Genomic DNA, 922746 nt, shown 5'->3' with positions numbered 1-922746 from the left:
TCCGGAAATATTGCCCCAACGTCTAGAGCTATTGCCTTCATAGGATATTTCGTCAATGACGATCGGTTTCGGAGTCGCCTCCCGCCAGCTTGTCGTAAGCTCAGCATCCCAATGTTGTATGCTTTGATGAGTAATCCAAGGCTTGGAATAATCGTACAGCCAAGAGGATTTATACATCTTTGTGCCGTTATGGATCGAACGAAGATGTTGATATGGGTCGCGATGCTGCACGAATTGGATAAGTCGATCCCAGTCGTCCACTGTTTTAAATTTATTAAAGTCGTATTCATTGCATAGAGACCACCAGACGTTGCGGTAAGCGGATAAGCGCGCGATCACGTAACGCAAGTAAAAAAGATCAGCTTCCGCATCCATGTTGTCGACACCCCAATACCCCTTATCGTACGGGTGGAATAAGACGAGATCGGCTTCTATGCCAAGCTGTATCAAATCGTCGATCCTCTTTTCCAAATGGGCAAAAAAATCGGTATTGAATCGCGTTTTGTCAATATCTTCCGGATTTGTTCCTACGAAAGCCAACCGCAAAGGGGGACGCATATCCTGCGTAGGCAAAAGACACATCCTTACTTTATTGAAAGGAGACCCTTTCAACGTTTGTAAAGTAAGCTCCTCCAGCTGTTCATTGTAGTGAGTCCAGTGATAGCACGTAGTGCCGAACGGCATATAAGGCGTACCATCCTCATAAGCGAACAAATACTGATCCTTTACCCTCACGGGACCGTGGTTCCCTGAAGATGGCTCCACACATACGAACTCGCCGGAGTGACCATCAAGATCACTGTGATTGCTGCGGGTAACATAGCGCCAAACGCCAGTTCGATCAGGCATGAAGCGGATCCGGTACGTTCCGTCTCCGTCGTAAAAGCCTTCTGGCTCAACAATGAGGTTCTTGTATTGAAATCGGGCGGATAGCTGAACTTCTTGAAACGGATTTCCTCCAGAAGGTCCCTTTAACATAAGCTCGAACCGTTCCCATTTATCCACTTCTCGCCCATTCTGTTGAATGCCCATCGGTTCGTTATCCCCCTCAATCCTTCATTATTATTACTTGATACCAGAATGTGCCATTGTAGCGATGACCTTACTTTGGAACGCCAAAAACATGATAAAATTCGGTAAAAACAGGAGCATCGCAGCCGCAGCCGCAGCGCCTTGCCTTGCCACACTGTTCGCCAAACCGCTGGTCAACGTCTCCATGTAGAACGGGAATGTTCTCATTTCTTCATCCTGCATGAACATCGCTGATGTTTCCGTATTCCCCCATGCGGAATTGAATGCTATGATCCCGATGGTCGCAATAGCGGGCATAACAACCGGTATGACAATTTTTATAAAAAGCGTAAACTCTTTAGCTCCATCAATTCTAGCGGAATCGAGCAATTCATCCGGTAGCTGATCGATGAACTGTTTCATGAGAAACACGCCGGTCGGTACGGCTACGAGCGGCAGGACGTGCCCCCAATACGTATTAAAAATGCCCAAATTGCTGACGATCAAGTACCGGGGAATTGCAACGACCTCAGGCACGAACAGAAGCGTCAAAAGGATCGTCGCGAACATAATTTTGTGCCCAGGAAATTTGTGTTTAGAAATCGGATAAGCACACATGGCGCTTACGATGGTGATTGCAACGACAGCTAGTCCGGTTACGACAAAGCTGTTAAAAAGATAACGGGTTATCGGAACTGCCGTGCTCTTCGTGATTGAAACCAATTCCAAAAAATTTTGAAAAGAGGGCTCCCTTACGAATATGTTCGGCGGATAAATAAACAGCTCATGATACGGTTTGAACGCATGATTAAAAATATAGATCAATGGCAGCAGCAAGAAGATACTCATCAAAACGAGTATAACCATCGAAACTTTTTCTGTAGGGCTGAACTTGCGCAGTCGTTTGCGTTTTCGCCACGAATTGAATTTTCGGAGAGCTACCACGTTATTCATTTTATTCGTCCTCCTTTGTGCCGAATAACTTATTACATAGCTTATTGGCGAAATAAATAAATATAAGTAGGAGAACGGATAACGCAGTCGAATAGCCGAGCTCAAAACGTGTGAAGCCGTAGTCGTCAATATGGGTAACGATCACATGACCGGAATACTGAGGTGTCGGATTCATTCCTGAAAGCGCAGTTCCTATTCCTCCGGATTGAATCGCCCCGACGACGGCCATGACTGCGCCGAAAAGCATTTGCGGCTTTGTCGCAGGAATTGTAATGTACCAAATTTCTTCCAATCTGCTTCGAATACCGTCAAGCCTTCCAGCCTCGTACAGTTCCGAATTCACATTCAAAATACCGGCCAGCATGGCTAGAAAACCAATCCCCATGCTTTTCCAAAGCGTGACGAAAATCATGGAGCCCATCAAATATTCTTTGCTGTTAACCCATAATATCGGTTCGCTAATGAAGCCAAAATTAAGAAGAACACTATTCAAATAACCGATCCGATCACTGGACAACATCGGAGTCCAAATAATGCTCATGGCAACCATGCCCGCCAAGGATGGTGTATACATGGCGAGCGTAAACCATTTACGGTAAACACCAGGCAAGATCGAAATTAACCACGCCAACATAAAAGCGGCGATATATCCACCCGGTCCGACAATTAATGCAAACGTGATGGTGTTCGGCAAAGCGTGTTTGATCAATATTAGATCCTGGGAAAGCATGCGCCGGAAATTGTCCCAACCGGCGAATTCGGGAGGTTCAATTGAATTATAATGCGTAAAGCTAAGTAAAATAGCGGAAATAACCGGAAGAAAAATAAAGAGAGTGAAACAGATCATAAAAGGTGTTACGAATAAATATGACGTCCGGTATGACCAAATCGTTTGCAAAAAAGAAGGATTCTTTTTCTTCACCCTGTTTGTGGAAGTATGCAGACCAGGAAGCACTTGCGAATCACTTTTCAACATACTTATCCACCCCTTCCCAAGGCTTCGTAATAACTGGCAGTTTCAACGACCGTATTACTTTACCGTTTGTATCGATAAATTTGAACTCTTGCAGTTTTCTTTGGATTTCTTGGTCCACTTCTTTCATTCCGATTTCCAGTGAAGTTCGATAGTTCATCCCGTCGACCACGGTCCGGTTCCACGCATTTAGCAGCTCACGTTCCATGAAGTAGCTGCCGGGTACGTTAGGAATTTCCCTAAACCATTTCCATTGCTCCAATATGGCTTTGAGATCATCTTCTTTCCACGGAAGCTGCACGAACGCATCAATATTGGATGTGTTCCAGCGGAACGTAACACCATTGAGCGTTTCCAAATCTGTTCCAAACCTCTCCTGCACTTCTGCAGACGTCCACCATTTCAAAAATTCCCAGCTTTCCTGCGGATTCTTCCCGTTTTTCATAATGGTCGAAGCCTGCATGTTTCCGCCCGACCATCGAACTACCGTCCCGTCATCCTGCCGAACTCCGGGAATCGGAGCGACCCCCCACAAACCATTAAGTTCGGGTGCTGCCACGGTCAATTGAAGGTACGTATTCAAATCGGCAACGCCGATCGGATACGTTCCACTCCGGAAGTGCTGGTAGAAACTATCCATCCTTTGATCAATCGCAAATTTGTTTTGCAATTCGCTCCATTTCTTGAACGCTTCGAATCCTTTTTCCGAGCTCAAACCCGATTTCGTACCGTCTTGCTGATAGTATTCCGCTCCATGCATCTGCATGAAAACACTATGTTCGACTGGTGTGAAGTTCATACCGTTCTGTTGAAGCACAGGCAGCATCTTGTAAAGTTCATCCCACGTGTCGGGAACTTGCAAGCCCAAACCTTGCAAAATATCTTTCCGGTAGTACATCACTTGGAACGTTTGCGTTTCAGGTACACCGTAGAAGCCTCCGTTATATTGGAATGGCGTCCACGAACCCGGGGCAAAACGCTGATAGAACGTTTCGAAGTCCGGAAATTGCTTCAGATCATATATACCATTACGAATGGCATAATCGAACGGAATATCTTGCTGCAAGCCTAACGCGACGTCAGGCGCAATTCCTGCTGCGTTCATCAACACGAGCAGCTTCTCATCTTTAAGCAGGTTCACCCTGACCTTGATTCCTGTTTGCGTTGTAAACATTTCATCCGCCAAACTTTGCAGCATATTGACGTAATCCCGTCCGCGCAACATCCAAACATCGAGCACTTTATCATCCGTTTTCTTACTTCCCTTTGCTTTAAAAGAATTGAAAAAATTCACGACCGCACCTTCCATTTTTTCGTAAAAAGACGCTACCATGGTTGGAAACGGTTTCTCAACCGGAACGACATAAAGGCGATCCAACTGGAGTGGTTGAAAGCTGAGCTGCTTGATCTGGTCAGCCAACTTGCCTTGCAGCGTAATCATTTTGCCTGTATTATATGGAATTTCATCTGGATCTTTCAGCAACGATTCGATATCTTTCCTGACAGTTAACAAGGCTTGTGAAACGGCATCCGAACGATCGTTTATCGTTTCCAGGCGTGTTTGAATTCCGTTCAAATTTTTGTTTAAATCGTTAAACTGCTCAATAAATCCCGGAAGATCTTTATTAATATCCCATGTCCGATATTTATCGTCCACCCCGCCTGTCAGCGTTAATAAATCGCGGGATAGCTTTCTCAGATCGGAAATTACATTTTCAAGATCGTAAGCAATCGGTTTCAAGGGAGCATGTGTGACGCGCATCGAGATTTCATTGGTACCTTTTTGCAAATAAAACTCATAGGGCTTGCCCTGATCGTCGGCAAGCGCAATTTCTTTCCATCCTGACGCATATAAAAACCGGTACGCTTTCAGTTCAGAAAACGGCACTTTACCGTTAATCATGATCTGTCGGAACGATGATCGGTTGGACACGAACGATTGATCCGCGCGCATGGCAATTTTGTAGTAACCGGTCTCCGGTACGTCAAAGTTCCAACTGATCTCTTGATTATTCGATGCCCACCGTTGTCCATCAATCACATTGTAAGTAATGTGACCCCGCACATAGGGCATAGAGGCAATATCGTTATCGTAAGCGAGCGGTATGGATGAATCGTTTTTCCATTGTACCTGTTCCGCTTCAACAACGATCGGATCCGCCTGCACAGGAGTGGTTCCCGATGGCAGTCCGCTTTTTACCGTTTTATAATCCGCCGTTTTGCCCGCTGCTTTGAACGTAATCGATTCAAGCGCCATTGGGTCACTGCCCGCCAAACGGATTCTGTGCTTCCCAGGCTTTAAGTACCACTGCAGCGGATCTTCGTATGCCCCGGCTAAGTCGCGCAATTCCCACGTTAACCATCCGGACACGTCCTCGGCTGTCGGACGAATTTCATCGCCTCTTTCATCTTTACGAATCGGAAGCTTATCCTTCCAATGTCTGTATAATTGCACGGATTTAGATTCCAGAAAATGATTGGAGCCGTCCAAAGTCAAGTTCAACGCAAGCGGCTTACGGTATTTCGTACCGATGAAAGGATTGTACGATATTTCAATCGTATACAATCCGCCTTGCGCCACATCCACTTCATATTCGATCCATTCATCCCTTAGGGCACTCCAGATCAAAACGCCATTTTTTTCATTATAAGGCCCTATAGAAACATTGGCGTCGGCTGACTGACCGGCGAGCTTCGATCCGAGTATTGTAATCTTCCCATTATGATCGGTCGAAGCGCCTTCCTTTTTCCATTGATCAAGCTTTTCAAAATAATAAGGATCCAGTTGCTTGGATGAATTCGCCTGGTTTTCTATGCTCGTTGTCTTCGAATCATCTGTCCCCGATGAAAGGCTTGTATCCGCTAAACCGGGAAGCGTTTGACTGAACATACATACGAGTGCCAGCATCATTGAAATCCATACCCGGGTTCGAAAAAACACCTTCAACTCCATCCCTCCGCTGTATATTTAGTACAATAGATTGTCCTTTGACTCCTTATCGAAAAATAGCGCTTTCTGCATATCGAGAGAAAGAACAAGCTTCTCATTTTCCTCAAAGTTATGATCAGCACGTGTTCGAACAATCAGCAGATTGGGCATGCCGATATCCATGTACAAATACATGTCCGCCCCCATCAATTCGTTGATCTTTTGAACCCCGCTAATTCGAGAATGGGAATGAGTGTTAGCATCATTCACTTCCAGGTTTACATGGATATTCTCACAGCGGATTCCTAAAACAACCGTTCTGTTCACTTTATTTTTTTGCTTTAAAATGTTCGATTGATTTAAGGGGATTTCCAAATAATACCGGTTGGTATGGAACTCCAGCTTGCCGTCTGAGCTTTCCGTAATTTTCCCCTCGATTAAATTGATAGGCGGCGTTCCGATAAATCCGGCAACAAACATATTTCTCGGATTATTGTAAATCTTCTGAGGCGTATCTACCTGCTGGATAATGCCGTCCTTCATGACGACGATGCGATGTCCCATTGTCATCGCTTCCACCTGATCATGCGTCACGTATACCATCGTCACGCCAAGCTGCTTATGTAACTTAATGATCTCCGTTCTCATTTGGACTCTCAGTTTAGCATCCAAATTGGATAGAGGCTCATCCATTAAGAACACTTGGGGATCACGGACAATGGCCCGGCCGAGGGCTACACGTTGGCGCTGACCGCCGGAGAGTTGCCTTGGCTTCCTATCCAGAAAAGGTTCGATTTCCAGTATTCTCGACGATTTCTTAACTGCTAGATCGATCTCGTGTTTGGGCATTTTACGCAGGCGTAAACCGAACGCGATATTTTCGTACACACTCATGTTCGGGTATAAGGCGTAATTTTGAAATACCATCGCAATATCCCTGTCCTTCGGCGGCAAATCGTTGACCAATTGATCTCCGATATAAAGTTCCCCTGATGTTATATCCTCCAAGCCGGCGATCATCCTGAGTGTCGTTGATTTCCCGCAGCCGGACGGACCTACCATGACAAGAAATTCTCCGTCGTGTATTTCCAAATGGAAATCTTTGACGGCATATCCGCCATCTTTGCCATAACGTTTTTCCACGTGATTCAAAAGAATGCGCCCCATAGCGGCACCTCCTATAGTCTGTTTCAATCTTCCCTAATGATAACGGTTTCAGTTCATTATACATCCATCGACTTTTTAACTTATAGGTGATGATGGCTTACTCTATAGGTGAATCATGCTTTCAACTGCCCAGCTAACCAATCGTATGATTTTCTCCCGGATACTTCATGCTTCCCTGGAAAAAGATCAACTTCAAACTTTCCTTCTGTTCCCTCGGCATGATAAATCTCTTTGAGTTTGACAATAGCGTCCTTTACGGAAGCAATCGGAAATAGCGGGTCTTCGATTCCCGATTCGACAAACAGAGCCCTCGGTGCGATCAGTCCAATCAATTCAGGAAGATCCGCGTAAGGAAGAATCGAAGGCATATAATTGTCAATGCAATGATTCATTGCTAATAAACTTCCTCTAAACGTGCTTGTAAACGCACAAATAACGGTAGCCTTAATGCGTTCGTCCAAAGCAGAAGCGAGTGAAGCAATCAAACCGCCTCCGGAAAAACCCATGCATCCGATCCGTTCCGGATCGACATCCTCCCGTGTTAACAAATAATCAAGCGATCTGATTGCTTCATAAATCCGCAGGCCTGCTAACGTTTTTCCATAAAGCAGCAAGCGGGAGGCTAGCGAAAAGCAGGAACTGTTTTTCTTTGGATCCTTCTCTTTGTCCACCGACAGCCTACGATCACCGAACCCGATGATTTCGGGCGCTACGACGATCATACCTCTTTGTACAAGTTTCAAAGCAAAATGCTGATGGATGCCAGGAGCCGCATCATCCGTGTTTCCGTCTGGCTGCAATCCCACGATCTCCCTGCTCCCGTATCCGTGTCCGTGCCAGGCAAGCACGGTTGGCGCCCTACCCATGAGCCGTTTCGGAATCAGTACAAATGCAGCAACCTGAAGGTTTATTTCTGTTTGATAAATGACACGCTCTAGATAATGATCTCCTTTATCTACCCTCTCACATACAATCGGGTTCAATTCACAGGACCTTTTGGGGAAATCCCCCAAACATTCAAGCAATTTTGACCGCACATCGACTTTTCTATCATTCCATGGTTTTTTGAGCGCTTGGATGGTCTCTTCGTTCAGGTTATTGTATAAATGCTCCAAATAATCATCCGGATTCAACATTAGTTATTCCTCCACTTCTAAAAGTAAAAAAAAAAGCTGTTCCATTGCTATGGTCAGCCCCATTCATATTAATACGTTATAGCTTTATCTTCGAACTCTTGGAAGTTTTGTCGATATTGTCGAGGCGTAACGCCCGTTTTTTTACGGAATAGGGCATGGAAAAACTTCATGTCCTGATAACCGACTTGATTGGCAATTTGGTAAATCGGGATATCGGAAGATTTCAGCAGCTCGCAGCATTTTTGAATGCGTACGTTTTGTAAGTATTGCGTGAACGACAAGCCCGTTGATTTTTTAAACAAACGTTGAAAATGGCTGGCACTTAAAAAAAAGTTATCCGCCACATGCTGAACGGTAAGGTTTTGCGTGTAATGGGATTTGATGAAATGTACGACTTCCTCCAACATTCGAAAAGGAACAGCTTCTGTTTCATTTTTCAATTCAAAACGCTGCAGCATCACCAGCATTTGGATCAGCAAAGCGGTCAGAATGGTCTCAAAGCCGGTGCTTCGCTTCAAATATTCCCGATACATATTGTCAACGATCGTTGAAAACGTATCATGCTTATCTTGAAAATGCAGCCACCGCTCGGGACACTTGCAAGGAAACGTGATGGAATTGTAGGTGTGGGATTCTTCCTGAAGTAGATGCATCCAGTTCTCTAATAGCCCCACTCGAAAAATGCAGTTATAAATGACGAGCATTTTATCCTGCGTCGGAGAGGACGGCCGAAACACATGTGATGTTCCGATTGGAATCACAAACAGATCTCCCTGTTTAATGGGAATCACTTGATCTTCAATGTAGTGATAACCGCTTCCTTCCCCCACATAACTGATTTCAACGAAATCATGGGTATGCTGGGAAGTTGTAAACGATTCCAATTCACGATTTATGAAAATATCCATCTTTTCGTCGAAAAACAATTCTCCACTTAAATGACCGATTCTACCATTCATGACCATCACCTCCGGCACATGATTTCAACCCTCTTTTACCCATTCTTCCGCTAGACAAACATGTTTGATTCCTTTACGTAAGTATGAAAAAGCAATATGAATCTTTCCATCACGCGTGGAGATAATCGAAGGGTAGGAATACCCGATTTCGGTTTCTTTGTACTCCAAATCCGCCATCTGTACGTTTCTGAAAAAAGGCCATGTTTTTCCATCATCTTCCGAAATAGCTAACGTAAGTGGTGTGCGCAGCGGTTTTTTCCGGAATTCACCTTTCCTTTGGACCCACCGGAATTGGTCCCGCTCCATCGTTGAGTTGTTGTAGATCAAGGCCAAATGGCCGTTCTGCAGCTTGACGAACTGCATCGAGGAATTGTTGTTCGGCAGTTCGCTCTTGACGGGAACCGTCCAGCTTTTCCCGTTGTCACGAGAAACACTTGTATAGATACGGTCCGCCTGACGGCTTCGGAACATCGCATAGAGCGTACCATCGTTTAATTCAACAACATTCATTTGAACCCGATGAGTGCTTCCCTGCACTTCGAATTCCTTCCATGTTTTCCCTTGATCCGAGCTAATTTGCACAACACTGTAGTGCCCGTCAAGTTTACAGTAATACGTCGGGAGAAGCCAATCGCCATTTTTGAGCACGAGCAGAGGATGCCTCAGAAATATGCCCAGGCCGTCAAACAAAACCTCGGTAGGGCTCCAAGTAAAACCCTGGTCTTCCGATATGCGGTAAGCAATCCTCGATGTTTTTTGATTATGGGGCTCGTTGGACGTATGGAAAAGCCATAGTTTGCCATCCGGTGCTTGATGAAGGATCGGATTTTGCTCGGATCGTTCAGGATCACCCGAAAGCTGCACAGGAGAAGTCCACTGATTGGATCCAGAAGGAAGTCTCGCCATCCATACATTTGTATCGGGATTGCCTTCTCCACTTCCCGAAAACCAGACGCAGAGCAGGTCGCCGTTGCCTAGTTCCAGTAAATTAGCGGCATGGTTGTCATTCGGATATGGAATAGGAAGGTAAGCTTCACGCAGATGCGGATCCGTCTCCGACTGTACGACAACTCCATTGAAACGTTTCATTAAAACACACTCCTTGTCCGCATGGTAAACCATTTCACTATAAGTTCATTTCCTTCCAAGATAGCTCTGTTCGACAAAGCGTTTGATTTGAGAAAACAAGTTTATCTTTTACATACAAACAATAGCCTTCCTCGATATTCGGAATATCTGATGACACATTCGGTTTCCGGTAAGTGATCCGTATTTCCGTGCCAGCTACCTTCACGCGGTCCAAACAAAAATAATCCAATCCCGTACTTAGAGGATCTAGGACAATTCCCTCTTTTTCAATAGTCAATCCCGCCACATGTGAAATTATCAGATCGATATAATACGAGTGATTGTATTCCTGTTCGTCACTTAACGGTTCACCCGTTGCACTATTGTAATGCTCAACAAGACCAGGCTGGTTTAAATCTCTTTGCATAAAATGGAGAAACGAATATTCGCGTAGATAATAGGCAAACTGACGATCGAATTGATGATTTCTCCGCTTACTTTCCTTTGCGAGCGCGTCGAGCGCGATCGAATTGGTGTAAGGCCAGGTCGGACCGTCCCAGACGCAGCCGTTCCTTCCTTTGACGAAATGGCCCATCCAGCCTCCTTCTTGCGAATAGGCAGGACAATCGGCGGAAACAGACGGGAATGGACACTTCGTATGAAATTCCTGCTCATTGAACAGATGCTCGATCATCCCATTGAAACGATCGTCAAGGATCTCCGCCCAACCAGGATAAAACCCGACAATATTTTTGACAAACGCTTTCTCGTCTGTTTGATAATGAAGATCGTAGAAGAACTTTGTATCTTCATTCCACATTTTGTCAAGAATGTCCTGCTTGATATTGTATGCTTGTCGATAAAATTCTTCCGCTTCTGGATCGCCAGTAACCTCGCATAATTTAGCAACGCCGAGCGTGTTCAAGTAGTGATAGACGGTGCGATCAACCCTCTTGAGATGAGTGTAGGTTTCCTTGTCCTTCGGATTCTTCGGAAATTGGTGGAAATACCAATAACTTGGCTGATATTCTTTTCCCGTCCGTGTATGTTTGTATTCGATCATTAAATGATCCTGATCGTTGCCGTTTACACGGTTCCATGCCGAAACATTCAATTTCATGGCTGGCAGTATGTCGTTTATCATTTCGGTGTTTCGATGCACGAGATACAGCTGGTAAGCGGCCCAGCAAGAGAAGTTAGCAAACGAATGCATGATGGTATCTACCGTCAAGCAGCTGAACATGCCGTCTTCACCTGGAGCATTCTTCATGTTTCGGAACGGACCTTCGCCATATACCGGATCGTGATACCATCTGGCGTCCATAATATGCAGAGGAACGGACAGATTGATCAGCTTGCTGAACTCCCACCCCCCTTTGCTGAAAGGCTTTTTACTTTTTTTATGAGATCTTCCCTCGTAAAACAATGGATAGGACAGGTGACCGTACTGTGGATCGGCCAAATTGTGCCGAAGCAGAAACCAACGATAGGTCCAAGTCTTGTTTAACACAGGGTCGCTGCTGGTAAATGTCGGTGTTTTTTCAAACCATTCTTGATACTCGTTACTCTGATTTTCTATAACCTGATCGATTGTGGAGACGCTTTCCGCATACGCCGAAGCCCGTTCCTTTAGCAAGCCATTGTCATCCTGTCCGGAAATTCCGAACGCTGCCGAGACGATAATCACTTTGGATTCTCCTGGTTTCAAACGCACTTCTTCGAGCAATGCGGGATCGCTGACGGCAATCACACCTGCGACGTCAAAGCTATAATGCTCAATGTTAAACAATCCATATAGATAATTCCCTTTGCGTTCCAAGAACGCATCACCATACGTCTCTAATCGTAGTACGAGTTCCTCGCTGCTTCGATTCGTCCAAGTTTGACAGGAAACTGCACAGTCATTCCAGGAGATGAACTTGCGTTCAACCATTGAAAGACGGTTACCTGTATATGCCATGTGCAAGTGACTCGGAAACCATTCGGTCTGGCATGGCTCAAAGCTTTCTTCCAAATTGTTCGTTATCTTAAACAACAAAGGAATATTGACTTTGTGAATAAAATCGAACCTTCCGGAAAAACCAGGCACGGGATCCAAATAATCGGCCCACAACCGCGCCCCGGTCGAACCGAGCAAGAGTGCACCGGGAAGCGTACGAAGCGCTTTTTTTCCCGCACGCAATTTTTCGTCCAATCGGCTGCCAGCTGGCATGGATGACCTCCCATCCCATAACGACTTATGGGTGTATTATACTACCATGTCTATTATATCGAATACATCTGAGAGATTGATGGTGGTTATCTGCTCAAACTATAGGTCAATCATGCCAAATCTGCAAGTGTGATTTTCCAGAAGGCAATGCGTTCACGCTTCCAAGTATAGGTCACATATAGGTCAAAGCCGCTTGCAACTATAGCCGGATAGGAATACTGTTTCTCTCCTTCGTCCAGCACAATTTCATTTTCCCAGGTAAGGCCGTTGTCCTCAGAAAGCCGAATGACGAGCGGCGTTCTCGGTCCCTTATTCTTCCCGTTTTCCGGTCGAGTAGGATTGTAGACCAGTGCAATTGTGCCGTTATTAAGCTGAACTAGATCAATTCCGCTGTTATTGTTGGGTAATTCGGTGGGATACGCATGACACCACGTTCTTCCCCCGTCTGTTGAATCGCTGCGATATATAGTTCCTTCGGTGCTACGGGTGAGCATATGTACAATTCCAGGGGCAGATTCCCATAAAGACGGCTGAATAATGCCTTTTCCTTTCATACGGCTGTGTTCCAAAGGGACGATTTCACTGCGAGTCCAGGTTTCGCCTCCGTCGAACGAGAGGTCGACAAATGCATCCCAGGCAGGTTCCAGTGAAGCTGGGGCTGCAATCGTTCCGTCTTGCAGTACAATCGGCTTATTTTTGACAGGTCCCCTTCCTCCCTTATCCCCCTCAACCAAGGGAACCGGAGGCGTCCATGTGTATCCGTTATCCGTAGAGCGAATAACCATTGTTTCCCATTCAGCAATACTGGTTCCAACTTTATAATATAGAAAAAGGACGCCGTCATTCGATCGAAAAAGGACGGGATTCCAATGAGGAATATCCTCCTGATCCGCCACTTTCACGGGTGGTGTCCATCCCTCGTCTCCCCTGCGTGATATCCAAATTGCAACATCCCCGGCTTTCTCTCGTGTTCCGCCAAACCATGCGGCAATCACATCACCCCCGGGCAGCAGTTCCAAAGTGGATGCGTGACAGCTGAGGAAGGGTCTGTCCTCCTCAAAAATGAATTCCTTAACGGTATTGACATATCTCATCTTGTAACCTCCGATACAGGAACGATTTCGTAACAGAATCCCTTGCCCGTTTCAAACACCGACTTGTCATTAGACGAACGGTAGATTTGCCCATTCAGAAGGATTTGAACTGGCTGAGCGATCCATAGCCGGCACTTCTTGCCGGCAATCGACTTGATGAAGGCGCGTGATAATTTTCCATCTTCCCAGTCCATATCGATTTCAAATCCACCGCGGGCCCTCAATCCCTTCACGCTACCGCGCCTCCACTGGGCCGGTAATGCCGGCAGGAGCTGAATCATTCCACCGTGGCTTTGCAGCAGCATTTCCGCAATGCCTGACATACCGGCAAAATTACCGTCAATTTGGAAAATATTCATCTTCACCTTCGGATGCCGATGAGCATTCATCATATTCGGGTGTAAACCAGCCAGCAAGTCGTTTAAGAATCGGCAGGCCTCTGTCGGTTCACCCAACCGCGCCCAAAAGTTAATCGTCCAAGCGCAGCTCCAGCCCGTGTGCGCTCCGCCATGCGCAAGACGGCGTTCGAGTGTTTTCTTGCAGGCTTCGAACAGTTCGGGTTGTCCATGACGTGTTACTTGATCTAGTGGATGAAGAGCGACCAAATGTCCAATGTGTCGGTGTCCCGGTTCCAACTCCTCGAAGTCTTCGTCCCATTCCTGCAGCTGGCCGTATTTCCCGATTCGGAACGGGGGCATTCGGCTCAATGTCTTTTCCAGTTCTCCCCTATACGTGAAGTCTAGGTTTAGAATGCGGCTGGCCTCCATGCAGTGGGCAAACAAGCCCTTGATTAGCGCCAAATCCATCGTCGTTCCTTTTGTTACGCTGCTTCGCTGACCGTCTGTGGAAATGAAGAAATTTTCAGGGGAAGTGGACGGGCAGGTGACCAAATAACCATTCGGATCCTCGATAAGCCAATCCAGACAAAACAGCGCGGCTTCTTTCATTACCGGATACGCTTGTTTGAGAAATTGTTCATCCTGGCTGAAAGCATAATGCTCCCACATGTGTTGGCATAACCAAGCGCCGGCCATCGGCCAAAATGCCCAACTGGGCGATCCGCCCACCGGCGTCGCGGTACGCCACAAATCAATGTTGTGGTGAGCGGTCCATCCCCTACTGCGGTAATGGATACTGGCCACTTTCCGGCCTGTGATCCGTAAGTCTTCGATCAGATCAAACAGCGGTCGGTGGCATTCCGCAAGATTGCCCACTTCCACCGGCCAATAGTTCATTTCAGTATTAATGTTTGTTGTCCAGCTGCTGCACCACGGTGGTTGGGTCTTATCGTTCCAAATACCTTGCAGATTCGCTGGCTGCGTACCGGGACGGGAGCAGGATATTAGCAAATATCTCCCAAACTGAAAGAATAGTGCAGCAAGACCAGGGTCATCATTCCCATTTTTAACCGCTTGGATGCGGACATCCGTAGGTAAACTGCTTTTGTCATCCTCGCTGTCGCCAATCTCGATAGAAACCCTGTCGAATAGTGATGCGTATTCGCTCTTATGCTGCTCTTTCAACCGGTCGTACCCCAGCCGTACAGCATTCGTAAGCCATGCAACACACAAGTTCGCTGGATTTTTGCCCATTACGAAAGGATCTTTATCGAAGCCGTTATAGCTGGTAGCAGCGGCAAGCAGCAAAGTAACGGTTCCTTTCCCGCTGACGCGAATCCGTCCGCCGCTGACTTCCACCTTGCCGTCCTCCGAAATCGCCTGAAGGTGGATTTCGAAGCTCATTCCTTTGCCTTCGGCATAGTGAACGGGGTCGGATGACTTGATCGTGTTGGGCAAAACATGATAAGGACTGCTGCCGGAGAGTGTGATCCGATCCGCTGCAGTTTTACGCACAGAAAACTGCAGCGGGCTGTGAAGCACGGCGGTAAAACTAGTTTTTTTCTCGCTATGCAAACGTATCGCCATCACTTGATCAACGGCAGATACGAACACTTCACGGGTGAACATAGCGCCATTTTGACAGTAACGCACCCGTACAACCCCATCATCCAAATCTAATTCCCTGTGATAATCCGATATTTCACCATCTTCGTCGTAGATAAGTTCCAAATCCCCGAGCGGCATGTAGGACTCAATATCCGGCCCTTCCATGTATTGTTCGATCATCTGCTCCGCTTCTTCGTACTTCTTCGAAAATATCAATTCACGCACAGGGTCCAAATACCGCTCCGCATCATAGCGGACCGTCTCCCGGGGTTCCCCCGACCAAAGGGTGTCCTCGTTCAACTGAATGTGTTCCCGGTTCGTGCTGCCATACACCATCCCGCCAAATCGGCCGTTGCCGATAGGTAGCGCTTCGAACCAATCCTTAGCAGGCTGGCCATACCAGAGTGTGGATCTCTTATCTGACATAGACTCTCTCCCAATCTGTCGATTACTTACTCGTACAGCCAATCCAATGTGTTAATGCCATCGTTTTTGTGCTCGACATTCCTTGGTCGAATGTCTAGATCAGCAGATACGACGCCTAGAATCAAGTAAGCTCCCTTGCCGAAATCTAGCGAATGCCTTCCTGCTTCGTAACGAAACGTATGGACATTGACAGAAGGATACGCGTACAAACGCAATCCTTTTTGCAATACCGGAGCATACCCGCCCAAGTCGTCCGCGTGTGTGTTTTCCTCCAAGCTTGGGACTTGAAGCCACTGCTCATCCTTCGAATTGAAATATCCGATCAACACCTTTGATGGTTGCTGCAATTCGATATCGATCGTCACTCCGTTCAAACCCGATTCCATTTGACTGAATCGGATTCCCGTCAAACCATCCAGTTCTTCCGCACAACCGACAATGTGAATATCCCCATCCACAAACACTTGTGCTTCCTTCTCAATCTGGTAGGTTTCCGCGTTGCCGGAAATCAAAGTGAATGGTACCTCCCTGTATGGAACAATCGGTTCTTTCATGTTCTTCAGTGCCTCAGGCATAGTGCCTGACTTTAATTCATTCAAATGGAATTGGAAGCGTTCCAGCTCTAACTCATAGACGGGCAAACACTCCGTCCAATGCTTAAATTCGAGACCATTACGAATCGGTACTTTCCGCTGCGGTGTCTGCATACTGTTGGCGAATAAATAAGTCTTTTCCGTCAAAGCCGTCAGCTCCCGGTAACTATTCAGGCCTCTCCCAAGGTGCTCAGCAGCTTCTTCCAACCATTCCAACTGCGTGAAATACTCCCCTTGAACCCTAAACTTGTAGGTCAAAATTAGTAATGCTGCCCGAACTTTATACGCATAAACCTGCACCATATGGTGAATTGCATGCATATCACCGAACAAGCGATCGAATTCTTCCCGGTTCCGTGTTACTAAACTACACGCCCGTTCGATTGCTTGCACCGCATCTTCCGCATGCCGACTGGCATCAGCGATAATTTCCGGCGGCGTCTCTCCGACATGCGGTTCGCCTTTCAACTCCCGGATCACATATTCCTCCAGCCGTTCACCCTGAGGCGACTGGGATTCCCATAAATCTGGCCACGGCATGTGCCGTTCCGGATTCGTCAATTGGCTCATGGTCATTCCCAAGCTCATCGTTTGGCGGTTGCCTTCGGTGATCCCGAATCGCCGCAGCAATTTGGGCGCACATTCTCCGGACGCTTCATATGCGTCTAGTATCGCTTCGCCTGCTTCCGGGCTGCCGTATCTGTGGCCGAGCAATTCGATCCAGTAATGCCGTTCAGCTGCTGGATCGCGATCCGGGTTCCAAGCGTAACGGAACCAAGCTGCGAACCAAATCCAATCGCGGTCCAATTGTTTCAGCCTAGGCTGTGCCAAATCAGGCGAAAACGGCCAATCCCAGAAAAACAACGGATACAGATGAAGCCCGTTCGCTTTCAGCCGATATTTGGCCGCCTGCATACATTTTTGGATAAACGAAGGCGCCCCGTAACGGAAAGGCTCCAGGTTAGCAAGTATATGTACATTGACGATATGAATCGTCTTCAGTGAGCCGAGACGGTTGTGAATGTCCTGCCATTTACCCCGTGGTGTATAAGTGGTTAACGACTCGCCGTTATATTTGGCCTCCGTATACAGATTCGGATACAGAGGCAGCGCCGCCTCAATGACTTTTTGCGGCTCGATCGCGTGTGAACGCAGAATGATCGGCGGCTTTTCCTTCACATTTGAATCCTTAAGTCCTTCCAACAAACCTGCAAGAATCGTTTCGTTAAACCATTCCACTCCGTATATTTGTCCTTGCAGCGCTTCCCCGAGGCAGACCATCATTCCTACGTTAGGGAATGATCGGACAAAAGAGGCGATCGATTTCTTATAGTAATCGCTTGTTATAGGCAGCGGCTTCGGCTGATGCAGCTTCAACCCGTGCTTCTCCGCGAATGGTAGCGGAATATGTATGTTATAGAACTTCAATACGAGCCATATGCCTCGCCGGTCTGCTTCTTGCGCCACCCAACGGAATGTTTCAACGTTCAGCGCAAACTCTTCTTCTGTAACTTCAAGCGCCTCCGGGTAATCCTCCAATCTCACTAACGAGGAGAAGGGATGGCCAGCCCACAAATAGACGATGTTGCACCGCTGTTCCAGCAGCATGTCGAGAAATTCCTGCCACAATGCCCGGTCGTAAAACCAGGGAAAGCGTGTGGGGGTAATCGGATATTCATATGTCTGGCGTGGCGGTTCGACGGTTGTTTTCTGCAGTCCGATCGCCGGCCCCCTCAGCGCAAAGCGCGGAGCATCCCCATAGGCCATATCTTCGGGCAGATGCCCTGCAGCACGGACACGCTGCGCAAGCTCCATGCAGCCGTACAGTATTCCGGAATCGCTGCCCCCAGAAACTGTCATCAGATTCCCCGGGCAAGTGGCGATATAAAACCCTTCTCCCTCTGGAGCTTCTGTGTGATACAGGAGTACGTCACGTTCTTCCAACTGCCGCAGCAATTCAGATTCATTGCGGTTTCCCACAAAGATTTTTCTTCCCGTTTCTGACCGATAACAGTCCCACGTCCAGGACACTTCTTCAACTTTCACATCATATCCGCAGTTCTGCAGCGCTAGTTTCAGCAGCCGGATGCCATTTTCCACCCGCGGGGCTGGATTGGGTGCGTATCCAAGAGTGACGGCTTTCATCGTTTTTACCCAACCTCCATTCTTTATTGGTTTATTTTAAAAATAGTTCGATGACCGGTACCGTAACATTCGGTTTCTTGACAGGAAGCGATAAGGTCACTGTATGCTCATCTCGCCCTTCCTTGAAAGCTCCGTTATCAATACCGCTTGGCACAAAACCTTCCTTAAATCTGATTTCCGATGCGTCGTTTAGAAATTGAGCATATTCCACTTTACCTGCGAATCCGTGAAGATGGATATTTTTAAACGGCCAACTGTATACATGCAAATACATGCGATTCATCTGCGGATTGTAGGTTAATCGACAATCCTCGGGGCACTCGAACGTTTCCGGAGCCTGTGTGCATCCATAGATGGAGCGGTTGTGCCGCTTCATCCAATCCCCCATTCCCTTCAATCGGTCTACTGCACGCTCGTCGAATTCACCTCGTCCGGTGGGACCGACATTCAGCAGAAGATTGCCTCCCTTGCTGACAGTATCAATCATCATCTTGATAAGCACTTCGACGCTTTTCCATGACTCTTCTTCACGGTGATAGCCCCACGAACCGCTGAAGGTATGGCATGTTTCCCATACGACGCGCTTACCGTTTACCTGGACCCATTTTGTCGGCATATACTGTTCAGGAGTTGTAATATCGCCTCCAACCTGTAAGCGATCGTTCAATAAAATATTTGGCTGTAAGGTCCGGATCATTTGAACCAGTTCTTCACTGCCCCAATCTTCCTTGCCTTTCCCCGCCAACCCGTTTTCTTCAGGGAATGAAAAATCATAGAACATCAGATCCACCTGACCGAAATCCGTTAGCAATTCCTTCGTTTGTCCGGACAAATAGTTCCGGTAATTGGCGAAGTCCAGCGTGGTGTTCCCAGCGATATGATCGGGATCGAAGCGAAGCGGATGCTTCGGATCAACTGTATAATGGGGGTGATGCCAGTCGAGCAGCGAATAATAAAACCCGACTTTCATGTCGCGTTTGCGAAACGCGTCTACCATCGGCCTTAACACATCGCGCCCTGCCGGCGAATTCGGCGCTTTGTAATCGGTGAGCTTGCTGTCCCATAAGCAAAAGCCCTCATGGTGCTTCGTCGTCACCACGAAGTACTTCATGCCCGCGTCGGAAGCAAGCTGTGCCCAAAGATCGGGATCGTACAAATCAGGATCAAATCGTTTAAAGTATTTATTGCTATACTTTTCCCCACTCAATTTTTCCCGGGACTGCAGCCATTCATGCCTAGCTGCAAGAGAATATAGTCCCCAATGGATAAACATTCCGAATCGGTCATGTGTAAACCATTCACTATCTCCTGCGGTTTTCTCAACTTCGAATGTCATAGTCTCTCTCCCTTGTTATGATTAACCGTTCGATCTTTAATCGAAAACCTGCAGAACGGACCTGCCTCCGTCCACAACGAGATTCGCTCCCGCAATGAACCCAGCTTCATCAGAAGCAAGAAAAACGGCCGCATTCGCCACGTCTTCCGGTTTACCGAATCGACCGACAGGGTGTGTTGCCAGCATGGCATTGCGCTTCTGTTCTCTGTTCGAAAAGGACTGCATGTAGGTCTCGGCAAGCGGTGTTTCAATATATCCCGGGATGATGGTATTCGCACGGATTCCCTGACCACCGAAATCAACACAAATCCCTTGGGCCATCGCAAGCATGCCTGCTTTGGAAGAGTGATAAGGGAAATGGTTTCGCTGCGTACGGATAACATGCGTCGAGCCGATGTTGACTATGCTGCCTCCACCCTGTTCCATCATGAACGGAATGGCGTGCTTGCAGCAGTACCACGCGCTTTTCAAATTCAAATTCATCACGTGATCCCAAGCTGCTTCGTCAGCCGTCACGACGTTCGTACTGCATGTAACGCCTGCGTTGTTAATGAGAATATGCAGGGCGCCGAAATGTATTTTGGCGGCTTCCATCAATGCAATCACGCTGTTTTCGGCGCGAATGTCAGCTCGGACAAACAAGGCGTTCCCACCTGCCTCTACGATCTCTTCGACGACCCGCACTCCCTCTTCGGAAATGTCATTGACGATCACGCAGGCTCCCTCTTCGGCAAATCGCCGTGCGACAGCTTCTCCGATACCTGATGCCGCTCCGGTAACAACAGCTACTTTACGCTCCAATCTCATGTGTGACACTTGTCTCCGCTCCCAGACTCAATCCGACATCTGTCCACCGCGAAATGAATGTGTAACTTCCTGAACCGGCGCTGTAAACGGACTTGTTGTTTTCTGTCCCTACATAATGCACTCCCTCGGTTACGTGCCCATCCTCATTCATGACGGCACCCGGCACATAAATCGTGGCAGTTGTGTTCACAGGAATTTGGACTTTCAAAACAAACAAAGACCGTTCTAGTTTCCACTCTACTCGGATCCTGCCATATACGGAATGAAATTCACCCTTGGCGAAATCGAGCCCGCCTCCCGGACGGGGATGGATCACGATATGCTTGTAACCCGGACTGTCTTCGTCTGTGTTGATCCCCATGATATTTTGATACATCCACTCGCCGACTGAACCCAATGAGTAATGATTAAACGAATTCATACCCGGATTTTGGAATCCGTTTGTTTCTGTCCAGGCGTCCCATCGCTCCCAAATGGTCGTAGCTCCATGCTTGATGGAATAAAGCCAGGAAGGGAAAGTACCTTGATTAAGCAAGGTGTAAGCAAGATCTTCTCTCCCTCCTTCGGTTAAAGCGGGAAGCAGATACCCGACGCCCAGAAAACCTGTCGTCAAATGATTGCCGTGGAGCTGAATATTTCCCGCCAAATATCGAACCGCATGGTTGCGCTGCTCTTCTGTCAGCAGGTTCATCTTCAGTGCGAGTACGTATACGGTCTGCGTATCTCCTTTGATTCGTCCGGCCTCATCCACAAACGCTTCTGAAAAAGCTTGTTTGATCCTTTCAAACAAATCCGCGTATTTGCGCGTATCTTCTTCCTTGCCTAGCGCTTTCGCAGATTTGGACAACAGTAAGGTGCTGTATGCGAAATAAGCGGTATCGAGCACGTCTTTTGGTGTGTCCGCGTGGATGGAGAGCCAATCACCATAATTCGAGTAACCCGGTCGGATCAAGTTCACCGTGTTCGCTTCTAAATACTCCACCCATCTGACCATCGCCGGATAGCATTCTTCCAAATTTCTATGATCGCCATACACCTGGTAAACGGTCCAAGGAATAACAACCCCCGCATCACCCCATCCACCATTGTCAGGAGCATGCCAGTTCAATTCCGTATGATTATGCTTAAACTCTTCCCAGCCGGAATCCGGCGCCACATCGGGAAAAGCTCCGGAGGGACGCTGGGCATCGATCACATCGATCATATACTTATTGAAAAAGCGTCCGACATCCATATTAAAACTGGCCGTACGAGCAAAAATTTGCGCATCTCCCGTCCAACCTAGCCGTTCATCACGCTGCGGACAATCCGTCGGAACGCTGAGAAAATTGCCGCGTTGTCCCCACTCGATATTGCTTAGAAGCTTATTCAGCATGACGTCGGATGTTTCTAACCAACCCGTTTGCGGCGTTGCCGAATGAACAACTCTACCAATGACCGTTTGCAGTGTGGGGGAATTCGTCAATCCCATTACTTCTACATACCGGAATCCGTGAAAAGTAAAGTGAGGTTCCAGACATTCCTCCCTTTCACCTCTTAAGATGTATATCTCCTGCTGAACAGCTTCACGAAGATTTATGGTGTATAACGTATTGTCGTCATTCAACATTTCCGCACAGCTGACGGTAACTTCTTGACCTTCTTGCCCGTCTTCAATTTGAAGACGAACCCAGCCAACCATATTTTGTCCCATGTCAAATAAGTAAGAGCCACGAGGTGTTTTTTTCATGCTGATCGGCAGCAGTTCCTTCATGACTTGAACAGGAGGATCTACTTGTGCGGTCAAGACCCCAACGTAGCGTTCCAAAACAACAGGCGTCTCCCAAGTGTCATCGTCAAAGCCCGGCAAGCTCCATCCTTTCGGTTCCAGACGGGCATCAAAACTTTCGCCTTTTAGTAAATCCGAGTACAGGATTGGTCCCGCAAACGCTTTCCATGATTCGTCGGTCACTACAATTTGATTGGAACCGTCCTCATATTCGATATGCAGCTCAAGGAGCAAATAAGGATTGTCTCCGTATCTGTTCGGACCGAACATACCCACGTGACCAGCATACCATCCTGTGCCTATGATCGCTCCTAAAGCCATACTTCCGGTACTCAGATACGACGTTACATCATAGGTCTGAACCTGTACCCTGATGTTGTAATCTGTCCATCCAGGGGCAAAATAATCTCTGCCTACCCTTTCACCGTTGATGTGCAGTTCGTACAACCCTAATGCACTAGCATAAATGAAAGCCTGGCGGACCGGCTTTTCGATTCGAAATGTTTTCCTCATATAGGGAGATGGCAAAAGCTCCGTGTTCTGAGGTTTTGTTCTGCCAATCCAGCGTGCTTGCCATTCGTCTTGGTTTAGAATGCCCATCGACCAATGAGCTGACCTGCTCCACTCAGACACTATATCTCGTTTATCCCAAACCCTGACCTGCCAATAATAAACCCGTTTTGATTCTAGAGGTGTTCCCTCATAAGAGACATGGATTGATTGGTCGGACTGAACCTTTCCGCTGTCCCATAGATCGCCCTTATTCTCATTCAACAGTTCAGGACGAGATGCTACCAATACGTGATAGGCCGACTGGACCTGACCGTTTTCTTCCGATTCCATAATCCAGCTTAAGCGGGGAACGGTCGTAACAATGCCTAACGGATTCTCGATGTATTCCGTTTTTAGCTCAGAAACTTTCATAGTCCTCTCCTCCTATGGACAGACTCCCTTTACCGGGATACTTGAGTCAAGTGTATCTAAAATTCATCTTTCGTTTATAGGGCAAATTCACCTATTTTATAGGCGACGCCTTCCACCTCTCCCTGAATCTCTTGAAAAAAGTCATGAAAAAGACTGCATCCATGGTGAATGGCATGCAGTCTCAATACTAGCTAGAACTAATCTTTGTTGGGGGTACCTGTAACCGCCTTCAGCCAAGTTGTGGCCATCAGCATATCTCCAAGCGTATTCATGTGTACGCCGTCGGTTGTTAAATCCTGACCTGTTTCACACTGTAAGAAATCGATGAATGCTTCATGCGTCGGCACAAGGATGCCACTATATTCTTCCGTCAGACGGTTAACAATGTCCACGTAAGGCTTCAGTAACTGGGTCCCTGTTGAATCAGGATACTCCTTGATCACCGTAGGCTGCATGAGAATCGCACGACAATTGGGTAATTGTTTCGTTTGATCCAGCAAGCTGCGATACACCGCTTCGAACTTGTCGGGATACACTTGTTCCGCATCCGGCGAATCCAATTGCCGCCATACGTCATTGATGCCGATAGAAATCGAAATCCACTGCGGTTGGTGATCCAGTACGTCGATTCTCCATCTTCTCTCCAAATCAATAACGCGGTTTCCGGATACACCTTCGTTGATTATTTTCAAAGACAGCTCCGGGTATACCGCAGTGAGATAATCATGCAGCAGCCGTACATATCCCGAGCCCAGCTTCAAGGGGTCCTTTTTTCTTCCTTTGTCTGTTATACTGTCACCAATAAATACGATTTTGTCCTTAGCTTTAAACGGCACTATTACGCCTCCTCGTATTTTCACTCCCTAATGGACGGCCTTGAAGCAAACATGCAGCAGCATCGATTTCCCTAGAGGGTCAGCTTTCTGCTCAAACGTTTACATTTTGTTTTGTCATAAACTGCTTCTTGAATAGATAATACAGTGTATCGAGCTGCTCCACTTCAAACCTTTGATTTTCTCTGAAAGCACTAGATTCTCTGGTACGGCAGTGCATCGCTAGGGGTAGACCTATTTTTTGCAAATGATATTTTGCATTGACGGGATACATCTGCAGTTCGATTAAGGACGCAGGTCCGACAAACGATTGAATCATTTCTGCTGTATATGTCTCTAAATCCCAGCACTCCGTAAGACGCACATACAGATCGGGGTGAAAATTGGCCATCACGCCGCTGAAGCCGGCCGCGCCCAAACGTAACGATTCGAGCAATGTTGCGGAATTCGCATTGAATATTTTCAATGGACTCCCTTTCACCGCATCGATCTTCTCGGCAATATGCGTAAGATCGCAGCTCGTGTCCTTAAGAAACCCAAACCTGCCCGTATCCGCGCACCATTTGAGCAGTTTTGGGGTCATCAGCCTTTTGTAAGGATATGGGCATTCGTAAATACCAAAAAGTACATTCGGCACTCGATCCAGCAGCTGCATGGCACGGTTCAACCACACCTCGTCCGACTCTTCCGGTCCGGCAAACCGGTTGCTGACCAACACGACCGCATCAACTCCCGTATCAGCCATGCACTGAAGCTCTTCCACCTGTTCATCGAATCCGTCTGATATATGACCAGAAGCAATCACAGGCACACGGCCAGCAGCCTTTTCCTTAACGAACCGCGCGATCCCTACCCTCTCCTCCAAAGACAAGTAAAACATTTCACTCGATTGGCAGACTGCGAAAAGCCCGTGAACGCCTTGGGCAATATACCATTCCACTAGCTGCCCTAATGCGCCATAGTCCACTTCGTTGGAATTCGTGAACGGGGTCAGCATCGTTGGCCAAACCCCATTCGGAATGTTTACATCCTTCATCTTCAACACCTCATCCTGATCATTTTATGACACCTTCACCCATATATCGATCCATCATTATTCTCAGTTCCCCTTTGGCAGACGAAGTGAGAGATTGAACCGGCAGTCGCGGTTCTCCCGCAGGCAAACCGATCATGTTCATCACTTCCTTCAGAACGGACGGCAAGGTACCCAGTGAGAACGCACTGCGAAGAGCGCGCAGCTTTCGCTGCGACAATTCAGCTTCTTCCGGTTTACCCTGCATCCATAAATCGTAAATGGAGCTGACGACCTCCGGGAATACATTGGCTGTTGCTGCGATGGCTCCGTGTCCGCCAGCCATTAGTGTCGGCAATATGAGCGAGTCTGTCCCTGCCAATACGGCAAAATCCGGCTCGCACAGCTCTAGAACTTGCAAAATGTTATCGAAGTTTCCGCTGCTGTCTTTAATTCCAACAATGTTAGGCACTTTACTTAACTCCATGACCGTACGAGGTAAAAGAGAGTTGCCGGTACGCGCAGGAATGTTATACAAAATAATAGGCAGCGCTGTCGCTTCTGCAACCGAACGGAAATGCCCTATCAGCTCCTGCTGTGTAAACGTCAAAAAATAAGGAGTGATTATCGATAACGCATCGGCTCCCATTTGTTCTAGGCGTACGGCCAATTGAACCGTTTCCTTTGTTCCGACGCACCCAGAGCCCACATAAATCGGAAGCCGTCCTTGCGCTTCCTCTATGACGATCTCGGCAACTCGCAGCTTTTCCTCCATAGTCAAAGTAAAGAACTCCCCATTGGTACCTAGGCAAAACAGACCGTGAACGTTTGCGTCGATGAACCTGCGGACTAATTGTCGCAATGCGGACTCGTTGAGATTTTGAGATTCGTCAAAAGGGGTAATCATAGCGGGAATGATGCCGGCGGGCTTTAACATCGTATCTCTCCTTGTATGGATCGGATGGTAGAATGAATCGGTTATATATTTTGCGAAAGGTTGTCAATCCGTTTGGACGCAGGCTCAACAGCAGAGCGGATCGCTCCCAACATACTTCTTTCATCCGCTTTACCTATACCGGCAAAGTCAGGCGCTCCGAAAGCTTGAGCGCACCTCGATGCCTCAGCAGCTCTCTGGTATGCCAATTCGGCATCAAGGGAACGGCAGTCGGTATTCAGTACGAGCGCTAATCAGATTTTATTTAGTGAGGGGCATTCTTTAAATAAGAGTCTTTAGAGGCTGTTAATTTGCCATTTTTATCGCTTTTAATGGAAATAGGAGTCCCTAGAAGCTGTTATTTTTCAGGTTTCTCCTTATTTCGGTGAAAATCAAACAGATAAAAGCCTTTGGAGACTGCTATTTTAAGAATTCGATCTAATACCGAAGAAATAGAAGTCTCTGGAAGCTCTTATTTACAGAACGATGGCTCATCCGCTTATCTACTTATCTCATGCGGCAGTTAATGTATACAGTTCTTATCCTGACCAACGCAGTTCACCACATTATTGTGAGTGTCCAGCTAAATGGTTTTCCATGGGAATGGTTGACACAATTTAACTGGAAAATCTGCTTCTAATCATGCTCTCACCATTTAAAAACGCATTTCAGATGGAAAACCTACCGCAAAAATAACCTTTTTTGGTGAGTTCTAAGAAAATGACCGAAATTAACGGGAGAAATTCCATTTGATTTGATCGATGTAGCAGCTGCACTTCACGACCCTCGCCATTTCGCTTATTTTCTCGACTTTTGAGTTGAGAAGATCCGTCTTCGTCTAAGAAAACACCATCAAGCAGTATCACTCCCTACCCATAGGTCAAGGAAACAGTTTCCGGTAAACAGACTTGATCGATTCCATATCCATCGGCTTCGGATTATTATTTAAAAGCCTGGTGACCTTTGATGCGGCGACTGCCAGATCATCGACATCCCTTTCCGTAATGCCGAATTCACGCAAATTTTGCGGGATATGCATGTCTGAAGTCCACTCGAAAATTTGCTCGATCACTAGATCGGAGGAGTCCTTTCCTCCCCTTTTTTCCATCTGCAGCCCCATGGCTTGGGCAACGTTGTCCAGCCGCCCTGATATGGCATCCATATTATAGGCCATGACATGCGGAAGCAGCATCGAATTGGCGACTCCGTGCGAAATGTTGAACTTGCCTCCGAGCGGATAAGCGAGCGCATGCACAGCCGCTGTTCCAGCCGCACTTAACGCCATACCGCCGTACATCGACCCGAGCAGCATCTTCTCCCTCGCTTCGAGATCCGAGCCGGTATGATAAGCATGAACCAGACTTTCTGCAATCAATCGTATTGATTCCAAAGCAAACATGTCGCTTATCGGGTTGGCCTTATTGGATATATATGATTCTAAGGCATGCGTAAAAGCGTCCATTCCCGTTGCAGCCGTAATCGGTTGCGGCAGGCTTACCGTTAATACAGGATCGATAATGACCAGCTTGGGCAGCAAGTGCCTGCTGATTACACCAACCTTCAACTCTTCTTCGGGAACGGTTACAATCGCATTTGGCGTCACTTCGGAACCGGTGCCTGAAGTCGTCGGCACAAGAACTGTCGGGATGCCCGGTTGAGAAACGAGATCGGTACCGATTATGCTCTGTAAATCAACCGGATTCGTCAGCAAAACGGAAAACAATTTCGTAGCGTCAAGAACACTTCCTCCACCAATACCTATCAGCAAATCAACAGGTTCTGCGGAGATATTAGCAAATACTGCGCGTATATTATCAACCGTCGGTTCCGGTTTCACTTCCGTTATACAACGGCTGGATATACCGGCTTGCTTTAGCTCGACGACGATTTGCTCGATAACCCCCAGCGCTACTATAGAAGGCTGTGTAATGATCACTACATGCCGAAACTCACCAAGCAAATGGACTCGCGGAACCAGATGGGCGATGGTGTTTCGGCCGGCGATAATACTGCCAGCAGTCTGAAACATGTACGGATTGGATGAATTATTGGCTTTCACTGTGCTCCCCCTTCCGAACAAAACTTCCACAATTTCCCCTCATCCTACGCCCGCTTACGGGCGAAGTCAATGCAGCCGTAATCTTAAGATGCAATCGACCTATATATCGGATTCAATCCCCCCCATAGTAGGAAGAGGTATGATTGTAATCTTAAAATAGGTTACATCTATCGCATGTTCTAACTACAGTTGAGGAGTGTGAAAACGATGAATATTGAGCCGTATGCAACACCTTATAAATTAGGTAGACCGGTGCTAGTTGGATCCGGAATTACAGGTCGTTTTGATGAACGTGCTGTTGATTGCCCCTTTGTCTTTCAACATAACGATACATTTTACATGATGTATGTAGGGTTTGACGGTACGGGTTATCAAACAGCCCTAGCCACAAGCAAAGACCTATTAGACTGGGATCACCTAAGTGTTATTTTAAGACGAGATGAAGGTTCAGGCTGGGATTCGAAAAATATAGCAGGCACATGGATCTTGAAGGAAAATCGGATCGATGCTCCTCCCGTGCTTAAGAAATGGAACAACAAATACTGGCTGCTCTATCACGCCTATCCTGAGTTCGGGTACGAAGAAGGTTCGGCAAAAATCGGAATCGCATGGACGGAAGATGAACAGCTGCTGGAGTGGCACAGATGTCCTGATCCGATTCTAACCCCTGAGTCAGGTGCGGAATGGGAAAAAGGCGGTTTATACAAGGAATGCCTGGTTGAACATGAAGGCACTTTCTATTTGTTTTATAATGCCAAAAACACGAATAAGGGGAAGTGGATTGAACAAACGGGTGTTGCTCGCTCTACTGATCTCGTCCAATGGCAGAGATACGAGCAAAACCCCATACTTCGTGTCTCTCCGGAAAGATGGGATTCCGGTTTTGTCAGCGACCCTTGTGTATTACAGGATAAAGACCAATGGGTCATGTATTTCTTTGGCTATAATTACAAGCAAGCACAAGAAGGAATTGCACTTTCGAAGGATCTTTTACATTGGGATAAATATCCCGATCCGATCATTGGTGTTGGAGAAGAGGGAACCATCGACTCTATCTTTGCCCATAAGCCTTCCGTCATTACGTATAATGATGTGTTATATCACTTCTATTGCTCCTGCAGACCCTATAAGGAAGGCGATCCAACAAAAAATTATGGTAAAGAGTTCCGAACAATAAGTGTGGCTGCCTCACAAGATATCTTTGGACAGTAACTATCTATCAGAGGATGTTTAAAAGGAGACTCAAACCGATGCAACTGGATGAAATGTTTGTTGAAAGCAAAATTTGCCCTATTGGAGTCGATGTCACACACCCCTCTTTCGGCTGGAGCTACAAATCCAGTTTCAATCGTGCGCAAATACAAACAGCCTACCGGATCATGGTGTCGACCGATGAGGAATGTAAGAAACGTTTAATATGGGATAGCGGGAAAATGCTTAGCAGGAAAAACGTGCATGTTTTATTTGAAGGCCCTCCGCTTCAGTCCCGCTTACGCTATTATTGGAAGCTTCAGATTTGGGATCAAAACGATCAGATGACAGAAAGTCCGGTATCGTGGTGGGAAATGGGACTTTTAAACGAGAACGATTGGGCAGCCCGCTGGATTGGAGAAGCTGACGGAGAGCCGCAGGAACGTACTTCGCTTCCTTTGTTCCGATATGAATTCAACCTAGATAAATCTGTGGAAAGAGCAAGAGCTTACATATGCGGATTGGGTCAATACGAGCTTCGGTTAAACGGAAACAAGGTCGGCGATGATGTGCTTTCACCCGGGTGGACAAACTATGACAAAACTTGTCTCTACTGTGTTTACGATGTGACCGACGAAATGAACGAAGGTGCCAACGCGGTTGGCGTTATGCTCGGGAACGGATTTTTCAACGTAACGGGTGGCCGTTACAGCAAATTCAAACGTTCCTTCGGTACCCCGAGATGTTTGGTCCAGCTTGAAATTACGTATACCGACGGTACGACGGTCACGATTGCCAGTAAACAAGACTGGCAGACCTCTGCCAGCCCCATCACCTTTTCATGCATATATGGGGGCGAAGATTTTGACGCACGCCTTATTCATGCTGGTTGGGATCAGCCAGGTTTCATGGGAAGCGTAGACTGGGGATACGCAGCCGAGGTTGCCTCACCTGTTGGAAAGCTGAAATCGCAAGCGCTTTCTCCTTTGAAAGTGATGAAGACATTCAAACCTTTGAGCATTTTGCAGCCGAAACCTGGTGTGTATGTCGCTGATTTTGGGCAAAACTTCTCGGGATGGGTTGAAATATCCGTCATTGGCCACGAAGGTTCAAAGGTCACTCTATCCCCTGCGGAATTGTTGAAGGATGACGGTACGGCCAATCAAAAATGGACCGGTTCCCCCTACAGGTTTTCTTACATCCTAAAAGGAGACGGAGAGGAAATCTGGTCGCCTCGATTCAGCTACTACGGTTTTCGTTATGTACAAATCGAAGGCGCGATTCCCGCCGATTCGACCGATTCGATTAGGTCCCCTATGGATTTTCCCGTTCTTGTCCACATGGAAGGACAAATGATCTATCCAAATACGAGAGTTTCAGGAAGGTTCGAAAGCTCAGATGTTATGCTGAACCGGACGCACGAGATTATTAATCAAGCGATTCTTAGCAACATGAAAAGCCTGTTTACGGATTGTCCGCATCGAGAAAAGCTCGGATGGTTGGAACAAATCCATCTGATGGGCCCATCCGTTGCATTCAATTATCAGATTGAACCCTTGTTAACGAAAACGATGGAAGACATCAGAGATGCCCAACTGCCCAGCGGGATGGTGCCCACGACGGCACCCGAATATGTTGTGTTCTCCGATAAATGGCGCTGCTTCCGCGATTCTGTATCGTGGGGCGGTGCGTATGTGTTAACAGGCTGGAACCTATTTCGTATGTACGGCAATACTCGGATTTTGGCCGAGCATTACGAGGGGATGAAAGCGTACGTCGATTATGTGACCGAAGGCACCGATCATTTTATCGTCAATCAAGGGCTTGGAGATTGGTATGATGTGGGGGAATATGGACCCGGGTTCGCACAAAAAACACCTGTTCCTCACACGGAAACTGCGATGTACTACCATATCGTCGATGTGTTTGCACAAATCGCAAGCCTGTTAAACAACAGCCAGGACGCCTTCAACTATGCAAACTTGCGGGAGAAGATTAAATCGGCGTTTAACGGCACATTTTTCAACCGGGAAACGGCCAGTTATGCCACAGGCAGTCAAACCTCGAACGCTATGCCGCTTGTATTGGGAATAGTCGATGATTCGTACAGAGAATCAGTACTTGCCCATTTAATAGAAGACATTAGAATGCATGGTTATCATACGACTGCAGGTGATGTCGGTCATCGTTATGTACTGCTTGCACTCGCGCTGAATGGACGTTCGGACATTATTTACACAATGACTCAAAAAACCGATCATCCTAGCTACGGCTATCAAATCGTTCACGGTGCAACGACGTTGACGGAAGCCTGGGACGGTCCGACCGTGGGCAAATCACAAAACCATTTTATGCTCGGACATTTGGAGGAATGGTTATACTCAGGTTTGGCTGGAATCGATTATCGATATGACCCAGACTTTGAAAGTTATAAGGTGACGATTAAACCGGCTTTGCCTGAAGGTTTGGATGAAATCAAGGTTGAACACCAGTTACCAGTCGGATGTATGCGCGTCGAATGGAAACGCAGCAATCAAACGCAGTTGACGTTAAACGTGATTATTCCTACAAACTGTATGGGAGATGTATACGTCCCAGCATTATCTATGGATGTGATTACAGAAAACGGATCTATGATTGAGGAAGCTCCGTGCATCGAAATCATCGGCTATGAAGCCGGGTATGCCGTTCTTCGCGTTTCTTCGGGACAATACTATTTTGTCAGCGAAATATAAAACCTTATTTCCGACTTTGATAGTTTTCTTTGCAGACAGTTGATAACAATATTTATGGTTTTACCATCGACGCAACCGGAATACAAACGTTTCCTGAGCTCTATTCGGACGGAGGGGTGCCGCTCGGACACTTATCTAACTGTACGTGGCACACCGCTCCAAATCCCGAAGGCTACCGTGTGGAAAAATTTCCGCTTACCAACTCCTGCACGCTCGGCGGGAGACCGGTTATCCCGGATTGATTCGTATTGTTCCTTCCAAACGTCAACCATGCTGTTAAGCACGTTTTATACCCTTTTGAGCCTCACTCAACGCACAAATCCGCACTCTTCCCGTCTGTAAGATTGAAAAACTTCATTATAGACGCGCTTCCGCTTTCCCTAGCCTCTGGAACGATGAAATACAACCTTACAGCCTCGCTCAACGCACAAATCCGCCCTTTTATCGTCTGTAAGATTGAAAAACATCGTTATAGACGCACTTCCGCTTTCCCTAGCCTCTGGAACGATGAAATACAACCTTACAGCCTCGCTCATTTCACAAATCTGCCCTCATCATGCATTAAGTCTCGAATGTACAATGGTGCGGTCGATTTCGCTTCAAATTGGGCAGTTTCAACCGTTGTTTTGCTTTGGGAAACTTCAAAAAACAAAAAAAGAGCTTTCGACCATTGTATGGACTACAAGGTGGACAGCTCTTTTTCTACTTTCATAGGGTTACGATTTAGACCGACTCGATCTTATACACTATACCCGGGGTTGTGTTAAACTCCAACACTTGATCCGATATTGAATAATCTTTCAATGTGTCAGCTCTAAGTATCCGAACTTCGACACTCGTTCGAAGACGGCAAATACCTCCGAGCTGCGATCGTACCTCAGCCTTTTCGAGTTTTCCGCTCCTCCATTTGATATCTACGTCAAAACCCCCTCGTGCCCTCAGTCCCTTCACTTCTCCGTCCGACCATGCCATTGGCAGCGCTGGCAGCAAGTGAAGTTCTCCGGTATGGCTTTGCAGCAGCATTTCGGCAATACCCGCAGTCCCCCCGAAGTTACCATCAATTTGAAACGGAGGGTGGTTATCAAGCAGGTTCGGCAGCGTCGACTTGCTTAGCAGAGCCATGACGTTCTCATAAGCGGCCTCTCCGTCTTCCAGACGAGCCCAGAAATTGATGATCCACGCTCGGCTCCAACCCGTATGCCCGCCTCCGTTTGCTAGTCTGCGTTCAAGCGTTTTGCGCGCTGCTTCGGCTAATAGCGGTGTTTCCCGAACGGTAATTTGGTTACCGGGATGAAGCCCGAACAGATGGGAAATATGCCGGTGTCCGGCCTTCTTCTCTTCGTAATCCTCAAGCCATTCCTGCAGTTGGCCGTAACGGCCGATCTGCGGCTCTGGAAGTCTGCTGCGGACAAGAATCCACTCTTCTCGCAGCGTTTCGTCCGCTTCCAACAATTCGCTCGCCCGAATACACCCTGTGAACAAAGCGTGCAGGATTTGATTATCCATCGCTGGTCCCATTGTAAGGCAGCCTCTTTCCCCATTTGGCAGTACAAAGGTATTTTCCGGCGATACGGACGGGCAGGTCACCAGCTTGCCGTCCGGTGTTTCTATTAAATAGTCAAGAAAGAACAATGCCGATTCTTTCATCGTTTCATAAGCGCGCAGTAAAAATTCGTGATCGCCGCCAAATTCGAAATGCTCCCACAGGTGCAAACAAAGCCATGCAGCGCCCATCGGCCAGTACGTTGCCGGAATGTAGATGTCTTGTGGAGAAGTATCGCCCCAAATATCCGTATTGTGATGCGCAACAAATCCTCGGCAGCCGTACATGATTTGTGCGGTCTTCCGTCCGCGCTCGCGCATCCGCTCGATCAGGTCGAACAGCGGCTCGTGGCACTCCGACAAATTACATGTTTCTGCAGGCCAATAATTCATCTGAGCATTAATATTGATCGTATATTTGCTGTCCCACGGCGGCTCAATTTTATCGTTCCAAATACCCTGCAAGTTGGCAGGCAAGGAGCCTGGACGACTGCTGGATATGAGCAAATACCGGCCATATTGAAAATAAAGCGGGATAATCCCGGCATCTTCCCCACCCTCGCGAATCCGCTCAAGCCGCTTGTCTGTCGGTAACTCTGCGATATCATCTGAAGGGGAATTCAGCTTAAAGGAAACTCGGTTATACAGTCCTCCGAAGTCTTCCCGATGGTCGTCCTTCAACCGAGAGTACGTTTTCGCTGCCGCTACCTCCACTCGTCTGAGGCATTCAGCCTCCGGTTCGTCGTAGCGGAATGTAGTGGCTGCCGCTAAGTAAAGTGTCAAGCTGTCGACTCGATCCACAATCAAATGCTCACCGATAACGCTGACGGCGCCTCCGTGAGCCTCCGCATGCAGCACGGCACAGAATTCGGAACCACCGCCGCCGCAATTGCCGCGAATCGCAATACTGCGATCGGACAGCTTGCCTATTTGTTCCGCATACTTGTTTTTCTCGCCCCGCATAAGACGCGTGGTCAACGATAAGGCGCCAGGCATATCTGCCTCCAGCCTAACCGTTAATACCTGATCGACGTGGCTGGACAGTATCTCGCGTATATAACGAACGCCGCCCGTCCGGTACGTTACGGATGCGATTCCGGTACTTAAGTCAAGCTCCCTCCGGTAATCTTCGATCTCACCTTCGTGATCTGCAAACGCCAACGTCATATCGGCGAGCGGCATATAATGGCGCTGTCCCTCCGGCACGCCGGATAATGCCATCACTGCAAGCTTCTCCGCATCGCGGATTCGCCCTTCCGCTATCCACTGGCGGATTTGCGGAAGATGCTGAAGGGCATCCGGATTGTTGCGTTCCTTCGGTCCCCCGTACCAGACCGAATCCTCGTTGAGCTGGATCTTTTCCTTGGCAGCCTTGCCAAAAATCATGCCACCCAGCCTGCCGTTCCCAATTGGCAGTGCTTCGTTCCATTCGGCAGCCGGCTGTCGATACCAAATCTTATCCATGAATACCTCCTAAGCATTTATGCAATACCCACGACCTTCGCCACCCGAACGTCATACCGCATAGCCATGTACTATTTTACAATGTCGTGCCAACTCTTACCTTATCAAAAAAATTCTCACCGCCGACTTGTCCGCCTTTCAGTACAAGCTCCAGACCGTCAAACTGCGGCTCTGTTGAATATGCACGGCATAAAGGTCCACCAGGCTCCAGCGCAGCCTTACAGGCTAGTGCATAGATACCCAACTCACGTGTTATATAACCAGATGTATCCCCGCCAGCGATAAGAATGCGTGACAGACCCGTCTCTGCCACTAATTCTCGGGTCAGCCTACCAAGGGCCTGACCAAACAAACGCCCGCTGTCTTCTGCCTTAAGCCCTCGTGCAGCAAGCGTTTCACGAATGAGAGCAATCGTTTGGTCCTGTGGTCCAGAGGCCGTATACAGCACCACACTTTGACCGTTCTCCAGCGCCGATCGCACCTCTTGCTGCAAACGTAACTGCGCTTCCTGTGCCAGCTCCGGTTGGATCAATTCATTCATTGGAACCCGAATTCCGATGAATCCTGCCTCCAAAGCACGCTGAATTTGTTTCTCAGTTACCGGTGAGCAGCTCCCAGACACCACTAATAGGCGATCGACAGATTCAACCGCAACTACTTTCCGCTCTGCGGGTGGTAAGATACCATCTGCTTTCCAGCAAGCATTGAGCGCATATTCAACACCAGATGAGCCGACTACAAACAGTCCCTCGCCATCATTCGCTTCCTGCCAGATCAAACGCCCTGCTTTTTCAAGTCGAGACTCATCCAGAACATCGAATAAGATGACTTCAGGCTGTTCGGTTTCAATTAATTGCTCTAATTTCCCGTGCACCTCTTTATCGGATCCTTCAAGCGCTATAATATCAAACAATGAAGTTTGCATTTTCGTCTGCTTTTGCAAATGCTTCCGTAAATCCGCCTCCACCATCGGCGTCACGGGATGCTGCGACATCGTGGGATGTCGGTCGAGCCTGTGAATGCGTTCTCCCGCTGCCGCAAAATGATTGCCAAAGAGTGTATACCTTCGTAAATAGGGCACGCCAACTAATAAAGGTACATAACGTCCACCGAACAAATCCCGACCTATCTCCATCGCTTTTCCGATGCTGCCTATCTCAGGTGAAGAATCAAACGTGGAGCAAATCTTATAGTGCACCACAGCCGCTCCGGCTTTCTTCATTGTCGTAAGCAGCGGGCGCAGTTCTCTCTCCATATCCTCGGGTGACAAGGACCGACCCACACCCGCCACCCCATAACAATCCAAGTTTCGAAACTGCTCCCGCAGCATCTCTAGTGTGGGTGGCTCCAGAAACAAGATCGTTTTCAGCCCTGCCTGAAACAAAGCTTCGAGTACATCGGTTGACCCGGTAAAATCATCTCCGTAAAAACATAACAATCGCTTGACCTGATCATGATCGTTGGATAGCTTCATCGCGTTCATAGGCGCTTCAACCTCTCCCGTATTTCTCTATTGCACGTTGAAGCGGTGGATGCAGCTTAGCGTAACTGTCAAGAGAAATCCCTTGTACAGCGGCCTCCCAGCCGAGCTTCATGCTTTCAAATCCTGCTGCTGGACCGTCTGGATGCGCCAACATGCCGCCACCAGCCAAGTGCATCACATCAACGGAACGTGTAGCTTCATAGGTGACAGGAGCTGTCCCCGCCCACTGCATGGACGAAATGACAGGCATCGAATGATACCCGCCTAGTAACGGCGATGTGCATGCTTGAATGGAACGAAGGACAGATTCGTTACTTTCATAGAACTTGCTGTTAAAGCCATTGACATGAAGATGATCGGCACCTGCCAAACGGCATAACTTCTGATATGCGGTAAATTCAATGCCGAGCAGGGGACTTCTTGTCAGCATCCCCCACTGATTGCGATGACCATGAATCGGCACTTCACTATACTGGTTCAAGTAAGCCAGGCCGCTCAATCCTACACTCAATACGCTGACCATAACGCATGTACCACCTGATTTCACGACGAGATCATGATTCCGGCGAAGCTCGTCAATATCGCCTGTAATATTAAAAGCATACATCAGCTTCTTACCGGTTGCATCCGCAGCTCGTTCGACCGCTTCCATAACTGCCTTTACTTTGTGCTCCAAGGGAGCACACGGCGGATTCGCATTCAACTCGTCATCTTTAATAAAATCCATCCCAGCTAGAGCAAGCTTTTTCACTAGCTCTGACAATTGTTCCGTAGATAACCCAATACTGGGCTTAATAATGGTGCCTAGTATGGGTCGATCATACACCCCAGTCAGCTTTCTTGTGCCTGAAATGCCAAACTTTGGTCCGGGATAACGGGTCGCAAAAGATTCCGGCAGATCCAGATCCAAAAGACGCAGTCCCGAGAGTTCCTGGAGTTCGTACAGATTTCCAGCTACCGCAGAAAGCAAGTTAGGAATCGAAGGGCCAAAATTATGCAGCGGAAATGAGACCGTTACGCGCCCTTGACGGTACTTGCCGTCATGCCCAGCAGGCGGCTTCGCTCCCGGTAAGGAAGGTGTATCTACTTCTGCAAGCAGTTCAATATGTTCGACGGTTGCACCGAACTTCTCTTTTAATTCATCCGTTTCCCCTGGGACAGATATAAAGGTACCTGTTGATTGCTCCCCAGCAATTGTTGCCGCTGCGCGCTCTAAAGAATATGGCGTTTCTACCAGATAGATAGCTCTAACACGTTCTTGATTCATCCTGCCTCTCCCTTCTGCTATGCTTGTTTCTGTTCCGCATTTTCCAACAAAGCTTTGACCGCTTCAACGCCCATTCGCGGAGAAGAAAGCACCGGCTTGCCGGTTGTTTCTTTGAGTTTCGGTTCCATGCGTGCCATCGAACCCTGTGCGAGTACAAGAACGTCAGCCTTATCTGCAATCCGCTTTGCCGTCTCCAACAAAATGCGGTCGTGTTCCTCCGGTTTACCACAAACAAGCGCATCGAATGCGCCTTCAGCAAGTCCGTTAACTAGCGTCACCTGTCGGCCAGCTGCCTCTGCTTGCTTTTGTATAAGTCGCATCGTAGGCGCAAGTGTCGATGGAAGCGTCGCCAGCACCGCGATGCGATCATAGCTAACAGCAGCTGCTGCCATGGATTCATCAATTTTCACAATGGGCACACCGATGAGTCGGCGCGCATCATCAACCACCTCGCCTACGGAGGAACATGTATTCAAGATCACATCGGCACCTATCTCTTCCCCATGATGAAAATACTGGATTAACCTTCGTGCCACTCCCGGCGGAACTTGCCCAGCTTGCACCACATCGCCAATCAGGCTATCATCGATAATATTCACAAGCCTGCAATCCGGGAGCAGTTCCTTAAACACCGCTTTGAGCGGATCGGCTAAACCTTGACCGGTATAGACAGCAACAACAGTCTTCATCATTCATCCTCCTCATCATATAAAACCTCTACCACACAAATTCTTTATCCAGCCTGCGGTAATCACCTTCACGCATCGGCGCCTCATTGTATACTTTACGCCCGCTGTAAAGTGGCTTCTTATCGCCTTTTGGCGTAATATTCACGACATCATCACCCCGCCATTCCGCTTCGAACGTCTGGCCTACGGCGTTTTCCAATGTTTTGCGGAAGCTGAGCGGGAAAGTTACGGCAATTTTTTCCCCGGCGGTTGCTGGACCAAGCAGTAGGAAATGCTTATTGACCCATCTGCTCTCCTCGCTGCCTCTTCCTTCCGTAACTTGACCATGAAGCTCGCGTGTAAAGCGGATTTTCGTAAAACCAGCCCATTCCGGAATCCGAATCTGAAGTCGTGGCACATCCACATGAACATCAATAACAACTTTGCCCTCATGTGGCAAATAACTGCTGACATCAAGCCATTTGGAGCCTCGGTTCAGTAGGAAGTTGATGCTGATTGCCCCATTTTTCTCGGTGATGCTGTTGCTCCAGCCCATGAACAGTCCGCGCGTGCCTGAACCGAGACAACATAATTGCAAATCGCTCGTATGTCCCCGGCCTTCATTCACATCGCTTATGAAATCGTTAGGAGCTGAATAGCCGGCAAAAGATCCCCGTGTGCGCTCAGCCACTTTGTAAAATGATTTGTTAGCAGGGATGTCATTCGATTTATCATCTGTCTGTTCAACCCAATCCAGATCCAGAAGCTGTGATTCCGTCAAATGGTTCCGCAGGAAACGCTCTACCGTTCCCCAGTACTCCACGTAACCGCTCTTAGCCAGGGTTATTCCTGTTGCAATTAGATCCACAAGGGAACAAGTTTCATGTTCATAAGCTTGTTCATGCAAATCCCCTGGCGTCCAACCAAATGACGTACACTTAGTTAGCGCCCAATCGTAGCACTTCTTCACCCAGCTGATCATTGCCGCATCGCCTGTGAAGGCGCCGAATCGGGCAATTGCATCGAGTGTACCTAGACGCGTATGGAAATGTCCGCTGCGATAGGCTAACGAATCGTTAAAGCTGCCATCTGGATGAAAAACGCCGCTGCGCTCTATGATCAGAGCCGTGAAAAACTGACACAAATCATAAGCATCCTGATTTCCAGTCAGTTCGTGATATTTCAAGAGTGGCATGACTAATCGGCCGCAGAACGCAGCCGGATCTGGGGCGAGCCGCAGCTGTACACCATTAGCGGAAGGCCAACCCGTTTCTTTGTATTCGGATGCCGGATAGTACCACACATCGCGCTCTTTGATAGCAATTCTTTTTAGCGCTGCCACATGACGGTCAGCTGCTTCCTTTACTTTTGGATCGCCTGTTTCCATAAACCATGTTGTCAAAGATAATATAACGGCCCGTTGATCGATCAGGTTAGCGTTTGGCTCCCAATTACGGGTGGGATTGATTTGACGGTAGCTCATCCCATCCTCTTTAAAGAAGGAGAGTAGGTTAGCACGGTAATGCTCCTCTACATCCTTACCGAATGTTTCCCCTGACATATGCCTTGCAAGAATTAAGCCATCGATCATTCTGCCATGCGAAGAGCCGTAATCCCAATCACCATGTGTCATAAAGGCCGGCTTGTGCAACAGATCCGCATTAAAAAACGGAATATAATTGTGATCCTTGTCCGCCATCCCCACCATAGCATTAATAGCATGACCTGCTCGTTCTTCTAGCATCAGTGTATCGGGAATAAGTCGTCTTTCCATTTCACATTCACTCCTTAGTCTTCAATGATTGACAGTTTCGGCGGCAACCCGGTATTCACCAATGGTCATGCCTGTTTTTTTCTTAAAGATTTGACTAAAATATCGATAGTCCTCGTAGCCAACCATTTGCGCAATCTCGTAATTTTTATAAGCGGACAATTTCATTAGTTCTTTCGATTTATTAATTCGGAAATTAGTCATATAATCTACAAAATTGTGACCTGTCGACTTTTTAAATAAACGGCTTACATAATCCGTGTTCATGTAATGACTTTCAGCAATCTGTTGAAGGGAAAGCGGCTGATCATAGTTATTTTCTATCATATTCTGAATGAGACGGACAATCTTTTTGCCTTGCTTTTCACGCGAACGTTTGTAGTACGCAAGCACAGATGGAATAATCTCCTCGTCGAAAATCCGTTTTACGGCTGCCGCATCGTTCCGATGCTGGATCATCTCTGTATACATTTGTGGATTTTTACCGCATACTTCCTCTAGCCGACTTTCTGTTCCTCGAAGCTGTTTTTCAATAGAGTGGACAAGTAAAAAGGCGCTCCTCTGCAAATGATCTACAGTCATTGAGTCCTCACTAATTGCAGCAAACAGCATGTCTGATTCGTGCTGAGCCCCTTCCTTGTTGCCCATTTGAAGGGAACGGAGAAAAAGCATTTTCCTTCTCCTGAGGATAATTTACCCGTTGCTTACTCATGTCATTATCAGCCCAAAGGACGGTACCTAACACACCTAGTCTTTTCTTTTTCAGTGCTTGCCCCCCCTCCAGATAAGCACGCCGTAAATATTGGGCATCCTCCCTCTTTATGCCAATGCCTAAGCTGTAGCTGCCTATTTCCTCTTGTTTGAGCGTCCTTTGGACGATTTGGCTAAGTTTATTTATTTCTTCCTGTTGCAGCCGCTCACCGACGATAACGATAACGAATTCCCGATTTGCATCTGGCGCAGTCGTTACGACGAAGTTCCATTCTCCCCCGAACAAGAAAGGTTGGTTACGGGTTAACAGTTCCCGCAGTTGCCCAACAAGATTGCTTGACTCGCATCCATCTCGAAATGTATCGCGCTGCCCGACCATCACGTAGGTTTCGCCGCAAGACCAACCTTCAGGAAGAGGAATTTCCCCCTCCTTCTCACGAGCTTCTACATCTGTTACTGCATGGTACAAAATTCGTTGAAGCCAGTCTTCCTTACTGTCAAACTGCCCTATACTCTTCTTTGTTTCCTGCTGTTTCATCTTTTCTACTGCTCTCTCCAGCACAGAAACTAGCTCATCTTTTTTAACTGGTTTCAATAAATAATCAAATGCTTTCTGTCGGATCGCTTCTTTCATATATTCATAGTCGGAATACCCACTTACGACGATCGTCAATAAATCCGGTAAATCACGACGCAGCATTCCGAGCAGTTGTTTGCCATCCAGCCCAGGCATCCGCATATCCAGAAAAAGAAGATCCGGTTTCTCGGCAAGCGCGATCCTATGTGCCTCTTCCCCGTCTCCTGCCTCTCCAACAAGCCTGAAACCGAAACGATCCCAAGGTATAGATTGAATAAGCCCCCTTCGGATCCATATTTCATCGTCGACAATGACTACTTTTCGCATGGACCAAACCCTCCCGATGCTTGATTGCACCAATGGTTATCCCTTCAGTGAACCAGCAGTTAATCCATCAATAATATACCTTTGAAGGAACAAATAAATAAGTAATATCGGAGCAACGACGACCACCATAAAAGCGAACACAACGCCCCAATTCGTACTGTACATCGTGACAAAATTAAAAATTTGGAGCACAATCGTCCACTTCGTGCTATCTGTCATCAAATAGAAAGGCCCGAAAAAATCGTTCCAAACTGATACCATGACAACGATTGCGACCGTTACAAGCACAGTTATAATAAGCGGAAGAATGATTTGAACATACAATCGGAAATAACCGCAGCCTTCCAGAAGCGCCGCTTCATCCAATTCTCTTGGAATGGATTTCATGAATCCCACCAGCAGGAATACGGCAAAAGGGAGCAATACGGCCGTATAGTACATGATAAGGCTGAAGTACGTTCCTCGAATGTGTAAATCACCCATTAGCTTGATGGTGGGTACGATGGAAACAGGCACGATTAGGCCCATAATGAATAAATAGTACGCCGTACGCAAAAAGCGGTCGTCTCTTCGTTGAATAATGAAAGCAGCCATAGATGCAAACACATTGACGCTAAGCACCACGCAGCCCGAAATCAGGAAGCTGTTCATGAACCCGCGCACAATATGTGCCTGGGCAAAGATATCCTTATAATTGCTGAACTGCCACTCTGTGGGGAGGGACAAGCCGAACAGCGCAGATTCGCGGATATCTTTGAACGAGTTGACGAGAATCATCAGAAAGGGGATGAGGATCATCAGTGCCAAACAAATAGCCACCAATTCGAGCACAATAAGCATGTTCCGCCGTTGTGTCACATCTCCACCTCCCGTTTCTTCATCTTCATCAACACTGGCACACCGATGCAAGTAACTAAGATGAACAACACGACGTTAACCGTTGTCGCATAACCGAACTCTCCTGAACTGAACATACTGCGAATATAGGTGTAAAACACTTCTGTCGTATATCCCGGTCCACCTTCAGTTAGTACCATAACCATTTCAAACACTTTCATAGAACCAATCATGGAAAGTAATACATTTACGGTAAAAGCCGGTGCCAGCAGCGGGAAAACAATATGTCGGAACCGGCTCCAGTATTGCGCACCATCCATTGAAGCGCTTTCCGTCAAATCTTTCGGAATGAACTGAAGTCCCGCTAAATAAACGACCATTGAAAATCCAGCTACGCGCCATATGTCCGTCACAATAATGGAAAACAGCGCATACTTCGGATCGTTCAGCCAGTCATGCGCAAGTGCGGCAAGCCCCACTTGCTCCAGAATCTGATTCACAATCCCATGCTCAGGATGATAAATAGCACGGAAAATATAGCCAATGACGATCGGAGCGATCACATAAGGAAGGAAAAATATCATCCGGAGCACATTGCGCAGCACAAGAGCTTCATTGAGAATGAGCGCCAAGCCAAGACCGCATACGTTTTGCAGCACCGTTACAGCAGCCGCAAAGATTAACGTATTGAACAAGGCAGTTAGTAGTCTCGGCTCTTGAAAGATCGCCGCATAGTTTTGGAAGCCTATGAACCGAATATCTTTGGCATTGATATTCCAATCGGTGAAGCTGTAATAAAACCCGATGAGGGTTGGAGTTATAAAAAACACCAGAAAAACAGCCAGCGCTGGAAATGAAAAATAGAGTGGATACTTGCTTTTCCCCAATGCCTCCCCCTCCTTCAAGTTGGCGTTATTCGAATCCTGCTAAACGTTTGGACTTACCATCTTTTTTATAGTTGGCATCGAATTCCTTCACTGCCGCATCTACATTGCCATTGATGAAGAAGTTTTGCAGCGTTTTTTGGAAATCAGCAAATGTTGGCGTTAGTCGGTTTTGGACGTTGATTTTTGCTTTGCCCGTATCGATCAAGCCTTTTACCGTTTGTTGTACTGGATACAATTCACTTTTAGCATCTTTAAAGATCGGAATGCCAGGTGCTGTTTGATAGTATAGATTGACCATATCCGGAGTAACCATGAACTTGATCAAATCGATAGCTTCTTTCGAATGTTTCGCTTTTTCAGGCACCATTAATTGGTTCGGAGGCGTAATCAACGCTGTACCCGCATCATTCGCCGCAGGGAATGGGAAGAAACCAATGTGATCTTTCACAAAATCTTTGCTGAATTTTTTCTCCAGTTGTGGAATAATGCCATCGAGCATAAACACCATGGCTACTTTACCATCACCCATCTTGCTTTGCATTTCGTCATACGTTCCCGCCATTAAATTATCTTGATATAAGCCGAGATCTTTCAGTTCTTTCTGCTTCGCAAATAAATCTTTCACTTGTGGAATATCCGCAAGACCGAGTTGATTTTTCTCCAATTTCTGAACGCCTTCATCGCCAATTGCCGGATCTACGCCCGATACCCAACCTGTCAAATAAAAGATTTGCGCCGGCCACCCATCCTTCACTCCTTCATAGAATGGTGTCACGCCTGAAGCTTTTATCTTCTTGGCTGTCTCAATTAAATCTGCGTAGTTTTTAGGCGGCTGAACGCCAACCTTACCAAAAACATCTTTGTTATAATAAACACCCATCATCCCTGTAGCTCCGAATGGAACCCCATATATCTTTTTGTCCGGCGTTGTTTGGAATTCTTTCATCGATGGTATGATACGATCCCATACAGCCGTATCAGCGCTCCATTCATGGAGAGTTTCCTCGGCTCTTAATTTGACGTTTTGCTTCGTACCTGGCTGCATCAAAAATAAATCAGGGAAATCGCCTGTTGAAAACCGGGTTTTCATCATATTATCAAAGTCACCGCCGGGTAACGCTTGCAATTCGACCTTATTGCCGGTTTGCTTTTGATAAGCTTCGAATATTTTGTTAAATGGAACAGCGTCCACTGTATTGGGAATTACAAATGTAACGGTAACAGGATCTTTCGTCGGAGCTGCTGATCTGGTTGGCGGGTTCGTCGCTACCGCCGATTTGCCTGCGTCTGGCGTTCCTATAGTGCCACTGTTACTACTGCATCCCGTAAATGAACTAGCTGCCAGACAAACCGTTAACATGGACAAAACTGTTTTCATTTTTCTCATTTTGTAGTACCCCCCTTTAGGAATCGCTTACAAGTTAATTATATGAAAACGTTTTCCATGACTCTATCCACAATTTCGACTAATAATGTTTAATTTTCTTACCATTTTCTTCCCCAGAGATAGGCGATTAAACGGCCTTTACATATTCCATGACGAAATCATGAGGGTTACACGGGTCCCTTTTCCCGCTTCACTCTCTATTTCACATTCGAATTGCTCGCCCAAACGGATTGCATACCTGGCGTACACATTGCGAATGCCAATGCCCCCGCCCGCAGCAGAAACAGGGATATCTTCTGACAAACGCTGCTTTCTCAGCTCGTTTCTCAACGCCTTCAGTCTCTCTGCCGAAATGCCGACCCCATCATCACTTACTGTAATGAGCAAAGATTCACCTTCTTTGTGTGCCATCAATCGGATCGTGCTTTTCCCCATCTTCGGTTCCACCCCATGGAACACGGCATTCTCCACAATGGGCTGAAGTGTCATTTTCAACAGCGGATAATCGAGCAAATCGTCCTCAATTTCCTGAATATACGTAATTTTATCTTCGAAACGGATTCCCTGAATGTTCATATAAGAATCAATTTGTTCCAACTCTTCACGAAGGGTAACCATTTCATCCTTATTTTTGATATTGTACCGGAACATATCCGCTAGCGACTGAGCCATATCTCCGATTTTATCAACATCGTAATAATCCGCCATCGCCTTAATGCTATCTAGCGTATTGTATAGAAAATGCGGATTAATTTGTGAATAGAGCATAGCAAGCTCGACTTGCTGAAGCTTAATTTGGTATATATATTTGGATTCGATCAAGTTTTGAAGTTCAACCTGCATCTCATTAAAGTTCATCGCGATTCTTCCGATTTCATCGCTTCTCGCAACTTGGACTCGAACCGAGAAGTCGCCTCTTTTCACTCGATTGATCGTTTTATATAAGTCCAGAATCGGATTGGTAATTCTTTGCCCGAACAAAAAGGAAATAAAAATTGTAACTAAAAAGGCTATCAGTGCTGTAAGTAGTGTTGCCGTTTTGATTCGATCCAGAGAGCCAAATATTTCATTTTTAGGCATAGCAAGAACGACTTTCCAATTGGAATAATCCGACTGTGTATATGTAACAAGCAGGTTGTCCTGCTCACCGCCATACCAGAACTTTCCGCTGCCGTTTGAGATACGTGATAGCATTTCTTTACGGAAAACAGGCTCAGACTGCTCAAAGGAGGCGTATACTTGTTGATTATTTTGATCTAAAATGATCAATTTGCTGTTCGTGGAAAGATTATCGTTCTGACCAATAAGGTGAAACAATTCAGCATTGTATTCCGCGCGTACAACAATAAAATAGTCGGGATTAGCAAAATCTCGAATTAATATGGACGATGAATAAGCGGTCTCCTCGCTTCCAGAAATCATTTCCTTCGTCGGACCGGTAAAATGCACACGACCATCATTGACTACCGTCTGGCGGAACCAATCGGATTGCTGCACATCATCGGCTGTCCAAGACTTCTGATTATCCGATGCATTCAGCATTTCTCCGTTACTGTAATAAATTTGAAACCGGATAAAATCCCTGATTGGTGTAATGTTGAAGATTTTCAGAAATAAGTTTTCAAGCTTTTGCCTGAATAGGAATTGAGCCTGCTCATCCATCGTCGCATACACATTAATCCCATCTATATATTCCTGACTGTAATAAGGGGCCAGGAGTAGATTTCGCTTGTTTTGAAAATCATTATCCATATTTTTTTCAATTTGCCGGACAATTTGTAAACTTGACGACTCTACCCGCTCCGATACTGAGCGATAAGAAATATAGAAGGAAATAGCCCCTACCGATACAATGCAAATAAGAATAATGACGAAATAACTGAAGAGAAGCATGATACGGATTCCGGTAAAAAAGGATCGGATTTTCCCGAAAATCCCCCAAAGTATACTTCCACGCATGATACCGAACCCCCTCCTTAAAACATATCAACCAGACACAGATTAACCCGATCAAGTTAGTTGGATTGGGATTATTTTACCATACACCGATTCAATTGGAGTAGGTTTATTTCAGTGCACACGCGACCGCTTTTTTCCAACCCGCACAAATTCAAAAAAAAGACGTGGTAATCCCTCGACTCCACGTCCTTATTAATATTTTCCTCATCATTTCCCCCCGTTAAAATACAGCTACTGATTCGTTTCCTCGACAGCCTCCATCCAATTATTTTGATGCTTGTTTTTGCAGTCGAAGATCATTCATTTGATCTCCGAAATTCATACAATTTTTGTATTTGTTCATCCGCAGGTATATTGGTTTTAGAACAGTTAAATGATACAATATGGAAATGATAGACAATTAAAATTAAGGAGTGAAATTAATGGCTATTGATGTATATCTTAATTTTAACGGAAACACTCGTGAAGTCATTGAGTATTACGCAGAAGTTTTTGGACTAGACAAGCCACAAATCATGACCTTTGGAGATACACCACCAGACCCATCCTTTCCTCTTCCCGAGGAAGCCAAAAATTTAGTTATGCATGCACGCCTTAGCATTTCTGGAAGTACAGTTATGTTCTCCGATGTTTTCCCAGGAATGCCTTTCGTTGCTGGAAACAACATTAGCCTTTCCTTAGTTAGCAAGGATATTGATGAAGTGAAGTCAGCCTTTCATAAGTTGAAAGAAGGCGGCAAAGTGGGTATGGAGCTGCAAGAAACTTTCTGGAGCAAATAAATTTATGTAAGCTTTTATAAAGCAAAGAAAAAACCTTACCCAGTAGGGGCAAGGCTATTTTGTATTTCATAAATTTTGATCAATATCTGTTTGGTTTCCTTCCCATGTCCATAGGCTTTCACGGCTTGGCGATAGTCGCTCCACAGTCCTGCAATAATTGGATTCATTTTGACTTACCTCCCAATGTTTTGCACTTACCGCAATAGCATTGAAAGAGAACAGCGGTGACTAGCTTATAAGGACTTAGCCAATGATCTTTACCATACGGGCAAGTGAAGAGATACTTCTCTTTCAATCCCTGCAACACGCCTTTTCTAAAGTTGAACGGCTCTTGTTGAGTCAGTTTATGACGCTTGACGATTGATTCAAATTCTCTGACCAGATTGGCATGACGGTTCAAGTAGAAACAATGCTTGCATTTTGTTTCCTTGTTTACAAAGTTGTTTGGAGTAATCATGATTTCATGTCCATTGTTGCACTTTCCTTTGATCTTTTTGGAACTGGAATGGTATGCACCGATCAATACATATCCCGTCTTTTCCAAGCGATCACATAACTTGTCAACCGCTTGGGAATGCTTGAGACTAGACATGTCAACTGAATTCAAAAGTTTGATTCCTCTATAATGCTGCATCTATTTTTTACCCCCGTATTTTGGTTTTGTGTTTTCGTCAAGTTCTTCCAATACCACCCAATCCTCTGGTTTGTATTCGATTAACCCGCGTAGTAATTTATCTTTAAAATATGAGTCCGTGATGTGGTCAAAAGCTGTCATTGTTGTGCACCTCCTGCTGTGGTACTGGCAAGTGCTTCTCTGGTGGGTGCAGTCCAAGAATGGGGTCACCGATCGGCTTTGACTGGAAATTAATGTACTTTGATTTGTCACCTTCGTATTCCCGTTCTTTAAACTTGATTGGTGTATGTGGCAAGCCCGCTTCAAGGGACTTTTTCATTAGCTTATAATCGGCAATGCGTCTTTTCATTTCGTCAGGTACAGGGGCAGTTACTTGGATTGGCTCCCTGTCACCGATATACCAACGAATGGAATCGTATTCAGCTTCTGACAAATACTTTTGCATACGTTGCTTTGCTCTGGAAATTGAGCGTGAAATGTGACCTTTGGTTGTCTTTTCATCGACCGCGATTTCTTCCACAGTGAACCCGCCAGAATAATGAAGCCCAAGAACCTTGTATTGATGTTGATACTTGGTAAACATTTTATCGATCTTGGCGAGTAGTACAGGATCGATCAGTTGCGTTCCTTCCTGTTGATTGCTTCGTTTGTATGTCATGAAATCTGTCAGCGGGTTCGTGGGGTATCCCTTCTCATCAAATACGGTGACGTTTGACACTTCATTGATGCGTGGGTCTCTCAGGGCTTCCGCTCGTGCATTTTCGATTTCGCGGTGAATTTGGTTTAGTGATTTCTGGTAACTCTTCAACGCCTTACCTTCCCCGATTTTCGTGCATGTCTTTGTCATTGTCATTGTCCTGTTCTCCTCTTTGTCTGTGTGTTTTGTCCCGTTATTCACCAAAGGAATTTGCCGCAAGATTTTCACAGTCAACTCGATATGAATTTTTAAAACTGGGCTACACAGGTATAAGGATCAAAAAGAGAGCAAACTCCCAAATGAACAAATAGGTAATAATTGACAACGAAAAAGCCCTCTCCGCAATGGGAAAGGGCTGTATATTTATGCATTTGAATGTATATGACCAGAATTTCACGATACTGAACAAAGACTTTTCCCCGCGTTACAAAAATGTGCAGGGCTGTATCCCGCTCTGGGCAAAGGATTGGGGCAATGGTTTACAGAAAGCACACAAAGTAAGAACTATTCTTGCCAAAGCTCTATATAGGGCTGTCTGTCCCTCTGTATAGTCTCTCTATATATTCTAATATTCTTTAAAAGTATATTTACTTTATGTAAATCCCTATATAAAAGGGTCTCAATCCTTTGCCCAGAGCGGGACGCAGCGATTACATTTTGGATCACAAAACAGGAAACTCCAAGAGAGAGAATGTAACAGAATCTTTTTTCAGCTTTTTGCCCCAATCCTGCCCAAACTGGGTAACCTTCTGGTTAATAGCACAAGGATGAACTTGTCATTCCCCTTGTCTCCAATCTTTGTGTTATGTCTTACGCTCGGGGTGTACAGATTCGCTGTCCCCCATCCTTTTTTAAACAATGATTCAACCAATAAAACAAAACGAGAGAAGGTCAAAATTATGTACAGAACTAGTGCAGTATGCAAAATCAATAATTACAGTGTCAGCATTTTGAATAAAGCAGATCGCGAGTACGTTGGACAATTCTTTGCAGATCATCCCAACATTGATACAAAAGATTTCCTAAGACGGGCAATCTCATTGCCATTCGAGAACAGCGGGAACAGGAATTTCAGGTACTCGTTAACAAGCTAAACACCCACCAACGTATGTATGGCGGGCAAGAGGTTTAGAATTGCTCTCAGCTAACAGGACATCACTTCTGGGTGTCTTGTAGGGTGTGGAGTAATTCCCACCAAATCCAATCATAGAAAGGGGAGAAAAATCACCTCCTTATAGCAGGTTGGTTGTTTTCCTCGTGACTATCGGTTGTCGTCCTCGTTGGGACAGAATGAACGCAATGGTTGTCTTCGTCTTAGTTGGTCGACTGACTTGCCTGAGTAGCAAGCCGATGAACTGCCAAGCCCCCCATGAGGATGGTATTTCTTTTCAGTCGGTACGATTGATCTTGAGATGTGGAGTCAGCAGGATATGCAGGTTTTAAGTGGATGCATTGATGTTGGTTTCTGATACAGGTCTCTGTTTCGAATTTCTTTACACGCCAGTTCTTCTGGCACTAGACCTTCCTCGCCCCTCAGTCGGTGAAGTTCGTTCGCTTTTCGATTACGTGGCTAGTACGATAACTAGACATGGTTAAACGGGTTCCCATGTTTCAGCAAAACTCGTTGATGGTTTAGCATCGTTCCCATCCCTTTGACAAAACGGTGTAGGCGGTTTCTGGTTCAGTTCCCGCAAGAATGAAATAACTGAGCAAAAAGTGTTTAGCCCTTGCCATCGGGTGGTAAGGGTTATTTCACATTTTACCCCATGCATTGAACGTCCCTTGAAGAGGTTTCCCGCATCGAAGCCACCCCAATCGGACAAGGGACGTTCACTGGATCGGGTAAAGTTGCCTACCTTCGCGGGTGGGCTTTTTGCCGTTCCATCTGGTTCTTGGCGTTCAACTGGGCGGTTGACGTTCCAAGGGCTATTTAACAGCGAACACATACAGGGTGAGAGTCCTGAACAATAATCCCAATTTCTGGAGGTAAGCACATTGAACGAAAAAGCACTTGTTGAAAAACGCAATGATCTGATCGATCAGATGGAACGAATTGTAAACACGGCTAAGTACGAGAAACGCAATATGTCCGCTATCGATCAAAAACGCATTGAAGATAACCGCAAGGAAATCGCATCCATTGACGAACAACTAGACGCAGAAAAACGATACCGCGAAGGAGATATGACAAAAATGATTCCATTGAATGAGAAGCAAGAACTAGAGCAACGCAAACTGGATGAAACGGCATTTCTTGAACTAGTCAAGAAAAACAAAGCAGACGCGGTTGAGGGTCGTGCCTTGACAGCGGGTAGTAATGGCGTGGTAATCCCCTTGTCCATCGCTCAACGTGTTGTTGAAGTGGCAAAACAAGTATCTCCAATTGTGGCAAAAGCTACGATCTGGAATGTATCTGGTGATCTGCAACTTCCTGCTTACGATTACACTGCACACGTATTTGAGTACGTGACAGAAGGTACGCCAGTAGCTGACACGGGCGGTCAATTCACTGGGCCGAAATTGCAAAACTTCATTATCGGTTCTTTGACAAAGGTGTCCAACTCCTTGATCAATCGTGCTGACATTGACGTTGTGTCCGTGATCATTCGTCAAATCGGTCTATCCCTTGCATTGTTCCTAGAGAAGGAATTGATTCAAGAGGTTGGCACGAAGCTGAAAGGCTTGAAGAGTGGCGTTACTGTATCGGCAACTTCCACAAACGGCACAACGGCTGTGATCGATGCCAAGAACGTGACTGACTTGATTGGTCTTCAAATGAAAGTTCCACAAGTTCACCAAGCTAAATGTGAATGGTTAATGTCCCCACAAGTATGGACTGCGATCCGTTCATTGACTGGTGCATCTGGTCAGCTTCTGATCAATGGTGACGATAGCGGTATTGCTGAGGATGGCGGTCTTCGCTTGTTCGGTAAGCCTGTTATGTTGTCCGAGCAAATGCCTGCAACATTGGCTGTCGGTGCCCGTGGCGTGTACTACGGTGACTTCTCTGGTCTTGACGTTAAATTGACAACTGGTGTACAGGTTCAAGTTATGAAAGAAGCTTATGCGGCTTCCTACCAAACTGGTATCGTGACTTTCCAAGAACTTGACAGCGTTGTTGGTGATCCGTCCAAGTTTGCTGTGCTTGTTGGTAAGTAATCAACACAGGGTCACTCTTCTGGGGTGGCTCTTTATTTTCTAAAAGGAGTAGACACATGCAAGTAAAATTTCTACGAACTATTATTACAAACTTCGGCAAATTCGATGCAAAATCTGTCCATGATCTGACAGACAAACAGGTCAATGATCTTGTACGACTCAATCCCAATGATATTGAGTTAAGAGCAAAAGCAAGTCGGTGACTCCTGATGTTAATTAGTCAAGTCACTGTCAACGATCTGAAAACATATGCGAACGTCTACCACAACATTGATAATTCCCTGTTCCAAGCTATTTTGATGGGTGTAAAGTCATTCCTCTCTAGCTACACGGGCAAGAAAATCGATGAACTAGACGCGTTCGAAGACTTGACCATTGCATTATTTATTCTCTCCAATGAGATGTATGATAATCGTATGGTACAAGTTGAACATGACAAGGTTGGTTTCGTGATCAAGAATTTACTTGATTCACATTCGATCAACTTGCTATAAATAGGGGTCATCCTTCGGGGTGGTCCTTTTATTTTTACCAAAACAATTTTAGTCATGCAGAAGGAGCAATTAAAAATGATAGCAAAATTAGAAGGGTATCACGGAAACGCAAGACTAACAGACGAACAAGTCAGAGAAATTTATATACGCACTCATAGGGGTGAAATGAATACCAAGCTTGCATATGAGTTCGGGATCACTCAGGGACACGTTAGTAATATTGCAAGACGCAAGACACGCAAGAATGCAATGGCTTGGGATTGGAATGGTGCGGGGCAATGATTAACTATTACGATATACATGATCGGGATCAAGAAGACGAACATGAGCATGAGCATGAACAGTACGATGATGCAGAAGGAATAAATACAGGATGGTAGGGGCGTGTGTGGTCATTGCTTGGCTTATAACGATGGTGTCCCTGCTGACATGTATCGCTATGGACTGGGACGATAGGTTGCATAGACAGGCTATATGTAAGGCAGTAGATAAGGTACTACGTGATAGGTCGTAGGTCATAGGTGGCATAAGTGGTATGTTGATTGTGTATGATAGATGTTGTATCAATCATTGAGCATCACATTGAACATGTGTGGTACAGGGTGGGCATGGTATTGTTCATCATCTTTCAAGGACACGAGACAGTATATGTAAGGTGTTGGTGACAATCGTTTCATTCATCGTGCAAAGGGCTTGGCAATAGTTGTTCAGTGATGTCAAATCATTGGTCATATTTGCCAAGCCCTTTTTGTATACCCCCCGCGGGTCTGGATCGAAAAAAGTCGTTTTTCCCCGCTACCGCACATTCTACTAAGCTCTGAATAAACTCCCTAAATTCACTCTTACACTTCACCGCAATAAAGGATATGGGCAAAAAAAACCGCCCTTTGGGTGGAGCGGTTGTTGAACTATCGTTCACCGTTAGCGTAATGAACTATCGAATGCCTGATGCGTGAATATAGTGTTAGAAGATGCGTGCCGCTTATTCAAAAGGAATACATTAGATTTCTATCTTTAATTATAGTGCAGATTGCCTTTTCATTTTTTTACACAGTCTGGCTTAATTAATTCATGCCTATGAATGGACAAATAAAATAGCAAAGTTTTTACCTTTATACTCTTTAAAAAAGCTATCTATATATTCTATCCACTTTTTTCTGGGCTCAATGTTGTCTGGATGTTGCTTAAAACCGTTATTAAAATCTAAAATTGGTTTGTATCCATAGTCCCTCTCAGAATGCCAAATACCATCTGGAGTAACTACAGAATATGGTAATACTTCATTTATTAAATCATATCCTTTTTTAACGCCATCAATCCGAAAGCCGTCCCAACGCCGTTGTTCATTAAACGTGGTAATCCAGTAGTATAATCCATTCTCTATTCCATCATCATTTTTATGATTTTTTAGGTGTTCTTCAAAATCAAATAAATTACTAAATCCTTTTCGTTTTGCAATTTCTAAAGTTTCTTTTTCAGAAAAGAACTTTTTGTACGGCTCAACTTCTAACTCGGAATAGTAATTAATAATATGATTTTTTACAAATGTATAAACCGAATTATCATCTAAGAACAAATTATCAGGCAAAACAACATAGCATATGCTTTTCACACCTATCACCACCACCAATGAGTCCACTTATAAGAGATAGTTTAGCTAATTTCAAGTTTAAACGCCTCCCCTAAGCTTTATCCATATGTTACCACATATTGTAACTAAACTGCCCGTTAGTTCAACGCCAACCCTGTGATCTAAAACTTTATTTTCATTGAACAGAGGTTACTGTATTTTTCGAGTAACTGAAAATCACTGGTAACGGCTGTAACCCGCACTGGACAAGGGATTGACTACTCTGACCCAAGTTACTCCATTTTGCCCAATTATATGATATGATTCCGCGGAACGCTTGCTGTATAAGGCTTCACACTACCGTGATATTGTTTCATTACATGATCAATTGTGTAACATTGTCATGGTGTCATTTTTATAGGTGATAACAAAAAAAACCGCATTATAGAACCGCGGTTTCTTAATAATGTAAATTTGCCGAATAGCCACTCGTAGCATGATTAACACTTACTTTACTATTAGCCACACTGTTATTGCAATTGTTAATACAGTTATTAACACACCAAAAAAAAGCGGAACATTTTTTTCTGTGGAAGTAAATGACTTATATTTTTCGCTTCTCATACCTTTTCCGAGAGCAATCCATTCTGCTGAGTAAATTTGGGAACTTAAATTCTTTTCTAAACGCAAGATAACGTCAAATTTAGCTTTGTTAAGCTTCCCATAATTATCAATTAAATTTCTCCATGAATTACAAAGAAGTAATCCAATTACGGAAAATCCATATAATAAGCCTAATGAATTACCATTTAATGCACCTGTAGTGACCAATAGAGAAGCAATGGCGAGTAAACTACCTATTACTGTAATAAAGAAGGCATTTGTAGTTTGTCTTCGTAGTATTAACTGCTCTGATGATTGGATCATTATTTTATACAGATCCATAACATCATTAGAATCAGATGAAAAACAAGTTTCAAATTCTTCTTTCATATTATAAATTAATATTAATTTTGAGATTGAATCTGAGTTGTCAGTATTATTAAGTTCAATGATTTCTTTTCTGGCTTCATGTGCCTTTTCAATTTCCCATTGAACATTTTCGGATTCCCTACTATATAATGGATTGAAAATAATAACAGCTTCTGATTGATATATTGCTTTTTCAGCTTTTTCTTTCCATTGCTCCATACGATAACTATATAAAAAAATCGGTTCTATTTGCAAATGAAATTCCTTTGAGATTTGTTTTATTATTTTCTTCGCTTTTTGGTTGTCTTGGAATCTATGAATAACAAATAGTTTCATCACTTTATGTTCTCCTTAACGGCCCCCAGCTATCAATTTTTTGAGGTTATCCCATGTCCATTTATAGACCTTATCGGATGCTGACGCAGATAAAGGTTTAGTACATTGCTTATCCGAATAAGCTGCCAAAAGAAAATACGGCTTTCCTTTTTCTTTAGCAATCGTTAATTCAGCAGATACCCCCTCTGCCGTATGTGTTTTCGTACCACATAAAACAACAACTAAATCAACATTATCCATACGACGACGAACTTTATCTTTCCAATCACCAGTCAAATGTGCCTTTACAGAGTTATCTTTGAATTCAAAAGGGCTGTCTAGATGGTCAGATTGTCCTGCTAGCATATGCTTAGTACCACCATCATTATCAATATCGAAACTTATAAAGATCCTTTTCTTTATCACCAGAATACTTCCCCCTTCAGTTACGATCTTCGTAAAATTCCATTCTTAAACTATTCGCCAAATGAGTGAACAATCCTGCCCTTTTCGTAATATGAAAAAGACACAAGGATTTTACGCCTGTGTCAGTTCATCAACCACGCTCAACTCATGCGGGATTATGGGCTTAACCTTCGATGATTCGCGATTGTCCCATCTGGTGACCTGTTTGATAATGGACGGGAATCTTACATGGAAATGGGAACAAAAAAAAGAACCTTTGTCAACTTTCAACAAAGGCTCTGTTCTTATTTGGGGGCAATCATTAACTCAACTACTTCTCCGTTAATTCTTTGATAATGAACCCGTTCGATAATAAGTTTCAGCAGACGGTTGACCTCTTTGGTATCCGTGGACTTGCGTACCTTGTCCAATATTGTGAACCTGTCTTTCATCTGGGTACTTATAGAATCGACATTCATTTGACTCATCTGTTCTTTAACTTCTGCGATAGAGATATCAAGAACGGCAATCTTACCGTCAAAGTCGGCTTTGTCTGCAAGATACTCTTCCCGCGTTATGTCACCGTCTAGGAAGGCTACTCTGGCATTCTTCGAGCGGTTGGTGTACTTTGCCTTGTTCGTTTCCAAGTCGGCTAATTTGCTGTCCAGATCGTCTGTATTGGTGTTCAGTGTACCGTTCAGAACCATGTCCCATTGTTCCTGCCAGTACTGTTCAACCTTCTTCAATTCGTTGTAAAACTTTTCTGCTAGTGTGGGTTCAACGATCCCCTTGTTTCCACATTCGCACCGTTTGACAACCAGAACATTGGGACGCTTGGCACTCGATGTATAGCCTGTCTTTCTATCGCACACATTACAGAATACAAGGTCTTTCAGTATCGTTCTGACTTGTCCTCTTGAGCGTGTTCTGGTCTCCATATCACCGCTTAAACGAGATTTAACTGCAAGCTGTACTCTATTCCACTGTTCAATCGTTACAAGGGCAGGAAACGCGTCTGGTACTTCGATCAATTCGGACGGTTGCTTGGTGTACTTGTCTTTAAGCTGTAACATCAATGCTCCCGTGTATGACTTGTTGTTGAGAATATGCTGAATTGTTCTAATATACCATTCCTTGCCGTTGATCGTTGATACGCCACGTTGGTTCAATTCGATTGTAATATCTCGGAGTGAATGACCTTTGTCGGCAAGATCAAAGATAAGCTTGGCATGATCCGCGTCCCCGTTCGGTACAAGGGTTCTGGTCTTCCTCTTGATAGGATCGTCCCAGACCGCGTCATATCCGTACGGTGCTTGTGCAGAGACATATTGACCTGACTTAGCTTTAGTGATTAGACCGTTTCTCATACGGTTGTCAGTTGTCTTCAATTCGTTGACACCCATTGCTGACATCATATCAAACATTAGTCTATGGGTACTGTCCCTGAGATTGTAAATCATCGTAGGGGTTATGATCTTCACGTCATGTTGTTCAAGGGTGTCCGCGATCATTTGAGAATACTGTCCCGATCTTGCAAGTCTTTGCAATTCAACGACCACGACCCCAAAGTATAAACCTTGTTTAACGTCGGCAAGCATTCTTAGTAATTCCGTGCGATCCTCAAACTTGGTTGCCCCTGACAGGATTTCTTCATACTCGGTGTAGTGGTAGTCATTACGTTCACATAACTGTCTGGTCTGTGTTCTATGGTTGGCTAGTGTTGTATCATTATCCCCATCGGTACGGGACTTTCTATTGAAGATTGCAACGGCTTGTTTCAATGTGTTACCTCCTATGAAAACTCTGTAAAGCTAGTATATCATAGGAGCTTACATAAGTGAACATGGTGGAGCAAATGCTACGGCAGCCTAGAAGACAAATTCGGAATTCAATGGCAGTTTAACTATGACAATGGTGAATCGGTTTATTAATTAATCATTTCACAATACAAAAAGGATATTCAATCTTTCTTTCTCAAGAAAGGATTGGATAGCCTTTTTTTTACTTAGACTACACCTTCGTTTACAATATGGGAGAAACCAATTTCGAGATGGACTCCAGAAAGCGAATCCGTAAGGAACGCTTATCATATTCCTCCAACGTCAACTCCATACAGCCCTCCATATCCTTCCAGAACGTGTTTTCCAACTTCTTCGCCGTCTCTGCATGATACATCAAGGCGTTCGTCTCGAAATTAAGCCGAAGGCTGCGAATATCGAAGTTGGCCGTCCCAACTGAGGCAACCTGCCCATCGACGACGATCGTTTTCGCATGAAGAAAGCCTTGATCATATAAGTAGCACTTCACGCCTGCTCGCAGCAATTCTCCTACATAATACAAGGAAGCCCAATGAACAAACAAATGATCTGCTTTCTCAGGGATCATGATTCTAACGTCAATGCCCGATAGAGCAGCAATACGCAGCGCATTCAACATGCTTTCTTCAGGGATAAAATATGGAGTCTGTAGGAGGATTCTACTCTTCGCCATATGAATCATTTTTAGGAATGTATACACGAAATGCGGCCAGGCTTCATTGGGTCCACTTGCCACAATTTGCATGGGTACGTTTTCCAGGCTATTGGCTTCCATATTTTCAGGAAAATACTCCGCCTCAACTTCCATCTGCTGCACAGATGCTAAGTTCCAGTCCAGAATAAATCTCGACTGCAAAGCACGAACAACGCTTCCGGTCAAACGAAGGTGCGTATCTCGCCAGTAACCAAATCGCGGATCTAAACCCAGATATTCATTACCGACATTGAATCCACCCATGTACCCAATCAGGCCATCAATAATAACTAGTTTACGATGATTGCGATAATTTACCCGATAGTTCAGAAACGGAATGCGCGATGGGAAAAATGCGGCTTTTTGTCCGCCTGCCTTTAGGAAATCTCGAAAAAAGGACTCTTTCAGTGACCTTGAGCCAATATCGTCATATAAGAATTTCACTTGGACACCCTGCTCCGCTTTCCTCGTCAGAGCTTCCATGACCTTGTGACCCAACGAATCATTCTTAACGATATAATACTGCATATGTATATGGGACTCAGCGGCTTCAATTTTCTTCAGTAAATCACTAAATTTAGCCACACCGTCTGTGAAAATATGTACACCATTATCTTGCGTGAGGAACGCATCATTCGTTGCGACATTCAGATAAATCAAATCTCGATATTGACTTACCATCGGATCAATATAAGGCAGCGTCCCGTCAATTAGCTGTTCCCGCTGCTCTGAAATGACGGTTTGCACTCTTTCCAGCATACGGCGGTTCCATTTATACAGCTTTCTGCGGCTCAAATTTTGTCCAAGCATCACATAGAGCAGGAAACCGAGAATCGGAATGAATAAAAGCACCATGAGCCATGACCATGTTGCCGCCACGTTTCGACGTTCTAAGAACACAACCGTTATGGCTAGTAAAATATTAATCACAAAGACGACAGTTAGTACATGCGATATCCAATCCATAACACCACTCCAAACCATTTATATCAACTCATCGCTATTATACCTGAATTTCGACAAATTAGGAAAAGACCCCCTATTCACAAGGTGAATAAGAGGTCATTAACAAGCTACCCTTTATGCTATTTTCTTAATTAGGCACAGTTTTCTCAAATAATAAACGCCGCCTACTTTAATGACATCATCCGAATAAGCTTCAATCAATGAACCTGCGTCTTCCAATTCGCCATCAAACCACACCTCTACAGGTGTTTGAAATAACATGCAGTGGTACATATCTGCATCAGTTAAACATACCTCAGTCCGGCTCATTCTGAACAACTGCCTCTCCTAAAAAAATTTCACCCGGTAATGTCTTTATCGACATTATCAAGGATAAAATGAAGAGGAACTAGACAGAAGAGACTGGAGGCAAAGTGCCTCCAGTCTCCTTTTAAGCGTTGTTAATAACCATTTCTTTATAAAGTGCGATATACTGCTGGGCTGACTTTTTCCAGCTGAAATCGCCTCTTTTCATATTTTGCTGAATTTTCAGCCATGCCTCTCTATCATTCTTGTAGAAAAACACAGCACGGCGAATGATATGCAGCATGTCATGCGCATTATAGTTGCTAAATGTGAATCCGGTACCCTCACCCGTGAACTCATTATAAGGCTGCACGGTATCTTTCAGTCCGCCAGTTTCTCTAACAATGGGTACAGATCGATAACGTAGTGCTATCAACTGCCCAATCCCACAAGGCTCGAACTGTGACGGCATCAAGAATAAGTCAGATGCGGCATAGATTTGATGTGCAAGAGATTCATCGAAGTAGATTTGAGCAGATACCTTATGTGGATGCGTTTGAGCCGCATATCGGAACATTTGCTCATACCCATAGTCGCCAGTACCGAGAACAACAAGTTGAATGTCCAAAGCGAGAATCTCTGAAATGACATGCTGGATAAGATCAAGCCCTTTTTGCTGTACCAGGCGAGTGACCCAACGCAATCATCGGTACATCACCATTCACAGGCAGACCCAAGCGCTCCTGCAGAGCTAGCTTATTTTGCTGCTTCTTCTGTAAAGAATCTCGATAATTCACAACCAAATGCGAATCGGTCATTGGATCGAACACGTCATAATCGATGCCATTCACGATGCCCGTTAACTGATCTTTGCGATGACGCAGCAGGCTGTCCAAAAATTCACCATAAAAGGGAGTTTGAATTTCCTCCGCATAGGTTTGACTTACCGTTGTTATCCGATCCGAATAGAGGAGTCCGCCTTTGAGGAAGCTTGCGCCACCATGCAATTCAAGCGAAGTTCCTGTGAAATGATCATCTGATAAACCGAACAAATCTTTTAACAGGGATTGATCAAACACACCTTGGTATTTCAAGTTATGAACGGTAGACATCGTCTTCATCTCGCTATAGAAAGGGAGGTGTTGATAATGCGCCTTCAGCAGCACAGGAATCATACCCGTTTGCCAATCATGGCAATGAATCACATCCGGCTGGAAATCAAGTAACGGGAGCGCCTCAATAACCCCTCTGCAGAAGAACCCAAAACGCTCCGCCTCGTCACCATAACCATAAATGCCTGGACGCTTGAAATAATACTCATTATCCACGAAGTAAAAGGTAACTCCCTCATGCTGAAGCATCTCTATCCCGATGTATTGCTTCCTCCAGCCGATGTACACATCAGATGTGATTACCTTCGTCATTGCTTCCCGATAAACTGCAGGGATATCGCCGTACTTAGGTAAAATAACGCGTACATCCAGTCCTTGACGAGTAAGCTCCTTAGGTAACGAGCCAATTACGTCAGCTAGACCGCCTGTTTTAATAAAAGGTACAGCCTCAGATGCTGCAAATAATACTTTCATCTTCCTACTCCTCCAATGGATGTTTGAAAAGCCACCTTTTGCAAAACGAAGCTTATTCAGAATGATTGGTCGGTGTCGAAGCTCGAACAAATGCCAGGAACTTAGGTAATCGTTCAAGCTTCTAGGCTTCTGAAAGCTGACTTTTCAAATTTATTTGATCTAGATCACTTTCGTTTTCGCAGCAATGAATGGCGCTTTGTTATCCCCCGTTAAGACACGTCCACGACTAATGAAGACATCCTTATCCAGAATTGCGTTCTCAATGATAACATTCTCCTCAATCTCACAGTTTTGGAGAATGATGCTGTTCTTCACGTACGCGCCTTTCCGGATCTTCACACCACGGAACAGGATACTGTTTTCCACTTTACCTTCGATGATGCAGCCGTTTGCGATGAGCGCATTTTTAGCAGCTGCGGTATCCAAGTACTTCGCAGGCGGTTCATCTTTAACCTTCGTGTAAATCAGGTTTTTCTGGAAGAAAAGTTCTCTCCAGATGGATGGATTAAGCAGCTGCATACTGTGCTTGTAGTAACCTTGAATTGAATTCACAATCCCTACATGGCCTTCAAATTTGTAGCCATACACACTAAGCTTATCAATGTTTTTCATAATGCCATCACGAACCAAATGATCGTAACCTTGCGCTAAGCAAGATTCAACCATATCCAGCAGCAGCGCTTTGCTCATGATGTACATTTCCATTGAGATGTTGTTTGTACGCAATCTTCCTGTGTGATCCTCCATGAGAGTCACTTGCCCGCTATCCTTGACCGCTAACCGACGGAATTTCCCTTGAATATCCTCATCTGTTTGCTTATAGATAACCGTAATGTCTGCTTGTGTATCCTCATGATAACGCACAGCGTCACGCAGATCGAGGTTGCATACCATGTGGCTTCGTGAAATAATGACAAGCTCTTCTTTACCACGATAGAAATAATCTCTATGGCTATAGAACTGGTATAAATCACCACGTGAAATGCCTGTTGGTTCATTGAGCACAGATGGGAGCACGAACAAGCCGCCCCGCTTTCGGTCCAAATCCCATTCTTTCCCAGAACCCAGATGATCCATGAGCGAACGATATTTGTGTTGAGTGAATACAGCAACATTATCAATGTCGGAATTCACCATATTTGACAATGTAAAATCAATTAATCGATAACGACCGCCGAACGGCACAGATGCAGGGCAACGAAAGTAGGTCAGTTCCTCCAAATCATCCGGTTCATTCACTAAATTAATGACACCCATCACATGTTTCACTCGACATCATCCCTTCTGATTGGCACTCCCTGATATCCGTTCATTGCCACCAATAAGTACAATTTCCCCTTTGCCATCTACCACAGCACCGTCTTCAACAACCGTGTTTTCGCCGATAATCGCTTTGTTGATCGTTACGTTATTCCCAATTTTGGCATTAGGCATAATGACGGAGTCGCGAATCTGGCTTCCTTCGCCAACCTGTACACCGAAGAACAATACCGAATGATCGACATCTCCGAATATCGCGCAGCCTTCATTCACGAGTGAACGCTTAATATTCGCAGTTGGCGCCACATACTGAGCCGGCTGGTATGGATTTTGGGAGTATACCCGCCAGTCCTTATCATTTAAATTAAGCTCATTATTATCGTCCAACAGGTCCATGTTTGCTTCCCACAGACTATCGATCGTACCTACATCTTTCCAGTAGCCTTCAAAAGGATAAGCGAACATTCTCGCCTCATCTTTCAGCATCATTGGAATAATATCCTTACCAAAATCTTTGCTGGAGTTAGGATTTTCTTCATCCTCGAGCAAATAAGATTTCAATACGCTCCAATTAAAAATATAAATACCCATCGAAGCCAAGTTACTGTTCGCTTCTTTCGGTTTTTCTGCAAATTCAGTTATTTCTTGTTTGTCATTGACGCTCATGATACCGAATCGGTTCGTTTCCTCCCATTTAACTTCAATGACAGCAATCGATGCGTCGGCCTTCTTTTCTTTGTGGTAAGACAGCATTAGATCATAGTCCATTTTGTAGATGTGATCACCCGAGATGACCAAAACATATTCGGGATCATATTGCTCAATAAAGCCGATATTGCGATAAATGGCATTCGCTGTTCCTTTATACCAATCCCCGCCTTTTTGTTCCATGAACGGCGGCAAAACCGTCACACCGCCATATTTGCGGTCAAGGTCCCACGAACTTCCAATCCCAATGTAAGTATTGAGTACGAGAGGTTGATACTGGGTTAGGACACCAACAGTGTCAATCCCTGAATTCGTACAATTGCTGAGGGTAAAATCAATGATACGATACTTCCCGCCAAAATGAACGGCTGGCTTGGCTAAATTGTTCGTCAGAACGCCTAATCTTCGTCCTTCTCCTCCAGCGAGGAGCATGGCAACACATTCTTTACTGCGCATATCTGATTTCCCCCTTCAACTTCGTCAATCACAGTTTGGAATTCACTCACACATTTTATATAAACAGCCGCAAGCGGCGGAATACACAACGCTAAACTATTAGGTTGCCCATGCAGTGATCGCTTTTCACTGGATATAGGCTCGGAGTTACCTTGACCAGAACCGCCAAACTCGGGTGCATCGCTGTTAAATACGACTTCGTACACGCCATGCCTCGGAACGCCAATTCGATAATCCGGGTGCACCACAGGGGTGAAATTACAAACGAGAATCAAGTCATCCTCAGGCAATTTCCCTTTGCGCATAAAGGTCACAACGCTTTGGCTCTCGTCATGAGGGTTGATCCACTCAAACCCCTCCTGATGATGATCCAACTGCCACAACGCCGGTTGGTCCAAATAAAATTGATTAAGTGCCTTGACATAATGATGCATTTGACTATGTTTTTCGTATCCTTCAAGCAAAAACCAATCGAGTTCTTCAAGATCTTTCCATTCGTCGAATTGCCCGAATTCACTGCCCATAAACAGCAGCTTTTTACCAGGGTGACCCGTCATATACCCATATAGAACTCGCAGATTAGCAAATTTCTGCCAATAATCGCCTGGCATCTTATGAAGGAGTGAGCGTTTGCCATGCACCACTTCGTCGTGGGAAAGCGGGAGTACATAATTTTCACTAAAGGCATACATGAATGAGAACGTGATCAGCTTGTGATGATACTTGCGGTTAATAGGATCTAATTTCATATACCGCAGCATATCGTTCATCCAACCCATGTTCCACTTATAATTAAATCCGAGTCCTCCATCATGGACAGGCGCAGTAACGAGCGGCCAATCAGTAGAATCCTCAGCCATCATCAGCGCATCAGGGTAGAAGGAGAAGATGGCCTGATTCAGCTTGCGCAGGAATGCGATCGCTTCGGGATTGTCATCCCCACCCCATTGATTCTTGATTGGTTCCTCGCTCCATCTGCCAAAATTCAAATGCAGCATGGAAGCCACAGCATCCACTCGAATACCATCAATATGATACATGTCCATCCAAAATACAGCATTTGAGATTAAGAAGCTTTGAACCTCCGGTCGGCCAAAATCGAAAGTAAGAGTACCCCACTCCTGTTTCTCGGCTTTGCGAGGGTCCTGGTATTCATACAGCGGCTTCCCATCAAACTGCCTGAGTCCATGACTGTCCTTAACGAAATGACCAGGAACCCAGTCCATAATGACCCCAATACCCTTCTGATGGCATCGGTCAACGAAATGCATGAATTCCTTAGGAGAACCATGACGGCTAGTTACGGAGAAGTAGCCTGTTGCTTGATAACCCCAAGAACGGTCAAACGGATGCTCAGCCAGCGGCATTAATTCAATGTGTGTATACCCCATTTCAACTGCGTAATCGACTAGCTCTTCAGCAAGCTGATCATAGGTATACAAGTCTTCACTATGTCGGTCCTTTTTACGCCACGTACCCAGATGAACCTCATAAATAGATAGTGGCTTATTGTAGGCGGGGCTTTCCTTTTTCTGCTGCTGCCATGCCTGATCCTTCCATTCATAACCTTCTAGGTCAACAACACGCGATGCTGTACCCGGACGTAATTCCGAATAAAAGGCATACGGGTCTGCTTTCAACAAAATCTGGCCCGTCTCGCTATGAATTTCAAATTTGTAATAATCGCCTTCACTTGCTTCTGGCACGAACAATATCCATAAGCCAAGTGTACTGAACTTCTCTAAACGATGTGTCCCAGATTGCCAACTGTTGAAATCACCAAGCAAGTAAACCTGTTTGGCATGAGGTGCCCATACGGCAAAACGAACCCCCTCTTGCCCTTTTGTTTTGCTTACATGCGCCCCTAAGATGCGATAACTGTGGTAAAGGGATCCTTCATGAAGCAGAAACAAATCTTCTGAGCTAGGTATACCAACATTTGCCCCCACGTTATCCCTCCTTATATCAACCTGATTTCGTCAAAACTGGATTTTACTTATAATCGCCTTACGTTACAAATACAACAAACAGCCAAAGAATCCTTCATTTTTACCTTAAAAAAAAAAGGAAATTACTCAACCCTTGGTGAATTAATTGAGGGACATTATATCGAGAGGTGGAACACAAATAATGAAAGATAAAGTAAAGGGACTTATCGTTGGTCTAACGATCGGTTCCGTATTAAGCGGGACAGTAGCATTTGCAGCAAACAGTCAAATTGAAGTAGCATTCCGAAGTCTTAAGTATATGTTTGACGGTGTTGAGAAAACACCTGCCGAAGCTAAAGGATTTATTTATGAAGGCTCTACCTATGTACCCCTTAGATTTGTAAGTGAAGCACTAGGGAAAAAGGTCGAGTGGGACGAAGAAAATGAAACCATTTGGATCGGCAACAATCCTAAGCAAGTGGTTGCAACTTACAAAGGTGGAACTGTGACCAAGGGTGAATTTGATACCTTCTTTGCTTTGCAAGCGCTCTTCAATGGAGGCCATACTGAGTCTAAAGATGAGCCAGATTATCAAGAAAAGGTGATCAAACAGCTAATTCAAAACCGAATTCTTTTCGGTAGAGCATCTGAGGCTGACCAGAACGCTGCCAAAGATGATGCTGTTAAACAAATCGCTGCTTGGAAAAGCCAATTTGGCGAAGTGAAGTTCCTTGACGATTTGAAAAAGGCGAACACGACAGTAACGGATCTTCAGTACTTTCTGGTAGGCAGCATCGGTGCACAAAATTACATCAAGTCCAGTATTTCCGATGCCCAGTTAAAAGCCAAATATGATGAAACACTCAAAGTAGATAAAGATGCTTATACCATTGCCTCCGTGCGTCACATTTTGATTGGATTGAATGACCCATCAAGCTCGGAGGACAAAGCTCTTCGTACGAAAGAGGAAGCACTCCAGCGAGCAAAAGAAGTTCAGCAGAAGCTTAAGAACGGTGAAGATTTCGCCAAACTAGCCAAAGAATTCTCAGATGACCCAGGCTCCAAAGATGCAGGCGGTCTTTATGCGGATGCCGATGTAAGTTTATGGGTGCCTGAGTTTAAGAAAGCAGCTATCGAGCAGACGATCGGAACGATCGGTGATCCCATCGCGACCGATTTCGGTTATCACGTTATTAAAGTAGAAGCCAGATCCGTTAAATCCTTTGATTCTGTGAAAGAACAGCTGAAAGCTTCGCTTGAACAACAGCAATTTCAACAATTTGCAGAAAAAGAACTGGATGGTTTGATTGAAAAGATCGATTTAGGTAAATAAATGGTGTACAATGGATGTTTGTTAAAGTATACAAGTTGAAGGATGGATTGCAGCATGTTTTATGCAAAAGATTGGGTTGATTATGAGCTCCTCGATACAGGCGGCGGCGAAAAGCTCGAGCGTTGGGGTACGATCGTCCTGAGAAGACCAGACCCACAAATCATTTGGCCGTTACAAAAAGAAACGCCGTCATGGCGTCAAGCTGATGCTCACTATCACCGCAGCTCCAGTGGCGGCGGACAATGGGAGCAGCACGCTGAGCTTCCTGAGAGATGGACGATTAACTATGACCAGAAATTGTCCTTCTATATCAAGCCGACCAGCTTCAAGCATACGGGCTTATTCCCTGAGCAAGCAATCAACTGGAAATGGATGATGGACAAAATCCAAGGAGCTGGACGTCCAATCAAAGTATTGAACCTGTTTGCTTATACTGGTGGAGCTTCACTGGCTTGCGCTTACGCAGGTGCCGAAGTTTGCCATGTGGATGCCTCCAAAGGTGTCGTTCAATGGGCTAAGGAAAATCTGCATCTGAGCGGCCTGGGCAGCCGTCCTGTTCGATTTATCACGGATGACGTATTCAAATTCGTACAAAGAGAACAGCGCCGCGGAAGCAAATACGATGCGATTATCATGGATCCTCCTTCCTACGGACGCGGACCCAACGGTGAGACTTGGAAATTAGAAGATGACCTCTTCCCTTTCATTGAAACCTGCCAATCGATTCTGACGGACAATCCGTTGTTCCTGTTGATCAACTCTTATACAACGGGTATCTCGGCCACTGTGCTCCAGAACATCTTAAGCATGGCGATGAAAGCCAAGCATGGCGGCACGATCTCCAGTGGCGAAATCGGCCTGCCGATCACCCACTCCGGCTTGATGCTCCCTTGCGGCATTCTGGGACGCTGGGAGGCGTAACGGTGGCAGCATCTAGAGATGGCTCGGGAGCATCACAAATTCCGATACTGTTCGAAGACAACCACATTCTTGTGGTTGAGAAGCCCGTCAATATGCCTACGCAGGAAGACGATTCACGCGATCCTGATCTGCTTAATGTGCTGAAGGCAGATCTGAAGCACCGCCATAACAAGCCCGGCAATGTGTACCTCGGGCTTGTACACCGGCTTGATCGTCCCGTTGGCGGCGTGATGGTATTCGCCAAAACGTCAAAAGCCGCGTCCCGACTATCTGACGCGGTAAGAACGAGGCAGCTCGACAAGACGTACGTCGCTGTCGTGCATGGCAAGCCGCCACAGCCGTCCGCTACGCTGCGCCACTTTCTTTGGAAGGACACGCTGACGAATACCGTCAGCGTGGTCAGAGAAGGCCAGCAGGACGCCAAGGAGGCTGTGCTGGACTATAAGCTGCTCGGCAGCCAAGACGGGCTCAGCTTGATCCAGATCAAGCTGCATACCGGGCGGCCGCATCAAATCCGCGTGCAGCTAGCAGCCATCGGCTGCATGCTCTACGGCGACCAGCGCTACGGCAGCGCGGTCAACAAACCCGGCCAGCAGCTTGCGCTGTGGGCCACGGCTCTTGCCTTTGAGCATCCAACGCTCAAAGAGACGCTGCGCTTTCGGTCGCTGCCGCCAATGCAGCGGCCCTGGAGCGAATTTACACTCCCTGAGTTGTAAATTCGCCTCAACCCTTTGGGTCGCTATTAATTGGCGACCTTCCCAAGCAAATAAATAAGCAATTTCTGATTATGGGCGGAAACGCGGCTCAGGTACGAATCCAAAAGTTGTTCCCGGATTCTCATACCTCTTTCGCATTCCGCCTTTCCTTTTTCCGTGACGTTGACCCAAACGATACGGCGGTCCTTCTCATCCCGCTCCCTTGCGATCAATTCACTTTTCTCCATCCGATCTAACAGTGTTGTCACAGCTGCAGGCGTTGTGGATAAATATTCGATTAAATCAGAAGGCTTCATCCGTTCATTCGTCATAAGCAGCTCTAACACATTAAGCTGTCCTTCGGTAATGGTAGGTGCTAATCCTACCTCCATCTGGTTTTTCAATTCCTTAGACAATTTCAACCATAGCTTCCCAAATTCATCGGAATACATCCTCATCAACTCGCTTCCAACATCTCCTAAGGCAAGTATAGCATGCCTTTTCTTCGGTTTAAAGGTTAATGCCATTAATATTTTCAGACAAAAGCTGCACCGTTTGAGACATGCTGTGGCTTGCTGTCGATCCCTCAATTACTTTGTCCGATTAACAAGAAATTGCCCAAGCTTCTCGACTTCTTTTAACACCTCGCCAACTTCTTACATATACTGTGATGCAGGTATGCACTGTTTTTACTAACGAAAACAATTACTATGGCTTCGTAAGTCTCACAATAAGTCTATCTTACGATGCTAGTTTTCTTAAGAAAACTCAAAGGAGTGGTTTAAGGTGGAAGCTTGGAAAATAGAGCTTGGTAAGAAGGCACTGGAAGCTGGCATAATGAAAGACCCACAGTGGCTGGATCGATTAGACGAACCGATGCCCCTGTGGGTCCTATTAGAGTTAGCTTTTATGCTCATTGAGAAGCTGGATCCACCTACAATCAGCTATGATTGAGGGAATCTCAAAATCTCTACGATCGCATCTGTTTTGGAAACAGGTATAAGTTGTTTACCTTGTGCTTTACGATCCTCCAGAGGTGCTGTCTCTGTTGAGAAACGCAGCTTCTCCCCATTACTCATGACAGCCGTAATGAGATAATCCATTTTCACAATAAATGTGCGTATTAAGGCTGAGCCATTAGGTCTCACACGCTTGCCTTCTTTAAATTCGAAGGTAAGTATGCCCTTTCCGCCGCGTCCTTGGATGGGATAGTCCACAACTAGGGAACGCTTCGCATACCCGAGGTCTGAGATGACCAACACTTCTCCCTCATCCCCATAAATCCACTCGGCCGAGACGACTTCATCGTCTTCCTTGAGCTGGATGCCGCGCACACCCGCGGCCCCACGGCCCATCGGGTTCACTTCCTCCTCACGGAAACGGATACTCATGCCCTGCTTCGTAACAAGCAATATTTCTTTCGTATTGTCACTTAGGTGTACATGAAGGACTTCGTCATTCTCGCCGAGCTTACAAGCAACGATTCCGTTTGAGCGGTTCGTCATATATTCTTTCAGCTCTGTTCGCTTCACTTGTCCTTTGCGTGTGACAAACACAAGCGACTTAGTTGGATCCTCAAAGCCCTTCACCGGAATAACGTTTACAATGCGATCTTCTTTGGCAATAGGAATGACATTCACAATCGCGGTGCCATTCTCTTTCCACTTATACTCCGGCACTTGATGGACAGGCAGTAAGTAATATTGCCCCTTCTTCGTGAAGATCAACAAGCTTTCGATCGTATTCACGTCGAGCAGGAAGCGCAAGTAATCGCCATCCTTCAGTCCTGTATTCTCGAGTTCTCCGCCTGATCGTGTGAACGAAAGCTTGCTCGTCCGTTTCAAGTAACCTTCATTGGACAACGTAACAAAGACGTCTTCCGCGTTCACCAGCACCTCAAGATTAACCTTTAGTTCCTCTACTTCACCTTGGATATCCGAACGGCGGTCGATACCATACTTCTTACGGATTTCGCCCATTTCATCTTTAATTACACCTAACAGCTTCTTCAAGCTGCCAAGAATTCCACGTAAATAAGCAATCGTTTTCTCTACATCTTTCAACTCTTTATCAAGCGTTGTGATTTCCAAATTCGTTAATCGGTATAATTGCAAAACAAGAATAGCATCTGCTTGACGCTCTGAGAATCCAAACTTCTCAACAAGGTTGTTTTGCGCATCTTGCCGATTCTTAGAAGCTTTAATCGTTGCGATAACTTCGTCCAGTATGTTAAGGGCTTTGACAAGTCCCTCTAATACATGTGCACGGTCTTCGGCTTTCTCAAGCTCATATTGGGAACGGAACGTAACAACTTCCTTCTGATGCCCAATGTAAGCTTCAAGAATTTCACGAATACCCAATTGACGAGGCGCTTTATTCACAATCGCAACCATATTGAAATTGTAGGTTACTTGCAAGTCCGTCTTCTTCAGTAAGTAAGCCAAAATACCCTTGGCATCGGCTTCTTTCTTAAGCTCCACGACAATTCGCAACCCATTACGACCGCTTTCATCGCGCACTTCGGCAATTCCTTCGATTTTCTTCTCAAGCCGAATGTTCTCCATGGCTGTAACCAGACGAGATTTGACAACTTGATAAGGGATCTCCGTGATTACAATTTGTTGTCTGCCGCCGCGCATATCTTCTATCGCTGTTTTGGAACGTATGTAAATACGGCCTTTCCCTGTGCGATAAGCTTCGCGAATACCTTCTTCACCCATAATAATGCCGGAAGTCGGAAAATCCGGCCCTTTGACGATCGTCATCAATTCTTCAACTGTGATATCAGGCTTGTCAATCATGGCTGTGCAGGCATCAATGATTTCACGTAAATTATGCGGTGGAATTTCTGTTGCGAACCCAGCCGAAATCCCGCTGACACCATTCACGAGTAAGTTCGGATACCGCGCAGGGAGCACAACGGGTTCCTTCGTGGAATTATCAAAATTATCCTTGAACATGACTGTACGTTTCTCAATATCACGTAGAAGTTCCATCGCGATCTCAGAAAGTCTAGCCTCTGTGTAACGCATTGCTGCCGGCGGATCATCATCCAGTGATCCCCAGTTACCATGGCCATCCACGAGTGTGTGGCCCATCTTCCACGGCTGCGCCATACGAACCATACCATCATAAATGGAGGCATCTCCGTGCGGATGATAATTCCCCATGACATCACCGACGGTTTTGGCCGATTTGCGATAAGGCTTATCAGGAGTATTGCCCGAGTCGTACATTGCATACAAGACACGTCGTTGTACTGGCTTCAAACCATCTCTTACATCTGGAATCGCGCGATCCTGAATAATATATTTAGAATAACGCCCGAAACGATCGCCAACGATCTCCTCCAGAAAGGCAGGTAAAAACTCTTCTAATATGTTCAACGTTCATTCACCACTCTTTTTGGTCTACTCTACATATTCAGTAAAATCGACGTTCTCGATAATCCACCGCTTGCGTGGATCTACCTTATCGCCCATTAATGTTGTTACTCGCCGTTCCGCTTTAGCAGGATCTTCAATCTGTACCTGCAGCAAAGTACGGCTTTCTGGATTCATCGTCGTTTCCCATAACTGCTCAGGATTCATCTCACCAAGACCTTTATAACGCTGAAGCTCGGTATTCTTACCAAGTTCTTTGACAACTACCTGCAGCTGATCGTCTGTCCAGGCGTACTTGTATCCACCATTCTTACCTTTTCTTGTCACTTTATAAAGCGGTGGTTGTGCGATGAACACTTTACCCTGATCGATCAATGGCTTCATATAGCGATAAAAGAAGGTCAAAAGCAGGACCTGAATGTGTGCACCATCCGTGTCTGCATCTGTCATAATAATAATTTTACCGTAATTCATCTCTTCGGATTCGAATTCAGAGCCCACGCCAGCCCCAATGGCTGCGATGATCGCTTTGTATTCATCATTTTTCATAATATCGAGAAGCTTGGATTTCTCGGGATTCATTGGTTTTCCTTTGAGCGGTAAAATCGCCTGATGCTTGGAATCACGTCCTTGCTTCGCTGAACCGCCGGCGGAATCTCCTTCGACAATGAACAACTCATTGCGCTGCAAATCCTTCGATTGAGCAGGGGTTAGCTTACCATTTAGGTTTGAGCTCTCACTCTTTCCTTTTTTACCGCTGCGAATTTCTTCCCGCGCTTTACGAGCAGCTTCCCGTGCTTTGGAAGCTTGTACAGCCTTCTTCAGCATCATTTGCGCGATTTGCGGATTTTCCTCCAAGAAAACAGTCATTTTATCAGAAACAACCGCATCCACTGCGCTTCTTGCATTAGCGCTTCCAAGCTGATCTTTCGTTTGACCAACGAATTCAACATCGCCCATCTTGATATTGATAACAACCATCATACCTTCCCGAAGGTCGGTACCATCAAGATTTTTTTCTTTTTCTTTGATAATGCCCCCTTTACGGGCATATTCATTCATGACGCGTGTATAAGCCGTCTTAAAGCCAGTCTCATGCGTACCGCCGCCGCGAGTAGGGATTGAGTTTACGAAGGAAGCGATCGTTTCCGTGTAGCCATCATTATATTGCAGGGCCACTTCCACTTCGATTTCATCCTTTTCTGAAGCAAAGTGAATCACAGGATGAAGAACTGTTTTCTCCTCATTCAGGAATTCAACAAATTGACTTGCGCCACCCTCATATTGAAAAGTATCTAACTTATCCGAACGTTCGTCTTTCAAGTTTACGAGAAGTCCTGAATTGAGGAAAGCAATTTCTTGCAGACGTTCAGCTAAAGTATCGTAGTTTATGGTCGTTCCGCCTTGAAATACGCGTTTGTCAGGCTTGAAAGTGACTTTCGTTCCTGTTCGATTGGTATTTCCTACGACTTCAAGCCCGGTAACGGGTTCACCAACATGCTCGATTCCTGCATCGTCAACCCAATATTCAAAGCGCATTTTATGCACCTTGCTATCTCGGTAAATTTCTACTTCCAGCCATTCGGATAGGGCATTTGTTACCGATGCGCCAACACCATGAAGTCCGCCAGACTTCTTATAGCCTGTTCCACCAAATTTGCCGCCGGCATGTAGGATAGTAAATACAACTTGTGGAGTTGGTACGCCGGTCTTATGCATACCGGTTGGAATCCCCCTCCCATTATCCTGAACCGTAATCGACTGATCCTTATGTATCGTCACATTAATCTTGGAACAATGTTTGGCAAGATGCTCGTCAACCGCATTGTCCACGATCTCCCAGATCAGATGATGTAGACCCGATGCACTTGTACTACCAATATACATCCCTGGTCTTTTACGAACTGCTACAAGACCTTCCAGGACTTGTATATCATCAGCCTCATAATTCGATGTTGGGGCTATTCCTTTCGCCAATTCTAGCTGCTCGGACATTGAAGCCCTCCTTTATCTAAGTTAACCGTTAATTCAAAACATCTTTTCGTGAAAATACCGTAAATGAAACAATGAGCGAAGCGATCGCCCACACACTTAAAACGCTAAGTGAGAAGGTCAAGTCCATCCCTTTTATTGGTGGAAGGCCTCCCGTTAAATACTTGGTTAGGTCCAAATTGACCATAAACAAATATTTCGCAGTTTCCCAAGACGACACCATGTTCGAAAGTATGGTTCCTGATATTAATACGGCAAGCATGACCCCCATACCTGCAGCTGTGGAACGAATGAGAACGGATAGCATTAGTGACATAAGTGCTACGACTAATGCTGAGAACCAAACCAATCCAAACTCCATGATAAGAAAGAACCATTGATCAACTGCACGTACAAGACTGAAATCCACTTCCGTGCCTGTTAGCTGGATACCTGTAAAAACAGGCATCGTCCATCCGTTATACCCGAAAACAACACCTGAAATCAAATAACTTAAGACACCAGTGGACAATACGGTGAGCGAAGTAAAGAAGACAACCGTAATTAATTTACTCAATAGGATTTTCCATCGCCGGACCGGTCTTGTCAACAATAATTTAATAGTCCCCGTAGAATGCTCAGATGATACGATGTCAGCGGAAATGACCATAATAATGAGCGGAATGAATAAACCTACAGCATTTTTCACAAACTCACGTGTAAAAGTCACCGCATTCGGTGTACTCGGATCTACATCCTTTTCAAGATAATAGTTAGCAATTTGAATTTGTACTCTAAGCTGTTGTTTCCACTCATCCGGTGTTCGAGCTGATCCTAAACGCTTTTCCCAGTCGGCAATTTTCTGCCGTTGGTCCGCCTTCCAGTCCGTCGTACCAAACTGCTTTTGTGCATTTTGGGCAACTCGCATTTGAGCATAAGTGAACATAGGGATTAATGCAAGAAGTATAAGTAGGATAACATAAAAGCGTTTTTTCTTAATCATTTTAATACATTCATTCTTAACAAGGGCATATAAAATAAGCAATTCTTTCACCTTCTCCTATTCAATTCTTTCACCTTCGGTTAGGCTCAAGAACAAATCTTCCAGTGTTGGATTTTTGATTTCTACAGCAAAGAGGCTTATTCCTGCTTCCATCAAATGCTGACTTACCTGCGGGACGTTTTCCTTATCCATAAGTGTAACGATTTGTTTCACCGTCAATGGTAAGCCTATTGGACTTTCTTGAGAAATTTCCTCAATAGCCAGCACAAGTGGCGACGCCTCTAAAAGCCCCTCGGCCTTGTAGGCCGGAGACACGGACCACACGACTTTGCCTCCTTGAGCGACCAAATCATCAACGGCTCCCACTTGTATGACTTCACCATGACTAATGATGGCTACACGATGGCACATTTGTTGAATCTCGCTAAGCAAGTGACTGGATACGAACAAACTAAGTCCACCCGCGGCCAAACGCTGAATGAACTCCCTCATTTCCTTAATCCCTTGTGGATCAAGTCCATTCGTTGGCTCGTCCAATATCAATAAACTAGGCCGTCCAAGCAGTGCTTGTGCAATACCGAGTCGTTGACGCATACCAAGGGAGTAAGTCCGTACCTTATCATGAATACGTTGATCCATGGAGACGATCTCAACGACCTCTTGGATCCGTTTCTCATCGACATTCGGCAGCATTCTTGCAAAATGCTCAAGATTTTCCCAACCTGTCAAGTAGGAATATAGCTCGGGATTCTCGACGATACAACCGACATGCCGCATCGCTTGATTATGTTCCTTGTGAACATCGTGGCCACAAATCTGAATAGACCCTTCAGTCGGGCGTATTAAATCAACGAGCATGCGAATCGTCGTTGTTTTGCCCGATCCATTGGGTCCTAAGAAACCAAAGATCTCACCCGCGTATACATCAAATGAAATCCCTTTAATAATCTCTTTATTTTTAATTCGTTTTTTTAAGTTTTTCACAGATAAAACCGTTGTTGGAACTGCTGCTACAGCCATCAGCTTGGCCTCCCCTACTTCAGAATTTGTACAATCCGATCGGCAATACGCTCATAGCCGTCCCCGTTAGGATGAAAATGATCGGCTGAAGACAAATATTTGATCAAATTTTGTTCAAACAAATCATAGGTTGGGACAATGACCATTCGAGGATAACGATTCATCATTTCAAAGACACTGTTATTCCATCGCTGTACAATAAGCGAACCTTCTTTTTTGGGGTCTAAATCAAGAAAAGGATGATATAAGCCAACATATAACACAGTTGCATTCGGGTTGGCCAAATTAATCGCTTGAATTACCTTCTCCATTTTGGCCAGAGCAGGCTCTACACGTTTAAGCGCACCCTCCGGGTTAAACTCCGTCTGATTTTCTCCTTTAAAAAGCCCATCCCCACCAGCAAAAATATCATTGCCACCAATTGTGAGTAAAATGATATCCGCCTGAGCGAGTGCGTCTTGTGTCTTTTTCAGCGCTAAATCAGCGAGAAGTTGGTCACTCTTATAGCCTGGAATTGCGAGATTATTGAGCACGAATACCGGCTTACCGCTTTCCTTCTCCAGCTTTTCGCGGACACGTCCAACGTATCCTTTGCCGGTGTTATCACCAGTTCCTGCCGTTAATGAATCACCAAGCGCAACAATCTGCAGCTTACTTTTACTCTCAATCATTGTTTCTTTCTTAGGCGCAGTCGTTACAAGATTGAGGTCTCCGGATGCTTTGGGAAACCATATTTGATTCGCCGCGTAAGCAAAGCCTACTGCGAAAACAATCGTAGATATCGAAGCTGTAAGGCCAATTGCACCCCACATAAAACGAGATGATCTCAAGGAATTCCCCTCCTGCGAATAAATGGCATAATTCACTCTAAGAGTATAGCTTCTTGAATAATTTTGCAAACATTACAATACGGAACGGGCCCACATGAGATCGTGAGTTACCTGTTTCATTTATTTTGAAAATGAATGCCGCTTTCAAAAAAGCTGGCTGTATTATAACAAATTACGGCTTTGGGAGGCCCGCAGCAGTCTGAGTCGATTATTTCGGATGTCTCTTGACAGTTCAACAGCGTATAGGCTGCTGGGACGGCCTAAAATATGCCAGAACCTTGTCTAGGCTGGCATCGGTAGGCTGAGAAGTCGTTTTTCGAGCTTTCGCTTGGTGATGATATTAAGAAAACCCTGCCATTAGCCAGGTCCTTCTATTAACAGCCTCCCAGCTACTTGGACATCTGTAACGATGTAAAACATCGTTACAAGCCACACGCAGAGCGGATGTCAGCGCTTTTTTATCTGCAATGATGAGAATCATCGTTACAGCACGACCACGGCTGAGACATCTGTAACGATGTAAAAAATCGTTACAAGCCACACACAGCACGGATATCAGGCCTATCTCACCTGTATTAAAGGGTTGCCTCTCTGTCACCCAAAACATATAAATTCTTATCTTATGAAATAAGCTCGTAAACCGAGCTCTCACTTGTCGATGCTTACAATAGGCTCGGTTTCAGAGCCTATTGTAAGCGAAAATCGTTGCGAAAAATGTAGGATGAGAAGCCGTTTTCCATGCATTCGGCGGAATCAGAAATGAAGCATAAGCGGATATGCTCGAAATCTGAGCTTTCACCAGCCATTTCCCATCAACGCCAGCAACAGCCTTCCGTGCTAAGCTTGCTGTATTCACCGAAAAAAGCCGTTTAACCGCCACAGCAGTTAAAACAGCTTTTTCTCAAACTCTAAACCGCATCCTGTAAAAATTTGTATTGGGCTTGAATAAGTCCAAAGTAAATCTTTTGTTCTTTCATGAGTTCCTCATGATTACCGATCTCCATCATACGCCCATGATCGAGCACTACGATTTTATCAGCATTCCGAATCGTAGAAAGTCTGTGCGCGACGATGAAGGAGGTTCGACCAGCAAGCAGCGTTTTGAGAGCTTCCTGAATTTTGAGCTCTGTATCCGTATCAATACTAGCCGTTGCTTCATCCAAGATAAGAACACGCGGGTTCGCAAGTAGTGCTCTTGCAAAGGAAATCAACTGACGCTGACCCATCGAGAGTACGTTACCGCGCTCTTGAACCTCTGTATCATAGCCTGCTGGCAAACTCATGATAAAATCGTGTGCATGAACAGCCTTGGCTACAAGCTCAATCTCTTCATTCGTAGCATCTAGACGACCGAAGCGGATATTTTCCCGAATCGTGCCAGAGAAAATAAACGTATCTTGAAGCACGACTCCGATCTGAGAACGCAAGCTTTGGATGGTTACATGACGAATATCCTGGCCATCGATAAGTATTTTGCCTTCATTTGGGTCATAGAAACGGCATAATAAATTCATAATCGTACTTTTACCCGATCCTGTATGACCAACCAGCGCGATGGATTGACCAGCCTGTACATCCAGATTAATGCCGTTGAGTGCTGGTCTACCAGGCTCATATTCAAATACAAGATTCTCAAACTTCACATTCCCTTGGATACTTGATAGAGCTTTAGCACCCTCGATCTCAGCTACAGTTGGTTCCTCATCAATAAACTCGAAGATCCGCTCCGCTGAAGCCATTGCAATGAGCAGTTGGGAATACATTTGTCCTAACCGCGTAATTGGTTCCCAGAAATAGCCTATGTAAGTAGCGAATGCAACTAACAAACCGACCGATATTTCTTCCGTTTGAATTAAATGAGCACCTAGCCAAAACAGAATACAATAGCCAACAGCTCCCGTAATTTCAATGAGAGGACCAAACGATTGATTGAGCATCGAAGCTCGGTTCCAAGACAAACGATTGACCATATTCATTTTCGTAAAAAATTGAATATTTTCTTTTTCTTGTGTATAGGCTTGTGTAACTTTGATGCCTTGTATACATTCATTTAAATGCGCATTCAGACGGGATTGCTTCATCGTCACATCCTGCCAGGCACGACGAATCTTTTTCCGAAGCTGAGTCGATATGAGGAACATAATCGGAACCGTCACGATTATCGCTGCACCTAGTTTGAAATTAAACGTCAATAAAATAATAATAATGCCACAAAGCTGTACAACATCAATTAATAAGTTAACTACACCATTCGTGAACAAATCTTGCAACGAATTCACATAGTTCGTTACTCGAACGAGCACCGAGCCTGCCGGACGTGTATCGAAAAACCGAAACGACAGCTTTTGAATATGACTGAATAAATCATGGCGTAGATCGTAGATGACGCGCTGACCAATCATATTCGTATATTTAATGCGGAATGTATTGGCTAGCCATTGAATGACATATACGGCAAGCATGATCCCAACGATTAGAAAAAGTAGATTCTTATCCTTCGGAATGATGGAATTATCAATGGCTTCACGAATGAGCAGTGGTATGGTCAGCTTCGTAATTGCTCCTACCAACATCATAATAATGATAATAGGCAGCATTTGTTTTTTATAAGGCTTCATATAACTAAATAAACGTTTTAACTGACCCCAATCAAAAGGCTTTTCAATCAGTTCATCATCTTGATATACGAATCGTTGCCCCGCTTGGGAATCTTCTCTTTTGGCAGATGCCTCGGTTTGCGCCGAATTAGTACTCAATGTGCTAACCTTCTTTCTTGCGATGGAGAATGGTTTAACGTATCCAAATCCGTATCCTTTGTTGCCGCAGCTTGGCTGCTTGCAGCCGATTTCTGAGGTCCATCCGCATACTGAATATGATAGGTTTGACGGTAAAGACCTTCCTGCTGCAGCAGGTCCTGATGTGTGCCTCTTTGCACAATCCGACCTTTATCCAGAACAATAATTTCATCCGCATGCTTCAAGGAAGAAATCCGATGAGCAATGATAAATGTTGTACGTCCTTTCATAACCTCGCCGAAGCCTGCTTGAATCTCATGTTCCGTTTCCATATCAACCGCGCTTGTCGCGTCGTCCAGAACGAGAATTTTAGGATCCTTGATAAGCGCCCGAGCAATGGCAATCCGCTGCTTTTGACCGCCAGACAAGCCTAGTCCGCGCTCGCCAACAACCGTGTCATACCCTTCCGGAAGCTCCATAATGAAATCATGCGCTTTGGACAGCTTAGCTGCCCGAATGATGTCATCCATCGTCACATCTTTACGACCATAAGAGATATTGTTGCGGATTGAAGAGGAAAACAAGAATGTTTCTTGGAAAACTGTAGCGATTTGATTGCGATAGCTTTCTACTTGTAAAGATCGAATATCTTGACCATCTAACATAACCTTGCCTTCTTTAACGTTATAAGCCCTCATTAGCAAGGAAATTACTGTTGTTTTACCCGAGCCTGTGCTGCCTAGGAGTCCTATAACAGAGCCAGGAGGAGCATCAACTGAGAAATCATAAAGGGCAGGCTGTTTTTCCGGATATGAAAATGTGACATGATCAAAACGTACATGACCTTTTACATGTTCACTCTTCAAAACAATCGCATCTTGTTGATCTTTCACATGCATGTAATGATTCAACACTTCCAAAATTTTCTCGCCAGAAGCTTTGGTTTGTGTAAAGTTATTGATATGGAAGCCCAGACCCCACATTGGTCCAATGATGTACCAGATGAGACTGAAGCAAGCAACGAGTTCACCCAGTGTAATGGTATTCTCAATCACCATGTATCCGCCAACTCCGAGCAAAGTGACGACACTTAAATTCGCCAGAATCTCCATGATTGGAAAATACTTCGCCCAAATCCCTGAGGTTTCGATATTCATGGCCTTATAATCCTCATTGCGTGCTGAAAACTTCGTTACTTCATGAGGTTCACGAGCAAACGATTTCACCGTTCGAACCCCTGTAATGTTTTCTTGTACAGCTGTGGTCATCGTGCTGAGGGATTGACGCACCATCCGGAAGGCTGGATGAATTTTGCCTTCAAAACGAATTGCGGTAAATGCCAGAAAAGGCATCGTAATCATCGTAAGTAAAGCCAGCTTCCAGTTAATCGAGAACATCATCCCCATGCCAAAAACCAACATCAGCATCACGTTTAAGAGCTGAGCAAATCCGAAGCCGATAAACTGTCGAATGGCTTCCAAATCAGCAGTCAATCTAGACATTAAGTCCCCAGTTCTCGCTTGATCATAATATTGAAAGGATAAGTACTGAAGCTTGTTGTACAGCGCATTTCGCAAATGATACGCGACGCGGTTACCCAGACGACCTCCGGATAAGCCATGAAGAAATTGAAACATCCCCTTCATTGAAACGACCACTACGACTACAAGTGCTAATCTGGGGACAAGCTCAAATTGTTTCTGCGTGATCACGTCGTCGATTAAATACCGTAGTAAATTCGGATAAACGAGACCGAGCGCGGTTGCCACCGCTAAACATAAAATTGCTCCAAAAAATAATTTTTTCTCTGGCCAAAAATACGGCTTCAGTTGCCTGAACACTTCCACTTTGGGGCCCCCTCCTCAAGAAGGATAAATTGGAAAAGCTTAGAAAGCGTTTTATTACCTAATGAATCTTAACACCATCCCTATTAGCGAGCAATCAGAGGATACGAGGATTTAAACGCTTAAATGCCCATAACTTCACAAAAACTTGCAGGAATCCCCCCTATTCTTTAAAATCATCCCGATAACCATCGATGTAAGCCCTTACATGGCAATAAGCAAAAAAGGGTTGGCCAAGTTCTATGGAACCCGACCAACCCTTTCGTTTAATCATTAAACAAAAGCCTTTAATTGATGCTGTTTGGATATAAGTTCGTTCAAATCAATCTTCATTTCAAGAGCATCGCGAAGCCCTTCTGCATGTTCATTCAGCTGTTGCAGCATCAGATTTTTCTGTGTTGCAAGCCAATTTTCCAACTGATTCGCATAAGCTTGTTCAAGCTCCATTGTTTGCTGCTCGATAAATTCTGCAACCGGCGTATTCATCCGATTTTCTAAATCTGCTCTGAGCTTGCTTTTGCCATCGCCTTCGAAAAATTGCTTCGTATTTTTGAAATGACTATGGAGCAGCTTCAAGCTTACATCAGGAACTTCTAGTTTAGACGTAATTTCAGGTGTTACGAACTTACTTGATTCATACGTTCCACTTTCGAATCCTTCCATCAACTCACCAAGCTGCACTTCCCACCGTTTTACACGGCTGCTGCTAATCAGATTCATGCGATTTTCAACCCGGAGCGTTGTAGCCAACACCTCTTGGGATAAATCGTAGCCAATCATTCGCAGCAGCTCACCCCATGCAGATTGCAGAGCTTGCTTCGGATCTCTAGTATCATCCCGGAAGGTCGAAGGGTTAAACGCGTAATTGTATAATTCACCGAAGCGGTACATCGTGCGCTGCTTGACGTAGTACAAAAGCTCCTGAATTTCTTTCTTTAATTCTTTGAGCTCCGCGTCATACAGGGTATTTGCCAGAAGCTCTGTTCCGGCATTCTCCGCTTGACCGAGCTTGGTTAACTGAAGCTTCCGTTCTTCCTCCCCCGAATGCGCACGCTCCAGCCATTGCTGCATGGTCGCAATCGCGCGATTCAGCTCCAAATTAGCAGCATGAATAGCAACATCGCTAAGCTCATTGAACGTAAACTTCACGAATTCTTGCTCAAATGGCTGAATGCCAGATTGGGTAACCAGCGCTTCGTTCCCTGTTATTTTGCCCTCTGCAGCCAAATAACTGGATATTGGATAAATACGCGGATTTCGGATGCCGTGCTGCAGTAAATTCGTTTCCACATGTTTTATTACGCCATTTAATTCTTCCGAGCTAGCGGCAAGATCAGCCGCATTGACGATGAAAAACATTTTATCCATCTCAAAGCTATCCTTCACACGACCTAGCTGCAAAAGAAATTCACGGTCGGCCTGCGAGAAAGCATGATTGTAATAAGTAACGAAAAGAATAGCATCCGCATTTTTAATATAGTTAAAAGCTACGCCAGTATGGCGGGCATTAATGGAATCGGCTCCTGGCGTATCAACGAATATAATGCCTTGTTCCGTCAAAGGATTGGAATAATATAATTCGATAAATTCAACAAAACAGGACTTGGATTCGTCTGCAACATAGCTTGGGAACTCGTCTTTGGTGATTTTGAGTTCGGTGCCTAAATGATCTTGGGCTAGTGCCCAACCTTTCTCCACTGCCTTCAGGAAGGAATAATGCGGCTTCCCTTTGGCCGTAACGTCCGCAGGAGAAAGTGCGCTTATGCGTTTTAGGGCAGATAGCATGTCAATCGCCTGCACGCCCAGTATGTCCAATGAATAGAGAACGTCCTGCAGAATCGCGTCCTTCTTCTTCATCTTGACCTTGGCTGTGCCATGCGGCCAACCTTCCTGCGGCGGCATGATCTTGTTGATAGCCGCCGTCGTTGGGTTCGGCGAGACCGGCAGCACTCTTTCCCCAATCAACGCATTGGCGAAAGAGGATTTGCCGGCGCTGAAAGCGCCGAACAGGGCGATCGTGAACGTCCGCTGCCGCAGACGTTCCGATTTCTCGCGCATGGAGCGCGCGATCGACCTCATCGACGGCAGGCCCTCGATGAGGCTTGAGGCCGCCTGCAAATCGGCGGCCTTGCGCTCCATGCGCTTACCGTGTTCACCCGAGGTGAACACGGTAGGCACTGCAGCTGCCTCCACTGATGACGCAGCTGTAATGCCTGCGGCCGCGTCATCAGTCGTGGCAGCGGCCTGTAGGATCGTGCCCATGGAGGTCACGTGCAGTCCCCCGCTCAGCGGGGCTGCTGCCGTCTCCTCCATGCCCGTGTACTGCTGCGCAGCCGGCAGCGCCGGCGCAGGTGGTCTAGGCCAGCTGACCATGCGCAGCAGCTGGGCCTCTGCCTCCGCCTCGGCTTCCTCGAGGCGCTGCAGTTCCCTGCAAGCGCTGAGGCGTACGCCCAGCGCTTCCAGCTCTACCGCAAGCGTATCAACCAATTGCGCGCCCCCTTCGCGGACTGCAGCCGCGAGCAGATCAATCACCGCAAACGCCTGTTTGCGGTACTGCTGTTTAATATCAGAGGATACCTGCTTCATGTAGTTGAGTGTATATTCGCCGCCAAAGGTTGCGCCAGCATTCACTTGTGCTGCAAGCCAATGTATCGTCACGTCAACCTTCAGCGCTTCGATTTGCGCTGTAAGGACAGGATCATGCTGCCCTTGCTCCTGCGCAGCCCTCTTCAAAGCATCCCTCAGATGCCAATCCAGCTGCGCTTCTACCTGCTCAGCCAAATCCGCCTGAAACGTCCCAAGACGTTTCTCCGTTTCCAGAGCTGTTTGCGCAGCTCTGGAGAAAAAGCCTACCTTGAACCCAGGCTTACGGCTCTCCAAATATGCATGAGCCTGATCCCTGGTCAAGGCTGGTGTTATATTGGCATTCTCGATGATCATGCCAACTTCCTTACGGAGGGCCGCCGTTAACGCTTCCGGCCGTCCCTTCACTGCCGCAAGCTCTTCCTGCTTCGCAGCAGCTTGCGCCTGAACCTCCTGCACGTCACCGTCCTGGCTGATTTGCTCCATAAGCTCCGCTTTCTGCGGCTCATGCTGATCAGCCAACCACTTGCCGTGCTCTGCTGCAAGATAACGCGCGGATGCGTCGATGCTGAAGCTTCGCAGATCATCACCGCGCTCAACCAAACGACTTAGGAGCCATTGCAGCTTCGCATACTCATTATGCGGATGGTTCGGCTCCTTCATGGTCACGAACAGCAAATCATCCGGCTCGATGCCCCAGCTTAGAAAAGCTTGCTTCGTCCCCTCCTGATACTGTGCAAAAGGAAGCTCCCACTCTTTGTGCTTATCAATCATATTTACAACCAAGTAGAGCGGCTTTCCCCACTCCTTCATCTTCTTCGTGAACGCGAGATTGACTTCGGATTGAACATGGTTGTAATCCATGACATAGAAAACTACATCGGCTAGATGTAAAGCCGACTCCGTAGATTGATGATGAGCATCATCTGTAGAATCAATACCAGGCGTATCAAGCAGTCCCGTTTGACTACCCAGAAACGGAATCGGATACGTAATCTCTACCGTTTCAATATCGGTACCATTGACGCAATACGCTTCTAATTCTTCAAGCGCAATTGTTTTCGGTTTGCCCGGATTGTTTGATGTACCATCCTTCAAGCGATGCGTAACATGAGCACCCGGTGATCCATTACGAATACTCACGATGTTTGCACTTGTTGGAATCGGGCTGGACGGCAGCAAGGCGTGCCCACAAAGCTGATTAATTAGGGTCGATTTTCCCGCTGAGAAATGACCGCAGAACGCTATATTCATCCGTCCAGCGTCTATTTTATCAAGCAGCTGACCTAGCTTACTTGCGTTGTCGTAATCCCCTTTTGTTTGCAGTTTAACCTGCATGTTCTTAATCGCATCCGGCATAACCGAGATGCTTATATCCACCATTTGCGTCATTCGTCCATTCCGCTCCTTATGATCCGTTCTTCTCTCCAAACATAACAGAAAAAAATCTCCCAAAGGGAGATTTAGGTTTTAGGACATTACGGCTTTTTCTTTTTCCGGCAAGAAAATCTCAAAGACATCGCGATGCTGCAAAATCGTAATGTCGGAGTCTTTTACTTTCATAACCACGACCTCAGATTTCGTTTTCATCTTGTCTATGTAATTCTGAGGAACTTCACCGGATTCACTGACTGTTACACCTTCAATGACTTTTTCCTCATTATCGGCTAGGGGTGTATTAATCACTTGCTCATAAATATCGGAGAACAGTTCAAAGCTATTCGTGTATACGGCGATGCATTTCATTTCAAATCCCATCCTTTGTCTGCATATCATTTGTTTGTAATAGTTTTCCTAGTTGCACTTGGTTTCATACGTTTCTTACCCTCACGACAATTGTCCAGCAATGGACATATCGTACATTGCGGGTTCTGAGCTTTGCAGTGATACCGACCGAAGAATATAAGTCGATGATGCGTTTGTGTCCACTCTTCGCGCGGAACCTTCTTCATCAGCTTCCTTTCAACTTCAAGTACCGAATCGTCCCAGCCAACTAATCCTAGTCTTTTGGAGACTCGCTCAACATGGGTGTCTACCGCAATAGCAGGTACCCCGAAAGCGTTCGATACGACGACATTTGCTGTTTTACGGCCTACGCCGGGCAGTTCGATCAAGTGTTCGTACTTCTCTGGAATTTCGCCTTCAAACTTGTCCAGCAGCAATTGACACAACTTTTGAATATTGCTTGCTTTATTTCGAAATAATCCAATCCGTCGAATGTCTTGCTCCAGTTCTGTAAGTGGAACGGCCAAGTAATCTTCAGGACGCTTATATTTCTGAAATAAATCCAATGTCACCTTATTCACGGTTTCATCGGTGCATTGAGCCGATAATAATACAGCAATCGTTAATTCAAACGGATTACTGTGGCGCAGCTCGCAATGTGCATCCGGAAAGAGCTCACCGATTGTATCCAAAATATGCCTTACTAACTTCTGTGTCATGTCTTTACTTCCTTAGGGTCGTAATAATCTCCAGTGTAGCGAATTGTGGCGTTAGAATCAATCCTTGAAAGCGTCAAAATGCGAACATTTTCTAAATAATCGCCATATTTATTTTATAAATTAGAAAAAAAACCGCCTGCCTTAGAAGTCAAGCTCCTAATATACAGACGGATGAACTTAATTTTCGTTCAAATTTATTTCTCAATCTCAACAATTTTATCGTCTAACACATAAAGAGTTACTTGATCTCCAGCTGCAAAGGATGATGCCGACACGACATCTGTTCCTTTATGGAAATAGGCTCTTGGGAAAATACTATAAGCCGTTTTTTCTCCGGAGCTTGTCGCTTTGAAGTAAAATTGGTTCACGACGTTATTGTAGTTATCCACTTCCCGTTTAGATCCTACAGCAACTTGTATCATAATTTTATCATTAGCGTCTTTCATCACTTGAACACGATCGCCCACTTTGATGGAAGTGAAACTCCATGCTACGCCGCCATTAAGTTTAACGCCAAAATTGCTGCCTGCGTTAATCACTTGACTTTTACCTGAAAAATCTTGAACGGTTAAGCTTGTGCTTGCCGCATCCACAGCTGTAACTTTGCCGCGTACAGGACTGATCAGCTCTGCTTTTACAACAGCTAGACCTTTGAACGTCAGCTTCACATAATCATCAATAGCAAAGTCTGCAATAGAACCTACACTTTGATCCGCTTTGACGATTGGAACACCGTCTAGGGAAATGACATACGAAGTGTTCGCCTCATCCGTCACAGTAATTTGCTTGCTGTTCACATTAGATAAAATTGTTTTATAAAGTGCCGTTTTACTCGTTACAATTTTCGTGACAATATTCTGATCAAAGCTTAATAATAAACTCACATTATCACCAACTTTTAAGTCAGAAAGTGCGCTGTTCGGTTTATTTGCAAGCTCAACCTGCGGTGCATAGGTAAGTTTGAACGTCAAGTTTTGACCACTGTCTGTTTTCAGTGTAATATCATTCGTTTGTAAATTTAATTGTGTTAATGCCCCATCAAGTTGGGAGGACATTTTAATTTGCGTTACAGCATTTTTCGAAACTAATAAATCAACATATTTACCTGCTGTGAAAGTACTGTTGAAACTCGAAAAGGGAAGTGTTGTTCCAGCATAGGAAATAGAAACAGTATCAGTCATTTTATAAACATGCGGATTACCTGTATTATCGGTCACGGTTAAGTATTTCGATGTTGGATTGTAGCTATCAATTTTTGCAAAATATAAATTATCAATGGAACGATTCGTTACCGTAATCAAAGTAACCTTGTTATTCAGTACATCCAGCTTAAGTTGATCTCCAGGTGCAAGATCGTAAATGCTCGCTGTTGTTAAACCATTGATACGTACCTGAACATTGTCAGCTAATAAATAGGCTGCTAATGACGCACCTGCCGACTTCGTGATAGTTAAATATGTTTTGTCATCACTCAAATCTTTGAGTGTCCCCTCAACACTTACACCAACATCCGCTTGCTTTTTAATTACAATCTTCACAACTTCACTATTTTTAACCGTATACTCAACCGAATCTCCAACGTGAAGTGAATTGATATCTACGAGGCTGTTATCTGGTAAAGTCGCAATCAAACTGCTAGAGAAACCATACGTTTCAGGCTGGCCTGATACGGTGTCAAGAAGCGTAATTTGCATCGCATCTTTATTTAACGTTTGAATCGCGCCTTCTGCTGTTTTATTAACTGGTACCTGCTTAACAATGATGGACGTATATTTATCGGTTTTAACGATCTTGCTTTTACGCAACTGAATCGTACTGCCATTGACGATAGAAGCTAGGCTCAAGCCACGTCCTTCCGCATCAGTTACAGCGACATCCGGCGCTAAATCATAGCTCTCAAAGTCATCCAAAGTTGCCTTAAGGCTAGTCATATTCAATTTCAACAGTTTACCCTCATGAATATCCAGTTGAAGCTCATCGCTAATAATTTCAACATAGTAGGCTGTTCCATTTACTTGAACGAGCGAAACTTCAAACGTTTCTTGCAGCGTTTTTGCAGCTATCGCCGTATCATTTTTATTACCATAGAACACCGTGCTCGGTGAAAGTTTATATGTACTCGTATTCCCGTCTTTATCCATAAGGCCAATTGTGCCACTTGTTAAGCTTGTCATGTAGCCTTTCACTGCACGTGAAGGCAATGTAGCTAGCTCCTTTTGCGAACGACTTAAAAAAGCCGCCATTTGCGCACGCGTGACTGCCCCTTTAGGTTGAAACGTGCCATCTTCAAAGCCATCAACTACCTTCAAAGCTACAGCTGCATTAACAAAACCCAATGTTGAGCTGCTAATGTCATTATTATCTTTGAAAGCCGTTGGTGTTGTCGATAAGCTTTGTGCGGTGGTTGCCTTCCCGATAGCGCGAATTACTACTTCAGCTACCCATTCCCTTGTTGCCTTTCGCTGGCCCCATTTATCTTTGGACTTATCGCTTTGGCTTCTAACTTTCTCTTCCTCGTTGGAGATTAAGCCTTTCTGGAGAGCAATAGCTACATAATTACGCGCATAGTTATCAACCAGCATGAAATCTGGAAACACCGTTGCTGTTGTCATTGCATCTACTTCGCCTTGCAAGCCCATCATACGAGTAGCCATAATTAGGACATCCTGCTGTGAAACTGAGTTCTCTGCCCGGTAAGCACCATCCTCGTAGCCTTCAATAATGCCTTCCAAAGCAAGTTTGGATATATGTCGAATGCCCCAATAGTCCGATTTTACGTCAGGGAAAGAAAGCTTTACATTACTTGTTGATGTCGTATTTACTGACTCTGCTGCCAAAACTGGCGTCCCTGCCAGGCTAGTTATAATTAAAGAGCTAACAATTGCACTTGCTAATTTCTTGTTTTTCATCGTTGATTAAGACTCCTCTGCTACTACATTTAATTAGGTCGTTTAATTGGATACGGAAGCTCTAGATGCCCCATTAAGCTATCCACTTGTTTGCCGTTTTTCAGTACATATAAAGACTTCACTTCTGGAAATTGAAACACGGTTTTCTTCAAAGCTTGTAGAAACAACTCCTCACCCGGAGCGCCTAATTGCGTTTTGGGACCAAATTTGAGATCAATCTTCAATTCACCCTTAACTTTATCAAATGAAGTGCTTGTGAATGTAAGATCATCAAATAAAGGAATCGCTTTAGGATCATCACTCTTTTTGAGTGCGTTTAGTACAGCTTCATACACGTCAGCGTCCTGTTTGTAGCTGATTGTGACTTCTTTTTCTATAAGTTTCATTTCGTCCTGATCACTGTAAAAAACTTTAACCTTTTTTTGCTTTAAAGGTTCTGGTGTTGGGGTTGGTGCAGGACTTTGTACCACAGTTGTAGGCGTCGGCACCTCGGTTGTAGCTTGATATGTTGCTCCACCGACGAGTTGACCTTTCTGACCGCAGGCGGTTACAGACAACGTGATGGCACTTACAAGAAGCACCCCATGAAATAGGCGACTTGTTTTGGTCATCTCACTCACTCCTTAGCGTTTTGCCTAGCAAAACGAACTTCGAAAGCATACACTTAAAGGCTTTCGTCACTTATTTGAGGTTCAAGTATTCTTTGATGGCAGCAACGATAGAAGCCGCTATTTTGTCTTGAAAAGCTTCCTTGTACATGGCAGATTCATCGTTCTTATTGGATAAATACCCCACTTCGAGAAGAACAGCCGGCATATTCGTTTTGGTGATGACCCTGAAATCAGCTTGGCGTACCTTGCGATCAGGAAATCCAGCAGCGGCAACCACATTTTTATGAATAACATTCGCAAAAGCTAAGCTTTCCGGTCTGTTATAATACGTTTCCGTTCCCGAAACCGTAGCTTTGGCGCTATTTCCGTGAATCGATAGGTAAAGATCTGTTTGATTGTCGTTCCCAAAAGAAACCCGGTCATCCAGTGGAATGAACGTATCATCAGAGCGAGTCATAAGGACGTTAACACGTTTGTCCTGAACAAGAAGCTTCTCTACCTTCTTCGCTGTAGCGAGTGTAAAATCCTTCTCATGCTTGCCAGTTATGGATAACGCACCAGGATCATTATCCCCGTGCCCTGCATCGATCACCACGGTTAACTGATGCTCTACTATCGCGGCGGTCCATTGATTCGTAAGCTTAGAAGGCTGAACGCGATAGTCTGCTAATCCTTTCAAATCCAAAATAATTCTCACCGTAGCAGGGTTATCAGCAAAGTTAGAAAAGCGCACTTTCGCAACAAGAGGATGCTTAGATGGCAGCTCCCCCGCATTATTTACAAGCAATTTCTGGAGAGAAGGATCTAAAGTTGTGTTAGGGAAGTCAAACACGATGCGATTCGGGTTTGATAATTTCATCATAGTCGGTACTAAAGAGCCGTCTTTCGCGAACACAGCTAACTCCTTCTCAGATAGCACAATCGAAGTCAACAAATGGGCATTAGGATCGGGTGTAATCGTTCCTGGATTTGTGCCTGTACCCGGTACCGGCGGTTTTGGAGGCGTTACTTGATTGTGGTCATCTACAACATCGATGGGTCCTGTAACTGGTTTGGAATCGGAATCATCTTTTTTGAACATATGAACAGAAGAGGTTAAAGAGTCCCATTTAAATTCAATACCCATAAGTTGACCAATGAAACGAAGTGGGAGCATCGTGTTGCCTTTTTCGATGATTGGCGCTACTTCCAAACTTTCCTTCTTACCTTTAATCAGGGCCGTTTTACTGTCGATAACCAATTGAATGTTCATATCGCCTTTGACGATGGTTACCTTGCGTGTGGGTTCATCCCAACTCACCTTGGCACCAATTTCTTCAACGATAATCCTTACAGGTACAATCGTATTGCCACTTACTATACGGGGCTGGACTTCGTTGGACACCAACTTTTTCTCATTCATATAAAGCTTAATTCCACTGGGGGATTCGGCTCCCATCGCATAAGTTGGGAGAAGCAGCATGCAAACTAGCAGCATTAAACAAAATGCAGGAAATTTCATCATTCACCTCTATGTAATGTCGGAATTGGGGTTGTAAACTCATACTCTTAATATCTATCTTTTAAAAACTAGCAGCAACGTGTCCGTTGTATCAAAATAATCATATGCCCGACAGCAAAACCTCCGTCCAATCGACAATCTAGTAATCTATTAGACGCAGAAAACTGCCAAAAGTTGCAAAAAAAGAAGAAGAAAAAAACCTAGCCAACGGCTAGGTCTGAGTTCATGCAGCAAGAACAAAAAAAGACGCAACCAATGCAAGAGCTCATTGGATTGCGTCTTCTATGATCACATTTTATTTATAAGCCAAACGTTTTTGGTGAGCTTGCTCATAGGCTGTGATTTTCTCTTCATGTTGAAGTGTTAGGCCGATGTCATCCAAACCTTGCAGCAGGAACTGACGACGGTGCTCATCCAAATCAAACTGAATTTTCAAGCCGTATTCATCAGTGAGTGTCTTGTTTTCAAGATCGACATTCAGCTTGTAGCCTTCATGCTTCGCTGTACGAGCGAACAATTCATCAACTTGCTCTTCCGATAGCTTGATTGGCAGAATGCTGTTTTTGAAGCAGTTGTTGTAGAAAATGTCAGCATAAGACGGCGCGATAATAACGCGGAAGCCGAAATCTTGAATCGCCCAAGGTGCATGCTCACGGGAAGATCCGCAGCCGAAGTTTGCTCGGGAGAGCAGAACGGAAGCTCCTTGATAACGTTCTTGGTTTAATGGGAAGTTCTCGATAACGTTGCCCGCTTCATCCCATCTCCATTCGAAGAAGAGGAATTGACCGAAACCGGAACGCTCAATTCTTTTTAGAAATTGCTTAGGAATAATGGCATCTGTATCTACATTCACGCGATCTACAGGACCGACTAGGCCTGTATGTTGATTAAAAGCTTCCATGTTTTCATTCTCCTTAAAGTTTTGCTTTAGCAAAACTAGCATCGTAGCCTTAATAAGCCCAAATTAAGCTTGTTGGTATTCTTTGATTTCCCAATCACGAACGTCGTAGAAATGACCTTTGATAGCTGCAGCAACAGCCATTGCTGGAGACACGAGATGCGTACGTCCACCGCGGCCTTGACGACCTTCGAAGTTACGGTTGGATGTCGATGCACAGCGTTGACCTGGTTGCAGAACGTCTGGGTTCATGGCCAAACACATACTGCAGCCCGCATCACGCCATTCGAAGCCAGCGTCAGAGAAAATTTTATCCAAGCCTTCTTTTTCAGCTTGAATTTTAACGCGTCCGGAGCCTGGTACAACGATTGCTGTAACGCTAGGATCTACGGTGTAACCTTGTGCAATTTTCGCTGCAGCACGAAGATCTTCGATACGACCATTTGTACAAGAACCGATGAAAACATAATCAACTTTCAGTTCTGTCATTGGTGTTCCTGGTGTTAAATCCATATATTCAAGTGCTTTTTCAGCAGCTTTACGTTCATTTTCTGTTTCAAAGCTTTGCGGATCCGGAACAAGTGATGTAATGCTCGTCCCCATTCCCGGGCTAGTTCCCCAGGTCACTTGCGGAATCAAGGTATCAGCGTCAAACTCCAGCACCCAGTCATACTCAGCGCCTTCGTCTGTAACAAGGTTTGACCATTCTGCGACAGCAGCGTCAAAGTCAGTACCTTGTGGAACGTATTCACGACCACGCAAATAGTTAAATGTTGTTTCGTCAGGTGCAATAAGACCTGCTCTAGCGCCACCTTCAATGGACATGTTACAAACCGTCATACGCTCTTCCATGGAAAGACCACGAATCGCTTCGCCGGTATATTCAATAACATAACCCGTTGCAAAATCTGTACCGTATTTCGCAATAACGCCAAGAATCAAATCTTTCGCAGTTACGCCTGGTTTCAGATTGCCTGTAATGCGTACTTCCAATGATTTTGCTCTGGATTGTTGCAGCGTTTGTGTAGCAAGAACGTGCTCCACTTCACTTGTTCCAATACCGAAAGCAAGTGCGCCGAATGCGCCGTGTGTCGATGTATGGCTATCGCCGCAAACGATTGTTTTACCTGGATGTGTAAGTCCTAGCTCAGGTCCCATAACGTGTACAACACCTTGATCAAGGCTGTCTAAGTCGAACAACGTAACGCCGAAGTCACGGCAGTTTTGCGAAAGTGTATCAATTTGTTGTTTGGAAATAGGATCAGTGATGTTGAAACGATCCTTAGTAGGCACGTTATGATCCATCGTTGCAAACGTAAGATCCGGTCTACGAACTTTGCGACCCGATAAACGAAGGCCTTCAAAAGCTTGCGGTGAAGTAACTTCATGTACAAGCTGCAAATCAATATAGATTACGCTGGGCTTGCCTTCTTCCTGGTTAATAACGTGATTATCCCAAATCTTCTGAAACATTGTCTTTTTACTCATATCCAGTCACCTCTTGTCATTATCCGCTCTAATTGTTAATGTCTTACCCTCATAACGTAGTTTAGCACGGAAAACGTCATAGCTCCAAGATATAATAACTATAAGCTTCATAGATTATTCCTATAGGATGATTCGAATATGAAAAAGGTGGTTAGTATCTTGCATAAGCAATTATGACATTTTGAAAAGGATGTGTTACTATGCTTTGGACAATTTTTATAGTGATTCTTGTCTTGTGGGCTTTAGGAATCGGGTTTGATATCGGAGGGAATTTAATCCATCTTCTGCTCGTTTTGGCCGTCATATCTTTGGTATTCAATTTGGTAACAGGTAGAAGAGGCAGTTAACATCACTTAATAGATGATCCTATATGTTAGTTCATACAGCAGTCTGTGGATTTTGTCCGCAGACTGCTTTTGCTTGTACCTCTAATCACGGATGCTCAACTATTGAAAGTCCTCAATCAAGGTTTTTCTCATATCAAAGCTTAAAATCTGGTATATTATCTTTATGCTTTATAGGCTGCATCAATAAACCAAGCTAAGATTATTACATATCAGGAGATGAACCCTACGATGGAATTACGTCAACTTCAATATGCGATTCAAATCGCGATCGAACGCAATTTCTCGCGCGCCGCGGAGAAACTTCATATTGCACAGCCTTCCCTAAGCCAACAGCTATCCAAGCTAGAGAAAGAAATCGGCGTCCTTCTTTTTCAGCGCAGCACCAATTCCGTTGAGCTTACTCACGCTGGTTCTCTTTTTGTTGAAAAATCACAAAAAATCCTCGACATGGTCGAGCAGCTGAAGAAGGAAATGGAAGATATTTCACAAATGAAAAAGGGTCGCCTAGTTGTAGGCAGTATGCCAATAACGGGTTCAACGATCTTGCCCTTTGTTGTTCCTGTGTTCCAAGCGGCTTATCCGGATATTGAAATTACACTCGTTGAAGAGACCTCAGCTAACTTAGAAACACTTACGATGAATGGACAAACGGATATCTCATTACTGTCCTTGCCTTTGCGAGAGGATTCTCTCGTTTATGAGACTTTGCTGGAGGAAGAAATCGTCCTCGCGGTACCTCCACTGCACCGATTAGCAGCAAGTAAAGAACCTATTAGGATCGAACAATTAGAGAAAGAAGCTTTCATTGCTTTGAAAAAAGGGCAAGGATTTCGCAAGCTAACACTTGAACTATGCCAAAAAGCAGGCATTACTCCCAATATTGTTTTCGAGTCCAGTAATATGGAAACGGTTCAGTCTCTCGTCGCTGCAGGCATGGGAATCGGTTTCGTCCCTTATTTAATTTCAAAAAGAAGCTTCAGCGAATTATCACCCATTCACCTCACCCTTGAAGGCAGACCTACTCGCACACTCGTTATCGCCTATCGTAAAGGCAGATACATCTCTAAAGCGGCCGAGGCTTTCGTTTCCACAATGAAAGAGGTTATGCGAACAATCGGTTAGCACAAGGAGGTATAACCAACAATGAACAAAACGCAACGGTTAATTCAGTTGATGATGGCGGTAAACGAACGAATGCAGTTCACGACAAAAGAGATGGCCGATGAATTCGGCGTCTCGGAACGCACGATGCACCGCGATTTACAGGAACTAAGCGAGCTAGGGATGCCGCTTTATACCGAATTCGGCCCGCATGGGGGATACCGCCTATTGAAGAAGCGGATGCTCCCTCCGATTCTGTTCTCCGAACAAGAGGCTGTTGCGATGTTCTTCGCCTTTCAGTCGCTCCAATATTATGGAGCGCTCCCTTTTGCTGCGGAATCGACTTCAGCGCTGAATAAGTTCTACCACTATCTCCCTACAGATACCAAAGTAAGAATCGATGCACTTAAAGATCGAGTATCCTTCTGGACGCCTACGCGAACGCAAGGTTCCCCCTACTTGCAACAGCTTTTGGAAGCTTCTATTGATGAAAGGCCTTTACGTCTAACCTACGCGTCCAAAGATGGGACCACAGAGAGAGTCGTGCAGCCAATCGGTATTTACGCGTCCAATGGCTTCTGGTATTTCCCCTCCTACTGCTTTCAAAAAGATGGATTTCTCTTATTTCGCGCAGATCGTATACGTAGCTTGGAACTAGCCAGAATCGAACATCCGAGCAAAAGTTTCAAACACTACACGATTGGTGACTGGCTATTAGCAGGCCAAGAGCGTGAGGCAGGCCCTATGACCATGAAGCTCCGGGTGAAGCTGACTCCAGCTGGTGTTAAAACCTATGAGCGTAGCAATGGACTGGACGTTAACATTGAACATTATGATGATGGCAGTGGACTATTAGTGACAGACATGCATCGAAGCAATTTATCATACTTTTCGAAGTATTTTCTCAGCTTGGGTGCGGACGCCTTAGTCGAAGAGCCCTTGGAAATGGTGAATTGGATTCGTGAGCAAATTCGTGCTATGCAGCATGCATACGGCAATGAGTTGAATTGAAAGTTGGATTCAATGTAACCGCTGCAATGGTTGCACCTTACATTTTGATGCAAAAGTACATCATAATAAACGAATAAATTGAAATTCCCTCGAAAACGAAAAAATTAGATGAACAAAATACATCAGTTCTGCATCCTCTCCTTGAGTCGAGCGATACATCTCTCCAGCACTGTAAATACTATGACAAGATTTGTCATGGATTCGATGTAACATTAAAACTGAGCACACGAAGCGAATGATGCCGCCTGTTTTTCTGGCGAAAATGCTATGTTCATGCTTACGATGCCAATTTTTCTGGCGAAAAACTTTAAGGAGGCGCAACAATGCTAACAAAAAACTTGCAAGGACGGGTTGCCTTGGTTACCGGTTCCAGTCGAGGCGGCGGCCGCGGCATTGCCTTAGCACTTGGAGAGGCTGGGGCCACTGTCTATGTGACAGGACGCAGTACGAGAGCGAAGTCCACGAGAATAGATCTCACGGGTACGATTGAAGATACCGCTGAAGCCGTTACGCAGCGCGGTGGATTAGGAATCGCCGTTCGTTGTGACCATACTATTGACGAAGATGTCAAAGCTTTGTACGAACGTATTAAACAAGAACAAGGGACGCTCGATATTGTGGTCAATAATGCTTGGGGCGGATACGAGGATTATGATGATGTCGATTTCTCCGTTCCCTTTTGGGAGCAGCCGATGTCGCGTTGGGACAAAATGTTCGAGGCAGGACTGAAGGCTCAGATGGTTTCAAGCCGATATGCGATGTCTACCTTTTTCCTCGAACAAAAGCGCGGTCTTCTGATTAACACAGGCGTCTACTCCGACATTGGCGGCGACTACCCTATCAATGTTTTTTATGACACGGTGAAACGAGCCGTTGCGAATATGACGCGCGCTATGTCTCAAAATCTGAAAGCAAACCATATTGATGTTACCGCGCTTACTTTAGCACCTGGCTGGATGCGTACGGAAGCCGTTTATAAGCATTATGGCTTACAAGCAGGTGATCCTGATTTCATGAAAGTTGAAGCACTTCATCCGACGGAATCTGTGGAATATATCGGTCGCGCAGTCGTCGCTTTGGCATCCGATCCTCATGTAAGTCAAAAGGCAGGTCAGCTTCTCGAGGTAGGTGCCCTAGCGGAACAGTATGGCTTCACGGATATCGATGGCAGACGGTTGCCTCCGTTCCGGGTTTAAGCCGTTCGAATGTAATTACTTCATAAACCATTTCTGAATAAAATTCGGCGGTTGGATGCGGCAGTTGTGAAAAGCTGCAATTTTCCAATCGCCTTTTTCTTTGACAATCACATTTGTATTGATCCACCAACATTAACCTCATCCTCACTTTAAAACACGATTCCACCTTTTAATTTTGACATAACAACCTCTTAAAGAAATCGCACTAGAGTAGGCAATAATCCCAGTCCACTGACCGATTACATACCAAATTGATTAAAATTCCACAGATTCCTCTAACCCTTTGACCTCCGAAAGCATATGATATATAAATAAAACTTATCCATTCCCCAATAAAAAATGATAAAAAGATAGCATTAGCCCGGGAGGCGGAAACCATGACATTATTAAGAGCAATTGAGCAGACATTCTGTAAATTGCAAGAACCTTCATTAGAACAGCTTAAAGCAGCTCTACAATCCTTAGACAACTTACTTCATGAGGTGCCTGTTCATAAAACAGAGCCCAAACATCTACCCTATGGTCGGAATGTCGTCTTTAGCACGAAAGAGCTCGAAGTTATTGTGATTCACATACCTGCTTCAGAGGCAACGGCGATTCATAACCATGGCTCGTCCATCGGCTCCGCTTGTTTAGTTGAGGGAACGTTAGTCAATACCAAATACCGCTTAGACTCCGAGGGTTATCCCGTTGCCCAAACAGATGACTATATTGGACCAGGTGAATATTTTGAAGCTCCTAGCGAGCAAATTCATCAGTTAAGCAACCCTTTCCACGAGCCTGCTGTTTCCATTCATGTATATAGCCCGCCTCTCCAGGGAGTAACACGCTACCTACCATACAGCGAAATCTTGGATTATGTCATCTAAAAAAAGCCCCCTGTCATTACGTCAATTGACGTTCTCACAGGGGGCTGAGTATTAAAATTGAAGTGAATTCTCAATGAATGCTTTCAATTCGGAAATTGGCATCCGTTTTTGTTCCATTGTATCACGGTCACGAACCGTTACTTGACCATCTGTTTCGGACTCAAAGTCATATGTGATACAGAATGGTGTACCGATTTCGTCGTGGCGACGATATCTTTTACCAATAGAACCTGTATCATCATAATCCACCATGAAATGCTTCGCTAGATCGGCAAATACAGCCTGCGCGCCTTCATTCAACTTTTTGGAAAGTGGGAATATGGCGGCTTTAATCGGCGCCAGCGCGGGATGGAAGTGCAGAACCGTACGGCTGTCGTCACCTTCCAGCTTTTGCTCTTCGAAAGCATCGATTAGAAGCGCTAACGTAACGCGATCCGCGCCCAGTGAAGGCTCGATGCAGTAAGGAATGTAACGCTCGTTTGTTTCTGGATCAATATAATTGAAGTCCGAACCAGAGTGCTCCATGTGCTGTTTTAAGTCAAAATCTGTACGATCCGCGATACCCCAGAGCTCGCCCCAGCCGAACGGGAATTTGTACTCGATATCCGTCGTCGCATTGCTGTAATGGGACAACTCATCCTCGTTGTGATCGCGAAGTCTAAGGTTATCCGCTTTGGCGCCTAGGGACAACAGCCAATTATGGCAGAAGCTTCTCCAGTACTCGAACCATTTCATGTCCTCGCCAGGCTTACAGAAAAACTCAAGCTCCATTTGTTCGAATTCACGTGTACGGAACGTAAAGTTACCTGGTGTGATTTCGTTACGGAAGCTTTTGCCGATTTGGCCGATACCAAATGGCAGCTTTTTGCGCATCGTGCGTTGAACGTTTTTGAAGTTAACGAAAATCCCTTGTGCTGTTTCCGGACGTAAGTAAACCACGTTGGTGCTAGCTTCCGTTACACCTTGAAATGTTTTGAACATCAGGTTGAACTGACGAATATCCGTGAAATCCTTGCTGCCGCAATCTGGACACACGATGTTGTTCTCTACGATTAGCTTCATCATATCGTCAAACGTCATGCCATCAACGATGATTTCGATATCTTTCTCAGCCAATTTATTTTCAATTAGTTTGTCTGCACGGTGACGAGCTTTACAGCTTTTGCAATCGATCATCGGATCGTTGAAATTTCCAACGTGACCGGATGCTACCCATGCTTGCGGGTTCATCAAAATCGCTGCGTCAAGACCCACGTTATACGGGGATTCTTGAATAAATTTTTTCCACCAAGCACGCTTGATGTTGTTTTTAAGCTCGACACCAAGAGGACCGTAATCCCATGTGTTAGCTAAACCGCCATACACTTCTGAACCTGGGAATACAAAACCTCTGTGCTTCGCTAATGCTACAACTTGATCCATAGTAACGCTCATTGTTCATTCGCTCCTTCAGCTTCTCGTGTGTAGGTCAATGACCTTTGACGACCCTTTGGATATGAGCAGACGCAAAAAAAGCTCAACATCCAAAGGCATCAAATAATGCCTAGGGACGAGAGCCTTATGCACCCGCGGTTCCACCCTAGTTGATACACCCATAAAGCAGTGTATCCCCTTTATCGTATTGGCTCCGGATAGCCTTTTCCTTGAGCTTCAATCTGGGCTTTCACCGTCCCCAGCTCGCTGAACTTGAAGTTGTTCAAGTACTATTCATCCTTCACAGCCACAATTGATCATTCAATTGGCTTTAGTTTACAGAAAAACCGACAAAAAATCAAATAGGTGCAGGTACATTTTTATTTAGACTAATACAAATGTGGACGGCGGTCTTCAAAGACCGGAATTTTAGCGCGAACACGCACAACTTCCGTCAAGTCGATGGTTGCATGTAAAATCGCTTCGCTCTCATCGCCTTCCACCAGCACTTCGCCCCAAGGATCAATCACCATCGAGTGACCAAAGAAATTCGTTGTACCACTAGTCCCAACACGATTACAGGAAACGACATACATCTGATTCTCAATGGCTCTGGCCATGAGCAGCGTACGCCAGTGATGCAAACGTGGGTGCGGCCATTCCGCAGGAACGAATAAAATTTGTGCCCCATCCAGCGCTAATTTGCGCGCAAGCTCAGGGAAACGAATGTCATAGCAGATCATCGCGCCAGCCGGAACGCCTTCAAGCTCAAATCGGCCAAGCTGATCGCCGCTATGTAGAAACTTTTCCTCGTCCATGAGACGGAACAAGTGGATTTTGGAGTACTCGGCTGTTTCCGCGCCTTCGCGATCAAAGGCATAAATCGTGTTCAGAACACGATCGTCTCTTTTATCAGCAATGGATCCGCCGATGATGTTGACACGATGGGTCCGGGCAAAATCACTCAAAAGAGCTTTCGTCCTAACACCGTTAGGATCAGCCAACTGCTGAATCTCGGTTAAAGCGTATCCTGTATTCCACATCTCGGGAAATACGATCACATCAGGCTTTTGATCTCCATTAACCGCTTGATGCAGAAGCTTCTCCAACTGAGCAAAGTTCGTATCGGGTTCACCGATTTGAATATCCATTTGAATAAGTGCAATGTGTAGTAATTGTGATTCGGACATACTAGGATAACTCCTTCCAGGCGGCAGATTACCAATATCTCTCTATAGTAGTCTAATTTAAGTTTGAACTCAATGGAACTCATGAAGGTTTGAACGCTTTGGACTGTCCTCTTGCTATACTTAAAGTCTCCCAATTTTGATTGGCCCAATGTTTGCTGAGCAGAACGATTTGCCCCACATGGTAACCATAATGAGACACTTGGCGCTGAATGGCTTGCAGTACAGAATGCCCTTCGCCTCGAATTTGAACGGTCCTAAGAACATCATCCGGAGTGAGTGCGTGCAGAGTATCAAACAGAACCTTCCAGCCTTCCTCCCAAAAGGAAATAAGCTCTTCCCGCGTGTAATGGCTGCTTTCAAATTCACCATCACGCTGCCGAGTTTCCTTTTCGCCATCCGTTGTTAAGAAATCTGTCCATCGTGACAACATGTTCCCGTGCATGTGCTTAATCAACAATTCTAACGAATTCGACTCCTCATCTAACGTTAAATAAAAATGAGCATCTTCCGTTTGCATGAAAGCTTTATCCGCCAGCTTCTTCATATTTACAAATGCACGTATGGATTCCTGCAAAAAAACTTGCGCCACTTTTGTGTTGTCCGACATGGTCTTCAGCACCTTTCCGTAACTATTGAACTAACTTTATGATATTGACCGCTCGATGTAAAATCGATTATTTTCATCACTATGAAAAAAAGATTAATCATGTTACATTAAGGTTATTAATTAAAATCCCGACCTCCGGAGTGTGAATTAAAACATGACTAGAATATCCCCAACAACAAGCCCATTTACGATACAGCCTGCTGAACGTATGAACGGACTTCCAACGCAATTTTTTGCTTCACTAGTACGCAAAGCCAATGAGCAAATTGCTGCGGGTCATGACGTCATTAATCTTGGCCAAGGGAATCCAGACCGCCCTACGCCTACGCATATCGTGTCATCTATACAAGAAGCGGCTGCTAACCCGTTGTATCATAAATATCCGCCCTTCAGCGGATTTCCATTTCTGAAACAAGCCATTGCTCAAAGGTATAAGGAGGATCACAACGTAGATCTTGATCCTGAAACGGAAGTAGCGATTCTTTTTGGCGGTAAAACAGGACTGATCGAGATCGCACAATGTTTGCTCAATCCTGGAGATGTATGTCTGGTTCCTGATCCTGGTTACCCGGATTATTGGTCAGGAGTTGCACTTGCTGGCGCCGAAATGGCTTTCATGCCCTTGCGAGAAGAAAACAACTTTCTGCCTGACTACTCACAGCTCAAAGAATCCGATTTGAACCGCGCGAAGCTGATGTTCATTAATTATCCGAACAACCCAACAGGCGCTACGGCTCCCGCTTCCTTTTATGAAGAAACGGTCGAATTCGCACACAAGCATGGTGTTGTCGTCGCAAGTGATTTCGCCTATGGTGCGATCGGCTTCGACGGCAAGAAGCCGATCAGCTTCCTGCAGACACCAGGTGCCAAAGAAGTGGGTATCGAGTTCTATACCCTCTCCAAAACGTACAACATGGCTGGCTGGCGTGTAGGCTTTGCCCTAGGGAACCGAGAAGTAATCCGTCTTATTAACTTGATGCAGGATCATTACTACTGCTCGCTGTTCGGCGGTATCCAAGTGGCAGCCGCAACTGCTCTCACAGCCTCGCAGGATTGTGTTACTGAGCTGCGTGATGTTTACGAGAGCCGACGCAATGCCCTTTATACAGCTCTTTCCAATATCGGCTGGCATGCACGCCCTTCAAAGGGGTCTTTCTTCTCTTGGCTTCCTGTTCCAAAAGGGCACACCTCACAAAGTCTCGCCGATTTGCTTCTACAAGAAGCGAAGGTTGTCGTCGCACCAGGCGTTGGCTTCGGAACGCACGGAGAAGGCTATGTAAGGCTTGGACTCTTATCCACCGAGGAAAGATTAGAAGAGGCTGTACAACGTATCGGCAAACTAAATCTATTTGGTTAAACCGATAATTAAGAGGCTCGTCATTGGCTCCATCACTTGCTCGCCTATGCAGCCTAGGCTTCTGCTTCTTTACAAACACTTGTACAGCGTGCTATTCTAGATAGAATAAAAAAGGAAGTCATCAAAAACTTCTATATCGCAACGTTATGATGGGAATAGTAGGAACCGTTAAGCACGAAAACAGAGAGTAAGCTCCATAGACTGAGAGAGCTTGCCGTGAACCGATTCCGAACCCGCCCCTGAACAGTCAACGATGAGTTGAACAGTGCCCTGCTGTTATTTAGGGAATCTAGAGTTGGGTGCAGCCGCCATCGGTGTGCGCCAATCTAAGGTGGTACCGCGGAAGCTACAGACTTTCGTCCTTATGTGTTGAGGACGGGAGTCTTTTTTGTATCTACATACATGTAAATCAAAGGATGGGATCGATATGACTCAGCGAATCGTCGTCAAAATCGGCAGCAGCTCTTTAACTTCAGATACCGGGGGCCTCAATCCGGATAAAATACGTTTTTTCGCGTCGGAGCTGGCGCAATTGAAGCAGGACGGCCATCAAGTCCTGCTGGTTACCTCAGGCGCAGTTGCCGCAGGCTTCACCTCCCTTGGCTACCGCACGCGGCCCAAGGTATTGCACGAGAAGCAGGCCGCAGCCGCTGTCGGTCAAGCGCTTCTCATGCAGGCGTACCACGAAGCATTTGCGTCCCACGGCATCAGCGTGGCGCAAATTTTGCTCACAAGGTACGACTTCTCTAACCGCAAGCGCGTGCAGAACGCGCTGATGACGGTCGACGAGCTGCTGCAGCGCGGCGTCGTACCGATCATTAACGAGAACGACACCGTCGCGGTGGATGAACTGAAATTCGGCGACAATGACACGTTGTCTGCCTTAGTAGGCAATTTGGTCAAAGCGAACAAATTGATCATCATTACAGATATGGACGGCCTGTACACGGACGATCCCCGCAAAAACGCAAACGCGCAGCGTATCGATCGCGTGGACGCCATCAGCGATGAGCTGTTCAGCTTCGCTGGAGGCGCTGGGAGCGCGGTCGGCACCGGCGGCATGCGCTCGAAGGTTGAGGCCGCCCGCATCGCGATGCGCGGGGGCGTGCCGGTGTTCATCGGGCGCGTACTCGAGCCCGGTGATTTGCCGCATGCCGTGGATGGCAGCGGCAAGGGCACGTACTTCGACACGGCTCTGAACAACCTGCCGGTGAAGAAACAATGGGTCGGCTTCCACTCGCTGCCGCAAGGGCAAATCATCGTTGACCAAGGCGCCAAAGCGGCCCTGCTCAGCGGGGGCAAGAGCTTGCTTCCTGCCGGCATCACAGGCGCTGCAGGGGATTTCCACCCCGGCGACGTCGTCGAGGTGATCAGCATCGAAGGCGCGCTGCTAGGACGCGGCGTCGTCAATTACGCGGCTTGGCAGGTGCAAGCCGCCGCTGGACTATCGACCGATGAGGTCCAGAAACGTGTGGAAGTTGCCCGAATCGAAGTCATTCACCGAGATGAATGGGTTCCTTTAACCTAATGAAGAAAGAGAGGCTCTCTGGGCCATGAGACAACAACGATTGCTTAACCCTACCTTACGTGACGTTCCGGGAGAGGCAGAAGCCGCCAGCCATCGACTGATGCTGCGTGCGGGATTAATTCGACAGCTCTCCAGCGGAATCTACTCCTATTTACCCTTAGGTCTTAAAGCCTTACAAAACATACAACAAATTGTCCGAGAGGAAATGGATGCAGCCGGTGCACAGGAAATGCTAATGCCAGCTCTCCACCCTTCTGAACTGTGGAAGGCCTCAGGCAGATGGGCTGGAAGATCGGAACGGTCGAGAGTTTGCACTAGGAGCTACCCATGAGGAAGTCATCACGACGATCGTGAAGGACGAGATTCATTCCTACAAGAAGCTGCCTGTCACGCTATATCAGATTCAAACGAAGTATCGCGATGAGCGTAGACCCCGATTCGGTCTGCTCCGCGGACGAGAGTTCCTTATGAAGGATGCCTATTCCTTCGACCGTACGGAAAGCGGGCTAGATGCCAGCTATCAAAGTATGTTTAACGCTTATGTTAACATTTTCACACGATGCGGATTACTGTTCCGAGCGGTTGAAGCTGATTCCGGCGCTATCGGCGGTACGGATACCCATGAATTCATGGCCCTTGCTGATGTTGGTGAGGATACAATCGTCCACTGCACCTCCTGCCAGTATGCAGCGAATATTGAAAAAGCAATCGGAACGGTACCAGAACAACAGAAATCCGAGCGGTTGGATAACATTTTACCCACTTCGCAACCAGTGAAAATTCACACGCCGCAAGTGACAAGCATCAAACAGCTTAGTCAATTTCTACAAATAGATGCCAATCAGATCATTAAATCTGTTGCTTTACAAGCAGATGGAGCTCCCCTTATTGTCCTCCTGCGAGGCGATTATGAATTAAATGAGATCAAGCTGAAACAAGCTATTGGGGCTGTTGAAATCTCCATGCTTTCCGAAGTAGACATAGAGAAACTAGGATCCATTGCCGGTTTTATCGGTCCAATTGGACTCCAGAATGTGAGAATCATCGCTGATTCCTCTATCAGGGACTTGAAGGACGCTGTCGTAGGAGCCAATGAATCCGATTATCATTTGGTTTATGTGGAAGTCGAACGCGATTTAGGAACGATATCTTATCATGACGTACGCAATGTCGCCCAAGGTGAGTTATGTTCCCATTGTGGGCATGAGCTCTCTTTTGCGAAAGGGATAGAACTTGGACACGTATTTAAGCTCGGCACCAAATACAGCAGTTCCCTTGGTGCAACGTTTAGCGACGAGAATGGAATTTCCGAGCCCATCATTATGGGCTGCTATGGCATTGGTGTCTCACGTGTGCTAGCTGCCATTATCGAGCAAAACTATGATGAACGAGGCATTATATGGCCTGAATCCATTACGCCATTTTCCATTCATCTTCTGACCGTTCATGTTCAGGATGAAGCTCAAATGAAATTATCCGAAGAGATTTATACAACGTTAGTTAGGGCAGGCTACTCCGTCCTATGGGATGATCGGGATGAACGTCCTGGCGTTAAGTTCAATGATTCGGATCTACTCGGCTTCCCTCTGCGAATAACAGTCGGCAAGAAAGCAAGTGAGCGAGTTGTAGAATGTAAGGAGCGCAGAACCGGCAGTCAATATGAACGATCTGTAGAGCATATACTTACGCATTGCCATTCTTTATTCCAAGCAGGAGGTCGATCTTCCCATGAGTGAAGTCGTTCAAAAATCTAAATTAGCCAAACAAGCTGCCCAGACCATGGGTAATCTCACAACTGAACAAAAGAATGCGGCACTACTCCTTATGGCAGATAGCCTTGTAACGGAGCAGCAAGCAATTATCGAAGCGAACGCCAAAGATTTGCAGCGTGGCAAAGAATTAGGCACAAGCGCTTCCCTACTCGACCGTTTAGCTCTAAATGAATCCCGCATCGCAGCGATCGCTGAAGGTCTGCGTCAAATAGCCGAGCTCCCAGATCCTGTTGGGGATACATTGGAAGCATTTGAACGTCCAAACGGTCTGCGCATTCGCAAAATCCGTGTGCCGCTTGGTGTGGTCGGCATTATTTATGAAGCAAGACCTAACGTGACCGTTGATGCAGCAGGTTTATGTCTCAAGACAGGCAACGCAGTCGTTCTGCGTGGCGGTTCTTCCGCTTTATTTTCCAATGAGAAAATCGTTGAAGTTTTGCACGGAGCATTAAGCCGTTCTGCCATTCCCGCTGATGCACTTCAACTGATTCTAAGCGCAGACCGCAGTTCTGTGGATGAAATGCTGAAATTGAATGGACTCATCGACGTGCTTATTCCAAGGGGCGGGCATTCTCTTATTCAAAATGTTGTCAATAACGCCTCTGTTCCTGTCATTGAAACAGGTGCGGGTGTATGTCATACTTTTATAGATGAAAGTGCAAAGCTCGATATGGCCGTTCGCATCGGGATCAACGCCAAAGCTCAGCGTCCTTCTGTTTGCAATAGCATGGAAACATTACTTGTGCATGAGTCTATTGCAGATAAGCATTTAGGTGCCATAGCAGAGGCTTTCAAAGGTGCTCATGTTGCGCTCAAAGGTAACGAACGAGCTCGTGAGTTAGTACCTAGTATGCAAGTTGCCGAAATCGAAGATTGGAAAACCGAATATGGGGACTACATACTTAACATCAAAGTTGTGAAGGATCTCGATGAAGCTCTTGCTCACATTCGTGAATACGGCACCATGCACTCTGAATGTATCGTGACGGAAGATGCGGCCAATGCCGAAAGATTCTTACAGGAAGTAGATGCGGCGGCTGTTTATCACAATGCTTCGACTCGCTTCACCGATGGTTTTGAATTCGGCTTCGGAGCGGAAATCGGCATCTCCACCCAAAAGCTTCACGCTCGCGGACCCATGGGTCTGCCATCGCTTACTTCAACCAAATACCGCGTTTATGGAAGCGGACAAATACGCGAATAACGATTCAAAATTCAAGGAGGAATATACGATGTCCACTACTTTATCCCAAACCAAAATTGCCTTTGTCGGCGCTGGTTCGATGGCGGAAGCGATCATTCGCGGACTCATTGAAACCAAAGTCGCTGATCCTCAAAATATATATGTGATGAATCGTTCGGATCAAGACAGGTTGGCTTTCCTACGTTCGGAATACGGTCTACAGGCAACGTCAGACCCGTTAACGAAGGAAACCTTTCTTCGTGTTGCCGATGTCGTCGTTCTCTGCATGAAGCCTAAGGATGTGGAGAATGCCTTCGCTGAGCTGCAGCCGCTTTTGAACGAACAGCAGCTTCTTGTTTCGGTCATTGCTGGGCTCTCTATCGCGAAAACAGAAGCTCTACTGCAAACCAATATGCCGATTGTTCGCACGATGCCGAACACGTCCAGCACAATTGGTCTAGGCGCTACAGGGATGAGCTTCTCCTCCAAGGTCAATGCTACATTCAAACAAGTGGCTACTCAAATGTTTGAGGCCGTTGGTATTGTAACGATCGTGGAGGAAGAGAAACTAGAAATTCTGACAGGCGTATCCGGCAGCGGTCCTGCCTATGTCTACTATTTCATGGAAGCCATGATCAAAGCTGGCATTGATGGTGGCCTTTCCGCAGAAGATGCACACCAATTAACACTTCAAACAGTGCTCGGAGCCGCGCATATGGTTCAGCTTACGCAAGAAAATCCTGCTGAGCTTCGTCGCAAGGTCACATCGCCAAATGGGGCAACGCAAGCTTCTATTGAAGCATTGGATCGCTTTCAGTTTAGCGAAGCTATCTCACAAGCGGTATTTCGTTCTGCAGAGCGAGCCAAAGAAATGGGCGAACAAATTGCTGCGCCAAGCCCCGTATCGAAATCCTCCTAATTTCATGAGATCTAATTCTATCTAAAGCAGGTGAATGTTTACGATGAACGCATATTGTCTAGCCACCTATCGGAGTTTCGATGAGAAAGCCGATTTTCATAAAAAAGCAACAAGCATCGCTGTCGGCCTTACGGTTGGCAGCTGGACCGAACTGCCCGAAGCGCAAAAAGCGCAAATGGAGAAGCATTTAGGGAAAGTCATTTCGGTTGAAGTGCATGAGCCCGCTCATGGAGAACCTATTTCAAACCGCTATGCCGATATCACAATTGCATATCCAGATATTAACTTCAGCAGGGACATCCCTGCCTTGTTGGTCACCGTATTCGGAAAGCTGTCGATGGACGGCAAAATAAAGCTAATTGACTTATCCTTCTCATCTGATTTCTTATCTGGCTTTTCCGGTCCCAAATTCGGTATGCAAGGTATCCGAGAGCTCCTTGGTGTGCATGATCGCCCCTTATTAATGAGTATCTTTAAATCGGTTGTCGGGTATGAGCTTCCAGCTCTGCGTGAACAATTTTATTTGCAAGCAGCCGGCGGTGTGGATCTCATTAAAGACGATGAGATTCTGTTTGAAAATCTATTAACACCATTGGAGAAACGGATCGAGACTTGCCTGAAAGCAGCAGCACAAGCCACTAAGGAAACAGGACAAAAGCTGCTCTATGCTGTCAATTTAACCGGACCCACATCCAAGCTTGCAGCTCAAGCCAAGAAAGCAATCGGTGCCGGAGCTAATGCTTTACTATTTAATGTATTAGCGTACGGTTTCGATACACTGCATGAATTAAGCTCGGACCCGGAAATAACGATCCCCATCATGGCTCATCCTGCCATGGCAGGTGCGACTTATCCATCACCGCACTATGGGATATCCGCTTCTGTGCTGCTTGGTAAGCTCATGCGTTTGGCCGGAGCAGATTTAGTGCTGTTCCCATCTCCTTATGGCTCTGTCGTTATGCCTAGAGAAGAGAACATGGCAATTAAGCATGCGCTTCTAACGGATGATTTACGAAAAGATTACACCTATAATGCTCCTGCCGATGTACAACTGAAACTAGCTTCAAGCTTTCCGGTCCCTTCCGCAGGCATTCACCCTGGACTTGTCCCGCTTATTCTGCGTGATTTCGGCAACGATGTCATCGTCAATGCAGGTGGAGGCATCCATGGACATCCACTAGGTACGATTGCTGGCGGGCAAGCCTTCCGTCAGGCGATTGACGCAACTATGCAAGGAATTACACTTCAAGACTACGCCCAAACACATCCAGAGTTACAATCAGCTATCGATACTTGGGGGACTCCCGAATGAGTAAGGAACGCATTATTTTTTGTGACTTTGACGGTACCATTACTGTGAACGATAACATCGTTGCCATCATGAAGCATTTCAACCCAGCTGGTTGGGAAGCCATCGTGGAACAAATTTTGGACAAAAGTATATCCATACGCCAAGGTGTTGGTGAAATGTTCGCCCTCCTCCCTACTTCCCGTAAGGATGAGATTGTCGAATATGCGATCAGTAACGCAGTCATTCGTGATGGATTCAAAGAATTCGTTGATTATTGCAAAGAACACAATATTAAGCTTTTGATTACGAGCGGCGGCATTGATTTCTTTATCTATCCGCTGTTGAAGCCATTTGCAATCCCAAGTGAGCATATCTACTGTAATGCCAGCACATTTGAAGGAAACACCATTGAGATTTTGTGGCCAAACCGTTGTGACGAGCATTGTACAACAGACTGTGGAATGTGCAAAACAAGCATTATTCGCTCTTATGACGCTAATCGATATGAGCGAATTATCATCGGAGATAGTATAACGGATTTCGAGGGTGCTAAACTGGTCGATACGATCTTTGCTCGCTCTCATCTCATCGATATGTGTAAGCAGCTAGACTATCCGTATCACCCATTCGAAACTTTCTTTGATATTATGAAGCAACTGGAGGCTGAACCTGTAGTATGAGTATTTTACTGGAAGAAAAGCAGCGTGCATTCGCTGATTTGCGTGATATTAAAGCTAATTTAGCGGCCAGAGGATGGTTTCCTGCAACGAGCGGTAATCTGTCTGTTCGTGTAGGAGGCTTCGAGCCTGACGCATTCACATTCGCAATTACATCAAGCGGCAGAGATAAATCCGTGCAAACACCTGAGGATTTTCTACTCGTGAATGAGAAAGGTCAACCGACAGAAGCTACAAGCCTGAAGCCATCGGCAGAAACCTTGATTCATAGTGAAATCTATCGTTTAACAGGTGCAGGCGCCATTTTCCATGTACATACGATATTCAATAATTTGATCTCTGAATTGTATTGGGAACGTAAAAGCATACCTGTAGATGGTGTTGAGCTTATTAAAGCTTTCAATATTTGGGATGAAGAAGCTCAGATCGAGATTCCTATTTTACCCAATTATGCTGAAATCCCTCGCATCGCCGAGTTGGTGGAAGGTGCGATTATTCCGCGAATCCCTGGAATCGTACTGCGCAAACATGGTATTTATGCCTGGGGAGCGAATGCTTTTGAAGCTAAGCGCCATCTGGAAGCGTTCGAGTTCCTTTTCGAATACATATACCGCTCGCACTTGCTTCATAAAGGCAATTAATAGCTACATGATTAAAAGTCAGGTCCTCTTCCAACTTAGGAGAGGTTCTGGCTTTTTTTGTCTCATAGAATCGCTCAGGATGGGTCACACTACTTCTAGCTGTCAAATCAGTTAGCAAAGGAATACAAATACGCCTATGTTCTCAGTCATTAATACAAGTTTATTTCTATTTCTTTTCATCTCTTATGTATATGTTAAAAAAAACATGAATCTCTTTGAGGTCTTAGTCTATTGGTTCTGGGTTTCACTGTTCGGGGAAGATTTTTCTGAAATTGTAGTAACGAATTTAAAGCTGATTGTGCCTTATCGCACTTACCAAATATTTTGGGATACCATGTTCTATTATATATTATTATTCCCTATGTCCATGATTTGGTTTCTGCATTTTTATTTAAAAATCAAACATAAGGGGCTACGCATAATTCTCATTAGTTTTTATACCCTTATATTAGCAAGTATGCATATTATTATGGAGCTTGCCGGTTATGTATATATCGTGCACTGGAAATTTTGGTGGTCTTTTGTAGTTTGGCTAACTTTTATCGTTTCTACTGTAGGACTAATGTACGTAATTCGATGGTTGAAAGGTAGGGACAAACAACCTGTATGATCCTAATTCCACCGATTTATTTTGATGCGAACGAAGGCTTTGCTACGATCACTATGATGGCATTGATCCTGCTATATTGCATGCTCCCTAAGCGAATTCCACTTCCTATCGCGCTGCTCATGATGATTTTCAACTCCTATTTGGGACGAGCCGTCGATAATATCTTGTCTACCGATTACCCTTATAATGTGTATGAGATTATGGATACGCCCCACTATGATTTGTTTGATTTTCTACTTTACTCGATTCCTTTTCCTCTAGTTGGCTATTTCTATGTATATTTTTATGACAAGTATCCACTTCGTGCTCCTAATCAGTTTATACATATACTGGTTTGGGCAATTGCCTCTGTTGGCTTTGAAGCTCTTGCTGTCACCTTTTCTATCTTTCAATATAATGGTTGGGAACTTAGTTACTCTTTTCCTGTCTATCTCTTAACCTTTGCTCTGAACACGATCTTATATAGTCTGGCTAAAAAGCATTACAAAAACTGGCAGCCCCAATGAAAAAACGTCCCATCTTCTCCAGTTGAGAACTGTGAGAAATTAGGACGTTTTTCTATTTATCTAGATTGTCGAAATCGCTGCGAATATTCCTTGGCTTGGTCCACAGTCGCCACTCGATTGCGGCTCCATTCCAGTAATATTCTGTCAATGTAACGGAAGTGTACTTTACCTGCAAATACAGCTTCTTTCAGAGCCGTCATAATGAGCTCTTCTTTGTACATATCCTTATCCAACCAACCGCTGATTGTTTCCAGCTCCATAGGAGTTAACGGACGTGCAAATTCTTTTTCGAATGTTGTATAAATATTTTTGGCATTCTCATCAGACGGAATAGATGCGCGGATCGCAGTTAGCTCTGCCATCTGCTGCTCGGCTACCCGTTTGGCTAATTTCTGGTATAACGGCGTAAGATTGTATCGCTCACTACGTATCCCCGTTATTTCTGCTGTATCCTCATCGATCGCGATGAACTGCTCATGAATCAATTTCTGCAAGCTCGCAATGACCAGATCTGGTGAAGCTGACATGCGGAATTGAATCTCATCCGTGGTTGGAAAGTCGTTCTTTTCCTTTTCCAGAAATGATATCAAATGAATCAGTGTCATGACTTCAATTTCGCTCAACTGAAGGGCGCGGTAATTTTTGAGAAGAAGGCTTGGGACTCCAACATTTCCTTCCAGAAAGCCGGCCACAAGGACAGCTTCTATCTGCTGCTGTGTACTAGATTGTATACTCATCCGATCCCCTTTCTACCCATGGTCGATAAACCCGTTTACGGGTACAGACGGTATAAGAGACGAGGAAATGGAATCGTTTCGCGCACGTGATCCAAACCACAAATCCAAGCAACCGTACGTTCCAGTCCAAGTCCGAAACCGGAATGCGGCACGGTGCCATATTTCCGAAGATCAAGGTACCATTGATAGGCTTCTTTCGACAGTTCATGCTCCTGGAAGCGCTGCTCCATTAGCTCAGGATCATCAATCCTTTGGCTGCCTCCAATGATTTCTCCATACCCCTCAGGCGCAATCATATCGGCACAAAGCACGACTTCCGGACGGCTAGGATCAGGCTTCATATAGAACGCTTTAATTTCTGTCGGCCAATGCGTAATGAAAACCGGTGTTTCATATTGAGCAGCAATCGCAGTTTCATGCGGAGCACCGAAATCCTCGCCCCATTCGAATTCATGACCGTTCTTTTGTAGGAAGTCTACGGCCTCATCATACGTAATTCGTGGGAAGCTGCCTTGAATTTTCTCCAACTTCGTTGTGTCTCTCTCTAATGTTTCCAGCTCTGCTCCACAATTTTTGAGCACGGTTTGAACGATATAAGAAACGAATTGCTCCTGTACTTCCAGGTTCTCGACATGATCGACAAAAGCCATTTCCGGTTCAATCATCCAGAACTCGATAAGGTGTCTGCGTGTCTTGGACTTCTCTGCACGAAATGTTGGACCGAAAGAGTACACACGGCCAAGTGCCATCGCGGCTGCCTCCATATAGAGCTGTCCGCTTTGTGTAAGGAAGGCATCCTCATCAAAGTATTTGGTGTGAAATAAATTCGTTGTTCCTTCACATGAGGAAGGGGTTAAAATCGGTGGATCGACCAAATGGAAGCCACGCTCATTGAAAAATTGCTGAACGGCCTGAATAATTTGAGCCCGAATCACGAGCACTGCACGCTGACGTGGACTTCGAATCCACAAGTGGCGGTTATCCATCAAGAAATCAACGCCATGCTCTTTCGGTGTTATCGGATATTCTTCCGTCACTTGGATAATTTCTATGCCCAGGACATCTAGCTCAAAGCCGCCTTTACTCCTCGTATCCTCTTTCACTTTTCCAGTTATGTAAAGTGAGCTTTCCTGTGTTAGCTTAGAAGCGGCTTCCCAGACGTCTTCTCCTACATCACTTTTGACTACGACACCTTGTATATATCCGGAACCGTCTCTTAGTTGTAAAAACTGAATTTTACCACTTGAACGTTTCTTGTTTAGCCAACAGCCAATGGTAACCGACTCGCCGACATGATGTTTAACTTCGCTTATCGTACATTTCATTCTGCTTTTGAACCTCCTTAAAGTTTTCATTAACATCTTACTTCGTCATCATATTCAATAAAAATCCGAAGCCTCGGCCTACTGAACACTTCTTTATTGTACACTATTTCTATTTCTATGAGAAAAATCTATCTAGGCATTCCAAATCAGACCGTTTGTGACTGAATGAGGCCAAATGTATCTCGAGCGATTACCCACTCCTCATTCGTTGGGATCACAAGCACTTCCACTTTCGAGCCTTGCTTCGAAATCCGTCGCTCCAGACCTCTCCCCTTGCGGTTCGCTTCTTCATCGAATTCCACACCGAGGAATGTCAGGCGTTCGCAGACCTTTTTACGCAGCAGCTCGGAATTTTCTCCGACGCCAGCTGTAAAAACAATCGCATCGATGCCATTCATCGCCGCGGCGTAAGCGCCTATGTATTTGCGCAGCCGATACTCATACATCTCAAAAGCCAGCGCGGCGTTCTTATCGCCCGCCTCCAGTGCTTCCACGATCTCCCGCATATCGCTGGAGATCCCCGAGATCGCCTGCAGCCCGCTGTGCTTATTCAGCATGGAGCTGATCTCGCCCAGCGTCAAATCCTCCTTGCCCATCGCATAGGGCACGATGGCCGGATCCAGATCGCCGCTGCGCGTGCCCATCATCAGCCCTTCGAGCGGGGTCATCCCCATGCTCGTATCCACGGACTTGCCGCCCATCACGGCGGCGCAGGAAGCTCCGTTACCGATGTGACAGGTAACGAGCTTCAGCTGCTCCAGCGGGCGGCCTAAGAAGGCTGCGGCACGCTCGCTCACGTAGTTGTGCGAGGTGCCGTGGAAGCCATAGCGGCGCACCTTGTGCTTCCGGTACAGGGCCATCGGTACCGGGTATAGGTAGGCGTGCGCCGGCATCGACTGATGGAAGGCGGTGTCGAAGACGACGGCCTGCGGCACGCCGGGCATGTTCGCCTCCACCGCTGAGATGCCGAGCATATGCGCCGGATTGTGGAGCGGCGCCAAATCGAAGAGCCGCTTAATCTCCTTCTTCACCTCGTCATTAACGAGGACGGAGGTCTTGAAAGATTCACCGCCGTGAACGACTCGATGGCCGACGGCGTCTATTTCTGAGGTGGACGACAGTACGCCGTGTTCAGGGTGCACCAGCAACTCAAGCACCTTGCGAATGGCTGTCGTATGTTCGAGAATCTCCCTAACCTCATGAACTTCGGCTTTTCCCGTCGGTTCATGCGTCAATATAGCTGTTTCCATCCCGATTCGCTCTACCTTACCTTTGGCAAGTACAGCCTCATCTTCCATTTGGTATAGTTGGTACTTAAGCGAAGAACTCCCTGCATTTATAACGAGAATATTCACAAACGGTCACCATCCTTGTCATAACGGAAAAAGCCTTCTCCTGTTTTGACTCCCAGATGCCCCGCTCGCACCATTTGTTTCAAAAGGAAGGACGGACGGTACTTCATGTCCCCATAATCACGAAACATGCCTTCAAGTGCTGCATGTACGGAATCTAACCCGAATCGGTCACACATTTCCAGAGGACCATATTTGAAATCATAGCCGATCCGCATGGCGTTATCGATATCCTCAGCGGAAGCAACTCCTTCGGACAGCGTGTGCAGCGCCTCATTAATCAATGTGCAAATTAGCCTCGTTGTAATGAATCCAGGCGACTCCGTGACCTTAATACTTTTCTTTAAAATGAGCTCGTCCACGAAGCGGCGTGTTTGATTGAAGGTTTCGTCCGACGTTTTCATCGCTCGAATAATTTCGACGAGATCAATTTTCGCAACGGGATGCAAAAAATGAAGCCCAATCACACGTTCGGGATTCGTGGTGACCGCCGCAATCTCCGTCACGCTAAGGGTGGATGTATTCGTTGCTAAAATAATAGTTGGCGAACAAATTTGATTCAATTGAAAAAATACATGCTTTTTTGCATTCAAATCTTCCGAAATCGTCTCAATAACCATATCGCAAGCGGCCATGTCTTGCAGCGAATCGGCTTTTCTGATTTTGGCTAGAATCAGCTTTTTCTCCGCTTCTGTCAATGACCACCGTTCTAATTGCTTATCTAAGCTGACCGTAATCTGTTCAATTGCGCGTTCCAGCTTATCGGTTGTTTTTTCAGCGAGTAATACGTCCAAGCCACGGGCAGCGAGCATTTCAGCAATCCCCTGTCCCATCGTTCCTCCACCGATTACACCAATTGTTTTGAATACCATGCTATGTTTCTCCTTCTCCCACGCTGCGTTCTTGCCAACTTCTTATTAACATCCTCAATGAATTCTCAATCCAACCTCAACTCGAAAACCCAATCATATCATACAATTTTTGTTCCTTAATTTCATTAGTATACACAAAACATTCGCTAGATTATCTCAGCTTTGACACAATTCCAAATCCTACATACGAAAAAACCGCTGGCCACAGGCCAACGGTCAACTTATGCACTCTTCGAAACAGAAGCATCAAACAATTTGCGGAATGTATCGCCAGAAAGAACTTCTTCCTTCATCAGAATCGCAAAGGAATGTTCGAATACATTTCGCTGCTGCTCTAACAACTCTTTGGTACGAACCATGAGCGCATCAAGAATGATCGTGTTCTCTTTCATGAGCTGATCCTTCGTCACCATATCACGGTCAATGATACCAAGAGACGTAAGTCCGGAATCCATCATATTACGAACCATGGAAAGTGACTGTTCGAAATCGTTACGCGAACCTGTACTACGTCCACCATAGAAGATTTCTTCAGCCGCGGCGCCGCCGAGAGCAATCATAATTTGTTGTTCAATATAATCCTTGGTGTACAAATAATGATCTTTAGGCGGATTATGACGCACATATCCCAGCGCTTTCCCCCGCGGACTAACGGTAACCTGAGAAACTGAGCCAGGGCGAACAATTTCAGCAACAATCGCATGTCCTAATTCGTGATAAGCAACGCGCTCTTTTTCCTCTTGCGCTGTTTCTTTATCCGTTCTTTCTCCCATCATCACTTTATCAATCGCAGAAGCTAGATGGTGCTGTTCAATAGCCAGTTTATCTTCTCGCATGGCATAAATGGCGGCCTCATTCAGAACGCCCTCTAGCTGCGCGCCAGAGAAACCAAAGGTTTGATCAGCAATCATATCCAAAGAAACGCCTTCAGCTAACGGTTTATTTTTTACATGAATATCGAGAATGGATAAACGCCCTTTCTTATCGGGTAAATCCACTTCAATATGACGGTCGAAACGTCCAGGACGCAATAAAGCACTGTCGAGAATTTCTTTGCGGTTTGTTGCTGCAATGATCAAAATACGGGGAGCATCATTCGTATGAATACCATCCATTTCAGTTAATAGCTGGTTCAGCGTCTGATCGTACTCACGATGTTGACCGCCATCACGTTTACCGCCGATAACATCAATCTCATCAATAAAAATAATCGCATTGTCTTTGCCTTCTTTAACAGCGCGTGTCCGAGCTTCTTTAAAAAGGTCACGTACACGACTTGCACCAACACCGACGTACATTTCAACAAATTCACTACCTGAAGCAGCCATATAAACTGAATTCGTATAATGCGCAGCCGCTTTGGCCATTAACGTTTTCCCTGTTCCAGGAGGGCCAGTAAGCAAGATCCCTTTGAGTGGACGAATACCTAATTTCTTAATTTCTTCATGCTTGATCAGAAAATCAAGAGCTTCCATCAATTCTTTCTTAGCGCGATCTTGTCCGCCGATCTCGTCAAACGTCAAATACGAAGGCGTACGATTTTTGCTTTTACGATCTCCACCAGCAGATATACCAGCACCTCCGCGGCCTTTAATCATGTAAAACAAGGAAACACCCAATACACTTACAAACAAGATAGGTATCACATTCACACCTAGAAATGCTAAAAAGATCAAGAGAACCGGTATAAATCCAATCCCAATTTCTTTATATATTTTACTCATTCGGCCACACTCCTATCTGGGAAGTTCTAGGTAGCATGATGAATTTGGTAGCATCACCATCTGTCAAACGAATATATACATAGGTTTGATCCATTTCGCTATTTACTTTCATAGTTGGAACACCCTCAGCATATTTCTGCAGCGTAGTTGGAATGTCTGCATAATGCTTTGTCTCCATTGCTTGTGCAACCTCGAATAAGGCTTTGGACCACCACTGATCCAGTTTCTCGGACGGGTTGCTCTTCACATCTATATTCAAAGAACGCTTTCCGATAATGGATGCACCTTCTTTATGAATCGTTTCGACAACATTTCTTAAATTGGCATCTGGGTTTAGACTAACTTCTATGTCAACTTGGTTATTGTCCAGTTTCATCGTTGAGCTCGTTACACCGGGAACCTTGCTAATGATATCAGATAAGGGATTCTCCATAGCTAAGCTTGTATAAGCGAACCAACCACCGAATAAAACTCCAGCAGAGATAATAACACTCATGACGACAGGTAAGAGACGCAGCTTCATCAGTCAACGTCCCCCTTTCTATACGTATTTTATTGCTTCGATTTGCTATACAATGAGTATATCACGCGATGCATACATTAGCTTTATGAAATGAGTGGAAACAACAAAACTCAGCCTAATGCAGGCTGAGTCGGTACGTATCCATATAGAGTCCATCCTTGAATTTGTAATAATCATAGAAATAGCGGGTACCGCTGTTTTCTTTCTTTTTATAGAAGACTTCCCAGACATAATCATTGCCAAGCTTACCTGGTAGCACACGTTCTATTTCAATCTCTGGAGCTTTTTTAAGCACGGTTTCTCGTACTTGTGTTTCGGGGAACGATTCAGCAGTCATCTCGGTGTGTATCCCTTTGTCAGAAACCCAAACAATAACGCCTTGACCCAGCTTGTCTTCACCATAAACGATTTGAAGTGGTTCATCTCCATAGAAGAAATCCACCTTGGTTGCTTTTGTCATAATACTTTTCTCATACGCTGTTTCTACCGCTTTGCGCTTATCGTCCCAGTGCTCATTCTGAACATTTAAATAAAAGCGGCTAAGCACTACACCAAGTGTCAAAATGATAAATACACCGAATGTTATGATCCTTGTTCGCTTCGCATTCATGAATGTCGCTCACCTCCCCAGACGAACTTACAAGGATTCACTTAGCCAATGAGCTTATCGAAGCATTGTTCAAACTCACGTTTAATTTTTTCTTCATCCAATGTTAAACATTCACCTTTGCGGACAATCCAATTTCCGTCAACACACACATCAACTACATCTTTTGCACATGCAGAGTAAACAATATGAGACACGAAGTCCGTCTTTGGAAGGAAATGAGGTTGGTCGATATCCAGTGCGATGAAGTCTGCCTTCATGCCAGCCTGCAGTAGGCCTACATTGTCTAACCATACGGATTCTGCACCCATTTTTGTTCCCATGCGAAGTGCTTCTGCCGCAGGCACAGCTAGAGGATCACCAGAAACACCTTTGTGGATCAGCGCGGCGAGTCTCATTTCTTCGAACATATCCAAGTTATTATTAGAAGCCGCTCCATCCGTTCCAAGCGAAACCTTAACGCCAGCACGTAAAAGTTCAGGAACTCGGGCAACACCGCTTGCAAGCTTCAGATTGCTTCCAGGGTTGTGGGAAATACGAACATCATATTGCTTAAGGATACTGATTTCTTCATCTGTGAGATGAACACCATGCGCGATGAGCGTCGGTCTGCTGAACACGCCATGCTTTTCTAAATGTGCAACGGGTCTCAAACCGTATTGCTCAACATTTCCTTGAACTTCACGACTTGTCTCCGACATGTGGGTATGGATGGGCAGGTTTAGATCATGGGCCACTTGAACAATTCGTTCTATATAGTCTGGTGGACATGTATAGGGTGCATGTGGGGACATCATTGTTGTGATTCTTCCATTCGCACCGCCATGCCAGTTTTTTGCGAACTCGGTGGCTTCTTTCAATTTAGCATCTTGTACTTCCGGCGGACAAAGACCTATAATACCTCGGGTCAGAACACCGCGCATACCCGATTCTTCAACGGCCTTAGCAACTTCGTTCATATGGTCATACATATCTACAAAAGTTGTCGTACCACCTTTAACCATCTCTAGAATCGTTAATTGCGTCCCCCATTTCACATCTTGGGCGTTGAATTTGGCTTCCATCGGCCACATTTTCTCTTCTAACCAAATTTGGAGAGCAAGATCGTCACCGTATCCGCGTAAAAGCGACATCGCTGCGTGACCATGCGTATTCACAAGACCAGGCATATAAAGCTTGTTCGTGCCGTCAATGATTTCGTCATAATTTTCTCGAGGTTCAGGTATTTCCTCACCGATGTATGTAATCTGGCTGCCCTCTATAACCATACAGCCTTTTATAGACGATTTCGCTTCATGATTTGAGATAAAAAAACCGTTCATAATTAATGTTTTTTTCATACTAAAAATCCCTCTCTATGCTCATTCTATTAAAGATATTGCTTTTTAAACTTTACATCTTCGGGCTTGTAAAATCAAGGAAGCCAAGTGATGTTAAGAAATTGTAAATTGTCACGGAATTTTCGTTGCTTTAGATGCAATTGTTATGATACTTTTAACTTTGTGAGTTTTTTCTACCATTTGGTCTGTTTATCTTACATATTCGATCAAAACTTAGTACATATAGTAAAATATAGGAGGATTATATGACAACGTTATTCACGAAAAAGAACGAAGTCGATTTCTTGCAACTTCTCATCCGTGCTGCAGAAAACGCATTGCAAACTGCTCAACTATTTCGCACAGCTATGATGGGCGATAAACCGCCTATTGAATATGTAAAAGCGATTAACGATTTAGAGCATGCAGGTGATTCCATTACTCACGAAATTTTTAAAGGTTTAAACAAAGTATTTATTACACCGATTGATCGTGAAGACATTATGGTTCTAGCCTCCAAAGTGGATGATGTAACAGACGGTATTGAAGCTACAATTGCTCGTTTCGACTATCTTGCTGTATCCCATACAGATTCTTATATGAAAGAGTTTTCGGCTGTCATTGTAGACTCTTGCCAACATATGCTGGATGCATTCAAGCTTCTGGCGAAGAAAAAATACATGCAAATCCCCGAGCATACGGTTGCTATTAATTCCCTTGAGAATGACGGAGACCGTTTGATGCGCGAAGGGATTCGCCAAATTTTCATTACACGTAAAGACGTGTACGAAGATTTTAAACTAAAAGAAATTTATGAGCGTTTGGAAGAAACAACGGATGCTTGTGAAGATGTAGCCAATATCCTTGATAGCGTTGTACTTCGCTATTCATAAGGCACATTCGTGTCCTATGTTTACGAAGAAAGTTTTCCAAATGGAAAACTCTTAGGAGGAAATCATGTTAACTTATTTAATCGTTATCGTTGTGCTTGCTTTACTTTTTGATTTCATCAATGGATTTCACGATACGGCTAATGCGATTGCAACTTCCATTTCCACACGTGCGCTAAGTCCACGTGTAGCCATCGCCATGGCCGCTATTCTTAATTTCGTTGGTGCCATGGTTTCCTCAGAAGTCGCCAAAACCGTTGGTGGAAGCATTGCCAACCCGGCTAAAATTGAAAATGGCGTTGAAGTCGTTATCGCTGCTTTACTTGCTGCTATCATATGGAACTTGTTGACTTGGTATCTTGCGATTCCATCTTCATCTTCTCATACCTTGCTAGGATCTCTAGCTGGTGCAGTTATCGCAGGAGCCGGCATCAACTCGGTGAACTGGAGTGGTTTTACCCAAATTATGATCATTTTGGTTTTATCGCCGATTATTGCTTTCGCGCTTGGTTACTTGATTATGATTTTGATCAAATACATCATTATATGGTCCGGAAACAGATCAAGGTCGAAGCTTAATCGCATTTTCCGTACCCTGCAAATTCTATCAGCTGGATTACTATCCTATTCCCACGGTGGAAACGATGCACAAAAAGCCATGGGTATTATCGTTTTCGGTCTCGTAGCTGCTGGTGTTCAAACCGATCTGAATGTGCCGCTTTGGGTGAAAATTTCTGCCGCTCTTGCCATGGGGCTTGGAACATCCATCGGTGGATGGCGAATTATTAAAACAGTATCCGGGAAGATTGTTAAAATCGAGCCCATCAATGGCTTTGCCTCGGACTTAACGTCATCACTCGTTATTCAGTTCTCTACCCATTGGGGTAAACCATTGTCTACGACGCATGTTATTTCCTCCGCGATTATCGGGACAGGCAGTGTCATGCGCTTCCATGAGGTTCAATGGGGCACCGTTGGCCGTATGCTGATCACTTGGCTTATTACGATTCCAATCAGCATCGTGCTCGCATTTTCGATCTACTTCGTACTATTCAGATTTATTTTCTAAAAAATAAAGGCACGACCCAAGGGAATTGGGTCGTGCCTTTTTCTAATCCAAATAATACGCTAAACTTTGCAATTCGGTTGTAAAATCCGCATGATGCACACGCACTTCCGGAGGAACCTTAATAATAACGGGAGCAAAATTCAATATGGCTTCGATCCCGCAGTCTACGAATTGATTGGCTACATTTTGAGCTTCATTCGCAGGAACCGTAATGATGCCGATGCGAACGCCTAATTCAGATAAAACCTGCTTCATCTCATGCATCGGCTGAACGATTAGATTGTTAATCGATTCCCCTACTTTGCTTGGCATAGCATCAAAAACTGCGACAATTTTCATATCATTCCGCAAGTAAGTATTATAATTGCATAAAGCTCGGCCTAGGTTACCCGCCCCAACAAGAGCTACTTGAATATGGCGATCCAACTTTAGGATCTGTCTAATCTTCTCAATTAAGTAAGCAATGTCATAGCCGATTCCCTTTTTACCGAATTCCCCAAAATAAGCCAAATCCTTGCGAATCTGTGCTGGATTCAGATCAAGCTTTTGACCCAAATCCTGCGAAGATACCGTCGATACATTTTTCATCGCAAGTTCATTCAGAAAGCGTAAATAAATGGGCAGCCTCCGAACGACGGCTTCCGATATTTTTTGTGTTTTCAACTCTACGCCTCCCCCATCCACTCTTCAATCCTAGGTAACATTTGCTCAGTCGTCATATGCTCTATCTTCGGACCAGGCAATGAATAAAGGAAGTGCTTGCCATAATACGTATCAATGACACGAGTATCATAGATGATAACGATACCTTTATCGGATGCTCGTCTAACAAGTCGGCCAAAGCCCTGTTTAAATCGAATGACAGCCTGTGGCACAGAAAATTTCATAAATGGATTCTCATTGCGTTTTTTAATATTTTCACATTTCGCCTCAACAAGAGGATGATTAGGCGGTTGAAACGGCAAACGTATAATAGCAAGACAGCTTAACGCATCTCCTGGAATATCGACACCCTCCCAGAACGAGCTGGTGCCTAGTAGGACGCACATTTTGTTATCTTGGAACATCCGGGTCAGTTTGCTCCGATTACCGCTGTCAACCCCCTGCCCGAGCACGGTAATCCCATGCGGCTTTAAGAGATCCTTCATGCCGGCATAAATTTGCTTAAGCATACGATTCGAAGTGCACAAAATCAACATACGCCCTTTGGTAATTCGCGCAACATCACTAAGCGACTCTATAAGTGCGTTGATAAAAACAGGATCACCAGCACCTTTGATCGTCGGAAAATCCCGAGGAATCACGACAAGAGCTTGCTCTCTGTAATTAAACGGAGATGGCAATTGAATGGTTTTCAGCTTGCCCGATTGTTCATCCTCAGGGATAACTAACCCTAATTGATCCGCTGAATATTGAAAAGATTTATTAACAGACAAAGTCGCGGAGGTCAGAATAATACTGTCCTTAGTCTCAAAGAAATGCTGCTGAAGCAGCCCACTTACATCGGTAGGCACGGATACAAGCTGCAGTGACTTCGATTTGGCATAGGTGCCGGCTTCCATCCAGTAGACATAACCCTCATCGGCCATTTTCATAAAAAAGTGCAGGGCATCTCGATGGTTGTACAGTTCCTTTACCGTACCATTCAAATCGGTGACTAAACCTTGAACACCGAAAACCTCCTGCATATCCTTCACTTCATTTAACAATTTATCAAGCGTGCGGAGTAAATCATTCGCATTCAAATAAATATTGTCTTCCATGATCAGAAGCTCTCGCCATTCGGTCGGAAGCGTTTCGGGCTTCATCCGAAGTACGTACTGTGAGTTCTCTGATTGCGAAGGATCACTCCTAGATGATAGCAGCTCATAGAGCGCTTCGCTGAGTCGATCCCAATCCTCTTTGATTTTCACAATTTTGGGGAAGAGCCCGTCAATGGTTTGACTCCAAGTGGCCGCGCGTTCCTGCTGCTCATCCGATTTCTGTAATCGAAACCGCAGCATCGGTAATTGGCCGCTGCGATTATCTTTATACAGCCATAGCAACGAATGATAAAATGCGGAAGAATGCAGCTCAATGCCAAGATGCTTACTGGCCACTTCTTCAAAGTGATGAGCCTCATCAATGACAAGGTGCTTGTAAGACGGTAAAAGGCGGTTCTCAGCCTTCATATCCGTAAAGAGGAGGGAATGGTTCGTGATGATCACATCGGCCGTATTGGCATCATTCCGAGCGCGATGATAGAAGCATTTTTTGTACCAAGGGCACATGCGGTTCAAACAAGAATCTGTGTCACTTGCAACCGAATACCAGAACTGGGCACCTTTATTTCCAAAATGCAGCTCCTCTTCATCTCCATGCTCCGTCTCACTTAGCCATACAACCATTTGTGCTGCCGTTATCGGATCTTCCTTGCCATTCTCGTAATCACGAGTTGTTAGCTTTGTTTCGAATTTACGCAGACATAAGTAATGACTTCTCCCTTTGAGCACAGCAGCTTTGAAAGGGATAGGGAAAATCTCCTTCAAGAGAGGAATGTCCCGCTCACGAAGCTGTTCTTGTAAGTTAATCGTGTGCGTAGAGATGATCACTTTCTTCTCATACTTGATGCCATAATAAATGGATGGTATTAAATACCCTAGGGACTTCCCTGTTCCTGTTCCCGCTTCAATCATCAAATGCTGATCATGCTCGAGTGACTTTTCAACTTCTCGGATCATCTGCTCTTGGGATTCACGATCTTCAAAGATCTCGAATTTTTCACGCAAAGCTGTTTTCAATCCTTGATGGAAATCCGTAAAAGATGAACCTAAACCGTCCGCATCGGAGTCACTGCGCGTATCCTCCTCATCGCCCCAATCTGTGACATTAAGCGTAAATTGCCGGAAATATCGATTCGTATCCATATCCACGCTGGTGATAGATTCTTTGTATGCGCATATTTCATCGAGGAACCATCCTAAATCGCTATTGCCGTTTTCGAAAAGATGTTGTAAGCGTTGAACCGTAAGAAGCGGCAGACCCAGCAACCGTTCCATACAATTAATCCATATGGCCGCTGTTACTTCCGCATCACTATCCGCTTGGTGTGGCCTTTCATGATCAATGCCGAATAAGCCGGCCACCATGCTGAGTTGAAGACTTGAAATAGATGGAAATAAGATGCGTAGCAAATCCATCGTATCCAGCACACGTCCTGTGAAAGGCGGGTATCCCGTTTTCGTTAGTCCTTTTTGCAAAAAGGATAAATCAAAAGCCGCATGGTGCGCCACAAGGACACAATCAAACAACAGCGGAAACATATCCGCCATGACTTGGTCAATCGAGGGAGCATCCGCAACCATGTCTTCCGTTATCCCTGTAAGTGTTGTAATCGAAGAAGGTATACTTATCCCTGGTTTGACCAGAGAAGTATACCTGTGAGTAATTTGAAATTGATCTATAATGACGAGTCCAACCTGAATAATTTCATCCGCAGGCTGACTTCCTGTCGTTTCAAAATCCAAAACTGCAAATTTCATGACGTGTATCTTCAATCCTTTCGTCCTGCACTTCTCCTAGCATACCAAATCTTATTAGGAAAAGGGAATACCCAGTTAGCCGCTTCCGAATTAGGATTCGTCCAAATTGATCAGCGGCTCCATGCAAGAAGGATCGGTGTGATAAGCTTTTTGAAAATATTCAAAGGCTTTTTCCATATTCTGATTTTGTACTTGTATGCAGCCCATTGCGTTATACGAAATGGCCTTCATCTTGGTATTGTCGGTCAAGGGCAGCAGGAACTTGAAGTGTTGATACGCTTCTCCAAACTCCCCTTTGCGCAAATGACCCATTGCTAAATATACCCTAGCAAGCAAAAAGTCCGGTTGTCTTTGAATCAACACTTCGAATTCTTTGATTGCTTGATCGTACATATAAAGCTTGTAATATCCCTGGCCCCGCATGAATTCATCCGTTTGCTTCCCGGACACATCTAGATCCATCAGCTCATCATGAAGGGTTTGGGTACTCATCGGTACGGCCCCATAAAACTTTCCCAACTTCTCCTCAAAAAGCAGCCACGCTTCGATGAACTCATCGCTCATCGTTTTCAACACCTGCAATTGTTCGTCGAGCTCCGCCTTTTTTTCCACGTCACTATTCGGATATTCTTTTTGGATTTCTTCCAAAACCTCGTTCATTGTGGAAAATAAATGCTTAAACATTTGGCATCCCACCTTTGCTTCGAAAGCTTACCCTCATTCTTTGTAAACAGAGCCGATTTCATGCATGGAAGTGATCCCTCTTAAAGGATGGTGGAATGCTCTTCTTCTTTGAGAAGCTGCGCAACTTTATTGTTTTCGCCCATAATGGCAATCGTTGGTTGATGCTTCCTAGCTTCTTCATCGGTCATCATTGCATAAGAAATAATAATAACCGTATCACCGGTCTGAACCAACCTAGCTGCAGCCCCATTTAAACAAATCACACCTGTGCCGCGAGGTCCCGGAATTATATACGTTTCCAGACGTGCACCATTGTTGTTGTTCACAATTTGCACTTTCTCATTCGGTAACATACCAACCAAATCGATCAAATCTTCATCAATCGTAATGCTTCCGATATAATTCAAATTCGCTTCCGTAACGGTTGCCCGGTGTATTTTAGCTTTCATCATTGTTCGAAACATGGAAGTCACTTCCCTACTTGTAAAATTAAATTATCGATCAAACGCGTTTTGCCGAATTTGACAGCCAAAGCAATGATAATAGATTGGGTATGATGGCTATTTTCAAAAGGTTCTAATGTCGGATAAGCTAGTACCTCTACATAGTCAATCAGAGCTAAAGGTGTAGTCGCAATATGTTGGCTGACCAAGCTTTCGAGCTCCTGTGGTGTGAAAGTTGTATGTGATTCTACAAATGCCTTTGCTTTTTGTAAGGATTGAGACAAAACTAAAGCATGCTTACGCTCTTCCTCAGAAAGATACACATTGCGCGAGCTCATGGCCAGCCCATCTGCTTCACGCAAAATAGGACATGGAACAATCTCGATGCCGAGATTGAGATCTTGCACCATTTGCTCAATGACAGCAACCTGTTGGGCATCCTTCAGACCAAAAAACGCTTGATCAGGCTGTACAATATGAAACAACTTGCTAACGACAGTTGCGACCCCATCAAAATGCCCAGGGCGCGATGCTCCGCAAAGTCTGGAGGTAAGACCTGTCACACTGACCGTAGTGCGCGTCGGTGTCGGATACATTTCGCTCACAGATGGCATAAACACTAGGTCAACGCCCGCGGCTTCCGCTAATTGCAAATCCCGTTCCGTATTTCGCGGATACCGCTCGAAATCCTCACCTGGACCGAACTGGAGCGGATTAACAAATATACTTAGCACGACAAGTCCACTTTGAGTACGTGCTTTGCGCAGCAAACTTGCATGGCCATCGTGTAAATAACCCATTGTCGGCACAAACCCAACAGATTGGTCGTTCTTGCGTCGGTAGTCCCTTATACGAGAACGCAAATCAGCAATTGAATGAATAACTTCCATGGTCTGGATCGCTTCCATGCTTCTCACTTCTCCTTATCGCCATATAAGTATTCAACAACATCGTTGTCCATATGAAACGTATGCTCTGGCGCAGGGAATGCCCGTGCTTTCACTTCTTTCACATATTCCCCAATACCTGCACGAATAGTTTCCCCTATATTCGCGTATGCTTTTACGAACTTTCTGGCAGCACTGTCAGAACCATACTGGAGAAGATCATGATATACAAGCACCTGGCCATCGCAATGAATCCCAGAACCAATTCCAATCGTAGGAATCGATAGCTGCTTCGTTACCCATTCAGCCAGTTCATCCGTCACCAGCTCTAAGACCACCGCGAAAGCTCCCGCTTTCTCAAGAGCTTTAGCATCACTGAGCAGTTTCTCCGCTTGTTCGGAGCTGCGTCCTTGTACGCGGAATCCACCAAGTTGATGTACGGATTGCGGAGTTAAACCCAAATGTCCGACGACCGGTACACCGGCTTCCGTAATCGCTTTGACAGTAGCTGCAATCTCAGCTCCGCCTTCCAGCTTAACCGCTTTTGCTCCGCCCTCTTGCATTAATCGGGCTACTCCCCGAAATGTCGTGTCCAAGCTGCCATGGTAAGTCAAGAAAGGCATATCCGCTACAATGAACGTATTTGAAGCTCCACGCACCGCGGCTCGCGTCTGGTAAACCATATCATCCATAGTGACAGGCAAGGTTGAATCGTAGCCTAGTACTACATTCCCCAGAGAATCACCTACTAGGATGACATCAATGCCAGCCTCTTCCGCTAAGCGGGCTGATGGATAATCATAAGCAGTTACCATTGTAATGGGAACGCCATCTTGCTTCATTTTTCTCATCTTAGCTGTCGTAAGCGCCTTACGTTGTTCCATTGTTATCCCAGCTTCCTCATATAAAATAAAAAAACCTTTTAGCTAAGAGCTAAAAGGATCGCATGCAGAAAGAATCCAATGATCCCTCTGTCTCGGTCCCATAAGGCTCAGAGCAGAATCCAACATCTTGTTTCAAGTCCTATTCCTTTGTAAACAAACTACAATCGTCAAGCTGCAAGTGCAGTTCCTTTAAGGATACCGCCTTGTCTTGCTATTATACCAAATGTTGCTTCCATTTGATACCTTTACTTCAGTTCAATATCTCCGGAATAGATCTTTATTTTCTCTCCAGCTTGTGTGATTACCGTTAATGCCCCGGAATCATCCAACGAATCAGCAATACCTTCAATGACACCTGCAGGGGTATGCGTGCGGATTGGACGCTTCAAAGTTACACTGAGAGCCTCCCACAGCAAACGGATTGGGGCGAAGCCCTTCTCCATATAAAGCGCATAGAGATCTTCAAATTCTAAAAGAAAAGCTTGTACCAAACTTTCTCTTGGGATGTCAGTCCCCGACTCAATCGCAAGTGAAGTCGCGATATTCCGAAGTTCCTCGGGGTAATCCTCCTGCTTCAAATTTACACTGATGCCAATTCCTGCAACTACATACTTGAGCCGTTCATCTTCCCCACTGCTTTCAAGTAAGATACCGCTTACCTTCTTGCCTTTAATTAGAAGATCATTAGGCCACTTGATGCCGATGTCTACCTGGCAAACCTTCTGGATGGATCGACATAGCGCTACCGCACTAAGCAGCGTTAATTGAGGCATGAAATAGACCGGAATGCGCGGTTTTAACACCAGACTCATCCAGATCCCTTTGCCGGCCGGAGAATGCCACGTTCGCCCCATTCGGCCTCTTCCTGCTGTCTGTGCCTCTGCCAGCACAATCGTGCCTTCAGGAGCACCTGATGCAATGAGAGCATGTGCTATCGTCTGTGTAGATTCGACTTCCCCGTAAACATGGATTTTCTGACCGAGAACCTTGGTTTTCAATCCACTCAATAATTCGTTCACTTGCCATGAATTAGGCTTACTCCGCAATCGGTACCCTTTACGCGGCGCAGCTTCAAATTCATAGCCTGCCGATCGAAGCTCTTCAATATGCTTCCAGATTGCAGTGCGGCTAACGTTAAGTCGGCGGCTGATTTCCTCACCGGAAACATAAGCTTCCGGGAACTCTTGGAACAGCTCTAATATACGTTCGTTCATACGATTTCACTCACGATCTATCGGGATTTATTTTGAGACCGATTCATCCGGTCATTTTGCAATTGTTGTTGTTCGTGTAACAATTTGGGGATAAATCGGTACTAATTCTTTCGAGACTATGGACCTGGTAGCTTGTCTGATTCCGATTTAAGGCACCTCAAATGTGAACAAAGCTGTAAGTAGGAGTAAAGTAGCTCCTTCAAATAATAAAAAAACCGCGCTGCGCTGCTACTTCGCAGCACGCGCGGCAAGTAAAAGTGATTCTCGCTCGTTCGGGAGTTCTCCGAGCGCGGTTCGTTCGAGCAGCTGCTGCAGCAGTATGCCCATCCATGGACCCGGCTGCCGGCCAAGCTCCTCCGCCAAATCCGTGCCGGATATGGCGAGTTCCTTCAGGCTGAAGCAGGGAACCTCCTTCAGCCAATCCTCCCCGCGGCGCAGTAGCTCCGGCGCGGCGGTTTGCAAGAAGCGCGCGAGCTCGCCGCGCTGCTCAGGGCATTGCGGCAGCACGCGCAGCAGCCGCAGCAGAGCGCGGGCTGCTGCTTCGCCGCGGCGCACCGCGCCAAGCTTCCAGACCCGCTCCAGCGGAGCCGGGTCCGGCACTAACGCGGCTTCCTGCGCGGCGCCGCCAGTAAGCTGCGCGGCCACAGCCTCGCGCAGGGCCAGCACCGCCACGACCGCTTCGCAATCGGCGCGGGAGAAGGTCAGCTCCTGGAGCGCCGTGCGGACCGTGTCCGCCGGCATCTCCAAGAGCATCAGCAGCATCACCCAGCGGTCATGCTGCCCTTCCAGCGCGCTGACAGCGTCCAGCGCGTCATCCCACGCGAGCCAGCGCTCAAAAGGCAGCGGCAGCTGCTTTTTGAGGTAAGCCGTGAGGCGGCTCGCCAACAGTAACCGCACAGCCCGCGCCGGGGCTGGCCCTTCGACCATGCGCTGCAGCTCGCTGCGCACGCGCTCCATTGCAATGTGGCGCAGCAGCGGAGCTTGCGCAAGCAGCGCTTGCCACGTACTCGACTCGACCTCCAGTCCATAGGTCGAGGCAAAACGAACACAGCGAAGCATGCGCAGCGCATCTTCTCCAAAACGCTCCTCAGCAGCCCCAACGCAGCGGAGCATCCCGTCCACAAGATCCTTTTGCCCTGCAAAAGGATCCAACACAACGCCCGCCGCGTCCATCGCCATAGCGTTCATCGTAAAATCGCGCCGCTTCAAATCCTCCGTCAAATCCGAAATGTATTCGACGGAAGCCGGACGGCGAAAGCCCTCGTATTCCGTTTCTTTGCGGAACGTCGTCACCTCATAGGTTCCCTGTGCCAGGATGACGGTTACGGTGCCGTGCTGCAGCCCTGTCGGCGCCGTCCGCGGGAAGCAGGACATCACCTGCTCCGGCAATGCAGACGTCGCAATGTCGATATCCTTGATCGGTCGGCCTAGCACAGCATCACGAACACAACCACCTACAAGATAAGCCTCATACCCAGCTTCTGTAAGCTTAGAGAGAACTAAGGAAGCTCCACGATCTATTACTTTTATTTTAACAACATCCGACATGGTACTCCTAACCTGCTAACATCCTCTTATTGACAGGACGAAGCTGTAATGCGATGAGATTCTGGAAGCTCTCTTCCCAGCACGCGATAATAAATTTCCTCATATTGAACCGTAGTTATATCATTACAAAATGTATGCCGAGCACGCGTCAAACAATTCTGTGCCACTTGTTCGTACAATACTTGATTACTAAGCAAGTTTACGACATGTTCGGCCATTTTATCAGTATCCCCAACATCTGCTAAATAGCCCGTTTCACCGTGCGTAATGAGCTCGGGAATCCCGCCGGCATTGGAGCCGATCGTCGGCACCCCGCATGCCATCGCTTCTAAGGCCACCAGACCGAAGCTCTCTTTTTCCGAAGGAAGCAGCATCACGTCAGCAAGGGAAATCACCTGTGCTACATCATCCTGTTTACCACAGAACGTTACCTTATCTGTGAGGCCAAGTTCCTTTACCTTAGAAATCATTTTGGATAAATCAGGACCTTCTCCCACGAACAAAAGACGTGACGGAATCTGCTTGCTAACTTTTGCAAAAATATCAATAACATCCTGCACACGTTTGACAGGTCTGAAATTAGAAATATGAATAAGAATCTTCTCTTCCGGCCGAGCAAACTCGCCTCTAAGCTTCGTAATATCACGAGGATAATACACCCGTTTATCGACGAAATTGTAAGTTAGATCGATGTCACGGTCGATGTCCAATAATTCTCTTGTTTCTTTAATTAAATCTTTCGAAACCGCTGTTACCGCATCGCTTTCATTAATAGCATAGCGAATTAAGTCAGATATCGATTGATCCTGTCCCAGAACAGTTATATCCGTTCCATGAAGTGTCGTAACAACCTTCAGCTTACTGCCAACCATCTGTTTCGCCAGAAGTGCACAGACGGCATGAGGAATGGCATAATGAACATGTAGTAAATCTAACTCTTCCATCTTGGCGACTTGCGCTAATTTACTGGCAAGAGAAAGGTCATAAGGCGGATAACGAAAGACATAATATTGACTGACTTCCACTTCATGATAAAAAATATTTTTATGAAATTTACCCAAACGAAAAGGCATACTGTGTGTAATAAAATGAACCTCGTGTCCTTTTTCGGCAAGCAGCTTGCCAAGTTCAGTAGCAACAACACCTGAACCACCTAAAGTCGGGTAGCAGGTAATTCCAATCTTAAGTTTATCTTTCATCATGCACCTCTTTTCCGATCAAACGAATTGATCTACCACCAAGGGCAGCTTAGATACGAAACCTTCTGCATAACTTAACATGCGCTTTTGACCTAATATGCGATCTCTAGCTTCAACTCGTTCGATATAGCCTTGATTTAAAGGCGTGGCTACCGTACCTTGACCCGTTATAAATTGTGAGCGATAAGCGCTCAGTGCTGCAATTTTTTCATCATAACAATCGGTTACATCCACCATGAGATCAGCTTCGTAAACGTCATTTATAAAATAAAAGTACATCTGTTCCACGTTCACGGGCTCAGAATCAAGCAGATACTTGCGAAGCTTAGCGTTAAAAACAGCTTCCTGAACCAAGCCCGAACAGGCTACATGGTCTGGATGCCGATCCTGCCAGTAGGGTGCAAATACGATTCTCGGCTTAAATTTACGGATTTCTTGCGTAATACGCTCAATATTTGCCTGTGTAGCAAATAACCCTCGATCCGGTAGTCCCAGATTCGTACGAACTTTCACGCCAAGAATACTCGCAGCTTGTTCAGCCTCCTCGATCCTTGTTTCCACTGTGCCATTAGAGGACATTTCGGCATAGGTTAAATCACAAAGTCCAACCTTAAGCCCACGCTTGGTATGTTTGGCAATCGTGGCCCCCATGCCAATCTCAGCATCATCTGCATGCGCGCCAAATATAAGAATATCAAGAGATTCGCTCATCTTATTCAATACCTGGCTTATATTTATGTACTAACTCTCTCCAACCGAAATCACCGCGATCAAGCGCTCTGACGAGTAGTTCGGCTGTTGCTACATTCGTAGCGCAAGGAATCCCCTGAACGTCACATAGACGCAGCAGAGCAATAATGTCGGGTTCATGTGGTTGAGCCATTAATGGATCTCGAAGGAAAATAATAAAATCCATCTCATTTTGTGCTACCAATGCGCCAATTTGCTGGTCTCCCCCAAGTGGACCTGACATAAATCGATGTACGTCTAATTTGGTGCCATCCATAATCCGCTGTGCTGTCGTCCCTGTTCCATATAACTTATGACCCTCGAATACATGTTCATACGCTATAACGAAGTTCACCATTTCATCTTTCTTACGATCATGGGCAATTAACGCTATCTTTAACATCTTGTCTTCCACTCCCCTAGGGCTCTTTAATCTATAAAATGCTCGAATCCATAAATCATTCCGCTATATGTCATCACTTTACGTACTGCAATGGCAACGCCCGGCATATAGGCTGCACGATCATAGGAATCATGTCTAATTTTGAGCGCTTGGCCTTGCTCCGCCATAACAACTTCCTGCTGAGCAAAGATTCCAGGCAGTCGAACACTATGTATTCTAAATCCATTGTAATACCCACCGCGCGAACCTTCAATTGTTTCTTCTTCATTCGGATTCCCTTGACGCAGCTCTCCTCTAACTTCGGAGATAAGTTCCGCGGTTTTCACTGCCGTTCCAGAAGGAGCGTCCAGCTTTTGATCCCCGTGATACTCAATGATTTCTAGATTAGGGAAGTATTTAGACGCTTGAGCAGCAAATTTCATCATAAGTATAGCCCCTATTGAGAAATTCGGAGCTATGATTCCGCCAATTCCACTTTCTTGGCACTGCTTGTCCAATTCAGCAATAGCTTGCGGCGTAAATCCCGTTGTTCCCATTACTGGGCGAATTCCTAGGCGTATAGCCAGGTTTGTATGTGAAACCGCTGTTTGCGGACCTGTAAAATCTACTAAAACGTCTGGCCTGGATTCTGTGAGAGCCTGCTCCAAATCATTGCTCATTGTAACCCCACATTCTTCAAATCCAACCATTCTTCCTAAATCAATTGGGCCAGAGGAGCGGTTAACCCCCGCCACCAATTCCATATCGGACTCTGTGAGTACGGTCTTCACGACCTCTCGCCCCATTCTTCCACTTGCACCAATAACGGCTACTCGAATTTTACGATCCATGTTTGAGACTATCTCCTTTTTGTATGTTTCAAGCCTATAATTTCATCTTTTGTTGGTAGAGCGCCGCATGCTGTTTCGCAATTTCATGGTGAGGCTCCAAACGAACCGCTTCCATAACGGTTTGATAGGCTCTCCCATAATCCTTTCGAAAAGCAAATGCTTCTCCTAGAATAAGATACGCTTCAATAGCCAGAGGATCAAGAGTAATCGCTTCTTTCAGTAAGAAAATCGCGCGTTCCGCATGCTCTGACTGGGCACTTAGCTGTTTTTGTGCTTTTTCAACTAATTCTCTTGCATGCAGCACTTGCAGATGATAACGATAAACTTCATTATCTTTAACCAACTCTAATGCCCTAGAAGCATGCTCAATGGCTTTATGCAATTTGTTACTTCTTGCGAAAGTAATCGATAGCTTGTAGTGATAGGCAGCATTGTTTGGTTCTTCAGCTATCGCTTTTTCAAACCATTCAATGGCTTTTTCAAAATCATGACCAAGTATGGATTCGTACGCTTTCTGTATTTGAATTTCTCCATTCATCTGCCCATCCTCCTCCACTCGAAATCGAGTCTCCCGTTATTGGGGATGGTATAGTTTATGAAGCTTATGTAGTTTCGGTGTTAATTTTGGTCCATCGCCCCGCATCCCGCGTGTTGAATTTGTGCATGATTTTATCGTGAGCTTCCGTCAAATCAATGCCCAAAGAGTTCGCGAAACAAATGGTTATGAAAAGAATATCACCGAGTTCAAGCTCAATTGAATTGTCTTCTTCCGTGCTTTTTTTGGGCTTTTCACCGTATGTATGATTCACCTCTCGGGCTAATTCACCAACTTCCTCTGACATTCTTGCCAGCATTGATAAAGGACTGAAATATCCTTCCTTAAACTGGGAAATATAAGTGTCAACCTCTTGTTGTATATCTTTAAGTGTACGTTCGGACATGTTCACCCTTCTTTCCATCATCTTCACCGAGTTATCATTACTATGTTAAACTATAGAAGAAAAGTTGACAAATTTTTTTGGCGATAACATCAAGTATTTGGAGGAACAGGAATGAGATTTAAGGAACGATTTGCTGATCGATTTACGAATGTTGTTGCAATTATGATCGGTACGGCTATTTATGCGTTTGGTTTGCACTATTTTGTTATTTCCAATGAGTTAATGGAGGGCGGGGTTACAGGTGTTTCATTGCTGCTTAAATACGTACTAAACGTGCCACCGTCCATATCTACCCTTGTAATTAATATCCCATTGTTTTATATCGGTTGGAAAAATTTCGGCAGAGGACAGATGCTATACACCATCTTCGGCGTCGTCTCGCTGTCTTTCTTTCTATGGATCATGGAGCTGCTCATCCGAATAGAATGGCTGGTCCCATTTCACACCACGCAGGATTACTTTCTAGCAACTCTATATGCAGGTATTACACTCGGGATTGGACTCGGACTTGTCTTCCGTTTCGGAGGCACTACGGGTGGCTCTGACATTTTGGCTCATATCGGCAATAAGAAGAGAGGTTGGAGTGTTGGACAAATCATCCTCATTATTGACGTCATCGTCATTGGCTCTTCGTTCATCTATTTACCAAAAGAAAAGGTCTTATATTCACTTGTTGCCGTCTTCGTAAGCTCTCGGCTCATCGATTATATTTCCGAGGGCGCTTACGCGGCCAAAGCATTTACCATTATTAGCGATCAAGCAAGTCAATTAGCACAAGCCATTACGACGGAACTAGACAGGGGAGTGACTTTATTCCCAGCTAGAGGCGCCTACTCCGGCAATAATAAAGAAGTTGTTTATTGCGTCGTCTATCGTCATGAAACCAGAAGGCTTCGTGAACTCATTCATTCAATGGATCCTAGGGCATTCATCATTATTGGTGATGTGCATGATGTTATTGGTGAAGGATTCAAACAAAAGTAACGCAAAAAAGTGGGTCCAGCAGCTGTAGAAGCTTGCTTGACCCACTTTTATGTTTCACCTATTTTCGCTTTCTCTTGATTGCTTAACCGGCACGATATGTCGTCCTGATTGGTACATTCTCCATCCAACGAAAGATAGTACACTGACAATAATGAGACCAATACCTAACGACCAGATGATTGGCTGTCTAGGGTCTGTAATTGGCACGAAAGCGATCGCATCCTTGTTCTTCAGAAACAAATCATCCAGAACGTGATTTAGATGGTCAAGCCCTGATTCCAATTGTCGAGTAGACATAGGCTGACTATTCAAATTCGTACGGATAAAAGCAAGCAGCGAATCAAGCTTTTCGACGGAAGCGGCATCTCGGCTAATCAGCAAAGATGGATGAATAATGGCAATATGCTGCGAGAGCTTACCAAAATTCGCCAACGCCTCCTTCTGTTTATTCGCTTTAACATCCTCATTCAGGCTATTTGTATCATTTTGCAGCACTTTATAGTATTGCAGCCACATGGGCTGGTTCTTATGTGTTAGCGCATCCGTGGCTAAACGAATTTTGGCGACGGCGATCTGCCCTTCTTCTGGTGAATAGGCTGCGGCATTATAGACCCTTTTTGCTTGCGTAATCGTCTCCGTTAAAGCATTTAACCCCTCAACAGATGTAATCCCCTCGAAATGAATCTTAGGAATCTGATCAGACATTTGCATCAGTTTATTTCTTGCTTCTGTTACTTGACCATCCATGGTTTGTTTATACATATCATCGGCAATTTGGTTCAAAAAGGCTATCCGCTCTACTTGTTCAGGATCTATTGGCTTAGCGGCTTGTCCGTTTGTACTCGTGCTAACTCCACAAGCTGAGCTTATACTTATAACGGCTGCCAGCAGAAGTGTGGTCGTTAACCATTTCATACCGGAATAATTAAACATGGGACATCCCCTCCTTCACCATCATCATATGGAGGTTTGTCCCAATTTAGACCAGCTGCTATGCGGTTATGTACTTCTTTTCTTACGGATAAGCAGGCATATGACCGCAATCAATATACCAGTCATACTTAACCCTACTGTGAACCATTCTATCGTAAGTAGATTGTTATGAAGTTCTCGAGGTAAACGTGGAAAAATCCCTCTTTCATAATCCATGAAATCGTTCCAAAATGTCCAGATGGCGACAATGATAATAGCCGTTAGCCTGTACCTATACCATCGAACAAATAGCAGTGCTTCCACAGCCATTGCCAGATGGGAGCCTGTCAGCATCCAACCATCCCAGCCGACTGGAACACCCTGCCACGCACCTGTCCATATCATGGCAACCGCCCAGATTCCATATTTAAATGAGGTAATCAATGCGAATGCTTCAACAAATCCGCGAATAGCACGATAAAGCTTATTCGGTTGCCGATCCAAAGAACGGTCCATAAGCAGGAATCCGATTGATAGAGTGAAGAACAAGCTGGCTGTTGGGCTGTCCGGAACAAAATATACGTACCAAACCGGATAGTTAGCAATCGTATCGACCATTTGTGCCCAGTACCACTCATAGCCATAAACGGTTCCTAAAAGGTTTGAAATGAAAAACGCCCACAACATCTTTTTGCTGAGCAGAAAATCCTTGCTCCAAAAATAGGAAACGGACAAACCTTGCTGCAAGTAAGCTCCTCCTCTTGTGCGAACTTATCTAAAAAAACCTGACCGCTCTCGCGATCAGGTTTCCTTGTTTATTGAGCTTTTTGTTTGGATAACCATTCAGCAAGTTTATTAATATCAGCATCGCTTAAGCCTTTATCAATGTTACCTTGATATTGTTTACCCATGTTGCCTTTACCATTTTTGATAACGCCAAGAATCTCATCTTGGGACATCTTATCACCAATACCTAGCAAGGCTGGTACGCCAGAAGCCGGCATCCCTTTAAGTCCAGCACCGTGGCAAGATAAGCATGTTGCTTTCTTGTACAGTTCTGCACCAGGATCATCTGCTGCAACGATTGCTGCAGATTTCTTCGTTTCCTTCGCACCACCGCCACCAGCAGCAGCACCTTTGTTCGCGTGCATTTCTTCCTCACGCTTAATGTGCTCAGGAATGATGTTTTTCTCTTTCAATTCTACTTGGTAATGAGACCAAGAAGTATACGTCAAATACGTACAAGCGATTAGAGACAAAATCATCAAGCTTGAAGCGATTGGTCTTCTGTAGAAGCGACGCTCTTTACCTGTGTCCAAGAACGGAGCAAGAAGCAGGCCCCCGAACAGTAAACCAGGTACAACAACGGCTCCCAGAACAACATAATCACCAGATGTATATGGATATTTTAATAATTGATACATGAATAAGAAGTACCAATCCGGCATCGGAATGAAAGCAGTGTTCTTAGGATCCGCAGGATAACCTAACGGAGCTGGTTCGGTCATGACCAGTACTAGCATACCGACCAATACGACAACACCAACCATCCATTCTTTCAACAAGAAGTTAGGTACGAATGCTTCCGATTTTCCCGGATAAGCAGAATAATCTTTAGGAATCAGTCGTTGCTCTTGTGTTTTCTTAACTACGCGGGAATCCCCTACGTAAACGATTTTTTCGTCAGACTTATGACCATGCGCCACGCTATTCGCCCCTCCCTAATTTATAGCGGTCCGGAAATACCTTGTTTGCGAATCATGAAGAAGTGTCCGGCAAGCAAAGCGAGCAGAACGCCAGGCAGGAAGAACACATGAATAGCAAAGAAACGAGTTAACGTTTGTGCGCCAACAATTTCTCCACCTTGTAGTAATGTTTCGATGTAAGGTCCTGCGAAAGGTACTTCCGCTGCAATCTTCATACCTACTTGCGTAGCAAAGTACGCTTTGTTATCCCATGGAAGCAGGTATCCTGTAAAACCAAGACCTAACATAACGAAGAAAATGAGCATGCCTACCACCCAGTTCATTTCACGTGGTGCTTTATAAGAACCTGTGAAGAACACGCGCAGGGTATGTAAGAACATCATTACGATAACTAAACTAGCTCCCCAGTGGTGCATACCTCTAACGATAACACCGAAAGCTACTTTATGTTGTAAGTAATCAACGCTGGCATACGCGTTTATGATATCAGGAGTGTAGTACATGGTTAAAAACATTCCTGACAAAATTTGGATAACTGTGATGAAAAACGTCAATCCGCCGAAGCAATAAACGAAAGCGGAAAAATGATGAGCAGGGTTAACGTGTTCTGGAACCTCGTGATCTGCTACATCCCTCCACATAGGCGTAATATCAAGACGTTCGTCAATCCAGTTGTATACGTTTTTAAACATCTGATCGTGACGCCTCCTTATACTCTTGTGTTAGCATGCAGTTGTCCCACGTAAACGAAACCATTCTCTACTTTGGTTGTGTACTCATCCAAAGGCTTAGGTGCTACGGCAAGATTCTTACCTTCAGGCGTATAGTGCGCACCATGACAAGGACAATAGTACTGATCTTTGTAAGCAGGGTTATCGTTCCAGTTCACCGTACAGCCAAGATGTTTACAAGTTGGATTCAGCGCCAGAATATTACCTTTGCTGTCTTTGGAAATCCAAGCAAGCAGTTCAACATCACTTTCATACCAGCCATCTACCTGATGAACTTGAAACGTAAACGATTGTGGAACATTTGAAATTTTACTTTCCTCGACAACTTTTACCCAATCTGATGCTTTCTTCTTTTGAAGGACAGGATCTACAGCAAACCGTATCATCGGTATCATCATACCGGCTGCCATGAATCCTCCAGCGCCACCAAGGGTATAAGAAAGAAATTGTCGACGAGACATTTCGCGTTTGGTCCCGGGCTTCTTCCCATGCTGCTCTTCTTTGTGATTGTTATGATCACTCATTCTCAGGTCTACCCTCCTACATTGGCCGATGTCCGAACCCTCTCGGACGTCAGTTACCTCTATCACGTGTCGTTCGACATTACACTACATAACTAGGACATTACTAATAATAGCCTACGTCTACTAGGTCGTCAAGAATCCATAACTCCTTTTGGTCACTTGAAATCTGGGCCATTAGATAAATTTTAACGAAATTGTCACAACTTTTTGGAAGCTATAGAAATTAATTTCTCCCCTTATCCTGCACAACTTTTTTTCCATTAATACGCTTATCCGTTTAAAGTTAATCGTTCTGCTGCCATAGTTCTTGTACTTGTTTGGAAATACTTGATTTAATTAGTTCCGATTGACTTGTCCACTGCTTCATATCGACAATAATCAGCAAATCTGTTTGCTCTGCTTTCCAAAGAGCTGCTTCTGTATGTATGGTAAGACCGATTACATAGCGGAACCCCATTCTTTTTAAATGAAGTGAGATGGCATTCAACTGTTCTTTCATATCCGTACCCGTTATGTAGTGAAGCGCTGGATAGGTTACTACTCTGCCCTTATAAGGAATTTCAATCGTTTCCAGTGCATCTCGAAGCTGTTCTAACGCGATTGTCACTTGTGCCGGATCTTCAAACCCAGTCAACCCCGTCAATGGAAGTAAACAGGTGTCCAAATAAGGTTTCAATTCTGGCCAATCCTGTGCTGATATATCATTAAACTTCAACGACTCGTCCTCCCCTATTGTTTGCCAAATGTAGGCTAGCTATGTAATGTCATGAATCTCATCTTGTACTTTAATCCGTCCTTATCTGACTGTCAATCTGCTCACCCGATTGTTGACCACGCAGCGCTCCAAGCGCTTCCTCCAGATCTTGCTGCTTCACAACCAGATAAGGGCTCTCCCATTCGCCTTTTAATTGGATGTAGCGAACGGTTGCAGGTTTCAAGTCACGGTAGGATTTCGTCAATGTACGAAGCTGATCGGCTGGAATATCCGTTTTAATGGATCCTCCAATGATATCAAGCACACCTCCCCAAGCGGTCAAACCATTCAATGTAGTTAATTGATCGAGTAACTGATTAAGCACTAGCTGTTCTCTTTGATTCCGCTCCATATCAGAGGATTCTGCAGTGCCTAAATTGGATTTACGGTAACGGATAAAATCTAACACTTGTTTGCCATTTAACTGCTGTTTTCCTTTATTCAGATGAATATCCGTGCCGTCACTTTCATCCTGATAGCGCATATCCATATCAACTTCGACGGTCATTCCCCCTAATTGATCGATGAGCTTCCGAAAGCCTTCAAAATTAATAACGGCCATATAATCAATTGGGACTTGATAAACATCACTGAACAGTCTTTTGGTTTCATGAAGGGCCGTGTCTTTATTTTTATTGTAATAATAAGCATAGAAATAATTTGCTTTATGAGATCCGTTTAATCCTGACTTATCTGCTTCAATCTCCAGATCCCTTGGAATGGATACCACCGTACCTTGATGCGTTTTCGGATCAATTCGGAACAGCATCATGACATCCGTATTCAGCGATCCCTCATTACCTTCTCGTTCATCTATTGCCGTTAGAAGGAATGTTAGCGGCTTTTCTATGGGATTAGTTGCTTGCGTAACAGGTACAACGCTTTCTTCATTTAAATTTGATACTGTAGTGACTTCAGGCGCAGCAATATGATCCAGCGTCTGATTCAACTTGTTATATAGAAAAGATGCATACACTGACGCAGCTCCTACAATTAGACCTGTGATTAAAAGAACGGATGTCATTACTTTTCGAAAACGGGAGTTTTTTATCATTTTTTTCATTCGTTGTCTCCTTATGTTTGGATATAATGCTCTTTAAATGGACGCGTGGATCGCCGAATTAGTTCTTTTTTCACCCGAATTCAGCAAAAAAAGACACGTGAATAAGATTCACATGCCCTTCTGTTACGTGTTTATGGCCGCCACCAAATAAGGAATTAACCCAAAGATTGTAAGGTTTTAAGCTCAGATGTTAGAGCTAGGAACGTAGTTTGATCTCCTTTGGCTAAAGCGCGGTCAATCTCTTTATAGAGATTTTCTTCTTTATATTTGCGTATGGCATTATCCCAAACCATTTCCGCGAAAAGTGCCAGCAGCGCATCGTTAGATACATTCATTTTTCCCATGAGACCTACCTCCAAATGTTGTCCGCGGTTTGTCAGGAGCTTCTTTTTCGCAAAAACATGTAAGTCTGTTTCTTGGTGTATGCCAACCCCTTGTGTATGCCCCTACTCCATCATATTCACTCGGTACATTAGCGCTTCCTTCAATCGCCCGATTCAATAGGAATGTGTCTTTACCTATCTACTTGACGTCTTCTTTGAACCGTTTGCTTTCTTTATCCAGAAAGAGGACGACTTTATCTTCTTCAGCTACAAATGTTCCTTGAATCACTTTCGTTCCGAGCTTGGTGACTTGAATTACAGTTCCATTCTCCTGATCTTCCCCGATCCGAATTAGGCCCAAATGCATCATCATTTGTAGAATACGTTGTTCCACGATCGATTCAGAACTATCATAATAGAAAGGTTTAACAAGTTTACAAAGCACTTCTCCTAGTGATGCCATGGTCACCCATTGCCCACCTAAACGATCAATCCATGCCACTATGCTTTGGACATTCGGAATCGGATTTTTATAAAGCCGCAGCCAGAACTTATACACTTCTGCTATATTTTCTTTCTTGCCTTCTACCAACCGCGCTTTTCCCTCTTCTGTTAATCGAAGTGTTTGTGAATGCTCACTAATGAGTTGCCTGTAATAGCAATAATCATAGATGAAAGAAAACCGGTTCGGGTACTCCTTAAACATACGGCCATAACCGAATCGCCATGTCCCTTTGGGTACCATCTCTTCTTGAACTGATAATCGATTGAGAATTTGTTGAAGCTGTCTTTTGTACATAGAACCTTCCACTGTGAGTGGTATTTCCTGCTCTTGAGAGATGAACGTCAAGAAATGGTAGATGTCATCGACGATAAGTAATTGCTCATCACGATATACATGGGGTTCATCTGTTGTTTTCAGGTTTTGTTTGAACTGACCGGTTAGAACATCACTAAATCTACGCTTCAGATCTTGCGGGACATGAAATAAAAACTTCGTTTGCTGGGAATAGCCGTTAAACAACCATCCAAGTTTCTTGAATTTAATGATCATATCCCGGGGATTCCATTCCTCTGAATCCTCCTTCTGAAATCGTGATTGTTGAACTCTAGCGACAAGTTCTTCAATACTGAAAGCATTGCGAGGATCGAAAAGCAGCGAATTCAAAAAACGAATATCCTCCAAGGTTAAGCCTTGTATATGCTTCTCGAAAATCTCTCTGCGCAGCGCCGTGCTCAAAATCGATTGAATCAATTCATTCTTCGAATGACCATTGCACTCACACTCGTAGGTATGAGCAATTCGGCCTAATTCATGGATATCGGCATAACTGAGCATATCCGCTAGGTTCATTTCCATCCTACATCCCCCATTTAGCGAAGCTTTCAGCTCCGAGGTTTCTAGTAACCATTATGGGATTTTTCACCGAAAATATTCCAATCGAAATAAAAAAACATGACTCTTTCAAAAAAGTCATGTTTTACTTTATAGTCATTATTCAGTTATAGATTGTAAGTGAGTTAAACAGTTATATAATTGAAGCTCCCAGCCTTCTTCTTGGCGAAGTAGAATGGTCAGAGATGTATTCTGTAGAAAATCTTCACTATCCATGCGAAGAACCCTAAGAATCTGCACGATAAAACCACCATGAGAAATTAATAATATTTTCCCATTCGGATATGCCTGAATCAAATCTTCTTCTAGCTCTGTCCATCGTTTCCATAGATCATCATCCGACTCTTGACCTAGTTCCTGAAGCTTCCAATCGGGCCCCCAGCGCTCTTCTCTTTCCGCAACGGTAGTTCCTTCTACCTGTCCATATTTACGCTCTCTTAGCCTCTTGTCCGTGCGTATAATGGGTATCCCAGATAGGTCCGAAACAATTTGTGCAGTTTCTCTTGCTCTCATCAGGTCACTGCTTATAATGCCATCCCAGGTTTCTTGTGCTAATCTTAGTCCAAGTAACCGTGCTTGCTCTCTGCCTTCCCCGGTTAATTCCGTATCCAGCTGCCCCTGCAGCTTTCCAAGACGATTCCACTCTGTACTCCCATGTCGTATGAATCCGATTGTTGTCATTTGCTTGCCCCTCCACCATCTCTATAAAATAAAAAATGCTCCTACAGGAGCATTATGCTTTTGTTCGTGATAACCAATTCATAATAATGATTGTAGCAATTAGACCTAGTATCGAAACGACCAGTAAGTAATGCGGATAAGAGTGAATAGGTCCAACGTGGAAGCGTAAAGGTTCCATGAAACTAGGATTCAGGCTCGCTACCGCGTCTCCCATCTTATGGCCATTCATCGATTCAGCTCCTGTGGTCTTCAAGGCTTGAGGCGCTTGGAGATCAAACAAGGAATTATCCGCAGTTGCTATTGAGGATTGCGGCGTACCATCGTACACAATTGCAAATAAGAAGCTGAATACGAATAAGGCTAAACAAAAAGCAATAACAGCAGTAAGATTCCGTCTAAGCGTGTAAGAGATTGCATACATACGTTCAGAAACTGGAATTCGCCATGACTCATCTTCATAAATTCGATTCATAACCTTGCCGGAAACCATTGGCTCGTAATCAGGCAGCTCACTCTCGATCGCCGCAGTACGAATGAGGACCGTACTTTCTTCCCATATTTGAAATTCTTCTGCACATTCGGCACAAGTCGTTATATGCTCATCCACCGCGGCACGACGCAGGTCATCATTCGGCAAATCCCAATATACTCCAAATAATTCCTGGATCTCACTACACTTCATGCTCTTTCATCCCTTCGATTCTTCGAATATCGGTTCAACGAAATAAGGATCCAGTTGTAATTTAACGGATGCCCTTGCTCTAAACAAGAGTGACTTTACCGAGCTTACCGTTTGGCCTAAGATGTTCGCGATTTCCTGATAATCCATCTGATCGTACTCTCTAAGTATCAAAGCCGACCGTTGTTTCTCTGGTAAACTATTAATAGCTTCGCGAACCATAGTCACTTTCTCATTACGCAGCATAGCTTGCTCTGGCATGGCATCAAAGGATGCATGTGGCGTCAGTCCACTTTGTTCCAGCGAGACTTGAACACTTTTATTTTTGCGCAGCTCACTCAGAACCGTATTACGGGCAATAGTGTACAACCAAGTTGAAAAGGATGCCTCGATTTCACGGAAAGAATGCAAACTGCGATACGCTTTGTAAAAAGTCTCGTTACACAGATCTTCAGCAATGGCTTCCATCTGCGTATTCTTTAACATATGAAATATAAATGCAAGGATTTTACGCTCGTAACGACGCATAAGTTCATTATAAAGTTGAACATTTCCATCCTTGATTTCTCTGATCAATTGGGAATCGGTCATTACGTGGCGGCCCTCCTAGCGATCCGGGGTACCACTCCAACTGCTCATACATGTTGTACTGCGGCAGGAGTGAAAAGTTGCGGTTATTTGTAAAAGAATTATGAATTTACGTTTAAATAAAATACGAGCCTATAAAACCTTCTTGATTCATCGCGAAATTCCTGCTAGATTCGACAAATTGTTGGATAAAGTTCAATTTGCTGCGTGTCTGATGCAAACAACAGACTGTCCTTCCCATTATATAATAAAATCAGAAAAATATGGTACATAAGCACAAAAAAAAACCGCCGAATCGGCGGTTGCACTTATGGTGCGATTATCGGATAGGAGTGGAGAGAAACCATACTGTACTTTTATTATATGTATACGGTTTCATTCTGTCAATACATATTTTGAAAACGTTTACTAACTGATTATTTTAAGATTGAATAGGATGTATTTGATGCCTTTTTGCTTGTTTAATCAAATTATTGATGGAATGTGCTCGAATGAATGGACTGCCTGCATTGATCCGTGGGATTTGCATAGGATCCGTTTCCTTCGTAGTTATACCTGATTTAGTCGTAAAGGCAAACTTAACGCCGACTTCCTGCAGATACGTAATCGTTTGATCATCATAGCTTCCGAAAGGGTATGCATAGGAATCGACGGTCTTTGAGCCATTCAATTCAATCAGCTTAGAAAGACCCGTACGGCTATCGTTCAGAACTCTTACTTTGAATTCATCGTCTGTTTCCGTTACACCGTTTTGTGTTATTTTGTTGGTCAACAACGGCTTCCCATTGCTCATCGCATGCAGCCCATCTGAATGACATTGAAAATCGATACCAGCGTACTCTTTTCTCATTTTCCTAATCTCTTCTCTAGACAAGGAAGGTAAAAGTGTTCCTGCCGGGTTGTCCAGATCTTTGGTAATAACGAAGTTCACAGCTGGTATTCGCATTTTTTTGAGTATCGGAAAAGCATTGGTATAGAAGCTTTTGTAACCATCATCAAACGTTACAAGTATCGCATTTTCATGTATTGCCGTTCCCTCTGACTTGAAGCTTTTAAACTCATCCATGCTAATGAAATGATAGCCTTTCCGCTGCATAGCTTCCAACTGCTTTTCGAAAAGCTTTGTCGAAATCGTCACAGAGCCCTGTACTTGATCATCGATATGGTGATATACCAGTACGACAACTTCGTTTGAATAAATGACATCATTGGCACGCACAAGGGAAGGTAAAAAATTCATGAAAGCGATTAACAAAATAAGCATACTTATCCCTACCGATTGGATCTTCATCACGTTCGCCCCACAATATAATATGTAATATATATATGAACAGATGTCATTATATCACGAAGCTTTTTCCTTGAGAATCTATTAACAAAAATAAAATAAGCTGATCCCTTCCCTCTTTTCGAATTGTCCAAAAAAGGAAAGAAAACAGCTTATTTATCATGCGACGATGAGCGTTATACATGCACTGTGTATGGCCCACTGAGCAGCTCAGATGCCCGGTCGGCGTCTTCCTGATTTCGAAAAGAAAGACGCAGTATACCTGGAACATCTTCACGGCTTTCAATAATTTGAATGTTGCTTAAATTTATTCTAGCATTGCCGAGTAAGGTTGTAATTTGACCAATGATACCAGGATGATCGGGAATGTCAACATAAATATCGAATAAGGACGTAATCATCCCTTTTCTGCGTTCAGGCAATTGACTGCGGAACTCGCCAGCAATACGGAATTGTTCCGCAATCCCTTCGCCGTCACTTTGCTCCAGCAACTTAATAAAGCGCGACATTTCTAGATTCCAATCCTTGAGCAGTTTAAGCAGCACGTCTTTGTTGTTAACAAGAATATCGCGCCAAATCATCGGTTCACTGGATGCGATACGTGTGATATCCCTGAAGCCGCCAGCGGCCAGATTTTGATACAACGGATTCGTTTCGTTATAACCTCTTACTTGGTTAACCAATGCAACCGCGATAATATGCGGTAAATGGCTGATCGCTCCTACGATGTCATCATGTTCACGGGCGCCTACTTGAACAATTTGAGCCTTCGTTTTCTTGAGCAGCTCCGTTAGACGATCAACCTCAGATTGTGGTGTACCCTCTGCAGGTGTCAGAACATAGAACGCATTTTCAAAAAGATGCGAGGAAGCTGCCTCCACCCCATGCCGTTCGGAGCCTGCCATTGGATGACCGCCGATAAAGTAGACGTTTTCCTTGACAAAGGATGCTGCACTCTCGGTGATTGAAGCTTTGGTACTGCCGACATCTGTGATAATACAACCGTCTTTGAGAGGGAGCTGTACTAGCTGCTGGACATATTCCTCTAACATACCAACTGGCACGCATAGAAAAATGTAGTCCGCTCCTTCAACAGCTTCAGCCATATTAGTTGTTGCCGTATCGACAACATTCCGTTTTAGCAGCTTTTCAACTGACTTCGGATTCGGTGAGTGACCAACGACTGTAAATCCAGGTTTTCCTTTATAGCATAAGGCGAGTGATCCACCGATCAGCCCTACACCGAATATCGCAATTTTCGTCATGAAATCAACCTTTATGATTTAAATTAGGCCTGAACAGCAACCTCAGCAAGCACTTGTGTTAGAGCGGTAATGAATTTCTCATTCTGTTCGCGTGAGCCAATTGTAACCCGAAGTGACGTTGGGAAGCCCAACATATGACCTCCACGAATAATAATTCCTTGGCGCAGCAAACCATTAAATACATCTGCTGCAGGTCGACCAACATTGACCATGATGAAGTTACCATGTGCCGGAAATGCCTGTAGACCCAGCTTGCCAAATTCTTCTGTTAAGTATTGTAAGCCAGCCGTGTTCGCTTCTCGGCAGCTTTGGATAAAATCTTGATCTTTAATTGCGGCAAGCGCAGCAGCTTGCGCAAATCTAGTTGTGTTAAAAGGTTCTCGCACTTGATTAATTGACCGAATAACATCGGGATGCCCGATCCCATAACCAATTCGAAGAGATGCCAACCCATAAATTTTTGAAAAAGTACGCAATGCTATGACATTGCGGTATTGACCAATTAGTTCTATACTATCCGGGAATTCCCCCGTCGTGTTGTATTCGCAGTAAGCTTCATCAAGAACAATTAAAACATGATCTGGAACTTTGGACAAAAACGCCTTAATCTCCGCATCGGTATTCATCGTTCCTGTCGGATTGTTCGGATTACAAATCCAAACGATTTTCGTACGTTCCGTAATCGCAGCAAGCATGCCATCCAAATCATGTGTTCCTTCTTTCAAAGGTACCTCAATGGACACAGCCCCTTCGATTTCACAGTTATGCTTGTACTGGGGGAACGTATGTGTAGCCATAACGGATTCGTCACCTGGAACAAGGAAAGCCCGCGCCAGCATCAGAATGACTTCATCGGATCCTGCGCCAAAAATAAGCTGATTCGTTGCAACACCAAGGGATTCAGCTACAGCTTCTGTCAATTGCACAGCGCCCCCATCAGGATACAAACTGATGTTGGATAATTCCGCTTCTATCGCAGCTTTTACTTTAGGGGAGGAGCCGAAAGGGTTCTCGTTAGATGCCAGCTTAATCACTTCTGTCAAACCTAGCTCACGTTTCACTTCTTCAATAGGTTTTCCTGGTTGATAGACAGGTAAATGTACAATCGTTTGTTTCGGTTTCATGATAGTCACCTCGTCAATTAGTTATCCGAACGTTTTAATTGTCCCACAAAGTTACGAATTTGCAAGAGTCCTTCCGGGTGAGCAGCATCGTTCTCTAGATGAGGCAGTACGTTCTCAATTGTTCGTACGATGGCACTTCCTACAACAACTCCATCACAAAGCTTTTCAAAGCGCTTAACCTGTTCGCGATTCGAAATACCGAAGCCGACGACAATCGGAACATTAGCAGCTTCCCGTACCGTTGCAAGGAAATCCTCAATGCCACCAAAGAATTCGGCACGCTCTCCTGTTACACCTAGTGATGATACACAGTAGACGAATCCACGAGCTCCTGCTGCAATTCGTTTAACGCGCTCATTGGATGTTGGCGCAACCAACGGAATAAGATGAATCCCATTAGCTTCAGCAATCGCTCTTGTCTCACTGTCTTCTTCCAACGGAAGATCGGGAATGATAATGCCGCTGATTTCATTCTCCTGCATCGCTTTGAAAATGCGATCCAGTCCAATTTGTAAAACTGGATTATAGTAAGTAAAAAGAATGAAAGGCAGCTTAGAACCTCTGCTTCTAGCCTGACGAGCGACATCCATCACATCAAAGATTGAAATTTTGCGCTGTAAAGCACGTTCAGAGGAACGTTGAATCACAGGACCGTCGGCTAAAGGGTCGGAATAGGGAACACCTAGCTCGATCAAGTCGGCACCTGCGCGTTCCATTTCCAGAATAAGCTCAAGGGATGCTTCAAGGGAAGGATCTCCGATGGTCAAGAAAGGAATCATCGCTGTTTCCCCGCGCTCTTTGAGCTCGGCAAATCGACTATCAATACGGTTCATCGTTTATTCCCTCCCCATGCCGAGATAGCTCATAATGGATTCAACATCTTTATCGCCACGTCCAGAAAGATTTACGATAATAATTTCATCCTTGGACATGGTAGGAGCTATTTTAACCGTTTGAGCAATGGCATGTGCACTCTCTAAGGCTGGAATTATTCCTTCTGTGCGGCTAAGCAGCTGAAGTGCATCTAGTGCTTCCTGATCCGTGATCGGATAATACGTTGCTCGTTCAATATCTTTGAGGTAGGAATGCTCCGGTCCAATACCGGGGTAATCCAAACCAGCTGAAATGGAATGAGCCGGCAGTACTTGCCCATACTCATCCTGCAGCAAATAGCTAAGCGAGCCTTGGAAAACACCGGGAGTTCCCTTGGTCATTGTAGCTGCATGTTCTTCCGTATGAATACCGCGGCCAGCCGCTTCTACGCCAATAAGTTTCACTGATTCATCTTGGACGAACGGATAGAAAATACCCATGGCGTTACTGCCTCCGCCTACACAAGCAATTACAGCATCAGGCAATCTGCCTTCGGTTTCAAGGATTTGCTCACGTGACTCATCGCCAATGACACGTTGGAAATCACGCACCATCATGGGGTAAGGATGCGGTCCAGTAACGGACCCTAGGATATAATAAGTATCCTGAACATTGCTAACCCAGTAACGAAGCGTTTCATTACAAGCATCTTTCAACGTACGAGTACCAGACGTAACGGGAATGACATCAGATCCAAGCAATTTCATACGGAAAACATTTAACTGCTGACGCTTCGTGTCTTCCTCACCCATGAATACTTTACACTCAAATCCCATTAAAGCAGCTACCGTTGCTGATGCAACACCATGCTGACCAGCTCCAGTTTCCGCAATAATCTTCTTCTTCCCCATTCGTTTAGCGAGAACCGCTTGTCCAATGGTGTTATTAATTTTGTGAGCACCCGTATGGTTCAAATCCTCACGCTTCAAATAAATTTTGGCTCCGCCTAAAAGCTCCGTAAGCCGCTCCGCGTAATAAAGCGGTGTTGGCCGGCCCGAATATTGCTTTTGTAAGTAGCGCACCTCGGCAATAAATTCAGGATCATCTTTATATTGTTCATAAGCTTCTTCAAGCTCAATTAAAGCATTCATCAACGTCTCAGGAACATAACGGCCGCCGAACTTGCCGAATCTGCCATGCTGGTCAGGTACTTGCGTCACTTTCGAGTCACCCTTTCCACAAATGCTGTAATTTTGGCTATATCTTTTACGCCATCGGTCTCGACGCCGCTGGAAACATCTACGCCATCGGGGTAATAGGCTGTTACTAATTGATCAACATTATCAGGTTGAAGACCACCTGCTACTAGCAGCGGCACTCCTGCAGAACGCGCCCACTCCTGATAAACAGGAATGCAATCCCAAGCAAAGGTTTTACCTGATCCTCCACCATACACAGGGTCAAAGGTATCCAGTAAAACAGCATCGACAGTCCCTTTATAAGGGTCAAGCTGCGCGGCTACATCCTCCAAGCCCAGGATTTTGTTTTCTGTCTTGGAAATTGAAACGGATTTGAACACTTTCACCTGAAAATGTTCACGAACCCATCGGCAAAAATCAGGGGATTCCTGACTATGTAACTGTACGACATCAAGTGGAGCCACCGTTAGAATCTCGGTTAACTGCTCCTTGCTCGGATTAACGAATACCCCTACAGTTAATGGGATAGATACCCCTTTTGTCTCTTCTGACTTTAAAAAGGAAATCAGTTCTCCAGCCTTCTCTGCCGTAACTTGCCGCTTGCTCGGTGCAAAAACAAAACCGATATGTGCTATCGGCAAATGCACGATTGATTTTAACACTTCAACGCTTTGAAGTCCACAAATTTTTACCGTTGGAACCGTCCCCACAGCCATCAAATTCGCCTCTTTCTCCTTCAACTACTTCGCCCTTTGAACTTTCGTACCCATCAGATCATGAACGGCTTGCTCAACAATAGGTTGTCGCATGAAATGCTCGCCGATTAAAACAGCTTGAGCACCAACTTGCTGTAAATAAGCCATATCTTTGACAGTAGAAATGCCACTTTCACTGACGACAGTTTTCCCTGCTGGAATGAATTGAATCAGTTCCTCTGTTGTACCTAAGTCGGTAACAAATGTTTTCAAATTCCGATTGTTGATGCCAATCAATTGAGTATCCAATTCCAGCGCACGTTCCAGCTCCTCACGATCATGAACCTCAACAAGCGCATCTAGACCAAGATCACCAGCCAACTTCAAATACTGCTTCATTTGATCTGTCGTTAAAATGGCAGCAATCAGCAAAATAGCATCGGCGCCAATCAAGCGCGCTTCATAAATTTGCTTCGGATCAATGGTGAAATCCTTACGAAGCAACGGCACATTCACTGCATTACGAACGGCTTTCAAGTACTCGTTACTGCCTTGGAAGTAGTCCACATCCGTCAGAACGGAGATACAATCTGCGCCCGCCCTTTCATAGGCTTCCGCTAAACGAACTGGATCAAAATCTTCACGAATCAATCCTTTAGATGGGGAGGCTTTCTTTACTTCTGCAATAAGACCCATCACACGGTTTTTCCGTGTAGTTAACGCTTGTTCAAAGCCTAAACAAGGAGGCAGGTCCGAGATTAACTTCTCAGCATCCTTGATCGAAAAGCTGCTCATCGCTTCAACCTCTGCCCGCTTGGTGGCAACAATTTTATCAAGAAACATGGCATAGTTCTCCTGTATATTGGATTAAATCGTTCAATTTTTGTTCCGCACGACCTGAATCAATGACATCAGCCGCTAATTTCACACCCTGTTGAAGGGTTCCGACTTGCCCCGTCACATAGAAGCAGGCCGCTGTGTTTGCTAGTACGATATCGCGATAAGGGCCCTTCTCACCAGCAAAAATATGACGAATGATTTCAGCGTTTAGTATCGCATCTCCACCCGCTACATCTTTGATGCTATGTGCGCGTAAACCAAGATCATCCGGAGTAATGATATAAGTACTAATGGTGTCAGCTTTCAGTTCCGTTACTTTCGTAGGTGCCGAAATGCTGAATTCATCCAATCCATCCTCGCTTGCGACGACCAACGCTCGTTTCAGTCCAAGAGCTTGCAGCGCTTGTGCAATCAGCTCGGTTTTCGTACTGTCGAATACACCAAGCACTTGACGGTCAGCGCCCGCAGGATTAGTCAACGGCCCAAGCAGGTTGAATACCGTTCTAAAGCCTAACTCGCGCCGAGGTGCCGCCACATGCTTCATGGATTGATGGTACGCTTGGGCAAACATGAAGCAGATTCCTGTTTTGTCTAGGCATTTAGCCGCTTGTTCACCGCTTAACGTAATCTTCACGCCAAGAGCTTCAAGGACATCTGCGCTTCCGCTTTTGCTCGACATCGCCCGATTGCCATGTTTCGCTACGCGGATTCCGCCAGCAGATGCGACAATCGCAGCCGTTGTGGAGATATTGAACGTCTCTGCGCCATCTCCGCCAGTTCCGCATGTATCCAGTAGATCATTCTGGCGTACGTTGACCTGAACAGCTTTGCTCCGCATCGCTTCTGCGAATCCCGTAATCTCCTCCAGCGTCTCTCCTTTGATCCGAAGTGCTGTAAGCAGGCTGCCGATTTGAGCCGGAGTCGCCGCACCGTCCATGATTTCAGACATGACGCCGCGCGCTTCCTCACGCGACAAATGATTACCGCTAATGACTTTCCCGAGCGCTTGCTGTATATGAATAAGTCCACTCATGACTTGAGTCTCCTCTCCTTCTCTCCCTTAAGAGTTAACAAAATAATCTTTGTTAATATCACTAACTGGTCTAGGCTCAGGGCTGAACATGGCCTCTGCCATCCGAATTGATTTAAGCAAAGCTGTCGCTTTATTAACCGTTTCTTGGTATTCACTTTCAGGAATTGAATCCCATACAATACCGGCTCCGGCTTGCACATAGGCTTTGCCATTTTTGAAGATAATCGTACGGATTGTAATACAAGTGTCCAAATTCCCCGAAAATCCTAGGTAACCAATTGCTCCGGCATAAGCACCGCGGGATTCTGGCTCCAGCTCAGCAATAATCTCCATAGCTCTCAGCTTCGGCGCTCCAGACACCGTCCCTGCAGGCATACAGGAAAGAAAAGCATCGAAGAAATCTTTGTCTTTTGCAATTTTACCAGAAACGTTAGAAACGATATGCATGACGTGTGAATACCGTTCAATGTCCATGAATGTATCGCACTTCACCGTTCCGAATTCCGATACACGCCCGATGTCGTTGCGACCTAAGTCAACCAACATCAAATGTTCAGCGCGTTCTTTCTCATCTGCGAGCAATTCTTTTTCCAGTGCAAGATCTTCCTCTGGCGTCTTCCCTCTAGGTCTTGTACCAGCAATTGGTCGTGTCTCTACCTTCTCTTCTTCAACGCGAACCAACAGCTCCGGCGAGGTGCCAACGACGACTTCATCATCCATTTTGAGCACGTACATATAAGGAGAAGGATTCATCGTACGCAGTACTCGATACACTTGCAAAGGCGAGACGGTCGTTTCCATTTCAAAACGCTGTGACAACACAACTTGGAAAATATCACCAGCTCGAATGTATTCCTTCGCTTTATTCACGTTGGCAATATACTTTTCTTTCGTGATGTTGGATCGAATATCGCCGAGATCCGGTTCCGATACAATCGGATTGTGAGTCATCGTCTCGGAGCCAAGCGGGCGCTTGATCTTCTCGATTGTGGCATCGATTTTCTCACAAGTCGCATGATACGCTTTTACAATGTCAGCATCCGTTGCAAAAGGTTGTACGTGCACATTGGCAATCACTTTGATCTGCTGTTTGAAATGATCGAAAACAATGACTTGATCACAGAACATGAATTGAATGTCATTCATTTGTAAATCATCAATTTGATGAGCTGGGAGATTCTCATAGTACTGAAGCAGATCGTATCCGAAGAATCCGACGGCACCGCCTGTAAAACGCGGCAAGTCCGCAAGCTGAGGACTGGAGTAGGATCTCAGATAGGCTTTCAACACATCGATTGGCTTCTCGTCCAAAACCTTATTCTCGGATTGTGTTTCAACCATGGTTTTCCCATGCTTCGCTTTAATCATCAAGAAGGGATCGCTGCCGATAAAGGAATATCGGGCCCATTTCACGCCGCCCTCAACACTTTCTAGGAGGAACGCACGCGGTTCTTGGTAAAGATGTTGAAATACACGTATCGGGGTTTCAGTATCTGCTAATAAATGACGCACAACAGGAATGAGATTGTAATCTTTAGCCAAACGAATAACTTCTTGAATTTCAGGTGTATACATGGAAACATCCCCTCTCAGCTTGTGAGCGACTCGTCGATCTCAGTGGTGCTCAAAACTCTATTCGAATAACAAAAAAACCTCTACCGGAGTAGAGGTTGACTTTAGTTAAAGTAGAAGATCAAGAAGAATATGAAAAAAGAAGCCATGGCTATGTATGAACAAACAGACGCCCTCGAATAGAGTCGCACTTATCTGCATACAAACCTATGTTACCTTTTCTCAACTCAACTCAACTGGACTAAGCTCTACTCGACTAAATGCTTCTCTACTTACCTAAACTCATCTAATCACACTATACTACCGTGTTGCTTCATTTGTCAATTTAACAATATCAGGCCGCAGTGCCTTAGCTTCCTTCAAGTAAATATGATTGATCTCTGCTTGGCTTTTGGTTGTGTTCACCTGCACCATTAATCGGATACACTTAGGCAATGAGTTCTCGACCGGAACTTCCAGTGAACACATTAGCGGGACTAGTTCCCAACCGATCATCGTGCGGATCGCCCGAGCTGGGAATGTAGCCGTAATATCCTCTGTTACAGTAATGAAAACGGAACAAATATCTTCAGGACGAAAATCATTCGCCTCTACAATTGCAGCGAGCAATTCACCCGTAGCGGTTAAAATCTCCTGAGCCTCATTGTGTTCAACCGTCGTCGCTCCACGAATTCCCCTTAAGAACATCGGCTAACTCTCCCCTTTTAAAAGCTCAACAATTTGTCTGACTTGTTCTACCGTAACATCCTTACGGATTTCTACTTTGCCGATTTCCGTCGGGATGATGTAGACCATTGTGCCTTCTTTGAATTTCTTATCGTGCATCATCGCGCTCATGATGCTATCCGTATCCAAATGTGACGGAATGCTGACAGGCAATCCGTATTTCACGAATAACCCCTTCGTCACCGTATGGATGTCCTTGGCATAACCGAACTGCTGGGCTAACTTAGCAGCCCCTACCATGCCGATTGCAATCGCTTCACCATGCAGCAGTTCACCATAACCGGCGACTGCTTCCAAGGCATGACCAATCGTATGGCCAAGATTCAAGATGGCACGTAAATCATTCTCGCGCTCATCTTGGGATACAACGATGGACTTGACTTTACAGCCTATGTAAAGCGCATAACTGAGCGCTTCTGGATCTAAGGCCAGCAGCTTCTCCGCATTGTCGTCGCACCACTGCGTGAATGCAGCGTCCCAGATCAAGCCGTGCTTGATCACTTCCGAGAGGCCCGCCTTCACTTGGCGGGGCGGCAATGTTAGAAGCAAATCGATGTCAAAGAGAACGAGCTCGGGCTGGTGGAACGCCCCGATGATGTTCTTCGCCATCGGATGGTTGACCGCGACCTTGCCGCCGACGGAACTGTCATGGGCAAGGATCGTAGTCGGGATCTGCGCGAAGCGGATCCCGCGCATGAAGCTCGCCGCAGCGAAGCCGGCGAGATCACCGACCACGCCTCCTCCAAGGGCTACGATCGCGGAACTGCGATCGAGGCCCGCCTGGAGGGCGGCGGTGACAATTCCCTCGAGCTGCGCGAGGGATTTGGAGGTTTCGCCTGCGGGCACGACGCAGGCCGTGGCGGCGAAGCCGCCCTCACGGAGCAGCGTCATGACGCGCTCCAGGTGCAGCGAAGCCACCGCGTCATCGGTGACTACGAGTAAAGGCGACTTGCGGCTAAGCTTCGCGCGGTCAAGCAGCTCTGATATATCATTAAGAATGCCTTGGCCGATATAAATAGGATAAGACCGTTCTCCAAGCTCTACTGTGAGCTCTCTCATATTAGTAACTCTCCACTTGGGCTAAGAAGTTGTTTAAGTTCGCACGAATCTCCTCGATGGAGTCGCCGCCGAATTTATCCAAGAAAGCATTCGCTACTTCCCAAGCAATCACGTTCTCCATAATCACGCCTGCAGCCGGAACTGCACAAGTGTCCGAACGCTCAACTTGAGCCGTGAATACTTCCTTCGTATCAATATCAACGCTTTGCAGCGGTTTGTATAGTGTCGAAATTGGTTTCATTACACCACGCACGATGATTTGCTCGCCCGTTGTCATACCGCCTTCGAATCCCCCAGCGCGATTCGTTCTGCGACTAAAGCCATCTTCTTTTGTGTATAAAATTTCATCATGAACATTAGAGCCTCTGCGCTCAGCAGCTTCGAAGCCAATTCCGAATTCAACACCTTTGAAGGCTTGAATGGAGAGAACCGCTTGTGCAATTTTACCATCCAGCTTACGATCCCATTGCACATGGCTTCCAAGACCTACAGGCACGCCTTCAATAATAACTTCAACGATTCCACCAAGTGTATCCCCGTCTTCTTTGGCTGCATCAATCGCGGCGATCATTTGAGCTTCAGCCTCTTTATCAACCACACGTACCGGTGATTCTTCTGTGATTCGAATTAGCTCATCCAGTGGAAGCTCTTGACGCTTTGCTTCAACCTCACCGATACGGATGACTTGTCCTGCTACTTTAATGCCGAATTCAGCCAACAATTGGCGTGCTACAGCGCCTGTAGCTACACGCATCGTTGTTTCACGCGCACTTGAACGCTCTAGAATGTTGCGTAAATCTTTTTGATTATATTTGAGTCCGCCGTTTAAATCCGCATGTCCCGGACGAGGGCGGTTAACACGACGCTTGCCTTCATTATCCTCTTCAACCGGCTCAATCCCCATGACCGTTGTCCAATGCTTCCAGTCGTTATTAACAACAACAAGCGCGATTGGAGCTCCTGTTGTCTTGCCGTGGCGCACACCGCCTGCAATGGTCGCTGTATCTTTCTCAATCTGCATCCGACGACCGCGGCCATAGCCTTTTTGACGTCTATGTAATTGGAAGTTCAAATCTTCAAAGTTTAGAGTTACATTACTTGGAAACCCTTCAATTATCGCAGTGAGTTGTGGGCCGTGCGTTTCACCTGCTGTTAAATATCTCACAATCTGTTACCCCCTATGAGTTTTGCGAAGCATCACTAGCTTCGTAAGCATACACTTTTGAGTATTACGAAATCATACTAACTTCGTAAGTATTAACTATAAAGCATTGCTTAGCAATACTAACTTCATAAGCATCCGCTTTTGAAGGGTTGCTTTTATTAAAACACTTTAGCGCTTTGACGCGCGATTATCTTTTGTCATTATAGTATAGGTACTCGGGTTTGGCAACAGCACAAACGCAAAAACACGCTTCGCACGTAAGGGAGAATCCCCTTAGCGAGAGCGTGTCTACATCTAGTCATGAGCAAAGATTACCCGTGCATAGGCTGCTTTTGGACGACTCTTGGGAGTTCGGAGAGCTGTGGGTCATTCATGAGACCCACGATTTGTGACGAATCGACTCCCAAAATCTGCGCACATTCCTGAATGGAGATCATTCCCCTACGATAAGCGGTAATCACTTTGCGTTTGTCCATAATTGCCTCCTAAGAGTTATTGCCTTAGCAATAACTTGCATCGTAAGCGTTCCGTAGCGTGAAAACTTGCCTCATAAGCATAAGTTTCTGCTACATCTTAGTATTGGAATTTATGGAAGATCTTATACACCCTTTTTGCGATAAAAGAAAGTATCTGCTGGTTCCAGATCATATTGTCCTGGGGAGAAAATTTGCTCTGTAGAACCAACGAATAACAATCCACCTGGTTTCAACGCTTTAGAAAATTTCTGGTACAAGACATGTTTTGCTTCTTCCGTAAAATAAATGATCACATTGCGGCAAACGATGAGATCATATCCCGTATCAAATGTATCGACAAGCAGGTTTTGCTTTTGAAATTTAATGGATTTTTTCAGATCGTCCGTAATATGATACATCATTTGTTCTTGTCGGAAATATTTCTTCGCATACTTTTCGGGCACATCTCGCAAAGATCGATCGAGGTAGATCGCTTTACGTGCTTTTTCCAAGGCGCCATCATCAATATCCGTCGCATGTAAATGAGCTTCATTAAGCGCTCCCTGTTCTGCCAAAATCATCGCTAGCGTATAAGGCTCTTCTCCCGTTGAACAAGCTGCACTCCATACTTTTAAGCGTCTATTTTTCTTCAACATCTCGGGTACAAATTTCTGCTCAACGAGCTCCCAACGATTTGGATTCCTCCAAAACTCAGAGACATTAATCGTCATACGATCCAAAAATTCATAGAATAATTCTTTATCCTTCATCATCGCATCAAAAAAAGCGACGAACGTATTATAACCACGCTTCATCCGTAGAGTTGTTAAACGTCTTTTCATTTGCGCTTCTTTATAAAGAGCAAGATCAATGGACGTGTGTTCTTTTACTTTTTTAATAAATAACAAAAAATCTTGATCTTCCATGCTGTCCACCCACCTTGGTCAATTTCTAGTAACATACATTCTGTAAGCAAATACCAAAATCCTTTATAATACGACAAAAAAAGAACCCGCATCCGTTAAGATGTCAGGTTCTTTGATTTTTGTGAACTAGATCCATTGTTGAATGACTTTATTGTATTCAAAAAGCTCGTCCGAATTAAAGAAATTGCTAATTTCACGCTCAGCGCTTTCAGGTGAATCCGAACCATGAATGAGATTTAAATGCGTATGTACGGCAAAGTCACCACGTATTGTTCCCGGTGACGCTTCAAGAGTATTCGTTTTCCCAATCATCGTGCGGGATAATGGAATGACTTGATCTCCTTGCCATACCATCGCAAATACAGGCCCGGACGTAATAAACGTCACAAGTCTTTCGAAAAAATCTTTACCTTTATGCTCTGCATAGTGAAGTTCGGCTTGCTCCCTCGAAATAACAGTTAGCTTGCTGCCGATTAATTGAAAGCCCTTCTGTTCAAAGCGTTTTACAATCTCGCCTACAAGGCCGCGTTGTACGCCATCCGGTTTAACCATCAAGAATGTTTTTTCCATGTAAGGACTTCCTCCTTATAGTAAGACTTTTGCATAAACTTACTCAGGTACAATCTATGTATTCTCCACTAGTTTACACTTTTTGGCAGCTTTTCTCAAATCGAAGTACAATACATTAATAAGAACGATTTCCGATAAAATGGGCAATTTCAATGAGATCTTTCTTGGCTTGCACATTTGGCAGTTTATCCAGAGAAGCTATAGCCTTATCAATATACTTCTGAGAAAGTAAATCTGCTTTATCTATGCCTTCACTATTACGGATTATATCCAAGAATCGACTGACATCGGTTTGTCCATCCAGCTTATGTATACGGTCTAGTTCCGATAAGATGAGCGGCTTCAAGGATGGATCTTGCATAGTGAGCAGAACAGGTAACGTTATGTTTCCTTGTTTGACATCACTGCCCGGCGGTTTACCGATTTGCTTTTCCGTACCAATTAAATCAAGAATATCATCCCGTATTTGAAACGCCATACCTACGTTATAGCCAAAAGCATACAACTTATTGCTTATCCAGTCAGGTGCTTCTGCCGCCATCGCCCCCAGTTGGCATGAAATGGCAATTAGCAGTGCTGTTTTACGTCTAATTCTTAATAAGTAATCTCGAGTTGTTTGCTCTGAGTGGAAAAAGAAACGAATTTGTTCCATTTCCCCAATCGACATCTCCACGATAGCTTTAGACATAATTTGATGGACTGCAGGCTTATGAATTTGAGTTATGACTCCTAATGCTTTGGCAAAAATATAATCCCCCGTGAACATAGCAATCCGATTATCCCATTTGGATCGGACCGTCAATTGTCCGCGTCTTGTGTTTGCATCGTCAATCACATCATCATGAACAAGCGATGCCATATGAATGAGCTCGAGCGGTACTGCGACATGCTTTATTGTTTGGAGCTGATAGCTCCCAAACTCGCCTGAAAGCAGAACAAAGACGGGGCGGATCCGCTTCCCACCCGCTTTCAGTAAGTGCATAGACGTTTCTCGAAGCATCGCATGATCTGTGTACACGCTTTCCTCAAGTTCTTTTTCAATTGCAGCTATATCTTTTTTCTTTCTTGTATAGATTTCCATTAAATTTTTCATTCCGTCACCCGTGCGTTCTTTTTCTCTGACCATAACCCAATGCTTACCGGCTTCGGCAGGAAACCAAGCTCATAACAGTACTTGTAATACGTAGCAAGACCTTCCCATTGTTCCGATGCAAAATCATAACATAGCGTATGAAAGTAATGTTGCCAATATAGAGATGTCCCACCAACCGTACTTTGTGCTTCTTTTATCATCTCTTCCGGATTTTGGTGGGCCTTGGCTTTACTAGCCATGAAGGCTTCAAAAGCAGTGGCAACTAATTCCGGATACTTCTGGGTTGTCTCTTTACGAATCGCCCATACGGCAAATGACATCCACTGTCCTGTCCATTTGGCCCATTCTTGCCCAAGATCCGTAATCATATACGCTTTATTGCGCCAACTCTCTTTAATTGCATCGTCTCCGATCAATAAAGCCCCGTCTGCTTTTTCCATCATCTTTTCTAAATTGGGTTTCGCATATTCATAAGTTGGATTCCCATTATAGAATTTTTGGAGAATGATTTTGAGTAAATTCACCGACGTAGCCGAGGTAGTGGGCAACACAATATGACCATTCGCAATTTCGCGTAACGGCTTTTCATGGAACAACAGAATGGAATTCACTTCTCCATAGGCGCTAACTGAAAGATCCGGGTAGAGCACGTAATTTTCAAAGGATTCTCCGTAAGCAAAGGAAGAAATAGGCCCCATATCGATGTTCCCAGCAGCCATTTCTTGATTAAGTGAGGTTGGGACTTGTTCAATAATGTCAACCTCTGAGCTATTCATAAGTTCGGGAAAGTAATAGTAGATCGGCCAAACGTTTGTATAATTAATCCGGCCAATTCGTATTTTAGGGTCTAGGTTGCTCATTGTTATCTCCCCATCTTCGGTACAAGGAATGTTCAATGTCCATGCTATCCAGCACTTTCCCCACCAAAAAATCGACCATCTCATCGATTGAGCGCGGACGATTATAAAAGGCCGGCATCGCAGGAAGCATGCGTACGCCCATTCTCGACAAGGTTAACATATTCTCTAAATGTATGGCGTGTAATGGCGTTTCCCTTGGAACTAGGATTAATTTTCTTCCTTCTTTGAGCATCACATCCGCTGTTCGCTCCATTAAATTATCTGATGAACCATGAGCAATCCCTGATAAAGTTCCCATTGAGCAAGGAATAACAACCATCCCCTTGGTCCGAAAAGATCCACTGGCAACGGTTGCCCCAATATCAGCAATTGGATGATAGTTGAAGGAACCTGCACGTCCGCCAAAATGTTCCTGCAGCATTTCTTGGCGTTTGCTTACGTTCCAATCTAATTCATCATGAAGCACTCTCCAGCCAGCATCCGTAACGATTAGGTGTACACTTAAACCTTGATCCAGCATGACTTGGCAGAGCCGTACGCCATAGATAGCACCACTTGCTCCGGTGATTCCTACTACCCAGTTACCGCTCATGAATGCTGACTCACTAGTACATCAAGTAACGTGAAGACGAACATCACTAAGCTCAATACACCGTTCATTGTGAAAAACGCTGTATTTAATTTGGACAAGTCTTGCGGTGAAACAAGTCGATGTTCTTTATACAAAATAATATAAGCGATAACGAGGCCAATTAAATAGAACCAACTCAAATGTGTCATGAAAAACAAAGTGACTAAACCAACGGCTGTGAGAATATGCAGGACACGAGCCGTATTCAAGGCAGTTTTGATCCCGAATCGACTTGGTAAGGAATGCAGACCTTCATTCCGATCAAACTCGGCATCTTGACAGGCATAAATCAGATCGAAACCTGCGCTCCAACATACTACCGTCAAATAAAAAATAATAGAAGACCATGTAAATTGACCGGTTACAGCAACCCAGCCCCCAAGAGGAGCTAATCCTAATGTCAAACCTAAGACAAAGTGGCAAGTCCATGTAAATCTTTTAGTGTAAGAGTAAAAGACAAGAAAAAACACTGCAATAGGCAGCAGTTTCATGGATAAAGAGCTTAAATTAGAGGTTGCCCAGAAAAGCATTGCAAACGAAACTAGAATATAAATAATGACCTGCTGAATGGAGATAAGCCCCGCGGGTATGGCTCGATTCTCCGTCCTTGGATTTCTTTTATCAATGGCTTTATCAATAACACGATTCAAAGCCATCGCTGCTGTTCTCGCTCCAACCATAGCTAGTGTTATCCAACCGATCTGGGCCCAGCTAGGCAAATGTCCATTTAATACGACTGAGCCTAGAATTGCTCCCATGAAAGCAAATGGCAATGCAAACACACTGTGCTCAAATTTAATCATTTCCAAAAATATTTTCAATTTAGTAAACATATGCTGACTACACTCCTGATTTCGTTTTCCCCTTGGTACCCATATGCAAAGCTGCAACCCCACCTGTTAATGGGTGCGCCTGTACATGTTCCAATCCTTGGTTCGTAAAAATAGCAGCCAACTGTTTATGATCCGGAAAATGGATTAAAGATTCCGGCAGCCACTTGTACTGCTCGTACTTCTTTACAATTAGCTTGCCCAAAAAAGGCAGTACGCGTTGAAAATAAAAATAATAAATGGACTTGAATGGCTGCCAAGTTGGCTTAGAGAGCTCTAAAGACACAACTAGCCCTCCTGGCTTAACGACACGCTGCATTTCACGGATGACCTGCTCCAAATCGGGAACATTACGAAGAGCAAATCCGATTGTTGCGTAATCAAACGTATTGTCGTCAAACGGAAGACTCATCGCATTACCTTGAATTAGCTCAATCTGCTGATCCAAGTGAAGCTGCTTGATTTTCTCTGCACCATAATCCAGCATGTTTTGGCTAAAATCCAGCCCAACCATCTTACCGGTTCCACTCGCCTGAGCAAGACTGATCGTCCAGTCGCATGTACCACAGCACAGGTCAATCGCTGTCTCCCCAGGCTTCACGTTCATCTTCTTCATAGTGAATTTGCGCCATGCTTTATGCCTACGGAAGCTTAGGATACTGTTCATAAGATCATACTTGGGTGCAATACTTTCAAAAACAGAGTGAACGAACTCTTCTTTGGCTTTAGTTGTTTTCGTGTTGCTATTTGTTTTTGTCGAATTCATCTTTGATGTCACCTCAAATTTCTTCTAGCACTTTGGGCTGCTTTGCTGAGAATCGAAGAAACGGCTCCCCAATGTGAAACAGTTCACTTATTAGTTTATCCGATTCGAGCTGCTTCACTTTGGACTGTAGTTGCTTGGTGTGGGAGTCCAGCATCTGATAAAGCTGCGAAGTAATATTATATTTATGAATGAGTGTACGAAGTCTGGCTTGATCGGACTCTTCCGCATGCAGCTGCTTCCGTTCTTCTTTCGTACCATGCTGCAGAATGTGCCAGAATCCCCAGCTGTCTCTGAAATTCGCCGCAGATTCGACGCGAAAAATTTCTTCAAATATAACCTCACACTTGGCATAGCTTCTCAGAATATCAGGCCATGCTTGATCATAGACCTCAGACATAAATTCAGAGAAAGACAAAAACAGCTGAGATTTAATTTCCACGGTTAGGTGGATGTAATCTTCTGCCGTCAATTTCAATTGCTTCATTTTCATGTAAATGTTCATCTTGAGCCGGTTGACTTCACAGATTGCATTAGACAACTGTTTAATCATCTCGATCTGGCCAGCCTGAGCAAGGAGATTATAAAAGCGGGAACTGAAATAATCCCCTGCAAGAACTTTAAGCTGCCTTGATCTTGCCGCTTTTTTCTCTTTGACATCATTGGATGCTGTAACCAAATCATGGGTATCGAGCGCTAGTTGAACAAGCGACGTAGCTAGCGTATACAACTCGCTTGAAGAACTAAACTTACTGTTTCCGTTCAAGAATGCAAACAACAGACGTGTGCGAAGCTCCGGAAAATCGGGCAAGTCTGTGTGAATTTGAATCATATCATACTCTGTGTATTGCTTAGCGATCTCTGGGATCCGATAAGAATTCATGCAAAAGCCTCCGTAACCGTGTGCCAAATCATTTATGTTCAAAACATGCTCAATTCAAGTCATTATATCATAACACGTACATAGAAGCACATTTAATTATAAGGGATATCTCTGCTGCCATTTCGAGGTGTATGTGATACGAAAACGGTTTTGTAATTGCTGCTCTAGTTGAATAAGGCTGAGCTCATTCGCGTTCTTCTCCATATCCTTCCCATATTCACGCTCTGCAACCATCGCCAGCACAAGCTGTGTAGATGTTGAATCTGTAACACCCGAATAATCAATGACACGAACCCATATTTGATTTACATTTTTCGTTTTCGTGATCATCGTTTGTGCAATTGTGTACAAATCTCGATAGACGGCTGCTGAATCCGCGTTTTTCGGTAAGCTCAAATCAAGGGACATGCGGGAGTTGCTCAGCTCGACCTTACGAATCCGCAGCTGAAGTGGGACTTGCACCAATAAATCTACCATATTATTATCTGTTAGCTCCCCTGCACGATTGCTTGACCAATTATAAGGCGAGCCTAACCCCGTGGATCGATCCATCTTTGGAAGTAAAGATAAACAAACAACCATAATAATAGATAGACCTAATGTCATCACAATACGCATCGACCACTTCATTGAACAAGCACCTCCCACACTTTGCAAGCACAAAACGAATTGAGTCAGCTTACGATAGTTCCAAGCCCTATACACCATTCTACAAAGAAAAAAAGCAGGCTATGCCTGCTTTAACAATTATTAATTATTCTTCAGTGTCAATCGTACCGTACTTGGTCATAATAAGCGCCTTGCCTCTAACCTTTACTGCCGATGTATGCTCTGTGAACTGAGCAATCATAACTTCGCCCTTGTCCAGCTTTTCTGTATGATGAAAGCGAGTATCTTGACCGCGAGTTAGACCGATGACATGTACACCATTATCCTTCGCTTTAACAACGAAATATTCATTGCCGTTCGTATTCGGATTATTCGATTTATTCGATTGTTCCATTTCCATCCTCCGTTCTTGCCCTAAACTACAATCCTATATTTCATCATGCCAAAAAAAGCATCGGAAAGTCAACCAGCCTTAAACAGTTAGTTCATTGGATGTTTCGTTCGTTCCTTTTTGGTAAAACTTCTTAAATGTGGTTGGCAGCATGTTTTTGGATCCTAAACGAATGAGAAAATCAGCTAGCTTGACTGTGCCGTAAGCAAATAGCATTCCAGCGAATACATCAATCAGCCAATGAATTTGTAAGTAAAGGGTTGAGAAAATAATTGCCGCGCAGTATGTGACCATCATCGTTTTGAATATACGGTCCTTTTCTCGTAGGGCGAGAAGAAGCATAGCAAAAGAGATAGATGTATGCATACTAGGAAAACAGTTCATTGTAGCCACCAGTAAAGAGTTTTCATCTGCAAAAACTCGGTGTAATAAATCAGGCTGCTTATTAACATACCAGACTTCGCGTAACAAAATTAAATTGTAAAAGGGCAAAATAAGTGGGAATTGCAGCATGTGACCCGATAATGCATAAGAGAGCATCTTTTTGATACTACGTGTCCAGAAGCTCCGCACAATGCAGATCCACAAAGATAAAACAAAGCCGTAATTATAAATCCATACCATCGCTCTATCTAGAAAAGGAGAGGCAACCCATCTCGCCCATCCGCCCGTATTCAACGGGATTGCGTTCATATAATCATCCCAATGCCACGGATGGCGGTTATTCTCAAACATCCAATTGGCGACTTTCCACCAGAAGCCATTTCCCGTCCCGTAGAAGTAATAAAATACGCCAAGTAATGGAATACCAAATAGGAAGAATCGTTTCCAATCCACATCAACCTGGTCTTTGCGGACACCTAGCAAACAAATTAACAGCAGGATCCAACATTCCTTGCTCCAGTTCCCGACCGTACCGATGCGCCAAACCAAGTAAATAGAAGCGATAATGCCAAACATCGTCCAATCTTGCGATTTCACGAGCGCGTTCAGTTTCAACTTATTCAAGCCGTTCCCCCTAAATCTTCTAAGAAGTTCTATCTGTCATGGAACAAGCCTCTTCATGAGAAAAAGACATCGGACCTTCGATGTCTTTTTCATAATCGGAGTAACACGATTCGAACGTGCGACCTCACCCACCCCAAGGGTGCGCGCTACCAGGCTGCGCCATACCCCGTTTGTAGCTTAGTTTTACTTATTCACTTTTGTAATTATAGTAGGAGATTTTGGAATTGTAAAGGCATTTTCTAGTAACAATAAAGAAAGCCGCGACAGCTTTTAGCGGTCACGGCTTTGTTGTTATATAACGTTCAATAGTATGTAAAACGCGATTATTGAATGCCATCTTTAAGTGCTTTACCAGGTTTGAAAGCTGGAATTTTGCTTGCTGGAATTTCGATCTCATCACCAGTCTGTGGATTACGTCCTTTACGAGCAGAACGTTCACGAACTTCAAAGTTACCGAATCCAACTAGTTGTACTTTATCTCCGCCTTGCAGCGCTTCGGAAATTGCATCAAAAACAGCATCAACTGCTTTAGTTGCATCTTTCTTGGAAAGCTCAGAGGTTTCAGCAACCTTGTTAATCAATTCAGATTTATTCATGCCATTCACCTCCCCCCAAGATTTCTCACTTCCGTTACTTCCTGTTTTCACCGTTTCTTCAGAAAATATACATTATCCAATAAAAAATCGTTGATTTTCTTAGTAAAAATGAACTTCGAAAGCAGACGAATAAATTTATAGTAATACACTCCGACAGCAATTTCAAGTATCGCTTTCCAATTTATGTGGGTATTTTGGCTATTAAACGACAAAAAACACTCTTTTGAGTGTTTTTTGTCTACATATTTACAAAATTATTGCAATTAAACCGCCAGATCCTTCGTTAATAATTCGGCCAAGTGTCTCTTGCAGTTTATAACGGGCATTGTCCGGCATTTGGGCAAGTTTCCCTTGAATCCCCTCACGAACGATCGAATGAAGCGATCTTCCGAATATATCGGACTCCCAAATTTTAAGCGGATTATCTTCAAAATCCTGCATGAGATAGCGGACAAGTTCTTCACTTTGCTTCTCCGTACCGATAATCGGTGAGAACTCCGACTCTACATCCACACGAATCATATGAATAGACGGCGCTGTAGCCCGTAAACGGACACCGAACCTAGATCCTTGACGGATTAACTCCGGCTCATCCAAAGCCATCTCAGCGAGCGTCGGAGGCGCTATGCCGTAGCCTGTCGTTTTCACCATTTCAAGTGCTTCGGCGAATTGATCATATTCTCGTTTTGCATGCGTGAAATCCTGCATTAACTGAAGCAGATGATCTTTGCCGCGAATTTCTACCCCGACAACTTCGACCAGAATGCGGTCATATAATTCATCAGGCGCAAACAGGTCGATCTCCGCTACACCTTGCCCCATATTAAGTCCAGCCAAAGCGGCTTTATCAATAAACTCATATTCGGCGAATTGACTGACGACACGATCAACGTCGCGCAAACGTCTAATATCTTGAACCGTATCACGTACGGAAGCTTCGAATTGAGTCCGCAGCCAATGATTCTCGTCCAGAACCATCACCCAGCTTGGCAAGTTCACGTTCACTTCATGAACAGGGAACTCGTAGAGCACTTCACGCAGCACAGAGACCATTTCTTCTTCTCCTGCACTCGCTACACTCATCGTCACAACAGGGACGTCGTAGCGGCTTTGCAGCTCGCTTCGCAGCTCAAGCGCAGGTTCACTGTTCGGTTTCTGCGAATTAATGATGACAATGAAAGGTTTGCCTACTTCCTTCAGCTCATTAATGACTCTTTCCTCTGCCAACACGTACGAAGACCTCGGAATATCAGAAATCGTACCATCGGTAGTTACAACAACACCGAGTGTCGAATGTTCCTGAATGACCTTACGTGTTCCAATTTCAGCTGCTTCCTGGAATGGAATCGGTTCATCGAACCAAGGTGTATTGATCATCCGCGGTCCGTTCTCGTCTTCATAGCCTTTGGCGCCATCGACTGCGTAACCTACACAATCAACCAGGCGAACATTCACATTCAGCCCTTCGGCCACCGAAATTTGGACCGCCGTATTCGGTACGAATTTTGGCTCCGTTGTCATAATCGTGCGGCCAGCAGCGCTCTGCGGGAGTTCATCGGTAGCCCGGATCCTATCCGCTTCACTTTGAATGTTAGGAAGCACTACAGATTCCACAAAACGCTTAATAAAGGTTGATTTTCCTGTCCGGACCGCTCCGACAACCCCCAGGTAAATGTCCCCTCCCGTTCGTTCTGCAATGTCCTTAAAGATATCCACTTTCTCCAAGAGAATCCCTCCTACAGTTTGGTCGTCAACTGACTCTTGTGACGGTAACAATTGACTACTCGTACATTCATTTGGACTAGTAAGAAATATATGTACTTTCGATAGAAATATGATAGATGCGTATAATCTTTTTTTTGCCGCTCATATTTTATGAAGCACATACGGCTTTCCTTATAGAACCATATTTAGTGGACCTTTGACGCTAGATCAAAGTCTCACCACATTGAAAAAATATATGATTGACTTGTATGGGTTATTCTGAAAATCTAAAAAAACCTCTTACAGATTTCTGTAAGAGGTTGCGTCTATTGTTTATTCTGAGGCATAGGCTGATTGTTTTGCCATACATACGGGTAGCTGCGTATAGGTACGAAATAAGATTTATTCACGAGAATCTCTCGCAAATCCTGATCCGACTTCAAAGAGCTACCTAACGAATTGCTTTGGATTAGCAGCATAATGTCCATCGCATAATCAATCGCTACATCACCCGTTTGCTTGTTCACCAAATAGGTTATGAAATTTTTGCGATTGTAAACGGACTTGATCTCGGGAGATTTCATGCCAAGCTTATCAAAATCAATATAATCAAAAGCTTCATTAATAGCAATGCCCGGAGGCAGGTTACCATCATGCTTCACCTTATAATCATTGATCTTCTTCTGGACATCCTCCACACTTTGATAAGCAGATAAATCCATCAACTTAACCAATGGCTTTGTTTCCACATCGACCAGCACGTAGATAAAAATGCCGCCGCTTTCGAACGCGTTTGCCGGAACGGTGCTCAACAGATTGTTTTTTTTCAATTTGCCAAAATCGATCACATATTTCTCATAGAGAGGCGTTGTCATATCACTATTCTTGATCGGAAGAACGCCGTTCTTTTCGTGGTAGAGATCAACGGCCTGCTGAACTACGGTAATGAACTCAGCCGGGTTAATTTGATTCTCTTTACGCATTTCCTTAGGATAAGCACAGCCACTGAGCAGCAGGACTATACAAAGAGTGATCCCTATCCATCTACCCTGTAAAAGGTTTCGAGCTATTTTCACGACACAATCATCCTATCTTTTTTTCTAAAATAAATCGTCTTCCTCGGCCTGCCTCGCAAGTTGGGCACGTATGGCGGCCTTAAGAGGATCTTCTGGCACCGTTACCTGTACAGAGCCAATTACACGGGCCTGACAAGCAAGTCGAAAGCCCTCGTCAGCCTGGGTCCCAAGCTTTAACCGTTCATTCACATTCATAGGTGCAAGACCACTAGGATCACTAACCTTTACCTTACACATAAGGCAAGCCGCCTTGGCTCCGCAACGGGTACGGATGTGAACCTTAGCTTTACGCCCTGCATCGAGCAAGGTCGTTCCAGTTCGAACACTTATTTTTTTGTCATCGGGCCAAAAATGTACTTCTGATCCATTCATCGCGTCCACCTTCTGATAGGCTATCTCCCTGCTATTTGCTTGAATCTATCAACCGTTCCAGCTTCCGCTCAAACTCGCTTCCCCATCGGTTTCTTTGCATTAAATCGCTTAGCGCCTGCATATGCAGTTCTGGAAAAGCTTTCATGGTTTTCGCAATAGCCTCAAAGCGATCAGGACGATTACGAAGTAAATTAAAGAGGAGTTCATGGGCTAACGGCATCATTCTAACTTCATGCTCGTCGATCGTGACCGAATGGCTATGATTTTCCCAAAGATACGAAGCTTCCACCTGGTAAGAAGAATGCAGGGCATTAACCCTGAAATCACCTACGACTTCCACAGCATTTCCATTGATCAAATAATGACTAAGGATTGAAGCATAAATCGGGGTTTTACTATGAATCGGCACATCCACCGAATAATCTAATAAAGAAGCATGTACAGCAGTTACATCGTTATCATCTACATAGATATCCAGATCTCTTGGACTTCTTCCAATATCTACGTTTTGTAAAAGCAGTCCGCAGCTTCCACCGATGAGCCATCGTACGTCTGGAACTTGCAATAAATGTGTATGGATGGTTATAATCGTTGGTAGTAACGGCTCCAGCAGGACCAAGATGCCCACACCTTTCAGGCAAAAATTTTAGAAATAAGGTTTATGCGTAACGGAAATATGGCCGGATTGCTTCACTACACACTGGCATGCTAATCGATAGCCCTGCTCGATCTCCTCAGGCTCCAAACGACTCTCTTCTTCATCCGAAGGCAATGACAACAGTTCTCGGCCTGAAGCTACATAACAACGGCATCTAGCGCAAGTGCCCCGTGTACATGAAAATCCCCAATCCAAATCTTCTTTGAGCGCGTGGTCCAGAATCGTTAATCCGGTAACCGACTCTATCGTTTTCTGCGTTTTGCGTGTTTTCAATTCTAACATCGATATCTCGCCTCCAGGTTGCTAAAACAAAGATAGCAGCATGTAAAGTAAAATCGGGATAAATAGGAAAAAAGCAATCACAGATAACACAACACGAAGAACTCCTTTGGTTCGAGTTCTTGCGTAAGAAATTAATAATGACGCGACTACCATGAGTCCGATCGCCACGAATGATGCCCACATTTTGTCTAAACTTGACATAATCTTAACTCCTTATGTATGAAACATTCAACTTGATCACCAGTAAGTATAGCATAGGATGAGAAAAAAAGCATAAAGGGGAACGATCTCCCCTTCATGCTTTTTATTTCTTGCCCATCATCATGTTCATTAATTGCTGCATATTGTTGGAATCCAGTTTACTGCTTTTAACTGCCTGAATGATATCATTGATGGTTTCTTCTGATACCTTCACGTTCACTAAACCAGAAACTTGTTTGATGAGTTGGCGAAGTTGAGCTTCACTTTGCAGGGTAGAAGGTTTCACACCACTGGCTAGCTTCTCAATATCTTTAGATGTAACGGATTTACCCGTTTTCTTTTTCACCACATTTAATACGTCTTTCGAGATATCCTTATTCGACAAATGTGCCGCCTCCCTATACCTTGGATGACTGGGTCTTCTAAGGTATAGTATGAATGCGGATAGGATGTGGTGTAGGCTACTTCAATACATTTGTTGCTGAGCCGCCAGCTACCTCTTCAATCTCATGGGTTCTGACGCGCCCCATCAAATCTTGTGCAGCTAGCTGAGGCGACTTCCCCTCGAAGAGAACGTTATGTAACTCATCTGTAATCGGCATGGTTACGTCAAATCTCCGGGACAACTCATAGGCAGCTTTCGTTGTCTTCACGCCTTCTACGACCATCCCCATCTCTTCAAGAACCTCGTTCAGGGGGATACCATTGGCTAATTTATTGCCGGCACGCCAATTCCTGCTATGCTGACTCGTACAAGTCACGATCAGATCGCCTATCCCTGCTAAGCCGGAAAATGTAAGCGGGTTGGCTCCCATTGCCGTGCCTAGTCGAGCAATCTCGGCTAAACCTCTCGTCATTAGAGCAGCCTTTGCATTATCACCAAAGCCTAAGCCATCGGTCAGACCTGCGCCTAGCGCAATAATATTCTTAAGTGCCCCTCCAACCTCAACACCGGCAACATCCGGATTCGTATAGACACGGAAGTAGGAATTAATCAGCAAATCCTGCGCGGCTTCAGCCGCTTCCAAGTCTTGGGCGGCGACTACGACAGTCGTCGGACACTTGCGAATAACTTCCTCGGCATGACTTGGACCAGAAAGGACGACGAGCCGCTTCGCGTCCATTTCTGGAAGCTCATCGGCAAGAACCTCGGTCATACGCTTTAGCGTGCCCGTTTCAAAGCCTTTGGTCGCATGAACCACTACAGTATCCTTCTTCAAGAAAGGACGCATCCGTGACGCTACTTCGCGCATGCCAGATGAAGGTACGACCATAATAATCGCATCTGCATCCTCTACCGCTTCCTGCAGCGAGTTTGTCGCTACGATTAGCGGCGATAGCTCTACATCTGGAAGAAAGCGGCTGTTACGATGCTTCTCATTTATTTCTATAACCTGATCCTCATTACGAGACCATAAAAGCACTTGCTTCCCATTATCCGCCAGTACCGAGGCAAGTGCCGTCCCCCAACTTCCAGCTACTAGGACCGATACTTTGTTTGACAAGGTTACCCCTCCTAAAAGATTTCGAAGAAAACTTACTTCGTAAGCATTGCTGAGTTTTGCTTTAGCAAAACTGGCATCGTAAGCATTACAGAGTTTTCTTAGAAAACTTGCATCGTGAGATTAGCTAAGCCCTTTTCTGACCCAACTTATTTTCTTTACCCTGAATGAGCTTCACAATATTCGTACGATGACGCATAAAGGCAAACGCACACAACAAAATGCTAATCCACAGAATTGGCAACGGTCGGTCCATCCCCCAAATAAGAAAAGGTAAAAGTGCAGTTAGAATAAGGGAGCCGAGCGATACGAATCTGGTGACCGCAATGATGACGATAGCTGTTAAACCAGCAATTAACGTTGGAATGAAGCAAAGCGTGGCCATAACGCCGATGGTGGTTGCGATACCTTTACCACCTCGGAAGCCGAAGTAAACGGGCCAATTATGTCCGACGATGGCTGCTAATCCACTTAATACACGAATCCAGATGTCATCGGGTCCGGGAGCTGCCCATGTTCCAATCCACACGGCAGCAACTCCCTTCAAGGCATCAAGCATGAGAACTAAGATGGCAGGTCCCTTACCCAGAACACGGAGTGTATTTGTCGCCCCCGCATTGCCACTCCCGTGTTTGCGTATATCAATACCTTTGAACCATTTTCCGAATAAATAACTAAAGCTTATGGAGCCTAATAAATAACCCGCTACAATTGTTATTATCGAAAGCAATGCACAACATCTCCTATTCTTTGTCCGATGATTTCCTGCGGCTTAAGATACGAATCGGGGTTCCTTCAAATCCGAAGGCAGCACGAATCTTGTTATCCAAGTACCGCTCATATGAAAAGTGCATGAGCTCAGGCTCATTCACGAAGAGCACAAAGACAGGAGGCTTAACCGCAACTTGTGTCACATAGTTAATACGCAGGCGTTTACCTTTATCCGTTGGAGGCGGGTTGTAGGCTACTGCATCCGAAACAACGTCATTAAGAAGATGTGTCTGTACCCGTAAGGCATGATTCTCAGCAACTTGAACAATAACAGGCAACAGCTTGTGCAAGCGCTGTGTCGTTTTGGCTGAAACAAACGCAATTGGAGCATAGCTTAAAAACAAGAAGTGATCACGAATAGTTTGTGTAAAATGCTGCATCGTCTTATCGTCTTTATCCACGATATCCCATTTATTTACGACAATGACAATCGCTTTTCCTGCTTCATGCGCATAACCGGCAATATGCTTGTCCTGTTCGATAATGCCATCTTGTCCGTCGATGACGACGAGTACAACATCCGCACGTTCGATTGCCTTCATGGCCCGCATGACACTATATTTCTCTGTATTTTCGTATACTTTGCCTCTTTTACGCATACCAGCTGTATCAATTATGACAAATTTCTGTCCATCCCTTTCAAATGGCGTATCGATCGCATCGCGCGTCGTACCAGCTACTTCACTAACGATGACCCGCTCTTCTCCCAGAATGGCATTTGTCATCGAAGATTTACCGACATTCGGGCGACCGATCAAGGCAAATTTCACGACTTCCTCGCCGTATTCATCCTCTTTTTTGTCAGGGAAAAGTGCACACACGGCCTCAAGCAAATCCCCGATTCCGATACCGTGAGAGCCCGAGATTCCGATTGGATCACCAAACCCCAGAGAGTAAAATTCATAAATATCATCTTGTCGCGCGAGGTTATCTACTTTATTAACAGCAAGTACGATTGGCTTTTTGGAGCGGAATAGCAATTGAGCAACTTCTTCATCCGAAGGTGTTACACCGGCTTTGGCATCCACCATGAAAATAATGACATCTGCTTCTTCAATGGCAAGCTCCGCTTGAATACGAACAGATTTGAGGATTGCATCCTCCCCTTCAATTTCAATACCGCCTGTATCAATGACACTGAATGCGGTATTGAGCCATTCTCCTACGCCATATAATCGATCACGTGTAACACCTGGTTTATCTTCCACAATCGCAAGACGATCGCCTACGATCCGATTGAAAATGGTGGACTTGCCGACATTTGGTCGGCCAACAATTGCAAGTACAGGTCTAGCCACTACTCATTCACTCCTTCGAATTCCATGATCAGCCATGGAAAAATACGCAACTTACATCATAACAAAAAAGACACAACTTGGCTAATCTCATTTGAGACTCCATAAGAAAACATGCGGGCACACCAGCTATTTCAGGTATGCTTGACCAAAATCATCGTGCCATTTTTCAAATCGTGAGCATTAGCATCCAATATCTTTTCTAGAGAGAAAGAAACCTTTTGAAGCTCATCTTCCTTATCCACAACGAAGATTGGAGCCCCTCCACCTATTCGTTCCTTCGTCAAGGTTACAATCGCAAGGATTTTCGACATCCTGATTTAGGCCTCCTTCTTTTTGTTTACACCCGCTTCAGACGGCATACGAACAGCACTTTCCAACACGGGCACCCGATGAAGAGCAATATACGTTTTCTCTACATCTTTCTCCTGCAGGAGGAGCAGTATGGCTAATGTGCCTGAATTCATATCCAGCTTAGCCATCGGACGCAATGAAGGCTCTCCTTCATCTCGGTAAGCACCAAACAAGGTTGAAATATCATGAAGAATAGCTTGTCTTTGGCCTAAATGAGCTAACGTTACGCGGGCATTGCGATTTTTGGGTTTAATTAAGAATCCTAGCCCGTGTTCAAGTATTTTGTCACGGCTGTCTGCGAGTCCAACGTTCATCATATAAACTGAGCCGACGAACAGATCCGGTCCATCCATACGAATATCGACAGGTTCGATGTCTGCAATTTTCGCAAGTTTGTTACCTGATTTAAAAAAGTTAGCAATCCAGATGGACAAAATCCCTGCAAGGATCCCCCAATACCATGCAAACAAGATACTGAAAAAAGAAGCAAGAAATGCAGAGAAAATAACAAGATAATTTCTTCCCTCGAACACCATCGCTATCCCTTCAATATATGCCGCTCCTCTTGGAACTAACTCTAATTCATCAACCTTGGATAGACTTTGTCTTTCCATATTGCGCACATCGCGAAACTGTTGAGCGGCTAGCGATAAGAAGGTGACGGCCGTATAATTTTTGTCCAGTAAAGCAGGGACAGCCACGGCACCTAGTCCTGCTGCGATAACACCAAGGGAAATATGAATAATCTTACCATGAGGATAAGTCGGATATTGCCTGTAGTCCGTTCTTAGCATATTCAGACGTGCCAGAATGCCAAAAATAACCCCCACGATGATACCTATCGTATAACGGTGCGAATAGAACCAATCCATTACTTCTTCCAGCCTCCTCTTCGGTCCATCCAGCTGCGAATGAGACTTCGGCAGCCGTTATAAGCGGATTGAAGGATGATGGTCATCGTCCTTGCCGCAAAAACAGATAGCCACCATTGGTCTTGAAAAGTCGCCTTACCGACATGATGGTAGCCATCTACTGGATGAATTCCCGCTTGATACATATCTCCTAGTAAGTAGCCAATCGATAGTGCTGCGATCTGCTCCCATGCACTGCGCTGTAAAACGAGAGCTACAACGGCAAGTAATAAAGCCGTATCCCATTCCGAGTTACGAATGATAAGTATGGGGTCCATCTCAAGCAGCTGCTGCAACAAGAAATGAAGGGAACCTAATAAGAGGCCGATGGAAAGTAAATGAAGCTTATGTATGAATCCTTTTGTCTTATAGAGAATACCCAGAACGATGAGCAGAACCCAGACATAAACGAGCCCCACTTGAACATGCTGGATTGTTACGGTTATCCTGGAAAAGACAATCCACGAGACAAAAAAAAGAAGCATGCCCTTGTGCGATATACTTCTGATGTACAGTTCTTTCCATCCGCTAGCGAATAAGATCAACGTGATACAAAGGAGAATTAAAGACAAATAACCGGAGTTCATAATCGGACCACCCTACCATGCAAGACGATCAAGTGACAAAATGCCACCAACCTGCCTGCGGATCTTCAGGGCTTCCACTCCAACTTGACGAGGGAAGCACTGCCTGATCTTTAGTATGGCAATATTTCAATTATTTACTCCGACTGGCTCTTTCTGCATATGAAGTTAAGTGAATACCTCTAGCCCGGCACCATTCTGCCGTTTCGCCCATAATAACAACTGGACAATTTCCCAATGCCTGAATCGTATTAGCGCCTAGCGCTGTCATAATAAGAATAAGACCTTGATGAAGCTCATCAGCAAAATGATGCAGCGCATCGACTCCCTCGCTGCGCAAAACCCTCAAGAATGCGCCAGCCATGCCTACCGCTGAAGCACCAAGGGTTAACGCTTTGGCAGCTTCCAAAGCGTTCGTAATACCGCCAGAGGCAATAACCCCGCCTCGCGGATAAACCGAGAGTGCCTCTAACAAAGCGATGCTGGTTGGAGTACCCCAATCGTTCAACCACTCCAAAGCCGCTGAACGTCTGGCATTCTCAATGGCAGCAAAATTCGTGCCGCCAGAGCCGCCGACATCCAAAAAGCGGACGCCGATGTCCTTCAGCTGCTTGGCGTTATCCTTCAGGATTCCAAAGCCAACTTCCTTCACAATGACGGGTACCTGTACTTGCCGAACAATAGCCTCAATGCGGCCCAACATGCCCACAAAGCTGCGATCTCCTTCCGGCATAATGAGCTCTTGCATAACATTCAAATGAATTTGAAGCGCATTCGCTTCAATCATATCGATGGCGCGGATCGCTTGTTCGGTGGTTGCCTCGCTGCCCAAATTCGCGAACACGATCCCTTTGGGATTTTCGCGGCGAACGACTTGATAGCTCGAGGCAACTTCACTGTTTTTAATTGCTGACATCTGGGAACCAACGGCCATTGCCATGCCCTTTTCCCTTGCCAATATGGCCAATTCGCGATTAATGCTTTCCGTCTCCTGAGCGCCGCCCGTCATGGCATTAATTAAAATCGGCGAACTCATAATGAGATCGCCGATTTCCGTAGTTAATGCTATTTGATCCGTCGAAGTCTCAGGTAGACAGTTATGCACAAGCTTGATATCCGACAGCCCTTGCTGCCGAGATTGGCCAAGCTCCAGCGCGTAATGGACATGCTCCATTTTGCGTGAGATGCGCATTCTTATGGTCCCCCTAAACGTCGTATCATTTACTTTTTGAATTTGGAAAGTTTATCGCCAAAACGCTCGCCAAGTGTCATGGACAGACCTTGATTGCTCAAGGACACGTTCTCATTACCAGCAATCTCTTTTTGGTGACTTGCGCTGTTTCCGCGGTCACGATCGCCTCTTGGTTGTCTTTCTCTGTCTGGTTTAGAAGCAGATGGAGCCGCTGCACCAGCCGGAGCTTCTGGAGCTTCCTCTGTATCTTTAATGCTTAAGCTAACGCGTTTCTCAGCCGTATTGATTTCTAAGATTTTCACTTGAACTTCTTGGCCTTCTTTCAATACTTCATGCGGAGTACCGATGTGACGGTGAGCAATTTGGGAAATATGCACAAGTCCTTCAACACCAGGAGCCACTTCAACGAATGCGCCGAAAGCTGCAAGACGTTTTACTGTACCTGTTACGATATCGCCAGCTTTGAACTCACGTTCAACATTGGACCAAGGGCCTTCTTGAGTTGCTTTGATGCTCAAGCTGATTTTATCGTTGGAAGGATCAAGCTTAAGGATTTGCACCTTCACTTTGTCGCCTTCTTTGACTACATCGGAAGCTTGTTCTACATGGTGCCAAGCTAGCTCAGAGATATGCACAAGACCGTCGATGCCACCGATATCAATAAACGCACCGAATTGAGTCAAGCGTTGAACAGTACCCTCTAGTACTTGACCCACTTGAAGGCCTTCGATGATTTTCTTTTTGTTAGCTTCGAATTCTTCATCTAGAACATCTTTTTGAGACAGGATCACTTTGTTTTTCTCGCGGTCGATTTCTTTTACACGAAGACGCAATGTGCGGCCTTTGTAAGAAGAGAAATCTTCAACGAATTGACGCTCAACCATGGAAGCCGGTACGAATCCACGTACGCCGATATCCACAACTAGTCCGCCTTTTACAACTTCAGATACAGTAGCTTCAATGATTTCTTTGCTATCCAACTGACCTTGCAGTGACTCCCATACTTTGCTGTTGTCAACAACACGTTTGGAAAGAACCAATGTTTCTTTCGCATCATTGATTGAAACAACTTTCAATTCAACTTCTTGTCCAAGCAGTGTTGCTTCTGCATCGGTAGAAAGTTCACGAACTGGGATAACACCATCGTATTTGTAACCGATATCCACGAAGGCTTGATCTGCGTCTACCTTAACGATTTTGCCTTTAACGGTAGCGCCTTTCTTCAGCACAGCAACGTTGTTAAGCGCGTGCTCAGCTTCTGCTTGCGATACGGCTGTTTCTTGTGTTTCTTGTACTTCTTGCGTTTGATCTTCAACTTTTACTTCATCTGACATGGGATTACCCTCCTCTAATTACAACCAACAAAAAATAATTTATAAGTCACAAAGCAGTATTGTAAGCTTCTACTCTGTTTCAAACAAAACAATAACTACCATTCGCTTTAAAGATAGTATAATTCCAAGCTTTCGATTCCATACATTCTTGTTAAGCTTTGCTATTAGCAGTATGTAATCGGCGAATTTCTTGCATAATAGCTTCCGTTGCCTGCTCCAAATCCTCGGAGCTTGCACCTGCATATGCACTTAGGTCAATCGGTTTTCCATACACAATCGTCATGCGGCGGAATAAGGAATAATTGCCTATAATAGCCACAGGAACGACGGCAGCTCCAGATTTCAGTGCAAGACTGGCTGCGCCCTTCTTGCCCATCCCCCCGGCGTTGTTCCGCGATCCTTCTGGGAAAACACCCAACATGTTACCATCGCGAAGCAATTGTACCGCAAGTCTGATCGATTCTCTGCTCACGCCACCGCGTTTGACAGGGAAAGCACCGACTTTAGAAATGATGGAACCCAACACAGGGATATCAAACAGCTCGGCCTTCGCCATGAAATGAACCATACGTTTAAGCGGAGTTCCTAACAATGGCGGATCCAACAGACTGGTATGATTACCACAAAGCACAACCGCTCCATGTGTAGGGACATTCTCCATACCTAAGGCCCGCAGGCGGAAAAACAAAGTAAACATAAAACGAAATAAGGCCCTGCCGATGCGATAAAGCATCTTATTTGCCACCTCCGACTTTGTCTTTGCAAAGCCCAAGGATTTCGTCCACAACTTCCTCGATGGTCATTGAAGTACTGTCCATTAAAACAGCATCATGAGCTCGTCTAAGCGGTGAAATCTCTCTATCCTGATCCAGTTGATCGCGACGAGCGATGTCCTGCTCCAGTTCGGAGAGTGTTAGGGTGCAAGTCCCGCTGTTTTGCATCTCTTTGAATCGACGCTCTGCTCTTTCCTTTACGCTAGCTGTCAGAAAAACTTTGATTTCAGCGTCTGGCATAACATGAGTACCGATGTCGCGGCCATCCATGACTACGCCTTTGGATATAGCCATTTGCTTCTGAAGTGTGACCAGGAGCTGGCGTATAGCTCCATAGCTAGCGATTTGGGAGACATGATCCGTTATGGCTGTCGTACGGATTTCTTTGGTCACATCGACGCCATCTACGATAACCTGTTGTCCTTCTTCGCGAGGAATGAGCTCAATCTGCATGCGATTCGCCAAGGCAGCCACTTCTTGTTCTTGATCAGGTAGCAGCCCCTCTTGCTGTACTTTCCACGTTACTGCCCGATACATGGCTCCTGTGTCCACATAAACGAAACCAAGTGCCCCAGCAACTAGCCGCGCAATGGTACTTTTACCGGCTCCAGCAGGACCATCTATGGCAATATTGAACTTTTCCAAGCTGCTGTTCCTCCTAACAATACCTCACAGTACCTTACGAACAAAAAAGCAGGCACTGCCTGCTAATTAATTGAAATTATAGCACATTAAAAAGGCATATGCAAAACTTAGACGCATATTGGATTACGTTTAGATATGCCTAAGAGCGCTCTCCCTTCCCATTTTGCGGCCATACATAGGGCTTTCCCTCTAGTGGTTCAACACGGGTAAAATGCTTACGTATGTAGGGAATTTGAAGCATCGCTTGAACACATATAAGTAAAACGAAAAATACGAGCGTTGTCCGAATGATCACCTTTTCTACCTTCGCAGAAAAGAGGACAAACAGCTGCTCGTATGACTTTTGCTCCTGATCCCTTGACATGAGATGCCCCACCTGCTCACATTGACATATTGCTTGGTAGTATGCCCATGCAGGTGAAATCTCATGCTTACTTGCAGAGAGACTTTTGACTATGTCAAAAGATCCCTATATTATCTTTTACGGAAATCCATTTGTCGCTCAAAGCAAAAGCGAATTAATTTCTGACGTTCACGATCGGATATATCAATAAATCTAATCATTGCCAATTGTTTGCCAGTCTCGAGCTGTTTAACGCGAACAACCTCGCCAGTAAAAGGAATATGTTCAATATTTCCATTCTTGTAGGGCGCAAGTACCCAACATGAAATATTGGCATTCATTCCGATTGGGATATGTCCGTCACAGATAAATGAAATCCCACCACCGCCGACATCTTCTGTCACGCCAATGAATTGAATTTGATCTGACAATTTAACGGCAATTTCAAGTTCAGCCAAAACCCTTAGAAAACTTCTGCGTTGAACTTGCGTAATGGCTTCGGTCTCTGGTTTACGCAGTTCCACTAAGCGAATCACATCTTCTCTGAAACCTGTAACCGAAGTTGTGAAATAGTGCTTTACGCCACCTTGACCTAAATAGAATGTGCTTAATTCATCACCTTGATAAAGCTTCTTGAGTCGGCCTGTTTTCTCATTCAGCGGGATCTCCACGGCAATCACGCTATCCGTTACGTCAGCTATTCTCGATTTGTACTCAATTTTGGACTCTTCATCGTCGATGCTATTCACTTGCATATGTAATATCTGGTTGACTTTAGGAAGCAATTTCTGCACCTCCGAGACGTAATATGTCTTAATTATACCAATGACCTATTAATTATGATAGCAAAAAAAAGAAGCTAGGATTGAACCCGCTTCTTCTCTATGATTATTTCTTTGCTTCAGCTGCTGCTTCTGCCTGTTCAGGGCGAATGGTCTCTATTTTCTCTTCCATCCCATTTTCACTATTCATATAAATACGATAAATATTATTGTTCATCTTCCCGATAAATTCATGGCAAAGCACTTCTTCGTCTAATTCATTTTTGATAATCGCCAAAGACTCGCCAGTCAATTCCATTTTCGGGCTAAGCTGCTTACGTGCTTCGGCTGCCGTCATTTTGGGCTGACCAACCGTCCGCTGTTTCTGACCAAATATATAGTCTGTTGCCTGTACGCCAATGACTTCAAGAGTGTCTAAAGCTACTTTAACACTCACTTGCTGAGGATAAATCGTAACATCCTTTTCTCGCTTAGCGAAAATAATGTTAGCGATATTTTGATATTGATCATAGCTAACTGCGCTCATATCTTTATATTCATGTTGATCTAAAAACTCATTAGCAATATCTCGCGCGTGTCTAAGATCAAACTTAGATTCCTTTACGGTTCGTGGCTTCATAAAATAAATGAGCTGACCGCCTTTTTTTGTGAAATCCATCTGAATATCATTTTCACTGTCTTTTCCGCCTGGAACCACAACGCTAAAGCTTTGATATTCTGTCGCACTGCTACCATTCTCAACTACTTTCATAGTGGTTGTATCACTCTGTCCCAGAAATTGCGCAGCTTTTTGCTTAATTTGATCAGCCGTCATGTCATTCCCGGACAAAACGCTAACATCATTTTTAGAAAAAATGCTTAAATTTCCAGGTCCCCAGTTTAGCTCCTCATAGGCTCCAACTTTTTTGTCAACGGTAGAAAAGCCATCAATGATCGCATTATCATGTGTTTCCTTTTCAGAAGCTAGGGCGACCTCGACGTCCATCCATCGCAAGTTTTTGGACAAAACCTTCTCCTGAACACTGCGTATTTCCTTCGTTATCTCGGAGGAATGATCGTAAAGAGCGTTCAACGTTTTTATTTCTTGCTCATTTAGAGGCTGCTTCGTCATGTCACGTACGGACATTCGGTATGAGAAATTAGCCATATTAGCTAAGAAATCTTCCGTTTTGTTGAATGGCAGCAGTGTTAGCGGGAGCTGCGTAATATCGCTTTGCGCTTGGCTCGTTAGCCGCCATACATTCACCAGACCTTTTCGGTAAGATGGCTCTGAAGTTGCGTTAACAGCCAACGTATTCCCTAGCTCTGTATGAAGCTTATCCACATGGAAAGAAAGATCATGGAACGCACGTTGATATTGATTCTCTGCTTTGATCAAAATCGTATTCTTCTCCTGGTGTTCCAAGTATCCCCACACTGAAGCACCAATCAAGGCAATCAAGAGGAATGGAAACATGACTATACTTAGTCTTTTATACACGCGACTGCTCCTTTCGTACCCAAACTTGCGCTTAGTTTTTACGTGGGGAGACAGGTTTATACAAGATTGACAACAAAAAGAGGCCAATTCTTAAAAGAATGGCCTCACGCTAATCTTCGGTCTCTACTTCAAAGTCTTGCTCATTGCTGCAAATGCACTGACGGAATCCCGTTTCAATTTTCCCTTTTTCTTTCTTGCCTTTCAGCACAAACTTTTCACCGCATAACCGGCAGCGGATCTTTACTTTGACTCTTGTCGTGGACATGTACACCCTCCCGGTAGTTCCGGGCTTACAGCCAGGAATCGCCATCTATACAGTCCATTATGACCTATTTTAACTCATTTTAATCTTCTCATCTGCTGTCGCGATGCGTAGTGGGGAATGAGCATTGGCATGATCAACCCGCCAAATCGTGCGAATCCAGAGAAAAGTCATGACTGGAATCATGATCCAAACCCAGTTCGTTTTGAACAAAAGCAAAATATAATCAAACAATCCATGCCACAAAATAGGCAGCAGCAAAGATATCCATAGATACCTCTGCGCTTTGTGTGGAATGAATTTCGCTTTTCCCAAATAGTAACCCATCATGACACCAAACAAAGCATGCGCTGAAACAGGCAGCAGAGCGCGCATCATCAGCGCAGAGAAAGACGACGCATTAAGGAAAGCATAGATAATATTTTCCAATGTCGCATAACCTAAGCTTACGGCCACTGCATACACAATTCCGTCATACGGTTCATCAAAGGCTTCATGCCTAAAGATCAAATGATAAAGGATGAACCATTTCAGAAACTCTTCAATGCCACCAGATAGGAAAAAGGCCGAGATAAACGTTCCCTTTCCAAACTCTTCAATCAACGCATTCTGCAGTACCATCGTAGGGTATACAAGCAGAACACCGAACAAGAACATTCGAATAACTAAATGAATCGGTTCCGTTTCGTATCGGTCCTTCAAATAAAAGTACGTTAGCAATGAGAGACCTGGTGCTATGGCTGCCATAATAATCGGCAGAATTTGCAAATGCAGCTCCCCCTTTTCGTTCAATACCATGTAGAACCCCGAAGCAATTCCATGCGTAATATGAACATTATAGCATTTTCAAATGACTTTTCTATGTCTTATTCGGTGAACAACGCACGATCATTATGGAAAATGAGTGGGATATTCCCTGTTGTACCATTTCGATTCTTCTTCAAAACAAGCGATATAGACTGCTGTTGATCCTCTTCTGTTTCATTAGGCTGCATAATCATAACCACATCCGCTGAAGCTTGCACATTATCAGGCACGTTATCCTGGCCAAGCTCTAAAGCAGTAGCAGCGATAATAGGGCAATTCCATTCTCTAGACCATTGTTTAAGAGTATAAGCGATAGCAGCCTGCTGTTGCTCCCAAGTTAGCGGTGTTACTCCTTTAGCAGCAGGAATTCGCTGCAAATGATCAATGAAAATCACGGGCTCTTTTCCAACAACAACCGCAATCCGTTCAATGGAAGCGGCTACTTGATCGAGCGTTGTATCCATCGTACACTCAAGCATCCAAAGCATTTTACTTATTTTTACGTACTGCTTGTTAGCTTCAGCTACCTGTTCAGGCTCAACTTTACCCCCGAGTACTTTCTGTGGAGCTATTCCAATAATCCTTGCAATGCTGCGTGCCCATAGTTCGAAATTCGTCATATCCCATGACACAAAAATGACCGGATTCTGCTGAAAAGCAAGTTCATCAGCTATTTGTTTAAGCAGCATGCTCTTGCCAATGGAGCCTGAACCTGCAAGTAAATACAAGCCATTTCCAAACCCGCCGAAAAGTAAATGATCCAGCTTAGCAAAGCCAGTGCGGATACTAGCGACTTGACCGCGGAACCGTTTCATATATTCTTCTAAATAAACGGTGCTATTTTTGACATCTGGAGCTACAGGAGCTATTCTTGTTTCCTCTACGGTTTGATTCACAAGTGCAAGAAAAGTCTCAACCGGATTCTGAGCTCTAATGAACAAATCGTTAATATCCCGAATGGTTTCGGGCAAATTAATGATAAATGTCTCATTACCCTGTTCCCTTAATAAGGCTTCTATACGTGTAGAATCCCTTCTTCCGGCCTCATCATTCCCCATGCAAATATAAACCCTTTTACCAGCAAATAATGACATATGTTGTTCTTTAAACATACCGTTATCAGGTACACAAACAGCTGGCATCTTGGCCTGAGTTAACGTTAGGACATCGAAAATTCCATTGCAAAGAACAACTTCATCTGAATCTACAAGTGCTGAATAATTAAATAGATACTGATCTAAACCATACAAGGGTTTATATTTCGGTTCTCTATTGTCTATCGAACGTCCGATTAAGTCAACAATTTCGCCGTCGTAGTTCCGAATAGGAACAATAACTCTATGCTCGAAGTAATCACCTAGCTGATTCTGATTAACATAGAATCCTATCTTGCCAATTTCAAAGCCGATACAATACTGTATAACCGTTTCTTCCGTTATCCCTCTTTTTTGCAAATAAAAATAAGCCTCCTCGCGGAGCTGTTTTTGGTAATAGGCCAATAACCCGTCCAAATCAACAGCAGCCAGAGTAGGCGCCAGTCGTTTGCGATCTATGCTAGTCATCTAGGTTTCCCCCATTATCTCTTCGCTACGTTAATAAATGATCACGATTAACTAACAAAACAAGCATCCACAAAAACAAACGTTTTTGAAAATGCTTGTTTCATTCTACATCAAAAAGTAAGGAAGATGACCTTATTTGAAATGACGGCAGAGTACCTTAACTGCATCATCTGCAATGATTGTCTTCCCATACTCTTCAAGCACAGCTTGTGTAACGGAAGCGGCTTCGCCGAATTCAGATAAGACAGCAATTAACGCCTGGTATTTCGTTTCTTCGAGGTCAACAGGCTCGAGTTGTAAAATATATTTCCCTTTGTATGAATAAAGGGTACCGCCTTCCATGAGAAGGGGATTAATTACTTTGGATACACGCACCAGGTCTTCAAAATCACGGAAAGCATAGGAGACTAAATCGCTTTGTTCAAGCGTGACTTCCATTTCATACACTTCTTCAGCTTCGTGATCGTCATATGCATCTGAGTTTGCATACAAATCAAGCTTGCCTCTGGTTACAATAACAACCATTCCTTGTGCCGGAAGTGCAAACACCTCAACAGCAAGCGGGCCGGACGGGTCAAATCCGAGCTCCGAATAGGCTTGATCCATCATTTCACTAAATAATTCGTGTACTTTGGGGATTTCTCTCCACATGTCGTCCTTTTGAATACCGCGTTCAGTTAAGTCATCGAATGTTAGGAAAATCCGTATCTTATCCTGACTTAAGCGTTCTATTTTCATGATAGGATCCTCCTTTGAGCCTTCCGACTGGAAAGCTTGCATCGAAAGCATGGTCATCTTATTAAAACAGAATATGATAAAAAAAGAAAAAGGTGAACCTTGAGAACGAAAATGGACATGCATCTTGCTTTCGTTTTCACCTATCATGTTAACATTAATTGCGTGCAATTGCACGCGCAAGTTATGTATAAAAAGAAAAGCACAGCCGGCACCTTGGGTAGGCCAGACTGTGCTTAATACTTATGTTCATTGGATAGTCGATGTACTTTCTTTATTTTCACGCATGATTTCATTGACAGTTGCTTTCAAATGAGGATCTTCTTTCACAATTTTCTCAACTTGATTCAGGCTATTCGAGTTCGAAGTCGAGAAACTTTTGGCTGTTGAATCTTGAAATGATTTGTTCACAAACGAGTCCTTTGCTTTATCAACCACTTTACCCATCGATTCACTGGACGAGCTGAATGCTGAGAACAACATTGATTTACTTTTACGATTAAGATATATAACCGCCGCCGCACCGGCAATACCGCCGAGCATAAATGTACCTATCTTCATTGGGTCTCCCTCCATGTAAAGTAGTATGAATCCTTCATAGGTTGTGCGAGTTTCTAAGAGGACATACGTTAAGACAAGAGGAAAACAAAGGAGATATGTTATTTGAGAATTGTGGTACTATAGGAAATGACCTAAAGTATAAAGACCTGAGGAGAACGAAGGATAATGAACAAAAAAGCCAGTGTACTAATGATGAGTGTCATGATCTTATTAGCTGCCTGCAGTGCGAACCAAACCAAAGTAAGTCCAATCGCAACAACGAGCTCTACACCGGTAACTGTCGCTTCAATTACACCGAGTCCTGCACCTTCAGCAACACCCGTTCCGACTTCCGTACCAACAGCGTCAACACCAGCTCCAGAAGTCGTCAAAAAAGAATATCATATGAACAAAAACTATGATATTGTACCAAACGATCCAAATGGAAATAAAAAAATCGTTCTTTTAACCTTTGATGACGGTCCTAAGGAACAAGCCATGAATCAGGCATTAATCGACATTCTAAAAAAACATAATGCCAAGGCAATCTTCTTCTTGAATGGATATCGAATCAAACAAAAGCCCGAACTTGTCAAACTCATTCATAACAGCGGTAATCCCATTGGTAACCATGCCTGGGATCACGAAAACTTGAAAAGCATGACGAATGAAAAGATAGACCAACAAGTTGATGATGTCCAAAAAATTGTAAAAGAACTAACAGGACAATCGCCTCAATTTTTCCGACCTCCTTTTGGTTCGGGCAATGATTATTTGAAAGCTAAAGTGAAAGACAATAAAATGCTTTATATGACATGGTCCAACGGTTCGTTAGATTGGGATATGACCAATAAAAATAACGATTCTGGTAAAGTGATCGAAAATGTGATGAAGCAATTGCATAGCGGTAGTAATATTTTGATGCACGAGTTGCCTTGGACAGTGAAAGCCTTAGACACACTGCTTACCCAACTTGAGGAACAAGGATATTCTTTCGTAGATCCGAATGCCATTGAACTTGAAATGAAATGATAAAAGAGCCTTGCATTACCACACTTCAGGTGTCGGTGCTGCAGGGCTCTAGTTTTTTAATAACTAATATTCACTGTTCTTGTACTTTCCTCATAGGTCACTTTCGCTCCAAGAGTCTCAGAAAGCAGCCGCACCGGAATCATCGTTGTTTCATGAATGAGTTTAGCAGCGGATTCTGTCGTATGCTCTACACCATTCAAACTATACGCATTTCGGCTCGTATAAAAGATAATCGTTTTGTCTTTCTTTTTGTAAATAGCAGCTTTCTGGTTATCGTCCCATTCAACTGCTGCACCTAGTGCCGCGGCCAGGTCTCTAATGTAAAGATACGAAGTCCCCTCTTGAATGTATGGCTTTTGCTTCATTGGATACGGGATTGAATCAAGTAGATACTTGTCCTCACTTAATCCAAATGAAACCAAGTGATTGCGGTTTAGTCCGAAATTAGCCATTTGCAGCGTGTAAGCAACAGCATCCTTATGAAGTTTAAGGACACCAACACCAACCCGAGGTTCCGTGCGGAATGTCCATTCTTTCGAATAAGGTCTTGTACTTCCATCTTCCATGATTGCTGTCAATTTGATTTTGGCTTTATAGGTTGTGTCTAATTCCAGTGGTTTAGAAGGCATCACGATGACTTCAGTTTCCAAATGATCATCATTTCCCGGCTCGTTCTTCAGTAGTGGTACGGAGTTACCTTTCTCGTCTTTTAGCTCCGTCTCATCCAAGCTCACCTTCTTGACTCCAGGCCCGTTTAAGGAAGCCATGATCGGATAACCAACCGGATATACGGTCCCTGCATGTAAGCGGACAGGATCCGGGGTCTCATGACCATCAAAAAGAGTTGGAACATACACATCATTACTTCCAGGAGAAACGACTAGTTCTGGTGCAATTCCGTCCGAAAAACCAAATTCGATCACATGATAATCGCCATCTCTAAATACACCGATTTCAACGAGTCCTGGCACCATGAATGGTGAACGATGATAGGGAGCATCAAACAGACTATCAATAGCTTCAACTAAGGTAACCCGATTATAAGCTACATCCTCACTGCTTGAACGCGAGTAGCCGATAAATTGTACCCGCTCTCTTAATGACTTGCCGATATAACCAGGCAGATCTGGGTCCTCATCATGCAAAGAAACAGACGTCCGAATAGGGTCGATTTTATTTCGGGATAAATACTCCGCATGCTTCTGGGCCGCTGTATTCAAAGCATCATTGAATTTGACTTTCGACAGCCCCAATTTAGCCCGATAATCATTGATCGCCTGAAGTCCATCCTCTTGCTCTTTGCTCGTTTCAGACGTTAACGAAACCGCACCTTTAATAACAGTAAATTTCCAACTAATTGTAATAGGTTGATAGCCACTGAAAGACAGTACTAAACGAGCATTATAGTTCCCAGGCAGTAAATCAGCCGTAGGACGATATACAAATTTAACGGAAACAGGATCGTAGCTAACATTTAATTCGCTATCGTTTAAATAAAAATGATAGCTCTCTGGCGTTATTCCTTCACTAAGCTCAAGCGTTACTCCAATGTCTGGTCGCAAGAGTCCAACATCGCCTTGCGGATAAGATAAAGTTCCATAAGACAGAGCATATGACGGTTTCGCTGACCAAAAGATACTTGAAAATAATACAACTATAATAGCAATTAATTTTACATTAAAAATCCAACTTGATGTGTGGTTCGCCAACATAATCGCTGCACCCTCCTGATAAAAAGAAACTGTGATGAGAAAACCTCTATCGAGGCCATTCAAAGATGAACGACCCGTTTAGATGTAGGTTTTATCGCCAATAAGAAAGCAGTTTTCGGGAACCGAAAACCTATACTTTCTTATGTGGTAAAAAATGAAAGAAACTATGAATCTATCATAGCTTCTCCACTTCTTTTACACAACTTAGGTTGATTGGTATATTTATTCGTCTACGAGTAGTATTTAATGCCCCAAACCGTTAAACTAACCACAAGAATAATGAATAACCACAGTAAAGTTAGATAGAATATACGCGTCCACTTTCCTCGTTCAGAGGGATGCACTGCATTACGCGGCGGTAAATACGTATCGTCTTCCTGTACCTCTATTGGCCTCCGATCAGACCGTAAAGGTGATCTTTCCCCAACACTCATGTGCCCTGTTCTTCCTCCTTGCTATATCGAAGTATGCAGCCCATTACAAAATCAATGATAAAATGAGCGATTATCGGAGTCCATAAACTCCCGGTTTGAATGTAAATCCATCCCAGACCATAGCTAATGCTGAAAACCATACCTGTCATTAACCAATGCTGCAAATACCGAATATGGATCGCTGCGAATAAGATACTAGTCCAATAAGGACCCCATGCATGCTGAATCGCACCTCGAAACAGGACTTCTTCACAAATCGCAACGATGAGAGAAATTAAAGCGATATGCCATACTGGTCGATTACCGAATAACATTTGATTAATTCCACCGTCGTCTGACACTTCCTTGGGCACCCATCTAGAAATCAAAACATCGATCCCGAGGACAAGTAGAGCAAACAAACTTCCCCATATGATTATCTTCCAGCCCCCATGAATGGTGAACATGGAAAGAATCTTATGATTGCTCTGAAAAAATAAGATGATAATACCGATAATAAGCGTAAGCAGTTGGGTTATGTAAAGATTAAGCAATAATGTCCAGTCATTCAATTCATTCACATCAACTTTTCCGAAGCGAATGTTCTTAAAATCGAATTTTTTCAAGGAAGCAGCCTCATTTCCTCACATATTCCCTTTTATAGCTATTTCCCCTATACTAAGTTAAAAGAAAAAGAGAGAATAAGGAGCTTTAATTATGGATAAACGTCTAACCCGCACTGATTATTTATTCGCCCTCATGTTTATCTTTATGCTTGTTTGTATACTTGGCGCCTTTTTCTACGGATTAAGAGTCGGCCAGGAGAAATCAGATCAAAAATACGATAAAATCTTACACGCCGACAAGGCTGTCGTTCAGGAAATTGGAGCCTACGACCAACAAGTACTCGTATCTTATTACCATACCATCTTTTTACCCTTTAGGGAATTTCAGAATAAATGGTTTGAGTTGATGAGTCAAATCGAACTAGGCAATTCTACAGTCGATGCCTCTGCCGTTCTTAAAGAGTTGTACAAGCTCGCTGATGAGAAGTACAATGAGCTGCAACAGAAGAGCATGCCGGCTTCATCGCCGCTGCTTGTGCAGTCTCACCAAGGTTATCTCAAAAGCCTGAAGCTTTTTGCCGACACGTTAAAAAGTTATCAGAACAAGGCCAACGGACTTACTAGCCCACAACTGCTCGATGGCATTCAGAAGGATGCCTACTTCCTGGAAGCGAAAACACAAGCGTTGACGGCTCAGAAAAATTATTTCGATTCCATCGTTGCTTGGAACGGAACGATCGATAACGATATTGAAAATTTCGACCCAAACAATAATGCCAATTTGGATCAATGGCGTGCGATGAACATTAACGTCAAAAATCATTACATAACAGCAAAATTACTTAAAAATAAAGCATTTGCTCCTTTTTACCCACAGGATTTGACGATACGTATTGATGAATTCATTGCCTCAGGTCAAGCTAAGAAAATGAACGTGAATGATGTCAATCAAACGATGGATCTGCTGCTAAGTACAAATGCTGTTCGTCCAGGAGACTTTGTCAAAGGGAAATCAAAGTGGTATGCCAACGAGCTGCTTCCACAGCTTCCATTTTTCTCAGATGTGAATTAAATGAAAAGCCGGGCGCAGATGCGCTCGGCTTTTCATTTAGTCATATTGGAAACCGCGAAGCATGGCGACCGCTGCCATCCCTCCATCTACATTAATGACCCGGTCAAATCCGTTATCAATCAAATACTCAGCAACGCGATAGCTGCGCACACCATGTGCACATACGAGATAAATATCCCGATCCTCTGGCAGTTCACCTAACCGATGAGGGATTTGCTGCATCGGTATAAGCTGTGCTTCTTCCAGATGATAATACTCCCACTCATGAAGTTCCCTTACGTCGATGATGATGCTATCTTTCAGTTCCTGTTGATTCAATGCTTCTAGGAATTTATTGGGATGAATACTCGTTATGTCGATGTCGGCACTTCCTTCCTTACTTGCTGCAAGAGCAATATCTATTTACGAGTACAATAGCGAAAATCAGGCTAAAATACAAGTAAAATAGCATTGCTTTCTAAGCGTCCTTGCTATAAAATAAACGAAAAGCTTTGGAAAATCAGTCGTTCAACTATCATTTATGACTTTCATGTGAAATTGATTCGACATGTATTGACACGATTTCAAACGCATGTTAATCTAATGAAAATTCTATATCACAGTACAGCGTTGACGGAGCCAAGCAAGTAAAGTAGCTTTCAGAGAACCGATGGTAGGTGCGAATCGGTAGCGAACATTTTGCGGAGCACTCCAGAGTTATTGCATTGAATGAAGTAGATGCAATCGGGATAGGAACACGTTACAGTTCCAGGTCGCAAGACCAATTGAGGCTTCCCGTGCGAATGGGCAGCGAACTAGGGTGGTACCACGAAAGCAATCTCTCGTCCCTTTGGCTACAGACATACGTGTCTGTACCTGAGGGTTGGGAGTTTTTTTTATGTTCATATTCTAAGGAGGGTTCGAATGATGTACAAAGTTCTAGTATCCGATCCAATTAGTGACATGGGAATTCAAATGCTTTACGATGCAGCCGATGTTGAAGTGGTTAAGCAATCTGGTTTATCCGAGGATGAGCTCATTTCCATCATTGGCGATTATGACGCGCTTCTAGTTCGCAGCCAAACCAAAGTTACAGAGAAAATCATGAATGCCGCAACGAAGCTTAAGGTTATTGGCCGCGCTGGTGTTGGTGTAGATAATATTGATTTGGAAGCAGCAACTAAACGCGGTATTATCGTCATCAACGCACCGGACGGAAATACAATTGCAACTTGTGAGCTTACATTTGCCATGATGATGTCAACAGCACGTATGATCCCGCAAGCATACAAGAAAACAGTTGGCGGTGAATGGGATCGGAAATTTATCGGTGTTGAGCTTCGTAACAAAACGCTCGGTATTCTCGGGATGGGTCGTATCGGAAGCGAAGTAGCCAAACGGGCTAAGGTGTTCGGCATGGAAGTTATCGGGTATGACCCTTTCTTGACGGAAGAACGCGCTGAGAAAATTGGCGTTAAGCTTGGTACTGTCAATGAAATTGTTGCAAAAGCAGATTTTATCACGGTTCATACACCACTTACGCCAGAAACGCGCCACCTGATCTCCAAACCGCAATTCGAAATTATGAAAAAAGGTATGCGCCTTATCAACTGCGCACGCGGCGGTATTATTGATGAAATGGCAATGGTTGAAGCAATTGATCAAGGAATTGTAGCCGGAGCGGCTTTCGACGTATTCGAAGTAGAGCCACCTCAAAAGGATCACCCTTTCTTGAACAACCCTAAAGTCATTGTAACCCCTCATCTTGGCGCATCTACTATTGAAGCTCAAGAAAACGTAGCGATTGACGTTTCTGAAGAAGTTCTTCATATCCTGCGTAATGAACCGTTCAAAAATGCCGTTAATTTACCGCCTGTACCAGCCAATGTATTGAACAAACTTCAACCATACTTTGGACTCGGTGAAAAAATCGGCTCCATTCTTGGTCAAATCGCACAAGGCGCTGTTTATGAAATCGTCGTAAACTATGCGGGGGATTTGATTGATGTAGATACAAGTCCATTAACACGTTACATCGTAAAAGGTGTGTTTGAGAACCAACTAGAATCCATTAATATTGTGAATGCCATGCACTTGGCTAAATCACGTGATGTGAATATCGTTGTTCAAACGTCAAACACATCCAGCAGCTTTACAAATCTAGTTACTGTTACTGTAAAAACGAAGCAAGAAGAGAAAACACTTGCTGGTACTTTACTGGCTGGCTACGGAGAACGTATCGTTCGTATCGATCAATATCCAGTTGATTTCGCTGCTGAAGGTAACCTGTTGTTGATTTCTCATAACGACAAACCAGGTATTATCGGACGTGTTGGTACGCTTCTAGGAAGCAATAATGTGAACATTGCAACGATGCAAGTAGGCCGTAAAGTCATTGGCGGCTCAGCGATCATGGTCCTAACCATTGATAAATCCGCTCCTGCTGAAGTACTGGCTGACCTTACAACACAAGCCGAAATCGTGAATGTTCGTGCCCTTACGGTATAACTTTTAGCGATTAGGTAACAAAGTGTTTCACGAACAACAAGATTTTGTCTGAATATTCTACAAAATTAAAGGCGTTTGCTGTGAGTTTTCTCAGCAAACGCCTCTTCTTATGTCGAATTTCGTTATTTTACACTTATTTAAGCTCACAAGGCAAAAGTAAAGTAAAGGTTGTTCCCTGTCCCAAAGCACTTTGTACAGTCACACTGCCGTGATGTGCGTCTACGATATTTTTCACGATGGCAAGTCCAAGCCCTGTCCCCCCCGAAGAACCGCGTGTTCGGGCTTTATCGGCCTTGTAGAAGCGTTCAAATATGAACGGCAGGTCGTCGGATGGAATCCCCTGCCCCTCGTCGGAGACCTCAATGCGGATCGCCGGCCGATCCTTGTAGACGGCGGTCTCTGCCTTAATGGCAATACATGCCCCAGAGGCCGTATGCCGAAAAGCATTGTCAAGCAGGTTCGTTAACACCTGCTCAAGCCGGTCCTCATCCCCCCGTCCAAGGATGAGGGACTCCTCAGGCAGCGTAGCGCTCAGCGTGATGCCGCGCTCTTTTGCCATCACCGCGAATTTGCGGTGCATGCGTCTGACCAGGGAGTCGAATTCGACCTCCCTGAAGACCAGTTCGAGATGGCCGGCTTCCATCCGCGCCAGATCGAGCAGGTCACGGACGAGGCGCCCCATACGGAGCGACTCGTCGTGGATGACCTGAACCAGCTCCACGCGCTCTTCCGGCGTGGAGGGGATATCATCCAGCAGGGCTTCGCTGTAGCCCTGCAGCATCGAGATCGGCGTGCGCAGCTCGTGCGACACGTTCGCCACAAAATCCTTGCGCAGCTTATCGAGGCGCTCCTCCTCCGTGACATCACGGAGTACGGCTACGGCGCCGCGTACTTGATCGCTCGTGTATAACGGTGTCATTGCGACGGACCACACGCCATTTTGCACGTGAAGCTTCGTAGCTGCTTCCGACGATTCGTCCACGACCGCTTCAAATAGCGGAATCAGCGGCACAGGGATCGGACTCGAGTAGGGATTGCTATAGCTCATTAATCCCCAATCTCCGAGCGCCGTATCCGGTTTGCGGAAACGTCTCGTCTCCTCATCATCCTCTGACCACTCAATTTTGCTCCACTCTTGCACAATCTTCTCACCTTGCGGATTGGTCAGCATGACAGATCCATTTGCATCGAGCGTGATGACCGCATCAGTCATACTTCGTAAAATACTGGATAAATGCTCTTTTTCCTGACTGAGGGCTCGGATGCTTTCCTGCATCTTCTCCCCCATGTGATTAAACGTTTTGGCCAGCTCGCCAATTTCATCCTTGGATTGAATAGGAACACGGGTACCATATTCCCCCATGGTGATGAAATCAGCTGCTTTCTTCAATTGCTGAAGCGGTCTAGTAATTCGAGAGAACAAGAAAAATGCGAAGAAAGTAGTCATAAGAAAGCCAACTATGGACACATAGATAAACAATCTCAACATGTAGGCCTGAGTTGCTTCTAACGACTGCAGAGATTGATACAGCAGCGTTGCTCCAACGATGGTGCCTTGAAGATTTCTTAACGGTACGGCAACAACGAGGTACTCAGTCCCTGTTTTAATCCGCCCTGTACCGGACTTATTGACATGTTTGTCTTTTGTCTGACCTACGAATACTTGTCGGAGCTCCGCTTCCGTGAAAAAATCGGTTACATGGAAACTGGCTAATTCACTCCCCTGTGTCGAAGGAATAACCATTTCCTTCATATCGGTGGAGATCACCAGCATTTTAGCATCTTGGAAGCTTAGCAGTTCATTGCTCAATTGATAAAACTGCTCATCATACATGTGATGCGAAGCTTCTGCCGAGAATTTGACGGCCATATTCTTCATATTTTTCGTCTGATCATTCGCTTGAGCGAAATAATTTTCCATGTAATTGACAAGAAAAAGACCTAGTATGAGCAGTACAACCCCAACTAGGCCAATAATTGTTAACCAGAGCTTACCTACGACACTTCTGAAAATAAACACGTTATTTGGGCACCTCTAGCTTATAGCCTACTCCCCATACGGTCGTGATCATTGCCGCCGCATCCGGGGATACTTTGTTTAATTTTTCACGAAGTCTTTTTACATGGGTATCTACGGTACGTAGATCTCCAAAAAATTCATAATTCCAAACATCCTTAAGCAGTTCCTCACGAGAGAACACTTTATCCGGAGATACGGCCAAATAGTGCAGCAGCTCATACTCTTTCGGAGTCAAAGCTACTTCCTGTCCTCCAGCAGTTACCCGATGCGCATCATGTTCGATGATTAGGTTAGGAAAGACAATATTGTTGCTCGAACTCGCATCCTTGGACAAGTAGGCTGTTGCAGAGGAACGACGTAGAATCGCTTTAACCCGGTAGATGACTTCGCGCGGTGAAAAAGGTTTGACGACATAGTCATCTGCACCAACTTCAAAGCCGCTAACTCGGTTCGTCTCTTCGCCTTTGGCTGTCAGCATAATAACAGGCGTGGACTTCACTTGACGAAGCCGTGCGCAAACTTCAATCCCATCAATTCCTGGCAGCATCACATCGAGCAGCACTAAATCATAGTCCATTTCTGTTGCCATCCGCAGCGCTGTCTCACCGTCTTCTGCTTCTTCAATGATATAGCCCTCTTTTTCCAAATACATTCTAAGTAGTCGACGAATACGTTCCTCATCATCAACAACGAGTATGCTAGCTTTCATTTCCATGGAGCTTCACATCCTTATCTAATAATGTTCGAATGATTTATACACCTGCATAGGAGTGAAGACCTGCAATGACAAGGTTCACACCAACTAACGTAAACATAACAACAATAAATCCAATAACAGTCAACCAAGCTGATTTCTTACCTTGCCAGCCCTTGGAGAGACGAAGATGTAAAAACACCGCATAAAATAACCAAGTAATTAAAGCCCAAACTTCTTTGGGATCCCAACCCCAGAAACGACCCCATGCTTCTTGAGCCCATATCATCGCAAAAATCAATGCGCCTAAGGTGAAAATCGGATAGCCGATCGCAATGGCACGATAGCTGATTTCATCCAGATCTTCTGGGTCCATTCCTTTGACGATGGGTCCAATCGCTGCTCCTAATGGCTTACGCGCAACTACACGTGCGAGTCCATAGAGCAGAAGACCTCCAAGTATCGACCAAATGACCGTATTCAACTTACGACCTGCGCTTGCACCTTCCATCCAGGAGGGAGCTGTGAATAAAGGCTCTGACATACCCAAGAATGGCTTCATCTCCACAACCTGTGTATCATATGGCTTAACAATTGGAGGTAATACATAAGTTTCGTTATGAATGCTCGTTTCTTGTTGACCTTGTGTATTGGTCACGATGACTTCTTTGGAGAAAACGGCTTTATAGCCAGAACCATTAAATGTAAAGATCGAAGCAATGAAGGCGATTAACATCAGGATGAAAAAAAGTGTAAGCTCCACGCCTCTTTGTTCACGCTTATCCACTTTGGATGTTCCTTTGTAATCGACAGCACGCAGCAGATACATCAGTCCGCCGGCAAAGCCGACTCCGAAGAAAGCTTCTCCTGCAGCTGCGGTTGTTACATGAATCTTGAGCCAGTAACTTTGCAACGCAGGAATTAAGGGTTGTATTTCACTAGGGAAAACAGAAGCATACGCAATGATGATAAAGCCAATGGGCAATGCGAATACACCAAGGACAGGTGTGCGATAAATGAGATACACAATCAAGAAGGCAAACATGATCATCATACCTAGAAAGGTCATGAATTCGTACATATTCGATGTTGGGATATGATTACCTTCCGCCCATCTGGTAAAAAAGAAAGTCACGTGACACGCAAATCCAACTAGTGAAGCAAGGAAAGCAACAAAGCCCCATCGCTTCGTATGTTGTTCAGGGTCCCTATTGCTCCATTTCCTTCCGGTTATCGAGAGGACAAACAATAAAAATGCAGCAAGGTAAACGAAAAAAGCTATAAGTAAAAAGGTGCTGCTCAGTGAGTTAACATTCACCCCTGGTCCCCTCCAATATCTAATGATTTCGCTGAAACTTCCATATTGTTCTTCTTGAGTGCTGCTGCCACTTCATTACGGAGTCCAAACCAGTTCTTATTCGTATGACCGCCTAAAGTTAGCTTCCCGCTATCAATTCGAATCCAGATGCGGCGATGCTGCCAATAGAAGCCCATAATCACACCAATCATGAATATCGCAGATCCTACCCAGATATACGGCATAGCCTTGTCTACGCGAATGTTCAGATAGGTTGTATAATTGGCAAATTGAACACCTTCCATGGACCCGACAGCAAGCTTCAGCTTTTGGCTTATTGGGCCGTTAATTGTATCTTGCGAGAAGGTTTCTTTATCAATTTGTCTTGGGAAGTACAGGTAAGGTACACCGTTAGCGGCTAGATCGGGACCTGTGATGCTAAATATAAATGCAGGTGCCTTGGGCTCATTCGACTTGCTGATGGGCTGTCCCTTTTCAAGACCAAACTCAGGGAAATACCCTTTCAGCGTCAGCTTGTAAGGACCTACTTGATATTCATCCTTAGGATTATTCATCGGCAAATCAAAGCTTCCATAAGACTCACCTGTTGTAGGATTGCTAAGTGTAGGCTTTACGGAGATGAGCATTGGTGTAGATTTATAATCGAATTGATAAGCTTGAAGGCCTTTGTAATCAAGTGGATGATTCACGATGATGTTATCTTTATGAACTTCTGTAAGTACAGGTTCTTTGGATGAATCATCACAATTCGCAGAACAATGATACAAAACTGCCTGAGTTTCATAGGTTTTCGGGACAATTTGTCCCTTAGCCTTAATACTTTCTGGCACATCTTTCTCGTCATACAGCTCCAAGGTGAACTTTTCATTTTTGATGAAATAGGAAGTATGAGGAATTGCCTTGGTTTCCCCTTCCAGAATACCCATGTACTCATCCATATGCCAGCCTGGTATGCTTCTCATTAACACACCGATCAGAAAAATAATGAGACCAATATGATTGATATAGGGACCCCAGCGGCTAAAACGGTATTTCTCAGCTAGAAGCGCTGTTCCATCTGTATGTACACGGTAATTTTTTTTACGCAAAAGATCGCCAAGCTTATTTGTCCATGCTTCCTCATCAGTTCCCGGAGGCAATTCAGCGACAAGCGTCACTTTCTGTCTCGTGAGAAAATTCAAGTGCTTTCGTATTTGCTGCTTAGATAGTGCGCGATATAATGGCAGCACCCGATCCAAACTGCAAATGACTAGAGATGTTCCTATCATGAATAGCAGCGTGATGAACCACCATGAACTAAACGTGTGTGAGAAGCCCAGAAAGTGATAAATGGTTCCCAGTGTACCATAGTTTTGAGAATAATACTGGGCAGGATCCATATCTAAGAACGTATTCTCTTGTGGAAAAATAGTGCCTACAGCAGATGCGACGACCGTCCAAATAATGATCCATACCGCTATTTTAACCGAGGAAAAGAAATTCCAGACTTTATCCAGCAAAGAAGGGTCCGATTTCTGAGATCGACGGGCCATACCATCGTATCGCATTTCCAGTATATCTCTGCCCTCCGTGTCAATCAGCGGATTACCACAAGATTCACAAAGCGTTGTACCTGTGGGATTCTGGTGCCCGCAATCGCATTTGGTGTTGTAGAACATGATGACCTCCTGAAAACTTTAAGCATTCGTTCATTTTAAGATTTGTCAACCAACTTAGCGATCGATTCATCGATAAAAGACTCTGTCATCTGACCGATTTTTTTGACACTCACTTTGCCGTCTGCTCCAATAAAGTAGGTTGTCGGATAATCCATGACGCCATACTGCTTACGTACGACTTCTTTGGCATCCAGTAGCACAGGCATATTCAGCTTATACTGATCCATGAAGCTTTGAACCGTTACTTTATTCTTATCAACGTTAACCTCTAAGAAAACCACGCCTTCTTTGCTCCATTTATCATATTGCCTTTGGAGAGCAGGCATTTCTTCTTTGCACGGCGGACAAAAGGTTCCCCAAAAATTAATCAAAACCGGTTTTCCTTTATAATCCGATAATTCATGCGTTTTACCATCTAATCCGACTAAGGAGAAATTCGTCGCCTTATCTCCTTGCTGGGGGTACTTCTTGTTGTCAGAAGCTGACAAATTCGTAATAATGGTAAACACGCCAATAATAAGCACGACCGCAAAAATCCCAATCTGTACCCATTTCTTATTTGGACCCACGTATAATCACCTTCGCTTTTTGACAATGTTAGTTTTTTCACATAGGTTTATACCTTATATTATAACGAAAAGAAGGCCAATTCTTATTGGCCTTTTTGAACGTTATGTGTCTTGAGAGCCTCGTTCCTAAGCTCCTCAACCTCTTTTGGCGTCAAGTGACGATACTTGGCTCTTGGCAGGCCAGTTAAAAAGATTGGACCGAATTTAATTCGTTTTAATTTGATCACTGGAAAGGAGATTGCCTCAAACATACGTCTAACTTGTCGATTCCTGCCCTCATAGATCGTAATTTGAATGATGGACTCATTCTTATCCATATTCACATCCGCATATTCAACTTCGGCCGGGGCCGTCATGCCATCCTCTAACTGTATGCCCGTTTTTAGCTTGTCTAATAACGTTCCGTGCGGTACCCCTTTGACAGTGGCTTGATAGGTTTTGGGCACGTGATGTTTGGGATGCGTGAGTAAATGTGCAAATTCACCGTCGTTCGTCAGAAGGAGCAACCCTTCCGTATCATAATCCAATCGTCCGACCGGATAAACGCGTTCTCTAATCCCAGGTAAGAAGTCCGTTACTACTTTACGTCCCTCTGGGTCCGTAGCACTTGTAATAACACCCTTGGGCTTATTCAAAATCACATAGATCTTCTTTTGTTGACCAATCGCACGTCCATCAACTCTAATTTCATCTTCTTCCGTGTTTACTTTCACGCCAAGCGTGGTGACGACTTCACCGTTCACTTGAACACGTCCCGCTGTGATAATTTCTTCACATTTCCGACGGGATGCGATCCCCGCTTCGGCTAATACTTTTTGCAGTCTTTCCATGATCCGCTTTCACCTCAAGCTAATGATAACGGAGTTCCATGTAAATCTCAAGAGCGAAGGCATTTTGATAACGTCTAAGACATGTAGGCACGATAGAATAGACATTCTATGCAAATACCAAAAAGCAGATAATGATGGATGCAACAAAGCCGACTAAGTCAGAGATAAGCCCAACTTTTAACGCATAACCAGCCTTCCGTATGCCGATAGCACCGAAATAAACCGTAATCACATATAAAGTCGTATCCGTACTCCCTTGAACCGTCGAAGCAATGCGGCCAATCATAGAATCTGGGCCAAACTGCTCGATAAGATCCGTGGTAAAAGCAAGCGAACCCGCTCCAGTAATCGGACGTAAAATGGCCAATGGCAGTACTTCGGTTGGAACCCCTATACTTTCAAAGAATGGTCGCATCCAGCCGATTACTAAATCCATCGCACCGGAGGCACGGAAGACAGATATGGCTACCATCATACCTACGAGATGGGGGATGATTTTGATAGCTGTATCAAAGCCTTCTTTAGCTCCGTCAACAAACGATTCGTAAACGGGCACCTTTCGATACGCCGCGAATAAAGGAATGAAGACGATCATGATTGGGATAGCCCATGCAGAAATCAGCGAAACGAAGGCATACATTCGTAATCATCCTTTCAAAGGAGGGATGGGTGAGCGCGACCTTCGATACCATCGATCCACAAAAATAGCCGCGGCCGTCGAAATGACAGTGGCAATTAGCGTTGTGCCAACGATTTCCGCAGGATTTAAAGAATTGTAATTCATACGAATGGCAATTAACGTCGTCGGAATAAGTGTAATGCTTGATGTGTTAAGGGCTAAAAGGGTACACATAGCGGTGCTAGCAGTGTCTTTATCGGGATTCAACTTCTGCAGCTCTTGCATCGCCTTAATTCCCATTGGTGTAGCCGCGTTCCCAAGACCAAGGATATTGGCACTCATGTTGGACATGATGTAGCCGATGGCTGGATGATTCTTAGGAACACTAGGGAATAAGAAACGAACTGCCGGCTGCAATAATCTCGCAAGTTTGCTAAGAATACCAGCGTCTTCAGCTATCCGCATCATTCCCATCCAAAAGACCAGCACACTAATTAATCCAAAGCAGACTGTTACTCCGCTCTTAGCACCGTCGAAAGCTGCTTGTGTGACAGTTTCCACATTCCCATTAAATGCCGCCACGCCGAACCCAGCGACAATAAAAAACAGCCAAATCCAATTCACCATATCGAATGGCCTCCTAAGAGTTTTGCTTTAGCAAAACTGGCATCGTAAGCATAAGTTTATTTTAATCCGCCCATTGTGATTCCGAGACTGTAAACAAGCTCTGTACTAGCAATCTGCAGATGTATCCGTAGTGTGAAAGCCATGTTTCCTGATACGCATTACCTTCTTTAAAGGAGAATGTGGATTGACTGGTGGTTTGCAGTAACGGACTTGTTGAATCATAGATAGGTACTGTTTGAATTGACTTCTGGTTGAGTGAAAACTGCAGCGTCCCTCGTTCTGCTAACCGGTATTCCATAGATGCAGGATCGACTAGTGTTACTTTCCGAGTCAGTTGCGCAGCTTCACCTTCAGCTAATGGATAGGAGAACGTCCTCCCCACGACCCAAGGAGTGCCCTCCACGGCATCCCCCTTCTTGACAATTGTTTGTAACGGATAATATTTAAAACCATATTGAAGCAACCGAGCATGATCCCCCCAATCATCCGGATCATTGAGCGTAACAACCGCGAGATGCTGGCCGTCTCTGGTGGCTGATGAGACCAAACAGCGCTTGGCAAGCTTCGTATACCCCGTTTTCACACCGTCAGCACCTTCAAAGAGAGACAGCATCTTATTCTTGTTAAGCCATGAATAATCCCAAGCTTCATTCGGGTTCGGCACTTTCTTGATTTTCGTGGAAACAATGTCTTGAAATACGGAATTTTTGAGCGCATAAGCCGTCAGCTTAGCCATATCGTTCGGACTGGAGCGATGACCTTCTCCCTCATCGAGGCCCGAGGGATTCGTGAAATGCGAATGCTCCATACCGAGCATCTTCGCCTTCTCATTCATCAAATAGACGAAGCCTTCTACACTTCCTCCTATATGCTCGGCGATCGCGGTTGCTGCATCATTTCCGGAGCGCATCATCAGACCATACAGCATGTCGTGTAGACGCATTTCTTCGCCAAGCTTCAGATAAATGGAAGAACCTTCTTTGCCAAACGCATTTTTACTAACCTTGACTTTATCCGTCAATTTACCTTCTTCAATCGCAATAATAGCGGTCATAATTTTGGTCAAGCTGGCTATTCGCATAGGCGTGTCCCCTTTTTCACTATAAAGGATACGGCCTGACTCCACATCAATAAGGGAAGCACCCACAGCATTCGTATGGATGCCAGGCGGTGCTGCCTCCACTTGTCCAAATGGTGCCCACAGTAAACTAATGATTGCACTCCATACTAGGATCAACCTGACTCTTATCTTCATCGTTTTCCCCCTAAACAAAAGAACTTGTACCTTTTTGACTAGACAAAACTTTGTACAAGTATATGCTTATGGAATGGGGATATGTCCAAGTCTTCTTATTTACAAAACAGAAATCAGTCCATATAATGAGAAATACTTTCATATGGAGATCACCGGAGGAGCCTGCCACTGCAGGCTTCTTTTTGCGTTTTTTTGGTTCTTCTGGTAAATGAACTATTTTTCACCAAAAATGTCGGTCAAGCTAAAGCTTACTGCGAGGAGGAAACATGCTAACTTGGGTTGCCTTACTTTTTTTATAGTAATTTTATACGCTCATTATAACTTTGCTCATGCTTTTCGGTCTCAAGGAACACGATATCGAAAAGGTAGGATTGATTAGAGCTCTAGCCATGAAAGCTCTGGATGTGACGGAAAGAGACATGACCATCGCTTCATTGTTGATTCTCTGGGGTTCTGGTCTTGCATCAGCAACCATTCGTTGCTACAATGATCCCCTTAATTAAAGACATGGCTGAGGGGGGCCTGGACTTGCCGTTGATTCGGAGCTTAGCAATATCATATGGTGGTCGCTTGCTTTAGGGGCTTGTTTAGGAGGAAATGGTACAATTATTGGCGCTTCGCCTAATGTTATCGTTGCCGGACTCGACGCCAAAGAAGGTAAAGGCTAGTTATTTGGAATTTATGAAGGTGGATGCACCTATAACCCTTGTGTCTCTGGCATTAGCCCATGTTTATATCTACATCCGTTATCTGTTATAAGGGGTTACGACATGAAAAAAGCTGCCCACAAAGGACAGCTCAGACGAAGGCCAATCTACTACACAATGAAATTTTGATTCTCGATATTGGTTACATTTGTTCCGTTCGCGCCGACAGTACTGGCAGGTGTCTTAGCTCCTAAGCCTTTGATCATGCTTTGGATTTTGTCCACCACTTGCGGAGCGGAGTCAATGAGACGTTCTAGAATATGTGTTTGGTTGTCCAGTGGAACAACCTTCACGCCATTCTTGCCTACGACGAGGAAAGCAATAGGTGTAATGGATACCCCGCCGCCGCTACCACCACCGAAAGGAAGAGCAACCTTTGCATTCAGCGCATCGCTTTTACCTGCAGAGCCGCCTTCAATTTCAATTTCGGAATCTGTCACGAATTCGCTGCCGCCTGCGGCAAAACCAAAACCTACTTTGGATATCGGCATAATGACACTACCATCCGGTGTTTCAACAGGATCACCAACAATCGTGTTAACGTCGACCATTTCTTTAATATTTTCCATGGCGACTTTCATGAGGCCTTGAATCGGGTGTTCGGACATGATCGTAATCCTCCTTAGAGTTTTTAGCCAGATAAACTGGCATCGGAAGCACAAACGTCAAAAAGCAAAAATGGTTCATTTGTAGAGTGCCCTGAGTGGAATATCGTTATGTACACTTCAAGAAGCCGTTTTAACTCTTGCCCTTGTCTTCAGAGCTATTTGAATCCATGTACGAATACCACCCTTTACTTTAGCCGCTCTACTAATCAAACGTACTCCTGCAACTACTACAAACCATACGCGGATCCGTCCTGCAAAACGAAAATCGGTAGAAAATTGCTTCTCATTATATTGCGGAATAACATCGATGTGCGGTTTCGCCGTTAAGTTCACATAGCGAATGGAAAAGCCAAGCAGTGAGGACTTGATTCCCCAAATAGCCCCTGTTGTTATCGCTGTTTCAGGTGCATCACCTACGCCTATGCGAGTTATCCATTTCAAATCGGTACACTCGACTTTCGCTAATGTTTGCTTCATCCAATCATAAAGATTTAATGTATATACAATTGCTTCCTTTGCTTGATTGTAAGCGTAGAGTATTTTTTCTTTCGTGATTTGACCCTTGCTTTCATCTTTAAGTTTGGAACTGGATTTGGTTATGATTTCCGATTTAATCAAAATCCCCTTGGTAAGGCCTTTGAATTGTATGATTGGAATGACATAACGATATCGTATAAGCCCGAATAACGCTCGCATTTCCACTGATAACGTATCGTTGTCTTTCACTCTGGAGAAGTTGAATTCGCCATGAATGAAACTGAATAATAAAACGATGATCACAAAAATGATAAAAAGAATAACAATCCCCAGCCACAACAACTTAGAATCCCTCCTAATATAGGGATCTTTGAGCATAGCTCAAAGTCTCTCCGCATTGGGATCTTTGAGCATAGCTCAAAGTCTCTCCGCATTGGGATCTTTGAGCATAGCTCAAAGTCTCTCCGCATTGGGATCTTTGAGCGTAGCTCAAAGTCTCTCCGTTTAGCAAAAAACTCCACCTGCAAGAAAAAGTCTTCTCGTAGGTGGAGTTAGTATGACCCTAAAAAGGAAATGAAATGCATGTGGGCGGGTACTCATTCAGTTTCATCACTTACATCTTCAAGAGTAATCTGCTTCTGATCTCCGCCTAATCGGTCAAATAATAGACGCGTCTCTTCTTCCAGATCAAAATTCCCTTGGAAGCTTGCCGAATCCGGGAGCTCCGTAATCGAACTAAGCCCGAAATATTCTAGAAATTGCTTGGAGGTTCCGTACAATATCGGTCTACCAACCGCGTCGGCGCGTCCGACTTCCGTTATCAAGTCTTTGCCGGTTAAGGTTGCTAAGGCCCGATCACATTTCACGCCGCGGATCTCCTCAATTTCGACTCTTGTAATTGGTTGTTTATAAGCAACGATGGATAAAGTCTCTAACGCGGCTTGTGATAGGGATGATCGTGAAGGTGAATAAGCTAGTCGTTCAAAATAGGGCGCATGCTCAGCTAAGGTTGTTAACTGATAGGCCCCAGCTACTTCCACAATCTGAACGCCACGCCCCTTTCGTTTGAACTCCGTTCTCATATCTTTGAGCAGATCACGAATCAAATAAAGATCAAGCTCCATGACTTCAGCTAATTGCTTGGCATCCAAGCCTTCGTCGCCAGAGGCAAAGAGCAGTCCTTCAATAATTGATTTCATCTGTGGAAAATTGAGTGTCAATGTCAGAAACCTCCTCTTTCGCTTGGATGACGATGTCTTCAAATAGCTTGTACTGATAACAAATAACTTTTTTCATTTTCATTAATTCGAGTATCGCTAAGAAAGTCACAACGATTTCTTCACGTGTCATTTCGTAATCGAATAGCTTCGAGAAAAGCAGCTTGCCACCTTTAACTTTTAGTAAGTCGACAACCTCTCTAATGCGGTCTTTGACGGATATTTCATCTCTTCGAATTCTTGTAACGACATTGCGGTTAGCCAGCTTCCGTAAAGTCCGTTGAAAGGCAAATAAGAGGTCAGCGACATCAAGCCCCTCAACAGGATTCTCCTGGATATCAGGCAGGTATGGCGTTAAATCCTCAGGTTCACGTGTATACACCAGACTGCGTTCTACTTCTTTATCCCTAAGCATATCGGCAATCGATTTATACTTCCGGTATTCAATCAGCTTCGCAACAAGCTCTGCGCGAGGATCTAGAGAGTCGTCCATATCATCAAAATATTCATCAAATTCAATAACAGGCGGCTTAGGTAATAGCATTTTGCTCTTGATAGAGAGAAGTGTTGCTGCCATCACAAGAAATTCACTCGTAATATCCAGCTCCAATTCATGCATTGCTTGAACATAACCCAAGTACTGGTCTGTAATTTCTTTGATCGGAATATTATAAATGTCAAGTTCATTTTTATCGATAAGATGAAGCAATAGATCAAGGGGGCCTTCAAATGCTTCTAACTTATAGGTTACTTTCATTTTGTTCTCCCCCTTGTCATATTGAAAATAGATTCATAACAAACTGCGCGGCAAACGGATAAATATGTCCGAGCGCCCATTGTCCAACCGGTGTAATCAGTAAAACAATAACTAGAATAAGTGCATAGCGTTGATTACGTGTAAACCATCCTTGCTTCTGGGAAGGAACAAGTCCTTTCAAAACATACCATCCGTCGAGCGGATAAAGAGGCAGCATATGTATAAGACAAATCATTAAATTGACGATGACGCAGTACTGCAAATAGACTCGCCACTGTTCAACGGTTATGGACTCAGTCCCTCCTCCTACCATAGCCGGAAGAAAGAAATAGAGCCACCAGAAGAACAAAACGAGCAGCAAATTCGTAAAAGGACCCGCTAAATAAACAAGTGTGTGGGATAGCCTGGGTCTTTTCTTAAAACGTGATTCATCTACTGGTAATTTCTTCGACCAGCCATAGGGGCCGAAGATGATCATAGCTAGCCCCAAGGCATCTAAATGTGCCAAGGGGTTTAGCGATAACCGTTTGCTTTCTCGGGCTGTACGATCTCCGAGCAGCCAAGCCGCCCCCGCATGAGCTGCGTCGTGCAGCGTCATTGCGATCAGAAAAGCGAGCAACCTAGGCAGCAGTGTTTCCAGATGATAATAAGAAAGCATTACGAAGTGAATTGCTTCGTCAAATTCGCCATTTCAATCGCTGTTACAGCAGCTTCCCAACCTTTATTTCCAGCTTTGGTACCCGCACGTTCTACCGCTTGCTCAATGGAATCTGTTGTTAAAACACCGAAAATTGTAGGAACGCCTGTTTTCAGATTAATAGCAGCTACACCCTTCGCTACTTCGCTGCACACATAATCAAAATGCGGAGTTGATCCTCGAATTACCGCACCTAGTGTAATAACAGCATCGTACTTTCCGCTTTCAGCCATTTTTTGAGCAATTAGCGGAAGTTCAAATGCGCCTGGTACCCAAGCGATATCTACTTCATCTTCATTTACGCCATGACGTTTCAGAGCGTCCTGTGCGCCACCCAACAATTTGGATGTAATAAATTCATTAAAACGACCTACAACGATACCATATTTCAAGTTTTGCGAAATTAAATGCCCTTCAAAAATGTTAGCCATAGTGAGATTCTCCCTTTCTTATTTGAACAAGTTATTTGGATTAGATTAGTTTATATGCCGCTGCCAGAGTCATGGAAACTCAGCATATGGCCTAGCTTGTTTTTCTTCGTTTGTAAATAATTGAGATTATCAGCCTTACTATCCATTTGAATCGGAACCCGCTCAACCACTTCTAGGCCGTAACCTTCCAAACCTTTAATTTTGCGTGGATTATTCGTTAATAGTCGAAGCTGCGTGATGCCAAGATCTTTCAAAATTTGCGCCCCAATCCCATAATCCCGAAGATCTGGAGCAAAGCCTAGCTTAATATTCGCTTCTACGGTGTCTAATCCCTGCTCTTGCAAGGCATAAGCCTTCAATTTGTTGATTAAACCGATTCCCCGACCTTCCTGTCGCATATATAATAATACACCATTGCCCTCTTCATCAATCTGTTTTAATGCAGCATCCAATTGTGGACCGCAGTCGCAGCGATGAGAATGGAAGACATCCCCAGTCAAGCACTCGGAATGCACGCGTACCAACGTTGGTTTCGAAGAGTCAATTGTCCCTTTGACAAGGGCCACGTGCTCTTTGTTATCAAGCAGGTTCGTATAAGCAATAGCCTTGAATATACCGAAATCGGTTGGAAGCTTAATTTCAACCTCACGTTGAACCAATTTCTCCTGCTGATTTCGATATTGGATTAAGTCCTGTATCGTGATAATACACAGATCATGTTTCGCTGCAATTTCCATTAGATCCGGTACACGCGCCATCGTCCCGTCTTCCTTGATGACTTCACAAATGACCGCTGCTGGATAAGATTCACACATGATAGCCAAATCAACTGCCGCTTCTGTATGCCCAGTTCTGCGGAGCACGCCGCCCTTTTTGGCAATTAAAGGGAAAATGTGACCTGGTCTTCGGAAATCCTGAGGTTTTGCTGTCGGATCAATCAAGCCCATAATCGTTCTAGATCGCTCATGCGCAGATATCCCTGTACTAGTATCCATATGATCAACAGAAACAGTAAACGCTGTTCCGTGATAATCCGTATTCCGTGCGACCATGGGAGGCAGTTCAAGTTCTTGTGCACGTTCTTCCGTTATTGGTGCACAAACAAGTCCACGTCCTTCTTTGATCATGAAATTAATGACCTCTGGCGTTGTTTTATCGGCAAGTGCGATAAAATCGCCCTCATTCTCACGATCTTCATCGTCCACAGCAATAATGACTTTACCGAGTTTGAGATCGTTTAGCGCTTCTTCTATGGTGTTGAAGATTATTTTTGTCATATTCACCTCTCCTAAGAGTTTTGCTTTAGCAAAACTATCTTCGTAAGCATAAGCCTGAGTTTTGCTTTAGCAAAGCTGACTTCGTTGTTTCTACATAAAGCCGTTATCGGCAAGAAAGCTCGCAGTAAGCGTACTTTGTTTTTTCCCGCTTCCATCCGAAGTTTCAGATGGACCGAACTTTAGTAGACGCTCCATATATTTGCCTAGCACGTCACATTCTATGTTGACCGTATCCCCAGCCTTTTTATCATGTAGGACCGTTTGAGCAAGGGTATGCGGGATGATGGAAACCGCCACTTCACGATCATTAACATCAACAACGGTAAGGCTTATGCCGTCAATTGTGATGGAACCCCCAGTAATGATATATCGGAAAATGTGTTTATTCTCCGGTTCGAACCGGTAAACGACCGCATTTTCCTCGGGTATTCGTGAAAGGATCGTTGCGGTTGCATCCACATGCCCTTGAACAATGTGCCCCCCGAACCGGCCATTCGCTGCCATCGCTCGCTCCAAATTCACGCGGGTGCCAGTTTGTAGTTTGCGAAGATTCGTCTTACGGTATGTTTCTGGCATAACATCCACTGAAAATGAGTCGTTATCAAAGGAAATGACTGTCAAACAGACGCCATTTACAGATATACTGTCACCCAGGTGGACATCTTCAAGCACTTTCTTGGCAGCAATGGTCAACACCATGGCTTGCCCTTGACTATGAATGCGGCGCATGTGGCCGATTTCTTCAATAATTCCGGTAAACATGCAAGTCCTCCATTCGTTAGCTCTTATAATTCGGATAGCCAGTTATGCAAATATCCGGTCCAAACTGCTCGACCTTGAGTCGGTCGAGCGTAATCGCATCATCCATCTTCGCGATTCCATCGAAGTTGATGTTTACAGGTGCTGCAGAGCCTCCGCCGATGATTTTCGGCGCAAACATCAGCACCAGCTTGTCGATCAGGCGCTGCTCCAGCATAGCGCCGTTGAGCTTCCCTCCACCCTCTAGAAGGATGGAGCCGATCTCGCGCTCGCCGAGCTTCCGCATGGCGAGCGTCAGGTCCACCTGCGGGCCGTCCCCGCAGGTGAGGACCGTGATGCCGCGCGCTTCCAGCGCGGCACGACGCTCTGCGGGCGCCTGCGAGCTCGCGAGCAGGATCGTCGGCTGACGATCCTGCTCCGTGAGCACCCGGGCGCCCAGCGGGACTCGCAAGAGCGAGTCCGCGACGATCCGTACCGGCTGCACAGCCGGTACGTCGCCGCGCGCGCTCAGCAGCGGGTCGTCGGCGATGATGGTGCTGGCGCCGACCATGATACCCTGATGCCGATGGCGCAGGGTATGAACGAAGGCACGAGACGCTGGCGACGTGATCCATTTGCTGTCGCCGGTCTTCGAGGCAATGCGGCCGTCGAGCGTGCTCGCAGTCTTCATCGTCACATAAGGCTTACGGGTGACGATGTATTTGTTGAAGGCCTCGTTCATTGCCGCGGCCTCCTCTGCAAGCAGCCCAACGGTTACGTCGAGACCATGCTCACGCAGTTTAGCGATGCCTGTCCCACCAACCTGCGGGTTCGGATCAGTTCCAGCGACGACAACCCGTAACACGCCGGCCTCAATGAGTCGGTCGCTGCAGGGCGGCGTTTTGCCAAAGTGACTGCATGGCTCTAATGTCACATAAGCCGTGCTTCCCTTTGCTTCCTCGCCTGCCATTTGCAAGGCGAGAACCTCGGCATGGCCATGTCCGCGCTTTAAGTGCGCTCCCATACCAACGATGCGCCCATTTTTAACAAGAACACACCCTACCACAGGATTAATTCCCGTCTGACCAAGAGCACTTTCAGCCATTTGCAAAGCTAGTCTCATGTAAGCTTCGTCATTCAGTACATGCACAAAGTTCACCGCCTTTCAGGTCCATCCAAATTTTGAATGCAAAAAGGCCCCTCCGTGTATCGGATAGGGGCCAGAGATTTTCTAGATAACACGAAGAAGCTTCATCCATCCATACTTGCTGCATTTTTGATCAAATCAAACAACAACGACGTATCTGCTTCAAAAGACAGACCTGCCGAATTTTTGTTTACGTGAAAAAATGTACAAGTATGCATAGCGAATCAAATGTTCGCGTTTTCCTTCTCCCATCCAGACTATACTGTCGGTTCCGGAATTGCACCGGATCAGCCGTAGCGAAGCTATGTTTTAGGTACCGCTAGCTTCAAAACGGGTCACGGACTTATCGAAATCATGTAACGGGTACATGTTATCGAATCACCGCCGGTGTGGAATTTCACCACGCCCCGAAGGTTTGCATACATATAAAAGTAACTTACAACTAAGAACTAGCTAAAAATTACTTTGGTAATGAAAAATTTATCACTCACACTTACAAAAAGCAAGTGCTTTTTTCCTTTTCACATTAATTTCTTACTTTTTCTATGAATTCACTCGGAATTAAATTAAAAAAGAACCCATTGAAATTAATCAACGGGCGTCTTTTCGATTATGACAAATTATACTTCTACAACTTCAACTTTCTCCATCAAATCTTTGCCTTTGAAAGCATCGACTAATTCCATGCCTTTGGATACTTTACCAAATACGGTATGCTGTCCATCCAAATGCGGTTGCGGTTGGTAAGCAATATAGAACTGGCTTCCACCTGTATTTCTGCCTGCATGAGCCATAGCCAAGGAGCCGCGCTCATGTTTGTTCGGGTTGATTTCACAGTTGATTTGGTAACCAGGGCCACCAGTTCCTGTTCCTGTAGGACAACCACCTTGTGCTACGAATCCTGGAATAACACGATGAAAAACAAGTCCGTTGTAGAAACCGGAGTTTGCTAATTTTTCAAAGTTAGCAACGGTATTCGGTGCATCGTTTTCGAAAAGATCGATGACAACTTCGCCGCCACCTGCTAGTTTAATTTTTGCTTGTTTGGCCATTTGTGGTCCACTCCTTTAGGAAATAATATCTTATTCTACTATGAAAACTTCCATTTCACAAACTGCGCTATATTTCTAACATCATTCTACCCCGACCATGTCCTGTTTGACTGCGAAAATGTGCTTCCTGCGCTGCTTAAAGTGGACGAGCAGTCCATCTCGAGATGGAGAAAACACAAAGAAGGAAACCCCGTATAAGCTTGAGGTTTCCTTCTTTTTATATAAAACAACCTAAACGGTCTCGCTCATTTGTTTCATTCTTGCAGGAATGAGGTCATTACCAACGATGTTATCGAACGTTTCGCGTTTTACGACGAGATCACTTTGACCATCTTTCACGAAGACAACACCAGGACGGCGGATACGGTTATAATTGCTTGCCATTGCATAATTGTATGCACCTGTGCAAGATACTGCTAGAACGTCTCCTGAACTAACTTTTGGCAGGTTCAGATCCCAGATCAGCATATCGCCGCTCTCACAGCATTTCCCTGCAATAGATACAACCTCTGTCGGTTGCTCTGTAGCACGGTTAGCCAACATCGCCTCATACACAGCCTCATACAAAGCAGGACGCGGGTTATCCGTCATGCCGCCATCTACAGCTACATATTTACGCACCCCTGGAATATCCTTTGTTGTACCAACAGTGTACAGTGTTGTTCCCGCGTCACCAACGATGCTGCGGCCTGGTTCAACCCAAATTTCAGGCATTGGAAAATCATTGCTGCCGAAATTCTCTTTAATCGCGTCTGTTATAGCTTTAACATAAACAGCAACCGGAAGCGGGCTATCTTCGCTCACATAACGAATTCCGAAACCGCCGCCAAGGTTAATGACCTTGAACGTCACACCGATTTCTTTACGAACTTGAACCGCAAAGCCAGCCACTTTCTCAGCTGCCATGCGGAAGCCCTCTACTTCAAAAATTTGGGAGCCAATATGGGAATGAACGCCCAATAACTCCACGTTGCTTAATTGCGAAGCTTCTTGAACCGCCAGGAATGCCGAGCCATTGCCCATGTCGAAACCGAATTTGGAATCCGTCTGGCCTGTAGAAATATATTCATGCGTATGTGCCTCAACGCCCGGCGTAATACGCAGTAAGATCTTCACCTCTTGGCGTTTCTCTTCGGCAATCGCATTCAACATTTGAAGTTCGATAAAGTTATCTACGACGAAACAGCCGATTTCGGCATCAATTGCCATTTCCAATTCAGCGATTGTTTTGTTATTGCCATGGAAATGAATTCGATCCGCTGGGAAACCTGCTTGCAGCGCTGTATAAAGCTCACCATCGGAAACAACGTCAAGTGACATTCCCTCTTCATCTACAATTCGGCACATCGCCATTACGCAGAATGCTTTGCTGGCATAAGCCACTTGGAATTTCAGACCCGACGCTTTGAAAGCTTCTACGAATTCACGGCAGCGTCCACGTACTAGCGCTTCGTCAAATACATATAAAGGAGTGCCGTATTCTGCAACCAATTTCGTTGCATCGACACCGCCGATTTCGAGGTGGCCTTGGTCGTTTATTTTACTAGTACCATGTAAATACATAGCTTTATTTTCCCCTCTCCCTGAACCATCTTCTTGCTATATGCCGCCAAAGAGGTTAATGTACATTACTATTAAAAGTACCATATGGCATGCGCTTTTGACAATACACGCTAGGACATAAAATCAAAAAGGACAGGAGAATTCCCTGCCCTTTTTTCTGTTATTCGGATTTTGGTTGACGCGTGCCGTCGATCGGCTTTGTAATACTTAGCCGCGTTTTGCCAGCTAATACCGGACGACGAACCAGGATGGCAAAGAAGCCTTTGGCGTTAAATGGAATAAAGGGCCACATATAGGGAGCATTAAAGGATTTCCTTGTGGCTAACAGAATTAACCATAACGTTGAACCAACGACAAAACCGGGTACCTGGAAGATCGCCACGATGATTAAGAGAGCAAGCCTTACAATACGATTAGCTAGACCCAACTCATAGCTTGGTGTCGCGAACATCCCAATAGAGGCGAGCGCCAAATACAGGATAACCTCATTGATAAAGAGCCCTGTCTTTACCGCGATATCTCCAACCAGAATGGCTGCCACCAAACCCATTGCGGTTGCAAGCGGTGTAGGTGTATGCACAGCAGCCATTCGCATGAGATCAATCCCTATATCCGCTAGTAAGAACTGAACTAATAGTGGCAGAGTTCCTTCCTTCTGCGGACCGAGGAATTCTAGTCCCGCCGGCTTTAAGGAAGGATCCATAACCATCATAAACCAAAGTGGGAGCAAGAAAATCGAAGCCATAATGCCAACAAAGCGCACCCACCTTAAGTAAGTGCCGATAAATGGCGTTTGCCGATATTCCTCAGCATGCTGCACATGATGGAAAAACGTTGTCGGCAGGATCATGACGCTCGGTGATGTGTCCACAAAAACACATACATGACCTTCAAGTAAATGAGCGGAGACAACATCCGGCCGTTCCGAATACCGAACCATCGGATATGGGTTCCAACCCTTATTAACAATCGCTTCTTCCAGCTGTTTTTCAGCAAGAGGAAGGCCGTCGATTTCAACATTATTTATTTTATCTTTCACGGCTTGGACTAAGTCCGCGTCAGCAATATCATTGATATAGCCTATACAGACATCCGTCTTGGTTCGCTTGCCGATTTGCATAATTTCCAGCTTAAATCTCTCATCACGAATTCTTCGTCTGACCAATGTTACATTCAATAAAAGGGTTTCAACGAAGCCGTCTCGTGAACCTCGGACAACCCGCTCCAAGTCAGGTTCAGCGATCGATCGAACGGGATAGCTTTTGACATCGATCGCAATCGCTGCTGTCTCTCCTTCAATGAAAAATGCCGTCCCGCCCATCAACACTTGTCCTACGATTTCAGACATTTTCTTGTAGGACTTCACTTGGATGTGCGGAATTAGTTTCTCAATGAAAGCTTCCAGTGTATGATGTGAGACTGTTTCTTCGTCCGCATAAGTTAGACGTGTAATGATATCGGTTAACACCGTATCTTTGGCAAATCCATTGCAATAGAAGATGCCTACACGCTTGGCTCCAAACACCATTTCTCTGAGTACGAGATCGAAGCTTCGATTGAGTCCTACGCGTTCCTCCAGCACTCTTTGAACTTCTCGAATGCTTCGGGGGATATCTTCCTGAATTTTGAGTGCCTTCTCCTCAGATGTCATGTCGGTTATTGGATTGTAAGCTGATAAATTCCCTTCCTCATCTATCGCCAGTTTCTCCGACTGTTCCTGTGATTCCTTCGATTCGTTAGAGTCATTCTTATCGCTCTCATTTCCCTGTTTCACAATAAACTTCACTTGCGCGCCTCCTTCAACACACGTTAATAAAACAACCATTCAAACAAGGATCCAAATACTTTACCGAATATCATCGCCATTAGAAGCAAAATCATATAGGATCCCATGCCAACACGCTTGGCGAGGATGGGCAGCACGTTGATGATTTCCGTTAGCGCAGCTGCTAGCATGCCAACAAAACAACCGGCAAATATACCTACCACTGCTGTTCCCATCGGAAAGAGATGCATTTTAACATCGCTGAAATCAACCCATGTAAATAAGAGTGAACCCATCACAACAGCCGCTTCATAAGCATGTATTTTTGAGAACGAACGTGTGATCTGGGCAAGTCTTGGAATAATATCCAACACCACGAGAAAAGCGACCATGCCGCTGCCAACAGCGATTCCACCAGCTAACCCGATAAAAGCCGCCAAGAGGGCTTCCCCAAATTGGGTAATCACGCACGGTCTCCTTCCTCATGAATTTTGATATATTCTTCTGTTATCACATAATGGTTTATGTTTTCCTGGTACATGAACATTTCCACTTCCAGCGGGCTTGGTTCTTCATTGAATTTCTTCTTGAACAGATGGTTGAAAAAAATGACCATTCCAACACCAATCCCTAGTGAATAAGGGATTTGTAAAATGAGTGGATGATCCACCTTTTTCCCTGTCATTAATTCATAAATGCGTTGGTGAACTTCCAACATGGAAACATCCGCATGAAAATTCATGATGGCCAGTCCTGAACCGATGAACAAAAGCAACCAAACCAAACCGATAAGTATGGGACTAGGCTTTCTAGGATCGGAAATAATCTCGAGAAGCACATGTGGTTCTCCGAAATGCTCAATTTGCAGCTGTGGATAAAGATCTTTCACTTTACGAACGATCAGCATCATGTCAATGAGAACGCGATTGCCATCCTCTTGTTGCGGTTGATGAATGATCAATTCGTTCAGAGCTTGCTCATATTCAGGCTCCACGAAAATCTGAGCGATATGACGTAAACACACAACATTCCCTTTGCGAACACTAGCTTTTCGACGAAGGCGGATGTATAGATATGGTTTTCCTTCCTGGACCATGGTCTCACTCCCCTCAAAGCTTTACGGTGAATCATCCATGTATAGGAGTAGTATGCAAAATCTTTCCTTCCCATAAACACCTGATAAGATGGTAAATTCTCCAGGAATAAAGTGATCTCCGATATGGCATAGTAAGATTGAATAACGATAACTTATTCCATATAAAGAAGGTGATAACATGGCAAAATTCGCGTTAACACTAGTCATTATTGGTGCGCTGAATTGGCTCTTGGTTGGGCTTTTCGAGTGGGATTTAGTTTCTGCTTTATTGGGAGGAGATTCTCATCGTGAATCTTCCGGTCTTAGCCGCATCGTTTATACGATTGTGGGCTTATGCGGAATTTACTGCGTGAGATTTTATTCAGACGACAGGCACTCTGCCCGATAAACATGTTCGTGAACGAAAAAGCCGCAAACTACCCCGTGTAGAATTAGGGTAACCAGCGGCTCTTTTTGATGCGGTGCGGACTTATCTGACTTGTTCAACCATTAATTTACTTTCCTCGTTTAAACCTATACAGATGACTTTTTTACCCAATTGCTCATATCTCGAAATGGTTTTGGTAATAGCCGTCACAGCGGAATGATCCCAAACATGTGACGAGCTAAAATCAATCGTAATCGTATCTGGGTCGTTTCTATAATCAAATAAATCAATAAAATGTGCCATTGTTCCAAAAAACAGCTGGCCGGAAATGCGATATATGATTGAGCCATTCTTGTCATTGGAAATATGCGCCTTAATTTTGGCCGATCTCCAGCCAAATATCACCGCACTTAATGTAACGCCTGATAAAACGCCAATCGCTAAATTGGAAGTTGCTACAACGATGGCTACTGTAATGATCATGACTAGCGCGTCACTCCGCGGAATTTTAACTAAGGTTTTAAGCGACTGCCAATCGAATGTCCCTACAGATACCATGAACATTACACCAACTAGCGCAGCCATCGGAATTTGCTTGACTACATTGCCTAATACCATGATTAAGAACAGCAGGAAAACCCCCGAAACAAAGGTAGATAGTCGGGATCGACCACCCGATTTCACGTTTATGACGGTTTGACCAATCATGGCACACCCTGCCATCCCACCGAAAAAGCCAGACACCATATTGGCTATGCCCTGCCCTCTCACCTCTTTATTTTTATCACTTTTCGTTTCGGTCATCTCATCTACAATCGTAGCTGTCATCAAGGATTCGGTCATACCTACAACAGCTAATGCCAAGGAAATAGGAAATATATATCCAATTGCTTGAAGAGATAGCGTTAAGTCAGGAATATGGAAGAACGGCAAGGTTTGTGTAATTTCACCCATATCACCAACTGTTCGCAAATCTAGGTGGAAGTTCATAGATAGAATCGTCATCACGATAATGGCAACCAACGCAGAAGGTATGGCTTTCGTAATCAAAGGAAGCAAATAAATAATAGCCAAAGTACCTACAACCATGGCATACATCTGCCAGCTTGCCCCGTTGAAATTAGTAAGTTGAGCCATGAAAATAATAATGGCGAGTGCATTAACAAACCCAACAATGACAGAGTTCGGAATAAACGTAATAAATTTGCCAAATTTCAAAACACCCATCACATATTGAATAACACCTGTCAAAATGCTGGCCGCAAACAAATATTCAATCCCATATTTTGCAACTAAAGGTCCCATTAGAGAGGCCATCGCACCTGTAGCCGCTGAAATCATTCCCATCCGACCACCTGTGAATGATATCACTATGGCAATAATGAAAGAAGCATACAAGCCAACCATAGGGTCTACACCTGCTAGAATGGAGAACGCGATAGCTTCGGGAATTAAAGCTAAGGCCACCGTTATACCGGACAAAACATCCTTACGAATATTAAAAAACCATGAATCCTTCCATTTACTATAAATCAAAAAGTACACACTCCTAAGTTAATTTTTTTGACTTTTCACTCTCAGAAAAGTCGGGGCCGTTATTTGCAGTTTTTATTATACACAAATCGAGCCTAAGTCTCTACATAGATAAATAACCGTTCCTCCTAGGAGGAACGGTTATTTATCTCAAATAATTGTTATTGAGCAATCTGATCTTTAATCGATTGCAAAATTTTCTTTTCCAATCGTGACACCTGCACTTGGGAAATTCCTAACCTACTTGCGACCTCGGATTGCGTTTGATCCCGAAAATAGCGGAGATAAACAATGAGTCTTTCTCGCTCCGAAAGCGTTCCAATGGCTTCATTAAGAGCAAGCTTCTCGAACCACTTCTCGCCGGACTCATCCGAGATTTGATCCATTAGCGTAATGGGGTCACCGTCGTTCTCAAAGACGGTCTCATGGATGGAAGAGAGAGGTTTATTCGCCTCTTGCGCGAAAACAACTTCCTCTGCCGTTATCATAAGCTCCTCTGCGACCTCTTTGATCGTAGGCAATCTGCCAAGCCGCTTCGAAAGTTCGTCCTTCGTCTTGCGAATCTTATTCGCCAACTCTTTGAGGGAACGGCTTACTTTGAGTGTTCCGTCATCGCGAAGGAAACGTTGAATTTCACCGATAATCATCGGTACTGCATAGGTTGAAAACTTAACATCATAAGATAGATCGAATTTGTCTACGGACTTCAGCAGTCCGATACAACCGATCTGGAACAAGTCTTCGGCTTCGTATCCTCGGTTCAAAAAACGTTGAACCACAGACCAAACCAAGCGGATATTGCAGCTGACAAGTGTTTCTCTGGCGAGTCCATCTCCGGATTGGCTGAGGGCGATTAACCGTTTGACTTCCGAATCGTCTAAATAACTATGAGAAGCATGTTTCAGATCGACATCCATAGATCAAACCCCTAATTGTATAAAGCTTTTTTAGATTCAATTCGCTTCAACATGTTTATTTTGGTTCCGATTCCGACGGCCGTCACAACTTCTACTTCGTCCATGAAATTTTCCATAATCGTGAAACCCATGCCAGAGCGTTCCAACTCTGGTTTGGATGTATATAGCGGCTGTTTCGCCTGTTCTAAATCCGCAATACCTGAACCCTTGTCTTCGATCGTAATCCGAACCACGTCGTCGTCAATTTGCGTCGAAATGATGATAACGCCATCCGTTCTATTGTTATAGCCATGAATAATCGAATTCGTTACTGCTTCAGAAACAACCGTCTTAATATCAGTCAATTCATTCAGCGTAGGATCCAATTGAGAGACGAAAGCAGCAACGGCTACACGAGCAAAAGCTTCATTCTCCGAGCGACTGGCAAACTCAAGTGTCATAAAGTTATGTTCACTCATAATGCAACCTCCAAACTGGACATTGCATTGCGTTCGTTGTCCTGTATAGATACAATCTTGAACATTCCAGAAAGCTCGAACAAGCGATAGACTGCAGGAGCAACGTCACAAACGACCATTTTGCCGCCTTTACTCGTAATCTGCTTATAGCGGCCAAGAATGACGCCAAGACCCGAGCTGTCCATGAAGGAAAGATCCTTCAGGCTAAGGATTAGATGGCGCGTATGCTCTTTGGCAATCGCTTCCTCCATCCTCGCCTTCACTACATCGGCTGTGTGATGATCCAACTCGCCTTTCAATCTAACAATCAGCGCTCTTCGGCCTTGCTCGAATTCAATTTGCAGGCTCAACATGTTCACTCCTCTCAGCTGAGAGACTTTGAGCTTACTTAGGTCCCTACCGTGGATCTTGAGCAAAGCTCAATGATCCCTTTAGCGAACTATGAGTTACACTCAAAGTTCCCTAAAGCGGAGAGACTTTGAGTTACACTCAAAGGTCCCTATATTAAGTCATGAAACTTAAGTTTCTACAGCTGAGATGGAATCTCCTGCACCCCGACAAAACTAGAAGAAAACTGCTAAAACTAGAAGAAAACTGCGCTTATTCGCGAATTCTCACCATTAATCCGTATGGAACAAATGCGATGTGGTTCGCTTTAATAGCTTCCACCAGGACGCTTTATCTACGGCAATAGGAGACTCGAGTGGGTATTCAGCAAGCAAACTATCGCCATTGTAAACAACAATTCTTCCGATAGGTTGCCCCATTGAAATCGGTGCTTTTATGTTTGGATCGAGTTTCAGTTCATGTCGAATCTCCCCAGTCACGGTGCCCTTTTTCATTAAAATACTATAATTTTGCTTCGCGACTAACGGCACTGTCGAAACCTGGCCTTTATTAATCGTAAAATTTCCAAGACTGTCGCCTGACTTAAACAAAGGATAGTTCGTATATTGCGCAAAAGCGTAATCAAACAGCTTCGTTACTTCAGCATTTCGAGTTTTTGTATTCGGTTCACCAAGTACCACAGCAACAACGCGTAAATTTTCACGTTTTGCCGTTGCAGATAAGCAAAATTTCGCTTCACTTGTGTATCCTGTTTTTAGACCATCCGCACCGCTGTAGAAGCGCACTAACTTGTTCGTATTCACGAGCCAGAACGGAGATGCCGTTTCTTTTCGTAGATAGTCTTGATAGGCTCCTGTAAATTTAGTTATCCCCTCATGCTTGAGCAATTCTCTCGACATGACGGCAATATCATTCGCTGTTGTATAATGATTGGCTACAGGCAGTCCGTTGCAGTTAGAGAAATGGGTGTTATTCATACCTAACTGCTGTGCACGTTCATTCATCATTTGTACAAAATTCTCTTCCGAGCCAGCGATTTTCTCGGCCATTGCTACAGATGCATCGTTACCGGAAGCCATGGCAATCCCCTTCAGCATTTCCTCAACTGTCATCTCTTCGCCAGGCTCAAGAAAAATTTGCGATCCACCCATGGAAGCCGCATACTCACTGACCTTGACCTTCTCATCCATTTTAATGTTGCCTTTGTCGATAGCTTCCATAATGAGCAGCATCGTCATGATTTTCGTAATGCTGGCTGGAGGCAGCTTTGCATCCTTATTCTTTTCGGCAATGACCGTGCCCGTGTCTGCATCCATTAACACTGCGGACTGTGCATTCGGTGTCAAATCAACCGAAGGTGCTTTCTTCTCTTCCGCAAACGCGGCCGGTATGAGCAGCATCAAACATAGCTGTAAACAGATAAAACTTATTAGCCCTTTTTTTCGCATAGCAATTGTACCCCTCCTGTGATGTATGAAGTGAAAGTCTGACACTTGCAGCTTGAATGACTGCTAATCAGTCTTGACGATTTCCGCACAAAATATTCCAACAGGAAGAAAATAAAAAAGGCACTTTCCATGTGGAAAGTGCTTGAGCAAACATTTGCTATTAAACAATGACATCATAAATTAATTGAACGGGAGCAGGCTTGCTGTTCTCGATGCGATAGGCTCCTTGAATCATGGTCTCGACTGCCTTCACATCCTGTTGATTCGCATGAATGGTACAAATGGATTCGCCAACCTGTACCTCGTCACCGATTTTCTTATTCAAAGTAAGACCTACTGCATAATCAATCTGATCTTCCTTCTTGGCACGACCAGCACCAAGCAGCATCGCAGCAATACCAATTTGTTCCGCATTGATCTGATTGATAAAGCCATCTTTCTCAGCTAGCACTTCGAAATGATAAGCGGCCGTCGGAAGGAGCTCTGGTTGGTCTACCACATTCGGATCGCCGCCCTGGCTGGCTATGAAGCGTTTGAATGTCTCTAACGCCCTTCCATTCATGACAATATCGCGGACAGCCACCTGAGCCTCCTCGAAGCTCTCAAACACTTTCCCCAGCAGCGACATGTAGGCAGCAACGGAGATCGCTACCTTAGTTAACTCCTTATCGCCGGTTCCGCGGAGCACTTCAATGGATTCACGAATCTCATTTGCGTTTCCGATTTCACGTCCGAGCGGCTGCTCCATGTCCGTAATCATGGCAATGGTATTTCGCTTCAATTGCGTTCCGATATCGACCATCGTACGAGCAAGGGCTCTTGCATCGTCCACTGTTTTCATGAAAGCGCCTGAACCGATTTTCACGTCCAGCACAATGGCATCTGCTCCGGAAGCAATCTTCTTGCTCATAATTGAACTCGCGATTAAGGGAATCGAATCTACCGTTGCTGTTACGTCGCGAAGTGCATACATCTTTTTGTCAGCAGGAGCTAGGTTACCACTCTGACCAACGATGGCAATTTTATTCGTATTCACCGCATGAATAAAATCTTCTTTCGTCAATTCAATCTGAAAGCCTGGAATCGACTCCAGCTTATCTACCGTACCCCCCGTATGTCCTAATCCTCTGCCAGACATTTTGGCAACAGGGATTCCAAGGGAAGCTACAATAGGTCCAACGATTAGGCTTATTTTGTCCCCAACCCCGCCTGTTGAGTGTTTATCCACTTTAATCCCAGCAATCTCCGATAAATCGATCATTTCTCCTGATCCTGCCATGGCTAACGTCAGTGCAGAGATCTCTTCACTTATCATCCCATTGAAGAAAATAGCCATCAGTAAAGCTGACATTTGATAATCCGGAATATCACCGCGTGTATATCCGCTAACAATATACGTAATTTCTTGCTCACTAAGCACTTCACCAGAACGTTTCTTATGGATTAAATCAACCATTCTCATGTGCATTCCTCCTTAAGATTACCTAAGAGTTTCCGTTAGAAAACTTGTATCGTAAGCATAACTTCAAAATCGAAAAAAGGGAGCTGCTAGAGCCCCCTCTGATACTACCATTATTGGTTAAGAAACAACTAATTTGGATTTCATTGTTGCATGGCCTTCACCACAAGGAAGCGTACAAATAATTTCATATGTACCTGGTTTGTCAAAAGTTACTTGTTTCGACGGGTTTTCTTTATCAAGCTTGATATCCAACCCTTGAATTTCAATCGAATGAACGCCTTCTTTTAATGACAAGGAAACTTTCGTAGGCTCTCCACTTTTAATCGTATAATCTGCTGCATCGAACTGCCAGTTAGAAGCTACAATTTTAAGCTGTTGACTTTTGCCAGCGGCAGCCTCAGCTTCCTTAGCCACTTGGCGGTCAGAAATATCTTGAAAGAGGACTCCCAGCCCCAATGCGCCCGCAAGTATAAATAACACAAAGAAAATCCACTTTTGCATGCATATCCCCCTCATAATGTGTTCACTTCATCTATTCTACCTAACATTTTCAGACAATCCCATACATGGTCAGTGGCAAATCCTTGAATATTTTGTGACAAAATTGTGAATGTGACTTTCGAAAAAACATCCCCCTTAGCGGGGGATATCATCTTTACTATTGCCCATTTTGTGATAAATTACACACCACTAAGTCTTCCACGTATTTGGAATCCGCCAGCTGATACGGTTTGTTTTTCTCTAAGAAGCGGTTGAAAAGATCGGTCTTTCTCTTTCAGTTCTCTAATATCCCGATTAATTCGGTACGCGCAATCCGGGCATAGCTTTTTGCCCACGAATCGGTTTCGAGCATGAAGCGCAGGGATAGTTCAAATTCGGATAATCCGAAAGCAGCAGCTTTCCCTCTTTGATCCAAGTATGCACCTGCTCTTGTGAAACACCTGTAGCTTCGCTGAATTGTATATTCGTTGAGCGATGATTTTTACGTAGAAATTCAAGACTGCTCGTGAGCATGGAATCCATGCTGCTACTGCAATCTGTACATTGATTTCGCAAATTCTTCTGGAACACTTTCCCGCATCTAGGACAGTTAGCGACCATTAATTGTTGGACTGGCATACTCCATCACATCCTTGTTCTGGAATGGGTATTCGTATCTACGGGACCCAGTAATATAGTTCTAATTAACTATATATTAGCATGACTTTATCCGAATTCATAGGTCCCCAGAAGCTTATTTTCATTAAAAGTTTATAAAAAATATAGCCAAATTATCCCAGGCAGACCTCACGAACAAAGGCCTTAACAAGTGCAATGAACTTCGGTTTCGTCCTATTGGCTACAGCCACAACCTGCTCATGCGTCAATGGTTCCAGTTCTTCACCTATCGCCATATCAGTAATACAAGAAATCCCTAAAACCTTAAGACCTGCATGACGTGCTGCAATAACTTCTCCCACCGTGGACATGCCAATCGCGTCGCCACCGATACGAGCTAACATCGTAAGTTCAGCTGGAGTACAGTAGGTTGGTCCTGTAATCCCCGCATAGACCCCTTCCTGCAGCTTCAGCGGCACGCCATCTTCTCCAACGACTGTTTGTGCCAATTCATGAGCCAGCTTACGGTATTCGCGGTTGTAAGCTTCCGACATGTCTGGGAAACGAACACCGAGATCAGAATGGTTAGGTCCGATAAGCGGGTTATCTCCTGTCATATTCAAATGGTCGCTAATGACCATAAGATCTCCGGCTTTGAAATCTCGATTCATGCCGCCTGCCGCGTTCGTCATTACAACCGTCTGAACGCCAATCGCTTTCATGACATAAACAGGAAATACAACCTTTTTCATATCGTAGCCTTCGTAATAATGAAAACGTCCCTGCATAACGATGACTTGCTTACCTTCTAGTGTACCTACAACAAAGCGACCTTCATGACCTTCAACGGTTGAAACGGGAAAGTGAGGAACCTCGCTGTAATCGATGGCTATGGGCTGCTCAACCTGATTTGCCATATCTCCTAAGCCTGATCCCAAAACTAATCCGATAACAGGCTTAACACTGCCTAAACGCTGCTCAATAAAACTTGCTGCTTCTTTGATTTTCTCTATGTAAGTCAGTTCCATTTTGTTCTCCTCTTCTAGTTAAAGTGCTTCAATAATGCCTAGGACTAATTTCAAAAACTTAGGCTTTACTTTCTCCGTCGTTTCCATGACTTCTGCATGGGAGAGTGGCTGGTCCAATATACCTGATGCCATATTCGAAATACAGGAGAAACCAAGCACTTCGATTCCTGCATGACGTGCTACAATCACTTCAGGTACCGTCGACATACCAACGGAATCGCCACCCAGTGTGCGGAGCATGCGAATCTCTGCAGGCGTTTCATAGTTAGGACCAAGGAGTCCCACATAGACGCCTTCTTGTAAGTGGAAGTTCTGTGAAGCCGCCACTTCGTGCGCTAATTTACGTAGACGTTTGCTGTAAGCTTCCGACATATCCGGAAAGCGAACACCTAAAGCAGAATCATTCGGACCGATAAGCGGATTGCGGTATGTCAAATTCAGATGATCACTTATGACCATAAGATCGCCAACTTGATAGGATTCATTAATTCCACCAGCTGCATTCGTCACTATCAACGTATCTACACCTAGTTCTTTCATGACTCTTACTGGAAAAGAAACCGTCTCCGCGCCATAGCCTTCGTAAGCATGAAAGCGGCCTTTCATTACCAGTACTTGCTTGCCTTGGATAGTACCAACGACTAGTTCTCCGGCATGCCCTTCCACGGTAGATACAGGGAAATGTGGGATTCTCGAGTAGTCTACAACGATAGGTTGCTCAATAAGATCAGCAAGAACGCCTAGACCTGAACCTAGAATCAGTCCAATTTTGGGTTTAATATTCGTTTCCTTGCTAATAAATGCTGCTGCTTCTTGAATCTTTTGAATCATGGACGTATCGGACATGGATTGATTCCTCCTAAGCGATTTCAGTTCACATAAAGTGAATATTTCATAAATTATTTTAAAAGATGTAAAAAGCTCTCGCCTTGATCGGTTGCACTTACGCCAAAATTATCTGCGATGGTTGCTCCCAGATCAGCGAAGGTTCCACGGATACCAAGCGAAGCAGGTGACTGAAAGCTTGGGCTGTATAGCAAAATAGGCACGTATTCGCGCGTATGGTCAGTTCCCGGATGCACGGGATCGTTGCCATGGTCCGCTGTAAGGATTAATAGGTCCTTCGGTCCTAGACCGGCTTTGAGCTGAGGCACATAAGCATCAAATTCTTCCAGTGATCTTCCATAGCCCTCAGGATCACGACGGTGCCCAAACAGCGAGTCAAAATCAACAAGGTTCGTAAAAGCCAGTCCTTTGAACGAAGAGCCTAGTACCTCTATTGTCTTCTGAATGCCATCTAAATTGCTTTTTGTTGATGTGGCTTTTGTAACGCCTTCACCATCAAAAATATCATTGATTTTCCCAATCGCAATCACATCTAATCCAGCATCCTTCAAATGATTCATCACCGTAGGCGCTGGCGGCTTCACAGCATAATCATGGCGATTCGGAGTACGTTTGAACGCACCCGGCTCCCCGAGGTACGGTCTTGCAATTACTCTGCCCACCGCAAACTCATCCTGCATGGTTAACCTTCTGGCAATCTTACATGCCCGATACAGCTCTTCTAGCGGAATGATGTCTTCATGCGCAGCTAATTGAAATACACTATCGGCAGATGTATAAACGATCCAAGCCCCTGTTTTCATCTGCTCTTCTCCGAGCTCATCTAAAATTTCAGTGCCTGAGGCCGGCTTATTTCCAATGACCTTACGACCTGTCTCCTGCTCAAATTGAGAAATCAATTTTTCAGGAAATCCATCAGGGAATACATTGAATGGTGTATTGATTCGAAGCCCCATCAATTCCCAGTGACCAGTCATCGTGTCTTTTCCAACAGACACCTCAGCCATTTTTCCATAATATCCTTCTGGTGAATCTGTCGCAGGAATCCCTTTAATATCAGCTATACTCCCTAGTCCCATTCGTTGTAAATTAGGCAGTGCAAATCCGCTTACTTTCTCTGCAATATGTCCTAGTGTGTGAGCGCCACTGTCGCCAAACTGCTTGGCATCCGGTAATTCGCCGATGCCTACGCTATCCAATACAATTAAACATATACGTTCAAAGCGCACTCTTGTCCCTCCAAATCAATTCCTAATGTCATCCACCCTCGATTATCTCACTTCCACTCTAAGAATGCAAAACAGCAGCCTCCCCCTAGGGGAAATGCCGCTGTGAGGTTATAATTTCGCTCTTGGGTGTGCAAGGTTGTATACATCTTTCATTTTGAGCTTGGTGACTTGAACATACATTTGTGTCGAGGAAATATCGGAATGCCCCAGCATTTCTTGAACCGATCTCAGATCTGCCCCATTTTCAATTAAATGGGCAGCGAAGGAATGCCTCAAGGCATGAGGGGTTATCTCATTCGCGATATTCATCTCGTTTGCATATTTTTTCAAAATCTTCCAAAACCCTTGCCTTGTCATCCTGGTTCCCAAATGGCCGATAAATAAGGCTTCTTCATCCATCGTTTTTTTTAACAACTTCATCCGATAATTATGTATATAGGTCGTTAAACACCGAATGGCGATTGAGCTTATAGGAATATTACGTTCTTTATCCGCTTTCCCCATACAACGGATGAAGCCCATCTGCAAATTGATATCCGTTACATTCAGAGAAATGAGCTCTGATACTCGAATCCCTGTCGCATAGAGCAATTCCAGCATAGCCTTATCACGTGCGCCGCTTACAAGCTCGGGTTGTGGTGCTTCGAGGAGCTTCTCTACCTCACTTATCGACAGCACTTTTGGAAGCTTTTTTTCCAGCTTGGGGGCATCTACATAAATACTTGGATCTGAATCCATTACCCGTTCTTTCACTAAATATTGATAAAGTGCTCGAATGGAAACCATATTGCGAGACAAGGTTGCTGATGCTCGTCCGAGCATTTTCAACTGCGATAAGTATCCTGTAATGTGAGTTTTGCCTGAATCTCTCCAAGCTGTGATACCTTGCTGTTGTAGATAATCAACAAATTGTTGTAGGTCTCTTTCATAGGATTCCAGTGTATTCCGTGATAGTCCCCGTTCAACTGTCAAAAATCGGATGAAGGATTGCAGGTCATTCGTCATCATGCCGATATACTCCTTCGTTATCATGCCATATCTTTATACCGAATAGCATTCAACGATTCCAGTGAGAACTCCTCTATTTTACGCTTTCTTTATTCCCCATACCAATAAAATAAACGTAAACGGTCACTCATTTTACCTGTATCCGAAACCGAAGCATGCTCATGTTGGCCAAACACCTTAACAGACTTTCCCGTTGGTGCTCTGTACTTGTTCACAGGTTGAATCCAACCGGTTAGTACAAGCATAACTTGATATAGAATCACAGTCAAAGTCATAAAAAGTAAAATAAAGCGTAAGCGAACAACGAGTTTTCGATATGAAAATATCATAGCCAGCCCTCATTTCTATCCCCTTTTTATGATCAAGATATGAGGCTTGGGCACTGATTATGACAGATCGGACAACTTCACATACGGCACTCCTAAAGCTTCAGCCACTGCTGGATGCGTTACGCTCCCTTTGTACGTATTCACGCCTAATTGTAGAGCGTAATTAGAGGCTACGGCCTCTGTAAAACCTTTATTGGCTAGCTCCATTGCATAAGGTATCGTTACATTGGTTAACCCAAGTGTTGAAGTTCTCGGAACAGCACCAGGCATATTGGCAACAGCATAATGAACAACACCATGTTTCTCGTAGGTGGGATTGCTATGTGTTGTCACACGGTCAATCGTTTCAATCGATCCGCCTTGGTCCACGGCAACATCCACAATTACAGCGCCTGGCTTCATGCTTTGAACCATAGCTTCTGTTACTAATCTTGGAGCTCTGGCTCCCGGAATAAGAACAGCGCCAATTAATAAATCCGACTTCTGTACAGCACTCGCAATATTATGAGGATTAGACATCAATGTTCGCAGTCTTCCCCCGAATATATCGTCCAGAGCTCTCATCCGATCGGCACTCCGTTCAATAATGACAACATTAGCTCCAAGACCTAGCGCCATTTTGGCCGCATTCGTTCCAACAATTCCTCCGCCTAAAATAATAACATCAGCTGGCGGCACACCAGGTACACCACCCAATAAAATTCCGCGTCCCCCATAGAACTTTTCCAGAAAGTGGGCGCCGATTTGCACCGACATCCGGCCCGCGACTTCACTCATCGGTGTCAAAAGCGGCAGTGAGCCATTCGGAAGTTGAATCGTTTCGTAGGCAATCCCCGTCACTTTCTTGCTAAGCAAATGTTCAGCCAAATCTCCTGCTGCAGCCAAATGCAAATAAGTGAACAGCATCTGCCCTTCCCGGAAATAACCATACTCTGCTGGTAATGGTTCCTTAACTTTCATAATCATATCGCTGAGAGACCATACCTCTGCAGCTTCCGCGACAATAACGGCGCCCTCACGAACATAGTCCTCATCCCCGAAGCCGCTGCCAACACCAGCTCCAGATTCAACAAGCACTTGATGTCCTGACGTCAAGAGCATACCCGCTCCTCCAGGGGTTAAAGCTACTCTGTTTTCATTGTTTTTGATTTCTTTAGGAACTCCGACTACAATCGTTTGCTGAGCCATAGTTGCTACCTTCTTCCTTATTATCCTAAACATAATGTGCCATGCTTCAATGCTAATTATGTGAGTAAATATCCGACTTTCTTATTACCTAGTATATGAAAAGAACACAAAAATGCCTGTATGCACAAGGTGTGCTTACAGGCATTTTCATTGTATAAACAGCTTCTATTCAGAAACTGTTATTTTAGATTTGTCCAATGAGTCCGGTTTTCCTCGATCGTTACAGCGATAGCATATACCTTGAAAATCAAGTCGATGATCTAGCACTTGAAAATGAAAATCTTGCTCTAACCGTTCTTCTAATGGTCCGAGCCAATCTTCCATAATTTCATCCACGGCTCCGCATTGCACGCAGATTAAGTGATGGTGATGATGACGTGTACTGTCGTCACGTAAATCGTAACGAGCGACACCGTCGCCAAAATTCATTTTTTCCAAGACATGCAGCTCACTCAGGAGCTCTAAAGTTCGGTAAACTGTTGCCAGTCCGATCTCTGGGGCCTTGTCCTTCACAAGCATAAACACATCTTCAGCACTTAAATGATCTTGTTCATTCTCTAAAAGTACGCGTACTGTCGCTTCCCGTTGAGGGGTTAGTTTGTACCCTTGGGATTGCAATTGCTGCTTAATCTTCTCGATCCTTGCTTCCATATGCCTCCCCCTCAGAAAGGTGGGCATCCAAGCCCAGTTTTAGCCACTCTTTTTATTATAGGGGGAGCTGACTGACAAAGTCAAACAGAAACATAAGTGGATCTGTTATCCATATAGACCAACAAGCATAGGCGTTACCCATCTCATCATCAATTGCGACATATATCCTTCCCAAAGCGCTGCTCCAAGAAGGAATACCCCCATCAGAAGGGTAAGCGTAGTATAACGCATAAAGGGCTGGTATATGTTTCCATTACGGCTCATAAAGCGATTTTTGATCATATAGATCGAGAATGCCATAGCTGCTACACTGCAGAATAGGATAGCCGGAATAACAATCAGATTCTGCGGCGCAACGGAAACAAGTGCAAATAACATGCCCTTCCATGACATTTGTCCGACAAGATATCCAACCGTAAACCCAATTAGCACACCTTTGAGAAAGTCCAGAACGAGAATCAATGGCAGCCCGACAATAGACAATCCAAAGAGCCATATCAATAAAATCCACTTCATATGCATGCCGAAAGCTTGAACGAACGATTGCCTGCTGTCAAACTCAGCGCCTTCATTAATTTCATGAAAGAAACTACCCAAATGACGAGTCATTTCTTGCTTTTGTTCCAAAGAAAGTGCATTCACCATCACGGCGCCGAACACGACCCCTATGATGAAAAGTACGGAGACGAATATAAATAGCGGTAAATTATCCTTCATATATTGTTTCATCGTTAGGTTCCTATTCATCTCGCAGCTCCTTCCTTGTGTCAACCTCTACAAAGACAAGCTTATGAGTGAGTGCTGGAAACTATGAACGATTTTTAACTTTGCCGTACCTACCCCCGCCACCAACTTCAAGCTGTAAGGTGCCTTCTCGCGCTTTTACAATATAAGCAGCAATTTCTTCACCAATTTCACTTGCAAGCTCATCTGGTGTCGAGCGATGCAGTACATTCATTTCCGTTCCGAAGCGGCGAAGAAGTTGATCAAGCTTTTTAGGCCCTAAACCTGGGATAAATTCTAGTGGAACTTGAAAATGATACGGAGGTCGATAAGGCGGGAGGTAAGCCATTTCACGGTCCGCTAAGTTCAGAATCCGATCCATGACTCCTCTGATGATTTTATTGCTGCCACAGTCGGCACAGCGCCCGGCGGACGTTTCACTTTCATTCAGAACGGATTCGCATAAGCTGCAGTAGGTTCGGTGGTATTTACCTAGACGAGGGTTAAGGCCGTAGTTGGCTATTATACCGCGTTCCTCTTGACGGTGCAGCGCTTTAACGAGCTCCTCATACGTAGGGGCAGCCAGCTTCATCTCGTTGTACTCACGTCCGATTTTACCAAGGGAATGCGCATCTGAGTTGGTAACGAATGTGAACGGATCAAGCTCCGAAATTAAACCGGCCATATCGGAATCAGCACTTAGACCAAGCTCAACCGCAGAGATGCCCTTAAGATCAAGAAGGTACTCCATTTTAGAAGACGCACTTCCGTATACACTTTTGTGCGGAGTGAAAATATGCGCGGGTATAAGGATGCCCCCCCTGCCAAGTACCTCATCTTGAAGTACGCGAGCAGGTACATAGATGCGCTGAGAGCTTAGCTCCACATTTTTCATGTGACCCTTCATCCATTGAGTGAACCCCTGCATCGCCGTAAGATTAGGCATATAGGCAAGCAAATGGGCCGGGCCCATGCCTGGATCGCGCACCTCTATTTCACTGCCCAGCATAATCGTCGTGTCCTGATACCGGATACCGCCGCCTTCCAGCTCCAGCATCTCTCCCCGATCCAAGTACGTCATGATGTCATCCTGGACGGAAGGCGAGTGACAATCGATAATACCGATGATCTCCATTCCTTTTCTGACGGCAGCTTCCTGTGCAATATTGAAGAAAGTCAGGTCATTCGCTGCGCTGATCTTCACCGCTTGTCCCTTCTCTGTTCGACCTATATGAATGTGGAGATCAACATAATAAGCATTCATTTAGATTTGACCCGTCAAAAGGTACAACTGCCAGGCGTAAACAGCCATAATCGTCTTAGCATCGCTAATTCGCCCTTCACGTATGTACTGCTGAGCTTGTTCCAAAGTAATCGCTTCACATTCCAGGAATTCATCCTCATCCGGATTCGCAGCGCCCTTCACCAAATCTTCTGCGAGATAAAGATGAATGATTTCATCCGCGAAACCTGGCGAGGTATAGAAGGAACTGATCAGCTTGATATTTTCTGTCCGAAAGCCTGTTTCTTCCTCTAATTCGCGTAAAGCTGCCTTAAGCGGCTCTTCACCTGCATCCAGCTTACCAGCCGGGATCTCGACCTGACTTTTCTCGAGCGGTTTCCGATACTGTTCCACAACAATCATTTTATCTCCAAGCAGCGGAATCACTGCTACAGCTCCAGGGTGTTTTACGATTTCTCGTGTTGCGGATTCCCCATTAGGGAGTAGGACATGATCCACCTGAAGTGAAATGATTTTACCTTTGAAAATAGGTTCGGTCTTGATGGTTATTTCTTCGAATTTTTTATGTAATGTCATACAAACACCTCACCCTTGTTAAAGTTGGTCTAACTTGTCCCATTCACGCATATCGTTCATTATATCAAAATTTTACCTGAAAAGAGGAAAATGGATATGAAGAGCTATGTAACCGACCGTCAAATTCGACTTGTAGGGAAGGCCTGGGAAATCAAACGACAATTACAGCTCATGCTGCAGCAAGGTGGTAATACCATTACGCTATTGGATTATGTAACTGGCTTGCACAATCCGCAGCCGCACAAATCGCTTGGAAATAAGCGGGGTCCTGCGATAATCCCCTTCCCATCGAGGTAATGGGCTGTGGATACATAGAAAAAGCTTCTGCGATTTCCGCAATCGATGGGCTCGGCATGCCTACAATTCGGTGCACCTGCAGATTCTGCGCTTGTTTCTGTACAATAGCCCTTTCTTTTGCCTCCAAAAGTGGTAGAGGCACTACAGCCGGACATCTCGCTGCCAGCTGCAGCGCAGTAAGTGTATGATGACTAATTCCCTGATGGCGAGTCCTCGGATCAGCAAAAGAAATTCTCGGAATGACCACTGGAATCCCACCAAGGGCATATACGGCATTTACGAGTTCACCAACCTCAAGACCTGAAAAACCGTATCGGGTATTCGTTCCCACGATGCCTGGCCCCATGGTTACAAGGCAGATATCTGCTTTGACTACATGCTTCGCTGCAACTAATGCGCTAAATTTGTTAACCGCCTCCACCTTACCTCCGTAAGCTTGACCATAAGTAATGGTTGTTTTAAGCCATTCCATCTCCTCGAGCATGGCCACATGTTCACTCCATGCAAGTGGAAGAGCCCCCCCATCTGTCATGATATAGGCCACCTCCAAGGCACGATCAGATGATTTTCTTTGTAGATGCCGATATCTGAGCCAGCATATTACGACAGGCAGCATACTGTGCAATTCTCCTAGCAAGACGGGCATCCCCTCTATATTCATGTCACCTTGAAACGAAGAATGAAACGAGCTGGCAGGCTCTTCAATAGCCAGCACCCTTCGCTGTACCGGGGTATATTTGAGCTTCATGATATGTCCACTTGATGATGTAGATGCTGAATGATGATCCAAACCTCGGTCACGAATGGATATTACAATATGAAATCCCCCTGAACCTAACCTCAGCTTCATGGCTGTTACATTTAAATCAACCACGTCCCCTGGACTTAACAAAGGCAAAGTATCGGTATAGTGCACAGCGCGCTCAAGCTCACCGCTCCGCATCCATATCGTAACAATCTGAAGTCCCTCTCTGACCGAAATAATATCCGCAACTATACCCTCATCCCGTATCATCAAGCCAGTTTCCCCTTTCTGGACGTGTCTTACTCGAAGCATATGTGGATTGATTTAGTTCTACCCCATTTTATCGGTGATTAAATGAAAAAGAACCGACCAGCTATGCCAGGACATTGGCAGACTAATCGGTTCTCTAGAAAAGAGGTGAATTAAACTCTCGCAGCTTCCTTCACAAGAGCAACGAGTAATTCAGCTGTTTTGACTAAATCACTGATGGCAATATGTTCTTTTGTTGTATGAATTTCATGATAACCAATAGCGAGATTAACCGTCGGTATGCCCATTCCGTTAAAGATATTCGCATCACTGCCGCCACCGGAGTGGAAGGTTCGAGCCGTCAATCCCAGTGTTGAGAGTGCTCTAGAGGTCAATTGTACAATCGGAGCAGAGTCATCATGCATATAGGAAGCATACACAATATCTGCATTAAACTCACAAGAGGTGCCAGCATCAGCTGCTGCTGATTCGCATGCTTCTTTCATCGCGGCGATTTGCGATTCCAGCTTATGCTGAACGATACTGCGTGCTTCCGCTTCCATCTTCACTTTATCGCATACCACGTTCAAAGGACCTACACCTGAGAAACTGCCAATATTCGCAGTAGTTTCGCTGTCAATTCGACCGAGCGACATACGCGAAACCGCTTTACTCGCTACTTGGATGGCACTGATACCATCTTCAGGATTAACCCCGGCATGAGCTGACTTTCCGTGGAAAATAATTTCTATTTCTGCACGTCCAGGTGCTGCTGTTGCGATATCGCCAATGCTTCCGTTCGAATCAAGTGCGAAGCCGAACTCAGCTTCCATAACGCTGCGGTCCATGGCGCGTGCGCCTTTCAGACCACTCTCTTCCCCTGCCGTAATAACGAATTGAATGCGACCATGTGGGATATTTTGCTCTTTTAACACTTGTATGCCTTCGATCATCGCCGCGATACCGGCTTTGTCGTCGCTGCCAAGGATCGTCGTTCCGTCGCTGCGGATATAGCCATCATCACCAATTTGCGGCTTGATACCTTTCCCAGGAGCTACCGTATCCATATGAGAAGTGAAGAAAATGGTCGGAATAGCTGCATTGCTGTCTGTTGCTTCAAGTGTACAGATCAAATTCCCTGATCCGTGGCCGCTTTTCGCCATCGAATTATCTTCCAAGACATGCAACCCTAAACGACTGAACTTTTCTTTAAGAACGACACAAATCTCTTGCTCAAATCGCGTCTCGCTGTCTACTTGCACAAGGGAGATGAACTCTTCCACCAAACGATTTTGCTGAATCATGCACTTTCCTCCGATACACACTATGAGTTACAATAAAACCGAACAAGCTTTTTGACGAAAAGGAGTGAATCTTCATTGTTACAGAATAAGCGTTGGTTTAAACTCGTGATTTACCTAATGCTAATCACGATGCTGCTCTCAAGCATATTGTTTACTGCGGGATTATTTTTTGATTCATAGTCTAATAAATCTTTGTATCCGCGTTATAACTTTCTAAATTTTCTTTCACACGCTGTAGGAACCTGCCACAGATGACACCATCAAGAATACGGTGATCTAGGGACAAACAAAGGTTAACCATTGAACGAACCGCAATCATATCTTGAATAACAACAGGCTTCTTCACAATCGATTCGAAGGTCACAATGGCTGCTTGCGGGTAATTGATGATCGGATATGACAGAATCGAACCGAAGGAGCCTGTATTATTTACAGTAAATGTCCCGCCAACCATATCATTCAGCGATAATTTCCCCGCACGTGTTTTCTTCGTCAATTCATCAATTTCTCTGGCTAGTCCTGCGATATTTTTTTGATCCGCTTTTTTGATAACCGGCGTCATAACCGAATCTTCGGTACCAACCGACAATGAGATATTAATATCGCGTTTCACGATAATTTTATCTACAGCCCAAACCGAATTAATGATCGGGTAATCTTTAATCGCATTAACAACAGCCTTCAACATGAAGGCTAAATACGTCAAGTTAATCCCTTCGCTGCGCATAAATTCATCCTTCACTTTATTCCGCAGCACAACGAGATTGGTAACATCCACCTCTATCATTGTCCACGCATGTGGAATTTCAGTGACACTTTGTTTCATACGAGAAGCAATGGCATTACGAATTGGCGTAACGTCAATGAAATGCTCATTTCCAGCGTCTAATGAATGTCCTTCCGCTTCAATCAACGGCGTTTGCGGATTGGCGGATAAATGGATGCCGGAGCTGCGAACAGGCTGGTGGTCTTGCTGCGAATCCACTTGTGCTGCGGTTTGAGGAGCAAAAGCAGCTGCCGGTTGAATCGTTTGCACGGCGGCAGGAGCTGCTTTTGCTCCACCGGAAGCGATGAATTGCTCAACGTCCTTACGCGTAATCCTTCCGCCAAGTCCCGTCCCTGCAACACGAGACAAATCTACACGATTGTCTTGCGCAAGCCTGTGCACAGCTGGTGAATAACGACCCCGCATGCTTTGGTCTGAGTCTTCCGCTAGCGCGGCTCCAGCATGACTAGCAACTGCAGTTCCTGCGGTTGGTCCGTTAGCTAACACTGTACCCGGTTCTTCAATCAAACAAATGGCTTCGCCAACAGCAGCTGTTTCGCCATCGCCGACAATAATTTTTACCAGTGTACCTTCAATTGGTGAAGGCATTTCCGTATTCACTTTCTCTGTGAAAAGCTCACAAAGCACATCGTATTGTTCGATATAATCGCCAGGCTTCTTGAGCCATTTGCCTATTGTAGCCGAAACGAGGCTCTCCGCTAGATGCGGTACCGTAACCTCGGTTAGTCGGCTGTTCGTTTGGTTCATGGGTGTACCTCCTAAGTTCAGGAACTGATCAATTAAAGGAAATGAGATGTAAATTAGAACATAGCAAGCTTGTGCATGGCATCCTTCAGCTTATCTGGATTGAGCAGGAAAAATTTCTCCATGGGTGGATTGCTGCCCACAGCCGGAACATCCGGTCCGCAAAGTCTTGCGATAGGCGCATCAAGCTCGAACAGCATTTCTTCGGCGATAATCGCCGACACTTCTGCGCCAACGCCACCTGTTTTGTTGTCTTCATGTGCGATTAGCACTTTGCCCGTTTTCCTAGCAGCTTCCAAAATAGCCTCTTTGTCTAGTGGTTGTAGGGAGCGCAGGTCGAGTACATGTGCGGAAATGCCTTCCTTCGCAAGCTCTTCAGCTGCTTGTAATGCATAATTTACAACCATGCCGTAGGCGATGACCGTAATGTCCGTACCCTGACGCTTGATGTCAGCCTTGCCGATTGGCACGATATAATCGTCATCTGGCACGTCCGCAGATAACGCCAGATAGCACTTCTTGTGCTCGAAGAATAACACAGGATCTGCATCTCGGATTGCTGCCTTCAGCAGCCCCTTAGCGTCATATGGATTCGAAGGCGCTACGATCTTAACACCCGGCGTGCCGAAGAAAACAGATTCCGGACATTGGGAATGGTATAAGGCACCTGCTCCGGTCGCACCATAGGGAGCACGAATGACGATCGGGCATGTCCAGTCATTATTAGAACGATAGCGAATCTTAGCCGCTTCACTAAGAATTTGATTCGTTGCTGGGAAGATGAAATCAGCGAACTGAATTTCGGCGATCGGTTTCATCCCATACATCGCCGCACCAATAGCCACACCTACGATAGCAGACTCCGCTAGAGGCGTGTCCAGAACACGCTCTTCACCAAACAAATCACGCAGCCCTTTGGTCGTGTTCAAGACACCACCTTTACCAACATCTTCACCGAGTACGAAGACGTTATCATCCTGCTGCATTTCCTCTTGCATGGCAGATCGGATTGCTTCCAAATATGTAATTACAGCCATAATTTAGTTGTCATCTCCTTCCGCGTAAACATGAAGGAGAGTATCTTCCGGTTTCGGATAAGGCGCGAGATCCGCATACTTTGTAGCTTCATTAATCTCTTGCTTTTGCCGTTCCTGAAGGTCACGATCCTGATCTTCACTCCATAGTCCGCATTCCATTAAATATTCTTTGAATTTAAGGATGCCGTCTTTTTGACGGTTCTGTTCTACTTCTTCTTTTGTCCGGTACAGCATGTCATCATCCGACGTTGAATGAGGCATGAGTCGATAGGAAATCATTTCGATGAGCGTTGGACCTTCACCACGAGCTGCTCTTTCTCTTGCTTCCTTCGTAACCCGATACATTTCTAATACATCGCTGCCGTCTACTTGAATACCTGGGAACCCATACCCCAGCGCACGATCCGCGATTTTTCCAGCCACTTGTTTATGAAGAGGAACGGAAATCGCGTATTGATTATTTTCACAAACGAAAATAACAGGAAGCTTATGTACACCCGCGAAATTACAGCCTTCGTGGAAATCCCCTTGATTGCTTGAGCCTTCACCGAAGGAAACAAATGTGACGAAGTCTTGCTTTTTCATTTTGGCTGCAAGCGCGATACCAGCTGCATGCGGCACTTGGGTCGTAACAGGGGACGACCCCGTGACTATATGATTTTTCTTATCGCCAAAGTGACCAGCCATTTGTCTGCCGCCGCTGTTGACGTCTTCTGCTTTGCAAAAAACCGCAAGCATTAAATCCCTCACAGTCATGCCTACAGATAGTACAAACGCATAGTCACGATAATAGGGCAAGAAATAATCTTTTTGCGCTTTCATCGCAAAAGCCATCCCTACCTGACCGGCATATTGTCCCATTCCAGATACGTGAAAAGGTATTTTACCTGCGCGTTGAAGCATGAAAGCTCGCTCATCATATTTAGCAGCAAGACTCATAACTGTATACATACGAACGGCTTCGTCGTCAGACAAACCTAAACTTCTATGTTTATATAGTTGACCAATAGACATGGAGGTTGCCTCCTTTAGAAATTTTAGTACCACATAAATTTATTACCTGGTCCTAGTACTTGACTCTATATGCTTATTATAAACGCAAATGTTTATGATTACAATTTTTATCCGCTGATTGCAATCCCATCGACAGCCAGCATCGCTTCTCCTAATGCTTCCGACAAAGTTGGATGTGGATGAATGGTTTGGCCCACTTCCCAAGGCGTCGCATTCAGTACCTGGGCAAGCGCTGCTTCGGATATGCTGTTAGTCACATGCGGTCCAATCATGTGTACACCCAGAATGTCATTCGTTTCGCTATCTGCTATAACCTTTACAAAGCCATCTGTATCTCCATATACAAGTGCTTTTCCAATCCCTTTGAAGCTAAATTTGCCAATTTTCACTTTGTGTCCTTGGTCGACTGCCTGTTGTTCGGTCCAACCAACACTAGCTATCTCAGGTCTTGTATACGTACATTTTGAAACGAGATGCGCTTGCAGCTCATGCGGAGTTTGACCAGCTAGGTGTTCAGCTGCCAAAATCCCTTCATGACCAGCCATATGCGCCAGCATAAGTCCTCCAATAACGTCGCCAACCGCATAGATATGTGATTCTGTCGTTTGCATGAACCGATTCACACGAATGATACCTTTATCTATTTTAATATCGGTATTTTCAAGCCCAATTCCCTCAATATTGGCCACTCGGCCAACAGAAACAAGCACCTTATCTGCTGTTAATTCAACGATCTCCCCTTGCTTGTCCGCTTGTAAAGTAACACTGCCTTCCGACACCTTCACGGAATCAGGAAGCACTTTTGCTCCAGTAACGAGGTTAATGCCGCGTTTCTTAAACAAGCGCTCCAGTTCTTTGGAAATATCCGCATCTTCTAAGCTCACTAATCGTTTATCCAGCTCAACTATGGTAACTGCTACGCCGAAATCGCTCAGCATCGAAGCCCATTCTACACCGATCACACCGCCACCGACAATAATGATTGACTTCGGAAGATTCTCCATACGCAAAGCGTCTTCACTCGTTAAAATATGTGTACCATCGATCTCTAAACCTGGCAAACTACGCGGTCTGGAACCTGTAGCAATGATCAAATTACTCGATAGAAGCGTTTCGATATCCCCGTCTTCCTTCTCTACAGAAACGGCACCGCTGCGTGGTGAAAAGATAGAAGGTCCAATAATACGGCCATTGCCGTAATGGACGGTGATTTTATTTTTCTTCATCAGGAATTGCAGTCCTTGATGCAGTTGATCAACAATACGTTGCTTACGATTAAGCACACTGTCAAACTTCAGTTCAATAGACTCCGCAGTAATGCCATAATCCTCACTTTTCTTCATTGTTGCGTATACTTCAGCACTCCGAAGGAGAGATTTACTTGGGATACAGCCTTGGTGTAAACAAGTACCCCCAAGCTTGTCCCTTTCCACGACAGCCACCGTTTTCCCTAATTGTGCAGCCCGTATAGCCGCGGTGTAACCTCCAATACCACCACCTAGAACTACGACATCATATCTATGTTCACTCATTATGTATTTCCTCCCTATTAAACGATTACTACCTCATATGTATACACTTCTCTCTATTATATTACCCTTTTTTGGTCACCAAATCATAGTCTTATTTGTGAATTAGACACACTAACAGATTCAGAGTATGATGATAGAAAAACATGTATCATGCAAAGTAAGGAGCAGCTATGAGAGCACCATTTTATCGATTTATTGCTATTCTTCTTCTCGTTATTCCCGGTTTGACAGCCACCTATGGATTCCTTGCCATGAAGGACGCCTTTTTCGCTCAATTCGATACAGACGGTCATATCCTGTGGGGAAAGTTCATCCTAGGGTTAATTTTGTTTCTTCTAGGTGTTGCTTTTATTGGGGGATGGACGTTTTTCCGTGATCGTAAACGAAATTATGTGGCACCAAGATTTAAAGCTAACCGCCGCAAATAGACCGAACTTCAAGTCCGGCCTAAACGATCTAACCAATGAAGGAATCGGTTCTGTTCAATCATTTGCGTTATGGAACTCACCTCCGCTTTTTTGTGTAGGAAGCCGATTATTGAAACAATCACACATTGTGCCTCCCAAGGTAAGATCATGATGATTCCATAACCTAATGTAAAACCAAGTAGATTTGATCCGGCATCTCCAAGCATCCCGAAGCCACGAATATCAAGGCTATATAGGATCAATCCACCCATGCATACCGGGATCATTGGAAAAAACACACTCGTTTCCAAGCCCAAAACATACAGTCCCACAAGCAAAACCGCACAAGAACTACCCAAAAATGCTTTTAATGAACGACCTGGACGAACGTCAAGCAAATTCAAGGTATTCGTCATGAGTATTATCAGTATCAGCTCAACCCCCATCTGCCAGATGGGGGTTTGATCGTTTCCGACCGTTAAAACAAGCCATACGGCAATCGTTAATGTGCCTAACGCCTTAACGGCTCCCATCGACAAAGTCTTTGACTCCATCCAATACCGGAAGTGTCCCTTTAAACCTTTTACGGCTTTGCTGCCTATTAAATCATCTGTCCAACCTAATAAGAAAATGAATGTTGCGGCAAAGGTGAATACCCGATTATTCTCTTCAAGCAAACTCAGTTCTTTCAGCAATGTAGTTTCGCCCATCAAGCCGGAAGATTCTAAACTTACGGCACCTTGAAGAATCAGCTCCTGAAGCCATAAGAGCAGCCAAAGAACGACCCCCATCCCGCGAGGGATGGTATGGCCAAGATAGTTCGGCCCCACCTGCCCATGGGCCTCCAGAAAGCGCCTTACGTGCGGCAGCATCCACCACCCTGCCGCTCCAAGCACAATCAGATCGAGGATCGATCCGATGAGAACCATACCCGCTTCCTCTCCTTCCAGCGAGTCAGCAGCGTCAAACCAACCGCGACGAATTGCTTGCCGCGGTGCACACATCCGTGCCAATCCCGTCCCGTCTCACGGTGCGTAATCGGCACGTCCAGCTCCACGATGCGCAGGCCATGCCGCACCGCATCGATTGTTAGCGCGACTTCCACGCCGAAGCCGCGCGCGAATCCTCCAAGCTCCCGCAGCCGATCAGCACGCACCGCGCGCTGTCCCGACAAGGGAGCTTCGGTCTTATAGCCGCTGAGCCGGTGAATACCGCGGCGGGCCAAGCCCTTGACCAAGCCGAAGCCTGCTTTGGCGCTGGACGGCGGCAGCTTCGCTATCGCCATATCCGCTTCGCACCGCAGCAGCGGTTCGATGAGGACGAGCGCCTCCCCGGCAGTATCCTGAAGGTCGGCGTCAAGGAAGAGCAGCAGATCTCCGCTCGCCTTGGCGACACCAGATTGCATGGCCGCTCCTTTGCCGCGGCGGCGATCATGCTTGACCAGCTTGTCCACCCAAGGCCAAGCAGCCTCATAGGTATTATCGACGCTGCCATCGTCGACCACAATAATTTCGAATCTCATCCCCGCTCCCCTAATAAAGTCGGCCTGATTCAACAGATGTTGAAGTGTACTGGGAATCCTGCTTGCTTCATTCCAAGCTGGAATAATGATGGATAGATATGGCTTCATCCTTCACCTCCAAGCTTCCAAACAACATGAGAAACTCGTTTCAAAATCCAGTGAAGCTGAAAAAGCCCTAAAGCAATAAAGAAAAGGGAAAGAAGAACAGTGGTGCCTACCTCTTTCGTCCATAGAAATGGCTGCTTATACAGAGCGCCTATACTTTTGATATCGACCAAACGCGCCCCTACCTTCATCCGAACAAGAAGCGTGCTTCCCATGCCTTCCCTCCCTTTTTCCAGAAAATCAATCATATGGGTATGCGCGCCAACCGTAACTAGCCACTCCCCCCGCTGCTCAAAGGCAAGTAAAAGCGCAACATCTTCACTGGTTCCGAAGCAAGGCAGTACATGCGCGAATAACCCTAATGCAGTTATTCGAGCCATTCCCGGTGCCGTTCCATTCGGGTAAGCATGGACAATGATCTCCGCGCCGCACGAAAGTGCTCGATCCGTCACACTGTCCATATCGCCTACAATAAGATGCGGTTGATAACCGCACTCGAGCAGTGCATCGGCTCCCCCGTCTACCCCAATCAGAATCGGCTTGACCTTTGAGATAAATGCTTTTGCGGCAAGTAAATCTTTCTTATACCCATTCCTTCTGGAAACAACCAACACATGCCTACCCTCGCAATTTACCCTTAGGGGGAGTGAGGGCAGTGGCTCCATAACAGCTTGCTTCTCCCGAATAGCATAGGTTAACGTATTTTCAATAAATTGCTCTAATAGCCTTGAGGATTGATCATTCGCAAGCTGCTGTAAGCTTATCCAATTCTCACGTGTAAATGCGGTACAGGAGATATGCTGATCTTCGACGATGATCCTATCCTCATAAATCGCAATATCCTTATTTGATTCAAAGGCTTCGAACGCCGACGACTCTACTTCCCAAATCGGTATATGCTGCTGCAGCAGCAGCAGAGGGCCTTGGGTCGGATAGGTACCACTCATCGTTTGATGGCAATTAATGATCGCTTTGACTTTACGATCGATGAGTTCCTGTGCAATGACTTCATCCAGGTCACGGTGCTTAAGAACAACGATTCGGCCTGGAGGCAAATCACGCAGCAATACTTTCGTAATCACTCCTACGCTAATCTTCCCTTTGCAGAGCGGCAGCGGCTTCGAAGAAAACAATGACAACGAGGGCCAATTCATGATAGACACCGACTTTCCTTTCGTCTCTTGGCCTGCTTATTTTGCCCTTTGCCACTATATTCTATGTATATTTTACCCATCCAATGGCAAGTATTGGGTTATATTCTTATTGAAAGGAGATGAACCATCCATGGAGCTAAACATGAGCGCAGACGAAGTGTTAGGCCACATTGTACAGCTTCACAACACCGGAGAGTCGCTAGCCAAAAAAAATGTGAAGAAGCTGCATCCTGATCTTATGAAAAACGCCCTGTATTACTACCCTAGCTGGGAGCACGCCTTACAAAAGACAGGAGTGGGCAACATCATTCACTAAACATACATAGGATTGCACACAAAGAGCTCCGAAGGGGATTCATCCTCTTCGGAGCTCTAATTGATCAACGTTCCTTGCTTCGTTATTCAATAACTTCCCATTCAACTTGCACCATGCGATCTACCCATGTACGGATTTTTATTTCAATCGCACTTTCAATTTCTTCATCCGTCATTTCACCAAGTTTATATTCCGCTATTTCAAGTACATCCTGCTTAACCATTTCGCCCGACACAGCTAGTTGAATTTGAATACGCAAGCCCTCACCCTTTTCTAAATGAAGTGAATAAATAATATATAATTGAAAAGAAAACTTTCCATTGCAGCTAGGCAACTGATTACTTACAATTAACAAGAGCAACAATCAAATTTGTAAGAGGAAAAGAGGAATCCCAATGTCCCGAACCCAAGCACAAAAAAATCGACAACGAAGTTTACGTGAAGGCAAGCTCGATCCTGCTATCAATCGACTGCACTGGCATGGAGTCAACCCCGTATCCAGAACGACGCCTACACTGAAACAATTGCTAACTAAACAAAATCATAAACACAAAACAAGGAATTTGAACCATTCGCATGGGGACGATTCCTTTTTTCATGCTTCATTTATCTCTTTGATTGTGATTCCTTGTTCGGCTGCATAACGGACTAACGCTTCTCTTTCCGCACGACGAAACGTATAGTTACAGTCAAACCCGTTAAAGAACAGCTTCCACTCCTTCACAACGCCGTTATCTCCCAGCTCTAACTCCGCTACATATAAGGAATCAGGTTCATCTTCAAACTGAAGGCCGATGTGGAGCTGTACCTTCCCTTCAGTCATTTCCTGCTCACAATAGTCCATAATCACGCGTGTAGGTCCTCCTATTGAATTAAATCTTTTTTATTTATATAATATACTAATGCGCACAAGCTAAACAACGAGGTGAGACTTTGATCTCCGATCAATGATCCCTAACGACAATGCTAGTTTATGCTTTAAGCTTACGTAGAAAGTTTTGCTAAAGCAAAACTCTTAGGAGGAATTACAATGGCATACGATCCGCAAGTAGTAGATGCAACAATAGTTAGTGATAATAAAAAAAATGGTCTATTCGAAGTCGTTGTCTCACTGAAAGACCGCAACAAATGCCGTCTTTTCTTCGAAAGAGATTCCGAAACCGGTATCGGCAAAGTGACTGATTTGAATAGATTGATGAAAGAACCTTGCCCGATTTGCCGCAAAGATTACCTTTGCAACTGTCTTGACCGCTATAAATATTCCATTGCGGATCAAGCTCTAACCTTCATAAAATAACGGCATGACGAAACCCCCTAGCTAACTCGGCTAAGGGGTTTCATTGTTAGTTACGACTTTGTTGATACTGCTTACACGCATGAATCCATTCCTTCACCATGCTCGGATTTGATGCGAAATGCAAATGTGTATAACCGGCAACAAGATTCCCGGTGAGATACCCATCTGCTTTGGTTCCAAGCCGGCCCTTCGATAGAAAGGCAGCTTTCACATCCGCACCCTCATTCACTTGAAAAGTTGAATAATGAAATTCATGGCCGCGAGCCTCTTCACCTGCAGGTAGCAAGAAGTTCTCTTCTACACCTGTAGCCTCGCGGTAACCTAAAGCTGCTAACTTTGTCTGCATCGTGACTTTTCCGGGGATCAAGCCAACCATTGGAAATTCAATTCCTGTCGTATCTACAATTTGTTCCGTGAGGAACATAAATCCACCGCATTCAGCGAGTGTCGGAATACCTTCCTCAATTCGGCAGCGGACAGAGGCCTTAACCCCTTCTTCGGCAGCTAATCGCTCGGCGAATTCCTCGGGAAACCCTCCACCAATATAAAGTCCATCTGCATCAACAGGAACCTCTTCACCTGCAAGCGGCGAAAAGAATACACATTCCGCACCTCCTGCCTCTAACAGTTCCAGATTTTCCGGATAATAAAAGTGAAATGCGGCATCTTTCGCAATCGCGATTTTAACTCGTTTAGGTGCCTCAAATTGATCATTGCTAGTAAATAAAACGGGCTTGCACTCTATTGGCTCAGCTTTGGCTAAATCCAATAAAAGGTCCAAATCTATATGTGACGTCATTTTTTCAGCCAAAAGCTCAAAAAAAGGTCGGAGCTCGCCTCGCTCAATCGATGGAACCAGACCTAAGTGCCTTTCAGGAAGTTCAATGTTCGTGTCACGAGGCAAATAACCAAGGACAGGAACACCGCATTCCTGCTCGATAGCTTGCTTAACCATCTTATAATGCCCTTCGCTGCCTGCTCGATTGGCAATGACACCTACAATGTTATCGCCTTGACCAAACTGCTGATAGCCTTTCACGATCGCAGCGGCACTTCTTGCCATACTCGCAATGTTGACAATTAACACGATCGGAGCACCTAGTATGCGTCCTATATCCGCTGTACTGCCTTCATCAGTGAGTGGGTTTTTGCCATCGAACATCCCCATAACACCTTCGATAATCGATATATCTGAAGCTTGACTTCCGCGGTCAAATATTTCCTTCACCGCTTCACGCCCAGTCATCCATGAATCCAAGTTGCGTGAAGGCCTTCCCGTCACAGCCGAATGATAGGTTGGATCGATATAATCGGGACCACACTTAAATCCCTGAACCGTAATTCCTCGTTTCTGTAACGCAGCCATAATACCGATGGTCAAAGTGGTCTTCCCTACACCACTTCCTGTGCCTGCAATCACAATCCGCCGATCCATCACAAGCCACCTCGTTCGAATGAAGCAGAATCAGTAAAGTCGAGTAATCCCACAGAAATTGTGACATTTCCTGATTTTTTCTTAATTAAAGTTAGTTTGTCTTGGCCCGTGTAAAGCTTAACAGCCGGCTCACTTACTGCATACGCTCCTGTAAACTGATACACAGTCTCAGAAGGTTCCTCGATGGTCACTGTATTCAACTCTTCAGGTGTATAGGTGATGAACTCCCAGCCGTGATTACGCGTAACCTCAAGCAAGCCTACTTCGTCCTTCTTCAAATCGATCGTGCAAACGGCTTTCACGCTTCGTATGGAAAATGAAAGCTCTTCAAGTGCTACTTGTATGACTTGTTCAATTTCATCAGCTGGAGTTCCGCGGTTACAGCCTATTCCGAGAATGATAACTTTCGGCCTGTACAGTACACCATTAGTTAGAATGCTTTCCTCCTCTGGCCCCAGAAGTCGATGCGTGATGAGCAGGACGGCATTCGGCTCGCTTGCTCGACCATCCGAAATCGATGTGAATCGCCTAATATTAGCGGGTATAGGTCGCTCATGCGTCCACCAATTCGGTTCACCCGATTCCTGAATAACAGCAATTCGCTCTTCATTAACGACAGCAGCGCTGACCGGGGTCAGTTTATCTGCCGAGTCCCAAACCCAGCCGAAACGACGGCCGAAGAGATCGACAGGAATCGTTTTCTGAACATCCGATGCCGTCGTAATCACAGCCCTTGCATCAATAGCAGCTGCAACCTCATGAGTTAGCTCATTCGCACCACCCAAATGCCCAGAAAGCATGCTGATGACATGCTCCCCATTATCATCAATAACAACAACACCAGGATCTTTCTTCTTATCTTTCAATAATGGAGCAATCATACGAACAACGGCACCTAGGGAAATTATGATTATAAGTCCTTGGTAGGCGGGAAAAAGCGCAGGAAATAATAAACGAACACTACCCTCGAACATTTGTATCGAGCGCTGCTCTTCATCACCTTTGACGAACTTGCTCATGTAATAGACATCCGTGCCGCTCATTTGCTCATTCAGCTTACGTGCAATCTCGACACCATGCTTCGTAATAGCTACGATTGCATAGTCATTTTGCTGTCGTATAACAGGAATGACTCCCTCTTGAAGACTAATCGTCATGGCTTAATACCTCTGCGGAAGCGGTGTGTAAATGATTTATCGTATAACTTGGAGCGATACTCCTCTTTGCCATGAATTTCCGGATCCAGCGCCCAGCCTGCCAGAATCATCGCATGCGAACGGATACCAAGGCTCCGCATATCCTCTTCAAGCTTTCCTACTGTTGTACGAACTATTAACTGATCTGGCCAAGTAGCACGCTGAACGACCGCAACAGGTGTCTCCTCGCTCCACCCCGCCTCTATAAACTCGCTAACAACTTTCTTGATTAAAGTTGCACTCAGGAACAAAGCGATTGTACAATGATGTGCGGCAAGATCGCGCAATTTCTCAAGCTCCGGCACTGGCGTTCTACCTTCTGCTCGAGTTAGAATAACCGTTTGGGTAAGATCTGGAATCGTGAGCTCTGCGCCAACAGCCGCGGCTGAAGCAAAAACAGAGCTTACGCCTGGAACAATTTCATAGCCAATGTTTTCTTTACGCAGCAAAGCGATTTGTTCCATCGTTGCACCGAACATAGCCGGATCTCCGGTATGCACGCGCACGACCATCTTCCCCTGTTTAAGGCGGTCGACTATGATGCCAACCATTTCCACCAATTCCATGCCGGAGCTTTTCAGCACTTCTGCTTCAGGCTTCGCCTTAGCGATCAACTCTTCATTCACAAGAGAGTCTGTATACATCACAACATCTGCTTGTTGAAGAAGTTTTAGGCCTTTCACAGTGATCAAATCCGGATCTCCCGGTCCCGCACCAATAATATAGAGTTTCATCTATTTTCTCACCACCATCAAGGTTAAATATTCTAATTCTCGTCCTTGCAGCTCTTCCACATTACGCCAAATTTCTTCCTCTGAGGAAGTGACTTTGGTTAAAACGGATGCTTTATTCACGAGTCCGAGATCGTGAAGTACAGATAACATCAAATCTATCACTTTAGCAACCTTGATGAACACGACACAATCATGTTCTTCGATGGCTTTGCGCATCTTGTCGTAGTCGTCCATAGCCGGGACGATGGCAATTTGCTCATCACCATCCGCTAAGGGGATGCCCAAACGGGAAGCAGACGCGTTAATGGAAGAAATCCCTGGAATGGAGACAGCCTTTACTTCAGGATGCCGTTCGTTCATAAGCCGCATCAAGTGAATATAGGTGCTGTAAATCATCGGGTCGCCCTCCGTCACGAAGGCAACATCTTTCCCTTGCACCAAATGTGCCCAAACACTTTCAACAGTCTTCGTCCACTGCATTTCAAGCGCTTCTTTATCCCTTGTCATGGGAAAAGTGAGCCCCATCATTTCTTTTTGCTCCGTATTCACATACAGCTCCGTAATCGCTAGCGCATAGCTCTTCGCTCCACGCTTCTTTCTTGGGTAAGCAATGACCGGACATTCTTTTAACAATCGAAAAGCCTTGACCGTAATTAATTCCGGATCGCCTGGGCCAACACCCAAACCATACAGCGTGCCGAGTTTACTCATCGCCTGTTCCTCCCTCAATATCTGTCTGCTTGCGCTGCGCTGTGATGATGTAGATCGGATTCAGTGCGTCGAATCGTTTCATATGAAGGATAGGCTTGCTGCGCGATACTTGTACAAGCGATATCTGCGTTGTGAAACCGACCTTCGCAAACGTCTTATCGGCCTCGTATAGCGTCTCTATCGTCGCTGCATTCAACACAATCCTGCCATTCGGTTTCAGTCTAGCAGCACAAATTTCTAGCAGCTCTTGCATCTCTCCACCGCTTCCGCCAATAAAGATGGCATCCGGATCTGCAAAAGTATCGAGACCCTTTGGTGCTCTGCCATGGACAGCCGTAAGATCAACACGAAACTTGGCGCTGTTTTCCAGGCAATTTTGGAGATCGTCTTCGTTTTTCTCAATGGCAAATACGGCACCCTCACGAGCTATGCGTGCCGCCTCAATGGCTATTGATCCTGTACAAGTTCCAATATCCCATACGACACTATCCACTTGTAGAGCTAATTGACTGATACTTAATACGCGAATTTCTTTTTTGGTTATTAGTCCTTTATCCGGTTTGCGTTGGGCGAACTGATCATCTTCAATGCCAAGCGGCCAAACAGGACCTGGGCCTTGTTTTTTCAAAATAACCACATTGAGCGGTGCAAATGTTTCCGTGGCAAGCTGGTCCAAATCGTACCAACCATAGCGTTCTTCGGCTCCGTCCAAATTCTCTGCCACAAAGGCACGATACTCGGTCATGCCAAAAGAAAGCAAATAAGCCGCAATCGCACTCGGTGAATTCGATTCATCCGTGAGCAGGGCCACTTTTTCCTTCCCGTCTATTCGCTGCGCCAAGCCCTTGATACTCCGTCCATGAACGCTTGTGATATAAGCATCGTGCCAGCTTTCCCCCATCCGGGCAAAAGCCAGTTGAATCGAGCTAACAGCCGGATAAATGTGCACACCTTCCAGCTTCTTCTCTATATAACCGCCAATCCCATAAAAAAGCGGGTCGCCCGAAGCCAAGATGACAACGGAACGTTCTTCTTTCTGAAGTTTTCTCATGAGCTCTGGCAAGCTGCCTTTTATGACGATCTTCTCGCCTTTATATTCAGGAAAAAAGGCAAGATTCCGCTCTCCGCCAACAAGCAATTCACTTTCATTAATCCAGTTGATATATAAAGGGAGCAGGCTCCCTTGTCCGTTATCGCCGATACCTATCACTTTCACGCTTCTACTCATTCGTATGTCAACTCTCCATTCTCGCTTCGCTTCACCATCGCCGATTTCCCTAAGAGTTCGGCTTTCATCGAAATGATCACTGTTTCTATGAAATCAAACCCGTCTCTCGCAACCTCTTCTAGTCCAGCTAAGTTGCAGCGCTCACATAGCCGCTCAAAATATCGCAAATTCCCCGTAGAAGCCATTAAATCTCCAACCTGTGAAGCTGTGTTGGCACCTCTGATTTCTTCAACAAGCGCATCGGACGCTTCCGATTCGATCGCGACCTGCGCAAGAAACCCAAAATCAACCGGAGCGCTCTTCGAATGCACCATCATCACACCTTGTGCCACCTTAGAGAACTTGCCCATCATGCCCACCAACGTCACCTTACGAATGCCTTGTCTTTGGGCTTGGATCAGAGCAAACCCCACGAAATCGCCCATCTCGATAAATGCCTCCTCCGGAAGCTCGGGATACATGCTAATCCCGAATACTTCCGTCCGGCCGCCGGTCGAGAGCACGAGATGCTTGCAGCCGCATTTCACGGCTACGCGAATCGCCTGTGCAACACTGGCCTTGTAGGCCGCACTCGAGAATGGCACCACCGTGCCACGGGTACCGAGAATCGAGATGCCGCCGAGGATGCCAAGACGCCCGTTCAGCGTCTTCTTGGCGATTTCTTCGCCGGCGGGCACAGATACGAGCACGTCTACACCGTGCGCGATCTCGTAATGGTCAAGCACTTCCTGCACGGTTTCGCGGATCATTTTCCGCGGGACCGGGTTGATCGCCGCTTGACCGATCTCGACCGGCAGGCCGGGCTTCGTCACGCGCCCGACGCCAATGCCGCCATCGATGCCGACGCCAGGCTCGGCACGGAAGCTTACGCGCACGATGATCTCCGCACCGTGCGTCGCATCGGGATCATCGCCGCCGTCCTTAATGACGGCGGCTTCGCCCCACAGCTGTGTGAACGTGCAGCTGTGCAGGGCAAATTCAACCGTCTCCCCGATCGGGATACGGATATGCACGTGCGTTTGTGGCGCTTGCTCGATGAGCGCCACTAGTGCTGCTTTGGCTCCTGCGGTTGCGCAGGAGCCGGTGGTGTAGCCGTGGCGCAGGGGCTTGCCCGGTTCTTCCACCATCGGCGCTACTCCTTACGCGTCGCCATAATCGACAGCGCGTTGACTGCTGCAACGGCAACGGGACTGCCGCCTTTACGGCCAACGTTCGTGATGAACGGAATGTCCAGCTTGGCTAGTTCATCCTTCGATTCCGCTGCGGAAACGAATCCAACAGGCACACCGACGATGAGCCCCGGCTTCGCAATTCCTTCTTTGACGAGTCGAATCAGCTCCAGCAGGGCTGTCGGTGCGTTCCCGATGGCATAAATAGCTCCATCTGCTTCCTTAATCGCTTTGCGAATTGAAATAATCGCCCGTGTCGTGTTCAGACGCTTGGCTTCCTCCATGACATCCTTATCCGAGATATACACTCTGACATCGCCGCCGAATTGCTCAATACGCGGCTTACTAATGCCGACTTGTACCATCTGAACGTCAGCCACAACGATTTTACCAGCCCGAATGGCTGCAATACCTGCTTCGATTGCTCTCGGGTGAAAAACAAGACTGCGTCCTAATTCAAAATCCGCTGAAGCATGAATCACACGCTGTACAACTGGATATTGCTCCGGAGTAAACGTATGCTCGCCTAATTCTTCTGTAATCATCTCAAAGCTTTTCTCTTCAATTTCTTGTGGTTGTACCGTTAATGGTTTAAAATCCGTATGAAAATCCATCCTATTTAGCCCTCCTTATGAATGCTATCGTTTATAAATTGTATAACGCCTTGAAAGTCAGAATAGAGCGTCCCATATTCAAGTTCAGGTCTGCCTATCACAATACTCGGAATACCCATTTCCAGCGCTGCTTCAAGCTTCTCATCCACGGCTCCGACTTTCCCGCTTTCTTTCGTTATCATCAAGGTAACTTTGTAATGGTCATAAAGAGCTTTATTTAACTCTTTGGAAAAAGGGCCTTGCATAGCCACAATATTTTTCTGCTCAATACCCAGTTCTTCACATTTCTCCATATTATCTTGGCGAGGAAGCATCCGCGCAATGAGCCTCGTATCGGGAAGCCCAATCAGACGATCAGCAAAAATCTTCAACGTTTTGCTGCCGGTAGTCAGCATAATGCTGCCGCGCTTTTCAGCCGCTAACTCTGCAGCCTGTTTATAATCATCAACCGTCGTGATGAGCGTTCCCTGCTCGATGGACAAGCTTTGACGTTCGAAACGCACATAAGGTACAGCAGCCAGTTTAGCAGCCGCCATCGCATTCTTCGACGCTTCCTCAGCAAACGGATGGGTCGCATCAACAACCACGCGTAAGCCTTTATCTTGAATTAGCTGGTTCATATCTTCCGCGGTCAGGCGACCTGTGAGTACTGGAAGCCCTTCCGCCTCCATGCTCTTCGCTGCGCTTTCGGTCACAACTGTTGTGAGAACAGCATATCCTTCTGCGCGAATTCCTAACGCCAGCTCCCTAGCGTCACTCGTACCTGCAAGAACGAGAATCATCGTCTGTCACCTCTTGAATGAGCATGAACATGGTCATGATGATCGTGATCGTGGTCATGCTCGTGTTTGTGATCATGGTCGTGATGGTCGTGATGGTGATGATCGTCATGATCATGATGGTGATGATGATCGATATGCTTCATCGCCTCTAGACGATATTGGCACATGTCGCAGTTCATCTTCACTTCATCCTGAAGCGCTTCCTGCGCTCGTCCAATCAGAATCTCTTGCAGCAGTGGATGGAAGCCAAAATAAGGAGCCATCTGGAATTGTTTATCTGGATATGTCTCCCGATATCCTTGAACCATTTGATCCATACGTTGAATCAAAACGCCTGTGAACAGGAAATAAGGCAAAATGATTACCTTCTTCGCACCGAGCAGCAAACAGCGCTCAACCCCATCATCCATCAGAGGTGCTGTAACTCCAATAAAGGCTGTTTCCACCCATTTTACCTGAAGCTTCTCCCAGAATAAGCGAGAGATTTTAAACAGATCGCTATTCGCGTCTGCATCACTGCTTCCACGCCCAACAATAAGTAAAGCTATTTCACCTAAGTCCTCTTTCACTTGAACTCCGAGATCTTCTACCCTGGAGGATAAAATATCGAGAATTTGTTCGTGTACCCCAATAGGTCTGCCGTATGTAAATTTCACAAAAGGATATTTTAATTTCGCATCATCAATAGAAGATGGGATATGAATTTTCGCATGCCCGGCCGCAAATAAGATAATCGGAATGACCACGATATGAGTAGCCCCTATTTCTACACAGCGATCAATTCCTTGCATGATCGTTGGTTGAACAAATTCTAGGAAACAGGTCTCTACAATTTGCTCTTTCATCTTACTCGCTATTTCCGAAACAAAGAGGCGAACTTCCTCATTCCCGCCTTCTTCCCGACTCCCATGACCCACAAATAAAACAGCATTCATCCTTTATTTCCCCCTAATTCTAATCGCCGCAAATGGCATTTTCGATAACGAAACCTACCATTTCTTGATGGCGGTAGCCTTCAATTTCTTTAACACGCTTGAAAAATTTATGAAACCGTTCATTCGGATGTCCTTCTTTTTGGTAACGTTCTACAATCCTGCCAACTAATTCGACAAGCTCCCCAGGGTCAATTCCTTCTGCAACGGGCTGAGCCGCATGCGCATTTCGACCTACCGTTTTTCCGCCAAGAAACAGATCAAATTTCTCTTTACGGTAGACGATGCCGATATCTTGCTGAACAGCCCCATAACAAGCCATTCCACACCCATTGAACCCAATTTTCAACTCTTTAGGTACTTCTAGATGGCCAATTCGGTGATGGATGGCTTCCGCATAAGGAATAGATTCACCTTTTTCCAAATTACAAAAGTCGCATGCTTTGATTTGCGCAACATCGCCAATCGGAGACAACAATAAACCAAGTGCACTTAGCTCGGATGTAATCTGCTTAGGGTTATCGGTTTGCACACGAACAATCAGTTGATGATGCGGTGAGTATTCAATATCTCCACGATCCCCAACAATCTCGCCTAACGCACACAGTTGGGCTGCTGTTAACTTTTTATTCGCGATTCCGGGGCTTACTGCAAACTCAAAGATAGATTGGGTCGCAGTCAGCTTATTGTCAAATTCAAAAGGCAACTCTTCATTCCCTTTGGATACTAGCTGCAAGGCTTCTATTGCAAGCTGTAAGGAATTACTAGGTGACAAAATCGGTGATGACTTCAGCTGTGAAAGATCTCTATTTTCAGTAATCTTATCATCCAAGAGTTCATCTTCATCGTCGAACTCCCCCATGGATTCATCCCAATCCTGCTCATCCAATTGTTCCAAAGCCCAAGGCTCAGCCTCGGATTTCAACCTTTGATGTGGTTTAAGCGGCTGTGTTTCGGCCCCTAATGTGTATTTCCGCTGATAACCGCGCGGTGTAATCATGAGACCGTCATACAGCTTGGTTGCGGAATTACCAATAATAATGGTCGTTAACATGCCAATATCATGATTCAGCATATCAGCCAATGTCGTCACAACAACATGCTCGCGATCTCGATACGCGCTTTTGACAATCCCAACAGGTGTTAAAGGAGAACGATACTTAAGGAGAATGCGCTGAGTCTCAACGATTTGTCTGGTCCGTCTACCGCTTCGCGGGTTATAGAGGGCAATAACGAAATCAGCCATCCCTGCTGCATCAACCCGCTTCGCTATCAGCTCCCATGGTGTAAGATGATCACTTAAGCTAATCGTGCAAGAATCATGCATAATTGGAGCGCCTAGCAGAGATCCAGCCGAATGAACAGCTGAAATGCCAGGAATCACTTCTACTTGAACGCCATCCTCACGGGTCCAGCCTTGTTCCATCAATACCTCATAGACAAGACCGGCCATCCCATATACCCCGGCATCTCCACTGGAAATAACGGCAACCTTCTTCCCCTGCTTGGCTTGCCGCACAGCCTCTTGCGCACGACTCACTTCTTCCGTCATGCCTGTTCGAACTACTTGCTGTTCGGTTAACAGACCTGAGATAAGATCCACATAGGTGTTATATCCGATGATAACTTCACTTTCCTGAATCGCTTCCCTTGCACGCTTCGTAATATGTTCAAAACTCCCCGGCCCAAAGCCAATAATGAGCAGTTTTCCTGACAATTTGCATCACCCTTCCCCGTAATTACACAAACAAAAAAAGCATCCCTAACATAAGTCATGTTAGAAACGCTTGGTAAATTACTACAGTTAATAAAACCAGAAGTAACCGCTCTCTAACACTCCCTAATTCCACGTAGGGTAATTGTGTTGTTGAATTAGGCAGGTCTCCTGACTTAATCATCCCCTTGCACCTTCCCAGGTTGTTACCCAGTGGCATGTTGCAAGCAGTTTCCGTAATAAACGGCGATTTTTACAGTGGCGGGTCCGTGCCGGTATTTCACCGGTCTTCCCTTTTAACCATACACCCGAATGGATCTATGGCACCTAATTCCTTTGATATGCAATTACGATCATCCTACCATCTATCGATTGGGTTGTCACGTATTTATTCATAGATGGCCTGGTAGAGTCCTTCCATCAAACTCTGGTAACTGCTTGGTTCAAAGGTCATCTCGGCAAAAGAAACATGAATGACCTTGTTGATCGTTTTAACAATAAAAAAACTATCCTCCCCACGCTCCGGGTCAATATAGGTATAGCACTCTAAGTGATTGGTTCCGGTTTTTTGACGTAAAAATTCCGTTGCTTCCGCACTCAAACTCGCATATTTAGGCATAGTTAGATCCCTTTCCATTTAAACGATGTGATGCTATCTATTATAGCGTATTTTAACCCTTTGATTCCTATCAAAACGAGAAAGTATTTCTTTAATTTTCAGAATTTTCGTACTATAATGAATCTATCAAGATATCGCTTTCATTCTATGAAGGAGGAATTGATATGAGCAGTCATGAAACGAATGGATTGGTGTTTGTCTTTACTGGCACTAGCGGTTCTGGTCGTAAAACAATTGCCCATCACATTGCCAAAGAGCTTGGTTTCTCATCTGTCGTCTCCTACACAACTCGAATACCTAGACCCAAAGAAATCAACGGGAAGGATTATAATTTCATCTCACGCAAAGTGTTCATCGATAGTGACATTGCAGGTGAATTTTTTCAAACTGTTGAAATTGACGGGAATTTCTATGGGATCAAGAAAGCGGACATCGATGAAGCGCTTCGCAAAGACGGACTTATCTATGTCATTGTGAATCGTTATGCAGCTAATCGTTTCAAGTATACATTTGGAGATAGAGCTATCCGCTTGTTCATCTATGTCAACAAACAAACGATCATGGAACGCATGCTTGCTCGAAATACGCCTACTGACGTCATTGACCACTACATGAACCACTACATAGAGGAAGTCTCCTACCGCAAGGATTGTGAGTATGTTTTTGAGAATATGAATTTACAAGAATCGATCGACAAGGTGAAGGCAACCATGCTCGCTCACATGCAAACTACAACAAGTTAAGTGTGCTTATAACGCCAAGAGACCCGGTGATCAACATCACCGAGTCTCTTTTTTTACGATCCAACATTCATTTTAATGGGGCTTTTTTCCTCTTCAAGGCCACGAAACCGCCGAATAGTGAAACCGGTACGATGACGACAAAACCAATCAATTCGTACCATAACGGAATGCTATCATTGGTTAACATGGAATCAAATCCGATTGCAGCGCCGATGACACCAATAATGGCTGCATTGAAATATTCGGCGCGCTTCGCAACCTTTGCGGCGATGTATCCGCCAAGAAACGACCAGAACAAACCAACTACCAAAAGCAAAAGTAATAGGCCTACATTCGAATATATAACACTTACATTCTGCTCATCCACCGGGCGATTAGCAAAATATATACCGCCAATTAACGCAGTCGATATTAAAGTCCCCAAGTTATCAACCGCTACACCAAGCAGTACACCCAGAAAATGAAATTTCCGTTCACTTTTTTGTTCAACCATAGATTCTTCTTCTCTCCTGATCACTTCGATCTACCAGCCTTATCCATAATACCATGTGGCCGCTTTAGTATCCAGTTCTTACCTTGCAGAGCTTGCAGAGTTCGCAGTCTCTTCGGCAATCTTCTTCACGTAGTTATTACGCTTTTCAAGAAATCGAGTCATATACTTTGCTAAAAACAAGTGATCGGCAAGCCTCCCCAATCCTCCAAAAGGTGAAGTGTAATCAAACGTATCCACCATCAAAGTGCCTTGCTCTACAGTTACAAATTCATGTGTATGACGAAATCGCTTGAACGCCCCTCTAACCATTTCATCTACAAAGTAATACGGCTTCACCATCTCTGTAATCTGGGCAGTCAATTGCTGCTTAATACCTAAATGATAAGCTTCCCAAGTCACTGTTTCTCCATGCTCAATCAACCCCTGTATCCTGCCTGCTATCGCTCGTTCCTTCGTATGAGAGGTTGATTCTGCATGGATATCTATACTCCTTGCCAAATCAAAACACACTTCAATAGGTGCATGAATAAGTAACTCCTGTCGTATTGTTGGCATTGAATCCTCTACTTCCACCAAGTTTCTATCGGATAATCCGCGGCATTCACAATAACAGTTTGACCTATTTTCGGTGTGACAATTGATACTTTACTAGCATGCGCTGCCCTTGTAGCACGCTCTACCGGATCTGTCCAGTCATGTAAGGCCAGCGTGAATGCTCCCCAATGTATCGGTATCATCAGCTCCCCTTTCACATCCATATGGGCTTGAACCGTTTCTTCCGGCATCATATGAATATCAGACCAGCGATCATCGTATTGACCGCACTCCATCAGAGTAAGATCGAACGGACCATACTTAAGCCCAATTTCTTTGAAATGAGGGGAATACCCACTATCGCCACTGAAGAAGATGCCCGCCTGCTTTCCTTTGATCACCCACGAGCACCATAAGGTAGCACCGCGATCCGTCATACTTCTCCCCGAAAAGTGTATAGCTGGCGTACAGGCCAACGTTAGACCTTCAAACGTAAACTCTTCCCACCAATCATACTCTTCGATCTTCTCAGGCAGCACCCCCCATCTGATCAGATGATCGGCAACCCCAAGCGGGACAAAAAACTTGTTCACTTTATGCTTTATTTTCATTATCGTTCCATAATCCAAATGATCATAATGGTCGTGTGACAAAATAACAGCATCAATCACGGGCAGCTGCGCTATTTCAAAAGGCAATCCACCGCTATATCTTCCCTTCCCAAACCATGGAAACGGCGAAGGAGCTTTCCCGAACATGGGATCTAATAATAGGGCTTTGCCATCAATCGTTAACAAGGAAGCCGAATGACCAAACCAAGTCACTTTTGTTTCCAGATCCTTGGTCAAATTAGGGTTTTCCATCGCAAATTGCGTCTTTGGACGTCGATTAGGACTGCTTTTCGCAAAATCAAGCAAGATCCCGACCGTATTCCTGAAGCCCATATTCATCATGGTAGGAACAGGGTTTTCGAATTTCCCATTCAAATACTGAGAGGATCGAGAGAATACGCGAGCCTTCTCCTTCGATGGTTTCCGACCAAAAACAGGATAAACATTCATAAAAAGTACAATAACGCACATAATTCCCACTACGATACTCGTCAATATAAGTAACAACTTCTCTGCCTCCATGCTTAAACGTATTGGAATAGTCTTTTATGACTAGATGTATTAACGTAAATCCACATCGTATGGTTCCAAGATTTGATTAACAACCCTAATTCCAAGCATGGGCAATGCTCCTTAATCGGCTAGAAAGTCACATTTTTTTTCAAGATTAGGGACAATAGCACAATCAGTCGATTCGCCCAAACATTCCTCAAAAATAGTCATAAGCTATCTTGAAACACAAACCACTTTCAGTTGGAGGTTGATTCGGATGAGTTGTGGAACTGGCGTAGGTTATACTTCTTCAGCAGCAATCTTGGTACTATTCATTTTACTGGTTATCATCACTAGCGCTTTTGTTTGGTAATTTAGAAAGCAAATACAGAAGGACTACCAATCATCATAGGTAGTCCTTCTGACATTCCCCTCTTCCGTCAATGTCAATGATATCAAAGAATTGTTCATTGTAAGTTTTTAATAAACTAAAAAGAACGCTCTGGAAGAGCGCCCCTTTTTGATATATAGTAGTACGGTCATCCATTCAAAACGTTAGACTCAATCGTGACCAATTCATACAAATCATTCACGTCACACCCCAAGGTGTCAGCGATAGATATAGCAGACTTAAGCGGCATGATTCTTTTGTTTTCAACAAAGTCGGTAATCCGCTCTGGCTTGTATAGCAAAGTTCGAGCGAGTTCAAAGGCAGTCATGTTGGATTCAATTAATCGCTCACTAAGCAGGCAACGACCGAGCTCATATTTCATTCTGATGACCTCCAAGACACTACAAAGATTCTAACCCTCTCAAGAAACCTTATGCTCGATGCGAAGCTTATCTGCCACCATCGCGATGAACTCCGAATTTGTCGGTTTGGACTTCGAGATGTTAATCGTATATCCGAAAATAAACGAGATGGAATCGATGTTGCCGCGCGTCCAAGCAACTTCAATCGCATGACGGATGGCGCGCTCAACGCGGCTTGGTGTAGTCTTGTACTTCTCAGCTATAGCTGGGTACAAAGTTTTGGTGATCGCACCAAGGATTTCGATATTGTTGTATACCATCGTGATCGCTTCGCGAAGATATTGATATCCTTTAATATGCGCAGGAACGCCAATTTCATGTATGATGCTGGTGATATTAGCATCTAAGTTTTTACCTTTAGGCATATGTACAATATTTGCTCGTGTTGTTGAAGTCGTTGCGGAAGCTTGATTGTTACCAACAAGCTGGCGAATTCGGTTCGTTAGCGTATCCATATCAAAAGGCTTGAGAATGTAGTAAGAGGCTCCAAGTTGCACAGCTTTTTGAGTGATATTTTCTTGTCCAAAAGCGGTTAGCATGATGATTTTCGGTTGTGTGGGAAGATTCATCTCACGCATTTTCTCAAGTACACCCAGACCATCCAAGTGAGGCATAATAATATCTAAAATGAGTACATCCGGCAAATCACGTTGTTGTTCAAGAAAACGAAGAACCTCGTTACCGTTGTACGCCACTCCTACAATTTCCATATCCTCTTGCTCACCAATGAACTCTGATAATAAATGGGTAAACTCACGATTGTCATCTGCTAGTAACACTTGAATTTTTTGCAACTTAAAATCCTCCTTTAGCTACTCATACAAGTTGGTATTTCTCTCTTAAGTAAAGGTATTCGACACCCCAACTTAAATTCCTTCTGTCGAATATTATTTTTCTTTTCTTTTAATTCACTTTCTTATATAATAATATATTTATCTTCTGTTTCCAACATTTTTCGACATATTCACATAAAGTCGTGTTTTTCCTTGTAGAATGAGGTTAAAATTAAATAAAGAATCAAAGGCTTCTAGCTCGCCTTTGATTCTTTGTGAGAGGCTCCTGAAGAAGGTCTAAGGATAATACCTGAGTCCTGAAGCATCCATTCTATGAAACAACCGTAACCACTTGTAGGATCATTTACAAATACATGTGTAACGGCTCCGATTAACTTGCCATTCTGGATAATAGGGCTGCCACTCATCCCTTGAACAATACCGCCTGTTTTATCTAATAATCGCGGATCCGTGATTTTAATCACCATACCTTTTGTTCCTGGTATGTCTTGTTTGGATACATGGACAACTTGAATGTCAAATTTCTCGACCTTCTGCCCTTCCACAACCGTATAAATTTGAGCAGGGCCTTCTTTCACTTCTTCAGCGAAAGCAACAGGTATGGCTTCTTTATCCAAGCTATGGTCAGGAGCAGCATACATTTTTCCAAAAATACCAAATGCCGTGTTTCTTTCGATATTACCAATCACTTTACTATCTTTGTACAAGGTAGCATGTTTCTCACCTGGATCTCCGTTATGACTCTTAGAAATAGAGGTGACATTAGAATACACAATATCGCCGTCACCAACGATGATTGGCGTTTGGGTATCCATATCCGTGATAACATGTCCCAATGCCCCGTATACGCCTTGATCTGGTGCGTAGAAGGTTAGAGTACCAACACCCGCAGCTGAATCCCGAATGTACAGACCTAAGCGATAGGACTTATCTACGACGTCATAGACGGGCTGCAGCTTCACAATAATTTCTTCATTGTTACGAAGGATTTTTAGCTCCAGCGGTGTTTTGTTTTCTCCGGATTTGGCTACAAGATCAGCAACTTTACTAACATCCTTAGAATCTTTGCCATTGATCTTAGTAATTAAATCACCTACTTGAATTTTCGCTTCTTCACCAGGTGAAACTTTTTGGTCTTGGGCAACAGTTACTAAATGATGACCTACGACCAAAATACCGGCAGACTTAATTTTCACACCGATCGTTTGACCACCTGGGATGACTTTCAAATCCGGCACTACATTGACCTTAACTGTCTTGATGGGGATTGCACCGAATAGCTTGAGCTTCATTTCTGTTTGCCCAGAGTGATCGGATTGCAACGAGATGGGTTCTTTCAAATTAACTTGAAATGAGTGCTTGGCATTGCCGTTTACCTTTACAATATCCGTATCTTTTACCGTGACTTGGGCGTTGACCGGCATTGTTAATTGGAGCTGCTTCCCCTGACCGCTGAATAAGCGAAGTTCCTGAGGGAAGGAGGCAAAGCTTTGAAAAGGCGGAGACAAACTTACCATACAAACGAAGAAGACGAGCAGGAGTCCGAACAATCTTTTTCTTTTGCTGGATTGCAATATCTTCACGCTCCTTCACACTTCCTTGAGCCCTGACGATTGTCGTCGTCAAATGCGTACCTTTAAGTTAACCCCACTCTCCCCGTTTTATAACTGAAAATGCTGACTATCTATACTTTCATGCCCTTGCTTTCTTATTTCTTGCCATGGCAAGCATTTCCCCTGCATGATGCAGTGTGGTTTCCGTCACTTCGACACCGCCAAGCATTCTCGCTAATTCCTCAATTCGTCCAGAATCAGGCATATCTTGAACACGTGTAAACGTTCGTTCTTGATCCACTTCTTTCCGAATATAGAAATGAACATCAGCGAAACTAGCCACTTGTGGTAAATGTGTAATCGAGAAAACTTGGCAATTTGTCGACAAAGTAGATATTTTTTCTGCAATAGCTTGCGCCGCGCGGCCACTTACACCTGTATCCACTTCGTCGAAAACAAGTACAGGAATTTGATCAATACGTGCAAATATTGTTTTCATCGCGAGCATAATACGAGAGAGCTCCCCGCCAGAAGCAATTTTACTAAGACCGCGTAAAGGCTCTCCAGGATTGGGTGCCATGAGAAATTCAATTTGATCGATTCCTTGCCGTGAGTACCGTACTTTGTTACCTTCAACAAGAATGCCTCGTTCGTCAAGTGTTTGTTCCACTTGTACACGGAACTGCGTGCGTTCCATCTGTAGATCACGAAGTTCATGCTCAATTTGACCTGCAAGCTGTTCAGCAATTCCTTTGCGCAAATTGGAAAGATCCAAAGCCGCCACGCCCAACTGCTTTTCTTCGGCCGCAAGCTTGTCCTCTAATTTGCGAATATGCTCATCTTTATTTTCAATGGTATCGACTTCGCTTTTTATTTTATCCAAATAAACGAGTATTTCTTTAATATTCTCTCCATATTTTCGCCTAAGAGACGTGATCATATCTAATCTTTGTTCAATAAAATCCAAACGTGAAGGGTTAAACTCGATGCCATCTCGATAGTCGCGCAGTTGATAAGCTGCGTCTTCCATCTGATAATAAGCGGATTGCGCCTGCTCAAGAAGAGGACTTAGCTTCGTTGGATCGAGTTGAACGATATCCTGAAGTCTGGAAACTGCCTTTCCGGCCGCATCTAAGCCACGGTTCGTGGCATAGAGGAAATCATAAGCCTCGGAAGAGCTTTGAAATAATTTTTCCGCGTTAGCCAATTTTCTCTTCTCTTCGATTAAGGTCTCATCTTCCCCCATTTTGAGCTTTGCAGCCGAAATTTCATCGATTTGAAAACGATATAAATCTAGCATTTGAAGCGCCTGTTTGCTTGTTTCTTGAAGCTCTCGCAGCTCTTTTTGCAGCTTTATATATTGATCATAGCTAGCTTGATAGTTTTTTTTCGCAGCCTCAACTTCAGAATCACCGAATAAATCAAGAGAATGAATATGTTCATCTACATTCAGCAGGGATTGATGCTCATGCTGACCATGAATATTAACCAGCCACTCTCCCGTTTTACGAAGCATTGTCAAGTTGACAAGCTGACCATTAATTCGGCTGGAGCTTTTACCCGTTGCGGTGATTTCTCTACGAATGAGCAAATGCTCACTGGCATCTGCACTTATACCGAGTTCTGTAAGCGTATGCCAAACCGGATGCGAGGATGGTAATTCAAACATTGCTTCTATCTCTGCTTTGTCTGCACCGTAACGTACCAACTCCGAAGATCCTCTGCCGCCAACAATGAGAGTTAAAGCATCGATGATGATCGATTTACCTGCACCTGTTTCGCCTGTTAGGACATGAAAACCAGCTTTGAAACGAATATGTACATGTTCAATAACAGCCAAATTACGAATCGAAAGTTCTGTAAGCATGTGCTCCTCCTGAAATTAAGATAGTAATGACATGACTTCATTTACAAAAGTAAGGCTGTTCTCTTTGCCGCGGCAAATCACAAGAATGGTATCATCTCCGCAAATCGTCCCCATGACACCGCTCCATTCTAGATTATCAATAAGTGCGCAAATCGTGTTTGCCGTACCTGGCAAACATTTCATCACGACAAGATTGTCGGTATGGTCAATGCTAACAAAATGGTCACTCAATGCTCTACGCAGTCTTTGCATCGGATTAAATCGCTGATCGGCCGGCATGGAGTACTTATATCGGCCATCATCCAAGGGAACCTTAATCAGATGAAGCTCTTTGATATCGCGTGAGACTGTAGCCTGTGTGACATGAAAGCCAGCAGCCCGAAGAGTCTCCACCAATTCATCCTGTGTCTCAATCTCGTGGTTCGTGATAATCTCTCTGATTTTTACATGCCTTTGACCTTTCATCCTTACACCTCTATATGAAATGTGATTTTTTTAATTTTGTTTAGAGCCATATCCACATATAGCACGCCGTCAGCTTCTGGATATATCAGACTATAGGCTAGCAGCATATCGCGAACAGCGCTTCCTGTCATTTCTAGCGGTTTACGTTCCTTCGCTACTTTCACGAGGTAAATTTGTTCATCTTTCTGGGCAAAATAGTCGATGAATAATCGGCTTTCCAGCTGTTCTCTTTCATTAATCATCATGCTGATGGGAATTCTGGTTTTACTAGCAAGCACATCGAAGCCAGCTCCTTCAAGCAGCTCCACGACTTCATCCTGTGGTATTTCGGAGTGTCTGGGAATCCTTCTTCGCTTCTTATTCGGTCCGTCTAGCCACCTTTTGAATCGCCAAAAGATAATGCCTACAACTATGATCAGGATTAACAAAATGACTTTAACATCGCCTTGTTCCATGTCCTTCACCTCGCCATAGTATTCGCGGATTTACCTGGAAAATCCTTTTTTATGAAGTAAGGATAAACGATTCCATCGTCCCTTAGGGACGAGTGCGTTTGTCAAGGTAGATGCAAAGCAAAAGTATGAAACTGATACTTTCCTATCTACTGAAAAAACCCATCTCTGGGCCGCAAAAAGGCGTTCTCAAAGATGAGTTTATTTGCCATGCAATTTTTGTGCTTCTTTGACTGTCACTGCAATCAAATCTTTCAGAGAAGAAGCTTCAGCAAGAGAGGTATCCTCAGCCGCATCACTAGACCAATAGGCAAGGAATTCAATATTCCCTTCCCCTCCTGTGATTGGTGAGTAGGTCAGCCCTTTCAAGCGAAACCCTAACTCTTCTGCAAAAGTTAACACAATGGTCAACACATCCACATGCACATCAGGGTCGCGAACAACACCGGATTTGCCAACTTTCTCTCTACCCGCCTCGAACTGAGGTTTAATGAGGGCAACCACTCGTCCCTGATCTAACAAGATCTCTTTCAGTGGCGGTAAAATAATACGCAGCGAAATGAAAGAAACATCAATGCTTGCAAATGTAGGACGTGGACCGTTCAAATCCTCCATTTTTGTATAGCGAAAATTCGTTCTCTCCATAACATGAACACGTTCGTCATTACGAAGCGACCAGTCCAATTGATTATAGCCAACATCGACAGCGTACACAGAAGAGGCGCCATTTTGCAGAGCACAGTCTGTAAATCCGCCTGTCGAGGCTCCAATATCAAGCATAACTGCTCCATTTAAATCGATATCAAATTGCTTCAATGCCTTCTCTAGCTTAAGACCGCCTCTACTCACATAAGGATGAAGCGCACCTTTCACTTTCAAAACAGCCTTCCTGCTGATCTTCATACCCGCTTTATCTACAGGTTCTTCATCAGCAAAAACAAGGCCTGCCATAATGGCGGCCTTTGCCTTTTCTCTGCTTTCAAAATAGCCTTGTTCAAGAAGCAATAGATCCAATCGTTCTTTATCTGATGACATTGTGTTTATGTTACTCCTATTCTTATCATCCATAGCCTAAGCTCGTTGTCGTTTACGTGGCACTAGCTTCTTCACTTCAGTGATTAAGTTTTGTGTGGTAAGTCCAACTTCTTCTCGCTGTTCCTTCACGCTTCCATGCTCAACGAAGTAATCCGGGATACCCATTATTTGCACGTGTAATCCTACGACACCTTTGGCTGCGTAGAATTCTACTACACTGCTGCCAAGTCCGCCTTGGATAGAACCCTCTTCCATCGTAATGATTGGAATGGACTCACTTGCTAGCTGGAGTAAGTAAGCTTCATCAAGCGGTTTAATGAAACGTGCATTGACAACGCGAAGGTTGAAGCCTTCTTTAGCTAATTGTTCGGCTGCCTCTTCGGCAATCTGCACCATTGGTCCGACTGCAAGTACAGCAGCATAATCTCCGTCACGCAATGTCTCCCATGTACCGATTGGAATCGCTTTTGGCGCTTCAACGATACTGGATCCCGTTCCGCTGTTTCTTGGATAGCGGTATGCGATAGGTCCATCATTGTACTCAAGAGCAGTCTGCATCATATCTCTTAATTCACGTTCGTCCTTAGGCATCATAAGCACCATGTTCGGCAGCGAACGTAGAAACGAAATATCGTAAGCACCATGATGGGTCTCGCCATCTGGACCCACAAACCCTGCACGATCAATAGCAAACGTAACATTCAGCTTGGGACGGCAAATATCATGAACGACTTGATCGTAAGCTCGCTGTAGAAAAGTGGAATATACCGCAAATACGGGTTTCAAGCCTTCACTTGCAAGACCTGCACATAGTGTTGCCGCATGCTGCTCCGCAATCCCAACGTCAATCATCCGATTGGGGAACTGCTTCGCGAACTTCAGTAACCCAGAGCCTCCAGGCATAGCTGGAGTAACAGCAACAATTCTGGAATCCTTCTCAGCGAGCTCGATTAACGTATTTCCAAAAATTTCTGTATACATGGGAGGCCCTACGGATTTAAGCACCTGTCCTGATTCGATCTTGTAAGGTCCTGGACCATGCCAACTGTGCGAATCCTGCTCAGCTGGTGTATACCCTTTACCTTTGGTCGTTACGACATGAACAAGCACAGGACCATTGATCTTCTCTGCCTGTTTAAGCGTATCGAGTAATACCGGTAAATTATGTCCGTCTACAGGCCCAATATAAGTGAACCCTAATTCCTCAAACCAAACACCGTTTAACACAAAATATTTGAGACTGTCCTTCAGCTTTTCCGCGGTTTTGGCCAAGGTGCCGCCGATGGCAGGAATTTTCTTAAGTAAATGTTCAACTTCTTCTTTGGCCTTCAAATAATGACGATCCGAACGAATTTTGCTCAAATAATTATGAATAGCCCCGACATTGGGCGCAATCGACATTTCATTGTCATTCAGAATGACCATAATATTTTTCTTCTCATGACCAATGTGGTTCATTGCTTCTAACGCCATACCACCGGTAATCGCCCCATCACCAATAACGGCAACAACTTTATTATGTTCACCTTTTAGATCACGGGCCATCGCCATTCCCATTGCGGCTGACAGCGAAGTACTGCTATGCCCGGCTTCCCAGACGTCATGTTCACTTTCAGAACGTTTCACGAATCCACAAAGTCCCTTGTACTTGCGCAGGGTATCGAATTTATCTTTGCGACCGGTTAAAATTTTGTGTACGTAAGCTTGATGACCCACATCAAAAATAAATTTATCATACGGGCTGTGGAACAAGGTATGTAAAGCAATGGTGAGCTCAACCACACCTAAATTGGAGGACAAGTGTCCACCTGTAACAGACAGCTTCTCAATCAGAAATTGACGGATTTCACCAGCCAATGTCTCAAGCTCCGTCAAGGATAAACGCTTTAAGTCCTCAGGCCGATTGATTTGTTCGAGCAGCACGCTTGTTTCCTCACTTTCAATGTGAAAATACTGAGATCGATTTCATCATTATATCATAAATTGGGTATTTCGTGTAAAACCACATAAAAGCAGGGGGAATCATACACGCAATAAAGGATTAATGATCCCTCTTCATTAAGTAATCCGCCAGTTGGAGAAGCCTCTCAGGGTGCGCAATCTGTGCACGAAGCAGTGCTTCTTTGGCTTGACTCGTTAAATCCTTGACCTTCTGCTCCGAAGCTTCGATCCCGATAAAAAAGGGATACGTTACCTTCTGCTGCTTCTCATCGCTCTTCACAGGCTTACCTAACTTCTTCTCATCACCGATGATATCCAAAATATCATCCTGAATTTGAAAAGCAAGACCAATGGCATTGCCGAATTCACTAAGGGCACGAAGTTGCGCTTCCGTTGCGCCGGCAATATGACCGCCTGCACGTAAGGAGAAAACAATGAGATCACTCGTCTTATGGGTATGAATGAAAGCTAATTCTTCAAGCTTTGTAATGCCTTGCTCTCCGAGCATATCAGCGGCTTGACCGCCAACCATTCCTCTCGCTCCTGCATAAATGGCAAGTTCTTCTGTGATGGAAAGCACACGTTCTGCTGGAATGCCATGTCCTTTATGTGCCTGCGTAATGCTGAAGAATGCTTGCGTCAGCAATGCATCGCCAGCTAGAATGGCCATGGCCTCACCGTATACCTTATGATTCGTCAGCTTGCCTCGGCGATAATCATCATTATCCATTGCTGGCAAATCGTCATGAACCAGGGAGTAAGTATGAACCATCTCAATGGCTAAAGCTACAGGCATTGCTGCCTCTAGGGAACCCCCTAGTACTTCAGCTGCTGCTAGCACCAGAATGGGGCGCAAGCGCTTGCCACCAGCCATTAAGGAGTAGTTCATGGACTCACGTAGAGAACCAGGAACGTCCCATGCTGCAGGCAGCGCTTGGATTAAAGCCGCTTCGACCATGTCTGCATGGGAAGCTATATATTCATGAATGGTAGACGTCTTATTCAACCTAATTCCCCTTATCTTCCAAGACAGGTTGGAAAGGCTTCCTGCTCACAGTGCCCGATTCACCTTCAACCAACATCTCAATTTTCTTCTCCACTTGTTCAAGCTTCACACCGCACAGATGGGAGAGCCGAACGCCTTCCTGATATAGCTCAATCGCTTTCTCCAAAGGAACATCGCCGCTTTCCAATTGGGCAACTATGCGCTCCAACTGTTCAATGGCCAGTTCAAAGCTAACTTCCGTTTCACTCGTAGACATCTTTGTTCTCCTCCATCCCCGATACCTGACAATTCAACCTTCCGTCCTTGAGACGAATCTTAACGAAATCTCCAACCTTCACTTGGGAGACTGAACGAATGAGCTCATGCTCTTGTTCGTCGTACGCCAAGCTGTAGCCCCGCTGCATGACCTTCAGCGGGCTGAGGGCGTCCAAATGACGGACGCCAGACTGCCACTCCTGCTTCTTCGTACGCAGGAGGGTCTGCATGGCCGTGAGCATCTGCCGCTTGGAAGTATCCAAGCGCCGCCTTGCGGACACGGCCTGCTCTTTGGGATTGAAGCTGGATAAGCGGCGCTCCAGCTTCAATCGCCGTTCCGCCAACAGCGTTAGGCGCTGGCGCATGCGGTAACCGAGCTGCTCCGCCAGCCGGTCGAGTCGTTCCGCAGGCTGCATCAGCAGCTGCCTGCGGGGGTTCGTTAGGAACGGAGAGCGCTTCGCGCGCTCCAGCCGTTCCTGCTTACGGCGCAGCTGCTGGAGCAGCCCGTAGTGCAGCCGCTGCGCTTGCTGCGACAGCTGCTGCTTCAGCTCGAGGTGATTCGGCACCGCGAGCTCGGCCGCCGCCGTAGGCGTCGGCGCTCTTAGATCGGCGACGAAGTCCGCGATCGTGAAGTCCGTCTCGTGGCCGACGGCCGAGATGACGGGAATCGCGGAAGCTGCAATGCTCCGCGCAACGGCTTCCTCGTTGAATGCCCAGAGCTCTTCGAGCGAGCCGCCGCCGCGGCCCACGATGAGCACGTCGGCTTCACCGAGCCGGTTCATCGCTTCGATCGCCTTGACGATCGAAGGGCCTGCTTGCGCTCCCTGTACCAGTACCGGGTACAGAAGAATCTGGACCGACGGATAGCGGCGCTGCAGTGTGATGATGACATCACGCACAGCGGCTCCTGTCGGAGACGTGATCACGCCGATTGCGCGCGGAAACCGAGGAATCGGTTTCTTGCGCTCCGCCGCGAACAGTCCTTCCCCTTCTAGCTTCTTCTTAAGCTGCTCGAAGGCCATATACAAACTGCCGATGCCATCCGGCTGCATCGCCGTGACATAGAACTGATACGCTCCGTCTCTTTCATATACGGAAATATTACCGCGAGCGATCACTTTCGTTCCTTCTTTCGGAATAAAACCGAGCTTCTGGTTATGCGAAGCAAACATGATGCTTTTTAACCTGCCATCCGCATCTTTAATCGTAAAATACATATGGCCGCTGGAATGGTGAGTGAAATTAGAGATTTCCCCACGAACCCAAACATCCTGCAGACGGGAATCGCCCTCTAGCATGAGTTTAATATAACGGTTCAAATCCTTGACAGATAAGATCTTCGTCTCGTTTCTCGCCATACTGCTTATTAAACGCTCACATTCGCTTTAGCTGCGCGACTTGCTGCATCAACGGTGTTGCGAAGCAGCATGGTAATCGTCATTGGACCTACGCAACCGGGTACGGGTGTGATTGCACTTGCAACCTCTTTAACCGCTTCGAAATCAACATCCCCTGTCAGTTTACCGTCTGCAGGACGATTCATCCCCACATCGATAACGACAGCACCAGGCTTCACGTGATGTGCTTTAATCAAATTTGCTTTACCAACAGCAACAACAAGAATATCCGCTTGTTTTGTAATTTCCTCCATATTCGGAGTACGAGAGTGAACGACGGATACCGTGGCGTGCTCGCGCAGAAGCAGCATAGCCATTGGTTTGCCTACGATGTTGCTTCTTCCTACAACAACAGCGTGCTTACCAGCTATATCGACTCCTGTGCGTTTTAGAATTTCGATAACACCATGCGGTGTACATGGCTTCATACCATCTTTGCCAATCATCAAGTTACCGACATTCATGGGGTGGAAGCAATCCACGTCCTTAAGCGGATCAATTTCATCAACAACTGCTTCTTCATTTATATGCTTAGGCAGCGGTGATTGAACAAGAATACCGTTAATTCGGCTATCGCTATTAAATTTATGAATAAGTGCAATTAACTCTTGTTGCGTTGTATTTTCCGGTAAACGATGTACTTCGGAATAAATCCCTACATCATCACAGGCTTTCGCTTTGTTTCTTACATAAACCTGTGAAGCCGCATCTTCTCCCACAATAACAACGACAAGACCAGGCTGGTTGCCTTGCGCAGTAAGCGCGGCAGCATCCGACCTGATCTCCTCACGGATGGAACTCACGAGTTCTTTCCCATTAATAACTTGTGCAGACATGTTATTTCCCCCTAAGAGTTTTGTGAAAAACGTTCTTCGTAAGCAGCAGCTTAGAGTTTTCTTAGAAAACTTGCTTCGTAAGCATTAGCTTCGTGTTTGCAATGGCTATATATAAATGGTTGAATAATCATTGTTAATTAGGACGGAGTTACTTTGCCCTTTAAATCTTCAACTTCTTTAATCATTTTACCAAGTACACCGTTAACGAACTTACCTGACTCCTCCGTGCCATAATGCTTGGCCAAATCAATCGCCTCATTGACGACAACTTTAGGTGGAACATCATCTCTGTACAGCATTTCATATACAGCCAAACGCAACACTTCACGATCAATCCGTGAGAGCCTGTCCATCGCCCAACCTTTTAAATACTCTTCAAGCAGTTCATCAATTCTAACTTTGTTACTGTATGTACCCTCAACAAGTTCAATAATGTATAGAGGGTCAATTTTATCTCCAGAAAAATTCAACTCTGTTTCATTGTCATGCTCTGCTTCATGAATCGCAATTTGGACAGCTTCCTGAGGTGTAGCCTCATTCATCTGGATTTGGTAAAGGCTTTGTACGGCAATTTCTCGTGCAACTCTGCGTTTCATTATGGTCCTCCTAAAAGTTTTCGCCAGAAAACTGACTTCTTAAGCAATCATGGATGTAACTCGTCCTAAAAAACTCTTTTTACTAGTATACGTCATATTGGAATGAATCCAAACAAAAAAATCCATGGTAGAACCAGGGATTTTAGCGAAACATTCTCCATTTTTGCGTGAGATAGCGCCAAATGTCTTCAAGAATGACGAAACTTTCTTTCCGATCCAGTTTGTTCCCGACATATAAACCGAGCAGAACAATGAATCCAAAGATCAACATATCCCAAAAACCAAAAAACAAATAAATGAAGCCGAAGAAAATGCCTGCTGCCACTCCGATTACTTTGCCCCTATGGGACTCCCACAGTTCATTCCACATGAGTGGGTTCACCTCTATTCGACTCGGCTTTTAAAAGTTGGGGCTGATTGCACGATGTTCGCTACGAATACGGTTACGGAAGCTACAGGAATGCCAGTAATATCCTCGATGTAACTTTTCACAGTACTTTGCATCTCTTCTGTAAGTTCAGGAATCGAACTTTCCCCATCCACAATGGTTCTGATCGTAATTTCTAGACCTGATTGATTCACCCTTACACGGGCACGTAAATCTTTGGCACCTTTGGTACGACCAGCGGCTTTCAAAGATAAATTCTCAACCGTTTCTATCGAGATGCGAATATCTCCGAAATCCGTTCGTTGGTCGATGGATGGCGCTTGAGAACGACCGCGGCGCAGCGTTAAAATGAGGAAACGAACAGAGATCAACAGCATGACCAAGCTGATGATAATCGCTGGGTATGCAAAGCTTTTTTCGAAATAAAAATTACTTAACATTTGACCTGCTTGTTCTAACGGGATCCAACTCGAAGCTGTGAACAAAACAACGATAGAAGCAATTAGAATAATTAGGCTATAGAGAAGTAGCAAGAGCCTGTCCACAATTTTAGCCACGTAAGCTTGTCCCCTTCCTATAGTTAGAGGAAACCCCCTGCAACCTGTAGGGGGTTTCAATTGATCCATATGGATGCAGCAATTCCGCCTATTTCACACGATGGGCAGCTGCTGTTTCTTCTTCAACCGGTTTATCTGCCAATTTAAAATGAACATCATGAATATGCACGTTGACTTCAACAACATTTAAGCCTGTCATCGATTCAATTGCCTGCTTCACATTTTGTTGAATGTCGCTTGCAACTTCAGGAATTCGATTGCCATATTCAATAATGATGGAGACGTCAATGGCTGCTTCACGTTGTCCGACTTCTACCTTTACGCCTTTGGACAAATTCTTACGTCCAAGCAATTCAGCAATGCCGCCAGCTAATCCGCCACTCATCCCCGCTACTCCTTGCACTTCCACCGTTGCCAAACCGGCAATGATTTCGATAACCTCGGGGGCAATTTGGATGCTGCCCATGTCTGTTTTGACGTAATCCGGAGCGATTGTGCTCATTGTGGCACCTCCTTAGAGTTTTGCGCCAGCAAAACTGGCGTCGTAAGCATAACTGTATTTGTGAAACAAACGTGTTTCATGTGAATTTCTTTGCTTGATCCATTGTTTGGATAAGCCATCTTAATTTATTAGTATACCATTTCGTCAAAAATATGACAAATGTTTGTCTACGATTCTGGATCATTGACATCATGCTCTTCCAAGAACTTAATATCATGGTCACCCTTGATAAATTTCTTGTGCTCAAGCAGCTTCAAATGGAAGGGAATCGTTGTGTTCACACCTTCCACCGCAAACTCAGTGAGTGCTCTTTTCATGCGGGCAATCGCTTCTTCTCGCGTATTTCCCCAAACAATAAGCTTAGCGATCATAGAATCATAGTGTGGCGGGATTGTGTAGCCCGGATATACCGCACTGTCAACACGAACACCAAAACCACCTGGCGGCAAGTAAAACTTCACTTGGCCCGGTGAAGGCATGAAGTTCCGATTCGGATCCTCCGCATTCACACGACACTCGATAGCCCATCCATTGATGCGGACATCTTCTTGTGCAAAAGATAATGGATTGCCTTCTGCTACATGAATCATCTCTTGGATGATATCGATTCCTGTAATCATTTCGGTTACGGGATGCTCAACCTGGATTCTCGTGTTCATTTCCATGAAGTAGAAATTACCATCGGGACCGAGTAGGAACTCAAGGGTTCCTGCACCGGAATAATTAACGGCTTTCGCTGCACGAACGGCCGCTTGCCCCATCGCTGTGCGTGTTTCAGCTGTCAGAATCGGGCAAGGAGCTTCCTCAACAAGCTTCTGTCTACGGCGCTGTACGGAACAGTCACGCTCACCTAAGTGAACAACATTACCGTGTTTATCAGCTAAAATTTGAATCTCAACATGCTTCATGCCTGTCAAGTATTTCTCCAAATATATACCTGCGTTGCCAAAAGCATTTTGTGCTTCTTGCTGCGCTGCCGTAATCTGCTGTACGAGTGTTTCCTCGTTCTCGGCAATACGTATACCTTTACCGCCGCCGCCTGCTGTCGCTTTAATGATGATCGGGTAACCGATATCTCGAGCAATGACGATCGCGTCGTCAATGTTCTCAACCAAACCGTCTGAACCTGGAATGATCGGTACTCTCGCTTCTTTCATCGTTTGCTTGGCAACCGCTTTATCACCCATTCGGCTTATCGCATCTGGGGAAGGACCGATAAATGTAATATTGCAGCTCTCGCAAATTTCTGCGAAGTCCGCATTTTCTGCTAAGAAGCCATATCCTGGATGGATCGCATCACATTCTGTTAGCGTAGCAACACTCATCAAGTTGGTGAAGTTCAAATAGCTGTCCTTGGAGGCAGTCGGCCCAATACAATAGGCTTCGTCGGCTAGACGCACATGAAGCGCATCACGATCAGCTTCCGAATAAACAGCCACTGTATAAATGCCAAGCTCACGACAAGCTCGGATAATACGAACAGCAATTTCTCCGCGGTTCGCTATTAGGATTTTATGAAATTTCATTATTTTTCCTCCTAAGAGTTTTCCGTTAGGAAAACTTGCATCATAAGCGTGTACTGCGTTTTGCTCAAGCAAAACTGCGCCATAAGCCTAAGCTTACTAATCGCTTACTCTGGTCTAACTAAAAATAAAGGTTGTCCGTACTCTACAAGCTGACCGTTATCTACGAGCACTTCAACGATTTCACCTTTAATTTCAGCTTCGATTTCATTCATCAATTTCATAGCTTCCACAATACAGACAACGTTTTTGTCACCTACTTTGGAGCCAACACTTACGAAAGGAGCAGAGCCAGGAGAAGCAGATTGATAGAAGGTTCCTACCATCGGTGAAACTATCTTATGTAAAGATGAGTCCTCTTGCTTAGCATGTCCAGTAGTCGCAGGGATAGAAGCTTCGAGAGCGGCAGCAGGTGCTGTGTTACCCATGTTTGCTTGACCGATCGGAGCATACGTGTGTTGAACGGGGGCCGTTACATAGACAGACTCCGTTTTATTCGGCTTGCGAATAGAAAGGCGTGCACCTTCATTTTCGATTTCAAGCTCTTGTAAAGAGGATTGATCGACGAGTTTGATCAACTCTTTGATTTCACTCAATTTGAACATTCATGTCACTCCTTCAAGGTTGGTGAACCAGTAAAAAATGCGGTTTCATAGCCGCAACGTATGTATTATACCCATAAACGCAAGAAATGGAAAGAGTCCAGTTTGTCCGGACCCTTTCCATTGCCATCCCTAATAGGCTAATCTCATCTCTTTTTACTAAGGACGAACATATTGAATCTTAATATTTTCCGGACCTGTACCAAGCTCTTTCATCACCATATCAACGATTGTTACACCTTGGCTTTTCTCCAATTTATCGCTTTGAACTGTCACTTTCCACTTGTTTCCATCTTGATTAATGATGGCTTGCGGGAAGTCTTTCATAAGCACATCTTGTAAATTTTCTACTTTTTCTTGAATATCTGTCAGTTTCGCTAAGTCATTTGTCGCTTTGGCTACAGCTTCAGGTGTCTTTTTCGAATCGATAATGATTTCCATTAAATCAGAGGATGTTTTGCTGAAATAATCTCTTTGTTTCATTTGCTCATTCGTGAAATAATCGCTAGCTGATGTCGTTCTCGCTTGCTCTTCAACAATCTTCAGAACTTGATCATCCGTTTTGGCCGTATCTGGTTTCGCATTGGAAGCATCTTGTGTCGTCGTTGTTTTAGCATCGGTTTTAACATCTGTTTTCGCGTCTGTTTTTGTTGAATTTTGCGGTGTTACAGCTTTCGTGTCGACTTTCGCATCTCCACCAGTTGTCGCTTTCACATCAGTTTTCGCAGCATTCGCAGGGTCAACCTGACTCATATCAATCTTCACTTCTTGTGTTTTATTGATCGTTTCCGTTGTGGCTAAATCAAGCTTATTGACATCCTCTGTGAACAGATAATAGGCGGAAAGCACCACCATTAAACTAAGCATAGAAACGAGCCAAATTGTTTGTCTTTTCGCATTCATTGAAATTCCTCCTCAATTTTGATTTGCTACCTACATTCATCCCCCTGTTTTGCGGGGTAAAATAGAGATCCTACTCGCTTGCACATCAAGTCCTCGCTCTACAGCTTCAGTAATCATTTTTTTCACTGTGAGATTCTCAGCGCCTTTGGCGACAACGATGACGCCTCTGATTTTCGGTTTAATGTATTTGAGCACAAGCGGTTTCTGGTCACCGGAAACTTGATAGACAACCACTTCACCACTCCGCGTTACCTGGGATATATTCCGTGTCGCTCCACCATTGTCGCGTTCTGTCGTCATTTGCTGATTGTCATTGTAATTTTTGTCGACCGTCATTTCTTCGGTCGACTCAATTGTAACGAGCACTTCAACATCGCCAACACCAACAATTTTTTGCAGAATCTCCTTTAACTGTGTTTGATAGGCCGCTTCATAATCATGAAAGGCAGAATTTTCTTTGGATGTACTGTTGAGAAATGTTTCTTTGCTGGGTTGCGGAGAGGCCCTGCCCGTATTGATGGGATCAACATCTTTTACAGTCATAAATGCATTCATAATCATCAGCGCAGCTCCCAAGAGTCCAATCATAACGACCCACAAGAGCGTGTTCTTGCGTTTGGGTCCTCCCGGACCTCCGCCGAATTTGTGCTCCATCCATTGCAGCAATGTTCCCATCCATTCACCTCGCAATCCTTTCATTCCGTTGTTTCAATTGGATATCAATCTGTGCAGGCTCCACGATCCAATCACGCACGATTTTTTGCTTGAGATGGTCAACCTCTTGCTCCATTCGTGACGATAACTTAGGCAGAGCAGCTGCTTCTTTGTCACTTAGGTTACTTCCCTGCAGCTTCGTTGTTGGTTCGATCCGTATCGGATCAATTGGCTTGAGTGGCTCCATGACAGCTATGCTTCTGGAGGCTGATGTTGATTTAACCTGTTTCGTCGTTTCTATATCATCAAGGGTTACCCTGACTTTCGTTATAGCAGGTTTCCCGTTATTGTCGATTTGCGCCAGCACCTGAACGTCTTGGATGATCAGCTCTGTTTGCTTCTGTAAATCCTCTTTCATCAGCTCAGCCAGTTGATGTTGAATCATTTGCTGTGATTGTTTTTGTCCTGCTTCTTGAAGCTTTTGGGCATCCTTCGTAATCACATCGAGCGATTTCATATATGGATTTCCGCCGCCGCTGCTCGCAAGCATTGTTTTCTCGTTTTGCCGCTGTTCCGCTTGACCGATCAATTGATCGATATCCCAATCCTTTTGAAACAATTGAAGTACTGGAGATAACAGCGTGAGCAAGATGAACAAACTCATAACCGTTTTGACATATCGCTGCATCGTATTGCTGGGAAGTAATAGATCAACAAATGTAGCCAACATAATGACCATAATGACGCTTTTTAGCCATCCCGCTAACCAATCCATAGCTGCCTCCTTTCACCGCATCATCACGGAGACATTACTGATTGTAATCATGATCGTTAGTGCCAGAAAGAACATTAAGCTGACTGCTGCCAGTGCCGCAAACACATAAATCAAGCTCTTACCTATCGTTTGTAAGCAAGCTATAATCGGACTATCTCCCAAGGGCTGCATGATCGCTGCGGATAAGTTATAGATGAAAGCTAGCGTTAAAATTTTGATTGCCGGAAACGCACACAACAAGATTAGAATGACAACCCCAACGAGTCCGATTGCATTTTTTACAAGCAGCGATGCTCCAATCACTGTCTCAGTTGCATCCGAGAATAACCGTCCTACAACGGGGACAAAGTTTCCGGTAATGTATTTTACCGTTCGAATCCCAACGCCATCTCTAACCGCTCCCGCAGTCCCTTGAATCGATATAACACCAAGGAAAACAGTGACGAATACCCCGAGCATACCTAAACTTATTGTGCGCAGCAGGTTCGCTAGCTGGGTGACTTTGTATTTCTCGCTAAGGGAGCTTACGATGTGCAGAACAGCCGAAAAGAACAACAACGGGAATACAAACACATATATCGCTGTGCCAACTGAATGGATCATGAACACAATCAGAGGGTGTAATATCGCCACAGATGTGACATTGCCCATGGAAGCTAGAAGCGTTAACATCAAAGGAACAATGGCAATCATGAATTGCATCATGGAAGAGATGGCTGTTTTGGCATAACCGATTGCTATGCTGAAGCTGTTGATAGCTATAATAATCAGAACCATATAGGTAATTGAATAACCTAGCTTGCTGACCGTGTTTCTTTCAAAGGAGCTTTGCAGCGTTTCGAGAATCATACTGAAAATCGTCAGTATAACGATCGAAGCAAGCAGCTTTCCATTAATGATGATTTCGTGGAACACATAGCTTAGCAGCCCTTTGAAAATGCTCTTCATGCTAATGCCTTTGGTCCCAAGCAGCAATTCCATGAAGGTTGGTGTCTTACTTTCGGGGAAGTAACCGCCGTAATCCTTCATGAGCTTATCCCAATATTGCTCAACAGGTTCCGTATTCAGATGGTTGGCCTGCTCCTTGATAATGACATCCGTAGGCGATTCAGCGGCCATAGTGCCCGTCAATCCAAGCCATAAGCCCATTGTCATTATGAACAAAATGATCCAGCGGTTGTTCAGCTTCTGGTGCGAATAAAGTAGATTCATATAGGTCACTCCTCATGGATCATCTAAGCAGGGAGCAGTTTAACGACGGTCTCTATGATGACGCTAATAATTGGAATAGCCATCACCATAATGAGCACTTTCCCAGAAAGCTCGATCTTGGAGGCAATGGATTCTTGACCGGCATCTCGCACGATTTGAGCACCGAATTCAGCGATGTAAGCAACACCAATGATTTTCAGAATCGTTTTGAGAAAAACCATATTGATACTTGATTTTTGAGCTAAGTCCTCGAGCACCTGGATAACAGAAGAAATTTTACCGATCAGGAACAAGAAAATCATGATGCCTGTAAATGCTGCCAACAAGAAAGCGAACATTGGCTTCTGCTCTTTGATGATGAGTGTTAATATCGTAACGATGAGTCCTAAACCTACGATCTGGATGATTTCCATCAGGCCCACCTCATTGGAATAGGAAGATCGTTTTGATTTCTTTAAATAAATGATCGAGCATACTGACGACCATAAAGAGCACGACCACGAAGCCAATGACCGTGACCCAGTGTGCCATATCCTCTTTGCCCATCTGTTTGAGCACCGAATGGATCATCGCGATGATGATGCCGATGCCGGCGATCTGGAAAATGGCATTCACATCTACGTTCATTCCAGGCACCTCACTCTGTTGACAAGGAACTCACTTGTACGGCCAAGTATCCCTTGCTTCCATTAATACATCAATATCACGATCAATGCTCCGATTAAGACACCGAGGCTTTTCCACATTTTCTCGTAGCGCCTCTGCTCTTCCCTAGAATCGGTTTCTTCCGTTTGAAGTTGGCTAATAGCGAGCCGTAAATGTTTGATTTGATCACTTCGATCTGTGAGTCCAAGAACGGTTCCCAGCTGCAGCACCACTTCTTGTTCCGCTTGCTTCATCGAAGTTCTTGTCCATACATCATTGACACTCCATTGCCAAATCTCGCGGGTGGATTTACCGTCACTTTTCAATAAACGCTCTGAAGTTATTCGAAATAAGGAAGAAAGCGGTTCTGCGACCTGCTTGCTCAGTGAGGCGAAGGCTTCAGGCAGCGGTGTGAGTGCGTACATGATTTCCGTCTCCATTCTCCCTAATGCACTGATAAGGACACGGATTTGTTTGGGACGCCTTACATAGTGCGCAGCCTTTAGGAAACCAAACAATGTAGCAGCACCGATAATAAGAACCCCACCGACAAATTTCAGCATCTAACATCATCCTTTACGCACAGGGTAGAGTTCCAAGGGCTTGCCCTGACAATCCAAGATGCGGTAAGAAGCCGATGCTCCTTTTCTTCTATGCAGGATGACATACCTCGTGAATACCCCCTCGTCCAACAGCTGCTTCAGAACCGGCCTCCTGCGTACATCCTCATAATCAGCACCATGCGCAGTGGCTACGACGCGAATCCCGGTGTGAACAGCCTCATGGATGGCGTTCGCATCTTCTGGACGCCCAATCTCATCCACAATCAGAACATCTGGTGATAACGAGCGAATCATCATCATCATGCCTTCCGCCTTCGGACAACCATCCATAACGTCTGTTCGTGGCCCCAGATCGAATCTAGGCACCCCTTTGACACAAGCAGCCAATTCTGATCGTTCATCCACGACTCCCACTTTCTTACCAGCCGTCGATACGTTATTCGCCCCCCACTCTCCCCGGCTAATCAATCTTGCCAGATCACGGATCAGTGTTGTTTTTCCGTGCTGTGGAGGTGAAATAATGAGCGTATGATGGATGCTTCTTAGTAAAGGATCGAATAGCTGTGGTAAAATCTCTTGGCCGACACCCTTGATCTCTCGGGCAATCCTTATGTTGAATGAACTCACATCACGTATTTGCTTGACATGTCCCTGGTCCAAAACAGTTCGCCCTGCTAGTCCTACTCGATGACCACCAGCAATCGTGATATAGCCTCTACGCAGTTCTTCCTCGAAGGTATACAAGGAATGATTCGTGAGCATCTCTAGCAACGTAAGACAGTCCTGCTGTGTTGGCTTGTATGCCTTCGTTTCCTGAGTCACCATTTCCCCCCGTTCGCCCACAAAGGTATAACGATCACCCCAGCTAATCTCAAGAGGCCGTGACTCTCTCACCCTTATTTCTTCAACACTAGCTTGTACGTCCGGCGGCAGTCCTGCTAAGAGAAATCGGAAAGTTTGAGGCAGTAAGTACGCAATCGAATCGAGCATAGGGAGACATCCCTCCAAGTTGTCCAGTCTTCTATACTCATTTCTATGCTTAATAGAAAGAAATATGACCGATTACTTTTTTAAAATACCAATAAAGAGACAACTTACTCCCGCAATCACCCAGAGCATTTTGCCATATGATAGTTTCTCTGCTATACCTACTAATCCAATCGTCGTTGTTGCTAGAAGTACTAGAGGACCTACTAGAGCCAGTCCTGAGTTCACCAGCAGCGCTTTCTCCACCGTCGCCAACCTCAGCATCACGATGGCTGCAATAATCTCAATACTCCCTGACATCATCCTCAGCGAAGCCATCGTTAGGACAATTTTGTTCATTTCTTTCTACTCCTCCTCGTAAAAATGTTTGAGTTTTATGTGTCGTCGAATATTTAGCGGAGCGGATTTATAAAAGGCCGGAAGAGCGACTTTTGTAAAGCTGTTCCTACCAACTCCATCCATTTAAAGGAACAGCTTTACAATGGAGTCCTGGAGGTTTTTATAAATTCGCGGAGCGACCGTTATTCGACAGAACGCATAAGGTAGGGTCAAAGCTTTTTACCCTACCTTATGCAAGCTCGTCTGATTTTAGGCATGCTGGGCACCACCATTTGTGAAGATGCATATGCTGAACACAGAATTGAACCTTCAAAGGACAGTGAGGAGAATTACAGATGGAAGTGACCTCTCATTTGAAATGGAACCCCGTTCTAGCCGACCCCACAGGACAAAGGCAGGCTAAACCAAGGACGCTGGGTAAAACGATGGTGATGGATAAAGGATTAGGCTTGAACGCCTTCCAAGATTTACTCAGTACGTCAAGCAGCCATCTGGATATGATCAAAATTGGCTTCGGTACCTCGCCGCTTTATCCTCAGCACGTGCTTAAAAGTAAGATAAACTCAGCAAAAGAAAGCGGTATATGTATTTACCCGGGTGGTACCTTTCTGGAGGTTGCCATCAGACAGAATGCAGTAAGCTCTTTTTTTGACATGCTCATCGCACTTGGTTTTAATGGTGTTGAAATTTCCGACGGGACGATTGAGATGGAGCGCAAACTTCGAAATGAGCTTATTGCCAGAGGATTGGAAGAAGGTTTCGAGGTCATTACCGAATATGGTAAGAAAGGCTGGGGATCCTCCATTGAGTTGGAGGAATTAATTGAAACGGTTTTAATCGACACGGAACTCGGGGCTAAATTGGTAACCATAGAAGCTCGAGAATCGGGCATGGGCGTTGGGATTTTTGATAAAAACGGAAAATGTAAGGACGACGAACTGCAACGAGTACTTTCTGCAATTCCTGGGCAGCAGCTCTTATGGGAAGCACCGCTCAAAAGTCAGCAGGTGCATTTAATTAGCATGCTAGGCCCAGACATCCACTTGGGTAATATTTCACCGGATGAGTTGATGGCGTTAGAAGCGTTACGGAGAGGACTCCGTTCTGATACGTTGTCTTTAGGTACCAGAAAGGATTAAAAGATGCATATCGAGGTTGTCGCCAACATTGGCGAAGCTAGAAGTGACGAATTTCTTCATAAAACCGTCATTGTCGTTGATGTTTTACGTGCAACTAGCACGATCATCACCGCACTGATTAACGGTTGCAAAGCCATTGTTCCTGTGGAAACAGTTCTGAAAGCCAAAGAGTTATTTCGTGAGGGTGACTTGCTTGGAGGTGAGCGTTTTTGCAAAAAGATTCCTGGTTTCGATTTCGGTAATTCGCCACTGGAATACACAAAAGCAGCTATCCAAGGCAAGCGAATTATTCTTACAACCACAAATGGAACAAGAGGTATTCAGAAAGCGATGAAAGCCGATCACGTGTTAGCGGGAGCCCTATTAAATAGCAGAGCCTGTGCAAGGGCCGCGGTCGATTTCAAACGGGACACCGTTATTTTGTGTGCAGGAACCCAAGATGTTTTTTCATTGGAAGATGGGCTTTGCGCAGGTCTTATCCTTGAGGAATTATCCTTTCTGCTCGGTGACAAAAATATGGCAGTCAATGATTTCGGCATGGCTATGCGGGGATGTTATTTGCAATCAAAGGATACGTTGTTTGAGACCATATTAGCCTGCAGTAATGGAAAGAAAATGAATAAGTCTGGTTTCCGGGCAGATTTGATTGTGTGCGCCAAACCGAATACCACAGATCAAGTTCCCATATTGGAACGAGATCAGATGGTACTGATGCATCTTTGACAGACACGCCTGCGTTCTAAATACAAGCCCTTCTCATAAACTAAGATTGAAGTTATGAGGACGAGGGGTTTTGATTATGAATGGCGATTTGCTCTTAGTTATTCTCATTATTATTGGACTCATTGGACGATCACCCATCATTACGACCGCGGCTTGCATTTTACTTGCGATTAAACTTATTGGTTTAGATCGTTTTTTCCCCACGATGGAGCGCAGAGGATTGGAACTTGGGTTGCTGTTCTTGACGATAGGGGTCCTGGTCCCCTTTGCCAGCGAGCGCATTTCTATGAAGGATATCCTATCGGTATTCACCACTTGGCCTGGAATCATCGCACTACTTGGCGGAGCTATTGCTACTTATATGAATGGAAAAGGGTTGGAACTGCTAAAAATAGACCCACAATTAATTGTGGGTCTTGTGATTGGTTCTATATTTGGCATTATATTTATGCGCGGCATTCCGGTTGGCCCTTTAATGGCAGCCGGAATAACGGCTTTTTTATTAAAGCTAGCTTATTTTATTTCGGATAAAATGCCTTGAAAATTCGATTATCTGCGATCTTCTGGTCCACCAACAAACGCATGCTCCGTAGTGTCCAAGCCGTATGCAGTATGCAGAGCACGGATAACTTCGGTTAGGTTCGTGTTGTCAACAACGCACGACATTTTAATCTCGGATGTACTAACTAATGAAATAGAGATACCAAGATCAGAGATCACTTTGAACATCGTTGCAGCAACGCCTGGTGTACTTACCATACCAGCGCCAACAATGGACACTTTCACAAGGTTCACTTCCGAAGTGACTTCACGGTATCCGATGTCACCACGAATTTGTTCAATGACGGTCAATGCTTTTTCACGATCTGCTAGGGTCGTTGTGAAAGAGAAATCAGCCGAACCGCTGATCACACCGCTTTGTACGATGATGTCGACATCAATTTGCTCTTCGGCAAGCGCAATAAATACTTTCGCCAGCTGTCCCGGTTTCTCGGGTACACCCAGAATACTAATTCTTGCCACATTCTTATCGTAAGCGATGCCTCGAACGACGATTCCTTGCTCCATCACTGCTTCCTCCTTCACGTTGGTACCTTCATTGTAAGTAAAGCTGGAACGTACCACTAAGGTAACGTTATAATTTTTGGCATATTCTACAGCTCTTGGATGCAGAACAGCAGCCCCTAAATTAGCAAGCTCCAGCATCTCATCATAGGAAATCTCATTTAACTTTCTCGCTACTTTCACGATGCGCGGATCTGTCGAATAAATACCATCTACATCGGTATAAATCTCACATAGATCTGCTTTAATAGCAGCAGCAAGCGCTACAGCCGTTGTATCTGACCCGCCGCGGCCTAGTGTTGTAATCTCACCCGCTTCGGTCATCCCTTGGAAGCCGGCTACGATGACGACATTGCCTTGTTCGAGAGCTTTCTGTACACGATGTGGCTGAATATCCGTAATTCTTGCCTTCCCATGAACCGGTTCGGTATAAATACCACTTTGCCAACCGGTATAAGAAACCGCCTGCTCACCCAAATTATGTATCGCCATCGATAAGAGAGCTACCGATACCTGCTCTCCTGTCGTTAACAGCATATCCATTTCACGAGCCGGAGGGGCTCCATCGTAAATTTGCTTAGACAGGTCGATCAAATCATCCGTTGTATCTCCCATCGCCGATACGACAACAACGCAGCTATGTCCTGCTTGTTTTCGTTCAACGATTCTTTTTGCAACACGCTTCATTCGCTCTGCATCACCGACAGAGCTTCCGCCAAATTTCATCACTATAAGAGACAAAGCTGACCCACTCCCAACGCATACTAGTGCATAACAATTCAATATTATAGCATATAAACACCTTGCTGTGGTAAGAAATCCACATGAAATGAAAAAAGCCTTTTGGACTCCAAAGAGTCTGAAAGGCTTTAGTCATTAGTTGCTCGCGCGTGAAAGGTATTTTCCATCATCTGTATCAACGGAAAGAATATCGCCTTCGTTGATGAAAAGTGGCACCATCACATTAAGACCTGTTTCCACTTTCGCATTTTTCAAAGCACCTTGAGCTGTGTTTCCTTTAACGCTTGCATCGGTTTCGATAACTTTCAAGTCAACGCTCTTCGGAAGGTTAATCCCAAGAATTTCACCTTGATAGCTCATGATTTTGATGTTCATGTTTTCTTTCAGAAAGTTCAATTCCCATTTCAATTGTTCGTGGGAAAGGGAAATCTGATCATACGTCTCTGTATCCATGAATGTGTACTCGTCGCCAGCTGCGTACAAGTATTGCATTTCACGGTTTTCGATGTGCGCTCGTCCAACGTTCTCACCCGCACGGAATGTACGTTCAACGGTATTGCCGTTACGTAGATTCTTAAGTTTGGAGCGCACGAATGCCGCGCCTTTACCTGGTTTAACGTGTTGGAAATCCAGAACGGTGAAAATATCATGCTCAACTACAATCGTAAGACCTGTTTTGAAATCGTTAACTGATATCACTTGTAAATCCCTCCGCTAGTCAATAATAAGAAAATCTTTGGTAGAATGTGTAAGTATTTTAATGCCGGTGTCAGTAATTACTGCATCATCCTCAATTCGAACTCCGCCAAAGTTGGGGAGATAAATGCCGGGTTCAACCGTAACCACCATACCAGGTGTTAAAATCATATCTTCGGTTTTCGACAAACGTGGAGATTCATGAACCTCCATGCCTAAACCATGTCCAGTACCATGACCGAAGTAATCGCCATAGCCATGCTTTACGATAACATCACGCGCAAAAGCATCGCCCTCTCTGCCAGTGATACCTGGTTTGAGATTGGCTAAACAGTTTAATTGGGCTTCCAGTACAATGTCATAAATTTCTTTATGTTTGTCTGTCGGCTTACCTAGCATAACCGTTCTTGTGATATCTGAGCAATACCCTTTATAATACGCTCCAAAATCCAATTTGACAAATTCGTTTATTTGGAGCACGCGATCACTTGCTTTGCCATGAGGAAGCGCAGATCGTTCTCCAGAGGCTACAATCGTTTCAAACGATGTAGAAGTCCCCCCATTTTTGCGGATAAACATCTCGATCTCAAGGGCAATGTCCTTCTCCTGCACACCTGGCTTGATGAAAGACAGAATGTGTGAGAAAGTTTGATCAGCTAGATCAGCGGCTTCTTGCATAATCTGTAATTCCGCTTCATCTTTAACCATTCGAATCAACTCAACAACGCGCGATGTAGGCACCAATTCAATTCCCGCTAATCCTTCTTGGTAGCTTAAGAAATCACCGTAGGATACATCCACTTGCTCGAAGCCAAGCTTCGTGATCCCTTGCTGCTGCAAGAGTTCTTTCACTGTTTCGATTGCTTTAGCTTTATGCTCAACAACTTCAAATCGTTTAGCTTGCTGAGGAGCTTGCGTCATATAACGAAAATCAGTTAACAATAAAGCACGGTCTAGCGTTATAAGGACATAGCCAGAAGAACCAGTGAAACCAGATACATATGTACGGTTATATGCGTTCGTGATGAGTATTGCCGGTAAATCTTGCTGCTGCATAACCTTGCGAAGACGTTCAATACGTTTCTCCTGCATTGAGATCACCAATCTTTCTTAATTGATAAAGAAAGTATAAGTTTTTATACTTTCGCTTCGCATCAATTGACAAACGCACTCGACCCTGAGGAATGATGGAGTTGTTTAACCTTGCATATGGGGTACTAATGCTCTTAAACCAAGTTCATAGCTTTGTGCACCGAATCCACTGATTTGACCGATAACGACAGGCGCAGTAACCGAATGATGACGAAACTCCTCGCGCTTATGAATATTCGAAATGTGAACTTCTACAGTTGGCAATTGAACTGTGGAAAGTGCATCACGAATGGCGTAACTATAATGCGTGAATGCTCCTGGGTTGATCACAATACCATCTTTTGTGCCGAACGCTTCATGAATTTTATCAATAATATCGCCCTCATGATTCGATTGAAAGCTCTCGAGCTCAATGGACAGCGTCTCAGCTAATTCATTCAAACCTTGAATAATCGTTGAAAGCGAAACCGTTCCGTACACGCCAGGTTCACGTACGCCGAGCATATTTAAGTTCGGACCATTAATGACTAGAACCTTTTTCAACAGGAAATCACTCCCAAGCATTTTTCATTGAAAAATGGGCTCTACAAGCCTATTTAACCTTGATATTTTACCATAACTTTCATGTCTTGTGTATAGGTCGTATTGTTCTTACATCGGTGTATTCAATAGAAATGGAATAACCAATAAACATTCCCCATAGCAGGAACAAACAAAAATCACTAAGAACGGTATCTATATCCAGATCCTGAATCCAATAGGTCATCCCTGATAAAGGGCCTATGAGTAAATATATGGCTGCCCACCATAGAGCACCATACCCTAGCCCCCACCAAGGCCCCTGAAGCTTCCACATCGTGACCATATAAATGAACGCAGCAACGATTGAAAATAAGGTGAAGAAACCCCAACCAACGAGCGTTCCCTGCCAAGTATGCAGAAAATCATGCTTGAAAAAAGGCTCCACAAGAAAACCGATTACAATCTTGGTGAACTTTAAATAATGCTCAACAATTTTGATTGCTCCCCATATGAATCCGGCGAAAAAACCGATGTAAAGGGCAAATACCCAACGATTCGTCAGTATTTTTTCTTCCTTTTTATCACTTGTCATCCATTGTCTTCCTTTCTCTACAAATGTTACTTGTCTCTCCTTAGGTAAGAATAGTATGTTCTACCGCTATCGGTAGCATTCAATCTACGAATCCGTTACAATAAGAAAGTACAAATAACTGAATTTGAGAAAGATAAGAAGGTGGATCTTGTGGCAGAACAAAACAGTATATACGGAGGACAGGCCGTCATTGAAGGCGTCATGTTCGCAGGAAAAAATGTGCATGTAACCGCTGTGCGCAAAAAAGACGGTTCCCTTGATTACTTAGAAGTACCGAAGAAAGTGATCCCTTGGGTCCAAGCACTCAAGAAAATTCCGTTTATACGCGGTATTGTAGGAATCATTGAATCAAGCGCTAAAGGCGCGCAACATTTGAATTTCTCAGCTGAATCCTTCGCTGAACAAGAAGGCGAGGATGCTGAAATTGCCAAGAAAGAAGAAAAACCAGGCTTCTTTTCTAATATTTCGATGATTCTTGGCGTAGCCGTTGTGGGTGTGATTTCATTTCTTTTTGGGAAATTTGTATTCACCCTGGTTCCAGCTGTCATTGAACAGTTTTTGTTTCAAAATGTATTTAGCAATCAATTTCTTCATAATCTTATAGAAGGTGTTATTAAGATTATTTTACTTGTCGGATATATTTACTTCATCTCTTTGACACCTATGATCCGCAGATTGTTTCAATATCATGGTGCTGAGCACAAGGTTATTAGTGCATATGAGGCTGGCGTAGAGCTTACGGTAAGTAACGTACAGAAATTCAACACGCTTCATTATCGTTGTGGCAGCAGCTTCATCGTTTTCACCGTATTGATCGGGGTCGTTATTTACTCATTTCTCCACTATGACGGATATGTCGAACGCATCGTGCAGCGTTTAATATTGCTGCCTGTAGTCATCGGTGTTTCTTACGAGGTGTTACGATTCACCAATTCGCTTCGTGAAGTTCCTGTCCTTCGTTACTTAGGCTATCCTGGACTATGGCTTCAACTGCTTACGACCAAGGAACCTGAAGACAGTCAAGTTGAGGTGTCGATTGCTTCTTTCAACCGCATGCGTGAAGCAGAACAACGAATTTTGGAGGGACGGGCATGAGAAGAAAATTTTCCCCGATCGAGGTCGCCATTGCGATTTTGATTGCGATTGGTTTGCTGGTAAGTTTGCGAACTTTATTCATTCCTATTCTCGTGTTAGGGATTATTTTTCTTCTATACAAATTCCCACCTTCTCGTTGGAGAAAGAATTCGTTGGGTCGGGGGCCAGCCAAAGGGAAAAGAAAAAACGCCAAGTTCCGTGTAATTAATGGAAGTAAAGATTCTGATTCGGATGATTTACCCAAGCATCATTAATACCACTAAGCGTTATTGGCGTCGCAATACTAACTTTTCGTAATTCTGCTCATATGTTTCAGCGGACCAATTGTTGAAGTAATCATTGGAAGCTTTAAATCCTGAGTCGTATAAAGACATACTAAGCTCCTTCGATAAATCAAACTGTGTATTTCCCACACCTAACGTAGGGATTTTGACCGTACGGAACCGGTTCTTTTGCTCAATATAACGCTCATCATGAGCGCTTAGCATTGTTCCAAATAACGCTTCCAACATCGTTATCGGTCCTTTAATTTTATGTCTGGGCATATCGCTTTTACCGACCAATTGGAAACCAATAACAGGTATGATATCCTCACGATCCGTTTCTTGGTCGAAGACCCAAAGTGGATAGTTGCTTAACAAGCCACCATCTACAATATAATAAAATTGCTCTGCGAAAGGCGCTGCCTTTGCAGAGCTTTTTAATTTGCGCCGAATCATGACAGGATCGAAGAAATAAGGAATGCTTGTGCTCATCCGAACGGCTTTGGCGATAGAAAATTTGCGTGGATCGATCCCATATTGCGCAATATCATCAGGTAATATCAAGAGCTTACCTTGTGTAATATCGGATGCAATAACGCGCAGCTGATTGTGTCTCAAGTCACCAAATGTACAGATTCCTTTGGCTGCCAATTGTTGACTAACCCAATCCTCTAACGCTGCTCCAGAATACAATCCTTTTTTGAGAACCAGCCGCGCGGCTGGACCAATAATTTTAGTATTAAAAATGGGAGATCGCTGCATAAACGATCTGAAAGGTGCTCTCAGGATCATTTCTTTCATGTCTTCTCCTGTATAACCTGCAGCCAAAAGAGCCGCTACAATGGCCCCTGAGCTTGTACCTGCGACTTCATTGAAGACATGCCCCTGCTTCATCGCCGCGCTTACACCACCAGCCAGTGCTATCCCCTTTACGCCTCCGCCTTCAAACACTCCATTGATCTTCAAATCGACACCCCTCCTAGTATATCGACTATAGGGCTTCCATAGTTATGTATGCGGAGGCAGTATGTTTATATACCCAAAAAAAAGACAGAGCACCGCGAATAGCGGTCTCTGCTTAGCTTTCAGCTTCTAATTCTTTACGAACATTCATTAGATCATCCATTCGATTCGGTTCTCTTCGAAAATATTCTAATAACGTTTCAATACAAGTAATGGAATCCCAGCTTAAATGATGCTCAATTCCTTCTACATCCTTATATATATTGTCCTCTTGGACACCAATAGTCGTTAAGAAATTTTCAAGAAGTTGATGACGCTCCACTAAACGCTTCCCCATTTTCTTCCCTTTGGGAGTTAACATGAGTCCGCGATATTTTTCATAGATCAAGTAATTATCTTTATCCAGCTTTTGAATCATTTTAGTTACAGAAGAGGGGTGCACCTCAAGCCCTTCAGCAATGTCGGAGACACGAGCGTAACCTTTCTCGTCGATAAGCTTGTATATTCTCTCCAAATAGTCTTCCATGCTTGGCGTTGCCATTGCTTTATTTCCCCCTGCTTTTCCTTTATTTCCTGCCTGCTGCTTAACTATCATAATGCATCAACCCAGATGCGGTCAAATATCCCATGGTTCATTAAGTTATAGCGTTGGCACACTAATGTACAACAAAGAATCGAGTAAATATTAGTGAAAGGAGCATATCATGTCTACTAAATTGCTCACCAGACCCGTGCCAAGCTCAGCTGTTTTCGTGCCGGAACTTGTTTATTTTGAACCTGATGCAATGAATTATCCTAAAGGACAACGTATATATGAATGGGCCAAACAACAAGGATTGGACATTCATATGACGACCTCTCATAATCAAATTCGTGATTTGCCAGGTGATTCGGAACTCGATAAGTATCGAATTGCGAAACGTACACTTGTCGTTGGTATTCGAAAAACACTCAAGTTCGAAACTTCCAAACCATCTGCGGAGTATGCAATTCCCATTGCTACAGGCTGCATGGGACATTGCCACTACTGTTATCTCCAAACGACAATGGGAGCAAAGCCTTATTTACGTATCTATGTGAATATGGACGATATCCTAGGTGCCGCTAAACAGTATATCGAGGAGAGAGAACCGGAAATCACCCGCTTTGAAGCCGCTTGTACGTCTGACCCCGTCGGACTGGAGCATATCTCAGGCTCATTAAAGCAATTAATTGAGTTTATGGGGCAGCAGAAGAACGGTCGTCTACGTTTTGTAACCAAATATCATCATGTAGAACCTTTGTTAGATGCCAAACATAACAAACATACCCGGTTTCGTTTTAGTGTGAATGCAGACTATGTCATTAAAAACTTCGAACCTGGGACTTCCAAGTTCCAAGAACGAATCGAAGCCGCAGGAAAAGTAGCCCATGCAGGCTATCCGCTAGGCTTTATTATTGCGCCAATCATTTGGCATGAAGGATGGGAAGAAGGCTATGCTACTTTGCTTGAACGTCTTTATAAAGAACTACCTGTTGAGGCAACAAAAGATTTAACCTTTGAAATGATACAGCATCGTTTCACGAGAACAGCAAAGAATATTATCGAAAAAAGATATCCAAAAACAAAACTAGAAATGGACGAAGAAAAACGAAAGTACAAGTGGGGAAAATATGGAAAAGGGAAATACGTCTACAAAGATGAACAAGCAAACGCACTTAGGGAATTTATCACAGAGCAAATCTTTGCTAAATTCCCTGATGCGAAGATCGAATATTTCACGTAACTAAAACTTTAACCAATCGGGGGTTATGGAGTTTAACCAAAGCGTGATTTGCGTCATTTTGCCTGTATAGAGCAAAACCGCAATGACGATCATCAAGCCCCCTCCTATTTTCATGATCAGGTTTGAATAGCGCAGTATCCATTTCGTAGATCCAATAAAAAAAGATAGTACAAAAAACGGAATCGCAAAGCCTAGGGAATAGGCGGTCGTTAATTGAAACCATGTACCAGGTTCGGTTGTAGCCAGCGCAAGGATGGCGGACAGAATCGGTCCAACACAAGGGGACCACCCTGCTGCAAACCCCATTCCAACAAGAACAGAACCAATATAACCGGCAGGACGAAATTTGATTTGTAATTTACGTTCCTTCATTAACCATTGAGGTTGGAAAATGCCAAGCAGGAACAATCCCATGATGAAAATTAATAATGCGGCTATTTGTCGTAGCAAATCACGATAATCAATAAAAAAATTGCCTAGGAAACCCGCTGTTAAGCCTAACGCATAAAAAATGATCGAAAACCCAACGATAAAACTTAATGTATGAAGCATCGTTTGACGCCGAACTGCGGAAGAAGATTCCCCTGATTTCAATTCACTAACTGAAATTCCCGTTATGTACGATAAGTAAGAAGGATATAAAGGCAAACAACAAGGTGAGATAAAGGAAGCAATTCCCGCCCATAAAGCAATCCACAAATTTACAGAATCCATATTAAATCCTCAATCCTCTTTTCAAAATGATCCCGATCAGTATAGCTATGAGAGTAAGTACAACCGTCCCACCCGGAGCAAGATCCCATACACCCGCAACGACAAGTCCAATAACAACAGCAATTTCAGAAAATAGTATCGCTAAAAAGACCGAGTGCTTAAAGCTCCGAGCGATTAATAAACTGCACGCTACCGGTATCGTTAATAACGAGGAAACTAGCAGTGCGCCGACAATTTTGATAGCGACTGAGATCACAAGAGCGGTTAGCATTGTAATCATCATATTATAATATTTAAGCGGAAGTCCACTTACACTCGCTGCATCTTCATCAAAGAACATAAGAAAGAACTCTTTGAAATGGGCCGCAATTACGCCAACAACGAGTACACAAACACCAAAAACAACCCATAAATCGGTTGAATCCAATGTGTAAATACTGCCGAACAAATAACTCATGACGTTCATATTAAAGCCTTTGCCAATGGTAAAAAGGAGAGTCGCCAGTGCAACCCCGCCTGACATAATAATGGCTATGGAAAGCTCAGCGTAAGTCTTGTAGGCTTTGCGCAAACGTTCAATGGCAAACGATGCAAGCAAAGCGAACACGAGGCCAACACCCAAAGGGTACACGTTAATGAGAAAACCAAGAGCAACACCTGCAATTGAAACATGCGCAAGTGTATCCCCAATCATTGACAACCTTCGAAGGACAAGAAAAACGCCCATTAAAGGCGCTGCAAGCCCAATCAGAATGCCACCAATTAATGCACGTTGAAAAAAGTATTCCGTAAATATGTCCAAAATGCCCGCTCCTAATATAGGGATCTTTGCTCAGAGAACAAAGTCTCTCCTCTTTATTGAACTCCGATCATCTCACGAATCTGGCCGATTGAGTGTGTCAAATTCGTCTCACGGCAATCCTCCGGATCATGGGTATGCTTTACATAAAACTTGATGCCGCCACTTACTTTCTGCGGCTCTGTACCTAGATATGACTGCATCATGTCCATATCATGGGATACCATAATGAAGGTCATATGATGATGCTGGTGCATATGGCGGATCATTCGAAAAAATCCGACCTGCGTTTCAGCATCAATGCCAACCGTCGGCTCATCGAGAATGAGCAGCTCAGGGTTGTTTACGATCGCGCGTGCGAGGAAAGCACGCTGCTGCTGTCCGCCTGAAAGCTGACCGATGCGCCGGTCAGCCAAATCCTCGATGCGCATAGCAAGCATCGCGTCTTCGGCCTTCTGAAGGTCGGCTTTGGTCAACCGGCGATAGACCCGCTTCTTGCTATACATGCCAGATAAAACAATTTCCCTGACTGTAGCTGGGAATAAGGGGTTGAACGCATTTTTTTGAGGAACATAACCGATACGTTCCCAATCTTTGAATTGGCTCAGCGGGCGATCAAACAGCCTGATCTCCCCAACTGTTGGTTTTAACAGACCGACAAGCATTTTAAGCAGTGTGGTTTTCCCTGCACCATTGGAACCAATGACACCCACAAAATCACGTTCAAGAACATCAAAATGAAGCTTCTCTATCACTTTCTTATTATCATAGGAGAATGAAAGGTTATCAATAGATACTATGCTCCGATGGCAAAAGTTTTTACTGTTATTCTCCATCTTCTTACTCCTGACTCAATTAAGAATGGAACTACTCTTACCTTATTGTAAGGCAATTACTAGGTTTTTCAAATTTTCGTCCATGACCGAGATATAATCTTTGCCTGCTTTCATTTGTTCATCCGTTAATCCCTCAATCGGGTTAAGTACCATTGTGTCCACTTTAGCATCTTTCGCTAACGTTTTGGCTAATTTATCTGATACCAGTTCTTCAAAGAAAATATATTTCAAACCATGCTCTTTCAAAAACTCATTCATTTTTTTCAAATCCTGAGCAGTCGGCTCCGCATCCGGTGATAATCCCATTATGGACATTTGTGTCAAACCATAATCCCTACATAAATAAGCAAAAGCTTGATGAGAAACCGCAATCTCTCTCTTCGAAGTTCGAGCAATTTCCTTTTTGTATCGCGCATCCAGATCGGTCAATTTCGCTGCATATTTCGTATAATTCTGCTCAAAAACATCCTTGTGTGCAGGATCCGCTTCAATCAGAGCTATTTTAATATTATTAGCCATTTTCATAGCGTTTAACGGGCTTAACCAAGCATGAGGGTCAAATTCCTCTTTATTTTCCGTCGTTTTTATTAAATCTGCCCCTTTACTAGCCTCAACTACCTTTAAAGTCGAGTCTGCTGACAAACTACCGAGGAAGTCCTCTACCCAACCTTCAAATCCTGCTCCTTGATACACAAAAATCTGGGCTTGGGTCATATTTTTGATATCTCTGCTCTTTGGCGACCAATCATGCGGTTCTACGCCAGCTGGGACCAAATTGATCGCATTCACATACTCCCCGCCAATATTGCGGGTAAATTCATAAAGGGGATAAAAACTGGTCACCACATTGACTTTGCCTTGGACCATCTTAGCTTTCGAACTAGCCGTACTTCCACAACCAGCCATGACAACAGTTAAAATAGCCAACAAGACTATGTAAAGAACTCTCTTATTTCTTACCATCATAATTAACCACCCATTTCTAAATCGTAATAATTTTTATTAACGAATTGATTATACGAGTCCCCTTAATTGAAGTCAATACATCGAAGAGTAAAAACCAAAAAAGCCAGCTGTCGAGTTCACAGCATGGCCCCATCTATAGTAAGTTATTGGTTTCGTGGTGGTTATTTAGATTGACCTCCACCACCTTCTGATTTCGAATTACCTGCCTCTGACCCACCTGAATCCTTTTTACTTTTATCTTCACTTTCCTTTGAATCGGATGGTTTTTCACTTTCCTCTTTTAACTTTTTATAACGTTCTTCTGATTGTTTAATAAGCTTTTTATCCTGATCAATCTTATATTGAATAATCTCATTATACATCTCGTATTGCTTTTTCAACTCTTGATCAATAATACTTTCTTTCCCCTTTGTACTCTGTGTTTTAGATTTCGATTGATCCTTTTTGGCATCATCCTTCTTATTATCCGAGTCGCCACCGAAAATCGTACAAGCCGATACAAGAATGACCATCCCTGTTATACCTATTAATTTCACAAGAAACCGAATGCTCATATGCCTCACTCCGTGGTTAGTTTCCTTTATCATGCCCCACTCACATTAAAAACACCCATACTAACACAAACACCCCACCCCTGAAAAATAAGGGATGAGGTGTTTATTCGTTGAGTTCCTATTATTTCACAATTGCTCCATTAGGCATCGAATCAGGGACTGTAGCAAGTGTCAGCTGGTCGCCATGTGAAGCGGCGAGAATCATCCCTTGTGACAGCTCGCCGCGCAGCTTGACGGGCTTTAAATTCGTGACGCAAATCACTTTGCGTCCAGCAAGCTCTTCGGGCGAGTAAAACTTCGCGATGCCCGAAACAACCTGGCGCTGCTCGTATCCAAGGTCGAGCTGCAGCTTGAGAAGCTTATCGGCGCCTTTTACAGGCTCCGCCGATAAAACCTGTGCTACGCGCAGCTCCACTTTGGCGAAATCATCAATCGCGATTTCGTCCTTTGCCTCTGGCGCGGGCTCTGCGTTGGCAGCAGCCGCAGGTGCTGCCGCGGTAGATTCGCCGGCGACAGATGCAGCGCCGCCTCCCATGGCCTCGACGATGTAGGCGACTTCTGCCTCCACATCCAGTCGAGGGAACATAGGCTCTCCCTTCTGCACTTTTATGCCAGCAGGGAGATGCCCGAAGGTCTGCACGCTCTCCCACGCCGTCAAACGTGGTAGGTCCTCGGCAGCCAAGCCGAGCTGCTGCCAAATCAGTTGCGGCGTCTTGGTCAAAAACGGACGCAACAACACAGATGAAATGCGCTGGGATTCTGCCAGCACATACATCACGGAGCCAAGTATCTCGCGTTTGGCTTCATCCTTCACCATCGACCACGGCTGCGTCTCGTCGATATATTTATTCGTGCGGCTGATAAGTTGCCACACAGCTGAAAGCGCAATGGAAAATTCCATCTTTTCCATCGCTTCCTCGTACTTCGCTACCGTAGAACGAACAGTCTCCAAGAGACTTTCGTCAAATTCAGTAGCCCCCGCAACATAAGCGGGAATCTTGCCGGCAAAGTACTTATCGATCATCACGATCGTACGGTTCAAAAGATTCCCGAGATCATTGGCGAGGTCATGATTGACTCGCTCAACAAAACTTTCCGGCGTAAATGTTCCATCCGCCCCAAAAGGCACTTCGCGCATGAGATAGTAACGCAGCGCATCTAATCCATAACGATCGATCAACGTAACCGGATCGACAACATTCCCTTTGGACTTTGACATTTTGCCGTCCTTCATGAGCAGCCAGCCGTGCGCAAACACCTTTTTCGGCAAAGGTAAGTCAAGTGCCATCAACATAATCGGCCAATAAATCGTGTGGAATCGGACTATCTCCTTGCTCATTAAATGAACATCCGCAGGCCAATATTTCTTGAAGTTACTTTCATCTTCTGAACCATAGCCCAGCGCAGTAATGTAGTTGGAAAGCGCATCGATCCAGACATAAATGACATGCTTCGGATCCCCTGGAACTTTAATCCCCCAGTCAAACGTCGTTCTGGACACAGCCAAATCCTCAAGACCTGGATTAATGAAGTTATTCAGCATTTCATTTTTACGAGATTCGGGGTGGATGAAATCTGGATTATCCTCATAATACTGCACTAAGCGATCAGCGTACTTGCTCATCCGGAAGAAATAAGTTTGCTCCTTCATTTTCTCCACAGGTCGCCCACAATCTGGACATTTCCCATCTACCAGCTTGCTCTCCGGGAAAAAAGATTCATCGGGAATACAGTACCAGCCCTCATACTCACCTAAATAAATATCCCCTTGATCCAGTAATCTTTGAAAAATCTTACCAACGGCATCTTTATGACGATCTTCGGTTGTTCGAATAAAATCATCATATGAAATATCTAGCTTTGCCCAAAGCTCTTTGATTCCTGAAACAATATGATCTACAAATTGCTGAGGCGTCGTCCCTTTCTCCTGAGCCTTGCGCTCGATCTTCTGACCATGTTCATCGGTACCTGTCAAATACCTGACATCATAGCCGCGCAGTCTCTTGTAACGTGCCATAGCGTCACCGGCTACCGTAGAATAAGCGTGACCAATGTGCAGCTTATCACTCGGGTAATAAATTGGTGTTGTAATGTAAAATGTTTTCGATTCCGTTGACATCATTCGTTCCTCCTAGCAAATAGTAGAAAACACAAAAAACCCTCATCCATCTTGGGACGAGAGTTGAACTCACGCGGTACCACCCAGGTTCCCCCGCCTTTCACAAGCTCGGGGCTCAGTAAGTCGATTACGACTTGCCCATTAACGCTGGGACACGAGGCCAGCTTACTCCCATTTTGCCATTTGCTTCACAAATGAAATCTGGGCAGCTCGAAAGCCTATTCTCCGGGACCATATTCCAAACTTACTCCTATACCGGCTTTCACCTAACCCGGCTCTCTGTTTATAGGCATCCGTCTGTACTTATCCGTTCATCGAAACCATATATACAACTTAAGGCAAATATATCGAAAAAATGAGCTGCCTGTCAAGCAGACTGATCATTATGAGATAAATTTTCCACTCGTGCCGGTACATGATCAATACCACCCGGATGAAAAGGATGGCATTTACAAATTCGTTTCACCGACAACCATGATCCCTTCAACGCACCGTGAACTTCAATTGCTTCTAATGCATATTGCGAACAAGTGGGATAGAATCGGCAAGTAGGCGGTTTCAACGGAGAAATAAACTTCCGGTAGAAATGAATAGGCACCTGTAACGTCTTTTTCAACCGAGCCTCTCCCCCTACTCCATTGTTTTTCAAAACATGCTGCTCATCCATCATGCCTGAAAAAAAGGACAGAGTCAATTCAAGCCTTATTGCTAAGCAGAGAGTTGAAAACATTTAAGAAAAGTAGGATATAAATAGACAGAAATAAACGTCTTGATCCAATTAATAAACGTAAACCCCGATCTATTCTTATTATGCAAATATCCTTGGTGATCTTTAGGCAAAATACTCCGTATCCTCAATTTGGAATTGAGTCTATTTATTTTGGATTCTAAGTATGAGCGCAAATTCAACTCGTTAGGGAAGTTTTGGTTTAAATCGGTTTGAGGCGTTTCTTCATAATATTCCTGATCATTATATATTGGAGCATCAGAGGCTGGCTTTCTTAATTTCTGAAACAAATTAAGCCTATTTTCCTTAATCAAATTTGCATAATGAATTTTCTGAAGCATCAATTGAGCACTTCTATAATTAATTTCAAGGATATGTGATAAAGAACTCGCAGTATACTCTTTGCCTTCTTGCAATAACAGTTGGATGGCACGGAACCAATGAAGTAATGAAAGCTTAGATTTATGCATAATCGTCCCAGCAGTTATGGAGACCTGCATTCTGCATTCCTTGCACTCTAATAATCTTCGTGCGTGAATGTTAAAAGCTTCATGATAATCACAGCGAGGACAACAAAACCCATTAGACCAGCGTATCTTCATTAAGAAATTCTCACATTCTTCTTCTGTAAGAAACGTATGAGATTGCACATCGGTAAATTGTAGTTCCATATCCTCACCCTCTTCATTTTCAAACACTTGTTCTCATTAACATTATACCAAACAAACGTTCCCATGTGAAGTGTTTTTATTAAAAGAACTCTCATTATAAAGTGAGGAATTTTGTTATATCTACACACTCGTGTTTTCAAGCTATATGAGTTAGCTTATATATTTAGTAGAAATGAAATTCTGAGTTATATACAAAAATGCCATTTAAACACATTTTCAAAATTAGAAATATTTCATAAATTAACTTGAAACGAATTTAATATTTGTTGGAGTTTTTGACAATCTTACTTGGTTCGATTAGTTCTTGTTGGTTTAATTCTGTTTAGTATGAAAGCTCTTCGGTGGCAGTTGTTTGGTAAGTCTCGTGGATTTTCTTTCCTAGGCAACATCAAATATTTCAGATAGGTGGAATTACTTTAAATTTGAATTTGTAGTCAGCAATTGTTAGCAGTTATTATTGGTTATTAGTTGTTTAGTATTGGGTATTGGGTATTGGGTATTGGGTGTTAGGTGTTGGCTGTTGGCTGTTGGCTGTTGGCTGTTGGCTGTTGGCTGTTGGCTGTTGGCTGTTGGCTGTTGGCTGTTGGCTGTTGGCTGTTGGCTGTTGACTTCTAGTTAATTTAAAGTTTCCTCGTTTTCACTCATTGTAGATACCACAGAATATACGTTTTGTTGACAAGTAGTCTGGGACTGACTTTTCCTCACGGTAACTGAAAGTGTCATAACTACTATCAAAATATAATAAAAATTTGTTGATTTACCATTTCAAGACGATTTTAATAGTATTGATCACGTTCATGACGAGATCGATGTTGCGTTTTACTGCAATATTTGAATTTTTACATAAATGAAAATAACCTCTGTCATGAGACGGAGGTTATTTTCCGAAAACTTATATAAGCATATGATCAATATATTGAAAGAATAAGAACACCTTTTGCAGAAAGTGTAGCGGTATTGGTTACTGGTTGACCTGCTATTAAATCCATTCCCTTTACGGTTCCTAAATCTACGTTAACGGGTTGATCATTGTGATTCAGGATAAACAGGTATGTTTCACTCTCATTGGTTCTTTGTGAAATCTCAACACCAGAAACTGGGGGGATAGGTGCTGTTATTCCTTTTTCTTTGCATAAATTAGCTAGAAACCCCTGCAAAAAGGATGGCTCAGGACTAGTGGCTACATACCAAGCTTGACCTGCCCCGAATTTATTTACGGTTAATGCTGGCATTCCCTGATAGAAATCGCTGCCATAGACCGCTTTTATCTCGGCTCCTTCTGAATGGATTAAGTCACATAGAAGTCCACATTGGTACTCACCGCTGAGTGCTCCCCATTGTTCATTTAGCACGATTTGGTTGCTTTGATCAGGGAAAAGCGCATCGATTTCTTCTGCCCATATTCCGAGCACCTCGCGCAATTCACCGGGGTAACCGCCAAGTGAGACGATATCGTTCTCATTTACTATTCCGCTAAAGAATGTCGTCAGAAAGGTTCCTCCTGAACGGACGAAGTCCTCCACCCGCTTCGCGTAGCCTTCCTTCACCATGTAAAGTACAGGCGCAATAACGATATCATAGTCTGATAGATCTGTGTCTGTACCTATTAGATCGGCTTGGATATTTTGTTGAAATAGAGCGTCATAATATTTGTGGACTTCATCCACATATTTGAGTGCAACGGTTGGGCCACTGGACAGCTCAATGGCCCAGCGATTCTCCCAATCGAAAACGATGGCGATCCGAGCGTTGATTCTAGTGTCCAGTAGACTGTCGGAGAGTTTTTGCAATTCAGAACCTAACTCCGCGCATTCGCGGAACACTCGTGTATGTTCATGGCCAACGTGCTCGATGACAGCTCCGTGATATTTTTCGCATGCACCTACGGATCGTCGAAGCTGGAAAAACATCACGGTATCCGCTCCATGAGCCACAGCCTGATAGCTCCAAAGCTTCATAACACCAGGCCGTTTGAGTGAATTGTAGGGCTGCCAATTTTGTTGGCTTGGGGTTTGTTCCATAAGCATGAATGGCTGTCCTTGCTTCAAGCCGCGCATGAGGTCATGGGTCATCGCAGTCAAACTAATAGGTGTATCTAGGGAAGGATAATTATCCCAAGAGACAACATCTAAATGCTTAGCCCATTTGAAATAGTCCAATTGTTTATAAAGACCCATTAAATTCGTTGTTACGGGTAGGTCAGGTGTGTGTTTTTTGATGGCATTATATTCTAGCTTGTAACACTCTAGCAAACTATCTGACATAAAACGGCGGTAATCGAGTGAAATTCCTTGGAAGTTGGTATTATCCACTCCCCATTCTTCGGAAAGGGCATTTGGTGGAACAATCTCTTCCCATTCATAGAAGGTATGACCCCAGAAACCTGTATTCCACGCTTTATTCAAGGTTTCTAGTGTTGTATATCGCTCTTGGAGCCAATTTCGAAAGCCGTCCGCGCAATGGTCACAGTAACAATATCCTCCGTATTCATTAGAAACATGCCAGATTAGTACTGCTGGATGTTCCTTGTAATGTTCAGCAAGCTTTTCTGCAATCCGCTCTGAATATTTTCGGTAGGTTGGGCTGTTTGGACAAGAATTATGTCGTCCTCCAAATTTTCGTTTCCGCCCCTCGAAATCAACTCGTAATACATCTGGGTATTTACGTGCCATCCATGCAGGATGAGCTCCTGTACTTGTTGCTAAACATACATAGGTTCCATTCTCATAAAGACGGTCGATAATTTCATCCAGCCATGCAAAATCGTAGGTATCTTCATTAGGCTGTGAGAGCGCCCACGAAAAAACATTTAAGGTCGCAACATCAATCCCTGAAAGATTAAACATCCGTAAATCTTCATTCATAATCTCTTTTTCCCATTGTTCTGGGTTGTAGTCTCCGCCATACCAAATTTTGGGAAGTTTCTTGTTTATCAAGTTCTGCACCTCTTTTTATTTTGATTATTAGTATAAGAATAAATACATTGTATTGGATTATTATCAGGCTTAAAATATAATATTCTTACACACTTATATAATAAAATGGAACAGGACCGTGAAAAATGCATAAAAGATATGAGTTAATGCCTTCAACTGCGCAACCGTTTCCATTATTTATTGAAAGCATTGGTCACCATGAGGATCAAGAAAAGTTATTAAGACCTGAAGGGTTTCCTAGTTACCATTGGCTGCAAACTTATTCAGGTGAAGGGGAATTCACTATGGATGGGAAAAAATTCCGCTTAACAAAAGGTTCTGGGGTATTGTTGCTTCCAGATGTACCTCATTCTTATTGGGCTGTGACTGAACAATGGTGCACGCAATATGTCACATTCGGAGGGACTTGTGCAGATGCCATTCTTCGTTCTTTTGATTTGATGGAGTCTGCTATTTTTCGGTGGGATGAGGAAGGTCCATTGCAAGTGGAAATAGGACGAATTTTAGCTAATATGGATGCAGCTCTTGAATACTCGGGGTATGAAGCCTCTGCGGATTTATATCATTTTCTAATGCAGCTAAAAAAGCATGGACAAATCAATAACCGCGCCTCTATTCGCAATCAGATGGTCCAACTACAGCCATTATTGAATTGGCTTGAAAGTCACTACGATAACCCTGATATCGGACTTGAAGAAATGGCTGGCATCCTAGTGATTACACCTAGACACATGAATACATTGTTTCAGCATGCCTTCGGGCTATCCCCTTATTCCTATTTAATTATGCTGCGTCTTCGCAAATCCAAAGAGATGCTATTGAAACAGCAGAATCAGACTGTCAAGGATGTGGCTGCGCAAGTAGGTTTCCGAGATACAAGTCACTTTGTCGCGAGTTTTCGCAAGCATGTCGGACTCACACCCGAGCGTTTCAGGCAAATGAATTAGTGTGCTATAATAAAAATATAGTAACTATTTATTCATCAAAGGAGTCTAATCTATGATTATTGAAATATTTCAAGATATTGTTTGTCCATGGTGCCGTATCGGCAAAAAGAATTTAACTGATGCGTTAGCCAATTTTACATCAGAGCCTGTTGAAATCCACTATCGTGCTTACCAGCTCGACCCTTCAACACCTACGGAGGGTTCACCGTTCCGTGCTACTATGCTCCAAAAGGTCCAGGCGGATGAATCTAAGCTGAACGGCATGGTGCAGCAGGTTACACAGGCTGGTCAAGCATCGGGATTACATTTCGATTTCTCCAAAGTTGAGAAGATGCCTAATACATTAAAGGCGCATCAGCTCATCGCTATCGCACCGGAAGATCATAAAAAAGATCTGGTTGACGATTTGTTTAAAGCTTACTTTGAAGATGGAAAAGATATTGGGAATGCGGATGTTTTGCTTGATTTTGCTGAGAAAATCGGCATGGATCGGGAACAAACCTCCACTCGTTTAAGGGCAAAAGAAGGGTTAGAGCAGGTCGAAGTTGATCTTGATTTTGCCAGACAAGCTGGCGTTTCGGGGGTTCCCTTTTTCGTCATCAATCGTAAATATGCACTTACTGGCGCTCAGCCTTCGGCCACCTTCCTGCAAGCCCTGCAGCAAATTAGTGAGTAGCAAACGGAAGAAGACGTTTAAAACAAAACAAAAACCGACTCTCTCATTATTGAGAAGTAGTCGGTTTTTGTTTGATAACACGAAGGGATTAAGCTGTGTATAGCTTTTTCCCAAATATTTGCTTATAGAACAGTGCACTTATAATCACTACAGCAGCAAATATAAGGAGAAGATTGCTGTACGGCACAGCTTTCATTGTATTCAAAATCGGATTCTTGTAAAACTCCATCATGCCGCCATCTAACAGTTTGGCAACAAGTGCCGTTCCTACCGCGCCTGAGATAAACGTAATGAGGTTGAACAATCCCATCCCTACCCCCGTCTCATGCACCTCCAACGTCAAGGAAACACGATTAGCTAAAGCAGTCTGAATAAAGGAAAAACCAACATAAGTAGGAAGCAGTGCTGCTGAAATGAGCCAAGGTGAATGACCTATCGTGAGGGCAATAGCCGCGAGACTTACAAATAGAAGCCCCATTCCAATGTACACAACGAAGTTATTTCCTTTCTTGTCTGCTAAATTACCGCCTATTGTTCCAAACACAACAGCGCAAATGGCACCAGGGAACAGAATGAGACCGATCATACTTGTACTCAAGTCATTTACTGTCGCCAGCATCAATGGAATAACAAACATAATGCCCATCACTGTACAGAAAATGAGAAAGCCAACGATCAAACCGCCACGAAGCAGTTTGTTACGGAACAAGGCAGGCTCTATGAAAGGCTCTTTAGCTCGGCGAATATGTGTAACAAACCAAATGAATAAAACCACACTCGCGGCCAAGTAGTACCAATGAGGGAATGACAAATATACCGTGATACCCGCAACGGAAAAGGCAACGAGGACCGCACCAAGAATGTCGACACTTCCTTCTTTTCGCTTCTCCTCAGGTAATATCTGTCTGAAGAAAGGAATTGAAATCAGTGTAAATAGTGGAATGATAAATAGATAAGTCCAATGCAAGGTTGATGAGACAAATCCGCCAATAACAGGGCCTACTGCAATAGCAAATGATACGGTAGATGTTAAAATTCCGAATATTTTCCCACGATCCGTAGGAGAAAAGTATCGAGCAACCACGACCATGATTAATGCCGGAATAGCCGATGCGCCTGCACCCTGAACCGCGCGGGCAAAAATGACGGCTGGATACCAAGCTTGAAGAAGAAAGCCCAGAGCGGAACCTACACTATAGATGACGATTCCTGCAACAATTAGCTTTTTCAAGCTAAAAATATCGGATAACCGGCCATAAATAACCGAGCCTATCCCAAAGAAAATAATAAATGTGGTGAGTACCCAACTCACACCTGTCGGGGTAATCGCGTATTGCTTGGCGATCGCTGGCGTGGAAACGTTAAAAACGGTTTCGTTCAACACCGCGAAAAAAATAAGAAAAATAATCCATGGCACAGCCTTCTTGGCATCTATAACCTTTTCTTGTGTCATGTCTGTTGCTGTAGCAACATGCTGCATGGTTTCCACCTCCATTTTCTATGTCTCCAGCCATCTTATTATAAGGGTTTCTTATATTGACTGAAAAAAACAATTACAATCAACTAACTGTAATATTTTTAATAACAATTAACTGTAATGATAAATATTATAGTTAGGTCTGTCAAGGGTTATCTTTCATCTTTTTCGAAAATATAAGATAATGGACGAATGTAACTGGCTCAATTAGAACAGGAGTTCAACGAATGACTAATTTACTTCAAACACTTAAGCATGTAGCCTCTCGCATTTTGATTATTGTATTACCTTTTCTACTGATGGGCATGGTTGAATACTTGGAAAGAGGCTCCTATGAAGAACTTCATAAATGGGTCATGTCTCACCCACTTACCATGGTTCTTGCCTACTTTGTTGTTGGTACGATGTATTTGTTCCTTATTGCATTAACGGGTCGAAGCCGGTTATCCTTTTGGATGCTTTGTGCAATTTTGCTTCCTCTAGGAGCAATTAGCGGCAGTAAATTAAAAGCCATTGGAGCCCCTTATTATCCATGGGACCTCGTATTTAAAAATCAAATCGTTGCGTACAAGGCATTTTTGCAAGGGTATCTTAATGTTAGAATATTGGGCACAGTTGTGATCTCCCTCGTGATAATTGCTTTATTATTTCATTTGGTTTTCCTGCATCGACGTATCCAATTCACTTGGATTGAACGTAGTATTTATGCCGTTATTGCCATCATCATGGCGACTAGTCTTTATTCGGACAAGCCTATTCCTTTCATGAAATTATATGGCATTTACACGGTGCCATGGGATCAAACAATCACCTACGACGAGAATGGATACTTGTATTCCTCTGTACAAATGTTAGGTTTTCTGAAGGTCGCTAAACCAGAAGGATACAGTAAAAAAGCAATCACATCCATAATGGAGCAGATTCCTGAGAAAAAACCAGCAAGTGACAAAAAGCCAAACATCATTGTGGTACTTGGAGAAGCTTTTTGGGATCCTACAATCATGAAAAATATCACATTTAGTCGAGATCCTATACCCAATTTGCATCAGCTGCAAAAAACATTCACCAGCGGTTGGATGTTATCTCCACAATTCGGAGGCAGCACTGCAAATGTGGAATTTGAAGTCTTATCGGGTAATTCCATGCGATTCTTTGGGAAATCACCGGATAAAATATTACCTTACATCCAGTACATGAATCATGGCGTCGACTCTTTAGCCAGTATAACAACGAGGCAGGGTTATACCGCCACCTCAATTAACCCGTTCTTCAGCTATTTCTTCGATAGCAGAAAGGTGTATAAGCATTTTGGGTTTTCTCGTTTCATAGCTAGTGAGTTTTTTCCAAATGATTTTGAAGGCCCGAACTATGCGGACCGAGCTGTTGTAAAGAAGATTATTGAGGAAACGGAGAAAAGCCAAGGGCCTGATTTCATTTTTGCGAACACGATGGAGAATCATCATCCCTTCAAACCAGGGAAATTTATCAAAAACACGATTGAGGTTAAAGGAGATATTACACCTGAATCCAAAAGTATTTTGGAGACATACGCCCAGGGTATCTCGGGTACTGACAAAGCGCTTCAGTCTCTAGTGGACTATTACTCAAAAAAATCAGAGCCGACGATCCTTCTCTTTTTCGGGGATCATTTACCTTTTTTCGAGGAAAATTATAAGGTTTACCGTGATGCTAAATATGTCCTTCCTGATGATCCAGATTTGTATACGAAGACTCATTACACGCCTTTCTTGATTTGGAACAATTTCCTGCCTGCAGTTCAAGAAAAAATGGATCTAAAAATGAGTCCTTCCTTTCTAGGCCCTAAGGTTCTTCAAATGGCTGGTGTTCAGGGCAGTTACTACACAGACTATCTCTACGAATTGTCACAAAAAATTCCGGTCATTCCGCCAAATGAGATGTGGGACAAGTATCAAATCAAAGAAAGTGATCTCTCTGGCTATATGAAGCTTCAATACGACAACTTATTCGGAGGCCGTTATGGGTACGAAGCCAAGGGCATTAAAAACTCGATTGTACAACCTGGATATACTTTGGGGTACGGCGATCCCGTTATAACAAAAGTGAATCAAAGTGAAAACAAACTTCAGGTTGTTGGTAAGCCTTTTTATTCTTCCTGCAATGTTTATATTGATGGCGTAGCGTTTAAATCCAATTTTGATGGTGACGATACGCTTTATGTTGATCTATCGGAGAACCCACCATTAGAGACCGGAAAATCTCATCAAGTCGAAGTGCGTATTCATGATGATAAAAAGATGAAGATCGGCCAATCTAACCTTTATCCACTCCCCTAGTCATGACCCTAGCCCCCCTCGAATAGGATGAAGCATATCCTGTAGCCGAGGGGGTTTTTCATGCACCCACGTATCCCACCTGCTCACGTTCATTTTTTTGAAACAATCACATCAAATGAATTAAACCATCATCATTTATTGCGTCTATATACCTTTAATGTAAACGGCACTGCTTACGACAATCACGTCCATCAATACCAAGGCATATCCGGCATCCGGTTTGGCCATTACCATGCCTACTACGGTACGACAGGACCTGCGATTGCACTCCAGGATGGAACTCACTTTCATTTACTTGATGGCACTGTTGAGCTGAACGCTTACAACACCTCGCGAGGGGGTGCACTGCTCAAATCTAAGCAAATTGAAGGCCTTATTCAGGAGCTGCACCGGCACAGTTACGCCGGTTATTCGTCTGTTGGTATGAGCTATGAGCCTTGGTGAGCCATCATGATATGGAAAATTAAAAGAGTCAAGTATGAAGGTTGATGTGCCTTCATACTTGACTCTTTTTTGAGTGTTACTGCAAGGGTTCAATATGAATTGACCAATTGAATTTGAATGATTCTCCCGCAGCTAATCCTTGAGCACCTGAAATTTCTGGTGAAAAAGTTTCGTTGAACACGTTCATGATGCTTGTATAAGGTTCAAGCGAAACAGCTTCCGCCCACGGCGCTGTGAATAACACATGAATGGGAAACTTGTCTCCCATGTCGTACACGAGCTTGGTCCCCCGAGCTTCATACTGAAGCTCGCAGGTTTGCGGGCCCGGTTCGATGCTGAGCATCTGCGAGCCGCCTGGATAATTCGGCAGCTCCGTGACGAGCGTGCCTTCCTGCAGCGCCGCAGTGAGCGGCGAAGGCGCGGATGGCTCCGCCGCCGCGTAGCCATCCGCGCTGAGCGGCCACTCCGCTGCCGCGGGGATCACGACCCGCACGCGGCTGGCTTCGCCCTTCGCGAACGCGAAGTACGGGTGAAAGCCAAGAGATAGCGGCATCGTTTGGCCGCTATGGTTGGCGATTTCACCGCTGAGCGACAGCGTACCGTCCTTCAGACGGTACGTGAAGCGAAAGCATGCGGCGTGTGGAAAATACGCCAGCATGTCCGGATGCTCCGCGAAGTCGAACTCCGCGGAGACATAAGCCCCGCCAGCGGCATCCGCGCCGCTGGCAATCACCTTCCACGGCCGCTCACGCAGCTCACCGTGGGCGTGGTCCGGCTCCCGATTCGCGGGGAGACTATACTCGCGGCCTTCAAAGGAGAAGGCCGCAAGCTTGACGCGCCCCGGCGGGAACAGAATGGGCACGCCGTAGCGAGAAGACTTGACGCGAAGCTCAGCCAAGCTGCCTGGCTTCGCGATGTAGGCATGGTTCCGCACATCGAAGCGGAACAATTGCAATCCGACGGCCGGGATGATTTCGGCCTCGGCGTGGGCATGATGGTCGACTAGGCGAAGGGTCGACTCCCCGTCCCACTCGCTGTTGATAATCTCGTACTGACTCATAATGAATCCTCCTTAGTGTTTTACATTAGCAATTCTCACTTCTTAAGCATAAGCATAACGTTCTTGTTTTCTTAAGCATTACTTAATTCATTTGCATTTGCCTAGCACGTCTTTGATAGTATGTAGATATCAAAACAATTCCAAGTATAAGGATTAAGGTGGTGACCAAGCTGCCTTCAGCTCCAAAATCCCCTCCTGAAATAAGTGAAGCTCCCTGTATCTCGGTCTTAATAAGCGACGACATCGGTGTACCAGATACTTCAAATCCGAGGATACAGCCCTGAAAAAAATTCCAAGACAAGTGCATTCCTATCGGCATCCACAAACCGCCCGAGTACTCTCGACTTATGGCGAACAATAAACCTGCAAGCAGTAAATTTAGGATTGGAAGCGGCGAACTCCACATACCAGGATTAAATGTATGCAAAAAGGCAAATACAACTGTTGAAACCGTTATACCAGAAATGGCGCCAAACCGTTCCTTCACCAGCCCTTGTAAATAGCCGCGTGCGAATAACTCTTCATTAACAGCAACCCCTACGAAAAGTAAAAAACCCCACGCCAGTTCGAACCCGAGCGTTCCAGTCCATTGAAACGACACGATTTTAATCCCACCCAGCAGCCAAATCCCTGCACTGCTGATCGTAATAAGTAAAGCGCCTGCAGCGAAGCCTTCTCCGAATCTTCTGCCAAGCAAGTGAGAGTGAAGTCCAAGTGCCCAACCTTTACGTCTTTCGAAAATGGCATACGAAAGAACAACCCCGCTAATAAAACCGATAATTTGCGCCCATAAAGCTGCCTTTATAAAGAATGGATCCCCAGCAACTCCTGCCATACTAATATCAAGAGCAGGATGCCTCAGAATCGCTACAACCGCGGCTGCAATTGATAATAGCACGGTAATCACAACAATGAAAACGAGGGTCAATAGTACTTTACCCACAATCGTCAGAATGGATAAGGACTTTCGCTTCTTTACCTCGATAAGGTTCCACTCCCTTCTAAACCACTTATTCGAGAATAATCGCCTATTTCCTGCCAACTCACGAAGGAAAGGATGCTCTTGTGCAAATGTTGGCTCCATGCCACAATAGAAGAAACATCTGATTCATTTGACGGAGGAAACATGCTTTTTGTTCTATTTGCACTCTGGATCATCGCGTTGGGGCTTGTCATGGTTGATCCACGATCCAGTACAATGCGTTGGATGAGCGCTATTGCTTTTACCGGTGGCTTTGGCGGTCTTGCTGCTGTTTTGTCTGAAACCTTTATCCCCTATGTCCAGCAAACAGTACCCAACCCATCCATTAGTGCTCTACTTTATCGCATCATGGGCATTAGCTCACTGATATCTTACTATGGCTTGCCATATTCATTTGCCATGCTTTCTTTGCGTTATAACGCGTCCTGGCAGAAACCAACCATTCAGACGTGGCTGCCAATTGGCCTACTCATTCCTCCTATTGCCTGTATACTTTTCACACCCAGTTATACGGAGGAAATGCCCATTACCTTCCCCATCGTAGCCTCCTGGGCTGTTCCTTATATTTTCATTGGTGCTGTACTCATTGTAATCAAAACAGAACGGCTTCCGGCTATGAAGCGAACGCATTTGTTCACCTGCTTAGCCCTCCTTCCGCCTATTCTTTGTGTAGGCATACTTAATTACGTTATGCCAAGCTTCGGTTTTTACCGTATGTGGGTCTATCACGTATGGATTCTTGCTTTCGTAGTGCCTTTTTTCGTGTTCACCTTTTTCAAATACGGTTTTCTCGGAATGCGTCTGCTCATCGAACGTCGCAAGCTGGACTCGACACTCCGCGCCATCACATCAGGAACCGCGATTTTAAACCATTCGATTAAGAATGATGTTGGGAAAATGCGTTTGTTCCTCGAGAAAATGAAACAACATGCCGAGGAAACGAATCAGCCAGAACTTATGCAGGACATCGATGTCGTTATGGGGGCTTCCATGCATATCCGTGACATGATTAGCCGCGTACACGAACAAACACAGGAGCTCCCTCTTCGGGTATCTGCAGTCGATTTAGCGGAGCTTATTAATGAAGTCCTTCTTCCTCTTGGACCTTACCTAAGTAAAGTTCAGGTGAACCAGAGCATCCCTGAAAACTTAATTCTTCAAATTGATCCCATGCAAATTAGTGAAACGTTAACTAATGTACTCATGAATGCGGTAGAAGCTATGCCCAAAGGCGGCGAGCTTATAATTAAATCGTTTCATGCTAAAAAGAACATTATTTTGGAAATAAGAGATAACGGAATAGGTATGGAGAAATCCGTACTGAAGCAAGTATTAGAACCGTTTTATACGACCAAAAGTGGCAGTCATAGCAACTTTGGACTCGGACTCGCCTACTGCTATAGTGTTATGAAGAAACATGGGGGGGCCTTGGAATTAAGCAGTTCGCCAGGGAAAGGCACGAGTGTGTTTCTAACATTCCCCGGCAACCGACTAAAGAAATAAAGGGGGATTCCTACTTGGAACCAATTCGTATTTTGATTGTTGAGGATGACCTTGACTGGCTTCGCGGCCTCAAAGCCTATTTGAATCGTCAGCCAGATTTGAGAGTGGTGGCCACCGTATCAACAGCAGAAGAAGCAAGGGAACTATTTGCTAATGCGGAACCAGGAGCCGATGTCGTTCTTATGGATATCATGCTGCAAGATGAGCCCGCGGGCATTGGACTTGCTGAACAAGCGCTCTTATCATGGGGAGTCAAAGTGATTATGCTTACCTCGATGGAGGAGAAAGATTTCATCTTCCGTTCCTTTCAAGCCGGCGCTATTGACTACCAGATCAAATCCCGATTCGAAGAGCTTCCCACCATCATTCGAGCCGTACATGCACGTCAATCTTCGATTAACGCGGCAGTAGCTGAACAGATGCGAGAGGAATTCCGCAGGCTCAAACGGTTAGAGCACCAATTCAAAATCAAAGAAGTCAGCGATCTAATCACGCCTACAGAGCTTCAGGTTCTGGAAATGATTGATCAAGGTCATACGCAAACGGAAATTGCAAGCCGCTTTTTCATATCTTTGCGAACCGTCAAAATTCATGTGGGGCATATCTTGAAGAAACTAGGTAGTCCGAGCAGCAAAGATGCCGCAAAGAAAATCAGAGACTTAGGATTGTTTGAACGAGGAAATAAAACGGGCGAAGACGGCAAAGGGGACTAATGGATGTCCCGCTTCTTGAAACGTCCGCCCTTGACATCGTGGATATTGCCAACTGCGAGAAACGCTGCAGGATCGAGCTCATCCACGATGGATTTCAACTTCGCTTCCTCCAGCCGTGTAATTACACAGAAGATGACCTTCTTGTTATCTCCCGTGAAGCCGCCTTCCCCTTCCAAATAAGTGACACCGCGTCCTAAGCGGTCCAGAATAGCTTCACCTATTTGTCTGAAGCTGTCACTAATGATCCACACGGACTTCGACTCATCAAACCCTTCAATGGTTACATCAATCAATTTATATGCAATAAAATAAGCTATAAGAGAATACATCGCACGATCCCAACTGTATACAAAGCCTGCGCTGCCTAGAATGAATAGGTTGAAAAACATCACAATCTCGCCAACGGAGAACGGTATCTTTTTGGAAACGAGTATCGCAACAATTTCTGTACCATCGAGTGAACCCCCGAAACGAATCACCATACCTACTCCAATACCGAGAATAATGCCGCCGAATACAGCTGCAAGCAAAGGATCATTGGTTAGCTCTTTCACTGGGTGTAGCAGATACGTTCCTGTGGACATGACCAGAATTGCGAAAAACGTAGATAATGCAAACGTTTTTCCTATTAATTTATATCCGATAAACAGGAATGGAAGATTTAATAAGGTCAAAAATATCCCGACTTGAATATTGGTTAGATAAGATAAAATGATGGATATCCCCGTGATGCCCCCATCAATAATTTTGTTAGGGACTAAGAAAATCTCCAATCCAATTGACATAAGCACAGCACCTAAAAATAAAAACACGCTACGTCGAAGAAAAGCTCTTTTTGTCATTCTTCGATGCTGCATTTGCATTGCTTTTTTCACATATTGAACTTGTTCCTCCGCCATGCAATCCCCTCCATTTCTCTATCTTCTATTCTTACATTTCTCGACAAAACCATCTTTTTCCTGCCTATTAAAACTTTTCTTTGTTACTTTATTATAAAAAATGTTAGATATAATACCATCGAATATTACCTTCAGCCATGGTATAATGATGGCTGTTGTCATTTACAATTTCTTAATTTGAAAGACATAGGAGAATATATGAACCAGCACATTAATCGCTTATTGCTTCTGACCCGGCAACGATTGCCACTATTATTAATTGCCTTAATTCCAGTAGTGATCATGGAAATTTTGAGCCGCGGGCATTATATAGAAATGATTACTTGGAGTTATAAGCATCTGCTTGAACTGCTATTCAATGAATGGATCGTCATCAGCTTGTTATTGTTGTTCATCGCCATGATTGGCCGAACAAGAGTTGCATATTGGGTCATCTCAGGTATACTTCTTACCTTGGCACTCATAAGCGGCGTAAAATTGAAAATATTAGGTGTCCCTTTAACACCATGGGATATCGTCTTGGCCGGCGAAGCGTCAGATATGGTGAAATATATCCAGAATATTCTAAGCTTTAAAATATTGGTAATCCTTCTTCTTTTCCTCACAGCCAGTTATTTTTTATTATACCGCACGACCTTATTCTCGAAAAAGGTTGCACTAAAAGAACGAGGAATCCTAGCTGTCATTGCGATTGTTATGTTGTCTGCGGTTTACACGGATCTACCTCTTCCGATTCAGAAATGGTGCGGTATCAAAGCATCCGTATGGAACCAAGTTGAGAACACCAAAAAGAACGGCTACGCATTAGCAACGTTTCTGAATACCAAGTCGATGTTTACCGATAAACATGAAGGTTACGATGATAAAGCTGTTGAAGCTATTGTCAGTAATTCACCTAAGCCGATTAAAGCTGGGGATCCAAACAACCCTGTAAAACCAAACGTTATTGTCGTGTTAAGTGAGGCTTTCTGGGATCCAACCGTTATCAAAGGTGTGGAATTCAGCCGTGATCCAATTCCATTCTTCCATAAGCTGCAGCAGACGGGGACAAGCGGCACGATGCTTTCACCGCAGTATGGCGGGGGTACAGCCAATGTCGAGTTTGAGGTTTTGACAGGTAACTCCATGCGTTTTCTGCCGCAAGGTTCTATCGCCTACAATCAATTCCTTACGAATGAAGTAGATTCCTTGGCGAGTATTTATGCCCGACAAGGCTACACATCAACAGCGATAAGTCCATTCTACAATTGGTATTTTAACAGCAATAAAATATATAAGTACTTTGGCTTCTCCAAGTTTATTCCAATCGAATACTTCAAGCCTAACTATTCTGGTCCTTATATCGCAGACAGCGAAGTTGCTTCCAATATTATACATGCAACCAACCAAAGCGACGGACCTGATTTTGTATTTGCAAATACAATGGAAAATCATTTCCATTTTTTCCCTGGAAAGTTTCCAAAGAATACAATTGATGTTACTGGCCATATATCCCCTTCTTCTCAAGGTATGCTCGAGACACTTGCCCAAGGTATCAATTCCGCGGATAACATGTTGAAGGAATTAGTTGAATACTACGAGAAAAAAGGTGAACCAACAATTATCGCTTTCTGGGGAGACCACTTGCCAGCACTCGGTGATGATTATGCTACTTACATTGACACTAAGTTTATTAGCGGCAAAGACGATCCTGATTTCCTGAAAAAGATGTACAGTGTTCCGCTCGTCGTATGGAACAATTTTGACCAAGGGCGCAAAGATACATTAAATATTAGCCCTTCTTTCTTAGGCCCTTATCTCATTGAATTATCCAATCAACAAGGCAGCTTTTATACCGATTATTTAAGTCAACTTTCAAAAAAAATTCCTGTCATACCACCGAAAGATCATTATGAGGCAATGAATATTAATGAACAGGACCTCAAGGATTACGAGACTTTGCAGTATGATATCATTTTCGGCGATCGACATGCTTACAAGGATTATAAAATTCCCATTATAGATTCTAAGTATATGCTCGGATTTGGACCGATCCTTCTTGATAAAGTCGAATCAGATACCCAGGATCTATCTGGACGTTCAAGTGTAACCCTAACGGTGAGGGGAAGCAATATCCCAGCCCTTGGCTATGTTACCTTAAATGGCAAAGCTGTTCCAAGCACATGGCAAGATGAACATACACTGACTGCCAAGGTTGAAGGCCATTTACTCAAGGCTGGAATCTGGGACATTCAAGTAAATGTGAAAGATTCAAAGGAAACTATCGTTGGTAAATCAAACACATTGCCTATCGAAATTGGTGGGCGTTAAGCAAAATTGGACGCAAAGACCCCTTTTCTCTAATAAGAGAACAAGGGGTTTTTCTAATTTAGGAAGCGATATGAATGAGGAATTCAAACTCCAAGGATAAAAGAAAGCTCAATCCACGAATGGATGAGCTTTCTTTTATCCTATGACCTTTATTACAGAGAGATAACTTTCCCTGTTGCTTCGGATTCGAAGGCTGCAAGGATGACTTGTAAGGAACGAAGTCCCTCTTCGCCGGAAATACGCGGCTTTTGACCTTCCAGAATGCTCGTTACGAACTCATCAATAACGCCACTATGCGTTTGTTTCTCGTTCGTTGCGATTTGTCCGACTTTATAACGTTCAACCGTACCATCACGAAGCTCAACGATGACTTGGTCATTCGGATCGGTATCAATTTTGATGACACCATTCTCGCACCATAACACGGTTGAGTTGTCTTGACCTTTATAATAAGTCCAGCTAGCGACTAGTGAACCAGTTGCGCCGCTTTTCATGCGTAGCAAGCAAGTCGCGTTATCGTCAACATCTGTACCTTCTTTATGCAGGGTACCGACGAAAGCAGCTACTTGTGCAACCTCATCAGCAAGCAACCAACGAATTAAATCTGACTTGTGTACGCCAAGATCGCCCATCGCACCCATCGTTGCTTCCTCTTTACGAAAGAACCAGCTTTCGCGTCCGTCCACGCTCCATCCTTCCGGACCTGGATGTCCGAACGATGTACGGAATGTCAGCACTTTACCCAATTTGCCGGAGTTCAGAATTTCTTTGGCTTTGACATGTGGAGGCATCAGGCGTTGGTTGTGACCAACCATCAAAAACACGCCATTTTTCTTTGCCGCTTCAATCATTGCCTCTGCTTCTTCTGCCGTTGACGCCATTGGCTTCTCAACCAATACATGAGCGCCTGCATTTGCAGCGGCAATGGATACTTCCGCATGGAGAAAGTTCGGTGTACATACACTAACTGCATCCACTTTCTCCTGCTTCAACATTTCGGTATAACTGCTGTATGCTTTGCCGCCGTGCAGCTGTGCAAAGTGCTCCGCTCTCTCCAGAACAGGATCAACGAAAGCAACGAGTTCAACATTCGAATTCCAAGCATATTCCGGAATGTGTCTATGTTTAGCTATAGAACCGCAACCTACTACGGCTACCTTAATTTTACTCATATTTATTAATTCTCCTTTTAATTGTTAGTTATGAACATTCGTGTAATGCTCTTTGACCCAGTTCAAGCTATTCTCAACACTTGTAAGTGGTGGCTTCTGGCAGTGATCCTGCTCAACAACAAGCCATTCCACGCCTGCTTGCTCAGCAGCTTTAATCACTTTTTCCAAAGGAACATCGCCTAAGCCCAGCTCTAGGGTTACTAATTTACCTTCTGCATCTTTCGTGAAATCTTTGAAATGAAGCAGCGGTAATCGGCCTGCATATTTTGCTATGTAGGCAAGTGGATCTTGACCAGCGAATTGAACCCAACAAACGTCCATCTCTACGTTAATTGCATCTTCACCTGTTTTGGCAAACATCGCATCAAAGACGAACTCGTCATTCACTTTATAATGAAATTCGAAATCATGATTGTGGTAAAGGAATTGCAAACCTTGTTTATTCGTTTCTACGGCAATCGCCTGGCATTCAGCAATTAGTGCTTTCCATTGATCTGCTGACTCGCGTTCCTCAGCACCAACATACGGGCAGATTGCGTATTTTGCACCGATTGTTTTCAAGTAGTCAAGTTCCCCTTGCAGATCTTTACGAAATCTCTCTAAACTTACGTGACTACCGAATGCTTTCAAACCCAGCTCATCCAGCAGCTGTTTGAGCTCTGCAGCAGGCTTACCATAATACCCAGCAAATTCTACGCCTTCATATCCTAACTTCGCTACATGACGAAGTGTGCCTTCCAGATCTTTCTCCATATCATCTCTTAATGTATACAATTGCAGGCCAATTCCTAAACGTCCCATTTGTTCTCCTCTTTTCTTATCATCCATATTTTGATAAATCAAACACGATAGAATTAGTATAATGGATCATAGCCTTATATGACCATTCACGATATAATCAAAACATCTCTTATTTGGCTATGAAAGGTGAAAACAATGGAAACTGAGGTCTTAACCTGCGGCTATTCTTTTCATATGGAACCGTTTAATGTGAGTACCAAATCAGGTCTCAATTCTTATCTTTTCCGTTTACAAACAGAAGGCACTTCCGAGGTTCTAGTGGATGGCCATATGCAGCGAGTGGAAGCTGGTCATTTACTCCTTTTTCAACCGGGAGAACCTTATGAACTTCGTATCGAACACACGTTGGATCAACCTAGCAGTAAAATCGCCAGTGGAGACTACTACGTATTCTGTAAAGGCCCTTGGATCGATGCATGGTGGAAGCGCAGCCTCAAACAAACTTGTACGCGCATCGACTTAGATGCTCGGTTAATTTCGCTATGGCGGCAGCTTATTCTCGAGAAGCGAAGAATGGAAGAAGAGAACCACGAGCTTAGCGGCTATTTGCTGCAAGCACTTTGCCTATATGTAGAGCGTGCAGCAACGGAAACCGTCTCTTTACAAGGCCGCCCATTTACCGGGACACGTATGAAAAGATTCATTGAAGCACAAGCTACTGCTACTTTTAAAGTAGATGATGTTGCCAACCATGTTGGACTCAGCGTCTCCCGCGCGGTTCATTTGTTCAAAGAATGCTTTGGCAAAACCATGATCCAATATGCCCTTGAAGTGCGCTTATCCAGTGCTGTGGAACGCATGCATGATAGTTCCATGTCCCTGGAACAAATCGCCCTAAGCTGCGGTTTCGGCAGCTACCCCTACTTTCACCGAGCATTTAAACATAGATTTGGGATATCCCCCAAGCTTTTTCGCCAAAACGCTCAGCAAAATTAAAAAATGATCGAATTCACAAATATTTCAAGAAATGCTATCTAAGAGTGAAACATTTCTTCTTTCTCACCCGTATAAGCTTATGAGAAGTAAAAATACATTGAAATATATGGTTTTGTTTCAAAATTGTAAAACTATTTTAAGGTTAATTTAATAATATTCATATATGCTAGACCTATATCCAATTCCTAGGATGGTGAAAAATGATGAAAATGTTTATTACAATTCACAACAAACCAGTGCCAGTCTACTCAGATGAGAAAAATAAAAAGAAATTCAATTTGTTGAAATCCGCACTCGAAGCGAAAGTGACCAAAGGAAGAGCAACGATTAAGAAATGTTTGGACTCTATCATTAGTATTGAGATCGTAGGTTGTGAAGCGATTCTCCATTCTTTTAATGAGCGTGACTCCCTTGCATTATCCCTTTACTAAAAAAAACGAGAAGTCCTCAGGACTTCTCGTTTTTTTTAGTAATTGTATTTTTGTTGGACGACGCCAAGATGATGCTGAGCATGACCAGCTATCACATAGGCAAGCGCGCGGGCAGAGATTTCATTGTTACTAGCTACCCCTTTACGAGACCAGGCTGCTTCTGAGATTGTTTTTAGCAGAGAAAATGTAGCTTGACGAACGGCTTTAAAGTCGTTTAACAAATCCTCGATCGATAGTTCGTCGAAGTTAGTATTTGTGATGAATAAATCCTGATCAAATCCTGGTAAATTCGTTGTATCTCCACGAGCAATACGCAGCATCCGATAACTCATAATCCGCTCCGTATCTGTCATATGCCCCAAAACTTCCTTCAAGCTCCACTTCCCCGGCTCATATCGATAAAGCCCTTGCTCATCACTAATCGGTGAAAACAAAGCGACAACAGCGTCTAATTGACTGTGTAAGAAGGACAAATAATCGCCTTCCGGAACTTGACTAATATAACCAGTAAAATAGGGTGAGTATTCCTCACTACCAGGTCTCTGCAGCATATCGAATGAATCTCCCTTCGTGATAAAAAAATAGAATTTATGTATATCCTTATCATATCGTAAACTAAAACAAATAAGAAGCCAGCTCAGCGTTTAAAATGAAAAGCGCAATTGAACTATACGCTTTGCTATTCATAGTTTCTGTGGTATCTACAAACGCTAGACATACCTCTTATAGTTTTCAGTGGTATACAACCCTTTTCTACTTTTTCAGCTATGTCATTCTGTGATATCTACAATTTTGCTTAAAAAGCATGTAGGTAGTCCAAGTGATTGTGGGGTCAGAGCGTTCCCTATGCGCTCCTATAGTATAGTCTTGGAAAACCTGGATTCACTTCTAACTGAGTCAAGGGAATAGTGGTTCAGGACCACCCCAGAGTTCCAGCTATCTGAGCTAAAGGGATAGTGTACATAGTTATCTCCAACTCCGAATTCCGTGAAACGAAAAAACGCTGACCTCAGTTAAGAAGTCAGTGTTTTTTTACTGGTTTATAATGGCTTGTGTTCGAGCAGCCAAATTTTACTTTGGAAGTCTCCATGGAGACCAGAGACTGGCAGTCCGGCGTAGAGAAGATGATCGCCAGGGTACTCACCTTGCAAGCCTGCGATTTGGTAATCGAAGGATGGGTTAAGTCCTTTGAGCCGCAGCCTTTTGAGAGGTGCATTGGGCTCAGCGAGCACGCGGAAGTAAGCGACCATAGCTTGAGTCTTGTCTTCAGAAACGATCATCCAAGCAGTTTCGTTGCCTTCGAATGGACTGAGTAAGCGGTACATGTCGCCGAATTGGACGAGCGGGCGGATATGTTTATAATCGGCAATTTGCTTTTTAACGATTTCTTTTTCCTCGTCGCTAAACTTGGTTAGGTCGAGTTCGTAACCAAAGTTGCCGGACATCGCAACATCGCCGCGCATTTCCAGAGATGTCTCACGGTGAACTTGATGATTAGGTACGGCGGATACGTGCGCTCCCATTGTACTAACAGGATAAACGATGCTCGTCCCATACTGAATTTTCAAACGGGAAATGGCATCTGTGTTATCGCTTGTCCACGTTTGCGGCATATAGTACAGCATGCCTGGGTCAAACCGGCCACCGCCACCGGAGCAGCTCTCGAACAAAATATGCGGGAACTTGGTCGTCAATGTTTCAAGAACGCGGTACAACCCAAGAATGTAGCGATGAGCGGTTTCTCGTTGTCTTTCCGGAGGCAGCGCAGCGGAGCCAATTTCGGTCATATTACGGTTCATATCCCATTTGACGTAAGTGATCGGCGCGCTGCTTAGGATATCACTAATCATTCTCGTGATCGCAACACAAACATCTGCACGTGAAAAATCCATTATTAATTGCTGACGACCTTCTGTGCGTCTGCGATTCGGTACATGTAGGCACCAGTCTGGGTGTTTTCGGTATAAGTCACTGTCTGGAGAAACCATTTCTGGTTCAAACCACAGCCCAAACTCAAGTCCCATCCCATTGACTCTAGAGACGAGGTCCTCTAGTCCACCCGGCAGTTTGGCTTTATCAACGACCCAGTCTCCCAAGGAGCTGTTATCGCTGTCTCTTTTGCCGAACCAACCATCGTCAAGAACGAATAGCTCGATGCCAAGCTCTTTGCCGGCACTGGCGATGCTTTCGATTTTATCCGCATTAAATTGAAAATAGGTTGCTTCCCAGTTATTCACGAGCACAGGTCTTGTCCGATCACGGAATTCACCGCGGCAAAGCCGAGTACGGTAAAGCTTGTGATACGTTCTTGACATGTCCCCTAGACCAGCGTTTGAATAAACCATTACAGCTTCAGGCGTTTGAAAATGTTGTCCCGGCTCAAGCAACCAGCCAAAATCAAATGGATTAATACCCATGGATACACGTGCTGAACCATACGGCTCAACCTCTGCATGGGCAGCGAAATTGCCACTATAAACAAGGCTGAAACCATACACATCGCCATGATCTTCATTAGCGTCCTTGGAAAGCAGTGCAACAAAAGGATTGTGCTGATGACTACTCGATCCGCGGCGACTTTCTACAGTCAATTTACCTGGCGCTAAGGGTCTTCTCTCGATATGTCGTTCTCTAACCCAACTACCTGAAAGCTGAAGAAGATCAAAATCGCTATGCTGATAATCAAGGCTCATACTAAGCGCTCGAAGCAGCTTTAGATCTCCGGATCCTTCATTTACGAAACGTACCGATCTAGTCATCGCTGCATGCTGCTCAAATATCGTATAGGTAAGAATGACCCGAAGGCCAATGACAGAATCAACGAGTTCAAGCTCTAAGGTTTCCGCTTCATCATCTTGCTCTACATATGTCGCAGGAAGCTCCTCGAGCCCTGGTTTTCCTTGGTAGATTCGATGCTTGTCATAGATGAGCTCAGAAATTGTAGATCCATCAGGAAGAGCAACTTGATAAGCAGGCTCCCGATAATCACTTGTACCGTATGCCGGGTACTCTTGAGGTAATGTATCGAAAGAAATGCTGCGATCTTCGGGAACAGGATTTGGTGAGAACGAACATCTCTCCTGAAATTGGAGGATCGAAGCCAATTGACCTGATCGGATGGGGCGTCCCCAGTAAACATGGGCTGGGTAAGCGGAATTGATTAGTTGAATAACATAGCTCATTTGCTTGTTTTGTAAATGAAATAATCCTTGAGTTGGTTCAAATGTAATTCGCATGATATCCCTCCTACCTCCTATTATCATATCCCTTCGCGAACAAAACTATGGAGAATTACCACCTACATATGGAGGAATGTAGTTTTAGATGCATAGAAATAGGAGCCAAGGCTCGAAATAGCCCTAGCTCCGTTTTCGTATTTATCATTTTTAGCCAAATTTATAAGTCATGCCATAGCCGCCTTTGGGGTAGACCCAATCAATGTTGTAGGATGGACACGCAATTCGGCAGGTGCCGCATTCGATACAATTCTCAAAAGCAACAGTTGTAATTTTGAGTTTCTTTTCCCATTCATAGACGTCCGAGGGACAGAAATAATTGCAATCCTTCGTTACACAATTTAAACAGGTCTGCGTATCCTTGATTACGAGGTGCGACTTATCATCGCATTTATAACGAATGGTAAATAGCTTATCTGAAATGTCACTTTGGCTCATCCGTTCATCGCCCTCCATCCTTTGTAGCCTAGCTTCATCAGGTTTACCGTACCGCCTGCGGCATTTTTGATGAGCTTCATGGCCATTTTTTGCTTATCCGCTTTGGTAATCCCATCCACGAGGAACATGTTGTAAGCCGCTTCATTCAGCGCTCTGGGCAGCTTGTCGAACAATAACTCTGGGTCCTGCTCTTTGAGGAATTGATGCATGCCTTTGTATTTCTGTAAGTCTTTATGAACAAAGGATTCGCGAATTTTTTGGTCGTAGGCTTTGAGTGAAGCAGCTGAAAAATCACTTTGTGCTTTGGCCTCAACAATCGCCTCGCCGGCCAGTCGACCAGAGGTCATGGCTAAATTCGTTCCTTCGCGGTGCACAAAGTTGATTAACTGCGCGGCATCCCCACAGACGCACCAGCCATCTCCCGACAACGACGGGATCGAGTGAAAGCCTCCCTCGGGAATCAAGTGCCCGGAGTACTCCTTCGTTTCTCCCCCTTGAATCAATTTCCGAATCATAGGGTGCTGCTTAACCGCATCGAGGACCGCATAAGGCTTCACCTTTTTGTCCCTTAAATGATTGACCATAACGCCTACGCCAAGTGAAATGGTTTCTTTATTCGTGTATAGAAAACCCATGCCCGCCATACCTAGCGTGGTCTCGCCCATAAACTCAATCGTAACGCCTTCGTCACCTTCGAGTCCGAATCGATCTTCGATTTTCTCCCTAGGAAGGGCAATTACTTCTTTCACAGCCAATGAAACTTCGTCCGGCATCCATTCTTTGTGAATGCCCATCGCCTTCCCGAGCAAGGAGTTTACCCCATCGGCAATGACGACAACATCGGCGTACAAATCGCCGTCATCTCGATCGGTACGAACACCAACGACCTTATTACCTTCGCGAATTACATCGAGTGCAACGGTTTCGTAAATAGGGATGGCCCCAGCAGCAACGGCTTTGTCCGCGAACCACTGATCGAACTTAACCCGCAGTCCCGTAAAGCAATTGTAAGGCTCCTTGTAAGCTTCATTGCGGTGCCCGAAGGTGACCATGGATTCTTTGCCCATCATCCAGATGCGCTGCTCCACAATGTAACGCTCCATGGGAAAGTTTTTTTCTTTCCAAAATTCGGGTACAAGCTCTTCGATTTGCTTACGGTATAGGACACCTCCGAAAATGTTTTTGGCTCCGGGGAACTCGCCCCTCTCCAACAACACAACGGATAATCCTGCACGTGCCATCGTCAAAGCGGCTGCTGCACCCGCCGGACCACCGCCAACAACAATCGCGTCAAATTTCTCGTTCACTTGGCTTCACTCCTTTCAAGAGCCACGTTAACCCCTGTCTTCAAATCGTAGGACGGCAAGGAGCTTTCAGTACTTGCTCGTTGGATGCCAAATAAAGTTCGACGCTTCCTTATCTCATTCGTAATGGCAGGAACAATTTTGAACATATCGCCTACTATGCCGTAATGTGCAAATTGGAAGATTGGCGCTTTGTCGTCTTTGTTAATCGCGACGACGACGTCCGCATGGCTCATACCTACGGTATGCTGAACTGCACCGGAAATGCCGATGGCGAAGTATAGCTTCGGCCTGACCGTGGCACCGGTTTGACCAACCTGGTGCTCATGCCCGATCCAGCCCGCGTCGACCGCGGCACGCGATGCGCCAACGACGCCGCCGAGCGCATCCGCTAGCTCGGCGAGCAGCCCGAAAGCATCAGGCCCGCCAAGTCCGCGGCCCCCTGCCACGATAATCTCGGCATCCTCGAGATTGAGCTTGCCTGTTTCGCGCAGGAAGTCGAGCACCTGCGCGGCAATCTCTTCCTCTCGCATCGTCGCCTCGATGCGAATGATTTCGCCTTGGCGCGTCGCGTCCTTCGGCAGCGCCTGAAACACCCCGGCGCGCGCCGTCGCCATCTGCGGCCGGTACTGCTTACAGAGGATGGTGGCCATCATCTTCTCGGAAAAAGCCGGCCGGCTGGCCAGCAGCAGCCTTGACGGCGGCGGCTCCACGTCGAGCTGCGTCGTGTCGGCCGTCAGCCCCGTCGGCAGGTGTGTCGCTATCGCACCTGCCAAGTCGCGGCCCGTCGCTGTCGCGCCGAACAGCACGATCTCAGGCTTCGCTTCCTCGATCAGCTTCAAGCAGACACGGCTGTATGGCCGAGTCCGGTAGGTGCGAAGCTCAGGTGCTTCGCATAGGAACACCTTGTCCGCGCCGTAATGCACGGCTTCATCGGCGAGGTGAGCCACATTCTCACCGATCACAAGCGCCATGAGCGGCGCGTCAAGCTTCGTGGCCAGCTTCTTGCCTTCGCCCAGCAGCTGCCAGGAAACCTTCTTCGCAGCTCCATCTCGCTGCTCTACAACGATTAATACCCCCCGATATGCCGACCAATCGGGCATCGACGCTTCAGGCTGGTCGTGTGTTTGTTCATTTGTCATCGTGTCTTCCTCCATTCCCATAACGGTGATTCAGAGTTTAGGTAGTACCCCTGCTTTTCTTTCATGAAGACCAGTCTAACAAAGTCTGCATCTCTTTCGTCATGAGCTGATCGGCTAGCTGAGCAGCGGCTTCTTCTGGTGAATCAAACGCGATCATGTGCGTTTTAACCGCTTTTATCTCGGGCACCCATGTTTTGGCTACGATCGTTGGTGAGCCTTTTAGCCCGATTTTCGCTCTTTCAAGATCCGGAAAATCAGCTGTCGTCCAAACAGTCGGCTTATAACGCGCAGCCCGAATCATACCGGGCAGCGATGCTCGTCTCACCTTATTCAGTTCCTTCAGCGCCGTGATCAGCACCGGCATGCTTGTCTCAACGACTTCTATGCCATCTTCCAAGAGCCGATGCACACGAACTTTTCGCCGCTTTTCATCCACATCAACAACTTTGTTTACATAAGTAAGCTGTTCCAAATCCAATCGGCATGCGACGCCTGGCCCAACTTGCCCCGTGTCGCCGTCCAGCGTTTGTTTGCCGCAAAAAACGATATCCACCGGTCCCCACGTTTCAGCAATTTTACGGATGGTTCGGGCAACAACGTACGATGTCGCCAGCGTGTCCGCTCCCGCGAAGCCGCGATCCGTCACCAACACAGCATCGTCTGCCCCGAGGGAGATGCATTCCTTTAATCCTTTCTCCGCTGGCGGAGGTCCCATTGTGACTACTGTAATCCTTGCCCCCTGTTCATCCTTAATACGGAGCGCCTCTTCCAGCCCATGCATATCATAGAAGTTCACGATACTTGGGACACCTTGGCGAATTAACGTATTATTTTTGGGGTCAATGCGAATTTCTCTAGAGTCAGGTACCTGCTTAATACAAACGACTATATGCAGCATCTCTGCACCCTCCTATTTCTTAGGAAACTTGCTTGCACATTCGACAGCAAACGGATCTGAGCTTGTCAGCATTGTGAATTTTGTCACTTAAAATGACGAAACGAAATCGCTTTCAGTCTTTTTTTTAAGTTAATAATCTAACACAATATATGCGAAAAGCCTCCTAACATGACACTTACTTTAGTCCAAGGCCCAAAAGTAATCTTACCGATGTTGCTCGGAGAATGAAAAAGCCGCAACCTACGCCAAAGCGTGGAATGCAGCTCTCTCCTTATTTAAGGCTTATTTTTTGTTCGTTTTCGCCCATTCGTCTAATTGTCTTTGCTTCTCAGCAATAATTTTATCCATACCTGCCGCTTTAATCCTCTTCCGCTTCTTCTACCTCATAGGTACATAGGAAACGCTCAACACCGGGATACTTCTCCCCAAGGCTGCGAATAACGAACCCAATATTCCGATAAAATTGGACTGACTCTTCATCCGTTTCAGCCACGATTCGAACAGGGTGCATATCTTCAATAATTTCAAGGATAATTCCCCGTCCAAAGCCTACCCCTCTGCTCTCCGGTTCAACGGCCAGATGAGTGATCGTCATCTCCTGATTATCACTGAGCTCAAAGCCGATGATGCCCACCAAGATACCTTCGGATTCATATCCAAACAACCATAGATTAGCATCATTTTCATAACGCTCAATGACAGGTTGCAGCGCCTCCGGATCGGGGAAAACGCTGTAACTCAGCAGTTCTTGTATTTCAATTTCGTTAAGTCGGAATTTCACATTCACTAACATCTTTATTCACTACTTTCGTTTTACATTATCTACACATAATCTAACAACTTAAGCAAGCTGTCAATATGCGTTATAGGGGTGATTCCCTTCTCCTTCATCAGATGTCCGTTTGGCCCATAGCTGATAAAGGGAACTCCTGCATCAACGGATGCTCTGCCATCTATCCACGAATCACCGATCGATATCCATTCGTTCTCAAGAATTTGTGGAAAATGCTGCTTAGCGGCTAAGTACCCGGAGGGAGATGGTTTCATGGCATTCATCTGCTCTCTTCCGATGATCAAATCAAAGTATGGATGAATTCCAGTCGTTTCCAACGCATGTACTGCGGCCTTGTATGAATTATTTGTAACAATAACCAGGACATAGCCCGTCATTAAAACATTTAGAAGCTCGGAAACATGGGATTCCAGTCCTGCACCCTCCATGCCTATTAGTTCATGTTGAACGACCATATTCATTACTTCATTATAGGACTCTTCAGGTATCCCATTCGCTTTCACATGCTCAATCATGGTTGATGTGGTATGCTCTTGAATCGGGAAACCAACTGGCAGTAAATCATTCTCTGTAAGGTAGTCCGCCACTTGCTTTTTCATCATTTGGAAATTAATGCTAGACCTCAGCAGTGTATTATCCATATCAAAAATAATGCCTCGAACTTGACTTGATATACTCATTAAACCTCACCTATCCATCTCTAGAACTATAGAAATTTTAAGAAATTAGCATTATTAATTTTTTTTAGTTGAATTCGACATTTTTCGCTAATTATATGTAAATACCGCTATAGACACGTCATTTTTAACTAATTATAATGAGGCGTATTAACTGGTATATAAGCTTTTTACATCATTAACTAGTGCCTTTTGAACTACATATATAGAATCGTCAAAAGCAAACCATTGGAAACAATGCGACGCAAAGCCATGACCTAAGGCACCCCTAATTGGATGCTATGGACGACAGGTTACCGAGTCAAGGAGTTCATCCTTTCATTCGGGATGAACTTTTTTATTTATACGAAATGAGGTTGATTCATGCATCTTACGCTAATAGATAGTTATCCTATTTACCTCATACTGCTAACGTTCATTATTTCAATAACTGCTCTTTACATATCCTTTACTAACCAAACAGCACTCAAAGCATCCCTTTTAGAGTCTGCTATCGATTGTATCATGTTGCTTAATTCAAGTGGGAAGATCATTGCGTTTAATCCTGCGGCAGAAGCCATTTTTGGATACGAACGCAAAGAAGCTCTAGGGCTTACGTTAATTGATTTTCTTTTTGAAAAAGATGGCCAGGAGACAACCTTCTTAAATCTGCTGTTCACGGCTAAAGACGAGACGATTATCGGTAAGCGAATCGAATTGAAAGCATTTCGATCGGATGGCAGCGTATTTCCGGCAGAAATAACGATTACGAGCACTCCGTATAAAGGAAAGCTTGTCTATACAGCTTATCTTCGCGATCTGACTGAAAAAAAGAAATCTGAAGTAATGATACAGCAGCTAGCTTACTTTGATCTTCTGACAGGTTTGCCGAATCGCAACCAGTTCAATCAGCTTTTCCATGATGCGTTAAACAACGCCAAACAACATAAGCAAAGCTTAGCGCTACTTTTCCTTGATGTAAATCGGTTTAAGCACATCAACGATACCTTAGGCCATCACTTAGGAGATCTTGTTTTGCAAAAGTTCTCCGCATTGCTCTCAGAAAGCTTGTTTGCACAAAGCATTGTCTCCAGACTAAGTGGCGACGAATTTGTGATTTTGTTCCCTTTCGGAAATCGGAAGTCAGCAGCTGTGCAAGCGGAGAAAATCATTCAACAATTGGAAGCTCCTTTCCAAATCGACGGGCGAAATATTTTTGTTTCCACCAGTATTGGTATCTCTTTGTATCCTATCGATGGAGAAGATCCGGAGGTTTTACTGAAAAATGCCGATCAAGCGATGTATCGGGCCAAAGAACGTGGAGGAAACCATTATCATTTTTATGAACAGGAACTGAGTGTCATTCATTCGAGGAGAAGTGCCTGTGAACAATCCCTTCGGACAGCCAGAGAACAAAATGAGCTTTACCTGATGTACCAACCCAAATTCCATATTCCTACCGGCACAATCATCGGCGTTGAAGCTTTACTTAGGTGGGATAGCCATGAGTTAGGAAGCGTCTCGCCGAAGGAATTTATTCCTATTGCAGAAGAATCCGGACAAATTATTGCAATTGGAAAATGGGTATTACAAACGGCCTGCGTACAAATGAATAAATGGCAAGCTGCAGGTATGGAGCCTGTTCCTATTGCAATCAATATATCCGCTGTTCAGTTTCATCAAGAAGATTTGGTGACAATGATTCTTGATATTCTGCATCAAAATGAGCTGGAAGCAAAGTACTTAGAACTTGAAATTACCGAAAGTGCATTGATGAATAACAGCCTCAGCTGTATGGAAAAGCTTTATGCTTTAAAGCGTGAGGGAGTTAAAATCTCCATCGATGATTTCGGAATTGGTTATTCTTCTTTAAGTTATTTACATAAGTATCCAGTCGATACTTTGAAAATTGATAAATCGATCATTAAAGACATCTCTACCTTTATTTCTGATTCTTCTATCATTGAAGCTATTATGGCCATGTCATATAGTTTAAAATTGAGTGTCATTGCTGTAGGTGTAGAAACTCATGAACAGCTCACTTTTTTAGAGAGAGTTGGTTGTCAACATATACAAGGATACTTATTATCTGTTCCACTTACAGCCGAGCTATTTGAAAAGAGTTATATGATCCATGATGATAATGCTAGTCCAAATGCTTTATGAAAAAAGCCAGAATGCGGATGTTACTCCGTCTTCTGGCTTTTCAGATTGGACACCGAGCGAATAGCAAACGGCATGGCCAATGAAAGTAAGCTTGCCAAAAGTCCAAATACGAACATGCCGTGAATACCCGTATAAAAGACGCTGGATTTAGTAAGGATTGCCCCCATGATGGTTACGCTGACCGCTGTTCCAATATTCCGTGCAAAGAGCTGAAGCGAGGTGGAAATCCCCTTCTGGTTCGCTTCTACAAGCTGCTGTGAACCGATTGTAGTAATGGTGAAAATTATTCCATAAGCAAGACCAAGCGCCGTTAGTGCGGTAAACGTGTACCAGAATGGAGTACCTTCGTGTATGAAATAAAATAAGGCTGCTGTAATAACGAGTATCATATTACCTATAACTAAAAGCCGTTTATATCCATAGCGAAGCACCCAATTTCCACCAGGCACAGCAACGGCCATCCACCCAATGGATGTACTCAGAAGAGCAATACCACTGACAAACAACGAGTAGCCTTGATTTTGCAAGAAGAGAGGAATGAAGCTAGAAGTCCCAAAGAGAGCCGCGCAGCTGAGAAAGGAGCTTGCAATCATTATGGCCACCGGACGATTGCGAAGTAGGTTTAACGGAACAATTGGCGCAGGATGTCTTTTCTCATAAAAAAAGAAAGCAATCATAAATATCCCCCCTAGCGCACCATAGATGTAGCTATAATGCTCAACTGCTGTTGTAAGCAGCAATAAGGATATTCCACAGGCAAACAAAATAGCTCCGCCATAATCGACCACTGCTTTCTTCGGTTGATACACTTCCTTATACGGCTGCAAGGCAAGAAGTGCAATGATACATACCGGTATATTGACGAAAAAAATCCACCGCCAGCTCAGGTAGGTAACGAAGAACGTGCCCAGTAGAGGCGCTAAAATCGCAGATAACCCCCACATCCCGGTAAAATACGCTTGAACTTTACCTCGCTGCTCCACTGGATAAATATCTCCCGCAATGATGGCAGGAAAAGGCATCATCACCCCTGCACCAATCCCTTGAATGGCTCTGAACAGGATCAGCTGCAGCATGCTCTGAGATAAACCGCAAAGAACAGATCCGAAAAGAAACAGAAGTATACCTGCTGCAAAGATACGTTTCCGCCCAAATAGGTCAGAAAGTCTGCCTGCTAGTGGAGCTAGTACAGTAGAAAGGACCATATAAGAGGTAAATGCCCATGCATACAGGTCATTGCCACCAATTTCTTTCACTATAATCGGCATGGTGGTATTCGCAATCGTGGTATCGATAGACGACACTAATACCGCCAAAACAATACTCACCATAACCGTTGTTCGATTTCTCATGGATGTCCCCTCCCTACATGCTGATTTTTTCACATCCATATATTGTAACTGATTCCAGAATGGATGAATAGCATGCTCAGCGCATGATGAAGTCAAATAATAAGCAAGTTAAAAAATTTCCTTTACATAATGCTTTTCTCTGTAATAAAATTAATCCAATATGGTTAGTGGGTAATTAGATTGGGGACATGACAACATGACTTTAACAGTTTTATTTATGGGTGTATTGGTTGGTTTTATGGTCGGATTGACTGGTGTAGGCGGAGCTTCGCTGCTCACCCCTATTTTGATCCTGATTGGTATTCATCCTTCAATTGCCGTGGGAACAGACCTTCTTTATAATTCGATTACAAAGCTTTTTGGCACGATTCAGCATTGGCGGCAGAAAACGATTGATTTCAAGCTGGTTAAAATGTTAGCTATGGGTAGTATTCCAGGTGTAATCGCAGCCGTTATTGTTTTGAAATTATTCAATTCGTTCTTTCATAATCAGGAGATCATTATTAAGCATGCCCTTGGTTATGTCTTGATTCTAGTAGCGATTGCAACCTTGTTTAAGGTTTTCTTCGGCCACAAGATCAAAGAAAATCGCTGGCAGCTCAAATCTTTGGAGGAGAAACGAGGACTAACCATCACAATTGGTGCTGTACTGGGTTTCGTTGTCGGGCTTACATCCATTGGATCTGGCTCCCTGTATGCCATTGCGATGCTTTACTTTTTCCGTATGATCCCTGCTCAGCTCGTAGGAACAGACATCGCTCACGCTTTCTTCCTTGCGACAACAGCAGGTATTCTGCACGCAAGTATGGGGAATGTGAATTATACACTCGTCCTCAATCTTCTCATCGGTTCCATTCCCGGCGTCATTATCGGCAGCATGCTATCCACCAAGGCACCGACCAATATTCTGCGCACAATTATTGCAAGTCTGATATTAATTAGCGGCATTAAATTAATAGGATGAAGCGCAGCTGAGGCTCTGTTTTTATTTTCCATTGAACCGGTCATCCATACAAAGAAGCATCCGAGTAAGCTTAATCGGATGCTTCTTGTTGTACTCATATCCTGTCGTTTTGTGCGGTTCCCCGGGAAATATCCGCTCCTAGCAGCATTGACCGCACTAGTTGAACCCTCTGCTTCTGTCCTCATAACCAGAATAGGCTGCAGAACTTTTCACTCCCATCTACCCAAGGTTTACATATAATCGTTTAATTAGTATATCACAGCCATAATTCAACGTGGCATTTACCCATTTTTCGTTGGAAATAGGCTTCTAACCTACACCAGGATGCCGACCTTAGTCATACTTTGTGATGAATACCTTATGTGATGATAAAGGAGCTACTGCATATGCAGCGACTAATGTGTAAAGGGAAGATCCACCGTGCGACGGTAACGGAAGCCGATTTGGATTACGTGGGAAGCATTACCATAGACGGTTTATTGATGCGCAAAGCGAATATTTTACCCTATGAAATGGTTCAAGTCACAAGCCTGCGAAACGCCACCAGGTGGAAAACATATGCGATACCTGCGCCGGAAGGCTGCGGCAAGATCGGTTTGAATGGTCCCCCTGCCCATCTTTTTGCTCCAGGCGATCTCGTAATTATTCTTAGTATGGGACTTATGAATGAAACAGAAATTAACAACCTCAAACCTCAAGTGGTTTTCGTTGATGAACGCAATCAACTGCTCCGGGTTGAAGAACATGATCTAGTTATTCTCAAGCAAGAAGCGAAATTCAATGAATAAACTAAACACAAGCAAATGGACCAAATATAAGCTGCTGCGGAAATCGTCTAAACTTCATGTGAATCTTCCAGAAACAGCCTGGCTGAGAGAGAGCTCTTTCTGGCGCATGATAAAAAAATACGGTGAGGTCATCATTAAACCGACTGGGAGCTATGGGGGCAATGGTGTCATTCGGATCAAAAAGATGGATTCTTCCACATATGAGGTGCAGGATGGCGCTACAAAGAAAAATTTTACAGAGCATACCCAATTAAACGCCTATATCAAAAAGAAAGCGGGCAAGAATAACATCATTCAGGAGCGAATTCCGCTTGCCACGGTGAATGACCGGCCCTTTGATCTCAGAGTCATGGTGCAGCGCCGCCTAAATTCGCCTTGGGAAGTGACCGGTAAACTAGCCAAAGTGGCCGGAAAGGGCTTTATCGTAACGAATATTCGTATGAGCAGCGGCAAGGTTGTATCGGTGGAGCATGCGCTCAAAAATTCGGTGCTCAAAACGATGCCGGCTGCCGACCTCCTCTCACAGCTCGATAAAGTTGCTTTGCAAGCCGCTCAGAAATTAGGTCCTTTCTATCCTTGGGTGCGTACGATGGGGATTGATATGGCTTTTGACAAAGAGGGAAATGTTTGGATTATTGAGGTTAATTTTGCTCCTATGCTTGAGCTATTTTTGAAACTGAAGGATAAGTCGATATTCCACAAGATAAAGTCATTTCACAAAAGCAAACCAAATAAATGAATCGGAGAAATAAGTTCGAAAATAAAATAAATCAAAAGACACAAGCCGTTTCCTTCTTCTCCTCTTGGTAATAGTCTAAATAAGAGTTTGCAATAGCAAAACTCAAATTAAAACTACGATAGTTTTCCTATTGAAAACTTTGAGGAGGCCCGGAGATGAACCGATTGGGGCTTTATTGCTCACGATGTTCTGCAAGGCTCCCTTTTCGCTATCAAGAAATGAAATGCGACTGCGGTGGCACTTTATTGGTCGATTACGACTTGGAGCACATAGCTAGAACGTTAACGAAGGAAGCATTACAAACACGCTACCCATCGATGTGGAGATATAAAGAATTGCTTCCAGTGAGTAACCCTGATTGTATCGTCACCTTAGGCGAAGGCTGGACGCCACTCTTGCGCATGCAGGAATGGGAGCAGAAGCTGCCTATTAAACGGTTATGGATCAAGAGAGAAGAGCAGAACCCTACGGGGAGCTTTAAGTCGAGGGGCTTCTCCGTCGCTGTTTCCTTGCTCAAGGAAGCAGGAGCGACGAAAGCGGCCGTTCCATCCAATGGAAATGCCGCGGGCGCATTAGCCGCTTATGCAGGGCGTGCAGGGATCGAGGCATCTGTCTTTATCCCCATGGATTGCCCGCCATTAATCGTGGACGAATGTCCGTTATATGGAGCTGCCACCTTCCTCGTCGACGGCTTCATTCATGATGCAGCAGCAATCATTGAAGCGGGTAAACAAGATCAAGGCTGGGTTAACGTCGGCACATTGAAGGAGCCCGGACGTGTAGAAGGCAAGAAAACAATGGGACTTGAGCTCGCCGAACAACTTGGTTGGACGTTCCCCGACGTTATCATCTATCCAACCGGCGGCGGCTCCGGTATTATTGGCATGTGGAAAGCTTACCAGGAGCTCAAAGCACTCCGCTGGATTGACGGTCCCATGCCAAGATTCGTCTGCGTGCAGGAAGAGGGATGCCAGCCAATTGTAGATGGCATAGCCTGCAGCCAAGCTAAAAGTGCCCAAGCTGCCGGAGTAGAAGCTAGTCCGACAGGTATGCGCGTACCGAATCCGCCAGACTTGGCGTTCATCCTGTCGATTGTGGAACAAAGCGGCGGCACAGCCATCGCTCTCTCCAAGAGCCAAATTGCCGAAGCCACGCATACCTTGGGCTCATTGGGCATCTCCTCCTCCCCCGAAGGCTCGGCAACTTGGGCAGGTCTGCTCGCCCTCTGCGATAGCGGATGGCTGCGTCCGAGCGATTCCGTTGTGCTTTTTAACACGTCGCACGCGATGAAATATGTGAAGTTTGGTTCCATCTCTGCACTTCCTATTATTAGAAGCTATGAGGATTATCGCCGTTTGTAGATAGGTAACTATTCCGCTATAAGCTCCCTAAAATCAAACTAAACAGCCAGGAGGAAGCCCTCCTGGCTGTTTAGTTCTAAATTTTATTGACCTAAATTATTTTCTTCATACAACCGATACATCGCTTGAATTAAAGGCTCTGCCGGGTCACGATTCAATAAATATAACGTCATTAAATATTGCAGCGGAAGCGCACACGTATTATTGCCGTCTTCAACAGCTACGAATCCAGCCTCTAGGACTGGACCATGCTCCTCATGAAGCTCCAAGTCCACATAGATCTTTTGATCAGGGAATTCTTCTCGCACGGTAGCCGCACAATAAGGAACAATGTGTTTATCCAGCAGTTCTTTGGCTTCATCTTCCGATTGTGGAGGATTCGGCAGCGGATGATTTTCCGGGCTTCTCAGCAAGTCTACGAAGAAGGACGATAACCACAGCCCCGCATTCGGATTCGTTTGGAAGTTTCTCATAATTTCATTTAAGAAAAATCCGCATGATGTGGACTTTTCATCATTTTTAAGTGTGAAAGCAAACATTGGACCATAAGTCGGATTATTGCCGATTTGTCCATCTACTTCATATTCGGGAAATTGTTCTTTCATTACTTCTTGAATGTGCTGAAACCAAGTCATAATGATCTGAGCCTGTTCGCGTTCTTGATCTTGTTCGTTATCTACTGGAGCTTGTGTGTCGATATCTTTTTCTGTCATTGTGGTTAAAGCCTCCTGAATCATTCAAATTGGCACGAATATCCCTATTGTACCGCATTTGATCAAGATCAGAAAGCTTATGTTGCATTTTTAAGGACGAATGCGAACAACGCCGACTTCCGAGGTATGCGCAAGAGTGACAGTGTCTCGGCGAGTGCATAGGGTAAATGCGATCGCTTTTCCGGTTACAATCGTTTTGGCGTCGGCATACCAAGTACTTCCAGTACCTGATGCATGGTCTGTTTATACGCTTGCGTGATCCAAAGGCGATGGGCAATGCGTTCTTCACTACCTTTTAAAACCGGACAAACACTGTAGAAATGGTTAAAAAGCGAAGCTAGCTCAAAAGCATAATGACAGAGTATGCTCGGCGCCAATTGCTTAGTGGCCGTTTCCAGTGTTTCGGGCCAATAGGCAGCGTGCCTCAATAGGTGGTATTCCTGTTCTTCCAAAAGATTCCCATCGAACTTTGCTTCCATCCTTTGCAGTCGAGTATCTTTCTTCGCTTTGTCCAAAATACTGTTTGCTCTTGTGTAGGCATAAAGCAAGTAGACGCCCGTGTTCCCGGTAATTTCCGTCGCATGTTCCAAGTCAAAAATAACTTCCGTTTGCAGCTGATATTTCAACAAATAATAACGGATCGCAGCCGCAGCTATTGATCTGCTGGAAATCCCCGCTTTTCTTGTACGTTTAGCGTCAATGACTCTCTCCATGTGATCTAACAGGTCCGCGACTTTAATTCCAATCCCTTGGCGCCCAGACATCGCATAGGAGCTTTTGCCATCCGAAATATCAATACCTAGTCCTGCTGCAGTTTCCGGGCTTAAGGAAACAACCCCATAGCTCACGTGCTTAAGCTGACTCGCCTGCTGCTCATAGCCCAGTACTTCTAGAGCTAGCTTAACCATCTCTTGCGGGTATTGCTGACGATAATCAATGACATTAATGACGACATCTGCTTGCCCTATCGATTTCTTTCTGCCCTGGGAAGCTGTGGACCATAGTCCATCCTCCCATTTTTTATATACAAAATCATTCGACAGCACACCGAATTTCCATAGATGATAGGCTATATCCTTCGCTGTATACGTTAATATACCATTGGAACGAACGAGCACTTTATCCCCTTGATAATCCGTGCTTTCTCCAGCTGCAACAACCCCTTCTTCTAGATTCTTCAGTACCCAGCAGCCTGCTAATTTCCCATCCGTCACCTTATGAAACATATCCGTTTGGCTCAACAACTCGAAGGTTGTATCCCAAAATCCCGCTCTCACAATACTGCTTTCCCAAACCAGCACATCGTAGTGAATGCCGAATTGCTTCATTTCATCCAACTGCTCGCGAACGATCCTTTCCGCCACCAAAGCACCCATCCATGCAAGATTAGAATGCCCGCTCTCTAGCGCATGAAGAACTGTAGAACGCTGCTCTACAAGCTCCGGCTGCACTTTGTAAGCCTGATTCACCTTCGCGTAGGTCTCCCAACAAAAATCGCCAAATCGATGAAAAGTCTCTTCTGTTTGTGTATGAAGAATGCCCACCACGGTATCCGCTAATTGATTCCCCAGATCATCGATATAGTTATGCACCTCCACCTGATAGCCTGCTTGCGAGAGCATGCGTGACAACGAATCACCGATACATGAATTTCTCAAATGGCCAACATGAGCAGCTTTATTGGGGTTGATTGACGTATGCTCGATCAAAACTTTTGTTTTGTTTCTTTGGTCAACAAGCCCTTTGGCAGCACCATAATGACCAGAAGACCAGGTGTCCCAATTAACATAAAAGTTCAGAAACCCTGGCGGCACCGCAGCCACTTTGGCGAATAAGCTTTGAACACACCCGCTCTTTTCTATGCGCTGTTGAAGCTCTTGCGCGATTTGCAAAGGAGCTTTACGAACTATTTTTGCTAAAAGCATAGCTACATTCGTGCTGTAATCCCCGTGCTCAGGATGAGCGGGGTGCTCCGTCAAGATTTTCAGAGTCGCAGGCTGTTCAATTCCGTACTCTTGAAATAAAACATCTACATGAAGCTTGATTTCATTCGTTAGAAGCTGTTGAATCATGGAATATTCCTCCTAATAGGTTAGTGCGTAACTGCGAATGTTTTGGCAGGAAAATGCAAAAAAGCCCCCGTCTCTACAATAAGAGACGAGAGCTGTTCATTCCCGCGGTACCACTCTAAGTGTTAAACCACTGGTTTAACCACTCCAACGATAACGGCTTATGCCGAATCTCCCTACATCGTACTATCGGAAGACCATTTCCCAGGCCCGCTTCACTCTTGACATTCGTACCGGTTCCCACCTTCTCCGGCTCGCTGCGACTGTCCGACAAGAATTACTGTCCTGTTCACCAATGTTGCTTATGAAATTAAGAATTTACTGAATATTACAGCAATAATAATGTGTTGTCAAGATCCAACTAATTTCATCATCATAATGCCAATGAATGCTAAAGCTAAGCCGGATTGCTCCATTTTTGAGAATTTGTCCCTCAGAACAAACCGTGTATACAATAAGACTATCAATACATTAAGTGCAACGACCGCGGAAACTAACCCTGTTTTCCCCTGATCGAACGCATGAATAATAAAGACCATACCAATGACATTTGTAATCCCGATGACCATTCCAATCAGGAAAGTTCTACGTTCGGTCCAACTGGCTGGTGCAGCTTCTTTTCCTTTATCCTTTGACCTGTCCTTCAACCACCATAATCCGAAACAGCATGTCCCAGTCACAAACATAAAAAATAGCGTTGGAAACAACGGCGCAGAAACGATGGTTGTCCATTTGCTAGACAAATCATTCCCCGCAAAAAGAAACAAAGCAAGCACTCCCCATCCGGCTCCTTGCAGATTCTTTAATGTGATATCATTCGAGTAACGGACGAATAAGATACCTACAACGATCACAATGAAGGCAAAGAATTGCCATAAATTGAGTCGTTCATCCCAAAGTAGAAATGCGACGAAGACCACAACGACCGATGGTAATCCGGTGAGGATGGCAACTAATGAGGCTTTGCCAACCGCAAAGCCTTTAAACATACTGGCATTGGCTCCAAAGGAGAACAATCCCATTTGAACACCAATCAGAGCAGACACCGTCCACTCTTGCTGGGTAATAAGGGCGCAGCAAATGCTGACGAGCGCCCCCATAAAAAATGTGCCGCAGAGCAGCACATTCCGATTCAGCGATTGTTGACTGGTCCAATGATATAGAATACCACGCAGCCCGAAACTGACAGCTGCAAGTACTGAAAATATAAGCCACATGAGAACAGGGTACCCCTTTCTTTTAAGCAAAGATCGGGTAATTTTACCACAATAATCTTTATTGGACAACACTTGGTTGTAACAATAATCGAACAAGGATCGCATCGCCGCCAGCAGAAACTTTTACTTCAGCAAATTTGGCATCCCGTTCATAAATACGACCTGTTCCTTCCGGAATGAAATAAGTCTCAATGCCGAACTCCATACCTTCATAACCGTTTTTCTTTCCATTCAAGCGAACCTCTCCCGGAGCTAATGTTTCCCCTTTGGTATACACGCGGCGGTATTCGTAAACACCTGTCGCCAGGTTCGGAGCGAGAACGACTGTCATTTTCCCCTTAGAATTTGCATCATCATTTTTATCTGCAAATAGAGGCGGCTCAGATATCGTATAGCGTAAACGCACATAATCACCCTGAATAAGAGAACGTGGATCAAGCGGTTCAAGCTGCAGCTTAATCAGCTGTCCGTGAGCGAGCAGCCACTCACTTTTACCAATTTGTAAGGACATTGCCATGACTTGCAGCAGAACAAGAAGTGCAATAATCCAGCGATTCATCGCATAAGTAGAAGTAACATCTGGTTGTTCACTTGCTTCCAAGCGATGTCTTTTTTCATACCAAACCGTAAAGGCAAGGATCAGAATCCCGATAATGGCGAAGCTAATCGATTTATGCAGAAGCTTCCAGGCCAGATAGTAATATTTGTATACCAGGAAAGCAATCCAGAAGCCCATTGACCAAGTATAAATCCATTTGATATTCAGTTGTCTACTAATGACCAAAGCGAGAACAACGACGATAAAGAACAGCACATTTGCTATATAATACCAAGATGACTCCGCTATAAAGGTTAAGGCGAATAAAGTTAACAGAAATGAAGGAAAACTGCTGTAAAGAATAGGCTGTCTGACTCCCGCATTTGCTATAACCTGACCAAAGGCAAACATAAGGAATAATAAGCTGGTAAGCACTGTAAGGACTATAATGCCGCTATCGATCCAATTGATTAGTACGAACGCAGCAATTATGACGGCAGCAAGAAAGAAGAATATGCGATGTACCAAACCAGTAATGTAGATAAAAGCTGCAACCGTAAGAGCAAGGAAAACCAAGAGAATAGGAACATTTTCCGTAAAAACAGCCGCTCCCGCGCCAAGCAGCAGTCCACTAATGAGAATCGTGTATCGCACTAATGCATTTAGTTTTTTCGCTATGATCATCGCAATGACAGTGACAAAACCAAAACCTATCAATACATTCTCCGGTTCATCAAATCCTAGTACAACTGTAACGATCCCAATGATCGTCAAGCTTCCCAGAATCGAACCAATAATGATGACTGATACAGTGAGAACACGGACGACCCATTTGGTAAAATCGCCATCCGGCTTTGCTTGATCCGAAGCTTCTAGATCTGAGTGATTTTCCGGATCCAAATGCTTGGATGCAGGATTCCAAGAACGAATAAAGTTCATGAACTTTACATTCGCAAAGATGAACAAGATAATAAACAACAAGCTGGCAATGAAAAACAACTCGTTATAATGCTGGATAATAAGCTCGATATATTTGACGGTCACCGAGATCGATACCCACAAACCCGCAAACAATAGATAAGCTTTGTTCCTCGTCTTGTGTGTATAGTAAATCGCTATCGCAAGTACTAGGACGAGAGGTAAGTTCATAAAGACACCGTACTTTTCGTACTCTTGTGAATTGGAAGCCACGACTAAAACAGCCATCCCAACTTGAAAAGAGATCCATTTGAGAAAAGACGATTGCAAACGCCCCTGCTCGGTCAGAACATACAAGATGCCATTCGCAATGGCGATTCCGAGCCAGATGGCAATTTGGATGATTTCCGCATCTGAACTCCCTCCCCAACGTCCAAAGAAATAAATCCCATAAGCGAGATGGCCCAAAATATAGGCCAGTGCATAGTAGGGCTGCCATCTAGTTAATAGGGCAAGTAAAAATGCCGGAATGAACCATACGGCGAACAAGCTGTAACTGTCAGCATGAGAATTGTAGGTTTGCCCAATGAGTCCAACACCTACACCGAAGGATATACAGCTCGCAAACAGGCTAAGTTTACTTAGAAACTGCCTGCCATTTTGGCGAGAAAGCCATACTGATAAGCCGTAAAAGCCCATAATGAGCACAAAGACAGGAATGAATTTCTCCCAGCGGTTTAATTTCTCCCAATTCGTAGCAAAAAAATATACAATGGCGGTTAGTAGAGCACTAGCTCCCAATATATAGCCTAGTTGAATCGTAACAAATTTAGATTTCATGATGATATTCCTCCTCTCGCTTACTTCTTATTGTACTAGAGATGTTCAGTTTGAGAAGTACTATCTATTCCTAGTACCAGATCATTAGCCTATAGATGACAAGACATTAAAATAACAAAAAAGCCAGCACTAGGCTGGCAAGTATCGAATGAAGAAAGCCGTTATATTCAATCTGTATTCTTAAACTTTTGAACAGAACTTTGCAGTACAACAGCCATATCAGATAGTTGGCGAATCGCTGAGGTTATTTCCTGAATGGAAGCACTTTGCTCTTGAGCCGCCGCCGCCACTTCCTCGTAGCCTGCAGATTGTTCCTCAGTAATTCCAGAGATTTTCTGCATGGCGTTAGAAATAGTCTCAAAGGATCTTTCCGCTCTCTCTAATGTATGGATCAAGTGGTCTGTCCGATTGGAGAAAACAGAAATTCCATTAAAAATAACTTTAAAACTTTCATACGTATCGTTAATCCAGCTTTGACCTTGTTCAACTGCTTAATTTCCTTGAACAATGCTCTCCATGACAAGAATGCTGTCATTTTGGGTACTAGAAACGAGCTCGGTGATTGAGCTTGCGTCTTTCGTGGATTGCTCCGCCAGTAGTCCCTCTAGCTTTGCGTCCCTATTTTTCAATAGGTTTGCCATTATAAAGTTGTAGGTGAAAATTCCCATCTTCGACAATAATCGACAACAAAACTTTACAATTTTATACATTAGCATAGTATAGTAATATAAATAAAACAACACAATTTTCCAGTATTGTTTGTAAAGTTAGTATATTGTAACTATATTGCTTTTTTAACATTTTCCCTAACCAAAGGTAAAATAGGATCAAAACTCTCTCTCAAGACAGATATACCAATCCATTTACGCAATACAACGATAGAAACTTTTAGAGTCTTTCTAGGACTTTTGTCACGCATATAAAATGAGAAAAGCTTCGTCACGATTTCCTAACAAGGAGTCGGACAAAGCTTATTTTCACACCTAAGTTGCCGTGCATGCCTGCTATGAAATCGTTTGCTTCGCATCCATATTCCCCTGTGAATGCAGATATAATTGCTCGTAATAGCCACGAAGCGCAAGTAATTGAGCATGGTTCCCTTCTTCAACAATTTTCCCCTGGCTCATTACAATGATGCGGTTGGCATGCATAATGGTTGAGATGCGATGTGCGATAACAAGTGTCGTTCTTCCCTCGGCTACGACCTGCAGCGCGGATTGAATCAACTGCTCCGTTTGTGAATCCAAATTCGCTGTAGCTTCATCTAAAATCAGTACTTTCGGCTGGAATACGATAATTCGCGCGAACGAGATCAGCTGTCTCTCTCCTGCGGAAAGCCCGCTTCCCCTCTCGGATATGCGGGACTCATAACCATCCTTCATTCGTGAAATGAGAATGTCTGCCCCAACCATCCGGCATGCCTCAATAACTTCCTCACGTGTTATGGTTTCATCGAACATCCGGACATTGTCCAGAATACTGCCTGCGTATAAGTAAGGTTCCTGCTGCACAAGTCCAACCATACGATGGAGTACGGCCTGCGGGATATCACGAAGATCCGTGCCATCAATGCGGATACTTCCCTCCTGCACATCATAAAAGCGGCAAAGCAGACTAATCAGCGAGCTCTTACCAGCACCCGTCGTCCCCACAATACCAATCAATTCGCCGGGTTCAATATGAAGCTCTAGATCCTCAATAACAGTTGTATCCTTCAAATAACCAAAATGCACATGGTTGAAATGAATGTCCCCTTTCACGTCGGACAACGAGGGCGGCGACACGCCTTCCTTATCCCTTACTTCCGGTTGAATGGAGAAGATATTCCAAATTCGATTGACAGACACCGTCGTAGATTGAAGGGTATTCCACTGCTGAGTAATGTTATTAATCGGTTGAAAAAACTGCCGGATATACGTAATGAAAGCATACAAAACACCGAATTCAATCGTTTTGTCGAAAACAGCAATACCGCCAATCCAAGTAATAAAGGCTACCGATAAATTACCCAAAATATCAAAGGAACGATTGAACAAAACATTGGTACGTATTTCTCTCAAATTAGCACGGAAATACCCAAGATTCCGCTCAGTGAAGCGATTCATCTGTTCCTTCTCTTGATGAAAAGCTTGAATGAGATGCATTCCTGATAAATTCTCAGCGGCAAACGCCACCATTTGAGACAGCTGCGTCCTCGAGAGCTGATAGGTTTTGCGCATATACCTGCGAAAGCTAACCGCTATGAGGACAATGATGGGAATCACAATCATGCTGTACAGCGTTAGCTGTGGGTCCAGATGATACATCAACACAATGATGAATACGAGTGTCATGCCATCGCGTACCAAACTAAGAAGAACCTGCGTAAAAAACTGATTCAGCGTTTCAGTGTCACTGGAAACATGTGTAATCAGGCTGCCGCTTGGCGTCCGATCGTAATAAGACATCGACTGCTTAAAGATGTGCTCGAACAAATCCTTCCGTATTTTGGCGACGATGCTTTGACCTGCAAACTGCAATAAATTGTTCTGCAGATAACTGAAAAATAAACTACTGATGGACAGACCCACATAAAACAAACAAATAAGCAGCAGCGAGCGATAGTCATTTTTCCCGATCATCAAATTATCATCAATCGCGATCTTAACCAGATACGGCTGAAATAAATCGGCTGCTATCCCAAGTAACGCGCAAAATAAAACAGCTACAAAGGTTAACTTATGCGGTTTGGCATAAACGGATAAAGAACGAAAGGAAGATCGCGTCTTCTGCCGCTCCTCATTGCTTTTGTTATTCTCTTTTGGCATCGTCGCTACCTCCCTCTTGTATCGCATGAAGCTCGGCGTACAAGCCTTCCTGCGCAATTAGCTCTTGGTGCGTGCCGCGCTGCACAATCCTGCCTTCGTGAAGTACAATAATCTCATCCGTATGCTTCAATGCAGAGATTCGATGTGCGATCCAAATGGTCGTTTTGTTCAAACGCTCTTTCCGAATCGTATCGATGATGTGCTTCTCTGTCACAGAGTCTACAGCGCTTACACTATCGTCTAGAATCATCAAAGGAGAATCCTTTATGATCCCTCTAGCTAAGCTTGTTCGTTGACGCTGCCCACCCGATAAGGTGACACCGCGCTCACCCAGCTTCGTCTCAAACTTCTCAGGAAATGACGTAATACTGGAAAGGATTTGTGCTTTCTTGGCAGCACGCTCAACCTGTTCTAAGGGGGATTCTCTTTTATAAAAGGCGATGTTATCGCGGATCGTCGTGCTAAACAAGAACCCCTCTTGCGGAACGTAAGCGATTTGATTACGCAGGCTTTCTAATGTCACATCGCGAATATCCGTATCCCCGATCCATACCGTTCCCTCCGGTGGGTCGTATATCCTAAGCATTAGCTTCACCAAAGTCGATTTACCGCTGCCTGTTTTCCCGATAATACCAATGGATTTACCAGGTTCAATCGTTAACGTTATGTCATGAAGCACTTCGTCCTCATCATCAGGATAGGCAAAAGACAAATGTTCAATCCGAATTCCTTCATGATCGAGGTCGGATATTTGCGCAAGCTCGTTTTGCACAATTTCGGATTTCAAATCGAGCAGCTCATTCATTCGTTCAAGCGAAGCTCGAGAGCGCTGCATCGCATTAATGACGCGGCCAATTTGCTGTAAAGGGTTTACCATCATCCGTATGTATAGCGTTAATTCAACGAAATGGCCAATCGTAATCCGACCTTGAATAGTCAAATAGCCCCCAAAAGCAATCGCGATGATCAGCGATATTGCGCCCAGAAACGGAATAAGTGCTTCAAATAAGGAAGATAGCCGAACCAGCCTCAATTGGTTGTCCCGAATCCGATCTACCGTTTCACTAAACCTATGGACCATAATCGGTTCCACTGCAAATTTCTTGGCTACCCGTATGCCTCCGAATTGCTCCTCGGCTGATTCCGTCATTTTGCCTAATGCTTCTTGTACCTGTAAAGAATGCTTTTTAATAATAGGTTGAAATCGAACGGTTAGAACAGGAATTAGCAATAAGGGCAATATACAGACGAGAATTAAATAAAGCGGGATCGAACTGAACAGCATCATGACTATGACAGCCGTGATCAAAATGGCAGAGTTTACCACGTGGTTAATCCCCATGGAAATCGATTCTCGAATGACAGTTACGTCATTCATCACGTAGCTCAGCAGCTTACCAACGCCGTTCTTGGAGTAAAATGTTGCGCCCAGTTGTGTGAAATGGTTAAACAAGCGGTTTCTTGAAACAAACTCGAAGCGTCTTCCGTTACGCATGATCATGTACTGACCAATGGCTGCTAAAACACCGAATGTAACGCCAATCATCAGCAGCTTTAGACTGTAGTCAACAATAAGAGTTTTGTTCAAAAGTCCTTGCTGCAGCTGATCTGTAAACATGCCTAGCAGCTTGGGGTAGTACGAGTGAACAATGTTACCTAAAGAAATGGACAATGCGGCTACAACGTACAACGGCCATTTCTCTTTGAAGAAATCAACCAATAACCGTGTAGACTTCAAAACGACATCACTTCCTACTACAAGTTTGTCTAGCAAATGAGGGATTCCCGATCCATCTGAACATGCGGTCATGTATCCCCTTACAGTATACGCCTATTCATATGTACTTCCTATATCAGATATTGACGTTATAATAAGAGAAGTTGTCTTAACTTTACAACTTAGCTTAGGGAGGAGTAAGATCATGGACTTTCTTTTGGATCGCATAGATAATAAAATTGAGTTTTTTCAAGCTTATGATATGAAAACGCTGGAACGGCAAATCAACGAGCAAATCGATAACAACAAAGCTTTACTGCTGGACGTGTTCGCGATTCAGCATCACATCGTGTTCGATCCGAACGCTGGTAAAATGCTGTACAGCGCAGTTGTGCATTTTAAGGTGAAATAATTTTTGAACATACTTCATTCGCTAGGCCGAATTTGATTTGGTTTCCTTTCACCAAAACAAAAGCTGCGTGAAAGGGAACGTCGATGCGTTATTTCGATAAATAACGCATCGTAGTTCCTTTTGCTACTTATGATGTTGTACTTCATACAACATTAGGAAATTCACTAATTCCTAGCGATTGTTGCAAAAAATACAATAATTTCAGCCCAAATTTGCTCTCAAGTAGGAATGAAGGCTAAATTGTTGCACAACATACAACATCTTCCGTTTAATAAAAAGAAATCAAGGAAATTGTTGTAGACTGTACAACTTGTGTACCTCTCCCCCTACTGTGAACACTAAAAAAACCTTCAGCTCCACTTTAAAAGTGGTGTTGAAGGTTTTTTGTTCAGATTTTAGAATTGTTCGATTGGTGTTGCCCATTAGGGATTGCCCTTGGTATTGCCACTTGTGTTCCCTAGCTGTTATCACTTGGTGTTACCCTTTAGTGGCAACATTTCATTCCTATTAAATTCCGCTTAGCGGAAGCCCATGTTTGATAAATAGTTGTTCCATGGCAAGCTTAGCCTTAGCTTCGTCGGGGCCATGAATTTCTAAGTGGTACACCTCGTTGCTAAAGAGCGTAATGCTTAGCCCAAGAATACTTTTGACATCGATGAATCGCTTGCCCACTTTGATAACAATGCTTGATTGAAATTGATTTGCCACTTGGTTGATTTCAACAATCGCTCTTGTCTCCAATCCACTCATATAGATCCCCCCGACCTGAATTCGCGCGGCATTCTTCGAGCCACTCCGGTTCTTATTGCTGCTTCAATGACCCCTGTCCGAATACGTCTAACTACCTCTTGATTGAAAACACTCGGAATAATGTACAATTTGTTCAATTCTTGCGGGGCTACAACAGAGGCGATAGCTGCGGAAGCAGCTAGCTTCATTTCCTCATTAATTGTCGTAGCCTGGCAGTCTAACGCGGCTCGAAATATGCCTGGGAAGCATAGGACATTATTAATCTGATTCGGGAAATCAGACCTTCCCGTCGCTATTACGCCTGCAATGTCTTCAATTTCATCGGGATGAATCTCCGGTGTCGGATTCGCCATCACGAATACAATGGGATGCGGCGCCATCCGTTCAACATCGACCCGTTTCAACACACCACCAGAGGATAATCCGATAAATACATCGGCCCCTTCAATAATTTCGTGCAAGGAACCTGTTAGTCGATTCGGGTTGGTTCGTTCCGCGTACCAGTTCCATATAGGATTGCTATACGAAGTGCTGCTCACCAAAGCCCCTTCTCGATCAACTCCAATCAATTCCTTGACACCTGCCGCGAGTAGTATGTTGGAGCAAGCAATGCCAGCCGCTCCAATGCCACAGATGACAACCTTTGCTTCGTTAATCGATTTCCCAACGACTTTCAATGCATTAATGAGCCCAGCGTACAGAACGACTGCCGTCCCGTGCTGATCATCATGGAATACAGGAATATCAAGCTCTTCGCGCAGCCTTTCCTCAATCTCAAAACAACGCGGCGAAGAGATATCCTCTAAATTGATCCCGCCAAAAGCAGGGGCTAAATTCTTAATCGTGGCAATGATTTCTTCTGTGTTTTGAGTGTCTAAGCAGATTGGAAAGGCATCAACATCAGCGAGCTGCTTGAACAGCATTGCCTTACCTTCCATGACTGGCATAGCCGCGTAGGGTCCGATATTACCCAAACCTAGCACCGCACTGCCATCCGAAACAACAGCAACCGTATTTCGCTTAATCGTAAGCTTATACGCATTCTCCTGCTTCTCATGAATCGCCATGCAAACTCGCGCAACATCGGGTGTATACACGCGAGACAGATCGTCTCGATTCTGAATCGGTACCTTAGGCTTCATCTCAATCTTGCCGCCTAGGTGGAGCAGAAAGGTGCGATCTGATACATGAACAAGCTTCACACCCTGCAGCAGCTTGATAGCTTCGGCCACAGCTTCCAATTGAGCCTGTTCGGATGAGGTAACGGTAATATCTCGAACCGTCCAATTTGGACCTGATTGAATAACGTCAATAGCAATAACATCTCCACCATTTTCTGTAATGACGGTGATTAATTGTCCAAAATGAACGGCTTCAGTTTGCAGCTCCACACGCAGAATAATGCTTTTGCCGCCAATCGTATCTTTCAAAGTGAACTCCTCGTTTCTACGGGCATCATGCCTAAAATAATAATTTCGATACGTACACGACTACGGTAACAGTCAAACTGCTGAACAAAGTAGAGAGCAGTACCACTTGAGCTGCGTATTCCGGGTGATTCCCGTATTCTAATGCAAATACCGCGCTGTTCCTTGACGTGGGAAACGAGCTGGCGATAAGCAAGGCTTGTGCGGTTGTCCCCTCTAAATGAAGCAGTAAAATCAAGATTAGTGCAAGAATCGGTGAGACAAGAAGTCTACCGATAAGGCTGAAAATAAGTGCGCCGCTAAGCTGCTTAAACTGCAAGTAAGCACTCTGTGCACCTAGTGTAACTAGTGCTATTGCAAGGAAGGCGTTAGATACATTCTGGAGCGGATGCCATAAGAATGCCGGTATTGGAATCGCTAGAATATGCATCAGCAACCCAAGTATAAATGCAAGAATCATGGAGTTTTTCAAAAGCTCACGCAGCATCTTTTGTCCTTGGCTTTGCGCGGAAACAGCATTAACCAATCCATATGTATTGGTTAAAAGGTTTTGATAGATGGTTACAATAACTTGAACAGACAAGCCGACCGGATTGCCCTGAAACACAAGCTGTGACACCGGCAAGCCGAAATTACCCGAATTGCTAAGTACTACACTATTCGAAAAGCTGGAGGACAAGCTTTTATCAAATTTAGCCAGTTTTGCTGTTCCTTTGCTTAACGCGATAAGAGTGATACTTTGCAGAAGCAAAAAACTAACGATTTGCAGCAGCGTACTCCACTCCAGCTTACTTTGATAAATATTCGTAAAAGAGACGGCTGGAAGTAAGAAATAGGCATTGAGCTTAGACAGGGTATGCATATCAAAATGAAAAACACGATGCATAAAAGCCCCTGCTCCAATTAATAAAAATACAGGTACAATGACATTGAGCACGATAAGAAATAGTACGTCCATCTGAATTTCACTCCATGAAATGAAACCCCTAATCTACCGATAGAGGCTGATTGGTATCAGAGCTCCACCCAGCATCATAGGGGTCTACGTCCAGCTTATCCTTCTTCGTTTACAAGAACATTTTTGCCTCTCATCTTCAAGATTAAAGGGATCGTTAACCATAAGAAACCAATAATCAAGAAAACGAGGGAGACAGGTTTTTGTAAGAAAATCATGAAATCTCCATTCGAAATGGTCAATGCTCTGCGCATGTTATTTTCCAGCATTGGTCCAAGAATAAGACCAAGTACCAATGGCGCTAACGGGTAATCATTTTTCGATAAGAAGTACCCGACAAGACCGCAGCCCATAATTAGGAGCAAATCAAACGTTGAATATTGAACTGCGTAGACACCGAATACGGAAAACACGATAATTAATGGAATCAAGTATTTCGTTGGTGTTTCAATAACTTTCGCAAACACTTTGACGAGCGGCATATTCAGAATAAGCAGCATCAAGTTACCCACGAACATACTGGCAATAACGCCCCATGCGAGCTGCGGGTGATCTTGGAATAGCAAAGGACCCGGCTGAACATTGTACATAATGAATGCACCCATCAGAATAGCAGTTGTCCCGGATGAAGGAATGCCAAGTGTCAAAAGTGGAATCATGGCACCGCCTGACGCCGCATTATTCGCAGCTTCCGGAGAAGCTACACCTTCAATGGCGCCCTTCCCGAATTTCTCGGGATTTTTACTGATTTTCTTTTCTACAATGTAAGCGAAAAAGGAGGCAAGAATGGCACCGGCTCCAGGTAGAAGCCCGATGAAAAATCCAAGCACTGAGCCTCGAGCGATAGGTGCCGCGCTATCTTTCAAATCCTGCTTGGTCGGTAGGATTCGATTGATTTTGGCCAATTCACCATCGTTTCCTTCTCGCTGTAGAATGGTCTTGAACACTTCACCGACAGCGAATGTACCTACGGCCACTGTAAGGAATTCCAAGCCCTGATAGAGCTCAGGAATATTAAATGTAAATCGTTCAACGCCGGATACATTATCAATCCCGATCGTTGCGAGCAGCAGTCCGAAAGCGGTCATCATTAAAGCCTTGACCATCGATTTACCAGCTAGACCGCTGATTGCGAGTAAGCCGAGAACCATGAGTGAGAAATATTCGGCAGGACCAAACTTGATGGCAACAGCCGACAAGGGCCTAGCAAGGAAGATAAGGCCAATTAGAGATATAATGCCAGCAGCAAAGGAACCGATCGCCGATATCGCAAGCGCAGCCCCGGCTCTGCCTTGTTTAGCCATTTGATAACCGTCTAGGGTGGTTACGACGGAAGAAGATTCTCCCGGTGTATTCAGCAGGATGGAAGTCGTCGAACCTCCGTACATCGCTCCATAATAGACGCCGGCGAGTAGAATAATGGAGCTCGTCGCGGCTTCTTCAGGACCTAATCCTGCGGTCATTGTCGCTGTAATCGGAATTAGTAGAGCAACACCGCTCATAGGTCCAATCCCGGGTAGGACACCTACCACTGTACCAATCAAAACGCCTAGAAAAACAAACATGACATTGTGCCACTGCATGGCAGTACCCAAGCCATGAAGCACATAATCAATCGTGCCCATTTCATTACCTCCTTAGAGTTTGCTTTAGCAAACTCAACTACGTAAGCATTATCTTAGAAGCCTAACCAAGCTGGGAATCCAGGAAGTGACCCATCCATCACATTCACGAATAGAGAATACATCCCATATGAAAATGCAACCGAGATCAAAAGCGAAACCCAAACTCTCCCCTTTTGCATCGTTTGAAACCCGATCATTAAAAAGAGAAACGTGGAGATGACGAATCCGATATCTTCGAGAAATAACGCATACAGGACCGCTGAAACGAAAATGATACCAAATCTTTTGTAATCCAAATTTTCTTTACGTTTTTGCGTTTGCTGCTTGCGAAACGTCTCATAAATGAGACGAATGCTCATTAATGCTAAGAAAGAACCCAGCATCATCGGGAATATATTTGCGCCTACATTACTGCCGTATGCACTTGTTGAAATGCTCCTGCTGCCGATCACAAATGCGGTGCCGATAGCGAAAAAAACGATACCTGCATAACGGTCAAACATGGTATTCATCTTGCTTCTCAACCTCCTGCCCTTGGTGCATGGGGAGAGAGCAAATTCGCTAACCCCCAGCATCCCTAAGCTCTCTTATTTCTGCATACCCAAAGCTGTCAGCATATCTTTCAATTGCGTTTCTTGCTGCACTAGGAAAGCTTTGAATTCATCCGCTTTTTTATAATCTGTTTCCCAGTTGTTCCCTGTCATTTCTTTTTTCCATGAATCGGAATCAACCATTTTCTTGATCGTATCTTCCCAGAACTTTTTCGCACCAGCGTCCATATTCTTAGGTCCGAAGAAGCCGCGCCAGATTAAGAACTCAGCGTCAACACCTTGCTCTTTCATCGTTGGAACATCTTTCATGCTGCCTCCAAGCCGTTGTGGAGCTGCAACCGCAAGCACTCTAATCTTGCCTGATTTCACATATTGGTCCAAGGAAGAAGCATCGGTACCAAGCACATCCGCATTACCGCCGAGCAAAGCTGTTACCGCTTCCCCGCCGCCATCATAGGATACGTATTTCACCTTTTTCGGGTCGATACCGTATTTAAAAGCTGGAAGAATGGAAACCAGATGATCCATGGAGCCTGGTGCAGAACCGCCAGCAACCGTCAGTTTCGTAGGGTCAGCTTTCATATCATCCAGCAGTGATTTCAAATCTTTATATTTCGAGTTTGCCGCAACCGCAACCGCGCCATAATCCTTCGTCAATTGAGCAAGTGGTGTTGTGTCTCCATAGCCGTATGGCGTGTTACCTTCTTTTTTCAGGTGGTTAATGAGAATCGGTGGTGAGCTAACGAACAATTTGTAATTGTCTTTCACATCTTTTGTCGCATATTCCGCCATGAAGACGGCACCGCCTCCACCCGGCTTATTTTCAACCGAAATCGGCTTATTAAGCGCTTTCGTTTCCGTCAATACTTTGGCAATCGTACGAGCCGTCATATCCCAACCGCCTCCTGCACCGGATGGCGCGATGATGCTCAACGCTTTTTCAGGATATTTGGATGCCGCTTGTGCTGGTGCTGTTGTTTCTTTGGCCTTGTCACCTGTTGCGTCTGTTGGTTTAGCTGCCCCATTACCGCATGCTGCCAAGGAGATTGCTAATAAACTGATCGATGTTACTTTCAAAGATGCTGCTAAGACATTTTTTATCAAATGAAACCCCTCCAACTTTTTGGTGTTATACGTGATTCCGCTTTCTTTGAAGCGCTTTCAGAATATCACCTGAATAGAAAATTGAGAAGTTTAACAAGATTAATTATAATAACATCGTTTTGGGCATTTTGTTCATATTGTTCACGACGGCTCCAATGCGTTTTCCCTCAAAATGAGAGCGCTTTATGATACAATACTAGCAAAAACAGGGGGGGTATTAGGGAATGAGGCTGCAAACTAAGCTAATCTTGATTATTTGTTCACTGCTTGTCTTCATCATCGTTAGTCTAGGCGGCATATTCTATTACCTAATGACTTCCGCCCTTGAAGATCAGATTGGTACACGCGCCTTGAAGGTAGCCGAAACCGTGGCTAGTATGCCTGAAATAAGGCATGCCTTTCAATTAAATGACCCCTCGGCCGTGATTCAACCCATTGCGGAGACGGTACGTGAGAAAATAGATGCGGAATACATCGTTGTAGGGAACCGCGAAGGTATCCGTTATTCGCATCCCCTGCCTGACCGAATAGGCAAAGAAATGGTCGGTGGAGATAATGGTCCCGTTCTCGCGGGGCAATCCATCATCTCCAAGGCTATTGGATCGCTGGGTCCCTCACTCCGAGGCAAAGCTCCGGTATTTGGCGATAATGGCCAGGTGATCGGTATCGTATCCGTTGGCTTCCTGACAGAGGACATAGCACTAATTACGACTGCGTATCAAACACGAATTGAGATGATCTCTTTGATCGTTCTCATCATTGGCCTTGTTGGCTCTGTCCTCATCGCCCATAATGTCCGGCGTTCCATCCATGGTTTAGAGCCCAAGGAAATCGGCGCATTATATACCGAAAAGAAGGCAATTCTAGAGTCCATTCGCGAAGGCATCATTGCAGTTAATCGTGAGGGTATTATTACGATGGCAAACCGCTATGCGCTTCAGCTGCTGCAGCTGCCTGTCACGGCTAAGATTACTGGAAGACATATTGAGGACATTATACCGAATACGAGATTGTATGAAGTCGTTCGTTCGGGTAAAGCTGAATTTGATCATGAAATGCTCATTGGGGACCATGAGGTTATAGTGAATCGGGTACCGATTATTGAGCGAAAATTAGGCGTGACCGGTGCAGTTTCGAGCTTTCGCAGCAAATCTGAGCTGTATCGATTGGCCGAGGAACTGTCCCAGGTCAAACGCTTTGCAGAGGCACTTCGCGCACAAACGCATGAATTTTCGAACAAGCTATATGTCATCTCGGGGCTAATCCAACTGGAATCGTATCAAGAAGCTGTCGAACTTATATCCCGGGAGGCTGATGTGCATCAGAATTGGGTACAGTTCATTATGCGGGAAATCCCCGATCCCATGATTGGCGGGCTGCTTATTGGCAAATTTAATCATGCACAGGAATTAAAGATAACCTTCGAAATTGATCACGAAAGCTCATTCAGCGACATCCCGGCTCAGATTGATCGAAATATGCTCGTCACCATCATTGGTAACCTTGTTGACAATGCCATGGAAGCAGTACTTGCTGGTGGTGATCAAACAGAACCGTATGTGAAATTATTTCTAACCGACCTTGGTGAGGATCTTATTATCGAATGCGAGGATCGAGGCGTAGGAATTCCTGAGGAGACGAGTATGGCTGTATTTGAAAAAGGCTTTTCGACCAAAGAAGGGGAACACCGCGGCATTGGACTCGCACTTGTTCAGCATGCCGTCGGAAAGTTGAGTGGGTACATTACCTTTCATAAAAACCCCGCAGGCGGCACAATTTTCACCGTTGCGATTCCCAAGATCCCTGATCTCAAAGAAAGGAGTCTGCCCAATGGAACACCAGAATCAAACCGTTGAAGTATTAATTGTTGAAGATGATGTGAAAATTGCCGAGATTAACAGACGATTCATCGAAAAAGTAGATGGATTCCATGTTGTCGGTATCGCCACGGATCTGGGTCAAGCCAAGGAACAATTAGAAATTCTGACCCCGCATCTCGTCCTACTCGATGTTTACTTGCCTGGTGCCAACGGCTTAGAGATGCTTTCCTTTATTCGGCAGCATTACCGGGAAACTGACGTCATTATGATCACCGCTGCCAAAGAAATAGACGCCATTCGTGACGCCATTCGCAGCGGTGCGTTTGATTATATCATCAAACCGCTCGTCTTTAACCGGCTTCAAGAAACGCTAGTGCGCTATCTGAATTTCCATCGTGAACTGAGGCGGATGAACCAAAGCGGTATGATCAATCAGAGTGATGTTGATCGCCTTATGTCTGGAACTTCCAAGAAAGAAACCAATTTGGACACCTCTTTCCTACCCAAAGGGATTGATAAGCTAACCTTGGTAAAAATCGTACAGGCGATATCTAGCGCATCCGGCGGCTTGACCGCTGATCAAATCGCCAAAGAAATCGGTGTCAGCCGCTCCACCGGCCGCCGCTACCTCGAGCACTTAGTCAGCTCCGGCGATTTATACGCCGACCTGTCTTACGGCGTGGTCGGCCGACCGGAGCGGGTGTACCGGAGGAAAAAGGCTTGATGCATAAGTGTTAGCCCTTGGCTGTTACGCCGAAAACTAAGTTTAACCTCAGTAAATTGCAGGTTAATCCCCCCCATCTAGGACCCGAAATGTCCTTTTCGGTCTTCTCCGCTGGAGTTAGCTGTTTACTCTCCTCTGAGAAGACTTTTTGGGTCCTTTCAGCACCAATTTTCGGTCCAATACTCCTCTCACTGGATCTGAACCGTCTATTTCGGTCTTCTCAGCTGGAGTTAGCTGTTTACTCTCCTCTGAGAAGACTTTTTTGGTCCTTTCAGCCCAATTTCCAGTCGAATACTCCTCTCACTGGATCTGAAACGCCTATTTCGGCCTTCTCGGCTGGAGTTAATTGTTAACTCACCTCTGAGAAGACTTTTTTGGTCCTTTCAGCCCAATTTCCGAGCGAATACTCCCCTCACTGCGATCTGAACCGTCTTTTTCGGCCTTCTCAGATGGATTTAAAAAGTCGTGGAAAGCATATGTGTGCTCTTTTTAGCAGCTTTAGAATAAAAAATCCAAACAAAGACGCCGGCCACACCAGCCGGCGTCTCTTTGCATCACACTTCGTGACGCTCCACAATCCCGTCCATGCCGTCTGGGATGCGGATCTCCACATCCACGCTGCGCGGCGCCCAAACCTGCAGCCGCATCACGCGTCCTTCCTCCTCGAGTCGCCAAGCGACATCGATCCGTCCCTCCTGTGGCAGCGGAACAGTGCCCCTCGCCCACTGCAAATCCGCAGGCTGCGGGGCTACAACGACCTTCCGCCAGCCTTTGTCGGCGGGAGTGACACCAAGTACATGCGCGCCTAAGAAATAGCCTGGCGCTGCCGACCACGCATGACAATGACTGCGCGTAAGCATGTCAGGGTTTGCTCTATTTTCCGCGAAATTCGGGTACATTTCCCAGCAAGTCGTGGCGTCATATTCAATCATTTGCCCAAAATGCTTCCGCATATCTGTAATCATGCGATCAATACCCATACGGCCCATTTTCGCGAGAGCCTCATAATAAAAGAAGGACATAAACGGACTGCCGATTTGAACAAAATCCGTCGGCGGAGCAAACAAATATGTCTTCATCTGCTCAGCACGTTCTCCTTCAGCGATACCACACAAGTAGGCAATAACCTGCGTCTGCATACTAAAAACAGTCGAAGCACGGCCATTCGCATGGATACAATCCAAGTATGCACTGCGCTCCTCATTCCATAAATGCTTGTTAATTGCTTGGCTCAGACGAAGCGCTTTCCCCTCATATTCAGCTGCTTCTCCCACATCGCCAACGGCTTTCGCCAACTGTGCCGCGCTTCGCAGCGTTATGACCAGAATCATATTTTGGTGGGTCACCACCCCATTATTCGGCTGATCAATCGGTGCCCAGTCCAGCAAGTTCCAGCCTTTTATGAACAATAATCCACGTTCATCAAGTTTTTGTTCATAATGCTCAAGGGTAAAACGAATATGCGGCCATAAGTCTCTCGCAAAAACCTCGTCTCCTGTATGCTCGTAATATTCACAGCTGGCCAGCGCCCAAAAAAACGTCCAGTTCGGGATAACGCTGCTCCAACCACTAGGAACCTGATCCACGTATAACGGTGTTTGGGTTCTGGAACCAGGCACTAATCGTAAACAACGCTCGACAATCTCCGTAGCTCCGAACACGTAATAATTAACTAAAGCCTCGTTGCGGCTGTCCCCAACCCAGAAAACCTGTTCATAAGCGGGACAATCAACGAATGTATCTTCCATACAAAGTCTAGTTGTATGCTTACTAATCTGCCATATATCGTTCAAAAGTGCATCAGAGCTTTGAAACTTGCCAATTTCTGCTATAGGATAATTACTTTGCTGCAGCTGAACACCGTACATTTTGACTGCTCTTGCAGCATTCCTTGCCGTAACCATCAAATATCGGAATCCTCTCCGCACATAAGAGGTATACGATTGACGTCCTTCCGAACACGTGTACCGCAGGGTATTATCTAAATCAAACGTATCTTGACGCCAACCATCACGCATATATTCATAGCCATAGAAATCAAGTATGGTTCCTTCAGAAGCATCTACTTCGAATTGGATAAAGCCAGATAACTCACGGCCAAAATCAAGGATAAATTCCGTATCTGCCCCTTCATATCTCGGCAATATTGCAGGATTCACACTTGGGATAACTACCTGCTGCAGAGGGTAAGGCACAGCTTGCGCCAGCGCTTCTTTTTTCCAGACACTGAGCGCAAAGATAGAATCCCTGCTCACCAATTCCAGTGGGAAAGGGCGAATCCAATCCGTATAACGGCTCAGGTCCTTAGCAGTAGATAAACTACGAATCTCCACATACGTATTAAAAGCGCGATAGGTATCCGCATCCAATTCATCCTTTCGATCACCCGCTGAAGAAGACCCAAATCCTTCATATGGGTGCAAGGAGTCACTGCTTTCCTGGTGATCAATGCATTCAAAAGATGCAAAAGGACCAATTGAAATAAATGGCGACGTATCAATGGCTGCCTCCCCTAACGGAGAAACGACCTCGAAATAAGCATCGCAATCAATCCCCAACTGCAGCGTTCGGCCATGGTCAACACCGGTCGTTTCCAGCAAAATGAGATTGTCTCCTGCCTTCAGTTCAATCTCGGCATACCTTTCCGGCAATACACCCGTATAACGCTCAGCATCCAGCCACTCTCCATTCACACTACATCCCTTCACCGTGCTCGGTTGAACGATTCCTAACACCGCTTTTACTGCCTTCTCGGTTCTCACTACCGTTGCCATAAAACCAGCAAAACCCACTGGATTCGCATGATTCACACTCTCTGGCACCATTTGATTACGGACATCAATCGAGGCCGTCCATGCAACGGGCTTTACCTGGTGGAGGGATTCGATACGAACTGGCCACACAAGTTCCTCTGTAAGGAATGGAATATCCCTTGGCACAAGCTTGCTCCAAGGCTCTGTACCAACAGCTCCAACGATAGAGGCATGACCCCATGCAGAATCATCGTAATCTGGCAAATACCAATCCGCTGGCCAAGCGCTCGCATCCATCCGCTCAGCAAAGCCTTGCTGACACGACATCCGCCCAGAGCGGCTATCATACCCAAGATGCAGCGAGGTTTTCCAGCTTTCATCCGACACCAACTCTACGACAGAATGACCCTCATGCTCACTCTCCACTTGCACTAACAAACCGCCGCGTCCGCGCAAATAGTAAAAATTGGACACACCGAAATGGAGCACCATGACCCCTATCACATTAGGTTGTCCTTTGTGCAGCAAGTGTCCAATTTCGTAAGTATCATAGGACTGCTCGAATGGCCATGAACGAACAGGTCCTCGTCCCACTTTGGTTCCATTCACATATAAAGCGTATCGCGAATCAGCCGTTATGGAAATCTTTGCGGCTCCCCAACCTGTAGCGCCTACATTGAATGTTCTTCTGAAACACCGCCACTCGTTTCGCGGACTAACTTCACCATTCCCCCAAACCCATTGAGCTTGCCAGTCGGTTTCTACTTGTCTCATTTCAGCTGCCTCCACCAAAAATAATGATTGTTACTTCGATGCCTTTATTTTATGATGAGAGCGTACTCATTTTTAGGGTTAATTCTGACATTCATTAGGGTCTTAATTGACATAAAAGGAGTAAACGAAATGACTATTAAACGAAGCATTATCGAAACGCCCGGCGATCAATTTTTCCTTCCGGAACTTCCGCTTTACGTCAACCGAGTTCACGAATCGTTTGAAATGCTGCAGCATACGCATGATTTCATTGAAATTAGCTATGTAGCCGAGGGCAGTGGTGCACATTACATCGACAATACCTCATTACCCGTTTCCAAAGGAGATCTCTTCTTCATTCCTGTTGGCGTCTCCCATGTGTTCCGCCCATCATCGATTGCGCAGAAAAAAAACCTCGTGGTTTACAATTGCATTTTCACCCAGGAATGGTTGAACCAATTATTTCACTCGCAATTGAATGGAAGTAAAGAGGAATTTAACATCCTATTCACTCAGGCAACCGAACAATCTACTTGGCTTTCTTTTAAAGAACGCAATGGGGAATTCCAGCCTCTTTTTGAACGATTACATTTCGAATATAACGCCCATCGCAGCGGCTTTATGACGATTTTACAAACATGTGTGGCACAGCTTCTTGTTTACATGTATCGCTCCAAAATGGATTTCACACCGGAAGCGTCCAAAGCGAGCCTTCAGGACTTAGATAGTCTTCTCGCCCATATTCGCGGGCATTGCAGCAGCCCCATCTCGCTTACGGAAGCTGCCGCAAGATTGTCCATCAGCGAGCGTCAGCTTCATCGCCAGCTTAAAAAGCATACGGGAATGTCCTTCATGGAGTATGTACAGCACGCGCGAATTGAAGCCTGTTGTCAGCAGTTAAGAACAAACGCTCACAAAATCAACGATGTCGCTGCTGGTGTCGGCTATCAGGATATGAAGTTTTTTAACCAGCTTTTTAAAAAGATGACAGGTAGCACGCCCAGCCAGTACCGACAGCAGCATAGATAAACAAAAATGCCCCTCCATCACGAAGATGTGAGAGGCATTTCATTTTAAAGGCCCAACATAAATTGCAAGGTTTTATCGGTGAAGCCAGGTAAACCTTCATGACCAAAATCCGGATATAACTCAAACTGCTTTTTCGACTTGATTTTGTTGTAAGCAGCAAACTGCGTGGACGGCGGGCATACAGTGTCGCTTAGACCTACGGCCATCAGAACCTCACCTTGGATACGATCTGCCAGATTCTGAATGTCAATATAGCCTAGCTTTGTGAATATCTCATCTTCGCGTTTGTGCTGTGGATCGTGACGGCGGAAGAAGTCCTTCAGTTCCTGATAGGCATCCTTCGCCATATCCATTTCCCATACGCGCTTATAGTCGCTAAGGAATGGATAAACTGGCGCTAACCGCTTAATGCGAGGCTCCAATGCAGCACAAGCGATCGTCAAGCCGCCTCCTTGAGAGCCACCCAATGCGCCAACACGATCGGGATCAACCTCAGGCATGCTCATCGCAATGCCTGCGAGTTGAGCGGTATCAAGGAAAATATCCCGGTACAATAGTTGATCAGGGTGATCATCTAAGCCGCGAACGATATGTCCGCGAAGCGTCGTTCCCTTCACACCACCCGCATCTTCCGATAAACCGCCTTGACCACGGCAATCCATGGAAAAGAACGAGTAGCCTAGAGCGGCATACGGTAATTTATCTGACCAATCACCTGAACTACCGGAATAGCCGTGGAATTGCACAATGGCTGGGTGAGGTCCTTCCACGTGTTTAGGGCGAACATATTTGGCGTAAATACGAGCCCCTTTGACACCTGTAAAATAGAGATCAAAACATTCGGCGTAAGGCACTTGAAATTCACTCGGACGAAGTTCGATTTGAGGATCGACTGCCTTCATTTCAGCGATTGCCCGCTCCCAATAAGAATCGAAATCTTCAGGGCGGGGATTACGTCCTTCATACGTAACTAGCTTGTCTATTGGAAAATCAAATAATGGCATGTCATATCCTCTTTTCTATAAATTTCAAGCGACCGTATAGGTAGTGAAATCAACAGCTTCGCCATTCACAAGTCTGATGATCTTCCTATCAATATGTAAGCCACCGCATAAAACCATCGTTTCATCCTTTAAAGTCGAATAGGTGATTTGCAAATCGTCCTCGCTCGACAGTGTATAAACCGGTTGTTTCTGCTTCATCACATTCGCAAATTGCTGTATACCCCTTATCTGAAGGGTTTCAGCTGTTTTCTGGTCGATGCACTCGATAACTACCGAATTCGTTCTTCCTTTGCTTGTGACAACGGATCGATCTTCACGTGCTTCCCTTTGAAAGGACTGCTGCACATAAACAGCCATGTAAACATCACCACTTAATCCAAACAGTCCGTTCGGTTCCTCTATCCAATCTCCTACAGGCAGACATCCCATAATGAATTCAGGCTGACCATCTGGAATTTGATAGGAAGCGATCAAGGCATTTTGATGAAAAAGCACTTCTGAATATTCGCTTTGATGACGTAAATCTCCTTCTGCATAGCCTAGACCTGGGTGAAAAAAATACAAATGATTCACACCCTGGACCGCATCTAACGGAAGGGCTACATCCCAGCGATGTTGTTCATTATCAAACTCCTGTACACGCTCCCACATACCGCCTAGCGCAAAGCTTTCTGTGATATATACATAACTGTGCAGCACATCGTTATCGCTAACGGCTAGAGCTGCTTGTTTGGGAACTCTGCGAGTAACTTCCACCGGAGCCGCACGATGTAAGGCCTTACGTTGGACTTCTGACGAAGCTTCATACGCTATAAAACCTGCATACTCGGTTCGAGGCATGTGATCAGGCAATCTGAAATCGCCAAACTGGACATAATCGTGCAGCACATTGGTGTCCTTCGGCATATCATGCGGCCATATCCGCGAATGCGGGCCCACCCATGCCCCTCCCAGATAATACGTCGAACGAACCTCCCAGAGGTAGTCCAATAAACGAGCTAATTCGGCTTTAATTTCTGCGTCCTTCATAAGCTCCCAAGCGCACGTAAAAGCCTGCATCCAGTGCCAGAACCAAGGTAACCCTCCATACTCCGACATACCTATCGAAGTAACCCGGCTCAGCGTACTGCGCAAGCTTTGGCAGCCATCCTCAAGCAATGCCGTATCCTCATAAAGCTGTCCGAAAATAAGCTTAGCCGCTGTATATTTCGCTTCATGATGGTTGTAATGTTCAGATGGCATTCGATAAAAGTTACTTCTATAAATATGCTGCAGCGCTAAAGTAAATGAGCCTCGCAGGGATACACTCATAATTTCTGAATAGCGCTGATAGAAATAAACCATCAGACTCCCCATTAGTTCAACAGGAAGTGTATTTTTCGGTGCTTCTTGTGGAGTAGGTCTTAGATGTAAGGGCCAATGACCGTAGGTTTTACTCTCTGCATTCTGGTCCTGGAGTTCAAGTACATGAAGCAGGATGCCCTCAGCCTTGATCTTCGCCTGTTCGCGATCCCCGTCAAATGGGATAGCTTCTTCATGAGAAGCTGCAAATAAATAAGAAGCATAGTAGAAATTATCTCGGATATCGTGATGAAATAATAATCCGCTGTCTAAAAGAGGCTGATTGATTGCCGCTGCGGCAATTTGGGTCATGATCTCATTTTGGCGTTGTTGCAAATTTGTCAATTTTGTTACCTCCATAGAAAAACTTAAAAAAATGCTGTTTTCACGTTATTTAAGCGCTCTCTTTCAAAATTGAAACGGTTAACCTCAGTTTATATGCAAATAAATGGAGCGTCAATGCAAAGTGACCTTTCATTTTCCACATTTTAGACATTGCATCCGCTTGTAATTTCTTATAAAATGATTTACCGTTGGTCAAAATATACAATCACCAATATTTGCATGGAATAGGAGGTATTCATCCTGATTCATATCGATAATTTACAAAAAGTATATGAGGATATACCGGGACGTGTACCGGCCATCCAGCAGATCCATTTACATATCGATCGCGGGGAAATATTCGGCATCATCGGACACTCCGGTGCAGGGAAGAGTACCTTACTGCGTTGTGTAAATCTACTGGAGCGACCATCCTCTGGCAGCATCCACATTGATGGAGAAGAAATGACAAAGCTGGATTCTAGGCAGCTGCAAGCGAAACGCCGTAAAATCGGGATGATTTTCCAACATTTCAATCTCCTCTCTTCTTCTACCGTTGCCGAAAATATCGCCTTTCCTCTGAAGTTAGCTGGGATGGGGCAAGGGGCGATCCAGACGCGTATTAAGGAGCTGCTCGATTTAGTCGGTTTGCAGGAACACGCGCATAAGTATCCAAGCCAGCTGTCAGGCGGACAGAAGCAGCGCGTCGGTATTGCAAGAGCCTTGGCCAATCATCCGGATATCCTACTCTGCGACGAGGCGACCTCAGCGCTCGATCCTCAGACAACGAATGCCATTCTTGCGCTGCTGCTCGATATTAATCGAAAGCTTGGCATTACGATCCTTCTCATCACACATGAGATGCAGGTCATTCGTGCGATCTGTGACCGTGTTGCTGTTATGGAGAAAGGCTTGATCGTCGAAACCGGGAAAGTGATTGATGTATTCCTGAAGCCCCAGCATGCGGTTACGAAGGAGTTCGTTGGACAAGTTTCTGATTTCTCACAAGGTTCAGATCAGGATCCGATGATGAAACAGGGAGAAAAGCACGGAACGGTGATCCGAATTACCTACATCGGTGCCAAAACATATGAACCGATCTTGTTCGAAACCGTCAAGTCGACGAATGTGTCCTTTGCTATCCTTCAGGGTACTATTTCTTCCATGAAAAGTGTACCTTACGGTCAATTGGTTGCCCTATTAACAGGCGGACACCAAGAAGAAATCGATTCTGTGATTGCCAAACTTCAGCAAGAAGGAATCGACGTGGAGGTGCTCAACCAATGAATATGACCTGGGACATTAACTGGTCCGAAATTACGAAAGCAACTGGCGATACACTCGTCATGCTGGGATGGTCGCTCTTTTTCACTGTCATCATCGGTATGGCACTGGGCATCATTTTATTTCTTACTTCCAAGGGGCAGCTGCTGCAAAATCTGCCGCTTTACGGAGTGCTCTCGCTGATCGTGAACATCCTGCGCTCTGTGCCTTTCGTGATTTTGATGATCTCGGTTTTTCCGATAACGAAGGCAATCGTGCATACAACCATCGGCGTCCAAGGCGCGATCCCGCCTCTCGTTATCGCAGCCGCGCCGTTTCTCGCGCGGCTGGTTGAAACCGCGCTGCGCGAGATCGACAGCGGCGTCATTGAAGCGGCGCAGTCGATGGGCGCCACGCCGTGGCAAATCGTCTGGCGCGTCCTGATGCCGGAAGCTCGCCCAGGTCTGATTTCAGCCGTCACTGTGACGGCTGTTGCCCTGCTCTCCTACTCTGCTATGTCAGGTGTCGTTGGCGGCGGCGGGCTTGGTGATCTATCCCTTCGCTACGGCTACATGCGGTTCCGTACCGATATCATGATTGTGACCGTCATCATTCTCGTTCTATTCGTTCAGTTCCTGCAAATGCTAGGAGACCGTTTGGTCGCCAAATTTAACCGCAAATAAAACATATTATTTTGGAGGTAATCTCATCATGAAGAAACTTACACTATCTTTAATGACTCTATTCGTTGTGCTTGCACTTGCAGCATGCGGACAGAAACCCGCTGAAACACCTGCAAGCTCGGCACCTGCTGCCTCTGCTACTCCAGCTTCCGCAAAAGAAGTTACACTTAAAATCGGTGCATCTTCAGTCCCCCATGCCGAAATTTTGAATAGTTTGAAAGACAAATTGAAAACACAAGGCGTTAAGCTTGAAGTTATTGAGTTTAATGATTATGTTCAACCGAACGTACAAGTGTTTGAAAAACAATTGGACGCTAACTTTTTCCAACATCAGCCTTACCTGGATCAATATAACCTAGATAAAAAGCAAAATCTCATTAAAGTAGTTGGCGTTCACATCGAACCTTTCGGCGCTTACTCCCAAAAGGTGAAAGCCGCTGCAGAGTTGAAAGATGGCGCTTCAGTCGCTATTCCTAACGATCCTTCTAATGCCGGCCGTGCGCTTGCACTGATGGAGAAAAACGGCTTGATTAAACTGAAAGACGGCGTTGGCATCAAAGGTACGGTTCAAGATATCTTAGAAAACAAAAAGAAACTTCAAATCAAAGAATTAGACCCTGCTATGCTGCCACGTACGATCGGTGAGTTTGATTTGGCTCTGATCAATACGAACTACGCACTTCAAGCGAATCTAAATCCGACGAAGGATGCTTTGTTCATTGAGGACAAAAATTCACCTTACGTGAATATCGTCGTTTCCCGTCCGGACAACAAGGATTCCGAAGCGATGCAAAAGCTTGCTAAGGAACTAAACTCCGCTGACACGAAAAAGTTCATTGAAGATAAATACAAAGGTGCAATCGTGCCTGCGTTCTAAGAAAACAGCAGAGATAGAACAGTCCGCCCTTTTCAGGGACGGGCTGTTTTTTTGTTAATCTTGTTTAGCGAATCCATTCCCGACCACTTCCCTCACATCACTGAAAGTAACGAAAGCGGATGGATCAACGCGATGTACGAGTGTTTTCAGCTTGATGATTTCTTTGCGGCTTACGATACAATAAATCACTTCTCTTTGTTTGCCTGTATAGCCGCCTCTTCCTTCAAGAAAAGTAATCCCTCTATTTAATTCCGTCATAATCGTATTGGCTATCAGATCCGGTTTGAGTGTTATAATAAAAGCCGCTCGCGCGCCGGAAGCACCCTCCAGCACAAAATCAATGACTCTTGCACCAACGATAATCGCAACTAACGTATACATCGCTCGCGTGAGATCCAGATATATCAACGATAACAGCAGTATGACGAAATCTAGCGCTAGAATGGTCTTCGCGATCCCTATCCCATAGTGCTTCTGCATCAGACGTGCAATGATATCGGTCCCCTCTGTCATCCCTTCGAAACGGAAAACAATACCAAAACCTAGTCCAACAATCCCTCCCGCGTATAACGAAGCTAACAGAGGATCAGGCATTGGCATGGAAAAACTCTCAAACAACCACAAAAATAGCGAAACCGATAACATCCCAACAACTGTATAAATGAAACTAATGCGTCCGAGCATTTTCCAACCGATAAGAATAAGCGGAATATTAATGAGTAGGTTCGTCCATGCCGGGTTCCATCCGAGCACATATTTGAGCAAAAGAGCAAGGCCGGTTATCCCCCCTTCTGCCAGCCCATTTGCAAGATTGAAATAATTGATACCAAAAGCAATAATGGCAGAACCGCCAATAATAGCAGCTATATTGATCCATTTGATTCTATTAAACATGATAATTCTCCTCTATAAGCAGTCTACATCCGATGCCTATTAGCCAGAATCTCCTAATACATAACCATCAATGTCATATTAAAGGCTGTCCCTGCGGTCCTCTCAGACCGGCTGGGACAGCCTTTCTACTTTTGATTATTGAACCTTCCCCAGCGACTTTTTGGCCGGACCTTCTATCACTTCACCCTCGTAGGAATAGCGGGATCCGTGGCAGGGGCAGTCCCACGTTCTTTCGGCTTCGTTCCAATCTACCTCACAGCCCATATGGGTGCAGGTTGTATCCACCAAGTGCAGGGCTCCCTCAGAATCTCGGTAGGCACCTGCTCTTTTTCCGTTAACCTTGACAACTGCCCCTTCATCTTTTTGTAAATCTTCCACTTCTTTATGAACCATTTCAAATTTACCGGCGATTAGATGCTTAGCCACATTGGCATTTTGCATGATAAATGTCTTTATGCTCGGATCTGCTTTGAATCTTGACGGGGAGAAAAGCTCCTGATAGGGACTTGGTTCTCCCAAAATCAGCTTCGAATTTAACAGGGCTGCCACGATACTCGAAGTCATCCCCCATTTACGAAAACCGGTTGCAACGAAAATATTAGGTTCATCCTTAAGCTCCTGACCAATGTAGGGCATATTATCGAGCGTATATAAATCCTGCGCTGACCATCGATAGGCAATTTCCTTTAATCCGAAAGCCTCTTCACCAAACGTTTTTAACGCATCATAATTTTGGAATGTACAAAAGGCCTGCCCCGTTTTATGACCTTGTCCGCCGATCAAAAGCATCGACTCTCCGTTTATTTGCACAGACCTAAGAGAACGTTTTGGGCTTTCAGCACTTAAAAACATCCCATTGGGGATGTCTTTGCTTATTTTTCCTACTACAGCATAGGAACGTTCTGCGTGCAGCTTGGCAAAATAGAAACCATTTCGATCATTAAACGGAAAATGGGAGGAGGATACGACGTAATCTGTAGTAATTCGATGACCATCATTCGTTTTTACAACCGCAGGCTTTCCCTTTTCAACCCCACTGATCGTAGTTTGCTCATAAATTTGACCGCCCTTACGAATGAATTGCTCCACTAAATAGGTTAAAAACGGAACAGGATTAAACTGCGCTTGATTCTCCATTACAATAGCTGCCTTGGTCGAAAACGGAAGCGGTGCTTGATCCTCGTATCTGCTAGTAATTCCCAATTCCTGGTAGACCTTATATTCGGAGGAAATTTTCTCTACATAGTCGTCTGAAGTGGTATAAATGTAGGCATCTTCATCTGATAATTGGCATTGAATGTGATTGGTTTTAATCGTTTGTTTAATAAATTGTAGAGCCTCAAGGTTAGCGTCATAGTAAAGCTTCGTCTTCTCTCGACCAAAATGCGCGAGATATTCTTGATAAATGAGATCATGCTGAGCGGTTATTTTCGCTGTTGTATGCCCTGTCGTTCCGTTCATGATTTGACCAGCATCTACGATAACCACTTTAAGCCCTTGATTGGCAAGCAGATAGGCCGTTGAAATGCCTGTAATACCTGCTCCTACGATGGTCACGTCAACCTTCAAATCTGAACGAAGCTTAGAAAATGAAGGGCGTTCAGTCGAGGCTAACCAATACGATTCCGGAAATTGTGGAAATGTTTCAAAAGATGATTCGATCATCATTTATGTCCTCCTAGATGTACCTTTTTAAGATAAATTAACCAATTTCCTCCGAAATTACACCTACTTACGCATATAAAAAAAACTCCCGCCAATTTGCGGAAGCTCCTTTGTTCAAAATCGTTTACGTTTACTTTAAAAGCGAGTAAATATCCGTATACGTGTAGCCATGTGCCTCTGCAACGGCTTGGTAAGTAACATGACCTGCGGCCACGTTGATGCCTTTTGCAATAGCTTTGTTGTCCAAAGCTGCACGCGCATAGCCTTTGCTTGCAATTTGCAGACCGTAAGGTGTCGTCACATTTGTCAGAGCCAGCGTGGACGTACGTGCAACCGCTCCTGGCATGTTCGCCACCGCGTAATGAATGACCCCGTGCTTCACATAAGTCGGTTGATCATGCGTGGTAATACGATCTATCGTCTCGATGGACCCACCTTGATCAATCGCTACGTCAACGATAACGCTGCCAGGGCTCATCATTTTGACCATGTCTTCCGTCACGAGACGCGGTGCTCGAGCTCCTGGAATAAGGACAGCCCCAATGACCAAATCAGCGCGACGAACAACCTCGGCGATGTTGTAAGGATTGGACATAATCGTTTTCACGCGTCCTTGGAACTGATCGTCCAATTGACGTAGGCGATCCGGATTCAAATCAACGATGCTGACATCGGCACCAAGCCCGATAGCCATTTTCGCCGCATTCGCACCAACAATCCCGCCACCGATGACAGCTACCTTACCTGGTTCAACTCCCGGTACACCGCCTAGCAGAATGCCTTTGCCGCCATGCGCTTTCTCCAGAAAGTGAGCACCGATCTGAACGGACATGCGTCCAGCCACTTCACTCATTGGCGTCAGCAGCGGAAGGCTGCCATTGTCCAATTGAATGGTCTCATAGGCGATTGCTGTCACTTTATTGTGAGCTAAGGCATGCGTCAATTCGGCCTCAGGGGCAAGGTGTAAATACGTGTATAAAATCAAACCCTCGTGAAAATAGCTGATCTCTTCAGGAAGTGGTTCTTTCACTTTAACGACCATATCTGCCGACCATACTTCAGCGGCTGAGGCAACGATGGTTGCACCTGCCCCTATGTAATCTTCATCCGTGAATCCAATGCTTTGACCAGCTAAGGTTTCGACTATAATGTCATGCCCTGCTTTTTTGTAAGAAAGGACGGAACTAGGCGTCATACCAACACGAAACTCATTATTTTTTATTTCCTTAGGTACCCCAATAATCATTTTGCATCAGCCTCTCTTGTAGATCCCATAAAAAAGGATCAATCTCATCTCGTCTCCAAGTATAAGACCGATCCATGGACGTTCCATTAGACAAACTGTAAAAAATGTTAACAAATTCTTTTCACATTTTCATTTCCGGATTCAACAGTTGATAAGCCCGTATCCCCACCTGCAGCGCCAAGCGCTTTTCCGGCAGCATGTAGTCGGCTCCAAGCAGCTCTTCTATTTTTTCCAAGCGGTAATAAAGCGATTGTCGGACGATAAAAAGCTGCTGCGCAGCGATTTGCTTAGAGCCATCCGTGTCGAGGTACACCTTGAGTGTGCGCAGGAGCTCGCTGCCTTTCAACTGATCATGATCGATGATCGGTCCCAAATAAGTGCTTACGAAGGATTGTAAAATCTGTTTATCTGGAATGTGAAATAACAATTGAAAGACACCAAGCTCATCAAAAAACTGAACCTTCCCTTGCAGAGTTGGAGAGAGCGAAATCGCTTGTAGCGCCTCCTGGTAGCTTAGGTGAGCTCGCATAAAGCTTCGATTGCTTTGTCCAACACCGATAGTTAACCTGATCTCATCCTCAGCCTTCAAGTACTGAATGGACTGGAAAACCTGCTGCAGACGCTCTTTTGACGATCGTTTTTTCGTTGCTTTATCGAAGGCTACAACGACCAGTCTATTATTTTTCAACGTAATTAATGGATGAAAGGAATGCTGCTCAAAAACAGATCTTACAGCAAGGGAAAGATGAATACCCGAAGACTCCACACCCTCCTCCTCCGTGCTATATCCCTCCGCTTGTTCATGCTCAAATTCAATCAAAATGACGTGATAGGGAAGCTCGTTAAGTCGCTTGAATTCTGTTCCAATCAATACTTTTATTTGCTCTTCGTCACGAATCCGCAGATGCAGCAGATCATCTACCCAAAGTGTCTGCGAATATAATTTACGCTCCTCCATATAACGTTTGCGCAGCAAATCCTGTGCGATAGATAATGAGGCTGAGTCCAGAATTAAGTATTCATATTCCTGCGGCTTTCGGCTGAACACCAGGAGGATATGCGCCCATGTTTTGCCCATAGCCCCAACGGGTTGTACGATAACGGTTTGACCCTCATCTTCCATCACGGAAGGAGCCGCAATATTTCCGTTGTTCGGGGTTTCGACCAGTCGACTTTCTAGAAACTGCAGCCACTGTCCAGACTCCCGGCTTCCTAAATGAGGGATAAACTTCGGCTGTCCATTCAGAGGCACATAAATAACTTGGGCTTTGGTACTGCTTTGCAGCAGCCCCAGTACATGAGAAACACCTTGTGAGGATAGCGTCATTCGATGGAATTCACGCGATATTTTCTCCAAATCTTGAAGTGCTTTATGGTGTTGATTGATAATATGCGCATGAATATCCTGCGTAATGTCAATGAACCGCACAGCTTGCGGAAAAATTATGAGCGGAAAATTATAGGATTCCGCCGCATGTATCCATTCTTGTGGAACTGAACTCAAGTAGTGTCCCATTTCGATACAGAGACATGACACGTTTTTATTGATCAACTGCTCCAGATACGTCATGAACAATTTCGTATCACTCTTGAAGGCAGCCCCTGTCGTAAGGATCATTTCTCCACCTTGCAGCAGTTGCTCAAACTGTATCACCTCAATGATATGTACCCAGCGGACTAGACGCTGTAATCCCTGTTTACCTGCCGCAATATAGGCTGGCTCAAAAGTGGGGCGTCCCAGGACTTCCTGTAACGTTAACTGATAATCTTGATTCAACAGAGTCACTCCACTTTCTTTCCACTCATATCTTAAAGTTATCCACAAACGCCCAATGAAGCTATTTGTGGATAAAAAAAATTACAGCTAATTGTCTTTTCTTCCATCAAGTTTTCCCTCTAAGTTTACACGAAAAAAGCGCCTGTTTCATTAGGAAACAGTACGCTTTTATTAAGTAATCTATGATAACGCTTTATCAATGGCAACGGTTTGCCCTGACCACACTTTTTGAGACGTCCAAGGAGCATCTGCCCCCTGCCAAAATTCGTCATCTGCAGTCAATCCTAAAGGAAGGAAAACAGCTGAACATAAGTATAGGCTGCCTGTGGAAATATACGTTTCGCCAAGCTCGGGCTGGTGTCCCCATAGTCCAATCTTTAGCCAGCCAGCCTCATCGAAAGTGCCTGGGGCCTCTATCAACCTGCGGATGACCGCGCTTAGCGCACATCTTACTTGAGCTGGCGCAACACCTTCCGGTAATTCACGTCGCAGGGCAATATGCGCTAGTGATTGAAAGGCGCCGAAACGATAGGCAAGCGACCGACCAATGACAGGAAAGGTCCCTTCGGGTGAAATCGATCGTTCTTGCACGGCAGCATAACGCTGTGCTCTAATCAAAATATTTTGGCGCATTCCTGCCCAGTCTTCGTAATGCCCTTGAACCTGCTCAATGATATCGACCAACATGGGTTGAATCACGAAGCTGTTGTAATAATCGGCATGAAAGTGTGGACCATCGCCGTACATCCCATCACCAAGGTACCACTGCTCGTGCTGTTTAAGGGCAAAGTCCACACGCATGGTATCCCAATCCTCGCCCATTACACCTAAAGCTGTTTCGGTCATAGCTGCAAATAAGAGCCAGTTGTTGAAACCCGGTTTGCGCGTTCTTGTTGCCTTCATAGCTTTCACCAGATTGCCCTGAACGCGGCTGTCCAAACGATGCCAAAGCGTGTTAGGGGCTCTTAGGATCGCATTAGCCAGAAATGCCGCATCAACAATCGGCTGCATGCCATGGGAAAAGTTCAAAAAATCAGGAGACTCCGGATCAGTCGCCGCATCTATAGCAGCTCGGACAAGCTCGCCGTAGCGAACACGAAGCTTCTCTTCCTCTACATCCTGAGCTGATCTTTCTAACCACGGTGCCATGCCTACCAGTGTCCGTGCAAATGCTTCTAGATGCGAGTACTGGAGCTGCTCTTCTTTTTTATTCTCCACTGGCATTGTTGCACGCAGCTTTCTGGATGCCAATGCCTTTATCACAGGATCAGCGATACGAAGCATCGTAGCCAACCAATATGCTCGGTCATTGCCGGCTGCGACGCGATTATTCATACCAGTAGCCTTTGATTCCTTTTTCCAGTCTAACTAAGGCCTCTAAATAGTAGTAATCGCCCCAAATCACGAAATCATCAGGTGCTGCTCCGCCGCGAACGCTATAAGAACCGCGCTCGATAAAGCCTTGGGCATCCGGCTTGCTTGCATAAGATTTCACTAAGCCAGCCATGGAGCGCTGAATCGCATTTTCCAAATACCCACGATCTGCATCATCTGCCGGTAAATGCTCCAATATTTCCAAAGCCCCCGCTGAAGCAATGGCTGAAGCTGAGCTGTCCCGCTTCGTTTCTGCGTTCACAGGCGCATTGAAATCCCAATAAACAACATCATCCTGAGGCAAGCGGTCAAAGAAATAACGTGCCAAGCGTTTGGCTGTTTCTAGATAAAGCGGGTTCTTGGTGTAGTGATAAGAAAGGGCGAAGCCATAAATCCCCCAAGCTTGGCCCCGTGTCCACGTCGAACCATCGCTATAACCCTGCGCAGTTCCGCCATGAAGAGGTTCACCATTCTCTTGATCAAAGTAGAACGTATGATAAGATGAATCATCGCCACGTACCAAATAGCGGCGGCTCAAATCCGCATGAATCACGGCAACATCCTTGTATTTGGCATCGCCTGTTTGCTCGTAAGCCCAGTACAGCAAGGGCAAATTCATCAAGCAATCAATGATGATACGGCCCCCATTTTCTTTATCCCCTTCTGGACCCCAAGCTTGAATATATTGACCCTTCGGTCTCCAGCGCTTCATTAGCACATCGGCTGCTTGCAGCGTAAGTTGTTTCGCAGCTTCATCTTTCTCAATGATCCATTGCGCTTTCGAAGATAAAGAATATAAGAAGCCAATATCGTGATGGTCTAGGGCTACATTGTTTTGCAGTCTTTGCTTAAAGTTTGCAACCGATTTCTGAGCGGCTTGCTGAAACGCCTTGTCACCGCTATATTGGTAGCCTAGCCACAAAATACCCGACCAAAAGCCGTCTGTCCAGTCTGTATTCGGATTCAGGTGATACACATCATTCTCGCTAACGTGAGGAAATAAATCCCCAAAACGTTCAATATTCAATCTCGTTTTTTGCAAAGCATCTTCAATGGCTTGTTTCCACATAATCGATTCACTCCGTTTTCTATGATTTGGTTGATTCTCGTTCTATAAAAGTAAGCGGGACCTCGATCTCTCGTTCCTCACCAGACTCAGCTTTGTTGCCAAATTTATGCAGCAGCTTGTTAATGGCTGTTTGGGCTTGATAGCTATAAGGAATGTCCCAGCTTGATATACCCGGATAACTGTGTTTAGCTATATAATCGTTATTAATTCCAATAATCTGGAGCTGGGTTGGAATGTCAATTCGCAGCTTATTTGCTGCCGATAAGATTCGTAAGGCTACATGGTCATCAAAAGCAATGATGCCTACGGGTGCCACATGGCGCTGCAGTAAACTTTTGAGAAAAGCTTCAATATCCAAATCCTTAACAGTGTCCACGATCTCATGAATGACATCGCTTGCATATTCCTGAGTCCCGGCATTGAAACCCATGCGACGCTGTTCGTCGATGACTTTCGAACCTTTACTGCCTACGTAACAAAGCGCTCCACAACCACGTTCCACCAACAATTTAGTGGATTGTTTGCAAGCCTCGGCAAAGCCCAAATTCACTGCGCCTAACGCAATATCCTCCGGCCAGTCCCAACCATTGATAAGAACTAATGGCGTACCACTGTTTACGATCGACCGTGTAGATTCGAAGCCCATTGCTAAACCATGACATATCAGTCCGTCTACTCTACGCTGCAGCAAAACTTCGAGATTTCTCCGCTCAATATCCGGATCGAACCCCCCGGAGGAAAATACAGATAAGTGGTATCCCGCATTATGTGCTTCAATCTGCAAATGTTCAGCAAGTTCTCCATAGTAATTCGTTAACCCTGGTAAGATGAGACCGATCTCATACGTTTTGCTGCGGCTTAATCCCGCTGCCATCGTATTTCGTCGATAACCTAATTGTTCAGCAGCCAATTCGACCTTGCGGATCGTCTCTTTAGACGAACGAATACCACCTCGATTCAGCACATTGGAGACTGTGGCAATGGATACTCCTGCTGCTGCTGCCACTTCTACAATTGTGACTTGTTTGGGCTTGCTCATACTTGTTTCAACTCCGTTTTGTTAAACGTTTAACATCCTCTATTAGCTTAATTTGAAACGTTTAACCTGTCAAGAGATAAAATAAATGATTTAACACTTTCTCCAAAAAAAAAGACCGAACTCCCTCTCTTTCGAAGGTAGTTCGATCTTTCAGTTACCGTCTTACTTTTTGTTTTTTGCCAAAATGGCATTCGCATCCTTGCGGAATTTGGCTGCCGCTTCTTCAACTGTTGTTTTCTTATACAAGATCTGCTCGCTCGTCGCTTTTAACAACTTCTCAATTTCGATGGAACCTACTGGATTTGGAGGATCCATTTGACTGCTGTTTTGTTCAGCCCATGCCACATAATCAAAAATTTTGACTTCATTCGGTGATAAGAGTGGCTTCAGTGCATCCTTCACTTTGGAGGAAACTGGAACTCCGCGGTCACCTTTAATTAATTTGTTCGCTTCGATATCATTCACGAAGAAGCTGATGAATTTCGCTGCTTCTTCTTTCTGCTTCGAGTTATTCGTTACTGAGAAATACATACTAGGCTTCAAGAATAGACCTTTATTACCGTTACGGCCAGGAAGCGGAAATAATTCAAGCGGACGATCTTTGACCAAATTAGCTACTGCCAAAAATTGGTTAGACCAACCATTACCTAATACCGCATTGCCTAGTAAAATTTCATCTTCTTCTGCTACACCTTTCTTCTGTGACTCTTTGTCAAGTGAAAGGATATAGCCGGCATCGTACCATTTTTGATAACGCTTGAAGTAGTCAACAAGTGGCTTATCATCTGAGAAACCAAGAGCCGTTCCATCCGCATTGTACATTTTTTGATCGATCGTTCTGAGATAATACGGGAAAAACACTTCATGACGGACACCGAAACCGCCTATTTGTTTGCCGGCTGCTTTGGCTTTGGCTGCTATTGCATCAAAATCTTCCCAAGTCCAATCTTTTCCTGGAACTGTGATTCCTAGGCTTTTGAACGTATTCACGTCTAACGTCGTATTTAGCGCATTAACCCCTAAGTTCATAGCTACAAGTTTACCTCCGACTTCACCACCGGATAGCGCATTAGGGCTGATCGAAGACACATCGAGAAGGCCATTTTTCGTATATGGCGTGAGATCAGCTAACTGATTTTTTCCACCATACTGTGAAAGGTAAGAGATATCCATCTGGATAACATCAGGTAACTGGTTTGCCGAAGCCTGAGGCGCAAGCTTTTTCCAATAGTCGTCAAATGGTGCGTATTCCGCTTCAATTTTTACATTCGGATTCTGCTTCTCATAAAGCTCAATGACTTTCAACGTGTAATCGTGACGCGCTTGCCCTCCCCACCAAGCAACGCGAAGCTTAACAGGATCTTTACTTGGTGCAGTGCTCGGTGCTGTCGTCGCCGTTTTGGATGGTTCGCTGCTAGCTGCTGGTGTTGACGTTTTAGCGCCTGTGGAGCAAGCTACTGCCGTGAACATCATAGAAAGCGACAGAGCTAAGGTGAAAACTTTTTTCATCTCTATTCCTCCCCTAAATGATCGATCGAATGTGGGTAACGCTTACATGTTTATTATCCAACTTTTGAAAGGAAAGATTAATGCAGAAAATAGTGGTGTTTGTTCAAAAAACAGTGATCATTGATTTTTCAAGCTCAAAACGGGCTTCTATAACTGACATTCGTCCATGCACTTCAAATGCCATTGAAATACAATAGTCTATCTTAATGCAGAAGGGAGCGAATTGGAATGGGTTATGCTGCAGGAGGTTGTTATGGCGGTGGCTTGGGTACAAGTACAGGTGTTGTCTTGGTTCTCTTCATCCTATTGGTGATTATTACAAGCGCATTTGTATGGTAATTCGTAACACACCTTAAAGAGTATGAAACATTCGAGGAAGTAACATGGATGCCATTCAACCCATTCTTCACCCCAATCTCTCCGCTTGTCCTTATTGTTTTATTGGCTATTAGGGAGCCATCGAATTACGATGAAAGGAGTGATTGAATATGGGATATCCAGCAGGAGCAGCAGCAGGCTACGGCGGGTCTAGTGCAGCAGCAGTATTGGTTCTCTTTATTTTATTGGTTATTATTACAATGACATTTGCATGGTAATACGACGTATTCTATAAAAATAAAATTCAGATCCACAGCACTCGCTGTGGATCTTTTTCTGTGATCATTTACAAAAAAAAATAAAACCTATTACACTTTTCTTACGTAATACTGTTTATGCATGACATTCTTTCAGGGTTAGGGAGGTTTCTTGCTTATGACAACGACACTCAATTATCACCAAACCGCTTCGATCCGAGACACTATCTCCATGTTGGTCTGGTATCTACGAAAGAAGCGAAGAGCGTAACATGACTCGTATCCCTACGAAAAAAATACATCCGGATAAACACCTATCACGTCCAGCAGGACGCTAGCGTTTATCGAGGTTGATTGGAAAAAGGCTGCTCCTCTGAAGAATTTTCCTTCGAGAGATGCAGCCTTTTTACTGTTAATAAGGAATTAGTAGCTCGTAGACAACCAATTTACTTTGGACCAGTTCAGCTTCGCGGCTCCCGTACCATCTGCAGCGGTAAGCCTTGACTTTAAGGTAGATACAGGATCTGGCGTGTAGCTGTATGGCAACGTATTGAAACCGTTCCATGAGAACGCTTTGACTGGTGCCGGTACCGGCGCCAACGGACTACCAGCCGTTTCACTGTCACCTGTATACGAAGAACCATCGAGTGTATATTGCATATTTACCGCGCGAATTTTGCCCGTATAGGTTGCGTTCGTAGGATCTGTTTGATTGTTGCGTAAAGGGTAAGCGACATCAATGATTTGCGAATTTTCAACAAGTACTGCACCGTTCTCAGTAGATATCGCACCATTGCTCGTCACCCCAAAATGGTATCCCTTCCCTGCTAATGCGGTTTCCATCGCCGATGTTATTTTCTTTTTCGCAGCCCATGCTGACGCATTATCCATCACAACGTTATACACATGTGCATTTCCTCCACGTAAACGTGGCATGCGGTCTTGCATATCTTTGTAGTAATTATGGTGCAGGGTTACCTCTAGATTGACATTGTCGGTAGCAAATTCTGTAGATCCTACCAGATGTCCTTTCTTTTGCCCTGCAGCTATAGCGATGACATCAGCTTTACTTAAACCAATGGTGCTGCTTCTCAGATAAGCGTACATCGGATAGGCTGACATATTGGCTTCCATCGCGTTTATTTGTTGGGTAACCCAGCTATTAGAGCTTTGGTCGTCTGCTAAGAATGATGACCAAGAGACCGTTACACCGTTACTTCCCTTTTTCACATCGAGTACACCATCGTAGGCTTTATGGAAGGTACAATGATCTACCCAAACTTTGGAGCTTGCTCCCTCGATCGTGAGATAATCCCAGTCGTTTTTGTCGTAGTTTCCTTTGGTCGATTCATCCCACTCCCAAAGTTCATCGAATTCCAGGTTGCGAATAATGATATTGGAGCTGTATTTCACCACGAAGGACGCATGCTTAATTTTGGAGCCATTGGCTGAGAAGATCGTCAAACCGTTAAAGCTGTCGATATAAATTTTACTTATCCCCGTCGTTTTCAGTACTGGGTGCGTTAAAGCTGGATTGTGTACACTGTAAGGAGATACTTGAGCAGCTGTTGGAATTTCATTCCAACCTAAATTCAAATCATTCATAATTTCTACGACTTTAATACCTGAACCCTTTTTCAAAGCAACCGCAAGATCTGTGGCATTGAAAACCTTTTTGTAACGAGGATCTGTTTCCGGAATGTTACCGCCGCCCGTATTGCCCGCAGCAAACCCAGCCAAATTATACGTGCTCAAGGTGTCCGGCACTGGTGTTGGAGCCGGTGTTGGGCTCGGTGTCGCTGTTGGCGTTGGGCTTGGTGTGGTTGTTGGCGTTGGAGACGGTGGAGTCGGAGTTGGACTTGGCGTTGCTCCACCCACACTGTCTGTTACAAGGACTTCATCGAACTTCGTTACGGTTTTGAAAGCAACAAGTCCTACCGCTCCGGAAGTTAAACTGGTTTCATTGATATCCTCATAAGATAGCTGCAGGGTACCATTCACATACATACTAATCATTCTACCGGAGATGTCCAGCTTGACGGTGTACCATGTCCCAGTCACAAGCGGATAATCCAAGGTCTTCAACGTCGTTGAAGAGCCGCCTACTTTTTTACGAATCTCAAGCTTACCCCCATTGCTATTGTACAAAGATGCTGCATAGAAATTATTTCCGTCTTGATAACGGCCGGCTACATAAACTCTGTTAGCTCCATTGAAATTTTCAACCTTTACCTTGGCTTCAACGCTGTAGTCCGTCCACGATTGACTACCCGCAGAAGTCCTTCCCTCACTTGTGCTCGATTGGCTATATACGTTGTTACCTGCGTCTTGAACGACGGACCACGTACCGCTTGTAGGTGTCCATCCAGAAGCAGTACCATCGTCAAAATTACTGCTTAGTAGGTTTGCCGCATTGGCTGGAAATGCAATGACCAAGGATAAAAGAATCGTTGCACAGAGGACCCATACAATAGATTTATCGAACCTTTTCATCTTTAAAGTAGCATTCATTCTCAAAAGTCAACTCCCTTTGTCTGTCTTAAGGTTCGTTCCGGCCAATATTCGTTCCTGTTGGCGTTCCTGCTCCAATCAAATCACTGCCAGCAGCAAGCTTCAAAAAGCTGCCCAAATTCGGAGAACCATCCGCATTACGCGTTAATGCTGGCGTTAAGCTAACAAAATCAGCATCGCTAGCCAACAGACCTTTGGCATTAGTGCTTTGACTATTTTTCCACCATACATTCGAACTTTGTACATCGGTACCGCTTGTTTTGTCGCTCGATACTCCTTTGTAGGACAAGTTATTACTGAATATGTGAGTTCCGAGGTCAAAAGTGAAATTACCTCCCCCGTTGCTGTAAGACGTGTTGTTTGTCATTGTAATGGAGCCTGGATTGCTGTTATACGTAAAGCCGTGTTTTTTGTTCAAGTAAGCAACGGAGTTCGTTACGATATGGTTTACGGCGATTTTTTCCCCGCCTAATTTGTATCCATTTCCGTCACTGTTACTCGTTGTGCTTCCCGAAGAAGTCTGACCGTTATGATGCGCTACACTGTTCTTAATCGTAACGGCTCCGATTGGACCCGTCTCTGTTTTTGCGTACAAATCCCATCCATCGTCTGTGTTATAAGCCGCTATACAACCATCAAATACGTTTCCAGAACCAACCGTCAGCTTGGCCGCGAAACCGTCAGCATCTTCACCGTTATCCGGATCAAAGTTGTCATGGGAGTATGTATTTAATACTAAGTTGTTAACAGGCCACTCGCTGTTGGCGGCTGTGGAGGCGTACCTGCCAAGCTGCACCCCTGTATCCCTGTTATGGTGTACATCCAGGTTTTCCAAACGATTATTATTCCCTGATACATAAACGCCATTATCCGCAGCCCCTTTGATTTCCAGCCCTTTAACTGTCCAATAGCTGCCGTTTATTTGGAGCCCTCTAGCATTGAGTGATACATCTGCGGTATTGTAGCTCTGTGAACTGAAATCAAGAACAGGCTTCTCCGCAGCATAAGGCACGATTTGTTTAACAGCACCTGCTGTACCGTTATTTGTACGATCTATCGTTATTTGACTACCGAAGCTATACGTTCCACCGCGCAAGTAAATAACCCCCCCAGGAGCAACTTTTGATAGAGCAGATGTCAGCGTTGTTGGACTAGCCAGCGTACCTGCATTGCTATCCGTCCCATTCGGGGCCACATAGACTTCGTTAGTAGTTGGAGACGGACTAGGTGACGGCGATGGTGGCGTTGTCGGTAATGGAGTAGTCGTTGAACCAGCGCTATCGGTGACGACAACTTGATCGAAGCTAGCCGAACTTTTATAAGCTACCAAGCCAACAGCTCCCGAAGTTATAACAGGTCCCGTAGCTGGATCTGAATCAACTTTCGTAATCTGCAAAACACCATTCACGTACATGCGAATCGTTGAACCGACTATTTCAAGCTTAACCGTGTACCATGTCCCGGTCGCCAGAGGATAATCCAAAGTCGCCAAAGTCGTAGTGGAACCGCTTACTTTTTTCCGAATCTCAAGCTTGCCTCCGTTGCTGTTGTACAAAGACGCCGCATAGAAATTGTTGCCGTCTTGATAACGACCGGCTACATAGACACGATTTGTGCCGTTCCAATTATCTACTTTCACATTTGCCTCAACCGCATAATCCGTCCAAGACATATTACCGGCTGATGCGCGTCCTTCAATTGAACCAGTTTGCTTATACACATATGAGCCGCCGTCCTGTACAACGGACCATGTCCCATTTTGTGTTGTCCAGCCACTCGCGTTCCCGTCATCGAAGTTGTCACTGAATAAATTGGCTGCGAAGACGGATGGCATGAGCATCATACCTGCAACCAGAGATGAAGTAACAACCGCAGCGAGGGTATGTCTAGGTTTTAGTTTTTTCATTAATTACATTCCTCCTTTAAATTATCATAATCTGGTTCATTGCCTATCTTATAAAAAGATGAACACATTCCCAATGAATAATACGACCAACTCCCTCAATTGGATTTTCTCTCGGCATTGCCAAGGAACCATCATCTGTCTGTCTTACATCAAAAATATATCTGTAGTTTCCTACGTTCAGCAATAATCATTTTTACATTTATTTGCTGTTTGCAGTAGAATTAAGGGTTTCTCAGCAGTCAATAATCCTTAACTCAGATGATAATCACTATATCTGTTTATGGCTTAACATATTTATTTCACGAGAATACCACAATAAAAGCCCTTTATCCATGAGTTTCATCATGAAATAAAGGGCTTAATCGCCGAGATCTCTTAAAGTGATGCACCCTTACCGCCATCAATATTGACGGAAGTGCCTGTAACATAGGAAGCTGCATCCGAGGATAAGAAGGTGATCACATTAGCTGCTTCCTCCGCATTCCCAATCCGCCCGAGTGGAATATCATGCTTTGGATCCGATGCATACTCCTCCCAGGTCTGTTCTGGCGCCTCTCGCTTCCAACCTCTCTCAATCTGGCTGCTGCGAATTTTCCCAATGCAGACGGTGTTCACACGAATCTGGGCGGATGCCAAGTCTTTACTCATCGCATTCGTTAATGCAAGACCTGCGGCACGGCTAACCGAAGTCGGTAACGAAGAAGCAGGTGGTGTTTTGGCTGCGGAAGTCGTTATATTCACGATAGAGCCGCCTCCGGCTTGACGCATGTAAGGGATTGCATAACGGGAGCAATGAATGGCTCCAAATAATTTCAACTCGAGATCTTGCCGCCATAACTCCGTGCCTACCTGTTCAAATGGCTGTGCTGCAGATGTACCTGCATTGTTCACCAGAATATGTAAACTTCCAAATCGCTGAACGGTTTGTTCCACGGCGCGTTGACAGTCTGCCTCCGAGGTCACATCCGCTTGAATCGTAAGCACCTCACCCTCCGTCAAATTGGCAATATGGACAGCGGCTTCTCGAAGCTGCTCCTCATTGCGCGCGAGTATCGCTACTTTGGCTCCTTCTCGCGATAAGGAAATGGCTGTTGCCAATCCAATTCCTTTACTTCCCCCAGTAATCAAGGCTACCTTACCCTGCAATCCCAAATACATCGCACCCTCGCTTCCTTTCCTTCAATTCTTAGTTGGTATTTCAATAATTCAAGCATACTCCTATTCCACTTATTTTTTCAAATTTCAATGGATTTAAAAAAGAGGAGCCTAGGCTCCCCCGGTTAAAACGGATAGGTTTGACATACTATTCATTCAAATAAACAGCTTTGCCTGTACGTGCAGACTCATAAATCGCCTCAAGAATTTGTGAAACAACAAAAGCTTGCTCAGGCGTCACTACAGGATCTGTATCATTTTCAATGGCTTTAATCCATGTACGCATTTCCAGATCTGCATCGCTTTCCTTAGCGCCGTCATAGAAAGCAACACCGCCTGCTTTCAGATCTACCTCTGTTGTAAATAAGCGGCTATGTTTCTCGCCGTTGATGCGAAGCCCGCCTTTCATATCAGCTCCGCCTTCGGTACCGCTTAATGAGCATTTGGCTTCGTCGACTTCAAGCGTATTCAGTGCCCAGCTGGATTCCAGCATAATCGTAGCGCCGTTTTCCATGACGATCATACCGAAAGCAGAATCTTCCACGGTGAATTTACTCGGATCCCAAGGCCCCCAAGCATTAGCGGCATTTTCTTTTTGGGACAATTCGTGGTAAGACGTTCCAAGCACCACTTTCGGCTTGTAGTTATTCATCATCCAAAGCGTTAGATCCAAAGCATGTGTTCCGATATCAATAAGCGGTCCTCCACCTTGCTTCTCTTCATCCAGGAATACACCCCATGTTGGAACTGCACGACGACGAATGGCATGCGCTTTCGCGAAATAAATCTCGCCAAGCTCCCCATCCTCACATACGCGCTTCAAATGCTGACTATCAGCACGGAAACGGTTGTTGTATCCGATAGTTAGCTTCTTGCCGGTACGCTTCGCTGTTTCAACCATTCGCTTAGCATCCGCTGCTGTCTTAGCCATTGGCTTCTCACACATCACATGCTTGCCAGCTTCAAGCGCAGCAATGGCAATTTCGGCGTGTGAATCATTCGGTGTTAACACATGAACGATATCAATAGTAGCATCCAGCAAAAGCTCTTTGTAATCCTCATATACTTTAGCGGTTTTGGAGCCGTATTTCTCAGCGGCCGTTTCAGCCCGCTCTTGCACGATGTCACAGAATGCGACCAGTTCAACATTCGAAAGCTTCTTCAAACTTGGCAAATGCTTGCCGTTTGCAATGCCTCCACAACCAATAATACCAATACGAAACATACGTGACATGTGAATACCTCCAGAGTAGTGTTTAGTTTTGAGTTAATTAGGAAGTTCGATAGCGACTTCGCATTTAATGAGCGATGACCGAATGATGCCATCAATGATTGCTTGATTGCGAACGATTTGTTCGCCAGGAATCGGGGCTGGTTTGCCTTCCCGGACAGCTTCTACGAAATCGCGGACTTTTTCATTAAACAAATTTAACTTATGATCAATCAGCGGAATTTGGCTTTCCGTATGATGTCCGCGAACGTCGTGGAAATAGGCAATAGAACCCACATTTCCATCAAACACTCCGCTCCATGGCCCTTTACCGGCTGGCGTTACTTTGAGACCACCATCCGTACCTAGGAATAAGGTTGGTCCTAGTGTATCCATATGCATCGCCCATGAAATTTTGAAATTCAGCACGAGATCGTCTTCAAAACGGATCATCGCAACACCGAAATCTTCCACATCGAATCGACTAGCTTCTTTATGATATAACGGATTCGTTCCAAAGTAGTTACTGCTGTAAGCGGATACGGTAAGCGGTTTCGGATAACCCATCGCATTCAGAGCCATATCGAGTGAGTAACAACCGATATCAGCCATTGCTCCTGCTCCGGCGATTTCCTTGCTAATAAATGTACCGCCAGGCATGCCTCTGCGGCGTCCTCCGCCTGTTTCTACATAATAGACCTTACCAAGTTGACCGGACTGAACCACGTCCTGAATAATTTTCATATTAGGATCATATCTCGGCTGGAAACCAACATTGAGCATGAAACCCGTTTTCTTGGCCGTTTGCGCCATCTCGACGGCTTCTTCCAGCGTGACGGACATCGGCTTCTCCAGCATAACGTTCTTCCCCGCCAGTAAAGAATCTACTGTTGTCCGATGGTGAGCCACATTGGGTGTGCAAATGCTTACCCCATCAAGGTCTAATTCCAGCAGCTGCCGATAATCATCAAAGGCTTGTGCCGAAGGAATTTTCCAAAAATCAATGAATTGTGCCGCTTTGCCTGGTACCGCATCCGCTACCGCTACAATCTCTACGTCAGCTAGCTCACGATATGCTCTTACATGAGCGCCAGCAATACCGCCGCCGCCAATAATGCCGATCTTCAACGTTTTGTTCATTGAGATTACCTCATCGCTATGTGATATTAAGACATCTGTCTTAAATGTAGCATAGGAATAACGATATTTTTAGTCTAACTTTAGGACAATCAAGTTAAGAAATTACGACACGAAAAAACCAGACGGTGTTAACCGCCTGGTTTATAATGTTTCTACGATGACAAGCTTCCTCCTGCTTTCCTTTGCGCATCCTCCAGATAACTTCTGTAGCTTTGCTCATCCGGATGATCACGGGTTAAATCCTCATAGTAACGAGTGACCTTCTGAAAATAATACGAATATACATCTTGTATGGGGACAAGTCGGTAAGGATCCCATCGATAGGTTTCCACATGGTAGGCCTGATCCTGCTCATGCACCCACAGTGCTATTTCGCAAAGGCCGTCTCTTCCGTCTCGACCGGGCATATCTTCAATTTCCAGATGGTTGTAGAAAGTTCCCGGAGGAATCAGACGTTGGAAACCGGTTGGTGTCCACTGCACGATATCGAGCTCGGAGGAGGATTCACGCTCATTTTGCCAGCCAATAAGCAGGTCCCAACCTTCTCTTCGTGACACTGGGGCCGCCGCGAAATCCGTAATTGCTTGGATTCTACCTGTTGCAGCAGAGGCAATTGGAAACCAATTACCGGAATAGTTTTTCAAGGAAAACAGATACTGATTGTCTAAATATCTATACAAGGCTGTGATTTCAGGGTGACCATCACCATCTACATCCGCATAAATAATAGCCGCGGGGCTCCCCTCCCTCTGCAATATGACAACCTCGGCTTCCTGAGGTATATAGCTTCGGACGACGGTATGGAAATCAATTGGGGTCAAACTCATCGTTATCCCTCTTTTCGCATCATTGTCAACTAAAGTATATGCGGCAGAGAACTTGGCCCATGAGTGACAAGCCCGCCGAGAGAAATTGCCTCTGGCGGGTTTATGCTTACAAAATATTCTTACGCAGTGCAGAAGATAAAATATGCAGCTCTTCACGATATTTGGTCACCGTTCTGCGTGAAATGTGAATGCCCTCTTCCGATAAGATTTCTACAACCTTTTGATCGGAATAAGGCTGTTTCTTATGTTCCTGTGAAATGAGTTCTTTGATTCTTAACTTGATCGTTTTGATAGACGTTAGTTCCCCTACATCCGATTGCAGTCCCGAGGAAAAGAAATATTTAAGCTCAAGCACTCCATAGGGGGTACGAATGTATTTGTTTTGTACCGTTCTACTTATCGTAGATTCATGGAGATCAAGCTTCTCGGATATCATTTTTAAGGTTAGGGGCTTCATGCCACGTTCGCCGATCTCTAAAAAAGTCAGCTGTTCTTCAAAAATAGCCCGAATGACCCGGTACAGGGTCATCTTCCGCTGTTCCAAACTCCGCACAACCCAATCGGCTGTTTTCCATTTTTCTTTAAGAAAGGAAACCGCTTCTTTACAACCCGCATGCTGGATATGACTATAATAGTCCTTATTGACTGACGTCTTGGGAACGGCTCCCGCGTTCATTTGGATTACGATGTTCCCTTGTTCTTTATAAATCGTAGCATCCGGAGTCATATAAGATTCTTCGATCCAGCTGAAGGCCACACCAGGTCGTGGGTTCAAACTACGAATATACGTGACGATCTCCTTCACTTGTATACGTGTTACACCTAATTGCAGCGCAATCTTATCCAGCTTCATCTGAGCAAGCTGCTGCATATATTGGCTGACCACTTCAAAAGTGCCATACGGTGCGGCCGGATCCCTGGAAATCTGAAGCAATAAGCATTCCTGCAAGTCTCTCGCTCCTACACCCGGCGGATCCAGCGACTGTAAGCAAGTTAGCGCTTCTTCAACAGCCTCGCTAGGCTTATTCAAAAACGAGCTTGCTTCCGTAATGGAGAGGGGTAAATAGCCTCTATCATCTAAATTTCCTGCCAAATAGGCTGCTGTCTGATATAAGGTATAGGAAACCCCTGCTATCCGCAGTTGGCTGAGAAGCCACTGTTCCAATGTTTCCTCCCTTGCCTTCGCCTTCCATAGTGGATCTGTCATTGACCCCGCCGTTTGTGAAGATTTACCCGATTTCAAATAAGAACTTGTGAAAGACTCGATATCCAGTAGGGGGTTTTCCAAGGCTTGCTCTTGGAGGTACTGCGACAATTCATAGCTTGATAATTGCAATATATGAATGGACTGTTGCAGTTCAAGAGTCATCGTTAGCTTTTGGTTCTGCACTTGTGTTAGACTATTGCCTATTCTCATACCTAGTTCCTCCTTGAGTTTTGCCTTGGCAACACTTTTCGTGGTGAGCATAAGTTGCTTTTGTGAAAACGCTTACGATTATTATAAATCTATTTTAGCTCTATTTAAAGCCATTCTGCTTATGGTAACATCCTAAAAGTTGATCCATTGTTAAACACAAAGAAATCTCTCCTTATAGAAAGAGAGATTTCTTTGCATGCGTTGATTGTAGTCCTCTATATGTCTGCTCAGGCACTCCCGAGATGGTACTCATGCATCTGATGCACGCATTGGATGAAACGAACCGTCTGAGTTTGCGCCCTCATAACGACCGAATGTGTTTCTGCACGGCCGCCAAATAGAAATTTCACGCCACTCAGGAAGTCTCCCGAGGTTACACCAGTTGCAGCGAAATAAATGTCAGATTCGCCTACTAACTCGCGCATCCCTAGCACTTTGGATGGATCAACAATCCCCATTTCCTTGCACCGCTGTATCTCTTCTTCATTATCTGGAAGCAGCCGTCCTTGAAATTCGCCTCCCATACAACGGAGGGCAGCCGCTGCGAGCACCCCTTCCGGCGCGCCTCCGGAACCCACATGTAGATCGATGCCCGTCTCTGGGAAAGCTGCTGCCATTGCACCCGCAACATCACCATCATTCAGTAAATGAATTTTAACACCTAGCGTCCGTAAAACAAGGATTTTATCTGCATGTCTTTTGCGATCTAAGATGGAGACAGTCAGTTCTGTTATCTCTTTTTGTAACAATACAGCGGCCTTTCTAATCGTTAATTCGAGGGGATCATCCAAGTTCAATTTGCCAACCAAACGCGGTCCTACTGCCAGCTTCTCCATATACATATCCGGTGCATGCAGCAGGTTCCCTTTCTCAGCTATAGCTACTACGGACAGGGCATTACTCCTGCCGCTAGCTACAATATCGGTACCTTCGAGCGGATCAACAGCTACATCATATTCGGGACCCAACCCATTTCCTAAAGACTCACCGATGAACAGCATCGGGGCTTCATCCATCTCCCCTTCACCAATGACAACCGTTCCTCGGAATGGCATGGAGCTAAAAATAGAACGCATAGCAGAAGTTGCTGCCTCGTCAGCGCTGTGTTTATTCCCTTTTCCCGTCCAACGTGCGGACGCTAAAGCTGCAGATTCTGTTACTCGTACAATTTCCAGAGACAAATCTCTTTGCATACATCATTCACCCTTTCTATTAGGAAATGTTGGCTTCCTGGCTATCTGTCTGCTAGAATCAGACCAGCCGTTTCTTCAATGGCTTTCTCACTTACATCGATGATCGTACAACCAAGCTCACGATATAATTTCATTGCGAATGCCAGCTCTTCTTCGACTCGCTCCCCTGTCGCATATTTAGCGCCAAAAGGAAGTCCAACCGCTTTCAGACGTTCCGTACGAATACGTACCAGTTGCTCGGGACTCATCGTCAAACCAATTAATTTACTCGGGTCTAGCTCATATATAATTGCAGGCGGCTTTACCTCAGGAACAAGCGGGTAATTCGCCACCTTATAGCCTTTGTGCGCCAAATAAATACTGAGTGGCGTTTTGGAGGTTCGGGAAGGTCCAATTAAAACAATATGCGCTTGCTTCATAGCGCTTGGGTCTTTGCCATCGTCACTGTTTACTGTGAACTCGACCGCTTCTACCCGTTGGTAATATTGTTCATCTAACTGATAAAGCAGACCGACTTTCCGCTTCGGGGAACCCTTAAAGGTATCTATGAAAGCCTGCATCATGGGTCCCATGATATCAATGGCATTTACACTTAAACGTATGGCTTCCTGCCGCATCATCTCTCTAAGCTCAGGTAGTACTAGCGTATAAGCAATGAAACCATCCACTTTCGCTGCCTCTTCTACTAAAGCGCGTACTTCATCTTCCGTTCGGATCGATCCGAAACGCCTGACTTGCACTTGGCTTGCATTAAATTGACGGATCGTTGCTTGTACGACAGTATTCGCCGTTTCCCCCACTGAATCCGAACAAACGAAAATCGTATGGATCTTCTCTCCCACTTACACTCCCCCTGATTAAGTCCCCAGCGCTACATCGAGCAGCAATTTGGTCATTGTTGTTTTCGTAATTCGGCCAACCACTTCATCTGGATCTTGATCAGCCGCACCCTTAACCACAGGCAGCCCATCTACTTGATGATGAATCATTTTCCGCGCTGCTTCTAATACACTGTCATCCGGGTTTACCGTCACAATATTCGGATGCCTAGTCATGACTAGTGAAACCGGCATTGTATTTGCCGTAGCCTGCCCAAGCGTAACCTTCAGCAAGTCTTTCCGTGTAACGATACCAGCCAAAGCCCCCTGCATATTCACGATAATCAAGCTTCCTACATTTTCAAGAAAAAGAGTGACTACAGCATCACTTACGGTGACGGTTTCCCTTAGAACAACAGGAATTCCCATAACATCCTTTACTCTTACTGCTTCTATATGTTTGAAAGGTGAATCTACTTCAAGAGCAGCCGTTCCTAGGAAATATCCAACCTTGGGTTTGGCATCAATATAGCGAAGCATAACCAAAACAGCAAGGTCAGAACGAATGGTTGGACGGCTAATTCCAAGCAATTCAGCAATTCGTTCCCCTGTAATAGGTGCATTCTTTTTGACGAGATCGATAATTTCCATCTGTCGGGATGTAAGCTCTATGATGTTTCCCTCCTTTCATCATTCATGTCTTACCTATTCTAACTCATCTAAACATCGTTTCAAATCTTAGGTCCAGCAGCGATGATACGATCATCGACACCCTTGAATTTATTGAAGTTATGGATAAAACGCTGCGCTAATTCCTTCGCCTTGACGTCATATTGACTTTGATCTTGCCAAGTGTTCCTTGGCAGCAAGAGCTCGCTCGGAACCCCTGGTACCGAATCAGGACTTAATAAACCGAAGAAGGGAACTTCCGTGAACGTCGTCTTCTCCAAGCTGCCGTTTAGAGCAGCTGTAACCATCGCTCTTGTATACACTAAATTCATACGCTCGCCTTCACCATAAGAACCGCCAACCCAACCTGTATTAATGAGGTAAACGTTGGCCTTATGTTCTTCGATCTTACGCCCCAGCATCTCTGCATAAACGTAAGGACGAAGCGGCAGGAAAGGCGCCCCGAAACAAGTAGAGAATGTGGCTTCCGGTTCCGTAACTCCACGTTCCGTACCTGCAAGCTTGGACGTGTAGCCAGACAAGAAGTGGTACATCGCTTGTTCTTTCGTCAGCTTGGATATAGGAGGCAGAACTCCGGAGGCATCTGCCGTCAAGAACATGATGACATCAGGGTGACCGGCGGTTCCCGGAATCTTCACTCCAGGGATATATTCCAAAGGATAGGCTGCACGTGTATTCTCCGTAATCTGCGTATTGCCGTATTCGGCAATGCCACTCGTAGGATCAAGCACTACATTCTCCAAAACAGTGCCGAATCGGATTGCCTGCCAAATCTGCGGCTCCTTCTCTTCGGTAAGGCCAGCGCATTTTGCGTAGCAGCCTCCCTCGAAATTAAACACGCCCGTGTCCGACCAGCCGTGTTCATCATCGCCAATGAGACGGCGATTCGGATCAGCCGAAAGTGTCGTTTTCCCCGTGCCAGATAACCCGAAGAACAAGGCTACATTTCCTTCCTCACTAACATTGGCCGAGCAATGCATAGGTAGGACATCTTGACCAGGCAAGATATAATTCAAAACGCTGAAAATGGATTTCTTCATTTCACCCGCGTACTCCGTACCACCAATGAGTACGATCTTTTTCTCAAAGGAGAGGCAGATGAACGTTTCTGACCTGGTACCGTCGGTGAGTGGGTCGGCTTTTAAGCCAGGCAGAGCAATGACCGTGAACTCAGGCTTATGTGCCAGCAGTTCCATCTTACTTGGACGGATAAACAGTTGTCGGGCGAATAAATTGTGCCAAGCATACTCATTGACCACTCGAATCGGCAGCCTGTACGCCAAATCTGCTCCTGCAAAGCCATCAAAGATGAACAATTCTTTCTTTGCCATGTAGTCTTGCGCTTTTTGATATAGCCGCTCGAACTGCTGCTCCGACATCGGCTGATTCACAGCTCCCCAATCGATATGATCAGTTACTGAAGGTTCATTTACAATGTATTTGTCCTTGGGAGAACGCCCTGTATATTTACCAGTGTTCACTTGAAGCGCTCCTGAGGACGCGAAAGATCCTTCTTTGCGTTCGATGCTCATTTTCATTAGTTCTGACACTGACAAATTGTAGTGGGTGGCACCTGCTCTTAACTGTTCAACCTTTAGTTCTATGCTCATTCTCCCATTCCTCTCATCCATAAGGCATCATCTATATAGTGTGTTCTATTTATTATATAGTGTACATTATATAACGAAATAAGTGAATATAATATTGTTTATAGCACATAAAATAATTTTTTATCACTATTCGACACAAATAATACACAATAATACGAAAAAATCTCCTTTCACTCCATCTGAAGGAATGAAAAGAGAGCCCTATAAGAATACGCCTTTATAAATTACTGAAAAAAAACAATGCCCAGTACACCCGCAAATACGATGACCATAAAAGGATGCAGCTTATATTTAATAATGGCCAGAAAGGCACCTACTGCAATAAGCACCGTCGCAATTTGGTCCCATGATATTTGGTACTTCACTGGACCTAACCCCGACCACCCGAAGTGTATCGCTGCAAAAATGATAAAGCCCGTTACTACCGGTTTCAAACCATAGAAAGAAGATTTAAACCATTTATTCGCGTGCCATTTATACAAAAAAGCGGCTAATGCGATGATAAGTATGAGTGAAGGCAAAACCATCCCTAGCGTAGCTGCAATAGCACCAGGCACACCGGCTGTATGAAAACCGATTAATGTGGCACTATTCGTTGCAATCGGTCCGGGTCCTGTACCAGCTAAGGCTATAACGTTATTAAAATCATCTGAAGTGAGCCATTGATGTCTTTCCACTTCACGTTGGATAACAGGCATCATAGCATAACCGCCACCGAATGAGATAATGCCAATTTTAAAGAAAGTAATAAATAAACTTAAGAGCATAGATCCACCTCATTCCTCAAATCCCGTCTGCGAAGTAATAATCGGCTGCACGATTGCTTTTGTCCCCTGACATTGAGTCTTCTTTCCTCTTGATCGGATTCTTCATTCCCCAACGTTGTTTCAGGAAAACAACGGCAATCCCGACCAACAGACCGACTATAATCATTATAATAGGTGAAATCGGTATGAAGAGCAGCAGTAGAACGGTACTAACTGCGGCTATTAGCGTCATTTTATCTATAATAGAGGATTTCGCCATTTTGTAAGCAGCGGCAGCGATTAATCCAACGATAGCAGCATGGATACCTTCCATAATGGCTTGCATCTTGGGATAACTTTGAAGGAATGTATAAATGATACTAAGCAGTATCACGATAAAAAAAGTAGGAAGCGTAATGCCAATGACGGCTGATACTGCTCCTCTTATTCCTGCCATATGATACCCTACTAAAGCTGATACATTAACGCCTACACCACCCGGAGCGGCTCCTGAAATAGCAAGCAGTTCCGACATCTCATCGTCGGTCATCCACTTGTTCGTAACGACAACCTCTCTTTGAATGGCAGGCAGCATGGCATAACCACCACCGAATGTGAGTGGACTGATACGAAGAAACGTCCAAAAAATACGAAGTAAATGACGAAAGTTATTCATCGGCATGTTGGTTGACCTCCTCTGCACTTAATTCTATTTTGAACTAAAGACAGTGATTTGTCCAATCAAAAGATTTAATCCTTTCTGTAATTATCCCTTATAATGCAGGATGGATGTCTAATTTAATCCCGATCATCCCGATTATTAATCTAAGTTTAATTTATTTTGATTGAAAGGTAGGCTTCTTCCACTTTCAGGGTAAGTTTTCTATAGGAACAACTTACCCTCACCTAATAAAAGGAGTGAATATTCATGAGCCGAATGATTCAAGCCTATTTTCACACTGAAAATCAAGCCGAAGATGCGAAGGTTCTACTGCTGAAGTATAGTCCGGACATGCTCGAAGTTGGCAGATTACCAGATGGCTTCAATGGTACCGGACGTGTACTGCTGCCTTTCGTAGATGGAGTTGGAACTGGCGGGGAAACGAATTTGAATAATGGTGTCGGAATTGTAGGTGTAATGCCAACCGTCGAGAATCATTCTTCGGATTATAGGGATGAGAATGAAGATGTTCTTCATTATGTGCTTTCAGCTAAAGTCAGCGATGCCGATTATCCGGCAGCTGTTGATCTCCTTCGCCGCAATCATGCGCATATGGAGAAAATCGGTTAAAACAAAAAAACTGCGTTTTCTACGGTTGTAGGGGACGCAGTTTTTTTGCACGCCGGTGGTTCCTCCGACGTAGATAATCATGCCATCGATTATAAAAATAATTATACCCACATTTAAAGAAACCCAATGAGCCCGCCATCAAATATCTTAAAAGGCATCAAAAAAATTTGATGCCTATTGAAATCTGTAAAGTCATGTCTGGCGCTCGGTTGATGCGAGAACTTCCTTAGCGGCTCGCTCACCCGACTGCAAGGCCCCTTCCATGTATAGCCGCCATTCCGAAGCGGTTTCCGATCCTGCCCAATGGATCGGACCGACTGGTTCGGTCAGAGATGGACCAAACTGACTCAGCACGCCTGGACCGAAATGAGCTCCGTAACCACCTCTCGCCCATCGGTCAGCGGACCAATCTTTTTCGTAATACGCTAGAGGCCGTAAAGCCGAATCGCCGAAAAAATTAGCTAGGCAGCGCAGCACTTCCTTTTCCCGCTCCCGTTCTTCCATCAAACCCAAGTTACGCGCTTCCCGGCCGCTCGAAAGTGCCGTTAGCACGCCCAGGCTTTGGCCCGGCATCGTACTGTCCATCGTCGCTCTGATCAGGTCTGAGTCGGAGTACGCCATTCCATTCATTCCATTTTTCCGCCAAAACGGATACTCATAGACGACGACGAACTTACTGGCCGAACCCTGCCCGACCTTTTGACACAGTTGGTCACGCATGAATGGGAGAGGTGGATCATAGTCGATCCGGATCGTAAACGTAGGTGGAATCGCCACGATCACTTTGTCCCCCTTCCAACAACCCCCATCCCCCGTATGCACCGATACGCCGCCAACACCCCACTCAATTCGCTGCACTGGGCTTTGTAACCGTACGGCTTCCCCTAGCTCGGCCGCAATACGATCAGGTAACGAATGCGCCCCTTCCACGATCCAAGCCTCCTCACCAGTGAACAACCGGTCTACACCACCGGCCGAGACGAGTTCCCACATGAAGTCGAGCATCGACACTTCGGTTAAAGTTCCGCTCAACTCTTCCTCGGCAATCAAACGGCAAAACGATTGGCCTTGAGACGTAAACATTGTCTTCGCTAGCCAAGTTTCCATTGTTTGCGAATCGAGCCGTTCTGCTAATACCGAGCGCCATGGCTCCTCCCGATCGATCCTTTCCGACATCGTGTCCAGCTTATGCCGGACCCGGTACAGATCGAGTTTCGATGATACCGGCAATGGCGGGACGTCGGATCGGCTAGTCCATCGTTTTCCACGCATTATAAACAATGTGTTTCCTTGCCGATACGTCGGCGTCGTCGCAAGCCCATACCGTTTTATCAGGGCATGGACCCGCGTCTGGTATGGCGAAATCCACTGAGCACCGTAATCGATTATAATGCCATCCCGCTGTTCGCTGAACACTCTACCGCCGACGCGGTTTTGCGCTTCTAATACGACGACCGTTTTGCCATTCCGTCGCAATTCAAGCGCCGCTGAAAGTCCTGCCAGTCCGGCCCCCACTATGATGACGTCAGTATGCCGGTTTGCCGTCACTTTGCTTCCCCCCATTTATCTATCGCCGACCGCTCCGTCTTCCGGCTTCTTGTATGGAATGCATTTTCTTATATACGTTACTTCAATTGAACACAGCAGGCAGCCGGTAAAATACCGGCTGCCTGCTCATGAATTTTTTCCCATCCCTAATAAGATATTAGCTATATAAAATTCTGTATCCTCCAATCTCAGGGATGAGTAGGCATGAAAATTATTTGGCGTTAGGGAAAATTCTATACACGATCTCATTAAACTGTTCAACAAAACCGGCAACAGGTCTTCCTTGTTGAACATCAAGTACATATGTATTGAAGCGGTCCATCATATCTGGATTTGTTGAGACGTAAACATTCTGGATATTCGGATCCGTTGCCCTGACTTGATTTGCAATTTGGTCTTCTATATCACGTGTTAATTGTTGGTCGTTTTCTAACACAGCTGCAACATAGGCATTTCTTTTGGTTACCAGCACATTTGCTTGCTTTACACTGTTTAGCTCTGCAATTTTAGCTGCCCCTTCACTCGCTATTTGAATGCGATTCTCCCCATTACTTGGTTGTTGAATCTGTTGCTGTGTGATTGGCGCACCTTGCTGTTTAAGGTTATTTGGATTAGCTGTACATCCCGACATAAATATCACCATGGTCGCTATAGTGAAAACTAAAACTTTCTGGGAACCTTTGATTACAAACATCTTATTACACCCCTTCTGTGTATATAACTATGTTTAGTATGCTTTATCAATCATGTTCATATTCATTCGTCATACGTCTTAGATGCTCGATTTCAAGCCATATTTTCCTTCGAGATGATTCCACGGTGAAGCGTCAATATGTACATTTGGTCACAATTAAAGAAAAAGACCTAGCGGAAGTACCGCTAGGTCTTTGCTATCTCTATTCTTGCACCTCTCATCTGCTGCTTCTTAATTGCATAATTCGTGATATACACCCCAACCACGATCCAAATAGCCCCTAAAAGATGATACATCCTTAACGCTTCCCCGGTAAAAGCAGTTGCAAAAATGGCACTGAACATCGGAATCAAATTCAGAAAACCAGCACATCGCTGAGGTCCAGCAAGCTCAATGGCACGATTCCAGCTCAAGAAAGCAACAATCGACGCAAATAAACCAATATAAATAAGACCTGTTACAAGAGGTGGACTCCAGTCAACGTGTGGTGATTTCAGCGCCCATTCCACTGCCGAAAGCGGAAGCAGCAGAACTAAGGCCACACTCATTTGAATCAGTAAAAAAGGACTGGATGGGAATCTTCCTGACATCTTTTTCATACCCACCGAATATAGAGCCCAACACAAAACAGCCACTAGCATGAACAGGTCGCCTTTGTTAAAAGAAAGACTCAATAGCGCGGACACACTCCCCCGACTAATAATCCAGCTCACACCAGCCATGGACACCAGAATTCCAGGTAATGCTGACCAAGCGAACCGCTCTTTCATAACTAACCAGGTTAAAAGCACAACCATGATAGGCGTGGCCGAATTCATTAACGAAGCATTAATCGAACCTGTATATTGGACAGCCACATAGGTTAACGTATTGAATCCAGCAACACCGGTTGCGGACAGAAAAAGGATCATTTTCCAGCTGCGGAGAAATTCAGTTCTTAACTGCCAAGCCTGCCTTCCAAAGAATGGAAGAAGACAAATAAAAGCAATACTCCAACGTAGTGCAGCCATCGTAATCGGCGGAATGTGAAGGACAAGCGCCTTGCCAGCAACAAAATTGCCTCCCCATATACATGTGGCGAGAACTAGCAGAATGTAGGGGGAATGTTTGATCATATAGATTCGTGCTCCTTTTTTGAATATCTCTTGGATCATTCACTTAGTCATCATCATGATAACATATGATTTAACCCACAAGGCGATGTATGGAAAATTAGACTCTTGATTGGGATCGTTTCCATGAACTCGAATAGCGAATTCCAAAAAGAAACATAATAAAGGATGGAAATATTGGGCAATCCTGATTCACAGCGAGGAAGGAGATCGGTAGGCATGAATGGAGACTTGAAGAGTGAAAATAGTCTGCTAGAGCAGACTTTGAAATCGCTACGCGATTGCTCAGATTTATCTCACCTACATCTCCCGCTTCAGCAAATCGATATCATTTATTTCAGTCACCTTGTCAGCTCAGAGGCTTTAAGAAAAGATGCCATAGAGCCTTTCAGTGACAAACCTACCGTGGGCTGTTGCCTCCGCTGTCCGAATTCTACGCTTCATTGCCTTATTCATTACACTCTGCTTTACTGCACTCTATGTATCACTCGTTACTTATCACTATGAAATGATACCACCGTCTCTACTGCTCAACTTAATGGAATCCCGCAATAAAGTACCGTTTTCCCCACTTGTCGAGGCCATCGTCATGGAAATGACCATCGAGCTGCTTCGTGAAGCAGGGGCACGCTTACCTACCAAAATCGGACCTACCATTGGCACAGTCGGCGGGATTGTCATCGGCCAAGCGGCCGTTCAAGCTGGTATCACAAGTAACATTCTCATAATCTCGGTTGCTATTTCGGCTATCGCCTCATTCGTCATACCAAACTATAACATGAGCTCTTCCATTCGCTTGCTGCGATTTGGAATTATTATAATGACTGGTCTCCTCGGGAATTTCGGCCTGGTGTGTGGACTCGGCTTTATTATGGTTCAACTATCTGGTTTAAACATGTTCGGCTTGTCTTATTTATACCCAATAACACCTTCGAAACCAAGTCGGTGGTTAGAGCTAATTATCCGAGCACCCATTCAGATTTTGACCAAACTTAAAAAGCCTACCACCAATAATCCGAACAAATGAAGGAGACACTCATGCGCGCTAAGCTTCCATTTTATCAGACCACCATTATGGCAAACTTCGCTCAAACCGGTGTCGTCCTTTTCAGCCTTCCTAGGCTTTTATCTGAGAATATCGGTACAAATGGTTGGGTAGCTTTACTTGTTTGTTCTTCTGTTGCCGCTCTCAATTTACTGCTCATTTCAATCGCTTATCGATTAGAGGAAAATCCATTTTCGAAATTTCACAATCTGCTTTACCGAAATTCATTTTAGTTCCTTTTTTCGGTGTTCTAGCTGGTTTATGGGCAATTCTAGGCAGCTTGATTGGCAAACAATATATTTTAATTCTAAAATCGTTATCATTCCCCTCGCTAAACCCCGCCTATTTGTATATTTTGTTTGAGATCCTTGTTTTCTTACTTTTAACTAAGGGTATTATGAGTATCTCAAGTACCGCGGTTCTCACTTTCTATATTATCATCTGGAATACTTCTCTATTGGTTTATATCTATGATGATTTTGAGCTATCGCGAATGACTACCTTTTGGTTTAAAGATGCCACTCACTCATTCAAAGGATGGCTTGAGGTTTACATAGCCTTTCTGGGGTATGAACTTTGCCTTTTGTTATTTCCTTATACGAATAAAAAAACACACTTAATCCGTGCTTTTCAAATTGCTAATCTCATCACCACATTTACTTATACGCTAGTTGCATTTGTTTCCTTTGGCTTTTTCAGCCTGTAACAACTTCAGCATATGAAATATCCTGTACTCAATTTACTCTCCTATGTAGAACTCCCTTTTGTGAAACGAATTGTTGATCTCGTTTTTAATTTAACTTTATTTCGATTGTAGACCTGTTGACTCATAAATATGCACAAATACGATCCGTCGGGAGTCACATTGATCAGTTATTAACCCAAGAAGCCAAAATCCATGAGGTTCCTGATGTATCTCTCTACAGTTTCGTACGTGACTATTATGACGATGGTACTGATCCAATTGCTCCTATGCTTATTGTGAAAGGTGATAATGTCGAAATCGACGGGATAGCCCTTTTCAAAAAAGATCGATACATTGGCAAGATAAGTGCAGATCAAAATGTCCCTCAAGTCGTTATCCGTATTCGATTGAGTGGCATTATTCTAGAGTACACAGGAAAATCGACGTTTAAGAAAGTGGAAGAGCAAAAAAAATTAGATCAGGATTTGTCCGAAGCCATTCGCGAACAATTACAAGTGATAATTAGCCATGTGCAGCGCAGCGGTGGGGATAACTTGGGTATTGGTACTTTCGTCCGTAATAGTATGAGCTATGAGAACTGGAACAATTTGAATTGGAAATCCATTTATCCCCGTGCCGATATCCGTGTAGAAGTAGATACCACAATTCGTGACTACGGTATGATTCGATAGCTTTTCACCTTGAAAGCTGCTTAAACCGGTCCAGACTCTTTTAACGTTAATGTTCCTGTGCTAGAATCAGAGGAATGGCTTAAAGAGACAAGGAGCACGGAGGTGAAAAGCCCAATGAACAAGACACTCTCAACGGATATGGAATTATTCGCGGCTGCACTATCGCAAGTTAGGGTAGCAGTTATTCAACATACAGCGGATGATATCCCCGTATTCATTGCCTCTGGCGTGATAGAAAAGTATACGACTCATTCCGTAAAGATTGGCGTAACGAGTTATTTGCGGGATGAAAGCGAGTTCCGCATTGATGAACGTTCAAGCCGTCAGTCTTAATAAAAGGTTACTTCACAATAGGAACCTAGGGGAATCAATTCTTGCAAATAATCGTACATGGCCTTTTTTTCCTTATCATGGAGCAATCGAATTGCATGAAAATCAAATAGAATGATACTATCCGCAGCTTGATATCTGTTAAATGTTAAACGACCATAAGGAAATAATCGGTTAATCGCCTCTAAGATGCCATATTGATTCAAATTTCTCCGCATCGCTGTTTGGAGGATAGCTTTCGGTATTTCTTGCAGTTGTGGAACTTTATCGGGTTGAACCTCGCTATATGCCTTTACTTGAAAGTTGACATAGGGATATAAGTAACCGCTTGCATAATGTTGTACGCTCTGAGCATCTTTCTCGGGTAAATACAAATCTCCATTCCAAGCGTAGATCGTCGCTTTATGCTTTTCAGGTGTATGAATTCTTATATATCTTAAATGCGGAAAACGATTTCTCACAAGCTGCTCGGATAATAGACGAGTTCCCACCTTGATCACCTCTTCGGATTATGCCTTGCTCCCTACAGCATATGCGATATAAAAAAGACAGCTATCCTTTTGTGGCGAAAAGGTAGCTGCCTCTCACTATTCACTTCATTCGGGTATGGATAACCCAAGACCCTCTGCCACACGGATCCCATATTCGGGATCTGCTTTATAGAAATGACCAATCTGTCTGAGCTTAATTTCATTTGACTCAACCGGTTTTATGGCACCAACAATCGTTTGAACAAGACGAGCCCGTTCCTCTTCACTTAAAAGGCGGATATAAATCACCTGGTTGCGTGTAATGATCATGATGATCATAGGCAACACTGTCAGCTGACCCCGACACTTCGTAGGATGCTGGTTTATCCGCAGGCGTTTCCGTTGGTCCGCCAAGGCTGTTCGGCTCGTAATATACAGAACCTCCACCATTGTTATCCGAACGCATTTGACCATCACGTTGATAGTTATTCACTTCACTCCGCGGACGATTGATTGGCAAAGACTGATGATTAGCCCCTACCCGATACCGATGTGCATCCCCATAAGCAAACAATCGACCTTGCAGCATTTTATCAGGAGAAACATCGATTCCTGGTACGAGTGTCCCTGGCGAGAATGTGGCTTGTTCCACCTCAGCAAAATAATTTTCTGGATTGCGATCCAGCACCATACGCCCAACTTCAATTAAAGGATAATCTTTCTGTGACCAAACTTTCGTGACATCAAAAGGATCAAAACGGTACGTATTCGCATCTTCCAGCGGCATGATCTGTACACACAGCTTCCAAGTAGGAAAATCGCCTTTATCAATCGCGTTAAATAAGTCCTCGGTATGATAATCCGGATTGTCAGCCGCAAGCTGTGCTGCAACATCTGGCGCTAAGTTCTGAACGCCTTGTTCGGTTTTAAAATGATACTTCACCCACACGCCTTCACCCTCGGCATTGACCCATTTGAACGTGTGACTGCCAAATCCATGCATATGCCTCAGCGTTGCGGGAATACCGCGATCGGACATCAGTATCGTCACTTGATGCAAAGATTCAGGAGATAATGACCAGAAATCCCAGACAGCATTTGGATTTTTCAAGTGAGTTTGGGGATGTCTTTTCTGAGTATGAATAAAGTCAGGGAATTTGATCGCGTCGCGAATGAAAAATACAGGCGTATTATTGCCGACCAAGTCATAATTGCCTTCATCGGTATAAAATTTCACCGCGAATCCGCGCGGGTCCCGGACCGTGTCCGAAGAACCATTCTCACCTGCTACGGTCGAAAATCGAACGAACAACGGTGTACGCTTGCCTACCTCAGAGAACAAACTCGCTTTCGTATACTTCGTCAAATCTTGCGTCACTTCCAAATAGCCGTGTGCGCCGGCCCCTTTGGCATGAACGACTCGCTCAGGTACGCGCTCTCGATTAAAGTGTGCCAATTTCTCTAGAAGGTGAACATCTTGAATCAACGTCGGCCCCCGTGAACCCGCCGTTATCGAATTTTGATTGTCCCCAACTGGAGCTCCCCAGCTGGTTGTAAGCTTGTTTTTTTCCGTACTCATCCAACAATCACCTCTTCAGTAAAATGTGAAACTCTGATCAAAGCGCTCTCATCGCTTACAGGATTATGTATGTGACAACCTTCCATTTCCCTTATTCATATGTATTCGAGAACCTGTCATGATATGATGCTGCAGTGGTTTTCGCGCTTTTCAGCAGCTGAGAGGTTCTTTTCAGACCTCTCGCGTCACTTCCGCTGCATTCGAGCCTCCGAGATGCCTCTTTATGCCTTCTCAGGACGCAAAACAACTAACTTTCCTGCTCTCAGCAGCTGAGATGTCCTTTTCAGACCTCTCGCGTGACTCGCTCCATTCGAGCCTCTAGACCTTTAATGATGAATTTCATCGCCTCAGCAGACATTACGGAGGTTCCGGACGTATTCTCCCATTTTATGCGTGTTTTCTCACTATCAAGTCACTTCCTCGCACTCCCCGCACTTTTGCGATGAATACATCCGTTTCCGCGCCGGCCCAAAAATAAGGGGTAAGCTTCGCTTACCCCTTACCACAGAACCATATAAATTCTAAAAAAGCATCCCTCACGGGATGCTCGATACACCTCCTTCTTTTGCTCATTATTTTCAAGCTACTTATCAATAATCTTAAACAACGCTTGAGTACCGCTGTCTTCTTCGCCACCCGCTGCTAACTGCTCATAAAGGGATTTCGCCAATGTTAGTCCAGGCAGCTCCACCTTCATTTCCTCAGCAGATTGAAGCGCGATCTTCATATCTTTGATGAAGTGCTTCACATAAAAGCCAGGAGCAAAATTCCCAGCGATGATGCGCGGTGCCAGGTTACTTAAGGACCAGCTGCCCGCCGCGCCTGACTCAATACTTTTGAGCACAGTTGAAGGATCGAGTCCTGATTTCTTCGCATATACCAGCGCTTCAACAACGCCCATCATATTACTTGCAATTGCGATTTGGTTGCACATTTTCGTATGCTGGCCTGCACCCGCGTCTCCTTGGTAGACGATATTGGTGCCAATCTTCTCAAAAAGCGGCAGCATGGCATCAAAAGCTTCACGCGAGCCCCCAACCATAATCGATAGTCTCGCTTCCTTAGCTCCAATATCTCCGCCTGAAACCGGAGCATCTAGTGAAAACACTTGTCGCGCGAGTGCTTTTTCATAAATTTCTATGGCTAGCATTGGACTAGACGTTGTCATATCAATGACGTAGCTGCCCGGCTTCGTGTTAGAAAGAATGCCATTTTCGCCTAAATAAATCTCTTCTACGTCCTTAGGGAAGCCTACCATTGTAATAATCACATCACATTGCTGCGCTAATAGTCCCGGTGAATCCTGCCAGTGAGCACCCTGATCCAACAGGTCCTGTGCCTTGGATTTCGTTCGATTATATATATGTACCTCGTAGCCTGCTTGAATAAAATGGCCTGCCATACTTTTCCCCATGACACCTGTTCCTACTAAGCCTACAATCGTTTGTCCCGGATTGATTACCACAATGAATGCCACCTCTCATTTTAACAGTAACTGATTTCGAATGATGTTTCATTCTTAAGTTATCATCGTCTGTGCATCTGGTCAAACGGAGCTCCTACCTACATGTATAACGGAATATAAATTACTTTGACAGACGTAGTATTTTAATTTATATTATAGTATAGGAGGTGAGGGTTATCGTTGATTTGAAAATAACGTCCGATCTTATTCGAGGACACACCGACAGCATTATTCTCAAATTGTTACTTTCCGGAGATAAATATGGCTATGAAATTTCAAAGCTGGTGCAAGTTATTTCAGGCGGGGAATATGAACTGAAGGAAGCAACCATGTACTCCAGCCTCAAGCGACTAGAACAGGAAGAATGCATTACCTCCTACTGGGGGGATGAAACACAAGGCGGCCGCAGGAAATACTATCGCATCACTGATAAAGGCAAAGAAGCTTTCAAGAACAACAAGTTGAATTGGGAACATGCGAAGACCATTCTCGATTTGCTCATTTAGAAAGGTGGTATGAGGGATGAAACCAAACCCAAGGCTCATTGCTTATTTGAATGAAGTTTTTTCACATTATGAAGATTTGAGACCCATCCAGGAATTAAAAGAAGAGCTTTTATCTGATTTGCAGGAAAGACTCCTAGATCTGCAAAAGGATGGCTTCGATGAAGAAGCTGCCTTTCAAAGAACGATCGCATCCATCGGCGAAATATCCGAACTAATTGAAAGCATTCATGCAAACACCACGAAGCTCCAACAAATCATTGGCATTGATTTCTCAATGCAGAATTTGCAAAAATCCGACCTGAAGGCCATCAAAATCCATGATGGTAAGTTCAATTACAGCAACCTGCAGGATTCTGATTTCAGCCATTCAGACTTAACCAATGCTTCCTTTAAGTGCAGCAACTTAGATCGGGTAAAGTTCGACGGTGCTAATTTGACAGGAGCGAAGATTTCTAAATCCAATCTAAGAGGAGCCAGCTTCAAAAATTGTACGTTAAACCTTGTAGAGTTCCGTTCTTGCGATTTAACTGGTGTATGTATGGATAATCTAATCTTTACAGGAACTACTTTTCATCATTCAGATCTCAAAGGAACATCGTTCCGTTATGCCACATTTCAAAGCTGTTTCTTCAAAGCTGATGTCAAAAAAACAATTTTTGACGGAGCCAAGATGGATAAAGCTACCTATGCTTTGTTAAAAGGGTTTAAAGCCAACTTAAGTCATGTTACTTTCCTTTAGCAACTCACACCATAGATAAAAATTAAATCGGATTCAGAGAAAGTGAGGAAAATCAATCATTATGGTAGCGCAAAACAAAAACAAAGGGTTAGGCATTGTCATTGCCGGGCTATTGCTGGGTATCCTAATGGCCGCCATGGACAATACCATTGTTGCCACAGCCATGGGCACAATCGTCGGGGAATTAGGCGGATTGGATAAATTCGTCTGGGTCACTTCGGCATATATGGTGGCGGAAATGGCCGGAATGCCAATATTCGGCAAACTATCCGATATGTATGGACGCAAAAAGTTTTTCATCTTTGGTGTTATTGTGTTCATGCTTGGATCTATTCTTTGTGGAACAGCAAGTTCGATTATAGAGCTCAGTGTCTATCGCGCTATTCAAGGTATCGGCGGCGGCGCCATGCTGCCGGTTGCTTTCACGATTATGTTCGATGCCGTTCCGATAGAAAGCCGCGGTAAACTAGGTGGATTGTTCGGTGCTGTATTCGGCATGTCTAGCATATTCGGGCCACTGCTTGGCGCTTATATCACAGATTATGTGAACTGGAAATGGGTATTTTACATTAACCTACCTCTTGGTTTGATCTCACTAGTTTTTGTCGCTTTCTTCTATCGCGAATCCGTTGAGCATTCCAAACAGAGGATCGATTGGTGGGGCGCTTTTACACTCGTTGGTGCCATCGTCTCCCTCATGTTTGCTCTAGAATTAGGAGGTAAGGAATACGCTTGGGATTCAGCAGTTATACTCGGTTTATTCGCCCTGTTTGCGGTGTTGACAATCCTCTTCGTCTTCGTAGAGCGTCGTGCTGCGGAACCTATTATCTCTTTTGCGATGTTCAAAAATAGGTTGTATGCATCAAGCAATGCCGTAGCCATTTTTAGCGGTGCAGCTTTTATAACAGCATCTGTCTATATCCCAATCTACATTCAAGGTGTATTAGGTGGATCCGCTACCAATTCTGGCTTAGTTCTTCTGCCCATGATGTTAGGCTCCGTTGTAACGGCAACAGGCGGCGGTTTCTTAATGAATAAAATGAGTTATCGAGCGATTATGATTCCAACGACCTTCATCCTAATTATCGGAACAGCTCTCTTGACGACATTATCACCTGAATCCCCCCGTTGGCTCGTAACGATCTATATGGTTCTTATCGGACTTGGAATCGGTGCTTCCTTCTCCGTATTAAGCAATGCAGCCATTCATCTGTTTGATGTACGGCAGCGTGGTTCAGCCTCCTCAACACTGAACTTCCTCCGCTCCTTGGGGATGACGCTGGGTATCACCGTTTTCGGAATTGTTCAAAGTCATGCTTTTACGCGAAAGCTAACAGATGCATTTGCGGGTCAAGGTCAACCGGGAGCTGTTATACCAACTGGAGACTCGCATACGCTGCTGGATCCCGCGAAACGGATGGAGATACCTGCTCCTGTTCTAGAGAAAATCACAACCGCATTATCGTCTTCCATTGTCCTCACCTTTGCTTGGACTGTACTTCCTGCTGTTCTAGCCTTCGTTTGTGCCATCGCGATGAGCAAAGAGAAGCTGGATCCAACCCAAGAAAACGAAGCATCTATGTCACATTAAGACAAAAAGAGTGCCACTCCAACTACACAAACCTGTAGATGAAGTGGCACTTTTTTTTGAAATAAATGAATCACTTAAATTCCTTTAAACGTGAATGAGTACGCATAGGTCCGATTGGCATACAGGGTGAACTCGGGATGTGTTCTTGCACCCCAGCTGTCATCCCCGCCAACGCCCATCTGCTTATAATTCACCCGCAGCACGACTTTATCGCTAGCTGGCAGCTTATACGTATGGTCATGAGCTTCCAACTCGGAAGGCGTATATGGCAGAGCATTCAATTCAACGGTAGGCAGCCCTGTAATGCGGAGTCCACGCCCGCTCGCATCTGTCACCGTCGCCCAGCGCACATCCGTTTTATTGCCGCATTCCTGAGGGCGCAAGTACGGCACGAACTGCTCCTCAACGGTTCCACTGTGCAAAGCCAGTTTGGCGGAGGTCGCACGGTCCCAATAGTTCTCATGTGGACCACGACCGTACCAGCTCAATTGTTGGAAGGAGCGGTCTAATTGGAAGAGTACACCAATCTCCGGAATTTCAGGTAAATATGCTCCTGGCACGAGCTCCATACGAACTTCTACTTCTCCGCTAGGCGATACCGTGTAAACCAATTGCACCTCGGAAGTTGGCTTTGTTGCCAATTCAAAGCGAACTTGCACCTCGGCGCGGCCATCTCCAAGCGATTGAGCTGTCAAAGATTGCAGCGTTCTTCCACTGCCTGCCTCTTGCCATGGCGCGCAGCGAATATGATGCTGGTTGCCGCGATCATTATCGGTATAAGCACGCCAGAAATTAGGTGCAGGACCTGTCAGGAACAGCTCGCTTCCCTCGTACATGTAAGAAGTAATATCACCAGTTGCAGCATTGAATTGAAGAGAGAAGTTGCCTCCCTTAAGGCTAATTGTTTCCTTTGTTGATGTAATTTGTACAGTTTCTAAAGCAGACAAGGTCGCCGCGGATTCTTGAGCAGCCTGTTCAGAATGAGACCAAGCCGCTTTACGGACTGGAAGCAAGAACTGCTCCCAAGCGATTTCGTGTCCCTTCTGCGCCCAATTCGTATCTTCTTTCAGCTGCAGACTGATCGTCAGTACAAACTCATCTTTCGGAAAAATGGTTTCCATAGGATCTAGAACCAACTGAATATCAGCTGTTTCTCCTGGCTTTACGGTAAATTGTCCACGTTTGGCCTCACTCACAGGCTCACCATTACGTGCGATGGACCATATCCAATCAAACTCACTCAGATCTGTAAATAAATACTGATTCGTCACCTTCACTTGGCCATTAACAAGATCGAGCGCTTCGAACTTGACATTCTGGTAGCATTTCTTCACTTCATAGATCTTTGGGGATGGCGTACGATCAGCGAAAATTAATCCGTTACCGCAGAAGTTACCATCATTCGGTGTATCCCCGAAATCACCGCCGTAGGCTTGGTAGGTCACACCTTCTGGTGTTGTTGTTCGGATCGATTGATCGATCCAGTCCCAAATAAAGCCGCCTTGGAGAACCGGATACTTGTCAAACAACTCCCAGTACTTAAATAAATTGCCGCACGAATTCCCCATCGCATGGCTGTATTCACAGAGAATAAATGGCTTCTTAGGGTTACTTTTTGCATAGGCTTCTACGCCTTCAATTTTGGTATACATTTGACTTTCCATATCCGAAGCTGCCTCTGAAGCACCACGGCAGTTGGCTACACCCTCGTAATGAACGACGCGGGAAGGATCCGCTTCACGAAGGAAATCATGCATTTTAACAAAGTTGGCTCCGCCCCATGACTCATTCCCAAGCGACCAGATCACGATAGAAGCATGGTTCTTGTCTCTTTGCATCATGGAATTGGCGCGGTCCAGAACCGCTTCAATCCATTCCGGCTTGCTGCCCGGAACCGTATCCCCTTCATCGTCTTCCAACTGGCCATAGCGCCATGAGCCATGCGTTTCCAGATTCGTTTCATCAATCACGTACAACCCGTACTGATCACACAACTCATACCAGTACGTGTTGTTCGGATAGTGAGAAGTACGAACAGCATTAATGTTATATTGCTTCATCAGCAGGATATCGGCAAGCATACTCTCTTTATCCACAGAACGGCCACGGTCTGCATCAAATTCATGGCGGTTTACGCCTTTGAATACGATACGCTCGCCATTGATTTTCATTAAGCCGTCATGAATCTCAAACTTGCGGAAGCCAACTTTACAGCTTTCTGTTTCAAGCAAAGCGCCATTCTCGTCTTTCAAGCTCAATACCAGCGTGTACAGATTTGGTTTTTCAGCGCTCCATAGGGCTGGCTCAGCTACCTTAACGGATAATTTTACATCTTGCTTCTCCTTACCGCTTACTTGAATTTGAGCGGAAAGCGGCGCAGCCCAGAGAGGCTTCTGTTCAGCATCATACAGAACAGCTTCCATTCGACGGGTCCCTGTGCTGAGACCATCATAGTTCGTTATTTTCGCTTGAATATGCAAATCCGCTTGTTTAAAGTCAGCGTCCAGATCTGTCAACACTTTGAAATCGGCAATGTGCGTGATTGGTGTGCTATATATATAAACATCACGAAAAATACCGCTTAACCGCCAGAAATCTTGATCCTCCAGCCAGCTCGCATCACTCCAGCGGTAAACCTCGACGGCAAGCTTATTCTCACCCTCTACCAAGTAGGGTGTAATATCAAAATCCGCAGGTGTAAACGAATCCTGGCTAAAGCCCACCATATCGCCGTTTACCCACACATAAAAAGCCGATTCAACCCCTTGAAAGCTTAGGTATACAGGTTGATCTGACCATGCAGCCGGGACCGTAAAGCTGCGGGAATATGAGCCCACTGGGTTATACTTTACCGGAGCAAATGGGGGCTTCAAATCTTCATGGCCCACCCAAGGATAGACGACATTCGTATACTGTGGAAAGTCAAAGCCCTGCAGCTGCCAATGGGAAGGCACTGCGATGTCCGCCCAACTGCTGCAATCATAGTCGCTTTTGTAAAACTCTTGCGGACGGCCTTGCGCATTCTCAGCAAAATGAAACTTCCAAGTTCCATTCAATGATTGGTAAGAATCGGACGCTTCACGAACTCCCGCTAGTGCCTCATCTTCAGACTTGTAAGGCATTAATGTGGCATGAGCTTCCATGCGGTTCAATTGGAAAATCTGAGGATTATTATTCCATTCCGGGTATCCGTTTTCAGGCGGTGAGTATACGAATTTTTTTGCCATCTCTTGCATTCCTCACTTCTATAGGTTGTATAAATTTCTTCAACTATCTTCTTATTGTACAAGACAATAATTTCTTTTAAAATATAAGATAATACGCATCACATATTAAAAAATGAAAGAGTTGACCTACTAGCGATGGCTACCGACTACAGGAAATTTTTCGTAATTACAGAAACGGATCGGAAGCTTCCTCTCATCCTGGAAACAGTCGGTTACGAAAATGAGCAGCAGTTCTACAAGCGAGAAGATGGCTATCCCTGCTTCCATTGGCTCCAAACCATTGAAGGCAGTGGAGAAATTATTCTAGAAAGCGGATCTGTCAGGCTGAGTGAGAATCAAGGCATGCTCCTGCCTGCTGGTGTCCCGCATGAATATAACATCACGACAGCCAAGTGGTCGACGTGGTATTTAACCTTCGATGGTGCGCTTGCTGCCTCCATTGTATATGCCTTAGAGATACCGTTATCCACACCAATCAGCTGGGGGCTGGAAACCCCTCTCGCTAGTATTCATGAGTACTATTACGAAAAGTACCGCTACAGCCATGACTTCACAGGCATGAATGGTTCACTTGAAATTTATCAATTCCTTACTCTGCTCAAAAAGCACGGCAACGTAAATAAAAGCGCATCCTTTTCCCAAAGTCACGAGCGTTTGCTGCCGCTTTTGTTGGAGCTTGAGATTTGCTTCGCATCTTCCGACGTTGGACTCGGATGGATGTCTCAATTGCTTGGCATAAGCTCTCAGCACGTTAATACATTGTTCCGCAAAGCGTTTGGTCTCTCTCCTTACCAATACTTACTGCAGCTGCGCCTGCAGAAATCCAAGGAATTGCTAATCGCCCAGCCTAATCAAACGGTGAAGCAGATCGCCGACGCGACCGGCTTCCTCGACGCTTCGCATTTCATCTCGACATTTCGCAAATCCGTTGGTTTGACGCCCGAAGTTTTCAGAAATCAATACAACAAAAAGAACCAATCAGAAGATTTCCGTTAGTTTGACTGCCTACTTGAAATTCGTTTTCGTTTCAAAAAAAGCTTATGATGGTTATATATGGGTAAAATGATTGGGGGCTAATGATGAGCAGCTTACAACTCGATAAATATCGTTTCTTCGAGCAGATGGTTCAGTTCTCTCCTCATGGGATAGCCTGTTTATCCTTAAACGGGTCCCTACTGAATATTAATCCAGCTTATTGCTCGATTCTGGGGTATTCGGAAGATGAGCTCGAGAAGCTTAACATAAGTGAAATCACCTTTCCGGATGATTGGCTGACCTACACCGATCAAGTTCAAAACTTGTTAGACCGTTTGGCTTCTTCTGTTACCATGGATATCCGATATTTGCACAAGAATGGCGACATCATCTGGACATCCGTCCAACTCACATTCGTTTGTGATACTCAAACCGGACCCCCTCTGTTTGGTATCGTTCATATGACGGATATTTCACAGCTCAAGTCCATTGAACAAATGCTTCAAGAGTCCATTGATCGGTATACCCCTCTGAAAATGCATACGCATGATGCCGTCATTTCGCTTGATTTGGAAGGAATGATTGTCAATGGCAATACCCGGGCACAGGAGTTGTTAGGCTTCTACAACAATGAGTTCGTAGGAATGCCCTTTTCCAGATTTGTTGGCAATAACAATGTGAAAAAAATCCTTACCGATTCCCTATTCGATGCTTCCATGGAGAAGAAGATTGATCATATTCGTCAAATAAATGGTCATATTATTGAAGTACTGACGACGATTGCTCCCATCATTATGAACGAAATGAGTGTTGGGTTCTATATCATTGCCAAGGACATGACCGAACAGAAGAAATTGATGATTGAGAAGGAAACAGCTGAGAATACGAATAAAGCGAAGAGTGAATTTCTGGCAATGATGAGCCATGAAATTCGGACGCCGATGAATGGCGTTATCGGAATGACAGACCTTTTACTGCAAACGACATCGTTAGACGAAGAACAAAAAGAGTACGTCGAGATTATTCATAAGAGCGGTGAAACGCTGCTTCGTATCATTAATGACATTTTAGACTTCTCCAAAATCGAATCCGGTAAAACAGAATTACATGAAATCCCTTTCGATATACGCGATACGATCTCTGAAACGTTTCATATTTTATCGACGAAAGTGGATGAAAAACAGTTATCCACGACTTTCACAGTAGATCCCAAGGTCCCCCACTCATTGATAGGTGATTCAGAACGGTTGAAGCAGGTACTTATAAATCTGGTTGGCAATGCCATCAAGTTTACGCCATTCGGTGGAATCTCCGTACATGTGAATAGACGCATACAAGAAGATGACCTCATGCAACTGGAATTTATTGTAAAAGATAGTGGAATTGGTATCCCAGCTGATAAAAGAAGCTATATCTTCGAGCCTTTCAATCAAGTTGATCACGTCATGACACGTAAATATGAGGGTACAGGGCTTGGCTTAGCTATTTCGAAAAAGCTGGTCCGACTAATGGGTGGCGATATTTGGATAGAGCCTGTCGACGACCCAGGTACTACAATCATCTTCACCCTTTGTCTCAAAGAAGATCATTATTCAGATGACTATCAGGCTAATACGAATGAAGGTATCGCGCATGCTTCCCTGCACATACTTATCGCCGAGGACAATGTCATTAATCAATTCGTTTTAATTAAAATGCTGGAGAAGCAGGGACATATTATTACAGCTGTTGCTAACGGGGAAGAAGTGGTGAAGACTGCCTTAAGAGACCATTTTGATATTATATTTATGGATCTCCAAATGCCGATCATTAACGGGTTAGATGCAACCGCAATGATTAAACAATCGCTCCCGCCAGAACGATGTCCCATGATCGTCGCTGTAACTGCGAATGCCTTAAAAGAGGATCGCGAAAGCAGCCTTGCTGCAGGCATTGATGATTATTTGAGCAAACCGATCAAAAATAAGTCCCTTCTCGATATTATCGAGACCTATATGAAGAAGAAACATCATTCGGGCTAAACGTCAACCAAAAAACAAAAAAACCGCCGCGGCGGTTTCTCATAATCGGTTGCCTTATTCTACAAACCATGAGATATTGGCAGATAAACACGAAAAGTTGTGCCTTCACCGATCATACTTTCCACTTCCATGAGGCCATCGTGTCTCTCAATGATTTTCTGCACTGTGGCAAGCCCTAGACCGGTACCCTCGTAAGCCTTGGCATTGTCCAGCCGTTTGAAGGGAGTAAAGATAGACGGGATGTCCTCTTTTTTCATACCAATGCCATTATCTTGAATTTGAATGACAAAGGTATCCGGTTCATTTCCTTCCAATAAGGAAATCTGAATAATCGGCGATTGTACCTTCCTACGATACTTCAGCCCGTTTGCGATAATATTCTGAAATAGCTGATACATTTGCGTTGCATCCGCTTGAATAATTGGAAGCCTGTCTTGCTTGATGATCCGGCCCTCATTTTGCTCGATTGTGCTGCTTAGGTCCGAGATCACATTCATCAGGACTTCATTCAAGTCTACATTTCCAAAAGTAACCGATTTCGCGTTTAACTGGGCATACGAGAGTAAATCGGTGATCAAGTGGTTCATCCGCTCAGCGGTCGCTGAGATTTGGTTCATATATTCTTTACCTTTTGGCGTCATATCCGCACTATGTCTAGCTATGAGAAGCTCGCTCAACCCTGTAATCACATTCAACGGATTTTTCAAATCATGCGAAACGACCTGTGCGAACTCCCTTAAGCTCTCGTTACTGCGCTCAAGCTCCGATTGAATGGCCTCCAACTCTTTATTTCTTCGATTGAGTTCAAGAAATATTTTCACTTTGCTGAGCAGAATATCGGCATTGACAGGCTTGAACAAGTAATCTACAGCACCGCTCTCATATCCTTTGAATACGCTCTGATCCTCTTTATTACTGGCTGTTACAAATATGATCGGAATACGCTTCGTTTCCTCGTTACTTCGCAGCAGTTCCGCAAGCTCAAAACCATCCATTTCCGGCATATTCACATCAAGTAGAATAAGCGCAAAGTCATGGCGCAAGGTATATGATAAGGCTTCGTTGCCTGATTGGACAACAGACACATCACAATGGAGCACTTGAAGAATTTTCTGCATAGCGAATAAATTTTCTTTTCGATCATCAACGACTAAAATTTTCGGCGCCTGATGCCTATTTTTCTGAGTATCCATATAGGCCCTCCTAATTCTTAGAATGATGGATTCGTTCGAGATCCTATTCATTGTCTCAGAAACTTTCCTATATCTTCTAAGGACAAAATATAATCAACCTTTACAGTGTCAATTGCTGCTTGTGGCATGACAGGGAACTCCGCCGTTTCAGGGTCCTGTACAATCGTTACGCCACCACTTTCCTTGATCGTCCTGAGTCCAGCGCTGCCATCTCGGTTTGCTCCCGTTAAGACAACACCTATACACCCCTCTTGGAAGGCAAACGCAGCACTATCAAACAAAACGTCAATCGAAGGCCGAGAATAATTGACTTTTGGATCAATGGATAGGCTTAACGAGCGATCATCTTCAATGAGCAAATGATAACCAGGTGGAGCGAGATAAACGTGATGAGGTCGAATGGTCTCTTTATCTATCGCTTCTTTGACATGTATAGCAACTTTCGTATTTAAATATTCAGCTAAATAGCTGTCACTGCTATCCAAAATATGCTGTACGATGATAATCGGTAAGCTGTAGTCAGACGGGAGATAGGATAACAGACGTGAGAGTGCCTTAAGCCCGCCTGCCGATACCCCTATAACAACGGCTTCCAATGGGCGCATGGACTCACTCCTTCGCTATAACCTTCCTTATAATGGCAGCTGCTTTCTAAAAATTCTCCACTTAGAGGAGAGTGCTTCATACTGAGACTGGATATCTGAAAATTCGATAGATTCCTTACTGCCAAGGCACAGGAAACCGCGTGGCACAAGACTTTGATTAAAAAGCTGATAGACTTGATTTTGCAATTGCTTATCAAAGTAAATGAGCACATTCCTACAAATGATGAGATGCATTTCACCAAAGGCGTTATCCGTTGCCAAATTATGCTGCGAGAACACGATGTTTCTTTTCAAATCTTCCTTCATTTTGCCCATCTGATATTTAGCATGGTAGTAATCCGAAAAGGAGGACTTGCCTCCGCTTTTTTGATAATTTTTAGTGAATTTCCGGATACTTTCTAACGGGTAAATGCCTTCTTCCGCAGTAGTTAGTGACTCTTGATTCATATCAGTCGCGTAAATCTGCACACGATCATAGAAGCCTTCTTCTTCCAGTAGAACAGCCATCGAGTAAACTTCTTCCCCTGTCGCACAACCGGCATGCCATATTTTCACAAATGGATATGTCTTCAGCAAGGGAATCACGAGACTGCGCAGCTCAACAAAAAACTCAGGGTCACGAAACATCTCGGTGACGGTTACCGATATATCCAGCAGTAATTGATTGGCAAACGCTTCATCATAGAGAACCAATGGAATCATATCAGACAGTCGTTTAAGACTTGATTTCTGCCTGACATAGTGCAATCTTCTCATTAAAGAGGAACGGGCATAGTTACGGAAATCATACCCATGCCGCTTATAAATAGCTTCCAGTACGAGATCGACTTCAATCTTTTCTGCTAGTTTTTCTGGCATTTTCTATCGTAAGAGCCAAACCCTGATTAAAGATAACAATTTATCGGTATCTACTGGTTTCGTCATATAATCATTGGCTCCCCTCTCTATACATTTTTCACGGTCACCCGTCATGGCCTTTGCCGTTAAGGCGATAATCGGGAGGGACTGGAACTTCGGCATGGTGCGAATATGACCTATGGCCTCATAACCGTCCATCACCGGCATCATAATATCCATAATGACTAATTCGATCCCGGATTCACTTTCCAGTTTATCCAAAGCCAGCTTCCCATTATCCGCCATCACGACATCCAAGCCGTGTTTCCTTAATACTTTGGATAAGGCAAACGTGTTGCGAAGGTCATCATCCACCAGCAATATTTTACGTCCCTTCAAGGATTCATCGGAATCACGCACCATACGAATCATTTCTTTATGCGCTTGTGGAAGCGATTTATGAACGCTGTGAAGGAAGAGAGAAACCTCATCCAGCAAGCGATCCGGTGAATTCGCACCTTTAATCACAATGCTGTCCGTAAAGTGGTTTAATTCCTTATACTCTTCCTGTGTGAGCTCTTTTCCTGTATTAATAATGATCGGCGGTATGGAGCCTTCTGAATCAACAACTAATTGCTGCAGCAGTTCAAAGCCTGTCATATCTGGCAATGTTAAATCCAGAATCACACAATCAAAGGGTTGTGAACGCATAAGCTGCAGACCATCTTTACCCGTGGAAACACTATGGATGTCAACCTTCTTATGCTTTAGCAGTTCATGAATAGCCTTTTGGTTATTCAAATCATCTTCCACCACTAAGACCTGTTGGATACGCTCTTGCAGCTTATGTTCAATTTTGTTAAAAACAGCTTCAATGTCTTCCGCCTGAATTGGTTTCGACAAATAGCCGATAGCCCCGCGCTGTAAGGAGTCTGAGCTTTTCTCTCGACCTGAAATGATGTGCACAGGTATGTGACGAGTTTCATTATGATATTTCAAATGATCAAGGACCTTCAGGCCATCCATATCAGGAAGCCCCAAATCCAGAAGAATTGCGCTTGGAATATGCTGCTTGGCTAATTGAAGGGCACTGAAGCCATCTCCTGCAGCAAGGCACTTGAACCCCTTTTTGTAAGACATGTCCATAAGAATTTTGGCGAACGTCGGATCATCTTCCACGATCAAAATAATCTTATCCTGCACAGTATTCCTCAGATGCAAGCGATCGTCAGGCAAGAACGTTTTTGCCGCCTGAGCCACTTGAAGATGATCTTCAATGGTGCTTGCAATCAAAGATTCACTTAAAAACTGTAGAGAATCGACCGATTCTGCAACTTCAGCTTTTATCGACGTACTTTTTGGCTCTGAGATTTCAGTATTAGCTGCTCTTCCGAGCGGGAGATAAAGCGTAAAGCTGCTGCCTTTCCCTTCGGTACTTCGCATATGAATTTCGCCACCCAATAGCTTAGCCAACTCTCTAGAAATGGTTAAACCAAGGCCCGTTCCTCCATATTTGCGACTCGTCGTACCATCCGCCTGCTGAAAAGCTTCGAATATAGCTTGCTGTTTACTAGCAGGAATACCAATTCCCGTATCGGTTACAGTTAAAGCTAAAGCCCCATTTTCTTCCAGATATTTATTTTGGTAAGCCGTTCCTTTTCCGGCACGCGCGATCTCAACCGTAACGCTACCGGAAGCCGTAAACTTAAATGCATTGGATAAAAGGTTTTTCAGGATTTGTTCGGTACGCTGACCATCTGTCGTCACGATTTCCGGAATTTGATCGTCCATTTTTAAAATAAACGAAAGGCCCTTTTGTTTGGCTACTGGATTAAATTGGTAACGGATGGACTGAAGTAAATCGTCCAGCCTCACTTCTTCCATTTGGATGTCCAATTTACCCGCTTCCACTTTGGATAAATCCAAAATGTCGTTAATTAAAGTCAATAAATCCAAGCCGCCACTATGGATAATCTTAGCCGACTCAATTTGATCTTCATTTAAATTACCATCTTCATTAGAGGATAATGATTTAGATAAAATCAGCAAGCTGTTAAGTGGCGTCCGGAGTTCATGCGACATATTGGCCAAAAACTCCGATTTGTACTGACTCGCTAGCTCCAATTCCTTCGCTTTTTCTTCTAAATCCTGCTTTGATAATTGAATAAAGGCATTTTGCTTTTCGATGTCGGCTTTTTGCACTTCCAAATAGTTCGTTTTTTCTTCAAGTTCTTCATTAATTGCCTGAAGTTCCTCACTTTGGATTCGCATCTTTTCTTCGGATTGCTTCAGCATCAGCGTCTGTTCTTCCAATTCTTCATTGGCTGTGCGCAGTTCTTCCTGTTGTGTTTGAAGTTCTTCCGTTAACAATTGGGATTCACGCAATAAAGCTTCCGTCTTCTGACGGCTGTTAGCGGCTTGAATGACAACGCCTAGTGTATCGGATAGTTGTTCCAATAATTCGTGCTCTATGCCTGTAAATGGTTTAAAAGAGGCCAGCTCTATAACGGCCAACACGTCCTCCTCGAAGAGGATAGGAAGAACGACGATTTGGAAAGGTTTCGATTCCCCGAGACCTGATTGTATGTGTATATAATCGCCTGGCACATTCGATAGCAAGATAGGCTTTTTCTCAAGAATACATTGACCTACTAGACCTTCACCAGGTCGAACCCGATTGGCTACGTTCTTTCTTTCTTTAAAGGCATAGCTGCCGAGCATGACATATTCATTGGATTGATTCTCACTGGATTGCATCTCTTTCAAATAGATAATGCCTTGACCTGCTCCGACAAGACGCGATATTTCTGATATAAGCATGCCCACTAGCTGCTGTACACTTGTAACACCTTGTGCAAGCCCCGTCAAACGAGCTAACTGTGTTTTCAACCAGAATTGCCGCTCATTTTCAGCGGTTGTTTCTTTTAAAGAGGTCAGCATTCGAATTAATGCCACACTCAGCTGATCTCGATCTGAACGAGGAACAATCGTCTGCTCATATTCACCTAATGAAATGCGATCTGCCTGAGTTATGACCTCTTTAAAGCTAGCAACCATCTGATTGAAAGCTTCCATCAGCTCGCCAAATTCATCCTTCGATTGAACATCCAGATGAATATCGGTGACTCCGGTCAGAATGAGCTCTGTCGATCTCTTAAGCAGCCGGATTTGAGATAAAAGCATTCTCGAAATCAAAACGATTACCAAAAATGAGAGGATTAGAATAATGACGTTAAAAATGGCTACTCCAATCAAGGATTGCGTGGTACTCTTTTTGATGATTTCCATGCTTTGAATTAATTCTGTCGAAAGTCCATCCTCAACCTCTTTAAGAAGATCCACTTCTTGTGTTGCTACGTTGTACCATTGCTGTGAGTCTACTCCGAGCGCTTTCCCAGGTTCCGTTTGCAGAACTAGCCGAATGAGACGGTCAACTTCGTTAATGGCTTGTCCTTTCACCGTCTCCTGGTAGAGTTGTTGCGCTGCCTCTGATGCGAGTAATTTGGATTCCTTATAATAAAGCAATTGTTCGTTCTCTAACACACCGATCTGTTCAAAATCATTTAAATCCGCACGATTCAAGGAAAAAACATGAAATAATAAGGAGCGCTCCCTACTTACGGCAAACTTACTTTTGGAAAACAGAATATAGGAATTAACCATGTTTGAAATTTGTTTATTCGAGCTTATTTCGTTTGTGTTTTGCATCATATCAAAGAGACTGTTTATCGTTTCCATATAAAAAGAGAGTGTTTCATTCTCATTGGCTTTCCCCTGATCAAGTTGTGTTCTAAGAATCACCATTTGGTCTAGCTTGCTTACCGCATTATTTGCATTTTGCTTAAACTTATCACCCAAAACGGATGTGTTCAATGATCTTAATTGCTCACGAAAAGCACTTGTCTTATCTTCGGTAAACTTACGTTGATCGACTAGTTGACGCGTAACCGTTTTATCTTCAAAGTAACCTGATAAAAGGCTCCGCTCCTTCTGAATTTCATGAATTAGATCATTGATGTAGATTTCCGTAGTAACCAGTGTCTGCAGCCTGTTCAGTTCTGACAGCTCTTTTACTTTTTCATAAATGGCATTGGAGGAGAAATATAACAATCCCAACATTGGCAGTACAATCATAAAGATCAGCTTGTAATTTATTTTAGCGTTCCGAATCCATTGCATGTGGCGAGCCCTCTCTTTGGTTGAGACTATGTATCACGTTCAGAAGTATATATTCTACAAATTACGACAAACCCCCTCTTTTTTGAGCGAAAAAGGAACAATAATATGCTTGCAAAAGCAAATACAAAAAGGACAGAACGATTGGGAACGTCTGTCCTTGGTAGATTCAACTATTACCAAATAAACTAGTGGTTCGGAATAAATTCACTATGGATTTCGATCAGCTTTTGGACGAATATCTCAAAATCATTTTTACTAGAAGAAAATTTGAAATCGGTTACACCAGTGTTGAAATCAATAACCGTTAACGCCACACGATTAAGTGGATATTCTGGAATAGGCTCAGAGGCAAGAGAAATACTTTTGAAAGGGTAAATGGATGTTTCACCGTAGAAACGAAGCACAGTTAAATGATCATCTCTTAACTCTAACGAAATTTGTTGATCTGAATCAGTGAAACTCTTCAGTGCACTCATCATTTATCAATCCTCCTCTTGTCCTCTATTTTACTATCATATGAAGAGATAAAGAAGCCCAAAACGAAAAATTTTCCTAACTCCACCCTGTTTCAATGCACCATTTATCGGGTAAATGACTATTAGGGCTGAAAGCCGCTCTACAAATGCAACGGAGGTGCAACACATGTCTACAACGATTTTACTATCCGAAAGATCAGGTCCTGTAAAGAAGCTGCGAGCTGAGGGGCATATTCCTGCTGTGGTGTACAGCTCACGTATGGATTCCGAACATGTTACTGTCCCGGAAAAAGAAATCCGCGCATCACTGAAACGCAATCCTCATGCCATCCTTCATGTTACCCTGCCGTCCAAAACCAAACACCCGGTAATCGTCCATCAAGTCCAGAAGGATTGCTTGACGGGTCAATTACTGCATATTGATTTTCTTCAAATTAATATGAAAGAACAGCTTGATACATCGATTGCCGTCCATTTCACGGGGGAAGCTAAGGGCACCAAGGAAGGCGGCATTCTCCAAATAGAAACTCATGAGGTCATGATCCGCTGTATGCCGAACAAGCTGCCGGAACATCTCGCCATTGATATTAGTAAGCTCAATATCGGCGAACATATAACCATCGCTGATCTTAAAGTTCCCAAGCATGTTGAAGTCTTAAGTGATCCAGAAACTATTCTGGTCACGATACTTGGCATGCAGAAGCTTGACGAGGTGGTTGAACCAGCTGCAGAACAGGCAGAGGAAGCTGCCCAGTCTAAAGCTTAAAGTGTTTGCCACGATGACACAGGAATAATAAAACCGGCTCTTTACGCAGCTTATGCGGGAGAGTCGGTTTTTAGTTCTAGCTCTATTTATTAAAAGGCAATTCGATTTCCACGGCAGTACCCTGATTAATTTTACTTTGAATTAACAATTTGCCTCCATGTCCCTCGATTATTCGTTTGCAAACCATAAGCCCTAAACCTGTACCATTCACTTTTGTCGTATAAAAAGGCTCCCCTAGCTGGGATAATCTCTCTCCAGAAATGCCTACACCTTGATCTTCGATGCGGATCATCACACCTTGATTGATTGGATTTCGGATAGCAATTTGAATTAATCCCCCATTCGGCATAGATTCAATTGCATTCTTTAAAATATTTATTAAAACCTGCTTGATTTGATCAGGGTTACAATAAATGGCTGGTATGTCTGGATCCATGTCAATATGTATTTGAACGTTATAGAGATGAGCATGAGGCTGCAGAAAACCAACCACACTTTTGACAAGTCCTAGGGATGTACTCTCCATGTAACAATTCAGATGTGGTTTAGCCAGAGTCATAAATTCATTAACAACATAGTTAATATGTTCTAATTCTTCCAACATGACATCCACGTAGTCTGTATTTTTGGCCTTTAGTAATTTCACAAAACCTTTCAAGGAGGTTAAAGGATTACGTATATCATGTGCAATCCCAGCTGCCAATTGACCGATGAGCGACAGTTTTTCTGATCTAATAATGGCTTCTTCAGACTTTTTGCGCTCCGTGAGATCACGAATCACGGTCTGTATGACAGGAACCCCCATGTTTTTGTGGACATAAATGGAGGATATTTCAGCATCAAAAAAAGTTCCATCTAATTTCCGCAGCTTTATCTCCATAAACTCCGTATAAGAATCAGACTGCATCACATACTGAAGCCGCTCTTGAATGAATTCCTTGGCACTTATACAGAAAAAATCATATACTGGTTTTCCCTTAAAGTCATCTGAAGAAACGCCACCAAACAGCTTACAACAGGCATCATTCACAAACTGGATGAAACCATCGTTATGCAGAGCAATGGGTTCTGGATTAAGTTTAATCAACCTTCGAAATTGTTTTTCTCTTTCTAAAAGCTCCTCATCCGCTCTTTTCTTTTCACTAATATCCCTTTCCACACCAATAAACCCAATAACAACTCCTTCGTTATCTTTCATTGGTGAGACCGTCACATTTGCATAAAAGGTTGAACCATCTTTTCTTAGTTTTAACGCTTCGAAATCCGAGCTTTGACCCCCATCTATTAAGGACTGATATAGCCGAAGAGCATCTTCCTTATATTTATCAGGAGTCATCGGCAATATTTTCCCGATTACTTCTTCTCTTGTCCAGCCATGTAATTCTTCAAACTTCTTATTTACCTCTAACACTTTTCCATTCACATCAACGATAACAATTCCGTCTGAGGTTAAATTCATAAAGGAATCGATTAGATGTTCTTTCAATATCAAGAGTAAACATCCCCTTATCTCAAACAAGTGATTGTAGCTTATTCGTCTCTAATGGAAAAAACCCTTTATTAAAGTTGGGATTTCCAAAAAATAAATTAATATTATGAATCAATTAACATGGTTACACAGAATCCACGGATACTCACTTCTGTTTTTTTCTAGCTTCAACAGTTATGAAAATGTTTCCTACATGTTTTTTTATGTCAATTATTTCTAACTCTTCTTGTCTCAGTAAGTGAATTGTATCTCTATTCAAATGACACCCATCACAAGCTCTCTTCCATATCGGTGTCAGGAGATCTTGTATCTTTCCCAATAGGCTATTTTCATGTCGGATATGCTCAAATAATAAAATTGTTCCAGTAGGTTTACACACTCTACTAATTTCTCTAATCGCTTTTACTGGATTTGGTATCGTACATAAAACTAGAGTCCCAACCACAGTATCAAATGAATGATCTGCAAATGGCAATTGTTCAGCATTACCTTCAATTACATGGATAGGCATTTTAGCTTCGTAAGCTCGCTCATACGAGGCCTTCCTTAGAACTGGATTCGGTTCAATTGCTGTTACAGATACGTCCTTATAGAAGCTGAAATTAATTCCTGTTCCGCTTCCGATTTCCAAAACTTCTCCCTTTGCTTTGTTAATTAACTCGGAGCGGATATCTATAAATCTTTTAGTCTCCAAGGGTTTCATTAATCTATCATAATTATTAACGAACCAATTATTGCGGATAGTTATCTACTCCTTCGTTTTAACTCCTAGTCACAGGCAAGGATTGACAGAAAAAATATTCAGTAATACTATAATAGAATTGTAGAAATATTCATTTTTCATACATAAAATAACATTCTATGACCATCCCATAGTCTTGACGATGAAACGTGACAAGTATGAGAATATGGTGTAGCGGAAGGAGGCCAAACATTGTCTGAGGATCACGAATATGCAGAAACTTTAAACGGCAAGAATCCTCTCAGTCTGCAATCTGACTGCGAGAATTGCTTCGGCTTGTGCTGTGTCGCACTGCCCTACGCAGCTTCGTCAGACTTCGCAATCAACAAAGACGCTGGCCAGCCCTGCCCCAACCTGCAGTCGGACTTCCGCTGCGGCGTCCACAACAACCTCAGGCAGCTGGGCTTTCGAGGTTGTACGGTGTATGACTGCTTCGGCGCGGGGCAAAAGGTTTCCCATGTCACCTTCGGCGGAAATGATTGGCGTCAAGTTCCAGGGTCCGCAAAGCAAATGTTCGAGGTGTTCCCGATCATGCGTCAACTCCATGAGCTGCTCTGGTATCTGACCGAAGCACTAACATTGCAACCGTCCCGTCCTATCCGCGGTGAACTCAGCTTAGCGCTCGAAGAAACGGAACGCCTCACTCACCTCAGTGCCGACTCTCTTATGGAACTGGACGTGGTAGCACACCGAGCCAATGTCAATGTTCTGCTTCTACGGACGAGCGAGCTCGTGCGAGCCGAAACCCTACGCAAGCTGAAGAACCTCGCTGGGAATCAGAAGACCTACGGTCGAGGTGCAGACCTTATCGGGGCCAATCTGAAAGGCGCCGACCTGAGAGGCGCTAACTTGAGAGGGGCCTACCTTATCGCAGCTAACCTCAAAGGTGCCGACCTGAGAGTGGCTGACCTCATCGGGGCTGATTTCCGGGACGCTGACCTTAGCGGCGCCAATCTCACCGATAGTATCTTTCTCACCCAAGCCCAACTCAACGCGGCGAAGGGCGATGGCAACACGAAGTTGTCACCATCGCTCACTCGACCAACACACTGGTCCAAAATCAAAGCATAGAATATCGTGTTATGAGGTCAGCCTGTTTTTACTGGTTGACCTCTTTTATTAGGCCATACGACATGGCACTCGTTAATCCATTTCCATCCCCTTCTACACTATATTCTATTTCGTTTTAATTTGTTGAAATACCTTTTTCCAAACTAATCTCCCGCTCCTTCACTTATCGTCAACAGACCGCAGCGCCTTGATCAATGAGTACACTCTTGTATGCCGTTATGCTATAATTTCAGAAAAATAAGATTAGGGAGTACTAGATGACTACATTAATAGATAAAATTGCATGGATATACGTTGTTGATGGTCAAATATTAGGCGCTCGTTCCAAAGGAAAAGATACCTCTTATTTACCTGGAGGAAAAAGGGAACCTAATGAAACCGATATCGAAACTCTTTTACGTGAAATTGAAGAGGAATTATCCGTTCGAATAAAGCCAGAAACCGTCTTGCATTTTGGGACGTTTGAAGCTCAAGCTCATGGTAAAACGGAAGGTACGCAAGTAAAAATGACATGTTATACGGCGGATTTTGAAGGAGAGCTGCGTCCAGCTTCTGAAATAGATGAATTGGTCTGGTTAACCTATAAGGACCGGGATCGTGTATCTCCGGTTTGCCAAATCATTTTTGATAAATTAAGTGAGATGAAGTTGCTTTCATAAACCATGTTCGTGAAAAAGAAAGGAGCTGCGGTAGCTCCTTTCTCGTTTTTATCTTACTTTATTCAACTAATTTCCCTGTTCGTTTTGTCTCATCAGTTCACAATCTTTTTTAAGAGATCTTCTACTTTTGCTTGCATGGATTGTATCGTTGTTTTCCTATATTGAATACCAAGCCGAAGTACCTTCAATTGCTGTCTTCGGGAAAGCCTTCGAAATCGAGGCTCCCTTTTCAAAAAAGTACGAATGATAGCCCAGCTGTTAACTGCAATCCGATCCGGTGAGATGTCAGGAATATCATAGGGTAGTGGTCGTTTCCTGAAGCGATTAATCAGTGATCCTACACTTGCAGAAATCTTTCTTTCATCTACAAGACATACAGCTGAACTTTTTTTTGTATGCTTTTTGAGGAAATCGAAATGATGATGTCCGCCTAGGATAACGTAACCACCTTCTTTTCTGCTTTTACGCACAATCAACAGATGCATTAGGTCTTGCGCAACTTTTTTAAACTCCTTATTTCTTAGTGAGGTCTTAGCAGCGATATTTTCCGGCTTAATCTTACTTAGAGGTATATACTGCACTGTATATCTCAACTGTACCCCTCCTCGTCACACCGTTGTTAAATGTCATCTATTCTAAGTGTATTCTGTTAGCGCTGCAGTGTGAACTCCCGCTCATAAATGTTGCTCACTTTCTCTAGGACCTTACGTCCTTGATCGGCGAATTTCAACGCTGTTACTTGATCTTCTCAAGCAGTAACATGGCGTAGTGATCATAAACAAACGACAAAAAAACAGCTCTCCTTCGGAGTAGCTGCCCTTCCTTCACTGCTATTCATTATAAGCTTCTGTCAATCCGTTTTGTGACCATAAATTTGCAGATCATGGATGGACCAATAATTCCCTGCTTTCACTGTTTGGACAATCTTTACGTATCGCGCATTTTGTGGTTTGAAGTTGATTTCTAGAACGCTTGTGCCAACACCCGATGCGATTGAAGAATATCCCCAATTGAAGCCGTCCATAGATACATATACTTCGTACTTTCTCGGATAATCATTCGGCGAATTCTCACTTCTCAGCACAATTTTGTTGATTGTGAACGAGTTCTTCAAATCAATTTGATAAAATTGCCCAGGTGCTTGAGCAATCCCTGTATCCCAACGCGTATAGGGACTACCATCAATTGCACCTTGAGGTTTGCCAGAATTGCTGGTTACTCCCCATTCTGCCCGGTTCAGAGCAACTTCTTCGATAGCCGTCGCCGCTGCCGCTTGTGAAACCTCTTTTGAACCTGACACTCTGATCTGATACATGTATGTGTTCCCAAGCAGCGTATCGGTATCGACAAAACTAGTTTCTGGCACTTGTTCAGCGATCACCTCGTAACTGCCCTCAGCCGTACCTGTTTTTCGTAAAACATCGTAACTATGTGCTCCTTCAGCTTCTTTCCAGCTAAGCTCAATCGCATGATTCTCTATAGGCTTTGCCTGAATCCACGTAGGAGCAATCGAGTTTACCCCATCTGTCTGCGTCAGGATATACTGTACAGCTTCACCTGGAAGCAGCGTTTCCTTGAATTCAAGCTCCGGGGCTGCTTGCAGCCCTGTCAAATACGTACGTGCTGAGTCATAGGTATCACCCGCTCCGAATCTTTCTCCTTCATATAAAGCAGCCTCAGGCATCGTTACTTTGGCGTGTATCGTTTGGGTACTCGTCCCAAAATTTACGAAGTTAAGCAGAATTTTGTCCGACTTCGCTTCTGATCCTGGCAGTGCAGGCAATGTTGATGTATCCACGCCGCGAAAATAAACAAGCTTATCAGCCAACTCCAACTTGTTGGTTATCTCGTATACTAGCGGTTTCCCATGCGTGGCATAGGCTAGATTCAACCTGCGCATAATCCCAACTCGTGTATCTTTATCCGTTAAGTTCTTATGAATCTTCATTTGTGCTGGGTTTTGTGTATTCAAATCAATCCCTGACTCAAACAAGGCATATTGCGGATAAAATGCTGCATGCTGCATAAACATATCGGCATAACCGATATGAGCCCTCATAATGCGATCGAAGACCGCCGATTGGGGCTGCGTAGCACCAAATTCTTTAGGATCCTTATGACTGTCCGAAGTTCCATACTCCGTATTCAACATTAGTTTCTTGAGGCCATCCTCTGCTCCTCCGAATGTTTGCAGATTTTCTAAGAAGCTTCCGTCCTTATTATCGGAATACGAAGTTCCATAAGCATGTCCATTCGTTAAATCTGTCAGCTCTTCTAGCTCCATTCGCTGCTCTGCATCGTCTTCCCACCCGTCTGGATCTCCACATTTAAACATGCCAGATGTGGATTGATTCCTACATGATCGAATATTGTACTTAGGTGCATATGCCCAGCCGGGAGCCACGGTTTTCACATGAGGAGCAAGCTCAGGAAGATGGGTGTTTAACCACTTCGCAATGGCTAGATTCACCCCTTTGGAGCGATTGAATAAGCCTGGTTCATTATCAATCTCATAATATTGAAACATGGACCCATTCTGCTTCACATAATCTAACAGCTTATTCTCTGCATCTGCTGGCAGTGTGCCATCCTCTTTCAGCTTAATGTTTCCTGTATGCAAATGAAGAGCTACTGCCTGGGTATTGTAATCACGCAGGGTTTCGTAATAAGACTTAATAGACGAGCATCCCTGCTTCACATCTGTTGCACAGTCTACCCTCATCACATTGCCGCTGTAGGCGATTCCTAGCCATTTCAATACATAAGGAAGGTGTCTGACTGCTCCCTGATCATAGTAGAATGACAGATTGCTTACCTTAGTACCGGATTCCACATATCTCCCATGAATCGGTTCTTCGGCAGGTGAAGACAGCGCATTAAGTGCTAGGTAATCCCATTTCCACCAGAGAAATTTGTTCTCATCTTCCGTACAATACAAACAGCCTACGGCTGACAGCTTTAATTCGTTATTTCCCAGCTGCAGCTGCTCCTTAGGAATATAAAGCTCATATAATTTCTTGTACGGGTAAGTGCTTGTTGTCCCCCCGACTCCAGCAATCTGAATGATGCCAGAAAGCAACTTGTTGGAGAAAACCGCCATCTGAGGAATTGCTTTATGAGCATCCAGAATTCTAACTCGGAAATGAACACCATATTCGGGTATTTCAGCTAACGAGAAGTTGATCGTAAAGTTAGGATTCATAGATTTATTAAGACCTTGAGGAACTGTGTCCCAAGCATCCGTCTGCTTCAAGTCGGGCGTTACGGTGTAGCTGCTCTGTCCTGCGCTTCCACTTTCAAATTCCAAATAGGAATCGTTCTGGTTGCCCAACATCCATATTTGATTACCAATCTGATTGGAAGCTGTCATCACTTTTACAAAATCTGTTTTAGCCGATGCACCGTAGTCATTCGAAGCCGAGGTCAGGATCAGTAAGATCAACAAGGCAGTTGGTACAATCACATATCTCATCATGTTAGATACCTCTCAACCATCAAGGAAGTAATAGGACATTCGCGGGAATAATTTCTTTCACTTGGGACGGGCTCGTCCACATGACTTTAGCAACAGCACCATTCATATTATCATAATATTCGACTTTCAAATCAACAGGTACTCCAGCGGTAAGAGCAATGGTTCCGGATCGTTCCACCCAGCTTTGATTAAACCAACTATCAATAACCAGCACGCCATTCACCCAAACTCGGATGCCATCGTCACTTAACGTAGAAATTTTATAAGTTTCCGTAAATTTCGGCTTGAGTTTACCCGTCCATCTGACGGAAAACGTATCTGCTTGCATAGAAGGAAAGGGAGCCGACGTGGACCAATTGAAATCAATCTTGGCGTCTTCCTTCGTTTCCTTCAGTGTGGTCAAATCCTTGTTATCGTAATATTCCGCTTGCAACCCATATCTCTCTTCCTTTAAGACAGGTTGTAAGATAGGTTCTAAGACTGGTTCTAAGACTGGTTGAAAGACAGGTAGTGAGTCAGGTACTTTAATAGTTTGAAGCGACTCTCTTGTCAATAATTTCGAATTCGTATAAAAGGTTTCAATTTCTTGTAGGTTATTATTTTCGGCCAGCATTTTGCCCCATGTCATTAGATAGGCCCATTTGGGCTGCTCATTCAAAATAGTGTCACTAGGCAGCTCACCATTTTCCCCCACGGCTACAGGCTTACCCTTAGCTAATTCAACAATTTTCGTGTAATAATCTGGATGGTAATCATTGTCATAGATATCAACAGCGAGAACATCCACCTTATTTTCTCCGGGATAAGTAGCTGTATACGAGTCAGCCAAAGCATTTGGTGCATTTGGGCTCCAAACCCAAAGTAGATTGTTCAACTTATGCACATGAACGAAGCGGTCGTACATGATATTCCATAATGCAGGGAAGTTGCTCTTCTTGCCCCACCAGAACCAATTCCCATTCATTTCATGATAAGGGCGCCATAAGACAGGAACACCTGCATCCCTAAGTTTCCCTAAGTAGACAGCCGCTTTATCGAGATCTGCAAGCAATTGCGTGTACTGGGGAGTCCCTGGCGTTACGTACTTATCAAAATCGGCTTGGCTCATTTCCTTCTTCACATTTGACCAGCAAAGGCACGTTCCAGGAATGCTTTCATGAAATGATATCGTTACCAAACCGCCAGCCTGGTTCCATGCTATCGCACTATTTACCACCCGTTGTCTTTGTTCTGCCAATTGACTTTCTGATTGATTCATAATGGCACCGAATTCATAACCATGAAGACCCGGATATTTACCAGTCAAGCCTTTGACTTGATTCGTCCATTCATCTGGGCTTTCTAAGTAATCATGCTGCCCGCTAATGATGCTTACACCCGAGATGGCATACAATTGCTGCAGTACTGCCTTAGCCTCATACGTAGCTTGTGAGTTGATAGGAACAACTGACGCATTCGTTACGTTAGGGTGAAGCAAGATATTCGGTGCTAGCAAAGAGAGTAGAAACAATAAGGAAACCACCTTCTTATGCACACCCACCTTTCCAAAAAAATCGATCATCATCTTTCCTCCAGTATCGTAGATTGACACAATGAACCCCGATTTACGTTCCTTACACGATTGTTCATCCTGCTCAATCTACCATACAGGGCATATATTAGATTTGTATAAGCTTTATATAAATATTTTGAAAGTTTTTCCAATTTCAGTTATGCTTTCAAACAAGGAATCGCCTTCCATTCGCGAAAGTCGAATAGAAGGCGGTTCGTTGTTTCAAAACAAATCTTAAATAAATTGGTGAAGGGGGATATCCTTCCATGCCATACAAATACGAACCGTGTCTTCTTCCACTAATTCGGATCCGCTCTGGACCTCGATAAATTCAACATCCGTTATGGCTCGAATGCTGTGCCTAGTTCCATCTGGAATTCGAACGACATCTCCAGGCTTCACTTGATAGAGCTTGTCATTAATGACTATATCCGCAACGCCGCTTACGATCGTCCACACTTCACTGCGTTTATAATGCAGCTGATAGCTTATATTTTTACCTGCATGGACGAGAATCCGTTTAGTCAGCACCTCATTATCTTCTGCATACTTGACATAGTCAATCACACGATAACGTCCCCACCTGCGCTCCTCATACATCGGTCGGTGTTCAATTTTATTCATGACTTCCTTAATCCGAGGACTTTCCGACTTGCTCGTTACAAGAATCCCATCAGGGCTGACAGCGATGACGGCGTCCTTGATCCCAATCACCGTAACTGGAATATCTAGCTCATTAATCAAATGGGTATTCTCGGAATCTTCGGTCACGATGCCCGTTCCAATCTGGGATCGGCTCATTTCCTCTGTCAGTGTATTCCAAGTACCAAGGTCTTTCCAATAGCCGTCGTAAGGTACGACAACACAGCTCGCTTCCTTCTCAACAATTTCGTAGTCAAAGCTAATTTTCGTTAGTTTATGATAATTTTTAAGCATTTCTTCATATTGAATCGGGATGCCCTTTTCCACCATGACCTCAATGAGATAGCCTAGCCGGAAAGCGAAGACACCGCAGTTCCAAAGCGCCTTCTGTTCAATCAAGGCAGCTGCCTGTTCACGATTCGGCTTTTCAGCAAAATGGTTGACATGCAGTGCTTCTGACCCTTCTCTGCGTTTGTCAGAGGGAACGATATACCCGTATTTCTCAGACGGAATCGTTGGAACAACGCCCATTAGCGCCAAATTCGCATCCGTTTCGTGCAGAACTTCTTCTAACTGTTTGATTTTCTGAAAGAAAGCCTCATCGACATAGGGATCTACGGGTAACACCGTAATCACTGTATTCAGGGGCAAACTCTCGACATCATACATATAAGCAGCAGCAAGCGCGATTGCAGGGAAGGTATCTCTTCTCTCAGGCTCAACAATAAGCGGGGCATCGCCGCCTAATTGACTTATAATCATTTCAACCTGGGAGCGGTTCGTCGCTAAGTAAGCATCATCGCCGAGGCCTGTATTCTGCAGTTGTCTCCATACACGTTGAACCATGGATTCACTTCTGCCTTCAGCATCTTCAAGTACCCTTAAGAATTGCTTGGATCTGGAATCATTGGACAATGGCCACAGTCGTTTACCCGACCCGCCGGAAAGAAGAACCAATTTCATAAATACCACGCTCCACTCGGTTTATTTGATAATTATCTAGCCAGCGCTTTGGGACGGGATGCCCCGATCAAATCAGGTCTCCCTACCGAATAATATTTGAGTCCAGTTCCCTGAACCTGCTCTTTGCTAAACACATTGCGACCATCAATAAGAATCGGCTGCTCCATGACGAAAATGAGCTGTGATAATGGGACAGCTTTGAATTCTTCCCAATCCGTAAGTAAACAAATGGCGTCGGACCCCGTAGCTGCCTCCAGAGCATTCTCACACCATTGAATTGCCGGATGGTCGATACGTTCCTTAAATTTCTCCATCGCAATGGGATCATACAGCTTCAGCCGTGCTCCCGCACGAATCAAGGTTTCCACGATTTCGATGGAAGGCGCATAACGAATGTCATCCGTGTTCGGTTTAAAAGACAATCCCCAGATGCCAATGGATTTGCCGCTAAGCGGACCGAGGGACGCTTCCAGCTTGGAAATTACTTTATAACGCTGCGATTTGTTCACCTCGACAACCGACTTTAACAATTGAAACTCATAGTCGACATTACCGGCAATTTGAATCAATGCGTCTGTATCCTTGGGAAAACAAGAACCCCCGTAGCCGATACCCGCACTCAGGAAGGAAGAGCCAATTCGCTTATCTTGCCCCATTCCTTTGGCAACCTCAGTGACATCTGCGCCAACTTTCTCGCAAATATTGGATATTTCATTAATAAATGAAATTTTGGTCGCAAGAAAGGCATTCGAAGCATACTTGATCATCTCCGCGCTGCGAATACTTGTAACGAAGATTTGATCGGTAAATGAACGGTGCAGCTCCGTAAGAGGTGCGGCTAAGCTTGGATTTTCAATCCCGAGGACAATCCGATCCGGATGAAGGGTATCATCGATCGCTGAGCCTTCCCGCAGAAACTCTGGAATCGATACGACGTCGAAAGACTGCATCGTATTCATGGCAATAATCATTTGAATATGCTCGTTCGTACCAACAGGAACGGTGCTTTTCGTTGCAATGATTTTATAACTATTCATCGCCTTCCCGATTTCCATGGCCGCCTGCTCGATAAAGGCCAGATTAGCCTCTCCATTTGGTAAGGAAGGTGTGCCCACCGCAATAATAATGAGTTCGGATTGACTGATGGCCTGTGCCAAGTCAGAGGTAAAGGCCAATCGACCGGCATTCAGATTCTTCTCCATCAGCTGTTCAATACCAGGTTCGTAGATCGGAGATATCAGGTTTTGCAATTTTTCAATTTTCTGTTCATCATGATCCACACAGATTACGTTATTGCCCACTTCAGCGAAGCATACCCCGGAAACTAACCCCACATACCCCGTCCCGATTACTGCAATATCCATACGATTAATGCCCCTCTCTGAATTGTTGGTAGGCCTTACCCATGTAGTCTTTTAGTTTATCCATGAATGTTTGCTCATCAAATTTCTGTGCGTGCTGCATGATTTGCCTTACATCCCAGTCATGGTTTTCCACTTCCTGAATCGCAAGCAGCAGATCTTCTACCTCTTGCCGTTTGAAGAATACACCATTCACATGAGGCACAATCGTATCTAGCGCACCTCCGGCCTGATAGGCAACAACGGGTCTTCCGGCAGCATTAGCTTCCAGCGGTGTTATGCCGAAATCCTCCTCACCAGGAAAGATTAACGCTCGGCACTGCGCCATCATTTGAGTGACCGAACCGTCATCCAGCCTTCCCAGGAAACGGATATTCCCTTTGGCCATTGCCTTAAGCCTCACGAGGTCGGGTCCTTCTCCAACGATGTATAACGGCAGTCCATTTCGATTAAATGCTTCTACCGCCAGATCAATTCGCTTGTACGAAACAAGTCTCGATACAATCAAATAATAATCATCAATGGAAGTTGAGCTATGGAATCGCGACGTATTAATCGGCGGAAAAATAACATCTGAATCGCGTTGGTAATAATTTCGAATGCGATTTTTTACGACGGAGGAATTAGCGATAAACTGATTCACATTAGCCGACGTTTTTTGATCCCATTGCTTAAGCCTATCGATATAGATTTTCAAAAGCCGCTTCATCACACTTGAATTGGATTGCCGCTCCATATACGTGTCATAATCCCAAGCGAATCGCATCGGGGTATGGCAGTAACAGAGATGGAACGTATCCTTCGGAACCTGAATACTTTTCATGAAAGCGCTGCTTGAGCTAAGCACGATATCGAATTCTCGGAAATCAAAATCCTTAATCGCAAAGGGGTATAGGGGGAGCATTTCTTTAAAATGGCTTTTCCCTCCAGGCATTTTTTGCAACCAGGAGGCCCGTATATCCGCATCTCTTAGCTCATCGAGCAGCCGGTTATTGCTAAACATGGTCGTATAGATGGGAGCACTCGGGTACATTTGGTGAAAGACCTCAACCACTCTTTCGGCCCCGCCCATTTGAACCAAATAATCATGCGCAATTGCTATTTTCATTTGATCCATCCTTTATTTACTAGCGGATAATTACGAGTTAGCAATTAAACCTGCATAGTAATGAGTGATTTGGGTAAACAGTTCGTTCGATGACAAAGTGTTGTTCCACGCGTTTTATGCCATTCTCACTCATTCTGCGCCGCTCCTCTGGATGCTCCAGCAGGTAGCGTATGGAATCGGCAAGCAAAGCGGGGTCACCGGGCGTAATGAGAAGTCCCGTTTCGCCATTCACAACCGTTTCTGTCGGACCACCTTCATTAGAAGCAATAACGGGTAATCCTGCCGCCATTCCTTCTACAATGACCTGACCAAATGGCTCAGGAGTTATGGAAGTATGTACCAGTAGGTCCGCTTGCTGCATTAGTGTTTGAATGTCATCCACATGTCCCAGTAAGGTGACATTGTACAGCTTGTCATCTGCCATTTGCTGAAGCAGCTGCTGCTTATACGCGTCTTCCCCGAACAAGGCATCCCCGGCTAACCAGAACTGAACCTGCTGATCGGGGAGGAACGACTTGGCCGCTTCGAGTAAAATATGTTGGCCCTTCCACTCCGCTAGCCTGCCAACTAGCAAAACAACGTAGGGCTTCATCCATTTTTTCTCTACAGCAATGCCTGAATTCTTCGTTTTTGCGAAAGCCGAGTAGACAACTAACGTTTTTTTCGATTTCGGCAAATGTAGAGCATTCAAGGTTGAATTAGAATTCGCTATGACGCCGTTTGGCAGCAAGCGGGACATCCATCGTATCGCTTGAGCGACGATCGGTTTCAAGTACGGAACTCCGATATGGTCCCGAATATGCCAGATGAGAGGAATACCTGCCAATTTAGCAGCTACAGCTCCATAAAAAGCAGATTTCAACGAATTGGTATGTACACAGACGACTTTTTCTGCTTTCAATAATTTAGAGAGCCTCTTCCCATAGGTGAGAAGCTCAAAAGCGGCGGATACAGCTTGCAAATTTACCGCATTACGATTTCGATTGCGTACCTTATCACTTAAAGGCAAGACGCGAACATCGATACCTTTGTCTCTTAACCGCTCTACGAGCACACCCTCCTCGGCCACAATGACTAGTGGGTCTACTTCGTTTCCGAGATGGGTAATAATGTTATAAAGTGCGACTTCTCCCCCGCTCCATCTAGCGGTATGATCCAAATAAGCTACCCTCATCCTGTTCACGCCCTCCTTTCTTCCCAGCAGTTACCTGACGATTGCCGCCGTAAGCAATCATATGTTGATCGATTACGTGATTAAATACGCCATCTACCTGTTTGGATACACGATCCCAGGTGTAATTCTCCAACACATGGCTTCTGCATTGCTCTGCGGTCGGCCACATTTCACGGTGCCGCAATAAGCGAATTAACCCAGAAGCCATATCTTTGCTGCTTTTACCGGCAAACAGCATGTCTGGCCGATATTTCTGAAGAATTTCACGGTTGCCTCCAATCGGTGTTGCCATAACTGGAACCCCGGCGGCCATTGCTTCTACGGTAATTAATCCGAAACCTTCCAACGCTTGGGAAGGTACAACGAACAGATCAGCGGCTTGATAATAATCAGCAAGCTCATTATCAGGGATGTAGCCCAGCATTCGGACGCGAGACTGGAGACCATATTCAGCAATTTTACTTTCCAGCTCTCCTTGCAGAGGCCCTTTGCCACCGATGAACAGCACGGTATCCGGAACCGTTCTCGCAACCTCTTTCCAAGATTCCAGTAATTGAAGAAGACCCATTCGGTTGACTAATCTTCTTAAGGTCAACACTGCTGTCGTCCCTTCCTCCAGCTGCAGTTTCCTTCTTATCGCCGTGCGATCCGCAGCCGGCTTGAACCGGGCAACATCGGCCCCACCTGGAATGATGTGAATCTTTGAAAGCGGGACACCGTACTGGTGATGAAGAATATCGCGGAAGGTTTCACTTAGCACAATGAATGCATCCGCCAGCCGATAAGCCTTCATCTCCCAGCTCTTCGCGATCATTGTTTTGATTCGATGCTTCAATCCCTTGCCTTCGAGCCTGATTTCCTCACTCCAAGGACCATGAAACGTCATCACCACCGGAATATTTCGCGCTTTGGCCTCCATAGCAACTCCTATACTATAGGGAGCAAAGTGGGAATAAACGATATCAACGTCCTGCTGATTCATCAGATCAGCCGCATGCTTCCGAAAGGCATTTCGTCTTTTACTTAACTTCAAATCGGTGACGGCTACGTTCGTGACGCGAAGGTCATCTTGAACGACCGGCTTATTCGCACTGCATACCAGCGCCTCCAGCTCATGACGGTTAGCTAAGCTTACGCAAATATGTTTGAAATAAGTGTTTAGTCCTCCAGGCTGTGCAGATGGCCAACCCATTCCGGTACACAGGATCCGCAAACTATTGCAGTGTAGCATAAGCTTTCCCCTCCTTAATTGGCTCTTCTTGGGACTGTTTCACTCTTTTCCGAGCAAGCCCAAGTTCATACTGTTTCATACATACTAGGAATTCATATACTCCCCAGAAGAGGGATACCGCAAGTCCAGGAATCCCTTTTTTATACAAGCCATGAACGATATATTTCTGCACAAATCGTAAGGGAGGACGAACGATCATTCGCAGCAGGCTAAATCGTTTCCCCGCAGCAACAGCGCCTTCCGCTTCCAGATCGGTATACTTATTAAACCGCTCCATGTGATCATGAATGCTGCGGAAACCATAATGCCACAGAACACCTGGCACGAACACGATATTCTCACTTGAGACATCCGGTGTTTCATGTACAAGACTTTCCCGGTACTGAATTTCGGTACGGTTATACAGACGCACAAGCTTCTCGCCCTTGCCCATCCAGCGTCCTAGAAAGTCACCAATACGCAAGACAGCATAGGCTTTGCTCGGATCAGACAAACCATTTTTCAACTTCTGAATCGAAGCTGCTAGAGGTTCACTAACAACCTCATCGGTATCAATAACGAATATCCAATCATAGGTAGCTTGATCACTTCCATAAATACGCTGCTTTGCATAACCAGGCCATGCGTTCTCATATACCTTGCAGCCCAATTGCTCAGATACACGGACTGTTCCGTCCTTGCTCCCGCCGTCAATGACTACAATTTCGTCTGCAAAAGGCTTGCAGGAGGCAATCGCATTGGCTATTCTCGTTTCATCGTCTTGTGCAATGATGACAACAGAAATCCGATTCTCTCCCATAGCGTCACTATAGTGACTCATTTCGTTCGCCCCTCCCCCAGTTTCAAACCAATTATTTAGCTTTATATGCTGATATTGCTGAAAGTAACCAACGCACATCATCTTTATTAATCAATAATTTAGGTAGTTTCGTCTTCAAGGTGAATTTGACATTGAGTAGGATAAAGACGAATCGAAGTAAACCCGATGATAATATGGCCATTCCCGCACCGAGCAATCCGAACTTCGGAATCAGTACCGTTAGTAACGGGATGACGATTAGCAGCCCTATCCCTTGCAGAATCGTAACAATCTTGGGCTTGCCTAAAGCCATGAACGCTTGAGCCAAAACCATGGTTCCACCAGATATGGAAACTTCGAGGAGCAGCATCCGAAAAACACTGATCGCTTCCTTAAAATCAGGACCATACAGTAGAGGCATTATGAAAGGAGCTACCAGCATGATCATCAATGAGCAAAGTAAAGCGACACATGTGCTGATCCTGTATACACGGAATGTCATTTCAACGACTTTATCCTTAGGTAAACCCGATGCTTTCGGGAACAACACCACGATGATGGATGTAGAGAAAATATTGACTACACGGGAAAGGCTTACCGCCACCGCATATAGTCCAAGCTCCGCTGGATTAAGGAGGCCGATAATAACAATTTGATCGATATAATAGGAGACATTCCCCATTAAATCGTTACCGTAAGATCCAATGCCGTACCGGATTAATGTCTTGAAGGATTGAAAAGCATCCTTTATCACGAATTTGTACTGCTTTAGTAAGCGTACTGTCGTCCATATGTAAAAGGGAACCGCCGGAGCGAGATAAGCCACGGCTGACGTGTATGGATTCATTGTTCTTGTTAGGATTAGCAGCCCTAAGCCGATGAGCGTACAAAGCGGAACAAGAAAGCGCAGACGGTTGAACAGCTTATATTCGCCTCTCACCTGCATCATCGCATTATTAATCTGAGAAAATACGATGAGAGGTATGAGCACCATGGACCATTGGGAGAACAGGACCACGTTGTCTGAATACGTACGAAGCCAATAGGGTAAAACCAGTATCCCCAAGCACATCGCAAGCATGCCTGCTGTCAAACCCATGAGAACAGCGGTCGAATAAAGCTTGGCGGAATCCTTCATGTTCTTTTTCACGTTGTAAATAATGGCGGAAGGCAGACCGAAAGTGAAACTAAAGGCTAGGAATTGTGACCATAAGACCATAGCCGCTTGCTCTCCTCGGCCGGATGGTCCTAAATAACGTGCTGTCAAAATACCTGTAAGCATATTAATCACTAAGATTAGTACACTGAAAAACATCGTTCTGATGGAAGCCGAGATATGACTTTTGCTTGAAAAGAATGCTTTAATGAAGCCGAATAGAGGCTTTATGCGGACTATTTTCAAGTTGACTGGTTGCTGCATCCGGAATTTGCCTCCTCTCTTGAACGATCGTGTGATGCGCCATAATGCCAACTCCTACGACCATCCATAGTAGAAAGCCTTTCAAACCTGTATACCCATTTTCGAACACTAGACAAATGATACTTCCTAGCAAAGCGGAGAGCGCAATTTTACTGTAAAGGTTTAAACCGCCCGTATGTTTCTTTTGAGATAAGAGAAAACGAGTGACCAGCCATAGCACCCAGAAGAACAGCAAGCCGCCAAGGATACCAAAGGTTAGAAACATAGCAACAAATCCATTATCGAAGATGCCATATTCGCCAAGAGCTCCCCCGTTACTCAGTTTGGTACCGACACCAATACTGCCCAGTCCCAACCCTTGCGGTTTAGCAAACAATATGGGAAAAACCGTATGAAAAAAATCAAGTCTTTCATTATACGAATGATCGTCCTGTATAGCTGTCATTGTGTTCAATCGCTCCACTAGCCCTTGTGCACCGGGAAGCTTAGGAATAATGACATACATGGCTCCAATTACAGCTGTTAATTGAGCAATTAATTTCCACTTTTGTCTACCTGCCGATACGGCTGTGTAAATCACAATATCAATGAACAGCATAACCCAGGCAGAGCGCACTAATGTGATAAGCAATCCCACCGTTACGAGAATAACACCGATCCAGCCCAGCGGCCCCCGCCATCTTTTATCCAAAATCATCGGGGCAAGTGCTGATGCCAAATACGTACCTGCCGGTCCCGGGGAATTCAGCGTAGAGAATACTCTGATCTCCAAGGGAAGCGGTTTTCCTATCGAAGTCATCTCCACATGATTCATCCAGAAAGCATCCCATGGCGGAACCAACACATACTGGATAATGCCATAAACAGCAATCAAGATTGCCGTATTAGAAAATGCTATAAGCAAACGATCTAGCGCTTTACTATCAAATTTAGACAAGGCTGCATACGGGATTAATAGTAGTGGAATAAAATAATTAGCTAAATCGTATAACGCTCCGCTGCCATTTTTCGTTAAACCAATCAAACTTCCATATAACAATACAATGGCCATATAAAGCAGCAATTTATTAATTCGAGAATCCATTTGATGTAACTTAGAGAGGATTGGGATAATCACCACCGCACTCGTTAGCAGTGGCGCAATACTCAACAAGGAGACGGAATGATACGTCCCTTCCATCCAATCCTGAATTCTTCGGATCTCTGGACAAATGACCCAAACCAGCAGGATATAAGGAATCAATCGACGCGAGTCCAATAAGGCCATCACAAAAGCAGGGAAAAGCAGAATCGATAAGAATGCGATTTGCATACTAAGATCAGGACTCAGAGTTGCACTTGAGTAACCAATGAGCAAGGAGACGGCCAACGCCATACCAACCAATAGAATTGTCATCCGACTAGCCTGCATCATGATAAAAGGGGGCTTAATCATTTTGCTTATTTCATCCACTGTTGATTCCCGTCCCCTCCCGTTTCATCTTGAATTGCTTAACAACTTCCCGCCATAGCAGGACCGCAAACATAGCATCGTGAACCAAGTAACGCTTCCACAATCTTCGCGGTTCTTGAGCAAGACGCCAGAACCATTCGAATCCTGTTTTCTGCATAATGCTCGGAGCTCTCTTCACTGTGCCCGAAATGAAATCGAACGTTGCGCCAACGCCAATCGAGATTGGCACTTTATATTGAAGATAGTTCTGGTAAATCCACTTCTCCTGCTTCGGAGCGCCAACGCCAACAAACACAATGTCAGGCTGCGTATCAATCAGCATCTGAATAATTTGCTCATTCTCCTCTTTTTTGTTCTCGAAACCATAGGAGGGTGAATAACAGCCCACAATATTCAGATTTGGAAATACGAGCTTCAGATTCTTTACCGCTTGCTCCGGAATACCGACTGCTGATCCTAAGAAAAAAAGCTTGTATTGTCTGCTTGCGAAAGCTTCACCTAACTTTGTGAACAAGTCGGATCCGGATACTTTCTGTTTAAGCGGTTTACGGAGCATCTTCGATGCCCATATGATCGGCATACCATCCGCAACGATGGCACCTGCACCTGAATACACCTTCTGAAACTCAGCATCCTTTCTGAGCTTGATTAAATGATCGACATTACAGGTCAAGATGTAAGAATGACTTTTCTGACGTATGACCTCATCCATATAGGCAAGCAAGTCCAGAAAATCATAATTATCAAAATTAACATCGAACATAGTCACTCTACTCATCAGATCACTTCTTCTTTTTTCGAATTTGTCGTTGACAGAATATACAAGCTATTCAAATACCAGCAGAAAGGAATGATGAATTGAACAGTCGATAAGGTGTTATCCGACAAGGAGTACAGAAAGAACGCCAGGATGAACGCCACGTAGTAAATCTTAATTCTCTGCGGGATTACCCGATAGATCATTCCAAATAAGACTAGTAAAGATAGAAACAGCAGGATGCATCCAATATAACCAGCATCGTAATAAAAGCGGATGTACTCGTTATGGGGAACCACAAAACCTTCGTATAAACTTCCATCATTCGCAACGGTAACCGCACCTAGCCCTCTTCCTGTCAGGGGGGACTCTTTCACCCCTTTCAAGAAGTAGCTCCATGCTTCGGTTCTTCCTGACAAGTCAATACCTGTACCTGTCTGGCGTTCGAACGAACGCTTTGTCATATTATCCCACTGCACATAGACGGCTCCACCGATCAAGGCCAAGGAACAAAGCAGCGGGATAAGTAAGATCAGCTTCCCTTTGATATACTGCTTAACCATATCGTAGAAATAGTAAGCAGCCATGGCCAGCATGGCGAGGATAGGTCCTCTAGTTCCCGTAGCGATCAGAATCGCAAAGTTAGCAGCCAAAGTACAATAATAAAACCTGGCTTGCAGTGGATTGCGTTTGGTCTCTATTAAGGCAACCGTAATGCCTAGAAAAGCTAGCATCGCCAAATGGGGTGCGATATTCGCCCCTTGTACCCGAATCGCTCCTGTGAACTCCACATTGAGAAACGAATACAGATGAGCCAATTGAAGCAGCGCCCCAGTTCCAACACTTACCAATGGCAATAGACAAATAATCCGGATATGCCTTTGCGCTGTCCCTTTTTTCCATTTAATCATGAGAAAAAAGAAGGGAAGCGTTAGTCCGATAAATGATTTCAAGGTGAGTGATAATGTCAGCCTTGGATGCCAATCTGAGAAGAAGATGGTAAGGAATAACATGCTGGCGATAGCTGCTATGGGATAGATGAACTTCAATCGAAGTCCATTTTGCAGCATACAGGGAACTAACAGAATTAAAATCCCAAGTTTATAAAGAGCAATAATCTCTAATCCAGGTACATTCGCTTCGACGATGTAGTTAATCGAAATGGCGGTCGATAAAAGGACTAGATAACTCATTTTCTCGGGCTGGTAGATGGCATACACGAATGAGAAAAGCACGCCCAGCCCCAAGATACTGAACATAGGCTGATAAGCAGCCGCTACGCCCACTATTACCGCAAGAAGTACATAGACCGCACCATAATATATTGGTTTTTTGAGCATTGGAAGATTCGGCGTCATCAGTATCCTCACCCTGTTAAGCGCATTTTCCCACGTCTACTGAGCGTGTCTAGCGTGCCCCGTATACTTTGCAATCGGCATGCAATCAGCAATTTCCTTCCTTCGGTACGCGCGAACAAGGCATCTACGGCAATGTAGAGCACCTTGCTGGCAACCTTACCGAGAAGAACAAGCTTGCTGAGCTGACTCTTATGCATAGAGCCATTCGTAACACCTTGATAATAATAGCGCTGCTTGATCCAATCCTTCGTCAAGCGGCTATCCGGGATGAAGTGATCAACCACCATGGAAGGCTGATAAAGAATAGCCTTCCCTTCTTTCTTCATCTGCTCAAATATCCAAGATTCCTCCCCAGACAACAGCAGCGTCCCCTTCCTCCCTAGGTCGGTTGGGAACAAATATTTGTCATGAAAGGATTTGCGAATCGCCATATTCGCACCAAATGGATGTCTGTTCATCGGATATTCATGCACAGTTGCTCCCATATCAACAATCGTATAGGGCAGTTCCAGCGCTTCGATCAACCATTTCGGCCGTTCACTTTCGAAACGAGGTCGAATCACACCTCCCATCGCATAGACATCCTGCCGAGAATCCAAGGTGTCTATGATGGTGCGAATCCATTCCATGCAAGGAACTGCATCATCATCGAGAAAGGCGACAATATCACCCTTAGCTTCTTGAATACCTCTATTTCGCGCAGCCGAAAGCCCTTGGGTTTGTTCAAATAGATAATGAACGTCCGTGCCTCCTGCTTGATGCTGGATAAACGATTGTGAGATCTCACGCGTATGATCTGTGGAATTGTTATCCACAATGAGAATCTCAGCTTTGTCTATAGCCTTTAAAGCAGGTAACGAGTTCAAGGTAATTTGAAGCAAATCCGCACGATTATAGGTACAGATGACAATGGATACCCTTGGTTTTGGCTGAATTAGCACGATGGTGTTACTCCTTTCCCTTCTGTTCTCTAAAAGGCATCTTTGGAGCCAAGAAGGACCGAAACCGTCTTTAAGATGATTTTCAAATCATAAAAAACGCTTCGTTCTCTGATGTAAGTCAAATCGAGTTCTACCATTTGCCCGAAGCTTAAATTGCTTCGTCCGCTTACTTGCCATAAGCCCGTACAGCCAGGCGTAACGGCCAAACGCTTCTTCTCGTACGGTGTATACTCACTAACTTCACTCGGCAAAGCTGGTCTTGGACCGACCAAGCTCATTTCACCGATGAGTACGTTCCACAATTGTGGTAACTCATCTATACTTGTTTTGCGCAGTAATCGTCCGACGCGTGTAACGCGAGGATCGTTTTTCATTTTAAACATCGCGCCTTCAACTTCATTCTGACTCATCAACTGCTGCTTCAGCTCTTCCGCATTGGAAACCATCGAGCGAAACTTATACATCGGAAAAAGGATTTCGTCTTTACCTACTCGATTTTGTTTGAAGAAAACGGAACCTTTCGGATCTTCCACCTTAATCCAGATAGCTATGATGATAAATAACGGTGTCAGGAAGAGAAGTCCCATGAGGGATAGCATAATATCGAGCATCCGCTTTACAAATAAATAGGAAGCATTGCTTTTCCCTTCTTGCGGTCTAGGGGTAGTAGCCGTGTAGTAGCTCTTCTGGGGAACTTTCTGAGGTCCCAAGTACTCATAATCCTCCTGCAGTTCGCGCAAGCTCATGGTCTCCACCTCCCAGATGCTCTAAAATTGGTGCATATTGCTCCTTGATAAGGATAGCAGCCATCGCTTCAAGCACATCAAGTCGAAGATCTTTACTCTCCAAGGCGAACGCCATTGTCGTGAGAATGTAACCGAGACGTTCACCCACATCATAACGGATACCGTCAAAATGATACGCTAGTACTCGTTCTATTTGATTAAGCTTCTGAATCGCGTCTGTCAGCTGAATTTCTCCGCCAGCGCCTTTCTCCTGAAGCTCCAAAAATTCAAAGATTTTAGGGGAAAACACATATCTACCCATAATGGCAAGATCGGAAGGGGCTGTGCCTAATTTTGGTTTTTCAACCAAGTCTTTCACTTGATACAGGCGGTTATTTTGCTCACCCGGATCAATGATACCGTAACGATTGGTAAGCTCCGGAGGTACAGTTTGTACGCCGATGACTGAATTTTCTGATAATTCATATTGCTGAATGAGCTGTTTTAGGCAGGGTACCTTCCCTGTGACAATATCATCGCCTAGCAGCACTGCGAATGGTTCATTCCCGATGAACCTTCTTGCACACCAGACCGCGTGTCCAAGACCTTTGGGTTCTTTTTGACGAATGTAATGAATTTCTACCTTGGATGAACGTTGTACTTCCTTGAGAAGCTCCAGCTTCCCTGTTTCCAGCAGTTTGTTTTCTAACTCGAAAGCATTATCGAAGTGATCTTCGATTGCCCTCTTCCCTTTACCGGTAACAATAATAATATCTTCGATTCCGGATTCGATGGCTTCTTCCACGATGTATTGAATAGTCGGCTTGTTGATGATCGGGAGCATCTCTTTGGGCATCGCTTTCGTAGCAGGCAGGAACCTCGTTCCTAATCCTGCCGCCGGAATAATTGCTTTTTTCACCTTTTTCATCTCTCTCATCCTCCTATCGATTATGGAAAGTCTAGCCGCTAATGGTTCCAATTATTGGTTGAAAACAATGCCAAGCATTCTGGCTCCAGACTGCTCTAATTGTGCTCTCGCTTGCTTCGCCCATTCTCGCTTCGTCTTACCATTTTTGGCAACTAACATCACGCCGTCACTATACTCAGCAAGTAAACAAGCATCTGTATAATCAAGCGTTGATGGCGAATCGATGAGAATGACTTCATATCGCTGTCTGAGCCCTTTCATCAAGGCATCCATTTGGGCGGAGCCTAGCAGCTCGGATGGGTTGAGTGGTTGACCACCACTAGCAATCATATCAAGCCCAATGATCCCTGTCGGTGTAATGACGTCTTCACCGGTTAGCCCCTTATTTAAAAAGTGGATCAGGCCTTTCGTATTCTTAACACCAAACATCTCATGCAGGCCAGGTTGCCGCAAATTACAATCTACAACAACAACAGACTTGCCTTCCTGAGCATAGGTAATAGCCAGATTAGCAAGGGTTGTCGTCTTGCCTTCTTGCGCTTTAGGAGATGCAACCATAAGCACCATTCCTTGACCTGCTGGTACAACCTTTTTATAACGTACCGCTGTACGCAAGGAACGATAAGCTTCGGAGACCGACGAAATCGGATCCAATTCAGCCACAAGAACATTACTTAGCTGTGACATATGCCTTTTCCCCTACCTCTCTGCTTCGTGCACGCGAAGGTTTAGCTGCTTTACCCTTTTTAATCGTTCCAATGGAAGAGAGTACTGGCAGCCCAACGATATGCTCGGCTTCTTTTTCAGAACGAATGGTGTCATTGATATTTTCAAAAAAGAAGAATACACCAATAGCTGCCATTGCCGATAAAATGAAGCTCAAAGCTAGATTGATTACGACACTGGAGTTCACAGGCAACGGCTTCACAGCAGCATCAGAACTAGAAAGAATCTTGACATTATTCATATTCATCAAGCCTGGTACTTCACTAATGAACGTATCTGCAAGGGTCTTGGTAATCACAACTGCTTTTTCATAGCTATGATCCTCAAGCTCAATTTTGATAATTTGTGTTTTATCCGTGGAGCTCACTTTCAGATTCTTCAGCAGTTGCTTCTGCGTCATACCGAATTCGGGGTGACTCTGCAGCATCATTTGAATGATATGATCCGACTTGATGATTTCCTTGTAACTCTCAATTAAATTCAAGTTCATTGACACATCGTTAAGATCTATCGCCTCTTCACTCTTGAACGTGCTGCTAACCAGCACTTGTGTGTTCGCCTTGTAAACAGGCTCGACGAATGTCTTGCTGACATAGAACGTTGTCAGACACGAGAGAAGAACGAACAGTGCAATCATCCACAGCTTTTTGCGAATGAGTACAAAGTAATCTAAGATCGATTTCTCCATGGTACCCTCCCAAAAAAAATATTTAAAATCGATGAAAACAGTCTTGCTTTTCCCCAAAAATTGAGCTATGATATTTGCAATGAAAGCGTTTTATTTGTCTGTATCCCCACTATCAAACCGACATTCAATCACTCCTTTAGCCAGAGCATTCAACAATCTCTTTTCAACAGAGTTAGCTAGTCAGTAGTCTAGGTGAAGCACTCTACGAAAAGGAATGAAGAATGCCGCTTTTTGTCAGTTAGTTGGTTATACACAAATACTATATGAATTCCCAGAATTATGATATTACTCGATATTATAATTTTTAGGGTCTATTTTGTGTATCAACCAATGGTTATATGTAATAAAGCGATGGTATACTTTCGGACCATGAATGCTTAAATGGCTTACTGAAAATTGCTGACTAGTCCTTTGGATTGCGCTAACAAAGCCGCTTGCGTACGATCGTTGACGCATAGTTTGTTTAGAATTTGGCTAACATGCTTCTTGACTGTGAACTCGGTTACCATCAGTTTCTTGGCCATTCCTTGATTGGACAAACCCTCTCCAAGACCAATTAACACTTCCCGCTCCTTCGGCGTAAGCTTACTGAAGCTGTCTTCTTCCTCTTTCTTGAACAACATTTCCATTAAACCTGGATCGTAATACTTTTTCCCTTTGAAAATCAATTTAATGGCAAGCAGCAATTCTTCTGGCAGCGCTTCTTTGAGTACATAACCATCCGCACCCACAGCCTCTGCCCTTCTTACATCCTGCTCCATGGTCGATGAAGTCAGAATGATACTTCGGCATGGCGAATCTTTAATCATCTCAACCACTTCGAGTCCAGAACGATTCCCCAGCTTTAGATCCACGATAGCCAGATCCGGTTTCGTTTCCTTGATTAACTCCAACGCGTGCTCCACCGTTTCCGATTCACCAGAAATTTCGATGTTAGCTTCAAGCTTTAGCACAGCTGACAATCCTTTTCGCACCAACGGATGATCATCTACGATAACAACTTTCAAAGTACCACCTGCTTTCGTTAGAATGGGAATAGCTTTCATGACCTTGTTTAGCCCATCATCTGAATTTCATTTAGCTCCTTTTTATCCTGATGCCCGGATGGGAGGGTCACTTGAATATGTGTGCCTTTACCTTTCGTGCTCTGAATGTTAATCGTTCCGCCAAAAGACTGAACAAGCAGCTCCATGTTGTTCACGCCAAGCCCGGATACCTTAGGATCAGACAGACGTTCTGTTACACTAAATCCACTTCCATTATCCAAGACCGAGAGCTTCACCTCATCTGACTTCATACTGAGGTCTACTTTAATGTGACTGCTTCGTCCATGACGAATGGCGTTTCCCGTTGCTTCCGATATGATTCTGAACAAAGCCTTTTGATAATTGACCTGTAGACCATGATCATCTCCTGTAACGTTTAAGGTTACCTTCACAGCGTGCAGCTTGGATAAGCTATCCAGATGAGATTTGACGGTAGTGATCCAAAAAGCACCGCCATTTTTGCGAGAGCTAAGACTATATATGGTTGAACGTAACTCTTGAGATGCTGCTACAGATGACTCTTGGATAATTTGCAACTGCTCCTTAATCTGATCGGTTGAAATGTCTTTCCATTTACGACTTAGCGAATGTACAGCATACACAATTCCGAAAATGTACTGAGAGACGCTGTCGTGCATCTCATCGGCAATCCGATTCTGCTCCTCGATAATCATTAGCTGGTTCTCAATACGCTCGAGCTGGTGCCTCTCCAAAATGACGGCACAAAGCTCAGAAAGAAAGTACAGCTGCTTTACGAACCAATGTCTGCCTTCCTCATAGCTGGAGCGCTCAACCTTAACTCCCATCACTCCCCAGAATCGGGTCGACGACTTGATGGGAATCACAAGAAAATCACCATGCTCAGGAAGACTCATCACCATACAGCTGTCTAACTGTCTTAGTTCGGCTGCATGAATTTCAATAGCTGTAGACAGGGAAGCTTCTACGCCAACGGGCGTGATACCCTGGGTAATAAGATGATCGTGCCCCCCATTCCCACTCCCATTGACATCCCAGAAGAAGGACATCTTTAGCTTGGTCAGCTTTAGAGCAAATTCCGCAAAAATGATTTTCAAATTCTCCGATTCGCTATGCGTAGCTGCTTCCACGATTTGATACAGCGACTTCATATGCTCCATCGTCTCCGTGGTTCGAGCGTTCGCAATCTCAAGCCTACTTTTGACGCCGGCTAATAGTTGAATCGAGAGGGTCATGAATAATAGCATCAGGTAAAAGCGGTTTTCATTTAGTAACATAGTGGCTAGCGATTGCGTCTGGTCATTGGCAAAAAAGTAGGAAAATGCGGTGACGAATAAGAAGTAACTCAGCATCATAAACCAGCAGTAAACCGAGGAGAGGTAGCTGGCAGCCATCCATGCGGGATTGAATACGCACCAAAGGAATGGACTGTCCATACCGCCGCTTAGAAGATGCAGGATCATCATCCCGGTCATTTCCAAGCCTACGGTAATTTTAATTGTGCGAGAGGCTTGGCCACTTTGGGTATACATGTCCGTAATCCACTTGGCAAAGATGAATAGCACCAAGATGATGCCAATTTTTAAACTTAAAGGGGGCCCACGATCCTCAATGGCATACACTAACGAAGTTCCTGCAAGCGAAATATACCGGTACAAGTAAAAGACTTTACTTTCACCAGAGAACATCTTCCTCATCTGTGTAATCATCCTTTAACCGATATTTGTATTTGGTTCCTTAAACAATACCCAAGTTTACCATTATCATAACAGTTAAATTTTTACAGTCAAAAGGGCTTTATATGACTATATACTTCGTATTATTTGTAGTTTTGTGTCTCATTAAATGGAAAATAGCAAATTTCAGGAGTAAAGGTCTAGACGGTTTGATCACATAGACCTAACCTTTTGGCGAATAAAAAACTGAAAGGGATTTCAATGCTATAAAAAAAATCATCCTTTTGTACCATAAATTTCCTGCGAAAATTTCTACTTTAGTGCACATAAACTCGTTTGAGCTCACTTTGGGAAGCTTTGAAACAGAGATTGACATAATTCCTGCTTTAGTACGGTTTTCGTTGGATCGGTTTCCAAAGCTAACTCAGTAAGCGCAGACATTAGCTCGGTTTCTGAGCTTAAACACCACTACTCATCGCTCACTACTGCCGTAAGGTCGATTTTCAAGCCTATTCATCACTACTCATCGCTCTCTCTCTGCTTCAAGCCCAAGCGGCACTTCTCCGACCGCCTTTCCATCAAATAAAAAAAGAACCCGCAAAAATTGCGAAGTTCTTGTCATTTCTGATGGTTTTCCGATAATTTTCAGATGATATCCAATAATCTACTGATATTTCTTAATAAACGCAATCGCGTTCACGATGTCTACCTCAGGCTTTTCCCCGACTTCACGCTCAATGGTCAAATAGCCCGTGTATCCAATGTCACGAAGCGCTTGAAAGTAGCGACCGAAATCGACATGACCTTCACCTAGAGCAAGCTCTCGATAGTAAGGTCCTGATGTCGCCGCCTCTGCGATTTGCTCGTGACTCATCGGTTGATAACCCAGTGAACCGTAGACTTCACGTGGGTCTGCCTGACGCAGACGGATACCGTCCTTCACATGCGTGTGGACAATATAATCTTTCAGCGTGATAACCCCTTGAACAGGATCATCACCAGTCACCATCACCATATTCGCTGGATCAAAGTTAACGGAAACACCTTTGGTGGACAACGTATCTAGAAAGCTTTTCAAGTGAACAGCCGTTTCTGGACCGGTTTCCACAGCAAAGTAAGCGCCTAAGCTGCTTGCATACACGCCTAATTCCTCACATGCATGCTGCATCGTTTCATAGATAGGGCCATTGGCCTGCTCGGGCACGACACCGATGTGAGTGGTTACGACCTTGGTACCCAGCTCAACCGCAAGGTCTAAAATACGCTTTGATTTTTCAACTTTGTCTGCATTCACGGACTGATCTTGGAAGCCATGACCACCCAAATCCCCACACAAAGCAGAGATGCTAAGTCCCAGTGACTCGATGTAAGCTTTCAATTCCTTACGCGCTAGAGGTGATAAGTTCGCTGGGTCCATCTCACCTGAAACTGCATATATTTGCACACCGTCTGCACCGAGCTCTTTGGCTTTCTTCAAACCATCGCGCAAACCTAGACGCAGACTGTCAACCATAATGCCAATCGGATTTCCCATATTTCATCAACACACCTTTCGTATCGCTGAATGTTATTGCCTATTCCACATCATCCCATAGCCTTCTAATATTTTGCAACCCAATCATCGTACCCATCTTGCATTCCTCCATGCCTTCGAATTCCAAGGAAATGAATCCGTCATAGCCGGAGCTTTTAATAACGCGCAATACTTCTTTCATATCAATATCACCATGGCCCACAATAGCGCCGCGCAAATGATTACCTTGCAGGGTCTGAAACCAACCCTTGCCTGGATTTTGATACGAGGGACGAAGGTAAAAATCTTTCACATGGACCATCGAAGCGAAGAGCAGATTATTTTTCACCGCAGCAACGGGATCTTCATCTACACACATGAAATTGCCTACATCTAGCGTTGTGCGGAAATTGGGACGGTCTACGGCTTGAATTAACGTTTGAACGCGGTCGCTATGCTGCACGAAGTAGCCGTGATTCTCAACGCTCGTTATGATGCCATATTGCGAAGCATAGTCAGCAATTTGCCGACAAGCCTCCGCCATGCGTTCAAGTTCTTTGTTAAAGTTCGCAATAGAACGATCCTCACTTTGTGCGACATCATGGCGCATTCTTTGTACACCAAGCCTTGCAGCGAGATCGACTTCCCCTTTGACCCGTTTAATTTCCTGTTCATAGGCCTCTTGAGAATCAGTTAGAAAGTTTGCTCCAATCGCATAATTAGATATTTCGATGCCGCGAGACTGCGCCTTAAGGCGAATCTCATCTGCAAGCTCCAAATTACCAGTTAAATCATAGCCAAGGGGTACAATCTCAACATGTTCGCCACCTTGATCGGCAATCCAGTCAATAACACCCATAATGTCCATTTCTCCAGACTTCAGAGCTTGAAATAAACTATACGTACTAACGCCAACCTTCATATCCGTTCCTCCATTTCTGTTCCTAGCGGCTATAATCTGATTTCCTGACCTTTGGCAGCTGATTCATAAATACCACAAAGAATTTTCATCATAGTAAGCCCATCCTCTACAGGACTAATCGGTGAATTCCCCGTTCGACAACAAGTTAGAAAATGACCGATCTCCTGATTAAAGGCTTCTGTTATATGGATAGATTTGTTATCTGTCTGTGGCGTTACATTCAAAATGGTATCCAGCATTTCCGTAACGAGGACAAGCTCAGGCTCCAATTCCACTCCGCCTTTATCTCCGTACAGCTTGACTGCGATTTCATCCTTTTTGGCATGAAGAGTAAAGCTAACATCAACCATTAAGGAAGCCCCATTTTCAAACCGAATTAAGGCATTGGCCATATCTTCAACCGTATTCAAATCAACATTGTAATCAGCTGCTTTGTAAAAGGAAAGATTGCGTACATTCGCCCGATTCCCGAGCTTATTATACGTATGACCACTAACCGATACAGGCTTTGGTCTACCCATTAAGTACCAGCATAAGTCAATCACATGTACACCAATATCGATTAAAGGTCCGCCGCCAGAACGTTCTGAATCAGCAAACCAACCTCCTGGATTACCTAATCGACGAAGACACGAAGCTTTGGCATAGTACAATTCTCCCAAATCGCCATTATCGATAAAGCGCTTAACGAGCTGAGCATTGGTATCATATCTTCGTACAAAACCGACCTGCAGAATTTTCCCTGTTTCACGAACGGCGTCTTGAATGCGCTCAGCCTCTTCCACTGTTTTGCAAAGTGGTTTCTCTACTAGAACATGCTTGCCAGCACGCAAAGCTGCAATGCTAATCTCTGCATGTGTATTATTCCATGTACAAATACTTACAGCATCCACTTCTGGATTGTCCAGAAGCTCCCGATAATCGGTGTAAATATGTTCAACATTATACTTGGCGGCTTTATCCTCCGCTCTTTGACGATTCAGATCACATACGGCAACCAATTCTGCGTCTGCTTGCTTTGCATAGGACTCAAAGTGCATATCGGATATCGACCCTGCTCCGATTACACCAATTCTCAATTTGTTTATGCTCATTGTAAATACTTGCCTCCTTCGTGTCATATGCAATCAGGATAGCACGATTTTAGCTGAGGTAGAATGCATAGGATGAGCATATCCATGGATTATATGGTCAAAAAAAGGCTTTCATTTTGAATGTTAGCCCATTCCATCCTCCAGCGTTTTTCCGACTTAAATCTGTTAAACCTGTTGGACGCTAGGAGACCTTTGTTCTTTAAGCATAAACCAAATATTTACTAGCCCAATTATAAAGAAGCTAAACCAAGGTAGAGAACCCCAACCGAGCATGCTCCCCAAGTCGTACAAATAACCCCCGCCTACATTACCAATCATAGCGCCGATGGATAATGCAAAACTATTAAAACCAAAATAACTGGCTATACTGCCTGTCCCAGCGAAATCAGACACCATTGTATTCATCATTGGCTGCCAAAACACTTGCCCGAGCATGAATGAAATGACCCCTGCATAAATCCCCAACATCGAGCCCGACATCCCGATGGTGAACAGCCCCGCCGAAATGAGTAACGTACCTAGTGATAGCACGCCAAAGGGCTGCATTTTAGTCTGACTGAATTTAGAAAACGGAACCTGCAGAAGTACCATTACGATGGCTCCACAGCTATAAATGAATCCAATATTGGCTCCTGAAGCAATCTGATTCACTCGAAATGGAACGGCAATGTACAGCTGTGCTACGAGCGACCAGGATATCAAAGTAAACACCATGAATCGTAGAAAGCTGCGGTTCTGCAGCACTTTTTTAAGCTGTGGCAGCATACCTTCGTAATCGGCTTTTGATTGTTCAGTTTTAATCTGCGGCAAGAAAAAAAGACTTAACAAGAACGAAAACACAAAAATTAGCGTGGCCGTAATACTAACATATTGAAAATGAAAGCCCATTAAAAAAGCGCCCAGTATCGGACCCGCCACAAATCCCAGATTACTTAACATTTCACGTATCGAGTAAACCGTAATCCGGTTTTGCGGTGTTGAAAGCGCTGCGTAATAGGCATAACTGGCTGGTTGAAATATAGCTGCGCCTAATCCCGAGAAGAAGCATGCTAGGATTAAACCCGGGATATGATCCACGAATCCGAAAAGTCCGAAACCGAAGGTACGGATAAACAAGCCAATCAATATCGTTCGCTTATACCCAAGTCTGTCGGCCAATGTACCGCAGAAAACAGACAACCCTTGTTGACTGAAGCTGCGGATAGCCGATATGAAGCCAACCATCGTGACAGTTAACAGTAGATCGTGCAGTAAATACGAAGCAAGCAGCGGAATCATTATATAAAACCCGACAGCCATACTGAATGTATTCATAAACATAACCCAAAAAGGAAGTTTAATAGCGGTTAGCTTATTCATAGCTGATAACAAGAGCATTTCCTCATTTCCTTGTACGATGCGATGTGTCAATTTTAACAAGATACATGATCCAGCAAGGATTGTATATGGACTTTCTTTATGTAGGCTTGGGTATATTATTGCTGTTTTTTTTGTTATACTCTTATCATTTAGTAATCAAACAATTTCAAACATATGTGCACATGACAACCCGTGCAGCGACAACGAATGAAGGCTGGTGCGTAATGTTATCAGAGGTTAGACATTCCAAGATCATTGAATCATTAAATCAGATGGGGTCCATTAAGGTTTCGGAGCTTAGTAAAGCTTATCAGGTTACGGAGAAAACCATTCGCGAGGATTTAGAGAAATTAGAGGCTGCCGGTATTCTAAAAAGAGTACACGGAGGAGCTGTTCTCGTCGAAAGCTCCCATTCCATGCTGCCCATTCATAAAAGAAGAATCAGACAGCAGGGTGAGAAAGAGCAAATTGCCGCAGAAGCTTACAAATGGATCGAGGACGGGCAAATTATTTTGTTGGACGGAGGCTCAACGACTCTTGAGCTAGCAAAGCTCATTCAAAATCGTGTGCTGACGGTCATTACAAATGACACCAAAATTGCGTCTACTTTAGCCGAAAGCAACGGAATTGAATTGTGCATATTAGGCGGATATCGCCGCAAAGGCACTTTTACGATTATCGGGCCCAGTGCGATTCAAATGGTCGATGAATTAAATGTAGACATCGCCTTCTTGGGATGTACAGGCATTGATTTGGAACGGGGAATCTCCGTTTTCCATAGAGACGAGGCTGAGCTCAAAAAAAGAATGATCAAATCGGCCAAAAAAGTGATTCTCTTGACGGATCATACAAAATTCGAACAAACGGCACTCATTTCGTTTGCCTCTGCCAAAGAGATCCATCTATTGATTACTGATTCTCTAACGGATGATCATTTGGTACAGAGGTATACAGACATCGGGCTTGAAGTGATACGAGCTATTTGAAAAACTAGGCAGGATCAAATAAGCCCAAAAAGGGATGACTCGTGCGCCTTTACTTTTACATAGCTGCGTCAATATCAAAAGGAACACCACGAAGGCAACTCAACAAAAAATTGCATCATATTCCTCATGTAAGCAAAAAAAGATCAACATCACCAGCGCGTACACTGGACGTTGACCTCTCATCTACTTTCTAGCAACAATCTGTTTGGGTAATAAGTCAAATTGGGCTGGCTTGTTGATATAATAACCTTGTACTCCCCAACAGTTCATTTCCTTTAACATCCTATATTGTTCATACGTCTCGATGCCCTCTGCGATTACTTGCAGGTTCAGTGCATTGGCCATGGCTAAAATGGCTGAAATTAGAGAGACATTCATTTCCCAAATGAAAGACCTGTCAATCTTCAACTTATCTATCGGAAGTAAGGTTAACATGCTTAACGAGGAATAACCGGTTCCGAAATCATCTAAGGCGATGGTAAATCCTTCAGCGCGCAATCTACGCAACGTTTGTTGGACATCTTCCATCGAGTGAATCGTCGTGCTTTCCGTTATTTCTAATTCCACTACACGTGGGTCTACATACTCATCTTCCAATATTTGAAGCATTTGATCAACGAAAAGGTGTTCGTTTAGTTGAATCCTTGAAATGTTGACCGAAATTTTAAATTGAGGACCATAATCGGCTTTTAAAAGATGCCAATCCTTACAAGCTTGCCTGATGATCCAGTATCCAATCGGAATAATCAATCCCGTTTCCTCGGCGACCGGAATAAAGTCACTGGGTTGGATCATTCCCATGTTGGCTGAGTTCCATCTTAGTAGAGCCTCGGCTCCAATGACTTCCTCCCGAACCGGATTGTAAATAAGCTGATAATGTAAATGTAATTCTTCTTTTTCAACCGCACTTGAGAGAGCAAGCTCATGAATGAAATTCTCAACATGATCGTATTTAGATGAAGCTTCGAAAATATGAAATCTTTTTCTTCCCGCTCCTTTGGCCTTATACAAGGCAATATCCGCTTGCTTTAAGAGGGTTTGGATGGTTTCACTATTTACACTTTGAGCCACACCAATACTTACGCTTAACTTCATCGGATGATCATTTACCGTAAAGGGAGCCACAAAAAGTTGATTAATTTGGTCGGCAGTCTCCTCAGCTGGTCCAAGTTCCCCCATTGCTACGACGACAAATTCATCTCCACCTAATCTTACAAGGATATAATCCGCACCAAATTTCTCAACAAGACGGTTAGCGACCTCTACAAGTACAGTATCACCTACATCATGTCCGAAAATATCATTTATGTTTTTGAAATAGTCCAAATCAAGCAAATAAATGTTCGCTGGATTATGCACATGCTCAAGCAGGAATCTTCGATTATAAAGCTTGCTAAGATCGTCATGATAGGCGTAATGATAAAGCATATTTTCTTGTTTTTTACGTTCGGTAATATCACGAGTAACAGTAACGATGAACTCCATGTCACCGCTTTCATTGAAAATAGGCGTAAGTATACTTTCTCCGCTTAACATACCATTGGGTAGAACAACGCCATCCTCATACTTAATGGTTCGCCGTTCGGTAACCACTCTCGTATATTTCTTATGTAAATAGTTCGCCATCTGGCTTGAGTTTGTATCAAAAAATGTTAGTCCGACAGCATCCATCGTTATTCCACTGAATTTCGTAGCAGCATGATTTACATAATAGTATTTGATATCAGATCCATCAACGCTCATGATGTAAATCGAGTCTTCCATATTATCCATCATGCTTAGGAGTGTCTTAACATCAAGTAATCTATTCGCAGGATTTATCATATAAACGACCCCTCTATACTCACAACAACCTTATAACTGTCTCTAGGTTGACTGGATATAGGATTCGACAGAAAACTTCATTTTCCTTCCATTGAGGACATCAGTCCATCTTAATCTGTTTTCCGATTCACTTTTCTCAAGAATTGCATGGTCCGCTCATTCGTTGAAGTATCAAAAATATCGGTTGGCGTTCCTCTCTCCACAATCGCCCCTTGATCCATAAAGACAACCTGGTCCGCCACTTCTTTGGCGAAGCCCATCTCATGTGTCACAATGACCATCGTCATTCCTTCGAAAGCTAGATCCTTCATCACCTTTAGCACTTCACCTACCAATTCCGGATCAAGCGCAGACGTGGGTTCATCGAATAATAGCACCTCAGGATTCATCGCCATGGCCCGAGCAATCCCTACCCGTTGTTGTTGTCCACCAGACAGCTGATGAGGATAATGATCGGCACGATCCCGAAGTCCAACCTTATCTAAGATGGATAAAGCCTTATCTTTAGCGGTTTTCGGAGATTGTTTAAGGACAATAACAGGACCTTCCATAATATTTTGCAAGACAGTTAAATGGGGAAATAAGTTGTAGTTCTGGAACACCATACCGGTGTGTTTACGGATGGAACGAATGTCAGTCTTATTCAGTTTGACTTCACTTGAGAATGTCATCGTCGCTTTGGCAATCGAGAGGGACCCCTGATCTGGAAAGTCCAATAATTTAAGACATCTCAATAGGGTCGTTTTGCCGGAACCGGAAGGTCCGATAACAACGGTCGTGCTCCCTTTTTCAACATCCAAATCAATATGGTTCAAGACGTGGAGGTCATGAAAATGTTTATGTATACCTTCCATTCGAATCATGCTGGCCCCTCCCTTACTTGGCAATGTTTCGTTCATAGTGGATCTCAAGTTTGGCTTGGAAATAGGAAAGAACGGTACTGAAAACTAAATAAACGAAGGCCACCTCGATATAAAGCCATAATGGCTCATAGGTAACAGCCGCAATCTGCTGCCCTTTCTGAAACATTTCCGTAACCGTAATCGTGGCGGCCAAAGATGTGTCTTTGATTAAACTTATGAAGGAATTTCCTAATGGAGGAATAGCGACGCGCACAGCCTGGGGTAAAATGATGCGCCTCATCGCCTGCCATTTCGTCATATTAATCGAATAAGCTGCTTCACTTTGGCCTTTTGGAATCGACAATATCGCGGCGCGAATAATTTCAGAGCTATAAGCTCCTTTATTTAACGTAAACCCGATAATAGCTGTCGGAAAAGGATCCAGTGTTATTCCCAAACTTGGAAAACCATAAAAAAGAATAAACAACTGGACAAGCAATGGCGTGCCGCGGAAAACCCAAACATAGCATCTCGCTATCGCCCGTAGTATGGCAAAATCCGATAAGCGAGCAAGCGCCGTGATGAATGCCAAGCTAAGTCCTAGTGCAAATGTGATTAAAGTAAGCGGAACTGTGTACATAAGCCCCGCCTTTATAATAGGAAAGAAGGAATCGGACAGGATCCCTATTATTCGCTCAAGACGTTCATTTGTCATTAGGCTAGGTCCTTACTTCGTTACGTCGGCATTGAACCATTTTTGTGAAATTTGAACCAACGTTCCGTCCGATTTCATGTCTGCCAGAGCTTTATTTACTTTACTGACTAAATCCGTGCTTCCTTTGCGGAATAAAAAAGCGTTGCTCGTTGCGGACGGCTCCTCATAAACCGTTTTGATCGGGAGTTCAGGACGCTGCTTTTTCAAATCCAAAAAGGACAAACTATCGTTGAGCGTCGCATCGATCCTGCCCGAAGTCAGTAGATCAATCGCTTGATTAAAACCCTCCACACCGGTAATTGCGGCGCCGTGCTCTTCTGCTATTTTCCGATAATTACTATCGAGGGATTGACCAACCTTCTTACCTTTAAGGTCATCTAACGTTTTGATATTCGTATTATCCGCTTTCACCACAAGAACAGCACGGGAAACAATATAAGGCGTCGACATATCGTACTTCTCCAAACGATCCGCGCGAACAGCCACTTCGTTGGCCACCATGTCATACCGCTTCGCATCGAGTCCCGCAATCATGCCATCCCATTTGGTTTCAACAAATCGCGGCGTCATGCCAATCCGTTTACATACTTCTTCTGCCGTCTCGACATCAAACCCCGTAAGTTTGCCAGCCTTATCATGAAAAGTGAAAGGTGCATATGTACCTTCTGTGCCGATCGTAATTTCGGCCTTACTCGGCGAAGATGCAGGCGGTGTTGTGTTTGGTGTATTCGAAGCACATCCTAACGAAGTCAGGAGTAATACCGTAACAGCTGTTGTTGCGAGTAATTTTTTCATCTTAATAACCCCCCTGTGAAATAACCCTTTTTGAGTTAAAGGTATTATTCCCCAAGTGAAGGAATTTTAAGAAAAAAAATGTGCTGAGAGAAAATGTATGTCAGAAAAATGGTGTGGTCATACAATTGTTAAATTTTGTGCAATATGAATTTGAAAATGCACATGAAGTCTTTATAATTAAGCACATTTCGATGAGGGGCGGGGAACGATTAAAGCGACTAAAGGAGGGTCATGGACATGCGGAGAAGTTGTTTCTTGAGCAGATTTGGTGGAACGCATTTGGACATTTTCAAAACTTGCATCCGGAATATGAGATCGAAGATTTTCGCGATGGTACGCGCTTTTTGGATTTCGCTTTTCTTCGCCACTCACTCAGACTAGCGATTGAAATTGATGGCTTTGGTCCCCACTTCGCTGATATCAGTCGCTCCCAATTCTCAGACCAATTAATTCGACAAAACCACCTTGTTTTAGATGGTTGGAAAATTTTCCGTTTCTCTTATGATGACGTAAAAAATCGGCCTCGTATGTGCGAGCAATTAATCCAGCAATGCGTTGGCCGACACTTTGGAGATGTATTTAACCACGTAATAGAGATAAATTATATAGAAAAAGAAGTCATACGTTTTGCCCACAAGTTGGGGAGAGCAATCAAACCCGTTGATGTTCAACAACAATTTCAGTTCGGACAAAGAAAAGCACAACAGACTCTAAAAGAGATGTATCAGAAATCACTTCTTGAACCAGCCGGGGATGGTCATGCTCGTGTGCGCTGCTATAGAGTAGCACAGCATGTGCTTGCTAGTTGGGAAGTTTTGGCGGGTTGGGGCTGAGAACTTTTATCCGAGCTTCGGCTCGCGGAGCTCTCCTGTAATCGCGGTTTCCGCGCCTATTTGTTCGGGGGCGCCTGCATAAGCGTATTTTCCGAGCTTATTTAGCGAGGACGCGCGGGATGGGTTACTGAGAAATCGATTTCCGCCTTCTCAGACTCTTTCGGCGAGCTTCGGCTCACGGAGCTCTCGTGGAGCGCTCGCTGTAAGCTCGGTCGCCTCATTATTCAATCGATAACAACCGAATCTCTTTGTCGGTTAACGCTTTATTAAATACAGCAAGTCCACCCAGTAATCCGGCATAGAAATTGCCCATCTTCCCGGAACGATTCACAGCGCCTACGGTGAAGTCAGCACCCGTAATTCCTCCATTGAACAGACCTTTGTCATATAGGTAAGGGTTGTAGGTTTCCCTCTCGTCCAGCACGCCGTCCACATACACCTTGGCATAGGTGCCGTCATACGTGAACGAAAGCGCGTACCACTTATCCTTAGCCAGAGGTGTTGCTCCAATCGCCGTTGTCATACACCACGAGTGTCCCTGTGTCGGACCGCCTTCAACAGAGACATGGCCTCCCACCTGATCTCCACTTTCCCAAATCCTCAGATTAAGAAACATGGCATATTGACGCTTCTTCTCTGTTTCATTCCACATGCCGGCTATCGCTTCGCACTGCCCGTTTACTCTGTTTTCTCGTTTTAGCCATGCGATGATGGTCAGCTTTGCATCCAGTCCGTGGAAATCTAATGCTGGGCAATCTTTACGAGGCAAGTTGAACCATTGGCCGTATTCAAATTTTGCCGCGCAAGTCCCTAAGACGCCATCTTCAACCCTTCTTATCGGTCCGGACATTTCATCCAAAACATAAGGAAAAGGCCCTTTTGCCACTCGTGACTGGCCTTCAGCTTCTTGAAAGTCCCAGAAGGATACGAGAGAATCCTGCTGAAGAATCAATGCAGATTTACTTATCATTCGCTCCGCCTCCGATTACAACATTTATTTATGCTATAGGGATGAAAGAGATCTACCGTCGATGGCAGATCTCTTTTGTTCTACAGAAAATGATAACTGGAAGTGTCCTTACCTTTTAAATTATAGCGTTGGTAGTGTTGGTAATGCGCTTTATATAGATTCCCATTCTTGCTAGGCGTATACGTCAAATACAACTGTTTGCGGCTTACGTCGGACAAGTTAACCCCACTTTGATGAGGTGTAAACGAATGGAAGATGATCACATCACCTGGATTTGTTTCTACGATAACACCTTGTTTAGGATCAATCTCTGCAATTTCTTCCGCATTCATGTTACGCAGCTCACCTGGCGTGGAACGCAATCTTTCATGATAGCCTGGGAACAATTCCAACCCGCCGTTTGCCGTTGTCGCTCCATCAATTGCTACCATCACCGAGATCAGACCTTCAATAGGGAAGCCCTGCCACCAAGAAGCATCCTGATGCATAGAGTAGCCATTCGCGCCTGGGAGCTTAAAAATGAGTTTATCCTTGAAAAGAAGCGGTTCATCCAAATAAATATCACGAAGCGGTGATAAAATGCGCTCATCCTCCACTAAATCAGCAAATACCGCGGAGATATCATGAACTGGGTCCAGACGTTCGATCGCAACTCGGCCATCCGCGTAGATTTTATGACCGGCACGAATGTTAAACTTATCGGTATAATCGCTTAATGTAAGCAATTGATCGCATTCCGTTTGGATGACTTTCGCTTCATGTTCTGAAAATACACCCCGCAGTACTAAGTACCCCTGCTCGTTATACGTTTGAATCTTCTCTTCTGTTAAAATACTCAAAGATTTCTTTCTCATGGAATTCTCCACCTCTCATTTGTTTTTTTGCGTCTCACACTGTGTGATTGACTTTCTTATAACCTTATATTACAGCCTTGTATTCCCTTAATCCATGCATTAGGTTATACTAATTCATATACTTTTTTGCATGAAACGGGAGAGTGAGTCATGATTGGAAAGCTCCAAATTAGACGGTATTATTTTGGTAAACAAAGAGAGCAATTTTCTCTATCCGAGGACACTTATGAAGGCTGGGGGATGCTCGCTGCCCAATCGGGTCGATTCTCCTTCACTTTAGAGGGCGATGAACAAGGTGAGCAGATTGCCGACTTCGGGGAACTTGTTTTTTGCCAGCCCGGCCAAACGCTCAGACGTCTTGCTCTTGAACCGATCTCTTTTCATTTCGCCGAATTCACGTTAGACAGCAGTTGGACGCTGCCAGGTAAAATCCGCATCAAGGATGTCGGTAGGCTCAGCTCCACTTTTGAATATATGCAAGAATGGCAGGAAGCGGAGGATCATGGCAATCATCAGTGGGAGGTCGTTCATCATCTCATTGAAGACCTGCTTTTCATGGCAAATCGGGAGCAGCTCACAGCGCAGCGTAAGCAATCCGGAACGTCTGATCCCTTGATGAATCAAGCGGCTGCTTATATTGAAATGCGGGCTTTTGAACATGAATTGTCCTTGCAGGCCTTAGCTGTCACACTTGGTATTGGCGCATCTCAGCTTACTCGGCGTTTTCAAGCTGCGTATGGGATGTCACCTATTCGGTATGCAACAAAGGTTCGACTATCCCGAGCACGCTTGCTGCTGGCCGAAACGCCAGACACACTTGATGCCATTGCTGAGCAGTGCGGCTTTCAGAATGCCTTCTACTTCAGCCGTGTCTTCTCACAGCACATGCAAATAAGCCCTTCCGCTTATCGAAGGACATTCCGTGTATGAAAAAAGCCGTTGATCCTTAATTCGAACGGACCAGCGGCCGGATTAATCACTATGACTTAGACGATTGAATAGTTAACCCAATCCCCTTGAACCCCACCCATTTTCTCAAAAAAGTGTTGAGCTCGTTTATTATCAGGAGCCGTTACCCAAGACATATATGCATATCCTTGATCCTTTGAGTAACCTTGACATTCTAAAAACAATTCTGTTTCCACTTCTGTACCTCTAAATGGCTCAATGACATAAAGGTCGTTCATGATGGTAATTTTTTCCGCTTTCATCGTACTAAATGCGAAGTATAAGGTAGCAAAGCCGACAAGCTTTCCATCTTGTTCTGCGACAAACTGTATACCTACTTGTTTCTCTAAAAGGGTTTGAATCAACTTATGTATTTTTCCATCGGCTGGCCTAGGTTTCTGATAAAAGCCTACAATGTATTCATACATTAATTCGGTCAAACTGTATTCATCATCAGGTTCTGCGTCTCTCACGATAAGTGGCATTCATAATTCCCTCCATTTCAATATTGCATAATTATACATAAATATGCATGTATATTCAATATTATTTTGCAGGTTATTCAAAAATAAAAAAGAGAAGCCGCCACGAAAGCGAGCTCCTCCATCCAATTAATACTACAGTTGGATTTGTTGCTATGTTATTTACAATTTCTTTGTACGTTCCCCCATAAGTCATACCGAAGGTATACGAACCAGGCAATAACTCCTTGCTGATTTCTCCGCCAGTTGTGTTGCCAAATGTCAGCCAGCCTCCCGCATAGTATTTCACGCTGCCGCTGTCCATCAGATTTCCTTGGCTGTCTTTTAACTGTACCTTGAGCGGATTGCCATTACTGTCTTTTATCCATTTTTCATGATCCAATTTCCCGATCAACTAACTGTTCCAAACCCGTTTCTGCAGAACGGTATACAGCCTCAAGTGCAGCTATGACGCCTCGCGCATACTCTGGAGAGCAGCTTGTTTCCGAGTGGTCCCGTATGGCCGTGAGCAAATCGGAATATTGCAGTTCGAAGGGAGCAGACGTGTTTGATGGTTCCAGCTTCTCATACTCACCGCCTCGACTTATCCATAAGCTTTCACCGGTTACTAGTTTCAGCATACCACCCGTAAACATAATCTCCGTTTCATTGCGTGATGCCCCTAGATAACCCGATTGAACAATCGTCGCAGGAATCCCTGAAGTAAGTTCCAGATAAATCATACCGCTGCCTTCTACATTGCCCCTGCTTCCATGATAACTCACAGATGACCTTAATTTGCGGACCGTACGATCTGTCAGCCACTGAATTTTATCAATAGAGTGCGTACCCAAATTGGCCAGAATGCCACCGCCTGATTTCTCTTTTTCGAGAAACCATTGTGGACGCGAGTCTTGGAAGTAATTCGTATGTCTGACATCATGAATCATGACGAGTTTTCCTAATTCTTCACTTTGGATGATCCTTTTGGCTTGTATATTTTCAGCAATGTAGTGCTGCGTATGTCCGACCAAGATGCGAATATCCGCTTTACGACCAGCTTGGATGATCTCATCGCATTCTGCTACGGACAAAGCCATAGGTTTCTCCAACATCAAATGACATCCATGTTCCGCCGCAAACACAGCTGTCTCTTTATGCAAATAGTGAGGCAATGCGATGACCACCACGTCCGGTCTTTCCTGTTTGATCATTTCCCGGTAATCGTTATAAGCCATTATGTCATAAAGCCGGGCGATTTCATTCGCTTTATCGAGATTGATATCTACAACCGCGCAAGCTGCAAATCCTGTCGTTGCTCGGATAGCATTAAAATGTTCTTTGGCTATAATACCCGCACCAAGCACCGCTACTCTTAATTCTGCTTTTTGCATAGCCGTTTCATCCTTTCCCGATTCTACAGATATACCTCTAAACCGGATTCACGACTTTCATTGGCGGCTTCCAAGAATCGCATGATCTGCAGCGTCTCTTCCATATCGATATCAGGTGTTCCTGTTACAAACATGCTCATAATTTTCTCCATTAAGCTGGCATAATACGGTTTCGGATGTCGATACACATCGATAAACTGCGTTTTGGTTTCCCTATGCAGCAATGCGCCGAATTCTGAGTTACCTTTGCGATTACCGCGAATTGTACCGATGATACCATTTTCCCAGACGCCGGTAATGAGATCATGCTCCTCAGTTGTAACTGCCGAAACCTTCACACAACCTTTGCCCAGCGTTTTAAAAAGCATCTCAGCCGTATGTACGCCATACCAGTACAGCCCCGGCTGCGTGGGTTGCATAGCAAGCGGACCATAACAATCCATACCGATAATGCTGCCGTTTTCAGATTCCTGCAGCGCCTCCGTCATTGCTTCGGCATAACGAAGCGAAGAACAGCTCATCATCGGTATGCCATGCAGCTGTGCTAGTTCCACGATTGCCTTCGCATCGGCAGAAGAAAGAGCCATTGGCTTATCAATGAAAACCGGTTTGCGATAAGCAGCGACGCGGCGAAACAGCTCGAGATGAACCCGTCCATCGACCGACACCATCAGAATAGCATCGCAAGCATCAGCCACTTCCTCCGGTGACTCGACGATTTTCACACCATACTTGTCGCGAACCTGCTCCGTAAACCCTTCCACTCGCGAATAACTCATCTCGAAGTCGGGTGAACCTCCTGGAAAAGCAACCGTTACTTCCGCGCCAGGCACATGATAAGCATGGTTCTTATCATTTAGCAATTGCGTAAAAACAGGAGCATGCGATGAATCGAGACCTATAATACCAATTCGAATCGGTTTCTCAGACATCTTCAATAAATCCTCCCATCCACAATCATTCTGCTAACCATTCGGATAAATGCCTCTTCACAAATTCATCGTCGTTCAAATTCGGATAATCCCGATAAACACGGTTAATTTCCTCCATTTGTCCGTTAGACAGCTCTTCTTCGGGATTCAAACACCAACGCCCTTCCAGAAGACCTTGTCTCCTAAGCACTTCATGAATCCCGGCTATACAACCTGCAAATCCATTCGCTGTATCAAAAAATGCCGCATTGGAGTCCGTTACTTCAATATTTCGCGTCAACCAGTGGGAATTTAGACTTTCATCGTTTCGTACAAGTTTAATGGCATCCAAAAGTTCAACAGCCTTTTGCGTCCAAACAGACCAATGACCCAACAAACCGCCTACTATTTTTTTCTCAACCTTGTTTCCATTAACGACAAAATGGTAAGTGGTCAGTAGATCATTCACAATATTATCATCATTGCCTGTATACAAAGCGATTTCATCTCTCCGCTCGGAATTACATACGGCACGCACGACATCGATCGTTTGATAACGGTTAAACGGTGCCATTTTGATACCAGCCACGCCAGAGATGTTCGCAAACACTTTCCAGAAATCGTAGCTTAATACTCTTCCACCGACAGAAGGCTGCAGATAAAAGCCGAATACCGGAATGATTTCCGCGATTTTAGCAATTCGCTTCAGTAAGTCCTTCTCTGTCCAACTCTGAAGTCCTCCCATACTGACTAAACCGAGATCATATCCGAGACCCGCTGCTGTTTCCGCTTCGTAAACGGCTTGATCTGTTGGACCGCATATACCGGCTATTTGAAGGAAGGGCTTGGTTAGCTTTGCATTCTTTACTTCTTCGGATGCTAGTCTCAGCACCTTTTCGAAGAGATTATGCTCCTTGTCCCTGATCTCAAACTGTGTCGTATGCACAGCTACTGCGATGCCGCCCGCACCCGAAGACATGTAATAACGTGTCAGTGCTCTTTGCCTGCGTTCATTCAACTCTCTTGCAGCGTTTAAAGCTAGCGGATGTGCGGGAATGACCAATCCCTCATGCAGCGCCTTGTTTTTTTCCGCACAAAGTGGTTTTATAAGACTCATTTTTAATATTTCCCCTCCCTCTCTTGAAAATGGGTTGGTTTATTCCAAGTATGACCATCGGCCAAACACCACTCCGCGGTCCATTCAATCATTTGCTGCATGGAAACCTGAGGATAACCGAAAAGCTGGTGAGCTTTTGCGGAATTGCTCAATAAAGCAGTTGGTGATTCTTCTCCAACAAAGATAGGTTCCACACCAAATCTTTGGCCAAACATATTTGCCGCCCAACGCATCGATAAAGTTTCAGGACCGGATACATTCAAGAATGTAGGTGGGGAACTGGATATATTCAAGGAACGAATAGCCATTTCATTCGCATCACCCTGCCAAATACAGTTCGCATTTCCCATGGTGATGTTGATAGGTTTGCCAGCTTTAACCGATTTAGCTATTTCCAAAAGCACGCCATAGCGCAAATCCACCGCATAATTAAGTCTGAAAATGGTCAATGGCGTATTATACTTACGGGAAAAATGCTCAAAAATCCGCTCACGTCCCAAACAAGATTGGCCATATTCTCCGATCGGACCTGTCGCCGTATCTTCTGTAGCTCCTCCGTGAGCAACCGGTGTGAATGGGTACACATTCCCTGTAGAAAAAGCGACAATACGAGAGTTTTTATATTTTTCTGCAACACGTCCTGGGAGGTAAGCATTCATTGCCCATGTAAAATGCTCATTCCCCATTGTGCCAAATTTATTTCCCGCCATATAAATAACATTCTTCACATCAGGCAGCTGCTGAAGCTGTTGATCGTTCAATAAATCAACGGAAATTGTTTCAACACCGTCTGCTTCCAGCTCCTGCTTTAATCCTTCGGAAGAGAACCGCGAAGCGCCAATCACCTTTTTATTTACACCGGCTTCTTTAATTGCGTTCATGGCTAACCTAGCCAGACTAGGTCCCATCTTACCGCCAATACCAAGTAACAGAATATCTCCATCTAGTGCAGCAATATCATTGATTAAAGCGGACGAAGGCTGAGCTAGCTTTGTTTCTAATTCACGGATTGTTTTCATGTCGTTCTCCTCTCGATTTTCAAGTCTACATCCCTATTTTAAAGAGCCAATACATTAAAAGACAAGTCTTTTAAATGTCTATATATAAACAGAGGGATAGGACGAATCCCTTCCATCTCACCTTAGTTCTTCATGCTTTCATCCAGGAACGCAAACTCAAAAATTTGCCGTGGACGACCTTTCGGCATTTTCTCCATTCCGCTTGTCCGGACTAAACCTGTATCCGACCATTCCAACAGCAATCGATGGGTGCTTCTAACCGTAATATTGAGCAGCAAAGCTAATTCTTGAACGTTATACTCTTTTTTTCCAGTACGGGCATACGTTACAAGTAACCTGCTTAAGTAGGAAGAGGTCATATTGGCGTTCTCTGCTTTTTTAATAAAGTCAGGATTCACCAATTCCATATCTTTCACTTGGGCATCCACCATCTCCAAAGGTCCGAGTATGCCTCTGTCCTCTCTAACTATAAAGCATGAATTGCCGTTAGCCTCCTTTGATTTCCGCAAGGCTGATCTCGCATTCGAACCCGCTTCATTGGCCGTTCTGCCAAATCCAACACCGATACTTAACGTTAACTGATAGGATTTATAGATTTCTGATGCCAGAGGAACTCTTTTGTATCCAGCTGTTTCTTGTTCAAATATCCCCCTGGTTGTAAAAAATAAGTATTCATCTCCTCCTAGGTGCGTAAGATGTCCTCGTAAAGAATCCACATAATCCAGCAAAATTCGGTGAATATTGAGCTTCAGCTTTTGAATTTCATGCTCCGAGTTATGGCGATCGACGACTTTGCCAAAGCCATCCACATTGATCAATCCCACAACGATCTGGGATTCCTTACTTTTCCTCGCATCCGTCGATAGAAGCGCTCTTTCCAAAGCAACAACGATGTCCTGTGTGGTTGGGATTATCCATTCATTAGGTATTCCTAAATCATTTAATTCAGCTGATATGGAATGGATTCCAGTGAGCGCTCCTGACACCAAACCCTTGTTAAAACAATCTTTATGGAACTCCAACAATTGTTCTCTTGTCGGGTTGCTTGCCTCATCATAGCAAATGATTTTCAAATCTTGTTCATCGATTTCTTCCAAAAATCGTTTTACCATGACTGGAGTTACCGTATCTACACTTATTGCATGATCAACCATGCTCAAATTAGCATTTACTTTTGCAAGCTTTTTTTGGATGTTGTAAAAAGCCTTATATAATCCAGTTTCGTTATATCGGACGTAATGAACAGGTACAACCGACTTCACTTTCTCTAGAACTTTTCGGTAAGGGACAGGACCGCATAATAACAAGACTTCCACTTCATTCTTTATTTCATCTGATAAGTTTGGCGTTTCCAATTCATTCTTTGAATACCTGACAACGGGTTCGAAGGTGGGAAAGTTTTTGATGACTTTAACGATCCTTGACACCATATCCTTGGGTCCGACAATGCCAATCTTAACCCCAGCACTCGTACTGCTGTGACCTATTATTTTTCCAAAAGTATCGATGGGAGATCCCTCGCTTTATTTTCATTTATTTCAACATAGCTTGAAGTCAAACACCCGATTTTAACCCAAAACAACCTTGCGCGAAAGCTCTGTGCGCAAGGCCGAAGGATGATCTGAATCGGATTGCCAAAGCAAGAGCGGATCCACATCACAGTAATTATTCCGAATACTGCGCAAACTCAACTTAAATATAACGCAGATAGGCCTCTGCCTTCAAGCAAGGTAACGTTGCCGTATGAGATAGACAGATTACATGTCTTTCCCGAATACTTTCACTACATAGAAGCTGGGCAGCCCTTTGGATACATCGGTCACAACAATGCGTAAATACCTGATACCTGTTTCATGAAATTCATCCATGCCCATTTCTTGTCCCGTTTGTCTTTGAGAAGCCACTGCTTTCCAATGAATCCGGCAGGTCATTATTTCCAGCACTCCAACGCTCGCTCCACCGATCAGCAATGATATTGCTAGTTGCTTGACTAGCGTTGCATCCAGGAAGCTCTGAGCTGGCTTTCGCCGGTTTATTGATCGCAACATCTGTCCAGTGTTCCCAATATCTAGATGATGGCGGCGAAAAGAAGGCTATCTGATCTACCTCATATTCCGGCTTTCGATCAGGTGGTATTTGTGATTTTCCTGGTACAAATGGCTTAGAGATGGGCTTCGAAATGATTTCTACGGTCGCCGATTTCAACCATGCGATGAACCTTTGTTTCAAGTTCATGGAAGATACCCAATTCATCTATTGTATTCATGCCATACTCCTCTCAACTTACCTGTCTATAAGCTAATTTTAAAGAGCAGCTTAATTAAAGACAAGTCTTTAAAAAGTCCTTATATATGGCGAGGAAACATACGAATCCATGACAAATAAGCGCGAAAACCGCGCTTACAACGAGAGCTCCGTGAGTCGAAGCTCTCCGACAGAATCTGAGAAGCCCAAAATCGACTTCTCAGCAGACCATCCCGCGCGTCCATGAAGATTAAGCTCGGAAAACGAGCATAATCTGGAGCGCACAAATAAAAAAAGGGGTAAGCTTTGCTTACCCCAAACCCAAAAACAAATTAATTCTTATGAAGAAGAATTCCCGCTCCAATGGAATTTGAAAGCAGGACTTTCATCATTAATTGCCGTAAACCGTCATGATAAACTCAACATGACGGCTCGTAACCTTTACACTTGTTTGTTTTTATATTGCGTAGGCGTAAATCCTGTGTGACTTTTGAACAATTTGCAGAAATAACGGTAGTCGGAGATGCCAACAGCCCCGGATACCTCGTAGATTTTCATCGTCGTCCGTTCCAACAATTCGCTCGCCTTTTCCATACGCACTCGGTTCAAATAATCCGAGAAGTTCTCGCCGACCTCCTGCTTGAACATCTGACCTGCGTAAGACGGGTGCATTTGAACAAGCTTAGCAAGCTCAGTGACCTGCACATCCTCCTTGTAATGCTCGCGGATATAGCGAATCATCAGTTGAACTTCCTTACGCATCGAAGCTGACGGATGAATGCGATTGTTCATCCATTCGTTTACGGCGCGAATCATTTTTTCCCACCATACACAGTAATCCGTCCACGTTTCCAGTCGATCGATTCCACTTAATCGCTCCACAACCGAAGCTGGAAGCTTTACGAATCCGGGGTGAAATATTTGTCGCGTCATGCGCAGCAGATCCACTGGATGAATCGGGGGATTATAAAGCTTGGTAATGACAGACACGCTTTCCTGGAACGCTTCGGCATCCTCCCGAAGCATCGCTTTTACCACAGCAGCAATCCACTCCCTGATTTGCTCCTCATCGAATCGCCGGAATGTCGACGCATGTTTGCCTACAACAGCCGAATCCGGCTTATAGAAGTAAGCAGCTAGCCCATCAAGCCCTTCACGTAACCCGTCGGCAATCTGCTTTATCGTCAAAGGTTGCTTGCCCAATTCCCGTACCGGGCCGACATGAATAAAGCTCTTAACCGGGGCGAAATCTCTTAAAGCCTCAAGTAGCGCCAAAGCTAGCTGGTTCATCTTGAAGCTTTCAAGAAGCTGTCTGGATCCGACCAGTAGGCACAACCGGCTTTGCCGTATCGGCAGCATCACCATGCGGTTACCTTCACCGAGCATGCGCTGGTCCAGTCTCTCCTCCAATACTTCGCCTACTTGTCTTTGGAGCTGAACAAGCTCCTCCTCCGTTAGCTCAGCTTGCTCGGATCCTGCAGGGATACTCCAGCCTATGGTTAATCCCGCCAAATAACTGGCTTGGACCACCCCTTCGAACCAATCTTCAGGAATCGTTCGGGCATGGATACTTCCATCATCGTCCACCAACCGCTCCGTCCACTGGCGCTTCTTGGTCCATTCCTTTTCCCATTCCAACTTACGGCGCATTTCCAGCTTTTGATCCACATCCATCTCCTGCTCAATCTCTTCAGCCACCTTGCGGCAAGCGTCGAGAATTTGCTCGGGCGTCTGCGCCAGCTTGATCAAATAGTTATCCACACCCAACTCGATCGCTTGGCGCGCGTATTCGAACTCGCCATAAGCCGTCAGAATCACAATCCGGATTCGCGGCCACCTCTTGCGTACATATGCGGCTAGTTCCAATCCGCTCATGTTTGGCATCGTTATATCCGTAAGCAGCAGATGCGGCATATCTCGTTCTATCATTCGGATCGCTTCTTCGGCTCCCGATGCGGCTCCCATAAACGTAAACCCTGCATCCGACCAAGGAATCCGTTCGGAAAAGCGTTCACGTACCCATTGTTCGTCATCCACCATCAGCAGCTTCAGCATGGCACTTTCCCCTTCCGCAACATTTATTTCTCTCGAAGTTCTCCTATCGGGAGACGAATCGTCACTATTAGCCCCTCATCCGGCTCATTATGAAAATGCAGACCATACTTATAACCGAATGTCATGCTAAGCCGTTCTTGCACATTGCGCAGCCCCAGATTGTTCAAACCTTTATAAGGATTAGGCGTCCCCGTCTCTTCCGTCAGCAAGGCAAGCTTCTCAGGAGTAATCCCTGGTCCTGTATCCGAAACCTCAAGCAGTACGCTATCGGTCTCCGTATTTTTCCCCGAGACAATGATATGATTAACCTCTTTTTTAGTGAGCCCATAGAAAATACTATTCTCCACCAATGTAATCAACGTTAGCTTCGGGATTGCCGTGTTAAAGTAGATCTCCGGGACGGCAATGTCCATCTCGAATACATCCCCGTACCTGAGGTTCATAATCTGAACATAGTTTTCCAATTGTCGAAGTTCTTCCTCAACCGTCACAATGTCTCCAACCTTGTCCGTTGAATATTGCAGCAGCCCCATCAGCAAGCGAATCATCTCACACATTTCATCCGTTTGTCCGGTTTCCCCCAAGCAGTAGATAGCATTAAGTGTATTATTAAGAAAATGGGGGTGAATCTGCGATTGCAGCACCTTCAGCTCATGATGCCGCTTCTTCTCCTCCGCTACCCGCAAATCATCAAACAAGGACTTAATATTGCCCATCATGCTGTTGAAACCGTCAGCAATATGAGTAAACTCATCGTTGCGTTTCAGTTTGATCCGAGCTTCCAATTCGCCGCGCGCTGCTGCCTTAAATTGCCGTGTTATGGCTGTCACGGGCTTCCGGATGTAGTTCGTAATCCACACGGAAACGATCACTGCCAGAATAATGGCGATTAGCAGCACCAGCACCAGCTGTTTCTTGAGAGAGTCCAGCAAAGGAAACGCCTGCGATTCCTCGATGACGGAGAAAACAAACCAGTCCCAGCGATTTTGATTACTGCTAAGCACCGTATAGTTTCCAAAAGAGGTGTGAACGGTGTTGTAAGCCGTCCCGCTCGTCTGGGTTAATGCTTGCAAAGCATCCTTCATTTCCAAATGATCCCGATACGTATTCGGATATGCGAGATATGTGTTCGTTGACAAATAATCTCCTTGGCCCGTAAACAGATAAATTCGCCGCTGCTCGCCTTGAATGATCTGCGGACCGGTTAACGCATTCAAATTCAAATCCAGCGCGACGACGCGGTTACCGTCGATTTGTTTAGAAACCGTAATAACGGAACGCTCGTTGATTGAATGGGGGGGACTCCACCAGAAGCCCGTTTTGCTTGTCTGAGTTTTAATTTCCTCGATTCGCTCGGGCGTGATATAAAATCGATATCCGTAGGGAGAGCTAATCTTCACTTTGTCATATTCGATTAGATAAATACTATGAATTTGTTCTTGATGGTAAGTCATGATATTATCGATCAGTTCCATATAGTCGGTTTCGTCCATTTTATTGTATAGAACCGGATTGGAGAGAAAGATCAGTTGACTTTGTATGGAATTCATTAATGTTTTGATATAGTTTTCCACCTGCACGACGGAGCCTTGCAGTACTTCTTCGTTGTTTTGCCTGATCGGCTCGAACAGCCGCTGGTATCCAAAAATACCGATCACCAGAAAAAGTACGATTACGGACAAAAAAGTAAGGATAAACAGCTTGGTGCTGACGCTGGAAGTGAAGCTTTTTCCTGTTATCCGACGTATCATACAAGTTCACTCCCCTATCCTATGCGGATACAGCAAAGCCCCCGATGCTCGAGGGCTTGTGACTTTCAAATAGTATAGCATGGTCAATACTTCTTTGTAGCATAATTTTCATATTGACTCATTTGCGCTCACCATTACCCCTTGACGGAACCTAGCAATGCACCTTTGACAAAATATTTTTGCAGGAACGGATAGATAATCAGGAGTGGTAATGTCGCTACAACAACGACGGCCATCTTGATCGTTTCCGGAGGCAATGCGTCGAGAACCAATGAATTAATCGACAGCTCAGAGCTCACATTCGGTGCTTGAATCATGCTTCTTAGCACGACCTGCATGGGCATAAGCGTTTTGTCGGAAATATAAAAGATACCTTTGAAATATTCGTTCCAATGCGTAACTCCGTAGAACAAACCAATCGTAGCCATAATGGGCGCCGATAATGGAAGGACAATGCGAAATAGTGTCTGTATGTCTCCGCAACCGTCCACCTTGGCTGCCTCCTCTACTTCCGCCGGGAGGTTTTCAAAGTACGTTTTGACAATCAATAAGTTAAAGGTGGATACCATTCCGGGAATAACAAGCGCCCAGACCGAATCATACAATCCGAGACTGCGAACCATAATGTAAAGTGGAATAATACCGCCGCTAAAAATCATCGTGAATACGAGCGCCATCAGGATAAAATTACGGCCTGGAACAGACTTCTTGGATAGCGGGTACGCCAGCAGCGTTGTGACCACCAGATTCAAAGTCGTGCCTACTACCGTAATGAATACGGTAATTTTCAACGCCTGGGGAATACGCGCGCTCCCGAATATTTCTTTATAAGCTTGAAAGGTAAAATGCTCGGGCCAAATAACGAAACCGCCATTCTTCATGACTTCTATATAAGGAGTCAGCGAAACGATAACGACATAGTACAGCGGAAACAACGTGACGAGGGCAAACAGGGTTAGAACGGTATTTATTGCCGCATCAGCAACCTTATCCCCTTTTGACTTTTGGAGTACGAATGACATCGTAACACCCCTCCTTTTCCAAAATGCAATCTACCATATGCCGGAGCCACCGACTTTCTTGGCCAGTCTGTTTGCGCCTACAACTAAAACGAGCCCTACCAAGGATTTGAAAACACCCATAGCTGCTGCAACGCCAAACTCCAGACGCTCGAAGCCATATCGGTAAACCCATGTATCCACAATATCCCCGACATCATACACCCGGGCATTCAAGAAGATGAAAACTTGATCGAAGCCTGCATCCAGTATGCCGCCGATTCTAATAATCAGCAGAAGCACAAATACATCACGGATACCAGGCAACGAAATATGCCAGAGCTGACGCCAACGTCCTGCACCATCCACGACGGCAGCTTCATAAAGTTCCTGGTTGATGGATGACAAAGCCGCCAAATAAATGATGGCTCCGAATCCGGTATTTTTCCAAATTTCTGTAAGTACCAGCATAGGTCTAAAGAAATCCTGATTCGTCAATAAATCAATTTGTCCCCAACCCATATCGCGTACAAAAGTACTAATTAATCCGGAGCCCGGAGCTAGGAAAGAAAAAGCTAATCCATACACGATGACCCAGGATAGAAAATAAGGTCCATAAGTTATGGTTTGAACAGCTCGTTTGAACCAAAGCACCCTTACTTCATTCAACATGAGTGCAAGGATAACATCAGGCACCATGTTACCTACAATTTTGTAAATACTGATTAACAGCGTGTTTCTCATGATTTGCAAAAATTCAGGATTATCGAAAATGACTCGAAAATTATCAAAACCGACCCAAGGACTTCCCCAAATGCCCTTCATCAAGTTGTAGTTCTGAAAAGCTATCAAGGTTCCTGCCATTGGAGCAAAATGAAACAGAATATAATAGACCAGTCCAGGTATCATCATGAGGTAGAACCATCTGCTGTGGTAAATGCTTCGTAGTGTACCTTGCCTCACCGGGCGTGTTGCAGTAGGTTTCTCTTTCATTGCAGTTGTGGTTTCCGCCATCGCCATATCCTCCTAGCCGTATCTCTGTTGGAAGGCAGAAGGAAACCCATGAACAACCCAGGGTTCCCCTCGATGCCTTGACACGTTTATTTAAATTCGTTAAGTTTCTTATCTTTCAGAACGGAGTTCAATTGTTTGGTATACTCGGTGAAGATTTCTCTTCCTTTGAATTTGGTCATCAGTTCTTCACGGTATTGCGGCCAATTTTTACCGCTCTTGTCTTCAAGAACTGCTTTGGCATGGAATTTGCTCATTTCTTTGCGGAAATCCCCGATGTTGATACCTGCAGGAGGAACTAAACTTACTGGAGGCAATGCGTTATGTTTCGGGAAGCCTTCTATCGTTTTCAGAATCGCACGGTCATGCTCGGATACGCGGGAATCAATCAGTTCAAGTCCAAGTACATTAGGTTCTTCCGGTGTAAATGCAGCGTACACATTCAGCCAGTTGCCTGCTTTGGCGATATCCGCTTCGAATGCAGCAACGTTTAAAGTTATCTTGTTGCCAGATTTCGTGTAGTGCTTACCTTCTTGACCGTAGTGGCTCAGCAAGAAGCCTTCTTCACTTGCAAGCCAGTTGACGATTTCCAAGGAACGCTTCACTTTGTCCGGACTCTTATCGGCTGTAGATTTACTTATCAATAACGTGTCTGTAGGAACGTTGTATTTCCACATGATCGGTTTGTTAAGCGGGTAAATAGGCTGCCAATTGGCTTTGGGATCAAGAGCTTTCGTACGGTTTTGTACGCTTGTAGCAACACTATCCAGCGCCACTGTTTTGTCGCCAGGTGTGAAGAACATGCCGACTCTGCCTTGAGAAGCTTTATCAAAATGAGCTGGAGGTTTGTTCAGGAACCAGTCCGGATCTACGATTCCAGCTTTGTTCCATTCCACCACTTGATCGATAACACCTTGTACCTTAAGATCCGTACGATTGTCTACATAGCTATTGTCAACGATCATGAAGTCAGCTACAAAACCGTTGTTCAACCATTGCGGGAAGTCGAAAGGAAGATTTTGCCCGCTGCCTGCTGCAGTAAAGCCGTAAGTATCCTGCTTGCCATTGCCATCCGGATCAGCTTTCGTGAACTGGGTTAATACATTGGTCAGTTCCTCGTAATTTTTGGGAGACTTCAACCCCAGCTTATCGAGCCAGTCTTGGCGAATATACCAGGATGCGTAGGTGTTACGTGAGAAAGGCACCATACCGCGAGTGAACTCACCCTGTTTGAGTTGATAAGCATCTACTTCTTCTTTCGTTACCCACTTGAAATAATTAGGCATCGTTTCTTTCGTAATGAATGTGCCCAGGTTTGCGGTAATTCCATCATTAATGTACTTCTGGGACTCGGCGCCACCAGCGATGAACAGATCAGGAGCGCTTCCGCCCGCAAGTGTAGCATTCAACTTGTCATGATATTCTTTGCCTGTCACCATATAATCGATTTTCAAATCAACGTTAAATTTCTCTTCAATCGCTTTTTTGACGAAATCTTTGTCTGCAGAAGGCAATGTTACATTTCCCATAAGTCCACTCATGACGGACCAGTTAAGCGACAGCTTGGCCGGTTTAGCGTTACCTGTTTCCTTAGGAGTTTCTGTTGTTGCTTTGTTGTCAGAGCATGCTGTAAGCGCAAACATTGTAGCAAGTCCTAGCACTACCAGTTTTTTCATTTGATTAACACCCTCCTGTTTATTTACTGTCTGTAAACATTTACCCCCTGTAAAAGCTAAATGATGACGTTTACTTGACTTCATTATAGGTCCGCCCAACTAGCGAAACTAGCAGACTATTTCAAGAAATAGTGGTCATAATACAGAAATGACTCTTTAATTTATACAAAAAAAATGCAGCCCTATAGACCGCATTCTGATAAACGTTCCTGATAAAATTGTAATACGCTTTGTCATTTTTTGCCATCATTCAATTTTCTCGACATAAATTTACTCCTCAATAGAACGATTACAAATAAAATTGGAATGTACACATAAATAAAATAAAAGCCTATGTTGGAGACAACCATAGACAAGATGCTAATGCTAGATCGATCTTTAAAGAACAGTATCTGCATGGTCAAGAATCCAGCTAGAAAAATTAGTGAACTTGTTCGGTGCTTGATATTTACAGCGATTTTCAACCCCCTGCAGGCGCTCCAAAGAAAAATGGAGACAGTGGCTATTATTTTAAGAAACCAGATTGAGATCACGATGTACTCTAGTCGTTGTATAAGTGGTATTTCGATAGTCTTAAGCATGGTTAACGTTGGCCAAATGATATGCTTCATCTGTCCTTGACTGAAAAACATAAAAGCAAGGAGTGTGAGAACTAAGTAGATAGAGGTCGAGCATAAAACAGCCAACTGTGCCCATTTGTATGACTTTTTTGGTGTGTGAACCAACGGATAAATGAGTAATATGACTTCAAAACCGGAATATTGAAACACCATGGTTTTTATAGTAAGCCATATGTTTTCGATTGAACCCACATCGATGGGGAGCAAGTTCAGAGGATGTAAGTACTTTAAAACAAAAAATAAAAGGGGAACAACAATGATGTAAGGAAGTATGATACCCCAAAAGCTCAAGCCGGTAACCGTACGAAAACCGCCCGATATCGTATAATAAATAACGACAAGAAAAACGATACTAACCGGATACATGCTCATGGAGGGAAAAAGCCACACTTGAACAATTTCAACAAAAACTCTAAAAACACTAAATGCTACCATAAAAAAATATAACACAAACGCCCCATTGATTAGATTTCCGGCAATACGACCAAAGCAGGCTTTATTCAGTGAAATGAGATCCGAATTTACTGGGTCTGTGGATAGCATACGATAAATGATCCATACAAGGATATGAATGATGATCCCGGCCAAAAGAACTGAAATCCACGAACTATAACCTCCTTGATCAGTGAGGTCTCTTTGAAAATTCATGATGCCAACACCAATCATACTGCTTTGGAGAAGAAAAAAAACGAGATAGGGAGATATTGTATGGGATTCCTTTTCCAATCTACTCGCCAACTCCCGTCTGGATAATGTGAACTTTCACTTTTACGTTCGTCTTTAATTGCTCATACGTTGCATAAAATTCCTTCTCCTCCCAATTCAATGATTGACTTCTAACCAAATCACCGAATCCAACAGGATCTACCTTGTTTTTTTTACATAAAGAAATGAAGCTTTGAATTTCTTTTTCAAAATAGCTCCCGACTGTTTGTTCAAGTCCTCTTAATTGCTCCTCTTTCGCCAAATCAATTTGATTAGGGACATCTTTGACTTGGAGCTTTAAATTAACCTTGATTGAAATCATGGGCTTCGGCATAACCTGATCGACGGTAAACTTCACGTTAGAACCGATACTATGCAGTAAAATAAAATCATCTCTATTGGATTTGGAGCCATTCAACGGATACATGTAGCTACCATTCTTTGAATTATCAACTAACATTTTCAAAATAAAGGCTTCTTTCATGCTAATCATGGTTTTGAACTTATCGGATGAAAACAAGACTATACCGTCAATTTTTACATTTCCTCGTTCAAGGATGATATATGGTAGGAAGGGATCACGTCCTTCACCATAATGATCAAATAAGAACTCTTGCAAGTTCGTCATGGGTATATTTCCATTGATGATGTTCTGATTAATCATACCAGAGATATAGAACGGATCCTTGTATTTCGTTGAGGTCGTTAATATTTCTGAAGCGTCCCTTTCTGAAACCCCAAGTTGTATGCGTGTACCTATTTTGGCATCTCGACATAAGCTGTGTATGACGGCATCAATTCCTTTTTGTGAATACGTTTTTCCAAATAAGACCATCCTCAGTTGGCCATATTCAATAGGATCATTTGTCTTGGTATTCAGTCTTGGAATGATGTCATAGTAAGAATTCGAGCTCGTGTCCAAAAACTCTAACTGAGCTTCATTTTTATTTTCAAAAATGGGATATAGAACAACACTCTTAACACCATGTTCCGTTAAATCGTAACCCATCGTTTGGACAATTTTAATTTCATCCACAAGCCTTTGATTCGAACAAGCGGATATCAAAGTCATGCATAAAAGGCTTAAACAGGCTTTTTGGAAATACATAATTTACCCCACAAATTGTCGACTCATTCTTCATCAAAATCTTTTTTCTTATTCGATTTAGGTTTATAGCGTAAAGACGATTTGGGTTTCAAATAACCAGGTCTTAAATTAGTTACCTCATAGGAAGGTCGAATAAAGCTGTCTTTGAGATCTTTCATTCTTAATGGATAGACAGGTACTGTGTAAGGGGTACCTAGCGATTTTAACCGTGTAATGTGAATGAGTAATAGGCAAATACCAATGACAATCCCCAAATTGCCCCAACAGGCAGCTAATAAGATAATAGGGAAACGTAAAAAGCGTATCGTGTTTGACATCTTATAAATGGGGGTCGTGAACGAGGCTAAAGCTGATAAAGCTACAATAATAAGCAAAATATTACTTGTTAATGCCGCTTCAACTGAAGCTTGCCCGATAACGATCCCTCCAACTATACCTAGCGTTTGACCAATCTTTGTTGGCAGCCTTGCTCCTGCTTCTCGAAGAAATTCAATCGTAGCCTCCAGAAAGAGTACTTCAAGTACCGGAGGAAAGGGAACATTTTGCCTAGAAAAAATCAAAGGTCCTAACATACCTATAGGAATCATTTCATAGTGAAAGGTTGTTAAAGCTACATAAATCGATGAAGCAAATATGGAGAAAATGACGCCAGAGATACGGAATAGCCGAAAAAAGGATCCCAACACCCATGGCAGATAATAATCTTCGGGAGATATGAAGAAATCAAACAATGTCGAAGGTCCCGTAATAAAATAAGGCGAGCCATCACTAACAATAGCAACTTGGCCGTTTATGAGGCCATACACAACACGATCCAGCCGTTCCGTTGATACAAAAAGTGGAAATGGTGTCCACGAATTATCCGAAATAATTTGTTCCAATTGAGAAGAATCAAAAATAACATCGAAATCAAAATCTTGTAAACGCTGCTCGACCATCTTCAGATTCTCTTCATTCGTTACGCCATCCAGATACACAATCGCAACTTTGGTATTTGAAACGGTGCCTAAGGTTAATTCCTTAACAATTAAATTTGGGATTTTGATTTGTGTTCGTAATAGATGAATATTAATATCTAACTTTTCTACAAATCCTACTTTAGGACCTACAACACTAAATTCATTTTCGGTTGTATTATGATCTCTTGAACCCTCACTGGATGAGAGCCTGATTAAAGCACACTTGAGATCATTCTCGTGTATTTGAACAATCGCATACCCTTTTAACAGACTGCTTTGAATGACTTTGATATCCTCGGTGATAATAATTTGGTCGATTGGAATCCATGCTGAAATCTCTTCAATCACTGTGATTTCAACCTCACAAGCACTAAGTTGCAAGGTGTGAATCAAATTATGCTGCAGTAAATGATCATCGATCAACGTCTTGTAATAGGAAATACTTAATTTTTGAAGCGGGAGTTCAATAAAACTCTTTATAAAATCACTGGATAGAGCTGCTACTTGCATTAATTGTTCAAAATTATTAAATTCAGTTTTTACTTTTTGCTCTAGTGCGGGTTTCTCTTTGTTCATCTTTTTGAGATCTTTCCACAGTAACTTCAGTGTTTTGTTCATGAAATAGAATCACCTCAATAAGAAACAACTAACATAATTTACCTTCATTTCACTTTATGTTTTGCAAAGATGTTGATTTTTATGCTTTTTTCTTAACCCTTAAATATAATAATCCCCATACCCGCTGGGTGCGCGAGTATGAGGATTATTTCTTACTTAGCAAATACCGTAACAAGAGAAAGTGCTTCCTTCAAATAGCCTGATAATGACATGGCTACAACCATCATCCCCATAAAAATGGGTGTGATTGTTCCTCCAACCCGTCCAATAAACTTGCTTTCTGAGCAGCCCCATTCCTGCCGTTTAAGGGGTTTGGTTCTTGCGAATCACGGGTTTATTTCACAGTGACGAGCGCTTCCGCTTGCTGGCCGAAGCGTCTTCCCTCCACAGTCAATTCTGCGGCTACCCTTGCGCGACGGACAGGAGGCCCGGACGGTGTAACACAGAATTCAATAAGCTCGCTTCCTTTTGCTTCTATCTGACGTGATGCTTGCTCCGGGTCAGCCCGCCAGCCTGGTGGCACAACCAACCGCACCTCAACCAGTGCTTCTCGTGCGAATGGATTCTTCACATCAACCTGCATCGTAAATTTCTCATCAACATGAGTTTGCGTCTGGTAAGGCGAAATTCGCAATCCAATCCCCTCTGCACCAAAGTCAACTTCATCTAACGGTAGCAGCTCTCTGTGAAGTCTTTCCAAAGCGTTTCCACGTATTGCCAGTTCGGCGAAGTAACCTGGCTGCACCCATAACGGGTCCCAGTGGCCGGTCAGGATAACGTCGGGATTCAAAGCTTCGTACAAAGCTGCGCTGTCCACATAATCTTGTATGCGAAAGCGATTTTGATACACGTAATTCCAGAGCAGTCCTTCTCCTCCCTGATATTGATCCCCAGAGACAAGCACGTGCTTACCATCGACCATAAGCGAGATAACCACCGCATATAACGTATGTCCGGGCAGCGGATGGAGTGTGAATTCGTACTCCTCCCATTGGATCGAGGCACCGATTGGCAGCTCACGGTCAACGGGGATTGGATCGAACCAAAGACAGGGCAAATCATAGTGAGAAGGATGGCGAAGAACGTCTGCGAACGTTTCAGAAGCCCAAACTTTCGTCCCTTCGTTGTCCCGCAGCAGGTTAATGCCGGCCACATGATCGTCATGGTAGTGGGTCGGCACGACGGCATCCACCTGCGTAATTCCGTACTGCTTCTTTAATGTCCCCAGTGTATACAGCCATGGTCTGCGAGAAGCGCGGTCCGATCCGACCGGAATACCCGTCAGGAAATCGTAGCCAAAATCGAAGAAGAGCGCCTTGCCGCTTTTCGATAGCAGCACATAATAATCCGACATACTCATTCGGCTGCGCAGCAGATGGGGTGTTACTTCCTCGAAAGGTTGTTCGCGCAATAGAAGCAGCCGCGGGTTTTGCTGACGGTATTGCATCAACTCCTGCAGCCGGGTGATTAGCTTGCCGATCGCCTCGGATGGCTGCTCCATTCGTTCACCATGCGACGGCAGCAGCCAATCCGGTGCACGATCCTGCAGATCGAGCAAAGAAGCAACGGTAGCTGGGAGCCCCTCCCCACCGTTGTAAGACCACTGCGTCGCCGCGAGCGACCACATCTTACCGGGACCGGCGATCAAATCGCCGGTGAAAGCGACCTGCCGCCCGTCAAACCAGGCAAGAAAGCTAACGGAACCGATTGTATGTCCCGGCGTCGGAACTACTTTGAATTCATATCCGGCAAACTCGCGCGATTCGTAATCTTTTAGCGTTCCGGCGATAGCTACTTGTTCGAGTAAGGAATAGCGATCTTGACGGACATTGTAGTTATTAACTACTTCCCTCGCCTGCCAGTGTGCATCCATGTTCGTAAACAGGTCTTGTTCGGTGTGCGGCACCCAAATGGGGATACCTGCTTCTGCCGCGCGTGCAAGTCCTTGCCCTTGATCTCGGTGATGGTGCGTCATCAAAACCGCGCAGACTTGTTCTACCCCAATCTCTGTGAGTCGATCAAGTACATCACCACTGCCGAAATCGATTAGGACAGCCTTTGTTCCATTTTTCACTACGTACACATGACATGTGTCCTGATATAGAAATAAATTCTTTGAAAGTTCGATCATGGATATGTTTACCCCGTCTCTTACTGTTATGATTGCAAACTTAGCCACATGTCGTATTCTAGGAGCATCGGACGAAAGCGCGAGAAGCCATTCTCGAACAAGGACCGATATTGGGCGTTTCTCAAAGGATCAGGCACGTAATCTTGTGACTCTTGTGCTGGTAAAGCATGTATAGCTTCCTCGAAAGAAGCGTACACACCAGAACCGACACCCGCCATTAAAGCAGCGCCAAGCAGTGTTGCTTCCGGCAAATTCGGATGCTGCAGCTCGATGCCGGAAACGTCTGCTTTTATTTGCAGCCAGTGTTTATTCTTGGCGCCCCCACCTACAACAATCAGTTTGTTGATGGGCTCTCCCCCTACTTTTTCGGCTTCCTGCCGCAGCCATTCCATCTGGTAAGCGTTTCCTTCCAATATGGCCTTGAACATATCGCCTCGACTATGACGCGTAGTAAGTCCAATCCAGCCAGCCTTAGCCAAGGCATTCGGAGAAGGCGCGCCGCAACCAGACAGATAGGGGTAGTACAGAATACCCGTTGGAGCAGGGGCAACCTGGTCCAACATGCCCAGAATTTCGGAATATGATAAATCTCCTTTATCCAAAAGATCCCGCAGCCATTCGATGGAGCCACCGGAAGCCGAGTGACCGCCCATCCAAAACATGTGATCCGGCAAAGGATGGCGTCCAAAGGCAAGTCCAGAACGATAATCGGCTTCCCCGAGCTCCCTTATGCCGAAGTGCCCCACTAGCGTCTCCGCAGTGCCCATGGAATTATAGACATGTCCAACCTCTGGTTGACCAATCGTCAGAGAAGCACATACATGATCATGCCCGGCAAGACAAACGGATGTTTCAGGTCTTAAACCAAGTCTCCGACTAACTTCAGGCAGTACGGTTCCTATGGAAGTCCCCGTTGCAACTACAGTTGGAAAATGACTTTCATCAAGTCCAAAATGCTGGATTAACGGCAGATTCCACGTCCGCTTATCCATCCGATACACGAATGTTCGGGCAGCAAGTGTTTCCTCCTCCGCAAACCTTCCTGTAAGTAAATAAGCAACAAAGGAGGAAACGGATAGCCAAACACCGCCTTCAAGCGCCTCGGGCTGTGTTTCCTGTATCCAGAGCAGCTTCGACAGCCCTTGTTTAAAAGACGTGTGAAGTCCGCTTTGGCAAAACTGCTCGTAAGCATCAATTTCACTTTTTATCCGTGCCTCATAGGGTAATGCACACGTCTCAAACCATGGAATAATCATCGTCTTGGCTGCACCGGTTTGGCGATCAACCAGCAGCCCGCTTTCAGCCATACTGGTTATGCCCATGGAATGAATAGAAAGAATGCCCGCTTCAGTTACCACTTCCTTGATAAGTTCGACAACGGTGTTCCACAGATACTGTGGATCATAGTAAACATACCCCTGTGCATGCTGGTGCTTCCGATTAGCCCTAATTGCTGTAGCCAGCAGGTTTCCATTTTCGTCAGCTACTCCTGCTTTCATGTTCGTTGTACCTATATCCAAAGCTAAAAACAAAGTAGCCACCTCATCCTGAGAAAGTTCCCGCAGTCACAATGCGATGGTAGGAGCCGCGTCCCAGCGTACCTTCCCTCATGACCCACGGAGCATCGAAAAAGAGCCGCTGCTCTTCCAATTCCTCCAACTGGTTAACGCTTCCAGAAAGATAGTCTTGAATTCGCTGTTGTGCCGTCTCCAGTCGGGATAGTACGCCTCCGTATCTGATATCAATAACTTCCCAACCGAATGGTGTGTTCTCGGCTAGCCATATGGTGCGATGGCATTTCCGCAGATGATCTACAGCACCCCGTAGAGAGCTGATTTCCGATACGATATGCCTCAATTGATCCAAATCATTTGCGTCATAAGCGCTTTTTAACCGTATCCCCATATCGCATTTCACACGCAGCACGCCAGCCAGCTGTTCATAAAACACGAAAAGTCGGCCCCAATCCCCGTTCCTTCCTATAGCAGCCGACATCTTCAACGACAAATCAGCATAATGCCCGCTTAACGGCAGTCCTTGCACGTTAGAATCATACAAGCCGATCAACACGTCCTGCCACAACAAAAATTTCGAAGGATTAGATTCCTGCATGTTATTTTTGGATATACCTGGCGTTTCATCAAAGGCGTTGAGGGCTAAAAAGTCGTCCCAATTGCCTCCGGTACAGAAAGCAAAGCGTTCAGCCAGCTTCGCCTCCTCCACCTTCTCCGAATACCCATGCTCCGCAAAAAGCTGCATGCCAGCCAAACCGGTAAACACACTCGTCTCCGCGCCATTGTCCCCCCACATGGTAGCAAAGACGTCTCGAACTCCTTCTGATTTACAGGCATTCAATGCGGCTAAAGTGGTAGCCATGGTCTTGCCGTAATTGGGCGCAACACTGCCCCATGTCCAAATCCCACCAGCAAATACAGGGCCAGCGCCAAAAGCTCTATGTTTCTCTATAAACGTACGATAAAAAGCTTCGTCATCATGGTAATAATCCCAATAGACGTACTGCACATTCGTAGGCATATCGGCTATTACATCCGCTGGAATCTGCCCGTTTAAATCGTAATAATTGCCTGTTTTTGAGCCTAGGCGGAAATACATGTCACTCCAAATCATCGGTGAAAGTCCGAACTCACCACAGATATCGACAACTTGCTTCAAGTGTTCATTCATGATATCAAAGCGTTTGCGGTAGCCGTTCTGCTCCAGATAGCGTCCAAGACCCAGCTGATGGGCTTCATCCATCCCAATATGAATATTCTTACTGCGAAACGGAGCCGCCGCCGCCTCAATCAAATGTCGAATAAACATGTATGTTTTCTCACTGCCAACTAACAAAATATCACTGGTATCGCGGATATCTCCGGCATAGTTCCATTTCAAGGCTTCCGTCAAATGGGCAAGGGTTTGAATGCATGGCACGATTTCAATGCCCAAGGAAAAAGCATAGTCGTCACAAGCCTTCAATTGCTGAGCCGAAAAGCGTCCCCGCATGTAGCCGAAATAAGGATACGGCTCAACGGCAAATGTATCTTCTGTATACAGCATAAGCCGGTTTAGCCCCATCAATGCCATTTTTCGCAGCATCGCTTCAACCGATCCTACCGTCAAGACCGAATTGCGTGATACGTCTACCATGACGCCATTGGTGTCAAACTGTACATGTTCCGTTAGATGGAAATGGGCCCTGCTCTTGTAATGCTGTATCCAAAGGCCAAATGCACGAAAAAAATGAATGGGCTCTTTATAACGAATCCAGCCTTTCCCGTCTTTAAAGCCTGCTTCCAATTGATTATCGTTTGATCGGACGACCTGAATCACTAAACCATCAGGACTGAGTGTGCATCCTAGCTCCTTACTTACAACACATAGTCCCGCTTCGAGTTCTTGCAAATCGCCTTCCAAATGAAGCCTCATATCTTCATCTCCTCACAAGTGCGTAGTATGGATTCACTGTTCGTTTCAATATCAAGCTGCAGCTGTAGTGGGTGCGTTCGGCGATAGGGCTGCTCCGTATCAAGCCAAATACGCAAACTTTCTGCATCCTTGTCGAGCAATTGCCCATTAAGAGTCCGCAGCTGCTGCAACGCTTGCTTGGCAAGAAGAGATCGGCCATCGCTCACATACTGAACCAACACTTCATAACCTAGTCTACTGCCGCACCTGGCAAGCGCTCTGGCGAGCGGCGAAGCCTTCCCTTCTACCGAACCAATAGCTGTCTACCCCGCCCAGTGTCCCGGTTCCGCCAAGCCCTGGATTCATATCCACGAGAAGCGTGTTCACGTCTTCCCCTGCTGCTGTAATGGATGCACAGGCACCGCTCGAGCCGCCTCCAATGATGAGCACATCTACCTTCTTGAGCGTAGGAATTGGAGCGTCTATCTTTTTCCATGTATTTGGTGTAATTACTTGTTTAGTAGAAGGCCTTCCAATTAATTCAATTGCCAGCTGCATACCCGCTTCAACCGCTAGAATCGGATCTAGACATACCGGAAGCTGTTTACACAAGCTATAAATGCCAGGCATCTCATTCGTTGTCTGCTGCATATCAATCGCCTGTGGGTCAGGATTGCCTTGCTGCGTCTCCGCACCGCTAAGCGGTATTGGACCGTGAAGCTCGAAGGACGATCCGCATAGTACCGCTTTCCTGAATGCTGGAACATGCTTTACCAAATAGGCCGTTAACGCCATGCCGCGCATGCGCGCCTCCAGTTCGCGTTCACCCACTGTTTCAATCTCGTTGGCACTCGCTAATTGCAACCAGTACTCAACATAGCGATGCTGCTTCCCACGATAACCCTCCATCAGTCGGACTTGACCGCCCAATAGTCCCAAATGCTCAGGAACCGCATACGTAAGCTCTTCAGCAGCTTCATCTGGCCACTCAACTCCAGTAAATTCCAATATTCTTGCAAACGCTGCCTTTTCATCGGATGCAAAATCAACCACCGTTTCACCGCAAAGACGTGAGACTATCGCGGTTTCCGTTGTATCAATCAGCTTGCTGCAGCGGATGAATTGACTGCCTGTTTTATTAGCAATCACAATGCCTTCCAGACCTATTTCCTGATCGTAACCTACAATGGCAACTGGAAGTGAAGCATAAATGAGCTCAATACCATGCGATAGTAGTTTATCTTCCAGTGCCCGCTTAAGGCGATCTGGATGCAGCGGAATATGAACCATGTCAGCAGCACCTGCTTGTGTAGCAGACTGCTCCATGACAAACTGAATCAGCTCAGGCCAATTCCGATCAACATGCGAAGAAAGGTCAAGCCACGGACGAAGAGAGGCGGTTAATTCCCGCCCCAAATAAGTCCGTGGCTCAATGATCATGACCTGTTGTCCGGCCTTGGCCAATTCGACCGCGCATGCAATACCAGCAAAAGAACCCCCGATGATAACAACATCTTTGTTAGCTAATACGGGAATTTCCGCTTCCCATTGGGTCGCCTTGTCCATGTCATCTCTCCTCCACATGCACGTGTTATTTCGATACGGAAAGAACAATATTCAGCTTTTCATCCAACATCGGAACGTCTACTTCATACAAATGCTCGCTGATAAGTAAGACTGGAAGCACCTTGCCATTCAACTGCGCGGAAACACGACTGTTCTCCGACACGAACCGGAACGTACCGCCTTCTTTGAGCTGAAGCAATTGTATAGATCCTTCCGATTTCACTTCGCTAACCGCATCTGTTGCTACATACTTGTTTGTCAAACCAATTGGTGTCACAGCACCCTCTGAAGGAATAATCAGGTAAAGTGCACATTGACCTGGCTGCAGCTCATAAGCATGCTGTTCGCCCTGACGCATGATCTTCATCTCACCAGAGAAATGTTCATAGAGTACAAACTCATCGCCTTCCAATCCTGGAACGTCGGACGGACCTACTGTGCCATTGACTGAGTCCGTATATTTACCAATATGGAACGCGGCAACGACACCGGATGACTTGGCGATATTCCATAGCTTGAGCGGTACGGTTTCCTTCGTAGGATCAAGGAACAAGCAATCAGCCGTAGGGTTCGGCGTTTGCTCACAGCGAATGATTTTTCCGTTGTTATAAATTAATGGCCATATTTTTGAAGCATCGGTGTTGCCGGGGGCATCACTGAAATAAATCGGACCACCGCTGACCGAGCGGAGTACGGCATTTTGGATATCATCATGATTCTTAGTCCAGTACATATCCCAGTCGCCATAATAAAAAGCACCGTGATAGTAGGAATTATAAGCATTTTGCAAGGCATGCTCGGCGAACCCAAATTGATCTTGGGGAACGAAATCATCGCTGTTGCGAGACACAGATGACTTAGGACGGTGCCACATATTTTCCGCTGCCATCCCCATGCAGTTAATGATCGTATTGTTAAAATGTAATGCCGCTGATGCTTCCAGCGCCTCATGAGCAGCAGCTGCAGCCTCACCAATCGACCACTCATGCTTGGTGAAGTTTAAGACGGCGCTTTGGCTGTCTACTTTCACAAAATCGATACCTTGACGCTCCAAGAAGGAATGCCAAGCATGCCAGAAACCAAAGCCAAGGCCCGCATCCGGATATGGAATTAAGCTCCCTTTGGCATTGCTGTATAGATAATCGCTGAATTGCTTCGCGAGTGGGCTATCCGGATGAATGCCGCCCCAATAACCGGCAATGGTATGCCAGACTCCGACCCAACGAATGCCATACTTTTCTTTGAGCTCACGGACCGTACCCGCAAGACCTTGGGGAAATTTCTCTACATCCGCCTCAAACGAGGACAACTTTTTATCTAACGTCTGTGACCATCCATCATCAATCATCACCCATTGCACCGGCAATCTAGCAGCCTGCATTTCTTCGGCTTTTACCAACAGACCTTCTTCATTAACCTGATGATAGAACGCATCCCAGCTGCACCAGCCAAGAGAGTCCAGAATTTCAGGATAGGGTTTACGTGCGCGAGGCAGCGTGGGGTAATCAAGAGTATGCAGCGCAGCTTCCACATGTCGCTCTACAAGCTGGTAAGGATCAGTCCCCGTGCCTAATACAAACGATAACGACTCACAGCGCGTTCTTCCTCCTTGATGCGAAGAAACGCGAATTTGCAAGCCTTCCTCTATACCGCACACATCCGTTCGGAACACAGGACCACATACAGGAAGCAAATGGTAGAATGATGATTCCTTACGCCACAGCAAAGATTGTGTCCGTTCAGGTAATGTCGACCAGTTTGGGTCAAAATGTGGTCGTGTCCACCAATCTTTATGCTGATAATTGGCCATTAAACCATCAATATTCGTCATGCCTTGTGCATGAATGATGATGCCATTCTGAGCGGCAAAGCAGAGTTGTTTGCCAAAATCGTTGGCATTTTTCATTTCTCCCTGCACCGATGTCAGTACAAAGGATTCATAACAGCGGAACTGTAAATGAACAACAGCCGTGTCTGCTTCATTCGTATAGGTTACTTTCGTTTCTGTGTAATCACCGAGATCATCAGTTCCCGCAGTCTTTTCGCTTGCTCCGCGCAGAAGTGGCAATGCCGGACCCGAATCTGGCGTCACGGTAACACCAATACGGCCCAGAACATCCTGCAAGCCGCTTGAACTTAGATTTTGCAGTTCGATTTCATTAAGTTGAAACATAGGGGCCTCCTTATAAGCGTTGTTGTTCAAATTCATGAAGCGCTACGGATAAGCTGGCGGCATCTCCGACATTATCCTTTAAACCTGAAGGAACAATTCTGCAAACACCTAGTGAAATCGGCAGCGCCTCGCGTTCCAGCTCCTCCATAACAAAAGGGGCAAGCATGGATTCCTGCCGTTCATAAATACTGCCGATGACGATGGTATCCGGATTGAGGATGTCAATTAGGATCGCAAGTCCTCTGCCTAGCTGCCAACTTACCTTACGGATGACCAGCATCGCCAGCTCATCGCCAGCGTGCGCGGCTTCAAATACATCTTTCGTTGTGAGCTCTTGGAGCTGATCCTTAGCTTGTGGAAGAATCGTCGATTTTCCTGCTGTGAACCAGTCTTCCGCCATCTTTTGAGCCAGTCGGGCAATACCGCCGCCGCTGCAAAACCCTTCGAACGAACCTTGTTTACCATAGCCTAGAGGTCCATCCTCAGCTAAACGGATATGCCCAACCTCGCCGGCCATATCGTTCGCACCTGCATATAATCGGCCATTTAGAATTAGACCCGCACCCATTCCGGTACCAAAGGTCAAGAAGATCATATTCTGGGAACCTCGTCCTGCTCCCCATTTCCACTCGGCCAACGCACAGGCGTTAGCGTCATTTTGCAATCCGACAGCTACATGGAAACGTTCTCGAAAAGGGGCAAGCACATCAATACGGTCCCAGCCAGGTAAATTGGGCGGCGACAGCACGAGGCCATCCTTACTGCTTAAAGGACCGCCACAGCTAATGCCGATAGCTTGCAGCTTACCTTCAGGATGGCGCTTCAGCAGCTGCTCTAGCGCGTCACCAAGCTGCATAAGAGCTTCTTTCGGCGTTGCTGGCGTCGGAAAGCTTATTTTATTTAAGACGTTAACGGACTCTCCAGCCGTGATACCAAGTACCGCAGCACACTTCGTACCTCCGATATCAATGCCACCTAACAGAAGACTCATACGAAGAATGCCTCCTCCAGCATCATGCATAGCACATGGTAGATTGGAAGATGGCGTTCCTGAATATCCGGTGTTGAACGATAAGGCACACGAATCGTTACATCGCAAAGTTCTTTTAAGCGGCCTCCGCCTTCCCCAGTCAAACCAATGGTATAGACACCTAGTGCTTTGGCAACTTGCACTGCGTGTACAATATTAGCCGAGTTACCTGATGTACTAAATACAACGAGTGTATCCTCCGGCTTGCCGTAGCCGTATACCTGCTGCGCGAATACCATATCTGCCGCCACATCGTTATTGAAAGCAGTAGCAAACGCTGTATGGCTGACAAGCGAAATAGCCGGCAGCGCACCTTGCAAATGATCAGCCAGATATGTCCCCTGATCTTCGCCATGAAGCATCATTTTGTCTCTTTGCTCTTTGGGTAGCTTGCGAGGTGACATAAATCCTTTCATCAACTCGCCCACAACGTGTTCACAATCAGCTGCACTTCCTCCGTTACCGGCAAGCAGCATTTTGCCTCCCTTTTCAAACGACACCTTCATAGCTTCAAATGCCTCTTGGATCGATGAACGACACGGTTCCAAGTCTGGATATTTCACGAAAAGCTGTTCCAACGTTTGACTCATACGTCAATCTCCTCCTAACACAAGTTATGTTTGTTTCAAGTGTTCAATAGCTTCTATGAAAAAGGGTTCGCTGCCAAAGCTGCCTGATTTCAACACCAAAAAGAGCTGCGGCGCTTGCAGTGTTAAACAGGACGGCAGACCCGGCTCAATTTCTTGCCAGATGCTCAGTCCGCCAATGCCCAACTTATCGCAGACAGCAGCGGACGTTTCCCCTCCAGCGATGAGCAGACGTTGCTGTCCTGTCTCATGGACGACCGATTGTATGACGTCGGACAGCGCATTCGAAACGATAACGGACACCTCCGTGTTGCCGTAGCCGAGTTCAACGCCTTTTACTTTCGTCGCCGCCACCTTGAGCGGACTATTCGAGGCGTGAATGAGTACGTCCTGACCGTCCTTTAGAAGTCTCGACGCCTGTTCGACCAATTGCTTGCAGAGCGCTTGCTTCTCAATTGGGTCAAACAAGAGCAAGGAATCGAGCTCCAACGCTGTCAGGCCCTGCTTTTTGGCATAGGCAATTTGGGCAGCCGTTTGCGGCATTAAGCTGCCTGCGGCGCACAAAACAGCCGAGCGTCCAAGCGCTGGCAGCTTATTCGCAACACCCTTTTGGAGGGCATTCGGCTTTTCTAACAACGCCAATTCCTCGGCCAATGCTGAGCTTCCGCAAATAATCGGCTCAGCATGAACCGCTTGCGCAATGGTCTTCAGTGACTGCTGATCACACACATCGAGGATGACATAGGTGTGGCCTGATTGCTTCATCAATGCAATTTGCTCCTCTAACACAGAAACCCCTTGTTCTACAATGTGAATGGGAATAAGTCCTACACGGCGGTCCGTTTGTGATTGTAAAATATCAACCAAATTGGAGCTGCGCATCGGATGCACAGGATCATTTCTAAACTCGGATTCTTCCAGTTTTTTACCATGTACATAATGAATACCATTCAATGTAGTACGTCCATTTTTTGGAAAACCAAGCACGATTATGCCAAAAGATGCCTCAAGTGCATCAAGCATGGCATCAAATTCTATCCCGATATTGCCTCGGAAAACGGAGCACGTTTTATTGATAAATCGTGCGCACCCAGCTTCCTGCAGCCGCTTCGTCATCTGGTACACCTTCGTGTAAGCATCATCCGGCGTATCTAATCGGGAGTGCGTATCGAGAACAAGCACTTCCGGATCGGCGCCACTGCTCTGTTCTCTCCCAGTCCACGCCTCCATCGGGTAGACATGTGTGCTGATGTTTGCCTTAGCGTACATGATGCCGATGTCATTAGCCCCTGTAATATCGTCTGCGATAATACCAATCAATCGGAGAACCTCCTTCTTGGCCTATAGCCCGACTCGTTCAAGAAGCTTTGAACCACGTATTCTGGCAGCTTGCGCAGGGAAATCCCCGAACTCTTCGCCATCACATACATCTTGCAAGCCATTTCAAGTGTGTGCATGGCCATGCGTGCTTCCTTCACATTCTTGTCATAAACAAGCACACCGTGATTTTCGAGGAAAAGCACATTCGCTTTGCTGGCCTTCTCCCGCACTGCATCACCAAGCTCACGTGAACCTGGATGAAAATAAGGAACGCGTTCTATGCGTTCCAGATAATACATCGTTTCAACAAACCATTCGGATGGCAAATGTTCTGCCGAGCAGGCAAGCATCGTGCTGTAAAAGGGTGAAGCATGAAGCACAGCCCCTACATCAGGACGAGTTTCGTAAATGGCTTGGTGCATGGGCACTTCTTTGGAAGGCTTCTTCCCAGTCGCAGAGGACGAGGTGCTGCCCAATAAAGAGCACTCAACGAAGTCGTCTTCGCCCAGTTCCCCAAGGTCTGTACCGCTTGCTGTAATTAAATAGTGGTCAGCTTTGGTTCGCGCACTGATATTGCCTGCGTTTCCCCAAGCCAAGCCGTTATTCAGCATGTAACGCCCAGCTTCCTGCAGCTGCTGCCAAACCAATGTCTCCATCTACTCCACATCCCATTCCAGCATATTGGTTTCTTTGATCGGCAATTCCGGATTCTTTGGCACGCGGAAGGTCTTGATCTCGCATGGGTTAAAATCCGCCTTAATGACACGCTTCCATCTAGGCAGCTCAATCTCGGCTGACGTAGCAGATTTATTCGTCTCATAGACGCGAATAATGAGGTCCTCATTGTCTTCGGCTTTCTTGATCGCACTAACAACGATATTGTCGCGGTTTACTTTCACATAGGAATCAGTTTGAGCGAGCTCACCCTCATGGAACGATTCAATAACCGCAATCGGCTTGCAGTTCAGCTCAGCTGCACGCTTCACCGTACCTGCCTGCTCCCAAGTACCTTCATGAGGCAGTAAGGAGTAAGAGAAACGCTGAATGCCCTGATCGATAAAGGAATACTCGCCGTTCGGATCTGGCTCATAAGGCACATGGTGCGCATAAATAGGACTTCTCAATACAGTCAACGCCATATCTTGGTTATGAATGCTGTAGCTGTATTTGGCATCATTCATTAGGCTGAGGCCGTACATGATGTTGCTTTTACGAGTTACACCTGAGTAATCAATCCAGGTTAATCCTGGTTCTTCTTCGCCGTTATGTTCACGTTCAATCGTACCGTAAGGAATTTCGTAGGTTTGCTTGCTAAAGATGACATTCACCGGGAAAACCAGCTTCAACATTTTGAAGGATTCGCGCCAATCCACCATCACCTGTACATCGATTTGATCGCGGTCCGGATACATGGCGAAATCTTGAACTAGCTTTGAGCTGCCATACTCACTGACAACACGGATAACCGATTTAACGGGACCATGCTCGACACGGAACACCTTTTTCGCCTTGAATGTGCCCGCCTTTTGGTTAAAATGCAGCACATCATGGCTCCAAGTATCCGATTTATCATCCAAGACGATGGGCTTGGCTCCATCTCCTTTAAACACTTCATGATCGACCACTTTATCATGCAGGCTCTTGATGTAGCCTGTTTCTTTATCGAACTCCAAGCGAAAACGCTTATTCTCCATAACTAAGTCGCTTGCTTGAATGGGCTCACCAACCGGTTTATGCGAGGCTGACTCCGCCACCAATTTGTACACCCGATATCCCATAGAAGGCAGCTCAGCCATAAAGCTAAGACGGAAACGGCCATTGGCAGAAGCTTGTGATTGCACCGTCTGGAATGGTACTGGATTCCCCTTGTCATCAAGCAAAACAGTAGTGGGTTTGATGCCTCCTACTTCCAGCTCAACGTTTACACGGCTTTCCCATACATGAGGATTAAAAACAACAATCGGCTTCATGGTTACATCCTGCTCAATGTTGATGCTCCAAGATAAAGATTGAACCGCATAATTAAGGGAACGATCCGCGATAGCCATGGCTTCCCCATACAAATACATCGCGTCTTCATAAGCAGACTCCAAGCTGGTTCCTGCTAATATGTCATGGAACTGATTAAAGAGCACATTTTTCCAAGCTTGCTTGAACTCCGCAGGATAAGGTTGACCCGTGATCCATGAAGCAAGCGCCGAGTACTTCTCTGCGGCCATCAATCGATTCTCTGCTTTGCGATTCCAATGCTTGATGCCTGAATGCGCTGCGTAGCATCCGCTAGCATGGTGCTGCAAATCATCATGAACGACCGGCAGCTTTAAGTTCTTGCTTTCCATCTCTTTGAAATATGCATCCGGCGTTGCAAACTCCAGCTTAGGCAGCGATGGATCCTCGTTCATACGGCGAATGCTCTCGATATTTTCTTTCGTTGGACCGCCCCCATGATTACCAACGCCATAGAACAGCATCAATTCATTGAGCGGCTCTTTGAATTCACCCAGGCAGCGGCGAACATGGTTTTCCAAGTCCTTGCCCCAAGACAAATATTCATACATGATACGGAATGTCATCACTTGTGAGCCATCATCCGATTCCCACATGAACAGACGGCTTGGCAGCCCTTTTTCATTCGGCATCGGACGCATCATCACGTAATAATCCATCCCGCTCTTCTTCAGAATTTGCGGCAGCATACCGTTATGCCCAAAGCTGTCTACGTTATAACCGACTTTAGCTGTTACCCCGAACTTCTCTTTGAAGTAATGTTGACCGTACAGCCCTTGACGGACGAAGGATTCTCCATTCGGAATGTTGCAGTCAGGTTGAATCCACCAACCGCCGACAATATTCCAGCGTCCTTCCTGCACACGCTTTTTAATTTCCGCGAACATCTTAGGCTCGTTATTTTCAATCCATTCGTACATCGCAGCAGAACTGGAAGTGAAAATAAAATCTTCGGACTCTGTCATTCGGTCTAGAGCAGAACGGAATGTAGCCTTCGCCTCTTGGAATCCTTCCTGCCATTGCCATAACCAAACCGGATCCAGATGTGCGTTACCAATCATATAGAGTTTGTTATCTTTCATTGAGAATATCCCCCGATCTATTTGTTAAAAACGTCCGCTTTACCAGCGCTGTTCAAAAAATGCTTCATTTTTTCCATCACTGTTTGAGTGACGGCATCACGACCAACTTGCAGCATATCTGGCGCTAAGTTCCTACATTCTTCATTGGTCATCCGTTCTTCACGTCCAAGTGCTTTGAGCAGCGAAAGCTCCAAATCTGTTGCGATATTCACTTTGCTAACACCGCCGCCTGGCAATTGGTAGGCTCTGCGCATCATTTCAGGAGGTACGCCCGAACCGCCATGCAGGACAAGATGAACCGGAGTCAATCTGCGAATTTCCATCAGGCGGTCATAGTCGATTTTCGGCTGCTTCACGACATACACGCCATGCGCGGTACCGCAAGACACAGCCAGCGCATCAACACCAGTCATCGCTACAAACTCAGCCGCTTCCTGTGGATTCGTATATAACTCTTCATCTTTATCCGTTTCTACGAAGTCTGTTGTGCCAATCATGCCCAGCTCGGCTTCTACGGAAACGCCTTTCGTATGGGCATATTCCACAACTTCCTTGCTAATCTGCGCATTTTCAGCAAACGGTTTCTCGGATGCATCAATCATGACCGACGTAAAGCCTGCTGCAATTGCTTCTTTAATGGTTTCTAATTCCTTTGTGTGATCCAAATGCAGTACGACAGGAACTGTGATTTGCTGCTCTTTTACTTGACGGTAAAATTCTTCTCCAAATTCAGCTGCTGTAATCCCATAACGAATCAATTCTTTATGTGAAATTTGAACAATTAACGGTGAGTTTGCAATTTGTCCCGCCTTCAGAACGGCAGCAATCATTGGGGTATAACGCGGCGAGAAAGAGCCAATCGCAAAATGGTTCGCTTCAGAAATTTCAAGAGCTTGTTTTAATGTGATTACCGGTGAAGTTGGTGTTGTGTTTGTCATTGTTGTATAACTCCTTTTAATAAAGCTTCTAATAATGAGCTAAAGCTATTGTTGATCCATGACTTGTTTAACCCGCAGCATACCTAAACGCGGGCTGCTGAGAAAACGCGCTTGTTCCTCTGGAGCAAATTGCGAAACCACGCGGGCCATAGAAGCCTGCGCAAGCACAACGACATCCGTATGGGCTGCGAGATTACGGAGTACAGATGCCAGTTCTTCATCATGTCCCTCTTTATCTCCAGCGAGGAGCTTCTGATAAGCAGATTTTGCGACGACTGTATCAATTTGTACCGCTTTGCCAGCTTGCTCCGCTTTGCTGACGAGCATTCGTTTGGTCGGCTGCAATGTCGTTTCGAGCGTTGCCGCAACACCAATCTTGAGTGCTGAATTCACCGCCAACGCAGCCATCGGGTCGTCGATACGAATGATGGGAATACAGAGCTCAGGCTGTACACGGGCAACCAGCTCACCAATGGACGAGCAAGCGCTCAAAATGCAAGAAGCACCTGCTTTCTCGGCAATTTGAGCGTACTGAAGGAACCGCTCTTCAATCTCATTGATTTGCCCGCCATTCGCTGCGAGCTGCGGCAAAATGGAATCATCCACCCAGTTCATCACTTCAACCCCAGGCAGAATCTCTACGGCTAATGCTTTTAAACTTTCCACCGTTACAGGTGTTGTATGGATAATGGCTAGTTTTTTTGTCATCGAACTCGCTCCTTTGCCTGTTTGCAGCACATTTTTTGGAATTTTGGGCACGTTCCCAAAAGTTCCATAGGCTGCTTAGCAGCCTATTTTACCTTAGTGCACTTCAATTATCGCTCGTATAAATCTAATTCATTTTCATAAGGTAAGGAGGCCTGAGCCGCGTATAAAATGAGTCCAATGCACCATGAATGGGATAACGTCAGCATCATGCCCTTCGGCTGGAAGCAATTCGTATTGTAGAAACGTTCTGTTACCATACCTTTGTAAGCATTGAAGTCGCCGTCTTCGCGCGCGATAAACTGCAGGAAGCAAGAAATATGATCTCGCGTACGATCTAGATAATATCGGTCTCCTGTATAAGTCCATAACCGAAGCATTTCCGGTACTGCAAAAAGTCCATAATTGTGTAAATGTTGATTGGAGGTTGAGGCCTGATCCGCTCCGCGTGAACAGTAATCATACTGTGCCAGAAGAGAATGTTTAGGAAATTGCAAGTTGTACGTCCAACGGAAAGTCATCATCCAATCCGCTGCACTAGAAGCAAGCTTCAACCAGAGCGGCTGACGATTGAACTCATACAACAGAACGTAGGACACGACAGCGTTGTAAGCATCTTCCGAAGTCGGTGTTAAGTGGACGTCCTCGGGAGCGCCATATATATATTCGTCACGAATGAATCGTTCGTAATAGTTTCCTCCCCGAACTGCAGCAGCTGCGAAACCTTCGTCTTCAAAGTAAGCGGCTCCCTCCAGAAGAGCTGCAATCCACAGCATACCGCCTGCGCCATCCCACTCCTGTACTTCGCCAGTCTCACAATCATAGTAGGAGCCGAAGTTCCCATCGGAACGCTGATGTTCCGCCGCGAAACGAAGATTGGAAAGAACAGCATGCTCCCATTCAGGATGCATGAAACCTGCTTCTCTCTCAAAAGCAAGCGCCCGAACAAGGAACATCGTTGCTTCAGATACCGTTCGGGCCTGCAGCCACGTCTTTTTCGGATTCCAGCCCGCCGTCCAGCCTCTCCCGAGCTCCCATGAGGCCCAGAACGTTCCGCACGGCGCAAGCCCTGTAGCGATTTTATCTAAGACTCGGATGCCTGCTTCCATATAGGATGAAGCCTCTTTTTTCCTGCCATAAGTCAGCAAAGCATAGGCATAAGGTACACCGCTTACCCAACTGACATGCATGTGCGGACGATCGCCCATACCTTTGACATTGTTGTTAAACTCTCGGTCGAAAGCAGCTGTTTCTCTAAGAATGTCGTTCTCTTTATCATAGTGCCATTCGTACAGGCCATGAGCCGTTAGTTCTGCTGCTTGCTCCAAGCCCATCCATGGATTCAGCCCATTTACTTGACGATGTATGGCGTACATTTGGCGAACGAATGGATTGTAGCTATGCGCGTCAGAAGTACCTGCGTAAACATAGAAGTGAAACTCTACTTTCTCACCCGGTTGGAACGTATGCATATGCAGATCCGCTGGTGCTGGCACGGCGTTTCCAATGAATGTAACGGGCTCCTCCTTGTAGGGAAAGTTAAGCCAAATTTCCGTCCCTGCTGCATTGCCTCGAAAGCCTAGACCACTAAGTCCAAGCGGGGACATTTCATCCGTACAAAGAGCTCCGCACATCCCGTCATTCCATGCGAACACAGCGGGAAGAGCTGCACGATCAGCACGAAATGACCAATAATCGGATACCATTTGCTGAGGGTCGCCACCTTTAAAGTCATAGCGAGGGTAAGGGCGCAGATTTTTTTCGAATCGATTCTCTTTGTAAAAAGCGCCGGGAATCATCCAATCCGGTTTGCCCGTTCCTTCAAGGCTGCAGCCAAACTGCAAATTGTAAGCAGAAGCTTGCTTGCCCTTGTACGCCACATCCATAAATACTTCGAAATAATCGCAAATATCGCTCATCTGTTTCCAGTTTGACCGTACTTCAAAGCTTTCCGATTGCCCAGAAGCCTGCAGCCCTTCAGATGTTGACGTTATCTCATCGACGGGTACGATTTCCTGTTCCCCGTTCCTGCTACTTGCTGATAACAAATTGGAAAATCGAAGACTTGCTTGCTGCTTGGATTCAGCCGTAGTAATCTCAAATGCCTTCCCTGCATTTTCTAAGCTGTTATCCGATAACTTCCACTGCATCGCTATTCCTCCAAACCCTTCAGCTTATATAATTCGATTAAATTCGTTCGGAAAATCCGATCAGCAAAGGTCATGGCTTCTGATTCGTCAAGTGCGCCTTCGGCCACCTTTTCCGTCAATACATCTGCCACCACTTTGCGGGCCAGCTTCTGGTGGGCATATGTCCCTTCGATAAAGTTATAATCGCCGCCAAAGCCTTGAATTTTCGTCATTGGCACCATTTCAATCACCTGATGCATAATTTGTTTAGCCGCCGTCGGCGAAATGATGTACACCCATGTAAAATCTGCGTAGACGTTCGGGAAATTTTTTACAAGGCTTAGATAGGGCAAATAATAAGGGTATCCGCTGTGGAGCAGAACAAACCTTGCTTCCGTGTATTCCAGCAGCAGTGGAATCAACAATTCCACGTTCGAATTCGTTAATGTGTTACCGTTGGAAGAAACACTTACTTCATGATGACCTGTATGAATTTGAATCGGTAGATCATAGGCAATCGAACGCTGGATGATAAAATGGATTAAATAGTCCTGCAGCGCTTGTGTTTCGGCTTGTGAGAGCGATTCCTCCAGTGTAAAGCCGAGCAGACGATTGAAAGCCAGCTCTGCTTCATGGAAGGTGGGTTTACCGCAGGATAGAGAGCGCCAGTAGGCATGCCCTAACTTTGTTGCGACCATGCCTTCCTGAACATATTTATGCAATAAGGTATCTACTGCCTCCAAATATTGGCGCAGCTGATAGACCGTAACGCCAGACATTCTCTCGACAGTAGTTATATCCTTCAATGTTCGTAGTTTGAAAGTAAAATCCATAAACATGATGGGACGAAAACGCTCGTACGCCAATTTCGTTGTTTGGATTAGTGTAAAGGCAAGATCAATCCCGGACTTTTGGACCATCACATGCTCATACCAATTAGGATTGTGCGTTGCTTGGGACACTTTTTCATTCGCCTCTAGTAGGCCATTCACGTTCCACTCGTTGAGCTCATATAAATCTTCCATTGCTGTACGAAACATCCGGGCATACGTTGTATTTTTCGTTTGATGCCAATAGTCTATAAACAAGGAAGCCTTTTGTTCCACATCTAGTGAACTTTGCCTTCCTAACGCACCCATTTTCATGCCAGCGCTATAAAAGTCAGAGTCCAAGTAATGCAGCAGGGAAAACAAATCATGATTTTCTTTTTTTCGAATTTGCGGTGTTGCGAGGTGTTCATGACCGTCAATGATGCGGATTCGGTTAACATAATCATGAAGGATGCTCATTAGCTGGTCTCTCTCCTTCTAAATATGCGGCTGTTTCTTTACGAAACAGCCGCTTTTCTTTTTTTCAATTATTGAAGCTCAGGGAACGCTGCTTTCACTTCTTTTTGGAAGGCTGCTACAACATTCGCATAGCTTTTATTGTCTGTAATTCCTTGACCTGCTGTTTTTCTCCACAAGCTAAGAATCGAATCGCTGTATTTGTCGGACTTAATGACTGGCATCGACTTCATCATAGCGTAGTAAGGCTGCAGCACTTTTTGATCGCCAGTTAACGGAGCCGTGTACTTATCTAGATTTGCATCGTAAACGCTTTGAAGCGCTGGCATGTTCCCTCTTGCCAATAGATCTGCGTTCTGCCATTCAGCGCTTGCCGAGAATTTGATAAATTCAGCAGCGATGTCTTTATTGGCCGTTTTATTATAAATCGCACGGAATGTTCCGCCGTTGTAGAAGCCTTCTGGTGTTTTGGCAACGCCAAACTTACCAACCGCTTTGTTGTCTTTGTTACCGATCATGAATGTTGCCCAAGCTGGCATTGCTACTAACACAACACTTCCGTCATTGAGCGCATTACCCCAGCCCGCTGACATGAATGGCAATTTTCCATCTACGTTATTTGTACGAATCTCTTTTTGGCTGTTATATACTTTTTCCCATCTTGGATCGATATTTAATTTGCCATTCAAATAGAAAGGCTGTGTATTGTAGCTGGCAATGTCAAACAAGTCCCCTGCATTCGCGATTAAATGAACCTTGCCATCGCTTTGCTTTGCAACTTTTTTACCAAGCTCAACGATTTTATCGTAGCTGTTGACCATTTCGCTGATTTGAGTCGAATCATCCGTACCCAGGTACTTTTTCGCATTTTCTTTCAAATACCAGAAGCCGCCAGGAGAGGATTGGTCGGAAATCGCTTTGATTTTGCCATCCGACGATTTGCCAAGCTCAGAAACATAGGGAATGTAGTTTTTCACTAAATCAGCTGCGCCAATTGGTGCTAGATCCATCAAGAATGGAGATTCAATGAATTTACCAACATAACTTCTTTCAAGGTCAAGTACGTCGGGCACATCTTTACCAGATTGCAGTGCTGACAAAAGTTTGATTTGGTATTGATCGCCAGGGAACACCTTAACGTCAACTTTGACATTCGGATATTTCTTCTCAAATGCTGTCGCAATGCCTTTTGTTCCATCAAAGAAAGTCCATAGGGAAAGAGTTCCAGACAGCTTAGCCGGATCTACCGGTGCGACTGATGCCGCAGGACTATTCGTTGCTGTACTATTGTTATTTGGTTTAGAACCACAAGCCGTTAGAACACCTGTCGCAAGTACCGTTGTCATTAAAATAGAAGCCCATTTTTGTGCTTTCAAGATATATCGCCCCTTAGAGTTAATTTACAAGTATAAGTGATGTTTTGCTGGTTAAAATGACGATAAAATATTGACACGCATCACTCCTCTCAATGTCTACGCGTCAGCCCTTCACGGCCCCAGCCGCAACCCCGTTAATAATTCGCTTGGACATAAAAGAGAAGAATACCAAGATCGGAACGACCGATATTACAATTCCTACATATTGAGCGCCAAAATCGGATGAAAACTGCGATTTGACACTCGCAATCATGACTGGCAAGGTTTGCATGTCGGCATCAAACAATATAATCATCGGAACTAAAAAGTCGTTCCATTTCCCAATGAAAGCAAAGATCGCTAGCGTGGCAAGTGCAGGACTCATTAACGGTAAAATGATGCGATGGAAAAGCTGCATTTCACCATACCCGTCGATTCTTCCGGATTCGATAATTTCGGTTGGTACCGATGTGTCCGCGAACTGTTTGACTAGAAAAATACCGAATGCGTTGTAGATTGACGTAAGCAAGAGCGGATAATAAGTGTTCAACATATGGAAAACATCCATTAATTTATAAAATCCGATAATCCCCAATTGTCCAGGAATCATCATCGTCCCTAGGGTAATCATGAATAATACGCCTTTATAACGAAAGTTGTATTTCGAGAATCCATACCCAGCTAACGCAGCAAAATATACATTAATGAGCGTCGCCGTTATCGTGATGAATAGCGTATTTCCTAAACCACGCCAGATGTTAACGGTTTCAATGAGCCTATGATAGTTCACTAAGAACTGGTCTCCAGGAACGATAAGCAGCTTCCGGGCAATGTCTGAATTCGTGTGCGTGGAAGTAATCATCATGCTGTAAAAAGGCAGTAAGCAAGTCAAAGCTATCGCAATTAACATCACATAGATGATGATTTTCAAAATAAACCAATCGAATTGAAACGCTTTCTTAATCAAGGGTCGTCACCTCCTACTCATTAAGCTTTGAAGCTTTCGCTGTGATGGCCGTCAAAATCATGACAACAACGAAAATACCATACGCGACTGTTGCTCCGTAGCTGTAATCGAAATTTTTGAATGCGGTTTGATAGAGGTACATAACCATAGTTCGGGTCGTATTATTAGGACCATCTCCGAGCATCAGTGGAGCATCAAACAATTGCAGACCACCAATTACGGAAGTAATGAAGGTGAACAGAAAGACAGGACGCAGCATAGGCAGCGTAATATATAGGGTGCTTTTCCATTTATTCGCGCCATCCATCTTGGCCGCTTCATACACTTCATCAGAAATGGATTGCAGTCCCGCGATAAACACGATCAGATTAAATCCGAAATATTGCCAGCAAATAACGGCCGATACAATCGTTCGCGACCACCAAGGGCTGCTAAACCAGTTCACCGGCTCGCTAACGATTCCTAAATCCATCAACACTTTATTCACCGAACCCGTTTGCCAGTCAAACATTAAGCTGAACATGACGCCAAGCGTAATTGGTGTAATGATATGTGGAAAGTAGTACACAGCCCTGAAAAAATGCTTGCCGCGAATGAATTTCTCATTCAAAATAATCGCAAGAATGAGGGCAATGATCAGCTGTGGAACAATAGACATGACCCAAATAATCAAGGTGTTCCCTATCGTTTGATAGAAGTACGTATCATGTAAAAGACGTGAATAATTGGCCAAACCGACATAAACAGGATCTGTAAATCCATCCCATTTTGTAAAGCTTAAATAAAACGTATATAAAATCGGAATCAAACCAAAGATGCCAAATCCTATGAAAAATGGAGCTATAAATAGATAACCGTAATTCGACTTGTTGATTTTTGAAATCATCGGTCTCAACTCTTTTCTAAAGTTTGGTACAAGATTGACGAATCATCAGTGTAGGTTTAAATAAATGAGACGTTCTCTCTACTTCTTCTCCTTCTATTTGGGCAAACAAGCCTTCCGCAGCCTTCATCCCAACGTCTTGTAGAGGCTGACGAACTGTTGTCAATGGCGGGGAGACCCAACTCGACAAGGTAATATCGTCAAATCCGACAATCGACATTTGGTTAGGCACTTGAATCCCTTGTTCCTGTAACGCGCGAAGTGCACCGATTGCTGTTTCATCACTGGAGGCAATGACTGCTGTAAAGCCTTCTTCTTTAAGCAGCTCTTTCATGGCTTCGTATCCGCCTTGATTCGTCCAATCCGACGACACGACCCACTCAGGACGGAATTCTATGTGCAATTCGTGCATCTTCTGCTGCAAGCCTTTCAACCGGTACTTAATTGGTCCCATGTGAGCAGGACCCGAAATATAGGCTACTCGACGATGCCCTAATTCATGCAGGTAGGTAACCAGATCAGCAACCCCAGATGCGTTGTCGATATCAACGGAGAATAAGCCGTCCATTTCCCCATGATCGCCAATTAATGCAAGCGGATACGGAACATCCATCATTCGCTCCAGTTCAAGTGGATCCCGCTTCTGGAAGCTAAGAAGGATAATACCGTCAACCTGTCCTTCAAAAAGTAGATGGAGGAAGGACGCCTCTTGTTTGGCATTTGACGTTCCACTATAGAATATACAGTTATAGCCTTTCTTAATGGCTACGGCTTCAATCCCTCTAATAATGCCCGAGTAGAATATGTTCGAAATGTTGTCGACCACGATACCGATCGTATTCGTCCGACTCATGACTAATCTTCGAGCATTTTCATTCCGATGATAATTAAGAGTTATAATCGCCCTCTCTAAGGCCTCTTCTGTTGCTTTCTTTACTTTTTGACCATTTAAATAACGTGATACTGTACTTTTGGATGTGTTCGCTACTCTTGCGACGTCATGAATCGTAGGATTCATCGGCTGCCCCCCTCTATATTCGAACATAGCGATTGAATTTGCATTTTCGGGAACGTTCCCATTTTTAAGGATAAAAGATTGTTTTTTTGCTTACTTTGATGGTAGGCCACACTTTTTGAGAACGTTCCCATTTTGTTTTCAAAAAAAGGAGCCTGCCTATTACGTTTTTCACATTTGTTTGGGATCGTTCCCACTTTCAATTATGGCGATTTCTATATTTACATGTTATCGCTTACACATGAGATTGTCAATACTTAATTTAACAGATAAACAAACCCCGTTGTTGTTCAGATTCATTTGTATCAAACCTACACAATTGAGTTGAGAAGCTGTATGTTATACATCAAATATCCGCATTTTAGTAGCAAAAAAAGCAGGGGTCCTAGATGCCACAGAGGCTTCTTTCGGACCACCCACTATTTTTCACTGTTGCTTTAACTCTCATTCGTCTTCATAAAGGATCAATTCCTTCACAGGACAAACAATCACCTGCACACCGCACTGGCGGATTTCATCAAGAATACTCGGTTCTACTAAGTCACTTGTAACCAGAATATCAACATCTTGAAAGCTAGAAAAAGAGACCAGACCTTGCCGCTCGAATTTACTGTGATCCGCAACAATGACAATCTTTTGTCCTGCTGATATCATGGCTCGCTTTACTTCAGCTTCATAGAGATCAGAGCTTGTAAATCCTTTACGCATGGTTATCCCAGAAGCGCCTAAAAAGGAGAAATCGGCATTATATTTTTGCAGCTCTAGTTCCGCTTGGGGACCTACAAGACTCATTGATTTCTTAATTAGCTTCCCGCCAATTACAAAGACTGAAGCATCTTCATTTTGACTGCTTTCCTCCGCTACATCTGTCCCGTTCGTAACCACCATTAGCTTTGGCACATTTCGTAGGTGACGAGCCACACACCAGGTTGTTGAACCAGCGTCTAATATGACGATTTGATTGCCTTCCACCAGCGAAGCGGCCATTTTCCCGATCGCATCTTTCTCCTCGTAAAATTGGAATCTCCGCTGCTCAACTGGAGGAATAATTTGTGAATTATTTTGTAATTCTTCCATTAAAATGGCGCCGCCATAATTTTTTTGAATGATGCCTTCCTGCTCCAATTGGTTCAGATCGCGACGAATGGTTTCTTCGGAGACATTGAATTCCTTCACCAAATCAGCTACTTTAACACTGCGTTCTTGGAAGAGAATTTCTTTTATTTTGGTTCTGCGATGTATGGCAATCATAATTTTTATCCCCCTCTAATCCTCGAATACCTTTACACTATTAGTTTCCGAATCAGAAAGGGATTTCTGATTGGGGATTTCTCAATGAAGATATGCAAATTCTAATATCGCTTTTCTTAGTAGGGTTGTCAAGAGAGTTTCCCGTAAAATCCCCCTTTAAAAGAGGCTATTAAGTCCTAACGATCATCAAATGTGCTGAACCGGGCTGTTCCAAGCAGATACGTTCAGTTTCCTGTCAGCTTCAGGAATGGAGCTCCACCTGACGTTAATTGTCTTACTTTCGCCTGGGAATAAGGAGAAATCATTATCCGAATAATAAACATAGTCTTCTGCCGTTACCGAACGAGCATCCTCCAGATGAACAATAAAAGCAGCATGTGTGCCAACATTCGTAACTTGAAGCTGCCAGACTCCCCCTTTTTCCGTAAGAGTCTTCTCCACCTGTAGGCTAGTTTGGGGTAGTACTAACATCGGTACCAAATTAGCTTTAACGCTAAAAGGATAGCAATTACTGCTAATAACTTCCTTCGCGGCGTTTACTAGATTGATGCGGAAGAAGAACACATCCTCTTGCAGCTGCTGGAGAGGCAGTTCAAACGTCCCAAGTCGAATTGCCGCATTGGGCACTACTTTCCCTTGCCACTCGGCTTCGGCATATAGGTGTCCGCTTGCTCCAACTAAACGCCATTGCGAGGTTAACTCTCCCAGTTCGATCCTATCTGTCTGAACACCCCATACATCCGCTTTAAAAGTTTCCCGACCTTCCCATGCAATCGTAGCAAAGCTGGCTGAAACTTGTATAGTTTGATAGGCTTTAGCCATCGCGTAGTAAATCGGCTTAGGGTTCGTAAAGTAATCAAGCGCGGAAGTACAATAAGCATTCGGGAATGGCTCATTAAACTGCCATGGGAGTGTTCCGCTATTTTGCCACATCCGTCGAAGATTAGATTCTACCGCATACCTTAGTCCCTCTGCTTGTAGAAACTGACTTGCGCGTATCAGCGCCTCTGGATGATGAAGCTCATTACCGAAGGAGGACTGGATCATAGGTTCATTAATCCACCAAGAACCTCGGTGAAAATAAATAGGATTATCCCGGGTTGCTGGCCACTGGTTGGACTCCGAAATCGTATAGTTCAGCGTCTTTAAATGCGTCATTCCCTCTACGCCGAACTCACTATGAAGCAGCGAGGTTCCTTTGTTATAGAGCTCATATTGCTGCGACAACCCCTGAAACTCCCAAGGGCCATGCACGTCATGCTGCCCAGTAGGATCCTGCTCAATGTTGTCCAGCGTATTTGAGAAGCATCGACCGGTAGGCGATGTCGGCAGCCAAAGCGCATCTGGATGCAAAGTTTCAACCACTTGTTTAAGGGCTTCCAATACGGGCTCCGTATCGTCAAGAGGCCGATCATCGCTATCCTGCAGCTCGTTACCTCCACACCACAGAACAAGAGAAGGATGATTTCTCTTTCTCGGAATGATTTGTTCAGCTTCCTGCACCATCATCGTGATAAAAGCCTCATCTTCACTCGGTTTGTTCGCAATCCCAGAGCTGGATTGGATGAATTCCTGCCAAACCATGATGCCATAACGATTGCACAGCTCATAGAAGGCATCCTTCTCAATCAGCCCACCACCCCATACTCGCAGCATATTAACTCCTGCTTGTTTGGCTAGCGTTAACAGTCTTTCTAGCTTAGCCGGCTGCTCTCTACCATACATGACATCCATAGGTACCCAGTTCCAACCTTTGATGTACGTTTTATGCTCATTGACCACTAGCACATAAGGCCTTGCCGTTTGATCAGGTGTTTCATTCCGATGCCAGGCAACTGTTCGAATGCCGAAGGTTGTTTCTTTAACTGAACTAAGCTGGCTGTCGGCACGCCGCTCTGGCTCATTTATCTTTTCAAACACGTTAATCCGGACTTGATACAAATGGGCTTCGCCCGAACCGTTCGGCTCCCATAGACGCGGATGGTTAAGCTCAACAATCGAGCTAAGCTTGGTTTCCCCCTCATTAACGAGGTGAACAGATACGACAGAACTTACTTGCTCATCACCTGAAAAAATGCAGGTCTCCACACGTACTTCCGCTTGTTTCCCAGAGGAAATCGTCGAATCTATCGTAAGATTAGCTAGCCCAAAATCATTGGAAAGCGTTGACCTCACATAAATATCCTCGATACGAATCGGACCCGTGACATCCAAATACACATCGTCCCATATCCCTTGATGTATCATCCGCGGGCAGAAATCCCACCAATACGTCATCCGGCTTTTATGTTCGCGAACGTAGCTTGTTTTGCTAACCTGCGGCTGTTCGTCCGGTGCTTTTTCAATGACAACAGACAATAGATTCGACCCGCCATAATGAAGGATATCCGTGACATCAAATACGGCTGCCGTAAACATGCCTTTGTGATGACCAATTTTGGCACCATTCAGAAAAAACTGCGCCTCAAAATCAACACCCTTAAAATGAAGCTGGACACGTTGACCCAACATGGAAGCATCGATGTCGAACGATTTTTTATAAATCCACGTTCGTTCAGGCACCCATTCCGCCAAAAGACTATTACGCTCAAAGTAGGGGTCCGAAACCTCACCATTTTGCCAAAGGTCATAGAGAACGGTTCCAGGAACCGTTCCTTTCCTCCACCAACGACTATCTTTGGAGTCTGGTTTTTCTGCATGTCGCCATATCCAGTCCTCACCCAAGAAGTCTTTGAAGAGCCAATCGCTTCCGTTCAAACTAATTTGCTTTATTGCCATCTCTGACACCGCCTTACCACTCGATTAGATCCGTCTCTGTCACCGAGAGGCTCGGATCAGAAGGAACACGGAAGGTTTTAATTTCACAAGGACCGAATTTGGCTGTAATTTCACGATTCAAGTGAGGTAATCGAATGGTCGCTTCGGTCGTTTCTCGCGTTGTCTCATAAGCGCGAATAATCAGATCGCTGCCTTCTTCGGCTTTTTTCACTACACTGACGATGATGTTGTCCTTATCTACCGTCAAATAGGAATCCTTCTGTGGAAGCTCTCCCTCATGGTAAGATTCGATAATCGTAATCGGACGCTGATTTAACTCCAGTGCATGCTTAACCGTTCCAGCCTGCTCCCAGCTGCCTTGATGCGGCTGCAGTCTGTAATTAAACGTCTGAATGCCTTGATCGATAAAGGAATAGTGCCCCTTAGGCTCTGGAACTACAGGATCATGATGGGCATAAATCGGGCTGCGTATCACCGTCATCGCCAGCTCTTTATTCATAATGCTGTAGCTGTATTTCGCATCATTCATCAGGGAAACACCATAGGAAGTTCCTCCGTGCTCTCCAATGTCACGCAAAATGCCGCCATAATCTACCCAGCTTTGACCTGGCTCTTCTTCCCCATTATGCTCCCGTTCCTTGAAGCCGTATGGGATCTCATACGTCTGTTTCGTAAATACCAAATTAATTGGGAATACCAATTTCAACATTTTAAACTGTTCACGCCAATCCACTGTCACTTTGACATCGATATAGTCCAATTGTTTATACAAGGTGAAATCCTGCACGATCTTGGAGCTGCCATATTCGCTTGTGACTCTGATGACTGATTTAACCGGGCCATGCTCGACGCGTTGAACGCTTGTTGCTATAAATTCGCCAACCTTATTGTTGAAATGAAAAACATTATGACTCCAAGTATCTGACTTATCTTCAATAACGTCGGGTCTCGCCGCGGGTCCGCGGAAAACTTCAACATTTACTTTTTTATCAAATAAGCTGGAAATGAAGCCTGTCTTCGGATCAAATTCCAGGCGGAATCTATCATTTTCCAACGCATAATCATTCGCTTTAATCGGTTGTGATACCAATTTGGGTTCCTGTGAAGCTGTTAGCACCTTATACACCCGGTACCCCATGGACGGCAGCTGGGCAATAAAGCTAAGACGGTATCTGCCGCCAGCCGTTGCCTGAGATTGCACCAATTGGAAGTGAACCTGCTTGCCGTTCTCATCTACCAGTATCGTCGTATCCTTGATGCCGCCAATTTCTAACTCGATATTAACGGTGCTTTCCCAAGAATGAGGATTAAATACAACGATTGGCTTCATGCCATCTTCCTGTTCAATGCCGATATGCCAAGAAATGGATTGTATCGCATAGTTCAGGCCACGCTCTGCAATCGTCATCGCTTCACCGTGCATATTGCGTGCATCCTCATATGCCGATTCAAGACTAGTTCCGGCAAGGATATCATGGAATTGGTTAAACAACACATTTTTCCATGCACGATGAAAATCTGTTGGATAGGCTTGCCCTGTTCTTAATTCAGCCCATGAGGACCATTTTTCAGCAGCGATGAGTTTATTCTCAGCTTGACGATTCCAATGCTTAATCCCCGAATGAACCGCATAACAACCACTGGCATGGTGCTGAAGATCGTCGTGGACAACTGGAATTGGCAGCTGCATGGCTTCCATATCAGCGAAAAATTCATTCGGTGCAGCCATCTCCATTGTCGGAAATTCAGGCAGCCCATTCATCCGTTTGATGCTGTCGATATTTTCTTTCGTTGGGCCTCCCCCGTGGTTACCAACCCCGTAGAAAACCATCAAGTTGCCAAAGGGATCCTTCAGCTCTTCCATACAACGGCGAACATGCTTCTCGAGGTCCTTGCCCCATGTGCAGTACTCAAATGGTATCCGGTAGGTCAGCACGCGGCTGCCATCATCCGATTCCCAGTGAAATAGACGACCAGGCAAGCCTTTCTCATTAGGCATAGGACGCATAAAAATATAATAAGGCATACCGCTTTTGAGCAATATTTGCGGCAGCATGCCGTGATGTCCAAAGCTATCGACGTTATAACCCACCTTCGCTGTGACGCCTAATTTCTCCTTGAAATAACGCTGGCCATATAAGCCTTGACGGACAAACGATTCCCCGCCGGGAATGTTGCAATCCGGTTGTATCCACCATCCGCCAACGATTTGCCAACGGCCCTCACGTACGCGTTCCTTAATTTCTTCAAACATTTTTTTGTCGTTATTTTCAACCCATTCATAGTTTGCAGCGGAGCTCGAGGTGAAAATAAAATCATCATATTCCTTCATGCGATCGAGTGCTGACCGGAAGGTTGCTTTCGTTTCTTGAAAGCCTTCCTGCCACTGCCAAAGCCAAACTGGATCCAGATGAGCATTCCCGATCATGTAAAGTTTCTTCTGTTTCATAATTTCCCCTACCTTTATTTGATAATTAGCAATGTAATAAAGTGAATTTAATACTAGAAAGTCTCATGCATGGGCTTGAACCATGGGTTAAAATAAACACCTAACTGTTTCCGTGCCTCAACTACTTTCGTTTTGGCATCGTAGACCAACGTCGGAGGCAAATGACCGAAGGTCATCAAGTCAATATCATAGGTCAACAGCTTATCCAATGAATGTCTCCAAGCTTCAATATCTGATCCGACTTTAGCATGGTAACCTGCAGCCTATAACCCTCATCGGGGTCTGCGATCCGATGCTCCAAATCACCTTTTTTTCCATATAAGCTCCCATTCCCCAGTCATTTATCCCATTATCACTTTAAGCAAAATGATCTGCCTGCGCTTTGCTTCCTAAGAAATGAATCATTTTATCGATGACCGTGTTTTCAACAGCGGCTCTCCCCTTTTCCAATAGAGAAGGTTCCAATGCTTTGCATTCTTCATTCGTCAGTCTCTCTTCGCGTTCTAATGCACCTAAGAAAGAAAGCTCCAAGTCTGTTGCGATATTCACTTTACTCACACCGCCGCTTGGAAGGCGAATGGCACCTTCCATCATTTCGGCAGGTACGCCTGAACCGCCATGCAGAACAAGATGTACAGGGGTTAATGAACGAATTTCTTGCAATCGAGCGACATCGATTTTAGGCTGTCTAACCATATAAACGCCATGGGCTGTCCCGCAGGAAACCGCCAATGCATCGATATTCGTTTCATTAACAAATCGTTTCGCTTCCTGAGGATCGGTGTACAGCTCCTCATCTTTATCTGTTTCCACGAAATCCGTCGTTCCGATCATGCCAAGCTCTGCTTCAACGGAAACACCCTTCGCATGGGCATAATCTGCGACCTCTTTGGAGGTGCTAATATTGTCCTCTAAATTTTTCTCGGACGCATCAATCATGACCGAGGTGAAGCCGGCGTCAATCGCAAGAGCGATGGTTTCCAATTCCTTGGTATGGTCAAGATGCAGGACTAGGGGCACGGTTATTCCTTCTGACACCACTTTTTCATAAAATTCATCGGCGAATTCCTTAGGTGTAATTCCATATCGGATTAGTTCTTTATGAGATATCTGAACAATGGCCGGAGATTTCATCTTCTCGGCAGCCCTCAAAACGGGCGTAATCATTGGTGTATATCGAGGGGAAAACGAGCCTATAGCGAACCCGTATTTTTCGGCTACCTCTAAGGCTTGTTTGAGCGTAATGACGTTTTTGGGTCTTAATTCAGTATTCATGATAATCTCTCCTTTTTATCTATTTGGTTTTTACAGACTGAATGCTGATTTCGAGCGTAATGATTTCGGCACCTTTTGCATGAACCGTGAATGCTCCATCGGCATCCATGACGAGGTCTTTCGTATCCATTGGCTGCTCATTCAATTTCACGTAGCGTACCTGATCGGGCTTTATCTGCATTCTTACTTTTGCTGAGGTCGCTTTTTTAGCTGTATTCCAGAAACGCAATATAAGGGCATCGGACTTCTCCGCTTTTTTGCAGGCGCTGAGCATGAGGGTATGATTTCCCTCTATTTCCAGCCAACCATCTTTCTTTGCCAAAACACCTGCATGTTTCCCAGTTATTGATCCATAGCTGGCTGTTAAGTACTCATGAACCCTTGTAAACATATTAGATTCTAGCCAATCATCTTGGTGGACGAAGATCGCATACTCCGTTTCATTGAAACCAAGACTCTGCGCATCGGGTACAGGTGTTTCAGGACCAGCGCCGCCGACCCGAATCAACGTATCTTCCCCAGACAACCAGCCTACAGCCCTTAACAAAGTGATTGCTAGTGTACCCTGCTCATCATCGAGCATGTCATACTCAGTCAGCCCTTTATTGGCAACTGTCATTCCTTTATCTCTGCCATTCACACTGACAAAACCTTGTTGAGGCTTCTGCTGTACATACGTTTCTGGCCATCCATTACCGTGATCTTTAACAGATGCTTCTCTTTCCACAACATCGAAATGCCCTTCGGCGTGTGAGACTTTGAACTTCTCACCAAGTGGAAACAACACCCGTAGTCGATGGTCTTCCGCTTGATTGTTCCACGCCGTGCGCACATCCACTCTTGCGGATCCTGCAGCAAGCGTCACATAATTCGTAATCCGATAATCTGTGTAAGCAGCCTCTCTGCTTAATCGGTCACCGCTAAGTCTCTTCGGCAAGGACCAATCGATATCCACTTGAAGCGTTCCTTTCGCATAACCAACCTCGGCTGCGGAAACGTGTACACTAACTGGAGTTTCCGTCGTGCGGAGCACTTGATCAACTAATGGGGCTGCATAATTATAGGTATCTCCAGCATCCCCTCCGCTTTCAAAGGCGCCCAAACCTTCATAGATAAGACCGCTTTGTTTGTCGGTAATGCGCAGCGTACCGTTTTGCTGGTTAACTTCAACGCGTAGTAAAGCATTCTCCAAGATATTGGGTCCGATGTGCAAATCCGTTACGGCTTCACTGCCCTTTAACTTCGCAGATGGCAGCAGTGCGTTGAAAAACACCTGTTTGGGGTCGCAAACGGCTTCCCTTTTCCGCAAAGAATAGGTCTTATAGCCAAAACCGGGAAGGTCTACAGCTGGAAAACTTAATTCTGTATAAAAATGTTTATCCGTCATAGGCTTCATGCCGCTGACTTCCTTCACCTGAAAAGGAACCTCATTTCCTTCCGAATCCTCCAGCCTATAGGTTCTTGGATGAACCATTAACTTTCGATCCGCCCAGACAGCAGCCGTGTCGTCACGCGTCCAGCTCAGTGAATTATGAACAACAATCGCCAAAGCTCCATCTTCCAAATCGCTTGTATCAATCTGATTGTTGATGTGTTGGATGCTTTTCTCCGTCAAAATGTCAGCTATTTGCTTGGATTGCGCAAACCTTGGCAGCATCTCACGATGCACTTCGTCAATACTGCATCCACAAATACTGTCGTGCGGGTGATTCTGGACAAGCAGTTCCCATGCGGTCCACAGCAGGGTTGATTCGTACTTACGGCCGCTTAGCCAGGCAAGCGCCGAGAAAGGTTCTGCATAGCGTTCCAATGCCAGCTGTCCGATGAAATTATGCCGTTTCAAATATAGGCGTGCAGACAATACACCGGGCAATACATGAGGCAAATCTGCGCCAAAATGACGAAGCTCGCCATGTATAACTTCTAATGAAGGATTCTGACTGCGAACGGCTTCGATGAAATCCTTCGTTGTCCCCCAGTGCAGCTCCGCGATTTCTTTCAAATCTTCGCCTACCTGCTTCATTAATCGCGGCAATCGCGCATCAATAAGCCTGTGATCACCGCCATAGGGCATTAATAAGCAATCCGTTGTTGCCCGTGGTGCCCAGCGTTCCAAAGATTTACGAACTCTGCCGTAGGTTTCGTCATAAGTCTTGAGCGGATTGTCAAAATGGAGGAAATCCACCATATAATAGCCATCTGGGAACCAGTACGTAAACACTTGCGTACCATCCGGAGCTTCCCATAGAAACTCTTGTTTAAAGTCGGGTGAAGCTCCACCGAGCCCTCGCCAGACCATCGCATTGTCAATCCCGAAGCCTTGGAGAATCTGCGGCATCTGCGAGATATGACCAAACGTATCCGGGATATAACCGACATCCAAGTTCGTATAGCCGAGCTTCTCAGCCATACGTGCACCTAGCATCAAATTACGCACATGCGCCTCACCGCTGACGAGAAACTCATCCGGCAAGATGTACCATGGCCCGCATTGAATACGGTTTTCGTGGATATATCGCAGAAGACGTGCCTGATTTTCCGGTCGGATCTCCAGATAGTCCTTCAAGACAATTGTTTGACCATCGAGCAAAAAGCAGCGGAACTCCGGATCGTTATCCATCGTATCAAGCAGTTCATCGATAAGCTCTACCAAGCGGATGCGGAAATCCTGCATCGTCGCCCACCACTCCCGATCCCAATGGGTATGATGGTAAATAAACACACGATATTTGCGATCCAAGTTGTTATCCTCCTTACCCTTTCGTACCAGCACTGATGTTCATACCCTCGATAAAATATCTTTGGAAAATGAAGAAAATTGCGATGACCGGAATCATTACCATTACCGAACCCGCCATAAGTAAGTGCCACTGGCTAACGCCTGAGCTAACCTTGAAGGCTTGCAAACCAAGCTGCAAAGTATACTTAGATTCATCATTCACATATAACAACGGTCCGAGGAAATCGTTCCAAGCTCCTGTAAATGTACCGATTGCCACCGTAGCGAGTGCCGGTTTAGCCAACGGAAGCATGATCGAACGCCAAATATACAAGTGGCTTGCGCCGTCAATTTTCGCTGCTTCAACTAAATCATTGGGGATACCCAAATAGAATTGACGTATGAGAAAGATATGGAAGGCACTTCCGAAAAAACCTGGAATGACCAAGGGCAAGTAAGTACCAACCCAATGTAATTTAGAGAATAAAATATACTGAGGAATCAATGTGACAAACCCCGGAATAATCATCGTTCCAAGAATAATGGAAAACAGCAGCCCTTTTCCGGGAAAGCGAATCTTCGCAAATCCATAAGCGATGAACGAGTTAGAGATTACATGTGCAAACACTGCGGTTGAAGCGATTAGCAGCGAATTGGCCGAATATCTCGCAAAATTCCCTGCTTCCCAAGCCTCTTTATAATTGGCCCAAACGAATTTTTTAGGAAACCAGGTCGGCGGATATGTCACCACTTCTGTCAACGATTTCAAGGATGTTTGAATCATCCACCAGAACGGCATGAGAAAAGACAAACTGCCGATAATGAGAATAAGGGTTACGACCCATTTGGAGATCCTTTGCTTGGTCTTGCGGCTTTGATGGTATGATTTCTTAGTTACAGCTGCAGCGACAGTCATCGCGAATCTCCTCCTTCGTAGTGAACCCAATACTTCGACATCACCATATTAATGATGGTAACAATAATCGCGATAATGAATAGGAACCAAGCCATTGCCATGGCGTATCCCATATCGAATATTTTGAAAGCTTTCAAGAACATATGAAGATTGAAAAATAAGAGGGAGTTCGCTGGAGATCCCGGAGCACCAGGGTCATCGGCCATGACATAGCCCTCCTGGAAAATTTGGAAGCCACCGATTAAGCTTGTGACGACATCAAAGAAAATAACAGGCGTAATCATCGGTACAGTGATATGCCAAAGCTTACGAATACTGGATGCGCCATCAATTTCCGCTGCTTCATACAAATGATCGGATACTCCTTGCAGCGCTGCTAGAAACAGCAGCATCCCTCCGCCGACTGCCCACATTTTCATCATGACAATCGCATTTTTCGTCCAAGCCGGATCCGTCAGCCAAGCAGGTCCTTCAATTCCAATCCAGCCGAGCACCGTATTAATGAGACCTGAATCTGGGTTAAGAAGCATCATCCAAAGCATATAAACAGCTACACCGGACAAGACGGTTGGCAGGTAATAAATCGTCCGAAACCATCGCATGCCGGGAATTTTCACATTCAATAAAACGGCAAGAATCACAGAGCCCATCGTGGTTAACGGAACGGCAAGTGCAACATAGTAAAGGGTATTTCGGAGTGATTTCCAGAACAAAGGATCTTCCGTAAACATGCGTTTATAGTTGTCAAAACCAATAAAGTCCATACGTGACGTGATGTCATAGTTCGTAAAGCTAGCGTATAAAGAGAACAAAAGAGGACCGGCTGTAAATATCAGAAAACCAATAAACCACGGAGCAACGAAACCATAGCCTTCTAGCGCCTCTTTCTTATCCAAAGACCACTTTCTTCTCTTTTTCGGATGGATAACCTTATTCACTTGGGGATTCACATGTGTCCCTCCTTAACATTTCTTTACAACTGACCATTAAAGCTTCTGCTTATGAAAAAAGGGTGGAGCAGTAATACACTACGACTCCACCCTTATGATCTAAAGCTTACTTTGTATTTTGCTTAACTAAATCTTCAATCGCTTTCTGAGCTTTATCCAAGGCTTCTTTCGGGCTTTGCTTCCCTAGAATCGCCTCATCAATTTGTGGATTAAGCAGGTTTGCAAAATCAGGTGCTGTTACAGGCACTGGCGCAAGCACAGTACTTTTTAAGTTATCTACTGTAAACTTGTAGACTGGATCCTTGATCAGATCTGGATCGTTAGATGCTTTAATATTGGATACGTTATCGAAGTTGTATTGTGCCCAATATTTCTGTGCATCAACATCCGTCATATACTTCAAGAACTCCCAGCTTTCATCCGGATGTTTAGCGCCAAACGGAATTTCAATGGTAAAGCCTCCACCGACGCTCCAGTTTCCGCTGCCTGCTTTGTATTCAGGCACTGCAGCAATACCATAGTCTTCTTTCTTAGCAGCAAAGTCACGGATTTGAGTCCAGAATGTGCCCGCATCAATTTTCATAGCTAATTTACCAGAGATAAGCGGGTCATTTGTTTTGCTGCCAAAGCTAGCCTTGAATGCGTCAACTTCCTTTTTGCCTAAACGGGCATCCCAGCTGTTATACCATTCGAGTGCAGCAATTCGGGCTGGTGAGTTGATATAAATACCCTTGTCATCAAGCCAAGGTCTTCCGCCATCGGCATTGTTCAGGAAAACATCTTGCCCTCCTGCCAAACGAGGATGGTAGCCTAAGCGCTCAATTTTACCGTTGTTGATTTTATCAATTTTTTTGGAATACTCTTCCAACTCAGCCCATGTTTTTGGCGGTTTCTCTGGATCGAGTCCTGCTTCTTTAAAAACGGCTTTGTTGTAGAATAATACGCGAGTATCGGTTACAAAAGGCAACGCATATACTTCGTTTTTATATTGCATCGCATTTAATAAGTGCGGGAAAAATCGATCTTTAATGTTATCCTTCGCCAAGTAAGGCGCAAGATTCGTTACTTGCTTCTTGCTGGCACGTTGGGCAACCTGGCTAATATCATGAATGATGACATCGGGCGGATTACCTGCAGCAATGGCTGCCAGTTCCTTCGTCCAACCATCTCCATAAGGTAAGAACGTATGTTTCACGGTAATGCGGTCCTGAGAGCCATTAAAATCACTAATAATTTTCTCAATAATAGGACGACGCGTTGTAGAACCCCAATGAGTCCAAAAATCCAGTGTAACTTTACCCTTTGGTTTCTCTACCGCGGCACTTGCAGCTGGACTTGCACCAGTACCAGCAGTTGCACTTGGACTTGCCGTTTTATCCGTGCTGCATGCAGTCAACACTAATCCGGTGCTGAGCGCTGTGCTGAGTAGAACCAACATGGATTTATTTGCTCTCTTCATACGGTTTCATTCCCCCTAATTAAATAGTTAGACAACCAATGCCACATTGTATATCGACAATCCCACAATATAAAGCGTTTGCAATGTGGCTTTTTGAAGCCTATACATTTATAATACCAACAAAAGCTTCATTGTCAACACTTTTCTAAGCGCTTACAAGTGAATTTTCGTGTTTTATTTGTTTTAATCCACAAGAAGCCACATTTTTGCCCACTAACTCCTATGAATTGCTATTTTTTGTACTTTTGTTATTCGCCTTGATCATTTGCAGATTGTTGTAATTTATACAATATTAGGATAATAATTTTCACATATCCCAAGCGATTGTTGCTATAAATACAACAATTCTCCTCAAACAGCTCTATAGAATGAGAATGCGGCTAAAACGGTTGCACAGAATACAACATCAATAGCTTTGGTGAGAAGAAACCAGCTAAATTGTTGTAGGTTATACAACTTACTTCATATAATGCCTAGTAAAGATGGACAAATTCGTCTTTATTCCCCCCTAAGTCTAGTTGAAAATAATAGAGAACAAAATGACGGTGTCGAATGCGCACTTTTGTCATATCAAAATGCCACGAAAAATCAAGGAAATAGTCGAAATAGGAAATATATGGGTCAAACTACGCAGGACTAAAAGCACTTACTAGAATAGTCAAACTATTATAAATTTTAATATACCAATGGTTAAATTAATAGGTTGGTTTCATACTCTATTATGGGAGGTTTCATTTTGAAAAAAAGCACCTTGAAAATCACTAGATTTTTACTAGCAACGAGTTTAACAGCAGGACTTTTCACAACATCATCTGCATTCGCAGCAGGATCCGACTACTCAGAGGTACTTGAAGCACCGCCGGTAGATTTTAATATTGTAAACGATGAGCGTTTGGCAAAAGGGTTGATGGACAGAGGGCTGTTAAGCAAAAGTGCTACGCCTGAACAGATAGCCCAAGCCGTCAAATCATACGTATCAGCTAAAAACAATAAAAGTGTTAAATCAAAAGAAGACACACAGCATGATGAAATAGACAAAAAGTCAAAGGATTTTATAGAGAAGCAGAAAACGAAGTTATTTTCTCAACTGAACAAAGGCCAAGAGAACTTCAAAAAAGGGAATCCAAATGGCATGCCCGTTCTAGAAGCCAAACAGGATCAATACAACGGTCCAGTTCGTGAAGATAAAGTACTCGTTCTTTTAACTGAATTTTCCGACTTCAAACACAACAACGTCATACAAGAGCCTGGTTACATGTACGCAAACGATTTCAACCGTGATCATTATCAGAAGCTTATGTTTGGAGATACAGATTTCACCTTATTTGATGGTTCTAAGATCCAAACCTTTAAACAGTACTATGAAGAACAGTCCGGTGGCAGTTATACCGTAGACGGATACGTATCCGAATGGTTAACCGTTCCTGGTCAAGCTGTTCAGTACGGAGATGATAACCCTGCTGGCGGTCATGATAACTTAAACCCTAAGGGTCCTCGTGATCTTGTGAAGGACGCTCTGAATGCGGCAGTAGCAACGGGCCTTAATCTGGCTGATTACGACGAGTTTGATTTATATGATTTAGATGGGGATGGCGATCAAAACGAACCCGATGGTCTGGTTGACCACCTTATGATTATTCATGCGGGTACGGGTCAAGAAGCTGGCGGCGGACAATTAGGCGATAATGCCATTTGGTCTCACCGTTGGACTCTAAATGGTGTGTATCCTATTGCTGGCACAACTGCGGAGGTCGACTATTGGGGTGGCCGTATGGCAGCTTATGACTATACCATTCAGCCTGAAGATGGTGCAGTAGGTGTTTTTGCTCACGAATTCGGTCATGACTTAGGACTGCCAGATGAGTACGATACCCAGTATACCGGACAAGGTGAGCCCGTTGCTTCTTGGTCCATCATGAGCGGCGGTAGCTGGAACGGTAAAATCGCCGGTACTACACCTAGCTCTTTTTCTCCTCAAAATAAAGAGTTTTTCCAGAAAACAATGGGCGGAAACTGGGCAAATATAAGTGAAATAGATGCCGCAGACATTACGAAGTTAGGTACGGCTGCCATCATTGACCAAAGTGTAACGAAGTCGAAAAACCCAGGTATTGTTAAAGTCAATTTGCCGGATAAAGCCGTTCCTGGTATTCAACCCGCATTCGGTGCACGCTATTATTACAGTACAAAAGGCGATAACCTTCATACAACACTTTCAACTCCTGAGTTTGATTTAACCCAAGCGCAAACGGCTGCATTTGATTTTAAAACCCTGTATGATGTCGAGTTTGACTATGATTACTTAACTGTTACAGCAGCGACCTATAATGAACAAGTTACCCTCGATGTCATTGGTGACAATGATACGAACGGCGACGCACGGGCAGAATCTACAAACGGAGCTTGGGTAGACAAGTCCTATGATTTAAGCCAATTCGCCGGCAAAAAAGTGACCCTCCACTTTGACTACGTCACGGATGGAGGACTAGCATTAGATGGTTTTGCCATGGATAATGCGAAATTAACCGTAAATGGTCAAGTTGTATTCTCAGACGATGCCGAAGGCGCTTCTCAATTTAGCTTGGACGGCTTCGTAGTATCGAATGGTATGGAACTGAAGAAGCACTATTACTATCTGGAATGGAGAAACTACACTGGAGCCGATAAAGCTCTTGCCTACAGCCGTGGTGTCAAATATAATACCGGACTTCTCGTTTGGTATGCAGATGACAGTTATCTAGACAACTGGGTCGGTATCCATCCAGGTCAAGGATTCCTTGGCGTAGTCGATTCTCATTCTGACGCTTTAGTATTCCAAAAGGATGGACAGGATTCCGTCGCGCAAACGACACGTTATCAAGTTGCGGATGCTGCCTTCTCCTTGGACAAGACGCCTTCATGGTACATCAACAACCCAACCAGAGGCGAGTACAATTATAAATCCTTGCAAGGTGTTGAGGAATTCTCAGATTCCAAGAGCTATATGAACTCATTAATTCCAGACGCCGGACGCCTTGTACCGAATTATGGATTGAAATTCAAAGTCGTTGGCGAAGCGAAAGATAATTCTGCTGGATTAGTTTGGATTCATAAATAAGGATAATTAGAAAACGGAGCCCGCAATTTATGCGTGGCTCCGTTTTTCGTCTACCATTTCAACCTACTATTGGGTATTCTCTTCACTTTCGATCGACAATAGGGACATCGCCTGTTGGATCGTTTCAGCAACGATATGCTCCGCTTTTTGTCCAGACGTAAGCATTCTTGTACCTTGTCCTGCCCACAAGGACATATAGTCAGTATTGCTTTGACTAGCGGCAGCATTCCTAATATCCCGTGTAGCGGTATTTTGCGTAGGAAAAGGAAGTGGCTCTACGCCACTTGCATCCCATTGTCTGATGAATTGGTTGATTACCCCTCTTGCTGGACGACCTGAGAACACCTTGGTAATGACAGTACTCTCTTCGGTGCTATGCAATAATGCATCCTGGTAGGAGACGTGAGCACCGGATTCAATCGCAGTCAAAAAACGCGTTCCCATCTGTACACCTTGCGCACCAAGAACGATGGCGGCGACAAGCCCACGACCATCCATAATTCCTCCAGCGGCAACGACTGGAATCTGAACACAATCCACAATTTGCGGTACCAGCGCAAACGTGCCGATGTTTGCACCCATAGGATGATTCGAAATGTCGAATGTTCCCCGGTGCCCCCCCGCTTCGCTTCCTTGTGCAACTATAGCATCACAACCGGACTGCTCGGCCAAGATAGCTTCATTAACCGTGGTCACCATGGTGATAATTCGCATGCCAGCCGATTTAGCTTGTCGCATTAGGGGTTCAGGAAGAACACCAAATGCCGTACTAATGACTGGCACTTTTTCTTCCAACACTACTGCAAACTGTTCCTCAAAATGGTCCGGAGTTACCACGAGCTCCTCACCTGCTTGTCTTATGCCAAGATGGTCTCTTACCTGGTTAAGTTCTCGCTGCACTTCCTTCGTTCTTTCATTATTGTCAGTCATTTGAATTGAAAATAAATTCACCCCAAATGGCGCATCCGTTAGCTCACGGATCTCCCGAATTGCCTTGCGGATTGCACTAGGCTCCATATAGGCAGCTCCCAGCGTCCCAAGTCCGCCAGCATTAGAGACAGCTGCCGCCAACTCAACTGTTCCAGGGCCACCCGCCATGCCCGCGAGGAAGATCGGATAACGAATATTAAAAAGTTGACAAAGGTTTGTTTTAAGTTGAATTCTCATCGTATCTCCCATAGAGGCTTGATTTAAATGCGCTGAAAGCGTTGCGGCCATTCCATTTTCGGATGGAAATTGTACAGCAGCCCCTCTGTATATATAATAGCATTTACCCATAGAGATTTGAAAAGCAGGGGCCGTAAATTTCCATCGAGATGGAAATATTCCGCCCGCTAGGCGGAGTATTCGGATTGCTCAGGGCAAACCTGCTGGAGCAGCTCCAATAAAGGAAGGACGGCTTGATAATAGGCGCTTCCCGCTTTAACTTCACCGCTCAGCATTTTGGCCGCAAGTGTCTCACTAGCAAGATTGAATTCATGGGCGTAGATTTCAATCATGAACGCTCACCACGCATTTTTTGCTTCAATTGCACCAGAGCTGCAACATTTCGTGTGGTTATAGATGCAACGCCTAAATCTGCATATTGACGCATTAACTCTTCTTCATTCACAGTCCATACATAAACCGGGAGCCCTAGGGATGTTGTGTAATCCATTAACTCTTGGCGCACGATGCTGTAATGGATGTTGATGCCAAAGCAGGAGGCTGCAAGTGCTTCCTCGCAGGTTTTTACCATAGCATCTCTATAGGGAAGTATTCTAAACAGGTCGTGGTTGGTATTCAGCAGTTTCCGCATTTCGGGGTTCGATCTCTCTGCTAGCATCGCACGATCCATCTCACAGCCGGATAGAAAAGCTTGCTCTAACATACCGTATTTCTTCACCAAAGCAGCGATAGGTTCGATACTCTCGTCCACTTTCAAATCCAAGTTCACGACTTTGCCCGAAGCTTGGATAAGCGGCAGCATATCTTCCAGTCTGCAGATTTGAATCGTTTCACGATGTTCCCCGTGAGTGACCTCGTACTGAAGCTCTCTTAATTCTTCAAAGGTCATTTGCGAAATGGACAATTTCAACCCATCAACAGTAACCCATTCATCATTATGAGCTAGAACCGGAATGCCGTCCTTCGTGACTCTAACGTCCTCCTCCACCACATCTGCACCGAACCTAAGCCCCGTTTCCACAGAATCAAGCGTATGATCAATCGTGTTCATGCTGCCGCAGTGAGCAGTTATGAGCGGAAATCGATTAGCCATGCTACAAACACTCCCTTTCATCGATCCACATATATAGCATTTGTAAGGGCGATCAATGTGTGAACTCCACGAACTAACCCTTTAAGCTCAGCCCGAATCCATAGAAGTTCATCGCCAGGAATTTCGATCTCGTAATTCGGCTGATCCCCAGTAACGAATTGCTCTCTTAAAACACCGTTATTCCCTATCAATCTTAGCGTATAATAGAGTTCCTGAAAATCCCAAATCTCTTTCCGAACATGAAAATCTATGTTTACATGGACCTTAAAAATGTGGCTGCGACCCTGCCGAGGAACGACGTCCCCGACACCGTAGCACGCAGTATCGGTCCGTATTTCTAGTATTAACAAAGGTCCCATAGTTACTGATACTCTACCAGCCGCAAGTGCACGCACAGCTCAGTTCGTCACCGTCTCTTCCCCGTCATCGATGTCGAGATATGTCACCGATACCGGTTCATCCGTTTGTACTTGGGCATGCCAATCTCGCCCTGACGTGGCCGCAATCCGGTAGCCTTCATTCAGCTTGTCGGTCCACAATCGGTAGGCGCGGTCATTGTCTGTTTTAATCGAAGGGAACGTGCCTTACCAAACCTCGATATAGTCCATATCGTTCCAATCCTCAATATTGAATTCCCAGAAGCAGCCCGTACAAATTGGACTTCCTATGCGATAAGGATGTGCCATACCGACAATCCCCCCGCTCCTATGAACATCAGCAATCCCTTTATGGATATCGTCTGGGCCCACCGGGCGCCAATCAGCAAAATGGGTCAGTCCTAACGTAACCATATGGCCATAAAAGGTTGTCCATTCCATCCCGGAAATGATCGAAATTCCGGTTTCCTGTTCCACAGCATCTTTATCATTTAAACCTGTCATGGTATTGTGATCGGTCAGCGCGATACACTCGAAACCAAGCGCCTTTGCACCAATAGCAAGCTCCATGAGTGTTTGTTTTCCGTCGCTATGGAAAGTATGACTGTGTAATTCACAAGCAATCCAAGGCATGCCGCTTACTCCTCCTCTTGATGAATTTGCAATGTGTAACGGCAGCTTTCTGTAACAATCGTATGCAAACTTAATGTGACATGCCACATGCCTGTTAGTATTTTACCACTCACAAAACCTGGGGAAGCTTCCTGCTCACCAATAAATAACGACTGCTCAGGATCATGCCGATGCCCCGCACCGCGGTGCCGTTCAGGGTCGTCGACAGACACCGTTATTAAAGTTTTTCAGCGGCAGGAAGGATTCCCATTTCGCCTGAACTCGCTCACGCTGATTGGGTTCCGTGTACTTGTTTATACTCTCGAAAATCATCGTTTTCGATTGTTCCTGATCTTCTAGGTTTTTGGGTTCATAAGCAAAATCGATCCTTAGCTTACCGCTGTATGCACATTACGGAACGCAGCCGTTGGAATCCAGGTCATGAACATGAGTACATTGATCATATGGATCAAAACAACACTTATCAAAGTGTTCATTAATCCAAGTTTGTAAAAGAGCACAGCGATCGAAACGTAAAGTCCCATTTTCGGAAAAGCATGTGTCAGCAGAAACGAGAACAAGAAAAAACGGCTAAGCGGAAAACGTATGCGAGCAAACGCATAGGCTGCTGGGATACAAAGCACAATGGATAGAGCGGTCACGATGGATGCGATCATAAACGACAAGCCGATTGATTTCGCGATATCCTCCTGCTGTAACACAAATGTCCACCATTTCAGTGACCATTCATGCGGCAAGATATCTGGGTAGGTCCATTTGCCGGTAAAAGCCAGTATGGCCAAGTTGAGCAGCGGGCCCAAGAAAAAGATGACGAACACAACAAGTATGATAAATTCCACGATTTTACGTGGACCTATCGCCTTTAGATACCAGCGCATGCGGACTAACCACTCCTCTCCTATGAAAATGATTTCGTAGATTGCCGGACAATCAATTTGGGTACAAGCTGCTTAGGATTCTCAATGCTATCTTCCTGGCGGATGAGCTTGTCTAACAAGCTAAAGGCTTGAGTCCCCATCTCCTCTGTATTGACCCTGATGGTTGTTAAAGAGGGTGAGAACATAGCGGCAAAATCAATATCATCAAAGCCTACAACCGCTACTTGTTCAGGAATGCGTACCGATTGCTCCAACATGAACTTCATGGTACCCAGCGCTATCATATCGTTGGTAGCAAATAGCGATGTATACCCGCCTGCACGAAACTGATCCCAATGGGTGCGCATTATCTCATACCCTTCTCCGAAGGTGGAAGTTGATGCCTGTAAGATCGAAGATGATGGGATTGGAACCCCCATTTCTGCCATGAAATTCTTAAAACCTTTCAGCCTTAAATTGTGGCTGCGATGCGTCTGTGGTCCGGCAATCACGAAAATCTGACGATGCCCTAAATCCGTTAGATACTCAGCGACCATCCGTCCGCCTTCCTCGTCTTGATTGACAATATGCATGACCCCGTCGACATCCGTGGAGCCATTGACCATCACATAGGGAACTCCGAAGTTAGCGATGTAATCAATGACGTTCTGTTGCAAGCGACTGATCAGGATCAGTCCGTCCACCCTTTTTTCCATCATAAAATCAGCAGAACGCAGCGACATATCATGATCTGTTGTAACGAAAACGGAATAATTCAAGCTTGCGGCTGTCATCAAAATAGCATCAAGAATTTTGCCGTAAAACGGATGAGACGCAATAGGATGATGCTGACGATAAATGAGTACGCCAATGTTGTGCGTTCTCTGTGAAACCATAGCCCTTGCCACTGCATTGGGCTTATATTGTAATTCTTCAATCAGCTGGAGCACCTTATCGCGCACCTCCAAGCTGGTATAGCCCTTGCCAGAAATCACCCGCGACACGGTTGATTTGGATACACCGGCACGCAGGGCAATCTCCTTAATCGTAAGCTCCATGCTGCAACCCCATTTCTTCGTGTGAGACCGTTCCCACATATCTAAAATAACGCCGAACTGTTTTTCGTGTGTTTACCACAAGATAATAATTTGTAAATCTTCAAATAATCAAAAGCCTTGATTACCACTCTTGTGCTTCTTTTCATAAAAAAGAACCGCCCGTAAGTGAGCTGAACTTGCTCACTGGGCGATCCTGATTTGAAACTAACTTATTTTTTTGATAATTACCGAAGCATTTACGTTTGTTTGTGTGCCGCCAGCCAAAGTCTGAAGGGTAACCGCAGCAGCTGAACTATGATTTCGTAGAGTAAGAACATCGCTGGCATCTAAAGCGATTATAGCCTGCCCATTGTTATGCTGCGTGCCTGCACCTGAACCGTAGACGGTTCCCGTAACCGGCGTGCCATTTACACATAGTGCGAATTGGTTGGGCTCTACACCCGATGCGGAAAAAGTAACTTCATAGTTGCCCGGATTAGTAACTGCAATCTCGGTTGTTCCGGGGACATGCGTAATTCCAGGTTTAAGAATACCATTTGTATCAAAAATAGTATCAGCCTCTATAGCAACAGTTTGAGCACTTACATTATAAATATATCCCGAAACGATTGGCGGAAGGATAGGGGTTATAATCGCCATTATATTCACTTCCTTACTAACTTGTAATTTTAATAGATATGTACGAAACTAATATACCCAGTGAGTATTATTTGGAAAATGCCGACAATCCTAAAAACAATAAGAATTGCCGGCATCTCGTCAATAAAGAAAATTAGTTTACAATAAATTCGATCACAATTGGAGTCGCAGGATCGAGTACATCTCCGCCTGGAATGGTAATAGCCGTAGTGGTAGCTGTTGAAGTGTCAGCTGTTTGAATCTGTGCATTAATATAAAGATTATAATACGCAGGAGCAGTTGGAAAAGCTGTAGCAGCAGCACCGGCGTCATTGATGGTGGCTGTAGCAAGAATATTATATGCAGCTCCTACCCCTGTTCCGTCAGCTATTGTAGCACTGAATCTTCTAGCAGCCATAAAGGGTTTTGTAATTGGCATTTATATCACCTCACTTCTCTCAACTAGATTATGCTAGTGATAGTGAAAGGGAAGGGCAAATCAATTGCGTACATTGAAACATTTCAAGAAATGATTTGAATCGATAAACGAACGATCTCAAGTAATATTGGGGTACCTGCAAAAATGGTGTCATTGCCATTTATAATGGCCAAAGCATTTGTACTCACACTGTAAGAGGCACCAACTTGCATGATTCCGTTCATGTAGAGATTTGCATAACTATTTTGATCCAAATCTATAAATTCAGCTATTGATTCATTTTCATCGTTTGTGAATTGATTTGCAGGAATAACTGTTGGGAGAGTTACATCTGTGTCCGCAATAAATAAATATCTGTTAGCAGTTAGCAAAGTGCTGAGATTAGGGATGATGATAGGTCCTGTTGGCCCAGGAGCTCCCTGTATGCCTCTAGGCCCTTGGAGCCCTTGGGGTCCTTGAAGTCCTTGAAGTCCTTGAGTTCCTTGAGGTCCTTGTGAGCCTTGAGGTCCTTGCGGAACAGTTATATTAATTTCTGGTTGTGGACAAGCTGCACGTTTCCGTTTTTTCCTTTTAAGAGGGCTAACTATCTTTGTTTTCTTTTTACAGTCTTTTTTCCGACTGGCATTAGAGTCCCTCCATTTTATTCCTGCTGATACACCTGTGTTCTTTTTTTTGATGATACATTTCTTTTTACGTATATGTTTTCTTGTAGCTGGAGTCATTCGATTTTTTTTATGGGTATTGTACACCACAAGTTTGTAACACCTCCAATTAACCAATTGTATATAGTATGATTTTGCTCTATTGGAGGTATGGACATTGAACTAATAACGAATAGACAATAATCTATTTCTATTTAAATAGGTGTTGGACTAGCACGTTCCCCCTCTTATTATAAGTAACTAATTTATTATTTGATATTTACTCAAAATAAGTTATAATGAGAACTGTAATTATTTTAAGTATAGAAGGGAAGTTTTAATTATGGCAACAGTACTTTATATCACTGCACACCCGCACGATCACCAAACATCATTCAGCCTAGCGGTAGGTAAAGAATTTATCGAGGCATACCGTGAAGCGAATCCAACAGATGAGGTTATTTCTGTGGATCTATTCAAAGAAGATATTCCTCAAATTGATGCTGATGTATTCAGCGGTTGGGGAAAACTTCAATCAGGAACAGCTTTTGACCAGCTTTCTGATGCAGAAAAAGCAAAAGTAGCACGTTTAGGCGCAATCGTTGACCAATTTGTTGCTGCTGATAAATATGTTTTTGTTTCTCCAATGTGGAACTTCTCATTCCCTCCAGTATTGAAAGCTTACATTGATGCAATTTCCGTTGCAGGTAAAACTTTCAAATATACGGAAAGTGGTCCAGTTGGTTTGTTGACAAACAAAAAAGGGCTACATATTCAAGCGAGTGGCGGCATTTATTCCGAAGGCCCTGCTGCAGCATTTGAAAGTGGCTTCAGCTACCTGAAAAAAATCTCGCAATTCTACGGTATCCCTTCCTTCGAAGCCATTTTTGTTGAAGGCATGGCTGTAACGCCGGATAAAGCTCAATCCATTAAAGAAAAAGCAATTGCACAAGCAAAAGAAGTTGCAGCTAGCTTCTAAGAAAATAGTAAGAACCCGCTAAATCTAGCGGGTTCTTTTTACGTTCAATGATTGAAATTTTTGTAATCAGTCCATATTTATACAGAAACATTTCCTTTACTGCGGCTCATTAACCATAGGGTTAACCAAATAAAGACAAAGCCTACAAGTTGTCCTACGGTCAGCTTTTGACCAAATACAACCCAGTTTATGCACACACCTACGGCTGGGAAAGCAAGCTCAGCAAGCGTTGCAAAGAATGCCTTTGTCGATGACAGCCCCTTATAATAGAGGAGCATGCTGATCAACCCTGGGAAAAAGGCCTGGAACAGCAGGTTGACTGCGATAAGCGTTAGAACTGCACTAGAACCACCTACATGCCAAGCATCGCCACTTACCAAAAGAACAACCGTTAGCAGCGGGATCGCCATCAGAAATCGCAGCGATGTGACTACAGGGAAATCCAAGTTTTTTTGAAGCAGGAACTTACCCATGACGGTCGATCCGCCCCATAAGACAGCTGCTAGAATTGAAAATAAGCAGCTTAACGTGCCTAAATCCTTCAAGCCCATCTCCGGTGAAGCAAAACCAAACGTCAGCAGATACGTGCCTAGCAGCGCCATTACGATATAGCCAGAAAATTTGGAAGGCAGTGTCTCTTTCAGCAGTACTCGAGCCAATACGATGGCGAACAAGGGCTGCAGCTTCTGTAAAAGCAGGACGGAGTTTGCACTGCCGTGAGCGAAGGCCGAAGTGAAGAGTATGGTAGCTATGGCCGATCCACCCCAAGAAATAAATAGTAGTGCGCCAATAACTGCTAGTGTTAGTTTGCCGGCTAAGGACTTACGGTACTTTATCAGCACTGGAAGGGCATAGCAAGCCAGCAGCAGATGCTCTATGAACACAATTTGAGCAGAGGTAAAACTCTTCAACAATAAGATTCGAAAGAGAGGGTCCAACCCCCAAAGGATAGCTCCGAGTGCCACATACCAGATCCCATTGATCCCCCTGCTACTTGTTGCATACAAACTTGCGCGCTTACTTCCTAGCTTAAATACATTTTCCAATTCAAAAACCTCCCAATAGGAGAAACTTTGAGAGATTAGCCCAAAGATCCCTAGATGATGTTTTGAATTGAACCTTCTGAAAGAGACAATGCCCCTGTTACAATCAACAGGGGCATTGACAAACAGACCTATTAAAAATTGAATTTTTAACAAGTTGTCCTTCACCTTCTCTCATCCGGACTATACCGTCGGCCTTGGAATTTCACCAAGTCAGTCCCAATCTGTACAGACAGGGAGTCGCGGGCTTGAGATACACGTACGTATCCTCACCGCCGGTAGGGAATTTCACCCTGCCCCGAAGGTTCATATTCTAATAAAGTGTATAATAACATGTTACAGTTTAACTGGCAATCCTTTTTCGCGACGATTAGCCACTGACATAAGTTGATTTTATAAAAAAAGAATCTCTAACTGTCTTATACATCTGACAGAGAGACCCTTTATAGCATCGAGTGGCGTCGTTTTAAAAATTGAAATATAACAACGCCTATAGCAATACCAACAAATGAAAATAGCATAGGCAGCCAAACTGGACCCAAAAGAATGCCGAAAGGTTGAAACACATCCGAATAGATGATTCCTACCGTCCCTAGGAAAGCGCCTAATACAAAAGGAACATAAGCATACTCTGCCGTATCTCCCCCGTCTTTATAAGCATCCCAAATACCAAACATGTAGAGACAAGGGTAAAACATGAGCCAATGATAATTGGTTTGCTGGATGGCATCTTGAATGTTACCCTTGAAACTGTCGATAATAATTTGATTGAGCTCTGACATGTAATTCACGATAAATTCCAATATAATCAACGTGATACCTTTTATATATTTCCCGTTTAAAAACTGACCAAACCCAGGGAGTGCGATGGCCCATAATAATTTCTCAATTTTATTGGATTTGTGCATAGTTGTCATTTGGCAGTCGGTGATTTGCCGTACTTGCTATGAACTCAGGTGAAAGCATCTTGCTATTGGCTCGTTCCTCTACGAAATTTCCTCCTCTAACATTTATCTCAGGCGTTATCCTTCTTAATAAACCCACAAACCCTCTTATCGTAAACAAAGTAAAGTTAATGGACGCAAACGTATGAAGAGCGGACCAGGATTTCCATCTAAACAAATCGGTTTTCCTCTCTAAAAACCATTGAAGCAAAGTCATTGGTCCACTAAATACTAGACTTCTCGTGATGAGTTCAAGTGGTTTACTTTGATAAGACCATCTTACCCATAGTACACTTAAAAGCGGATAGAATAATAAGTCGTACAGAATATTCGTTTCAAATATTTTAGCAAAAGGTCGAACGGGGTACGATATATTCCCTTTTTTAATAAAGATTGAATCTAGCGAGCTTGATAAAACACATTTTGCAAAGAATACGGTCATATACATCAGCAGGTTATTTCGTTTCATAATAAATGGGGCAGCTGCTACTGATGATGCAAATAAAATTCGTAATAAAATCTTTTCCATTTAGAACTTTCCCCCTCACTTTTTTGCTTTTTCCTTCATACCTTCTAGTGTGGATAAAAGAACTTTCTATTATGCATGTAAGGAATAGTCAGCTAACCAAAGAAACAAAAAAGAGCAGCCGCGGGCCGCTCTTTTTATGTTTGAGTGACATTTGTATAATAGGGGATAGCTAAAACACATCTCTAGTTAGACAGGATGGTAGTAGATGACTGCATTTCGGTTTCGATATTCTGGGTGCTCTCATAACGATAACCAATGCAACTACGCTGCTGTTAGACTTGACACGTTTCGTCGGACGATGGATTGATCGATATGTTAATCCTATGGGGATAAATGATAAATCTTCTCTAATTGGACAATCTAATTTTTAGAGGTGACAAAGAGATGAATACAACTCAATTAAAACTAACATCGACGGAAATCGGAGCATTGTGGGGGCAATACGTAAATGGCACAATGGTAAATTGTGTAATTAAATATATGCTTTCCATTATAGAAGATAAGTCCATCAAAGAGGTTTTTAACGATGCAATAAAAATAACTGAGAATCAAATGCAGCAGGTCTCCACATTTATTCTTAATGATGGATTTCCACTACCCGTAGGGTTTACAGATGGAGATATCAATTCCAATATAAAAAGATTATTTTCAGATATTTTCTGTTTAGATTATTTGTATCTCATGACCATACATGGTTTAAACGGTCACCTTTATTCGTTAACTACATCTGTCAGAAAAGATCTAAGAGATTTTTTTGATTCCTGTTTAACAGACGGAAAAAATATGTACAATCGTACTGTTGATTTATTACTTGAAAAGGGACATTTTCAAAGAGACCCTTATTTTTTCCCCCGTGCAAACCCAGAGTTTATTGATAGCAAAAAATACCTCGATGGTTTTTGGGGAGATAAACGTCCTCTTTCAGCCATAGAAATAGGTAATATATCCCTTAACTTAAAGAAAAGTATTATGGCAAAAACACTTGGAATTGCATTTAGTCAAATTGCCGGAAGCAAAGAAATAAGAAAATTTCTAACAGATGCCGTTCAAACGTCAAATGACCACATTCAATTGCTAAGTAAAAAACTAAAAGATGATAATTTACCTGTTCCAATGTCATGGGAAACGGAAATAACGGAATCTACAGATTCACCATTTTCCGATAAACTTATTATGTATCACACTGGTTTTTTGTTTCTGACTTCACAATCCTATTATGGATTAGGACTAGCGGGTTCTATGAGGTCTGATTTAATTCTTGATTATGAGCGAATCATTCTCAAAGATCTAACTGTATCAAAAAATTGGTTTGATCTCATGATAAAAAATAAATGGTTAGAACAACCACCCATTGCACCTAACAGAAAAGAAATTGCTAAAAAGCAATAATTTCCCACTTATTATTAAAGCCCTCTTTGTAGGTGTTCAAGAGGGCTTTTCGGTAATCTTAGTTTTCTGGTTGCTTTATCAACGCGTAAGCAATATGTCCAATCATGCCTACAAACAATCCGGTGCCAACGATAATATAAATCATAGTAAAAACTTTTCCCAACGTCGTCTGGGGCTCAAAACTCGGATGTCCAACCGTACTGAGCGTAGTGACGCAAAAGTACAACGCATTGATCACGGTGAGCCCTTCCTGCCTTACATAGAAAATGGTTCCGGACAATAGCATGAAAATAACCAATATGAAAAGAGCTTGGAAGTTTTTCAGTTTGAAAGCTCTCCATAATCCGCTAATCAAACGTTTCAAGGTCAGCAAAAATGATATCATTACGAGTTATTCCCTTCGATTGATTATGACATATAGTTTTTTATAATTTATATATGATGGTTTCATAGCTATCGATCCATAGACTGGATGAATCTTTCTCAGAGCGATGGTCGTCTCTTCCGGTTCGATAGATCACATTTTTACTGTCATTGATAACGTCGCCTGCTAACGCGTCTTGGTCAAATTGAACAAACAAAGCATCCTTTGACAAATTAACTACGATTAAATATTTACTATCCTCGTAATGCCTCGAGTAAGATAAAACCAACTCTTCTGAATTGCGAATGAACGTTAATTCTCCCATCCAAAATGCTGGATTGTTCGTCCGAAGTTGAATCAGAAATTTATAGTGTTCGAACATATCCGTATCGAATTGATTCCAGTTCAGCTTGTATTCATCGAATAAGGATGCCCATGTTTCCAACGTACTCTCGTTAAATTCCTGCCCCATCATAATGCATGGAACACCTTCAAGCGTCAACAAGATAGAAGCTGCAGCTTTGGCAAGTTTTTCGCCAAAATAGTCACATGCTCTTGACCGTTCTTTTTCCTCCAGCCAACTCATTCTTAGCGCATTCCTAGGAAAACTGTACTTATAGGAGTTATAAACCGCTATAAAATCGCTCTCTGTGATCGTTCCGTCAACCAAATCGCGTATCAGAATGCGGGGATTGCCGTCATAAGTCAAGTCACAAGATTCAATATGATGATACTCATCGTAGGACTGTGAGATCAGGGTGAGATCAGCTTTTACTTCTTGCAGCGCATGCTTAATTTCAGAGAGAAAATCAAAAGGAGTAAGGTCCGAATCGTCCAATCGAATACCGTCAAAATCAAACTGGATGATCCAATATTTCATAGCCTCAATGACATATTCCCTCATCTCGCGGTTACTAAATTCTAGCCCGGCGAAATAGGCCCGATTAGGCACATCATAATAGATCTCACCTTGTTCATTTCGAGTAAAAAATTCCGGATGGCTTCTTGTCATAATGTGATCCACACTTGTGCGGTTCAACACCCAATCCATAATGACTTTGATCCCATTGTCATGCGCTTTTCGAATAAATGAAAGTAGATCCTCTTTGGTTCCGAAGCTGGGGTCAATGGAATAAAAATCTTTTACCGCATAGGGGTCGCCATACTTACCTAATCTTCCTTCCTGTCCAACTTCGTTGAAAGGCATCAGCCATAGTGTATTTATCCCCATTTTTTTAAAATAATCGATCTTCTCTGTTAGTCCATTAAAACCATTTTCGGTAAACGCCCTGAGATGAAGTTCATAAATCACCGATTTTTTTATCCATTCTGGACTTTGAATAGCCGTAAAGTTTTCATACATATATCCAGGTTGTTCTTTTGAAACCTCCGAGGTTCTGATCCATACTTCTCCCTGTTCGGTAACCGTAATAGCGGAGTTATTTTGCCCATCTTCCGACACACTCGGATTCAATGGGTCCAAAATCCATGCATCCCCATTCACAACAAATTTATAAAGATGTCTCCCCTTATGTATCGCTAATTCAATCTCCCAACCTTTCGCATCTTCCCTTTTGTTCATATAGTTTCTATCGCCGTTCCAGTTATTAAAGGTCCCTGCTAAAGCGACACTATCCACTTCAATATCTGTGTAATAAACAAATCGTACGCCATGTGATCCTTTTGTCGGAAAGTCAGGTGACATTGTTTGAGCTCCTTCGTATTAATCTCTTCTCCTATAGTAGCAGTAAAGAAACAGGCTGCCCATATCCGATTCTACTCCATTATGATGCTATTCTGTTGTGATCATTGGGCCTATGCCAATCTTCGGTCAAAAGGAGACGTTCGGCCTATTTGATTCTGCGGTGAATCACATAGTCAATGAAGGAAATGCTCAAGATCTGCTTGAAACATTTATTAATTTAGCCGATTTACCTGTAATCCTTTTCGGTTAAAGTAAAAGACTTTAGATCCAATACATAGAAGTGCCAACATAATAAAAAATAAGCCACTCCATATCGTCCCTTTCATGCCTGAATTGGTAATAAACCACCCACCTGCTAACGAACCGATGGACACACCCAGATTGATGAAGGAAATATATAACCCCGTGGCAAATTCAGGAGCTTCCGGAGCTTCAGAGGTTAACCATATCTGGGTTACGATGAGGCCACTGGTATGAGCGGCCCCCCATAAAACCATAATGACAATGTTAGCAATAATGGATTTTCCCCCCATATAAAGAATTAAGAAAGAAATAGCTAATACGATCGGATGGAAAACAGTCGTTCTGACCATGTTTTTTCCAATCAGTCTCCCTGCCAATAAGTTGCCGGCCACTCCCCCAACACCGAAAATGACAAGCATGACACTAACGATTGTCCCACTCACCCCCATTACTTGTTCCAAGTATTCGGCAGCATAGCTATAGACCGAAAACATAGCGGCAAATAGGAATGTTGCAGCTCCTATGTTGATCCAAAGAGGGACTTTACGCAATATATCGAGCTGTTCCCCGTAAGAGACTTTCTCAGCTTTGGACGATTTCGGAAGCATGATGGCGATCCCTACACAAGCAGCAGTGTTTACAATGGCGCAAAATATAAAGGCAGCCTCAAATGAGAATTGATCTACGAGATAGGTTGTAATCGGAATTCCAAGTACCATACCCATGCTAGTACCAACAAATGCTTTGGCAGAAGCCTGAGTGGATTTCTCCTTAGGATAGAGTGAAACTGCAGCCGCAAAGGCAAAGGAAAAATATACGGGATGGAACAATGCCGGGATAATACGAAGCGCCAGCAGCACATTAAAATTTGGAGCATAGGCTGATAATAAACTACTTCCAGCAAAAATGAGTAAAGACACTATCATTACGTTTTTACGATTATATTTAGAAAGCAGCAGTACCATAAAGGGACCACATAGTGCTATGACAAGCGCAAATACACCAACGAGCATACCGGCTTGAGACGTACTGACGTTGTATCTTTCCATAATAGTTGGAAGTATGCCGACAACGCCAAACTCAATGGTATACACGCCGAATAAGCCAAGAGCGATAAAGAATATGGGGTTTATGTGACTTCTATTGAGTTCATTCATTCGTTACTGATCCCGTCATAAACGGCTTTACAAAGATCAACGGTAAACTGGCCTAACATACCTTCCAGAGCTGTATTGGTAAACGCTACGACACTTAGTTGCTTCTCAGGATCAACGAACCAGGAATGACCATAGGTACCACCCATACGCCAGGTTCCCGGTGATTCCGGAGTTTCTGCGGTGATAGGATCCTTAAGCAGCGTAAATCCTAGGCCAAAGCCTCGCCCTGGCCAATAGGCCATTGGCAAATCACCGAGTTGGTTAGTAGTCATCTCGCGAACCACACTCTCCGGCAGCAATGGCGCTCCGCCCTTGCGTAGTGCTTCCAGCAGCAGCAATAAGTCGCCAGCGCTCCCGACCATGCCAGCTCCACCGGAGTGATAGGCCGTACTGTCAAGTGCCCGGCCAGGGGCAAGCCGAAAGCCCGCCGTCCCATCTATAAAATCAATGCTATCGGGATCACTCAAAGGCCGTGGCTCTGGAACTGCATTGGCATAGGCCGTCGCTAGTCGCTCTGGATCAACTGCTGTAAACCCAGTGTCGTCCATACCAAGCGGTGCTGTCACTAGCGTACGAATGGCTTCGCCAAGCGGTGAATTTGTAACCTTCGCAATCACGGCGCCGAGAACATCAGTGGCAATTGAATATTTCCACTGAGTGCCTGGTGTGTAGAGGAGCGGAACAGAGGCGATACGACGCAGGTTTTCTTCCAACGTAATACCGGCCTGATCCATACCATCCGATACCTCGGCGCGATGATAGGGTCCATTCTCTTCCTGGAAAAAGCGGTAAGTCAGCCCCGCTGTATGAGTCATCAACTGCCGAATCGTAAATGTCGCGATTTCACCGCTCTCTAAGCGTGGTCGAAACTCTGGAAGCCAACGATCAACCCGGTCGTCAAGTCCTAAGCGACCTTGCGAAACTAGTATCATCGCAGCTGTTGAAACGATAGGTTTAGTTACAGAAGCAAGCCTAAATAAGGCATTTTCTTGCATCGTCCGGTTCTTTTCACGGTCTGCGAAGCCGGCAGCGCGGTTATAAACCAGTACCCCGTTTATCGCCACTTTAATGACAGCGCCAACCAACCGTTTATCAGCAAGGGTACGATTGATTACTTCATCCACGTGTGCTTGTAATCGGTCAGGATTCATTTTGTTAGCATTCAACTTACTCATTGGTATTCATCCTCTCTGAATAGTTAAAGATTTAATCACTTCACTATTGTGAGTTAATTATATAAATTAAGTGACTTGCTTTACATAAGGCATTCAAGTTAAACTTGCCCTATAACGAATGAAAACAAGTTAGTTTTTATACAATTCCTTAAATTTAAAGGAGTCGATTTGGATGGACCATGTTGATAAGCAAATCCTTTACTATCTTCAAAACCAAGCGAGAATATCAATGACGGAACTAGGCAAGTGTGTCGGGTTATCACAACCCGCGGTAACGGAGAGAGTAAGACGTATGGAGGAAAAAGGGATCATCAAGGAGTATCGCACCCTGATTTCTCCGGAGAAAATCGGGAAACAAGCTGCGGCCTACATCTTATTTCATACGAGGGATTGTCATGCATTCCTTGACTTTTGCCGCTCATCACCTGATGTCGTCGAATGCAACCGCATAAGCGGAGAACATAACTACTTATTGAAAGTAATGACCGATTCCACACGGTCTCTCGAAGAGTTCGGCAACCAATGTGATAAGTATGGGACGTATACGATTCTTATCGTGATGTCATCACCAATCGAGACAAAATTACTTATCCCATCGCTTGAAGAGGCAAACTTGCTTGCGGAGCTAGAATAAGGTAGATAACAAAAAAGGAATCCGGCATCAGACCGGATTCCTAGTACTTTAATTGTTCAGCATGCACGCAATCATCATCTAATCCTCATTAACCTCAAATGTTATTCGAACCAGCTCAGTATTCATCGTTTCCCCCAAATAGATGATATCGTAAGATCCAAATGGAAGATTCAGATCAGTGAATATGATCCTACCGTCCGGCTGACTATTTGAATTGCTTTTAATATGCGCTATGGGAGTTATAGGCTGCGTCTCACTCGGTAAAGCACCTCTTGGGAAAATACCGAACGCATCTTCTCCCACTGACCCCTTGTAAGTAACTTCAATTAAATCGCTTGTCCGATAAAAGGCCTTGTCTATCTGCATTGTCGGGCTACCGAGCGTCAGATCGGGATCGTCTTCAGGGTCCACTACCGGAATTAACGAAGGAAGTGGTACTGAGAAAGTAGCATCCTCAATCCACGTTTTAGCGAGAAAGTCCCTTCCTTTTACGACTACTTTATGATCATAAACCTCTACGAAATATCCCTGGGAGCCTTCCTTCTCCACATTCTCATCCGTCCATAAGTATGCTGTGGAGGCTGCATTAAACATAGTTGTATACTTTGCGTTGTACATGGTGTCTGCGGAGCCCAGTTCCCAATGGGAATGACCAGTAAATAACATAGATTGTGGATGCTTAGCTAGTATAGTTTTAAGCTCCCTGTCCTGTCGAATACCATACCAACCGAATTTGTTTTGTGACCCTGAAACAGTATTTTTCAAAGGCTGATGAATGAAAATAAAGGATGGTTTGTGAGCCTCTTCGTGCTCCGATAGCTTTAGATCTAACCACTCAAGCTGCGTCTCTGATAAATACGAAAAGTCCTTTAACCCTTTCTCTGTCCCTAGGAAAATAAAATGATAGTCCTTTATCCAAAAATCGTAATACTTTTTATCCATACCCGTATTTGTCGTAATATAAGACATTTGACTATCAAAGTCCGCCCAACGGACATCATGGTTGCCATAAGTAAAATAGATGGGTGGCAGACCCTCTCTATGATCCTTCAAAATTTGAGTCATCGTTTCAAACTCTGCTTGCTTGCCATTGTTCGTCATATCACCAACATGCATAATGCCTTGACTATCGGGCGAAATTGTCCTGATATCCTGTAAGGCCTGAATGAAATTTTGCGAATGTACGCTTTCTATATCATCTTCCACATGTGTATCAGTAATGACGATAAATCTGACATTCGGCTTATTGTCTTGTCCCACATTTAGATGCTCCGCCATTTAATTCCCGCCTTTGAGTTCTTGGAACATTTCAATCCGATCGAAAATGACCTCACTTTTGATTGGTTTGCTGATGTAATCATCCATTCCAGCCTCAAGACATTTTTCACGATCACCTTTTAAAGCGTTAGCTGTCACAGCAATTATGTAAGGGATTTTCTCTGGTGGGATTGTTTCTTTGATCTGTTTGGTCGTTTCCAGACCATTCAGGACAGGCATCTGGATGTCCATAAAAATGATATCGTATGCTTCGTAAGCGAGCGCTCGAATAACCTGATTGCCATTTTCGACAATACTAGTGAAATGCCCCATCTTTTCAATCATTTTTTTTAATACGAGCTGATTAATTTGATTATCTTCGGCTATTAAAACTTTCAATGGTTCTTGAACATAAACGTTCTCTTCTATAGAAGAGTCTTTGGGATACGAAACCTCTTCTTTAAACCAAACTGTAAATACAAAAGTAACCCCAGGTTCGTCCGTTTGTTCAATCCAAATATCTCCGCCCATCAACCCAACAATTTTTTTACTAATGGCTAAGCCTAATCCTGTTCCTTCCGATTGTCGTGTCATGAAACTATCCAATTGATAGAATGGATCAAACAAATGATTAAGCTTTTCCTTGGGGATACCAATCCCAGTGTCTTTAATCGAAAATTTAAGCCGGAGTTTTTGATTTTCGCGCCTATTATTTTCCACCCTAATGGACACCCCGCCGCTATGCGTGAACTTGATCGCATTACTAATGAGATTCATTAATACTTGTTTAACACGATCGTAATCACCAATTAATTTATTAGGCAATTCCGGAATCATAGAAACTTGAATGTCGAGCTTTTTTTCATGTGCTTTTGGCATCAGTACAGCGAGCGTATCGTCGATACAGTCTCTAATATCAAATGGCTGCGCTTGTAATTCAGTCTTGCCTGCTTCAATTTTGGAAAAGTCCAAAATATCATTAATTATCTTAATCAGCGTGTTTCCGCTTTTATTAATGATTTCTACATATTCTTTTTGCTCATCATCCAATTCCGTCGTAGTTAATAACAAATCTGTCATGCCAATCACCCCATTCATAGGGGTCCTGATTTCATGGCTCATCATGGCTAAAAATTCACTTTTTGCTTTATTTGTATTTTCAGCAGCTTCCTTAGCAATAAGCAGTTGTTTCTGTTCCGTCATATCTTTCGCAATCACATAGTACCCGACGTTTTCCTTATTTATGATGATAGGCGCTATTGTTGTTAATACTTCAACAACATGTCCATCTTTATGTCTGATTTTATTAATTTTTCTTTCCGTTGTAACGTCTTCGATGGAATAGGAGAGTATCCTACGGAGATTTCGTTCACCAATAAGTTTTGAAATTAGTTCTCCTCGCATCTCCGTAACCCTATATCCAGTCAATCGTTCTGCCATTTCGTTGGTGTTAATGATTCTGCCTTTCACATCCAGGGAAATAATAGCATCGTGGTTGTACTTTTTTAGAGACGTATAGCGCTCTACGGACTCTTGCAGCTTCAACTCTACTTTTTTGCGTTCCGTAATGTCCTGTGTAGTTCCGTTCATTTTGACAGGCTTTCCATTTTCGTCGAATGTTACTGAAACGCGAATTTGCATATACTTAATGGTTCCATCGAGCTGCTGATTGCGAAATTCCGAGCTAATCGCAGTACCTTGCATGGCTTGATCAATGAATTCATGAAATTGTTGTTGATCATCTGGATGAATCATAAAGGCAAGATCCGTCGGATCGGATGGTAAATTATTTTTGGATAAGTTATAAATTTGGTAAAATTCTTCAGAGAATGTGATCTTGTCTTCAAGAATATCCAATTCCCAACTGCCTAGCATGGCAATATGCTGAGCCTCCGCAAGATTATCCTGGTATTTCTTACGCTCTGTAATATCCCGCCCTATCCCTAATACCTTCTGTAGATGGCCTTGATCATCTCTAATGAGTTTAATCGCGGTCTCAAACCAAATATACGTACCATTCTTATGGCGTGAACGATAGGTAATTACCTCATTATCCGAAAAAGAGGCAGATCTTATTTTTGCTAAGTCTTCAGGGTGATTCAATTCAGAAACATCTTTTCCGATCAATTCTTCTGGCTCATAACCCAATAAATCACGTACGGAGGGTGATAAATACGCGATGTTGCCCTCTGGATTCACTAAGGTAATAATATCTTGAGCATTTTCAGAGATAAGTTCATACAATTCTTCAATCTTTAGAAGCTTTTGTTCAGTGGCTATTTTATCTGAAATATCGACGATATGAACGATAAAGTATAGTGGAGTTCCTTGTTTTTCGTCACGAACCAATGAAAACCTTACAGACGACCAAATTAGGTTACCGTTTTTGTGAATACTACGCTTTTCCAACTCATAGCAAGGTGATTTTCCATGCAATACCTCTTCGATTCGTGCATTAATTTTATTCAAATCATCAGGATGGGTAATTTCCTTAAGTGTAAGTCCAATTGCTTCTTGCTCCGTATAACCGAGGGTTGGATAGAAGGATGGATTGACCCTCCTGATAGTTCCGTCTATGGACACCAACGCTATAGCATTCGGAGCAAAGGTATATACTTGTTGAAAAACAGAATCGTGATCGAAATCTACCTTAGGCATTTGTAAACCTCCAGTCGTCAATGTACCCCCTATTTCTACTATATATGGCTATTTAAATATAACATGACTTTTAATGTGAACTGAAATGGTCATTATCTTTTACTTAGAAATTCACAATTTGCCTTCACGTATTGTTCGCCAGTCGTGCTTACAACAATATCGTTATCATGAGATTGAATGATGACATTTTCACCTATTTGTTCACCCTGTAAAAAGATCGAGATTGGCTGTCGAAATACCCGCATCCTTTCAAAGTCTGAAGGTTCTATCAGTTTGCGTTGTTTTGGCATATTTTTCTCCTTTTAAATTTACTCTGATTATATTATTGCATAAATAAGGATCCGATTGCAGGTCCTATCAAAAAGGACCTTCTCAATTGTCTGAAAAGACAAAGGAAAGTCCTGTTTTATTACGGCCAAGGTTAGTCTATTTGCTAGTTAAAACGTTGCCCACGATTGCTTGTATGACTATTTCGTCGTCAGACAAACGTCCTGGCTGAAAGGGATTGCGATAGACCCATTTATCTCCAGCCAAAATACCTTTGCGATAATACCCTTAGAGGTTGCCATTCTCCCCGGCATTCAGCCGCCTTAGCTCAAGTTGAATGGGAGTGCGAAAGTCCTGCAAATAGGCTATTCTCGTATTATTATATTCCCTATTCCCTATTGCTGCGCTATTCTATAAATAATGCCTAAACAATGAAAGGTCGTTGATCATGCAATTGAAATCAGATTTCAATTTATTTCTGCGTATTAAGGGAGCAGGATACCTACTTCTGGCTATCCTTATTTACGGGATCGGCACTGGCATACTTGCTCCTATGAATGCGGTATATTTGAAGGATCATCTAGGTTTATCTAAAGGCGAGATCGCGTCCATTTTCTCTATCTCATTATTGCTGAATATGATAATTACTTTATCCGTCGGCATTGTCAGTGACAGGATCAAGGAAAAAAAACCAATTCCGATGATTGCTGCTGTAATTTGCGCAAGTGGGCTCATTATCTACATGCATGCTGACAATTATATAGAAGCTCTGACCGGCATGTCGATTGCCGTTGGCCCATCTGGATTGATCATGGGACAACTCTTTGCTATGGCCCGCAATCATTTCAAGAAACATGCCGAATCTATTATGGAAATAGCGATGCTTTGGCTTCGTGCTGGGTATAGCGTTGGTTTTTTTATGGGCCTGTTGTTCGGTGCTAATCTGTATCTGATTACAGGATTCCAAGGAGTACTCTGGGGCAATGCAGCAGGTTTTGCTGGTCTCTTCTTACTACTGCTGTTTTATAGCGAAGTTAAAGGGACGAACGAAAACGCAGACATCAAGGCCGGAGAACCGTTCTCTTTGGCCATGTTGATCGCGCTCTTGATGCTTTTATGTGCTGACGCCATCCGTGGATTGTATTTACCCTTAGTTTTCAATGAAAGGTTCGGTAGGCCAGATCTAATGTCTTACCTGTGGAGCGGCCAGGCCGTTTTTGAACTGTTATTCATGACCTTAACAGGTTATTGGGCAGCCAAGTTCGGGAGCAAATCCATCATGGTATTAGGCGGAGTATGTGCGCTCGTCACTTATACCGTCTATGCACTAGCTTCTCCTTTAGCGCTGTTTTTTACGGTTCAGCCTGTCTATTCATTGTCCATCTCTATTTTATATGGAGTAGCAATGGGTTACGTTCAGCGCATGTTTATCAACCACACTGGTTTTGGGGCCAGTTTATACCTTTTTATCTCCCAAGCAGCATCGCTCATCGGCTACTTACTGCCCGTGTTGATCCAAGGTATATCGCCAACTATTTTTATCATACCGATCACATTGGTGATGGTTGCGCTAGTTATTATTATGAATGTGCTTTATAAGGAGAAGAGAATATTGAAATCAGGATCTTTAGGAAGATAGCCAATATCGTTAAGTCTGCTCTCCCCGTACTGTTCTCTTATTGAACTTTCCTTCACCGAAAATTTGAGCTGATATAATCCCTACTAACAAAGACCATACAGGAGAGGATACCCCAACAAATGAGACATTGGAAATCGCGATTAGAAAAGCAAACAAGGTCGAGTATCGATAAGACGACTCTGAGAACGCTGCTTGCATGCTATTTAACAATACAGCCAGGAGGGCAAATCCGGATAACATCGTAATAAAAGCGGATGGCAGCATTTCAATAATCACAATGACTTTCCATGCAAAAAAACCGAATAAAGTGACTAATGCTCCGGAAACTAGTGCCGCACCTATCCGATTTTCTTTTGGCCCTGCTTCCTTACTGCTGCATAGCGCAGTCATCATCCCCCCGATGTTCACGGCATGGCCTCCAAAAAAACCGGCGATAAACGTGCCAATCCCTGAAAGCACAAGCGTCTGGTTAACTGGAGGTTGATAGTCGTTTTTCTTCAGCGCAGCTAAAGCCACTGCAATATCGTTTGTCAAAATCAGAACGGCAATCGGAATCGCAATCGAAAAGAAACTGTGAACGGTGAGGGAAGGAATAATGATTTGAGGTAAAGCAAACTCAGCAGCCTCCGGTACTCCCGGAAAATCATAGCCGATAAAAAGCCCCAAGACACCGAAGAGTATCACCCCTAGTAACGGCGGTATTGATTTCGAAATTTTGGGTGCGATAAAAAAACCTAAAATGGCCAATCCGACAATAAGAGGTGAATCCTTTAACGCCGGAATGATATTCACCACATATTGAAGAACCAAGCCGGCTAACATAGCATCAATAAAAGGCTTTGGGATGAAATCCAACGCTTTACTGAATAATCCCGTAAAGCCGAATACAGCGATAAGTCCCCCCGCCATAATGAAACCGGCTGCCAGGTCATTTAGCGTAAATTGATCGACAACCGTGCTTAGAAAAGCAACAGCCGTGATCGAGTGTGCCCCGGCAAAAGGGATCTTGTATGTCCACGTCAATACCAAATTTAGAATACCGCCTAAGCAGTAGACACAGAACAACCAGGAAATCAGCTGCGAGCGGCTAAACCCCGCTGTTTCTGCACTATTTATGATCATGATGGCGCCACCTGTGCAGGCCATCAACGCAGACATAACGCCGGTCGATAGGTTTTGTGTATTCAGAGCTGACATATACTCCCCAATCTATCCTATTGTTTTCTTCTATGAAAAGGTGACTACTCATTTACATAATAGTAGCTTAGCCTTATTGGTAAGTAACCACCCAATTTCGAGATTTCTTTCCCAACCAATCCCGCTATTTTTTCTCATCTCATCCGTCCGCTCCATTCCTTAGATGATTCAAGAAATACCAAACACTCTTGGATAAACGTTCAGCAGGCCGTGTAATAACACTCGCTACCACAGGTATTGGTGTGAACATTGTCCAAGGCAGCAGCCTCCCATAAGATAGCTCTAAACTTGCTGCTGATTCCAAGACCACTCCGTACCCCATTCCCTGCATAACAAATTGTTTAACAGTCTCGGTGGAATCGAGATGCATGATCTCCATATCCCATGTATCGTTTAAGGGTAAGGATACAATGTCTCGAGGAACAATCATCTTTCGGCTATGGAATGACAACGAAGGTTGAATACCTATCAATCGCTCCTGAGCGAATGGCGTGACTCGAAATGAAAAATGGTCGTCTGGTGGCTGCAGAGTCATTCCGATATCAATGCTGCCCATTCTGACTAATCTCTCAATTTCCTCATCCGTTCTTGTTTGAAGCTCTACCGTGATATCCGAATAAGTTTGAGTAAACGAATACATGATTTTCGGTAACAAATAAGCGGCAACTACCTGAGAGGCAGCTACAATGATTTTGCCTCGATTCCCTAGCCGATATTCCTCCATTGCCCGATAGATCTGTCCTTCCAATGACAGCATGGATTCTGCATACTCCATCAGAGTAAGTCCTGCATCTGTCACAGCGATATCTCGGCCAACAACCGTAAACAGGGGAACTCCTACTTCCTGCTCTAAACGCTTAAGCTGCATGGAAATCGCAGGTTGACTCACATAGGTTTCCTTTGCAACTTGAGTAATACTCCCCTTTTTAATAACTTGCATGAACAAGGACAAGTGTTTCGTATTCATAAGCGCCCCCAAACATATAACTAAATTGTTATGATTACATAATTTTAATGATATTTGTATTATAGATCAAATCATGTCATTCTATAGTCATTCTTTTGAAGGGGAAGTGTTTTCATTGAATATCCAAGAAATAAGAGACCAATTTCCGATTTTAAAGCAGCAAGTTAATGGACATCCTCTCGTGTATTTAGATAGTTCGGCCACATCCCAGAAGCCCTATGCGGTCATTGAAGCATTACGGGATTATTATACAAATTACAACTCCAATGTTCATCGCGGTGCACACACGTTAGGTTCATTAGCTACGGATGCATTTGAGAATGCCAGAGATAAAGTCAAATCGTTTATCCATGCCAAGGAGTCGACAGAGGTCGTGTTCACTCGCGGAACTACCGCTTCATTAAATCTAGTCGCCCAATGTTATGTGAGAGAGTTTCTAAAAGAAGGCGATGAAATCTTGACCACCTTAATGGAGCATCACAGCAATCTCATCCCTTGGCAGCAGGCAGCTAAAAAAACAGGCGCAACGCTTCGCTATATTCCCATCCAACCTGATGGCACCATTCGCTTAGAGGATGTAGAGGAAGCCATCACATCGAAAACCAAGTTCGTATCCATAACTCATGTTTCCAACGTGATGGGAACTATTCATCCTGTGAAACAGATTGCGGCAATTGCCCACCGTCACGGGGCCGTGATTTGCGTCGATGCGGCTCAAAGTGCTCCACACCTTCAGCTGGATGTTCAAGATTTGGATTGTGACTTTATGGCCTTTTCCGGTCATAAGATGGCAGGTCCAACCGGCATTGGCATTCTGTATGGTAAGAAAGCCCTCTTGGAAAAAATGGCGCCTTATGAATATGGCGGAGAAATGATCGATCACGTGGACTTATACGAATCCACTTGGAAGGAGCTCCCTTGGAAGTTTGAAGGAGGAACGCCGAATATTGCAGGCGCTATCGGGCTTGGCGCCGCCATCGATTTCCTGCAACAAATCGGGTTAACTTCCATTCGTCATCATGAGAATCAACTGGTCAAGTATGCCTTAGAGCAGCTTTCATTGATGGAAGAGATTTCGATCTATGGCCCAATGCAGCCCGAACTAAGAAGCGGCTTAGTCACCTTTAACTTATCAGACGTGCATCCGCATGATCTCGCAACCATTCTGGACGTGGAAGGAATCGCCATTCGAGCGGGCCATCACTGCTGCCAGCCTTTGATGAGATGGCTTAACGTTTCATCCACAGCTCGTGCGAGTTTTTATCTTTACAATACGGAAGAAGATATTGATGCTCTCGTAAAGGGCTTAAAGCGGGCAATATCTTATTTCAAATACGTAGCTCAATGAGAATGTGAAGGAATAAAGGGTTCTCCGCAGTCAATTACTTGGAATATTTTCCAGTTATTACGCGAATAATAATCGGGTCGTTTCTCCACTCTTGCACATTTTATCCCAGCCATTATAAAAAGATTAGCGAGTTCGTCAAACATTCTACGCGAGAGTTCAACAACGAATTCGTGAACTGTATTATACTATGGAATAAATTGATATTTCTCAAAGATGGTGGTATACATGCGCAAACCTGACCGAACAAGTAAAAAACCTCTCTATCAACAGATTTCAGACGAGATGGAGAGGAGTATCCTACATGGCGAATATCCACCTGGAAGTTTCTTGCCTTCTGAACGTAAGCTAGCCGAACGACTGGAAGTAAACCGAAGCACCGTCGTACAAGCCTATGAGGAATTACGCGCAAGAGGAATAGTCGAAAGTATCAGCGGAAGCGGTACCATGGTCAGCAATCATTTTTGGGGTATTAGGCCCAATTTAACACCCAATTGGCGTCAATATGTAGAAGGAGGCACATTTGCCCCCAATCTTCCCTATATCCGCCGGGTCCGTGAGGTTCTACGTGAGCGAGAATCAATCATTGACTTTGCTAGTGGCGAGTTATCTGCCGACTTATTCCCCAATGAGGCGATTAAGCAATTAATGAGGGACATTCCTTTCGAAGCCTACTTAGGATATGACGATCCGAGTGGGTATTTGCCGCTTAGAGAGACTCTTGTAGGTTTTTTGGAGGAAAGATTACGTATTCGAGCGACAGAAGCTTCCATCCTTATCACCTCCGGCTCACAGCAATCTCTGTATTTGATCATGCAATGTTTGTTAGCTCCTGGGGATGCGGTTGCCATTGAAGATCCGTCTTACTACTATTCTTTATCCATGTTCCAATCGGCCGAGCTCCGCATTTTTCGCTTACCTGTAAAAGAAGATGGCATCGACCCCGAAGACATTATGACGTTGTACCGCCAACATCGCATTCGCATGATTTTTTTGAATCCGAACTATCAGAACCCAACAGGGACAATCCTTCATGCATCTAAAAGAGAGGCCTTACTGAAGATCGCTGCTGAACTTGGTATACCCATCGTAGAAGATGATCCTTTCAGCCTTACTTCCTTTGATCATTCTCCTCCTGATACGTTGAAATCCATCGATACCCACGGTTCCGTACTCTATGTTGGCTCCTTATCCAAGGTTGCAGCTTCAGGATTACGGATCGGCTGGTTGGTAGCTCCCCAGGCTGTCATACAACGATTAGCTGATGCTCGCCAGCAAATGGACTTTGGCCTAAGCATTGTCCCACAGTGGCTTGCTAATAAATTTCTGGGATCGGATTTATTTGATAAACATATGCACTTCCTAAGGGACTCCCTTTCTCTGAAGCAGCATCTTATGATTCGATCCCTTCAGCAAGAGTTACCTGATCAAATCAGCTTTACCCCTGCTCGAGGAGGTTTAAATATATGGTGCACTATCAAGGACAAGCTTGACGATCAGAAGTTATTAGAGGAAGCGATAAAACGAGGGGTTGTCTTTATGCCCGGAACCGTATTTGGCTCTGAGCCTGGACATCTAAGATTAAGCTTTGCTCGTCCCTCTATGGATGAGATCGCTCCTGGCATAGCCAAATTAGCTCAGGCTTTTCATGCATTAATACAGAAATGTGAATAGGATTGTGAAAGCAGCCCTTCGCTATTTACATAGGAAGGGCTGCTTACTATTATACTGACTTAAAAATTTATTCTTCCAGTCCTTGACATTGCAGTATGACTCTAATACAATAAAAATGTAAGTAAGTACTTGCATTAAAGAAGGGTAGATAAATGAGCAGCAATCCAAGTACGAGTGATAAACTTCTGTTAGCAACAATCGATCTCATGGCAGAAAAAGGGTACGATGGTACCACAACGAAGGAAATCGCTGCTGTTGCCGGAGTAAACGAAGTGACGTTGTTTCGCCATTTCGGAACGAAAGAGAAACTGCTAGCGGCTGCCTTCAACCGTTATCACTATGCCTTAGAGATGACTAAGCTTTTTAGCGAATCTCTGACAGGCGAGCTGTATGAGGACCTTCTTATCATCAGCCGAAAGTATCATACTCTCATGAATCGGAATAGAAAACTGTTTCAGATCATTCAAAAAGGAAGCAGCAGTCTCCCTCCAGAAGTATATCAGGAGGCCCGCCGCCATCCTCTCGAACTTAGGAAGCTTTTAACGAATTATTTGGTTTCCATGTCTGAGCAAGGTAAAGTGATAACTTCAAAACCTGACATACAGGCATATGCTTTCATGTTGATGAATCATGGTGCGTTCAATAGTAACTTGTCCCCCATCGATTTGGACGAATTTATCGAGGAAGGCGTGCGGTTATTCGCTAGGGCATTAACTCCCTAGCTTTTTTACAAACCATTATGCAAGTATGTGCTTGCATTCATACTAAGGAGCGATGAACCATGAATTCTGAAACAACGCTGCAAAAAGGCCCTATCTTAATGCGCTTATTGATGTTTACCGTTATGATGTCATCGATGAGCGCCCTTATGTTTAATGTTGTGCTTCCGCAAATCAGCGAGGAGTTTCATCTTACCCTTGCTCAGGTGAGCTGGCTGTCATCCGCCTATACGCTTATCTATGCGTTTGGAACTGTGACTTATGGGAAACTGGCAGACAGATTCCAACTGAAGAGCCTATTGACGTTCGGTCTGACGTTATTTGCGGCTGGTTCTCTAATGGGACTCGTTTCCCAGACATTCTGGTTCGCACTTCTCGGAAGGTGCCTGCAATCTGCGGGGGCTGCAGCTATTCCGGCAATTGCGTTGATTATCCCTGTACGATATTTTTCGCCTGAGAAGAGGGGCTCCGCATTAAGCATGTCAGCCGTTGGGATTGCGCTCGGAAGCGCTCTTGCGCCTGTTATTTCCGCTACTATCGTCAGCTTTGCGAATTGGAGATGGCTGTTTCTGCCTTCCCTGTTGATTTTGTTACTGCTGCCGCTGTATCGAAAATATCTCGAGCATGAAGTGAAACAAGCTCCGCGAAAATTCGATTGGCTTGGTGGAAGCTTGCTCGCCGCATCCATTGCGCTGCTTCTGCTTGGGGTCACGAATCGAACCTGGTGGTATTTGGTTATCGGATTAGTGTCCTTAATTCTCTTCATCGTACGAATTCGTACCGCCGAAGAACCTTTTATCCAACCTCAGCTGTTTCGTAACAAGAAGTATTCCATCGCAACAACACTGGCGTTTCTCATCAGTGGCATAGGCGTTTCCTTGTATTTTTTAACTCCGATTCTGTTTTCGGAAGTTTATCATCTTGGTTCCAATTGGATCGGTTTCGCCATGGTCCCTGCGGCGGCAGCCTCCGCCCTTCTAGGGAGAAAAGGCGGGAAACTGGCGGATCTGAAAGGCAACTCCTATCTGTTCTCGGTTGCTTCCGGTTCGTTAATTACCTGTTTTGTCTTGTTGTCCATCTTTACAGGAATCTCGCCGCTATGGATCTCATTCTTTTTGATTTTCGGTAACGTAGGCCAATCTTTCATGCAGATTGCAATGTCCAATTCCATCTCAAGATCATTGCCCAATGATCAGGTTGGCGTGGGTATGGGTCTTTTTTCGATGGTCAGTTTTATAGCTCAAGGGATAGCTGCAGGCATATACGGTATTGTGGCTACCCAGGGACCCTCCGTACATTGGAATCCGTTAAATGTGGATTCGAACAGTTACCTATTCAGCAATTTTTATCTCGTTCTTGCCGCAATGCATGTGGGGATCTTGTTCTTCTATCACTTGCAATTCCGTACCAAGAAAATAAGTGTTGCAATAGAACACTGAACAAATCATTGATTTGGGAGGGAACATAAAGATGAATGGTAATGTGAGGCAAATTATTATCGACCAATTGCTTTCATGGCCAGAAGTAACTCAGCAGCCACACCGTTTCGGAGGGATTGAATTTTTGTTTAGCGGAAAAGAAATTGGTCATCTACATGGAGATCATCTAGTCGACTTGCTCATGCCAAAATCGTTTCGCGATCAGCTTATAGTTTCAGGGCGTGCGCAACCCCATCATATGTATCCTGATTCCGGTTGGGTATCTGTTTATTTAACGTCAAATGGGGATGTTACTAACGCCATTGAACTTCTACGATTCAAGTATGATTATCTAGTGGCAAAACGAAATAAGTGATGATAAGAACACTCCATATTATTTTTAGTTTGGTATTCGATGAGGACCCTCCGGCACTATGCCTGAGGGTTTTCCTGTACGTATGAATCAACAGGATTTACTATTTCACCAAAATGTCGCATTTGTAATCAAGTACGTGGAGTAAAATTTCATAATATTGGCATTCTATTAGGATCTAACCATTCATTCTGTCCTGAACAGTAGGTGATCCTATAGATAAGTACAAAAAGCAAGAGAAATGGTTAATATGGCTCTGTATCATTGTGGCTTCGCTCATGCTTCTTTCCTGGCTCCGGCAGATGATCGCATAGTACTAATAACTGTTTTCCCAAGCAATTTCAAGCTGAAAAGGAGTATATCACATATGACTTATGATCCTGTGCTTTATAGCCGAATGCTCACAGAGCTCACATTCGCCTTCCATATTATCTTCGCTACCGTAGGTGTCGGTATTCCAATCATGATCGCATTCGCCGAATGGTCTGGCATTAAACGAAACGATCCTTACTACCTGCTTCTTGCGCGGCGCTGGGCCCGCGGCTTCGTTATAACCGTCGCAGTTGGTGTTGTCACAGGAACCGCAATAGGTCTCCAGCTCAGCCTGCTATGGCCAAGCTTTATGCGCGTTGCCGGCCAAGCTATTGCCTTGCCTTTGTTTATGGAGACCTTCGCCTTTTTCTTTGAAGCTATATTTTTAGGCATCTATCTATACACATGGGATCGATTCCGCAAGCCCATCACTCATTTCTTACTCAATATTCCGGTCATGCTGGGATCTTCAGCGTCTGCTTTTTTTATCACAACGGTTAACGCGTTTATGAATACCCCGCAGGGCTTTAAGATGAACAACGGCTCCATTACTGACATTCAGCCGCTCGTAGCCATGTTTAATCCCGCTACTCCAACGAAGGTCGCACATGTGCTTTCTTCTGCTTATATGACAAGCGCCTTCGTCCTTGCGGCGATAGCCGGAGCTGCTTTGCTTAAGAAGCGCGATTCGCTCTATCACCGTAAAGCACTCAAGCTAACGATGGTTGCGGCTCTTATTTTTTCAATTACAACTGCACTTATTGGAGATCTTTCCGGGAAATTTTTGGCTAAATATCAACCCGAGAAGCTGGCTGCCGCTGAATGGCATTTTGAGACGGCTAGACAAGTGCCGCTTGTTCTAGGGGGGATATTAACAGAAGATCATCAGATTAAATATGGGTTAAAAATCCCATTCGCCCTAAGTATTCTAGCTCACGATAACCCGAATTCAGAAGTTCAGGGCTTAAATGAAACACCTGTTGCTGAGCAACCTCCTCTTATTGTTCATTACTATTTTGATTCGATGGTCACGATAGGCATCTTCCTTACGGTACTTTCTATGGCATCTGTTTGGATGGTTTACAAATTAAAGAGTATCCAATATCCCAGTTGGCTGTTGAGGTTGGTCGTCCTTTCAGGCCCTCTTGCCATTTTGGGAATTGAATTGGGTTGGATTTACGCCGAGGTAGGACGACAGCCTTGGATACTTCGAGGTTATATGAAGACCGTCCATGGAGCGACCACCTCCACACATGTGGATTTGATGCTCCTTTTGTTCTGCATCCTATATATAGCTATTGGATTCACTTTGGTCAAAGTACTAAGGAAAATGTTCACGAACAGCGATGTACAAGAAGAACTCAAGAGCAGAGGAATTGAGGGGGGGCCAACACAATGAAGTACGAGTTAATGGGCATTACGGTCCTATGGATATTTCTGTACGGCTATCTGATCGTTGCTTCCATTGATTTCGGGGCAGGCTTCTTTAGCTATTACTCCTACGCTACAGGAAAAAAACATCTCGTTGAAAACATCATCAAACGTTACCTATCACCGGTATGGGAAGTAACGAATGTTTTCCTAGTTTTCTTCTTTGTCGGCATAGTCGGCTTCTTTCCGGATAGCTCGTATTACTTTGGAACTGCCCTTCTGGTGCCTGGCAGCATCGCGATTGTTCTACTTGCGATACGCGGCTCTTACTATGCTTTTAGTATTTATGGTCAAATGCAAAAACAAAGCCACTTGTATACATTTTTGTATGGAGCCACCGGCCTCCTCATTCCCGCTTCCTTATCAACCGTCCTGACGATATCCGAGGGAGGTTATATGACAGAGGAGAATGGCAAGGTTATTTTACACTTTAGCAAGCTCTTCACAAGCTCCTATTCCTGGTCGGTTGTGCTGCTTGCACTTGTTAGCGTTCTGTACATTTCTGCGATGTTTCTTTCCTACTATGCCAACAAAGCCCAGGATTATGAAGCTCTTGAAATCGTCCGGAGCTACGCACTAGGCTGGAGTCCACCCACAATTGTGTGCAGTATATTTGTTTTTTTCGCTATTCGCTGGCACAATCCGGAGCATTTTCGGGCTATGCTGGATCTGTCTTGGATGTTCGTCGCTTCGTTACTATGCTTCATAGCGGCCGTCTATCTGATTTATAAACGAAAAAGCTATGGCTGGGCATTTATTCTTGTTATGCTGCAATTTGCCTTTGCCTTCTTCGGATATGGAGCTTCCCACTTGCCGTATATCCTTTACCCGTTTATTACGATTCACCAAAATTTCACGAACGATGCTATGGCTATCTCGCTAATTGTCGTTTTCCTTGCTGGATTATGTCTGCTTATCCCATCACTTGTTCTACTGATGCGGCTGTTCCTATTCGACGCTGAGTATGTGCGAGGGAATCCCTCCAAGAAAGGGTGATGATTATGGAATTCTTTCTGCTTATGATTGCGCCTTTTCTTCTTGTGGCGTTTTCCCTCGGGATCTTATTCATGTTGTTCGCAAGAGGGCAGGATAAGTTTCCTGAATAATCCATTTGAATTCATGCTATAGCAATATAAAGAAACAGGCTGATTTGAGAAACATTTCTCTTAATGAACTTAAATAACAAAAGAGGATATGCAGCTGCATATCCCTTGAGTCATTCTATGAAAATTTTAACTCTTGAAAATTAACAATATATTCATCTAATTTTTGACTAAGATTAACTACTTTCTCATGCGTTAAACTTCCGTGTAAATATGCTTCTTCTATCATTTCAATGCGTAATGCTTCGATTTTTTCTAATAATAGTAGTTCCATATCCCTCATTCACACCAATTCTGTTCAATATGGTTTGTATCCCTATTATAAAACAGGATGCTGGAAAAGGTAATGATTGGGTCGGCTAAATTTATGACAAATTTGTGAAATATTATTTCAACATAGAATATTAATTCTGTTTTTTTGCACCTTCATGTCATATGCTGATGATGGGTATCTAACATGATCGAACATGGTTGGATGGAACGACAAAGTTGTGTTTTATACAACAATAAGCAAGTTAATCCGCGTTATTCATTCGAATATTGTAATAAATAAAACAATTTCAGCCGAAAGTAGCTCTTTTTCCTACAAAAAAGGCTAAATTGTTGTATAACATACTATATTCGTAGCTTACCAAGAAGAAATCAATGAAATTACTGTACGGAGTGCAACTTGCCCTTCTAATTCTCCATTTCTTCAAAAAACCAGAAAATAAATACTAGGAAAACATAGTTTCTTACCGAATAAATGACTATGCATTTCCCACAATCTCACTTAGCCTAATAATAATCCGCAGCTAACTAACTATCCAAAATCAGGTAAGCTTCGTCGCCTATCCCCTAACCCTTAAAAAAATAAGCCGCCGGCTATATACCGGACGGCCTTGTGATAAGAGATTATTGAATGGATTCCAGATGCTCGGAGAGACGATCCCAAGTTTCAGTAATTCCTTGCTCCATTCCCATTTCCATGACGGCTTTGAGCGCTTCGGGTGAAGCGTATCGTCCGCGGTTGACAAGCTTCGTCTTGCCTTCATGCTCTATAAAAGTCATCGTTACATGAGCCGATGGCATACCCTCCGTTTCATTCCCTTCGGCATCTGAGAAGTAATCGACATAAACGATTTTCTCCGCCTCAACGATTTCTCCATAGACTGCCTTGCCCCAAGATTCGTATCCGTAGAAATCCCCTTGTTTCTCATCGATACACTTCATGCAGTAATGCCAGATACCACCCGGACGAAAATCGACATTGCAAACTGTAAGCGTCCAACCGCGAGGTCCCCACCAGTGCTTTAGATGTTCAGCTTCGGAGAATGCTTTGAATACAAGCTCGCGCGGCGCGTTAAAAACACGCTCCAAAATTAGTTCCTGACCCTCTACTTTGGTAATCATTTGGTTTGACATTGAAAATCCTCCTAAAATTTAGTTTTGTTTGTTTTGTTTGTCTTTCAGCTTCTGCAGGTAATTCTCCAGAGCGTCAAGTCGTTCATCCCAGACACTGCGGTAGGTTTCAAGCCAAGTGTCCAGTTCTTGAAATGGTTCCAATCGAAGCTTGTAGTTCCGGCGATTGGCGACAGCCTGCACTTCGACTAGTCCAGCCTCCAGCAGGACACGTAAATGCTTCGAGGCTTGAGGCTGGCGAAGCCCAAGGCCATCGGCGATATCCCCTACTGTCAAGGGACCGTCTAACAGGAGTTCAACAATGCGTAAACGGTTGGGTTCGGCAAGTGCGTTAAATGTTGTGTTATTCATGATGATGTTTTCCACTTCCTGTTCTAGTCAAGTCAGGCCACCTCGTTTCGTTAGCAAGTTACCTTATTTCTATTTACAATATACCTTGATTGGAATATTCCTGTCAAGGAATATTATAAAAATAAAATCAAAACTGAGTCAAAAAAAAGAAGTGCGTCTAAGTAAACGCACTTCTTTCTATTTCCGATAATTTCTGGGAAGCTATTGAAATTAGTTAACCATTTCTTACGAATGAAAATCTTGCCCAGAACGAACTTCTTTGACATAGCCGGCGCGAATGACAAAATCGCCGAAATGCTCGTTTTCTTGCCGTTCCTTCGCATATTGATTAACAATCGGTCGTAGCGACTCCAGAATCTCCGCTTCTCCGATGTTTTCCTTATATAATTTGTTCAGTCGGTTTCCGGAATGTCCACCGCCCAAATACATGTTGTATTTGCCAGGAGCCTTGCCAATGAACGCGATCTCCGCCAGCATTGGGCGGGCGCATCCATTCGGACAACCGGTCATGCGAATGATGATTTCTTTGTCACTCAAACCAGCTTCTTCCAACATCGGCTCGATTTTATCGATTAAGTCGGGAAGGTAGCGCTCGGCTTCAGCCATCGCCATACCGCAAGTCGGCAGAGACACGCAAGCCATAGAGCTTCTGCGCAATGCGGAGTTTTGAAGCCCATCCGTAAGTCCGTATTCTTTGATCAGCTCTTCAATCTTTTTCTTCTTCTGAGTGCTTACATTACCGATCACCAGATTCTGGTTCGCCGTAAGTCTGAAATCCCCGGTATGCACTTTGGCAATTTCACGAAGTCCGGTCATCAGTTGGTAGTTATCCTCGTCTTTAACACGACCGTTTTGAATAAACAGGTTGAAATGCCATTTCCCGTTACTTCCCTTAACCCAACCATAGCGATCTCCATTATGATCAAAATGGTATGGACGCGCAGCTTCGAGCTTCCAACCTAAACGAGCAGTTAATTCACCAACGAACCAATCAATGCCGCGGTCATCAATCGTATATTTAAAACGTGCATGTTTCCGTACAGAGCGATCGCCATAATCCCGTTGAATCGTAACCGTCTTCTCTGCCAAATCAACCATTTGATCCGCCGTGATGAACCCGATCACTTGGGCTACCTGCGGGTAAGTCAACGGGTCGCCATGACTCATCCCCATGCCGCCACCTACAGATACATTGAAGCCTTTCAAACGTCCATCTTCAACAATAGCAATGAAACCCAAATCCTGCGAGAAGACATCCACATCATTGGAAGGAGGTACTGCAATACCGATTTTGAACTTACGCGGCAAATACACCTTTCCATAGATCGGCTCTTGCTCTACCCCATCTTGGCTGTCCACTACCTTCTCGCCGTCAAGCCAGATCTCGTGATAGGCCTTGGTCTGTGGATCAAGATGGTTGCTCACGCGGCAGGCCCATTCGTATACTTCAGCATGAACATCTGACTGGTAAGGATTCGGATTACACATGACGTTTCGGTTAACGTCACCGCAAGCAGCTAGCGTGCTCAGCAACGAATCATTCACTTCACGAATCGTCTTCTTCAAATTCCACTTCAGCACGCCGTGAAGCTGGAAAGATTGACGAGTCGTCAGACGAATTGTACCGTTAGCATACTTCTGTGCGACCTCGTCCATCATCAACCATTGCTCTGGTGTAACGACTCCGCCAGCGGCACGCACACGCAGCATGAACTGATAAGCAGGCTCTAGCTTCTGCTTCTGCCGTTCGTTGCGCAGATCCCTGTCATCCTGCATATAACTTCCGTGAAACTTCATCAAACGGTTATCATCCTCGGGGATGGACCCCGTAATTGCGTCTTTCAGCGTCTCTTCGAGACTCCCCCGCAAGTAATTGGTTCTAATTTTAATGTGCTCTACTTCGCTGTGCGGCGCACTGTTCTTTGAAAGTAAATTGTTTTCTGACATATTGGCCTTTCTCCTCTCGCGATCTTTGGGATTTGAACTTAGTAAACATCCCTCTGATAACGTTTTTGCTGTTGCATACGGGTCAAATACTCCGCTGCTTCCTCCGAGCTGAAACCGCCCTCTTGTTCAATAATGGTTGCTAGGGTCGCATGGACGTCGTGTGCCATCTTCTTTTCGTCACCACATACGTACACGATTGCCCCTTCTTGAAGCCATTTATAGAGCTCGGCGCTCTTCTCAAGCATCCTGTGCTGCACATATACTTTCTGGTCGGTATCACGGGAGAACGCAACATCCATGCGCGTCAACACGCCGTCTTTAAGCCACTTCTGCCATTCAATCTGATAAAGGAAATCAGTGGAGAAGTGCTGATCACCGTAGAAGAGCCATGATTTGCCTTCGGCCCCAGTCTCTTCTCTTTCTCCTAGAAAAGCTCTGAACGGAGCGACGCCCGTGCCAGGTCCGATCATAATAATAGGTGTTTCCGAGTTTTCGGGTAGCTTGAAATTCGGGTTGTTTTGAATGTAAACCGGCAGCGTTTCGCCAGACTTGATTCGCTCAGCGAGCTGTACGGAGCACACGCCGTAACGTTCTCTACCTTGAGTCTCGTAACGTACCGTACGGACGGTAACGTGAACCTCATCCGGGAAAGCTTTGGAACTGCTTGCAATCGAGTACAGTCGAGCAGGCATTTTCCGAAGGATCGCTACGAATTCGCCCGCTGGTACTCCCTTAAGGGAGTAATCCTGCACCAAATCCAATAAATCCCGACCACTGATATACGATTTAAGATCTTGCTCACGTCCTGCAACCAACAGCTCCTGCAGCCCATTGCTTGAGGTAAGCTTTGCCACTTGCTCCAGCAACGGCTTCGTTAATACAGTAATTTCATAATTATGAAGCAACGCCTCGCGCAATGAACGCTTCTCGCCGTTCTTATTAATTGTAACAAGTTCCTCGGCTTTCCAGCCCATGGCTTCGATCAATTCATCCACAAGAAGTGGGTGGTTCTCCGGATAGATACCTAAACAGTCACCCGGTTCGTATTGAAGATTGGATCCCTCCAAGGAGATCTCAATGTGGCGGGTTTCACGGTCCGATCCACGGCCATTCAGATTCAAATTCTCAAGAACCTCGGCTTGGAACGGATTTGTTCTCGAATATTCGGATTCAGTGCCACTTTCAACCGCTGCTCCGACGCCACTTACAACAGTCGTGCCCGCTGAAACTTCACTTAAAGAGCCTAAAACGGAATTCATCCACTCTGCAGCTGGCTCATCGAAATCCACATCGCAGTCGACACGCGGCGCAAGGCGTTTGCCGCCCAGCTCTTCCAAGCGTTTGTCGAAATCCTTACCTGTTTGGCAGAAAAGCTCGTAAGATGTATCTCCAAGTGAAAGCACGGAAAACCGCAGATCCTCCAATTTAGGAGCTCTCTTGCTATGAAGGAACTCATGGAAGGAAATCGCGTTATCCGGTGGATCTCCTTCTCCGTGGGTACTCACTAGAACAAGCAAGTTTTGAATCTTTTTTAAGTTATTCGGTTTAAAATCTGCCATCGAGGAAAGCGTTACCTGAAAACCTTGCTCTTCAAGCTTTTTGGACATTTTCTTCGCTAAGCCTTGAGATTTACCTGTCTGTGATCCGAAGAGTACGGTCACCTCTTTGGAGATTACCGGCGCATTCGCCGCCAAAGTTGCTACGGGAGCTACAGGAGCTGCACCAGAAGCCGTCACTACAGCCGATCCCTGAAGTGCTGCAAGATACCCGTTCAGCCAGATTCGTTGTGATTCCGTTAGTGTAGGAAGTAATCGATTAAGTAATTCTACTTGTTCCTGATTAAAAGGACTGTTTGTTACTTGAAGTACCAAGAATATCCACCTCTCATAGCCTGCAATGATATTATTTCCTATTATACATTTTTCTCATTATTTTCACTCTCTTGAAACTATCATGTATGTCGAAATAGGTCAATTAGAATGATCTTATATGATCTATCAGTAATACTGATAAAGGGATAAAACCCCTTTTACCGGATGTCAAAAGTACAGACCGATATAAACAATCATAGACGAATAGTATAGGATACAGGATTTAAGCAAGGGAGCTTCGCAAATGAGATTTGTTACAGAAACGAGATTAAAACGATTGGAAGAATTGATTCAATTGATTCCTGAGTACGACGAAAGAAGCCACGCTCTTCATCTGCTGAATTCGATTCGTTCTGATATCGATGATAACTATGCGGAAATTGAAAAACCGATCAGTTTAAGCGGCTTGAAGCGACGGCCAAGCGACCGGAAATAAGCAAAAAAATAGCAAAAAAACGAACCTCTTGAATTGCTTCTAAAGTTCGTTTCGCATTTTATTATTAAACCAAGTATTCGCAGTTACATGGCATCCAGTATGATACCAGCCGTTTCCTCAATCGCTTTTTCAGTGACATCGATTACAGTACATCCAAGCTGCTTATACAATCCGAATGCAAACTCCAGCTCTTCCGCCACTCTTTCTAACGCCGAATATTTAGCGCCAAATGGCAGCCCAACTGCCTTCAGCCGTTCTGTACGGATCTTAACAAGCTGTTCAGCGCTCATCGTCAATCCGATCAATTTGCTTTTGTTAAGTGTAAACAATCCTTGCGGAGGTTTTACTTCCGGAACTAGTGGATAGTTGGCTACTTTATAGCCTTTATGCGCCAAATAAATACTTAGCGGTGTTTTCGACGTCCTCGAAACGCCCAACAAAACAATATGAGCTTGTTTTAGAGCGCTTGTGTCTTTACCGTCATCGCTTTTTACAGCAAACTCAATTGCTTCGACTCGCTTATAATATTCTTCATCCATTTGGTGCAGCAACCCTGCTTTCCTTTTGGGAGAATCATTAAAAGTGTCAATGAAAGCTTGCATAACAGGACCTAGGATGTCTATGCTGGTCACGTTTAATCGAATCGCTTCTTGACGCATCATCTCTCTTAATTCCGGAAGTACGAGCGTGTAGACTACAAAACTGCCAAGTCGGGAAGCTTCCTCCATCATACTTCGGATTTCTTCCTCCGTACGCATAGTTCCAAAACGTCTCACATGAACTTGACTGGCGTTAAACTGACGAATTGTAGCTTGAACAACCGTGTTTGCCGTTTCCCCAACCGAGTCCGAACAAACAAATATCGTATGGACTTTCTCCTCCACCCGTGAATACCTCCTAATTCGCAGCTAGTTCCAACAGTAATTTGGTCATGGTTGTTTTCGTTATTCGACCTATAACGCCATACTGGTCTTGTTCAGAGTCCAAACTCACAACTGGCAGGCTGTCAACTTGATGATGAATCATTTTGCGCGCTGCATCAATGACGTGGTCCTCCGGACTTACGGTAACGATGTTCGGGTGTCTCGTCATCACAAGACTAATGGGCATGGATGGAGCACCCGCATTGCCTAACGTTACCTTTAACAAATCTTTTCTAGAGACAATGCCCACTAATGCCCGATTACTGCTCACAATCATCAGAGTACCCACATTCTCAAGAAACAGAGAGACGACGGCATCATTCACCGTAGCTGTTTCTTGAAGAACGACAGGTAAACCCATAACATCTTTAACATAGATGCCATCAAGCTTTTTGTACGATGATTCCTCACGTTCCAGCGTTTTGCCAAGAAAATAACCAACCTTTGGCTTCGCATCCAAATAACCTAGCATAACAAGCAGGGCAAGGTCGGAACGAATAGTAGGACGAGCGATTCCGAGCATTTCTGCTAGGTGTTCTCCGGTAATCGGAGCATGTTTTTTTACGCGTTCAATGATTTCCATTTGACGGGATGTAAGTTCTATCGTATTTCCCTCCCCGAACTTTCATGTTCATCCCCATTTTAACCGATTTTCTCGCTATATCAAATCGCTTGAGCTACCTTTTGTTCACCGATAACACCATGCAGGATGAACGCTTGTGCTGCGGCTATTCGAGCCAAAGGAATTCGGTAAGGGGAACAGCTTACATAATCCAATCCGGTCAAGTGGCAAAAGAAAATCGACTCTTTATCTCCGCCATGCTCCCCGCATATGCCAGTTTTGAGCGACGGCTTAACGAGCCTACCCGCATTCACGGCTAAGTCAATCAATTGTCCGACTCCTTCTGTGTCAAGCACTTGAAACGGATTATGCGGAAGAAGCTTCTGATCGACATAGTGGGTTAGAAATTTACCCTCCGCATCGTCACGGCTATAACCATACGTCATTTGCGTCAAGTCATTGGTGCCAAAAGAGAAGAAATCGGCATAAGCCACAATTTGGCGCGCAGTAAGAGCCGCTCGTGGAACCTCTATCATGGTCCCGACCTTGTACGGACAATCCCGCAGTTTGTCTTTCCCCAGCACCTGTTCTGCAACAAAGTCAACAAGTTCCCTTAAAATTTTCAGTTCGTTGGCATGACCCACAAGCGGAATCATGATTTCCGGAAGAACTCGGATGCCTCTGTCGATACAGCCTGAAGCTGCACGGAAGATGGCCTCTATCTGCATATCATAAATCTCCGGATAGACAATTCCCAATCTGCAGCCCCGCTGTCCTAACATAGGGTTAGCCTCATGGAGAGCTTGCACTTTGCGGAGAAGGTGAGCGATCTCTTCTCTTTCTAAGTCTGACGCACCTTTATTATAAGTCAGCTCCGTATGTTTTTTTTGCAGATCTTCGAGGTTCGGTAAAAACTCATGCAAAGGCGGATCCAGCAACCGGATCGTTACCGGAAGGCCATCCATTTCCTCGAACATGCCTTCAAAGTCTGACTGCTGCATGGGAAGCAGCTGTGAAAGAGCATGCAAGCGATCTTCTTTGTCATCCGCGAGGATCATTCGTTGAACAACAGGCAGACGAGTTGGTGAGAAAAACATATGCTCTGTTCGGCATAATCCGATCCCTTCGGCTCCCAACGATCTGGCGATTTTCGCATCTTCCGGATTGTCTGCATTCGCGTATACTTTCAGCGTACGAATCTCATCCGCCCACTTCAGCATAACGAGAAGCTCATCCGTCATCCTGGCTTCTCGTAATGGCATTGCACCGACAATAACGCGTCCGGTTGCACCGTCGAGCGTAATCCAATCGCCTTCTTCTACGACCCTGCTTCCCGCCAACATCCGCTTCTCATCAAGGACAATTCGGACTTCTTCGCAGCCGCATACGCAAGGTTTGCCCATTCCCCTTGCCACAACAGCCGCATGGCTCGTCATCCCTCCGCGGCTCGTGAGTACGCCTTCCGATGCGATCACGCCATGAATATCTTCGGGTGTTGTTTCGTTTCTGGCTAGAATGACCGTCTTGCCAGCGCGGTTCCATTCTGCAGCCGTATCAGCGTCAAACACAAGCTGTCCAACCGCTGCGCCCGGCGAAGCAGGAAGTCCTTTGGCCAACACATCCTTTACAGCCTCTTCATCAATACCTCTGTGGAGCAGCTGATCTAGATGTGACACTTCGATGCGCTCAACGGCTTCCTGCTTAGTCAATAAACCTTCATGCACCAAATCGACGGCAATCTTGAGCGCAGCTTGGGCATTTCGTTTCCCATTTCTGGTCTGCAGCAGATAAAGCTTATTATTTTCAACCGTAAACTCGATATCCTGCATATCTTTGTAATGCTTCTCTAACTGCTTGGATGCCGCAAACAACTGCTCATAAATCAGGGGCATTTCGCTTTTCAGCGCAGCGATCTCCAGCGGTGTTCGGATACCTGCAACCACATCTTCCCCCTGTGCATTAATCAAGTATTCACCGAAAAATGTATTCTCGCCCGTGGATGGGTTTCTCGTAAAGACAACGCCTGTGCCGCAACTGCTGCCCATATTGCCAAATACCATGCTCTGAATGTTAACGGCCGTCCCCTGTTCATCTGGAATCCGATTTATTTTGCGGTAAATCTGAGCTCGTTGATTGTTCCATGACTTGAATACAGCCTCGACGGCCATTCGCAACTGCTCGTAGACATGCTGAGGAAAAGCTAGGCCTGTTTTAGCCATAATGCATTTCTTATAATCTTCGATTAGATTCTTCCAACCCTCAGCTGTAACCTCCTGATCTTGATGGACGCCCTCTTTCTCTTTCAAACGGTGCAGCAGCTGCTCGAAATGGTAGGCTTCAATGCCAAGCACCACGTTTCCAAACATCTGCATCAAACGCCGGTAGCAATCGTAAGCGAACTTTTCATTGTTCGTAAGAGAAGCCAAACCTTGAACGGTTACGTCGTTGAGACCGAGATTCAAAATGGTGTCCATCATACCCGGCATCGAAGAGACAGAACCGGATCGTACGGAAACAAGAAGTGGATTGTTCGCATCCCCGAACGTTTGTCCCTTCTGTTTCTCTAACTGCTTGAGAGCTGCTGCAATTTGTTCAAGCAGTTCCTCTGAGATCCGATTACCAACCTTAAAAAAAGCTAAGCAGGCCTCGGTCGTAATGGTGAAACCCGGTGGTACGGGAAGGCCGGCACGTGTCATCTCAGCGAGATTAGCCCCCTTTCCTCCCAGTAAAGCTTTCATTGAAGCATTTCCCTCCTGAAAGGGTACCACTTGTTTCTGAATCGTCATTTGTTAGCCTCCTTATTTTTATCGATACATAGCGTTGAATTGCATAGGCCATAGAATTTTTTATATCCGTCCGTTGGTAACGTTGCAATCACTTCATTACATGATTTACAAATGATAACACCAAGATCATACCGATGAATGGCTGCCAATGTTACATGGTTTGTGTTAGACATTTCGTTTCCCCCTTTAGTTGTGTGCTTTCCGCACGTGACATATGAGCTACTAAATCAATGACTCGGCTTGCGTAACCCCATTCATTGTCATACCAGGCCAGCAGCTTGATTTGGTTTTCGTGCGTCATAATGCTGAGTCCGTCGATGATGGCTGATTTCTCATTACCTATATAATCCGTAGAAACAAGCGGCAATTCATTGTAGTCAACAAAGGATCCTATTTGCCCAGCAATCGCCTTTTTAATGGCGAACTTCACATCATCAACGCTAACTTTACGGTCGACCACAACTTGAAGATCTAACAGAGAAACATCTTGTGTTGGCACGCGAATAGAGACGCCTTGAATTTGGGAAGCCAGATGTGGAATAACATCAATAAGTGCTTTGCCCACGCCAGTCGAAGTCGGAATAATAGAATTGGTGCATGCCCTAGCGCGTCGAAGATCTTTATGCGGGTTGTCCATATGATTTTGATCATTCGTAAAAGCATGAACCGTTGTCATCCAACCCTGTTTGACGGAAAAAGCTTCATCTAGGATATGTAGAATTGGTGCGATACAGTTGGTTGTACAAGAAGCTGCAGATAGCAAACGATGCTGCTTAGGATCATACTTCTCTTCATTCACACCCATGACAACCGTGAGGTCCATGTTCGTTCCTGGTGCAGTAATCAAAACTTTCTTGGTTCCAGCAAATAAGTGTCGTTCAGCACCATGCCGATGATTGAACTTTCCGGTTGCATCCACAACCAATTCAACACCATAATCCTCCCATGGCAATAAATCCGGCTCTCTTTCACAAATGACGGAAATCAGCTTTCCGTTAATCCTCATTAAGTTGTCATTTAACACATCAATTTTCGCGTCCCATGTACCATGAACCGAATCATATTTCAACAGATGAGCCAATACATGAATGGGGCTTGTTGAGTTGATCACGTTGATTTCAAAACCCTGCTGCTTCTCGGTCAAAGCTTTTCTCAAACAAAGCCTTCCGATTCTCCCTGTACCACTAATTCCAACTCGCATCTCCATCCTCCAATTCGTTATTTAGTATGTCATAAATATATCATACGGTTATATAATACACAATATATATTAAAAAATTCACATAAATATCATCATTTATCACTATTATCGGGGAATGTTATATATATGACGTCATATATAGTGTCGTATTTAAGACACAAAGGATCTCGGCGCTTAACGGCCGGCATCTTTCATAATTTCCTATATAATAAAGAAACCACCTTACGATTTTGTCGTAAGGCGGTTTCAATGATTGAAAAACGGATAAGATTTTTAGGTCATCCCTATCGTTGAAATAAAAACGGTCATTATATGAATTCTTCCATCAAATCCATATTCACACCCATAGCTGCTTTGCTGCCATCGGCCGCAGCAAAAATTAATTGCGAATGCATGAAATACGACGCATCCCCGGCAGCATATAAACCCGTGACCGAACTTCTTCCAAACTCATCCGTCCTAATTCCACCTATTATAGACTTCATATATCTATAATATCGATTTATTCTAGATGTGTCAAGATAGTCCTCTCCCCAATAGCATTTGAACAAATAGAATCACCCGAAAAGGATAATGCGATATGGATAATGGGTAACAATGAAGAGACGGGACTCGGTTTACCATTTCCCGGGCAATTATTGAACGAGGCAACATACGATTTTACCCATCAATGATTGTGCTGTCTTGTTTAAGAACAAACTATAATGTTTAATAATTACCAAAAAGACTAATTTCGGAATTCGAAGCGAGTGATGGAGATGCAAATGAAAAAACACAAAGACAAATGGAACGACCTGTTCGAACTGGCCATGTATGTGACTGCCGCAGTCTGCTTTGTTTATTTTTGGGTGAACGGCATCCAAGCAAAAATGCTTCAGGCCATTTTGATTGTTGCTGTGCTGCTGATCATCCGAATCGTCGTCAAAATCACAAAGACCACGATGTTTGCAGCGTTACGGTTTTCCGTCCTATTGTTCATTTTTATCACAATGTTTATGGCAAACGAGTTTGGATTTTACAGCGTAATCCCTTACCTAGATAAAATCGAGCATCTCTTTTCGGGCTTAATCCTTTGCTTCGTCGGTTTATTGATTTATATGAGAGCAAGTAAAGGCGAGAAAGCGGACGTGCCGAATGCGAAAGTTGCCGTGTGGTTTTGCCTTTTCTTTTCCATCGCCATGGCCGGGGTCTGGGAAATATATGAGTTTACGACGGACGGTCTCTTCGGTCTCCATTCGCAAAACGGAAGCTTGGTCGACACGATGGCGGATATCATTTGCGGAACCATAGGCTCCGTAGTGACAAGTATGTATCTAGCTTTCAAGGCGAAGCGCAAAAAAATGCCACTGATTGATGTGCAATCCTGACCTCAACGAGACTGTCCTAAAATGCCATATTCTGAATATTCAGACCCAGTTTGTGAATTTCGAAGCCTGATTGCTAATTGCATTGGATTAATCCAGTGTCTAATGTTCCATAAGGTCAAAAGAACTTAAAGGGCTGTCCTCAAGTAGATTTACCAACTTGTGGGACAGCCCCTTATCCAAAACGCTAATCTTATCGTTGAATCCCGATTGTAACAATTTCGCAAGGACCTGTCGTTAAAGACAACTGGCCTCCGGCGTCAGCTTCAATCCTTGGGCCGTGTGCTTCCATAATCGTACTCTTATAGAAGGAGTATTGAGGTATGTTGGAACTGAGCTTGAGCTCGGTGTTTTGGGCGCTCATGTTGTACCAGCGGAGCAGCAGATCGCCAGTTCCTTCATTCATTTTCATGGAGGAAAAGGCCATCTTATCGCCTTCCCAACGGAATGGTGCATACGTAGATGCGATGCGTCCAGTGTGAATGCCCGTTTGACATAACGTCCACGGAATTTGGAACTGGTAGGCTTGCTCGTAAGCGCCGTATTGTTCGTCTTCGCCGTTATACGGAATGATGGTCATTCGGACGGTGTGTTCGCCCAGACACTGCGCTTCCGGCGTCGGGAACAAGCCCCAGTCGCCCAGCTCGCCAACTGCGCGAAGCAGTGTCACGGCAATCGTATTGCGTCCGCCCTGCAGAACTTCGTATTCGTTCAATCCGAGGTTAGCAACAACAAGACCAGACTCTGCCTCGCTTACATCAATGAATGCCTGTTGATGCTGCGTATTGCTTGGATTTTCCCATTCAGCTGTCGGCGTGTTGTCGCGCTGCGGGATTTCAAACATGGAGTCGACGCGGTGAACTTGTGTATTCAGATCCGATGGGAACAACATCCGTAAACGATGATCTTTGGCCTGATTGTTGAAGGATGCCTCGATCTCTACTCCTTTGCCGCCGCGGCTCAGACTGACAATGGTACGGATCTGCATAGGTACCATGCGAGCCGATCGCTGCGCTTTTCTGTGCGGATAGTAGATCAAATCGCGCTGCTCTTCCTCCAGTAAGTCATCCGCTGACGCAGGAATTTCCCAGTCATGTACAATTTCAATAGCTGCCTGATAAGGCGTATCCTTTAACACACGAATGTATGCTGCTAAGCCGTGGGTTGTTAGAGCTGTCTCGCCTTCCGGTTGTTTGTACATATATTCGTTGCCGATATCCCCGGTATTCTCATATACGCCTAAATCCCGGTAAGTTCGGCCATTCTTCTTGTCCGTTAACATGAATGAACCGTTATCCGCAATTTCGATCTTAAGCGATTCATTCTCCAGTACCCGATCACCCTCTAGCAGCGAGGTAGATGATATCTCTTCTTCCCTCTTAACCCAAGCGTACGTCTTCAGACCTAAGGCAGGAACCTTCTCCGCTTCAAAAGTCAGCTTCACTCTACGGCACATATACGGCTGACGGAATTTATCGTCCGGCAAATCGTAACCGAATTGCAGTCCGAGATCTTCAAAGGTACATGCTACGACATTTCCCAGCGCGTCCACGAGCGTACGGCCCTTAAGATCCGCCGCCTTCGCAAAACTGCTTGCTTCTTCTAGTGTGTAACCATCACGGAAATACAAACGCAAGGCATCTACCTCGATACTCACGACGCCGGTACGCTCCCAACCGGAGGTATTAAAAACAACGACCGGCAGGGCGCTTTCGCCCGTTTGCGCAAAGCTCGACGTATCGATCGCTTCAGCAATCACTCGTTTGCTGTCATCGACGATCGCTTCCGCCACATGCCGGCTTTTCTCGAAGCGAGTCACCATTTCCCGGTGTACTTCGTCCACGGAGCAGCCGCAAATACTATCGTGCGGATGATTCTTCATTAATGTTTTCCAAGCATACGTGAACAGATGATGCGGGTATTTCTCCCCAACTTCGAGCACATGTGCGAAAGCGGCCAGAGGTTCAGCCACTTTTTCCAGCATCGCTTGTCCCAGCTGATTCATCTGCTTCAAGTAAACACGAGCCGAAGCGGTATTCACGAGCGTAGACCAACCGTCTGTCCGTTGACTGCGGAGCTCACCCTTTACTGTAGAAAGCTCATGCTTCAAGGAACGCTGAACAGCCTGCAAGTAATCGTTAAAATTCGAGTGAACAAAGGTCGTATCCGGATACAGCTCGCGCGCAGCTTGAATCGCTTCAGGCAAGTCCAACTGAACCGGCTGATGGTCACAGCCATTCATAAAGAGCAGCTCGCCAGTCGATGCGTATTTCTCCGCGTCCGCTAGCTTCCGCTCCCAGTACGCTTTCGCTTCTTCCCGGTCCACAGGAATTTCATTGCCATTCGAATACCAGTTGGCGAACAGAATGCCGAGCACTTGGGAGCCATCGGGCCCTTCCCAAAGCAGCTCCGAGAATGACGATTCGTAATCACCGTCAGAAACGGTATTGTTAAAGCCTGTCGGCTTCACGCCGCGGCCAAACAAAGCATTCGTGATTCCGGATTGCTGCATCAATTGCGGCGTTTGGCCTACGAGACCGAACGTATCGGGAAAATAACCGATCTTCGATACATCGCCATATTTCTTCGCATCTTGATGCCCGATCTGCATATTTCGTACATTGGCTTCACCGCTCGTCAGAAACGCATCCTGCAAAATATACCACGGACCTATCAAAATACGGCCGTCCTGAATAAATTTGGTCAATCGATCCTTTTGATCCGGTCGAACCTGGAGGTAGTCCTCCAAAATGATCGTTTGTCCGTCCAAAAAGAAGCTGCGATAATTCGGATCCTGATCTATTTTATCCAACAGTGTATCTACTAGCTTGACGAGACGAACATGATGTTTCTCATATGGTAAATACCATTCCCGATCCCAATGGGTATGGGAAATGATATGAGCGGTTCTCTTGGTGCTCATCGTTTAACTCCTTTCAATATGGACTTCCTCCGGACGGTATACGGAGATGAGATTACCTTGCGCATCTGCAGCAAAGAGTACGGAACGCTCTCTCTCTAGCGTAAATGTATAGGTTGCTCCACTATCCGTATCTTTCACTTCGATATTCACATTCCATGCAAATTCAGATACGAATACATACAGGAAGCCGTTCTTAAAGCGTAGCTTCCTTCCGTATACACCTGCAATATCGCCACCTTGCAGCCATTGCAATCCGCTTTCACAGCCCGCGGCATCGAGGGCATAACGATATAGGCTGGCGACCGTATCCAGTCGTTCGTTCAATTCAACGGGCAGCGGACTCCAAATGAGTCTGCCTTTGCCCAGCGGAATATTGACAACCGCATCGCCTGCGCTGCCAGACTCAGAAACAGTCCCCGCTTCCGAATATCCAGCCCGCACTTCTTTCACGACTTCAGCTATACGGCGCTTGTCAAAGGAAACCGGGAGCACTGCGCCCTGCAACTGAAGCATTTCTTCCCGCCGTATATTTTGAAGCTCAGCTGCGCCTAGCTCATCGATTAGACGAGGCGTTTGCTTCCAATACGCATCAAGGCTGAGTGTACCTGTCACAAGCAGCGTCGCACCTGTTCGCTGAACGATATCTACAAGCTTCGTCCAAGCTTGTTCATCCAGATTATGCGCGCTCGGCAGAATGATCAGCTTCGCTGGTTGATTCTCCAGCGCATCCAAATGATATTCCGATGCCGAACGGAACGGCATCTTCATTTGATAGGACAGCACACGCGTCATTCTAGTCGTTGCATCGAACGCCAATTTCCGGTTGGAAAAATCGTTTGAATAAGGGAAAATCGCTACGATGTCTTCCAGCGCCCGATCCAGGAATAAATCTCTGATTTCAGCCATAAACCTCCCGAAATCGTAAGATACATCAGCTTCCGGCTTCTCTGTGCCGTCAGCCCGAAGTGCACCGATATGCGATTCGTTCGCATTATCCATATAGAAGTTGGTATTCCAAATCCAATGAATAGCACCGGCGCCTCCGGTTGCAAATGCATAGGCATATTTGCGCTCCAACAGACTACGCAGTTCAATCTCCGAACGTTTAGCGCGTCCATCCGGTGTCTCCACGTACATGATGCCTGTTTCTTGAATGACATTCGGCTTATTCGCTGTTTTTGCAAAAATACCGTCCCAAACGAGGTTATCGTTCAGCCACCACGAGTGTACGGTTGTATAGTCCACCGCCTCCTCATAAAACAAAGGAGAAGGGCGCTGCGCGCCAAGCGCTTCATCCTGTCCAACCACCACGAGATGATCCGGACTGATCTCTTTAATCGTATTGTAGAGCTCTTTGGCCCAACGGTTATGCATCTCCATCGAGAACAAGCAGTAATCCAGCCAGCGCGTTCCTTTCTTACCCTTGTGCATATCCTGCACGTCGAAATTGATTTCTCCAGCCTCGGGAATTGCCGCCTCTTCAAAAGTCGGAAGCTGTTCGGGTGACATATTCCACCGTTCCTGAAGCAATTCGATGCTGCCATGACGCAGCCTAAGCCACTCTACAAAAGCCTGCCGTTCGTAGATATCACGAGTGGAACGCGGTCCCTCGGAGAAAATCAGAGCAGGATCAAACATGGAAGGCTCATTAATCAAATCCCAATCCACATGCGTCGTCGTACGGTGACGCGAAACAATGGAGCGGATAAACCGCTTCTGTGCCTCTACGCTTTGCGGATCGAGATAAGGGTTAACCCCTTCCCAAGTTTCTGGCGTAAAGGAGAAGAAAGTGAACGTTACCTGGAGATTGTGCTTCTTAGCCGTTAAGAAGAAAGCATCAATGGCTCTCAGAACCTCTTCAGAAGCATGTCCGTCCACCTGCATGATATTGCGGTAAGCTGTCCAAATCCCTGTTCGAATCCAATTGATGCCTGCTTTGGCCATTTGGGCCATGTCTCGATCCCAAACATCGCTATTGGGCAGAAAGAGAAATTTGCGAGCGACATCGGAGGTCATATACGTCATGCCGACGATCGGCAGCGGACGTCCATCCTTGATGAAATAATCGCGATCGCAGGTAATCGGTTGTCCCTCGGCAAGCAGTAAGGGATCGTGCCCCCAGAAGCCTTGGCGAAGCACGCGAAACTCCCCATCCTCTGATGTTGCCTTGCAAGTCACACGATATAAACCACGTTGTATATCAAGCGGCACCGGAATGCGCACCACGTTGAATTCTTTATTCACTTGGACTGTCAAACGATGCGTCCACATGTCCTGTGCACCACCCTCATGCGATACACGAAGATCAAATGTCCATTGCTTAGAGGCAGCTCCAGCTTCGATCCTTCCGATAAGCTGAGTTTGGAGTGTCAGCATGGCATGCTCTCCTGGCTCAAAGCTGGCATAATTCGGCTTGATCCACAGCTCCGTAACGCCACTTTCGCAAAATGCCGCCCACGTCATCAATGCTTGGGCACCGCCCTCGTTCCAAAACGAAGGACTAAGCGGTACATTGACAAACATCCAACGCGAACCGATAAACGCGCCGCGCGAGTTTTCCCAAAGAACAACAGGCGCAGCAACTTCACGGCCTTCCTTACTGATGCTTTTCAAAAGCGGATAAATCTGTGTGCTCATGGTTCCCGCAGCGCCCATTTGATCGGGCAGGTCGCTGTTGCGTGTCGTATGCGGAACCAGATTCCACGTATCTCCAAGCGCGAACATCGATTCCTGCCCTTGAAGCAGCGGCAAGGTTTCTAACGCGGTATAGGAGCGCATTGGTACGGCTTCAACACGAAGTATTTCATGAATGTACAACTGCTGATGATAGGCGGTCTGCTCCGACTCTATATGCCAGCCATCCGCTTCCCGGCGCACCGGACGCTTGAATGCTGCGCCGCCAATACTAAGCAGCCCGCCGCTGCGTTTCAAGAATGCAAGGATTTCCGTCCATTCGGACTTAGGGAAGTACGGGGCATGCAGATTAACAAAGCATCCTCCAACCGCCGACCGGAGAGCTTCTCCTAATGCATCAGCGTCTACAACAATAGCTCCTTGCGCCGTGAGTAGATCGGCATTCACTTCACCACAATTGCTGATCGGAAATGTGGCATCATAGAAAATAATGACCGGTCGACTCATAGTAAACCATCCTTCATCGCTTTATACACCAACTGGGAGAATAAACTGTTCGACCAGGCGAACCATTTCCGTGTAAAAATCGTTGGATCATCAACATGAAAGCCCTCGTGCATAAACCCGGTGTCTGCATCCGTTGCCTCAAGCATCGCGATCATCGCCAGCTTCTCTTCTGCCGTGGAAGCCGTCAAGCCTTGCATAGATAAAGCCATATGCCAAATGTAATCGTCCGGCGTATGCGGGCTGCCGATGCCTCTGGCAACTTTGCCTTCGAAGTAAAACGGATTCTCTTTACTTAGCGCGAATCGTCTTGTGTTCTGATAGATCGGATCATCCGCCGAAACATAACCCAGATACGGAATCGACATCAGACCTGGCGTGCCCGCATCATCCATTAAACAGTAGTTGCCGAAGCCGTCTGTCTCATAGGCATAGATCGGTCCAAACGCTGGATGGCGATAGATACCATACAGCTGGATTCCATGGTCAATATCCGCTTCAAGGGCTTTCAGGTCTTGGAGGAAGTCCATATCCCTGAACACCCATTCCGCAAACTCTTGCATATGGCGAAGGGCCACAACCGCGAACATATTCGCCGGAATATTGTAATGGAAGTCGCAAGCGTCGTCACTTGAACGAAAGCCTGACCATACCATTCCCGTATAATTCACAGGCATCCCCATCCCGTTATTGCGCAGCGAATCCGTCGGAATTCCATTATTGCGCGTGAAACGATAAGGAGACTTTTCAAAGTGAACTTGCTCCGTCTTAAACAATTCGTAGATTTTAAACATCGCGGCTTTAAATCCCGCGTCGAAAATATCCGTTAGCTCCGTTTCCTTCCAATACGCATAAGCCAGCCGCATCGAGAAACATAACGAATCCAGTTCAAATTTACGTTCCCATACCCATGGCGACATATCGGTTTGATCCGCTTTGTTCCAGTGCCAGTCGTTCGCTGATTCGTTAAACGCATTGGCATACGGATCGATATGAATATATTGAATATGACGCTTGATTAAACCGCTAATGATGCGTTGTAGGTCAGAATCCTGTTTGGCAAATGGCACATAGTGAATAACTTGTTCAACCGAATCGCGAAGCCACGAGGCCGGGATATCTCCGGTGATGACGAATGTAGTTCCATCCTCCATCAATTTGGTCGTCGTCTCTAATGTGTTAGGAAAACAATTTTTAAATAGCTGCAGCAGCTTCGGACGATGCGCCAGCTTCTCTTCGGCTTCCAGCAATACGTCTTGGATCACCTTTGGCAGTTCCAGTTTCGGCATCGGAATTTTCGGCAGTCTGAATTGTTCCACGGTAAGTCCTCCAAATTTTTCTAGTATCGAAGAATGTACGAATACGTTACTCTTTCACGGCACCAATCGTCAAGCCTTGGATAAAGTACCGCTGGAAGAATGGATAAGCAAAAATAATCGGCCCGGTTGCAAGAACAACCATCGCCATACGGGACGTATCTTGCGGCAGCGACTGAAGTAAGCTCACGCCAATAGAAGGGTTGCTTGTGTTCTGGAGCAGGAACTGCATGCTGTTCTCAATCCGCATCAGCATCGATTGCAAAGGCACCAGATTCGGCGTATCGATATAGAGCAGTGCATTAAACCAATCGTTCCAGTATCCCAGAGTACTGAACAAACCTATAGTGGCCAATCCCGGAAGCGAGAGCGGCAGCACCAGTTTGACGAAAATCCCAAATTCGCCGGCCCCGTCGATTTTCCCAGATTCAATAATGGCGTCAGGAACAGATGTGATGAAGAAAGTACGCATAATCATAATATAAAATGCATTTCCTGCCAGCGGTAAAATCAAGGCCCAAATCGAATCTTTAAGTCCCATTAGTTGTGTAACAACGATATATGTCGGTACAAGTCCACCGTTAAACAGCATCGTGAAGAAAGCAAAAAAACCGAAGAAATTGCGGAATTTAAAGCTTTTACGTGAAATCGCATAGGCAAACGTTGCTGTTATAAGTAAGCTTACAAGCGTCCCTACCACAGTTACAAGAATGGTAACTCCATAGGAAAGCAGCAGCTGATCACCCGCTTTGAAGAGATAACGATAGGCATCGAGGCTCCATTTTTCCGGAATAATGCGGTATCCGTTCGCACTTAACGTCTTCTCATCCGTAAATGAAATGATCGTTACAAACAAAAACGGAAAGATACAAGCGAGCGCAAAGAGGCCCGCGACAAGATTAAAGAGTATATTCAAAGCAGGCGGCAATGTATGAAAGTCACGGCTTTTCATTGGTTTAGCAATCATTTGAATGTCCTCCTTTCCATGAAAATAGTTTAGAACAACGCATTGTCCTTATCGAATTTTCTAACGATGTAGTTCGAAGTCATAACTAGAATGAACCCGATAACCGATTGATATAGACCGGCTGCCGTACTCATACCGATTTCTCCTGTAGATTTAAGACCACGATATACATACGTATCAATAACATTCGTCACTGAATACAGCGTTCCTGAATCTCTTGGCACTTGCAGGAACAATCCGAAGTCTGCATAGAAAATGCGTCCGATTGCCAGCAATGTCAGAATTGTCATGAGCGGCTTCAGCATAGGGAAGGTAATGTGTTTAATTTGCTGCCATTTGCTCGCTCCGTCAATCATAGCGGCTTCATACAGCGATTTGTCGATCCCCATGATCGCGGCTAAGTACACAACACTGCTATAACCGACCGATTTCCACAGGTAAACAAAAATGATAATAAGAGGCCAATACGTCTTGTCGTTATACCAATGGATCGGATCGATTCCAAACCCGGAGAGAATGTGATTCAGCATGCCTTTATCTACACTAAGAAAACTGAACACGAAGTAACCGACGATTACCCATGATAGGAAGTAAGGCAAGAACATCCCTGTTTGATAAAGCTTCGCCAGTTTTTTATTCACGATTTCCGATAATACAATGGCTAACCCCACGGATAGTACAAGTCCTGCAATAATGAAGACAATGTTGTAGAGCAGCGTATTCCGCGTAATAATATAGGCGTCATTGGTGCTGAATAAAAATTTGAAATTTTGCAGTCCTACCCATTTGCTTTCCATAATACTTGCCCAAAAACCGTCGCGGCTATAGCGGTACTGCTTAAAAGCAATCACCATGCCGGCCATCGGCAAATAAGAGAAGAACAGGAACCAAAGCGTCGCCGGCAATGCCATGAGCAGCAGAACTCTACTTTGTTTAACATCTTTAAAAAATGCTCCTATTCCCTTCATAAAATCACCCCTCAAGATCACATTGTAGTAAAAAGATCAGGCGAATGTTGAACATTCGCCTAATCAACTATGCTGAAATTATTTCTTGTTAGCTGCTTTCCAAGCATCAATCTGGCTTTGCGCTTCCGCCATGATTTTATCCAATCCAGCCTTTTTGAATTTTTCGTTGGCTAGCGGAATGTATTTATCCGGATCTACTGTACCTGTCATTAAAGTTGCCCAGAATTCTTCTTTTACGTTTTGAACCGCCGCGATTTCGTTAATCACCTTGGATGGATCGAAGTTGAAGCCAAGCAGAGGTGCAGGTACACCTGTATCATTAAACTTCTTGAACTCTTCCCATTTGTTCGCAGGATCTTTGACATCTTTATACGTCAGCAGAACGTTTCCAAGTGAGAAAGTCGGCATATCGTAATTTTTGGATTCTGGTAAATTTTCCATTTTGTCGTTATCAACTTTTTTGTAGTGAACGCCTTCAATACCGGAATCGACCAAATTACGAAGTACAGGATCCGTATTCAGCAAGTTCAGGAATTCCATAGCTTTTTCCGGATATTTGGAATTAGCCGAGATTGCCTGCATGGAGCCCATAACGGACCAGTTGTAAATCAAAGCAGGGCTTGCTGCCTTGGAAACAACCGGATAGCCATAGCTAGCTGACCAAAGGTTGTCCGCAAATGGCTGATTCGTCGCTTTATCCGCGAACCATTTGCCAGTTACTTGAACATCATTAAGCGAGGAAAGTGTCGATGCTTCCGTTGGAACATATCCCGCTTTGTAGTATTTGTTCATGGTTTTAAGCGCTTGCTTCATTTCCGGAGTGTCAAAAATGTTAACCACTTTGAAATCCGAATTCTCTACTTTCACGGCCATCGGCATTTTCTCAATAATGTAATCATAAGGCACATATGGCATGTAATTTTTATCAACGGCTAATCCGTAAATGTTCGGTTCTTTTTCTTTGATTGTTTTGAGCAGTGGCTCCAAGCTTTCAAGCGTGTTCACATTATCTAAGCTAAGGTTGTATTTGTCGGCCAGGTTTTTGTTGAAACGCCATACGTCTTGAGCTGGCAGCTCTTTATTGGCAGGTACGCCGTAATTGTGCCCGTCCACTTTGGAGCCGTTAAGAAAAGCAGGATCTAATGCTTTCACGATGCCTTGTCCATTTTTTTGAAGAAGCTCGTCAATTGGCTTAAACGCACCTTTGCGCACGTTTTGCACGTAATCAAAAGCCCATGAAGACGTAAACATAATGTCCATTGGTGTGCCGGATGCTGTCATGACTTGCATTTTTTGTGCATAGTCGCCCCAGTCTGCCATGTTCATTTTAACGGTAACACCGATTTTTTCCGCGGTATATTTACTAACCTCAGCCATAACGCGATCCACGTCTTTTTGCGGCGTTCCGATTGTGTACCAGATTAACTCTACCGGTTTATTTGTCGTTTCATTCCCTTTCGCACCGCCGGCTTCTTTGCTGCCGCACGCGCTAAGCGCCATTGAAACTGCTAGCGTCAATCCTAGTGTGGTGACCAAACGTTTTCTCATTTTGTATCCTCCCTGTTAAATGCTCTATTGTTTACGCCCCGTGGGGCTACCTTTACAGTACCGCATGAAAGCAGTTACAAATAGACGATAAACTAAATGAACCCTGTCTAAAGTTAAGAAAAAAGCAGCTATTTATCCTTTCTGGCAAAAAAAAGGACTGCTCCTCAGTTTTCCCTAGAGCAATCCTCTGTAATCCGTTGGGGAGATTCCCACATACTTTTTAAATTGTTTATAAAAGTAACCTAATTCCGAATAGCCCACGTCATTGGCAATAACATGAACCTTCAAATTCGTTGTCTTTAACAGTTCCTTTGCTTTCTCTATACGGTAGCGATTGATATATTCCGTAAAAGTCTCATTAATCTCCTTATGGAACAATTGACCCAAGTAAACGGGGTGAATATGATAGTGCGCCCCCAGCATTTTGAGCGATAGCTCTTCCGCATAGGACTGATGGATATATTTTAAAACCTGCTGCACAATCGGACTTCGAACGTCTGAAATTAAGAAACCGATAGTCGTATGGGCAATTTCGAGGATGGCCGTTTCCAGCTCTTCCAACGTAACTGCGCTCCTGATTTGGTGAAAAGCGTGATTATAGACATCTAGTTCCTCGGTATGGCGAATCGCTTTGATCTCCAGCTTGAAATGAATGATCATCTCAAATGCGATATTCTGAAAATCGTGCGGCGTAATACCCGGAATCGCTCGAATTTGTTTGAAGTCGCTTTGAATTTGCTCGCGCAAATTTTCTTGATCTTTGGCAATAATTAGTTTCGCGTAGACCGGCCAGTCAATGATGGAGAAATCAACCTTTCGATTGTCTTGCTTCATCGCAAGGTCCGTATAATCAATCATGTTCAATTCCGGATATACCCAGAAATACTCCTGCGCTTTCTTCGCGGCCGCATAGCTTTGTCCAGCTTGTTCAGGCAGAAGCTCTACACTGCCGATAGATATGCGGAGAGGACGATCTTGAAGATCAGCCTGAAGCTGCTGAAGCAGAGCGGTCAAATCCGTTCTGCCGCGGTCGGCATCATCCATAGCTGCAAGCAGAACGATATCGCCATCCATATCGAAGAATGACGTGATCCAATCATAGGATTGCACCCGATCGGAGATAAACTCGAAAATCTCGGCAGCATCAGATGTCGCTCGGAGTACAGAAGCTATCATGTAGGCACGATCGAGATTCATGCCTAGAAGGTCCGCGCGTTCGTAGAATTCCAAAGGCGCAATCTGATGGGTTAACCAACGATGAAGGGTGTTATCTTTCAATATTTGTTTGCTATAGGCCTGAACCTGTCGTGTCTCTTCGAACGTATTCAGCTTCTCGACAGTGTTGTGAAGCGTTGCCTTCAGCTCTTGAATGTTGATAGGCTTCAGCAGGTAATTTTCGATGCCGAGCTGCATGCCCTCTTTTAAATAGGTAAACTCATCGAAACCGCTGAGCACGATGACTTTCAAATTGGGATGAACCATTCGGGCATGGCGAATCAGATCCAAACCGGTCATCACCGGCATGGAAATATCCGTCAACAATATATCCACCGATGTTTCCTTCAGGGCATCCAAAGCCCTCTGCCCATTGCTGGCATGTCCGACAATTTCCAACCCTGCTTCGGCCCAATCAATAATGTCATACAACCCTTCGATAATGAAAGGCTCGTCATCCACAAGAAAAACCCTAAACATCATAAACCTCTTTTCCGTCGTCCATAGGCAGCCATATGTCGACTACCGTTCCTTTGCCAGGTTCACTAAATAATTTTACGCCAAACTTGCTGCCGTAGAGCAGCTTGAGGCGTTGATTGATGCTCCGCAGGCCGAAGGATTCCCCTTCGGTTTCCTCTGCTTGTAAGAATGACTCCAGCTCGCTCAAACGCTCAGGCGTAATGCCGTTCCCGTTGTCTTCCACTTGCGCATGAAGAAACTCATCCGTTTGTTTCACACGAATATGAAGCTCATTGTCGGTGCATTCGCTTCGCAAGCCATGTACGATGTAATTCTCAATTACAGGCTGCAGTGACATTTTCATTACACGTGTAGGTGCCAGCTTCCGATCCCACTCGATCGAATACGTGAACTTGTCCTTATAGCGAATTTGGAACAGCTCTAGGTATAAGCGACAGGCTTCCAGCTCATCCTTCAGGGTGTATATCTTTTTCTGCTGTACCAGGCTTCGGAATAATGCCGATAAGCTGTAAATCATTTCACCAACGTCATGCGCCCCATGAGAGATTGCCCGCATCCGAATGACTTCTAGTGTATTGTATAAAAAATGAGGATTGACGCGAGCTTGCAGAGCCGTTAACTCTGTATGCTTCTGCTTAATATCCGCCTTATACACCCTATCGATATATTGATTCAACTCTTCAATCATTTCATTAAAGCTGCGAGAAATTTGTCCCAGCTCGTCCTCTCGCTCATCCGGAATTCGTGCATTCAGATCGCCTTGTTTAACCTTCCGTGTAAAGCGAATGATCTGGTTGGTGCGTTTAGAGACATTCAGTACAACCAGAGAAGGAATCAGAATGGCGAAAAAAATACATATCGCGCTAATCATAAAGATCGTGCTTCCAATTCGCCTTGAGGATGCTTCAAGTTCATTCTTCGGAATGATACCAACGACAATAAAGTCCCCTTTACTCTGCGTCAGCTTCGTCACATATCCACTTTGATTCGAGCCGCTATTCTCGTATAACGAATTAACCTGATTCATGAAAGGATAGGGTTCGCCATAATACTGATCCGAAGAATCAAATAGGACGCCTCCATCCGGTGATAGAACGAGAATCGTCCCCTTTAAATCTTCCTTATCATTGGTCAGAATCTTCCAAATGCCGTCTGAGCTGAAGTACACGACCTGTTGCCCTATATTTTTCAAGGTTTGCTTGTCGTTGATGGGTGTCCTAATCGAGTACAGATGGTTATCCCATTGACCTGCGGCTTCACGAACCCATATATTCGGCAAGGTAACGCTCTTGGTATCAAGCGCCATGACTTCAGGAATGTAGGAGTGGGCTGCATTCGTAGGAACGATCTTCAATTGCCGGTTATGATCTAGCACGTATAAGGTCTGTTGATCCACGCTGTACAGCATCAGACTGCGAATATCTTGGTCATCTTCCACCCGATTTTTAAAATATTGCAGGCCGGCATTCCACGTGCTGTTGCCGCCTAAATTGTATTGCTCCAGACCATGCTGTACATACTCTTGGAACGGGTGCTGCAGCATGAAAGAGATGCCCGCGGCAAGCGAACTATCCCGATATAAGCCGAACACGATAGACTGCGCTGAATCGTATTTCCCCCCCAAATAATTGTTCACGTTCGTCATTGCCTTCTTCTGTATATCCAGCTCACGATTAATCGCCGCTTGCGACATCGAATGATACATGAAATAAGAAAACGAAATAATCGTAATGACAGTTATCAAGGAGAATAGCAGAAGCAGCTTCATAAATAAGTTATTTTTCAAGTAATTTCGGTACAGCTTGCGTAACCCCATTCTGCCATCAACTCCTGCTGTTAATCGGGTACATTATAGCATATCAGAGATCGCACATGAATTCGCATCCGGTTATGCGTTAACATCCTAAAATCAACATAACCTCTTGTAGCATATAAACCCACTAACTCGCCTGCTCTTAGCAGCTGAGAGGTCCTTTTCTGACGTCTCGCACCTCTTTCGCTGCATTCGAGCCTCTGAGACGGCCTTTTCTGCCTTCTCAGGACGTAAAACCCAAACATATCCATAGATCGGCACCTTTCATAATTTCCTTAATTCTCCACACAAAATAAAAATGCCTAAACTGAGTACTATCAGCTAGGCATATAAGGTTTAAATAGAATGATTTCTTATTGAGCTTGTTCGAGCTGCTTTACAGCATTACCGAAATGATCATTTACTTGTACAAGCGCATCCAAAGCTTTCTCACGGCTTACGTTGAACATCAGCATCAGAATCGCGACTCTTGCGTCTCCTTTAGCTTCCATTCCGACGCGGCGGGCTGTTTCTTCATTAGCGCCAGTCGCCTCTTGAATAATCCGCACGGTACGATCCCTAAGCTTCTTATTCGTCGCCTGCACATTTACCATCAGATTACCATAAACTTTACCCATCTGAATCATCACGGTCGTGGAGATCATGTTGAGAACCATTTTTTGCGCCGTTCCCGCCTTTAACCTTGTCGACCCCGTAATAATCTCAGGTCCGACGGGCACCTCGATCGGATATTTCACAACTGCACTTAGCTGCGTATCTTGGTTACAGCTAATGCCGATCGTCAATAGACCCAACCGGTTAGCCTCTCGTATGGCGCCGATCACATAGGGAGCAGTTCCGCTTGCTGTAATACCGATGACCACATCACCTGCTCGTGCAACATCTGCTATCGCACGTGTACCAGCTTCTTCATCATCTTCAGCATTCTCTACAGCTGAACGAATGGCTATTTCTCCTCCAGCAATAATACCGTTCACAAGCTCCGGCTCAACACCGAACGTAGGCGGGCATTCGGATGCATCTAGAACGCCGAGACGGCCACTGGTTCCAGCTCCAATGTAGAAAAGTCGGCCGCCGCGAGTCATCGCTTCGACCACCGCTTCAGTTGCATCAGAGATTTGAGGTATAGCTCCGTTTACGGAGAGAGCTACCGTTTGGTCTTCTTCATTCATTAGCGTCACGATCTCCCGAACAGTCAGTCGGTCAAGGTGACTTGACTTTGCATTTCTCTGCTCGGTAACCGTTTGATTAACTTGTTGTACCACGTTACCTTGCCTCCTTTTTATGGATGCGTTACATTGCCTCTATTTACGAAAGACAAACGCTGCTATCCGTTGTTTCCTTACTTCCGTTAACTCGAAGCCCCGTTCCTGCAAGGCAAGAAGATAGGCTCCAATCACTGGTGGGCGTTCGAGCAGCCGGACATCAAACATGCCGGACAGCATCAACGGTGTTTGCATAAAGCGATGCTCGAACATTTGATCTGAAAATAAGCCACCTGTTATCACAAGAGGAATTGTATTCTTAGCTAAGTGAGGGCTATCGCTTACCTCAATCGTCTGTTGTTTCTCCATGGAAGTTATAACAGTCTTTACGAGCTCTTCTAACTCCTGAATTGCTTCTTCCACGAGCTTAACAGCAATCGGATCCCCATCTGCTGCAGCCCGCATGACGAGCTTAGATCCATCCGCAATCGCGGTCCGTACATTATCCTGGCCATAAATGGTGTTGATCAATTGCCCAGGATGCTGTAAGGACCAACGTTCAAGCACTAATCCTGTTAAAGCTGTAGGCTCCCCTCGGCCGTCATACGCCCGCATAACGGCCACTAGCGCTTTCCGCCCAAGATCAAACCCGCTTCCTTCATCACCGAGTAAATAACCCCAGCCTCCGACTCTTACAAATTCGCCCGTCGCCGGATCGAATCCATATGCGATCGAGCCCGTGCCTGAAATGAGCGCAATCCCCTTCTGTCCCCAAGTACCAGCGGCCAAAGCAGTCACTGCGTCATTGTGCACGGTGATCGGAACACCTTCCGGCAATTCGGTTTGCAGCCAGTCACTGATCCGTTTCCGGTCTTCGGGACGGTCACTCCCAGCCAGCCCAAGGAAGATCCCACCTAACTGGGACATCTCCGTACCTGATTGATCTATTACGTCTTGGATGAGTGTGAGCAGAACTCGCTGAACATCTTCCCATGGACGGGACTTCACGCTGCTGGATTCTCCGCGGCTTTCAGCCAAAATGTTACCTTCCGCATCGCCGAGAATACTTACCGTTTTGGTCCCTCCGCCGTCAATTCCAATATATCTAGTTTCAGCCATATTATTTCACCGCTCCTGCCGTCATGCCTTCCATAAACTGTTTAGACGCTAGGAAAAACATGATAATCATTGGCACTGAAGCCAACGTGAGCCCGGCGAATAGCATACTTAAATCCGTTGAGTACTGTCCGAACAGCGACAGCATGCCAACCGGTATCGTCTTTTTCATATCATCTTGGATAAAAATCAGCGGGAAAAAGAAATCGTTCCACGCCATAATAAAATTCATAATCATAACCGTTCCCAGTGCAGGGCGAATAAGCGGCAGCAAAACGTTCCACATGACACCGAAATCCGAAGCACCATCGATACGCGCTGCTTCTTCTAGCTCCTTAGGCAGCGTCCTAAAAAAACCAGTTAAGATCAAGACAGCAAGCGGCAATCCAATCGCTGTATACACGCTGACAAGAGACCAAACGCTATCCAAAAGAGATAGCTTCTTCATTAATAGGAATAATGGTACGATCCCAAGCTTAATTGGAATCATCATGCCTAAGAGGAAAAAGAAGAACAGCGCACCATTCCAACGGAACGGATATCTTGCGATATAAAATGACGCCAATACGCCAAACAGCAGAATGAAAGCTACGGAAACAACACTGACCACGACACTGTTCCAAAAATAAGTTCCGAACGGAATTTGATGGATTAGCTTACTATATGCCGTAAACGATATAGAAGTCGGAAGCGACATCGGGTTTTTCAAAATCTGGATATTCGTCTTGAAAGAGGAGGTCAGCATCAGAAAGATCGGATACAAACTGACCAGTGCACCAAAGTACGCCGCAACGTATTGGAGCCCCCGAACGGATTTGTTGGTTTTCATGTGTGCCTCCTAATATAGGGATCTTTGGACGTAGTTCAAAGTCTCTCCGCTCTGGGATCTTTGGACGTAGTTCAAAGTCTCTCCGCTCTGGGATCTTTGGACGTAGTTCAAAGTCTCTCCGCTCTGGGATCTTTGGACGTAGTTCAAAGTCTCTCATTATCACTGAGCCGATTGGTTCCTAGTAAAGTACAGGAACAAAGCGGAAATCGTTGCGATAATGAAAAATAGTACCACTGCCAGTGCCGATCCCAGGCCTAATGCGACCGAATCGCCGCCAGATGAGCCGCCAAACGCAATCCGATAAAAGAACACAGCAAGCGTGTCGGTGGAGTTGTAAGGTTCCCCTTGCGAACCTTCCATGGCATAGATGAGTTCGAACGCTTCGAAAGCATGAATAAACGTAAACACCGTAATGATGATTAATGACTGACTCATCATCGGCAGGATAATGGAACGGATCAAGCGTAAACCTTTTACTCCGTCCAGCCGCGCCGCTTCAATGACTTCTGTCGAAATAGCGTGCAGACCAGCGAGAAAAATCAACATGGAGAAACCTATGCCAAACCAACTATTGACCAGTGTAATTGATGTTAACGCATAAGTCGGATCACCGAGCCAAGGCTTAGCCCACGAAACAAGACCAATCTTTTTGAGCAGCACATTGACAATACCGTTGTTCGGGTTCAACATGAGTTTCCACAAAAAGCCTACGACGATGACAGAAAGCAGCCTTGGTAAAAAGTAAGCCATTTTCAGAAAGTTCGAACCCTTAAGTTTGCTATAAACAAGATAGGCAAGCACAAACGCAATCACGTTCTGAACAGCCATCTCAACAGCAAAATAATAAAGATTGTGACCGAACGCATTCCAAAATAAATGGTTGAACGGTTCTTTAGTAAACAGGCTTACAAAGTTGCCTAGCCCCACAAACTCCCCGCGGGTGTGACCTTTCCAGTCATAAAAACTGTAACCGAAAGCCGAAAGGATCGGATAGATCACGAAGAGAATGTAAACTGCAAGGGCAGGAACCGGGAACAGATGAACTGCTCCCTTTTTCCACCAAGTTGATTTTGCAAAGTTATTCATGTGCTCCCACCCCTCTTTTTAAAACTGATTTATTTCTTAGGCTTGAACCATGTATCTGCGCTCTTTTGAACTTCTTCCGTCACTTGCTCTGGAGTCAATTTGTTCAAATACATGCCTTGAATTGAGTTTTCTAAAGTAGATTTGGTCGTAGGGTTGCCTGCATTGAAATAGACAACGGAAGCGTAAGGTGTAGAAATCGTATCTGCATTTTTAGCAATTTTGGCTACAAGCGGGTCATTCGCCGCTACACCTGGGATAGTGCTTGGTTTTTGCAGTTCATTTACAGCAAGCGCGCCGAACTCTTTCGTTGTCAAGAACTCCATAAATTTCAGAGCTTCCGCCTTATGAGCAGATTTCGCATTCACTGAAAAAGAGCCGTCTACCCAAGTCGTAACCGTTGCTTTGCCATCTGCCTTCATCGGAGGAACAGGGAATACATCCATTTGCAGATCTGGATTCGTTTTCTTCATGACGGCATATTCCCAATCACCCATGACCATCATAGCTGCTTGCTCGGAAACAAACATGTTTCTCATATCGTCCATACCAATCCCTACATAATTATCTGGGAAGTACGGGGTCATATCTTTGAGCATTTTAATCGAACTTACATATTCCGGGCTTTTGAAATTCGCTTCTCCGGCAAGTATCTTCTTAATGAAATCTGTACCGTAGACGGAAGGTGCGAGTGTACCTTGGGTCAGGGAAAGAATCCAACCTTCCTTAGAACCGAAAGCAAAAGGAGTTACTTTATTGCTCTTCAAAGTATCCGCCGTTTTCAACAGCTCATCCCACGTTTTTGGTTCTGTCAGATTATATTTTTGGAAGATTTTCTTGTTGTAAAAAACTTGCGTCGAACTGAATACAGTCGGTACGCCGTAAACTTTACCATCTGTTCCTGTAGCGGCCAGCAAAGTGTCCTTCGAGAATACATCCATTCCTTTGACGCTTGTTAGCGGCTCTAAGTAACCTGCATCTGCCAAAGCAGCACCTGCAGCATAAGGACGAAGATGAATAATATCAGGGCCATTTCCACTTTGCAGACCTGTGTTTAGGGCTGTGTTGTATTCCGTATTTTTAATCGGCTTGAATTCGATATCAATGTTCGGGTTGTTTTTCTTAAATTCAGCTATGATTTTAGTGTAAGCTTCCGCATCTTCCGTACGCCAGCTGCCCATTGTCAACTTCACTTTTTCCTGAGGTGCTGCCGTTGGTGCCGTATTTGCTCCACCAGGAGTCGTGCTAGGAGTTGCGGAATTGTTGCTGCAAGCGACAAGCATGGAAGAAGCAGCGACCATAGTTAATAATGCCCCACTGAATAAACGTTTCATTTAGAAAGCCTCCCTTTAATGTTTACTTATATGTTAAACCTCAAGATTGATATGAGGACAAAACCGCTTCATGTAAAATTGGACGCAGCTCCCGGATCTTGTTATCTCGACCCAAGTGAACCGCATTGGTAAGAAATACGACACTGATGCCATGTTCGGGCTCAATCCACAAGCTCGTTCCAGTAAAACCTGTATGACCGAAACTACCCGCAGGCCAGCTTTCTCCGCAGCTCGGAACGTTTGCTGGATCATGCTTGACCTCCCAGCCAAGTCCGCGGCCACGTGCGGGAGCCGCCGTGGTTTCTCGCATCAGCGATGGCGGAACGATACCCCACTGTTCCGGCTGCAACCACCATGCCGCATAGCGTGCAAGGTCGTCCGCTGTTGCGAATAATCCCGCGCTGCCGGTAACACCGCCAAGGTGGTAGCTCTTCTCATCGTGAACTTCGCCGATGATATAAGCTCCATCTACCAGTTCGGTTGCAGCAATGCGATCTTGAAGTTCGGAGCTTGGGTTAAATATCGCATGCCGCATATCAAGTGGATCGAATATATGCTGCTTAACAAAGCGATCCAGCGGCTCGCCAGACACACGTTCTACAATGATCCCAAGGAGGATCATACCGAGATCACTATACAGCTTGTCCTTACCTGGCTGAAATAAAAGCTCTTGCGCGAGAATTTCCTCGATGAGACTTGGCCTTGCTGCTTTGCGCGGAAGATAAGGTAAATCCGGCGGCAGCCCAGACGCATGCATCAATAGATGACGCAGTGTGATTTGCGGATGTCGGAATGCAGGCAAGTAAGCCTGCACGGAGCTATCCAGCGACAGCTTCCCTTGTGCCACTAGAACGAGAATCGATGGAAGCGTTACGGTAATCTTCGTAAGGGATGCGATGTCGAACATGGTGTTCAGCTGGATCGGAAGCTCCCTTGTGCCGTCTGAGTATAACCCGTATGATTTTTGGAATCGAAATCGGTTCGTTACAGTAATATCGAGCACAGCGCCGGGCAAGAGCCCATCGCGCACCCATCCTTCCACTAAGCGATCCACTTTATCCATTGCGTTTCCCCACCATGACGGCTTGTCGCGTCTTTTCCAGAGATTTGATGCTTTCCTCATAATGTCGGCCAGCAATTCCGGCGTACAAAATATCGATTACATTCAGTTGAGAAATCCTTGAGGCCATCGCCCCGCTGCGGATACTCTTTTCTAAGGTACTTATAAACAACTGTATATCTGCAAGATCCGATACCGGATTGGCTCCGAATCGGGTCAGCGTAATGACCGAGGCACCATTATTCTTAGCGACGGCCAGTGCACGAATCATGTCTTCGGTTTGGCCTGAATAGGAAATTCCGAAGACAACGTCACCAGGAATTAGATTGGCTGCAATGGTTGCTTGAGCATCAAACCCGGTGCCGATTTCACACCAACGATTAATACGCGTTAGCTTTTGCATGAAATCCTTCGCGATAACTGCCGATGCACCTACGCCGAACACGCCGACTTTTCTTGCGCTGCTCAGCGAATTAATGGCTTTTTCCACACTTTCCGGAGAGAGCACCGTCAAAGTATCTTGAATAGAAACAATATTGTTATTGGATACTGATTTAATGAGATCTACGATCGATCCGTCGGTACGGATTTCTTGATACGATTCTGTAGGTAGCGATGATTGTGTTAAATCACCAGCGATTCTAAGCTTCAACTCTTGAAATCCTTTGCAGTGAAGGGAGCGTGAAAGCCTAACAATCGTTGCTTCACTTACGCCAGCAAACTCTGCCAGCTTCTGAACGGAAAGACTGACTACCTGTTCCGGATGCCCCATTATATATTGTGCAGCCCTGCGCTCCATAGGCTTTAAGCTCCCCATAGCCGCTTCTATACTTACTAATCCACCTTTTAACATAGGAGTCACCCTCTACGGTTTCATGTGTAACTTTGAACTTGCATACCCTTATTATAGAGTTTTATTTCATTTTGTCTATATATTTTTGAAATAATATTTCACTCTTTGCATAGGTTTGGATCGATATCAATTAAGCTTATAACTAAAAAAAGATCAGGTCTCATTTGATTGAGAGCTTGATCTTATCTTTGCGTGGCGCTGTGTATTAATAAGTTGGTGCAATAACACCTAGATCGGCTGCATGCTTTATCAACTCAAAACCGTTTACCAAATCGATTCGTTCATTTCCTTTCACAGCAACATGCCATTCGTGCCCTTCATACGAGATAACTCCTTCTACCGTTCGAACCGTCATACCGATAAGCGACTTCAATTTTCCTTGACGGTCGGTCACGGCTCTTAAGCCATTTGGAAATAGTAGAGTGACCACACCGTCTCGATAAACAACCGATTCATCCCGTGTATTAACCAGCTCAAATGTAACACCATTTATAATCCGACTGTATGCAGTCCCATCCGCAATCACTTCCCCGTGATCAACTGCATAAGGCAGCAGTCCTGTAAACCAAAGTTCATCTTCCGGTCTAGGCATGATACCACTCAATCGTTCAATATAGTCCAACATACACAAAATCGCTGGTGAATAAGTCTCCGTGAAACCCTCCTCACCTGTCCATGGACTTAGCGCTTGAGCGAAGCGTGTCATTTTATGAAATGCAGCCATTAACGGATATAACACATAGGTGAGTTCTACAAACCTTCCATGATGCTCAAAAGCATGCGGCGCACGGATCAAGCTAAGGCAATTGGACGGCCCTGCCCAGCTGTTATAACTGGAGAAAGGGTCAAACCTTGGATCATCCATAGCGATCGACGTAAATGGATATTTGGCGAAAAACTTTCGCGTATTCAACAAATATTTGCGCAAAGCTTGATCAAAAAATGCTCGATCTCCCACTTCACATGCAAGCACACGTAGAAGGACATCGGACTGTACACGAACATGCTCGTCATTTTTATCCAGATCATAAAAGAACTGATCCGTCTCAACAAAGCAAAACTGGAACAAGCTGTTTAAGCTCATTTCCGCCTTTTCCCGCCAAGGCTCGCCACTCTCCTCGAGTTCTTCAGCAATTCTCGCTAGGTAGAGTCGCTGACAGTAGACATTTGCCGTTAAGTCAGGCGCAACGAATGGTAAGATTGGAGAGTCCGGATTACAAATTCTTGCGTCATTCCCATGGGGCGTATCCGGAACATGCCAAAAGCGTGGTGATAAATCATGTCCCGTATCAAATGTGCAAAAGGCTTCCACCCCATTCGTTCCGCGCGTATTGCGATAGGTATGCAGCCAATCATCATACTTCTGCATAGCTGTATACATTTTTCGTAAAAACGTCCTATCCTGCCCATTCAACTGATAATGATTCCATACGCTTCTAGCAAGCGGCGTCACCAATTGAATTTGTCTGTAAGAAGGACCCGACTCCGTGAGTTTATAAGGCATTAGACCATCTTCACGCTGATAATCAGCAAACAATTCATAAGTCGATTGCGAAACAGAAGGAATGAAACGCGATAATAATTCAGCGTTAATGGTCCCTGTGCTCTCCAGCCAACACCCTAGATAAATACCCCCTTCATGCAAAATAGGCTTCTCTCCACCCGTCGGTACGACACAGTCCAATAGTTTACGCAGAGCTTCGTAGTACACGGTTTCCAATTTATCGGAAGATGCCGCAAACTTCACTCCCGATTGGTTCCATTCCGCAAGAACGGGGCCATCGGATTCCTTTTTTAAAGTGCCAATCCGCTCCTCCGTGCGAATCCCGCGCAGCTTGCTCAACAATGCTTCTCTCATATATCCGCCTCTTCTCTCTAGTTAGGAATACGTCTTATGTCATCCAATTGAAAAGAAATAGACTGCCATTGGCAGCCTATTTCTCCGACAAGCGGCTTTCGTTATTTGTTATTGTTGAAAATTTTTACGGTTCCGTTAAAGAAATCCTCAGCGCCCTTTTTCACATCTTTTTTACCAAAGCCAATTTCCTGCACAGTTGTTTCAATCAGTTTCGTATATTCCGTATTGCCTGGAGGGTTATAACTGATCGCAAACGGCTCTTTATTAGTCGCTGCCGAAACGCGGCTTGTGTAATCATAGATGACCTGCTCAACCGGATTGGCATCCTTCTTCAGAAGATCCCGCATTTTGGAAGTCACAGGAACACCACGATCATTACCAAGAATTTTCGCCGCATCCGGATCATTGATCCAATAGTTCATGAGCATTGCAACTTCCTTTGGATGCTTCGTTTTCGCATAACCCGATAACCCTTGACTCGATTCGAAAACAACGCCGGTCCCTTTCGGTCCGCGAGGCAGTTGAACAAGTGCCAGCTTGTCTGGGATCAGGTTTTGATGAGCGCCCAGTTGATTGGAGGCGAGTAAGCTCATCGCTACTTTGCCTGTTACAACGAGTGATTTACTTGTATCTGCAGGCGGATTGGATACTTGCAAAGCTGGTGTTACAACCCCGCCTGTTTTTGTCATCGTATCCCATAAAGTGAACCACTCTTCCGCATCCTTCTGTTCAAAGCCTAGCTTCGCGTTATCCATATCGTAGAGCTGTTTGCCTCTTTGTTTCAGGTAAATATCCATACCGTCTACCGTAAAATTATATGTCCCGAAAACATCTTTACCGAGTTTATCCGTAACTTCTTTGCTGATTCGTGCATAATCCTCCCAAGACCAGCCATCTTGCGGAACCGGAATGCCTGCTTTTTTGAACAACTCCGTATTAACGACGATACCACGTGCGTTAGCTCCGGCAGAGATGTGAAGCAGTTTACCTTTGAGCGTGCCATATTGGATCATCGATTTGTCCATATCGTTTAAATCAAGCTCTTTCCCCATGAATGGATCCAGTTCAAGCAGCACGTTTTTATTCGCATAATCGACTACGTTCCCTCCGAGGAAAAACGCATCTGGCGCAGTACCCGAAGCCAACTGCGTATTTAGCTTATCGAAATAACCTGAACTCGGTGCAAATTCACCGACAATTTTGATATTCGGGTTTTTCTCCTCGAACTTGCGAAGTGCCTCATTGGTGCGATCTGCTCGCTTTTGGTCACCCCACCACATCACTCTTAACTCTACTGGCTCTGCCTTTGAGGTTTCTTTAGCTGCGCTTGTAGCTGCTGCGTTTGGAGAGCTGCTTCCAATGCCGGTCCCTGAAGAACAAGCCGTTGTAACGGCCATCAGCATGGCAAGTGTTGTTATCGCAAAGCGTTTTTTCATATGAAATCTCCCCCTGAATACATGATAGTAAACGTTTTCAAACTGATCGTAATTCATTTTTAAAACCAATAAAATGTCATTTCTTCGGGTGTTGATTCATCATTTTTTCGGATTATTTAAGTCCAGTGGTCGCAATTCCCTCAAGAAAGTACTTCTGGAATGAGAGGAAAATCGTCATGATCGGAACTAGCGAAAGAACGGACATTGCGAGCAGCGCTCCCCAATCGGATTCTCCGGATGGATCAAATAACGAGCGAATTCCGAGCTGAACGGTAAACAGCTTGATATTGTTGAGGTAAATCATTTGCGAGAAAAAATCGTCCCATGTCCAGATGAACGTGAAAATAGCGGTTGTGATTAAAGCAGGAACAAGAAGAGGCATAATGATGCGAAAATAAATCTGGCCTTGCCCGCAGCCATCAATGGTTGCGCTTTCGTCCAATTCCTTCGGAATTCCTCGAATGAACTGAACCATGAGTAAGATGAAAAACGAATCGTGCGCTAACCATTTCGGTACGATCAACGGTAAATACGTGTTGATCCATTCAATCTTGTTATAAATAATGTATTGAGGAACTAAAGTGACATGGTACGGAAGCATAATAGTGACCAGCATTAGGCTAAACCAAAGCTTTTTGAATCTAAATTCTAACCGTGCAAACGCATAGGCGGCAAAGGAGCATGTGATAATGTTGCCTAGGACGGAGAGAACCGAGATTTGAGCTGAATTCAGGAAGAAACGACCAAACGTTGTGCCCTGCAGCCCTTTCCAACCGTTCATATAATTGTCAAATGTCACTTTCTTAGGCCAAAGACTTGTATCTGAGAATATCAATTGATTCGGCTTAAAGGAACTGCTAAGCAGCCATAAGACTGGATAGAGCATCAACAAGCCAAAAGCGATAATCAACAGATGCTTCAGCAGTTTGGTGTAGTTCGTGTTCAAACTCATCTGTTCATCCCCTTTCATCCTTGCCGTCCCCATAGAATACCCAATACTTCGATGTCACAAATACAATGGCCGTTAGCACACCGATTACAACAAGCATAATCCAAGCAAGCGCAGAGGCGTATCCCATATCGAAAAAGGAAAATCCTTTCAAATATAAATACAAGGTGTAAAATAAAGTGGAGTTTAACGGTCCTCCACGACCATCTCCTATGACATAACCGGGTGTGAAAACTTGGAATGAATTAATAATGCTCATCACTAGGTTGAAAAAAATAACAGGGGATAGCAGCGGAAGCGTTATTCGAAAAAACTGCCTTACCTTGCCAGCTCCGTCCACTTGCGAAGCTTCATAAAGATCAGCAGGCACTTGCTTCAGACCTGCGAGAAAGATGACCATGGCCGATCCAAATTGCCATACTGATAAAGTGATGATTGTGGACAAAATGTAGTCCGGGTGAGCCACCCAAGATGGCCCTTGAATACCAAACCAACTTAGGAATTGATTGAATAATCCATCCCCATCGAATATTTTCCTCCAAACGATAGCGATCGCAACGCTACCCCCAAGCAAGGAGGGAATGTAATAAACCGTCCGATAAACCCCAAGTGCACGAATCCCTTTATTCAGCGCCAAGGCCACTATTAATGCGAAAATAAGTCTTAGGGGCACAGATAATAGGGCGTATTGAAAGGTTAATCCCATTGAGTGATAAAAGGAGTCATCTTCGTTAAAAATTTGCACATAATTGTCAAGTCCTAGCCACCTGGGGGCATTCAATAAATTAAATTTCGTAAAGGATAGATACAGCGAACCCAGCATTGGCCCCAATGTTAAGCAGAAAAAACCAACTAACCAAGGCAATAGGAATAAATAGGCTGTGCGATTTTGCCGCGAAAGGGCGGTTTTACCTAATGATGACATGAGAGCGCCCTCCTCCTTCGTGATCGATAGTGATGAATATTCATCACTTGTAAGATCATCATAAGGATTATAGGCGCTCCTTTGAATGCTATTTCTTCGGCACTTGATTATCAATTTTTTCAGATGCTTTGCGAAGACGATAATCAGATGGCGGCATCCCATACGTGCGTTTAAACTTAGAACTGAAGTAGCTGGCATTCGAGAAGCCTGTCAGTTCAGCGATATCCCATAAGCTCAGCATCGTTTCTTCAAGCAGCTGTACAGCTTTTGCCATACGCACATCTGTGATGTATTGAATGAACGTTTTTCCGGCTTTGGCTTTAAACATTTCGGAGAAATACGAAGAATTATAATTAAAGCGTTCGGCCAACATGGTCAAATTAATATCGTACATATAGTTATCATGAATGAATTGCTCAGCTGCTTGTATCATGGAAAGTTCATCTCCGACAGGATCATTACCGGTGCTGACAATTTTGTGTGCCAGGTTATATAAAAACTGCTTTGCTTTAGCTGCCGTATCGAACCCCCATACCTGCTCGGGACGAATCCACAGCTGTTCTCCGTTATCCAAGGTAATGCGAGCCGCATAGGCAAGCGTGTCCAACATGAGATATAGTTGAAAAATAAGTTTAACGAATCTGGCTTGCGATGCTGCGAAAGCTTCATTCAATTCTTTGTGAATCGCCTGTTCGAAAGCAGCAAGCTCTCCACGAGCCAAGTAACGCTGCATGACCTTATTCGTTTCCTCTGAGAGTACAGCCTCTGGCGTTGATAGATTGCTCAGGGTTTGTGCATCTTTATTGCCCTTCAAATTCCACTCCAAAAGTGAAGACAAATAACCATCCTTCCACTGATTAAGCCCAATAACCGTCTTACCGATGCTAATCACTGGCTGATATCCCAAATGATCAGTCACGGCAATGCGAAGCGTATCGACCAAGTGATCTAGGTTTGTATTCGACGCCACAGCTATAAAATGCATTAATCCGATATAGTTCGCATCGCGGAAAACTTGAATTTGACCAGGGATGATCTCTGCAACTTCCCTGCAAACCATTTCAAACGGCAGCCGCAGCTTGTCCGGTGAACGCTCTAATCGCCCCGCGTCACCCGTGCGTTCCATGAATCCCGCTGTAAGGAAACAAACACGGCATTCCTCCCAGGTATCCAATTGAAACAACTTAGCCTTCTCCCTAATCGTTGCTTCCCGTGCCAATTCCTCTTTAACTAGATGAACGATAAAATGCTCTTTCATTTCTTTATAATATTGCGAAAGCCGCCACTCCATCATAACTTGCTGATCGCGCTCATTTCGCTGCACATCGAGCTCATAGATAACCTTTAGCATAGCTTCTCTGAGTTCATCTTGCGTGACTGGCTTCAGCAAATAATCCCTCGCCTGAGTACGAATAGCTGCCTTGGCATAATGAAAATCTTCATAGCCTGTAATGACGATCAGCCTTAAAGAAGGATAGTGCTCATGGCATGCCTCCAAAAAGGATACCCCATCCATCATGGGCATGTTCATATCTGTAATTACAATGTCAACTGGATGATTCGTCAACCATGCTACAGCCTCTGCCCCGTTTCCCGCCTCCCCTACGATGGACAACCCGAGACTTTCCCAGTCAATTTTGAGTCTAAGCCCTTGCCGAATTTCGGGTTCATCATCGACTATGAGTACACTATACATCGATCGTTCCTCCTTGCAGCGGCAAAATAAGTGCTATATAGGTCCCCTGCTCCTTTGTGGAATCGATCTCAAAAGCAAACAACGGCCCATAATAAAGTTGGCATCTGGCTAAAACATTGCGTAATCCGATCTGCTGTGATCGACTGTTCAATATTTGCTCGAACTGCGAGGTTAACGATTCCGATCTCAGTTGCTGTGCCAGTTCCTCCGGGATCCCGGGACCGTTATCCGCAACTGAAAGGATGAGTCGGTCATGTTCATGTCGTACCCGTATAATTACATTAGCCTCAGCTTGTTCCCTAAAGCTGTACTTCACGGCATTTTCAATTAAAGGCTGCAAAATGAATTTAGGTATGGCGCATTGACGCATATTTGGGTCTTCCTCAACCGTAATATGAAGCCGGTCGGCAAATCGGATTTGTAAGATAGACATATAATGGCGAACATATTTCAGCTCCTCGTCCAGTGGTATAAGGTCGTCACTTATTTTCAATGAGAAGCGCATCATTTTCCCTAGAGATTCAATTACTCTCACAGTATCTTGTGTGCGGTGCTGCATCGCCAGACTGCTCAGCAGCTCTAAGGTGTTAAATAGAAAATGAGGGTTAATCTGCATGAATAACGCTTTATACTCAGCCTGCTGCCTCAACAGCTTTAGTTCAAATTCCGTCTTAATATGGTGCTGCAACTGACTCACCATGTTCCGGAACGTTGTCGTCACATAGCCGACTTCATTCCGAACCTTTGCCTCTTCCGGAATCCGATTCTCAGCGGCGTGGAAATCGCCCATTTGCACATAACGCATCGCGGAGGCGAGCCGAGAGAGCGGTTTGGAAATCCCATGCGAAAGCCATATTGCTGTAGCGATCGCTGCAACAAGCAATAACGATGCGAAGATCAGGATGCTCGTTCGAAGCTTGTAAAGCTTGCCGTATAGATCAGCTTCAGGCACGATCCCAACCAGCAGCCAATTATTAAGCTTCAGCTTTTTATAGACGAGAATGTCTTTAGTGCCCTGCTCATTCTTTACATAGACAACCCCATTCTGGAGATGGTTCGTGCGGATCGTCTCCATTTGTTTCGCTGCCTCCGGATGGGAGGAAGCATATTCATGTTGACCTAGAACTGAGTCTCCCTGCCCATCCAACAGGAATATGGTACCTTTCTCTCCAAGATGAATCCGACTTAGCGGTTCGAGAAAGAATTCGGATTTTACATTGATTTTCATCATATTTTTGGATTGAGAGGGCTCAAAAGTGCCGATAGGAAGCAATAAACTCAGGACGTCAAATGGTTTCGAGCGTCTTACCTCAATCGGGTCTTGATGAGCGGATACCCATTGGATTCCTCTTGTTTTAAAATGATCATACCACCGCTCACTCTTAAACGATGTATCATTGGTGATCTGGTTATCCGAGGAGATCCACATCCCCTCTTGCCGATACACCGTTACCGACGATACGATCGAATAATTGTTCGTCGTCTGTGTCAAAAACTGACTTAGATTAATGTTCGCGAGCATCTTCTCACCGGCGGGCAAAGCCAGATCAGAGAGCGCCGTATCCCAATTTTTCGTTGTGCTGCTATTAAACACAATCGAGGAAACATCGTAAATTTGCATAAGCGCCATATTGACGAACGACCCATATTCGTCCATCTTTTCATAAGCTGACGACTCGATATAGGAGCGAATGATTGAGCGGGACTCCGTGAAAAAAAGATAGGACATCGTCCCGAACGAAACGAACAACAAAACCACAAAAAAAACGATCAATCGGTTTTTGAGCGAATAGAACATCGTAACCCCCCTCAGTCTGCTCACCATCGCTAGTTAATTACATCCATATAACGCCTAGAAGCTGGGGTTTGTCAACTATAAACATACTTGCGAGGTGTCGAAGCCTTTGCTCTTGCCCGTTTCTAACGAAACGGTTTTATTGTGCTGCATAATCCTAGGAGGTAAAGCGAATAATTCCTTTATTATGAAATGTTTCCGATTTGACCTAAGATCATTTCACTTTGGGGGGATTGGAAAATGGAACTAAGACAGGAACCCATCAGTACTTCCGTTTCCCAAAATCTAGAGAAAATATTGCAATATTTTAGTCAAAATGACTATCTAGTTGTCAGAAATATCACCAAAAATGACGGTCAATCATTAGCGTCTATTATTTACTTAAATATCCTTGTTGATGAAAACATATTAAATCAACAAATCATCCGTAAAATGTCGGAAGATCTTCTTTACTGGAAGGGACAAGTGGATGAGGCGATTACAGGATCGTTATACTCTTTAGGCGCAGTTAGACTTTTACCGCATTTAGATGCCGCCGTAAGCATGATTACGGATGCTGGTTTCGTTATTTTTGTTGAAGGTCGCTCCGAGTCATATGGAATGATTTTACCCGGATATGAGACACGCTCGATAGAAGAACCAAAGCTGGAACCTAACGTACGTGGACCGCGAGAGGGGTTCACCGAAGATTTGCAGATAAATTTGGGTATGGTTTATAGAAGACTGAAGACATCGGAATTGAAATCGAAATCCTATATTATCGGACGACGGAGTCAAACGAAAGTGACGGTCTTGTATCTCGATAATCAGGTTGATCAAGTCGTTTTAGAAAAATTAATGAGAAAACTCGATGCTATAGACTTGAATGTTCTGGGAGATAGTGCCCAAATAGAGGAATGGATACAGGATAATACATTTTCACCATTCCCTCAGATTTTAAATACGGAACGCCCCGATCGGATTGTCACAGCCCTAAACAGAGGGAAAATTGCAATCATAACCGATGGTACTCCGATTGCATTAATTGCCCCCAGCTCTTTTTTTGAAATGTTGCATCCCAGTGAAGATCTTTACGAAAGGTTTTATTTTGCTAACTTTTTGCGCTTAATACGGTTGATCACTCTGTTCACTTCCTTGTTTGGGCCTTCCTTATATATCGCCTTGACTACCTTCCATCTGGAAATGATCCCTACACCGCTAATGATGGCCTTCCTTTCTGCCAAAGCGGGGATCCCATTTCCTAGTTTTATCGAAGCTTTCATCATGGAGGTGGCTTTCGAAGTGCTGCGTGAAGCTAGCCTGCGGCTGCCTCGCGCGGTCGGTCAATCTGTCAGTATCGTAGGTGCTCTCATCATCGGAGAAGCAGCCGTGCAATCGGGCATCGTTTCCCGTCCGGTTGTGATCGTGGTTGCAATGACAGGAATTGCTTCCTTTACAATTCCTTCATTTAGCACCGCCATCGCTTTGCGAATGTTACGGTTTCCTCTCATGCTTCTTGCCGCTTCTACAGGTGTCTTTGGACTATCTCTGGGATTGTTCGCAATCCTTTTACATCTGTGTTCCTTACGATTCTGTGGAGTACCATTCCTAGAACCGGTTGATTCTGAAAGCTTAAAAAATACATTAAAGAAATTTATCCTCCTTCCGACCCGCTATCGAAGTACCTCATCAAATAAGGAGAAATTTGAAAGTACGGCAAAGGTGAAGGGACATATTCTTTTAGGAAATGAAGGCGAGGAGTATGAAGAACGTTAAATGGTTCCTAGCTTTGTGTTCATTCCTGTCATTATTAGCAGGCTGTTCACCAGATATTAAGGAAATCAGCGATATTGCTTTAGTTACGGCAACTGGTATTGATTACGATAAGGAAAGCAATAAATATGTATTTACGACCTATTGTGTTTTACCCGCAACTACAAGTACGGAGAAAACAGGTAAACTTACGGAGTGGATTATTAGTGCAAATGGAGATTCGATATTGGACGCTGCAAGAAATTTGCGTAACCGTGCTGGTAAATCCTTGGTATGGCAGCATAATAAATTCTTTATTGTAGGAGAAGCCGCAGCACGTCATTCCCTTTATGATGTCGTAGATTTCCTAACAAGGAATCGTCAAATCCGCATATCAAGTCACCTGCTTGTTAGTGAGGGAAAAGCGGAGGATTTACTGAATATAAAATCCAATATTAGCGAACTGGCTTCGAATGTGCTGCTCGGGATCGTCCGAAATGAAAAGGAGTGGGGTAAGAGCTACAGTCTGATGATACATAAAGTGGCTGACCTCTACGCTAGTCCATACAGGGGCTTTGTTTTAGGCAGATTAAGTATGTCTCCAAAGTCTGATACTTCTCAATCATCGCTACTTTTAAAAGGTGGAGCTGTTATTAACAAGGGGAAGTTCGTTGACTGGCTGGATGGAAATGATGTGCGGGTTGTCCATTGGTTGTCTGAGAAAAGCCAATGGAAAAATTATGAGTTTACAGAAACCTTAGATTTCAAATCCACGAAAGTGACATGTTATCTTCGAGTCTCAGAAAGAGAAATTCACAGTGATTACGTCATTGGCAAGCCTAAATTGGATATCCTGTTGAATTTTAAAGCAACTTTGGGTGAAATGAATCATCATCTTGCATTGAACGATCCGGTCATACTTGGTCAACTGGAACAAGCGGTTTCCAAGGATTTGGAGAAACTTATTCAAGCTAGCCTAAAGCATTTTCAAGAAGATTTGAAAGTAGACCTCCTTGGGTTTTCTGATTATTTCATCAAGTATCATCCAAATAAATGGGAAATGCTGAAAAATGAATGGGATGACGTATATCCCACCATGTCCATTCCTGTTCATGTCGTTGTCAAGATTGAAAAACTGGGCATGACCCAAATCATAGGTGATCAATGAATGTTTCTTAATAACGCTCTCATCTTAGCAGCTATTTATTTGGGGCTGAAGGGATCTATACGGGTATGGAAACAACAGGCCAAAACGGATGCCATTGTACTCCTGTTGTTTTATCTCGTTATTATCGTCTATTTAAATCCCTTCATGAGTTCTTCAAAGCTTACCTTAGAGTCCTTAGGCAAGATTATTTATGGACCTATCTCCGATCACATGATAGACCTATTAAAAATACGAATGGAGGATTGAGGATGGCCGATCCGGAAAAAATCAATCATGGTCAATTGGGATTTCTCTGTTTCAGTTATTTGTCAGGATTCTCAACTTTGTTTTTAATCGAAGCGAAGCTGGTCGAGCAGGATGTATGGATGTCAAATCTTCTGGCAATTGTCATTGCAATAGGGATGTTATGGCTTCTAACCTTTGTTCAATCGCAGCATCCCCAATTAAGTATGGCAGAGACGTGCGAAAAATTGTTAGGGAAATGGTTTGCCAAACTCGCACTTATCATCTATCTTATCTATTTCCTTGAAATTGGAGTATTGGCTTATCGTGCCATAGCTTGGTTCTACACGACGGCTATCCTTCCATACACCGCTCCTAACGTGTTAATTTTACTCATCGTGTTGGTTAGTTCCTATTCCATTTATTTAGGTTTGGGTACTTTAGTCCGTACTGTTCAACTTATCCTTCCGTTTTTCATACTGTTAATCTGCATCGTTAGTTTGTTTATTCTGCGTGAAGTGGAGATCAATCCTTTCCTTCCCATGTTTCGAAGCAAAATATCAGAAGTCTTATACGGGGGGATGCTCTCTTTCGGTTTCCCATTCGGAAAGGCGGTTGTATTCGGATTTCTTCTATCCAGAGTAAAAAATACAAAAAAAACATTTATAAGTTTAGCAGCGGCAGTAGCTTTATCAGGCATTTATTTGTTGCTGGCAAGTTATTTGACGTTTGGTGCGCTTGGCATAAATTTAACCAAATTGTCTGCATTTCCCTTTTTCACTTCCATTCAATTAGTTAAATTCGGAGAATATATGGAAAGGATAGAAATTCTTATCATTGCGATTTGGACCATTTTCACTTTATTTGAACTTGTTGTGCTTCATTACGTTTTTTTAGTCGTGTTAAAACAAGTTTTCAAGATCAAAGAGACGAAACCTTTTATTTTACCTACTGGACTATTGTTCTATGTTTTGGCCTATTTTAGCTATACAAGGATGATGGATTTGGCGGCCTACGACTTTAAAATTCTTCCCTTCTCCTCTCTGCTCCCATCCGTAATCATCCCTGTCCTGTTAGCCATTATAACTTGGGTAAGAAAGCGGCAGCGTGCCGTGCAAGATCAGGTTAGTCGAATATAGTGCAGCACAGAGTAAGATACGATCACCCTTCCATGATGATCCCCCTCGAGTCATAGTACAGACTATTTAATGAATACGTTTTCCGTCCAAGACCACCATTTTCCCTTGTTTGAATACGGAATGGACATGGTTGATCCCAAAGTGATAAGGCAGATAGGCCAAGTTATCCGCATTGAAAATAACCAGATCAGCCTGTTTGCCCGCTTCCAAACTGCCAATTGTATCCGCTTTTCCGATCGCGTGAGCCGCATTGATGGTCACAGCCGTCAGAACTTCCTCCGGCGTCATCCCTAAGTTCAGGCAGCCCAGCGTCATAACGAGCTGCATAGATTCCGTTGGCGAACTACCCGGGTTATAATCCGTGGATAAAGCTACGGGGAGTCCCACTTCTATCATCCTACGCGCACGAGCGTGATGCTTCAGCCTTAAATTAAATGAAGTGGCGGGCAGACAGACGGCAATGACGCCAGCCCGCTGCATCGCTTCCAATCCTTCATCAGATGCAGCAATCAAATGTTCGGCAGAAATGCAGCCCAGTTTGCCGGCAAGTTGAGCGCCGCCCATCGGCTCAATTTCGTCCGCATGGATCTTCAAGCCGAAGCCCATCGCTTTTGCGGCCAACAGAATTTGCTCTGATTCTTCCACAGAAAATACGCCATGCTCACAAAACACATCGCAAAATTCAGCAAGTCCCTGACGTTTCACTTCGGGAAGCATTTCTTCAATGATAAGCTGAACGAATTCTTGGGACCTGCCCTTATATTCTTCTGGCACCATATGAGCACCCATGAACGTAGATACCAAATCAACTGGATGTTCCTGATTGAGTTTGCGAGTGACCCTGAGCTGCTTAAGCTCATCCTCCAGGGTTAGACCATATCCACTCTTGGCTTCTGCTGTGGTAACCCCATAAGAAAGCATGGTATCCAAGCTTTTCTTAGCCTTTACGTACAACTCTTCTTCCGAAGCCTGACGGGTTGAACGGACTGTGCTGAGAATTCCGCCGCCTTGAGCTAAAATTTCTAAATAAGAAGCGCCTTTCAGCTTTAAGGCTAGCTCATTCTCGCGAGAGCCGCCGTGAACCAAATGGGTATGAGGATCAATAAGTCCAGGGGTAACAAGCTTACCCTCAGCATCATACTTATGAGTTACCGGCAGTTCACCGATTTGAGCCAAAACTTCTTCTTCCAATCCCGCTGCAACAATGATACCGTCTCTGATTGCCACAGCTCCCCTTCGAACATCCGCAGCCTCAGACATTTCACCGCCTCGGCGTGGTTCCTGAGTTCCTTGCATGGTGATCAGGGTACCAATGTTATAGATCAGCAGGTCAATTCGATTGTTCTCCATCGTTTCTCCCCCTCGAAATACAGCAAGCCCGATTGGGCTTGCTGCGAGTTATCATCATTCATTTTATATATTCATTACTGATTAAATGCCCATCATCGGTACGCGAACGCCGCGTTCCTTCGCCGTTTCAATGGCAATCTCATAACCGGCATCAGCATGACGGATGACGCCCATTCCAGGGTCCGTGTTCAAGACGCGGGCTAATCTTTCGTCTGCTTCTTTGGAACCGTCCGCAACTACGACCATACCTGCGTGCAGCGAGTACCCCATGCCTACGCCGCCGCCATGATGGACGGAAACCCAGCTTGCACCTGATGCTGTATTCACAAGCGCATTCAATATGGCCCAGTCACCGACAACATCACTGCCGTCTTTCATGGACTCGGTCTCACGGTTTGGAGAAGCCACGGACCCGCAATCCAGATGATCACGTCCGATGACGATCGGCGCGGATAATTCTCCAGTGCGCACCATTTCGTTAATAGCTAGCCCCATCTTGGCCCGTTCCCCATACCCCAACCAGCAAATACGAGCTGGCAAACCTTGGAATGCGACTTTTTCTCTTGCTAATTCGATCCATTTACGCAGATGCGCATTTTCTGGGAACAGTTTCAAAGCAAGTTCATCGGTTTTGTAGATATCTTCCGGATTACCGGACAATGCCGCCCAACGGAACGGTCCTTTTCCCTCACAGAAGAGCGGACGAATGTAAGCCGGAACAAAACCAGGGAAGTTAAAGGCATCCTTAACCCCTTCATCAAGAGCCACTTGGCGGATGTTGTTGCCGTAATCAAATACGGTTGACCCCAGTTTTTGAAGATCAAGCATCGCCTGCACATGCGCAGCCATCGACTTTTTGGACAGCTTCACATACTGCGTCGGATCGTTTTTACGCAAGTCAGCCGCAGCTTCCAATGAATAACCGACCGGCACATATCCGTTAAGCGGATCGTGGGCCGAGGTTTGATCAGTTACGAAATCAGGCACGATTCCCCGTTTCACAAATTCTGCGAAAACCTCTGCAGCGTTTCCTACTAGCCCAATAGCGAGCGCTTTCCCCTCAGCTTTCGCTTCGTTCGCAAGCTTCAACGCTTCATCCAGATCGTAAACCATGACGTCACAATAACGAGTGTCGATTCTGCGTTGAATACGGGTTGGATCTACATCTACACCGATGACCACGCCATCATTCATCGTTACGGCGAGTGGTTGAGCACCGCCCATACCGCCAAGTCCAGCCGTTAATGTCAAGGTACCTCTTAATGTGCCTCCCGAACGCTGCCTAGCTGCCTCAGCGAAAGTCTCATAGGTCCCTTGCAAGATGCCTTGCGTACCGATATAAATCCAGCTGCCAGCCGTCATTTGTCCGTACATCATAAGTCCCTGTTTATCAAGTTCATGAAACGTCTCCCAGTTGGCATAGGCCGGAACAATGACCGAGTTGGAGATGAGAACCCGCGGCGCATGCGAATGTGTTCTGAATACACCAACCGGTTTCCCGGATTGTACTAGCAGGGTTTCATCCGCTTCCAGGTTTGTTAAACATTCTACGATCTTGTCATAAGACTCCCAGTTCCGTGCAGCCTTGCCGATTCCGCCGTAAACGACGAGATCTTCCGGACGTTCTGCTACGTCAGGGTCCAGATTGTTCATCAACATACGCAGGACAGCTTCCTGCTGCCAACCTTTTGCTGTTAGCTTCGTTCCGTGCGCTGCTCGAATCGTACGTTTGGTTGATTGTTCCATGAATAGTCACTCCTCTATGTTGTGTTCGAATTCATTTCGTTTCATATATCCCGTCAAGAAAGTCAATATGACATGCAAGGCAGTCCTAACCGTCGCTCTGCGGGGGTCTTGCATTGGATCTACACAAACAATATCAAAGCCTCGTACCTTAGGATGCTGCCCTAATAGGAATACGGCTTCCAACAGCTGCCATGAGGTCATTCCGGCTGGAACGAGCGCTGGCACACCTGGTGCATAAGCTTGATCCAATACATCCATGTCAACGGTTACATAGATAGCATCCGTCCCGTCACCGGCAACCTCCAGCGCCTGTTTCACCAAGGATTCGATCCCATTCTTGGCAACTTGTCGCGCTGTATATTGGGTGATTCCTTGCGCCATGGCATATTCATGGTACGCTCTTGAATTGGCGAAGCTGTGAAGTCCGATTTGTGCAATATGGCGGCCTTCAACCGTGCCCGATTCGATCAACCCGCGAATTGGCGTTCCGTTGGAAGGACCACCGTCCTCCAGATTCCGGACATCCATGTGGGAGTCTAGTTGAACGATCCCCACCTTACCACCGACATGGTGCTTAATCGCTTTCACTGAGGGGCAAGTGATAGAATGATCGCCGCCAGCAATAATCGGAAACAAATGAGGCATTGCGGCATAAATGTTCTTCAGCCCTTGTTCGATATTGGCATGACAGCGCAGCAGATCCGTCACATGCATCTGAATATCACCTAGATCACGTGCATGTAATTCCTGCAAATCGACACCGTGGTCGATACTGTATGTTGTAACATTTGTAAATAGTTCCCGTAATGCATTCGGTGTCATCGAAGCGCCTGAAATACTGATCGACGTTTTAGAAAGCGGAACACCGATGAAACCGACTTGGACTTCTTCCTCGCCTTCCCAAGGGGTCAACCACTGGGATACCTTGGTCTCGAATCGATCCCGCCAATTGGAGTTTCGTACGAATTCTGGCGGATTCAGCAGTTCAATTTGTCTCAAAGCTGCTTCCCTCCTGTAGGTTGATGAAACAATGTTTGTTTGTTCTTATGACTCCATCATACTTAAAATAGGAGCATCTGAATCTAGCCGAATTTGCGGAAAGGTAGCACAATATTACGGTTTAACCTTAAACGGATCATTCTTATGAAAACGCTTAAAAGCCAACCCCTAATAGGGTTGGCTTAAAGTGATTATTCCTATAACACTAGCACTGGGCTGATGACCGATAGTCCGTCGGACTGCACCCCATAATCATTTTAAATTTCCTTGCAAAATAGTTCGCATCCTGAAAACCGACTCTCGCTGCAATCTCTTGCATGGTTAATTCCGTTTTCTCTAAGAAATAAACCGCCTTCTCAATACGAACCTTATTTAGAAAGTCGACAAAGCTTACTCCCGCTTCTTTCTTGAATACATGGGCAAAATAATGGGTGCTCAAGTAACAATGCTGGGCAATTTCTTTTAATAACATTCTGTCTTGATGATGCTCTCTTATATAGACAATGGCGGATCGCACAATAGGGGACACCTCTAGGGCATGATCGTCCGACACTTGCTTGGCTAGCTTCCTCCAGTATGCGCACAGCTTTTTAACAAATTTGTCATACCGAATGGTACTGTACAAGTCTTGAAGCATTCTTGCATTTTCAGATAAAATTTCAGAAGCATTACCGCCTAAGTCGACAACCATTCTTGACAAAGAGAGTACTAGATCATAGGCTTCTGACTTAAATAGATCAATATTGTGCTTATACGATCGGGAAAGACTTTCTAATAACTCGACCAAATAAGCAATCGAACCTTCTTCATCGCCGATTCGGACACGTGACAGCAATTCGATTTTCTCTTCGTGGGTCACCGGCTTTGCACGTTCTTCCTGAATGCTTCTTTGTCCTTCATATTGAAAAATCATCCGGTTTCCTTGAAAGAAACGGTCGATCAATGATTCTTTGGCTTCGCTGTAGGAAAGATGAAGCTTGTAAGGATCTTCGTAATAGGTGCCTATTCCAGCTGAGACAGAAAAGCCCTTCGCATCTACGAAGTTTTGAATTTTCCGGACCATGCCATACGTAACTTGCTTATAGGACGGTTCTATGGGTTGAACCGATTGGAGTTCCAATAATACAGCTAATACGCCTTCTCCTACCCATACCCACAGGAATGGCAAGGTGATACTCTCAAAGATCGCTTCCACCAGCACCTGCCCGATCTCAATACTCCATTGCAATGACTTGTCTAAAGCCAAATCGGTATAACGGTCGATGGATAAAACGATAACGACTTGGGGCCGCGGTTTGATGCCAAGCCGCTCACGCATTTCATCAAAATCCGCTTCATGGATTAACGTCCCAGAAATGAGAAGTTGCGAAAAGGAAGCTTGGGCCGTATCCAATTTCATTGTCTAATCACCTCCCCCTATCTTAAAAAAGAAGCCGCTTTACTCCTAAACTTCAGAGAAAACCGCTTCCTTGTTGTTTTATTCTATCTCACCTATCATGACTTCAACAACCTTTACGATATTTTCCGCATTACCCCATATTTATGAAAATAATTACGAGCGTAGTTGTTAATAATAGGTAATGATTATTAACGGCGGGGTGATAGTGACATGAAACACTTTAAAAATAGAATCCAAACACCCACGGAAACAGAGACAATCCAGTTAGAGTCTGGAGATATCGAACTGAAAATTGCTCAGATTGGGGAACATTTATCACATACTGAGGACCTAAAAATTCATAAGCTCGTATTTAACAATCAATCTTGCGCATTGCTATACGTTGAATCCCTTGTAAAGGCCGAGTTCATTCAATCCAATATTATTAAGCCTTTGTTGGAAACAAACTCAGGCGTTGTTGAACAAATCGTGACTTCAACCGAAGTCACGAAATCTTCCGATGTTCTTCAAATAGGAAAATTATTAATGAATGGTTTTTGCATGATGGTCATCGAGAATGATTCAGCCGCGATCATGATGCTAGCTGCGCTATCACAAGGCCGATCTATCGAAGAACCCAAAGGTGAACAAATCATTCAGGGATCGCATGAAGGCTTTATAGAAAGTTTAAGCACGAATATTTATTTACTCCGCAATCGAATCAAAAGTCCTAAATTGAAGGTAAAGTACTTTACTTTAGGCAATGTTACGAATACGAAGGTAGCTATGATTTATATGGATAACATAGCTGCTCCAACTATCGTTGAAGAATGTGAGAAAAGGATTAAGACTATCGATCTTGATTATTTGTATTCCGTTGGTAATATCAACGAGATGATCGAAGAGCACCCATTTTCGCCTTTTCCTCAATCCATTCAGACCGAACGGCCGGATCGAGCTGTTTCTTATTTAATGGAAGGAAAAATTAATATTCTCGTTGACGGCAGCCCCAGTGTTTTGGTTCTTCCCATCACTTTTTTTGCATTTTATCAATCTCCTGATGATTACAACAACCGATGGACCACAGGATCATTTTTTCGGTTGATTCGATTAATTAGTTTCATTTTGGCCATTTCTTTACCCGCGATCTATATTGCTACCGTGTCGTACAATTCCGAAGTGCTTCCGATCGGAATTCTATATTCCGTAAAGGTTTCATTAACATACGTTCCATTACCCCCTATCTTGGAGGCGATCGTCATGCAAATCATTCTTGAATTGCTGAAAGAGGCTGCAATCCGGTTGCCATCACCCATTGCCCAAACGATTGGTATTGTAGGGGGATTAGTTATTGGCACAGCCGTAGTGGAAGCCCATTTAGTTTCTCATACAATGATCGTTGTCATCGGATTGACGGCGATTGCATCTTTTGTAACTCCGCTAAACGAGTTAGGCACCAGCTTGAGAATTTTAGGGTTTCCGACAATGCTTGCCGCATCTTTGTTTGGTTTTTTTGGAATTTCCATCGTGATGATGATCATCTTTATTCACCTTTGCAAAATAGAGACATTAGGGATACCTTATTTCGAACCATTTGGTCCTTATTATGGTAAGGAGGGTGTAAAAGATATTTTTCTAAGACTTCCTATTTGGAGGTTCAATAAAGTCCCACAAAATGCAGAACCCGGCCACAGTAAACAGTCATTCTTCGTGAGGTGGAAACGCTCTTGAATCCTACGATAAGCAGATTCCAATTGTTTTTTTTGATCATCAAGACGCAAATTGGAATAGGTCTCTTATCCTTGCCTTCGAAAATTCAGAGCACAGCTAAGGGAGATGCCTGGATCTCGGTTCTTATCGCAGGGGTCGTCATTCAGCTATTGCTTTTCGTGTACTGGCATCTGCTCAAAAAATTTCCAAATCACACCTTAAGAGAAATTACGGTTCGAATGCTTGGACCTTATATGGGTAAAGCTCTAAACCTCCTTTATTATGTTTTTTTTATTGTTATAGCTGGATATGCGAGTACACTCTATATTCAATTAGTTCATACTTGGATGCTCTCACTTACTCCTGGTTGGGTTCTACTTTTGCTCATCATAGGGACCAGTGTTTATCTGGCTACGGAAAATTTGCGCGTCATTGCAAGATTTTTTGTATTAACTTCCGTACTATTCGCTTTGTTGCTCCTGATCAGTTTTTTAACCTTTTCGAATGACATGCACTTTTCTAACATTTTGCCAATAGGTGAATCAGGTGGTGCGCAAATTTTCAAGGGAAGTGAAAGCACTTTTTTTTCAATGCTCGGTTTTGAGGTGATCCTCTATTTCTCCGCCCACGTACAAAAAAGTCCCAGAGGTTTGCTTAGTGTAATCTCATTAGCAAATTGCTTTGTTACCTTATTTTATACGTATTTTGTATTCATTTGCCTGATCGGATTTAGTCCTAAAGCGTTACAACAGGTGAATGAACCCGTTTTGTTTATTTTTAAAGGATTAACTTATCAACTGTTTGACCGCTTAGATCTGATCTTTTTGACGATTTGGATTATTCCAATGACCTCCACCATCGTTTCTTACCTATGCATAGCCGGAAAAAGTCTAACTGCAAGTCAAAGTTCTTATCGAAAGATGGTATGGATCAGTGCGGTTCTTATCTATCTATTTGCTTGGTATCTATCCAAATTGGAAAATTTAGATCCATTCAGTAAATGGTTTGAATATGGATACCTGATTATGATTGCAGCAATTCCAATTTTGTTGTGGATGATATCCTTCCTGATAAAAAATAATAATAAGGTCGGGTCAACATGAGAGTAAAACTTTTTCTTACGGTTTGTCTAGGAATTCTTTTAATGATCCTTACAGGGTGCTGGGACATTCAATATTTAACTACTAAAAAGATGGTAAATGGGATAAGCCTTGATGCTGCTAAAGATAACCAAATTAGTGGGACTGTTAGAGCTATCATTTTGGAGAGTAAAGGCGGCGGACAATTCGATGTGAAGGATGAAGTCATGCAAGCAACCGGGGATTCCGTTTTCAAAATTGGTTCTACGATTGACAGTATGCTTCCAGGTACCATTGAAGCAAGCAAGACTCATGTTATGATCATTGGGGAAGATCTGGCGAGACGAGGGATTATGCTCCCTTTGGAGACCTTCTACCGGAATCCTAAAGGGTATCTGAAAACGAATATTTTAATAAGTACGGGATTAGCTTCTGAAATACTATCATTTAAAAAAATAGAGAAGAGTCCAGTCGCTTTTGGCATTAAGCAAATGATTAATGGAGCAGAGAGAACAACGATTGTTCCAGAGCAAACTCTGTACTCCTTATGGAGTCAAATCTCTGACCCTGGTGAAGATACGGTGCTGCCTATGATTCGTAGAATTAAGGATAAAGCACTAATCGTTGACAGTATCGGATTATTTGATGGAGACAAATATACCGGAGTGACATTGTCGCGGGAAGACAGTACAATCTTATTGCTTCTAAAAGACAAGCTAAACAAACATGCATTCATGGATATTCCAATTCATCAGAGCTCTGGACAGAGCAAGCCTAAAAAGCTGGAGACTAATGTGATTTCATTTGAAGTACGGAAATTAAAGAGATCATTCGAAGTTTCTGTTGATAAAAATACGCAGGAAATTGAATGTTCAATTAAGGTTGACCTCTTCGGTGCCATTAGCAGCTCCCCAAGCAGTATGGGCCAAAAAATCGACCGCGAGCAGCTAAATCAAGAATTATCTGCATCACTAAACACACAAGCAGCAGGTGTCGGAAACAAATTGCTAGAAGCGAACTGCGATGCTCTTGGAATCGGCAGAAAGCTGAGAGTAAATCACTCTGAGCTGTGGAAAAACATCGACTGGAAGAACAAATACAAAGAAGTGAAGTTGAAGCCTAGTATTCAAGTCCACATAACAAGTACAGGTGTTATCAACTGAACGTATGGGAAGGTATACTCGCGGGCATGTCCATCATTTCCAAATCATCGGAATCGAGTAAGTCTCTGAAAGTGCAACAGCCGGTTAAGAGTCGCTTGACTCCTAACTGGCTGTTGTCATATCATTCGCTCCATTTTACGCCACAACTGCTTCCCTTCCTATGCTTCTTTCGTCTTCTTTCGTCATAGACCGTCTCTGTTTATTTCTCGGAATTCCCGTGGTGATAGACCGTTTATCTTGCGGAATAGCTTTGAAAAATAATGCAAAGACGAAAATCCGTGCTTGTCTGCGATCTCGGTGATGTTCAGATTCGTAAAGAGGAGGTCATCCTTCGCCCGATTGATCCTGAATTGGATGACATACTGGGTTGGTGGCAATCCGGTTGCATCTTTGAACAAATCAAAAAAGTATCCACGGCTTATGCGCAGCTCTCTGTAATAGATTTCCAAAGGCTGTAGATTGCCTTGTACCAGATCCTGATCCAATCGCTCGAGCAACTTGGACATGCGGAGATTGGGGATATGCTCCTCTTTCAGGGCAAAAGTGAGAAAAAACTCGATAAACTGCTGGAAGCTGCTCTGGATCTTTAAGCTGCGAACGTACGTCCTCTCGTTTGTATAGTAATTGTTAGTATAAAACTTCTCGAATAAATCTATCCACAGCCGCAGCTTCTCCACTTTCACATGCTCGGGTAAAGAATAAGGAAATGCAGGTCCGATCAGGGTAGATACCAGCGTGGCTGCATCATAGCAGATCATGCTCGGGTGGGTGAATTCGGCCCTACGATCTATGTAATACCAATCGAAATAACAGCAGATGTGGACCATCGGGTCTTGGCTGTCGGCAACCCAATGATGGGGCTGCCCTGCTGGTATGTACACGAGAGAGCCGGCTACCGTTTCATAAGTGCGACCATTGGTGTGAATGACACCTCTTCCCTCGCTGATCAAATATAGGGAGGAGGCATAACAGATCCGATTCTTGCTAGTCTGTCCTTTGGAGAATGGGTACCGGGTTGCAAAGTACACATAAGGATGTAAGTCGGCGAAATCCATCCATGATCACCACCTTATTCGAAAAAATTAAAATGTAATTGATATGACGATTGTACAAATAATTGACGATTTTGCAAATACAAAATAAACCGAATACTGTAGTATTTTTAAGTAAGGACGAAGATTTCTAAGGAGGATTTAACATGTTAGATACCAAGTATTTGTTGACAGATGAGCAAATGATGCAATTTATTAGCAAAGGATATCTTGTACTTCAGAACGACATGCCTCATCAACTTCATTTGAGCATCATGAACCAGATCAATCATGTTATGCATAATGAAGGCAACCCCGGCAACAACATTCTCCCCCGTGTTCCGGACATTCAGCAGCTGTTCGATACGCCAATCGTCAAGGGAGCCTTAAGCAGTGTACTTGGTTCAGACTATTACATGCATCCACATCGCCACTGTCATTACAACCAACCGGGAAATCAGACGCCGGGTGGCGGAAAATGGCACAAAGACGGCTATTGGTCTTCCATGCGCAGCCATCGACCTTGGTGGGCAATGATTTTCTATTATACCCACGATATTACCGAAGATTTAGGGCCTACAGCGATCATGCCAGGCACCCAATACTACGAAAAATTTCTCGGCGACCAAGGTGAGACGCTGCTGCCCACAGGCAAGGCGGGTACTATGATACTCGTGCATTTCGACTTGTGGCATAGAGCTTCGCTTAATGTATCAGAACTAGATCGTTATATGCTTAAATTTCAATTTCTCAGATTAAGCGCACCGGAGTTTCCGAGCTGGAATCATCAAAGCAGGGAGATGATTGTGCCGGAAGGAACACCCGCTACTCATTTGAATTTATGGCAAGACGTATGGGATTGGCTACGCGGAGAACCTACAACAAAGCAGGTTGGCACGACAACGACTGAGGAGCGATTGTTGGCATTACGGCAAGAGCTTGAGTCAGAGAACCCGACCGAACGCGGGCGGGCAGCGGACGAATTGGGGCGCATCGGAGCAGAAGCGGCTTCTTGTGCTCCCTTGCTAGGGTTTTTATTAAACGATCAAGTGGAAACGACCGCTTTGAATGCCGCCTATGCGCTAGGACAACTTGGAACTCCAGGGATCGAAATGCTGATCAAGCAAATAACGGAGGGGTCGAGCCTGACAGCGGAACGGGCTGCTTACGGATTGCAAGGAGCTGGCATTGAGGCGATTCCCGAGCTTCTCCGTGTTTTGAAGCATGAGGATGAGAAGCGAAGAGCTTTGGCGGTTTTCGTACTCGGGATGATAGGATCTTCCGAAGGTGACGTTGTGCCCTCGCTGATCTCGAGCTTGCAGGATCAGAGCGAATGGGTACGCCGGAATGCGGTTGAATCATTAGGTATGCTCAAAAATGCAGGTGACCAGGTTGTTTCGGCATTAGCGAAAGTATTGAAGGATTCTCTACTTTGTGAAACTGAAGATGCTTCAATATCGAATAATACGGAGTCCAAAAAGTCGTATGTAAGCAATCAGCCATACATTACCAACAAGGTCGGATATACTGCAGCACTTTCACTGCTGCGCACCGGTAATGCTGGCGATGTGAAGGAAGCTGTCCGCTCCTTGGAGCAAGCGCTTTACAGCAAAGACCGTTACGTCAGAGCTTATGCAGCGGAAGCACTCACCCATCTGCGAACGGAGGAAGCGGTCGATATCTTGATTCGATATTACCGCACTTCCCGCTGGTGCCCGGATACAAGTAAAGTCAGTACTTTCTAAGGACCCGATTACGAACTCAGCGGAGTTGTCCTACAAGTAGGTAAATCTACTTGAGGGCAGCCCTTTAGGTTCTCTTGAACTTATGGAACATTCGAATTGTATTCAGCATGAAATGAATGCTTCCATTGGAGATTTTCCAATGGAATCGCCTCTCATGCTTCGAAATTCGCATTTATATTGGAAATATTCCAATGGAAATGGCTTCCAGGCTTTCAACTCCTTACTTCCACTGGATTTTATCCAATGGAAGTAGCATTCAGCCTTCGAAATTCATCAAGCAAAAATTACATCATTCGCTCCATTTTACGCCAAAGCTGCTGCCCTTCCCGGGCAAATTGTTATCTATTGCACAGATGGCGAAGGATGGATCGAGCTTGAAAACCGTAAACCGCTGCAATTATTAGCCCGGCATTTGGCTGTAATACCTGCAGGCTTACCAAAGGGAGAACTATATGGAAAGCGCCATCCGGTAAATGAACGACCATTTGGATGTTTCCATTACACTCGCCGATTTAGCCAAGCATACTGGGGTATCCAAACAGCATTTGATTTTTTATTCAAGAAGGAGACTGGATTTCCGCCAGTGGAGTACTTTTTACGTCTCAAAATACAAAAAGCGAGCCAAATGCTCGACTTGACCGCCCTCGCGATCAAGGAAATCGGAAACGCGATCGGCATAACCGATGCTTACTACTTCTCCAGACTCTTTAAGAAAATGATGGGGGTTTCCCCAACCGAATATCGCAAAATTCCAAAGGGGTAACGATGTACCTAAGAATAGACCCTACATAATTGTGCACGATATGTCGGATGGATACATGCAATTCCTGCTATTCTTTTGATAAAGGAGGTCAGAAAATGGATTTGCTCAAAAACATGAATGGTGCTTTAAAGTATATGGAAGAAAATCTTACGAACGATATTGATTTTAAAGAAATAGCAAGAAGGGCTTTCTGCTCCGAATACCATTTTAAAAGGATGTTTTCCTTTCTTGCAGGTATTTCGCTATCGGAATACATCCGCCGTAGACGTCTTACTCTTGCAGCATTTGAGCTTAAAGGCAGCAGTGTAAAGGTCATTGACATTGCAGTGAAATACGGGTACAACTCACCAGATTCTTTTGCAAGAGCTTTTCAAAATTTGCATGGTATTGCACCGTCAGAAGCCAGAAATAATGGCCATTCACTTAAAGCCTATCCACCAATGACCTTCCAGTTATCTATCAAAGGAGGAAATGAAATGATCTATCGAATTGAAGAAAAAGAGGCATTTCGCATTGTTGGAATTAAGAAAAGAGTTCCTATCCAATTCAACGGGGTTAATCCGGAGATTGCGTCTATGTGGAAAAGTTTAGATGGCGAAACGATCAATAACCTCAAAAAACTTTCTAATGTCGAGCCTATGGGACTGCTTAGTGCATCCACAAACTTTTCTGAGGGCAGGATGGAGGAAAAAGGGGAGTTTGATCACTATATTGGCGTAGCAACAACGAAGGAGTGTCCAGATAACCTAACACAGCTGGATGTTTCTGCCTCAACATGGGCTGTATTCGAAGCAATCGGACCATTTCCTGATACACTACAAAGTGTATGGGGACGCATTTATTCCGAATGGTTTCCATCCTCAAACTATGAATCAATAGAAGGTCCAGAAATCCTGTGGAATGAGAATAAAGATGTAACCTCACCAACTTTTATAAGTGAAATATGGATACCGATTTTGAAAAAGTAATTACGGATTGAAGCAATGAAGGAGGGTTCTTTTGAACCTTGCAACAAAGGAATTGCACAGTTTCATAAATAAATGTAAAACGGAGCCCGCAAACCCTGAAGTGACCCGCGTGGCTCCGTTTATTTTGCCCCCTACTATTCTCGAGACTGTTGAAAATAACCGCTTCCGATCCTAGCGCATTGATTTTTATAAAGGCTTTTATTCAATTATAAGTGCATATACAATACTTGGGCCATCAACACCGATGGTTAAATCATTCTCAATATCAGCGAAACGACTGGGACCAGAGATAAAATGAATACCTGCGGGCATGTCCGTCATTTCCAAATCATCGAAAGGCCGGAGCACTTCACCCAAACTTGTCTTTAGTCGCTCCACAGGTATGATAGCGATAAGCGTTGTGGGCAGCAAGCTGACACTTCTTCCCCTAGTCGGGGCTGAAGTAATAACAAGCGAACCTGTATAAGCAATTGCATGCTCAGCCGCTATAACACCAATGTCGGCTCCTGCGGCGAAAGCGATGAGTTCATCTTTGCCATCGCAATCAACTCCGAAAGCATTCCAAACCGTGATGTCAATTTCTTTATCCGTAAGTGCAGCTCCGAGGGATTCTAGCTCGGGTTGATCTTGGATGATCAAGTGCTTTGCTTGTGTCTCTTCAATGAAATGTTCAATAAAGGCTTCGGCTTCAGCCATTCCTATCAATCGTTTTGCATGGCCACCAGCCTTATGCCAGTTCGACATAAATAATTGAATGCGTCCTTCAAGAGGCAGATCCACTTGATCCCAGAATTCAGGAGCCCCCTTCATGCTGTGTACCGGAGCTGTTTGCAAAGGCTTTGATCTTCCTAGCCGTGCAGCAATATTTTCGAAAAATGATGCCTGGTCCTTGCGTGCTTCCACTTCTAGCTTCTGGAGAAAAGCCGTATCTGATTTAGCCATGATGATTTCCTCCTCCCTCTTTACGAGCAGCCACAAGGATCTCCATTCGCGCTTTCATCACCGAATCAAGTTCAGGAAATGTGCCTTCCAATCCCTGCTCAATGTCCTTCCAAGATTCACGGAACGTCTTCTTAGCCAGGCTTGGCGCATAGCGATACGAATTCCAACCTTTTAAAGGGCCTATTTTGGCTTTAATATGTCCATCACGGACTAACAATTTCTGCCCAATGCGCCCAAACTTGATTAATGCTTTAACTCGCTTGGCATCTGACATCAACAAGTTAAAGCCTTTCATTCCGGCTTTTTCCACGAGATCGGTCGCCCCGCGCTCCACTTTACGCTGACGCAAGTAAACCAGCATATCGTGCAGCGGAATCTTCACTGGACACGCCTCATAACAGGCCCCACAAAGACTTGATGCACTTGCAATGTCATCCCATTGGTCGACATTTTTATTCAGTGCAGGTGTCAGTACAGCACCTATGGGTCCGCTATACACACCACCGTAAGCATGACCTCCAATATGACGATACACCGGACAAGCGTTAAGGCAGAGGCCGCAGCGAATGCAATTAAGCAGCTCCTGGAATTGTGGGTCTCCGAGCTGCAAGGAACGTCCATTATCCAAGATGATGACGTGCATTTCTTCCGGACCATCCCCATCCTGCTCACGCTGGGGTCCCGATATGACAGACATATATACCGTTAGCTTTTGACCAGTAGCTGAACGAGGGAGTAGTGTCGCCATCACTTCGAGATCGTCCAAGGTGGGGATGATACGCTCCATACCTATAAATGTAATTTGCGTTTTAGGGATGGTGCTCACCATCCGCGCATTCCCTTCATTCTCGAAAAGAACGATTGAGCCCGTCTCTGCAATAGCAAAGTTGCATCCCGTCATGCCGATATCGGCTTCCAGAAATTTCTCCCGCAGTTTTCTGCGTACATAACCAGCCAAAATACCGGTGTCAGGCGCGAGCTTCTCCCCCGCATCCTCAGAGAGCAGTTCAGCGATCTGATACCGGTTCTTATGAATAGCCGGAATGATAATATGCGAAGGCGTTTCACCAGCAAGTTGGATTATATATTCGCCAAGGTCCGTCTCTATAGCCTCGACCCCGATTTGTTCAAGCGCATGGTTCATATGCAGTTCCTCAGATACCATCGACTTGGATTTCACAACACTCTTGGCTTTCTAGTGTTCAGCAATTAGCATCGTCAAACGAACAGCATCAGCTGCATCAGAAGCGAAGTGTACGTGAACGCCTTGAGCTCTTGCATTTTCTACAAATCGAGCTAAGTAGTAGTCTACGTGAGCAATCGTATGCAGACGAATCTGCCTGCCGCGCTCCCGCCACTCTTCCCAGTTCCCGTGTTCTTCCGTGGCAGCCAGCTTCCCGTTCTTGAGCCGCTCGGTTGTGAATTTAACTGCATTACGCAAGAATTCATTATTCAGAGCGACTTTCGATCTTTCTTTGACGGTCCCGCTTCCTTTATTTTCGCTCATGCGCCAGCTTCACTCCTTCAGCTAGTAATTCCGCTAAATGCATGACCTTCACGGGTTTTCCACGGTATGATAAATTTCCAGCAATGTTCATCAAGCATCCCATATCCAGACCCACCAGCACTTCAGCTTCCGTCTCCATTACATGATCGGATTTCTCAGACACCATGGCACCGGAAATATCACACATTTTCACAGCAAACGTGCCCCCAAACCCACAGCAATCCTCTGCATGCGGGAGTGGTACCAGTTCCATGTCACGAACATGCTGCATGAGCAGCTTTGGCTCCTCTTTTACGCCTAATAACCGACTACCGTGACATGAAGGGTGATAGGTAACTTTGTGAGGAAACATAGCTCCCAGGTCGGAAACACCCAGTACTTGAACGAGGAACTGCGTAAATTCGTATGTTTTCTCAACAAGACGGTTCGCCTTAGCCAAATTCACAGGATCATGCTCAAAAAGCTTCGGATAATAATGATGGATCATACTCGTACATGAACCAGATGGCGATATGACAAAATCACTGTCATCAAAAGCCTCAAGTAGTGTTAATGCCGCCCCCCTCGCTTCATCCCAGTAACCGCTATTGAAAGCTGGCTGACCGCAGCATGTCTGCCCGCCAGGAAAATCCAATTTCACTCCGTATCTAGCCAAGAGCTTAACCATGGATTCACCTACAACGGGATATACTAGGTCGCTTAAACATGTGATGAATAGAGAAACTTTCATGATCTTCCCTTCCTAAAGCGATAGCAAATAGCCTTCTCGTTACTTGCGAGCTAACTTGGTAATACGGCCGAATTGCGTCCACTCCGCCACATAGACATTGTGCTGTGAATCGACACAAATGCCATGTGGTGAGCTGAACTTATCGGATCGGAAATAATCAAGCGGTAGATTTGGCCAACCTGTTTGCTTGTAGGCTTGTTGATCTTCACCAAGATGAGTAATCAAACGATCGTTGGTTATAAATCTAAGCCTGCTCTAATGAGAAATGAAGCTTGATTTCCTTCTGAGCATCCTTGCTACTCCATTGCGCGAGACGATAGTTGCCATTTCGATTCGGCATCAACCCAGGAAGAAGCTCAAGTTCGACATCGCCAGTTTCACCATCTGGCTGAATAACATAAATGGCATTCGAATACAAGACGAAAAGCTTATTCCCATCCACACGGATGACCGTCTCATCGGTTCCGTTCGTCACGAGCACCGGAACCGTTACACCAATTGCGGATAATTCCGTATCCTCTGCAGCCTCCACCGACCATGCCGTTGTCACGCCATCGTGTGCAATGCGATAAGATTCCGTGATCGCCGCTACACCCTCGATGCCAGGCCTTGGCATCAAATCACCGATAGCACGTAAAATGACTGGGTGTTGATCCTCATCCGGTGAACGCAAATCCATGTCGTTTATTAGCTGAAGTCTCGTAGACTCGTAGCGTAGTTTGAAAGATAGCACATCGCTATTTCCATCCCCACTTTCAAGCAAAGCATTCCAATGCAGCTTTTCAGGATTAGTCGGCTCCCCGTCCTCATTCAAGGAATGAAACGTTTCATGCTTTCTTCTGCCATAGTTAGCTAACCTGTGCCACGTACCGTGTGCATCCCTCCATGTCAAGCCTATAGCTGCTGGCGTATGGGGGCGCGGAATGATTTGTTTAGCCACAAAATAATTCAAATGAATATTGCCGTTGAGCCCAGCTATCCCCATCGAGAGCGCCGTTTCCTCTAGATATTCCGCTTTATGGAGCCGCACCCATCCGGTTGCGTCATGACCCATTTGCGCGGCAGTATCCATAACGAGGTGATAAGCACCTTGCTCTGGTCCCGTAGTGGCATAGATCCGGTTGAAGGATTTAATTGGCACTACATATCCGCCCAAATCGGCCGGTGTTGCCTTTTCGGAAATGCTCTCGTCAGCACTTTCAAAGCATGAAGCTGCAATTTGAGCGGCATACAAGCTGTACGTCGAATAATAGGCATAGAACTCCCAACCGTTTCGGAGCCCGCTATCAAACCGATTTTTCAACAACCGAAATTGGGTGGGATCCTCTATCCAGCGCAGAATGGATTGTAGTGCTTTGCGTGCAGCTCGTTTAAAGATACCTGCCCATTCTTGATCTCCTTCTTTGGCATAAAGCGAGGCTTCCCGTTCACACAGATTGGCAAAGGTCAGTTCATTCCAAATAATCTGGTTACTCCTGCCTCCGCAGCTCGTTCCACCGGTGGTAGACTGCATAAACAGCATCGTTTGAGCACCTTTGCGAAGTTGCCTTTCTAGAAATGTCTTCCATTCGCCGTTATAACCGGCATCTAATAACCCGCTAAGCTGTTGACGCGCAGCCAAATCATAGGCGACCGGAATATTCGGATCGCGGTATAGCCCTTCACGCGCAAAACGCGGCATTTGCGGTTTCAAATACTTATCAATGAAAGCCATAGAGTCCGTGAACCCTTCATTTAGCCTCATCATTTCGCCATGCATGGCATAAGTAGCCCAGTTACGTATGGTACGAATGTCTGGAAAACTTCGAACCGTTTGGCAATACGTTACCTCAGGCTCAACGTTGGACAAACTCGCTTTCCAGCTATCGCTCCGCTCCTTATCTACTATCGGTGCCAAAAGCTGATACGCCCTAACCAGCATGTGCGTAGTGAAATCGGCATGATCGTCAGGGACTTTATTCTCTCCCAAACAGGTACTGGCCCAATCCATCGCGAGCAAAATCTGTTCTTTGAGATCCTTGCAGCGATCGTTTGCTAGTAGAATAGCCCCAGCTTTTACAAATGCAGCGGTTGCATATTCGTGTTCGTTCCCATCGCCTGGATCCAGTATCCCCCCGTATTCACTTAAGCATGGGGCGAATTGACGAATTCGCGCTTCGGAAAAGTCCAAATATTTGTCTCGAGTTAATCCAGTTTCTTCGAGATTTTCTAAATCGCCTTTTTGTTTAAACGCGTCGATATCTTGCTGAATCGAGTTTACCCCGGATAAGCTTTCTAAATAGTCCAGTTCGTTCGCTGTAAACATGCTGTACCTCCGATAATTTGTCCTGTCACCTTACATATCTCAATAGTCTCCGGCAAAAAAGTTCTTCGTTTCCTTACCCTCGTTTGCATAACGAGCCATAAATGCGTTTCGCTTTTCCGAAGTTAGGTCGGCCGCTTGCTGAGCTTGGGTACTATCTCCATTATATTGATGGTCAATGACCCATTTCTGTCCAAAGCCGGCATGAACGACTTCATCCGCCCAATCAAAGTCCTGAAAGGTGGTCATTAAGGAGTCCTTCACAACGTCGCGGCAAAATTCCCATTCCTCCCGTTTCCCCGGAGGATATTTCATCGCTGATTTTTCGATAGCAATCGTTAAATGGGTATAAGCCTCCTCGATGCTAAACAGATTCTGGGTCATATCATACCAGCCTGTCCAGTTAGCTGACTCATAAATGTTGAAACCGTGGATTCGCAATGCAGCTTCTCCAAACCAGGAATGCCGGATTTCATCCCATAAATGACGAGCGGTATCATAATAAAATAACCATGGCTTCCCTTCGGAAGCAAAGTGAACACAGGCAACGGCTTCCGCCGGGGTCATTTCATTAAAACGGGTGAACATCATTCTTTTAAACCGTCCTGCATCACTATCTTCAAAAGTAACGTCCGTAAATTTGGCAACGGTTTTTTTGAAACGACTGTCACGCGTACTCGACTCCGGTAATTCAAACGATGTGGAAGCGACTTCAAGTGTAGGGTCCAGTTCTTTACGCTCTCCCAGGCCATTTACGCCACCGGCAGCTAGCAAGTAATCCTTCATACAAGCTTTCCAATTCTCTGCCTGCGTGCGTTCTTCCTCATTTGTCTGCTCGGAGATGGCACGAATGGCCTCTAACCCCCACTGGACTTGATTTTCTCGATCCATCAGTTGATGTCTCAGCATATGAATGGTTGGATAATCGGCGATTGGCTGAGCTAGAGAGAGATAATCTTGAATGGCTTCGATCTGCGCCGGTTTGATGACCTCAAACATCGCCGTGAGCAAGGTCAAGGTATTTCCTGAATCCAGCAATTTGATCATGGTACGCTCAAGAAACGGATCTGGACATTTATCAAAAGCGACCGTACTCATACGCATCTGCTTGCATCGATTGCGAAATTGATCATAGTGGCTGGCATCTTCCCAGACCATTCTTCCTAAAGCGCCTTTGATTTCATATTCTGGCCTTGCGATCATATGACCCGCTTGAATTCTCATCAATTGTCGATCGATATAAGCAATTCTTTGCAATCTTTTTGCTGATTCAGCCACAGATAATCCTATTCTGTCCCAGTCTTCGATCTCCATAAACGGTTTCATCATATGTCATTGCCCCAATTCATTTATATTATTTTACCTTTAATATAAATTCAGTTTATCTAATAAATGTGATAAAATAAATGCACTATAGCAGTCAAACATTTACACTATACTACATAAATTTAAAGGAGCGGACCTCTGTGACTATACTACCATTATCACTTGAACTAGGTTTATCATATGGCAAAATCACTTGCGAAGATTCGTGGAAATGGGATAGGATCGATCGCCCCTTCGAAGATTGCGATTTGTGGTATGTATGGAGCGGTGAAGGCGAGATGCTTCTAAACGGGCATACGTATGCACTTTCCCGGGGCAGTTGCTTTCTGTTTCGTCCGGGTGACCTTACTTTGGCTAAACATAATCCGCATAAACCGCTAACCATCACATATATTCATTTTCCGTTTCCATCCTTAGAAGTCGATTTGCCGGATGCTTACCGGATCGTTTCGGACTCTTTTATGTTCGAAACCATGTTGAATCGATACGTGGAAACGCTTCTCAATCCAAGGTTTGGTAGTATAGAAGAAGCCAAGCTAATGTTAAATTTGCTGCTCATTTATTTAAACCGTGACGATCTGGATGGTCATTCAAAGGAAACTTCGGCGAGCCATCATCTTGAACAACCCATTCGGGAGGTAGCTAGTTTTATTCGGCAAAATCCCAGCATGTCACATAGCATGGAAAATCTAGCTGAACGCGCCCAACTATCTCCCCGATATTTTTCCATCAAATTCAAAGAAATCATGAAGGTCACGTTAGAAATTTTCATCATTCAAACAAAAATTGAACGGGCCGAACATCTTTTGCGCTTTAGCGGCATGAAAGTGACGGAAGTAGCGGAAGCATTAGGCTACCGTAACATTTATTTTTTCAGTAGACAGTTCAAGCAATTTACGGGAAAGAAAGCTTCAGATTTACGTAAAAGTACATCTTCTGAACTTCCATAACTGATGGAGCGACATCCCAAGAAAGCAGCCAATTGCCAAGTTTTCCAGCTTGTGACCGCTCTTCGATTTGATGTTCTTTATACCCTTATCGTACTTCATAACTTGGCTGTAAAGTTTCGCTGGTTTTCACAATTTTGTTGATATTTTGCATACATGATCCATAAAGAAAAAAAGCCGGACTGGAGTATGATAACTCCAATCCGATATTCACCTCATTTCAAAACGAAACTCGGAAATGATCTCCCGTTCCACCTGCGTGCGATTCAACACGATTCGGTAAAATGGAGTCCCTGTTTTATATTGCGAATCCTGATTCCTGAGGCTGTACGGAGCAATCCATGACAATATGAACGTTATCTTCTGAAATTTGGCTGTATGCAATCTCAGACCGGTATGATTTTCCGAACCCTTGTCTACAGCCATCTATAATTGGAACCGAATGTCCATGAGATCCTGCATTGATCATCTCGTATCGATAGCTTGGTTGGAAATACTGCTATCGACATGTATGTCTGGATTTCGTTTTTTTGACAATAAAATTAAACCTTTTGAAGTATTCGACCAAATCAGCATGTACTCATATTTCTTCTTTTTAAGGTAATTCTGACTGAACACTTATGTCATCGAAATAAACGGTACCCGTCGAACCACCACCCCAATAGTCCCCTAATCGGATAACGTCAAAGCCCGTTTGAGACGTGGACGTCTTAACCAGTGTTTCATCGATGTATAATTTGACATCAGTGCCAGAGCGGTAATCGAAAACCAACTGGTGCCAACCAGTTGTTCGGTCGATAGTGGTCGCTGTGTTCGTACTGCCAACGCGGTATACATACTTACTAGTTGATGTAGGCGTATCTACACCTAATCCGACTTGCGTGGATGACGTGCCTTTGTCGACAAAAGCCGATGTTCTCAAATTATTATCGGTTGCATCATCATAAAACCACACTACACCGACTTGATTTGTCGTTGCACCTATCGCATGTTGGATAACATCCATATCTTCATTAACTTCATAGCTATAGCTTCCTTTAGGAATTAATGGAGTGCCTGTACTTGCTGTACCGTTAACGGTAGTCCAGTTGGCAAATCCGGATTCAAATCCGTCAGTGAAATCCACCGTATAAGCTTTAAAATCATCGAAATAAACGTCGCCTGTTGACGTTGACCTCCACCAATCCCCCATGGCTACCATACTATAAGCAGTAGTCCCTGTAGGGGAAGCAATTAATGTTCCGTCAATGTACATATCCACTTTTGTACCCGATGTGTAATCCCATTTGAATTCGTGCCAGCCGCTTAAACGGGGAATAGTAGTTGCCTTAACAGTACCACCGACCCTATAAACATAATTAGTGACAGAGGTAGGCGTATCCACGCCGATTCCACGCCAACCCGTACTATCATTCCATGTACCATTATCAACTCGTGCAAATGTTTTCATTCCTGTATCTACTGCATCATCATAAAACCAAAGCGTAGCGATTTTATTAACGCTAGAACTAACCTTTTGGTAAATAACATCCATATCTTGATCAACTGCGTAGCTTTTGCTGCCTCCATGATAGACTGAAGTACTGCTACTTGCGGTACCGTTGCCGATCGTCCAGTTGCCAAAGCCGAATTCAAATCCGTCATTGATAAGAGCTGTGGACTGAGTCGTAAAATCATCGAAATAGACGTTGCCTGTAATCGATGACCCCGACCAATCGCCCATTGCTACCAAACTAAAAGCAGTCACTCCCGCAGGCGAAGCAATAAGCGTTCCATCGATATACATATCCACTTTCGTACCCGATGTGTAATCCCATTTGAATTCGTGCCAGCCAGTTGAGCGGGCAATATTAGAATTCGTCAGAGTTCCGTCGATTCTATAGAAATAATGATCGGGATAATAATTCGTATCAACGCCGATTGAACGCCATGTTGTTCCATTTTCATTCCAGTTAGCAGCATCGTCAACTCGTGCTTGTGCTCTTACTGACGTATCTGCTGCATCGTCGTAGAACCAAAGCGTTGCGACTTTATTCACCTTTGAAGTAGCCTTCTGGTAAATAACTTCTGTATCATCATTTATTGGGAAACTGGAATCACCAAGATGCTTCTCTGCCGTAGTCGTTGTTGAAGTTCCCCTTCCGGTAGCCCACTTGCTTGTGCCGGATTCAAATCCGTCATCCTCAAGCGCAGTCTTCGTTATAAAGTGGTCTTTAAGCAATCCTACATTGTCGATATATGCTGAGTAATCACCGTCCGGCTTATTCACATATACGGTTGCGCTAGTATTCGTTGCACCGGTCGTAAATTTGATTTGATATTCGCTTGATCCCCACGATGTCGAGTTTACAGATGTCGTAACATCAGTTCCTCCATAATTTGTAACACCTAGCGTTACATCATCAGCCATATTTGAATTCCAAAGCTTAAAGCCATCAAAGAGAGCTATATTTCCTGTTCCTTTGAAAACTAGGTAAACGTCTTGCATACCTGTTGCAGCGCTGATATCCGTATCTTGCCATTTCCATATACTATCGTAATTGGCAAGGTCTACGGTCCCGAGCAGTGTTCCAGTCGTACTGCCTAGCCGAATTTCAATGCTTCCACTGTCAACCGTTGTATTGATTCCTGCGGACAATTTATTATATTTGGCAGTGGCACCAAAGTCGATGTTATTGAAAACCAGGTAATCGTCATTTTGCATAGGACCCACATATTTAGCATCTCGATAGACTCTAAAATCGCCGTTTGTATAATCCCAATGTGCGCTGCCGCTGCCACTACTGTAGTCTTCTGCTTGCGTTGTTAATCCGTTGATCTTGGCCCAAGCCGAGAAGACATAATTGGTGTTCGGTTGAAGTCCCGTTATTGTTTGTTCGATCTTGTCTCCTGCCTCTAGATACGCAGCTTTCTTATGCATCCGGCTCATCGAGTTCGTTTTATAATCCCAAGATGCTCCTGTAGCTAAGGAAGGCGAGCCAGCTGCAGATGTCCAAGAGGCTAAAGTACCAGACTCGAAGCCTCCATCATTTACTCTATTGCTATATTCAATCTCGTTGAGTGCAAACGTCGGATTGGGAGGACTCGAGAAGTTATGACCGGCTGTCCAATCGACGCCACCAAATTCAAATGCCCCAACATCTGGTTGATTTCCTACATACCCATCTGTTACTCCCCCTATCACTCTGCCTCCATCAATGCACGCTGAGCCAGACTGAAGACGAAAATCGTAGGAAGCCGTATTCACATACGAGCAGTTGGTAAATATTTGGTTGGAGGTTACATCGGCCTCGCCGCTAATTGCAACACTGCTTATGATGTTGTTATAGACTTTATCCCCATACGTATCACCGGCATAGGAATTAGGTGCCCCATTTTGTAAATTACTCGCATTGTAGACTGTATTATTAAAAACAAGATTGAAGTTACTTGGTGAATTTAAAAGTAACCCTGGATTAATGTTATAAATAACGTTCTTGTACATAATCAAATTTTCGGTAAAGGCATCCGCGTATAAACCACCTGCGAATGAAGGCGCTTTGTTATCATGGATCCGGTTGTGGTGAATTTGTGTATTCTGGTATTCCCCATTACCAAGTGCTAATACCCCGGAATCTGTTGTTGTCAAATTAGCAATACTGAAATCGTTATACTGAATGGAACTTGCTCTAGGAAACCCTCTTATGAGACCCCGTGAAGCTCGATTAACGGTATTATGACTGATCAATTGGTTACTTCCGTCTGCTTGAATGGGAGCAGCATTGCTTGCTTCAAAAGTGACATCATGAATATAGTTATTAATAACGCTGTTATGTGAACCAGACATCGTAATAGCATTTCCATACATATTCTTAATTTCTGAATCACGGACAGTATTGTAGGTTCCGCCAAGCAAGATGCCCTGACCTCGAGCGAATTCCGGACTGCTCTGAGATGAATAATCCAGATCTGTTGTTTCAATGATGGCTTTGGCAATGGTACTATGACTGCCGCCATTTGTCGTAATTTGAGCCCCGTAAGCGTTTACACCAGAAAATGTAATGTAGGATTTATTGGACAAGTCAATCGCATAATTCCTACTCTTGGCTTCAACTATATGATTAGCCGGGCTGTCCCCTCCAGGTACCCATAGATATAAGGTATTCGTAGCGCTATCCCGATACCATTCCATTTGTTGGTCTAGCGCATTCAGCGAATGGAAAATATAATATTCATTTCCTCCAGTAGGATAATAACCGGAAGAGGTCCAAGCAAATGGAGCGAAATGTAATTTATTGGTCGGACTACCTTCGTGGTTCGTAATTGTACTGATAAATGCATAATATTCATGTCCACTTATTGCATATACTTTGGCTCCGTTCCAATAGCCAGGAGCAAAAGAAGATAGTGCAGCATCTGTAATGGTGTACTCCGTAGCTGAACCCGTACCCGAGTCGACTGAAGCAAATCCTGATCTCAATAAAGGGTCACTGGCATTCGGCCACCTGGCTTCATGGGCCGGTTGACCGTCCACATATATAATGTCCCCATCCCCAGAATTGATAGTCCAGTTCATGGGTGCTTTATAAACGGATCCGGCATGCTGAGTCCAAACAGTGACTAAATCACCACCACTTACATTTACGGTCTCTCCGTTGTAATTTTGGAAGGTAATTGGATTACCTGCTGAACCGGAATATGCTGGTGTTACGGTTTCTCTATAGGTCCCTCCACGTATATATACGGTATCTCCCGCCTGTGCTAACGATGCTGCTTTTTGAATCGTTTGAAAAGGTGCCCCGAGCGTCAACCCATTATTCGCATTATCATCTCCAGAGGTGGAGACATAATAGATGTTACCCGTAGCATTTGCGATATTCGATCTCGTCAAATCCACAGAACATAATGCGAAAAGCAAACTGAAACAGATCATGATGTGCCAACTTTTTTTAGTCATACTTTCACTCCTCAACTTGTCTTTTATTGCAAGATATCTGTCTGTGCAGAGTTAAACCAATCTTTACTTGTTCCCCCTATCCTTAATTTTATAAGTACACTTATATGTGAGAGGCTGCTCATGAAACAGGACAACACGAACAGCCTCTGCCACCCATATAGTAAAGAGGAGTCAATGCTTGCTCTAATATGAGACAATGACTCCTTTGTCTCAATGACATTATCCTCCTGTGTTACGTATCGAAATCATAACTGAAGCTCCACAATGTCCACTGTCTCCCTGCTCCATGATGCAGGCAGCTCAAGAGTGAATCGGTGGTCTGAGTCGTTCCAGGCAAAAGTCAAATCTTGCCCGTTACGAAGCAGTCGAACGGAAGTCGGCTTGGAAATGCATTCCACCGTAACCGGACCCGTGTGCTCCGGCAGAAGATGCAGGTACCAGATGTTGCCACGCTTCGTTACGGGAACACTGCTGTACTCCTGATAATCATCGCTCTCCACGCCGAAGACTGCCTGACGATGTGCGCTCATCCATTGCTTTATTTCATCAAAGCGTACGAGCACGTCACTTGGCAGTGTGCCGTCCGGCTTGGGGCCTATGTTAATCAGGAAGTTGCCGCCCCATGCGCGTACGCGGGACAGAAGAGACAGCATCCAAGCCGTTGGTCTGTAGGCCTCACTCTTATGTGTATATCCCCATATTCCCGTGGGATGACTACTCCAAACGTCGCAATGCTCCCATATTTCCTTGGGCTTAGATGTGATGGTTTTCACCCAGTTGTAACACTCGGAAGTAATAAAATCTCCGACGCCATGCATTCTCGGACTGATGATGATTCCCGGCTGCAGTTTGCGGATTTCTTCGATTGAGATCGCGTCTTTCACATCTAATCCGCCGTCAAACCAGATGATATCGACTTCGCCGTATTCCGTGAGAAGTTCGGTGATTTGCCCTCGGACATATTGCCGGTATTGCTCTTCCCAGCCCTCCGGCTTGGCGGGCAGCTCAATAGGTTCGTGCCCAAGTCCCAACGCCGGTCCTTCCCCTTTACTGTGTTTATATCCAAAAGACATATTCGCTCTGTTGTAATACCAATCAGGTGGAGAATAATAGAGCCCTACCTTCAAGTTGTTGCGTCGGCATGATTCGACGAACGGACGTACCAAATCGCGGCTGTCCATGTGTGTTCGGGTTCCGTACTCACCGTATCGGCTTGGCCACATCGTATAGCCGTCATGATGGCGCGTCGTCAGCACGGCGTAAGTAAAGCCGGCGTCGGCAGCGGGCTTCAACCATAGATCGGGATCGTAGTTCTCAGGATTGAACTTCTCCGCCAATTTGAAGTAATCCTCGGGTTTCACTCGGTTAGGGCTTGGATCCCAGGGCGTTTTCCCCCACGAGTGCTCGCAATCCCCGTGAACGCTGGAGATCCCCCAATGGATGAACAATCCGAGCCCCGCTTTCTTGAACCATTGCGCACCTGAATGGGAATTGCTTACGAATTCCCCCTCAATCTGCGTACTTGCAGCTCCGATCATTTGATGTTGGTCTTGTACGGCATTGCCGTCATTGCCCTTTGTCTTAGTCATGGTTCTCTCATCTCCTAAGTCTTTGATTCACATTTCGTTGTTATGCCTAGATGTATCCGCTTTCAAAGATACAACTTCATGCCTCCCTGTTCCATAATCATTAATCGTGTATGATTTATAATAAAAAAAAGATAGAAAGACAATTTCTGGAGCGAATATGCGAAGCACCCTTTTTTATTTATGAAATATGACATTCGCTACTTAACCCTAGTAGAAAGGAGCCATTGCTATTACTTACAATGACTCCTTTCTATGAATGATCTTACTTTAATTTTACGAAATAGGACTACTTATGAATAGGGAGTCAAAATAAAGATAATAATATTAAATTGTTATTCTGAGTAATAAAGGTTACTAAAATCAATTAAAGTAACTTTTTTCATCTATTATGCTGTAAGGAATTACATTCACATCATCAAAATAAACAGTTCCTGTATTTCCTGACCACCAGTCACCGATAGAGATTTGATTGAATTCCGTCATTCCAGTAGGAGATGCAACAAGTACACCATCGATATACATGTCGACTTTCGTGCCTGAGGTGTAATCCCATTTGAATTCATGCCATCCCGTAGTTCGAGATATGGAAGTCGCCGCATAAGAGCTGCCAATACGTGTCGCGTATTTGGTTGTAGAGGTTGGTGTATTCACGCCTAAACCTCTCCACTGCGAGTCACTCCAAATCGTATTATCTACTTTGGCCATCGTCTGCAAGCTCGTGTCAGCAGCATCGTCATAGAACCATAGGGTCACGACTGAGTTTTCACTTGAACTAAAGGAATGCGTTATGGCGTCCGTGTCTTGATCAATGATATAGCTATTACTTCCAGAATGAGCCTGAGCCGTACTTGTGCTGCTGGTACCTTTCGCAGCTGTCCAGTTGCTAAGCCCACTCTCAAAGCCATCATTAAATGGATTGGTGATGCTAATATCATCAAAATACACCGTACCGGTATTACTAGTCCACCAGTCACCCATGGAGATCTGATTGAAGTTTGTCACTCCGGTCGGGGAAGCAACCAGTATTCCATCGATGTACATATCCACTTTGGTTCCTGAGGTGTAGTCCCACTTCAATTCGTGCCACCCCGTGGTACGCGTTACTGATGTTGCCGTAATAGGACCGTTAATACGTGTCACGTATTTGGTGGTCGATGTAGGGGTATTCACGCCTAAACCTCTGAATACCGTAGCGTCGCTCCATATGGTGTTGTCCACCTTGGCCATCGTTTGCATAGACGTGTCACTAGCATCATCATAGAACCACAGGGTTACGATTTTGTTAATGTTCGTGCTGAATGAATGCGTAATCACATCCGTATCTTGATTGATCACGTAGCTATTGCTGCCGGAATGAGCTTGAGCGGTACTCGTAGACGCAGTTCCTTTAACCGCAGTCCAACTCGTAAGTCCATTTTCAAATCCATCAAAGACTAATTCCTTGTACAACTGAGTAGCTTCGTTGGAATTTCCACTGGTCAAACCAGCTGAAGTTCGTGACTTCACTACGTAATAATAAGTAGTTCCGGGTGTACCCGTTGCATCACCGCAGGTCGTCGTCGTTACCGCACTGCACACAGTCGTTGTGTAAGGGCCGCCTTGCACCGTTGAACGCAATACGTCGTAGCTCGAGGCATTGTTCACATTTAGCCAGGACAAGTTCACTTGGGATCCCGTGAATGAAGTCGTTAAACCGAGAGGTGTGACCGCATAAGGGAAGCTTGCTTTAATGCCGATATTCGCATAATCCATCAGTGAGTCGTTAAATCCTGCTTGCCAGCTTACATTGGTAAGGGTATGACCGCTTGAGGAGTTCGTACGGTAAGGAACACCCTGCGTGTTGGTTATTTTCATATTACTGAATACTTGACCTGAAGATTCATTGTCCATAAACAAGCCGTTCGGGACATAATCTTGCATGGATGGATCAGCATACACATGATCAATGGTCACTTGATCCACTGTGTTAGCAGCTGCACTACGACCCCAGGAATAGATGGAAGCCGTATCTCCACTGTCTTGAGACGTATTAGAAATCTTTAAATATTTCATCACATTGTTCTTTAAATAAATATTTGTTGTAGCGATGCCCACATAAGTGTCAAAGGCAACTGCGTAGCGAGGAGAATTGTAGATTTCGCTGTACGAAACCTCATTGCTTCCACTGTTCATCAAATATACGCCGCTACCATTACCGACCAATTCACCTACATCATGAATGACATTGTTCGTTATGAGGTTATTTTTGCTTACATCGCCTTCACCCGGGTACTTGCCTTCAAGAATAACTCCCGAATGTCCGGCATGCTCAATCAAGTTTCCACTGACGGTGTTGTTCTGGTTGTAAAACAGCATGTAGACAGCCGAATAACCGGAATTACGGAAGTGTGAGTTGGTAATCGCAATATGGTCCGTATTTTGCAATAACAGCATCCCTGTTCGGTGCTGCGGCATAGTCATCTGCCTGTCATATTGCGGAAACGTGTGGCCTTCTCCAGAATCGCCGTTATTCGGCCAAGCATGTCTGTACCAGTCCGTAAAATCAGTGTCCTGGAAGCTTAATCCATCCAATTGAACGTGATGTATGCGACTGCTTTCCGAAGCGCCTTGAAGAGAAATGAGGCTTTTCACTTTAGGTGCGATGATGGTTTGCTGCGAGATTGATCCATCTTTTTGACCAGTAATATAAATAACCAGACGTCGTATCCAGATAGAACTCACCAGGTTGGTCAAGAAGCGCCAGTGCCCCTTGGATCACATATCGCGAGTTGGCTCTATTCAAATAGCGCGTAGATTGAGATAATGAGATTTGTCTAGTTGAGGTATTGATGGAACTGATAGGAACCGTATCTGTGAACCAGGCAGCAGGTCCAAGTGACCAGACGAATAACTGTGCATCTGTCAAATCCCAGCCAGTTGGATCAAGGTCTCCTGATTTATACTGGAGTACCGTGGAGGAATTACTATTTTCACTATAAAGATACGGTGCTTTTGCTGTGACATAGTTAGCATCTGGCGTATAATTCGGATAACGGGCTTTAATCGCCCTAGTGCCATTCTCGTATAGGGTGTCGAACCTCCAACCTGTTCCCACATTGACTTTATAAATGTTTCCTGAATGCAGAGTCCAGCCTGTAATTGGTTGACCACCAATCAATTTGGCGCTGCCTACAGCATCCTTATTTTTGTAGATGATATTGAACCCGTTTGAGCCGGAATCTGCTTCTGTGAATTGGATCGTACTGGTGACATAATAGTCACCTGCTGCTACGTACACGACAATATCACCCGTCATGTTAGCATTAAGACTGTTGGTGCGGATATAATCTCGGGCTTTCTCAATAGTCGCCCAAGGGTTCCCGGATGAGCCGTTACCTGTTGTGTCGTTGCCTGTTGGTGAAACATAGAACGTATCCTGCACGGCAGCGTGTGCTGTTTGAATTGGAGCTAAACCGACGAACAAGGAACAGATGATCAAGCAGATGAAATGAATCATTCCCACCTTTCTTGTAAACGCTTTCTTTCCGAGCCAAAAGTTTTGTACTAACTTGGATGTCATTGTCATTCCTCCTTAGTTAAATTTTTAAAGCTCTTTCACCAACCAACAATCGTTTGATCACCACCTTTCATTTATATCTTTAATTTTATGAAACAGTGGTCTATATGAATAGGGAGACAAAATAAAGATATGGACGTTAAATTGATTTTCTCGACATAAAATATGACTCCAACAAAAAGAGAAAAAGCAGAAGCCAATGGCTCCTGCTGCTGAAAGCTATAGAGTTAATTTTCCATTTGAAACATCATAAAATCACACTATTTTTGTAAGAAATTTGCATCCCTAAGCAAATAGGCTGCTGCCTCATTTGAAATATGCTTGCCGCTTTGAGCCTGCACTTCATTTATGAAGCTATTCAAGTTACCTTTTTCGAGTTTTTTCTGTAAGCTATTAGCAATTCCGCCGTTATCAATCCCGTTGTTACCGCTGAAGCGAGTTACCAATGCCATTAAAGAATCGATATTGGTGATGGTCTGGAATGTCACCGTCACACTTTGCGTATTCCCCGCCAGGTCACTCGATGTCACTGTAAGCGTGTGTGTGCCAAGCGCTAACGAATAGAGCGGAATCGTTGTTGCTTGCTGCACAGTCATGCCATCTAGTGTAACAGTTGTCAAGTTGTTATCCACTCCTGACAAATCATCGGTCACGTTAAATTGCAGCGTTAAATCCCCTGAATCGTTATAGCTATTGTCTTTAACAGGCGAAGAGATGGTAACGCTCGGCATGTGTGCGTCCAGATTGAACGAGATGTTCCGTGCTGTTTCCACGTTCCCCGCGTTGTCAACCGATCGATACATGATGATATAACTGCCATCTTGATTTATGGTTACCGGTGCCTGGTAAGTTTGCCAGTTAGCGCCTTCATCTACGCTGTATTCCATTGTGGCCACGCCTGATAAAGTATCTTCGGCAGCTAGGCTTACCGTCACCTCATCTACATACCACCCATTCTGTCCATCAGGAGAGGCAGCTGTCACTGCTGCTGTAATGACAGGTGCGGTTCTATCGATTTTGATTGTTACTGATTTCTGAGTTTCCTGATTGCCTGCAGCATCGATGCTGTAATAATTGAGCTCATTCAAGCCTTCTTCATCAATTTGAACCGTATTTCCTTCTGCGAACAGACTACCATTTAGGCTGTAAAAGGTTTGCGCAACGCCACTGCCTTCATCCGTTGCTGTTAACTGGATCGTCTGTGCATCTTGATGCCAACCACTTTGCGCATCATCCGTCGTCACAGGCGAAGTAATATCCAATATGCGAACCGTCACTGTGGAGACATCTGAATTTACAACTCCATCATTTACGATGAAACTAAATGTATCTGAGCCAATCACATCAGGGTTTGGCGTATACGTAAACTCTCCAGTTGACGGATTCGTAACCACTGCCGTTCCTTGCGTACCATTGCTCACAATGCTGTAAGTCAGCGGATCTCCGTTTGCATCGCTTGCAGATAAAATTCCGCTAATAGCTCTATTTTGCGGAGTCGTCAATTCAGAGCTTACGCCAACAGGCTTACTATTGGCATCTTTGATACTGATATCATCAAAATACACGGTGTTCGGATTTCCAGACCAAAAATCTCCTATTCTTATCTTGTTGAAACTAGTCACGCCAGTCACGCCTGCCGGTGGTGTAATGAGTATCCCATCGATATACATATCCAGTTTCGTACCAGAGCTATAGTCCCACTTGAACTCATGCCAGCCTAGGCTTCTGTTTACGGTTGTTGCCGTAATTCCACCACTTAGTCGCAATGAATATTTAGTTGTCGAAGTCGGTGTATTAACCATGATTGCCCGATTCGTTACCCCATCATCCACAAACGCTGCCATTTGCACGTTCGTCTTGTTGAGATTGTCATAAAACCACATCGTAACCACTTTGTTGTAGCTAGTTTCGAAATTTTGAGTGATGTTATCAACATCTTCATTGACAATATAGCTGTTATTGCCGGAATGCTTCACTGCTGTAGAAGTCGATTTAGAACCTGCTGATGCTACCCAGTTACCCAATCCGTTTTCAAAGCCCTCCAATGCGTTTAAGGATTGATAAACAGGAGCTGTGGTTGTACTCTCTGCCAAACCAAACTCATCCACATAACCTCTCAATCCGCCGCCACCAGTTTTAGTTGCATATATGGTAGCACTGGTACTGTTTGACCCTGTTGTAAAGGAAAAATGGTCAGGACGACTTCCTGCACCGACAACGTTATTGCCAGCATTTATGGTACTTTTACTTAATGTCTTTGGAGTACCACTGTTATCAAATCCGCTAGCTCCCAATACAAGGCTGTCCGTAGCAGGATTAGGGTTAGAATTAAATAATGTAAAGTCACCGAAATAACAATTGATAGCCGTCGCTGGATTGGTGTTAGAAAATACCAAATAAACGTCATGCGTCCCTGCTACCGAAGAAAGCGGTATACTTCTTCTATAGAACCATTGACCATTTTGTGCTGTGTCTAAGTTCATTGTATCCGTGGCAACTAGAGTACCCGTAGTAGGGCTATCAATATACATTTTAATTGTACCGGTACTGGAATTAGCGACTGTACCAAAGTACACGGAGTTGTACAGCGCAGAGGACCCAAAATTAATTTGATTGAATTTTAGGGTAGTCGTCGTACCCGGAATGATGTAACTATTCATTGAACGGTATTTCGTATTCGTAACAGGTGTGCTTGCGGCGGTATCCATGGTGCTTGCCAATACCTGTTGTCCCATTACCTTACCCCAAACACTAACGTTATAAGTGGTGTTTGGTTTCAGCCCTGTAACCGTCTGGGAAATCTTATCTCCATCGTTCAGGACAACACCGTAAGAACCACTTCTTATCAAACCGCTGGTTCTAAAATCCCATCCGTTTTGTGTTACGATTTGAGGAGAGCCGGTGGTAGTCCAACCACTCATATCACCAGTAGGGAAACCGCCATTTACAAGCAATTGCTTGTAAGGAATATTATGAAGCTGGAAAGTTGGATTGATATTGGCAGCATTGGCTAAGTCGCTTCCCGCTTTCCATGTCACTCCGGGCTGAATAGCGCCCATGACAGGGTAAGTGGAAGTGAATCCGTCAGTAACACCGGGTAACACAACACTACGGTAGTCGTTCGGGTTCTTCAAAGCAAAATTGTTGCCAGCAGCATTTACAAACATAGGAGCAAGAGCTGAACTAGTACCTATGGTATTAAATTGTTCAAAGGAGCCACCTGAGGTCTGAGAGTTGTAAGTATTTGCCGCAAAAATATTGCCGACGACCGTGGTTCCGAAAGAGCCTGTTCCATCATAGGCAGCACCCCAGCTGCTAAGACTTGTAGGGCAGTTGTATACCGTATTATTTAACAAAATCATGCGTTCATTGGGGGTGTTGATTAGGAAACCCACACTAACGTTATAAACGATGTTGTTATAAACCGCGGCATTGAAGGACACATTATCGAAATAAATGCCTTCACCTGCAGTATCATGCACGGTATTGTGGTGGATCTCTGAGCTGCCAAAATCGCTGTTTGAGACGTAAAACACACCGCCGTCATAGGAAATCTTCATACAATCATGTATGTCATTGTACTGGAATATTGAACTGGTGAAAAAACCGCCAATGGCAGCACGTCCTCCGTTGTACACACTGTTATGACTAATCAGATGATTGTACCCATTAACGTTTATACCGTCGGCATAAAGTCCATAACGATTAAAATCGTGAATGTCATTATTAATCACATTGTTATCATGGCCTTTGACAATGATCCCAAATCCATACATATTTTTAATTTCACAATCGCGAACGGTGTTGTGGTCGCCATCCAATGTAAAGCCAGAAACAAAACCACCCAAAGTTGTATTAGCAGCAAAGGGTTGGTTAGTGGAATCGACCATTTCAATGGTAGCGCCCTTGAATGTGTTGGAGCTGGAATTCGCAAAGTTGATACCGGCAGAACGTATATTAATTCCACTGATGGTAATACCTGTACGACTGGATAAGTCGAAAACATACTCTCTACTCTTCGCCTCAATAGTCCCAGTATTTGGATCCGCTCCACCTGGTACAGATACATACAAATTTTTGTTCGCAACATCCTTGTACCATACTGCTGTAGGTACGCCACTTACCGGATTTGCCACATCATGAATCAATGCATTATAAGAGTTAGTGATATAAAAACCAAAACCTGGATTGCCGCTTTGTGGATAGTAACCGGAAGCCGTGTAAGGCCACTCAACCTGCAAGGTATTTCCGGTGTTACCCGTAATCTTTCCGGTGTACACCACGAATCCATTATTTACCGAGGAAACAAGCAAAGCCCCTTGCAAATCATTTGCTATTGTAGAAGGCACCGTGTACGAGCTACTAACCGCAACGCTGTTAAATTGTAAATTAGCTCCTCCGTTTGTTGCAACAGGACTGCTAGGATTGGATGTATATTTTGCGTATTTTGTCTTGTCAAACATCTTACTGTCCGGGATGTTAGGCCATCTTGCCGGACTCAACGATGTGGTATTCCCACTGGCATCCGTATAATAGACAATATTGCCATAACCGTTATTGTAATCCCAACCCATAGGTGCCGAATAGATGGCAGCATTTGTTGCTGTGGGCGTCCATCCAGTGACCAAATCACCTCCGGACAAGGTAACTTTGTCACCATTGTAGTTCTGAAACGTCACCCCATCACTTTTAGGTATGACTGTTTCACGGTAAACACCGGCCATAATTTTGACTTTGTCGCCAGAAACCGCAACATTGGCAGCTTTTTGGATCGTCTTAAAAGCTGCCAATGTGGACTGACCATTGTTAGAATCGTTTCCGTTCGTGCCATCAACATAGAAGTTTGTTTCCGTCGATGCAAAAGTTTTTGACGGTATCGATAAAACTGGTGTGCAAATCATTATCACCGCTAATACCAGGGCCATCCATTTATAAGTCTTAGTTGCACTTGCTTGAAGCATTCTCATTACCTCCTATTTGCAATTTGTAAGCGTTGTCATCGTCTAATAACAATAACTATATCCCTCTTGATTCGTGCTCTCAAAACGGAATTGACTTTCCATACAAAAAGGGGCATTACTTGCTCTGTTAACAAGCAATGCCCCCTTTCTTTCAAATGTTTACTTCAAATTATTATTTTGTTTTAAAGAATTCGTCGATTTGCTTTTGAAGTTCAGCTATTACTTTGTCTGAGCCTGCTTTTTTCATTTTGTCGATAAACTCCTTATACTTTGCATCAGAGTCAGCAACTGCCCCTGATTCTAGGACAAGAGCATTAACTGTACCTTGATACTCTTTAACAACAGCCGCAATTTGTGCAAGCTCTGTTTTAATTGGATCAAGAGTAGGCTTATAACCAAGTAGAGGAGAAATGGTAGCACCGGCATTGATATCCTTCCAAATTTGTGTAAAATTGGCTGGGTTAGCTTGCGTTTCGTAACTATTCGCCGTATTGCCAGAACCCCAGTTTTGTATACCATATTTAGCATCTGCAGTCCCTTGGCCTGAGTAACCGATTGTTTCAATTTTGTTATCGGAAATTTTCTTATAATGCTTGCCTTCAATTCCCCAAACAAGAAGGTTATACAATTCTTTACCCTTCACTGTATCTAATAAATTAATAAGCTGCATAGCGCGTTCTGGATTTTTGGATGTTCTTGGAATAGCTAAATTTGTGCTATCGGATAATGCAGAAATCGTATACTTCTCTTCCATAGGAATTACTTGAATCGGGAAGCCATATCGAGTACTATCCGTCTTTGATTGATCTTCAATGCTACCGATTAAAGAATGGAACCAAGCAATGTTACCGTCCGGCTTGCCTTCATCTTGACGTTGATTTTGCAAGCTCAATATATCTTTACGGATGTAACCTTTGGCATACCAGTCCGTCATTGTTTTAATAAACAGTTGCTCTTGCGGTGTGTCATACCAATTGATAACCTTTAAGCTTTTCGGGTCTTTCAAATCACCAACCAGTTTGAAAGGAGCGGTTGCTGAGATTAAAATATTGTGATGCTGCATACTTGTAAGTACATTCGGGCTAAATCCTTTGCGTAATTGGTTGTTCGCTTTTAATTTCTCCAGGTAGCCTTCGATGACAGCGAAAGACTCTTTGGAAACTGGACCATTCTTATAAAAGGTTTCCTGTGCTAGCTTCGGATCGATGTATCCTTTATCAATAAACTCTTTCGGTACACGCAGGGTTGGACGGCTATCTACAGCTTGCTGATAGTTTGGAATCGCATACAATTTACCGTTTACACGAGCGCGGTCCAATACCCAAGAAGGTATTTCTTTCATAAGCTCAGGTGCGTATTTATCAACCAATGCATCCAACTCCATATAAGATCCTTTGTTGACCTCGCTTGGATAATCCAATGCATATCCTGTCCATGCAATATCAATCGGCTCTGCTGAAGCTGCCATCAGCTTCCATTTGTCAGCGTATTCCGCAGGAGTAACGGGTACGAATTCTACCTTTGTGTTTGGCAATAATGTTGCCAATTTCTTGTTAAACTCATCCCAAACCTCTTGTGCATCTGCTTGCTTACCTGGACTTAACTGCACAAACTTTAGTATCACCGGCTTAGCTGCTTCTGTAGCTACAGGTGCAGGTGATGCATTGGTGTTTGTACTTGGTGTCTCGGTAGCAGTTTTACCGCAACCAGATAATATTAACGCTGTAGCCATACTAAGAACAATCGTCTTGCTAAACACACTTTTAAGCGTTTTCATTTGTTATCCCCCTAATGATCTGCTCGAATATTATATTATACAGTTATGGAACATAGCTACATGTCCATACTTGGTATAAACAGGTAATCAACCTTTTACAGCTCCAACCGTAAGTCCTTTTGAAAAATATTTTTGGAAGAATGGAAATACCATCAGAAGTGGTCCAGCTGCCACGATCGCCATTGCAAATCTAATTGATTCCGATGGCAGCTTATACAGATTTACATTCTCCATATTTAAGTTATACGTCATTGAAGTTTTAAGGAATTCCATTTCCATTAAGATTCGTTGCAGCAGAAATTGCAAGGTGTACAGCCTCTCATCACGTATATAAATTAAGGATGTAAACCAATCATTCCATTTGTCCAGTAGAACGAACAAAGCGATGGTCGCAAGAGCTGGTTTAGACAGCGGAAGAATAATTTGCCAATAGACTCGAAACTCACTAGCCCCATCCATTTTGGCCGATTCAACCAGCGCATCCGGTAAGCCTTGAAAGAATGTACGTAAAATAATGATATAGAAAGCATTGGCAAGCGTCGGTAGAATATACACCAAGATCGTATTATTAATATGAAGATACTGGGTAATAAGAATATAGCTTGGAATCAGTCCGCCACCGAACAGCAAAGTGAAGAAAATAAAGAGGACAATGGGTCTGCGTAGCTTAAAATTTCTTCTAGACAGCGCATAAGCGCAAGTGGACATGACGATCAATCCACAAATCATTCCACCAACTGCCTGAACGGATGTTGTTAGATAGGCATATAGGATTTGATGTGGCTTTCCGAATATAAGGCGATATGCCTCAAGATCAAACTCAACTGGGATTAACTTGTACCCATACTTCAACAATGATTCCTCATTGGAGAATGAGACAGCTATGACTAGAAGAAATGGAATGATAAACGCTAAACTGAACAGAATCATGAACAAATGAAGCAACGTATTACCAATATTAGCTCTGAATGACTTAGGCATTCTTAACCGCCTCCTACTTACTCATTTATACAAAATTAGAATAGAGCATTTTCCGGTCTTACTTTCGTTACAATCCAGTTACTGATCACGATTAGGATAAGTCCGACCACCGATTGGAACAATCCAACAGCAGCTGATATACCGAAGTCCCCTGCTCGTAATCCACGATATACGTAAGTGTCAATGACATCCGTTGTTGGATACAACACGCCGATATCCCTTGGTATTTGATAAAATAAGCCAAAATCTCCTCTAAACAGGTTACCAATCGCCAGAATGATAATGATAGTTAAAACAGGGCTAAGTGACGGAAGTGAAATAGCGAATATTTGTCTCATTTTTCCTGCACCATCAATTTTAGCCGCTTCAAACAATTCCGGGTCAACGCTCATTAAGGCTGCGTAATAAATGATGGAGCTTAATCCAACCGTCTTCCAAATTTCGACAGTGACGATAATATATGGCCAATAATTGGAATTGGAGTAAACATCTAGCGAATCAAAACCGAAAAATTGGATCAGTTGGTTGAAATAACCTAATGAGGGATTGAATAACGCATACGTCATATACCCAACTAGTACCCATGATAAAAATTTCGGCATAATCATAGATGTTTGATAGAATTTCAATGCCAATTTCCCACGAACCTCAAATAACAAGAGTGCAACTGTGACAGCTGCTATATTTCCCAAGACGATAAATACACTAGCATAGCTTACTGTATTTCTAGTAATCCGCCATGCATCCATGGATGTGAAGAAGTATTCGAAATTTTTGAAACCGACCCAAGAACTCCCTAGAATGCCATCGCTATACTTATAATCTTTAAAAGCGAGTATGACACCGAACATCGGCGTATAGTGAAAAATGAGGTAATATAGAATTGCCGGTAAGGTTAGGGCAAATAATGCTATATTCTCTTTAACTAATCGTCTAAATGAATTACTCCTGAAAGACTTTGCAACTGTTTTTTCAGGCATCTTATTTATAACCGTATCTCTCATACTGTTTCCCCCTCTGCATACTTAAATTTTAAGTAATTGGCGTATAATTGAATAGGGAGTCAAATTAAAGATACGGTTACGAAGTTGCGCAATTCGACAAATCGAGGACACTAAAAGCAATAAAAGTCACTTTTTTCAACTCTTTAAGCGATTCCCTAATGAAAGACTCCTATAACCATGTCACGTTGAGCTATAATGGCTTGAGAACATCGAGAGGATGAAGTTCCATGTACAAGCTTGTTCTGGTTGACGACGAAGAAATTGTTCGCAGGGGATTGAAGTATTTCCTGGATTGGGAATCACTTGGATTTCAAATCGTTGCCGATTTCGAGGATGGCAAAGAAGCCATCGAGTACTTAAAAACCCATGAGGTTGATCTAGTTCTAACCGATATTCGTATGGCAGAGATCAATGGTCTCCAGTTAGCCAAGCATATTTACGAGCAATCCCCCCATATTCGCGTCATTATCATTAGTGGCTACAAGGACTTCGACTATGCGCAGCAAGCCATTCAATATAATGTAGAGCATTATTTGTTAAAACCTACGAAATACGATGAAATTACAGAAGTGTTTCAGGCTTTGAAACAAAAGATGGACAAACTAAAAACTCAATATATGAATCAGCAGCAGCAATCCGTTCGCTTCCATGAACTGCTTCCTCTATTAAAAGAACAATTTTATACGGACCTAGTGATGGGGGCGTTACGGAATACGGAGGAGCTTAATAAAAGAATCAACTTGTTATCCCTTTCACTAGATCCTGCCCATTGCCCCTGCGCTTTAGTTGAACTGGAGCTGTGTGAGCCCGAGAAGCTTTCCATGAAACGAGAAAAATTTACCTACTCCTTAAAAAGTATTTTCCATGCGGAGAATGCCAATTTCTTGTATAAAGCTGTTTTCAATGATTATCAGGGTCTGAAATTAATTGCCTTTCCAAACCATTTACTTAGCCAAGAAATGCTTCGCGAGCAGCTAATTGTGGAACTTAATGCAATCATTTCCCATATTCAGAACAACTTTGATATTGTGATTCGATATCACTTGACTGCTACGTTCAGTACGCTTATTGAATTGGCTCAATTTAGTGAACCTCTAAAGCTCGTTTATGAAGAAACGCGAGGTAAAGATCGGCTAGCACCAGTGGAATATGAGAAGCTGCTGGAGAAGTACAAGCTATTCTTAGCGAATGTAACAGATGACCAAAAAGAGGAAACCATGAGTTTACTCGACCGATTCCTGGATGAGTTTCGCGATTTGCCTGTCTCATTTGTGCATCGGTTGATTATGGACCTGTTTGCCATGGTATTTCGCTCTTACTCCGATCGGGGACTGCTGGGGAAAACACCTCATGAGACAGCTCACAATTACCATGCTGTCATTGAGATCAATGACTTGGAGGACATACGGAAATGGGCCAAGCAGTACATTAGCGATCTCATGGTTCTCAATGTGACTTCCAAAGAGACCAATGCGAAGCTGATCGTGGACGCTGCACAAAAGTATATCCTTCATAACTTTCATAGGGATTTGTCACTCGAAGAGGTCGCTAATCACGTTTTCTTAAATCACATTTACTTTAGCCGAATCTTCAAACAAACCACGGGAACCAATTATATTGATTATTTAACGCAACTCCGCATTCAGAAAGCGATTGAATTGTTGGAATCCCGCCAATATAAAATTCATGAAATTACGGAAAAAGTAGGTTACGTCAATAGTAAGTACTTTACTCGCTTGTTTAAGCAAGCCACCGGAGTCAGTCCGAAGGATTATATTCGTCAAATAAGCCTGCAGGATAAAGGTGTTAACCATGAAAACAAACCATAATTTAATTCAAGCCGTACGTATGTACAAGTTCCAGAGTCTCTTTATTAAGAGCTTAATTCTCATTTTCCTGCTGGTTATCGTTCCGTTCACCTGTTTGAGCGTCGTTATGTATTTTCAGATGAATAAGGCTATAGAAACGGAAGTAAGCGGAGTTAACATGAACTCCCTATACCGCGTGAAGGATAGTATCGATACTATTTTCAAGCAAATGGAACATGTTTCATTGGAGATGATTTTTCAAGATGATGTATCGGCCTTCATGTTAACAGATTTCACCAATAACAATCTTACGCCCAAAATGAAATCCATTCATGATAAGATCTCGATGTACACACGTTCCTTTAAGTATATAGATTCCTTATATGTGTTCTCTGAGAGAAATCAGTACATGCTCTCAAATCGATTAGACTCTACGCTACAAGAGTTCGATGACAAGAGCTGGTCCAGTAATGTCTATCAAAAAATCGACAGTAACATGTCCTACCGTGATCTTCGTAAACGGAATGATATTTATCCGTTCTACATCTCCTTTACGAGGCCTGCCTATCTTTATGAGAACAAGATTGGTGCGGTGACCGCTAATATTGATATTGAAGAGCTTCGCACCTTTTTAAATCAAACAACGGAACAATTCGAAAACACTTATATCGTCGATGGAGATGTCGTCTTATACAGCCTCAATCGCAATGAGTTCATGTCCAATATTCATGACGTTGAACTACTCAATGCGGCAGATGCCCTTACCGATATTCGTGGGCCTCATTCTTCCATTAAATCCATTCATGGACAAAAATATATTGTTTCCGTGCTCCCTTCAGAGGATAAAGGGCTAACCTATGTATCGCTGTTACCGCTAAAAAATTACGAGAAAAAAATGCAAGATCTTCGTGCCTTTTTGTATGTGTTTTTTGGCGTTGGCACGATCATTGTCTTGATTGTTTCGTTAGTGATCTCCATCAAGACATTCTCACCGGTTAATCAAATCATGTCTATGATTGAAGACCAGGAAAAGCTAGAGCCTTTGATGGCCTCCAGTGAGAAAAGCAAATGGAACGAGGTAAGAACGATCACCAGTTCGATCTTCAGGACCTTAGATGCGAAGAAGGGCTTAGAACAAGAGCTGCAGCTGCGTATGCACTCCTTACGGAAGGCGCAAACGATCGCTTTACAGAATCAGACTACGCCACATTTCTTATACAACACCTTGGAAACCATTAAATATCTGGCTATCGAGTTAACGAAAGGCCACAATTCCGTGTCTCATATGGTAACTGCGCTCTCTGATCTGTTACGCCGCAGTCTAGATACAGACAATCCATTAACCGATATTCGGGATGAAATACAGCATGCCAAGCAATATGTGGAGATCATGCAGGCCAGGTATCCGAACAAATTCGATGTCGTATGGCAAATCCAAGAAAGTCTTCTTACTTGCCAGATCTTAAAGATTTCCATTCAGCCGTTATTGGAAAATGCATTTCAGCACGGTATTATTCCCACTCGAAACCCAGGACAGATTATTATTACGGGGCTGCGCACGTCGGATGGCATTGTGATCACCGTTTCCGATAATGGCACAGGGATACCTGACGCTCAGCTGAAGAAGCTTCAACAAAGCATGTCTAGCGGGGTTAATTTGGAGGAAAAACATATTGGGTTGAAAAACTTAAACCAACGAATTAAATTACTGTTTGGGGATGCGTACGGAGTGTTCCTTACAAGAAATCTACACAAGGGTACAGCGGTGTTCATTGTTATTCCGGAACATATAGATGTTGATGAAATCGAATAAGAGCTTAAAATCGCAACTGCCGGTTAAGAGTCACTTGACTCATAACCGGCAGTTGTCACATTAGCCGCTCCATTTTACGCCAAAATTGCTTCTCATCCGGTGCTTCTTTCCAAGGCTCGAAATGTGGCAGCATCACCTCATGCCAATTGTCCGGAGAATGTTTGGTTGTTAGTAATCCTTGGCGTTTCCTTGTACTGATCCTAGAAGGTAACTCGTGATAGGAGAATAAAAACCTGCCAAAAGAACCGATCATATAAGTTGAATTAAAGCTATCTGGGGACTCTTCCTGCTTCTGATAATGATAAAAGATATAGCTCGAAGCCATTTCTGGTTTCAATCTGGCTATTGAGCCAACCCGCTCCTCGACCGATCGGCTGCCGCTCCAGAAATCCGTGTTTTCTGACAACCCGTCGTGAAAAACGTCTATCATGGGGATCGCTAGCCTGTGCATCGTCTCACTAGAATAGACATCATGATCAGGTTCAGTTGGCCACTTCTCTAAGTATCGGTCGAAAGAAACTGGCCAATCCCAAACTTGAACACGCGAGCCACCTGATACCTCGGCATAGACGCAAACATACAGATCGCAAGCGAAAACCGAGACATTCGATAGTCCTAACGCTGCCCATTCTTTATGCAGCGCATGTGTATCTGCCTTGACGAATTGCTGGAATTCGTTCTCCATCCCTTTGCGAAGTTGCGAGTAATAGAGGTGTCTATGCATCAGGCTTCGCTATCCTCATTGCCAAAATAGAATACTTTCGCATTGTGCATGCGTACATTTGCACGCTCCTCATCGCTCCATTGTTTAGGCAGCAACTGCTCGAAGAATTGAACAACATTGTTATAGGTACCTGCCATCAAAGCTACCGGCCAGTCACTACCGAACATGATGCGATTAGGCCCAAATCGCTCCGCAGTGTGACGGATATAAGGTGCTAACAGATGTGGATTCATTCCGCCAGCCGGTGTGATCATACCCGACCATTTACAATACACATTAGGAAATGCGGATAACTCATCGATGTATGCCGACCATTGCTCGATTTCACCAGTACGAATAGGCGGACCGCCTAGATGGTTAATAACCGCCTTTAAGTTAGGTACGGACTTTAAGTATTTAATTACGGTTGGCATATTTTCCGGTCCGATCAGCAGGTCGATGGGAAAAGCATCTTCCTCCAATAGACGAAGATGCTTTAGCAAGCGATCCGACACTTGCTCTGTGTTCGGCACGAAGACGGAACGGTCCAACCTGATCCCAACAAATTGCAGATTGTTACGTAAACGTCTATATTCATCAGCGAATGAATCTGCGAAAGGATCAAGCCAACCAACGACACCGAGGATTCGCTCATTTTCACCTGCTAGCTCAAGTAAATATTCCGTCTCAGCAATTGTAGGTGCCGCCTGTACGGCGATAATTCCACGTAAAGCATTAGCATCTTCAAGACCAAACAGATCTGATGGTACATAATTTTGGTAAAGAACTGGATTGCTAGGTGTAAGCCAATGATAATCGCCACGCTCCAGCCTCCAGAAGTGGACATGGCTATCGAGATAGGCATGGTTAACATCACTTGTAAATGATTGACGAATAGATGTCATGGATTACATACACTCCTCATTCTTACTCCTATACTTGGTTACGGCCTCGGATAAACTTAGCCGTCCCCCCTGCCACTTCTGCACTCCATGGCGTCTCATAGGTCGGTTGATTCATATAGCGTTTCATATGAAGCTTCAATTGAATGCCTGCTCCTGGAGCAAGGGTAACCGGTAACCATTTCCCATCGAGCTCTCCCTCGCCAATCTTTTGACCGCTTTGATTAAAGCTCTCCATATAGGTAAACTGGTGCTCACCGAAGCTGCCCGCTTGTACGATCACTTCACGTTCCTTGAACGCTGATAGATTCACAAATGTTAGGGTTACAAACTCATCACCAAGCGATTCCACCAAAGCACCGACGTCCTCTGGAAGACCGCATCGTTTAAGGGCGGCATCGAAATAACGTACTCTGGCATGCTGTAAGCCACCGTGGGAAATGTGCATGGGAGCGCCTAGCATCATTTGCAGTAATCCTTCGAAATAGACAGGTGAATATTCCTGCCACATATGAATACTATAGGGTGAATCCCAATCCCAGCTGGCAGGATCGCCCTCTGGAGATCGAAGCTTCTCCAATTGGATCGCGATCATCTCCAGATTCTGCTGCAAAATCCGCTCTGGATAGTCAGGGAATTGCCCTCGCATATATAAGTACCAAGGTACTGTATTAGCAATAAAATGCTTTGTTTCCTTACGGGTTACTGGATTTCTGCCTGAGATGGTGGGCATATCAATCAATCGAAAATGGTCTTCATAGGGAATACGGTCAACACGTGCCGCATCTTCCTCGGCCATCGATATCGTCCATAAATAAATCGGGTAGGTTGGAACTTGGATTCGGAAGTCCGTCCAGCCGGCATCAAAATGCTTATTCGGAACGTGCCATTTTCCATTGATTTCTTTCCCTAGATCCCAATTACGGTCCAATTGTGAACGTGCCAAATCTAACTTACTCCGATCTCCTGTCAGTAGTACAGCGTTCATGCCAGCATTTGTGAGCGGTTCAATGATGGACATAAAACCGTGCGGCCAACGGTAGCCGTAGTAACCACCCCACCATTTGCCATCGTTGTACTCTCCAATAATGTCGCTTAATCCCACGTTGTCTGGTGTCAAACCGTCGTTACGCAGTGTGCGCTCTTCCCAAGCGGCCAAGTACTCCAGCACCCACTGTCGATACTTTTCATCGCCTGTGTACATGAAAGCATTCGTAATCAACCCCGTTGCGTTCAAATTAAGCGGGACGTCTCCCTTCGCTTTCCGTTCATTCATTCTGGTAATGATCTCACCGTAAATGGTATCGTCTGACCATTTACACTTACCGCTTGCGAAGTCAACACCAGGAATATCCTCGAATGGTGCCAAATAATCATCGAGCACACCTCGATGTGTTACCCAGTCCTCTTCTGTCATCTGAAAGCGCGGTCCCTTACTGCCTGTAATTGGCGAGCGCATCAGCTTTCGTTCTGCATCATAGTTCGGAACTTCCGGATTCTTACCGGTATATAACTCGGCAAACTTGACCGCTCGCTGACTGTTCTTTAGCAAATGCGGATCGGACAAGCCAAGGAAATAGAGATATAAGGAGCCCTCGCCATGGTGCATCCAATCATAATAAGCATCAAATTCATTATGAATCTGGCCATATTCGGTCCATTGCCAGGTAATCGCATCAAACATAAGGCGGGACAAACGTAGAATCTCTTCATTGCCCCCGAGTGCGTAAAGCAGGGATAAATTCATGAACGCTTCATAAGGATCATCCGATCCGTCCATCCCTGGCCAATCTTCACGCCAAACGATCGTCCCATCTTCCCGCGTATAGCGACGAACATATTCCACCGCGGCCTCGTTCAGTGTATCGATTAACTTCCGCTCCGTGAGCGCCCATGTTGGCGCTGCCCATGAATCCCGTGCATAGATGGCACCCGCTAAGGGATTGGATTTGTTTGTCTGTGTCATTTTGCTTCCCCCTACCAGAATGTATCTTGTACGCCGCGCAGCTTACAAACGGCTTCTGCGAAGAAATAGTCCCCGTAGATCATCGGTACGTTCACGTGCGTTTTCTTAGGTCGATTGGCAGTTCCCATCCGAAGAATCGCTTCCTCGTTCGGATCATCCCAAGCTGTGTATTTTTCATTTAATTTAAAAATCAGCTTCTCAGCAGCACTTCGATATAGCTCAGACTCGCTCTTCGGCAGCAACAAACTCAACTCCATCATGCCGCTGGCTGCGCAAGCTGACGCGCTTGAGTCCATCGCCATTCCATCTTCCCAAGGGGCCCGGAAATCCCATGGCGGTAAACCATCTTCAGGAACATTGGCCAGGAAAAAATGCGCTGAACGCTTAGCTGCATCGATATAACGTTGATATCCCGTGTAGCGTGCGCTTAGTGCCATGCCGTATAACGCCCATGCGGTTCCGCGGGACCATGCTGAATCCGGCGAGTAGCCTTGTCCACCGAGCGCTTCTTGTCTTTCTCCGGACTCAGGATCGAAGCACACAATATGGTGTGACGATCCATCTGGACGAAGAAATTCACGCAAAGTCGTATCCGCATGAAGTGCGGCAATATGCCGAAAACGAGGGTCACCCGACTCTAGGCTCGCCCAATATAGCAACGGCAGATTCATCATGCAGTCAATAATCGCCCAACCAACCCGCTCCGGCTGGTTCCAAGCTCGAATGAACTGGCCTTTCGCATTGTAACGCCCAACCAGATGACTGGCTGCCGTCATGGCTCTCCGCTTCGAAATTTCACAACCAAGCAGCTTATACTGCGCCACGGAAGATAAGCTCCACATAAACCCTACGTCATGATGCAGTGGGTAATAGTCGGTAAGTACCGGGTCCATTAAGGCCTCGATCTGTGCAGCTGTATCTTTGAGTTCTTCAACCTTATTCTCACGATACACCAGCCACATCAAGCCCGGCCAGAACCCATTCGTCCACCAATCTGCTTGCTCACTCTTATATTTCCCATTGTATGATATATATGGAAAATCAGCGCCGACGGAATGACTCATTCGTTCCACTTTGCCGATGATGTTATCCCAAACTTGGTCTAGCCATGATGCACGCGTTGCATCCGTTCCAATGCTTGCATTTACATTAGACATTCTTCAACATCCTCCTATTACCATGTTATTGGCTGACCTGGAAATAAAGTAAGCAATCGATCTAATTCATCCTGAGGTAAGCCAACTCCATCGCTATAGCTTGCATTAAGGGCAAGTGAGCATAACGAAGTCGTTCCAGTTAATGTTACTGTAATGTCCGGACTAGAAAGGCTAAACCGCATAGCAGGCTCAATCAACCCTTTGGGCTCCGTCTTCCGTAAGAAGGCTATCTCTTGGATTCGACGCTCCGCTTCTTTAACTAGAGGCGAATCTTTCTTAATAAATGGTGCTGGATTATCCGCAAGGAGCCCCATTCCGAGAACGCTTCCATTAATAACGGATACGCCATGCTCTCGGGCAGTCGGCAGAAGCTCATCCATGGCCGTATAATCGATAAGCATATAACGACAGAACGTCTGTATCGAATCGATATGTCCTGATCGAATAAATGGTAGCAACAGAGACGGATCAAATGCATTGACCCCAATGGCGCGAACCTTTCCCTGCTCCTTCAGTTTAAGAAAGGCGGGGATCGTTTCGTTCATTCCAATTTCCGTGTTCGACTCGGAAAGCTCGTGCATTTGAATGAGATCCAGATAATCTGTCCCTAGGCGCTTAAGACTCTCCTCCACAGAACGAATCGTATTGTCGTACGAATAGGACTCACCCCGCATAACAGCTTTGCTCGCAAGAAATACTTTCTCCCTCTTGCCCTGCAGCGCTTTCCCAATACGGCGTTCGCTTTCTCCTCTTCCATATAACGGTGCTGTATCGATAAAGTTGACCCCGAGCTCTAAGGCCCGATCGATCACCTCAGTTACTTGTTCATCCGTGACCGGACCGTAATCCCCGCCAAGCGGAGCGCCCCCAAGACCTAGCTTCGAAACTCGAACTCCCGTTTTGCCAAATGTGGTATATTCCACTATGTTCACATCCTTATTTGTCTTCGTTAACTGATACCGATATTCCTATTATAAGGCACAAGGTCATTTTTTAGTTTTGCTGGTTGACACCGAAATGTTGTTATTTTGCACAACCCATTGATGTTATATAGATTACTACTAGTTTGTGAACGTTTTCTTTGTTACTTTTTTCGATTCCTTATATGTTGCAAACCTTATATATGGTGGATACATCCTAGATAAAAAACCTCTTTATTCACAAATAGAGACATTGTCTCCTATTGTAATGAAGAGGTTTAACTAATCAATTCGTTTCTTAACTTGCTTGGATTTACTCCGAAACGCGAATGAAATAATTTTGCGAAATGGTTGTAATTCTGAAAACCAACGTCTAATGAAACCTCTGACGCGGTTCGATTTGTATGTTGTAACAGAAGAGCAGCTTGATCTAGTCGCATTCGGTTCAATGTTTCTATGATAGAAAATCCGGTGTTTTCTTTGAAGAGATGGGAAAGCCGGGATGATGAGACGCCGATTATTTTAGCTACTACTTCAATTTTAATGGTTTCTCGCATTCTTTCTGAGAGAAGATTGAGTGTCTCTTGGACACGAGGGTCCGTTTTTTTGGATTGATTGACAGTCAAAAGGAGTAGGATATCACTTAGTGCATTCTTGCAAAGCTCATGCCATAAAACATTGCGTTCGCGAGAATCAGCTATGACTTTCTTGACGGCACGATATATACGCTTACGTGTGGAATCTGTATTAATGGTTTGGATAATCAAATCTTCTAAAGGCAACAAATGGGCTTCAAACAATTGAGATGAAAAATGAGCCCATACAAAATTCCAGGTTTGTCCATGGGATGTACCATATTGATGAGGTACTCCCGGTCTTAAGAGAACAACTTGGTTTGGACTACAATAGATTGTCTTACCATTGACACTGAAATACCCTTGACCCCCTAGCGTATACGTGAGCAGCCAGTCCTTCATACCTTGTGGTCACTTGGTAGAATAGGTGTCCGTTTCATTGAAATGGTCAGCGATGATAATGCCTGGTTCTATATTTTGGTATTTGGGATGTTCCACCGATGATTGAAACATTGGATTTCAGCTCCTCCAATCATTCATCTGATAATAGCAGCATTTATACAACTACATAGTAGACGATTTATATTATTTAAACAATTAGCACCAAAAATAATCTTCATAATAGCAGGATTACATGAAAAAAAAGCAAGATTATTACTTCTTTCTATATGAAATTCAACATACACTATAGATTGTGAGATGGATGTCACTTACAATCCCTATGAACGTCGAGAAAAGAGGTGAGAAACATGAACAATCAATTAGAGGTTCAAATGTCTTGGTGGGCGATGGATAATCTAGATGTTTTTGAAGGAAACACATTGTCTGACGAAGAGAAAATAACCTTAATCGCTAGCAATGGTTTTGACGGCATTAATGGATTCCTTCCTGCACCCGAGAAAGCTGATTACTGGAAACATCTATTGGACAAGTATCGCCTTTCGTTTAGTGTAAACGCTTACCCTAAATCGTACGAGGATCTAGCTGACTTCCTAGAAAGAGCAAAAGCCTTTGGCGGTATTGGATTTATTAATGCACAAGTCATGCAACCATTCATGACAGGTCAATCTGCCATTCAGCTCTTGAAGGGAATTGAGCAACTGTCTAAAGATGCGGGAATTCCTGTTTTCATTGAAACACATAGGGGTACTATTACCCAAGATTTAATACGTACCGTTGAATACGTTAGAGAACTAAAGTCTCTACCTTTAACAATCGACTTTTCCCATTACATCGTCGCTGGGGAACTGCATACTGTTTCTCAAGAAGCGGACGAGTTACTTCTTTCATTACTTTCGAACACTTCTAGCATACATACACGAATATCGAACGGAGAGCAAATACAAATTGACCCTGGTGAGGAACAAAATCATCCCATGTTCTCCCATTTTATTAAATGGTGGCAATTGGGAATGAAAAATTGGCTGCTTCAGGCTAATACAAATGATGTATTCCCAGTCGTAATTGAACTAGGTCCTCCCCCTTATGCAATAACAACGAATGAAGCAAGCGGGAGGAACAAAGAGATTAGTGACCGATGGCAGCAGTCTCTGTACTTGCAGCGCGTAGTAAGAGATCTATGGAGCACGATCACACCCTAATTTTGAAGAAAAAATCGATAATAGGAGGTTAATGAAAATGTCAGGAAACAGAGCTGTTGTCTACAGTAAGCCAGGTAGTGTAGAGGTTAGAAATACGGAATATCCAGATTTGGTGCTTAAGGATGGCCCAGGCGTCAATCCATTGAATGTGGGCCGCAAATGTGAGCATGGCGTTATTCTTAAAGTCGTGACAACTAATATTTGCGGTAGTGACCAACACATGGTTAGAGGTAGAACGACTGCACCATCAGGCCTCATTTTAGGTCATGAAATTACTGGTGAGGTTATTGAGGTTGGACGCGATGTGGAATTTATTAAAAAGGGAGATCTCGTCTCCGTTCCTTTCAATATTGCCTGCGGTCGTTGTCGGAGCTGTAAAGAACGGAATACAAACGTATGTCTAAATGTCAATCCGGATCGTCCAGGTTCCGCATATGGTTATGTCGATATGGGCGGTTGGGTTGGAGGACAATCGGAATATGTGATGGTGCCATATGCAGATTTCCAATTATTGAAGTTTCCGAATAAAGAGCAAGCGATGGAGAAAATCCTTGATCTAACGATGCTTTCTGATATTTTCCCAACGGGTTATCATGGTGCTGTTAGTGCAGGTGTGCGTCCTGGATCAACCGTATATGTTGCCGGCGCGGGTCCAGTAGGTCTTGCAGCGGCTCACTCTGCTCAGTTACTGGGAGCGGCCGTTGTTATTGTCGGAGATTTAAATGCGGAACGTCTTGCTCAGGCGAAAAGTTTTGGTTGTGAAACGGTCAATCTACGTGAAAATGGTGACTTAGCTGGGCAAATCGATCAAATATTGGGCTCACCTGAAGTGGATTCAGCTATTGATTGCGTAGGTTTTGAAGCTCATGGACATGGGAAATCTCATGGTGAAGCGCCAGCTACCGTGCTGAATTCAATTATGGAAGTAACACGCGCAGGAGGAAGCTTGGGAATTCCAGGGCTTTATGTGACTGGCGATCCAGGTGCTATTGACGAAGATTCAAAAATAGGTACACTAAAAATTCGTTTCGGACTGGGTTGGGCAAAATCCCATACCTTCGTTACAGGTCAGACACCTGTCATGAAATACCATAGAGATTTGATGATGGCTATTCTTAGCGGCAAAGCACAAATTGCTAAAGCTGTAAATGCAACACTTATTTCATTGAATGATGCTCCCAAAGCCTATCAAGATTTTGATCGAGGCGTTTCGCGGAAATTTGTTATTGATCCACATGGCCTTGTTAAATAATTGGATGAGAGTTTGTTCATTTTATTCCTCTAAATGATGATAATTGAAAATAATAAAAGAGCCATTGCTAACTCACATGTTAGGCAATGGCTCTCTTGCCTTACTATTAAATCTGTCTGTTTTAAATTACACCGTATTGCATGGAATTGTTGTTTTCTTGTCATCATTGATTAGGACATGTTACACTATTCTGAGCTAATCATCAGGAGGCATGCAGACGATGAAATTCTTAGAAGATGTAGAATTACATGAAATCCCCTATCGCTTTAGCTATCGCAAGATAACGACTGAGAATTATAAAGGATTCTACCATTGCCATCAGGGGATGGAATTTTTATATGTGCATCAAGGCACTGGGCAAATTGTGGTGAATAGCAAAGTCTACACGATTCAGTCTGGCACCTTCCTCTACCTGCAACCATATCAATTACATCACATTCAAGTTGAAGTTCGTCCGGATGCCCCATTCGAACGAACGATTATCTCCTTAGAGCCCTCTATATTTGAACCCTATTTCGCTTCATTTCCACACTTGAATGCTTATTTTCAGCATTTATGGAAAAAGGAACTCGAAGAGCAGGTGCTCCAGCAAATTGATAATAATAGCTTTATCAACCAATTATTTCAGCATCATCATGCAGGGTTTTCCAAATATCAGCACGATGCCAAACAGCAAAATTTCGCTTTACTCCTGCTGCAGATTTTTCAATTTCTCTATGCAAAAGGATTTGGAAATCCAATTGAAAATGGAAATGGATTTAATCCACAAAGACAGCTTCGTTATTCTGAAAAAATCATGAATTGGCTAGAGGGGCATTATTCAGAAGAAATTTCACTCGATACGTTAGCGGATCATCTGCATATATCCAAATATTATGTTTCACGTATCTTTAAACAAGAAACCGGCGCTACGTTGATGGATTATATTCTCGCGAGACGAATCAGACAAGCCTGTCTATTTTTAATAACTAGCAACAAAGGGATTGAGCAGATCAGCATTGAGGTGGGAATGAACAATTTCCCATATTTCTGCCAGGCTTTCAAAAAGCTTGTAGGCACGACACCGATGAAATATAGAAAAAAACTACAACAGCATGAATGATTTACAAGCGATGGGAAAATTGTTGTACAAGCTGCTAATCTGAGGATCACACGGAACGAGGATCCGCTATTTCGGCAATTATGCCGTTGCAAGTCCGATGAGCGGAACGTGGGTACGCTATTTTGGCTTTTTACCGATTTTACACCTCGAAAACGAGAAATAGCGGATCCTCGTTCCGCTAAAACGTGATATACGTGTTTTTGAGCAAAATAAGGCATCTACGTTCCGCTAAAATCTGGTGATGTCGGATTCGGGTTGAATTTCGGATGCAGATAGAAGAACTAAGGTGCGGCTTGCCTAAAATTGGGCATGAGATGAGATATTGTAGAAAGTTGAGTGCGAGGGCAGGTAGATAATCAAGAATATGTTCACAGGTGAGTAAACATTAATTATTTGGTTACTTGGCAGAAGGAGCGGCTTTGGAGAATCGACACGAAATGGACGTTTGAGCGGTTTACGGTTTGGTGACTGGTGGGACTGGGCTCATCAGCAAAACTCCACCAATGAGAAAACCTCTATCGTGGCCATTCAAAGATGGGTGACTACATAAGAAAGCGGTTTTCGGGAACCGAAAATTATACTTTCTTATGTGGTTAAAAAAGAGCTGCCTACGCAGCTCTTCCCTCTACAGAATCAACTTATAAATCTTCGACTCCGCCGGCTCCAAGCGAACGCTTATGTCTCCTGACGTCTGAATCGCGGTTTCCTCCCAGAGATCATGCAGCTCATACGTCGCATTATGGGGCAGACCCAAACGCTCAATGGATATACGTTTCTCAACCGTTTCATCTTTATTATAGTTAAACACGGCTATAAAGCAGTCGTCTTCTGACATTTGGAAAAAAACATCATCAGAAGCCGCATCGGTATTTCCCTCAAGCGGAATAAAACTTTTTCCTGTCTTTGCAATTTTTAGCAGCTCCGGCCGGGTTAACCAATCCTCTGCCCTCGTTCTTGCTTCCTCTTTGCGAAAATCGTCCCCCATGAGAAGAACCGTTCCGGCAATGAGGGAAGCATTTAGACGACTCCTACCTTCCTGCGCCATCGTAGGTTCTTGGTTAAAGCTCTTATATAGCACCGTATGGTCAGGATCGTTGAACGGATAAAGGGTCCCATTCATCCACCAACCATAAGTGAGAGAATTCAACATGTACTCCGTATCTTGCAGTGTACCGAAAGCATCACAAGAGATGCGCCTGCTATGAGCGTACTGATGTGGAAACATTGGCGCGATGGACAAGTTGATAAAGAATGGACGTCCGATAACCATGGGATCAAGCCTAGTCTTGATCAACGCCATGCCAAGGTTATACGCCTGAAGCCCTGTACGCACTTCCTTATCGTAATGCATGCCTTCCAAAGCTCCGTGTCCAAGGAAGTCGAGTTTAATGTACTCGAAGCCCCACCTGACAAACCGTTCAAGATGCCACTCCGTCCGCATCAGATTCCCAGGGTGCGTAGGATCAATCGCAAGTCCGCCGTCCAATTCAGGTAAAATTTGCCCCTGACCATCACGCAGCAGAAGATCTCGGTACGTATACTTGCCGTCCGTGCCTTCCACGACCCGGTCGAAATCGTTCCCCCAGAAGGCAAAAGGCGTCCAATAAATGCCGGGCTTTTGTCCATTGTCACGAACGTGACGCACGGCGTCTTCGAGCTGCTGCTGCGTTAAATTCGTCCAGAAGGAATCAAAGTTTATGTAGACCGTCCCCTGATGATGAAACCCTCCATCATACAAACTCTTTAAGAAGTCCGACGTATGGATGTAAAGCTCGTAGTCGAGTTCTCCCCCTGCCGCCGACCAGCTATTCCATCCGAATGGAACACCGTGTTCCCATTGAAGAGGTGGAGCTATCACAGCATTGACCTTTCCGTATTCCTCCAGTCCGGTTCTGTAATCCGCATACATGCCCACAAAGATACGCGGTGATGTAATCGTTCTGCCAATTAGCGTACCATGCGGAATGGTATCGCGCGTATACTCGCCTGCGGCTCCACCGTATACCTCCAGATGATGTATAGCCGCTCCTTCATGACCAACTACTCTCAGACCGGTTTTCCATGTATCATGGGTAACTGAACCAACAACTAGCCCTTTTCTCGATGCAGGTTCGAAAATTGCCGTTACCTCATAGCTTTCCAGCTGGTTCGGCATGGCAGTTGATTCGTAACGTACCCACTTGTCGTTATCGAAAGGCACCAACAGCGCGCGCAGTTCCTCTGCTGCCATTTCCAAAGAGATCGCGGATGATCCCATAGCTGCATCCACCGTCACTGGAGAAATGTAGTTTGTCTCCAATGCTTCCGATACACCCTCCAGCTCAACCTGAACGAAAAAGTAGGGCGCTTTTTCATATAGCCAAAACGTCTGCGTAATGACCGGAAGCGACTCAGCCGAATGAATCACAGAGAACCGGCAGCCAGTGCCGAAATCATCGCGGATCATTTGAGCGCCGCTACCAGCTAGCTTGTGTTCCGAATAATCGGTCGAAGCAACGTATTTCTCTTCGATCCGCGCTGCGCTGTAAGCGCCGCTCAAGCGACCGCCGGTGAACCATTCGTAATCGGTTAATCCGCTCGCCAGATCGACAATAATTCGGCATAACCCATTTTCTCCAACCACTTGCCCGTTCAACTCTTGAAAGATCACCGTATTGGATGTCATCATTAACCCGCTCCTTTCATGCCTTTTAAATGAAGAAGGAAGCCGGAACAGTGCCTCGGCTTCCTGATCTGCATCCTCTCTTATTTCCAAAGATCCATGCGTTTCTTGTAGTTGTCGTTAATGATTTTCTCCACTTTCTCATCGCCAGCTGCCTTCATATCGGCAAGCATTTTATCGAATAGAGCGGCTGCATCCGTCTCGGTCTTGGAGATGATGACTTTCGTAATCGTTTGGCTCATAATATCTGAAATCTTCTGGCTGACAAGCGCATCCGGGGTGCCGCCGGCAGGGCCGAGATTATCATAAGCCGATGTTTCCCACACCGTATCGGACAAGTTCTTCAGTGCCATCTGGTCGATCTCGCCACGCTGGTAACGGCCCGGCAAATCATACGGCGTACCATCGGAGCCTTTACCGTTCTTCACGAACCAAGTCCATTTGCGAATACCTGTTTTCTTCGCGAAGTTATCCCAATCGTCTTTAAAGCCTTGAAGAACTTCCGGACGCGGTGTATGCTTGCCGTCCTTCATATCCCAGTGCACACCCTCTATCCCCCACATGAGAAGGTATTGGCCTTCTTCACTAGCCAGGAAGTCAATGAGTTTCATCGTTCTTTCTGGGTTTTTATTCGTCTTTGTGATCGCTATCGCATCCCAACCGAGCGAGCTTTTTGGCCCTAATGTTGTTTTTGCCGGGTCAACGCCAGGTCCCACAAGCTTGTACGGGTAGAGCTGCTTTTCAGGTCCGCCTGCTTTCTTAAGCACACCGTTAGGCGTACCGAAATCCCAATAAGCGCCTGGCGATGCAAATACGAGTCCGTTAGAAATCTTTTGCTCCCACGTTTGCTTCTTGTTGACTGGCCATTCAGGATCAATCAATCCTTGGCGGTACAGCTTATTCAAGTACATCAGCATGTCCTTATATATCGGGTCCTTTACATCGTACTTCAGTGTCCCATTATCTTCGTAGTATGTCTTCATCCCCCACATGCCTTTAAACGTTCCAAGCACAGCGCCCATATTTTCACCGTTGAAGCTCATCGGGAATACGTCTTTGCCGTCCACTTTGCCAAGCTTTGTTTTGAAATCCTTCAGCAGCGCTTCAAATTCATCTGCCGTGAACGGCTTTCCGCCCTCAGCTTTGTCCGGAGCAATCTGTTTAAGCCAATCCTTGCGCATATTCATGCCGAATACAGGCTCATTCTCCGAGCCGTACCAGTTAGAAAGGTAGTAATTTTTCCCGTCGGTAAACCGTGTCTTTTTCAAAGTGTCCCCATACATTTTGTTCACGTTGGGACCGTATTTCGTAATCAAATCATCCAGCGGAATAATCGCCCCTGCAGCGATGTACTTGCTGACGATATCTCCTCCGCGGTCCATTAGTACAACATCCGGCAGATCGCTGCTAGCGAGCATCAGATTCAGCTTTTCTGAAGGATTGCCCGTAGGCTGCTGGATTTCGATCGTAACGCCCGTCCGTTTCGTAATTTCCTTGGCAACTTCGTTCGTAAAGGCATCACCTGTATTTTTATCAAAGAACGTCATTTTAATCGGTGTCGTATCGTTTGCTTTGTTATCGGTTGCAACGGCTGGCTTATCGCTTGGCGAAGCCGTATTTTCTTTTGTAGAGCAACCAGCGATGACAGAACCCATAAGGACCGTTGAAAGCAGCACGTTGAACGTTTTCCTGGTCTTGAACATGGAATAAAATCCCCCTTGACTAATTGTATTGGAAACATCTGATTACCTTGCTTAATAGGATACCGTCCTATCCTCTGCGGATTGCGCTCCCAACCACCGCCTTTCAAGAATGAGAAAGCTGGATTAGGCTTTGACTGCTCCCACGGTCATGCCTTTGACAAAATACTTTTGCAAGAACGGATACACGATGACAATAGGCACCGTTGCCACGATCGTTGCAGCCATGCGTATCGAATCCGACGATACGGCAAGGCGTTTGGCCGAATCCGCCATCTGCTGCGCATCCGACACCATAGAAGACGTCTGATACTGATTCAAAATTTTGACGAGAACAGCCTGCAGCGTCTTCAGTTCAGGCTTGTAGGTGAATACATAGGAATCGAACCAAGAATTCCAATGGCCTATCGCTACAAACAACCCTATCGTAGCAAGCACAGGAGTCGTCAGCGGCAACACGATCTTGACGAAAATTTGCAAATCGTTCGCGCCGTCTATCTTCGCAGATTCATCTAATTCCCCAGGAAGCTGCTGAATAAATGTGCGTACCAAAATCATAAAAAACACATTCATAAGACCCGGCGCAATGTACACCCAGAAGGTGTCTATGAGGTGCAGGCTCTTTAAGATCATATAGTAGGGGATTAAGCCGCCGCCAAAGTACATCGTGAATATGAAGAAAAGTGTGATGAACTTCCCACCGACCAAGTCACGCTTGCTGAGCGGGTAAGAAAGCAGACTAATAACCAGAACAGCGAGAGGCGTGCCGATCAACGTACGTGCTAGAGTCACTTTGACCCCATTAATAATTTCCTGATCGCCTAAAATCTGCTTATAACTTGTTAAGGAAAACACCCTCGGCCAGAAATAAACGCCGCCCCGGATCGTATCCTCCGCACTGTTTAGAGACAGCACGAGAATGTTCCAGAAGGGGTAGAATGTTGCGATAAATACCAGAAGAAGGAACACATAAACGAACCAGGCGAAGACGATATCGCCACTCGATTTTGTTCTCATTCGTATCCACCCTTTCCTATCTTTTCTTATTAGAACAAAGATTGCTGATTCATTCGCTTGGAGAGCGTATTAACGCTGACGACCAGGATAAAGGCAATGACCGATTTGAACAGCCCAACTGCAGCACCATAAGAGAACATGCCGTTCTGTAATCCGTATCGGTACGTATAGGTATCGATAACATCCGAATATTTCAAGATGGTGTTATTTTGCAACAAATACTGTTGATCGAACCCCGCGTTCAAGATACCTCCCACTGACAAAATTGCCAGAATTACGATCGTTGGGCGTAAAGACGGAAGTGTGACGTGAAACATTTGGCGCAAGCGGCTGGCACCGTCAACTCTTGCTGCTTCATATAGTTCGGGATTAATAGCGGAAATTGCAGCCAAATACATGATTGCGTTAAATCCCATGTCTTTCCACATATTGGATATGGCAATAATCCCCCAGAAATAATGGCCGTTTTGGAAAAATTGCACCGGTTGCTCCGTGATGTTCATAAGCATCAGCAGCTTATTGATCAGCCCTTGCGAGGATAACAGCGTTATGATGATGTTTGCCGCTATGACCCAGGATATAAAGTGAGGCAAATAGGATACCGTTTGTACCACTTTTTTGAATAAGCCGGTCTTCACCTCATTGATCATTAAGGCCAGCAGAATCGGCGCCGGAAATCCAACCAACAGCGATAAGACGCTTTGCGCAATCGTATTGCGCATGATGATATAAAAATCACCGCTTGTAAAGAAGTACCGAAACCACTCGAAACCGACAAACTTGCTCGTAAAAAACTGGTGGAAAAAGGAACCACCGCCGGGCGAGTAATTGATGAATGCCATGTACAAGCCGAACATCGGACCATATGAAAATAAGATGGTAGAGATGAAGGCGGGCAGGATCATTAAGTATAAATATTTTTGTCCTCTCATCCTTCTGAGTCGCGCTTCCATATGTATAACCCGCCTTTTCCAGGCTGCGGCGGCTTGTGCCGCTCAGTCACAACCATAATCATTTTGTATATTCTCATTATAGGAATGAGTAGAAAACAATTCTATACAAGCATCTTCAGAATCATATTCCAAATGAACGATCCTTTGGCGAGGTCATTGTTTATTTGAGTTATACGTTTTACAATAAAATGAGTTATCTCAGCGTTTGGAAAGGTGGGAACGCTTTCAATGTACAGCATATTGCTTGTAGACGATGAAAAAATGGAGCTCGAGATGCTCGCCGATTACGTTCGTTGGGGAGACATGGGCATTCGTGTCGCTGGAACGGCGAAGAACGGCAGAGAAGCGCTTCAGCGCATGGAAGAGCTTCGTCCTGATATCATATTAACAGACGTCCGTATGCCGATTATGGACGGGCTGGAATTCAGCAGACGGGCCAAACAGATCAATCGCAATGTCCAGATCGCATTCCTAAGTGGCCACGATGAGTTTCACTATATTAAAGCGGCACTGTCTGTAGAAGCGATCGGCTATTTATTAAAGCCTCTCGACATGGGGGAGCTCCAGCATTTAATGGAGAAAGTCAAACAGAAGTGCGAGGAATTCCGGATTTCCTCCCAAACCTCGGAAGTACTAAAGGAATCCTATCTGAGAGAGCTGATCTTGGAAAGTAGTCCCATAGTAAGGTCCCAATGGATTGATAAATTGTTACTGCTTCCATCCAAAATGCCTTCGAGCGGTTTTTTTCAAATTTTATATATAACAGTTGACCCTATCCGCAATTATGGGGTGGAGCTCGTGACACTTATCCGCAATTTCACACAGACGGAAATACCCCGTTCCTTTCTCTGTCAAATCAAGGAAGGAACTTTCGTACTTCTCTGTCACAAGCTTGATAACCCGTCAATAGAGCTTAGCCATGCAGCGGAGCAGCTGATTCGGTATGTAAACGACAGAAACGACGCCATCCTTTCAATCGGTGTATCGGGCGTTGCTATGGGCCTCGAAAGCCTATACGATTTATGTGCAGGTGCCAAACTAGCGAATGAAAGCAAATTTTATTTCGGTTTGGGATCGTGTACAAAGGCCGATCAAGCCGTCGAGCCGGTCTACAAAGAGGTGAACCCTGAACCGGTAATTGCATCGCTTTGTCATGCCATTTCCCACTTGCAGGAATCTGCGGCTATCACCGTGATTCAAGACTTCTTTGAAGAAATGCGCACCTCGAAGGTCGACAGAGATCTGGTATGCTCAAGCTCGTTGCGCCTTATTACGGCCATTGAGCAACATTTTGCCAATTTACTCGGGGGTGACTCCGTCAATTCTATGTATGTCGACGATTGGAAGCGTATAGCCAATTATTCAACCATCAATGAAATCGAAGCTCACATCCTTGATGTCTGCCTTTCCATCCTCTCCCTTATGAAGAAAAAGGACAAGGATAAGAATCTTCATATCATTCATCAAATCGCTAGTCTTATCGACCGCAGCTTCAGCAGTCAGTTAACCATCGAGGATATCGCTAAACAAGTGTATCTGTCACCCAATTACGTACGAACCATATTTAAAGATAAAACAGGAGAAACCATATTGGAATATTTGACACGTGTGCGGATTCATCACGCTGCTGAACTGCTTAAAGACAAATCCAAGAAAATCCATGAGATTGCAGCATCCGTAGGCTACGAAAACGTCTCTTATTTTTGCTCTGTGTTTCAGAAGTTCAAAGGAACGACACCCAACGAATACCGGAAAAAACTTTTATGATACAAGGACGATTGCCCAAGCCACTCCGGTTTATAGTCAAAACGTTTCTTAATCTCAGTTTGCGCAGCAAGTTGTTCGCCGTCTTTTGCATCGTTTCGATCTTACCGTTATTGTTTTTCGTAAAATATTCCTATGACACGACCAAACGGGAGCTAACGACGCAAATCTATACCAATATGATTGCAACGACAGATCAACTTAACGCCAACTTGGAAACGAAGCTAGATTCCTATTCGAAAATATCCGCATCCATTTATTTGGATAGCACACTGCGTCTGCTCCTGACCAAAGATTACACTGAAGACAGTACAGAGTACTTGGATTCGTATATTTATTTCAATAATGTGATTAATAATGTACTGGCCACGAATCCCGACATTCGAGCTGTATCCATCCACACGAGCAATACGACATTTCCTGCGGACAGCGTATATATTAAGCGAATTGATGCTGCGACCAAAGCAACCAATTGGTACGAGTCGATCGCCCATTCTTACGGTAATGTGACATACAGCGTTTCCGCAACTACAGCTGTCACTGAACCCGTATTCAAGCTGGCTCGTTTGCTCAATAACAACAGCCTTAACTTTCCTTACGGTATTCTTACGTTCGATATTGCCGAAGCCGACATTTATCGGCTCATGGAAAAAGAAGATAAGCAAAAAGATATTTATATCGTCAACGAGAACGGCAATATCTTATCTAACCGCAATAAAGCGCTTCTGAACCAAAATATAGGCACATTGATCCCCGGTACTTTCGGCGATAACAACTCAGGAAGCTTCGACAGCCTGTACAATGGCGAGAAATCACTCGTCGTTTACAACACGATCAAGAATGGCTGGAAAACGATTTCTGTCATCCCATACAAAAGCTTTATTACCAACGCTCAAATCGCCTCCAAGCGAATTCTAATCATGGCTTTGAGCAGCATAGCTATCTCCGTTGTTTTGATTTATATAACAGCACGGTTCTTCACCAAACGGATCGAATCCCTGCTTCAGGTCATCCGACGGGTAGAACGGGAAGATTTTAATGTCAGTATGAAGTTTATGGGGCATGACGAAATAGGCCAGTTATCATTTGCATTCAAAAAAATGACAGGTCGCCTGAAAGAACTGATCAATGAGGTCTACAAGAAGGAAATTTCGAAGAAAGAAGCGGAAATGAACATGCTGCAAGCCCAAATCAATCCGCACTTTTTATATAATACGTTAGCGTCCATCTCAGCATTAGCCGTTAAACACAAAGATAACACGATCAGCGAAATGGTCTCTCACCTTGCCAAGTTTTACAGGATCTCCTTAAATAAAGGAAAAATGATAGTGCCCATCAGTGAAGAAATCAAACTCACCAAGTACTACATCGCCATCCAGCAACACAGGTTCGAGGGACTGCTTCGACTCCATTATGCGATTGACGACTCCGTGCTTGCTTATCAAACGGTCAAGCTGGCGTTACAGCCATTTGTCGAAAACGCCATCAATCATGCCGTTTGGGACGATGACGTGGGAATTAATATCATCATCAAGGTGTACAAAGATGATCGTGATATTTATCTGGAAGTGATCGACGACGGGATGGGCATGCGGACTGAAACACTGGAACGCGCTCTGAATAAAACCGACAACGTCTCGGGGTATGGGATTACCAATGTTGACCAGCGGATCAAATTAGCATTTGGCGACGAATACGGTGTTACGCTTTATAGTAAGTTCGGCATCGGGACGAAGGCGCAAATTCGTATTCCGCTGCACGGTATTAGTTCATAAGTTGATTAGAAAATATGGCTTAAATTGGGATCTAGATTGGATATTATAAGATACAACATTGATAACCCCAATGGCCTTTCTACCTTCACGAAGCTGCCGAACGAAGCCAATTGGGGAATCGCCTTACCCTAACCCAATAAAAATGTGTAACAAAGGGGCTCCAAGAGCCCCTTTTTCTTACGTCTATTTACTGACATTCTGGATGAGATAATCAATGTCAGCGATGAGAATCACAGAAAATTCTTTGCTGATCTTTTTGCCGGTTAAAGCTTCCACAAAGATGCGCAGCGCCTTTAGTTGGCGGACAGTCACTTCTTTATTGTTGCTGCGCACAATCGCTTCCACTTTGGCAAGCAATTCCTTCCCTTTGTCTGAAATCGTAATCGAACCGTTCGCAACACCGATGTTGATGAGATCAATGAAATGATTGGCATCTATCTGTACCTGAAGCGTATACGTACTCGCCGTTACATTGCCGGCCAGATCCGTCCCGGTTACCTCGATCACATGGTTTCCAACGGCTAAAGCTGCAGGGGCAGCTATGATTGGATTGCCCATGATTTTCTTATCCAGTTGAACGGTGCTATTGCTTATGCCGCTTAGCGCATCCGTGATCTGAACAGGCAGGCTCAACGGATCTGTTTGCCAGATGGTTAATGGATCCGTTATTCGGACAACGGGTGCTGTGCGATCGATGCCTACAGTCACTTGCTTGGCATCCTCCACATTACCGGATCGATCCTTCGATCGATAATGAATGCTGTAAACGCCTTCCTCGGATAGCGTTACAGGTCCGTTGACCGTTACCCAATTTTCACCGTTCAGCTGATATTCAGTCAACTGGATGCCGGAGCCTCCCGGTTGATCCGCTGCGCTCAACGTCATCGTGATGTCTTTGTTGGTAAAGGCTCCAGTACCGCTGATCCCATCGAAGACGACGCTCGTCGTAGGAGGAATAGAATCAAGCTGAAGCTTAAACAGTTTAGACTCGGCGGGCTTCAGGGTTACGTTCAGCTTACCGCTCACCTTATCCTCAGCTCCCGTCCATAAATCCGTGCGCAGATAATGACTGATGCCACTCAATCCTGCACGGGCCAGATCGACAGACTTCGTCGAAGAGGTAGCTGCGCTGTAATTGAAGACAGCGACATAGTAAGTTCCATCGTCATTCAGAACGAACGTATCAGCCGCATTTGCTCCGGTGTTCCCTTCGACCGCTCGGAAAGCTTTTCCTAGTAAAGCGACTCGGTTGATTTCCTTGTTCGTCAATAACTCGTTCATGTAGGCTTGAGCGCTCTCATTACGAACGTCATCCGAATTCAAGAAGACCGTACCGGAAATAACGGCAGAATTTACTCTGCTGCGCGCTTCGTCCAAGGAACTTGCCCTAGACAACGACATATGATCAGGGTCGGTGTACGGGTAAATCGTACCATTCTGCCACCAACCATAGGTAAGCGCGTTCAACTCATATTCGGTTTCACTGATTTTACCGTACACATCGCAAGAGATTCGACGACTGTGTGCATATTGGCTGGGGAATAACGGCGCAATCGATTCGCTAATGAACATACTGCCGTCAATGACACTGTTCACGTAAGCCATCCCTTGATTATAAGCTTGAATACCAGTGGTCACGGTTGGGTCGGCATGCTTCCCTTCCAAAGAACCGTGTGTTAAGAAATCTAATTTGATATAAGTGAAACCTAAAGCCTTAAATTTCCCCAAAAAATAATCCATTCGTGCTTTCGTGCCCGGATGAGTCGGATCAAGCGCATAGGCGCCATCCAGAGTAGGCAAAACTTTCCCAGTGCTATCCTTTAATACAATGTCTCCGTACGTATATTGGTTGTTCGTACCCTCGACCGTCTGACTCATATTATTGCCCCAGTAAACGAAGGGTCCCCAATAAATACCGGCTTGCTGACCATTTTGACGGATTGTTGCCACTGCATTTTGCAACTGGGTATCCGATAAATTGTCCCAATAGGAGTCCAAGTTAATGTAGAGTGCGCCATTGTTGTTATAATTATTGTTTTGAAGGTGTGTCTTGAAGTAATTCGACGTATCTATCACATCTTGATAGGTGAGATTGCTGCCGTAGGCCCCCCAACTGTTCCAGCCTACCGGTACTTCTTGGGCAACAGAGCCTTGGAAGCTTAAAGGCGGGGTGAATACAGCGTTCGCACGTCCGTATTCCTCGAGACCAGAACGGTAATCCGCAAAATAGCCGACAAACACGGTTGGTGACTTTAATTCAGTACCTGAAATGTTTCCGTGAGGTTCGACATCGTGCGTTATGTTGGATGCTGCTCCGCCATACACCGTCAGGTTATTCAATTTATTATTAAACCCGTTCCAAGTAATACCCGTCTTCCATGTATCGTGAGTGACGGAGCCGATCACGAGACCATTTCGATTCGTGTTATCGTAAATAGCCGTTACTTCGTACCCAGTGTTCGCAGTGTTGATCGATTGGGCCTTATACCGAATCCAATTATCATTATCAAATGGGACAAATAGCGCTCTGTTATCCGCATAGCTTCCAATATCCACTCCGCCGCTATTGTTTACAACGATAGGAGCCATGTTATTCGTCGTCATGGATGAAGTATTAACCGCTTCTAACTGGGTAAGGAAGAAGCTCTTTCCTTCATACATGGTATAGATTTGATGCAGCGAAGGTTTACCGGGTGACTCGTTGATTACCGTAAACCGAAGCCCAGTACCGAAACCGTCATGAACCGGGACGATCGCAGCATCCGATAAGGTATGACTGGTATAACTCTTGCTAGTAACAAGTTCGCCCAATTGTAAGCTGCCGTATACACCTTTTACAATTTTGGCGTCCTTCCAGGAATAATCCGCCAGACCGCTGTCTGTATGATACGTAATGGTAGTCTCACCGTTCGAAAAAGTCGCGCCATACGTATAATGCGTTACGGTGATGGAACCGTACTGTTTCGACTCGACGGGCTCGCCAAGGCTGCCCCCAACGTTATCGTCTTCGCCAGGATTCGGTTCACTCTTCGGACCGACCACGATTTTATCCAAATCTGGGGAGTAGCCGTTGCCGTCAGCAAACTGGATCGTATTGCTCCCGGCCACTAAAGCTAAAGGAATGACGTACGTATTCACCGTGTTCCAGTCGGGTGTTTTCGGAAAATCGTACGTTTCAGCTTCTCCGCCGTTTACTCTCACTTGTACGGAACGAGGATCGCCGGATATATAAGAAACCGTTACTTGATAATTCCCGGTTGACCCCACCTCAACCCCGTTAAATTGTAAGGAGCTGCCTTGATATATATTGCCGACTTTTTTACCTTCGGAACAGCTGCTGCAATTCGCAATGCTAGCTTTGCCAGCAAGTGTGTTAGCGGAAGACTCCGCTTCATAGGTAACGATTTTGGGCGACACTGCGATCCTATCGATATCAGGGGAGTATGCATTGCCGTCAGATAAAATGATCGTGTTGCTGCCCGCCGTTAAAGAAAGATCGACGTCAAACGTCCCTACTGTGTTCCAATCCGTCGTTTTCGGCAGATCATACAGCTCGGCTGTCCCTCCGTTAGCACTGACTTGCAAGGATCTAGGATCGCCTGAAATATAGTACAGTTTCACCGTGTAAATACCAGGAGCATTCACTTGGATTTGATTGAATTGTAACGAGCTTCCTTGATACAAATCGCCGACTTTTTTGCCTCCTGAACACTTGCCGCAATTGGATACGGAAGCCTTACCATTAAGCATATTTACTACTGACTCTGCCTCGTAATATTGTGCGTATGTCGGCGGAGTCTCGCTTCCACCACCTCCTCCGGGATTTGGAGTTGCTGTGGGCGCGATTACGATCTTGTCAATGTCCGGCGAATACCAATTTCCGTCGTCGAACATGATTGTGTTCGTACCGGCATTTAATGGAAGCGTGACATCAAAAGTGCCGACCGTGTTCCAGTCAGCCGTTTTGGGAAAATCGTAATTTTCCGCATTCCCTCCATTTACACGGATGTTCACCGAACGAGGATCGCCGGATATGTAAGAAACCGACACCTTGTAGCTTCCAGCTTCGCTCACGGTAATTCCATTGAATTGCAGCGAGCTTCCTTGATAGAGGCCGCCTACCTTCTTTCCTCCCGAGCATACGGTGCATTCGGCCACTGACGCGTTACCGCTTAAAACATTAACCGGTGCTTCCGCTTCGTAGGTTTGACTTTCCGCATACGCTGTCTGAACGCCAATACCGGCATTGGAAGGGACAGTCATAAACAAAAGCATGAACAAAGCTACCCATTTCGCAATCCTTTCTCGCATAAAATCTCTCCTTGTAAAATGTAATAACATTCATGTCCATTATAGGAATGAAATGAAAGAGATCTCTACACGATTATTTTCAGAAATATAACGATAATTAACGGTCTTTGTAATTCGCCAAGCAAAAGCAAGTGCAAATCAAACCTTTCGTTCGATTTTCAACAATTTACCATCAGCTAACCTGCCTGTTAGCCACACCTTTGACCAAGGAAAATCCTATGGCATATAATAAACGAATTTCAGGAAAGGTAGGTTGTTAACATGTATCAACCTCAACAAATGCCAGCAGGTCAACAATCCATGATTCAATCTGCACAACAAAATTACTTACAGCACGCAGCCTTGGCGGATCATTATGAACGACAAAGGATGATTAATGCCAGCAATTCTGTAGCGTATTATCGTTATGCGGAATTGCAGTATTTTCACAAATCAAGAGCTTATTTCTTCAAAGGTCAATTCTCAGCTACCAATGGATTGTGAATACTCTGCCCTATCTATTAAAAACAAGGAGCAGCTGCAGTCTGCTCCTTGTTTGTTGTTGAAAAAAATAGCGTCTTATTGCTTGAAAGATCCTTATAAAATAGACTGAAAGGAATGCCGAATAACATCCCCCCTGCTTATTATTCCGACAAGAACGCCTTGGTGCAGTACAGGCAGTTTTTTAATTCGTTTTTTACCCAATATAGCAGCAATTTGCTCTACCTCCTCTTCTGAGTCTACGGTAAATACCTTCTTTCTGGCGATTTTCATCACATTCAAAGGAAGCAAGCTGCGCACTCTTTCGTGGAACTCTTCATTGTCTCCCTTGATGATTGCCGTGTAGAAATAAGAACCGAAGACATGGTCATCATGCTTGCCGATATAACGCATAATATCCCCATCGCTAAGGTAAGCAACCACTTCATTCCGATCGTTAACAACGGGAAGCCCACTGATTCGGTGCTTAATAAATTTTTCAATCACGACGCGTACAGTATCGCCTTCTTTTACCTTGTAGACTTGACGAACCATGATTTCATTTGCCTTAATGACGGTTCCCCTCCAGTTTTGTATGACGAAACTATATACTTGCATTATACAACTATATGATGTGATTGGTCTTTGGGAGATCAGCAAATTGGATCCATGTTAATTTGCTTTACATACTTTTATGTGTTAAGATGATCTTATAAACAGCTCTAACATAAATTCACATATTGAAAAAGTGATCATTTGTGTAATGGTACCTTTTTCAATGTGTGATTTTTTTGTTTAAAAAAACATGTTAAATAACTATTTGGAGGTAATTTATTATGGAAACAGGAACAGTAAAATGGTTTAACGCAGAGAAAGGCTTTGGCTTTATCGAAATGGAAGGCGGAAATGACGTATTCGTACATTTCTCCGCGATTCAAGGCGATGGTTTCAAATCACTGGACGAAGGGCAACGTGTAGAGTTTAATGTAGCTCAAGGCAACCGCGGACCTCAAGCCGAGAATGTTGTAAAACTGTAATAAACAAACAAAGTAAACTGTCCTTAACAAGTGTTAAGGGCAGTTTTTTTAATCTAAGGAGGAGTTAACTTTGTATTTTCGAAGAAAATCGTTAGAGGATCTCCCTCAGGAAAACACAAAAATCTGGGCTTGCAAGAAAGAAGGTTGTAAGGGCTGGATTCGGGACAATTTTGCGTTTGAGTACGTTCCAACTTGCCACCTGTGCCTTTCTCCCATGATTAGTAGCGTGAAGATGCTTCCTCTGCTTGCCAACTCCAATATAGATATGAAGTCCCTTAATAAAGGCAGACAGATCTCGTAGACTGGTGCCTATTGAAACATATCTTGTTTATACAAAAAAGCTGGTTCCTTTTGCGTACAGGAACCAGCCTTTTTCGTTGTTTTATGAGACCAATTTTCTTGCTGGTTATTCCACGTTATGATAAACCTGCTGCACATCCTCTAAATCTTCCAAAGCATCAATCAATTTATCGAATTGGGCTTGTCCTTCTTCCGATAAGGTGACGTTGTTTTGCGCTAACATTGTCAGTTCAGCAATGGCAAACTCCGTGATTTCAGCCTTTTTGAATGATTCTTGAACAGCATGGAACTGCTCCGGATCAGCGTAAACCATAACGATGTCATCTTCTTCAGCAATGTCACGAACGTCTACATCTGCTTCCAGCAAAATTTCCATGATGTCATCGATGCTCTTGTCTTCAATACCGATGACAGCGGTGGCATCGAACATATAAGCGACTGAGCCGTTTACACCCATATTACCGCCATTTTTACTAAATGCTGCACGTACGCTTGAAGCTGTACGGTTCACGTTATTCGTCAGTGCGTCCACGATGACCATCGCACCGTTTGGTCCGAAGCCCTCATAACGAAGCTCCTCATAAATTTCATCTGAGCTTCCTTTTGCTTTATCGATGGCGCGATCAATAATTGCTTTCGGCACATTATAGGTTTTTGCTCGTTCGAGTACAACTTTCAAAGCACGATTCGCTTCAGGGTCCGGTTCACCCTTCCGCGCTGCTACATAAATTTCTAGCCCGAACTTAGCGTAAATTCGACTTGTATTTGCATCTTTAGAAGCTTTCTTCTCTTTAATGTTATTCCACTTACGGCCCACGATTGATCCCACTTTCTATTTTTATTTCATTAACATAATAACCGATTTTCATTCAAAAAGGAAAAAAAATTGCATCATTATTCCCGTACCAACGTTTTTCATTGTTCGAAATCATTTATGAGCTAATCAGCACGGACGCGCGGGACGGTCTGCTGAGAAGTCGATTTCTGGATTCTCAGACTCTACCGACGAGCTTTGGCTCGCCAAACCATAAGGAAAGGGATATCCTCAACCGATTCCGTTCGGATTCGGAGGATAGCCCTCGAAGATGCATCCTTTAATGGTATACACCTGCAATTGGATAAAATATGAGTTCTGGTTATTCATACACCCTATAATTACACTTTGATATGTCCACGTACCCATTCACGTATTTGAAGAGCCACTTCATTTACCGCCGTTTTAGAAGTATCGACGGTCGGCATTGATGGTGTGTATGCTTTGTCAGCATTTTCAAGCAACCACTTTGCAAAGGATTTATGCTCTTCTATCATTTCCTCTGACCAATTCCTTGCACGTAATCGTAATTCACGGGTTTCATCATCACAATGTAAGTTCAAATAGTAAATATTCTTGAAGTAATGATAATCCTCACACTTTTCAACATCCCATGGCATCATTGTTCCACATATTATAGATATTCGACCACTTTCGGCTATATTTCTTGCAACACGAAGCCAAATATTTTGAATTTTGTTCCAGTCGTCTCCCACAAATGGATGAATGGAATCAATGTCGAAAATATCAACATCTGGTAATAATCCTCTCAGTTCCTTAACAACTGATGTCTTCCCTGCACCACTTGCACCTGTCACTATAAACAACGGTATTTTTCCGTACATGCATCTTCCCCCTTGAAAAGTTTTTGAATTATTTTCCACCATAGGAGAAAAACCAAATATTGTACAGTGAAAGTTTGAATTTAGCATGCTACCCTTATGCGAAAAAAGCAGCCGATCCTGGACGGCTGCCTTCTCGTAATTGATTACTTTCCTTACATTATCCTTAGCAACTTAACGCTCGACAGAAGTCTTTCACTTACATTTCATTCCACAATTTTCTTAAGTTATTCATACCTATCCGCGAACCGATTTCACAGTCTTCCATTCCTTCGAATTCTACAGTTACGTAGCCATCATAGCCCGTATTTTTGATCAGCTTTATGATTTCTCTGATCTCGATGTCTCCATGGCCGACGATTGCGCCCCTTAAATAATTTCCGTTTGTAGTTCGGAACCAATTACCTTCTCCTGGGTCTTGATAGTACGGTCTGAAATAAAAGTCTTTAAAATGGATTAAAGAAGCATAAGGTAAATTTTTACGCACGCCGACAAGTGGGGCTTCGTCCACGCACATAAAATTACCTACATCCAATGTCGTTTTAAAATTTGGACGGTTCACTTCGGCTAGCACGCGCTGCACCCGGTCGCTCGCCTGCACGGAGAAACCGTGATTTTCAATCGTTGTCGTAATGCCGTAGTTTGCCGCATAGTCGGCAATAATTTGGCTTCCGCGAACGATGAGCGGTAAACTGTTTTCAAAGTATTCGATTGTCATTTTCTCTGGAGGCAGTGTAAAGGCAGTAACATCATGGCGCATATGCCTCATGCCCAATCGATGCACAAGATCAACGTGCTGCTTGACGCGGTCCATCTCCGCTTCGAATTCCTCCTCCGTCCCTTGCACGAAGTTAGCGGGTATTGAATAGTTCGACAAGTCAATGCCGAGCGATCTCGCCTTATCCCTGAGCGCATCCGCCAACTCCAGGTTATCTACAAGCGTATAGCCATACGGAACAAGCTCCAGATGCTCGCCTCCGTTGTCTTTCACCCACTGAACAACATCCAGAATAGTCATTTTTTCCGACTTCAACGCCTGCAGCAAACTATAAGAACTAAGCCCGATTTTCATCTTCATACCTCCAAGTATTCATCGATTAACATTCAACCTTCGAATCAATTTACTGAGTAAGCGGCAAATTTACGTACAATCGGCGTCGCTGCGCACGCGGTAAACCGGACTCTCAATTCGCTTGTCTCAACCGCTTTAAACTTGTCGATTTTTTTGTGACCGATGGCGCTTCCTTTTACAAGCTCCACCCACTCGCCCTTACACTTCGCTTCAAGCACATATTCCCGTACCCGTTCGCCGTGCGCGATATCTTCCATCAAAACAACGTGGTCGACGAATTGCTCGCCCTCCAAATGAAGCGTAACTTCCGTTCCTCCTCCTGTTGTAACAGCAAGCGGAGCATCAAACCGGCGACGGATTTCATCGCCCAATTCGATCACACGCTGAACGTCCACTTCCGGCAGTAAACCGCGGTCATCAGGAGCCACGTTTAACAACAGTGTAGCACCATGCCCGACAGAGCGGTAGTAAAGATCCATTAAGTGTTCCAAGCTGTGCAGGCTGCTCTCGTCGTCCGGATGCCAGAACCAATGCCGTTTGCGAATCGGCACATCGCACTCCGCAGGCACCCATGACGTAGTTCCTTCCATCCAAGTAAGCATGTCACTTGTGAACATACTCTCGCGTGCACTCTCCGCCGTATTCCAGCACGGGTATGGGGCAACGCCGTCTTCGTTTCCAACCCATCGAATCGTCGGCTGCCCCATATTGAACACCATCGCATCCGGTTGGTACTGTGTGACAAGTCCGATAATTCTCTGCCAGTCGTACTCCCGTCCCTGAGAGCCTGCCCCATCAAACCATACCTCAACAAGCGGACCGTACCGTGTCAACAGCTCCGTCAATTGTTCGGCATAGAAATCGTCGTATGCCGCTTTGTCCGAATAGCACGGCTCATGACGGTCCCAAGGCGACAAGTACAAACCGAACTGCAAGCCTTCCTCCCGGCAAGCATTGGACACTTCACGGACAACGTCCCCTTGTCCATCTTTCCAAGGGCTCGACTTAACCGAATAATCGGTCGTCTTCGTTGGCCATAAGCAGAACCCGTCATGATGCTTGGCCGTCAAAACAAAATATTTAAATCCGGCCAGCTTTGCTGTCCTCACCCACTGGCGCGCATCCAGCTGCGTCGGATTGAACTTTTGTGGTAAGTCTGTACCCTCCCCCCATTCCTGATCGCAAAACGTGTTCATGCCAAAATGGCAAAACATACCCAGCTCCAAGTCCTGCCAGGCCATCTGCTGCAGGGTCGGTATCGCTAAAACGTTAGTATCCATGAATGAGCCACACTCGCTTTCTTTCATTAGTATGTTAATCGCCTTAGATTGAGCAGTCAGAAATCATATAGTTCCGCCACCAGATCAGATCCAGAGGCGGAACATAAGGAAGCTATAATAGTTACTTTTTGGCAATTGCCTTTTGATAGATTTCGATATACTTACCTAACTGCAGACCGTCAAAACCTTTTACATAGCTATCCCAATCTTTCTCAATGTCTTTACTGCCCGTAATGAACTGTGCCATGTTGGACTTAATGTAATCGCGGATTGTCGTTTTCAGTTGAGCTGCCACTTCCGCATCTTCCAGTGCGATGAACACGCTAGACGGGTACATATGCTTCGATTGGAAAGGTTCATACTTCGCCGATTCACGCTTTAGTCGAACTTCATATGCGCCTTCTGCAAACGGATCTTGAAGAGCTGCCCACGAATCGCGATATTGGAACGTGCGGAGAGATGGACCAATCTGCTCCCAACCATCGTTGTGCGTCGTTTTCGTTTCAGCTTTTGGAATAATGGCATATTTCGCCGGCTTGCCGTTCATATCCTGCTCGCCGTCCTTCGCTTTGCGCCATCCTTGGCCTTCCGGACCGCGCTCTTGAAGTACGATCGCTTCTTCCGTGTACAAATAGTCGGCCAAACGGATTGCGGCAATTTGCTGTTCTTTCGTCGCTTTATTCGTAATCGCCATCTGCGAGCTGCCCACTCCCGCAAAATACCCTGCTTGCTGCACACCGTTCGGTCCTTTGAGTGGAGGAACGGTTACGTAGTCTCTATGTCGCGGGTGCTTTTCATCCGGCGAGTGCGCGTAACTGATCAATGCCGTTGTAATGCCTCCCATCACATTTGCGTCCTGACGGTTGCCCAATTGCTGAATCGCGTCGGAATTTTGCGTAAATGACGCTGGATCGATCAGTCCTTCCTTATATAACTTGTTCAGGTACAGCAATCCCTGCTTCCATTCTGCTTTATTGGCGACCAAATCCACTTTGCCGTCTTTCAACTGGAGGAATGTGCCACTGTCTTTATCCACCTGGTCGTCGATTATGAACGAGTTCATCAAAAAGGAGGAGATGTTACCTGCCCACATGTCGTCGGAACCCGTAAGCGGAATTTCGTCTTTTTTACCGTTGCCGTTCGGATCTTTTTCCTTAAATGCTTTCAGCACTTCGTAAAACTCATCCGTCGTTGTCGGCATTTTCAGCCCGAGCTTATCCAACCAAGACTGGTTAATCCACAGCTTCTGAGCGTAGTTACAGTGATAGCATTCGTTTATTTGCGGAAGCGCATAAATGTTGCCATCTGGCGCCGTGATCGAACTCTTCAGATAAGGCAGATCAGCCATCGCTTTCTTGAAGTTCGGCGCATATTTATCAATCAAGTCGTTCAGCGGAATAAACACACCCTGCTTGCCGAACTTCATCTGCTCGTCTTTGGTCAAGGACCCATGTAAAATCACTTCTGGATAATCGCCGCTTGCCAGCATTAGTTGTTTGCGGTCGTTAAGCGCTTTGTCAGGTACGAGGTCCCATTTAATTTGAATGTTTGTCTTGTCCTGAACGTATTTGGTAAATGTATTGGTCTCCATATTCTCGATGCTGGCGAGCTGAGGTGCAAACATTTTGATCGTCATCGGCTTCTTTACGATCGGATACTCTCCTACAGGTGAGAACACATCGCTAGCGACAGGCGCACTACCTGAAGGTGTGTTTGCCGCTGGCGTACCTGATTCTGTGCTGCAAGCGCTCAAAACGAGCGATAAGCTTAATGCTACCCCCATCGTACCCGTGTAAGCTTTATTCCATTTTTTCATATAGACGACTCCTCCCGTTTTATCGAACCCTATCATTTGAACCCAAATGAAGTGATCTAAGCTGCACGACGAACTCACCACCACCTTTCATGTTAATTGGGCTGCTTGGACGCTATAGCGCTACCCTTTCAATGAACCAATCATGACGCCTTTAACAAAATGCTTCTGCACGAACGGATAAATGATCAGTACAGGTGCACTCGCAACAACGATAAGCGAATACTTGAGCAAGTCCTTCAACCCCTGCTGAGCCAACATTTGATCAACTTTGGACACCATGGTCGGATCGATGGTGTTCAGAATCAGAATGTTGCGCAACACGATTTGCAGAGGGAATAAATTCGGCGATTTCAGGAAAATCAATGCATCGAAGTAAGCGTTCCAATGGCCGACAGCATACATCAGCGTTAGCACTGCCAGAATCGGTTTGGAGAGCGGAATCACGATACTGGTAATGAAGCGGATGTCACTGCAGCCGTCAAGTTCAGCCGCTTCAGCGATCTCATCGGGAATTGTTGTCTGGAAAAAGGTGCGGGCGACAATAACCTGAAACACCGCCATCGCCCCTGGTAAAATCATCGCCCAGCGAGTATCGAGCATATGCAGGTTTTTCACGACCAGATAGAACGGGATAAGTCCTCCGTCGAACATCATCGTGATGACTAGGAGTACCATAATAAAATTGCGGCCGTAGAATGTTTTTCTGGCCAGCGGATAAGCAAGCATAACGGTCAATGCAACATTGACGGCCGTACCGGCGACGGCATAAAAGAGCGAATTTGAGTAACCGGATACGATTTGCGGATTGCGGAACACTGCTTTATAGCCTTCCAGCGTAAAATCGACCGGAAACAGCCACACCTTACCGGATACGACAGCTTGCGGCGAGCTAAACGATGAGCTGATGATGAAAATGAGCGGGAACAGGACGATTATCAGCACCACGGTTAATAGCATGTAGATGCCTAGCAGAAACAACCGGTCGCCCCGCGATTCCTGAATCGTTGATGTATTTAACACATATACTCCTCCTTACTACGGACTGACGCTCTGGAATTGTGCGCATCATCGGTTCTTGTGTCGCCGTCTTTTACCACAAGCTCGAATTAGACAGCTTCTTTGCCAAATAATTGATACCCACGAGAAGAATCAGGTTAACGACCGAGTTGAATAAGCCGATTGCTGCCGAAAAGCTGAAGCTGGAGCTAAGCAGACCCACCTTGTACACATAGGTCGAAATGACTTCCGACGTGCTGACGTTGAGTGGATTTTGCATCAAATATATTTTTTCGAAGCCAAGCTTCATAATGTTGCCTAAATTCAAAATGAGCAGGATGACAGAAACCGGAATAAGACTAGGGATATCGATATGGATGATCTTCTGAGGTCTTGACGCGCCATCCACTTTAGCCGATTCATACAATTCAGGGTTAACACCTGACAGAGCCGCTATATAAATGATGGCACCGTAACCCGTATACTGCCAAACATCCGACCAGACATAGATCGATTTGAACAAGCTGGGGATCCCCATGAAGTTTGTGTTTTCCACACCGAGCATTTGCAGAAACTTGCTGATGATTCCGACGTTCGGCGACAGTGTTACGATAAGAATAGATACCATGATAACCGTCGAAATAAAGTAAGGCGCGTAAGTGACCATCTGCACGCTCTTTTTGAAAAATCCGTTGCGTATTTCATTCAAAGCCAGCGCCAGTAGAATCGGGGCCGGAAATCCGACAAGCAAACCGTACGTACTGATGCCGAGTGTGTTCTTCATATACAACCAAAAATTCGGCGATTCAAAAAATTGTTCAAAATATTTCAAACCAACCCAGGGACTTCCCCAAATGCCTTTGATGACGTTGTAATCTTTGAAAGCAATGACAACACCAGCCATAGGTATATATTTAAAAATGACCAGATAAAGAAGCGGCAGCCATACAACCAAATATAACTGCCAGTGACGCTTCATTTTTTTCCCAACAATGTTTAAAGATGACTTACTGCCGGGCATTGCCGTTTTATGCTGCTTGCTGTGGTTTGGAGGTATGGACGTCCTTACTTCCTTTTGGATGATTGACATTAGCTCCTTCTCCTTTCGTCTGTGCTGATGGCGCTTTCATAACTTAATATTAGAGTGTGATAATAGGATGCTGCAAGAAACAAGAATCGTGGCCCTAACCTTTTTCGCATAGCCTGAAAATACGCGCAGCTCCGGTTAATAGCCGGAGCTGCTGCTGGATAATCATTATTAAACTGATAGGTGAACAAGCTCTGCAAACTCTTTTCTACCGCTTAACCAATTTCACCCAGTCTCCCTACGTGCTGCTTCCTCGCGGAATTCGCTGGGGGAGCAGCCAACCACTTTCTTAAACGCGCGACTGAATGAGATCGCGCTCGTATAACCGACCTGTTCAGCTACCTCCTGCATGGAGACTTGCGATTCCGCAAGGAGACGCTGTGCAACCTGCATGCGGATATCGATCAGGAAGTCGACGAACTTCTGTCCGGTCTCTTCCTTAAACAGCTTACTTACATATTTGGCATTGATGTTGAAGTTTGAGCTGAGATAATCGAGCGACATATTCGGATTGGCGTATTGCTCTTCGATGAATTTCCGCATATCGCGAATCGTAGCTGCATGCAGACGCTGCTCCTGCGCTTCCTGCAAAACAGTGGCTAGACTATTCAGCACGGCCAAGGTCTCTTCCCGCATTTGGCCGAGTGAATGGCAATGATCAATGGTTTCGCTGAGCTTGGGCAAACCGTCCCTTACCCATATTTCTTGAAACTCTTTCGTCAATCCCGCCATTTCCCTGCCCAAATAATAAATTAAATAATTCATCAGATTCGTAATCTCGTCCTTCGTCAGCAGCCCCTGTTTCATTTCACCAAACAACTCGTCGTACTTCACCATCCATTCGTCATCGAGCAGTCTGAACGACTGAACAATGGAGCGAATCGCGTTCAGATGCGAGAACACTTCGGCTTGACCGTGATTTGCGATGTGCTTGCTTGTAATGAGCCGGTTTTCCCCGAGCACAATTTTGTGTTTCAGCGCCGTAAGCGCCTCTTTATACGAATTTGCAACATCGGAAAGTTGTACAACTTGCTCGCCGATACCGATAGTTACCGTAAACTTAAGGTTATCCTGCGTCCACACACGTACGCTTTCAAAAAGCTCGAGAATCGCAGAATGCTCGCTGGTCTCCTCCTCGCTGTCGACGAACACCATGACGCTGAGCTGAGACGCGGAAGTCCACTCTGCCCACAACTCAAGCTCATGCTTAGGGGCAAGCTCCTGAATGACGCTGCGAAGGGCGAATTTAAGCAGATTCTGGTCTATGCGCGAGTATTGGCGGCAAAATTCATTGTATTTATCCATTTCGATCACAAGCACCACTTGTCCGTCGGAAGGGCGCGGAAGCTGCAGGCTGCTCGTTTCTTCCATCCATTCATCAATCGTTAAGCCCGTACCGCCTTCAATGAGCTGATGAAACAAATACTTCGTTCGAAGATGCATATCTTCTTTGTGCTTTTGCTGATACTGATTGGACTGCTCAATAATATTTACGAGCGCCGATTCGATGAACGAAAACTCATCCCCGCCCTCCTTGGACACACTACCTGACAGTGGAAGACGGTAACCGCGAATACGCGCCACAATCTGCTCAAGCGGTTTGGAATTGCGTCTGGTCACATAAACCAGCCATATGAATCCAAACACAATCATCGCGATCCCGATAATAAACCACACATTATATAGCGAGGAGACGATATGAAACACCCTGCCGTTGACAAGTCCGCTTTGATAAGACCATCCTGTATAGCTCGATACGTAATTGGAGAATACCCTTGCTTGTTCATTAGAGCTCGCATCTTTAAACAAATCGTTGCCTGAAGCATCCTGAACCCCGATAAAGCTTGCTTTCGAATCGTACAGGTCGGCGATATTTTTTTGCAAAGAATCGGTCGCCACATTGACAACGATCATTCCTTTCTCGCTCGTTATGAACGGCGCCCCCCGGACAAGACTGACAACAGGCTTGCTGCCTTTGACCGTAAACTGCTCAAAGTCTCTAACGCCTGACCAGTGTTTGGACAACTGTGGAACCATGGCTCGCTTAATGAACGGCTCATCCTTATAATTGCTGAGCTGATCGCTTGTCGCATTGCTGAGAACGAAATTGTCTTCAAAACGCACCAAATAGATCGAATCGATAATTGGATAGGAAGAGATCATATCTTGCATTTTTTTTACCGCACTTATATTGATGTAAACGTTATCTTTTGCTTCATTATTGAAGAAATCAATCAATTGCTTATTGTTAATCGATTCGGTCATCACCATATTGTCAATTGCTTTCAGGGAGGTATCGATCAGGCGCATCGCCTGTAGTGACAGCATTTTGTTGGCGTTCAGCGCCTCCTTGCGGCTTTGCTCGCTTAGCAGCTGAAAAAAGACGAAAAACGTAAACGTGACAACGATAAAAAAGATTGGTATATACGAAAGCAGCAGCCGATGAAATAACGTTTTTCCCATGTTCAGCCTCCCGTTTAGAATACCTGCTACTGTTTATTTCTTTATTCAGAGGTTATTCCCTTTGAACTTATTAAAACTTAATGAAAATGTCAGACTTAATGGAACTATATGGCCTTTAGTTGGACAGCAAAAAGCCCACAGCAATGGGCTGAGGGTCGAAGACTAAACTCCCCTTAAGTAGTGGAACATCCCCGACTTTAGTACAGCTTCCATAACCGCCAACGGTCCGTTTTCGTAGAAGTTCAAAGAAGCTACAATAAAGACATAAGAACGAAGCAGACATACAAAATGCTTATATTTGAGAGGAGACTTATACGATGAACAAATTATTCAGATCCACTACAGATAGTAAATTAACCGGCCTTTGCGGAGGAATTGCAGAATGGCTCGGAGTTAATCCAACCATCATTCGTCTAATCGTTGTTTTTGCTGCTCTGTGCAGCTTTGGAACCATCACACTGCTTTACTTCATCGGCTCTATTCTTGTTCCGAAAATGCCTTATAGCCACATATAAAAAAAGCGGATAAGAGTTAAAGCTCTAATCCGCTTTTTAATAGCCCATGACATACGCTGTATTCACCTCATTATGACTCATGATTGGAATCGGGAGGAAGGCACAAATGCCTTCCTCCCTTAACTTGGTCCTTTTTAGTTATTGCCGGATTGATCATGCGGCACTGTGACGGTTGCAGTTTTTACTGTTTTGTTGCCTGCTTTGTCGGTAGCCGTGTACGTGATGGTGTAGATGCATGGTTTCTCCGCAAAGGAAATGGCGGCTGTACCGAATCCACAAAAAAAGGGAGGATGGCAGATTTACCATCCTCCGATATCCATATTTCTTCCAGAGAGTTACAAGAAGCTGCCCTCTGGAAAAATACTTGGCCTAAGGAGCGACCTCAGTGAATGTCGCATCCGCGTTAAACGTTGATCCTGATCCAGCCTGAGCATACATCAGATAATTGGAGTGGCGCAGAAATTTGGTAGAATCCGTCCACATTTGGTAGGACGATTTTTGGGCATCCGCCAATCCGGCCACGCGACGGAAGGTTGCATCACTTTTGAAAGTTGTCGTGCTATCGTTCTGATCCAGCCATACCTCTCCATTGGAACGGACATGCAGGAAGCGACCAGGGAAGTTGATGGATTCGAAAGAAACCCCGTTCGAATCGGCTAATCCGGAAACCATCTTAAACTGTGCGTCTTGAGCCGGAGAAACATTAGCATCTATCCGTGCACGATAGTTAGAGTGCCGCACGTAACGGTCCGAATTATTATACGATTGCAAGCGAACGTTTACTGATATCGGTTCGAGCTTCCACTGCTGATGACTGCCAAGCGTATATCGCCATTGCTGTATAAGGGCTCCATCTGCTGTGGAGATACCTTCCACGTCAGCTGGCTTGTTACTATGCACTGGGGTGATACGATGATAACCGCTGCCTACAGGGATAAAAGCAAATTTCTGATTGTCTCCGCCATTACTGGTCCACAACTTAAATTTGGCGCCATGATCCAAAGAGGCACTTGCTATATCCAAATATAGTCCGCTCTGCACATTCTTGACGCTATATTGACCTCCGCCAAGATGGGTCACAGTCCACTGCTGATCAGTTCCCCCATTAGATGTCCATTGCTGTATACTTGAACCACTTGCTGTTCCGGCTGCATCCATAGCCTTGCTGTTGTGGCGCACAATGAAACGATAAGTGCCGTCGGGAATATTTCCGCCAGGAAGAGTTGCAGTTCCACCGCTGCCGGACGGCCGGGTATAGAGAAGTGTACCGAGTCCGGGCTGGTCAAATGTCGAAGGCCATTGGGTGTTAGGGCCGCCTTCAGGTCTCATTAGCTGGGCGCGTGCGGCAATATTGGGCACCGACAGCCCCTTACGGTTTGCGTAATGGTTGTAAATCATTTCCCAAACCGGACGTAATTCGTTGCGACCGGCGCCCGATATGACCGTTTGTGTTTGAACAGCGCCGTTTGTGCCAGAGCCCCATTCGTAGGTCGCAAACGGTACGTTATCATCTCCGTTGTTATATTTGGCAACGTATTCGGCGGCGCGAAAGAAGCGGTTATTGGCCCACCCATATAAGTCGTCGCCTTGATTCCAAGCCATTTCATTTATCGAAGCCATTAATCCAATGCCCAGCTGTGTGTGCGGCTGGTCGCGCCCGGACTCCTGCCACTGTGCGAGCCCACCCGGGTGCAGGAATGGAATCGCATTATAGATGGAACCGTTTCCAGCGCCATGTTTAAAGTATTCGATTCCTATGTCGTAGATATCCCGGCGGTCAGTGAAAATGCCAATTGCAACTGTCGCCGCCATATTGGCCAAATCCCAGTTCGCCCAGTAATTTTGGATGTATGCGCCGTTGTGATCCCCACCGTATTCATTACCAATAAGGAAGCGCTCGTTAAGAGGCTTATAAAATACATCCAACAGCATGGTTTGCATCTGGGTCACGTTAAAACCGGAATAGCCGCGCATAATCTCTGCCGCGTTAGCCATTTGATATCCGAAAAGTCCGGCAGCCAAATAGCGGTCGGCATTGCCGGAGACCGTCGTAAGTGTGGACGACCAAGCGTTCAGAATGTTACGCGCCGTGTCGCCGTTAGCCGTGTTTCCGGTGATCTTCCATAGTAAGGCATTCTGGTAAGCGCGGGCAACATCGACGTACAACAAGGATACATTGTCGCCATCACCGCCGCGAATGATCGTATCCGTAGCACGCGGGGTCCAATTGGATGATGAAAGAGGGCTGCCCAACAGTTGATTATAACCGTCTAGATACGGCTGTGTGCCCGCGTTAACCATCTGATTCATGCGGTCGAAATCTGTCTGTGTATGCAGGATGCCAGGATGTACAAAGGCAGTAGCTGCTTGTCCTTTATTACCATACCCTATCATGCTCACCAGAAGACTTAAAATAATTGAAAACGCTAACATCTTCTTCATCATAAATCATCTCCTTTTTGTTTTGACCATTCATTAGCCTTTTTTTCGCAGCAGCTACTTTACCGGCGTTTCTCCAATCGCATCCCCCCCTTGCAAAATATCAACTTTGCTTTGCCCTAATACTGCCTTTCCGAATCAGGGTGTATGAAAAACTCCCTCTCGTACAATTGGAAAGTTTATTTCCATACTGTCTGCACAAGAGGGAGCTGAAAAACAAAAGACTATTATACTAAGCAAATTTGATACGTCATTTTACGGAGGCGGACAAATACTTGGCATCCCGAAGCAAGTAGTCTGCGGCTTGCGCAGAGATATGCTTGCTGCTTTGCGCCTGCACTTCGTTCACGAAATCGGGCAGATTGTTCGCAGCCAATTTGCTTTGCAAGCTTTTGGCAATTCCCGGGTTATCGATCCATCCCATATTTATAAAGCGAGTGACCAAAGCCTGCAAGGATTGGATGCTTGTCGTAGTCTGGAACATGATCGTCTGGCTGTTCGTATTCCCTGCCAGGTCGCTTGCCGTCACGACCAGTGTGTGCGAGCCGAGAGGCAGCGTATAAAGCGGAATAGTCGCTCCTTGCTGTATGCCATACGTATCCAGCGTGACTGTTGTCTTGCTGCCGTCAACTCCGGACAAGTTATCGCTCAGCTTAATGATCGGAGTCATATCCCCGGAATCGTTGAACGTTCCGTACACCACGCCGGAAACCGTAATCGCAGGTAGAGTCGCATCCAGATTGAAACTAATTATTTTGGCCTCTTCAGCATTACCGGCATTGTCCGTCGAACGGTAGCTCACGGTATATTTGTCATCTTTGTCGAACGCTAACGCCGATGTATAAGCCCGCCATGTATGGCCGCCGTCCAGACTGTACTCGGTTTTGGCTGTGCCCGACAGATTGTCATAAACATTAAGGCTAACTGTTACAGCGTGTACATACCATCCATTAAGCCCATCCGGCTGAGCTGGTGAGACAGCAGCCGTCGTCACCGGCGGCAGCGCCTTCAGCGCGGCAATCACATCCGCGGTAGCCGCATCAATGATCTCTTGAGACGCGGCAGCCGGCACAGCATTCATTTTGTCGAGTGCATTCTGTAGAGCTTGCCATTGATTCGCCGCGTACTGCGTGCCGTTCAGCGCTTTGATTTCCGAATTCAAGACATTGATCAGGGTTCGGTCGATCGGCTTCTCGTAGAACTCGAGCTCGGCGACGTTCGAGCTCCCGCCCGGAGAATAGAAGCGCAGATAACGGAAGGCCGTCGTATTCGTGATCACGCCTGAATTCCATGCCAACGCACCTATGCCGTTAATCGTATAAAGATCGGTCCAGTTCGTTCCATCGCCCGAACCTTGAATGATCGAGCCGTTGATCCGGGGAACAAAATTGCTTCTCGGATAGAACCTGAGACTGCCGATGGATTTGGCATTGCCTTCACCCAAATCGATGAGAATCCAGCTTGGGTTGGCCGTGGTATCGGTATAGGTGCCCGTATTACCGTCAAACGCCCGCCATCCGTTCACTGCGGCCGACCCTGCGCTGGCGTTAGGCCAGGCTACAGTGGAAGCAACGACCATCGAAGACGTCACATCAACTTTCGGCGCAGTGAGTGTGATTGTTGACACCAGCGCCGCTTCTGCTTGAGCGAGCTGTGCTACAAGCGCCGCTTTATCGGCACCAGGCAAAGCGAGCGCAGCTTGGATCCGCTTGAATTCCTTCTCATACAGGTAGTAGCTGCCCTTGGTGTAGCCGTCAGGCTTCAACATGCCGAGATTGACCTTGAAATCAACTGTTTGGCTGATCTTATACAATCCGTTGCTCACTATAAAGGTGACAAAGTTGTCGCCATAATTCGCATGAGCAGGAGTCCATGTGAAGACGCCCGTGACCGAGTTGAGCGCCGCGCCCGAAGGCAGCTTGGCTGCGCTGTAGGTCAGCGTGGCACCCGTCGGATCCGTTGCTCTTACCTGATACGTAAACGCCTGTTTTGACATAAGCTCCACAGTTTCATTGGAAGCGATGACCGGTTGACCCTTAACGGTGATCTTGACAGTACGGGAAGTTGTCCCTCCGTTCGTTGCAGCTGTTAAGGTTACGGTATAGACGCCTCCCTGCGTTCTGTCCGGTATCCATACGACGGTACGCTTATCCGCATCGAAAACCGCTCCTTGCGGCAGTCCGCTGACACTGAATATGGTGCCGGCAACGGAGTTCAACTGATGAAGCTTGAAGGCGAGCTGATTGCCCGCGATGACGGCTTTATCCATGACAGGAGCGATCGCCGGAACGCCCGGCAGATAGACCAGACCTTCATAGGCCGTGCGTAAGCTGTCGGCTGCGGTGTCGACTTGAGCCTGGCTTGCGCCGGAGTCGGAGGCGACAGCCTGCGCTCCAGGTATTGCCTGCTGCAAAGCTTGCACGCTGTCAGCCGTATAGATGCCGGCATTGCCTGCTGCAGCAGCTTGATCCAGCAAGAATGTAAGTAAGCTCTTGTCAGCTCCATTTCCTGGTTGGTTATACACGGCCCCAATTTCGGCATCGCTTAAGACGCGATTGTATACGCGGAATTCATCGATCATGCCGTTAAACAGCGGATCGGCAAACTGGCTTTTGCCGATGTAGTTCGTGCCAGGCTGTAAATCGCTCGGTTTGATCGTGAAACCGCTTTTGGTCGCCTTCAGCGCGCCTCCCACATACAGCTTCGCCGTGCCATTCCCCAGCGTCACCGCCACATGCACCCATTGATTGGCAGGCAATTGCGCAGTTTCCACGGATTGTTCGCTGCTGCCGTTCTTGATATCGAACAGCAGCTTATTACTGCCCGATTTCGGCGTAAGGAACATGTATTGATTCGTGTTGTTGCCAAAGTCGAAGATCCGCTGCCACTGGCTGCTTCCATTCCAATACACCCAAGTTGCGAGGGTGATCTCGTTGTAAGCGGACATAGGGTGCGAGGCCGGCAGCATAACGTAGCCATCCGTGCCGTTCAAGCTGATCCCTTGCCCGACCTTTCCTGGTGCGTAAGCTGCGGTTCCAAAGACGGTTCCGTCAGTTGACGAAGAAAACCCGAACGTATTCTTTGCGTTTCCTTCGAGCGAATACAGTGACGTCATGTACGGTACCAACAAACTGCGGGCATCATAAATTTCGTTAATCAGCTCTTGCTCGGTATAATCAGGATTGCCGACGGCGTTCTTCACATATTCCAATTCTTTCTGGAACAGATAATAGCTTTGTTTCGTATAATTTTCGGCAGGCAGCTTCGCCGCTTCCGCCAGCGCTTCGGCAATAGTGCCCGGAATTTTATCAACCATCTCATGGCGCTCTCCAAAAATTCTGAATTCGGACAATTCAATCATGGTGCTCGACGGCTGAATCATTTGAATTTTCAGGTAGCGGAACTCCTGATTTTTGAGATCATCTTGTACCTCAAGTGTTTGCATATCTTCCGTAACCGTTGTCAGACCAGGCGTTAACCGGGTCCAATTCACTCTATCATTGGATCCAAAAATGGCAGTACCGCCGACCCGTTCGGGGAAACTGGCTCTTACCTGGAGCCCGAAGGCATTGGCCGACACTTTATTGTTAGGCCCAAAATCCATGAAATAACTCAAATTCTGAGCTAAATAATATCCTGCAAAACTGCCTGCATAATTATCCAGAAGGTTGGGTAATTGAGTTCCAAAGGTTGAACTAACAAACATGTTGGAATAATCCATGCTTCCGTCGCTTAACAATGGCGTCAATAATTGAAGACCTTCAACTGCATTGTTCAAGTCCGATAATTTCTGATAGAAAACATCATCGGATGCGCTGGAGATCAGATTCATGACGTCAGCATACGCTCGATTATAATTATCAAGGGTTGACGAAATATAACTAATATTGGCATTATACGGAGCGATTACTGCGCTTACTGTCGATTGCCGATCATTGGTTACGACAACTATAACATCTTTCGCTGTAACCGTGGTTCCGTCCGACGCCCCCACTACGAAGGAATAGGTTCCGGCTTGTGTCGGCTTCCACGAAAATGCGCCGGTGCTTTCATTGAACACTACACCCTCAGGTTTATTATCAATCTGATAAGTAACTACATCGGTAGCACTCGCGTCTGTTGCGGAGAAATCGTAGTTGATCGTTGCCTGAGACCCGGCATAGGTAAATAAGTGTACAGCTTTATTTCCTGACGAAAATACCGGAGGCGTCAGCAATGTTCCTGCTTGATAATTAAGGTGGTCAATGTCAACCTTAGTGCCGGCTCCAATTACTTTGAAATACGCAAGGTCACCAAAACCCTGGAAATCATTCATCTTATAGGTCACATATCTCCACTGCCCCTTCGTATCCGGCAGCGTCAACGTGTCGTTAATACTATAGCTCATTTCCAGTTTGGCTACCCCATTGGTCCGAATCCTGAATCCAATGGTTTTCTCGCCGGTGCCTGCACCTACGAGCGCAATTTTGCTTCCCGCTTCCGTCGCCTTGATCTGAGCGAAGGAAGTATCTCCCTCTTGTTTTGTCGTAGAATTACTGTCAAAAGCCGTGTAACGATCTTCAATCTCTCTCAATGGTTCTGTTATTGTTTTTACAAGATACTTTGTACCCTCAGCCTCAGCTGCTTTAGGTATGAAGAGCCAGAAATCTCCTCCTCCATCTACTCCATCCCAATTGTAAAACACTCGGTCTGCGAACATTTGGGTAAAGTATGGGGCTCTTTCTTCCATATTGATTCCCTTGACATACTTATAGTAATAGAACAGCTCCCACGTATTTTGAGTCAATCTTCCTCTGTATTGCTGTGACAGTTCCTTATAAATGATAGTTGGATTTCCATTGACATCGGTATGTGCCGCCACAGGAATCCATGGTGTATCATAACCGATCATGAACTTGGCAAAATATTCAGCAGCGTCCAGGATTCGATCATTCAGAAATTCATAGGGGCCTACAGCATTCGGCGCTGTGGAAACAGTCCCCACTACCGGATCGACTTTTGTTTCCTGGGCAAGCAATAAACGCGCCAAAATTTCCGCATTGGTGACGTCTCCGGCGCCATGCGCCTGGTCCCGGCCCATTTCGACATGCTGAACTACCGGAGGATTTACCGTCTCACCTGTTAAGTCATTTTTATCCACCAATCTGAATAGTTGCTTGATAGCGCCGTTTTGACCCTGGTCTACAGCGGTCTTGTTAACGGTAAACCACTCAACTCCCTCATTATACCTGTCTTTGTTACCGGTAAAAATATAACCTGCCATAGCTCCTATCAGCGGATAAAGATGCTGGTTCATAAAGCGGTAATTCGTATGCTGAAAGGTTTCGATTACCGGAGTGATCAGATTAGTCGTGAAATCGGTGGTATCTTTATCCGTCCACTTCAGTTCTTCTGTTTGGGTGCTTGTATACTTTAAGATTTCCGCAGCGGTAACCATACGGTTCAGAGGGATTCCCGTGTGAATGTGCGCATCTGTAAAATACACGTATTTCGCAGGGTCCATCTGCGACCAAATGCGAATAATATGCATGGCATTTGCCCGATAAGTCTCATCACCGGTTACAACATACAAAATAGCCTGGGTATAAGCCTTCAAACCATCGGCAATAAATCTTCCATTAAAGCCCTGGCTGTTAAAAGCATCACTGGCTGGTTTCATCGGATCGGCGCCCTGATTGTTTGACCCGACGTTCCTCGCAGCGGCAGAAGATAATAGCATTTGATTAAAATAAGTATTCCAAGGTTCCTTTTGCTCCCTTACCTGTGTCCTCATATTTTCAAGGATATCCTTGGTAAGTCCGACACCGGGATGCTTGAATCCGCTTGCATCGATGACCTCATTAATCGTTGGTTGATAATCCGTAATCATCGATGCTGTTGTTTCCGCCGCAGCTACTCCCGCCGCTAAAGGCAGGATCGTTGCCATTAAACAAAGTGAAACAAGTAGAGACAACATACGCTTAAGACTATTTCCAAATCTAAGCCTTTTCCGAAGCTTCATTATGTACTCCTCCATTTAATTAAAATATCAACGGGAAACTGAAATTCAGTTGCGTTGTGCCGACATTAGCACCTTTCGAGAGGATTATTGAAACCGGGAGGAAGACATTAATGGCTTTCTTCCGGTTTCATGTAATTCTTCTTATTAATGGCCGGATTGATCGTGAGGCACGGTGACGGTTTCAGTTGAAACCGTTTTGTTGCCCGCTTTATCAGTAGCCGTGTACGTGATGGTGTAGATATTTCCTCTTTCCGCACGCACGCTGAATGAAGTGGCGGCTGTACCGAAATTGGCTAGAATGTCGCCTTGTCCACTATCCGGCTGATTGCTCGTGATGGAGGTCAACACCACAGATTCAACGCCTGAACCATCGTCACTCGAAGTCAGAGCGGCATTGATAGTTATCATCTTATGATTCGGCGGCCAAATCGACGTTTTGTCCAACTGAACAGATAATACAGGAGCTGACTTGTCCACTTTGAACTCAATCGTTTTGAGTTGTTCTAAGTTGCCGGCTTCATCCATACTGCGGTAACCCAGCTTATAAGCTCCTTCGCCAAAGGCAGGAATAGATCCGGTGTATACCATCCAGTCACCGTCATTAACCTGGTACTCCGTTGTTACAGCTCCTCCATATACACTGGCATATACCGATAAGCTAACGGTAACATCCGCCAAGTACCAGCTATTCTTGCCGTTTGGCGTAGCAGGGCTTAACGTTGCGGTGGTAATAGGAGCAATCTTATAAATGTTGCTTACAATAGTGCTGGTTACATTCGATGCATTGCCTACAGCATCCGTTCCTCTTGCATATACGGTGTCATTATCCTGGACAATAACGGATGCCGTATAAGCACTCCACGAGCCGCTTTCGCCCACTTTATACTCCTTCACCGCCGCATCGGCCGGATAGGTGATCATTACGGTGACACCTTGATTGGTCGGAGCTGAGGTATCTACGGCCAAGGTTGCATCAGCCGGTGCAATACGGTCGATGTTGCCAACCACATATGGGGTGGCGTTCGAGACGTTGCCCGCAGCATCCGTACCTTTTGCATACACCGTGTTGTTTTCGGAGATAACCACAGGCGCGCCGTACGCGGTCCAAACGCCGTTATCGCCTACCTTATACTCCTTCACCGCAGCATCGTCCGGATAGGTAACCGTTACAGTGACATCCTGGTTAGTCGGCCCTGTAAAGTCGGCCGACAATTCGGCGTCCGCAGGCGGCATCCTGTCGATATTGCTGACGGTATAGCTGGTCACATTCGATACATTGCCCGCAATGTCCTTGCTCTGTGCATAGACGGTATCATTGTCGGATACGATCACAGGTGAAGCATACGCTGTCCATGTGCCGTTATCTCCTACTTTATACTCCTTGACCACCACGTTATCCGGGTAGCTGATCGTCAAAGTGACATTGCCGTTGGTCGGATCTGTCATGTCAGCTGTGAAGATTGCGTCCGAAGGTGCTGTCTTGTAAATGTTGCTTACCATGTAGCTCGCCACCTCCGAAACATTGCCTGCAGCATCCGAACTTCTTGCATACACCGTTACGTTTTCGGAAACCATTACAGGAGCAGTGTACACGGTCCATTCGCCGTTATCGCCAATTTTGTACTCTGTCACCGCAGCGTCAAGCGGATAGTAGATCGTTACATTAACATCTTTGTTGGTCGGCACTGTAATATCTGCATACAAACCGGCCTCAACAGGTGCAGTCTTATCGATGTAGACGACCGTATGCTGCTGCTCCACATTGCCTGCCCAGTCTACGCTCCAATACACTAACGTATGCGTTCCATCGGTGGGTAATGTAACCGTGTTCCCGGTTTGCTGCGCGCCGCCGTCTACTTGGAAGTAGGTTGCCGCAACACCAGAACCTGCATCAGTGGCATTGAGGCTTACCGTCGTTCCCTGCGATGCATTATCTGTTGTCACCGGAGACGTCAGGTCTGCCTGTTTCACTACGCCATGCAGTCTCAAATCAGCGATATTTCCAAACCAGTTACTCCAATTCCAAACGCGGATATACCGGTACGGTACTTTGCTGCTGACCTGGAAGCTTTGCCAATCCGCAGAAGCTACAGCTGCTTTTGTGAGATCCGTCCAGGTCGTATTATCGTTGGAGCCTTGGACTACGGTATTCTTAATTCTGCCAAGCAAATTACTTTCTTGTCTTCCAATCATCTCTACACTCGAAAGCGTAGCTTGATTGCCATCCTTAAAGTCAAAGGTAATATAGCCTCCCGATCCATTGGTACCCAAACGGAAATCAGTTACCGAAGCTAAATTGCTGTCAAACAGATTATTCGCTATTGACAAGGTTGTTGCTGCAGTTCTTCCTGAAGTAGCATCAATGAGATTGGCGATGCTTGTCACATTACGAATCAAATCCGACTCATCGACAATATACAGCTTGGAGCTATCTGTTGTAGATGTTGCCGGGTATCCATCCACTCCACTTTGCGTCATGTAATTAACAGTGAACGTTACGTTTCCTGCTGCTACACCTTGATTTAAGGTCGCCACTGCTGTCCAGTTGATGTTATCGGCAGAACTAACCGTTGCATCCTGACCTTGCATCTTGACCTTGACGTTATTGATCGCTTCTTTTGCTTTGAAGGACAGTTTTACCGTGTTGCCTGGCACAATCCTCGTCTTGATGCTCTGAGCCGAGCTGATCGAAGCCGTCTCAATTTTGTTCGTGGCTTGAACTGCGCCATACAACCGTAATTCTGCCATATTGCCAAACCATTGGTTCGCATTGTAAATGCGGATATAACGATAGGTTACAGTATCGCTAATACTTAAGGTTTGCCAATCCATCGTCTTTCCAGCTGTCGTGGAAATGGTCGTCCAGTTCGTGTTATCGTTGGAGCCTTGTACCACCGTACCGTTGATTCGGGTATAAGTGCTATCTTGCCTTGCAAGCACCTCTGCCTTCGACAGCGTGACGAGATTGCCTTCTTTAAAATCGAACGTAATGTATCCGCCATAGCCGCTGCCATTTACACGGAAATCGGTAATTGTACCGGCATTTCCGTCAAATAAATTACCTGCCGTTGCCAAAAGATCTGCCGGAGTTCTTCCGCTGGAATCACTTAACGTGGTGATGGCAAGTATATTGCTAATCAACCCGGTCTCGTCGGCAATATATAGCGATGAGCTGTCAGTTGTCGTGGTTTTTTCCGGCCCGTCGATTCCGGCTGCCGTTTTGTAATTGATACTGAAGGCTACTTGACCCGGACTTGTGTTGCTGCCCATAACGGCCGCTGCTGTCCAGTTGATATTGTCAGCCGTGGACACCGTTGCAGCTTGTCCATGAATATTGACATTGACATTATTAATTATTTCCGTTGACTTGAAGGACACTTTGACTGTGTTGCCCGGAACAATTCGTTTTTGGATGCTTTGTGCTGAGCCTATGGAAACCGAATCAAGCTTGGACTTGATTTGAACATCGCCATACAAGCGTAATTCAGCCATATTCCCAAACCAGTTGTTTCCATTTGTTACACGGATATAACGATATGGATCTGTACTGTTAATTGTTAGCGTCTGCCATTCCGTTGTATTCCATGCTACGTTGGAGATGGTTGACCATGTCACATTGTCGTTGGAGCCTTGCACCACTGTGCCATTAATTCTGCCAGAAAAACCATCTTGCCTTGCAATCACTTCCACCTTCGAAAGTCTGGCCTCGCCGCCTTCTTTAAAGTCGAAGGTAAGGTATCCTCCATAGCCGCTGCCATTTAGACGGAAATCAGTAAACGTTCCTAAATTGCTATCAAACAGATTGCTCGCCGTTGCCAAAAGATCTGCCGGATTTCTGCCGCTGGAATCAATGAGATTGGCGATCTCAAGCAGATTGGAAACATAACCTGTCTGATCAGAAATAAATAAAGATGAGCCATCCGTTGAAAAGATAGTTTCTGCCGCATCTATTCCCGCTGCCGTTTTGTAATTGAGCTTAAATTTGACTGTACCTGCTTGCACGCTTGGATCTGCAACCAGCGTTGCTGTCCAGTTCAGATTATCAGTAGTGGAAATCGTTGCAGCTTGGCCTTGAATTGTGGCTGCTACATCTTGAATCTGTTCGGTTGACTTGAAGGATAATTTGATCGTATCGCCCGGAACGATTCGATTTTTCAAGCTTTGGTCCGAGCCGATGGAGACGGACTCCAGCTTGTTTATTGTCTCAAAACGCTGGCCAAAGATTCTAAACTCACCCACTTCCAGCATCGAGCTGGACGGTTGAATCATTTGCATTTTCAAGAAGCGGAATTTCTGATTTTCGAGTCCGGCCTGTACCTCAAGTCTCTGCATATCTTCCGTAACCGTCGTTAGGCCAGGGGTTAATCTTGTCCAATTTTCTTTATCATTGGAGCCGAACATGGCAACGCCGCCTATACGTTCCGGAAAGCTCGCTCTTACCTGAAGCTCGAAGGCATTGGCCGATATTTTGTAGCTTGGCCCGAAATCCATGTAATGCGTCCGATCTTGAGCTGTAAAAAATCCTACAAAGCTATCATTCGTACCATCCAACCAGTTGGGAACGGCATTGCCCATGGTTGAGCTGATAAACATATTCGTATAATTAACGCTTCCGTCATTCATCAAAGGCGTCAATTCTTCAAGACCTTGAACTGCACTGTTCAAGTCAAATAGTTTCTGATAGAAAACCTCATCCGTTGCACTTGCGATTACATTTATAACGTCAGCATGCACGTCCTGATAATGATCAAGCGTTGCAGAAATATAAAGTGTATCTGCATCATAAGGTGCAATGACTGCGTTAACTGCAGATTGCCGATCGTTTGCTACGACAACGGTAACGTCCTTGGTCGTAACCGAAGTACCGTCTGACGCACTCACGACGAAGGAATACGTTCCTGCTTGTGCCCGAGACCAGGAAAATGCGCCAGTGGTCTCATTGAACACAGCGCCCTCAGGCATATGATCAGCCTGATAGTTAACTGCACCAGCGTCTGTCGCAGAGAAATCGAAATTGATCGTTGCCTCAGACCCGACATAGGTAAATAAATTTAAGTCTTCACTTCCTGCTGTAAATACGGGAGGCGTCAGCTGTACGCCAGCTTTTACATTAATGTGGTCAATGTCAACCGTAGTGCCGGCTCCTTTTACATTGAAATAAAGGAGATCGCCGAGCCCTTGGAAATTATTGAACGCATAGCTGATATATCTCCATTGACCCTTCGTATCCGGCAGCGTAACGGTATCGCCAAACACATCCATCTTCGCTACGCCATTAGTCCGAATCTTGAATGCAACGGTTCTCTCGCTGCTTCCGGAAGCAACCAATACAATTCTGCTTCCCTCTTCCGTTCCCGTAATCTGGACGAAAGTCGTATCTCCCTCTTGCATTGTAGCAGAGTTACTATCAAGCTTCGTGTATCGATCTTCTATTTCTCTCAAATCCGGATTTGTTATACCTGTAGGAATATTCTGTGTACCCTCAGCCTCGGCTTCTTGAGGGATATACAGCCAATAATCGCCACCTGCATCCGGCGACTCCCAGTAGAAAGGGTGTCTCATATTAAACATCTCGGTAAAGTATGGAGCTTCTACCTCCATATTTATTCCTGCCGTATATTTATAGTAATAGTAAAGGTCATACACATTACCGCCAATTCTTCCCCTGTAACCGCCAGCCAGATGGTTATAAATGATGGTTGGATTTCCATTTATATCTGTGTGTGCCGCAACGGGTATCCATGGTGTATCGTAACCAATCATGTACCGGCCAAAAAAGTCGGCAGCCTTTAAGATTCGATTATCCAGAAATTCGTAGGGGCCAACAGCATTGGGCGCTGTAGAAATAGTCCCTTCCACCGGATCTACCTTTGTTCCTTGGGCAAGCAATAAACGCGATAAAATTTCCATATTGGTTACGTCTCCGGCGCCATGCGCCTGATCCCTACCCATTTCGACATGCTGAACGACTGGAGGATTTACCGGCTCTCCTGTTACGATATTGGTATCTACCAATCTGAACAATTGTTTAATAGATCCGTTCATACCTTGGTCAACAGCTGTCTCGTTAACAGTAAACCACTCTACTCCCTCAGCATACCTTTCACTGTTGCCAGTAAAGATATAACCTGACATAGCTCCAATCAGCGGATAAAGATGCTGATTCATAAAGCGGTAATTCGTATGCTGGAAGGTTTCGATTACCGGATTGATCAGATTTGTCGTAAAATCTGCTGTATCTTGATCTGTCCACTCCAGTTCTGCTGTTTGAGTGCTTGTATACCTTAAGATTTCCGCAGCGGTAACCATCCGGTTGAGCGGGATTCCCGTGTGAATATGCGCATCATTAAAATACGCGTATTTCGTAGGATCCATATGCGACCAAATTCGGATAATACGCATCGCATTTGCCCGATAAGCCTCATCACCCGTTACATAATACAAAATAGCTTGGGTATAAGCCTTCAAACCGTCTTGTATAAATCTCTGATTAAAGCTCTGGCTATTAAAAGCATCAATGCCTGGTTTCGCTGGTTCAGCGCCTTGATTGCTTGATCCGACAGTCTTTGAAGCAGTTGAAGATTGGAGCATTTGATTAAAATAAGTATTCCAAGGTTCTTTTTGCGCCAGAACCTGTGTCCTCATATTTTCAAGAATATCCTTGGTCAGTCCGACACCGGGATGTTTAAAACCGCTTACATCAATGACTTCATTAATCGTTGGTTGATAATCCGTAAAAATCGATGTTGTTTCCGCTGCAGCTACTCCTGTCGATAAAGGCAGGATCGTGGCCATAAAAGTAATGGAAATAACGATAGACAAAATGCGCTTAAACGCATTCCTGAAAGTAAGCCCTTTCATTTGTACTCCCCCATTCATTCAGCTGTGCCTTGGTGTAAAAATTCATTAAATCATTGCCCCAAAACTTCAACGTGAAGTCTCGTATTGTCAAATATTCAAAAACCTCAACCTCTTAGCTCACAACTATTGCGGCCCCCTAGATAATGACAGTTCTCAAACAAACTGGTCCGAATCTTTATCTTTAATCACCTCCACAGAACCCTTTTTTTACAACAATCAAATAAGCATCTTTCAGCACTTTCACAATGAATCCTATCAAAATGAAAGCGCTCTATCCATTGCAAAATTATTCAATTTCATCAGATTTCTTTCAATTTGACCGATCGCATGTTAAAAGCGGCGCAATATTTCAATGCTATCCCGTGGTCTTGATACCCGGGATAGCCTTCTGCTATTTTAAAATAAGTAATCTATATATTATATCGAATCTTTATTTCGAATGATGTTCACATTATGAACATAGGACCCTATGAGAATATCCTCCGAATCTAATTTCAGCTGTCGGCCGTTCACTAATACATTCTCGAAAGTGATGCCGTCGACAACCCGGGTTTCATCGAATCCCTCAATACGGGACGGATTTTCGCAAATACCGTTAAAGACGATATCTTTAAAGTGGATATTCTCTACCCGTTTTCCCGGATGCGGATTATATTTCGGATTATGAACGACCCGGATGTTGAAAAGCTCTCCGAGCTCAAATTGCTCGATCCGGATATTTTCGTACTTTACGTTTCGAACGGTATTATTATCCCCAGGATTGATAGCCATACATCCCCAATAATCGGGCTGCGGTTCGTGATGCTCCAAAATGTCGATGTTCTCAAATACGATGTTTTCAATGACATTTCCACCGTTTTCGGAATCCCCATGGGTTCCGATATTCATAGGATGGGCAACATCCGCCCAAAGGATCGAGTTTCGAACCGTAACGTTCCGGCTATCTCCGTCAAACTCCCCGCGGTGTCCGTATATGGCGATACAATCATCGGAAGTTCGCAGAAAGACGTCATCGATGTCAATATGAGAACAGGACATCATGTCGATGCCGTCCGACCAACCTCGGGTACTGAACGTCTTAAGGTTGCGGATTGAGATATGTTCGGATTGTCCGATCAGTACGGTATAGTGGGGTGGATCAACCGTAATAATTCCTTCTATCGTGATGTTCTTTGAGAAGGTGATCTGAACTCCACGATAATAAGTGGTTTTCTCAAAATCCGACATATAGAGCAGCCCTCTGCCCCGTATCGTCACATCTTGCACACGCTCGCACACTAGCGCCCCTACAACGACGGCACCTCCAGCGATATAAACCGTTTTCCCGGAGGGAATGCGCAATTGGGGCTCTTCCAAAATATGCATGCCCGGCCCGAAGAAAATTACATCGGGATCTGCCGGATCGGGAACATTATCTTCCAATGGGTTCGCAAAGATGTGAAGGTTGTGGAACCGATCCCCGTTTACTTCCAACGATAATTTTCGCGGTCGATCAAGTATGAACGTCACGCGGTTATCGCTATAGGAGCACTCAAGCCCTGACGATAAGGGGCGAATCACCGCTTCCTCTACAACCCCAACGTTCTTTACCACTTCGACTTCAACGGGACCGGTGCAATCGAAATACACCATGGAGGCATTCCGCACGTCATGCATATCGACCTTCACGTTGTAACTAAACAGCTCCTGCCATTCACCTTGTAGCAATCGGACCCGTACCGTGAAATCGGAATTTCCAGCCGCTTCTGCCGGTGCAGGATATGTGATCAAATCATTTTGAACTTTAATCAATGGAACTCGCCTCCAAAATACTTCTAATTGTGAAAATAAAAGCCGGAAGGGCTGGAACATGAATGGCATGTTCCAACCGACCGGCCCAGAGTTAAAGCAGTTTTGATTACTGTTGATTACTTCTTATTACGCTCTGCGTACACCTTGGTGACTTCATCCGTCAATTCTTGACCGCCAGCTTTCAGCCACGCAGCCTTGAAATCGTCAAACGCTTTATCCGTATTCGTTTCGCCGGTGACGGATTTAATCACATATGCGTCCTCCAGCGTCTGCAGATTCCCCCAATATTTCGACTTGGTGGTCAAAACGGCAGGTCCCAGGATGTCCTTCATTGGCTCATAACCGACATTTACCTTCGCCTTCAGGTCCAGCAATTCCTTGCTCGTATTGTATTTCGCCATGGAAGTAACTGCGGCGTTGAGCGGATTGTAGAAGCTGCCAGCGCCGGCTTTGATGGCAGCGGCCTCCGGTGTCGTCTTCGGAACAACCAAGTCGCCGTTCTGATCATAGTTGACGTCCTTCTGACCGTAAACCGTCAGCAGCCACAACTCCGGATTTGTTGCGACGGCATCAAGAATTTGCTCAATCTTAACCCGTTTCGCTTCATCCTTCTCGACCTGTGCGCCCAACAGAACAGGAGCTTGACGCCCGCCGTAAGCGAAGCCTAACGATTTGCCGGCCGGGCCGACAACCGGCTTACCTGCAACGACAGTCTGGCCCTTTTCCGATCCTGGTTTCGTAATAAATCCGGAGTTCTTGTCGAAATTGCCCCACTTCATGTTGTCGACCATACCGATCTTTTGGTTGGCGAATTTCTCGTTGAGCTGATTGTTGTCGGTTGTAATAAACTCCGGATCGATCAGTCCGCTCTTGTACCACTTGTTCAGAAGCTTGAGCGCGGAGCGGGTTTCTTCTGTGAGCCCGCCGTACACGATTTTTCCATCAGCACCCAGCTTGAACTGATACGGAGATACGCCATGAGCCGAGAATACGGAGGTGAACATTTGGATCGGGAGCTTGCCTCGACCCGACATGCCGTACGTATCCTTCTTGCCGTTGCCGTCCGGATCGTTATTGGCGAATTTCGTGAGCACATCCTCCAGCTCCGCGAGCGTCTGCGGAGGTGCGTTGTAGCCGATCTTCTTCAGCCAGGCATCGTTATAACCGGGAATGAAGCCAGACTCACCGTCCGGCCATACCTTAGGAATCCCCCAGTTCTTTCCTTTGTAATTGCCGACACCCCATGCACCGGCGTCAACCGATTCCAGCGATTTAATATAATTCGGCATATTCTTTTTGATTTCATCCGGGGAAAGGCTGGCAATGACGCCTTGATCCGCCCACGTGGCCATATCGGTTTCGTTCGCATCGATCGGGAAAATGTCAGGAACTTGTCCGGAGGCAAGCAGAACTCCGAATTTTTCCTTCCATGTCGTTCGTTCAAATTTGACATTCTTGATTTTTACGTTGAATTTTTGCTCCAACTGCTTCTGCACGTAGTTGTCGTCAGCTTCAGGCGCATTGAAGTTGTTCGCCCAAGTAATTTCAATCGGCTTTTCTGCTGCCCCCGGTTTATTGGAAGCTGCCGGCGTTTGTTCGGCCGATTTCCCTCCGCTGCATCCTGCCGCCAAAAGCGACATCGATAAGACGATAGAAGTCATACCCAACATTTTCTTATTAATCTGTTTCATTCTTTTTTGCCTCCCTTTTTATCATACAAGTTATATTTAGACGGAATACTACAAGAGCAATCCCATTTAAATCAGGTGATATGTGCTAACCCTTTAGCGAGCCTACCAAGACGCCTTGGACAAAATATTTCTGAAGAAACGGATAGACGACGAGGATCGGCAGCGCGGTAAACATGATGATTGCGGCCTTAAGGGTTTCCGGCGCCTGTTCCTCGATAGGCACGGCTGTCAATGGATCTCCCTCCGCGGTAATCACGATTCTTCTTAGCAATATCTGTAGCACAGTCTTCGATTGATCCTGAATGTACAGCATCGCATCGAACCAGGCGTTCCAATGCCCGACGGCGGACCAAAGCGCAAGGGTGGCCAATATAGGCTTGGACAACGGCAACACGATAGTGAACAAAATACGCAGGTCGCTTGCCCCGTCGATTTTGGCGGAATCCTCCAGCTCCTCCGGAAGGCTCATGAAAAAGTTGCGAAGAATCAGCATCGAATATGTGCTGATCAAGCCAGGGATAATCAAGGACCAACGCGAATCGATGAACCCTAGCGATTTGATCAGGAGGTAAGTGGGAATAAGCCCGCCGCCAAAAAACATCGTTACAACGATAAACATCGTATAAAAATTGCGATGCGGAAGATACTTCTTCGAGAGCGAGTAGGCCCCCAGCGCCATAAATAGCAGCGTAAGAAACGTCCCCACTACAGAGCGAAACACCGTGTTCCCGAAAGCGATCCAAACCGAATCGGTCGTAAACACTCTCTCCCATGCACTGAACGATATCTCATACGGATACCAGTGCAATCCCGGCCTTAACGCCTCGGCGCTTGTACTGAGGGAGATGGAAAGAACGTGAAGAAACGGGTAGATCATACATATACAAACACAAGTAAGAAATGCGATTACGATTATTTGAAACACTTTTTCACCTAAGCTTAACCTCACGGCCGTTCACACCTTTCTGAACACTTGTTACGTAATTCCTTCTTGCCCCATTTTTTTTATGATATAGTTGGTCGTTAACACCAGCACTACCGCTACGACATTTTTGAAAAGACCGACTGCTGCCGTCAAACTAAATTGGAAGTTTTGCAGACCTACGCGGTACACATACGTATCCAATACATCAGCTACGCCATATACGGCTGGAGAATATAAGGTAAGGATCTGGTCGAAGCCCGCGTCCAGAACCCCGCCAACCCGCAAGATCAATAAAATGGTAATAACCGGAAGAATGGAAGGGATCGTAATGTGGATGGTTTGCTTCCAGCGGTTCGCTCCGTCAAGTACGGCTGCTTCGTACAGCTGCGAATCCACTCCGGCCAAAGCCGCCAAATAGATGATGGTCCCCCAGCCAATTTCTTTCCAGATGGCAGATACGACCATCGTGAACCGGAAAGACGATTCACTGCCCAAAAAATAGATCGGTTCAAACCCAAGCTGTTGGATGATATAATTGACGACGCCGGTGCTCGGAGACAGCAGCGTAATCATAATCCCGCCGATGACGACCCAAGATAAAAAATGGGGCAAATACGAGATCGTTTGGGCAATCCTCTTGAATACCGAAATCCGCACTTCGTTTAACAGCAATGCCAAAATGATCGGGGCCGGAAACCCGAATACGATGTGATAAAAGCTGATCACGACCGTATTTCGCATGATTTTCCAAAAGTCGGGTGACATCATAAATAAATATTGAAAGTGCTTGAACCCAACCCAAGGGCTTCCCCATATCCCTTTTATAATGTAAAAATCTTTAAAAGCCAATTGAATGCCGTACATGGGGGCGTAATGAAACACGGCATACCAGATCAGCACAGGAGCCAGCAACAGGAACAGATACTTGTTCTTCTTATATTCTCTCCATGTGTGTGCCAATCTCGATTCCGTTTTTTTGCCGACTACTTTAACACTGTTTAATTCAGAGGTGTTTGCCGGATTCATGTTTGTAATCTCCTTTCTTAGATGAGGCTGAGACCTCGTTTCATACCCCTACTTTATTACTCTGATAGCGTTCTTTCCATTGTAAATTCATTCGATTTCGTAAGAATTCTTTCATATTTGATTGCATTTTCTTTAATGAATCATAGATAAGCGGCTTCCATAGAAAAAAAAGACAGCCTTATTAGGCTGTTCATGAGTAATTCTGCTATATGGCTTGCACATCTGTGTTTTTTACCTGCCGATATTGTACCGGGGTGATCCCGAAGCGGGCTTTAAATTTGTTGTGAAAATATTGCGGGTTACGATATCCGACGAGAGACGCGATTTCCGTGACGGATAAGCGAACGTCTTCTCGCAACAGAGCTGCTGCTTTGTCCAGCCTTGCCCGAGTGACATATTCGGTAAATGATTCCCTCATGACTTCGCCGAACAAGGTTGAAACATAGGCCGGAGCGAGCGAGGCCATTTCGGAAAGAAGATTCAACGAAAGATCTTCGTGTAAATGTTCGTCGATATACACTTTCAATTTTAATATGACGTCCGCATGAGCATGATTGCCCGATTCGCTTACATGTAAAGCAATCTGCCCCGAGAGGCTGCGAATCGCGTCCATCGTGTCCGACAGCGTTTCTTTTTTCAGTTCGTCAAATAGATTGGAGGAAGGAATCAACTGTTGTAAATCCAGCTCGATCACGACCTGATAAAGCGTGGAAACCAGTTGAAGCAGCGCTAATTCCACCACTTCGAGCTGTAGGCTCTGTTCCTCCAGGATATTGGTGAAATCATCGATAAACTGATTCGATCCGTTTACATTCCCGACCTTCAATGCATTTTTATAGAGATCGAACGAAAACATGTACGGCGTCGGGTTCAATGCAGAAATCTTCGAGTGCTGAACAATCGCTTCCTGACCATAAAAAAAGCAATAGCGATAAGCTTGCTGCGCCAATTGATAGGAGAGTGGGATTTCTTCGAGCGATTGAACTAAAGAGCCGATCGCAGCCCCGAAACGAATCTCGTCTCTAATTACCTCTTTTACTCGAACTAAATCCGCAGCAATCGCTTCATCATCAACCATGTCGAGGGAATCAAAGAAGAAGATGATAGCTGCTTCCCTCAAATTCAAGCAGACAACCTCATTTCGTATGGAGTGGTCGATCTGCTCATAACACTGCTTGAACTCCTTACTATGGCCTTCCATGAGCGGAATATACGCGACTAGAAATTGGCGGTCCTGAGGCAAGTCGTCCATATTCTCCAAACCAAGGCTGGCGCCCAAAACAAGATTTTTCATTTCGTTCGTTTTCGCCAGGGATTCCAAGGTCTCAATTTTTTGTCCCAAGCTATTCAACGCATTTCTGATGATTGCGTATTCGTTCATTTGGGACTGTGCCGAGTTAGGTTGATGCAGACTGCGGATATGCTGGACAAGCTTTTTCATTGGAATATAAAATCGTTTTGAAATCATGTAGGAAATGACAAACCCTAACAAGAGTACCAAACTGCAGCCTATGAATATTTTTGTTTTGATTTGTTCGGAAGCTAATACAAACGTATTCATAGGACGAACCATCGCATAGGTCCAACCGTTCCCCGACTTCGATTTGTCAAGGTACGACATCACAATTGTGCCGCTCTTGTCGTCAGCGATTTCCCGAACGGTCTGACCGGATCCAATTACGTTCTGAAGCAGGTGAATTTCGTCCGGATTCGAATCCGTTGTTTGAACGATCAAATTCCCGACCGCATCGAATATATAAAGCCTTTCGTTCTGGGAGTTCATAATTTTGGCAGCAGCCTGTTTGACGTACTCCTGCTCGACATCAACAAACAAGTATCCTTTAGGAATAGCGCTTGGGATGTCATACGGAAGCTTAACGACATAAGTCATAACCTGCTTCCCTTCGGCAATACTGGGGCTTGTATCCGGCAATGTTCGGGTTATCCATCGGTTGGGAACAGTTTGATTTAGCTGACCGATGAAAGCGACGTCTGTAGAGTTATCCGGCTTCATAAAAAAGGAATTGTTGTCAACGACATAATTTCCCGTACGAAAATAGGCCGTCATTTTAGAAGCACCTTCAATAGCCAATTTATAATTATCAAGATCCTGGCGAAACGACGCAATGCGGCTGAGATTGCCTTCCCATCCGCTATCCAACAAATAATTCAAATTGGAATTATTCTGAATGAAAATGGTAGATAAAGCCTTATTCTGTAGATTGTCTTCGAATCTTCTAAGCAGCGTCTGTTCGACATAATCCTTTACGGTAACAAGCCGGTTTTGGCTGTCCTTGGAGATTTCGCCAACCATCAATCGATTGGCTTGAGAATATAGGTAACCTCCCGTAAGCCCAATCAGGACGACAGCCAAAATCGTATAAGATAAGATAAGACGGGTAAAATAGGTATCTCTGTACTTGGGCATTACTCTCATAACAAGCCCCCTTTAACTTTCTCGGACCATTCATCCGGTTCATTCGTATGCGTTTTCATTTTATAACTTATATTGTACCATGATTGCATGATGCCTTGCACTTAGGTTTTCAAAAGAAAAGTTTACCACATATAATGATTTACGGTTACTTGAAAAGCAAGAAATGTATCTAATAAAATTATTGAATAGTTGTAATTGGTGCCAATTCAGCCGCAACATCTGTCTCTTGTAACATGGAAGTTATTTTTTTGATGTCGTAAGACAGAACTCTATCTTTTTCCAAAAAAGGTACCTGTTCGCGGCACTTGGCATAAATCCACTTTGTCCCTTTGCCCAGAAGCTCGGGATTACGATAATCGATAGCTTGAGAAGCACATAAAAGCTCAATAGCGATAACTGAGTAAGCATTTTCTACAATTTGCTTCGCTTTTCGAGCTCCGATCGTTCCCATGCTTACGTGATCCTCTTGATTGCCTGAAGATGGAATTGAATCGACACTAGCTGGATGAGCTAAAGATTTATTTTCGGACACCACCGAAGCAGCGGCATATTGGGCAATCATAAATCCAGATTGAAGACCACCATGTTTTGTCAAAAAGGGAGGTAGATCACCATTTAACTGCGGATTTACTAAACGCTCGATCCTTCTCTCGGATATGTTGGCCAACTCTGACATACAAATGGATAAAAAGTCCATGGCCAATGCGATCGGTTGCCCATGAAAATTGCCGCCAGAGATTACCCTCTCTTGCTCCTCGAATATGAGTGGATTATCAGTGACTGAATTCATCTCCACCTCGATTTTTTCCAATACATACGAAAGTCCATCACGACTCGCTCCATGAACCTGCGGTATACAGCGTAGAGAGTACGCATCCTGCACCCTTAACTCCCCTTGATTTGTCATCAATTGGCTTCCCATCGTCAGTTTTCTTATATTTTCGGCAACCAGCAGCTGGCCTTTGTGCGGTCTAATTTCATGCGTTTCCGCATCGAAAGCGTCCCTAATACCCAATAATGCCTCGCAACTCAGTGCTCCCGTCGCATCCGCCCATTTCGCCAAATTCAAAGCGTCATAACATGCTATTGCCCCAACCGCGGTCATGACTTGGGTTCCATTAATTAACGCAAGTCCTTCTTTAGCTTCCAAAGATATCGGTTGAATGCCCGCCAATTTCATAGCCGTTCCGCCATCCATACGCCGACCTTCATAGACAGCCTCACCTTCTCCAAATATGACTAATGCCACATGAGACAAAGGAGCCAAATCGCCACTGGCACCGAGCGAGCCTTTCTCTGGAACAACCGGAACGACATCCTTATTCAGCATCTCGATCATCGTTTGGACAACCTCAAGCCGGATGCCCGAGTAACCTAATGAAAGCGATTTGATTCGAAGCAGCATAATCGCCCTAACGACTTCTTCTGGCAATGCCAGCCCTATTCCACAAGCATGACTTCGTATGAGATTTGCCTGGAGCTCTTTTGTATCTTCACTTGAGATATACGTATCACTGAATTTACCGAATCCGGTGGTAAGTCCATAAACCGTTTTTTTCTCTCGAAGAAGCTTTTCCACATAACTTCTGCTGCGGTTAATTTTCTCTACGCTTGTATGATTCAAAACCACTCTAGTCTTATTTCGAGAAACCTCAATCACATCTTTTAATGTTAGTGTTACTCCACTACCTACTAAAATTTCTGTCTGTAATGTCTGCATTATGATCGCTCCTCGTATGAAAATATAAAAAGGAGCCAATACCAAATAAGGTATCGGCTCCTAAATCACTAAATTTACTAATAGCCTGGTTTATTATTAAATTCACTTTCATTGTTCATGTGCAAAGAATAGTCATTCATCACTAACTTTACTAAATATACTAAATATGATTAAATCCATAGCCAAAGGCTTCATGCTCAAATCCCTTTTTGGGAGCACCAATGGTTCCGTAAATAGATACAGCGATCCACTCACCGCTTTGCTCAGAGGATTCTCCTAATTTACCGCGAACAATGGAGAATGTCAGCCCTACGGTCCGTAATATATCACCGAACTGTACCATACCTCTGCCAACTCCCTGAAGAGCTTCAATAATAGCATGGTATAGTGCGTGCACTTCGTGATAAATATCTTTATTAATAATATGATTGTTTTTTGCCGTCGTTTCTATGGCTGCGATAACTTTGTTTAAGTCCATCGCTCCAACTTTGCCAACAACGTATCGATAGCCTTTTTCTTTCAACTCATTTTCAACATCTTCATTCCATGAATGATCCCTCAAAACTGCTAATAACATAGACAATTTACCGATCGGAAAGGGTGTCTTTCCTGGACTCGTCATTGGATCGCCTCCTTATAATATTAGTTAGCGCTTTCATATAATAATTAAGCATTGATGACAAACTGTTCATTGATTGTCTATTGCTTTTATTACAATAAAAAACCAAAAAAGATCGCGTTAAAAGTAAGTAGATACTTAGCGTATCCCAAATACTTTAGCCCCGATCTTCTAAATAACTAATGTCTAAACGACTGAACTGTATAATGAAATATATCATGGTGGTTGGTTGATGTCAACAAGCAGAGAACATTACCGAAATGACATTTCTAGGTTCAGAATTTTCGTTTTCGCACTCGAAAGCTCTTCTAATCGATCAACAAAATTTCTGTTTCATGAAGGCAAGACCTTGCGCGTATTCCTGACTGTCCCTAACCGTGCACTCGGCAGAAATCATACCACTGTATCCTGATTTTCGCAGACAGTCGGCGAATGCATCGTACGGGTAACTGCCGGTTCCTGGCGGGACGGAGCCCGCAAACACGCGGTGCTCCGTTATCTTATATTCGTGTGTTGCTATTAGCTCGCTCGTTCCGTTTTTGCTGACTCGGAAGAGAGTGCAGATAAATTGAATCCTTTAACTATGAGCCATACAGCTAGAATCATTTCATTAGCTGCTACTGGCAGCGCCAAAATAGCACCCCAAACAGAAACTTGTTGAATGACACCGAACATGACTAACAAGGCACAGATAAAAACAAGTGTTGCTCCTGTCATCCCCAAGATGGGTATAAACCTGGGTACGAGCTTGGTTTTATAAAATATATAACTGTACATCATCGTGTTGATGCCCAGCATGAAGAGAGGCCCGAGCAGAAAGGTCCAGTCATGTACTGCTTTTAATAATATACCTGAAGCTTGAAAAGAGGCGATATCCGGAGCCGCTGCTGCTGCAAATTCCCGGCTTAAGGTCAACAGGGACAGTACGCTGATTATACCAATAGTAATAATAACGGCTTCAAGAAACCTGAAGCAAACATGCCAAAGAGCAATAGTTTCATTATATTTTCTTAACAATGGAAACATTGTAGTTGCAGTACCAACCGCTGAAACGACAAGAATTAACTCCATAAGTGCTCCCAGTATCACCTGGTTGGCATGTTCGGAACCTTTCATCAGGTAATCCGGACCATTTAGGATAGGATCGTATAAAATAAGACCGATTATCGCCGTAACCGCCGCAAGTATAAATAGTATTCCCACAATTAATGCGCTCTTTTTATTAGTATTCATTTGTTTATCTCCTTTTTTGAATTTATTTCCTTACCGTTATGACCATGTTCCCCGACCATGGGCTGCGCTGTCTATCTTCCCTCAGCGCCACCGATCTCCGCGCTTCTTCACGTAGTGTGCCAACACATAGCGCCAAGGGATGACGAAAGGAACAATCACGACCAACAAGCAGGCTGAGGCCGTCGCCCAGGTTGACTCGTCCATTTGACCGGAGAACCACAGTGGGAGCGCAACGACGCTCAGCCAGATCGACTTCCACAATAATTCCCACAGAAGCAAAGGCAGCATCTGCAGCGGATATCGCAACCCCAGGACTGACAGAGCCGAAAAGGCGGCCAGCATGCACTGGACCACTCCTTCCATAAGTTCCCACGGCTTATCGTGGTGGATGACTCCAGGCCATACCACGATACCGAGCCCAACGATGATAAGAAGGTACAGCGCCCTCAGCAAATAAAGACGAAACAACGAGACCTCGTTCATATTTGTTTATCTCCCTTTTTGAATTTATTTCATTACCGTTATGACCACGTTCCCCTTTTTGTGTTTTTTCTCGACATACCTATGAGCCTCGGCAATTTGTTCTAACGGATAGTGTCTATCGATGACCGGTCTTACCTTTCCTCCCTCAATAAGCTCCTTCAGGAAGATTAGATCTTCAACACGATTCTTTTGTGACATATCCACATTCACATAGGTTCCGTTCGAGCGAAGCGATTTCTTGCCTGTTGTTTTTGTGATTTTCGATATTTTTTTCCCAACGGTATCAAAGATTAAATCATAACGTTCTCCACTCGCTGTAAAATCCTCTTTCGTATAATCAATTACCCTATCGGCTCCTATAGATTGCACCAACGCAAGATTCGTGGAACTGCATACCCCTGTTACATCCGCCCCATAATATTTGGCAAGCTGTACCGCATAAGTACCTACACTTCCAGAAGCTCCATAAACAAGAACCTTCATTCCACTCGCGATTTTTCCTTTCCTAAGAAAATTCAACGCGGTTATTCCTCCAACGGGAACAGCGGCGGCCTCCTCATACGTCAAATTGGTCGGTTTTATAGCCACAATGCCATCTTCAGGCAAACATTTGTACTCGGCATATGCACCAAAGCCAATACCACAGAAGGCAAAAACTTGGTCACCTTTCTTAAATCGTTTTACATCTTTGCCTACTACTTCAACTTCCCCAGCTAACTCAAACCCTAATATCGTTACTTTTTTGGGCCTTAAGATACCATTGTAAAGTCTTGCAACGAATGGATCAGCCTTTCGCATGCGCCAGTCACCTGCTGTTACCGTTGTCGCATAGTTTTTCACCAGTATTTCATTGTCCTTGGGTGTAGGTTTTTCTAACTCTTTCAGATGAAGAACATCTGGCGATCCGTATTGGGTGTATACAATTGCTCTCATATTTGTCCCTCCTAATGATTACCAATTGCAATGAGCAAACAGGTCCAATTAACCCCGAATTAGACATAATTCCTCTTCATCCAATCCGTGATACCAAGACCCTCTGATTCATGTAATTCTTCCACATCAGCCATTCTAAGTAATGATCCGTCTTTGATCGCAATGAAGGAGTCCAATAATGATTCAATTTCCGCAATCTCATGGCTTGTCATGATGAGCGTCTGAGATTCCAAGTCAACATAAGAAATCATTCCTTTAACAATAGATTCTCGCACCATGGGATCAAGCCCGGACAGTGGTTCATCCATTAGAATGTAGGATACTTCTCTGGCCAAAGTAAGCATGATTTTTAACCGAGCACGATTTCCTTTCGAGAGGTCTTTGATTTTCATATGAGGCTCCAGCCGCATAAACTTCATGATTTCTTCCGCTTTAGCCATGTTAAAGTCCGTATATTGGGAAGCCTGAAAATCCATCGCTTCACGTACTGTGAATATCGAATAAAAAGAACCAATCTCTGATAAATAAGAAACCACTTTGCTAGTTCTTCGACTGGCAGTTACTCCATTTACGGTTACCTTCCCTCTTGTTGGAAGCGACAGTCCGGATATAAGTCTCAAAAGCGTTGACTTTCCGCTGCCGTTCTCACCCACAATGCCAATAATTTTACCTACGGGCAAAGTGAATGAAATGTTATTGAGTACGGGCTGTTTAACATATTTTTTAGAAACATTCGTCAATTGAATCAAATCACTCATCTCCTTTATCCAATTTGCTTAAGTGGTCCTGGAGCCCTGATATGATTTCATAAGAGCTGAATCCCATTTCCTGCATGACCTGAACAAACGATAAGATCTGCTCATTTTTTAATATTTCACGCTGTTGGACCAAGCGCTCCTCTTGTTCCGTGACAAATGTACCTTGACCTCTTCTCGTTTCCAGGATACCCTCACGCTCCAACTCACTGTAAGTACGCTGAATTGTGTTTGGATTAACACTGTATTTGATCCCCATTTCTCGGACAGACGGAAGCTTCTCACCTGCTTTCAATTCTTTGCTTACAATCTGTCGATTAATTCGATCCGCTAATTGCAGATAAATTGGCTTCGAAGCATTAAATTCTTCCATTCTTACACCTCAACTTTATTGTCAACGATCCACGCGCTCAGAAAGAATAACCCAATGATAAAAATGAAGGTATACAAATATTCTCCTGCATATGTTTGAATAGGATTTATTGAAAAAGAAGGGAAATCATAAGTAATATTCCCCCATTTCGTTACTAAACTATACAGTTTAGTGGACTCGAATAGGGCAGTTATCCAACTAGGTATGATAATTGCCCCAATAACGACTAACCAACTCCAACGCCCGATTGCAAACTTAAGGGATTGGTATAGCGCCCAAAGAAATAACACCCAAACGCCAATGATTATAGAAATCACAATAATATGAAGAAATATGAATAATCCCGATATCCAAGTATCCGTCCAATACGCTTCAATTAAGTTGAACTTGGGTATGATCAGCAATCCGGACATCACATATAACATCAATAGCGAAATAACAAGCATCAACAGCCCGTTCACTATCTTACTAATTAACAATCTAGAAGCCGGCCCAGGATTATGCAGCCATAGATGCAGCTGATTTGCCTCTGTTTTCAAACTGATAAATACAATAATCGGAACATATAAAACATGAAGAACAACGCCAACTACTAAGGGTAAGAAAATAAGTAAGGTATGATCTGCTTTCATCCCCATATATAACGTCAACAAGACAATCAATAAATTAATTACAAGTCCTACGAAAAATACGGTTCTTGTTAATTTAAAATCTTTTTTTAATAAAGCTACCCATGCCCTCATCCAAATCTCTCCTTCTTAATGAAACTTCACAACGGAAAATTGTATTAACGTAATAGTACACTAAGACATTATGTATGTAAATAGACATTATAAAAAGAAGCAAGAAGGAAAACCTTCATTACTCCCTGAGTACGCAGCTTTTGTTATTTTGAACTTATTCCACTAAGGCAATTAACGAAAAAAGTCTGCTTAATCTCTGTATCGCATTCACGAGAGATTGGGCAGACTTTTTAAATGGACCATCATGGGCCTCTTATTCATTTTGATATACCTGCAAAAGCTTATTTCGGACGTAACTAAGATGTCGGTACATATGCGTAAACGCTTCGTGTGGATCCCGATTAACGAGCGCATTATAGATATCTGTATGGAATTGGACCGTTACATCACGTTCACGTTCCCTAATTTGTCTGTCCATTTTGTCAAAGGTTATAAGCAGCGGATCGATCATTCCTTCAATGATCGGATTGTTCGCACTCAATGCAATAATCCGATGAAATTCCTTGTCCGCTTCCCCATAGTTGTTATCGACACTGCCTGCGATTTCATCAATGGTTTCCTTTAATCGGTTCAACTGCTCGTTCGTAATCTTTTCTGCCGCTATGGCCACAAGTCCCAGTTCTAATGCCATTCGTGCTTCGATGATCGCTGGAAGGTTACCAATGGACAAAGCCAGCATCACCGAGAACGGATTGCTGCCGATTTTATTATTAAAATGGGTTCCGCCACGAGTTTTTCGCGTAATCACTTCAAGCGCTTCAAGTGAACTTAATGCTTCCCGCAGAACCGGCCGACTCACGCCTAACATATCGATCAGTTCCATCTCGGACGGCAGTTTATCTCCTGGTTTAAGCTGACCGCTGATCAGCAGCTGAACAATGCTGTCAACGACTTGCTTGGGCAGCGTGTTTCGTTTAATAGACTCCAATTCTACGCTTCCTTTAAGTTCTACCATAATTGCCCTTCTCTCTTAGCTGACTAAAACGCATAATCATATTGTAAGACGAATTAGATGAAATAACAATGTAGACAGATCTCTCCTTCATTTCATTTTATCATCTCGATTACCGTACAAGACAAGGTTGTTTATGATCGAATTTCCAGCCAGGAATCAAATACTGCATAGCAATCGCATCATCACGTGCTCCAAGCCCTTTCTCATTGTAAAGCTGGTGCGCTTTCTCAATTTCAACCATATCAATCTCAATGCCCAAACCTGGCTTGTTTGGAACTTCCACCATGCCTCCGACAATTTGGAAGGGTTCTTTGGTCAGACGCTGCCCGTCCTGCCAAATCCAATGGGTATCGATAGCTGTGATTTTTCCCGGTGCAGCGGCAGCGACATGGGTAAACATAGCAAGCGAAATATCAAAATGATTGTTAGAATGCGAGCCCCACGTCAGCCCCCACTCATGACACATTTGAGCTACTCGGACAGAGCCTTGCATCGTCCAGAAGTGTGGATCTGCAAGTGGAATATCAACCGAATTCAGTTGAATCGTGTGTCCCATCTGACGCCAATCCGTGGCGATCATATTCGTAGCTGTCGGGAGCCCTGTAGCACGACGAAACTCTGCCATTACCTCACGTCCGGAATAGCCATTTTCAGCTCCGCAAGGATCTTCGGCATAAGCCAGTACATGGTGTTGATCGCGGCAAAGGCGAATTGCTTCAGATAAAGACCATGCGCCGTTTGGATCCAGCGTTATTCTTGCTTGCGGAAAACGTTCGGCTAGCGCGGTAACGGCCTCGATCTCCTCTTCTCCACGAAGCACGCCGCCCTTCAGCTTGAAGTCGTTAAAGCCATATCGCTTGTATGCCGCTTCAGCCAGCTTAACGACAGCTTCAGGTGTAAGCGCTTCCTCATTACGCAATCGTGTCCAATCATCCTTGCCATCCTGCCCGCTCAAGTAAGGAAGCTTCGTTTTATTACGTTCGCCGATATAGAACAAGTAACCTAACATCTCTACGCGGTCACGCTGCTGCCCTTCTCCAAGGAGCGCAGCAACAGGAACACAGAGAAATTTCCCCAGAAGATCTAACAGTGCAGCTTCCAAAGCAGTAACGGCGTGAATCGTGATGCGAAGATCGAAGGTTTGCAAGCCACGTCCCCCAGCATCTCGATCAGCAAACTGTTTGCGTGCTATGTTCAGGATGTTATTGTATTGACCTATGGATTGACCAATGACGAGCGCCCGTGCATCCTCTAGTGTTTGACGAATCTTTTCACCACCTGGAACCTCACCAACACCCGTATGTCCTGCGTTATCCTTGAGAATGATGATGTTGCGTGTAAAGAAAGGAGCATGTGCACCGCTGAGATTAAGCAGCATGCTATCGTACCCCGCCACAGGAATGACCTGCATTTCCGTAATGATCGGCGTGCCTGAAAATCGGCTATTCAGTTGGTCATGTTTCATATCCTGCATCAAATTGTTCTCTTCCCTTCATTAAAAAATAATATAAAATAAGGAAATGGATATATACAAGTCATATTGTAAGACAAATTAAAATATGCGTCAATTTATTCTTTATGATCTGCGATAGGGGAAGAAATAGCCAGGGGTTCTCCTGTTATGAAGATCCCCTGGCAGTATTTATGCAATGAAACTCATACCCCTTTGTGTATTTGAGAGCAAATATTTGATCCCGTCACGTTCAAATTTTTCGTCGTCCACGATCAACACGTTGAACATTGGAATCCTCCCACTATAAATGAATGTTTTCTTTCATTTGCACACGTATGGTCCAATTAAAAAGTGGCTGCCTCAATGGCAGCCGTTCTAAGTCACATGTAGAAAAGCACCCGGCCAATCCGGACCGGATGCTTACTACATGTGTTGTACGATGCTGTTTTATTTACTTCGTGGACCATTCTGTGATCAAAGCATTGGCGTCCGTTCCGAGGACGGACATCGCGGCTTCGGAGACATTATCCGCCAGCGGCTCGTTATTCAGGTGCTTCAGGAAGTCCTGCATATGTTTGGCCGCGTTGATCTTGTCGCCTTTGTCCAATTGATGCAAAGCCTGGTTCAAACTGTTGCGCAATTGTTCAGCCAATGGACTCTTCAATTCACCGGCTTCGACATATCGGTCAATCAATTTGGATACTCCTTCGGGGGTGGCGGTTATTGTTAAGCCGACAGACTCATCCGTCGTATTGCCAGCCTGATCGGTGATGACGACCCTCAGTGTATGAAGGCCAAGCTTACCGGCCAAATCAACGGAAGCGCCATTCGTAAGCCGCTTTCCGTCCAGGGTGAATTCCTGGCTCGCTATACCGGATAGTGCATCGTTCGCGTTCAGAAGCAGCGCAATCGGGCGATCATCGGAGAAAACTGCACCTTCCGCAAGCGGTTCCCCGTTTGCCGTCAGCACAAAATCCGGCTTCAATTTGTCAATCCGGACGACGAGCTCTTTCGTTTGCTCAATGTTGCCTTCAGTGTCGATAGAACGGTACTCCAGTCGGCTTACGCCGTCATTCGTAAAGGTCATCGGCCTAGCATAAGTTTGCCAATTTGCATGATCCCCCAGCCTGTATTCCGTTTTCGCTACACCGGAGAGATCGTCATAAACCGATAGCGTGACGGACGCCTCCTTGTTCAGCCAGCCGTTCTGAGGCATCGGATCAATCTGAGCCTCCGTAATCGGTGGGGTCAGATCCCGCAGGGTAACATCAATATATGGCTTAATGTTTTTGGTATTCGTCAAGCTAGTAGCGTTAAATCCACCATAAATCCTGTAAGTGCCCATGCCACCGGGGTTATAACCGGCGGAGCTCCATGTAACGTTCACCTTTTCTGTCAACCCCGTACTCAAGGTTACATCAAGCTGTGAAGGCAAGCTTAAACTTCCAAACGCTGTACCTTTGGAAGCCGTAATTTCTTTCGACCTTGCCCACGCTACAATATCCTTAGGTTGATCTTTGGGATTCCATCCATCATGGAAAATATAAATGTCTTTATCCCTCTTGATCAAGTATGTATCGGAGAGATACATGGTTGCGGATTGGAATTCATCTGCATAGGCCGCATCTCCTGCGCCATTATACATGCCCCGATAAAGACCCCATTTGGAACGGTTTTGCTGCCCCGATACAACAGGCAGGTCGCCTCTTTCGTTTCGGCCGGTAATCGGGTTTTCCACTTCAGGGCGTCTGTAGGTTTCAGCTGTCATACCGCCTTCAAAAAGCACCTTACCTGTTTCCAAATCGATAAGCTTACCGTAGATGTAACCGTTATCGGCTGTTAAAATCGTAACATCAAAATCAAGCCAGCGGTCAACGACCTGTTCAAATGGAATCGTGAATAACGGCTTTATTCTGTCCGCATAGCCGCCATCAGGATTGTTCCTGAACTCTAGTTGCCCTTTGCCTTCGCTTGAAACCAGAGAAAGCGTGGCCACCGGCTGTCCTGCTGCGTTTCCGGCTATTTCTTTCAGTTGGAAGATGTGCCAAAACCTGTGGGGAGCAATAAAATCGTTGGCATGGTGATCACCGACATCCGTCTGAAACCTTAAGGTTTCAGACGGGAGCATAAGCCTCCAGTGGTGGGTCACAATGTCGCCGCCCTTACTGTTTGCATCGCTGCTTGAAGCGTTGGTGTTGCTTTTAATCTCCAGCCTCTGACGATCGCTTCCTACTGCGCCCCGATCGCCGTCGTCCCGGCTTACGCCGTCCGGGGTAACAAAAGGCACAAATTCGTGAAAACGCAAAATGTCGGAGCCTAGTTTGTCGGTTCCCGGAATATTTGCGATCCCGTATTTTGTAAGTGCATTCGTATCATTTCTGCCTATGGTCTGCAAATACATGTTATCCCCCAGCCATGCTTCCTTAACTGTCGAAGCCACCGGGTAGTCCTCTGAACGATCATAGACTGATTGCGACCATATTTTCCCACTGTAAGACGAGGGGGTGTTCGGGCCTTCTATTGAACCCGTAGTACTGCCATTGCCGATTTTAGATGCGCCCATAACATCCCATACATGTTCTCCACCTTGAATATTGAGAGGCAAATACTTGTCACCCGCTCCCATCCCTGTTATCGGGGGCAAAGCCATATCTACAGTAACGGTTATAGTATAGGTTCGGGTGTTACTGCTGTCATTCTTGTCGGTTACCACCAGATAATATAAAGTGGTTCCGCTGGTTGAAAATTGGTCCATCTTGGCATCTCCTTTGTTAATGCCGCTGGCAGCAAAAGAGATGGTGGTTATTTTGTTACTTCTGAATAGCGTCGTGGTAACGCCCGGGTTTGTCATTACATTCAACATTTGGTATAAGGTGCCGTAGGGCAATGATATATGAATGGTTGCTTGATTCAGATCAACGACTGCGTTTACCGGCTTGTTCACTTCTATTTCCAATAAACCTAAGCTATCTCCCGGCGCTGCATGAACCGATGATGACGGAAAACCGGATAGGCTGATCAGTGAAAGTACAAGGGCAAACGAAAGAACTAAGCTTAATCCCCTTTTAAAAACTTGCTGCTTAGACACTTTGAAGAAAAACATCTAAAAGCCTCCTTTATTTTCGTGAAAAATTGCCTTTAAACAGCAGGCTCAACTTCTTTCCAACTCCAACCCCTTCCTCCGTATAATCGTTCATTCGGCAAACGCTTTCAACTATCATTATAATGAATTGTTGAAATTTCCAGGATAGATTAATTTATGATCCACATGTCATTTTTTACGGTTTTAGCCATAATGGAAAAAAGGACTGGCGTGCGTTTATCAGCCTGGGCTAATAGATAGCGAAAGACAATCCTTGACTTCATTGAATAACTCAAAGAAAATAAAACAAACCGGAACCCGTAATTCGGAGTTCCGGTCCTATAACTACTAAACGTCTTTATATATCCGCCCATCCCGAAAATGAATAATCCGATTCGCCTGTCCCGCAATGACCAAAACTAGTGTCCATAACGGTTACCCTCAAACTCCGCCAATGCGGTCAGCAGAGCCCTTACATAACCGATGGAATAGCCCCAACCGATGCTGGACGATTTCCAACCAATGCCCGAATGCGTCCAATTTTGATCTAAATCGATACTGTCGCCTTCCAACTGTGTGATATGGTCCGGATTGATACAGCCCTCGTATCCAACCTTCCGCAGTTCGAGTAAAATTTTAAACACATTCAAATCGCCATCATCCAGAAGCGCTTCTTCGAAAGCTCCCGCTGTTGGAAGGCTGCCCCTCACATTGCGAAGGTGTACCAAACATATTTTTCCTTTGCGCCCATAATGATTGATTTCATCCATGACCAAAGAGCTTCCGCCTTCTTCGGCGCGCGTTCCCACACAGTATACGAATCCGACATTTTTACTCGGAAAAGCATCAATAATCCGATGGAAGCCGAGCCCACCGAACGGGGTTCCATGGTTTGGTGTATCGGATGGATGAACCGTCAATTTTACGTTGTAGTCCTCGGCCAAGGGAACCAATGTGCGAAATGCTTCCGTAAAGCGGCTCCAAAAGCGCTCCCTCTCTTCTAAACCAGGCATTTCGGGCTTATTCTTCATCAAGCCAAGACTTTCTCCTCGAGCTACAGCTCCCCCCCGCTGTACGGCTTTATAGCTATTCGTCAAAACAGGTGCAGTATCCCCGGCAAAACGCTGCCTTACAATCGGCAAGCCCGCTTCGCCAAATACCTTTACAGCAAGAGCTGAATTCTCCAGCTCCTTTTCAAAGCCCGGCAAATTGTTCATAAACCGTTCCGTGAAGTCTGGCAGCGTAACCCGGTTCATATCGAGCCCAAAGGAACGCACACGCCTGCGCAGCTGAAGTAACTGATCCAAATCCGGATACCCCTGCTCCTGCACCCCAGGAAACGACGATCCCTTACCGAAATCTACATAATCGATGCCCAACTGGCACATTTGCTTCAAATCGCGATCCGTTAAATCGCACGTATTAACCGTAACCGATATCTTCATCATCGTTTAGCCTCCTACTCGCTAGTTATTCCTCACTTGACGCCACCTGCAGCCAAACCGCTCTTTAAAAACCGTTGAGCCAGGAAATACAGGAAAATGGCTGGCAAGGATGCAATGACAGACGAGCCCATCAGCAGTCCCCAGACTGCCTGATCCGAAAATTTAAAGCCGGAAATCCCAATATTGACCGTCTGCTGCCCCGGGCTTGTCGTCAAAACCAAAGCATACAAATATTCGTTCCATGCCAGTGTGAAAGCAAAGGTAGATACGACGGCTATTCCGGGAGCCGCAATGGGCAGTATGATTCTGAACAAGGCCTGAAGACTGCTGCATCCGTCGATCAAGGCCGCTTCCTCCAGCTCTCTGGGAATTGCCTTGAAGTAGCTGATCAGCATGTAGCAGCAATAAGGAACGATAATGGTCGGGTAAACAATCAGCAAAGCATTCTTATTGTCGCTCAAACCAAGCTTGCTTACCGCCACATACATCGGGATAAACAATACCGCCGTTGGCAGCAGATACGTATAAATAATACTTTGCGAGAAAAAGCTTCTCCCCCGGTAACGCAGCCGGGTCATGCTGTACGAGCCCAGAATACTGATGCTCACCGATATGAGGGTAACGAGGGAAGCCACATAAAGGCTGTTTTTCACATAATTCATGAACTTCGTTTTTTGAAATAAATCCTTGTAATGGGATAATGTCCACGAATCAGGAACCAAACCGGGTTTCGGTGTATACATCAGCTCGTTCGGGGTAAAGGAGGATTTGACCATCCAATACACCGGAAACAACGTCCAGATGGTGAAAATAAAAACAATGACGTAAATAATCGTCTGATTCCTAATCTTTTTCACTGTTCTTGACTTCATCCTTGTTCCCCCTAATCATCCGCTTTCATTTTTCTCATGGAGACGACAATCATGATGACCAGAATAGGAACGACGGAACCCGCCACTGCCAGCGCCCGACCCATTAGATTTTGTTGAAAAGCTACTTCATACGTATAAGTGGACATGATCGCTGATGCGTTCAATGGGCCTCCGCCCGTGATCAAATATACACTCTCAAAATTGTTAAATGTCCATATGCAAGAAAGCAATGTTGTAATGGTAATGACTGGCATGATCGAAGGAACCGTGATCGCGAAGAACTGTCTTACCCAGCCTGCGCCGTCGATTGTAGCCGCCTCATACATCTGTGAATCGATGGTCTGTAAGCCGCCGAGTAAACTGAAGATGAAAAAGGGAAGTCCCTTCCATATGTTCACTATGATGACGGAAACCAATGCCATATGGAGCCCCGAGGTCCATAGAATGGGTGTATCTATGAGGTGAAAACGAAGCAGCAGGGAATTGATAATGCCGTAAGTATCGTCATACATCCACCGCCATGTGATGGCGGCCACCATGCCGGAGAGAGCCCATGGAATAAGCAGGATCATGCGAAAAATTCCCCGGCCGAAGAATGTCTCGTTGACCACGACCGCCAGCATCAGACCGACGACTAATTTAAAACCCACGCTGAAGATCATATAGATGAAGGTGTTTTTAAGAACCTTCCAATACTCTCTATCGGTAAAAATATGGAGATAGTTGTCAAATCCGATAAATTTAGGTTCCACACCTACGACTTTGTCCGTAAAGCTTAAATAAATGGCATTGATGAATGGGAAACCGATGACCACAAAGATGACAAAAGCCACCGGTAGAATTAATAAGTATCCGAGCGTTCTATCATATTTTCTGCTTAACTGTCCCACGCAAGAAATCACCGCCTGACTGCGTATAGTAAGACCCCGTTACTTTTTGCCATATAACTGCTTGAGCTCTTGTTCAAGCTGATTAAGAGATTTCTGCGGATCCATCTTCTCCACAACAATTCTTTGCACCGCTCTTGTCGCAAGCTGCATGGATTTGGCCTTGGATCCGAGATCATCCTCAGGACCTGGATAGTTACTTGAGCCGACAACGTCATTAATCATTTTCATCCAGCCTGCGGCTTTATTGTTCGGGTCCTTCCAGAATGCCATCTCTTCAGAGCCCTTAAGTACCGGCTGAAATTTTCCTCCCATGACTTCAACAAATTTATTGTAGAAATCTTTGTCATAAAATTCGGTAACAAACTTCTTCGCCCACTTGGTGCCTTTGGCATTTTTGAATATGGCGAAGACGTTGCCGCTGCCTAGAATAAAATCACCCTTAGGGCCGGCAAGCTTTGGAATGAGAAGCGTATTTTTCTCAAGCTCTGGTTTATCCTTCTTGGCCTGATCGTAGATGCTTCCGCTGTTGATGACGAAACCGACGGTACCTGCTAGATAGGCATTGTTATTGCCGTTATCGTCCCAAGTCACAGAAGATGGCGGCGTTAGGCCCTCTTGCCAAAATTTCGCGAGAAACGTAATCGCCTCCAGCGTCTCTTTGGAATTGACCGTGATATTATTGTCCTTATCGACAATAGCTCCGCCATACGCTAGTATGACATCCCGAACAAAACCCTCGGCATCTCCGCCTCCGGATTGGCCTAACGGGAGACCTACGGCGTATATGCCGTTTTTCGGATCGTTGACAATTTTGGCCTGCTCGTAAAGCTCCTGCCACGTTTTCGGTACTGGCAATTTGTGCTTCTCCCAAAGATCTTTGCGCAAGTAGGCTCCGCCCATTTGGAAGGATTGAGGCACCATGAAATATTTATCTGCCACTACAGAAAATTTTTTAGCTCCATCCGTAAAATTGATTTTCGTAATGATGTCCGAAGTGTCCACGAGCTGTTCGGAGGTGACAAACTGCTTGGCAACCGGGTCGTTAGCCACAATAAGATCCGGTGGATTCTTCGCTTCGATCGAGGCCAACAGCTTCGTTTTCAAATCGTTTTGAGCAATGACCACGTATTCAGTATCGACATTGTTCGCCTTTCCGAATTCCTCCACCCGCTGCTTCATAAGATCGTTATAAGCTTGGGTATATTCCCCTTTATCCCAGAAGATAAATTTCTCTTTAGGACCATTAGAAGCACCTGGCGAAGCAGCTTTATCAACGGATGAAGAAGTAGCCGTATTATTACTTGTCGAACATCCTGCAGCAATCGTTCCCAACAAAGTAGTTGCTGCTAATACAGAGCTCACTCTATTCCATTTCATAGTCTCACCTCATCTATTGTATTGTCATTTATATGGCGTACATCGCACAAAGAAGCGCTTTGAGATACCCGATTGAATAAGCCAGTCCAATTCCGCATTCAGTACGATGGTCACCACTGCGCCGATCCCGATCGTCCCCTTCAAGTACAGGAATGTGATCCGGATTGATACACCCGTCATAGCCTACCTTTTTCAATGCCATTAAAACCTTGAACATATTCAAATCCCCATCATCCAGCAGCGTTTCTTCAAACCCTCCCGAAGTCGGCAGGCTCCCGCGAACATTTCTCATATGAATGAGATGAATGCGTCCTTGTCTTCCATAATGATTGATTTCGTCAAGCACGAGCGATGACCCGCCCGCTTCGGCACGGGTGCCGATGCAGTACAGATAGCCTACCTGCTTGCTCGGAAAAGCATCAGTAATTCGATGATAACCCAGACTGCCAAAAGGCGTATCTGCGTTTGGTGTATCCGAAGGGTGCATGGACAGCTTCACATTGAAATCTTCTGCAATCGGGACCAGTTGACCGTAAACGATCAGGAAACGTTCCCACCAAGCTTGAAGTTCCTCATAAGTCGGCGTCTCCTGCTGTTGCTTGGTAAGACCTAAGCTCTCACCACGGGAGATATACCCTCCACGCAGCACCGCATCGTAACGTGTCATCAACTGATCGAACGTATCCCCGGCAAACCGCTGTCGTACGATGGGTACTCCAGCTTCGCCAAATACCTTCATGGCGTTAACGGTATTATCCACTTCCTTTTCCGAGCCGGGAAGGTTTCTCATAAATCTTTCCGACATATTAGGCAGTGTCACACGGTTGATATCCAGTCCGAAGGAACGGAGTCTGCGTCTAAGCTTTAACAGTTCATCTAAATCAGGGTACCCTTGCTCCTTCACTCCAACGAAGCTGGAGCCGTTCCCAAAATCGAGACAATCCGCCCCCAGCTGTACAAGCTGCTTCAAATAACTGTCAGGGTGATCCACTCTTGCTGTTGTTATGGATATTCTGATCAATCTCCTCATCCTTTCATAGGAAACGCTTTCAGTACTATGATTATAATGGATACAGGAAGAATAAAAAGGCGGTTGGTTCCTCTTTTGGTATCATTTATTGGCTCGATAAGGACGAACAGGACGAAGAAGTATCATCTTTTAACAAAAAGGAATCATTACATACTCATTTGACAAATTGAGGGACTACAACCACCGATCAATGCTATAATGTGCCTATAAGAAGGTTGTTGATTTTTCCAAATAGAGAGGCGGGTCGCTGTGTATAAGCTCCTTATTGCTGATGACGAATATGAAATCAGAAATGGCTTAAGCAACTACTTTCCCTGGGGAGACGTTGGCTTCACGGTCGTGAGTCAGGCTGATAATGGCACTCAGGTATTGGCATATACGGAGAGACATGAGGTGGATGTTATTCTCTGCGATATCCGAATGCCGATTATGACCGGAATCGATGTGGCTAGAGAGCTCTACCTAAAAAAATCACCAATTAAAGTCATTTTTTTAAGCGGTTACAAAGATTTTGAATTCGCCCAACAGGCGCTGATTTACGGCGTGAAAAATTATATCGTCAAGCCGACCAAATACGATGAATTAATGAATGTTTTCTTAAGCATCAAAGAAGAATTAAATCAAGAAAAGAAACAAGATGCAGCGCAAGAAGGGGCTGTTTCCGATAAAGTGATTTCGGTGATCAAAAATTACGTGAAAGAGCGCTATCGAGATGCTGCCCTGGAGGGCGCTGCAGATTTAGTTCACATGAGCCCTTACTATATTAGCAAGTATTTTAAGCAAAAGACGGGAGAAAATTTTTCGGATTACGTCATTTCCATTAAGATGGAGAAAGCCGCACAATTTTTAAAGGAAATCGATTATAAAACCTATGAAATCAGCGAAATGATCGGTTACAGCAACCCTAAAAATTTTACCCGCACCTTCAAAAAATATTTCGGTAAAAGCCCGCGTGAATTCAGAAATGCGGAATACATATAAAGGACTATAGGAAATCGGATGAAAACCTACCATGCATTTTTCCTTAAAAATTTATTCACTTTTTTGATCCCCATGCTTGTACCTATTCTGATCCTAGGCACAATGTCCACGGTCATTATTAAGAGATATGTAACGGAAGAAATTAATCACAACACGACCAATATGCTCAAGCAAACAAAGGAAAATATCGAGTTGATCTTTAAACAGCTTGATTCGCTGAATATCCACTTTATGGCCAATGCGATCGAATTTGCGAATTTAAAGAGCCTAATGCTCAAGCCGTCTCTGGAGCTGGATGACTATAAAGTACTCGCGACCATTAAAAATTTGATCGATGCGCCTGCCATGGCGATGCCTTATATCGATTCTGTCTACGTTTATTTAAATAATGACAAAAACCGTTTACTTTCCACGACCTCCGGCGGACTGATCGATTTAAATGAATTTTATGATAAAGCCTGGTTCGACAGCTATAAAAGGCATCAACATGGCGACGATTTGGTATGGACGGAAAACCGCACCATTAAGAAATACAACTTTGAGAATTCTGCCGTGGAGCTTATCAGTCTTTACCGCAAATTGTCCCGCGATCAGGGAGACGGTCTCATCGTGCTCAACATTGACGCCAAATATATCGAGAACCACTTGTCCAATTTGTCCACACTACAGGATCAAACCCTGCTCATATTAGGCCCGAACGGGGATGTTATGTTTAAAAATAAAAAACTCCCCTATTTTGATCATTTAGTATTTAAAGATCTCGTTTCCGATGGGCGTCCCTTTTATGAGACGAACCTGAACGGTCAGCCATTTATCGTTTCCAAGCTGAACTCGGATAAGTACGGTTGGACCTACTTATCTATTGCCCCCAAAACATCGTTATATGAAGTTCCCGATGGTTTGAACCTGACCAGTCAGCTTCTCCTGCTGTTCTCCTTTTTATTTGGCTCCGGATTAACGTATTATTTGACCAGAAAAAATTACCGAGATGTGAAAACGATTGTTACGATTTTGGAATCCGCCGAAAACAGCAAGCCGCTGCCTGCTCTACCTTCTCGCGTGAAAGACGTTTACAGCTATATCATTCATAGCATTCTGAAAAATTTCATCGAGCAGAACTATTTAAGCATCCAACTGTCCGAACGAAAGTATAAAGCCCAAGCTATGGAGTTGATCGCCCTGCAGTCACAGCTGAATCCTCATTTTCTATATAATACGCTGGAGACAATCAATTGGAAAATCGCTAGCCTTACCGGCAAGCCTGGGAATTTGAACAAAATGGTGGAAAATTTGGCAGATATTTTGCGATATTCCTTGGAAGGGCATAACAAACCGGTCATCCTTCAAAAAGAAATCGCTTATACCTTAAGCTATATCGACATACAGAAGGTTAGATATCACGATAAATTTGATGTTGTCTGGGAATATGAGGAGCATGTCAACAAGTACAATGTGCCAAAGCTAATTTTGCAACCGCTTATTGAAAATAGTATCTACCATGGCATCAAAGTGAAGGAAGGATCCTATCGAATCAAAATTAAAATCTGGCAGATAGAAGAGATGCTTCACTTGGCTGTGATTGATAACGGAATCGGAATTGGCAAAGAAAGACTTGACCAAATTACGTACGAACTCAAGCAGGATATCAGCGAAACGGATCATATCGGTCTATACAACACACACAAAAGATTGAAATTGCTTTACGGTGAATCATTCGGCATTAAAATCCGGAGTAAATACGGTTGGGGAACGGCGGTCTACTTAACCATTCCTATATAAATTATCCAGATCAAAAAGGGGCGACGAATGTAATCATTCATCGACCCTTTTTGTCTTTCAAATAATCCATTAATTGTTCGAGGGTAACCTCTGCAACCTCGAAGGCTTTTTTCTAAATGCGCGTCATTGTAATCATCGATTATCTCCGTTAGTGGAAAATCTCAATACGTTCCATGAAAGCTTAGGAATTACAACATTTCGTACTTTATCCCCATGCTCAATCATACTTGCTATTCGTGGTACAACCTTATCTGGCTCATCAAATGAATTCTTAGCTTCCAGATCTTGACCATCCATAATCATATGTTCAATTCCTCTTACCTCTTGAAATGACCTCAAATCCAGCGTTAACTCGACATCCTCTTTATCGCAGTTCAATACAAATAGTGTTAAACTGCACGCCTCTTCATTATAAGTTGCAGCGCTTTGGATAACTGGCGCCTCCCCATAAAGATTACTCTCGAACTTAGGGCAGGCTATCTGTGTTTGAATAGCTTTTCCTCTGCCGTATAACGATACCTGCTGGAACGGGTAATAAATGGCTTGTTTGATTGCTTTTCCGCCCATTTCCGTAAAAATAGGCGCAATGACATTGACCAATTGGGCGAGACAAGCCATTTTGACCCTATCCGCGTTGTTCAAAAGCGTACAGAGCATACCGCCAAAAACAAGCGCATCCAATAGCGAATAGTTATCTTCGAGAATCGGCGGTGCCACTTCCCAAGGGAACCGTGTTTGTTTTTTTTGATACCAAATATTCCATTCGTCAAATGATAATTTAAGCGTCTTTTTACTGCGGGTTTTGGCTTTTACATAGTCAGCCGTGGACGCTACGGTTATTAATAAAATCATTCATGTCTACAAATGAGGCCAGGAAATCTTCGACATTTCCTTCGTTCTCGTAGTATCTGTGCAAAGATAAATAATCAACATGTTCATAGGTGTGCTCTAGAACGACCCTGTCCCATTCCGGGTATGTGGGCATCAACGGGGAGGAGCTTCCGCATGTAACCAGTTCCACGGACGGATCAACCCATTTCATGATTTTTGCAGTTTCACGCGCTTTTTTACCATAATCCTCCGCATTCATCGCACCGATTTGCCAAGGTCCATCCATCTCGTTGCCCAAGCACCAAATTTTTATGTTATGAGGGTCTAGATGCCCGTTTTTTCTTCTTAAGTCACTCCAGTAGGTGCCGGAAGTATGGTTGCAATACTCAAGCATGTATCCCGCTTCCTGAGGCGTTCCCGTACCCAGATTAACAGCAGCCATTACCTCTGTACCTGCCTTCTTACACCAGTCGACAAATTCATCGATCCCAAACTCGTTCCTCTCTACAGACAACCATGCGAGGTCAAGCCTAGTTGGCCTATTCTCCTTCGGTCCGATTCCGTCCGTCCAATTATAGCCTGAAACAAAATTTCCGCCAGGATATCTAACAATCGGAATATATAGTTGCTTTACTAATTCCAATACATCTTTTCTGAAGCCCTGTTCATCAGCTAGAGGATGACCGGGCTCGTAAATGCCCGTATACACGGCTCTGCCCATTTGTTCGATGAAGGAACCAAACAGCTTATCGTCAATTTCTGCAATCAAATACTCTTTATCAACCATACATTTCGCATGCTTCATCCTGTATTCTCCATTTCCGATTATAAAATTCATCTCTGTATGATTCGAAGCATCCATGTCTTAACGATCTGCAACTGGTATGCCGAAATTCGGAGTTCCGTCCTCATTCCAGACTAATTTTTGTGCTCGTGCATGACGATTGGGATCAAACAGCGGATCACCGATGATTTCCTTATAGCTTCGGGAATGATAAATCATAATATCCTCCGAACCGTCCTCTGATACGGTAAAGCAGTTATGGCCCGGACCATATTGTCCGGTTTCTTCGTTTGACTTGAAAACGGGCTCTGGCGATTTGATCCATGATTTCGGATCTAGTAAATCAGTAGTATCCCCTGCTGTCAGTACCCCCATACAATAATTGCTATCCGTGGCACTTGCCGAATAACTGATAAATATTCTACCGTTTTTCTTCAATACAGCAGGCCCCTCATTGACCCAGTAACCTACGATTTCCCATGGATACTCCGGTTGCGTAAGCATGATCTGTTTGCCTTTAATCGTCCATGGATTAGACATTTCAGCTATATAAAGATTCGAGTTCCCTTCGATTTCGGGATCTTTTTGTGCCCAAACCAGATACCTTACTCCTTGATGTTCAAAGGTTGTAGCATCCAGAGCAACGGATTCCCAGTTTGTTTGAAGCTGATCTTTTTCCACCCAAATCCCTTCTATCGGATTTGCGGCTTCATTTTCAAGAACATACATCCGGTGGTCCCATACCTCGTCCAAGTTCTCATCCGATCCTCCGGAAGCAAAATAGATATACCATTTACCATCAATAAAATGGATTTCAGGTGCCCAAATAAGGGAGCTCATCCTTCCAGCTGCATGTTTCCTCCAGATGACCGTTGGAATAGCGGTTCCCAACTCCTGTATAGTTGCTGCCCTTCTAAGCTCAATACAATCAAACGCAGGAACTGAAGCCGTAAAGTAGTAGTAACCATCTGTATGTTTATAAATCCATGGGTCTGCACGCTGCAGGACGATTGGATTTTTATAAGCTTGCTTTATTTTCAACCTACCATTCAGCTCAAGTATAGGTAAAAATACAGGTCTCTCCTCCGGAGTTTGGTTAGGTCTATGGATGGTTAGCATGAATGTCCCGTCAAAAGTTGTAAACAGCATGCCATGCCCGCCATCTTTGGCAAATAACGGCTCATCATCATGCAGCCATGGTCCCGTAATTTGTCCTGTTGCAGAACGCGCAATCCCAATTGCATATCCATCAGCGCCATGGCTTGACCACAGCATCAGGAGTTCGCCATTTTCCGTCCGATACATGAAAGGACCGTCTGTCACATAGTTATCTTTTTCGTTTGAAGCAGCACTTCTTGCAAATCCACAAGCCCACGATGCTTCTGATGCATGAAATAAAATCACTGGTTCGCCAATGACAGATTTGAAATCCTTCGTTAATTGGACAGCACACATTTCACCATCTTGAACATGCAGCCATTCATGACAAAATACCATCCAGGGAATCCCTGCATCATCAACGTACAGAGTTCCGTCCAGACACTCCCAATGAGAAGGGGTAACAGGACCATCCGAATGCGGGATAAACGGCCCAATTGGATGCTCAGAAACCAGAATTTGTGTTCCCCTGCACCTGTTTTCTGCTTTAAAACTGGCAAACATATAAAACTTGCCCTCATAAAGATAAACTTCAGGGGCCCAGTAATTTTGGTCTGCCCAAAAGTCGGCTTCCGGCCGAAAAGCAGGGAACGGGCCTTCCCAATTTTCAAGATCATCGCTCATATACACATCGAAACCTGTCGCTTTTCCTTCCCAAGCATTCTTATCAGTCGTTCCATAGAGGTAGTACTTCATTTCATTTGTATCAGCCAGTACGAATGGATCTCGTATTTGAATTTCTTCTCTTTTTAGCATTAGCTTCCCCTTATCCTTAATTGTGCCTAAAGAAGATGGCTAAGACCATCTCCTTCAGGAATTTGATTTATTGAAAAGCTACAGTCGGATTCCAAGTGGTTTCATCACTGCCGTTGCTTCCGTTCTTATTCACGATTAAATAAATCATATCATTTGCTGCAACACTTGTCGTAATATCGTGTGTGACCCCAACGGTATCTGTTCCCGCAATATATTGCCATCCGCTTGCTGGCCAGATCTGCGTGCCGTTCTTCATGATCTTCACATTCACGCCATCGCCACCGCTATTTCCTTTCTTAGGATTGCCGGTAATTCTTACCGATCCTTTCACTGGAGATTTCCATGCCACTACGGAATCGTTAGTATCCGGATGGATCTGAGATGGAGACCAGATGAGGTTATACGTACCTGCACCTTTCCATTGATTATTGGTTGAGTTCCAAGTCATATTCGAATAGGTGCTTCCGCTTAACTGCATATAATTCCAATACCCCGAGTTTTGAGTTGACGAAAAATCAGTGGCAAGCGTAGACGCGTATCGGATCATTGGATCCCAATACGTTGCATCGCTGCTGTTGGTTGAGTTTTTATTCACGACAAAATAAATCATATCATTTGCTGCAACATTGATTGTTACATCGTGCGCCACTCCGGATATGTCTGAAGCACCGATTGCCTGCCATCCGCTTGCTGGCCATAGCTGCGTACCGTTTTGCATCATTTTCACATTGACGCCGTCGCCGCCGGCACCTGCTTTCCTTGGTTTACCGGTGATTCTAACCTGTCCTGCCTTCGGTGCCTTCCATGCCAATACGGTATCATTGGTGTCAGGATGAAGAACTCCTGCGGACCAGATCCGGTTCCACGTACCAGCACCCTTCCATGCATTCAGGCCCCCATTCCAGGTCATATTCGAGTAAGTGCTGCCGTTATATTGCATATAGTTCCAGTTTTTCTGACCTTGTGTCGTTGAAAAATCGAGTGAAAACTTATTCGTCGTATTCGCATCATAAGTGCCATTCGTACCGTACTCTTGAGCTCCAATATCAGGCATCAGATTGTACAGCGTGTTGCCCCAGAAATCTACCCCGCCATTATCGGCAGTTGGTATACCTTTATCAATAGCTGTTGATGTCGATTGAAGCTTGTAATTGTCGGCATAGCTCATACCGTCGCCAACAACGCCTGGATTCACAAATTTAGGATCCCCGGTCACTGCGTTACCATCGGCAGTGTTTGCCGTAACAGGATAGTACAAATTATTGTCATATAGCGAAGATGCCCAGTTAGGACTTGTCTGGAAATTGAAGATGTTGTTCCAGAACCTATATGAGCTGCCGTCAGCGCCTTGGCTTGCATCCAGTGAACCGCTGGACTTATAGAATGTATTGTTGTAGAAGTCGGCTGGCCTATCGTCAGTTCTTGCTATATACCCGATATCATCGACGCTAACGTTATATCTAAGTACTGTTTTTACATAACCATAAGGTGTGATATGCGCACAATCAAGCCAGAATCCGCCTTCGTTCCCATGGGAATAATTGTACTGGAAGTAAATCGTTCCGCCTGTTCCTAAATCCGTATCAAATGCTGTGCCGTCAGCATCAAACAGTCTAGTTCTGGCTACCTCATTGTATTGAATAATAGTGTCTTTCGAGATAATTTCCCATATGCCTGCAATAAGCTTTGTATCGGCTTGATTACCATTGTAGCCGGCATCATAAACCGAATTATGTTCAATAAGCGCGTTCAGAGTACTGCCCATAACCACACCATCTGAACCCGTTTTACTTATAATATTGTTTCTAACAACAATATTGGTAAACAATTGGTCAGCAGTCGTACCACCGGTTGAATCAACCTTAATACCGCTTGTCAAAACATCATGTATATTGTTTCCTTCTATCAACACATCATCAAAACGGTCTGTCGGTGTAGCGTCACCATCATATCTGATGTGAATTCCTGAGTTATCATACATACTTTGATACGCAGGCATTGATCTTCTGTTTTCTCCGATTACATCGTGGATATTGTTGTTCGCAATGTGGATGCCATGTGTAATCCCCGTTGCTTTACCAAGCACCCTGATCCCGCTTCTTGCGGCTCTGCTGGCCGCAGTGTTGGTTATTTCCAGGTTGTTAATCGTCCAGTATTCCTGACCATTCAGGGAAACCGTTGCCGCAACACCGCCTCCTGCTATCAATGGTTTATTACCTGTTCCATACATGTCAATGGTGATTTGGTTGGTACTATCCCCTGAACCCAGAGGGCTCAGCATGCCAGTCCACGAGCCTCCGGCTTTAAATAAAATTTGGTCGCCCGGCTGGAAGGTAATACTGTTAACCTTGGTTAACGTTTGCCATGCTGCTAATGTGCTTGTACCACTGTTGGAATCGTTTCCTCCGGAAGAATCTACATAATAAGTGGTGCCTGCCGCCTGTACGGTCGCAATCGGAATGGTTACTGCCAACAGCATCATAACGAGGAGCCATGCACTAACAAATTTTTTCACAAATAAATCCCCTTTCCTTTTAACGCTAAGTTTTTTTATTTAAACTATTATTCCATGACCTCAGCTTTGATCAGCCATCTCACAACAGCCCTCCTTCCTCTAAACTGAGGTCTGGATAATAATAATTTACAGTTTATGAAATGCTGTTGTACGCTTTGTTATCCACAATTAACTTCGATCCATGAACCAGCTTGTTTATGAACTCATCAACCTTTTTGTCAGTTAATTCCTTCTTAACTTGCTCTCTTACCTCATCCAGTGTTTTATAGCTAGGAATGCTTTTTTCCAGCACTCTAACGATATTAAAGGAAGCGCTTTCTTCAATAACGTCGCTTATCTGACCATTCTTTAATTCATTCAACGTTGTAGTCAATTGCGGATATGTCCTGACATCCGTCTTGTAAGTGCTTTCATTAAACGCCATTCCCTTGTATTCTATATCTGATTTATCTTGTTTCTTATAGGCGTTAACGATATCCTCAAATTTCAAACCCTTATTTGTATCTTCCTTTATTCTTGTAGCCATACTAGCTGCAATTTTTTTCTTATCTGGCGAAGGATTACCTTTTTCATCCAAATAAGATAGGACTATTTTTTCATACTTAATCGAATCTATCTTTTTATACATTGTTTCTTTATTTTCGTCATAGGCATTTTTTATTTCTTCATCACTGGATAACAGCTCTTTATCCGCCAATTTGTTTTTTAATTCCTCCATCCTATTCCCGTGGAGAACCTCATAATATCCTGTTGCATCAAATTGCTGGGGGCCGTATATAGCTTGTTTATTTTCTACTGCCTTCTTTCGCCTTTCGTTTTCAGCTTTAAGCTTATCGAGGAAACCGGAATAGGATATATCGCTGGCTATTCCATTACTTTTCATTACGATCTGCTCTGTTTTAATTCTTTTCATCTTATCCAATGTCTTTTGCTTAAGAACTTCAATCGGTATTTCTCCCTGAAAGCTTGTTGCCCAGAATTTGGCGCTGTCCGTTACTCCATATTTTTGAACAAAATAGGAAAAGACATTTGCTCTTAAACCCGACATGACGTTCATAAACTCATCCTTGGATACTGGCTCTCCATTTACCGTAAATACGGTTGCCCCACCTGAATATTTGCTTGAATGAGATACAATCAAAGAGGCTGAAAGCAGTACCGTCGCTAATAGCGGCAATAGGACGGCAAAAAATATTTTCTTTTTAAAAATACGATTTATCCGCTTACTTTGCTTCATAAGTCCCCCTCCTGATTGTCGATTAGATTTTCCAATGTGTACATGATTTATCCATTTTGTTCATTATTTGAAGGCTCGTCCGACTTATGGCCGACGAGCCTAACTATTAGGTTAGCAGATCGTCATTAGCCTTTTACTCCAGTAAAGGCAACACCTTTCTCAATAAATTTTTGACAAGTTATGAACACAATGAGCAAAGGAATCATACTAATGACACCGCTGGCCATGAGCATATTCTCCGATATAGATCCACCTTGATACTGCAAATTATTCAGTGCTACCGTGATGGTCCAGTTTGCCGGAGACTTAGCCACAACGAGCGGCCATAAGAACTCATTCCAAACCGGCAAAAATGTCAGAACCGAAACAACCGTGAAAATCGGGATGGACATCGGGATGACGATTTGATAAAAGGTTCTGAATTCAGAGGCGCCATCTACTCTTGCCGCTTGGATTAATTCCCTCGGTAATTGATCAAAGAAGCCTTTGAACAGGAAAATCACAATACCCCATGCGGTATGCGGTAATATTATTGCCCATAACGTATCAATCAGATTCAATTGAGTCATCGTTAAATATAACGGAATTAATAAGGCAATATCCGGGATCATCAGGGTGGCTAGAAAGAACATAACCAAGACTAAATTAAGCTTTTTGTTGTGAATAAGAAACGAAAGCGCATATCCGGCCAAACCGCCAAACAGCAATTGAGAAACAATAGAACCTAACGTGACAATCACACTATTCAGAAAATAATGAGTAAATCCACTGCCATTACTGGATGCGGCTTTCGTAACTTTATCCAGGATCAGATAACTATCGAAAATGCTCCAAAATCTAGGCTTTTCTTCGATACTCTGTACCTTGCCGCTGACGTACTTCGAAGTCGCGTAAAAATCCCGAAAATGAGTAGAAATAAGCTCCTTCGAATTTTCTAATTCGTTTGCGATTTCACCATGATCCCCAAACCATTGGAAGGTAGATAGCTTATTCGCTTGGATAACCGGTAATTTGACATTCATCAGATTGTCGTTAAAAAGCGTCGTAGGTACAACTAGCGTTCTTCCATAAAGGAAAGAGGGTCCTGATGTTTTCGCGGTATATATCAGCTTGCCGTCTTTCATCCCGCGAATAACGACTTCTCCGATTGAATCACGAATATTCGATGCCCATGGATACCAAGTCGCTTTCATCGCATCTTTTTCGTAAAACTCAGCATCCTTCGACTCTTGGCCTGTGTAATCGATTTGAACTTGAATCGCATGAGGGATGGTAGGCAACCACTTTGGCGGATAGGCTTGAATAGACGACGCGTCCTTCAGTGAAGAAGAGATCATCCACACAAGTGGAATAAGCGATAAAAAAATAAATAAATAGGTAATGCTATAAGCAATAATTTTAATCGACCCTTGGCCTTTTTCTTTAATGGTATTTGGATTCAAAGCTCATCACTCCTTTCTATCAATCATTATCGTTGGAAACTTTGAGTTGTATAAACGTGATCAAGCCAATCAGGATAAATAAGAACACCGAAATGGCTGCCGAAGCTCCGAAACGATAATTGTTGAAAGGCCGTGTTGAAAACTAACATCGATACAACCGTTGTACTGTCGGCAGGTCCCCCTTGGGTCATCACGTAAATGTTATCAAAGGTCAGCAGGATCCCTGTCATAAAGCTAATTAATTGAATGAAAATAATGAATCTCATATTCGGTAAGATCATCGTTAGCAATCGTTTCCATGGACCCGCCCCGTCTACTTTAGCGGCTTCGAGAATATCCGTAGGGACCGATCGTATGGCAGAATAATATAAAAGGATGGCTATCCCTTGGCTTGCAATGAGTGAAGGGAGAACGATCGCAAACTTCGTTACATGCAAGTCGTTTAACCAAAGGTAAGGACCTAAACCGATTTTCCCAAGGTAATAATTCAATATGCCGTGATCGGGATTATACATCCATCGCCAAATCAGAACATTAACGACCACCGGAACAGCAGAGGGCAACTGATAAAGGAAGCGAATAAACATATTGCCGTGATGAATTTCATTAAGAAGCAACGCTTGTACGATAGGAACCCAGAACGTCATAAGCAAGTACATCAACGCGAAAACAAAGGTAATCTCAATAGCATGCCAGAAGGAAGGCGAACTCAAAAATTCAACATAGTTATTTAATCCCACAAACGTTCCGGGAGGATTTCCGATTTCATAGTCAAACAAACTGATATAGATCATCTTAAACAACGGATAGTATTTAAATAGGAGAAAACAAACAAGCGAAGGAATTAAAAAGATAATAGGCATCCAGCTAATGGTTATACGTCGTTTCACTTTTACACTCTGCAATCCTGTCTCTATACTGGTTTCCATTCCACTCACCCTCTTAGGTAGTTATCGGGATTCCCTTAAGGGAATCCCGATGTCTACTGTCTCTATTTATTTTTTGACTTCAGCATTGTATTTGTCTATGACTTCCTTTTGAGCCAAGTCTTGTTGTTTTTGAAGCTCGGCTTTTGGATCTGCATTTTGATCAAGCAGCACTTTTTGAATCGCGGCAACGACATACTTACTGAGACGGTCCTTTAAGAAATACTCTAGATGTGTATCTGAAGCGGCCTTCTTAATGTTTGCAACAATATCAGCAGGGATACCCTCATAAATCTTTGAGGTGTCCAGATCTGTACGGAAAGTAAGCAAGTTAGGGAATTGGCCAATTTCTTTGGTATAATTCAATCTACCATCGTAGAAGTTCTTCGAAGACATGAATGTAACATAAGTCCAAGCTGCATCCTGCTTCTCTTTCGTAGTTTTCGCATTAATTGTCCAATAGGCACCTCCGACTTGCGAAGGCGATTTACCAGATGGGCCAGCAGGAAACGGCATAGCGCCGATATCATTAATATCCATGCCTTTAGCAGTAAACCAATCCACCCAGCCTACGGTCATTCCCGTATGTCCTGTATAGAAATCCTTGTTATTGTCGTCCAGTGATTGTACTACGTTTTTCTGTACGACTTTGTGCTTCCATTTTAAGTCTTTATAGAATTGCAGTGCAGTTACTGCAGGATCTGAAGTGAATGTCAACGTTGCTGTTCCGTCATCATTTTTCTTAGTGAGATCCCCGCCGGCTTGCCAAACATAATATTCAAAAAACCAATCTGCCCAATCCATTCCCAAAATATTATAACCAATTTGACCTTTGCTTGGGTCTGTTAATTTCTTAGCTGCATCAACAAATTCATCCCATGTCGCAGGCGGCTTGGCAGGATCAAGACCGGCTTCTTTAAAAAGCTTTTTATTATAGATCAAAGGCGTCACATACATATCATTAGGAACTCCATAGACTTTCCCATCCCTATTTGCAGCTTCCAATGAAGAAGGAATGTAGTTCCCCTTATCTGCATAACTGTTCCATCGATCAGTAATATCTAATGCGAAACCTTGCTTAATATATTTTTCCATGTCAGGATAAGGATTATTCGGTGTTGCATCTGGCCCTTGCCCTCCAGCCATTGCTGTCAAATATTGCTCACGATCCTTACCTCCTGTTGCAAGCTCTTCATGCTTCACCTTGATGTTCGGAAATTGCGCATCAAACGCTGCAAACTGTTTCTCAAGATACGGCTTTACAGGATTATCAGCAGCTGGCTTATCCCATACTGTAATTTCTATCGGTTTGGCTGAAGCAGCTGCTGGCGTGTTGCCGGCAGGGCTGCTGCTAGGGCTTGTAGTGGCTGTTTTGCCGCCACATGCACTAAGCAAAAGTACGGAAGAGAGAGCGACTGCAGTTACTTTAAGTTGTTTCTTCATTTTTCAATCCCCCTGAGATATTCTTGATTACGTTTTCATTATAAGATGAACGGAAGATGGTTAGAATCCAATAATTCAAGGTTATTCTACAAATAATTCAATGAAAATGTTAATTTTTTTATACCTTATTACTTTGTTTGTCGATAATTTTGCCTGTATTCTTTCGGTGATAAGCCTTGCGATTTTTTAAAAACACTGCTAAAGTACGCAGCACCCTCAAAACCGACCATCTCCGCTATTTCCTGAACCTTCATATTCGTTTCCCTTAACCATTCAGCCGCCTTTTCCATCCGTAGCTGGGTCAGAAAATCAGAATAGCCTTGGCCATACTTATCTATAAACCGCTTAGAGAAATAAGTAGGGTGAATAAAGAAACGTTCTGCAATGGACTGCAGGGATATGTTTTCATTTAAATTCATAACAAGATACTGCTTAATCTCATCCATGACATCCTTAACAGGATGAGCTTTATTCAAGAAATGGATGATATTAGTAACTTGACTTTGGATTTGATGGACAGCTTCACTCCAACTCGTCAGATTTTGCAGCCAATAGTGCAGATCGTCCATTTCCCCAATAACCAACTTGGTATCCTCTGTTTTCTCCAATAGATATTTCCTTAAGAGAAGATACATATCTGCGCAGAACCATTCTAGCTGAGAATAAGTAGCTGTCGGGAAGTCCACAAGGCTCTGAATGCGATGCGCAATCCATCGATGTAATGCCGTTTCATTCCCTTCATTAAGAAGACTAAACAGCAGTTCTTCATCTTTCTCTTTCATGAATTGTTCTCTCGAGTTCGTATGGCTCTGAATCCAGCCATAATCATAAATTTTATTTGCGCCGCTAATGATTTTATTACGAAGCGACAATTTGGCTAACTGGTATGATTTCTGCATCTTATCCAGGCTATCGACAATACTGCCAATAGCGATCGTCACTTCCAGACGCATGTAATGATTCACTCCAAAAAGAACGCCTTTGAGCCATTCTTTTACCGCGGTATTTTCATTCGGATTCTCGACTCCCAAAATATAAACCATCTCATTCTGGTGAATAGCGTGTTGAAATATAACTCCGTCTCTACCCGCCAATTTCATTTGATCCGACATCATATTTTCGATGGCGAACCGGATGAGATCTTCATCGCCCGTACGAAATGAATAATGTGGAAGCTGGTAGGGCTCTAATACAAGTACGATGGCCAAAATGTAGGGAAATCTCTCTATAATATCAGATACCGTCGTTATGCTTTCTTGTGAGGAAGCCGACTGTTTGGGTTCTTGAACCATTCTCGTTAATAATTGTTGGCGAAGACTCTCCATATTCATCTCTTTATCTTGCTTCAACTTTTCCATTTCTAATCGGGATTTCCGCGTCTCTTCAATCTTCAATATGATGTTTGCCAAATTGCTGCGCAGCTCCGCCTCATCAATAGGTTTCAACAAATAGTCGGATACGCCGTACTTAATCGCCCTTTTGGCAAAATCAAAATCACTATACCCGCTAATAATAACAAATACGATTTCAGGATTAAGCTCTTTGACTCGTTCTATAAAATCTAATCCGTCCATTCCGGGCATCCGAATATCTGTAATCACAATATCAGGCTGCACGCGGAGGGCAAACTCAAGTCCTTCAATTCCATCACCAGCTTCACCTACAATGGTAATAGGTAATCCCGATATGTTAATTTTCGCAATGATCCCCTTTCGTTGTTTGGGCTCATCATCTAAAACCAATACTTTAAAATTCATACGAACTCGCTCCTTCAATCCATTATTTCATTAATCGGATGATGACTTGCGTGCCTTCGCCAAAAACACTTTCAATGGCTACGCCATATTGTTCACCGTATAATAGTTTTAATCGGGCATGAACATTAACCATTCCAATCGATGTCTGTTGATTGTTCGCCGAATAGCTGGATGCTGACCAAGTATTTAGCCTAAGCTGCAAAGCTTTGAGTTTGTCTGGATCCATACCGACCCCATTATCCGTCACCTTAATCATGGCATCCTGCTCATCCATCGATACCGCTTCAATTTGAATCGTCCCGCCTTTTCGCGAACGCTCTATGCCATGGATAATGCTGTTCTCCACAATGGGCTGAAATAATAGCTTGGGTATTCTCATCTTCGTGAGTTCAGGATCGACAATAATGTTATACTCAAGCCGTGTTTCATAACGGATTTTCTGAATCGATAAATAGACTTCAAGCTGCTCAATTTCTTCTCCTAATGTAGAGAAGCTTGCCCCATTGATATTATAACGAAGCATTTGGGCAAGAGAGCGGCACATCACACTAATCATCTGACCCTCACCTTGCACCGGTGCCAAGCTCTCAATCGTGCCAAGCGTATTATACAAAAAGTGTGGATTCATTTGTGATTGCAGCGCTTTTATTTCCGCATCCTTTTTCAACAGCTCTGTTTCATAAACTTGTACAACCAGATGATTGATTCTATGGGTCATTTGATTAAAGCTTTGGCAAAAGTAACCGATCTCATCTTTGGTTTCAACGGGTACTGAGATATTGTAATTACCTGTCTCCATCTGTTTCATCCCTTTTCTTAAGCGCTTTATCGGGATGAGTACACGCGAGGAAAGAAAACTGGCAAATAGCATCGTACTGAGCAAAGCGCTGAGGCCAATCAGAATTGTCCTTTTGGCAACGGAATTGACTTGAGCAAGGAGCACGTTAACAGGAACTTTACCAACCAACATCCAGTCTGAATTCATAAAACTCTTGTAAACAATCAATGTTTGTCCTTTATCTTCATTTATAAAAAAATAAGGTTCGGGACGCATTTTTTCGAATTCAGAAAAGTTCTGTTCATTGAGAAGCGGTTTTCCGGTAGAAGATTGATCAGGGCCAAGCACGATCTTTCCATCCTTCTTATCGATCAGATAAAAATCGCCTTGATCATTCGATTTAAGAGAATTTATCCACTCCTGCAGCTTTTCATTCGAAAATTGTATCGTCAGCATCCCGATAATAGGTTGGAAATCCCCAAATACATCCTTGAGCGCTTGTGTATAGGCTATTGTTCGATAAGGTTGGTTTTTCGGGTCATAAGTGTTGGAAAGAACCCACGCCCCTTTACCATCGTTTTGAACCGCTATTTTACTCAGTCTGTCTGATTCTTTTTCAAAAGAGGCCAATTGGCCTGGGTTTGTAAAATAACGGAAGGCTCCGGCTGATAGTTTGCTTAAACCATTCGAATCACGGACGACGATGGCATCAATGAATGGATTATTGTTTGCAAGGTCCATGAGTCTAAACGTAAAATAGCTCATTTTCTCCGGGTTCTTAGAATAATCTTTCATAAGTGACTGCAAATCCGTATCTCTAAAGAGATTCCATGTTTCTTTATTCGTGTAATCCATGTGGGATTCCATCGTTTGAACGGATTGGTCCACTAGTCGTTCCATATTGGATATCGCGTTTTTCTTTATATCCTTAGAGGTTTGAACATAGAAATTGATCCCTAGACTTAACACTGTAATAATAATGATCATGAAGAAAGACAGCAGCATTTTCCTGTAAAAAGATCGTTTCACATAATCGATTGGAGTAAAAATCCATTTATTAAATATATGCAAGGCGACGCCTCCATTTCGTCAACGTTCGACATTTTCTTACAATACTAACATAAGAGTAAATCTTGTTCTATCTTCCGGGAATGGATGTTATTTGAAAAATCACAAGATCATCGATTTATAAAGAAAATCATTAACAAAAGATTCCCACTAACATAAAGATACCGAGTCGTTAGATTAAATAGCCCTTGATCTTTTCAGTAGGAAAGGTTGCGGGCATTATTCATGTTTCGGGACTACTTCTTACTTATTAAAAAAGACGCTCACCCTGAGAGTGAACGCCATTGGACCAAATTTCTTTCAATTACTATTGGATACACGGATGCTTAATTAAACATCCGCAGCACAACGAAAACCTATATTTCCCGCTGAACTGTCAGGTGTATTCTTACTCCTTGCAGCCACACGATATTGATTACAATAGGAAGCATGGCACAAGTACGAGCCTCCCCTTAGAACTCTACTATCTCCAGTTGGGGGCCAAGTGGGGTTATCCTTTGTGCCATTGATATGATAGGTAGGGCTAAACCAATCCGAGCACCATTCCCACACATTCCCAGCTGCATTATAAAGGCCGTCTTGATCGTCAGTCCCCATTAAAAACTTCCCACCTGGTATATAAATCATACGTTAGTTTGATGAATAGTGCTCCGACTTGCTGAGCAGCATGAAGGTTTATTGGAAGCAACGGCTGTGTTTGCTCCCGGTCATAGTATGGATTGCAGAAGTAATCTTCAATGAATTGTTTTTGCGTTTATCAGATTGTTTATTTACGAATGAGATAATGTTCTTGTTATACGACATCACTCCAACAAGTAAAAAAGTCCGAACTAATGACATTTTGTCATTAGTTCGACTTTTTAATCTGAAGATCCCAAGACTGTCCCTGTTTTATTGAATTAACGTTCTCCAAAACACATTATATTCTCTCTAATCGATTTGAATGAGCACTTTACCTTCTTCTATTTTGACAGGGTATGTTTTTAAAGCGATGCATACGGGACGGCGTTTAGCTGCACCAGTAGGTATGTCAAAACGGCCGTTATGCTTCGGGCACTCAATAACATCACCCATAACCAAGCCGGTAGCCAAATGTATTCGTTCATGCGTGCAGTATCCATCGGAGGCGTAGTAAACACTGTTTTCCGTACGGTAAATGGCAAATGTCCGATCCTCATGATCAAAACGTATGACATCCTCCACATCGATATCCTCCGCGGCACATGCTTCGACCCACTGTTCGTTACTCATTGTTCTACTCTCCATTAGCTTGTATTTTAGTTATCGTTTAACTTACCGCTGTTCCATTAGAAACTGCTGCATTTACGTCAGTTTCCTGCCTGATACCGTATAAATAAGGCCGAGCTGTGTCCGGCAATGGCCGCTCGATCACATAGGCTGGATTTTCCTTTTGTCTGATCAGCGCTGAAATCACTTCTTTCAACGCAGCCCAAAGACTGGGGCTTGGAGTTGGACAGTCGTGCTTCATCTCTTGATGAAGCTTAGGCAACGCGTGATAGGGAACCATGGGAAACATGTGGTGCTCCGTATGATAGTTCATGTTCCAGTACAGAAACCGGAATATCGGATTCATATAAACGGTACGGGTATTCAGTCGATGGTCGAGAACATCCTCATGCAGCCCCAGATGCTGTGTGATGCCAAAGAGAAGGACGACAACGCCACCATAGAACGACGGCAAAAAGATGTACAAAGCGGGCAGTATGCTTTGGGTATATAAACTTGCTGCAATGACGCCAAGGATTATGAGCACGTATATACGTGCTTCCCAAAACGTTTTCCCATGCTCCGAAGCAGGAATATATTCTCTTTCCTGTTTGTCCAGCAGGCCGAAGAAATGTAAAATAAATCGTTTGATCTCAACAGGACCGCCATACAAATGAAAAATTTGCATGATTATGATTTTCCACACCGGAGGTCGCTCTGTAATGATCTCCGGGTCGCGTCCAACGATGATGGTGTCCGTATGGTGACGAGCATGGCTCCATCGCCAAGGCGTTGCCGACCGTAAAACCATGAAGGAAGCGATTTGGTAAATGACCTCGTTCATCCATGGTGTTTTAAAGGCTGTTCCATGTCCACACTCATGCCACCTGGAATCTCCCGGTGTCGCATAAAGGATGCCATATGCCAGGAAGGCGGGAATCGCCCACCATGTGCCCCATGCTTGATAAGCGATAAAACCCAATACAGCAAGAGAACCGAACCAAATGAATGTGTCCCTGATAGCAGGACCGTTCTTTCTCTTCATTAACTCTTTCATGCGCTGACGGGGGATTGGACTCGTATACCACTCGGCTGTCGCGAGTCCTCTCTCTTGCGCGCGCTTATTCTCGGGGCCGGTAATGCTGTAGTCTCTTTTTTGTGGATTCGGAGCCATGAATGATTCCTCCTTTGCCTGTCATACGATTAGGCTGATTAACAGCCGTTCTTCTTTAATTTGTCATCAAGGAATTTTTTCGCGCGTGGAATGTCCTGCTCATCCAGATGCTCAATAATGATCGGTATGTTCGGATGAAGCTTAGACAGCCTTTGCAGATACAAGTCATAATTCAGAATGCCCAATCCGGGGGCCGGAAGCTCTACCGCCCCAGCTCCTCGGAACGTATGCGATTCCACAGCGTCGATTGTGGCGTGCTTTTCGGAGGTGTCTTCGGCAGGCTTGCAATCTTTTGCATGAGCAATCTTGATTTTGTCGCCGAGCGTATTGAAAATGAGATTAAGTTCATCATCCACTTGGTGAATATTACTGTCCGTAAAATAGTTGGTAGGGTCCATCAGCAGCCCAAGACCCGGATGATTAACGTCGGAAAACAAACGTGCCAATTGATTGACCGATCCAATGACATTATTCACGTAGTTCTCTACAAGAAAGACGGAACCGTGATCATAAGCGAATTTGGCCAGATCCTCCAGTTGCCTGCACACTTCCTCATACGCTTCCTCGGTGCCATTCTTCTCGTTCCATACCCAATCGCTTTCCGTATGATAGGTGCCCGTCTCGCTGATTACGTAGGGGGTGCCTAGATCGCGTGCAAACTTTAAAAGTGTTTTCAATCCGAATAGATTTTGTTCCCGTTTCTTCGGGTCCGGATGAATAATATTGGTGTAACCTGAGATGCAGACGATTGGTAAGTTAGCGTCCCTGAAAGCATCGCGGATTGTATGGCACTTCTCTCGTGTAAGTGACTCGAAAGATAGATCCATGTCCTTGAAAGACAGATCAAGCTGAACGGAAGAGAAACCGTCCTTTTGAATTCTCGAAATTGTCTCCGCTAGCGTGTAGGGATAATACCCATTGAAAATACCTACTGAAATCATGGTTGTATGCCTCCTTCAAAAGTGTAAGATTGATACTGGCTTTCTATCTCCGTAATGGCAATCGTACGCTGTTCGGCAATGGACTTATAGCACGCATCCACAAGAGCTATCGATTTCAAGTTATCCCTGCCGCCTATTTCCGGTTCGCTATCCGTTTCTACCGCACGAAGCAGCTGCGCCATCGTTCCTTGAAACGCATCCGGAAACCAGACTCCGTCCCATTGAGGTCGGTGCCAGTGATTCGGAGATTGCTTCGTTGTGAACTCAAGTGTGCTTGGCGTTCGTTCGGGATACGACGGCCAACCTATATACCCTTGGGCGATGCCGTCTAGTCCTTCGACTCTCCATTTGATGTATAGATCCTTCTCAGTACCCTCGCCCGGCCAAGCCCACACATCATCTAAACTAGTGGCTAACAGCTCACTTGCATATTGGAACGTGTATTGGGAAATTCCGTCGATATGTTTAAACGACGTCCGAGGGTCTCTGCGCGTAACAGCGGTGATCTTCTCCGGATCGCCGAATAGATAGCGGAAAATATCGATATGATGGATACCCATATTGAGGATTTCGATGTGCTCATACTTATGCAGGAATTCCTGCCAATGAGGTATCGCCCGCATTTCAATCGTTGCAAGGACAGGTTCGCCAAGATATCCCTTGTCTAGGATTGTTTTCAGCGCCCGCATCGATTGATCGTAACGCATGTTGGAATTGACGGCGATTTTGATGCCGGCCCTTTCACAGAGTTCAACAATTTCAAAAGCTTCGTGAGCGTTCATAGCTAGCGGCTTTTGACATAGAATTCCTTTTATGTGCTCTTGCTTAACCGCCTGTCGAACAACCTCCAACTGTCGATCCGGAGGAATCGCGATATCCAGAATCTCGATCAGCGGATCTTCGATCAGTTCTTCCCATGTACGGTATACCTGCGGGATATGCCGCAATTCTGCAACAGCCTTGGCATTTTCAAACGATCTTGAGCTAATGGCGTATGGGTTAAATCCTGCATCCCGATAAGCCACGAGATGGCAGTCCCGCATAATGAATCCGGAACCGATGCAGCCAATTCGATAATCTTTACGCTTTGGCATTTCCGGTTCGATAGGTAAGTTTAAATCCATTGTCTGCACAAGATATTCCTCCTTCTTTGACCTTCCATGTGTGTTCACACCAATTAAAGCGCTTTCTATTGTTGATTTCACACCCCTTATTTCGTGGATTCTATCCATAAGCAGGTCGTAAAACTCATTTTTTCACCTGCCTTTATGCCCTTAACGCCTGTCAGTTCATGCTCATAGGGAAGATTAAACGCATCTGTGACGCATGTGTATGGCTCCAGCGAAAATGCCGATCCCCAATTAGGACGGAACAACACGACAAAAGGAAATTGACGGTCGATCTGATAGGCAATGGCATACCCGTGATCCATCATTTCAATACGGCAAATGCGATCTTCATCCTCGCTATCCATGGTCAACAGTGAACAACCGAGCTGCGGATAGTCTGAGATCTGGACGCCTTCTTTTAGAGTTCGGCTTAAGTGAGTAATTGCTGGCCTGCCCGTCACGAATGCTTCATTCGTCACTGGCCATTCCTCAGTCGTAGGAACCTTCAACACGATCTTCTCTCCGCTATCAAAAGGAACTGAAAAATAAGGATGCAGTCCGAAAGCAAAGGGAGCTTCGTCCTCCCCTTCATTCATAATCGTTCCGTTCATGTATAGACGACCCTCATAGAGACGGTATGTGAGCGTGAATGAAAGATGATGAGGGAAATAAGCTATAATATCTGGATTCAACTCATAACGGAAACGGCTGATCACAAAAGCTCCGCTTTCTAGCGTTGCCCCGTATTCGAGAACTTCCCACGCTCTGGAGCAAATTTCGCCGTGCAGATGATTGGAGGGCGGCTCGTTCAATGGCAAGTTGTACGTCCGTCCGTGAAATGAAAACCGACCATTTTTTACGCGATTGGGTGGAAACAAGATCGGAGTGCCGTATTTGAAATTGGCAAAGGGTTCATTTCTTAGCATATGTAAGCTTACCGGAGGCAAAATAACGGGATGTCCCCCGCTTTCGAAGCGAAAGAGATTGTTTCCTACCTCCGGTATAATTTCTGCGGTTGCATCACTTCGTGCGTCGTTTAAAACAATAACCGAATACCCTTCATTTATGATTGATTTTGCGGAATATCGACTCATGAGGCACCACCCTATTCAATATTCAACAATACACTGATCTGACAATTGGTATGCCCATATGGAATGTTCGCGCTTTAATAAGAAGTTATTAAAAACCTTCTAACTCAAAAGTCAGAAGGTATATTAAATAATCCTTAATTACTGCTGCTGTTTTTAACGAACTCTGAATTTATTAAAATAATAGCATGGTATTATCTGGAATTATATAGGTGTATCCTGCTTAGATGAACGAGAAGCTCAGTCAGATATACACCTAGTAATCATCGGATATTCGCGAATCCTCACCTCTCTGCTGTGGTGTTGGTGCAGCGACCGAAAACTTATAAATTATGTAGCAATAAGAAAAAGCCTTTTGCAGCAAATATTCGCGCAAAAGGCTTCCTTCCATCAGAACAGTATCATTCATTTTTATTCGTAATGTGTATTCTTCCTTCGTCGAATTGGACATTCTTGTTCAAGCTCTCGCCGACAAACCGCAGCGGCACCATGGTTACGCCATCTTTAATCATCGGAATTGTATCCAACCAGGTTGGTACGCCGTTCACATAGGCCATATATTGGTGTATCTGCAGCTTAATTTGAGTATCCCCCCGGGTCAGGGTTACGGTTTGATCCTCACTGTTCCATCCTACCTCCACACCCATGGCTTCACTGATGAACCGGATCGGCACCATAGTTCGTCCATTGAAATAATACGGTGCAACCTCCAGCTGTTGTTCTTTGCCGTTCACTCTGACCGTAGTGGAATCAATTTGCATATAAATATTTTCCAATGGACGCATCGTTCCTAAACCTTCCATTGGTGTAACGTACTCGAATTCGCCCCGGCTGTTCTTTACGTAGAAACCTAATTCAATCCTATCTTTTTTGGTCGTTATTTTATATTCAAAATCATTCATGGATTGCTTAAGATCAGCTTCCTCTTTGGACAGCGGCGCCGCTTTGCCGATTAGCCGTTCATCCTGCAAGTAGGTCACTTGCCCTCCATCATTTTTCCAATAAATCTCCAAGCCGTCCTTGCTTTTCCCTGGGGCATATTTCCCTTTAATCAGCCATGTTCCATTTTGATCCAGTTGGGTAGCCTCTACCGTTAAATTATCAACAAGATCGCGCTGCGTATCCATATAGATGATGGTTTTGGTTCCATCCGCCGTTGCAGCCGACATCACTACTCTTGTCGAATACCTGTACGGATCGGCACTGTAGGTTACGTTGAACTTGTTGTCTACGATCGGGATGGTTTCGTAGTATCCACTAACCGTTACCTTCTCTACGGAATCTTGAACTTCGCCGCTAACTTTAACATCGTACATACCTGATACCGGATCGAAGGTTGCGGTTAACGTCGTTTTCGAAATGTTAAACAAGCTGCTATTTTCCCGTTCCGTTACCGTAACCGGACCGAACCGCTTCCCTGCCGCATTGAAAACATAGTAATCCGTTCCGGGCGGGACAGAATTGATGGACGTTTTTCCATCAGACCTGATGATAGACGATCCCATCGCTATAGTCTGACCTGACTTTATGAGCATAAGACTCACCGTCGATTCAGGAGTACCTCCTTCTATGATGACGGTATTTGCGCCTCCTGTAACCTTAAGAGGATTTACCTTAATAGGACTGGCTGTTGGCATCGGTGTTGGAGTCGTCGATGGAACAGGTGTTGGCGTTGATGCCGGTGTCGAAGATGGAACAGGTGTTGGCGTTGATGCCGGCGTCGAAGATGGCGCAGGTGTTGGCGTTGATGCCGGTGTCGGAGTGGGAGTCGTAGACGTATCCCCCTGCGGCTTTTTGAACTTTATAGGTTTGGAAACTACCGTTCCCTTCGGCGTTTCGATCTCCAACACATAGTACTGCGTTTCCTTTATTGTGCCGTTATTGCTGGCGTACAAGTCCCAGTTAACCGTACCCTTATAGGTACCGACAGGCTCCTTTACATCTTTACGAAAACCGGGGTTAATGATATCGGTTCCTTGCATAATGCCAAGCAGCCATCCGGTTGTGGCACGGTTGGTCCGCCATACGCCTTGGTAATTATCCTTGCCGTAGTCATCGGTCGAACGAAGCACGACCGCGTGAATGGTTGTTTCCTCTTCTAACTTCAGCGAAAGCTTGTAGTGGCCGTCCTTGTTGCCCTCCGGCGTAAAATCCGCCGCACCGACAATGTCGGATGCCGTATCCTCAAGGCTGAATCCTTTAATCTCCACTCCCCCAGGAGCTGTCTCACCGAAAGCAGACGCAATACCGGCAGCGGTCAAACAGGCGGCCAGCACACATCCCAGCATGGTTGATAACATCTTTTTGTTCATCATTAATCCATATCCTCCTCATAAAAAGCCTCTATGGCTTTATTATGATTGATAAATCGGATAATGAGGAGGTTGAACTTTTATCCCCCCCCCCTTATGGAACAATTCTAATTTAATGGGCATTTCACAGTTCAAACACAAATGTGATGTTTCTCAAGAATTCTAACTGTTTCAAAATTAGATGGAATAATTTTAATCCCAAACAATGTTACAAAAGGTTCCCTTTTCTGCGGATTCATTCGCTTTCAAACATAATAATGCACTAAGCAGACCATCATCTAACGTGGTTGCAGATTTCTCTTCCCCGCGTAATACCTTCAGATAATTACTTATTAGCTGTTGATCCCCTCCCCCATGGCCGTCATAAGCATCCAAATCGAAATTATAAGTTTCCACTTACATGCATGCCCGACTCATACCGTAAAAGAGCACTTCCAGAATCTTCATTACCGGTGTCCACAGCAAAGCTGCAAAACTCGCCCAAATCATGATGGACAGCACTTTCCGTACAAGTATGCTTCTCTTCACATTCCCTTAAACAATAGAATAAACTGATAATAAAAGTTTAACTCATATGAAGAAATCGTATTTGTAAGTCAGATGTAAATCAGATTTTGAACACAAAGAAGGCTGCGTATCCTACGGGCAGCCTTCATGTGTAATATATTTAAGACTAAATCAATTATTATCGCTTCTGGTTCTTATAACTCAGTCATTCTTAAGTTACTTTGATTTTCAATAGTCTGGTTTTCGTGACCATACCCGCACTCTCCAGAGTCCTTTTAGAAGCTTCGTTATAGTACCAACATCCACTTACAGGCTTAATACCCTGCTTATCACACCATTTCCTTAATTTTAAAATAATGACTCTCCCAATTCCTTGCTTTCTATATGCCTCATTAGTTAACATACCTATGCTTGCTAATCCTTTGAACATCTTAGACTTCTCAACTACTCCGATTCCAAGCAACACAGCACCTCTATAGTAGGTGAAGAGTTCTCCACTGGCAATCCGCCGTTCGTATTGGTCAAGAAAATCTCCACAGATTTGTTGTATTTGTTGCAGATCTTCTAGATTAGCAGGGCGAAATGATTCATCACCTGAAACATTACTCTCTATTATGTCTGCTTGATTGTCTTGGAAAAAGTAAGCTTGTTTGTTGATTGTGAAGTCCTTATCTAACGCTAGGCTTACAAATAGTTCATCGCAGGTCGGAACGAAAAGTGAGTTCACAGTATTACGTTCTAGCACTTGGTTAAACATCTTCTGCGAGTACATTTGGTAGGGACGACTGATGTAGAATTGGGTAAGAAGTTCATTATTGTGAATTGCATAGTAACCCAGTACTTTTGATCCCTCTTGGATCATGTAAAAAGTCGAGGTTAGAATATGATCCTCCAAGAAGGAGTCAAAAGGTGAAGATAGCCCGAGGATGTATTCTTCAATAAGATATTGAATTTCATTGATAAGACATTCTTTTGTAATCATCCCAAGCCGTCCTTTCATGAGAGACTATTAGTAATTCCATAGTAAATGATGCATTTCATAAATTAAAGGGAAAGTATTCGTTAATCTAACTTGCCCGTTTAATTCCCCGTGAGTTGTCGAACATCACCAACTTTTATTAGAAATATGTTTCTCTATTTAATTCCAATTCCTTTTTTATTGTGTTAATCTGCCCTTTACTTGAATAGCAAAAGAGGAGCTGCCACAAAGCTAGCTCCTTCAGTATCGGCAATCGGACTTTTTCTTTTTACCCGACATTTTTATTGTATTCGTGTCATCACATTCACAAAATGAATAAACCTTCTTTGAATTGCGTAAAATACCGTTGTTTCCAATTATTACATCACTTACGGGACAATAACGAAGAGGTAGCTATGACCAATGAAGAATATCTTAAACATATAAAAGAATTGATAAGTAATACTGCCCAAGATAGCATCGAGTACGTAATATTGTGGAAAGAGCATGTGTTGTTTACCTGGCAGTGGTGGTTTAGCCTAGTTTTATTCGTCGTTCCGATTATTGTTTGGTTTTTTATTAGGAAAAAAAATAGCACTGATCGCTTGTTATATCCAGGCATCATTGTACTGCTCGCGGCGTCCTGGCTCGATTTTATGGGAAATAATTTTGGTTTATGGTACTATCCCTACAAACTAATTCCAAGTATCCCTCCTTACATTCCTTTTGAAACATTCATTGTTTTTGAAGTGATGCTCTTACTACAGTACAAACCAAAGTCTTCTCCTTTTCTAAAGGCGCTCATATTGGGGCTGTTTAACTCATTCGTATCCGAGCCTTTATTGAGTTGGTTAGGAATTTATGTGGTGGTACATTGGAGTAATTTCATATCACTACCTATTTACATTTTGATATATTTATTGGCGGATTATTTCTCGAAACGAAACAAAATGAATAATTTGGATGCTCCATAATAACATGACTCTTTGGTTGGGTAGCGATATTAATGCAAAAGTTCAATATTTATCTGCCCCCTCTTGCCCCCGCACTGATAAATATTGCGTTAAGTTGGGTCATCTCCAATCCATCATTTCACCACATTCAGCCCTTCCTCTTACTTATCGGTGCGGAGACGATCCAAAAGCACCGCAAGTACGATAACAACACCTGTAATAACGGTTTGCCAAAAGAAGCTAACATTTAAAAGTGTCAATCCATTTCTAATTACGCCCAAAATTAGCACACCAATAATGGTCATCTGAATTCGGCCAATTCCCCCAGCCAGGCTCGTTCCGCCGAGAACAACGGCAGCAATGGCATCAAGCTCGGCCATGCTTCCAGCATTCGGCTGACCGGAAATTAAACGCCCTGCAAGTACTACGCCAGCTAATCCCGCACATAAACCACTAATGGCATACACATTAATTAATGTCTTTTCAACCTTAATACCTGTTAATCTCGCTGCCTCTTCATTTCCCCCAATCGCATAAATATGTCTGCCAAACATCGTGTATTTAAGTACGATAAACATAACAATATAGACACTGAGCATAATGTATATGGGGGTTGGAACCGATAGGATCTTCCCTGATCCAATAAACTTAAACGGTTCCGAAGCCAGTATGGTAGGTAATCCCCCGCTAATCACGAAAGCAGCGCCTCTAATATAAGTCATACTGCCTAATGTAACAATAAAGGATGGAAGTTTGGTTCTTGCAGTCAGAAAACCATTGATCCAGCCTGCTGCATATCCCACCGCAATCCCAGCGAACATGGCAATAAAAGGGTTAACTCCTAGTTTTGACAACATTACGGATACGACGCCAGAAAGTGCGATAGTCGATCCCACGGATAAATCAATCCCGCCCGTCAGAATAACCAGGGTCATACCCGCTGCAAGAATTCCGATAACGGACGATTGCTTTAATATATTGAGAATATTCCCCGTATCGGTGAAATTAGGTGCAAAAATGGCGAGTATGATACAAATAGCAACTAACACAATTAACATGCCTAGTTGATTCCAAATTTTTCTCATGGATAATCCAACATTCATTTTTTTATTAACAATTGCTTCCATTCCAGCACTCATTTGATCTCCCCCGTTGCATAATACATGATTTTTTCTTGCGTCGCGTCTTCCCGCTGCAGGTTTGCCCGTAATTTACCCTCATGCATAACAAGTATACGATCACTCAGCGCTAATATTTCTGGCAGCTCAGAGGAAATGACTAACACAGCAAGACCGTTTTTGGCTAATTTACAAATAACTTTATGAATTTCAGTTTTCGCGCCAATGTCGACACCTCTTGTCGGTTCATCTAACAAAAGCACTTTAGGCTGGATGGATAACCAACGTGCAAGCAGTGCTTTTTGCTGATTTCCTCCGCTCAAGCTGACCACCTTTTGTTCTTTGTTTGCCGTTTTAATGCCTAATTCACTTATATACCTATCAGCTTCATTGCTTATTTGCGACCAATCTAAGAGGGCTGCTTTTCGATATTTATACATTTCAGCCATCATAATATTTTCTTTGACAGACATATTCAGGAATAGCCCTTGCTCCTTACGACTTTCCGGAACATGAGCAATACCATATCGTATAGCATCTTCTGGAGAAGAGATTTTCACCGATTGACCGTTAATCAGAATTTCACCTGCCGTTATTTCTGATAAACCAAAGATCGCTCTGACTAGTTCTGTTCTTCCTGCCCCTACCAATCCTGAAATCCCAACAATTTCTCCTGAATGCACCTTTAGCGAAATATCCTTTACATTTTTGTTATCAGATAAACCTTTAACCTCTAAAACCGGTATTTTATCTTTAATCCAGATCGTATGTGAAGGCGGTTTTTGAAATAAATCGTTTAATTCACGACCAACCATTGTCTTAACCAGATGCTCCGGATTGGTTTCGGCGATAGGAATCGTTGTAATCCACTCTCCATCACGCAAAATGGTACAACGATCAGAAATTTTAAAAATTTCATCCATACGATGTGAAATGTAAACGATCGCAACACCTTTTTGTTTGAGTTCATTAATAATAATAAACAGCTTATCTATTTCTTTGTGTGTTAACGAAGCTGTTGGTTCATCCATCACTAGAACTTCTGCTTCTATAGATAGGGCTCTCGCGATTTCCACCATTTGTTGTTGGGCAACACTTAAAGTTGAGACATATGATCTTGGATCCAATTCAGATCCGATTGATTGTAATAAGAAATGGGCTCGCTCGTGAACTTTCTTCCAGTCCACCATACCGAACTTATTTTTCGGGAATTTGGTTCCCATCAATACGTTCTCACCGATGGTTATATTCGGTGAAAGATTAAGCTCTTGATGAATGACACTAATGCCTTTCTCACGCGCTTCCATCGCATTATGCCAAGTAATCGATTTGCCTCGATACATAATCTCGCCGTTATCTGGACGGTATATCCCTGCCATAATCTTCATAAGCGTCGACTTACCGGCACCGTTCTCTCCCATTAAAGCATGTACTTCACCTTTATGCAGATCGATGTTTATGTTTTTTAATACGGTAACCCCAGAGAAAGACTTGGAAATCGCTCGCATGCTTAACACTATTGACGATTCAGAGGAAATGTTTTTTTCAACTTCCGCTTGCACAACTTCCATGTTCTCACTCCAACCCATTTATTAGTTTATATCGTTTGTTGACGATTGAATTTATACGATGTGGCACCCCCAGAAAGGGGAACCACATCGTAGGAATGACTCCATATTACCAGCCTTTATAGTCTTTAACGTTTTCTGTCGTAATGAAGTCAGTTGGAAGTTTAATTAATGGTTCCACTTTTTCACCAGCAAGAACTTTAAATGCCGTTTCAACCGCAATTGTAATCATATTAAAAGGATTTTGTGCTGAGCTTCCAACATAGCTTTTGTTTTCTTTCAGTGTAGTCACTGCATCCGGAGATCCATCCACACCGACGATAAACATTTCCTTGTCGCGACCTGCTTGCTCTGCAGCAATTTTGGCGCCAATACCTGATGGATCATTAATAGCAAATACGGCATCAATTTTCCCTTTACCGTTTGCTTGTAGAATGGTTTCCATTTTTCCTAGTGATGTTTCACGATTGCCGTTACCATTTTGATTAGCAACTATCTTAATTCCCGGAGCTGCTTTGAGAGCTTCATTAAATCCTGCAATGCGGTCTGTTACAGCAGATACTGGCGGACCGTCTAGTACGGCAATATTTCCTTTTCCATTCAACCTTTTAACTAAATATTCACCTGCTATTCTTCCTGCTTGAACGTTATCGGAAGTTACACTCGCATTAACGCCACCTTCAGAAATTGTATCGACAGAAATGATTGGAATACCTGCAGCTTTAGCTTGACCCACTGCTGCTGCAATACCTTTGGTATCTACGGAGCTTAGAATAATCATACTTACTTTTTTGGTAATAAAATCTTCGATTTGGGCGGTTTGTGTCGCCAAATTATCTTCTGCACTAACGGCGATAACTTCACCGCCGTGTTTCTTAGCAGCTTCAGCTGCACCTTTGGACATCGCTACAAAGAAAGGATTGCTTAAGTTTTGTACCGTCAAACCAATAACTACTTTTTTCTTAGGTGCCGGATCTGCTGCTTTAGCTGCGCTAGCTGTTTCTGCTGGCGCCCCAGTTGCTGCTGCGGGTTTGGTTTCCGCTGCTTTACCACAAGCCGAAAGTGCAAATACAACAAAAAGCAATAAGATCATTTTCATGTTTTTCATATTCAAATTCCTCCGAATTATTATAATTTTTTAAAAAATAAGTTTGGCGAACAATAGGAAGATATGTGATAATTAAAGTGTAAAACTCTTTAGTATGTTCTTTTCTCCCTCCTTTTTTTTGGATACAACCAAATCCCCCAAATGAAGTCACGCACGATTGACACTAATTACTTACCTAAAAGTAGTCTCACCTCCCTAAAAGAGTGAATGGTTGTTTGATGTGTCTTAATCATACCTGTGATAAAAACAAAAAATAATAGAAAATCCTCTCGTAACTGTTGAAATTTCTCTACTAAACAAAAAAGCCCTGGCCTGTTATGAATCAGGCTAGGGCTATATCTTGTTACTTCTACTACCTCTGAAAACTTATACTCTTCACACCAATTCGTCTTGGTTGCGCTTATTCCTGTATCAATAATCGGTAAAGCACTACAGCCGTCTCAGCCCTCGTCGTATGATCGAATGGATGAATCTTCCCATTGTTTCCTTCAATAATATGGGATTTCACAAGAGAAGAAACACTGTCAATGGCATATGACGAAATATCATTACTATCCTTGAATACAGTCAAATCCGATTTTGTACCTTTGGCTGCATCGCGTTTCGCTGCAGCCATCGCTCTATTCAGCATAACTATCATATCCTGCCTTGTAATGGAAGCATTCGGGTTAAAGTGGCTTCCATCTATGCCATTAGTAATACCCAGCTTTGTGGCGATGCTGACCGCTTCATAATAATAATCATCCGATTTAACATCATCAAAGTTGGAATCCGCTTGGGCCGTTAATTCAAGTGCGCGTACAAGCAGCAGAATAAAGTCTGCCCTTGTAATATCCTCTTGCGGAGCAAAAGCTATCTCTGTTGTGCCTTGAATAATGCCTTTGGATGCAAGGAGTTCGATCTGCTTTTTAGCCCAAGCATAATCATTAAGATCATCAAAGGACTTATTCACATAAGCAATTGCATAATAGCTGAAATGGATCGTTTTAAAGATCATTTCACCCGTTGCTTTATTAAATTTGGCATTTGGAACAGGTGCGATGCTGCCGGATGGCTCCAGATACCAGACAACTAAATGATCCGTATTGTTCATTTCTTCTGCTACAGGCGTGTAATTGATAGCTACCTGAACAGGAGCATCCGCATTACGCCATGGAATAACTTTACCATTCAAAGTGGCAATTAATTCAAGAACAGGTCTTTCTCCGATTTCAGATTGTGCTGCATCATGATCCGCATGAGTCATACTTAATACAATGTTGTCATTCTCATTGAACGCGCCTTCGGTAAACATCTGACTCGATAAAGTCATTGTGCCTATTGGACTACGAATTTCAAATTGTCGATTAGCATGATTACTCGATATAAACGTAGATGGTATCTCGATGCTGTACCCTTTAACATCATCCGCTTTATCCAATTCGATTGTTATCTTTTTGGTGCCTTTAGCGTCAATCCCGGCTGCATCCAACGCTTTATTCAGCGTCTCTTTCGAAACTTTACCCACAGCAATTCTATTAATTAAACTAGTCGGAACAACTAGTCGGCCCTGATTGTTTGGCGTTGTGCCCACCCCTGTAGTTACTGGGGGCTGCGGCGTAGGGTCTGGGTCTGGGTCTGGGTCTGGGTCTGGGTCTGGGTCTGGGTCTGGGTCTGGGTCTGGGTCATTTGATTGTAAAACCGTGACAGAAGCTGTTGCCACATGTCCTTTATACGCAGCTGTAATCAAGGTTTGACCCGGTCGCTTCCCATATACGATGCCGGCAGCATTCACAATGGCTATAGAAGGATCAGAGCTTTTGAAGACTGCTTGGTCCGTAACAATTTGTTTGCTTGTTAGATCTCCATATCCATATACGGTTAATGGCATACCCTGCAAACCTCCATACACGATTCCCGTTACAGAGTTGTTTACATCATGAATGGCACCGCCATATACCGCTTGACTTACAGTTTCAGTCATTGGACTTAAAACAAGAGCCGATACAATGGTTGGGAGGGTTCCATTCGTTTCAAGCGTGTAACTTCTTTTATCCATTTGAAGCTTCTTGATCGACCTATCCGCCCAAATGCTGTCAAGCTGATAAATACTTAAGGAGTTGACGTTCACTTCCCCATTTTTTGCATAAAGCTCAAGTCCCTTACTGTTCGAATCAGGGAATATTTGATCTGTGAAAACTCCTCTTCCATCATTTGCAAACACTTCAAGGGTATCCTCATCCACGAAGATATGAAGTTTAATTTTGTTATTTTCCGGAATGAGAGGAGCTTCTTGTCGGACAGGGACAATATCACTTACTTCTGGTCCTCCTGAATGTGTGCGGTCTACAAACACTTTTCGACTCAAAGTGTCATACCCGATCACTGTCTCCTGCGTATCGGACTTACGAACCTTGAAGCCAAATTCCGCTGCATCCTGCAAATCAAATTCCGCGACAATTTCCATTGTGCTTCCATATACAGCTTGCAGGACATTGTGACCCGGTTGAACTTGGAAATTGTTCCACTGCAGAACCGGCTTTCTTAACTGTTCCAGCTGCTTAACCGGCTCTTGAACTAGACGAATTCCATCAGCAGTCGTCTTAAGCTCAATGGTGCGTGGAATGCTCATTCCACCCCGCCAAGTACTTGTAGGCGTATTGCTCGCATATCTCCAGTTATTCATCCATGCGATCCATATTGGTCTTCCTTGCTCGTCTCTAATATTGTCCCATGTTACTGCCGCATAAAAATCTGAACCAAAGTCAATCCAATTGGATTGTTCAGGAGTTGGCAGTTCATCCGGTGTAAAGGTTTTACCATCGAACGTGCCGATAAAATACTGCATGCCCGACCCTTTACCTGGAGGTTGAGGATCTGTTTTGATGTTTCCGTTACCGTCGCCGCCACTAATAATCATAACCCATTTCTTGTTGTTCGGATCTCCATCAATCGAAAGCTCGATCAATTCAGGACATTCATAGATACCGAAATGTGAGCCAAGACCGCTATAACCGAATGAGCTTTCATAATTCCATTCTTTTAAATTTGTCGATGAATACAACTCGACCTTATTACCAACTGCTAATTGCATGATCCATTTTTGAGTGTCATTATGCCAGAATACTTTAGGATCCCTGAAATCCGGCGCATTGCCCTTCGGCTCCCTTAAATCCGCTGCAGCATCTGGCAACAGGACTGGATTTCCATCATATTTGATCCATGTTCTGCCTTTATCCTTACTGTAAGCAATACTCTGCACCTGTTTCGCCCCATTTTGAGTATAGAACGCTACCAGACCTGATCCTTCTTCATTAAAGAATCCAGATGTGTTATTCGCATCGTATACAGCACCACCAGAGAAAATAGCACCGTGCTCATCAGGCGCCAAAGCTACTGGAAGCTCTTCCCAATGTGTAAGATCTTTACTTACTGCATGCCCCCAATGCATCTTATCGAAGGCAGGAGATGTGGAGAATGGCGTATGCTGGAAAAACAGATGGTACTCTCCATCAAAATAGACCATACCGTTCGGATCATTCATCCAATTTTTCTCAGGTGTAAAATGGAACTGTGGTCTGTATTGTTCTAAGTATTTTTCACGCGGAATACTCAGTTGAAAATCATCTACACTCATATATCCGAAAATCCCTGAAGTTTTATTGTCTACAACTTTAAAATATACTTCTTCCCCCAGGTAAGCTGAAGCATCCCATGTAACATCCTGAAATATGTCTGAGTCCGATCCTGTGGCTCTAAACAGTTCCATATGATCAGAAGCTCTGACTAGAGCTACATGCAGTTGAGCAGCATCTTTGCCTCCAGCGACCAAAAAGCTCAGAATACCAGTCCCTGTAAATTGGAATACTTTGGATGACAATGTACCTGTCAAGGCAGGGTTACTCACTTTATTCCCGTTCACATAATACGTTCCATAGTTTCCATTCCCGGGTAAATTTGAGACAGAATCTGCGAATGCTTCACCTTCCAGCGTCCACCCAGACAAATCGCCAGTTTCAAAATCAGGGTTTTCCAATTGTGAAACAGCATTCACTGTCACAAAGCGATCCAGGTTGAGATGTCCCCATCCTGCAGTTGTTTGATCCACAATCCGGAAATACAGTTCTTCACCGGCATACGGGGTAGCGTCAAAAACATGCTCTGAATATTGTTCATCACTATTACCTGTAGTCGTGTAAAGAATCTCGCCTGTTCGATCCCTTACTAGCGCAACATATAAGTTGTCAATATCCGAACCACCGCCCAACAGGAAAGTTAATCTTCCCGATGTAGGGATATTCTTATCGCCCAAAGCGATGAAATGGCTGGATTCCATAATTCCCTTTCTGCCATCTCCACCGCCATGAAACCCCCAGAGATGATAAAGTCCATTGTGCTTAAATGGCTTTGTTCCCCAGAATTTATCCTGCGTAGTAATCGTATTATCGAAAGCGTTACCCTCAACGACCTTCCAACCACGCAGGTCTCCGCTTTCGAAATCGCCATTCATAACTTCATGAGACACATAGTAGTTGAAATCATCGACATGGATATGACCTGTCGTTGAGTTATCGACAATGGAGAAATAAAGCTCTTCGTTTATAAATTTCGAAGCGTCCCAACTAACGGTTTGATAACTCTGAGAGTTGTGACCTGTTGCTCTAAACAATTCTTTATGGTCGGATGCTCGAACTAATGACACATAAAGATGGTCAACGTCTATATCTCCGCTAATTTTAAAATTAACAGTCCCTGTCCCGGCCAGCCTGAATATACTGGATGTTAAAGTGCCTGTCGCTTCGTTATTTCCGACAACATGATAATTGCGCTGTTGCCCGTAGGCATTTCCCGAAGAATCAGTGTCCTGATCAGAAATTGAAAATGCGTTTCCACCTTCTGTCCATCCTGATAAATCTCCTATTTCAAAATCTTCATTATTCATCACATAGGAAGGAGAACCTGTATTACGAACATGGAAATCGTCGACATTCAAATGTCCTGTTAGACTATTGTCCATAACTTTCAAAAACATCTTTTGCCCTAAGTAGGCTTTGGCATCCCAAACGATCCGTCGAAGAGATTCAGGGTTTACCGCACCATTTGCCGGTGTCTCACTGAATAGGATTGAATCGTCTTCCGCGTTTACTAACGCAACGTAAAGATTATTCGGATCATGATGACCGCTTAACATAAAGTTAATTTCACCGTTGCCGCCAAGTTTAAAGACTGACGATTGGAGAGAGCCTGTTCTTGCATTCGCATTACCCGAACCGGCGCCAGCTAAACCTTGAATATAGTAATTGCCTATTTGGTTGATTGGGTCTTCACCCGACATTGTCTCAGCGGAAGCAGTTCCTGTAAAAGCATCACCTGCAGCTTGCCAGCCCTCTAAAGTGCCTGTTTCGAAGCTTGGATTCAAGATATCGACCGGATCGTTATTGAATACATGAATATCGTCAAGGTTAACATGCTGCCACCCGCCGCCAGGCACGCTATCCACTGCTTTCAGATACACTTCCTCACCTATAAATGCAGAAGCATCCCACACAACTCGATCGTACCCCTCAGAGCCTGCATGAGCTGTATGCGTGGATTTGATCAGTTCTTTCCCGTCAGAAGCACGAATTAGCGCAACATACTCCGTTTGGGGGAAATTACCTCCGCCTAGCATGAAATTAATTTCACCATTCCCACCTAGCACAAACGTGCTTGATTGGATACTGCCTTCCTTCCAATCGTCACCCCAGAAGTGATACTCACCGACTTTATTAATCGGGTCAGGATGCCAGTAATTTACTTCAGAAGTGACTCGACCAGGTGCCTCAGTGCTCGTAACAGTCCAACCCGTCAAGTCGCCCGTTTCGAAGTCAGGATTCACAATGTCATGAGGCAGATTATAAACATGGATATCGTCAATATTCACGTGCTGCCATCCGCCTGCTGCTATCTGGTCCACAAGCATTAAATAGACTTGCTCACCTAGGTAAACCGAAGCATCCCAAGTCACTCTTGCATACGCCTCAGAATTTGCAAATTGTGTATGATTTGCTCTCATCAGTTCCGTATTGTCAGAAGCACGCATTAAAGCAACATACTGCGTATCGAGATCTCCGCCACCCATCATGAAATTAATCTCGCCAGTTCCACCAAGGACAAACACACTGGATTTGATAGATCCTTGCTTCATGTCATCGCCCCAAAAATGGAACTGACCTGTCTTATTAATCGGAATTCCATACCAATAATTTACGGTTGGCGAAACTTGACCGGGCGCTTCTCCGGATACAACGGTCCATCCTGTTAAGTCGCCTGTTTCGAAGTCAGGGTTCACAACGTTATGAATTGTATTATATACGTGGAAATCATCAACATGGATGTGTCCTTGACCCAGATCAACAGCTTTCAAGTAGACCACTTCGCCTAGATGAGCGGAAGCATCCCATATCACTCTTTTCATGGATTCGGGACCGTCACCTAGAGAAGAACCGGTTGCTCTGTATAATTCTGTATCATCGGACTCTCTGACTAGAGCAACATAAGTATGATCCATATCATTCGATCCGCTAATAAGAAAGTTTACTTCGCCTGTACCTTCTAGCTTGAATGAGGTAGACTGCAGAGAACCTGACTTCGCTTCTGCACTTCCGGCATCACCGGTCAAGCCGGTTACAAAGTACTTTCCTTTTTGATAATAAGAGGTTTGATCCTCACCATAAGCTACCGCGTTTGAGACTGAAAAAGCATCGCCCTTAGCGTTCCAACCACTCAAGTCTCCCGTTTCGAAGCCTGGATTCTCAATACTATTCGTTACATTGTACACTTGAAAATCGTCCACATTAATGTGCTGACTTGTGCTATTGTCCACAACTTCAATATAGAGATCTTCTCCTATGTAATCTTGAGCTTGCCAATTCACTCGTACATATCTCTCAAATTGATCCGGCAATGCGAACCCCGCGCTTTTAAACAAGATTGTTTGATCAGAAGCGCGAACGAGAGAGACATACAGATTGTCGATATCATTGCCTCCGCCAACCAAGAAGTTAACTTCACCATTCCCGGAAAGCCTGAACGTACTCGATTTCAACGTACCTGTTCTTGAATCTGAGATGTTTTTGCTGCTATCGCTTGGATCTATTGCCTCCGGATTCCATCCCCATGCATGATAAGTCCCGTTCTGTTTAAAAGTATGGTCTCCCCAAAAATGCTGTATAGATGAGGGAAGATCGCTAAATGCATTCCCGGTTGTCATCCATCCTGATAGATTGCCGGCTTCAAAATCAGGATTTTCAATTGTGACCGGATGTTGTAAAGCATTCGCGGCTGTTGATATTCCACTAAAAGAAACAACATTAGAAAATAACATTAAACTAGCTAAACCTAACGCAACATTACTTTTTACCTTTCGGGCGCTAATCGCCATTTTTGTAACCCCTTTCATTAACCGGTGTTTTTTTTCGTGTCTTCATCATACCTTCGATCAAAACTAAAAATAATAGAAAATCTTCTCGTGACTGTTGAAATTTCTCTAAAAAGCTCCATACAGTTACTAAAATAAATACAAAAACCCTAGCCTGATATGTGGAATCCGGCTAGGGCTAACTATCTTGTTTACTTCTATTCTATGACTGGCAGCCAAATATTAACGGTAGTTCCTCTCCCTAATTCACTCTCGAAATGCAGCCCAAAAGGATCGCCAAAATGGAGTTTGATTCTTTGATTCACATTTTGCACGCCGATACCACTCCCTTTCTCAGATGTACGATCTTTTTGGTACATTTTATGGATTTCCTCTGGAGACATTCCAATTCCATTATCGATGACCTGAAGAAGAATACGGTTCCCCTTACGTATCCCCGTTATTTGAATATACCCTTTCCCCGCGTTATTTCTTACTCCGTGATAAATAGCATTTTCTACTAGAGGTTGTAAAATAATCTTAATCAACTTATTAGAAAGGATACTCTTATCCACATTGATTTCAAAATCCAATTTAGATTTGTACCGCATTTTCTGGATCGTCAAATAGTTTTTGATATGCTCGATTTCGTTAAAAATGGAAATGAATTCTTGTCCCTTGCTAATGCTTAAACGGAATAACTTAGCCAAGGAAGCTGTCATAAGGATAACCTCTTTCGACTTTCCAGTTTCTGCCATCCATATAATTGAATCTAACGTATTATAAAGAAAATGAGGATTAATCTGAGCTTGTAACACCTGCAGCTCGCTCTTTCTTTTTAACTCCTGTTCCTTTATATTTTGCAGCATTAGTTCTTTGATCTCTATCGTCATTCGATTAAATCGATTACTTAAATGCCCGATTTCATTGGAGCTTTGAATATCAACCTGAATGTCGAAATTCCCCTTTTCTACCTCTTTCATCGAACTTTCAAGATGTTTAATGGGCTTTGAAATACGTAAGGATAGGATAATAGAGAGCAACACTGCGATGATAAGAAACCCTATACCTCCAAAAAAAGTATATGTTCGCAACTCATGCTTATTGGAGACTAATTCGTCCACATAATTGACCCCGACAATTTTCCATCCGGTGCTTTGCGATGTTTTAATCGTGTACATCCGGCTATTTCTACCTTCTGAAGTCACAAAGCTGCTGCCAGGAGTACGCATAACTTGAGAAATCAGTTCTATTTTCTGATTGTTATTAATCATTTGCTGCTCTGGGTGATACACGATGTTTCCCTGTGCGTCCACAATGAAAACATATCCCCTATTTCCAAGTTTAATCTTGTTGCAAATATCGTTGATGACGCTATAATTCAAGTCTACAAGCAGAACGCCGAGCTTTTCATCTCCGACATCACTACTCAGTTCACGGCTTAAGGATATCACGGAATTATACTCGTTAAGAATCATATTTTGTACGTGTGAAGAAGAGATAACGACTTTCCCTTGCGCTTCAATTGCCTTCTTATACCAGCTTTGTTCCGTTGGATCTACTTTTGGATTTAATTTAATATTTTCATTGTAAGGGATAATTTCCCCATTTGTACCAAAGATAAGGATCGACGAAATATCCTTTCTTGTATTCAACACGGAATTCAGTTGGAAGGATATTTTCTGTTTCAAGTCTTCCTTACCGATTGCACCTAGATATACCTGCTTCAAGAGATACTCTTTGATATCATAATTGGAAAGAACCATTCGCGAAATATTGTCCATATAATTGATGTAACTATCCATATTGGAGCTCACTTGTCCCATCAGCTGATAGGTATAGTCGCGTGAATTTTTTTTCACTGCATCTGTGGAAAGATGATAAGACATCCATGCAATTACCATAATCGTGACCACAATTAAGCATGAGAAAGCAACAGCAATGGTTGACTGGATACTTTTGAAACGGAAAAAATGCTTGATTCGATTCCTTACCATATTTACGCCCCTTTTACACCATTCTGCGATACACAGTCGGGGTCATACCCGTCGCTTTTTTGAAAATTAAATTGAAATAATGGGGGTCCATATAGCCTATACGACTCGCGACTTCGTAGGTCCTCAAATCTGTACATTTAAGCAGTTCCTTTGCCTTTTCCACACGAATCCGAGTTAGATAACTTATGAAAGTTTCTCCAGTATGGTTTTTAAAAATAAGGCTAAAGTAACTTGTGCTTAGCACCAGATATTTGCAAACCATATCCATGGACATTTTCGCATCCGCATAATTACCTTTAATAAATTCTTCCGCTTTCAAAGCCTGCATCTTGCAAAAACTGTTTCTTGTTTCAAGGATAAGGCCCGTGGTACGAGAACAGTAATTTTTCAGCCAATCTTCCACTTCATCCAGTGTTTTTAACCCGTAAATTTCGGTCAATGGGCTTGAAGTCTTGCTTTGAAGTGTTTCCCGAATCTCGAGTTCATCTAAAAGATCCAAAATTGAGACGATGATTTGCTGTATGTGAATATAACAACGATCCATCGGCAGATAGGATTCCTTAAGATTCTCAATGATTTTCTCAATGATCCCACCGATCTCCTGCTGAGTTCCCGACTTTAAGGTATTAGCGAGTTTTTTTTCCCAATGCTTATCGAAAGGAATGCTCTCACTCCATTCCCCTTCAATGTCGCCGATATGTATGATCCGATTCTTTCCAAGAAAAAAGCGATAATCAAGAGCAGATAAAGCCCTCTTATGAGAATGATGAATTTTTTTTAGTGTAGAGCAAATATCTCCTACGCCAATGGACACTGTAAACTTCAGATACTCTCGTACCGATAGGTTGATCTCTTCGAAAATTAGTGCTGCTTCTTCACGGAGTATTTCCACATTCTCGTCATACAGGATTACGATTGTTTTTTCATTATTGTTTTGGAACACGAGTCCGTTCTTTTTTCTTGTAATAATTTCTCCACTAATGTTACACACTGCAAAATAAAGCAGTTCACTCTCGCTTTCGGGATAAAATCTTTGCAGTTCTCCATGATCATCTACATCAATCACTGCGACTAAATAATGGCTTCCCGGTAAATCAATTTCCAAATAGGCAAGCTTATCCTCAAGCTTGCTTTCACGTAGTTCTCCTGTAACCAACTGATTCAAGAACCGCTCTCTTACGAGAGGCAAACTCTCTCTAAGCTGCTGCTTAAGCTTGCTTAAATCCTCCACCTTACGATTCTCATCATCAAGATCCTCCTTTACTTTGGAGAGGATTTGACATAATTCATCGGCTGTATTCGGCTTTAAGATATAATCATGCACCTTCAACTTCAATGCTTGCTGAGCATATTCAAATTCATCGTAACCCGTAAGAATAATTATTTTGGTGTGAGGATAATGTTCAAAGAGATAACGTGACACTTCTAAACCATCCATCAAAGGCATGTTAATATCCGTTAAAACCACATCGGGTTGAAGCTGTTCGAGTGCCTTCAGCACCTCACGACCATTTTCAAAGTCGCCAACCACCTCAAATCCCAACTCATTCCAGTTTAGACTATCTCGTATTCCTTCTCTTACGTTGTCTTCATCATCCGCAATGATAATTTTATACATACATTTCACCACTACGCTTTCGAATTTTATAAAGAATATTACCAACCTTTGTAGGTTTCAACATTATCTTGAGTAATCAGATCAACAGGAATTTTAATTAACGATTCTATCTTTTCACCTTTAAGAACTTTAAAGCCTTCATCCATTGCCAATTTAATCATTTCAAATGGATACTGTGCAGAGGTTGCAACAAAGCTTTTCTTTTCTTTAAGCGCATTAACGGCATCTGGTGCACCATCTACACCAACGATAAACATTTCTTTGTCGCTACCTGCTTGTTCCGCAGCAATTTTAGCACCAACTCCAGAAGGGTCATTCGTTGCAAATACAGCATCAATTCCCCCTTTTTTATAGGCTTGAAAAATGGTTTCCATCATTGAAACCGATATGTCACGGTTGCCATACCCATTTTTCTTAGTAACTACTCTAATTCCTGGAGTATCTTTAATCGCTTCTTCAAATCCAGCGATACGATCCGTTACAGCAGATACAGGAGGCCCGTCAATAACAACAACATTTCCTTTTCCATTCAAACGCTTAACAATATATTCACCAGCTAATTTTCCAGCAAGAAAGTTATCTGAGGTTACAACCGTATTCACACCTCCATCTGCACCTACGTCAACTGCAATGACGGGGATTCCCTCCTCTCTAGCTTGACTAACAGCACCAGCTATACCTTTGGAATCTACAGCATTTAGAAGAATCACATTTACTTTTCTTGCAATAAAATCCTTAATTTGAGCTGTTTGCTTAGCCAAGTCACCTTCTGCACTTACTGTGATTACATCAGCACCATGCAGCATTGCACCTGCAGTCGCACCTTTGGACATCGCAACAAAGAATGGATTGCTTAAATTTTGCAAAGTAAATCCTACCACTACTTCTTTCTTTTTTTTTGCCGGTTCTGCATTTTCTGTTTCTAAAGGTGCAAACGTTGCTTCAGATGTTTTTGAAGGTTCCGGTATTCTACTTGAAAAGCATGCTGTAAGCGCAACTAAAGCAAGTGCAACAAATACATAGGATAATACTTTTATGCTTTTCATAGTAAACTAGCCCCTAATATTTTTTTTATTTACTTAATTAACACGCCTAGATTGCTTGCTAATTTTATGATTATTATAATTGGTAAATCCCTTGTTCAATTCGCTGAATGCAATTTTCAGCAAACTTGTAATAATCAAAATTATGGTGACTATCCCCTTTGGTAAGTCCACTGTAAAACATTCCCCACGCAACCTCTCGAACCATCGACACGAATTTCATGTCCTGAAAAATGTGAAATGCTTCCTCCTCGAAATATCCGAAATATAACTTTAACCACTCACGCTCATCTGTTTCACTGAACTGGTTTGTAAACGGAATGAGCGTCAATTCGAAAAACAAATCTCCGACTCCCGACAACTCCCAATCAATAATTTGCAACTGTTGGCCTGTATAGATCATATTGCATAAAAAGGAATCATTGTGACAGAATTTGTTGTTATTTTCTTTGTCATTACTCCGCTTATGCGCGATTTTCTCTACTCGATGCAAAATTCGGTTTAATCCATCAGGATGCTTGACTTGAAACTGATCTGCGCCTTTCAAATATCCATGAATTAAATCATAAGGAGTACATGTTCTGCCTTGACCTTCCATACGATGTATTCGTTTAAGGCGATCCATAATCATTTCTTTGATACGATCGTCTTTGAGATCATCTTTCTCAAGCATTCGCCCTTCTATAAATTCCGTGACTACAAATTGTTCCGGATAATTACTCGGAATCACTTTAGGAGCAAAGCCTTCGCGGTTTGCCTTCTTCATCACTTCTACTTCGGAGCGGCGTGTCAGGTTCAAATACTCATTTTGCCTGCTATTGATGCGAAGAACGTAATTACTCTGTTTCGTTTTTACCTTGTAGGTTTGGTTGCACAGCCCACCATTAAGACTTTCAAAACTTAAGAATTCATAGTTTAACTCTGGTACTTCGCGAATAATTTCTTCAACTTTCATGTTCAACAGGATTCACCCCTAATTCGATCGGACATAAAATAATGCTGGTTCCATCATTAAAACGTTTACGTATACGTTTACATTAGTAAAGCAATTACATTATATCTCTCTCACTACGATTTATGAAACAAATATTTTACCAGCGGCCGTACCACCAAGTTTCAGCTTCCTGATCCGGCCAATGATCCCCGCCCGACTCCTATGCTTTGTTTTGTGTACATCTAAAGGAAAAATACCTCCACTACGATGAATAGCTGGAGGTACTTTCCGATATTTTCTTGGTGTGGCACTTCTAAATATCCAAGGCTTGCTTAGCCAAGGCCAGGGCACCGCAAAGGCCAGCGTTACCGCCTAGAGCGGGTTGTACAATGTAACTATCGTTGTCCTCTGAAAAAGCCGGATGCTGTACGTAACCATTCAACAGTTTACGAACTTGTTCGCGTATAAGCGGGAATAAGTGAGACTGGTTCATAACGCCGCCACCGATAATGATTTTCTCCGGAGAAAGAATGAGCGCGTAATTGACTAGTGCCTGAGCTATATAATAGCTTTCCATTTCCCAAGCAGAATGAGTATCTCCAAGTTCAAACGCCTTCGATCCCCAACGATCCTCCAGCGCCGGTCCGGCCGCCAGTCCTTCCAAACAATCTTTGTGAAAGGGGCAGTGTCCTTCATAGCTGTCATCCGGATGCCGCCGTACAAGAATGTGCCCCATTTCCGGATGGGTCAAACCATGAACGAGCTTGCCTTCAACGATTGCACCTGCACCGATCCCGGTTCCGACCGTCATGTACAGGCAGCTGTTCAACCCTGCTGCTGCCCCCCATGTTGCTTCCCCCAAGGCAGCTGCATTCACATCGGTATCAAAACCGATAGGGATGTCAAAGCACCGCTGCAAATGCCCCACGATTCGGTAACCGCTCCAGTGCGGCTTTGGAGTCCTTGTTACGGAACCATAAGTCGAGCTCTGCGGGTTCACATCGATCGGGCCGAAGGTTCCGATTCCAATCGCTTGTATCTCTTTAGATGCAAAGAAATCCATCGCATTGCCGAGCGTAGCTTCAGGTGTCGTTGTTGGGATAGAGATGCGGTCAAGGATTTCGCCATCTGCCGTACCAATCCCGCATACGAACTTTGTCCCGCCGCCTTCGATAGCACCTAATAACAATTCGTTTCCCTCACAATCATCGTCACTTTGTTATACCGTCACAACTGAATAGATCGATCTCAATGGATGAAGCGCTAAAGAAATGACCTTGGCCTTTCCATCAAGCACATAAAGTTCTAAACCTGTACTGGACGGATCCGGAAAAATTTGATCGGTAATCACGATCTCCCCGTCATTTGCAAAGACTTCAATGGAGGAGTTATCGACAAAAAGGTGCAGCTTTAGCCGTCCGTTTTGAAGCTCCAATTGTACATCATGCTTACAAGCAAATGCATCATGAAATCCACTTTCACCGGAGTTGCAGCGGTCAACAAACAATGTCTGCATAGCGGTGTTATAGCCGACTACGGTTTCTTCCCGCTCCGAATTCCGAAGCTTAAAACCAACTTCCGATGCGTCGCCCAAATCGATCTCACATTCGAGCTCATAGATATCGCTGTGCACGTCCGAAAGTATGTTTTGACCGGGGCTAACGGTAACCTCTTGCCAAACCTGCGCTTCTAACCGAAGCTTCTGCAAATCCGTCACAGGCTTTTGAACCAAACGGATTCCAGATGGCCCCTTCTTCAGGGAAAGCACCCGTGGCAGTGTCATTGCGCTTCTCCAACTGGTCGTCGGGGTGAGATTTGCATACTTCCAATTGCTCATCCAGCCGATAAACAGCTTTTCTTTATCCGATCTAACAACATCTGACCATGTTACACCAGCATAGTTATCTCTTCCATGATCCACCCACAATACGGTTTCAGGAGATGAATCGTTCATAAACGTACTTCCGTCAAAGCTCCCGACAAAATATTGTGTCCTTGAACCTTCCGCCATCTGTGGATGATCTCCGATGCTGACGATCAGTATCCATTTCGTTTCTTCAGCATGACCTTCTATCGGTAGCTCTATTAAGTCCGGACATTCCCATACTCCGTCGTGTGAGCCCTCTGAGGCACCGAACTCACTTGCAAAAGACCATTCCTTTAGATTGGAAGACGTATAGAAATGAACACAGTCATCCACTGCAAGCACCATGATCCACTGCTGTTTTGAGGAATGCCAGAATACTTTAGGATCCCGGAAATCCGTTATTTGCTCGTTGCACAACACAGGATTCCCCTCATACATCACCCACGTTCTGCCTTTATCCAAACTATAAGCAAGGCTTTGCCTCTGTCTCGGACGTTCGGAATCCGGATAATGGTCCGCGTGGGTGAAAATAGCAACCAGACCAGGCTTACCAGAGAAAAATCCGCTGGTATCCTCCCAATCCACCACTGCGCTACCGGAGAATATGAAACCATTCTGATCAGGTTTTAACGCAATCGGGCAATGCTCCCAATGGGTCAAATCCGTACTGATTGCATGTCCCCAATGCATCGGCCCCCAGGTTGTACCTTCTGGATAATGCTGATAAAACAAGTGATATTCCCCATCGAAATATACCATTCCATTTGGATCGTTCATCCACTTAGCCGGAGGTGTAAAATGAAACTGTGGCCGGTACTTTTCTCTATACATAATAGTTGACATCTCTTCCACTCCCTCTATTTTAAAAAAACCGGAGCGTCACCTTCATACTCGATCCGCTCCGGCGGTCTTATAACAAAACTTATTTTTTTACGTTTCTGTCGTAACCTGCTTGTTTAATCTTCAACCAATCTTGTAGACCCAGACGGTCCAATTCTTTTAAATAACCAGCCCATTCAGCATCAATTTTCCCATTCTGAATCCACTCAGTCCGTTTTCTCAGTACATAGGCAAACATATCTGTTTCAATCGCAGAAAGTCGATCCAATTCTTCTAGAGAGAAGAACACTTTTGGATATATATTTTTAGCCTTCATGTCCGGGACCATCACTTTTTTCATTAGGTCCAATCTCCATGCCGCATCGTCTGGCTTCGTCGTAACATTGCCATAGTAAGAATCCAAAATCGCCAATGGTCCGCCAACAAAGGTTTTCTGTCTCAATTCCCAAGGAGACGTTCCGTTCAACGGTAAATGTTTCAGCATTTTTTTAGATTCATCGAATTCAAAGATATTTTGCTGCGCTTTATCCCCATAAGTGCCCCAGTTGTTTTGTACGGATTGGGTTGGATCGTATAGGGAATCAATCCATTTTGCCGTTGTTTCGATATTTTTATTTGTTTTGGTGATAACCATTCTTCCTCTATCGAAGCCCATTCCGTTCGTTCTCGTTACGTTTTTCCAGCCATTCGGCCCTTCAAGCGCAGGCATAAGGTCATATTTATCATTCATGCCCGTAATATTTCCCTTATCCCATGTGAAGTACAAACCATAACGATTTTCTTTTCCTTTAGCTAAATAGGTATTCCAATCCTGCGTAGGCGCTTCAACATCCATTAAACCTTCTTTATATAATTCATTTAGAAACTTGACGCCTTCCTTAAAGCTATTATCAGCAGATGTGAAAATAACCTTTCCATCATCACTGACAACCGTATGGTCCCAGTTCTCACCCAGACCGAAGGAGCCGAATAAGAAAGCCAAGTCTTCTCCGCCGGTTTTATTAATAAAGGACATAGGTATTTCATCCGCTTTTCCATTACCGTTCGGGTCTTTTGTTTTAAAAGCAATCAAAACTTGTTTTAATTCTTCGGTCGTTTTAGGCATTTTCAAGCCTAACTTATTTAGCCATTCCACATTAATCCAAGGAAAATCGTCGACCGAATGGATACTTTCCTTACCCGCGCCCAGCTCCTCAATCCATGGGAATGAATATATATGGCCATCTGGGGCCGTAATCATCGATTTATATTGCGGCGCTTTCTCCAAAACCTTCTTGAAATTTGGCATTTGTTTTTCAATAATGTCATCGAGCTGAATAATGGTTCCGTCCTTTGCCAATTTAAGCAAATCGTAGTCACCCAAGGCTGCATCGAAAATCGCATCAGGAAGGTCACCGCTGGCAATCGCTAAATTTCTTTTCTCCGTAAACGAATCCCACGGATAATTCTCCCAATCAATGTGTATTCCCGTCTTCTCTTCTAGACGTTGGAATATCGCCTTTTTATTAGGATCTTCGGGAGCTAGCGGTGAGCTTTGTGTCATAAACTTCAAAGTGGGTTTCGCTGTTGTACCTGTGGCTGCACTTGATGCTGTCGTCTCGCCTGATTCTTTGCTGCACCCCGTTACTGCTAATAATGCCGCCATTGAAATGAATAATGCCTTTTGGGAATGTTTCATAAAAATAACCCTCCTCTTTTTTGGAAAACCTATATGCTTGTCGATCCATTATTTTAATGAACCGACCAAAACACCCTTTTCAAAATATTTTTGGAAAAAAGGATACATAACAAGTAACGGTAGACTGGAAATGACAATGGACGAATACTTAATGATCTCAGATAGCCGTTTCAGTTCTGCCATAGCCAATTGGTCCGCAATCATGCCAGGATTTACTTGATTCTGAATTAAGATAGATCTTAAAACCAACTGTAGAGGCAGTAAATTTGCACTCTTCAAATAAATTAACGCGTCGAAATAAGAATTCCATTGACCTACGAATGCATATAGAGCTAATACGAAAATAATTGGTTTAGATAGAGGGAGAACAATCTTGAAGAAGATACGCACCTCAGATGCACCATCGACCTTGGCTGCCTCGTTCAATTCGTTCGGAATACCACTAAAGAATGTCCTTGCCAAAACAATATTCCAAACATTTACAGCCGTTGGTAGGATGATCGCCCATACCGTATCTAACATTCCCAAGTTTTTTATCACCAGATAGGTTGGAATTAATCCCCCGCCGAAAAACATAGTGACGACAAACAGAATCGTAAAAAACTTTTTACCTACGAAACCAGCAACCGATAAAGGGTAGCCGGCAAAAATGGAGACAACGACGGTAACAAAAGAAAATGCGACAGAGTAAAAAAGAGCATTTACAAATCCCCGGATCATCGCATGATTCGATAAGATGACTTTATACCCTTGAACACTATAATCCGCAAGATGGAAAGAGATCCCTTTATTTAACAGTGCAGTCGGCTCCATAAACGATGCCACGACTACATAAATTAAGGGAACTACAACGATCAATACAGCAAAGAACAATAGAATGTAATTGATGGTCAGAATAAAACGGTCCAATCTAGTAGGCTTAAAATTCATACGGCATCTCCTTTTCTTTTAATAGAGGCCTTCACCTTCATTTAATTTCTTCACGACAATATTAACGAGGATAAGTAAACCGACATTAATAACGGAGTTAAATAGACCAACGGCAGAAGAATAGGCGTAATTTCCTGCTTGCAAACCAATTTTATACACATAGGTTGGAATGATCTCTGAAGTCGGAACATTCATTGCCGTTTGCATCAAATAGGCTTTCTCAAATCCAATTGCCATAATGCCGCCGGCAGCTAAGATGAATACGATTGCCATAACCGGTTTAATCGTAGGCAAGTCGATGTGTTTAATTCTTTGCAGCAGGTTAGCTCCATCAATGGTTGCAGCATTATGGAGTTCGGGATCAACGCCGGCTAATGCAGCTACATAAATAATCGATGACCAGCCCGCTCCCTGCCAAATGCCAGATAAGATATAAAGTGTACGAAAATAATCCGGGTCTGACATAAAACTAATAGGATGACCTGTAATCAGGGTTAGAATCTTATTAATCGGCCCTACCGGCGATAAGAAGACGAATAGCATCCCGACAACTACGACAACGGATATAAAGTTTGGCGCATATAAGACCAATTGAATCCTTTTTTTAACACCAGCTTTGCGCAATTGGTTCAGCATAAGCGCTAATAAAATGGGAACCGGGAAACCAAGTATGAGTCCGTAAGCACTAAGTTTCAGCGTGTTCATGAAAATAACTTCAAAATTTGGTGAGGTTAAAAACTTCGTAAAATGCTTTAATCCAACCCATTCACTGCCGAAAATCCCTTTGCTCGGACTAAAGTCTTTAAAAGCAATGACCGCCCCGTACATGGGCACGTACTTAAATATGATCGTCAGGATGAAGGCTGGTGCCATCAGTAAGTACAGGAAAGGATTTTTCCTCATATAATCGATTTTACTTATAAATGCATGACTTTTCTGTTTAACTGCTCTCATTTCAACTTCCGCTAATTCTTGCAAGACAGTACCCCCTAACTCAATATCCATAGAATTATTCATTTGCACAATATTTTGCATGCAACCGTGACTTCCCACATGCGAACCCTTGTAAGGAAGGGCTTACATTTTTCACTTTATCCTTTCGGCCACAATTTCAATTTACACTCAACATTGAATTTAGTCAACAAAATTTTAATGTATTTTTGTTCATATGCAAACTAAATAAAGTGCATTTCCACACTAACAATCGATAAACCCGCCTATTTTCATGCATCTTTTCTTATTGCCAAAGATAAAACAGAGTTAGTAATGTAACTTTCGAATGAACTTCAATTCATTTGCACAAATACAAATGTGCATTTGTTTATATAAATTAACGTAAATGTAGCATTATTACCACTTTGCAAATGCACTAATTATTCGATCTATATTTGTTCATTTGTAACCTTGTGAATTGACATTTTATTTATAATATTATACATTTAGTTTAAATTAATCATTCATTAATCTGAGGACTGATGTTGTTCGCAAAGGAGTAAGCACATGAGTAAAGAAAAAATCACCATACAATATATCGCGGACTCCTTGGGGTTATCCAGGAATACCGTTTCTAAAGCTCTTAACGGGAGTGAAAGTATTCCTGCAGAAACAAGAAATAAGGTATTAAAACGTGCGATTGAGTTAAATTATAAACAGTTTGCTCTTATAGATACGGATACGTTAACCACCAAAAATACGGGTAACATTGCACTTTTAACATCAAATATGCCGAGCAATAGTCATTTTGGCGCTTCATCGCTAAGCGGGCTTGAGAAAAAAATCAGTTCCGATGGCTTTAATTTATCCATTCACATTGTTCGGGAATCGGATATTGATTCGTTAGTACTGCCTAATAATTTCGATACTAAAAAAGTGGATGGTATCGTTTGTATTGAGCTATTTGACAAGAAGTACACCCAATTAATCAGTTCTTTGGGAATCCCCGCCATTTTTATAGATTCCACAGTGGATATCTTTTATTCCGAACTTCAAGCAGATATTATTTTAATGGAAAACGAACAAAGCACTTATTATCTGACAAAGAAATTAATTGATAATGGTTATACAAGCATAGGTTTTATTGGCGATTACAATCATTGTAAAAGTTTTAATGAAAGATGGGTTGGATTTAATCGGGCATTACTAGACTCTCATTTGCAGCTTGACCCTTTGTTTTGCATAGTTGAAGAAGATCGATATGTTGCGGATCCTAAATGGTTGGAGAATCGGTTGGAGAATATGAAAAACCTTCCGTCCGCATTTGTTTGTGCGAATGATTTTATTGCCATTAACGTGATGAGGATATTAAAAAATAAAAATGTACAAATACCAGAAGATATTGTTATCAGCGGTTTTGATAACTCTCCTGAGTCGCAGATTGTAGAACCTCATTTAACAACCGTCCATATATTCCGAGAAGAAATTGGAATCCTGGCCGCTGAAATATTGTTGTCCAGGGTCGAGAACCCTCTCAAGCCTCCTCAAATTACTCACGTTCAAACGAAGCCGATATTTCGTGAATCTACGGGTAAGTTAAACGAATCGTAATTTATGAAACCATAAAACAATAAACCGCTGCACCCTATGAATGGTGCAGCGGTTTATTGTTTTCTTAAGAAAGGAGTCGGGAAAATTTTTCACTTGGAATCCTGCGTTTGCAACAAATCTTTTAATCTTCCAGGGAAGTTCGTAATAATACCCGAAACCCCAAGCCCAGTTAGATGCAGCAGATCATTTACTTCATTAGCCGTATAAGGGTAGACATAAAGCCCGCTCTCTGTCGCGTTCAGCACATCCTCGGCATCCAGCATTTCAAAGTAAGGATGAAGCGAGTACACTTCCACATCAAAACTGCGTGCGTATGCGGTAGGATCAAGTAATTTCGATTGATACAAAAGACCGATCTTGGCTTCCGATTCCATTTGTTTGATCCTTCTGACACACTTATGGTCGAAAGATGAAACGATGACATTATTCAAACGGTTACGTCTACGCAGAATTTCAACTATCTTATGCTCCATTCTGCCATCATAGGAGTATTTGATTTCCACGTTAATCATGATGGAATCAGGTACTAGATCAAAGACTTCGTCCAAAGTCGGCACAGTCTCCCCTTTGAACTCATCGCCAAACCAGAAACCAGCATCATAGGTTTTGATTTCCGATAAGCTTTTCTCCGCTATCAGGCCTTTCCCGTCTGTAGTCCGGTCCAACGTCATATCATGACAAACGACAATTTCATCGTCGGCGGTCAAATGAACGTCAAGCTCAATCCCTTCGCATCCCTGGCTTAACCCAAGCTGGAAAGCAACGCGTGTATTCTCTGGGGCCATTCCTTTGGCCCCACGGTGTGCAATAATCATCGGTTTGTTTATAAGCATTCTTATTTCCTTTCCGGCTATGGTCTTCGTCATAGGCTTTTTTAGTAATCGGGAAGTATCCCGTATTGACTTGTCAGTAAGCCTGCTCCGCATAACCGGGAAACCGGTTGTGAACGGCACCAACCCCCAGCTCGCGGGGCCGACCCTTATACAATTGAACGGAACTCGGCTATGTCCAGACCAAAAATAAATTTTTGCACCGCCTTGGCGACGCCGTCCTCGTTGTTGGACATCGTGACGGCATCAGCGATCGCCTTGACCTGCTCCTCGGCGTTGCCCATCGCCACACCAAGCCCAGCCGATCGTAGCATCGAAATATCATTCTCGCTGTCGCCGACCGCCAAGACCTGTGCCATTTCGATGCCGAGCAGCCGGCAAACCTCCCGTACGCCGCTTTCCTTCGTGATCCCCTTGACGGAGATTTCCACATTGACCGGAGCGGAAGAGGTAATCTCCAGCTCGCCCCAGCTGAGCAGCTCCTCGCGGATACGCGCCACTACCCCCAAATCGTCATGCTTCATGCCGAATTTCATCCAATCCATTTCGAACAGCTCTTCGCTCCAATTGCCCTGGCCAGACAGGCTCTCCACGGAATATCCCCAGTAATGCGCATCTTCCCGGAGAGCCAGCTCATGCAGCCGGCGAACTGTTTCGCGGGGCAAATGGGTGCGAGCCATTAACTGGTTCGGCCCTTCCCAAATCTCCGCTCCGTTCAACAGAACCATAGGCGAATCGAGCTCCAGCTCCTGCCAAAAAGAGCTTACGGTCTGCATCCCCCGGCCTGTAGCGAACATCACGGTTACCCCATGGTCCACAGCTTTCCAGATCCACTTCTTCGTTTCTTCCGTCACCTGCTTATCGTCGGTAAGCAGCGTACCGTCCATATCCAAAGCCAACAATTTATATTCAGACATTCCCTTGATCTCCTCCGCGCTCTCTTTCCGATTACAGCGACAGGCTGTTGACAGGCACTTCAAATACGCGCTTCATCACCAAGCCTGCGGCCAGAGCTGATTCGTCCGGTTTCTGCCGCATGTAACTTAGTCGCACGCCACGGCATGTTTCCGGCACGTTCGCTAGAATCCGCTCGTCCATGGCCGGGATCAGCCGATCGCCCAAAACTTCCAGCAGCTTCCCCGTCATCAACACATGGTCGGGGTTAAGAAACGTGATCACATTGCTTACGGCCAAACAGAGTGCGGTCACAACGGTTTCGTACAGCGCCGCCATCAGTGGCTCTCCGGCGCGAACGCCTTCAGTGAACTCATCCAGCGTCAAACCGACATTCACTGCCAGTCCGCTTGTAGAGGCAAGCGTAGTCAAGCAGCCGGTTCCCCCGCAGTGGCAGCGGTAAGCGTTCGCGCCAGTGAATGCCTTGTAATGCCCGAACTCCCCTGCTCCGAACGTGGACCCGGTTACCAACTGATTATCGGCTACAATGGCGCCGCCTATGCCGTAATCGAATTTCAGCGTTAAATTGTTCGACGAGCCCTTAAGGCTGCCATGCATATTTTCGTTGATCGCCAATAAATTAACGTCGTTCTCCAGGTAGAAGGACATATCGTACTTATTCTCCAATCGCTCCTGCAAAGGAAACCGGCCCCATCCTAATCCGGGCAGCCGCAGGGCGATCCCCTGTTTGGAATCCACCAGCCCTTGTATGCTCAAGCCGATCCCCTTGATCCTGCTTCGTTCCGGCGTTAGCTCCAAAAGCTCCTCGATCACCTCGCACACAGTCGCAAGAATGTGATCTTCGTTCAAGTAGCGCTCGACAGGTCGCCTGGCTTCGCCTACAAGATCGTAGCGGAAATTGTGCAAAGCCCCCCTGACATATTTGCCAGCGAGCTCAATGCCGATTGCGAACATATTCATAACATTGACCGTCAGCGGAACCGGCTTGCGGCCTCCGCTGCTTCCGATGGGCGTACCCTCGACCACGAGATCCTCCTGTAGCAACCGGTTGACGATGTTGGTCACAGTTTGCTGGGTCAATCCCGTTAATTCGGCCAATTCCACCCGTGATATCGGTTCTTCGTTAAAAATTAGATGCAGCACCTTTTGCTGATTGATTGATTTGAGCAGTTGCTGGCTGGTTACTCTAGTCATTCGCTTCTTTCACCACTCCTTTTGGCATTATGATAAAATGATTCCTGCGACAGCTTATTTCCTGCTAAGCCTTCACTCGTCCGCTTTCATCCAATGTAACCGGCTCACCCCGGCGAACCGACTCGTAAGCCGCTGCAGCGACAGCAGCCGACCGAAGGCCGTCCTTGCCGGTAATCGGCACTTCCCTGTTGCTTCTTATTGCATCGATGAAAGCCTGCACCAGACTGCGGTTCATATCGTCTCCCCAGTGGCTCCATTGGGCTTTCACTTTCTCATCGCTGTACACCTCGCTCTTCTGGCCAAAGGCATCGACGGAAAGCAGACCGTTCGTTCCTACAATCTCCATCGTAACATCGCCCCAGTAAGGGAAGGACTTCGTGCGCGACCAGCTGGTATCGATCGAAGCAATAACTCCGTTTGCAAACTTCACGTGCAGTATTCCGGCGTCATCCACTGGAATCTCATGAAACAGGGTCGCAGCTTCGGCGTACACCTCCATTACAGGACTATCCAACATCCAGTTGAGCAGATCCATGACATGAACGGAATGGTCCAGTAGGGCGCCTCCACCCGACAGCGCAGGATCAATGAACCAGCCTCCCGGCATGGCGCCTCGGTTCGAGCCTTTCACTGCAACGACCTCGCCGATGTCGCCCCTGTCAATCGCTGCCTTGGCCTGCACAACTGCAGGGAGGAAGCGGCAGGGAAACGCCGTCATCAGCCGGACTCCGTTCTTCTCGCAGGCAGCTACCATCTGTTCCATTTCCTCCACGTTCAAGCCGAGCGGCTTCTCACACAGCACATGCTTTCCAGCCTCCGCTGCGGAAATCGTGTGCTCGGCATGATAAACGTTCTCCGAGCAGATGACCACCGCATCACAGTCGCTGCTCAGCAGCTCACGGTAATCCGCGAAATAACGGATTTCGGCATCCTCCTGCAAATACGGCTCCACCCGGGCATGGTTGTCATCCGCTATGCCCGTAACCTTCACTCCCGGCAGCCTCTGGAGCTGGCGATAGAAGCCGGCAGCATGGCCATGAGCGAAGCTGATCATACCTATCTTTACAACGTTCGTTAACTCAGGCACTACGTCTCTCCCCTTCCTGTCCCTCTTCATCACTGTATACGTACCGGACGACCTGCGGCGGCGGATTCAATCGCGGCAAGGCCCGTCTGCAGCGCACTTCGGGCGTCAGCGAACGTTATGTCCGGCTCTGCGCCGGTCCGCAGGCATTCCACGAAATGAGCCAGCTCCAGGTAATACGGATTATGCATAGAAGGGCTTTTGGGAAGCCGAATAGCCGGGGTCTCCGGTAAATCGTTATTTGCCTTGAACATTTTGAGCGAAACGGCATCCTCACTATTAAAGCGGATGACTCCTCCGCTTCCCGCCAGGTCCACGCTAGTCGTGAAAGGTCCTGGAAATCCCCAATAGCCCTCGAGATGCGCAATCCCGCCATTTTCGAAACGCAGGGTAGTCAGAGCATAGTCGAGACCCTCGTGCCTGCGGTTCATTGCATACACGGATACAGCCTTCCCGAAGATGCTTTGGGCAAAATCAATATCGTGAATCATCAGGTCGAGGATCACACCGCCGCTGATGTCACTATTGGCGTACCAAGTCTTGGCAATACCCGGATTGCCGCCCATCCGTCTTGTATGCAGCACTCCGGGCTTCCCGACTACTCCTTCCGCAGCCTTGCGGCGAATATCGGTATAGCTTGGGAAGAAGCGTACCACATGCCCGATAAACAGCCGTACTCCGTGCTGCTCGCTGACAGCGGCCATTTCATCCGCTTCCTCGGGCGACAAGGCGATGGGCTTCTCGCAAATGATATGCTTCCCGTGACTGGCAGCCCTGAGAACAAATTCCTTATGCATATGAGTAGGCAGGCAGACGTCTATAACCTCCGGACCCGCCTCCAACACCATTTGATCGAAATCGAAATAAGCCTTTGTCTCCAAGTTCCCGGCAAGCGCCCGGGCGGCTTCTTCCTGCAGATCACACACACCGACAAGCTCAATACCGGGCATACTAATCCATTCGGCCCCATGAGTACGGCCCATTGTACCGCAGCCGATTATAGCAATCTTCATGCATTATTCTCCTTCATACTCTACATTTAACCCTTAACCGCACCTAAAGTGGCGCCCTGCATTATCATCCGTTGGAACAGCATGAACACAATGACGGAAGGTACCATCGCAATCGTCACCCCTGCAAACAACGTAACCCAATCCGCTGTAAACTCCATCATTTTATTGGCTTGGTACATCTGCACCGCAATCGTGTATTTCTCGGGATCGCTCAAATAGATGAACGGCCCCATGAAGTTGTTATAGTAGCCAAGGAATTTAAAAATCGCAACCGTAACAATCCCCGGAGTGGACAAGGGAACGATCACCCGCCAGAACACCTGGAAGATCGAAGCGCCGTCGATATGAGCACTTTCCTCCATGTCCTTGGGCAGCGACTTCATAAAGCCCCCGAGCAACATTAGATAGAACACACTCTCCCCCAGGGAGGACAATAAGATTAACCCCGTTAAGCTGTTCGTCAAATGCAGCTCCCTCATAATCACGTACTGAGGCACCAGGGCGTTAATCCCTGGCAGGAACAAGGAAAGCATAATAAGGCCCCAGATCAGCTGCCGTCCCTTAAACTCCATCCGGGTCAAGGCATAAGCGTTAAGTGTAGTAAAGAACAAGCTGACTACAAGGCTTCCGCCTACATAATAAAGCGTATTTAGCAGCGAACGACCGAAGCCATATTCCGTCCAGGCTGTTGTGTAATTGGACCACTGCAGCTTTTTGGGAAGGCTCCAGATGTCCTTGAAAAATTCCGGATTGGACTTCAGAGACTCATAGAACACCCACACTAGCGGAAACAGGATTGACAAAGCCCACACATATAGTACTAGACGCCACACGACGTCCATAAACGACTTTTTTTCCTTCAATCTCATCTTCTCCCTTCTTTAAAAAGTATGTTCCTAATACTCTACACCCCGGTTCGGCAGAAACTTATCCAACAGCAGTTTGGCCGTGATCAAGATGACGAACAGAATCATACCGACAGCGGATGCGTAACCGTAGTTGATGTACTCCGTACCGAAAGCAAGGTTGAACATATAGAGACCGATTACATCCGTAGAACCCGACGGGCCGCCATTAGTCATAATCAGAATAAGCTCGAAAGTCTTGAGCGTGCTGATCACGAGGAACAGCGCGCTGACCCGGACGACGGGCAGAATGAGCGGCAGCGTAATCTTGAATAGCCGCGTCATATGTCCTGCGCCTTCGAGAATAGCCGATTCATACAGCGACTTGGGAATGCCCGACATAGCATTTACGAAAATGATGACATAAAGACCGACGCCTCCCCAAACCCATGGAGGAATCAGCGCCCACAGTGCCGTACTATCGTTGCCCAGCCAATAAAAATGGTTCATGTCGATCCCGAGCAGCTTCAGGCCGCTGTTAAGCAGGCCGTATGTGCCGTCATATATGAACGCCCATAATAGAGCAACGACGACAATCGATAAAACGTTCGGAAAAAAAAACAGGATTTTCAGGAACTCATTTTCCACATAACTCTTGTATGTGACCAGATAAGCAAGCAGTAAGGAAATGAGCACGACCAGCGCCGGTACCGTCGCCATAAAAATAAGGTTGTGCTTAAGCGCCCGCCAAACATACTCGTCCTGAATCGCGGTAACAAAGTTGCTGAGCCCTACAAACTTGGAATCCGTGAGCCCGTCCCAATCCAATAACGCATAGTAAACGGATAAAACATTCGGAAACAGCGTGAATAGCAGATAGCCCCCGAACGGCGGCACGACAGCCATAATGAGAAAAATCCACTTCTGAGTCCGCGCTTTATCCAGTCCCATGCGGCCGGAATAAGAGGGTTTATCTTTCACTACAGTAGGTTCGGACAAGGGAAGTCAACTCCTATCAAGGGAAATGGAAAAGCGGAGAGGACCCCCTCCCCGCCTATAAACTTATTTCTTCTGAGCTTCTACGGCTTTCTTGAGCAAAGCGTCTGCTTCTTCGAGAATCGGCTTCGGATCCTGCTTGCCTAATACGATCTTTACCGTGGCTTCTTCCATCATCTTATTGGCTTTGGCCAGGTTCGGATCGGAAATGCTAATAGTTCTATGCGGCTTGTACGACCGGGCATCGTTATCCTTAATATACTTTAGAATCGCCTGCGCAGAGGTGGAAAGCTTCACGACTTTAGTCGCATCGTCAATCAAATCTTTTCTCATCGGGAGGGCGCCCGCTTTTTCTGCGGCGAACTGCTGGTTATCCAGCGTCATCAACCATAGAATGAACTCCTTAGACCACTTCTTGTTCAGATCCGGCTTGCCGGCCCACATGTATTGGAAGTTAGTAATTCCGCTTCGAATCCAAAGCTTTTGCTCCACCTTATCTCTGAACGGCACCGCCATAAAGCCCCATTTGAAGTCTTCCGGCGTGGTCTTCTTCATTTCGTTCTCCACATGGCTTCCTGTGGAAACCATCGCGGCCTGGCCTTGAATCACCTGCATCTGGGACTGGGTATGGTTTAACGCTGGCAATCCTTCCGGGAAGTATCCTTTCTTGCCAAGCTCATACAGGCGGTTCCAGTGTTCCAAGTTTTCCTCACTCGTAAATTGAGGTGTGTTGTAAGTTTTATAGTTTTCGATCACCTTATCTGCGTTTCCTTTGATATCGGCCAGCTCAAACAGCTTTGCAGGACCAAAGGCCCAGTCATAGTAATTAGGGTAAACTCCCGGGAAAGTAATCGGCGCCACGCCGTCCGCCTTAATTTTGGCAAGCAGGTCGTTAAACTCCGCCCATGTCTTCGGATTCTGGTTCCAACCCTTCTGTTCGAACAGCGTCTTATTGAAAAACAATCCGCCGTAAGAGCTCGAGGTGGCAAACTCGTATACCTTTCCCTTCACCTTAGTGAACGATTCGGCGAGGCCCGGCATCATGAGTTCCTTCACTGCTTTGCCCGGTACGTCCGGAAGCTTTCTGTCGAACAAATCATCGAAAGGCTCGAGCTTACCGGCTTCAGCCAGGGAAATGATACCTTGTGCTCCGGACGGCGGCGTCGTGTTGAAAATGTCGAACATGTCGTTGTCGTTGCTTGCTGAAATTTTCGTTTGAATCATATTCTTCATGTCCGCCGATGCGGTAACGTCGAAGGAAACGTTCGGGTATTTGGCCTGGAAGGACTTTACGGCATAATCGAACCATTCCCTTCCATAGCCTCCCATGAAGAAACCGACCTTCAGCGTCACTTTCTCTGTCTTCGGCAGCCCGTTTTCGTAGACTTCCTCTTTAGTCTGATTCTGAGGCTGACTTGCGGAAGGTTGTTCCGTTTTTCCTGTACACCCTGCAAGCAGCGAACCCGACATGGCAACAGCCAGGCTAAAAGCCGTAAGCTTTTCAAATTTGTTTCTCATACTGAAACCCCCCTTTAATTAATAAAAAAAATTGATTTATTAAGTATTAGAATACAGGGTAATTGTTTGGCGATGATTATCGTTTTGTAAGGGATCTGTTAAAAATCGCTGATTCACGTGGTATGAACACGTTTACAATTTACACCCAATTAATAAATCAATTTTATTTATTATTATCCTACCTGTTTTTTCTTTTTGATACAATAGAAATCTTTCGACAAAAATCCCTGCCTTTACCCAGTAATGACCTGCGTGGTAAACTAATTTTTACTAAGAGAATAAACGTGTTCAGTTCAAGGAAGAGGTCGACTTATGTCCACATTGAAACATGCAAGCCACACGCTGCTTAAATCCATAAATCAGCAGAAGGTGCTGCATCTGATCTATTCGGAATGTCCGATCTCCCGTGTAGAGCTAGCTGGAAAAACCGGACTTAGTCAGCAAACCGTCACCAACATCGTCAACCGCCTTCTCGAGGATCAAGTGATCATCGAAGGCGAACCGCAATCCCTTGAGAGCGGCAGCGGTCGTAAGCGCGTTCCCCTGCTGCTTAACGGTTCCCGATTCAGTGCGATCGGCATTGAATTGTCAGGCACATCGGCACGGGGAGCGGTATATAATTTTCAGCACGTCCGCTTGGCGGAAGCTAAAATGAAGGCAGACCGTTACGAGACCGAAGAGGACTTGCTCCGGGTGATCCGCAGTGTGATTGACAAACTCATAGGCCAGACCCCTGACCCTACCTGCCTGAAGGGAATCGGCTTCAGCGTCCATGGACTCGTTGACTCCTCCGAAGGCATTCTGCTTCGCTCGCCGGGGCTCGGCTGGAAGCGGATACCGCTGGCGAAGCTGCTGGAGGATGAGTACGGGCTGCCCGTCTTTCTGGAGAATGACACCAATCTGCTTGCGCTCAACGAGAATATGGGCGGAAGTCTGATCCCCTCCAAAAACAATGTGACGCTTAAATTAGGCAACGGCATCGGGGGCGCCATCGTCGTAGATAAGCTGCTGGTCACCGGCTCCTCCTTCGTAGCAGGCGAGTTAGGCCACTATAAGGCGTTTATGCCGCCCTACGATTATGAGTGCTACTGCGGCGGCAGAGGATGCCTAACCACTTTGGCATCCTCAAGGGGCTTGCTGCGAACGCTTGGCAGGAGTGTGGAGCAGTTCAGTGAAGCTGTCCGCGCCGGAGACCCCGAGACTGTTCAGCTTTACGAGATGGTGAGGTCAGCGATCGTTTACGCCGTTGCCAATATCGTCACCCTGCTCAACCCGGACCGGGTTCTGCTCACCGGGTTCATGCTGCCGGTATGGGGGGACTCGTTCGTTGACGAACTCAAAGCGCGAGTGATGGCCCAAGTGCCGGAAACGTGCCGGAACGTAGAGTTCCTACATCTCACCGATGTAGAGGACGAGACTGCACTGGCCGTCGGGCTTGTCCTGCAGAGCGTGTTCAAGATCCCGCTTGACAGCTTGTCGCTGTGACTCGCAGTTACCGTTCGGTTGTACTTCAGTAAACTGGAAATATAGGGTTACGGACGATATTTTCGCAACAAAATCCCCTGGAAGAGATGAACAAATCTTCCAGGGGATTTTCGTTAATTTGTTCCTTACAAGCAGGTTATCCGCCCCAGATGCGAAGCAGGGCCTCAGCTTTATCATTCAGCCACTGCCGGGCGTCCGCTGACGCCAATTCCTGAAGCGCTTTATTATTGAGGTGCTTAATAAAGTCCTCGATCTTCTTGGCTGCCTCATCCTGCTGTCCCTTCTGCACATGGCTCTCCGCCTGGCTAAGCACATTCTCCAGCTGTTTGGCCAGCGGATGGGTGACCTTGCCGGAGGTAATCAAGCGCTGAAGGCCGTTCTGCAGAGCAGGCAGATCGATCAATGTTTTAAGACTTACCGGCTCGCTGAGATCAGATACCGCTCCCGACGAGTGTACGGCCTTGACCTGGAACATATAGGCCGTATCCGGCTCCAGTCCCGTTAAATTGTACACCGTGCTGGTCACCGAGGTGATGGCCCCTTGACTGCCGTACACCTGGTAGGTCACGCTGCTTCCGTCAGATGCTGTTGTTGGGGACCAGCTCAGTTGCGCCGAAGCCGCGGTCACGTTTGCCACCTTCACGCCTTGCGGCGCTTCAACGGTTAGGCGGGTGCGGAAGGACCAAATATCCGAGTACGTCCGTCCGCCGAAGCTGTCCTCCGCCAGTGCGTACCATTCATAATTCGTACTGCCTTTCAGGCTGTTCCAGTTGACCATGGCTGTGGAACCGCTGGCCGCCTGCGCCGATCCAATCGCATCGTTAGCGTACACTTTTACCGTCATCGCGTCGGTCGCCACTCTTTTCACCATCGGCTTCAGATCCACCGAAAGCTTAAACTCATCCTTGCTCGGATCGTAATAATTGTAATCGTCCAAATACGGCGAATACGTATTAACATAGACGGTATCCGTCTCCGTATCAAAATGCAGAAGCTTCAAATATCCATTTCCGCCGTTCGGAATGCCCTGATAATCGTTAAGAATCTGGTACACTTTGCGATCCGGCTGTCCGTCCTTGTTATCGTCAAGCTGGTCGGTACGCAGCGCACTTCCGGTGAAATGACCGCTCATGACCATCCATACGTTAGGATTCGGAACTACTACTTTCTGGTAAATCTCGTTGCCAGTTGCGGATCTTGTTGCGTTATTTTGCAAATAATTATGAACCACAATAACCGCTTTACGATCCGGATACTGCTTCAGAACGCTGCTCATCCAATCCATATCCTCATCATTCATGCCCCAGCCCATATAGACGAAAATAAAATCGTTGCCGCCTGCCGATATCAGGTCATAGTGACCTTTGTTATCTTTGTACGACTCTCCGTAGTAAGGCTTATCCTTAAAGCGGTTCTCTCCGAAATACTTAGAGAATTCCGAGTAATCCGGCACTGACGTCGCTCCTCCGTCGAACACGTCATGGTTGCCCGCGACTAAACCCCAAGGAATTTGGGCGTCTTCTACCACCTTCATAAACTTATCCGCACGTTCCCACTGTCCTTTGATGCCTGCAGAGTTTACAATGTCCCCCACTTGCATCACATATTGAATATTCATCGATTCTTTGGCATCGCGCAGGAAATTGACTTGGGACTCAAAATATTCCGGCTGAATTTCCGCGTAGATCTGTGTGTCCGGTATAGAGGCAATGGTAAAATCGTACTGCTCACGGCGCGGAATCTCATCCTGAATCAGGACTTGGACTTTGCCATTTCTTGCATAATTGCCGCCGTCCACCGCCGCAGAGAGGGTAAAGTCTTCCTCGGAAACGGCCACTGTGGACGCTAGGGAATCCCACTTTGCCGCAGTATAATTCCATGCGTACAAACCTACTTTACGCCCCTTGAGCGAATGCCCTTCCCAACTTAGCTCGAGAAGATCGCCGGCGCCGGTTTCCGCCCCCGCTTCCACTTCAAAGCGCTGATAAGGAAACTGTTCAGTAGAGTCCGTAGTGACGTAACGGTCATCGGAGGCTCCCGCGGCTGTTTGTTCTTCAGCGGTCAGCTGAGTTTCTCCAGCACTCGTCAAGGTCAGAGGAGGCTCTACATCAGCCGCATGCTTGTAAGCGGTCACTCCCGCGTCCGCGGCGGTGATCTTTTGCCCTTTAAAGAACTTCACGTTCAGCGGGTCGCCGGTCGGATCGGAAACCGATACCTGCAGGCTCACGTTCGTTTCCGTATCCTGTTCACCGTCCGACGGCGCCGCAAGGAGCGGCTTACCCGGAAGCTCTGCAGGCGTTGTGAACTTGATCGTTTTCTCCGTCGATTTGCCTCCGGCGTCTACAGCCTTAAGCACAAGATTATGCTCCCCCGGTGTGAGAGCCGCAGAGGAGGTGGAATACGGAACCTCAATGAGCTTGCCATCCAGATTCACCTCGAAGGATTTGACGGAGGAAGCCACATCCGATGCGGAAGCTTGTATCTCAAAAGCCCCTTTGTAAGTACTGCCTTCCGTAATATTCGCAGTTACAACCGGACCTTGATTGTCTACAATCACGCTCGCTGTGTCCTTGCCGCCGTCAGGCAGAGTCACCTCGACCCGATGAGATCCGTCAACGGCTGCTGCGGTATTCCATCGGTAAGAGATCCCGTCCCAATAGCGCTCGGGAATCGTGAAGTTGAAGTACACTACCGGAAGGAAGCGTCCGTTATCTCCCATGTCCAGTATGGTTGCCGGGTTCCCATATTTCGGGTCGCGGATGACCGTACCGTCCGCCAAAACAAGCCGGACATTGCGGATATTGAAATCATCCAGGCCGGGCTCCGGCTGGTTCTCATAATAAGGTCGGATTGATGAACCCGCTCGCAGTGCAATCGGATTCGCCTGACCGTACTTGAACAAATCGGGCCGTACCGGCACTACCATGGTTTTGTAATCATTGGTTTGGAACGGAATCAAGTGCAGCGTCTCGCTGCCCATGGTGGTCACGTTCTGCCCTACATTTATGTCGTCCGCTTCAAATACGAAATAAGCCGTTTTCTCCAGGGCTCGTTCCGTTGGACTGACAGGCTGGCCGTCGATCGATAGCGACATGGACCCTGCGGTGGTAGACGAACCGATCAGAACCCGCTCACCGGATAGAACATTGCCATCAAGAACGTTCAGCGCAGGGCTTTTCTCATTCCCGGCCAGGCTGATCGTTCTCGGAGCCGTTGACGTTGCGTTGAAGGTATCGGATGCTTGGAAATAGTAGTCGAGCGTCGGGCTCCCGAACCATTCCATCATCTCTAGTGAGTAGCGGAAGCGTCCGTCGGCGCCTCGAGGCAAGGTTACCATTTTATAATTCGTCGTCTTGTTGGATTTATAGTATAGATTAACGGACGCAAGTAGACGATCATCTGCCGCTTCGGCCATCAGCTCAATCGGCTTGATCAGATCAATGCCGGAGTGATCCGTAAGATCTTTTACCGACGGCGGGACAGGGTCATTCACAGTAAGGACTGGCTCTGCCGATACGTTTTCCGGGTTGAAGGTTCCCGGGGAGGCCGGCAACGTCTTGGAGCTGAGCTTCTTCATATCGAGACTGCCGGCGTCCGGAACGCCGTACTCGATACTCAGATCAGCCGCCGTATCGATCACGCCTGGGTTAAAGCTCGCGCGTACAATGTCGGTTCCTGTATTAGTAGCCACCACGAGGGTTCTTTCCCTCAGGTTGTTAAGACCGCCGGGAATCCGGACAATGTCTTTATTTTCAACGAGCGAGGTTTGAAAATGCTGATTAAAGTCAGCCACCGTCTTGAGCTCCCCTGACGCCGTAACCGCCCAGAAAACCATGGCCTGCTTAGGCTGGATGATAATCTGTTTATCGGTGTAAGGCCGCCAGAATAAATCATGGCCGGGCTCCCCCGGGTACCTGTATAAAATAGAATAGTCCTTGAAGTCGATCGGCTGGTCGCTGTTGTTATAAACCTCTAGGTACTCGTAGGGATCCTCTCCCAGTGCATCGTCTCCACCGGAGTCAGGGACCATTTCAGTAATGAGCATGCGGGGGATTCCAGCTGCCGCTTCGATGGCGGCTGCGCTTTCTGCAGCTGCAGGGCTGCTAAGCGGCAGCAGAGAGCCGGCGGCAAGCTGTGTGGCCATCAGGTAGGTGAAGCAGCGGGTTAACAGTTTCTTTTTCACTTGTTAGTCATCTCCTTGTTTTCAATTTTCTCAATGATTTCGAAGTACAGGAAATAGCTCCATTCGTGTAGTTAATTAATAAATCTATTAGATTTATTAATTACTGATAAATATCATTCGCTATCAATGCCACGTTTCCTCTTTGTTTTTGTAAAGGTTTTATTGAGATATGGAGATAGGTTATATCTGATGGGTGTAAGCAGAGCCGCAGCATATTTTGATAGCGGAGATTCCTGTTTAAGGTGCGTTGACCGCAAATGGGGTACAATAGTTTATTCTTCAAACTGTGGTTTTTGAAATGGACAGCAAAGAGACCTCCGTTTTCCGGAGACCTCTGACATCTACTCATTTAGTTGGTATCGTTACTTCTTGTTTTAAGGAATCATGGTTGTAAAACAGTATGTTTTCGAGTTTCGGAACAAATGCGACCAGAAGCAGCGATCGGGTTAAAGAGAAAACAAGAAAAGCAATCCAGAGTCCGTCGTTATGATAGTTATCTACTAACAAAAACCGAGCTGCCAGAAATGCAATAAACGCTCCGATCATCGAATTTCGAATGGGACGGGTGACAGAAGAGCCCGTAAATACGCCATAAAAAACAAGACCCAAACTGGATATAAACGGGAACCAGATAAGCCACACGCTATAACGATTTGCCAGTTCGGCTACAGTGTCTAAGCCAGTGAAAAGAGAAATAGCTTCTTCCTTAAGTAAATAAAATAGCATTGCGACAAATATGGACGCGAATAAGGACCATTGCCATGATAAAATCACCGTCTTCCGGAAAGTCTCCCGTTCTTTCGCCCCTACGGCTCTCCCTGCCAAAATACTGCTTGCATTCGCTAAACCATCAAAGAAATAAGCCATGATAAAATGAATTTGAAGAAGGATCGCATTGGCCGCCAATAAGTCCGTACCGAAGGAGGCTCCTGCTGACGTGAACATGTTGAAAACAGCCAATAGACAAGCCGTTCGAATAAGCAGGTCACTATTGACCATCATACTCTTTTTCATCTTGGAGAAAGAAACCGTCCTTCTGAACCTGCTCCAGTTCAAATTCAAGGGGGCCAGACGAATAATGCAGCCTATCCCCAGTAAGAGCGCGGCTCCTTCTGCAATAACCGTAGCTGTTGCAACGCCGCCGACTCCTAATTGAAAACCATAAACAAATAAAATACAAAGTAAGATGTTGATCAAATTCATCGTGATCTGCAAAAACATCGAAAATCTGATCTGCGCCATCCCCATCAGCCAACCCAGAATAACATAGTTAATCAAAGTAATGGGCGCACCCCAGATACGTATGTAAAAATATTGAGATATAAATGCTTTGACATCATTTTCAGGATTAATTACATTCAAACTGACTTGTAAAATCGGCCATTGAAGCGCAATAAACAAAATGCCAAGTAGCAAAGCAAGCATAAGCGGCCGCATCAGCTCTTCACTTTGCATGTCCCTATCCCCTTGACCCAAGGCCTGAGCTGCAAATCCGGAGGTGCTGACGCGCAGAAACCCGAATAGCCAATATAAAGTATTGAATATAAGCGTACCCACTGCAATCCCGCCCAAATAAGCGGGGTTCGAAAGCTGTCCAACTACAGCCGTATCCACCGCTCCCAAGATAGGCGTCGTCATTGTTGATAAGGTGAGGGGCAGCGCCAACTGCAAGTAAGTTTTATGATTTAATGTCAGGCTATGCGTTTTCATCCAATAAACCAATGTCGCCTGGTATAGGCGTTCCTTTCCTTGGAAAAAAATGATTGTATGAAGTAGAAATCTTGGCTTATCGAAGGACTAGCCCATATGGACGAATGGGCAGCACCGCCTGCAGCAGTCGCTTGCCGGCAGGGTGTCGCAGTTCGTCAAGTCGTGATGCGTCGTCCAGCGTTTCGACGATCTCGCCGTGTTCCATGACGGCCACACGATCAGCGAGCAATCGAACGGCTGCCAAGTCATGCGAGATGAACAAGTACGACAGCCCGTATCGTTCCTTTAACTGTCCAAGCAGCCGCAAAATGCTCGATTGCACGAGTACATCCAGACTATTAACCGCTTCGTCCAGCACAATCAGCTTCGGTTTGAGAGCAATCGCACGGGCAATGCAAATCCGCTGCAATTGCCCGCCACTGAACTGATGCGGGTATTTCCCGGCATCGTCGCCACGCAAACCGACCACTTCGAGCAGTTCGCGCACACGCTGTAATTGCTCGGATGCCGTCATACGCTCATGTACGCGCAGCGGCTCGGCAATAATTCGAAGTGCGGTCATGCGCGGATTAACCGCGCTATGGGAATCCTGAAACACCAACTGCATGTCGCGACGCAGCTGCTTACGCTCTTTGGCCGAGACCTGATGCAAGCTGCGGCCAAGGAACGTTACTTCACCGCGGTCCGGCTGCTCCAAGCCAAGCACAATTTTGCCCAACGTACTTTTGCCTGAACCGCTTTCACCAACGAGTGCAAGACACGTTCCTTCATCGAGGCGAAGGGAGACGTTCTTCACCGCTTCAATCACGGTGCGGCGACTCCAAGCGAACTGTCTTGAACGATACGTTTTCGAAACATCATTTAATTCCAATACACTCATTATTTCACCTGCTACTCGATTTTGTGATTCGCACCCAATGCCCCGGTGCCACTTCGACCAAGGAACCGTCCGCGGTGTCATCCTCTTCTGCGCTAGCGGGCGCCGTCCCGTTCCAATCATTCACCGAAGCCGCAAGTTCGCCACTGCCCTCCCGCGCCGCCAACAGCGCCTGCGTATACGGATGACACGGACGGTTAAATAGGAGCTCAGCAGGTCCTTTTTCCACCAGAATGCCCCGCCTCATCACGGCCACTTCATCCGCAAGCTTTGCTATGACACCAAGGTCATGCGACACGAGCAGCATACTCGTGCCGCTTTGTTCGCGCAGCATTTGCAGCTCTTCCAATATCGCCAGCTGCGTCGTCGTGTCAAGAGCGGTCGTCGGTTCATCGGCGATGAGCAGCTTCGGATTCATACAAGCGGCAATCGCGATCATGACACGCTGCAGCATCCCCCCGCTTAGCTCAAAGGGGTACATACTCATCAGCCGCTCCCCATGCGGCAGTCGAAATCGCTGAATTTGGGTGAAAGCAAGCCTATGCGCTTCCGCTTTTCTCATCGGCATATGAGAACGAATCGTCTCGATAAAGTGATTGCCGATAGTCACAATCGGATTAAAAGCAGCCATTGGATTTTGCATGATTAAGGCCATATCTTTACCGCGCAGTTTACGCATTCTCGCCTCAGGCAACTCAAGCAGTTCCTTGCCGCAAAAACGAATGCTGCCCTTAACCTGCTGTTTGGCACTAGATAGGCGGAGAACCGCCGAACATACCATCGTTTTGCCGCTGCCGCTCTCACCGACAATGCCTAACACATGTCTCTGCCTTAGCGTCAAACTGATATTGCTTACAACACGCTTCGGCCGCCCGCCATGAATGGGTAGATCGACTTGTAAATTACGAATGTCCAGAACGACAGATTGTTCCATACGAAGCTCCATTCTATTAACTTAATTTCGGATCAAGCGTATCACGCAGCGTATCGCCGATCCAATTGAACGCCACAACCGTAACGAAGATCATCATCCCCGGGGCGATCATCAGCAGCGGATGGCTGCCCATCAATGACTTGCTGTCGTTGATCATCATGCCCCATTCGGCCATCGGAGCCTGCACACCTAACCCAAGAAATGATAATTCCGAAATTTGTAAAATAATCGAGCCCATCTGCAAAAACTGAAGCACAATGATTTGCGGCAGCACGAACGGCAAAATGTGTTGAAACATAATACGGATGCCGGAAGCCCCGGTTATTTTCGCTGATAGCACGTAATTTCGTTCCTTTAAGCTAACGACCATCATCCGAATCATCCTCGCGTAGCCGACCCAATGGACGGCGACCATCGCCACGACCAGATTAACCACGCCACCGCCCAACAAGCCAACTATGGCCAATGCGAAGATCAAGCTTGGGAAAGCTAAAAACAAATCGCAAATGCGCATTAAAAGCTGATCGAGCCAACCTCCCATATAACCCGCAGCGATTCCGATAATCAGGCTCAGTACAAGTGTAATGGCTATAACGACGAAAGCCGCAGCGAGCGATACGCGCGCACCGGCAATGATTCGCGACAAAACACAGCGACCCAGATGATCTGTGCCGAGCGGATAATCCCATGAAGGCGGCTGTAATTTGTGTATAATATCGACCTCATACGGATCGTGCGGCATAAGGTGCGGTGCTAGCACGGCAATCATCACCAGTATTAGCAAGCAGCCCCCGCTAATCATTAGCGCCTTAGGCAGATGCAGCTTTAGTCCTATACGTTCGCCCATGTCGTCACTCTCCTTTCTCTCGAATGCGCGGATCGACGATTGCGCAGACCATGTCGGCGAGTAAATTAATGACGACAAAAAAGACGCCGATCACCAAAACAAAACATTGGACGACCGCATAATCCCGATTCATCATCGACTCGATCAAGTAGCGACCGATGCCCGGTATTGCAAAAACATTTTCAACGATGACCGTTCCGCCCAGCAAATGACCAAGCGTAATCCCGAGCGACGTTACGATAGGCAGCAGTGTGCTCTTCCCTACATGCCGGACGATGATAAGCGGTTCCCGCACCCCGCGAGACCGAGCGTACCAGACGTGCGGCTGTTCCATATGTTCGAGCATACTCGTTCGTATCAGCCGTATATAATACGTGCTGTAAATGAGCGCCAGCGTCAACGACGGCAGTACCATATGCGCCAAAGTACCCCGTCCCATAAGCGGTAGTAAATCCCATTTGAATGCCAACCAATACATCAAAATAAAAGCTAACCAAAAACTCGGCATAGAGGCAACTGCAAATATGCTGATCCGGGTAATCCGGTCAAACCAACCGTTATTGCGCACCGCAGACCAGATACCTGCGGGTACGCTGATCAGAAAGATCAACACGAGAGACACAAGCCCAAGCTGAGCCGTCACCCTAAACCGTTCTTCCAATTCGGTCCATACGGGCTTTTTCGATATAAAAGATGTGCCAAAATCAAGACGCACCGCATGACTTATCCACTGGGCATATTGCTCGAACAAAGGGCGATCAAGTCCAAGTTCCTTGCGCGCCGCATCAAGCGCGGCTTGCGTAATGGGAACCTTAGACAAATTCAAGTAAGCTTCCGCCGGATCAACAGGGATAAGGCGGATTAACAGAAAGGCCACAACCGTTATTCCCATAATCACAAGCAGCATACTGCCAATTCTTCTTGCTAAAAAGGTAATCATGAACAGCACCTACTTGATATCAAATGCTTTAAACGGAATTTCAAACTGCATCGGATAAAACGAAACACCGCTCACATTGTTATTCGCGACAGCCACATTTACCGTATAGGAGATCGGCAAGTACACCGCCTGCTCATGCAATGTCGTCAGAATGTACGTGTACAGTTCTTGCCTTGTTTTCTCATCGGTGCTAATGATAACTTGAGAAATTTTATCATCAATCTCTTTTTTCATCGGTAAGCCTGCTTGAGCTTGATAGTCGGCATGACTCAATTCGCGCATCGAGGCTACAACCGTATGCGGATCATAGGGAATGCCCCAGGTTTCGTTGAAGGCCAAGTTAAATGCGCCCTCTTTCTGCCGGTTCGTGAACGCTTGCCTCTCTTCGCCTATCATATTTCCTTTGATCCCAATTTTACGCCATTCCCCTTGCATATACTCAAAGATCGTCTTTTGTACTTGGTCGTTGCTATCATAGACGAGATCAAGCTCCAGTACTTTCCCGTCTTTTTCACGGAATGGTTTACCGTTTGCCAGCTTCCAGCCCGATGCATCCAGCAGCGACTTCGCTTTTTCCAAATTATACTCGTAAGGCTTCAAATTCACGTTGCTGTAAGGTAGCGCAGGTGAAAACAGCGTGTCCGCCGGCTTCTCGACACCGTTGAGCACATGCTCGATAACAGTCTTTTTGTCAAACGCATATTCCAGGGCTTGACGGACATTTAACTCCCGCGTAGGACCTTTGTTGGAGTTCACCGCCAGCACTCGCGTGGAGAGCGGCTCGGAGACAAGAGTCTGGTACTTGCCTGTATCCTTCAGCGATTTGAATGCATTCGGGGTCAGCTGACCACTGCCGAAAATCATATCGATTTCCTTCTTCTCCAACGCCATCGCACGGGCTTGCGGATCGGGAATGATCTTGATCGTCACTTTATCCAGCTTCGGCTTCTCTCCCCAGTAATGTTCGTTGCGCGTAAATACCGCTTGTTCATCTATTCTATAGTCAGTCAGTACCCAAGGGCCCGTTCCTATTGGCTTTTTGATCGTCTGGGCCGTGCTTCCGTCATCAGGGAAGCCAGCATTACCGAGCATACGCAGCGGACGAATAAGCGAAAGCTCCTGCAAAAACGGATAGTATGAATTTTTCAATTCGATCTTAAAGGTTTGTGGATCGACGATTTCCGTATTTTTGATTTCATTGATCGATCCTAACCAACTGTGGCGCTTCCCATTCGCCAGCAGGGCATCGAAGTTTTTCTTCACATTCGCTGCATCAAGTTCCGAACCGTCTGAATATTTCACGCCTTTGCGCAAATGAAACGTATACGTTTTACCATCTGGTGTAATATCCCATTTTTCTGCCAAAGAAGGCTGAATATCGCCCTTTACTCCGTACTGCACAAGCGGCTCATACACCATCGCCTGCGCGAATAGTTCATTCGGAGCATAAAGATGCGGATTTAAGCTGCCAATATCCTTAGCCCAAGACAGCGTAATTGCTTTCGGTTTTGCTGCCTCTGTCTGTGCAGTCGAATCGATTTCCGCAGGCTTGGCACAGCCGGCCAGCATCGTCGTACATACAACCCCCACCGCGAGTATTCTTGTTCCCCATAGTTTCATTATTGTTGCTCCTCCACACCATCTATGTATGTTAATAGTAATAATTACTATTGTAGTTCGATTTAAAGTACATATCAAGACTCTAAGTAGCTATGTACCATCTTTCGTGTGACAAAATTGTGAAGTAACGATGAACGATACTTACGGATAAAGCTAAGTAAAGCTCTGACAACAGCCTTTCTCCCAATTATCTTTTTGGCTACCTTGTGGTAGTTAGATTTATATCATTTGTTTAGGATTAATGTCCGTTACTTTAATGAACTAAAAAAGGAGCTGCCACGATGCAAGCTCCTTCACTATCGTTCCTCGTTAGTGGAACGAACCATATTTTATGTAGACTGGAATTATAGTTTTTCTAATAAAAAATTAAAGGAAAAGTAAATGTAACGAAAGCTGCCCAAAGTCCGTAGACCGGCAAATACTTAGTAACGGCATCTTGGATGGATGAAGGTCCGGTTTTGTTTTGTAGAAAACGCATATAGGAGAGCATAATCCAAATTAGATTGGCCCAGATAAGTATGTTTACGCCTAAAACAGCAAGTCTGTTGGGCGTAATCCCATAAGAAGTAAGCCTGAACACTATGGCTGATAAAGCCACACTGTCAATGAGAAGAGCAAGAACAATTAGGGCAAAATTTATATAATCAGAAATGTTCTTTTTCTCGTCTGTGCCACTTTCGGTAATGGAGAATATGGTGACGGCCAATACACTAAGGAGTATTCCGTTGAAAGATAAGAGGAAATTGCGGTCCAAGAATGGATTTTTCCCGACCCAAATAACCGTTATAAGATAAACCAACAATGTTACCAATACAAGAGGACTAAAAATTTTGGCTATATAGGGTGCTATATTTTTAGCAAGTTTAAGGTTCCTAGATACGAGGTATGTAGCCACAAGAGTGAGCGCAGCAGCACCAAATAAAACGACATTTTTAAAATAGAATTCAGATATATCCATGCCTACAAATCTAAATAACTGCATGGTTAATGCTGTTAGCAGCATTCCACTAATCGCCATGCTGGCGTAGAGTATGCAAAATTCCCCATTGAATTTAAGATAGGCTAATTTTGTGCTGCCTCTGCCATATTCATTTCCTGTAAATGCAAGCCCTAATAATACCCACAAGAATATGGGTAGGTGTATATTAGCCAGAATAATACTGTCTTTTTGCTCTAGTGGCAGCATATTCAGATAAAACCCGGAGATTAGGAATGACGATACTAGGGTGTAAAGAACAATTTTTTTCGGGGTATTATTGTACACAAAATAGATGGAAATTAAGGGAAGTATACCAAATACAAGGTTAATAGGGGCTATATCTTGCTGTTCGACAAAATGAAAAATGATCCTTGTGCTAATCCCGGCCAGAATTGCTAAAATCCCCATGGATAAGAAATCTTTCTGAAGCAAGGAAGTTTTTTCTGTATGTGCCGTCTCTTTAAAATGCAATCTTTCATACCAAATGGCAAGAACCTGCGAATCAGGGTTCTGTTCCCAGGCGTATGAGAATGACTTTTTAAAAGCTTCGGGTTCTTTTCTAAACATTCTCTCCAGCTCATGGGGATTAGCCATATTTTCAATAATCAGATTGTTAATATCCATGGTTATACCTCCCCTAATAATTGTCCTATTAAGTCCTACTTTCCTCCACAATGTTTATTAACCAAACTTTATTATGCTTGCGTGTCTTCGTCACTTCTGTATTCTAAAATATCTCCAGGCTGACATTCTAAAGCCTTACAAATCGCCTCTAAAGTTGATAATCTAATCGCTTTTGCCTTTCCATTTTTCAATATAGAAAGATTAGCCATCGTTATTCCAACCCTCTCCGAAAGTTCTGTAACACTCATTTTCCTTTTAGCCAACATCACATCAATATTGATTATAATTGCCATGTTATTCACCTCAGACTATTAAGTCATTTTCTGATTTTATATCAATAGCCTCTTTTAAAAGTCTTTGGAGAACAGCAGCAAAAACGGCAATCACCATGGAGGCAAAAATCATGACCAGTCCGATTACTATGATACCTGGGGCATCGTCTTTCTCCGCCACGAGATAGAAGAGTGGCATGCCTACTACATACAAGCTGCTGAATGTGATTGCACAGTATTTTATATTCTTTAAAGCTCGAACAGATAATTCAGAGAAAGCCTCGTTCTTGTCAATATAGCTTAAAAGTTTAAAAGCTTGATACAGAGCAAAGTAAAAAGGTATCGCCGTTGCATACAAATCAATGAAAACGAGATATTTCAGATAAGGAATATCTGGATACAATTCTGCTGCAAAATTCCCTATCTCAGGCACCAAAAATATGCACAAAGCAAGAACTGGGATTCCAATAAGAATAACAGCTATCTTTAAAAAGAGTGTTGTTCCTCGTTTCATAAAAAGCACCTCACCTATTTATTGTTAATTTGACTTTAGCACATAATTTATCGTTTATCAATATATTTTAGTTGTTACACAATGTATTATGATTGTTTTCTACATTCCCTTTTATTTTTAAACAAAAATAAAAAGCATTTCTCATTACAAAGAAATGCTCATAACTAAAACTATTCAATTTATGACTTGATCAACTAACCTGCAGGTAAAGTCCAAATGCAAAATGGCCATCCTTTAGGGGATGGCCACCTGTCAGCAATGAAGGGCAGTCTGGATGTTGAACCTAGAGCTGATCAGCCTGTGAACTTTTTTTCGCAGGCGCAAACCAACCGAGAAGGGCGATCGCAACTAATACACCATAGAAGATAAGGGACCAGCCAGTGCTATGCGGGAAATGATGATCTAACACACCAATATCTTGATGGGCCAGGGTAATCACAGCGAGCTTCACGCCGACCCATGCCACGATCGCGTAAGCCGTGGTCTCCAGTGCCGGCCTCTGACCAAGCAGCTTTACAAACCAAGTAGCCGCGAATTTGATTAGGACGAGCCCAGCGACTCCACCAAGCACGACAACAATGAATTGTCCTCCGTCCATACCCCCGAAATCACGAAGCGGTGAGTCCGGGAGACCAAGTGCTAGAGCTACTGCAGCAAGAATGGAATCAATCGCAAAGGCGAGATCCGCAAGAGCAATTTTTCCTACGGTTGGCCAGAAGCCTTTTCCTGCAGCATCTTTTTTTATGTCCTCGCGGATGTTCTCGTTTTCCTTGCCGAAACGCGCTTTGATTATGTGCTTTAACCCAAGGTATAGAAGATAAGCTGCTCCGATCGCCTGTATTTGCCAGACGTTCGCAATAAACGATATCGCAAACAGAGCGGCGAAGCGAAAAACAAAAGCCATAATGATCCCATAATTAATGGCTTTCTTCTTCTGGTCCTCCGGTAAATGCTTCGCGATAACCGCCAAAACAAGGGCATTATCCGCCGATAGCAAACCTTCCAATCCAATAAGAATCAATAATGCCCATGCATACTCCAACCAAAGTGAATCCAACAGTACTTCTCCTCTCTATGTAAGAATGGTCATGATAAAGTTGTCACTTATAACCTAAGTTCAATTGAGCCTAGGATTTCCCTGTGTTCAAGGCTTTGATTGTACCGTTACTGCCTTTTTCCTCAAGACCTTGATGTAAATGCCTTTTCTTATTAGCTTGTCCGACTATAATATACCACTTTGAAGATGTCAAGTAATGTCTCATTACAATCTTAAGCGTAAGTTCATCTATGCTTTTAACCCTAATTTTGCAAGATTGGTAAAGCTGATCTCCAAACTTTCGAAAGGATTACGGTCATAACAGTCGTCCTGCTCGACCGCGGCCCACTCCTCGCCGATCTCCTCGCATGCTTGAATAATCCCTTTGAAATTCATATTACCTTCGCCGACTTCCGAAAAACGCTGTTTCCGATCCGGTGTCACAATCATGTCCTTGAAATGAACAACCTTCATTCTTCCTTCCATCTTTCGAATCCACTCGATCGGATCGGCCCCACCAGCTTGCACCCAATAAACGTCCAGCTCGAAATTCACGCTATCTGGATCCGACTCCTCAAATAAAATCTCCATGCCTGTTTTTCCTTCATATTTCGCGAACTCAAAGTCGTGGTTATGATAGATGAACTTTAACCCGGCACTTGAGTGATTATATTATCGTTTTCCGTACCTCAATGAAAAAAGGAGCTGCAACGCTGACAAGCTCCTCCACTTTTTTGAACTAGCGTTGCTAACAAAACAATTACTCCGAACAGGCTACTAGAACACCTTACTTATCCGAATAAAAAACGAAAACCAGCATTTTGCGGGTCATTATCGGAATATTCTATTGTAATTGCTTCGCGTACGCTATTCCTCTTCATCTTTTTTTCGTTCCCAATAACTTCCCTCACCAAAGTAATCCTGACAAACGTTATCAAGGGTCTTCAACGTATCAATAAATCCTTTTAAATCACACGTATGAAAAGTATCTTTAAGTTCACGATTTTCTTCTGTAACTGAATATACGTGAATTTCTGTACAACCATCCCATCTAACATTAACATCAAGACGCTTATCATCGGTTTCCAATTCTAGAGCTACCGTCCCACCATCTTCATCTCTTTTATGTTCTGTTTTTATAATCCACAATATAAAACACCACCTTTTGGTATAGGATTACCAAAAGTGGAACCTTTTATCTCCAACTGATCTACAAATTAGAACTCTATAAGTTTCTATACGCTAAGAAAAAGCTGAAATTTACTGTTGTGATTCTTTATGGTTTATATTGATGAAAATAAACCAAATGTTTCTGTACGTCTTTCAGGTTTGTACCATTTCAAGTATGGATAAAATAGTTCGCAGAATAGCTATATAATTTCCAATAAAGGGAAGTGGATTTTTATGGACTGGTTTTCGGAAACGGAGTATCCTTTTGCCATGTTTACTCCACAACATATTCTTCCGCTTGTCGGAATAGCTTTACTGGTTCTGCTGCTGTATCGGTTTAAAAACTCGCTTCGCCACGAAGACTGGAAGAACAGAATCAGGTTTGGACTTTTCACGCTCCTCATCGTGTTTGAAGTCTTATTGTACGGATGGTATTTTTATTTCGAGCAGTTTTCCTTAGAGCAGTCCCTTCCCCTCCAGCTATGCAGCATCAGCTACATCTTGACCATCGTCATACTGCTTTTTCCATTTTATCGGATATATGAATTTTTATATTTTGCAGGTGCCGGCGGTGCCATACAGGCATTGCTGACACCGGCGGCCATCCTGTCCGGATTTCCCCATTTCACTTATTTTTACTTTTTTATCGGTCATGGCGCCATTGTATGGGTTGCCTTGTATATGACCTGGGTGCATGGCTATCGGCCAACGTGGCGTTCGATTTGGAGAGTACTTCTGATTATGAACGGTCTTTTGGCAGTAATCATCCCCGTAAATTGGATAACAGGAGGAAACTACCTATTCGTCACAGAAAAACCGTCCGGAGATACGTTGCTTAATTATCTGGGGCCTTGGCCGTGGTACTTGTTATCCCTGGAGGGGGTGGCGGTGATTATTTTCATTTTCATGTACCTCCCCTTTCTGCTCCGCAGGTCTAACACCTAAGTTTCCGCTGGTACTTTTTCCCGGCCTTCAGCTCGGTCCATAATCGCTTTTAACGGTATAACTTAGTCCAATAGTGATTCACATCGTTCAATTCGTCTGAGTATTCTCTCAGGTTCAGACATATCTGCCGATCTGTGAAATACCCCTAGGTTAACCATACAGCTTAAAATACGTTTCAGTTCGAGGATCGAATTTCTTATTTTCAATAAGATTTCTTAGTTCTCTGCATCATTCATAGCAATATAAAGTTTCTCGCGTTGATATTTATAAACTTCTGCTAAATCAGATCCGAATTCAATTTCAAGTAACTTTGGTGGTTTTGCCAGATAAGTTTGTAACTCGAACATAATACCTCCATAACTCACTAAATTCCCATATATTTTATACGTATTCAATTGCATGCTGTTGCGGCCTTATACAATTGAAATCCGCCAAATAGCTTAACGAGGCTGCCGATCATGCCGGCAGCCTCGTCTAAGGTGTTATTGAGCTATTTTAGTCTCCAGAAATTTAGAACCCGAATCTTTGAGAAGGCTTGAAACACTATTCTAGGTTACTTTTAATCTACTTATAAAGCTATAATTACAGTTCGTTGCCTGTGTTGCCGCTATACATGTGCGAATGAGGATGCATTCCATTTATTGTTGTATAACCTTGGAAATAATGAATATGCCCTCCGTTTGGCAAGGGAATAGATGGTCCTGTGGTTCCTTGAATAATATGAGTATGACCCCCATTAAATGAAGTTTCTGCGTAATAATTATGAACATGTTGGACTCCGCTTGGTGCTGGTTCTGTCATACCTGCGTATTGGTGATTATGTCCATCATCAAATGAGGTAATTCCTGAAAACGGATGAACATGAACAGGACGACCATTCCAAGAAGTAATAAACAACTTATGTGAGTGTTTTGCGTTTTCATCATTGGAATGCATGACAAATCCGGTTATTGGAATGTCCATATATCTCTTCCCTTCATAAGGTTTTAACTTTGTATTCTATGAAGGAGCCATGCCAATGGTTTTAGGCATAATACCTATTATTCAAATGCCCTACTACAACATGCCGGCTTGAACATATCTGAGGCAAGTACCGGGGAATGGCGAGGAAAAATGGTTCTTAGTATCAATCTGATTTAACATTTCAATTAACATGTAGACGATCGTACCGCTTGCAATTGATAAGAGCATGTTTCTTCGCCAAATATGGAGTAAAGCAACTATCGTGACAGAGATTAGTTCAGGGACACCGTGGTTAAAACTGACATCTTTCATACTGTAAATAACCAGTAGCCCTAAAGCTGCTGCCGGTTTTGAAAATTTTGAAGGTTTTTTATCGGATAAATATAGAAAGACATTCAATAAGGTTTTCAGCCAAGAAAAAAGGAGGGTGTCCCAAAAGCCATGATAGTCTTGGTGTGTAGGACACTCCAGATCGTTAGAAAAAGTGAATATTTGAATGAAAAAGGAGCTAAGCGGCTTGTACGTGCTTAGCTCCTTTATTTTTAGCGTCCATCGCTGCTTTCTTCAGCAAGTTATGGGCAAGCGAAAGCCACCCGACCTCTAGACTTACTTTGGGTAAGCCTCGAAGCAGGAATCTTTTGAATCCGCGGTTGTTCTTGATGTCACCAAACACAGGCTCTGGCTCAATCATACGCCGTACTGCTAGCGCGTAACCTTCTTCGCTACGGAGTTTGTTGCGCGCTTGGTTCTTTAATCGCAAGTAGTTCATGCTTACTTTAACTTCGCGATTACCTTGGGCTTTCGTACACTGTGGTTTCAGCGGGCAACCTTCACAGCTTGCACTCCGGTAATGGCGGTACTCGATTTCATATCCACTCTCCGTTTTCTCTTTGCTTGCTCTGCGGAAAATGAGGGGTTGTCCTGTCGCACATGTCCACGTATCTTGTTCTTCGTCATAGGTCCAGTTGTCGATTTTACTAATATCCTTTTGCCACGCTTTGTTTTTCTCACGGTGATAGGTGCTATATTTGACGATGGCTTCGACTTCATTTTGCTCTAAATAGTCGTAGTTCTCTTCGCCGCCATATCCCGCATCAGCGATGATCGTGCTCGGCAGCTTGCCTAGTTGCGATTTTACTTTTTCAAGATGAGGGATGAGGCAGCGTGTATCGGTAGGCCGTTGGTGTACGCTGTAGCCGAGGATAAATTGATTTTCAGTGCCGATCTGTACATTGTAACCCGGCTTAAGTTGGCCGTTTCGCATATGATCTTCTTTCATCCGCATGAACGTAGCATCTTTGTCGGTCTTACTGTAGCTATTCCGACTCCCTAAAATTTCTTCATGTGTTTCATACTTTTGAAGTCGAGGAAGAAGATCTTTTCGAAGTGTGCGCACGGCTTTCTTTAGCGACTTGTCCTTCGGGTTTTCCTGCAGTCTTTCTTCCAATTGTTTGACAGCGATCTCTAATTTTTCACTTGTGATCTCAGACGCTCCGCCCAGTTCGCTTAGGTCTTGGCCAACATGCATCTGCTCTTCTTGCTTCTCAGCTTCTTCGATCGTGGCAAACAGCGTCTGCACTTTCTCCTGAAGCTTGGCCTTATGCTTCACAACCGCTTTACCCCAAACAAAGGTATACCGATTGGCATTCGCTTCAATTTTAGTACCGTCAACAAAATAGTGCTCTAGTTGAACGTACTTCTCGTCGGCCAAAAATTGAAGAACCGCGGTAAATACGGTCTCCAGCAGGGCTTTCATCCGTTCAGAACGAAAACGGTTAATGGTGCGGAAGTCGGGTCGTTGTCTGCCTGCAATCCACATGAACATGACGTTTTCGCGGACAGCCTTGGCGATCTGTCGGGAGGAGTAAATACGCTGGGTGTAGGCATAAATGATCACTTTTTGTTAGCATCTTAGGGTGATAGCTATCTCTTCCGCCTCCAGGGTAAGCTGCGTCGAAAATGACGTCATCCAGTTGATTCACGGCGGCGTTTACAATGCGAACGAGGTGATTTTGAGGAATATCTTCCTCCAAGTCCATTGGCAGGCAAAGTTGATCCATGGTATATTGAATGTACAAAGAAACCGTCTCCTTTTGTAAGTGGTTGGGTGGTACCTCCATTTTACCAAAGAACGGTTTCTTTTTGTTTACAAAATGAGAGGATGCCCCTCAGTCATTTTATGACTTTTGGGACACCCTCTTTTTGCAATGTTCATCTACAACTGCTCTTGTTTCTTGATAGTACCAGTTTTACTTCATTCCTCTATTACAAGATCCTTCGCTTCACACCAATCGATAACTAATTCCTTTAACTTTTTTTCTTTGAATTCATACCATTGTTTTTCAACGCCATGTTCTATGATCCCGTCCTTAAATCTTCTAAATGCCCCTCTTCCTTGAATAGCTCCAAACAATTCTTCTCTAACCTCATCTTCGCTTAATGTTCCGATAAATTCTTCTATTATTTCATACTCATGGTACTCGTTTCTTAGTGTGAAATCCAAGTAAACATCGTTTTCATCTTCAATAATTTTTATGGCTGTTTCAATGTTCTCTCTTTGCCAATCCGGAAACTTTTCAAGTGGTTCTTCATCTTCTGCGGCTCTTATCTCTTCTCTTGTTAATGTAATAACTTCTCCCGTATGAGTGTTTATATATGTAAAGGTCTCGTCCATTTGAATATCAATCTCATTAATTAGATCATCTAATTTCACTGTTGCTTTTTTCTTCATTGTATCCCTGCCCTTTCAATGAAATCCCTTTTTACAATATAGTTTAATCAAACCACCAAAAAAAATCAAAGAGGAGCTGCTTTAGAAGATGCAACTCCTTCTCAACTATAGTTATCCGCTAGTTCAATAGATCGTCTAGTATAGGCTCTGTCGTCTGCATTATCCCTGCAGGAAAGTCGTGACTATATCTCGCACGCGTTGGCATGTCTATGACGGAGGAAAGGTTTTATATCCCTTGCATTTAAAAAACTTGGATGTTTAGGAAGGAAAAGAGGATGTTTGTACCGAACGATTAATGAACCAGAATGAAAAAAAATGATTAAACGATTCATTTCGTACATAAGGAGGCTTTCGAATGGAACTGTTGATTCTTGGGGGAACTCGCTTTGTTGGCCGTTTTTTGACTGAAGCTGCATTGGCACGTGGACATGAAGTAACGTTGTTCAATCGCGGAAACAGCTCCATCGATATGTTCCCGAACGTAGAACGATTAATCGGTGATCGGAAAGACAACTTGGAGGCACTCAGAGGTCGACATTGGGATGCAGTGATTGACACTTGTGGTTTCTTCCCGAATATTGTGCGCCAATCAGCAGAATTTTTGAAAAATGCAGTAAAACATTATACGTTCATCTCTAGCGTTTCTGTTTACAACGATCTAACTCAGAGAGTTGATGAAAACTCTCCTGTCAGTACCATTTCTTCAGAAAGGTTGGAGGAAGTTACAACTGAAGGCGCTGGACCTTACTATGGTCCGGAGTATGGGGCATTAAAAGCGTTATGCGAACAGGAACTCGAAACACTCCTGCCTGGTCGTGTGCTCCACATTCGACCTGGGCTGATCGTGGGACCTTACGATTACAGCGACCGCTTCACCTATTGGCCAACGAGAGTCGCAAAAGGAGGCGACGTGTTGGTTCCAGAAGGAGTGAATCGCCAAATACAAACGGTTGACGTACGCGATCTGGCCGACTGGAACATCCGTGCGGTTGAGGAAAGCGTAACAGGTATCTTCAACGTTAGCGGTGCTACGTATACGATGGGCGAACTCCTGGAGACATGCAAATCTGTGTCCCATTCTGACGCGAATTTTGTGTGGGTGGATAACGATTTTCTGAACAGCAACGAAGTCGGTGAATGGAAGGAACTCCCGCTATGGCTTAAGTCCTTGCATGGCATGTTTGATGTCAACAACTCAAAAATTTTCACAGCCGGCTTTACAACGCGACCATTGGCAGAAACAGTTATTGATACTTGGAAGTGGGATAGAACTCGCCCTACTGACGAAACACGTAAAGCTGGACTTCACACTACAAAGGAAGCAGAATTGCTTCAAAATTGGTTTTCTAAATAATCTTTTGTATAGACGAAAAAAGAGAGGTAGACAAGTTGCCTCTCTTTTTTAATCGATCATTTATGGGGTTTCGTAGTTTTTTAACGGCATACCTACATATTCGCGGAAGGAGCGGATCCGCTCTGCCTCGAACTCGAAGACGACCGCAAGCTCATTGTGATAAGGCCCCCCATTCAACGAACCTTCCGCGCGAAAAACCACCATCCCGTTGTCCTCATTCTCAAGCAAGATGAGCGGAGTCAGCTGCACCTGCAATACTGAGCGCTCGAACCTGATCAATTCCTCGAACCGCTCTTTGCCATGCTGCTCGTGATTCCACCCCTCTAGCGGGAGCGGAACGAAGAAATGAAAACCTTCTGTAACCTTCTTAAGAAAATCGACTGTATGCCCTGTTTCGAAAGCCCGCCTAAAAGCATCAAACACTTCGCAAGTTCGGGATGGGACTGAGCCAACGGATTTCTCCATAAAAGAATCCTCCTCATTATGGTTTATTGGTCGCTCCAAATATTGAGTTGTCAATAAGTCGTTTGTCTATACTTTCTAACTTTGGTGTATTGCTTTTCATTGATTAGCGCGACAGGACCTTTAGTTGGCTCGATATCGTTCCAAGGTGAATGGCTTCGTGAATCAGAGCGAAGTTGAACAACTCGCCGGCGGTGTTGAATTGGAACGGTCCCAAGGGATACGGAGTTGAAAGCTTCTCGCCCAGCATTTCAGGTGTCAGCTCAGATAGGCGGGAAAGCTGCGCCGTTAACATCTCGAACAACTCTTCCTTCGATGGAGGAGCAAACGTCCAGTCCAAAGGCTTTGTTCCAGAGTTAAACAGCGTATCATACGAGTCCGGTATGGCCGACGGGGAGCCGAAGCTTAGGGTAGAATACTTATCCATCCAATAAATCATATGGCCGACATTCCAACGGATGGTATTGTTGAAGCCTTCCGGCTGCTTGTCGAAATATCCCTCCGTAACTCCCTGAAGCTTACCAATCACAACCTGATGCAGTACTTTACCTGTGTTAATAATCGATTGTGTCATAACTAATTTCCTCCTTTTGTAATGAGAAGCGCTTGATATATTCGTAGTATAGGTCTCATGGAACTTTCCATCAATACAGTGGGCATTACCGGAACGTTAAGTATAAGTTAACGATTATTCATTGACAGAAAAAGAAGGTGCAGTAACAATAATCATTGAACATGCATTCAGCGATGCAATTGAAAGCAGGTGTGAGCTATGGAGTTAAAACAACTACAGTATTTTATGGCGATTTGTGAAGAGCTTCACTTCACGAGAGCAGCCGAAAAAATGGGAGTCAGCGCACCCAACATCAGCCAGCAGATAAGGAGATTGGAAGAAGAAATAGGGGTTCTGTTGTTCGATCGTGTGGGAAAAACAATTGTCCTTACAGAAGCCGGAGCGATTCTTCATGAACATGGTGCTGCCGTGTTCGAGCGTCTGCAGCAAGCGAGCGACGCCATTGCTGATCTGAAGCAGATGCAAGGCGGATCGCTATCCATCGGCGTCTTGCCCGGTGACGCGGATCTCATGTTTAATGCCTTGCTACTGAACTTCCATCAGACCTATCCCACCATCTCGCTGTCCCTTCTGGAAACCATGAAAGTAACAGAACAAGTTCTGGACCGAAGCATCGACGTCGGCGTAACCATTGGACCTATTATCGATGAACGTCTCACATCAATTCCCCTGTTCCACGAGGAATTCTCATTAGCGGTAAGTATGAATGATCCCCTTGCCACGGAGAGCTTCATCCCCTTGAACAGGCTGCATGCGTTGAAGATGGTCATGTTCCCACCCGACCATCAATGCCGTAAGCTGATCGACCGCTTTTGCATGGACAACGGGTTTACTCTGCAGCCACATATGGTGACGACAACGTTATCCTCCCTCCTCCAGATGGTACAGAGCGGAGTTGGCACCTGTGTTCTGCCGCGATTGCTACTGGATAATCTTCACAATACAGACATCAAAGTCGTGCACCTGAGGAATCCTACGCCTTCTCAGGACATTTATCTGATCTACCGCAGCGACAGATATGTCGGATACGCCATGCGCACGTTCATCAAGACTTTGAGAGCCTACATCGAGACCGCTATCAATCATGCGAAGTCTTCATAGATAGGGTAGTACCAGTAAAGCTGATATTATCTAAACGAGCGTGTGAAAACCCCTTGAAATATAAAGGTCTGCACATTGTTTACATGTATTTAATGTATTCTTGGTGGGGGCATCAACAAAAAACAGCCCAAAACTGAACAATACAGTCTTGGTCTGCTTTTTTCTATTATTCAACTAAGCGAGTGCAATCGTGGTCAATATTTGATTTTCGGCCCCGATGTAAGGTAAAGCACTGTTGTCGGCCACATAGAGGCCGGAGACTCCGTGGATTTTCCATTTTAAATTATTTGAAAGTTTGATTAATTTATTTTCCCATCGAATATACTAATCATTTAATCCCTTTCCATCGAGAATTGGCTGCATACATTTTTCAACCCTTGACTCTCGAGTTTTGGATTGTTTGGGTTCTGAAAAATAATGAATGTATGCTCTTTGCCGTCCCGGCGTCAATGCTTCAAAAGCAGTTTTCAAGGCAGGAATTTCATCGAGTTTATTTTGAAATTCGTCAGGGATTATGTATTCTGTCGTCTTCTTAAAGTTCACTTCCAAACCGGCTTTTTCAACTTCAATGGCTTCATAAATATAGGCTTTCAAGATGGTTTCCATTTCAACTATTTCTTGAAGATTGGTGAACCGAATCTGGCGCGCCGCCTGTACATTCTCCGTTTGTTGGATTAGAATCCCATGGGCATCCTTTAACAAGGCACCTTTGTGAAACAGAAGCGCACAATATTCCTTAAATCCATGTATTAAAACTATGTTTTTTTCCTCAAACGTGTAACAAGGATGCATCCACTTAAAGTCTTCGGTCAGCTCACAGTCAAGAACGATATTTCTCAACTTCTCAAATTCTTCCTTCCAGTTTTTAGCTTTTCTTAAAAATCCATCAACCTTAGGATTCATTCTACTAATTGTCATCAAGGAAAACCCCTCATCAATTTTTCGTTCAGCTGACAGTACATCCGACATACGTGTAACAACAGATTACTTGATGGGCAACAGATACCATTAAGTGATCTGCTTTATGGTGTTGGGACATCTCACTATCGTACCCATTAATTTAGCATTGGGGAAGGAGATGTTTTAGCACCGAATGCGGTTATTGTTCCAACACCTTTTCAAGCTCGCCGCACCATTTACCCCAGCCATACTTAGCTCCACCCAGTGCTTGAGCATTTGAGATTCCGGTTTGTTCGAGATGAAGGTTAACCTTTGCGTCCCCTAAATCCTGCAGCGTCCAGGTGACCGTGTGCTTCTCTCCTCCACTGGCCCAAGTATAGGACAACCGGTTTGGTGCGTCCACGATAAGCACTTCGCCGTCAACAATGCCATCCCACCATTCGGTCGGCTGAGTACGAAACTGAAAACGATGTCCTACAACAGGCTTAAAATCATTTTCCATCGCCTGACCGGTGTGGATATTGACCACCCACTTGGCAAGCTTGCTTGAATCAGTTAAGGCGAACCAAAGCTTCTCAATCGATGTCTTGTACTGAAAATCCAAGGTTAATGTTAAACTCATTCTTCTTCCTCCTCTAATAGTTGCTTCAAGTGCAACATATTCGTACTCCAGAACTTGCTGTAGAAAGCCACCCAATCTTGAATTTCTCTGAGTGGAGAGGCGTTTAGCCTAAACCGCGTTTCTCTGCCGACTTTTCGGTCAAGTACCAGTCCGGCATCTTTAAGGATTGTCAAATGCTTGGATACCGCTGTACGGCCCATTTCAAACTGTGCCGTTAATTCATGAAGCGGTATCTCCTCTGCCTCTGATAACAGACGTATCAATCGGCGCCTAGTTGGATCTGCAATCGCGTCAAACACATCACGCAACGGGTTGTTTTCGTTCACAACACCCTCTCCTAAGCATTTTATTTATTTCCCAATCGGACACCATCTGGAAATTTTTTGATTATAAGACACCATTTGGTGTCTTGTCAACAACATCGCTCACAACATGCTCTCCCAGCTATCACCATAATCGATACCAGCGTGAACCCATTCTTTAAGCCGAGGAAAACCTGGCACGACGAGCGCGATGCCTCCAAGCACTTTCCAAATGACTAACTCCCAATTGGACACCATTTAGTGACACTTTGATTATAGGACACAATTTGGTGTCATGTCAAGCAGATCTGGCTTGGAAAGTTACAGGGAGCTTATGTCGCTATTCTACCTGTTAGCGCAACAAAGGGCTGCAGCACGGCAGCCCTTCTGATATTGAACTATAGTTTCCCGGTAGTTGAATGTTTGAATGCGTCAATATAAACGACCTGTAAGAGCCCAAAACCTTTCTACAGAACACTTGAATCCCTTCTTTTTTATTGAATATTAGCGGTACCCAGAAGCATTCGCTGGTTTGCCTGCATCCTGCACTTCTTCGAGATACCGCCAGCAGTCAGGCTGTGAGCCGTCAAGATCATAAAAACCATACACTTGTGCGAGCTTACCGCTTGACACAGAGTGACCGTTCCATCGGGCAGCTTCCGGATCTCCAGCTAGCGCGGCAACGGCACGCCCTACAAAACGCGGCGATTCCGAGATGATGGAATGAGGTTCCTTCACAGTGGCGTCACGCCAGTTTTCTTCCTTAACACCATAGTGATCAAGCATGATTTCAGAACGCATCCAACCCGGGGTTACTGCTATTGCGGTGCATTTATATGGTGACAGTTCATGAGCTAAAGACTGAGCCATACGAATGACAGACGTCTTGGCTAGATCGTAGAACATTGATAAACGGTAGTTTCTATCGTTGTATTCTGCCGTGCCATCCGTTATCTCTATTACCAGTCCATTCTTGTTTCGGATTAACAGGGGTAGTGCAAAGTGGCTTGTAATGATATGTGTGTCAATTGCAAGCCGAAGCATGCGAAGCCCCCGTTCAAGGGAGTGCTCCCATACGGGCACGTTCCACTGTGCCAAATATTCAGCCCCCCAAACATCGTTGACCAGGATGTCCAGTCTCCCCTGTTCATTCTCAATGCGGGCAATTAGAGCCTGTACCTGATCAGGATCCAGATGATCCACTTGAACCGCTATTCCTCGACCACCCGCATTACTTACAAGTTCAGCGGTTTCTTCAATTGTTTCAGGACGATTGTACTCGGAGCGTTGTGTTCGTGTCGTGCGTCCTGTCACATAAACAGTCGCCCCAGCCGCGCCTAATTCGATAGCTATTCCTCTACCAGCGCCTCGTGTTGCACCTGCCACCAAAGCCACTTTTCCATTTAGGAGTTTCATAATCTATTACTCCTTTCGTTGATCTACCGCCCATTTTAGACCATAAATATGTCAGCATGTGTCATATTAATAACTGCGAAGGTATATTTTTCAGCTATACTACCCATCAACGTTATGAAGCTGCCGATCGTGCCGGCAGCTTCATAACGTTGATGAATATTCATTTATATTTCCTCGTTAGCGTAATGAATCATGTTCCTCTAAGCTTACTTTCAACTAAGTCAAAACCTAGTAGAGTCCCCTTTTCCCTTGGATCCCACACTTGCATAATCGTGTTACTACCTCGTTAGCGGAACAATCGTAAAATAGTTACATTTATTTCTTAGGGTTATTTGGGGTTATTTGGGATTATTTGGATATTTTGGTTCTTTAGGATCCTTTGGTTCCCCATTGTGGGACTTGGTGGTATAAACAACATTAGGCGCATGCAGCCCTCCTGCAAGAACAGTTTCTCTAATGTCTTCACCAAGATAGAAGCCCAAATGCGGCGGCTGATTGTAGGCTGTGTTTTGCCATGCAATACCGTTTCTGTATACGGGATCATGCATGAGTGTATAAAGTCTGTACTCTGTAGGAATCGTCGTACTGAAGATTCTCAATTCCGAGCTGTCTGTTATAGGCAGAAGAACTTCTTCACGCCAGTCTCCAAGGATATCGGCCTGTAAGGTCGGAGTAGCCTTAGTTCCATTATTGCTTACTACATTTGCAAAGCTTTTTATTGTCTCAGCTTTCTTCGTGCTTTGGTTATACTTGGAGATGGATGTATTATCAAGCAATTCATTTAATAAATCCCCATCCCAGAAAAGAGCGAAGTTAACGGAAAGGCCTGCCGTTCTGAAGCTGTCGGCTACTACCTGACCCTGTACGTTGTAAATTCCTCCGCCTGCTGCCGGGGTTGTACCGCCGGTCCCCCAGAACTCATATCCAGCTCCAGATGTAATATTGGCAGCCAATCCGCGTCCAGTATCCACGTAACCATTGTAAGACATCAGTGTTTCCCCAGTTGCGGCATCATGGAGCTCAACGGATGCAACAGCCGGAACCTCATGAACTGCCATAACCTGAAGACCTTCACGAGCTGGATCGAATGCCCCTACATGAAGCGCGTCACCGTGTGATCCTTGTTCACGCTGCATTTCGCCATCCATTTCATAAAGAATTGTACCGTCTTGATCAAGGGTCAACGAACCCGCAATAATTTCGTCGAAACCGTCATTATCGACATCTGCAGTGGCCAGATTATGAAAACCTAAGCCTCCCCCTCTGCCTGCTTGGGCCGAATCGAAAGTCCACTGCTCTTGGAGCTTCCCATGAACTAAATGATAAGCCGCATAGGTAGTCCGTTCATAATAACCTCTGCCATATATGGCGCTCGGAGTCACTCCGTCCAGATAAGCCAGTCCTGCAAGGAATCGGTCTGAACGGTTATGCCATGTATCTCCCCATGAAGCGACATCCCCTAGCGGAAACGCATAATCAATCGTGTCTATAACCTTACCGGTTTCGCCTTTGAATATGGATATATATTCAGGTCCCCCGAATATATGACCGCTATCATTGACCCATTTTCCATTATCATTGGCATTGCCGATTACGCTAATAACCTTGCTGCTATCGAACCTTCCGTGGGTTGTCCCATATACGGTTGTAGCGTCTGCCGTTTTAATGAGGAATTCACTTTTTCCATCCCCATCAAAATCAGCTATGATAAATTGATGATAATGAGCTCCTGATGTCAGGTTAAGCCCCATATTGATTCGCCACAAAAGCGTACCGTCCAGTTTGTAAGCATCAAAAATAGTCGGTCCAGTCATCGCGTTTTGTGAGCTGTCGATCGCGTTAGAAGGATACCATTTCACAACAACCTCGAACTCGCCGTCACCGTCTAAATCCCCTACGCCCGCGTCATTTACACTATACGTGTAGCTTCCTGTAGCCGTTGTTCCTCCCTCAGGCTTTTGCATAGGAATCGAGAGATAATCGTTAGCTGCTGCTGTTGTCGCTTCGTTCGTATCCGATTTCCCCTGCACAAGAGTTTCCACTTTATAGGTATCTCCTGGAGTACCGGCTGAATCCATATAGTTTGTAATAGACAATGGCTCATTATTTAGTTTTTGCCCATTACGGTAAATATTGAATTTCACATCTTGATTATATTCATCTGCAAGCAGACGCCAGCTTACAAATATGCCATCTGTAGATTTCAAAGCGATAATTCCTCTGTCCAGCCACTCCGTCTGCCTTGCCGTATTCGGTGGAGCAAGACGGTTGTATACATAATTGGTTGCATATCTGTCAAATCCATTCTCCAGACTCTGGGGAACAGCAAGAATCCCCTTAAACGTGTAAACGCCAGATTCATGAGGATCCCAAGCCTTACCAACATTAACCCACTCGCTTACAGGCACGTCTATCTTACTATTATTAGCAAGAGTAACTTTTACCGATTGAGGTAAACCGATGGAATGGATGTCAGCTGATGTTTGATCTACATAAACGGTATGATAGGGTAATTTATCCACTTTTGTAATTCTATTTTCCGGAATAGGTATATGATAAACACCGAAATTATCAAGGTACGTAGTCCATGCAATATTATTACCGGATGTACGCATGCCCACTAATTTAACCGAGGCTACAGACCCGTCAAAAGCTACTCCATTTAAGGATGAAGTATATTCTTGACTTGTTCCCGTAGCTTTGTCGGTAAGCTTGCATATGACCACATTATTTTCCACGTCAAGATTAATCCCTACCGTATACCATGCTTGGGGATTCGTAATGCTGGTGCTTGCAGCAGGCTGCTTTCCTACGAAATATTGCAGAGGTGCATTGTTAGTGTTATTTAAAGTAAATACCGTATTACCGGTGCTATCGAGGATTCTAAACTCGCCGCCGTTTTCGCTTGGGTTGCTGGCGCTTTTATCATTAACCTTGCCCGGATACCAGTCGAATTGAACAAGGATCTGGCTGCCTTTCACAGAAGTAACGAAGTTCTTCGTTGCAACTCGTCCCCCGCTTTGGTTCGTCTGAGTGAACTGCAGCTTAGGGGTGTTATTTCCTCCAATATCATAGGTATTTATGGATACCGTAGCATTTGCTGTTGCAAAGCCCCAATTCACAGGATCAAGCGCAACCGTATCGCCAAAATCACTATAATATACACCGTCAAGTAAAATCCCATTGTTCTGGGCGGCCGAACCTCCACCAGCTTCAGCCGCTGTTACAATTGACCAATTCGGAATGAGGACCAATACAAGAAGTAAAGCAATAATATTTCTTAATTTTCTGTTAGTTGACACGTTTTTCATTTCACTCCTTCTGTTTACGATACGAAAGGATAATCTAATTACTCCGGGCAATTCTCAAGAATGCAAGCGTTTGCAAATTAAGATAAAAAAAGTCAACCATATACGGAATCCGTCGGTTAACCATCCCCCTTCGCTAAAAGTAGTAAATAAAATGACCACGTTCATACCGTTTACTCCTACGAAAACCCGGCCAATGAGTTAACTGTATTACCTGATGAACAACTCCGTCTATAGAACATTTTTTTATAAGTGATACCTTTTTGAATCAAGGTTTTTAAAGATTTAGCACATTTTTGACTGTATTTCTCTTTTTTTGATATGAAGAGTAAAACGTCGATAAAAATATGATTTCGATTGGAAAAGTAAATCCTACTCTTGAGCAAGCTTTTCTTTAAATTAAATTTCTATAGCCTACTATTAAACAGAAAAAAGCCGACAACTTGAGCCGGCATTTTAAATGGTTCAGTTTTCTTTTGACATAATGAGTCCTACAAAGTTTTAATCAATTGTTTATTCATCTTATTAAAAGCATTAATTAATTCATCGAGTTCCATCGAACAATGAAGACATCTAGGGTCTGAAAGACCATATGTTCTAGCATACTTATTTAATTGTTGCCGTTTTTCGTAAATGGCCTGATCGATTGTTGAAAGGTTGTCCACAGCTTGTTCATGTAGCGCTTTTGATTGCTGCCGCTTCAAAGGAATCTTTCCAATGGATTTATATTTTTCATATGATTTGCACTCCTTCTCATCTTGTTTAACGACGACTGAGAAGAAGGTATACCGAGGCGGTTGAGCTGGTGGCGGCTTCGACCATTGATTCACACCACAAGGCCGGGAGTGTTCATAATTTTGGTTCTTTATTTTCGGCGGAGGTAGAAGAATATCAGGAAAAAGAAAACCTAGACTTACAAAGAACGCACTGCATCCAGTAACGAATGATGAGCCCCCGCCATTTGAACCATTTCCTGTATAAAGAGTCAACGGGGCGGAAAACCAAGTACTCGCGGGATCCGTACGAATCGGCGTTGCTTCAAATGGTTCAGGAGCTCTGGTCGTGGAACTCGGAGATGATTTGCTTCCCGAGCCGTCTTTCCACTGATCCGCTGCCGGAGCTAACTTGACCGGTGCACCGGATACGCTACCGTTCACTGGAAACGGTCTAGTTATAGGACTTTCATTCCCACTCGTATTGAAAGGCAGATTCTGGGCTCCGTCTGTTTTAGTAAGGGGTTCTTTCTTTCCTACGTCAGCCTTTCTTCCCTCGATCTGAGGGAAATTCGTCTGGCTCGTGCTCGGTACTAGGATATCCGTCACAGGCGTTTTCACTTGAACGGCCGGGGTAACTACCTTGACTTGGGGTGCTGGTACCGGCGTCAGAACTTCAGCCTGAACCGCTGGCGTCTTAACTTGCACGATTGGCGTGTCCACTTTTGTTGCAGGCAAGTTAACCGACGCCAACGGTATCCGATCAGTGGATACTTCCGCCTTCGCTAATGAAACGTCCACATTAACCAATGGCGTTTCAACTGAAATAGAAGGAGTTTTCACCTGCAGATCGGGAAGCGGAAGCATAACGTGTCCGGAGGTTTTCTCCGCAGACGGAGTCGAAACAGCTGGCAAAGACTCGCGCGAATCTTTCGCCTGGTTGGTGGAAGATGGATCCGTCTTTCCGTTGTCTGGCAAAACGTTGGATAAAACGGGAAGGTTTGATACCACTGACATCGAATTTTTTTGTCCAGAAACCGCTTTCAGAAAATTCTCAGATCCGGAGTCTTCACCAGCATGCTTGGTTGAGTAGGCTGGGTCCCCTGTTAGGTTCTTCAGCGACTCCAATAGAACGGCCTCCGCTATGTGGGGATACACAATCTGCTGGAAGAACGCCAGAACGAATACGATGCACAAACTCCCAAACCAGATCATTCCTTTTGTTCCTAAATCCTTTGTAAACATGCTGTTTCTCACCTCCTTCTCGGCCAAATTAGGTGGGGATACGGATTCCTAACATCGTCCACGAAATAACCCTTTCAGATATATTGACACTTGAAAGCAGGCTTTTGTTCCAGACATGCACAACGGTGATTATTTTACTAACGGTGAGATGGTATTTGAAATATAGTTTAAGAACGATTCTTGGAGGACTGACGAAACCTACGTCAAAGTCAAAGGTCAGTGGAGGTATCTATACCGGGCAGTTGATTCTATGGGGAAACCATTGATTTCATGTTATCTGAAAATCGGGATATGCAGGCAGCTAAGCACTTCTTTACAAAGGCTTTGTCCTCTTCATCTATTCAAGACAGCCACCAAACTAACCTGCACATTAAAGGAATAGGCTACGAGCGATTCACCGGCAGCCTAGAGGGTATATTATTCTGGAGCTATCGTTCTTCGTTAGTTTAATCGTTGTTTTCCGAATGATATCTTAGAAGGCAAATTATTATCTTTTAATCTCACATGGACCATTAGAATATCTGGTGCATTCTCTTTGGTAATTATTATTCCAACTATAATTGATTTAATTGTTTCTAATTCCTCTTGATCCATTTTGGATAATTCATCCATTGAAAACTTTATTTGTTTACCGTAATACGTTTTAAGTCCGATTGATATTGAATTTTTATCATCATCAGATAATCGTTCGAATACAGTCAATACTTCTTTAGCTACCTCTTTCTCCATAAACAATCCCCTCCTAAAAACTTAAAAAAAGAGCCTACCGCATTTTCGAGATGAGGGAAGCTATCGTGTCAATCATTAGGTCCACTCCCAACCGTCTGCGCTCCCGTGCTTCTGTTACATTCACATCTATGCCATCTCTTCCGCCCCATGCTCGGCACTTAAGCCATTTTCTTGAACCCATGCCCACATTGCCGCAAAAATAGGCTGCAGATTCCACCCTCGCTCAGTTAGCTCATATTCGACGTGCAGGGGCACACCGGGGTACTGCGTACGCGTTATAATCCCCTTCTCCTCCAGCACACCGCAGTCGATCCGTTAACGTCTTCGGGCTAATCGGGTGTAGCTTTCGCCGCAGCTCACCAAATCGCTTGGTGCCGACAAACAACTCTAACAGAAGAGGGAGGGTCCACTTACCATCCAAGATTTCCAGCAAAGGATCAATGGCTTCGATACAAGAGCGATCCAACATTGACGTTTCCTCCATAGTTCATTTTTTGAAACTATTGCACTTTATTGTAACTACTTTTCAAATATACCACTGTATTGTAGTCTTATTAAGAGACGAAACACAAAATTCTACTTCATATCGATATCAACCCCTGAGTGGTGCGCGCAACCGGAGCGCTCAATCGATATTAACAGGACTTTGAATCACATTAATAGTCTGAATATTCAAATAAATATTCCGTACGATTTAAACGCTGCTTAAAACAATTGGCAGATTGGAGGCATAAATGCAAAGACCGTTTGATGTAGATGCATCGGAGTATCCGTTCAAGGACCACTGGATGCCTTATCGCGATGGCATGATTCATTACGTTGACGAGGGGCATGGGCCTGTTATTCTTCTCCTACACGGAAACCCCACCTGGTCGTATCTTTACCGGAACGTCATCAAAGAATTGAGCGGCGAATGCCGCTTGATTGCATTGGATTACCCGGGACTCGGAATGTCACGAGCTCCTTCCGATTATGGCTATACGCCGAAGGAGCATTCTGAGGCTGTCACCGAATTCATCTGGCGACTGAATCTCAAGGAATTCGTACTAGTAGTCCAAGATTGGGGAGGCCCGATCGGATTCAACTACGCAGTAAGGCACCGTGAGAACCTGCGCGGAATTGTCGTGATGAATACCTGGGCATGGCCGGCCACGCTCCCTGCGATGAAGCTATTCTCGTTTGCCATGGGCGGATGGCCCTTCGGATATTGGCTGCAAATAAGGCGAAACTTCTTCGCCAAGAAGATTGTCCCGCATGGGATCTATCATTCCGAGAAAATCACGGATATCTTGAGAAAAGCCTACACCGATCCATTCCCAACCCCAAAATCCCGGAAACCGACATGGGTATTCCCAAGGCAGATCCGAAAAGCGCGTCCGTGGCTCGCGGAAATCGAGGCGAAACTGCCGGTTCTATCCAATTTGCCAGCACAGATTCTGTGGGGGATGAAGGATAGCGCGGGCTTTCCACCCGAAGAGATGGCTAAATGGCAAGGTTATTTGAAATTGAACGAAACCGAGTCGTTAGACGATGCCTCCCACTACGTGCAGGAAGATCGGCCCGACCGGGTGGTCGCTTCCATCCGCAGAGTCCTTGAACGGACATCGCAGCATCAAGAAAGCTAGGCTGAACGATAATCACCGTTTTATTTTCATCGACTATTAGGAGGCTATCCAATGAAAACAATTCTATGGGCAACACTAACAGGCAATGGCAACTACGCGCAATCGAGTCCGAATAATCCCCCAAAAAAGGAAGCACTCTGCGATTTTGCGGCACAAGTTCAAGCAGCTGGTAATTTCATTGTCGGAAGACGTACGTTTGAAGGGATGTTGGCGAGCGGAGGCGGGGGTGCTTTTACCGGCATGGATATCGTCGTCGTATCGGCAAGTGTGAAAGAAATTCCCGGTGTGACGGTTGTCGGCTCGCCGCTCGAAGCCTTGAGCTACCTGCAGGATAAAGGCTATCAAACCGCCCTCATCTCGGGGGGAGCGGATCTTCACAATGCTTTTCTGGGTCAAGGGCTTGTTGACGAGCTCATATTCAATATCGCGCCGGTACTGGAAGGGAAGGGGCTCAATCTATTGATTGACACGGAGAAGTACCAATACAAAGAAGTGGAATTGTTGAACTTCAAATCACTCGGCAGCGGCGTCGTTCAATTGCACTATGCGATTGATCATTAAAACGGCAGCCAGGTAAATCGCACCAAACGTATGAGTGGGGCAATTGAGCAAGTTCAATGAGGCCGTCGATCGTTTCCGTGGCAGCCTCGTTGTGTATTTAATATGAACTAACGTTCTCCGTTAGTTTAGTACGCTCACAAATTAAACGTAGTTGTGCTACTGGTAAATTGTAACACTCCAATATTCCGTTAAGAACGTTACCATTTCATCATCGCTTGGATTAAACACACCTATACTAAAAAGACTAGAGTTTGTTATTGTCCTTATATCCCCATCGTTCCAAAAGCCATTTATTTTCTAAAATATCCTCTTCAGTTAATCGGCCCAGGCAGTTGGTAGTCGGCAGCCTGTTGAACCTTCCTGTAGGACCTAAAAAATGGTCTTTGTCAAAAAAGGAGCGCCTCGGTATGAAGGGTTTGTCCACGGGTTTGAAACCCAACACCATCAAGGAGGCGCTCTTATTATGAAGTTTAAGCAATCAGATGAACAAAATCTACGGATAGAACGAATTACTCCATCTCACTTAGTAATTGGCATCGATATGGCGAAGGATGCACATGTTGCACAGGCAACGAACTTTCGCGGAATCGTTCTTTCTAAACGACATCTTACGTTTACCACAGCAAGAAAGGGTTTGAAAGGTTTGGACGTTGGATGAATGAGTTGCAGCAGAAACACCGTTTGAACAGCATAATAATTGGAATGGAACCGACGGGGCACTATTGGTTTAATCTAGCGAATTGGCTGGTAGAACAGAGGTTAAGCGTTGTTCTAGTGAACCCTGTTACGACGAAGAGAAACAAAGAGAATAGAGATAATTCTCCTTCCAAAAATGATCCGAAGGACGCTCTTGTCATCGCGGATGTTGTCAGTCGGGGTTATTACTCTGAATACACGAAGCAATCGCATTCTTTTCAAAGGTTGCGCGTTATCATGAGCGATCGAAAGTTTTGGGTTGCGAATTGCATACGGCTTCAGAACCGAATCATTCGCTGGCTGGATATCCGTTTCCCCGAATATACATCAGTTTTTTCGGATTGGACCTGCAAACGATCCACGGCGACACTTTATGAGTTCCCTGTCCAACAGACTTAACATGGAGTGACTACAGCAGCAGAAGTCATAGCAAGCTGGAGAAAGCACATGAAACGAGCTGGCGGAACTACAGGGCTAGAGAAGGCTGCACATCTAAGGCATCGTAAAAACGAGACTTGAACCAATTTATTGCCGCTAGGGCAAAGAAATGCTTCAAATCTCGATAAAAAATAGGAGCCACCGTTTCCTTTTTTCGTTATTCACATATTCTGTAGTACCTGATAGCGGAAAGAAAATATTCAAATCAACCTTCACGTCCAGCATTGCTGCTATCTTCAGGAAGGGGAGATTATTTGTGAATTTAACTTTCAAAAACTTCGCCAGGATGTTTATTGGTAGACGTGCTGTCATTATTACAACAGGCTCGCCCCGCGGCTTAAACGGAACCCCTGAACCTGCAAGATTCCAAGGTATGATTCGCGAAGCAGGAAAAGATTTCATTTGTTTTATTACGGATGAGAGAAGACGCATCATTATTAGAAACGATGAGATCGTTGCTTTGGTCACACCGAGACCGAGAACAAGAAATAAGAGGAAACCTTAGGTAAACGATAAGGAAAGGGGTTTTTAGATGTTAACTTTCCGGCAGAGAGTACGAAGATTATTAGGAAGACGGGTATTCATTTCCACAACCGCACTCGCCGTCGATGAAGCCGGTTCAGCTGAATTCGACGGCGTTTTAAGAATTGTCGGCAAAGACGTCCTTGTTATCATTTCAGGACAGAGACCTATAGCCATAAGAATTAGCGAGATTATATCGTTAAGCCCCCTCAACAACAGAACAACTCTTAAAAGAAAACTCACCTAACTTTAGGTGAGTTTTTTACTTTCTGGTTAACCCGTCGCGAAAACGGTACAATTTATTTGACGTTTAGTTAAATTGATCCGTTAGCTTGCAAGGCTCCAATCACAAGGGGGAATCTGCGAGGTTAAATATATGCTCAGTTAGCATGTCAATTCTAAAATCATGCTTGAAATTGAAACCAAGAAAAGAATGCAACCGAAAGCAAGTGCTCCCATATTATGAGAGACCGTCATCAACAGCACCCAAATTATTTTCCATATCCGATTCTCTTCCTGCTTTACGTCCTTATACTCGGAATAAACTCCAGGAAAACTAAAACCAATGAAAATCAAACCTATTATCATTATGATTAATAAATCGATATACAGATTTCCTGTTATATTTATAAAAGTTGAACCCCGGCATGTGTTATGCCACAATTCACCCAGCCCCTAGCAGGCAGCTACCGCCATTTTCCAGTTAATTTGTCCAAAAACTTTGGGAAACATTCATTCACTTAATCTGCCCGTAATGAAGGGCTACCACAGCAGCCCTTTCGATGTTCAACTATCGTTCTGCGTTAGTCTGAATGAAAATTACATGTCCTTTGGTACAAATATCCCCAATAATTTACCGTTTATCCTATCGAATTCTTCCAACAAATCATCCGAGTTCTTTGAGTATTTGCTTTGAATGTAAAATCTACTACAAGTATTAAGTAGAATACCGACAATCTCTTTAGAAACCATACTATCATTACTTATTGACTGTTTATACAAATCAATGTATGAGTGCAAAGCACTAATCAAATTACTATCAATCAATGCATTTCCATTTTCGCCGTTATTACCTCTTAGTTGTAGTATCAGCTCCTTACAAACATTTTTCAATCTTGCTATCAGTTCATTATTTTCCACTGTTGTCCCTCCTCATAGTCAACATATTTCTCATCCGTTACTTTCTACTTACTAAATGAAATATAATATTGAACAGGCTTCCGAATATGCGAATATGCCGGCAGCCGGTTTTATTATTGAGAAATAGTTCTGTTAAACCTGCCCGTTAATTGAATAACCGACTAAGGGATTCATTTTTAATTTACAGTGTACATACTTCGGGAATGAGATAATGTTCTTGTCAAAATCGGGATTGGCGGTGACAACAACTTTATCCATAAAACAAAAAAACCGCGATTTACGCGGTGACCCGACAGGACAGAAATGAAAAATAATAATGTTAATAAACACCTAAGTAAAAGAAGCGGTCTCCCCCATACTGGAGAAGACCCTGGCACAACTCCGCAACCAAATTCCGGAATCGATAGCCATCTTTTTCGCAGTTAATGTGCCACACCTTTCGGCTTCCTATCCTCTTAAAAGTCCTCCCCGACTGCCTTCTCTTCATTGTGTACTGCAGTTCACCCCGTTAGAATAATTCATCAAAGGGTTAAATTAATCGCTGCACCTTGACTACACGGCCCTTCCACAATGGATCCAGAACCTTGATATTCACGCCATTACCGCTTGGGTTTGAATGAATCATGATATCCTGCCCCTGATCGTCCTTGCCCATATATAGCCCTACATGGTCTATACCCTCCCGACTGGAAACCACATCAAAGAAAATCAGGTCACCTTTACGGGCGTTTTCAAAGGAAACTGTTTTTCCTATTTGGCTTTGCAATTTTGAAGTCCGAGGTAAAGCAATACCGTGTTTACTAAAAATGTATTGCATAAAGGATGAACAATCAAAAAGTCCATCATTCTCGTACTCTGTGCCAAATTTATAAGGAACGCCGAGGTATTCTTTTCCAGTAGCAATGATCGCTTCCGCCTTTACTTCCCAAGCGGGGACAACTTTTACCGTTCGAAAGAGTGTATATTGTGGTTGGGTAGTTACAAAGCCAATAATGCCAGCTGCATCTTTTACCTTCGCCCAAGTTGTTCCGGTTACACGTTCTATGACTCTGAATTCTTCTCCTGGAGCAAAATAGCGGATACGGTCGAATTGCGTTCCCGGGCCTGAACGAAAGTTGATCCCCGTTTCATTTACGTTCACACCGATTTCATAGGTGTATCCGACCTCCACGTTCTCGACAATGGTTGTTAATTGTGATGTTTCTGCGTAAGCCGAGCTTGTACCGATCAACAGTGACAACACCATTATCCAAAAGATCAAAACTTTCTTCATTTAGAACTCCTTCCATGTGCATGTATTTGGGCTTTTGCCGTTGTGCGGTTGTCCCATGATGAATCTTATGCACGGAATTGTTCATAGAGAAGCCTTTAGACATATGGTAATTTTAGCCAACAGCTGACGATTAAGGTTCAACCACCACGCAATCCTGCCCGTTAGTTCAATAAACCAAAAGAGGAGCCGCCTCAAAGCAAACTCCCCCAATACAACGATTATGTCATTTTTATGCTTTAAGCAGCTTAACTTTACCCCTCTTCACGGTATTGCCCTGGCGTCATGCCTACCATTTTGCGAAAGGAGCGAATAAAGTTAGCGGAGTTGTTGTACTGCAATCGCTCGGAGATTTCAATAATCTTCAAATCGGACTCCTTAAGCCATTTCTTAGCCACGTCAATTCGATACTGCGTTAAATAATCGCCGAAATTAATGCCGGTCTCCTGACGGAAAACACGGCTCACATAGTGGGGATGATAGTTGATGCGGGAAGAACACTTCTCGAGTGTCAGCTCCGAATCAAACTCCCGCCTAATCATATCGATTACCGCTTCTGAAATATGCTTGAATTGGCAATCGCGACGATTGCCCAGCTCCTGAATGTAAGGATACACAAACATCGACCAGAACCAGTGCTCCATCTCATTCACGTTCCGAAGCTTGAACAGAGACTGAATCAATGAGGCTTCATCCTCTGCAATCCGGTCCAAGGGGATGGACAATTCCTGCCCGAATTTAAGGAGATCGACCAGCAGACGCATCAATGACAGCTGATAGTCCCGATGCTGCGTATGGGGCTGGAACAGCTCTCCGATAAAATGCTTCAAGGCCAGCTCCGACTGCTCCAGATCTCCTGCTCGGATCGCATCGAACAAGGCATGCTCCCCTTCTTGCGGGAACATATACAGATTGCTCTTCTGTGGCTGCACATCCTCAATAAACAAAATCGACTCTTGCCCCAGTCCTACCCTATACTTCAACGAGGTCATAGCTTCATGCAGCGCCTGCTGGCTATCCGAGAGCGAGCTAAAAGGACTGCTGATTCCGATGCTCACTTTAATCTCTAAATATTGAAAAATGGCTTTTTGGATCTCGTCGGACAGTGTGAAAATCTGCTCTTTAAAGTCCGTCCCCTCTTTTGATGAACCAATCAGAGTCACTTGGCAATCCGATCTGACAATTGGTACCAGCCTTTGCTCTGTCAGTACAAGCTCACCGACGATATTGCTGATTGCAAACATGAGCAAATCCCGATTCGCCTCTTCATACCTGGTATCCTTCAGTGTATCGATTTGAACGGCAACCACGCACATGGAGGGCCAAAGCTTTTCCAAACCGTACAAGCTCAATTTTTCCTCAAAATCTCCAGGATGGATCGTACCGCTAAACAATTTTTGCATGAAAAATTCCTTAAGCTGCACCTGCTGCCCCTTGAGCTCATTCATAATCAGGGACTGATTTCTGATCAAATAATCGACGCGTTCCCCTATAACCTGAAGCTCGCCGTTTGGCTTCCCCTCATCAACTGAGGAAGGAATGCTGGTGAGAGCGGTATAGATGGATTGAATCGGACTGTACATCCTCTTTGATCCGAACCAAGCTAGTATCAGCGTGACCAGCAAGATGACCATACATACGAGTAGAGTAATCCAGCCGATGATTTTATTCTGTTCGTTCACTTGCTCGTTTGAGGCTACGGAGACATAGCTCCAGCCGTTATAGGAGGACTTCCGGAAGGTGACAGTGACTACCTCTTCATCCAGCTCGGTAGCATATTGGCCGAAAGCATCCTTCGTTTCGAGGAGGGGCTTTAAGTAAGTTTGACCCGACATGCTAGTTCCCAGCTGAGTACGGTCGCGATGATCAATGATATGGAAATTCTTATCCAGAATAAAAGTACTGTCGAGCTTGCCGTTTTGAAACGCATCAAGCTCCTTTATCACATCAGACGAGAGCACGACGCAGATAATCCCAGTCGGATCGACAGAGTTAATTGGATACTTCTTTACAAAGTAGATGGACTGAAAGGAATTCGGTAGATCATCCGGACTACTTGTCCAGAAGGAGCCTCCCGCTATACGGGAGAATGCCTCTAACTGCGGCCTGAAGTCCGGGGAAATGTATTCATTAACCCCTTTGCTTGTGACCATCCATTTCTTGCTTGTGCTGAACAGAAAAACATCACTGATGCCAAGCTCGTAGGTTTGAATCAGCGAAATTCCTTTATACAGTTCATGCACCATTTCGAAATCATAATTGGATATATCTTTCTCGAAGGCGCCGGTGACGACGGGTGATTGCAGAAGCTGCGTTGCCGAGTTATCAATCGTCCTCAGCGTCTGCTCGACACGCATCTGCATTTGCTGCAGAAGCTGCTTATTGCTTTCGTTTACTTTCTCCTGTACGGTTCGGGAGGAATTGTAATAGGCAAAGGTGCCCAGCAGAATGACCGGTATGGTGCCGATCAAGATGGACAATAACATCAGCTTTAATAAATAGGACGAGGACCGAAATCGCATAATGCCTCCAAGTTATAGTTCCATGACAGTACTTCAAGTTTACATGAAAATTCTGTAGAGTGTCTATTTTCATTTATCTGGAATAATATAGGTTTCCTATTAGGCGGTGATCCTACTCTTTACAACCCTAAACCTAGCTTGCATGCTACTTCCTTCCTTTCGGCTTAGGACTGAGAAACTGTTGTTCTATCATACCGGGAGGCTTGGATTGCCGTCGATAGTCCTTGCTTGTTCAGATCGGCTGCCAAATGCCTTTCTTGTAGCAATACCGCAAATAGTCTTTAGTTGCACTCGTTGTCACTGGTTGCTATTTTGTAGTTGCACAAAAAGCCCCCCATAGGATAAACAGATTTTCATTATTTCACCTGTCTACCTTATGGGGAGCATATCTGCCCATTTAAGCAAGTATGATAGTGATCTCAGCAGCCGTGACCGAACAGATTTTTCTGCGAGCCCAGCACCGCGGCAAGGAAAGCCAGCGTCAGCCCTTGTCCCCAACCCTGAATGCGTTTATCCGGTACGTTCTTATATCCTTCCGCATCGTTCATGACCGCAGTGCCAGCCGAAACTCCGATTACCGTGCCATCTGCGGTAATGCGCGCTAAGATGCCGTCGATCGACTTCTGCGTGTACTTATTGTATAAGCGGCCGCGCGATAATAATGCTGTCGCTATTCCCGCCGAACCCGAAGTCTCCAGCGGGGAGGTCGGCTCATCAACGATCGTATGCCACAGCCCCAATTCATCCTGAAGGCGTACGAGTGCGCTCAGTTGATCGCGAAGTGAACCGTCGATGATCATGAAGGACGGATGCGTAACTGGAACAAGGTCGAGCGCCCGGGCCATTGTCAGGGCTGCCCAGGAATTGCCGCGCGCCCAATGGATAGCGGAAAGGTTGTTTCTCGCAATGTTGTCCCATCCATGAAAATACAAATTCGACACCGGATCCTGCAGGAAATTCTCATGTCCGTGATACTGCTTGAGCCCATCCTCAATGTAATCTTGACGCTTAAGTAGGGTTCCGATGCGAAGCAAGAAGTACCCGGCCATGAACATCGTATCCACCCAAGCCTGTTCTGGGAAATTGTATGTTTCCGAATTAACGGTATGCTGGAAAATACCGTCATCAAAACGCACGGCCTCGTGTGTTAGATACTCCGCCATATCCGTCGCTGCATCCAAATATTTCTTATCCTGCGTTACTTGATATAAGGTAAGCATGGAATGTCCGATTGATACCGCGTTTACTGATAGCTTCGGCAGCCCGTCCTCCATATTTTCGTCGACCCAAGCTTGCAATTTGGTTAAGTACTCTTGCCTGCCTGTAGCAGCATAAGCTTCGCACACGCCATAAAATGCAACCCCACCCGGCCAATCCCAGCTAAAATCCATCTTGAACGTACGTTCTACTACCCGGTCGATAGCCGACCGGATCATTTCTTCGTCGAATATTATCTTCGGCATCTCTTTTAACTCCTCTCCCGTTAAACGATATATGAGGAAAGGGCCATATATCCCTTTCCTCAATCAGCAAGCCTCATTACTTCGCTACTTTAGCGTATTCTGCATTAAATTCCTCAATGACCTTGCTTCCGCCGCTTTGCAGCCATTTATCAACCGTCTGTTTCCATTCAGCCTCATTGATCGCACCCATGATGAATTTTACTGTAGCATCCGCAATGAGCTTCGAGAGCTCTTTGCCCTTCTCAATCTCCGTATTGGAAATAAAAGGCGCGGCGGGATTAGCTAGGGCGATCGTAGCATTGTCCTGGAACAGCTTCGTGCTGAGCTTCTCGAGCTCGTTTCCATAGTTTACAACTTGATCCTGCAAAATCATAAACTGATTGCCATCCTTAATTTCCGCCTTTATCTTTGAATCCTGATTTTGCGTATAGTTGCCATTCTCAGTCGTGTACTGCTTCCCTTCAATACCATACTTCATCAGGTTTTGAATATCCTTCTCGGATACTTTATCGAAGTAAGCAAGAATTTGCTTAAGTTCAGCTTCCGTCTTCACGCTCGTTTTCGGTATCACGTACATGCCCAAATAGCCGGCACCGGCGCGGGTTCTTTCGCCCTTCGGACCGGAGATGCGGTTAATTAAATTAATTTTTGCATTCGGATCGACCTTCTTCATGTTCTCCTCGATAACTTTGCCGTCCAGCATATTATCGATCCAAAGTCCGGCTTGACCCTTGTTCATTACGGCCCGGCCGTCTTGGACGAGCGCGAAGTCCTGATTGATAATCTTTTCATCATACAATTTCTTGTAGAACTTCATTGTCTCCAAGTATGCTGCTGTCATATGAGCCGGAACCAGCTTGCCGTCCTTCAGCTCCCACTCATTCGGACCGCCCATATATACCAGAATATCTTTAAAGCCAGCAATATTACTTCCCTGCATCCCCACAGCAAGTCCAAGCGTATCCTGCTTACCATTCTTATCCGGATCTCCTGTTGCGAATGCCTTCAGAATCGTATAAAGTTCATCTACGTTCTTCGGCGCCTGTAAGCCCAGGTTCGTTAACCAATCCTGACGGATCATCAAACCGAAGCGAGCAAGATCCCGCTCACGGAACACACCGTAAATTTTGCCGTCGATCGATATGTTCTTCAGTACGATGTCCGACATCTTGCTCAGGTTCGGATAGCTTTTCAGATAGGGCCCGACCTCCCAGAACATACCGCTGCGGGCGGCGTTAACGATATTGGAAGCTTTCGGTTCCAGCGCAACAAACGTTTTCGGCAGCTCGCCGGATGCAACGGTAGCGCTTAATTTATCCGTGTAGGACGAGGAAGGCACCCATGACACCGTAAGTTTCGTGTTTGTCTTTTCCTCGAGCGTTTTTAATACCGAGCTGTCCGCGGGCATCTGCTCCGGATTGTAGGTCGGCAGCATCATCGTTAGTTGCAGCGGTCCTTGATTCACCCCGGCACCACCATTGCCTTGGGGAGCGGCTTGATCCTTCCCCCCGCAGGCGGTAATAACTAGTGCCACTGTAGTGAGCAAAGCTCCGGCTTTGACCATTGTCTTCTGATGTCTTTTGTTCATTTTTTATATCCTCCCTTTTTCCCTTATGCTATTATATCTCAACCCTTAACCGAGCCCAGCATTACCCCTTTGGCAAAATGCTTCTGCAAAAACGGGTATACCATCAGGATCGGTAGCGTAGATACCACAATTACCGCCATCTTCACCGATTGCTCCGGCGGAGAGACATAATCCGCATCCATCGCGGTGGAGTCCCCGATCCCGCCCGAAGCCATAATCACAATCTGCCTTAAGAGCACTTGAATCGGCCATTTGGTATTGTCATTAATATACAGCACGGCGCTAAAGAACGTATTCCAGTGACCTACCGCGTAAAATAACGAGAAGGTTGCGATCGCGGGCATGGATAGCGGAAGCACGATCCGGAAAAAGATTCCTAGATCGTTGCAGCCGTCGATCTTGGCGGATTCCTCCAAGCCGTCCGGCAGCTGCTGAAAAAAGTTCCGCATAATGATTAAGTTGAAGGCGCTGATGGCGCCTGGAATCAGCAAGGACCAGTAGGTATTGATCATTCCTAACTGCTTGACAACCAGGAACGTCGGAATCATCCCGCCGCTGAACAGCATCGTGAACACAACCAGCATCAAGATCGGTTTGCGGAAATCCATATCTTTGCGCGCTAACGGATACGCCATTAAGCATGTAAAGAAGATGTTGATCAGCGTACCTACGATCGTGATGTAGATAGTAACTAGCAAGCTTCTGACCAGCGTTTGGGTGGAGAAAATATATTTGTACGCATCCAGAGTAAATTCTGTCGGGAATAAGATGAATCCACGCATCAGCAACTCCTTCTGTGTGGCGAACGAGCCAGCAACGACATAAATGAATGGGATTACAGTAAGTAAAGCGAATACAATCAACAGCGCAATGTTCAAGCTATCGAATATTCGACTTCCCCAGCTTTGCTTGAGCGGCATAGCGGTTCAACACTCCTTTTCTAGTAGATACCTTCTTCACCAAATTTTTTGGCTAAATGATTAGATACAAGGACAAGAATCAAACCAACAATCGACTTGAACAAACCGACCGCTGTACTGAAGCTGTACTGTCCTTGGCTGATCCCTACAGAGTAGACATAGGTGTCGAATACTTCTCCGACCTCACGGTTCATCGCGTTGAGCATAAGGAAGATTTGCTCAAAACCCGTATCGAGAAAATGTCCCAGTCGGAGGATCAGTAGAATGACAATGGTGCTGCGAATGGCTGGCAGGGTAATATGCCACAGCTGGCGGATCCGGTTCGCTCCATCCATGCGTGCTGCTTCATACAGCTGTGTGTCGACGCCGGCTAGTGCCGCAAGGAAAATGATCGTGCCCCAGCCCATTTCTTTCCAAATAACCTCAGCGGTAATGATCGTCCTGAACCAATCGTTACTCACTAGAAAATTGATCTTTTCTCCACCGTAACGCACCAGCAGCTCGTTCACAATGCCGCCTTCCGTCGTTAAGAAGATGTAGGCAATCCCCACAACTACGACCCAGGACATAAAATGAGGAATGTATATCAACGTTTGAACAGTCTTCTTAATGAATTCCTGCCTTAGCTCGTTTAGCATGAGTGCAATCACGATCGGTAGCGGAAAGAAAAACAGGATATTGTAAGTGGCCAGAATCAACGTATTCCGAAAGAGAACGAGAAAGTTCGAATCGCTAAAGAGACTTTCGAAGTGTTTAAGACCTACAAACGGACTATCCCAGAAGCCCAGAAATGGCTGATAGTCTTTAAATGCGATGAAGATTCCGTACATCGGCCAGTACTTAAAAATGAGAAAGTACAAAAGGCCAGGGAGGACCATGAAATAGAGCCATCGGTTCCGCACTAGTCTGCCTATCATTGTCGACGACCTCGTAGCCGAAGACGTAGCGACTCGTGCTTTCATACTTGTTTGCATGCTGCTTTCTTCCTTTCAGCTTATGACTGTGAAACTGTAGCTCCATCATATCGGAGGGCTTTGTTTGCCGTCGATAGTCCCTGCTTGTTCAGATTGTCTGTCGTATGCTGTTCCTGGGGCGATAAACCGCAAATAGTCATTAGTTGCGCTCGTTGTCACTGATTGTTTTTTTGTTGGTGCATTACAAAAAAGAGCCGCTTCAGGGAAGCAGCTTAACTAAGATCGATTCAGCGAGCTGCCGCTCATTTTTCGCTCCTGGCAGACGCGCGAGAGGCATGTACAAACGCTCGAGAGCGGAACTCAAATATGCGAACGTGCCCAGAATGGTACAATTCGACAGTAATTTCCGTTTTTCCGCAAACATATGAAACTACTTTGTGCTTTACATCGTATCAGTGAATATATGAATGACAAGGAGGAAATTTACACATGTCCATATTTAAACGAATGCTCGCAACCGTCGGGATCGGCGCTGCCCAAGTAGACCTCATGCTCCATCAAGATACGGTGAACGCGGGGGATATGATCAGCGGCGTCGTCCGGATTCAGGGGGGGCGCGTGGATCAGCAGATCGATGACGTTTACGCCTTCGTCATGACGCGTTACTTGAAGGAGCAGAACGATACAAAAATGCAAGTGGAAGCTGCCGTGGCCAAATTCCAGCTTACCGGAAAATTTACCGTTGAGGCGGAGCAGGTCTACGAGTTCCCAGTCTCGTTCCAGCTTCCAGCCATTACGCCAGCAACGATGGGAAGAACCCCTGTTTGGATTCAAACCGGACTTGATATTAAAGAAGCGGTTGATCCGAAGGATCAGGATCAGCTTCAAGTAAGACCGCACCCGCATTCCGAGGTTATACTGGAGGCGGTCAATGAACTCGGATTCCGACTCCGCGAGGTGACATGCGAATACATGCCAACTTATGGCAGAAAGAATGGATTGCCTTTCGTTCAAGAGTTCGAATTCGTCCCCTCCTCGCAATTCCGGGGCCGACTGGATGAATTGGAAATTATCTTCTCCCCGGACGAGAACGGCGTCGACTTGCTGCTGCAGATCGATCGCAAAGCGCGCGGGCTAGCCGGCATGTTCGCCGAAGCGACTGGTACGGATGAAAGTTTTGTAAAGATACGGTTCGAGCGCAATCAACTAGCTTCCGGAACTACCTACGTTGCCGGTGTTCTGGCCGACTTGATCCGCAAATACGTATAAGACTTCACCGGCATTAACATGGCAACAAACGCTAAGAATCCTTTCCCAATGAGGAGAGGCTTCTTTATTTTCAAGTCGTAGAACCTATTCCTTGTCGCGTAAGCACATCCCTTTCAAGTACTCCACCAGACTTTCGATGTTCATTTGGACATGCCGATTGTCGCCCACCAGGCTATATCGATTAAAATCTTTGTACTCCCATCATTTAATCGTCCCCTGAAATTTCATGTACAAATTCCTCGGTGTGGAGACCTAAAGCTACGCCTTCGAATGACCGGAAAATAGAACCGCCAGAAAAGGGGAACACTTGAAAAATAGGAGTCAGAAGCCGGAAAGGTTGAGACAATTTTGAAAATTGTAAGGACGACGTGCGCTTTGCTAACGGCCTGCCTTCTGATCGCAGCCGCAGCTTCTCTCATTTTCGTATTTCAAAAGCAACCCGAAGAAAGAATCGTCATATACGGTGGAGGCCCTCAAGCCGTAGCCGCGGCACTTAAGGCAGCGGACGGTTTTGGCGGGCAGGTAACGATGATTGTCCCGGAGAATCGGCTTGGATCAATTCAAACTGCTGGCGGGCAAAATCTGTTTGATCTGAACAGCTATAAGCCCTCCCGGCTTCCAGAAGGAATTCCAGCAGATTACAAAGGTGCTCAAGCTGGCTCGCTTTTTTATTTTCTGCGGGAGCTTTCGCCCGTTTTTCCTCCGAGCCAAATGGAGCAATTTTTTTCCTATAAAACAGGCGCCAGAAAAAACATACGTGTTCTCTATCAAACCGACATCGAAAGGGTTGACTGCGAGTCGCAAGGCAGTGCGTACCGCGTTTCATCCGTTGCCGTCCGGCCTCTAAAGCGCGCCGTTGGCGGGGGCTTTTCCTTTGACTTTCAAAAGCCTCCCGAAATCATTCGGGGCCTCGTGTTTATCGACGCGTCTGAAACGGGCAGGCTCGTTCGGCTGACGGGGCACCACATCGGAACCGTAGGAAGGGAAGACCAAAACCCCGACGAAAAGCAGATGGCGGCCACGCTCATGTTCAAGGCTAAGGGTATAGATGTAGAAAAAGCAGTAACAGATTGGACCAAAGAAGGGTGCACTCTTTCGGAAAAGGGCTCCTTGCAGCTTTGGGGAGGCTACATTCTTAACACCGACCCCGGTTTTTCCGCTTACAACGAAAATCCCGCCTCCCCTTACCGCTTCAAACCCTACAACGCGGGAGAGGATGGCTATTCCCAAAAGGGTTCCGCGCGCTCCAAAGACATGGAATTTTGGGTCAACGGGCTTTTGATTTACGACGTGGACGCGCAGCTACAAAGCGGGATTCCCAATTCGAAGGGCGGAACGGAGCCGAGCGAAGCGCGCAGGCTCGCGCTTGAGGAAATAGCCAAGCCCGAGTTTATTTCCATGCTCAGGCGCCTCCCCGGATGGGGCAGTGCGGAAATCGTTATTGAAAACGGAAAGCCCGCTGCGGGCGAAACCCTCTACATCAGGGAAAGCGTCCATACGGCCATCAAGGTTGACAAGGAAAGGCGAATCTACGAATTCGCGTTGGACAAAAGCGGCGTCACAGGCGGCGACAGCCGCTACTACAAGCGCCGTATCGGACTCGGCTACTACCAATTCGACTCGAATTCTTACAAAAAAGGAGAACCGCTCTCCAATCCGCTCCCGGCTAAACCTTGGTACGTTCCATACGATGTTTTACTGTGCCCCTCGCTCACGAACGTTTTGATTCCCGGGTACGCCGCGAACATCGATTCGTTCGCTTGGACAGCGATGCGGGTGTACCCGAATCTCATCGTGCTTGGAGACGCCGCCGGCGCTGCCGCCGCGCTTGCGCTTCGGGGCGATTTCGAGCTTTCGAATCCGACCCAAAAACAAATCGAGTTTCTTCAGAGGGAACTTCTCAAATATCAAGCGATATTGGAGAAGTGAAAAGCTGCGCAAGCGGCTTTTTTTACTTGAAGCCGAGGATATTCAATTTCTTGTCTTAAACCCTAACACAGGAAGGCTGTTCCCATATATCGTCTGATTGATACCGCTGCCTCTTATCTAAATGAAGAAGCAGTTGGCAGAGCAATCAAACGGAGTGGTGTGGCAAGAGAGGAATTATTTATCAATACGAAACTTTTGGTTCAGGATGCAGGTTATGAACGCACAAAGAAAGCATTCGAAAAATCACTGGAAAGATTGCAAATTGGATTATTTGGATTTGTATTTAATTCACCAGCCATTTGGCGATGTATATGACTCTTGGCGCGCTATGGAGGGACTGTATCGTGAAGGAAAGGTCCGTGCAATTGGCGTTAGTAACTTCCAGGCGGATCGTCTGATCGATTTGATTATTCTGTTCAGATTGAGTCCTGGGCACCTTTTGCTGAAGGAAAAAATAACTTGTTCCAGAATGAGGTATTAGTATCCATAGCTGAAAAATATAATAAATCCGTGGCTCAGGTGGTTTTACATTGGTTGACACAAAGAGAAGTCGTTGTGATTCCAAAGTCTGTTCGTAAAGAAAGAATTATCGAAAACTTCAATATCTTTGATTTTGAATTAAGCCAAGAGGAAATGGAGTCGGTTACTACGTTAGATACGAAACAGAGCCTGTTCTTTTCACATCGCGATCCTGAAATGGTGAAATGGATCAGTACCCGTAAACTTGATATCTAACAATCGCTATTTCGAAGGTATTTATTAAACAATTCTACCTGTTAATTGTGATTTCGGCAGCCTTCTCCGATGTTTATTGTATACCGCCTCATGAATTTGCCATTAATAATTAAATATTGACAAGCTATAGCTGGAATACTTCAATGAGAAAGAGGAGCTGCTTCGCTGCAAGCTCCTCTAGTTCGTCTCTGTTTGTTAAGTCAAGAAAAAACCTGCTTTTAACTTCTTCTAATATTCGATCAACAATGGAATCTGTATGTAGAACCTGTACTACTCATTCAGCCGTTGTACCTGGTCTATCCATTGCATAAACGATTGTACATAGCGCTGCAGATATTTGCGGGTCGTTTCATCTATGAGCTTGCGAGTATCTGAATCAATCTTATCTAAAACTTGAGATATATACATTTTTTGAGACGGCATAACATATGACTGAGTGGCATCCAACGTTTGCCTAATTTGCTGCTGCGACAGAATCGTACCTTTTGCGCCTGGCGTTGCACCTATCACACCCGCAGGCTTATGAATTAGGACGGCTGTTTTGGTTGGTGTCGATGCCCAGTCCAGTGCATTTTTCAGTACACCCGGTATTCCTGAGTTATACTCTGGGCTAACGATGATGATGCCATCCGTCTTTTTAATCGCCTCACGATAATGCATAACTGGGTCTGGCCCTTCTCCATGATCCAAATCCGCGTTATACAAGGGAAGATTCTCAATCGATATGTATTCATATTTCGCGGAATCTACGAGTTCAGGGATTGTATTCGCAATCATTTGATTAAACGAATTTCCCCTTAAACTACCAACAATAATCCCTATTCTTTTCAAATCAGCCAACCTCCTCATAGAATTTAGAAGCCATTCTCATTTAATCATATAATATTTTCCTCATTTTGTGTGGAATGGCTTTAGTTCTGTAGTAAGAAATGATTTGAAACAGGCGTAACCTTATTATGCAATAAATGAAAAAAAGACTGGTATCTCATTTCTCTAAATGATTGCCTAATTCTCTCACTAACACTAACGCTACATACGTATATGCCTATTAATTGAAATATATAAAACAACAAGGAGCAGTTGCCTTAGACAAACCACAACAGAAGGAAAAAATCACATACTAAGTGATGATGTTCTTCTGCGATTTATTGCGGGGGCTTTTGGACATGGCTGGCCCATTCAAATCAAACTTATCATGTTGATAACTTATTCAACAGTGAAAACGGCAACCCTGCATCAATGTCGGGGCTGCCGTTGCGCGATCTTCATCACTTCTTTTGTGACCTCAACTCGTATTAGGCCAGTATCTGGATGCCGCCGCAGATACCAATCATCTGTCCGTTCATGTAGTGGGATCCCTCGCTGGCCATAAAAGCGACTATAGGGCTGGCATCCTTATAGGGGTCTCCGAAATAACCAACAGGACTAATCTTCATAACCTGCTCCATCGCTGCCATGCCCTGGGGGCTGCTATCGAAATTATCAGCCTTTATTACCGGCAAAAAGCAGTTGGTGGTGATGCCGTATTTTCCCCATTCCTTGGCAGCAAAACGGGTCAGCGACATAACAGCGCCTTTGGCCATAGCATATCCGGCAAATCCAGGCGTACCTGATACAGCCGAACCGGAGGCACAAGTGATAATTCGTCCATAATGTTGCTCCTTCATGTAGGGGAAGCATTTTTGCATTAAAAGCATCGTATAGAGAGGGCCGGTATTATAGCTCTCGAGAGCCAGCTCCGTTGTGGTATCAATGAGGTTGGTGGGATGCTCCATTCCCCCCTGAGCAATGCAGGCCAGAATCTCCACCTTGCCAAATTCCTTGATGGTTCTTTCCACAACCTTGTCAAGGTCTTCTTCCTTGGAGATGTCGCAGGTCATCGGCACGATTTTTCCATCCATGCCTTCCGCTTCCTTGGTCAGCTTCTCCAATCTGTCCAGCCGCCTTGCGCAAGCCAGAACATTGGCTCCCTCCTCCGCCAAACGCAACGCACAGCCATAGCCTACACCGGAACTGGCTCCAACTACTAGCGCAGTTCTTCCTTTCAGAATACCCATAAAGCAGTCCACCTTTCTGTATTTGCCAGTACGATCTTATTATAAGATTGAGACTATTTGTATAGCATGGTGAGAGATATCATCATAATCAATCTGTTGGTTATTGCTTTCCTTTGTAGCCGAATTCCGGAATGGATTGCCATCTTCTACGAAGTTCATGTGCCGCATATTTCGGCTTTCGATCCCGCGTAAATATCCCTTTCTTATTCCCTTGAACCCTAATGATGCCTTGGCTGGTCTGAAAATCAGCAAAATTCCATACCTGCTCGCCGACGAAATGCTCGAATTCATCGAATACCTCATGATTAGCCCGCAGGTATTCAACCTGGTATTCTTCTGTAAACATAACTGGATCGACATCGTGCAGGCCAGCAATTGTATCGGCGCCATACTCGGTCATCATGATCGGTTTGCCAGGGCAACGCTCGCACCAGCTATTTAATTCTTCACGCAGCTTGATCTTGGCAAGTTCGAAGTCTCCGCCAAACGCATACCAGCCATAGTAGCGGTTAAGGCACAGTACATCGACCAACTCCGCCACTTTATCGCGATCAGGTGTGGCCATCATAATATTGACAATCGTTACAGGTCTTTTTTGCGGGTCCAGCTCCTTGGCCAGTGCTATGAGCGGCCGGAAGTACTCCTCCGCTCCGTCTTCCTCGGAAGCCGGCTCATTCGCAATGCACCACATCACCACGCTGGGATGGTTCTTGTCGCGTGCGATGAGTTCCCGCACGACTTCCTGATGAACCTCTTGAGTCTTCAATACTTCCCAAGTATTCCTCTTAGGTCCCCTTTGAGGCGTGACATTAAAGCTCAGATGCATACCGACGGCGGGTGTTTCGTCAATGACAACAATCCCTTCTCTGTCTGCTAGTCTCATGATTTCTTCCGAATAAGGATAATGCGCAGTCCGGAACGAGTTGGCTCCGATCCACTTCATCAACCGGAAATCCATCACATTGGCAGCTTCATTCAATCCTCTCCCGTTAATCGGGGTATCCTCGTGTTTACCGAAGCCTTTAAAATAGAAAGGCTTGTTGTTGATTAAGAATTTTCCGTCCTTCACCTCAACCGTCCTGATCCCAAATGGCTGTTCATATGCGTCGATTACTTGTCCATCTTGAATCAATTCAAGCTTAAGACTATACAGGTAAGCAGCAAGCGGCTCCCACAGCTTCGCGTCTTCGATGCGGATCGAACCGGAAAGGCCGACAGCTTCTGCGACGGTTGCACCCGATTGGTCAACGACGGTTACCTTCACGTGCGTATCGCCTTCGATTGCCGCCTCATAATGGACGGTCCCTGTCGTTCCATTCAAATCCGTTACGATCGCGACATCCTTGATATAGGTTTTGGGTGTCGTATAGATCTTGACCGGACGATGGAGACCCGCATAATTAAAAAAGTCAAAATAAGGGCTGTTCTTGACAACTCTGCCCAGTCCGGGCACCTCCGTTTCGCTATACGTGCCCATCGGAAGCGTCGTTTCATCTACGATATTGTTCACGGCAACCGTCAAACGATTTTTGCCTGCTTGCAAGTACGGATTAATTTCGGCTTCGAACGGTGTGAATCCGCCTATATGTTCCGCGACGAGATTGCCGTTCACATAAACCTTTGCCTTATGCGTAGCGGAACCAAAGCGTAACACAATTCGTTCCGATAACAGCAGACCCGGTACCGAAAAGTCTCTTTCGTACCATACCCAGCCTACGTGATTCCGAATGTCACCCGTGACCCCTACATCATTAAATGAAGATGGCACAGACATACAGATTGTGTCAGTAAGGGAAGAGATATACCACTCTTCTTCAAATCCTTTTCCTGTATCAAGTTTAAAATTCCAAATGCCGCATAAATCGATCATGCTGCGGGTTTCCGTTACAATTGGATATAACATTTTTCTCTAACTCCTTTGTAGTTAAGGTTATTGTAATTTACGAAAGCGGGGTGTATCCGAACCAGTCAAAGAATGCAGGAGCCATAGAGGTTCTTCCATTCCCAGCGGCCCTTATGGAAACGGAGGGACGGGGCGTAATTCCCATCGAGCTTCTGCACCCTTCCATATCCAACTGGCTCTTGCGAGTTAAGCAGTGACCGACTTGCTTTCAATGGACGAGATCACGGCAATGGAAGATCGGTACACCCGGAAAATTATTACCGGATTAGAGTATTGCTTGATTTGGGATGGCACTGCATCTAACCTCCTTAATCTAAGAAATTCCCTGGAACGTAATACGCTGCTGCTAAGCCTGTTCCTATGCAATAGCCTTAATTCAATCATAAGAGAAATTCCCGCTTCTAACTAACACTCTCACGACTTCTCCAATAGTGTTTTGCCGACTTATTGCAAAGCCCTCACTCGACATTAAGCTAAAAATAAAAGCCTGCTCCTCAAAAGAGGACCAGGCTCATGCCTTTATTTTTTGTTAGCAGCCGCCCAAGCGTCCAACTGCTTTTGTTTTTCCGCGATGACTTTGTCCATACCTGCGGCCTTCAGCTTGGATCTGAACTCCTGCAGTTTATCGGTCGGATCAACGGCTCCCGTCTCTAGTGCTTTTCTATATTGTTCCAATACATTATTTAGGGCTGTAATCTCGTTCTTGACCTGTTCCGAATTGAAAGAAAAGCCGAGTGCTTTCGATTTAATGGCTTGTTCATTAAATGCCTTCGTTTTATTCCACAGATCCGGATCGTCTGTTTTAAACGGGTAGGTTAGGAATGAATTGCCAATAATCCAGTTTTGATTGGAATACCCGACCGTCTTCGCATCTACGCCAGACGGATAATCAATGACATTATCCGAAACCTTTACGTAGTGCTTTCCTTCGATGCCCCACAACAACAGATTAGTGATATTTTTATCGCTGTACATGAGATTGAGGAACATCATGGCACGTTCAGGATTGCCGGAATTTTTGGAAATCGTCCACAATGCGTTAAGTACATCATCAGTCGTCGCATAAGCTGCCGGAAGCAAATCAGCCCATACCATTTCTTTACCGGTTTTTCGCATTTCCTGTTCGACAAATCCCGGTTTATATTTCGCAATGTAGGCAAATGCCTTATTTGCTTTCATGAGATCAAATTCATTGGTCTGGGTCGTGGCTGCATCCTTGTTGATATATCCGGACTTGAACCAGGAATTCATCCGTTTCAACAAGTCTTCATATTCTTTGGATTCAAAATAGTTTTCTACCTTCAGTCCATTATCGAAACCAGGCAAAACACCAAATCGATCACCGAGTTTATCATAGGTTTGATAGCTCTCCAGAAGAGGGGATAAGCCGCTTGCCAGCGGAGCGATAGTAGGCTCGCCCTCTTTAATCGTCTTTAATACTTTCTCCACATCGTCCAGTGTTTTTATGGAAGCAACATCGATTTTATATTTCTCAACAAGGTCTTTCCTCATAATAATGCCAGTTCTACCGCCATAATTTTTGATATTTGGCGTGCCGTAGATCTTCCCTCCGACTTGTGCGCTCTTCAGATATTCGGGTGCAACCGCTTGCTGGATTCCCTGGCCGTATTTCGACAAGAGATCATCAATCGGAACAATTTTACCTGTTGTCGCTGCACTGCCGTAGCTTGCACCAAATGAAATAGCTAAGTCCAACTTTTCGCCGCCGGACGTTATTAGATTCATCTGCTGCTGCCAAGCACCGATGCTGATGGGAAGGATCTTCACCGTAGCGTTGATTTTAGCTTGTGATATTTTGTTGATTTCGGCTTGAACCGCTTCCACGTCCTTGGGTACCGCTCCGAAAATCGGAATGGCCATCGTGATTTCGTATGGGTCTTTCGTCGCTTTATCCGTGCTTACGCTTGAAGTAGGGGTTATGCTCGATGCACTGCCGCCTTCGTTCTTTGTTGACGAACATGCGGCGAGCATACTCATTAACATAACCGCTACAAGCGATAAACTAGCAACCTTCACTTTCCTTCTCATTGTATTCCCCCCAATAGTTATCGTTTGATTACACTTTCATCATAGCGCTTGCCCCCATTATCAACTAACACTTTGACGACTTTATTAATAACGCTTTCACGACTTAATGAACGTTTGTTCCATGCCCGAATTGACTTCTATATTCTGTCGGTCCTATCCCGGCATATTTTTTGAATATTTTGGTGAAATGGGAAAAATTGGTGTATCCTGCGGATGAAGCAATGGCGCTTATAGAGATGTTCGTTTGGGACAATAATTCCTTAGCGAGCTTGATTCTCTCCAGCAGGACATAGTCCGATATCGAATATCCCGTTTCTTTTTTGAAAATTCTTGACAAGTAATCAGGATTCATAAAGACCTGATCCGCAATCATTTCCCGGGACAAATCCTGGTCTATGTTAAGAGCAATATATCGTCTGATGGTTTGGACGACGGTATCCGTCTCTTTAACCGCCTCAGCTTGAATCATCGCCTTATTCACGGCATGATGAACCCAAGCAAGCATATCGGTTACGGATCGCCCCGCCGTTTCCGAAACGCGCCTTGATTCATCATCTCCAAATAGTTGATGGGCTTGAACCCCTCTCAAGTTCAGGAAGGAATAAAGCGCCTGCATAAAGTCCTGGTAAAATTGATGCAGAACCTCAGCATCCATCTCTTGGTTACGAACGAGATCGCCAAGAAACTTTTCTACCTCTTGAATGACGGATTCCTTCGTGCCTGACTTGAGTAGGGACGATACGCTACTCAGTGTTGGCAATTTAATAGGCTGATCAGTGTGCCCGGTATCATGATAGGGATAAATTTGATTTACAAAGGCTACATTGTTGCGGTCACGAGTCCTAAGCTTCGTTAGCATGTCGGCTATCTCATGCGCCTCTGCGGGCTCACCGAAATAACAGGACAAGTCGCAGTAAAAATAACGGTTGCAGGAATCAATAAATTGATTGCATGCCTCCGTTGCTTGAGCATATTTCCAATCCGTTCCACAGCTCGCAACAAGGATCACAAGCAGCATCCCCCGTTCCAGGTGAAAGCATATTCCGGTCCCATGGCTGTCGATAATGAGTTCTTCGGCAGAATTCTTGAGGGCGTACTCTAGAATCTTCTCATCTCTGCGCTTCAATGTTTTTTTCCATCTCTGAACGGAGATCAAAATCGGAAGAAACCTGGAATCTTCCGATACCGGGATATGATGACGTTCTACCTGCTCGCGGATCGCGGCCGGATGACTTGGTGTTGAGTGGTTGATGATATCCAGCCAAAACCGCTCGATGATCAAGGAATGATGCTTCAGCCATAATTGATGGGACTTGCTATTCCTGCTGATTTCACTGTTCCGGTCAATCACGCCTTGCGCTCTTCGAATGGCATTCTCCAAGTCGCCCGCAAGAACGGGCTTCAGCAGATAATCGAGACTCCCCAGCTGCAGTGCTTCCTTGGCATATTTGAAATCGGCATGACTTGTCAGGAAAATTGTTGCCGTGTCTGGATGATGCTCCCGTACCCAGGACAACAGCTCCAATCCGCTGCCTTGCGGCATTTCAATATCGCAAAGCAGAATATCAATGATCTCTTTATCCAATATCTCTTTCGCCTGTCTGATATTATAAGCCGTAAATAACCCTGTTATTCCCAGCTTGTTCAGATCAAGATCCGATTTCACACCTTCGATGGCATGTATCTCATCATCCACTAGCAACATTTGATAGGTCATGTTGTTTCCTCCATACCCGGGTTGGTAGGAAGAATGATTTCCACTACCGCTCCGCCGGTTTCCTTATCATTATCATATTGAATAGATACGGTTTCGTCATACAACAATCTCAACCTCCGCTGCACGTTCCAGATCCCGGTGTGCTCCCCCTGATCATTCTCGATTCTTTTGCCTGCTTGCAAATCTTTAAGCACCTGATTATTGAATCCTTGTCCGGTATCCTTGATGCAAATTTTCATTCTGGAACCTTTCTCTTCATCCAAGAAATCGATCTGTACGGAAATGGCAATTGGCTCATCCATCGTGACGGCATGTTTAATCGAATTCTCGACGAACGACTGAATGATAAGAGGAGGAATCGGAGCATCCGTTAAATAATCCGGAGCATCGAGGGTCCAGGTCAGCTGGCCCGGGAATCGTAAGCTCTGGATTTTCAGATAATTCCGGGTATGATCCAGCTCATCCTTCATTTTCACGAAAGAGGTGTTGCTGCGAAACATAAACCGGAAATAATGAATCAAGGACATTGTCATTTCCAAGACCAATTCATGGTTCTTGACCTTGGCCAGATTATAAACGATGTTTAATGTGTTTAGGAAAAAATGGGGGTTGACCTGCAGCTGCAGCCGCTGCAATTCCTCCCTTTGTTTATTCAGCTGTTCTTCGTAAACGTTGACGCGAAGCGTTTCGATCTCCGTCATCATCGCGTTAAATGATCCCCCGAGCAGTTTAAATTCGTCCGAAGTGTTGGTTAGAACTACCCGGCTGCTCCAGTCCCCTTCGCGGACTTTCTTCATGGTGAGCAAGACCCGATATAACGGAACCAAGATGGCCTGTCTCATGGAATACAGACCGATGGGTACAAAGAGTAAAGAGGCGATCGTGATCAGCCAAACGATCCACTGAAGATAAGGAAGCTTGGCCAAAATATGAGTATCTGGAATAAGGGCGACCAGATTGAAGTCTCCTCTATTGGACGCAGCGCCGACGACAAGAAACTTCTTGGTTATACCCGACAGATAATATTCACTTATGTTCTTGTGCAGTTCGATGCCATTGTCGCTTACGAGGTTCGTATCCGTTATGGGTTCACCCTGTCCATTGGCTAATAAAACCTCTCCCTCTCCGATTTGAAGGGAGCGGAGAGGCTTTAACAATTGTTCGGTCTTTACCCAACCTCCCAGATAAACATTACCTGATTGAACGATATCAATAAGGTAATAGTCTTGTCCAATTCGGAAATACTGCCATCTTTTCGTGGAGATCCCTTTTGGAATCTGCTGGGAATGAATCAAATCGATGATATGGCGCTCAACACTCTCTTTTTCCTCAAGTGAAACATCATTGCTTTTGGAGATATCCATATAATCCTGCCGACGTGTTTCATACACAAAGAATGAACTTAACGAATTGTATAACGAGATATCCCTGGAAAGTCTGTTGAACAAGTAAACTTTCGCACTATAATAATCCGAATCCGTTGCAGCCTGACCGAGTGACACCAGATCATAATTGGAACCGGCCACCGTATTCATGTAGGAATCGCTATCGTTCAGGCCAGTATCGATCTGGTTCATGTAAAGAGTTAACATATTCTTATAAGAATCGGCAACTTGTCCACGAACGACATGAATGGCATAAAAGTTGTTATACAAGAGCATGCCGACCAGCGGCATCGTCATGATGAGTACGCTTGCTATAAGCTTGTATCGCAAGGAACTTCGCCACCCATGCCATTTGCGAATGTTCATGTCATCGGCCCCTTAGGTTAAATGTAATCTTGCTTCCATCATACACATAAAGCCAAAACGCCACAATATGAACCGCTGTGGCGTTTGGACGAATATGAATTATGAATTTACCCTTTATCTTTACAAAATAAGCAGGTTGCTGAGATCGATAATCGTTTAGAAACCTATGTCGGTTTATTTTACCACGACCCTTACACGGCAAAGATTCATAACTTGAGTATACAGGTCACTGCCATTGCCTTCCCTGTTTGACGCCGCGCGCAATACGGGAAAGTATGTGCCGGGTTTGGAGAACGCATATGCCGCCTCGACAACAACCTGTGAGGCATCTTCATTGACGTGGCTAAAGGTTCCGTCGATTGGATAAGTGCCTTCCCCTTCAAAATCCCAATTTGCAGATACGATCTTGCCGGTATACGGCGGTATTTCGATTGTCGCCAAGAAGGAGACAACCTCGCCCACCGAAACCTCGGCATACTCGCCGCCGTTGGCGTTCAGGGTTATGACCGGCTGAATGCCCTTACGTTCGGCGGCTTTGGATGGAACGACGACCTGGCCTTCGATAACTTCGTAACTGGTGCTGGCAGGAGGGGTAACGCCTCTTTCTACCCATGCGCTCAGATCGCGAAGCGCCTGATGCAGGGCGCTGATGTAGCTTACAATATGCAGTCCGTCCAATACATCGTTCGAACTCGTATCGGCGTGCAATGCGTGATCTACGTACCAAAGTCTAAAACGATCCTCAAGATTCTCTCCCAGCGATTCTTTGACTTTGGTTCGATACCAATCGGCTTGCCAAGGGAATGCACTTTCGTCCATCAGTGTCTGCACAACGATCATTTTCCCCTCAAACCGGCCGTTTTGAACCGAGCCGGCTCCTGTAACGGAAGGCCCTACCAGGAATGGACGCTGCGGATACAACGGGTCACCATTATCGTCCCGAAACTGATCCCATACGTAATAATCGCGGGTCGGAACCTGATGCCGGTGATAGGTTTGGATGGCGAGATAGTCCGAGTTATTCAGTACGATCTCGTCGCCCGGCTTCACTTTATCCAGGCTTTGAGCCGATGGGAAAAATCCGAATGCCGAGCTGATCGTGACGACGTTCCCGTTTAACTGGCCTAGAGGGATTTTCTCGCCAGCGGCCTCGCCACTAGTTATGTGTATAAATGCCCCATCCAGATACACGTCCCCCTTAGGAACATTATCCAAGCGGAAGGAAGGCACTTTCCCCTCAGCCTCCGTAAGCATTTTCCAGGCTTCGTCGACTCCCATATTCACCGATTTGTCAGAATCCGAAGCCGCGTGCGTTTCGGGTCGAATGACATCCGTTATAACGGTCTTGTATTGAAGACGCGCCCGAGAAGCAGAACTTTCTGGGTCGGCGCCAAGGTATCCGGGAACCGTCCAGAAATCCTCGAAATAGGAGGGGTCCGCCTTTATAACTATTGGAGAAAGAACCGTAAGCGCTCCATCCCCAATTTCTTTATAGGCAAACCATGCCTTAGGCGGGAACCCCATTTGGGTCACTTCTTCAAGAGCTTGTCTTTCTTCTTCATTTAATCCAGCATACATATCCCCGCTGCCTCCTGGCTCCAGCGCATCAATGATCGCAGGGAACTTATCCTTGAGGATTCGCATGGCATGGACGCGTACAGTGAAGACATTTGGAATTGCCATGGGCGATCCGATGACAAAAGGTACCGCGCCGTCCCAAATGCCTGTCGTGCTTTCTATGAAACTTATGGTTTTGAATCCGCCGCCGCTTCCGCCGTAAATATAACCGTAAGGGCGGTGCGGGCCGAACAACTCCGCTGCTTTGACCCTCGAAAACTGCGCCACGGCGGCGCTCGCACGATAAACGAGGGTAGCGTCAGGGGACATTCCGCCCATATTGGTTTCTACGAAATAAGCGCCGCTGGAAATGGCAAAGCCAATTTTGTTGTCCACACCGTCACAATGGCTTTGGGATGCGTTCTCGCTGCCCTGAACAGGGTAGACAGCTTGAAAGAAGCGTCCCTCATAATCCTCTTTCAGGGGGAAATAATACGAAAATCTGGTGTTAGTACCCTCGAATCCTCCGTGGATGTACCGATGGCACACCGGCTGATCCCGCCATTCATCGATATCCACATAGGGCTGCTGGAACTGAGGGTCTTGTGTCCCGTCATAGAGCGGGGCTACTGTTTGTGAAGCAGCATTCTGGGAAACGCTTTGAGTTAAAATTGAGCGTTTGTTTGTGTTTTCAGCTTCATGAAGTGTCATAGTATACCTCCTTGTTTTTCAGTCTAAAAATTTATTTTCATCGGACATCTGATTGGAGTTTGAGTCCCTGATATTGGGTGATTTCTACTGTTTCTCGGCTACCCTTTCACAGCGCCTATCATAATGCCTTTGATAAAATACTTCTGGAAGAACGGGTACGCAAGCAGAATCGGCAGAACCCCGATCACCGCCATGGCCATCTTGACCGAATCTGATGGCATTTGCTCCATTGCATTACTAGCATTACTACTCATATTGATATTGATAAACTGTATGTCCTGCATGATTCGGTTCAGCAGATTCTGGATACTGAAGTATTTGGGGTCTGTAATATAGATCATACCTAGCTGCCAGTCATTCCAATACATGATGGACTCGAACAAACCAATCGTTGCCAGAATAGGTGTCGAAAGTGGAAGCACGACGGTCCATAAAGTGCGGTATTCGCCTGCTCCGTCCAGCTGTGCTGATTCAATCAAGGCGGGGGGAATCGTGGTCTGGAAGAAGGTCCGCATCAGCATGACGTAAAATCCGTTCATGAGCAGCCCCGGGACGATCAGCGCCCAAATGCTGTTCTTGATGTGGAAGAGCTGCGTGTACACCAGGTAGGAAGGCACAAGACCTCCATGGAACAACAGGGTAAAGAAGACAATAAACATAATCAGATTGCGGTGCGGTGTTACACTCCTGGAGAGCGGGTAGGCCAGAAGCACCATTATGGACACGCCAATGAACGTTCCGACGATCGTTACGAAAATCGTGATCCCGTAAGCACGTGCAATATCCGATCCTCTTTCTAACAGATACGTGTAAGCCGCTGTGCTGAACGTCTTGGGAAAGAAGGAATATCCGCTGGCTATAATTTCATTCTGATCCGTGAGCGATGCTGTTATAAGCAGAATGAAAGGAATGATACATGCTGCGGAGAACAATATCATCATGATATGGCTAAACCAGGTTAAACCTCTACTTTCATTTTTCATGGGTGGCCGCCTCCTTAGAACAATGCGTTTTCTTTGTTGTATAGTCGTACCATAAAGTTCGCAAACATGACGAGTAAGAATCCGACGATAGATTGATAGACCCCCGCCGCAGTGGACATGCCGATGTCGCCGGAGCCCATCAGTCCCCTGAATACGTAAGTATCGATCGTGGCCGTCGTGTTGAATAATGCCCCAGCGTTCATGGGAACCTGGTAGAACAAGCCGAAGTCGGAATAGAAGATACGTCCGACACTGAGCAGCGTCAGCATAATAATAACCGGTGACAGAATCGGTAAAGTAATGTGGCGGATCTGCTGCAAGCGGCTCGCACCGTCGAGTTTCGCCGCTTCATAGTACTCTTCGTCAATGCCGAGCAGTGCGGCGAAGAACACAATGCTGGAATAACCGACACCCTTCCAGAAGTGCACCACCGTCAGGATCACGGGCCAATACTTCTCTTCGCTGTACCACGAAATTCCCTCTTCGATGCCGAACCAGGGGAGCACCGTTTTGTTCATGAACCCAGTCTCCGCACTCATCAAGGCGAAGACCAGGTAGCTGACGATAACCATGGAAATCAGATGCGGCAGTGTGATAACGCTTTGATAAAATTTGGATAACATCTTGTTCTTAATCTCGTTTAGCAAAATCGCACAAGCTAGAGCTAGAATCGTTCCTAACGCAATGAAAAAGACATTATACAGAATCGTATTCCGCGTAATGATAAACGCATCCGAAGTTTTGAAGAGGTATTCGAAATTGTCGAATCCGATCCATTCGCTTTTCAGAAAGCCTTTAGCGAAATTCACTTTCTTGAAAGCGATAGCGATCCCCATCATCGGAAGATAGTTATTGAATAACAGGTAAAGAAGACCCGGTACCATCATGATCAGAAGTGGCGAATATTTCCGGTATTGGTTCTTCTTTTTCTTTACTTTCAGCCCAGTCTGCAGACCAGCAGCCGTTGCGGCTTGTTCCATATGAAGATCACTTCCTTTTGTTTTATACTTAATAGCCTTAGCTTTATCATAAGGGATAGGCACCACGGCCAACTAACAGTATGACGACTTTTTCAATAACGGTTTGACGACTTTTCGTGAATATAACCCCCCAATCTCCTGGTTATTTTGTATGGGAAAAATCCACAACCGGATAAGGTTGTGGATTTTCATTTTTTCAGGGCTATGATCACCCGACCGGCCCTTGCTCCGTTAATACGCTGTCCAGCCCCCGTCGGCTGCGACGACAGTGGCATTTACAAAACGGGAATCGTCGGATGCAAGGAAGAGGGCGACGGTTGCAATCTCCATAGGGTCGACCGGCTCACACCGCTGTGTTCCCGCGCCTTCCCTGTAGGTCTGCATCCCGGCCATATCGATATTGCTTAGAGCAATATTGGTCCGAACCCCCCCGGGCGCAATAGCGTTGCACCGAATACCGGACTTGGCATACATATAACCAACATTTTTGGTTAAACCAACAAGGCCATGCTTGGCAGACGTATAAGCGACGCCGCCTTTACCGCCGGTTATACCCGCCGCCGAAGCGATATTGATGATCACGCCCGCACCTTTCTCAAGCATATAAGGAATCGCCTTGCGAATGGCACGCATAGGTCCGGTCAGATTGACAGTGAGAACCCGTTCCCAGAGGTCATCCTGAACGGTCTCGATCAGGCGGAAGCCGTCCATGATGCCGGCATTATTCACGAGAATGTCTACGCTTCCGAATTCATCCGCAGCTTTGTCCACCATCGCTTGGATGTCTTCTTCCTTCATGACGTTGGCAACCAAGCCGATAGCTGTTCCACCGGCTTGGTTTATCCCGTCGACAACTGCTGAGATGGTGTCATTGTTAATATCCGCAACCACAACCTTGGCGCCTTCCTTCGCATATAGCTCTGCAATGGCTTTGCCAACACCGGATGCGGCCCCCGTAACGATCGCCACTTTATTGTGCAATTTCATCCTTACATCCCCTTCTTCCTTATAATCGTTTGGCTTCATTCGTACTAATGATCATCATCAGCTCATGAAGCGGACTCCGTTTAGATGACATTCGTAATAGCACTTTCAAGACTTTATTTTTTCACCCGTCGGCTCTTCGTTAACTTGCTTCAATATGCCATTAAACTCAACTCATTCTTGTTCGCGATTTCCCCAAAATGAATAGCGCTGGGCTTCGAAGTCCGCTTCATTGTCGATCGATCCACTGCAATAAGACCGAATGTCTTTGAAAAACCGAGCTGCCATTCAAAGTTATCCAACAGCGACCAATGCATGTATCCATTGACGGGAATACCATCAGCGATACAAGCATGCACACCCTTCAAGGCCCGATCAATACAGGCAATGCGGCGTTCATCATTGTCTGTTCCCACACCGTTCTCCGTGATGAGAATCGGTATATTCAGATGCTTCGAAACGTATCGGATGACAGCCTCCATCCCCTCTGGATAAAACTCGTTCCCCATCTGAGTCTTCTCGGCATCGGCCGAAACAGGCATAATACCGTCAGGCCCATATACCGCACGTGTATAATTTTGCAAGCCGAAGAAATCATCGTCCTTCAAATAGGGAATGAATTGAAGGAACTCCTCTTGAAGGGCATGAGCTGCGTGGTCCTCCCCGCCCGGGATACTTTGAATGTCGTATAGAGACAAGGTCAACCCGATTTGAGTATGCGGGCTCGCTCGCCGGATTGCAGCCCTGGCTTCCACATGCGCGCTGAAGATGATTTCGATTCCATTTTCCGTACGTGGAGCCAGGAAGGTATTTATTTCGCTAGGAGGAAGCCCGAATGCCTTGCTCAATTCCGCATAGTAAGTTTGCATTTGATCCATCTTTTCCATATTCATTCCGACTTGCGCACCAGGGGCCCCCGATTGGTACCGCTTCATGATTTTAGCGATTCCAATTGCTATGTTCGCCTCATTTATCGTACAAACATAAGGAATCAGCTCACCCAATTCACGCATGACATGAGCGCAGTAACGGGCGAATCGCGCAGGCGTCTCCTCAGATTCCCAGCCGCCCGCGCGAATGAGCCATTGCGGCGATGAGAAATGATGCAGCGTCACGACAGGCGTTACGTTACATTCTTTGCAAGCATTCAGCACATCTCGATAATGATCGATGGCTGCTTCGTCAATAAGCCCCTCTTCCGGTTCAATCCGGGCCCACTCGATGGAGAACCTATAGGTATTCAAGCCCAATTCAGATAAACGAGCAATATCTTCCCTATAGAGGCGATAATGGTCTACGGCGCTGCCTGATGGCTCCTTGAACGTGGAACCCTCCAGATGTTCCATCAGCCAAAAATCGGAATTGGTATTATTGCCTTCTACCTGATGCGCAGCTGTGGATGCTCCCCATAAGAATCCAACGGGAAAGTGAAGTGCCATGACTGAAATTCCTCCTTTATTTAAGTAAGAAAGTATCGAACTCACTCTTCATTTTATTTCAATGCATTCAGGGTGACTAACACTATGGCGACTACTTGACTAACGCTTTTACGACTTTTTAAATAACAAACTCCCTGTAGAACACATTCTGCAATCGGGCTAGGGGGGCAATACTCGAAAAATACAAGCAAAAAGCCGAATCCTTAATTGGATCCGGCTTCCTTATTCTTACTAAAGGAGCTTCAGCAAAAATGCAACCTCCCGTTCTTTCCTGTTAGACGAATTACAAACCAATTACACTACGAATTTCCGCGATACGTAAATTGTTTAAACAACACCTTACCATGCTGCTGATACAATACACCACGAGCAAAGATGCCTACACGGGGAGCCGTGAAACAATTGAATCTGGCAAAATGCTCCGGATACAGAAATTCCGCTGAAACGGACAATTCCAGCTCCCTATACTCCACGCCTTCAACCGATATGGCGAAAGTGAACTGCTGACTCTCTGCATCAAGCTGGGTTCTCAGCCACAAGTCCGCTCCCGGTTCCATATCAAGCTTCTCCCGATACAGCATATGTCGATAGCATTTCTCCGAGCGATCAATCTGTAGATAGAGTCCATCATCCTCCTGCTTCTCGTGCAACCTGGCGGCATCAAACTTTTGTCCTGCGGTTTGACCGATCCCATAACGGACACTAACAAGCAGCATGGCATCCATGTCACGGTACAGGACCAGCCCTGCTTCGTCGCCCAACGACTGGGGTACAAAAGAAAGCTGTGTGTGCGCCTCAAAACAGAAATGCTCCCATCGGCGAGTCAGGAGAAGGGTCGACCCGGGGACATATAACGGGTAAGGTGAGCATTCCAGCTCAAGCCCGTTTCCCGTTAACGTATAGCTTCCTTCCAATGGGTGACGCACCCACTCCCAAACAGGAGACAACTCTGGTTCGTCGAAACGGTCTGTTTCGGCCTCAACCAAGATGGGTTCCTGCCCACTTTCGAGCGGCACATGCACATGCTCCTGCGGGCTTCCCCCGTCTCCAACCTCAAACCAGCCATCGTTTGTCCAACGAACCGATTCAAGGAAAGTCTCACGCCCTAAAGGAGTACTGCCATTTGGAGTCAACGGACGTCCTCCAAGGTGCAGCATCCACCAATTCCCTTTCGTATCTTCCACCAGCTTACCGTGGCCTGCCTTCTGCAGAGGCTTGTTAGGGTCCGTCTGTGTTAGCACTGGATTGTGTGGGCATGGCTCATAGGGTCCCCAAATCGAACAGCTGCGGGCCAATGTTTCCATGTGTCCAAAGCGCGTCCCTCCCTCAGCCAGCATCAGATAGTAATAGCCATGGCGCTTGACGATATGCGGACCTTCAGGGTTGTTGCCTCCAGTCCCCGGCCACACCTGCTTGGCATCTCCAAAAAGCCTAGACCCATCGGGATGAAGCTCCTGCAGCCAACCCCCGCCAAAGGCAAGGTAACGATGACCGTCATCGTCGTGGAATATGGATGGGTCAATAAAGTGATGATTTAGTACCACGCCTTCGGAATAAGGCCCTTCCGGGCGCTCTGCTGTGAACAGCAGGTTTGTGCAACGCGGCTGTCCGTGAAAGAAAGGAACGACCACCCAAAACTTCCCGTCAGCATACGAAATATCGGGCGCGAATACGCCATGTGAATCCGGTACCCCGGTCAAGTCAATTTGGCTGCGTCGAGTAATGACGTGACCAATGGGGCGCCAATGTATCAGATCACGGGAATGGTGCACCATGACGCCGGGAAAATACTGAAAGGTAGAGGTAACAACATAATAATCTTCACCCACCCGAACAACCGAGGGATCTGGATGATCCCCTGGAAGCACTGGATTGGGAACGGAATGAACGATATGCTCAACCATCTTCTGATCGTCACCGCTTTCTGCTTTTATCGTTTCAGGTATCGATCATAAGAGGCTTGTTGGATTTTCAAGACTGCATCTATACCCATTTTATCAATCTGTTTGACATAATCGTCAAACTTGCTGATCGGCTCCGAGCCAATAATGAACTTGTTCATCATCTCGTCTTTATAAGTCGTAATCTCTGTAAATTTGGAGTTAAGAACATCACGCTCCTGCTGCTTGAAGGACAAGGCAACCGGATACTTGGGTTTAATAAAAGGCGTAATCGAATCACGTATCTGAGCCAGCTTAGGTGAAACCATTGCGTTCTCGTAACGAATGTCCCATTGATAAGCAAACTCCCGGTGTCCAAGCTCATACATTTTGATCAGAGGTGCATTATTTTTATCCTTCATCACGAGATCCGTGTATTTCGGTTCATTATTTTCCATCGTATACGTTTCGCCGAGCTTACCGAAATTCATCGCCAGCTGTCCTTCGGGGCTGTAAAACCAATCCTGTATCTTGGCAATTTCGGTTTTAAATTTCGATTTAGAGCTGATGCCAAAACCGTTCTTGATCAGGTTTTGCTGACTTTTGGTAAAAGGAGCAATCCCTGATGGGCCTTGGAGCGGTGTCAAACCAGTTAAGTTGACCTTCGGATTGGCCTTGCCAACCAGCTTCTCGAGAGCCTCGAGTCGTGGGAATGAATCAAAGGTAGCACCCGATACTTCATTCGTGAATCTGGACTCCCAGATCTTTTGATCATTCGTTATATATTCCTTATCTATCAAGCCTTCCTTATACAGCCTGGCTGTATATTCAAGCGCATCCTTTAATTTGGCATCGGTGAACGTGTATTTCACCTGACCGTTATCCACATAAAAATCCTCTTCGAACGATACGCCAAATGGCTCAATGAATGGCAGCAATCCTTTGATTTTACTTCTTGTGGTGAAAGGAATTTCATCATTCTTGCCATTTCCATTCGGGTCTTTTTCTTTAAATGCCTTCAGTATCTGGTACATTTCTTCGGTTGTCTTCGGTGCCTTCAACCCGAGATTATCCAGCCAGTCCTGACGGAAGATTTGCAGATTGATCGTTTTGACGGCAGAGATCTGAGGGAAAAAGTAAATGTTTCCGTCATCGGATTTGATATCCTTCAAGATCGCTGGATTTTGCTCGATAATCTTTTTAAAATTGGGCATATTCTGCTCGATCAGCTTGTTCAACGGTTCAAATACGCCATTCTCCCCGCCTTTATTTAATAAATCCAGTGGTGCCTCCATAAGATCTGGCAGCGTACCGCCCGCCAGGGTCAAATTGAACTTTTCGATGTAATCGTTGACGTCTGCAGGTGCCTTCAGCCATTTGAAGTTGACGTTGGTTTTTTCGGAAATCGGCTTCATCCATAGTAGTTCATTGGACTCCACTGATTCAGGTCTCGGCCTCATATAGACACTAACCTCGATCTGCTTATCCAGGATCTTTCCATTCGCATTAACAGGCTTATTCGCCTCGCTTGCCTTGGCATCCGGAGTCGTTGCTGCCTTCTCTTGCCCGCCTGTTTGGCATCCGACCAATGTAACCGATATCAATATTACGCCGGTTATTCCTTTCATCCATCTTTCTTTTTTCATGTAGACGCCTCCTATAAATTTGTGTTTTAACCTTTAATAGATCCCATCATCGACCCTTGGACAAAGTATTTTTGAATGAAAGGATACACAATAAGAATGGGCAGTGTCGCTACAACCAAAGTCGAATACTTAATCGATTCGCTTAACAGGTTCTTGTCGTCAAAAACATCAACCAAAACCTGATCCGTCTGATTCTGAATCACGATCGCCCGAAGCAGGATTTGCACTGGAAACAGTTTCTCATCATTCAAATAAATCATAGCTGGGAAAAAGCTGTTCCATTCGTTAACTGCATAGAATAAGCCAATCGTCACCAAAGACGGAAGCGCCAACGGCAAAATAATTTTGAACAGTGTTTGTACCATCGAGCACCCGTCTATTTTGGCGGCGTCCTCCAGCTCGAGAGGAATTTGCTCAAAAAATGTTCGCTGGATAAATACATAAAAAGAAGTCACCGCCGCCGGAATGACGATGGCCCATATGGAATCCCGCATCCCGAGGGCATTCACGACGAGAAAGGTGGGAATTAATCCGCCTCCGAAGAGCATCGGAATCAGCACGATCGAGGTCATTAATTTACGGCCCGGCAAGTCCCGCCTAGACATCGGATAGGCGGCACATACCGTTAACACCAGGCTTATTGCCGTTCCAAGCGCCGTATATAGGATCGTATTCAAATAGGATCTTCCGAGCATCGGAAACTCAAGCACTCTTTTGTAAGCCTCTAATTGGAATCCCATCGGTATAATACCGATTCTCCCCTGCTGAATGTACAATTGCTCGCTCAATGAAGCGGACACGACATAAAGAAACGGGTACAAGGTCATAACGACAATTAACCCCAGAACCAATGCATTGATGCAACTGAACGCCAATCCTCCAAGCGTCATACGCCTGAAAACCATACCATTACCTCCTTAGCGCTTTCTATGTGGAAAGCCCGCTTCTTTATAGGCTTACAAATCACCACAAACTCGTTTCCGAGTACTTTCTGGCCAGTTTATTGGCGATTATGATCAGAAGCAGCCCCATGACCGATTGAAACAGTCCGACTGCAGATGCGAAGCTGTAGTTAGCATCCAATATTCCCCTCCGGTATACGTAGGTACCAATGACATCTGCAGTCAGATACGTATTCGGGTTGTACAATAGCACGATTAATTCGTAACCGATCTCCAGCATATGACCGATTTTCAGTAACAGCAAAATAATAATCGTTGGGGCGATACCCGGGAGCGTAATATGCCAGGTCTGATGCCAACGGTTCGCGCCATCCACTCTTGCAGCTTCATACAATTCCGTATTGATGCCCGTTAAAGCGGCAAAGTACAGGATTGCTGACCATCCGAGTGTTTTCCACAGATCCATAAAGGTAAAGATTCCCCAGAAATAATTCGGATCCAGTAAAAAATTCGTCCGTTCCATACCGAATTGCACTAAAATATTGTTGATTAATCCTACGCTGGGCGAAAGAAAGGTTACCGCCATACTCGCTACAATAACCGTCGATACAAAATGAGGCAAATAACTGATCGTTTGTACCATGCGTTTGATCAGCGAGTTCCGAACCTCATTTAATAAAAGGGCAAAAATAATCGGTGCAGGAAATACAAACACCAAGCTCAGAAGATTGATCATCAGTGTATTGCGCAGCAACCTACCAAAATAAACAGAGTTAAAAAAATCAATAAAATGCTTAAATCCAGCCCATTCACTCCCAAAAATCCCCTTGTAAATATTGTAGTCCATCATAGAGATCACGACGGCCATGACGACAGGTACATATCTGAAGATCAGGTAATAAATCAGAGGTGGCAGGAACATCAGATAGTACGGCAGGACTTTTTTGAAAGTGCTTCGTCTGCTTGATGTTTTCTTATATCCTACACTTATGGGTGACGGACTCGCAGCAGTTATAGTTTGCTTAGTCAATGGGAAAGACTCTCCTCTCAACGTTTCATGTACTTCGCTTGCCTACTCAATGTATCCCCTTACATGAGTTTCGTATATCGATAATTCTTTAGATACATCTACTTTTTTCATGATCATTGCAAAAACCGTCAGGAATCAGCTCCTGACGGTTAGTAATTAGAGGTCTTTCTTCGTATGTATTTGCCTGAATTGGCCCGGTGTAATCCCTTCATGCCGCTTGAACACCCGGATAAAGGTATTGGAATTGGTGAATCCTACCTTCTCGGAAATTTCAAAAACGGTATCCTGGGTTTGCTGCAGCCGGATTTTAGCTTGTTCAACCCGCCTTGTATTTATATAATCAACAAAATTCATACCCGTGACTTCTTTAAAAATACTGCTCAGATAAGAAGGCGATAATCCGATATTCTCCCCGAGAATCGTTAACGATAAGTCCAGATGATAATTTTTTTCCACATAATCTTTAATTTGATTGAATAAGGTATTATCCTGCCCCTGCTTCTTGTTTTGAATCCAGTCACTAATGCTCTGGAACATCCATTCAATAAACTCCTTCTTATCCTCCAAGCGTGATTGCTGATTGACCTCTTTATATAAATCAAAAGATTCGCTGAATATTTCCCCGGTCGTAGATAGGACTTCGTAAATCGTCCGGATTGCAGTGCCTACCAGAGCCTGAAACAGGTAAGTAATAATTTCCGGCGTTATATCCCCTTGCTTTAAATTATCCCCCCAAACTTTCTGCAAATGTTGATGCAAAGCCATATGGTTTCCGGTCTTCACACAGTTGATGATATGCTTCTCAACTTCTATCGAATAACTGAAGGAACTCTCGGGCAATTTGTTAACCTCATCAACAAAGATCACACTGCCTTCTCCCTTGACGATCTTGTACTGCAAAGCGGACAAAGCTTCTACATAAGATAGGGGCACCTCATCTACCGTGCTGTAAATATTGCCGATCCCCACCGTGAAAGTCCGGGAATGCTCCTGCTCGAAGAAGGAGATGACCTTTTGAATAAAGTCGTGAATCACCTCAGGCTTCGGATTGGGATGATCAAGATTTAACAGAGAAATGATTTTGTCATTGCGCTTGCGGATTGATCGTACACCCAGATGTACGTCGTCCAGCTCACTAACCATCCCATCCACGATTTCCAGAATATCCCGGTAACGCAGATTGATTTTATCCTCTAGAGAAAAGTCGACGGTTTCAAACACAATCACTTGATACGAATCGTAGTTGAACTCCAATTGAATTTCCTCTGCAAGCTGCTGCACGTTGGCCGACGATACTCTGCCATCAATGAGGTCATAGAGAAATTTTTGCTGAAGTGCCGGAAGGTTTTTTTCAAAAGAGCCCCTCAAGCTTTGATTCTCATAATACACATAATTAATGATTCGATCGATAAAGCCAAGTTCATCTTCCTTGGAATTATTGTCCTGGCTGGAGGGCGGAGTGCGGCCTAATACGTTAATATATCCGACAATTTTGTTGATGGGACGGTAAATTCGGTTGGTCAAAAAATAGGATATAATCAAGCCGACTATCAGACAAATAATAGCCGTTACAAATGTAAATTGACGGATCGCATTTGCCTTTTCCGTGATAAAAGCCGTCGGTACCACGCTGATATACGTCCACTCATTCACCTTCGATGAAGTAAACAAAATTTGATACGATTTACCTGCAATCGTCTGCTCCAGATAGCCTTTATCAGCACTGTTTCCTCTAACTTTCTCTGTAATGGCCCCTTTGACAGAATTAATCAATTCATCCTGATCGCTGCGAATTTTGCTGTTAAATACAACCTCTCCCTTGGTGTCCAACGCATAGATGAAGGCCGGATAAGGATCACTGACACCTTGAACCCTGTTGGAAAAATCATCCGTTTTGATATTCAGGTACAAAGCGCCCATAGGCTTGATTTCACTTAGAGGAACCGTCCGCGCAAATGTAATTACGGATGAGCTTATTCCATACGAGTTTGCTTGAAATCTGCCGATAGGATTAAGCCCATGGTGGTTTTGACTCGGACTTGTCCAATCTATGGACTGCCCGGTTTTGTAAATATCTTCATAATAATAATCAAGATTGTATTTGGATTCCTGATTCAATACGATCGGATAGCGGTAGAACTGGATCCATATATCCGAGATCAATGTATTCGCCTGCTTGACGCTTTTTAAATATTTAATAATATCAAGAAACAGCAATTGGTCAAGATCCCATGTGGTTTCCGATAAATACAGCGCCCGTCGGATCTGCGATTGAAGTGAAATCTGAAAGGACAAATTATCCAGGGAGGTCAATGTTTCATCAATGTTGTCTCTAGCCTGCTCGATATATGTATAGTTCGATTTCACTACTTCCTCAATGAGCAGAGAGGAGGATTGGGAATACGAAACATAACCAAATGCAAGAATAGCGATCAAAATGAAAATATTAAACAGAAACAACATTTTCACAAAGATACTCTTTTGTTTAAATACCTTTAAACTTTGCGGGATTAATTTCAAAGCGTATCCTCCTTTTGAACAGTACCAGGGATCCGGGCCATATTTATTTGAGGAGGGTATTATGAATCCTGTAGTCGGTATTGCATGATGTAAACGGTTGCAGAAAACTCTAATTTAACTCATTTCTTAATTTAATTGTATACTTTTTATTGTCTTGCGTGCGCATTTGTTTTTATTAAAATATAAAAGTGCCCTTCCGGACACTTTTATACTATATCCTTTTTCTGAGCCACCAGCCAGACCTTGAATCTAGAAGCCTTCCGGGCTAGATATGAACCCGGATCAGGTTACAGGCGCAGGGTTGAATAATGCCAAATCGTTGTATAGTCCCCAATGATCCGCCCATGCTTTCTTACGTCCGCTGGCGACATCCAGGATCAAGTGGAAGATTTCCCAGCCGATTTCCTCGATGGTTGCCTCTCCCGTTGCGATTCTCCCCGCATTCAGATCGATCAGATCATGCCATTGTTCCGCCAAAGAATTTCTTGTCGACACCTTAATCACCGGAGCAACAGCCAGACCGTAAGGCGTCCCTCTCCCCGTCGTGAACACCTGCAAGTTGATACCGGAGGCTAGTTGCAAAGTACCGCAAACAAAATCGCTAGCTGGCGTTGCAGCGAAAATAAGTCCTTTTTCGACAGCCCTTTCGCCAGGGGATAGGACCCCGACAATCGGGCTGGTGCCTGATTTCACAATCGATCCGAGCGACTTTTCAACCACATTGGCGAGACCGCCTTTTTTATTGCCGGGTGTTGGATTGGCGCTTCGGTCGGATTGACCATTCTGCAAATAATCGTCATACCATTTCATCTCACGAATCAAGGCCCGGCCGACTTCTTCGCTGGATGCTCGCGGTGTTAAGAGATGCACGGCATCCCTCACTTCTGTGACTTCGGAGAACATGACCGTCGCTCCGGCGCGTACTAACAAATCGGCGGCATAACCGACTGCCGGATTGGCCGTAACCCCTGAGAACGCATCGCTTCCACCGCATTGCAAACCGACGACCAAATCGGAAGCGGGGCAAGTGACGCGCTTTCGGCGATTTAATCGATCGAGCCGGACTTCCGCCATCTCCATGATCGATTTGACCATAGGAATAAATCCATGATGCTCCTGCAAGGATATGATCTTACCGGAGTCCCCTTCCGGCACCAAACGTTCAGGATTCAGCTTCTCGCAGCCCAATCCAACGACCATGAGTTCTCCGCCAAAGTTAGGGTTCTGGGCAAGATTTAGAATCGTGCGAATCGGAATAATTGCATCCGGCGCATTGATCGCAACCCCGCATCCATAAGTATGCGTTAATGCTACGACATCCTCGACATTCGGATATTTCGGAAGCAGCTCCGCTTTGATTCTCTTTACCGTATATTCCAGTACGCCGGCGACACATTGCACGCTGGTCGTAATCCCAAGAATATTTTTCGTTCCAACGCTGCCATTTACATTCCGGTAACCCTCAAACGTATAGCCCTCAAGAGGAGGCAACAATGCCGGCACGTTGCTAGCTATCGATAGTTCCTCTAACCTAGGCGGTGTCGGAAGCTGAACCAACGATTCGTCGATCCAACTGCCTTTTACAATCGGTTGAACGGCATACCCGATCATTTCTCCGTAACGCATGATCGCTTCGCCTTGATTGAGATCTTTTAGCGCCACCTTATGTCCTTGAGGAACATGATTCGTTAGCTCGAGCCCGCAAGAAAATACCGTTCCTTTAGGCAATCCGCCTTCATTGACAATAATCGCAACATTGTCATTGGGATGTACTTTAATATAAAGAGGAGTTTCATTCCGCGTTTGTTTCAAAGTCATGAGGGTGACCTCCATCCGGATAAGTTGCTTTTTACTTGTTATATATCCAAAAACATCGTAATCTGAATTTGTAATTAAGTAAAAGTGTAAATATTTAGATTTCTCTAAATAAATTTAAGAGTAAGGAGGCGATTTTTTTCGAATGGATTTAAAACAATTGGATTATATGATTAAAATAGCGGAAGAAAACAATATAACAAAAGCTGCGGAAAAACTGTTTATCACCCAATCGGCCTTAAACCAGCAGCTTTTAAGACTTGAGAAAGAACTTGGCACACAGCTTTTCGTACGCTCAAGAAGCAATTGGCACCTGACGCATGCCGGGAAAATTTATGTCGAGAACGCAAAAGAAATCGTACGCATAAAAAAAGAAACGTACAACCGGATTAACGATATGCTTGAGATAAAAGAAGGAAAATTGATTGTTGGATTAACTCCGGAGCGCGGTATTAAGATGTTTGCAGCTATATACCCTATTCTCTATAAAAAATATCCGAATGTAAAAATTGAGCCTATTGAAATGCCTGTCAAAAAACAACAATATGAAATCTCTCAAGGTAATCTTGATATTGGATTTTTAACTTTGCAAAACTCCCAAAAAACGAATGATCATTATATCCATATCTGTTCTGAAAAGATTATTTTAGGTGTTCCAAATGCTCATCCTCTTGCACATTTAGGAGGTAAGATTGGCGAACAACTCCCTGAAATAAGCTTAAAGCGTTTTGAAAACGACTCCTTTGCCATTATGCAAAAAGGTTCGACCCTTCGCGAAATCTATGATCATCTGATCAACGAAGAAAACATCAGTCCTGACATTTTGTTGGAAACCAGAAGCTGTCAAACCTTATTCAAAATGGTTGCGGAGGGCATCTGCTGCTCTATATTTCCGATTACGTACGCCAAGCCCAGCACGAACATCTCCTATTTTTCGATTAAACAAAATCCAGAGTGGGAAGTAGCAGCTAGTTATAAAAAAGGCAGCTACCTATGCAATGTAGCCCATGATCTAATACGAATTTCTACGGATTACTGGACAAAAAAAATGATGAACTACGGATAAAAAATTTAAGCATGATATTCATCTCCCTAAGACCCGATGCAGCAAAAAAAACGGTTTGGCTAAAAATTGTGGTGTATAAGGCATGTCGTTTCGGACCCAAGCCACAATCGTGCCGATCAAGGCTGCCGAACCGTACCATATCGCGATGTCTTTTTGAATTCCAGCATGATGCAGCGGCTTGCGGTTCAGGGCATTTTGAATGTCATTTGTGCCCATCAAGTGTATCAATCATGAACTTTTACATAGCCAAGCCGTTTAATCTCGTTATAGGCCATCAGCAGCGGAGCTACACCATGACCGTTATTGTCCACGATCTGTTCTGCAAAGAAATAGTACGCAAGACTCCCGTCTCGCATTTGACCGGTTTCCGGCTTTTTGCCAAGGCCGGCACTTCGGCAAATGCCCCCTAGTCGCACTTCACCGTCTTCTTCCCTAAGGTAACATGCAATCGTTCCGTTAAACGCCTGTATGCCGTATACGGCATACTCCTTTGGCACATATCCCAATCGAGCACCTTTCAGAATGGCATAAGCTAACATCAGCGTACCGCTGGCTTCGAGATAATTGCCCGGATGCTCCTGCTTATCCACAACCTGGTACCACATACCCTCGCTATGCTGGTACGGCAGCATGTCATCTATAAGTTCCTTGAGATAGGCTTTGAGGATGCCGGTATCCGCCGGCTCTCCTTCCAGCAGCTCCAGCACATCCACCAATGCCATCGCGAACCAGCCGACCGCACGCCCCCACACATTTGGTGATTGCCCTGTTGATTTATCGCACCAGAAAATGTTGCGACTCTCATCATAAGCGTGGCTATACAACCGCTTCTCTTTGTTATATATAGATTGGCGGACATTTTTGAACTGCTGCAGCGTATCGGAATAATCCTTCGCCTCTACAAATTGCTTCACGTACTGAACATAGAAAGGCTGCCCCATATACAATCCATCCAACCAAACCTGGAAGGGGTAGTTTTCTTTATGCCAGAACGAACCGGAACTCGTTCTCGGATAAGAAGCCAACTGCTGATACAACATATCCATGGTCGTTTTATATTTGGGATCCCGCTCTCTTTGGTATAGAGTAAACAAAATTCCAGCCATCCGGAATTGGTCGATATTATAACTGCTGATTTGGATTTCAGGGATATTGCCGTCCGAGTCAAACAGCTGATCCATATAGCTTTTTACAAAGTTATATTCTCTTTCACTACCGGTTTGCTCGTAGCTGTCCAAATACGCCTTTAAGATACAGCCCTCGATATAATGCCACCTTACTGAATACCAATTCTCGCTGGACATATATTCTGCTTTCAGTTTTTCTACCAATTCATAGGTCACAGGTACACCTCCATGATGGATAACGCGATTAGGTCAGTCACCGAGCTAGCAATTACTGTGATCTCGAAAGGGCATCTCGGTACTGGCCCGGTGTCATACCAGTAGCTTTGCGGAAGGTCCGGATAAATCCAGTGGAGTTGGTATAGTTAAGACGCTCCGCGATTTCCGTAATCTTCATATTGCTGTCCTTTAACCACACTTTCGCCATATTCATCCGGTAATTCGTCAAATAATCGATAAACGTTGTTCCAATCTCTTTCTTGAATACTCGGCTTAAATAGACAGGATGAAAACGGAATTGCGCAGCGCACGATTCCAAAGTAAGATCCTGATCGTATTTATCATGAATGAGCTCAACCATTTGGTGTGCAATATTGATATATTGCGAATCAATACGGCTCTGCAGGAAGGCAAGGGTGGGCGGGATCAGCTCCGTCTTAAACCACGTCATAATTTCCTCCGCCGTATTCAATTTCATGAATCGGATAATGACCGATTTGGCGCCGACTAATCCATCCAGCATGCCACCTTGCTGCCCAACAAGCCGATACATTTTGGCGATTAATTGAAGCATAAATATTTGAAAATCATTGAACGAAATGCTCTTCTCCAAAATCGCTGATGCATATTGGTTATAATACTCGTAAGCAGAAGCAGCATCGCCTGTTTTAAGCCCGTTCATCAAGCTCTCTTCAATGTGATTCCAAGAAGCACCAGTCTGAACGCTGTTCCGATGAACCGGTTCGATATCTTCATAGTTCAGGATGAGCTCATTTCCAAGACTAATTCTACGTTTCAGAGCCTCCAACGCTTCTGAGTAGGCATCCATCACATTCGTATACCTATGAAACGGCCGACTGATGCCGATACTGATTTTGAGTTGAAGCAGCTCGTGAACCTTTGACTTCATAAGCTCCGCCATTTGGTAGAAGTAGCCCTTGAGCTCATCCGGATCCTCCGAATCGCCTAACAGTATCGTTACCTGAGACTGATCCAGCAGCAAAGTACCCAAGATACGGTCATTAGAGATTAGCTCCCCAACGACATTATTGATCGCAAATAATAGCAGCTCCTTATCACTATCCAAGTATCGGGTGTCTTCAAGAGAATCAATTTGCAGGGCAAGCACTCCGAGAGCCTTTCCCTTTTCCCCAAAGCCGTAAGTCTCATACTTGTAGGAGAATTCACTCTCAGTGACCTGTCCCATTATCAACTTCAATAGGAAAAATTCCTTCACTTGCCCACTCTGAACCTGCAACTGCTGTTGAAGCTGCTTTCTCGTGCTGAACAAGGAAGAAAACCGCTCTTCGATTAAAGCGAATTCATCCCGCTTTTTTTTCCCTTTGGACTCTCCTCCCAACTGCTCCATCATCATAAATAGCCGATGGATCGGCCTATACATGCGGCTGGTTCCGTAGAAGGCGGCCAATGTGATTAGAATAAAAATAATCACGCAAGCATTTAAGGTGATGAATGCAATTTTCTTAGATTCCTTCGTAATTGCATCAATGGAAACGATAGAAACATAGGACCAGCCGTTATATGAGGAAACTTTATAGTTGACCCCCATATCGCCCGTTTCAAAGGACCCCTCCGGTTCTGTCGCGACATTCATCTTTTCCAGAATGGAAGACTGGATCCCTACAGGGCTGGAACTGGCCAAGAACGGCTCCCTGTTTCGATTAAGTACATAAATATTTCCTAATTGGGTGTTTTGGGCCAAATTGCTCAGTAACGCATCGTGCGACATGTCAATAATCAACAACGCTTTAGGAGTGGTCGTAGAGGCAATCATTGGAAGCTTGACGACCACCCGGATCTTATTTTCATCTAAGGAGGTACCGATATTAGCTAACCAAAATAAATTTTGCTGGCGCTTGGCATAATCGCTCAGTAAACCTCGATTTACAAAATCTTCGGTTGATGTAAAACCGAGATTGCTGATCATCCAGTCGTGCTCTAAGTTAATCAGCTGTGTGTCGGCCACACCCGCAATAGAATGAAGATTATATAAGCCTTTGGATAGATTATTGATCGTTTGAAAATCATCATTCTGTAAATCATGGTATATGAAATCGCTTACCAAAGGTGAATTGATATATTGTACGGCTCCCATTTCCACGTTCTTTAAGATTTGCTCCATTCGCATTTGGTTTTGTAGCAGGATCTGTACATTACCCTCATTAACCTTCTTCCCAATATCCTTTGAAGCAATATAGTAGGAGATGAGCCCGATGCAAACGACCGGAACTGCGCTCAACAGAAGAGAGAAGACAAGCATTCGATATAAGTATTTAGGCAACGGAAACCTCTCCTTTCTTCGCTTTCAAGGATTCGACATTACCATTATATCAAATGAATCTACGATGCCTATGCTTACAAATGCTAGAACTAGATCGTCTTACTTCTTCTGCTTCGAATACTCGGCCGTATATTCTTCAATCACCTTGTCACCGCCGGCTTTTCTCCATTTCTCTACTTCTGCTTGCCACCCTTCCTCGTCAATTTTCCCCATAATAAATTTGGTTTGGGCATCACGAATTAATGTATCCAATTCTCCACCCTTTTCAGAATAAGTCTTGGAGTTCATTGTTAACGCTACATTGGGCACCACATTCTTCAGGTTGTCAGCAATGACCTTCCAGCCTTTTGCCTGCAAATCCGATAATTTCAAAGGAAGACCCGTTCCGGTCACCTCAAACGAAGGCAGACTGTCACGATAAGGCTTAACCTCGAGATTAAATAGGGTCAAGTCTTTAAACTGCGCTTTTCCGTCATCGGTCTTCGTGAAATGCTTACCTTCAATCCCTCTGGTCAGAAGTGTCGACATCTCCGGGTCCATTAACTTATCGAAGAAGCCCAGCAGTCGCTTTAATTCCGCTTCTGACTTAACACTCGATTTCGGGAAGACGAAGAAGCCGTTATTGCCGGGCTCAGCCGGTACACGATTTCCGGATGGTCCCATATAAGGGGCAATATCAACTACGCCATTAGGTACAGCCTTCTTTAGGTTGTCTTGAGAGGTCGCACCTGCCGAGGCAACGGTATTGATCCGAATCCCAACCTTACCTGCATTCCATTTATTATCGGCATCAGCTGCCTGAACAACGGAAAAGTCCTGATTGATTAATTTTTCCTGATATAATCTGCGAAGCAGCTTCATGGAATCCAAATACGGTTTGGTCATAAATTCAGCTATCACCTTACCTCCTTCTAATCCCCATTTATTCGGCGCTCCCTGAGAAACTGCGAGTCGGGTCAGATAGGAGCTGCTAGCAACCGGGTCGTTATAGGACTTTTCAAGAAACATACCGTACGAATCGTTCTGCCCATTCTTATCAGGATCCTTCTCCGCGATGGTTTTCATGAGATTATACCAGTCGTCTAAAGTTACCGGAGTCTTTAGGCCAAGTCCATCAAACCAATCCTTCCGGTAAGTGATACCGGCACGGCCGATGTCCCGGTACAAGGGCAAACTATATAACTTTCCATCAACCTTTAAATTGTCATAATACATTGCGTTAGCGCCTGATAAGTTTTTATAATCCTTCAACAAAGGGCCGATCTCCCAAAACAAGCCGGATTGGATCGCGCTAAGCGTAGTGGCGTTTGACGTAATTTTAAATGCTTTGGGCATCTCATTAGAAGCAATCATGATATTTTTCTTATCTTCGAAAGCAGCGGATGGAATCCATTGAAAATCAATTTTCGAATTCGTGTATTTCTCGATAGCCTGCTCTACTTCACTGCCTTTTTTCGGAGCCTCCCCGATTTGAGGCGTAGCAATAGTAACTTGAAGCGGCGTATTGTCCTGTTGTGCAGTTGGCGAACTCTTCTCGCCTGCGCACCCCGCTAAAGCACTTACAGTCGTCAGCAATGAAACCAAAGTGATAAAACGCTTACTTACCATACATAACCCCTCCTGAATGTTTGTTTATGTAAACGGTTACTCTTTGAAATAGAGTTATCCTTTTACCGATCCTAATAGTACACCCTTGGCAAAATGCTTCTGTAAGAACGGGTAGACGAGAACAATCGGGACGGTCGCAACTACAATAGAAGCCATTCGAATGGTCTGCGGTAAATAGTCGGTTGGATCTTGCTGTGATGTGGTGTTCCCGATTTGATCCTGAGATAACAAAACAATTTGTCTCAAAATAACCTGGACCGGAAACTTCTCAGCATCGTTCATGTACATCACCGCATTAAAGAATGTATTCCAATGTCCTACAGCATAGAAAAGTCCAAAGGTAGCCATCGCCGGCATCGATAATGGCAAAACAATACGAAACAAAATCCCTAAATCATTACAGCCATCAATCTTCGCTGAATCTACCAAGCTGTCGGGAATTTGCTGAAAAAAGTTCTTGAGAACGATCAAATTAAATGCGCTGATAGCGGTCGGAATCATCAGGGACCAATACGTGTTTATCATACCAAAAGCTTTGACTACAAAGTAGGTCGGGATCAAACCTCCGCTGAACAACATCGTAATCAAAACCATGAGAAGAATGGTCCGGCGCCCTCGTAAGGTCGCTTTGGCCAAAGGGTAAGCGGTAAACGAGGTCAACAGTAGGTTGATCAACGTTCCGAGCACCGTAATATAAATCGAGATAAGAATACTCCGAACCATCGTATCGGTTGAAAAGATGTATTTATACGCCCCAAAGGTAAACTTCGAAGGAAATAAGAGCAACCCGCCTTTAGCCACCTCCTCTGGGGAAGCAAAAGACATGGAAACGATATATACGAAGGGAATGATTGTGATTAGTGATACAAGGGTCAACAACGAATAGTTTACCGTATTAAATAGCCGATTGCTCCAATTCTTATCTTCTGCTAGCATATTGACAGCCTCCTGACTCTTTTTAATACACGCCTTCTTCGCCGAATTTTTTCGCTATCCAATTGGACCCGAGTACTAGGACAAGCCCTACCAGAGATTTAAACATCCCTACCGCGGCACTATAGCTGTATTGTCCTTGCGTCAAGCCTTTCATATATACAAAAGTATCAAACACTTCCCCGACTTCTCGGTTCATGGAGTTAAGCATCAGGAAGATGTGCTCGAAACCCGTGTCCAAAAAACTACCCAAGCGTAGAATAAACAAGATGACGATCGTACTACGAATAGCAGGTAGCGTAATATGCCACAACTGGCGCCAACGCCCAGCTCCATCCATGCGAGCCGCTTCATATAACTGAAGATCAACTCCGGACAACGCCGCGAGGAAAATAATGGTTCCCCAACCTGCCTCTTTCCAGATCGACTGGCTGATGATCATCGGTCTGAACCAATCCTCACTTAGCAAAAATGGAATTTTCTCAATACCAATTTTTTGGATCAATTCGTTTACAACTCCACCTTCAGTTGTAAATAATACATAGAATATGCCAACCGCTACTACCCATGAAACAAAGTGGGGCAAATACAATAACGTCTGAGCAAAGCGCTTGAATATCCCAATACGAACTTCATTCAACATAAGCGCTAGTACGATAGGCAGCGGGAAGAAAAACACCAAATTATAAATCGCTAACAAAATGGTATTACGGAATAGCATCCAAAACTGAGGCTCTGAAAAAAAACGTTCGAAATGCTTCATCCCTACCCAAGGACTATTCATAAAACCTAGATGCGGTTTATAGTCCTCAAAAGCCATGAGTAAGCCAAACATAGGAACATATTTAAAAATAATAAAATACAAAACGCCTGGTAACAAGATTACATACAACCATCGATCCCTGACAATATCCCTTATAAATAAAGACTCTTTAAAGAAACGGTAATTGTGCCTTAGTTGTAATTGAGCTTCATAATGTTCCTTCATCCGTCGTCCCCCTGACTGAATTCATGTGTGCATCGATCACAATTCAAATCATAAGTTTCGCGGCTACAACTGGCAATAGTACTGATCGAACCATCTAAATTCTCAGTAACATTGCCGCTTTTAAGATAAATTGAACTCAAGTTACCATTCTTTTCATTAACATCGTACTATCTTAACCATCCCTTTATTAAATCGAAAAGCCCTTACCTTAGTCGCCTTGATGATTAAATGATGGTTCCAGCATAACGAATCAATGAGAATTCCCATTATTAACGAAAAAATCCGCTCCTTTTGGTGGGCGGATTTCAATGCTGTATTGCGAACATCCGGCTCTCTCGAAGGATCAGAGCCGGATGTTTTCATGTTCATATTATTTGACATAATCTACAGTATACGTCCAAGGATGTGTTAGATCCCTTCTCCACGATAAGCACCAGCATAGAGGATATTTGTAAGTTTGTAGGTATTCCCTTCTTGGTAAAAATAGAAATCAATCGAAAAATGACCATAGTATCCTTTACCGGAGACGACCCGATAGTTAAGCAGAATCCCATGTTCCTTACTGTATCCTGAAGCTTCGTCAGGGAATGCTCCACCCTTCAACAGTTCCAAACCTTCTGCTGTCAGACCGTTCAGCGTCTCCTTATCGTATTTACTGCGATACGTATCTACTTTTTCGCTGGCTTGTGCGTAGGCAACATCAGGGCTATCGAGTTCGGTCAAAGAATAATAATACTTGTAAATGAACGCTTTCAAATCTTTCTTCTCCCCGCTGCGAATCGCATTCAAATACGCGGTAATTCCTTCCTTTGCAACAGGTTTAAAGTCTTCAAACATCGAAGGCGCTCCGTATTCAGAGGGAAATGTATTCCGAACACCTTCCGATTCATGCGGCGAAGATGCGCTGCCTGCACTGGGATTTGCAGTGGATACCTTAATGGCTTGCTCATCCTGCTCCCATGTAACCATCGCGCCCAACGCTTCCGCAAGTGGCTTGACCGGTACATAAGAGCGACCTTCGTAAATGATCGGGACCATTTGCTCCGCCCCGTCCTGAAGGTCGACTGTGCTGCCGTCGACCTGTATCGTGATTTTACTGTTCTGATAAGCTTTGATCTCTTTGATGTAATCGTCCGCAAAAGCACCGCATGCAAACGCGATAAGGAAAATTATGAACATGCACGTCATTGTTACTGCTTTTTTGCGTTTCATCCTACCACTCCTTCATGAATTGATTTCCATAAATATGGTAATCTACAAACCGCAATGAAACAATACAATTGAATAAGATCGCCCTGATCGGACATAATACTTTTCGACGGTGAAAACAGCGAGGTGTAGTGTCGCAGAAATTTCAAAGATAAAACACCAGGGAAGTTGTTATTGAATCGATATTGAAGCGAGGCGATGTGCCGTGGGCTCATTAATGTAGTCATGTACTGCAATAGTGTGTTAGGTAAAGACCGAGCCAAGTAAGGTTCAAGGCAAAAGTACCATCAATTTATTCACCGTCGAAGAGGACTCCGAAAGGGGTCCTTTTTCTATTAAGCAGAAGCAATTAAACCATCTATTTTTGTAGCACGGTCGATTTTTTCCGTGTGAACATTAGTATCAAAATATTTACTGGAGGGTAATATGACATCAACAAACATGACACATACATTACATAAATTGTACAACAAAGAATTATTCCCCCCATTAAACCTAAAAATAAGTAATGTTGTTGCAAGTTTTCTGTGTTTATAGTAGGATATATGTAATGAAACATAACATAATACAATGCAACTTCACAAATAATAGGTAGAGGATGGTTGTTACATATGACAAATCTTATTAAAGCTATTCCGCTGTTTATCGCCGTCATCTTTAATTTCAAACTTGAATCGAATGAGAACTGGACATGTTCCTGGTAATAAAATAAAGCTACTGAAGTGAAATCAGTGAAGCCCGTCAGCTAAGTTAAATCCAGAGCGGCAAAAGCCCGCACTGGAATAATACAAAGATCTACCCCTTTTTCGAGGAGGCGGATCTTTGTTTTTTTTAAATATCTTGATTTTTTTATTTAATAATGTTGAAGTGCTTGATTACAACATTTTCAAAGATCGCGGTGCCGCCTTCAGAAAAAAGGGTAATAGCTTTATCGTTTATTTCCGGGAACATTTCATTGGATAAAACGATTTTGCCATCATCTATAAAAACTTCAATGCTTGTTTTATCAACAAGGATCTTCAAGTGAACATTCTTCTTTTTTACATCAAATGGCGCTCTGCTTTCAAGATATCTTTTACTCTTGTCGGGTTGTCCTGTAAAAGCTCTATTGACATAAGAGTATTGACCTTCTACAAAAACTCCGACATCTACATGGCGGGTTTTATTTGTTGATTCTCGAAGCCTTAATCCTACATTATTGATCTCCGACCAAGATATATCGGTGTCAAGCTGGTACGTATCGCCTGTTACCTGAAGTGTTGTAGAGCCATTAACTTTTATTTGTTTAACGGTATCCGTTGAACTTGTCAATTGATTTAATGCTTCAATTGGTTGGGATACCAAATGATACTTACGATCCCCTTCTTGTTTTAATTTAATTTGACGAACAATTGAATCCGTTCCGTTAAAACCTTCTTTCAGCGTTGGCGTATTATGGGGGTAATCCCAATTATTCATCCAGGCCAGAGCATAACGAAGATTGTATTTATCACTGTCTTTCCCCTCTTCAAACGTTACAGCACCATACCAATCAAAGCCATAATCTAACCACTGAGGTTCATTGTGATCCGGGAAAAATGCCTTTCCATTAAAGTTTCCAGTCCAGTAGGCATAGGTGTTGGGTTTTCCTATCGATTTACCATTTGCGCTGGCACCAAGAACCCATTTAAAAGTGCCGTCATTCGCTTGCATTAAATAAAGATCAGGGCACTCTACAATTCCGATATTCTCCGTAAAGAAGCTGCTTGTATAGTGCCAATCTTTTAAATTGTGAGACTCGTAAAAACCTATTTTGGTTCCTTCCGCCATGGCCATCACCCACTTATGAGTTTGGTGATCCCAAATAACTTTCGGATCTCTAAAATTTGCTGTGCCCGGATTCGGCAGAATAGGATTGTCATGATAAGATTTAAACGTTTTTCCTTTGTTCGTACTGTACCATAAATATTGTTCCTGCTTCCCGCCATCTGCAGAGGGCTGTGTTACAATCGCCACAACAGCCTCTTTTCCAAAACCTGCCGTATTTTTATCGTCCACAACGACGGATCCCGTCCATGGATCACCATTTTGATTCGTATATTTGGGAATGGCCACCCCTTCATCTTTCCAATGCACCAAATCCGTTGATACTGCATGACGCCATTCCGTACCGTTTCCATTCGGATAATCACGATTATAGAGATAATAATAATGATATTTTCCATCCAAGTAAATCGGCCTCTGAGGGTCGTTTTTCCATTTGTCTGGCGAAGTGAAATGATAGCTAGCCCGAGAGGTTGGCTTAAAATGAGAAACGTTAGTTTCCTTCTTCTTGTTCTTTCTTGCGTCATAAGCTTCTAACTCTATCGTCATCAAACAGCTTAAACAAATGATGAATACAACGATTCGTTTAACTGTTGCGATAAGAATCCCTCCATTCTACTTTACCTATTTACCCCATTTCAAAAAAAGAAAACGCCAATTTAAATTGGCATTTTCTTTTTTTGTTATTTAGGAGGCTTGTTATTTGTTAATCGTTAATTGCCCTTGTTCCAGAATGCTGTTTTTCACAACTGAAGTCTTGGAACCTTTAATGTTCATTAAGAAGCTTGGTGCAAAAGTAGAATGATGATCTTCAAAGTAACCTCTATTAGTCATGTAACTTGTGATGACGACATTATCCCCTTTCACTTGTGGGATCGCAAAGTGAGCATAATTCCAGGTAATATCATATGGATTAAGATCTTGATGAAGGACAAGTCCTGTGTCGTTCAATGGTTTGTACGTTCCGTTTAAAGAATCTGATACGTACCCCAACATGTAAATGTCTTCTTTATCGATTCCATCAATGAACATTTTAGATCCTCTAGAACTTGTGAACAAATACCATTTCCCATTCAGTTTAAATACGTTAGCACGTTCAATCTCATCTGTTACGGTATTGGATGCAATCAGCGGCTTCATTTCTTTTTTGAACGAATAATCGTCATTTAATTCAATGATACCGAGTGCACCATTCGCAATTTCCATAACTGGTTTGACAGGGCTTTGCAGCAATTTGTTTTTCTCAGCCTGGAAGAAGACATTGCTTCCGCCATAGTAAGCTTTATTAAACAGGGATCCTTCTCCTTGGTAACCCGTTTCTGTCCCGGTATTCGCTTCAAAAACAAGGTATTTACGGCCGTTCTCCTCTACATAGTGAGGATCTCTTAAGGTATGATTATCGTTATAGTCTCCCTTACTGAAACCGGTGCTATCAACGCTTTGATAAGTCTTCCCGTCGTTGCCGTCATAGATCGATTTGAAATCTTCTACGCCATCCACTTTCAGCGTATCGTCATTCGGTTGAGACACATTGATTTGAGCCGTTGTTAACGTTTGCTTCCCGTAAAATCCCCGATCCGAATCCCAAGGGTGACGATTGGTATAGAATAAGCGAACTTTGCCATCGGAGGTCATAGTTGCGGAACCCGACCATTCTTCGGCTTGATTGTTTAGAATCGAATCATTCGGTACGAATTTGTCACTATCCTTAAATACCCGGCCGGCATTCTTCCAGCTGTTAAGGGATGTATCTCCTTCTTTCTTATAGAACAAGTAAATAAACGTGTCCGATCCTCTTTTAGGATCTCCCGCCAAACCAAAAACGATTTGGTAGCCCTTATAGTTTGCCACGGTTCCATCCGAATTTTGCAACGGCCAAGTATCCCAAACATCCATTTCAATTTTGTTGCCATTCTCATCGTACTTGATTGCGGATGGAATGTTCTTAATCGTTGAAGCATCAAATTGAGGAACTTTGAATTGTTCACTCTTCTGTTGTTCAGGTAATTTCAACATGTCAGCGCGTGTAATATGGGAAAAACCATAGCTATCATTATGATCCCTGCTGTCTATCTCTTTTGCAAATGCTTGAGCTCCGCCTCCTACTAGTAATACGGTGGTGAAGGTTACTGCTGTTGCTTGTTTGATAATTTTTTTGAAATTCATAATCTAACTCCTTCTCTACTTCATATTTGGTTTCCTCAAAATAAGATCTAAAATCACGATAATGGTCTACCTCTCTCCCCCTTGTTCTGTTCTCTCTTTATATTTTAATGAGGACGAATCGTTATGGACATGTTGTAAATTGATGTATCTACGGGCTTATATTGATTCAACTATTGCTTCTCAGCCTTTTCCCATGACTTTTGGAGCTCCTGAAGCAATTGATCGCGGTTAAACTGGTTGCCTACATAAGCTTGCATGATATAGCCAAACTCCTCTCTTGCCCTCGGAGGAAATTTAAACCAATTCCAGGACAACGTTTTCTTCTCATCGGTGTAACGAATAATATCATCCACGAGCGCTCCTGAACGATCAGTTTCTATGTTTTTAAACGCTGAAATAAAATGGAATTGTTCCTTCATAAACTTTTTTCCTTGTTCCGAAGAAACCATCCAGTTTAAGAATTTCTTTGCTTCTTTCTTTTTTTCCGGCGAAGATTCTTTATTTACAGCCCAGTTATTGGATACGCCTATCGGCAAGGCATCGTTTCCGGCATCATCATTAATCGGCATGGGTAAAAAACCGATGTTCATATTCGGTGTTATTTGATTTATCTTGGATTGAACCCAATTTCCTTGTTTCAGGATCGCCGCTTTACCTGTTGCAAACAACTCAACTTCCGTATTATAGTCTGTCGTCAGAAAATCTTTATTGCCGTATTGAACGGTCAAATCCACCATCCGAATGAGATCCTCAAACTTTTTGTTACCTACGATGGTGTGTGTCCCTTCGTTTAGTCCATGAATAAAAGCGTCCGAATCGTCCTGTTGAGCGAAAGCAATATTGAGCAGCAGAACGAAGAACCAACTATCCGAATACCCGGCTGCAAATGGGGTAATTCCTGCGGAATGCAGCTTTTCCGCCGCTGCCTTTAATCCGGTAAAGGATTTTGGCAGGGTATCGATCCCAGCCTTTGCGAATAAATCCTTGTTATAGATAAAGCCATAACCTTCAAAATTGAAAGGCATCCCGTATATGTTCCCATCCATCTTCATTGGCTCAAGCGCCTCATCATAAGCATATTTCACCCACGGCTGATCGGACAAATCCTCCAGGTACCTTTTCCAGACTACCGCTTCTTCATAACCACCATTAGGAAAAATATCAGGACCTTTGTTTGCCGCAAATCTTGCTTTCAATTCGTTAAGGTAGTTCGCTCCTCCGCCAAAGGTTAAAACATTCATTTTAACGTTCGGATTTTCTTTCTCGTATTCCCTTACCATCTGCTCGAACTGAATGGCAATTTCCACTTTGGGATTAAGCACCTCCAAAGTGATTATCTGATCCATCGTTTTAGTAACCGATTCCTCCATCGGACGATTATCCGTTCCGCATGCAGAAAGCGATAGGGTAACCAAGCCGACTAAAATAAATGGAATAACCTTTATTTTCATGATTTCCCCCTCTTTATATTTTCCTCTGCATTCCGATATTCAAGTGGCGTCATGCCAACGTTTTTTTTGAACAGCCTCGAGAAGTAATTCTCATCCTGGTATCCGAGCTTTAGTGCAATCGAGTACATCTTCTCATCCGTTTCACTTAACCACCGTTTGGCTTGATTAATTCGTAATTGAATGACGTAGCTGGACAGGGTCATCCCTATTTCCTGCTTGAATCGCCGCGAGATATGTTCACGACTTAGGAAGAACCGGGACGACAGTTTGTCCAAACTTAACTCTTCCATATAATACTCATTTACAAAAGCGACAATGTCATGCATGCGCTTTGCATCATCCAAATCCGCCAAACGGTGTATGGCTCTGAAGTTTTGCTCGGCCATTGCCCTTTTTGCATATTGAAAAGATTGCGGGAGCTCTTCCAACGATTCAATTGGAGGGCTGCTCACCAGACGAACGGGAATATCAAAGTGCTGGGTAATCCATTCCTCTATTGGGAAGAACCGGCCGTGAACAGAAAGGATCACACAAACATTAGGGTCGTTCTGAAGGGCAAAGGCATTCCCCCACTCCCGTATAACCAGTTCATCGGTCAAAAGCTGAAGATAGGGATCCGAGTGGTGGGCATGGTAAAAATACATCATCGTAAGATCGTATGCATCCGCTTGTGGGAGAGACAAGGCAATTTCGTCGGAATCAAAAAGTTCACCGTTACTAGCAGAGGTAATCTCCCTATTTAAGCGAAACATCTTAACCTCTTCATAGAAACCCGACTCCATATTGCGGCGTTCTTCCTCTCCATTTTTCCAGGCCTTTACCGCTCCCGCCAAGGTTTCATTCAGCATTTCATTTTCGATCGGCTTCATCAAATAATCAAAGCATCCGTGTTTGAACGCTTTTCGCATGAAAGAATAGTCGTCAAACCCTGAAATCATAATCACTTTTCCCGGATAGGAGTTGGCATCCAACCACTCAATCAACTCAATCCCGTTATTTTTGGGCATTTTCACGTCTGTCATGATGATTTCTGGACATTCCTGATCAATCAGAACTTTAGCCTCTAAACCATTTCTAGCTTCCAAAACTTCGGTAATCCCGTGTTGTTCCCACTTTCCCAAAAAACGAATAATTTTTCTTACATTGTTCTCATCATCTACGATAAGAGCTTTCATAACGTTACTCCTCCTTTAAGTAGAGTGGAATCACCAGCCGCACAGAGAACCCTTGTCCCTGCATCGAATCCAGTTCAATTCCCGCTGTCTGATCATAATGAAGAACCAAGCGATCATGAATGTTTTTCAAGCCGATATGCTCAAGCGAATAGTTCCCTTCGTTAACCGGCGTGTAGATTTTGTTTTTTAATGACAATAGCTCATCATCCGTCATACTTCTTCCGTTACTTTCCACGACTAGATTCAAATATTCACCTTGTATTTCACCGTAAATATGCAAGTAGGGTTGATCGTAACCTTCGTCATAACAGTGTTTAAAGAAGTTTTCAACGAGTGGCTGCAAAATCATACTCGGAACCGGAATAGGAAGAATGACCTTGGGTAAATCGATGGAATAGCTAAAATCGGTTTGAAAACGCTCCTCTTGAAGGTTCAAATACGCCCTTACATAATCCGCTTCACTCCGAACCGTCGCCTTTTGATCCACACGAATGGAGTACCGCATCATTTTGGATAAGGAGGTTATCAGTTGGTATACTCTTGGAGATTCGGAAAGCAAGGCGACCGCAGCAATGGATTGTAGAGAGTTGAATAAAAAGTGCGGATTGATCTGAGACTTTAGCGCCCTATGTTGGTTCTTCCTGTTCTCTATCTCTAGCTTGTACTCTTGATCGATGTGACGATTGATCCGGTTCATCATATCCATGATATGTCTTTCCAGACTGCCGATTTCGTCCTCCCTTTTATCGTCAAACTCGGCATTCATATTCCCTCCTTCAATGCTCAGCACTTTTCGGCTAAGCAGCTTTATTGGACGTGTAACCTTGTATGAAATAATGGCTACCATTAACAAGCCAAGAACGACCACGATTACACCCACGATGATGTTCGTGTAGGCAGTTTTCCTCACATTTTCAAATAAAAATTTGCTTGAGGTTATTTTAGCAAAGTGCCACTCATTTATCGGTTCCGGTAACGTTCTGGAAAAGACAATATCGCCATCTGGAGATTGTGCGCCTGCGGCCGACGTATTGATTCGCTTTTGCAATTCGGCCGGAACGGCCTTGCCTATCAGGGCTTCATCGCTTGCATAGATGACATAGCCGTCCGAATCAGAAAGCAATACGGATTCTTTATTTTTTCGAAGAAAATGATTAGAAATGCGAGCGATCTTGTCCAAATCAATATCTATCGTGATGATACCGAGAAATTCTTTCGATAGGGCATCCAAGATTTTGTGATGAACCGTCAAAACCATCGATTTGTCCGATGGGGGCATGAACGAGGAATTGTTATAATTCTCGATCTGATGAGGCGGTTCGATCAGATAGCTCATTTTAGAGTTTATCAGCTTCTGAATAGAAGCTTGCTTCAATAATTCCGGCTTCCGCTTACGGGAACTTAACATGGCATTATAAACGGTAAACGAGCTATTTCCTTCGTCGATGTAAAACCGAATCTGCCGAATCTCGCTCCTCATCAGATAAAAGGTTGTCATGCCTTTATAGATTTCAAGCTGGTTGAAATAAAGAGAACTTTCAAAGCCTTGTTCAAAAACCCTGAACAAGTCTGGATTTCGATATAAAATATAAGGAAGATTAACGATGTCATCAAAATATTGCTCCAGATCTTCGGACACCTGTTGCATTTGCTCGCGGCTGTTCTCAAGTTCATGCCGTTCCACATTCTCTTTCGTTTGCCGATAGATCAATAGCACGGACAGAAAATACGGAAGGATTATAAAAACAAGCAGCAAGATTAATAAGCGTTTTTGAATGCTTTTCACAAAAATTGCTCCTTTTATTAAGAATCTCCTTGCTATCATTATAACTTTCTAGCATTGCGAATTGTTCTCCAATACATGGAACTCTGCGAAGTTTGTATGAAATTTAATATCTAATAATAAAGAAGAGGGCTTATCCTAAGTTAATAGAAAACGTCATTAGTTAAATAATAGAGAAGTTCTATATATACAAAGAAACCACCCATTGTCAGGAGTGGTTTTGTCTTCATATGTTGATGTATATTCGTTTTGCCCTGAGCAAAACCGCGTAGCATCAAGCCTCGCGGTTTTTTAAAACTATGTAATTAACTTATTTTCTGTCAAATCGGCTTACCAACATCTCGTATAGCTGTGTTAGTTCCTCAGAAGGACGAATGCCAAGCTCCCGGCTAAGAAGCCGAGCATAACCGGTATACAGAACGGTCAATCCTTTTTTGTCCCCGGTCTGGTTGCGTATCGTCATCAGCAGACGTACAACAGATTCGTCAAACGGATAGCGCTCGTTCAGCTTGAGCAGCAGCTTGGACGCAGCATTCATATCCCGCAAGGAAATTAGCGCTGCGGCAAGTTTTACTGAAAACGACGCGTACAACCTTGCATAGCGCTCCGTTTCGAAAGTGGCCCACACATAGGCTTTGTCCCCGAACAGATCGCCTGTATACAGCCATTCGATTTGCATCGCTCTATCCACATTCGAGGCATCAATGGATTCTAGCTTCTCCGCTTGCTTTTCGAATTCCACGTAATCGATTACGGGATCCTTTAATTCGAGCACGTAGCCATCGTTCTCCGAGCGCACGACCTCGCGCATGCCAAGCCGATATGTTAGTCATTATTCTATTTGCGCTTGTGTTTCAACAACAGGTTGACATTTATCTAAATTTAAAATATAACTTGTACGGATTCTTCAACCATGGAGTTGACTGGCTGTCTCTAATCCCTATATTGGGCTTATTCCCGGCGGCCATTCTTATCTTTTTTAACTTCTATCCTTGGAATAACAGGAAACGATCTATCATTTACGTTTTTTGTGTAACTGTGGTACTCATTGTATTTGAATATTTCTCGCTTCTTTCCGGTTACTTTTATTACAATGGGTGGAAGTTATGGTGGTCTGTAGTTGAATATCCATTTCTTCTTTACATCAATATTATGTTCTTTATATTTTATAAAAGTATTAAAGATCATCGCCTCAACCGGCATGACGCCAATTCACGTTAGTGTTCAAGGAAAACAAATATTAGACTGAACCCAATAATAGAAACAACGGCAGCCAGGGACGTGAAATAAAGTCCTAGAAGCCGCTGTTTTATTGAACTAACGTTCACCGTTAGTTCAATAAAATTCAACTGACTAATCCATCTAAGCCACGCTAGTATATGTTATCAGAAGATAATGCCTTCTTCTAATCAGCTACTATAATATCTCTTTTCTAAATGATATTAGCCTCAGTTGCTCATCTTCCTTGAAGTTATTACATTTAGATAATTCAACATCAAAGAACTCGTCGTCTCTTTCATTCATTCGAATTGGTTTACGTGTCTATGAAGATTCCCTTCTCGACATTTTTCAACTAGCTTTTGAACTATTTCAGTTCCAATTCCTTGTTTTTGATAACTTGGATGGACGACGATACCGCATATACAGGCATTAATCACACCATATTGCAGATAACTATTCCAGTCTACGGAATCATAAAGCTCAAACAGATCAACACAATTGGATAAATGGCTACTATAGTGAAAATCCACAAGAACCTCTCCTTTTGACTTCTCTTAAATGCATAGCAATAACCATACACGTAGCCCTTTTCGATTGAACTATCGTTCTGCGTTAATCGGAACGACTTGTCCTTTCTTTTATGACAAGTATCTTGGGCCAGAATTTCCGCCTCTACTTACATACTTTTTAGTTCTTCTTTTGAGACAACACGCCAACCGTGTCCTTTAAGTTTGTCTAGATAGGTTTCTACTTTAATGTCTTCCATTTCCAACACAAGTGGTTGTAGAGAAACATAGCATTCATTTGAATCATAATGGATAGTAACTTTTACAACTTCATATCCATTATGAAATCCTGGGTGGAATCCTGGATCATCTATTATGTCCCCTTTAACAGGACGAATATTAGATTCAAATGTTTTCATCATAAATTCCGTTTTGTTATGTTCTTTTTGTTCTTTCACCGATGAAATAAAAATCATTAAATTAATTTTCATTGATTTCCCCTTCTTATGGTCAAAATTATATAATAATTTTCACCCTTTACTTCAATGACAAAAAGTAATGACGCGATCTGCTTTGTTTAACGTTCTCCGTTCTATAGTCGAAATAGAGTTTATGTTAAAAAATTGTAGGCACCATGCCCCCGTCCATACGGATCGGAGAACCTCTAAATGCGGATGCATAAGGGCTGCATACGAATGCAGCCAGCCTGCCTATTTCAAAAGGCTTGATAAACCGCTGTATTTCGGATTGGGGCAGGTTTGCAGCCATAAATCTTTTCTCTTTTTCCGAAAATGCCATCTCATCAGGAAACAAACTTTCAATGATTTGATATACATTTTCGGAAAGCGTTGGTCCTGGCATGATTGTATTGGATGTGACTTCCGTTCCTATCGTTAGTTTAGATAAGCTTTTTGACAGTGACAATAACATGGATTTGGTCATACAATACTGAGGCATTTGCCCTGAAGGCATAATCGCTTCTTCACTTGCAATAAAGATTATTCGTCCATAATTGCTATTCAACATTTTAGGCAAATAAAATTTGGATAATCCATTGGCGGCAAGGACATTCGTTCGGAAGTATTTTTCCCATACTTCATCGTCAACGTCCTCATATGACATGATTTCATAAATACCCATATTGTTAACCAGAATATCGACATGGGGATATTTCTCAAATAAAGCTTCTCTTTGCTGCATATCCACAATATCGGCTGTAGCATTCTGAGGAGAGGTAGCCGTGAATTCCGATTTCAATTCATTTACGGTTCGTTCTACCTCTTCATTATTCCGTCCATTAACGAGGACATTGACGCCTTCTCTGGCAAGTTCAATGGCAATTGCTTTCCCTATACCTTTCGTCGATCCGGTTACTAAAGCTGTTTTGTTCCTTAATCCCATATTCATAACATATGCTCTCCTTTGTTATCATTCACGGCAAGTAGTGCATTCTTGTGCTCCGGATAGAGATAATATTACTTTGTCTGGATCGTTCGGTAACTAGCGTACAACGCCAAATTTCTTGTTTAACCCGCCAATTAATGAAACCCGGAAAATGCTAGCCTTGCGTGGAAGGGGTTAGGGTAGGGATTCTATGATGGATGGTTTGCCCTTAAATATTCGGAACGCCAATTTGAAGGAGTATTGCCTTCCCAAAGGCGAAAGGCGCGGTAAAACGAGTTCTGGTCTTCATATCCAATTAAGAAAGCCACTTCTTTTATATCGAGTTTGGGGTTTGCCAAGTATTCACAAGCCTGTTCATGCCGAGCCTGTGTCAACAGCTGCTTGAAAGTTATGCTTTCGTCGGTAAGACGGCGCTGCAGTGTACGATCGCTCATGTCCAACTCGCTCGCCACAGCCCGAATGTCAAGGCGCCCTCCGGTTAGGCTGCGCTTCAAGATCCACTTGACCATCTCGGGGATTGAACGGCTGCGCTGTTCATCCAATGATCGGTCCAATACGGGAGTCAGGATCTCCAGCAACTCTTTGTTATACGAAATAAAGGGGCGGTCCAGATCTCTTCGGTGCAGTGTCAATCGGTTATTGGTTGCACCAGTCCGGATAGGGCACCCGAAGTAAGCTTCAAGGGCTTTTACATCGCCCAACGACTGAGAAATTTCCACGGATCGTGCAGTTAAAGGCTGGCCCGTGCCCCGTCGCCCAAGCTCTAGAAGAAAGGCCAGCGTGGTTCCTACCAACACTGACGGTCCGGGTTGCTCGCTACGCATCCATTCCAATTCGATTGTACAGCGCTCGCCCTCTTCGGTTATACGCAAGCTTTCCGGAGGGCACAGTTGTTTGTACCGGGCCATTCGATTAAGGGCGTCGCGATAGTCACGAGCATGGTAGGTCGCTAAGACGGTCGGTGGGTATTGTGTCGTTTCAAAGACGGTTACAAGCTTGATGATTCCGAAGGCAGTGTCACCAACGAGTTCGGAGTATGCTTGCCAGATTCTGAAATATTGGTCGGCGGTGGCTCCAGCTGGTTCTGTTATAATGGTGAGCGGCAGCCGCGCTTTGCGAGCTACGTCGTGTGGGGCAATTCCCAATTGTTGTAATCCCACCCAAAATCCCGGCGGGAATTTTATACGGTCAGATTTCATTACGTATGGATCTCCTTTAGTTGCTTACCTATTCGTTCCGGTTATTATTAAGTATACATAAGAATGCTCTTATCTTCATTAAAGACATGAAGCCGCGCAGCCCCGTTGACTTAAATTTTTCTTCACAAAATTTAGGGATGCATATATGTGCACTTTAATCCTTATGACACGGGAATCGGCTGTTTGAGAGGAAAAATTTAGATTATACTGTATTAAAACAATACGAAGAATTAAGAGAAATTGCGCCTGACACTTTATTTTCACAGAACTCTAAGAACGATACTTTGTTCTTGATCTATTTCAGGAAAGTAGAATGGACAGCACATCTTAATCCCTCATTTCTTGATCGATCCCCTATTACAATCCACTTATTCCCATTATCCTGCCCGTTAGTTCAGACGCCATTACAAGTCTTATGTAGTGTAGTGCTTAGGAAAAAAGTAAATAAGGCCATCATTGCCTTCTCTTCTGTAAACTCAATCAAAATACATTTCTGATCCAAAGGAGGAAAAAGTAAATTGGCTTGCCTTAGATCAGTTTGATAGTTTGTATGAAGATTTTAATCTGAAGGTTCATAATGAAAAAAAGGCACATGCCTGTGCCCTTTTCACCTATCTGTTATTGTCTGATAACTAAAATATCACGAGGAGGTCTACCGGTACTTTGGATCTGTTGAATTTGGGAATTTGTAAGGTTGCGTCCTACTAAAATTAAAGAAGAAGTTAGATTATTGAAATTACCTAAATTCGACACGTTTTGGCGTCCACGAAATATGCGAATGGATCCCTGGAAGTTAATTCGTGAAAACAAAACTAGTGTCACAGAATCTGTGGTTGAAACATTTCTTAGACGGAAACTGGAAAGAACGTTATCAAAACGAAATGCTCCCAAATCTCGAACTGCTACACCTCCACGTCTAAGAACAATCCGCCGATTTGTAAAATTATTGCCAGAGAAAAGTTGGAGCCTTACGTCTGTGTTTGCCAAATCTATCACCCTTTCTTTTGGAATGATATATTCTATGATAGATTCATAAGAAAGGTTTGGACAAATATGCGTGGCAAACAACCGTTTTCCTGTATATAACTGAATGGAACAAAATGAATACGGATGAACATGGGAGAGCGACTGAAAGTGAAAAAAGCCCCAGTTCTTGTATCATGTGCTCATTAGTTCCTTACACAATTAAAATTATTTTTCTGCAGTTCCACGTAAACTCTGCTAACTCAACTATATTTCTGCGTTAGTTAAATAAACAATGTCTAATGAAAATAATGTTTTAGACTGGAGTTATTTATATAACGTGATTTTTCCAGTATAAATTCGGCAGCCTTCGCAAAATAAGTTTTAGACTGGTTCAATAAAAGAAACAGCAGCCGAATAAGACGTGAAAATTAAAGTCTTAGACTGCAGCTGCTGTTTCGGCCTGTGATTGTACTAACGTTTCCGTTAGTTCAATCATTTTTGAGCATAATCGCGCAAAAAAAGCCACCGCCCGAGAGGTTTTGGCATTTCAATATCGATATGAAGGAGTCTCCAAATTTGCAAAGACCTTATTCAAAATGGGGCCCCAACTAACCGCCGATTAAAGGAGAAAAAAATTCCCATGATTCCAACTAAGTTTGAAAAATACCGAGAGTTACTCCCAGTATTAGCCATCCATGCCCCTCACGGTGCACCACGGAATACTGAAAAATTCGCATATTGATCGTTACTTTCAGAGTAGTTCAATGATTCCTGAAGTAATAGAAAATAAATCCCTACTGATCAAACCGATCAGCGGGGATTTATCTTTTGCTGCAGCTTTTAATTCATTCGTTTTATAGCAATTATCGAAAAGGTGACAGGGTAACGTCCCTTTTGAAGAAATTTATATATTGGAGTACTCCCTACGCACCAAAAATAAAGTCATCTCGATCCATACCCCCAACTTAATTCACCACAAACCCGCACCACGAAATATTCATAAGATTAATCAGGTTACATATAATGTGTTTTAGTTTTATATGCGGGGGAGGCGTTTCGCCGCCCCGTTTGTGCAACATCCTCTACAGCTGCACCTGCTGCATCAGCCCATCTTCGCCGAAGGTTAGCGGGTCTATGCAGACTTCGCGATGATAGCCTTTTCCTTGTGTAAACCGGGTCAGCGGCGTGACAAACCGGTGATACGCAATCCAATACTTATCGGCGCCCGGCTCCTGGAGAATAGAATGATGAGCGGTGCCAAGCATATCCTTTTCCTTATTTTTGACAAGAACCGGGTAGCGGTAAGTTACCGGCCCGTAAAGATGCTCTGCCGTGCCATAGTTCACGTGGTAATCCTCGCTGCCAGTGTCGTCGCAAGACCACGTGAAGTGATATTCCCCGCCTCGCTTGAGAACGGTGACCGCCTCCCGGAAGTCGTGCAAGCCGACAAGATTCTTCATCGTATGCTCAATTACGGATACCATATCTTCGCCGAGCTGTACGATTGCAGGGTGTGCATTTCCAAACAGCAGGTAAGCCGTACCGTCATCCTCAATAAAGACGGATGGGTCAATGGCCTGGCCCATGGCGATTCCCAGACGCTTCATCTGTTCCATGGTAATAAGCGGCTCCGGTTGCGCACGAAACGGCCCTGCCGGAGTTTCGGCAACCGCAACACCTATTGCGCTCACTTCGCTTTCCATTTTGCCACAGAAATAGAAGTAATATTTACCGTTTTTGCTGGAAATGGCCGGAGCCCATGCGCTGCCGACAGCCCAGGTTACGTCTTCCGTCGCAAGATCTAGAATCACGCCTTCGTCTTTCCAAATACGCATGTCAGCGGAAGAAAACGCATGAAATTGCGTGCCCGACCAGCCCGTGAAGCCATCGGTTGTGGGATATAGGTAATAACGGTCGCCGAACTTCGCAAGATCTGGGTCGGCGAATTGTCCGGGCAGCACCTGATGCCCATCGCCGAACGCCGCCAGAAGGCGGTTGCATTCATCATCGGTAATCGGGAGGACACCGCCATGGCGTTTCTTGGTTTTCCCCAAATCGAACGACCCTTCCGGCAGAACCCGGAATTCACCGCTTTCAAGGTCGGAGGTCAGTAGGGGAAGGTAACCCTTTCCTTCCGCAAAGCGATCCACAATAAGGCACCACTCCTTGCGGTCGCCTAGCTTATAAATTTGCGGGCCTTCCACTCCTAACAATTCTTCCAAAACCGGAGCGTTCAGACTGGTGAATGAGTCTTTATCCAGTGATGTGCCTTTTTCGACCCGGATATTCTTCGTCGTTTCATCCTTGGAAAAACGGTAATAGGCACCATTGTGGGCAATTATTGTTGTGTCAATGATATGGTTCTCCCGTTCAATATACTTTTCAGAGACTGTAAAGCTGCGAAAATCCTTGGTGCGAGCACTATAGATTTTTTGTTTCCGCTCTTTTTCATGCGGTCCCTGCGTCGCGGAGGCCCAAAACACCAAGAAATCGTCCGAGGCTTCGTCATAAATAGCCTCCGGCGCCCAGACGCAGCCGGCACCCGGTACGCCAAGCGTGACTGCCCATGGTGAAGACCAATGCACCAGGTCGGCGGATTCCCAAATGATAATGTCGCGGCTTCCTTCAGTCGCCGCAGCGGACCAGCCCTTTCCGTTTGCAATGCGGAGATCCGTGGCAATCAGATAAAACTTGTCCTCCTTGGGCGAGCGCACTAAAAACGGATCCCTCACGCCCTTTTCCCCCAGTTCGGAACGCAGAACCGGCAAGCCCGCGTTCAGGTCTTTCCAATGCAGGCCGTCCTCACTGTAGGAGAAATAGACCTGCTCGCCGTCAGTCTGTTCCCCGATAAAATGCACCAAAAGATAACCTAAATAGTTGTAATTATGTACTGACAAAATAAAGCCCTCCTTGCTGCGATTAAGTCGCATAACTTGATGTATTTTGAAGTCTGATTCTATAATTGTATCATATACCATATCTGTTCAGCACCCTAAATACTGCGGGGGTCCGCTGCATGAGATGACCATGGAAATCCGTCGTAAAATTGCAGTGGTGTCGCCATAACTCAAGCTCGTGGAGCATGTGCGGCCATTGCGAGCGCCATGAGACGCAAACGCCGATCCTCACGGTCACGGTCGATTATCAGATGGAGGTTGGCACTTGGTGACAGCTTCGCTGGTACTACCCCATGTTGGATCACGAAATACTCCCTATTCTTGATCATTATCTCTCTCCCCCTTGAGGAAGAGTGTCTGCTGTTTATGGGGAATTTTCAAGTGCCGTTATTAGGAATTGTTGCGTTATACTGCCCGGTAGCGGAATAGGCCACCGAATTTATTATCGGTAGCCTGCTAGATCTAGTTATGAAGCTATCCTTCTTACGTTAGCTGAACGACCAGACCTTGGTGAAACTAAATAATGATAAAGAGAAAATGAATATCCAGCTCCTCTAGGCAGTTATTAATACCCATTCATATATACATTTTTGACGTTCACCTTCTTGATACATGTCATTATGTGGAGGTAGGTCAACTATTTCAATAAGTTTTGCACCAATATATACACATGTTTTTCTTGATGGTTCATTGTCTGGATTACAAGTAATGATTATTTTTTCCATACCATGTGCTACTGCTACTTGCTTAATTAGATTACAAGCCTTTGCTGCATAATGATTACCTCTAAATCTTTCGATTACTGAGTAGCCGATGTGTCCACCAAAATAAAGTTTTTCATTATTGCCAATTCGAACAACAATCTTTCCCGCCTCTTCCGATGAGCCGTTTAAGACAATATTGTATTTATAAGCAGGGACGAAACCCTTTTCTTCATCTGCTGGAACTCTCTTTTCAATAACCAAATCTATTTCTTCACCACTTATGAAGTCAAAACCCAGAAATTTAAAAGCCACATTCATCCCTCTTTTGCCCCATAAATTAAATTATGAAGAGATTGATTCATCCACCACCTGTGGGTTCATTATCTGAAATGTACTCACACTCATAAATTTTAACATAATATTCCACATACCAGAATTGAAAAGTCCGGGAATCCTTATGTAGTTAAACTGCCCGTTAGTGCAATGCCGCTTAGCCCGATCCCGCACCTCGACTCGGCGGTTGCCCCCCAATGGCATACGTACAAGCAAGCACTATGTACCGAACATATATTTATACCGTAGTGAAAAATCACCTGAGGGGAATGAGTAAAACATGGGATATGGTGTAGCAGCAGAAGGTTATGGTATGGGTCGTAACGTAGCATTTGTCTTGGTTCTTTTTATTCTTTTGGTAATCATCACATCAGCTTTTGCAATTTAAATTTCTTAATCCATCAAGAGAAAAGGCAACGAGTGGTCAAACCTCTCAATGCCTTTTCTTCATATTTGGATCAAGAAAAACAAAAACGGCCTATCGCAAAATTCATGCGAACACGGGCCGTTTTTGTTTATTTTAAATGAGGGGGTAACGAATGAATGAGTATGCAGATTGCGTGCGCTGGGTAATATCAATATACGATCAAGTTGATGGTTCCGCATTAGGTCGATTCCCCATTTTGATTACCCATTTTAGGCAAACTTTAGCGGCAGTTGGACTGTGCGAATCGTCGCGTCCGTGTTTTTATGAGATCCGGGCATCCGATTTATAATATTTGGATAGTAGTACCAGATGTATTCAATCCAAGGTGGTGCTATATCTGCAAAATGTCCCCAACTGCCAGGCAATGACTCAGGATCATTACTTTTAATTTCAGAGAAGTAAGCAAGAAGAAACCCTTCATTAATTAATCCATTCATAATTCTGCTTAATGATTGCCTGTATTCTCTCGGCTCTTGTATTTTAATAGGGGACTTGGACTGATCATACACCCACTCTTGATCTGGATAAGATGTCACAGTTTCTTCTTCATAGGGATGTTTTAATGTGTATCCATCCCCATTCCAGTCATTGTGAGTTAACCCTGAGAAGAAAGGATTAGCACACATTAGATGATATAGCCCACCCGCTTTGAGAATACGAGATACTTCATGAAATACCACTCTTGAGTCTGGAACAAATGTAAGGGAATACGGATGCCAAACTATATCAAATGAATCACTGTCGAAACAAGATAAATCCCGCATGTCACCTTGAAATAAACTAATGGCAACCCCATAATGTTCTGCTGCAGCCTTATCACGTTCTAATTGGGATGGGGAAATGTCAAAGACCGAGACAAAGGCGCCTAGCAAAGCAAATGCAACTGACTGCTGTCCTCCACCACTTGCCAAACAAAGAACAGTCTTTCCGGATAAATCCCCTTTAACTCCTAGCCGATCCAATCCCAAATAATCACGAGCTGTCTCTTTATCAAGATCAAGCTTTGGACGCGTGAACAAAGCATTTGCTTTAGCCAACGCTTCCCAACGTGCGAGATTATATAAATAGATCTCATCTTTCATACCCTGCACCACCTGAATCAATATTAATATTGATTGTATCATCTAATTAATTTCAAGTATCGGTAGAGATCTATTTTACTCAACAATCCTGCCAGTAAAGCAGCCGAACGGTTTTGCTGGCTGCCGTCGCGTCGATTCAACTAACGTATCCGTTAGTTTAACGGTCAAGTACAAACATGCTACTCAGAGTACACGAAAAACCATATGAAGACTCCTTATTTTCATTTAGATTTTGTCAGAAACAAGACCAAATCATCATCTACACGAACTTGACTTCCAGGTTCGACAGGCATGTTATTGTATATTATTCCTCTACCATCGGGGATGAAACCACGCTTTATGTAAAGCCTTTGTGCAGTTCCATAGTCAGCATATAGCCCAAATCCAATCCCAATAGTATTCGACTTAGCCAAAGCATTTTCTTCAAGAGCCTTAATCAATATACTTCCTATACCACGTTTCCTAAATGGCGGGATGACGTCAAAGTTTTGAATTTCAGGTATGCCGTTTTCAACAAAATAAGGATATTTAGATTTATATACAACATGTCCCCATCCTACAAACTCACTCTCATAAAACGCTAAGAGTGTGACTCTTTCTATACTTTGGTTCTCTTCCCAGCATCTCTTAACATAATCACGAGGTTTGCTTATGTCATGACCAGACAACCCCTTATATATCAAATCAATGTCATTCTGTGTCATCGGACGGATTCGAATGGGTATACTCATAACGTGACGTGTTTACCTCCCAAGTATTAAGATGAACCCAAATAATTGCCTAACTATCTAACATGATAGCAAATTAATTAGGATTAGATTGGTAAAGAATAACTATTGTTAAACTTTCCAGCTCGTTACTTTAATGAAAGAGGAGGAGCTGCATCGCTTCAAGCTCCTCCACTACCGTTCTGCGTTAGCTAAATGCCCTGGTTTACGGTTCCACACGCTAGTTTTAGGGCTATCCTTTGCTGAACTGCCCTTTGTTAGGGTGCAGCACGTTACGTCAGGTGCATAAAAATGGTCTCCATTGCTCCCCAAGGTGCTTCTTTCTCATCTGCCTTCATGAAGCCATATTTTTCGTACAAATTAATATGGTCACTGATAAGGTATACTTTATCAAAACCCAGTCCCTTCGCGTATGCCAAGGCAGATAAAATCAACTTTTCGCTTAATCGATTGCCTCTGTACTGCTCTCCCACAAACACGAATCCGATATAAGGTGAATAGGCAATATCAGGTATGCAGTCGGTTTTTGCTAAAGTGCAATAACCAGCAATGTGATCACCATCAAGTGCGGCAAAAACTCTTTCCCAGTCTGAAAAATCGCATTCTTTCATTTGTTTCGCTAAAGTGGCTCCTGCTCTCCATGAACATTCTTGCGCATACTCAGCAACGACTTGCCACAACTTATCGCTATATATAAGCGATTCTATTTGCACAGATACTCCCTTTCTTAAAGGCAGCCATCCGCTGGATAGCCCTTTGTTTATTATTTTACTAATTGCTTTCCGTTATCAAAACAGTGTTTAACTCTCCTCCCCTCCTATTCATAACTTAACAATACAACACTTGATATGAGCTAACATGGTAAAAAAGGATTATACGAAAACATCACCATCGATAGCAGCGTGACGAACGTCTGGGTCATGTTCATCGCAGCTAAACCTGATTGCCAACTTTCAAGAAGTGGGCCTACCCTAAACCGAATTTATCACCGGCAGCCTGATAGATCTTGTTATGAAGCTGTCATTCTGCGTTAGCGCAATAAACAACAATAATAGGGATTGCCTTAAATACAGCAATCCCCGTTTCCTTTATCCTTTTGTAGCTACAACCATAATTTCAATTTCATCTAAACTAATGTTTTGACGCTTCCAATTACCTGCCGTGCCGCCCCAAATGTTCTCAACCTTCAGACCTACCTGAGAAAACATCTGTTTCAATTCAAAAGGGAGGTATCTACGTTCCTTAACCTCAACCTGTTTTCTCCCTTCGGGCAAATCCCATTCATCCATATAATGCTCAACCATGGTTATAGGATTAAATCTGCCGGAATCAACGTTCTCCTGAGTAAGTTTGCGAATTTTAGAATATGCATTCAAGGTTGTAAGTACAAAGTGACCCGTTGGCTCCAGTGCGTCAGAGATATTTTTATTTGCCAAATCATGTTCAACTGGCTCCTCATCTCTACCAACTAAACCAAAAGCCCCTTCGCAAAGACAGATAACAGCGTCAAACGACTTTGTTGGTGAGTATTTTACCGCATCACAATGAATCCATTCGACATTTACATTCGCTTCACTTGCCATTTTTTTAGCTTCCAAAAGCATTCCTGATGATATATCGACTCCAGTGACCTTGTAGCCACGCTTTGCCAGTTCGATGGAATGTCTTCATACTATAAGGTGTTTTAAAACAATTCATATTGGTGTGTACTAACTCTTTTGTCCCCATGATATTTATCTCTCTCATCTTCTCATAAATACTACGCATTTCTTCCATGGTAAAAGTAATGTTTGCAATTGCATTCCCGTTGATTATCAAATCTTTTGTAACCGTATCTTGATAGGTATTTATTTCATTTTTAGTAACCTCTCCATAACCGAAACGAACCATGAAATCAAAATTGTTGGGCATTTCTTTTGGCATTTGGTTCTGTCCCTCATCGACTACCTTATGCCCGATATTAGAGCTTGCCCCCAAATTTGTATTCGTGCCACCCGTAAAACCGGGAAATATTTATTAGATAAATTTCCAAAAACAGGTGAGTCCACTGGCTGTGGAGTTAAGAGGTACGGAAAGGTCAACACCTTCCATAGGGTTTGCGTGATGTTATATTGATGCGCAAAAATTTTCGATTTTTAGATAGCGCTAATGCTGATTTTACTTTTGCAAAGGTAAAAGAAGTGATGAAAAAGTTTCTACAAGAAAGTGGAAGGGAAATTCGGGTTCTATATTCACACAACGATGATATGACTCTAAGCGCACTTGAAGCGATAGAAGAGTATGGCTTAATTCCAGGAAAAGATATCGTTGTAGTTACGGTCGATGGGACGCGTAAAGCACTCGAGAAAATGAATGAGGGGAAAATCAATTTCGTTGTTGAATGCAACCCTCTGTTGGGTCCTAATCTCATACAAGCTGTTAAGGAAGTATTGAAAGGAAGCACACTGCCTAAACGAATTGTTACGCCAGAAAATGTGTTTACACAGGTAACAGCCGCGAACGAGATCAACTCTCGAAGTTATTAAAGTAAATGCGCAGAACCAACCATTTCGCACAGAAAAAGGCTGCCAATGCAGCCATTCAACTTGTTCTGTTGTGGTTCAGCATAACGAGATATTCAATGCTTTGAATGAATGGACTGCTCCGTCATCAATTGTTGGATTTGCTGCACCTGAGTTTGGGTTAACGGACCGAATTCTAATGCTTTCGCGTTCTCTGTCACCTGTTTCACTTTGCGGAAACCTGGGATAGGAAGCGTCGTTTCGCTTCTCGCCCAAAGATAAGCTAGAGCACCTTGGGTGAGTGTCCGGCCATTCGAGGTCAAAATGTCTCGGATGCTCATCAATTGGCGGATCATCGTCGAAGAAGGCACGCCATCTTTGAAATAAGTCAACCAATCTAAATCGTTTCTGTGCCGGATATCCTTAGGGTCTGCGACAGTCACTACATCGGAGTATTTGCCTGTCAACAGACCCATTGCAAGAGGTCCTCGATTGATGCTTGCCAAGTGATGTTTCTCACAGAGTCGTATCATTTCGGCATTATCAAGAAATAGATTCATATCATGCTGAATGGCTGCACAATACGGGCTTTGAGCAAAAAATCGGGCACGGTCCGGTAAATCGGTAGACCAGCCGAAAAAGCGAATTTTGCCCTCGGTTACAAGCTCCTCGAGCACTTCCAAAACCTCTTGAGCCAGATGTACCGGATAATCGCCCAGATGGAATTGATACAAGTCAATATAGTCGGTGTCAAGTCTTCGCAACGAAGCCTCGCAGGCTTGTTTGATGTAAGCGCGGCTTGCATTTTGGCCAGTAGCCTCCTTGGTCTGCTCATTCGTAACAAAACCGAATTTGGTGGCAAGGGTCACCTCGGATCGCCGACCCTTTAATGCCTGGCCGATCACCCGCTCACTGTGTCCTGCACCATAATTATCCGATGTGTCGATAAAGGTAATGCCGTTGTCAATCGCACAGTGGATCGCGGCAATCGATTCTTGATCATCGACATCGCCCCAGCCGAATGGCTCACCTGTTTGTGCATCATGCCAAGGACCTCCGATTGCCCAACCGCCTATACCCAGCGCGCTTACTTCTATTCCGGATCTTCCTAATTTTCGTTTCATTTTATTCCTCATCTCCTTTGTTCTTGTGTTCTAGTTCAGTATAATAAGAACTATTGGTAATCATAAGAGCCAAAAACCGATTCATTTTAGGAACCAATTAGGAGGGGAAGGATGATTGTTCGGATTTAATCCTACAGCAGGTGTTGGTTCCATAACAAAGCAATTATGCGCTTATTTACGCGAAAATATTGAGAACGGGGCGCTCGCCCCTGGTCTTCAATTACCGCCAACACGTAAGGCGGCCCAGGAGTTGGGCATAGCACGGAACATCGTGATCGAGGTTTACGAGCAGTTAACCGCAGAAGGCTATTTGTTTACCCACATCGGATCTGGAACGTACATCGCCGAAGACATTCAAACCTCGCCGGTTCGGTTGCCGCCGCCACCTCCAGTACCGCAGTCTTCGCCCCCCGACTTGGGTATGAAAGAGAACGAATATATCGATTTTGATGCGGGTACGCCTGATTTGAGGCATTTTCCACGCAGACTTTGGAGCAAGTATGTGCGGGAGATCATGGAAAATGGGCAGGACTTTGTGTTTGATTATGGAGACGTTCAAGGAAATAAAGTGTTTAGAGAGGCAATTGCACGTTATGTATACCGCGTTAAAGGGATTCGTTGCAGCGAAGACCAAATCATCATCACTTCTGGAACGTCGGATGGTGCTCTTCTGCTTGCGTCCAGCTTCTCGGCTCTTTTTCGAACGGTTTATGTGGAGGAACCAACGATTGGATTTATAGCTGATATCTTTCAAAGATTAAGCTATGAGATCTACCCCGTCCCAGTTGACAGTCAAGGCATGGTAATCAACGAGATTCCCAACTCGGACACCAGTGGTTTAATTATTCTTACTCCTTCCCATCAATACCCAACAGGCAGCATTCTCTCGATTCAGCGGAGACGACAGGTTGTGAAACTGGCTGAAGCAACGAGGCATTATATAGTGGAAGATGACTATAATAGCGAGTTCCGGCATAAGGGCAGTCCCATTCCTCCTCTTCAGATCCTGGCCCCCTCTCGCGTTATCTATGCAGGCACGTTCAGTAAAACGTTATCGCCAGCACTGAGAATTGGTTTTCTCATCGTTCCTCCCGCACTGATTGATCAAGTTGTTCAAACGAGGATCGATTTAAATCTGAGCACATCGGGCATCACCCAAGCTGCCTTAGCTCGCTTCATGGAGGATGGACATTTGGATCGGCATATCCACAAAATGAAAGGTATCTATAAAAAGAGGCGGATCTTCCTGACAGAGCAATGTCAACGTTTATTCAATGATGGAGCTCAGATTTTGGGGGATGAAGCAGGCATGCACGTTCAAATCGCATTTCGACCGGAGTTATACGGAAAAATCGATTGGCATCAAATAGATGCTTATGGTGTACGTCTTAGTTCGTTCGATGATTATGCAAGGAATAAAGGCCGGCATCCCGGTAAGATTGTTTTAGGCTATGGGAAGCTGACAGAAGAGGAAATTGGCGAAGGATTACGAAGGATTCATTCGTTTATTGAAAAGCACAAGCTCTAATCTGAATAAACATGGGCTGCCGACCAGATGATCGACTGCCTTTTTAGCATTTATATGAATCCGTACGTGGACGCTATTCTGGAAAGAGCATTACAAGATATAAAAAGAAAGAACCAGCCCCTCCAAAAGAAGAAGCTGGTTTTTAATTCAGATGAAATGATCTTAACTATCCTGCACGTTAGTGTAATGAAGCTGCCGATCTGTGCTGGCAGCTTCGTCATGGAGCTATCGTTCTCCGTTAGTTGAATGCTCTTTGCACTTTCCAACTTCCTCATCTATTTCTTCGCTATCATAAAAAATCATCTAAAACTTAATCCACTGATTGAACCACCGAATGCCGTGATGCCATGCTGGACAATACAAACACAGCAATGATGGCGATGAGTACGCCGAGTACCCCGAACCAGGTAATGGATGCTAAAGAAACACGGTTAACGATCAGCCCGCCGATTCCTGCGCCGACAGCCATGGCAAGCTGCATCATGGAACTGTTCAAGCTCAGCATGACGCCCGAGGATTCAGGAACAAGCGAAACCAGGTTAAATTGCTGCGCAGGAGCTGATGACCAAGCGGCAAAAGACCAGAGAATCAAAATGGCGATTACGGCAATGACCGACTGTCCGACTAAGGATAACAAAATCAACGAAATGACGTGAAGCACCATCCCTGAAACGAGCGTGTATTTGATGCCCCGTTTATCCGCACTGTAGCCGCCGACTTTCGAGCCAATCAAACTGGCAACGCCGAACACGAACAGAGCTGCGCTAATCAATGATTCATTTAAATGAGTCACCTCTAGCAGAAAAGGTGATAAGTAAGTATAGGCAAGGGAATAACCTCCCAACCAGAAAAAAGTAATCGCTAAAGCAACCAAAACTTGAGGTTTTTTTAACAAAGCAAATTGTTTGATCAAAGGGACAGGCTTGTCGCCCTGCATACGTGGTATAACCGCAGCAATGACAAGCATGGCCAAGCCCCCGACAATTGCGATGGCCAGAAATACCGCTTTCCAGCCAAAATCCGAGGCTACCATTCTGCCGAGCGGGACGCCGATGATGAGCGATGCGGTAATGCCCATGGTAACGTTGGCGATGGCGATGGCCTGTTTACCTGGCGGAGCGATTTTGGCGGCGAAGCTGAGCGCATTAACTGTGACCACCCCGGCGCCTAACGCCGTAATGATTCTCGCGGCAATGAAGAAACCGAAGCCGGACAAAATAAATGTCAGCAGATTTGCGGCAATAAAGAGGCCCAGCGAATAAAGTAGGAGCTTAAGCCGGTCCATTTTGGCCGTCAGCGCCATCAAAATAGGAGTGCCGACCGCATAGGCCAGGGAATAAACCGTAATGAGCTGGCCTGCTGCCGCAACGCTTGTTCCCAACGTCTCTGCGATTCGGTCTAATATCCCGGAAACAATGTAATTGGATGTTCCAACTAAAAAGCTTATCAAGGCTAGAACGTTAACTTTCCATGTGCTCTTCATAATTCACTCTCCTGATGTGTTTTAAATAACTATATTTTTGTCGATATCGAGAAACCATCACGGCTTCGGGTTAGCAGCTGAAGGAGCCAGCGCGGGGCTTGCCGTAATGTTTCGGTCAATTCCTCCCGAGATATCTTGATCTCGGGATCATAGCTACTAACCGACAGGCGTTCTCGAATAATATCAAAAAAAAGTTGGTGCTCCTTCGTTTGCGACGGTTGTGAAACCGACATGGTTCTCTCTCCCCCCCTTTTGTAAAAAAAATGGCATTTATCATTTTGATTCAATACAACATTAGTCGTTTAAACAACATTTGTTGTATTTGTATGTTATAATAACAACCGAATGGTACGCAATCATCAATAACCATAAACCGTTGTATTGACAACACCATTTCTATAATGTTGTTTTACTGGGGAGATCTTAACTATGACGATTAAAAAAAATGAAGCTGATCCTCGTGTGATACGTACACGGCGACTCCTTCAAGACGCTTTTGCTTCATTAATTCAAGAAAAAGACTTTGAATCGATAACCGTTAGGGATATTGCAGAGCGGGCTACTGTTAACAGAGCGACTTTTTATGCGCACTTTGTAGATAAATTCGAAATTCTTGAGGCCAGACTAATGGAATCATTTATGACAATCATAAATCGTAGAATAAGCGGTCACGAAGTATTGAATGAAGAAACAATTCAGAGTATTTTTCTGGGGGTATGCGAATTTCACAAGGGTTTAAGCACTATGTGCAAAAGAAGAAATACATCGCTTGTACCTGTATTCGAAATTCAAATAAAGGAAAAAATTCAAACGATACTTCTTTCCTTTATAGACAAAGACAAGATGCTATCGAATCCAAACGCGCAATTCTTAATAAATACAGCTTCTATCATGTTAAGTTGGGGGATGTATGGGGCGGCTTACGTTTGGAACAAAGAGGGGTGTCTAATAAGTGCGGAATCATTCGTTAAACAGTCTTTGCCCTTAGTGATGAACGGAGCCAAAGAACTGCTGGGATAGGTCCTTTCGCTATTGCTCTGCCCTGCCCGTTCAGAGAACCATTAACTTAAATCACCGGTTGTTGTGTACACAATGAATCATCCCGCTATCCTTGTATACTTTACGACGACCTGGCCCCAATCTCATGACCATCCTTTCCGATCGCCGACTTGCACAGCATCTTTGTCTTGCCAATTCTGGATTTGACCATCTGGGTGGATTAGTACATCCGCCCTTCAGATGTGCTATAAAAAGCCTGCTGAGCATTTATATAGAGTCCAGAATGTCCTCTCCTGCAGCATTGCGCTTAGCTGAAAAATTTTATCAGGGGAATTGCCAACGGCATTCACCAAGAAAAACATTGGATGGACGAATTCGCTCTGATCAAGTTAGAATTCCTATTCGTTGACTATCTGGTATAAATACGAAACGAGCAGAAGTAATGAGTAAAGAGAGATGGTTAGTTGGGGGCTTAGTTTAAAAATAGGTCTGTAGGATGTAATAAGTTTACCGTAGCTAAACCCAAAAAATGTTAAAACGCTACTGACATACTGTTGTCAGTAGCGTTTTTTTATAATCGGAGTAAGTAATCGTAAAGGAGTGGGATATAGTGCGAAGTATTTTGGCCCAAAATGATATGATGCGGTATTATTGTATCATTTATAATAGGAAGGATGGTATCTCGTGAATTTTGCTTCAGTACGCATCATTACCGACGACGTGGATCGTCTCGTCGAGTTCTATGAGAAAGTCATGGGTGTTACGGCGGAACGCCCCGCGCCAATCTTTGCCGAACTCGTTGTGCCATCGTGCACTCTGGCGATCGGCCACACCCAGACGGTGCAACTGTTCGGCGCTGGTTCCGCAGTGGCGGCCGACAATCACACTGTCATCATCGAGTTCCGCGTCCACGATGTCGATGCCGAATACGAGCGCTTGAAGCCGTTTGTCGACGAGTGGGTAAAGGGACCAACCACGATGCCGTGGGGGAACCGTGCTGTGCTGTTTCGCGATCCCGACGGCAACCTGGTTAACCTCTTCGCACCGGTGACCGAGGAAGCGATCAAAAGGTTCAGCGGTAGGCGTTGACGAACAGTTGAAGTGAGTGAGGAGAATTTCGTAATTTGTAATTTTACTGACCGCTTCATAGAAAGAGACCATAGCAAAGAGCTATGGTCTCTTCATTTTATCTAGGTTCTTCATTATTTATTGAGAAATGGATCTATTTCGCAACCCTCGCTGATGCTGGCAGCCTATTTGTAATTGTGCTATCGTTTCCGTTAGCGTAATGACTATAACCAATTATTTTTCATTCCCGAACCGATACATTGTAAATATAGGTTAACTAAACTATTTAGAAAGGTGATTTAAGTGTATAAAATTCCAGGTGGAATAACTAATGCAACAGGTGTGGATGGAAGGATTGTAGCGTTGGTTTTCATTGGACTTGTAATAATGGTTATTATTGAAAGATTGATTAAACGAAAATAAAGTAACTTCAAACGTCATCCCTCAACCCTAGAGTTACTACAATACTCTACTGCCCGTTAGTTTAATCGCCGCACGCGTCATCTCATTAAAAAGCGTTCACCCAAGTGAGTGAACGCTAAGAAGAACTAATCATATTTTTATTCACTACTTCAAGACTTTATTTCTTACTTCAGAACTTTGTTTGTTACTTCAGAACTTTGTTTGTTACTTCAAAACTTTATTTGTTACTTCAAAACTTTATTTGTTACTTCAAAACTTTATTTGTTACTTCAAAACTTATTTGTCACTCGATAGCGTCTGTCGGGTGACAAATAAGTTTTGAAGTGCAAGAGTCCAGCAAACTCAAGGGTTTGCTGGATTTTCTTATAAAAGTGATTTACAAATTAAGTTTTGAAGTGATGTTTTCGGGCAAAAAACCTGAATTACAAATAAGTTTTGAAGTACTTCTTACAAACTATTGCTTACAGTCTCATTCAACTATCGTTCTGCGTTAGTTGAACAGCCTAAAGCCGATTGATGTGCGTATCTTTAAAGCCGATATCATTCTTCAACCCATACCCCATGAAACGATCGATTCCGATATGTGCCGTCCAAATCAACCCAATTTCAATTACGAAGTCCATATGTACAACGAGTCCAAACAAAAGGACAAGCGTACTGAGTAAATAAGTGTGAAAAAGATTGTAAGTTCTTGCACCTACCACATTTCCTTTCAAATACCCAAACATTGATATGTCAGGAGCAAGTATCAACAGGATAAACAACCACCAACTGAAATCGAAACGATAATAAAAAAAATACAAACAGTGAAAACTACCATATTCTCCAATTTGATAAGTATTTTGTTCATGGTTTATGATTACTCCTCCAATAATTCGGCCGAATGAAACTACCACTACTTACTAATGCCGCGGCGGCAAACTGCTCCCTTTCCCATAGAACTAAAGTTCCCGTTAGCGTAACGAAAAGGAAGCCGGTTGCTGCCGGTGTCTTTATTTAACTATAGTTCGCCGTTAGCCATCCATGCATCTCTTGCAATCCACCACAGAGCATGAAAGTTAACCCGTTCTTTCATGGTAGTTGAATGATTTTGCTTATTATTTATCATTTCATAAGAGGGCTAATCTCTTCGTGGCCTTTTGAAGAATTTCTACATCTTTATCTTCAGTAAGAATTATTATTAGTGAATGTGTTTCTTTTTTGTTCATTGCTTTCCTCATCCTTACAGATAAATCATACAGACTTAGTCCTTATCTTCAATGACAGCAATTCCATCTATTTCAAGAAGGCAAGATGGACGCGGAAATACCGAAACAAATAGAACGGTGACCAATGGTGGTTTCTCTAAGAAACCAGCCACTTCTTGGAATGCTTTGTAACCAATTCGCGGGTCGCTTCCATTAACTAAATAGATATTGAGTTTAACCAGATTGGCGAAACTTGCATTTTCAGAAGCTAAAATAAATCTTCACTGACAGTTACTGTCAGTGAACTTAAAACCCAACAGTATTATTCTAATTCACTATTTCTTCCTATTAGCTGATTATTACTGTTTAGAAAAATTCCAAATCGTGTTTTTTTAATACAAGATCCCAACAACCCGCTGTTGATCATTATGCGCGCAATAGCGAACCCCGAGGCTGCATCATCACTCAGCAAGTTGCTTGACCTAGACATCGTTCAACCAATTGCCGAACAGATTTCAGCTCCAGACAAACAATTAAGGGCAGAGCTTATTCTATCCCAATTGATTGGGTTGGCTGAAGTTCGGAATATGCTACGCAGCAAGGTCTTATCGACAACTCCGCTCGAACAACTGTTCGAAATGTTAAATCCAGTTTTTCAATATTATCTGACAGCAAACAAGTCTACTAACGAAAAGGATCTAGAGTGATGTGTAGACTAACGGAAAAATCAATAGCTGAATCCTGTCTCCCCAAAAAGAGTCCAAAGCGAAGGGCACCCGCATGGGTGCCGCGCCAGACTTACAAATGCGAACCTCCTGTTGCGTCCACTAATTGCCCTGTTACCCAGCGGCTGTCTGATGAGGAGAGGAACGCTACGATATCCGCGATGTCGGATGGTTGTCCGGCTCTGCCGAATACGGACTGTTCGCTAGCCTGTTTTTGTCCTTCCGGTGTATGCAGCCAGGAGGCATTGACGTCGGTATCTACAATACCGGGAAGAACGGAATTCACCGTAATCCCACGAGATCCCAGCAATTGAGCTAGGTGCAGGGTGAATGTGTTAATAGCCCCTTTCGTAAGATTATAGGCCATGAGTTGAGGATATGCGATACGCGTCACCCCGGAAGAGATGTTGATAATACGTCCTTCGTTACGAAGCAGGGGCAGCGCTTGCTGAACAAGGAAGTAAGGTGCTTTTACATTCACTGCGAACACCTCATCGAATGATTCTTCTGTTGTTTCTTCAAATGTATTTGACGTTCCAATCCCTGCATTATTTATGAGAATGTCGAACTTACTGTCTCCATTCATTCGAGTAAGCTCCGACCTCAAGGATTGGATCAATTCGGCAACGCCGGCAACGGAATTAAGCTTCGCTCCTATTGAAATAGCATTGCCCCCGTTCTCCTCAATGGCTCGGACGACATCAAGTGCTGCCTCATGGTTATTGCCATAGTGTATGGCTACCAGAGCCCCTTCTTCCGCAAGCCTTAATGCAATACCTTTTCCGATCCCCCTACTTCCACCAGTAACTAGTGCCGTTTTTCCGTACAACCGTTTCATATCTATCACTCCTTGTTATTTGTACCCCTACTGTACACTCTCCCTTTAAGGGGAGAGTCAAGACTTTCAACGAAAAAAATGCTCCACTCGCCAAAGGCTGAATAGAGCATCGATATTAAGATTTGCTATTAGACAGGTTCTATCGGAATGAGCAATTCTGATAGGCGCATCCTACCGTAAATATCTTGATCAGGGGTTATATAAACTTCCCGGATAGGGGCCCTCTCAACCTGGGTGTATCCGTTGACGGAGATCCATGACGACAACTCCGTAGTAGCCCGACAAGTAATGCCGTAAGGATCGCAACGATGTATAAGAGAAGCCGCAGCATGGATCCTAGGCAGAGAGTTAACCTTCACTCTGTTGCTGCTCGGAATGTTTTTCATTATGGGCAATGCCACTTCAAGATCAACTTGATCCGTTTCTGCGTAATGGTCATGCTTAATAATAATCAGCGAACTCACTTGATAATCGCCGTGAGTACGCACGTATTGAGTGACCTCATCAAGTAGCAGACAAAGTTGCGTGTAGGGAACAATATCGCGAATGGAAGCTACTTGCAGCGGATCTATACCGCGGATCGAGATCGAATGCTCATCTTCATTGCGATTAGCGGACTCTTCAACGCGATGAATCCTTTTATTAATTTCGTTCAGTTGATTCTTCGACTCTTCAATGATGCGGTGGAGTTCTATCTGCTTATCCGTCAACCTACTTTTCACGACTTCCGGCGATATATGGTCTTCCAAAAATGGGATGATCTGCTCCAGAGTAAAGCCTTGCTCCTTAAATACTACTATTCGCTTAACGGTCAATAGCTGTGCTTCAGAATAATAGCGATAGCCATTGTTCTCGTCCACGACATCTGGTCTCAGCAGTCCCATAGCATCGTAATATCGTAATGTTTTGATCGAAACGCGACTCAGTTTTGAAAACTCCCCGATTTTTAACATCTGAGCTATCGCTCCTTTCCAAATCCCAACTCCTGACTTTACCAAAATGATACCTTATGCTCCAAAATACGTAAAGGTCATAAGATTCGGTACGGCATATCTCCCATCTTTGACGAGCTGTGCGATGACTTTAGCGTCTTTTATGTCATTCTTTGTTGGCGAGTTGTCATCAAGTTCTTTGCTTTTCTTCACGTGCAGCGGATTCACCACACCGCATGAAATTTGCTGTTCGTTTAGGTAATGTGCAAGGTTTAGCCAGTAGTGGCCTGTTGGCTCCATGCCAACTATTACGTCCTGGAACCCCTGCTCATTCATGATCTCCGTGAACCAGCTCACGAATAATTCAAAGCCTTCCCGGTTATTCTCAAATGAAATTGGCTTCCCGTATTCGACTCCGCGAAAGTCTTGTGCACGAGCCACTTGTTTAAACTTTGCAATATCTACACCCACGATGAGTGATGCAGAAGTGATTTGATTAATTCGTTCATTTTGAGTAGAATGCATCTTGTAGTCTCCTTGGTAATGTTTTTGGATCCGTTCGCTGCCCAGCATCTAGGATCCATGAACATCATACCAAGGAGTCTTTTTGTTTTTCAAACCTCGTATTTCTACATAATAGGAATGCTGCCCGATAGCTCAGCGAGCCACCAATCCTTAATCGGCAGCCTCGTCGTGGTGGTCATTGAGCTCTCGTTCCCGTTAGTTTAATACGATTGTGATTAGTCAATCATGTTTTTTCCACTCTTCGTTCAATCTTGAAAAAGCAACCCAAATCCCTTCCCAATCATTTATATCATGTGGATAGATACCATCTACTTTTGAAACAATTTTGCTCAATTTGGTAATATGTGTTTTATCTTCAGTTGTTAATGGACTAGACTTATCAAGTATGTTTGCTACCTTAGTCCACCATTCAGAATATTGAAAACTGATATCATTCATATTCTGTCTAGACTTAAAAGAAACAAGGGATTGGAAGTCCCCCAATGTTGAGTTTGTATTGATTATACTCTCATTTGTGTAAGATAACCAAACACGGAGGAAATCTCTTGTTCTTATATTATCCCATTCATTTTTATTATTAATTGATTCAATCGACTGCTGAACTGTGTGTAAAAAATTGGTTGTACGTTGTGCCGTATGGGCTATATGAAGTTTTTCTGCCTTATGCTTCATACTCAGTTGATAACTCTGCCAAACTGCAAAACCAACAACGATGACTAGAATCAACAAGATTAATCGGTTATGTTTTATCACATTAGTTCATCCTTTCAAACTCCTTTATTAAAAGTCTTGCCCTCTATATCCAATCTTAACAATCCTGCCCGATAGTTGAACAAAGCCAGCCTATCGTAATGACCGGCTGGCTTCATGTTTTTATTCACGCGGCATATCCGTTGGCATACCTTTTCTATTCGAATGGCTCTAGCCTTCGTTCTGCCGAATCTACCTGTACTTCACACCACATGACCTGTTAGTCATGACGCGCGCAGGAGTATTGGCGGAATGGTTTCGGGATACATGGTTCCGTCATTCCCATCCTCGGTTGTAAAGTTAAGATTACCATTGTAATCTCCTACTTTTCCGTTAGTTGAAGCACTACACTTTGCTACAGTTCAAAATCATCATCGGAGAACATGCAGGAAGCAGTTGCCGCGGCGATCTGCCCCCCTGGTTGTTTGAGCTAACTTTTATTCAATGTCTTCCTTTACCCAGACTAGACCTGTAATTTTAAGTTAAGCTTTTCAGAACTCCACTTCCAAAGCTCAAGTGCATGCTCCTTATTGTACGATTCCTCGGACGATGCTATTTCTTTAGGTCCGTCCCAATACGTTCCACTCTGTACAAAGCCCCTAAGAACAAGGTTTGCAAGATCATTTCCGGATTGTTTGGTTGTCCGAACACTGGAGCGAACGAAACGCAAAAGCGGCATGATATTATTCCACATAAATCGTAACAAAGGATTATAATCCCTCGTGAGGGCTGAGCCTTTGCCAGGCATCATACCGGGATTAAATGCTGCCACCGAGATGGAACGCTTGGATTGCTGAATTTGACGGGACAGCTCATAAGCAAAGTACAGATTGCAGAGCTTGGAAGTGGTGTAGCGAACCTGACCTTTTGCTAAATCAGATAGATTACTTAGCAGCCGATCGGATTCAACAGGATCAGCCAATATGGTGGGACTTACGTAACGAGGAGCTGGCATTCCGGTTTTCTTGCTGAAATCATGAGTATCGCTGCTTACGACGACGATACGTCCGTTTTCTTGAAGGTGATTTAGCAATAACCGCACAAGCATGAAGTGACCCAGATGATTCACGCCAAAAGTGGCTTCAATACCATCGGCAGTCATTTGTGTACCTTGCGCAAATTGAGTACCGGCATTGCAGACAATGACATGAAGTGGAGGAAGCCCCGCCTTTGAGAACTGATCGGCAAATTGGTTGACCGATGAAATGGAGGACAGGTCCAATACCATCGCAGAGACATTGGGATTTTGAGTGGTCTGAATCAAATCCTGGGCTGCTTGATCTCCATTGTTTTGACTGCGCGATGCTATAACGACATGCCAATCCGTGGAAGCGCCAGCAATGACTTTGGCCGCTTCAAATCCCAACCCCGTATTTCCTCCCGTAATGATCACTGTTTTCGTGGCCTTTTTCTTCATTTGATTCACTCCTTTTTGGCTATATACGATACGATACAATATCGTATCGTATATGTCAAATAAAAAAACCTTGCTTCATTGCTACAAGGTCCTTAATTGGGTTCTCTCATGCCGTTTACGACCAGCTCTATTCCTTGTTTAATGGAATCATCCAAACCCGTGGATGGGGGCTTAAACAACAATTGATACATAACAAAGCCAATCAACAAATCTGAAACCAGGTCAACATTGACCTTATCGCTTAGCCTCTCTTTAGAACGGTGTTGAGCAATAATACTTGAAATTTCTTTTGTCTTGGGAAGAGAATGATTTTCCCAGAACGATTCGGATATTTGGGAACTGCCGGATATGGTTGAAATCAGCAGCGAGAGCATTTGCTTTCCAAGCGGTGTATTCATCTGCTGAGCGAAATTACGCGCAAGTTCGTATAAGACCTCGTTAAGATCCCCTTCTGCAGACGCTTTGAATTCAGGTTTTATTTGTTCGAGTGCTTCAACAATCAGAGCTTCCTTATTGTTCCACCTTCGGTAGATTGAGCTTTTCCCGACACCTGCACGTTGAGCGATCATTTCAATGCTTAGTTTCTCGACGCCATGCTCAGCGAGCAAGGACAATGTCGCATCCAAAATGCTGCGATGAACCTCGTTACTTCGTGGCCGACCGCGGGATTCGCCGGAAACTGAATTTTGTGTAATATCCATCTTTGATCCCTCCCAGTCCTTTATTGATAAAACATGTAAATAATTATATCACAAAGTTAGGCCCCCTCAACTTGCCACATTATACTGCCCGTTACAATGAAAAAGGAGCTGCATCGCTGCAAACTCCTCCACTCCCGTTCTCCGTTGGTTGATTCAATATCTAAGACGACGGGTGAATTTCGTCCTTTAAATGTCGCGATGCCTTTGTCTTCTCATCCACTGTGTCGCTACCCATTTTTCCCCGACTGCGACGGGATTTCCTGCATGTAATGTTAGTTCATTTAAGCGATTATCGTTATAAAAATATTCAAAATAGACGGCACTGCCTTTTTTCGGCGTTACTGCAAAACTAAGCGAAGGGAAATACGTTTCGCCGCCATTTTCCACGTCATTTAAATACATCACCAGTGTGCTGATGCGATTGTTTACAACATTTCCGGATGTGAAATAATCGAAATGAGGCTGATACTGTTCCCTAGCTTTATAATGTAAAATTTGCAGCGGTTCAGCATGTGAAATCGGTATATTCATCAGTTCAGAAACTCTGGTCTCAACTTTTTGAATCAATTCATTTTCGCTTTCCTCAAAAAACATGTTGCTGCTTGTTCTAATATCGCTTACTACGCTAGATTTGCCGATTTTAGCTCGCAGCATTCTGTTATTAGCTAAGTCAATCAACGCGTCACATTCTGTGTAGCTTAATACATTGTCCAATATTAAAATAAGCGGTTCATCCATTTTGCCGACAATATGAATCTCTTTATCCTTAGTAATAATTCTGTTTCCAAATGAATTGAAAATCGTCTGCTCTATAATGGCCATCGTTGCATCCCCTCCATTATTGATTACTGAGGAAGTAATCTACATTATGTCAGTCGATTTAAACAGTTTTTCGTGGAATCAGACGTTCCTTCCATATTTTATAAAAATTATTCTATTGCAATTTTATTTAGAACATACGAGGTTGTTCTACTATTCATCTTCGTGCTATATGTACTCTCAGCAACTGAGTGTTGACTCCAAACATAAAAGCACCGCCGGGGGCATACAGCCCACATGGCTATGTATTCAGCATGGTCCAGTAGAAGATGCTCCAAGGTCACCCCCATCTGCAAAGCAAAACTGCCCGTTAATGGAATAGGCCACCGAGCGATTACCGGCAGCCTAGAGAGTACATTATTATGGAACTATCGTTCTGCGTTAGCTGAATTAATTTACGAAGCTTTTGCTGTTAATAAGTGATAATAATTAATTATTTTCAGTCCTTTTGAAGTAGCATATTTATTAAAAATTCCCTCTACATCTTGTAAGCATTCCTGCCAAACAACTTCTCTTAGTTTTTGGCTCTGTCCAAAGCATTTTTTAATAAGAACATCTTCTGGTGTAGAAAGGTATTCAATTTCTTCAAGTAGCTCTACTTTAATATCCGTTAAACCACTTTCATGAAGATTAAGTTCACACAATATGTCATTTGCTTCTGGCTTTGGTATTTGGGAATATAGACCTGGGAATAGCTCTCGTAAAGCACCGTGACTGCCAGCATGGTAGAACCCTAAAATTACCCCACCTGCTTTAACAATTCGATTGCCCTCGTGATACCAATCTCTTGGTCCTTTTTTTGTATATGCTACATCGAAATAATCATTTGGAAAGGGCAAATTACCATTTCCATCAAGAATCAAAAAGTTGATGTTTTCTACAAATTTAGCTTTGTTCCCCGTTTCAATAAAGCCCTCTTCTACATCAATCCCGACAACCTCTCTTGCATTTAATGCAAATTGTAACGCAAATTCACCGTGACCACATCCAACATCCAATAATCGACCTTCACATAAGTATGAAGTTATTTTATCTGCCAATATCATTTCAGCTCTCGGTTCATCAAACGTTGACTTCCAAGGGTATTTATATTCCCCCACTTCTTCGAACAATTGTTTATACCACTCTGGGCTATGGGGTGCTACCCATTCGGGGTGTTTCATTGGGTCAAAAAGTATTTTTTGCATGCCGTCTGACATCTTAATCCCTCCTATTTGAGGTTATTCTTAAATATCTCTTTCCTTAATTACTTTCTGGAACTTTGTGGGAAATCCTTCTGTTGTTTCAAGAATAATTAATTCAGTCATTTCTGCCCAATACTTCAAAGGTACGTAGCTTTCCGCCACGCTCTACTGCCCGTTACTTTAACGAGGCTGCCTATTCATGCCGGCAGCCTCGTCCTGATTTCTTATTGAACAAACGTTTCCCGTTAATGCTGCTACCGTCGCACACCCTACCTCCTCCGAAACTACCTGCCTGGAGTTCTGTCTTTGTTCAGTTCACTAAAGAACTTTATTTCAATTAAATAACTTTATTTCTCTAACAGATAATTTGCATATCCCTGCCCCATGCGTTACTATGTTTATATCGACAAATTTGCAGGTCTATACAAGGAGGTGTACGCGTCCATGTGCCCCCGTACCAAAGAACAAAATGAGCTCATCCGCATGCAGCGCAGTGAACAGATCCTTGACGCCGCCGCGCGCACCTACTTCCATACGGGCGGCAGCTTTGATATTCGCGACGTCGCCCGCGAGGCCGAGATCGGTTACGGCACGGTATACCATTATTACCCCAACCGACATATGTTAATAGAAGATGTGCTAGGCAGCGGCTTCGAGCGATGCGAGCAAGCCCTGGCAGAATGGGCAAACATCTACGGCGGCGGCCAGGATGATAGGCAGATGTTGACGTATTGCAAGGCGCTGCTCCGGCTGTGGCAGTCGGACGCCCGCGCATATCTCGTCTACAAAATGGCGGCGGAACATTATGCAGGCTTGCCTGAGAGGGATCGGAACTCCACCAAGAGACGATTCATGGAACGGTTGTACGTTCCGCTCCAATCGATCGCCCAGCGCGAAGACGACAGCGTCGACCATATGCTTGCCGTGCTGGTCGGCTGCTGCGGGCTGCACTACTATGCGGGCACTTCCGAGCTGGACGTCGATCGAATCGCCAAACTCGCGATGCAAGCTATTACGAAGGAGTCCTGATACGAACATGGTCATCTTAAAAAGCAAGCATGAAATCGAGGCTATCCGTAAGGCATGCCAAGTGGTGGCCGAATGCCATCGCACGATCGCCCCGCTCATCAAACCGGGAATCATGACGAACGAGATTGAGCGCATTTTCGAGGACATTATCTTGAAGCACGGCGCCAAACCCTACACGAAGGGCTACAAGGGCTATCAATATGCGACCTGTGCCTCCGTCAACGACGTGATCGCACATGGCTTTCCTAGAGATAAACCACTTGAGGAGGGCGATATCGTGACTATCGACACGGTCGCGGAGCTCGACGGCTGGCTCGGCGATTCAGCCTGGAGCTATGCGGTCGGGAAGATCTCACCGACAGCCGAGAAGCTGATGCGCGTCACGAAGGAATGCCTTGACCTCGGTATCGCGCAGGCGCAGCCCGGCAATCGGCTCGGCGACGTAACGAGCGCCATCCAGCGGCATGCCGAATCGAACGGATTCGGCGTCGTGCGTGACCTACTCGCGCATGGCATCGGCCGGGACCTGCACGAGGCCCCGAACTATATGCATGTCGGCAAGCCCGGCAAAGGCCTCCGCATCAAGGAAGGCATGGTGTTCACGATCGAGCCAATGATCACCGAAGGCACCTACTTCATGACAATCGATCCGGACGGCTGGACCGCGCGGACGCTGGACCGCAAGCTCGCCGCCCAATACGAGCATACGATCGCCATCACGGCTGAAGGTCCACAAATCCTGACCGCGCAATAGAATAATTAGAAGTCGACCACGAGATGGTCGACTTCTTTTTTTCGTATTCGGCATAGCATCTTCCTTCATCCGATACATGCGTTTATCCGCTCGCTTATAGAGCTCAAAGGCATTTTTCGGAAAATGGCTGGATCCGATACTACGGTGATCGATAACTCGTTCCCGTCTTCAAGCCGAAGCAGGTTCGCGGACAGAGTAGCCTCAATGATCGTGATGAGGCTACTCTGTCCGCGATCACATGCCAGTACGATGATTTCATCTCCGGCGAACCGCGCGACAATATCGGAAACGCCGGCTGACTGACTATAACCGGGCTAGATGACGCAATGCAGGATCTCCCGCATGGATGGCCATGGGAGTCGTTAATCGAGCAATTCAGTCCTTTATTTCGAATGCGGTCCCATTGCCTTATTCTCTGAGGGAGCTGAATAGGCTGCCGGATTTATTGGCGGCAGCCATTCTGCGTTATTTGTTCAATTATCGATCTGTTGGTTTAATGTTTAGAGTCCGCTTGTTTTATAAACGTACCATACTGCTTTCACCTGAAAATAGCTCTAATTCTTTTGTAATTGTTTCTTTCATCTTAGTTGCACAGTTCTCACTACAAAGTGCAAAGATCCCATCCTGTCCATTTCTTTTTGCTTCTGAATCATCGGCCACAACTATTAAAGGAACACTTGTATTTCTAGTTTTTAAATATAATGAAATTATTCTTCCATCTTTCTCGTCAAAATCAACTCCCGAAGCAAACTTGACATTTAGACCGTAGCAGGGCCTCTCTTCTTTAATTTTCTTCATACACCATGAGCATCTTAGCATCACTAATGCCTCCTAATTCTTTAAAGACTTTTCATGCTTTTATTACTATAGTTCTGCGTTAGCGGAAAAAAGGCAACCCCTAGGGGAAACGCGCTGCGCATATGTGAAGGATCGCGGCAGATTGCCCTCTCGTCATCAGGTCTGAGGGGCAATGATTGAAACGTTGATCTCAACATTCTGATGTGAGCGAAAGTAGAAGGGAATTAGAAGAAATTGTCGAATTACATACAACAGCTACGAAAAAGAAAATGCTAGCACTTATTTAAAAAGGTGATGGAACGTAATATGAACGAAATCAAAGATTTTTTGCTGCAATTAGCGCTTATAACAATACTAATATTCACTTATCACATTTTTTTTGAGGAGAAGTCGAAGAGAAATAAAATCGAAAAGATCATCGCGTCCGCACTATGTGGGCTATCCATCCTCTTATGTATGTCCTTTCGGACTAATGTTAACTCCTATATCAGTCTGGATATTAGAATCGTCCCTTTACTGCTAGGGACGTTATACATTGGTACGAGAACAGGGTTATTTCTATCTGCGCTTATCATCCTATACCGACTTTTTCTTGGAATCGATCTGGGATTCTATAATACTATTCTGACAATCTTAACTGCCATGCCGGCTTTCTTATTCTTTCAAAAGATCTTCGTTAAAGGAAAGAAAAATAAGAGAATACAAATTGCGCTCATACTTTCCATATACTATTGTCTTGCTGGACTAACATGGTCTTCAATATTAAGAGGAGCTTCACTTAAGGTCTTTCAGGTACAGATAATTCATCTAATTTTTATTGTTGTGGTTGTATGGTTCTTCACTTCGTTAATCGAAAATATAAAGGAAATAATCCTAAAGAATCAGCAGCTGCAATCAGAGGCGGAACGGGTCCGGGTCATAAGTGATTTAACAAGCGTCTTCGCCCACGAAATCAGAAATCCAATGCAGATTACTCGAGGGTTCCTTCAGCTTCTAAATCAACCGGAACTATCTGATAAAATGAAGGAGTACATTAAATACTCTATTGATGAAATAGATCGTGCAAATGCCATTATTAATGATCTGTTGGCGTTTGGAAAACCAATAACAACCGAGAATCCACCGATTGAAGTGGCGTCCGAGCTACGTCGCTTAGAAAATATTATTCAAACCTACGCCTTGTCTCGCAATGTCGAGATAAAAGCGGTCTATCATGATGACTGTTGGATTCATGCTAATCCTCAGAAGCTGAATCAATCACTCATTAATATCCTGAAGAATGCTATTGAGTCAATGCCGAACGGCGGGACAATTTGGTTGACCTGCGCTCCAAAAATCGATGGGTTTATTGAGATAAGCGTTAAGGATCAAGGGATCGGGATGACAAAGGATCAGATTGATAAGTTAGGGTCACCATTCTACTCACTAAAAGAAAGTGGGACAGGTCTTGGTATGATGGTGAGCTTACAGATAATTCGCAATTTACAGGGAAAAGTGCAAATCAACAGTGAGAAAGACGTAGGGACAGAGTTTTCCATCTACTTACCGCAGATAAGTTAATAAGATGTAATAACAATCGCTCGCTAGTAATCAGCGGAGATGGAAATGACACGTAGCAGCGGAATCGGCTGCCGTTGTCGCGGCTGCCGGTTGCCTTTCAACTATTGTTCTTCGTTAGTTGAACTAACAATCTAATTCTAATCGATACTGTAAAAAGCCCTTAATCCGAGCCAGGCCTCGTACCAAAATGTTCAATGTTTTGTGGCACCGTCACTTCAATTGCTTCGCCATTTTTAACGACATAGACCTTCTTGTTCTCAATCTGGAGCTTATCTCCAAACCCAAAGACAATCTCAAAACAATACTTTTCAAAACTTTCTTCTCGTGTAACCGACCATTCTGACTTTTCGATTGAAGATCTTTTTTTGATATCTACGTCCTCCATGTGAGCCTCAGTTTTAGACCATAACATAACAGCTCGATAGGTGATATTATGGCATATTAGCTTCTCCCACGATTTCTTTTGTAAGGGGGTCAATTAGGATGTTTCCTTCTACTCCGTTAAGTAGGTATCCAACATTCCAATAAGGAGTTAATTTGAACCAAACTATTTCAGTACCAGTTACAACGTAATTACTTTCTTCACCATGAAACGCAACAGAAATAGCTTCTTTTTTTGCAGAAGAATAACCCAAAAAAGCTATTATAACAATGAGAATGAATATAATAGATAATTTTATTTTCTTTCTCATAAAGACCCCTTTTTTAAATGAACTTGGCATTATGAACATTTAATAATGTAATTTCAGTCAATCAATGACTATTACCATTTTTATGTAAATGTCTAAGCGAAGGTAGTACCACTAGTTAGCTTTATATATTTAGCTCTCGTTATCCATTGAGTTCAATAAACAATCCAACCTTTTCTTATGCTCTTGTTTTTTATGAAATACAATTTCGGATAATATAAGCGATATTGCCGATTGGGTAAGATTTTAAAAATGACAATGTGTACAAATTTGCAACGTTCAAAATAATCATAACTGTCAAATTGACGGTAATGTACACTTTTGATTTACTCATGATAGCGAAGATAGTTGATACGATAGCAGTGAGACAAGCTATTGTACCGTTCCAATACAAACTCTCTTTTTTAATCAATTGAATGGGAATTCGACTCTCGCCAAAGCCTCCCGAAAAATTTAGTTTAAAACCAGTCATGGCAAAAATCCATGTCAATATAATTGAAACTAATAGAATGACAACTGATATTGCAAATAAAATCCTATGATTTGACACCAATTCCACCTCAATTTCCCTTCTTGAAACCGATAAATAACCTCTTTTTTCTCTTGAATATAAGACGTATTTTCAACTAACTTAGTTGCGTTATTCTGCCCATTAACGTAATGAAGGCCACCGATCATACCGGCAGCCTCATTTCCTAGGTGTTCATTCAACTATAGTTCTTCGTTAGCTGAACGACGTTTTATCTGAAATGTTTTATCAACTTATCAATCGCTAAACCAACTAAATACCAAAAGCCAATAGCCAATAACACTGTTATTAATCTAAAGTTGTAATTTACGATATCATCGTATCCAAGAAAGAGCTTAATGAAAAATTCAATATTACTTACAAGATTGGCTCTTACTTGATTTACTCCCTCGCCAAGCCCATGATTAAAACTTTGGTCTATTAATACTGCCACAATAGTCAAAATTATTTGGATACCTGGCAAAAAAATTTTAATTTTAAAATCTTACTCATAACCCTCCACCAATCTCTAGGATTTCTTACCCTTTAGACGTTTTGTCCCCTATTATAGTTCCACTATCCTGCCCGTTCGTAATAAAAATGTAGAATCAACAACTGTACAACTCGATCTCGATCTTCAACTGGATTTTTCATTTAACTCCTTGGGAAAATACATAATTTTTTGGTATACTCCCCAGATCGATGCTCTTCTCCGTATCAAGATCAAATACCGCAATCTCGGTACCAACCTGTGACTCACTAGCCATTTTCCGGTACAGAACGTATCTGCCGTCTTTCGAAAGTGCATCAAGCATACCATTAATGGGAAAATGTCGGATCTTGCCATTTGAGATGTTAATGTCGAGCAATGAGTGCTCCCCACCCTCCGCAATAATCCTATCGCCAACGCTGTCAAGCAATATAACGTTTCTGCCGTACTTCGCCCCTTCAACGATTGTCCGGTCACCTGTTCCGTCCAGATGGATCAGTTTCACATTAAAAGCTCCTTCGTTCCCACGCTTAACAACCGTATCTTTATTCGTTACGTATGCGATCAACTGCCCGTTACTCACAGGCATCGCTCTGTCCGCCATATATAAATAAACTTTGTTTTCGCCGTCGCTTGGATTTATCTCTTTGGCTTTTCCCCACAGTTGAACAATCGTTTCTTGTGTAAAAAGTGATCGCTCCGTCACCCTATCATCCGCGATCAACGTAATGTTATTGATGCCGCTGTCGCGTTTAATTCGCTCTCCAGTCGCTACTGTGTCCGTATGATTGGGCAGAGGGAAGCCCATCCCTTGAATTGTAAATACGACGTCCCTTTCATTTGCAAAATAATAGGAAAACGCGCTCGGCAACTCTTTTGCTTCAGGATGGTTCCAATAATATTTATTACCATTTCTGTAAATTCTATCGACGTAACCAATTGCCGCGCCGGTATCCATCACGAAGCTATAATAGACCGAATTTGCAACTTCTTGATTTATATCGACAGTCGGTTCTTGAGCAGCACGATGCAGTAAATCCATCAGGAAAGTTTGGCTGCCGTTCTTCAACTCCAAAATCGGCGTTTCTTCTCCGCCCATCGGATAAAAGGCTGCCTTTATAATCTTGTTTTGGACAGCCTCCTCGAATGTCAATCCCAATTTATTCTTTTTGTCCTCCTCAACGTACAGCTTGTAACCGCCTATAGCATGAAAGTCCTGAACGGCAACGATCTCGCCATTCGGGTAATCTTTTATGGCGTATACAACCGTTCCAATAGGTAAAAAAGCCGCATCGCCGTCTTTCGTGGCATAATGAACATCGTTCACATTGTCTGCCACTTGAAAAGCAATTTTGCTGATTTCATCACCTAACATGCTTGGGTCTGTAAGTGCGGCTTGCCATGAATAGGTATAAGAAATACCGTTCAGCTTAAGAAAGTCCACCCAATCGATAATCGTTTTATTTTCCTGCTCTGTGGGTGGGCTTGTAATCTGGCTTGTAGCCGAACCTGTTGCCGGAATGTTTTCACAACCTGCCGTCAGCAGGAATATTGCAAGAATAGTAAATAATGCCGTTGTCCTTCCCTTATTGATGAACATCAATGGAAGACCAACAACTAAAATGTTTTTGCTTGGCGTGAAAAAACCAAATTTATAAAAGGTGGTTACGTACGCATTGTAGCTACCATCGACAACGATGTGATGAATTTTCGGTGTCTTGATTTTCTTCCTGAGTTCCTCAACCATACTTAGCAAAGGTCCCGCTTCCGCTTCCGTGACGTACAAGCCACTTGGCATCTCATTCTTAACAATCAACGATTTAATGACTAAATAACCGACTACGATATTAATTAACACCAGTTTTATCAAACCATAGGAGAATCCGTTTCGAACGATTTCCTAGACTAAAAAGCCAAACAAAGCCAGGAAAAGTGCCACAAACCATACCACGTAACCGTATCCAACGAGCAGCAAAAATTCTGTCTTTAATTTATAAAACTTAGGATTTTTAACCAATTGTTTTTCCAATTTCTCTCGAAGCAACACATGTTTCATGTCTTCGTTCATTTCTTCTAACTGCCCGTTACTTCAACGGACAGCGGCAGCCGATCGTATAGTCGGCTGCCGTCATGTCTTGATTGAACTATCGTTTCCGTTAGTTCAACGTTTCTTTGCCAATTCTATAACCGATTGAATGAATGGTGCTTTCAGAAGACACCAATTATAACGGCATGAGCGTATTCCACCTAACTCCGATTAGCGTAGCGACTTGAATGCGGCGCGGAGTTCTGCAGTGAAAAGTTCTGGCTGCTCCCACGCCGCGAAGTGTCCGCCCTTGTCGAGCTTGTTGTAATACATGAGTTTGGGATACGCCCGCTCTGCCCAACTCTTCGGTGCTTGATAGAGCTCGTCAGGAAAGACGCTCACGGCAACCGGGATGGAGACGCCCTTGACGGTGAAAAAGGGGTACTTGTTCTCCCAGTAGAGACGAGCCGAAGAAATCGCCGTGTTAGTCAGCCAGTAGAGCGTGATGTTGTCGAGGACATCGTCTCGCGTAAGGCCTCCGGGGTGTCCGGCAAAGGCCTTCGAGATCAGCTCCAGACTACGCGCGTCATGGTCAATCATAAAGG

The 922746-nt window shown here is 44.6% G+C and carries 785 protein-coding genes, 1 tRNA gene, 24 pseudogenes, 5 riboswitches and 2 other annotated features (2 of these 817 cut by a window edge); of the genes and pseudogenes, 152 read left to right on the top strand and 658 right to left on the bottom strand.

Annotated elements, in window-relative coordinates; all coding sequences use genetic code 11:
- The 18 genes from QFZ80_RS11135 to dapA form a co-directional block, all read right to left on the bottom strand.
- On the bottom strand, window positions 1-1032 hold the 5' portion of the coding sequence (locus QFZ80_RS11135; RefSeq protein ID WP_307558869.1) for a DUF5060 domain-containing protein. The gene continues 441 nt to the left of window position 1, outside the view; 1032 of the gene's 1473 nt are visible here — the first part of the coding sequence; it begins with the start codon at window positions 1030-1032; the stop codon falls past the left edge of the window.
- A 33-nt stretch (window positions 1033-1065) separates the two neighbouring features.
- Window positions 1066-1965 carry a carbohydrate ABC transporter permease gene (locus QFZ80_RS11130; RefSeq protein ID WP_307546703.1) on the bottom strand — a complete coding sequence of 300 codons (900 nt, stop codon included), beginning with the start codon at window positions 1963-1965 and terminating at the stop codon, window positions 1066-1068.
- 1 nt (window position 1966) lies between these two features.
- On the bottom strand, window positions 1967-2941 hold the full coding sequence (locus QFZ80_RS11125; protein WP_307546705.1) for a carbohydrate ABC transporter permease: 975 nt from the start codon (window positions 2939-2941) through the stop codon (window positions 1967-1969).
- Window positions 2928-5891 carry an extracellular solute-binding protein gene (locus tag QFZ80_RS11120; protein ID WP_307546707.1) on the bottom strand — a complete coding sequence of 988 codons (2964 nt, stop codon included), beginning with the start codon at window positions 5889-5891 and terminating at the stop codon, window positions 2928-2930. The genes QFZ80_RS11125 and QFZ80_RS11120 overlap by 14 nt, the downstream gene beginning before the upstream one ends.
- Window positions 5892-5906: 15 nt before the next feature.
- The gene (locus tag QFZ80_RS11115) at window positions 5907-7034 is read right to left on the bottom strand and encodes an ABC transporter ATP-binding protein (protein WP_307558867.1); all 1128 of its coding nucleotides are present in this window, start codon (window positions 7032-7034) and stop codon (window positions 5907-5909) included.
- A gap of 113 nt (window positions 7035-7147) precedes the next feature.
- Window positions 7148-8170 (bottom strand): alpha/beta hydrolase family protein, encoded by a 1023-nt coding sequence (locus tag QFZ80_RS11110; protein ID WP_307546712.1) that lies wholly within the window; start codon window positions 8168-8170, stop codon window positions 7148-7150.
- A gap of 68 nt (window positions 8171-8238) precedes the next feature.
- Window positions 8239-9129, bottom strand: a complete 891-nt coding sequence (locus QFZ80_RS11105; RefSeq protein WP_307546714.1) for an AraC family transcriptional regulator — start codon at window positions 9127-9129, stop codon at window positions 8239-8241.
- 24 nt (window positions 9130-9153) lie between these two features.
- Window positions 9154-10218 carry a sialidase family protein gene (locus QFZ80_RS11100; protein ID WP_307558865.1) on the bottom strand — a complete coding sequence of 355 codons (1065 nt, stop codon included), beginning with the start codon at window positions 10216-10218 and terminating at the stop codon, window positions 9154-9156.
- A gap of 37 nt (window positions 10219-10255) precedes the next feature.
- Window positions 10256-12409, bottom strand: a complete 2154-nt coding sequence (locus QFZ80_RS11095) for an MGH1-like glycoside hydrolase domain-containing protein (protein WP_307546717.1) — start codon at window positions 12407-12409, stop codon at window positions 10256-10258.
- Window positions 12410-12519: 110 nt separating this feature from the next.
- Window positions 12520-13503 carry a sialidase family protein gene (locus QFZ80_RS11090; RefSeq protein WP_307546719.1) on the bottom strand — a complete coding sequence of 328 codons (984 nt, stop codon included), beginning with the start codon at window positions 13501-13503 and terminating at the stop codon, window positions 12520-12522.
- The gene (locus tag QFZ80_RS11085; protein ID WP_307558863.1) at window positions 13500-15875 is read right to left on the bottom strand and encodes a glycosyl hydrolase family 95 catalytic domain-containing protein; all 2376 of its coding nucleotides are present in this window, start codon (window positions 15873-15875) and stop codon (window positions 13500-13502) included. The genes QFZ80_RS11090 and QFZ80_RS11085 overlap by 4 nt, the downstream gene beginning before the upstream one ends.
- A 26-nt stretch (window positions 15876-15901) precedes the next feature.
- Window positions 15902-18613 carry a hypothetical protein gene (locus tag QFZ80_RS11080; RefSeq protein WP_307558861.1) on the bottom strand — a complete coding sequence of 904 codons (2712 nt, stop codon included), beginning with the start codon at window positions 18611-18613 and terminating at the stop codon, window positions 15902-15904.
- A gap of 31 nt (window positions 18614-18644) precedes the next feature.
- Window positions 18645-19949, bottom strand: coding sequence for an alpha-L-fucosidase (locus QFZ80_RS11075; RefSeq protein WP_307558859.1), 1305 nt, complete (start codon window positions 19947-19949; stop codon window positions 18645-18647).
- A 36-nt stretch (window positions 19950-19985) separates the two neighbouring features.
- Window positions 19986-20756 (bottom strand): SDR family NAD(P)-dependent oxidoreductase, encoded by a 771-nt coding sequence (locus tag QFZ80_RS11070; protein ID WP_307555562.1) that lies wholly within the window; start codon window positions 20754-20756, stop codon window positions 19986-19988.
- Entirely contained in the window at window positions 20740-23448 is a 2709-nt protein-coding gene (locus QFZ80_RS11065) for a glycoside hydrolase family 78 protein (protein ID WP_307558857.1), read from the bottom strand. The genes QFZ80_RS11070 and QFZ80_RS11065 overlap by 17 nt, the downstream gene beginning before the upstream one ends.
- 197 nt (window positions 23449-23645) lie before the next feature.
- On the bottom strand, window positions 23646-24284 hold the full coding sequence (locus tag QFZ80_RS11060; RefSeq protein ID WP_307546733.1) for an SGNH/GDSL hydrolase family protein: 639 nt from the start codon (window positions 24282-24284) through the stop codon (window positions 23646-23648).
- Window positions 24285-24375: 91 nt separating this feature from the next.
- The gene (locus QFZ80_RS11055; protein WP_307558854.1) at window positions 24376-25317 is read right to left on the bottom strand and encodes a dihydrodipicolinate synthase family protein; all 942 of its coding nucleotides are present in this window, start codon (window positions 25315-25317) and stop codon (window positions 24376-24378) included.
- 19 nt (window positions 25318-25336) lie between these two features.
- Window positions 25337-26230: a 4-hydroxy-tetrahydrodipicolinate synthase gene (dapA, locus tag QFZ80_RS11050; RefSeq protein ID WP_307558852.1), complete on the bottom strand. Its 894-nt coding sequence runs from the start codon at window positions 26228-26230 to the stop codon at window positions 25337-25339.
- A gap of 32 nt (window positions 26231-26262) precedes the next feature.
- On the opposite strand from dapA, the gene QFZ80_RS11045 reads away from it, so the two are divergent.
- Window positions 26263-26481: a hypothetical protein gene (locus QFZ80_RS11045; RefSeq protein WP_307558850.1), complete on the top strand. Its 219-nt coding sequence runs from the start codon at window positions 26263-26265 to the stop codon at window positions 26479-26481.
- A 626-nt stretch (window positions 26482-27107) separates the two neighbouring features.
- On the opposite strand, the gene QFZ80_RS11040 is transcribed toward QFZ80_RS11045, so the two are convergent.
- A complete protein-coding gene (locus tag QFZ80_RS11040) occupies window positions 27108-28256 on the bottom strand; it encodes an iron-containing alcohol dehydrogenase (protein ID WP_307564086.1) in 1149 nt (382 codons plus the stop codon).
- 237 nt (window positions 28257-28493) lie between these two features.
- Between QFZ80_RS11040 and QFZ80_RS11035 the strand changes: the two genes are divergently transcribed.
- Window positions 28494-29498 carry a glycoside hydrolase family protein gene (locus QFZ80_RS11035; protein ID WP_307558848.1) on the top strand — a complete coding sequence of 335 codons (1005 nt, stop codon included), beginning with the start codon at window positions 28494-28496 and terminating at the stop codon, window positions 29496-29498.
- A gap of 38 nt (window positions 29499-29536) precedes the next feature.
- Window positions 29537-32212, top strand: coding sequence for an alpha-L-rhamnosidase (locus QFZ80_RS11030; protein WP_307558846.1), 2676 nt, complete (start codon window positions 29537-29539; stop codon window positions 32210-32212).
- A 723-nt stretch (window positions 32213-32935) separates the two neighbouring features.
- Here the strand turns inward: QFZ80_RS11030 and QFZ80_RS11025 are convergent.
- The 11 genes from QFZ80_RS11025 to QFZ80_RS10975 form a co-directional block, all read right to left on the bottom strand.
- Window positions 32936-35218 carry a glycoside hydrolase family 95 protein gene (locus tag QFZ80_RS11025; protein WP_307558844.1) on the bottom strand — a complete coding sequence of 761 codons (2283 nt, stop codon included), beginning with the start codon at window positions 35216-35218 and terminating at the stop codon, window positions 32936-32938.
- A gap of 76 nt (window positions 35219-35294) precedes the next feature.
- On the bottom strand, window positions 35295-36701 hold the full coding sequence (locus QFZ80_RS11020; RefSeq protein WP_307558842.1) for a four-carbon acid sugar kinase family protein: 1407 nt from the start codon (window positions 36699-36701) through the stop codon (window positions 35295-35297).
- 7 nt (window positions 36702-36708) lie between these two features.
- A complete protein-coding gene (locus tag QFZ80_RS11015; protein WP_307546745.1) occupies window positions 36709-37968 on the bottom strand; it encodes a ribulose-bisphosphate carboxylase large subunit family protein in 1260 nt (419 codons plus the stop codon).
- Window positions 37969-37985: 17 nt separating this feature from the next.
- Window positions 37986-38660 carry an aspartate/glutamate racemase family protein gene (locus QFZ80_RS11010; RefSeq protein ID WP_307558840.1) on the bottom strand — a complete coding sequence of 225 codons (675 nt, stop codon included), beginning with the start codon at window positions 38658-38660 and terminating at the stop codon, window positions 37986-37988.
- Window positions 38661-38685: 25 nt separating this feature from the next.
- A complete protein-coding gene (locus tag QFZ80_RS11005) occupies window positions 38686-40410 on the bottom strand; it encodes a glycoside hydrolase family protein (protein ID WP_307558838.1) in 1725 nt (574 codons plus the stop codon).
- A 21-nt stretch (window positions 40411-40431) separates the two neighbouring features.
- Window positions 40432-41079 carry a helix-turn-helix domain-containing protein gene (locus QFZ80_RS11000; protein ID WP_307558836.1) on the bottom strand — a complete coding sequence of 216 codons (648 nt, stop codon included), beginning with the start codon at window positions 41077-41079 and terminating at the stop codon, window positions 40432-40434.
- The gene (locus QFZ80_RS10995; protein ID WP_307558833.1) at window positions 41000-42022 is read right to left on the bottom strand and encodes a response regulator; all 1023 of its coding nucleotides are present in this window, start codon (window positions 42020-42022) and stop codon (window positions 41000-41002) included. The genes QFZ80_RS11000 and QFZ80_RS10995 overlap by 80 nt, the downstream gene beginning before the upstream one ends.
- Before the next feature lie 36 nt (window positions 42023-42058).
- The gene (locus QFZ80_RS10990; protein WP_307546750.1) at window positions 42059-42880 is read right to left on the bottom strand and encodes a carbohydrate ABC transporter permease; all 822 of its coding nucleotides are present in this window, start codon (window positions 42878-42880) and stop codon (window positions 42059-42061) included.
- Window positions 42877-43746, bottom strand: coding sequence for a carbohydrate ABC transporter permease (locus tag QFZ80_RS10985; protein ID WP_307546751.1), 870 nt, complete (start codon window positions 43744-43746; stop codon window positions 42877-42879). The genes QFZ80_RS10990 and QFZ80_RS10985 overlap by 4 nt, the downstream gene beginning before the upstream one ends.
- Before the next feature lie 25 nt (window positions 43747-43771).
- On the bottom strand, window positions 43772-45133 hold the full coding sequence (locus tag QFZ80_RS10980) for an ABC transporter substrate-binding protein (RefSeq protein WP_307546752.1): 1362 nt from the start codon (window positions 45131-45133) through the stop codon (window positions 43772-43774).
- 138 nt (window positions 45134-45271) lie between these two features.
- Window positions 45272-47092 carry a cache domain-containing sensor histidine kinase gene (locus QFZ80_RS10975; RefSeq protein ID WP_307558831.1) on the bottom strand — a complete coding sequence of 607 codons (1821 nt, stop codon included), beginning with the start codon at window positions 47090-47092 and terminating at the stop codon, window positions 45272-45274.
- Between the two features lie 422 nt (window positions 47093-47514).
- Here QFZ80_RS10975 and QFZ80_RS10970 point away from each other — a divergent pair.
- Window positions 47515-47868 (top strand): annotated as a pseudogene (locus QFZ80_RS10970) (VOC family protein); the annotation flags it as partial.
- A 38-nt stretch (window positions 47869-47906) separates the two neighbouring features.
- Here QFZ80_RS10970 and QFZ80_RS10965 read toward each other — a convergent pair.
- Genes QFZ80_RS10965 through QFZ80_RS10950 form a run of 4 tightly spaced genes read right to left on the bottom strand, consistent with a single transcriptional unit; the run spans window position 47907 to window position 49358 of the window.
- A complete protein-coding gene (locus QFZ80_RS10965; protein ID WP_307558830.1) occupies window positions 47907-48038 on the bottom strand; it encodes a hypothetical protein in 132 nt (43 codons plus the stop codon).
- Window positions 48035-48505, bottom strand: coding sequence for a hypothetical protein (locus tag QFZ80_RS10960; protein ID WP_307558828.1), 471 nt, complete (start codon window positions 48503-48505; stop codon window positions 48035-48037). Before QFZ80_RS10960 ends, QFZ80_RS10965 begins: the two co-directional genes overlap by 4 nt.
- Entirely contained in the window at window positions 48506-48646 is a 141-nt protein-coding gene (locus QFZ80_RS10955; protein WP_307558825.1) for a hypothetical protein, read from the bottom strand.
- Window positions 48633-49358, bottom strand: a complete 726-nt coding sequence (locus QFZ80_RS10950) for an RNA polymerase sigma factor (protein WP_307558823.1) — start codon at window positions 49356-49358, stop codon at window positions 48633-48635. The genes QFZ80_RS10955 and QFZ80_RS10950 overlap by 14 nt, the downstream gene beginning before the upstream one ends.
- Before the next feature lie 1839 nt (window positions 49359-51197).
- On the opposite strand from QFZ80_RS10950, the gene QFZ80_RS10945 reads away from it, so the two are divergent.
- The 3 genes from QFZ80_RS10945 (at window position 51198) to QFZ80_RS10935 (ending at window position 53137) form a co-directional block, all read left to right on the top strand.
- On the top strand, window positions 51198-52361 hold the full coding sequence (locus tag QFZ80_RS10945) for a phage major capsid protein (protein ID WP_307558820.1): 1164 nt from the start codon (window positions 51198-51200) through the stop codon (window positions 52359-52361).
- A 209-nt stretch (window positions 52362-52570) separates the two neighbouring features.
- Window positions 52571-52855 carry a head-tail connector protein gene (locus QFZ80_RS10940; RefSeq protein ID WP_307558818.1) on the top strand — a complete coding sequence of 95 codons (285 nt, stop codon included), beginning with the start codon at window positions 52571-52573 and terminating at the stop codon, window positions 52853-52855.
- Between the two features lie 75 nt (window positions 52856-52930).
- Entirely contained in the window at window positions 52931-53137 is a 207-nt protein-coding gene (locus QFZ80_RS10935; protein WP_307558816.1) for a hypothetical protein, read from the top strand.
- Window positions 53138-53930: 793 nt separating this feature from the next.
- Here the strand turns inward: QFZ80_RS10935 and QFZ80_RS10930 are convergent.
- The 4 genes from QFZ80_RS10930 to QFZ80_RS10915 form a co-directional block, all read right to left on the bottom strand.
- Window positions 53931-54482 (bottom strand): hypothetical protein, encoded by a 552-nt coding sequence (locus tag QFZ80_RS10930; RefSeq protein ID WP_307558813.1) that lies wholly within the window; start codon window positions 54480-54482, stop codon window positions 53931-53933.
- Between the two features lie 450 nt (window positions 54483-54932).
- Complete coding sequence (locus QFZ80_RS10925; RefSeq protein WP_483874742.1) at window positions 54933-55733, bottom strand: RipA family octameric membrane protein; 801 nt, start codon at window positions 55731-55733, stop codon at window positions 54933-54935.
- Window positions 55734-55748: 15 nt separating this feature from the next.
- Complete coding sequence (locus QFZ80_RS10920) at window positions 55749-56138, bottom strand: TIR domain-containing protein (RefSeq protein ID WP_307558810.1); 390 nt, start codon at window positions 56136-56138, stop codon at window positions 55749-55751.
- A gap of 284 nt (window positions 56139-56422) precedes the next feature.
- Entirely contained in the window at window positions 56423-57898 is a 1476-nt protein-coding gene (locus QFZ80_RS10915; RefSeq protein ID WP_307558808.1) for a recombinase family protein, read from the bottom strand.
- Window positions 57899-57958: 60 nt separating this feature from the next.
- Here QFZ80_RS10915 and QFZ80_RS38935 point away from each other — a divergent pair.
- Window positions 57959-58048, top strand: a pseudogene (locus QFZ80_RS38935) (VOC family protein); the annotation flags it as partial.
- Between the two features lie 91 nt (window positions 58049-58139).
- Here the strand turns inward: QFZ80_RS38935 and cls are convergent.
- The 6 genes and pseudogenes from cls to glgB all read right to left on the bottom strand — a co-directional run bounded on the left by cls (window position 58140) and on the right by glgB (window position 65838).
- Window positions 58140-59594: a cardiolipin synthase gene (cls, locus tag QFZ80_RS10910; protein ID WP_307546757.1), complete on the bottom strand. Its 1455-nt coding sequence runs from the start codon at window positions 59592-59594 to the stop codon at window positions 58140-58142.
- Between the two features lie 114 nt (window positions 59595-59708).
- A complete protein-coding gene (locus QFZ80_RS10905) occupies window positions 59709-59903 on the bottom strand; it encodes a hypothetical protein (protein WP_171692658.1) in 195 nt (64 codons plus the stop codon).
- Between the two features lie 121 nt (window positions 59904-60024).
- A pseudogene (gene glgA / locus QFZ80_RS10900) lies at window positions 60025-61465 on the bottom strand (glycogen synthase GlgA).
- 159 nt (window positions 61466-61624) lie between these two features.
- Window positions 61625-62734 (bottom strand): glucose-1-phosphate adenylyltransferase subunit GlgD, encoded by a 1110-nt coding sequence (gene glgD / locus QFZ80_RS10895; protein ID WP_307546761.1) that lies wholly within the window; start codon window positions 62732-62734, stop codon window positions 61625-61627.
- 6 nt (window positions 62735-62740) lie between these two features.
- A complete protein-coding gene (locus QFZ80_RS10890; protein ID WP_307546764.1) occupies window positions 62741-63889 on the bottom strand; it encodes a glucose-1-phosphate adenylyltransferase in 1149 nt (382 codons plus the stop codon).
- Window positions 63832-65838 carry a 1,4-alpha-glucan branching protein GlgB gene (glgB, locus tag QFZ80_RS10885; protein WP_307546766.1) on the bottom strand — a complete coding sequence of 669 codons (2007 nt, stop codon included), beginning with the start codon at window positions 65836-65838 and terminating at the stop codon, window positions 63832-63834. Before glgB ends, QFZ80_RS10890 begins: the two co-directional genes overlap by 58 nt.
- Window positions 65839-66019: 181 nt before the next feature.
- Here glgB and QFZ80_RS10880 point away from each other — a divergent pair, with 181 nt between their 5' ends.
- The 3 genes from QFZ80_RS10880 to QFZ80_RS10870 are packed head-to-tail and all read left to right on the top strand — an operon-like array spanning window position 66020 to window position 68787.
- Window positions 66020-67150, top strand: coding sequence for a peptidylprolyl isomerase (locus QFZ80_RS10880; RefSeq protein ID WP_307558806.1), 1131 nt, complete (start codon window positions 66020-66022; stop codon window positions 67148-67150).
- A 54-nt stretch (window positions 67151-67204) separates the two neighbouring features.
- Window positions 67205-68071: a class I SAM-dependent methyltransferase gene (locus QFZ80_RS10875; protein ID WP_307546771.1), complete on the top strand. Its 867-nt coding sequence runs from the start codon at window positions 67205-67207 to the stop codon at window positions 68069-68071.
- 2 nt (window positions 68072-68073) lie between these two features.
- Window positions 68074-68787, top strand: a complete 714-nt coding sequence (locus tag QFZ80_RS10870; RefSeq protein ID WP_307546773.1) for an RluA family pseudouridine synthase — start codon at window positions 68074-68076, stop codon at window positions 68785-68787.
- A gap of 26 nt (window positions 68788-68813) precedes the next feature.
- Here QFZ80_RS10870 and QFZ80_RS10865 read toward each other — a convergent pair whose 3' ends face one another.
- On the bottom strand, window positions 68814-69218 hold the full coding sequence (locus QFZ80_RS10865; RefSeq protein WP_057301854.1) for a MarR family winged helix-turn-helix transcriptional regulator: 405 nt from the start codon (window positions 69216-69218) through the stop codon (window positions 68814-68816).
- Between the two features lie 334 nt (window positions 69219-69552).
- Here QFZ80_RS10865 and QFZ80_RS10860 point away from each other — a divergent pair, with 334 nt between their 5' ends.
- Window positions 69553-69720, top strand: a complete 168-nt coding sequence (locus QFZ80_RS10860) for a hypothetical protein (protein WP_154669521.1) — start codon at window positions 69553-69555, stop codon at window positions 69718-69720.
- Here the strand turns inward: QFZ80_RS10860 and gyrA are convergent.
- The 15 genes from gyrA to leuC all read right to left on the bottom strand — a co-directional run bounded on the left by gyrA (window position 69711) and on the right by leuC (window position 93986).
- Window positions 69711-72152 carry a DNA gyrase subunit A gene (gyrA, locus tag QFZ80_RS10855; RefSeq protein ID WP_307546776.1) on the bottom strand — a complete coding sequence of 814 codons (2442 nt, stop codon included), beginning with the start codon at window positions 72150-72152 and terminating at the stop codon, window positions 69711-69713. The genes QFZ80_RS10860 and gyrA overlap by 10 nt on opposite strands.
- A 24-nt stretch (window positions 72153-72176) precedes the next feature.
- The gene (gene parE, locus QFZ80_RS10850) at window positions 72177-74144 is read right to left on the bottom strand and encodes a DNA topoisomerase IV subunit B (protein ID WP_307546777.1); all 1968 of its coding nucleotides are present in this window, start codon (window positions 74142-74144) and stop codon (window positions 72177-72179) included.
- Window positions 74145-74172: 28 nt separating this feature from the next.
- Window positions 74173-75165: an ABC transporter permease gene (locus QFZ80_RS10845; RefSeq protein WP_307555567.1), complete on the bottom strand. Its 993-nt coding sequence runs from the start codon at window positions 75163-75165 to the stop codon at window positions 74173-74175.
- Window positions 75166-75180: 15 nt separating this feature from the next.
- Entirely contained in the window at window positions 75181-76143 is a 963-nt protein-coding gene (locus QFZ80_RS10840; protein WP_307546778.1) for an ABC transporter ATP-binding protein, read from the bottom strand.
- A gap of 14 nt (window positions 76144-76157) precedes the next feature.
- Entirely contained in the window at window positions 76158-76973 is an 816-nt protein-coding gene (locus QFZ80_RS10835; protein WP_307546780.1) for a GDSL-type esterase/lipase family protein, read from the bottom strand.
- Window positions 76974-77881: 908 nt separating this feature from the next.
- On the bottom strand, window positions 77882-79729 hold the full coding sequence (locus tag QFZ80_RS10830) for an ABC transporter ATP-binding protein (RefSeq protein WP_307546782.1): 1848 nt from the start codon (window positions 79727-79729) through the stop codon (window positions 77882-77884).
- A complete protein-coding gene (locus QFZ80_RS10825) occupies window positions 79726-81555 on the bottom strand; it encodes an ABC transporter ATP-binding protein (protein WP_307558804.1) in 1830 nt (609 codons plus the stop codon). Before QFZ80_RS10825 ends, QFZ80_RS10830 begins: the two co-directional genes overlap by 4 nt.
- 270 nt (window positions 81556-81825) lie before the next feature.
- Window positions 81826-85527, bottom strand: a complete 3702-nt coding sequence (locus tag QFZ80_RS10820) for a dynamin family protein (protein WP_307558802.1) — start codon at window positions 85525-85527, stop codon at window positions 81826-81828.
- A 78-nt stretch (window positions 85528-85605) separates the two neighbouring features.
- The gene (locus tag QFZ80_RS10815; protein WP_029193089.1) at window positions 85606-85881 is read right to left on the bottom strand and encodes a hypothetical protein; all 276 of its coding nucleotides are present in this window, start codon (window positions 85879-85881) and stop codon (window positions 85606-85608) included.
- 26 nt (window positions 85882-85907) lie between these two features.
- Window positions 85908-86579 (bottom strand): endonuclease III, encoded by a 672-nt coding sequence (gene nth, locus QFZ80_RS10810; protein ID WP_307546789.1) that lies wholly within the window; start codon window positions 86577-86579, stop codon window positions 85908-85910.
- A gap of 194 nt (window positions 86580-86773) precedes the next feature.
- Window positions 86774-89488: an S-layer homology domain-containing protein gene (locus QFZ80_RS10805; protein WP_307546791.1), complete on the bottom strand. Its 2715-nt coding sequence runs from the start codon at window positions 89486-89488 to the stop codon at window positions 86774-86776.
- 29 nt (window positions 89489-89517) lie between these two features.
- Entirely contained in the window at window positions 89518-90099 is a 582-nt protein-coding gene (locus QFZ80_RS10800; RefSeq protein WP_307558800.1) for a GerMN domain-containing protein, read from the bottom strand.
- Window positions 90100-90169: 70 nt separating this feature from the next.
- The gene (locus QFZ80_RS10795; protein ID WP_307558798.1) at window positions 90170-91603 is read right to left on the bottom strand and encodes an N-acetylmuramoyl-L-alanine amidase family protein; all 1434 of its coding nucleotides are present in this window, start codon (window positions 91601-91603) and stop codon (window positions 90170-90172) included.
- Between the two features lie 292 nt (window positions 91604-91895).
- Entirely contained in the window at window positions 91896-92501 is a 606-nt protein-coding gene (leuD, locus tag QFZ80_RS10790; RefSeq protein WP_307546800.1) for a 3-isopropylmalate dehydratase small subunit, read from the bottom strand.
- A gap of 63 nt (window positions 92502-92564) precedes the next feature.
- Complete coding sequence (leuC, locus tag QFZ80_RS10785; protein ID WP_307546802.1) at window positions 92565-93986, bottom strand: 3-isopropylmalate dehydratase large subunit; 1422 nt, start codon at window positions 93984-93986, stop codon at window positions 92565-92567.
- Between the two features lie 200 nt (window positions 93987-94186).
- On the opposite strand from leuC, the gene QFZ80_RS10780 reads away from it, so the two are divergent.
- From QFZ80_RS10780 to QFZ80_RS10760, 5 genes are all read left to right on the top strand, one after another.
- Window positions 94187-94333 (top strand): lmo0937 family membrane protein, encoded by a 147-nt coding sequence (locus QFZ80_RS10780; protein ID WP_307546804.1) that lies wholly within the window; start codon window positions 94187-94189, stop codon window positions 94331-94333.
- Between the two features lie 228 nt (window positions 94334-94561).
- Window positions 94562-95455, top strand: coding sequence for a LysR family transcriptional regulator (locus tag QFZ80_RS10775; protein WP_307546806.1), 894 nt, complete (start codon window positions 94562-94564; stop codon window positions 95453-95455).
- Window positions 95456-95476: 21 nt separating this feature from the next.
- On the top strand, window positions 95477-96445 hold the full coding sequence (locus QFZ80_RS10770; protein ID WP_307546808.1) for a helix-turn-helix transcriptional regulator: 969 nt from the start codon (window positions 95477-95479) through the stop codon (window positions 96443-96445).
- A gap of 323 nt (window positions 96446-96768) precedes the next feature.
- Window positions 96769-97641: an SDR family NAD(P)-dependent oxidoreductase gene (locus QFZ80_RS10765; protein WP_307546810.1), complete on the top strand. Its 873-nt coding sequence runs from the start codon at window positions 96769-96771 to the stop codon at window positions 97639-97641.
- Between the two features lie 377 nt (window positions 97642-98018).
- Window positions 98019-98510, top strand: coding sequence for a cysteine dioxygenase (locus tag QFZ80_RS10760; RefSeq protein ID WP_307546812.1), 492 nt, complete (start codon window positions 98019-98021; stop codon window positions 98508-98510).
- Window positions 98511-98561: 51 nt separating this feature from the next.
- Here the strand turns inward: QFZ80_RS10760 and QFZ80_RS10755 are convergent, their stop codons facing one another.
- The 3 genes from QFZ80_RS10755 to QFZ80_RS10745 all read right to left on the bottom strand — a co-directional run bounded on the left by QFZ80_RS10755 (window position 98562) and on the right by QFZ80_RS10745 (window position 101720).
- Window positions 98562-99944: a glycine--tRNA ligase gene (locus QFZ80_RS10755; RefSeq protein ID WP_307546814.1), complete on the bottom strand. Its 1383-nt coding sequence runs from the start codon at window positions 99942-99944 to the stop codon at window positions 98562-98564.
- 368 nt (window positions 99945-100312) lie between these two features.
- Window positions 100313-101113 carry a carbon-nitrogen family hydrolase gene (locus tag QFZ80_RS10750; RefSeq protein WP_307546816.1) on the bottom strand — a complete coding sequence of 267 codons (801 nt, stop codon included), beginning with the start codon at window positions 101111-101113 and terminating at the stop codon, window positions 100313-100315.
- A 79-nt stretch (window positions 101114-101192) separates the two neighbouring features.
- Complete coding sequence (locus QFZ80_RS10745; RefSeq protein WP_307558796.1) at window positions 101193-101720, bottom strand: DUF1572 family protein; 528 nt, start codon at window positions 101718-101720, stop codon at window positions 101193-101195.
- Window positions 101721-101874: 154 nt separating this feature from the next.
- On the opposite strand from QFZ80_RS10745, the gene QFZ80_RS10740 reads away from it, so the two are divergent.
- The 9 genes and pseudogenes from QFZ80_RS10740 to QFZ80_RS10700 all read left to right on the top strand — a co-directional run bounded on the left by QFZ80_RS10740 (window position 101875) and on the right by QFZ80_RS10700 (window position 112204).
- Window positions 101875-103077 carry a pyridoxal phosphate-dependent aminotransferase gene (locus QFZ80_RS10740; protein WP_307558793.1) on the top strand — a complete coding sequence of 401 codons (1203 nt, stop codon included), beginning with the start codon at window positions 101875-101877 and terminating at the stop codon, window positions 103075-103077.
- 427 nt (window positions 103078-103504) lie between these two features.
- The gene (proB, locus tag QFZ80_RS10735) at window positions 103505-104605 is read left to right on the top strand and encodes a glutamate 5-kinase (RefSeq protein ID WP_307546823.1); all 1101 of its coding nucleotides are present in this window, start codon (window positions 103505-103507) and stop codon (window positions 104603-104605) included.
- Between the two features lie 25 nt (window positions 104606-104630).
- Window positions 104631-106341 (top strand): annotated as a pseudogene (locus tag QFZ80_RS10730) (proline--tRNA ligase).
- A complete protein-coding gene (locus QFZ80_RS10725) occupies window positions 106334-107581 on the top strand; it encodes a glutamate-5-semialdehyde dehydrogenase (protein ID WP_307558791.1) in 1248 nt (415 codons plus the stop codon). The pseudogene QFZ80_RS10730 and the gene QFZ80_RS10725 overlap by 8 nt, the downstream one beginning before the upstream one ends.
- Before the next feature lie 28 nt (window positions 107582-107609).
- Window positions 107610-108479, top strand: coding sequence for a pyrroline-5-carboxylate reductase (proC, locus tag QFZ80_RS10720; protein WP_307546828.1), 870 nt, complete (start codon window positions 107610-107612; stop codon window positions 108477-108479).
- 43 nt (window positions 108480-108522) lie between these two features.
- The gene (locus tag QFZ80_RS10715; protein WP_307546830.1) at window positions 108523-109791 is read left to right on the top strand and encodes a 2,3-diketo-5-methylthiopentyl-1-phosphate enolase; all 1269 of its coding nucleotides are present in this window, start codon (window positions 108523-108525) and stop codon (window positions 109789-109791) included.
- Window positions 109788-110450: a 2-hydroxy-3-keto-5-methylthiopentenyl-1-phosphate phosphatase gene (locus QFZ80_RS10710; RefSeq protein ID WP_307546832.1), complete on the top strand. Its 663-nt coding sequence runs from the start codon at window positions 109788-109790 to the stop codon at window positions 110448-110450. Before QFZ80_RS10715 ends, QFZ80_RS10710 begins: the two co-directional genes overlap by 4 nt.
- Window positions 110447-111088, top strand: coding sequence for a methylthioribulose 1-phosphate dehydratase (mtnB, locus tag QFZ80_RS10705; RefSeq protein WP_307558789.1), 642 nt, complete (start codon window positions 110447-110449; stop codon window positions 111086-111088). The genes QFZ80_RS10710 and mtnB overlap by 4 nt, the downstream gene beginning before the upstream one ends.
- 606 nt (window positions 111089-111694) lie before the next feature.
- The gene (locus QFZ80_RS10700; RefSeq protein WP_307558787.1) at window positions 111695-112204 is read left to right on the top strand and encodes a hypothetical protein; all 510 of its coding nucleotides are present in this window, start codon (window positions 111695-111697) and stop codon (window positions 112202-112204) included.
- A 56-nt stretch (window positions 112205-112260) separates the two neighbouring features.
- Here the strand turns inward: QFZ80_RS10700 and QFZ80_RS10695 are convergent, their stop codons facing one another.
- The 8 genes from QFZ80_RS10695 to QFZ80_RS10660 all read right to left on the bottom strand — a co-directional run bounded on the left by QFZ80_RS10695 (window position 112261) and on the right by QFZ80_RS10660 (window position 120684).
- Window positions 112261-112941, bottom strand: coding sequence for a DnaD domain-containing protein (locus QFZ80_RS10695; protein WP_307558785.1), 681 nt, complete (start codon window positions 112939-112941; stop codon window positions 112261-112263).
- A 35-nt stretch (window positions 112942-112976) separates the two neighbouring features.
- Entirely contained in the window at window positions 112977-114266 is a 1290-nt protein-coding gene (gene asnS, locus QFZ80_RS10690) for an asparagine--tRNA ligase (protein ID WP_307558783.1), read from the bottom strand.
- 146 nt (window positions 114267-114412) lie between these two features.
- Window positions 114413-115621 (bottom strand): acetate/propionate family kinase, encoded by a 1209-nt coding sequence (locus tag QFZ80_RS10685; RefSeq protein ID WP_307546843.1) that lies wholly within the window; start codon window positions 115619-115621, stop codon window positions 114413-114415.
- The gene (locus QFZ80_RS10680) at window positions 115618-116490 is read right to left on the bottom strand and encodes a 3-hydroxyacyl-CoA dehydrogenase family protein (protein WP_307546846.1); all 873 of its coding nucleotides are present in this window, start codon (window positions 116488-116490) and stop codon (window positions 115618-115620) included. Before QFZ80_RS10680 ends, QFZ80_RS10685 begins: the two co-directional genes overlap by 4 nt.
- Before the next feature lie 221 nt (window positions 116491-116711).
- Window positions 116712-118214: an AAA family ATPase gene (locus tag QFZ80_RS10675; protein ID WP_307558781.1), complete on the bottom strand. Its 1503-nt coding sequence runs from the start codon at window positions 118212-118214 to the stop codon at window positions 116712-116714.
- Window positions 118207-118737, bottom strand: a complete 531-nt coding sequence (locus tag QFZ80_RS10670; RefSeq protein WP_307558778.1) for a cation transporter — start codon at window positions 118735-118737, stop codon at window positions 118207-118209. Before QFZ80_RS10670 ends, QFZ80_RS10675 begins: the two co-directional genes overlap by 8 nt.
- Before the next feature lie 115 nt (window positions 118738-118852).
- Window positions 118853-119347, bottom strand: coding sequence for a cell wall elongation regulator TseB-like domain-containing protein (locus QFZ80_RS10665; RefSeq protein ID WP_307558776.1), 495 nt, complete (start codon window positions 119345-119347; stop codon window positions 118853-118855).
- Window positions 119348-119388: 41 nt separating this feature from the next.
- Complete coding sequence (locus QFZ80_RS10660; RefSeq protein ID WP_307558774.1) at window positions 119389-120684, bottom strand: amidohydrolase; 1296 nt, start codon at window positions 120682-120684, stop codon at window positions 119389-119391.
- Between the two features lie 245 nt (window positions 120685-120929).
- Between QFZ80_RS10660 and QFZ80_RS10655 the strand changes: the two genes are divergently transcribed.
- Together QFZ80_RS10655 and QFZ80_RS10650 are read left to right on the top strand one after the other, a co-directional pair.
- Window positions 120930-121556, top strand: coding sequence for a DUF47 domain-containing protein (locus QFZ80_RS10655; protein WP_307441834.1), 627 nt, complete (start codon window positions 120930-120932; stop codon window positions 121554-121556).
- Window positions 121557-121620: 64 nt separating this feature from the next.
- Complete coding sequence (locus tag QFZ80_RS10650) at window positions 121621-122622, top strand: inorganic phosphate transporter (RefSeq protein ID WP_307546857.1); 1002 nt, start codon at window positions 121621-121623, stop codon at window positions 122620-122622.
- A 42-nt stretch (window positions 122623-122664) separates the two neighbouring features.
- Here the strand turns inward: QFZ80_RS10650 and QFZ80_RS10645 are convergent, their stop codons facing one another.
- From QFZ80_RS10645 to QFZ80_RS10580, 14 genes are all read right to left on the bottom strand, one after another.
- Window positions 122665-123285 carry a redox-sensing transcriptional repressor Rex gene (locus QFZ80_RS10645; protein ID WP_307558772.1) on the bottom strand — a complete coding sequence of 207 codons (621 nt, stop codon included), beginning with the start codon at window positions 123283-123285 and terminating at the stop codon, window positions 122665-122667.
- Window positions 123286-123287: 2 nt separating this feature from the next.
- Window positions 123288-126143 carry an ATP-dependent DNA helicase DinG gene (dinG, locus tag QFZ80_RS10640; RefSeq protein ID WP_307558769.1) on the bottom strand — a complete coding sequence of 952 codons (2856 nt, stop codon included), beginning with the start codon at window positions 126141-126143 and terminating at the stop codon, window positions 123288-123290.
- Window positions 126144-126233: 90 nt separating this feature from the next.
- Window positions 126234-126827 carry a tetratricopeptide repeat protein gene (locus QFZ80_RS10635; RefSeq protein WP_307558767.1) on the bottom strand — a complete coding sequence of 198 codons (594 nt, stop codon included), beginning with the start codon at window positions 126825-126827 and terminating at the stop codon, window positions 126234-126236.
- Window positions 126828-126907: 80 nt separating this feature from the next.
- Window positions 126908-127291 (bottom strand): aspartate 1-decarboxylase, encoded by a 384-nt coding sequence (gene panD, locus QFZ80_RS10630; protein ID WP_307546864.1) that lies wholly within the window; start codon window positions 127289-127291, stop codon window positions 126908-126910.
- Window positions 127292-127296: 5 nt separating this feature from the next.
- Window positions 127297-128160, bottom strand: coding sequence for a pantoate--beta-alanine ligase (gene panC, locus QFZ80_RS10625; protein WP_307564084.1), 864 nt, complete (start codon window positions 128158-128160; stop codon window positions 127297-127299).
- Window positions 128161-128183: 23 nt separating this feature from the next.
- Window positions 128184-129041, bottom strand: coding sequence for a 3-methyl-2-oxobutanoate hydroxymethyltransferase (gene panB / locus QFZ80_RS10620; protein ID WP_307546865.1), 858 nt, complete (start codon window positions 129039-129041; stop codon window positions 128184-128186).
- A gap of 245 nt (window positions 129042-129286) precedes the next feature.
- Window positions 129287-130255, bottom strand: coding sequence for a biotin--[acetyl-CoA-carboxylase] ligase (locus QFZ80_RS10615; RefSeq protein ID WP_307558765.1), 969 nt, complete (start codon window positions 130253-130255; stop codon window positions 129287-129289).
- Window positions 130256-130483: 228 nt separating this feature from the next.
- The gene (locus QFZ80_RS10610; protein ID WP_307558763.1) at window positions 130484-131803 is read right to left on the bottom strand and encodes a CCA tRNA nucleotidyltransferase; all 1320 of its coding nucleotides are present in this window, start codon (window positions 131801-131803) and stop codon (window positions 130484-130486) included.
- A gap of 26 nt (window positions 131804-131829) precedes the next feature.
- A complete protein-coding gene (gene bshA, locus QFZ80_RS10605) occupies window positions 131830-133002 on the bottom strand; it encodes an N-acetyl-alpha-D-glucosaminyl L-malate synthase BshA (RefSeq protein ID WP_307555571.1) in 1173 nt (390 codons plus the stop codon).
- An 18-nt stretch (window positions 133003-133020) separates the two neighbouring features.
- The gene (bshB1, locus tag QFZ80_RS10600; protein ID WP_307558761.1) at window positions 133021-133713 is read right to left on the bottom strand and encodes a bacillithiol biosynthesis deacetylase BshB1; all 693 of its coding nucleotides are present in this window, start codon (window positions 133711-133713) and stop codon (window positions 133021-133023) included.
- A gap of 1 nt (window position 133714) precedes the next feature.
- The gene (locus tag QFZ80_RS10595) at window positions 133715-134134 is read right to left on the bottom strand and encodes a methylglyoxal synthase (RefSeq protein WP_307546871.1); all 420 of its coding nucleotides are present in this window, start codon (window positions 134132-134134) and stop codon (window positions 133715-133717) included.
- 26 nt (window positions 134135-134160) lie between these two features.
- Window positions 134161-134964: a 4-hydroxy-tetrahydrodipicolinate reductase gene (dapB, locus tag QFZ80_RS10590; protein WP_307546873.1), complete on the bottom strand. Its 804-nt coding sequence runs from the start codon at window positions 134962-134964 to the stop codon at window positions 134161-134163.
- A 34-nt stretch (window positions 134965-134998) separates the two neighbouring features.
- A complete protein-coding gene (locus QFZ80_RS10585) occupies window positions 134999-135502 on the bottom strand; it encodes a tetratricopeptide repeat protein (RefSeq protein ID WP_307558759.1) in 504 nt (167 codons plus the stop codon).
- Window positions 135503-135566: 64 nt separating this feature from the next.
- Window positions 135567-135905 carry a nucleotide pyrophosphohydrolase gene (locus QFZ80_RS10580; RefSeq protein WP_307546877.1) on the bottom strand — a complete coding sequence of 113 codons (339 nt, stop codon included), beginning with the start codon at window positions 135903-135905 and terminating at the stop codon, window positions 135567-135569.
- Window positions 135906-136016: 111 nt separating this feature from the next.
- On the opposite strand from QFZ80_RS10580, the gene QFZ80_RS10575 reads away from it, so the two are divergent.
- A complete protein-coding gene (locus tag QFZ80_RS10575) occupies window positions 136017-136889 on the top strand; it encodes a YitT family protein (protein WP_307546879.1) in 873 nt (290 codons plus the stop codon).
- A 54-nt stretch (window positions 136890-136943) separates the two neighbouring features.
- Here the strand turns inward: QFZ80_RS10575 and QFZ80_RS10570 are convergent, their stop codons facing one another.
- The 64 genes from QFZ80_RS10570 to QFZ80_RS10255 all read right to left on the bottom strand — a co-directional run bounded on the left by QFZ80_RS10570 (window position 136944) and on the right by QFZ80_RS10255 (window position 189197).
- The gene (locus tag QFZ80_RS10570) at window positions 136944-137822 is read right to left on the bottom strand and encodes a sporulation protein YpjB (protein ID WP_307546881.1); all 879 of its coding nucleotides are present in this window, start codon (window positions 137820-137822) and stop codon (window positions 136944-136946) included.
- Window positions 137823-137888: 66 nt separating this feature from the next.
- A complete protein-coding gene (locus QFZ80_RS10565; RefSeq protein ID WP_307546883.1) occupies window positions 137889-138548 on the bottom strand; it encodes a DUF1405 domain-containing protein in 660 nt (219 codons plus the stop codon).
- 68 nt (window positions 138549-138616) lie between these two features.
- Window positions 138617-139507 carry a menaquinol-cytochrome c reductase cytochrome b/c subunit gene (locus QFZ80_RS10560; protein ID WP_307546884.1) on the bottom strand — a complete coding sequence of 297 codons (891 nt, stop codon included), beginning with the start codon at window positions 139505-139507 and terminating at the stop codon, window positions 138617-138619.
- 20 nt (window positions 139508-139527) lie between these two features.
- The gene (qcrB, locus tag QFZ80_RS10555) at window positions 139528-140199 is read right to left on the bottom strand and encodes a menaquinol-cytochrome c reductase cytochrome b subunit (protein ID WP_307546885.1); all 672 of its coding nucleotides are present in this window, start codon (window positions 140197-140199) and stop codon (window positions 139528-139530) included.
- Between the two features lie 17 nt (window positions 140200-140216).
- Complete coding sequence (locus tag QFZ80_RS10550) at window positions 140217-140762, bottom strand: QcrA and Rieske domain-containing protein (protein ID WP_307546887.1); 546 nt, start codon at window positions 140760-140762, stop codon at window positions 140217-140219.
- 283 nt (window positions 140763-141045) lie between these two features.
- Window positions 141046-141477: a DUF2487 family protein gene (locus QFZ80_RS10545; RefSeq protein WP_307546889.1), complete on the bottom strand. Its 432-nt coding sequence runs from the start codon at window positions 141475-141477 to the stop codon at window positions 141046-141048.
- 70 nt (window positions 141478-141547) lie between these two features.
- Complete coding sequence (locus QFZ80_RS10540) at window positions 141548-142579, bottom strand: LCP family protein (protein WP_307558757.1); 1032 nt, start codon at window positions 142577-142579, stop codon at window positions 141548-141550.
- Window positions 142580-142734: 155 nt separating this feature from the next.
- Window positions 142735-142923 carry an IDEAL domain-containing protein gene (locus tag QFZ80_RS10535; protein WP_047674234.1) on the bottom strand — a complete coding sequence of 63 codons (189 nt, stop codon included), beginning with the start codon at window positions 142921-142923 and terminating at the stop codon, window positions 142735-142737.
- A gap of 178 nt (window positions 142924-143101) precedes the next feature.
- Window positions 143102-144256, bottom strand: coding sequence for a hypothetical protein (locus QFZ80_RS10530; protein WP_307564082.1), 1155 nt, complete (start codon window positions 144254-144256; stop codon window positions 143102-143104).
- 141 nt (window positions 144257-144397) lie between these two features.
- A complete protein-coding gene (locus tag QFZ80_RS10525) occupies window positions 144398-144979 on the bottom strand; it encodes a histidine phosphatase family protein (protein WP_307558754.1) in 582 nt (193 codons plus the stop codon).
- A gap of 52 nt (window positions 144980-145031) precedes the next feature.
- Entirely contained in the window at window positions 145032-145661 is a 630-nt protein-coding gene (locus QFZ80_RS10520) for an anti-sigma factor family protein (protein WP_307546894.1), read from the bottom strand.
- A 6-nt stretch (window positions 145662-145667) separates the two neighbouring features.
- Window positions 145668-146249: an RNA polymerase sigma factor gene (locus QFZ80_RS10515; RefSeq protein WP_307546895.1), complete on the bottom strand. Its 582-nt coding sequence runs from the start codon at window positions 146247-146249 to the stop codon at window positions 145668-145670.
- 418 nt (window positions 146250-146667) lie between these two features.
- Complete coding sequence (locus QFZ80_RS10510; protein ID WP_307558751.1) at window positions 146668-147537, bottom strand: polysaccharide deacetylase family protein; 870 nt, start codon at window positions 147535-147537, stop codon at window positions 146668-146670.
- 173 nt (window positions 147538-147710) lie between these two features.
- Window positions 147711-148799, bottom strand: coding sequence for a prephenate dehydrogenase (locus tag QFZ80_RS10505; RefSeq protein ID WP_307546897.1), 1089 nt, complete (start codon window positions 148797-148799; stop codon window positions 147711-147713).
- A gap of 23 nt (window positions 148800-148822) precedes the next feature.
- The gene (gene hisC / locus QFZ80_RS10500) at window positions 148823-149923 is read right to left on the bottom strand and encodes a histidinol-phosphate transaminase (RefSeq protein ID WP_307546898.1); all 1101 of its coding nucleotides are present in this window, start codon (window positions 149921-149923) and stop codon (window positions 148823-148825) included.
- A gap of 17 nt (window positions 149924-149940) precedes the next feature.
- Window positions 149941-150756 (bottom strand): tryptophan synthase subunit alpha, encoded by an 816-nt coding sequence (trpA, locus tag QFZ80_RS10495; protein ID WP_307546899.1) that lies wholly within the window; start codon window positions 150754-150756, stop codon window positions 149941-149943.
- A gap of 3 nt (window positions 150757-150759) precedes the next feature.
- On the bottom strand, window positions 150760-151956 hold the full coding sequence (gene trpB / locus QFZ80_RS10490) for a tryptophan synthase subunit beta (RefSeq protein WP_307546900.1): 1197 nt from the start codon (window positions 151954-151956) through the stop codon (window positions 150760-150762).
- Window positions 151953-152651, bottom strand: a complete 699-nt coding sequence (locus QFZ80_RS10485; RefSeq protein WP_307555575.1) for a phosphoribosylanthranilate isomerase — start codon at window positions 152649-152651, stop codon at window positions 151953-151955. The genes trpB and QFZ80_RS10485 overlap by 4 nt, the downstream gene beginning before the upstream one ends.
- A 24-nt stretch (window positions 152652-152675) precedes the next feature.
- Window positions 152676-153473 carry an indole-3-glycerol phosphate synthase TrpC gene (gene trpC, locus QFZ80_RS10480; protein ID WP_307546901.1) on the bottom strand — a complete coding sequence of 266 codons (798 nt, stop codon included), beginning with the start codon at window positions 153471-153473 and terminating at the stop codon, window positions 152676-152678.
- Complete coding sequence (trpD, locus tag QFZ80_RS10475) at window positions 153463-154503, bottom strand: anthranilate phosphoribosyltransferase (protein ID WP_307546902.1); 1041 nt, start codon at window positions 154501-154503, stop codon at window positions 153463-153465. Before trpD ends, trpC begins: the two co-directional genes overlap by 11 nt.
- A 27-nt stretch (window positions 154504-154530) precedes the next feature.
- The gene (gene trpE, locus QFZ80_RS10470) at window positions 154531-156078 is read right to left on the bottom strand and encodes an anthranilate synthase component I (protein WP_307558749.1); all 1548 of its coding nucleotides are present in this window, start codon (window positions 156076-156078) and stop codon (window positions 154531-154533) included.
- Window positions 156079-156375: 297 nt separating this feature from the next.
- A complete protein-coding gene (aroH, locus tag QFZ80_RS10465) occupies window positions 156376-156762 on the bottom strand; it encodes a chorismate mutase (protein ID WP_047674202.1) in 387 nt (128 codons plus the stop codon).
- Between the two features lie 3 nt (window positions 156763-156765).
- Complete coding sequence (gene aroB, locus QFZ80_RS10460; RefSeq protein WP_307558747.1) at window positions 156766-157860, bottom strand: 3-dehydroquinate synthase; 1095 nt, start codon at window positions 157858-157860, stop codon at window positions 156766-156768.
- 1 nt (window position 157861) lies between these two features.
- Window positions 157862-159025 carry a chorismate synthase gene (aroC, locus tag QFZ80_RS10455; RefSeq protein ID WP_307546908.1) on the bottom strand — a complete coding sequence of 388 codons (1164 nt, stop codon included), beginning with the start codon at window positions 159023-159025 and terminating at the stop codon, window positions 157862-157864.
- A gap of 311 nt (window positions 159026-159336) precedes the next feature.
- Window positions 159337-159501 (bottom strand): hypothetical protein, encoded by a 165-nt coding sequence (locus QFZ80_RS10450; RefSeq protein WP_164826741.1) that lies wholly within the window; start codon window positions 159499-159501, stop codon window positions 159337-159339.
- Between the two features lie 122 nt (window positions 159502-159623).
- Entirely contained in the window at window positions 159624-160406 is a 783-nt protein-coding gene (locus QFZ80_RS10445) for a CheR family methyltransferase (protein WP_307558745.1), read from the bottom strand.
- Window positions 160407-160532: 126 nt separating this feature from the next.
- Entirely contained in the window at window positions 160533-160976 is a 444-nt protein-coding gene (gene ndk / locus QFZ80_RS10440; protein WP_307546912.1) for a nucleoside-diphosphate kinase, read from the bottom strand.
- Between the two features lie 115 nt (window positions 160977-161091).
- Window positions 161092-162069: a polyprenyl synthetase family protein gene (locus QFZ80_RS10435; protein ID WP_307558743.1), complete on the bottom strand. Its 978-nt coding sequence runs from the start codon at window positions 162067-162069 to the stop codon at window positions 161092-161094.
- Window positions 162066-162929, bottom strand: a complete 864-nt coding sequence (locus tag QFZ80_RS10430) for a menaquinone biosynthesis protein (RefSeq protein WP_307558740.1) — start codon at window positions 162927-162929, stop codon at window positions 162066-162068. The genes QFZ80_RS10435 and QFZ80_RS10430 overlap by 4 nt, the downstream gene beginning before the upstream one ends.
- Window positions 162910-163521 (bottom strand): UbiX family flavin prenyltransferase, encoded by a 612-nt coding sequence (locus tag QFZ80_RS10425; protein WP_307546916.1) that lies wholly within the window; start codon window positions 163519-163521, stop codon window positions 162910-162912. Before QFZ80_RS10425 ends, QFZ80_RS10430 begins: the two co-directional genes overlap by 20 nt.
- Complete coding sequence (locus QFZ80_RS10420; RefSeq protein ID WP_307546917.1) at window positions 163518-164393, bottom strand: UbiA-like polyprenyltransferase; 876 nt, start codon at window positions 164391-164393, stop codon at window positions 163518-163520. Before QFZ80_RS10420 ends, QFZ80_RS10425 begins: the two co-directional genes overlap by 4 nt.
- Before the next feature lie 7 nt (window positions 164394-164400).
- Window positions 164401-165156 carry a demethylmenaquinone methyltransferase gene (locus tag QFZ80_RS10415; RefSeq protein ID WP_307546919.1) on the bottom strand — a complete coding sequence of 252 codons (756 nt, stop codon included), beginning with the start codon at window positions 165154-165156 and terminating at the stop codon, window positions 164401-164403.
- Window positions 165157-165169: 13 nt separating this feature from the next.
- Window positions 165170-166036, bottom strand: coding sequence for a heptaprenyl diphosphate synthase component 1 (locus QFZ80_RS10410; protein ID WP_307546921.1), 867 nt, complete (start codon window positions 166034-166036; stop codon window positions 165170-165172).
- Window positions 166037-166132: 96 nt separating this feature from the next.
- Window positions 166133-166666, bottom strand: a complete 534-nt coding sequence (locus tag QFZ80_RS10405; RefSeq protein ID WP_307558738.1) for a hypothetical protein — start codon at window positions 166664-166666, stop codon at window positions 166133-166135.
- A gap of 124 nt (window positions 166667-166790) precedes the next feature.
- Window positions 166791-167039 carry a trp RNA-binding attenuation protein MtrB gene (gene mtrB / locus QFZ80_RS10400; RefSeq protein ID WP_171643390.1) on the bottom strand — a complete coding sequence of 83 codons (249 nt, stop codon included), beginning with the start codon at window positions 167037-167039 and terminating at the stop codon, window positions 166791-166793.
- A 78-nt stretch (window positions 167040-167117) separates the two neighbouring features.
- Window positions 167118-168044, bottom strand: coding sequence for a phosphatase PAP2 family protein (locus QFZ80_RS10395; RefSeq protein ID WP_307558736.1), 927 nt, complete (start codon window positions 168042-168044; stop codon window positions 167118-167120).
- Window positions 168045-168139: 95 nt separating this feature from the next.
- Window positions 168140-168213: transfer RNA gene (locus tag QFZ80_RS10390), tRNA-Pro, on the bottom strand.
- A 154-nt stretch (window positions 168214-168367) separates the two neighbouring features.
- The gene (locus tag QFZ80_RS10385; RefSeq protein WP_029193008.1) at window positions 168368-168640 is read right to left on the bottom strand and encodes an HU family DNA-binding protein; all 273 of its coding nucleotides are present in this window, start codon (window positions 168638-168640) and stop codon (window positions 168368-168370) included.
- A gap of 246 nt (window positions 168641-168886) precedes the next feature.
- Window positions 168887-170365 (bottom strand): stage IV sporulation protein A, encoded by a 1479-nt coding sequence (spoIVA, locus tag QFZ80_RS10380; protein WP_056614411.1) that lies wholly within the window; start codon window positions 170363-170365, stop codon window positions 168887-168889.
- Window positions 170366-170670: 305 nt separating this feature from the next.
- Window positions 170671-171420 carry a hypothetical protein gene (locus tag QFZ80_RS10375; RefSeq protein ID WP_307546930.1) on the bottom strand — a complete coding sequence of 250 codons (750 nt, stop codon included), beginning with the start codon at window positions 171418-171420 and terminating at the stop codon, window positions 170671-170673.
- Window positions 171421-171444: 24 nt separating this feature from the next.
- Entirely contained in the window at window positions 171445-171792 is a 348-nt protein-coding gene (locus QFZ80_RS10370; protein WP_307546932.1) for a 2Fe-2S iron-sulfur cluster-binding protein, read from the bottom strand.
- 31 nt (window positions 171793-171823) lie between these two features.
- Entirely contained in the window at window positions 171824-172411 is a 588-nt protein-coding gene (locus QFZ80_RS10365; protein WP_307558734.1) for a nucleotidyltransferase family protein, read from the bottom strand.
- 27 nt (window positions 172412-172438) lie between these two features.
- Window positions 172439-172732 carry a 2Fe-2S iron-sulfur cluster-binding protein gene (locus QFZ80_RS10360; protein ID WP_307546936.1) on the bottom strand — a complete coding sequence of 98 codons (294 nt, stop codon included), beginning with the start codon at window positions 172730-172732 and terminating at the stop codon, window positions 172439-172441.
- A 21-nt stretch (window positions 172733-172753) separates the two neighbouring features.
- Window positions 172754-172933: a DUF2768 family protein gene (locus QFZ80_RS10355; RefSeq protein ID WP_307546938.1), complete on the bottom strand. Its 180-nt coding sequence runs from the start codon at window positions 172931-172933 to the stop codon at window positions 172754-172756.
- 103 nt (window positions 172934-173036) lie between these two features.
- Window positions 173037-173318, bottom strand: coding sequence for a stage VI sporulation protein F (locus QFZ80_RS10350; protein WP_307546940.1), 282 nt, complete (start codon window positions 173316-173318; stop codon window positions 173037-173039).
- Window positions 173319-173394: 76 nt separating this feature from the next.
- Window positions 173395-174438 carry an NAD(P)H-dependent glycerol-3-phosphate dehydrogenase gene (locus tag QFZ80_RS10345; RefSeq protein ID WP_307546942.1) on the bottom strand — a complete coding sequence of 348 codons (1044 nt, stop codon included), beginning with the start codon at window positions 174436-174438 and terminating at the stop codon, window positions 173395-173397.
- Window positions 174439-174562: 124 nt separating this feature from the next.
- A complete protein-coding gene (gene plsY, locus QFZ80_RS10340) occupies window positions 174563-175165 on the bottom strand; it encodes a glycerol-3-phosphate 1-O-acyltransferase PlsY (RefSeq protein ID WP_307546944.1) in 603 nt (200 codons plus the stop codon).
- Window positions 175166-175178: 13 nt separating this feature from the next.
- Window positions 175179-176504, bottom strand: coding sequence for a ribosome biogenesis GTPase Der (der, locus tag QFZ80_RS10335; protein WP_307546946.1), 1326 nt, complete (start codon window positions 176502-176504; stop codon window positions 175179-175181).
- Window positions 176505-176635: 131 nt separating this feature from the next.
- Window positions 176636-176815 carry a capping complex subunit for YIEGIA gene (locus QFZ80_RS10330; protein WP_307546948.1) on the bottom strand — a complete coding sequence of 60 codons (180 nt, stop codon included), beginning with the start codon at window positions 176813-176815 and terminating at the stop codon, window positions 176636-176638.
- Between the two features lie 6 nt (window positions 176816-176821).
- Window positions 176822-177727: a YIEGIA family protein gene (locus tag QFZ80_RS10325; RefSeq protein WP_307558732.1), complete on the bottom strand. Its 906-nt coding sequence runs from the start codon at window positions 177725-177727 to the stop codon at window positions 176822-176824.
- Window positions 177727-178353 carry a YphA family membrane protein gene (locus QFZ80_RS10320; protein ID WP_307546952.1) on the bottom strand — a complete coding sequence of 209 codons (627 nt, stop codon included), beginning with the start codon at window positions 178351-178353 and terminating at the stop codon, window positions 177727-177729. Before QFZ80_RS10320 ends, QFZ80_RS10325 begins: the two co-directional genes overlap by 1 nt.
- 130 nt (window positions 178354-178483) lie before the next feature.
- On the bottom strand, window positions 178484-179542 hold the full coding sequence (gene fni, locus QFZ80_RS10315; protein ID WP_307558730.1) for a type 2 isopentenyl-diphosphate Delta-isomerase: 1059 nt from the start codon (window positions 179540-179542) through the stop codon (window positions 178484-178486).
- A 29-nt stretch (window positions 179543-179571) separates the two neighbouring features.
- Complete coding sequence (rpsA, locus tag QFZ80_RS10310) at window positions 179572-180876, bottom strand: 30S ribosomal protein S1 (protein WP_307546956.1); 1305 nt, start codon at window positions 180874-180876, stop codon at window positions 179572-179574.
- Window positions 180877-181027: 151 nt separating this feature from the next.
- Window positions 181028-181609, bottom strand: coding sequence for a lysophospholipid acyltransferase family protein (locus QFZ80_RS10305; RefSeq protein WP_307546958.1), 582 nt, complete (start codon window positions 181607-181609; stop codon window positions 181028-181030).
- 1 nt (window position 181610) lies between these two features.
- Entirely contained in the window at window positions 181611-182294 is a 684-nt protein-coding gene (gene cmk / locus QFZ80_RS10300) for a (d)CMP kinase (protein ID WP_171643404.1), read from the bottom strand.
- A gap of 139 nt (window positions 182295-182433) precedes the next feature.
- On the bottom strand, window positions 182434-182658 hold the full coding sequence (locus QFZ80_RS10295; RefSeq protein ID WP_307546960.1) for a hypothetical protein: 225 nt from the start codon (window positions 182656-182658) through the stop codon (window positions 182434-182436).
- A gap of 110 nt (window positions 182659-182768) precedes the next feature.
- Entirely contained in the window at window positions 182769-183431 is a 663-nt protein-coding gene (locus QFZ80_RS10290) for a flagellar brake protein (protein WP_307546962.1), read from the bottom strand.
- 94 nt (window positions 183432-183525) lie between these two features.
- Complete coding sequence (gene ypeB, locus QFZ80_RS10285; RefSeq protein ID WP_307546964.1) at window positions 183526-184899, bottom strand: germination protein YpeB; 1374 nt, start codon at window positions 184897-184899, stop codon at window positions 183526-183528.
- 109 nt (window positions 184900-185008) lie between these two features.
- A complete protein-coding gene (locus QFZ80_RS10280; RefSeq protein WP_162257309.1) occupies window positions 185009-185164 on the bottom strand; it encodes a hypothetical protein in 156 nt (51 codons plus the stop codon).
- A 69-nt stretch (window positions 185165-185233) separates the two neighbouring features.
- Window positions 185234-185929, bottom strand: a complete 696-nt coding sequence (gene prsW / locus QFZ80_RS10275) for a glutamic-type intramembrane protease PrsW (RefSeq protein ID WP_373460392.1) — start codon at window positions 185927-185929, stop codon at window positions 185234-185236.
- Window positions 185930-186027: 98 nt separating this feature from the next.
- Window positions 186028-187530 (bottom strand): DnaB-like helicase C-terminal domain-containing protein, encoded by a 1503-nt coding sequence (locus QFZ80_RS10270; protein ID WP_307546967.1) that lies wholly within the window; start codon window positions 187528-187530, stop codon window positions 186028-186030.
- A 132-nt stretch (window positions 187531-187662) separates the two neighbouring features.
- Complete coding sequence (locus QFZ80_RS10265; protein ID WP_029192986.1) at window positions 187663-188268, bottom strand: genetic competence negative regulator; 606 nt, start codon at window positions 188266-188268, stop codon at window positions 187663-187665.
- Window positions 188269-188514: 246 nt separating this feature from the next.
- Window positions 188515-188826 (bottom strand): hypothetical protein, encoded by a 312-nt coding sequence (locus QFZ80_RS10260; RefSeq protein ID WP_307546968.1) that lies wholly within the window; start codon window positions 188824-188826, stop codon window positions 188515-188517.
- 131 nt (window positions 188827-188957) lie between these two features.
- Window positions 188958-189197 (bottom strand): hypothetical protein, encoded by a 240-nt coding sequence (locus QFZ80_RS10255; RefSeq protein WP_307546969.1) that lies wholly within the window; start codon window positions 189195-189197, stop codon window positions 188958-188960.
- A 13-nt stretch (window positions 189198-189210) separates the two neighbouring features.
- On the opposite strand from QFZ80_RS10255, the gene QFZ80_RS10250 reads away from it, so the two are divergent.
- Window positions 189211-189837: a polysaccharide deacetylase family protein gene (locus QFZ80_RS10250; RefSeq protein WP_307546970.1), complete on the top strand. Its 627-nt coding sequence runs from the start codon at window positions 189211-189213 to the stop codon at window positions 189835-189837.
- A 56-nt stretch (window positions 189838-189893) separates the two neighbouring features.
- On the opposite strand, the gene QFZ80_RS10245 is transcribed toward QFZ80_RS10250, so the two are convergent.
- Both QFZ80_RS10245 and QFZ80_RS10240 read right to left on the bottom strand, forming a co-directional pair.
- On the bottom strand, window positions 189894-191549 hold the full coding sequence (locus QFZ80_RS10245; RefSeq protein WP_307558727.1) for a stalk domain-containing protein: 1656 nt from the start codon (window positions 191547-191549) through the stop codon (window positions 189894-189896).
- 430 nt (window positions 191550-191979) lie between these two features.
- Entirely contained in the window at window positions 191980-192588 is a 609-nt protein-coding gene (locus QFZ80_RS10240) for a CPBP family intramembrane glutamic endopeptidase (RefSeq protein ID WP_307558725.1), read from the bottom strand.
- Window positions 192589-192679: 91 nt separating this feature from the next.
- On the opposite strand from QFZ80_RS10240, the gene QFZ80_RS10235 reads away from it, so the two are divergent.
- Window positions 192680-193600 carry a hypothetical protein gene (locus QFZ80_RS10235; RefSeq protein WP_307546974.1) on the top strand — a complete coding sequence of 307 codons (921 nt, stop codon included), beginning with the start codon at window positions 192680-192682 and terminating at the stop codon, window positions 193598-193600.
- A 36-nt stretch (window positions 193601-193636) separates the two neighbouring features.
- Here the strand turns inward: QFZ80_RS10235 and QFZ80_RS10230 are convergent, their stop codons facing one another.
- On the bottom strand, window positions 193637-193918 hold the full coding sequence (locus QFZ80_RS10230) for a rhodanese-like domain-containing protein (protein WP_373460047.1): 282 nt from the start codon (window positions 193916-193918) through the stop codon (window positions 193637-193639).
- Between the two features lie 282 nt (window positions 193919-194200).
- Window positions 194201-194432: a binding site (T-box leader), on the top strand.
- Window positions 194433-194506: 74 nt separating this feature from the next.
- Between QFZ80_RS10230 and serA the strand changes: the two genes are divergently transcribed.
- On the top strand, window positions 194507-196087 hold the full coding sequence (serA, locus tag QFZ80_RS10225) for a phosphoglycerate dehydrogenase (RefSeq protein WP_307555580.1): 1581 nt from the start codon (window positions 194507-194509) through the stop codon (window positions 196085-196087).
- Window positions 196088-196220: 133 nt separating this feature from the next.
- Here serA and QFZ80_RS10220 read toward each other — a convergent pair whose 3' ends face one another.
- From QFZ80_RS10220 to QFZ80_RS10180, 9 genes are all read right to left on the bottom strand, one after another.
- Entirely contained in the window at window positions 196221-198107 is a 1887-nt protein-coding gene (locus QFZ80_RS10220) for an ATP-binding protein (protein WP_307558723.1), read from the bottom strand.
- Between the two features lies 1 nt (window position 198108).
- A complete protein-coding gene (locus QFZ80_RS10215; protein WP_171643416.1) occupies window positions 198109-198822 on the bottom strand; it encodes a response regulator transcription factor in 714 nt (237 codons plus the stop codon).
- 37 nt (window positions 198823-198859) lie between these two features.
- On the bottom strand, window positions 198860-200119 hold the full coding sequence (ccsA, locus tag QFZ80_RS10210; RefSeq protein WP_307546977.1) for a cytochrome c biogenesis protein CcsA: 1260 nt from the start codon (window positions 200117-200119) through the stop codon (window positions 198860-198862).
- Entirely contained in the window at window positions 200116-201777 is a 1662-nt protein-coding gene (resB, locus tag QFZ80_RS10205; protein WP_307546978.1) for a cytochrome c biogenesis protein ResB, read from the bottom strand. Before resB ends, ccsA begins: the two co-directional genes overlap by 4 nt.
- 35 nt (window positions 201778-201812) lie before the next feature.
- Window positions 201813-202346 carry a redoxin domain-containing protein gene (locus QFZ80_RS10200; protein WP_307546980.1) on the bottom strand — a complete coding sequence of 178 codons (534 nt, stop codon included), beginning with the start codon at window positions 202344-202346 and terminating at the stop codon, window positions 201813-201815.
- A gap of 83 nt (window positions 202347-202429) precedes the next feature.
- On the bottom strand, window positions 202430-203176 hold the full coding sequence (locus QFZ80_RS10195; protein WP_307546982.1) for a pseudouridine synthase: 747 nt from the start codon (window positions 203174-203176) through the stop codon (window positions 202430-202432).
- A gap of 106 nt (window positions 203177-203282) precedes the next feature.
- On the bottom strand, window positions 203283-203816 hold the full coding sequence (locus QFZ80_RS10190) for a spore maturation protein (protein WP_307546984.1): 534 nt from the start codon (window positions 203814-203816) through the stop codon (window positions 203283-203285).
- 6 nt (window positions 203817-203822) lie between these two features.
- Entirely contained in the window at window positions 203823-204422 is a 600-nt protein-coding gene (locus QFZ80_RS10185) for a nucleoside recognition domain-containing protein (RefSeq protein ID WP_307546986.1), read from the bottom strand.
- Between the two features lie 61 nt (window positions 204423-204483).
- Entirely contained in the window at window positions 204484-205677 is a 1194-nt protein-coding gene (locus QFZ80_RS10180) for a D-alanyl-D-alanine carboxypeptidase family protein (RefSeq protein ID WP_307546988.1), read from the bottom strand.
- 320 nt (window positions 205678-205997) lie between these two features.
- Here QFZ80_RS10180 and QFZ80_RS10175 point away from each other — a divergent pair.
- Window positions 205998-206436 (top strand): annotated as a pseudogene (locus tag QFZ80_RS10175) (hypothetical protein); the annotation flags it as partial.
- Window positions 206437-206494: 58 nt separating this feature from the next.
- Here the strand turns inward: QFZ80_RS10175 and ytfJ are convergent.
- The 14 genes from ytfJ to QFZ80_RS10105 form a co-directional block, all read right to left on the bottom strand.
- Window positions 206495-206992, bottom strand: coding sequence for a GerW family sporulation protein (gene ytfJ, locus QFZ80_RS10170; RefSeq protein ID WP_307546990.1), 498 nt, complete (start codon window positions 206990-206992; stop codon window positions 206495-206497).
- 117 nt (window positions 206993-207109) lie between these two features.
- The gene (locus QFZ80_RS10165) at window positions 207110-207811 is read right to left on the bottom strand and encodes a DUF2953 domain-containing protein (RefSeq protein ID WP_307558720.1); all 702 of its coding nucleotides are present in this window, start codon (window positions 207809-207811) and stop codon (window positions 207110-207112) included.
- Window positions 207812-208065: 254 nt separating this feature from the next.
- On the bottom strand, window positions 208066-208668 hold the full coding sequence (scpB, locus tag QFZ80_RS10160) for an SMC-Scp complex subunit ScpB (RefSeq protein WP_307555582.1): 603 nt from the start codon (window positions 208666-208668) through the stop codon (window positions 208066-208068).
- A complete protein-coding gene (locus QFZ80_RS10155; RefSeq protein WP_307546994.1) occupies window positions 208652-209443 on the bottom strand; it encodes a segregation and condensation protein A in 792 nt (263 codons plus the stop codon). The genes scpB and QFZ80_RS10155 overlap by 17 nt, the downstream gene beginning before the upstream one ends.
- A 16-nt stretch (window positions 209444-209459) precedes the next feature.
- Entirely contained in the window at window positions 209460-210101 is a 642-nt protein-coding gene (locus QFZ80_RS10150) for a site-2 protease family protein (RefSeq protein ID WP_307558718.1), read from the bottom strand.
- A complete protein-coding gene (gene ribH / locus QFZ80_RS10145) occupies window positions 210101-210571 on the bottom strand; it encodes a 6,7-dimethyl-8-ribityllumazine synthase (protein WP_307558716.1) in 471 nt (156 codons plus the stop codon). Before ribH ends, QFZ80_RS10150 begins: the two co-directional genes overlap by 1 nt.
- A 50-nt stretch (window positions 210572-210621) precedes the next feature.
- Window positions 210622-211848, bottom strand: coding sequence for a bifunctional 3,4-dihydroxy-2-butanone-4-phosphate synthase/GTP cyclohydrolase II (locus QFZ80_RS10140; RefSeq protein WP_307558714.1), 1227 nt, complete (start codon window positions 211846-211848; stop codon window positions 210622-210624).
- A gap of 90 nt (window positions 211849-211938) precedes the next feature.
- Window positions 211939-212610, bottom strand: coding sequence for a riboflavin synthase (ribE, locus tag QFZ80_RS10135; protein WP_307558712.1), 672 nt, complete (start codon window positions 212608-212610; stop codon window positions 211939-211941).
- Window positions 212611-212626: 16 nt separating this feature from the next.
- Entirely contained in the window at window positions 212627-213736 is a 1110-nt protein-coding gene (gene ribD / locus QFZ80_RS10130; RefSeq protein ID WP_307558710.1) for a bifunctional diaminohydroxyphosphoribosylaminopyrimidine deaminase/5-amino-6-(5-phosphoribosylamino)uracil reductase RibD, read from the bottom strand.
- 233 nt (window positions 213737-213969) lie between these two features.
- Window positions 213970-214152: riboswitch (FMN riboswitch) on the bottom strand.
- Between the two features lie 201 nt (window positions 214153-214353).
- On the bottom strand, window positions 214354-214785 hold the full coding sequence (locus QFZ80_RS10125) for a peptidylprolyl isomerase (RefSeq protein WP_047674065.1): 432 nt from the start codon (window positions 214783-214785) through the stop codon (window positions 214354-214356).
- Window positions 214786-215016: 231 nt separating this feature from the next.
- A complete protein-coding gene (gene lysA, locus QFZ80_RS10120) occupies window positions 215017-216348 on the bottom strand; it encodes a diaminopimelate decarboxylase (RefSeq protein ID WP_307558708.1) in 1332 nt (443 codons plus the stop codon).
- Window positions 216349-216508: 160 nt separating this feature from the next.
- A complete protein-coding gene (locus QFZ80_RS10115; protein WP_307558707.1) occupies window positions 216509-218173 on the bottom strand; it encodes a spore germination protein in 1665 nt (554 codons plus the stop codon).
- Complete coding sequence (locus tag QFZ80_RS10110) at window positions 218158-218580, bottom strand: stage V sporulation protein AB (protein ID WP_373460046.1); 423 nt, start codon at window positions 218578-218580, stop codon at window positions 218158-218160. The genes QFZ80_RS10115 and QFZ80_RS10110 overlap by 16 nt, the downstream gene beginning before the upstream one ends.
- Complete coding sequence (locus tag QFZ80_RS10105) at window positions 218577-219209, bottom strand: stage V sporulation protein AA (protein ID WP_307547009.1); 633 nt, start codon at window positions 219207-219209, stop codon at window positions 218577-218579. The genes QFZ80_RS10110 and QFZ80_RS10105 overlap by 4 nt, the downstream gene beginning before the upstream one ends.
- Before the next feature lie 178 nt (window positions 219210-219387).
- Between QFZ80_RS10105 and QFZ80_RS10100 the strand changes: the two genes are divergently transcribed.
- On the top strand, window positions 219388-219597 hold the full coding sequence (locus tag QFZ80_RS10100) for a DUF378 domain-containing protein (protein WP_261301166.1): 210 nt from the start codon (window positions 219388-219390) through the stop codon (window positions 219595-219597).
- Between the two features lie 81 nt (window positions 219598-219678).
- On the opposite strand, the gene QFZ80_RS10095 is transcribed toward QFZ80_RS10100, so the two are convergent.
- The 18 genes from QFZ80_RS10095 to QFZ80_RS10010 all read right to left on the bottom strand — a co-directional run bounded on the left by QFZ80_RS10095 (window position 219679) and on the right by QFZ80_RS10010 (window position 235661).
- Entirely contained in the window at window positions 219679-221109 is a 1431-nt protein-coding gene (locus QFZ80_RS10095) for a SulP family inorganic anion transporter (protein WP_307564078.1), read from the bottom strand.
- Window positions 221110-221270: 161 nt separating this feature from the next.
- On the bottom strand, window positions 221271-222026 hold the full coding sequence (sigF, locus tag QFZ80_RS10090; protein ID WP_029192952.1) for an RNA polymerase sporulation sigma factor SigF: 756 nt from the start codon (window positions 222024-222026) through the stop codon (window positions 221271-221273).
- Window positions 222027-222037: 11 nt separating this feature from the next.
- Window positions 222038-222484: an anti-sigma F factor gene (spoIIAB, locus tag QFZ80_RS10085; protein WP_029192951.1), complete on the bottom strand. Its 447-nt coding sequence runs from the start codon at window positions 222482-222484 to the stop codon at window positions 222038-222040.
- The gene (gene spoIIAA, locus QFZ80_RS10080) at window positions 222481-222834 is read right to left on the bottom strand and encodes an anti-sigma F factor antagonist (RefSeq protein WP_047674049.1); all 354 of its coding nucleotides are present in this window, start codon (window positions 222832-222834) and stop codon (window positions 222481-222483) included. Before spoIIAA ends, spoIIAB begins: the two co-directional genes overlap by 4 nt.
- A 270-nt stretch (window positions 222835-223104) precedes the next feature.
- Window positions 223105-224280: a D-alanyl-D-alanine carboxypeptidase family protein gene (locus QFZ80_RS10075; protein ID WP_307558705.1), complete on the bottom strand. Its 1176-nt coding sequence runs from the start codon at window positions 224278-224280 to the stop codon at window positions 223105-223107.
- A 160-nt stretch (window positions 224281-224440) separates the two neighbouring features.
- Window positions 224441-225742, bottom strand: a complete 1302-nt coding sequence (locus tag QFZ80_RS10070; protein WP_307558703.1) for a pyrimidine-nucleoside phosphorylase — start codon at window positions 225740-225742, stop codon at window positions 224441-224443.
- A 117-nt stretch (window positions 225743-225859) separates the two neighbouring features.
- Window positions 225860-226243, bottom strand: coding sequence for a cupredoxin domain-containing protein (locus tag QFZ80_RS10065; RefSeq protein WP_307547012.1), 384 nt, complete (start codon window positions 226241-226243; stop codon window positions 225860-225862).
- A gap of 294 nt (window positions 226244-226537) precedes the next feature.
- Entirely contained in the window at window positions 226538-226861 is a 324-nt protein-coding gene (locus QFZ80_RS10060; protein WP_307558700.1) for a flagellar protein, read from the bottom strand.
- A gap of 152 nt (window positions 226862-227013) precedes the next feature.
- Window positions 227014-227868, bottom strand: coding sequence for a purine-nucleoside phosphorylase (locus tag QFZ80_RS10055; RefSeq protein WP_307547016.1), 855 nt, complete (start codon window positions 227866-227868; stop codon window positions 227014-227016).
- Between the two features lie 18 nt (window positions 227869-227886).
- The gene (locus tag QFZ80_RS10050) at window positions 227887-228714 is read right to left on the bottom strand and encodes a purine-nucleoside phosphorylase (protein ID WP_307547018.1); all 828 of its coding nucleotides are present in this window, start codon (window positions 228712-228714) and stop codon (window positions 227887-227889) included.
- A gap of 53 nt (window positions 228715-228767) precedes the next feature.
- Window positions 228768-229943 carry a phosphopentomutase gene (gene deoB, locus QFZ80_RS10045; protein WP_307558698.1) on the bottom strand — a complete coding sequence of 392 codons (1176 nt, stop codon included), beginning with the start codon at window positions 229941-229943 and terminating at the stop codon, window positions 228768-228770.
- Between the two features lie 108 nt (window positions 229944-230051).
- Complete coding sequence (gene xerD, locus QFZ80_RS10040) at window positions 230052-230948, bottom strand: site-specific tyrosine recombinase XerD (protein ID WP_307555590.1); 897 nt, start codon at window positions 230946-230948, stop codon at window positions 230052-230054.
- 92 nt (window positions 230949-231040) lie between these two features.
- Complete coding sequence (locus tag QFZ80_RS10035; RefSeq protein ID WP_307547021.1) at window positions 231041-231280, bottom strand: DUF4227 family protein; 240 nt, start codon at window positions 231278-231280, stop codon at window positions 231041-231043.
- Window positions 231281-231337: 57 nt separating this feature from the next.
- Entirely contained in the window at window positions 231338-232453 is a 1116-nt protein-coding gene (gene ald / locus QFZ80_RS10030; protein WP_307555592.1) for an alanine dehydrogenase, read from the bottom strand.
- Window positions 232454-232633: 180 nt separating this feature from the next.
- Window positions 232634-233119, bottom strand: coding sequence for a ferric iron uptake transcriptional regulator (gene fur / locus QFZ80_RS10025; RefSeq protein ID WP_057306375.1), 486 nt, complete (start codon window positions 233117-233119; stop codon window positions 232634-232636).
- 105 nt (window positions 233120-233224) lie between these two features.
- Window positions 233225-233866, bottom strand: a complete 642-nt coding sequence (gene spoIIM / locus QFZ80_RS10020) for a stage II sporulation protein M (RefSeq protein ID WP_307441682.1) — start codon at window positions 233864-233866, stop codon at window positions 233225-233227.
- A gap of 61 nt (window positions 233867-233927) precedes the next feature.
- Complete coding sequence (locus tag QFZ80_RS10015; RefSeq protein ID WP_307547022.1) at window positions 233928-235106, bottom strand: endonuclease Q family protein; 1179 nt, start codon at window positions 235104-235106, stop codon at window positions 233928-233930.
- Window positions 235107-235661 carry an NUDIX hydrolase gene (locus QFZ80_RS10010; RefSeq protein WP_307547024.1) on the bottom strand — a complete coding sequence of 185 codons (555 nt, stop codon included), beginning with the start codon at window positions 235659-235661 and terminating at the stop codon, window positions 235107-235109. It lies immediately after the preceding gene.
- A 90-nt stretch (window positions 235662-235751) separates the two neighbouring features.
- On the opposite strand from QFZ80_RS10010, the gene mciZ reads away from it, so the two are divergent.
- Window positions 235752-235958 (top strand): Z-ring formation inhibitor MciZ, encoded by a 207-nt coding sequence (gene mciZ / locus QFZ80_RS38930; protein ID WP_373460045.1) that lies wholly within the window; start codon window positions 235752-235754, stop codon window positions 235956-235958.
- Here mciZ and QFZ80_RS10005 read toward each other — a convergent pair.
- Both QFZ80_RS10005 and QFZ80_RS10000 read right to left on the bottom strand, forming a co-directional pair.
- Window positions 235858-236973 carry a DUF3866 family protein gene (locus QFZ80_RS10005; RefSeq protein ID WP_307555594.1) on the bottom strand — a complete coding sequence of 372 codons (1116 nt, stop codon included), beginning with the start codon at window positions 236971-236973 and terminating at the stop codon, window positions 235858-235860. The genes mciZ and QFZ80_RS10005 overlap by 101 nt on opposite strands.
- Before the next feature lie 152 nt (window positions 236974-237125).
- Window positions 237126-238256 carry a M20/M25/M40 family metallo-hydrolase gene (locus QFZ80_RS10000; RefSeq protein ID WP_307547026.1) on the bottom strand — a complete coding sequence of 377 codons (1131 nt, stop codon included), beginning with the start codon at window positions 238254-238256 and terminating at the stop codon, window positions 237126-237128.
- 51 nt (window positions 238257-238307) lie between these two features.
- Between QFZ80_RS10000 and prli42 the strand changes: the two genes are divergently transcribed.
- Window positions 238308-238436: a stressosome-associated protein Prli42 gene (prli42, locus tag QFZ80_RS09995; RefSeq protein WP_307558695.1), complete on the top strand. Its 129-nt coding sequence runs from the start codon at window positions 238308-238310 to the stop codon at window positions 238434-238436.
- 1 nt (window position 238437) lies between these two features.
- Here prli42 and QFZ80_RS09990 read toward each other — a convergent pair whose 3' ends face one another.
- The 4 genes from QFZ80_RS09990 to lpdA all read right to left on the bottom strand — a co-directional run bounded on the left by QFZ80_RS09990 (window position 238438) and on the right by lpdA (window position 243370).
- Window positions 238438-239790 carry a dihydrolipoamide acetyltransferase family protein gene (locus QFZ80_RS09990; protein ID WP_307547030.1) on the bottom strand — a complete coding sequence of 451 codons (1353 nt, stop codon included), beginning with the start codon at window positions 239788-239790 and terminating at the stop codon, window positions 238438-238440.
- 53 nt (window positions 239791-239843) lie between these two features.
- Entirely contained in the window at window positions 239844-240824 is a 981-nt protein-coding gene (locus QFZ80_RS09985; protein ID WP_307547032.1) for an alpha-ketoacid dehydrogenase subunit beta, read from the bottom strand.
- A gap of 3 nt (window positions 240825-240827) precedes the next feature.
- Window positions 240828-241838, bottom strand: coding sequence for a thiamine pyrophosphate-dependent dehydrogenase E1 component subunit alpha (locus QFZ80_RS09980; RefSeq protein WP_307547034.1), 1011 nt, complete (start codon window positions 241836-241838; stop codon window positions 240828-240830).
- A 107-nt stretch (window positions 241839-241945) separates the two neighbouring features.
- Entirely contained in the window at window positions 241946-243370 is a 1425-nt protein-coding gene (lpdA, locus tag QFZ80_RS09975) for a dihydrolipoyl dehydrogenase (RefSeq protein WP_307547037.1), read from the bottom strand.
- A gap of 170 nt (window positions 243371-243540) precedes the next feature.
- Between lpdA and QFZ80_RS09970 the strand changes: the two genes are divergently transcribed.
- Complete coding sequence (locus tag QFZ80_RS09970) at window positions 243541-243798, top strand: DUF2627 domain-containing protein (protein WP_307547039.1); 258 nt, start codon at window positions 243541-243543, stop codon at window positions 243796-243798.
- 8 nt (window positions 243799-243806) lie between these two features.
- Here the strand turns inward: QFZ80_RS09970 and QFZ80_RS09965 are convergent, their stop codons facing one another.
- From QFZ80_RS09965 to steA, 3 genes are read right to left on the bottom strand one after another with little or no spacing between them, the layout of a single operon-like run.
- Entirely contained in the window at window positions 243807-244706 is a 900-nt protein-coding gene (locus QFZ80_RS09965) for a hypothetical protein (RefSeq protein WP_307558693.1), read from the bottom strand.
- Entirely contained in the window at window positions 244676-245407 is a 732-nt protein-coding gene (locus QFZ80_RS09960; RefSeq protein ID WP_307547043.1) for a glycosyltransferase family 2 protein, read from the bottom strand. The genes QFZ80_RS09965 and QFZ80_RS09960 overlap by 31 nt, the downstream gene beginning before the upstream one ends.
- On the bottom strand, window positions 245404-246558 hold the full coding sequence (gene steA / locus QFZ80_RS09955) for a putative cytokinetic ring protein SteA (RefSeq protein WP_307547045.1): 1155 nt from the start codon (window positions 246556-246558) through the stop codon (window positions 245404-245406). The genes QFZ80_RS09960 and steA overlap by 4 nt, the downstream gene beginning before the upstream one ends.
- Window positions 246559-246688: 130 nt before the next feature.
- Between steA and QFZ80_RS09950 the strand changes: the two genes are divergently transcribed.
- Window positions 246689-246874: a hypothetical protein gene (locus QFZ80_RS09950; protein ID WP_171643455.1), complete on the top strand. Its 186-nt coding sequence runs from the start codon at window positions 246689-246691 to the stop codon at window positions 246872-246874.
- 82 nt (window positions 246875-246956) lie between these two features.
- Here QFZ80_RS09950 and QFZ80_RS09945 read toward each other — a convergent pair whose 3' ends face one another.
- Both QFZ80_RS09945 and QFZ80_RS09940 read right to left on the bottom strand, forming a co-directional pair.
- On the bottom strand, window positions 246957-247133 hold the full coding sequence (locus QFZ80_RS09945) for a hypothetical protein (RefSeq protein ID WP_164826760.1): 177 nt from the start codon (window positions 247131-247133) through the stop codon (window positions 246957-246959).
- A gap of 336 nt (window positions 247134-247469) precedes the next feature.
- Window positions 247470-247724 (bottom strand): hypothetical protein, encoded by a 255-nt coding sequence (locus tag QFZ80_RS09940; RefSeq protein ID WP_307547047.1) that lies wholly within the window; start codon window positions 247722-247724, stop codon window positions 247470-247472.
- Between the two features lie 180 nt (window positions 247725-247904).
- Here QFZ80_RS09940 and QFZ80_RS09935 point away from each other — a divergent pair, with 180 nt between their 5' ends.
- Window positions 247905-248171, top strand: a complete 267-nt coding sequence (locus QFZ80_RS09935) for a hypothetical protein (protein WP_029192924.1) — start codon at window positions 247905-247907, stop codon at window positions 248169-248171.
- A 46-nt stretch (window positions 248172-248217) separates the two neighbouring features.
- Here the strand turns inward: QFZ80_RS09935 and QFZ80_RS09930 are convergent, their stop codons facing one another.
- The 11 genes from QFZ80_RS09930 to QFZ80_RS09880 all read right to left on the bottom strand — a co-directional run bounded on the left by QFZ80_RS09930 (window position 248218) and on the right by QFZ80_RS09880 (window position 259305).
- Complete coding sequence (locus QFZ80_RS09930; RefSeq protein ID WP_307558690.1) at window positions 248218-249606, bottom strand: cobyrinic acid a,c-diamide synthase CobB; 1389 nt, start codon at window positions 249604-249606, stop codon at window positions 248218-248220.
- On the bottom strand, window positions 249606-250763 hold the full coding sequence (locus QFZ80_RS09925) for a cobalt-precorrin 5A hydrolase (protein WP_307558688.1): 1158 nt from the start codon (window positions 250761-250763) through the stop codon (window positions 249606-249608). Before QFZ80_RS09925 ends, QFZ80_RS09930 begins: the two co-directional genes overlap by 1 nt.
- A complete protein-coding gene (cobM, locus tag QFZ80_RS09920) occupies window positions 250760-251536 on the bottom strand; it encodes a precorrin-4 C(11)-methyltransferase (RefSeq protein ID WP_307547050.1) in 777 nt (258 codons plus the stop codon). Before cobM ends, QFZ80_RS09925 begins: the two co-directional genes overlap by 4 nt.
- The gene (gene cobI / locus QFZ80_RS09915) at window positions 251537-252247 is read right to left on the bottom strand and encodes a precorrin-2 C(20)-methyltransferase (protein ID WP_307558686.1); all 711 of its coding nucleotides are present in this window, start codon (window positions 252245-252247) and stop codon (window positions 251537-251539) included.
- Window positions 252240-253475, bottom strand: a complete 1236-nt coding sequence (gene cbiE / locus QFZ80_RS09910; protein ID WP_307558685.1) for a precorrin-6y C5,15-methyltransferase (decarboxylating) subunit CbiE — start codon at window positions 253473-253475, stop codon at window positions 252240-252242. Before cbiE ends, cobI begins: the two co-directional genes overlap by 8 nt.
- Entirely contained in the window at window positions 253472-254602 is a 1131-nt protein-coding gene (locus QFZ80_RS09905) for a cobalt-precorrin-5B (C(1))-methyltransferase (RefSeq protein ID WP_307558682.1), read from the bottom strand. The genes cbiE and QFZ80_RS09905 overlap by 4 nt, the downstream gene beginning before the upstream one ends.
- A gap of 5 nt (window positions 254603-254607) precedes the next feature.
- Window positions 254608-255258: a precorrin-8X methylmutase gene (locus QFZ80_RS09900; RefSeq protein ID WP_307547057.1), complete on the bottom strand. Its 651-nt coding sequence runs from the start codon at window positions 255256-255258 to the stop codon at window positions 254608-254610.
- 5 nt (window positions 255259-255263) lie between these two features.
- Window positions 255264-256040: a precorrin-6A reductase gene (gene cobK / locus QFZ80_RS09895; protein WP_307558680.1), complete on the bottom strand. Its 777-nt coding sequence runs from the start codon at window positions 256038-256040 to the stop codon at window positions 255264-255266.
- Complete coding sequence (locus tag QFZ80_RS09890) at window positions 256037-256975, bottom strand: sirohydrochlorin chelatase (protein ID WP_307558678.1); 939 nt, start codon at window positions 256973-256975, stop codon at window positions 256037-256039. Before QFZ80_RS09890 ends, cobK begins: the two co-directional genes overlap by 4 nt.
- Before the next feature lie 19 nt (window positions 256976-256994).
- Window positions 256995-258689 carry a precorrin-3B C(17)-methyltransferase gene (gene cobJ / locus QFZ80_RS09885; protein ID WP_307558676.1) on the bottom strand — a complete coding sequence of 565 codons (1695 nt, stop codon included), beginning with the start codon at window positions 258687-258689 and terminating at the stop codon, window positions 256995-256997.
- A gap of 141 nt (window positions 258690-258830) precedes the next feature.
- A riboswitch (cobalamin riboswitch) is annotated at window positions 258831-259032 on the bottom strand.
- A gap of 42 nt (window positions 259033-259074) precedes the next feature.
- Window positions 259075-259305 (bottom strand): hypothetical protein, encoded by a 231-nt coding sequence (locus QFZ80_RS09880; protein ID WP_307547063.1) that lies wholly within the window; start codon window positions 259303-259305, stop codon window positions 259075-259077.
- Between the two features lie 164 nt (window positions 259306-259469).
- Between QFZ80_RS09880 and QFZ80_RS09875 the strand changes: the two genes are divergently transcribed.
- Entirely contained in the window at window positions 259470-260048 is a 579-nt protein-coding gene (locus QFZ80_RS09875; RefSeq protein ID WP_307547064.1) for a guanylate kinase, read from the top strand.
- 67 nt (window positions 260049-260115) lie between these two features.
- Here the strand turns inward: QFZ80_RS09875 and QFZ80_RS09870 are convergent, their stop codons facing one another.
- The 3 genes from QFZ80_RS09870 to QFZ80_RS09860 form a co-directional block, all read right to left on the bottom strand.
- A complete protein-coding gene (locus tag QFZ80_RS09870; protein WP_307558674.1) occupies window positions 260116-260541 on the bottom strand; it encodes a hypothetical protein in 426 nt (141 codons plus the stop codon).
- A gap of 78 nt (window positions 260542-260619) precedes the next feature.
- On the bottom strand, window positions 260620-261096 hold the full coding sequence (locus tag QFZ80_RS09865) for an SRPBCC family protein (protein ID WP_307558672.1): 477 nt from the start codon (window positions 261094-261096) through the stop codon (window positions 260620-260622).
- Window positions 261097-261104: 8 nt separating this feature from the next.
- Window positions 261105-262184 (bottom strand): MBL fold metallo-hydrolase, encoded by a 1080-nt coding sequence (locus QFZ80_RS09860; RefSeq protein ID WP_373460391.1) that lies wholly within the window; start codon window positions 262182-262184, stop codon window positions 261105-261107.
- A gap of 271 nt (window positions 262185-262455) precedes the next feature.
- Here QFZ80_RS09860 and QFZ80_RS09855 point away from each other — a divergent pair, with 271 nt between their 5' ends.
- Window positions 262456-262551 carry a YjcZ family sporulation protein gene (locus tag QFZ80_RS09855; protein WP_082615175.1) on the top strand — a complete coding sequence of 32 codons (96 nt, stop codon included), beginning with the start codon at window positions 262456-262458 and terminating at the stop codon, window positions 262549-262551.
- A gap of 166 nt (window positions 262552-262717) precedes the next feature.
- On the opposite strand, the gene QFZ80_RS09850 is transcribed toward QFZ80_RS09855, so the two are convergent.
- The 27 genes from QFZ80_RS09850 to QFZ80_RS09720 form a co-directional block, all read right to left on the bottom strand.
- Complete coding sequence (locus tag QFZ80_RS09850) at window positions 262718-262951, bottom strand: helix-turn-helix domain-containing protein (RefSeq protein ID WP_307547068.1); 234 nt, start codon at window positions 262949-262951, stop codon at window positions 262718-262720.
- A gap of 39 nt (window positions 262952-262990) precedes the next feature.
- Window positions 262991-263785 carry a sporulation transcription factor Spo0A gene (spo0A, locus tag QFZ80_RS09845; RefSeq protein ID WP_307547069.1) on the bottom strand — a complete coding sequence of 265 codons (795 nt, stop codon included), beginning with the start codon at window positions 263783-263785 and terminating at the stop codon, window positions 262991-262993.
- Window positions 263786-264018: 233 nt separating this feature from the next.
- On the bottom strand, window positions 264019-265359 hold the full coding sequence (gene spoIVB / locus QFZ80_RS09840) for a SpoIVB peptidase (RefSeq protein WP_307555596.1): 1341 nt from the start codon (window positions 265357-265359) through the stop codon (window positions 264019-264021).
- A gap of 118 nt (window positions 265360-265477) precedes the next feature.
- A complete protein-coding gene (gene recN / locus QFZ80_RS09835; RefSeq protein ID WP_307558669.1) occupies window positions 265478-267205 on the bottom strand; it encodes a DNA repair protein RecN in 1728 nt (575 codons plus the stop codon).
- Between the two features lie 15 nt (window positions 267206-267220).
- Window positions 267221-267670 (bottom strand): transcriptional regulator AhrC/ArgR, encoded by a 450-nt coding sequence (ahrC, locus tag QFZ80_RS09830; protein WP_307547070.1) that lies wholly within the window; start codon window positions 267668-267670, stop codon window positions 267221-267223.
- 2 nt (window positions 267671-267672) lie between these two features.
- Complete coding sequence (locus tag QFZ80_RS09825; RefSeq protein WP_307558667.1) at window positions 267673-268125, bottom strand: hypothetical protein; 453 nt, start codon at window positions 268123-268125, stop codon at window positions 267673-267675.
- Window positions 268126-268323: 198 nt separating this feature from the next.
- Window positions 268324-269157: a TlyA family RNA methyltransferase gene (locus tag QFZ80_RS09820; protein ID WP_307547072.1), complete on the bottom strand. Its 834-nt coding sequence runs from the start codon at window positions 269155-269157 to the stop codon at window positions 268324-268326.
- 36 nt (window positions 269158-269193) lie between these two features.
- Window positions 269194-271080 (bottom strand): 1-deoxy-D-xylulose-5-phosphate synthase, encoded by a 1887-nt coding sequence (gene dxs, locus QFZ80_RS09815; protein ID WP_307547073.1) that lies wholly within the window; start codon window positions 271078-271080, stop codon window positions 269194-269196.
- 118 nt (window positions 271081-271198) lie between these two features.
- Window positions 271199-272056: a polyprenyl synthetase family protein gene (locus QFZ80_RS09810; protein ID WP_373460390.1), complete on the bottom strand. Its 858-nt coding sequence runs from the start codon at window positions 272054-272056 to the stop codon at window positions 271199-271201.
- A gap of 49 nt (window positions 272057-272105) precedes the next feature.
- On the bottom strand, window positions 272106-272360 hold the full coding sequence (gene xseB / locus QFZ80_RS09805) for an exodeoxyribonuclease VII small subunit (protein WP_057306412.1): 255 nt from the start codon (window positions 272358-272360) through the stop codon (window positions 272106-272108).
- Window positions 272347-273717: an exodeoxyribonuclease VII large subunit gene (gene xseA, locus QFZ80_RS09800; RefSeq protein WP_307547074.1), complete on the bottom strand. Its 1371-nt coding sequence runs from the start codon at window positions 273715-273717 to the stop codon at window positions 272347-272349. The genes xseB and xseA overlap by 14 nt, the downstream gene beginning before the upstream one ends.
- Window positions 273718-273725: 8 nt before the next feature.
- Window positions 273726-274592 carry a bifunctional methylenetetrahydrofolate dehydrogenase/methenyltetrahydrofolate cyclohydrolase FolD gene (gene folD / locus QFZ80_RS09795; protein ID WP_307547075.1) on the bottom strand — a complete coding sequence of 289 codons (867 nt, stop codon included), beginning with the start codon at window positions 274590-274592 and terminating at the stop codon, window positions 273726-273728.
- A 137-nt stretch (window positions 274593-274729) separates the two neighbouring features.
- Entirely contained in the window at window positions 274730-275188 is a 459-nt protein-coding gene (nusB, locus tag QFZ80_RS09790; protein WP_047673943.1) for a transcription antitermination factor NusB, read from the bottom strand.
- Between the two features lie 142 nt (window positions 275189-275330).
- Window positions 275331-275558, bottom strand: coding sequence for a DUF2273 domain-containing protein (locus QFZ80_RS09785; RefSeq protein WP_307558665.1), 228 nt, complete (start codon window positions 275556-275558; stop codon window positions 275331-275333).
- Window positions 275559-275572: 14 nt separating this feature from the next.
- A complete protein-coding gene (gene amaP, locus QFZ80_RS09780; RefSeq protein WP_307547077.1) occupies window positions 275573-276133 on the bottom strand; it encodes an alkaline shock response membrane anchor protein AmaP in 561 nt (186 codons plus the stop codon).
- A gap of 88 nt (window positions 276134-276221) precedes the next feature.
- Window positions 276222-276635: an Asp23/Gls24 family envelope stress response protein gene (locus QFZ80_RS09775; protein ID WP_171643488.1), complete on the bottom strand. Its 414-nt coding sequence runs from the start codon at window positions 276633-276635 to the stop codon at window positions 276222-276224.
- A gap of 167 nt (window positions 276636-276802) precedes the next feature.
- The gene (gene accC / locus QFZ80_RS09770) at window positions 276803-278161 is read right to left on the bottom strand and encodes an acetyl-CoA carboxylase biotin carboxylase subunit (protein WP_307547078.1); all 1359 of its coding nucleotides are present in this window, start codon (window positions 278159-278161) and stop codon (window positions 276803-276805) included.
- 104 nt (window positions 278162-278265) lie between these two features.
- A complete protein-coding gene (accB, locus tag QFZ80_RS09765; protein WP_307547079.1) occupies window positions 278266-278763 on the bottom strand; it encodes an acetyl-CoA carboxylase biotin carboxyl carrier protein in 498 nt (165 codons plus the stop codon).
- A 156-nt stretch (window positions 278764-278919) separates the two neighbouring features.
- Window positions 278920-279663, bottom strand: coding sequence for a SpoIIIAH-like family protein (locus QFZ80_RS09760; RefSeq protein WP_307558662.1), 744 nt, complete (start codon window positions 279661-279663; stop codon window positions 278920-278922).
- Window positions 279664-279699: 36 nt separating this feature from the next.
- Entirely contained in the window at window positions 279700-280338 is a 639-nt protein-coding gene (gene spoIIIAG / locus QFZ80_RS09755; RefSeq protein ID WP_307547081.1) for a stage III sporulation protein AG, read from the bottom strand.
- A gap of 4 nt (window positions 280339-280342) precedes the next feature.
- Window positions 280343-281092 (bottom strand): stage III sporulation protein AF, encoded by a 750-nt coding sequence (spoIIIAF, locus tag QFZ80_RS09750; protein ID WP_307558660.1) that lies wholly within the window; start codon window positions 281090-281092, stop codon window positions 280343-280345.
- 12 nt (window positions 281093-281104) lie between these two features.
- A complete protein-coding gene (gene spoIIIAE, locus QFZ80_RS09745) occupies window positions 281105-282304 on the bottom strand; it encodes a stage III sporulation protein AE (protein WP_373460042.1) in 1200 nt (399 codons plus the stop codon).
- 23 nt (window positions 282305-282327) lie between these two features.
- Window positions 282328-282717: a stage III sporulation protein AD gene (spoIIIAD, locus tag QFZ80_RS09740; RefSeq protein WP_056837867.1), complete on the bottom strand. Its 390-nt coding sequence runs from the start codon at window positions 282715-282717 to the stop codon at window positions 282328-282330.
- 10 nt (window positions 282718-282727) lie between these two features.
- A complete protein-coding gene (gene spoIIIAC / locus QFZ80_RS09735; RefSeq protein ID WP_029197158.1) occupies window positions 282728-282931 on the bottom strand; it encodes a stage III sporulation protein AC in 204 nt (67 codons plus the stop codon).
- Window positions 282932-282993: 62 nt separating this feature from the next.
- Window positions 282994-283512 carry a stage III sporulation protein SpoIIIAB gene (gene spoIIIAB / locus QFZ80_RS09730; RefSeq protein WP_307547083.1) on the bottom strand — a complete coding sequence of 173 codons (519 nt, stop codon included), beginning with the start codon at window positions 283510-283512 and terminating at the stop codon, window positions 282994-282996.
- A 6-nt stretch (window positions 283513-283518) separates the two neighbouring features.
- Window positions 283519-284502, bottom strand: coding sequence for a stage III sporulation protein AA (gene spoIIIAA / locus QFZ80_RS09725; RefSeq protein WP_307558658.1), 984 nt, complete (start codon window positions 284500-284502; stop codon window positions 283519-283521).
- 72 nt (window positions 284503-284574) lie between these two features.
- Window positions 284575-284838 carry a YqhV family protein gene (locus QFZ80_RS09720; RefSeq protein WP_057306427.1) on the bottom strand — a complete coding sequence of 88 codons (264 nt, stop codon included), beginning with the start codon at window positions 284836-284838 and terminating at the stop codon, window positions 284575-284577.
- Window positions 284839-285173: 335 nt separating this feature from the next.
- Between QFZ80_RS09720 and comA the strand changes: the two genes are divergently transcribed.
- The 3 genes from comA to QFZ80_RS09705 all read left to right on the top strand — a co-directional run bounded on the left by comA (window position 285174) and on the right by QFZ80_RS09705 (window position 287241).
- Window positions 285174-285977, top strand: a complete 804-nt coding sequence (comA, locus tag QFZ80_RS09715) for a phosphosulfolactate synthase (protein WP_307558656.1) — start codon at window positions 285174-285176, stop codon at window positions 285975-285977.
- A 3-nt stretch (window positions 285978-285980) separates the two neighbouring features.
- Window positions 285981-286700 (top strand): 2-phosphosulfolactate phosphatase, encoded by a 720-nt coding sequence (locus QFZ80_RS09710; protein ID WP_307547086.1) that lies wholly within the window; start codon window positions 285981-285983, stop codon window positions 286698-286700.
- Window positions 286701-286776: 76 nt separating this feature from the next.
- Window positions 286777-287241 (top strand): DUF441 domain-containing protein, encoded by a 465-nt coding sequence (locus tag QFZ80_RS09705; RefSeq protein ID WP_307547087.1) that lies wholly within the window; start codon window positions 286777-286779, stop codon window positions 287239-287241.
- An 8-nt stretch (window positions 287242-287249) separates the two neighbouring features.
- On the opposite strand, the gene QFZ80_RS09700 is transcribed toward QFZ80_RS09705, so the two are convergent.
- The 5 genes from QFZ80_RS09700 to QFZ80_RS09680 all read right to left on the bottom strand — a co-directional run bounded on the left by QFZ80_RS09700 (window position 287250) and on the right by QFZ80_RS09680 (window position 291408).
- A complete protein-coding gene (locus tag QFZ80_RS09700; RefSeq protein WP_307547088.1) occupies window positions 287250-288506 on the bottom strand; it encodes an aspartate kinase in 1257 nt (418 codons plus the stop codon).
- Between the two features lie 135 nt (window positions 288507-288641).
- Entirely contained in the window at window positions 288642-289205 is a 564-nt protein-coding gene (gene efp / locus QFZ80_RS09695; protein WP_307547089.1) for an elongation factor P, read from the bottom strand.
- A gap of 15 nt (window positions 289206-289220) precedes the next feature.
- A complete protein-coding gene (locus tag QFZ80_RS09690) occupies window positions 289221-290294 on the bottom strand; it encodes a M24 family metallopeptidase (protein ID WP_307547090.1) in 1074 nt (357 codons plus the stop codon).
- Window positions 290295-290399: 105 nt separating this feature from the next.
- On the bottom strand, window positions 290400-290837 hold the full coding sequence (aroQ, locus tag QFZ80_RS09685; protein WP_307547091.1) for a type II 3-dehydroquinate dehydratase: 438 nt from the start codon (window positions 290835-290837) through the stop codon (window positions 290400-290402).
- A 79-nt stretch (window positions 290838-290916) separates the two neighbouring features.
- Entirely contained in the window at window positions 290917-291408 is a 492-nt protein-coding gene (locus QFZ80_RS09680) for a YqhR family membrane protein (RefSeq protein WP_307547092.1), read from the bottom strand.
- 201 nt (window positions 291409-291609) lie between these two features.
- Here QFZ80_RS09680 and QFZ80_RS09675 point away from each other — a divergent pair, with 201 nt between their 5' ends.
- Both QFZ80_RS09675 and QFZ80_RS09670 read left to right on the top strand, forming a co-directional pair.
- Window positions 291610-292503, top strand: a complete 894-nt coding sequence (locus tag QFZ80_RS09675; RefSeq protein ID WP_307555602.1) for a DUF1385 domain-containing protein — start codon at window positions 291610-291612, stop codon at window positions 292501-292503.
- On the top strand, window positions 292500-292757 hold the full coding sequence (locus QFZ80_RS09670; RefSeq protein WP_307547093.1) for a hypothetical protein: 258 nt from the start codon (window positions 292500-292502) through the stop codon (window positions 292755-292757). The genes QFZ80_RS09675 and QFZ80_RS09670 overlap by 4 nt, the downstream gene beginning before the upstream one ends.
- Before the next feature lie 12 nt (window positions 292758-292769).
- Here QFZ80_RS09670 and QFZ80_RS09665 read toward each other — a convergent pair whose 3' ends face one another.
- Both QFZ80_RS09665 and mntR read right to left on the bottom strand, forming a co-directional pair.
- A complete protein-coding gene (locus QFZ80_RS09665) occupies window positions 292770-293732 on the bottom strand; it encodes a patatin-like phospholipase family protein (RefSeq protein WP_307547094.1) in 963 nt (320 codons plus the stop codon).
- Window positions 293733-293844: 112 nt separating this feature from the next.
- Window positions 293845-294270: a transcriptional regulator MntR gene (gene mntR / locus QFZ80_RS09660; RefSeq protein ID WP_029197173.1), complete on the bottom strand. Its 426-nt coding sequence runs from the start codon at window positions 294268-294270 to the stop codon at window positions 293845-293847.
- Window positions 294271-294433: 163 nt separating this feature from the next.
- Here mntR and splB point away from each other — a divergent pair, with 163 nt between their 5' ends.
- Window positions 294434-295495, top strand: a complete 1062-nt coding sequence (gene splB, locus QFZ80_RS09655; protein WP_307547095.1) for a spore photoproduct lyase — start codon at window positions 294434-294436, stop codon at window positions 295493-295495.
- Here splB and QFZ80_RS09650 read toward each other — a convergent pair whose 3' ends face one another.
- From QFZ80_RS09650 to QFZ80_RS09610, 9 genes are all read right to left on the bottom strand, one after another.
- Window positions 295496-296209, bottom strand: coding sequence for a cytochrome c biogenesis CcdA family protein (locus QFZ80_RS09650; protein WP_057306439.1), 714 nt, complete (start codon window positions 296207-296209; stop codon window positions 295496-295498).
- A gap of 1 nt (window position 296210) precedes the next feature.
- The gene (locus QFZ80_RS09645; protein ID WP_307558653.1) at window positions 296211-297011 is read right to left on the bottom strand and encodes a metal ABC transporter permease; all 801 of its coding nucleotides are present in this window, start codon (window positions 297009-297011) and stop codon (window positions 296211-296213) included.
- 53 nt (window positions 297012-297064) lie between these two features.
- Window positions 297065-297844, bottom strand: coding sequence for a metal ABC transporter ATP-binding protein (locus QFZ80_RS09640; RefSeq protein ID WP_307547097.1), 780 nt, complete (start codon window positions 297842-297844; stop codon window positions 297065-297067).
- Window positions 297845-297886: 42 nt separating this feature from the next.
- Window positions 297887-298810, bottom strand: coding sequence for a metal ABC transporter substrate-binding protein (locus tag QFZ80_RS09635; protein ID WP_307547098.1), 924 nt, complete (start codon window positions 298808-298810; stop codon window positions 297887-297889).
- Between the two features lie 161 nt (window positions 298811-298971).
- Window positions 298972-299364, bottom strand: a complete 393-nt coding sequence (locus QFZ80_RS09630) for a hypothetical protein (RefSeq protein WP_307558651.1) — start codon at window positions 299362-299364, stop codon at window positions 298972-298974.
- A gap of 121 nt (window positions 299365-299485) precedes the next feature.
- Window positions 299486-301483, bottom strand: coding sequence for a methionine--tRNA ligase (metG, locus tag QFZ80_RS09625; protein ID WP_307564074.1), 1998 nt, complete (start codon window positions 301481-301483; stop codon window positions 299486-299488).
- A gap of 367 nt (window positions 301484-301850) precedes the next feature.
- On the bottom strand, window positions 301851-302150 hold the full coding sequence (gene yidD / locus QFZ80_RS09620) for a membrane protein insertion efficiency factor YidD (RefSeq protein ID WP_307555608.1): 300 nt from the start codon (window positions 302148-302150) through the stop codon (window positions 301851-301853).
- Window positions 302151-302191: 41 nt separating this feature from the next.
- Window positions 302192-302881 (bottom strand): transposase, encoded by a 690-nt coding sequence (locus QFZ80_RS09615; protein WP_307558649.1) that lies wholly within the window; start codon window positions 302879-302881, stop codon window positions 302192-302194.
- Window positions 302882-303789: 908 nt separating this feature from the next.
- Window positions 303790-305817, bottom strand: coding sequence for a beta-galactosidase (locus QFZ80_RS09610; protein ID WP_307558647.1), 2028 nt, complete (start codon window positions 305815-305817; stop codon window positions 303790-303792).
- Window positions 305818-305942: 125 nt separating this feature from the next.
- Between QFZ80_RS09610 and QFZ80_RS09605 the strand changes: the two genes are divergently transcribed.
- On the top strand, window positions 305943-306764 hold the full coding sequence (locus QFZ80_RS09605) for an AraC family transcriptional regulator (protein ID WP_307558645.1): 822 nt from the start codon (window positions 305943-305945) through the stop codon (window positions 306762-306764).
- Window positions 306765-306816: 52 nt separating this feature from the next.
- Window positions 306817-307440, top strand: coding sequence for a DsbA family oxidoreductase (locus QFZ80_RS09600; RefSeq protein ID WP_307558643.1), 624 nt, complete (start codon window positions 306817-306819; stop codon window positions 307438-307440).
- Window positions 307441-307528: 88 nt separating this feature from the next.
- On the opposite strand, the gene QFZ80_RS09595 is transcribed toward QFZ80_RS09600, so the two are convergent.
- The gene (locus QFZ80_RS09595; protein WP_307547108.1) at window positions 307529-308920 is read right to left on the bottom strand and encodes an MFS transporter; all 1392 of its coding nucleotides are present in this window, start codon (window positions 308918-308920) and stop codon (window positions 307529-307531) included.
- Between the two features lie 224 nt (window positions 308921-309144).
- Between QFZ80_RS09595 and QFZ80_RS09590 the strand changes: the two genes are divergently transcribed.
- A complete protein-coding gene (locus QFZ80_RS09590; RefSeq protein WP_307558641.1) occupies window positions 309145-311232 on the top strand; it encodes an LTA synthase family protein in 2088 nt (695 codons plus the stop codon).
- A gap of 60 nt (window positions 311233-311292) precedes the next feature.
- Window positions 311293-311676, top strand: a complete 384-nt coding sequence (locus tag QFZ80_RS09585) for a YmaF family protein (RefSeq protein ID WP_307558639.1) — start codon at window positions 311293-311295, stop codon at window positions 311674-311676.
- Window positions 311677-311752: 76 nt separating this feature from the next.
- On the opposite strand, the gene QFZ80_RS09580 is transcribed toward QFZ80_RS09585, so the two are convergent.
- Together QFZ80_RS09580 and QFZ80_RS09575 are read right to left on the bottom strand one after the other, a co-directional pair.
- Window positions 311753-312736 carry an aldose 1-epimerase gene (locus tag QFZ80_RS09580; protein ID WP_307558637.1) on the bottom strand — a complete coding sequence of 328 codons (984 nt, stop codon included), beginning with the start codon at window positions 312734-312736 and terminating at the stop codon, window positions 311753-311755.
- A gap of 82 nt (window positions 312737-312818) precedes the next feature.
- Complete coding sequence (locus QFZ80_RS09575; protein ID WP_307558635.1) at window positions 312819-313820, bottom strand: CPBP family intramembrane glutamic endopeptidase; 1002 nt, start codon at window positions 313818-313820, stop codon at window positions 312819-312821.
- 42 nt (window positions 313821-313862) lie between these two features.
- Here QFZ80_RS09575 and QFZ80_RS09570 point away from each other — a divergent pair, with 42 nt between their 5' ends.
- The gene (locus QFZ80_RS09570) at window positions 313863-315221 is read left to right on the top strand and encodes a sensor histidine kinase (RefSeq protein ID WP_307558633.1); all 1359 of its coding nucleotides are present in this window, start codon (window positions 313863-313865) and stop codon (window positions 315219-315221) included.
- Between the two features lie 14 nt (window positions 315222-315235).
- On the top strand, window positions 315236-315934 hold the full coding sequence (locus QFZ80_RS09565; protein WP_307558631.1) for a response regulator transcription factor: 699 nt from the start codon (window positions 315236-315238) through the stop codon (window positions 315932-315934).
- Here QFZ80_RS09565 and QFZ80_RS09560 read toward each other — a convergent pair.
- Window positions 315931-316797: a YitT family protein gene (locus QFZ80_RS09560; RefSeq protein ID WP_307555612.1), complete on the bottom strand. Its 867-nt coding sequence runs from the start codon at window positions 316795-316797 to the stop codon at window positions 315931-315933. The two genes, QFZ80_RS09565 and QFZ80_RS09560, sit on opposite strands and share 4 nt — an antisense overlap.
- Window positions 316798-317031: 234 nt before the next feature.
- Between QFZ80_RS09560 and QFZ80_RS09555 the strand changes: the two genes are divergently transcribed.
- Window positions 317032-319143, top strand: a complete 2112-nt coding sequence (locus QFZ80_RS09555) for an LTA synthase family protein (protein WP_307558629.1) — start codon at window positions 317032-317034, stop codon at window positions 319141-319143.
- 152 nt (window positions 319144-319295) lie between these two features.
- On the opposite strand, the gene QFZ80_RS09550 is transcribed toward QFZ80_RS09555, so the two are convergent.
- Window positions 319296-320315, bottom strand: a complete 1020-nt coding sequence (locus tag QFZ80_RS09550) for a Gfo/Idh/MocA family protein (RefSeq protein ID WP_307547123.1) — start codon at window positions 320313-320315, stop codon at window positions 319296-319298.
- Window positions 320316-320339: 24 nt separating this feature from the next.
- Complete coding sequence (locus QFZ80_RS09545) at window positions 320340-321116, bottom strand: sugar phosphate isomerase/epimerase family protein (RefSeq protein WP_047673902.1); 777 nt, start codon at window positions 321114-321116, stop codon at window positions 320340-320342.
- A gap of 135 nt (window positions 321117-321251) precedes the next feature.
- Here QFZ80_RS09545 and QFZ80_RS09540 point away from each other — a divergent pair, with 135 nt between their 5' ends.
- Together QFZ80_RS09540 and QFZ80_RS09535 are read left to right on the top strand one after the other, a co-directional pair.
- Window positions 321252-322052 (top strand): AraC family transcriptional regulator, encoded by an 801-nt coding sequence (locus QFZ80_RS09540; protein WP_307547124.1) that lies wholly within the window; start codon window positions 321252-321254, stop codon window positions 322050-322052.
- 203 nt (window positions 322053-322255) lie between these two features.
- Window positions 322256-322483, top strand: a complete 228-nt coding sequence (locus tag QFZ80_RS09535; RefSeq protein ID WP_029198041.1) for a hypothetical protein — start codon at window positions 322256-322258, stop codon at window positions 322481-322483.
- A 35-nt stretch (window positions 322484-322518) separates the two neighbouring features.
- Here the strand turns inward: QFZ80_RS09535 and QFZ80_RS09530 are convergent, their stop codons facing one another.
- From QFZ80_RS09530 to QFZ80_RS09495, 9 genes are all read right to left on the bottom strand, one after another.
- Window positions 322519-323034, bottom strand: coding sequence for a DinB family protein (locus tag QFZ80_RS09530; RefSeq protein WP_307558627.1), 516 nt, complete (start codon window positions 323032-323034; stop codon window positions 322519-322521).
- Window positions 323035-323523: 489 nt separating this feature from the next.
- On the bottom strand, window positions 323524-325719 hold the full coding sequence (locus tag QFZ80_RS09525) for an alpha-galactosidase (protein WP_307558625.1): 2196 nt from the start codon (window positions 325717-325719) through the stop codon (window positions 323524-323526).
- A 150-nt stretch (window positions 325720-325869) separates the two neighbouring features.
- Entirely contained in the window at window positions 325870-326157 is a 288-nt protein-coding gene (locus tag QFZ80_RS09520) for a ferredoxin family protein (protein WP_036634482.1), read from the bottom strand.
- The gene (locus QFZ80_RS09515; RefSeq protein WP_307547131.1) at window positions 326154-327464 is read right to left on the bottom strand and encodes an FAD-dependent oxidoreductase; all 1311 of its coding nucleotides are present in this window, start codon (window positions 327462-327464) and stop codon (window positions 326154-326156) included. The genes QFZ80_RS09520 and QFZ80_RS09515 overlap by 4 nt, the downstream gene beginning before the upstream one ends.
- Window positions 327461-328603, bottom strand: a complete 1143-nt coding sequence (locus tag QFZ80_RS09510) for an electron transfer flavoprotein subunit alpha/FixB family protein (protein ID WP_307558623.1) — start codon at window positions 328601-328603, stop codon at window positions 327461-327463. Before QFZ80_RS09510 ends, QFZ80_RS09515 begins: the two co-directional genes overlap by 4 nt.
- A 61-nt stretch (window positions 328604-328664) precedes the next feature.
- On the bottom strand, window positions 328665-329501 hold the full coding sequence (locus tag QFZ80_RS09505; protein WP_307547134.1) for an electron transfer flavoprotein subunit beta/FixA family protein: 837 nt from the start codon (window positions 329499-329501) through the stop codon (window positions 328665-328667).
- A gap of 282 nt (window positions 329502-329783) precedes the next feature.
- Window positions 329784-329849 (bottom strand): DUF3502 domain-containing protein, encoded by a 66-nt coding sequence (locus tag QFZ80_RS38925; protein ID WP_373460389.1) that lies wholly within the window; start codon window positions 329847-329849, stop codon window positions 329784-329786.
- 10 nt (window positions 329850-329859) lie between these two features.
- On the bottom strand, window positions 329860-330282 hold the full coding sequence (locus QFZ80_RS09500; RefSeq protein ID WP_307558621.1) for a GNAT family N-acetyltransferase: 423 nt from the start codon (window positions 330280-330282) through the stop codon (window positions 329860-329862).
- A 41-nt stretch (window positions 330283-330323) separates the two neighbouring features.
- On the bottom strand, window positions 330324-330974 hold the full coding sequence (locus tag QFZ80_RS09495; protein ID WP_307558619.1) for an HAD family hydrolase: 651 nt from the start codon (window positions 330972-330974) through the stop codon (window positions 330324-330326).
- A gap of 206 nt (window positions 330975-331180) precedes the next feature.
- A riboswitch (cyclic di-GMP riboswitch) is annotated at window positions 331181-331272 on the top strand.
- Window positions 331273-331334: 62 nt separating this feature from the next.
- On the opposite strand from QFZ80_RS09495, the gene QFZ80_RS09490 reads away from it, so the two are divergent.
- Complete coding sequence (locus QFZ80_RS09490; RefSeq protein WP_307558617.1) at window positions 331335-333116, top strand: putative bifunctional diguanylate cyclase/phosphodiesterase; 1782 nt, start codon at window positions 331335-331337, stop codon at window positions 333114-333116.
- A gap of 20 nt (window positions 333117-333136) precedes the next feature.
- Here the strand turns inward: QFZ80_RS09490 and QFZ80_RS09485 are convergent, their stop codons facing one another.
- Window positions 333137-334468, bottom strand: coding sequence for an MFS transporter (locus QFZ80_RS09485; RefSeq protein WP_307558615.1), 1332 nt, complete (start codon window positions 334466-334468; stop codon window positions 333137-333139).
- A gap of 196 nt (window positions 334469-334664) precedes the next feature.
- Here QFZ80_RS09485 and QFZ80_RS09480 point away from each other — a divergent pair, with 196 nt between their 5' ends.
- The 4 genes from QFZ80_RS09480 (at window position 334665) to QFZ80_RS09465 (ending at window position 338320) form a co-directional block, all read left to right on the top strand.
- The gene (locus tag QFZ80_RS09480; RefSeq protein ID WP_307547142.1) at window positions 334665-335432 is read left to right on the top strand and encodes a sulfite exporter TauE/SafE family protein; all 768 of its coding nucleotides are present in this window, start codon (window positions 334665-334667) and stop codon (window positions 335430-335432) included.
- 386 nt (window positions 335433-335818) lie between these two features.
- Window positions 335819-336220 carry an aspartate 1-decarboxylase gene (panD, locus tag QFZ80_RS09475; protein WP_307547144.1) on the top strand — a complete coding sequence of 134 codons (402 nt, stop codon included), beginning with the start codon at window positions 335819-335821 and terminating at the stop codon, window positions 336218-336220.
- On the top strand, window positions 336213-336959 hold the full coding sequence (locus tag QFZ80_RS09470) for a YheC/YheD family protein (protein WP_307558612.1): 747 nt from the start codon (window positions 336213-336215) through the stop codon (window positions 336957-336959). Before panD (QFZ80_RS09475) ends, QFZ80_RS09470 begins: the two co-directional genes overlap by 8 nt.
- A gap of 155 nt (window positions 336960-337114) precedes the next feature.
- Window positions 337115-338320, top strand: coding sequence for a threonine synthase (locus QFZ80_RS09465; protein WP_307558610.1), 1206 nt, complete (start codon window positions 337115-337117; stop codon window positions 338318-338320).
- Window positions 338321-338403: 83 nt separating this feature from the next.
- On the opposite strand, the gene QFZ80_RS09460 is transcribed toward QFZ80_RS09465, so the two are convergent.
- The 7 genes from QFZ80_RS09460 to QFZ80_RS09430 form a co-directional block, all read right to left on the bottom strand.
- A complete protein-coding gene (locus QFZ80_RS09460) occupies window positions 338404-339033 on the bottom strand; it encodes a hypothetical protein (RefSeq protein WP_057306470.1) in 630 nt (209 codons plus the stop codon).
- Between the two features lie 185 nt (window positions 339034-339218).
- Window positions 339219-341105, bottom strand: coding sequence for an arginine--tRNA ligase (locus QFZ80_RS09455; protein ID WP_307547149.1), 1887 nt, complete (start codon window positions 341103-341105; stop codon window positions 339219-339221).
- A 78-nt stretch (window positions 341106-341183) separates the two neighbouring features.
- Window positions 341184-341404 (bottom strand) — a binding site (T-box leader).
- 48 nt (window positions 341405-341452) lie between these two features.
- Window positions 341453-342319: an EamA family transporter gene (locus QFZ80_RS09450; protein ID WP_307547151.1), complete on the bottom strand. Its 867-nt coding sequence runs from the start codon at window positions 342317-342319 to the stop codon at window positions 341453-341455.
- 58 nt (window positions 342320-342377) lie between these two features.
- Entirely contained in the window at window positions 342378-344615 is a 2238-nt protein-coding gene (locus QFZ80_RS09445; RefSeq protein ID WP_307558608.1) for a GDYXXLXY domain-containing protein, read from the bottom strand.
- 167 nt (window positions 344616-344782) lie between these two features.
- Window positions 344783-345010 carry a hypothetical protein gene (locus tag QFZ80_RS09440; RefSeq protein WP_307558606.1) on the bottom strand — a complete coding sequence of 76 codons (228 nt, stop codon included), beginning with the start codon at window positions 345008-345010 and terminating at the stop codon, window positions 344783-344785.
- Between the two features lie 159 nt (window positions 345011-345169).
- Window positions 345170-345264, bottom strand: a riboswitch (cyclic di-GMP riboswitch).
- A 355-nt stretch (window positions 345265-345619) separates the two neighbouring features.
- Window positions 345620-347422 (bottom strand): ABC transporter ATP-binding protein, encoded by a 1803-nt coding sequence (locus QFZ80_RS09435; RefSeq protein WP_307558604.1) that lies wholly within the window; start codon window positions 347420-347422, stop codon window positions 345620-345622.
- Complete coding sequence (locus QFZ80_RS09430; protein WP_307547158.1) at window positions 347406-349160, bottom strand: ABC transporter ATP-binding protein; 1755 nt, start codon at window positions 349158-349160, stop codon at window positions 347406-347408. The genes QFZ80_RS09435 and QFZ80_RS09430 overlap by 17 nt, the downstream gene beginning before the upstream one ends.
- Window positions 349161-349344: 184 nt before the next feature.
- Between QFZ80_RS09430 and QFZ80_RS09425 the strand changes: the two genes are divergently transcribed.
- Window positions 349345-349551, top strand: a complete 207-nt coding sequence (locus QFZ80_RS09425; RefSeq protein ID WP_057306477.1) for a YrzA family protein — start codon at window positions 349345-349347, stop codon at window positions 349549-349551.
- 507 nt (window positions 349552-350058) lie between these two features.
- On the opposite strand, the gene QFZ80_RS09420 is transcribed toward QFZ80_RS09425, so the two are convergent.
- The 6 genes from QFZ80_RS09420 to QFZ80_RS09395 all read right to left on the bottom strand — a co-directional run bounded on the left by QFZ80_RS09420 (window position 350059) and on the right by QFZ80_RS09395 (window position 355960).
- Entirely contained in the window at window positions 350059-350301 is a 243-nt protein-coding gene (locus tag QFZ80_RS09420; protein WP_307547161.1) for an HPr family phosphocarrier protein, read from the bottom strand.
- Window positions 350298-351731 (bottom strand): NAD-dependent malic enzyme, encoded by a 1434-nt coding sequence (locus QFZ80_RS09415; protein WP_307558602.1) that lies wholly within the window; start codon window positions 351729-351731, stop codon window positions 350298-350300. The genes QFZ80_RS09420 and QFZ80_RS09415 overlap by 4 nt, the downstream gene beginning before the upstream one ends.
- A 31-nt stretch (window positions 351732-351762) precedes the next feature.
- The gene (locus QFZ80_RS09410; RefSeq protein WP_307558600.1) at window positions 351763-352686 is read right to left on the bottom strand and encodes an AEC family transporter; all 924 of its coding nucleotides are present in this window, start codon (window positions 352684-352686) and stop codon (window positions 351763-351765) included.
- A gap of 95 nt (window positions 352687-352781) precedes the next feature.
- Window positions 352782-354308, bottom strand: a complete 1527-nt coding sequence (locus QFZ80_RS09405) for a tripartite tricarboxylate transporter permease (protein WP_307547167.1) — start codon at window positions 354306-354308, stop codon at window positions 352782-352784.
- Window positions 354309-354361: 53 nt separating this feature from the next.
- Window positions 354362-354820 (bottom strand): tripartite tricarboxylate transporter TctB family protein, encoded by a 459-nt coding sequence (locus QFZ80_RS09400; protein WP_307558598.1) that lies wholly within the window; start codon window positions 354818-354820, stop codon window positions 354362-354364.
- A 75-nt stretch (window positions 354821-354895) separates the two neighbouring features.
- Window positions 354896-355960, bottom strand: coding sequence for a Bug family tripartite tricarboxylate transporter substrate binding protein (locus tag QFZ80_RS09395; protein ID WP_373460388.1), 1065 nt, complete (start codon window positions 355958-355960; stop codon window positions 354896-354898).
- A 227-nt stretch (window positions 355961-356187) separates the two neighbouring features.
- Between QFZ80_RS09395 and QFZ80_RS09390 the strand changes: the two genes are divergently transcribed.
- Both QFZ80_RS09390 and QFZ80_RS09385 read left to right on the top strand, forming a co-directional pair.
- Window positions 356188-357819 (top strand): ATP-binding protein, encoded by a 1632-nt coding sequence (locus QFZ80_RS09390; RefSeq protein ID WP_307558596.1) that lies wholly within the window; start codon window positions 356188-356190, stop codon window positions 357817-357819.
- A complete protein-coding gene (locus tag QFZ80_RS09385; protein WP_307547173.1) occupies window positions 357794-358507 on the top strand; it encodes a DUF977 family protein in 714 nt (237 codons plus the stop codon). Before QFZ80_RS09390 ends, QFZ80_RS09385 begins: the two co-directional genes overlap by 26 nt.
- A 554-nt stretch (window positions 358508-359061) precedes the next feature.
- On the opposite strand, the gene QFZ80_RS09380 is transcribed toward QFZ80_RS09385, so the two are convergent.
- Window positions 359062-362034 (bottom strand): family 78 glycoside hydrolase catalytic domain, encoded by a 2973-nt coding sequence (locus QFZ80_RS09380; RefSeq protein WP_307558594.1) that lies wholly within the window; start codon window positions 362032-362034, stop codon window positions 359062-359064.
- Between the two features lie 129 nt (window positions 362035-362163).
- Between QFZ80_RS09380 and QFZ80_RS09375 the strand changes: the two genes are divergently transcribed.
- Window positions 362164-363042 (top strand): helix-turn-helix domain-containing protein, encoded by an 879-nt coding sequence (locus QFZ80_RS09375; protein WP_307547177.1) that lies wholly within the window; start codon window positions 362164-362166, stop codon window positions 363040-363042.
- Window positions 363043-363086: 44 nt separating this feature from the next.
- Here QFZ80_RS09375 and QFZ80_RS09370 read toward each other — a convergent pair whose 3' ends face one another.
- Together QFZ80_RS09370 and QFZ80_RS09365 are read right to left on the bottom strand one after the other, a co-directional pair.
- A complete protein-coding gene (locus QFZ80_RS09370) occupies window positions 363087-364046 on the bottom strand; it encodes an acetylxylan esterase (protein ID WP_307547179.1) in 960 nt (319 codons plus the stop codon).
- Between the two features lie 24 nt (window positions 364047-364070).
- Window positions 364071-365732: a hypothetical protein gene (locus QFZ80_RS09365; RefSeq protein ID WP_307558592.1), complete on the bottom strand. Its 1662-nt coding sequence runs from the start codon at window positions 365730-365732 to the stop codon at window positions 364071-364073.
- 240 nt (window positions 365733-365972) lie between these two features.
- Here QFZ80_RS09365 and QFZ80_RS09360 point away from each other — a divergent pair, with 240 nt between their 5' ends.
- The 3 genes from QFZ80_RS09360 to QFZ80_RS09350 are packed head-to-tail and all read left to right on the top strand — an operon-like array spanning window position 365973 to window position 368534.
- Window positions 365973-366998, top strand: a complete 1026-nt coding sequence (locus QFZ80_RS09360; RefSeq protein WP_307555614.1) for a methionine ABC transporter ATP-binding protein — start codon at window positions 365973-365975, stop codon at window positions 366996-366998.
- Window positions 366995-367657, top strand: a complete 663-nt coding sequence (locus QFZ80_RS09355; protein ID WP_373460041.1) for a methionine ABC transporter permease — start codon at window positions 366995-366997, stop codon at window positions 367655-367657. Before QFZ80_RS09360 ends, QFZ80_RS09355 begins: the two co-directional genes overlap by 4 nt.
- A gap of 28 nt (window positions 367658-367685) precedes the next feature.
- A complete protein-coding gene (locus tag QFZ80_RS09350; RefSeq protein ID WP_307547183.1) occupies window positions 367686-368534 on the top strand; it encodes a MetQ/NlpA family ABC transporter substrate-binding protein in 849 nt (282 codons plus the stop codon).
- Window positions 368535-368588: 54 nt separating this feature from the next.
- Here QFZ80_RS09350 and QFZ80_RS09345 read toward each other — a convergent pair whose 3' ends face one another.
- The 8 genes from QFZ80_RS09345 to QFZ80_RS09310 all read right to left on the bottom strand — a co-directional run bounded on the left by QFZ80_RS09345 (window position 368589) and on the right by QFZ80_RS09310 (window position 379107).
- Window positions 368589-369428, bottom strand: coding sequence for a YitT family protein (locus QFZ80_RS09345; protein ID WP_307547185.1), 840 nt, complete (start codon window positions 369426-369428; stop codon window positions 368589-368591).
- A 135-nt stretch (window positions 369429-369563) separates the two neighbouring features.
- Window positions 369564-371096: an FAD-dependent oxidoreductase gene (locus QFZ80_RS09340; protein WP_373460040.1), complete on the bottom strand. Its 1533-nt coding sequence runs from the start codon at window positions 371094-371096 to the stop codon at window positions 369564-369566.
- 127 nt (window positions 371097-371223) lie between these two features.
- A complete protein-coding gene (ald, locus tag QFZ80_RS09335; protein WP_307558590.1) occupies window positions 371224-372339 on the bottom strand; it encodes an alanine dehydrogenase in 1116 nt (371 codons plus the stop codon).
- Between the two features lie 121 nt (window positions 372340-372460).
- Entirely contained in the window at window positions 372461-374116 is a 1656-nt protein-coding gene (locus QFZ80_RS09330) for a PucR family transcriptional regulator (protein WP_307558587.1), read from the bottom strand.
- A gap of 180 nt (window positions 374117-374296) precedes the next feature.
- Entirely contained in the window at window positions 374297-375451 is a 1155-nt protein-coding gene (locus QFZ80_RS09325) for a DUF2264 domain-containing protein (RefSeq protein ID WP_307558585.1), read from the bottom strand.
- The gene (locus tag QFZ80_RS09320) at window positions 375444-376559 is read right to left on the bottom strand and encodes a glycoside hydrolase family 88 protein (protein ID WP_307547192.1); all 1116 of its coding nucleotides are present in this window, start codon (window positions 376557-376559) and stop codon (window positions 375444-375446) included. The genes QFZ80_RS09325 and QFZ80_RS09320 overlap by 8 nt, the downstream gene beginning before the upstream one ends.
- A 19-nt stretch (window positions 376560-376578) precedes the next feature.
- Window positions 376579-377598 (bottom strand): LacI family DNA-binding transcriptional regulator, encoded by a 1020-nt coding sequence (locus tag QFZ80_RS09315; protein ID WP_307558582.1) that lies wholly within the window; start codon window positions 377596-377598, stop codon window positions 376579-376581.
- A gap of 162 nt (window positions 377599-377760) precedes the next feature.
- A complete protein-coding gene (locus tag QFZ80_RS09310) occupies window positions 377761-379107 on the bottom strand; it encodes an ABC transporter substrate-binding protein (RefSeq protein WP_307547194.1) in 1347 nt (448 codons plus the stop codon).
- A gap of 228 nt (window positions 379108-379335) precedes the next feature.
- Between QFZ80_RS09310 and QFZ80_RS09305 the strand changes: the two genes are divergently transcribed.
- Together QFZ80_RS09305 and yjcZ are read left to right on the top strand one after the other, a co-directional pair.
- Window positions 379336-379446: a sporulation protein YjcZ gene (locus QFZ80_RS09305; protein ID WP_157036562.1), complete on the top strand. Its 111-nt coding sequence runs from the start codon at window positions 379336-379338 to the stop codon at window positions 379444-379446.
- A 149-nt stretch (window positions 379447-379595) separates the two neighbouring features.
- Window positions 379596-379703 carry a sporulation protein YjcZ gene (yjcZ, locus tag QFZ80_RS09300; protein WP_307547195.1) on the top strand — a complete coding sequence of 36 codons (108 nt, stop codon included), beginning with the start codon at window positions 379596-379598 and terminating at the stop codon, window positions 379701-379703.
- A gap of 402 nt (window positions 379704-380105) precedes the next feature.
- Here yjcZ and QFZ80_RS09295 read toward each other — a convergent pair whose 3' ends face one another.
- The 14 genes and pseudogenes from QFZ80_RS09295 to QFZ80_RS09230 all read right to left on the bottom strand — a co-directional run bounded on the left by QFZ80_RS09295 (window position 380106) and on the right by QFZ80_RS09230 (window position 395587).
- Entirely contained in the window at window positions 380106-382193 is a 2088-nt protein-coding gene (locus tag QFZ80_RS09295; RefSeq protein ID WP_307558580.1) for a pectate lyase family protein, read from the bottom strand.
- A 28-nt stretch (window positions 382194-382221) separates the two neighbouring features.
- A pseudogene (locus QFZ80_RS09290) lies at window positions 382222-383394 on the bottom strand (right-handed parallel beta-helix repeat-containing protein); the annotation flags it as partial.
- A 96-nt stretch (window positions 383395-383490) separates the two neighbouring features.
- Window positions 383491-384027: pseudogene (locus tag QFZ80_RS09285) on the bottom strand (3-keto-alpha-glucoside-1,2-lyase-like domain-containing protein); the annotation flags it as partial.
- A 447-nt stretch (window positions 384028-384474) separates the two neighbouring features.
- Window positions 384475-385257, bottom strand: a complete 783-nt coding sequence (locus tag QFZ80_RS09280; RefSeq protein WP_307547197.1) for an SDR family NAD(P)-dependent oxidoreductase — start codon at window positions 385255-385257, stop codon at window positions 384475-384477.
- A 145-nt stretch (window positions 385258-385402) separates the two neighbouring features.
- Entirely contained in the window at window positions 385403-386488 is a 1086-nt protein-coding gene (locus tag QFZ80_RS09275) for a Gfo/Idh/MocA family protein (protein WP_307558578.1), read from the bottom strand.
- A gap of 33 nt (window positions 386489-386521) precedes the next feature.
- On the bottom strand, window positions 386522-387604 hold the full coding sequence (locus QFZ80_RS09270) for a Gfo/Idh/MocA family protein (RefSeq protein ID WP_307558576.1): 1083 nt from the start codon (window positions 387602-387604) through the stop codon (window positions 386522-386524).
- A 152-nt stretch (window positions 387605-387756) separates the two neighbouring features.
- Window positions 387757-388431: a hypothetical protein gene (locus QFZ80_RS09265; protein WP_307547199.1), complete on the bottom strand. Its 675-nt coding sequence runs from the start codon at window positions 388429-388431 to the stop codon at window positions 387757-387759.
- Between the two features lie 106 nt (window positions 388432-388537).
- The gene (gene rpoN / locus QFZ80_RS09260) at window positions 388538-389848 is read right to left on the bottom strand and encodes an RNA polymerase factor sigma-54 (RefSeq protein WP_307558574.1); all 1311 of its coding nucleotides are present in this window, start codon (window positions 389846-389848) and stop codon (window positions 388538-388540) included.
- 227 nt (window positions 389849-390075) lie between these two features.
- Complete coding sequence (gene glpX, locus QFZ80_RS09255; protein WP_307547201.1) at window positions 390076-391041, bottom strand: class II fructose-bisphosphatase; 966 nt, start codon at window positions 391039-391041, stop codon at window positions 390076-390078.
- 41 nt (window positions 391042-391082) lie between these two features.
- Window positions 391083-391883: a pyruvate, water dikinase regulatory protein gene (locus QFZ80_RS09250; protein WP_307558571.1), complete on the bottom strand. Its 801-nt coding sequence runs from the start codon at window positions 391881-391883 to the stop codon at window positions 391083-391085.
- Between the two features lie 15 nt (window positions 391884-391898).
- Window positions 391899-392510 (bottom strand): helix-turn-helix transcriptional regulator, encoded by a 612-nt coding sequence (locus QFZ80_RS09245; protein WP_307558569.1) that lies wholly within the window; start codon window positions 392508-392510, stop codon window positions 391899-391901.
- A gap of 80 nt (window positions 392511-392590) precedes the next feature.
- A complete protein-coding gene (gene pckA / locus QFZ80_RS09240; RefSeq protein WP_307558567.1) occupies window positions 392591-394159 on the bottom strand; it encodes a phosphoenolpyruvate carboxykinase (ATP) in 1569 nt (522 codons plus the stop codon).
- Window positions 394160-394383: 224 nt separating this feature from the next.
- The gene (locus tag QFZ80_RS09235; protein ID WP_307558565.1) at window positions 394384-394926 is read right to left on the bottom strand and encodes a chromate transporter; all 543 of its coding nucleotides are present in this window, start codon (window positions 394924-394926) and stop codon (window positions 394384-394386) included.
- 16 nt (window positions 394927-394942) lie between these two features.
- A complete protein-coding gene (locus tag QFZ80_RS09230) occupies window positions 394943-395587 on the bottom strand; it encodes a chromate transporter (protein ID WP_307558563.1) in 645 nt (214 codons plus the stop codon).
- Between the two features lie 246 nt (window positions 395588-395833).
- On the opposite strand from QFZ80_RS09230, the gene QFZ80_RS09225 reads away from it, so the two are divergent.
- Window positions 395834-396196, top strand: a complete 363-nt coding sequence (locus tag QFZ80_RS09225; protein ID WP_307547206.1) for a hypothetical protein — start codon at window positions 395834-395836, stop codon at window positions 396194-396196.
- Between the two features lie 192 nt (window positions 396197-396388).
- On the opposite strand, the gene QFZ80_RS09220 is transcribed toward QFZ80_RS09225, so the two are convergent.
- From QFZ80_RS09220 to QFZ80_RS09210, 3 genes are all read right to left on the bottom strand, one after another.
- Window positions 396389-397744, bottom strand: coding sequence for a flavin monoamine oxidase family protein (locus QFZ80_RS09220; RefSeq protein WP_307558561.1), 1356 nt, complete (start codon window positions 397742-397744; stop codon window positions 396389-396391).
- Window positions 397745-397955: 211 nt separating this feature from the next.
- Entirely contained in the window at window positions 397956-398438 is a 483-nt protein-coding gene (locus QFZ80_RS09215; protein ID WP_307558559.1) for a YhcN/YlaJ family sporulation lipoprotein, read from the bottom strand.
- A 185-nt stretch (window positions 398439-398623) separates the two neighbouring features.
- Entirely contained in the window at window positions 398624-399553 is a 930-nt protein-coding gene (locus tag QFZ80_RS09210; RefSeq protein ID WP_307547210.1) for a DMT family transporter, read from the bottom strand.
- A 388-nt stretch (window positions 399554-399941) separates the two neighbouring features.
- On the opposite strand from QFZ80_RS09210, the gene QFZ80_RS09205 reads away from it, so the two are divergent.
- The 5 genes from QFZ80_RS09205 (at window position 399942) to QFZ80_RS09190 (ending at window position 402305) form a co-directional block, all read left to right on the top strand.
- The gene (locus QFZ80_RS09205) at window positions 399942-400577 is read left to right on the top strand and encodes a spore germination protein (RefSeq protein WP_307558557.1); all 636 of its coding nucleotides are present in this window, start codon (window positions 399942-399944) and stop codon (window positions 400575-400577) included.
- Window positions 400578-400588: 11 nt separating this feature from the next.
- On the top strand, window positions 400589-400828 hold the full coding sequence (locus QFZ80_RS09200) for a hypothetical protein (protein WP_307558554.1): 240 nt from the start codon (window positions 400589-400591) through the stop codon (window positions 400826-400828).
- Window positions 400720-401301, top strand: coding sequence for a GerAB/ArcD/ProY family transporter (locus QFZ80_RS38920; protein WP_373460387.1), 582 nt, complete (start codon window positions 400720-400722; stop codon window positions 401299-401301). Before QFZ80_RS09200 ends, QFZ80_RS38920 begins: the two co-directional genes overlap by 109 nt.
- Window positions 401302-401417: 116 nt before the next feature.
- On the top strand, window positions 401418-401972 hold the full coding sequence (locus QFZ80_RS09195; protein ID WP_307558552.1) for a Ger(x)C family spore germination C-terminal domain-containing protein: 555 nt from the start codon (window positions 401418-401420) through the stop codon (window positions 401970-401972).
- Between the two features lie 114 nt (window positions 401973-402086).
- Window positions 402087-402305, top strand: coding sequence for a hypothetical protein (locus QFZ80_RS09190; RefSeq protein ID WP_307547218.1), 219 nt, complete (start codon window positions 402087-402089; stop codon window positions 402303-402305).
- Here QFZ80_RS09190 and QFZ80_RS09185 read toward each other — a convergent pair.
- From QFZ80_RS09185 to QFZ80_RS09175, 3 genes and pseudogenes are all read right to left on the bottom strand, one after another.
- Window positions 402302-402793 carry a hypothetical protein gene (locus tag QFZ80_RS09185; protein WP_307547219.1) on the bottom strand — a complete coding sequence of 164 codons (492 nt, stop codon included), beginning with the start codon at window positions 402791-402793 and terminating at the stop codon, window positions 402302-402304. The two genes, QFZ80_RS09190 and QFZ80_RS09185, sit on opposite strands and share 4 nt — an antisense overlap.
- Before the next feature lie 105 nt (window positions 402794-402898).
- A pseudogene (gene katA, locus QFZ80_RS09180) lies at window positions 402899-404351 on the bottom strand (catalase KatA).
- A 583-nt stretch (window positions 404352-404934) separates the two neighbouring features.
- Window positions 404935-405816 (bottom strand): NAD(P)-dependent oxidoreductase, encoded by an 882-nt coding sequence (locus tag QFZ80_RS09175; RefSeq protein WP_307547223.1) that lies wholly within the window; start codon window positions 405814-405816, stop codon window positions 404935-404937.
- A 176-nt stretch (window positions 405817-405992) separates the two neighbouring features.
- Between QFZ80_RS09175 and QFZ80_RS09170 the strand changes: the two genes are divergently transcribed.
- The 3 genes from QFZ80_RS09170 (at window position 405993) to QFZ80_RS09160 (ending at window position 408652) form a co-directional block, all read left to right on the top strand.
- The gene (locus tag QFZ80_RS09170; RefSeq protein WP_307555622.1) at window positions 405993-406322 is read left to right on the top strand and encodes a PadR family transcriptional regulator; all 330 of its coding nucleotides are present in this window, start codon (window positions 405993-405995) and stop codon (window positions 406320-406322) included.
- A 16-nt stretch (window positions 406323-406338) separates the two neighbouring features.
- Entirely contained in the window at window positions 406339-407061 is a 723-nt protein-coding gene (locus QFZ80_RS09165) for a pentapeptide repeat-containing protein (protein WP_307558550.1), read from the top strand.
- Window positions 407062-407122: 61 nt separating this feature from the next.
- On the top strand, window positions 407123-408652 hold the full coding sequence (locus QFZ80_RS09160; protein ID WP_307547228.1) for an MDR family MFS transporter: 1530 nt from the start codon (window positions 407123-407125) through the stop codon (window positions 408650-408652).
- A gap of 74 nt (window positions 408653-408726) precedes the next feature.
- On the opposite strand, the gene lacZ is transcribed toward QFZ80_RS09160, so the two are convergent.
- Window positions 408727-411879 (bottom strand): beta-galactosidase, LacZ type, encoded by a 3153-nt coding sequence (lacZ, locus tag QFZ80_RS09155; RefSeq protein WP_307558548.1) that lies wholly within the window; start codon window positions 411877-411879, stop codon window positions 408727-408729.
- 135 nt (window positions 411880-412014) lie between these two features.
- On the opposite strand from lacZ, the gene QFZ80_RS09150 reads away from it, so the two are divergent.
- Together QFZ80_RS09150 and QFZ80_RS09145 are read left to right on the top strand one after the other, a co-directional pair.
- A complete protein-coding gene (locus tag QFZ80_RS09150; RefSeq protein ID WP_307558546.1) occupies window positions 412015-412875 on the top strand; it encodes an AraC family transcriptional regulator in 861 nt (286 codons plus the stop codon).
- Window positions 412876-412958: 83 nt separating this feature from the next.
- Window positions 412959-414875, top strand: coding sequence for a PAS domain S-box protein (locus tag QFZ80_RS09145; protein WP_307558544.1), 1917 nt, complete (start codon window positions 412959-412961; stop codon window positions 414873-414875).
- Between the two features lie 59 nt (window positions 414876-414934).
- On the opposite strand, the gene QFZ80_RS09140 is transcribed toward QFZ80_RS09145, so the two are convergent.
- From QFZ80_RS09140 to QFZ80_RS09120, 5 genes are all read right to left on the bottom strand, one after another.
- Window positions 414935-416068: a response regulator gene (locus QFZ80_RS09140; RefSeq protein ID WP_307558542.1), complete on the bottom strand. Its 1134-nt coding sequence runs from the start codon at window positions 416066-416068 to the stop codon at window positions 414935-414937.
- Window positions 416069-416115: 47 nt separating this feature from the next.
- Window positions 416116-416673 (bottom strand): chemotaxis protein CheB, encoded by a 558-nt coding sequence (locus tag QFZ80_RS09135; RefSeq protein WP_307547237.1) that lies wholly within the window; start codon window positions 416671-416673, stop codon window positions 416116-416118.
- Between the two features lie 27 nt (window positions 416674-416700).
- On the bottom strand, window positions 416701-417531 hold the full coding sequence (locus QFZ80_RS09130; protein ID WP_307558540.1) for a CheR family methyltransferase: 831 nt from the start codon (window positions 417529-417531) through the stop codon (window positions 416701-416703).
- 3 nt (window positions 417532-417534) lie between these two features.
- Window positions 417535-421689 carry a response regulator gene (locus tag QFZ80_RS09125; RefSeq protein WP_307558538.1) on the bottom strand — a complete coding sequence of 1385 codons (4155 nt, stop codon included), beginning with the start codon at window positions 421687-421689 and terminating at the stop codon, window positions 417535-417537.
- Window positions 421690-421874: 185 nt separating this feature from the next.
- The gene (locus tag QFZ80_RS09120) at window positions 421875-422168 is read right to left on the bottom strand and encodes a hypothetical protein (RefSeq protein WP_307547243.1); all 294 of its coding nucleotides are present in this window, start codon (window positions 422166-422168) and stop codon (window positions 421875-421877) included.
- A gap of 163 nt (window positions 422169-422331) precedes the next feature.
- Between QFZ80_RS09120 and QFZ80_RS09115 the strand changes: the two genes are divergently transcribed.
- Window positions 422332-422931, top strand: a complete 600-nt coding sequence (locus QFZ80_RS09115; RefSeq protein ID WP_307547245.1) for a 50S ribosomal protein L25 — start codon at window positions 422332-422334, stop codon at window positions 422929-422931.
- A gap of 82 nt (window positions 422932-423013) precedes the next feature.
- Here QFZ80_RS09115 and QFZ80_RS09110 read toward each other — a convergent pair whose 3' ends face one another.
- Together QFZ80_RS09110 and QFZ80_RS09105 are read right to left on the bottom strand one after the other, a co-directional pair.
- Complete coding sequence (locus QFZ80_RS09110; protein ID WP_307558536.1) at window positions 423014-424423, bottom strand: PAS domain-containing sensor histidine kinase; 1410 nt, start codon at window positions 424421-424423, stop codon at window positions 423014-423016.
- Window positions 424424-424565: 142 nt separating this feature from the next.
- On the bottom strand, window positions 424566-425123 hold the full coding sequence (locus QFZ80_RS09105) for a class I SAM-dependent methyltransferase (protein WP_307558533.1): 558 nt from the start codon (window positions 425121-425123) through the stop codon (window positions 424566-424568).
- Window positions 425124-425354: 231 nt separating this feature from the next.
- Between QFZ80_RS09105 and QFZ80_RS09100 the strand changes: the two genes are divergently transcribed.
- Window positions 425355-426233: a pentapeptide repeat-containing protein gene (locus QFZ80_RS09100; RefSeq protein ID WP_307558531.1), complete on the top strand. Its 879-nt coding sequence runs from the start codon at window positions 425355-425357 to the stop codon at window positions 426231-426233.
- A gap of 257 nt (window positions 426234-426490) precedes the next feature.
- Complete coding sequence (locus QFZ80_RS09095; RefSeq protein WP_307558529.1) at window positions 426491-426892, top strand: NUDIX hydrolase; 402 nt, start codon at window positions 426491-426493, stop codon at window positions 426890-426892.
- Between the two features lie 92 nt (window positions 426893-426984).
- Here QFZ80_RS09095 and QFZ80_RS09090 read toward each other — a convergent pair whose 3' ends face one another.
- The 24 genes and pseudogenes from QFZ80_RS09090 to QFZ80_RS08975 all read right to left on the bottom strand — a co-directional run bounded on the left by QFZ80_RS09090 (window position 426985) and on the right by QFZ80_RS08975 (window position 455842).
- Window positions 426985-427485: a hypothetical protein gene (locus QFZ80_RS09090; RefSeq protein WP_307547255.1), complete on the bottom strand. Its 501-nt coding sequence runs from the start codon at window positions 427483-427485 to the stop codon at window positions 426985-426987.
- A 257-nt stretch (window positions 427486-427742) separates the two neighbouring features.
- Window positions 427743-430367, bottom strand: a complete 2625-nt coding sequence (locus QFZ80_RS09085) for a discoidin domain-containing protein (RefSeq protein WP_307558527.1) — start codon at window positions 430365-430367, stop codon at window positions 427743-427745.
- 19 nt (window positions 430368-430386) lie between these two features.
- Complete coding sequence (locus tag QFZ80_RS09080) at window positions 430387-431931, bottom strand: glycosyl hydrolase (protein WP_307558525.1); 1545 nt, start codon at window positions 431929-431931, stop codon at window positions 430387-430389.
- Window positions 431932-432153: 222 nt separating this feature from the next.
- Window positions 432154-433524, bottom strand: a complete 1371-nt coding sequence (locus tag QFZ80_RS09075; RefSeq protein WP_307547260.1) for a sugar phosphate nucleotidyltransferase — start codon at window positions 433522-433524, stop codon at window positions 432154-432156.
- 32 nt (window positions 433525-433556) lie between these two features.
- Entirely contained in the window at window positions 433557-434888 is a 1332-nt protein-coding gene (locus QFZ80_RS09070; RefSeq protein WP_307547262.1) for a UDP-glucose dehydrogenase family protein, read from the bottom strand.
- Between the two features lie 4 nt (window positions 434889-434892).
- The gene (locus QFZ80_RS09065) at window positions 434893-435993 is read right to left on the bottom strand and encodes a glycosyltransferase (protein ID WP_307547264.1); all 1101 of its coding nucleotides are present in this window, start codon (window positions 435991-435993) and stop codon (window positions 434893-434895) included.
- Between the two features lie 30 nt (window positions 435994-436023).
- Window positions 436024-437167: pseudogene (locus tag QFZ80_RS09060) on the bottom strand (glycosyltransferase family 4 protein).
- Complete coding sequence (locus tag QFZ80_RS09055; protein WP_307558523.1) at window positions 437136-438398, bottom strand: glycosyltransferase family 4 protein; 1263 nt, start codon at window positions 438396-438398, stop codon at window positions 437136-437138. Before QFZ80_RS09055 ends, QFZ80_RS09060 begins: the two are co-directional and overlap by 32 nt.
- Window positions 438382-439218, bottom strand: coding sequence for a glycosyltransferase family 2 protein (locus QFZ80_RS09050; RefSeq protein WP_307547270.1), 837 nt, complete (start codon window positions 439216-439218; stop codon window positions 438382-438384). Before QFZ80_RS09050 ends, QFZ80_RS09055 begins: the two co-directional genes overlap by 17 nt.
- Before the next feature lie 31 nt (window positions 439219-439249).
- A complete protein-coding gene (locus tag QFZ80_RS09045) occupies window positions 439250-440617 on the bottom strand; it encodes a lipopolysaccharide biosynthesis protein (RefSeq protein ID WP_307547272.1) in 1368 nt (455 codons plus the stop codon).
- Window positions 440559-442013, bottom strand: coding sequence for an O-antigen ligase family protein (locus tag QFZ80_RS09040; protein ID WP_307558521.1), 1455 nt, complete (start codon window positions 442011-442013; stop codon window positions 440559-440561). Before QFZ80_RS09040 ends, QFZ80_RS09045 begins: the two co-directional genes overlap by 59 nt.
- Before the next feature lie 49 nt (window positions 442014-442062).
- Window positions 442063-442848 carry a WecB/TagA/CpsF family glycosyltransferase gene (locus QFZ80_RS09035; RefSeq protein ID WP_307547277.1) on the bottom strand — a complete coding sequence of 262 codons (786 nt, stop codon included), beginning with the start codon at window positions 442846-442848 and terminating at the stop codon, window positions 442063-442065.
- On the bottom strand, window positions 442848-444185 hold the full coding sequence (locus QFZ80_RS09030) for an O-antigen ligase family protein (RefSeq protein WP_307547279.1): 1338 nt from the start codon (window positions 444183-444185) through the stop codon (window positions 442848-442850). Before QFZ80_RS09030 ends, QFZ80_RS09035 begins: the two co-directional genes overlap by 1 nt.
- Before the next feature lie 8 nt (window positions 444186-444193).
- Window positions 444194-445126 carry a glycosyltransferase gene (locus QFZ80_RS09025; RefSeq protein ID WP_307547280.1) on the bottom strand — a complete coding sequence of 311 codons (933 nt, stop codon included), beginning with the start codon at window positions 445124-445126 and terminating at the stop codon, window positions 444194-444196.
- 29 nt (window positions 445127-445155) lie between these two features.
- Window positions 445156-445872 (bottom strand): sugar transferase, encoded by a 717-nt coding sequence (locus tag QFZ80_RS09020; RefSeq protein ID WP_307547281.1) that lies wholly within the window; start codon window positions 445870-445872, stop codon window positions 445156-445158.
- Window positions 445841-446779, bottom strand: coding sequence for a UTP--glucose-1-phosphate uridylyltransferase GalU (gene galU / locus QFZ80_RS09015; RefSeq protein WP_307558519.1), 939 nt, complete (start codon window positions 446777-446779; stop codon window positions 445841-445843). Before galU ends, QFZ80_RS09020 begins: the two co-directional genes overlap by 32 nt.
- Window positions 446780-446830: 51 nt before the next feature.
- Entirely contained in the window at window positions 446831-447466 is a 636-nt protein-coding gene (locus tag QFZ80_RS09010) for a CpsD/CapB family tyrosine-protein kinase (protein ID WP_307558517.1), read from the bottom strand.
- A complete protein-coding gene (locus QFZ80_RS09005; protein WP_307558515.1) occupies window positions 447450-448193 on the bottom strand; it encodes a YveK family protein in 744 nt (247 codons plus the stop codon). The genes QFZ80_RS09010 and QFZ80_RS09005 overlap by 17 nt, the downstream gene beginning before the upstream one ends.
- Before the next feature lie 386 nt (window positions 448194-448579).
- Window positions 448580-449239: a response regulator gene (locus QFZ80_RS09000; protein ID WP_307558513.1), complete on the bottom strand. Its 660-nt coding sequence runs from the start codon at window positions 449237-449239 to the stop codon at window positions 448580-448582.
- Window positions 449240-449247: 8 nt separating this feature from the next.
- Window positions 449248-450915 carry a sensor histidine kinase gene (locus QFZ80_RS08995; RefSeq protein WP_307558511.1) on the bottom strand — a complete coding sequence of 556 codons (1668 nt, stop codon included), beginning with the start codon at window positions 450913-450915 and terminating at the stop codon, window positions 449248-449250.
- Between the two features lie 643 nt (window positions 450916-451558).
- Entirely contained in the window at window positions 451559-452428 is an 870-nt protein-coding gene (locus QFZ80_RS08990; protein ID WP_307558508.1) for a sugar phosphate isomerase/epimerase family protein, read from the bottom strand.
- 40 nt (window positions 452429-452468) lie between these two features.
- The gene (locus QFZ80_RS08985; RefSeq protein ID WP_307547289.1) at window positions 452469-453329 is read right to left on the bottom strand and encodes a sugar phosphate isomerase/epimerase family protein; all 861 of its coding nucleotides are present in this window, start codon (window positions 453327-453329) and stop codon (window positions 452469-452471) included.
- A gap of 29 nt (window positions 453330-453358) precedes the next feature.
- On the bottom strand, window positions 453359-454423 hold the full coding sequence (locus QFZ80_RS08980; RefSeq protein WP_373460039.1) for a Gfo/Idh/MocA family protein: 1065 nt from the start codon (window positions 454421-454423) through the stop codon (window positions 453359-453361).
- A gap of 165 nt (window positions 454424-454588) precedes the next feature.
- On the bottom strand, window positions 454589-455842 hold the full coding sequence (locus QFZ80_RS08975; protein ID WP_307558506.1) for an MDR family MFS transporter: 1254 nt from the start codon (window positions 455840-455842) through the stop codon (window positions 454589-454591).
- A gap of 26 nt (window positions 455843-455868) precedes the next feature.
- On the opposite strand from QFZ80_RS08975, the gene QFZ80_RS08970 reads away from it, so the two are divergent.
- Window positions 455869-456768 carry a DeoR/GlpR family DNA-binding transcription regulator gene (locus tag QFZ80_RS08970; protein WP_307558504.1) on the top strand — a complete coding sequence of 300 codons (900 nt, stop codon included), beginning with the start codon at window positions 455869-455871 and terminating at the stop codon, window positions 456766-456768.
- 183 nt (window positions 456769-456951) lie between these two features.
- Here QFZ80_RS08970 and QFZ80_RS08965 read toward each other — a convergent pair whose 3' ends face one another.
- The 4 genes from QFZ80_RS08965 to QFZ80_RS08950 all read right to left on the bottom strand — a co-directional run bounded on the left by QFZ80_RS08965 (window position 456952) and on the right by QFZ80_RS08950 (window position 460944).
- Window positions 456952-458592: a putative bifunctional diguanylate cyclase/phosphodiesterase gene (locus QFZ80_RS08965; protein ID WP_307558502.1), complete on the bottom strand. Its 1641-nt coding sequence runs from the start codon at window positions 458590-458592 to the stop codon at window positions 456952-456954.
- Window positions 458593-458702: 110 nt separating this feature from the next.
- Window positions 458703-459455, bottom strand: coding sequence for an amino acid ABC transporter ATP-binding protein (locus QFZ80_RS08960; RefSeq protein WP_307547298.1), 753 nt, complete (start codon window positions 459453-459455; stop codon window positions 458703-458705).
- A gap of 13 nt (window positions 459456-459468) precedes the next feature.
- Complete coding sequence (locus tag QFZ80_RS08955; RefSeq protein WP_307547300.1) at window positions 459469-460149, bottom strand: amino acid ABC transporter permease; 681 nt, start codon at window positions 460147-460149, stop codon at window positions 459469-459471.
- Window positions 460150-460161: 12 nt separating this feature from the next.
- Entirely contained in the window at window positions 460162-460944 is a 783-nt protein-coding gene (locus tag QFZ80_RS08950; protein WP_307558500.1) for an amino acid ABC transporter substrate-binding protein, read from the bottom strand.
- A 125-nt stretch (window positions 460945-461069) separates the two neighbouring features.
- Between QFZ80_RS08950 and QFZ80_RS08945 the strand changes: the two genes are divergently transcribed.
- A complete protein-coding gene (locus QFZ80_RS08945; protein WP_307558498.1) occupies window positions 461070-461777 on the top strand; it encodes a PDDEXK family nuclease in 708 nt (235 codons plus the stop codon).
- A 220-nt stretch (window positions 461778-461997) separates the two neighbouring features.
- On the opposite strand, the gene QFZ80_RS08940 is transcribed toward QFZ80_RS08945, so the two are convergent.
- Window positions 461998-462747, bottom strand: a complete 750-nt coding sequence (locus tag QFZ80_RS08940) for a LamG domain-containing protein (protein ID WP_307547306.1) — start codon at window positions 462745-462747, stop codon at window positions 461998-462000.
- 80 nt (window positions 462748-462827) lie between these two features.
- Window positions 462828-463601 (bottom strand): phytanoyl-CoA dioxygenase family protein, encoded by a 774-nt coding sequence (locus QFZ80_RS08935; protein WP_307558496.1) that lies wholly within the window; start codon window positions 463599-463601, stop codon window positions 462828-462830.
- Between the two features lie 150 nt (window positions 463602-463751).
- Here QFZ80_RS08935 and QFZ80_RS08930 point away from each other — a divergent pair, with 150 nt between their 5' ends.
- Complete coding sequence (locus QFZ80_RS08930; protein ID WP_307558494.1) at window positions 463752-464531, top strand: helix-turn-helix domain-containing protein; 780 nt, start codon at window positions 463752-463754, stop codon at window positions 464529-464531.
- 56 nt (window positions 464532-464587) lie between these two features.
- Here QFZ80_RS08930 and QFZ80_RS08925 read toward each other — a convergent pair whose 3' ends face one another.
- From QFZ80_RS08925 to QFZ80_RS08710, 44 genes are all read right to left on the bottom strand, one after another.
- Complete coding sequence (locus QFZ80_RS08925) at window positions 464588-465034, bottom strand: GNAT family N-acetyltransferase (protein WP_307558493.1); 447 nt, start codon at window positions 465032-465034, stop codon at window positions 464588-464590.
- Window positions 465035-465107: 73 nt separating this feature from the next.
- Complete coding sequence (locus QFZ80_RS08920) at window positions 465108-465425, bottom strand: hypothetical protein (RefSeq protein ID WP_307547314.1); 318 nt, start codon at window positions 465423-465425, stop codon at window positions 465108-465110.
- Complete coding sequence (locus tag QFZ80_RS08915) at window positions 465403-466404, bottom strand: Gfo/Idh/MocA family protein (RefSeq protein WP_307558491.1); 1002 nt, start codon at window positions 466402-466404, stop codon at window positions 465403-465405. Before QFZ80_RS08915 ends, QFZ80_RS08920 begins: the two co-directional genes overlap by 23 nt.
- Window positions 466405-466427: 23 nt before the next feature.
- Window positions 466428-467336: a Gfo/Idh/MocA family protein gene (locus QFZ80_RS08910; protein ID WP_307558489.1), complete on the bottom strand. Its 909-nt coding sequence runs from the start codon at window positions 467334-467336 to the stop codon at window positions 466428-466430.
- A 25-nt stretch (window positions 467337-467361) separates the two neighbouring features.
- Window positions 467362-468432 (bottom strand): dihydrodipicolinate synthase family protein, encoded by a 1071-nt coding sequence (locus QFZ80_RS08905; RefSeq protein WP_307558487.1) that lies wholly within the window; start codon window positions 468430-468432, stop codon window positions 467362-467364.
- Between the two features lie 2 nt (window positions 468433-468434).
- Window positions 468435-469451, bottom strand: coding sequence for an NAD-dependent epimerase/dehydratase family protein (locus QFZ80_RS08900; RefSeq protein ID WP_307558484.1), 1017 nt, complete (start codon window positions 469449-469451; stop codon window positions 468435-468437).
- A 122-nt stretch (window positions 469452-469573) separates the two neighbouring features.
- Window positions 469574-470881, bottom strand: a complete 1308-nt coding sequence (locus tag QFZ80_RS08895; RefSeq protein ID WP_307558482.1) for a GTP cyclohydrolase IIa — start codon at window positions 470879-470881, stop codon at window positions 469574-469576.
- Window positions 470882-471208: 327 nt separating this feature from the next.
- Window positions 471209-471499, bottom strand: a complete 291-nt coding sequence (locus QFZ80_RS08890) for a hypothetical protein (RefSeq protein WP_307558480.1) — start codon at window positions 471497-471499, stop codon at window positions 471209-471211.
- 637 nt (window positions 471500-472136) lie between these two features.
- Complete coding sequence (locus QFZ80_RS08885; protein ID WP_307558478.1) at window positions 472137-473750, bottom strand: response regulator transcription factor; 1614 nt, start codon at window positions 473748-473750, stop codon at window positions 472137-472139.
- Window positions 473751-473773: 23 nt separating this feature from the next.
- Window positions 473774-475501, bottom strand: a complete 1728-nt coding sequence (locus QFZ80_RS08880; protein ID WP_307558476.1) for a cache domain-containing sensor histidine kinase — start codon at window positions 475499-475501, stop codon at window positions 473774-473776.
- Between the two features lie 134 nt (window positions 475502-475635).
- Window positions 475636-476523, bottom strand: coding sequence for a carbohydrate ABC transporter permease (locus QFZ80_RS08875; protein WP_307547332.1), 888 nt, complete (start codon window positions 476521-476523; stop codon window positions 475636-475638).
- A gap of 30 nt (window positions 476524-476553) precedes the next feature.
- Entirely contained in the window at window positions 476554-477513 is a 960-nt protein-coding gene (locus tag QFZ80_RS08870) for an ABC transporter permease (RefSeq protein WP_307558474.1), read from the bottom strand.
- A gap of 86 nt (window positions 477514-477599) precedes the next feature.
- Window positions 477600-479186, bottom strand: a complete 1587-nt coding sequence (locus QFZ80_RS08865; protein ID WP_307547336.1) for a type 2 periplasmic-binding domain-containing protein — start codon at window positions 479184-479186, stop codon at window positions 477600-477602.
- Between the two features lie 233 nt (window positions 479187-479419).
- Complete coding sequence (locus QFZ80_RS08860; RefSeq protein WP_307558473.1) at window positions 479420-480532, bottom strand: GerAB/ArcD/ProY family transporter; 1113 nt, start codon at window positions 480530-480532, stop codon at window positions 479420-479422.
- 1 nt (window position 480533) lies between these two features.
- Entirely contained in the window at window positions 480534-481619 is a 1086-nt protein-coding gene (locus tag QFZ80_RS08855; protein WP_307558471.1) for a Ger(x)C family spore germination protein, read from the bottom strand.
- Window positions 481620-481642: 23 nt separating this feature from the next.
- A complete protein-coding gene (locus QFZ80_RS08850; RefSeq protein ID WP_307558469.1) occupies window positions 481643-483154 on the bottom strand; it encodes a spore germination protein in 1512 nt (503 codons plus the stop codon).
- Between the two features lie 376 nt (window positions 483155-483530).
- A complete protein-coding gene (locus tag QFZ80_RS08845; protein WP_307558468.1) occupies window positions 483531-485327 on the bottom strand; it encodes an MBL fold metallo-hydrolase in 1797 nt (598 codons plus the stop codon).
- 26 nt (window positions 485328-485353) lie between these two features.
- Window positions 485354-486859 (bottom strand): FGGY-family carbohydrate kinase, encoded by a 1506-nt coding sequence (locus tag QFZ80_RS08840; RefSeq protein WP_307558465.1) that lies wholly within the window; start codon window positions 486857-486859, stop codon window positions 485354-485356.
- 10 nt (window positions 486860-486869) lie between these two features.
- Window positions 486870-488756, bottom strand: coding sequence for a beta-N-acetylhexosaminidase (locus QFZ80_RS08835; protein ID WP_307558463.1), 1887 nt, complete (start codon window positions 488754-488756; stop codon window positions 486870-486872).
- Window positions 488753-488974: a hypothetical protein gene (locus QFZ80_RS08830; protein ID WP_307547349.1), complete on the bottom strand. Its 222-nt coding sequence runs from the start codon at window positions 488972-488974 to the stop codon at window positions 488753-488755. Before QFZ80_RS08830 ends, QFZ80_RS08835 begins: the two co-directional genes overlap by 4 nt.
- Window positions 488975-488990: 16 nt before the next feature.
- Window positions 488991-490301, bottom strand: coding sequence for an FAD-dependent oxidoreductase (locus QFZ80_RS08825; RefSeq protein ID WP_307558460.1), 1311 nt, complete (start codon window positions 490299-490301; stop codon window positions 488991-488993).
- A gap of 25 nt (window positions 490302-490326) precedes the next feature.
- Window positions 490327-492474, bottom strand: a complete 2148-nt coding sequence (locus tag QFZ80_RS08820) for a Sip1-related alpha-galactosidase (protein WP_307558458.1) — start codon at window positions 492472-492474, stop codon at window positions 490327-490329.
- A 10-nt stretch (window positions 492475-492484) separates the two neighbouring features.
- Complete coding sequence (locus QFZ80_RS08815; protein WP_307558456.1) at window positions 492485-493465, bottom strand: ROK family protein; 981 nt, start codon at window positions 493463-493465, stop codon at window positions 492485-492487.
- A complete protein-coding gene (locus QFZ80_RS08810; RefSeq protein ID WP_307547355.1) occupies window positions 493462-494094 on the bottom strand; it encodes a D-sedoheptulose-7-phosphate isomerase in 633 nt (210 codons plus the stop codon). Before QFZ80_RS08810 ends, QFZ80_RS08815 begins: the two co-directional genes overlap by 4 nt.
- 24 nt (window positions 494095-494118) lie before the next feature.
- A complete protein-coding gene (locus QFZ80_RS08805) occupies window positions 494119-495411 on the bottom strand; it encodes a four-carbon acid sugar kinase family protein (RefSeq protein ID WP_307558454.1) in 1293 nt (430 codons plus the stop codon).
- On the bottom strand, window positions 495408-496067 hold the full coding sequence (locus QFZ80_RS08800; protein ID WP_307547359.1) for a class II aldolase/adducin family protein: 660 nt from the start codon (window positions 496065-496067) through the stop codon (window positions 495408-495410). Before QFZ80_RS08800 ends, QFZ80_RS08805 begins: the two co-directional genes overlap by 4 nt.
- Window positions 496068-498500: an alpha-mannosidase gene (locus tag QFZ80_RS08795; RefSeq protein ID WP_307547362.1), complete on the bottom strand. Its 2433-nt coding sequence runs from the start codon at window positions 498498-498500 to the stop codon at window positions 496068-496070.
- A 17-nt stretch (window positions 498501-498517) separates the two neighbouring features.
- Entirely contained in the window at window positions 498518-499438 is a 921-nt protein-coding gene (locus tag QFZ80_RS08790) for a class II fructose-bisphosphate aldolase (RefSeq protein WP_307558451.1), read from the bottom strand.
- Between the two features lie 45 nt (window positions 499439-499483).
- The gene (locus tag QFZ80_RS08785; protein ID WP_307547366.1) at window positions 499484-500146 is read right to left on the bottom strand and encodes an aspartate/glutamate racemase family protein; all 663 of its coding nucleotides are present in this window, start codon (window positions 500144-500146) and stop codon (window positions 499484-499486) included.
- Window positions 500147-500253: 107 nt separating this feature from the next.
- Entirely contained in the window at window positions 500254-502293 is a 2040-nt protein-coding gene (locus QFZ80_RS08780; protein ID WP_307558449.1) for an AGE family epimerase/isomerase, read from the bottom strand.
- Window positions 502294-502295: 2 nt separating this feature from the next.
- Window positions 502296-503561 carry an amidohydrolase family protein gene (locus QFZ80_RS08775; RefSeq protein WP_307558447.1) on the bottom strand — a complete coding sequence of 422 codons (1266 nt, stop codon included), beginning with the start codon at window positions 503559-503561 and terminating at the stop codon, window positions 502296-502298.
- Between the two features lie 68 nt (window positions 503562-503629).
- Window positions 503630-504934 (bottom strand): ABC transporter substrate-binding protein, encoded by a 1305-nt coding sequence (locus QFZ80_RS08770; RefSeq protein ID WP_307558445.1) that lies wholly within the window; start codon window positions 504932-504934, stop codon window positions 503630-503632.
- 103 nt (window positions 504935-505037) lie between these two features.
- Entirely contained in the window at window positions 505038-505880 is an 843-nt protein-coding gene (locus QFZ80_RS08765) for a carbohydrate ABC transporter permease (protein ID WP_307558443.1), read from the bottom strand.
- Between the two features lie 13 nt (window positions 505881-505893).
- A complete protein-coding gene (locus QFZ80_RS08760; RefSeq protein WP_307558441.1) occupies window positions 505894-506766 on the bottom strand; it encodes a carbohydrate ABC transporter permease in 873 nt (290 codons plus the stop codon).
- 16 nt (window positions 506767-506782) lie between these two features.
- Complete coding sequence (locus QFZ80_RS08755; RefSeq protein WP_307558437.1) at window positions 506783-507781, bottom strand: LacI family DNA-binding transcriptional regulator; 999 nt, start codon at window positions 507779-507781, stop codon at window positions 506783-506785.
- 441 nt (window positions 507782-508222) lie between these two features.
- Window positions 508223-509029 (bottom strand): DeoR/GlpR family DNA-binding transcription regulator, encoded by an 807-nt coding sequence (locus QFZ80_RS08750; RefSeq protein WP_307547381.1) that lies wholly within the window; start codon window positions 509027-509029, stop codon window positions 508223-508225.
- 186 nt (window positions 509030-509215) lie between these two features.
- On the bottom strand, window positions 509216-511807 hold the full coding sequence (locus QFZ80_RS08745; protein WP_307547383.1) for a glycoside hydrolase family 2 protein: 2592 nt from the start codon (window positions 511805-511807) through the stop codon (window positions 509216-509218).
- Window positions 511808-511820: 13 nt separating this feature from the next.
- Entirely contained in the window at window positions 511821-514256 is a 2436-nt protein-coding gene (locus QFZ80_RS08740) for an alpha-mannosidase (RefSeq protein WP_307558435.1), read from the bottom strand.
- Window positions 514257-514309: 53 nt separating this feature from the next.
- Window positions 514310-514465, bottom strand: a complete 156-nt coding sequence (locus QFZ80_RS08735) for a hypothetical protein (protein WP_307547386.1) — start codon at window positions 514463-514465, stop codon at window positions 514310-514312.
- A 148-nt stretch (window positions 514466-514613) separates the two neighbouring features.
- Window positions 514614-515531, bottom strand: a complete 918-nt coding sequence (locus tag QFZ80_RS08730; RefSeq protein ID WP_307547389.1) for a class II fructose-bisphosphate aldolase — start codon at window positions 515529-515531, stop codon at window positions 514614-514616.
- A gap of 19 nt (window positions 515532-515550) precedes the next feature.
- A complete protein-coding gene (locus QFZ80_RS08725) occupies window positions 515551-518271 on the bottom strand; it encodes an alpha-mannosidase (protein WP_307558433.1) in 2721 nt (906 codons plus the stop codon).
- Window positions 518272-518284: 13 nt separating this feature from the next.
- Window positions 518285-519166, bottom strand: coding sequence for a carbohydrate ABC transporter permease (locus QFZ80_RS08720; protein ID WP_307558431.1), 882 nt, complete (start codon window positions 519164-519166; stop codon window positions 518285-518287).
- Window positions 519163-520116, bottom strand: a complete 954-nt coding sequence (locus tag QFZ80_RS08715; protein WP_307441257.1) for a carbohydrate ABC transporter permease — start codon at window positions 520114-520116, stop codon at window positions 519163-519165. The genes QFZ80_RS08720 and QFZ80_RS08715 overlap by 4 nt, the downstream gene beginning before the upstream one ends.
- A gap of 106 nt (window positions 520117-520222) precedes the next feature.
- Window positions 520223-521575, bottom strand: a complete 1353-nt coding sequence (locus tag QFZ80_RS08710) for an ABC transporter substrate-binding protein (RefSeq protein ID WP_307547393.1) — start codon at window positions 521573-521575, stop codon at window positions 520223-520225.
- Between the two features lie 736 nt (window positions 521576-522311).
- On the opposite strand from QFZ80_RS08710, the gene QFZ80_RS08705 reads away from it, so the two are divergent.
- Window positions 522312-524672 (top strand): immune inhibitor A domain-containing protein, encoded by a 2361-nt coding sequence (locus QFZ80_RS08705; protein ID WP_373460038.1) that lies wholly within the window; start codon window positions 522312-522314, stop codon window positions 524670-524672.
- A 66-nt stretch (window positions 524673-524738) separates the two neighbouring features.
- Here the strand turns inward: QFZ80_RS08705 and QFZ80_RS08700 are convergent, their stop codons facing one another.
- The 11 genes and pseudogenes from QFZ80_RS08700 to QFZ80_RS08650 form a co-directional block, all read right to left on the bottom strand.
- Entirely contained in the window at window positions 524739-525839 is a 1101-nt protein-coding gene (locus tag QFZ80_RS08700; RefSeq protein WP_307558428.1) for an NAD(P)H-dependent flavin oxidoreductase, read from the bottom strand.
- A 167-nt stretch (window positions 525840-526006) separates the two neighbouring features.
- Window positions 526007-526171 (bottom strand): hypothetical protein, encoded by a 165-nt coding sequence (locus QFZ80_RS08695; RefSeq protein WP_307547397.1) that lies wholly within the window; start codon window positions 526169-526171, stop codon window positions 526007-526009.
- Window positions 526168-526932 carry a glycerophosphodiester phosphodiesterase gene (locus QFZ80_RS08690; protein WP_307547399.1) on the bottom strand — a complete coding sequence of 255 codons (765 nt, stop codon included), beginning with the start codon at window positions 526930-526932 and terminating at the stop codon, window positions 526168-526170. Before QFZ80_RS08690 ends, QFZ80_RS08695 begins: the two co-directional genes overlap by 4 nt.
- A gap of 17 nt (window positions 526933-526949) precedes the next feature.
- Complete coding sequence (locus QFZ80_RS08685; RefSeq protein WP_307558425.1) at window positions 526950-527291, bottom strand: CehA/McbA family metallohydrolase domain-containing protein; 342 nt, start codon at window positions 527289-527291, stop codon at window positions 526950-526952.
- 225 nt (window positions 527292-527516) lie between these two features.
- Window positions 527517-527942, bottom strand: a complete 426-nt coding sequence (locus QFZ80_RS08680; RefSeq protein WP_307558423.1) for a CehA/McbA family metallohydrolase — start codon at window positions 527940-527942, stop codon at window positions 527517-527519.
- Window positions 527943-527947: 5 nt separating this feature from the next.
- On the bottom strand, window positions 527948-528154 hold the full coding sequence (locus QFZ80_RS08675; RefSeq protein ID WP_307558421.1) for a hypothetical protein: 207 nt from the start codon (window positions 528152-528154) through the stop codon (window positions 527948-527950).
- Window positions 528155-528319: 165 nt separating this feature from the next.
- Window positions 528320-528820: pseudogene (locus tag QFZ80_RS08670) on the bottom strand (ABC transporter permease); the annotation flags it as partial.
- A 20-nt stretch (window positions 528821-528840) separates the two neighbouring features.
- On the bottom strand, window positions 528841-529857 hold the full coding sequence (locus QFZ80_RS08665; protein WP_307558418.1) for a LacI family DNA-binding transcriptional regulator: 1017 nt from the start codon (window positions 529855-529857) through the stop codon (window positions 528841-528843).
- A 204-nt stretch (window positions 529858-530061) separates the two neighbouring features.
- Window positions 530062-530496: a BclA C-terminal domain-containing protein gene (locus tag QFZ80_RS08660; RefSeq protein ID WP_307558416.1), complete on the bottom strand. Its 435-nt coding sequence runs from the start codon at window positions 530494-530496 to the stop codon at window positions 530062-530064.
- 133 nt (window positions 530497-530629) lie between these two features.
- Window positions 530630-530914 carry a DUF4183 domain-containing protein gene (locus tag QFZ80_RS08655; RefSeq protein WP_307547405.1) on the bottom strand — a complete coding sequence of 95 codons (285 nt, stop codon included), beginning with the start codon at window positions 530912-530914 and terminating at the stop codon, window positions 530630-530632.
- Between the two features lie 83 nt (window positions 530915-530997).
- Window positions 530998-531666, bottom strand: coding sequence for a DUF4183 domain-containing protein (locus QFZ80_RS08650; protein WP_307558414.1), 669 nt, complete (start codon window positions 531664-531666; stop codon window positions 530998-531000).
- Window positions 531667-531898: 232 nt separating this feature from the next.
- On the opposite strand from QFZ80_RS08650, the gene QFZ80_RS08645 reads away from it, so the two are divergent.
- Complete coding sequence (locus QFZ80_RS08645) at window positions 531899-532534, top strand: FMN-dependent NADH-azoreductase (RefSeq protein WP_307558413.1); 636 nt, start codon at window positions 531899-531901, stop codon at window positions 532532-532534.
- Window positions 532535-532611: 77 nt separating this feature from the next.
- Here QFZ80_RS08645 and QFZ80_RS08640 read toward each other — a convergent pair whose 3' ends face one another.
- The 3 genes from QFZ80_RS08640 to QFZ80_RS08630 all read right to left on the bottom strand — a co-directional run bounded on the left by QFZ80_RS08640 (window position 532612) and on the right by QFZ80_RS08630 (window position 535050).
- Window positions 532612-533580, bottom strand: a complete 969-nt coding sequence (locus QFZ80_RS08640; protein WP_373460036.1) for a DMT family transporter — start codon at window positions 533578-533580, stop codon at window positions 532612-532614.
- Between the two features lie 159 nt (window positions 533581-533739).
- Window positions 533740-533887, bottom strand: a riboswitch (FMN riboswitch).
- A 133-nt stretch (window positions 533888-534020) separates the two neighbouring features.
- The gene (locus QFZ80_RS08635) at window positions 534021-534389 is read right to left on the bottom strand and encodes a hypothetical protein (protein ID WP_307558411.1); all 369 of its coding nucleotides are present in this window, start codon (window positions 534387-534389) and stop codon (window positions 534021-534023) included.
- 79 nt (window positions 534390-534468) lie between these two features.
- Window positions 534469-535050, bottom strand: a complete 582-nt coding sequence (locus QFZ80_RS08630; RefSeq protein WP_307558408.1) for a CBO0543 family protein — start codon at window positions 535048-535050, stop codon at window positions 534469-534471.
- A gap of 384 nt (window positions 535051-535434) precedes the next feature.
- Between QFZ80_RS08630 and QFZ80_RS08625 the strand changes: the two genes are divergently transcribed.
- On the top strand, window positions 535435-536439 hold the full coding sequence (locus QFZ80_RS08625) for a DUF3231 family protein (protein WP_307558406.1): 1005 nt from the start codon (window positions 535435-535437) through the stop codon (window positions 536437-536439).
- Between the two features lie 58 nt (window positions 536440-536497).
- Here QFZ80_RS08625 and QFZ80_RS08620 read toward each other — a convergent pair whose 3' ends face one another.
- The 4 genes from QFZ80_RS08620 to QFZ80_RS08605 form a co-directional block, all read right to left on the bottom strand.
- Complete coding sequence (locus QFZ80_RS08620) at window positions 536498-536824, bottom strand: potassium channel family protein (RefSeq protein ID WP_307558404.1); 327 nt, start codon at window positions 536822-536824, stop codon at window positions 536498-536500.
- 40 nt (window positions 536825-536864) lie between these two features.
- Window positions 536865-538508: an alpha-amylase family glycosyl hydrolase gene (locus tag QFZ80_RS08615; RefSeq protein WP_307558402.1), complete on the bottom strand. Its 1644-nt coding sequence runs from the start codon at window positions 538506-538508 to the stop codon at window positions 536865-536867.
- A gap of 212 nt (window positions 538509-538720) precedes the next feature.
- The gene (locus QFZ80_RS08610; protein WP_307558400.1) at window positions 538721-539908 is read right to left on the bottom strand and encodes an MFS transporter; all 1188 of its coding nucleotides are present in this window, start codon (window positions 539906-539908) and stop codon (window positions 538721-538723) included.
- Entirely contained in the window at window positions 539905-541083 is a 1179-nt protein-coding gene (locus QFZ80_RS08605; RefSeq protein ID WP_307558399.1) for a serine hydrolase domain-containing protein, read from the bottom strand. The genes QFZ80_RS08610 and QFZ80_RS08605 overlap by 4 nt, the downstream gene beginning before the upstream one ends.
- Window positions 541084-541255: 172 nt before the next feature.
- Between QFZ80_RS08605 and QFZ80_RS08600 the strand changes: the two genes are divergently transcribed.
- Entirely contained in the window at window positions 541256-541717 is a 462-nt protein-coding gene (locus tag QFZ80_RS08600; protein WP_307547426.1) for an Lrp/AsnC family transcriptional regulator, read from the top strand.
- A gap of 78 nt (window positions 541718-541795) precedes the next feature.
- Here the strand turns inward: QFZ80_RS08600 and QFZ80_RS08595 are convergent, their stop codons facing one another.
- The 3 genes from QFZ80_RS08595 to QFZ80_RS08585 all read right to left on the bottom strand — a co-directional run bounded on the left by QFZ80_RS08595 (window position 541796) and on the right by QFZ80_RS08585 (window position 545922).
- Complete coding sequence (locus QFZ80_RS08595) at window positions 541796-542995, bottom strand: metallophosphoesterase family protein (protein WP_307558398.1); 1200 nt, start codon at window positions 542993-542995, stop codon at window positions 541796-541798.
- Complete coding sequence (locus QFZ80_RS08590; protein WP_307558396.1) at window positions 542996-545632, bottom strand: PAS domain S-box protein; 2637 nt, start codon at window positions 545630-545632, stop codon at window positions 542996-542998.
- A gap of 92 nt (window positions 545633-545724) precedes the next feature.
- Complete coding sequence (locus QFZ80_RS08585; RefSeq protein WP_307547430.1) at window positions 545725-545922, bottom strand: hypothetical protein; 198 nt, start codon at window positions 545920-545922, stop codon at window positions 545725-545727.
- Between the two features lie 425 nt (window positions 545923-546347).
- On the opposite strand from QFZ80_RS08585, the gene QFZ80_RS08580 reads away from it, so the two are divergent.
- Window positions 546348-547538: an MFS transporter gene (locus QFZ80_RS08580; protein WP_307558394.1), complete on the top strand. Its 1191-nt coding sequence runs from the start codon at window positions 546348-546350 to the stop codon at window positions 547536-547538.
- Window positions 547539-547547: 9 nt separating this feature from the next.
- Here the strand turns inward: QFZ80_RS08580 and QFZ80_RS08575 are convergent, their stop codons facing one another.
- Window positions 547548-548735 carry a benzoate/H(+) symporter BenE family transporter gene (locus QFZ80_RS08575; RefSeq protein ID WP_307558392.1) on the bottom strand — a complete coding sequence of 396 codons (1188 nt, stop codon included), beginning with the start codon at window positions 548733-548735 and terminating at the stop codon, window positions 547548-547550.
- 139 nt (window positions 548736-548874) lie between these two features.
- A complete protein-coding gene (locus QFZ80_RS08570; protein ID WP_307558390.1) occupies window positions 548875-549702 on the bottom strand; it encodes a LysR family transcriptional regulator in 828 nt (275 codons plus the stop codon).
- 115 nt (window positions 549703-549817) lie between these two features.
- Between QFZ80_RS08570 and QFZ80_RS08565 the strand changes: the two genes are divergently transcribed.
- From QFZ80_RS08565 to cydS, 8 genes are all read left to right on the top strand, one after another.
- Complete coding sequence (locus QFZ80_RS08565; RefSeq protein WP_307558388.1) at window positions 549818-551050, top strand: cysteine desulfurase; 1233 nt, start codon at window positions 549818-549820, stop codon at window positions 551048-551050.
- Between the two features lie 225 nt (window positions 551051-551275).
- The gene (gene pdxR / locus QFZ80_RS08560; RefSeq protein ID WP_307558386.1) at window positions 551276-552721 is read left to right on the top strand and encodes a MocR-like pyridoxine biosynthesis transcription factor PdxR; all 1446 of its coding nucleotides are present in this window, start codon (window positions 551276-551278) and stop codon (window positions 552719-552721) included.
- Between the two features lie 152 nt (window positions 552722-552873).
- Entirely contained in the window at window positions 552874-553443 is a 570-nt protein-coding gene (locus tag QFZ80_RS08555) for a TetR/AcrR family transcriptional regulator (RefSeq protein ID WP_307558384.1), read from the top strand.
- Between the two features lie 59 nt (window positions 553444-553502).
- Window positions 553503-554879, top strand: a complete 1377-nt coding sequence (locus QFZ80_RS08550; RefSeq protein WP_307558381.1) for an MFS transporter — start codon at window positions 553503-553505, stop codon at window positions 554877-554879.
- 31 nt (window positions 554880-554910) lie between these two features.
- Window positions 554911-555234, top strand: a complete 324-nt coding sequence (locus tag QFZ80_RS08545) for a luciferase domain-containing protein (RefSeq protein ID WP_307558379.1) — start codon at window positions 554911-554913, stop codon at window positions 555232-555234.
- Between the two features lie 364 nt (window positions 555235-555598).
- A complete protein-coding gene (locus tag QFZ80_RS08540) occupies window positions 555599-556942 on the top strand; it encodes a cytochrome ubiquinol oxidase subunit I (protein WP_307547439.1) in 1344 nt (447 codons plus the stop codon).
- Window positions 556939-557970, top strand: coding sequence for a cytochrome d ubiquinol oxidase subunit II (locus QFZ80_RS08535; protein WP_307547440.1), 1032 nt, complete (start codon window positions 556939-556941; stop codon window positions 557968-557970). Before QFZ80_RS08540 ends, QFZ80_RS08535 begins: the two co-directional genes overlap by 4 nt.
- A gap of 5 nt (window positions 557971-557975) precedes the next feature.
- Window positions 557976-558080, top strand: coding sequence for a cytochrome bd oxidase small subunit CydS family protein (gene cydS / locus QFZ80_RS38915; RefSeq protein WP_483874711.1), 105 nt, complete (start codon window positions 557976-557978; stop codon window positions 558078-558080).
- 115 nt (window positions 558081-558195) lie between these two features.
- On the opposite strand, the gene QFZ80_RS08530 is transcribed toward cydS, so the two are convergent.
- The 5 genes from QFZ80_RS08530 to QFZ80_RS08510 all read right to left on the bottom strand — a co-directional run bounded on the left by QFZ80_RS08530 (window position 558196) and on the right by QFZ80_RS08510 (window position 563647).
- A complete protein-coding gene (locus QFZ80_RS08530; protein ID WP_307547441.1) occupies window positions 558196-558351 on the bottom strand; it encodes an aspartyl-phosphate phosphatase Spo0E family protein in 156 nt (51 codons plus the stop codon).
- A 620-nt stretch (window positions 558352-558971) separates the two neighbouring features.
- Window positions 558972-559481 carry an SRPBCC domain-containing protein gene (locus QFZ80_RS08525; protein WP_307547442.1) on the bottom strand — a complete coding sequence of 170 codons (510 nt, stop codon included), beginning with the start codon at window positions 559479-559481 and terminating at the stop codon, window positions 558972-558974.
- Window positions 559482-559499: 18 nt separating this feature from the next.
- Complete coding sequence (locus tag QFZ80_RS08520) at window positions 559500-559829, bottom strand: ArsR/SmtB family transcription factor (protein ID WP_307547443.1); 330 nt, start codon at window positions 559827-559829, stop codon at window positions 559500-559502.
- A gap of 225 nt (window positions 559830-560054) precedes the next feature.
- Entirely contained in the window at window positions 560055-561776 is a 1722-nt protein-coding gene (gene cysI / locus QFZ80_RS08515) for an assimilatory sulfite reductase (NADPH) hemoprotein subunit (RefSeq protein WP_307558377.1), read from the bottom strand.
- A 38-nt stretch (window positions 561777-561814) separates the two neighbouring features.
- Window positions 561815-563647 carry an assimilatory sulfite reductase (NADPH) flavoprotein subunit gene (locus QFZ80_RS08510; RefSeq protein WP_307558376.1) on the bottom strand — a complete coding sequence of 611 codons (1833 nt, stop codon included), beginning with the start codon at window positions 563645-563647 and terminating at the stop codon, window positions 561815-561817.
- A 244-nt stretch (window positions 563648-563891) separates the two neighbouring features.
- On the opposite strand from QFZ80_RS08510, the gene QFZ80_RS08505 reads away from it, so the two are divergent.
- Complete coding sequence (locus QFZ80_RS08505) at window positions 563892-564083, top strand: hypothetical protein (protein WP_307558374.1); 192 nt, start codon at window positions 563892-563894, stop codon at window positions 564081-564083.
- 83 nt (window positions 564084-564166) lie between these two features.
- On the opposite strand, the gene QFZ80_RS08500 is transcribed toward QFZ80_RS08505, so the two are convergent.
- The 6 genes and pseudogenes from QFZ80_RS08500 to QFZ80_RS08475 form a co-directional block, all read right to left on the bottom strand.
- Window positions 564167-564967, bottom strand: coding sequence for a pyruvate, water dikinase regulatory protein (locus tag QFZ80_RS08500; protein WP_307547447.1), 801 nt, complete (start codon window positions 564965-564967; stop codon window positions 564167-564169).
- 13 nt (window positions 564968-564980) lie between these two features.
- Window positions 564981-565589, bottom strand: a complete 609-nt coding sequence (locus QFZ80_RS08495) for a helix-turn-helix transcriptional regulator (protein WP_307558372.1) — start codon at window positions 565587-565589, stop codon at window positions 564981-564983.
- 80 nt (window positions 565590-565669) lie between these two features.
- Window positions 565670-568354: a pyruvate, phosphate dikinase gene (ppdK, locus tag QFZ80_RS08490; protein WP_307558371.1), complete on the bottom strand. Its 2685-nt coding sequence runs from the start codon at window positions 568352-568354 to the stop codon at window positions 565670-565672.
- On the bottom strand, window positions 568351-568527 hold the full coding sequence (locus QFZ80_RS08485) for a GapA-binding peptide SR1P (protein ID WP_171689955.1): 177 nt from the start codon (window positions 568525-568527) through the stop codon (window positions 568351-568353). Before QFZ80_RS08485 ends, ppdK begins: the two co-directional genes overlap by 4 nt.
- Window positions 568506-569561: a type I glyceraldehyde-3-phosphate dehydrogenase gene (gap, locus tag QFZ80_RS08480; protein ID WP_307558369.1), complete on the bottom strand. Its 1056-nt coding sequence runs from the start codon at window positions 569559-569561 to the stop codon at window positions 568506-568508. The genes QFZ80_RS08485 and gap overlap by 22 nt, the downstream gene beginning before the upstream one ends.
- Window positions 569562-569863: 302 nt before the next feature.
- Window positions 569864-570025, bottom strand: a pseudogene (locus QFZ80_RS08475) (NAD(P)/FAD-dependent oxidoreductase); the annotation flags it as partial.
- A gap of 294 nt (window positions 570026-570319) precedes the next feature.
- On the opposite strand from QFZ80_RS08475, the gene QFZ80_RS08470 reads away from it, so the two are divergent.
- Entirely contained in the window at window positions 570320-570922 is a 603-nt protein-coding gene (locus QFZ80_RS08470) for a DUF2238 domain-containing protein (RefSeq protein ID WP_307547454.1), read from the top strand.
- 190 nt (window positions 570923-571112) lie between these two features.
- Here QFZ80_RS08470 and QFZ80_RS08465 read toward each other — a convergent pair whose 3' ends face one another.
- The 21 genes from QFZ80_RS08465 to QFZ80_RS08365 all read right to left on the bottom strand — a co-directional run bounded on the left by QFZ80_RS08465 (window position 571113) and on the right by QFZ80_RS08365 (window position 601429).
- Complete coding sequence (locus QFZ80_RS08465; protein WP_307558367.1) at window positions 571113-573842, bottom strand: alpha-mannosidase; 2730 nt, start codon at window positions 573840-573842, stop codon at window positions 571113-571115.
- Between the two features lie 3 nt (window positions 573843-573845).
- Window positions 573846-576983 carry a beta-galactosidase gene (locus tag QFZ80_RS08460; RefSeq protein WP_307558365.1) on the bottom strand — a complete coding sequence of 1046 codons (3138 nt, stop codon included), beginning with the start codon at window positions 576981-576983 and terminating at the stop codon, window positions 573846-573848.
- Entirely contained in the window at window positions 576980-578299 is a 1320-nt protein-coding gene (locus QFZ80_RS08455; RefSeq protein ID WP_307547458.1) for a glycoside hydrolase family 125 protein, read from the bottom strand. Before QFZ80_RS08455 ends, QFZ80_RS08460 begins: the two co-directional genes overlap by 4 nt.
- 46 nt (window positions 578300-578345) lie before the next feature.
- Window positions 578346-579263, bottom strand: a complete 918-nt coding sequence (locus QFZ80_RS08450; protein ID WP_307547460.1) for a carbohydrate ABC transporter permease — start codon at window positions 579261-579263, stop codon at window positions 578346-578348.
- A 29-nt stretch (window positions 579264-579292) separates the two neighbouring features.
- Entirely contained in the window at window positions 579293-580231 is a 939-nt protein-coding gene (locus QFZ80_RS08445) for an ABC transporter permease (RefSeq protein WP_171643243.1), read from the bottom strand.
- 78 nt (window positions 580232-580309) lie between these two features.
- A complete protein-coding gene (locus tag QFZ80_RS08440; RefSeq protein ID WP_307558363.1) occupies window positions 580310-581779 on the bottom strand; it encodes an ABC transporter substrate-binding protein in 1470 nt (489 codons plus the stop codon).
- A 174-nt stretch (window positions 581780-581953) separates the two neighbouring features.
- On the bottom strand, window positions 581954-583477 hold the full coding sequence (locus QFZ80_RS08435) for a response regulator transcription factor (RefSeq protein WP_307558361.1): 1524 nt from the start codon (window positions 583475-583477) through the stop codon (window positions 581954-581956).
- Entirely contained in the window at window positions 583467-585290 is a 1824-nt protein-coding gene (locus tag QFZ80_RS08430) for a sensor histidine kinase (RefSeq protein ID WP_307558359.1), read from the bottom strand. The genes QFZ80_RS08435 and QFZ80_RS08430 overlap by 11 nt, the downstream gene beginning before the upstream one ends.
- A 350-nt stretch (window positions 585291-585640) precedes the next feature.
- A complete protein-coding gene (murQ, locus tag QFZ80_RS08425; RefSeq protein WP_307558357.1) occupies window positions 585641-586552 on the bottom strand; it encodes an N-acetylmuramic acid 6-phosphate etherase in 912 nt (303 codons plus the stop codon).
- Between the two features lie 39 nt (window positions 586553-586591).
- A complete protein-coding gene (locus tag QFZ80_RS08420) occupies window positions 586592-587611 on the bottom strand; it encodes an N-acetylglucosamine kinase (RefSeq protein WP_307558354.1) in 1020 nt (339 codons plus the stop codon).
- A 1-nt stretch (window position 587612) separates the two neighbouring features.
- Window positions 587613-588437 carry a carbohydrate ABC transporter permease gene (locus tag QFZ80_RS08415; RefSeq protein WP_307558352.1) on the bottom strand — a complete coding sequence of 275 codons (825 nt, stop codon included), beginning with the start codon at window positions 588435-588437 and terminating at the stop codon, window positions 587613-587615.
- A gap of 159 nt (window positions 588438-588596) precedes the next feature.
- Window positions 588597-589523 carry a carbohydrate ABC transporter permease gene (locus tag QFZ80_RS08410; protein WP_307547472.1) on the bottom strand — a complete coding sequence of 309 codons (927 nt, stop codon included), beginning with the start codon at window positions 589521-589523 and terminating at the stop codon, window positions 588597-588599.
- Between the two features lie 29 nt (window positions 589524-589552).
- On the bottom strand, window positions 589553-590854 hold the full coding sequence (locus QFZ80_RS08405; RefSeq protein ID WP_307558350.1) for an ABC transporter substrate-binding protein: 1302 nt from the start codon (window positions 590852-590854) through the stop codon (window positions 589553-589555).
- Window positions 590855-590894: 40 nt separating this feature from the next.
- Entirely contained in the window at window positions 590895-591917 is a 1023-nt protein-coding gene (locus QFZ80_RS08400) for a serine hydrolase domain-containing protein (RefSeq protein WP_307547476.1), read from the bottom strand.
- Window positions 591910-592767 (bottom strand): MurR/RpiR family transcriptional regulator, encoded by an 858-nt coding sequence (locus tag QFZ80_RS08395; RefSeq protein WP_307547478.1) that lies wholly within the window; start codon window positions 592765-592767, stop codon window positions 591910-591912. The genes QFZ80_RS08400 and QFZ80_RS08395 overlap by 8 nt, the downstream gene beginning before the upstream one ends.
- 205 nt (window positions 592768-592972) lie before the next feature.
- Window positions 592973-594625: an MGH1-like glycoside hydrolase domain-containing protein gene (locus QFZ80_RS08390; protein ID WP_307558348.1), complete on the bottom strand. Its 1653-nt coding sequence runs from the start codon at window positions 594623-594625 to the stop codon at window positions 592973-592975.
- Between the two features lie 101 nt (window positions 594626-594726).
- The gene (locus QFZ80_RS08385; RefSeq protein WP_307558346.1) at window positions 594727-596061 is read right to left on the bottom strand and encodes an ABC transporter substrate-binding protein; all 1335 of its coding nucleotides are present in this window, start codon (window positions 596059-596061) and stop codon (window positions 594727-594729) included.
- A 112-nt stretch (window positions 596062-596173) separates the two neighbouring features.
- Complete coding sequence (locus QFZ80_RS08380) at window positions 596174-597013, bottom strand: carbohydrate ABC transporter permease (protein ID WP_307547483.1); 840 nt, start codon at window positions 597011-597013, stop codon at window positions 596174-596176.
- Window positions 597014-597017: 4 nt separating this feature from the next.
- Window positions 597018-597935, bottom strand: a complete 918-nt coding sequence (locus QFZ80_RS08375; RefSeq protein WP_307547485.1) for a carbohydrate ABC transporter permease — start codon at window positions 597933-597935, stop codon at window positions 597018-597020.
- Window positions 597936-598023: 88 nt separating this feature from the next.
- On the bottom strand, window positions 598024-599631 hold the full coding sequence (locus QFZ80_RS08370; RefSeq protein WP_307547486.1) for a response regulator transcription factor: 1608 nt from the start codon (window positions 599629-599631) through the stop codon (window positions 598024-598026).
- Window positions 599624-601429: a sensor histidine kinase gene (locus QFZ80_RS08365; RefSeq protein ID WP_307547489.1), complete on the bottom strand. Its 1806-nt coding sequence runs from the start codon at window positions 601427-601429 to the stop codon at window positions 599624-599626. Before QFZ80_RS08365 ends, QFZ80_RS08370 begins: the two co-directional genes overlap by 8 nt.
- A 237-nt stretch (window positions 601430-601666) precedes the next feature.
- On the opposite strand from QFZ80_RS08365, the gene QFZ80_RS08360 reads away from it, so the two are divergent.
- Genes QFZ80_RS08360 through QFZ80_RS08345 form a run of 4 tightly spaced genes read left to right on the top strand, consistent with a single transcriptional unit; the run spans window position 601667 to window position 605686 of the window.
- Entirely contained in the window at window positions 601667-603181 is a 1515-nt protein-coding gene (locus QFZ80_RS08360; protein ID WP_307558344.1) for a spore germination protein, read from the top strand.
- The gene (locus QFZ80_RS08355) at window positions 603168-604325 is read left to right on the top strand and encodes a Ger(x)C family spore germination protein (protein WP_307558342.1); all 1158 of its coding nucleotides are present in this window, start codon (window positions 603168-603170) and stop codon (window positions 604323-604325) included. Before QFZ80_RS08360 ends, QFZ80_RS08355 begins: the two co-directional genes overlap by 14 nt.
- Window positions 604326-604571, top strand: coding sequence for a hypothetical protein (locus tag QFZ80_RS08350; protein ID WP_307558340.1), 246 nt, complete (start codon window positions 604326-604328; stop codon window positions 604569-604571).
- Between the two features lie 2 nt (window positions 604572-604573).
- Window positions 604574-605686, top strand: coding sequence for a GerAB/ArcD/ProY family transporter (locus tag QFZ80_RS08345; RefSeq protein ID WP_307558338.1), 1113 nt, complete (start codon window positions 604574-604576; stop codon window positions 605684-605686).
- 66 nt (window positions 605687-605752) lie between these two features.
- On the opposite strand, the gene hutI is transcribed toward QFZ80_RS08345, so the two are convergent.
- From hutI to QFZ80_RS08325, 4 genes are all read right to left on the bottom strand, one after another.
- Window positions 605753-607036, bottom strand: coding sequence for an imidazolonepropionase (gene hutI / locus QFZ80_RS08340; RefSeq protein ID WP_307558337.1), 1284 nt, complete (start codon window positions 607034-607036; stop codon window positions 605753-605755).
- A gap of 81 nt (window positions 607037-607117) precedes the next feature.
- Window positions 607118-608782 carry a urocanate hydratase gene (gene hutU / locus QFZ80_RS08335; RefSeq protein WP_307558335.1) on the bottom strand — a complete coding sequence of 555 codons (1665 nt, stop codon included), beginning with the start codon at window positions 608780-608782 and terminating at the stop codon, window positions 607118-607120.
- 6 nt (window positions 608783-608788) lie between these two features.
- Window positions 608789-609781, bottom strand: a complete 993-nt coding sequence (gene hutG / locus QFZ80_RS08330) for a formimidoylglutamase (RefSeq protein WP_307558333.1) — start codon at window positions 609779-609781, stop codon at window positions 608789-608791.
- A gap of 205 nt (window positions 609782-609986) precedes the next feature.
- The gene (locus QFZ80_RS08325; protein WP_307558331.1) at window positions 609987-611180 is read right to left on the bottom strand and encodes a helix-turn-helix domain-containing protein; all 1194 of its coding nucleotides are present in this window, start codon (window positions 611178-611180) and stop codon (window positions 609987-609989) included.
- 210 nt (window positions 611181-611390) lie between these two features.
- Between QFZ80_RS08325 and QFZ80_RS08320 the strand changes: the two genes are divergently transcribed.
- Genes QFZ80_RS08320 through QFZ80_RS08310 form a run of 3 tightly spaced genes read left to right on the top strand, consistent with a single transcriptional unit; the run spans window position 611391 to window position 615111 of the window.
- Window positions 611391-612890 (top strand): spore germination protein, encoded by a 1500-nt coding sequence (locus tag QFZ80_RS08320; RefSeq protein WP_307558329.1) that lies wholly within the window; start codon window positions 611391-611393, stop codon window positions 612888-612890.
- The gene (locus tag QFZ80_RS08315) at window positions 612875-613972 is read left to right on the top strand and encodes a GerAB/ArcD/ProY family transporter (protein ID WP_307558327.1); all 1098 of its coding nucleotides are present in this window, start codon (window positions 612875-612877) and stop codon (window positions 613970-613972) included. Before QFZ80_RS08320 ends, QFZ80_RS08315 begins: the two co-directional genes overlap by 16 nt.
- Window positions 613969-615111, top strand: a complete 1143-nt coding sequence (locus QFZ80_RS08310; RefSeq protein ID WP_307558325.1) for a Ger(x)C family spore germination protein — start codon at window positions 613969-613971, stop codon at window positions 615109-615111. Before QFZ80_RS08315 ends, QFZ80_RS08310 begins: the two co-directional genes overlap by 4 nt.
- Before the next feature lie 182 nt (window positions 615112-615293).
- On the opposite strand, the gene QFZ80_RS08305 is transcribed toward QFZ80_RS08310, so the two are convergent.
- Window positions 615294-616166 (bottom strand): AraC family transcriptional regulator, encoded by an 873-nt coding sequence (locus QFZ80_RS08305; RefSeq protein ID WP_307558322.1) that lies wholly within the window; start codon window positions 616164-616166, stop codon window positions 615294-615296.
- Between the two features lie 143 nt (window positions 616167-616309).
- Between QFZ80_RS08305 and QFZ80_RS08300 the strand changes: the two are divergent.
- The 4 genes and pseudogenes from QFZ80_RS08300 to QFZ80_RS08290 form a co-directional block, all read left to right on the top strand.
- Window positions 616310-617554: pseudogene (locus QFZ80_RS08300) on the top strand (HEAT repeat domain-containing protein); the annotation flags it as partial.
- Between the two features lie 156 nt (window positions 617555-617710).
- Window positions 617711-617887: a HEAT repeat domain-containing protein gene (locus QFZ80_RS38910; RefSeq protein WP_373460386.1), complete on the top strand. Its 177-nt coding sequence runs from the start codon at window positions 617711-617713 to the stop codon at window positions 617885-617887.
- A 583-nt stretch (window positions 617888-618470) separates the two neighbouring features.
- Entirely contained in the window at window positions 618471-618650 is a 180-nt protein-coding gene (locus QFZ80_RS08295; protein ID WP_307558317.1) for a helix-turn-helix domain-containing protein, read from the top strand.
- Window positions 618651-618745: 95 nt separating this feature from the next.
- The gene (locus QFZ80_RS08290; RefSeq protein ID WP_307558315.1) at window positions 618746-619618 is read left to right on the top strand and encodes an AraC family transcriptional regulator; all 873 of its coding nucleotides are present in this window, start codon (window positions 618746-618748) and stop codon (window positions 619616-619618) included.
- 198 nt (window positions 619619-619816) lie between these two features.
- Here QFZ80_RS08290 and QFZ80_RS08285 read toward each other — a convergent pair whose 3' ends face one another.
- The 6 genes and pseudogenes from QFZ80_RS08285 to QFZ80_RS08265 all read right to left on the bottom strand — a co-directional run bounded on the left by QFZ80_RS08285 (window position 619817) and on the right by QFZ80_RS08265 (window position 626428).
- Window positions 619817-620560: a LutC/YkgG family protein gene (locus QFZ80_RS08285; RefSeq protein WP_307558313.1), complete on the bottom strand. Its 744-nt coding sequence runs from the start codon at window positions 620558-620560 to the stop codon at window positions 619817-619819.
- A pseudogene (locus tag QFZ80_RS08280) lies at window positions 620553-622067 on the bottom strand (LutB/LldF family L-lactate oxidation iron-sulfur protein). The gene QFZ80_RS08285 and the pseudogene QFZ80_RS08280 overlap by 8 nt, the downstream one beginning before the upstream one ends.
- Window positions 622054-622797 carry a (Fe-S)-binding protein gene (locus QFZ80_RS08275; RefSeq protein ID WP_307558311.1) on the bottom strand — a complete coding sequence of 248 codons (744 nt, stop codon included), beginning with the start codon at window positions 622795-622797 and terminating at the stop codon, window positions 622054-622056. Before QFZ80_RS08275 ends, QFZ80_RS08280 begins: the two are co-directional and overlap by 14 nt.
- Before the next feature lie 39 nt (window positions 622798-622836).
- Window positions 622837-623022: a hypothetical protein gene (locus QFZ80_RS38905; RefSeq protein WP_373460032.1), complete on the bottom strand. Its 186-nt coding sequence runs from the start codon at window positions 623020-623022 to the stop codon at window positions 622837-622839.
- Window positions 623023-623041: 19 nt separating this feature from the next.
- Entirely contained in the window at window positions 623042-625102 is a 2061-nt protein-coding gene (locus QFZ80_RS08270; protein WP_307558309.1) for a hypothetical protein, read from the bottom strand.
- A gap of 39 nt (window positions 625103-625141) precedes the next feature.
- On the bottom strand, window positions 625142-626428 hold the full coding sequence (locus tag QFZ80_RS08265; protein WP_307558307.1) for a hypothetical protein: 1287 nt from the start codon (window positions 626426-626428) through the stop codon (window positions 625142-625144).
- A gap of 137 nt (window positions 626429-626565) precedes the next feature.
- Here QFZ80_RS08265 and QFZ80_RS08260 point away from each other — a divergent pair, with 137 nt between their 5' ends.
- Window positions 626566-627375 (top strand): AraC family transcriptional regulator, encoded by an 810-nt coding sequence (locus QFZ80_RS08260; RefSeq protein ID WP_307558305.1) that lies wholly within the window; start codon window positions 626566-626568, stop codon window positions 627373-627375.
- 592 nt (window positions 627376-627967) lie between these two features.
- Here the strand turns inward: QFZ80_RS08260 and QFZ80_RS08255 are convergent.
- From QFZ80_RS08255 to QFZ80_RS08220, 8 genes are all read right to left on the bottom strand, one after another.
- Complete coding sequence (locus tag QFZ80_RS08255) at window positions 627968-632308, bottom strand: carbohydrate-binding protein (RefSeq protein ID WP_307547540.1); 4341 nt, start codon at window positions 632306-632308, stop codon at window positions 627968-627970.
- Window positions 632309-632553: 245 nt separating this feature from the next.
- Window positions 632554-633897: an alpha-L-fucosidase gene (locus QFZ80_RS08250; RefSeq protein ID WP_307558303.1), complete on the bottom strand. Its 1344-nt coding sequence runs from the start codon at window positions 633895-633897 to the stop codon at window positions 632554-632556.
- Between the two features lie 360 nt (window positions 633898-634257).
- Complete coding sequence (locus tag QFZ80_RS08245; protein ID WP_307558301.1) at window positions 634258-636630, bottom strand: right-handed parallel beta-helix repeat-containing protein; 2373 nt, start codon at window positions 636628-636630, stop codon at window positions 634258-634260.
- On the bottom strand, window positions 636530-637456 hold the full coding sequence (locus QFZ80_RS08240) for a hypothetical protein (RefSeq protein ID WP_307558299.1): 927 nt from the start codon (window positions 637454-637456) through the stop codon (window positions 636530-636532). The genes QFZ80_RS08245 and QFZ80_RS08240 overlap by 101 nt, the downstream gene beginning before the upstream one ends.
- Before the next feature lie 257 nt (window positions 637457-637713).
- Window positions 637714-642414, bottom strand: a complete 4701-nt coding sequence (locus QFZ80_RS08235) for an OmpL47-type beta-barrel domain-containing protein (protein WP_307558297.1) — start codon at window positions 642412-642414, stop codon at window positions 637714-637716.
- A 172-nt stretch (window positions 642415-642586) separates the two neighbouring features.
- Window positions 642587-644191, bottom strand: a complete 1605-nt coding sequence (locus tag QFZ80_RS08230; RefSeq protein WP_307558295.1) for an ABC transporter substrate-binding protein — start codon at window positions 644189-644191, stop codon at window positions 642587-642589.
- Window positions 644192-644278: 87 nt separating this feature from the next.
- Window positions 644279-645172, bottom strand: a complete 894-nt coding sequence (locus QFZ80_RS08225; RefSeq protein WP_307558292.1) for a carbohydrate ABC transporter permease — start codon at window positions 645170-645172, stop codon at window positions 644279-644281.
- A 35-nt stretch (window positions 645173-645207) separates the two neighbouring features.
- Window positions 645208-646176, bottom strand: coding sequence for an ABC transporter permease (locus QFZ80_RS08220; RefSeq protein ID WP_307558290.1), 969 nt, complete (start codon window positions 646174-646176; stop codon window positions 645208-645210).
- A gap of 227 nt (window positions 646177-646403) precedes the next feature.
- Between QFZ80_RS08220 and QFZ80_RS08215 the strand changes: the two genes are divergently transcribed.
- Together QFZ80_RS08215 and QFZ80_RS08210 are read left to right on the top strand one after the other, a co-directional pair.
- Entirely contained in the window at window positions 646404-648005 is a 1602-nt protein-coding gene (locus QFZ80_RS08215) for a response regulator (RefSeq protein ID WP_307558288.1), read from the top strand.
- On the top strand, window positions 647989-649797 hold the full coding sequence (locus QFZ80_RS08210; protein WP_307558286.1) for a sensor histidine kinase: 1809 nt from the start codon (window positions 647989-647991) through the stop codon (window positions 649795-649797). Before QFZ80_RS08215 ends, QFZ80_RS08210 begins: the two co-directional genes overlap by 17 nt.
- Window positions 649798-649852: 55 nt before the next feature.
- On the opposite strand, the gene QFZ80_RS08205 is transcribed toward QFZ80_RS08210, so the two are convergent.
- The 6 genes from QFZ80_RS08205 to QFZ80_RS08180 form a co-directional block, all read right to left on the bottom strand.
- Window positions 649853-650521, bottom strand: coding sequence for a hypothetical protein (locus tag QFZ80_RS08205; protein ID WP_307547557.1), 669 nt, complete (start codon window positions 650519-650521; stop codon window positions 649853-649855).
- Window positions 650521-651405: an amidohydrolase family protein gene (locus QFZ80_RS08200; RefSeq protein WP_307547559.1), complete on the bottom strand. Its 885-nt coding sequence runs from the start codon at window positions 651403-651405 to the stop codon at window positions 650521-650523. The genes QFZ80_RS08205 and QFZ80_RS08200 overlap by 1 nt, the downstream gene beginning before the upstream one ends.
- 28 nt (window positions 651406-651433) lie before the next feature.
- Window positions 651434-653368 carry a DUF8034 domain-containing protein gene (locus QFZ80_RS08195; RefSeq protein WP_307558284.1) on the bottom strand — a complete coding sequence of 645 codons (1935 nt, stop codon included), beginning with the start codon at window positions 653366-653368 and terminating at the stop codon, window positions 651434-651436.
- Window positions 653369-653379: 11 nt separating this feature from the next.
- Window positions 653380-654525, bottom strand: coding sequence for a glycoside hydrolase family 88 protein (locus QFZ80_RS08190; protein WP_307558282.1), 1146 nt, complete (start codon window positions 654523-654525; stop codon window positions 653380-653382).
- Between the two features lie 17 nt (window positions 654526-654542).
- Window positions 654543-655448, bottom strand: a complete 906-nt coding sequence (locus tag QFZ80_RS08185; RefSeq protein ID WP_307547564.1) for an aldo/keto reductase — start codon at window positions 655446-655448, stop codon at window positions 654543-654545.
- A 275-nt stretch (window positions 655449-655723) separates the two neighbouring features.
- On the bottom strand, window positions 655724-656422 hold the full coding sequence (locus tag QFZ80_RS08180; protein WP_307547565.1) for a helix-turn-helix domain-containing protein: 699 nt from the start codon (window positions 656420-656422) through the stop codon (window positions 655724-655726).
- A 347-nt stretch (window positions 656423-656769) separates the two neighbouring features.
- On the opposite strand from QFZ80_RS08180, the gene QFZ80_RS08175 reads away from it, so the two are divergent.
- From QFZ80_RS08175 to QFZ80_RS08165, 3 genes are all read left to right on the top strand, one after another.
- Window positions 656770-657621, top strand: coding sequence for a sugar phosphate isomerase/epimerase family protein (locus QFZ80_RS08175; protein ID WP_307547566.1), 852 nt, complete (start codon window positions 656770-656772; stop codon window positions 657619-657621).
- Between the two features lie 37 nt (window positions 657622-657658).
- A complete protein-coding gene (gene fdhA, locus QFZ80_RS08170) occupies window positions 657659-658873 on the top strand; it encodes a formaldehyde dehydrogenase, glutathione-independent (RefSeq protein ID WP_057306716.1) in 1215 nt (404 codons plus the stop codon).
- 220 nt (window positions 658874-659093) lie between these two features.
- Complete coding sequence (locus QFZ80_RS08165; protein ID WP_307547571.1) at window positions 659094-659975, top strand: AraC family transcriptional regulator; 882 nt, start codon at window positions 659094-659096, stop codon at window positions 659973-659975.
- A gap of 625 nt (window positions 659976-660600) precedes the next feature.
- Here the strand turns inward: QFZ80_RS08165 and QFZ80_RS08160 are convergent.
- The 4 genes from QFZ80_RS08160 to QFZ80_RS08145 form a co-directional block, all read right to left on the bottom strand.
- Window positions 660601-662643 (bottom strand): alpha-galactosidase, encoded by a 2043-nt coding sequence (locus QFZ80_RS08160; RefSeq protein ID WP_307558279.1) that lies wholly within the window; start codon window positions 662641-662643, stop codon window positions 660601-660603.
- Window positions 662644-662720: 77 nt separating this feature from the next.
- A complete protein-coding gene (locus QFZ80_RS08155) occupies window positions 662721-664340 on the bottom strand; it encodes an extracellular solute-binding protein (RefSeq protein WP_307547575.1) in 1620 nt (539 codons plus the stop codon).
- Window positions 664341-664463: 123 nt separating this feature from the next.
- Window positions 664464-665354, bottom strand: a complete 891-nt coding sequence (locus QFZ80_RS08150) for a carbohydrate ABC transporter permease (protein ID WP_307547577.1) — start codon at window positions 665352-665354, stop codon at window positions 664464-664466.
- Between the two features lie 29 nt (window positions 665355-665383).
- On the bottom strand, window positions 665384-666307 hold the full coding sequence (locus QFZ80_RS08145) for an ABC transporter permease (RefSeq protein ID WP_307558276.1): 924 nt from the start codon (window positions 666305-666307) through the stop codon (window positions 665384-665386).
- Between the two features lie 228 nt (window positions 666308-666535).
- Between QFZ80_RS08145 and QFZ80_RS08140 the strand changes: the two genes are divergently transcribed.
- Window positions 666536-668074, top strand: coding sequence for a response regulator transcription factor (locus QFZ80_RS08140; RefSeq protein ID WP_307558274.1), 1539 nt, complete (start codon window positions 666536-666538; stop codon window positions 668072-668074).
- Complete coding sequence (locus tag QFZ80_RS08135) at window positions 668071-669846, top strand: cache domain-containing sensor histidine kinase (protein ID WP_307547582.1); 1776 nt, start codon at window positions 668071-668073, stop codon at window positions 669844-669846. The genes QFZ80_RS08140 and QFZ80_RS08135 overlap by 4 nt, the downstream gene beginning before the upstream one ends.
- Before the next feature lie 183 nt (window positions 669847-670029).
- Here the strand turns inward: QFZ80_RS08135 and QFZ80_RS08130 are convergent, their stop codons facing one another.
- Window positions 670030-674157 carry an OmpL47-type beta-barrel domain-containing protein gene (locus QFZ80_RS08130; protein WP_307558271.1) on the bottom strand — a complete coding sequence of 1376 codons (4128 nt, stop codon included), beginning with the start codon at window positions 674155-674157 and terminating at the stop codon, window positions 670030-670032.
- Between the two features lie 261 nt (window positions 674158-674418).
- Here QFZ80_RS08130 and QFZ80_RS08125 point away from each other — a divergent pair, with 261 nt between their 5' ends.
- Entirely contained in the window at window positions 674419-674640 is a 222-nt protein-coding gene (locus tag QFZ80_RS08125) for a hypothetical protein (protein ID WP_307547585.1), read from the top strand.
- 93 nt (window positions 674641-674733) lie between these two features.
- Here QFZ80_RS08125 and QFZ80_RS08120 read toward each other — a convergent pair whose 3' ends face one another.
- On the bottom strand, window positions 674734-675189 hold the full coding sequence (locus QFZ80_RS08120) for a CBS domain-containing protein (protein ID WP_373460385.1): 456 nt from the start codon (window positions 675187-675189) through the stop codon (window positions 674734-674736).
- A gap of 263 nt (window positions 675190-675452) precedes the next feature.
- Here QFZ80_RS08120 and QFZ80_RS08115 point away from each other — a divergent pair, with 263 nt between their 5' ends.
- Together QFZ80_RS08115 and QFZ80_RS08110 are read left to right on the top strand one after the other, a co-directional pair.
- Window positions 675453-675653 carry a cold-shock protein gene (locus tag QFZ80_RS08115; protein WP_056625586.1) on the top strand — a complete coding sequence of 67 codons (201 nt, stop codon included), beginning with the start codon at window positions 675453-675455 and terminating at the stop codon, window positions 675651-675653.
- Between the two features lie 70 nt (window positions 675654-675723).
- On the top strand, window positions 675724-675954 hold the full coding sequence (locus QFZ80_RS08110) for a cold-shock protein (protein ID WP_307547591.1): 231 nt from the start codon (window positions 675724-675726) through the stop codon (window positions 675952-675954).
- A 105-nt stretch (window positions 675955-676059) separates the two neighbouring features.
- On the opposite strand, the gene QFZ80_RS08105 is transcribed toward QFZ80_RS08110, so the two are convergent.
- From QFZ80_RS08105 to QFZ80_RS08070, 8 genes are all read right to left on the bottom strand, one after another.
- Window positions 676060-676770 carry a YebC/PmpR family DNA-binding transcriptional regulator gene (locus QFZ80_RS08105; RefSeq protein ID WP_307558268.1) on the bottom strand — a complete coding sequence of 237 codons (711 nt, stop codon included), beginning with the start codon at window positions 676768-676770 and terminating at the stop codon, window positions 676060-676062.
- Between the two features lie 338 nt (window positions 676771-677108).
- Entirely contained in the window at window positions 677109-677612 is a 504-nt protein-coding gene (locus tag QFZ80_RS08100; RefSeq protein WP_307547594.1) for an AAA family ATPase, read from the bottom strand.
- A gap of 196 nt (window positions 677613-677808) precedes the next feature.
- On the bottom strand, window positions 677809-678681 hold the full coding sequence (locus tag QFZ80_RS08095) for a sugar phosphate isomerase/epimerase family protein (protein WP_307547595.1): 873 nt from the start codon (window positions 678679-678681) through the stop codon (window positions 677809-677811).
- Between the two features lie 44 nt (window positions 678682-678725).
- Window positions 678726-679961 (bottom strand): alpha-L-fucosidase, encoded by a 1236-nt coding sequence (locus QFZ80_RS08090; protein WP_307547597.1) that lies wholly within the window; start codon window positions 679959-679961, stop codon window positions 678726-678728.
- 121 nt (window positions 679962-680082) lie between these two features.
- The gene (locus QFZ80_RS08085) at window positions 680083-681777 is read right to left on the bottom strand and encodes an ABC transporter substrate-binding protein (protein ID WP_307558265.1); all 1695 of its coding nucleotides are present in this window, start codon (window positions 681775-681777) and stop codon (window positions 680083-680085) included.
- 120 nt (window positions 681778-681897) lie between these two features.
- A complete protein-coding gene (locus tag QFZ80_RS08080; RefSeq protein WP_373460384.1) occupies window positions 681898-682734 on the bottom strand; it encodes a carbohydrate ABC transporter permease in 837 nt (278 codons plus the stop codon).
- A 133-nt stretch (window positions 682735-682867) separates the two neighbouring features.
- Window positions 682868-683794 carry an ABC transporter permease gene (locus tag QFZ80_RS08075; protein ID WP_307564067.1) on the bottom strand — a complete coding sequence of 309 codons (927 nt, stop codon included), beginning with the start codon at window positions 683792-683794 and terminating at the stop codon, window positions 682868-682870.
- 291 nt (window positions 683795-684085) lie between these two features.
- Window positions 684086-686323, bottom strand: a complete 2238-nt coding sequence (locus QFZ80_RS08070) for a helix-turn-helix domain-containing protein (protein ID WP_307558261.1) — start codon at window positions 686321-686323, stop codon at window positions 684086-684088.
- Window positions 686324-686640: 317 nt separating this feature from the next.
- Between QFZ80_RS08070 and QFZ80_RS08065 the strand changes: the two genes are divergently transcribed.
- Window positions 686641-686838, top strand: a complete 198-nt coding sequence (locus QFZ80_RS08065; protein ID WP_307558259.1) for a PspC domain-containing protein — start codon at window positions 686641-686643, stop codon at window positions 686836-686838.
- A 369-nt stretch (window positions 686839-687207) separates the two neighbouring features.
- Here QFZ80_RS08065 and QFZ80_RS08060 read toward each other — a convergent pair whose 3' ends face one another.
- The 24 genes from QFZ80_RS08060 to QFZ80_RS07945 all read right to left on the bottom strand — a co-directional run bounded on the left by QFZ80_RS08060 (window position 687208) and on the right by QFZ80_RS07945 (window position 727963).
- Window positions 687208-689283 (bottom strand): RICIN domain-containing protein, encoded by a 2076-nt coding sequence (locus QFZ80_RS08060; RefSeq protein ID WP_307558257.1) that lies wholly within the window; start codon window positions 689281-689283, stop codon window positions 687208-687210.
- Between the two features lie 244 nt (window positions 689284-689527).
- A complete protein-coding gene (locus tag QFZ80_RS08055) occupies window positions 689528-695278 on the bottom strand; it encodes a LamG-like jellyroll fold domain-containing protein (RefSeq protein WP_307558255.1) in 5751 nt (1916 codons plus the stop codon).
- A gap of 144 nt (window positions 695279-695422) precedes the next feature.
- Window positions 695423-702139 carry an OmpL47-type beta-barrel domain-containing protein gene (locus tag QFZ80_RS08050; RefSeq protein WP_307558253.1) on the bottom strand — a complete coding sequence of 2239 codons (6717 nt, stop codon included), beginning with the start codon at window positions 702137-702139 and terminating at the stop codon, window positions 695423-695425.
- A gap of 417 nt (window positions 702140-702556) precedes the next feature.
- Entirely contained in the window at window positions 702557-703930 is a 1374-nt protein-coding gene (locus QFZ80_RS08045) for a glycosyl hydrolase family 28 protein (RefSeq protein ID WP_307558250.1), read from the bottom strand.
- Window positions 703931-704046: 116 nt separating this feature from the next.
- Window positions 704047-705621, bottom strand: a complete 1575-nt coding sequence (locus QFZ80_RS08040) for an extracellular solute-binding protein (protein ID WP_307547613.1) — start codon at window positions 705619-705621, stop codon at window positions 704047-704049.
- An 85-nt stretch (window positions 705622-705706) separates the two neighbouring features.
- Entirely contained in the window at window positions 705707-706570 is an 864-nt protein-coding gene (locus QFZ80_RS08035) for a carbohydrate ABC transporter permease (protein WP_307547615.1), read from the bottom strand.
- A 27-nt stretch (window positions 706571-706597) separates the two neighbouring features.
- Window positions 706598-707572 (bottom strand): ABC transporter permease, encoded by a 975-nt coding sequence (locus tag QFZ80_RS08030; RefSeq protein ID WP_307547616.1) that lies wholly within the window; start codon window positions 707570-707572, stop codon window positions 706598-706600.
- Between the two features lie 205 nt (window positions 707573-707777).
- Entirely contained in the window at window positions 707778-710009 is a 2232-nt protein-coding gene (locus tag QFZ80_RS08025; protein ID WP_307558249.1) for a helix-turn-helix domain-containing protein, read from the bottom strand.
- Between the two features lie 178 nt (window positions 710010-710187).
- Window positions 710188-711729 (bottom strand): histidine ammonia-lyase, encoded by a 1542-nt coding sequence (gene hutH, locus QFZ80_RS08020; RefSeq protein WP_307558247.1) that lies wholly within the window; start codon window positions 711727-711729, stop codon window positions 710188-710190.
- Between the two features lie 160 nt (window positions 711730-711889).
- Entirely contained in the window at window positions 711890-712351 is a 462-nt protein-coding gene (hutP, locus tag QFZ80_RS08015; protein ID WP_307547622.1) for a histidine utilization transcription antiterminator HutP, read from the bottom strand.
- A gap of 516 nt (window positions 712352-712867) precedes the next feature.
- Window positions 712868-713581, bottom strand: coding sequence for a DUF4386 domain-containing protein (locus QFZ80_RS08010; protein ID WP_307547623.1), 714 nt, complete (start codon window positions 713579-713581; stop codon window positions 712868-712870).
- Window positions 713582-713603: 22 nt separating this feature from the next.
- Complete coding sequence (locus tag QFZ80_RS08005) at window positions 713604-713927, bottom strand: hypothetical protein (RefSeq protein ID WP_307558245.1); 324 nt, start codon at window positions 713925-713927, stop codon at window positions 713604-713606.
- Window positions 713928-714088: 161 nt separating this feature from the next.
- Window positions 714089-714997, bottom strand: a complete 909-nt coding sequence (locus tag QFZ80_RS08000) for an NAD(P)-dependent alcohol dehydrogenase (protein ID WP_307558242.1) — start codon at window positions 714995-714997, stop codon at window positions 714089-714091.
- 59 nt (window positions 714998-715056) lie between these two features.
- Window positions 715057-715755 (bottom strand): ABC transporter ATP-binding protein, encoded by a 699-nt coding sequence (locus tag QFZ80_RS07995; protein ID WP_307558240.1) that lies wholly within the window; start codon window positions 715753-715755, stop codon window positions 715057-715059.
- On the bottom strand, window positions 715748-716125 hold the full coding sequence (locus QFZ80_RS07990; RefSeq protein WP_307547630.1) for a GntR family transcriptional regulator: 378 nt from the start codon (window positions 716123-716125) through the stop codon (window positions 715748-715750). The genes QFZ80_RS07995 and QFZ80_RS07990 overlap by 8 nt, the downstream gene beginning before the upstream one ends.
- Before the next feature lie 2 nt (window positions 716126-716127).
- On the bottom strand, window positions 716128-716868 hold the full coding sequence (locus QFZ80_RS07985; protein WP_307547632.1) for a hypothetical protein: 741 nt from the start codon (window positions 716866-716868) through the stop codon (window positions 716128-716130).
- Window positions 716869-717121: 253 nt separating this feature from the next.
- Window positions 717122-717823 (bottom strand): FadR/GntR family transcriptional regulator, encoded by a 702-nt coding sequence (locus QFZ80_RS07980; RefSeq protein WP_307558238.1) that lies wholly within the window; start codon window positions 717821-717823, stop codon window positions 717122-717124.
- A 109-nt stretch (window positions 717824-717932) separates the two neighbouring features.
- Window positions 717933-719297 (bottom strand): glucarate dehydratase, encoded by a 1365-nt coding sequence (gene gudD, locus QFZ80_RS07975; RefSeq protein ID WP_307547634.1) that lies wholly within the window; start codon window positions 719295-719297, stop codon window positions 717933-717935.
- Between the two features lie 430 nt (window positions 719298-719727).
- Window positions 719728-722379: an Ig-like domain-containing protein gene (locus tag QFZ80_RS07970; RefSeq protein WP_307558235.1), complete on the bottom strand. Its 2652-nt coding sequence runs from the start codon at window positions 722377-722379 to the stop codon at window positions 719728-719730.
- Between the two features lie 398 nt (window positions 722380-722777).
- Complete coding sequence (locus QFZ80_RS07965; RefSeq protein WP_307547638.1) at window positions 722778-723806, bottom strand: mannonate dehydratase; 1029 nt, start codon at window positions 723804-723806, stop codon at window positions 722778-722780.
- A 29-nt stretch (window positions 723807-723835) separates the two neighbouring features.
- Window positions 723836-724675, bottom strand: a complete 840-nt coding sequence (locus tag QFZ80_RS07960) for a carbohydrate ABC transporter permease (RefSeq protein WP_307547639.1) — start codon at window positions 724673-724675, stop codon at window positions 723836-723838.
- 11 nt (window positions 724676-724686) lie between these two features.
- Window positions 724687-725565 carry a carbohydrate ABC transporter permease gene (locus QFZ80_RS07955; protein ID WP_307547641.1) on the bottom strand — a complete coding sequence of 293 codons (879 nt, stop codon included), beginning with the start codon at window positions 725563-725565 and terminating at the stop codon, window positions 724687-724689.
- A gap of 39 nt (window positions 725566-725604) precedes the next feature.
- Window positions 725605-726942, bottom strand: a complete 1338-nt coding sequence (locus QFZ80_RS07950; RefSeq protein ID WP_307547643.1) for an ABC transporter substrate-binding protein — start codon at window positions 726940-726942, stop codon at window positions 725605-725607.
- 28 nt (window positions 726943-726970) lie between these two features.
- Window positions 726971-727963 (bottom strand): mannonate dehydratase, encoded by a 993-nt coding sequence (locus QFZ80_RS07945; RefSeq protein ID WP_307558233.1) that lies wholly within the window; start codon window positions 727961-727963, stop codon window positions 726971-726973.
- A gap of 258 nt (window positions 727964-728221) precedes the next feature.
- Between QFZ80_RS07945 and QFZ80_RS07940 the strand changes: the two genes are divergently transcribed.
- Window positions 728222-728953 (top strand): response regulator transcription factor, encoded by a 732-nt coding sequence (locus tag QFZ80_RS07940; protein ID WP_307547647.1) that lies wholly within the window; start codon window positions 728222-728224, stop codon window positions 728951-728953.
- An 18-nt stretch (window positions 728954-728971) separates the two neighbouring features.
- The gene (locus QFZ80_RS07935) at window positions 728972-730732 is read left to right on the top strand and encodes a sensor histidine kinase (RefSeq protein ID WP_307558231.1); all 1761 of its coding nucleotides are present in this window, start codon (window positions 728972-728974) and stop codon (window positions 730730-730732) included.
- A 132-nt stretch (window positions 730733-730864) separates the two neighbouring features.
- Here QFZ80_RS07935 and arfA read toward each other — a convergent pair.
- From arfA to QFZ80_RS07835, 19 genes and pseudogenes are all read right to left on the bottom strand, one after another.
- Window positions 730865-732368: pseudogene (gene arfA, locus QFZ80_RS38900) on the bottom strand (arabinosylfuranosidase ArfA).
- Between the two features lie 60 nt (window positions 732369-732428).
- The gene (locus QFZ80_RS07920) at window positions 732429-733388 is read right to left on the bottom strand and encodes a glycoside hydrolase family 43 protein (RefSeq protein ID WP_373460383.1); all 960 of its coding nucleotides are present in this window, start codon (window positions 733386-733388) and stop codon (window positions 732429-732431) included.
- 60 nt (window positions 733389-733448) lie between these two features.
- A pseudogene (locus tag QFZ80_RS07915) lies at window positions 733449-734261 on the bottom strand (glycoside hydrolase family 43 protein); the annotation flags it as partial.
- A gap of 67 nt (window positions 734262-734328) precedes the next feature.
- On the bottom strand, window positions 734329-736776 hold the full coding sequence (locus QFZ80_RS07910) for a right-handed parallel beta-helix repeat-containing protein (protein ID WP_307558225.1): 2448 nt from the start codon (window positions 736774-736776) through the stop codon (window positions 734329-734331).
- A gap of 133 nt (window positions 736777-736909) precedes the next feature.
- The gene (locus QFZ80_RS07905) at window positions 736910-738013 is read right to left on the bottom strand and encodes a peptidylprolyl isomerase (RefSeq protein WP_307558223.1); all 1104 of its coding nucleotides are present in this window, start codon (window positions 738011-738013) and stop codon (window positions 736910-736912) included.
- Between the two features lie 125 nt (window positions 738014-738138).
- The gene (locus QFZ80_RS07900) at window positions 738139-739455 is read right to left on the bottom strand and encodes a carbohydrate ABC transporter permease (RefSeq protein ID WP_307558221.1); all 1317 of its coding nucleotides are present in this window, start codon (window positions 739453-739455) and stop codon (window positions 738139-738141) included.
- Window positions 739456-739481: 26 nt separating this feature from the next.
- Window positions 739482-740384, bottom strand: coding sequence for a carbohydrate ABC transporter permease (locus QFZ80_RS07895; protein WP_307558219.1), 903 nt, complete (start codon window positions 740382-740384; stop codon window positions 739482-739484).
- A 66-nt stretch (window positions 740385-740450) separates the two neighbouring features.
- The gene (locus QFZ80_RS07890) at window positions 740451-741824 is read right to left on the bottom strand and encodes an extracellular solute-binding protein (protein WP_307558217.1); all 1374 of its coding nucleotides are present in this window, start codon (window positions 741822-741824) and stop codon (window positions 740451-740453) included.
- 128 nt (window positions 741825-741952) lie between these two features.
- On the bottom strand, window positions 741953-743581 hold the full coding sequence (locus QFZ80_RS07885; RefSeq protein ID WP_307558215.1) for a response regulator: 1629 nt from the start codon (window positions 743579-743581) through the stop codon (window positions 741953-741955).
- A gap of 22 nt (window positions 743582-743603) precedes the next feature.
- Window positions 743604-745430, bottom strand: coding sequence for a cache domain-containing sensor histidine kinase (locus QFZ80_RS07880; protein WP_307547664.1), 1827 nt, complete (start codon window positions 745428-745430; stop codon window positions 743604-743606).
- Between the two features lie 327 nt (window positions 745431-745757).
- Window positions 745758-746003 (bottom strand): annotated as a pseudogene (locus QFZ80_RS07875) (formylglycine-generating enzyme family protein); the annotation flags it as partial.
- Between the two features lie 354 nt (window positions 746004-746357).
- The gene (locus tag QFZ80_RS07870; RefSeq protein WP_307547667.1) at window positions 746358-746678 is read right to left on the bottom strand and encodes a MocE family 2Fe-2S type ferredoxin; all 321 of its coding nucleotides are present in this window, start codon (window positions 746676-746678) and stop codon (window positions 746358-746360) included.
- A 37-nt stretch (window positions 746679-746715) separates the two neighbouring features.
- Complete coding sequence (locus tag QFZ80_RS07865) at window positions 746716-747828, bottom strand: fatty acid desaturase family protein (RefSeq protein ID WP_307547669.1); 1113 nt, start codon at window positions 747826-747828, stop codon at window positions 746716-746718.
- A 38-nt stretch (window positions 747829-747866) separates the two neighbouring features.
- The gene (locus QFZ80_RS07860; protein WP_307547671.1) at window positions 747867-748769 is read right to left on the bottom strand and encodes a sugar phosphate isomerase/epimerase family protein; all 903 of its coding nucleotides are present in this window, start codon (window positions 748767-748769) and stop codon (window positions 747867-747869) included.
- Window positions 748766-749893: a Gfo/Idh/MocA family protein gene (locus QFZ80_RS07855; protein WP_307555632.1), complete on the bottom strand. Its 1128-nt coding sequence runs from the start codon at window positions 749891-749893 to the stop codon at window positions 748766-748768. Before QFZ80_RS07855 ends, QFZ80_RS07860 begins: the two co-directional genes overlap by 4 nt.
- Window positions 749894-749979: 86 nt before the next feature.
- Entirely contained in the window at window positions 749980-750972 is a 993-nt protein-coding gene (locus QFZ80_RS07850; protein ID WP_307558213.1) for an aldose 1-epimerase, read from the bottom strand.
- Between the two features lie 398 nt (window positions 750973-751370).
- Complete coding sequence (locus QFZ80_RS07845) at window positions 751371-753284, bottom strand: copper amine oxidase N-terminal domain-containing protein (RefSeq protein WP_307558209.1); 1914 nt, start codon at window positions 753282-753284, stop codon at window positions 751371-751373.
- 189 nt (window positions 753285-753473) lie between these two features.
- Window positions 753474-753677, bottom strand: coding sequence for a hypothetical protein (locus QFZ80_RS07840; protein WP_307558207.1), 204 nt, complete (start codon window positions 753675-753677; stop codon window positions 753474-753476).
- Window positions 753678-753999: 322 nt separating this feature from the next.
- Entirely contained in the window at window positions 754000-754770 is a 771-nt protein-coding gene (locus tag QFZ80_RS07835) for a GNAT family N-acetyltransferase (protein ID WP_307547678.1), read from the bottom strand.
- 308 nt (window positions 754771-755078) lie between these two features.
- Between QFZ80_RS07835 and QFZ80_RS38895 the strand changes: the two genes are divergently transcribed.
- Window positions 755079-755720 (top strand): CBO0543 family protein, encoded by a 642-nt coding sequence (locus QFZ80_RS38895; RefSeq protein WP_373460031.1) that lies wholly within the window; start codon window positions 755079-755081, stop codon window positions 755718-755720.
- A gap of 140 nt (window positions 755721-755860) precedes the next feature.
- Here QFZ80_RS38895 and QFZ80_RS07830 read toward each other — a convergent pair whose 3' ends face one another.
- The 13 genes from QFZ80_RS07830 to QFZ80_RS07770 form a co-directional block, all read right to left on the bottom strand.
- A complete protein-coding gene (locus QFZ80_RS07830; RefSeq protein ID WP_307558205.1) occupies window positions 755861-756838 on the bottom strand; it encodes an ABC transporter permease in 978 nt (325 codons plus the stop codon).
- The gene (locus QFZ80_RS07825; protein ID WP_307558203.1) at window positions 756835-758388 is read right to left on the bottom strand and encodes a sugar ABC transporter ATP-binding protein; all 1554 of its coding nucleotides are present in this window, start codon (window positions 758386-758388) and stop codon (window positions 756835-756837) included. The genes QFZ80_RS07830 and QFZ80_RS07825 overlap by 4 nt, the downstream gene beginning before the upstream one ends.
- A gap of 106 nt (window positions 758389-758494) precedes the next feature.
- On the bottom strand, window positions 758495-759493 hold the full coding sequence (locus QFZ80_RS07820; protein ID WP_307558201.1) for a substrate-binding domain-containing protein: 999 nt from the start codon (window positions 759491-759493) through the stop codon (window positions 758495-758497).
- Between the two features lie 400 nt (window positions 759494-759893).
- The gene (locus QFZ80_RS07815; RefSeq protein WP_307558199.1) at window positions 759894-766895 is read right to left on the bottom strand and encodes a GH32 C-terminal domain-containing protein; all 7002 of its coding nucleotides are present in this window, start codon (window positions 766893-766895) and stop codon (window positions 759894-759896) included.
- Window positions 766896-767089: 194 nt separating this feature from the next.
- Window positions 767090-768868, bottom strand: coding sequence for a sensor histidine kinase (locus QFZ80_RS07810; RefSeq protein ID WP_307547690.1), 1779 nt, complete (start codon window positions 768866-768868; stop codon window positions 767090-767092).
- A 13-nt stretch (window positions 768869-768881) separates the two neighbouring features.
- Complete coding sequence (locus QFZ80_RS07805; RefSeq protein WP_307558197.1) at window positions 768882-770486, bottom strand: response regulator transcription factor; 1605 nt, start codon at window positions 770484-770486, stop codon at window positions 768882-768884.
- Window positions 770487-770524: 38 nt separating this feature from the next.
- Entirely contained in the window at window positions 770525-771532 is a 1008-nt protein-coding gene (locus QFZ80_RS07800; protein WP_307558196.1) for a substrate-binding domain-containing protein, read from the bottom strand.
- 73 nt (window positions 771533-771605) lie between these two features.
- On the bottom strand, window positions 771606-772484 hold the full coding sequence (locus QFZ80_RS07795; protein WP_307564063.1) for a phosphotransferase: 879 nt from the start codon (window positions 772482-772484) through the stop codon (window positions 771606-771608).
- Between the two features lie 292 nt (window positions 772485-772776).
- Entirely contained in the window at window positions 772777-773652 is an 876-nt protein-coding gene (locus QFZ80_RS07790; protein WP_307558194.1) for an ROK family protein, read from the bottom strand.
- 30 nt (window positions 773653-773682) lie between these two features.
- Window positions 773683-775173: a glycoside hydrolase family 32 protein gene (locus QFZ80_RS07785; protein WP_307558191.1), complete on the bottom strand. Its 1491-nt coding sequence runs from the start codon at window positions 775171-775173 to the stop codon at window positions 773683-773685.
- Between the two features lie 79 nt (window positions 775174-775252).
- A complete protein-coding gene (locus QFZ80_RS07780; protein WP_307558189.1) occupies window positions 775253-776848 on the bottom strand; it encodes an ABC transporter substrate-binding protein in 1596 nt (531 codons plus the stop codon).
- A 48-nt stretch (window positions 776849-776896) separates the two neighbouring features.
- Window positions 776897-777778, bottom strand: coding sequence for a carbohydrate ABC transporter permease (locus QFZ80_RS07775; protein WP_056828104.1), 882 nt, complete (start codon window positions 777776-777778; stop codon window positions 776897-776899).
- A gap of 18 nt (window positions 777779-777796) precedes the next feature.
- On the bottom strand, window positions 777797-778732 hold the full coding sequence (locus QFZ80_RS07770; RefSeq protein ID WP_307555636.1) for an ABC transporter permease: 936 nt from the start codon (window positions 778730-778732) through the stop codon (window positions 777797-777799).
- Window positions 778733-779278: 546 nt separating this feature from the next.
- Between QFZ80_RS07770 and QFZ80_RS07765 the strand changes: the two genes are divergently transcribed.
- Window positions 779279-780322: a LacI family DNA-binding transcriptional regulator gene (locus QFZ80_RS07765; RefSeq protein WP_307547707.1), complete on the top strand. Its 1044-nt coding sequence runs from the start codon at window positions 779279-779281 to the stop codon at window positions 780320-780322.
- An 89-nt stretch (window positions 780323-780411) separates the two neighbouring features.
- Here the strand turns inward: QFZ80_RS07765 and QFZ80_RS07760 are convergent, their stop codons facing one another.
- From QFZ80_RS07760 to QFZ80_RS07725, 8 genes are all read right to left on the bottom strand, one after another.
- Entirely contained in the window at window positions 780412-781155 is a 744-nt protein-coding gene (locus QFZ80_RS07760; RefSeq protein ID WP_307547708.1) for a glycerophosphodiester phosphodiesterase, read from the bottom strand.
- Window positions 781156-781301: 146 nt separating this feature from the next.
- Window positions 781302-782069, bottom strand: coding sequence for a Cof-type HAD-IIB family hydrolase (locus tag QFZ80_RS07755; protein ID WP_307547710.1), 768 nt, complete (start codon window positions 782067-782069; stop codon window positions 781302-781304).
- A 31-nt stretch (window positions 782070-782100) separates the two neighbouring features.
- Window positions 782101-783261, bottom strand: coding sequence for an ROK family transcriptional regulator (locus tag QFZ80_RS07750; RefSeq protein WP_307547712.1), 1161 nt, complete (start codon window positions 783259-783261; stop codon window positions 782101-782103).
- A 64-nt stretch (window positions 783262-783325) separates the two neighbouring features.
- Complete coding sequence (locus QFZ80_RS07745) at window positions 783326-784315, bottom strand: Gfo/Idh/MocA family protein (protein WP_307564060.1); 990 nt, start codon at window positions 784313-784315, stop codon at window positions 783326-783328.
- Between the two features lie 62 nt (window positions 784316-784377).
- Complete coding sequence (locus tag QFZ80_RS07740) at window positions 784378-785358, bottom strand: Gfo/Idh/MocA family protein (RefSeq protein WP_307547714.1); 981 nt, start codon at window positions 785356-785358, stop codon at window positions 784378-784380.
- A 26-nt stretch (window positions 785359-785384) separates the two neighbouring features.
- Entirely contained in the window at window positions 785385-786227 is an 843-nt protein-coding gene (locus tag QFZ80_RS07735; RefSeq protein WP_307547716.1) for a carbohydrate ABC transporter permease, read from the bottom strand.
- A 27-nt stretch (window positions 786228-786254) separates the two neighbouring features.
- The gene (locus QFZ80_RS07730; protein WP_307547718.1) at window positions 786255-787202 is read right to left on the bottom strand and encodes a carbohydrate ABC transporter permease; all 948 of its coding nucleotides are present in this window, start codon (window positions 787200-787202) and stop codon (window positions 786255-786257) included.
- Between the two features lie 63 nt (window positions 787203-787265).
- Window positions 787266-788717 carry an ABC transporter substrate-binding protein gene (locus QFZ80_RS07725; RefSeq protein WP_307547721.1) on the bottom strand — a complete coding sequence of 484 codons (1452 nt, stop codon included), beginning with the start codon at window positions 788715-788717 and terminating at the stop codon, window positions 787266-787268.
- Window positions 788718-789029: 312 nt separating this feature from the next.
- Here QFZ80_RS07725 and QFZ80_RS07720 point away from each other — a divergent pair, with 312 nt between their 5' ends.
- Entirely contained in the window at window positions 789030-790202 is a 1173-nt protein-coding gene (locus QFZ80_RS07720; RefSeq protein ID WP_307558185.1) for an ROK family transcriptional regulator, read from the top strand.
- A 136-nt stretch (window positions 790203-790338) separates the two neighbouring features.
- On the opposite strand, the gene QFZ80_RS07715 is transcribed toward QFZ80_RS07720, so the two are convergent.
- The 13 genes and pseudogenes from QFZ80_RS07715 to QFZ80_RS07655 all read right to left on the bottom strand — a co-directional run bounded on the left by QFZ80_RS07715 (window position 790339) and on the right by QFZ80_RS07655 (window position 805887).
- Window positions 790339-794385 (bottom strand): FIMAH domain-containing protein, encoded by a 4047-nt coding sequence (locus QFZ80_RS07715; RefSeq protein WP_307558183.1) that lies wholly within the window; start codon window positions 794383-794385, stop codon window positions 790339-790341.
- Between the two features lie 345 nt (window positions 794386-794730).
- On the bottom strand, window positions 794731-796095 hold the full coding sequence (locus QFZ80_RS07710; protein ID WP_307547726.1) for an MATE family efflux transporter: 1365 nt from the start codon (window positions 796093-796095) through the stop codon (window positions 794731-794733).
- A gap of 76 nt (window positions 796096-796171) precedes the next feature.
- A complete protein-coding gene (gene nikE / locus QFZ80_RS07705; protein ID WP_307558181.1) occupies window positions 796172-796975 on the bottom strand; it encodes a nickel import ATP-binding protein NikE in 804 nt (267 codons plus the stop codon).
- A 4-nt stretch (window positions 796976-796979) separates the two neighbouring features.
- Window positions 796980-797906: an ABC transporter ATP-binding protein gene (locus tag QFZ80_RS07700; RefSeq protein WP_307547729.1), complete on the bottom strand. Its 927-nt coding sequence runs from the start codon at window positions 797904-797906 to the stop codon at window positions 796980-796982.
- Window positions 797907-797922: 16 nt separating this feature from the next.
- Window positions 797923-798753 carry a nickel transporter permease gene (gene nikC, locus QFZ80_RS07695; protein ID WP_307558179.1) on the bottom strand — a complete coding sequence of 277 codons (831 nt, stop codon included), beginning with the start codon at window positions 798751-798753 and terminating at the stop codon, window positions 797923-797925.
- 4 nt (window positions 798754-798757) lie between these two features.
- A complete protein-coding gene (gene nikB, locus QFZ80_RS07690) occupies window positions 798758-799693 on the bottom strand; it encodes a nickel ABC transporter permease (protein ID WP_307547732.1) in 936 nt (311 codons plus the stop codon).
- A 9-nt stretch (window positions 799694-799702) separates the two neighbouring features.
- Window positions 799703-801313 carry a nickel ABC transporter substrate-binding protein gene (nikA, locus tag QFZ80_RS07685; protein ID WP_307558177.1) on the bottom strand — a complete coding sequence of 537 codons (1611 nt, stop codon included), beginning with the start codon at window positions 801311-801313 and terminating at the stop codon, window positions 799703-799705.
- Between the two features lie 355 nt (window positions 801314-801668).
- Window positions 801669-802916, bottom strand: a complete 1248-nt coding sequence (locus tag QFZ80_RS07680) for a DUF4153 domain-containing protein (protein WP_307558175.1) — start codon at window positions 802914-802916, stop codon at window positions 801669-801671.
- 71 nt (window positions 802917-802987) lie between these two features.
- Window positions 802988-803209: a helix-turn-helix domain-containing protein gene (locus tag QFZ80_RS07675; protein ID WP_307547737.1), complete on the bottom strand. Its 222-nt coding sequence runs from the start codon at window positions 803207-803209 to the stop codon at window positions 802988-802990.
- A 10-nt stretch (window positions 803210-803219) separates the two neighbouring features.
- Window positions 803220-803702 (bottom strand): DUF2975 domain-containing protein, encoded by a 483-nt coding sequence (locus QFZ80_RS07670; RefSeq protein WP_307558173.1) that lies wholly within the window; start codon window positions 803700-803702, stop codon window positions 803220-803222.
- Between the two features lie 283 nt (window positions 803703-803985).
- A complete protein-coding gene (locus QFZ80_RS07665) occupies window positions 803986-804759 on the bottom strand; it encodes a TerC family protein (RefSeq protein ID WP_307558172.1) in 774 nt (257 codons plus the stop codon).
- A gap of 228 nt (window positions 804760-804987) precedes the next feature.
- A pseudogene (locus QFZ80_RS07660) lies at window positions 804988-805383 on the bottom strand (sugar phosphate isomerase/epimerase family protein); the annotation flags it as partial.
- 222 nt (window positions 805384-805605) lie between these two features.
- Window positions 805606-805887: a hypothetical protein gene (locus QFZ80_RS07655; protein ID WP_307558170.1), complete on the bottom strand. Its 282-nt coding sequence runs from the start codon at window positions 805885-805887 to the stop codon at window positions 805606-805608.
- A 255-nt stretch (window positions 805888-806142) separates the two neighbouring features.
- Between QFZ80_RS07655 and QFZ80_RS07650 the strand changes: the two genes are divergently transcribed.
- Window positions 806143-806853, top strand: a complete 711-nt coding sequence (locus QFZ80_RS07650; protein ID WP_307547743.1) for a YwaF family protein — start codon at window positions 806143-806145, stop codon at window positions 806851-806853.
- 582 nt (window positions 806854-807435) lie between these two features.
- Here the strand turns inward: QFZ80_RS07650 and QFZ80_RS07645 are convergent.
- The 4 genes and pseudogenes from QFZ80_RS07645 to QFZ80_RS07630 form a co-directional block, all read right to left on the bottom strand.
- Entirely contained in the window at window positions 807436-807816 is a 381-nt protein-coding gene (locus tag QFZ80_RS07645; protein ID WP_307547746.1) for a YmaF family protein, read from the bottom strand.
- Window positions 807817-807909: 93 nt separating this feature from the next.
- Window positions 807910-808215: a branched-chain amino acid transporter permease gene (locus QFZ80_RS38890; RefSeq protein ID WP_373460030.1), complete on the bottom strand. Its 306-nt coding sequence runs from the start codon at window positions 808213-808215 to the stop codon at window positions 807910-807912.
- A 109-nt stretch (window positions 808216-808324) separates the two neighbouring features.
- Window positions 808325-809894 (bottom strand): annotated as a pseudogene (locus tag QFZ80_RS07635) (IS1182 family transposase).
- 176 nt (window positions 809895-810070) lie between these two features.
- The gene (locus QFZ80_RS07630; protein ID WP_307547747.1) at window positions 810071-810547 is read right to left on the bottom strand and encodes a UPF0158 family protein; all 477 of its coding nucleotides are present in this window, start codon (window positions 810545-810547) and stop codon (window positions 810071-810073) included.
- Window positions 810548-810902: 355 nt separating this feature from the next.
- Between QFZ80_RS07630 and QFZ80_RS07625 the strand changes: the two genes are divergently transcribed.
- Window positions 810903-811901: an SDR family oxidoreductase gene (locus QFZ80_RS07625; RefSeq protein ID WP_307558167.1), complete on the top strand. Its 999-nt coding sequence runs from the start codon at window positions 810903-810905 to the stop codon at window positions 811899-811901.
- A 60-nt stretch (window positions 811902-811961) separates the two neighbouring features.
- Here the strand turns inward: QFZ80_RS07625 and QFZ80_RS07620 are convergent, their stop codons facing one another.
- Window positions 811962-812366 carry a nuclear transport factor 2 family protein gene (locus QFZ80_RS07620; RefSeq protein WP_307547752.1) on the bottom strand — a complete coding sequence of 135 codons (405 nt, stop codon included), beginning with the start codon at window positions 812364-812366 and terminating at the stop codon, window positions 811962-811964.
- Window positions 812367-812469: 103 nt separating this feature from the next.
- Window positions 812470-812937: a DinB family protein gene (locus QFZ80_RS07615; protein ID WP_307547754.1), complete on the bottom strand. Its 468-nt coding sequence runs from the start codon at window positions 812935-812937 to the stop codon at window positions 812470-812472.
- A gap of 198 nt (window positions 812938-813135) precedes the next feature.
- On the opposite strand from QFZ80_RS07615, the gene QFZ80_RS07610 reads away from it, so the two are divergent.
- Window positions 813136-814038 carry a LysR family transcriptional regulator gene (locus QFZ80_RS07610; protein WP_307547757.1) on the top strand — a complete coding sequence of 301 codons (903 nt, stop codon included), beginning with the start codon at window positions 813136-813138 and terminating at the stop codon, window positions 814036-814038.
- A 174-nt stretch (window positions 814039-814212) separates the two neighbouring features.
- Here QFZ80_RS07610 and QFZ80_RS38885 read toward each other — a convergent pair whose 3' ends face one another.
- From QFZ80_RS38885 to QFZ80_RS07570, 9 genes and pseudogenes are all read right to left on the bottom strand, one after another.
- On the bottom strand, window positions 814213-814308 hold the full coding sequence (locus tag QFZ80_RS38885; protein WP_373460382.1) for a GMC oxidoreductase: 96 nt from the start codon (window positions 814306-814308) through the stop codon (window positions 814213-814215).
- A gap of 54 nt (window positions 814309-814362) precedes the next feature.
- Complete coding sequence (locus QFZ80_RS07605) at window positions 814363-814956, bottom strand: YdeI/OmpD-associated family protein (RefSeq protein WP_307558165.1); 594 nt, start codon at window positions 814954-814956, stop codon at window positions 814363-814365.
- 181 nt (window positions 814957-815137) lie between these two features.
- Entirely contained in the window at window positions 815138-815560 is a 423-nt protein-coding gene (locus QFZ80_RS07600; protein ID WP_307547762.1) for an SRPBCC family protein, read from the bottom strand.
- The gene (locus QFZ80_RS07595; RefSeq protein ID WP_307547763.1) at window positions 815557-815886 is read right to left on the bottom strand and encodes an ArsR/SmtB family transcription factor; all 330 of its coding nucleotides are present in this window, start codon (window positions 815884-815886) and stop codon (window positions 815557-815559) included. Before QFZ80_RS07595 ends, QFZ80_RS07600 begins: the two co-directional genes overlap by 4 nt.
- Before the next feature lie 132 nt (window positions 815887-816018).
- Window positions 816019-816102 (bottom strand): annotated as a pseudogene (locus QFZ80_RS38880) (DoxX family protein); the annotation flags it as partial.
- Window positions 816103-816366: 264 nt separating this feature from the next.
- Window positions 816367-817278 carry an SDR family oxidoreductase gene (locus QFZ80_RS07585; protein ID WP_307558163.1) on the bottom strand — a complete coding sequence of 304 codons (912 nt, stop codon included), beginning with the start codon at window positions 817276-817278 and terminating at the stop codon, window positions 816367-816369.
- Window positions 817279-817313: 35 nt separating this feature from the next.
- Complete coding sequence (locus tag QFZ80_RS07580; protein WP_307558161.1) at window positions 817314-817442, bottom strand: hypothetical protein; 129 nt, start codon at window positions 817440-817442, stop codon at window positions 817314-817316.
- 174 nt (window positions 817443-817616) lie between these two features.
- The gene (locus tag QFZ80_RS07575) at window positions 817617-820580 is read right to left on the bottom strand and encodes a rhamnogalacturonan lyase (RefSeq protein ID WP_307558159.1); all 2964 of its coding nucleotides are present in this window, start codon (window positions 820578-820580) and stop codon (window positions 817617-817619) included.
- Window positions 820581-821077: 497 nt separating this feature from the next.
- Window positions 821078-822544, bottom strand: coding sequence for an aspartyl-phosphate phosphatase Spo0E family protein (locus tag QFZ80_RS07570; protein ID WP_307558157.1), 1467 nt, complete (start codon window positions 822542-822544; stop codon window positions 821078-821080).
- 178 nt (window positions 822545-822722) lie between these two features.
- On the opposite strand from QFZ80_RS07570, the pseudogene QFZ80_RS07565 reads away from it, so the two are divergent.
- A pseudogene (locus QFZ80_RS07565) lies at window positions 822723-822877 on the top strand (DDE-type integrase/transposase/recombinase); the annotation flags it as partial.
- Window positions 822878-822985: 108 nt separating this feature from the next.
- Here the strand turns inward: QFZ80_RS07565 and QFZ80_RS07560 are convergent.
- The 3 genes from QFZ80_RS07560 to QFZ80_RS07555 form a co-directional block, all read right to left on the bottom strand.
- On the bottom strand, window positions 822986-823273 hold the full coding sequence (locus QFZ80_RS07560) for a hypothetical protein (RefSeq protein WP_307558155.1): 288 nt from the start codon (window positions 823271-823273) through the stop codon (window positions 822986-822988).
- Between the two features lie 126 nt (window positions 823274-823399).
- Window positions 823400-823528, bottom strand: coding sequence for a winged helix-turn-helix transcriptional regulator (locus tag QFZ80_RS38875; RefSeq protein WP_373460029.1), 129 nt, complete (start codon window positions 823526-823528; stop codon window positions 823400-823402).
- On the bottom strand, window positions 823506-823742 hold the full coding sequence (locus QFZ80_RS07555) for a winged helix-turn-helix transcriptional regulator (RefSeq protein ID WP_373460028.1): 237 nt from the start codon (window positions 823740-823742) through the stop codon (window positions 823506-823508). The genes QFZ80_RS38875 and QFZ80_RS07555 overlap by 23 nt, the downstream gene beginning before the upstream one ends.
- A 265-nt stretch (window positions 823743-824007) precedes the next feature.
- On the opposite strand from QFZ80_RS07555, the gene QFZ80_RS07550 reads away from it, so the two are divergent.
- From QFZ80_RS07550 to QFZ80_RS07530, 5 genes are all read left to right on the top strand, one after another.
- Entirely contained in the window at window positions 824008-824898 is an 891-nt protein-coding gene (locus QFZ80_RS07550) for an alpha/beta fold hydrolase (RefSeq protein ID WP_307547776.1), read from the top strand.
- 51 nt (window positions 824899-824949) lie between these two features.
- Window positions 824950-825459: a dihydrofolate reductase family protein gene (locus tag QFZ80_RS07545; protein WP_307547778.1), complete on the top strand. Its 510-nt coding sequence runs from the start codon at window positions 824950-824952 to the stop codon at window positions 825457-825459.
- 463 nt (window positions 825460-825922) lie between these two features.
- Window positions 825923-826117 (top strand): hypothetical protein, encoded by a 195-nt coding sequence (locus QFZ80_RS07540; protein ID WP_307558153.1) that lies wholly within the window; start codon window positions 825923-825925, stop codon window positions 826115-826117.
- A 23-nt stretch (window positions 826118-826140) separates the two neighbouring features.
- Window positions 826141-826554 carry an IS110 family transposase gene (locus QFZ80_RS07535; RefSeq protein WP_307558151.1) on the top strand — a complete coding sequence of 138 codons (414 nt, stop codon included), beginning with the start codon at window positions 826141-826143 and terminating at the stop codon, window positions 826552-826554.
- Window positions 826555-826849: 295 nt separating this feature from the next.
- The gene (locus QFZ80_RS07530; RefSeq protein WP_307558149.1) at window positions 826850-827098 is read left to right on the top strand and encodes a hypothetical protein; all 249 of its coding nucleotides are present in this window, start codon (window positions 826850-826852) and stop codon (window positions 827096-827098) included.
- A gap of 836 nt (window positions 827099-827934) precedes the next feature.
- Here the strand turns inward: QFZ80_RS07530 and QFZ80_RS07525 are convergent.
- The 7 genes from QFZ80_RS07525 to QFZ80_RS07495 form a co-directional block, all read right to left on the bottom strand.
- Window positions 827935-828255, bottom strand: coding sequence for a hypothetical protein (locus QFZ80_RS07525; protein WP_307547783.1), 321 nt, complete (start codon window positions 828253-828255; stop codon window positions 827935-827937).
- A gap of 529 nt (window positions 828256-828784) precedes the next feature.
- Window positions 828785-829528 (bottom strand): C40 family peptidase, encoded by a 744-nt coding sequence (locus QFZ80_RS07520; RefSeq protein ID WP_307547785.1) that lies wholly within the window; start codon window positions 829526-829528, stop codon window positions 828785-828787.
- A gap of 251 nt (window positions 829529-829779) precedes the next feature.
- Window positions 829780-832047 (bottom strand): helix-turn-helix domain-containing protein, encoded by a 2268-nt coding sequence (locus QFZ80_RS07515; protein WP_307558147.1) that lies wholly within the window; start codon window positions 832045-832047, stop codon window positions 829780-829782.
- Window positions 832048-832466: 419 nt separating this feature from the next.
- Window positions 832467-833510 carry a glycoside hydrolase family 88/105 protein gene (locus QFZ80_RS07510; RefSeq protein WP_307547790.1) on the bottom strand — a complete coding sequence of 348 codons (1044 nt, stop codon included), beginning with the start codon at window positions 833508-833510 and terminating at the stop codon, window positions 832467-832469.
- A gap of 76 nt (window positions 833511-833586) precedes the next feature.
- Window positions 833587-835098, bottom strand: a complete 1512-nt coding sequence (locus QFZ80_RS07505; RefSeq protein ID WP_307547792.1) for an extracellular solute-binding protein — start codon at window positions 835096-835098, stop codon at window positions 833587-833589.
- Window positions 835099-835136: 38 nt separating this feature from the next.
- Window positions 835137-836018 carry a carbohydrate ABC transporter permease gene (locus tag QFZ80_RS07500; RefSeq protein WP_307547795.1) on the bottom strand — a complete coding sequence of 294 codons (882 nt, stop codon included), beginning with the start codon at window positions 836016-836018 and terminating at the stop codon, window positions 835137-835139.
- Window positions 836019-836038: 20 nt separating this feature from the next.
- A complete protein-coding gene (locus tag QFZ80_RS07495; protein WP_373460381.1) occupies window positions 836039-836935 on the bottom strand; it encodes an ABC transporter permease in 897 nt (298 codons plus the stop codon).
- Window positions 836936-837421: 486 nt separating this feature from the next.
- Here QFZ80_RS07495 and QFZ80_RS07490 point away from each other — a divergent pair, with 486 nt between their 5' ends.
- The 3 genes and pseudogenes from QFZ80_RS07490 to QFZ80_RS07480 form a co-directional block, all read left to right on the top strand.
- Window positions 837422-838201: a sporulation protein gene (locus QFZ80_RS07490; RefSeq protein WP_307547797.1), complete on the top strand. Its 780-nt coding sequence runs from the start codon at window positions 837422-837424 to the stop codon at window positions 838199-838201.
- A 348-nt stretch (window positions 838202-838549) separates the two neighbouring features.
- The gene (locus tag QFZ80_RS07485; protein ID WP_307558145.1) at window positions 838550-840130 is read left to right on the top strand and encodes an FAD-dependent oxidoreductase; all 1581 of its coding nucleotides are present in this window, start codon (window positions 838550-838552) and stop codon (window positions 840128-840130) included.
- A gap of 87 nt (window positions 840131-840217) precedes the next feature.
- Window positions 840218-840865, top strand: a pseudogene (locus QFZ80_RS07480) (aldo/keto reductase); the annotation flags it as partial.
- 270 nt (window positions 840866-841135) lie between these two features.
- On the opposite strand, the gene QFZ80_RS07475 reads toward QFZ80_RS07480, so the two are convergent.
- The 17 genes from QFZ80_RS07475 to garD form a co-directional block, all read right to left on the bottom strand.
- Complete coding sequence (locus QFZ80_RS07475; protein WP_307547800.1) at window positions 841136-841696, bottom strand: NADPH-dependent FMN reductase; 561 nt, start codon at window positions 841694-841696, stop codon at window positions 841136-841138.
- A 464-nt stretch (window positions 841697-842160) separates the two neighbouring features.
- On the bottom strand, window positions 842161-842922 hold the full coding sequence (locus QFZ80_RS07470; RefSeq protein ID WP_307558144.1) for an SDR family NAD(P)-dependent oxidoreductase: 762 nt from the start codon (window positions 842920-842922) through the stop codon (window positions 842161-842163).
- A gap of 100 nt (window positions 842923-843022) precedes the next feature.
- The gene (uidA, locus tag QFZ80_RS07465; RefSeq protein WP_307558141.1) at window positions 843023-844825 is read right to left on the bottom strand and encodes a beta-glucuronidase; all 1803 of its coding nucleotides are present in this window, start codon (window positions 844823-844825) and stop codon (window positions 843023-843025) included.
- 519 nt (window positions 844826-845344) lie between these two features.
- Window positions 845345-846874 carry an ABC transporter substrate-binding protein gene (locus tag QFZ80_RS07460; protein ID WP_307558138.1) on the bottom strand — a complete coding sequence of 510 codons (1530 nt, stop codon included), beginning with the start codon at window positions 846872-846874 and terminating at the stop codon, window positions 845345-845347.
- Window positions 846875-846977: 103 nt separating this feature from the next.
- A complete protein-coding gene (locus tag QFZ80_RS07455; protein WP_307558136.1) occupies window positions 846978-848591 on the bottom strand; it encodes a response regulator transcription factor in 1614 nt (537 codons plus the stop codon).
- On the bottom strand, window positions 848588-850342 hold the full coding sequence (locus QFZ80_RS07450; RefSeq protein WP_307558134.1) for a sensor histidine kinase: 1755 nt from the start codon (window positions 850340-850342) through the stop codon (window positions 848588-848590). The genes QFZ80_RS07455 and QFZ80_RS07450 overlap by 4 nt, the downstream gene beginning before the upstream one ends.
- Window positions 850343-850516: 174 nt before the next feature.
- A complete protein-coding gene (locus QFZ80_RS07445) occupies window positions 850517-852610 on the bottom strand; it encodes a hypothetical protein (protein WP_307558132.1) in 2094 nt (697 codons plus the stop codon).
- A 98-nt stretch (window positions 852611-852708) separates the two neighbouring features.
- Window positions 852709-853593 (bottom strand): carbohydrate ABC transporter permease, encoded by an 885-nt coding sequence (locus QFZ80_RS07440; protein WP_307558130.1) that lies wholly within the window; start codon window positions 853591-853593, stop codon window positions 852709-852711.
- Between the two features lie 14 nt (window positions 853594-853607).
- On the bottom strand, window positions 853608-854573 hold the full coding sequence (locus QFZ80_RS07435) for an ABC transporter permease (RefSeq protein ID WP_307547817.1): 966 nt from the start codon (window positions 854571-854573) through the stop codon (window positions 853608-853610).
- A gap of 231 nt (window positions 854574-854804) precedes the next feature.
- Window positions 854805-855560: an SDR family oxidoreductase gene (locus QFZ80_RS07430; protein ID WP_307547818.1), complete on the bottom strand. Its 756-nt coding sequence runs from the start codon at window positions 855558-855560 to the stop codon at window positions 854805-854807.
- A 149-nt stretch (window positions 855561-855709) separates the two neighbouring features.
- The gene (locus QFZ80_RS07425) at window positions 855710-856996 is read right to left on the bottom strand and encodes a glycoside hydrolase family 1 protein (protein WP_307558128.1); all 1287 of its coding nucleotides are present in this window, start codon (window positions 856994-856996) and stop codon (window positions 855710-855712) included.
- 299 nt (window positions 856997-857295) lie between these two features.
- Entirely contained in the window at window positions 857296-858900 is a 1605-nt protein-coding gene (locus QFZ80_RS07420) for a glycoside hydrolase family 43 protein (protein ID WP_307558126.1), read from the bottom strand.
- Between the two features lie 26 nt (window positions 858901-858926).
- Window positions 858927-860522: an extracellular solute-binding protein gene (locus QFZ80_RS07415; RefSeq protein WP_307558124.1), complete on the bottom strand. Its 1596-nt coding sequence runs from the start codon at window positions 860520-860522 to the stop codon at window positions 858927-858929.
- Between the two features lie 26 nt (window positions 860523-860548).
- On the bottom strand, window positions 860549-861427 hold the full coding sequence (locus tag QFZ80_RS07410; protein ID WP_307558122.1) for a carbohydrate ABC transporter permease: 879 nt from the start codon (window positions 861425-861427) through the stop codon (window positions 860549-860551).
- A gap of 58 nt (window positions 861428-861485) precedes the next feature.
- A complete protein-coding gene (locus tag QFZ80_RS07405) occupies window positions 861486-862346 on the bottom strand; it encodes an ABC transporter permease (RefSeq protein WP_373460379.1) in 861 nt (286 codons plus the stop codon).
- 264 nt (window positions 862347-862610) lie between these two features.
- Complete coding sequence (locus tag QFZ80_RS07400; protein ID WP_307558120.1) at window positions 862611-864974, bottom strand: helix-turn-helix domain-containing protein; 2364 nt, start codon at window positions 864972-864974, stop codon at window positions 862611-862613.
- Window positions 864975-865256: 282 nt separating this feature from the next.
- Complete coding sequence (gene garD / locus QFZ80_RS07395) at window positions 865257-866792, bottom strand: galactarate dehydratase (protein ID WP_307547831.1); 1536 nt, start codon at window positions 866790-866792, stop codon at window positions 865257-865259.
- A 142-nt stretch (window positions 866793-866934) separates the two neighbouring features.
- Here garD and QFZ80_RS07390 point away from each other — a divergent pair, with 142 nt between their 5' ends.
- Window positions 866935-867855: a LysR family transcriptional regulator gene (locus QFZ80_RS07390; protein ID WP_307547833.1), complete on the top strand. Its 921-nt coding sequence runs from the start codon at window positions 866935-866937 to the stop codon at window positions 867853-867855.
- An 18-nt stretch (window positions 867856-867873) separates the two neighbouring features.
- On the opposite strand, the pseudogene QFZ80_RS07385 reads toward QFZ80_RS07390, so the two are convergent.
- From QFZ80_RS07385 to QFZ80_RS07290, 20 genes and pseudogenes are all read right to left on the bottom strand, one after another.
- A pseudogene (locus QFZ80_RS07385) lies at window positions 867874-868020 on the bottom strand (TetR-like C-terminal domain-containing protein); the annotation flags it as partial.
- Window positions 868021-868079: 59 nt separating this feature from the next.
- Entirely contained in the window at window positions 868080-869198 is a 1119-nt protein-coding gene (locus QFZ80_RS07380) for a glycoside hydrolase family 88/105 protein (RefSeq protein ID WP_307558118.1), read from the bottom strand.
- Between the two features lie 52 nt (window positions 869199-869250).
- Window positions 869251-871500, bottom strand: a complete 2250-nt coding sequence (locus QFZ80_RS07375) for a helix-turn-helix transcriptional regulator (protein ID WP_307547837.1) — start codon at window positions 871498-871500, stop codon at window positions 869251-869253.
- Between the two features lie 99 nt (window positions 871501-871599).
- A complete protein-coding gene (locus QFZ80_RS07370) occupies window positions 871600-873108 on the bottom strand; it encodes an extracellular solute-binding protein (RefSeq protein ID WP_307547839.1) in 1509 nt (502 codons plus the stop codon).
- A gap of 54 nt (window positions 873109-873162) precedes the next feature.
- Window positions 873163-874044, bottom strand: coding sequence for a carbohydrate ABC transporter permease (locus tag QFZ80_RS07365; protein ID WP_307547841.1), 882 nt, complete (start codon window positions 874042-874044; stop codon window positions 873163-873165).
- Between the two features lie 22 nt (window positions 874045-874066).
- Entirely contained in the window at window positions 874067-875029 is a 963-nt protein-coding gene (locus QFZ80_RS07360) for an ABC transporter permease (RefSeq protein WP_307558116.1), read from the bottom strand.
- A 408-nt stretch (window positions 875030-875437) separates the two neighbouring features.
- Window positions 875438-876241: a stalk domain-containing protein gene (locus QFZ80_RS07355; protein ID WP_307547846.1), complete on the bottom strand. Its 804-nt coding sequence runs from the start codon at window positions 876239-876241 to the stop codon at window positions 875438-875440.
- Between the two features lie 846 nt (window positions 876242-877087).
- Window positions 877088-878590: a glycoside hydrolase family 32 protein gene (locus QFZ80_RS07350; RefSeq protein WP_307558114.1), complete on the bottom strand. Its 1503-nt coding sequence runs from the start codon at window positions 878588-878590 to the stop codon at window positions 877088-877090.
- A 150-nt stretch (window positions 878591-878740) separates the two neighbouring features.
- Entirely contained in the window at window positions 878741-880207 is a 1467-nt protein-coding gene (locus QFZ80_RS07345; RefSeq protein WP_307547850.1) for a glycoside hydrolase family 68 protein, read from the bottom strand.
- Between the two features lie 170 nt (window positions 880208-880377).
- Window positions 880378-881658 carry an ABC transporter substrate-binding protein gene (locus QFZ80_RS07340; RefSeq protein WP_307547851.1) on the bottom strand — a complete coding sequence of 427 codons (1281 nt, stop codon included), beginning with the start codon at window positions 881656-881658 and terminating at the stop codon, window positions 880378-880380.
- Entirely contained in the window at window positions 881655-882833 is a 1179-nt protein-coding gene (locus QFZ80_RS07335; protein ID WP_307547854.1) for a response regulator transcription factor, read from the bottom strand. Before QFZ80_RS07335 ends, QFZ80_RS07340 begins: the two co-directional genes overlap by 4 nt.
- 4 nt (window positions 882834-882837) lie before the next feature.
- Window positions 882838-884619 carry a sensor histidine kinase gene (locus QFZ80_RS07330; RefSeq protein ID WP_307547856.1) on the bottom strand — a complete coding sequence of 594 codons (1782 nt, stop codon included), beginning with the start codon at window positions 884617-884619 and terminating at the stop codon, window positions 882838-882840.
- Window positions 884620-884926: 307 nt separating this feature from the next.
- Complete coding sequence (locus QFZ80_RS07325; RefSeq protein ID WP_307558111.1) at window positions 884927-885391, bottom strand: bacterial transcriptional activator domain-containing protein; 465 nt, start codon at window positions 885389-885391, stop codon at window positions 884927-884929.
- 745 nt (window positions 885392-886136) lie between these two features.
- Complete coding sequence (locus QFZ80_RS38870) at window positions 886137-886274, bottom strand: GNAT family N-acetyltransferase (RefSeq protein WP_373460378.1); 138 nt, start codon at window positions 886272-886274, stop codon at window positions 886137-886139.
- A gap of 239 nt (window positions 886275-886513) precedes the next feature.
- Complete coding sequence (locus QFZ80_RS07315; protein WP_307558109.1) at window positions 886514-886834, bottom strand: hypothetical protein; 321 nt, start codon at window positions 886832-886834, stop codon at window positions 886514-886516.
- Window positions 886835-886958: 124 nt separating this feature from the next.
- Entirely contained in the window at window positions 886959-887750 is a 792-nt protein-coding gene (locus tag QFZ80_RS07310; RefSeq protein WP_307558107.1) for an SDR family NAD(P)-dependent oxidoreductase, read from the bottom strand.
- Window positions 887751-887935: 185 nt separating this feature from the next.
- Entirely contained in the window at window positions 887936-888946 is a 1011-nt protein-coding gene (locus tag QFZ80_RS07305; protein ID WP_307558106.1) for an AraC family transcriptional regulator, read from the bottom strand.
- A gap of 2048 nt (window positions 888947-890994) precedes the next feature.
- The gene (locus QFZ80_RS07300) at window positions 890995-892809 is read right to left on the bottom strand and encodes a glycoside hydrolase family 43 protein (protein ID WP_307558103.1); all 1815 of its coding nucleotides are present in this window, start codon (window positions 892807-892809) and stop codon (window positions 890995-890997) included.
- 170 nt (window positions 892810-892979) lie between these two features.
- The gene (locus QFZ80_RS07295; RefSeq protein ID WP_307547868.1) at window positions 892980-893114 is read right to left on the bottom strand and encodes a hypothetical protein; all 135 of its coding nucleotides are present in this window, start codon (window positions 893112-893114) and stop codon (window positions 892980-892982) included.
- 249 nt (window positions 893115-893363) lie between these two features.
- Window positions 893364-893825, bottom strand: coding sequence for a GNAT family N-acetyltransferase (locus QFZ80_RS07290; RefSeq protein ID WP_307547870.1), 462 nt, complete (start codon window positions 893823-893825; stop codon window positions 893364-893366).
- A gap of 301 nt (window positions 893826-894126) precedes the next feature.
- Here QFZ80_RS07290 and QFZ80_RS07285 point away from each other — a divergent pair, with 301 nt between their 5' ends.
- Window positions 894127-894234 carry a YjcZ family sporulation protein gene (locus tag QFZ80_RS07285; RefSeq protein WP_307558101.1) on the top strand — a complete coding sequence of 36 codons (108 nt, stop codon included), beginning with the start codon at window positions 894127-894129 and terminating at the stop codon, window positions 894232-894234.
- 248 nt (window positions 894235-894482) lie between these two features.
- On the opposite strand, the gene QFZ80_RS07280 is transcribed toward QFZ80_RS07285, so the two are convergent.
- From QFZ80_RS07280 to QFZ80_RS07260, 5 genes are all read right to left on the bottom strand, one after another.
- Window positions 894483-895355: a class I SAM-dependent methyltransferase gene (locus QFZ80_RS07280; RefSeq protein WP_307558099.1), complete on the bottom strand. Its 873-nt coding sequence runs from the start codon at window positions 895353-895355 to the stop codon at window positions 894483-894485.
- Between the two features lie 221 nt (window positions 895356-895576).
- Window positions 895577-896086, bottom strand: a complete 510-nt coding sequence (locus tag QFZ80_RS07275; RefSeq protein WP_307558097.1) for a GNAT family N-acetyltransferase — start codon at window positions 896084-896086, stop codon at window positions 895577-895579.
- Window positions 896087-896355: 269 nt separating this feature from the next.
- Window positions 896356-896796, bottom strand: a complete 441-nt coding sequence (locus QFZ80_RS07270; RefSeq protein WP_307558095.1) for a GNAT family N-acetyltransferase — start codon at window positions 896794-896796, stop codon at window positions 896356-896358.
- A 375-nt stretch (window positions 896797-897171) separates the two neighbouring features.
- Window positions 897172-897687: a class I SAM-dependent methyltransferase gene (locus QFZ80_RS07265; protein ID WP_307558093.1), complete on the bottom strand. Its 516-nt coding sequence runs from the start codon at window positions 897685-897687 to the stop codon at window positions 897172-897174.
- On the bottom strand, window positions 897671-898006 hold the full coding sequence (locus tag QFZ80_RS07260; RefSeq protein ID WP_307558091.1) for a hypothetical protein: 336 nt from the start codon (window positions 898004-898006) through the stop codon (window positions 897671-897673). The genes QFZ80_RS07265 and QFZ80_RS07260 overlap by 17 nt, the downstream gene beginning before the upstream one ends.
- Window positions 898007-898266: 260 nt before the next feature.
- Between QFZ80_RS07260 and QFZ80_RS07255 the strand changes: the two genes are divergently transcribed.
- Entirely contained in the window at window positions 898267-898608 is a 342-nt protein-coding gene (locus QFZ80_RS07255) for a substrate-binding domain-containing protein (RefSeq protein WP_307558089.1), read from the top strand.
- 92 nt (window positions 898609-898700) lie between these two features.
- On the opposite strand, the gene QFZ80_RS07250 is transcribed toward QFZ80_RS07255, so the two are convergent.
- On the bottom strand, window positions 898701-899708 hold the full coding sequence (locus QFZ80_RS07250; protein ID WP_307547880.1) for an aldo/keto reductase: 1008 nt from the start codon (window positions 899706-899708) through the stop codon (window positions 898701-898703).
- 115 nt (window positions 899709-899823) lie between these two features.
- Here QFZ80_RS07250 and pdxR (QFZ80_RS07245) point away from each other — a divergent pair, with 115 nt between their 5' ends.
- The gene (pdxR, locus tag QFZ80_RS07245) at window positions 899824-901236 is read left to right on the top strand and encodes a MocR-like pyridoxine biosynthesis transcription factor PdxR (RefSeq protein ID WP_307558087.1); all 1413 of its coding nucleotides are present in this window, start codon (window positions 899824-899826) and stop codon (window positions 901234-901236) included.
- Window positions 901237-901546: 310 nt separating this feature from the next.
- On the opposite strand, the gene QFZ80_RS07240 is transcribed toward pdxR (QFZ80_RS07245), so the two are convergent.
- Together QFZ80_RS07240 and QFZ80_RS07235 are read right to left on the bottom strand one after the other, a co-directional pair.
- Window positions 901547-902719 carry an MFS transporter gene (locus QFZ80_RS07240; protein WP_307558084.1) on the bottom strand — a complete coding sequence of 391 codons (1173 nt, stop codon included), beginning with the start codon at window positions 902717-902719 and terminating at the stop codon, window positions 901547-901549.
- Window positions 902720-902748: 29 nt separating this feature from the next.
- On the bottom strand, window positions 902749-902952 hold the full coding sequence (locus tag QFZ80_RS07235; protein ID WP_307558082.1) for a nitroreductase family protein: 204 nt from the start codon (window positions 902950-902952) through the stop codon (window positions 902749-902751).
- A gap of 196 nt (window positions 902953-903148) precedes the next feature.
- Between QFZ80_RS07235 and QFZ80_RS07230 the strand changes: the two genes are divergently transcribed.
- Together QFZ80_RS07230 and QFZ80_RS07225 are read left to right on the top strand one after the other, a co-directional pair.
- A complete protein-coding gene (locus QFZ80_RS07230; protein ID WP_218103225.1) occupies window positions 903149-903739 on the top strand; it encodes a TetR/AcrR family transcriptional regulator in 591 nt (196 codons plus the stop codon).
- Between the two features lie 663 nt (window positions 903740-904402).
- The gene (locus QFZ80_RS07225; RefSeq protein WP_307558077.1) at window positions 904403-904807 is read left to right on the top strand and encodes a VOC family protein; all 405 of its coding nucleotides are present in this window, start codon (window positions 904403-904405) and stop codon (window positions 904805-904807) included.
- A gap of 905 nt (window positions 904808-905712) precedes the next feature.
- Here the strand turns inward: QFZ80_RS07225 and QFZ80_RS07220 are convergent.
- Window positions 905713-906059 (bottom strand): annotated as a pseudogene (locus tag QFZ80_RS07220) (DUF4260 domain-containing protein).
- Window positions 906060-906815: 756 nt separating this feature from the next.
- Here QFZ80_RS07220 and QFZ80_RS07215 point away from each other — a divergent pair.
- Window positions 906816-907103 (top strand): TetR/AcrR family transcriptional regulator, encoded by a 288-nt coding sequence (locus QFZ80_RS07215; RefSeq protein ID WP_307558075.1) that lies wholly within the window; start codon window positions 906816-906818, stop codon window positions 907101-907103.
- Window positions 907104-907194: 91 nt separating this feature from the next.
- On the opposite strand, the gene QFZ80_RS07210 is transcribed toward QFZ80_RS07215, so the two are convergent.
- From QFZ80_RS07210 to QFZ80_RS07175, 8 genes and pseudogenes are all read right to left on the bottom strand, one after another.
- Complete coding sequence (locus QFZ80_RS07210; protein WP_307558074.1) at window positions 907195-907959, bottom strand: SDR family oxidoreductase; 765 nt, start codon at window positions 907957-907959, stop codon at window positions 907195-907197.
- A gap of 128 nt (window positions 907960-908087) precedes the next feature.
- Window positions 908088-908912: a MerR family transcriptional regulator gene (locus QFZ80_RS07205; RefSeq protein WP_307558072.1), complete on the bottom strand. Its 825-nt coding sequence runs from the start codon at window positions 908910-908912 to the stop codon at window positions 908088-908090.
- A gap of 81 nt (window positions 908913-908993) precedes the next feature.
- Window positions 908994-909416: pseudogene (locus QFZ80_RS07200) on the bottom strand (IS110 family transposase); the annotation flags it as partial.
- Window positions 909417-909635: 219 nt separating this feature from the next.
- Window positions 909636-910169 (bottom strand): hypothetical protein, encoded by a 534-nt coding sequence (locus tag QFZ80_RS07195; protein WP_307558070.1) that lies wholly within the window; start codon window positions 910167-910169, stop codon window positions 909636-909638.
- A gap of 460 nt (window positions 910170-910629) precedes the next feature.
- Window positions 910630-911583, bottom strand: a complete 954-nt coding sequence (locus tag QFZ80_RS07190; protein WP_307558068.1) for an SDR family NAD(P)-dependent oxidoreductase — start codon at window positions 911581-911583, stop codon at window positions 910630-910632.
- Between the two features lie 92 nt (window positions 911584-911675).
- Window positions 911676-912284, bottom strand: coding sequence for a TetR/AcrR family transcriptional regulator (locus tag QFZ80_RS07185; RefSeq protein WP_307558066.1), 609 nt, complete (start codon window positions 912282-912284; stop codon window positions 911676-911678).
- Between the two features lie 186 nt (window positions 912285-912470).
- A complete protein-coding gene (locus QFZ80_RS07180; protein ID WP_307558063.1) occupies window positions 912471-913106 on the bottom strand; it encodes a 2OG-Fe(II) oxygenase in 636 nt (211 codons plus the stop codon).
- A gap of 392 nt (window positions 913107-913498) precedes the next feature.
- On the bottom strand, window positions 913499-914302 hold the full coding sequence (locus tag QFZ80_RS07175) for a class I SAM-dependent methyltransferase (protein WP_307558061.1): 804 nt from the start codon (window positions 914300-914302) through the stop codon (window positions 913499-913501).
- A gap of 429 nt (window positions 914303-914731) precedes the next feature.
- On the opposite strand from QFZ80_RS07175, the gene QFZ80_RS07170 reads away from it, so the two are divergent.
- Together QFZ80_RS07170 and map are read left to right on the top strand one after the other, a co-directional pair.
- Window positions 914732-915316, top strand: a complete 585-nt coding sequence (locus QFZ80_RS07170; RefSeq protein WP_307558059.1) for a TetR/AcrR family transcriptional regulator — start codon at window positions 914732-914734, stop codon at window positions 915314-915316.
- 7 nt (window positions 915317-915323) lie between these two features.
- Complete coding sequence (gene map, locus QFZ80_RS07165; protein WP_307547885.1) at window positions 915324-916070, top strand: type I methionyl aminopeptidase; 747 nt, start codon at window positions 915324-915326, stop codon at window positions 916068-916070.
- A gap of 516 nt (window positions 916071-916586) precedes the next feature.
- Here the strand turns inward: map and QFZ80_RS07160 are convergent.
- Window positions 916587-916868 carry a hypothetical protein gene (locus QFZ80_RS07160; protein ID WP_307547887.1) on the bottom strand — a complete coding sequence of 94 codons (282 nt, stop codon included), beginning with the start codon at window positions 916866-916868 and terminating at the stop codon, window positions 916587-916589.
- A 306-nt stretch (window positions 916869-917174) separates the two neighbouring features.
- Here QFZ80_RS07160 and QFZ80_RS07155 point away from each other — a divergent pair, with 306 nt between their 5' ends.
- Entirely contained in the window at window positions 917175-918428 is a 1254-nt protein-coding gene (locus QFZ80_RS07155; RefSeq protein ID WP_307558057.1) for an ATP-binding protein, read from the top strand.
- Between the two features lie 160 nt (window positions 918429-918588).
- Here QFZ80_RS07155 and QFZ80_RS07150 read toward each other — a convergent pair whose 3' ends face one another.
- The 4 genes from QFZ80_RS07150 to QFZ80_RS07135 all read right to left on the bottom strand — a co-directional run.
- Window positions 918589-918813, bottom strand: a complete 225-nt coding sequence (locus QFZ80_RS07150) for a hypothetical protein (protein WP_307547889.1) — start codon at window positions 918811-918813, stop codon at window positions 918589-918591.
- 46 nt (window positions 918814-918859) lie between these two features.
- Complete coding sequence (locus tag QFZ80_RS07145; RefSeq protein WP_307547891.1) at window positions 918860-919120, bottom strand: hypothetical protein; 261 nt, start codon at window positions 919118-919120, stop codon at window positions 918860-918862.
- 1155 nt (window positions 919121-920275) lie between these two features.
- Window positions 920276-921985, bottom strand: a complete 1710-nt coding sequence (locus tag QFZ80_RS07140; protein ID WP_307547892.1) for a M48 family metalloprotease — start codon at window positions 921983-921985, stop codon at window positions 920276-920278.
- Between the two features lie 387 nt (window positions 921986-922372).
- A protein-coding gene (locus QFZ80_RS07135; protein WP_307558055.1) for an epoxide hydrolase family protein crosses the window boundary here: on the bottom strand, window positions 922373-922746 show its 3' portion. Its footprint extends 958 nt past the window's final position; 374 of the gene's 1332 nt are visible here — the last part of the coding sequence; the start codon falls outside the window, past its right edge; it ends in the stop codon at window positions 922373-922375.

The sequence above is a fragment of the Paenibacillus sp. V4I7 genome (assembly GCF_030817275.1).
In the GTDB taxonomy this organism is placed as follows: Bacteria; Bacillota; Bacilli; order Paenibacillales; family NBRC-103111; genus Paenibacillus_E.
Note: the sequence above shows the minus strand (reverse complement) of the source record. Positions and strands in the feature narration are given on the sequence as shown.

Coding starts and splice junctions, on each gene's coding strand:
- QFZ80_RS11130 (WP_307546703.1), bottom strand. CDS start 1,965: ATGAATAACGTGGTAGCTCTCCGAAAATTCAATTCGTGGCGAAAACGC.
- QFZ80_RS11125 (WP_307546705.1), bottom strand. CDS start 2,941: ATGTTGAAAAGTGATTCGCAAGTGCTTCCTGGTCTGCATACTTCCACA.
- QFZ80_RS11120 (WP_307546707.1), bottom strand. CDS start 5,891: ATGGAGTTGAAGGTGTTTTTTCGAACCCGGGTATGGATTTCAATGATG.
- QFZ80_RS11115 (WP_307558867.1), bottom strand. CDS start 7,034: ATGGGGCGCATTCTTTTGAATCACGTGGAAAAACGTTATGGCAAAGAT.
- QFZ80_RS11110 (WP_307546712.1), bottom strand. CDS start 8,170: ATGTTGAATCCGGATGATTATTTGGAGCATTTATACAATAACCTGAAC.
- QFZ80_RS11105 (WP_307546714.1), bottom strand. CDS start 9,129: ATGAATGGTAGAATCGGTCATTTAAGTGGAGAATTGTTTTTCGACGAA.
- QFZ80_RS11100 (WP_307558865.1), bottom strand. CDS start 10,218: ATGAAACGTTTCAATGGAGTTGTCGTACAGTCGGAGACGGATCCGCAT.
- QFZ80_RS11095 (WP_307546717.1), bottom strand. CDS start 12,409: ATGCCAGCTGGCAGCCGATTGGACGAAAAATTGCGTGCGGGAAAAAAA.
- QFZ80_RS11090 (WP_307546719.1), bottom strand. CDS start 13,503: ATGAGATATGTCAATACCGTTAAGGAATTCATTTTTGAGGAGGACAGA.
- QFZ80_RS11085 (WP_307558863.1), bottom strand. CDS start 15,875: ATGTCAGATAAGAGATCCACACTCTGGTATGGCCAGCCTGCTAAGGAT.
- QFZ80_RS11080 (WP_307558861.1), bottom strand. CDS start 18,613: ATGAAAGCCGTCACTCTTGGATACGCACCCAATCCAGCCCCGCGGGTG.
- QFZ80_RS11075 (WP_307558859.1), bottom strand. CDS start 19,949: ATGACATTCGAAGTTGAGAAAACCGCAGGAGATAGTGAATGGTTTACA.
- QFZ80_RS11070 (WP_307555562.1), bottom strand. CDS start 20,756: ATGAGATTGGAGCGTAAAGTAGCTGTTGTTACCGGAGCGGCATCAGGT.
- QFZ80_RS11065 (WP_307558857.1), bottom strand. CDS start 23,448: ATGAAAGTTTCTGAGCTAAAAACGGAATACATCGAGAATCCGTTAGGC.
- QFZ80_RS11055 (WP_307558854.1), bottom strand. CDS start 25,317: ATGAAGGATGTAAACATTCCGAATGGGGTTTGGCCAACGATGCTGACC.
- dapA (WP_307558852.1), bottom strand. CDS start 26,230: ATGTTAAAGCCCGCCGGCATCATTCCCGCTATGATTACCCCTTTTGAC.
- QFZ80_RS11045 (WP_307558850.1), top strand. CDS start 26,263: ATGAATCGGTTATATATTTTGCGAAAGGTTGTCAATCCGTTTGGACGC.
- QFZ80_RS11040 (WP_307564086.1), bottom strand. CDS start 28,256: ATGTTTCAGACTGCTGGCAGTATTATCGCCGGCCGAAACACCATCGCC.
- QFZ80_RS11035 (WP_307558848.1), top strand. CDS start 28,494: ATGAATATTGAGCCGTATGCAACACCTTATAAATTAGGTAGACCGGTG.
- QFZ80_RS11030 (WP_307558846.1), top strand. CDS start 29,537: ATGCAACTGGATGAAATGTTTGTTGAAAGCAAAATTTGCCCTATTGGA.
- QFZ80_RS11025 (WP_307558844.1), bottom strand. CDS start 35,218: ATGGATAAGATTTGGTATCGACAGCCGGCTGCCGAATGGAACGAAGCA.
- QFZ80_RS11020 (WP_307558842.1), bottom strand. CDS start 36,701: ATGAACGCGATGAAGCTATCCAACGATCATGATCAGGTCAAGCGATTG.
- QFZ80_RS11015 (WP_307546745.1), bottom strand. CDS start 37,968: ATGAATCAAGAACGTGTTAGAGCTATCTATCTGGTAGAAACGCCATAT.
- QFZ80_RS11010 (WP_307558840.1), bottom strand. CDS start 38,660: ATGATGAAGACTGTTGTTGCTGTCTATACCGGTCAAGGTTTAGCCGAT.
- QFZ80_RS11005 (WP_307558838.1), bottom strand. CDS start 40,410: ATGGAAAGACGACTTATTCCCGATACACTGATGCTAGAAGAACGAGCA.
- QFZ80_RS11000 (WP_307558836.1), bottom strand. CDS start 41,079: ATGCTTTTTCTCCGTTCCCTTCAAATGGGCAACAAGGAAGGGGCTCAG.
- QFZ80_RS10995 (WP_307558833.1), bottom strand. CDS start 42,022: ATGCGAAAAGTAGTCATTGTCGACGATGAAATATGGATCCGAAGGGGG.
- QFZ80_RS10980 (WP_307546752.1), bottom strand. CDS start 45,133: ATGAGAAAAATGAAAACAGTTTTGTCCATGTTAACGGTTTGTCTGGCA.
- QFZ80_RS10975 (WP_307558831.1), bottom strand. CDS start 47,092: ATGCGTGGAAGTATACTTTGGGGGATTTTCGGGAAAATCCGATCCTTT.
- QFZ80_RS10965 (WP_307558830.1), bottom strand. CDS start 48,038: ATGAATCCAATTATTGCAGGACTGTGGAGCGACTATCGCCAAGCCGTG.
- QFZ80_RS10960 (WP_307558828.1), bottom strand. CDS start 48,505: ATGCAGCATTATAGAGGAATCAAACTTTTGAATTCAGTTGACATGTCT.
- QFZ80_RS10955 (WP_307558825.1), bottom strand. CDS start 48,646: ATGACAGCTTTTGACCACATCACGGACTCATATTTTAAAGATAAATTA.
- QFZ80_RS10950 (WP_307558823.1), bottom strand. CDS start 49,358: ATGACAATGACAAAGACATGCACGAAAATCGGGGAAGGTAAGGCGTTG.
- QFZ80_RS10940 (WP_307558818.1), top strand. CDS start 52,571: ATGTTAATTAGTCAAGTCACTGTCAACGATCTGAAAACATATGCGAAC.
- QFZ80_RS10935 (WP_307558816.1), top strand. CDS start 52,931: ATGATAGCAAAATTAGAAGGGTATCACGGAAACGCAAGACTAACAGAC.
- QFZ80_RS10925 (WP_483874742.1), bottom strand. CDS start 55,733: ATGAAACTATTTGTTATTCATAGATTCCAAGACAACCAAAAAGCGAAG.
- cls (WP_307546757.1), bottom strand. CDS start 59,594: ATGGATTGGATATCGCATGTACTAACTGTCGTCTTTGTGATTAATATT.
- QFZ80_RS10905 (WP_171692658.1), bottom strand. CDS start 59,903: ATGAGCCGGACTGAGGTATGTTTAACTGATGCAGATATGTACCACTGC.
- QFZ80_RS10890 (WP_307546764.1), bottom strand. CDS start 63,889: ATGCGCAGTAAAGAATGTGTTGCCATGCTCCTCGCTGGAGGAGAAGGA.
- QFZ80_RS10880 (WP_307558806.1), top strand. CDS start 66,020: ATGAAAGATAAAGTAAAGGGACTTATCGTTGGTCTAACGATCGGTTCC.
- QFZ80_RS10875 (WP_307546771.1), top strand. CDS start 67,205: ATGTTTTATGCAAAAGATTGGGTTGATTATGAGCTCCTCGATACAGGC.
- QFZ80_RS10865 (WP_057301854.1), bottom strand. CDS start 69,218: ATGTATTCCGATGAATTTGGGAAGCTATGGTTGAAATTGTCTAAGGAA.
- parE (WP_307546777.1), bottom strand. CDS start 74,144: ATGTCCGAGCAGCTAGAATTGGCGAAAGGAATAGCCCCAACATCGAAT.
- QFZ80_RS10840 (WP_307546778.1), bottom strand. CDS start 76,143: ATGGCTGTAGCAGCAGTTCCAACAACGGTTTTATCTGTGAAAAACTTA.
- QFZ80_RS10820 (WP_307558802.1), bottom strand. CDS start 85,527: ATGACGCAAATGGTGGATATAAGCATCTCGGTTATGCCGGATGCGATT.
- QFZ80_RS10815 (WP_029193089.1), bottom strand. CDS start 85,881: ATGAAATGCATCGCCGTATACACGAATAGCTTTGAACTGTTCTCCGAT.
- nth (WP_307546789.1), bottom strand. CDS start 86,579: ATGACACAGAAGTTAGTAAGGCATATTTTGGATACAATCGGTGAGCTC.
- QFZ80_RS10805 (WP_307546791.1), bottom strand. CDS start 89,488: ATGAAAAACAAGAAATTAGCAAGTGCAATTGTTAGCTCTTTAATTATA.
- QFZ80_RS10800 (WP_307558800.1), bottom strand. CDS start 90,099: ATGACCAAAACAAGTCGCCTATTTCATGGGGTGCTTCTTGTAAGTGCC.
- QFZ80_RS10795 (WP_307558798.1), bottom strand. CDS start 91,603: ATGATGAAATTTCCTGCATTTTGTTTAATGCTGCTAGTTTGCATGCTG.
- leuD (WP_307546800.1), bottom strand. CDS start 92,501: ATGGAAGCTTTTAATCAACATACAGGCCTAGTCGGTCCTGTAGATCGC.
- leuC (WP_307546802.1), bottom strand. CDS start 93,986: ATGAGTAAAAAGACAATGTTTCAGAAGATTTGGGATAATCACGTTATT.
- QFZ80_RS10780 (WP_307546804.1), top strand. CDS start 94,187: ATGCTTTGGACAATTTTTATAGTGATTCTTGTCTTGTGGGCTTTAGGA.
- QFZ80_RS10775 (WP_307546806.1), top strand. CDS start 94,562: ATGGAATTACGTCAACTTCAATATGCGATTCAAATCGCGATCGAACGC.
- QFZ80_RS10770 (WP_307546808.1), top strand. CDS start 95,477: ATGAACAAAACGCAACGGTTAATTCAGTTGATGATGGCGGTAAACGAA.
- QFZ80_RS10765 (WP_307546810.1), top strand. CDS start 96,769: ATGCTAACAAAAAACTTGCAAGGACGGGTTGCCTTGGTTACCGGTTCC.
- QFZ80_RS10760 (WP_307546812.1), top strand. CDS start 98,019: ATGACATTATTAAGAGCAATTGAGCAGACATTCTGTAAATTGCAAGAA.
- QFZ80_RS10755 (WP_307546814.1), bottom strand. CDS start 99,944: ATGAGCGTTACTATGGATCAAGTTGTAGCATTAGCGAAGCACAGAGGT.
- QFZ80_RS10750 (WP_307546816.1), bottom strand. CDS start 101,113: ATGTCCGAATCACAATTACTACACATTGCACTTATTCAAATGGATATT.
- QFZ80_RS10745 (WP_307558796.1), bottom strand. CDS start 101,720: ATGTCGGACAACACAAAAGTGGCGCAAGTTTTTTTGCAGGAATCCATA.
- QFZ80_RS10740 (WP_307558793.1), top strand. CDS start 101,875: ATGACTAGAATATCCCCAACAACAAGCCCATTTACGATACAGCCTGCT.
- proB (WP_307546823.1), top strand. CDS start 103,505: ATGACTCAGCGAATCGTCGTCAAAATCGGCAGCAGCTCTTTAACTTCA.
- QFZ80_RS10725 (WP_307558791.1), top strand. CDS start 106,334: ATGAGTGAAGTCGTTCAAAAATCTAAATTAGCCAAACAAGCTGCCCAG.
- proC (WP_307546828.1), top strand. CDS start 107,610: ATGTCCACTACTTTATCCCAAACCAAAATTGCCTTTGTCGGCGCTGGT.
- QFZ80_RS10715 (WP_307546830.1), top strand. CDS start 108,523: ATGAACGCATATTGTCTAGCCACCTATCGGAGTTTCGATGAGAAAGCC.
- QFZ80_RS10710 (WP_307546832.1), top strand. CDS start 109,788: ATGAGTAAGGAACGCATTATTTTTTGTGACTTTGACGGTACCATTACT.
- mtnB (WP_307558789.1), top strand. CDS start 110,447: ATGAGTATTTTACTGGAAGAAAAGCAGCGTGCATTCGCTGATTTGCGT.
- QFZ80_RS10700 (WP_307558787.1), top strand. CDS start 111,695: ATGATCCTAATTCCACCGATTTATTTTGATGCGAACGAAGGCTTTGCT.
- QFZ80_RS10695 (WP_307558785.1), bottom strand. CDS start 112,941: ATGAGTATACAATCTAGTACACAGCAGCAGATAGAAGCTGTCCTTGTG.
- asnS (WP_307558783.1), bottom strand. CDS start 114,266: ATGAAATGTACGATAAGCGAAGTTAAACATCATGTCGGCGAGTCGGTT.
- QFZ80_RS10680 (WP_307546846.1), bottom strand. CDS start 116,490: ATGGTATTCAAAACAATTGGTGTAATCGGTGGAGGAACGATGGGACAG.
- QFZ80_RS10675 (WP_307558781.1), bottom strand. CDS start 118,214: ATGAGTAAAATATATAAAGAAATTGGGATTGGATTTATACCGGTTCTC.
- QFZ80_RS10670 (WP_307558778.1), bottom strand. CDS start 118,737: ATGAAGCTGCGTCTCTTACCTGTCGTCATGAGTGTTATTATCTCTGCT.
- QFZ80_RS10665 (WP_307558776.1), bottom strand. CDS start 119,347: ATGAATGCGAAGCGAACAAGGATCATAACATTCGGTGTATTTATCATT.
- QFZ80_RS10660 (WP_307558774.1), bottom strand. CDS start 120,684: ATGAAAAAAACATTAATTATGAACGGTTTTTTTATCTCAAATCATGAA.
- QFZ80_RS10655 (WP_307441834.1), top strand. CDS start 120,930: ATGACAACGTTATTCACGAAAAAGAACGAAGTCGATTTCTTGCAACTT.
- QFZ80_RS10650 (WP_307546857.1), top strand. CDS start 121,621: ATGTTAACTTATTTAATCGTTATCGTTGTGCTTGCTTTACTTTTTGAT.
- dinG (WP_307558769.1), bottom strand. CDS start 126,143: ATGAAATTTGCAGTTTTGGATTTTGAAACGACAGGAAGTCAGCCTGCG.
- QFZ80_RS10635 (WP_307558767.1), bottom strand. CDS start 126,827: ATGTTTAAGCATTTATTTTCCACAATGAACGAGGTTTTGGAAGAAATC.
- panD (WP_307546864.1), bottom strand. CDS start 127,291: ATGTTTCGAACAATGATGAAAGCTAAAATACACCGGGCAACCGTTACG.
- panC (WP_307564084.1), bottom strand. CDS start 128,160: ATGGAAGTTATTCATTCAATTGCTGATTTGCGTTCTCGTATAAGGGAC.
- panB (WP_307546865.1), bottom strand. CDS start 129,041: ATGGAACAACGTAAGGCGCTTACGACAGCTAAGATGAGAAAAATGAAG.
- QFZ80_RS10615 (WP_307558765.1), bottom strand. CDS start 130,255: ATGAACGAACGTATATTAGAGCTGTTCCAAGAGTTCCCGGAAGCTTAT.
- QFZ80_RS10610 (WP_307558763.1), bottom strand. CDS start 131,803: ATGTCGGATGTTGTTAAAATAAAAGTAATAGATCGTGGAGCTTCCTTA.
- bshA (WP_307555571.1), bottom strand. CDS start 133,002: ATGAAAGATAAACTTAAGATTGGAATTACCTGCTACCCGACTTTAGGT.
- bshB1 (WP_307558761.1), bottom strand. CDS start 133,713: ATGAGCGAATCTCTTGATATTCTTATATTTGGCGCGCATGCAGATGAT.
- QFZ80_RS10595 (WP_307546871.1), bottom strand. CDS start 134,134: ATGTTAAAGATAGCGTTAATTGCCCATGATCGTAAGAAAGATGAAATG.
- dapB (WP_307546873.1), bottom strand. CDS start 134,964: ATGGATCGTAAAATTCGAGTAGCCGTTATTGGTGCAAGTGGAAGAATG.
- QFZ80_RS10585 (WP_307558759.1), bottom strand. CDS start 135,502: ATGAATGGAGAAATTCAAATACAGAAAGCGTACGAATCCATACTTGGT.
- QFZ80_RS10580 (WP_307546877.1), bottom strand. CDS start 135,905: ATGTCCGAACGTACACTTAAAGATATACAACAAGAGGTTGACACTTAT.
- QFZ80_RS10575 (WP_307546879.1), top strand. CDS start 136,017: ATGAGATTTAAGGAACGATTTGCTGATCGATTTACGAATGTTGTTGCA.
- QFZ80_RS10570 (WP_307546881.1), bottom strand. CDS start 137,822: ATGTTTAATTATTCCGGTATGAAATGGTTAACGACCACACTTCTGCTG.
- qcrB (WP_307546885.1), bottom strand. CDS start 140,199: ATGTTTAAAAACGTATACAACTGGATTGACGAACGTCTTGATATTACG.
- QFZ80_RS10550 (WP_307546887.1), bottom strand. CDS start 140,762: ATGAGTGATCATAACAATCACAAAGAAGAGCAGCATGGGAAGAAGCCC.
- QFZ80_RS10540 (WP_307558757.1), bottom strand. CDS start 142,579: ATGAAAAAAATGATAAAAAACTCCCGTTTTCGAAAAGTAATGACATCC.
- QFZ80_RS10535 (WP_047674234.1), bottom strand. CDS start 142,923: ATGGGAAAAATGAATGTATCTAACGATGCGCTGCTGGCACTTTTCGCG.
- QFZ80_RS10530 (WP_307564082.1), bottom strand. CDS start 144,256: ATGAACCTAGCGGATATGCTCAGTTATGCCGATATCCATGAATTAGGC.
- QFZ80_RS10525 (WP_307558754.1), bottom strand. CDS start 144,979: ATGACAACAATCGGATTCATACGACATGGGAGTACAGAGTGGAATCGT.
- QFZ80_RS10520 (WP_307546894.1), bottom strand. CDS start 145,661: ATGAAGTGTAGTGAGATCCAGGAATTATTTGGAGTATATTGGGATTTG.
- QFZ80_RS10515 (WP_307546895.1), bottom strand. CDS start 146,249: ATGACCGATTCCCAATTGATCAGAGAAATCAAGGATGGAAATGTTCAA.
- QFZ80_RS10510 (WP_307558751.1), bottom strand. CDS start 147,537: ATGAAGATCCAATCGGTAGGGATAAGTATGCTTATTTTGTTAATCGCT.
- QFZ80_RS10505 (WP_307546897.1), bottom strand. CDS start 148,799: ATGACGAAAATTGCGATATTCGGTGTAGGGCTGATCGGTGGATCACTC.
- hisC (WP_307546898.1), bottom strand. CDS start 149,923: ATGAAACCGAAACAAACGATTGTACATTTACCTGTCTATCAACCAGGA.
- trpA (WP_307546899.1), bottom strand. CDS start 150,756: ATGAACCGTATTGATAGTCGATTTGCCGAGCTCAAAGAGCGCGGGGAA.
- QFZ80_RS10485 (WP_307555575.1), bottom strand. CDS start 152,651: ATGGCTGTGGGGACGGTTCCAACGGTAAAAATTTGTGGACTTCAAAGC.
- trpC (WP_307546901.1), bottom strand. CDS start 153,473: ATGTTTCTTGATAAAATTGTTGCCACCAAGCGGGCAGAGGTTGAAGCG.
- trpD (WP_307546902.1), bottom strand. CDS start 154,503: ATGAGTGGACTTATTCATATACAGCAAGCGCTCGGGAAAGTCATTAGC.
- trpE (WP_307558749.1), bottom strand. CDS start 156,078: ATGTATACACCTGAAATTCAAGAAGTTATTCGTTTGGCTAAAGATTAC.
- aroH (WP_047674202.1), bottom strand. CDS start 156,762: ATGTTCTTAAGGGGAATTCGTGGAGCGACGACGGTTGAACACAATGAG.
- aroB (WP_307558747.1), bottom strand. CDS start 157,860: ATGAGAGAGCTCACAGTAGAGCTTGGAGAACGGTCTTATCCTATTTAT.
- QFZ80_RS10450 (WP_164826741.1), bottom strand. CDS start 159,501: ATGGACAAACGCAAAGTGATTACCGCTTATCGTAGGGGAATGATCTCC.
- QFZ80_RS10445 (WP_307558745.1), bottom strand. CDS start 160,406: ATGGAAGATCAAGATTTTTTGTTATTTATTAAAAAAGTAAAAGAACAC.
- ndk (WP_307546912.1), bottom strand. CDS start 160,976: ATGGAAAAAACATTCTTGATGGTTAAACCGGATGGCGTACAACGCGGC.
- QFZ80_RS10435 (WP_307558743.1), bottom strand. CDS start 162,069: ATGAAAAATTTAATGGAAATCTATACAAGAAAGAAAAAAGATATAGCT.
- QFZ80_RS10430 (WP_307558740.1), bottom strand. CDS start 162,929: ATGAGCAACCTAGACCCTAAAATACGAATTGGCCGGATTAATTATACA.
- QFZ80_RS10425 (WP_307546916.1), bottom strand. CDS start 163,521: ATGAGCGGTAACTGGGTAGTAGGAATCACCGGAGCAAGTGGTGCTATC.
- QFZ80_RS10420 (WP_307546917.1), bottom strand. CDS start 164,393: ATGTTTACTAAATTGAAAATATTTTTGGAAATGATTAAATTTGAGCAC.
- QFZ80_RS10415 (WP_307546919.1), bottom strand. CDS start 165,156: ATGAATTCGACAAAAACAAATAGCAACACGAAAACAACTAAAGCCAAA.
- QFZ80_RS10410 (WP_307546921.1), bottom strand. CDS start 166,036: ATGAATTCTTATCGGATCCCAGAGATCGCTAAGCAATACACAGAGTAT.
- QFZ80_RS10405 (WP_307558738.1), bottom strand. CDS start 166,666: ATGAAGTGGTCGATGCGTATTGTGATGACATTAGGTCTATCTATTATT.
- mtrB (WP_171643390.1), bottom strand. CDS start 167,039: ATGGAACAATCGAATAAATCGAATAATCCGAATACGAACGGCAATGAA.
- QFZ80_RS10385 (WP_029193008.1), bottom strand. CDS start 168,640: ATGAATAAATCTGAATTGATTAACAAGGTTGCTGAAACCTCTGAGCTT.
- QFZ80_RS10370 (WP_307546932.1), bottom strand. CDS start 171,792: ATGAATGGATCAGAAGTACATTTTTGGCCCGATGACAAAAAAATAAGT.
- QFZ80_RS10360 (WP_307546936.1), bottom strand. CDS start 172,732: ATGTTAGAATTGAAAACACGCAAAACGCAGAAAACGATAGAGTCGGTT.
- QFZ80_RS10355 (WP_307546938.1), bottom strand. CDS start 172,933: ATGTCAAGTTTAGACAAAATGTGGGCATCATTCGTGGCGATCGGACTC.
- QFZ80_RS10330 (WP_307546948.1), bottom strand. CDS start 176,815: ATGTCGAAAATCCTTGCGATTGTAACCTTGACGAAGGAACGAATAGGT.
- QFZ80_RS10325 (WP_307558732.1), bottom strand. CDS start 177,727: ATGGATTGGTTCTATTCGCACCGTTATACGATAGGTATCATCGTGGGG.
- QFZ80_RS10320 (WP_307546952.1), bottom strand. CDS start 178,353: ATGAACTCCGGTTATTTGTCTTTAATTCTCCTTTGTATCACGTTGATC.
- fni (WP_307558730.1), bottom strand. CDS start 179,542: ATGCGCATCTCACGCAAAATGGAGCATGTCCATTACGCGCTGGAGCTT.
- rpsA (WP_307546956.1), bottom strand. CDS start 180,876: ATGTCAGATGAAGTAAAAGTTGAAGATCAAACGCAAGAAGTACAAGAA.
- QFZ80_RS10305 (WP_307546958.1), bottom strand. CDS start 181,609: ATGCTTTATCGCATCGGCAGGGCCTTATTTCGTTTTATGTTTACTTTG.
- QFZ80_RS10295 (WP_307546960.1), bottom strand. CDS start 182,658: ATGTCAAGGGATCAGGAGCAAAAGTCATACGAGCAGCTGTTTGTCCTC.
- QFZ80_RS10280 (WP_162257309.1), bottom strand. CDS start 185,164: ATGTCCACGACAAGAGTCAAAGTAAAGATCCGCTGCCGGTTATGCGGT.
- QFZ80_RS10270 (WP_307546967.1), bottom strand. CDS start 187,530: ATGACTAGCATAGATCGCAAACGACTGGCGCCTACTCTGGCTGCTGTT.
- QFZ80_RS10265 (WP_029192986.1), bottom strand. CDS start 188,268: ATGAAAATAGAACGCTTAAGTCAGGATAAGATACGGATTTTCCTAACA.
- QFZ80_RS10260 (WP_307546968.1), bottom strand. CDS start 188,826: ATGAAGATAGGTACATTTATGCTCGGCGGTATTGCCGGTGCGGCGGCG.
- QFZ80_RS10250 (WP_307546970.1), top strand. CDS start 189,211: ATGAACAAAAACTATGATATTGTACCAAACGATCCAAATGGAAATAAA.
- QFZ80_RS10245 (WP_307558727.1), bottom strand. CDS start 191,549: ATGTTGGCGAACCACACATCAAGTTGGATTTTTAATGTAAAATTAATT.
- QFZ80_RS10235 (WP_307546974.1), top strand. CDS start 192,680: ATGGATAAACGTCTAACCCGCACTGATTATTTATTCGCCCTCATGTTT.
- serA (WP_307555580.1), top strand. CDS start 194,507: ATGTACAAAGTTCTAGTATCCGATCCAATTAGTGACATGGGAATTCAA.
- QFZ80_RS10215 (WP_171643416.1), bottom strand. CDS start 198,822: ATGGAAATGAAAGCTAGCATACTCGTTGTTGATGATGAGGAACGTATT.
- resB (WP_307546978.1), bottom strand. CDS start 201,777: ATGTTCTACAACACCAAATGCGATTGCGGGCACCAGAATCCCACAGGT.
- QFZ80_RS10195 (WP_307546982.1), bottom strand. CDS start 203,176: ATGGAAAGACTGCAAAAAGTATTAGCCGAAGCGGGGATCGCATCCCGT.
- QFZ80_RS10190 (WP_307546984.1), bottom strand. CDS start 203,816: ATGTATGCCTTCGTTTCGCTGATTTCTGCATGGGCTATCCCAATCATG.
- QFZ80_RS10185 (WP_307546986.1), bottom strand. CDS start 204,422: ATGGTGAATTGGATTTGGCTGTTTTTTATTGTCGCTGGGTTCGGCGTG.
- QFZ80_RS10180 (WP_307546988.1), bottom strand. CDS start 205,677: ATGAAGATAAGAGTCAGGTTGATCCTAGTATGGAGTGCAATCATTAGT.
- ytfJ (WP_307546990.1), bottom strand. CDS start 206,992: ATGTCCGAACACCCGATTCAAGGCCTCATGAAAGTCGCCATGGAAAAT.
- scpB (WP_307555582.1), bottom strand. CDS start 208,668: ATGAAATCAATTATTGAAGGACTGCTCTTTGCCTCTGGCGACGAAGGC.
- QFZ80_RS10155 (WP_307546994.1), bottom strand. CDS start 209,443: ATGAAAGTAACCTATAAGTTAGAAGCATTTGAAGGCCCCCTTGATCTA.
- QFZ80_RS10150 (WP_307558718.1), bottom strand. CDS start 210,101: ATGCTTTCTTATTATCATCTGGAAACACTGCTGCCTAGGTTGCTCGCT.
- ribH (WP_307558716.1), bottom strand. CDS start 210,571: ATGGCTAACATTTTTGAAGGGCATTTAATTTCGCAAAACTTGAAATAT.
- QFZ80_RS10140 (WP_307558714.1), bottom strand. CDS start 211,848: ATGACAAAAATAATCTTCAACACCATAGAAGAAGCGCTAAACGATCTC.
- ribE (WP_307558712.1), bottom strand. CDS start 212,610: ATGTTTACCGGAATTATTGAAGAAATCGGCCACATGCGCCGCATTCAT.
- QFZ80_RS10125 (WP_047674065.1), bottom strand. CDS start 214,785: ATGGCCAAACAAGCAAAAATTAAACTAGCAGGTGGCGGCGAAGTTGTC.
- lysA (WP_307558708.1), bottom strand. CDS start 216,348: ATGTATTTACATGGTACTAGTAAAATAAACGACCAAGGCCACCTCGAA.
- QFZ80_RS10115 (WP_307558707.1), bottom strand. CDS start 218,173: ATGGTTGTTTTATTAACGTGTGTTGAAGGAGGCGCGCAAGTGAAGTTT.
- QFZ80_RS10105 (WP_307547009.1), bottom strand. CDS start 219,209: ATGGTCCAGGAAGGAAAACCATATCTATACATCCGCCTTCGTCGAAAA.
- QFZ80_RS10100 (WP_261301166.1), top strand. CDS start 219,388: ATGGCAAAATTCGCGTTAACACTAGTCATTATTGGTGCGCTGAATTGG.
- sigF (WP_029192952.1), bottom strand. CDS start 222,026: ATGGATGTCGATCTGAAACATGCTTCTCATAGTTATTTAGACGATTCG.
- spoIIAB (WP_029192951.1), bottom strand. CDS start 222,484: ATGAGTGAACATAACTTTATGACACTTGAGTTTGCCAGTCGCTCGGAG.
- QFZ80_RS10075 (WP_307558705.1), bottom strand. CDS start 224,280: ATGCGAAAAAAAGGGCTAATAAGTTTTATCTGTTTACAGCTATGTTTG.
- QFZ80_RS10070 (WP_307558703.1), bottom strand. CDS start 225,742: ATGAGAATGGTTGATTTAATCCATAAGAAACGTTCTGGTGAAGTGCTT.
- QFZ80_RS10065 (WP_307547012.1), bottom strand. CDS start 226,243: ATGCAAAAGTGGATTTTCTTTGTGTTATTTATACTTGCGGGCGCATTG.
- QFZ80_RS10060 (WP_307558700.1), bottom strand. CDS start 226,861: ATGCCAGTCCAACAATTAATGGTCGCTAACTGTCCTAGATGCGGGAAA.
- QFZ80_RS10055 (WP_307547016.1), bottom strand. CDS start 227,868: ATGGAACTGACTTACATAGAGAAAATCAAAGAAGCAGCAAGTTTTATT.
- QFZ80_RS10050 (WP_307547018.1), bottom strand. CDS start 228,714: ATGTCCGATACGTCCATGATTCAAAAGATTCAAGAAGCAGCAGCATTT.
- xerD (WP_307555590.1), bottom strand. CDS start 230,948: ATGACGAATGACCTGCAATCCTTCATCCGATTTTTGACAGTTGAACGG.
- QFZ80_RS10035 (WP_307547021.1), bottom strand. CDS start 231,280: ATGATATTTTCATATCGAAAACTCGTTGTTCGCTTACGCTTTATTTTA.
- fur (WP_057306375.1), bottom strand. CDS start 233,119: ATGGAAGCAAGGATCGAGAAGATTAAGCAGCAATTGCAATCCCAAGGG.
- spoIIM (WP_307441682.1), bottom strand. CDS start 233,866: ATGAATAGGAACCTAACGATGAAACAATATATGAAGGATAATTTACCG.
- QFZ80_RS10015 (WP_307547022.1), bottom strand. CDS start 235,106: ATGAATGCTTATTATGTTGATCTCCACATTCATATAGGTCGAACAGAG.
- QFZ80_RS10010 (WP_307547024.1), bottom strand. CDS start 235,661: ATGACATTACATAAAAAATTCGAAGAAATAACCATCAAGACCGAACCT.
- mciZ (WP_373460045.1), top strand. CDS start 235,752: ATGGATATGAAGAGCTATGTAACCGACCGTCAAATTCGACTTGTAGGG.
- QFZ80_RS10005 (WP_307555594.1), bottom strand. CDS start 236,973: ATGATACGGGATGAGGGTATAGTTGCGGATATTATTTCGGTCAGAGAG.
- QFZ80_RS10000 (WP_307547026.1), bottom strand. CDS start 238,256: ATGATTCAGCAAAATCGTTTGGTGGAAGAGTTCATCTCCCTTGTGCAA.
- QFZ80_RS09990 (WP_307547030.1), bottom strand. CDS start 239,790: ATGAACCAAACGAACAGCCGACTAACCGAGGTTACGGTACCGCATCTA.
- QFZ80_RS09985 (WP_307547032.1), bottom strand. CDS start 240,824: ATGGCTGTAATTACATATTTGGAAGCAATCCGATCTGCCATGCAAGAG.
- QFZ80_RS09980 (WP_307547034.1), bottom strand. CDS start 241,838: ATGTCTATTGGTCAACTATATAAACATAGAAGTTTAGGTTTGTCTGAC.
- lpdA (WP_307547037.1), bottom strand. CDS start 243,370: ATGAGTGAACATAGATATGATGTCGTAGTTCTAGGTGGTGGTATTGGA.
- QFZ80_RS09970 (WP_307547039.1), top strand. CDS start 243,541: ATGAGAGCACCATTTTATCGATTTATTGCTATTCTTCTTCTCGTTATT.
- QFZ80_RS09965 (WP_307558693.1), bottom strand. CDS start 244,706: ATGGTTCTCATCGGATCGATCCTCGATCTGATTGTGCTTGGAGCGGCA.
- QFZ80_RS09960 (WP_307547043.1), bottom strand. CDS start 245,407: ATGAAGCCATATCTATCCATCATTATTCCAGCTTGGAATGAAGCAAGC.
- steA (WP_307547045.1), bottom strand. CDS start 246,558: ATGAATTGGCCCTCGTTGTCATTGTTTTCTTCGAAGCCGCTGCCGCTC.
- QFZ80_RS09950 (WP_171643455.1), top strand. CDS start 246,689: ATGGAGCTAAACATGAGCGCAGACGAAGTGTTAGGCCACATTGTACAG.
- QFZ80_RS09935 (WP_029192924.1), top strand. CDS start 247,905: ATGGCATACGATCCGCAAGTAGTAGATGCAACAATAGTTAGTGATAAT.
- QFZ80_RS09930 (WP_307558690.1), bottom strand. CDS start 249,606: ATGGATCGGCGGATTGTGATTGCAGGCACAGGAAGTGGTGTAGGGAAG.
- QFZ80_RS09925 (WP_307558688.1), bottom strand. CDS start 250,763: ATGACGATTAGTCTTCAAGAGGGAGTCATTCCTGTTATACGACAGCAA.
- cobM (WP_307547050.1), bottom strand. CDS start 251,536: ATGAAACTCTATATTATTGGTGCGGGACCGGGAGATCCGGATTTGATC.
- cobI (WP_307558686.1), bottom strand. CDS start 252,247: ATGAGTAAACTCGGCACGCTGTATGGTTTGGGTGTTGGCCCAGGCGAT.
- cbiE (WP_307558685.1), bottom strand. CDS start 253,475: ATGAGTAGAAGCGTGAAAGTGATAGGTATCGGCGATAACGGACAAGGG.
- QFZ80_RS09905 (WP_307558682.1), bottom strand. CDS start 254,602: ATGGTGGAAGAACCGGGCAAGCCCCTGCGCCACGGCTACACCACCGGC.
- QFZ80_RS09900 (WP_307547057.1), bottom strand. CDS start 255,258: ATGGATTTTCATACGGATTTTAAACCATTAACGGTACAACCACAAGAA.
- cobK (WP_307558680.1), bottom strand. CDS start 256,040: ATGATTCTCGTTCTTGCAGGTACGAGTGACGCTAGGGAGCTGGCGTTA.
- QFZ80_RS09890 (WP_307558678.1), bottom strand. CDS start 256,975: ATGAATGCTGTTTTATTTGTGGGTCATGGGAGTCGGGAAGAAGGCGGG.
- QFZ80_RS09880 (WP_307547063.1), bottom strand. CDS start 259,305: ATGCCTAAATATGCGAGTTTGAGTGCGGAAGCAACGGAATTTTTACGT.
- QFZ80_RS09875 (WP_307547064.1), top strand. CDS start 259,470: ATGAGCAGTCATGAAACGAATGGATTGGTGTTTGTCTTTACTGGCACT.
- QFZ80_RS09870 (WP_307558674.1), bottom strand. CDS start 260,541: ATGGTTGAACAAAAAAGTGAACGGAAATTTCATTTTCTGGGTGTACTG.
- QFZ80_RS09865 (WP_307558672.1), bottom strand. CDS start 261,096: ATGCCAACAATACGACAGGAGTTACTTATTCATGCACCTATTGAAGTG.
- QFZ80_RS09855 (WP_082615175.1), top strand. CDS start 262,456: ATGAGTTGTGGAACTGGCGTAGGTTATACTTCTTCAGCAGCAATCTTG.
- QFZ80_RS09850 (WP_307547068.1), bottom strand. CDS start 262,951: ATGAAATATGAGCTCGGTCGTTGCCTGCTTAGTGAGCGATTAATTGAA.
- recN (WP_307558669.1), bottom strand. CDS start 267,205: ATGCTTACAGAACTTTCGATTCGTAATTTGGCTGTTATTGAACATGTA.
- ahrC (WP_307547070.1), bottom strand. CDS start 267,670: ATGAAAGGTCAAAGGCATGTAAAAATCAGAGAGATTATCACGAACCAC.
- QFZ80_RS09825 (WP_307558667.1), bottom strand. CDS start 268,125: ATGGAACAAGGCGATGTTAAAGTCATTTTGTTAATCCTGATCATAGTT.
- QFZ80_RS09820 (WP_307547072.1), bottom strand. CDS start 269,157: ATGTCATCAGATAAAGAACGATTGGATCTATTGCTTCTTGAACAAGGC.
- QFZ80_RS09810 (WP_373460390.1), bottom strand. CDS start 272,056: ATGGTCGAAGCGGCTTTAATCCAAGCGCTGCCTGCAGCATGGGACGTT.
- xseB (WP_057306412.1), bottom strand. CDS start 272,360: ATGTCTACGAGTGAAACGGAAGTTAGCTTTGAACTGGCCATTGAACAG.
- xseA (WP_307547074.1), bottom strand. CDS start 273,717: ATGGCGAGAAACGAGACGAAGATCTTATCTGTCAAGGATTTGAACCGT.
- folD (WP_307547075.1), bottom strand. CDS start 274,592: ATGTCTGCACAAGTTATTAATGGGAAAGAACTCGTGAGTTCCATCCGT.
- nusB (WP_047673943.1), bottom strand. CDS start 275,188: ATGAAACGCAGAGTTGCACGAGAAATTGCCGTACAAAGCCTTTACCAA.
- QFZ80_RS09785 (WP_307558665.1), bottom strand. CDS start 275,558: ATGTGGAATGAACTGTGGGAGTCCCATAGGGGCAAAGTAATCGGAGTG.
- QFZ80_RS09775 (WP_171643488.1), bottom strand. CDS start 276,635: ATGAGCACAATCGCTCCGGATTACGTCAAAACAGACATGGGCAGCATC.
- accC (WP_307547078.1), bottom strand. CDS start 278,161: ATGAAATTTCATAAAATCCTAATAGCGAACCGCGGAGAAATTGCTGTT.
- accB (WP_307547079.1), bottom strand. CDS start 278,763: ATGTTCAAATTGAGTGAAATCAAAGAGTTGATCAAACTCGTCGATCAA.
- QFZ80_RS09760 (WP_307558662.1), bottom strand. CDS start 279,663: ATGAATGCGAAAAGACAAACAATTTGGCTCGTTTCTATGCTTAGTTTA.
- spoIIIAG (WP_307547081.1), bottom strand. CDS start 280,338: ATGGGAACATTGCTGCAATGGATGGAGCACAAATTCGGCGGAGGTCCG.
- spoIIIAF (WP_307558660.1), bottom strand. CDS start 281,092: ATGGATTGGTTAGCGGGATGGCTAAAAAGCGTCATTATGGTCATTATG.
- spoIIIAE (WP_373460042.1), bottom strand. CDS start 282,304: ATGAATCTACTTTATTCGCACCAGAAGCTGAACAACCGCTGGATCATT.
- spoIIIAD (WP_056837867.1), bottom strand. CDS start 282,717: ATGGAAATCATCCAGATCGTAGGTTTAGGACTCATCGTTACGATATTA.
- spoIIIAC (WP_029197158.1), bottom strand. CDS start 282,931: ATGAACGTAGATGTGAATGCCATTTTCCAGATCGCCGGCATCGGCATC.
- spoIIIAB (WP_307547083.1), bottom strand. CDS start 283,512: ATGCTGAAATTTGTCGGTGGGGTTCTTATTATCGGTGCTGCTACATTG.
- spoIIIAA (WP_307558658.1), bottom strand. CDS start 284,502: ATGCTCGATTCGATTGCGTACTTACTGCCTCAAACTTTCCGATTTCTC.
- QFZ80_RS09720 (WP_057306427.1), bottom strand. CDS start 284,838: ATGAACAAAATTGTCCTAACGATGGCTTCGCTGAGGATGATGTCAGGG.
- comA (WP_307558656.1), top strand. CDS start 285,174: ATGGAAGTGACCTCTCATTTGAAATGGAACCCCGTTCTAGCCGACCCC.
- QFZ80_RS09710 (WP_307547086.1), top strand. CDS start 285,981: ATGCATATCGAGGTTGTCGCCAACATTGGCGAAGCTAGAAGTGACGAA.
- QFZ80_RS09705 (WP_307547087.1), top strand. CDS start 286,777: ATGAATGGCGATTTGCTCTTAGTTATTCTCATTATTATTGGACTCATT.
- QFZ80_RS09690 (WP_307547090.1), bottom strand. CDS start 290,294: ATGCAGGAGAAACGTATTGAACGTCTTCGCAAGGTTATGCAGCAGCAA.
- QFZ80_RS09680 (WP_307547092.1), bottom strand. CDS start 291,408: ATGACAAGTGATAAAAAGGAAGAAAAAATACTGACGAATCGTTGGGTA.
- QFZ80_RS09675 (WP_307555602.1), top strand. CDS start 291,610: ATGTTCGCAGGAAAAAATGTGCATGTAACCGCTGTGCGCAAAAAAGAC.
- QFZ80_RS09670 (WP_307547093.1), top strand. CDS start 292,500: ATGAGAAGAAAATTTTCCCCGATCGAGGTCGCCATTGCGATTTTGATT.
- mntR (WP_029197173.1), bottom strand. CDS start 294,270: ATGGCAACGCCAAGCATGGAAGACTATTTGGAGAGAATATACAAGCTT.
- splB (WP_307547095.1), top strand. CDS start 294,434: ATGTCTACTAAATTGCTCACCAGACCCGTGCCAAGCTCAGCTGTTTTC.
- QFZ80_RS09650 (WP_057306439.1), bottom strand. CDS start 296,209: ATGGATTCTGTAAATTTGTGGATTGCTTTATGGGCGGGAATTGCTTCC.
- QFZ80_RS09640 (WP_307547097.1), bottom strand. CDS start 297,844: ATGGAGAATAACAGTAAAAACTTTTGCCATCGGAGCATAGTATCTATT.
- QFZ80_RS09635 (WP_307547098.1), bottom strand. CDS start 298,810: ATGATGGTAAGAAATAAGAGAGTTCTTTACATAGTCTTGTTGGCTATT.
- QFZ80_RS09630 (WP_307558651.1), bottom strand. CDS start 299,364: ATGAGCATTCGGTTTCTTGTGAAATTAATAGGTATAACAGGGATGGTC.
- metG (WP_307564074.1), bottom strand. CDS start 301,483: ATGTCAACGGAATCGAAAACATTTTACATTACAACACCAATTTATTAC.
- yidD (WP_307555608.1), bottom strand. CDS start 302,150: ATGGATGAGCAGCATGTTTTGAAAAACAATGGAGTAGGGGGAGAGGCT.
- QFZ80_RS09615 (WP_307558649.1), bottom strand. CDS start 302,881: ATGGAACTACAATTTACCGATGTGCAATCTCATACGTTTCTTACAGAA.
- QFZ80_RS09605 (WP_307558645.1), top strand. CDS start 305,943: ATGCATAAAAGATATGAGTTAATGCCTTCAACTGCGCAACCGTTTCCA.
- QFZ80_RS09600 (WP_307558643.1), top strand. CDS start 306,817: ATGATTATTGAAATATTTCAAGATATTGTTTGTCCATGGTGCCGTATC.
- QFZ80_RS09595 (WP_307547108.1), bottom strand. CDS start 308,920: ATGCAGCATGTTGCTACAGCAACAGACATGACACAAGAAAAGGTTATA.
- QFZ80_RS09590 (WP_307558641.1), top strand. CDS start 309,145: ATGACTAATTTACTTCAAACACTTAAGCATGTAGCCTCTCGCATTTTG.
- QFZ80_RS09585 (WP_307558639.1), top strand. CDS start 311,293: ATGCACCCACGTATCCCACCTGCTCACGTTCATTTTTTTGAAACAATC.
- QFZ80_RS09580 (WP_307558637.1), bottom strand. CDS start 312,736: ATGAGTCAGTACGAGATTATCAACAGCGAGTGGGACGGGGAGTCGACC.
- QFZ80_RS09575 (WP_307558635.1), bottom strand. CDS start 313,820: ATGGAGCCAACATTTGCACAAGAGCATCCTTTCCTTCGTGAGTTGGCA.
- QFZ80_RS09570 (WP_307558633.1), top strand. CDS start 313,863: ATGCTTTTTGTTCTATTTGCACTCTGGATCATCGCGTTGGGGCTTGTC.
- QFZ80_RS09560 (WP_307555612.1), bottom strand. CDS start 316,797: ATGCAAATGCAGCATCGAAGAATGACAAAAAGAGCTTTTCTTCGACGT.
- QFZ80_RS09555 (WP_307558629.1), top strand. CDS start 317,032: ATGAACCAGCACATTAATCGCTTATTGCTTCTGACCCGGCAACGATTG.
- QFZ80_RS09550 (WP_307547123.1), bottom strand. CDS start 320,315: ATGAGTAAAATTAAGGTAGCCGTAGTAGGTTGCGGTTCTATAGCTAAA.
- QFZ80_RS09545 (WP_047673902.1), bottom strand. CDS start 321,116: ATGGGACGTTTAGGAATTGGCCTGCAATTGTATACATTAAGAGATGAT.
- QFZ80_RS09540 (WP_307547124.1), top strand. CDS start 321,252: ATGGAAACTGAGGTCTTAACCTGCGGCTATTCTTTTCATATGGAACCG.
- QFZ80_RS09535 (WP_029198041.1), top strand. CDS start 322,256: ATGAAAATGTTTATTACAATTCACAACAAACCAGTGCCAGTCTACTCA.
- QFZ80_RS09530 (WP_307558627.1), bottom strand. CDS start 323,034: ATGCTGCAGAGACCTGGTAGTGAGGAATACTCACCCTATTTTACTGGT.
- QFZ80_RS09525 (WP_307558625.1), bottom strand. CDS start 325,719: ATGCGAATTACATTTGAACCAACTCAAGGATTATTTCATTTACAAAAC.
- QFZ80_RS09520 (WP_036634482.1), bottom strand. CDS start 326,157: ATGAGCCAAAGTGACATTTCAGATAAGCTATTTACCATTCGTTATAAA.
- QFZ80_RS09510 (WP_307558623.1), bottom strand. CDS start 328,603: ATGACAAATGAACAAACACACGACCAGCCTGAAGCGTCGATGCCCGAT.
- QFZ80_RS09505 (WP_307547134.1), bottom strand. CDS start 329,501: ATGCTGCATATAGTCGTTTGTATTAAGCAGGTACCTGACTCTAGAGAA.
- QFZ80_RS09495 (WP_307558619.1), bottom strand. CDS start 330,974: ATGAGTATATCAAGTCAAGTTCGAGGCATTATTTTTGATATGGATAAT.
- QFZ80_RS09490 (WP_307558617.1), top strand. CDS start 331,335: ATGCATCTTACGCTAATAGATAGTTATCCTATTTACCTCATACTGCTA.
- QFZ80_RS09485 (WP_307558615.1), bottom strand. CDS start 334,468: ATGAGAAATCGAACAACGGTTATGGTGAGTATTGTTTTGGCGGTATTA.
- QFZ80_RS09480 (WP_307547142.1), top strand. CDS start 334,665: ATGACTTTAACAGTTTTATTTATGGGTGTATTGGTTGGTTTTATGGTC.
- panD (WP_307547144.1), top strand. CDS start 335,819: ATGCAGCGACTAATGTGTAAAGGGAAGATCCACCGTGCGACGGTAACG.
- QFZ80_RS09470 (WP_307558612.1), top strand. CDS start 336,213: ATGAATAAACTAAACACAAGCAAATGGACCAAATATAAGCTGCTGCGG.
- QFZ80_RS09465 (WP_307558610.1), top strand. CDS start 337,115: ATGAACCGATTGGGGCTTTATTGCTCACGATGTTCTGCAAGGCTCCCT.
- QFZ80_RS09460 (WP_057306470.1), bottom strand. CDS start 339,033: ATGACAGAAAAAGATATCGACACACAAGCTCCAGTAGATAACGAACAA.
- QFZ80_RS09455 (WP_307547149.1), bottom strand. CDS start 341,105: ATGATTCAACAGCTTCTAACGAATGAAATCAAGCTTCATGTAGATGTT.
- QFZ80_RS09450 (WP_307547151.1), bottom strand. CDS start 342,319: ATGTGGCTTATATTTTCAGTACTTGCAGCTGTCAGTTTCGGGCTGCGT.
- QFZ80_RS09445 (WP_307558608.1), bottom strand. CDS start 344,615: ATGAAATCTAAATTTGTTACGATTCAACTAGGCTATATATTGGGAGCT.
- QFZ80_RS09435 (WP_307558604.1), bottom strand. CDS start 347,422: ATGCCAAAAGAGAATAACAAAAGCAATGAGGAGCGGCAGAAGACGCGA.
- QFZ80_RS09425 (WP_057306477.1), top strand. CDS start 349,345: ATGGACTTTCTTTTGGATCGCATAGATAATAAAATTGAGTTTTTTCAA.
- QFZ80_RS09420 (WP_307547161.1), bottom strand. CDS start 350,301: ATGAGTGGATTGGAGACAAGAGCGATTGTTGAAATCAACCAAGTGGCA.
- QFZ80_RS09410 (WP_307558600.1), bottom strand. CDS start 352,686: ATGGACGTACTATTTCTTATCGTGCTCAATGTCATTGTACCTGTATTT.
- QFZ80_RS09405 (WP_307547167.1), bottom strand. CDS start 354,308: ATGGGCACGATTGATTATGTGCTTCATGGCTTGGGTACTGCCATGCAG.
- QFZ80_RS09400 (WP_307558598.1), bottom strand. CDS start 354,820: ATGAATACCATGTTTGACCGTTATGCAGGTATCGTTTTTTTCGCTATC.
- QFZ80_RS09390 (WP_307558596.1), top strand. CDS start 356,188: ATGAGGCTGCAAACTAAGCTAATCTTGATTATTTGTTCACTGCTTGTC.
- QFZ80_RS09385 (WP_307547173.1), top strand. CDS start 357,794: ATGGAACACCAGAATCAAACCGTTGAAGTATTAATTGTTGAAGATGAT.
- QFZ80_RS09380 (WP_307558594.1), bottom strand. CDS start 362,034: ATGAGACAAGTAGAAACCGACTGGCAAGCTCAATGGGTTTGGGGGAAT.
- QFZ80_RS09375 (WP_307547177.1), top strand. CDS start 362,164: ATGACTATTAAACGAAGCATTATCGAAACGCCCGGCGATCAATTTTTC.
- QFZ80_RS09370 (WP_307547179.1), bottom strand. CDS start 364,046: ATGCCATTATTTGATTTTCCAATAGACAAGCTAGTTACGTATGAAGGA.
- QFZ80_RS09355 (WP_373460041.1), top strand. CDS start 366,995: ATGAATATGACCTGGGACATTAACTGGTCCGAAATTACGAAAGCAACT.
- QFZ80_RS09350 (WP_307547183.1), top strand. CDS start 367,686: ATGAAGAAACTTACACTATCTTTAATGACTCTATTCGTTGTGCTTGCA.
- QFZ80_RS09345 (WP_307547185.1), bottom strand. CDS start 369,428: ATGTTTAATAGAATCAAATGGATCAATATAGCTGCTATTATTGGCGGT.
- QFZ80_RS09340 (WP_373460040.1), bottom strand. CDS start 371,096: ATGATGATCGAATCATCTTTTGAAACATTTCCACAATTTCCGGAATCG.
- ald (WP_307558590.1), bottom strand. CDS start 372,339: ATGATTATTGGGGTACCTAAGGAAATAAAAAATAATGAGTTTCGTGTT.
- QFZ80_RS09325 (WP_307558585.1), bottom strand. CDS start 375,451: ATGAATAATCGCGTCGCAGCCGGCAATGACCGAGCATATTGGTTGGCT.
- QFZ80_RS09320 (WP_307547192.1), bottom strand. CDS start 376,559: ATGTGGAAACAAGCCATTGAAGATGCTTTGCAAAAAACGAGATTGAAT.
- QFZ80_RS09315 (WP_307558582.1), bottom strand. CDS start 377,598: ATGAGCAAGCCCAAACAAGTCACAATTGTAGAAGTGGCAGCAGCAGCA.
- QFZ80_RS09310 (WP_307547194.1), bottom strand. CDS start 379,107: ATGAAAAAAGTTTTCACCTTAGCTCTGTCGCTTTCTATGATGTTCACG.
- QFZ80_RS09305 (WP_157036562.1), top strand. CDS start 379,336: ATGGGTTATGCTGCAGGAGGTTGTTATGGCGGTGGCTTGGGTACAAGT.
- yjcZ (WP_307547195.1), top strand. CDS start 379,596: ATGGGATATCCAGCAGGAGCAGCAGCAGGCTACGGCGGGTCTAGTGCA.
- QFZ80_RS09295 (WP_307558580.1), bottom strand. CDS start 382,193: ATGAATGCTACTTTAAAGATGAAAAGGTTCGATAAATCTATTGTATGG.
- QFZ80_RS09280 (WP_307547197.1), bottom strand. CDS start 385,257: ATGTATTTGGGATTGCAGGGTAAGGTAGCCTTGATTACTGGGGGAAGT.
- QFZ80_RS09275 (WP_307558578.1), bottom strand. CDS start 386,488: ATGTCACGTATGTTTCGTATTGGTATTATTGGTTGTGGAGGCATTGCA.
- QFZ80_RS09270 (WP_307558576.1), bottom strand. CDS start 387,604: ATGAACAAAACGTTGAAGATCGGCATTATTGGCGGCGGCGGTATTGCT.
- QFZ80_RS09265 (WP_307547199.1), bottom strand. CDS start 388,431: ATGAGTTTGACCCCAATTGATTTCCATACCGTCGTCCGAAGCTATATA.
- rpoN (WP_307558574.1), bottom strand. CDS start 389,848: ATGAGAATAGGCAATAGTCTAACACAAGTGCAGAACCAAAAGCTAACG.
- glpX (WP_307547201.1), bottom strand. CDS start 391,041: ATGCAAAGAGATTTGTCTCTGGAAATTGTACGAGTAACAGAATCTGCA.
- QFZ80_RS09245 (WP_307558569.1), bottom strand. CDS start 392,510: ATGGAAATTATCGATCTCGTCAAAAAGAATGCACCTATTACAGGGGAA.
- pckA (WP_307558567.1), bottom strand. CDS start 394,159: ATGAGCATAGAACTAAAGGTTGAACAGTTAAGAGCAGGTGCCACCCAC.
- QFZ80_RS09235 (WP_307558565.1), bottom strand. CDS start 394,926: ATGCTCTTAAGTTTATTTATTACTTTCTTTAAAATTGGCATTATCTCA.
- QFZ80_RS09230 (WP_307558563.1), bottom strand. CDS start 395,587: ATGCCGATGAATAACTTTCGTCATTTACTTCGTATTTTTTGGACGTTT.
- QFZ80_RS09225 (WP_307547206.1), top strand. CDS start 395,834: ATGAGCCGAATGATTCAAGCCTATTTTCACACTGAAAATCAAGCCGAA.
- QFZ80_RS09215 (WP_307558559.1), bottom strand. CDS start 398,438: ATGTTTGTAATCAAAGGTTCCCAGAAAGTTTTAGTTTTCACTATAGCG.
- QFZ80_RS09210 (WP_307547210.1), bottom strand. CDS start 399,553: ATGATCAAACATTCCCCCTACATTCTGCTAGTTCTCGCCACATGTATA.
- QFZ80_RS09200 (WP_307558554.1), top strand. CDS start 400,589: ATGCGCGCTAAGCTTCCATTTTATCAGACCACCATTATGGCAAACTTC.
- QFZ80_RS09190 (WP_307547218.1), top strand. CDS start 402,087: ATGAACAAGACACTCTCAACGGATATGGAATTATTCGCGGCTGCACTA.
- QFZ80_RS09165 (WP_307558550.1), top strand. CDS start 406,339: ATGAAACCAAACCCAAGGCTCATTGCTTATTTGAATGAAGTTTTTTCA.
- QFZ80_RS09160 (WP_307547228.1), top strand. CDS start 407,123: ATGGTAGCGCAAAACAAAAACAAAGGGTTAGGCATTGTCATTGCCGGG.
- lacZ (WP_307558548.1), bottom strand. CDS start 411,879: ATGGCAAAAAAATTCGTATACTCACCGCCTGAAAACGGATACCCGGAA.
- QFZ80_RS09150 (WP_307558546.1), top strand. CDS start 412,015: ATGGCTACCGACTACAGGAAATTTTTCGTAATTACAGAAACGGATCGG.
- QFZ80_RS09145 (WP_307558544.1), top strand. CDS start 412,959: ATGAGCAGCTTACAACTCGATAAATATCGTTTCTTCGAGCAGATGGTT.
- QFZ80_RS09140 (WP_307558542.1), bottom strand. CDS start 416,068: ATGGATACTCAGAAAAATAGGCATCAGGCGCCGAAAATTTTAGTCGTT.
- QFZ80_RS09135 (WP_307547237.1), bottom strand. CDS start 416,673: ATGCGCCCATTGGAAGCCGTTGTTATAGGGGTATCGGCAGGCGGGCTT.
- QFZ80_RS09130 (WP_307558540.1), bottom strand. CDS start 417,531: ATGCCAGAAAAACTAGCAGAAAAGATTGAAGTCGATCTCGTACTGGAA.
- QFZ80_RS09125 (WP_307558538.1), bottom strand. CDS start 421,689: ATGCAATGGATTCGGAACGCTAAAATAAATTACAAGCTGATCTTTATG.
- QFZ80_RS09120 (WP_307547243.1), bottom strand. CDS start 422,168: ATGATGAGTGCACTGAAGAGTTTCACTGATTCAGATCAACAAATTTCG.
- QFZ80_RS09115 (WP_307547245.1), top strand. CDS start 422,332: ATGTCTACAACGATTTTACTATCCGAAAGATCAGGTCCTGTAAAGAAG.
- QFZ80_RS09105 (WP_307558533.1), bottom strand. CDS start 425,123: ATGAAACCCTTGGAGACTAAAAGATTTATAGATATCCGCTCCGAGTTA.
- QFZ80_RS09095 (WP_307558529.1), top strand. CDS start 426,491: ATGACTACATTAATAGATAAAATTGCATGGATATACGTTGTTGATGGT.
- QFZ80_RS09085 (WP_307558527.1), bottom strand. CDS start 430,367: ATGATGAGATATGTGATTGTACCAACTGCCTTGTTGATCTTACTGATC.
- QFZ80_RS09080 (WP_307558525.1), bottom strand. CDS start 431,931: ATGATGATCGATTTTTTTGGAAAGGTGGGTGTGCATAAGAAGGTGGTT.
- QFZ80_RS09075 (WP_307547260.1), bottom strand. CDS start 433,524: ATGAAATTGGTTCTTCTTTCCGGCGGGTCGGGTAAACGACTGTGGCCA.
- QFZ80_RS09070 (WP_307547262.1), bottom strand. CDS start 434,888: ATGGATATTGCAGTAATCGGGACGGGGTATGTGGGGTTAGTTTCCGGG.
- QFZ80_RS09065 (WP_307547264.1), bottom strand. CDS start 435,993: ATGAAAATAGCAATTGCGCATGATTATTTGGTTCAAATGGGCGGGGCC.
- QFZ80_RS09055 (WP_307558523.1), bottom strand. CDS start 438,398: ATGCTACACTGCAATAGTTTGCGGATCCTGTGTACCGGAATGGGTTGG.
- QFZ80_RS09050 (WP_307547270.1), bottom strand. CDS start 439,218: ATGAGTCACTATAGTGACGCTATGGGAGAGAATCGGATTTCTGTTGTC.
- QFZ80_RS09045 (WP_307547272.1), bottom strand. CDS start 440,617: ATGCAGCAACCAGTCAACTTGAAAATAGTCCGCATAAAGCCTCTATTC.
- QFZ80_RS09040 (WP_307558521.1), bottom strand. CDS start 442,013: ATGACAATTCTATTGGTTGGTATGGCGTTGGCCGTCTCCTTGCTCATT.
- QFZ80_RS09035 (WP_307547277.1), bottom strand. CDS start 442,848: ATGAGTAGAGTGACTATGTTCGATGTTAATTTTGATAATTATGATTTT.
- QFZ80_RS09030 (WP_307547279.1), bottom strand. CDS start 444,185: ATGACGCCGAATCTTCCAATGCTCAAAAAACCAATATATTATGGTGCG.
- QFZ80_RS09020 (WP_307547281.1), bottom strand. CDS start 445,872: ATGAGCTTGCGCGAACTGCAGGAGGATTATGAGTACTTGGGACCTCAG.
- galU (WP_307558519.1), bottom strand. CDS start 446,779: ATGAAAAAGGTGAAAAAAGCAATTATTCCGGCGGCAGGATTAGGAACG.
- QFZ80_RS09010 (WP_307558517.1), bottom strand. CDS start 447,466: ATGTCACAGCTAAGTAATGTTCTTGTGGCTGAATTGGATCCGATTTCG.
- QFZ80_RS09005 (WP_307558515.1), bottom strand. CDS start 448,193: ATGGAGAAATCGATCTTAGATTACTTTGTACTCATTCGCAAAAAGCTG.
- QFZ80_RS09000 (WP_307558513.1), bottom strand. CDS start 449,239: ATGAAAGCTATTCCCATTCTAACGAAAGCAGGTGGTACTTTGAAAGTT.
- QFZ80_RS08995 (WP_307558511.1), bottom strand. CDS start 450,915: ATGAGGAAGATGTTCTCTGGTGAAAGTAAAGTCTTTTACTTGTACCGG.
- QFZ80_RS08990 (WP_307558508.1), bottom strand. CDS start 452,428: ATGGGAAATCCGATTGGCATTATGGTTGACAGTCTGCGTCTAGGTTTG.
- QFZ80_RS08985 (WP_307547289.1), bottom strand. CDS start 453,329: ATGAAGGTTGGCGTTAGTACGTATAGTTTATTTCAAGCTCTGAAGTCT.
- QFZ80_RS08980 (WP_373460039.1), bottom strand. CDS start 454,423: ATGAGCATAAACAAATTGAGAATTGGTGTAATCGGAGCAGGGTCGATA.
- QFZ80_RS08970 (WP_307558504.1), top strand. CDS start 455,869: ATGGACTTTCTTTATGTAGGCTTGGGTATATTATTGCTGTTTTTTTTG.
- QFZ80_RS08965 (WP_307558502.1), bottom strand. CDS start 458,592: ATGATAAATCCTGCGAATAGATTACTTGATGTTAAGACACTCCTAAGC.
- QFZ80_RS08960 (WP_307547298.1), bottom strand. CDS start 459,455: ATGATTCGAATGGAAGGTATACATAAACATTTTCATGACCTCCACGTC.
- QFZ80_RS08955 (WP_307547300.1), bottom strand. CDS start 460,149: ATGACAAATGAACGTCTTGAGCGAATAATAGGGATCCTGTCCGATTCC.
- QFZ80_RS08950 (WP_307558500.1), bottom strand. CDS start 460,944: ATGAAAAAATTACTCGCAACAACAGCTGTTACGGTATTACTCCTGACT.
- QFZ80_RS08940 (WP_307547306.1), bottom strand. CDS start 462,747: ATGATAAGTAAATCTGCATTGATTCTTCAGCAGGATTCTCTCGTATCC.
- QFZ80_RS08935 (WP_307558496.1), bottom strand. CDS start 463,601: ATGAGAAAGAAATCTTTGAGTATTTTAACAGAAGAGAAGATTCAAACG.
- QFZ80_RS08930 (WP_307558494.1), top strand. CDS start 463,752: ATGATTGGAAAGCTCCAAATTAGACGGTATTATTTTGGTAAACAAAGA.
- QFZ80_RS08925 (WP_307558493.1), bottom strand. CDS start 465,034: ATGCCACTTATCGTGAGAGACGCAGAACCTGATGATGAATACAGTTTG.
- QFZ80_RS08915 (WP_307558491.1), bottom strand. CDS start 466,404: ATGCAAAAAGCAGAATTAAGAGTAGCGGTGCTTGGTGCGGGTATTATA.
- QFZ80_RS08910 (WP_307558489.1), bottom strand. CDS start 467,336: ATGTCTGAGAAACCGATTCGAATTGGTATTATAGGTCTCGATTCATCG.
- QFZ80_RS08905 (WP_307558487.1), bottom strand. CDS start 468,432: ATGAGTCTTATAAAACCACTTTGTGCGGAAAAAAACAAGGCGCTGCAT.
- QFZ80_RS08900 (WP_307558484.1), bottom strand. CDS start 469,451: ATGAAAACAATCCGTGAATTAGAAACAAAGCTAGCTCAGCCTTCGTCC.
- QFZ80_RS08895 (WP_307558482.1), bottom strand. CDS start 470,881: ATGGTGTCAAGGATCGTTAAAGTCATCAAAAACTTTCCCACCTTCGAA.
- QFZ80_RS08890 (WP_307558480.1), bottom strand. CDS start 471,499: ATGTTGCGATCAATAAACCGGCGAAAGCCAGCTCAGAGCTTCCTGGAT.
- QFZ80_RS08885 (WP_307558478.1), bottom strand. CDS start 473,750: ATGCTGAAGCTGCTGATGGTGGATGACGAACAATGGGTACGTGAACGC.
- QFZ80_RS08880 (WP_307558476.1), bottom strand. CDS start 475,501: ATGATACGTCGGATAACAGGAAAAAGCTTCACTTCCAGCGTCAGCACC.
- QFZ80_RS08875 (WP_307547332.1), bottom strand. CDS start 476,523: ATGTCATTCGTACTCCAAAAGTCAAAAGGGGATAAGGTTGCTGATGCG.
- QFZ80_RS08870 (WP_307558474.1), bottom strand. CDS start 477,513: ATGGCGGAAACCACAACTGCAATGAAAGAGAAACCTACTGCAACACGC.
- QFZ80_RS08865 (WP_307547336.1), bottom strand. CDS start 479,186: ATGAAAAAACTGGTAGTGCTAGGACTTGCTACAATGTTTGCGCTTACA.
- QFZ80_RS08855 (WP_307558471.1), bottom strand. CDS start 481,619: ATGTATTTCCAAAAAGCCTGTTTAAGCCTTTTATGCATGACTTTGATA.
- QFZ80_RS08850 (WP_307558469.1), bottom strand. CDS start 483,154: ATGAACAAAGAGAAACCCGCACTAGAGCAAAAAGTAAAAACTGAATTT.
- QFZ80_RS08845 (WP_307558468.1), bottom strand. CDS start 485,327: ATGATCGAACTTTCAAAGAATTTATTTCTATATCAGGACACATGTCAT.
- QFZ80_RS08835 (WP_307558463.1), bottom strand. CDS start 488,756: ATGAGGCTTCATTTGGAAGGCGATTTGCAAGAACTCGAAGCGGGACTA.
- QFZ80_RS08825 (WP_307558460.1), bottom strand. CDS start 490,301: ATGGACAAGGCGACCCAATGGGAAGCGGAAATTCCCGTATTAGCTAAC.
- QFZ80_RS08820 (WP_307558458.1), bottom strand. CDS start 492,474: ATGTTTCAACTTAATGAAATCGAACTGCAAAATCTAAGTTCAAGCGGC.
- QFZ80_RS08815 (WP_307558456.1), bottom strand. CDS start 493,465: ATGAGTCTTCTGTTAGGTGGCATTGATATCGGAGGTACGAAGTGTGCT.
- QFZ80_RS08810 (WP_307547355.1), bottom strand. CDS start 494,094: ATGAGTCAAACGTTGGAACAGCTTTTCGTGAAATATCCAGACTTGGAA.
- QFZ80_RS08800 (WP_307547359.1), bottom strand. CDS start 496,067: ATGGAGACATTGGTTTGGCAGCAGCTGCAGGAAGCTGGGCGTTACATG.
- QFZ80_RS08795 (WP_307547362.1), bottom strand. CDS start 498,500: ATGAAAGATAACAAACTCTATATGATTGGTAACGCACATCTGGATCCG.
- QFZ80_RS08790 (WP_307558451.1), bottom strand. CDS start 499,438: ATGACAAACACAACACCAACTTCACCGGTAATCACATTAAAACAAGCT.
- QFZ80_RS08785 (WP_307547366.1), bottom strand. CDS start 500,146: ATGACAAAAAAACTAGCCATTATCCATACAACACCTGTAACGGTGGAA.
- QFZ80_RS08780 (WP_307558449.1), bottom strand. CDS start 502,293: ATGCAGTGGAAGTTATCGGATAACAGCTTAGAAAATGCAGGGAAGGCA.
- QFZ80_RS08775 (WP_307558447.1), bottom strand. CDS start 503,561: ATGAGCATCCTTCATGATTATGTTAACCGAATCCGCATCATTGACGGT.
- QFZ80_RS08760 (WP_307558441.1), bottom strand. CDS start 506,766: ATGATTTCAAAAATCAACAAGTCGAATTACGGTTATCTATTTATAGCT.
- QFZ80_RS08755 (WP_307558437.1), bottom strand. CDS start 507,781: ATGAATCCTACGATTCATGACGTCGCAAGAGTAGCGAACACATCCAAA.
- QFZ80_RS08750 (WP_307547381.1), bottom strand. CDS start 509,029: ATGATTGCCATACATCGCAGAACCAAAATAAAAGAAATTCTCTTCCAA.
- QFZ80_RS08745 (WP_307547383.1), bottom strand. CDS start 511,807: ATGGCAATAAAGCAAATTAGTTTGAACGGAAGCGATTGGCTCTTCAAA.
- QFZ80_RS08740 (WP_307558435.1), bottom strand. CDS start 514,256: ATGAAACAGAAGAAACTTTACATGATCGGGAATGCTCATCTGGATCCA.
- QFZ80_RS08730 (WP_307547389.1), bottom strand. CDS start 515,531: ATGAATACTGAATTAAGACCCAAAAACGTCATTACGCTCAAACAAGCC.
- QFZ80_RS08720 (WP_307558431.1), bottom strand. CDS start 519,166: ATGACTGTCGCTGCAGCTGTAACTAAGAAATCATACCATCAAAGCCGC.
- QFZ80_RS08710 (WP_307547393.1), bottom strand. CDS start 521,575: ATGAAGAGAGCAAATAAATCCATGTTGGTTCTACTCAGCACAGCGCTC.
- QFZ80_RS08700 (WP_307558428.1), bottom strand. CDS start 525,839: ATGAGAATTCAACTTAAAACAAACCTTTGTCAACTTTTTAATATTCGT.
- QFZ80_RS08695 (WP_307547397.1), bottom strand. CDS start 526,171: ATGATTGAAATCTACGCCCATGAATTCAATCTTGCTAGTGAGACACTT.
- QFZ80_RS08690 (WP_307547399.1), bottom strand. CDS start 526,932: ATGGCTAATCGATTTCCGCTCATAACTGCTCACTGCGGCAGCATGAAC.
- QFZ80_RS08685 (WP_307558425.1), bottom strand. CDS start 527,291: ATGGGACCTTTGTTAATACTAGAAATACGGACCGATACTGCGTGCTAC.
- QFZ80_RS08680 (WP_307558423.1), bottom strand. CDS start 527,942: ATGCCTTGGATTGCTTGTGAATTACACAGTCATACTTTCCATAGCGAC.
- QFZ80_RS08665 (WP_307558418.1), bottom strand. CDS start 529,857: ATGGAGCTTACGATTAAGGAGATTGCCCTGCGTGCCGGTGTATCCAAA.
- QFZ80_RS08660 (WP_307558416.1), bottom strand. CDS start 530,496: ATGGCGATTATAACCCCTATCCTTCCGCCAATCGTTTCGGGATATATT.
- QFZ80_RS08655 (WP_307547405.1), bottom strand. CDS start 530,914: ATGCCAATTACAAAACCCTTTATGGCTGCTAGAAGATTCAGTGCTACA.
- QFZ80_RS08645 (WP_307558413.1), top strand. CDS start 531,899: ATGGCAACAGTACTTTATATCACTGCACACCCGCACGATCACCAAACA.
- QFZ80_RS08630 (WP_307558408.1), bottom strand. CDS start 535,050: ATGGAAAAGATTTTATTACGAATTTTATTTGCATCATCAGTAGCAGCT.
- QFZ80_RS08625 (WP_307558406.1), top strand. CDS start 535,435: ATGAATACAACTCAATTAAAACTAACATCGACGGAAATCGGAGCATTG.
- QFZ80_RS08620 (WP_307558404.1), bottom strand. CDS start 536,824: ATGATATCATTTTTGCTGACCTTGAAACGTTTGATTAGCGGATTATGG.
- QFZ80_RS08615 (WP_307558402.1), bottom strand. CDS start 538,508: ATGTCACCTGACTTTCCGACAAAAGGATCACATGGCGTACGATTTGTT.
- QFZ80_RS08610 (WP_307558400.1), bottom strand. CDS start 539,908: ATGAATGAACTCAATAGAAGTCACATAAACCCCATATTCTTTATCGCT.
- QFZ80_RS08605 (WP_307558399.1), bottom strand. CDS start 541,083: ATGAGTAAGTTGAATGCTAACAAAATGAATCCTGACCGATTACAAGCA.
- QFZ80_RS08600 (WP_307547426.1), top strand. CDS start 541,256: ATGGACCATGTTGATAAGCAAATCCTTTACTATCTTCAAAACCAAGCG.
- QFZ80_RS08595 (WP_307558398.1), bottom strand. CDS start 542,995: ATGGCGGAGCATCTAAATGTGGGACAAGACAATAAGCCGAATGTCAGA.
- QFZ80_RS08590 (WP_307558396.1), bottom strand. CDS start 545,632: ATGCCTAAGGTAGATTTCGATCACGATTCTGTTTTTCAACAAGTATAT.
- QFZ80_RS08585 (WP_307547430.1), bottom strand. CDS start 545,922: ATGCCAAAACAACGCAAACTGATAGAACCTTCAGACTTTGAAAGGATG.
- QFZ80_RS08580 (WP_307558394.1), top strand. CDS start 546,348: ATGCAATTGAAATCAGATTTCAATTTATTTCTGCGTATTAAGGGAGCA.
- QFZ80_RS08575 (WP_307558392.1), bottom strand. CDS start 548,735: ATGTCAGCTCTGAATACACAAAACCTATCGACCGGCGTTATGTCTGCG.
- QFZ80_RS08570 (WP_307558390.1), bottom strand. CDS start 549,702: ATGAATACGAAACACTTGTCCTTGTTCATGCAAGTTATTAAAAAGGGG.
- pdxR (WP_307558386.1), top strand. CDS start 551,276: ATGCGCAAACCTGACCGAACAAGTAAAAAACCTCTCTATCAACAGATT.
- QFZ80_RS08555 (WP_307558384.1), top strand. CDS start 552,874: ATGAGCAGCAATCCAAGTACGAGTGATAAACTTCTGTTAGCAACAATC.
- QFZ80_RS08550 (WP_307558381.1), top strand. CDS start 553,503: ATGAATTCTGAAACAACGCTGCAAAAAGGCCCTATCTTAATGCGCTTA.
- QFZ80_RS08545 (WP_307558379.1), top strand. CDS start 554,911: ATGAATGGTAATGTGAGGCAAATTATTATCGACCAATTGCTTTCATGG.
- QFZ80_RS08540 (WP_307547439.1), top strand. CDS start 555,599: ATGACTTATGATCCTGTGCTTTATAGCCGAATGCTCACAGAGCTCACA.
- QFZ80_RS08535 (WP_307547440.1), top strand. CDS start 556,939: ATGAAGTACGAGTTAATGGGCATTACGGTCCTATGGATATTTCTGTAC.
- cydS (WP_483874711.1), top strand. CDS start 557,976: ATGGAATTCTTTCTGCTTATGATTGCGCCTTTTCTTCTTGTGGCGTTT.
- QFZ80_RS08530 (WP_307547441.1), bottom strand. CDS start 558,351: ATGGAACTACTATTATTAGAAAAAATCGAAGCATTACGCATTGAAATG.
- QFZ80_RS08525 (WP_307547442.1), bottom strand. CDS start 559,481: ATGTCAAACCAAATGATTACCAAAGTAGAGGGTCAGGAACTAATTTTG.
- QFZ80_RS08520 (WP_307547443.1), bottom strand. CDS start 559,829: ATGAATAACACAACATTTAACGCACTTGCCGAACCCAACCGTTTACGC.
- cysI (WP_307558377.1), bottom strand. CDS start 561,776: ATGTCAGAAAACAATTTACTTTCAAAGAACAGTGCGCCGCACAGCGAA.
- QFZ80_RS08505 (WP_307558374.1), top strand. CDS start 563,892: ATGAGATTTGTTACAGAAACGAGATTAAAACGATTGGAAGAATTGATT.
- QFZ80_RS08495 (WP_307558372.1), bottom strand. CDS start 565,589: ATGGAAATCATTGAACGCGTAAAAAAACATGCTCCGATTACCGGAGAA.
- ppdK (WP_307558371.1), bottom strand. CDS start 568,354: ATGACGATTCAGAAACAAGTGGTACCCTTTCAGGAGGGAAATGCTTCA.
- QFZ80_RS08485 (WP_171689955.1), bottom strand. CDS start 568,527: ATGTCTAACACAAACCATGTAACATTGGCAGCCATTCATCGGTATGAT.
- gap (WP_307558369.1), bottom strand. CDS start 569,561: ATGGAGATGCGAGTTGGAATTAGTGGTACAGGGAGAATCGGAAGGCTT.
- QFZ80_RS08470 (WP_307547454.1), top strand. CDS start 570,320: ATGAAAAAACACAAAGACAAATGGAACGACCTGTTCGAACTGGCCATG.
- QFZ80_RS08465 (WP_307558367.1), bottom strand. CDS start 573,842: ATGAGCACCAAGAGAACCGCTCATATCATTTCCCATACCCATTGGGAT.
- QFZ80_RS08460 (WP_307558365.1), bottom strand. CDS start 576,983: ATGAGTCGACCGGTCATTATTTTCTATGATGCCACATTTCCGATCAGC.
- QFZ80_RS08450 (WP_307547460.1), bottom strand. CDS start 579,263: ATGATTGCTAAACCAATGAAAAGCCGTGACTTTCATACATTGCCGCCT.
- QFZ80_RS08445 (WP_171643243.1), bottom strand. CDS start 580,231: ATGAAGGGAATAGGAGCATTTTTTAAAGATGTTAAACAAAGTAGAGTT.
- QFZ80_RS08440 (WP_307558363.1), bottom strand. CDS start 581,779: ATGAGAAAACGTTTGGTCACCACACTAGGATTGACGCTAGCAGTTTCA.
- QFZ80_RS08435 (WP_307558361.1), bottom strand. CDS start 583,477: ATGATGTTTAGGGTTTTTCTTGTGGATGACGAGCCTTTCATTATCGAA.
- QFZ80_RS08430 (WP_307558359.1), bottom strand. CDS start 585,290: ATGGGGTTACGCAAGCTGTACCGAAATTACTTGAAAAATAACTTATTT.
- QFZ80_RS08420 (WP_307558354.1), bottom strand. CDS start 587,611: ATGGCTGAAACTAGATATATTGGAATTGACGGCGGAGGGACCAAAACG.
- QFZ80_RS08415 (WP_307558352.1), bottom strand. CDS start 588,437: ATGAAAACCAACAAATCCGTTCGGGGGCTCCAATACGTTGCGGCGTAC.
- QFZ80_RS08410 (WP_307547472.1), bottom strand. CDS start 589,523: ATGAATAACTTTGCAAAATCAACTTGGTGGAAAAAGGGAGCAGTTCAT.
- QFZ80_RS08405 (WP_307558350.1), bottom strand. CDS start 590,854: ATGAAACGTTTATTCAGTGGGGCATTATTAACTATGGTCGCTGCTTCT.
- QFZ80_RS08400 (WP_307547476.1), bottom strand. CDS start 591,917: ATGGATAAAGTGGATCGCTTAGTGGAAGGATGGGTGCGCGATGGGCTC.
- QFZ80_RS08395 (WP_307547478.1), bottom strand. CDS start 592,767: ATGTTAAAAGGTGGATTAGTAAGTATAGAAGCGGCTATGGGGAGCTTA.
- QFZ80_RS08390 (WP_307558348.1), bottom strand. CDS start 594,625: ATGAGAGAAGCATTGTTGAGCAAGCTGCGCGGGATTCGCACGGAGGAG.
- QFZ80_RS08385 (WP_307558346.1), bottom strand. CDS start 596,061: ATGAAAAAACGCTTTGCGATAACAACACTTGCCATGCTGATGGCCGTT.
- QFZ80_RS08380 (WP_307547483.1), bottom strand. CDS start 597,013: ATGAGTTTGAACACGAACTACACCAAACTGCTGAAGCATCTGTTGATT.
- QFZ80_RS08375 (WP_307547485.1), bottom strand. CDS start 597,935: ATGTCATCATTAGGTAAAACCGCCCTTTCGCGGCAAAATCGCACAGCC.
- QFZ80_RS08370 (WP_307547486.1), bottom strand. CDS start 599,631: ATGTATAGTGTACTCATAGTCGATGATGAACCCGAAATTCGGCAAGGG.
- QFZ80_RS08365 (WP_307547489.1), bottom strand. CDS start 601,429: ATGTTCTATTCGCTCAAAAACCGATTGATCGTTTTTTTTGTGGTTTTG.
- QFZ80_RS08360 (WP_307558344.1), top strand. CDS start 601,667: ATGGAACTAAGACAGGAACCCATCAGTACTTCCGTTTCCCAAAATCTA.
- QFZ80_RS08355 (WP_307558342.1), top strand. CDS start 603,168: ATGAAGAACGTTAAATGGTTCCTAGCTTTGTGTTCATTCCTGTCATTA.
- QFZ80_RS08350 (WP_307558340.1), top strand. CDS start 604,326: ATGTTTCTTAATAACGCTCTCATCTTAGCAGCTATTTATTTGGGGCTG.
- QFZ80_RS08345 (WP_307558338.1), top strand. CDS start 604,574: ATGGCCGATCCGGAAAAAATCAATCATGGTCAATTGGGATTTCTCTGT.
- hutI (WP_307558337.1), bottom strand. CDS start 607,036: ATGGAGAACAATCGAATTGACCTGCTGATCTATAACATTGGTACCCTG.
- hutU (WP_307558335.1), bottom strand. CDS start 608,782: ATGGAACAATCAACCAAACGTACGATTCGAGCAGCGCACGGAACGAAG.
- QFZ80_RS08325 (WP_307558331.1), bottom strand. CDS start 611,180: ATGAAATTGGATACGGCCCAAGCTTCCTTTTCGCAACTTCTCATTTCT.
- QFZ80_RS08320 (WP_307558329.1), top strand. CDS start 611,391: ATGAAACACTTTAAAAATAGAATCCAAACACCCACGGAAACAGAGACA.
- QFZ80_RS08310 (WP_307558325.1), top strand. CDS start 613,969: ATGAGAGTAAAACTTTTTCTTACGGTTTGTCTAGGAATTCTTTTAATG.
- QFZ80_RS08305 (WP_307558322.1), bottom strand. CDS start 616,166: ATGGATTTCGCCGACTTACATCCTTATGTGTACTTTGCAACCCGGTAC.
- QFZ80_RS08290 (WP_307558315.1), top strand. CDS start 618,746: ATGGATTTGCTCAAAAACATGAATGGTGCTTTAAAGTATATGGAAGAA.
- QFZ80_RS08285 (WP_307558313.1), bottom strand. CDS start 620,560: ATGGCTAAATCAGATACGGCTTTTCTCCAGAAGCTAGAAGTGGAAGCA.
- QFZ80_RS08275 (WP_307558311.1), bottom strand. CDS start 622,797: ATGAAAGTTTCTCTATTCATCACATGTTTAAGCGACCTAGTATATCCC.
- QFZ80_RS08270 (WP_307558309.1), bottom strand. CDS start 625,102: ATGTTTACAGCGAACGAACTGGACTATTTAGAAAGCTTATCCGGGGTA.
- QFZ80_RS08265 (WP_307558307.1), bottom strand. CDS start 626,428: ATGATGAAACCGTTTATGGAGATCGAAGACTGGGACAGAATAGGATTA.
- QFZ80_RS08255 (WP_307547540.1), bottom strand. CDS start 632,308: ATGACTAAAAAAAGTTGGCACATCATGATCTGTTTCAGTTTGCTTTTC.
- QFZ80_RS08250 (WP_307558303.1), bottom strand. CDS start 633,897: ATGACTAAGACAAAGGGCAATGACGGCAATGCCGTACAAGACCAACAT.
- QFZ80_RS08240 (WP_307558299.1), bottom strand. CDS start 637,456: ATGACATCCAAGTTAGTACAAAACTTTTGGCTCGGAAAGAAAGCGTTT.
- QFZ80_RS08235 (WP_307558297.1), bottom strand. CDS start 642,414: ATGCTTCAAGCAAGTGCAACTAAGACTTATAAATGGATGGCCCTGGTA.
- QFZ80_RS08230 (WP_307558295.1), bottom strand. CDS start 644,191: ATGAAAACGCTTAAAAGTGTGTTTAGCAAGACGATTGTTCTTAGTATG.
- QFZ80_RS08225 (WP_307558292.1), bottom strand. CDS start 645,172: ATGCCTAAGTCATTCAGAGCTAATATTGGTAATACGTTGCTTCATTTG.
- QFZ80_RS08220 (WP_307558290.1), bottom strand. CDS start 646,176: ATGAGAGATACGGTTATAAATAAGATGCCTGAAAAAACAGTTGCAAAG.
- QFZ80_RS08215 (WP_307558288.1), top strand. CDS start 646,404: ATGTACAAGCTTGTTCTGGTTGACGACGAAGAAATTGTTCGCAGGGGA.
- QFZ80_RS08210 (WP_307558286.1), top strand. CDS start 647,989: ATGAAAACAAACCATAATTTAATTCAAGCCGTACGTATGTACAAGTTC.
- QFZ80_RS08205 (WP_307547557.1), bottom strand. CDS start 650,521: ATGCATAGACACCTCTATTACTCGCAACTTCGCAAAGGGATGGAGAAC.
- QFZ80_RS08200 (WP_307547559.1), bottom strand. CDS start 651,405: ATGACATCTATTCGTCAATCATTTACAAGTGATGTTAACCATGCCTAT.
- QFZ80_RS08195 (WP_307558284.1), bottom strand. CDS start 653,368: ATGACACAGACAAACAAATCCAATCCCTTAGCGGGTGCCATCTATGCA.
- QFZ80_RS08190 (WP_307558282.1), bottom strand. CDS start 654,525: ATGTCTAATGTAAATGCAAGCATTGGAACGGATGCAACGCGTGCATCA.
- QFZ80_RS08180 (WP_307547565.1), bottom strand. CDS start 656,422: ATGAAGGACTGGCTGCTCACGTATACGCTAGGGGGTCAAGGGTATTTC.
- QFZ80_RS08175 (WP_307547566.1), top strand. CDS start 656,770: ATGAACAATCAATTAGAGGTTCAAATGTCTTGGTGGGCGATGGATAAT.
- fdhA (WP_057306716.1), top strand. CDS start 657,659: ATGTCAGGAAACAGAGCTGTTGTCTACAGTAAGCCAGGTAGTGTAGAG.
- QFZ80_RS08165 (WP_307547571.1), top strand. CDS start 659,094: ATGAAATTCTTAGAAGATGTAGAATTACATGAAATCCCCTATCGCTTT.
- QFZ80_RS08160 (WP_307558279.1), bottom strand. CDS start 662,643: ATGATGACATCCAATACGGTGATCTTTCAAGAGTTGAACGGGCAAGTG.
- QFZ80_RS08155 (WP_307547575.1), bottom strand. CDS start 664,340: ATGTTCAAGACCAGGAAAACGTTCAACGTGCTGCTTTCAACGGTCCTT.
- QFZ80_RS08150 (WP_307547577.1), bottom strand. CDS start 665,354: ATGAGAACAAAATCGAGTGGCGATATCGTCTTCGCCTGGTTCGTTTAT.
- QFZ80_RS08145 (WP_307558276.1), bottom strand. CDS start 666,307: ATGGAAGCGCGACTCAGAAGGATGAGAGGACAAAAATATTTATACTTA.
- QFZ80_RS08140 (WP_307558274.1), top strand. CDS start 666,536: ATGTACAGCATATTGCTTGTAGACGATGAAAAAATGGAGCTCGAGATG.
- QFZ80_RS08135 (WP_307547582.1), top strand. CDS start 668,071: ATGATACAAGGACGATTGCCCAAGCCACTCCGGTTTATAGTCAAAACG.
- QFZ80_RS08130 (WP_307558271.1), bottom strand. CDS start 674,157: ATGCGAGAAAGGATTGCGAAATGGGTAGCTTTGTTCATGCTTTTGTTT.
- QFZ80_RS08125 (WP_307547585.1), top strand. CDS start 674,419: ATGTATCAACCTCAACAAATGCCAGCAGGTCAACAATCCATGATTCAA.
- QFZ80_RS08115 (WP_056625586.1), top strand. CDS start 675,453: ATGGAAACAGGAACAGTAAAATGGTTTAACGCAGAGAAAGGCTTTGGC.
- QFZ80_RS08100 (WP_307547594.1), bottom strand. CDS start 677,612: ATGTACGGAAAAATACCGTTGTTTATAGTGACAGGTGCAAGTGGTGCA.
- QFZ80_RS08095 (WP_307547595.1), bottom strand. CDS start 678,681: ATGAAAATCGGGCTTAGTTCTTATAGTTTGCTGCAGGCGTTGAAGTCG.
- QFZ80_RS08090 (WP_307547597.1), bottom strand. CDS start 679,961: ATGGATACTAACGTTTTAGCGATACCGACCCTGCAGCAGATGGCCTGG.
- QFZ80_RS08085 (WP_307558265.1), bottom strand. CDS start 681,777: ATGAAAAAATGGAATAAAGCTTACACGGGTACGATGGGGGTAGCATTA.
- QFZ80_RS08080 (WP_373460384.1), bottom strand. CDS start 682,734: ATGCTATTAACCGTGGTGCTGATAATCGTCCTGTTCCCGCTCATTTTC.
- QFZ80_RS08075 (WP_307564067.1), bottom strand. CDS start 683,794: ATGCCCGGCAGTAAGTCATCTTTAAACATTGTTGGGAAAAAAATGAAG.
- QFZ80_RS08070 (WP_307558261.1), bottom strand. CDS start 686,323: ATGGGAAAAACGTTATTTCATCGGCTGCTGCTTTCGTATATACCAATC.
- QFZ80_RS08065 (WP_307558259.1), top strand. CDS start 686,641: ATGAACAAATTATTCAGATCCACTACAGATAGTAAATTAACCGGCCTT.
- QFZ80_RS08060 (WP_307558257.1), bottom strand. CDS start 689,283: ATGATGAAGAAGATGTTAGCGTTTTCAATTATTTTAAGTCTTCTGGTG.
- QFZ80_RS08055 (WP_307558255.1), bottom strand. CDS start 695,278: ATGAAGCTTCGGAAAAGGCTTAGATTTGGAAATAGTCTTAAGCGTATG.
- QFZ80_RS08050 (WP_307558253.1), bottom strand. CDS start 702,139: ATGAAAGGGCTTACTTTCAGGAATGCGTTTAAGCGCATTTTGTCTATC.
- QFZ80_RS08040 (WP_307547613.1), bottom strand. CDS start 705,621: ATGAAACAGATTAATAAGAAAATGTTGGGTATGACTTCTATCGTCTTA.
- QFZ80_RS08030 (WP_307547616.1), bottom strand. CDS start 707,572: ATGAATCCGGCAAACACCTCTGAATTAAACAGTGTTAAAGTAGTCGGC.
- QFZ80_RS08025 (WP_307558249.1), bottom strand. CDS start 710,009: ATGAGAGTAATGCCCAAGTACAGAGATACCTATTTTACCCGTCTTATC.
- hutH (WP_307558247.1), bottom strand. CDS start 711,729: ATGCAGACATTACAGACAGAAATTTTAGTAGGTAGTGGAGTAACACTA.
- hutP (WP_307547622.1), bottom strand. CDS start 712,351: ATGACGAGTCCAGGAAAGACACCCTTTCCGATCGGTAAATTGTCTATG.
- QFZ80_RS08010 (WP_307547623.1), bottom strand. CDS start 713,581: ATGAATACTAATAAAAAGAGCGCATTAATTGTGGGAATACTATTTATA.
- QFZ80_RS08000 (WP_307558242.1), bottom strand. CDS start 714,997: ATGAGAGCAATTGTATACACCCAATACGGATCGCCAGATGTTCTTCAT.
- QFZ80_RS07995 (WP_307558240.1), bottom strand. CDS start 715,755: ATGAGTGATTTGATTCAATTGACGAATGTTTCTAAAAAATATGTTAAA.
- QFZ80_RS07990 (WP_307547630.1), bottom strand. CDS start 716,125: ATGGAAGAATTTAATGCTTCGAAGCCAATTTATCTGCAATTAGCGGAT.
- QFZ80_RS07985 (WP_307547632.1), bottom strand. CDS start 716,868: ATGAGGGCATGGGTAGCTTTATTAAAAAAAGATTTTAAATTAACAAGA.
- QFZ80_RS07980 (WP_307558238.1), bottom strand. CDS start 717,823: ATGGTAGAACTTAAAGGAAGCGTAGAATTGGAGTCTATTAAACGAAAC.
- gudD (WP_307547634.1), bottom strand. CDS start 719,297: ATGCAGGATATGAAACATGACCAACTGAATAGCCGATTTTCAGGCACG.
- QFZ80_RS07970 (WP_307558235.1), bottom strand. CDS start 722,379: ATGTTTTTCTTCAAAGTGTCTAAGCAGCAAGTTTTTAAAAGGGGATTA.
- QFZ80_RS07965 (WP_307547638.1), bottom strand. CDS start 723,806: ATGATGAAGATATCGGTTACGGTTAATACGTGCGATTTAACGGATCGC.
- QFZ80_RS07960 (WP_307547639.1), bottom strand. CDS start 724,675: ATGAAGTCAAGAACAGTGAAAAAGATTAGGAATCAGACGATTATTTAC.
- QFZ80_RS07950 (WP_307547643.1), bottom strand. CDS start 726,942: ATGAAATGGAATAGAGTGAGCTCTGTATTAGCAGCAACTACTTTGTTG.
- QFZ80_RS07935 (WP_307558231.1), top strand. CDS start 728,972: ATGAAAACCTACCATGCATTTTTCCTTAAAAATTTATTCACTTTTTTG.
- QFZ80_RS07905 (WP_307558223.1), bottom strand. CDS start 738,013: ATGAAGCAAAGTAAGCGGATAAATCGTATTTTTAAAAAGAAAATATTT.
- QFZ80_RS07895 (WP_307558219.1), bottom strand. CDS start 740,384: ATGGAAACCAGTATAGAGACAGGATTGCAGAGTGTAAAAGTGAAACGA.
- QFZ80_RS07890 (WP_307558217.1), bottom strand. CDS start 741,824: ATGAAGAAACAACTTAAAGTAACTGCAGTCGCTCTCTCTTCCGTACTT.
- QFZ80_RS07885 (WP_307558215.1), bottom strand. CDS start 743,581: ATGAATTTTAAAGTATTGGTTTTAGATGATGAGCCCAAACAACGAAAG.
- QFZ80_RS07870 (WP_307547667.1), bottom strand. CDS start 746,678: ATGAGTAACGAACAGTGGGTCGAAGCATGTGCCGCGGAGGATATCGAT.
- QFZ80_RS07865 (WP_307547669.1), bottom strand. CDS start 747,828: ATGGCTCCGAATCCACAAAAAAGAGACTACAGCATTACCGGCCCCGAG.
- QFZ80_RS07860 (WP_307547671.1), bottom strand. CDS start 748,769: ATGATTTCAGTAGGTATTTTCAATGGGTATTATCCCTACACGCTAGCG.
- QFZ80_RS07855 (WP_307555632.1), bottom strand. CDS start 749,893: ATGGATTTAAACTTACCTATCGAACCGGAAATGCCAAAGCGTAAAGAT.
- QFZ80_RS07850 (WP_307558213.1), bottom strand. CDS start 750,972: ATGAGTCGATATTCCGCAAAATCAATCATAAATGAAGGGTATTCGGTT.
- QFZ80_RS07845 (WP_307558209.1), bottom strand. CDS start 753,284: ATGATGAACAAAAAGATGTTATCAACCATGCTGGGATGTGTGCTGGCC.
- QFZ80_RS07835 (WP_307547678.1), bottom strand. CDS start 754,770: ATGATTACAAAAGAATGTCTTATCAATGAAATTCAATATCTTATTGAA.
- QFZ80_RS38895 (WP_373460031.1), top strand. CDS start 755,079: ATGAATAAACCTTCTTTGAATTGCGTAAAATACCGTTGTTTCCAATTA.
- QFZ80_RS07830 (WP_307558205.1), bottom strand. CDS start 756,838: ATGAGTGCTGGAATGGAAGCAATTGTTAATAAAAAAATGAATGTTGGA.
- QFZ80_RS07825 (WP_307558203.1), bottom strand. CDS start 758,388: ATGGAAGTTGTGCAAGCGGAAGTTGAAAAAAACATTTCCTCTGAATCG.
- QFZ80_RS07820 (WP_307558201.1), bottom strand. CDS start 759,493: ATGAAAAACATGAAAATGATCTTATTGCTTTTTGTTGTATTTGCACTT.
- QFZ80_RS07815 (WP_307558199.1), bottom strand. CDS start 766,895: ATGGCGATTAGCGCCCGAAAGGTAAAAAGTAATGTTGCGTTAGGTTTA.
- QFZ80_RS07810 (WP_307547690.1), bottom strand. CDS start 768,868: ATGGTAAGGAATCGAATCAAGCATTTTTTCCGTTTCAAAAGTATCCAG.
- QFZ80_RS07805 (WP_307558197.1), bottom strand. CDS start 770,486: ATGTATAAAATTATCATTGCGGATGATGAAGACAACGTAAGAGAAGGA.
- QFZ80_RS07800 (WP_307558196.1), bottom strand. CDS start 771,532: ATGAAAAGCATAAAAGTATTATCCTATGTATTTGTTGCACTTGCTTTA.
- QFZ80_RS07795 (WP_307564063.1), bottom strand. CDS start 772,484: ATGAAAGTTGAAGAAATTATTCGCGAAGTACCAGAGTTAAACTATGAA.
- QFZ80_RS07785 (WP_307558191.1), bottom strand. CDS start 775,173: ATGTCAACTATTATGTATAGAGAAAAGTACCGGCCACAGTTTCATTTT.
- QFZ80_RS07780 (WP_307558189.1), bottom strand. CDS start 776,848: ATGAAACATTCCCAAAAGGCATTATTCATTTCAATGGCGGCATTATTA.
- QFZ80_RS07775 (WP_056828104.1), bottom strand. CDS start 777,778: ATGAATTTTAAGCCTACTAGATTGGACCGTTTTATTCTGACCATCAAT.
- QFZ80_RS07770 (WP_307555636.1), bottom strand. CDS start 778,732: ATGAGAGCAGTTAAACAGAAAAGTCATGCATTTATAAGTAAAATCGAT.
- QFZ80_RS07765 (WP_307547707.1), top strand. CDS start 779,279: ATGAGTAAAGAAAAAATCACCATACAATATATCGCGGACTCCTTGGGG.
- QFZ80_RS07760 (WP_307547708.1), bottom strand. CDS start 781,155: ATGCTTATAAACAAACCGATGATTATTGCACACCGTGGGGCCAAAGGA.
- QFZ80_RS07755 (WP_307547710.1), bottom strand. CDS start 782,069: ATGTCTGAATATAAATTGTTGGCTTTGGATATGGACGGTACGCTGCTT.
- QFZ80_RS07750 (WP_307547712.1), bottom strand. CDS start 783,261: ATGACTAGAGTAACCAGCCAGCAACTGCTCAAATCAATCAATCAGCAA.
- QFZ80_RS07745 (WP_307564060.1), bottom strand. CDS start 784,315: ATGATCAGCTTCGCTCATGGCCATGCTGCCGGCTTCTATCGCCAGCTC.
- QFZ80_RS07740 (WP_307547714.1), bottom strand. CDS start 785,358: ATGAAGATTGCTATAATCGGCTGCGGTACAATGGGCCGTACTCATGGG.
- QFZ80_RS07735 (WP_307547716.1), bottom strand. CDS start 786,227: ATGAGATTGAAGGAAAAAAAGTCGTTTATGGACGTCGTGTGGCGTCTA.
- QFZ80_RS07725 (WP_307547721.1), bottom strand. CDS start 788,717: ATGAGAAACAAATTTGAAAAGCTTACGGCTTTTAGCCTGGCTGTTGCC.
- QFZ80_RS07720 (WP_307558185.1), top strand. CDS start 789,030: ATGTCCACATTGAAACATGCAAGCCACACGCTGCTTAAATCCATAAAT.
- QFZ80_RS07710 (WP_307547726.1), bottom strand. CDS start 796,095: ATGAAAACGCATAGCCTGACATTAAATCATAAAACTTACTTGCAGTTG.
- nikE (WP_307558181.1), bottom strand. CDS start 796,975: ATGAGTGTATTGGAATTAAATGATGTTTCGAAAACGTATCGTTCAAGA.
- QFZ80_RS07700 (WP_307547729.1), bottom strand. CDS start 797,906: ATGGAACAATCTGTCGTTCTGGACATTCGTAATTTACAAGTCGATCTA.
- nikC (WP_307558179.1), bottom strand. CDS start 798,753: ATGGGCGAACGTATAGGACTAAAGCTGCATCTGCCTAAGGCGCTAATG.
- nikB (WP_307547732.1), bottom strand. CDS start 799,693: ATGATTACCTTTTTAGCAAGAAGAATTGGCAGTATGCTGCTTGTGATT.
- nikA (WP_307558177.1), bottom strand. CDS start 801,313: ATGAAACTATGGGGAACAAGAATACTCGCGGTGGGGGTTGTATGTACG.
- QFZ80_RS07680 (WP_307558175.1), bottom strand. CDS start 802,916: ATGGATATTAACAATCTGATTATTGAAAATATGGCTAATCCCCATGAG.
- QFZ80_RS07675 (WP_307547737.1), bottom strand. CDS start 803,209: ATGGCAATTATAATCAATATTGATGTGATGTTGGCTAAAAGGAAAATG.
- QFZ80_RS07670 (WP_307558173.1), bottom strand. CDS start 803,702: ATGAAACGAGGAACAACACTCTTTTTAAAGATAGCTGTTATTCTTATT.
- QFZ80_RS07650 (WP_307547743.1), top strand. CDS start 806,143: ATGGACTGGTTTTCGGAAACGGAGTATCCTTTTGCCATGTTTACTCCA.
- QFZ80_RS07645 (WP_307547746.1), bottom strand. CDS start 807,816: ATGGACATTCCAATAACCGGATTTGTCATGCATTCCAATGATGAAAAC.
- QFZ80_RS07630 (WP_307547747.1), bottom strand. CDS start 810,547: ATGAAGAAAAAAGCAACAGTGAAATTAGATGATCTAATTAATGAGATT.
- QFZ80_RS07625 (WP_307558167.1), top strand. CDS start 810,903: ATGGAACTGTTGATTCTTGGGGGAACTCGCTTTGTTGGCCGTTTTTTG.
- QFZ80_RS07620 (WP_307547752.1), bottom strand. CDS start 812,366: ATGGAGAAATCCGTTGGCTCAGTCCCATCCCGAACTTGCGAAGTGTTT.
- QFZ80_RS07615 (WP_307547754.1), bottom strand. CDS start 812,937: ATGACACAATCGATTATTAACACAGGTAAAGTACTGCATCAGGTTGTG.
- QFZ80_RS07610 (WP_307547757.1), top strand. CDS start 813,136: ATGGAGTTAAAACAACTACAGTATTTTATGGCGATTTGTGAAGAGCTT.
- QFZ80_RS07605 (WP_307558165.1), bottom strand. CDS start 814,956: ATGACAATTAGTAGAATGAATCCTAAGGTTGATGGATTTTTAAGAAAA.
- QFZ80_RS07600 (WP_307547762.1), bottom strand. CDS start 815,560: ATGAGTTTAACATTAACCTTGGATTTTCAGTACAAGACATCGATTGAG.
- QFZ80_RS07585 (WP_307558163.1), bottom strand. CDS start 817,278: ATGAAACTCCTAAATGGAAAAGTGGCTTTGGTGGCAGGTGCAACACGA.
- QFZ80_RS07580 (WP_307558161.1), bottom strand. CDS start 817,442: ATGAATATTCATCAACGTTATGAAGCTGCCGGCACGATCGGCAGCTTC.
- QFZ80_RS07570 (WP_307558157.1), bottom strand. CDS start 822,544: ATGTTTACAAAGGATTTAGGAACAAAAGGAATGATCTGGTTTGGGAGT.
- QFZ80_RS07560 (WP_307558155.1), bottom strand. CDS start 823,273: ATGGAGAAAGAGGTAGCTAAAGAAGTATTGACTGTATTCGAACGATTA.
- QFZ80_RS07555 (WP_373460028.1), bottom strand. CDS start 823,742: ATGTTGGATCGCTCTTGTATCGAAGCCATTGATCCTTTGCTGGAAATC.
- QFZ80_RS07550 (WP_307547776.1), top strand. CDS start 824,008: ATGCAAAGACCGTTTGATGTAGATGCATCGGAGTATCCGTTCAAGGAC.
- QFZ80_RS07545 (WP_307547778.1), top strand. CDS start 824,950: ATGAAAACAATTCTATGGGCAACACTAACAGGCAATGGCAACTACGCG.
- QFZ80_RS07540 (WP_307558153.1), top strand. CDS start 825,923: ATGAAGTTTAAGCAATCAGATGAACAAAATCTACGGATAGAACGAATT.
- QFZ80_RS07520 (WP_307547785.1), bottom strand. CDS start 829,528: ATGAAGAAAGTTTTGATCTTTTGGATAATGGTGTTGTCACTGTTGATC.
- QFZ80_RS07515 (WP_307558147.1), bottom strand. CDS start 832,047: ATGCGATTTCGGTCCTCGTCCTATTTATTAAAGCTGATGTTATTGTCC.
- QFZ80_RS07510 (WP_307547790.1), bottom strand. CDS start 833,510: ATGCCGAAGATAATATTCGACGAAGAAATGATCCGGTCGGCTATCGAC.
- QFZ80_RS07505 (WP_307547792.1), bottom strand. CDS start 835,098: ATGAACAAAAGACATCAGAAGACAATGGTCAAAGCCGGAGCTTTGCTC.
- QFZ80_RS07500 (WP_307547795.1), bottom strand. CDS start 836,018: ATGCCGCTCAAGCAAAGCTGGGGAAGTCGAATATTCGATAGCTTGAAC.
- QFZ80_RS07495 (WP_373460381.1), bottom strand. CDS start 836,935: ATGATAGGCAGACTAGTGCGGAACCGATGGCTCTATTTCATGGTCCTC.
- QFZ80_RS07490 (WP_307547797.1), top strand. CDS start 837,422: ATGTCCATATTTAAACGAATGCTCGCAACCGTCGGGATCGGCGCTGCC.
- QFZ80_RS07470 (WP_307558144.1), bottom strand. CDS start 842,922: ATGGGTATTCTGAAAGGAAGAACTGCGCTAGTAGTTGGAGCCAGTTCC.
- uidA (WP_307558141.1), bottom strand. CDS start 844,825: ATGTTATATCCAATTGTAACGGAAACCCGCAGCATGATCGATTTATGC.
- QFZ80_RS07460 (WP_307558138.1), bottom strand. CDS start 846,874: ATGAGAAGGAAAGTGAAGGTTGCTAGTTTATCGCTTGTAGCGGTTATG.
- QFZ80_RS07455 (WP_307558136.1), bottom strand. CDS start 848,591: ATGACCTATCAAATGTTGCTAGTGGATGATGAGATACATGCCATCGAA.
- QFZ80_RS07450 (WP_307558134.1), bottom strand. CDS start 850,342: ATGAACATTCGCAAATGGCATGGGTGGCGAAGTTCCTTGCGATACAAG.
- QFZ80_RS07445 (WP_307558132.1), bottom strand. CDS start 852,610: ATGACACTTCATGAAGCTGAAAACACAAACAAACGCTCAATTTTAACT.
- QFZ80_RS07440 (WP_307558130.1), bottom strand. CDS start 853,593: ATGAAAAATGAAAGTAGAGGTTTAACCTGGTTTAGCCATATCATGATG.
- QFZ80_RS07435 (WP_307547817.1), bottom strand. CDS start 854,573: ATGGAACAAGCCGCAACGGCTGCTGGTCTGCAGACTGGGCTGAAAGTA.
- QFZ80_RS07430 (WP_307547818.1), bottom strand. CDS start 855,560: ATGAAATTGCACAATAAAGTGGCGATCGTTACGGGGGCCGCATCCGGT.
- QFZ80_RS07425 (WP_307558128.1), bottom strand. CDS start 856,996: ATGGCACTTCACTTTCCCGTTGGATTCTTATGGGGAGCATCCACAGCT.
- QFZ80_RS07420 (WP_307558126.1), bottom strand. CDS start 858,900: ATGGTTGAGCATATCGTTCATTCCGTTCCCAATCCAGTGCTTCCAGGG.
- QFZ80_RS07415 (WP_307558124.1), bottom strand. CDS start 860,522: ATGAAAAAAGAAAGATGGATGAAAGGAATAACCGGCGTAATATTGATA.
- QFZ80_RS07410 (WP_307558122.1), bottom strand. CDS start 861,427: ATGGTTTTCAGGCGTATGACGCTTGGAGGATTGGCGTTCAGTTGCATC.
- QFZ80_RS07405 (WP_373460379.1), bottom strand. CDS start 862,346: ATGTTCCTGCCACCTCTGATTTATTACCTGATCTTCAGATATGTACCT.
- garD (WP_307547831.1), bottom strand. CDS start 866,792: ATGACTTTGAAACAAACGCGGAATGAAACTCCTCTTTATATTAAAGTA.
- QFZ80_RS07390 (WP_307547833.1), top strand. CDS start 866,935: ATGGATTTAAAACAATTGGATTATATGATTAAAATAGCGGAAGAAAAC.
- QFZ80_RS07370 (WP_307547839.1), bottom strand. CDS start 873,108: ATGGTAAGTAAGCGTTTTATCACTTTGGTTTCATTGCTGACGACTGTA.
- QFZ80_RS07365 (WP_307547841.1), bottom strand. CDS start 874,044: ATGCTAGCAGAAGATAAGAATTGGAGCAATCGGCTATTTAATACGGTA.
- QFZ80_RS07360 (WP_307558116.1), bottom strand. CDS start 875,029: ATGAAGGAACATTATGAAGCTCAATTACAACTAAGGCACAATTACCGT.
- QFZ80_RS07355 (WP_307547846.1), bottom strand. CDS start 876,241: ATGAAACGCAAAAAAGCAGTAACAATGACGTGCATGTTCATAATTTTC.
- QFZ80_RS07350 (WP_307558114.1), bottom strand. CDS start 878,590: ATGACGATAGAGTTAGAAGCTTATGACGCAAGAAAGAACAAGAAGAAG.
- QFZ80_RS07345 (WP_307547850.1), bottom strand. CDS start 880,207: ATGAATTTCAAAAAAATTATCAAACAAGCAACAGCAGTAACCTTCACC.
- QFZ80_RS07340 (WP_307547851.1), bottom strand. CDS start 881,658: ATGAAAATAAAGGTTATTCCATTTATTTTAGTCGGCTTGGTTACCCTA.
- QFZ80_RS07335 (WP_307547854.1), bottom strand. CDS start 882,833: ATGAAAGCTCTTATCGTAGATGATGAGAACAATGTAAGAAAAATTATT.
- QFZ80_RS07315 (WP_307558109.1), bottom strand. CDS start 886,834: ATGAAAATTAATTTAATGATTTTTATTTCATCGGTGAAAGAACAAAAA.
- QFZ80_RS07310 (WP_307558107.1), bottom strand. CDS start 887,750: ATGAATATGGGATTAAGGAACAAAACAGCTTTAGTAACCGGATCGACG.
- QFZ80_RS07305 (WP_307558106.1), bottom strand. CDS start 888,946: ATGAAATCTGACCGTATAAAATTCCCGCCGGGATTTTGGGTGGGATTA.
- QFZ80_RS07285 (WP_307558101.1), top strand. CDS start 894,127: ATGGGATATGGTGTAGCAGCAGAAGGTTATGGTATGGGTCGTAACGTA.
- QFZ80_RS07280 (WP_307558099.1), bottom strand. CDS start 895,355: ATGAAAGATGAGATCTATTTATATAATCTCGCACGTTGGGAAGCGTTG.
- QFZ80_RS07275 (WP_307558097.1), bottom strand. CDS start 896,086: ATGAGTATACCCATTCGAATCCGTCCGATGACACAGAATGACATTGAT.
- QFZ80_RS07265 (WP_307558093.1), bottom strand. CDS start 897,687: ATGCTTTTGGAAGCTAAAAAAATGGCAAGTGAAGCGAATGTAAATGTC.
- QFZ80_RS07260 (WP_307558091.1), bottom strand. CDS start 898,006: ATGCCAAAAGAAATGCCCAACAATTTTGATTTCATGGTTCGTTTCGGT.
- QFZ80_RS07255 (WP_307558089.1), top strand. CDS start 898,267: ATGAAAAAGTTTCTACAAGAAAGTGGAAGGGAAATTCGGGTTCTATAT.
- QFZ80_RS07250 (WP_307547880.1), bottom strand. CDS start 899,708: ATGAAACGAAAATTAGGAAGATCCGGAATAGAAGTAAGCGCGCTGGGT.
- QFZ80_RS07240 (WP_307558084.1), bottom strand. CDS start 902,719: ATGAAGAGCACATGGAAAGTTAACGTTCTAGCCTTGATAAGCTTTTTA.
- QFZ80_RS07235 (WP_307558082.1), bottom strand. CDS start 902,952: ATGTCGGTTTCACAACCGTCGCAAACGAAGGAGCACCAACTTTTTTTT.
- QFZ80_RS07230 (WP_218103225.1), top strand. CDS start 903,149: ATGACGATTAAAAAAAATGAAGCTGATCCTCGTGTGATACGTACACGG.
- QFZ80_RS07210 (WP_307558074.1), bottom strand. CDS start 907,959: ATGAAACGGTTGTACGGAAAAACGGCACTAGTTACTGGTGGAAGTAGG.
- QFZ80_RS07205 (WP_307558072.1), bottom strand. CDS start 908,912: ATGTTAAAAATCGGGGAGTTTTCAAAACTGAGTCGCGTTTCGATCAAA.
- QFZ80_RS07190 (WP_307558068.1), bottom strand. CDS start 911,583: ATGAAGAAAAAGGCCACGAAAACAGTGATCATTACGGGAGGAAATACG.
- QFZ80_RS07185 (WP_307558066.1), bottom strand. CDS start 912,284: ATGGATATTACACAAAATTCAGTTTCCGGCGAATCCCGCGGTCGGCCA.
- QFZ80_RS07180 (WP_307558063.1), bottom strand. CDS start 913,106: ATGGCCATTATAGAGCAGACGATTTTCAATTCATTTGGAAACAGAATT.
- QFZ80_RS07175 (WP_307558061.1), bottom strand. CDS start 914,302: ATGTCAGACGGCATGCAAAAAATACTTTTTGACCCAATGAAACACCCC.
- QFZ80_RS07170 (WP_307558059.1), top strand. CDS start 914,732: ATGTGCCCCCGTACCAAAGAACAAAATGAGCTCATCCGCATGCAGCGC.
- map (WP_307547885.1), top strand. CDS start 915,324: ATGGTCATCTTAAAAAGCAAGCATGAAATCGAGGCTATCCGTAAGGCA.
- QFZ80_RS07160 (WP_307547887.1), bottom strand. CDS start 916,868: ATGAAGAAAATTAAAGAAGAGAGGCCCTGCTACGGTCTAAATGTCAAG.
- QFZ80_RS07155 (WP_307558057.1), top strand. CDS start 917,175: ATGAACGAAATCAAAGATTTTTTGCTGCAATTAGCGCTTATAACAATA.
- QFZ80_RS07150 (WP_307547889.1), bottom strand. CDS start 918,813: ATGGAGGACGTAGATATCAAAAAAAGATCTTCAATCGAAAAGTCAGAA.
- QFZ80_RS07145 (WP_307547891.1), bottom strand. CDS start 919,120: ATGAGAAAGAAAATAAAATTATCTATTATATTCATTCTCATTGTTATA.